858 protein-coding genes, 14 tRNA genes, 1 other RNA gene, 20 pseudogenes and 2 riboswitches (2 of these 895 cut by a window edge) are annotated in these 908,715 nt (G+C 65.9%); of the genes and pseudogenes, 472 read left to right on the plus strand and 421 right to left on the minus strand.

Going from position 1 to position 908,715, the window contains the following annotated elements:
• The 4 genes from murI to rdgB form a co-directional block, all read left to right on the plus strand.
• Positions 1-612, plus strand: the 3' portion of a protein-coding gene (gene murI / locus GXK59_RS05050; RefSeq protein ID WP_443094307.1) for a glutamate racemase. The gene continues 399 nt to the left of window position 1, outside the view; only the last 612 of its 1,011 coding nucleotides appear in the window; its start codon lies beyond the left edge, outside the window; its stop codon occupies positions 610-612.
• Positions 609-1,406, plus strand: coding sequence for an MBL fold metallo-hydrolase (locus GXK59_RS05055; protein ID WP_160664891.1), 798 nt, complete (start codon positions 609-611; stop codon positions 1,404-1,406). The genes murI and GXK59_RS05055 overlap by 4 nt, the downstream gene beginning before the upstream one ends.
• 98 nt (positions 1,407-1,504) lie before the next feature.
• A complete protein-coding gene (rph, locus tag GXK59_RS05060; RefSeq protein ID WP_024367137.1) occupies positions 1,505-2,263 on the plus strand; it encodes a ribonuclease PH in 759 nt (252 codons plus the stop codon).
• 77 nt (positions 2,264-2,340) lie between these two features.
• Positions 2,341-2,979, plus strand: a complete 639-nt coding sequence (rdgB, locus tag GXK59_RS05065; protein WP_160669002.1) for an RdgB/HAM1 family non-canonical purine NTP pyrophosphatase — start codon at positions 2,341-2,343, stop codon at positions 2,977-2,979.
• Positions 2,980-3,074: 95 nt separating this feature from the next.
• On the opposite strand, the gene GXK59_RS05070 is transcribed toward rdgB, so the two are convergent.
• Positions 3,075-3,842: a VTT domain-containing protein gene (locus GXK59_RS05070; RefSeq protein ID WP_160669003.1), complete on the minus strand. Its 768-nt coding sequence runs from the start codon at positions 3,840-3,842 to the stop codon at positions 3,075-3,077.
• A gap of 125 nt (positions 3,843-3,967) precedes the next feature.
• On the opposite strand from GXK59_RS05070, the gene GXK59_RS05075 reads away from it, so the two are divergent.
• A complete protein-coding gene (locus GXK59_RS05075) occupies positions 3,968-4,987 on the plus strand; it encodes an exonuclease domain-containing protein (RefSeq protein ID WP_160664893.1) in 1,020 nt (339 codons plus the stop codon).
• Positions 4,988-5,068: 81 nt separating this feature from the next.
• The gene (locus GXK59_RS05080) at positions 5,069-5,629 is read left to right on the plus strand and encodes a DUF4395 domain-containing protein (RefSeq protein ID WP_202129059.1); all 561 of its coding nucleotides are present in this window, start codon (positions 5,069-5,071) and stop codon (positions 5,627-5,629) included.
• A gap of 40 nt (positions 5,630-5,669) precedes the next feature.
• Here GXK59_RS05080 and GXK59_RS05085 read toward each other — a convergent pair whose 3' ends face one another.
• Positions 5,670-6,785 (minus strand): ADP-ribosylglycohydrolase family protein, encoded by a 1,116-nt coding sequence (locus tag GXK59_RS05085; RefSeq protein WP_160664895.1) that lies wholly within the window; start codon positions 6,783-6,785, stop codon positions 5,670-5,672.
• Between the two features lie 71 nt (positions 6,786-6,856).
• On the opposite strand from GXK59_RS05085, the gene GXK59_RS05090 reads away from it, so the two are divergent.
• From GXK59_RS05090 to GXK59_RS05115, 6 genes are all read left to right on the plus strand, one after another.
• The gene (locus tag GXK59_RS05090) at positions 6,857-7,213 is read left to right on the plus strand and encodes a YidH family protein (protein ID WP_160664897.1); all 357 of its coding nucleotides are present in this window, start codon (positions 6,857-6,859) and stop codon (positions 7,211-7,213) included.
• Entirely contained in the window at positions 7,210-7,572 is a 363-nt protein-coding gene (locus GXK59_RS05095) for a DUF202 domain-containing protein (RefSeq protein WP_160664899.1), read from the plus strand. The genes GXK59_RS05090 and GXK59_RS05095 overlap by 4 nt, the downstream gene beginning before the upstream one ends.
• A gap of 72 nt (positions 7,573-7,644) precedes the next feature.
• Positions 7,645-8,586 (plus strand): MIP/aquaporin family protein, encoded by a 942-nt coding sequence (locus tag GXK59_RS05100; RefSeq protein ID WP_160664901.1) that lies wholly within the window; start codon positions 7,645-7,647, stop codon positions 8,584-8,586.
• Positions 8,587-8,650: 64 nt separating this feature from the next.
• Positions 8,651-9,844, plus strand: coding sequence for an exonuclease SbcCD subunit D (locus tag GXK59_RS05105; RefSeq protein ID WP_160664903.1), 1,194 nt, complete (start codon positions 8,651-8,653; stop codon positions 9,842-9,844).
• On the plus strand, positions 9,841-12,945 hold the full coding sequence (locus GXK59_RS05110; RefSeq protein WP_160664905.1) for an AAA family ATPase: 3,105 nt from the start codon (positions 9,841-9,843) through the stop codon (positions 12,943-12,945). Before GXK59_RS05105 ends, GXK59_RS05110 begins: the two co-directional genes overlap by 4 nt.
• 138 nt (positions 12,946-13,083) lie before the next feature.
• Positions 13,084-14,490, plus strand: coding sequence for an MFS transporter (locus GXK59_RS05115; protein ID WP_160664907.1), 1,407 nt, complete (start codon positions 13,084-13,086; stop codon positions 14,488-14,490).
• Between the two features lie 32 nt (positions 14,491-14,522).
• Here the strand turns inward: GXK59_RS05115 and GXK59_RS05120 are convergent, their stop codons facing one another.
• Positions 14,523-15,239: an IclR family transcriptional regulator gene (locus tag GXK59_RS05120; protein ID WP_160664909.1), complete on the minus strand. Its 717-nt coding sequence runs from the start codon at positions 15,237-15,239 to the stop codon at positions 14,523-14,525.
• Between the two features lie 150 nt (positions 15,240-15,389).
• On the opposite strand from GXK59_RS05120, the gene GXK59_RS05125 reads away from it, so the two are divergent.
• From GXK59_RS05125 to GXK59_RS05135, 3 genes are all read left to right on the plus strand, one after another.
• Positions 15,390-15,926: a flavin reductase family protein gene (locus GXK59_RS05125; RefSeq protein ID WP_160669005.1), complete on the plus strand. Its 537-nt coding sequence runs from the start codon at positions 15,390-15,392 to the stop codon at positions 15,924-15,926.
• Between the two features lie 59 nt (positions 15,927-15,985).
• Positions 15,986-17,440: a 4-hydroxyphenylacetate 3-monooxygenase, oxygenase component gene (gene hpaB / locus GXK59_RS05130; RefSeq protein WP_160664911.1), complete on the plus strand. Its 1,455-nt coding sequence runs from the start codon at positions 15,986-15,988 to the stop codon at positions 17,438-17,440.
• A 185-nt stretch (positions 17,441-17,625) separates the two neighbouring features.
• Positions 17,626-18,981: an MFS transporter gene (locus GXK59_RS05135; protein WP_160664913.1), complete on the plus strand. Its 1,356-nt coding sequence runs from the start codon at positions 17,626-17,628 to the stop codon at positions 18,979-18,981.
• Positions 18,982-19,049: 68 nt separating this feature from the next.
• On the opposite strand, the gene GXK59_RS05140 is transcribed toward GXK59_RS05135, so the two are convergent.
• Complete coding sequence (locus GXK59_RS05140; RefSeq protein WP_160664915.1) at positions 19,050-19,706, minus strand: phosphoribosyltransferase; 657 nt, start codon at positions 19,704-19,706, stop codon at positions 19,050-19,052.
• A 198-nt stretch (positions 19,707-19,904) separates the two neighbouring features.
• Between GXK59_RS05140 and GXK59_RS05145 the strand changes: the two genes are divergently transcribed.
• Positions 19,905-20,432, plus strand: coding sequence for a hypothetical protein (locus GXK59_RS05145; protein WP_160664917.1), 528 nt, complete (start codon positions 19,905-19,907; stop codon positions 20,430-20,432).
• Here GXK59_RS05145 and GXK59_RS05150 read toward each other — a convergent pair.
• From GXK59_RS05150 to GXK59_RS05170, 5 genes are all read right to left on the minus strand, one after another.
• Positions 20,429-21,256: an alpha/beta fold hydrolase gene (locus GXK59_RS05150; protein WP_160664919.1), complete on the minus strand. Its 828-nt coding sequence runs from the start codon at positions 21,254-21,256 to the stop codon at positions 20,429-20,431. The genes GXK59_RS05145 and GXK59_RS05150 overlap by 4 nt on opposite strands.
• Positions 21,257-21,260: 4 nt before the next feature.
• Positions 21,261-21,590, minus strand: coding sequence for a biotin/lipoyl-containing protein (locus GXK59_RS05155; RefSeq protein WP_160664921.1), 330 nt, complete (start codon positions 21,588-21,590; stop codon positions 21,261-21,263).
• On the minus strand, positions 21,583-22,623 hold the full coding sequence (locus tag GXK59_RS05160) for an alpha-ketoacid dehydrogenase subunit beta (RefSeq protein ID WP_160664923.1): 1,041 nt from the start codon (positions 22,621-22,623) through the stop codon (positions 21,583-21,585). Before GXK59_RS05160 ends, GXK59_RS05155 begins: the two co-directional genes overlap by 8 nt.
• Complete coding sequence (locus GXK59_RS05165; RefSeq protein ID WP_160664925.1) at positions 22,616-23,662, minus strand: thiamine pyrophosphate-dependent enzyme; 1,047 nt, start codon at positions 23,660-23,662, stop codon at positions 22,616-22,618. The genes GXK59_RS05160 and GXK59_RS05165 overlap by 8 nt, the downstream gene beginning before the upstream one ends.
• A gap of 110 nt (positions 23,663-23,772) precedes the next feature.
• A complete protein-coding gene (locus tag GXK59_RS05170) occupies positions 23,773-25,155 on the minus strand; it encodes an amino acid permease (protein ID WP_160664927.1) in 1,383 nt (460 codons plus the stop codon).
• Between the two features lie 176 nt (positions 25,156-25,331).
• Between GXK59_RS05170 and GXK59_RS05175 the strand changes: the two genes are divergently transcribed.
• The 6 genes from GXK59_RS05175 to GXK59_RS05200 all read left to right on the plus strand — a co-directional run bounded on the left by GXK59_RS05175 (position 25,332) and on the right by GXK59_RS05200 (position 32,134).
• Positions 25,332-25,808: an Lrp/AsnC family transcriptional regulator gene (locus GXK59_RS05175; protein ID WP_160664929.1), complete on the plus strand. Its 477-nt coding sequence runs from the start codon at positions 25,332-25,334 to the stop codon at positions 25,806-25,808.
• 183 nt (positions 25,809-25,991) lie between these two features.
• A complete protein-coding gene (locus GXK59_RS05180; protein ID WP_160669006.1) occupies positions 25,992-26,702 on the plus strand; it encodes an NUDIX hydrolase in 711 nt (236 codons plus the stop codon).
• Positions 26,699-28,012: a quinolinate synthase NadA gene (gene nadA / locus GXK59_RS05185; RefSeq protein WP_160664931.1), complete on the plus strand. Its 1,314-nt coding sequence runs from the start codon at positions 26,699-26,701 to the stop codon at positions 28,010-28,012. The genes GXK59_RS05180 and nadA overlap by 4 nt, the downstream gene beginning before the upstream one ends.
• The gene (locus GXK59_RS05190) at positions 28,009-29,856 is read left to right on the plus strand and encodes an L-aspartate oxidase (protein WP_160664933.1); all 1,848 of its coding nucleotides are present in this window, start codon (positions 28,009-28,011) and stop codon (positions 29,854-29,856) included. The genes nadA and GXK59_RS05190 overlap by 4 nt, the downstream gene beginning before the upstream one ends.
• Complete coding sequence (nadC, locus tag GXK59_RS05195) at positions 29,853-30,812, plus strand: carboxylating nicotinate-nucleotide diphosphorylase (RefSeq protein ID WP_202129061.1); 960 nt, start codon at positions 29,853-29,855, stop codon at positions 30,810-30,812. Before GXK59_RS05190 ends, nadC begins: the two co-directional genes overlap by 4 nt.
• Positions 30,809-32,134 (plus strand): cysteine desulfurase family protein, encoded by a 1,326-nt coding sequence (locus GXK59_RS05200; RefSeq protein ID WP_160664935.1) that lies wholly within the window; start codon positions 30,809-30,811, stop codon positions 32,132-32,134. Before nadC ends, GXK59_RS05200 begins: the two co-directional genes overlap by 4 nt.
• Here the strand turns inward: GXK59_RS05200 and GXK59_RS20620 are convergent.
• Together GXK59_RS20620 and GXK59_RS05210 are read right to left on the minus strand one after the other, a co-directional pair.
• A pseudogene (locus GXK59_RS20620) lies at positions 32,045-32,551 on the minus strand (GtrA family protein); the annotation flags it as partial. The gene GXK59_RS05200 and the pseudogene GXK59_RS20620 overlap by 90 nt on opposite strands.
• A 4-nt stretch (positions 32,552-32,555) precedes the next feature.
• Positions 32,556-33,230: a DUF1684 domain-containing protein gene (locus GXK59_RS05210; RefSeq protein ID WP_160664940.1), complete on the minus strand. Its 675-nt coding sequence runs from the start codon at positions 33,228-33,230 to the stop codon at positions 32,556-32,558.
• 86 nt (positions 33,231-33,316) lie between these two features.
• Between GXK59_RS05210 and GXK59_RS05215 the strand changes: the two genes are divergently transcribed.
• The 3 genes from GXK59_RS05215 (at position 33,317) to GXK59_RS05225 (ending at position 36,400) form a co-directional block, all read left to right on the plus strand.
• Positions 33,317-34,666: a M20/M25/M40 family metallo-hydrolase gene (locus GXK59_RS05215; RefSeq protein ID WP_160664942.1), complete on the plus strand. Its 1,350-nt coding sequence runs from the start codon at positions 33,317-33,319 to the stop codon at positions 34,664-34,666.
• Between the two features lie 29 nt (positions 34,667-34,695).
• Positions 34,696-35,520: a hypothetical protein gene (locus GXK59_RS05220; protein WP_160664944.1), complete on the plus strand. Its 825-nt coding sequence runs from the start codon at positions 34,696-34,698 to the stop codon at positions 35,518-35,520.
• 73 nt (positions 35,521-35,593) lie between these two features.
• Positions 35,594-36,400: a transglutaminase-like domain-containing protein gene (locus GXK59_RS05225; RefSeq protein ID WP_160664946.1), complete on the plus strand. Its 807-nt coding sequence runs from the start codon at positions 35,594-35,596 to the stop codon at positions 36,398-36,400.
• 39 nt (positions 36,401-36,439) lie between these two features.
• Here GXK59_RS05225 and GXK59_RS05230 read toward each other — a convergent pair whose 3' ends face one another.
• Together GXK59_RS05230 and GXK59_RS05235 are read right to left on the minus strand one after the other, a co-directional pair.
• A complete protein-coding gene (locus GXK59_RS05230) occupies positions 36,440-36,901 on the minus strand; it encodes a MarR family winged helix-turn-helix transcriptional regulator (protein WP_160664948.1) in 462 nt (153 codons plus the stop codon).
• Positions 36,901-38,031 (minus strand): LLM class flavin-dependent oxidoreductase, encoded by a 1,131-nt coding sequence (locus GXK59_RS05235; protein ID WP_160664950.1) that lies wholly within the window; start codon positions 38,029-38,031, stop codon positions 36,901-36,903. The genes GXK59_RS05230 and GXK59_RS05235 overlap by 1 nt, the downstream gene beginning before the upstream one ends.
• Before the next feature lie 252 nt (positions 38,032-38,283).
• On the opposite strand from GXK59_RS05235, the gene GXK59_RS05240 reads away from it, so the two are divergent.
• From GXK59_RS05240 to GXK59_RS05260, 5 genes are all read left to right on the plus strand, one after another.
• The gene (locus GXK59_RS05240; protein ID WP_237393790.1) at positions 38,284-39,708 is read left to right on the plus strand and encodes an MFS transporter; all 1,425 of its coding nucleotides are present in this window, start codon (positions 38,284-38,286) and stop codon (positions 39,706-39,708) included.
• A gap of 279 nt (positions 39,709-39,987) precedes the next feature.
• The gene (locus GXK59_RS05245; protein WP_237393791.1) at positions 39,988-40,860 is read left to right on the plus strand and encodes a M20/M25/M40 family metallo-hydrolase; all 873 of its coding nucleotides are present in this window, start codon (positions 39,988-39,990) and stop codon (positions 40,858-40,860) included.
• Positions 40,861-41,128: 268 nt separating this feature from the next.
• Positions 41,129-42,400: a diaminobutyrate--2-oxoglutarate transaminase gene (gene ectB, locus GXK59_RS05250; protein WP_160664956.1), complete on the plus strand. Its 1,272-nt coding sequence runs from the start codon at positions 41,129-41,131 to the stop codon at positions 42,398-42,400.
• Positions 42,401-42,603: 203 nt separating this feature from the next.
• Positions 42,604-43,956, plus strand: a complete 1,353-nt coding sequence (locus GXK59_RS05255; protein ID WP_237393792.1) for an aspartate kinase — start codon at positions 42,604-42,606, stop codon at positions 43,954-43,956.
• Positions 43,957-44,061: 105 nt separating this feature from the next.
• Complete coding sequence (locus GXK59_RS05260; RefSeq protein ID WP_160664960.1) at positions 44,062-48,306, plus strand: Pls/PosA family non-ribosomal peptide synthetase; 4,245 nt, start codon at positions 44,062-44,064, stop codon at positions 48,304-48,306.
• A 26-nt stretch (positions 48,307-48,332) separates the two neighbouring features.
• Here the strand turns inward: GXK59_RS05260 and GXK59_RS05265 are convergent, their stop codons facing one another.
• The 6 genes from GXK59_RS05265 to bcp form a co-directional block, all read right to left on the minus strand.
• The gene (locus GXK59_RS05265) at positions 48,333-51,563 is read right to left on the minus strand and encodes an efflux RND transporter permease subunit (RefSeq protein WP_160664962.1); all 3,231 of its coding nucleotides are present in this window, start codon (positions 51,561-51,563) and stop codon (positions 48,333-48,335) included.
• A 70-nt stretch (positions 51,564-51,633) separates the two neighbouring features.
• On the minus strand, positions 51,634-53,136 hold the full coding sequence (locus GXK59_RS05270; protein WP_160664964.1) for a malate:quinone oxidoreductase: 1,503 nt from the start codon (positions 53,134-53,136) through the stop codon (positions 51,634-51,636).
• Positions 53,137-53,215: 79 nt separating this feature from the next.
• Positions 53,216-54,829 carry an ABC transporter substrate-binding protein gene (locus GXK59_RS05275; protein ID WP_160669008.1) on the minus strand — a complete coding sequence of 538 codons (1,614 nt, stop codon included), beginning with the start codon at positions 54,827-54,829 and terminating at the stop codon, positions 53,216-53,218.
• Between the two features lie 341 nt (positions 54,830-55,170).
• Complete coding sequence (locus tag GXK59_RS05280) at positions 55,171-55,845, minus strand: fasciclin domain-containing protein (RefSeq protein ID WP_160664966.1); 675 nt, start codon at positions 55,843-55,845, stop codon at positions 55,171-55,173.
• Between the two features lie 352 nt (positions 55,846-56,197).
• Positions 56,198-56,279 (minus strand) — tRNA-Leu (locus GXK59_RS05285).
• A 99-nt stretch (positions 56,280-56,378) separates the two neighbouring features.
• A complete protein-coding gene (gene bcp, locus GXK59_RS05290; RefSeq protein ID WP_160664968.1) occupies positions 56,379-56,852 on the minus strand; it encodes a thioredoxin-dependent thiol peroxidase in 474 nt (157 codons plus the stop codon).
• A gap of 105 nt (positions 56,853-56,957) precedes the next feature.
• Between bcp and GXK59_RS05295 the strand changes: the two genes are divergently transcribed.
• Both GXK59_RS05295 and GXK59_RS05300 read left to right on the plus strand, forming a co-directional pair.
• On the plus strand, positions 56,958-57,431 hold the full coding sequence (locus GXK59_RS05295; RefSeq protein ID WP_160669009.1) for a MarR family winged helix-turn-helix transcriptional regulator: 474 nt from the start codon (positions 56,958-56,960) through the stop codon (positions 57,429-57,431).
• A 160-nt stretch (positions 57,432-57,591) separates the two neighbouring features.
• Positions 57,592-58,698, plus strand: a complete 1,107-nt coding sequence (locus GXK59_RS05300; RefSeq protein WP_160664970.1) for an IS110 family transposase — start codon at positions 57,592-57,594, stop codon at positions 58,696-58,698.
• 259 nt (positions 58,699-58,957) lie between these two features.
• On the opposite strand, the gene GXK59_RS20985 is transcribed toward GXK59_RS05300, so the two are convergent.
• The 3 genes and pseudogenes from GXK59_RS20985 to GXK59_RS05315 form a co-directional block, all read right to left on the minus strand.
• Positions 58,958-59,176, minus strand: coding sequence for an integrase core domain-containing protein (locus tag GXK59_RS20985; RefSeq protein WP_202129186.1), 219 nt, complete (start codon positions 59,174-59,176; stop codon positions 58,958-58,960).
• Positions 59,177-59,188: 12 nt separating this feature from the next.
• On the minus strand, positions 59,189-60,265 hold the full coding sequence (locus GXK59_RS05310; RefSeq protein ID WP_160664972.1) for an IS110 family transposase: 1,077 nt from the start codon (positions 60,263-60,265) through the stop codon (positions 59,189-59,191).
• Positions 60,266-60,501: 236 nt separating this feature from the next.
• Positions 60,502-61,290, minus strand: a pseudogene (locus GXK59_RS05315) (IS481 family transposase); the annotation flags it as partial.
• A gap of 234 nt (positions 61,291-61,524) precedes the next feature.
• Here GXK59_RS05315 and GXK59_RS05320 point away from each other — a divergent pair.
• The 5 genes from GXK59_RS05320 to GXK59_RS05335 all read left to right on the plus strand — a co-directional run bounded on the left by GXK59_RS05320 (position 61,525) and on the right by GXK59_RS05335 (position 64,836).
• Complete coding sequence (locus GXK59_RS05320) at positions 61,525-61,986, plus strand: universal stress protein (protein WP_160664974.1); 462 nt, start codon at positions 61,525-61,527, stop codon at positions 61,984-61,986.
• A gap of 129 nt (positions 61,987-62,115) precedes the next feature.
• Entirely contained in the window at positions 62,116-62,721 is a 606-nt protein-coding gene (locus GXK59_RS05325) for a cysteine hydrolase (RefSeq protein WP_237393793.1), read from the plus strand.
• Positions 62,722-62,803: 82 nt separating this feature from the next.
• On the plus strand, positions 62,804-62,938 hold the full coding sequence (locus GXK59_RS20865; protein ID WP_272927707.1) for a hypothetical protein: 135 nt from the start codon (positions 62,804-62,806) through the stop codon (positions 62,936-62,938).
• 141 nt (positions 62,939-63,079) lie between these two features.
• The gene (locus GXK59_RS05330; RefSeq protein ID WP_160664977.1) at positions 63,080-64,156 is read left to right on the plus strand and encodes a hypothetical protein; all 1,077 of its coding nucleotides are present in this window, start codon (positions 63,080-63,082) and stop codon (positions 64,154-64,156) included.
• 95 nt (positions 64,157-64,251) lie between these two features.
• Positions 64,252-64,836 (plus strand): hypothetical protein, encoded by a 585-nt coding sequence (locus GXK59_RS05335; RefSeq protein WP_160664978.1) that lies wholly within the window; start codon positions 64,252-64,254, stop codon positions 64,834-64,836.
• A 430-nt stretch (positions 64,837-65,266) separates the two neighbouring features.
• Here GXK59_RS05335 and GXK59_RS05340 read toward each other — a convergent pair.
• Together GXK59_RS05340 and GXK59_RS05345 are read right to left on the minus strand one after the other, a co-directional pair.
• A tRNA-Arg gene (locus GXK59_RS05340) sits at positions 65,267-65,340 on the minus strand.
• Between the two features lie 131 nt (positions 65,341-65,471).
• Positions 65,472-66,731 carry a tyrosine-type recombinase/integrase gene (locus GXK59_RS05345; RefSeq protein WP_160664979.1) on the minus strand — a complete coding sequence of 420 codons (1,260 nt, stop codon included), beginning with the start codon at positions 66,729-66,731 and terminating at the stop codon, positions 65,472-65,474.
• A gap of 71 nt (positions 66,732-66,802) precedes the next feature.
• Between GXK59_RS05345 and GXK59_RS05350 the strand changes: the two genes are divergently transcribed.
• The 3 genes from GXK59_RS05350 (at position 66,803) to GXK59_RS05360 (ending at position 68,846) form a co-directional block, all read left to right on the plus strand.
• Positions 66,803-67,063 carry a helix-turn-helix domain-containing protein gene (locus GXK59_RS05350; RefSeq protein ID WP_160664980.1) on the plus strand — a complete coding sequence of 87 codons (261 nt, stop codon included), beginning with the start codon at positions 66,803-66,805 and terminating at the stop codon, positions 67,061-67,063.
• A gap of 539 nt (positions 67,064-67,602) precedes the next feature.
• The gene (locus GXK59_RS05355) at positions 67,603-68,256 is read left to right on the plus strand and encodes a hypothetical protein (RefSeq protein WP_160664981.1); all 654 of its coding nucleotides are present in this window, start codon (positions 67,603-67,605) and stop codon (positions 68,254-68,256) included.
• A 149-nt stretch (positions 68,257-68,405) separates the two neighbouring features.
• Complete coding sequence (locus tag GXK59_RS05360) at positions 68,406-68,846, plus strand: hypothetical protein (protein ID WP_160664982.1); 441 nt, start codon at positions 68,406-68,408, stop codon at positions 68,844-68,846.
• Here the strand turns inward: GXK59_RS05360 and GXK59_RS05365 are convergent.
• Positions 68,806-69,063 (minus strand): Fic family protein, encoded by a 258-nt coding sequence (locus GXK59_RS05365; protein WP_160664983.1) that lies wholly within the window; start codon positions 69,061-69,063, stop codon positions 68,806-68,808. The two genes, GXK59_RS05360 and GXK59_RS05365, sit on opposite strands and share 41 nt — an antisense overlap.
• A 464-nt stretch (positions 69,064-69,527) precedes the next feature.
• Between GXK59_RS05365 and GXK59_RS05370 the strand changes: the two genes are divergently transcribed.
• Together GXK59_RS05370 and GXK59_RS05375 are read left to right on the plus strand one after the other, a co-directional pair.
• On the plus strand, positions 69,528-70,490 hold the full coding sequence (locus GXK59_RS05370) for an IS481 family transposase (protein WP_160663676.1): 963 nt from the start codon (positions 69,528-69,530) through the stop codon (positions 70,488-70,490).
• 138 nt (positions 70,491-70,628) lie between these two features.
• Positions 70,629-70,880: a hypothetical protein gene (locus tag GXK59_RS05375; RefSeq protein ID WP_160664984.1), complete on the plus strand. Its 252-nt coding sequence runs from the start codon at positions 70,629-70,631 to the stop codon at positions 70,878-70,880.
• Positions 70,881-71,142: 262 nt separating this feature from the next.
• Here GXK59_RS05375 and GXK59_RS05380 read toward each other — a convergent pair whose 3' ends face one another.
• The 4 genes from GXK59_RS05380 to GXK59_RS05395 form a co-directional block, all read right to left on the minus strand.
• Positions 71,143-71,475: a hypothetical protein gene (locus GXK59_RS05380; protein ID WP_160664985.1), complete on the minus strand. Its 333-nt coding sequence runs from the start codon at positions 71,473-71,475 to the stop codon at positions 71,143-71,145.
• Positions 71,476-71,536: 61 nt separating this feature from the next.
• Positions 71,537-72,253 (minus strand): hypothetical protein, encoded by a 717-nt coding sequence (locus GXK59_RS05385; RefSeq protein WP_160664986.1) that lies wholly within the window; start codon positions 72,251-72,253, stop codon positions 71,537-71,539.
• A gap of 502 nt (positions 72,254-72,755) precedes the next feature.
• Complete coding sequence (locus GXK59_RS20410) at positions 72,756-73,427, minus strand: hypothetical protein (RefSeq protein ID WP_202129062.1); 672 nt, start codon at positions 73,425-73,427, stop codon at positions 72,756-72,758.
• A 37-nt stretch (positions 73,428-73,464) separates the two neighbouring features.
• A complete protein-coding gene (locus GXK59_RS05395) occupies positions 73,465-73,674 on the minus strand; it encodes a hypothetical protein (RefSeq protein ID WP_160664987.1) in 210 nt (69 codons plus the stop codon).
• A gap of 386 nt (positions 73,675-74,060) precedes the next feature.
• On the opposite strand from GXK59_RS05395, the gene GXK59_RS05400 reads away from it, so the two are divergent.
• The gene (locus GXK59_RS05400; RefSeq protein ID WP_160664988.1) at positions 74,061-74,237 is read left to right on the plus strand and encodes a hypothetical protein; all 177 of its coding nucleotides are present in this window, start codon (positions 74,061-74,063) and stop codon (positions 74,235-74,237) included.
• Positions 74,238-74,259: 22 nt separating this feature from the next.
• Here GXK59_RS05400 and GXK59_RS05405 read toward each other — a convergent pair whose 3' ends face one another.
• Positions 74,260-74,418 carry a hypothetical protein gene (locus GXK59_RS05405; protein WP_160664989.1) on the minus strand — a complete coding sequence of 53 codons (159 nt, stop codon included), beginning with the start codon at positions 74,416-74,418 and terminating at the stop codon, positions 74,260-74,262.
• 206 nt (positions 74,419-74,624) lie between these two features.
• On the opposite strand from GXK59_RS05405, the gene GXK59_RS05410 reads away from it, so the two are divergent.
• Entirely contained in the window at positions 74,625-75,086 is a 462-nt protein-coding gene (locus tag GXK59_RS05410; RefSeq protein WP_160664990.1) for a helix-turn-helix domain-containing protein, read from the plus strand.
• Here GXK59_RS05410 and GXK59_RS20870 read toward each other — a convergent pair.
• Both GXK59_RS20870 and GXK59_RS20875 read right to left on the minus strand, forming a co-directional pair.
• A pseudogene (locus GXK59_RS20870) lies at positions 75,040-75,471 on the minus strand (DNA polymerase); the annotation flags it as partial. The gene GXK59_RS05410 and the pseudogene GXK59_RS20870 sit on opposite strands and share 47 nt — an antisense overlap.
• Positions 75,472-75,484: 13 nt before the next feature.
• Positions 75,485-75,889, minus strand: a complete 405-nt coding sequence (locus tag GXK59_RS20875) for a DNA polymerase (RefSeq protein WP_160664991.1) — start codon at positions 75,887-75,889, stop codon at positions 75,485-75,487.
• 658 nt (positions 75,890-76,547) lie between these two features.
• Between GXK59_RS20875 and GXK59_RS05425 the strand changes: the two genes are divergently transcribed.
• Both GXK59_RS05425 and GXK59_RS05430 read left to right on the plus strand, forming a co-directional pair.
• Positions 76,548-77,669 (plus strand): IS1249 family transposase, encoded by a 1,122-nt coding sequence (locus GXK59_RS05425; RefSeq protein WP_160664992.1) that lies wholly within the window; start codon positions 76,548-76,550, stop codon positions 77,667-77,669.
• Positions 77,670-77,778: 109 nt separating this feature from the next.
• Positions 77,779-78,933 carry an IS1249 family transposase gene (locus GXK59_RS05430; RefSeq protein WP_160664191.1) on the plus strand — a complete coding sequence of 385 codons (1,155 nt, stop codon included), beginning with the start codon at positions 77,779-77,781 and terminating at the stop codon, positions 78,931-78,933.
• Between the two features lie 152 nt (positions 78,934-79,085).
• On the opposite strand, the gene GXK59_RS05435 is transcribed toward GXK59_RS05430, so the two are convergent.
• The 3 genes from GXK59_RS05435 to GXK59_RS05445 form a co-directional block, all read right to left on the minus strand.
• Positions 79,086-79,158: transfer RNA gene (locus GXK59_RS05435), tRNA-Lys, on the minus strand.
• Between the two features lie 117 nt (positions 79,159-79,275).
• Positions 79,276-80,451 (minus strand): PQQ-dependent sugar dehydrogenase, encoded by a 1,176-nt coding sequence (locus GXK59_RS05440; RefSeq protein WP_237393794.1) that lies wholly within the window; start codon positions 80,449-80,451, stop codon positions 79,276-79,278.
• A 38-nt stretch (positions 80,452-80,489) separates the two neighbouring features.
• Entirely contained in the window at positions 80,490-81,473 is a 984-nt protein-coding gene (locus GXK59_RS05445) for a sunset domain-containing protein (protein WP_160664993.1), read from the minus strand.
• A 116-nt stretch (positions 81,474-81,589) separates the two neighbouring features.
• Between GXK59_RS05445 and GXK59_RS05450 the strand changes: the two genes are divergently transcribed.
• The 17 genes from GXK59_RS05450 to GXK59_RS05530 all read left to right on the plus strand — a co-directional run bounded on the left by GXK59_RS05450 (position 81,590) and on the right by GXK59_RS05530 (position 104,085).
• The gene (locus GXK59_RS05450) at positions 81,590-82,528 is read left to right on the plus strand and encodes a LysR family transcriptional regulator (protein ID WP_160664995.1); all 939 of its coding nucleotides are present in this window, start codon (positions 81,590-81,592) and stop codon (positions 82,526-82,528) included.
• A gap of 128 nt (positions 82,529-82,656) precedes the next feature.
• Entirely contained in the window at positions 82,657-84,378 is a 1,722-nt protein-coding gene (ilvD, locus tag GXK59_RS05455; protein WP_160664997.1) for a dihydroxy-acid dehydratase, read from the plus strand.
• A 398-nt stretch (positions 84,379-84,776) separates the two neighbouring features.
• Positions 84,777-86,675, plus strand: a complete 1,899-nt coding sequence (locus tag GXK59_RS05460; RefSeq protein WP_160664999.1) for an acetolactate synthase large subunit — start codon at positions 84,777-84,779, stop codon at positions 86,673-86,675.
• Between the two features lie 2 nt (positions 86,676-86,677).
• A complete protein-coding gene (ilvN, locus tag GXK59_RS05465; protein ID WP_024366363.1) occupies positions 86,678-87,190 on the plus strand; it encodes an acetolactate synthase small subunit in 513 nt (170 codons plus the stop codon).
• An 82-nt stretch (positions 87,191-87,272) separates the two neighbouring features.
• Positions 87,273-88,298: a ketol-acid reductoisomerase gene (gene ilvC, locus GXK59_RS05470; protein ID WP_024366362.1), complete on the plus strand. Its 1,026-nt coding sequence runs from the start codon at positions 87,273-87,275 to the stop codon at positions 88,296-88,298.
• Between the two features lie 126 nt (positions 88,299-88,424).
• Positions 88,425-90,020, plus strand: coding sequence for a phosphoglycerate dehydrogenase (serA, locus tag GXK59_RS05475; RefSeq protein WP_024366361.1), 1,596 nt, complete (start codon positions 88,425-88,427; stop codon positions 90,018-90,020).
• A gap of 205 nt (positions 90,021-90,225) precedes the next feature.
• A complete protein-coding gene (locus GXK59_RS05480; RefSeq protein ID WP_160665001.1) occupies positions 90,226-93,015 on the plus strand; it encodes an ABC transporter permease in 2,790 nt (929 codons plus the stop codon).
• Positions 93,012-93,779, plus strand: coding sequence for an ABC transporter ATP-binding protein (locus tag GXK59_RS05485; RefSeq protein ID WP_443094262.1), 768 nt, complete (start codon positions 93,012-93,014; stop codon positions 93,777-93,779). Before GXK59_RS05480 ends, GXK59_RS05485 begins: the two co-directional genes overlap by 4 nt.
• A 10-nt stretch (positions 93,780-93,789) precedes the next feature.
• Entirely contained in the window at positions 93,790-95,349 is a 1,560-nt protein-coding gene (metG, locus tag GXK59_RS05490; protein ID WP_160665003.1) for a methionine--tRNA ligase, read from the plus strand.
• Between the two features lie 508 nt (positions 95,350-95,857).
• On the plus strand, positions 95,858-96,628 hold the full coding sequence (locus tag GXK59_RS05495) for a hypothetical protein (protein WP_160665006.1): 771 nt from the start codon (positions 95,858-95,860) through the stop codon (positions 96,626-96,628).
• Between the two features lie 109 nt (positions 96,629-96,737).
• Complete coding sequence (locus GXK59_RS05500; RefSeq protein ID WP_160665008.1) at positions 96,738-97,409, plus strand: class F sortase; 672 nt, start codon at positions 96,738-96,740, stop codon at positions 97,407-97,409.
• Positions 97,410-97,626: 217 nt separating this feature from the next.
• The gene (locus GXK59_RS05505; protein WP_160665010.1) at positions 97,627-98,679 is read left to right on the plus strand and encodes a 3-isopropylmalate dehydrogenase; all 1,053 of its coding nucleotides are present in this window, start codon (positions 97,627-97,629) and stop codon (positions 98,677-98,679) included.
• Between the two features lie 137 nt (positions 98,680-98,816).
• Complete coding sequence (locus GXK59_RS05510; protein WP_160665012.1) at positions 98,817-99,929, plus strand: branched-chain amino acid aminotransferase; 1,113 nt, start codon at positions 98,817-98,819, stop codon at positions 99,927-99,929.
• Positions 99,930-100,094: 165 nt separating this feature from the next.
• The gene (locus GXK59_RS05515; RefSeq protein WP_160669014.1) at positions 100,095-100,868 is read left to right on the plus strand and encodes an MBL fold metallo-hydrolase; all 774 of its coding nucleotides are present in this window, start codon (positions 100,095-100,097) and stop codon (positions 100,866-100,868) included.
• A 27-nt stretch (positions 100,869-100,895) separates the two neighbouring features.
• Entirely contained in the window at positions 100,896-101,672 is a 777-nt protein-coding gene (locus GXK59_RS05520; protein WP_024366351.1) for a fumarylacetoacetate hydrolase family protein, read from the plus strand.
• 131 nt (positions 101,673-101,803) lie between these two features.
• A complete protein-coding gene (gene gltX, locus GXK59_RS05525) occupies positions 101,804-103,336 on the plus strand; it encodes a glutamate--tRNA ligase (RefSeq protein ID WP_160665014.1) in 1,533 nt (510 codons plus the stop codon).
• 2 nt (positions 103,337-103,338) lie between these two features.
• A complete protein-coding gene (locus GXK59_RS05530; RefSeq protein WP_160669015.1) occupies positions 103,339-104,085 on the plus strand; it encodes an HAD family hydrolase in 747 nt (248 codons plus the stop codon).
• Here the strand turns inward: GXK59_RS05530 and GXK59_RS05535 are convergent.
• The gene (locus GXK59_RS05535; protein ID WP_160665016.1) at positions 104,082-105,485 is read right to left on the minus strand and encodes a hypothetical protein; all 1,404 of its coding nucleotides are present in this window, start codon (positions 105,483-105,485) and stop codon (positions 104,082-104,084) included. The two genes, GXK59_RS05530 and GXK59_RS05535, sit on opposite strands and share 4 nt — an antisense overlap.
• 332 nt (positions 105,486-105,817) lie before the next feature.
• Between GXK59_RS05535 and GXK59_RS05540 the strand changes: the two genes are divergently transcribed.
• Together GXK59_RS05540 and GXK59_RS05545 are read left to right on the plus strand one after the other, a co-directional pair.
• A tRNA-Gln gene (locus GXK59_RS05540) sits at positions 105,818-105,889 on the plus strand.
• 130 nt (positions 105,890-106,019) lie between these two features.
• Positions 106,020-106,092: transfer RNA gene (locus GXK59_RS05545), tRNA-Glu, on the plus strand.
• A 108-nt stretch (positions 106,093-106,200) separates the two neighbouring features.
• Here GXK59_RS05545 and GXK59_RS05550 read toward each other — a convergent pair.
• A complete protein-coding gene (locus GXK59_RS05550; RefSeq protein ID WP_160665018.1) occupies positions 106,201-107,355 on the minus strand; it encodes an IS1249 family transposase in 1,155 nt (384 codons plus the stop codon).
• Between the two features lie 160 nt (positions 107,356-107,515).
• On the opposite strand from GXK59_RS05550, the gene GXK59_RS05555 reads away from it, so the two are divergent.
• Positions 107,516-109,261 (plus strand): dynamin family protein, encoded by a 1,746-nt coding sequence (locus GXK59_RS05555; RefSeq protein WP_237393795.1) that lies wholly within the window; start codon positions 107,516-107,518, stop codon positions 109,259-109,261.
• Positions 109,258-110,877 (plus strand): GTPase, encoded by a 1,620-nt coding sequence (locus GXK59_RS05560; protein WP_160665022.1) that lies wholly within the window; start codon positions 109,258-109,260, stop codon positions 110,875-110,877. The genes GXK59_RS05555 and GXK59_RS05560 overlap by 4 nt, the downstream gene beginning before the upstream one ends.
• Before the next feature lie 9 nt (positions 110,878-110,886).
• Here the strand turns inward: GXK59_RS05560 and GXK59_RS05565 are convergent, their stop codons facing one another.
• Together GXK59_RS05565 and GXK59_RS05570 are read right to left on the minus strand one after the other, a co-directional pair.
• Positions 110,887-111,423 carry a DUF1697 domain-containing protein gene (locus GXK59_RS05565; RefSeq protein WP_160665024.1) on the minus strand — a complete coding sequence of 179 codons (537 nt, stop codon included), beginning with the start codon at positions 111,421-111,423 and terminating at the stop codon, positions 110,887-110,889.
• A gap of 17 nt (positions 111,424-111,440) precedes the next feature.
• Positions 111,441-112,160 (minus strand): IclR family transcriptional regulator, encoded by a 720-nt coding sequence (locus GXK59_RS05570; RefSeq protein WP_069952151.1) that lies wholly within the window; start codon positions 112,158-112,160, stop codon positions 111,441-111,443.
• A gap of 125 nt (positions 112,161-112,285) precedes the next feature.
• Here GXK59_RS05570 and leuC point away from each other — a divergent pair, with 125 nt between their 5' ends.
• The 6 genes from leuC to GXK59_RS05600 all read left to right on the plus strand — a co-directional run bounded on the left by leuC (position 112,286) and on the right by GXK59_RS05600 (position 118,838).
• Positions 112,286-113,740 (plus strand): 3-isopropylmalate dehydratase large subunit, encoded by a 1,455-nt coding sequence (leuC, locus tag GXK59_RS05575; protein ID WP_160665026.1) that lies wholly within the window; start codon positions 112,286-112,288, stop codon positions 113,738-113,740.
• Positions 113,741-113,775: 35 nt separating this feature from the next.
• Positions 113,776-114,378: a 3-isopropylmalate dehydratase small subunit gene (gene leuD, locus GXK59_RS05580; RefSeq protein ID WP_024367317.1), complete on the plus strand. Its 603-nt coding sequence runs from the start codon at positions 113,776-113,778 to the stop codon at positions 114,376-114,378.
• A gap of 153 nt (positions 114,379-114,531) precedes the next feature.
• Positions 114,532-115,857 (plus strand): UDP-N-acetylglucosamine 1-carboxyvinyltransferase, encoded by a 1,326-nt coding sequence (murA, locus tag GXK59_RS05585; protein ID WP_024367320.1) that lies wholly within the window; start codon positions 114,532-114,534, stop codon positions 115,855-115,857.
• Positions 115,858-115,867: 10 nt separating this feature from the next.
• Positions 115,868-116,641: a lysophospholipid acyltransferase family protein gene (locus GXK59_RS05590; RefSeq protein ID WP_160665028.1), complete on the plus strand. Its 774-nt coding sequence runs from the start codon at positions 115,868-115,870 to the stop codon at positions 116,639-116,641.
• On the plus strand, positions 116,638-117,690 hold the full coding sequence (locus GXK59_RS05595; protein WP_160665030.1) for an NAD(P)H-dependent glycerol-3-phosphate dehydrogenase: 1,053 nt from the start codon (positions 116,638-116,640) through the stop codon (positions 117,688-117,690). The genes GXK59_RS05590 and GXK59_RS05595 overlap by 4 nt, the downstream gene beginning before the upstream one ends.
• 2 nt (positions 117,691-117,692) lie before the next feature.
• Entirely contained in the window at positions 117,693-118,838 is a 1,146-nt protein-coding gene (locus tag GXK59_RS05600) for a D-alanine--D-alanine ligase family protein (protein WP_160665032.1), read from the plus strand.
• A 3-nt stretch (positions 118,839-118,841) separates the two neighbouring features.
• Here the strand turns inward: GXK59_RS05600 and GXK59_RS05605 are convergent, their stop codons facing one another.
• Positions 118,842-119,345 (minus strand): DUF3515 family protein, encoded by a 504-nt coding sequence (locus GXK59_RS05605; RefSeq protein WP_160665034.1) that lies wholly within the window; start codon positions 119,343-119,345, stop codon positions 118,842-118,844.
• A 158-nt stretch (positions 119,346-119,503) separates the two neighbouring features.
• On the opposite strand from GXK59_RS05605, the gene thiL reads away from it, so the two are divergent.
• Genes thiL through rsmD form a run of 4 tightly spaced genes read left to right on the plus strand, consistent with a single transcriptional unit; the run spans position 119,504 to position 124,533 of the window.
• Positions 119,504-120,514 carry a thiamine-phosphate kinase gene (thiL, locus tag GXK59_RS05610; RefSeq protein WP_160669016.1) on the plus strand — a complete coding sequence of 337 codons (1,011 nt, stop codon included), beginning with the start codon at positions 119,504-119,506 and terminating at the stop codon, positions 120,512-120,514.
• A 22-nt stretch (positions 120,515-120,536) separates the two neighbouring features.
• Positions 120,537-121,598, plus strand: coding sequence for a DAK2 domain-containing protein (locus tag GXK59_RS05615; RefSeq protein ID WP_160669017.1), 1,062 nt, complete (start codon positions 120,537-120,539; stop codon positions 121,596-121,598).
• Positions 121,588-123,873: an ATP-dependent DNA helicase RecG gene (locus tag GXK59_RS05620; RefSeq protein ID WP_160665037.1), complete on the plus strand. Its 2,286-nt coding sequence runs from the start codon at positions 121,588-121,590 to the stop codon at positions 123,871-123,873. Before GXK59_RS05615 ends, GXK59_RS05620 begins: the two co-directional genes overlap by 11 nt.
• 30 nt (positions 123,874-123,903) lie before the next feature.
• Positions 123,904-124,533, plus strand: coding sequence for a 16S rRNA (guanine(966)-N(2))-methyltransferase RsmD (gene rsmD / locus GXK59_RS05625; RefSeq protein ID WP_160665039.1), 630 nt, complete (start codon positions 123,904-123,906; stop codon positions 124,531-124,533).
• On the opposite strand, the gene GXK59_RS05630 is transcribed toward rsmD, so the two are convergent.
• The 3 genes from GXK59_RS05630 to GXK59_RS05640 are packed head-to-tail and all read right to left on the minus strand — an operon-like array spanning position 124,530 to position 127,374.
• Positions 124,530-125,312 carry a spermidine synthase gene (locus GXK59_RS05630; protein WP_202129063.1) on the minus strand — a complete coding sequence of 261 codons (783 nt, stop codon included), beginning with the start codon at positions 125,310-125,312 and terminating at the stop codon, positions 124,530-124,532. The two genes, rsmD and GXK59_RS05630, sit on opposite strands and share 4 nt — an antisense overlap.
• Positions 125,312-126,508: an aminotransferase class I/II-fold pyridoxal phosphate-dependent enzyme gene (locus GXK59_RS05635; RefSeq protein WP_160669019.1), complete on the minus strand. Its 1,197-nt coding sequence runs from the start codon at positions 126,506-126,508 to the stop codon at positions 125,312-125,314. The genes GXK59_RS05630 and GXK59_RS05635 overlap by 1 nt, the downstream gene beginning before the upstream one ends.
• An 8-nt stretch (positions 126,509-126,516) precedes the next feature.
• Complete coding sequence (locus tag GXK59_RS05640; protein ID WP_202129064.1) at positions 126,517-127,374, minus strand: SDR family NAD(P)-dependent oxidoreductase; 858 nt, start codon at positions 127,372-127,374, stop codon at positions 126,517-126,519.
• A gap of 48 nt (positions 127,375-127,422) precedes the next feature.
• On the opposite strand from GXK59_RS05640, the gene coaD reads away from it, so the two are divergent.
• The 8 genes from coaD (at position 127,423) to GXK59_RS05680 (ending at position 133,791) form a co-directional block, all read left to right on the plus strand.
• On the plus strand, positions 127,423-127,923 hold the full coding sequence (coaD, locus tag GXK59_RS05645) for a pantetheine-phosphate adenylyltransferase (protein ID WP_160665041.1): 501 nt from the start codon (positions 127,423-127,425) through the stop codon (positions 127,921-127,923).
• A gap of 174 nt (positions 127,924-128,097) precedes the next feature.
• Positions 128,098-128,622, plus strand: coding sequence for a YceD family protein (locus GXK59_RS05650; RefSeq protein WP_084507086.1), 525 nt, complete (start codon positions 128,098-128,100; stop codon positions 128,620-128,622).
• A 36-nt stretch (positions 128,623-128,658) separates the two neighbouring features.
• On the plus strand, positions 128,659-128,862 hold the full coding sequence (gene rpmF, locus GXK59_RS05655; RefSeq protein WP_009356569.1) for a 50S ribosomal protein L32: 204 nt from the start codon (positions 128,659-128,661) through the stop codon (positions 128,860-128,862).
• A 21-nt stretch (positions 128,863-128,883) separates the two neighbouring features.
• Positions 128,884-129,663, plus strand: coding sequence for a ribonuclease III (gene rnc / locus GXK59_RS05660; RefSeq protein WP_237393796.1), 780 nt, complete (start codon positions 128,884-128,886; stop codon positions 129,661-129,663).
• A 9-nt stretch (positions 129,664-129,672) separates the two neighbouring features.
• The gene (gene mutM, locus GXK59_RS05665; protein WP_160665043.1) at positions 129,673-130,632 is read left to right on the plus strand and encodes a bifunctional DNA-formamidopyrimidine glycosylase/DNA-(apurinic or apyrimidinic site) lyase; all 960 of its coding nucleotides are present in this window, start codon (positions 129,673-129,675) and stop codon (positions 130,630-130,632) included.
• A 132-nt stretch (positions 130,633-130,764) separates the two neighbouring features.
• The gene (locus tag GXK59_RS05670; protein WP_160665045.1) at positions 130,765-131,469 is read left to right on the plus strand and encodes a hypothetical protein; all 705 of its coding nucleotides are present in this window, start codon (positions 130,765-130,767) and stop codon (positions 131,467-131,469) included.
• 4 nt (positions 131,470-131,473) lie between these two features.
• Positions 131,474-132,766, plus strand: coding sequence for an MFS transporter (locus GXK59_RS05675; protein ID WP_160665047.1), 1,293 nt, complete (start codon positions 131,474-131,476; stop codon positions 132,764-132,766).
• A 41-nt stretch (positions 132,767-132,807) separates the two neighbouring features.
• On the plus strand, positions 132,808-133,791 hold the full coding sequence (locus GXK59_RS05680) for a TolB family protein (RefSeq protein WP_237393797.1): 984 nt from the start codon (positions 132,808-132,810) through the stop codon (positions 133,789-133,791).
• An 83-nt stretch (positions 133,792-133,874) separates the two neighbouring features.
• Here the strand turns inward: GXK59_RS05680 and GXK59_RS05685 are convergent, their stop codons facing one another.
• A complete protein-coding gene (locus tag GXK59_RS05685) occupies positions 133,875-138,635 on the minus strand; it encodes a DUF4082 domain-containing protein (RefSeq protein WP_160665051.1) in 4,761 nt (1,586 codons plus the stop codon).
• 366 nt (positions 138,636-139,001) lie between these two features.
• Between GXK59_RS05685 and smc the strand changes: the two genes are divergently transcribed.
• Both smc and ftsY read left to right on the plus strand, forming a co-directional pair.
• On the plus strand, positions 139,002-142,598 hold the full coding sequence (gene smc, locus GXK59_RS05690) for a chromosome segregation protein SMC (RefSeq protein WP_202129065.1): 3,597 nt from the start codon (positions 139,002-139,004) through the stop codon (positions 142,596-142,598).
• A gap of 62 nt (positions 142,599-142,660) precedes the next feature.
• The gene (gene ftsY, locus GXK59_RS05695; protein WP_160665053.1) at positions 142,661-143,884 is read left to right on the plus strand and encodes a signal recognition particle-docking protein FtsY; all 1,224 of its coding nucleotides are present in this window, start codon (positions 142,661-142,663) and stop codon (positions 143,882-143,884) included.
• A gap of 96 nt (positions 143,885-143,980) precedes the next feature.
• Here ftsY and GXK59_RS05700 read toward each other — a convergent pair whose 3' ends face one another.
• Positions 143,981-145,228, minus strand: coding sequence for an MFS transporter (locus tag GXK59_RS05700; protein WP_160665055.1), 1,248 nt, complete (start codon positions 145,226-145,228; stop codon positions 143,981-143,983).
• Positions 145,229-145,475: 247 nt separating this feature from the next.
• Between GXK59_RS05700 and GXK59_RS05705 the strand changes: the two genes are divergently transcribed.
• The 3 genes from GXK59_RS05705 to GXK59_RS05715 all read left to right on the plus strand — a co-directional run bounded on the left by GXK59_RS05705 (position 145,476) and on the right by GXK59_RS05715 (position 148,563).
• Positions 145,476-146,840, plus strand: coding sequence for an ammonium transporter (locus GXK59_RS05705; protein WP_160665057.1), 1,365 nt, complete (start codon positions 145,476-145,478; stop codon positions 146,838-146,840).
• Positions 146,837-147,175, plus strand: a complete 339-nt coding sequence (locus GXK59_RS05710; protein WP_024366371.1) for a P-II family nitrogen regulator — start codon at positions 146,837-146,839, stop codon at positions 147,173-147,175. Before GXK59_RS05705 ends, GXK59_RS05710 begins: the two co-directional genes overlap by 4 nt.
• 215 nt (positions 147,176-147,390) lie before the next feature.
• On the plus strand, positions 147,391-148,563 hold the full coding sequence (locus tag GXK59_RS05715) for an acyltransferase family protein (RefSeq protein ID WP_160665059.1): 1,173 nt from the start codon (positions 147,391-147,393) through the stop codon (positions 148,561-148,563).
• 47 nt (positions 148,564-148,610) lie between these two features.
• Here GXK59_RS05715 and GXK59_RS05720 read toward each other — a convergent pair whose 3' ends face one another.
• The gene (locus GXK59_RS05720; protein ID WP_443094263.1) at positions 148,611-149,987 is read right to left on the minus strand and encodes a glucose-6-phosphate dehydrogenase; all 1,377 of its coding nucleotides are present in this window, start codon (positions 149,985-149,987) and stop codon (positions 148,611-148,613) included.
• A 164-nt stretch (positions 149,988-150,151) separates the two neighbouring features.
• Here GXK59_RS05720 and ffh point away from each other — a divergent pair, with 164 nt between their 5' ends.
• From ffh to GXK59_RS05805, 17 genes and pseudogenes are all read left to right on the plus strand, one after another.
• A complete protein-coding gene (gene ffh / locus GXK59_RS05725) occupies positions 150,152-151,738 on the plus strand; it encodes a signal recognition particle protein (RefSeq protein WP_160665063.1) in 1,587 nt (528 codons plus the stop codon).
• 53 nt (positions 151,739-151,791) lie between these two features.
• A complete protein-coding gene (locus GXK59_RS05730; RefSeq protein WP_160665064.1) occupies positions 151,792-152,541 on the plus strand; it encodes an alpha/beta fold hydrolase in 750 nt (249 codons plus the stop codon).
• 52 nt (positions 152,542-152,593) lie between these two features.
• Entirely contained in the window at positions 152,594-153,676 is a 1,083-nt protein-coding gene (locus tag GXK59_RS05735; RefSeq protein ID WP_160665065.1) for an amidohydrolase family protein, read from the plus strand.
• A gap of 101 nt (positions 153,677-153,777) precedes the next feature.
• Positions 153,778-154,653: a VOC family protein gene (locus tag GXK59_RS05740; protein WP_160665066.1), complete on the plus strand. Its 876-nt coding sequence runs from the start codon at positions 153,778-153,780 to the stop codon at positions 154,651-154,653.
• A gap of 421 nt (positions 154,654-155,074) precedes the next feature.
• Entirely contained in the window at positions 155,075-155,512 is a 438-nt protein-coding gene (locus GXK59_RS05745; RefSeq protein WP_160665067.1) for a hypothetical protein, read from the plus strand.
• 206 nt (positions 155,513-155,718) lie between these two features.
• Positions 155,719-156,141 carry a 30S ribosomal protein S16 gene (gene rpsP / locus GXK59_RS05750; protein ID WP_024366590.1) on the plus strand — a complete coding sequence of 141 codons (423 nt, stop codon included), beginning with the start codon at positions 155,719-155,721 and terminating at the stop codon, positions 156,139-156,141.
• A gap of 1 nt (position 156,142) precedes the next feature.
• Positions 156,143-156,385 (plus strand): RNA-binding protein, encoded by a 243-nt coding sequence (locus GXK59_RS05755; RefSeq protein WP_056426755.1) that lies wholly within the window; start codon positions 156,143-156,145, stop codon positions 156,383-156,385.
• A 113-nt stretch (positions 156,386-156,498) separates the two neighbouring features.
• Positions 156,499-157,089 (plus strand): ribosome maturation factor RimM, encoded by a 591-nt coding sequence (gene rimM / locus GXK59_RS05760; protein ID WP_160665068.1) that lies wholly within the window; start codon positions 156,499-156,501, stop codon positions 157,087-157,089.
• The gene (gene trmD / locus GXK59_RS05765; protein WP_160665069.1) at positions 157,090-157,914 is read left to right on the plus strand and encodes a tRNA (guanosine(37)-N1)-methyltransferase TrmD; all 825 of its coding nucleotides are present in this window, start codon (positions 157,090-157,092) and stop codon (positions 157,912-157,914) included.
• A gap of 230 nt (positions 157,915-158,144) precedes the next feature.
• Positions 158,145-158,504, plus strand: coding sequence for a 50S ribosomal protein L19 (rplS, locus tag GXK59_RS05770; protein WP_024366586.1), 360 nt, complete (start codon positions 158,145-158,147; stop codon positions 158,502-158,504).
• Positions 158,505-158,615: 111 nt separating this feature from the next.
• A complete protein-coding gene (lepB, locus tag GXK59_RS05775) occupies positions 158,616-159,296 on the plus strand; it encodes a signal peptidase I (protein ID WP_160665070.1) in 681 nt (226 codons plus the stop codon).
• Positions 159,297-160,271, plus strand: coding sequence for a signal peptidase I (gene lepB, locus GXK59_RS05780; protein WP_237393798.1), 975 nt, complete (start codon positions 159,297-159,299; stop codon positions 160,269-160,271). It begins immediately after the preceding gene.
• 11 nt (positions 160,272-160,282) lie between these two features.
• A complete protein-coding gene (locus GXK59_RS05785) occupies positions 160,283-160,954 on the plus strand; it encodes a ribonuclease HII (RefSeq protein ID WP_160665071.1) in 672 nt (223 codons plus the stop codon).
• Positions 160,955-161,053: 99 nt separating this feature from the next.
• Positions 161,054-161,380: a DUF2469 domain-containing protein gene (locus tag GXK59_RS05790; protein WP_024368249.1), complete on the plus strand. Its 327-nt coding sequence runs from the start codon at positions 161,054-161,056 to the stop codon at positions 161,378-161,380.
• A 129-nt stretch (positions 161,381-161,509) separates the two neighbouring features.
• Positions 161,510-161,866, plus strand: a complete 357-nt coding sequence (locus GXK59_RS05795) for a YraN family protein (protein WP_160665073.1) — start codon at positions 161,510-161,512, stop codon at positions 161,864-161,866.
• Positions 161,867-162,811 (plus strand): annotated as a pseudogene (locus GXK59_RS05800) (ATP-binding protein); the annotation flags it as partial. It lies immediately after the preceding gene.
• A 476-nt stretch (positions 162,812-163,287) separates the two neighbouring features.
• Positions 163,288-163,587, plus strand: coding sequence for a hypothetical protein (locus tag GXK59_RS05805; protein ID WP_160665075.1), 300 nt, complete (start codon positions 163,288-163,290; stop codon positions 163,585-163,587).
• A 149-nt stretch (positions 163,588-163,736) separates the two neighbouring features.
• On the opposite strand, the gene GXK59_RS05810 is transcribed toward GXK59_RS05805, so the two are convergent.
• The 19 genes from GXK59_RS05810 to GXK59_RS05895 form a co-directional block, all read right to left on the minus strand.
• Complete coding sequence (locus GXK59_RS05810; protein ID WP_160665077.1) at positions 163,737-164,222, minus strand: DUF3846 domain-containing protein; 486 nt, start codon at positions 164,220-164,222, stop codon at positions 163,737-163,739.
• Positions 164,176-165,009, minus strand: a complete 834-nt coding sequence (locus tag GXK59_RS05815) for an ArdC-like ssDNA-binding domain-containing protein (RefSeq protein WP_160665079.1) — start codon at positions 165,007-165,009, stop codon at positions 164,176-164,178. The genes GXK59_RS05810 and GXK59_RS05815 overlap by 47 nt, the downstream gene beginning before the upstream one ends.
• A gap of 5 nt (positions 165,010-165,014) precedes the next feature.
• Entirely contained in the window at positions 165,015-165,506 is a 492-nt protein-coding gene (locus GXK59_RS05820; protein WP_160665081.1) for a DUF3846 domain-containing protein, read from the minus strand.
• A gap of 76 nt (positions 165,507-165,582) precedes the next feature.
• Positions 165,583-166,119, minus strand: a complete 537-nt coding sequence (locus tag GXK59_RS05825) for a putative PDDEXK endonuclease (RefSeq protein ID WP_160665083.1) — start codon at positions 166,117-166,119, stop codon at positions 165,583-165,585.
• A complete protein-coding gene (locus GXK59_RS05830) occupies positions 166,120-166,365 on the minus strand; it encodes a hypothetical protein (RefSeq protein WP_237393799.1) in 246 nt (81 codons plus the stop codon).
• Positions 166,366-166,505: 140 nt separating this feature from the next.
• Positions 166,506-166,754, minus strand: coding sequence for a hypothetical protein (locus tag GXK59_RS05835; RefSeq protein ID WP_160665087.1), 249 nt, complete (start codon positions 166,752-166,754; stop codon positions 166,506-166,508).
• 676 nt (positions 166,755-167,430) lie between these two features.
• The gene (locus tag GXK59_RS05840; protein WP_160665089.1) at positions 167,431-167,670 is read right to left on the minus strand and encodes a hypothetical protein; all 240 of its coding nucleotides are present in this window, start codon (positions 167,668-167,670) and stop codon (positions 167,431-167,433) included.
• On the minus strand, positions 167,655-167,972 hold the full coding sequence (locus GXK59_RS05845; RefSeq protein WP_160665091.1) for a hypothetical protein: 318 nt from the start codon (positions 167,970-167,972) through the stop codon (positions 167,655-167,657). Before GXK59_RS05845 ends, GXK59_RS05840 begins: the two co-directional genes overlap by 16 nt.
• A complete protein-coding gene (locus GXK59_RS05850; protein WP_160665093.1) occupies positions 167,969-168,502 on the minus strand; it encodes a hypothetical protein in 534 nt (177 codons plus the stop codon). The genes GXK59_RS05845 and GXK59_RS05850 overlap by 4 nt, the downstream gene beginning before the upstream one ends.
• Complete coding sequence (locus GXK59_RS05855) at positions 168,495-168,752, minus strand: hypothetical protein (RefSeq protein WP_160665095.1); 258 nt, start codon at positions 168,750-168,752, stop codon at positions 168,495-168,497. Before GXK59_RS05855 ends, GXK59_RS05850 begins: the two co-directional genes overlap by 8 nt.
• A 43-nt stretch (positions 168,753-168,795) precedes the next feature.
• Positions 168,796-168,996, minus strand: a complete 201-nt coding sequence (locus GXK59_RS05860) for a hypothetical protein (RefSeq protein WP_160665097.1) — start codon at positions 168,994-168,996, stop codon at positions 168,796-168,798.
• Positions 168,997-169,715: 719 nt separating this feature from the next.
• Complete coding sequence (locus GXK59_RS05865) at positions 169,716-170,018, minus strand: hypothetical protein (protein ID WP_202129066.1); 303 nt, start codon at positions 170,016-170,018, stop codon at positions 169,716-169,718.
• A complete protein-coding gene (locus GXK59_RS05870; RefSeq protein WP_160665099.1) occupies positions 169,997-170,329 on the minus strand; it encodes a hypothetical protein in 333 nt (110 codons plus the stop codon). The genes GXK59_RS05865 and GXK59_RS05870 overlap by 22 nt, the downstream gene beginning before the upstream one ends.
• Positions 170,326-170,592, minus strand: a complete 267-nt coding sequence (locus tag GXK59_RS20990; protein ID WP_160669024.1) for a KGG domain-containing protein — start codon at positions 170,590-170,592, stop codon at positions 170,326-170,328. The genes GXK59_RS05870 and GXK59_RS20990 overlap by 4 nt, the downstream gene beginning before the upstream one ends.
• 111 nt (positions 170,593-170,703) lie before the next feature.
• A complete protein-coding gene (locus GXK59_RS05880; RefSeq protein ID WP_160665101.1) occupies positions 170,704-171,135 on the minus strand; it encodes a hypothetical protein in 432 nt (143 codons plus the stop codon).
• Positions 171,135-171,416 carry a hypothetical protein gene (locus GXK59_RS05885; protein WP_160665102.1) on the minus strand — a complete coding sequence of 94 codons (282 nt, stop codon included), beginning with the start codon at positions 171,414-171,416 and terminating at the stop codon, positions 171,135-171,137. The genes GXK59_RS05880 and GXK59_RS05885 overlap by 1 nt, the downstream gene beginning before the upstream one ends.
• Positions 171,417-171,504: 88 nt before the next feature.
• A complete protein-coding gene (locus tag GXK59_RS20880; RefSeq protein WP_272927708.1) occupies positions 171,505-171,627 on the minus strand; it encodes a hypothetical protein in 123 nt (40 codons plus the stop codon).
• Positions 171,628-172,392, minus strand: a complete 765-nt coding sequence (locus GXK59_RS05890; RefSeq protein ID WP_160665104.1) for a Rad52/Rad22 family DNA repair protein — start codon at positions 172,390-172,392, stop codon at positions 171,628-171,630.
• The gene (locus tag GXK59_RS05895) at positions 172,389-172,601 is read right to left on the minus strand and encodes a hypothetical protein (RefSeq protein WP_160665106.1); all 213 of its coding nucleotides are present in this window, start codon (positions 172,599-172,601) and stop codon (positions 172,389-172,391) included. The genes GXK59_RS05890 and GXK59_RS05895 overlap by 4 nt, the downstream gene beginning before the upstream one ends.
• Before the next feature lie 633 nt (positions 172,602-173,234).
• Here GXK59_RS05895 and GXK59_RS05900 point away from each other — a divergent pair.
• From GXK59_RS05900 to GXK59_RS05910, 3 genes are all read left to right on the plus strand, one after another.
• Positions 173,235-173,948 (plus strand): replication-relaxation family protein, encoded by a 714-nt coding sequence (locus tag GXK59_RS05900; RefSeq protein ID WP_160665108.1) that lies wholly within the window; start codon positions 173,235-173,237, stop codon positions 173,946-173,948.
• Between the two features lie 725 nt (positions 173,949-174,673).
• Complete coding sequence (locus tag GXK59_RS05905) at positions 174,674-175,057, plus strand: YopX family protein (RefSeq protein ID WP_160665110.1); 384 nt, start codon at positions 174,674-174,676, stop codon at positions 175,055-175,057.
• A complete protein-coding gene (locus GXK59_RS05910; RefSeq protein WP_160665112.1) occupies positions 175,054-175,341 on the plus strand; it encodes a hypothetical protein in 288 nt (95 codons plus the stop codon). Before GXK59_RS05905 ends, GXK59_RS05910 begins: the two co-directional genes overlap by 4 nt.
• A 972-nt stretch (positions 175,342-176,313) precedes the next feature.
• Here the strand turns inward: GXK59_RS05910 and GXK59_RS05915 are convergent.
• Positions 176,314-176,694, minus strand: coding sequence for a hypothetical protein (locus GXK59_RS05915; protein WP_160665114.1), 381 nt, complete (start codon positions 176,692-176,694; stop codon positions 176,314-176,316).
• Between the two features lie 225 nt (positions 176,695-176,919).
• Between GXK59_RS05915 and GXK59_RS05920 the strand changes: the two genes are divergently transcribed.
• The 5 genes from GXK59_RS05920 (at position 176,920) to GXK59_RS05940 (ending at position 179,147) form a co-directional block, all read left to right on the plus strand.
• Positions 176,920-177,297: a hypothetical protein gene (locus tag GXK59_RS05920; RefSeq protein ID WP_160665116.1), complete on the plus strand. Its 378-nt coding sequence runs from the start codon at positions 176,920-176,922 to the stop codon at positions 177,295-177,297.
• A gap of 159 nt (positions 177,298-177,456) precedes the next feature.
• The gene (locus GXK59_RS05925; protein ID WP_160665118.1) at positions 177,457-177,921 is read left to right on the plus strand and encodes a YopX family protein; all 465 of its coding nucleotides are present in this window, start codon (positions 177,457-177,459) and stop codon (positions 177,919-177,921) included.
• Positions 177,918-178,238, plus strand: coding sequence for a hypothetical protein (locus GXK59_RS05930; RefSeq protein ID WP_160665120.1), 321 nt, complete (start codon positions 177,918-177,920; stop codon positions 178,236-178,238). Before GXK59_RS05925 ends, GXK59_RS05930 begins: the two co-directional genes overlap by 4 nt.
• The gene (locus GXK59_RS05935; protein ID WP_160665122.1) at positions 178,231-178,653 is read left to right on the plus strand and encodes a hypothetical protein; all 423 of its coding nucleotides are present in this window, start codon (positions 178,231-178,233) and stop codon (positions 178,651-178,653) included. The genes GXK59_RS05930 and GXK59_RS05935 overlap by 8 nt, the downstream gene beginning before the upstream one ends.
• Positions 178,650-179,147 carry a hypothetical protein gene (locus tag GXK59_RS05940; RefSeq protein WP_160665124.1) on the plus strand — a complete coding sequence of 166 codons (498 nt, stop codon included), beginning with the start codon at positions 178,650-178,652 and terminating at the stop codon, positions 179,145-179,147. Before GXK59_RS05935 ends, GXK59_RS05940 begins: the two co-directional genes overlap by 4 nt.
• Before the next feature lie 27 nt (positions 179,148-179,174).
• Here the strand turns inward: GXK59_RS05940 and GXK59_RS05945 are convergent, their stop codons facing one another.
• Positions 179,175-179,951, minus strand: a complete 777-nt coding sequence (locus GXK59_RS05945) for a hypothetical protein (RefSeq protein WP_160665126.1) — start codon at positions 179,949-179,951, stop codon at positions 179,175-179,177.
• A gap of 929 nt (positions 179,952-180,880) precedes the next feature.
• Here GXK59_RS05945 and GXK59_RS05950 point away from each other — a divergent pair.
• From GXK59_RS05950 to GXK59_RS05960, 3 genes are all read left to right on the plus strand, one after another.
• On the plus strand, positions 180,881-181,105 hold the full coding sequence (locus tag GXK59_RS05950; protein ID WP_160665128.1) for a hypothetical protein: 225 nt from the start codon (positions 180,881-180,883) through the stop codon (positions 181,103-181,105).
• A gap of 128 nt (positions 181,106-181,233) precedes the next feature.
• Complete coding sequence (locus tag GXK59_RS05955; RefSeq protein WP_160665130.1) at positions 181,234-181,509, plus strand: transglycosylase SLT domain-containing protein; 276 nt, start codon at positions 181,234-181,236, stop codon at positions 181,507-181,509.
• A 9-nt stretch (positions 181,510-181,518) separates the two neighbouring features.
• Positions 181,519-182,199: a GIY-YIG nuclease family protein gene (locus GXK59_RS05960; RefSeq protein ID WP_160665132.1), complete on the plus strand. Its 681-nt coding sequence runs from the start codon at positions 181,519-181,521 to the stop codon at positions 182,197-182,199.
• A gap of 51 nt (positions 182,200-182,250) precedes the next feature.
• Here the strand turns inward: GXK59_RS05960 and GXK59_RS05965 are convergent, their stop codons facing one another.
• Entirely contained in the window at positions 182,251-182,622 is a 372-nt protein-coding gene (locus tag GXK59_RS05965; RefSeq protein WP_160665134.1) for a hypothetical protein, read from the minus strand.
• A 41-nt stretch (positions 182,623-182,663) separates the two neighbouring features.
• On the opposite strand from GXK59_RS05965, the gene GXK59_RS05970 reads away from it, so the two are divergent.
• Entirely contained in the window at positions 182,664-183,614 is a 951-nt protein-coding gene (locus GXK59_RS05970; RefSeq protein WP_160665136.1) for a hypothetical protein, read from the plus strand.
• A 129-nt stretch (positions 183,615-183,743) separates the two neighbouring features.
• On the opposite strand, the gene GXK59_RS05975 is transcribed toward GXK59_RS05970, so the two are convergent.
• The 3 genes from GXK59_RS05975 to GXK59_RS05985 all read right to left on the minus strand — a co-directional run bounded on the left by GXK59_RS05975 (position 183,744) and on the right by GXK59_RS05985 (position 187,921).
• Positions 183,744-186,593 (minus strand): DNA methyltransferase, encoded by a 2,850-nt coding sequence (locus tag GXK59_RS05975; protein ID WP_202129067.1) that lies wholly within the window; start codon positions 186,591-186,593, stop codon positions 183,744-183,746.
• 114 nt (positions 186,594-186,707) lie between these two features.
• Positions 186,708-187,211 carry a Pycsar system effector family protein gene (locus tag GXK59_RS05980; RefSeq protein ID WP_160665138.1) on the minus strand — a complete coding sequence of 168 codons (504 nt, stop codon included), beginning with the start codon at positions 187,209-187,211 and terminating at the stop codon, positions 186,708-186,710.
• The gene (locus tag GXK59_RS05985; RefSeq protein WP_160665140.1) at positions 187,208-187,921 is read right to left on the minus strand and encodes an adenylate/guanylate cyclase domain-containing protein; all 714 of its coding nucleotides are present in this window, start codon (positions 187,919-187,921) and stop codon (positions 187,208-187,210) included. Before GXK59_RS05985 ends, GXK59_RS05980 begins: the two co-directional genes overlap by 4 nt.
• Positions 187,922-188,021: 100 nt before the next feature.
• On the opposite strand from GXK59_RS05985, the gene GXK59_RS05990 reads away from it, so the two are divergent.
• The 14 genes from GXK59_RS05990 to GXK59_RS06055 all read left to right on the plus strand — a co-directional run bounded on the left by GXK59_RS05990 (position 188,022) and on the right by GXK59_RS06055 (position 200,087).
• Positions 188,022-188,576, plus strand: a complete 555-nt coding sequence (locus tag GXK59_RS05990; RefSeq protein WP_160665142.1) for a terminase small subunit — start codon at positions 188,022-188,024, stop codon at positions 188,574-188,576.
• 476 nt (positions 188,577-189,052) lie between these two features.
• Positions 189,053-189,418: an HNH endonuclease gene (locus tag GXK59_RS20995; RefSeq protein WP_443094308.1), complete on the plus strand. Its 366-nt coding sequence runs from the start codon at positions 189,053-189,055 to the stop codon at positions 189,416-189,418.
• Positions 189,419-189,438: 20 nt separating this feature from the next.
• Positions 189,439-190,746: a PBSX family phage terminase large subunit gene (locus GXK59_RS21000; RefSeq protein ID WP_160665146.1), complete on the plus strand. Its 1,308-nt coding sequence runs from the start codon at positions 189,439-189,441 to the stop codon at positions 190,744-190,746.
• A 16-nt stretch (positions 190,747-190,762) separates the two neighbouring features.
• Positions 190,763-192,688: a phage portal protein family protein gene (locus GXK59_RS06005; protein ID WP_160665148.1), complete on the plus strand. Its 1,926-nt coding sequence runs from the start codon at positions 190,763-190,765 to the stop codon at positions 192,686-192,688.
• Entirely contained in the window at positions 192,663-193,472 is an 810-nt protein-coding gene (locus tag GXK59_RS06010) for a phage minor head protein (protein WP_160665150.1), read from the plus strand. The genes GXK59_RS06005 and GXK59_RS06010 overlap by 26 nt, the downstream gene beginning before the upstream one ends.
• A gap of 49 nt (positions 193,473-193,521) precedes the next feature.
• A complete protein-coding gene (locus GXK59_RS06015; RefSeq protein WP_160665152.1) occupies positions 193,522-194,772 on the plus strand; it encodes a phage protease in 1,251 nt (416 codons plus the stop codon).
• Between the two features lies 1 nt (position 194,773).
• Positions 194,774-195,148, plus strand: a complete 375-nt coding sequence (locus GXK59_RS06020; protein WP_160665154.1) for a DUF2190 family protein — start codon at positions 194,774-194,776, stop codon at positions 195,146-195,148.
• Between the two features lie 16 nt (positions 195,149-195,164).
• Positions 195,165-196,103 carry a hypothetical protein gene (locus tag GXK59_RS06025; RefSeq protein ID WP_160665156.1) on the plus strand — a complete coding sequence of 313 codons (939 nt, stop codon included), beginning with the start codon at positions 195,165-195,167 and terminating at the stop codon, positions 196,101-196,103.
• A 4-nt stretch (positions 196,104-196,107) separates the two neighbouring features.
• Positions 196,108-196,374, plus strand: a complete 267-nt coding sequence (locus tag GXK59_RS06030) for a hypothetical protein (protein ID WP_160665158.1) — start codon at positions 196,108-196,110, stop codon at positions 196,372-196,374.
• Between the two features lie 2 nt (positions 196,375-196,376).
• On the plus strand, positions 196,377-196,793 hold the full coding sequence (locus GXK59_RS06035) for a hypothetical protein (protein ID WP_160665160.1): 417 nt from the start codon (positions 196,377-196,379) through the stop codon (positions 196,791-196,793).
• Positions 196,794-196,913: 120 nt separating this feature from the next.
• Complete coding sequence (locus tag GXK59_RS06040) at positions 196,914-197,636, plus strand: hypothetical protein (RefSeq protein ID WP_160665162.1); 723 nt, start codon at positions 196,914-196,916, stop codon at positions 197,634-197,636.
• A 7-nt stretch (positions 197,637-197,643) separates the two neighbouring features.
• Entirely contained in the window at positions 197,644-198,279 is a 636-nt protein-coding gene (locus GXK59_RS06045) for a carbohydrate binding domain-containing protein (RefSeq protein ID WP_160665164.1), read from the plus strand.
• Positions 198,276-199,361, plus strand: a complete 1,086-nt coding sequence (locus GXK59_RS06050) for a WD40/YVTN/BNR-like repeat-containing protein (protein WP_160665166.1) — start codon at positions 198,276-198,278, stop codon at positions 199,359-199,361. Before GXK59_RS06045 ends, GXK59_RS06050 begins: the two co-directional genes overlap by 4 nt.
• A gap of 69 nt (positions 199,362-199,430) precedes the next feature.
• Positions 199,431-200,087, plus strand: coding sequence for a hypothetical protein (locus tag GXK59_RS06055; protein ID WP_160665168.1), 657 nt, complete (start codon positions 199,431-199,433; stop codon positions 200,085-200,087).
• A gap of 24 nt (positions 200,088-200,111) precedes the next feature.
• Here the strand turns inward: GXK59_RS06055 and GXK59_RS06060 are convergent.
• Positions 200,112-201,274 (minus strand): IS3 family transposase gene (locus GXK59_RS06060; RefSeq protein ID WP_160664497.1). Its coding sequence is split into 2 segments (ribosomal slippage): positions 200,112-200,993 and positions 200,996-201,274, totalling 1,161 coding nucleotides; the frame shifts between segments, so codons are not numbered across the junction.
• Positions 201,275-201,627: 353 nt separating this feature from the next.
• Between GXK59_RS06060 and GXK59_RS06065 the strand changes: the two genes are divergently transcribed.
• The 17 genes from GXK59_RS06065 (at position 201,628) to GXK59_RS06145 (ending at position 213,413) form a co-directional block, all read left to right on the plus strand.
• On the plus strand, positions 201,628-202,077 hold the full coding sequence (locus GXK59_RS06065) for a hypothetical protein (RefSeq protein ID WP_160665170.1): 450 nt from the start codon (positions 201,628-201,630) through the stop codon (positions 202,075-202,077).
• Positions 202,078-202,093: 16 nt separating this feature from the next.
• Positions 202,094-202,570: a hypothetical protein gene (locus GXK59_RS06070; RefSeq protein ID WP_160665172.1), complete on the plus strand. Its 477-nt coding sequence runs from the start codon at positions 202,094-202,096 to the stop codon at positions 202,568-202,570.
• Positions 202,571-202,615: 45 nt separating this feature from the next.
• Complete coding sequence (locus tag GXK59_RS06075; protein ID WP_160665174.1) at positions 202,616-202,789, plus strand: hypothetical protein; 174 nt, start codon at positions 202,616-202,618, stop codon at positions 202,787-202,789.
• A complete protein-coding gene (locus GXK59_RS06080; RefSeq protein WP_160665176.1) occupies positions 202,776-203,735 on the plus strand; it encodes a phage tail tube protein in 960 nt (319 codons plus the stop codon). Before GXK59_RS06075 ends, GXK59_RS06080 begins: the two co-directional genes overlap by 14 nt.
• Before the next feature lie 63 nt (positions 203,736-203,798).
• Positions 203,799-204,218 carry a hypothetical protein gene (locus GXK59_RS06085; RefSeq protein ID WP_160665178.1) on the plus strand — a complete coding sequence of 140 codons (420 nt, stop codon included), beginning with the start codon at positions 203,799-203,801 and terminating at the stop codon, positions 204,216-204,218.
• A gap of 201 nt (positions 204,219-204,419) precedes the next feature.
• Positions 204,420-206,516, plus strand: a complete 2,097-nt coding sequence (locus GXK59_RS06090; RefSeq protein ID WP_160665180.1) for a hypothetical protein — start codon at positions 204,420-204,422, stop codon at positions 206,514-206,516.
• The gene (locus GXK59_RS06095) at positions 206,513-207,364 is read left to right on the plus strand and encodes a phage distal tail protein (protein ID WP_160665182.1); all 852 of its coding nucleotides are present in this window, start codon (positions 206,513-206,515) and stop codon (positions 207,362-207,364) included. The genes GXK59_RS06090 and GXK59_RS06095 overlap by 4 nt, the downstream gene beginning before the upstream one ends.
• Complete coding sequence (locus tag GXK59_RS06100) at positions 207,364-208,476, plus strand: hypothetical protein (RefSeq protein ID WP_160665184.1); 1,113 nt, start codon at positions 207,364-207,366, stop codon at positions 208,474-208,476. The genes GXK59_RS06095 and GXK59_RS06100 overlap by 1 nt, the downstream gene beginning before the upstream one ends.
• Entirely contained in the window at positions 208,476-208,997 is a 522-nt protein-coding gene (locus tag GXK59_RS06105; protein ID WP_160665186.1) for a hypothetical protein, read from the plus strand. Before GXK59_RS06100 ends, GXK59_RS06105 begins: the two co-directional genes overlap by 1 nt.
• Before the next feature lie 5 nt (positions 208,998-209,002).
• Positions 209,003-209,473: a hypothetical protein gene (locus tag GXK59_RS06110; RefSeq protein WP_160665188.1), complete on the plus strand. Its 471-nt coding sequence runs from the start codon at positions 209,003-209,005 to the stop codon at positions 209,471-209,473.
• A complete protein-coding gene (locus GXK59_RS06115) occupies positions 209,473-209,892 on the plus strand; it encodes a hypothetical protein (RefSeq protein WP_160665190.1) in 420 nt (139 codons plus the stop codon). Before GXK59_RS06110 ends, GXK59_RS06115 begins: the two co-directional genes overlap by 1 nt.
• Positions 209,893-209,920: 28 nt before the next feature.
• On the plus strand, positions 209,921-211,006 hold the full coding sequence (locus tag GXK59_RS06120; RefSeq protein ID WP_160665191.1) for a hypothetical protein: 1,086 nt from the start codon (positions 209,921-209,923) through the stop codon (positions 211,004-211,006).
• A gap of 60 nt (positions 211,007-211,066) precedes the next feature.
• Positions 211,067-211,375: a hypothetical protein gene (locus tag GXK59_RS06125; protein ID WP_160665193.1), complete on the plus strand. Its 309-nt coding sequence runs from the start codon at positions 211,067-211,069 to the stop codon at positions 211,373-211,375.
• Positions 211,372-212,025, plus strand: a complete 654-nt coding sequence (locus GXK59_RS06130; RefSeq protein ID WP_160665195.1) for a hypothetical protein — start codon at positions 211,372-211,374, stop codon at positions 212,023-212,025. The genes GXK59_RS06125 and GXK59_RS06130 overlap by 4 nt, the downstream gene beginning before the upstream one ends.
• Positions 212,022-212,723, plus strand: a complete 702-nt coding sequence (locus GXK59_RS06135; protein WP_160665197.1) for a M23 family metallopeptidase — start codon at positions 212,022-212,024, stop codon at positions 212,721-212,723. Before GXK59_RS06130 ends, GXK59_RS06135 begins: the two co-directional genes overlap by 4 nt.
• An 8-nt stretch (positions 212,724-212,731) precedes the next feature.
• A complete protein-coding gene (locus GXK59_RS06140; RefSeq protein WP_160665199.1) occupies positions 212,732-212,968 on the plus strand; it encodes a hypothetical protein in 237 nt (78 codons plus the stop codon).
• Positions 212,969-213,080: 112 nt separating this feature from the next.
• On the plus strand, positions 213,081-213,413 hold the full coding sequence (locus GXK59_RS06145; RefSeq protein WP_160665201.1) for a histone-like nucleoid-structuring protein Lsr2: 333 nt from the start codon (positions 213,081-213,083) through the stop codon (positions 213,411-213,413).
• 46 nt (positions 213,414-213,459) lie between these two features.
• Here GXK59_RS06145 and GXK59_RS21005 read toward each other — a convergent pair whose 3' ends face one another.
• Entirely contained in the window at positions 213,460-214,833 is a 1,374-nt protein-coding gene (locus tag GXK59_RS21005; protein ID WP_160665203.1) for a type IV secretory system conjugative DNA transfer family protein, read from the minus strand.
• 428 nt (positions 214,834-215,261) lie between these two features.
• Between GXK59_RS21005 and GXK59_RS21010 the strand changes: the two genes are divergently transcribed.
• Positions 215,262-215,651 (plus strand): HNH endonuclease, encoded by a 390-nt coding sequence (locus tag GXK59_RS21010; protein WP_443094309.1) that lies wholly within the window; start codon positions 215,262-215,264, stop codon positions 215,649-215,651.
• 1,111 nt (positions 215,652-216,762) lie between these two features.
• Here the strand turns inward: GXK59_RS21010 and GXK59_RS06160 are convergent.
• From GXK59_RS06160 to GXK59_RS06175, 4 genes are all read right to left on the minus strand, one after another.
• A protein-coding gene (locus tag GXK59_RS06160; RefSeq protein ID WP_160664497.1) for an IS3 family transposase occupies positions 216,763-217,925 on the minus strand; the annotation gives its coding sequence in 2 pieces (ribosomal slippage) (positions 216,763-217,644 and positions 217,647-217,925; 1,161 coding nt in all).
• Positions 217,926-218,268: 343 nt separating this feature from the next.
• A complete protein-coding gene (locus GXK59_RS06165; RefSeq protein WP_160665207.1) occupies positions 218,269-218,508 on the minus strand; it encodes a hypothetical protein in 240 nt (79 codons plus the stop codon).
• 30 nt (positions 218,509-218,538) lie between these two features.
• Positions 218,539-218,751, minus strand: coding sequence for a hypothetical protein (locus GXK59_RS06170; RefSeq protein WP_160665209.1), 213 nt, complete (start codon positions 218,749-218,751; stop codon positions 218,539-218,541).
• A complete protein-coding gene (locus tag GXK59_RS06175; RefSeq protein WP_160665211.1) occupies positions 218,752-219,066 on the minus strand; it encodes a hypothetical protein in 315 nt (104 codons plus the stop codon). It abuts the gene before it with no gap.
• A gap of 155 nt (positions 219,067-219,221) precedes the next feature.
• Between GXK59_RS06175 and GXK59_RS06180 the strand changes: the two genes are divergently transcribed.
• Positions 219,222-219,812, plus strand: a complete 591-nt coding sequence (locus GXK59_RS06180; protein WP_160665213.1) for a hypothetical protein — start codon at positions 219,222-219,224, stop codon at positions 219,810-219,812.
• A 3-nt stretch (positions 219,813-219,815) separates the two neighbouring features.
• On the opposite strand, the gene GXK59_RS06185 is transcribed toward GXK59_RS06180, so the two are convergent.
• Positions 219,816-221,279, minus strand: a complete 1,464-nt coding sequence (locus GXK59_RS06185; protein WP_160665216.1) for a recombinase family protein — start codon at positions 221,277-221,279, stop codon at positions 219,816-219,818.
• Positions 221,280-221,335: 56 nt separating this feature from the next.
• On the opposite strand from GXK59_RS06185, the pseudogene GXK59_RS06190 reads away from it, so the two are divergent.
• The 4 genes and pseudogenes from GXK59_RS06190 to GXK59_RS06205 form a co-directional block, all read left to right on the plus strand.
• A pseudogene (locus GXK59_RS06190) lies at positions 221,336-221,947 on the plus strand (ATP-binding protein); the annotation flags it as partial.
• Positions 221,948-222,020: 73 nt separating this feature from the next.
• Entirely contained in the window at positions 222,021-223,211 is a 1,191-nt protein-coding gene (gene dprA, locus GXK59_RS06195; RefSeq protein ID WP_160665218.1) for a DNA-processing protein DprA, read from the plus strand.
• A 100-nt stretch (positions 223,212-223,311) separates the two neighbouring features.
• Entirely contained in the window at positions 223,312-224,238 is a 927-nt protein-coding gene (locus tag GXK59_RS06200) for a tyrosine recombinase XerC (RefSeq protein WP_160665220.1), read from the plus strand.
• Positions 224,239-224,539: 301 nt separating this feature from the next.
• Positions 224,540-225,043: a DUF3145 domain-containing protein gene (locus tag GXK59_RS06205; protein WP_160665222.1), complete on the plus strand. Its 504-nt coding sequence runs from the start codon at positions 224,540-224,542 to the stop codon at positions 225,041-225,043.
• 117 nt (positions 225,044-225,160) lie between these two features.
• Here the strand turns inward: GXK59_RS06205 and fabF are convergent, their stop codons facing one another.
• The 6 genes from fabF to aceE all read right to left on the minus strand — a co-directional run bounded on the left by fabF (position 225,161) and on the right by aceE (position 233,192).
• Positions 225,161-226,396 (minus strand): beta-ketoacyl-ACP synthase II, encoded by a 1,236-nt coding sequence (gene fabF, locus GXK59_RS06210; RefSeq protein ID WP_024368242.1) that lies wholly within the window; start codon positions 226,394-226,396, stop codon positions 225,161-225,163.
• 155 nt (positions 226,397-226,551) lie between these two features.
• Positions 226,552-226,797, minus strand: a complete 246-nt coding sequence (locus tag GXK59_RS06215) for an acyl carrier protein (RefSeq protein WP_011692310.1) — start codon at positions 226,795-226,797, stop codon at positions 226,552-226,554.
• Positions 226,798-226,923: 126 nt separating this feature from the next.
• Positions 226,924-227,985, minus strand: coding sequence for a beta-ketoacyl-ACP synthase III (locus tag GXK59_RS06220; RefSeq protein ID WP_160665224.1), 1,062 nt, complete (start codon positions 227,983-227,985; stop codon positions 226,924-226,926).
• Positions 227,982-228,911 carry an ACP S-malonyltransferase gene (locus tag GXK59_RS06225; RefSeq protein ID WP_160665225.1) on the minus strand — a complete coding sequence of 310 codons (930 nt, stop codon included), beginning with the start codon at positions 228,909-228,911 and terminating at the stop codon, positions 227,982-227,984. Before GXK59_RS06225 ends, GXK59_RS06220 begins: the two co-directional genes overlap by 4 nt.
• An 87-nt stretch (positions 228,912-228,998) precedes the next feature.
• Positions 228,999-230,243, minus strand: a complete 1,245-nt coding sequence (locus GXK59_RS06230) for a PucR family transcriptional regulator (protein WP_160665227.1) — start codon at positions 230,241-230,243, stop codon at positions 228,999-229,001.
• Positions 230,244-230,411: 168 nt separating this feature from the next.
• Positions 230,412-233,192 carry a pyruvate dehydrogenase (acetyl-transferring), homodimeric type gene (gene aceE, locus GXK59_RS06235; RefSeq protein WP_202129069.1) on the minus strand — a complete coding sequence of 927 codons (2,781 nt, stop codon included), beginning with the start codon at positions 233,190-233,192 and terminating at the stop codon, positions 230,412-230,414.
• Positions 233,193-233,589: 397 nt separating this feature from the next.
• On the opposite strand from aceE, the gene GXK59_RS06240 reads away from it, so the two are divergent.
• From GXK59_RS06240 to GXK59_RS06265, 6 genes are all read left to right on the plus strand, one after another.
• Positions 233,590-234,009 carry a DUF3052 domain-containing protein gene (locus GXK59_RS06240; protein ID WP_024368236.1) on the plus strand — a complete coding sequence of 140 codons (420 nt, stop codon included), beginning with the start codon at positions 233,590-233,592 and terminating at the stop codon, positions 234,007-234,009.
• Positions 234,006-234,524: a peroxiredoxin gene (locus GXK59_RS06245; RefSeq protein ID WP_443094264.1), complete on the plus strand. Its 519-nt coding sequence runs from the start codon at positions 234,006-234,008 to the stop codon at positions 234,522-234,524. Before GXK59_RS06240 ends, GXK59_RS06245 begins: the two co-directional genes overlap by 4 nt.
• A 31-nt stretch (positions 234,525-234,555) precedes the next feature.
• On the plus strand, positions 234,556-235,449 hold the full coding sequence (locus GXK59_RS06250; RefSeq protein WP_443094265.1) for an NAD-dependent protein deacetylase: 894 nt from the start codon (positions 234,556-234,558) through the stop codon (positions 235,447-235,449).
• A gap of 91 nt (positions 235,450-235,540) precedes the next feature.
• Positions 235,541-235,616: transfer RNA gene (locus tag GXK59_RS06255), tRNA-Val, on the plus strand.
• 544 nt (positions 235,617-236,160) lie between these two features.
• A complete protein-coding gene (locus GXK59_RS06260; RefSeq protein WP_160665233.1) occupies positions 236,161-237,774 on the plus strand; it encodes an HNH endonuclease signature motif containing protein in 1,614 nt (537 codons plus the stop codon).
• Between the two features lie 74 nt (positions 237,775-237,848).
• Positions 237,849-238,139 (plus strand): hypothetical protein, encoded by a 291-nt coding sequence (locus tag GXK59_RS06265; RefSeq protein ID WP_202129070.1) that lies wholly within the window; start codon positions 237,849-237,851, stop codon positions 238,137-238,139.
• A gap of 248 nt (positions 238,140-238,387) precedes the next feature.
• On the opposite strand, the gene GXK59_RS06270 is transcribed toward GXK59_RS06265, so the two are convergent.
• Complete coding sequence (locus tag GXK59_RS06270) at positions 238,388-239,116, minus strand: FadR/GntR family transcriptional regulator (protein WP_160665235.1); 729 nt, start codon at positions 239,114-239,116, stop codon at positions 238,388-238,390.
• A gap of 239 nt (positions 239,117-239,355) precedes the next feature.
• Here GXK59_RS06270 and gndA point away from each other — a divergent pair, with 239 nt between their 5' ends.
• Entirely contained in the window at positions 239,356-240,792 is a 1,437-nt protein-coding gene (gene gndA, locus GXK59_RS06275; protein ID WP_160665237.1) for an NADP-dependent phosphogluconate dehydrogenase, read from the plus strand.
• A 139-nt stretch (positions 240,793-240,931) separates the two neighbouring features.
• On the plus strand, positions 240,932-241,765 hold the full coding sequence (locus GXK59_RS06280) for an oxidoreductase (protein ID WP_160665239.1): 834 nt from the start codon (positions 240,932-240,934) through the stop codon (positions 241,763-241,765).
• On the opposite strand, the gene epsC is transcribed toward GXK59_RS06280, so the two are convergent.
• The 3 genes from epsC to msrA form a co-directional block, all read right to left on the minus strand.
• A complete protein-coding gene (gene epsC, locus GXK59_RS06285; protein WP_160665241.1) occupies positions 241,766-242,350 on the minus strand; it encodes a serine O-acetyltransferase EpsC in 585 nt (194 codons plus the stop codon).
• A gap of 37 nt (positions 242,351-242,387) precedes the next feature.
• A complete protein-coding gene (cysK, locus tag GXK59_RS06290) occupies positions 242,388-243,323 on the minus strand; it encodes a cysteine synthase A (RefSeq protein ID WP_160665243.1) in 936 nt (311 codons plus the stop codon).
• A gap of 68 nt (positions 243,324-243,391) precedes the next feature.
• Positions 243,392-243,916 (minus strand): peptide-methionine (S)-S-oxide reductase MsrA, encoded by a 525-nt coding sequence (gene msrA / locus GXK59_RS06295; RefSeq protein ID WP_160665245.1) that lies wholly within the window; start codon positions 243,914-243,916, stop codon positions 243,392-243,394.
• 79 nt (positions 243,917-243,995) lie between these two features.
• On the opposite strand from msrA, the gene GXK59_RS06300 reads away from it, so the two are divergent.
• Both GXK59_RS06300 and GXK59_RS06305 read left to right on the plus strand, forming a co-directional pair.
• Positions 243,996-244,934, plus strand: a complete 939-nt coding sequence (locus GXK59_RS06300; protein ID WP_160665247.1) for a Nif3-like dinuclear metal center hexameric protein — start codon at positions 243,996-243,998, stop codon at positions 244,932-244,934.
• A 62-nt stretch (positions 244,935-244,996) separates the two neighbouring features.
• The gene (locus tag GXK59_RS06305; protein ID WP_160665249.1) at positions 244,997-245,734 is read left to right on the plus strand and encodes a zinc ribbon domain-containing protein; all 738 of its coding nucleotides are present in this window, start codon (positions 244,997-244,999) and stop codon (positions 245,732-245,734) included.
• Positions 245,735-245,749: 15 nt separating this feature from the next.
• Here the strand turns inward: GXK59_RS06305 and GXK59_RS06310 are convergent, their stop codons facing one another.
• From GXK59_RS06310 to GXK59_RS06320, 3 genes are all read right to left on the minus strand, one after another.
• The gene (locus GXK59_RS06310; protein WP_160665251.1) at positions 245,750-246,514 is read right to left on the minus strand and encodes a YaaA family protein; all 765 of its coding nucleotides are present in this window, start codon (positions 246,512-246,514) and stop codon (positions 245,750-245,752) included.
• Positions 246,515-246,575: 61 nt separating this feature from the next.
• Entirely contained in the window at positions 246,576-247,469 is an 894-nt protein-coding gene (locus tag GXK59_RS06315) for an alpha/beta hydrolase (protein ID WP_237393803.1), read from the minus strand.
• A gap of 51 nt (positions 247,470-247,520) precedes the next feature.
• Entirely contained in the window at positions 247,521-248,375 is an 855-nt protein-coding gene (locus GXK59_RS06320; RefSeq protein WP_237393804.1) for a slipin family protein, read from the minus strand.
• Positions 248,376-248,487: 112 nt separating this feature from the next.
• Between GXK59_RS06320 and rnpB the strand changes: the two genes are divergently transcribed.
• Positions 248,488-248,881, plus strand: an RNA gene (gene rnpB, locus GXK59_RS06325) — RNase P RNA component class A.
• A 134-nt stretch (positions 248,882-249,015) separates the two neighbouring features.
• On the opposite strand, the gene GXK59_RS20415 is transcribed toward rnpB, so the two are convergent.
• Positions 249,016-249,162, minus strand: a complete 147-nt coding sequence (locus GXK59_RS20415; protein ID WP_202129072.1) for a hypothetical protein — start codon at positions 249,160-249,162, stop codon at positions 249,016-249,018.
• Between the two features lie 212 nt (positions 249,163-249,374).
• Between GXK59_RS20415 and GXK59_RS06330 the strand changes: the two genes are divergently transcribed.
• From GXK59_RS06330 to GXK59_RS06350, 5 genes are all read left to right on the plus strand, one after another.
• The gene (locus GXK59_RS06330) at positions 249,375-250,988 is read left to right on the plus strand and encodes a GMC family oxidoreductase (protein ID WP_160665253.1); all 1,614 of its coding nucleotides are present in this window, start codon (positions 249,375-249,377) and stop codon (positions 250,986-250,988) included.
• A 274-nt stretch (positions 250,989-251,262) separates the two neighbouring features.
• Positions 251,263-252,759, plus strand: coding sequence for a glyceraldehyde-3-phosphate dehydrogenase (locus GXK59_RS06335; protein WP_160665255.1), 1,497 nt, complete (start codon positions 251,263-251,265; stop codon positions 252,757-252,759).
• Positions 252,760-252,839: 80 nt separating this feature from the next.
• Complete coding sequence (locus GXK59_RS06340) at positions 252,840-253,049, plus strand: hypothetical protein (RefSeq protein ID WP_160665257.1); 210 nt, start codon at positions 252,840-252,842, stop codon at positions 253,047-253,049.
• A gap of 129 nt (positions 253,050-253,178) precedes the next feature.
• Positions 253,179-253,979, plus strand: a complete 801-nt coding sequence (locus tag GXK59_RS06345) for an HNH endonuclease family protein (protein WP_160665259.1) — start codon at positions 253,179-253,181, stop codon at positions 253,977-253,979.
• A gap of 9 nt (positions 253,980-253,988) precedes the next feature.
• Positions 253,989-254,441, plus strand: a complete 453-nt coding sequence (locus GXK59_RS06350) for a DUF1579 domain-containing protein (protein ID WP_160665261.1) — start codon at positions 253,989-253,991, stop codon at positions 254,439-254,441.
• A 54-nt stretch (positions 254,442-254,495) separates the two neighbouring features.
• Here the strand turns inward: GXK59_RS06350 and GXK59_RS06355 are convergent, their stop codons facing one another.
• Together GXK59_RS06355 and GXK59_RS06360 are read right to left on the minus strand one after the other, a co-directional pair.
• Positions 254,496-254,945, minus strand: a complete 450-nt coding sequence (locus tag GXK59_RS06355; RefSeq protein WP_160665263.1) for a hypothetical protein — start codon at positions 254,943-254,945, stop codon at positions 254,496-254,498.
• Between the two features lie 68 nt (positions 254,946-255,013).
• On the minus strand, positions 255,014-255,997 hold the full coding sequence (locus GXK59_RS06360) for a 1-phosphofructokinase family hexose kinase (RefSeq protein WP_202129073.1): 984 nt from the start codon (positions 255,995-255,997) through the stop codon (positions 255,014-255,016).
• A 136-nt stretch (positions 255,998-256,133) separates the two neighbouring features.
• Here GXK59_RS06360 and ppk2 point away from each other — a divergent pair, with 136 nt between their 5' ends.
• Both ppk2 and GXK59_RS06370 read left to right on the plus strand, forming a co-directional pair.
• Entirely contained in the window at positions 256,134-257,030 is an 897-nt protein-coding gene (gene ppk2 / locus GXK59_RS06365) for a polyphosphate kinase 2 (RefSeq protein WP_443094266.1), read from the plus strand.
• 52 nt (positions 257,031-257,082) lie between these two features.
• The gene (locus tag GXK59_RS06370; protein WP_160665265.1) at positions 257,083-257,787 is read left to right on the plus strand and encodes an alpha/beta fold hydrolase; all 705 of its coding nucleotides are present in this window, start codon (positions 257,083-257,085) and stop codon (positions 257,785-257,787) included.
• A 10-nt stretch (positions 257,788-257,797) separates the two neighbouring features.
• On the opposite strand, the gene def is transcribed toward GXK59_RS06370, so the two are convergent.
• The 4 genes from def to orn all read right to left on the minus strand — a co-directional run bounded on the left by def (position 257,798) and on the right by orn (position 260,511).
• Positions 257,798-258,370, minus strand: a complete 573-nt coding sequence (gene def, locus GXK59_RS06375; RefSeq protein ID WP_160665267.1) for a peptide deformylase — start codon at positions 258,368-258,370, stop codon at positions 257,798-257,800.
• A gap of 46 nt (positions 258,371-258,416) precedes the next feature.
• Positions 258,417-259,571 carry an acyl-CoA dehydrogenase family protein gene (locus tag GXK59_RS06380; protein WP_160665269.1) on the minus strand — a complete coding sequence of 385 codons (1,155 nt, stop codon included), beginning with the start codon at positions 259,569-259,571 and terminating at the stop codon, positions 258,417-258,419.
• Positions 259,572-259,677: 106 nt separating this feature from the next.
• Positions 259,678-259,750, minus strand: a tRNA-His gene (locus GXK59_RS06385).
• A 131-nt stretch (positions 259,751-259,881) separates the two neighbouring features.
• Entirely contained in the window at positions 259,882-260,511 is a 630-nt protein-coding gene (gene orn / locus GXK59_RS06390; protein WP_160665271.1) for an oligoribonuclease, read from the minus strand.
• 160 nt (positions 260,512-260,671) lie between these two features.
• Here orn and mptB point away from each other — a divergent pair, with 160 nt between their 5' ends.
• The gene (gene mptB / locus GXK59_RS06395; RefSeq protein WP_160665273.1) at positions 260,672-262,219 is read left to right on the plus strand and encodes a polyprenol phosphomannose-dependent alpha 1,6 mannosyltransferase MptB; all 1,548 of its coding nucleotides are present in this window, start codon (positions 260,672-260,674) and stop codon (positions 262,217-262,219) included.
• On the opposite strand, the gene GXK59_RS06400 is transcribed toward mptB, so the two are convergent.
• Positions 262,212-262,892, minus strand: coding sequence for a DNA alkylation repair protein (locus GXK59_RS06400; RefSeq protein WP_160665275.1), 681 nt, complete (start codon positions 262,890-262,892; stop codon positions 262,212-262,214). The two genes, mptB and GXK59_RS06400, sit on opposite strands and share 8 nt — an antisense overlap.
• A 44-nt stretch (positions 262,893-262,936) precedes the next feature.
• Here GXK59_RS06400 and map (GXK59_RS06405) point away from each other — a divergent pair, with 44 nt between their 5' ends.
• Positions 262,937-263,704: a type I methionyl aminopeptidase gene (gene map / locus GXK59_RS06405; RefSeq protein ID WP_160665277.1), complete on the plus strand. Its 768-nt coding sequence runs from the start codon at positions 262,937-262,939 to the stop codon at positions 263,702-263,704.
• On the opposite strand, the gene GXK59_RS06410 is transcribed toward map (GXK59_RS06405), so the two are convergent.
• The gene (locus GXK59_RS06410; RefSeq protein ID WP_160665279.1) at positions 263,701-264,330 is read right to left on the minus strand and encodes a GNAT family N-acetyltransferase; all 630 of its coding nucleotides are present in this window, start codon (positions 264,328-264,330) and stop codon (positions 263,701-263,703) included. The genes map (GXK59_RS06405) and GXK59_RS06410 overlap by 4 nt on opposite strands.
• Positions 264,331-264,350: 20 nt before the next feature.
• On the minus strand, positions 264,351-264,881 hold the full coding sequence (locus GXK59_RS06415) for a LapA family protein (protein WP_160665281.1): 531 nt from the start codon (positions 264,879-264,881) through the stop codon (positions 264,351-264,353).
• Positions 264,882-265,125: 244 nt separating this feature from the next.
• Here GXK59_RS06415 and GXK59_RS06420 point away from each other — a divergent pair, with 244 nt between their 5' ends.
• The 3 genes from GXK59_RS06420 to GXK59_RS06430 all read left to right on the plus strand — a co-directional run bounded on the left by GXK59_RS06420 (position 265,126) and on the right by GXK59_RS06430 (position 268,201).
• Entirely contained in the window at positions 265,126-266,142 is a 1,017-nt protein-coding gene (locus tag GXK59_RS06420; RefSeq protein ID WP_160665283.1) for a magnesium and cobalt transport protein CorA, read from the plus strand.
• 205 nt (positions 266,143-266,347) lie between these two features.
• Entirely contained in the window at positions 266,348-266,647 is a 300-nt protein-coding gene (locus GXK59_RS06425) for a hypothetical protein (RefSeq protein WP_160665285.1), read from the plus strand.
• A gap of 675 nt (positions 266,648-267,322) precedes the next feature.
• Positions 267,323-268,201, plus strand: a complete 879-nt coding sequence (locus tag GXK59_RS06430; RefSeq protein ID WP_160665287.1) for a tyrosine-type recombinase/integrase — start codon at positions 267,323-267,325, stop codon at positions 268,199-268,201.
• A gap of 57 nt (positions 268,202-268,258) precedes the next feature.
• Here GXK59_RS06430 and GXK59_RS06435 read toward each other — a convergent pair whose 3' ends face one another.
• The 3 genes from GXK59_RS06435 to GXK59_RS06445 all read right to left on the minus strand — a co-directional run bounded on the left by GXK59_RS06435 (position 268,259) and on the right by GXK59_RS06445 (position 269,537).
• Positions 268,259-268,759, minus strand: a complete 501-nt coding sequence (locus tag GXK59_RS06435; protein ID WP_160665289.1) for a hypothetical protein — start codon at positions 268,757-268,759, stop codon at positions 268,259-268,261.
• A complete protein-coding gene (locus tag GXK59_RS06440; protein ID WP_160665291.1) occupies positions 268,756-269,244 on the minus strand; it encodes an ImmA/IrrE family metallo-endopeptidase in 489 nt (162 codons plus the stop codon). Before GXK59_RS06440 ends, GXK59_RS06435 begins: the two co-directional genes overlap by 4 nt.
• 220 nt (positions 269,245-269,464) lie before the next feature.
• Positions 269,465-269,537: transfer RNA gene (locus tag GXK59_RS06445), tRNA-Arg, on the minus strand.
• 128 nt (positions 269,538-269,665) lie between these two features.
• On the opposite strand from GXK59_RS06445, the gene GXK59_RS06450 reads away from it, so the two are divergent.
• Positions 269,666-270,358 carry a hypothetical protein gene (locus GXK59_RS06450; RefSeq protein ID WP_160665293.1) on the plus strand — a complete coding sequence of 231 codons (693 nt, stop codon included), beginning with the start codon at positions 269,666-269,668 and terminating at the stop codon, positions 270,356-270,358.
• 77 nt (positions 270,359-270,435) lie between these two features.
• On the opposite strand, the gene GXK59_RS06455 is transcribed toward GXK59_RS06450, so the two are convergent.
• From GXK59_RS06455 to GXK59_RS06640, 41 genes are all read right to left on the minus strand, one after another.
• Positions 270,436-270,771: a hypothetical protein gene (locus GXK59_RS06455; RefSeq protein ID WP_202129074.1), complete on the minus strand. Its 336-nt coding sequence runs from the start codon at positions 270,769-270,771 to the stop codon at positions 270,436-270,438.
• Entirely contained in the window at positions 270,772-271,638 is an 867-nt protein-coding gene (locus GXK59_RS06460) for a M23 family metallopeptidase (protein WP_160665295.1), read from the minus strand. It lies immediately after the preceding gene.
• Positions 271,635-272,261: a hypothetical protein gene (locus GXK59_RS06465; protein ID WP_160665297.1), complete on the minus strand. Its 627-nt coding sequence runs from the start codon at positions 272,259-272,261 to the stop codon at positions 271,635-271,637. Before GXK59_RS06465 ends, GXK59_RS06460 begins: the two co-directional genes overlap by 4 nt.
• The gene (locus GXK59_RS06470) at positions 272,258-272,533 is read right to left on the minus strand and encodes a hypothetical protein (RefSeq protein ID WP_160665299.1); all 276 of its coding nucleotides are present in this window, start codon (positions 272,531-272,533) and stop codon (positions 272,258-272,260) included. Before GXK59_RS06470 ends, GXK59_RS06465 begins: the two co-directional genes overlap by 4 nt.
• Before the next feature lie 19 nt (positions 272,534-272,552).
• Positions 272,553-273,626: a hypothetical protein gene (locus GXK59_RS06475; RefSeq protein ID WP_160665318.1), complete on the minus strand. Its 1,074-nt coding sequence runs from the start codon at positions 273,624-273,626 to the stop codon at positions 272,553-272,555.
• The gene (locus tag GXK59_RS06480) at positions 273,623-274,495 is read right to left on the minus strand and encodes a tail fiber domain-containing protein (protein WP_160665320.1); all 873 of its coding nucleotides are present in this window, start codon (positions 274,493-274,495) and stop codon (positions 273,623-273,625) included. Before GXK59_RS06480 ends, GXK59_RS06475 begins: the two co-directional genes overlap by 4 nt.
• Positions 274,496-274,514: 19 nt before the next feature.
• Positions 274,515-275,252: an alpha/beta hydrolase gene (locus GXK59_RS06485; RefSeq protein ID WP_160665322.1), complete on the minus strand. Its 738-nt coding sequence runs from the start codon at positions 275,250-275,252 to the stop codon at positions 274,515-274,517.
• Positions 275,249-276,061 (minus strand): hypothetical protein, encoded by an 813-nt coding sequence (locus tag GXK59_RS06490; RefSeq protein WP_160665324.1) that lies wholly within the window; start codon positions 276,059-276,061, stop codon positions 275,249-275,251. Before GXK59_RS06490 ends, GXK59_RS06485 begins: the two co-directional genes overlap by 4 nt.
• A 15-nt stretch (positions 276,062-276,076) precedes the next feature.
• The gene (locus GXK59_RS06495; protein ID WP_160665326.1) at positions 276,077-277,348 is read right to left on the minus strand and encodes a hypothetical protein; all 1,272 of its coding nucleotides are present in this window, start codon (positions 277,346-277,348) and stop codon (positions 276,077-276,079) included.
• Positions 277,339-278,211: a phage tail domain-containing protein gene (locus GXK59_RS06500; RefSeq protein ID WP_160665328.1), complete on the minus strand. Its 873-nt coding sequence runs from the start codon at positions 278,209-278,211 to the stop codon at positions 277,339-277,341. Before GXK59_RS06500 ends, GXK59_RS06495 begins: the two co-directional genes overlap by 10 nt.
• A complete protein-coding gene (locus tag GXK59_RS06505; protein ID WP_160665330.1) occupies positions 278,208-280,775 on the minus strand; it encodes a phage tail tape measure protein in 2,568 nt (855 codons plus the stop codon). The genes GXK59_RS06500 and GXK59_RS06505 overlap by 4 nt, the downstream gene beginning before the upstream one ends.
• Positions 280,776-280,967: 192 nt before the next feature.
• Complete coding sequence (locus tag GXK59_RS06510) at positions 280,968-281,363, minus strand: hypothetical protein (protein WP_160665332.1); 396 nt, start codon at positions 281,361-281,363, stop codon at positions 280,968-280,970.
• 4 nt (positions 281,364-281,367) lie between these two features.
• Complete coding sequence (locus GXK59_RS06515; RefSeq protein ID WP_160665334.1) at positions 281,368-281,961, minus strand: hypothetical protein; 594 nt, start codon at positions 281,959-281,961, stop codon at positions 281,368-281,370.
• A complete protein-coding gene (locus GXK59_RS06520) occupies positions 281,961-282,989 on the minus strand; it encodes a phage tail tube protein (RefSeq protein ID WP_160665336.1) in 1,029 nt (342 codons plus the stop codon). Before GXK59_RS06520 ends, GXK59_RS06515 begins: the two co-directional genes overlap by 1 nt.
• The gene (locus tag GXK59_RS06525; RefSeq protein WP_160665338.1) at positions 282,986-283,261 is read right to left on the minus strand and encodes a hypothetical protein; all 276 of its coding nucleotides are present in this window, start codon (positions 283,259-283,261) and stop codon (positions 282,986-282,988) included. The genes GXK59_RS06520 and GXK59_RS06525 overlap by 4 nt, the downstream gene beginning before the upstream one ends.
• Before the next feature lie 12 nt (positions 283,262-283,273).
• The gene (locus GXK59_RS06530) at positions 283,274-283,759 is read right to left on the minus strand and encodes a hypothetical protein (protein WP_160665340.1); all 486 of its coding nucleotides are present in this window, start codon (positions 283,757-283,759) and stop codon (positions 283,274-283,276) included.
• Positions 283,759-284,556, minus strand: a complete 798-nt coding sequence (locus GXK59_RS06535; protein ID WP_160665342.1) for a hypothetical protein — start codon at positions 284,554-284,556, stop codon at positions 283,759-283,761. Before GXK59_RS06535 ends, GXK59_RS06530 begins: the two co-directional genes overlap by 1 nt.
• On the minus strand, positions 284,556-284,960 hold the full coding sequence (locus GXK59_RS20420) for a hypothetical protein (RefSeq protein ID WP_202129075.1): 405 nt from the start codon (positions 284,958-284,960) through the stop codon (positions 284,556-284,558). The genes GXK59_RS06535 and GXK59_RS20420 overlap by 1 nt, the downstream gene beginning before the upstream one ends.
• A 91-nt stretch (positions 284,961-285,051) precedes the next feature.
• Positions 285,052-286,272 (minus strand): phage major capsid protein, encoded by a 1,221-nt coding sequence (locus tag GXK59_RS06545; RefSeq protein WP_160665344.1) that lies wholly within the window; start codon positions 286,270-286,272, stop codon positions 285,052-285,054.
• Positions 286,273-286,379: 107 nt separating this feature from the next.
• Positions 286,380-287,063 carry an HK97 family phage prohead protease gene (locus GXK59_RS06550; protein ID WP_160665346.1) on the minus strand — a complete coding sequence of 228 codons (684 nt, stop codon included), beginning with the start codon at positions 287,061-287,063 and terminating at the stop codon, positions 286,380-286,382.
• Positions 287,056-288,225: a phage portal protein gene (locus tag GXK59_RS06555; protein WP_160665348.1), complete on the minus strand. Its 1,170-nt coding sequence runs from the start codon at positions 288,223-288,225 to the stop codon at positions 287,056-287,058. Before GXK59_RS06555 ends, GXK59_RS06550 begins: the two co-directional genes overlap by 8 nt.
• The gene (locus GXK59_RS20425; RefSeq protein WP_202129076.1) at positions 288,222-288,365 is read right to left on the minus strand and encodes a hypothetical protein; all 144 of its coding nucleotides are present in this window, start codon (positions 288,363-288,365) and stop codon (positions 288,222-288,224) included. The genes GXK59_RS06555 and GXK59_RS20425 overlap by 4 nt, the downstream gene beginning before the upstream one ends.
• 11 nt (positions 288,366-288,376) lie before the next feature.
• Complete coding sequence (locus GXK59_RS06560; protein ID WP_160665350.1) at positions 288,377-289,816, minus strand: hypothetical protein; 1,440 nt, start codon at positions 289,814-289,816, stop codon at positions 288,377-288,379.
• A complete protein-coding gene (locus tag GXK59_RS06565) occupies positions 289,809-290,294 on the minus strand; it encodes a hypothetical protein (protein WP_160665352.1) in 486 nt (161 codons plus the stop codon). Before GXK59_RS06565 ends, GXK59_RS06560 begins: the two co-directional genes overlap by 8 nt.
• Complete coding sequence (locus tag GXK59_RS06570; RefSeq protein ID WP_160665354.1) at positions 290,254-290,634, minus strand: hypothetical protein; 381 nt, start codon at positions 290,632-290,634, stop codon at positions 290,254-290,256. The genes GXK59_RS06565 and GXK59_RS06570 overlap by 41 nt, the downstream gene beginning before the upstream one ends.
• 564 nt (positions 290,635-291,198) lie before the next feature.
• Positions 291,199-291,447 (minus strand): hypothetical protein, encoded by a 249-nt coding sequence (locus tag GXK59_RS06575; protein ID WP_160665356.1) that lies wholly within the window; start codon positions 291,445-291,447, stop codon positions 291,199-291,201.
• Positions 291,444-292,223, minus strand: a complete 780-nt coding sequence (locus GXK59_RS06580) for a hypothetical protein (RefSeq protein WP_160665358.1) — start codon at positions 292,221-292,223, stop codon at positions 291,444-291,446. The genes GXK59_RS06575 and GXK59_RS06580 overlap by 4 nt, the downstream gene beginning before the upstream one ends.
• Positions 292,220-292,549 (minus strand): VRR-NUC domain-containing protein, encoded by a 330-nt coding sequence (locus tag GXK59_RS06585; RefSeq protein WP_237393805.1) that lies wholly within the window; start codon positions 292,547-292,549, stop codon positions 292,220-292,222. The genes GXK59_RS06580 and GXK59_RS06585 overlap by 4 nt, the downstream gene beginning before the upstream one ends.
• A 2-nt stretch (positions 292,550-292,551) precedes the next feature.
• The gene (locus GXK59_RS06590) at positions 292,552-293,487 is read right to left on the minus strand and encodes a hypothetical protein (protein WP_160665360.1); all 936 of its coding nucleotides are present in this window, start codon (positions 293,485-293,487) and stop codon (positions 292,552-292,554) included.
• Positions 293,488-293,538: 51 nt separating this feature from the next.
• On the minus strand, positions 293,539-293,673 hold the full coding sequence (locus tag GXK59_RS20885) for a hypothetical protein (protein ID WP_272927709.1): 135 nt from the start codon (positions 293,671-293,673) through the stop codon (positions 293,539-293,541).
• The gene (locus GXK59_RS06595) at positions 293,670-294,059 is read right to left on the minus strand and encodes a hypothetical protein (RefSeq protein WP_160665362.1); all 390 of its coding nucleotides are present in this window, start codon (positions 294,057-294,059) and stop codon (positions 293,670-293,672) included. Before GXK59_RS06595 ends, GXK59_RS20885 begins: the two co-directional genes overlap by 4 nt.
• Positions 294,056-295,129, minus strand: a complete 1,074-nt coding sequence (locus tag GXK59_RS21015; protein ID WP_160665364.1) for a DNA translocase FtsK — start codon at positions 295,127-295,129, stop codon at positions 294,056-294,058. The genes GXK59_RS06595 and GXK59_RS21015 overlap by 4 nt, the downstream gene beginning before the upstream one ends.
• A gap of 11 nt (positions 295,130-295,140) precedes the next feature.
• Positions 295,141-295,272, minus strand: coding sequence for a hypothetical protein (locus tag GXK59_RS20890; RefSeq protein ID WP_272927710.1), 132 nt, complete (start codon positions 295,270-295,272; stop codon positions 295,141-295,143).
• 145 nt (positions 295,273-295,417) lie between these two features.
• Positions 295,418-295,849, minus strand: a complete 432-nt coding sequence (locus tag GXK59_RS06605; protein WP_160665366.1) for a hypothetical protein — start codon at positions 295,847-295,849, stop codon at positions 295,418-295,420.
• A gap of 113 nt (positions 295,850-295,962) precedes the next feature.
• A complete protein-coding gene (locus GXK59_RS06610; RefSeq protein ID WP_160665368.1) occupies positions 295,963-296,382 on the minus strand; it encodes a hypothetical protein in 420 nt (139 codons plus the stop codon).
• A complete protein-coding gene (locus GXK59_RS06615) occupies positions 296,375-297,703 on the minus strand; it encodes a ParB/RepB/Spo0J family partition protein (RefSeq protein ID WP_160665370.1) in 1,329 nt (442 codons plus the stop codon). Before GXK59_RS06615 ends, GXK59_RS06610 begins: the two co-directional genes overlap by 8 nt.
• A complete protein-coding gene (locus tag GXK59_RS06620) occupies positions 297,700-298,083 on the minus strand; it encodes a hypothetical protein (protein ID WP_160665372.1) in 384 nt (127 codons plus the stop codon). Before GXK59_RS06620 ends, GXK59_RS06615 begins: the two co-directional genes overlap by 4 nt.
• Positions 298,080-298,268 (minus strand): hypothetical protein, encoded by a 189-nt coding sequence (locus GXK59_RS06625; RefSeq protein WP_160665374.1) that lies wholly within the window; start codon positions 298,266-298,268, stop codon positions 298,080-298,082. Before GXK59_RS06625 ends, GXK59_RS06620 begins: the two co-directional genes overlap by 4 nt.
• Positions 298,265-298,522 (minus strand): hypothetical protein, encoded by a 258-nt coding sequence (locus GXK59_RS06630; RefSeq protein ID WP_160665376.1) that lies wholly within the window; start codon positions 298,520-298,522, stop codon positions 298,265-298,267. Before GXK59_RS06630 ends, GXK59_RS06625 begins: the two co-directional genes overlap by 4 nt.
• Positions 298,519-299,007 carry a hypothetical protein gene (locus tag GXK59_RS06635; protein ID WP_160665378.1) on the minus strand — a complete coding sequence of 163 codons (489 nt, stop codon included), beginning with the start codon at positions 299,005-299,007 and terminating at the stop codon, positions 298,519-298,521. The genes GXK59_RS06630 and GXK59_RS06635 overlap by 4 nt, the downstream gene beginning before the upstream one ends.
• Positions 299,008-299,164: 157 nt before the next feature.
• Positions 299,165-299,404: a helix-turn-helix domain-containing protein gene (locus GXK59_RS06640; protein WP_160665380.1), complete on the minus strand. Its 240-nt coding sequence runs from the start codon at positions 299,402-299,404 to the stop codon at positions 299,165-299,167.
• A gap of 170 nt (positions 299,405-299,574) precedes the next feature.
• Here GXK59_RS06640 and GXK59_RS06645 point away from each other — a divergent pair, with 170 nt between their 5' ends.
• The 3 genes from GXK59_RS06645 to ettA all read left to right on the plus strand — a co-directional run bounded on the left by GXK59_RS06645 (position 299,575) and on the right by ettA (position 302,691).
• Entirely contained in the window at positions 299,575-299,901 is a 327-nt protein-coding gene (locus tag GXK59_RS06645; protein WP_160665382.1) for a helix-turn-helix domain-containing protein, read from the plus strand.
• A gap of 249 nt (positions 299,902-300,150) precedes the next feature.
• A complete protein-coding gene (ssb, locus tag GXK59_RS06650) occupies positions 300,151-300,729 on the plus strand; it encodes a single-stranded DNA-binding protein (RefSeq protein WP_160665384.1) in 579 nt (192 codons plus the stop codon).
• Positions 300,730-301,008: 279 nt separating this feature from the next.
• The gene (gene ettA, locus GXK59_RS06655; protein WP_024368197.1) at positions 301,009-302,691 is read left to right on the plus strand and encodes an energy-dependent translational throttle protein EttA; all 1,683 of its coding nucleotides are present in this window, start codon (positions 301,009-301,011) and stop codon (positions 302,689-302,691) included.
• A 123-nt stretch (positions 302,692-302,814) separates the two neighbouring features.
• On the opposite strand, the gene tesB is transcribed toward ettA, so the two are convergent.
• Positions 302,815-303,795, minus strand: coding sequence for an acyl-CoA thioesterase II (tesB, locus tag GXK59_RS06660; RefSeq protein ID WP_160665386.1), 981 nt, complete (start codon positions 303,793-303,795; stop codon positions 302,815-302,817).
• A gap of 63 nt (positions 303,796-303,858) precedes the next feature.
• On the opposite strand from tesB, the gene GXK59_RS06665 reads away from it, so the two are divergent.
• The gene (locus GXK59_RS06665; protein ID WP_160665388.1) at positions 303,859-304,518 is read left to right on the plus strand and encodes a hypothetical protein; all 660 of its coding nucleotides are present in this window, start codon (positions 303,859-303,861) and stop codon (positions 304,516-304,518) included.
• Positions 304,519-304,688: 170 nt separating this feature from the next.
• On the plus strand, positions 304,689-305,282 hold the full coding sequence (locus tag GXK59_RS06670; RefSeq protein WP_237393806.1) for a Pr6Pr family membrane protein: 594 nt from the start codon (positions 304,689-304,691) through the stop codon (positions 305,280-305,282).
• Between the two features lie 52 nt (positions 305,283-305,334).
• On the opposite strand, the gene GXK59_RS06675 is transcribed toward GXK59_RS06670, so the two are convergent.
• The 4 genes from GXK59_RS06675 to pepN (GXK59_RS06690) form a co-directional block, all read right to left on the minus strand.
• Entirely contained in the window at positions 305,335-305,793 is a 459-nt protein-coding gene (locus GXK59_RS06675; RefSeq protein ID WP_160665390.1) for a globin, read from the minus strand.
• A 4-nt stretch (positions 305,794-305,797) separates the two neighbouring features.
• Positions 305,798-306,457 carry a mechanosensitive ion channel family protein gene (locus GXK59_RS06680; protein WP_160665392.1) on the minus strand — a complete coding sequence of 220 codons (660 nt, stop codon included), beginning with the start codon at positions 306,455-306,457 and terminating at the stop codon, positions 305,798-305,800.
• 117 nt (positions 306,458-306,574) lie between these two features.
• Positions 306,575-307,060 (minus strand): OsmC family protein, encoded by a 486-nt coding sequence (locus tag GXK59_RS06685; protein WP_160665394.1) that lies wholly within the window; start codon positions 307,058-307,060, stop codon positions 306,575-306,577.
• Positions 307,057-309,615, minus strand: a complete 2,559-nt coding sequence (gene pepN, locus GXK59_RS06690; RefSeq protein WP_160665396.1) for an aminopeptidase N — start codon at positions 309,613-309,615, stop codon at positions 307,057-307,059. The genes GXK59_RS06685 and pepN (GXK59_RS06690) overlap by 4 nt, the downstream gene beginning before the upstream one ends.
• A gap of 148 nt (positions 309,616-309,763) precedes the next feature.
• Here pepN (GXK59_RS06690) and GXK59_RS06695 point away from each other — a divergent pair, with 148 nt between their 5' ends.
• The 3 genes and pseudogenes from GXK59_RS06695 (at position 309,764) to GXK59_RS06705 (ending at position 312,308) form a co-directional block, all read left to right on the plus strand.
• Positions 309,764-310,765, plus strand: coding sequence for a hypothetical protein (locus GXK59_RS06695; RefSeq protein WP_160665398.1), 1,002 nt, complete (start codon positions 309,764-309,766; stop codon positions 310,763-310,765).
• 119 nt (positions 310,766-310,884) lie between these two features.
• Complete coding sequence (locus GXK59_RS06700) at positions 310,885-311,376, plus strand: ribose-5-phosphate isomerase (RefSeq protein ID WP_160665400.1); 492 nt, start codon at positions 310,885-310,887, stop codon at positions 311,374-311,376.
• Positions 311,376-312,308 (plus strand): annotated as a pseudogene (locus tag GXK59_RS06705) (Fpg/Nei family DNA glycosylase). Before GXK59_RS06700 ends, GXK59_RS06705 begins: the two are co-directional and overlap by 1 nt.
• Positions 312,309-312,448: 140 nt before the next feature.
• On the opposite strand, the gene GXK59_RS06710 reads toward GXK59_RS06705, so the two are convergent.
• Positions 312,449-312,519 (minus strand) — tRNA-Gly (locus tag GXK59_RS06710).
• Between the two features lie 133 nt (positions 312,520-312,652).
• On the opposite strand from GXK59_RS06710, the gene GXK59_RS06715 reads away from it, so the two are divergent.
• From GXK59_RS06715 to GXK59_RS06745, 7 genes are all read left to right on the plus strand, one after another.
• Positions 312,653-312,727: transfer RNA gene (locus GXK59_RS06715), tRNA-Pro, on the plus strand.
• Positions 312,728-312,795: 68 nt separating this feature from the next.
• Positions 312,796-314,202 (plus strand): trigger factor, encoded by a 1,407-nt coding sequence (tig, locus tag GXK59_RS06720; RefSeq protein ID WP_160665402.1) that lies wholly within the window; start codon positions 312,796-312,798, stop codon positions 314,200-314,202.
• Between the two features lie 246 nt (positions 314,203-314,448).
• Positions 314,449-315,087, plus strand: a complete 639-nt coding sequence (locus tag GXK59_RS06725) for an ATP-dependent Clp protease proteolytic subunit (RefSeq protein WP_160665404.1) — start codon at positions 314,449-314,451, stop codon at positions 315,085-315,087.
• A gap of 38 nt (positions 315,088-315,125) precedes the next feature.
• Positions 315,126-315,785 (plus strand): ATP-dependent Clp protease proteolytic subunit, encoded by a 660-nt coding sequence (locus GXK59_RS06730; RefSeq protein WP_024365645.1) that lies wholly within the window; start codon positions 315,126-315,128, stop codon positions 315,783-315,785.
• 217 nt (positions 315,786-316,002) lie between these two features.
• Complete coding sequence (clpX, locus tag GXK59_RS06735) at positions 316,003-317,283, plus strand: ATP-dependent Clp protease ATP-binding subunit ClpX (RefSeq protein ID WP_160665406.1); 1,281 nt, start codon at positions 316,003-316,005, stop codon at positions 317,281-317,283.
• A gap of 130 nt (positions 317,284-317,413) precedes the next feature.
• The gene (locus tag GXK59_RS06740) at positions 317,414-318,034 is read left to right on the plus strand and encodes a mycothiol-dependent nitroreductase Rv2466c family protein (RefSeq protein WP_160669033.1); all 621 of its coding nucleotides are present in this window, start codon (positions 317,414-317,416) and stop codon (positions 318,032-318,034) included.
• Between the two features lie 434 nt (positions 318,035-318,468).
• Positions 318,469-318,762 carry a putative quinol monooxygenase gene (locus tag GXK59_RS06745; protein ID WP_160665408.1) on the plus strand — a complete coding sequence of 98 codons (294 nt, stop codon included), beginning with the start codon at positions 318,469-318,471 and terminating at the stop codon, positions 318,760-318,762.
• Between the two features lie 97 nt (positions 318,763-318,859).
• Here GXK59_RS06745 and valS read toward each other — a convergent pair whose 3' ends face one another.
• On the minus strand, positions 318,860-321,478 hold the full coding sequence (gene valS, locus GXK59_RS06750; RefSeq protein WP_160665410.1) for a valine--tRNA ligase: 2,619 nt from the start codon (positions 321,476-321,478) through the stop codon (positions 318,860-318,862).
• Between the two features lie 50 nt (positions 321,479-321,528).
• Between valS and GXK59_RS06755 the strand changes: the two genes are divergently transcribed.
• Positions 321,529-321,897: a DUF488 domain-containing protein gene (locus GXK59_RS06755; protein ID WP_160665412.1), complete on the plus strand. Its 369-nt coding sequence runs from the start codon at positions 321,529-321,531 to the stop codon at positions 321,895-321,897.
• A 17-nt stretch (positions 321,898-321,914) separates the two neighbouring features.
• Positions 321,915-322,673 carry an SDR family oxidoreductase gene (locus GXK59_RS06760; RefSeq protein ID WP_160665414.1) on the plus strand — a complete coding sequence of 253 codons (759 nt, stop codon included), beginning with the start codon at positions 321,915-321,917 and terminating at the stop codon, positions 322,671-322,673.
• A 6-nt stretch (positions 322,674-322,679) separates the two neighbouring features.
• Here GXK59_RS06760 and GXK59_RS06765 read toward each other — a convergent pair whose 3' ends face one another.
• Together GXK59_RS06765 and GXK59_RS06770 are read right to left on the minus strand one after the other, a co-directional pair.
• Positions 322,680-323,642 carry an IS481 family transposase gene (locus tag GXK59_RS06765; protein WP_160663676.1) on the minus strand — a complete coding sequence of 321 codons (963 nt, stop codon included), beginning with the start codon at positions 323,640-323,642 and terminating at the stop codon, positions 322,680-322,682.
• Between the two features lie 118 nt (positions 323,643-323,760).
• The gene (locus GXK59_RS06770; protein WP_237393807.1) at positions 323,761-324,795 is read right to left on the minus strand and encodes an endonuclease/exonuclease/phosphatase family protein; all 1,035 of its coding nucleotides are present in this window, start codon (positions 324,793-324,795) and stop codon (positions 323,761-323,763) included.
• A 326-nt stretch (positions 324,796-325,121) separates the two neighbouring features.
• On the opposite strand from GXK59_RS06770, the gene ileS reads away from it, so the two are divergent.
• Genes ileS through ndk form a run of 4 tightly spaced genes read left to right on the plus strand, consistent with a single transcriptional unit; the run spans position 325,122 to position 330,756 of the window.
• Entirely contained in the window at positions 325,122-328,490 is a 3,369-nt protein-coding gene (gene ileS / locus GXK59_RS06775) for an isoleucine--tRNA ligase (protein ID WP_160665416.1), read from the plus strand.
• 3 nt (positions 328,491-328,493) lie between these two features.
• On the plus strand, positions 328,494-329,852 hold the full coding sequence (locus GXK59_RS06780; protein ID WP_160665418.1) for a bifunctional folylpolyglutamate synthase/dihydrofolate synthase: 1,359 nt from the start codon (positions 328,494-328,496) through the stop codon (positions 329,850-329,852).
• Positions 329,853-329,855: 3 nt separating this feature from the next.
• A complete protein-coding gene (locus tag GXK59_RS06785; RefSeq protein ID WP_160665420.1) occupies positions 329,856-330,299 on the plus strand; it encodes a DUF4233 domain-containing protein in 444 nt (147 codons plus the stop codon).
• Between the two features lie 43 nt (positions 330,300-330,342).
• On the plus strand, positions 330,343-330,756 hold the full coding sequence (ndk, locus tag GXK59_RS06790) for a nucleoside-diphosphate kinase (RefSeq protein WP_160665422.1): 414 nt from the start codon (positions 330,343-330,345) through the stop codon (positions 330,754-330,756).
• 109 nt (positions 330,757-330,865) lie between these two features.
• Here the strand turns inward: ndk and GXK59_RS06795 are convergent, their stop codons facing one another.
• The gene (locus GXK59_RS06795) at positions 330,866-331,537 is read right to left on the minus strand and encodes a vitamin K epoxide reductase family protein (RefSeq protein WP_160665424.1); all 672 of its coding nucleotides are present in this window, start codon (positions 331,535-331,537) and stop codon (positions 330,866-330,868) included.
• Between the two features lie 473 nt (positions 331,538-332,010).
• Between GXK59_RS06795 and GXK59_RS06800 the strand changes: the two genes are divergently transcribed.
• From GXK59_RS06800 to GXK59_RS06865, 14 genes are all read left to right on the plus strand, one after another.
• Complete coding sequence (locus GXK59_RS06800; protein WP_160665426.1) at positions 332,011-335,208, plus strand: Rne/Rng family ribonuclease; 3,198 nt, start codon at positions 332,011-332,013, stop codon at positions 335,206-335,208.
• An 89-nt stretch (positions 335,209-335,297) separates the two neighbouring features.
• Positions 335,298-336,440: an IS701 family transposase gene (locus GXK59_RS06805; protein WP_443094310.1), complete on the plus strand. Its 1,143-nt coding sequence runs from the start codon at positions 335,298-335,300 to the stop codon at positions 336,438-336,440.
• A gap of 280 nt (positions 336,441-336,720) precedes the next feature.
• Positions 336,721-336,818, plus strand: a riboswitch (TPP riboswitch).
• Positions 336,801-338,384: a bifunctional hydroxymethylpyrimidine kinase/phosphomethylpyrimidine kinase gene (locus GXK59_RS06810; RefSeq protein WP_160665430.1), complete on the plus strand. Its 1,584-nt coding sequence runs from the start codon at positions 336,801-336,803 to the stop codon at positions 338,382-338,384. (Overlaps the previous riboswitch by 18 nt.)
• A gap of 354 nt (positions 338,385-338,738) precedes the next feature.
• Entirely contained in the window at positions 338,739-339,047 is a 309-nt protein-coding gene (gene rplU / locus GXK59_RS06815) for a 50S ribosomal protein L21 (RefSeq protein ID WP_024368343.1), read from the plus strand.
• A gap of 61 nt (positions 339,048-339,108) precedes the next feature.
• Positions 339,109-339,372 (plus strand): 50S ribosomal protein L27, encoded by a 264-nt coding sequence (gene rpmA / locus GXK59_RS06820; RefSeq protein ID WP_120949928.1) that lies wholly within the window; start codon positions 339,109-339,111, stop codon positions 339,370-339,372.
• 118 nt (positions 339,373-339,490) lie between these two features.
• Positions 339,491-341,080, plus strand: a complete 1,590-nt coding sequence (gene obgE, locus GXK59_RS06825) for a GTPase ObgE (RefSeq protein WP_160665432.1) — start codon at positions 339,491-339,493, stop codon at positions 341,078-341,080.
• 10 nt (positions 341,081-341,090) lie between these two features.
• A complete protein-coding gene (gene proB, locus GXK59_RS06830; RefSeq protein ID WP_160669035.1) occupies positions 341,091-342,254 on the plus strand; it encodes a glutamate 5-kinase in 1,164 nt (387 codons plus the stop codon).
• A gap of 26 nt (positions 342,255-342,280) precedes the next feature.
• Complete coding sequence (locus tag GXK59_RS06835) at positions 342,281-343,627, plus strand: glutamate-5-semialdehyde dehydrogenase (protein ID WP_160665434.1); 1,347 nt, start codon at positions 342,281-342,283, stop codon at positions 343,625-343,627.
• A gap of 80 nt (positions 343,628-343,707) precedes the next feature.
• On the plus strand, positions 343,708-343,947 hold the full coding sequence (locus tag GXK59_RS06840; protein WP_160665436.1) for a hypothetical protein: 240 nt from the start codon (positions 343,708-343,710) through the stop codon (positions 343,945-343,947).
• Between the two features lie 55 nt (positions 343,948-344,002).
• Complete coding sequence (nadD, locus tag GXK59_RS06845; protein ID WP_237393979.1) at positions 344,003-344,647, plus strand: nicotinate-nucleotide adenylyltransferase; 645 nt, start codon at positions 344,003-344,005, stop codon at positions 344,645-344,647.
• 7 nt (positions 344,648-344,654) lie between these two features.
• Positions 344,655-345,905 carry a hypothetical protein gene (locus GXK59_RS06850; RefSeq protein WP_160665438.1) on the plus strand — a complete coding sequence of 417 codons (1,251 nt, stop codon included), beginning with the start codon at positions 344,655-344,657 and terminating at the stop codon, positions 345,903-345,905.
• A gap of 89 nt (positions 345,906-345,994) precedes the next feature.
• Entirely contained in the window at positions 345,995-346,396 is a 402-nt protein-coding gene (gene rsfS, locus GXK59_RS06855) for a ribosome silencing factor (RefSeq protein WP_024368350.1), read from the plus strand.
• A 138-nt stretch (positions 346,397-346,534) separates the two neighbouring features.
• Positions 346,535-346,607 (plus strand) — tRNA-Ala (locus GXK59_RS06860).
• A gap of 212 nt (positions 346,608-346,819) precedes the next feature.
• Positions 346,820-346,892, plus strand: a tRNA-Ala gene (locus GXK59_RS06865).
• Between the two features lie 114 nt (positions 346,893-347,006).
• Here GXK59_RS06865 and GXK59_RS06870 read toward each other — a convergent pair.
• Positions 347,007-347,465 (minus strand): DoxX family protein, encoded by a 459-nt coding sequence (locus tag GXK59_RS06870; RefSeq protein WP_160665440.1) that lies wholly within the window; start codon positions 347,463-347,465, stop codon positions 347,007-347,009.
• 162 nt (positions 347,466-347,627) lie between these two features.
• Here GXK59_RS06870 and GXK59_RS06875 point away from each other — a divergent pair, with 162 nt between their 5' ends.
• From GXK59_RS06875 to GXK59_RS06890, 4 genes are all read left to right on the plus strand, one after another.
• Positions 347,628-347,981, plus strand: coding sequence for a zinc ribbon domain-containing protein YjdM (locus GXK59_RS06875; RefSeq protein ID WP_160665442.1), 354 nt, complete (start codon positions 347,628-347,630; stop codon positions 347,979-347,981).
• 6 nt (positions 347,982-347,987) lie between these two features.
• Complete coding sequence (locus tag GXK59_RS06880) at positions 347,988-349,148, plus strand: NAD(P)-binding domain-containing protein (RefSeq protein WP_160665444.1); 1,161 nt, start codon at positions 347,988-347,990, stop codon at positions 349,146-349,148.
• A gap of 47 nt (positions 349,149-349,195) precedes the next feature.
• Complete coding sequence (locus tag GXK59_RS06885) at positions 349,196-350,383, plus strand: class I SAM-dependent methyltransferase (protein ID WP_160665446.1); 1,188 nt, start codon at positions 349,196-349,198, stop codon at positions 350,381-350,383.
• Positions 350,384-350,466: 83 nt separating this feature from the next.
• The gene (locus GXK59_RS06890; RefSeq protein WP_237393808.1) at positions 350,467-351,720 is read left to right on the plus strand and encodes an ROK family transcriptional regulator; all 1,254 of its coding nucleotides are present in this window, start codon (positions 350,467-350,469) and stop codon (positions 351,718-351,720) included.
• Positions 351,721-351,764: 44 nt separating this feature from the next.
• On the opposite strand, the gene GXK59_RS06895 is transcribed toward GXK59_RS06890, so the two are convergent.
• Positions 351,765-351,968: a hypothetical protein gene (locus tag GXK59_RS06895; protein WP_160665448.1), complete on the minus strand. Its 204-nt coding sequence runs from the start codon at positions 351,966-351,968 to the stop codon at positions 351,765-351,767.
• A gap of 424 nt (positions 351,969-352,392) precedes the next feature.
• Here GXK59_RS06895 and GXK59_RS06900 point away from each other — a divergent pair, with 424 nt between their 5' ends.
• Both GXK59_RS06900 and metE read left to right on the plus strand, forming a co-directional pair.
• A complete protein-coding gene (locus GXK59_RS06900) occupies positions 352,393-353,367 on the plus strand; it encodes a methylenetetrahydrofolate reductase (protein WP_160665450.1) in 975 nt (324 codons plus the stop codon).
• A 47-nt stretch (positions 353,368-353,414) separates the two neighbouring features.
• Positions 353,415-355,757, plus strand: a complete 2,343-nt coding sequence (metE, locus tag GXK59_RS06905) for a 5-methyltetrahydropteroyltriglutamate--homocysteine S-methyltransferase (RefSeq protein ID WP_160665452.1) — start codon at positions 353,415-353,417, stop codon at positions 355,755-355,757.
• Positions 355,758-355,895: 138 nt separating this feature from the next.
• Here the strand turns inward: metE and GXK59_RS06910 are convergent, their stop codons facing one another.
• Positions 355,896-356,402: a DUF2004 domain-containing protein gene (locus GXK59_RS06910; protein WP_160665454.1), complete on the minus strand. Its 507-nt coding sequence runs from the start codon at positions 356,400-356,402 to the stop codon at positions 355,896-355,898.
• Between the two features lie 99 nt (positions 356,403-356,501).
• Here GXK59_RS06910 and GXK59_RS06915 point away from each other — a divergent pair, with 99 nt between their 5' ends.
• Positions 356,502-357,908 carry an aldehyde dehydrogenase family protein gene (locus GXK59_RS06915; RefSeq protein WP_160665456.1) on the plus strand — a complete coding sequence of 469 codons (1,407 nt, stop codon included), beginning with the start codon at positions 356,502-356,504 and terminating at the stop codon, positions 357,906-357,908.
• A gap of 34 nt (positions 357,909-357,942) precedes the next feature.
• Here GXK59_RS06915 and GXK59_RS06920 read toward each other — a convergent pair whose 3' ends face one another.
• Positions 357,943-358,875, minus strand: coding sequence for a LysR family transcriptional regulator (locus GXK59_RS06920; RefSeq protein WP_160665458.1), 933 nt, complete (start codon positions 358,873-358,875; stop codon positions 357,943-357,945).
• Between the two features lie 183 nt (positions 358,876-359,058).
• On the opposite strand from GXK59_RS06920, the gene GXK59_RS06925 reads away from it, so the two are divergent.
• The 7 genes from GXK59_RS06925 to nrdF all read left to right on the plus strand — a co-directional run bounded on the left by GXK59_RS06925 (position 359,059) and on the right by nrdF (position 367,688).
• A complete protein-coding gene (locus GXK59_RS06925; protein ID WP_160665460.1) occupies positions 359,059-360,471 on the plus strand; it encodes an NAD(P)/FAD-dependent oxidoreductase in 1,413 nt (470 codons plus the stop codon).
• The gene (locus tag GXK59_RS06930) at positions 360,468-361,199 is read left to right on the plus strand and encodes a DUF1365 domain-containing protein (protein ID WP_160665462.1); all 732 of its coding nucleotides are present in this window, start codon (positions 360,468-360,470) and stop codon (positions 361,197-361,199) included. Before GXK59_RS06925 ends, GXK59_RS06930 begins: the two co-directional genes overlap by 4 nt.
• Before the next feature lie 2 nt (positions 361,200-361,201).
• Positions 361,202-362,557 (plus strand): class I SAM-dependent methyltransferase, encoded by a 1,356-nt coding sequence (locus tag GXK59_RS06935; RefSeq protein WP_443094267.1) that lies wholly within the window; start codon positions 361,202-361,204, stop codon positions 362,555-362,557.
• 512 nt (positions 362,558-363,069) lie between these two features.
• Positions 363,070-363,315, plus strand: a complete 246-nt coding sequence (nrdH, locus tag GXK59_RS06940; RefSeq protein WP_024368364.1) for a glutaredoxin-like protein NrdH — start codon at positions 363,070-363,072, stop codon at positions 363,313-363,315.
• Positions 363,316-363,354: 39 nt separating this feature from the next.
• Positions 363,355-363,843, plus strand: a complete 489-nt coding sequence (nrdI, locus tag GXK59_RS06945) for a class Ib ribonucleoside-diphosphate reductase assembly flavoprotein NrdI (protein WP_160665463.1) — start codon at positions 363,355-363,357, stop codon at positions 363,841-363,843.
• Between the two features lie 86 nt (positions 363,844-363,929).
• Complete coding sequence (gene nrdE / locus GXK59_RS06950) at positions 363,930-366,050, plus strand: class 1b ribonucleoside-diphosphate reductase subunit alpha (protein ID WP_160669039.1); 2,121 nt, start codon at positions 363,930-363,932, stop codon at positions 366,048-366,050.
• Positions 366,051-366,713: 663 nt separating this feature from the next.
• Positions 366,714-367,688, plus strand: coding sequence for a class 1b ribonucleoside-diphosphate reductase subunit beta (gene nrdF, locus GXK59_RS06955; protein WP_024368367.1), 975 nt, complete (start codon positions 366,714-366,716; stop codon positions 367,686-367,688).
• A gap of 136 nt (positions 367,689-367,824) precedes the next feature.
• Here the strand turns inward: nrdF and GXK59_RS06960 are convergent, their stop codons facing one another.
• From GXK59_RS06960 to GXK59_RS06980, 5 genes are all read right to left on the minus strand, one after another.
• On the minus strand, positions 367,825-370,623 hold the full coding sequence (locus tag GXK59_RS06960; protein WP_443094268.1) for a TrlF family AAA-like ATPase: 2,799 nt from the start codon (positions 370,621-370,623) through the stop codon (positions 367,825-367,827).
• 55 nt (positions 370,624-370,678) lie between these two features.
• Positions 370,679-373,903: a type I restriction endonuclease subunit R gene (locus GXK59_RS06965; protein WP_160665465.1), complete on the minus strand. Its 3,225-nt coding sequence runs from the start codon at positions 373,901-373,903 to the stop codon at positions 370,679-370,681.
• A 67-nt stretch (positions 373,904-373,970) separates the two neighbouring features.
• Positions 373,971-375,119: a restriction endonuclease subunit S gene (locus tag GXK59_RS06970; protein ID WP_160665467.1), complete on the minus strand. Its 1,149-nt coding sequence runs from the start codon at positions 375,117-375,119 to the stop codon at positions 373,971-373,973.
• Positions 375,116-376,744, minus strand: a complete 1,629-nt coding sequence (locus GXK59_RS06975) for a class I SAM-dependent DNA methyltransferase (RefSeq protein WP_160665469.1) — start codon at positions 376,742-376,744, stop codon at positions 375,116-375,118. Before GXK59_RS06975 ends, GXK59_RS06970 begins: the two co-directional genes overlap by 4 nt.
• Positions 376,744-378,810, minus strand: a complete 2,067-nt coding sequence (locus GXK59_RS06980) for a hypothetical protein (RefSeq protein WP_160665471.1) — start codon at positions 378,808-378,810, stop codon at positions 376,744-376,746. Before GXK59_RS06980 ends, GXK59_RS06975 begins: the two co-directional genes overlap by 1 nt.
• 237 nt (positions 378,811-379,047) lie before the next feature.
• Here GXK59_RS06980 and GXK59_RS06985 point away from each other — a divergent pair, with 237 nt between their 5' ends.
• The 5 genes from GXK59_RS06985 to GXK59_RS07005 all read left to right on the plus strand — a co-directional run bounded on the left by GXK59_RS06985 (position 379,048) and on the right by GXK59_RS07005 (position 383,153).
• On the plus strand, positions 379,048-379,707 hold the full coding sequence (locus tag GXK59_RS06985) for a hypothetical protein (protein WP_160665473.1): 660 nt from the start codon (positions 379,048-379,050) through the stop codon (positions 379,705-379,707).
• A gap of 45 nt (positions 379,708-379,752) precedes the next feature.
• Complete coding sequence (locus tag GXK59_RS06990) at positions 379,753-380,415, plus strand: DUF4352 domain-containing protein (protein WP_160665475.1); 663 nt, start codon at positions 379,753-379,755, stop codon at positions 380,413-380,415.
• A gap of 130 nt (positions 380,416-380,545) precedes the next feature.
• Positions 380,546-380,899, plus strand: a complete 354-nt coding sequence (locus GXK59_RS06995) for a DUF898 domain-containing protein (protein ID WP_237393809.1) — start codon at positions 380,546-380,548, stop codon at positions 380,897-380,899.
• Positions 380,900-381,065: 166 nt separating this feature from the next.
• Positions 381,066-381,788 (plus strand): heme peroxidase, encoded by a 723-nt coding sequence (locus GXK59_RS07000; RefSeq protein WP_160665477.1) that lies wholly within the window; start codon positions 381,066-381,068, stop codon positions 381,786-381,788.
• A gap of 318 nt (positions 381,789-382,106) precedes the next feature.
• On the plus strand, positions 382,107-383,153 hold the full coding sequence (locus tag GXK59_RS07005; RefSeq protein WP_160665479.1) for an MsnO8 family LLM class oxidoreductase: 1,047 nt from the start codon (positions 382,107-382,109) through the stop codon (positions 383,151-383,153).
• 92 nt (positions 383,154-383,245) lie between these two features.
• Here the strand turns inward: GXK59_RS07005 and GXK59_RS07010 are convergent, their stop codons facing one another.
• Complete coding sequence (locus GXK59_RS07010) at positions 383,246-383,539, minus strand: hypothetical protein (RefSeq protein WP_160665481.1); 294 nt, start codon at positions 383,537-383,539, stop codon at positions 383,246-383,248.
• A 147-nt stretch (positions 383,540-383,686) separates the two neighbouring features.
• On the opposite strand from GXK59_RS07010, the pseudogene GXK59_RS20645 reads away from it, so the two are divergent.
• Positions 383,687-383,927: pseudogene (locus GXK59_RS20645) on the plus strand (IS21 family transposase); the annotation flags it as partial.
• A 157-nt stretch (positions 383,928-384,084) separates the two neighbouring features.
• Here GXK59_RS20645 and GXK59_RS07015 read toward each other — a convergent pair.
• Positions 384,085-385,041 carry an FUSC family protein gene (locus GXK59_RS07015; protein ID WP_160665484.1) on the minus strand — a complete coding sequence of 319 codons (957 nt, stop codon included), beginning with the start codon at positions 385,039-385,041 and terminating at the stop codon, positions 384,085-384,087.
• A 222-nt stretch (positions 385,042-385,263) separates the two neighbouring features.
• Between GXK59_RS07015 and GXK59_RS07020 the strand changes: the two genes are divergently transcribed.
• The gene (locus GXK59_RS07020) at positions 385,264-385,839 is read left to right on the plus strand and encodes a MarR family winged helix-turn-helix transcriptional regulator (RefSeq protein ID WP_160665486.1); all 576 of its coding nucleotides are present in this window, start codon (positions 385,264-385,266) and stop codon (positions 385,837-385,839) included.
• A gap of 167 nt (positions 385,840-386,006) precedes the next feature.
• Here GXK59_RS07020 and GXK59_RS07025 read toward each other — a convergent pair whose 3' ends face one another.
• Complete coding sequence (locus GXK59_RS07025; RefSeq protein ID WP_237393810.1) at positions 386,007-386,447, minus strand: rhodanese-like domain-containing protein; 441 nt, start codon at positions 386,445-386,447, stop codon at positions 386,007-386,009.
• A 233-nt stretch (positions 386,448-386,680) separates the two neighbouring features.
• Between GXK59_RS07025 and GXK59_RS07030 the strand changes: the two genes are divergently transcribed.
• On the plus strand, positions 386,681-387,703 hold the full coding sequence (locus tag GXK59_RS07030; protein WP_160665488.1) for an LLM class flavin-dependent oxidoreductase: 1,023 nt from the start codon (positions 386,681-386,683) through the stop codon (positions 387,701-387,703).
• An 88-nt stretch (positions 387,704-387,791) separates the two neighbouring features.
• Here the strand turns inward: GXK59_RS07030 and GXK59_RS07035 are convergent, their stop codons facing one another.
• The 5 genes from GXK59_RS07035 to GXK59_RS07055 all read right to left on the minus strand — a co-directional run bounded on the left by GXK59_RS07035 (position 387,792) and on the right by GXK59_RS07055 (position 392,537).
• Positions 387,792-388,208: a DoxX family protein gene (locus GXK59_RS07035; RefSeq protein ID WP_160665490.1), complete on the minus strand. Its 417-nt coding sequence runs from the start codon at positions 388,206-388,208 to the stop codon at positions 387,792-387,794.
• A gap of 69 nt (positions 388,209-388,277) precedes the next feature.
• Positions 388,278-388,898, minus strand: a complete 621-nt coding sequence (locus tag GXK59_RS07040; RefSeq protein ID WP_160665491.1) for a hypothetical protein — start codon at positions 388,896-388,898, stop codon at positions 388,278-388,280.
• A gap of 378 nt (positions 388,899-389,276) precedes the next feature.
• Positions 389,277-391,070, minus strand: a complete 1,794-nt coding sequence (selB, locus tag GXK59_RS07045; protein ID WP_160665493.1) for a selenocysteine-specific translation elongation factor — start codon at positions 391,068-391,070, stop codon at positions 389,277-389,279.
• Between the two features lie 3 nt (positions 391,071-391,073).
• A complete protein-coding gene (gene selA, locus GXK59_RS07050) occupies positions 391,074-392,405 on the minus strand; it encodes an L-seryl-tRNA(Sec) selenium transferase (RefSeq protein ID WP_160665495.1) in 1,332 nt (443 codons plus the stop codon).
• A 37-nt stretch (positions 392,406-392,442) separates the two neighbouring features.
• Positions 392,443-392,537, minus strand: a tRNA-Sec gene (locus GXK59_RS07055).
• A gap of 42 nt (positions 392,538-392,579) precedes the next feature.
• Here GXK59_RS07055 and selD point away from each other — a divergent pair.
• Positions 392,580-393,605, plus strand: a complete 1,026-nt coding sequence (selD, locus tag GXK59_RS07060; protein ID WP_160665497.1) for a selenide, water dikinase SelD — start codon at positions 392,580-392,582, stop codon at positions 393,603-393,605.
• A gap of 31 nt (positions 393,606-393,636) precedes the next feature.
• Here the strand turns inward: selD and nrfD are convergent, their stop codons facing one another.
• The 3 genes from nrfD to fdh form a co-directional block, all read right to left on the minus strand.
• Positions 393,637-394,725 carry an NrfD/PsrC family molybdoenzyme membrane anchor subunit gene (gene nrfD, locus GXK59_RS07065; RefSeq protein ID WP_160665499.1) on the minus strand — a complete coding sequence of 363 codons (1,089 nt, stop codon included), beginning with the start codon at positions 394,723-394,725 and terminating at the stop codon, positions 393,637-393,639.
• Positions 394,722-395,732 (minus strand): 4Fe-4S dicluster domain-containing protein, encoded by a 1,011-nt coding sequence (locus GXK59_RS07070; RefSeq protein ID WP_160665501.1) that lies wholly within the window; start codon positions 395,730-395,732, stop codon positions 394,722-394,724. The genes nrfD and GXK59_RS07070 overlap by 4 nt, the downstream gene beginning before the upstream one ends.
• Positions 395,733-395,845: 113 nt before the next feature.
• A complete protein-coding gene (gene fdh, locus GXK59_RS07075; protein ID WP_160665503.1) occupies positions 395,846-399,184 on the minus strand; it encodes a formate dehydrogenase in 3,339 nt (1,112 codons plus the stop codon).
• A 43-nt stretch (positions 399,185-399,227) separates the two neighbouring features.
• Here fdh and GXK59_RS07080 point away from each other — a divergent pair, with 43 nt between their 5' ends.
• Positions 399,228-399,551 (plus strand): DUF6994 family protein, encoded by a 324-nt coding sequence (locus tag GXK59_RS07080; protein ID WP_237393811.1) that lies wholly within the window; start codon positions 399,228-399,230, stop codon positions 399,549-399,551.
• Between the two features lie 309 nt (positions 399,552-399,860).
• Here GXK59_RS07080 and GXK59_RS07085 read toward each other — a convergent pair whose 3' ends face one another.
• From GXK59_RS07085 to GXK59_RS07105, 5 genes and pseudogenes are all read right to left on the minus strand, one after another.
• The gene (locus tag GXK59_RS07085; RefSeq protein WP_160665505.1) at positions 399,861-400,670 is read right to left on the minus strand and encodes a hypothetical protein; all 810 of its coding nucleotides are present in this window, start codon (positions 400,668-400,670) and stop codon (positions 399,861-399,863) included.
• 497 nt (positions 400,671-401,167) lie between these two features.
• A complete protein-coding gene (locus tag GXK59_RS07090) occupies positions 401,168-401,344 on the minus strand; it encodes a CsbD family protein (protein ID WP_069951468.1) in 177 nt (58 codons plus the stop codon).
• Positions 401,345-401,689: 345 nt separating this feature from the next.
• On the minus strand, positions 401,690-401,875 hold the full coding sequence (locus GXK59_RS07095) for a hypothetical protein (RefSeq protein WP_083266519.1): 186 nt from the start codon (positions 401,873-401,875) through the stop codon (positions 401,690-401,692).
• 140 nt (positions 401,876-402,015) lie between these two features.
• Complete coding sequence (locus tag GXK59_RS07100) at positions 402,016-402,207, minus strand: hypothetical protein (protein WP_160665507.1); 192 nt, start codon at positions 402,205-402,207, stop codon at positions 402,016-402,018.
• 214 nt (positions 402,208-402,421) lie between these two features.
• Positions 402,422-402,679: pseudogene (locus GXK59_RS07105) on the minus strand (type I restriction enzyme endonuclease domain-containing protein); the annotation flags it as partial.
• A gap of 22 nt (positions 402,680-402,701) precedes the next feature.
• Here GXK59_RS07105 and GXK59_RS07110 point away from each other — a divergent pair.
• Both GXK59_RS07110 and GXK59_RS07115 read left to right on the plus strand, forming a co-directional pair.
• Positions 402,702-403,052 carry a DUF898 domain-containing protein gene (locus tag GXK59_RS07110; RefSeq protein WP_160665509.1) on the plus strand — a complete coding sequence of 117 codons (351 nt, stop codon included), beginning with the start codon at positions 402,702-402,704 and terminating at the stop codon, positions 403,050-403,052.
• Positions 403,053-403,173: 121 nt separating this feature from the next.
• Positions 403,174-403,479, plus strand: coding sequence for a hypothetical protein (locus GXK59_RS07115; protein WP_160665511.1), 306 nt, complete (start codon positions 403,174-403,176; stop codon positions 403,477-403,479).
• 376 nt (positions 403,480-403,855) lie between these two features.
• Here the strand turns inward: GXK59_RS07115 and GXK59_RS07120 are convergent, their stop codons facing one another.
• From GXK59_RS07120 to GXK59_RS07130, 3 genes are all read right to left on the minus strand, one after another.
• Positions 403,856-404,728, minus strand: a complete 873-nt coding sequence (locus GXK59_RS07120) for a PhzF family phenazine biosynthesis protein (RefSeq protein ID WP_160665513.1) — start codon at positions 404,726-404,728, stop codon at positions 403,856-403,858.
• A gap of 159 nt (positions 404,729-404,887) precedes the next feature.
• Complete coding sequence (locus GXK59_RS07125) at positions 404,888-405,910, minus strand: alpha/beta fold hydrolase (protein WP_160665515.1); 1,023 nt, start codon at positions 405,908-405,910, stop codon at positions 404,888-404,890.
• Positions 405,911-405,998: 88 nt separating this feature from the next.
• Positions 405,999-407,240 (minus strand): DJ-1/PfpI family protein, encoded by a 1,242-nt coding sequence (locus GXK59_RS07130; RefSeq protein WP_160665517.1) that lies wholly within the window; start codon positions 407,238-407,240, stop codon positions 405,999-406,001.
• A gap of 111 nt (positions 407,241-407,351) precedes the next feature.
• Between GXK59_RS07130 and GXK59_RS07135 the strand changes: the two genes are divergently transcribed.
• The 5 genes from GXK59_RS07135 to GXK59_RS07155 all read left to right on the plus strand — a co-directional run bounded on the left by GXK59_RS07135 (position 407,352) and on the right by GXK59_RS07155 (position 411,443).
• Complete coding sequence (locus GXK59_RS07135; RefSeq protein WP_160665520.1) at positions 407,352-408,293, plus strand: GlxA family transcriptional regulator; 942 nt, start codon at positions 407,352-407,354, stop codon at positions 408,291-408,293.
• 54 nt (positions 408,294-408,347) lie between these two features.
• On the plus strand, positions 408,348-409,145 hold the full coding sequence (locus GXK59_RS07140) for a dioxygenase family protein (protein WP_160665522.1): 798 nt from the start codon (positions 408,348-408,350) through the stop codon (positions 409,143-409,145).
• 413 nt (positions 409,146-409,558) lie between these two features.
• A complete protein-coding gene (locus tag GXK59_RS07145; protein WP_160665524.1) occupies positions 409,559-410,506 on the plus strand; it encodes an EAL domain-containing protein in 948 nt (315 codons plus the stop codon).
• Between the two features lie 51 nt (positions 410,507-410,557).
• Positions 410,558-410,914 carry a DUF6221 family protein gene (locus tag GXK59_RS07150; protein WP_160665526.1) on the plus strand — a complete coding sequence of 119 codons (357 nt, stop codon included), beginning with the start codon at positions 410,558-410,560 and terminating at the stop codon, positions 410,912-410,914.
• Positions 410,915-411,050: 136 nt separating this feature from the next.
• Entirely contained in the window at positions 411,051-411,443 is a 393-nt protein-coding gene (locus tag GXK59_RS07155) for a DUF7793 family protein (RefSeq protein WP_160665528.1), read from the plus strand.
• Here GXK59_RS07155 and GXK59_RS07160 read toward each other — a convergent pair.
• Both GXK59_RS07160 and GXK59_RS20650 read right to left on the minus strand, forming a co-directional pair.
• A complete protein-coding gene (locus GXK59_RS07160) occupies positions 411,428-412,138 on the minus strand; it encodes a DNA alkylation repair protein (RefSeq protein ID WP_237393812.1) in 711 nt (236 codons plus the stop codon). The two genes, GXK59_RS07155 and GXK59_RS07160, sit on opposite strands and share 16 nt — an antisense overlap.
• Positions 412,139-412,172: 34 nt before the next feature.
• Positions 412,173-414,590 carry an alpha/beta fold hydrolase gene (locus GXK59_RS20650; RefSeq protein WP_237393813.1) on the minus strand — a complete coding sequence of 806 codons (2,418 nt, stop codon included), beginning with the start codon at positions 414,588-414,590 and terminating at the stop codon, positions 412,173-412,175.
• 69 nt (positions 414,591-414,659) lie between these two features.
• Here GXK59_RS20650 and GXK59_RS07170 point away from each other — a divergent pair, with 69 nt between their 5' ends.
• Both GXK59_RS07170 and GXK59_RS07175 read left to right on the plus strand, forming a co-directional pair.
• Complete coding sequence (locus GXK59_RS07170) at positions 414,660-415,292, plus strand: TetR/AcrR family transcriptional regulator (RefSeq protein ID WP_160665532.1); 633 nt, start codon at positions 414,660-414,662, stop codon at positions 415,290-415,292.
• 26 nt (positions 415,293-415,318) lie between these two features.
• Positions 415,319-416,173, plus strand: coding sequence for a 3-hydroxyacyl-CoA dehydrogenase (locus GXK59_RS07175; protein WP_160665534.1), 855 nt, complete (start codon positions 415,319-415,321; stop codon positions 416,171-416,173).
• 27 nt (positions 416,174-416,200) lie between these two features.
• On the opposite strand, the gene GXK59_RS07180 is transcribed toward GXK59_RS07175, so the two are convergent.
• Positions 416,201-417,049: an SDR family NAD(P)-dependent oxidoreductase gene (locus GXK59_RS07180; RefSeq protein WP_160665536.1), complete on the minus strand. Its 849-nt coding sequence runs from the start codon at positions 417,047-417,049 to the stop codon at positions 416,201-416,203.
• Positions 417,050-417,261: 212 nt separating this feature from the next.
• Between GXK59_RS07180 and GXK59_RS07185 the strand changes: the two genes are divergently transcribed.
• The gene (locus GXK59_RS07185) at positions 417,262-417,606 is read left to right on the plus strand and encodes a hypothetical protein (protein WP_160665538.1); all 345 of its coding nucleotides are present in this window, start codon (positions 417,262-417,264) and stop codon (positions 417,604-417,606) included.
• A 15-nt stretch (positions 417,607-417,621) separates the two neighbouring features.
• Here GXK59_RS07185 and GXK59_RS07190 read toward each other — a convergent pair whose 3' ends face one another.
• A complete protein-coding gene (locus GXK59_RS07190; protein ID WP_160665540.1) occupies positions 417,622-419,775 on the minus strand; it encodes a transglycosylase domain-containing protein in 2,154 nt (717 codons plus the stop codon).
• 382 nt (positions 419,776-420,157) lie between these two features.
• Here GXK59_RS07190 and GXK59_RS07195 point away from each other — a divergent pair, with 382 nt between their 5' ends.
• Positions 420,158-420,670, plus strand: coding sequence for a mycothiol transferase (locus GXK59_RS07195; protein ID WP_160665542.1), 513 nt, complete (start codon positions 420,158-420,160; stop codon positions 420,668-420,670).
• 48 nt (positions 420,671-420,718) lie between these two features.
• Here GXK59_RS07195 and GXK59_RS07200 read toward each other — a convergent pair whose 3' ends face one another.
• Positions 420,719-421,135, minus strand: coding sequence for a hypothetical protein (locus tag GXK59_RS07200; protein ID WP_160665544.1), 417 nt, complete (start codon positions 421,133-421,135; stop codon positions 420,719-420,721).
• Positions 421,132-421,404: a hypothetical protein gene (locus tag GXK59_RS07205; RefSeq protein ID WP_160665546.1), complete on the minus strand. Its 273-nt coding sequence runs from the start codon at positions 421,402-421,404 to the stop codon at positions 421,132-421,134. Before GXK59_RS07205 ends, GXK59_RS07200 begins: the two co-directional genes overlap by 4 nt.
• 257 nt (positions 421,405-421,661) lie before the next feature.
• On the opposite strand from GXK59_RS07205, the gene GXK59_RS07210 reads away from it, so the two are divergent.
• The gene (locus tag GXK59_RS07210) at positions 421,662-422,120 is read left to right on the plus strand and encodes a universal stress protein (protein ID WP_160665548.1); all 459 of its coding nucleotides are present in this window, start codon (positions 421,662-421,664) and stop codon (positions 422,118-422,120) included.
• Between the two features lie 146 nt (positions 422,121-422,266).
• Positions 422,267-422,587, plus strand: coding sequence for a GYD domain-containing protein (locus GXK59_RS07215; protein ID WP_160665550.1), 321 nt, complete (start codon positions 422,267-422,269; stop codon positions 422,585-422,587).
• A gap of 9 nt (positions 422,588-422,596) precedes the next feature.
• Here the strand turns inward: GXK59_RS07215 and GXK59_RS07220 are convergent, their stop codons facing one another.
• The gene (locus GXK59_RS07220) at positions 422,597-423,070 is read right to left on the minus strand and encodes a YybH family protein (protein WP_024368026.1); all 474 of its coding nucleotides are present in this window, start codon (positions 423,068-423,070) and stop codon (positions 422,597-422,599) included.
• 201 nt (positions 423,071-423,271) lie between these two features.
• Between GXK59_RS07220 and GXK59_RS07225 the strand changes: the two genes are divergently transcribed.
• Entirely contained in the window at positions 423,272-424,090 is an 819-nt protein-coding gene (locus GXK59_RS07225; RefSeq protein ID WP_160669043.1) for a nuclease-related domain-containing protein, read from the plus strand.
• Positions 424,091-424,132: 42 nt separating this feature from the next.
• Here GXK59_RS07225 and GXK59_RS07230 read toward each other — a convergent pair whose 3' ends face one another.
• Positions 424,133-425,539, minus strand: a complete 1,407-nt coding sequence (locus tag GXK59_RS07230) for an HNH endonuclease (RefSeq protein WP_160665552.1) — start codon at positions 425,537-425,539, stop codon at positions 424,133-424,135.
• A gap of 64 nt (positions 425,540-425,603) precedes the next feature.
• On the opposite strand from GXK59_RS07230, the gene GXK59_RS07235 reads away from it, so the two are divergent.
• On the plus strand, positions 425,604-426,257 hold the full coding sequence (locus GXK59_RS07235) for a DNA alkylation repair protein (RefSeq protein ID WP_160665554.1): 654 nt from the start codon (positions 425,604-425,606) through the stop codon (positions 426,255-426,257).
• 27 nt (positions 426,258-426,284) lie between these two features.
• Here GXK59_RS07235 and GXK59_RS07240 read toward each other — a convergent pair whose 3' ends face one another.
• The gene (locus GXK59_RS07240; RefSeq protein ID WP_160665556.1) at positions 426,285-426,554 is read right to left on the minus strand and encodes a hypothetical protein; all 270 of its coding nucleotides are present in this window, start codon (positions 426,552-426,554) and stop codon (positions 426,285-426,287) included.
• A 202-nt stretch (positions 426,555-426,756) separates the two neighbouring features.
• Positions 426,757-426,927, plus strand: a riboswitch (cyclic di-AMP (ydaO/yuaA leader).
• Between the two features lie 5 nt (positions 426,928-426,932).
• Between GXK59_RS07240 and GXK59_RS07245 the strand changes: the two genes are divergently transcribed.
• Positions 426,933-427,649, plus strand: coding sequence for an NlpC/P60 family protein (locus GXK59_RS07245; protein WP_160665558.1), 717 nt, complete (start codon positions 426,933-426,935; stop codon positions 427,647-427,649).
• Between the two features lie 57 nt (positions 427,650-427,706).
• On the opposite strand, the gene GXK59_RS07250 is transcribed toward GXK59_RS07245, so the two are convergent.
• Positions 427,707-428,294 carry a dihydrofolate reductase family protein gene (locus GXK59_RS07250; protein ID WP_160665560.1) on the minus strand — a complete coding sequence of 196 codons (588 nt, stop codon included), beginning with the start codon at positions 428,292-428,294 and terminating at the stop codon, positions 427,707-427,709.
• A gap of 250 nt (positions 428,295-428,544) precedes the next feature.
• Here GXK59_RS07250 and GXK59_RS07255 point away from each other — a divergent pair, with 250 nt between their 5' ends.
• The 4 genes from GXK59_RS07255 (at position 428,545) to GXK59_RS07270 (ending at position 431,416) form a co-directional block, all read left to right on the plus strand.
• Entirely contained in the window at positions 428,545-428,742 is a 198-nt protein-coding gene (locus GXK59_RS07255) for a helix-turn-helix transcriptional regulator (RefSeq protein WP_160665562.1), read from the plus strand.
• Complete coding sequence (locus tag GXK59_RS07260; RefSeq protein WP_160665564.1) at positions 428,742-429,935, plus strand: type II toxin-antitoxin system HipA family toxin; 1,194 nt, start codon at positions 428,742-428,744, stop codon at positions 429,933-429,935. The genes GXK59_RS07255 and GXK59_RS07260 overlap by 1 nt, the downstream gene beginning before the upstream one ends.
• A 173-nt stretch (positions 429,936-430,108) precedes the next feature.
• Entirely contained in the window at positions 430,109-431,164 is a 1,056-nt protein-coding gene (locus GXK59_RS07265) for a serine hydrolase (RefSeq protein ID WP_160665566.1), read from the plus strand.
• Between the two features lie 60 nt (positions 431,165-431,224).
• Positions 431,225-431,416 carry a DUF1918 domain-containing protein gene (locus GXK59_RS07270; protein ID WP_024367092.1) on the plus strand — a complete coding sequence of 64 codons (192 nt, stop codon included), beginning with the start codon at positions 431,225-431,227 and terminating at the stop codon, positions 431,414-431,416.
• Positions 431,417-431,420: 4 nt separating this feature from the next.
• Here the strand turns inward: GXK59_RS07270 and GXK59_RS07275 are convergent, their stop codons facing one another.
• A complete protein-coding gene (locus GXK59_RS07275) occupies positions 431,421-432,959 on the minus strand; it encodes a DUF5129 domain-containing protein (RefSeq protein WP_337248061.1) in 1,539 nt (512 codons plus the stop codon).
• 58 nt (positions 432,960-433,017) lie between these two features.
• Here GXK59_RS07275 and GXK59_RS07280 point away from each other — a divergent pair, with 58 nt between their 5' ends.
• The 3 genes from GXK59_RS07280 to GXK59_RS07290 are packed head-to-tail and all read left to right on the plus strand — an operon-like array spanning position 433,018 to position 435,911.
• Complete coding sequence (locus tag GXK59_RS07280) at positions 433,018-433,674, plus strand: DedA family protein (protein ID WP_160665569.1); 657 nt, start codon at positions 433,018-433,020, stop codon at positions 433,672-433,674.
• 42 nt (positions 433,675-433,716) lie between these two features.
• Positions 433,717-434,211, plus strand: coding sequence for a hypothetical protein (locus tag GXK59_RS07285; RefSeq protein WP_160665571.1), 495 nt, complete (start codon positions 433,717-433,719; stop codon positions 434,209-434,211).
• On the plus strand, positions 434,211-435,911 hold the full coding sequence (locus GXK59_RS07290; RefSeq protein ID WP_160665573.1) for a DUF5671 domain-containing protein: 1,701 nt from the start codon (positions 434,211-434,213) through the stop codon (positions 435,909-435,911). The genes GXK59_RS07285 and GXK59_RS07290 overlap by 1 nt, the downstream gene beginning before the upstream one ends.
• 18 nt (positions 435,912-435,929) lie before the next feature.
• Here GXK59_RS07290 and GXK59_RS07295 read toward each other — a convergent pair whose 3' ends face one another.
• Positions 435,930-437,582, minus strand: a complete 1,653-nt coding sequence (locus GXK59_RS07295; protein WP_160665575.1) for a SulP family inorganic anion transporter — start codon at positions 437,580-437,582, stop codon at positions 435,930-435,932.
• A 54-nt stretch (positions 437,583-437,636) separates the two neighbouring features.
• Positions 437,637-438,341: an endonuclease/exonuclease/phosphatase family protein gene (locus tag GXK59_RS07300; RefSeq protein ID WP_024367099.1), complete on the minus strand. Its 705-nt coding sequence runs from the start codon at positions 438,339-438,341 to the stop codon at positions 437,637-437,639.
• A gap of 323 nt (positions 438,342-438,664) precedes the next feature.
• Here GXK59_RS07300 and GXK59_RS07305 point away from each other — a divergent pair, with 323 nt between their 5' ends.
• Positions 438,665-439,468, plus strand: coding sequence for a thioesterase family protein (locus GXK59_RS07305; RefSeq protein WP_160665577.1), 804 nt, complete (start codon positions 438,665-438,667; stop codon positions 439,466-439,468).
• Between the two features lie 52 nt (positions 439,469-439,520).
• On the opposite strand, the gene GXK59_RS07310 is transcribed toward GXK59_RS07305, so the two are convergent.
• Entirely contained in the window at positions 439,521-439,904 is a 384-nt protein-coding gene (locus GXK59_RS07310) for a DUF2177 family protein (protein ID WP_160665578.1), read from the minus strand.
• On the opposite strand from GXK59_RS07310, the gene GXK59_RS07315 reads away from it, so the two are divergent.
• Positions 439,897-440,670: a lipoate--protein ligase family protein gene (locus GXK59_RS07315; RefSeq protein WP_443094269.1), complete on the plus strand. Its 774-nt coding sequence runs from the start codon at positions 439,897-439,899 to the stop codon at positions 440,668-440,670. The two genes, GXK59_RS07310 and GXK59_RS07315, sit on opposite strands and share 8 nt — an antisense overlap.
• 81 nt (positions 440,671-440,751) lie before the next feature.
• On the opposite strand, the gene GXK59_RS07320 is transcribed toward GXK59_RS07315, so the two are convergent.
• The 3 genes from GXK59_RS07320 to GXK59_RS07330 form a co-directional block, all read right to left on the minus strand.
• Entirely contained in the window at positions 440,752-441,399 is a 648-nt protein-coding gene (locus tag GXK59_RS07320) for an MBL fold metallo-hydrolase (protein WP_160665580.1), read from the minus strand.
• A gap of 11 nt (positions 441,400-441,410) precedes the next feature.
• Positions 441,411-442,496 carry an S-(hydroxymethyl)mycothiol dehydrogenase gene (locus GXK59_RS07325; protein WP_160665582.1) on the minus strand — a complete coding sequence of 362 codons (1,086 nt, stop codon included), beginning with the start codon at positions 442,494-442,496 and terminating at the stop codon, positions 441,411-441,413.
• A 157-nt stretch (positions 442,497-442,653) separates the two neighbouring features.
• Positions 442,654-442,911: a mycoredoxin gene (locus GXK59_RS07330; RefSeq protein ID WP_024367105.1), complete on the minus strand. Its 258-nt coding sequence runs from the start codon at positions 442,909-442,911 to the stop codon at positions 442,654-442,656.
• Positions 442,912-443,045: 134 nt separating this feature from the next.
• Between GXK59_RS07330 and GXK59_RS07335 the strand changes: the two genes are divergently transcribed.
• Complete coding sequence (locus GXK59_RS07335) at positions 443,046-443,792, plus strand: SOS response-associated peptidase (protein WP_160665583.1); 747 nt, start codon at positions 443,046-443,048, stop codon at positions 443,790-443,792.
• Between the two features lie 30 nt (positions 443,793-443,822).
• Here GXK59_RS07335 and GXK59_RS07340 read toward each other — a convergent pair whose 3' ends face one another.
• The 5 genes from GXK59_RS07340 to GXK59_RS07360 all read right to left on the minus strand — a co-directional run bounded on the left by GXK59_RS07340 (position 443,823) and on the right by GXK59_RS07360 (position 448,224).
• A complete protein-coding gene (locus tag GXK59_RS07340) occupies positions 443,823-444,341 on the minus strand; it encodes a hypothetical protein (protein ID WP_160665584.1) in 519 nt (172 codons plus the stop codon).
• Between the two features lie 426 nt (positions 444,342-444,767).
• Positions 444,768-445,646: a hypothetical protein gene (locus tag GXK59_RS07345; protein ID WP_160665586.1), complete on the minus strand. Its 879-nt coding sequence runs from the start codon at positions 445,644-445,646 to the stop codon at positions 444,768-444,770.
• 91 nt (positions 445,647-445,737) lie between these two features.
• The gene (locus GXK59_RS07350; protein WP_160665588.1) at positions 445,738-446,394 is read right to left on the minus strand and encodes a response regulator; all 657 of its coding nucleotides are present in this window, start codon (positions 446,392-446,394) and stop codon (positions 445,738-445,740) included.
• Positions 446,391-447,647 carry a sensor histidine kinase gene (locus tag GXK59_RS07355; protein ID WP_160665590.1) on the minus strand — a complete coding sequence of 419 codons (1,257 nt, stop codon included), beginning with the start codon at positions 447,645-447,647 and terminating at the stop codon, positions 446,391-446,393. Before GXK59_RS07355 ends, GXK59_RS07350 begins: the two co-directional genes overlap by 4 nt.
• Before the next feature lie 154 nt (positions 447,648-447,801).
• A complete protein-coding gene (locus GXK59_RS07360) occupies positions 447,802-448,224 on the minus strand; it encodes a VOC family protein (RefSeq protein WP_160665592.1) in 423 nt (140 codons plus the stop codon).
• A gap of 14 nt (positions 448,225-448,238) precedes the next feature.
• Here GXK59_RS07360 and GXK59_RS07365 point away from each other — a divergent pair, with 14 nt between their 5' ends.
• A complete protein-coding gene (locus GXK59_RS07365; RefSeq protein ID WP_160669046.1) occupies positions 448,239-448,565 on the plus strand; it encodes a chorismate mutase in 327 nt (108 codons plus the stop codon).
• Positions 448,566-448,570: 5 nt separating this feature from the next.
• On the opposite strand, the gene GXK59_RS07370 is transcribed toward GXK59_RS07365, so the two are convergent.
• Positions 448,571-448,957 carry a hypothetical protein gene (locus tag GXK59_RS07370; RefSeq protein ID WP_160665594.1) on the minus strand — a complete coding sequence of 129 codons (387 nt, stop codon included), beginning with the start codon at positions 448,955-448,957 and terminating at the stop codon, positions 448,571-448,573.
• A 156-nt stretch (positions 448,958-449,113) separates the two neighbouring features.
• Between GXK59_RS07370 and GXK59_RS07375 the strand changes: the two genes are divergently transcribed.
• The 6 genes from GXK59_RS07375 (at position 449,114) to pdxS (ending at position 457,411) form a co-directional block, all read left to right on the plus strand.
• Positions 449,114-449,446, plus strand: a complete 333-nt coding sequence (locus GXK59_RS07375; RefSeq protein WP_160665596.1) for a DUF6504 family protein — start codon at positions 449,114-449,116, stop codon at positions 449,444-449,446.
• Positions 449,443-452,943 carry a DNA polymerase III subunit alpha gene (locus tag GXK59_RS07380; protein ID WP_160665598.1) on the plus strand — a complete coding sequence of 1,167 codons (3,501 nt, stop codon included), beginning with the start codon at positions 449,443-449,445 and terminating at the stop codon, positions 452,941-452,943. The genes GXK59_RS07375 and GXK59_RS07380 overlap by 4 nt, the downstream gene beginning before the upstream one ends.
• Positions 452,944-453,049: 106 nt before the next feature.
• Positions 453,050-455,059: a threonine--tRNA ligase gene (gene thrS / locus GXK59_RS07385; protein WP_160665600.1), complete on the plus strand. Its 2,010-nt coding sequence runs from the start codon at positions 453,050-453,052 to the stop codon at positions 455,057-455,059.
• 20 nt (positions 455,060-455,079) lie between these two features.
• Positions 455,080-455,685 (plus strand): HIT family protein, encoded by a 606-nt coding sequence (locus GXK59_RS07390; protein ID WP_160665602.1) that lies wholly within the window; start codon positions 455,080-455,082, stop codon positions 455,683-455,685.
• Entirely contained in the window at positions 455,675-456,313 is a 639-nt protein-coding gene (gene pgsA / locus GXK59_RS07395) for a phosphatidylinositol phosphate synthase (RefSeq protein ID WP_160665604.1), read from the plus strand. Before GXK59_RS07390 ends, pgsA begins: the two co-directional genes overlap by 11 nt.
• Before the next feature lie 171 nt (positions 456,314-456,484).
• Positions 456,485-457,411, plus strand: a complete 927-nt coding sequence (gene pdxS / locus GXK59_RS07400; protein WP_160665606.1) for a pyridoxal 5'-phosphate synthase lyase subunit PdxS — start codon at positions 456,485-456,487, stop codon at positions 457,409-457,411.
• A 139-nt stretch (positions 457,412-457,550) separates the two neighbouring features.
• Here the strand turns inward: pdxS and GXK59_RS07405 are convergent.
• Positions 457,551-459,561: pseudogene (locus tag GXK59_RS07405) on the minus strand (M3 family metallopeptidase).
• Positions 459,562-459,643: 82 nt separating this feature from the next.
• On the opposite strand from GXK59_RS07405, the gene GXK59_RS07410 reads away from it, so the two are divergent.
• The 3 genes from GXK59_RS07410 (at position 459,644) to GXK59_RS07420 (ending at position 462,346) form a co-directional block, all read left to right on the plus strand.
• Entirely contained in the window at positions 459,644-460,924 is a 1,281-nt protein-coding gene (locus GXK59_RS07410; protein ID WP_160665608.1) for a CapA family protein, read from the plus strand.
• 3 nt (positions 460,925-460,927) lie between these two features.
• Positions 460,928-461,431: an AAA family ATPase gene (locus GXK59_RS07415; protein WP_160665610.1), complete on the plus strand. Its 504-nt coding sequence runs from the start codon at positions 460,928-460,930 to the stop codon at positions 461,429-461,431.
• Between the two features lie 135 nt (positions 461,432-461,566).
• Complete coding sequence (locus GXK59_RS07420) at positions 461,567-462,346, plus strand: alpha/beta fold hydrolase (protein ID WP_272927712.1); 780 nt, start codon at positions 461,567-461,569, stop codon at positions 462,344-462,346.
• 62 nt (positions 462,347-462,408) lie between these two features.
• Here GXK59_RS07420 and GXK59_RS07425 read toward each other — a convergent pair whose 3' ends face one another.
• The 6 genes from GXK59_RS07425 to GXK59_RS07450 form a co-directional block, all read right to left on the minus strand.
• A complete protein-coding gene (locus GXK59_RS07425; RefSeq protein WP_160665614.1) occupies positions 462,409-462,666 on the minus strand; it encodes a hypothetical protein in 258 nt (85 codons plus the stop codon).
• Positions 462,663-463,346 (minus strand): DUF2306 domain-containing protein, encoded by a 684-nt coding sequence (locus GXK59_RS07430; RefSeq protein WP_160665616.1) that lies wholly within the window; start codon positions 463,344-463,346, stop codon positions 462,663-462,665. Before GXK59_RS07430 ends, GXK59_RS07425 begins: the two co-directional genes overlap by 4 nt.
• Positions 463,343-464,032 carry a hypothetical protein gene (locus GXK59_RS07435; RefSeq protein ID WP_202129082.1) on the minus strand — a complete coding sequence of 230 codons (690 nt, stop codon included), beginning with the start codon at positions 464,030-464,032 and terminating at the stop codon, positions 463,343-463,345. The genes GXK59_RS07430 and GXK59_RS07435 overlap by 4 nt, the downstream gene beginning before the upstream one ends.
• 140 nt (positions 464,033-464,172) lie before the next feature.
• Positions 464,173-466,902, minus strand: a complete 2,730-nt coding sequence (locus GXK59_RS07440) for a LuxR C-terminal-related transcriptional regulator (RefSeq protein ID WP_160665618.1) — start codon at positions 466,900-466,902, stop codon at positions 464,173-464,175.
• Between the two features lie 121 nt (positions 466,903-467,023).
• Complete coding sequence (locus tag GXK59_RS07445; protein WP_272927713.1) at positions 467,024-467,821, minus strand: type 1 glutamine amidotransferase; 798 nt, start codon at positions 467,819-467,821, stop codon at positions 467,024-467,026.
• The gene (locus GXK59_RS07450) at positions 467,818-469,137 is read right to left on the minus strand and encodes a Mur ligase family protein (RefSeq protein ID WP_160665619.1); all 1,320 of its coding nucleotides are present in this window, start codon (positions 469,135-469,137) and stop codon (positions 467,818-467,820) included. Before GXK59_RS07450 ends, GXK59_RS07445 begins: the two co-directional genes overlap by 4 nt.
• An 81-nt stretch (positions 469,138-469,218) precedes the next feature.
• On the opposite strand from GXK59_RS07450, the gene pdxT reads away from it, so the two are divergent.
• The 9 genes from pdxT to GXK59_RS07495 all read left to right on the plus strand — a co-directional run bounded on the left by pdxT (position 469,219) and on the right by GXK59_RS07495 (position 479,188).
• Positions 469,219-469,920 (plus strand): pyridoxal 5'-phosphate synthase glutaminase subunit PdxT, encoded by a 702-nt coding sequence (gene pdxT / locus GXK59_RS07455; protein ID WP_160665621.1) that lies wholly within the window; start codon positions 469,219-469,221, stop codon positions 469,918-469,920.
• 3 nt (positions 469,921-469,923) lie between these two features.
• The gene (locus tag GXK59_RS07460) at positions 469,924-470,679 is read left to right on the plus strand and encodes a YebC/PmpR family DNA-binding transcriptional regulator (RefSeq protein WP_160665623.1); all 756 of its coding nucleotides are present in this window, start codon (positions 469,924-469,926) and stop codon (positions 470,677-470,679) included.
• Positions 470,676-471,263, plus strand: coding sequence for a crossover junction endodeoxyribonuclease RuvC (gene ruvC, locus GXK59_RS07465; protein ID WP_160665625.1), 588 nt, complete (start codon positions 470,676-470,678; stop codon positions 471,261-471,263). Before GXK59_RS07460 ends, ruvC begins: the two co-directional genes overlap by 4 nt.
• Before the next feature lie 92 nt (positions 471,264-471,355).
• Positions 471,356-472,003 carry a Holliday junction branch migration protein RuvA gene (gene ruvA / locus GXK59_RS07470; protein ID WP_160665627.1) on the plus strand — a complete coding sequence of 216 codons (648 nt, stop codon included), beginning with the start codon at positions 471,356-471,358 and terminating at the stop codon, positions 472,001-472,003.
• Entirely contained in the window at positions 471,996-473,108 is a 1,113-nt protein-coding gene (gene ruvB / locus GXK59_RS07475) for a Holliday junction branch migration DNA helicase RuvB (protein ID WP_160665629.1), read from the plus strand. The genes ruvA and ruvB overlap by 8 nt, the downstream gene beginning before the upstream one ends.
• Positions 473,109-473,319: 211 nt before the next feature.
• Complete coding sequence (yajC, locus tag GXK59_RS07480) at positions 473,320-473,727, plus strand: preprotein translocase subunit YajC (protein WP_160665631.1); 408 nt, start codon at positions 473,320-473,322, stop codon at positions 473,725-473,727.
• Positions 473,728-473,833: 106 nt separating this feature from the next.
• Positions 473,834-475,600: a protein translocase subunit SecD gene (gene secD / locus GXK59_RS07485; protein WP_160665633.1), complete on the plus strand. Its 1,767-nt coding sequence runs from the start codon at positions 473,834-473,836 to the stop codon at positions 475,598-475,600.
• Positions 475,601-476,620 (plus strand): protein translocase subunit SecF, encoded by a 1,020-nt coding sequence (gene secF / locus GXK59_RS07490; protein ID WP_160665635.1) that lies wholly within the window; start codon positions 475,601-475,603, stop codon positions 476,618-476,620.
• A 174-nt stretch (positions 476,621-476,794) separates the two neighbouring features.
• A complete protein-coding gene (locus GXK59_RS07495) occupies positions 476,795-479,188 on the plus strand; it encodes a RelA/SpoT family protein (protein WP_443094270.1) in 2,394 nt (797 codons plus the stop codon).
• Between the two features lie 16 nt (positions 479,189-479,204).
• On the opposite strand, the gene GXK59_RS07500 is transcribed toward GXK59_RS07495, so the two are convergent.
• The 3 genes from GXK59_RS07500 to GXK59_RS07510 form a co-directional block, all read right to left on the minus strand.
• Complete coding sequence (locus GXK59_RS07500; protein WP_160665639.1) at positions 479,205-479,822, minus strand: hypothetical protein; 618 nt, start codon at positions 479,820-479,822, stop codon at positions 479,205-479,207.
• Between the two features lie 121 nt (positions 479,823-479,943).
• Positions 479,944-481,581: a DUF349 domain-containing protein gene (locus GXK59_RS07505; protein ID WP_160665641.1), complete on the minus strand. Its 1,638-nt coding sequence runs from the start codon at positions 481,579-481,581 to the stop codon at positions 479,944-479,946.
• A 61-nt stretch (positions 481,582-481,642) separates the two neighbouring features.
• The gene (locus GXK59_RS07510; RefSeq protein ID WP_160665643.1) at positions 481,643-482,443 is read right to left on the minus strand and encodes a peptidylprolyl isomerase; all 801 of its coding nucleotides are present in this window, start codon (positions 482,441-482,443) and stop codon (positions 481,643-481,645) included.
• 275 nt (positions 482,444-482,718) lie between these two features.
• On the opposite strand from GXK59_RS07510, the gene hisS reads away from it, so the two are divergent.
• A complete protein-coding gene (gene hisS, locus GXK59_RS07515) occupies positions 482,719-484,065 on the plus strand; it encodes a histidine--tRNA ligase (protein WP_160665645.1) in 1,347 nt (448 codons plus the stop codon).
• Here hisS and GXK59_RS07520 read toward each other — a convergent pair.
• Positions 484,062-485,357 (minus strand): APC family permease, encoded by a 1,296-nt coding sequence (locus GXK59_RS07520; protein ID WP_160665647.1) that lies wholly within the window; start codon positions 485,355-485,357, stop codon positions 484,062-484,064. The genes hisS and GXK59_RS07520 overlap by 4 nt on opposite strands.
• 107 nt (positions 485,358-485,464) lie before the next feature.
• Between GXK59_RS07520 and aspS the strand changes: the two genes are divergently transcribed.
• The 3 genes from aspS to GXK59_RS07535 all read left to right on the plus strand — a co-directional run bounded on the left by aspS (position 485,465) and on the right by GXK59_RS07535 (position 488,575).
• Complete coding sequence (gene aspS / locus GXK59_RS07525) at positions 485,465-487,246, plus strand: aspartate--tRNA ligase (protein WP_160665649.1); 1,782 nt, start codon at positions 485,465-485,467, stop codon at positions 487,244-487,246.
• A gap of 119 nt (positions 487,247-487,365) precedes the next feature.
• Positions 487,366-488,154: a GNAT family N-acetyltransferase gene (locus GXK59_RS07530; protein WP_160665652.1), complete on the plus strand. Its 789-nt coding sequence runs from the start codon at positions 487,366-487,368 to the stop codon at positions 488,152-488,154.
• Between the two features lie 232 nt (positions 488,155-488,386).
• Positions 488,387-488,575, plus strand: coding sequence for a hypothetical protein (locus GXK59_RS07535; protein WP_160665654.1), 189 nt, complete (start codon positions 488,387-488,389; stop codon positions 488,573-488,575).
• Between the two features lie 537 nt (positions 488,576-489,112).
• Here the strand turns inward: GXK59_RS07535 and GXK59_RS07540 are convergent.
• On the minus strand, positions 489,113-489,604 hold the full coding sequence (locus GXK59_RS07540; protein WP_337248062.1) for an AAA family ATPase: 492 nt from the start codon (positions 489,602-489,604) through the stop codon (positions 489,113-489,115).
• A 511-nt stretch (positions 489,605-490,115) separates the two neighbouring features.
• Between GXK59_RS07540 and GXK59_RS07545 the strand changes: the two genes are divergently transcribed.
• Positions 490,116-491,741: an HNH endonuclease signature motif containing protein gene (locus GXK59_RS07545; RefSeq protein WP_160665658.1), complete on the plus strand. Its 1,626-nt coding sequence runs from the start codon at positions 490,116-490,118 to the stop codon at positions 491,739-491,741.
• 160 nt (positions 491,742-491,901) lie between these two features.
• Here the strand turns inward: GXK59_RS07545 and GXK59_RS07550 are convergent, their stop codons facing one another.
• Positions 491,902-492,429: a hypothetical protein gene (locus GXK59_RS07550; protein ID WP_160665660.1), complete on the minus strand. Its 528-nt coding sequence runs from the start codon at positions 492,427-492,429 to the stop codon at positions 491,902-491,904.
• A gap of 445 nt (positions 492,430-492,874) precedes the next feature.
• Complete coding sequence (locus GXK59_RS07555) at positions 492,875-493,522, minus strand: acVLRF1 family peptidyl-tRNA hydrolase (protein WP_160665662.1); 648 nt, start codon at positions 493,520-493,522, stop codon at positions 492,875-492,877.
• 60 nt (positions 493,523-493,582) lie between these two features.
• Here GXK59_RS07555 and GXK59_RS07560 point away from each other — a divergent pair, with 60 nt between their 5' ends.
• The 15 genes from GXK59_RS07560 to nusB all read left to right on the plus strand — a co-directional run bounded on the left by GXK59_RS07560 (position 493,583) and on the right by nusB (position 507,715).
• The gene (locus GXK59_RS07560; RefSeq protein WP_160665664.1) at positions 493,583-495,025 is read left to right on the plus strand and encodes a replication-associated recombination protein A; all 1,443 of its coding nucleotides are present in this window, start codon (positions 493,583-493,585) and stop codon (positions 495,023-495,025) included.
• A gap of 142 nt (positions 495,026-495,167) precedes the next feature.
• Positions 495,168-495,566, plus strand: coding sequence for a hypothetical protein (locus tag GXK59_RS07565; protein ID WP_024364982.1), 399 nt, complete (start codon positions 495,168-495,170; stop codon positions 495,564-495,566).
• Between the two features lie 209 nt (positions 495,567-495,775).
• Positions 495,776-496,402, plus strand: coding sequence for a 30S ribosomal protein S4 (rpsD, locus tag GXK59_RS07570; protein WP_024364981.1), 627 nt, complete (start codon positions 495,776-495,778; stop codon positions 496,400-496,402).
• A gap of 145 nt (positions 496,403-496,547) precedes the next feature.
• Positions 496,548-496,922, plus strand: a complete 375-nt coding sequence (locus tag GXK59_RS07575) for a DUF948 domain-containing protein (RefSeq protein WP_160665666.1) — start codon at positions 496,548-496,550, stop codon at positions 496,920-496,922.
• 20 nt (positions 496,923-496,942) lie between these two features.
• Positions 496,943-497,209 (plus strand): DUF6167 family protein, encoded by a 267-nt coding sequence (locus GXK59_RS07580; protein ID WP_237393815.1) that lies wholly within the window; start codon positions 496,943-496,945, stop codon positions 497,207-497,209.
• 166 nt (positions 497,210-497,375) lie between these two features.
• Positions 497,376-500,054, plus strand: a complete 2,679-nt coding sequence (gene alaS / locus GXK59_RS07585; protein WP_160665668.1) for an alanine--tRNA ligase — start codon at positions 497,376-497,378, stop codon at positions 500,052-500,054.
• A 10-nt stretch (positions 500,055-500,064) separates the two neighbouring features.
• Positions 500,065-500,679 (plus strand): Holliday junction resolvase RuvX, encoded by a 615-nt coding sequence (gene ruvX / locus GXK59_RS07590; RefSeq protein WP_160665670.1) that lies wholly within the window; start codon positions 500,065-500,067, stop codon positions 500,677-500,679.
• The gene (gene mltG, locus GXK59_RS07595) at positions 500,660-502,267 is read left to right on the plus strand and encodes an endolytic transglycosylase MltG (protein WP_160665672.1); all 1,608 of its coding nucleotides are present in this window, start codon (positions 500,660-500,662) and stop codon (positions 502,265-502,267) included. Before ruvX ends, mltG begins: the two co-directional genes overlap by 20 nt.
• A complete protein-coding gene (locus GXK59_RS07600) occupies positions 502,264-503,181 on the plus strand; it encodes a shikimate dehydrogenase (RefSeq protein ID WP_160665673.1) in 918 nt (305 codons plus the stop codon). Before mltG ends, GXK59_RS07600 begins: the two co-directional genes overlap by 4 nt.
• A 26-nt stretch (positions 503,182-503,207) precedes the next feature.
• Positions 503,208-504,407, plus strand: a complete 1,200-nt coding sequence (aroC, locus tag GXK59_RS07605; protein ID WP_160665674.1) for a chorismate synthase — start codon at positions 503,208-503,210, stop codon at positions 504,405-504,407.
• Between the two features lie 11 nt (positions 504,408-504,418).
• Complete coding sequence (locus tag GXK59_RS07610; RefSeq protein WP_160665676.1) at positions 504,419-505,012, plus strand: shikimate kinase; 594 nt, start codon at positions 504,419-504,421, stop codon at positions 505,010-505,012.
• Positions 505,009-506,100 (plus strand): 3-dehydroquinate synthase, encoded by a 1,092-nt coding sequence (gene aroB / locus GXK59_RS07615; protein WP_160665677.1) that lies wholly within the window; start codon positions 505,009-505,011, stop codon positions 506,098-506,100. Before GXK59_RS07610 ends, aroB begins: the two co-directional genes overlap by 4 nt.
• Positions 506,100-506,624 carry a tetratricopeptide repeat protein gene (locus GXK59_RS07620; protein WP_160665679.1) on the plus strand — a complete coding sequence of 175 codons (525 nt, stop codon included), beginning with the start codon at positions 506,100-506,102 and terminating at the stop codon, positions 506,622-506,624. Before aroB ends, GXK59_RS07620 begins: the two co-directional genes overlap by 1 nt.
• 117 nt (positions 506,625-506,741) lie before the next feature.
• Positions 506,742-507,305, plus strand: coding sequence for an elongation factor P (gene efp, locus GXK59_RS07625; RefSeq protein WP_056429593.1), 564 nt, complete (start codon positions 506,742-506,744; stop codon positions 507,303-507,305).
• The gene (nusB, locus tag GXK59_RS07630) at positions 507,305-507,715 is read left to right on the plus strand and encodes a transcription antitermination factor NusB (RefSeq protein WP_024368581.1); all 411 of its coding nucleotides are present in this window, start codon (positions 507,305-507,307) and stop codon (positions 507,713-507,715) included. The genes efp and nusB overlap by 1 nt, the downstream gene beginning before the upstream one ends.
• A 78-nt stretch (positions 507,716-507,793) precedes the next feature.
• Here the strand turns inward: nusB and GXK59_RS07635 are convergent, their stop codons facing one another.
• Positions 507,794-509,062 (minus strand): PrsW family intramembrane metalloprotease, encoded by a 1,269-nt coding sequence (locus GXK59_RS07635; protein ID WP_237393816.1) that lies wholly within the window; start codon positions 509,060-509,062, stop codon positions 507,794-507,796.
• Positions 509,063-509,198: 136 nt separating this feature from the next.
• On the opposite strand from GXK59_RS07635, the gene pyrR reads away from it, so the two are divergent.
• The 13 genes from pyrR to GXK59_RS07700 all read left to right on the plus strand — a co-directional run bounded on the left by pyrR (position 509,199) and on the right by GXK59_RS07700 (position 524,516).
• Positions 509,199-509,798: a bifunctional pyr operon transcriptional regulator/uracil phosphoribosyltransferase PyrR gene (gene pyrR, locus GXK59_RS07640; protein ID WP_160665682.1), complete on the plus strand. Its 600-nt coding sequence runs from the start codon at positions 509,199-509,201 to the stop codon at positions 509,796-509,798.
• Complete coding sequence (locus GXK59_RS07645; RefSeq protein ID WP_237393817.1) at positions 509,795-510,838, plus strand: aspartate carbamoyltransferase catalytic subunit; 1,044 nt, start codon at positions 509,795-509,797, stop codon at positions 510,836-510,838. The genes pyrR and GXK59_RS07645 overlap by 4 nt, the downstream gene beginning before the upstream one ends.
• Positions 510,838-512,214, plus strand: a complete 1,377-nt coding sequence (locus GXK59_RS07650; protein ID WP_160665684.1) for a dihydroorotase — start codon at positions 510,838-510,840, stop codon at positions 512,212-512,214. Before GXK59_RS07645 ends, GXK59_RS07650 begins: the two co-directional genes overlap by 1 nt.
• The gene (locus GXK59_RS07655; protein WP_160665686.1) at positions 512,214-512,732 is read left to right on the plus strand and encodes a PH-like domain-containing protein; all 519 of its coding nucleotides are present in this window, start codon (positions 512,214-512,216) and stop codon (positions 512,730-512,732) included. The genes GXK59_RS07650 and GXK59_RS07655 overlap by 1 nt, the downstream gene beginning before the upstream one ends.
• Positions 512,713-513,978: a glutamine-hydrolyzing carbamoyl-phosphate synthase small subunit gene (carA, locus tag GXK59_RS07660; RefSeq protein ID WP_160665688.1), complete on the plus strand. Its 1,266-nt coding sequence runs from the start codon at positions 512,713-512,715 to the stop codon at positions 513,976-513,978. The genes GXK59_RS07655 and carA overlap by 20 nt, the downstream gene beginning before the upstream one ends.
• Positions 513,978-517,313 carry a carbamoyl-phosphate synthase large subunit gene (gene carB, locus GXK59_RS07665; protein WP_160665689.1) on the plus strand — a complete coding sequence of 1,112 codons (3,336 nt, stop codon included), beginning with the start codon at positions 513,978-513,980 and terminating at the stop codon, positions 517,311-517,313. The genes carA and carB overlap by 1 nt, the downstream gene beginning before the upstream one ends.
• Positions 517,306-518,184: an orotidine-5'-phosphate decarboxylase gene (pyrF, locus tag GXK59_RS07670; protein ID WP_160665691.1), complete on the plus strand. Its 879-nt coding sequence runs from the start codon at positions 517,306-517,308 to the stop codon at positions 518,182-518,184. Before carB ends, pyrF begins: the two co-directional genes overlap by 8 nt.
• Before the next feature lie 166 nt (positions 518,185-518,350).
• Positions 518,351-518,686 carry an integration host factor, actinobacterial type gene (gene mihF, locus GXK59_RS07675; protein WP_160665692.1) on the plus strand — a complete coding sequence of 112 codons (336 nt, stop codon included), beginning with the start codon at positions 518,351-518,353 and terminating at the stop codon, positions 518,684-518,686.
• Between the two features lie 25 nt (positions 518,687-518,711).
• Positions 518,712-519,284 (plus strand): guanylate kinase, encoded by a 573-nt coding sequence (gene gmk, locus GXK59_RS07680; protein WP_160665694.1) that lies wholly within the window; start codon positions 518,712-518,714, stop codon positions 519,282-519,284.
• Positions 519,285-519,323: 39 nt separating this feature from the next.
• Entirely contained in the window at positions 519,324-519,584 is a 261-nt protein-coding gene (gene rpoZ / locus GXK59_RS07685; RefSeq protein WP_011692102.1) for a DNA-directed RNA polymerase subunit omega, read from the plus strand.
• Positions 519,585-519,603: 19 nt separating this feature from the next.
• Positions 519,604-520,884: a bifunctional phosphopantothenoylcysteine decarboxylase/phosphopantothenate--cysteine ligase CoaBC gene (coaBC, locus tag GXK59_RS07690; RefSeq protein ID WP_160665696.1), complete on the plus strand. Its 1,281-nt coding sequence runs from the start codon at positions 519,604-519,606 to the stop codon at positions 520,882-520,884.
• Between the two features lie 78 nt (positions 520,885-520,962).
• Positions 520,963-522,198 (plus strand): methionine adenosyltransferase, encoded by a 1,236-nt coding sequence (metK, locus tag GXK59_RS07695; protein WP_160665698.1) that lies wholly within the window; start codon positions 520,963-520,965, stop codon positions 522,196-522,198.
• Between the two features lie 164 nt (positions 522,199-522,362).
• Positions 522,363-524,516 (plus strand): primosomal protein N', encoded by a 2,154-nt coding sequence (locus GXK59_RS07700; protein WP_160665700.1) that lies wholly within the window; start codon positions 522,363-522,365, stop codon positions 524,514-524,516.
• Between the two features lie 37 nt (positions 524,517-524,553).
• On the opposite strand, the gene GXK59_RS07705 is transcribed toward GXK59_RS07700, so the two are convergent.
• From GXK59_RS07705 to GXK59_RS07720, 4 genes are read right to left on the minus strand one after another with little or no spacing between them, the layout of a single operon-like run.
• Positions 524,554-525,663, minus strand: coding sequence for a glycosyltransferase family 4 protein (locus GXK59_RS07705; RefSeq protein ID WP_160665702.1), 1,110 nt, complete (start codon positions 525,661-525,663; stop codon positions 524,554-524,556).
• The gene (locus tag GXK59_RS07710; RefSeq protein WP_160665703.1) at positions 525,660-526,589 is read right to left on the minus strand and encodes an alpha/beta fold hydrolase; all 930 of its coding nucleotides are present in this window, start codon (positions 526,587-526,589) and stop codon (positions 525,660-525,662) included. Before GXK59_RS07710 ends, GXK59_RS07705 begins: the two co-directional genes overlap by 4 nt.
• A gap of 10 nt (positions 526,590-526,599) precedes the next feature.
• Positions 526,600-527,478, minus strand: a complete 879-nt coding sequence (locus GXK59_RS07715) for an aldo/keto reductase (protein WP_160665705.1) — start codon at positions 527,476-527,478, stop codon at positions 526,600-526,602.
• Between the two features lie 36 nt (positions 527,479-527,514).
• Positions 527,515-528,477, minus strand: coding sequence for a sugar-binding transcriptional regulator (locus GXK59_RS07720; RefSeq protein WP_160665707.1), 963 nt, complete (start codon positions 528,475-528,477; stop codon positions 527,515-527,517).
• Between the two features lie 125 nt (positions 528,478-528,602).
• On the opposite strand from GXK59_RS07720, the gene GXK59_RS07725 reads away from it, so the two are divergent.
• The 3 genes from GXK59_RS07725 to glpK all read left to right on the plus strand — a co-directional run bounded on the left by GXK59_RS07725 (position 528,603) and on the right by glpK (position 532,879).
• Positions 528,603-530,408 (plus strand): glycerol-3-phosphate dehydrogenase/oxidase, encoded by a 1,806-nt coding sequence (locus GXK59_RS07725; protein WP_160665709.1) that lies wholly within the window; start codon positions 528,603-528,605, stop codon positions 530,406-530,408.
• A gap of 155 nt (positions 530,409-530,563) precedes the next feature.
• Positions 530,564-531,313 (plus strand): MIP/aquaporin family protein, encoded by a 750-nt coding sequence (locus GXK59_RS07730; RefSeq protein ID WP_160665711.1) that lies wholly within the window; start codon positions 530,564-530,566, stop codon positions 531,311-531,313.
• Between the two features lie 51 nt (positions 531,314-531,364).
• Positions 531,365-532,879, plus strand: a complete 1,515-nt coding sequence (gene glpK, locus GXK59_RS07735) for a glycerol kinase GlpK (protein WP_160665713.1) — start codon at positions 531,365-531,367, stop codon at positions 532,877-532,879.
• Positions 532,880-532,969: 90 nt separating this feature from the next.
• Here the strand turns inward: glpK and GXK59_RS07740 are convergent, their stop codons facing one another.
• Genes GXK59_RS07740 through GXK59_RS07755 form a run of 4 tightly spaced genes read right to left on the minus strand, consistent with a single transcriptional unit; the run spans position 532,970 to position 540,693 of the window.
• A complete protein-coding gene (locus tag GXK59_RS07740; protein WP_160665715.1) occupies positions 532,970-533,884 on the minus strand; it encodes a hypothetical protein in 915 nt (304 codons plus the stop codon).
• Positions 533,885-533,922: 38 nt separating this feature from the next.
• Positions 533,923-537,066, minus strand: coding sequence for an efflux RND transporter permease subunit (locus GXK59_RS07745; RefSeq protein ID WP_160665717.1), 3,144 nt, complete (start codon positions 537,064-537,066; stop codon positions 533,923-533,925).
• A gap of 1 nt (position 537,067) precedes the next feature.
• The gene (locus tag GXK59_RS07750) at positions 537,068-537,523 is read right to left on the minus strand and encodes a hypothetical protein (RefSeq protein WP_160665718.1); all 456 of its coding nucleotides are present in this window, start codon (positions 537,521-537,523) and stop codon (positions 537,068-537,070) included.
• Entirely contained in the window at positions 537,520-540,693 is a 3,174-nt protein-coding gene (locus tag GXK59_RS07755; protein ID WP_160665720.1) for an efflux RND transporter permease subunit, read from the minus strand. Before GXK59_RS07755 ends, GXK59_RS07750 begins: the two co-directional genes overlap by 4 nt.
• A gap of 767 nt (positions 540,694-541,460) precedes the next feature.
• Here GXK59_RS07755 and leuS point away from each other — a divergent pair.
• The 6 genes from leuS (at position 541,461) to holA (ending at position 550,847) form a co-directional block, all read left to right on the plus strand.
• Positions 541,461-543,992 carry a leucine--tRNA ligase gene (leuS, locus tag GXK59_RS07760; RefSeq protein WP_160665722.1) on the plus strand — a complete coding sequence of 844 codons (2,532 nt, stop codon included), beginning with the start codon at positions 541,461-541,463 and terminating at the stop codon, positions 543,990-543,992.
• A gap of 114 nt (positions 543,993-544,106) precedes the next feature.
• Positions 544,107-545,117 carry a DegV family protein gene (locus GXK59_RS07765; RefSeq protein ID WP_160665724.1) on the plus strand — a complete coding sequence of 337 codons (1,011 nt, stop codon included), beginning with the start codon at positions 544,107-544,109 and terminating at the stop codon, positions 545,115-545,117.
• 217 nt (positions 545,118-545,334) lie between these two features.
• Entirely contained in the window at positions 545,335-546,960 is a 1,626-nt protein-coding gene (locus tag GXK59_RS07770; RefSeq protein WP_160665726.1) for an HNH endonuclease signature motif containing protein, read from the plus strand.
• Positions 546,961-547,072: 112 nt separating this feature from the next.
• Positions 547,073-547,936 carry a helix-hairpin-helix domain-containing protein gene (locus GXK59_RS07775; protein ID WP_160665728.1) on the plus strand — a complete coding sequence of 288 codons (864 nt, stop codon included), beginning with the start codon at positions 547,073-547,075 and terminating at the stop codon, positions 547,934-547,936.
• A gap of 254 nt (positions 547,937-548,190) precedes the next feature.
• Positions 548,191-549,900 (plus strand): ComEC/Rec2 family competence protein, encoded by a 1,710-nt coding sequence (locus GXK59_RS07780; protein ID WP_237393818.1) that lies wholly within the window; start codon positions 548,191-548,193, stop codon positions 549,898-549,900.
• Positions 549,834-550,847 (plus strand): DNA polymerase III subunit delta, encoded by a 1,014-nt coding sequence (gene holA / locus GXK59_RS07785; RefSeq protein WP_160665732.1) that lies wholly within the window; start codon positions 549,834-549,836, stop codon positions 550,845-550,847. The genes GXK59_RS07780 and holA overlap by 67 nt, the downstream gene beginning before the upstream one ends.
• 133 nt (positions 550,848-550,980) lie before the next feature.
• Here the strand turns inward: holA and rpsT are convergent, their stop codons facing one another.
• Both rpsT and GXK59_RS07795 read right to left on the minus strand, forming a co-directional pair.
• Positions 550,981-551,241 (minus strand): 30S ribosomal protein S20, encoded by a 261-nt coding sequence (gene rpsT / locus GXK59_RS07790; protein WP_024365662.1) that lies wholly within the window; start codon positions 551,239-551,241, stop codon positions 550,981-550,983.
• Positions 551,242-551,415: 174 nt separating this feature from the next.
• Entirely contained in the window at positions 551,416-551,970 is a 555-nt protein-coding gene (locus GXK59_RS07795) for a type II toxin-antitoxin system PemK/MazF family toxin (RefSeq protein ID WP_160665734.1), read from the minus strand.
• 252 nt (positions 551,971-552,222) lie between these two features.
• Between GXK59_RS07795 and lepA the strand changes: the two genes are divergently transcribed.
• Together lepA and hemW are read left to right on the plus strand one after the other, a co-directional pair.
• Complete coding sequence (gene lepA, locus GXK59_RS07800; RefSeq protein ID WP_160665736.1) at positions 552,223-554,076, plus strand: translation elongation factor 4; 1,854 nt, start codon at positions 552,223-552,225, stop codon at positions 554,074-554,076.
• Positions 554,077-554,121: 45 nt separating this feature from the next.
• Positions 554,122-555,360: a radical SAM family heme chaperone HemW gene (hemW, locus tag GXK59_RS07805; RefSeq protein ID WP_160665738.1), complete on the plus strand. Its 1,239-nt coding sequence runs from the start codon at positions 554,122-554,124 to the stop codon at positions 555,358-555,360.
• A 63-nt stretch (positions 555,361-555,423) separates the two neighbouring features.
• Here the strand turns inward: hemW and GXK59_RS07810 are convergent, their stop codons facing one another.
• Positions 555,424-555,843 carry a DUF4870 domain-containing protein gene (locus GXK59_RS07810; RefSeq protein ID WP_160665740.1) on the minus strand — a complete coding sequence of 140 codons (420 nt, stop codon included), beginning with the start codon at positions 555,841-555,843 and terminating at the stop codon, positions 555,424-555,426.
• 144 nt (positions 555,844-555,987) lie between these two features.
• The gene (locus GXK59_RS07815; protein WP_160665742.1) at positions 555,988-556,836 is read right to left on the minus strand and encodes a DUF3097 family protein; all 849 of its coding nucleotides are present in this window, start codon (positions 556,834-556,836) and stop codon (positions 555,988-555,990) included.
• A 230-nt stretch (positions 556,837-557,066) separates the two neighbouring features.
• Here GXK59_RS07815 and hrcA point away from each other — a divergent pair, with 230 nt between their 5' ends.
• The 3 genes from hrcA to GXK59_RS07830 all read left to right on the plus strand — a co-directional run bounded on the left by hrcA (position 557,067) and on the right by GXK59_RS07830 (position 560,111).
• The gene (gene hrcA, locus GXK59_RS07820; RefSeq protein ID WP_160665743.1) at positions 557,067-558,080 is read left to right on the plus strand and encodes a heat-inducible transcriptional repressor HrcA; all 1,014 of its coding nucleotides are present in this window, start codon (positions 557,067-557,069) and stop codon (positions 558,078-558,080) included.
• A gap of 106 nt (positions 558,081-558,186) precedes the next feature.
• Positions 558,187-559,314 (plus strand): molecular chaperone DnaJ, encoded by a 1,128-nt coding sequence (gene dnaJ, locus GXK59_RS07825; protein WP_160665745.1) that lies wholly within the window; start codon positions 558,187-558,189, stop codon positions 559,312-559,314.
• Positions 559,315-559,316: 2 nt separating this feature from the next.
• A complete protein-coding gene (locus GXK59_RS07830; RefSeq protein WP_160665747.1) occupies positions 559,317-560,111 on the plus strand; it encodes a 16S rRNA (uracil(1498)-N(3))-methyltransferase in 795 nt (264 codons plus the stop codon).
• A gap of 103 nt (positions 560,112-560,214) precedes the next feature.
• On the opposite strand, the gene GXK59_RS07835 is transcribed toward GXK59_RS07830, so the two are convergent.
• The gene (locus tag GXK59_RS07835) at positions 560,215-561,147 is read right to left on the minus strand and encodes a GerMN domain-containing protein (RefSeq protein WP_160665749.1); all 933 of its coding nucleotides are present in this window, start codon (positions 561,145-561,147) and stop codon (positions 560,215-560,217) included.
• Positions 561,148-561,741: 594 nt separating this feature from the next.
• Between GXK59_RS07835 and GXK59_RS07840 the strand changes: the two genes are divergently transcribed.
• From GXK59_RS07840 to GXK59_RS07860, 5 genes are all read left to right on the plus strand, one after another.
• The gene (locus GXK59_RS07840) at positions 561,742-562,830 is read left to right on the plus strand and encodes a PhoH family protein (protein WP_160665751.1); all 1,089 of its coding nucleotides are present in this window, start codon (positions 561,742-561,744) and stop codon (positions 562,828-562,830) included.
• Complete coding sequence (ybeY, locus tag GXK59_RS07845; RefSeq protein ID WP_160665753.1) at positions 562,827-563,300, plus strand: rRNA maturation RNase YbeY; 474 nt, start codon at positions 562,827-562,829, stop codon at positions 563,298-563,300. The genes GXK59_RS07840 and ybeY overlap by 4 nt, the downstream gene beginning before the upstream one ends.
• Positions 563,297-564,628, plus strand: a complete 1,332-nt coding sequence (locus GXK59_RS07850; RefSeq protein ID WP_160665755.1) for a hemolysin family protein — start codon at positions 563,297-563,299, stop codon at positions 564,626-564,628. The genes ybeY and GXK59_RS07850 overlap by 4 nt, the downstream gene beginning before the upstream one ends.
• Positions 564,612-565,571 carry a GTPase Era gene (gene era / locus GXK59_RS07855; protein ID WP_160665757.1) on the plus strand — a complete coding sequence of 320 codons (960 nt, stop codon included), beginning with the start codon at positions 564,612-564,614 and terminating at the stop codon, positions 565,569-565,571. The genes GXK59_RS07850 and era overlap by 17 nt, the downstream gene beginning before the upstream one ends.
• 137 nt (positions 565,572-565,708) lie before the next feature.
• The gene (locus GXK59_RS07860) at positions 565,709-567,289 is read left to right on the plus strand and encodes an LCP family protein (RefSeq protein ID WP_443094271.1); all 1,581 of its coding nucleotides are present in this window, start codon (positions 565,709-565,711) and stop codon (positions 567,287-567,289) included.
• 106 nt (positions 567,290-567,395) lie between these two features.
• On the opposite strand, the gene GXK59_RS07865 is transcribed toward GXK59_RS07860, so the two are convergent.
• Entirely contained in the window at positions 567,396-569,348 is a 1,953-nt protein-coding gene (locus tag GXK59_RS07865; RefSeq protein WP_160665759.1) for a M13 family metallopeptidase, read from the minus strand.
• Positions 569,349-569,600: 252 nt separating this feature from the next.
• On the opposite strand from GXK59_RS07865, the gene leuA reads away from it, so the two are divergent.
• The 3 genes from leuA to GXK59_RS07880 are packed head-to-tail and all read left to right on the plus strand — an operon-like array spanning position 569,601 to position 573,043.
• Positions 569,601-571,340: a 2-isopropylmalate synthase gene (gene leuA, locus GXK59_RS07870; protein ID WP_160665761.1), complete on the plus strand. Its 1,740-nt coding sequence runs from the start codon at positions 569,601-569,603 to the stop codon at positions 571,338-571,340.
• A 57-nt stretch (positions 571,341-571,397) separates the two neighbouring features.
• Complete coding sequence (gene recO / locus GXK59_RS07875) at positions 571,398-572,192, plus strand: DNA repair protein RecO (RefSeq protein ID WP_443094272.1); 795 nt, start codon at positions 571,398-571,400, stop codon at positions 572,190-572,192.
• A 20-nt stretch (positions 572,193-572,212) separates the two neighbouring features.
• Positions 572,213-573,043, plus strand: a complete 831-nt coding sequence (locus tag GXK59_RS07880; RefSeq protein WP_160665765.1) for an isoprenyl transferase — start codon at positions 572,213-572,215, stop codon at positions 573,041-573,043.
• A 42-nt stretch (positions 573,044-573,085) separates the two neighbouring features.
• Here GXK59_RS07880 and GXK59_RS07885 read toward each other — a convergent pair whose 3' ends face one another.
• From GXK59_RS07885 to GXK59_RS07895, 3 genes are read right to left on the minus strand one after another with little or no spacing between them, the layout of a single operon-like run.
• Positions 573,086-574,123, minus strand: coding sequence for an alpha/beta hydrolase (locus GXK59_RS07885; protein WP_160665767.1), 1,038 nt, complete (start codon positions 574,121-574,123; stop codon positions 573,086-573,088).
• Positions 574,120-575,109, minus strand: a complete 990-nt coding sequence (locus tag GXK59_RS07890) for an alpha/beta hydrolase (RefSeq protein ID WP_160665769.1) — start codon at positions 575,107-575,109, stop codon at positions 574,120-574,122. The genes GXK59_RS07885 and GXK59_RS07890 overlap by 4 nt, the downstream gene beginning before the upstream one ends.
• 9 nt (positions 575,110-575,118) lie before the next feature.
• Positions 575,119-576,816 carry an FAD-binding dehydrogenase gene (locus tag GXK59_RS07895; RefSeq protein ID WP_160665771.1) on the minus strand — a complete coding sequence of 566 codons (1,698 nt, stop codon included), beginning with the start codon at positions 576,814-576,816 and terminating at the stop codon, positions 575,119-575,121.
• A gap of 67 nt (positions 576,817-576,883) precedes the next feature.
• Between GXK59_RS07895 and GXK59_RS07900 the strand changes: the two genes are divergently transcribed.
• Entirely contained in the window at positions 576,884-577,957 is a 1,074-nt protein-coding gene (locus tag GXK59_RS07900; RefSeq protein ID WP_160665773.1) for a quinone-dependent dihydroorotate dehydrogenase, read from the plus strand.
• 84 nt (positions 577,958-578,041) lie between these two features.
• Here the strand turns inward: GXK59_RS07900 and GXK59_RS07905 are convergent, their stop codons facing one another.
• Positions 578,042-578,641: a DUF3043 domain-containing protein gene (locus GXK59_RS07905; protein WP_160665774.1), complete on the minus strand. Its 600-nt coding sequence runs from the start codon at positions 578,639-578,641 to the stop codon at positions 578,042-578,044.
• Positions 578,642-578,747: 106 nt separating this feature from the next.
• On the opposite strand from GXK59_RS07905, the gene GXK59_RS07910 reads away from it, so the two are divergent.
• The 5 genes from GXK59_RS07910 (at position 578,748) to GXK59_RS07930 (ending at position 583,958) form a co-directional block, all read left to right on the plus strand.
• Positions 578,748-580,178, plus strand: coding sequence for a dipeptidase (locus GXK59_RS07910; protein WP_160665776.1), 1,431 nt, complete (start codon positions 578,748-578,750; stop codon positions 580,176-580,178).
• A 185-nt stretch (positions 580,179-580,363) separates the two neighbouring features.
• On the plus strand, positions 580,364-580,753 hold the full coding sequence (locus GXK59_RS07915) for a HesB/IscA family protein (protein WP_160665778.1): 390 nt from the start codon (positions 580,364-580,366) through the stop codon (positions 580,751-580,753).
• Between the two features lie 199 nt (positions 580,754-580,952).
• Positions 580,953-581,825, plus strand: coding sequence for an aa3-type cytochrome oxidase subunit II (ctaC, locus tag GXK59_RS07920; protein ID WP_160665780.1), 873 nt, complete (start codon positions 580,953-580,955; stop codon positions 581,823-581,825).
• A gap of 10 nt (positions 581,826-581,835) precedes the next feature.
• Positions 581,836-583,560 (plus strand): aa3-type cytochrome oxidase subunit I, encoded by a 1,725-nt coding sequence (ctaD, locus tag GXK59_RS07925; protein WP_160665782.1) that lies wholly within the window; start codon positions 581,836-581,838, stop codon positions 583,558-583,560.
• Entirely contained in the window at positions 583,557-583,958 is a 402-nt protein-coding gene (locus GXK59_RS07930; protein WP_160665784.1) for a cytochrome c oxidase subunit 4, read from the plus strand. Before ctaD ends, GXK59_RS07930 begins: the two co-directional genes overlap by 4 nt.
• A gap of 105 nt (positions 583,959-584,063) precedes the next feature.
• Here the strand turns inward: GXK59_RS07930 and GXK59_RS07935 are convergent, their stop codons facing one another.
• Complete coding sequence (locus tag GXK59_RS07935) at positions 584,064-584,357, minus strand: HPr family phosphocarrier protein (RefSeq protein WP_202129083.1); 294 nt, start codon at positions 584,355-584,357, stop codon at positions 584,064-584,066.
• Positions 584,358-584,540: 183 nt separating this feature from the next.
• Between GXK59_RS07935 and GXK59_RS07940 the strand changes: the two genes are divergently transcribed.
• Positions 584,541-585,308 carry a GntR family transcriptional regulator gene (locus GXK59_RS07940; RefSeq protein ID WP_202129191.1) on the plus strand — a complete coding sequence of 256 codons (768 nt, stop codon included), beginning with the start codon at positions 584,541-584,543 and terminating at the stop codon, positions 585,306-585,308.
• A gap of 138 nt (positions 585,309-585,446) precedes the next feature.
• On the opposite strand, the gene qcrB is transcribed toward GXK59_RS07940, so the two are convergent.
• The 4 genes from qcrB to ctaE all read right to left on the minus strand — a co-directional run bounded on the left by qcrB (position 585,447) and on the right by ctaE (position 589,822).
• The gene (gene qcrB, locus GXK59_RS07945; RefSeq protein WP_160665790.1) at positions 585,447-587,126 is read right to left on the minus strand and encodes a cytochrome bc1 complex cytochrome b subunit; all 1,680 of its coding nucleotides are present in this window, start codon (positions 587,124-587,126) and stop codon (positions 585,447-585,449) included.
• Positions 587,104-588,174 (minus strand): cytochrome bc1 complex Rieske iron-sulfur subunit, encoded by a 1,071-nt coding sequence (gene qcrA / locus GXK59_RS07950; RefSeq protein WP_160665792.1) that lies wholly within the window; start codon positions 588,172-588,174, stop codon positions 587,104-587,106. Before qcrA ends, qcrB begins: the two co-directional genes overlap by 23 nt.
• Positions 588,175-588,275: 101 nt before the next feature.
• Positions 588,276-589,061, minus strand: a complete 786-nt coding sequence (gene qcrC, locus GXK59_RS07955) for a cytochrome bc1 complex diheme cytochrome c subunit (protein WP_160665794.1) — start codon at positions 589,059-589,061, stop codon at positions 588,276-588,278.
• 86 nt (positions 589,062-589,147) lie between these two features.
• Positions 589,148-589,822, minus strand: coding sequence for an aa3-type cytochrome oxidase subunit III (ctaE, locus tag GXK59_RS07960; protein WP_443094273.1), 675 nt, complete (start codon positions 589,820-589,822; stop codon positions 589,148-589,150).
• Between the two features lie 112 nt (positions 589,823-589,934).
• On the opposite strand from ctaE, the gene trpD reads away from it, so the two are divergent.
• Complete coding sequence (gene trpD, locus GXK59_RS07965) at positions 589,935-590,993, plus strand: anthranilate phosphoribosyltransferase (RefSeq protein ID WP_160665798.1); 1,059 nt, start codon at positions 589,935-589,937, stop codon at positions 590,991-590,993.
• Between the two features lie 50 nt (positions 590,994-591,043).
• Here trpD and GXK59_RS07970 read toward each other — a convergent pair whose 3' ends face one another.
• Both GXK59_RS07970 and GXK59_RS07975 read right to left on the minus strand, forming a co-directional pair.
• A complete protein-coding gene (locus tag GXK59_RS07970) occupies positions 591,044-591,325 on the minus strand; it encodes an Lrp/AsnC family transcriptional regulator (protein ID WP_160665800.1) in 282 nt (93 codons plus the stop codon).
• Between the two features lie 97 nt (positions 591,326-591,422).
• The gene (locus tag GXK59_RS07975) at positions 591,423-591,863 is read right to left on the minus strand and encodes a DUF3054 domain-containing protein (RefSeq protein WP_160665802.1); all 441 of its coding nucleotides are present in this window, start codon (positions 591,861-591,863) and stop codon (positions 591,423-591,425) included.
• 189 nt (positions 591,864-592,052) lie between these two features.
• Here GXK59_RS07975 and GXK59_RS07980 point away from each other — a divergent pair, with 189 nt between their 5' ends.
• Positions 592,053-594,233: an elongation factor G-like protein EF-G2 gene (locus GXK59_RS07980; RefSeq protein ID WP_160665804.1), complete on the plus strand. Its 2,181-nt coding sequence runs from the start codon at positions 592,053-592,055 to the stop codon at positions 594,231-594,233.
• A gap of 43 nt (positions 594,234-594,276) precedes the next feature.
• Here GXK59_RS07980 and GXK59_RS07985 read toward each other — a convergent pair whose 3' ends face one another.
• Positions 594,277-595,431: a phytase gene (locus GXK59_RS07985; RefSeq protein ID WP_160665806.1), complete on the minus strand. Its 1,155-nt coding sequence runs from the start codon at positions 595,429-595,431 to the stop codon at positions 594,277-594,279.
• A gap of 8 nt (positions 595,432-595,439) precedes the next feature.
• Positions 595,440-595,658, minus strand: coding sequence for a three-helix bundle dimerization domain-containing protein (locus tag GXK59_RS07990; protein WP_160665808.1), 219 nt, complete (start codon positions 595,656-595,658; stop codon positions 595,440-595,442).
• 254 nt (positions 595,659-595,912) lie between these two features.
• Here GXK59_RS07990 and GXK59_RS07995 point away from each other — a divergent pair, with 254 nt between their 5' ends.
• The 4 genes from GXK59_RS07995 (at position 595,913) to GXK59_RS08010 (ending at position 600,816) form a co-directional block, all read left to right on the plus strand.
• On the plus strand, positions 595,913-596,623 hold the full coding sequence (locus tag GXK59_RS07995) for a TetR/AcrR family transcriptional regulator (protein ID WP_160665810.1): 711 nt from the start codon (positions 595,913-595,915) through the stop codon (positions 596,621-596,623).
• 128 nt (positions 596,624-596,751) lie between these two features.
• Positions 596,752-598,005: an acyl-CoA dehydrogenase family protein gene (locus GXK59_RS08000; protein WP_160665812.1), complete on the plus strand. Its 1,254-nt coding sequence runs from the start codon at positions 596,752-596,754 to the stop codon at positions 598,003-598,005.
• 28 nt (positions 598,006-598,033) lie between these two features.
• Complete coding sequence (locus tag GXK59_RS08005) at positions 598,034-599,230, plus strand: acetyl-CoA C-acyltransferase (RefSeq protein ID WP_160665814.1); 1,197 nt, start codon at positions 598,034-598,036, stop codon at positions 599,228-599,230.
• Entirely contained in the window at positions 599,227-600,816 is a 1,590-nt protein-coding gene (locus GXK59_RS08010) for a long-chain-fatty-acid--CoA ligase (protein ID WP_237393819.1), read from the plus strand. The genes GXK59_RS08005 and GXK59_RS08010 overlap by 4 nt, the downstream gene beginning before the upstream one ends.
• A gap of 13 nt (positions 600,817-600,829) precedes the next feature.
• Here the strand turns inward: GXK59_RS08010 and GXK59_RS08015 are convergent, their stop codons facing one another.
• Positions 600,830-603,238 carry an ATP-binding cassette domain-containing protein gene (locus GXK59_RS08015; RefSeq protein ID WP_202129192.1) on the minus strand — a complete coding sequence of 803 codons (2,409 nt, stop codon included), beginning with the start codon at positions 603,236-603,238 and terminating at the stop codon, positions 600,830-600,832.
• A 138-nt stretch (positions 603,239-603,376) separates the two neighbouring features.
• Here GXK59_RS08015 and GXK59_RS08020 point away from each other — a divergent pair, with 138 nt between their 5' ends.
• Genes GXK59_RS08020 through GXK59_RS08030 form a run of 3 tightly spaced genes read left to right on the plus strand, consistent with a single transcriptional unit; the run spans position 603,377 to position 606,470 of the window.
• Entirely contained in the window at positions 603,377-604,600 is a 1,224-nt protein-coding gene (locus GXK59_RS08020) for a type III polyketide synthase (RefSeq protein ID WP_160665816.1), read from the plus strand.
• A gap of 6 nt (positions 604,601-604,606) precedes the next feature.
• Positions 604,607-605,344 carry a class I SAM-dependent methyltransferase gene (locus GXK59_RS08025; RefSeq protein ID WP_202129086.1) on the plus strand — a complete coding sequence of 246 codons (738 nt, stop codon included), beginning with the start codon at positions 604,607-604,609 and terminating at the stop codon, positions 605,342-605,344.
• Positions 605,337-606,470 carry an FAD-dependent oxidoreductase gene (locus GXK59_RS08030; RefSeq protein WP_160665818.1) on the plus strand — a complete coding sequence of 378 codons (1,134 nt, stop codon included), beginning with the start codon at positions 605,337-605,339 and terminating at the stop codon, positions 606,468-606,470. The genes GXK59_RS08025 and GXK59_RS08030 overlap by 8 nt, the downstream gene beginning before the upstream one ends.
• A gap of 43 nt (positions 606,471-606,513) precedes the next feature.
• Here the strand turns inward: GXK59_RS08030 and GXK59_RS08035 are convergent, their stop codons facing one another.
• Positions 606,514-606,900 carry a nuclear transport factor 2 family protein gene (locus tag GXK59_RS08035; protein ID WP_160665820.1) on the minus strand — a complete coding sequence of 129 codons (387 nt, stop codon included), beginning with the start codon at positions 606,898-606,900 and terminating at the stop codon, positions 606,514-606,516.
• A gap of 90 nt (positions 606,901-606,990) precedes the next feature.
• Between GXK59_RS08035 and GXK59_RS08040 the strand changes: the two genes are divergently transcribed.
• Together GXK59_RS08040 and GXK59_RS08045 are read left to right on the plus strand one after the other, a co-directional pair.
• Positions 606,991-607,917 (plus strand): hypothetical protein, encoded by a 927-nt coding sequence (locus GXK59_RS08040; RefSeq protein WP_237393820.1) that lies wholly within the window; start codon positions 606,991-606,993, stop codon positions 607,915-607,917.
• 40 nt (positions 607,918-607,957) lie between these two features.
• Positions 607,958-608,620 (plus strand): peptide deformylase, encoded by a 663-nt coding sequence (locus tag GXK59_RS08045; RefSeq protein WP_160665822.1) that lies wholly within the window; start codon positions 607,958-607,960, stop codon positions 608,618-608,620.
• Positions 608,621-608,674: 54 nt separating this feature from the next.
• On the opposite strand, the gene GXK59_RS08050 is transcribed toward GXK59_RS08045, so the two are convergent.
• On the minus strand, positions 608,675-610,795 hold the full coding sequence (locus tag GXK59_RS08050; protein WP_160665824.1) for a S9 family peptidase: 2,121 nt from the start codon (positions 610,793-610,795) through the stop codon (positions 608,675-608,677).
• Positions 610,796-610,902: 107 nt separating this feature from the next.
• Here GXK59_RS08050 and GXK59_RS08055 point away from each other — a divergent pair, with 107 nt between their 5' ends.
• From GXK59_RS08055 to GXK59_RS08070, 4 genes are all read left to right on the plus strand, one after another.
• Positions 610,903-611,778, plus strand: coding sequence for a methyltransferase domain-containing protein (locus tag GXK59_RS08055; RefSeq protein ID WP_160665826.1), 876 nt, complete (start codon positions 610,903-610,905; stop codon positions 611,776-611,778).
• Positions 611,779-611,925: 147 nt separating this feature from the next.
• Positions 611,926-612,387, plus strand: a complete 462-nt coding sequence (locus GXK59_RS08060) for an NfeD family protein (protein ID WP_024366893.1) — start codon at positions 611,926-611,928, stop codon at positions 612,385-612,387.
• A gap of 97 nt (positions 612,388-612,484) precedes the next feature.
• Positions 612,485-613,447 (plus strand): SPFH domain-containing protein, encoded by a 963-nt coding sequence (locus GXK59_RS08065; RefSeq protein WP_160665828.1) that lies wholly within the window; start codon positions 612,485-612,487, stop codon positions 613,445-613,447.
• Between the two features lie 297 nt (positions 613,448-613,744).
• Entirely contained in the window at positions 613,745-614,092 is a 348-nt protein-coding gene (locus GXK59_RS08070) for an RNA polymerase-binding protein RbpA (RefSeq protein ID WP_024367218.1), read from the plus strand.
• Between the two features lie 111 nt (positions 614,093-614,203).
• Here GXK59_RS08070 and GXK59_RS08075 read toward each other — a convergent pair whose 3' ends face one another.
• The 18 genes from GXK59_RS08075 to GXK59_RS08160 all read right to left on the minus strand — a co-directional run bounded on the left by GXK59_RS08075 (position 614,204) and on the right by GXK59_RS08160 (position 635,272).
• Positions 614,204-614,947, minus strand: a complete 744-nt coding sequence (locus tag GXK59_RS08075; protein WP_160665830.1) for a polyprenol monophosphomannose synthase — start codon at positions 614,945-614,947, stop codon at positions 614,204-614,206.
• Positions 614,948-615,388: 441 nt separating this feature from the next.
• Positions 615,389-617,047, minus strand: a complete 1,659-nt coding sequence (locus GXK59_RS08080; protein WP_160665832.1) for an amidohydrolase — start codon at positions 617,045-617,047, stop codon at positions 615,389-615,391.
• A gap of 88 nt (positions 617,048-617,135) precedes the next feature.
• Positions 617,136-620,039 carry a DEAD/DEAH box helicase gene (locus GXK59_RS08085; protein WP_160665835.1) on the minus strand — a complete coding sequence of 968 codons (2,904 nt, stop codon included), beginning with the start codon at positions 620,037-620,039 and terminating at the stop codon, positions 617,136-617,138.
• Between the two features lie 24 nt (positions 620,040-620,063).
• Complete coding sequence (gene tatC / locus GXK59_RS08090) at positions 620,064-620,858, minus strand: twin-arginine translocase subunit TatC (RefSeq protein WP_202129088.1); 795 nt, start codon at positions 620,856-620,858, stop codon at positions 620,064-620,066.
• A 48-nt stretch (positions 620,859-620,906) separates the two neighbouring features.
• Complete coding sequence (tatA, locus tag GXK59_RS08095; RefSeq protein WP_160665839.1) at positions 620,907-621,176, minus strand: Sec-independent protein translocase subunit TatA; 270 nt, start codon at positions 621,174-621,176, stop codon at positions 620,907-620,909.
• A gap of 35 nt (positions 621,177-621,211) precedes the next feature.
• Positions 621,212-621,610 (minus strand): hypothetical protein, encoded by a 399-nt coding sequence (locus tag GXK59_RS08100; protein ID WP_160665842.1) that lies wholly within the window; start codon positions 621,608-621,610, stop codon positions 621,212-621,214.
• Positions 621,611-621,636: 26 nt separating this feature from the next.
• Positions 621,637-623,655, minus strand: coding sequence for a helix-turn-helix transcriptional regulator (locus GXK59_RS08105; RefSeq protein ID WP_160665844.1), 2,019 nt, complete (start codon positions 623,653-623,655; stop codon positions 621,637-621,639).
• Positions 623,656-623,755: 100 nt separating this feature from the next.
• Positions 623,756-624,151: an FKBP-type peptidyl-prolyl cis-trans isomerase gene (locus GXK59_RS08110; protein ID WP_160665846.1), complete on the minus strand. Its 396-nt coding sequence runs from the start codon at positions 624,149-624,151 to the stop codon at positions 623,756-623,758.
• Positions 624,152-624,195: 44 nt separating this feature from the next.
• A complete protein-coding gene (locus tag GXK59_RS08115) occupies positions 624,196-625,134 on the minus strand; it encodes an FKBP-type peptidyl-prolyl cis-trans isomerase (RefSeq protein ID WP_160665848.1) in 939 nt (312 codons plus the stop codon).
• Positions 625,135-625,244: 110 nt separating this feature from the next.
• The gene (gene pafA / locus GXK59_RS08120) at positions 625,245-626,609 is read right to left on the minus strand and encodes a Pup--protein ligase (protein ID WP_160665850.1); all 1,365 of its coding nucleotides are present in this window, start codon (positions 626,607-626,609) and stop codon (positions 625,245-625,247) included.
• Position 626,610: 1 nt separating this feature from the next.
• Positions 626,611-627,318, minus strand: a complete 708-nt coding sequence (gene prcA, locus GXK59_RS08125) for a proteasome subunit alpha (RefSeq protein WP_160665852.1) — start codon at positions 627,316-627,318, stop codon at positions 626,611-626,613.
• Between the two features lies 1 nt (position 627,319).
• Complete coding sequence (gene prcB / locus GXK59_RS08130; RefSeq protein ID WP_160665854.1) at positions 627,320-628,153, minus strand: proteasome subunit beta; 834 nt, start codon at positions 628,151-628,153, stop codon at positions 627,320-627,322.
• Positions 628,154-628,232: 79 nt separating this feature from the next.
• On the minus strand, positions 628,233-628,436 hold the full coding sequence (locus GXK59_RS08135) for a ubiquitin-like protein Pup (RefSeq protein WP_024365265.1): 204 nt from the start codon (positions 628,434-628,436) through the stop codon (positions 628,233-628,235).
• Between the two features lie 88 nt (positions 628,437-628,524).
• The gene (gene dop, locus GXK59_RS08140) at positions 628,525-630,135 is read right to left on the minus strand and encodes a depupylase/deamidase Dop (protein WP_160669053.1); all 1,611 of its coding nucleotides are present in this window, start codon (positions 630,133-630,135) and stop codon (positions 628,525-628,527) included.
• A gap of 59 nt (positions 630,136-630,194) precedes the next feature.
• Positions 630,195-631,991: a proteasome ATPase gene (gene arc, locus GXK59_RS08145; protein WP_160665856.1), complete on the minus strand. Its 1,797-nt coding sequence runs from the start codon at positions 631,989-631,991 to the stop codon at positions 630,195-630,197.
• Positions 631,992-632,073: 82 nt separating this feature from the next.
• The gene (locus tag GXK59_RS08150) at positions 632,074-633,192 is read right to left on the minus strand and encodes a tRNA (adenine-N1)-methyltransferase (RefSeq protein ID WP_237393821.1); all 1,119 of its coding nucleotides are present in this window, start codon (positions 633,190-633,192) and stop codon (positions 632,074-632,076) included.
• 129 nt (positions 633,193-633,321) lie between these two features.
• Positions 633,322-634,530, minus strand: a complete 1,209-nt coding sequence (locus tag GXK59_RS08155; protein ID WP_160665858.1) for a site-2 protease family protein — start codon at positions 634,528-634,530, stop codon at positions 633,322-633,324.
• Positions 634,523-635,272 carry an HAD family hydrolase gene (locus GXK59_RS08160; protein WP_160665861.1) on the minus strand — a complete coding sequence of 250 codons (750 nt, stop codon included), beginning with the start codon at positions 635,270-635,272 and terminating at the stop codon, positions 634,523-634,525. Before GXK59_RS08160 ends, GXK59_RS08155 begins: the two co-directional genes overlap by 8 nt.
• A gap of 130 nt (positions 635,273-635,402) precedes the next feature.
• On the opposite strand from GXK59_RS08160, the gene GXK59_RS08165 reads away from it, so the two are divergent.
• Entirely contained in the window at positions 635,403-636,308 is a 906-nt protein-coding gene (locus GXK59_RS08165) for a PAC2 family protein (protein WP_160665863.1), read from the plus strand.
• A 132-nt stretch (positions 636,309-636,440) separates the two neighbouring features.
• Here GXK59_RS08165 and mshC read toward each other — a convergent pair whose 3' ends face one another.
• Both mshC and GXK59_RS08175 read right to left on the minus strand, forming a co-directional pair.
• A complete protein-coding gene (mshC, locus tag GXK59_RS08170) occupies positions 636,441-637,721 on the minus strand; it encodes a cysteine--1-D-myo-inosityl 2-amino-2-deoxy-alpha-D-glucopyranoside ligase (protein ID WP_160665865.1) in 1,281 nt (426 codons plus the stop codon).
• A gap of 15 nt (positions 637,722-637,736) precedes the next feature.
• Positions 637,737-638,570, minus strand: coding sequence for an undecaprenyl-diphosphate phosphatase (locus GXK59_RS08175; RefSeq protein ID WP_160665867.1), 834 nt, complete (start codon positions 638,568-638,570; stop codon positions 637,737-637,739).
• A gap of 52 nt (positions 638,571-638,622) precedes the next feature.
• Here GXK59_RS08175 and GXK59_RS08180 point away from each other — a divergent pair, with 52 nt between their 5' ends.
• Complete coding sequence (locus GXK59_RS08180) at positions 638,623-639,558, plus strand: aldo/keto reductase (RefSeq protein WP_160665869.1); 936 nt, start codon at positions 638,623-638,625, stop codon at positions 639,556-639,558.
• 36 nt (positions 639,559-639,594) lie between these two features.
• Here GXK59_RS08180 and GXK59_RS08185 read toward each other — a convergent pair whose 3' ends face one another.
• Positions 639,595-639,861 carry a hypothetical protein gene (locus GXK59_RS08185; protein WP_160665871.1) on the minus strand — a complete coding sequence of 89 codons (267 nt, stop codon included), beginning with the start codon at positions 639,859-639,861 and terminating at the stop codon, positions 639,595-639,597.
• A 39-nt stretch (positions 639,862-639,900) separates the two neighbouring features.
• Between GXK59_RS08185 and GXK59_RS08190 the strand changes: the two genes are divergently transcribed.
• Complete coding sequence (locus tag GXK59_RS08190; protein WP_024366712.1) at positions 639,901-640,134, plus strand: DUF5703 family protein; 234 nt, start codon at positions 639,901-639,903, stop codon at positions 640,132-640,134.
• Between the two features lie 23 nt (positions 640,135-640,157).
• On the opposite strand, the gene GXK59_RS08195 is transcribed toward GXK59_RS08190, so the two are convergent.
• Together GXK59_RS08195 and GXK59_RS08200 are read right to left on the minus strand one after the other, a co-directional pair.
• Positions 640,158-641,321, minus strand: a complete 1,164-nt coding sequence (locus GXK59_RS08195; protein ID WP_160669054.1) for an acyl-CoA dehydrogenase family protein — start codon at positions 641,319-641,321, stop codon at positions 640,158-640,160.
• 19 nt (positions 641,322-641,340) lie between these two features.
• A complete protein-coding gene (locus tag GXK59_RS08200) occupies positions 641,341-642,645 on the minus strand; it encodes a M20/M25/M40 family metallo-hydrolase (RefSeq protein ID WP_160665873.1) in 1,305 nt (434 codons plus the stop codon).
• 162 nt (positions 642,646-642,807) lie between these two features.
• Between GXK59_RS08200 and GXK59_RS08205 the strand changes: the two genes are divergently transcribed.
• Positions 642,808-642,890, plus strand: a tRNA-Leu gene (locus GXK59_RS08205).
• Positions 642,891-643,004: 114 nt separating this feature from the next.
• On the opposite strand, the gene GXK59_RS08210 is transcribed toward GXK59_RS08205, so the two are convergent.
• The 4 genes from GXK59_RS08210 to GXK59_RS08225 form a co-directional block, all read right to left on the minus strand.
• Complete coding sequence (locus GXK59_RS08210) at positions 643,005-644,159, minus strand: IS1249 family transposase (RefSeq protein WP_160664191.1); 1,155 nt, start codon at positions 644,157-644,159, stop codon at positions 643,005-643,007.
• 136 nt (positions 644,160-644,295) lie between these two features.
• On the minus strand, positions 644,296-645,261 hold the full coding sequence (locus GXK59_RS08215; RefSeq protein WP_160665875.1) for an alkaline phosphatase family protein: 966 nt from the start codon (positions 645,259-645,261) through the stop codon (positions 644,296-644,298).
• A 16-nt stretch (positions 645,262-645,277) separates the two neighbouring features.
• Entirely contained in the window at positions 645,278-647,434 is a 2,157-nt protein-coding gene (gene malQ / locus GXK59_RS08220; RefSeq protein ID WP_160665877.1) for a 4-alpha-glucanotransferase, read from the minus strand.
• A gap of 9 nt (positions 647,435-647,443) precedes the next feature.
• Positions 647,444-647,977, minus strand: coding sequence for a hemerythrin domain-containing protein (locus tag GXK59_RS08225; protein WP_160665879.1), 534 nt, complete (start codon positions 647,975-647,977; stop codon positions 647,444-647,446).
• A 195-nt stretch (positions 647,978-648,172) separates the two neighbouring features.
• Here GXK59_RS08225 and GXK59_RS08230 point away from each other — a divergent pair, with 195 nt between their 5' ends.
• The 4 genes from GXK59_RS08230 to GXK59_RS08245 all read left to right on the plus strand — a co-directional run bounded on the left by GXK59_RS08230 (position 648,173) and on the right by GXK59_RS08245 (position 651,618).
• Positions 648,173-648,568 carry a TraR/DksA family transcriptional regulator gene (locus tag GXK59_RS08230; protein WP_160665881.1) on the plus strand — a complete coding sequence of 132 codons (396 nt, stop codon included), beginning with the start codon at positions 648,173-648,175 and terminating at the stop codon, positions 648,566-648,568.
• The gene (locus GXK59_RS08235; RefSeq protein ID WP_160665883.1) at positions 648,565-649,344 is read left to right on the plus strand and encodes a M50 family metallopeptidase; all 780 of its coding nucleotides are present in this window, start codon (positions 648,565-648,567) and stop codon (positions 649,342-649,344) included. The genes GXK59_RS08230 and GXK59_RS08235 overlap by 4 nt, the downstream gene beginning before the upstream one ends.
• 9 nt (positions 649,345-649,353) lie before the next feature.
• On the plus strand, positions 649,354-650,418 hold the full coding sequence (locus tag GXK59_RS08240; RefSeq protein WP_160665885.1) for a glutathione S-transferase family protein: 1,065 nt from the start codon (positions 649,354-649,356) through the stop codon (positions 650,416-650,418).
• A 69-nt stretch (positions 650,419-650,487) separates the two neighbouring features.
• Entirely contained in the window at positions 650,488-651,618 is a 1,131-nt protein-coding gene (locus tag GXK59_RS08245) for an FUSC family protein (protein WP_160665887.1), read from the plus strand.
• A 90-nt stretch (positions 651,619-651,708) separates the two neighbouring features.
• On the opposite strand, the gene GXK59_RS08250 is transcribed toward GXK59_RS08245, so the two are convergent.
• From GXK59_RS08250 to GXK59_RS08260, 3 genes are read right to left on the minus strand one after another with little or no spacing between them, the layout of a single operon-like run.
• Complete coding sequence (locus tag GXK59_RS08250; RefSeq protein ID WP_160665889.1) at positions 651,709-652,623, minus strand: MaoC family dehydratase; 915 nt, start codon at positions 652,621-652,623, stop codon at positions 651,709-651,711.
• Positions 652,620-653,975 (minus strand): 3-oxoacyl-ACP reductase, encoded by a 1,356-nt coding sequence (locus GXK59_RS08255; RefSeq protein ID WP_160665891.1) that lies wholly within the window; start codon positions 653,973-653,975, stop codon positions 652,620-652,622. Before GXK59_RS08255 ends, GXK59_RS08250 begins: the two co-directional genes overlap by 4 nt.
• 9 nt (positions 653,976-653,984) lie before the next feature.
• Positions 653,985-655,403 (minus strand): acetyl-CoA C-acetyltransferase, encoded by a 1,419-nt coding sequence (locus tag GXK59_RS08260; RefSeq protein ID WP_160665893.1) that lies wholly within the window; start codon positions 655,401-655,403, stop codon positions 653,985-653,987.
• Between the two features lie 68 nt (positions 655,404-655,471).
• Here GXK59_RS08260 and GXK59_RS08265 point away from each other — a divergent pair, with 68 nt between their 5' ends.
• Both GXK59_RS08265 and GXK59_RS08270 read left to right on the plus strand, forming a co-directional pair.
• Positions 655,472-656,254 (plus strand): TetR/AcrR family transcriptional regulator, encoded by a 783-nt coding sequence (locus GXK59_RS08265; protein ID WP_443094311.1) that lies wholly within the window; start codon positions 655,472-655,474, stop codon positions 656,252-656,254.
• A complete protein-coding gene (locus tag GXK59_RS08270) occupies positions 656,251-658,386 on the plus strand; it encodes an acyl-CoA dehydrogenase family protein (RefSeq protein ID WP_160665897.1) in 2,136 nt (711 codons plus the stop codon). The genes GXK59_RS08265 and GXK59_RS08270 overlap by 4 nt, the downstream gene beginning before the upstream one ends.
• 111 nt (positions 658,387-658,497) lie before the next feature.
• Here the strand turns inward: GXK59_RS08270 and glgA are convergent, their stop codons facing one another.
• Positions 658,498-659,703: a glycogen synthase gene (glgA, locus tag GXK59_RS08275; RefSeq protein ID WP_160665899.1), complete on the minus strand. Its 1,206-nt coding sequence runs from the start codon at positions 659,701-659,703 to the stop codon at positions 658,498-658,500.
• A gap of 95 nt (positions 659,704-659,798) precedes the next feature.
• On the opposite strand from glgA, the gene glgC reads away from it, so the two are divergent.
• The 3 genes from glgC (at position 659,799) to GXK59_RS08290 (ending at position 663,309) form a co-directional block, all read left to right on the plus strand.
• Positions 659,799-661,214 (plus strand): glucose-1-phosphate adenylyltransferase, encoded by a 1,416-nt coding sequence (gene glgC, locus GXK59_RS08280; RefSeq protein ID WP_202129193.1) that lies wholly within the window; start codon positions 659,799-659,801, stop codon positions 661,212-661,214.
• Between the two features lie 72 nt (positions 661,215-661,286).
• Positions 661,287-662,750 (plus strand): SDR family NAD(P)-dependent oxidoreductase, encoded by a 1,464-nt coding sequence (locus tag GXK59_RS08285; RefSeq protein WP_160665903.1) that lies wholly within the window; start codon positions 661,287-661,289, stop codon positions 662,748-662,750.
• An 88-nt stretch (positions 662,751-662,838) separates the two neighbouring features.
• Positions 662,839-663,309: a pyridoxamine 5'-phosphate oxidase family protein gene (locus tag GXK59_RS08290; RefSeq protein WP_160665905.1), complete on the plus strand. Its 471-nt coding sequence runs from the start codon at positions 662,839-662,841 to the stop codon at positions 663,307-663,309.
• Positions 663,310-663,322: 13 nt separating this feature from the next.
• On the opposite strand, the gene GXK59_RS08295 is transcribed toward GXK59_RS08290, so the two are convergent.
• Positions 663,323-663,775, minus strand: a complete 453-nt coding sequence (locus GXK59_RS08295) for a universal stress protein (RefSeq protein ID WP_160665908.1) — start codon at positions 663,773-663,775, stop codon at positions 663,323-663,325.
• Positions 663,776-664,097: 322 nt separating this feature from the next.
• On the opposite strand from GXK59_RS08295, the gene GXK59_RS08300 reads away from it, so the two are divergent.
• The gene (locus tag GXK59_RS08300) at positions 664,098-664,826 is read left to right on the plus strand and encodes a response regulator (protein WP_160665910.1); all 729 of its coding nucleotides are present in this window, start codon (positions 664,098-664,100) and stop codon (positions 664,824-664,826) included.
• Between the two features lie 12 nt (positions 664,827-664,838).
• Here GXK59_RS08300 and GXK59_RS08305 read toward each other — a convergent pair whose 3' ends face one another.
• Complete coding sequence (locus GXK59_RS08305; protein WP_160669055.1) at positions 664,839-666,539, minus strand: sensor histidine kinase; 1,701 nt, start codon at positions 666,537-666,539, stop codon at positions 664,839-664,841.
• Between the two features lie 170 nt (positions 666,540-666,709).
• On the opposite strand from GXK59_RS08305, the gene GXK59_RS08310 reads away from it, so the two are divergent.
• Complete coding sequence (locus GXK59_RS08310; protein ID WP_160665912.1) at positions 666,710-667,198, plus strand: pyridoxamine 5'-phosphate oxidase family protein; 489 nt, start codon at positions 666,710-666,712, stop codon at positions 667,196-667,198.
• A gap of 7 nt (positions 667,199-667,205) precedes the next feature.
• Here the strand turns inward: GXK59_RS08310 and GXK59_RS08315 are convergent, their stop codons facing one another.
• From GXK59_RS08315 to GXK59_RS08325, 3 genes are all read right to left on the minus strand, one after another.
• Entirely contained in the window at positions 667,206-668,057 is an 852-nt protein-coding gene (locus GXK59_RS08315) for a transglutaminase family protein (protein ID WP_160665914.1), read from the minus strand.
• Positions 668,054-668,980 carry an alpha-E domain-containing protein gene (locus tag GXK59_RS08320; RefSeq protein WP_024366688.1) on the minus strand — a complete coding sequence of 309 codons (927 nt, stop codon included), beginning with the start codon at positions 668,978-668,980 and terminating at the stop codon, positions 668,054-668,056. The genes GXK59_RS08315 and GXK59_RS08320 overlap by 4 nt, the downstream gene beginning before the upstream one ends.
• Positions 668,981-669,055: 75 nt before the next feature.
• Positions 669,056-670,612, minus strand: coding sequence for a circularly permuted type 2 ATP-grasp protein (locus GXK59_RS08325; RefSeq protein WP_160665917.1), 1,557 nt, complete (start codon positions 670,610-670,612; stop codon positions 669,056-669,058).
• A gap of 220 nt (positions 670,613-670,832) precedes the next feature.
• On the opposite strand from GXK59_RS08325, the gene GXK59_RS08330 reads away from it, so the two are divergent.
• Both GXK59_RS08330 and pepN (GXK59_RS08335) read left to right on the plus strand, forming a co-directional pair.
• Positions 670,833-671,810 carry a putative sulfate exporter family transporter gene (locus tag GXK59_RS08330; protein ID WP_202129194.1) on the plus strand — a complete coding sequence of 326 codons (978 nt, stop codon included), beginning with the start codon at positions 670,833-670,835 and terminating at the stop codon, positions 671,808-671,810.
• Between the two features lie 4 nt (positions 671,811-671,814).
• On the plus strand, positions 671,815-674,442 hold the full coding sequence (gene pepN / locus GXK59_RS08335; protein ID WP_160665919.1) for an aminopeptidase N: 2,628 nt from the start codon (positions 671,815-671,817) through the stop codon (positions 674,440-674,442).
• A gap of 72 nt (positions 674,443-674,514) precedes the next feature.
• Here pepN (GXK59_RS08335) and GXK59_RS08340 read toward each other — a convergent pair whose 3' ends face one another.
• The 5 genes from GXK59_RS08340 to GXK59_RS08360 all read right to left on the minus strand — a co-directional run bounded on the left by GXK59_RS08340 (position 674,515) and on the right by GXK59_RS08360 (position 678,570).
• Complete coding sequence (locus tag GXK59_RS08340) at positions 674,515-675,621, minus strand: lipoate--protein ligase family protein (RefSeq protein WP_160665921.1); 1,107 nt, start codon at positions 675,619-675,621, stop codon at positions 674,515-674,517.
• A gap of 94 nt (positions 675,622-675,715) precedes the next feature.
• On the minus strand, positions 675,716-675,973 hold the full coding sequence (locus GXK59_RS08345; RefSeq protein ID WP_024365679.1) for a type B 50S ribosomal protein L31: 258 nt from the start codon (positions 675,971-675,973) through the stop codon (positions 675,716-675,718).
• Positions 675,974-676,163: 190 nt separating this feature from the next.
• Positions 676,164-676,973: a TrmH family RNA methyltransferase gene (locus GXK59_RS08350; protein ID WP_160665923.1), complete on the minus strand. Its 810-nt coding sequence runs from the start codon at positions 676,971-676,973 to the stop codon at positions 676,164-676,166.
• A gap of 7 nt (positions 676,974-676,980) precedes the next feature.
• On the minus strand, positions 676,981-677,766 hold the full coding sequence (locus GXK59_RS08355) for a sulfite exporter TauE/SafE family protein (RefSeq protein WP_160665925.1): 786 nt from the start codon (positions 677,764-677,766) through the stop codon (positions 676,981-676,983).
• 18 nt (positions 677,767-677,784) lie between these two features.
• On the minus strand, positions 677,785-678,570 hold the full coding sequence (locus GXK59_RS08360) for an ABC transporter ATP-binding protein (RefSeq protein ID WP_160665927.1): 786 nt from the start codon (positions 678,568-678,570) through the stop codon (positions 677,785-677,787).
• 144 nt (positions 678,571-678,714) lie between these two features.
• Between GXK59_RS08360 and serB the strand changes: the two genes are divergently transcribed.
• A complete protein-coding gene (gene serB / locus GXK59_RS08365) occupies positions 678,715-679,623 on the plus strand; it encodes a phosphoserine phosphatase SerB (protein ID WP_160665929.1) in 909 nt (302 codons plus the stop codon).
• Between the two features lie 97 nt (positions 679,624-679,720).
• Here serB and GXK59_RS08370 read toward each other — a convergent pair whose 3' ends face one another.
• Entirely contained in the window at positions 679,721-680,473 is a 753-nt protein-coding gene (locus GXK59_RS08370) for an SDR family oxidoreductase (protein ID WP_160665931.1), read from the minus strand.
• 207 nt (positions 680,474-680,680) lie between these two features.
• On the opposite strand from GXK59_RS08370, the gene GXK59_RS08375 reads away from it, so the two are divergent.
• Positions 680,681-681,046 (plus strand): DUF5655 domain-containing protein, encoded by a 366-nt coding sequence (locus tag GXK59_RS08375; protein WP_160665933.1) that lies wholly within the window; start codon positions 680,681-680,683, stop codon positions 681,044-681,046.
• Between the two features lie 97 nt (positions 681,047-681,143).
• Here the strand turns inward: GXK59_RS08375 and GXK59_RS08380 are convergent, their stop codons facing one another.
• Together GXK59_RS08380 and GXK59_RS08385 are read right to left on the minus strand one after the other, a co-directional pair.
• Positions 681,144-681,563: an Hsp20/alpha crystallin family protein gene (locus tag GXK59_RS08380; protein WP_272927714.1), complete on the minus strand. Its 420-nt coding sequence runs from the start codon at positions 681,561-681,563 to the stop codon at positions 681,144-681,146.
• Positions 681,564-681,745: 182 nt separating this feature from the next.
• Positions 681,746-682,471: a beta-ketoacyl-ACP reductase gene (locus GXK59_RS08385; RefSeq protein ID WP_160665937.1), complete on the minus strand. Its 726-nt coding sequence runs from the start codon at positions 682,469-682,471 to the stop codon at positions 681,746-681,748.
• Between the two features lie 151 nt (positions 682,472-682,622).
• Between GXK59_RS08385 and GXK59_RS08390 the strand changes: the two genes are divergently transcribed.
• Genes GXK59_RS08390 through GXK59_RS08405 form a run of 4 tightly spaced genes read left to right on the plus strand, consistent with a single transcriptional unit; the run spans position 682,623 to position 684,736 of the window.
• Positions 682,623-683,126, plus strand: coding sequence for a DUF3099 domain-containing protein (locus GXK59_RS08390; protein WP_160665939.1), 504 nt, complete (start codon positions 682,623-682,625; stop codon positions 683,124-683,126).
• The gene (locus GXK59_RS08395) at positions 683,123-683,371 is read left to right on the plus strand and encodes a hypothetical protein (RefSeq protein WP_160665941.1); all 249 of its coding nucleotides are present in this window, start codon (positions 683,123-683,125) and stop codon (positions 683,369-683,371) included. The genes GXK59_RS08390 and GXK59_RS08395 overlap by 4 nt, the downstream gene beginning before the upstream one ends.
• On the plus strand, positions 683,372-684,256 hold the full coding sequence (locus GXK59_RS08400; RefSeq protein WP_160665943.1) for an SURF1 family cytochrome oxidase biogenesis protein: 885 nt from the start codon (positions 683,372-683,374) through the stop codon (positions 684,254-684,256).
• Positions 684,257-684,259: 3 nt separating this feature from the next.
• Complete coding sequence (locus GXK59_RS08405; RefSeq protein ID WP_160665945.1) at positions 684,260-684,736, plus strand: YbaK/EbsC family protein; 477 nt, start codon at positions 684,260-684,262, stop codon at positions 684,734-684,736.
• Positions 684,737-684,806: 70 nt separating this feature from the next.
• Here the strand turns inward: GXK59_RS08405 and GXK59_RS08410 are convergent, their stop codons facing one another.
• Positions 684,807-686,405 (minus strand): ABC-F family ATP-binding cassette domain-containing protein, encoded by a 1,599-nt coding sequence (locus tag GXK59_RS08410; RefSeq protein WP_160665947.1) that lies wholly within the window; start codon positions 686,403-686,405, stop codon positions 684,807-684,809.
• A gap of 321 nt (positions 686,406-686,726) precedes the next feature.
• Between GXK59_RS08410 and GXK59_RS08415 the strand changes: the two genes are divergently transcribed.
• The 3 genes from GXK59_RS08415 (at position 686,727) to GXK59_RS08425 (ending at position 688,821) form a co-directional block, all read left to right on the plus strand.
• The gene (locus GXK59_RS08415) at positions 686,727-687,416 is read left to right on the plus strand and encodes a biotin transporter BioY (protein ID WP_160665949.1); all 690 of its coding nucleotides are present in this window, start codon (positions 686,727-686,729) and stop codon (positions 687,414-687,416) included.
• A gap of 65 nt (positions 687,417-687,481) precedes the next feature.
• Entirely contained in the window at positions 687,482-688,195 is a 714-nt protein-coding gene (locus tag GXK59_RS08420; RefSeq protein ID WP_443094312.1) for an energy-coupling factor ABC transporter ATP-binding protein, read from the plus strand.
• Complete coding sequence (locus tag GXK59_RS08425) at positions 688,192-688,821, plus strand: energy-coupling factor transporter transmembrane component T family protein (protein WP_160665953.1); 630 nt, start codon at positions 688,192-688,194, stop codon at positions 688,819-688,821. The genes GXK59_RS08420 and GXK59_RS08425 overlap by 4 nt, the downstream gene beginning before the upstream one ends.
• A gap of 117 nt (positions 688,822-688,938) precedes the next feature.
• On the opposite strand, the gene GXK59_RS08430 is transcribed toward GXK59_RS08425, so the two are convergent.
• On the minus strand, positions 688,939-690,123 hold the full coding sequence (locus tag GXK59_RS08430) for a thiolase family protein (RefSeq protein WP_160665955.1): 1,185 nt from the start codon (positions 690,121-690,123) through the stop codon (positions 688,939-688,941).
• 13 nt (positions 690,124-690,136) lie between these two features.
• Positions 690,137-691,555: a class I adenylate-forming enzyme family protein gene (locus tag GXK59_RS08435; RefSeq protein ID WP_160665957.1), complete on the minus strand. Its 1,419-nt coding sequence runs from the start codon at positions 691,553-691,555 to the stop codon at positions 690,137-690,139.
• Positions 691,556-691,613: 58 nt separating this feature from the next.
• Here GXK59_RS08435 and ypfJ point away from each other — a divergent pair, with 58 nt between their 5' ends.
• Complete coding sequence (gene ypfJ, locus GXK59_RS08440) at positions 691,614-692,501, plus strand: KPN_02809 family neutral zinc metallopeptidase (RefSeq protein WP_160669057.1); 888 nt, start codon at positions 691,614-691,616, stop codon at positions 692,499-692,501.
• Positions 692,502-692,649: 148 nt separating this feature from the next.
• Here the strand turns inward: ypfJ and GXK59_RS08445 are convergent, their stop codons facing one another.
• From GXK59_RS08445 to GXK59_RS08470, 6 genes are all read right to left on the minus strand, one after another.
• On the minus strand, positions 692,650-692,982 hold the full coding sequence (locus GXK59_RS08445; protein WP_056434018.1) for a metal-sulfur cluster assembly factor: 333 nt from the start codon (positions 692,980-692,982) through the stop codon (positions 692,650-692,652).
• 10 nt (positions 692,983-692,992) lie between these two features.
• Positions 692,993-693,790, minus strand: coding sequence for a Fe-S cluster assembly ATPase SufC (sufC, locus tag GXK59_RS08450; protein WP_160665959.1), 798 nt, complete (start codon positions 693,788-693,790; stop codon positions 692,993-692,995).
• Between the two features lie 100 nt (positions 693,791-693,890).
• Positions 693,891-694,250 carry a non-heme iron oxygenase ferredoxin subunit gene (locus GXK59_RS08455; protein ID WP_024365476.1) on the minus strand — a complete coding sequence of 120 codons (360 nt, stop codon included), beginning with the start codon at positions 694,248-694,250 and terminating at the stop codon, positions 693,891-693,893.
• Between the two features lie 30 nt (positions 694,251-694,280).
• Complete coding sequence (sufD, locus tag GXK59_RS08460; protein WP_160665961.1) at positions 694,281-695,567, minus strand: Fe-S cluster assembly protein SufD; 1,287 nt, start codon at positions 695,565-695,567, stop codon at positions 694,281-694,283.
• A complete protein-coding gene (gene sufB, locus GXK59_RS08465) occupies positions 695,567-697,030 on the minus strand; it encodes a Fe-S cluster assembly protein SufB (RefSeq protein ID WP_160665963.1) in 1,464 nt (487 codons plus the stop codon). Before sufB ends, sufD begins: the two co-directional genes overlap by 1 nt.
• Positions 697,030-697,890 (minus strand): winged helix-turn-helix transcriptional regulator, encoded by an 861-nt coding sequence (locus GXK59_RS08470; RefSeq protein WP_160665965.1) that lies wholly within the window; start codon positions 697,888-697,890, stop codon positions 697,030-697,032. Before GXK59_RS08470 ends, sufB begins: the two co-directional genes overlap by 1 nt.
• 156 nt (positions 697,891-698,046) lie before the next feature.
• Here GXK59_RS08470 and GXK59_RS08475 point away from each other — a divergent pair, with 156 nt between their 5' ends.
• From GXK59_RS08475 to GXK59_RS08485, 3 genes are read left to right on the plus strand one after another with little or no spacing between them, the layout of a single operon-like run.
• Positions 698,047-699,015: an ABC transporter ATP-binding protein gene (locus tag GXK59_RS08475; RefSeq protein WP_160665967.1), complete on the plus strand. Its 969-nt coding sequence runs from the start codon at positions 698,047-698,049 to the stop codon at positions 699,013-699,015.
• Complete coding sequence (locus GXK59_RS08480) at positions 699,012-699,821, plus strand: ABC transporter permease (RefSeq protein ID WP_160665969.1); 810 nt, start codon at positions 699,012-699,014, stop codon at positions 699,819-699,821. The genes GXK59_RS08475 and GXK59_RS08480 overlap by 4 nt, the downstream gene beginning before the upstream one ends.
• A gap of 7 nt (positions 699,822-699,828) precedes the next feature.
• Complete coding sequence (locus GXK59_RS08485) at positions 699,829-700,773, plus strand: COX15/CtaA family protein (protein ID WP_160665971.1); 945 nt, start codon at positions 699,829-699,831, stop codon at positions 700,771-700,773.
• Positions 700,774-700,904: 131 nt separating this feature from the next.
• Here GXK59_RS08485 and GXK59_RS08490 read toward each other — a convergent pair whose 3' ends face one another.
• On the minus strand, positions 700,905-701,867 hold the full coding sequence (locus GXK59_RS08490) for a heme o synthase (protein WP_160665973.1): 963 nt from the start codon (positions 701,865-701,867) through the stop codon (positions 700,905-700,907).
• A gap of 514 nt (positions 701,868-702,381) precedes the next feature.
• Between GXK59_RS08490 and tkt the strand changes: the two genes are divergently transcribed.
• The 6 genes from tkt (at position 702,382) to pgl (ending at position 710,648) form a co-directional block, all read left to right on the plus strand.
• Positions 702,382-704,499, plus strand: coding sequence for a transketolase (tkt, locus tag GXK59_RS08495; RefSeq protein ID WP_160669058.1), 2,118 nt, complete (start codon positions 702,382-702,384; stop codon positions 704,497-704,499).
• Positions 704,500-704,566: 67 nt separating this feature from the next.
• Entirely contained in the window at positions 704,567-705,697 is a 1,131-nt protein-coding gene (gene tal, locus GXK59_RS08500; RefSeq protein WP_160665975.1) for a transaldolase, read from the plus strand.
• A gap of 4 nt (positions 705,698-705,701) precedes the next feature.
• On the plus strand, positions 705,702-707,336 hold the full coding sequence (locus GXK59_RS08505; protein WP_160665977.1) for a glucose-6-phosphate isomerase: 1,635 nt from the start codon (positions 705,702-705,704) through the stop codon (positions 707,334-707,336).
• Between the two features lie 15 nt (positions 707,337-707,351).
• Entirely contained in the window at positions 707,352-708,914 is a 1,563-nt protein-coding gene (gene zwf, locus GXK59_RS08510) for a glucose-6-phosphate dehydrogenase (protein WP_160665979.1), read from the plus strand.
• Positions 708,911-709,852: a glucose-6-phosphate dehydrogenase assembly protein OpcA gene (locus GXK59_RS08515; RefSeq protein ID WP_160665981.1), complete on the plus strand. Its 942-nt coding sequence runs from the start codon at positions 708,911-708,913 to the stop codon at positions 709,850-709,852. Before zwf ends, GXK59_RS08515 begins: the two co-directional genes overlap by 4 nt.
• Positions 709,853-709,889: 37 nt before the next feature.
• Positions 709,890-710,648 (plus strand): 6-phosphogluconolactonase, encoded by a 759-nt coding sequence (gene pgl / locus GXK59_RS08520; RefSeq protein WP_202129198.1) that lies wholly within the window; start codon positions 709,890-709,892, stop codon positions 710,646-710,648.
• 74 nt (positions 710,649-710,722) lie between these two features.
• Here the strand turns inward: pgl and GXK59_RS08525 are convergent, their stop codons facing one another.
• The 11 genes from GXK59_RS08525 to GXK59_RS20655 form a co-directional block, all read right to left on the minus strand.
• Entirely contained in the window at positions 710,723-711,103 is a 381-nt protein-coding gene (locus tag GXK59_RS08525) for an RNA polymerase-binding protein RbpA (protein ID WP_160665985.1), read from the minus strand.
• A 134-nt stretch (positions 711,104-711,237) separates the two neighbouring features.
• Positions 711,238-711,495 carry a preprotein translocase subunit SecG gene (secG, locus tag GXK59_RS08530; protein WP_160665987.1) on the minus strand — a complete coding sequence of 86 codons (258 nt, stop codon included), beginning with the start codon at positions 711,493-711,495 and terminating at the stop codon, positions 711,238-711,240.
• Positions 711,496-711,544: 49 nt separating this feature from the next.
• Positions 711,545-712,360 (minus strand): triose-phosphate isomerase, encoded by an 816-nt coding sequence (gene tpiA, locus GXK59_RS08535; protein WP_160665989.1) that lies wholly within the window; start codon positions 712,358-712,360, stop codon positions 711,545-711,547.
• Positions 712,361-712,441: 81 nt separating this feature from the next.
• A complete protein-coding gene (locus tag GXK59_RS08540; protein ID WP_160665991.1) occupies positions 712,442-713,668 on the minus strand; it encodes a phosphoglycerate kinase in 1,227 nt (408 codons plus the stop codon).
• Positions 713,669-713,678: 10 nt separating this feature from the next.
• Positions 713,679-714,689 carry a type I glyceraldehyde-3-phosphate dehydrogenase gene (gap, locus tag GXK59_RS08545; protein ID WP_160665993.1) on the minus strand — a complete coding sequence of 337 codons (1,011 nt, stop codon included), beginning with the start codon at positions 714,687-714,689 and terminating at the stop codon, positions 713,679-713,681.
• Between the two features lie 282 nt (positions 714,690-714,971).
• Positions 714,972-715,595: a superoxide dismutase gene (locus tag GXK59_RS08550; RefSeq protein WP_160665995.1), complete on the minus strand. Its 624-nt coding sequence runs from the start codon at positions 715,593-715,595 to the stop codon at positions 714,972-714,974.
• 172 nt (positions 715,596-715,767) lie between these two features.
• Positions 715,768-716,748: a DNA-binding protein WhiA gene (whiA, locus tag GXK59_RS08555; protein ID WP_066438143.1), complete on the minus strand. Its 981-nt coding sequence runs from the start codon at positions 716,746-716,748 to the stop codon at positions 715,768-715,770.
• 10 nt (positions 716,749-716,758) lie between these two features.
• On the minus strand, positions 716,759-717,778 hold the full coding sequence (locus tag GXK59_RS08560; protein ID WP_160665997.1) for a gluconeogenesis factor YvcK family protein: 1,020 nt from the start codon (positions 717,776-717,778) through the stop codon (positions 716,759-716,761).
• Positions 717,778-718,701, minus strand: a complete 924-nt coding sequence (rapZ, locus tag GXK59_RS08565) for an RNase adapter RapZ (RefSeq protein WP_160665999.1) — start codon at positions 718,699-718,701, stop codon at positions 717,778-717,780. The genes GXK59_RS08560 and rapZ overlap by 1 nt, the downstream gene beginning before the upstream one ends.
• A 115-nt stretch (positions 718,702-718,816) precedes the next feature.
• Positions 718,817-720,844: an excinuclease ABC subunit UvrC gene (uvrC, locus tag GXK59_RS08570; protein ID WP_160666001.1), complete on the minus strand. Its 2,028-nt coding sequence runs from the start codon at positions 720,842-720,844 to the stop codon at positions 718,817-718,819.
• A 9-nt stretch (positions 720,845-720,853) separates the two neighbouring features.
• Entirely contained in the window at positions 720,854-721,222 is a 369-nt protein-coding gene (locus GXK59_RS20655) for a hypothetical protein (RefSeq protein ID WP_237393826.1), read from the minus strand.
• A gap of 166 nt (positions 721,223-721,388) precedes the next feature.
• Between GXK59_RS20655 and GXK59_RS08580 the strand changes: the two genes are divergently transcribed.
• Positions 721,389-723,059: an HNH endonuclease signature motif containing protein gene (locus GXK59_RS08580; protein WP_160666003.1), complete on the plus strand. Its 1,671-nt coding sequence runs from the start codon at positions 721,389-721,391 to the stop codon at positions 723,057-723,059.
• A 51-nt stretch (positions 723,060-723,110) separates the two neighbouring features.
• Here GXK59_RS08580 and GXK59_RS08585 read toward each other — a convergent pair whose 3' ends face one another.
• The 7 genes from GXK59_RS08585 to GXK59_RS08615 form a co-directional block, all read right to left on the minus strand.
• Positions 723,111-723,779 (minus strand): lysophospholipid acyltransferase family protein, encoded by a 669-nt coding sequence (locus tag GXK59_RS08585; protein ID WP_160666005.1) that lies wholly within the window; start codon positions 723,777-723,779, stop codon positions 723,111-723,113.
• Complete coding sequence (locus tag GXK59_RS08590; RefSeq protein WP_160666007.1) at positions 723,766-724,542, minus strand: HAD hydrolase-like protein; 777 nt, start codon at positions 724,540-724,542, stop codon at positions 723,766-723,768. Before GXK59_RS08590 ends, GXK59_RS08585 begins: the two co-directional genes overlap by 14 nt.
• Positions 724,543-724,666: 124 nt before the next feature.
• On the minus strand, positions 724,667-727,651 hold the full coding sequence (gene uvrA, locus GXK59_RS08595) for an excinuclease ABC subunit UvrA (RefSeq protein WP_443094274.1): 2,985 nt from the start codon (positions 727,649-727,651) through the stop codon (positions 724,667-724,669).
• A gap of 89 nt (positions 727,652-727,740) precedes the next feature.
• The gene (locus GXK59_RS08600) at positions 727,741-728,133 is read right to left on the minus strand and encodes a GntR family transcriptional regulator (protein WP_160666009.1); all 393 of its coding nucleotides are present in this window, start codon (positions 728,131-728,133) and stop codon (positions 727,741-727,743) included.
• Complete coding sequence (locus GXK59_RS08605) at positions 728,130-729,872, minus strand: ABC transporter ATP-binding protein (protein ID WP_160669060.1); 1,743 nt, start codon at positions 729,870-729,872, stop codon at positions 728,130-728,132. The genes GXK59_RS08600 and GXK59_RS08605 overlap by 4 nt, the downstream gene beginning before the upstream one ends.
• A gap of 200 nt (positions 729,873-730,072) precedes the next feature.
• Positions 730,073-731,800 (minus strand): ABC transporter ATP-binding protein, encoded by a 1,728-nt coding sequence (locus GXK59_RS08610; protein WP_160666011.1) that lies wholly within the window; start codon positions 731,798-731,800, stop codon positions 730,073-730,075.
• Between the two features lie 144 nt (positions 731,801-731,944).
• The gene (locus tag GXK59_RS08615) at positions 731,945-732,724 is read right to left on the minus strand and encodes a trans-aconitate 2-methyltransferase (RefSeq protein WP_160666013.1); all 780 of its coding nucleotides are present in this window, start codon (positions 732,722-732,724) and stop codon (positions 731,945-731,947) included.
• Positions 732,725-732,838: 114 nt separating this feature from the next.
• Between GXK59_RS08615 and GXK59_RS08620 the strand changes: the two genes are divergently transcribed.
• From GXK59_RS08620 to GXK59_RS08630, 3 genes are all read left to right on the plus strand, one after another.
• On the plus strand, positions 732,839-735,385 hold the full coding sequence (locus GXK59_RS08620) for a DEAD/DEAH box helicase (protein ID WP_160666015.1): 2,547 nt from the start codon (positions 732,839-732,841) through the stop codon (positions 735,383-735,385).
• Positions 735,386-735,407: 22 nt separating this feature from the next.
• Positions 735,408-735,908, plus strand: a complete 501-nt coding sequence (locus tag GXK59_RS08625; RefSeq protein ID WP_160666017.1) for a GNAT family N-acetyltransferase — start codon at positions 735,408-735,410, stop codon at positions 735,906-735,908.
• Positions 735,909-736,017: 109 nt separating this feature from the next.
• Positions 736,018-737,286, plus strand: coding sequence for an alpha/beta fold hydrolase (locus tag GXK59_RS08630; protein ID WP_160669061.1), 1,269 nt, complete (start codon positions 736,018-736,020; stop codon positions 737,284-737,286).
• A 23-nt stretch (positions 737,287-737,309) separates the two neighbouring features.
• Here GXK59_RS08630 and GXK59_RS08635 read toward each other — a convergent pair whose 3' ends face one another.
• From GXK59_RS08635 to coaE, 4 genes are all read right to left on the minus strand, one after another.
• Positions 737,310-738,674: an MFS transporter gene (locus GXK59_RS08635; RefSeq protein WP_237393827.1), complete on the minus strand. Its 1,365-nt coding sequence runs from the start codon at positions 738,672-738,674 to the stop codon at positions 737,310-737,312.
• A gap of 26 nt (positions 738,675-738,700) precedes the next feature.
• Positions 738,701-739,729 carry a TerC family protein gene (locus GXK59_RS08640; protein ID WP_160666019.1) on the minus strand — a complete coding sequence of 343 codons (1,029 nt, stop codon included), beginning with the start codon at positions 739,727-739,729 and terminating at the stop codon, positions 738,701-738,703.
• A gap of 177 nt (positions 739,730-739,906) precedes the next feature.
• Complete coding sequence (gene uvrB / locus GXK59_RS08645) at positions 739,907-741,988, minus strand: excinuclease ABC subunit UvrB (protein ID WP_160666021.1); 2,082 nt, start codon at positions 741,986-741,988, stop codon at positions 739,907-739,909.
• A 40-nt stretch (positions 741,989-742,028) separates the two neighbouring features.
• Positions 742,029-743,318: a dephospho-CoA kinase gene (gene coaE / locus GXK59_RS08650; RefSeq protein ID WP_160666023.1), complete on the minus strand. Its 1,290-nt coding sequence runs from the start codon at positions 743,316-743,318 to the stop codon at positions 742,029-742,031.
• A 22-nt stretch (positions 743,319-743,340) separates the two neighbouring features.
• On the opposite strand from coaE, the gene GXK59_RS08655 reads away from it, so the two are divergent.
• Both GXK59_RS08655 and GXK59_RS08660 read left to right on the plus strand, forming a co-directional pair.
• The gene (locus GXK59_RS08655; RefSeq protein WP_160666025.1) at positions 743,341-744,039 is read left to right on the plus strand and encodes an IMPACT family protein; all 699 of its coding nucleotides are present in this window, start codon (positions 743,341-743,343) and stop codon (positions 744,037-744,039) included.
• The gene (locus GXK59_RS08660) at positions 744,026-744,565 is read left to right on the plus strand and encodes a GNAT family N-acetyltransferase (protein ID WP_160666027.1); all 540 of its coding nucleotides are present in this window, start codon (positions 744,026-744,028) and stop codon (positions 744,563-744,565) included. Before GXK59_RS08655 ends, GXK59_RS08660 begins: the two co-directional genes overlap by 14 nt.
• 406 nt (positions 744,566-744,971) lie before the next feature.
• Here the strand turns inward: GXK59_RS08660 and GXK59_RS08665 are convergent, their stop codons facing one another.
• The 4 genes from GXK59_RS08665 to polA all read right to left on the minus strand — a co-directional run bounded on the left by GXK59_RS08665 (position 744,972) and on the right by polA (position 751,211).
• A complete protein-coding gene (locus GXK59_RS08665; RefSeq protein ID WP_160666029.1) occupies positions 744,972-745,154 on the minus strand; it encodes a hypothetical protein in 183 nt (60 codons plus the stop codon).
• Between the two features lie 358 nt (positions 745,155-745,512).
• Complete coding sequence (rpsA, locus tag GXK59_RS08670) at positions 745,513-746,994, minus strand: 30S ribosomal protein S1 (protein ID WP_160666031.1); 1,482 nt, start codon at positions 746,992-746,994, stop codon at positions 745,513-745,515.
• Between the two features lie 210 nt (positions 746,995-747,204).
• A complete protein-coding gene (locus tag GXK59_RS08675; RefSeq protein ID WP_160666033.1) occupies positions 747,205-748,494 on the minus strand; it encodes a GNAT family N-acetyltransferase in 1,290 nt (429 codons plus the stop codon).
• A 74-nt stretch (positions 748,495-748,568) separates the two neighbouring features.
• Complete coding sequence (gene polA / locus GXK59_RS08680) at positions 748,569-751,211, minus strand: DNA polymerase I (protein ID WP_237393987.1); 2,643 nt, start codon at positions 751,209-751,211, stop codon at positions 748,569-748,571.
• A 223-nt stretch (positions 751,212-751,434) separates the two neighbouring features.
• Here polA and GXK59_RS08685 point away from each other — a divergent pair, with 223 nt between their 5' ends.
• Entirely contained in the window at positions 751,435-751,899 is a 465-nt protein-coding gene (locus GXK59_RS08685) for a hotdog fold thioesterase (protein WP_160666037.1), read from the plus strand.
• Between the two features lie 14 nt (positions 751,900-751,913).
• Here the strand turns inward: GXK59_RS08685 and GXK59_RS08690 are convergent, their stop codons facing one another.
• From GXK59_RS08690 to GXK59_RS08710, 5 genes are all read right to left on the minus strand, one after another.
• Complete coding sequence (locus GXK59_RS08690; RefSeq protein ID WP_160666039.1) at positions 751,914-752,465, minus strand: dihydrofolate reductase family protein; 552 nt, start codon at positions 752,463-752,465, stop codon at positions 751,914-751,916.
• 61 nt (positions 752,466-752,526) lie between these two features.
• Positions 752,527-752,748, minus strand: coding sequence for a hypothetical protein (locus GXK59_RS08695; protein WP_160666041.1), 222 nt, complete (start codon positions 752,746-752,748; stop codon positions 752,527-752,529).
• Positions 752,748-753,959, minus strand: coding sequence for an inorganic phosphate transporter (locus tag GXK59_RS08700; RefSeq protein ID WP_160666043.1), 1,212 nt, complete (start codon positions 753,957-753,959; stop codon positions 752,748-752,750). Before GXK59_RS08700 ends, GXK59_RS08695 begins: the two co-directional genes overlap by 1 nt.
• Positions 753,960-754,156: 197 nt before the next feature.
• Positions 754,157-754,840 carry a hypothetical protein gene (locus tag GXK59_RS08705; RefSeq protein ID WP_160666045.1) on the minus strand — a complete coding sequence of 228 codons (684 nt, stop codon included), beginning with the start codon at positions 754,838-754,840 and terminating at the stop codon, positions 754,157-754,159.
• Between the two features lie 101 nt (positions 754,841-754,941).
• Entirely contained in the window at positions 754,942-755,808 is an 867-nt protein-coding gene (locus GXK59_RS08710) for a universal stress protein (protein WP_160666047.1), read from the minus strand.
• Positions 755,809-755,969: 161 nt separating this feature from the next.
• Here GXK59_RS08710 and GXK59_RS08715 point away from each other — a divergent pair, with 161 nt between their 5' ends.
• The gene (locus GXK59_RS08715; RefSeq protein WP_202129092.1) at positions 755,970-756,965 is read left to right on the plus strand and encodes a hypothetical protein; all 996 of its coding nucleotides are present in this window, start codon (positions 755,970-755,972) and stop codon (positions 756,963-756,965) included.
• A gap of 369 nt (positions 756,966-757,334) precedes the next feature.
• Positions 757,335-757,391, plus strand: a pseudogene (locus tag GXK59_RS21020) (cytochrome c3 family protein); the annotation flags it as partial.
• 37 nt (positions 757,392-757,428) lie between these two features.
• Here the strand turns inward: GXK59_RS21020 and GXK59_RS08725 are convergent.
• Positions 757,429-758,742 carry an erythromycin esterase family protein gene (locus tag GXK59_RS08725; RefSeq protein ID WP_160666049.1) on the minus strand — a complete coding sequence of 438 codons (1,314 nt, stop codon included), beginning with the start codon at positions 758,740-758,742 and terminating at the stop codon, positions 757,429-757,431.
• Positions 758,739-760,121, minus strand: a complete 1,383-nt coding sequence (locus GXK59_RS08730; protein ID WP_160666051.1) for an MBL fold metallo-hydrolase RNA specificity domain-containing protein — start codon at positions 760,119-760,121, stop codon at positions 758,739-758,741. The genes GXK59_RS08725 and GXK59_RS08730 overlap by 4 nt, the downstream gene beginning before the upstream one ends.
• A 252-nt stretch (positions 760,122-760,373) precedes the next feature.
• Between GXK59_RS08730 and GXK59_RS08735 the strand changes: the two genes are divergently transcribed.
• A complete protein-coding gene (locus GXK59_RS08735; RefSeq protein WP_202129093.1) occupies positions 760,374-762,161 on the plus strand; it encodes a long-chain-fatty-acid--CoA ligase in 1,788 nt (595 codons plus the stop codon).
• Positions 762,162-762,170: 9 nt separating this feature from the next.
• Here GXK59_RS08735 and GXK59_RS08740 read toward each other — a convergent pair whose 3' ends face one another.
• Both GXK59_RS08740 and GXK59_RS08745 read right to left on the minus strand, forming a co-directional pair.
• Positions 762,171-762,686, minus strand: coding sequence for a TspO/MBR family protein (locus tag GXK59_RS08740; protein WP_160666053.1), 516 nt, complete (start codon positions 762,684-762,686; stop codon positions 762,171-762,173).
• Positions 762,686-763,510 carry a dienelactone hydrolase family protein gene (locus tag GXK59_RS08745; RefSeq protein WP_160666055.1) on the minus strand — a complete coding sequence of 275 codons (825 nt, stop codon included), beginning with the start codon at positions 763,508-763,510 and terminating at the stop codon, positions 762,686-762,688. Before GXK59_RS08745 ends, GXK59_RS08740 begins: the two co-directional genes overlap by 1 nt.
• A 214-nt stretch (positions 763,511-763,724) precedes the next feature.
• Here GXK59_RS08745 and GXK59_RS08750 point away from each other — a divergent pair, with 214 nt between their 5' ends.
• Positions 763,725-766,076, plus strand: a complete 2,352-nt coding sequence (locus tag GXK59_RS08750; protein WP_160666057.1) for an FdhF/YdeP family oxidoreductase — start codon at positions 763,725-763,727, stop codon at positions 766,074-766,076.
• Between the two features lie 143 nt (positions 766,077-766,219).
• Here the strand turns inward: GXK59_RS08750 and GXK59_RS08755 are convergent, their stop codons facing one another.
• Both GXK59_RS08755 and GXK59_RS08760 read right to left on the minus strand, forming a co-directional pair.
• Positions 766,220-766,537, minus strand: a complete 318-nt coding sequence (locus GXK59_RS08755) for a DUF6457 domain-containing protein (protein WP_160666059.1) — start codon at positions 766,535-766,537, stop codon at positions 766,220-766,222.
• A 110-nt stretch (positions 766,538-766,647) separates the two neighbouring features.
• Complete coding sequence (locus GXK59_RS08760) at positions 766,648-767,637, minus strand: LysR family transcriptional regulator (RefSeq protein WP_160669063.1); 990 nt, start codon at positions 767,635-767,637, stop codon at positions 766,648-766,650.
• 120 nt (positions 767,638-767,757) lie between these two features.
• Between GXK59_RS08760 and GXK59_RS08765 the strand changes: the two genes are divergently transcribed.
• The 11 genes from GXK59_RS08765 to GXK59_RS08815 all read left to right on the plus strand — a co-directional run bounded on the left by GXK59_RS08765 (position 767,758) and on the right by GXK59_RS08815 (position 778,655).
• A complete protein-coding gene (locus tag GXK59_RS08765; RefSeq protein ID WP_160666061.1) occupies positions 767,758-768,636 on the plus strand; it encodes an FAD binding domain-containing protein in 879 nt (292 codons plus the stop codon).
• A 5-nt stretch (positions 768,637-768,641) separates the two neighbouring features.
• Positions 768,642-769,202, plus strand: a complete 561-nt coding sequence (locus tag GXK59_RS08770) for a (2Fe-2S)-binding protein (protein WP_160666063.1) — start codon at positions 768,642-768,644, stop codon at positions 769,200-769,202.
• Positions 769,199-771,592, plus strand: coding sequence for an aerobic carbon-monoxide dehydrogenase large subunit (locus GXK59_RS08775; RefSeq protein ID WP_160666065.1), 2,394 nt, complete (start codon positions 769,199-769,201; stop codon positions 771,590-771,592). The genes GXK59_RS08770 and GXK59_RS08775 overlap by 4 nt, the downstream gene beginning before the upstream one ends.
• 1 nt (position 771,593) lies before the next feature.
• On the plus strand, positions 771,594-772,520 hold the full coding sequence (locus GXK59_RS08780) for an XdhC family protein (protein ID WP_160666067.1): 927 nt from the start codon (positions 771,594-771,596) through the stop codon (positions 772,518-772,520).
• Positions 772,504-773,154: a nucleotidyltransferase family protein gene (locus GXK59_RS08785; RefSeq protein WP_160666069.1), complete on the plus strand. Its 651-nt coding sequence runs from the start codon at positions 772,504-772,506 to the stop codon at positions 773,152-773,154. The genes GXK59_RS08780 and GXK59_RS08785 overlap by 17 nt, the downstream gene beginning before the upstream one ends.
• Positions 773,151-774,074, plus strand: coding sequence for an AAA family ATPase (locus tag GXK59_RS08790; protein ID WP_202129094.1), 924 nt, complete (start codon positions 773,151-773,153; stop codon positions 774,072-774,074). The genes GXK59_RS08785 and GXK59_RS08790 overlap by 4 nt, the downstream gene beginning before the upstream one ends.
• 5 nt (positions 774,075-774,079) lie before the next feature.
• Positions 774,080-775,348 carry a vWA domain-containing protein gene (locus GXK59_RS08795; RefSeq protein WP_160669065.1) on the plus strand — a complete coding sequence of 423 codons (1,269 nt, stop codon included), beginning with the start codon at positions 774,080-774,082 and terminating at the stop codon, positions 775,346-775,348.
• Positions 775,348-776,163: an SRPBCC family protein gene (locus tag GXK59_RS08800; RefSeq protein ID WP_160666071.1), complete on the plus strand. Its 816-nt coding sequence runs from the start codon at positions 775,348-775,350 to the stop codon at positions 776,161-776,163. The genes GXK59_RS08795 and GXK59_RS08800 overlap by 1 nt, the downstream gene beginning before the upstream one ends.
• Positions 776,156-777,283 (plus strand): XdhC family protein, encoded by a 1,128-nt coding sequence (locus GXK59_RS08805; RefSeq protein WP_160666072.1) that lies wholly within the window; start codon positions 776,156-776,158, stop codon positions 777,281-777,283. Before GXK59_RS08800 ends, GXK59_RS08805 begins: the two co-directional genes overlap by 8 nt.
• A gap of 10 nt (positions 777,284-777,293) precedes the next feature.
• A complete protein-coding gene (locus GXK59_RS08810; RefSeq protein ID WP_160666074.1) occupies positions 777,294-777,968 on the plus strand; it encodes a DUF5134 domain-containing protein in 675 nt (224 codons plus the stop codon).
• Between the two features lie 66 nt (positions 777,969-778,034).
• Complete coding sequence (locus tag GXK59_RS08815; protein WP_160666076.1) at positions 778,035-778,655, plus strand: L-threonylcarbamoyladenylate synthase; 621 nt, start codon at positions 778,035-778,037, stop codon at positions 778,653-778,655.
• Between the two features lie 14 nt (positions 778,656-778,669).
• Here the strand turns inward: GXK59_RS08815 and GXK59_RS08820 are convergent, their stop codons facing one another.
• The 4 genes from GXK59_RS08820 to GXK59_RS08835 all read right to left on the minus strand — a co-directional run bounded on the left by GXK59_RS08820 (position 778,670) and on the right by GXK59_RS08835 (position 780,980).
• On the minus strand, positions 778,670-778,957 hold the full coding sequence (locus tag GXK59_RS08820) for a hypothetical protein (protein ID WP_237393828.1): 288 nt from the start codon (positions 778,955-778,957) through the stop codon (positions 778,670-778,672).
• Positions 778,958-779,277: 320 nt separating this feature from the next.
• On the minus strand, positions 779,278-779,526 hold the full coding sequence (locus GXK59_RS08825) for a mycothiol transferase (RefSeq protein ID WP_237393829.1): 249 nt from the start codon (positions 779,524-779,526) through the stop codon (positions 779,278-779,280).
• A 44-nt stretch (positions 779,527-779,570) separates the two neighbouring features.
• Positions 779,571-779,969 carry a VOC family protein gene (locus tag GXK59_RS08830; RefSeq protein ID WP_160666078.1) on the minus strand — a complete coding sequence of 133 codons (399 nt, stop codon included), beginning with the start codon at positions 779,967-779,969 and terminating at the stop codon, positions 779,571-779,573.
• Positions 779,970-780,215: 246 nt separating this feature from the next.
• A complete protein-coding gene (locus tag GXK59_RS08835; protein ID WP_160666080.1) occupies positions 780,216-780,980 on the minus strand; it encodes a class I SAM-dependent methyltransferase in 765 nt (254 codons plus the stop codon).
• A gap of 257 nt (positions 780,981-781,237) precedes the next feature.
• On the opposite strand from GXK59_RS08835, the gene GXK59_RS08840 reads away from it, so the two are divergent.
• Both GXK59_RS08840 and GXK59_RS08845 read left to right on the plus strand, forming a co-directional pair.
• Positions 781,238-782,065 carry a hypothetical protein gene (locus GXK59_RS08840; RefSeq protein WP_160666082.1) on the plus strand — a complete coding sequence of 276 codons (828 nt, stop codon included), beginning with the start codon at positions 781,238-781,240 and terminating at the stop codon, positions 782,063-782,065.
• Between the two features lie 105 nt (positions 782,066-782,170).
• Positions 782,171-782,419: pseudogene (locus GXK59_RS08845) on the plus strand (LexA family protein); the annotation flags it as partial.
• Here the strand turns inward: GXK59_RS08845 and GXK59_RS08850 are convergent.
• On the minus strand, positions 782,403-783,386 hold the full coding sequence (locus tag GXK59_RS08850) for an IS481 family transposase (RefSeq protein WP_160666084.1): 984 nt from the start codon (positions 783,384-783,386) through the stop codon (positions 782,403-782,405). The pseudogene GXK59_RS08845 and the gene GXK59_RS08850 sit on opposite strands and share 17 nt — an antisense overlap.
• Before the next feature lie 94 nt (positions 783,387-783,480).
• On the opposite strand from GXK59_RS08850, the pseudogene GXK59_RS08855 reads away from it, so the two are divergent.
• Together GXK59_RS08855 and GXK59_RS08860 are read left to right on the plus strand one after the other, a co-directional pair.
• Positions 783,481-783,669: pseudogene (locus GXK59_RS08855) on the plus strand (LexA family protein); the annotation flags it as partial.
• On the plus strand, positions 783,662-784,897 hold the full coding sequence (locus GXK59_RS08860) for a Y-family DNA polymerase (protein ID WP_202129095.1): 1,236 nt from the start codon (positions 783,662-783,664) through the stop codon (positions 784,895-784,897). The pseudogene GXK59_RS08855 and the gene GXK59_RS08860, both read left to right, overlap by 8 nt.
• On the opposite strand, the gene GXK59_RS08865 is transcribed toward GXK59_RS08860, so the two are convergent.
• Positions 784,849-786,126, minus strand: a complete 1,278-nt coding sequence (locus tag GXK59_RS08865; RefSeq protein WP_160666086.1) for an ISL3 family transposase — start codon at positions 786,124-786,126, stop codon at positions 784,849-784,851. The genes GXK59_RS08860 and GXK59_RS08865 overlap by 49 nt on opposite strands.
• A 92-nt stretch (positions 786,127-786,218) precedes the next feature.
• Between GXK59_RS08865 and GXK59_RS08870 the strand changes: the two are divergent.
• Positions 786,219-786,371, plus strand: a pseudogene (locus GXK59_RS08870) (DUF4113 domain-containing protein); the annotation flags it as partial.
• Positions 786,372-786,407: 36 nt separating this feature from the next.
• On the opposite strand, the gene GXK59_RS08875 reads toward GXK59_RS08870, so the two are convergent.
• Positions 786,408-787,373, minus strand: coding sequence for an AfsR/SARP family transcriptional regulator (locus tag GXK59_RS08875; RefSeq protein WP_337248063.1), 966 nt, complete (start codon positions 787,371-787,373; stop codon positions 786,408-786,410).
• Between the two features lie 500 nt (positions 787,374-787,873).
• The gene (locus GXK59_RS08880) at positions 787,874-788,854 is read right to left on the minus strand and encodes a S1C family serine protease (protein WP_237393831.1); all 981 of its coding nucleotides are present in this window, start codon (positions 788,852-788,854) and stop codon (positions 787,874-787,876) included.
• A gap of 181 nt (positions 788,855-789,035) precedes the next feature.
• On the opposite strand from GXK59_RS08880, the gene GXK59_RS08885 reads away from it, so the two are divergent.
• A complete protein-coding gene (locus GXK59_RS08885; RefSeq protein WP_160666089.1) occupies positions 789,036-789,533 on the plus strand; it encodes an HtaA domain-containing protein in 498 nt (165 codons plus the stop codon).
• A 281-nt stretch (positions 789,534-789,814) separates the two neighbouring features.
• Positions 789,815-791,269, plus strand: a complete 1,455-nt coding sequence (locus GXK59_RS08890) for a sensor histidine kinase (RefSeq protein WP_237393832.1) — start codon at positions 789,815-789,817, stop codon at positions 791,267-791,269.
• Here GXK59_RS08890 and GXK59_RS08895 read toward each other — a convergent pair.
• Positions 791,217-791,927 (minus strand): response regulator transcription factor, encoded by a 711-nt coding sequence (locus tag GXK59_RS08895; RefSeq protein WP_160666090.1) that lies wholly within the window; start codon positions 791,925-791,927, stop codon positions 791,217-791,219. The genes GXK59_RS08890 and GXK59_RS08895 overlap by 53 nt on opposite strands.
• 102 nt (positions 791,928-792,029) lie before the next feature.
• Positions 792,030-792,296: a hypothetical protein gene (locus GXK59_RS08900; RefSeq protein ID WP_160666091.1), complete on the minus strand. Its 267-nt coding sequence runs from the start codon at positions 792,294-792,296 to the stop codon at positions 792,030-792,032.
• A gap of 231 nt (positions 792,297-792,527) precedes the next feature.
• Here GXK59_RS08900 and GXK59_RS08905 point away from each other — a divergent pair, with 231 nt between their 5' ends.
• The 3 genes from GXK59_RS08905 (at position 792,528) to GXK59_RS08915 (ending at position 795,699) form a co-directional block, all read left to right on the plus strand.
• A complete protein-coding gene (locus tag GXK59_RS08905; protein ID WP_024367177.1) occupies positions 792,528-792,830 on the plus strand; it encodes a DUF4193 domain-containing protein in 303 nt (100 codons plus the stop codon).
• 160 nt (positions 792,831-792,990) lie between these two features.
• On the plus strand, positions 792,991-795,189 hold the full coding sequence (locus tag GXK59_RS08910; RefSeq protein WP_237393833.1) for a putative bifunctional diguanylate cyclase/phosphodiesterase: 2,199 nt from the start codon (positions 792,991-792,993) through the stop codon (positions 795,187-795,189).
• A 105-nt stretch (positions 795,190-795,294) separates the two neighbouring features.
• Positions 795,295-795,699 carry a cupredoxin domain-containing protein gene (locus tag GXK59_RS08915; RefSeq protein WP_160666092.1) on the plus strand — a complete coding sequence of 135 codons (405 nt, stop codon included), beginning with the start codon at positions 795,295-795,297 and terminating at the stop codon, positions 795,697-795,699.
• 31 nt (positions 795,700-795,730) lie between these two features.
• Here GXK59_RS08915 and GXK59_RS08920 read toward each other — a convergent pair whose 3' ends face one another.
• Both GXK59_RS08920 and GXK59_RS08925 read right to left on the minus strand, forming a co-directional pair.
• Positions 795,731-796,078, minus strand: coding sequence for a GNAT family N-acetyltransferase (locus GXK59_RS08920; RefSeq protein WP_160666093.1), 348 nt, complete (start codon positions 796,076-796,078; stop codon positions 795,731-795,733).
• A gap of 21 nt (positions 796,079-796,099) precedes the next feature.
• Positions 796,100-797,095, minus strand: a complete 996-nt coding sequence (locus GXK59_RS08925) for a pirin family protein (protein ID WP_160666094.1) — start codon at positions 797,093-797,095, stop codon at positions 796,100-796,102.
• A gap of 70 nt (positions 797,096-797,165) precedes the next feature.
• On the opposite strand from GXK59_RS08925, the gene GXK59_RS08930 reads away from it, so the two are divergent.
• Positions 797,166-797,837, plus strand: coding sequence for an alpha/beta hydrolase family protein (locus GXK59_RS08930; RefSeq protein WP_160666095.1), 672 nt, complete (start codon positions 797,166-797,168; stop codon positions 797,835-797,837).
• A 31-nt stretch (positions 797,838-797,868) separates the two neighbouring features.
• Here GXK59_RS08930 and GXK59_RS08935 read toward each other — a convergent pair whose 3' ends face one another.
• The gene (locus tag GXK59_RS08935) at positions 797,869-799,152 is read right to left on the minus strand and encodes a class I SAM-dependent methyltransferase (protein ID WP_160666096.1); all 1,284 of its coding nucleotides are present in this window, start codon (positions 799,150-799,152) and stop codon (positions 797,869-797,871) included.
• A gap of 151 nt (positions 799,153-799,303) precedes the next feature.
• Between GXK59_RS08935 and GXK59_RS08940 the strand changes: the two genes are divergently transcribed.
• Together GXK59_RS08940 and GXK59_RS08945 are read left to right on the plus strand one after the other, a co-directional pair.
• Positions 799,304-799,657, plus strand: a complete 354-nt coding sequence (locus GXK59_RS08940; protein ID WP_160666097.1) for a hypothetical protein — start codon at positions 799,304-799,306, stop codon at positions 799,655-799,657.
• 136 nt (positions 799,658-799,793) lie between these two features.
• On the plus strand, positions 799,794-800,681 hold the full coding sequence (locus tag GXK59_RS08945; protein WP_160669071.1) for an amidohydrolase family protein: 888 nt from the start codon (positions 799,794-799,796) through the stop codon (positions 800,679-800,681).
• Positions 800,682-800,689: 8 nt separating this feature from the next.
• On the opposite strand, the gene ligD is transcribed toward GXK59_RS08945, so the two are convergent.
• Positions 800,690-801,712, minus strand: a complete 1,023-nt coding sequence (ligD, locus tag GXK59_RS08950) for a non-homologous end-joining DNA ligase (protein WP_160666098.1) — start codon at positions 801,710-801,712, stop codon at positions 800,690-800,692.
• A 62-nt stretch (positions 801,713-801,774) separates the two neighbouring features.
• Between ligD and GXK59_RS08955 the strand changes: the two genes are divergently transcribed.
• Positions 801,775-803,097: a nicotinate phosphoribosyltransferase gene (locus GXK59_RS08955; RefSeq protein ID WP_160666099.1), complete on the plus strand. Its 1,323-nt coding sequence runs from the start codon at positions 801,775-801,777 to the stop codon at positions 803,095-803,097.
• Here the strand turns inward: GXK59_RS08955 and GXK59_RS08960 are convergent.
• From GXK59_RS08960 to hrpB, 3 genes are all read right to left on the minus strand, one after another.
• Entirely contained in the window at positions 803,088-803,387 is a 300-nt protein-coding gene (locus GXK59_RS08960) for a hypothetical protein (RefSeq protein ID WP_160666100.1), read from the minus strand. The genes GXK59_RS08955 and GXK59_RS08960 overlap by 10 nt on opposite strands.
• Entirely contained in the window at positions 803,384-803,665 is a 282-nt protein-coding gene (locus GXK59_RS08965) for a hypothetical protein (RefSeq protein WP_160666101.1), read from the minus strand. The genes GXK59_RS08960 and GXK59_RS08965 overlap by 4 nt, the downstream gene beginning before the upstream one ends.
• 97 nt (positions 803,666-803,762) lie before the next feature.
• Positions 803,763-806,444, minus strand: a complete 2,682-nt coding sequence (gene hrpB, locus GXK59_RS08970; protein ID WP_237393834.1) for an ATP-dependent helicase HrpB — start codon at positions 806,442-806,444, stop codon at positions 803,763-803,765.
• Positions 806,445-806,544: 100 nt separating this feature from the next.
• Between hrpB and GXK59_RS08975 the strand changes: the two genes are divergently transcribed.
• Positions 806,545-808,059 carry a CYTH and CHAD domain-containing protein gene (locus GXK59_RS08975; RefSeq protein ID WP_160666103.1) on the plus strand — a complete coding sequence of 505 codons (1,515 nt, stop codon included), beginning with the start codon at positions 806,545-806,547 and terminating at the stop codon, positions 808,057-808,059.
• Between the two features lie 375 nt (positions 808,060-808,434).
• Here the strand turns inward: GXK59_RS08975 and GXK59_RS08980 are convergent, their stop codons facing one another.
• Both GXK59_RS08980 and GXK59_RS08985 read right to left on the minus strand, forming a co-directional pair.
• Positions 808,435-808,716, minus strand: a complete 282-nt coding sequence (locus tag GXK59_RS08980) for a hypothetical protein (protein WP_160666104.1) — start codon at positions 808,714-808,716, stop codon at positions 808,435-808,437.
• 478 nt (positions 808,717-809,194) lie between these two features.
• Positions 809,195-810,208: an isopenicillin N synthase family dioxygenase gene (locus GXK59_RS08985; protein WP_160666105.1), complete on the minus strand. Its 1,014-nt coding sequence runs from the start codon at positions 810,206-810,208 to the stop codon at positions 809,195-809,197.
• Between the two features lie 367 nt (positions 810,209-810,575).
• On the opposite strand from GXK59_RS08985, the gene GXK59_RS08990 reads away from it, so the two are divergent.
• Positions 810,576-810,911 carry a YegP family protein gene (locus GXK59_RS08990; RefSeq protein ID WP_160666106.1) on the plus strand — a complete coding sequence of 112 codons (336 nt, stop codon included), beginning with the start codon at positions 810,576-810,578 and terminating at the stop codon, positions 810,909-810,911.
• 41 nt (positions 810,912-810,952) lie between these two features.
• On the opposite strand, the gene GXK59_RS08995 is transcribed toward GXK59_RS08990, so the two are convergent.
• From GXK59_RS08995 to GXK59_RS09020, 6 genes and pseudogenes are all read right to left on the minus strand, one after another.
• Positions 810,953-811,903, minus strand: a complete 951-nt coding sequence (locus GXK59_RS08995) for a hypothetical protein (protein WP_160666108.1) — start codon at positions 811,901-811,903, stop codon at positions 810,953-810,955.
• 67 nt (positions 811,904-811,970) lie between these two features.
• Entirely contained in the window at positions 811,971-812,273 is a 303-nt protein-coding gene (locus tag GXK59_RS09000; protein ID WP_024368278.1) for a DUF4193 domain-containing protein, read from the minus strand.
• Between the two features lie 413 nt (positions 812,274-812,686).
• Positions 812,687-814,588, minus strand: a complete 1,902-nt coding sequence (gene ribA / locus GXK59_RS09005) for a GTP cyclohydrolase II RibA (protein WP_160666110.1) — start codon at positions 814,586-814,588, stop codon at positions 812,687-812,689.
• Positions 814,589-814,710: 122 nt separating this feature from the next.
• Positions 814,711-816,176 (minus strand): annotated as a pseudogene (gene cls, locus GXK59_RS09010) (cardiolipin synthase).
• A gap of 67 nt (positions 816,177-816,243) precedes the next feature.
• On the minus strand, positions 816,244-816,630 hold the full coding sequence (locus GXK59_RS09015) for an SHOCT domain-containing protein (RefSeq protein WP_160666112.1): 387 nt from the start codon (positions 816,628-816,630) through the stop codon (positions 816,244-816,246).
• A gap of 308 nt (positions 816,631-816,938) precedes the next feature.
• Positions 816,939-819,446: a helix-turn-helix transcriptional regulator gene (locus GXK59_RS09020; RefSeq protein WP_160666114.1), complete on the minus strand. Its 2,508-nt coding sequence runs from the start codon at positions 819,444-819,446 to the stop codon at positions 816,939-816,941.
• Between the two features lie 275 nt (positions 819,447-819,721).
• Here GXK59_RS09020 and GXK59_RS09025 point away from each other — a divergent pair, with 275 nt between their 5' ends.
• Positions 819,722-820,282 (plus strand): potassium channel family protein, encoded by a 561-nt coding sequence (locus GXK59_RS09025; RefSeq protein WP_160666116.1) that lies wholly within the window; start codon positions 819,722-819,724, stop codon positions 820,280-820,282.
• A gap of 320 nt (positions 820,283-820,602) precedes the next feature.
• Positions 820,603-821,979, plus strand: a complete 1,377-nt coding sequence (locus tag GXK59_RS09030) for a hypothetical protein (protein WP_160666118.1) — start codon at positions 820,603-820,605, stop codon at positions 821,977-821,979.
• 40 nt (positions 821,980-822,019) lie between these two features.
• Here GXK59_RS09030 and GXK59_RS09035 read toward each other — a convergent pair whose 3' ends face one another.
• The 4 genes from GXK59_RS09035 to GXK59_RS20660 all read right to left on the minus strand — a co-directional run bounded on the left by GXK59_RS09035 (position 822,020) and on the right by GXK59_RS20660 (position 825,335).
• Positions 822,020-822,850 (minus strand): class II glutamine amidotransferase, encoded by an 831-nt coding sequence (locus GXK59_RS09035; protein WP_160666120.1) that lies wholly within the window; start codon positions 822,848-822,850, stop codon positions 822,020-822,022.
• 104 nt (positions 822,851-822,954) lie between these two features.
• Positions 822,955-823,305, minus strand: coding sequence for a PLDc N-terminal domain-containing protein (locus GXK59_RS09040; RefSeq protein ID WP_237393835.1), 351 nt, complete (start codon positions 823,303-823,305; stop codon positions 822,955-822,957).
• Between the two features lie 84 nt (positions 823,306-823,389).
• Complete coding sequence (locus tag GXK59_RS09045) at positions 823,390-824,787, minus strand: DUF2252 domain-containing protein (RefSeq protein WP_160666124.1); 1,398 nt, start codon at positions 824,785-824,787, stop codon at positions 823,390-823,392.
• A gap of 350 nt (positions 824,788-825,137) precedes the next feature.
• Entirely contained in the window at positions 825,138-825,335 is a 198-nt protein-coding gene (locus GXK59_RS20660) for a hypothetical protein (protein ID WP_237393836.1), read from the minus strand.
• Positions 825,336-825,387: 52 nt separating this feature from the next.
• Here GXK59_RS20660 and GXK59_RS20665 point away from each other — a divergent pair, with 52 nt between their 5' ends.
• From GXK59_RS20665 to GXK59_RS09070, 5 genes are all read left to right on the plus strand, one after another.
• Positions 825,388-825,597, plus strand: coding sequence for a hypothetical protein (locus GXK59_RS20665; protein ID WP_237393837.1), 210 nt, complete (start codon positions 825,388-825,390; stop codon positions 825,595-825,597).
• 85 nt (positions 825,598-825,682) lie between these two features.
• Positions 825,683-826,069, plus strand: a complete 387-nt coding sequence (locus GXK59_RS09055) for an SHOCT domain-containing protein (RefSeq protein ID WP_160666126.1) — start codon at positions 825,683-825,685, stop codon at positions 826,067-826,069.
• Positions 826,070-826,110: 41 nt separating this feature from the next.
• Positions 826,111-827,991 carry a glycoside hydrolase family 15 protein gene (locus tag GXK59_RS09060; protein ID WP_160666128.1) on the plus strand — a complete coding sequence of 627 codons (1,881 nt, stop codon included), beginning with the start codon at positions 826,111-826,113 and terminating at the stop codon, positions 827,989-827,991.
• A gap of 51 nt (positions 827,992-828,042) precedes the next feature.
• Entirely contained in the window at positions 828,043-829,197 is a 1,155-nt protein-coding gene (locus GXK59_RS09065) for an AI-2E family transporter (RefSeq protein ID WP_160666130.1), read from the plus strand.
• A 39-nt stretch (positions 829,198-829,236) separates the two neighbouring features.
• On the plus strand, positions 829,237-829,902 hold the full coding sequence (locus GXK59_RS09070; protein WP_160666132.1) for a GAP family protein: 666 nt from the start codon (positions 829,237-829,239) through the stop codon (positions 829,900-829,902).
• 46 nt (positions 829,903-829,948) lie between these two features.
• Here GXK59_RS09070 and GXK59_RS09075 read toward each other — a convergent pair whose 3' ends face one another.
• From GXK59_RS09075 to GXK59_RS09095, 5 genes are all read right to left on the minus strand, one after another.
• Positions 829,949-830,335, minus strand: coding sequence for an SHOCT domain-containing protein (locus tag GXK59_RS09075; RefSeq protein ID WP_024368293.1), 387 nt, complete (start codon positions 830,333-830,335; stop codon positions 829,949-829,951).
• Positions 830,336-830,451: 116 nt separating this feature from the next.
• On the minus strand, positions 830,452-832,047 hold the full coding sequence (locus GXK59_RS09080) for an MFS transporter (RefSeq protein ID WP_160666134.1): 1,596 nt from the start codon (positions 832,045-832,047) through the stop codon (positions 830,452-830,454).
• Between the two features lie 100 nt (positions 832,048-832,147).
• Entirely contained in the window at positions 832,148-833,869 is a 1,722-nt protein-coding gene (locus tag GXK59_RS09085; RefSeq protein ID WP_160666136.1) for a SulP family inorganic anion transporter, read from the minus strand.
• Between the two features lie 29 nt (positions 833,870-833,898).
• Positions 833,899-835,029: a hypothetical protein gene (locus tag GXK59_RS09090; RefSeq protein ID WP_160666138.1), complete on the minus strand. Its 1,131-nt coding sequence runs from the start codon at positions 835,027-835,029 to the stop codon at positions 833,899-833,901.
• A gap of 374 nt (positions 835,030-835,403) precedes the next feature.
• Entirely contained in the window at positions 835,404-836,279 is an 876-nt protein-coding gene (locus tag GXK59_RS09095) for an SDR family oxidoreductase (RefSeq protein ID WP_160666140.1), read from the minus strand.
• A gap of 99 nt (positions 836,280-836,378) precedes the next feature.
• Here GXK59_RS09095 and GXK59_RS09100 point away from each other — a divergent pair, with 99 nt between their 5' ends.
• Together GXK59_RS09100 and GXK59_RS09105 are read left to right on the plus strand one after the other, a co-directional pair.
• Entirely contained in the window at positions 836,379-836,801 is a 423-nt protein-coding gene (locus tag GXK59_RS09100) for a winged helix-turn-helix transcriptional regulator (protein ID WP_160666142.1), read from the plus strand.
• Positions 836,798-837,694 carry an MBL fold metallo-hydrolase gene (locus tag GXK59_RS09105; RefSeq protein WP_160666144.1) on the plus strand — a complete coding sequence of 299 codons (897 nt, stop codon included), beginning with the start codon at positions 836,798-836,800 and terminating at the stop codon, positions 837,692-837,694. Before GXK59_RS09100 ends, GXK59_RS09105 begins: the two co-directional genes overlap by 4 nt.
• A gap of 34 nt (positions 837,695-837,728) precedes the next feature.
• On the opposite strand, the gene GXK59_RS09110 is transcribed toward GXK59_RS09105, so the two are convergent.
• Positions 837,729-838,937, minus strand: a complete 1,209-nt coding sequence (locus GXK59_RS09110; RefSeq protein WP_237393838.1) for an alanine racemase — start codon at positions 838,935-838,937, stop codon at positions 837,729-837,731.
• Between the two features lie 194 nt (positions 838,938-839,131).
• Between GXK59_RS09110 and GXK59_RS09115 the strand changes: the two genes are divergently transcribed.
• The 7 genes and pseudogenes from GXK59_RS09115 (at position 839,132) to GXK59_RS09145 (ending at position 844,668) form a co-directional block, all read left to right on the plus strand.
• On the plus strand, positions 839,132-839,767 hold the full coding sequence (locus GXK59_RS09115) for a hypothetical protein (protein ID WP_160666146.1): 636 nt from the start codon (positions 839,132-839,134) through the stop codon (positions 839,765-839,767).
• The gene (locus GXK59_RS09120) at positions 839,764-840,240 is read left to right on the plus strand and encodes an NUDIX domain-containing protein (protein ID WP_160666148.1); all 477 of its coding nucleotides are present in this window, start codon (positions 839,764-839,766) and stop codon (positions 840,238-840,240) included. The genes GXK59_RS09115 and GXK59_RS09120 overlap by 4 nt, the downstream gene beginning before the upstream one ends.
• A gap of 111 nt (positions 840,241-840,351) precedes the next feature.
• Positions 840,352-840,681 carry a GYD domain-containing protein gene (locus GXK59_RS09125; RefSeq protein WP_160666150.1) on the plus strand — a complete coding sequence of 110 codons (330 nt, stop codon included), beginning with the start codon at positions 840,352-840,354 and terminating at the stop codon, positions 840,679-840,681.
• 23 nt (positions 840,682-840,704) lie between these two features.
• On the plus strand, positions 840,705-841,229 hold the full coding sequence (locus GXK59_RS09130; protein ID WP_160666152.1) for a hypothetical protein: 525 nt from the start codon (positions 840,705-840,707) through the stop codon (positions 841,227-841,229).
• A gap of 133 nt (positions 841,230-841,362) precedes the next feature.
• Entirely contained in the window at positions 841,363-842,010 is a 648-nt protein-coding gene (locus GXK59_RS09135) for an AAA family ATPase (protein WP_160666154.1), read from the plus strand.
• A 255-nt stretch (positions 842,011-842,265) separates the two neighbouring features.
• On the plus strand, positions 842,266-843,282 hold the full coding sequence (locus tag GXK59_RS09140) for a M20/M25/M40 family metallo-hydrolase (RefSeq protein WP_237393839.1): 1,017 nt from the start codon (positions 842,266-842,268) through the stop codon (positions 843,280-843,282).
• Positions 843,283-843,373: 91 nt separating this feature from the next.
• Positions 843,374-844,668, plus strand: a pseudogene (locus GXK59_RS09145) (LssY C-terminal domain-containing protein).
• Here GXK59_RS09145 and GXK59_RS09150 read toward each other — a convergent pair.
• The 10 genes and pseudogenes from GXK59_RS09150 to GXK59_RS09195 all read right to left on the minus strand — a co-directional run bounded on the left by GXK59_RS09150 (position 844,645) and on the right by GXK59_RS09195 (position 855,167).
• Positions 844,645-846,144, minus strand: coding sequence for a rhamnulokinase (locus tag GXK59_RS09150; protein ID WP_160666158.1), 1,500 nt, complete (start codon positions 846,142-846,144; stop codon positions 844,645-844,647). The pseudogene GXK59_RS09145 and the gene GXK59_RS09150 sit on opposite strands and share 24 nt — an antisense overlap.
• Positions 846,141-847,062: pseudogene (locus tag GXK59_RS09155) on the minus strand (SDR family oxidoreductase); the annotation flags it as partial. The pseudogene GXK59_RS09155 and the gene GXK59_RS09150, both read right to left, overlap by 4 nt.
• Positions 846,963-847,445, minus strand: a complete 483-nt coding sequence (locus GXK59_RS20445; protein ID WP_202129242.1) for a hypothetical protein — start codon at positions 847,443-847,445, stop codon at positions 846,963-846,965. The gene GXK59_RS20445 and the pseudogene GXK59_RS09155, both read right to left, overlap by 100 nt.
• A 138-nt stretch (positions 847,446-847,583) precedes the next feature.
• A complete protein-coding gene (locus GXK59_RS09160) occupies positions 847,584-848,876 on the minus strand; it encodes an MFS transporter (protein ID WP_160666160.1) in 1,293 nt (430 codons plus the stop codon).
• 92 nt (positions 848,877-848,968) lie between these two features.
• Positions 848,969-850,375 (minus strand): MBL fold metallo-hydrolase, encoded by a 1,407-nt coding sequence (locus GXK59_RS09165; protein ID WP_160666162.1) that lies wholly within the window; start codon positions 850,373-850,375, stop codon positions 848,969-848,971.
• A gap of 241 nt (positions 850,376-850,616) precedes the next feature.
• Positions 850,617-852,092 carry a protein adenylyltransferase SelO gene (locus GXK59_RS09170; protein ID WP_160666164.1) on the minus strand — a complete coding sequence of 492 codons (1,476 nt, stop codon included), beginning with the start codon at positions 852,090-852,092 and terminating at the stop codon, positions 850,617-850,619.
• Positions 852,093-852,101: 9 nt separating this feature from the next.
• Positions 852,102-852,494, minus strand: a pseudogene (locus tag GXK59_RS09175) (PLP-dependent aminotransferase family protein); the annotation flags it as partial.
• A 160-nt stretch (positions 852,495-852,654) separates the two neighbouring features.
• Complete coding sequence (locus tag GXK59_RS09185; protein ID WP_160666166.1) at positions 852,655-852,957, minus strand: hypothetical protein; 303 nt, start codon at positions 852,955-852,957, stop codon at positions 852,655-852,657.
• Positions 852,958-853,217: 260 nt separating this feature from the next.
• The gene (locus tag GXK59_RS09190) at positions 853,218-853,598 is read right to left on the minus strand and encodes a VOC family protein (protein ID WP_160666168.1); all 381 of its coding nucleotides are present in this window, start codon (positions 853,596-853,598) and stop codon (positions 853,218-853,220) included.
• 288 nt (positions 853,599-853,886) lie between these two features.
• Positions 853,887-855,167: an MFS transporter gene (locus GXK59_RS09195; RefSeq protein ID WP_160669074.1), complete on the minus strand. Its 1,281-nt coding sequence runs from the start codon at positions 855,165-855,167 to the stop codon at positions 853,887-853,889.
• Between the two features lie 129 nt (positions 855,168-855,296).
• Here GXK59_RS09195 and GXK59_RS09200 point away from each other — a divergent pair, with 129 nt between their 5' ends.
• Both GXK59_RS09200 and GXK59_RS09205 read left to right on the plus strand, forming a co-directional pair.
• Positions 855,297-856,412: a serine hydrolase domain-containing protein gene (locus GXK59_RS09200; RefSeq protein WP_237393840.1), complete on the plus strand. Its 1,116-nt coding sequence runs from the start codon at positions 855,297-855,299 to the stop codon at positions 856,410-856,412.
• A gap of 214 nt (positions 856,413-856,626) precedes the next feature.
• A complete protein-coding gene (locus GXK59_RS09205) occupies positions 856,627-857,730 on the plus strand; it encodes a baeRF11 domain-containing protein (RefSeq protein WP_160666170.1) in 1,104 nt (367 codons plus the stop codon).
• 66 nt (positions 857,731-857,796) lie between these two features.
• Here GXK59_RS09205 and GXK59_RS09210 read toward each other — a convergent pair whose 3' ends face one another.
• Complete coding sequence (locus GXK59_RS09210) at positions 857,797-858,735, minus strand: 5'-3' exonuclease (protein ID WP_202129201.1); 939 nt, start codon at positions 858,733-858,735, stop codon at positions 857,797-857,799.
• A gap of 106 nt (positions 858,736-858,841) precedes the next feature.
• Between GXK59_RS09210 and GXK59_RS20670 the strand changes: the two are divergent.
• A pseudogene (locus GXK59_RS20670) lies at positions 858,842-859,130 on the plus strand (3-hydroxybutyryl-CoA dehydrogenase); the annotation flags it as partial.
• Between the two features lie 92 nt (positions 859,131-859,222).
• Here the strand turns inward: GXK59_RS20670 and map (GXK59_RS09220) are convergent.
• Entirely contained in the window at positions 859,223-859,987 is a 765-nt protein-coding gene (gene map / locus GXK59_RS09220; protein WP_160666174.1) for a type I methionyl aminopeptidase, read from the minus strand.
• Positions 859,988-860,054: 67 nt separating this feature from the next.
• Between map (GXK59_RS09220) and GXK59_RS09225 the strand changes: the two genes are divergently transcribed.
• The 3 genes from GXK59_RS09225 (at position 860,055) to GXK59_RS09235 (ending at position 863,564) form a co-directional block, all read left to right on the plus strand.
• The gene (locus GXK59_RS09225; RefSeq protein ID WP_160666176.1) at positions 860,055-860,357 is read left to right on the plus strand and encodes a helix-turn-helix domain-containing protein; all 303 of its coding nucleotides are present in this window, start codon (positions 860,055-860,057) and stop codon (positions 860,355-860,357) included.
• 513 nt (positions 860,358-860,870) lie between these two features.
• Positions 860,871-862,037, plus strand: a complete 1,167-nt coding sequence (locus tag GXK59_RS09230; protein WP_160666178.1) for a cytochrome P450 — start codon at positions 860,871-860,873, stop codon at positions 862,035-862,037.
• A gap of 120 nt (positions 862,038-862,157) precedes the next feature.
• A complete protein-coding gene (locus GXK59_RS09235; protein ID WP_160666180.1) occupies positions 862,158-863,564 on the plus strand; it encodes an MBL fold metallo-hydrolase in 1,407 nt (468 codons plus the stop codon).
• A 210-nt stretch (positions 863,565-863,774) separates the two neighbouring features.
• Here GXK59_RS09235 and GXK59_RS09240 read toward each other — a convergent pair whose 3' ends face one another.
• The 7 genes from GXK59_RS09240 to GXK59_RS09270 all read right to left on the minus strand — a co-directional run bounded on the left by GXK59_RS09240 (position 863,775) and on the right by GXK59_RS09270 (position 867,602).
• Entirely contained in the window at positions 863,775-864,221 is a 447-nt protein-coding gene (locus tag GXK59_RS09240) for a universal stress protein (protein ID WP_160666182.1), read from the minus strand.
• Between the two features lie 157 nt (positions 864,222-864,378).
• Positions 864,379-864,774, minus strand: coding sequence for a DUF7793 family protein (locus GXK59_RS09245; protein ID WP_160666184.1), 396 nt, complete (start codon positions 864,772-864,774; stop codon positions 864,379-864,381).
• 272 nt (positions 864,775-865,046) lie between these two features.
• Positions 865,047-865,811, minus strand: a complete 765-nt coding sequence (locus GXK59_RS09250; RefSeq protein WP_160666186.1) for a sulfite exporter TauE/SafE family protein — start codon at positions 865,809-865,811, stop codon at positions 865,047-865,049.
• Entirely contained in the window at positions 865,808-866,416 is a 609-nt protein-coding gene (locus GXK59_RS09255; protein WP_160666188.1) for a rhodanese-like domain-containing protein, read from the minus strand. The genes GXK59_RS09250 and GXK59_RS09255 overlap by 4 nt, the downstream gene beginning before the upstream one ends.
• 158 nt (positions 866,417-866,574) lie before the next feature.
• Positions 866,575-866,877: a rhodanese-like domain-containing protein gene (locus GXK59_RS09260; protein ID WP_160666190.1), complete on the minus strand. Its 303-nt coding sequence runs from the start codon at positions 866,875-866,877 to the stop codon at positions 866,575-866,577.
• A 78-nt stretch (positions 866,878-866,955) separates the two neighbouring features.
• The gene (locus tag GXK59_RS09265; protein ID WP_160666192.1) at positions 866,956-867,285 is read right to left on the minus strand and encodes a metal-sensitive transcriptional regulator; all 330 of its coding nucleotides are present in this window, start codon (positions 867,283-867,285) and stop codon (positions 866,956-866,958) included.
• Positions 867,286-867,287: 2 nt separating this feature from the next.
• Positions 867,288-867,602: a rhodanese-like domain-containing protein gene (locus GXK59_RS09270; RefSeq protein WP_160666194.1), complete on the minus strand. Its 315-nt coding sequence runs from the start codon at positions 867,600-867,602 to the stop codon at positions 867,288-867,290.
• Between the two features lie 132 nt (positions 867,603-867,734).
• Here GXK59_RS09270 and trxA point away from each other — a divergent pair, with 132 nt between their 5' ends.
• From trxA to GXK59_RS09285, 3 genes are all read left to right on the plus strand, one after another.
• A complete protein-coding gene (trxA, locus tag GXK59_RS09275) occupies positions 867,735-868,100 on the plus strand; it encodes a thioredoxin (RefSeq protein ID WP_160666196.1) in 366 nt (121 codons plus the stop codon).
• 70 nt (positions 868,101-868,170) lie between these two features.
• Positions 868,171-868,662, plus strand: a complete 492-nt coding sequence (locus tag GXK59_RS09280) for an OsmC family protein (RefSeq protein ID WP_160666198.1) — start codon at positions 868,171-868,173, stop codon at positions 868,660-868,662.
• Between the two features lie 392 nt (positions 868,663-869,054).
• Positions 869,055-869,492, plus strand: coding sequence for an SRPBCC family protein (locus GXK59_RS09285; protein ID WP_160666200.1), 438 nt, complete (start codon positions 869,055-869,057; stop codon positions 869,490-869,492).
• 79 nt (positions 869,493-869,571) lie between these two features.
• Here GXK59_RS09285 and GXK59_RS09290 read toward each other — a convergent pair whose 3' ends face one another.
• Positions 869,572-870,036 (minus strand): phage tail protein, encoded by a 465-nt coding sequence (locus GXK59_RS09290; RefSeq protein WP_160666202.1) that lies wholly within the window; start codon positions 870,034-870,036, stop codon positions 869,572-869,574.
• Between the two features lie 204 nt (positions 870,037-870,240).
• On the opposite strand from GXK59_RS09290, the gene GXK59_RS09295 reads away from it, so the two are divergent.
• Both GXK59_RS09295 and GXK59_RS09300 read left to right on the plus strand, forming a co-directional pair.
• Positions 870,241-871,044: an isocitrate lyase/PEP mutase family protein gene (locus tag GXK59_RS09295; protein ID WP_237393841.1), complete on the plus strand. Its 804-nt coding sequence runs from the start codon at positions 870,241-870,243 to the stop codon at positions 871,042-871,044.
• Between the two features lie 45 nt (positions 871,045-871,089).
• Positions 871,090-871,881 (plus strand): alpha/beta fold hydrolase, encoded by a 792-nt coding sequence (locus tag GXK59_RS09300; RefSeq protein WP_160666204.1) that lies wholly within the window; start codon positions 871,090-871,092, stop codon positions 871,879-871,881.
• Between the two features lie 56 nt (positions 871,882-871,937).
• Here the strand turns inward: GXK59_RS09300 and GXK59_RS09305 are convergent, their stop codons facing one another.
• Positions 871,938-873,011, minus strand: a complete 1,074-nt coding sequence (locus tag GXK59_RS09305; protein WP_443094275.1) for a DNA polymerase IV — start codon at positions 873,009-873,011, stop codon at positions 871,938-871,940.
• A gap of 128 nt (positions 873,012-873,139) precedes the next feature.
• On the opposite strand from GXK59_RS09305, the gene GXK59_RS09310 reads away from it, so the two are divergent.
• Positions 873,140-873,667: a DUF427 domain-containing protein gene (locus tag GXK59_RS09310; RefSeq protein ID WP_160666206.1), complete on the plus strand. Its 528-nt coding sequence runs from the start codon at positions 873,140-873,142 to the stop codon at positions 873,665-873,667.
• Between the two features lie 81 nt (positions 873,668-873,748).
• Here GXK59_RS09310 and GXK59_RS09315 read toward each other — a convergent pair whose 3' ends face one another.
• The 3 genes from GXK59_RS09315 to GXK59_RS09325 form a co-directional block, all read right to left on the minus strand.
• Entirely contained in the window at positions 873,749-874,528 is a 780-nt protein-coding gene (locus GXK59_RS09315) for a type 1 glutamine amidotransferase domain-containing protein (RefSeq protein ID WP_160666208.1), read from the minus strand.
• A 113-nt stretch (positions 874,529-874,641) separates the two neighbouring features.
• Entirely contained in the window at positions 874,642-875,826 is a 1,185-nt protein-coding gene (locus tag GXK59_RS09320; RefSeq protein WP_160666210.1) for a cation:proton antiporter, read from the minus strand.
• A gap of 39 nt (positions 875,827-875,865) precedes the next feature.
• A complete protein-coding gene (locus GXK59_RS09325; RefSeq protein WP_202129097.1) occupies positions 875,866-876,216 on the minus strand; it encodes a hypothetical protein in 351 nt (116 codons plus the stop codon).
• A 753-nt stretch (positions 876,217-876,969) separates the two neighbouring features.
• On the opposite strand from GXK59_RS09325, the gene GXK59_RS09330 reads away from it, so the two are divergent.
• Complete coding sequence (locus GXK59_RS09330; RefSeq protein ID WP_160666212.1) at positions 876,970-877,224, plus strand: hypothetical protein; 255 nt, start codon at positions 876,970-876,972, stop codon at positions 877,222-877,224.
• Positions 877,225-877,599: 375 nt separating this feature from the next.
• Here the strand turns inward: GXK59_RS09330 and GXK59_RS09335 are convergent, their stop codons facing one another.
• The gene (locus tag GXK59_RS09335; RefSeq protein ID WP_160666214.1) at positions 877,600-878,259 is read right to left on the minus strand and encodes a dihydrofolate reductase family protein; all 660 of its coding nucleotides are present in this window, start codon (positions 878,257-878,259) and stop codon (positions 877,600-877,602) included.
• An 89-nt stretch (positions 878,260-878,348) separates the two neighbouring features.
• Here GXK59_RS09335 and GXK59_RS09340 point away from each other — a divergent pair, with 89 nt between their 5' ends.
• A complete protein-coding gene (locus tag GXK59_RS09340) occupies positions 878,349-878,597 on the plus strand; it encodes a winged helix-turn-helix transcriptional regulator (protein WP_160666216.1) in 249 nt (82 codons plus the stop codon).
• Here GXK59_RS09340 and GXK59_RS09345 read toward each other — a convergent pair.
• The 3 genes from GXK59_RS09345 to GXK59_RS20895 form a co-directional block, all read right to left on the minus strand.
• Positions 878,567-879,175 (minus strand): lytic transglycosylase domain-containing protein, encoded by a 609-nt coding sequence (locus GXK59_RS09345; protein WP_337248064.1) that lies wholly within the window; start codon positions 879,173-879,175, stop codon positions 878,567-878,569. The genes GXK59_RS09340 and GXK59_RS09345 overlap by 31 nt on opposite strands.
• A gap of 467 nt (positions 879,176-879,642) precedes the next feature.
• On the minus strand, positions 879,643-880,077 hold the full coding sequence (locus GXK59_RS09350) for a DUF7144 family membrane protein (protein WP_202129098.1): 435 nt from the start codon (positions 880,075-880,077) through the stop codon (positions 879,643-879,645).
• Positions 880,078-880,248: 171 nt separating this feature from the next.
• A complete protein-coding gene (locus GXK59_RS20895) occupies positions 880,249-880,371 on the minus strand; it encodes a hypothetical protein (protein ID WP_272927716.1) in 123 nt (40 codons plus the stop codon).
• Between the two features lie 716 nt (positions 880,372-881,087).
• On the opposite strand from GXK59_RS20895, the pseudogene GXK59_RS21025 reads away from it, so the two are divergent.
• Positions 881,088-881,453 (plus strand): annotated as a pseudogene (locus GXK59_RS21025) (SRPBCC family protein); the annotation flags it as partial.
• Here the strand turns inward: GXK59_RS21025 and GXK59_RS20675 are convergent.
• Positions 881,441-881,668, minus strand: a complete 228-nt coding sequence (locus GXK59_RS20675) for a hypothetical protein (RefSeq protein ID WP_237393842.1) — start codon at positions 881,666-881,668, stop codon at positions 881,441-881,443. The pseudogene GXK59_RS21025 and the gene GXK59_RS20675 overlap by 13 nt on opposite strands.
• A gap of 21 nt (positions 881,669-881,689) precedes the next feature.
• Here GXK59_RS20675 and GXK59_RS20680 point away from each other — a divergent pair, with 21 nt between their 5' ends.
• The 4 genes from GXK59_RS20680 to GXK59_RS09370 all read left to right on the plus strand — a co-directional run bounded on the left by GXK59_RS20680 (position 881,690) and on the right by GXK59_RS09370 (position 884,953).
• The gene (locus tag GXK59_RS20680; RefSeq protein ID WP_237393843.1) at positions 881,690-881,992 is read left to right on the plus strand and encodes a hypothetical protein; all 303 of its coding nucleotides are present in this window, start codon (positions 881,690-881,692) and stop codon (positions 881,990-881,992) included.
• Positions 881,993-882,914: 922 nt separating this feature from the next.
• Positions 882,915-883,607, plus strand: a complete 693-nt coding sequence (locus GXK59_RS09360; protein ID WP_160666222.1) for a histidine phosphatase family protein — start codon at positions 882,915-882,917, stop codon at positions 883,605-883,607.
• A 24-nt stretch (positions 883,608-883,631) separates the two neighbouring features.
• The gene (locus GXK59_RS09365) at positions 883,632-884,186 is read left to right on the plus strand and encodes a DUF3090 domain-containing protein (protein ID WP_160666224.1); all 555 of its coding nucleotides are present in this window, start codon (positions 883,632-883,634) and stop codon (positions 884,184-884,186) included.
• A complete protein-coding gene (locus tag GXK59_RS09370) occupies positions 884,186-884,953 on the plus strand; it encodes an SCO1664 family protein (protein ID WP_160666226.1) in 768 nt (255 codons plus the stop codon). Before GXK59_RS09365 ends, GXK59_RS09370 begins: the two co-directional genes overlap by 1 nt.
• A gap of 183 nt (positions 884,954-885,136) precedes the next feature.
• On the opposite strand, the gene GXK59_RS09375 is transcribed toward GXK59_RS09370, so the two are convergent.
• The 8 genes from GXK59_RS09375 to GXK59_RS09405 form a co-directional block, all read right to left on the minus strand.
• Positions 885,137-886,453, minus strand: coding sequence for an ammonium transporter (locus GXK59_RS09375; RefSeq protein WP_160669078.1), 1,317 nt, complete (start codon positions 886,451-886,453; stop codon positions 885,137-885,139).
• A 590-nt stretch (positions 886,454-887,043) separates the two neighbouring features.
• Positions 887,044-887,166: a hypothetical protein gene (locus GXK59_RS20900; protein WP_272927717.1), complete on the minus strand. Its 123-nt coding sequence runs from the start codon at positions 887,164-887,166 to the stop codon at positions 887,044-887,046.
• A gap of 1,528 nt (positions 887,167-888,694) precedes the next feature.
• Positions 888,695-890,116 carry an amidase family protein gene (locus GXK59_RS09380; RefSeq protein ID WP_160666228.1) on the minus strand — a complete coding sequence of 474 codons (1,422 nt, stop codon included), beginning with the start codon at positions 890,114-890,116 and terminating at the stop codon, positions 888,695-888,697.
• Positions 890,117-890,152: 36 nt separating this feature from the next.
• A complete protein-coding gene (locus tag GXK59_RS09385) occupies positions 890,153-890,842 on the minus strand; it encodes an ATP-binding cassette domain-containing protein (protein WP_160666230.1) in 690 nt (229 codons plus the stop codon).
• A gap of 2 nt (positions 890,843-890,844) precedes the next feature.
• Complete coding sequence (locus tag GXK59_RS09390; protein ID WP_160666232.1) at positions 890,845-892,644, minus strand: branched-chain amino acid ABC transporter ATP-binding protein/permease; 1,800 nt, start codon at positions 892,642-892,644, stop codon at positions 890,845-890,847.
• Entirely contained in the window at positions 892,632-893,831 is a 1,200-nt protein-coding gene (locus GXK59_RS09395) for an ABC transporter substrate-binding protein (protein ID WP_160666234.1), read from the minus strand. The genes GXK59_RS09390 and GXK59_RS09395 overlap by 13 nt, the downstream gene beginning before the upstream one ends.
• Positions 893,828-894,709, minus strand: a complete 882-nt coding sequence (locus GXK59_RS09400) for a branched-chain amino acid ABC transporter permease (protein WP_160666236.1) — start codon at positions 894,707-894,709, stop codon at positions 893,828-893,830. Before GXK59_RS09400 ends, GXK59_RS09395 begins: the two co-directional genes overlap by 4 nt.
• A gap of 564 nt (positions 894,710-895,273) precedes the next feature.
• Positions 895,274-895,855, minus strand: coding sequence for a TetR/AcrR family transcriptional regulator (locus tag GXK59_RS09405; RefSeq protein WP_160666238.1), 582 nt, complete (start codon positions 895,853-895,855; stop codon positions 895,274-895,276).
• A 461-nt stretch (positions 895,856-896,316) separates the two neighbouring features.
• Here GXK59_RS09405 and istA point away from each other — a divergent pair.
• A pseudogene (gene istA, locus GXK59_RS09410) lies at positions 896,317-897,860 on the plus strand (IS21 family transposase).
• On the plus strand, positions 897,857-898,645 hold the full coding sequence (gene istB, locus GXK59_RS09415; RefSeq protein WP_160666240.1) for an IS21-like element helper ATPase IstB: 789 nt from the start codon (positions 897,857-897,859) through the stop codon (positions 898,643-898,645). Before istA ends, istB begins: the two are co-directional and overlap by 4 nt.
• Before the next feature lie 1,203 nt (positions 898,646-899,848).
• On the opposite strand, the gene GXK59_RS09420 is transcribed toward istB, so the two are convergent.
• The 7 genes from GXK59_RS09420 to GXK59_RS09450 all read right to left on the minus strand — a co-directional run.
• On the minus strand, positions 899,849-901,297 hold the full coding sequence (locus GXK59_RS09420; RefSeq protein ID WP_160666242.1) for an AAA family ATPase: 1,449 nt from the start codon (positions 901,295-901,297) through the stop codon (positions 899,849-899,851).
• On the minus strand, positions 901,290-902,330 hold the full coding sequence (locus tag GXK59_RS09425; protein ID WP_160666244.1) for an ATP-dependent nuclease: 1,041 nt from the start codon (positions 902,328-902,330) through the stop codon (positions 901,290-901,292). The genes GXK59_RS09420 and GXK59_RS09425 overlap by 8 nt, the downstream gene beginning before the upstream one ends.
• Positions 902,331-903,020: 690 nt before the next feature.
• Positions 903,021-904,165, minus strand: a protein-coding gene (locus GXK59_RS09430) for an IS3 family transposase (protein ID WP_160666246.1) whose coding sequence is annotated in 2 segments (ribosomal slippage) — positions 903,021-903,889 and positions 903,889-904,165 — 1,146 coding nt in all. Because the reading frame shifts where the segments join, the coding sequence is not laid out codon by codon here.
• Between the two features lie 297 nt (positions 904,166-904,462).
• Positions 904,463-905,020: an AfsR/SARP family transcriptional regulator gene (locus GXK59_RS09435; RefSeq protein WP_237393848.1), complete on the minus strand. Its 558-nt coding sequence runs from the start codon at positions 905,018-905,020 to the stop codon at positions 904,463-904,465.
• 1,062 nt (positions 905,021-906,082) lie between these two features.
• Positions 906,083-906,403, minus strand: a complete 321-nt coding sequence (locus GXK59_RS09440; protein WP_160666251.1) for a hypothetical protein — start codon at positions 906,401-906,403, stop codon at positions 906,083-906,085.
• 169 nt (positions 906,404-906,572) lie between these two features.
• Positions 906,573-908,345: a hypothetical protein gene (locus GXK59_RS09445; protein WP_160666252.1), complete on the minus strand. Its 1,773-nt coding sequence runs from the start codon at positions 908,343-908,345 to the stop codon at positions 906,573-906,575.
• Positions 908,345-908,715: the final stretch of a hypothetical protein gene (locus GXK59_RS09450; RefSeq protein WP_160666254.1), read on the minus strand. Its footprint extends 4,039 nt past the window's final position; 371 of the gene's 4,410 nt are visible here — the last part of the coding sequence; the start codon falls outside the window, past its right edge; its stop codon occupies positions 908,345-908,347. Before GXK59_RS09450 ends, GXK59_RS09445 begins: the two co-directional genes overlap by 1 nt.

Genomic DNA, 908,715 nt, shown 5'->3' on the forward strand with positions numbered 1-908,715 from the left:
GCCACCCGCAGCGGCCGCGTCGGTGTCATCGGCACGTCGGCCACCATCGGGTCCCGTGCCTACGAGGACACCTTCGCCGCCGCCCCGGACCTGCAGATCACCTCCGCGGCCTGCCCCGCGTTCGTGCCCTACGTCGAAGCCGGAATCACCACGGGGCCGGAGCTGCTCGCCGTCGCCCGCGACTACCTGGCGCCGCTCATAGCCGCCGGCGTGGACACTGTGGTGCTCGGCTGCACCCACTACCCGCTGCTCACCGGCGTCATCTCCTTCGTCCTGGGGGATGACGTCACCCTGGTCTCCAGCGCCGAGGAAACGGCCAAGGACGTCTACCGGGCCCTGGCGTCCCGCGGATTGGAGCGCACGGACACCGCGGCTCCGGAACACAACTTCATTGCCACGGGGGACGCCGCGCAGTTTGAGCACCTGGCCCGCCGCTTCCTCGGACCCGAGGTGCTCAGCGTCCGCCACGTGGACCACGTCGCGGCCCAGTACCCCACGGGCAGCCTGGCCAGGATCACGCCGGAAATGATCGCCGCCGCGCAGGCCGGCGCGAACCGTCCCCGGATCTCCAACTTCGTGGGCGGACCCGCGGGCGGGGGAACACTGCTGTGAAGCTGACCATCGTGGGCTGTACCGGATCCTTTCCGGGGCCCGGCTCGCCGGCGTCGTGCTATTTGCTGACTGCCAGCGACGGCGAACGGAACTGGAAGATCGTCCTGGACCTCGGCAGCGGCGCGCTCGGTGCCATCCAGCGCTACACGGATCTTGAGGACATCGACGGCATCTTCCTCACCCACCTGCACCCGGACCACTGCATGGACCTCTGCGGACTCCACGTCGCGGTGCGGTGGAAGCCGGGCGGCTGGGGACGCGGCAGGATTCCGGTTTGGGGGCCGGCCGCCACCGCCGACCGGATGGCGACGGCCTACGGCCTGGAACTGGACCCCGGGATGCACGAGGAATTCGACTTCAGCAACTGGTCCGAGCGCAAGCCAGTGACCATGGGCCCGTTCACGGTCGCCCCCTACGCCGTCAACCACCCGGTGGAAGAGGCCTACGCTCTCCGCGTCGAGGTCACCGAACCGGACAAGGATGGCAACCCCGTCACCCGCGTGCTCAGCTATTCCGGCGACACCGACTCCTGCAGCGGGCTGGAGGACGCGGCCCGCGACGCCGACCTGTTCCTCTGCGAGGCGGCCTTCGAGGAAGGCCGCGACGACGGCATCAAGGACGTGCACCTGACCGGCAAGCGCGCCGGGGAAGCCGCCGTCGCCGCCGGCGCCCGGCGGCTGCTGCTGACCCACATCCCGGTCTGGACGTCCCCGACGACCGTCATGGCCGAAGCCAAGGAAATCTTCGGACAGCACGTGGCCGTGGCTGTGGCGGGCGTGCACTACACGATTTGAGCGGAACCTTTCAGTCCGGATGGGCACGGACAGGCCCGGAAAGCTCCGGATGGGCAGGTGTGCCCGGCTGGGCCGGTGCGGGTCGATAAGCTAATGACATGACTTCCGAAGCCCTTACTGCCCCCGTTATCCGCGCCGACGGCCGCACCCCCGATCAGCTCCGTCCGATCAGCATCACCCGCGGCTGGTCCAAGCAGGCCGAGGGATCGGCCCTGATCGAGTTCGGCAACACCCGGGTGCTGTGCACGGCCTCGCTCACCGAGGGCGTCCCGCGCTGGCTCAAGGGCGAAGGCCGCGGCTGGGTCACGGCCGAATACGCCATGCTGCCGCGCGCCACCAACACCCGCTCCGACCGTGAATCCGTCAAGGGAAAGATCGGCGGCCGCACGCACGAGATCTCCCGGCTGATCGGCCGATCCCTGCGTTCCATCATCGACACCAAGGCCCTGGGCGAGATCACCATCGTGCTGGACTGCGATGTCCTGCAGGCCGACGGCGGCACCCGCACCGCCGCCATCACAGGCGCCTACGTGGCGCTGGCCGAGGCCATCCGCTTCGCCCGCGAGAACAAAATGATCGCCCGCAATGCCCAGCCCCTCATCGACACGATCGCCGCCGTCTCCGTCGGCATCATTGACGGCATCCCGATGCTGGACCTGCCCTACGTCGAGGACGTCCGGGCCGAGACCGACATGAACGTTGTCGTCACCGGGTCCGGCAAGTTCGTCGAAGTCCAGGGCACCGCCGAGGGCGCCCCCTTCGACCGGGATGAGCTCAACAAGCTGCTCGACCTGGCCCTGATGGGCACCGAGCAGCTCGCCGCCATCCAGCGCGACACCCTGGCGGAAGCCCCGTGACAGCGGGCGCGGCGCAGCCGGGCCCGGCAGATCACAGCCCAGCAGATCACAGCGCTGCAGGCCACAGCGCTGCGCCGGTGCTGGTGCTTGCCACGCACAACCAGGGCAAGCTCCGGGAACTTCGGGAACTGCTGCGCGGGCAGGTGCCGGGCCTCGACGTCGATACCCAGGTGGTGGACGCGGGGGCCGTCGGCGCACCCGACGTCGCCGAGACCGGTGTGACCTTTGCCGAGAACTCACTGCTCAAGGCACGCGCGGTGGCGCAGGCGACCGGACTCGTGGCGATCGCCGACGACTCCGGCCTCGCCGTGGACGTGCTCGGCGGGGCTCCCGGGATCTTCTCGGCCCGCTGGGCCGGCCGCCACGGGGACGACGCCGCCAACCTGCGGCTGCTGCTTGACCAGCTGGCCGACGTTCCCGAAGAGTACCGCGGTGCCGCGTTCGTCTGCGCCGCGGCACTGGCCGTCCCCGGGGCCGGCGCAGGTTCTGGCACAGGGGACGGCCGGGAAGTCGTGGAGTACGGGCAGCTCGAGGGGACGCTGCTGCGCGAGCCGCGCGGGACCGGCGGCTTCGGCTACGACCCCGTGCTGCAGCCCAGCGGGCTTGACCGCAGCTGCGCCGAGCTGAGCCCGGCGGAGAAGAACGCCATCAGCCACCGCGGCCACGCTTTCCGGGCGCTGCTTCCGGCCATCGTGGAGGCGCTGTCCGGGAGGTAACCCGGCGCCAGGGGAATTAACAAAAGGATGGCGCCCCGCATGGTGGGGCGCCATCCTTTGCGCTATTTGTCCGGAACGCTTGTCCGGAACGGGAGCTACGGCGTCTTGCGTTCCTCTTCGGGCTCGTGCTCCTCGATGAACTCCTCGACGACGTCCGTGCCGTACTTCTCGGCCTGGCGCTTGGCGATGAAGCCGCGTACAACCTCAATGGCGATCGGGACCACTGACACCAGGACGATCGCGATGAAGATGATGTCCAGGTTTTCGCGGACCCACGGGAAGGTGTCGCCCAGCAGGTAGCCCAGGAGCGTCACACCGCCGCCCCACAGCACGGCGCCGATCACGTTGAAGACGAAGAACTTGCGCTTGCTCATTTGGGCGACGCCCACGATCACCGGGACAAAGGTCCGGATGATCGGCACGAAACGGGCCAGGATCAGGGCCTTGCCGCCGTGCTTCTCGAAGAACGCGTGGGCGCTCTCGACGTTTTCGCGCTTGAAGAGCTTCGAATTCGGCTTGTTGAAGATGGCCGGGCCGGCTTTGGAGCCGATCAGGTAGCCCACCTGGTTCCCGATGATCGCTGCGATGATGATCATCACCACGAACGCCCAGATGTTGACCTTGATGGTCCCGGTGGCCACGAGGAGTCCGGCTGTGAACAGCATCGAGTCGCCCGGCAGGAAGAAGCCGATCAGCAGGCCCGTCTCGGCGAAGATGATGCCGCAGACCAAAAGAATGACCCACGGCGCGAGGGCGGGGTCGGCCAGGAAGACCTGGGGGTTCAGCCAGTCGGGCAGGAACGAGGCAAGGTGCGGCTGCACCGGGCCTGCGCCGCCGATCGTGGACACGGCGAAGTCATTCAAAGCTAAAAGGTTCACCTGTCAAGGGTACTTGACGGCCGCCGTCGGGCGCTGACGGCGGGCGGCACGGGATCGGCACTGGCGCCGCCGGTGCGGGTCCGGCCGGAATCCGGCGCTAAAGTTGGAGCGTGGGTTTGGACTTTACGGCGATCGACTTTGAGACCGCGAATGGCTTCCGGGGTTCACCGTGCGCTGTTGGCCTGAGCAAGGTGCGCGGCGGCGTTGTGGTCGAGGAAGCCTCGTGGCTGATGCGGCCGCCGGAAAACCATGACCGCTTCGACCACCACAACGTCCGGATCCACGGCATCCGGCCTGAGCAGGTGGCCGGGTTGCCGCGCTTCGGTGAGCTGTTCCCGGAGATCGGCGCCTTCATCGGCGGTGATATCCTCGCTGCCCACAATGCCGCCTTCGACCTCGGCGTGATCCGCTCCGGCCTGGAGGTTTCCGGCCTGCCGGGGCCGGCCTATGACTACGTCTGCACCGTGATGCTCTCGCGCCGCTGCTACTCCCTCGTCTCCAATTCCCTGCCGTACGCGGCCGAGGAAGCGGGTGTCCCGCTGGTCAACCACCACGACGCCGCCGAGGACGCGCGGGCGTGCGCCGGGATCCTGATTGACATTGCCGCGCGCAACGGCGCCGGCAGCATCGCGGAACTGTACCTGTCGCTGGGCCTCACGGTTTCCCGCCAGCAAGCGTTCGACCCGCTGAGCGATCCGCTCTCCAAGGCCAGCCAGTCAGCCCTCGACGCACTGGCCGGGGGAGCGGCCGCAGCGGCCCCCGTCCGGGCCTACCAGCCCGGCTGGCCGGAAGAAGGCGCCAACCCGCCGCCGAACGCCTTCGCCGAGCCCGGCCACCCGTTGTTCGGCCAGACCGTGGTGTTTACCGGCGAGCTCGCCATCCCCCGTCCTGAGGCGAAGGTCCGTTCCGCCGAACTCGGCGCCAGGACCGAGAGCCGGGTCACGGCCCGCACCACCGTCCTGGTGGTGGGCGACGGGTTCGTGGCCGCCGACCTGCGCTCCGGCCGGCTCACCGGCAAGGCCCGGCGGGTGCTGGAGCTGCACGAGCGGGGCCAGCGGATCGAGGTCCTCTCCGAAGGTGAGTTCCTGCAGATGGTGGGCGGCCACATGGCCTCCGCCGCCATTGCCTGATCCCCGCCGGTCCCGGGGCTCCGCGGTCATACTGCGCAACAAACATTTCGCCCGGGGCGGGCCTGCTCCTAGCCTTGAACGATGAGCAAACTGACCTCGGCACGTCCCGCGCCTCCGGCACCTGCAACCGCATTTTCATCTGCGCGCAGGGGCGGAATCGACTGGCGCACGGTCTTCGCGTTTCCCAACCCGGTCAACGAGTACGCGGCCCGGGTCACGGCCGCACTTGTGGTGCTGCTGTCCGTGGTGACGCTGCTGACTGGCTTCGGCTGGGGACTGGCCCTCATTGCCGCGGGGTTCTGGCTGCGCGTCCTGTTCGGCCCGCGGATTTCGCCGCTTGCCCAGCTGTCCGTCAAGGTCCTGACGCCGCGGCTGGGAAAGACCCGGCTGGTTCCGGGCCCGCCGAAGCGCTTCGCCCAGGGCATCGGTGCGGCCACGTCCACCGCCGCGGCCGTCCTGCTGGCCGCGGGGCTGGCACCGGCGGCGTGGATCCTGCTGACGGTCCTGATTGTGGCCGCGTCCCTGGAGGCATTCGCCGGCTTCTGCCTGGGCTGCACCATCTTCGGCTTCCTGCAGCGCCGCGGCCTGATCCCCGAGGACGTGTGCGAGGCCTGCAACAACATTTCGCTCCGCCGGTCCTGAGGGCCGGACTGGAGCGCCGCCGGGTTGGACCGGCGCCGGTTCAGGCGCCGGTGACGGCCGCCAGGCGGGACGCCATGCCCCGGATAACCTCCGGGGCCTCAAGCCGTTCGAGCCACTGCGCCGGAAGGCAGCCCTCGCCGTAGAACGTGCCCAGGATGTTGCCGGCAATCGACGCCGTGGAGTCGCTGTCCCCGCTGTGGTTAACCGCGACGGCGATTGCCGCGCGGAAGTGCTCCTCCGGGTGCCCTCCGGCAGCCGACGGATCCGGTTCCGTGGCGAGCACCGCGTAAAGCGCGACGGCGAGTGCCTCCTCGGCCACCCAGCCTTCGCCGAGTTCACGGACCAGGTCCTCCGGGTCCAGCAGCGCGCCGGCGGCACCAAGCCGGAGTGCTGCTTCCAGCCGGGAGATGAGGTCCGGATCAACTCTTTCGTCCTTGCGCAGCTGGACGGTGTCCAGGTGTCCGAGAGCGTATTCCGCTGCCGGCCGCAGCCCGTGCCCGGCGAGCAGGGCGTGGATGACAAGACTGAAAATGCCGGCACTCTGCCTCGCGGCGGGGTGCCCGTGGGTCAACGAGGCGGCGTCGGCGCTGAGCTTGTAGACGTCGGCGGGGGCGATGTAGGGGATCAAGCCAAAGGGGGCCGAGCGCATCACCGTGCCGCAGCCCTTGGAGTCCGGGTTGACCGGCCGGAAAAACGTCCCCATCTCTCCGGTGGCCAGTCCGCTCAGGCAGGCATTGCCCGGGGCGCGGCGATGCTTGAGGACGGCGTGGGAATCGATCCACCGGGGCGGCTGGAACGGGGCCGCCTCCGGAACCGGCACGCCCTGGGTGGCCAGCCAGCGCAGGTACGCGAGCCACAGGCACGCGTTGGTGTCCGCGGCCACGCCCGAATTGGCCCACTCCAGCGCCTCCAGCAGCCCGTCCACGGTGTACAGCGTGAGCTGCGTGTCGTCGGAAAAGTGGCTGCCGCCGTCGAGCGCTGCGAACTCCCGCAGCCCGTCCGGACCGAACTTCGCACGGATGGTGGAGATGTCATCGAATTCGACGGCGTACCCCAGCGAATCACCCAGGGCGCCGCCCAGCAGGCACCCGTGAATCCGCGAGGCGTGCGATGGTGCCGGTGCCGGTTCAGGGGTGATGGCGTGCTCGTTGCTCATGACTTAGAATTTTACCCCGGCCCCACGTCGGAGCTGGTGCCACAGGTCAACACCGGGACAGCAGGCGACCAATGCGCGAACCAGCATGGCGGAAGACCGGATCCACCCCTGACTACCGGTTCTCGCTCGCCAATGAAACAACGTTCCTGGCCTGGATCAGGACATCGCTGGCCCTGATCGTGGGGGCGCTTGGCATCGACCAACTGTTCCCCGACATCGCTCCCGCTCCGCTGCGGATCTCCATGTGCGTTGCGCTGGCGATCATCGGTGCCGCCCTCGCCGTCCTGGCGTACCGGCGCTGGGGCCAGATGGAAGAGGCGATGCGAAACAACCGTGAGTTGCCGTTTTCCGGTGTGATGCTCGTGATGACCATTGGGGTGTCGGCCGCGGCGTTTATCCTGGCAGTGCTGCTCCTGGCCGCGCGATGAGCGCCGGGGCCGTTCGGGACCCCGGGCTGCAGCCGGAACGGACGTCGTTGTCCTGGAGCCGGACCCTGCTGGCCCTCTTCGCGGCCGACCTGCTGATTTGGCGCGGCTGGGCGATCGCGGCGTCACAGACCGCCCCCGGTTCCGCCAGGTGGGCAGGGGCCGGAACCACGGACTATCTGGGGGTGTGTGCCCTGGCGGCGATGGTCGCCACGGTGGTGCTGTGCCTCTGCGTTCTGGCCCGGGTGCGGGAACTCCGGCACTCCTCCTTTGCGCCGCCGGCCTCCCTCATGCGCTGGGCCGCCGCCGGGGTCACTGTGCTGGGAGCCAGTGCCGTCGCCGCGATTGCGCTGGGACGCTAAGCCCGGGTCCAGCGAACGTCCAGACTCCGCTGGCAGACTGCTCGCTGACCCCAAGCAAAGGAATACCTGAACATGATCACGCCTGCGTCAGCCCCCAAGTCGCCCGATGGGGCGGCTGCCACCACTGTCGATCCGACGCGACCCGGGCTGCTGGGCCGGGTGTCCGCCGAAGCCGTGGGGACGTTCTTTGTGGTGATCGCCGGCCTGGGCGTTCCGCTATTCACCATTCCGCAGTCGAACCCCCTGTCGGCCGCCCTCGCCGGTGGACTGGCCGTTACCGCGGCAATGCTGGCATTCGGGTACCTCTCCGGCGGCCACTTCAACCCTGCGGTGACGGCCGGAAACGCCATTGCGGGCCGCATCCGCCCCCTCGACGCGGCGGCATATGTGGGCGCACAACTCGTGGGCGCCCTGCTCGGCGGGGTGACGCTCTTTGGCATCCTGCGCACCGTCCCCAATATCGCCGACACCAGGACGGCCTTTGACACGGTGGCCGCCGGTTTTGGTGAAAGGTCCATCATCCAGGTCCCGATGGCCGGCGTGCTGCTCATCGAGGTGCTCGGTGCCGCCCTGCTGGTGGCCGTCTACCTGGGCACCACCTCGGAGCGGAACCCCTCAAGGCTTGCGGCGCCCTTTGCCGTGGGCCTGGCCACGGCGGTGCTCCTGCAGTTCGGCCAGGCGCCCGGCAACACTCCTTTTAATCCGGCGCGCGCCACCGCCTCGGCCGTCTTCAGCAGCCCGGATGCGCTCGGCCAGTTGTGGCTCTTCTGGGTTGCACCGCTGGTGGGCGCGGCCCTCGCCGGACTCGTGTTCCGCGGTTTCGCGCTGTCGACGCCGGCCACGGTGCCGGTGCCTGCCGCTGAGGACTACGTGGACGAAGTTGACGACGTGGACGGACTTGACGCAATGGGCCAGGACCGGACGCCGGAGGGTTTGGCCGGCGCCGGACCGGTTGCCGGGAACGACGAAGCGCGCGCCTTCTTCGACGGGGAACGCGGGGAACGCGGCAAGTAGGCCGCCAGCAGCTGCGCCGGAGCGGTGGCGCAATCCTGTCGGTGGCAGCCGATACCGTAGGAGCATGCGGTTATTGCACACCTCGGACTGGCATTTGGGCCGGTCGTTCCACGGCGTTGGGATGCTCGATGCCCAGCGCGCCTTCATCGACCAGCTTGTGTCCTTCGTGCGGGCGGAGGCCGTCGACGTCGTCCTGATCGCCGGCGACGTCTACGACCGCGCCCTGCCGGGGGTCGACGTCGTCCGCCTGCTCGACGACGCCCTGGTGGGCCTGACCGGTGCCGGCGCCCAGGTGGTTCTGACCAGCGGCAACCACGACTCGGCCATCCGGCTCGGGTTCGCGTCCCGGCTGCTGGAACGCGGGGGAGTGCACCTGCGCACCCGTCTCACCGAGCTGGACCAGCCCGTGCTTTTTCCGCTCGACGCCGGACCGGACGCCGACGCCGGCGCCGGCGCCGGACCGGTGCTCGCTATCTACGGCATTCCCTGGCTGGAACCACGGCTCGTGGCCGACCAGCTCGGCGTCGACACCGCCAGCCACTTCGAGGTGACCCGGGCGGCCACGGCCCGCATCCGCGCCGATCTTGCGGCCCGGGCCGGAACCCGCACGGTCCATTCCGTGGTCCTGGCACACACCTTCGCCAGCGGCGGGATCAGCTCCGACAGCGAACGGGACCTCAGCATCGGCGGCGTCGGCGCTGTGCCGCTGGATCTCTTCGACGGCTTTGGCTACACGGCGCTCGGCCACCTGCACGGCCGGCAGGAGCTCTCGCCGACCGTCCGCTACTCCGGCTCTCCGCTCGCCTACTCGTTCTCCGAAGCGAAGCACAAGAAGGGCAGCTGGCTCCTGGACGTCGACGCGGGCGGCATCGGCAGGGTCCGCGAAGTGCTCTGGGAGGCTCCCCGGACGCTGGCCGTGCTCCGCGGGAAGCTGGAGGAACTGCTGGTGGCCGAGGACCACGCGTGGGCCGAATCGGCCTATTGCCAGATCACCCTGACCGATGCCCAGCGCCCGGCCCAGGCCATGGAAAGGTTGCGCGCGCGGTTCCCCGACACCCTGGTGCTGGGGTTCGACCCGGAAGGTGCCGGCGCCGCCGCAAAGACCAGCTACAGCAGCAGGCTCGCAGCGGCCGAGGACGACCTCTCCGTCTGCTGCGGTTTCCTGGAGCACGTCCGCGGCCGGGCCGCCGATGACGGTGAGGCTGCTGTCTTCGCCGAAGCCCTCGAATCCGTGCGCCTGGAAGGGATTTCCCTGTGAGGATCCATCGTCTCGAGATCTCCGCCTTCGGGCCTTTCGCCGGCACCGAACATATCGATTTTGACCGGCTGAGCGCGCACGGGCTGTTCCTGCTGAACGGTCCCACGGGAGCCGGCAAGACCAGCGTCCTGGACGCCATCTGCTACGCGCTCTACGGGTCGGTGCCCGGGGCGCGGCAGGACGGCAAGCGGCTGCGCAGCGACCACGCCGAGGCCGCAGCGGAGCCCCGGGTCACATGCGAATTCTCCGCCCGCGGCCGGCACTTCGAAGTCTCCCGCGCCCCCGCCTGGGACAAGCCCAGCGCCCGGGGCAAGAACGGCTTCACCGTGCAGCAGGCCAACACGCTGCTCCGCGAACGCGTCGACGGCGAATGGATTGAGAAGTCCGGCCGGAACGACGAGGCAGGCGCCGAGATCGCCGACGTCCTCGGCATGAACCGGGAACAGTTCACCCGTGTGGTGATGCTGCCGCAGGGCGACTTCGCGGCCTTCCTGCGGTCCAAGGCCACCGACCGCCTGGAGCTGCTCCAAAGCCTCTTCGGCACCCAGCGTTTCGAGGCCGTGGAACAGGAACTCGGCCGGAAGGCGCAGGCGGCCCGCACCGAGGTCGCCAGCCTGAACGGCCAGCTGGAGCTCCTGCTCGTCCAGGCGGAGGCCGAAACCGCCGCCCTGGAGCTCGACACGGAGGGTGCGCCGGACCGGGCTGATCCTGACTCCTTCCTGACCTGGCTGGAGGCCAACGCCGCCACCGCCGCGGAGCGGCGGCGCGCCGCCGCGCTGGAGGCGGAGGTGCTGCGCTCCGACCGCTTGTCCGCCAGGGACGCCGCGACGGCGCGTGCCACCCGCCAGGCCAGGCTGGCCGCGGCCCAACGCCGGCGCTCCGAGGCTGAGGCCGCCGCGCCCACAGTCGCCGCCAAGAACAGCCAGCTGGGCCTGCACCGTGAGGCCGAAGTGCTCGGCGGGCAACTGCAGGCCGTGGACAGCGCCGGAACGGCGGAGGAAGCGGCCGCCGCCGCCATGGCCGCTGCCGTGGAAGAACTGCGCGCCGCCGCCCTCACCGACCCCGAACTCGCCACGCTGCGGAACGGAACGGGTGACGGCGGCCCGGACTCACGGGCCGGCGGCTCCGTGGGCGGCGCCGGCCTCGGCGAAGGCTCCACCGTCGACGCCGGCACTTTGCGGTCGGCGCTGCGCGGACTGAGCTCATTGCGTGCGGTGCTGGAGGAACGGCTTCCCGAGGAAACCAGGCTTGCCGGACTACGGAGCCGCACCGCCCGGCTTCGCCTGGACCTGGCCCGGCTGGAAGACGACCGGACCTCCGGGGCTGCTGCCCTGACCGCCCTGCGCCTGGAATCAGAGGCCCTTCTCGCCGGACTGCGTCCGCTCGAAGAACTCGCCGCCGAAGTGCAGATGCGGACGAAGGAAGCAGCGGCCGCGGAGGAGTTACTAGTTCTGGTCCGCCGCTACGCCGAGGCCGGGACGGCCTGCGGTGCCGTTGCGGAACGCCATGGCCGCGCCCGGGAGGAGTACCAGGACCTGCGCCAGCGCTGGCTGGACCTGCGCGAGGAACGGCTGGCCAATGCTGCCGCGGAGCTCGCGTCCCAGTTGCAGCCCGGCGTCCCGTGTTCGGTGTGCGGCAGCCCTGACCATCCGGCGCCCGCCCCCGCCGCGGCTTCGGCGCTGACCGTGGCCGAGGCCGAAGAGACCGCGCAGCACGCCTGCGAGGTGGCGGAGGCCGCCCTCGTGGCGCTCGAACGCGAACTCGCCGATGCCCAGCAGGACGTCGCCGTGCTGGCGGCCCAAGGCGGCAACACGGCGCCCGACGACGCCACGCTCGAGGCCGCCCTGGCCAAAGAACGCGCCGCGGAAGCGCACCGCGCGGCGGCGGAGCTTGCCGCCAACCGTGCACGGCAGTCCCGGTTGGACGAGGAGATCGCCGGGGCCGAGGAGGCCCAGGCGGCCGCGGCGTCCAGCATCGCCCACACCGGGTCCACCCTCACTGAAGTCCAGGAGCAGGCCGAGGCCCTGGAACTGGCCCTCGACAAACTCCGGGCGGGCCACCCGGTCCTGGCAGCCCGCATCACAGCGCTCGACGGCGCCACGGCCGTGCTGGAACGCGCCGATACGGCCCGGACCCGGGTGGAACAGGCCGCCGCACGTTCCGCGGAAGCCCGGCACCAACTGGAGCTGGCGCTTCCTGCCGCCGGCTTCGAGTCCGCGGACGCGGCCCGGGCCGTGCTGCTTCCGGCCGCCGACGCCGCGGCACTCGAAGCTGCCGTCCGCGCCGGGCAGAACGAAGCGGCCCGGATTGAGGAGCTCTTTGCCAGCGAGGAACTTGTCCTGGCGGCGCACGAGCTCGAAACAGAAGGACCCCTCGTCGAGGACCTCATGGAACAGCTCCGCGCAGACGCTGCCGCGGCGGAACGCTCAGCCCGGGAAGCGGAACTCGCGGCCGGCCTTGCGGAAAAATCCGCGCGGACGCTCGGCGCTATCGCCGCGAACTATGCGCAGCTTGCGGAGGCAGGACGGGAACCGCGGGAACGGGCGGCACTGCTGGCCGCCGTCGCCGACGCGGCCCGCGGTGCGGGAGACAACACCTACCGCATGAGCCTGAACAGCTACGTGCTCGCCGCCCGGCTCGAACAGGTGGCCGTCGCTGCCTCGGAACGGCTCATCGGCATGAGCGACGGCCGCTACACCCTGCAGCACACCGACGCCAGGGCGGCCCGCGGGCAGAAATCCGGGCTCGGCCTGGAGGTTGTGGACCAGTGGACCGGGCAGCGCCGGGACACCGCAACGCTCTCCGGCGGTGAGTCCTTTATGGCCTCACTCGCTCTGGCTCTCGGCCTTGCGGACGTGGTGCAGCAGGAATCCGGCGGTGTCGACATTGAGACGCTGTTCGTGGACGAGGGATTCGGCAGCCTCGACGAACAGGCGCTCGAGCAGGTCATGGATGCCCTGGAGGGGCTTCGCGACGGCGGACGGGTGGTCGGCCTGGTGAGCCACGTGGGCGAAATGAAACAGCGCATCAGCACCCAGCTCCAGGTGGTCAAGGGACGCAACGGTTCCACCCTGCACATCGCCGACGACGCCCAGGCCTGACACGCGTCCGCGGGCCCGGCGACCGCCACGGCAGCCGGCCCCGCGGAGACAGCCACAGTTGCGGATACACTTGGGGTGTTACCGGGTCGCGCGCATCGGGAGGAGGGACGATGCGCACCCTTGAACGAACCCGGAATCATGACCCTTTCAACGCCTCCCCAGGCGCCCGTTTCCGCGGCGCCCCAGTTCCCTGACGCCCTTCCTTCCCGTCCCGGGCCCGACTCCGCGCCGGGACCCGGCACTCTGCGCGCGACGCCCCGCAGGGGCGGGCGGTACGCCCGCTTGCCGCTCCTCGCCGGACGAGGCTTTATCCCGCTCGGGCTTTTTGCCCGCCTCCCGCTCGCCATGCTCACCGTCGGGGCCCTCACCTTGGTCACCGCTGTCACCGGCTCCTATGCCGTCGGCGGCCTGTCAGCCGGCGCGGTGGGCATTGGCTCGGCGCTCGGTGCCCCCTTCCTCGGCGCGCTGGCGGACCGGCGGGGCCAACGCCCGGTGCTGGTGTTCGCCGCCGTGTTCAACACGGTCGCCGTCATCGCCCTGATCCTCGCCGCCTACCTGGTCCCGGGCGGGCCGGACCTCGCCGCCGCCGTCCCCGTCCTGGCGGCCGCTATCGTGGCCGGGGCCAGCTGCCCGCAGGTGGGGCCGCTGGCCCGGGTCCGCTGGATGGCCCTGACTTCCCGCGGCGGCCGCGAAGCCAACCCCGCGGACCTGGACACAGCACTGTCCTACGAAAGCACCGCCGACGAATTGACCTTCGTCCTGGGCCCCGCACTCGTGGGCATCCTCGCCAGCCTGATCGCACCATGGCTGCCCCTCGCCCTCGCCGCGGCCCTCACCATCACGTTCGTCCCGGCGTTTGCCGTGCACCCCACCCACCACGCAGTGGTCCGGACGCCGGCGCGGACAGCAGCCGGCGCCGCCCGGGCGAAACAGCTCCGGGCTTCCCTGTCTGCCGGACAGCGTGCGGGCGCCTTCACCGCCGTCGCGCTTCCCGTACTGGCCATGGTCTGCATGGGAACATTCTTCGGCTCGACCCAGACCGCGCTGAGTTCCTTCTCCGCCAGCTTCGCCACCTCCGAGCTGGCCGGCCTGCTCTACGCGGTGATGGGCCTGAGCTCCGCCGCGGCGGCCCTGTCCGTGGCGTACTGGCCCCAGCGGTTCACAGCGCACGCCCGCTGGCTCGCCTGCGCGGCACTGCTGGCAGGACTTGCGCTGCTGCTGTTGCTGCCCTCGACCGCGCTTCCCATGGTCCTCGTGCTCCTGGTCCTCGGCCTGCCGGTCGGACCACTCATGGTCACGGTGTTCGCAATCGGCGGACTCGTCGCCCCGGCCGGAAAACTCGGCACGGTCATGACTGCGCTGGCGAGCGGCATCGTCGCCGGCACCGCAATCGGCTCGTCCGTGGCGGGGCAGCTGGCGCAGAACCACGGCTACTCCACCGCGTTTGTGGTGCCGGTATGGGCGGCCGCGGCGCTTTTCCTGCTCGGAACTGCAGCCGCCGCCGTGCTCCGGCAACGGAACAGGACGGCGTCAGCGGCCGCTTGAGGGGTCCGGCGGAGGGGGAGTTGGGGTGCGCGTCAGCCCAGCTGGCTTTCGATGCGCCGGGCGCTAGCGGTCAGGGCAGCGGCCACTTCCTCGGGATCCTGGGCGGCGCGGATATATACGACGGCGAGCGCCGCCGGCCGCCCGCCCGGAACCCGGATGGGGACGGCCAGGGAGGAGACGCCGGAGATGACCTCGTCGTGGCTGGCGGAATAACCGCGGCGGCGAGCCTCGGCCGCTTCGGCCCGGTAGGGGATGCCGGGCGCGGCGGCGGCCCATTCCTGTTCTGACAGGGCCGACTGGATTGCGATGCCGGGGGCGCCGGCACTGATCGGATGCCGGGAGCCCGGATGCTGGACCACCGCGGCCCCGGTGTGCCGCGGATCCACGGTCACCAGGGTGACGCAGTCCTCGTGGTCCCAGACGGCGACGAAAGCGCTCATCGTCAGCGCATTCGCGAGCTGGGTGAGCTCGGGCAGGGCCGCCGTCTGCAGGTTCCGCGACACCCCGCGGGCGAGGACGGCGAGGCCCGGGCCGGGCTGGACCCGGCCGCGGTCGTCGCGCACCAGCAGGGAGTGGTCCTCGAGGGTGCGGAGGATGCGGTAGGCCACGGAACGGTGCACCCCCATCGCGTCGGCGAGTTCGGCGATGGTCAGCGGGTGCTGGGCGTCGGCCAGGATTTCCAGGGCGCGGATGCCGCGCGACAACGTCTGGGACGGGGAAGCCTGGGCGCTGCCGGCGGTCGGGGTCATGGGTCCATCCTAGGTGCGGGCGGCGGTGAAGCCGGGAGGCGCCGTGGGCTCTTGTGCTCCGCCCCTCAGTGCGCTAGCGTTCTATATGGGAATTATGTGTTCGATTATAGAACAAAAACCGACGCCGTCGCCATCCGCAAGGGATCATTGATGATTGCCAAGCCCCGCACCGAGCCCGTTCCGGTTGTTCCGGGCCGTATGTCCGGGCCCCGGTCCCACCAATTCCGCGGCAGCCTGGGCAGGTTCGCCACCGGTGTCGCGATCGTGACGTTCGACGGCGTCACGAAGCGCCACGGCATCACCGTCAATTCCTTCACCTCGGTGTCCATGGATCCGCCGCTCGTGCTTGTCAGCATCGCCCGCGCCGCGAAGGCCCACGACGAGCTCGCCGGCCGTCCCTTCTCTGTCAACATCCTTGGTGCGGAGCAGCGGCAGCTTGCCATGCACTTCGCCGGCCGTCCCGGGCCCGAGCCGCTCTGGGCCGAGGGCGAAACAGCACCGCGGCTATCCAATGTCCTCGCCTACTTTGAATGCAAGCCCTGGGCGGCGTACGACGGCGGCGACCACACGCTCTACATCGGCGAGGTGGTGGACTTCAACTACCGCAACGGCGATGCCCTGGCCTTCGCGAACGGCACCTTCACGACCATCCCGGAAAGCCTGCTGGGCATGGAAGACCTGCTCTGACCCCAGCAGTCCGACTCAGGCCTTATCGGCACAGCTCAACGATGACTGGAGAAGCAGTAATGGGTATCCGTACCGGACAGCAGTACCTGGACAAGCTCAACGACATGACGCCCCACGTGGTGATCGACGGTGAGGTCGTCAGTGACAAGATCGCCGAGCACCCCGCGTTCCGCAATGTGGCACGTTCCTACGCGAAGCTCTTCGACATGCAGCACGACCCCAGGTACCAGGACGCACTGACGTACACCTCGCCCACCACCGGTGGCCTCGTCAACGCCTCCTTCCTGGTGCCGAAGACCGTCGAGGACCTCGAGCGCCGCCGCCGTGCCATCTCCACGTGGGCCGAGTCCTCCAACGGCTTCTTGGGCCGCTCCGGCGACTACATGAACTCCTCGCTCACTGCCCTCAGCACGGCCGGCAAGTGGTTTTCCCAGGCGGATCCCAAGTTCGGCGAGAACATCCGCAACTACTACGAGTGGGCCCGCGAAAGCGACGTCCTGGCCACGCACACCCTGATCCCGCCGCAGGTCAACCGCTCGGTCTCCGGATCCGAACAGCTCGGGGGCCAGCTTTCGGCCCGGATTGTCGAGGAGCGCGAGGACGGCATTGTCATCCACGGCGCCCGCATGCTGGCCACCATCGCCCCGATCGCGGACGAGCTCCTGGTCTTCCCTTCCACGGTGCTTCGCGGCACTCCGGACGACGCGCCATACTCCTACGCGTTCGCCATCCCCAACGACGCTCCGGGCCTGCGCTACCTGTGCCGCACCTCGCTGTACAACGGCGGAAGCACCCATGACGAGCCGCTCGCCTCCCGCTATGAGGAAATGGACGCCGTCGCGATCTTCGACCACGTCTTCGTCCCCAGCGAGCGCATCTTCATGCTGGGCAACCCGCAGCTGTGCAACGGCTTCTACTCCGAAACCGGCGCCGCCGCCCTGATGACGCACCAGGTGGTCACCCGCACGATCGCCAAGAGTGAGTTCTTCCTGGGCCTGGCGTCCGAACTCGCCGACTCGATCGGCATCGACGGTTTCCAGCACATCCAGGAGGACATTGCCGAACTGATTGTCGACGTCGAAATCGGCAAGGCGCTGGTCCGGGCCTCCGAGGCGGACGCGCAGCTCAACGAGGCCGGCGTCATGCTGCCGAAGTGGTCCACACTGAATGCCGCCCGCAACTGGTATCCGAAGGTCGCCCAGCGCTTCCCGCAGATCATCCGCAAGTTCTCCGCTTCCGGGCTTATGGCCCTTCCCGGCGAAGCGGACGTCAACAGTGACGCCCGTGCCGACATCGAGATGTACCTGCAGGGCAAGTCGCTGACCGGTCCGGAGCGCGTCCGGCTCTTCAAACTGGCCTTCGACGCCTCTGTCTCCGGCTTCTCCGGCCGGCAGTCGCTCTACGAGTACTTCTTCTTCGGTGACCCGGTGAGGATGGCCGGCGCGATGGTGAACAGCTATGACCGCGGGCCCGTGCGGGCCCGGGTCCGGGAGTTCCTCAACCGCGTCGACTGACGGGCAACTCTGCCGTCATTTAGGGGCGGCGGGGAAGCTTTTTTCAAAGATGTGTGACCTGGCACATATTTCATAGTAAGATTCTGAATACTAACTGACCGTTCGATCAGTAAATCCAGAGGCATTCAGTTATTCTCTTCGCACCCACCCCGGGCAGCACCTCTGCCCCCAGCAACGGAGTTCCAATGACCGCAACTTCACGTGTCGATTCAGAGGCGGGCCCCAGCAGCAAGCATGAGGAACGCAAAGTCCTCGCGGGCACGCTGGTCGGGACCACCATCGAGTGGTACGACTTCTTCATCTTCGCCCAGCTGACAGCAACGCTGCTGTCGCCGCTGTTCCTGGCCCCGCTGAATGCCTCCAATCCGGGCCTGGCGCAGATCCTGTCCTTCGCCCTCATCGGCATCAGCTTCCTGTTCCGCCCGCTCGGTGCCATCGTCGCCGGCCACCTGGGTGACCGGCTCGGCCGCAAGGCCATGCTGGTCTTCACCCTCATCATGATGGGTGCCGCCACGGCGCTGATCGGCATGCTGCCGACCTACGCCCAGATCGGCTTCTGGGCTCCGGTCCTGCTGATCCTGCTCCGCGTCATCCAGGGCTTCTCCGCAGGCGGTGAATGGGGCGGCGCCGCCCTGATGGCTGTCGAGCACGCTCCCAAGAGCAAGCGCGGCCTGTTCGGCGCGTACCCGCAGATCGGTGTTCCGGTCGGCATGATCCTGGCCACCGGCCTGCTCTACTTCCTCAACACGTCCATGTCCAAGGAGGACTTCTCGTCCTGGGGCTGGCGTGTGCCGTTCCTGCTCTCCATCGTGCTGATCGTCGTCGGCTACCTGATCCGCCGCGCCGTGGCCGAGAGCCCGGTCTTCAAGGAACTGTCCGAGCGCAAGGAGGAGAGCAAAGCGCCCCTGGGCGAGCTCATCCGGAAGCACAAGAAGGCCGTCCTCTACTCGACGATGATCTTCATCGGCAACAACGCTGCCGGCTACCTCCTGATCGCGTTCTTCATCTCCTACGCCACCAAGTCCCTGAAGATGCCTGTCGCGCAGATCCTGCTGGCCACCACGCTGGCTTCCTTCGGCTGGCTGATCTTCACCCTTGTCGGCGGCTGGCTCTCGGACAAGATCGGCCGCGTCAAGACCTTCCTGATCGGCTACGGCATTGTCTTCGCCTGGATGATCCCGATGTTCGCTCTGATCGACACCAAGAACATCGTGCTCTACGGCGTCGCACTGTTCGTCCTGACCATTGGCCTGGGCCTGTCCTACGGCCCGATGTCCGCGATGTACGCCGAGATGTTCCCGGCAAACGTGCGCTACTCGGGCATCTCGATCGGCTACGCCTTCGGCGCCATCCTGGGCGGTGCGTTCGCGGCCACCATCGCGGAGGCCCTGCTGCAGGGAACGGGGTGGACCGGTTCCATCGGTATCTACATCATGATCCTCTGTGTCATCTCCGCCGTCGGTGTCCTCCTCGCCGGGGAAACCAAGGGCCGCCCGCTCGGCGTCGTGCACCACACGCCGGCTGAAACGGCAAAGCACTAGCAAGCAGCCTGACAGGAGGGGCACGGACCGCTTGGTCCGTGCCCCCCGCCTTTTAACCAGCGCGCCGTTCAGGCGGGCCGGGCCGCCAGGTGCCGGACGACGTCGTCGTCCCGCACCTGGCGGAAGGTGCGGTAATAGCTGCCGACGGCGCGGAACTGGCCCGGGATGAACAGGCTGAAGACGGCGTCGGCGAGCCGCTCCATTTGCGTCTGTGCCTCCAGCGACGCGACGGGAACCCCGACGACGACTCTCGCCGCACCTGCCGCCCGGACGGCCTCGACGGCGGCGCGCATCGTCGCACCGGTGGCCATCCCATCATCGACGACGATGACCGTTTTGCCTCTCACGGGCAGCCGCGGCCCCGGGTAGGCTCCGGCGCGGCGCTGCAGTTCTGCCCGTTCGTTGCTTTCCACGACGTCCAGCGCGGACCTGCTGACACCGATGGTGAGGAGCCGGTCCACAAGGTCCAGATTCAGGACCCGCACCACCGCGCCGTTGGCCGGTGCCAGGGCGCCGAAGGCCGTTTCCTCGTGTCCGGGGACCCCCAGCTTGCAGACCGGGAGCACGTCCCAGGGCAGCCGGAGCGCTGTGGCGGCCTCGGCCGCAACCGGGACACCGCCGCGCGCGAGGCCCAGCACCACGGCGTCCGGGCGGCCGCGGAACTGGGGGAAGGCGGAGGCGAGAAGCCTGCCTGCCTGCCCGCGGCCCGTGTATTGCATGCCCATAAGACGCACCTCCGGTTCCGGCCCAGTTGCTGCGGCCAGCCTACGTCCGGCGGGGAAGCCACGCGAGGCCGGGGCCGGATTCCTCCAGCGGGCAGTCCTATCCATCCATCGAATGGAGATACGGCGGTAGGATGTCCAGTGGGGGTTCGGCCGTGGTGGCCTCACCGCTTTGTTGGCCCGAACTACGTGGGGGAATCAATGGCCGTACCAGTTGTCGGCGCCAATCTTCAGGCCCGGTTGTCTGCAGCCGTCTCCGTCACGTGCCTGGCAGCCTTACTCGCAGCCTGTGCACCCGCCACCGAAACCCGGCCCCCCACGCTGGATCTTGCCGCGGCCAAGGAGTCCACTCGCGCGCAGCAAGATGAGCTGGTGTCGGTGATCCCGTCGTCGGCTGTCGCGGCGACGAAGCAGACCGGGACCTCCCGTGCTCTTTTTGAGTGCGGGACCGGCGGCTACTACTGGCCTGGCACCCTGGATGTTGTCCTCAGCGGCGACGCCGACGGCCGTGCGCTGCTGGAGCAGATCAAGGCTGACCGGTCCGCCAGAAGCGGCTGGACTGTCAAGGACAAGACGAGCGTCAACGGAGATCCGGAGCTGGTGATCGTCAGCCAGGACGGCTTCCGGCACTCGATCGAGTTCAACCCGGAGCGGAATGCGCTCAACGTCCTGTCCTCGTCCGCCTGCTTCGGTATGGCGGGAACCCCCGAACCGGGCGTCGACTATTAGACGCCCAGGAAGCTGACGGCGCCCTGCTTGAAGGCGCGGCTGGTGATGGCGTTGGTGTGGTTCCGGCCCGGCAGGATGAGCTGCTCGACCATCGCCCCGGCCTTCGCGCCCAGGGCGGCGAGTTCCGGCATCGACGCGGCGCGCTCGTCCTTTTCCCCGGCCACGAGCAGCATCGGCATGTGCGGCACGGCCTCGGCGGGATCGAATGGCTCGCTTTTGATGGCCTCCACGAGGGACAGCAGCGAGAAAATGTTGTTGCTGGGCAGCATCTGCGCCATCTTCAGCAGCCCCGCGGTGGACGCATCCGCGATCGGGGTGCCATCCGCAAGGTAGCGCTGCGCGGCGACCAGGTCGAAGTCGGCCAGCGGATCGGCGACATTGGGGCCGCCCAGGACCAGCCGGTGCACCAGCTCATGCTGGGTGGCGCCGAACTCCCAGGCGAGCCGGGAGCCGAGCGAGTAGCCGATCAGGTCCAGCCCGCTGGACGGGTCGCCGTCACGCAGGGGGCGGACGCCGGCGTCGAACGCGATCTGCAGCAGATCGGCGCGGATCCTGCTGGGCGCGTAGGAGTCCATGTCCTCGGGGGCTCCGCTGCGGCCGTGGCCGGGCAGGTCCACCGTGATGACGCGGCGGCCGGCTTCCAGCAGCGCGGTCAGCCAGCCGGTGTCCTCCCAGTTGAGCTTGGAGGAGGAGGAGAAGCCGTGCAGCAGCAGCACCGGTCGCAGTCCGGCGTCGGATTCTGGCTCGTGCACCCCGATGTACAGCTGGGGGTCGGTGCCCTCGACGGTGTGGGAATGCTGTTCGCCGGTGTGTCTGCCGCTCATGGTGTCAGTCCTCATCAAGTACGGCGCTCAGGCGGACCCGGCGCTTCGGTGCCTCTTCCTTCGGGACCGTGCCCACAATGCCGGCGGTGTTGTCCGGCACCTCGAACACAATCAGGGGCTCGCCGACATTGATCTTGTCGCCGGGCCCGCCGTGGATACGCACTACCTTACCTGCCTGCGGGCTCGGCAATTCAACGGCCGATTTGGTGGTTTCGACCGCGACGAGTGGCTGGTTGCGCTCCACCTGGTCGCCCGGGGAAACCAGCCATTCGAGCACGGTGGCCTCGATCAGGCCCTCGCCAAGATCCGGCAGCGGGAAGGAAATTTCAGCCACGTTTGTACTCCAATACTCGCTGGATGCCGAAGAGGATCCGGTCAATGTTCGGGATGTATTCATCTTCGAGGTCGCCGGAGGGGTACGGGACGTCGAAGCCGGTCACACGCTCCACCGGCGCCTTGAGCGTGTCGAAGCAGCTTTGCGTGATCAGCTGCGCCACCTCGGCGCCCAGCCCGGAGGTCAGCGGTGCCTCATGGACGACGACGGCGCGGCGCGTCTTGCGGACGGAGGCGGCCAGCGCCGCGGTGTCGATCGGCTTGAGCCAACGCAGGTCCAGGACCTCGATCTCGATCCCGTCCTCGGCGGCGAGCTCGGCCACCTGGAGGCAGCGGGCCACCATGGCGCCCCACGCGACCAGCGTGAGGTGGCGTCCCGCGCGCATGACCTTGGCGCCGGTGGGGGAGCCGCCGTCCGCGTCGTGGCTGGCGGTGTCCACCTCGCCCTTTTGCCAGTAGCGGGACTTCGGCTCCATGAAGATCACCGGGTCCGGACGGGTGGCGGCGTACTTGAGCAGGTGGTAGGCCTCGTGCGGGTTCGACGGCGAGACCACCTTGAGCCCGGGTACATGCGCGAAGAGTGCCTCCAGGCTTTCGCCGTGGTGTTCGGGGGCCCGGATGCCGCCGAAGCTGGGCACGCGCAGCGTGATCGGCATCGGCAGGGTGCCGCGGCTCCGGTAGTTCATCCGCGCAATCTGGCAGACGATCTGGTTGATGGCCGGGTAGGCGAAGCCGTCGAACTGGACCTCCGGGATGGGGTGGAACCCCGCCATCGCCAGGCCCACGGACATGCCGAGAATGCCGGATTCCGCCAGCGGGGTGTCAAAGACGCGCTGTTCGCCGTGTTTGGCCTGCAGCCCGTCAGTGATCCGGAAGACGCCGCCGAGCCGGCCGCAGTCCTCGCCGAAGATCAGGGTCCTGGGGTTTTCCGCGAGGACCTCGTCGAGGGCCCGGTTCAGGGCCTGCTGCATGGACATCACGGTGGTGGAAGCGGGCGTGTGCACTTTCCCGCTTTCAAGGGTCGAGTTAGACATGTTCGGACTCCTCGCGCCAGTTGGCGGCCTGGGCCTGCAGGGCAGGGGTGGTTTCCTGGAAGACCAGGTCAAACATTTCGGTTCCGGGGCGGGAGCCGAGCGCCTGGATGCCGGTGCGGATCTGCTCTTCCTCGGCCTTCGCCGCGGCCAGGGCCTCGGCGAAGAACGCCTCGTCGGCGATGCCGTCGGCGAGCAGCCGCTGCTTGAGCCGCTCCAGCGGGTCCATACCGGCGCCGTCGCGCTCCTCGTCGAGGGAGCGGTAGCGTCCCGGATCGTCGGAGGTCGAGTGCGGGCCGCGCCGGTAGGTCATGGCCTCGATGAGCACGGGGCCGTTGCCGGAGCGGGCGTGTGCGAAGGCACGCCGGGTTGCCTCGACGACGGCGATGACGTCATCGCCGTCGATCTGCAGTGCCGGGATGCCGTAGCCGGCGGCGCGGGCGGCGACGGAGCCGCCGGCCACCTGGCGTTCGGTGGGGACCGAGATGGCCCAGCCGTTGTTCTGGACGAAGAACACGACGGGGGCGTTCATCACGGCGGCGAAGTTCAGGGCCTCGTGGACGTCGCCCTGCGAGGACGCGCCGTCGCCGAAGTACGTCATGGCGACGCCGAGCTTGCCGTCGGCGGTGCCGGCCAGCGTCTGGCCGTGGGCCCAGCCCACAGCGTGCAGCACAGAACCCGCCACTACGGCCTGGATCGGGGCGAGCCGGGACTCCTGCGGGTCGTAGAGCCCGCCGTGCCAGGTGGCCTTGTGGGTGGACATGTACGCCACCATGTCCACGCCCATGGTGCGGGCGACGCCCATTTCCCGGTAGGTGGGGAAAACGAAGTCCCGGGTGGTGTCCACGGCGTAGCCGCTGCCCACCTGGGCCGCTTCCTGGCCGAGCTCGGGAGCATAGCCGGGGATGATGCCCTGGCGCTGCCAGGCGATGGCCGAGGTATCCAGGTGGCGGACGGCCACCATCAGCGAATAGAGCTCGCGGAGCTGGGCGGGAGTGAGCGGTTCGGCGGCATCGCCGGAAGCCACGGGAAGTGTGTCCATGGTTGTGACCCTAGTCACCGGCCCGCCGCTGGGCAATCAGCCGCCGAAAAACTGACCAGACTGCACAAGAATGCCAGTCGGATCGCCGTTTGGCCTTACAGCTTGTGCAGTTAGCCGGGCTGGTGCGCGCGGTCGCGGGTCAGCCGGGCTCCGATCCAGCAGGCCGCGGCAATGCCGGCGACCAGGGCGATGGTGCTGACGAGTTGTTTGCTGCTCTCCGGGCTGCTGAAGCCGACGGCGAAGATCAGGGCCAGGAGCACCAGGCCGAAGATGGTCAGCCCCGGGAAGCCCCTCATGCGCAGCGGCAGCTCGGTGCCCTCCCGGTCGGCGCGGCGGCGGAGGATCAGCTGGGACACAAGCGCGGAGCCCCAGACCATCAGGCAGGTCGAGCCGACCAGCTGGAACAGCGCCGGCAGGATCTGCTCCGGGAAGAGCAGCTCCAGGACGGTGGCCAGGAAGCCGAACGCCACGGAGACGCCGACGGCGGCCGCCGGCACCCGCGCCTTGTTGACCTTCGAGAGGAACCGGGGAGCCTCGCCGCGCTCGGACAGCGAGAAGACCATCCGGGAGGCGCCGTAGAGATTCGCGTTCAGGGCCGAGAGGAGCGCGACGACGGCCACCAGGGTGATGGCGGCGCCGGCACCGGGGATGCCCGCCGTGTCCAGTACGCCGGCGAACGGCGAGGCCAGGGCCTTCGAGGTGTAGGGGAGGACGGCGGCGATGACGAACACCGAGCCGATGTAGAAGACCAGGATGCGCCAGACAACGGTGCGGATCGCCTGGGCCACGCTGTGCCGGGGATTCTCGGTCTCGGCGGCGGCCACGCTGACAATCTCGGTGCCGCCGAACGCGAAGATCACGACGAAGAGCGCGGTGGCGATGCCGCCGAGGCCCGCGGGGGCAAAATTGGCGGTGAAGTTGGTGAGCCCGGGGGAGGGGACGTCCGGCAGCCAGCCCAGCAGCAGGGCGGTGCCGATGCCGAGGAACGCCAGGATGGCGGCCACCTTGAGAATGGCGAACCAGAACTCGAACTCGCCGAAGTTCTTTACGCCGGCGAGGTTGATCGCCGTGAACACGACCATAAAGATCAGGGACAGGGCCCAGACCGGGATGACCGGCCACACGGTAAACAGCAGGGCGGCCGCGCCGAGGGCTTCGGCGGCGATGACAACCACCAGCTGCAGCCACCAGAGCCAGCCCACGGTGGCGCCGGCTGTCCTGCCCATGGCCTTTGCGGCGTAGACGGAAAACGCGCCGCTGTTGGGGTTGGCGGCGGCCATTTCGCCGAGCGCCCACATCACCAGGATGATCAGGGTTCCCGCGACCAGATAGGAGATCAGGACGGCGGGTCCGGCGGCCTGGACTCCGGCCCCCGAGCCGAGGAACAGTCCGGCGCCGATGGCGCTCCCGAGTCCCATCATGGTGAGTTGGCGTGGCTTCATGCTGTGGCCGAGTTTCAGGCCGGGGCGCTCCGCGGTGGACTTCATTGTCATGCTGGCGAACCTTCGTGTGGTGTGGACCTGTCAGTCCTTATGGGACCTATTGAATTTACCGTTAGGGAGCGGGGTCTACGTGCGCCGGCCGTGAGAACATGGTGACAGTTTGTTGGCAGGAGACGCAGTTTCCACAACGGTTTGTGATGCAAACCCGTCTGCAGGAGGAACATTTGATGGACGTTGATGCCCTGGATGCGAAGATTGTCCGATTCTTTACGGATTCACCCCGGGCCTCGGTGCTGGAGGCCTCCCGCGTCCTCAAAGTTGCCCGCGCCACCGTACAGTCACGGCTGGACCGGATGCAGGACAGCGGCGTTATCGGTTCCTGGGTGCCGCAGCCAGATCCGGCCCACTTCGGGTTCCCAGTCGTCGCATTCTGCTCTCTGACGATCAACCAGGACCTCGGACACGACGCGGTGGTCGAGGCCCTCGCGGAGATCCCGGAACTGATCGAAATCCATACTGTGTCCGGCAGTTCGGACCTCATGGCCCGCATTGCGGCCCGCTCCAACCCGGACCTGCAGCGTGTGCTGGATGCCATGATCGCCACCCGGACGGTGCTTCGCTCGTCCTCGGTGATTGTGCTGAACACCCATTTCCAGGGCCGTACGCTCCCGCTGCTGGAAGCCGCCGCCGCCGCGGGACGCTGAGCAGGACAGCCCCTCGGGCGGCTCCGGCGGCCCAGTGTGACCTGAAACATTTTGCGCCCGGGAGGGGGCGTCGTAGAATTAGTTCTAGTCAGTCTGACTATAACTCTTCCGGCGGTCGGGCCGGAACTGTCCGGGCGGTCCTCCAAGACGGGCCCGGAGCCTCAGGATGCGGGGTGAAACACCATCTACACAGCAGCTGCCAACGTCTCGGAGCGCCAGCTCGCGCCGCCGTCGTTGGCCATCTCCACGGTGATCTTCGCCCTCCGCCCCAGCGAGCGTTCCGGACGTCCCACCCTCTGGATCCCGCTGGTGCGCCGCATCCGGGAACCGTTCAAGGGCCTGTGGGCGCTGCCCGGCGGCCCGCTGACCCATGCCGAGTCCCTGCCGGACGCCGCCTCGCGGAACCTGCAGGAGACCACCGGACTGGCGCCCAGCTACCTCGAACAGCTTTACGCGTTCGGTGGCCTGCACCGTTCGCCCACGCAGCGCGTCGTTTCGATTGTGTACTGGGCGCTGGTCCAGCCCACCGAGGCCGCGCTCGCGGACGAATCCGAGAATGTCCGGTGGTTCCGCGCGGACCGGCTCGGCGACCTGGCCTTCGACCACAACGCGATCGTCGACTACGCGCTCTGGCGGCTGCGCAACAAGATGGCCTACGGGTCCATCGCCTACCACCTGCTCGGCGAGTACTTCACGCTGGCCCAGGTCCGGGAGGTCTACGAGGCCGTCCTGGACCGCGAGCTGGACCCGGCCAACTTCCGCCGCCAGGTCAAGGCCACGCCCGAGATCGAAGAAACCGACCAGTACCTGCAGGGCGGCAAACACCGTCCGCCCCGCCTCTACCGCTTTACCGGCCGCCCAGGCCTTGACCCAGACAACAGGAGCACACCATGAGCAGCGTCAATACGGCCATCCAGCTGATCACGCGCGAGCAGGCCACCAGCAACAGCGCCAAGGGCAGGGCAACGGCCGCCACGTGCAGCCCGGCGCTCGCCCGCGGGCCCTGGGACTACGACCTCGCCGAGGCCCTCGCCGGTGTGCCCGCCTACGGCCCAGGAGCCTCCGTCGCGGACGTCGCACCGGCGTCGACCCCCCGGCAGGGCCAGCTCCCGGAGGAATACAAGACGGCCAGCGACGCCGAACTCGACATGCGGATCAGGGCCGCCAAGGCAACGCTCGGGGACCGCGCCGTGGTCCTTGGCCATTTCTACCAGCGCGACGAAGTGGTGGCATACGCCGACTTCGTGGGTGACTCCTTCCAGCTCGCCAACGCGGCGTTGACCCGTCCGGACGCCGAAGCCATCATCTTCTGCGGTGTGCACTTCATGGCAGAAACCGCCGACATCCTGTCCCGCCCGGACCAGGCCGTGATCCTGCCCAACCTGGCCGCGGGCTGCTCCATGGCGGACATGGCGGACATCGACTCCGTAACCGAATGCTGGGAACAGCTCGAGGAACTGTTCGGCACCGAGCCCGGCGCCGACGGCCGGGTTCCGGTCATTCCGGTCACCTACATGAACTCCTCGGCCGCGCTCAAGGGCTTCTGCGGGGAGCACGGCGGCATCGTGTGCACGTCCTCGAACGCGGCCACGGTCCTGGAATGGGCGTTCGAGCGCGGCCAGCGCGTGCTGTTCTTCCCGGACCAGCACCTGGGCCGCAACACCGCCAAGGCCATGGGCGTGCCGCTGGAACAGATGCCGATGTGGAACCCGCGCAAGGACCTCGGCGGCAACGACGAGCAGGCCCTGCAGGACTCCCGGGTGATCCTGTGGCACGGCTTCTGCTCGGTCCACAAGCGCTTCAACGTGGCCCAGATCGAGAAGGCCCGCGCCGAGTTCCCCGGGGTCCAGGTGATCGTGCACCCGGAATGCCCGATGGAAGTGGTGGATGCCGCCGATTCCGCCGGGTCCACCGACTTCATCCGCAAAGCCATCGCCGCCGCGGCCGAGCCCACCGTCTTCGCCGTCGGCACCGAGATCAACCTCGTCAACCGGCTGGCCGCGGAAAATCCGCAGCACACCATCTTCTGCCTGGACCCGGTGATCTGCCCCTGCTCCACGATGTACCGCATCCACCCCGGCTACCTCGCCTGGGTCCTGGAGGCACTGGTGCGGGGCGAGGCGGTCAACCGCATCACGGTGGAGGACGCCGTCGCCGCCCCGGCACGGGTGGCTCTCGAGCGGATGCTGGCGGCCCGGCCGTGACCAGGCCGCTGCGTTTGGTAGTTGTCGGCAGCGGCATTGCGGGACTGTACGCCGCACTGCTGGCCTCTGACGCCGCGCCCGGCAGCGGGCCGGACGGCGGGCCGGCCTTCGAGGTGGTGCTCCTGACCAAGGGAACGCTCGAGCAGAGCAACACCTTCTACGCCCAGGGCGGCGTCTCGGCCGTCCTCACGCCGGGGGAGGCCGCGCCCGGCGATTCCGTCGCAGCCCACATCGCCGACACCCTCGCCGCCGGCGCCGGGCTCAACGACCCCGACGCCGTGCGGGTCCTGTGCACCGAGGCAGTCCGGGACATCGCGGGGCTGCAGCGGTTCGGGGTCCAGTTCGACGGCGGGCCCGGCGGCGGACCGGCGCTTGGCCTTGAGGCGGCCCATTCCGCCGCCCGCATCCTGCACGCCGGCGGCGACGCGACGGGTGCCCGCATCGCCCGCGCCCTCGTCGCCGCCGTCCTGGACCGCGCGTTGCAGGGGCGGCTAAGGGTCGAGACCGGGGCCTTCGTGACCGAACTCCTCACCGGGCGCCCCGGAGCCGGTCCGGCGGGCGTCCCTCGGGTCACCGGCCTCGCCTACCTGTCCCACGGGCAGCCCCGGCAGCTGGACGCCGACGCGGTGCTCCTGGCCACCGGAGGCGCCGGACGGATCTTCGCCCGGACCAGCAACCCCTCCGTCGCCACAGCCGATGGCCTGGCCCTGGCCTGGCGGGCGGGGGCGGCTGTCCGGGACCTGGAGTTCTTCCAGTTCCACCCCACCACCCTGGCGGCGGACGAGATCCCCGGCGGTCCGCCCGCACTGCTCATCTCGGAAGCGGTCCGCGGGGAAGGCGCCGTCCTGCTCGACGCAGCCGGCTACCGCTTTATGCCCGGCTACCACCCGGATGCCGAACTGGCACCGCGCGACGTCGTCTCCCGCAGCATCGCCCTGCACCTCGCCGCGACGGGCGCCCCGGCGGACAGCCCCGTGTACCTGGACGCCCGGGGAATCGAGGCCACCCGCGGTCCCGGTTTCCTGGCACGGCGGTTCCCCACCATCACCGCCGCCACCCGCGCCGCCGGCTACGACTGGACCACCCAAACGCTTCCGGTGTCCCCGGCGGCCCATTACTGGATGGGAGGCGTGGCCACCGACCTCTGGGGCCGCACCTCCGTGCCGGGACTCTACGCCGCCGGTGAAGTCGCGTGCACCGGCGCGCAGGGCGCCAACCGGCTGGCCAGCAATTCGCTCCTGGAGGGGCTGGTCTTCGGCCGGCGCGCGGTGGAGGCCTTCCTCGGTGGCGAAACGGGCTGGGCGTCGGCCCCGCGTGGCGTACCGTCGCACGACGGCACTGCTCCGCGGGCTGTCTCGGCCGCTGGCGGCCTCCCCTTGACGCCCGCTTCCGCAGCGCTGTCGCGCGCCTCTGCCGGGGAAGAAGCTCCACCGGCGGCTCCCGAGATTGGTGTGAAGTCGATGCTTGAGGCCGGGGTCTTCTCGCGCGACGCTCTTGGGCGGTTGATGACCGCGCACGCTGGCGTGTTGCGCAGCGGCGAGCAACTGCGGGAGGCGGAGGCCACCCTTGCTGTCTGGGCCGCCGTCGTCCGTCCCGAGATCGTGACGGACGCGGTGGACCCGTCCGGGCACGAGGACCGGAACCTGCTCCTGGCCGCCCAACTGCTCGTCGCCGCAGCGCGGAAGCGGACCGGCTCGGTGGGCGCCCACTACCGGGCGGACGCCGCCGCCGCCGCCGCCCTTATCGCAGTGCCCGCGGCCCCCGGCCGCTCCGCCCCGCCAGCTGGCACACACAGCCACCGGCATGCCGCCGTATCCCGTCCGAAACAAAGGATTTCGTCATGACAGCACCCGCCGCAGCCCGCCCGGCCGCCCTCCCGGTGACGACGCTCGCCGGAACCCTTCCCGCAGCCGCCGTCGACGCCGTGCTGCGGGCCGCCCTGGACGAGGACGCACCGTACGGCGACATCACCTCGCAGACACTCATCCCCGCGGACACACGCGCGACGGCGGTCCTGGCCGCACGCGTCCCCGGCGTGCTCAGCGGCGGGGAGGTGTTCGCGGCCGCGATGAAGCTCACGGACCCCGGCGCCGACGTCGAACTCCTCGTGGCTGACGGTTCCGCCTTCGCCGCCGGCACGGCGCTCGCGAGGGTCAGCGGGAACGCCCGCGCCGTGCTGCTCGCCGAACGCGTGGCACTGAACCTGGTCCAGCGGATGAGCGCCATCGCCACCAGGACGGCGGAGTTCGTCGCCCTGGTGGACGGCACCGGGGCGCGCATCACCGACACCCGCAAAACGACGCCGGGCCTGCGGGTGCTGGAACGCTATGCCGTGCGCTGCGGCGGCGGAGCCAACCACCGCTTTGGCCTCTCGGACGCCGTGCTGGCCAAGGACAACCATCTGGCCGTCCTGACCGGGGGAGACCCGTCGAAGCTCACGGCCGTGCTGCGGGAAGCCAAAGGCCGCCTCGGGCACACCACCCACTTCGAAGTGGAGGTGGACAGCATGGACCAGATCGGGCCCGTTCTGGCAGCCGGGGTGGACACCATCATGCTGGACAACTTCACCCTGGCGGACCTTGCCGCCGGGGTGGCCCTGGTGGCCGGCCGGGCCCGGGTCGAGGCCAGCGGAAACGTCAACCTGGCCACCGTCGCCGGCATCGCCGGCACCGGGGTGGACGTCATCTCGATCGGCGGGCTCACCCACAGCGTCGCCGCCCTGGACCTGGGCCTCGACATTGAACTCGGCCTCGGCACGGAACAGAACAACCACCGGACGGCCGGCCAGGCAACGCCATGATCTTCCTCGACGCCGCGGCCACCACCCCGGTCCGCCGCGAGGTAATCGAGGCCATGTGGCCGTTCCTCACCGGGGAATTCGGCAACCCCTCAAGCCACCATTCGCTCGGCGACTCCGCCGCCACGGCGCTCGCCGGGTCACGGGCGGCGACGGCCCAGGCGCTGGGCTGCCGCCCGGGCGAGATCATCTTCACCTCCGGTGGCACGGAGGCGGACAACCTGGCCGTCAAAGGCATTGCCCTGGCGCGCCGCGCCGCGGACTCCCGGCTGGACCGGGTGGTGATCAGCGCCGTCGAGCATCCTGCTGTGGAGGAGTCCGCCCGCTACCTGGAACGCGTGCACGGCTTCGCCGTCGACGTGGTGCCGGTGGATTCCTGCGGCCGCGTCACCGGGGAGGCCCTCGCCGCCGCGCTCCGGCCGGAGACCGCGCTGGTCAGCATTATGTATGCCAACAATGAAGTGGGCACGGTGCAGCCGATTGCGGAGCTGGCTGCGCTGGCCCGCGCGCGCGGAATACCGTTCCACACCGACGCGGTCCAGGCAGCCGGCTGGCTCCCGCTCGACACCGCAGCCCTCGGCGTCGACGCCCTGAGTATCTCCGGCCACAAACTGGGCGCGCCCAAAGGGAACGGGGCCCTGTTCGTGCGGGGCCGGATCCGGCTGGAACCCGTGATCCACGGCGGCGGACAGGAACGCGGGCGCCGGTCAGGGACCGAAAACGTGGCCGGGGCCGTCGCCCTCGCGACGGCGCTCACCCTCGCGCAGACCTCCCAGGGGGACCGTGCGGCCCATGTTGCTGCCCTGCGCGATGACTTCATCCGCGCGGTGCAGGCGGGGGTTCCGGGCGCGGTCCTCACCGGCCACCCGAGCGAGCGGCTGCCCGCCGTGGCCTCGTTCTGCTTCCCGGGGACCAGCGGCGAATCCGTGCTGCTGGAACTCGAACGCCAGGGAGTCATCTGTTCCAGCGGCTCCGCCTGCGCCGCGGGTTCGGACGAGCCGTCCCCGGTGCTGCGCGCGATGGGCATCAACGCCGAAACCGCCCAGACCGCGGTCCGCTTCAGCTTCGATTCGACCATCACGGCGGCGGAACTGCAGGAGGCGGCGGCCGCGGTCCGCACCGCCGTCGGCAGCGTCCAGGCCCTCGGCACCCCGTCACCCCGGGTTGCCCTATCACTTAATGCTGGTCCGGGGCCCCCAGAGGGACGATATCTGATAGGGCAAACCGGGTGCGTATCGGTGCCGGGCCCGGCGGAAGATCCAGTGCCGCAACAGGGTAAAGCGGACAGCCGTGGCAGCGAAGCCGGAGATTGTGGTGGTCCATAGCTCGTCGGCGACCGTGGCCCCGGGGTTGATCCAGTGCAGCACGCCGAGGCTGCCGCCGGTGATCAGCAGCGCCACCAGGATGACGATCAGGCCGTTGAGGTGGTCGCGCTTGAGCCGGTGGCGTTCGGTGATCTTGAAGGTCAGCCTCCGGTTCAGCGCCGTGTTCATCAGGGACGTGAGGATGAGGGCTGTCGCGTTGGCCGGCTGCGAACCGAGGTACGGCCGGAGGAAGGCATAGAGCGCCAGCGACGTCACCGTGCAGACAATGCCGACGCCTGTGAACCTCAGCAGCTGCCGGACCAGCGGGTAGCGGAGGATGCCGCGGTGCCGCCGGGGAGCAGGAGGCCGGCCCGGGGCAGGGGCAGGGGCAGGGGCAGGAGCGGGGGCAGGGGAGTGCTGCTCGAGCTGGGCATCCATCCGCTCAGTACAGCTCGCCGGCAGGGATCTCCACGGCCAGACGGTTGGACGGGCCCGCGAGGGGGCATGCCCACGCCTCGTTGTAGGCACAGGACGGGTTGTAGGCGAAGTTGAAATCAACGACGAACTCGGCCTCCGGGCCCGAACCCTGCACGCCGTGGAAGGCGCCCTTGATGGTGTCCAGCAGGTAGCGCCCGGCGCCGTAGCTGCCGCCGGGCTGTCCCGCCGTGGCGTCACGGAACGGCACAAAGATGCCGCCGCCGTATCCATGGAGTTTCCAGACGGCGAGCTGGCCCAGTTCCGGCAGATCGAAAGTGCCCAGCCGGACAAACCGGACCACACCGTCGGTGCCGGTCTCAACATTCATTTCCCGCCCCGCGCCCTCGCCCGTCAGCGGGATGTGGAAGCGGTAGATCGGGTCGTAGTCCGCCGTCTTCAGGCCGCCGAAGCTGGACTTGGCAGCCGCGGTCAGCGGCGAGGCCGGGTGCGTGCCGAACATCCGGTCCCGCTCCTGGCGCCAGTACGAATGGGCCTCGGCCGGGTCCTCCGCAGCGATCTTCCGCACGTTGGCGTAAAGCGCAAAGGTCCGGAGCCGCCAGTCCGCGATGTCGACGGCGGAGATGTCCGCCACGCTGTCATGGGCCCCGAAATCCCGGGAGCCAAAATCCTGATCCGCCATGTCCCCAGCGTATCCCGCTTTGCCCGCGGCAAATCGCGCCGCCGGCGGCGGGTCCCGGGCGCCGACCTGGCCGTAGACTTTCGCGCATGCAGACCACCTCCGCACCGCCCGTCAGCCGCGCTGCCGCCGCACTGGCAGAACTCGTGCGGTTCCGCACAGTCTCCTCCCGGCTGGAGCACGAGGTGGACACCGGCGAATTCGACGGCTTCATCGCCGCGCTGGCCCGGCTGTATCCCGCTGTCCACGCCGCCCTGGACCTCGAACGCGTCGATGGCCACGCGCTGCTGTACCGCTGGCCAGGTACCGGCCCGGACGCTGCGGCGCGCCCGGCTGTGCTGATGGCACACTACGACGTCGTCCCGGCCGGCGATCCGGACGGCTGGACCCGGCCGCCGTTTTCCGGGCACAACGACGGCACCTACCTGTGGGGCCGCGGGACCCTCGATGACAAGGGGCAGCTGGTCGCCGTCATGGAAGCAGCGGAAACCCTGCTCACGGCAGGGTTCGCCCCCGCCCACGACCTTTACTTCTCCTTCGGCAACAACGAGGAGACCGCCGGGAACAGCGCAGCGGCCGCGGCGGAACTGCTGGCCGGCCGGGGCGTGAAACCCTGGCTCGTGCTGGACGAGGGCGGCGCCGTCGCCGGCGGGGCCTTCCCGGGCGTGACCCGGCCGGCCGCCGTCGTCGGAGTGGCCGAAAAGGGGATCCTGGACGTGGAACTGCTGACCAGGGATCCCGGCGGCCACGCCTCCACCCCGCCCCGGATGGGCGCCACGGCGCGGCTGGCCCGCGCCATCACCCGGATCGAACGCAGCCCCTTCCCGCAGTCGCTGCCGGACGTGACCGCGGAAATGCTCCGGCGCTTCGGCCCGCACGTCCCCGCTCCCATGCGGGCGGTGTTCGGCAGGCTGTCCGTGTTCCGGGCCCCGGTGACGCTGCTCTTTGGCCGGATGGGAAACGAGACCAACGCGATGACCCGCACCACCGTCGCCATCACCACGCTGGAGGGCAGCGCCGCAGCCAACGTCCTGGCCGCGACGGCCCGGGCGAATGCCAACATCCGGGTGGCCGTGGGGGAAACCGTTGAGGGGACTGTGGAGCGGCTGCGGCGGATCATCAGGGACCCGAAGGTCGAGTTGCGCGTCGTGGAGGGCAACGACCCGTCGCCGGTCTCGGCCCACTCCGGGGCGCAGTGGCAGCTGCTGGAGGGCTGCATTGCCAAGGCCTTCCCGGAGGCGCTCGTCACGCCGTACATCATGATGGGCGGCACGGATTCGCGCCGCTTCACCGGCATCTGTGACGCCGTCTACCGCTTCGCCCCGTTCTATATGGATGCCGAGGCGCGGGGCTCCATCCACGCCGTCGACGAGAAGATTGCACTGGAGACCCTGGAACGCGGCGTCGGCTTCTACGAAACGCTGATCCGGGAACTCTGAGCGGCCCCATGTCCCGTTACGCTGGCACCATGACTGGGACGGATACCTTCCGGCGGACGCCGGCCCGCGGCGTTCGCATCGCTGCTGCCCTGGCGCTCGCCGCCGCCGCACTTTCCGGCTGCAGCAGTGAAAGCAAGGGCACCCCCGCCTGGACGGCGGACGGCAGTGCGGGCGCCAGCGCAGCGGCCTCCCCGGCCGGCCCGTCCGCGGCCGGCACGAGCCCGGGCGCCTCGCCAGGGTCCACCGCCTCCACCTCGGCGTCACCCGGCTCGACGGCGGCGGCCTGGAAGGTTTTCACCGATCCGGCGAAGACCGTCAGTTTTGAACTGCCGCAGGAGTGGATCGCCCAGTCGGTAACCCCCGGGCAGGGAACCCTGCCCGGGGCACTGAAGATCGAGGTTAAGGACGCCGACGGCGGTTATCTTGCCACCCTGCAGACCGGCCTCCAGCCGACCCCCGCCGCGGCCTGTCCGGACGACGCCGCGAAACCGTATGTCGTCGTCAACAGCGTCCCGGTTGACCTGCCGCACCGCGGCGGGGACGGCACCATCGACCCCCGGGTGGTGTTCCGGGTGATCCAGGGCTACAAATACTTTGGCTCCTACGGCATCACCAACATCGTCGGCGGCACGGACGGAAAATCCTGCGTGCTCCAGAACCTGGTCCGCGGCCCCGAGGGCAAGGGCGACTATTCCTTCGGTGACCTGACGGAGCTGAGGGCGTTCGCCACGGACCAGAAGGTTGCGCCGGCCAAGGCTTTCGACACCCTCGACCAGGCCGCCAAATACGTCAACGAAGGCTCAGAATTCGCCAACGTCCAGCGGATGCTAATGTCTCTGAAGATCAAAAACTAGTCCCGCACCGCCCTGACACAACCGGGCCGGGAGCGGCGACTTTCCCCGCCGTTGCCTCACACCCCGGAGATACATGGAACGCTCTGTAGCCGCCCGCATGGCCTTCAAGACCGTGGCCGACACCAAGGTCGCCCTGGCGGTGTCCGTGGCACGCAACCCCGGTTACAGCGGTTTCGTCGAGTCACTGTCCGTCACCTCCGGCGGCGAAGATGTCCCGCTCACGGAGCTCTCGGACCACCACGGCGGCCGCTTCCACTACATGGAATTCGCGGAGCCCACAGAAGTGTTTGTGGAGTACACGGCCAGCGTCAGCGGCTTCGCGGTGCCGGAGGAACCCCGGCTGATGGAGCTCATCCGCTACGTCCGGCCGAGCCGGTACGCCGAGTCCGACCGGCTCCTGCCGTCCGCCTACGCCGAATTCGGCGGCCTGCAGGGCACGGAGCTGGTGCATGCCGTGCGCAATTGGGTCTTCAGCGAATTGCGCTACATCAGCGGATCCTCACGCGGGACCGACGGCGCCGTCGAGACGCTGCTGCACCGCCGCGGGGTCTGCCGCGACTTCGCCCACCTGGCGATCGCGCTGCTGCGCGCCAAGAACATTCCGGCCCGGCTCGCCGCCGTGTACGCCCCGGGCCTGAGCCCGATGGACTTCCACGCGGTGGCCGAGGCCCACGTCAACGGCGCCTGGCACGTCATCGATCCCACCGGCCTGGCGCCCCGGGAGAGCATGCTGCGGATCACCGCCGGCCGGGATTCCTCGGATACCGCGTTCCTGTCCACGGTGGGAGGCAGCCTGTCGCTGACGCAGCTGCAGGTGACCGCCGTCGTCGACGGCGAACTGCCGGACGAGGATCCGGCGAAGCTCGTCACCCTCCAGTAGCGGCCAGCTGCCAGTGGCCCTGGGCCCGGCGCGGGCGGATCAGCGCGCGGTCACCGAGGCCCGCAGCTTCTCCGTCAGGCGCAGCAGCTCCTGCTGTTCGGCCGCCGTCAGCGCCGGACCCACCAGGGTAGCGATGTCACGGACGTGCTCCCGGCCGATCTGCTTCTGCAGCTCCCAGCCGGCTTCGGTGAGCTTGACCAGGACACCGCGCCCGTCGTCGGGGGCCGGCATCCGCTCCACGAGGCCCCGCTTTTCTAGGCGCTCCACGAGCCGGCTGAGGCTGGACTGGCTCAGCAGCACGTGGTCGTTGAGCTCGTTCTGCCGGAGCCACCCGGAGGGGCAGCGTGAGAGCGTGAACAGCACGTCGTACTCGTTCAGGGCCAGGGTCTTGAACGCGGGGCCGGCCTGCAGCCTCCGCATCACCGCCACCTGGGCGCGGAACAGGGATTCCCAGGTCTCCGCGGCCAGGCGCACCGGCGACTCGCTTGTCTTGGCGGACATCACACGCTCTGGGTGCCGGCAGGGCTGGCGGCTTCGCTGGACGGCTGCCCGGCCGCGGCCAGGGAGGCGGCCACGCGTCCGGCATGGGTGGGCGGCTCGGGGACGTGGGCCGGGGTCTTGTCGGCGTATTCCTTGCGCAGGACCGGCAGGACCTCTTCGCCGAACAGGTCCAGCTGCTCCAGCACGGTCTTCAGCGGCAGGCCCGCGTGGTCGATCAGGAACAGCTGGCGCTGGTAATCGCCGAAGTACTCACGGAAGCTCAGTGTCTTCTCGATGACTTCCTGCGGGCTGCCGACAGTCAGCGGGGTCTGTGAGGTGAAGTCCTCGAGCGACGGGCCGTGGCCGTAGACAGGGGCATTGTCGAAGTACGGTCGGAACTCCTTGACGGCGTCCTGCGAGTTCTTTCGCATGAAGAACTGGCCGCCGAGTCCCACGATCGCCTGGTCGGCCTTGCCATGGCCGTAGTGCTCGTAACGTTCGCGGTAGAGGCCGATCAGCTGCTGGTAGTGCTCCTTGGGCCAGAAGATGTTGTTCGCAAAGAAGCCATCGCCATAGTAGGCGGCCACTTCCGCGATCTGCGGCGTGCGGATCGAACCGTGCCATACGAAGGGGGCGACGCCGTCGAGCGGGCGCGGGGTGGAGGTGAAGTTCTGCAGCGGCGTGCGGTGCTTGCCGGACCAGTTGACGGTGTCTTCGTCCCAGAGGCGGCGCAGCAGGGAGTAGTTTTCGAGCGCGAGCTCGATGCCGTCCTGGATGTTCTTGCCAAACCAGGGGTACACAGGGGCGGTGTTGCCCCGGCCCAGGACCAGGTCCACGCGGCCGTCGGCGAGGTGCTGGAGCATGGCGAAGTCCTCGGCGATCTTCACCGGGTCATTGGTGGTGATGAGCGTTGTGGCCGTCGACAGGATGATGCGCTCCGTCTGGGCGGCGATGTAAGCCAGGGTCGTCGTGGGGGAGGAGGAGAAAAAGGGCCGGTTGTGGTGCTCGCCGATGGCGTAGACATCCATGCCGATTTCCTCGACTTTTTTGGCGATCGCCACGGACGCCTTAATGCGTTCGTGTTCCGTGGGGGTGCGGCCCGTGGTGGGGTCGGTGGTGATATCGCTGACGCTGAATACGCCGATCTGCATGAGGTGCCTTTCCTGGCCGGAGTCTTCCGGGAGCTGTTTCCACTATAACCGATTTAGATGCATTTGCATCTATCGACGGGTATAACGTCCGCCACGTCCGAATATTCCCCGCCAGCGCCGCGCGAGTTTTCCGCCAGCTCTTCCCGCCTGTCTCAAAGGCGCAGGCCTAGGATGCAATCAATCGGCTGGCGAACAGGAGTCCAACCCGCCCGGAAGGCCGCCATGCGCCGTGTCGTTGCGTTTCCGTGTCTCGTGGAGATCACCAGCGGGATCCTGCAGGGCTACTACACGCCCATCCGCACCGACATCGCCCGGCATCTGAACATCCACGACGGCGCCGTCAACTGGTTCGAGGCCGCGCAGCTGATGGTCAGCGCACTGGCCGTCCCCGTGCTGGCCAAACTCGGTGACATGTACGGGCACCGGAGAATCCTGCTTGTGTCCACCCTGCTGACAGCTGCCGCGTCCTGGGGTGTGGCGCTCGCCCCGGACTTCTGGACCTTCCTGGCGGCCTGGTCCCTGCAGGGTTTCTATGTGGTCTGGCTGCCGCTGGAGATTGCCCTGATCTTCAGCCGGGTGCACCGCTTGCCCGACGGCGCTGCCCGCACCCGGCGCGCCGCCGGCCTCCTCGTCGGAGCGCTGGAATTCGGCGTGATCGCCGGTGCCCTTGCCGCAGGTGCCCTGGTGGAGGCCTGGACCGGCCAGCTGCAGCTTGTGCTGATGGTTCCTGCCGTGGCTGTCTCGGCCTGCTGGTTCGCCATCCGCTTCGGCGTGCCGGAGTCCCTGGAACGCAGCGGCGGCCGACTGGATACCCGCGGGTTCGCGTTCCTCGCCGTCGGGCTCCTGCTGATCACGTCCGGGCTGACCTTCATGCGGCTCAACGGCCCCGGCGCGTGGTGGCCATGGGCGCTGGTTGCTGCAGGGATCCTGGTTTTCGTCCTGTTCACCCGGTTCGAGCTGGGCCGGGAGGATCCGCTGGTGGACATCCGGATGCTGCGTGCCAAGTCCATGTGGCCGGTCCAGCTGACCGCCGGCCTGTTCGGCGTCTCGGTGCTGGGCGCGCAGGCGCCGCTGTCCACCTTCGCCCGGACCGACCCGGCAGTCCACGGCTACGGGCTCGGGCTGCGCGCCGGCCAGGTTTCGATCATCATCGGCGTCTACGTGCTGGCGCTGCTGGCAGGTGCCCTGCTCTATCCGCTGGTGACCCGCAGGCTGACCCCGCGCTGGACGCTGGTCTGCGCGGCCGTATTGGTCGGCGGGGGATATCTGCTGTTCCTGCCGTTCCACTCCAGCCTCGCCGGGACGCTCGTCAACATGGGGATTGCCGGTATCGGCTCCGGCGCCCTCGTGGCCGCCCTGCCCTCGGCGGCGGCCGCGGCCGCACCGCTCAACCGGACCGCGATGGCCACCGGCCTGACCAACACCACCAAGACGATTGGCGGCGCCGTCGCCTCTGCGGTGTTTGGCATCGCCCTGCTGAGCCACGTCCTTGGCGAGGCCGGGGCCGCCGCGGGGGAAGCCGGCGAAACCGCGGCGCCCCTGGCCGGTTACCTGACGGTGTGGACGATCTGCGGCGTGACGGGGCTGGCTGCGGCTGCGGCGCTGGTCCTGGTGCCGAGGCTGGCGTTCTCCGATCCGGCACCCGTCGCTGACCCGCTGCCGGCGGGCTCGCACTAGGCTGGCTAGCACTAAACGGGCGAGCCGATCGGGGACCGGAACCGACGCCACCTACGGGGATGGCTCCCGCCGCTCCAGGGACAAGGTCTTTCTCTGGAGCCGCCGGGGCGCTATCTTCGTAGCTTGGAGGGTGCCCACATGGTCAAAAGGCCCGGAAGTGCTGCGGCCGCAATCCTGCTTGCAATCAGTCTCCTACTGGCGGGATGCACGGCTCCCCGGCTTGAGCCTGCGGGCGGGGTGGATGCGCGGGCGGTGCTGGAGGCGTTCAAGGGCCGGGCCATGGTCGCTCATCTGGAGGCGCTGCAGCGCATTGCTGATGACAATGGCGGCAACCGTGCGTCCGGGACGTCCGGGTATGAGGCATCCGCCCGCTACGTCGAGGAGCAGCTGCGCGCTGCCGGGTACAACCCCGTCCGGCAGACCTTCACGTTCCGCGGCGAGGGCAGGAGCCGGAAACAGGTGGAGAGCTTCAACATCCTCGCCGACACCGGCGGCAGCGCCGAGAACACCGTGGTGGTGGGCGGCCATCTGGACTCCGTGCGCGAGGGCCCGGGGATCAACGACAACGGCTCCGGGGTCGCGGCCATCCTTGAGATCGCCAAGTGGATGAAGGAGACCGGGACCACTCCGGTGAACCGGGTCCGGTTTGCGTTCTGGGGCGGCGAGGAGGACGGCCTCTACGGCTCCCAGCACTACGTCGATGAACTCAGCAAGGCCGAGAAAGCCCAGACCGCGGCGAACCTGAACGTGGACATGATGGCTTCCCCGAACGGGGTGCGGTCCATCCACGACGGTGACGGCTCGGATTTCGGTCACGCCGGGCCGAATGGCTCGAAGCAGATCGAAGACGTCTTCTTCCGCTTCTTCCAGGAGAACTCGCTGCCGGCGGAAACCACGCCCTTTGACGGCGGCTCCGACTACGACGCGTTCCTGCAGGCCGGCATTCCAGGCGGCGGACTGTTCAGCGGGGACGTGGAATCAAAGACCCAGGCCCAGGTGCAGTCCTATGGCGGAGTGGCCGGCAAGAAGCTCGATTCCTGCTACCACAAGGCCTGCGACACCATCAAGAACACCGACGCGGACCTGCTCAAGGAAATGTCCGCAGCCCTGGCCTACGCCACCACGTCCTACGCACTCGCCCCACGCGGCTAGGGCGGCCCGACGATGAAGCAGATCGCGGACTACTTGATTTCGACATCCGGCCGCCTGAGTACTGCTAAGTAGAGCGGCCCGGATCAGGCCCAAGTATTCGAGTACGGCCTACGGGTCCCGAAATTACCGGCGTTCCATAGCTTGGAATCATCACCGGTCACACCTCATGACGGCGGCCTTGTGCCGCTGTACTTTCCTGTCCCGTGACCGTTTTTCCGGATGTCTTAGCCGTATTTGGGCCGGGGATTAGAACGAAGGAAAGCTACTGATGGATATTTTTGAAGTCCTTGAGTCAGAAGTCCGCACGTACTGCCGCACCTGGGATACGGTTTTCGACCGCGCGGCCGGCAGCACGCTGTACAGCGAGGACGGCAGGGACTATCTCGACTTTTTCTCCGGGGCTGGAGCGCTGAACTACGGGCACAACAATCCGGACCTTCTTCGCCCGCTGGTGGAATATCTGCTCTCCGGTGCGATCGTGCATTCCCTGGATATGAAAACGGCTGCTAAACGGCGCTTCCTGGAAACATTCAACGAGCTGATCCTGAAGCCCAGGATGTATGACTATAAGGTCATGTTTCCCGGTCCCACAGGAACAAACTCAGTGGAAGCGGCTTTGAAGCTGGCGCGGAAAGTCACCGGCCGGCCCCATATCCTGAGTTTTACGAATGCATTCCACGGAATGACTCTGGGTTCATTGGCAGTCACGGGCAATTCAATGAAGCGCCAGGGGGCCGGGGTTCCGCTGACGAATACGACCAGCATGCCCTACGACGGATTCTTTGACGGCCAGACGCCGGACTTTCTGTGGCTCCGCCATGCGCTGGAGGACAGCGGCTCCGGCGTCGATAAACCTGCCGCAGTCATAGTGGAAACGGTGCAGGGGGAGGGCGGACTCAGAGCGGCCCGCGCCTCCTGGCTCAGGGGCCTTGCGGAACTATGCAAGCAGCATGGGATCCTGCTCATCGTTGACGACGTTCAGGCCGGGTGCGGACGCACAGGCACGTTCTTCAGTTTTGAGGATGCCGGAATAACCCCCGATATCGTCTGCCTGTCGAAGTCCATTTCAGGCTTCGGGCTGCCCTTGTCGCTGACGCTTTTCAAACCGGAGCACGACATCTGGAAGCCCGGCGAGCACAACGGAACCTTCCGCGGACACAACCCGGCCTTTGTTACGGGAACGGCTGCCCTGGAACATTTCTGGACGGACCGAAGCTTTGAATCAAACGTCGCCGGGCTGGCATCGCAGTTGCATGAGGGGCTGACCCAGATCGCAGCGGGTACCGAAGGGGCGCGCGTCAGGGGACGGGGCCTACTCGCGGGCATCTACTACCCCGACCACCAAGTGGCTGGGCGGATTGCTGCCGAGTCGTTTGCCCGTGGCCTGCTGGTGGAAACCTCCGGGCCTGAGGGCGAGGTGATCAAGACGATGCCGGCGCTGACCATCGGCGCCGACGAGATGATGAAGGGACTCGACATTCTTGCCGAAGCCGCAGAGTTTGTGACCGGCGGGAAGGTGGCAGCAAAGTCCATTGCCTAGAAAGCGTTGCCGGGGGGGGACATCAACAGCTACGAGCGACCGACCAGATTTTTAGGAACGCAAATGAGCACCCAACGTGCAGGAACGGCTAACCAGAATGGACTCCGCGGAACCGGCCCCGCAAGACAGCGGCCGACAGGACAGACGGGCGCCGGCTCGTGCTAGAGGAAAAGGATCAGCCGATTCCCCGCGGAAGCGTCATCGTGCAAAAATTCGGGGGCTCTTCTCTCGCGGACCCCTCGGGCATCCTCCGTGCCGCCCAACGGATAGCCAAGACGCGGGAAAACGGCTACCAGGTGGTCGCAGTTGTGTCTGCCATGGGCGACACGACCGATGAACTGTACGACCTCGCCGCCGATGTCTCCCCCCGGCCCCGTCCCAGCGACCTCGATGCCCTGCTGAGCACCGGAGAACTCGTGTCGTCGGCGCTGCTGGCGATCGCACTGGCCGATCTTGGCCAGGCGCCTGTGACCTTCACGGGCAGCATGGCCGGCCTCATCACCGACGACGTTCACGGCAAAGCACAAATCACTGACGTCAGACCAGACCGCATCCGCACCTGCCTGGCCCGCGGGGAAGTCCCTATTGTTGCTGGATTCCAGGGGCGGACGAAGAAGGGGAAGAAAATCACCACCCTCGGCCGGGGCGGCTCGGACCTCACCGCGGTGGCCCTCGCCGCGGCCCTGGGCGCCGGAATATGCGAGATCTACACGGATGTGGACGGCGTCTACACCGCGGACCCCCGAATTGTCCCGAGGGCACGCAAGATCGGTGTCCTCTCAAGCGAGGTGATGCTTGAGTTCGCGGCCTCCGGTTGCAAGGTGTTGCACCTGAGATGCGTTGAGTACGCCCGTCGATTCGGAATCCCGATCCATGTGAGGTCCTCGTTCGTGCCGGAGCTGGGAACGCTGATCCTGCCCGGACTCGACCGCCACCCCTTCCGCAAGCCTGTGAAGGAGCAGCCTGTCGTCACCGGAGTGGGCGGTGTCAACTCTGCCGCGAAAGTCATTGTCATCGGCGTTCCCGACACACCGGACAGCATGGCGCGCCTGTTTCAGGTGCTTTCGCATTCGGGGGTCAACGTCCAGACAATCGTCCAAAATGCTGCAGACTCGGGTTCCAGGCGTTCCGACGTCGCCCTCATAGTCCCCGCAACCCAGGCGGCGCCGGCACTCGCGGTGCTGGATGCTGCCCAAGGGACCATCGGATTCCAGGGCCTGCAGCACGACGGCGAAGTCGGCCGGGTGTCAATCACGGGTGTGGGCATGAGGTCCTCGCCCGACGTCTTTTGCACGTTCCTGTGGACCCTGTCAGAAGCCGGTATCGACCTTGATCTCGTCGAAATTTCGGAGACATACGTTGCGGCCATCACCCGCTCCGAGCGGCTCGAGGACGCCGAACGCGCCGTCCGCCTGGCGTTCGGCGTGGCCCGGGCAGCCGAGGAGACAGCAAGGTCGCGCTCACGTCCTGACAAACACCTTGACGTGGACGGCGACGTCCGCTGGGGCCATGGCCTCCGGGGATTGACGGCCAGCCCCGCATCGAGGGGCAGGTAGCAGCCCGATCGAACATCCCGTGAATGTCACAGCCGGCCGGGCCGGGCCTTTGAGGAAATGGGCAGTTCGTCCGCGGCACATCAGGTTATGCGTAGGAGGCAAACCATGAGTAAAAAGGTGAAGGTCCGTTCCGGGGCCACCGCCCCCGCTGAGTTGCGCGGCAAAATGTTGACCGACGGCGGTTTGGGCGAGGGAACGGTCTTGACATCGGCCGCTCCGGACCAGACCGCACGCTGGCATGAGGGCGAACGGCTGGACCAGCTGTTTGAGGACAGTTGCGACCGGCTGCAGGAACAGGGGCTGGGCGCCCAACTCGCGGTGGACGCAGGCGACGTCGCCTTGAGCTACCTGGAACTGGACAGTCGGGCAAACCAGTTGGCCCGCCACCTCCTGGCCTGCGGGGCACGGCCCGGGGACCGCATTGCACTGCTCTTCGACCAGCCGTGGCGCGCCTACGTGGCGATGCTCGCGGTGCTCAAGATCCACGCGGCCTATGTGCCACTGGACCCGGGGTTTCCCCCTGACCGGCTCAAGTACATTGTCGAGGACGCCGGTGTGGTGATGATTCTGTCCCTGACACACCTGAAGGACCTGCTCCCTGAAGTGGCCGCCCAGACGGTGTGCCTTGACCACGTTCAGAGCCATGTCGATGCCGAGGACGCGTCGCGCCTCAACGACGAGGACCTGGGCAAACCGGACGACGAATTGGCATACATTATCTACACTTCCGGTTCGACCGGCCGGCCGAAAGGCGTGGCAGTAGAGCAGGCCAGCATCTGCAACTTTGTCAGGGTGGCCTCTGCCATCTACGGCGTTGAGCCAACGGATCGTGTCTATCAGGGGATGACGATTGCCTTCGATTTTTCGGTGGAGGAAATCTGGGTTGCCTGGATGGTCGGGGCAACCCTGGTGCCCAAGCCCGGACGATCCAGCCTGCTGGGTGCCGAGCTCGCGGAGTACCTTCAGGAAAAACGGATCACAGCACTTTGCTGTGTTCCAACGCTGCTGGCGACGCTTGAAGATGACCTGCCCGGATTGAGGTTCCTGCTGGTCTCCGGGGAGGCCTGCCCCAGGGACCTCGTGCTGCGCTGGCACCGGCCGGGCCGCCGCTTCCTGAACGTCTACGGCCCTACCGAAGCGACGGTGACTGCCACCTGGTCCCTCCTCCATCCGGACACGCCCGTATCCCTCGGTGTGCCACTGCCCACGTACACCGCGGTCATTGTGGACCCCGAGGGACTTCGGGCCCTGCCGCCGGGCGAAATGGGGGAAATCGGCCTGGCAGGGGTGGGCCTGGCACGGGGCTACGTCAACCGGCCGGACCTCACCGAACGGGCGTTCGTCCCGGATTTCCTCGGGATCGAGAACAATCCCTCCGGCCGGATCTACCGGACCGGGGACCTCGGAAGGATCAACGACGCCGGCGAGCTCGAGTACTTCGGCCGGATCGACACGCAGGTCAAAATCCGCGGCTACCGCATCGAGCTGAGCGAAATAGAAGCGGTGCTGGTGCAGCTCCCGGGGATCGCGCAGGCAGTGGTCCAGACCTTTGAACCGGAGCCTGGATCGGTGGAGCTGGCCGCCTACTTCACCCTCCGCCAGGACGTCGTGGGCGTCGACGCCCATGAGCTCCACCAGATGCTGCGCACCAGGCTTCCCGGGTACATGGTTCCTGCCTACTTTGAACAGCTCGACACCATTCCCATGATGGCCAGCGACAAGGTGGACAGGAAACGCCTGCCACGACCGGAAAACCGGATCAGCCGGGCGGCCTCCGGGTCGTTTACCGCACCGGCGACTGCAGCTGAAGAAGCCTTGGCGGAGCAGCTTCAAGCCGTTCTGGGCCTGGACAAGGTGTCCACCGATGCCCACTTCTTCAACGACCTCGGTGCCGATTCTTTGTTGATGGCGCACTATTGCGCCCGCATCAGGAAAGGGACCGCACTGCCGCCGGCAGCCATGCAGGACATCTATGAATGCCCCACCGTCAGGCAACTTGCCGCGTGCCTTGAAGCCCGGCACCTCGAAGCCGCCCTGGGCACCACCCCGCCCGACGCTGACATGGCGCTGCCCGTACCGCCGCACCCGGTCAGTTCGTTCCAGTATGCCCTCTGCGGGGCAGTCCAGTTCCTGTGCTTCCTGGGCTTCATGATGTACGCCGCCTGGCTACTGATCATCGGATTCGAGTGGACCTCGGGAGGCAACGGACTCCTGGAGATGTGGCTGCGATCCATCGGGTTCGGGGCCGCAACTTTCGTGGTGCTGTCCGTGACCCCGATCATTGCCAAATGGGTCCTCGTCGGGCGGTGGAAGCCGGGCACCATCCGGATCTGGAGTCCGGACTATTTGCGTTTCTGGGCGGTCAAGGCCCTGACGCGGGCCAATCCGCTTGTCCTGTTCGCCGGCTCACCGCTGTATGTCCTTTACCTGCGGCTCATGGGGGCCAAGATTGGCAAGGGCGTGGTGATCCTTTCCAGGATGGTTCCGGCCTGCCCTGACCTGCTCACCATCGGTGATAACACCGTCATCAACAAGAACGCTTCGTTCCTGTGCTACCGGGCGCGTTCGGGGATGATTGAGAAGGGCACCGTGACGCTGGGAAGCAACGTCTTTGTGTCGGAGCGGACCACGCTGGACATCGGAACGACGATGGGCGACAACAGCCAGCTCGGGCATGCCTCCTCGCTGCAGGCCTCGCAGGCAGTCCCCGCGGGCCAGGTCTGGCATGGCTCGCCGGCCGTGCGCACCAGTACCAATTACCTTCGTGTTCCCGCAGCGGACTGTAGCGCCCGCAGGCGGGTCATTTACAGCCTGCTGCAACTATTGAACCGCCTGGTGCTGGTGGTTCCGGCCGCCGTGCTGGGGCTGGCAGCACTGCTGCCGCCCTACCTCGATTCCGGCCACCTGCAACTGGGCGCCCTGGCATTCTTCGTCGACACGCTGGCGGTGTCGCTGGTGCTGTTTATCGTCGGCTTGGTCTCGGGCCTGGTGGTTGTGGTCTGCGTCCCGCGGATACTGCACCGATTCGTCAAGCCTGACGTGGTCTATCCGCTCTACGGCTGGCATTTTTCCGTCCATCGGCTCATTGCACGGCTTTCCAACGTTCGGCTCTACAAGGACATCTTTGGCGACAGCTCCTACATCGTGCACTACCTGTTGGCCCTCGGCTGGAACCTGAACAAGGTGGATCAGACCGGATCAAACTTCGGGCCCACCCTGGCGCACGAATCACCTTTCCTGTGCGACGTCGGAACGGGAACCATGGTCGCGGACGGCCTCAATATGATGAACGCCGATTACACCAGCTCCTCGTTCCGCCTGTCCACGGTCCGCATCGCCGGCCGGAACTACCTCGGGAACCACGTCACCTTTCCCATCGGTGCGCACGTCGGGCAGAACGTCCTGCTCGCGACGAAAGTCATGGTGCCGATCGACGGACCGTCGCGGCGGGACGTGGGCCTTCTCGGCTCGCCACCGTTCGAAATTCCCCGGTCCGTGCAGCGGGACGCCCAATTCGATGAGCGGGCAATGGAAGAAGCGAAAAATCGGGAACTTCCGGCCAAGAACCGCCACAACATTATGAGCATGGTGTATTTCCTGGCCGTGCGCTGGGTCCTTCTGTTCGCGGCCACCATTGCCGGCGCCGTCGCGGTGACAGCCCACAGCTTCCTTGGTGTCCTGGCCGTTGCCCTGGCAATGGTGGCACTGCTGGTGTTCCGTATCCTGTTCACCGCCTTGGTGGAGCGTTCAGTCATGGGATTCCGCCGGCTCAGGCCCCAATTCTGCTCCATCTACGACGGCTACTTCTGGCGGCACGAACGGCTCTGGAAATTGCTCGTCGTGCCCCGGTTCAATGGGACACCTTTTAAGCCGCTGATGTGGAGACTTCTGGGGGTCAAGGTCGGAAAGCGGCTGTACGACGCCGGAGCGACCATCCCGGAAAAAACTCTGGTGACGATCGGTGATGACTGCACGTTCAACGAAGGAGCAACGATTCAAGGCCATTCCATGGAGGACGGCACGTTCAAGTCCGACTACGTGGTGATCGGCGACCGTTGCAGCCTGGGGGTAGACGTCTGGATCAACTATGGTGCGACCCTGCACACCGGTTCCACGCTGCGGGCTGACGCCTTGCTGATGAAGGGCGAGGACGTCCCGGAAGGCACCTCCTACGTCGGCAACCCGGCACGCGAGATCGTGGTCCCCGCATCACGGGAACCACGCCCGGCACCCCTGCTTGCCGGGCCCCGCCACCGGGCGCTGACGGACTCGGCGGGCAGGCCCGCGAAGTCACCGAGGGCCAGCCACGGCAGTCAGGCGCCGCGCCGCCACAAGGCAGTGCGGATCTGACCGAGGTGCCGGCGGAGTGACGACGGCTAGTGCGAGCCGGTGGGGAGGCGTGCGTCGTCGGGAACGTCATCCGGGAAGTCGTCGGGGACGGCGCCGGCGGCGGCCCGGCGGCCCCGGGAGGGTGCGGTATCGGTATCGGCACCGGCATTGGAACCCGCACCGGCCTTGGCCAGGGCCTTGCGCTCGCGCCGTCCCTCGACGAGTCGGTACAGCACCGGCACCAGGACCAGGGTGAGGGCGGTCGAGGAGACCAGGCCGCCGATCACGACGATGGCGAGCGGCTGCGAGATGAAGCCCCCGCCGCCGGTCAGGCCCAGGGCCATTGGCGTCAGTGCGAAGACAGTGGCGAGTGCCGTCATCAGGATCGGCCGGAGTCGCTGGCGGGCGCCGTGCGTGATGGCGTCCGCCACGCTCATCCCGGGCGCGCCGTTCCGCGGCAGGCGGTACTGGTTGATGAGGTCGATGAGCACAATCGCGTTCGTCACCACGATGCCGACCAGCATAAGCATGCCGATCAGGGAGGGCAAGCCCAGCGGCACTCCGGTGATGAGCAGGAGCCCGATGGCGCCGGTGGCCGCGAACGGTACGGAGACGAGCAGGATCAGCGGCTGGATGAGCGACTTGAACGCGGCCACCATGATCACATAGACAATCGCGATGGCGGCGAGCAGGGCGAGGCCGAGCTGGGCAAAGGATTCGGACTGCTGGGTCGTGGCGCCGCCGATCTCTGCAGTGACACCCGGCGGCAACTGGACGGTCTTGAGCCGGGCCTGTACCTCGGTGCTCACCGCGCCAAGGTTCGCGCCCGACGGCGTTATGGACACGCGGGCGGTCCGCTGGCCGTTGCTCGCAGTGATGGAGACGGGGACGTCCACCTGCTCCACTGACGCGATGCTGGACAGCGGCACGGGACCCGCCGCCGTCGGCAGCGGGGTTTGCCGGACGGCGTTGATGCTGGTGAAGCGGGTGCCTTCGCCGATGCGGACCGGGAAGTCGTTGGTGTCGATGCGCACGGTTCCGGCCGGGATGGGGCTGATGGTTGCGGCGAGCACGCCGGCCACCTGTTCCTCGGACAGTCCCGCGGCGACGGCTTTGGCCCGGTCCACCTTGACCTGGACCACCGGCTGGCTGGCCGCCAGGTTGGTGGCCACTTCGGAGGCACCCGGGACGCCGTCCATCGCCTTGACCATGGCGTCGCTCGCGGTCCGGAGATCCGCGGTCGTTGCAGCCTTGAGCGTGATGTCGACGGTCGAGGACGTGCCAAAACCGCCTTGCTGGGAGCCCACGGTGATCTTGCCGGAATCAGGAATCCCGGCCAGTTCGGCGCGCACGGTCTCCTTGAGTTTGCCTTGGTTGGCCTTCTCCTCGGTCACCACGGTGAAGCTGGAGTTCGAGGCTCCGGACGACAGCAGCGCCGAGAAACCGGTCTGGGCGTTGCCGGTGGTGACCTGGACGTCCTTGACGCCGTCGATCCCGCGGAGAACTTCCTCGACCTTGACCGCCGAGGCGCTGGCTGCGGCCAGGCTGGTGCCGGCAGGGAGGGCCTGGCGGACGGTCATGCTGTTCTCGCCGGAGTTGCCCAGCAGGTCGGTGGCCAGCAGCGGGGTCATGGCAGCGGTGCCGCCCAGGACCAGCAAAGCCGCGATCAGGGTCACTACCGGGTGTTTCTGGGTCTTGGTCAGGACCGGGAGGTAGCCGCGCTGCAGGACGGTGCGCTGCTCCGCCTCATGGGCCTTGGCCGCGATCTCCCGGGCCGGGGCGTCCCGGGCTGTGCCGGGCTTCTCAGCGGGGTTCCGCAGGAACCAGTAGGCCAGCACCGGAACGATGGTCAAAGAGACCAGCAGTGAGGACAGCAGTGCGATGGTGACTGTCAGCGCGAACGGCCGGAACAGCTCGCCGGCCAGGCCGGCCACAAAGGCGATCGGCAGGAAGACGGCAACGGTGGTGAGGGTCGAGGCCGTGATGGCGCCGGCGACTTCACGGATGGAGCTCTGGATTGCCGTGATCTTCGCTTCGCCGTAGCTCAGGTGGCGCTTGATGTTCTCGATCACCACGATGGAGTCGTCCACGACGCGGCCGATCGCGATGGTGAGCGCACCGAGGGTCAGGATGTTCAGCGAGTAGCCGGTGGCCGAAAGCCCGATGAAGGTGATCAGCAGTGACAACGGGATGGAAACTGCGGTGACCAGGGTGGCGCGGACGGACATCAGGAACAGCAGGATCACCGCGACGGCGAAGCCCAGGCCCAGCAGGCCCTCCGTGGTGAGGTCCTTGATGGACTTCTCGATGAACGGTGCCTGGTCGAAGATTGGTGTGAACCGGGCGTTGGAGCCCAGTTCGGCCTCGAGCTGGGGGATCGAGTCCTTTACCGCGTGGGAGATGCCGACGGTGTCGCCTTCGGGCTTCTTGGTGACGGACAGGGCCAGGGTTTCCTTGCCGTTGGTCCGGGTGATCGAGGTGCGGGCGTCCTCGGTGATGCTGACGTCCGCGACGCTGCCGATGGTCGCGGCGTTCCGGGCGCCGCCCAGCGGGAGCGCCTTGATGGCATCGAGCGAGTCGACCGGGCTGCCGATCTGCAGCGAGAGCGTCTTTCCCTGTTCCTCGATGGTGCCGGCCGGCACGAGGGCGCCGTTGTTCTTCAGGGCCTCGCTGATGGACTGGATGCTCGCGCCGGAGGCCGCCATGGCCTCGGGGCGGGGGAGGATCTTGATGTGCTGGCTGGCGCCGCCGGTCACCTCGGCGCCGCGGACGCCGTCGATCTTTTGCAGCCGCGGGACGGTGAGCCGGGCCAAGTCGGTGTTCAGTTCGCTGAGGGGCTTGTCCGAGGAGACGGCGAGGAAAACGATCGGGAAGTCGCTGATGCTGCCGGCGATGGCCTGGGGCTGGACATCGTCCGGCAGCGCCCGCTTGGCGTTGGAGATGGCCCGGTCGATCTGGTTTCGGGCACGGTCCAGGTTCGAACCATAGGTGAACACCATGCTGATCTGGGAGACGCCGTTGCGCGAGGTGGACGACGTCGATTCCAGGCCCTCAACGCCGTTGAGTGCCGTCTCCAGCGGGCTGCTGATCTGCTTGTCCACGACTTCGGGGGAGGCTCCCGGCATCGACGTGATGACCGTGATCTGCGGGAACTCGATGGAAGGGATGAGTTCCTGCTTGAGCGAGGACATCGTGATCACGCCGAAGACGGACGCGAAGACGGTGATCAGCGCGATCAGGGCCCTGTTGGCCAGTGACAGCTTTGCGAGCCGGAACATCTCATGGTCTCCTGGTGGGTTGACGGACGTACTGGTGAGCGATCAAAGCTGCCGCAACCCGGAGCGGGCGTCAGCTGCGCGCGGCGACCGGTTCCAGCTGGAGAGCCTTGGCCGTGTCGGCTTCGAGCTGCGCGGCGAGTTCCGGGTTCTCGTTGAGCTTGACGCCATAGCCGGGCATCATCTCCTTGAACCTGGACAGCCAGCCCTTGAACTGCTTCGGGAAGGACTTCTGGAGCAATTCGATCATGATCGGCACCGCGGTGGACGCGCCCGGGGAAGCGCCCAGCAGGGCGCCGATGGAGCCGTCGCGCCCGGCGATGACTTCGGTGCCGAACTGCAGCACGCCGCCCTTCTTCGGGTCCTTCTTGATGATCTGCACACGCTGGCCGGCGGTGATGAGTTCCCAGTCGCCGTCCTGCGCGGCGGGGTAGTACTCACGCAGGGCCTCGACCTTGGCGCCGTGCCGCTTGGCGACTTCCTTGACCAGGTAGGCGGTGAGGTCCATGTTGTCCTTGGCCACAGCCAGCATGGGGATGATGTTGGAGGGCCGGATGGACAGCGGCAGGTCCAGGTAGGAGCCGTTCTTCAGGAAGTTCGTGGAGAAGCCGGCGTACGGTCCGAACAGCAGGGAGCGCTTGCCGTTGACGAACCGGGTGTCCAGGTGCGGGACGGACATGGGCGGGGCGCCGACGGAGGCCTGGCCGTAGACCTTGGCACTGTGCTGGGCGGCGAGGGTCTCGTCGGTGCAGCGGAAGAACTGGCCGGAAACGGGGAAGCCGCCGAATCCCTTGCTTTCCGGGATGCCGGAGGCCTGCAGCAGGTGCAGGGCGCCGCCGCCAGCACCGACAAAGACGAACTTCGCGTGGATGGAGCCGTGCTCGCCGGACTGGGGGTGCTTGAGCGCGAGGTCCCAGCCGCCGTCGGACGCGCGCTTGATGCCTGAGACGTTGTGGCCGTAGTTGACCTCCACCCCGTTGTTCCCGAGGTAGGTCGTCAGCTCCCGGGTCAGGGCGCCGAAGTCGACGTCGGTCCCTTCCGCGGCGCGGGTGGCGGCGATCCGCTGCTTCGGGTCGCGGCCCTTGACGATCAGCGGGGCCCACTTGGCGATCTGGGCATGGTCCTCGGAGTACTCCATCGAGCGGAACAGCGGGTTCGGCTTGAGGGCCTCGAAGCGGGTGCGCAGGAACTTGGCGTTCTCTTCGCCGATGACGAAGCTCATGTGGGGGACGGTGTTGATGAAGCCCTTGGGGGAGCCGATCATGCCGTTCGTGACGAGGTGGGACCAGAACTGGCGCGAAAGCTGGAACTGCTCGTTGATGAGGAGTGCCTTTGCCGGGTTCACCGAGCCGTCCTTGGCCGCGGGCGAGTAATTAAGCTCACACAGCGCGGCGTGTCCGGTGCCGGCGTTGTTCCACGGGCCGGAGCTTTCCAGGCCCGGCTCATCCAGCTTCTCGAAAAGGGAAATCGTCCAGTTCGGCTCGAGCTGCTTCAGGAAAGCACCGAGCGTGGCGCTCATGACGCCGCCGCCAATCAGGACGACGTCGGCATGTTGGGTCTTGGAAATGAAAGTCACAATCAGTCTCCGATAGCAGCGGGTCTGGCTGTCACAGAATATCCCCGCACCGCCCTCTTACTGAAATTGGGTCCGTCCGTCAAGGCTTTAGCTCGACCTTCGTGAAAACTTCATTCAGCACGGGCGACGCCGGATACTTCAGCACCCGGTCCGAGAGGGCCAGGGCCGAGATCGGGAACGCAATCGGCACGGCGGGGACCGAAGCGGCGATCTGCGCGTTGATGGTCTGGTACTGCTCCGTCCGCTCCTTGCCGTCAGGCAGGCCGCGGGCCCGGGCGATCTTGGAAAAGACCTGTGGGTCCTGGTAGCCGAACTCGCCGGTGTTTTCGCCGAAGAGTGGCCCCACGAAGTTGTCCGGGTCAGAGTACGAGCCGTTCCAGCCCAGCAGATGGAGGGCATGGTCCCCGGGGGAGGTAACTTTCTGGAGGTAGCCCTCGGACCACTCGACCGGTACCGGCTTGATGTTGAGTCCGACGGCGGTCAGTTGCTTACTGATTTCCGCATAGACCTTTTCGGGAGTCGGCAGGTAGGGCCGGGTGACGTTCAGGGGATAGTAGAACTTCAGTTCCTCACCCTTGTAGCCGGCCTCGGCGAGCAACTCCTTGGCCTTTGCCGGATTGTGGCCCAGTGCCGGCGCGTTGTTGTTGAAGCCGCTGAGTTTGGGCGGGACGAACTGCGTCGCCTGGGCGGTGTTGTCAATAAAGAAGCGGCGGATCAGGGTGTCCTTGTCCAGCGCCATTTCGATGGCCTGGCGGACCTTGAGGTTCTGCAGGATGGGTACTTCCTGGTTCATGCCCAGGTACATAACGGAGAAGGGATCGCGCTGGATGATCTGCTCTCCGCGCTTCACCAGCTGATCGAAGTTGCCGACGGTCACGGCGTCGTAGGCATCGATTTTGCCGTCGAGCAGGGCCTGCATCCGTGTCTGGGTGTGGTCGTAGGTGACAAAGTTGATCGTGCCGATCTGGCCCTTGTCCCCCCAATAGTCCTTGTTGCTGGCGAGCGTGATGCTCCCCGGGTCCCAGGAGCTGAAGACGTAGGGACCGGTTCCCACCGGGTGGAGCCCGTAGGCCGAGATCGGCTGGCCGTCGCGGGTCTGGGTCAGCTCATCTGCTTTGTGGGAGGTGAGGGCCTGGGGCGAGGAGATGGCAAAGGCGGGCAGAGTGAGGGCCTGGAGGAACCCGGTGAAGGGCTGGGTCAGGTCGATCCTCACGCTGTCCGGGGCCAGGGCGGTGCAGCCCTTGTAGATGGACAGGGATGCCTGATCTGCGTGTGCCTTGAAGACGCCCTTGAACGTCGTTCCCGGAGCCTGCTTCCGCAGGGCCTCGGGGAAGTTGAACCAGCGGTTGAAGTTGCTGCAGACGGCGGCGGCGTCGAAAGCGGTCCCGTCCTGGAAAGTCACCTTCTCGCGGAGCTTGAACGAGTAGGCCCGGCCCTCATCGCTCGTGTTCCATTCGGTGGCCAGCAGCGGCGTTGGCGCCCCAGTGGTCTGGTCCACACCGACGAGTCCCTCCAGGACCTGGCGCGTGATCCGGTAGGACTCAATGTCGGAGACGACAGCCGGATCCAGCCCGAGCGGCTGCGAGGCGGTGCCGAAGGTGAAGACGGCGCTGGGGGCCGTGTTGGTCGACGTGGCCGAAGCGGTTGCCGGGCCAGGCCCCGGGGTTCCGGTGCAGGCGGCGAGCGGCAGCATCAGGAGGACGGCACCGAAGCCGGCTGCAATGCGGCGCACGGCACTGGTCCGCGCTCCACTGGCCCACGTTCCGCTGGTAGTGCTGGGACGCGCGGTACGGCTGGGCACTGTACTTTGGGGCACTCGGGTATCACCTCGGGGGACTGGTGGACCGCCGGCTGCGGAACAGGCCCATTCTAGATGACGGGCCGGGACGATCGCTGTGAGCCAGGCGGCGTCCGCCGGCGCGACACAAACGGGCGGTACACAAGCGAAGGCCCGCACCAGAGGTGCGGGCCTTCGTTTCTCCTTGTTGGTCCAGTGAGTCAGGCTGGAACCGCAGCAGGAGCGTTCAGTGCTGCCTACTTGGGCATCAGTACCGAGTCGACCATGTAGACGGTGGCGTTGGCGGTCATGACGCCGCCGCAGACGACGTTGGCCTCGTCAGCCTTGAGCGCGTCCTTGGTGCCGGTGACCGTGATGGAACCGCCCTGGACCGTCTTGTGCGTGCCGACAATCTGGTCCGGGCTGATCTTGCCGGGCACTACGTGGTAGGTCAGGATCTTGCTGAGCAGGGCATCGTCCGTCTTCAGCGTTTCGATCGTGGCGGCGTCGATCTTCTTGAAGGCATCATCCGTCGGTGCGAAGACAGTGAATTCGCTGCCGTTCAGGGTGTCCACCAGATCAACCTTCGGGTTGAGCTTGCCGGACACCGCGGCCGTCAAGGTGGTGAGGATCGGGTTGTTGGACGCCGCGACCGCTACCGGGTCGAGGGCCATTCCGGAGACGGAGCCTGCGCCGCTGGGGACCTGGGCGGCGTAAGCGGCGCAGCCGCTGCCGACGAGGTTGGCGGCCGGATCCAGCGCTGCTGCCGAGCTGGTGGACGGCGACGGTGCCATGGACGTTTCCATCGGCGTGGAGGCCGGGGCCGAGGAGCTGGGTGCCGCGGTGGTGGATCCGCCACAGGCAGTGAGGCTGAGCATGGCTGCAGCAGCGATACCTGCAACGGAAAGTGTCGTGCGCTTGATGTTCTGCATTTCAGTTTCTCCTTATGTTGTGCCGATCATTGCCAGCGGCGAACAATTCCCGCTCTGGCCCTTTTCCGACTTGTTGGGCACCGACCCGTGGTTGGTGTCTCAATGTGTATTCGCGGGCTCGGAGGAGACGGATGGGTGCAGGGTGAAAATTCTTTTTTATGCTCAAATGGCCCGGTTGTCAGCGCCTTCCGGCGGCGGCGCAGTGGGGGAACGCGGTGCCGGCCGCCAAGACCGGGCCGGTTCCGCCGGTCATTGATGGCAGCGACACGGAAATGCCGTGGCGGTTTTGGCGGGTTTGGGCGGCAGAAAGAAATAGAGCCCCGGTCCAAAGACCGGGGCTCTATTCATTGTGTGCGCAAGGGGGGATTTGAACCCCCACGCCCGAAGGCACAGGAACCTAAATCCTGCGTGTCTGCCAATTTCACCACTCGCGCGCGGCGCCAACGCCCGACTTGTCCTGCGACAGTCGGGGGCGGATGCCAGGCTCCATTGTACATTTCGCAGCAGGCGCTGCGGCGACAGCCGGTGGGCGACTAGTCGTTGACGTTGAGATCCCGGCGGAGCTTGGCGACATGCCCGGTGGCCCGGACGTTGTATTGCGCGACGGCGACCTTCCCGGCGGGGTCGACGACAACGGTGGACCGGATGAGCCCGTCGTACGTTTTGCCGTAGTTCTTCTTCTCGCCCCAGGCCGCATAGGCCTCGGCGACCGCGTGGTGCGGGTCCGACAGCAGGGGGAAGGTCAGCCCTTCCGCGGCTGCGAACTTGGCGAGCTTGTCCACGGGGTCCGGGGAAATGCCCACCACCTCGTAGCCGGCCTGCTGCAGGGATGCCAAGGAATCGCGGAAATCGCAGGCCTGCTTCGTGCACCCGGGGGTGGCAGCGGCCGGGTAGAAGTAGACGACGGTGCTGCGGCCCCGGAAGTCCTCGAGCGAGACGTCCAGCCCCTCCGAACTCTTCAGCGTGAAGGCTGGCGCCGGATCACCGGGGATAAGTCGTTCAGGCAAGTTGTGCTCCATTCTCAGGGCGGTCGCAGGGGGCACATCCCAGCCTAGTGAGCGTTGTTGCGGGCGCCGAATCGTACGCTCGCTATACTCTTTGGTATGCCTGATATGGATCGCTGGCCCACGGGCCGCCTATTGTCAACGGCAGCACGCCTTGTTGAACACTCCTGGAACGAGAAGCTGGGGGCCATTGGCCTGACCCATGCTGGGGTCATCGCCATGGAAGTGCTCTCCGTCAACGGACCAATGACCCAGGCCCAACTTGCCCAATTGGTGCGTGTCCAGGCGCAGACCATGGGTAAGACTCTCAGCCGGCTCGAGGCGCACGGGCACATCTCTAGGCAGCGGAGTGCCTCCGACCGCCGCAGCCACGTCGTGTCTCTGACGGACCGGGGCCGCGAAGCCGTTGCTGAAGCCGCTGACATGGAGCGTTCCGTGCTCGCTGCGGCCTCCATCGATCCTGACGTGTTGCGGCAGGAACTCCAGGCGGTCGTCACCGAACTGGCAACCAGGATTTCCACCACCGACGCGAAGACAATCGTCACCGCCGTAGAACCGGGTCTGCCGGTCGAAGCCAGTTAAGGTGAGCTAGACGATATGAAGTGTGGTGGCCGGCTGACATAGGACTGGAACCCCGGGTTCAAAGAGGTTCGTGGGTTGCCGGTCCGGCGGCCTGTTCCACCCAGTCTGGTGGTGGGTGTGGACTGGTAGAGCCACATTTGAACGTCTGGAGGTTCCAGTCATGAATAAGCGTACCTATGTCGGTTTGGATGTCCATGCGCGCAGTGTGAAAGGCTGCGCGATCGACCGCGAGACCGGCGAGATTTTGCGCCAGAATCTGGCCGCCAATGATGCCGGGATCACGGAGTGGGTGGCCACGTTGGCGGGCCCGGTCCTGGTGGTCTATGAAGCGGGTCCGACCGGATTCGGTCTGGCGCGGTGCTTGGCTGCTTCGGGGATCGAGTGCGTGGTCGCGGCGCCGTCCAAGCTCCAGCGGCCGTCCGGAGACCGGGTGAAGACCGATGCCAGGGATGCCGAGCATCTGGCCCGATTGGCCCTGCTGGGGCAGATTTCACCGGTGCGGGTCCCTGCCCCCTCGCAGGAGGCGGCCCGGGATCTGGTGCGGGCCCGCGAGGACGTGCGGGCGGATCTCATGCGGGCCAGGCACCGCGTCTCGAAACTCTTGTTGCGCCATGGCCTGGTCTATTCCGGCGGCCATGCCTGGACCGACGCCCACCACACCTGGCTGCACCGGCAACACTTCGACGACCCTGCGCTGCAGGCCGCCTACGAGGCCGGGCTGGAGACAGCCGAGCTGACGCTGGACCGCAGAAATCGTTTGGATGCGAAGATCACCGCGATGGCGGCAACCGAGCCATATGCTCCCGTGGTGCGGGCTCTGATGTGTCTGCGCGGCATTTCGGTGTTGACTGCATTCGGTCTGGCGGTGGAGGTCGGCGACTGGACCCGCTTCACCGGCTCCACCATCGGCGCCTATCTGGGACTGGTCCCCTCGGAGCATTCCTCGGGAGCCTCTCGGTCCCAGGGCGGGATCACTGAAACCGGCAACACCCACGCCCGGCGCCTGCTGGTAGAAGCCGCTTGGCACCACCGACGCCCCTACACCAATGCCAGCCGCGACATGCGCTCCCGCTGGGACGCAGCCGACGAAGCGTCTCGGGTTCGCGGCCACCAAGGCAACCACCGGCTCCACCACAAGTGGGAGCAGTTCGAAGCCCGGCACAAACGCCGGGTCATCGCCAACGTCGCCGTCGCTCGCGAACTGGCCGGCTGGTGCTGGTCCCTCGCAGCCCCGGTTCAACAGGAACAGCCATGGACGAATAAATAGACGTGTGCCGTTCCCGGCCCGGCCCGGATGACTCGGCAGCGTGGAGGAGACCCGCGATACACCTATGGACAACCGGTTCTGACCGGTGATGCCCGACATTGCTAGACCAGCGGCACCCCTCCGGCCGAACACCTCGTCCTGCGGTAGCCAATCCGCGCATATCAGTCTGACAGCGCAGTCGATCATGACGCGCCGGCCGGCCGGACCAGGCAGGGAACGAACACAGGCGAGCGGTCCAAGACATCCAGTCTTGGACCGCTCACCCTTGCCCTCTTGACAAGGAACAACTACATATCAGGTGTACTAACCCGGGTGGTTGGTGACACGGCTGCTGGGTGGCGCCTTTGAGTGCCGTGTGGGGCCTTCGCCGATTGTAGTAGTCGATGAAGTCCTCGTAACAGCCCTGGCATTCGGTTTCCGAGGTGTATGCCCGGGCGTAGGCCCATTCCTCCAGGAGGATTCGGTTGAAGCGTTCGATGCTCCTATATTGTCAAGTCCTCGTCTGGGGCAGGTTGGCATAGATCTCTCTCGCGATGTAACGCTTGAGGCAGCGGATGATCTCGCGTTTGCTGAGACCTTCAGCGGTGCGTCGTTCGACGTAGGCGCGGGTGGGTTCGTGCCTGCGCATTCGGACGATGGCGATGATGTATAGCGCACTGTTCGCTGCGCGATCGCCGCTGCGGGAAAGCCGGTGCCGCCCGGTGGTCCGTCCGCTGCTGGCCGGTTGTGGCGCGACTCCACAAAGTTTCGCGAACGCGGCCTCGGTGCGGATCCTGTCGGTGTTGTCGCCAACAGTGACGAGGAACTGTCCGGCAATTTCAGTGCCCACGCCGTGGAGCTGGATGAGATCGGGGGCTGCGTTGGTCACCAGCGCATCAATCTGAGCGCTGAGTTGCTTGATCTCATCATCCAACGCCTTCCAGCGGCGCGCGAGGTCACGCAGCGCAAGCTTGGTCCCTGCCAGGTGCATCCGTTCAGGCGCGGTTGCCAGTGACAGGAGATCCTCAGTCTCGGGGCGGAGTCGTAGGCACCTGTTCACCAGGGTGCGTTTGGTGAGGTCGACCAGCTCGTCGCGCAGCGTTGAGGGAGCGCCGATCATGATGCCGGACAACGCGTTGAAGGCTTGAGTTCGTGATTTCACGGCGCTGGAACGGGTAACGCGGAGGGTTCGGATGACCTCGATCATCCCTGATTTGCTTTTCGGTATGGCGGTGGAGGTTTCCCCCAGAACGGCGCGGGCGATCTGCTCGGCATCGAGGCGATCAGATTTGCCGTCCATCCGGCGGGCTATCCGATTGGGCCGGTTCACCTCGACCACCTGTTCACCCTGGCGGGTCAGTTCGCGAGCGAGTGCGGCGCCGTATGATCCTGTGCTTTCCACCCCAATCGAGGCGAGATGGCCATAGCCGCGCATCCAGGACCTTAATGCTCCATATCCGGGGGAGGTGGCGGGGAACTGCTGATGGCCGAGCAGACGGCCGTGGGCGTCGATCACGGCGGCATAGTGGGTGTGCTTGTGGGTGTCGACTCCACCAATTACCGTGACATCGTCGATCAGGGTTGTCATGCTGGAAGCGCTCCTTCCGTACTGGAATCAATGAACGGATGAGGCGAGCCGGCCGGGCGGGCGACAGGTCTGTGACGGGGCTTCTAGTCCAAGCTCCTATCAGGTCAGATCCGTCTGGCCGGCGCACTCCATAGTGCTGCGCCAGGCCCAGTCGACAAATCGAACGAAAGACACCATGGTCATACCTTGGCCGGGGTCAGACTGGACCCAACGCAGCACCACGATAAGTCTTCACAAACTTTGCCGTTGGTCTGCGGGCGGTAGGGCCGGGTGTATTTGTGCTTGATACCCGGTCCGAGCGCATCGTTGAACGTCCTTGAGCGGTAACAGGAGCCGTTGTCGGTCAGGACCCGCAGGACCGTGATCCCCTCGCCCTGGAACGCCGCGTTCGCGCGGATCCAGAACCCGGCCGCGGTGTCCTGCTTCTCGTCGGTCAGGATCTCGGAGTACGCGAACCGGGAGTGGTCATCGACCGCATGGTGCAGATAGGCGTAGCCGCGGCCCTGCTTCTTGTTGTTCCGGTTCCCCGCGGTGCGGCCCAGGACCCGGTGGCCGCCTCCGTCGGGAATCCGGCCGAGCTTTTTGATATCGACGTGCACCAGTTCCCCTGGACGGGGATGTTCGTAGCGGACCGGCCGGGGCCGGCGCACCGGCAGGCCGGTGATCTTGTCGATCCGGGACAACAGGGGCATGCCGAAACGTTTGAGGATTTTCTCCACGGTGGACCGGTTCATCCGGAGGTGGAACGCTATCCGGTGCGGACCCCAACGCTTATCGAACCGCAGCGCGATGACCCGCCGCTCGGTCCGGGTACGAGTCCGTGACGGTGAGTGCAGCGGACGCGACGACAGGTCCGACATGCCGGCTTCGCCCCATGCTCGATACCGGTCAGCCCATTTCTTAGCCGTCGCCGGCGAGCAGCTCACGCTCTCGGCAGCCCTGCGCAAATTCCAGCCCTGATCCACAACACGGCGGGCCAGCAAGAGGCGACCCTTCGGCGTCAGACAGGCGTTAGGGTGGGACACGAGGACCTCCTGGTGATCGAGATGAGTGTGGTAACCCACTTCGATACCGGAGGTCCTCGCCTCTTACACCACGCCACGCCGTTCATAACCTCCGTGGGAGTTACAGCTAGGGCACTGTTTTCCCCGTGTCGCGGCTGTGTGGACCTTCCCGGACCGGCGCAGGTGGTGCGAGGATGGCCCTGTCCGCACCCGGCTGATCCGGCTCAGAAGCGGACCCGGCGAGAGGCATGACTCATGGAGAGTTCCAGTAACGGCGCATACAGGATCGTCGTGGGAGTGGACGGTTCGGAATCATCGCGGGCCGCCATGGACTGGGCCGTGGACGAGGCCAGGCTCCGGAACGGGCAGATCCTCGCCCTCTCTGCCTGGCACTATCCGTATGTCAGCGATGCCCTCGGGCAGGTCTGGGAGTATCAGGGCTTTGAGGAGGACGCGCGGGCGGTCCTCGATGAGGAGCTTGAACGGGTAGGGGACCGCGGCGTGCAGATCACGGGGAGGCTTATCCAGGGGACCGCGGCGTCGGCCTTGGTGGATGCCTCACACCGGGCGGATCTCGTTGTCGTGGGTTCGCATGGACGCGGTGGTTTCACCGGCATGCTGCTCGGATCGGTGTCCACGCAGACTGTCCACCACGCCCAGTGCCCGGTGCTGGTTGTCCGCGGTGCGGCGACGGACACCGGGGTCCGGGGGACCTGAGCGGCGGGTCCCGGGCTCCGGAGAAACCCGACGCAGGCCGGGGTCTTGTGGGGTGGGGCCAGCCGGGCTAGTCTGGCGCCTGCTGGCGCGCACGATGGCGTGCGGCCCAGAACCGACCAGGAGGCTTCCGTGCAGATCGACCCGCATACCACCGCCGTCGTACTCATCGAATACCAGAATGACTTCGCGACCGAGGGCGGGGGACTGTACGACGCCGTCCGGCCCGTGATGGAAAAGACCGACATGCTGGCCAATACGGCCCGGATCGTGGAGGCAGCGCGGGCCGCTGGTGCCACGATCATGCACGCACCGATCACCTTTGCCGAGGGCTACAACGAACTCGGACCGCACCCGTACGGCATCCTCAAGGGTGTTGTCGACGGCAAGGTGTTCGTCAAGGGGACCTGGGGCGCCCGGATCATCGACGAACTGGTCCCGGCCGAGGGGGACATCCTGATCGAAGGCAAACGGGGCCTGGATACCTTCGCCAGCACCAACCTGGACTTCATCCTGCGCAGCAAGGGGATCAAGACGATCGCGCTCGGCGGCTTCCTGACCAACTGCTGCGTGGAATCGACCATGCGGTCCGGCTACGAGAATGGCTACCAGGTGATCACCCTGAGCGACTGCGTGGCGGCGACCTCCATTGAAGAGCATGAAAACGCCATCACCTACGACTACCCGATGTTTTCCACACCCATGACGTCGGAGGACTTCGTCAGCGCCCTGGGCTAACCCGTTGGACGGCGGGGGGCAGCTGCCCTCCCCGCCCGTGTCCCTCAGCGGACCGGCCCCCGGCTGCGCATAGGCTCAAGACATGGACGCGAACCTGACTGTGGAGCTCGAAGGGCAGACCTCGATCAACGAGCTCCTTGACGAGCCAGTCGGTGCCTCGCCGGTCCAGCTGGCGCTGCCCATCGATTTTCAGTTGGCCGCCGCGGTTCGGCGCTGATCCCGAACGTGTCTGACGGGGCCGGCGGCCGACTGGTACTTCGCGAATGGCCCTTCACTGGTCCTGGCAGGGCGCCCCCGGAAGAGATAGCCGGTACTTATGACTCTGGGCCCCGGCGCCTGGCACCGCAACACTAAGGCCATGATCACTCATTGCCAGTCCTGGCGGACCCGACCCGGAATCACACTCGTGGCCGTGATCGCCCTGTTCCTGGCCGCGTGCGCCCAGCCCGCGGGCCAAGGCGGGCCGGCATCGTCAACCGCCCCCTCATCCAAGACGGGCAACCCTGCCTGTGATCTCATCACCCCGGAGATTGCGGCGAAGACCGAAGCCGGGCTCGTGCCTGTTGGCCAGATCATCCCGGCCAAGCCGCCCGGGAGCAAGGCCTACGTGTGCACCTATTCGAGCAAGTCCAACGAAGCAGGTCTGACGGCCCTTTCGGTGGCCCTCACGTCGCCCGCATCGGACGCCGACATCTCCAAAGCGAAGTCGACGCCTGACTGTTCACCTGTCACTGGCATCGGCGACTCCGCCTGCCTGCAGTGGACGGGGTACTTCCGCGGTGAGCCCGGCAACGTGTCCGCAAATGTCGTCCTCACGGCCGTCCGCGGCAACGAGACCCTGGAGATGCCCTACGTAACCGGACCACCCATGGCCGGGTCGGCCGTCCCGGATGGCGACGCGATGGCCCGCGCGCTCGCCCAGGCTGCCGTGGACGCGGGCTGGGGCAACGGCACCGCACTCAATGTCCCCGCCGCTCCGCCTGTGGGTCCGCCGGCCACGACGAACAACGCGGTCTGTGCCCTGATCAGTGCCGATGAGCTCAAACAGGCTTTCGGGGCGAAGACCCAACCGGAAATCCTCCCGGGCGAGGTCAACTGCCGCTACAGGTTCGGCGACTTGGGCACACCGGGCCCGGACTCCCTTGTCTTCACCATCGAAGTCCTCAAGGGTTCAGCGCTGGCGGGCCAGGGCCCGCCCGGCGAGCCGCTCGACGGCGTCGGCGACAAGGCTGCCTTCAACATGACAACAGAACCCGCGGGCCCGAAGTCCCTCCGCCCGGCCGGCGACGTGCCGATTACGATCCTGTCCGTGATGGTGGTCAGGGGCGAGAACCTCGCGACATTCAACGCGCAGGTCCTGATCTCCCCGACGGGGCCGACGGCCGGGCAGACAAAGGATCAACTCATCACCCTCGTGCGCGACGTCGGATTCTGACGTCCGGAATCCGGCCGGAAAATCCCGAAGCTGGCCGTTGTCGCACTGGCAAGCTGTAATCTGACTCCGAACCGCACACGACTCATGGGGGCACCTTGACTGAGAACAATCCTCCGGTCCCGCCGGAACCGCCTCACCCGCATGCCGGTTGGCGTCAGCCCGGACCCGGCCAGAGCTACCCCTCCCACGGCCCCGTCCCGGGCTACGAGCCAGCCTACGGGCCATCCCAGCCATACACCCCGCCCGGCTACAGCCAGCAGCCGTATCCGTACCCGCAGCAGCAGGCACAGTACCCGTCCGCCCTGCCGGGCTGGGGTGCGCCGCAACCGCCGAAAACTGGTGTCCGCACGGCCTCAGGCGTCCTGACCATCGTGTTGGGCACGTACCTGCTCATGTACGCCGTTGTTGGGGCCGGCGGCGGCAAGGCAGGCATGGCATCCCTGCTGTTCCTCCTGGTGCTGGCATGCCTGACCGCGGGCATCCTCGTCCTGACCCTGCGACTGAGCAAGGGCGTCCAAGTATTCGCCCTGGCCTGCTCGGGTGTGGCCGCGCTGTTCGCGCTCATCGCCCCGGCCGCCGGCTACTACGGCATCGTGCTGCCTGCAACGCTCCTGCCGCTGGCAATCGCAGGCTGCATTCTCTCCAGCATCAGCCTGTCGCGGGGGAGCCAATCCGCCTGACCCGCACCAGAAAGAGGCCCCGCACCCATCATCCAGCCCACCTGCTCCCGCCTTCCTGACGCGGTCCCCGAAAGCGTCCAATACGCAGTCGAGGCGGGCCTCGTACTCGGTGTCGCTTTCGCCTTGGACGTCGGAGCCATGAGGGCTTCGGCGCCGCACACAGGACGGGCACGAAACCCGCGACCGGCGGACCTCTGACCCCGGCCCTCGACATCGTCGCCCGGGAACGCGCCGTCCACCACGCTGCTACCCCTGCCGTGCAGAACTTCAATGAGAAGCTTTTCGCTAGCTGGCGTCACTACACCGGTTGCTCATGCGGGCGGAAGAACGTCGGAGTAGATAGCCCGTAAGTACCCCTTTGGTTGGATCCGGGCAAAACAAAACCCCGCCTTCATGGCTTTTGGCCAGTGAAGACGGGGTTTTCTTTAGGTGGTGCACCCCCCGGGACTCGAACCCGGAACCCATTGATACGGGGTCAATTAGCTTACTTGCAGCTGATATTGCGATTTTTCGCTAATTCTCGCTGAAAACGTGTTGTTCCGTGGCCGGTGTGCGGGCCTTGAGGGACAGCAGGGGACAGTGAGAGCCAGAGTAAATAGCCCGTAAATCTCCCCATTGGAGCCACAAGGGGCTATTTACTGATCGGTGCCAGCAGGGAATACGTCTTCGAACACAGCTCGGTTGTCGATCATCTGCAGTTCCTCCTGGATGTAGAACTCGCGGGTGACAGCGCTTGAGGAATGCCGGAGCTGCTCGGCAGCGGCCTCCAGGCCAGCGGACTTCTTGATCATTGTTGCCGTGCTCTTCCGGAAACTCTTCGGTGTCATCCAACTGGAATCGTCGTCACTCTGGTTGTCGTACTCTCTAGCCTCACGAAGTGAGCGACGAAAGTTCGATATGAGTCTGATTTCGCTCTTCCGGTCCGTAAACACCAGACCGCGGGCAGTCCCACCCATCCCAGCCTTGCGCTCTTTGAAGAGGTTGACCACGTAGTCGGGGAGGGCGATGGGCTGGATTTTGGCTACCTGGTCTCTGTCACCCTTGGTCCAGTCCTGACGATGCCAGCGATCATCATCGTCCTTGGCTATGGTCCCGGTCACCAGGATGAACGGAATGTCGGCATCCAGCCAGAGGTCCTCCCAGCGAATGGCCAACATTTCGTTTGGTCGGACGCCGACGCCAAGCATGACGTCAACGCAAGGCACGAGATCGCGGCCGCGGGGTGGCCCGAATCGTTGGGCGCTCTGCCATGCCAGAATCCGACGGCGCAGTTCCAAATATTCCTGTTTTGTCGGTGCCCTTACGTCCTTACGCTTTCCCCGGCGCTCTTTGGAGCGCTTATCCTTACCGACTGGGTTCACACGGGATGGCACTGCGTTGAAGGAGACGGCAAGATCGAACATGCCACGAAGCACGACCCGGGCTGTGTTCTCGGCCGTGAGTCCACCTGTGGAGATCAGCCGGGTGCCAGATTTAGACTGGATGGCCTTAGTTTCACCGCCATCCGCAATCCTTCGCAAATGGGCCTCAATGTAGCCGGTGGTCACGTCGCGCACCTTTTTGTTCCCTATGTAGGGATCAACTGAAATCCGGACACGGTTTCGATAGGTCTCTACAGTCCCTGGTGCCTTGCCCCGCAGAGACTTGATCCAAATTTGGCCCAATTCGGCAATGGTGGTTGAACCGGTGACGGCTGCGTCGGCATCGGACTCATCGCGCGTGCTCCACCTGTACTCGAGCTCCTCTGCGGCCTCGGTCTTGGTGCGGCCCCTGGCTTTCATACGCTTGCGGGTGCCGTGGGTGTCGCGGTAGTAGAAGGACGCTTCGACATTACGCCCGACCGGAGTGAAACTCGTTTTCCCGCGCGAACCGGGGCGTATCTCGGGGCGGCCCATCGATTTTCCTAATGAATGAGGGATAGGGATACTGGCTGAGGCTATCCGACCTTATTCTCGAGCTGCGGGACGTGCTGCAGAAAACGACAGCCGTGGCGGACCGCCGGCGCATAGAGAACGCCATGGAACAGATATTGATTGTCAACGGCATGATGACTACGTCTCAGGTGGCGGCATACCTGCAGGTGAGCACTTCTACTCTCAAAGCATGGCGGCACGCTCTGGAGGGCCCCCGTTTCGCGCGTGTCGGTAGGACGATCCGTTACAGCCATCTCGAACTGGAGCGTTGGGTTGAGGGCGTCTCTCGCAAGCAGCGCCGCCAAGCTGCCTGACGGCAGCCATTGCTCAGGCGATCTGTAGCCCTTATCGGGAGCGGATTCATGAAGACCCAGGGATTTGCATCAAGCGAGTACAGATCGACCGTGCGTGATGAAGCCGCCGTACGTCTGAGCGACGTCTTCCAGAATCGGCACGGACGATTCAGACCGCTGGGCAGCGGGGGTCGCGACCTTGCTGTTACGTCCGGGGAGGGCGTCCCCGGGTTATGCCGGTCTGCCACATCATGCCACGGTCTACCCACAGGCCGGGCCAGCACCGCGAGTCCACAGATCAAGCATTCGAGGCCCGGCTGGTTCGGCCCGCGGTCAATCGACGACCTTTGGCCGGCGCTCTGGACACCCTGCTTCAGTTCCTTCTGCGATGCTTTTGCCCTCTGCCGACCGGGTCCTGACAGTCCCGGCCGGCCGCCGCTTCCTGAAGGCTGCCTAGCCGGGTTTCTCGTCATCTGCGCATGTTCCCCGGTGAGCCATCATCGCTGGGAGTCTGCTGGCTGTAGCCTGTGAGCGATCCGTACACACCACTGGGGGACATCTTGACCGACAACATCCCGCCGATTCCGCCGGCACCGCCACGTCCTGAGCCATCCGCACCGCAGCCACAGCCCGGCACCGGCCAGCCGGAGCAGCCCGACTACGCCCCGCCTGCCGGGTACGGCCAGCCCACGCCGTACCCGCCGCCGTACCCTGCTCCGCCGGGCCAGTACCCGCAGCAGTACGCCCAGCCGGGCCAGCCCCAGTACAGGCAGCAGCAGGGCCCGTATGCACCGCAGTACGGACCGCCGGCCCAATACGGCCAGCCCGGCCAGTGGGCACCGGTTGGACCGCCGCTGCCGAAATCCTCGGGCTACCGGGTCGCCGCCGGGATCATTGCGATCGTGTACGGCTGCTGGCTGTTCCTGCAGTTCGGTGGCGGCGCTTCCATGGACCTGGGATTCCTGGCGTTCCTGTCCCTGGTCGCGTCCGGTGGAAACCTGACCTCCGGTATCGTCCTGCTGGCCAAGCAGCGGAGCCGGCTGCGCGGGGCGCCGGTTACGGCCCTGAGCTTCGCCGGGGTCGGCCTGCTGCTGGGCGTCATCTTCTCGACAGTGGCTGGCGGGCCGGGAGTCTTCCTTTTCAACTTCCTGCTCGCCGTGCCGATCTTGATCATCCTGGGCATCGGCTTCTCGCGGGAGAGCCGCGGACTCTGAGCTGACTCGCACCTCACAAGGAGGGCCCTGCTTCGGCGGGGTCCTTCTTCGTGTCCGGGCACTTTCCCACCGTGGCGTCGACCGTCAGCCGGCTCTCTGCGCATGTTCCTGGTTGAAGCTGCCCGGACCGCGGCGGCGACCAACCTGCCGTGAAGGACATCGTGCATCTGCTCAAGACCGAGTTCGGAGAATCCCTCAACGCCGATTCCATCACCCGGCTGTTCATCCTCGAAGCCAGGGACCGGGCCCTTGAAGGGGTTACCGTCGAGAAGCTCGTCGACAGCACCGGATCCGCCGTCATTGCCGAGTTGCTTTCCGGGGCCCAGATTGAGATCGCGCTGTTCAGGGTCGCCACGGTCACCGACGAGGCCGGGAAGGGCGCCACCGCGCATGCGCGGGCACTCTTGGATGCTCTGTCCCAAGCCCTGGTGTCCTCGTCGCGCGGCCTGGTCGAGGTCAGCTACTTCAAAGCCCGGGTGCTGTCCCCGGCAGCCACGCGCCGAAAACAAAGCTCCGCACCGGTCACCGGTACGGGGCTTGTCGTTGACTCTACGAGGCGTCAGCGTAGAGGACGATCAGACCCAGGTTGAATTCCAGCCGCCGGCTGAACGGTATGGAGATCGCGTCATGGCCGGAACTCATCAGGATTCCGTTCATCATCAGCCGGGATGTCCGTTTGTTGCCGTCGAAGTAGAACTGACGCCGCGTGCCGAAACAGAAGTAGGCGACGGCCCGCTCGACCGGGTCTTCGATGGCGGACAGGCAGGCCAGACCCCGGTCGTATCCTGCCCGAAGCGTATCTGTCACAGTGACCCCGATTACCGCTGAAGGGACAGACTTCCTATACATTGATCGAACTGATGACTTCAGGTTGCGACAACCGCCGCAAAAAACGTGGCAGAGCGGCCGAGAGAGGGACTCCATTGTCAAGCTTTCCACCGCCGAATCCTGTCCCCCTAGCACCGCCGGGCTGGTATTTCCAGCAGGAGACCGGTACGAAGAAGTGGTGGACCGGCAGCCAGTGGCTCGACGCTCCGCCGAAGAGAGCCAAGACCGTCTCTCTCGACCTTTATCACTGTGGGGGTTGTGGCCCTGGTGTTCGGACACCTGGCCGGCGGCACCGCCGGAAACAAATCCTCGGACCTGGCCGCGGCCAACAAGGAAATCACTGAGCTAGATGTACTCGGCCAGGACGTTGGTTACATGTTGAAAAGGGTGAAGACCTCTTAGGTTGGTGGTTACCACACACACCTAACGACTAAGAGGTCTTCATGGTCCACCGTAATGCCCGTCTGACTCCTGCCGGTAGAAGCATCCTTGTCCAGCGTCTTCTGGGCGGCCGTCCCGTGGCGCATGTGGCGAAGGAAATGGGTGTTTCCCGCGCATGCGCCCACCGGTGGCTCAAGCGCTATGTCGAACACGGCTGGGACGGGATGGAGGACCGGTCCTCACGCCCGCATTCGTGCCCGCACGCCACCCCCGAGGCGAAGATCGAGGACGTGCTCGCGGCTCGGGAGAAGCACCGCGAAGGCCCGGTCGAGCTGGCCGAACGCTGCAAGGTCCCGGCCCGCACGGTCTCTAGGATCATCGCCAGGGCCGGGCTGCCCCGGTTGTGGGAACTGGACCCGATCAGCGGCGAACGCATCCGGGCCGGCCGGGCCACCGACCACCGTTACGAACGCGACACCGCCGGAGAGTTGCTGCATATCGACGTCAAGAAACTCGGCGGCATAGCGAACGGCGGCGGCTGGCGGGTCCATGGCCGCAGCGAAGCCGTCAGAGGCCGCGGCATCGGGTACGACTACGTCCACGTCGCCGTGGATGACCACTCCCGCCTGGCCTACGTTGAGGTCCTGCCCGACGAGAAAGGGCCGACCTGCGCCCGGTTCCTGACCAACGCCGCGGCGTTCATGGCCGCGAACGGGGCACCGGTGCGCGAAGTCATGACCGACAACGCCCTGGCCTACATCCGGTCCGCGGACTTCGCTACGGCCATCGCGGATCTCGGCGCCAAACACCGGCGCACCAAACCGCGCAGCCCGTGGCAGAACGGCAAGGCCGAGCGGTTCAACCGCACTCTCCAGGAAGGCTGGGCCTATAAGAACGCCTATGACTCCAGCGACGACCGCACACAGGCCCTCACGGGCTGGCTAGACTTCTACAACCACCGCCGCAACCACAGCGCCCTCGGAGGACGACCACCCATCAGCAGATGTAACCAACCTGCTGGCTGAGTACAGCTAGAGGCTCGGCTCGCGGCGAATAACCCACAGTCGGCGGCCGCGGAATCGGCAACGGCTGCCGCGGCGGAGTCAGTGCCGACACCGGCACCGGTCGCAACTGGGGCAGTGATGCTTTCCGGGGAGGGTGAAATGAACTCGAAAAAGTTCGCGTTGAAGGGCAGCTATTCGGTCACCTGGACGACGCTCGGCTCGTGCTATTACAGCGCAACCCTGAAAACAGAGGATCGTCCCGTGGGTGGCGAAACAGCATTCAGCGCACTCCATGAGGCGTCCGGCACCGGAAATATCTACGGGCTCAAAGCCGCCGCCTACTATCTGGACGTCATCACTGGGCCGGCACCAAACTGCGGCTGGACGGTTACGCTGACGCCTGCCCCGTAGGGTCCGGTGCGTCGATAGCCTTCACGGTCCAGCCGCCATTCCGGGCCCATGCCACCCTCAGGCAGGCCTGCTCGACGCAGATCGTCCAGGAGCTCGGGGAGCTCAACGCCAAGGAAACGCGCCTCTTCGGCCACACCGGCATAGTTCTGAGCGGAGGGGGCACGAAGCGCCAGGGATTCCGTGAATGCTGAGACTCATTGGTCGGCGCCGTAGATGGTCAGCCCCGGGGTGCCGAACCGGTTCCAGTCCGGGCACCTCACCATCAGGCGGCGGTGAGGTGCGCGATCGGGTGCTGCCGGACCTCGGTCAGATAGGTGCGGACGAGGGCGTCAACGGAGTTAAACAAGGCGCTGCCGTGCTGGTTCACACCGGCGCCGATCCGGTTCGGGGTCCAGGCACGGACAGTACTGTCCGGCTTGAGGACTCCGGTGACGGATCCGATGAGCGCACCGTCCAGGTAGACATCGGCGGTGGACGTCGACGCGGCACCTTCGCCGGCTTTGACGTACGGGCCAAGTTCGGCGAAGTGAGTACGCATCCAGGCGGCGCGGTTCATCTTGCCAGCGTTGACCGGCCTCAATCTGTTCTCAGGCATGGCCGTCATGTGTGCGGAGCCAGCCGGATCCCTCACCGAACCGCGCCGGAGGTGCCCTGGCCTATCCCTGAACGTAGTCGGACAGGGCACTGTTGATGAACAGTGCCCGCAGATACCGGACCCCGGCCGGCAGCGCATCACCGGAGGCCTGAGACTGGTCGACCACCCCGAACAATGAGCTGAAAGTTCCCGGCACGGCGACCGGCGCCACGTCAAGCCGGAGGTTGTGCGCTACGACTTGCCTGTCAGCCAGGGCGCCGGTCGGTTGTCCGGAGACCTCGCCGGGAATAGTTGCCGTAGCGTTGAAGATCAAGACGCCCGTCCATGACGGAGCCCTCAGTTGTGCGACCAGGTCCGTGTAAAGGTAGGCGTCCGGGTCCTGGGATTCCGTCTTCGAAATCACGTCGGCGATGAGTGCGTTCAATCGAAGGTATGCCCCCACCGGGTCTTCGTTCAATTCGGCAGCGGCGCTGTACGAAGCGAGGTCTGATGCGTGGTCTTTCACGCTTTTCCCGGGTGCGCTCTTGATCACGATCATGGGAGCTTCTGGCCCGGTTTGGCCCGAGTTCACGGCGAAGCGCCACGAATTCGCGGCCGCGGCCGCGTCCCCGGAAACGGAGAATCTGGAAGCTCCGGAGATGACGGCGAACACCTTGTCAGCGTGAAGCAATGCCTCCCGGGCGCCGGCGTCAACGTTCAGTACCAGGGTGTGCGGGTTGCCCGCCTCGTCCGTTGTCTGACCGAGAACAATCCCTGCCGGTGGAACGGGTGCCGTCAAGCCCGGACCCGAACCTAGCTCCTGTGGCCCGAGGCTTGCAGGGACGTCAGGCACGGCTGGCGTTGGATCCGCACGCGGCCCCTGCTCCCGCGGCACGGCGCTTACAGGTATTCCAGGCCCGTGGCTCGCTCTAAGGGGTCGTTCACTGTCGGAACCGGGTTCTGCGGCCGCTGGTGCTGACGGCCCGGCTGGCGGCGTCGGCGTCGGGACCTTGCCGATCCTTGGCTTTTCGGGAGTGGGTGCGGCCGTGGATGTTGCTTCCGGCCTGCCGGCGACGGAATCGCCCACGGTCATCGTGAGCACGAGAGAGGCGACGGCTGCGGCAATCACAACGGCAACGGCGAAACCGCCAATGACCAGCGGGTTCACCCGCATGGGCTCGGGCCGACTGTGCGTCCAGTGTCGCTGATGGGGCGATCCTCTCGTGCCTGTTCGGGGCCCGGTCCGTCCCCCGAGTGAACGGTACAGCATCGCGAATAGAGCCGCAACAACCCGCCTTGACTCAATTCGTCGCCCGCGGGGCGCCGGCGCCGGGGTCCTCATCGATTGAATAGACGACGCGGGTCAGGTCAGTGATGGCGGAGAGATCCTCGATGGTGATGTTGATCGCGGCGGACCGGTTTTTCAGGAACAGGAACAGCTCCTGCTGCGGCCAGAACAGTTCATCGATGTAGGACTTGAAGGTCCGTCCGCTGGCCTTGGAGTACCGGCGCAGGACAGCGCTGTCGGTTATCCGGGATCCGTGGGAGAGCCCCACGTCGAGATCCCCGAGCGGGTCCACGGCCTCATCGAGGTAGCTGCCGAAAATAGTCAAGGACCGGACGAACATCGGCTTGCCGGGGTCAGCGTTGTAGTCCCGGGCCCGCTGGATGAGCTCGGCCAGCAGCCTGTCGGCCGTCTTGCGGGCGATGGGTTTCCCGAAACTGGCCATGCCGAGCGCGTTGCCCTGGACGGTGGTCGTCCACTGGACACCGTGGTATTCATTGGCCACCGTCAAATATCCTGCCCCGGCCAGTGCCTGGACGACGGCATCGGCCGGGGTGGGGATGCCGTGCCTGGCCAGGACGTCCCCGGCGAAATCGGCCGGGAGCTCCCGGCGGCCGAAGACCTTCATGACATCCCTGGCAGCGGCCGCTGGCAGGCCGGCAATCACATCCGTCTTGGCGATCCTCATGCTCCGGTGCCCCTTGTCATCGTGCCTTCCTAGATCCTCACACGCCGCCCGGTGCCCATGGAAGGCTATCGACCGTTGCGCCCGCCTCGATGTGCTCGACCAGGTAAAAGTCGATGCGGGTCTTGTCGGCGCGGGAGTAGATCAGCATGTTCTTAGCGGCCGCTCCGGAGCCGATCAGAGAATCGATCTCAGTACGGGCCTCCGCCGGGCTCGCGTGGGTGACCCATTCGGTGTCACGGTCGCCCACCCTGGCCCGGGTGAGGTAGTCGGGGGAGTCGGCCGTGCGCGGCGGGCGGACAAGCGAAAGAACTGGCTAGCCCCAAGGGAGTCTCCGGCGGCGGCCAACGAGATGAGCGGCTCGGCGGAACCCTGCGGGGTCTTGTCGGCTCAGCCGGTGACGAAGCCCGAGACTACGTCCCAGGCCAGCGCAGCCGTCACCGTCCAGAACTTTGACGTGGCCCTGACCAGTGCGTCCAGCGTCGCCGGGTCCGGGACGTTCACCCTCAGTGGTACCGCCCATCTGGTCATCATCGCGCAGCCGGACGACCCGGTCAGGCCTGCGGATACGAAGATCACACGAACCTGGTCCCGTCCGTCGCGACCAAAGGCACGGCCAGCTACACGGTCACCGGCGTGCGGAACATCTCCCTGGCGCCGTCCTCCAACCAGGTCTTCACCTTCAACTACCAGTTCCAGCCGCAAGATCCGGCCATCCCAGGAAGCCCCGTCCAGCCGGCCTCCATTCGTCACCACCTCGACAGCGCCGGGACCGTCACCGAATACACCGCGGCGGCCGGGGATACCCCTTGAGCATTCAGGCCCGCGCGGCGGTCTAAGCAGGGGCAGGGGCGTTGAGTTGCGCGGTCAGCCAGCCGAGCTGCTGGCCAATGCCCAGGCCCATGGGAACTTCGGAAATCCACCGGCTGCCCAGCAGCACGGACCGGTACGTCCCCCGGGCCAGGATGATCAGACCCTCAGAGCGGGCTGCCATAAGGCGAACGGAAGCCCGGACTTGTTCAGCGGTGTTGGCGGAGTCCGTACGCCGGGCGTGAGTGCCAGCCTACGATCGCCCGGGTGGTGCCCGAGCTGACGTCGAAGCATGGTACTTCTGGGGATTGCATGGTCAGCAATTTACGTTTGTATTTTGCCTATGTAAGTCGCGCGGATGATGGTAATTGTCTGCTGTACAGTGGAGACATGAATTTGCTGGAGCAGCTCACTGCCGGTGTCTACAGGGCCCAGGCTGAGGAGAGAATCGCGGCGCAGCGGACCAACGCTGCACTGCTCGCGCTCAAAGAGGTCGCCACATGGGCCCAGATGGAGGAGCTCACCGGCCTGACCCGTCACCAGCTTCAGTACCGGCTTTACAAAGACAGCTTCGAATCCATCAAGAAGCGTCTGCTAACGGACGAGGAAAAAAAGGCCCGCAAGGCGGTCCGTGAGTACCCTCTGTCTTCAGATTCCCGGCCGGGTATCGGGCCTGCCGAGGCTGCCCGACGCCTCGGGGTGTCGCGTACGACGGTATACGCCATGCTCGAACGCGGCGAGTTCGAGCCTCTCCAGGATGGCAGGGGCCGCCAGCGCATCGCCACCGACTCCGATGGGAAACCGCTTATGCGTGACCCAGATGCGAACCGAGAACAGCCGGCGTCCCAGTGATCGGAACTCCCGCCAGCCTGGTGGTCATTGCAGCCCCGAGCGCGGCCATCGCCTGATCCTCCTGGCCGATCTGGACCTGGACGACAAGTTCGTCGTGGACCGGCAGATAAAGTGCGTCCTTGGGAAGCGTGGCGGCAGCCCGCAAAGTGATCTGCTTGAAGAGATCCGCTGCAGTCCCCTGGACGATCCAGTTCACGGCACGGTAAGGCTTCTCCTGGGTCTGCGGCAGGCGGCGGCCGAAGTATGTGGTCAGTAGCTCCCCGCGCTTGGCTTTCGCCTTTACCCCGTTGATCCATCCGTTCATAGTTGGGTAGGCCCGCCGCAGGCTTTGGATGACTTCAGCGGCATCGCTCTCGGTGATGCTCAGGTTCCCGGCCAGTGACTTCTGACCCTGGCCGTTAGATCATTGCTAGGAGGGCCGTCTTGGCGATTTTGCGCTCCGGGCTTCCGGCGTCGGTCCTGGAGGCGGCAACGATCGCTTCGCGCTTATCCTTGCCGTACACCGCGACGGCGAGTTCGATGTACACATCCGCTTTGACGGCCTCGATCAAAGCCTCGTCGCCGCTCATCGCGGCAATGACACAGGGTTCGACACGGTTCAGATCGCAGCCGACAAGAACGTGACCCTCTTCGGCCAGAAGTAGCCTTCGAAGATTGGTCGGGATGTTCTGGATGGCCGGTTTCCCGATGGACATGCGCCCAGTGTGAGCGCCGATACCCTTGATCGTTGGGTGAATGCGGCCGTTGATCTGCTTCTCCGAGAGCTCCCTGAGCTTGCTTGCAGTTTGTGCAATTCCCCGCACCCGTTTGAATGCGGTCCAGTCCCCGGCTGCCTCCTTCGGGACGAACGCGTTCCGGTAGAACTTATGACTCAGGGTCGCCTTGCCGTCGAGGTCCTGGATTCGGATCCCGCGGGAGGTGACCCAGAGGCGCGTCGCGTCGGTGTTGCCGGTCAGGTCTACACCGTACTCGCGGATAACTTCGCGCTGGTTCTTGGCCAGGATAGCGAGCTGGCGGGCGAGTTCGGGCAGGTCCAGGCGGTAGCCACGCAGGGCGGCCCAGCGCGGGCCTCCACTGCCTGCCGGCGGCCATCCCCGTGAGTGGAGACTCGTCCTCGTTGGTCCGGGTGTGTTGGCGCCTGCCGCGGGCCTTCACTGCCGTCGGCGGACACTGCGTGCACGAAACCAGTGCTGGTGTACTTTCCCTGCCGGGGGCGGACGCGTGGGTGGCCGGCTGGTTCTTGCTGGTCCAGGAAAAGGGCGGAACAGGGAGGCGCTGCGCGCCGGAAAAGAGGGTCTTGCCGGACAGGGTTGGCGGAAGAATCCTGCCGGGGAAGGACGGGTTATAGGACAAAGCGTGTGTATGGATTGTGCCTGTTTCCCAGTGACGGCGGGGGAAATCCGGGGTAGCTAAGCTTTGAAAGCTTAGGGTGGCTGGGGTGCTTGTATATCTCTGGAATGTTTGATTTGTGGTCGTGCGCTGGTTCGGAACGGAAAAACGGCGGCTGGCAAGCAGCGGTACCGGTGTCTGGAATGCGGGGCGAGCCGCTCGGGTGAACGCCCGGATGTGAGCCGGCGCGCGGAGCTGGACGCCTTTCTGGGCTGGTTGTTGGGCGCCGGCAGCCAGGCAGGGGCTGTCTCGTTCGGCACGGCCCGGTCGTTCCGGCGCCGCACGGCATGGTGCTGGAATATTTCCCCGGCGATACCGGCCACTGGCGAGGTCCATGATCAGGTCCAGATCGACGGGATCTACGTCGGGTCGTGGTGCTGTCTGATCGCGATCGCCGGAGAGCACGTGATCGGCTGGCAGTGGTGCGACACCGAGAAAAAGGCTGCCTGGGCTGCCCTGCTTCAACGGTTCCCCGCGCCGCGCGTGGTGATCACCGACGGTGGTTCCGGGATCGCGGCCGCATTGTCTGACTGCTGGTCCGATAGCGCCGTGCAGCGCTGCCTCGTCCACGTCCAACGCAACGTGCGCACCCACTTGACCAGCCGGCCCAGGACCGAGGCAGGAAAAGCCCTCCTGCGCCTTGGCCGGGCACGGACACGGATCCGCACCTCGGCGCAGGCCGCGGCGTGGCTGGGCCACCTCAACGACTGGTACCAGGACTACGGGGACCTGGTCCGGGCCCGGACCTACCGCGGCACCACCACCCCGGCGCCGGCCTGGGTGCGGGCGAATCAGACCTGGTGGTTCACCCACGACAGGCTCCGCAAGGCCTACCGGCTCCTGGAACGGCTCAGCCAGGCCGGGACGCTGTTCACCTACCTCCGCCACGAGTTCATCGGACTCGACATCGCCGCCACGACCAACCGGATCGAAGGCGGCACGAACGCCCAGCTTCGCCTGATCCTGCGGGCCCACCGCGGGATGAGCGAGGAGCACCAGAAACGGGCCATCGAGTGGCTGCATAGCGAAACCCCGGTCCCGCCCGCCCGGCTCATCCGCCCGGAGCACCAAACGCCCATACGCCTACCGGCTCAGACCGCCCCCGACCAACCCCACGGACCCGAGGAATACGGCAAAGCAGCCACCGCAGAAGAAGGCCTCTGGGCCCGCAAAGGATGGGCAGGACGACCCTGACACGCCCGGAATTTACGGGTTAGCGGCCAAAATGTGTGTATGAGATTGGCTTGGTTGCCAGTGTTCGCGCGGGTTGTAGGGGTGTGCACATGCTTTGAAAGCATGTGGAGTGACGGTTCGATCAAATCAGCCCCGGTGTGGTGTATGTGCTCAGAAGCTTGTGAAGAACGGTTCGACCAGTGCCGGGCGGACGAGATGGCGGTGTAGGTCGTGTGGTGCTTCGAGTACTCAATCCCGGGTTGATGTCACGAAGAGGGCAGAGTTCACGGCCTTCATTTCCTGGATCACGGGGAAGCAGCGGCAAGGCGCCCACGCCGGCTCGGAGAGGACCTTCAGGCGCCGGAGTGCCTGGTGCTGGAATGTCGCCCCGGCGGCCGCGCGGACCGGGGAAATACACCCGGTGATCATGCTCGATGGCACCTACTTCAACGGCTGGTGCGTCCTGGTCGCTTACACCGGCGAGCACGTCATCGCGTGGCAGTGGTGTGACCGGGAAAAGCACGCCTCGTGGGCTGCGCTTCTGCGGCAGATCCCGGCCCCGGCGGTGGCCGTCGTGGATGGCCACAAGGGCCTGGAGAGCGCCTTGAGGGAACACTGGCCGGAAACGAACGTTCAACGGTGCCTGTTCCATATCCGGCAGAACATCCGCACGCATCTGACGATGCGTCCGAAGCTCGATGCCGGTAAGGAACTACTAGCCCTGGCCAAGGCACTCACCCACGTCACGGACCTTGACCAGGCCGCCGCCTGGTCCGGTGCGTTCGCTTCCTGGGAGGCCCGCTGGGAGAGCTTCCTCAAGCACCGGACCTACGCGAAGAAAACCGGCGCCAGGCCCTCACACATCGGACCGGCACAGACCTGGTGGTACACACATCTGGGCCTGCGCCGGGCACGGGGAAGCCTGGCCGCTGCCATCAAGGCAGGGCACCTCTTCACCTGGCTTACCAGCGCTACCGAAGGCCAGCAGATCGCCCGGACGACCAGCCCGCTGGAGGGAGGAATCAACGCAGGCCTCAAAGACCTTCTGCGGAACCACCGCGGCCTCAGCGAAGACCACGCCACACGCGCCGTCGACTGGTACCTCTACCAGCACACTGAATCACCCCAGGACCCTTGGGACCTCGTGAAACCACACCACTGGCAACCCCAAAAGAAGGAGTCAAAGGAGGTGGAGGAGCCCATCCAACCGGCCCTCTACGACACAGCCTTCAGCTTCGAAGACGGCAACGGAATCCAGCAAGGATGGGGCGGAAGAAACCGGTGACACGCCCAAGCCATACACACATTTTGGCCGCTAACCCGAATTTACACACGTTTTGTCCTATAACCCCTATAACCCTCCCTTAGTGTCTTTTTGGGGCAAAACAAAACCCCGCCTTCACGGCTTTTGGCCAGTGAAGACGGGGTTTTTGTTTGTGCACCCCCCGGGACTCGAACCCGGAACCCATTGATTAAGAGTCAATTGCTCTGCCAGTTGAGCTAGAGGTGCATCTGTTGTTTTCGTTCCTCGCGGTCTTTTTGTTCCCGCGTTGTTCTCCGCAACGACATGAAACTCTACACGAATTTGGGCAGAGTGTGAAATCGGTGGTGGTGGCTGGCCGTAGGTCTACTCCGGCAGCTCCAAAACCAGCACAAAGTCAGGGTTTTTGTTGTTGCTGAGGACCCACAGGCGGCCGTCCGGGGCCAGCGAAACGTTCCTGATCCTGCCGTACATCCGTGTGAAATAGCCCACAGGATCACCGGCGAATTCGCCGTTCAGGGGCACCGCCCACAACCGCTGCCCGCGCAGCGCACCCAGGTAGGCCGTGTCGCCGACAATTTCGAGCCCGCTCGGAGAGGACTCGGCCGTCGAGGGCCAGACCACCTTCGCGTCCAGGAAGCCGGCGCGGTGCGGCGCTCCTGTGACCTCCGGCCAGCCATAGTTGCCGCCCGGCACGATCAGGTTGAGTTCGTCGTCGACGTCGGGGCCGAATTCGCTTGCCCACAGCCGGCCGGCGCTGTCCCACGCGAGTCCCTGGACGTTGCGGTGGCCAAGACTGTAGACCGGGTTGCCGTCGAAGGGATTGCCCGGCGCGGGGCGTCCGTCCGGGCTGAGGCGCAGGATCTTTCCGCCCAGGGCGTTCGGGTCCTGGGGCTGGCCGCGGCGCTGCGAATCGCCGGTGCCGACGTAGAGGTTGCCGTCCGGACCGAACCGGATCCGGCCGCCGTTGTGCGTGGCTGCCTTGGGGATTCCGCTGAAGATGACCTGCGCGGCGCCCAGGCGCAGCGTCCCGGCACTGTCCTCAAGGCGCAGCCGCGCGATCCGGTTGTCGCTGGCGGAGGTGAAGTAGGCGTAGAGGTACCGGTCGCTCGCGAAATCTGGCGACAGGGCCAGGCCCAGCAGCCCGCCTTCGCCGCCGGGTACGACGTCGGGCACCTTGGCAAGAGTGCCTGCCCGTCCGTTGCCTGATCCGGGTGCGATGGTCCGGAGCAGGGCAGTCTCGCGTTCGGAAATGACGGCGGTGCCGTCGGGCAGGAAGACCGTGGACCACGGCACCTGCAGCTCGGCGTCGATCTTTCGGGCAACCGTGGGCTGGTCCACGCCCGGCCGGGTCCCGGACGCGCCGGAGGCAGACGGGCCGGGCGCCGACGGGCTGGAGGCTGCGGGGCCGCTTCCGGCCGGGGAGGTGGTGCCGCCAGGAGAGGTGCCGCTGGACACGCCGCCCCCGCCGCCGGAGGTGCAGCCGCTCAGAAGGACCGCGACGGCAGCCCCCAGGACCGCCCACGGGCGCGCGCCCATCATCCGTGCTCCCGGTCCTTCCTGACAGCCCGAAATGCGGGCTACTGCCGTGTCCGTCGCGGCGGGCGGAAGCCCGCCGCCTCGGCGTGGGCCGCGGACAGGAACCAGACTTCGGCGCGGGTTTCCTCGAAGGCGGGGCTCGTCTCGTCGTGATAGACCATGGACGAAGCGTTGCCCTTGACCGAGAAGCCTTCCGGACCGCTGCCGTCGGCGGCCGGCGCCGCCGATCCCTCACCATACGGCTGGTCGACGGCGAGATGGCCGGCGGGTGCGGCCTCATGGGCAGCGGCCGTTTCCGCGGCGGCCGAGGACATTGCGGCCTGCCGGGTGTCAGCCTCCGCCAGGGGAACGTCAGCCGACGGCTGGGCTGCCGGCACGGCTGTCCCGACTTCTTCGCCCGCAGTGTCGGCGCTTGCCTCCGCCGCAGCGGATTCTGCGCCGGGCAGGGTGGGGGCATGGGGCTCTGTGTACTCAGGGTGATGCACCGGGACGCTTACCGCTGCCGGCGCGTGGTCGGCGTGGAGGCCGTGGCCAGGCTCCTGGTGGAGGGTCCCGTGTGGTTCGGCCGGAGGTGTTTCGGACCACTGGGTTTCCCACTCCGGACTCTCTGTGGCCGGTGCCGCTTCGGCGGCGGTCGCGGGCACGTCTCCCGACGCCGACGCGCGCATGGCTGCCGCGCGTGCCGCGGCGTGGGCCTCGGCGGCTGCTGCATCCACGGCGACAGCGGCGGGGTCGGGTTCAGGTTCCTGTTCGGCCTCGGGTTCGGCCTGGCTGAATCCCGCAGCCGTGGGCATCCAGGCAAGGCCGGCAGCCGACGCGGAAGCGGCGGAACCGCCGCCGGCCAGGGCGCCGCGGTGACTGGCGCCGTGGTCGGCGTCGTGCAGATGGGGAGGAGTGGGTTCGGGCGTGGCGGCGGTCCCCGTGCCTGCGGAAGCGGACCTGCGGCGGGAGCTGTTGCGGTTGCGCAGCCACCAGACGCTGGCGACAATCGCCACGATGACGACGAGCCAGATAATCCAATCCATAGCAGAGCCCTTCTGTCCATAAGTCTGTCCATCAGGCAAGGTTGCCGTTGCTCGACGGTACGTCTGCCTGAAGGGGGCTGTCCAGCCTCCAGGCCGCGGGCCTGTAGCCTCTCTTCATGGATTTCAAGAGACTGCGCATTCTCCGCGAGCTCGCCGACCGCGGCACGGTCGGGGCCACGGCTGAGGCCATGAAGGTGACGCCCTCAGCCGTCTCGCAGCAGCTCAAGACCCTGCAGGAGGAGCTGGGGGTGGTACTGGTCGAGAAATCGGGCAGGGGAGTGCGCCTCACGGAAGCCGGACTCGCAATGGCGGGGGCAGCCGCCGAGGTTTCCACCGCCATGGCCCGCGCGGAAGCCACCATCGACACCTACCGGCGGGGCTGGCAGACACACGTCAAGGCCGCATTCTTCCCGAGCGCAGCCGAGATGTTCCTGCCGGGGCTCCTGCACCGGGTCAAGGCCATCGATGGACTCCGCTTCCAGGCGCACTTCGAGGATCCCAACGTGGCCGGATTCGCGGGGTTGACGGCCGACTATGACATTGTGCTGGCGCACAGCGTCGATGGTCCGGACGTCTTTGCCCGATTGGGGCTCACGGTGGTGCCGCTCCTGGACGAAACCCTCGACGTCGCCATCCCCGAGGGCCATGCGCTCGCCGGCAAGGCGACGCTGCGGGCCGAAGACGTCATTGGCTTCCCGTGGATGGGAGTGCCCGAGGGGTTTCCCTTCGATACAGTGCTCCGCCAGATCGAGGTGCAGGCTGATTCCCCTGCGGACCGCGCCCAGCTGTTCCCGGATCTGCGGGTCCTCGAGGCCCTCGTCAGCGCCGGGCACGGGCTGAGCCTGCTGCCGCGTTACACGGCCCTGAAAAACCAGGGGCGGGGCTTCGTCCTGCGTCCGCTCGTCGGGGTCAAAGCCAGCCGGAGCATCGTCGCCCTCGCGCGACCGGAGGTGGCGGCCCGGACCACTATCCAGCAGGTGCTCACCCTGCTCAAAGCCGAAGCCCAGTCCGTTGCCGAAGCTCCGGAGCTTCGTGACGCCGCTCACCTCAACTGATCCCGCATGATCAAAGTGTCCATCTGGTGAGACGCTAGTCCACTATTTGGTCGAAACATTCCCGGTTTTGCGCTTAATGCTCCCTTTCGGGTCGTTGCGCCCCGCGGCGGAGCCCTAGACTTTGAGCCATGAGTGAGGACACCCAAACAGCGACAGAGATCAAACCGGACATCAAGCCCCGCAGCCGGGTCGTCACCGACGGAATCCACGCCGCTCCTGCGCGCGGGATGTTCCGGGCGGTCGGCATGGGCGACGACGACTTCGCCAAGCCGCAGATTGGCGTCGCGAGCTCCTGGAATGAAATCACTCCGTGCAACCTGTCCCTGAACAGGCTTGCCCAGGGCGCCAAGGAAGGCGTGCATGCCGGCGGCGGGTTCCCGATGCAGTTCGGCACCATCTCCGTCTCCGACGGCATCTCCATGGGACACGAGGGCATGCACTTCTCGCTGGTGTCCCGCGAGGTCATCGCCGACTCCGTTGAAACCGTGATGCAGGCCGAGCGCATCGATGGCTCCGTCCTCCTGGCCGGCTGCGACAAGTCCCTCCCGGGCATGCTCATGGCCGCCGCCCGCCTGGACCTCGCCGCCGTCTTTCTCTACGCCGGCTCCATCATGCCCGGCTGGGTCAAGCTGGAGGACGGATCCGAAAAGGAAGTCACCCTCATTGACGCCTTCGAGGCCGTCGGCGCCTGCGCCGCCGGCAAGATGAGCATGGAGGACCTTACCCGCATCGAAAAGGCCATCTGCCCGGGCGAAGGCGCCTGCGGCGGCATGTACACCGCCAACACCATGGCCTGCATCGGTGAAGCGCTGGGCATGTCCCTGCCCGGCTCGGCCGCACCGCCCTCGGCCGACCGCCGCCGCGACGACTTTGCCCGCAAATCGGGGGAGGCAGTGGTCAACCTCCTGCGCAAGGGCATCACCGCCCGCGACATCATGACCAAAAAGGCGTTCGAAAACGCCATCGCCGTCACCATGGCCTTCGGCGGTTCAACCAACGCCGTCCTGCACCTCCTCGCCATCGCCCGGGAAGCGGAGGTCGAGCTGAACCTGGACGACTTCAACCGCATCGGCGACAAGATCCCGCACCTCGGGGACCTCAAGCCGTTCGGCCGCTACGTGATGACCGACGTCGACAAGATCGGCGGCGTGCCGGTCATCATGCGCGCGCTGCTCGACGCCGGCCTCCTGCACGGGGACTGCCTCACCGTTACGGGCAAGACCGTCGCGGAGAACCTCGCGGCGATCAACCCGCCGGACCTCGACGGCAAGATCCTCCGGGCCATGGACAACCCCATCCACAAGACCGGCGGCATCACGATCCTGCACGGCACCATGGCTCCCGAGGGTGCCGTCGTGAAGAGCGCCGGCTTCGACGCCGACGTCTTCGAGGGCACCGCCCGCGTTTTCGAGCGCGAGCAGGGTGCCCTGGATGCGCTCGACAAGGGCCAGATCAAGGCCGGCGACGTCGTCGTCATCCGCTACGAGGGCCCCAAGGGCGGGCCGGGCATGCGCGAAATGCTCGCCATCACCGGCGCCATCAAGGGCGCGGGCCTGGGCAAGGACGTGCTGCTGCTGACCGACGGCCGCTTCTCCGGCGGAACCACGGGCCTGTGCATCGGCCACGTGGCCCCGGAAGCCGTAGACGGCGGCCCCATCGCCTTCGTCAAGGACGGCGACCGGATCCGCGTGGACATCGCCGCCCGCAGCTTCGACCTCCTGGTCGACGAATCCGAACTCGACGCCCGCAAGGTCGGCTGGGAACCGCTCCCGGCCAAGTTCACCAAGGGTGTGCTCGCCAAGTACGCCAAGCTCGTCCACAGCGCCTCCACCGGCGCTTACTGCGGGTAGCACGCACGCTGACCAGCTGAACCCAACTGGCTCGCAGTTGTGGCCGTTTTGAGCGGTCATAACGGCCATTGACTGCGAGCCAGTTGGGATGCTGTTCAATTCGTGGACAATGGAGTCCAGATAGTGAGACAGAGGTCGGGCTCGTTGACACGTGTCTCACTAAGAGGGAAAACTGAACGCATGATCGTAATCGTTACCGCCGGCGTCCTCGTCGTCCTTACCAAGCGCGTGGCTCCATAGCCCGACTGGTAACGAACCGTCACGCGCAAACCCCTCGAAGAGCCATCCGGCTGAGGGGTTTTTTTATTTCCGCACCACCGGTACCACCAGCAGCAAGCACTACGAGCAGTTCCACGATCACCGAAGATCCACCCGTAGATCCACAAAGGAAGAGTCCGATGAGCAAAGGATCGCCGATCAGCCCCTCGCTGATGGCCACAAAGTCCGCTGGAGCCTCCAAGGCTTCGGACCGCGTCGAACGCCCGGCCGACGCCGGTGTCGACACTGCTGCCGTCTCTCCTGTCCTCGGACCGAACAACGTCGTACCCCCGACGGTGATGACCGGTTCACAAGCAATTGTCCGCTCGCTCGAAGAACTCGGCGTGGACGATATTTTTGGTTTGCCCGGTGGTGCGATCCTGCCCACCTATGACCCCTTGATGGCTTCCCGAATGAACCACATTCTGGTCCGTCACGAACAGGGAGCCGGCCACGCCGCGCAAGGCTACGCCATGGTCACCGGACGGGTTGGCGTCTGCATCGCCACCTCGGGCCCAGGTGCCACCAACCTCGTTACCGCCATCATGGATGCCCACATGGACTCCGTGCCGATGGTGGCCATCACCGGCCAGGTCTCCAGCGGGGTCATCGGCACCGATGCCTTCCAGGAAGCGGACATCGTCGGCATCACCATGCCGATCACGAAGCACTCCTTCCTGGTGACCGACCCCAACGACATCCCGCATGTGATGGCCGAGGCGTTCCACCTCGCCTCGACCGGACGCCCGGGCCCGGTCCTGGTGGACATCGCCAAGGACGCCCAGCAGGGCCAGATGACCTTCTCCTGGCCGCCCAAGATCGACCTGCCCGGGTACCACCCGGTGCTCCGGGGCCACAACAAGCAGGTCCGCGAGGCCGCCAGGCTCATCGCGGCGGCCAGCAAGCCCGTGCTCTACGTGGGCGGCGGCGTCGTCAAGGCACACGCCTCGGCGGAACTGCTGGAGCTCGCTGAGCTCTCCGGCGCCCCCGTGGTCACCACACTGATGGCCCGCGGCGTCTTCCCGGACTCACACCCGCAGCATGTCGGCATGCCGGGCATGCACGGCACGGTCTCCGCAGTGACCGCCCTGCAGCAGTCGGACCTGCTCATCACGCTCGGCGCACGCTTCGACGACCGGGTGACCGGCGTCCTGAAGTCCTTCGCGCCGAACGCCAAGGTCATCCACGCGGACATCGACCCGGCCGAGATCTCCAAGAACCGCACGGCCGATGTGCCGATCGTGGGCTCGGTCAAGGAGATCATCCCGGAACTCAGCGAGGCCCTGCGAGCCCTGTTCGCCGTCTCCGGCACCCCGGACTACACCAACTGGTGGGCCTTCCTGAACAACCTCAAGGAGACCTACCCGCTGGGCTGGACCGAACCCGACGACGGCCTCAGCGCGCCGCAGCGTGTAATCGAACGCATCGGCGCCCTCACCGGCCCGGAAGGCGTGTATGTCGCCGGCGTCGGCCAGCACCAGATGTGGGCCTCGCAGTTCATCAAGTACGAGCGCCCGCACGCCTGGCTGAACTCCGGCGGTGCCGGCACCATGGGCTACGCCGTACCGGCCGCCATGGGCGCCAAGGTGGGCGAACCGGACCGCGTGGTCTGGGCGATCGACGGCGACGGCTGCTTCCAGATGACCAACCAGGAACTGGCCACCTGCGCGATCAACAAGATCCCGATCAAGGTCGCCATCATCAACAACTCCTCGCTGGGCATGGTGCGGCAGTGGCAGACCCTCTTCTACGAGGGCCGCTACTCCAATACCGACCTCAACACCGGCCATGACACCGTCCGGATCCCGGACTTCGTCAAGCTGGCGGACGCCTACGGTTGCGCTTCATTCCGCTGTGAGCGCGACGAGGACATCGATGCCACCATCCAGAAGGCCCTGGAGATCAACGACCGCCCCGTGGTCATTGACTTCGTCGTGAGCCCCAACTCCATGGTGTGGCCGATGGTCCCCGCCGGAGTCAGCAATGACCAGATCCAGGTTGCCCGCAACATGACCCCGGAATGGGAAGAGGAGGACTGAACATGACCCGCCACACACTGTCCGTACTGGTCGAAGACAAGCCCGGTGTGCTGACCCGCGTCGCCAGCCTCTTCGCCCGCCGGGCCTTCAACATTAACTCCCTGGCCGTCGGGCCGACGGAAGTCCCGGGAATGTCCCGGATGACCGTCGTCGTCGACGCCGACGGTGAGCTGATCGAGCAGATCACCAAGCAGCTGAACAAGCTGGTCAACGTGATCAAGATCGTTGAGCTCACCCCCGAATCTTCCGTACAGCGTGACCACATCCTGGTCAAGGTACGTGCGGATGCCGCTACACGGCTGCAGGTCACCCAGGCTGCAGACCTGTTCCGCGCATCAGTGGTCGACGTCTCCACAGAGTCGGTGGTCATTGAGGCAACGGGCCACCCGGAAAAGCTCACGGCGCTGCTCTCAGTGCTCGAGCCTTTCGGCATCCGCGAAATCGTGCAGTCCGGCACTTTGGCCGTTGGGCGGGGATCCCGCTCCATGAGCGACAGGGCCCTGCGCAGCGCGTAGACCTGCCGCAGCACCACACCAGCTTTAGCGAAGTTTCACCGACAAGCACCACCTAAGAATCCACTTAAAAGGAGACACCCCAGTGACTGAAATGTTCTACGACGACGACGCCGACCTGTCGATCATCCAGGGCCGCACCGTCGCCGTCATCGGTTACGGCTCCCAGGGCCACGCCCACGCCCTCAGCCTGCGCGATTCCGGTGTTGACGTCCGCGTTGGCCTCAAGGAAGGCTCCAAGTCCCGCGCCAAGGCCGAGGCCGAGGGCCTGCGTGTCCTGAACGTCGCGGACGCCGTCGCCGAAGCCGACCTCATCATGGTCCTCACCCCGGACCAGGTCCAGCGCCACGTGTACGCCGAGGACATCGCCCCGAACCTGCAGCCGGGCGACGCCCTGTTCTTCGGCCACGGCTTCAACATCCGCTACGGCTACATCAAGCCCCCGGCAGACGTCGACGTCGCCCTCGTTGCCCCCAAGGGCCCGGGCCACATCGTCCGCCGCGAGTTCGAAGCCGGCCGCGGCGTGCCGGACCTGATCGCCGTCGAGCAGAACCCGTCCGGCAAGGCCAAGGAACTGGCCCTGTCCTACGCCAAGGCCATCGGCGGCACCCGCGCGGGCGTCATCGAGACCACTTTCACCGAAGAGACCGAAACGGACCTCTTCGGCGAGCAGGCTGTCCTTTGCGGCGGCGCCTCCCAGCTGATCCAGTACGGCTTCGAGGTCCTCACCGAAGCCGGCTACAAGCCCGAGGTTGCCTACTTCGAGGTGCTGCACGAGCTCAAGCTCATCGTGGACCTCATGGTTGAAGGCGGCATCGCCAAGCAGCGCTGGAGCGTCTCCGACACCGCCGAGTACGGCGACTACGTCTCCGGCCCGCGCGTGATCACCCCGGACGTGAAGGAAAACATGAAGGCTGTCCTGAAGGACATCCAGGACGGCACCTTCGCCAAGCGCTTCATCGACGACCAGGACGCCGGAGCCCCCGAGTTCAAGGCCCTGCGCAAGAAGGGTGAGGACCACCCGATCGAGGCCACCGGCCGCGAACTGCGCAAGCTGTTCTCCTGGATCAAGAACGAGGACGACTACACCGAAGGCTCAGTGGCCCGCTAGGCACTGACCGGCAGGGGAGCCGGACACCATTACTGGGGTCCGGCTTCCCTGCTGTCGAGCACCACCCGCAGTACCTGATTCACCAAAATCCCCACCTGAAATACAAGAGAGCTAAAGAGGTCACCGGTGACAAGCACCAAACCTGTAGTACTCCTCGCTGAGGAACTTTCGCCCGCCACGATCGAGGCCCTTGGCCCGGACTTTGAAATCCGGCAGACCGACGGCGCCGACCGTTCCCAGCTGCTCTCTGCGATCGCCGACGTCGACGCGATCCTGGTCCGCTCCGCCACCCAGCTGGACGCCGAGGCCATTGCCGCCGCGAAGAACCTGAAGGTGATCGCCCGCGCAGGCGTCGGCCTCGACAACGTCGACATCAAGGCCGCCACCCAGGCCGGTGTCATGGTGGTGAACGCGCCCACCTCGAACATCGTCTCCGCCGCGGAACTCACGGTCGGGCACATCCTGAGCCTTGCCCGCCACATTCCGCAGGCGTCCGCCGCCCTCAAGGACGGCGAGTGGAAGCGCTCCAAGTACACCGGCATCGAACTCTTCGAGAAGAAGATCGGCATCATCGGCCTCGGCCGGATCGGCGCCCTCGTCGCCGCCCGCCTCAAGGGATTTGACACCAAGATCCTGGCCTACGATCCCTACATCACCTCGGCCCGCGCCGCCCAGCTCGGTGTGCAGCTGGTGACCCTCGACGAGCTGCTCGCGCAGTCGGACTTCATCAGCATCCACATGCCCAAGACGCCGGAAACGGTCGGGATGCTCGGCGCCGAGGCCTTCAAGAAGATGAAGAGCACCGCTTACGTCGTCAACGTCGCCCGCGGCGGCCTCGTCGACGAGGAAGCCCTGTACGCTGCGCTGGAGTCCGGCGAAATCGCCGGCGCCGGCGTCGACGTCTTCGTCAAGGAACCCAGCACCGACCTGCCGTTCTTCAAGCTCGACAACGTTGTGGTCACCCCGCACCTGGGCGCGTCCACGGACGAAGCGCAGGAAAAGGCCGGCGTCTCCGTCGCCAAGTCCGTCCGCCTGGCCCTGGCCGGTGAACTGGTTCCCGACGCTGTCAACGTCGCGGGCGGCGTCATCGCCCCGGACGTCCGCCCGGGCATCCCGCTGATGGAAAAGCTGGGCCGCATCTTCACTGCCATGACGCACGCCTCGCTCACGCAGTTCGACGTCGAGGTCGCCGGGGAAATATCCTCCCTCGACGTCAAGGTGCTCGAACTCGCGGCACTGAAGGGCATCTTCGCCGACATCGTGACCGAGCAGGTCTCCTACGTCAACGCCCCCGTGATCGCCGAGCAGCGCGGCATCAACGTCCGGCTGATCACCACTCCGGATACCGAGTCCTACCGCAACGTCCTGACCCTGCGCGGCGCCCTGAGCGACGGCACCCAGATCTCCGTCGCCGGAACCCTGACGGGACCCAAGCAGGTCCAGAAGCTCGTGGGGATCAACGGCTTCGAGGTGGAGATCCCGATCAGCGAACACCTCGTGGTGGTCGCCTACTCGGACCGCCCCGGCGTGATCGGCACCATCGGCCACATCCTCGGCATGAACAACATCAACATCGCCGGGATGCAGGTTGCACGGCAGGATGAGGGCGGCCAGGTGCTCGCCCTGCTGACCATCGACAGCTCCGTCCCGCAGCAGGTCCTGGACGCCATCAAGGCCGGAATCGGCGCTGACATGGTGCGCGAGGTCGACCTCGAGGACTGATGTCCTGATTGCGGACACCGGCGGCGGTTCCGACCGCCGCCGGTGTCCGCGAACACATGGCTGGTCTGCGTACAATGGCTAGGTCCGAATTTCGGATCCGGCCGGCAGCCCGGCCTTTACTTTTTGCACACCCGGCAGGGGACGCCTTCACTTCCGCAGGGATTGAACTTCGGTGTGCGCACGCAATCCAGCTTTCAGGAGCCCAATGAACGCCGTCCAGAGGTTCATCAGAAGCCGAGTGCTTCTGCTGACCGCGTCCATTTTGATCGTGGCCATGTGCCTTTCGGTCCTCGTGCAAGGTCAGTCGCAGGCCGCTTTGAACCGGACCGTCGACCAGAACTCGCGGGGGCTCTACGACGTCCTCGTCCAGGCCAAGGCCGACGACAACGGCGGGCTCATGCAGCCGGACATCGCCACCGGCCAGGGCGGCATCAGCTTCGAACAGCTGGACGCCGTCCGGAAGCTCTCCGGCACGTCCGTTGCGGCACCGATCAGCCTCGTCTCCCGGGTCACCCAGAACCTCGAATCCCCGCGCCTGGAGGCCACCGACTACCTTGGCTACAACGCCGGACTGGCCGGCACCGCCGGGGACCCCAGCGCCACTGATCCGAGCAAATGGCCGGCCGCGGAGTCGGTCCTGTCCGACACGCCGAAGAAATACCGGCTCACTGCCAGCGCCGTCAGCTCCGACGGCCAGTCCGACCAGACCCTGTTCAAGACCACGGCCGAAGGATCCCTCGGCAAGGCGAAGCTCATTGAGGAACAGGTCGCCGGCGGCAAGAACGTCCGCATCGCGGGCCCGGCAGGGGAGACCGGCATCAAGTTCCCGGCCCCGGCCGGCGGTTCCGAGCATAACCTCTTCAACCTCTCCGTCTCGCTGCCGTTTGCGCCGCAGGTGACGGAATCCGTCGTCGCCGTCGACCCCGTCTCCGAGCGTGCCCTGCTCGGCAGCGCCGGCGACTTCCTTGCCCCGCTGGAGAAGGCGCCACCCGCCGACGCCCGCAACGCGGGGGCGATCGGCCGGCACTTCGAAAGCCTCTTCACCACCGGCATCGGCATGGATGCACTCAAGGAAGGCCCGGACTTCCTCGGCGTCAAGCTCAAGTACTGGGCCCCCCTGATGAGCCAGTATCAGCAGGCCAAGCGCAACGGACAGCTGACCGACGACTCGCAGGCGATCCCGCTGATTGTCCGTTCCGGAACGTCCCTTGACCTCAAGTACTCGGTCAAGATCGAGGAAATCGACGCCGGCGGCAACGTGACCAAGGACGTCGGGACCGTGACCCGCTCGCTGGACAAGGACTACCTCCCGTTCGTCTCCAAGTCCCCGTTCGCCCTGGCCTGGCCAGGCTCCAAGGACCTTTCGCAGCTGCTCGGCGACACCGGCAGCTTCAGCCAGGGCCTCTACAACCCGGCCACCTGGAGCACCGACTTCGCCTCCGCCCCGAAGTACAAGGACGGCGAGACCGCCGGCAACGGCGCCGTGGACAAGAGCGCCACCCCCGGTGACTGGGTCACCGTGAACCGCCTTCCCGAGAAGGCCGCAAACGGTGCCGCAGTGGACCAGACCCAGCGCAAGCCCGTCGACGAGCGTGCCTACCGCGAAGGCCTCGAGACGGGCAAGAAGCCGGCCACCCCGCTCGCCATGGTCTACGGCACGTTCGACGCCGGGAAGGTCCAGGCGGCCGCCGGCGACGTCAACCGCCTGCCACTGGGCGGCTATGACCCCACACCATTTACTCTCACCAAGGACGCCTCCGGCAAGGACGCCGGCAACACCGAGCTCAAGCCGTCGCTGAGCGCCACGGGCTTGGCAAGCCAGTCCGCCGGCGCCATCACTGACTACTACGGCCTGGCCGCCGCCCGCGGGTACGACAACAACGCCTCAGTTATCGACGCCGTGCGGGTCCGGGCCAAGGTGCCCGGCAGCTGGAAAGAGGCGCAGCCCGAGGTGGAGAAGCTGGCCAACGAGATCCGTGACATGGGCCTGCAGGCAACTGTTGTTGCCGGCTCGGCCCGCGAGGACGCCAGCATCTTCGTCCCCGGTTACTCCAAGGACGACGCCGGTAAGGAGTCCCCGCTCGGCACCGTGCAGCAGTCGTGGGTGCGCCAGAACGCCGCGGACGCCGTCTCCGGTTCCCTCACCAGCACCAACCTGACCCTGCTGTTCCTGACCCTTTGCGGTGCCGCCCTGCTGACCGGTGCCTCTACCGTCAGCTACGTCCGGAAACGCCGCAGCGAGGCCGGGACCCTGCGCGCCATGGGCTGGACCCAGCGCCGGATCCGGTCCTGGGTGCTTGCCGAGTTTGGTGTCGGCGCTGCCCTGCTGGCTTTCGCCGGGCTCATCCTCAGCCTGGTCAGCTGGAATCCGGCCACCGCGATCGTCTCGGCCTCCGTGCTGGTGCTGTACGTGGGTGCGGCCTTCTTCGCCGCCCAGCAACTGCGCCACCGCGAAGTGGTGGACCAGGAGCCGCAACACGATGAACGGCTCATCGCCGTGGACTCCCCGCTGACCTTCGCCAACCGGCAGTTGAGCACCAACAAGTTCAACACCATTTCCCTGGCCGTTGCTGTCGGTGTTTTCGCCGCCGCCGTCGGCGGGATGGCCGCGCTGCTGATCGACATTCCCCGGGCCGCCGGGGCGAGCGCGCTCAGCGGCCTGGCTGCCACGTCCATCGCACTGCCGAGCATCATCCTCGGACTGTCCGGCGTGGCCGTGGGCCTGCTGCTGACGATGGTCACCGGCCGTTTCGAGCTGCAGGCCAAGCGCCAGTATCTCGGCACGCTGCAGGCCATGGGCTGGAACCCGGACATGCTGGGCCAGGTCCGCTTCTTTGAAAATGCCATGGTGGGGACGGTCGCGCTGCCGTTGGGTGTCCTGGGCGCCTTGGGCGTCGGACTCCTCCTGGCCCCCTATGCCGCGCTCTGGGCCGCTATCGCCGGGCTCGTGGCTGTACTTTGCTGGATTCCAATTGCAACGAAAGTGGTCCGATGAACAACGACCTGAACCTTGACCGTGAGGCTCACGAGCGGATGACTGCGAGCACCCGCCGCGGTGCCCACCAGACGCGCGCCAACACGATCGTGAAGGCCGCTGACCACGCCACACCGCTGGAGCTCAGCAACATCACGATCCACTACGGCGGTGGCAAAAGCGGCGCGGAAGCCGTCAACGTGGTGGACGACTTCAACATGACCCTGCACGCCGGCGAGATGCACTGCGTCGCCGGCCGCAGCGGCTCGGGCAAGACCAGCATCCTGACAGTCGGCGCGGGCCTGACCCTGCCGACGTCGGGCCGGGTGTTCTGGGAAGGCGACTCGCTGGAAACCATGGGCGACGACGAAATCGCCGACCGCCGCCGGGGCCTGATCGGTTACGTCGACCAGGGCGGTGCCCTGATCGACGGCATGAGCGCGCTCGAGAACGTGCTGCTGCCCGCCGTGCCCGACGGCGAGGTGGACAAGCGCCGCGACATGGCCAAGGACCTCCTGGACCTCGTCGGCCTCGGCAGGCGCATGCGCCACCGCCCGGCCCAGCTCTCCGGCGGCGAACGCCAGCGCGTCGCGATCGCCCGGGCCCTGATCCTTGGCACCCGCGTGCTGGTGGTCGACGAGCCGACCGCCAGCCTGGACCGGGCCTCGGCCAACCGCATCATCAGCATCCTCAAGGACACCACCTCGGACGGAATCGCCGTCCTGGTGGCTTCCCATGACCACGAACTTGTCCGCCAAAGCGATACCCTCACCGAACTGATCTAGGCTGAAAACTGTGACAACTTCCGAGAAGACTCCGTTCTACATCACCACGGCCATCAGCTACCCCAACGGCGTGCCGCACATCGGCCACGCCTACGAGGTCATTGCCACGGATGCGATGGCGCGCTTCAAGCGCCTGGACGGCTACGACGTCTTCTTCATGACCGGCACGGACGAGCACGGCCTGAAGATGCAGCAAACAGCGGAAAAGGAAGGCATTCCGGTCAAGGAACTGGCCGACCGCAATTCGGCCGCCTTCCGCCAGATGAGCGATGACCTCGGCATCTCCCTGAGCCGCTTCATCCGCACTACGGACCCGGACCACTACGAGGCCGCCAAGGCGCTCTGGCAGCGGATGGAAGCCAACGGCGACATCTACCTGTCCAAATACGCCGGCTGGTATTCGGTCCGCGACGAGCGGTACTTCGTCGAGGACGAGACCGAGGTGCAGGCCGACGGCCTCCGCTACGCCGCCGAAACCGGCACCGAGGTGACCTGGACCGAAGAGGAAAGCTACTTCTTCAAGCTCTCCGCGTACCAGGACCGGCTGCTGGCCCTCTACGCGGACCACCCCTCCTTCGGCGCCCCGCACAACCGCTTCAACGAGGTCATCAGCTTCGTCAAGGGCGGCCTTGAGGATCTGTCGATCAGCCGCACCTCCTTCGACTGGGGAGTCCCCGTCCCCGGCAACCCGGACCACGTGATGTACGTCTGGGTGGACGCGTTGACCAACTACCTGACCGGTGTCGGCTTCCCCGACACCGAGTCCGAGTTGTTCCGGAAGTACTGGCCGGCGGACGTGCACGTGATCGGCAAGGACATCTCCCGCTTCCACGCCGTCTACTGGCCGGCGTTCCTGATGTCTGCCGGGCTGGAACTGCCCAAGCGCGTGATGATCCACGGGTTCCTGCATAACCAGGGCGTGAAAATGTCCAAATCGCTCGGCAACGTGGTGGCGCCGGCGGACTGGGTGGCGCAGTACGGGCTGGACCAGGTGCGTTTTTTCCTGCTGCGTGAAGTGCCGTTCGGCGCCGACGGCTCCTACAGCCACGACGCGATCGTTGGCCGGATGAACTCTGACCTCGCCAACAACTTCGGCAACCTGGCCCAGCGTTCGCTGTCCATGGTGGCAAAGAACTGCGACGGCGCCGTTCCCGTCCCCGGAGGTTTCACCGCCGAGGACGCCGCGCTGCTGGGGCAGGCGAACGGTCTTCTGGACATTTCCCGCTCCGCCTTCGAAAAGCAGGAGTTCAACCGCGCGCTCGAAGCGATCTGGACCGTCCTGGGCGACACCAACGCCTACTTCGCGGAGCAGGCCCCCTGGGTGCTGCGGAAGACCGACGTCGAGCGCATGAACACTGTCCTGTACGTCACCCTCGAGGTGCTGCGGATCGTTGCCATCCTTGCCCAGCCCGTCATGCCGGCGGCGTCTGCGGCCATCCTGGGCACCCTCGGCCAGCCCGAAGGCGAAGCGCGGGGATTCGCCGCCCTGGGCACGCCGCTTGAAGCCGGGATCGCGCTGCCCGCTCCGGCTCCGGTCTTCCCGAAGTACGAGGAGCCCGCCGAGGCCTGACCTCCGCCGCCGGCCCGCCGAGGTGCGACCTGGCGCCCATGTCCTGCCGCGATATGGGCGCGAAACCTCACCTCGGCGGGGGCAGCCCCAGGCTGCCGCCAGCCCAAAATGCTCCTTCACCTTTGACAAAAAGGTGGGGGAGTATTTGCGTTGTACTCACGAGAGGTTGCGGACGTGCTTCCGGGTAATAGGGCCCGTTTCGAGGCCCGGCCGTCCGACTCTTTCGATAGCAAGCTACCGGCAAGTAGTGAATCGCTCCGTTACTGAGTACCCCACCCGGGAACAAGGTATTAGACCATCGGTTAGACGGGTACCAGCTACTCACGACCCGGCGATTCTGCCCCCATAGCCTGAAATAGCAAGCGAACTGACGACACTGCTGGGGAGTAACTGTCACCATTCAATTCGCTGTTTGAGGTCTCGAATAGTTGTCTTTCCTGGGTCTCACAGATGGTTACTCCGCGCGCAGTCAAGTTCTTCTAAACCTGACTGGACGGAGCGATGCAACATGAGACGGACAATTGCCACAGTGGGGGTTGTGGGGCTGGGGATCATGGCGGCCACGGTTGCTGCCAACGCGGCGCCCCCGCGAGAAGAAAAAAGCATCACGATCTGCCATGCCACGAAGTCGCCGGCGAACCCTTTCGTCGTCGAGACAATCAACCTGAGCGCGCTGAAGGCGCACGCGAAAGACACTCTGGACATCGTGCCGGCCAACGACGGGAACATCTTTCCGAATGGCCAGAACCTGAGCACTGCGAACCTGGCGTTCTTGGCAAATGGTTGCGTGGCCGTCGCTGTTCCCCCGGTGGACCCGCCTGCTGACCCGCCTGTGGATCCGCCCGTCGACCCCCCGGTGGACCCGCCCGTTGACCCCCCGGTGGATCCGCCCGTAGATCCTCCGGCTGACCCGCCTGCTGATCCGGGGACGGGGGACGAAACCCCGGGAACGGACGTGACGCCGAAATCGGCTCTGACGCCGGAAACGGTTGTGACGCCGGAAACGGTTGTGACGCCGGAAACGGTTGTGACGCCGGAAACGGTTGTGACGCCGTTGTCACCCGCTGTGGTGGCTCCGACAGCCGTTGTTCCGGTTGCGAAAACCGCCGCACCTGCCACCAAGAAGGCGAACGTCGGCTACAACGTCCAGACTGCGGTCGGCCGCACATCGGGCACCGGGATTCCCGCGTGGCTGCTGGCGCTGACCGGAGCGTTCACGGCGGGAGCGGCAGCGGTGCTCTGGAGCGGCAGACGGCGCGCCAGGACCACTGACGCCTAGACGGTACAGCCTGGACAGGGCAGTACAGGGGGCGGGTGCCGCGATTGCAGCACCCGCCCTGCACGTTCCGTTCCGCTTGCAGGGCGCAGGCATGTCAACAGGAGCACTCATGAGCAGCCACCGTCGGAACCATCTACCCCGGGTGCCCGGTATCCGGGGCCCGGTGCTCGGCCCGAGGGACATCCTCCTGCTGGTGGCCTGCGTCCTGGGACTCGCCACCGCTTGGCTGTTCTACGCGGCGTCCGGCCCGGGAAACGTGCAGCCGGCGTACGGACAGGAGGTGGCGGCAGCGAAGTCCCTGGTGGCATCCTCCGGCCCACCGGCGACGGTAAGTCCTTCCTCCGTCCCGCAACGCATCACGTACCCCGCGGCAGGCATGGATGTTGTGGTCCACCCCCTGGAACCGCAGGGCGGTGACGCCGAAAGCCGGAGCATCTTGCCCCCCGGGACGATGGACGGCTACTGGCTCACTCCCTTCGGCACGCCGGGGGTCGGCTCTGAAAACACCACTTACGTCATCGGCCACAGCTGGGAGGGCCTGGACGCGCCGTTCAACCACTTGAGCTCGGCCGCCGTCCCTGGCGACATTCTCACTGTGGCAACGGAGGCCGGTGTGCTCCGCTACGCTGTCGAGTCTGTCACCACCTACACGAAGTCCACCCTGAAGGACAGCCCCGTCTGGGACGCCGTCCCCAATCGTCTGGTGCTGATCAGCTGCTACACCGAGGATCCCTGGGGGAAGAACGTTGTGGTGGTCGCCTCTCCCGCCCGCGTCCCCTGACCGTCCCGCCCTGTCGCCGAGGTGATAGTTCGCGCCCATGTGCGTCCGCGGCATGGGCGCGAAGTCTCACCCCGGCGTCGGCGCGAAGTCTCACCCCGGCGTCGGCGGCGGAGTGTCCCGCCCCGGCGTCGGGGTCCGCGACGGCGGAACCGGAACCGGCTGTTCGAATAATGAGACAACTTGACCAGTATGTGGATGACTTGGCTACGCTGAAAACATGAGCGCATCCACGATTGATCTTGCCGTTATTCCGGGCGATGGCATTGGCCCCGAGGTCACCGCCGAGGCCGTGAAGGTCCTCGAGAAGGCTGCCGCCGCCGAGGGTATTCTCCTGCAGCAGACGCACTACAAGCTCGGCGCGCAGCACTGGCTCGAAACGGGGGAGACCCTGCCGGAAGAAACCCTCGCTGATCTCCGCACCCGCGATGCCATCCTCTTCGGCGCGGTCGGGGCGGCACCGGGCGACACCCGGATCCCCTCCGGCATCATCGAGCGCGAACTGCTGCTCAAGCTGCGCTTCAGCCTGGACCACTTCGTCAACCTGCGGCCGTCCCGGCTCTACCCGGGGGTCGTCAGCCCGCTGGCCAACCCCGGCGACATCGACTTCATCGTGGTCCGCGAAGGCACCGAGGGCCCGTACGTGGGCAACGGCGGCACGCTTCGTGCCGGCACCCCGCACGAGGTTGCCACCGAGGTCTCGCTCAACACCGCCCACGGCGTTGAACGCGTGGTCCGGGACGCCTTCCGCCGGGCCAACGACCGCCCCCGCAAAAAGCTCACGCTGGTGCACAAGCACAACGTCCTGGTCTTCGCCGGCCACCTGTGGAAGCGCACCGTGGAGGCCGTGGCCCAGGAGTTCCCCGAAGTCACCCACGACTACCTGCACATCGACGCCGCCACGATCTTCATGGTCACAGATCCCGCCCGGTTCGACGTCATCGTCACCGACAACCTCTTCGGCGACATCATCACCGACCTTGCCGCCGCAGTCACCGGGGGCATCGGCCTCGCCGCATCCGGAAACATCAACATGGAACGCACCGCGCCGTCCATGTTCGAACCGGTCCACGGGTCCGCACCGGACATCGCCGGCCAGCAGAAGGCCGATCCCACTGCCGCCATCCTCTCCGCCGCGCTCCTCCTGGACCACCTGGGCTACGGCACCGCCGCCCGCAAAATCGAAGCGGCCGTCGTTGCCGACATCGCCGGCCGGGGCACTGCGGTCCGCAGCACCAGCGCCATCGGCGACGCCATCGCCGCCGCCCTGTAGCCCCCTCGTTGGCGGGGCGCCGGTGCGGCGCCGGAGGCTCCGCCAACGGGCGTAAGCTTGTTTCGAATCACCCATATGCTGCCGTGGTCCGACGCTGAACCACGTTCACACGCCAGGCAGCCGACCGTGGAGGAACCATGACTCAGACTGCCCATGGCGTCGAATTCACCCAGCAGCCCTCGGCAACCCCGAGGTCCGCTGAAGAACGTGCTGCCATCCTGGCGAACCCGGGTTTCGGCAACTATTTCACCGACCACACCGCCATCGTCGACTACAGCGTCGACGCCGAGGGCAAGGGCGGCTGGCACGATGCCCGCATTGAGGCCTACGGCCCCATCTCCCTGGACCCCTCCGCTGCGGTGCTCCACTACGGCCAGGAAATCTTCGAGGGACTCAAGGCCTACCGCCACGCCGACGGTTCCATCTGGACCTTCCGTCCCGAGGCCAACGCCGCCCGCCTGAACAAGTCGGCCCGCCGCCTGGCACTCCCGGAGCTCCCGGAAGAGTACTTCCTGGGCGCCATCCGCGAGCTCGTCTCCGTGGACCGGGAATGGGTGCCCGCCGGCGACGGCGAGGCCCTGTACCTGCGGCCGTTCATGATCGCCACCGAGGCCTTCCTCGGTGTCCGGGCCGCCCGCGAAGTGTCCTTCCGCGTCATCGCCTCCCCGGCCGGCAACTACTTCGGCGGCGAGCTCAAGCCCGTCTCCATCTGGATCTCCCGCGAATACGCCCGCGCCGGCCGCGGCGGAACCGGCGCCGCGAAGTGCGGCGGCAACTACGCCGCGTCACTGATCGCGCAGCAGGAGGCCGAGTCCCACGGCTGCAAGCAGGTGCTGTTCCTGGACCAGTTCAATGACAACGCCGTGGAAGAGCTCGGCGGCATGAACGTGTTCTTCGTGATGAAGGACGGCTCGCTGGCCACCCCCGCTCTCAGCGGAACCATCCTGGAAGGCATCACCCGGATGTCGGTCATCCAGGTGGCCAAGGACATGGGCCGTGAGGTCACCGAACGCAAGATCACCCTGGACGAATGGCGTGACGGCGTGGCCTCCGGCGAGATCGCCGAGGTCTTCGCCTGCGGAACCGCCGCCGTCATCACCCCGATCGGCGTGCTCAAGGACAACACCGAGTTCATCGGCTCCGAGGACGCGAAGGCGGGGGAGACCACCATGGCCATCCGCGAACAGCTCCTGGGCATCCAGACCGGCACCATCGAGGACACCCACGGCTGGCTGACCCGCCTCGCCTAGGCGCGACGGCCGCACCAACACGCAGCGTTCGACGGCGGCCCCCACCTTCCGGTGCGGGGCCGCCGTCGTCGTGAATGGGTGGTCCTGCTGCTCGTGTGACGGACGCTCGTATGACCGCCGGTTCGGTGGGAAGATGGAACTGTGATCCCGGACGACCCCCGCGCCATGGTGCGCAGTACAGAGCTGACCCGCTTCAGGCTTGCCCCCAACCCGGGGCCGATGAGCCTGCATGGGACCAACTCCTACGTGATTTCCGCCCCCGGAGCGGCCGGCACCGTCGTGGTGGATCCCGGCCCGCTCGATGAGCCGCACCTGCAGGAACTGGCCCGTGCCGGCGCCGTCGAACTCATCCTGATCACGCACCGGCATGCCGACCATACGGCCGCCGCCGCCCGGTTCGCCGAACTGACCGGAGCACCCGTTCGCGCCGCGGACCCGGCCCACTGCCACGGCGGAAGCCCCCTCTTGGACGGCGAAGTCATCCAGGCCGCCGGGGCCGAAATCAGGGTGCTGGCGACCCCGGGCCACACCTCGGACTCAGTCTGCTTCCACCTGCCGCACGACGGCCCCCAGGGCTCGGTCCTCACCGGCGACACGATCCTGGGCCTCGGCACCACCGTCCTGGACTACCCCGACGGCACCCTGGGGGACTACCTCGCCTCGCTGGACCGGCTGGAACGCCTGGGCCCCGCCACGGTCCTCCCGGCCCACGGGCCGATGCTGCCCGCCCTGGACACGATCGTCCGCGCCTACCGGGACCACCGCGAGGGCCGCCTCGGGCAAATCCGCTCCGCCCTCGAGAACCTGGGGGCCGGGGCCGAGGTTGCCGAGGTGGCCGACGCCGTCTACGCCGCCGTCGACCCCGCCGTGCGGCCTGCGGCGGAACTCTCCGTGGCCGCGCAGCTGCACTACCTGCGCCTGGACAGCGGCACCTCCTAGCCCGCCGGAGACGGTACGCTTGGAGCCATGCGTATCGCCCGGTTTGTAGTCGATTCTGATCCCCTCTACGGCATTGTGGAAGGTGAGCCCGGCAGTGAGGAAGTCACTGTCATCAACGGCGACCCCTTCTTCCACGGCGTGGAACGAACCGCCGTCCGGCACAAACTGGAGGACGTGCGCCTGCTGGCCCCAATCATCCCGCGCAGCAAGGTCATCGGCGTCGGCCGCAACTTCGTGGAGCACGCGCAGGAACTCGGCAACGAGGTCCCCAAGCAGCCGCTGCTCTTCCTGAAGCCCAACACCTCCGTGATCGGGCCCAACGACCCGATCGTCCTGCCGGAGTTTTCCGAGGAAGTGTCCTTCGAGGCTGAGCTCTGCGTCGTGATCGGCCGGATCTGCAAGGATGTCCCCGAGGAACGCGTCGACGACGTCATCTTCGGCTACACCTGCGGCAATGACCTCACGGCCCGCGACGTCCAGAAGACCGACCTGCAGTGGGCCCGGGCCAAGGGCTTCGACACCTCCGCGCCGCTGGGCCCGTGGATCGAGACCGAACTGAACACCGAGGACCTGCAGATCCAGGGCCGGCTCAACGGCGAACTGCGCCAGGACGGCAGCACCAGCCAGATGATCCGCGGCGTCCGCGAACTCGTCTCCATCGTCTCGCAGGCCTTCACCCTGCTGCCCGGCGACGTCATCATGACCGGGACCCCGGCCGGCGTCGGACTCGTCCAGGCCGGCGACCGCTTCGAGGTCGAGATCGAGGGCATCGGCCGGCTCTCCAACCCCGTCGTCCGGCGGTAGGGAACTCCGCCAGAAGAAAACTGCGCCGATTTCGGACAGCCGCACCGTGGATCCACGGTGCGGCTGTCCGTTTCCGCAACGGAAACCGCGGGCGTCCGGCGATGATCCGGGTTGGTAATGTTGGTACCACTATGACTACTCCCTCCGCGCACGACGCCGTCTCCAGCTCCGCCCCCAGTGTGACCAGCGAAGTCACCGCCGACACCCCGGTCCGCGTCCGGTTCTGCCCGTCGCCCACCGGCACCCCGCACGTCGGCCTGATCCGCACGGCCCTGTTCAACTGGGCCCACGCCCGGCACACCAAGGGCACCTTCGTGTTCCGCATCGAGGACACGGACGCGGCGCGCGACTCGGAGGAGAGCTACCAGCAGCTGCTCGAGGCCCTCAAATGGCTCGGCATCACCTGGGAGGAAGGCGTGGAGGTCGGCGGCCCGCACGAGCCCTACCGCCAGTCGCAGCGCCTGGACCTGTACAAGGACGTCGTCGCCAAGCTGATCGACGCCGGCTACGCCTACGAGTGCTACTCCTCGCCGGAGGAGGTCGAGGCCCGCCACCGCGCCGCCGGCCGCGACCCCAAGCTCGGCTACGACAACTTCGACCGCGAACTCTCCGCAGAGCAGCTGGCCGCGTTCAAGGCCGAGGGCCGCCGGCCCGTGCTCCGCGTCCGGATGCCGGACGAGGACGTCACCTTCACCGACATGGTCCGCGGCGACATCACCTTCAAGGCCGGAAGCATCCCGGACTACGTGATCGTCCGCGCCGACGGCTCCCCGCTGTACACCCTGGTCAACCCCGTCGACGACGCGCTGATGGGCATCACCCACGTACTCCGTGGCGAGGACCTGCTCTCGTCCACACCCCGCCAGGTGGTGCTGATCCGCGCGCTGATGGATATCGGCGTCGCGAGCTACCTGCCGGTCTTCGGCCACTTGCCGTACGTCATGGGCGAGGGCAACAAGAAGCTCTCCAAGCGCGACCCGCAGTCCAACCTGTTCCTGCTCCGGGACCGCGGCTTCATCCCCGAGGGCCTGCTCAACTACCTGTCGCTGCTCGGCTGGAGCCTTTCCGCCGATGAGGACATCTTCACGGTGGAGCAGCTGATCGAGCACTTCGACGTCAACGACGTCCTGGCCAACCCGGCCCGCTTCGACATCAAGAAGGCCGAGGCCATCAACGGCACGCACATCCGGATGCTCGACGCCGAGGACTTCCGCGGCCGGCTCGTCCCCTACCTGCGCACCGCCGGGTTCGTCGGCGACACCCTCACCGCACGCCAGGAGGAGATCCTCGCCGAGGCGGCCCCGCTGATCCAGGAGCGCATCTCGCTGCTGGGCGAGGCCCCCGAGATGCTCGCCTTCCTGTTCAAGAAGGACGACGCCATCGACGTCGCGGACGATGCCCGCAAGGGGCTGCCGGAGAACCTCACCGAGGTGCTCGACGCCGCTCTGGCCGCCCTGGAACCGCTGGCCGACTGGACCGCCGATTCCATCCAGGCGGCCCTCAAGGAAGCCCTCGTGGAGGGCCTCGGCGTCAAGCCGCGGCTGGCCTTCGGCCCCGTCCGCACGGCCATCTCCGGCCGCCGGATCTCCCCGCCGCTGTTCGAATCCATGGTGATCCTGGGCAAGGACTCGTCCCTGGCCCGGCTGCGCGCTTTCCGCGGCTGATGATGAGCGCACCCGAGGCAATCACCAGCGCCCGGACCGCTGCCCTGGCCGCCGGCCTGGACGACATCCGCGGCGTACTCTTCGACATCGACGACACCCTCGTGGACCTCGAATTCGCCATGACGGCAGCCCTCCGCGACGCCAGCGAACACCTCCTGCCCGCCCTGGACCCGGCCGGGTGGGAGAAGTTCGGGCGGATCTTCACCCGCGAGACCACGCATTTCTACGACCGGTACCTGGCCGGAGAGCTGACCTTCAACGAGCAGCGGCTCCTCCGCGGCCGGGCGGCCCTGGGGCACTTCGGCGTCGAGCTGGAGGAGGGGGAGCAGGCCCACCACTGGGTCAGCTCCTACGCCAGGCGGCAGCACGGCTACATCCGTGCCTTCGACGACGTCATCCCGATCCTGGACGCGCTGGATGCCGCCGGCATTCCCTACGGCGCCGTGAGCAACAACGTCCACGACTATCAGCGGGTCAAGCTGGACGCCGCCGGTCTGGAACGCATCAGCATTCTGGTGGGCACGGACACCGTGGGTGCGGCCAAGCCGGATCCGGCCATCTACCTGGAGGGTGTCCGTCGTCTGGGCACCGGTGCCGGCGAGACGCTTTATGTGGGGGACAACCGGCTTCTGGATGCTGACGGCTCGACGGCGGCCGGCCTCCTGGGCGTCTGGCTGAACCGCGGCGGGGAACCGGCCCCGGGCTTTGCGGGCCGCGAGGTCGGTTCCCTGCTGGAGCTGCTGGCCTAAAGCCCTGCCTGGGCCGTGCCGTCCTGTGTCCGGCGGTTCCGCAGCACGAGGAACCCGCCGGCCGAGCCCAGGCCCAGGGCGCCGACGATCCCAAGGGCCAGCCCGGCGTCGGACTGCCCCACCATGTTCGACGGCGACACGGCCGCGGCGCTCGAATACAGCGTCCCCGTGCCTTCCGCGATCCGGGCGTTTCCGTCTGCCAGCTTGTCCGCCCCCGTGGAAAGCTGCGAGGAGCCGGATGCCAGTTTGGTGTTGCCGGCCGAGAGCTCGGAGGCACCGGAGGCGAGGGCCAGGGAGCCGTTGAGCAGGCCGGGGTTGGCCGGATCCGCGGGATCGCCCTTGATGCCGGCGTTCAGCGCCAGCGTCCCGTCAGCGAGCCGGGAACTGCCGTCGGTCATCCTGGCGGCCGCCTTGATCAGGCCCGGGTGCTCCGGGTCGCCCGGTACACCGTCTATGCCCGTCCGGATCTTCGACGTTCCGTCGGCCAGCAGTTCGGTGCCGAGCACCACGCCGGGATTGTTGGGGTCCCGGCTGTTGAGTTTGCTGGCGAGGGTCCCGAATCCGGCCGTAAGCTTGCCCGTCCCGGCGTGCAGCTGGCCTGCGCCATCCTGCAGGCGGCCCGCACCAGCCTGCAGCTGGGATGCACCTGCGTCAAGCTTCTTGGCCCCGGCCGCAATTTTGGCGATCTTGTCCTTGACCACGGATAGAGGCACCAGGCCCTGCACCGGATCCGAGGCGGCCGCCTGCAGGAGTTCGAGGGCCTGCGCCAGGGCGGCGGTCCCGGTCCCGGCTTCGGGGTCATTGTTGGCGCCACGGTAGCCCTTGAGCTGGACCGTCCCGGCCGCGAGTTCGCCGGACCCCGATGCCAGCCGGGCCGCGCCCGACTCAAGCTGCGTGGCGCCGTCGGCCAGGTTGTTCTCCGCGTTGCCGGCGGCGGTCGGAGTCAGGGCGGCCGAGAGCTGGACGGCTCCAGCGGCGAGCTTGTGGGCGCCGTCGTCGACCTTGTAGACACCGGGGGCGAGCTTGTTGTTGACGTCTGTTTCAATCTTAACGGCACCCGTGGCCAGCAGGTCCGCGCCCGTCTGAAGCTTCTCGGCGCCCGGGGCCAGCTTCTGGCTGATCCCGTCACGGACCTTTTCGGCACCGGCGGAGAGCTTGCCTGCGCCAGTGTCGGCCAGGCCGGCCCCCGTGGCGAGCTTGCCGGCACCGTCTTTCAGCTGCGCGGCACCGGCGGAGGCTTGGCCAGCGCCTTCCTTGAGCCGGGCTGAGCCATCCGTAATCCGGCCTGTGACGAGGGTGTAGAACCCCAGCAGGGCAATCAGCAGCAGGGTAAGGGTGGCGATGGCGATCTGTTGGGCACGGGTGCGGGTCTTGTTGATGGCGGCACGACTCTGTGTCACAGATGGTTCCTCTCGACGGCGTTGCCGGCAGCGGCTTTGCTGCCGGCCCCCGAACTGTGATGCAGCTAACATCCGGAAATGCCCGCGTAGCTGCCCTCGGTTGCATGGGGGAGGGTGGTTACTCGTTGGTAACTTACCGAGCGTAAACTTGTGGGGGGCGGATTGGCAAGGGTTTTTTGGATCCAGCGTGCGCGCCCCGGAGACGCGGCGCCGTTCTGCAGGCATCGGGGCGGCCGATTTGTGCGAAGGAAAACTCTCGGGTAAAGTAATTACTCGTGCTGAGGCGCCGGGAGCGCGGGTTTCGACCCACGGATCCGGCTCGAAAGTTCCATTGGGATATGGTGTAATTGGCAACACTACGGTTTCTGGTACCGTCATTCTAGGTTCGAGTCCTGGTATCCCAGCTCTGAAAAATCCGCGGTTTCCCGCGGCTGATCAGGGGTTTTGAACCGGCTTGCCGATTTGAAACACTTGCTGAGTGTATGAAATAATCGCTTAGCGCGAATGGCAGGAATGCTGTTCTGGAGAGTACGCGGCCCCATCGTATAGCGGCCTAGTACGCTGCCCTCTCACGGCGGTAACGCGGGTTCGAATCCCGCTGGGGTCACAGATTGAACGGTCCCGGGCATCAGCCCGGGGCCGTTTTTCGTTGTCCGGCGGGTCGTCGATCCTGAACCGGGGTTAGCGGCCAAAATGTGTGTATGGCTTGGGCGTGTCACCGGTTTCTTCCGCCCCATCCTTGCTGGATTCCGTTGCCGTCTTCGAAGCTGAAGGCTGTGTCGTAGAGGGCCGGTTGGATGGGCTCCTCCACCTCCTTTGACTCCTTCTTTTGGGGTTGCCAGTGGTGTGGTTTCACGAGGTCCCAAGGGTCCTGGGGTGATTCAGTGTGCTGGTAGAGGTACCAGTCGACGGCGCGTGTGGCGTGGTCTTCGCTGAGGCCGCGGTGGTTCCGCAGAAGGTCTTTGAGGCCTGCGTTGATTCCTCCCTCCAGCGGGCTGGTCGTCCGGGCGATCTGCTGGCCTTCGGTAGCGCTGGTAAGCCAGGTGAAGAGGTGCCCTGCCTTGATGGCAGCGGCCAGGCTTCCCCGTGCCCGGCGCAGGCCCAGATGTGTGTACCACCAGGTCTGTGCCGGTCCGATGTGTGAGGGCCTGGCGCCGGTTTTCTTCGCGTAGGTCCGGTGCTTGAGGAAGCTCTCCCAGCGGGCCTCCCAGGAAGCGAACGCACCGGACCAGGCGGCGGCCTGGTCAAGGTCCGTGACGTGGGTGAGTGCCTTGGCCAGGGCTAGTAGTTCCTTACCGGCATCGAGCTTCGGACGCATCGTCAGATGCGTGCGGATGTTCTGCCGGATATGGAACAGGCACCGTTGAACGTTCGTTTCCGGCCAGTGTTCCCTCAAGGCGCTCTCCAGGCCCTTGTGGCCGTCCACGACGGCCACCGCCGGGGCCGGGATCTGCCGCAGAAGCGCAGCCCACGAGGCGTGCTTTTCCCGGTCACACCACTGCCACGCGATGACGTGCTCGCCGGTGTAAGCGACCAGGACGCACCAGCCGTTGAAGTAGGTGCCATCGAGCATGATCACCGGGTGTATTTCCCCGGTCCGCGCGGCCGCCGGGGCGACATTCCAGCACCAGGCACTCCGGCGCCTGAAGGTCCTCTCCGAGCCGGCGTGGGCGCCTTGCCGCTGCTTCCCCGTGATCCAGGAAATGAAGGCCGTGAACTCTGCCCTCTTCGTGACATCAACCCGGGATTGAGTACTCGAAGCACCACACGACCTACACCGCCATCTCGTCCGCCCGGCACTGGTCGAACCGTTCTTCACAGGCTTCTGAGCACATACACCACACCGGGGCTGATTTGATCGAACCGTCACTCCACATGCTTTCAAAGCATGTGCACACCCCTACAACCCGCGCGAACACTGGCAACCAAGCCAATCTCATACACACATTTTGGCCGCTAACCCCGTTTTTCGTTGTCCGGCGGGTCGTCGATCCTGAACCGGCGTGGCCCGGAACTGGCATGATGATGCGGTGAGCTCCGACCAAACTCCCGGCCATGCCGTAGAACTGCTGGAAGCCGTCCATCGCGACCTGGCTGCAACCGTGCTGCCGCTGGGCCTGCCGGGCGCGGATGGGGCCCGGGGTGACATCCGCCACGCCCTCTCCCAGCTTGAGGACTACATCCTGCCGCGCTACCGCAGCCTCGACGCGCCGCTCCTCGCCGTCGTGGGCGGTTCCACCGGCGCGGGCAAATCGACCCTGGTCAACGGGCTCGCGGGCCATGCCGTCACCCGCGCCGGCGCGATCCGGCCCACCACCCGCCAGCCCATCCTGCTGCACCACCCCGCCGATGGACGCTGGTTCGAGGACCAGCGGGTGCTGCCGAGCCTGAGCCGGGTCCGCGGCTCAGTCAAGCCTGCGCCGCTGCCCGCGAGCCAGGCCGGCCCCACCCCGGACGCCGCAGCGGTCACCTCGCTCGTGCTGGTCGCCGACACGGCGGTGCCGCAGGGGATCGCGCTGCTGGACGCGCCCGACGTCGACTCGATTTCCGCTGACAACCGCAAACTCGCCGGCCAGTTGCTGGCGGCCGCCGACCTGTGGGTATTTGTCACCACCGCCAACCGCTATGCCGACGCCGTCCCGTGGCGTCTGCTGCTGGATGCGGCCTCGCGGGACATTATGGTGGCCGTGGTGCTGGACCGGGTCCCGCCCGCCGCCGAAGCCGAGGTCAGCGCGGACCTGCAGTCCATGCTCAGCCGGGAAGGCCTCGGCGCGGCCGGACTCTTCGTGGTACCGGAAGTGGAACTGGACGGGATGGGGATGCTTCCGGCGGCCGCCGTCGAGCCATTGCGGCTCTGGCTGCAGGAAATCGCCGCGGACGCCGCCGGACGCGCCGGCATCGCCCGGCGGACCCTCAACGGGACCGTCAAGGCCCTGGCGGACCGCGTCGAGGCGGCGGCGACGGCCGCCGGAGACCAGGAACGCGCCGCTCAAGGCCTCGCGGGGGACGCCCGCGAGGCCTACCGGGACGCCGTAGCCAGGATCCTCGAGGCCACCCGGGACGGCGCCCTGCTGCGCGGCGAGGTCCTGGCCCGCTGGCAGGACTTTGTCGGCACTGGCGAGTTCTTCCGGGCCATGGAGCAGAACATTGGCCGGTTCCGTGACCGGGTCGGCGCGTTCTTGCGTGGCGAACCGGCACCGGCAGTGCGGGTGGAGACGGCGATCGAGACCGGCCTGCAGGCCGTCATTATCGATGAGGCCGCCAACGCGGGCGACGATGCGGACGGGCGCTGGCGCTCCGATCCCGCCGGCCGCCAACTGCTGGGCAGCGACGACCTCTCCGGCACCTCCGAGGGCTTCGCCGAAAGGGCGGCTGCCGAGATCCGGGCCTGGCAGGGGAGCCTCATGGAACTCATCCGGACCGAGGGCCAGGGCAAGCGCACGCAGGCGCGCTGGCTGTCCTTCGGCATCAACGGCCTCGGCGCCGCCCTGATGATCGTGGTGTTTTCCATGACCGCCGGGCTGACCGGGCTGGAGGTCGGCGTCGCAGGCGGAACGGCCATTGCCGGACAGCGGCTGCTGGAAGCGGTGTTCGGCGAGGACGCCGTCCGCCGGCTCGCCAAGACTGCCCGGGAGGACCTCCACACCCGCTGCCAGAACCTGCTTCAGGACGAGCAGCTGCGGTTCCTGGACCGGCTGGATTCCTCCGGCGGAATCGATCCCGCGGTGCTCGCCGGCCATGCCTCGGCGCTCCGCCGGCTGGCGGCCTCCGCATGAGCCGCCACGGCGCGGCCGCCGAGGCGACCCGGCTGGACCGCAGGCTTATGGCATTGAACGAAGCGCGCGAACTGGCCGCCGGGGCGTTCCCCGAGGACGTCCTGGACAGCGTGCTCCAGGTGCTGGAGCGGGCGGGTTCCCGGCGCTCCCTCTCGGCGGACCACACCGTGGTCGGATTCTTCGGGGCCACAGGCAGCGGCAAGTCCTCACTCTTCAACGCTGTCAGCGGGGAGGAAATCGCGACGGCGGCCGCCCGCCGGCCCACGACCTCCGAGCCGCTCGCCGGCATCTGGGGAACCGAAGGCAGCGAGGAGCTCCTGGACTGGCTGGAGGTCCGGAACCGGCATCACGCCAGCCCGGTCCCCGGGTTCGCCGACGAGGGCACGGGCCTGATCCTCCTGGACCTTCCCGACTTCGACTCCACCCGCGCTGCCAACCGCAAAATCGTGGAGCGGATGGTCGGACTCGTCGACGTCCTCGTCTGGGTGCTCGACCCGCAAAAGTACGCCGACGCCGCGGTGCACAACGGCTTCCTCGCCCCCTTGGCCTCCCACGGCGCCGTTACCCTCGTGGTGCTCAACCAGATCGACCGGCTCCCGGACCGGGACATTCCGCCCGTTCTGGACTCACTCAAAGGCATCCTGGCGCGGGACGGGCTGGGCAAAGTGCAGGTTATCGGCGCCTCCGCCGTGGTGGGCACCGGCATGGACAAAGTCCGGGCCGCCATCCGGCAGGTGGCCACGCAGCGGCAGGCCCAATCGCAGCGCCTCGGCGCCGACGTCACCCGCGCCTCGGCCCGGCTTGCCGAAGCCTCCGGGCAAGGCGCGGCAGCCGGGGTCAAAGCCGCGTCGAAGTCCCGGCTGGCCGGGGAGCTGGCCGCCGCCGCTAATGTCCCGCTCGTGGTGGACGCGGTCGTCCGGTCCTACCGGCTGGAGTCGGCCCGCCGCACAGGCTGGCCCGTCACCCGCTGGCTGGTCCGTTTCCGGCCCGATCCGCTCAGGCGGCTGAACCTGCGCCGCGAGGGCGCCAGGCCGGATGTGAACCGCACGTCATTGCCGCCGGCAGGTGCCCCGGAGCGGGCCCGCACTGATGCCGCGGTCCGCGAATTTGCCGATGCAGCATCCGACGGCGCCCCCGGCCCCTGGCGGGCCGTCATCCGCGGTGCTGCCCGTGAGGGCCGGGACCGGCTGCCGGACGCGCTGGACCAGGCCATCGAGTCCACGGAGCTGAAGGCCGGGAGCACGGCCTGGTGGTGGACGCCGTTCAACATCGTGCATTGGCTGGCCTTGCTGACGGCCCTGGGCGGCTTCGCTTGGCTCGGCGTGCTCGCTGCGCTGGGCTACTTTCAGCTTCCCGTGCCGGAGGTCCCGCTGGTGCAGGGCTGGCCGGTGCCGACCGTCATGATCGCCGGCGGGGCGCTGTTCGGGATTGTCCTGGCCATCCTGGCGAAGTTCATCGCGGGCGCTGCTGCCCGCGCACGGGGCTCAGCGGCCCGGAAACGCCTCAAGGCGGCCGTCGCTGCCGTGGCGGAGAATCTGGTGGTGGAGCCGGTGGAACTTGAGGTCAGCCGGCTGGCGTCCTTCAACACGGCCCTTCAGGCGGCTGCGCGTCAATAGAAAGCATGCCTACAACAGGGCTGCGGCGTCGCGGACCTTGATCATGGTGCGCAGGTTGCGGGTTGTGGTGGAGGCCTTGTACTTCGGCTTTGAGGACAGCTTGCTGAACGGACTGTCCAGGGTGCCGCCGGCGGGTGCCAGCCACGCCAGGGCCTCCGGTCCCAGCGTGGCCACTTGCGCCCCGTCCAGGCCCTTGCCGGCCTCATACAGCTCAGCAAGCATGTCGGTGTCCGAGCCCAGCGTGAGATAGGTGTGGGTGGACGCGTCGTCCGCGGGGTAGGGGCAGGCCGCCACCAGGTCGCCCACCCGTTCCGCCGGAAGCACCACCACCCAGGCGTCATAGCCAAAGGCCTCCCGGAGGCAGGCCTCGAATTCCTTCTTGACACCCGCGGGGGACAGTTCGCTGGCGAGCACAACATTTCCGCTGGCCAGGAGCGTCTTCACGCCCGAAAAGGGCCGGGAGGCGAGGGCTTGCTTCAGTTCGGCCATTTTGATGGTGATGCCGCCGACATTGACCCCGCGCAGGAACACCGCATAGCTGCTCATGCGGACAGCCTATGCGCTCAGTCGTTGGTTTTGCGCAGCGCCTCGGTCAGCACCCGGGCTGCGTTGCAGACCACTTCGGCGTGCAGCCGGCCGGGCTGGCGGGTGAGGCGTTCGATCGGGCCGGAGATGGACACCGCGGCGATCACGCGTCCGGACGGACCGCGCACGGGTGCCGAAACGGAGGCGACCCCCGGCTCGCGTTCGCCGAGGCTTTGGCCCCAGCCCCGGCGTCGTACTCCGGCCAGGACGGTGGGGGTGAACCGGGCGGCCTGCAGGCCTTCGAGGAGCCGGTCGTGGTCCTCCCAGGCGAGCAGCACCTGGGCGGCGGAGCCGGCCTTCATGGACAACTGGGTGCCCACGGGAATAGTGTCGCGCAGCCCGATGGGCCGCTCGGCGGAGGCCACGCAGACGCGCCACTCACCCTGCCGGCGGAAAATCTGGGCGCTCTCACCCGTGGCGTCGCGCAACTGCATCAGGACAGGCCCGGCGGAGGCGATCAGGCGGTCCTCCCCGGCGGCGGAGGCGAGCTCCACGAGGCGGCTGCCGAGCACAAAACGGCCCTGGATGTCGCGGCTCACCAGCCGGTGATGGACCAGCGCCAGCGCCAGCCGGTGCACGGTGGGCCGCGCCAGCCCCGTGGCCGCAACAAGCTGCGCCAGGGTGGTGGGCCCGGCCTCAAGTGCGTCAAGCACATGGGCCGCTTTATCGATGACACCGACGCCACTAGAATTGTCCATGTAATGATATTGCCGTCTCATTATCTGAGATGCAAGTCAACCCGCTGGCGCATGACGCCGGAGTGCTGATTCAGTGGAGACAACAAGCAGGCAAGTACGAATCACCGCAGTGAAGGGAGAAGGCCGTGGCAAAGACACTGGCCGAGAAAGTCTGGGACGCGCACGTGGTGCGCAAAGGCGACGGCGAAGGAGCCAACGCCCAGCCCGACCTTCTCTTCATCGACCTCCACCTGGTGCACGAGGTGACCTCGCCGCAGGCCTTTGAGGGCCTCCGGCTGGCCGGGCGCCCGCTGCGCCGGCCCGACCTCACCATCGCCACCGAGGACCACAACACTCCCACGCTGGACATCGACAAGCCAATCGCCGATCTCACCAGCCGCACGCAGATCCAGACCCTGCGCAACAACTGCCAGGAATTCGGCGTCAGGCTTCACTCCCTCGGCGACGCCGAGCAGGGGATCGTCCACGTTGTCGGCCCGCAGCTTGGCCTCACCCAGCCCGGCATGACCGTGGTCTGCGGCGACTCGCACACCTCCACCCACGGGGCTTTCGGCGCCCTGGCGATGGGCATCGGCACCTCCGAGGTGGAGCACGTCATGGCCACCCAGACGCTGTCCCTGAAACCCTTCAAAACCATGGCCATCAACGTCGAGGGCACCCTGCGCCCCGGCGTATCGGCCAAGGACATCATCCTGGCCGTCATCGCCAAGATCGGCACCGGCGGAGGCCAAGGCTACGTGCTCGAATACCGAGGCTCCGCGATCCGGGCCCTGTCCATGGAGGCCCGGATGACCATCTGCAACATGTCCATCGAAGCCGGCGCCCGGGCAGGACTCGTCGCCCCGGACCAGACCACGTACGACTACATGTTCGGCCGCCCGCACGCGCCGCAGGGAGCCGAGTGGGACGCCGCCCTCGAATACTGGAACACCCTGCGCTCCGACGACGACGCCACGTTCGACGTCGAGGTCGACCTCGACGCCGACACCCTGGAACCGTTCGTGACCTGGGGGACCAACCCCGGCCAAGGCGTGTCCCTGTCCGCCAAGGTGCCCTCGCCCGAGGACTTCGGCGACGAGAACGCCAAGGCCGCGGCGGAACGCGCACTGCAGTACATGGGGCTGGAAGCCGGCACCCCCATGAAGGAGATCCGGGTGGACACGGTCTTCCTCGGTTCCTGCACCAACTCCCGGATGGAGGACCTCCGCGCGGCAGCGGACATCATCCGCGGCCGCACTAAGGACCCCAACATCCGGATGCTCGTGGTACCCGGCTCCGCCCGCGTCCGCCTCGAGGCCGAGGCCGAGGGCCTGGACAAGGTCTTCAAGGACTTCGGCGCCGAATGGCGCTTCGCCGGCTGCTCCATGTGCCTGGGCATGAACCCGGACCAGCTGGAACCGGGGGAGCGCTGCGCCTCCACCTCAAACCGGAACTTCGAGGGCCGCCAGGGCAAGGGCGGACGCACCCACCTGGTCTCCCCGGTCGTGGCAGCCGCGACGGCGGTGCGCGGCACCCTGAGCTCGCCGTCGGACCTGGACCCCGCCCCCGGGTCCGCAGCGGTCCGTTCCGACGCCGCCTAGCCCGCCCAGATCCACACAGCCTAGAAGGATCCGCCATGGAAAAGTTCACCACCCACACCGGCATCGGCGTCCCGCTGCGCCAAAGCAACGTCGACACGGACCAGATCATCCCGGCCGTCTACCTCAAGCGCATTACACGCACCGGCTTCGAGGACGCGCTCTTCGCGGCCTGGCGCAAGGACCCGGCGTTCATCCTGAACCAGGAACCCTTCAACGCCGGCTCCGTCCTGGTGGCCGGCCCCGACTTCGGCACCGGCTCCTCCCGCGAGCACGCCGTCTGGGCGCTCAAGGACTACGGCTTCAAGACCGTGCTGTCCTCACGCTTCGCGGACATCTTCCGCGGCAACTCCGGCAAGCAGGGCCTGCTCGCCGCCGAACTGGCCCAGGACGACATCGAACTCATCTGGAAGGAACTCGAAAACGCCCCCGGCACCGCGGTCACCGTGGACCTCGTCTCCAAGACCGTGCAGTGCGGCAACATCGTCGCGCCGTTCGAAATCGACGACTACACCCGCTGGCGCCTGCTCGAGGGCCTGGACGACATAGGGCTGACCCTCAAGCATGAGGAAGACATCACCGCTTTCGAGGCCACCCGGCCCGCGTTTATGCCCAAGACCCTGCCGGCCAAGCTGTCCTGACGCGGCGTCTCCCTCGTCGTTTTCGACAGTGGTGACCGCGGCGGCCGCAACGGCGCGGCGCACCCCGTATTTCAGATCGGTAACGCAAGCTCCTATGCTTAGCTGGTGCCTTTGTAAGGATTTGGGGGCGAGTAGTCGTGAGGAAACCGGTATATGAGTAGTGTTCTGACAATCCGCGGAGGCGTCCCGCTTACTGGCCGCGTCACCGTGCGGGGGGCCAAGAATCTTGTCCCCAAGGCTATGGTGGCTGCCCTGCTGGGCAATGAGCCATCCGTGCTGCGCAACGTCCCCGAAATCAAGGACGTCGAGGTTGTCACCAGCCTGCTCCAACTCCACGGCGTCACCGTCGAGAAAGATCCCATCACCGGGGATCTGACCCTCGACCCGACCAACGCCAAGACTGCTTCGCACACGGCGATCGACGCGCATGCCGGCGATTCCCGCATCCCGATCCTGCTGTGCGGGCCCTTGATCCACGCGATCGGCGAGGCCTTCATCCCGGACCTGGGCGGCTGCAAGATCGGCGACCGCCCCATCGACTACCACCTGAACGTGCTGAGGCAGTTCGGCGCGGTCGTCGAAAAGCGACCCGGCGGCATCCACATCTCCGCGCCCGGCGGGCTTAAGGGCGCCAAGATCTCCCTGCCCTACCCGTCCGTCGGCGCCACCGAACAGGTGCTGCTGAGCGCCACCCGGGCCGAAGGCATCACCGAGCTCTCCGGCGCAGCCACCGAGCCCGAGATCGTCGACCTCATCGCCGTGCTGCAGAAAATGGGTGCCATCATCAGCGTCCAGACGGACCGCACCATCAGGATCGAAGGCGTCCCGGACCTCGGCGGCTACAACCACCGCGCCCTCTCGGACCGCAACGAATCGGCCTCCTGGGCCTCCGCGGCACTCGTCACACGCGGGGACATCTTCGTCGAAGGCGCCACCCAGCGCGACATGATGACGTTCCTCAACACCTACCGCAAGGTCGGCGGCGGGATGGACATTGGCGATGATGGCATCCGGTTCTACCACAAGGGCGGCAAGCTCAACCCGCTGGTCCTCGAGACGGACGTGCACCCCGGTTTCATGACCGACTGGCAGCAGCCGCTCATCGTCGCCCTGACCCAGGCCGAGGGCGTGTCGATCGTCCACGAAACCGTGTACGAGAACCGCTTCGGTTTCACGGAAGCCCTGATCCGGATGGGCGCCAACATCCAGGTCCACCGCGAATGCCTCGGCAGCGTCCCGTGCCGTTTCGGCCAGCGCAACTTCCTGCATTCAGCCGTTATCTCGGGCCCCACCCAGCTGACCGGAACCGACATTGACGTGCCCGACCTCCGCGGCGGGTTCAGCCATCTGATCGCGGCACTCGCCGCCAACGGCACCTCGCGGGTCACCGGCATCGACATCATCAACCGCGGCTACGAGCGTTTCACGGAGAAGCTCGCGGGCCTGGGCGCCGATTTCGACATCACCTCGACCGAGTAGCGGGGACCACGTGAAGGAAACGGCCAAGAGCCACGTCACCTTTGTCGTTGTTGCCGGGATTGTCCGGCCGGTCATGAACCTCCTGATGCGGAAGAAATGGATCGGCCTGGAGAAGCTGCCCGCCGGCGGCTTCATCGCAGCCCCCAACCACTGCACCGAAATCGACCCCCTGGTGGTAGGGCACATGCTCTACAACCAGAAGCGGATGCCGCACTTCCTGGCCAAAGCCGGGCTGTTCAAGGTGCCCGTGCTGGGCTTTGTGCTCCGCTCCACCAAACAGGTCCCGGTGGAACGCTCGTCGGCGGGCGCCAACCGCTCGCTGCAGATCGCCAAGGAAGTGGTGGACGAAGGCGGCGCCATCATCATCTACCCCGAGGGCACACTGACCCGGGACCCCGAGCTGTGGCCGATGAAGGGCCACACGGGCGCCGCCCGCATGGCGCTGGAAAGCGGGATCCCCGTGGTGCCGATGGCGCACTGGGGAGCCCACGAGGTTCTTCCCCGCTACGCCAAGCGGTTCCACATCTTCCCGCGGAAGACCTCGCGCCTGGTGGTGGGAGATCCCGTGGACCTGAGCGCCTTCGCCGGCCGGCCGCTGGACAAAGCCACCCTCACCGAGGCCACCAACCTGATCATGGACGCCATCACGGAGCTGCTGGCCACCCTTCGCGGCGGACAGCCTCCGCTGGTGCGCTGGGACCCTTCGGCGCACAACCAGTCCACGCACGGCCGCTTCGTCGAGGGCGACGCCGGGACAGCCACCGGCGCGGACGGCGCAAAATGACGGGTCACTCCGGCGCAACGGCTTCCGCCACCCGGGTGGCCGTCCTCGGAGCGGGGTCCTGGGGGACCACGTTCGCGAAGATCCTCGCTGACGCGGCTACGGCATCCGGCGTCGAACGTGACATCCGGCTGTGGGGCCGTCGCGGCGAAGTTGTCGAGCAGATTAATCTGAAGCACCGGAACGAGCAGTATCTTAAGGACATTGCCCTTCCGCCCAGCATCACCGCGTCCACGGACGTCGCCGAGGTCCTCGCCGGCGCCGATCTCGTGGTCCTGGCCGTTCCGGCCCAGACCCTGCGGCCGCAGCTGCGCGAATGGAAGGGCCTGCTGGCTCCCGGCGCGCTGGTGGTTTCCCTGATGAAGGGACTTGAGCTGCACTCCGACGCCCGAATGAGCGAGGTCATCTGCGAAGAGCTGGGGATTCCTGCCGAGCGGGTCGCCGTCGTCTCCGGACCCAACCTCGCCATGGAGATCGCGCGGGAGGAGCCCACCGCTTCCGTGGTCGCCTGCGCCGATTCCGCTGCGGCGGGCTGGGTTGCCCGCAGCTGCACTGCGCCGTACTTCCGTCCGTACACAACAGGCGACGTCGTCGGCGTCGAAATCGGCGGGATCGTCAAGAACATCATTGCCCTGGCCGTCGGCATCTGCGAGGGCAAGCAGATGGGCGACAACACCAAGGCCTCGGTGATCACCCGCGGCCTGGCGGAGACCTCCCGGCTGTCACTCGCCCTGGGCGGCGAGGCCCGGACGATGGCCGGGCTGGCCGGCCTCGGCGACCTCGTGGCCACCTGTTCCTCGCCGCTGTCCCGGAACCACACGGCCGGACGCCTGCTGGGCAAGGGCCTCACCCTGGACGAGGTCACCGCCGAGATGACACAGACGGCCGAGGGAATTAAATCCGCCCAGGCCGTTCACGAGCTGGCCGGCAAGCTCGGCGTCGAGATGCCCATCACCGCGGCGGTGGTAGCCGTGCTGGCCGGAAAACTGTCCGTTGACGAACTGGGGCCGCTCCTGCTGTCCCGGGACCTGAAACCTGAAGGCGATTACTGAGCGTGTCTGAAGAAAACGTGAGCACAGAGGGCCTGAGCGCCCAGCGTCGTCCCCGGGTGGCGGTGCTGTTCGGCGGCCGCTCCAGCGAACACGCGGTCAGCTGCGTGACGGCGGCCGGCGTCCTTGGGGCCATTGACCAGACGAAGTACGAGGTCATTCCAATCGGGATCGCCAAGACGGGCCAGTGGGTGCTGGCGTCCGGGGACACCCATGACTGGTCACTCTCGGCGTCATCCCTGCCGGAGGTGGCGTCCTCAGCCCAGACCGTGGCGCTGACCGAAATCGGCGGCGAACACCAGCTGATTGTGGCCTCCCCGAACACCGTCCCGCAGGAACTCGGCGCCGTGGATGTCGTGTTCCCGCTGCTGCACGGCCCGTTCGGCGAGGACGGCACCATCCAGGGCTTCCTGGAGCTCTCCGACACCCGCTACGTCGGCGCCGGCGTGCTGGCGTCCGCCGTCGGCATGGACAAGCACTTCATGAAAGTGGTGTTTGAATCCGCCGGGCTGCGCGTGGGTCCGTACATCGCCGTCACGGACCGGCAGTGGCGCAATGACCCGGAGACCGTCCGCAAGCGCGTGGACCAGCTGGGCTTCCCGGTCTTCGTCAAGCCCGCACGGGCGGGCTCCTCCATGGGCATCTCCAAAGTGGATTCACTCGAAGGCCTGGACGCCGCGATCGAGGCCGCCCGCCAACATGACCCGAAGCTTGTCATCGAGGCGGGCATCGTGGGCCGCGAGATCGAATGCGCCGTGCTGGAAGGCCGGGGGACCGACGCCCCCCGGACGTCCATGCCGGGGGAGATTGCCGTGGCCGGCGGCGGGCATGAGTTCTATGACTTCAACGCCAAATACGTCGACGACGCCGCGGACCTCAGCTGCCCGGCCGACCTCCCGGATGAAGCCATCGCCCGGGTCCGCGAACTGGCCGCCGTCGCGTTCGACGCTGTCGGGGCCGAGGGACTGAGCCGGGTCGATTTCTTCTACACGCCCGAGGGCGAGCTGATCATCAACGAGATCAACACCATGCCCGGGTTCACGCCCAAGAGCATGTACCCGCAGATGTGGAAGGCCACCGGTCTGGGCTACGCGGAGCTGATCGACGAGCTGATCTACCTGGCGCTGCACCGCAAGACCGGCCTGCGCTAGCGGTTACTGGCTGGGCGGCAGGTTCTGCAGGTCCGCCTGGCCCACGCAGTTCCGGGCCGCCGGCACCTTCGCGGCGGCGGCGGCGAGGTCCGCGAGCACCGTGGCGGAGCTGATCTTGTCCGGGTCCATCAGGATCTCCGTGGCGGGTTCGCGGCCGAAAGTGGTCAGCGTCCACACCGGGTCGCCTTCCTTGATGACCCAGTCGACGCCGTTCACGCTGACGCAGCGGTCCGTCGTCGGACCCGGCACGTTAACCCCGCAGCGCAGGATCACAAGCGACGGATCGCCCCACGCGGCGGTGGCCTGGCTGTTGGTCTTGCGCAGCTTGGCCTCACCGATCGCATCCGGCAGCGCCACCATCATGGGGGCACACGCGGCGTTCGCCGCGTCCTTGGCGGGAGCGACGTCGACCACCGGGGAGCAGGCGCTCAGCAGGATCCCTGCGGCTGTCGCCGTGGCCAGGATACGGAGCGGACGTGCGGGGGCCGGGAAACGGAGCTGATGCATGGTTTAAGCCTATCCCGGTGCGGAAGGACGACCGGACGGCCTGCGACTGCCGCACAAAGCCCGCCGCTGTCACCGCCCCGCGATAGCGTAGGGCTGTGCAAGAACACGAGACTGTCCCACATACAACGCCGTCCACAGCGACCCCGCCCCAAGCGCCCCTGACCGTGGCGGAGCTCTCCGAATCCCAGCTTCTGGAGCGTATTTTCCCGCGCCTGCACTACGGCCAGGAACACAACCCGTCCCTGATCCTGGGCCCCGGCGACGACGCCGCGATTGTGGCCGCGCCGGACGGCCGGACAGTCCTCAGCATCGATACCCAGGTGGCGGACCAGGACTTCCGCCTGGAGTGGAACAACGGCTACCGGACCACCGGCTACGACGTCGGCTGGAAGGCCGCCGCGCAAAACCTCAGCGACATCAACGCCATGGGCGCCCGCGCCACCTCCCTCGTCGTCAGCCTCACCATGCCCCCGGAAACCCGCGTCGCCTGGGTCGAGGACTTCGCCGACGGAATCAGTGCCGGCATCCGGGAACTGGGCGCCCCGGACTGTGCCGTGGCCGGTGGAGACCTCGGCCGGGGCCGCGAACTTGCGGTCAGTGTCGCGATCCTGGGCACCCTCGACGGCAAGGCGGCCGTGCTGCGGTCCGGCGCCCGCCCGGGGGACACACTGGCGCTGGCCGGCACGGTAGGGCGGGCGGCGGCGGGTCTGGCGCTGCTGGAATCGGATACCCCCGTAGAGGAGCTAAGCCAGGACCAGCGCGCCCTCATGGACACGCAGTGCCGGCCCCTGCCCCCGCTCGCGGCGGGCCCGCTGGCCCGGGACTCCGGTGCCACGGCCCTGATGGACATCTCCGATGGTCTGGTCCGCGACGGCACCCGGATGGCGTCCGCCAGCCACGCCGTCCTGAACCTGGACGCGGCCGCCTTGAAGGAACTGGCAGGTCCGCTCCTGCCTGCCGCCGAACTGCTCGGCGCAGATCCGATGGACTGGGTCTTGGGCGGCGGGGAGGACCACGGACTGCTGGCCACATTCCCGCCGGGCGTTCAACTGCCTCACGGGTTCGCTGCGATAGGCTCGGTAGAAGCCCCTGCATCAACGGACCGCACGGGCGTAACCATAGCGGGAAGGCCCGCTGACACTGTGGGATGGGATCACTTTGCAGACTAAAATTGCCGCCAACGCGCAAGCGATGAAGCGGTGGTTGGGCAAGGCCGAAACGACGCTTGGAAACCACAGCGACCGCCTGAACGCCATCAACATCTTCCCGGTTGCCGACGGCGACACCGGCACCAACCTCTACCTGACGGTGCGTGCCGCCGCCCAGGCACTCCACAGCCTGGACACTGCGGCGATACCCCAGATCGGCGCGGACCCTGGGGTCCATTCCTTCGGTCCGCCGGACCCGGCACAGAACGACGTCGGCGCCATCCTGGCACGGGCCGGCCTGGCCGCCATGGAACGGGCGCGCGGCAACTCCGGCACCCTGTTCGCCGTGTTCCTCTGCGCCGCAGCCGAACCCCTCGCCGGCCACCACCGGCTGAGCGCTCCGCTGCTGGCCGCCGCCCTGAACCGCGCCCAGCTCCGGGCCTGGTCCGCGCTGAGCGACCCGGTTCCCGGAACCATGCTTTCCGTCATGGAAGCGGCCGCACGCGCCGCGGCCGCTGTGGACTCCGCCCACGACGGCGACGACAGCAACCACACCCTGGGCCTGGCCCTCGACGCCGCCGTGGAAGCCGCCGTCGTGGCCGTGGTGCGCACCGAGGACCAGTTGGAGGCGCTGCACGCAGCCCACGTGGTGGATGCCGGCGGCGTCGGGATGCTGCTGATCCTCGACTGCCTCCGCTCCGCCGTCCTCGGCGAGGAACTCCAGGACCAGCTGCTGGACGGACTGCACGGCTACGACGTCCAGGACCCGCACATCCACGCCGGCATGCCCCGGGACGAGGGTGTGGAAGTCATGTGCACCATTACCCTGTCACCGCTCGACGCCGCCATGATGCGCCAGCGGCTCGACGAAATGGGAGACTCCGTCATCATGAGCCAGGTGGGCGGAGCGGCCGACGCGGCCGGTGCGTACCGCTGGCGGGTCCACGTCCATGTGCCCGACGCCAAGCCGGCCGTGGCGCTGATCCGTTCCCTCGGTGAACCCTCGGACATCAGCATCACCGAGCTTGCCGTGCCGGACGCCGAACCCCGCGGGATAAGTGACCGTGAACCCGCAGGACAGGTCTCCGACGGATATGAACGCTGAGCTGGGAAACGCTGAACCGCGCGACGCCGGACCGGGCACCGCTGAACTAGGGCTGGGCCTGGAGCGCCGGATCGGCAAGCGTTCCGCGGCAGTGATCGAAAAGCACCTCGGCATCACGACCGTCGGCGGGTTGCTGAATTACTTTCCCCGACGCTACCTGGACCGGGGTGAGCTCACCCCCATCAGCGAGGTTCCGCTCGACGAGGACGTCACCCTGATCGCCCGGGTGCTCTCCAACAGCACCCGGTCCATGCGTGCCCGCCGCGGTTCGCTGACCGACGTCGTGATTACCGACGACGCCGCGTCCCCGGGCACCGGGAGGGGCAGCGGCACGCTGAAGGTGAGCTTCTTCAATGGCTTCCGGGCCAAGGCCGAACTGCAGCCGGGCCGCCGCGCCATGTTCTCCGGCAAGGTCACCCGCTACGGAGGCGCCCTGGGGCTGACCAACCCCGACTTCCTGCTGCTGGACGAGGACCCGGACACCCCCGGCATGGATCCGGAAAAGCTCGCCGCCATGCCCATCCCGGTGTATCCGGCCACCGCCAAGCTGACCAGCTGGTCCATCCAGAAAGTCATCTCCACGCTGCTGGACACCGCGGACCTGGACATCCTGCCCGATCCGCTGCCGGCGGAGATCGCCGCCCGGGAGAAGTTCCTGCCGGTCGCGGACGCCTACCGGCTCATCCACGCCCCGGAAACCACCGCGGACTTCCAGCGCGCCCGCGACCGGTTCCGCTACCAGGAAGCCCTCGTGCTCCAGTCCGCCCTGGCCCGGCGCCGGGCCCAGCTCGCCGCGGAAGAGGCCACCGCCCGCCGGCCCGTCCAGGTAGGGCTGCTGACAGCCTTTGACCGGCAGCTGCCGTTCACCCTGACCGCAGGCCAGGCCGCCGTCGGCAAGACCCTGGCCGCGGAACTCGCCCAGGACTCGCCAATGAACCGGCTGCTGCAGGGGGAAGTCGGCTCCGGCAAGACGATCGTGGCACTGCGCGCCATGCTGCAGGTGGTGGACGCCGGGGGACAGGCCGCCCTGCTGGCCCCCACGGAGGTCCTCGCCGCCCAGCACTTCGACTCGATCCGCCGAACGCTCGGGCCGCTGTCCCGGGACGGCATGCTGGGCGGCCTGGGCGCGGACGCCGTCCAGGTCACGCTGCTGACCGGCTCCATGCCCACCGCCGCCCGGAAACAGGCAATGCTGGACGCCGCCTCCGGAACAGCCGGGATCGTCATCGGCACCCACGCCCTGCTCAGCGACAACGTGTCCTTTTATGACCTGGGCCTGATCGTCGTCGACGAGCAGCACCGCTTCGGCGTCGAACAGCGCGACGTCCTCCGGTCGAAGGCTCACAAACCCCCGCACCTGCTGGTCATGACCGCCACCCCGATCCCCAGGACCGTGGCCATGACCGTGTTCGGCGACCTCGAAACCTCCGTCCTCGACGAACTCCCGGCCGGCCGCGCGCCGATCACCACCCACGTCGTCGGACTCGCGGAGCACCCGGCGTGGGCCGCGCGGATCTGGACCCGTTCCCGGGAAGAGATCGACGCCGGCCACCAGGTCTACATCGTCTGTCCCAAGATCGGCTCGGACGACGACGGCGACTTCAGTCCCGGCGAGGCCGAACCGTCCGCTGCTGACCTCGACGGCGACAACGCGGCGCGCGAACTGGCCTCCGTGACCGGCGTCGTCGAACAGCTCCGGGACGAACCCGCCCTGGCGGGGGTGGCCGTGGCGCCGCTGCATGGCCGGCAGGACCCGGCCCTGAAGTCCGGGACCATGGCCTCGTTCACCGCCAACCAGACCAAGCTCCTGGTTTCCACGACGGTCATCGAGGTGGGGGTGGACGTCCATAACGCCACCCTCATGGTGATCCTGGACGCGGACCGCTTCGGCATCTCGCAGCTCCACCAGCTCCGCGGCCGGGTGGGCCGCGGCGGGCTGCCGGGAACCTGCCTGCTGGTGACCACACTGGAACCCGGCCACCCCAGCCGCCGGCGGCTCGATGCCGTCGCAGCGACGACCGACGGCTTTGAACTCTCCCAGGAGGACCTCAAACTGCGCCGCGAAGGCGACATCCTGGGCGCCTCCCAGTCCGGCGGCAGGTCCACGCTGAAGCTGTTGCGGGTCCTGGAACACGAGGACGTGATCGCCCGGGCACGGCAGGACGCCTGGCAGATTGTCGGCGGCGACCCGTCACTGGGCGCCCACCCCGGCCTCGCCGCGGCGATCGACGAATACCTCAACCCCGAAAAGGAGGCGTTCCTTGAACGCGGCTAAGAACATCCACCCATCCCGGGCGGCACGGCCATGAGCCGCATCATTGCCGGGGCCGCGGGCGGAACCACCCTGGTCAGCGTCCCCGGATCCCTGACCCGGCCCACCACGGACCGGGTCAAGGAAGCGCTCTTCTCCCGGCTGGACGCCTTCGAGGTGATCGCCGACGCCCGCGTGCTGGATCTCTACGCGGGCTCCGGTTCACTCGGCGTGGAAAGCGCCAGCCGCGGGGCGGAGGCCGTGGACCTGGTGGAATTCGACGGCAAGGCCAGCGAGGTCTGCCAGCGCAACGCGGACCTGGTCAACACCGTCGCGGGGCGCAAGGTGGTCTCCGTGCACCGCTCCAAGGTCGAATCGTTCCTCGAGCGGACCCAGGAAAGTGCCCGCTGGGACCTGATCTTCCTCGATCCGCCCTACCCCCTGGATGAACCGGCGCTGGCCGGGGTGCTGGCCAAGCTGCTCCCGCACCTGGCCGAGGGCGCCGTCGTCGTCGTCGAGCGCTCGTCCCGGACCCCCGAACCGTCCTGGCCGGACGGGATGGAGCGGTTCGCGGAACGGAAGTACGGGGAGACGAAGCTCTGGTTCGCCGAACCCGGCGTGGAAGAGGGCCCGGCGGCCGCGACAGAGGCAGAACCCGAGGTAGAAGCGGAGCGCGACAGCTAGTCCGACACCGCGTCCAGCGCGACGCCGGACAGCACCTTCGCGGGGTGCGGCCCGCGGGCGGTGAGCGCCGCGGTCCAGACCTCCGGCCACGGTCCCTGCGTTCCGGTCAGGATGATGTTGCCGGGATAGCGGCCGCTGAACATGCCCGCCTCGGCGAAGGCGGCGACGTCGGTCATCGCCCGGCGCAGCGCGGCCACCTGGCTCCGGACCAGCGTGAGCCCGGGCTCATCGCCCACATTGACAATCAGGACCCCGCCGGGGCTGAGTTTCGCCGCCGCCTCGAGGTAAAAGTCCGTGCAGGCGATGTGTTCCGGCGCCTCGGGTCCCGAGAAAATGTCCAGGATCACGACGTCGAAGCGTAGCTCCGGGGGGAGCCCGGCGAGGGAGTCCCGCGCGTCGCCGATCAGGGTGTGCAGCTCCGTGCCGTCCGGCAGGGGGAGCTGCTGCAGCACGAAGTCCAGCAGCTCCCGCTCCAGCTCCACCGCGTACTGCACGGAGCCCGGCCGGGTGGCCTGGATGTAGCGCGCCAGCGTCAGTGCCCCGGCCCCGAGATGCAGGGCCGTGATGGGTTCGCCCCACGGTGCCGCGAGGTCCACCACATGGCCGATCCGGCGCAGGTACTCGTAGAAGATGTCCGAAGGATCCGCGAGGTTGACGTGCGACTGCTCCGCCCCGCCGATGCTGAGCACGAACCCGCCCCCGGTGAAGGCATCCGGCTCGATCGTCGCGTGCTGTCCGGTGGTGCGCAGGAAGCGGGCGGCCGCGGGGGTCTCGGCCATCAGAGCCTGTCGCGGAGGGTCGCGAGCCGTTCCGCGGCCTCCTGCAGGACGTCAATCCGCTTGCAGAAGGCAAAGCGCAGCAGGCTCCGGGTGCGTTCGGCGCCTTCCGGGTGGCAAAAGACCGGCACCGGAATCGCCGCGACCCCCACCAGCGCGGGCAGCCGGCGGGCCAGGTCCACAGCATCGGTGATGCCCAGAGGGGCGGTATCAACATTGACGAAGTACGTTCCCTGCGGCGTGAAGACGTCCAGTCCTGCCGCCCGCAGGCCCTCGCTGAGGATGTCGCGTTTGAGCTGGAGGGTATCGGCGATCCCGGCATAGAACTCATCCGGCAGGCCCAGCCCGGCCGCGATGGCGCTCTGGAACGGGGTACCGGAGCTGTAGCTCAGGAACTGCTTCACCGTCCGGGCGGCGGCGACCAGGTGCTCCGGACCGCTGAGCCAGCCGATCTTCCAGCCGGTAAAAGAGAAGGTCTTCCCGGCGGAGGAGATGGTCAGGGTGCGCTCGGCGGCGCCCGGCAGGGTGGCCACCGGGATGTGCCGGGCACCGAAGGTCAGGTGTTCGTAGACCTCGTCGGTGATGATGACGGCGTTGTGCCGGGTGGCGAGCTCGACGACGCGTTCGAGCACCTCGCGGGGGAACACCGCGCCGGTGGGGTTGTGCGGGTTGTTGACCAGTACCACCCTGGTGCGGCTGCTGAACGCCGCTTCGAGGGCGTCCAGGTCCGGCATGAAGTCAGGGGCCAGCAGCGGCGCCGTGACGTGCCGGGCGCCCGAAAGGCCGATGATCGCGCCGTAGGAGTCATAGAACGGCTCGAACGTGAGGACCTCATCGCCCGGGCCGACCAGCGCGAGCAGCGCGGCAGCGATGGCCTCGGTGGCGCCGGTGGTGACGATGATTTCTGTCTGCGGATCGGGCTCCAGGCCATAGAAGCGTTCCTGGTGCAGGGAAATCGCCTCACGCAGCTCCAGGATGCCCTTCCCGGGGGCGTACTGGTTGGCACCGGCGGCGATGGCGGCCTGTGCAGCCGCCTTGATCTCCACCGGGCCGTCCTCGTCCGGGAAGCCCTGGCCCAGATTGATGGCTCCGGTCTGGAGCGCGAGGGTGGTCATCTCCTCGAAGATCGTAACGCCGAGGGTGCCGTCGGGGGAGAGCAGGTTGGCTCCGGTCGCGGTCCGCTGCCACGGCAACGGCATCGGGGTGCTCACTTGGAGCCCGCCTTCTCGCCCCGCCCGGTGAACTTGTCCATCGTGGAGTAGATCCCGAAGACCTTCCCGCCCACGAAGTCCCAGGCCCGCACCGGCAGGATGCCGCGCAGGACCTTGCCCAGCTGCGCGGTCGCCGGGGCGATCAGTTGCGGCCGTCCGGCGGTGGTAGCCCGCCATGCCCGGTCCACGGCGTCATCCGGGGTCATCAGCGGCGTCAGCAGCGGGCCGCGTGCGCCGTCGAACATCCCGGTGGAGATGTAACTGGGGCAGAACGTCGTCACGGCGAGGTGGCCGTAGCCGTGCTGTTCGAGTTCCAGCCGGAGCGAATCGCTCCACCCGATCACCGCCCACTTGGACGCGGCGTACACGCTCATCCTCGGGTTGGAGACGGTACCGGCGGCGGAGGCGATGTTCAGGATCCGGCGCGGCCGCCCGGCGTCGTCCATCATGCCCGGCAGGAATGCGTGGGTGACGTACATGGGCGCCAGCGCGTTGATGTCCATGGTCAGGGCGATGTCCCGCTCCGGGTGGTGGTCCCAGAAAAGCGCGCCCCGGACGATTCCTGCATTGTTGACCAGGAGCGTCAGCGGCCCTTCCTCCCGGCACGCCTCCGCGGCGTCGGCAATCGCCGCGCGGTCGGAAAGGTCCACCTGGCGGACGACGGCGCGCGCGCCGAGCGCGTTCACTTCGGCGGCCGTCTCCGCCAGGCCGTCGGCGTCGACGTCCCAGAGAATCACGACGCCGGCCCCCTCACGGGCCGCTCGCAGGGCGTACAGGCGGCCCATGCCCATGGCGGCCCCCGTCACGAGAACCACGCCCCCGGACACGGTGAATGGAATGCTCGATGCTGACATTCAGCCATGTTATCCCGGCCTGCGGCGGCAATACGGTAGGTTCGAAGGATGAGACGCGCCGTATGCCCTGGCTCCTTTGACCCCATCCACAATGGCCACCTGGAAGTCATCGCCAGGGCCGCAGGCCTCTTCGACGAGGTCATCGTCGGTGTCTCCACGAACTACGCCAAGAAATACCGCTTCACCCTCGACGAGCGCATCGACATGGCCAGGGAAACGCTGGCGTCCCTGCGCGGGATCGTCGTGGAGCCGGTGGGGGAGGGACTCCTCGCCGAGTACTGCCGCCGGCGTGGCGTGTCCGCCATCGTCAAGGGCCTGCGTTCCTCCTCCGACTTTGACTATGAACTGCCGATGGCGACGATGAACCGCCAGCTCACCGGCGTCGAGACCGTCTTCCTGCCCGCGGAGAGCCACTACCTCCACTTGTCCTCAACGCTGATCAAGGAAGTGTTCACCCTGGGCGGCAACGTGTCCGAGTTCGTGCCCCGCTCGGTGCTGAAACGGCTTCACGCGGGCGAGGCGGACCAGGACCAGCCGCACAGAGGGTAAGCTTGATCGGTACTCGGCGGCCTGCTGCCGGTTGCGCGGCCCGAATCCGAAGCGGCCTGCGGTGTGAACCGCAGGCATGCCCCCGGTTTGAGTCCGTCCGGAAGATCAGGCTAAGATAGTACGTCGGTCATATGTTCAACAGGAGTTCTCATTAAACGAGATGCTAGTTCGCCCTTGGTGTTTGACGTCAAGGACCTCGGACGCAGTCCGGGAAGCATGCGGACGCTGACAGAACATGTACCCGCACCAGGTGATCTTGGTGTGGCGCTCATCGGTGTGCAGGAAGGCTCGGATGTCGAGCTGGATCTGCGGCTCGAGGCCGTACACGAAGGAATTCTGGTATCAGGAACCGCGCACGTCGAAGTTACTGGCGAGTGCGGCCGATGCCTGGATCCCCTTGCGTATGACCAAGAGGTCGATGTGCAAGAACTTTTCTTCTACGAGGACGCTGTGTTCTCGGATGAGGAAGACGAAGAAGAGCAACGTCGAGTCGAGCACGATCTGATCGATCTTGAGCCGGTGTTGCGGGACGCAGTTGTAACCATGCTGCCGTTCCAGCCGGTGTGCCGGGAAGACTGCCAGGGCCTTTGCTCCGAATGTGGAGTTCGCCTGGAAGACGAGCCGGGGCATCACCACGAGGTGGTAGATCCTCGCTGGGCTGCCCTAGCTGACTTGGCTAAGCCTGACCGGCAAAACTGATTTGTAAGTGTTGGACTAGAGAGAAATGAGTTAGCCGTGGCTGTCCCGAAGCGGAAAATGTCTCGCTCGAATACCCGCGCCCGCCGCTCCCAGTGGAAGGCAACTGCCCCCCACCTGGTGAAGACTGTCGAGAACGGCCAGGTTACGTACAGCCTGCCGCACCAGGCAAAGGTCGTTACTGACTCGGCTGGCACCGCGCTGTTCCTTGAATACAAGGGCCGCAAGGTCGCAGACGTCTAATCCGCCAACTGGCTGACTAAGATGTCTTCAACTGAAGAGCTTCTGAAGCGTCTCGGTGTCACTATTGACGCCGGGACGCTTCGTCTTGCGCTCACACACCGTTCCTACGCCTACGAAAACGGCGGCATACCCACCAACGAACGTCTCGAGTTCCTGGGCGACTCCATCCTGGGGTTCTCGGTCACCGACGCGCTGTACCGTGACAACCCCACGCTGCCCGAAGGGGACCTGGCCAAGCGCCGCTCCGCCGTCGTCAGCACCCGGGCACTCGCGGGCATCGGCCGCAGCATCGGGCTTGGTGAGTACATATATCTCGGCCAGGGCGAAAAGCTCACCGAGGGCAAAAACAAGGCGTCCATCCTCGCGGACACCATGGAGGCGCTCATCGGCGCCACCTATGTCTCCAACGACATTGAGACCGCGCGCCGGCTGGTCATGCGCCTGGTCGGGCCCTTGCTCAAGGACGCGGCCGCCCTCGGCGCGGGCACCGACTGGAAGACGAGCATCCAGGAGCTGGCGGCCAGCCGCCAGCTCGGGACAATCAACTACGCCGTGGAGGGCTCCGGGCCGGACCACGCCCGGACGTTCGAGGCCATCCTGCGGATCGGCGGCAACGACTACGGCTCCGGCTCGGGCAACTCCAAAAAGGAGGCCGAGCAGGAAGCGGCCGCAGACGCCTGGCGCAGGCTCTCGGCGCCGTCGGCGGCTGCTGCGCCCGACACGGCCGCTGTGCCCGACACGACGCCGGCCGCATCGCCGGAACCCGACGCGCAGCAGCTGCAGTCCCAGACCGGCGCCTAGGCACGCCCTGTGCCTGAACTGCCCGAGGTCGAAGTTGTCCGCCGCGGCCTGGTGAGCTGGGCGCGGGGCCGGACCATCACCGCCGTTGAGGTGGTGGATCCGCGCTCCGTCCGCCGGCACACACTTGGCCCGGAGGACTTCGCCGGCAACCTTGAAGGTGCCCGTGTCCTGGACGTGGTCCGGCGCGGAAAGTTCCTCTGGCTCCCGCTGGCTGATACGACCCCGGGGGATCCCGTTGCAGCGGACATGCCCGCCGTGGCACTCATGGCGCACCTGGGCATGTCCGGGCAGCTGCTGATGCAGGACTCCGCTGTTCCGGACGAAAAGCACCTGAAAGTGCGGCTGGAGCTGAGCCCCGCTGACGGTATGCCGGACCAGCTCCGGTTCGTGGACCAGCGGATCTTCGGCGGGCTCTTCCTCACCTCGCTGGTCCCCACGCCCGACGGCGGACCCGGTGGGCTCGCCGAAACACCGCTGCCGCTGATCGCCGAGGAAGCCTCCCACATCGCGCGGGACCCGCTGGACCCCTATTTCTCCTTCGAGGAGTTCTACCGGCGGCTCCGGACCCGCAAGACCGGGCTCAAACGCGCCCTCCTGGACCAGGGGCTAGTTTCCGGAATCGGCAACATCTACGCGGACGAGGCCTTGTGGAAGGCGAAGCTGCATTATGCCCGCCCCACGGACACCCTGCGCCGGGCCGATGCCCTCCGGGTACTGGAAGCCGCCCGCGAGGTCATGACGGATGCCCTCGCCGCCGGCGGGACCAGCTTCGATTCGCTCTATGTCAACGTCAACGGGGCCTCCGGCTACTTCGACCGCTCGCTCAACGCCTACGGCCGCGAAGGCCTGGAATGCAAGCGCTGCGCCGCGGCCGGCCTGGTTAGCCTGATGAAGCGGGAACAGTTCATGAACCGCTCATCGTACTCGTGCCCGGTCTGCCAGCCCCGGCCCCGCAACGGGCGCTGGTAGGTACCGGCCGCAAAAGACAAGTAGTACTACTCTTCCGAACCATGCATCCCGCTGAAAGACTGTGCCGATGAGTGTCAGGGGAGCAGGGACCGTGGTTGCAATGGAAGCCTTTGCCGGGGCCGGGGAAAGCCGGTGATAGCCAAGCGGCTGGTCATCGCGGGGGTTGGCATAGCGGCGGTCCTCGGAGGAACCGCCGTCGTGCTCGACCAGGTGACGGCAGGACAGTCCGCTGATTCGCGTTCCGCGCCGGTGGCCGGCAGCAGCCCGACAGCCTCCGGATCCGGTGCGGACCCCGGTACAGCCGACGCAGCCACAGCGGCGGAAGCCGGCGGAGCCGCAACGGCGGAAGCCACTGGTGCCGCGGCCAAGCCGGCAGAGGGTTCAGCCTCGGCACCGGCGGGGCGTGAAGTCCTTCCCGCCGTGAGTCCGTCGCCGTCCGGGCTGCCCATGCCGCCGCCTCCGGCTCCCCTCATCAGCCTGCCCCTGCCGGCGACGGCATCAGCCCAGGGCAAAATCGTGGACGGGTTCCCCGCGGACGTCATCGCGTTTCCTGAGGGTACGGTGGTTGTCTCGACCGGTGTGTCCTCGGCTGAGGGCTCCCTGCAGATTTCCGCGGACGCCATCGCCGCGTCCAGCCAGGCCTCAGTGGTGGGGCACTTCCAGCAGATCCTGGGGCCCCTGAAGTTCTGGTCCGAACCCGTTCAGGCGGCGGAAGGACAACAGTCCATGCGGTTCAGCCGGGGCAATGATTCAGTGACTCTCACGACCTCAACGACGGGAACGGGGAGCACCCGGTTCATGCTGTTGGCAAACCTGCATGCGGCGGCAGGCGGGTAGCGCCATGTACATCTCCATCTCGGACCGCAACGGCGGCAAGAGAGACCTGGCCGGCGCGGACATAAGCCCGGCCGGGCCCCGGGGAAAGCCCTTCCGTCTCTCCCCGGTGATTCTCTGCCTGGGCGTGGTCAGCATGCTCACCGACGTATCGTCCGAATCCGTCTCCGCCATCCTGCCCCTGTACATCACCGGATTCCTGGGCCTGTCCACCATTGCGTTTGGCATTCTCGATGGAATCAACCAGGGTGCGAGCGCCATTGTCCGGATCGCTGCCGGCCATGCGTCCGACCGCCTCGGGCGCCCCAAAAGGGTGGCCCTCGCAGGTTACGGCCTTTCCATGGTGGCCCGGATGGGCCTCCTGTTCGCCAGCGGATTCTGGGCCCTGACCGGGGTGGTGACGGCGGACCGGATTGGCAAGGGCATCCGAACGGCCCCGCGCGACGCACTGATCGCGGTGTCAGCCCAGCCGGAATACCTGGCGCGGCATTTCGGTGTGCACCGGATGCTGGACAACATCGGTGCGGCCAGCGGGCCGCTGCTGGCCTTCTTCATCCTGATGCTGGTGCCCAACGGCTATGGCATTGTCTTTGTGGTCTCGCTGGCGTTCGCCGCAATTGGTGTCGCAGCGCTCGCGCTCTTGGTGCCGAACCTCAAAACAGGGGAGCCGCGCGGCTCAGGGCCGGCCAGCAAAACCAGGCCTGCGTGGGGTTTCCGGTGGCGGTTGCTCCGTGAACCGGGCATAGGCCGGCTGCTGGTCGCCGCCGGGATTCTGGGCCTGCTCACGGTAGGGGACGGCTTCATCTATCTGGTGCTGCAGGACAGGGACTCGTTTGCTGTGCAGTGGTTTCCGCTGCTTTACGTGGGAACGAACGTGGTCTTTCTGGTCCTCGCCGTTCCGCTGGGCCGCCTCGCGGACCGTTGGGGCAAGGCGCGGGTGTTTGTGGCAGGGCACGTCGCACTCCTTGCCTGCTACCTGCTGGCTGCGGCGCCGCTGGGCGGCCTGGGCCCTACCGTGGCCTGCCTGGTTCTGCTCGGGGCGTTCTACGCTGCGACGGACGGCGTGCTGGCTGCGTTGGCAAGCCAGCTTACTCCGCCTGACAAACTTGCCACGGGACTCGGGGCAGCACAGACCGTGGTCGCACTCAGCCGGATGGCCGCCTCGGCTGGCTTTGGCGTCCTCTGGTTTGCGCTGGGTCCCTCCACCGCGATGACGGTGGTTGGCGGTTGCCTCGCCGCGGCTGTCGCGGCGTCGTGGTTCATCCTGCGCGGCGGCCTGCGGCAGAGGACGGCAGTTTGACCCCGGCGGGAAGCACATCGCGGTGGGGGATCCTGTTGCTCGTGACTGCGCTGGTCATTGCCGCCGCCGGAACCTACGCGGCGATTGCCTTCGGGCGTTTTCAGGAGAGCATGGCGGCGGCGTCGTCGGCACGGGTGGCATCCGGCGGCGCCGTGCTGACAAAGGCAGCCGTCCTGTTCCGCAACACGGCGTCCGGGCAGGGCTACGGGATGATCGGCACAGTCCCGCTGTCCGAACCTGCCGGCGAGCGGTCATTGACGGAGGTTGCCTGCGACAGGGTGTACGGCACGCTGCAGGACATTGTCTGCCTGAAGACCAACCGCGGCCTGGTCACCAACTTTGAAGCCGTACTCCTTGACCCGGACTGGCAGCAGAGGCGGAGCTGGGCGGTCCCGGGCATCCCCAGCCGCACACGGATGAGTGCGGACGGCTCCCTCGTGGCCACAACGGTGTTTGTCACCGGGCACTCGTACGGCAGTGCGGGCTTCTCGACGGAGACATCCATCACGGCGGCGCAGGGGGGCGGCGGAACCGGGAGCCTTGAAGACTTCGCGCTGCTGGTTAACGGCACCCGCATCACGGCGGCAGACCGCAACATCTGGGGCGTGACCTTCGTTCCTGGCCAAAGCGACAGGTTCTACGCGACGGCAGCATCCTCCGGCCGTATCTGGCTTGTGAAGGGGAGCATTTCGGCGCGCACCCTCACGGCAGTCCACGACGGCGTGGAGTGCCCGTCGATCTCTCCCGATGGCACCCGGATCGCGTACAAGAAGAACACCGGCGGCCCGCTGGCCGCGCACTGGCGGGTCGCGCTGCTGGACCTGGCCGCCGGGACGGAGACCGTCCTGTCCGAGCCGCGCAGCGTGGATGACCAGATCGAATGGCTTGACGACCGGACACTGCTCTACGGACTCGCCCGGGACGGTGCCGCGGGCGACAGCGACATCTGGCAGATCAATGTGGATCCCGCGTCCCGTTCCTCCCTCTACATCGAACACGCCTGGTCGCCGTCGGTGGTGCGCTGACAGGAGCTTCCGCCACCCATCGATTGCTCCACAACGGCCCTTATCAGGCCTCAAAAGGGCCGTTATGGAGCAGCGGATGGGGGTCAGGGCGCGGCAGGTGCGAAGACGATATCGACGAAGTAGTTGGTGGCGTTCCAGGAGTTCGTCGGCATGGAGCCGCCGGACCCGTATTGGTACAGGCCGTTGTTCGGGCCCGCGGCTGTCAGGACGCCGTTGGTCCAGGGTTCCGCGAAGAACGCCGCTGTGTAGGGATAATTGCCGTTGGGAGCCAGGTAGGACACCACGTAGCTCTGTCCGGGCTCGAGTGCGACCGGAGCAGCAAACGTGGCCGTTTGCCAGCCGGAGGCTGTCTCGCCCGTGAATGTCACCTGGGCCAGCTGCTGCCCGGCGGCAGTCCACAATGAGCCGACATGCGTTCCCGTGTTGCCAGCGCCTTTGTAGAACCTGACGCCGGTGGCATTGCCCGACGCCGACACTGAGAAGGCGGTGCCCAGCTCAATGGATGACGTGTCCCCGGTTGCGGCCGGGACGGCAGGGAGCAGGGATCCGAACAGCGACTGTTCCGCGCCGGCAGGATTGGATGTGGTGAACTGCCAACTGAGCGGAGCCAGCGCGGCGCCTTGCGTGGAGACGACGTTGCTGACGCTGGCTGATATCACCGTGGCCGCCGGAAGCGGTTGTGCCGGCGAGAACGTGATCGTCCGGGCGTCCGCCGACAGTGCGGACGCGCCGCTGACGGCGGCACCGTTGGCTGACAGTCCAAAGGTGAAGCCGTTCTGGACGGGCGCTGACAGCGTCACCGACGGTTTGGATGTCAGGGGGAACCCGAGGGAATCTGCCGCAGGCACCAGGGCTGTCGCGGTGAGTGGCGGCACCGATACGACGAAGTCCACGTCCACGAGGTAACTTGCGTTCGAGGAAGATGACGGGAAGTCGCCGTTGTACGTGTAAGCACCTGCGCCGGCGGCCGCACGCAATGGTCCGCTGGTGAGTGCGGATCCGAACCCGCCCGGTGTCGCCGAATAGATGCCGGTGGGTGTGCGGTAGGCGGCCACATATTCCGTGTTCGCCGCGATGTCCACGGGCTGGCTGAAGGTGGCTGTCTGCCATCCGGACGAGGATTCTCCAGTGAAGGTGGCCGTCGCCAACTGCTCACCGGCGGCGGTGTACAGCGCCCCGGTGTGCGTTCCGGTGTTGCCCGCGGCCTTGTAGAAGCGGATGCCCGTGATCTTGCCGGGGGCATTGCTGGCGAAGCGTACGCCCAGCGTGAGGGGCACCCCGTCATTGAATTCCGGGACGACCGGGGTCACGGTGTCCTGGTACAGCGAGCACGGGCAGACCCCGTCGGACCGCGGGGACGGAACGGTCGTGAAGGTCCAGCTGCTGCCGGCGCTGAGTGACTGGCCCGTCGTCGAGGTTGCCGCCAAAGTAGCCGTGTAGCTGGTGGCAGCTGCCAGGGCTGCCGCCGGCGTGAAGGTCACTTTGCCCGTCGCCGAGTCGTAGCTGGCGGTGCCGGGAACATCGACAGAGCCGGGACCTGTCAACGTCAGCGCCACACTTGACCCGGCGGCAGGCTTGGACAGGGCAGCGGAGACCGCGGTATCCAGGGCAATGCTCGAGGAGCCGGGAAGCGGTGTCTGCGCGCCGGCCACGAAGGGCAGTTCCGGGTACTGGACCACGACGTCAACGAGGTAGCTGGCTCCGGAACGCGCACCCGGGAAATCGCTCGTGTAGGAGTAGGCTCCGGCGTCGGACGCCGTTCTCAGGTTTCCGACGCTCAGTCCGGATCCGAAGCCGTTCACGGTGGCCGAGTAGGCTCCGGTGGTGCTCTTGTAGGCCATGATGTATTCGGTATTTGCCGTCAGGGCAATGGGCTGGTTGAAGTTCGCCGTTTGCCAGCCGGAGCTACTCTCGTTTGCGAAGGTGACAGTAGCGAGCTGCTGTCCGGACACAGTGAACAGGCTCCCGGTGTGTGTGCCGGTGTTGCCCGCTGACTTGTAGAAGCGGACTCCGGTGACAGTCCCTGCAGCAACGCTGGAGAAGCGGACCCCGAGGGTCAGCGGCACACCGTCCCTGACCTCCTGGATCCCCGGGACGAGCGCGTCGTCATAGAGGCTGCAAGGGCAGCTTCCCGGAACCGGCGGAGAGACCACAGTCGTGAAGGACCACGTTCCACCGCTGGTTACAGCCCCGCCGCCCGCGTCCGTGGCGCTGAGCGTAGCGGTGTAGGTGGTACCGAGCGCCAGGACAGCCGCCGGGGTGAAAGTGACCTTCCGCAGAGTGGAGTCGTAGCCGGTGGTGCCCGCCACGGCCGTGCCGTTCGCCGTGAGCGTCAGTTGCACGCTCGAATCCGTGACGGCCTTGGAGAATACCGCCCCCACTGTTGTGGCCTGGGGGACGCTCGAGGAGCCGTCCAGCGGCCAGTGCCCGGAGGCCGTCAGGTCGGAGGTGTCGACGGTGTCAAACAGGGCATCCACGAAATAGTTGCCGTTGTTGTAACTGTTCGACGGAAACGACCCCGGAGCGGCGTACACACCGGCCGGAGGGCTCCCGAATCCGCCGGCCACGGTCAGGGGCGGGGCGGTCAGGCCAAAGTTGGCCCACTGGTTGTCCTTGCTGGCATAGTGTCCGCTCGGAGCGGTGTAGGAGACGACATACTTTTGGCCGGCGGTCACCGCCACCGGCTGACTGAAACGTACTTGCTGCCAGCCGGACGCCGTTTCCGCGGTGAAGGTGGCCGTCGCAAGCCGCTGGCCCGCAGCACTCCAGAGCGAACCGTTGTGGGTTCCTGTATTGGCGGCGCTCTTGTAGAAGCGCGCTCCAGTGATGAAACCGTCCACGCTGGGTGTGATGTTCAAACCAAGCTCATATGCGCCGCCGTCCTGGGCATCAGGCACGTCCGGTGCCTGCTGGCCGAAGACGGAGTACGGTCCGGTCAGCAGCAGATGACGGGTTAACGGTGCGCCGATGTTGGCGCTGTCGTCCACGGCGCGCACCTGGATGCTGGCCGTGGCAAGGCCCTTCTGGATATAGGTGTAGGACCAGCTTTGTTTGCCGTCGGCGCGCCGCCAGCTGGTTCCCCCGTCGGTGGAGACTTCGACGCCGGCGACGATGCCGCCGGCGTCGCTGGCCGTTCCGGACACCGTGACGGCCGTGCCGTGCGGGATGCTGGCACCCTCGGCAGGGGAGGAGACCGCCACTGTCGGGGGCGCCGTGTCGCTGCTGGCCGACGCGGCGGCAAGGGCCGTGTCGCGGGTGGCGGGCTGGGCGCCCATGTCTGCCAGCAGGTTGATTTGTGCCTGCTGCATCCGCGGATCCGCGGGCGCGCCGTCGCCGTCATGCTGCTGGTCCAGGCCCCACGTCCACTGGACCGAACCCGCGGAGAAGACCAGAGCTCCGCTGGGGGCCCGGTACATGGTCAGGTGGTGCGTAGTGGATCCGGGCAGCACGGTGTTGCCGAAATCCTGCAGATACTGGGGGGATGTCCCCGTGGTGGTGGACAGCCGGATCAGTCCCGCCGGCCTGAACCCGTTGTCGACGTCCTCATTGGATTCGTAGCCCACCGTGTGCGGCGCCAACTCCGCGGAGCTTCCGGCGGCGAGTGTTGCCAGTGTGGTGTTGCGCCAGAGACGCGATTTTCCCTCGGCGGCGCTGACGGTGACGGGCAGGTCCGTGTAGTTGGACATGTACATCGTCCCGGTGAGTGCGTTTTCCGGAAGGCCGCCGCCGTTGGCCTGCGCGGCGAACCTCGGATCGCGCCACGTGCCGGTCCACTGCGTGCTGGGGTCAATCTTGCCGCCGGCCCAGGTCTCCTTGTAGGAGGTGATGGTGCGTCCGGCTGCACCGTCGACCGGGGAAGGCTCCAGCCGCGTCCGCCAGTACACTTCGTTGCCCGAGAGGAACTGCAGATTCACGCCGGCGTCGCGGGCGGCCTCCACATTCGCCCGCTGGGCACCGGACCAGTATTCGTCGTGGCCCACGGAGAGGAACACCTTGTGGTTGAGCAGCTGGGCGCCGTTCCGGTCAGTGTCCACTCCACTGATGTAGCTGACGTCGTAGCCGTTCTTTTCCAGGAAGCGGACCAGCGGGTACTCGCTGCCGAAGTAGAAGTCGCGGCCGTCCACGGCGCCACGTGTGTTGACCGGCCGGTTGTAGCTGATTTTGTAGGCCCGGCCGTTCTGTGCGCCCTGGTAGAAATCCGAGCCGCCGTAGTCGTTGTAGGCCTGCCACGACGTGTCGGAGGTCTGGAAGACGACGTTGGAATGGCTGCCATCCGAGCGGACAATGAAAGTGATGTGGCTCTGGCTGCCGTTGTCCGGCCGCGTCAGGAGGGCGACATACACGCCGGAGACGGCGGACGCGGGAACCTGCCAGGTAGCGGACACCGCCCAGGTTCCGCAATCGTAGAGTTCCGTAGTGACGTCAGAGAGGCATTGGGGTTGTGTTTGCCGGAATGCCGCCGGGGTCACATCGGCGATCTTGCGGGCGCCGAGTCCCTGGTACCAGCCGGTCCGGTAGATGCCGATCGTGTAGTTGGCCACGGTGGTGTCCACCTTGAAGCTGATCGGCTGGCCCGCGTTGACGCTGATGTCGGTCGCGAATCCCTGAATGTCGGCATCACCGGCACCGGATATGTCCCATTCCGAGGGTGGGCTTCCGGGCTTCGAATTCTCACACGCCACGGCGTTCAGGACCGGGGAGCACGGATCCGCAGCGTTGGCGGACGGCAGGAGCGCCGCCGGCGCAGCGACCGGCAGGAGCGCTGCAACCAGTGCGGCGACAACCAGCCGAATGGCGCCTCGTGTGAGTGCTTTCAGCGATCGACCGGCTGGGGATGCGGACATATGAACTCCTGAGTGAGTACGCTGTGGCGGTATCGGGCCGGCGCATCGTGCACCGCCCTGTGCCGCACCCCCCCGGGGCAGCCAACCAAGTTATCCAGTTGTCTTCCAACATCGAGTTGCCAGCCAAACACCCCCCTTGCGCCCGCGGCCGGGACACAGAACCAACTGCGTCCTGCCAGGTCGGGACGGCGTGAGCCCGCCGGCCCGAGCAGCACCAAGCAACTCTTCGCCGTCAGCCTAGGGTTCCGCGCGGAGAGCCAGCAAAAGAATTCCTTGGGAAAAGCCTAAATCCGCTGATTTTAGGGCTGTGGCGGTAGATTTAGGGCGGGAGCAGCCGTTTCCGCCAGCCAGGAGATCCGAAATACCTTGCACCTCAAAAGCCTGACCGTCCGGGGATTCAAGTCCTTCGCTTCGGCGACGACTTTCGAATTCGAACCAGGCGTCACCGCCGTCGTGGGACCCAACGGCTCGGGCAAGTCCAATGTGGTGGACGCCCTGGCCTGGGTGATGGGTGAACAGGGCGCCAAGACCCTGCGCGGCGGTAAAATGGAGGATGTGATCTTCGCGGGCACGTCCGGGCGCCCGCCTCTGGGCCGCGCCCACGTCTCGCTCACCATTGACAACACCGACGGCGCCCTGCCGATCGAGTACAGCGAAGTCACGATTTCCCGCACCCTGTTCCGCACTGGCGGCTCGGAGTACGCCATCAACGGCGCCGGCTGCCGTCTACTGGACATCCAGGAGCTCCTCTCGGATTCCGGCCTGGGGCGGGAAATGCACGTGATCGTGGGGCAGGGGCAGCTCGACAAGGTGCTGCACGCCACCCCGGAGGACCGGCGCGGTTTCATCGAGGAAGCCGCTGGCATCCTCAAGCACCGCCGCCGCAAGGAAAAGACCGTCCGCAAGCTCGAAGCCATGCAGGCCAACCTTGCACGCCTCAGCGACCTCACCGGCGAAATCCGGCGCCAGCTCACGCCCCTGGGCAAACAGGCCGAAGTGGCACGGCGCGCCCAGACCGTCCAGTTCGAAGTCCGGGACGCACGCTCCCGCCTCCTCGCCGACGACCTCGTCCGGCTGCAGTCGGCCCTGGCCCAGGACGTCGCGGACGAAAGTGCACTCAAAGCCCGGCGGGGCGTCGTCGGGCAGGAACTCGAGCTCGGCAGGCGGCGGCAGGCCAGCCTCGAACAGCTCGCCGCCGAAGCCACCCCCACACTCAACGCCGCCCGCGACACCTGGTACCAGCTCTCCGCCGGGCGGGAACGGCTGCGCTCCCTGGGCTCCCTCGCCGAGGAGCGGCGCCGGCTGCTTGGCGCCTCGGACGCCGTCCCGGATACCGGCCGCGACCCCGACCAGCTCGACCGGCAGGCCGCCCGCGTCCGTGCTGAACAGTCCGGGCTGGAGCGCCAGATCGTGGAGCGCCGCAGCACCCTGGACGCCGCCACCGCCGCCAAACAGGACGCCGAAAACGCCGCCGCCGCCGAGGACAAGCGCCTCGCGTCCCTGCTCCGCGCCGCCGCGGACCGCCGCGAGGGCCTCGCCAGACTGTCCGGGCAGGTGGGCGCCGCACGCTCCCGCGTCGAGTCCGCCCAGGCGGAACTCGGCCGGCTCCGTGAATCCCTCAAGGCAGGGGAGGAACGCCGCAGGCAGGCCCATAGCGAGTTCACCGCCCTCGAATCCCAGGTCGCCGGGGTGGAAGACGGCGAGGAAACCCTCGACGCCGAGTACGAGGACGCCAGCATGGTGCTCGACACCATCGCCGCTGAGATCGACGCGCTGCAGGCGGCCGAACGCGAAGGCGAGCGGGAACGTGGTGCCCTCATGGCCCGCCGTGACGCCCTTCAGCTCGGACTGAACCGCAAGGACGGCTCGGATCACGTCCTTGGCTCAGGAATTCCCGGCGTGATCGGGTCCCTGGCGTCCATGATCACCGTGGAACCCGGCTTCGAGACGGCCATCGCCGCGGCCCTGGGCTCCTCCTCCGACGCCGTCGTGGTGCAGGACGGCGAAGCCGCGGCCACCGCCGTCGAGCGGTTGAAGAACGACGACGCCGGCAGGGCCGCCCTGCTGCTGGCGGGCACAGCCGCCGCCAGCACCGCCCCCGGCCAGCAGCTTCCCGCCGGCGCCCGGTGGGCGTCCGGTCTGGTCACGGCCTCAGGCACGGACGACGCCGCCCCCCGGCTGCCCCTGTCCGCACTGCTGGCGGGCATCGCCGTCGTCGAGGGCCTGGATGACGCGGCACAACTCCTCGCTGGCCGCCCGGAACTGACCGCCGTCGTGACCCGGGCCGGGGACGTGCTGACCGCCCTGACAGTGAACGGAGGATCCGCAACGGTGCCCTCGCTGATCGAGGTGCAGGCCGCCGTCGACGACGCCTCTGCGCGGCTTGCCGCGGTGACCGCCGAGCTGGAACGCCAGCGTTTCGCCCTCGCCGCCGCGCAGGCCCGGCGCAGCGCGGCACAGGACCGTGCCGATGCGGCCCTGGAGCGACTCCACGATTCGGATGCCCGGCTGGCGGCCGTGGCCGAACGCCTGGGGCACCTGAACTCCGTGCTGCGCAGTGCCGTCGGCGAAAGCGAGCGGCTCGCCGCCTCCCTCGCCAGGGCCGAGGCCAACATCCGCACCGAACAGGAGTCGCTGGAGGCCGTGGCGGCACGGCTGGCCGCCGCCCAGGAAGCACCAGCGGAGGAGGAGCCCTCACCGGAACACCGGGACGCCCTCGCCCTGGCCGCGTCGCTGGCCCGCGGCGCCGAGATGGATGCCCGGCTCGCCCTGCGCAGCGCCGAGGAACAGCTCACGGCCACCCGCAACCGGGCGTCGTCGCTCGAACGCGCCGCCGCCACCGAGCGCCGCGCCCGCGAGGAAGCGGCCGAACGGGCACGCCGCCGCCGGCTCCAGGCCAAACGGGCCGCGGCCGTCTCCGCCGCCGTCGCCCGGGTGGTCGGCTTCATCGACGTGTCCGTCGAACTTGCCCGGCAGGAGCGCGACAGCGCCGAGGAACGCAAGGAACAGATGGACGTCGAGCTCGCGGCCGTGCGCAGCAGCAACGATGCCCGCGCCCGCGAACTGGCCGAACTGACCGACTCCGTGCACCGCGACGAACTGGCCCGCACCCAGCAGCGCCTCCGGATCGAAGCCCTGGAACTCAGGAGCGTTGAGGAACTGGGCCTGACCGCCGCCCAGCTGGTGGCGGATTTCGGCCCCGACCAGCCAGTCCCCGTGCCCGCAGGGGAATCGGCGGACAAATGGGCCGCCCTGCGCGCCCCGGTGGACGAGGACGGCCGTGAGATCATCGCCGGCAAGCCCTTCGTCCGCGAGGAACAGGAGAAGCGGCTCAAACGGGCCGAGCGGGACCTGTCAGCCCTGGGCCGGGTCAACCCGCTGGCGCTGGAGGAATTCGCCGCCCTCGAGGAGCGCCACCAGTTCCTGAGCACCCAGCTCGAAGACCTCAAATCCAGCCGGAAGGACCTGCTGGACATCATCAAGGAAGTCGACGAGCGTGTCCAAAAGGTCTTTGCCGAGGCTTTCGAGGACACCTCGGCGCAGTTCGTCCGGATCTTCGCGCGGCTCTTCCCCGGCGGCGAGGGCCGGCTGGTCCTCACCGACCCCTCGGACATGCTCACCACCGGCATCGAGGTCGAGGCGCGCCCGGCCGGCAAAAAGATCAAACGGCTCTCACTGCTCTCCGGCGGCGAACGGTCGCTCACGGCGGTGGCCTTGCTCGTGGCGATCTTCAAGGCCAGGCCCTCACCGTTCTACGTCATGGACGAGGTCGAAGCGGCCCTGGACGACACCAACCTGGGCCGGCTCATCACTGTCTTCGAGGAGCTGCGCGAATCCAGCCAGCTCATCATCATCACCCACCAGAAACGCACCATGGAGATCGCGGACGCCCTCTACGGCGTCACGATGCGCGGCGACGGCGTCTCCACGGTCATCAGCCAGCGGCTCGGCGCCCAGGTCTGAGGCGCGCCCGCCCGCGTTTCCAGGCCCCGCGGCCGCTTTCCGGTTTGTGAGAAGCTAGGGGAGTGAACGACATCCTCCCCATTCTCCTGCCCATCCTCGCTGCCCTGGTGGTCCTCGGTGCGCTCATTCCGGTCCTGATGAAGACCCGGAAGAACATCACCAACTACCCCGGAAAGCGTGATGAGAACGATCCTGTGAGGCCGGGTGCCGGCGGCGGGACCCTCCTCGAGGACCGTCCCGCACCGCCGCGCGAACGCGTGTCACCAGACGACGTAGACGGCGCCGTCGACCTTGCAGGCCCGGAAACAGTCGAAGTCCCGGACACCGTCGCCGGCCTGGAAACCGTCCCGGTGGAAACGCCGCTGCCGGTCGCCGGCCGCCTGGTCCGCCTGCGCGAACGCCTCGTCAAGTCCAACAACATCCTCGGCAAGGGCCTGCTGGCACTGCTCTCAGCGGACAAGATCGATGAGAACGTCTGGGACGAGGTGGAGGAGACCCTCCTGCTCGCCGACCTTGGCACCGAGCCGACCCTGCAGCTCGTGGACGCGCTCCGCGAACGCGTCAAGGTGCTCGGCACCCGCTCCCCGGAACAGGTCAAGGCCCTGCTTCGCGAGGAACTCATCAAGCTCGTGGACCCTACGATGGACCGCACGCTCCGCGTGGAACGCCACGCCGACAAGCCCGCCGTCGTGCTCGTGGTGGGCGTCAACGGCGTCGGCAAGACCACCACGGTGGGCAAGCTCGCCCGCGTGCTTGTCGCCGAAGACAAGGATGTCCTGCTCGGTGCCGCGGACACCTTCCGCGCCGCCGCCGCCGAGCAGCTCGCCACCTGGGGCCAGCGCGTCGGCGTCCCCACCGTGAAGTCCGACGTCGACGGCGCGGACCCGGCGTCCGTCGCCTATGAAGCGGTCAAGGCAGGCATCGACCAGGAAGTCGACGTCGTAATGATCGACACCGCCGGCCGCCTGCAGAACAAGACGGGCCTGATGGACGAGCTCGGCAAGGTCAAGCGCGTCATCGAGAAGCTCGCCGAGGTGGACGAGGTGCTCCTGGTCCTGGACGCCACGACAGGCCAGAACGGCCTGAACCAGGCCCGGGTGTTCGCCGAAGTCGTGAACGTCACCGGCATCGTCCTGACCAAACTGGACGGAACGGCCAAGGGCGGCATCGTGGTGGCCATCCAGAAGTCGCTCGGCGTCCCGGTCAAGCTCATCGGCCTCGGCGAGGGCGCGGACGACCTCGCCCCGTTCGACGCCGAGAGCTTCGTCGACGCCATCCTGAACTGAGGGCGTGCCTCCCACAGAGGCAGCCCTCTGGCCCGCGGATGCCGTCGCTGACAACGACAGCCGCCGCGGGCCAGTGGCGTTTAAGCGGGGCAGGAGTCAGACGCTGCGCGTAGCCGGCCGCTGGAACGTTTCCCGGGCCAGCAGCCAGCCCGCGGCGGCCGCGACCAGGACGCCGCCGGTGACGCCGAAGGCCCAGCCGTAGCCCAGCCGGTCGGCGAGGAGTCCGGCGAGGACCGGTCCGATGATCGCGCCGCTGTCTGCCGTCATCTGGAAGATCGCGAGCACCCGGCCGCCCGAGCGCTCGTTGCCAATCACGTCGGCCATGGCAGCCTGCTGGGCGGGGCCGAGCAGTCCTGACCCGATGCCGGCCACGGCGGTCGCCGCGAGGAACCAGGGCAGCTCGTGGGTTAAGCCGATGGCTGCCGTGGCGGTTCCGGTGACCAGCAGCCCCGAAATCATCATGGGTTTCCGGCCCAGGCTGTCGGCGAGTTTGCCGGAGAACGTCAGCGCCACCGCGTTGGCCGCGGCGAACATGGCCAGGGCCCAGCCCGCCGATTCCGGGCCAGCGTTCAGCGCGGCGACCGCGAAGAGAGGCACCGTGGCCATCCGCACGCCGAACGTCGCCCAGCCGTTCGCGAAGCTGGAGAACAGCCCCGCCCGGTACGCGCTGTCCCGAAGCGCCGCACGCAACTCCATCGCCGGCGCCGTGGACCCGTCCGGGCGGGAGGCGGCCGGCACATGGCTCAGCTGGGTCTGCACCACCAGGGCCGCCAGGACCAGGGCGGCCGCGTAGACGAGGAACGGCACCCGCAACCCGAAGCCGGCCAGCAGGCCGCCCACGACCGGCCCGCACACATTGCCGATCAGGAACGCCGACGCATACGCCCCGGAGACCCGGCCGCGGCTCTCGGGCGGCGCCAGCCGGACCACGAGGGCCATCGATGCGACCGTGAACATCACCGAGCCGGCACCGCCGAGGCCCCGGAAGATGAGCAGCTGCCAGTAGTCCTGCGCGAAGGCGCACGCCGCCGTCGACGCCGCAACAATGAGCAGTCCGGCCACGTAGACCGGCCGTTCCCCGAGCCGCACAATCAGCGCGCCGCCCGCGGGGGCGAACACCAGCCGCATAAACGCGAAGATGCTCACGATCACGGCGGCCGCCGTCGCACCGACGTCGAACGTGGTGGCGAACTGGGGGAGGACCGGGGCCACCAGACCAAAGCCGAGGGCGATCAGGAAGGCAGCTACCAGCATCACCTTGATGTCCCTGGGCAGCACCGCCCTGCCGCTGGTCCGGGTGCCTGCCTGGGCCGGGGATCCCGCGGGGCGGGGGGACTCACTCATGGTGAAGGCTTCCTGGTCTTGTGGGCGCGTGGGAGGGGATGTTGGAACGCGTGAAACATAACCGTAACAAGAAGGATTTGCACCATTTACTTCCAAGAGGTTCTTGTAACCCCCCGGCAATCTAAATCCTCCGCCGGCGAAACACGCCCCCGACAAAATCTTCTTAGAACGCAAACCGCGTTGAGGCACGCGGAGAACTCCGCAACAACAACTTCTCGATCGCATCCAAGCAAGGAGGACGTGCACCATGGAACTTACCGCAGGTCACGTATGGCTGATGGTGGCAGCAGCACTTGTGCTGTTCATGACACCAGGACTCGCATTTTTCTACGGCGGCATGACGCGCGCCAAGGCTGCACTGAACATGATGATGATGAGCTTCATCTCCATCGGCATGGTCGGTGTGGTCTGGGTGCTCTGGGGCGCCTCGATGAGCTCCGGTGAGGGCTTCCTGCAGATGGTGGGAAACCCGTTCGCCACCTTCGGGCTCGAGGGCATCAACACCCCTGACGGACTCATCAAGGTCGGCTACGCAGCCACCTTCGCCATCATCACCGTTGCCCTGATCAGCGGCGCGATCGCTGACCGCGCCAAGTTCGGCGCCTGGTCCGTGTTCGTCCCGGTCTGGGTCACCCTGGTGTACTGCCCCCTGGCCTACATGGTCTGGGGCGGCGGGCTCTTCGGTCCGGAAGGCGCCATCGGCCAGGCCCTCGGCCCGGCGATTGACTTCGCCGGCGGCACGGTCGTCCACATCAACGCCGGTGTTGCGGCGCTGATCCTCGTGCTGATCATCGGCAACCGCAAGGGCTTCGGCAAGGACCCCAACCACCGCCCGCACAACATCCCGTTCGTGATGCTCGGTGCCGCAATCCTGTGGTTCGGCTGGTTCGGCTTCAACGGCGGCGCAGCAACAACCGCGGAACAGGGCGGCCTGATCTGGGTCAACACCCTGGCAGCCCCGGCCGCGGCAATGCTCGGCTGGCTCGTCACGGAGCGCATCCGCGACGGCCACCCGACCTCCCTTGGTGCCGCATCCGGTGTGGTTGCCGGCCTCGTCGCCATCACCCCGGCCTGCGCCAACGTCAGCCCGGTCGGCGCGCTGTGCCTCGGCCTCGTCGCCGGTGTGGCCTCCGCGCTCGCCGTCGGCCTCAAGTTCCGCTGGGGCTTTGACGATTCGCTCGACGTCGTGGGTGTCCACCTCGTCTCGGGCATCATCGGCACCGTGGCACTGGGCTTCATCGCCCTCCCGGTCGAGGGTGTCGGCGGCGGCCTCTTCTACGGCGGCGGTTTCACCCAGCTCTGGGCCCAGCTCGCCGTAGCCGGCATCGCCATCGCCTACTCCGCGGTGCTGACCTCGATCATCGCTTTCGCGATCCACAAGACCATGGGCTTCCGGGTTTCCCCGGAGCAGGAAGTGGTGGGCGTGGACCTCAGCCTGCACGCCGAAACCGCCTACGAATTCGGAGTCGGCGGCCACGGCGGAAGCTTCACCCCGCTGCACGAACTCATCACCGGCAAGGCCCAGGCCGCAGCGGCCCCGGCCGCGACGGTGGACCCGACGTCCAACGGCAAGAAGACCGCAGCAGCAGGTAAGGAAAGTGTGGAGGCATGAAACTGATCACAGCAATTGTCCGGCCGGAAAAGCTCGACACTATCCGCGAAGGGCTTGAAGCCTACGGCGTGCAGGGCCTCACGGTCAGCGCGGCCAGCGGCTACGGCCGGCAGCGGGGCTACACCGAGGTGTACCGCGGCGCCGAGTACAACGTGGACCTGCTCCCCAAGATCCGGGTAGAAGTCCTGGCCACCGACGAACAGGCGGATGACATCCTGGATGTCATCATCGCCAGCTCTAACACCGGCCGGGCCGGTGACGGCAAGGTCTGGACGATGGATGTGTTCGAAGCAGTGCGGGTCCGCACCGGAGAACGCGGATCGGCCGCCATCTAACATTTCGAAACTGCAGACAAGCCCCGATTGCCGTGGACTTCAAAAGTCCACGGCAATCGGGGCTTTCGCGTATTCCGGCACGTCAAATCCGCTGACGCACGGGCCGGATTGCCGTAGGCTGGCGGCACTGAGCGGAGCCTGTACGCACGGGCATACCCCAGCTGGCGCCGTCGTTGGAGGAAAAGATGGAAGCTACCCGCCCCCGCTACACCTCATTGGACGGACTGCGCGGTGTCGCTGCCGCAGCTGTCGTCGTCTGCCACGTCGTTATCGCGGACGGGAGGGCCGGTGCCATCTACGAGCTGGAGAACACCGGCCAACTGACCCTCTTCGAGCAAATCATGCACTATTCCCCGGCAAGGATTCTCTGGGCCGGATCCGAAGCAGTTGTGGTTTTCTACGTACTTAGCGGATTCGTGCTGGCGCTGCCATTCGCCCGCAATCACGGCCAGCCGTGGCGGTACTTCTACCCGAGGCGTCTCTTGCGCCTCTATTTGCCGGCTATCGCCAGCCTTGTATTCGCGTATCTGACCACACTGGCGGTCACCCGTTCGGTGCTGCCGGACGCCGGCCTGTGGCTTAATGAACACGCTGAGAAACCCAACGGTCTCCTGCAGGTCCTGCTGGGATCCTCACTGATGGCAGGCTGGGGTGGGCTGAATACTTCCCTGTGGTCATTGCGGTGGGAAGTGATCTTCTCGCTGTTGCTGCCGCTGTTCCTGCTTTTCGCCGTAAGGTTCAAGCGCCTCCTGTGGCTCAAAGTAGCCAGCGTCATCGCGTTCTGTATCTTGTGGCGGCTCGCGGGCGTCTTCTATCCCGACCTCGTGTATATTTCCGTGTTTGCCCTGGGTGTGCTGATGGCCTACAACACGGACCTTCTCCGGGACTGGGCGCAACGTGTTCCGGCCTGGGGATGGATCCCGGCGCTTGTGGTTTCGGCGGTTCTGATCACCAATTCCTGGCTGATTGCCGGAATTGATCCGAACTCTCCTCTGCGCGCTGGCTGGATCGGACCTGCAGCGGCTGGCGCTGTAATACTCGTGTTTGTCGTTGCCCATTGGGCACCGGCCGTCCGTCTCTTATCCTCCACCGCTGTCCGCTGGCTTGGAACGATTTCTTTCAGCCTGTACCTCACGCAGGAACCGGTCGTTGTCGCACTGGGGTTCCTCACCCATGGGCAGTCACCTCTTTGGCTTCAGCTACCGCTGGTTGCCGTGGTCTCACTCCTGATCGGCTGGCTGTTCTACCTGGGAGTGGAGAGGCCCTCGCATCGGGTAGCACGCAGATTCGGGCTCGCCCGGCAGCAGCGGGAAGAAGCGGACCTGGCGAGGAAGTCAACGCCGGCAACCGTCCAGCAGACACAGGGCGACCTGACCGGCACGTCCTGACGCCAGCGTCCAGGCGCAACTTTGACGCCCGCCCCTGCCCCGGAAATTCAGGCGGGCCAGCCCTCCGGCCCGGCGCTCCCGGCGGCGTACTCCTCCAGCGGTGCGCTGTCCCTGGCCCAGGCCCTGAGGACAGGCTCCAGGATCCGCCAGCAGTCTTCGGCGGTATCGGCGCGGACGGAGAGCAGGGGATCGCCGGTCAGGACACCCTCGAGGACTTCCCCGTACGGCAGCAGCTCGGAGGCGCTGAGCTCAGCCTCCAGGGTGGCACGGTCCAGGCTGAGGACGTCGCCGGGGCCGTTCACGTCGACGTCGAACTGCAGTGTGTCCGGGCCGAAGCCGATCCTCAGCTGGTTGGGGGAGTCCACCCCGGTGAAGCCTCTGGGCAGGTGCGGCACCGGCCGGAAGGTCACCACGGCCTCCTTGCGTTTGATGCCCAGGGCCTTGCCGGAGCGCAGGATGAACGGGACGCCCTGCCACCGCCAGTTGTCGATCGCCACTTCCACCTCGGCGAGCGTCTCCGTGCCCCGGTGCGCGTCGACGCCCTCTTCCTTGGCATAGTCCGGGACCGTCCGGCCGCCCACCGACCCCGCGGTGTAGCGGGCGCGGCGTGTGTTCTTTGCATAGGGTGCCTTGATGCTGCTGGCCCGCAGCACCGTGGCCACGGCGTCGCGGAGGTCCCGCTCATCCACTGAGGCCGGCGGCTCGATCGCCATCAGGGCCATGATCTGCAACAGGTGGCTCTGGATCATGTCGCGGAGGGCGCCGGCGCCGTCGTAATAGCGGGCGCGCCCCTCCAGCGCGAGGTCCTCGTCGAAGACAATCTCGACCTTTTCGATGTGCCCGCGGTTCCACACCGGCTCCAGGAAGGTGTTGGCGAAACGAAGTCCCAGGATGTTCAGCACCGTTGCCTTGCCCAGGAAGTGGTCCACCCGGTGGATGTGGTCCTCCGGCACCAGGGCGGCCAGGGTCTGGTTGAGGTGCCGGGCGGACACCTCGCTGGAACCGAACGGCTTCTCCATGACCAGCCGGGTCCCGGCGGGCACCTCCCCGGGAGCCAGCGCCTCGCAGGCCAGCTGGCTGACGCGCGGCGGCAGGGCGAAGTAGACGGCCACGGGCCCCTCCAGCCGGGCCAGCAGACCGGCCAGTTGCCCGTCGGCCGTGACGTCGAGCTGATGGTAGCTGGTGGTTTCGCGGACCCGCTTCAGCTCCCGCCGCCCATAGGCCTCGGTCTGGGAATTGGCGTCGGCAAAGGACTCCTCGATGCGCTCGAGCCACTGCTCCGGGGTCCAGGCATCCGAACCGGCGCCGACCAGTGTCAGCCCGTCGGCGCGTCCCCGGGACACGAGCCGGGCAAGGCCCGGCAAGAGCAGCCTGCCGGTGAGGTCGCCCGAGGCGCCGAGGATGAGCAGGGTTTTTACTGTCATTTGGCTGGTCACCTAAGCCAGCATGCCATCTTGAAGGCGCGTCTTGGTACCCTAGATAGTCGAGTCCCGTTGTCGAGGCGGTTCGTTCAGGCGAACATCAGTCGCGACGCTGGCGTGCCGGACCGGCCGCCAACTGTAGATCCACTGAAAGAAGTGCACGGCGCGTGTTCAATTCACTCTCTGACCGGTTGACAGCAACCTTCAAGAACCTCCGTGGCAAGGGCCGCCTGACCGAGGCGGACGTTGACGCCACAGTCCGCGAAATCCGGCGCGCCCTCCTGGACGCCGACGTCGCCGTCCCCGTCGTCCGCGAATTCACCGGGCGCGTGCGCGAGCGTGCGCTCGGCGCCGAAGTCTCGGCCGCGCTGAACCCGGGCCAGCAGATCGTGAAGATCGTCAACGAGGAACTCGTCGAGATCCTCGGCGGCGAGACCCGCCGGATCCGGCTCGCGAAAACCGGCCCCACGATCATCATGCTCGCCGGGCTCCAGGGTGCCGGCAAAACCACCCTGGCCGGCAAGCTCTCCAAGTACCTCAAGGCGCAGGGCCACAGCCCCATGCTCGTGGCCTGCGACCTGCAGCGCCCCAATGCCGTGACCCAGCTCCAGGTGGTCGGCCAGCGCGCCGGGGTGCCCGTCTTCGCACCGCACCCGGGCGCCACCTCCACCGAGCTGGACCACCCCGCCGGCGACCCGGTCTCGGTCGCCCGCGCCGGCGTCGAGGAAGCCAAGCGCACCCTGCACGACGTCGTGATCGTTGACACCGCCGGCCGGACCGGCGTGGACGCCGAAATGATGGAACAGGCACGCCAGATCCGCCGCGCCATCGTCCCGAACGAAGTGCTCTTCGTGGTCGACGCCATGATCGGCCAGGACGCCGTCAACACGGCCATGGCCTTCGATGAAGGCGTCAACTTCACCGGCATCGTGCTCTCCAAGCTCGACGGCGACGCCCGCGGCGGTGCCGCGCTCTCCGTCTCCTCCGTCACCGGAAAGCCCGTAATGTTCGCGTCCACCGGCGAAGGCCTGGACGACTTCGAGCTCTTCCACCCGGACCGCATGGCTTCGCGCATCCTCGACCTCGGTGACGTACTCACCCTGATCGAGCAGGCGGAGAAGTCCTGGGACAAGGACGAAGCTGCCCGGATGGCGAAGAAGTTCGCCGACCAGGAAGACTTCACCCTGGACGACTTCCTCGCCCAGATGCAGCAGATCCGCAACATGGGATCCATGAAAAAGATGCTCATGATGATGCCCGGAGCGCAGAACATCCGGCAGCAGCTCGAGCAGTTCGACGAGCGTGAGATCGACCGCGTCGAGGCGATCGTGCGCTCCATGACGCCACACGAACGCGTCGCCCCCAAGATCATCAACGGTTCCCGCCGGGCCCGGATTGCCCGCGGTTCCGGTGTGCACGTCTCCGAGGTCAACGGCCTGCTGGAACGATTTGCCCAGGCCCAGAAGATGATGAAGAAGATGGCTGCCGGCGGCGGCATGCCCGGGATGCCCGGGATGCCCGGCATGGGTGGCGGAGGGGCCCGCAAGGGCGCCAAGAGCGCACCCAAGAAAAAGGCACGCTCCGGCAACCCGGCCAAGGCCGCGCAGGAGCTCAAGGATGCCCAGGCCCGCCGGGCCGAAGGCGCCAAGGCCCTTCCGACCGGTGCCGCTTTCGGGCAGCAGGGCGGCGATTTCGATCCCTCCCAGCTGAACCTGCCCAAGGGCTTCGACAAGTTCCTCGGCGGCGGCAAATAGGCCCTGCCGGCCGTCTGCGGCCCATTGTCGGGCCGGTGTCATAGGGTTAGAGCATGTTCAAGCAGCGCGTAGTCTTCGTCCACGGGGCGGGCAGCTTCGGTGCTGCCGCGTGGCCAAAACAGCACGGAATGGCGCTGAACTACGACGCGCTGTTCCTGCGCCGCCACGGTTACGACCCCGTCGCCGAGCCGCTGGAAACGGACTTCGCTGCCGACGCTGCCATTGTGCTGCGGGCGCTGGCCGACGACGGCCGCGGCGAGGCCGGCGGCCACGTTGTGGCGCACTCCCAAGGCGCCATCGCTGCGATGATGGCCGCCGTCGAACGGCCCGACCTCGTGCACTCCCTGACCCTCGTGGAGCCGGCCTGCCTCTCGCTCACAGCGGAGCTGCCGGCGACGGCGGCGCACCGCGCCTTGATGCAGCCGCTCTTCGACGTCCGCCACCACCTCAGCGACGAGGATTTCCACCGGGAATTCGTCCGTCGGGTGTTCGCGGCCCACACGCCGGCAGAGGCGGCCCTGGGTGCCCCGGGCCCGGAGGACCAGCGGGAAGCCCGCCGCCTGCGACTGCAGGCTCCGGCCTGGGAAGCCCCGCTGCAGATCGTCCCGGGCGTCCCCACCCTGGTCCTGACCGGCGGCTGGGAACCGCTCTACGAAGAGATCGCGGGCTACCTGCGTGAAACCGGCGCCCTGCACCGCACTGCGGCGGGCGGGCACCGGCCCCAGGATTCAGCAGAGGGAAACCGGATCATCCGGGCGTTCATCGCCGACGTCGGCCGGCAACAGCACGCGCACGCCTCCTAGCTCTTCGCTCTCCGCTCTTCGCGGACCCGGTCTGCGGATTAGGCTTCAAGCCATGACCCGCATCATCGAGTTCGCCGGCCCCGTCCTGACCGGCCCCGACCAGGAACGCCCGGGCCTATGGTCGGTGGACGGCCGGCTGACTTTTGACCGTCCCGCGGCCGCCCCGGACCTCGTCCTCGAGGGGTGGGTCATTCCCGGGCTGGTCGACGCGCACTGCCACATCGGACTCGGCCCCGGCGGGGACGTCCCGGAGCAGCTGGCCGAACACCAGGCCGTCACCGACCGGAATGCCGGCACCCTGCTGGTCCGCGACGCGGGTGCCGTCCACGACACCCGCTGGATCCAGCACCGGGCGGACCTGCCGCGCCTCATCCGCTCGGGCCGGCACATCGCCCGGACGAGGCGGTACCTGCGGGGCTTCGCCGTCGAGGTCGAACCCCGCGACCTGGTCGAGGCCGTACGCAAGCAGGCGCGCGCCGGCGACGGCTGGGTCAAGCTCGTGGGGGACTGGATCGACCGCGACGCCGGTGACCTCGCCGGCTCGTTTCCCGCCGCGGTGCTCAGGGACGCAGTCGCAGCCGCCCACGACGAAGGCGCGCGGGTCACGGCACACTGCTTCGCCGAAGACACCCTGGATGACATGCTCGACGCCGGGATCGACTGCGTCGAGCACGCCACCGGCCTGCTCCCGCGGCACCTGCCGCGATTCGTCGAACAGGGCGTGCCGATCGTCCCCACGCTCATCAATATCGCCACCTTCCCCGACATCGCCGCGCAGGCCGGGGCCAAGTTCCCCCGGTACGCAGCGCATATGCGCTCACTCTGGGAGCGCCGGGCAGAACGTGTCCTGGAAGCGTTCGAAGCCGGTGTCACGATTTTCGCCGGGACGGACGCCGGGAGCGTCATCAAACACGGGCGAATCGTCGACGAGCTCCAGGCGCTGCACGCGGCCGGGCTCCCGGCCCGGGCGGCGCTCGACGCAGGCGCCTGGGCCGCCCGGGACTGGCTGGGTGCGGACGGCATCACCGGGGGTGCCAGCGCCGACGTCCTTGTCTGCGCCGAGGACCCGCGCAGCAATCTCGCCACCCTGCAGGACCTCAAGAACATCGTGCTGCGCGGAGAAGTCGTCCGCTAGCACCAAATCAGGCCACTGGGAATAAATTGAAGCTTCAAGTAATTTAACTCTACGTTAGGGTCATCGAAGGTCGGTGGCCGTTGAAGCACCGGAGTGATCACATGACCGCAGAAGCCAGCACCCAGGACCTTCTTCCCGCCGAACTCACCATGGGCACCGTGATGCTCAAGGTCGGCGACATGAAGCTCATGACCGACTATTACCAGCGCGCCCTGGGCCTCGACATCGTGGCCGAGCAGGACGGCGGCCTCTACCTTGGACGCCGGCAGAAGCCGCTGGTCCACCTCGCGCCTGCGCCCGGACTGAGCGTTCCGTCCCGCGGCGAGGCCGGTCTCTTCCACACCGCCCTGCTGTTCGAGGACCAGCCGTCCCTCGCCGCCACCGTCGCCAGCGCGGCACAGTTCGAGCCGCAGTCCTTTGCGGGCAGCGCTGACCACCTCGTCAGCGAGGCCTTCTACTTCACCGACCCCGAGGGCAACGGCATCGAGCTCTACTGGGACCGGCCCCGCGATGCCTGGTCCTGGGAGGGCAAGAACGTGGTCATGGACAGCCTGGCCCTGCCGCCTCAGCGGTACCTCGAGCAGTTCCTGACCGAGGAATCGGTGAGCGGACAGCGCGAGGCCCAGGCCGGCGTCGGGCACGTCCACCTGCAGGTTGGTGACGTCCAGTCCGCCCAGGACTTCTATGTCGGTACCCTCGGGTTCGAAAAGACGGCGGGCTGGCACGGGCAGGCTTTGTTCGTCTCGGCCGGCGGCTACCACCACCACATGGCCATGAACGTCTGGAACAGCCGGGGTGCCGGACCCCGCCGGGACACCCTGGGACTCGGCGAGGTGCTGATCGAAGTACCGGCCGGGGACGACGTCGGAGCTCTCGCCGACCGCCTCAAGACCGCAGGGGTCCAGTCCCACCACACCGGAGCCGAACTGCGCTTCGAGGATCCGTGGCGCAACCGGATCCGCGTCGCCGTTCGTTGAGCCCACGCCGTTCCCGGCGCCACCGCCGGCCCTGCTGGACACCGTCGGCTCGGCCCCCGGGACATGTCCAGCGCTGACGGCAGCGAATGGGCATCGTGGCCACGTGTCCCTTCGTGCAGCTCAGGGGAGGGCATGTCCACTGGGCCGGGCAAGTTCCCTGGCGGGAGCGCGGGCATGTCCACTGGGCCGGGCAAGTGAGGCGCGGCGCGACCGCGTGGGCGGAGGGCATGTCCACTTTCCCGGGCAGGACCGCGGGGCATGTCCACCGGTCGCGGCCTGCAGGGGACATAGTGGCTTTATGTCCATGGGTCACGGCCAGGGGAGGGCATGTCCAGTCCGGGCGGGCAGGGCTGAACCGGCTAGGCTGAAGCGACGCCGAAAACAGCGGCCCAGCGCCGCCAGACATCTAAGGACGAGCTCCATGGGATTCACCGAAGTCTTTGTCTCCACCCACGATGAAGCCCTCAAACGTGCTGCCGCCCTCGACGGCGGTGCTCCCGCGGCCCCCGCTGCCGTCCGGATTGCGGATATCACCGACTTCGAAATCGAGCGCCTGGGCGATCTGGCCGGCACTGCCGTCCACGCAGCCGGCGCGGACTACGAACTGGCCATGGTCGATGTTGCCAGCGACTCCCTGCTCGGGGTTCCGCCGGCGATGGTGCGCGCCCTCGCCGAGTTGCTCAGCTACGAGACTGAGGGCGAAGGCGACGTCCTGGAAGACGTCGCCGAAGGTTGGGCCGCCGAGGAGGACATGCCCTTCGGTGCGGAGCAGGCCGTCCGCTATGTCCGCCGGCTCGCCGAACTCGCCGCCGCCGTCGATCCGGCCAGCAAGTCCGGACTCTATGTCTGGACAGCGTGACGCGCCGTCAGGCCGCCGAACGGACCGCTTGCGGGTGTCAAGTCGAAATCCCCGCGCTGATCTGGCACAATGAACAGGTACTTGATCTGCGTGGCCCCTCTCTCCGCGTCCGGATCTTGTCCTTTTAGAACCCCCTAGTACGGCCCGCCCCACGGGTGCAGAACGCCGGGCTCGACCCCGTTTCAGAAACAGGAGTGACCACAAAAGTGGCCGTAAAGATTCGCCTTAAGCGCTTTGGCAAGATGCGCGCACCGTACTACCGCATCGTCGTCATGGACGCACGCTCCAAGCGTGACGGCCGTGCCATCGAAGAAATCGGCAAGTACCACCCGACCGAAGAGCCCTCGTACATCGAGGTCGACACGGACCGTGCCCAGTACTGGCTTGGCGTCGGCGCACAGCCGTCCGAGCAGGTCGCCGCGATCCTCAAGATCACCGGTGACTGGCAGAAGTTCAAGGGTCTCCCGGGCCAGGAGGGCACCTTGAAGACCAAGGCTCCCAAGGCTGCCTTCGTTACCCCGGAAAAGGGTTCCGTGATCATCCCGGAAGCCATCACCAAGAAGGCCAAGAAGGACGATGCAGCCGAGGCTCCCGCCGACGCCGAAGCAGAGACCACCGAGGCTGAGTAAATTGCTGGCAGAAGCGCTCGAACACCTCGTCCGGGGGATCGTTGACAGTCCTGAGGATGTCAAGGTCAGTGCCAAGAACAACCGCCGCGGGGACACCCTCGAAGTGCGCGTTCATCAGGACGACCTCGGACGGGTGATCGGCCGCCAGGGCCGCACCGCACGCGCTTTGCGCACTGTGGTGGCTGCACTGGCGGATGGCGAGCCGGTCAGGGTCGACGTCGTCGACACCGACCGCCGCCGGTAACGCTTTCAGCAACACTTGTCTTGAGTCCGGCCCCTTCACCAGATAATGGTGGAGGGGCCGGACTGTTTTCCCCCGTAAATCCACACAATCACCAACCCCGAACAGAGGAACAGATGCAGCTTCAGGTGGCACGAATCGGCAAGCCCCACGGCATCCGCGGCGAAGTGACCGTCCAGGTGCTCACCGACGCGCCCGGCGACCGCTTCGTCCCGGGGACCCAGTTCGTGGTGGAACCGGCCACCGCCGGTCCGCTGACCATCGTCAGCGCACGCTGGAACAAGGACATCCTGCTGCTCGCCTTCGAGGAGATCGAGACACGCAACGAGGCGGAGACCCTCCGCGGCGCCAAACTCTTCATCGAAACCGAAGAGCTCGACGACGATGACGACGACGAAGGCTGGTACGAGCACGAACTCGAAGGCCTGGATGTCCGCGTCGGTGACCAGGTGGTCGGCAAGGTTTCCGGCCTCCACACCCTTCCGGTCCAGGACCTGCTGGTGGTCACCGCGACCGACGGCAAGGAAGTCCTGATCCCCTTCGTGGAGCAGATCGTCCCCGAGGTCAACGTCGGGGAAGGCTATGTGCTGGTCACCCCGCCGCCGGGACTCTTTGAGGTCAACGCCGAGGACGAGTCCAAGGCCGGGGACAAGCCGGCGTCCGCCGGTGCCGCCTCCGAAGTTGCAGACGCCGGAGACAACGCCTAAATGAGGATCGACGTCGTCACCATCTTCCCCGAGTACCTGGCACCGCTGGAACTGTCGCTGATCGGCAAGGCGCGCCAGGACGGGCTGCTGGAGCTCAACGTCCACGACCTCCGGGATTTCACCACGGACCGCCACAGGACCGTGGATGACACCCCGTACGGCGGCGGCGCCGGCATGGTCATGAAGCCCGAGCCCTGGGCCCAGGCCCTGGCGTCCGTTGCGGCAGACCGTCCGGGCGGTTCCGGCCCGGAGCGGGCAGCCAAGCCGGTCCTGATCGTCCCGTCCCCGGCGGGGGAGCGGTTCACCCAGGCCGCGGCCCACGAGCTCGCCGGGGAAGACCGGCTGGTGTTCGCCTGCGGGCGCTACGAAGGCATCGATGAGCGCGTCATGGAATGGGCGGCCGACCACTTCACGGTGCGGCCGATGAGCCTCGGCGACTACGTGCTCAACGGCGGCGAAGTGGCAGTGCTGGCGATGGTGGAGGCCATCGGGCGCCTGCTGCCCGGCGTTGTTGGCAACCCTGAATCCCTCGTGGAGGAATCGCACTCGGACGGCCTGCTGGAGTACCCCGTCTACACCAAGCCCTCGAGCTGGCGGGACCGCGAGGTCCCCGCGGTGCTGCTCAGCGGCAACCACGGCAAGATCGCCCAGTGGCGCCGGCACGAGCAGTACCGGCGCACCGCCGAACGGCGCCCGGACCTCCTCGCCGGGTTCGACGCCGGCAAGCTGCCCCGCGCGGACCGGACCGCTTTTGCGGACCTGGGGTACGCCGTCGTCGACGGCCGCCTGGAACGCCGCCCCGACGCCGGCGGTAATTCCGCCTGACCGGATTGGCTGGATGGCCCCGGGTATGGCAAAATTAGTCCTTGTGCCTGCTGGGCTGCGAACCTGCCACAGGGGGAGCGTAATCAACAGCGCGGCACCCCGGTCCCGTCAAGTCCTGACGGAGCCGGATTCACAAATTTTCGACGGGAATCTCCGGGCCATTAGTTCGCCCGGGTTTGGCCGCCGTGACCCAACGTGAAGGACCTGTGGCGTTCACCAGGAGTGAATCAATGCACATTCTCGATTCCGTAGATGCAGCCTCGCTGCGCACCGATATTCCGGTCTTCCGCGCGGGTGACACCCTCAAGGTTCACGTGAACATCATCGAAGGCAAGAACTCCCGTGTCCAGGTGTTCCAGGGCTTCGTCCTTGGCCGCCACGGCGACGGACTGCGCGAAACCTTCAGCATCCGCAAGGTCTCCTTCGGCGTTGGCGTGGAGCGCAAGTTCCCGGTGCACTCCCCGATCATCGAGAAGATCGAGCTCGTCTCAAAGGGTGACGTGCGCCGCGCCAAGCTGTACTACATGCGCAACCTGCGCGGCAAGGCCGCCAAGATCAAGGAAAAGCGCGACTTCCAGACCGCTAAGTAAGCCTTCCAGACGTCACCACAGGCTTCCACCGCGGGTCCACGGACCGTGTCCGGCCAGCGCCGGAGCATCCGCAACAGCGCTGTTCACGTCAAGCGTTAGAGGATACGGACCATGGAACAGACAAAACGCCAGCCCAGGAAACTCGGCTGGCGTTTTGTTTTGCTGGCCGTGGTGCTGGCCGTGCTCATCAGCGGCCTGGTCCGCTCGCTATGGCTCGATGTCTACTACATCCCCTCCGCCTCGATGGAGCCGCTCTTCCGCGAAGGGGACAGGATCCTCGTGTCACGGACGGACTTCCGCGCCGATCCGGCGGCACGTGGCGACATCGTCGTCTTCGACGGCCGCGGCTCCTTCGCCCCGCTGAACAGCGGCAACGGTCCTGTGCTGGACTTTCTGGGCGGCGCCGGGCACTGGATCGGCCTTTCCGGCGGTGACAACACCTACATCAAACGCGTCATCGGCCTCCCCGGCGACCACGTGGTCTGCTGCGATGCCGGCGGCCACCTCACAGTCAACGGCCAGCAAGTTGCGGAACCCTACCTCTATGCCGGTGACGTCCCGAGCGAGCTGAAATTCAGTGTGCTCGTTCCGCCCGGGCGGCTCTGGCTGATGGGCGACCACCGCTCCCTGTCCGCAGATTCCCGCAGTCTTTTGGGCGCCCCCGGCGGAGGCATGGTCCCGCAGGAGCGGGTGATCGGCAGGCCGGTACAGATCATCTGGCCGCTTGATAGATTTACAGCAGTAGCAAGGCCCTCCGGGGCCGCCACAACGACAGCGAAGAACGGACAGTAGATGCCCGAGACCGGACCCCGGAATCCCGATCCGCAGGGGCAGGATCAGCCCCGGGTCACCTCCTCGGCGATCCCCGCCACGGAGCATGCCGCGGAGGCTGGATTCCGCACGGATCCCGGGCCCCTGGCCGGCGGCGGCTATCCGGCCACCCACGCCTATCCGACCTCGCAGCTGCCGCAGGCCCCGGCCCGGGATGTGCCGGCCGCAGCAACCCCGGACCGGGATGTGGCGGCTGCAGGCGGACCGGCCCATGCCGGGGGTACCTCCAAGCGTGTGCGCCGGGCCAGGGCCCAGGAACGCCACAGCCCGCTGTTCCTCTGGGTGAAGGAAGTGGCCACCGTGGTGCTCGTCGCCATTGTGCTGTCGTTCCTGATCAAGACCTTCCTGTTCCGGGCCTTCTACATTCCGTCAGAATCCATGGTCAACACCCTGGACGTGAACGACCGTATCTTCGTGAACCTCCTGGTCCCGGAACCCTTCGCCCTGGAACGCGGCGACGTCGTCGTGTTCAGGGACACCCAGGGCTGGCTGGTGCCTGCGGCGCAGAAGGCGGCCGGCCCCTTCACCTGGGTCCAGGACGGGCTGACGTTCATTGGGCTGCTCCCGGACAACTCGGAGCAGCACCTCGTCAAGCGCGTCGTCGGCCTGCCGGGCGACCATGTGGTCTGCTGCGACGCCGGCGGCCGGCTCATGGTCAACGGCGCGCCGCTGGACGAGTCCTACATCAACCCCGCCGAAGTGCCCCAGGTCCGCGAATTCGACGTTGTGGTCCCAGAAGGCAAGGTCTGGGTGATGGGCGACAACCGGAACCACTCCGCCGACTCCCGGGCCCACACAGACAGCAACGGCGGCTTCGTCAACATCGCCGACATCGAAGGCCGGGCCGCCGTCATTGCCTGGCCGCTGAACCGCATCGGCGCCCTGGACAACTACCCCGACGTCTTCCGCGGCGTGCCCGCCCCGGCCGGAAAGTAGCGGCTGCTGCCATGTCCGACGCGCCCACCCTCGACTACGAGCGCCGCTTCCGAAGCTCCGGCGCACAGCTTGTCGCCGGCGTCGACGAGGTGGGCCGCGGCGCCCTCGCGGGACCCGTCAGCGTGGGAATCGCGGTCGTGGACCTCCACCGGCTGACGCTGCTCGCCGACGTGCGGGACAGCAAGCTGCTCAAGGTGGCGGACCGTGAGCGGCTGGTCCCGCTGGTCCGGAGCTGGAGTGTGGCCTCCGCCGTCGGCCATGCATCGGCGAAAGAGATCGACGCCCTCGGCATCGTCGCCGCGCTCCGGCTCGCCGGCACGCGTGCCTGGCTGGCGGTCCTTGCAGCGGGGGTGACACCGGACGTCGTGCTGCTGGACGGCAGCCACAACTGGCTCTCACCGGAGACCCAGCCGTCCCTCTTCGACGCCGGCCCCGCGGAGCCGGGCTGCGACGCGCCCGTGCACACGCTGGTCAAAGCCGACATGCAGTGCCTGAGCGTTGCCGCAGCCTCCATCCTGGCCAAGGTGGAACGCGACGGCATCATGCGCGAATTGCACAACGAATACCCGGCCTTCGGCTGGGACGTGAACAAGGGCTACGGCACCGCCACCCACAAGGACGCCCTCCGCACCGCCGGGACCACGCCGTACCACCGTGTGAGCTGGCAGCTGCTCGCTGACTGACATCCGGACCGTCCCGGACCGCACGGCAACCGGGTTGCCGGGGGTGCTGCGCGACGGGCCGTGGCTCGCGGGCCTCGCCGGATGGTGCAAGATGGAACCATGAGTGCCGAGGACCTTGAAAACTATGAAACCGATATGGAGCTGCAGCTCTACCGCGAATACCGGGACGTTGTCGGGCTGTTCAGCTATGTGGTCGAGACCGAACGGCGTTTCTATTTGGCCAACCACGTTGACCTGCAGGCCCGCAGCGCCGACGGCGAGGTCTACTTCGACCTGACGCTGCAGGACGCCTGGGTCTGGGACGTCTACCGCTCCGCCCGCTTTGTCAAGAGCGTCCGGGTGATCACGTTCAAGGACGTCAACGTCGAGGAACTCCCGCGCAACGAGGAGCTCGCGCTGCCCAAGGTCGGCGACCTGGGGAACTGATCATGTTTTCAGGGGGCTAGCAGGGGAGCGCCGGGCCACTCCTCCTCCACACCACCGTCCTGGCGTTGGCTATCCACATAGCGCCCTGACACTCTGGGCTGTCCTCCCGCGGCGCCGCACGCTGGTTACATGAGAGCAAAGGACGTGCTGGGCCGGCGCGGGGAAGAACTCGCGGCCGGATACCTCGAAGCCCAGGGCATGCGGATAGTGGACCGAAACTGGCGGTGTTCCGAGGGCGAAATCGACATTGTCGCCCTCGACGGCGACACGCTGGTCATCGCCGAAGTGAAAACGCGCAGGTCCCTCGCGTACGGGCATCCGTTCGAAGCTGTCGGCCTGGACAAGCTGGCGCGGCTGCACCGCCTGGCCTCAGCCTGGTGCCGTGACCATGACCTCCGGATGGCCCTGCGCCGGGTGGACGTCGTTTCCGTGCTCGACGACGGCATTGCGGACCCCCGCGTGGAACACCTCAGGGGGGTGGGGTAGGTGGCGCTCGGCCGGACCTACTCGGTGGCCCTCGTGGGGCTGAACGGCTACATCGTTGAAGTGGAGGCCGACATCGGCCAGACCCTCCCGGCGTTTATCATCCTTGGGCTGCCCGACGCTTCGCTCAATGAGGCCAAGGAACGGATCCGCTCGGCGGCCCAGAACTCCGGCATTCCGCTGAGCCGCCGGAAGATCACGGCCAACCTCATTCCGGCCTCGTTGCCCAAACGCGGCTCAGGCTTCGACCTGGCAATCGCCATGGCCGCCCTGCTGGCCTCCAATGATGTCCGGTCGACCGGCCGGACTGTTTTTATCGCCGAACTCGGACTGGACGGCAGGCTGCGGCCTGTCCGCGGGGTCCTTCCCGCCGTCATGGCTGCGGTACGGGCAGGCTACGCCGACATTGTCGTGGCGCAGGCAAACGCTGCCGAAGCCCAACTCGTGCCCGGCGCCCGGGTGCAGGGCTACGCCACCCTGGCCCGCCTGGCCTTCGACTTCGGCGCTGATCCGCAGGAGCTGGCCCTGGACTTCGAGCCCGCGCCCGAGCCCGGCGGACCCGACGCCGGAACCGACGCGGTTTCCTTCATCCCACCGGACATGTGCGACGTCTCCGGGCAAGGGGACGCCCGGAGAGCGCTGGAAGTCGCGGCCGCCGGCGCGCACCATCTGTTGCTGACCGGCCCGCCGGGCGCGGGAAAAACGATGCTGGCCGAACGGCTTCCCGGACTCCTGCCTGACCTGGGCGACGCCGAGGCCATGGAGGTGACGGCCATCCATTCGCTCTGCTCGCTGACCTCAGCCTCACTTCAACTCGTGCGCAGGCCCCCGTATGAAAACCCGCATCACACAGCCACGTCCGCTGCCATCATCGGAGGGGGCTCCGGACTGCCGCGGCCCGGCGCCGCATCACGGGCGCACCGCGGCGTGTTGTTCCTTGACGAAGCGTCAAGGTCTATTGCACTCCACAAGAATAGCGCCTATCGAACTATTAGGCTATTCGTGCGATAGTCCTTTTATGGCCTTAGGAATCATAGTCGTTTTCATCTTTTACACGCTTTTGACCGCTGCCCTAACAACGTGGTTTGGGCTTAGTGCGCAGGTCGCTGTCACAGTGCTCTTTATAGCTACAGTCGTGCTCGTTCTCGCGTTCCTGATAATCAACAGGATTAGAAACGGATAGTAGCCGTTCTTACTTCTTGCCTATTAGTGCGGCGATGGCCGAGAGAGTAGCTTTATTCTTCACTCGAAGTGGAACCGAACTAGAGTCGGTGGACTTCTTCAGATAGTGAGCGATATTAAAGCCTTGCATCTAATAACTATTATACTCTTTATTGTTGACTTTATTAAGCCTTTGCCTCATAAATAGGCGCAAGAAACATTAGCAACCGGCTTTTGTTTTGCACATTAGGAGCGTGATTGCAATGGCTTTCAAGTCAATAAGGGTTTCTGACCTTACAGGGAAGGAACTTGCAGACGAAGATGTTGTAACCGTCGTCGTTCGATCAGAGAACAAGGTGTTCGACGCTTCGGCAGAAGAGCTGGCGTCCATCAAGCGCCTCGCCAACGTGGTTGAACTGGAACTCCGTCGGGCCAACGGCGAAACGGAGCAGGTCATCTGCACGCAGGCCGAGTTCGACAAGGTGGTCAGCGCCGACGTCTTGGCGAAGGCAGATTCGACAAGAGGTAGAAGGACCGGATTTTCTCCGCTTCGATCGGCCTGACATAGGAGGTGGTCTTCGTCTACGGTGAGCAATCACCACTAAAGCGACCCCTTCTTTGCGTTTTGAGTTTACTCACGCAAAGAAGGGGTCTTTTACTTGTCCTCAAAATGAAAGTAGCCCCAGTCTTTTGAACTGAGGCTCTTCCACGATCAGGAAGCAGGAACAACACGTACTTGTGAAATCATCGCGTTCCGTTCCGCGTGTAGCAGGACAGAGGTGTACGCCTGTTCCCAGTCATCAAAGACGCGCTCGTGCTCTCGCCAAGCCATGTCCTCAAGTCGCTGTGCATGTACCTTGAAACGATCAGTCTCAAGAAACAGCATCACGTACCACTGAGGAACATCCTGTAGCTCGCCCTGTTCAGTGAGTGGACCGAGTAGAACTGAGTCACCTACTACTGCCTGCTTTCCCCTACGAGAGGTTGCGTGGCACCAAAGCGCCAGCGTTGCTCGTCGGTTAGTCGGCAGATCGAGATAGGGCGCGCTCTCGTTGTGAAATAGCGATGCATCCGGCCGATTCATGGGGAACCGTTCACCTGTCCCGCCCAGCACATCTTCCAGCGCCTTGATGTCCGCGAAATCACAAACCTCAAGCGGCAGCTGGTTGTCGGCTGGTATCAACAGCGCCTTGGACATCTTCTTCCTCTCCTTCCGGCATTCCTGCCTTCACGATGCGGTCCGCGGTTGTAAAGACGCGGCGGATACTCGGCTCTTCCGGCTTCTGGTCTTTCAACCAGGACTGGATATACGCCCGGCTCTCGGCGGCGTCGAACTTGTCAGTGACACCTAGTTCGTTAAGAATCAGGTAAGCCGATCCCTCAGCCTCAAATTCCTTGATGCCTCGATGGGATCGATACTCTTCCAGCTCGTCGGGGCTTGTGTGGCCGGCGACGATATGGCTGAGTTCGTGCTGCAGCGTTTTGAACGGGTAGACCGCGACCGGGTTGATCGCGAACTGCTTCCCAAGGCTGTAGCCCTGAGTGTTCCCGTCAATCAGGTCGTAACTGATCTGAGTAACGCTCAGCTTCCTGAGTGCCAGTTCTTTGCTCCAATGTGGCGGCTCGTACTCGGGTAGGTCGTCGCCGTCAGTCTCAGATACTCCGAACATTGACGGCACCAGCTTGAAGCCAGACAGCCGCTTCTCTTCCTCACCTTCTCCCTTGCGTTCCTTGGGTTCCTTGCGGAACATCGGGACGTAGATAGCTTTGGCTTTACTGCCCTTCTTGACCTGTCGGTTTAGTGTTAGCCAGCCCTTGTAGGTGTTCACTGGCTCCATGACGCCCTGCATCATCAGCAGTGCCTGGTTGCCCAGTGAGAACCTTCTAAAGCGGTTGTAGGTGTTGCCAGCCTGCCCAGGCAGCTCTAGGGCCGTCTTGAGTACGTCAGACCAGTGTGGAGGCGTTGTAAGCCGTTCCGTTGTCACTTGTATCAGTCCTCTGCAGGAACGACGCGGACTCGCTGAACTGCTGTCCAGCTCTCGGCCTTGCCAAGTCCGTAGTTCGCCGCTTCAAAGTAATCCTCGAAGCGGCGCTGGTTGCCGTTGAACTTGGTCGGGTGGTCGTAGGTCTGAAACTCGGCCTTGTAAGACTTCGTTTCAAACAGGAGCTTGGTGACAGCTTCCGGAACATCTGTTGAGTTGCCCTCTTCGTCGGGGTGTCCGACCATGAGAGCTTCGCCAACGATGACGTCCATGTGCCGAGCGCTCGGAAAGAGCAACCACCACATGAGCGTTGCCCTGCGGTTGATGGACTGCTTTTCAAGCTTGCCTTCCTCGTTCACGAAGAACGTGGAGTGCAGCGGGCCGAGATCGATAGCCTGGATGAGGCCACCTACTGCGGCCTGCATGCCTGAAAGGTCGTTGACTTCTACTTTGTAAAGGGGTCGATCCTCATCGTGTGGGATTTGGATGGCGTGAACCATGCCAATCACTTCCTTCTAATCGTGGGAATGTGCTCTGTGTCCGGAATTGGGCACAGAGTTCACCCCGCGATAAGGGCTACTTCTTCTCTTTCTTGACCTTCTTGTTTGAGCAATAGGTGCAGGTCTTCACGAGACACTTCTTCTCGCCAGGGCTCACCATGTTGCCGCCACGACACTCACTCCACGTTGAGCGGATCACGCCTGGCTTGATATCGGCTGGATCAATGACGATCCCGTTGCCGGTCATAAGAACCGGTTCTTTGAGGCGCTTGATCTCTACGCGGTGCTGTTGAGACTCCGCTATGAGGTCGACAAGATCGCTGAAGCGAACGGTGGCGAGAACTTCATCGTCGGCCTGGAACACGAGCGTTGGGATGCGATTGAAGCTTGCGCCTGAGACCGTCTGCTTCCACCACTCGCGGAGCTTGATCGTCTTGTGGTTCTTGCATTCGATATCCAAGGGGGTGTCTTGATACCAATCTGAGAGGTCCATCTTCTGATGGGAGCCGGCCCCGCTGCGCTTGTCCCTGGATACTCGGGCTCCGAGCTTTCTCTGCAGCAGCTTGGCTACTTGCTTCTCTAGGGAGACGCCTTTGTCGGAGGAGACACTCACCTAGTTGGTCTCCTGCTCTGCCGGTTTGTTGTCGGCATGATCGTTGAGACGGACACCAACGGTTGGTCGGAGTCCCATACAGTTCCGGATGCCGGTGTACTTCAAGTTGGCGTTCGTGCGCCTCTGAACCTGAAAGTCGATAGGGAGTCCTGTCGCTTGCTGTCCCCACAAGGAAACTGCGATGCCCAGCATTTCAACATTCAAAAGGCTGTACAGCTGGTCAAACTTGTCGTCGTCAAGGATCATCCTTAGGTCTATGTCGCGGTAGTCGGGTCGTTCTAACGACGAGCCAACCAGGTACGGATAGTCCCCAAAGATTTCCTGGACTGTCGCGCTGAAGTCGTCAACGAGCTGTTGTGCTGTGTGGAGCAAGTACGAAGACCGACTCATGCCTTGTCTCCCCATAGGGATTGCCGTAGCTCCATGACTTTGGAGTTCTTACCTAAGAGATGTTGCTGCATGCCCTCACCCCATGTCACCCACTCGACTGTTGGTGGTGTTGGTTCCAGTTCTCCTATCACATACTTCTCAACTGCTTTCTTGATGGCCCTGACCTCTTCAGCCCCCATATCGCTAACGCCGCCTGAAGCCTTGAAGATAATGTCCGTCAGTTTTTTATCGAGCTCTGTAGGCATATCACCTCCTTTTAATGGTTTATTGTTTCGTGCTCTACCCAGTCTCACCGGCAATCGGACACTACTCGGATTGTAGGTGAGACAAGGTGCACCAGGGTGGTGGCCCTGATGCAGTCGTTCGTGTAACAAGGAAAGTTCCCTGATAGAAAGAATTGAGAAAGGTGCGAAGTAGGCGAATTGAATCGTCTACCCATCCAATGCCGCAAGTGCTTGTGATCTTGGATGGAGCACGGTGCTGCTGGGAAAACCAAACCAGCGCGGTCTTTGTCCACGAGATAACTTGGGAGAGTACCTATGGAGTGTGGACGGCGAGCACCGTATGTTACTTGCTCTGTTTCTTCTTGCTGATCCGTTTCCGGGTTGGCAAGAGGTCTTCTGAATCTAACTTTTCGAAGTACAGGTGTAGGTCGCTTAATTTACTAATAGCATCCTCCTGGCGCTCATTTTGATTGAACGGGATTATTTAGTCAATGCTCTTCTTCTCGTATCTCATCGTTCACTCTTATTAGTTGAGCTATTAGCTCGTTGTATTCCTTAGTTGCCGAGCACACCCTAGTTGCGGCTTCCCCGATGCGCCGAGCGAGCTCCTGGCGCTTCCAAAGGATCTCCTGCAGAGGTTGTGGCTGCGCTGGGATGTCGATGTACTCATGCCGCATCTGCTTGCGCGTCCTGCGGTCTATACACCACGCAGCTCCATCTCGCTGAACACGTAGCCCAGGACTGTTTCGAGATCCTTGCGTTGCAGTGCTGTGAGGTCTGTCTGCTCTAGATCTAGGTAGTGCTCAGCCTTGGCGATCAGATCGACGGGACCGAGATCCTGGTAGTCGTCTAACCTTCGGGCCTCAAGCCGTAGCTCTAGCGACAGTGATGGCGTGACTTCTTTCTGCTTGGTATTGATGTTTACAACTTCTCCCATACATTGGGTCCTCCTAATTGGTTAGTTTGTTGTGCTTCTTGCTCCAGCTGCTGCCGGAAGCTTGGGCTGATCTTGTACTCGATGCGGCCGAGCAGAGCTTGGATGATGAAGTCCACCGTTTGGCGCTGTTCGGCCGGAAGTTGTTCCTGGTCGAGCTCATGGAACCTGTCGTAGCGCTGGACCAGCTGTATCTCATCGAGTTCGTAGTATCGATCTATGGAAGCCGCTTCGCGTTTGATGGCAGCTGCACGATCTATGGAGTGCCTGAACTCATCGCGGACTGATATGAAGTGCTCACTCATACCATCGCCTTTAGCCGACCGGCTTCAATAATCGTCTCAGTAGCTTCGTAGATCCGATGCTTCAAGTTCTCAGTCGGTGTCCTGCCAGCGAGCCTGCGCCTCATGAGCAACTGAGTGTGGGGGACATCCATCTGCTCTTCGACACCAAGATCGTGCATAAAGATGTAGGCCACACCGTCGGCGCCAAACTCTTTTAGACCGATGTCTTCAGTAATGTCTTCGTCGTGTCGAACGAAGGTGTGACCTAAGCAGATGTGTCCTAGCTCGTGTATGAGCGTATGAAATGGCCGTGGAGCCTTGGGATTGATACCAAACTCTTGGCCGCCACTGACGCCATAGGCTGATCGAGGATCTCCAAAGAACGGCACTTCTCGGATAGCGAGTGCAGCCAGGGCACGCTGCTTACTCCAACCTTCAGGCTCGACCATAGGTCGCTGACGATTCCAGTGTGGAAATAGTCGGCTCCTGCCGGGTGATGTTGATGCTTCTTCTAGAAGGCACTCCCAGTGTGGATTGAAGTGCTCACTCACGATCACCAGCCTTGGCTTCTGAGAGAACGCGACGTACTTCGTAGAGCGCCGAGTTAAAGCCTTGTACAGAGAACAGTTCTAGTTCGTCGGTCACAGCCTCAGGTATCGCTTCCATAACAGCATCGAGTACGGCGTCCAGCTGTGCATCAGTAATATACGGAGAGGCCGTGATGAATGTGTTGTTCTTCAACGACGCCGGAAGCCGCTTCAACTTCAGGGCTCTCTTTAGGTTCTCTCGTAACTTGCTCATACCAAGAACTCGTCTAGTGATTCATAGATGTCTGGCTGATCGTTCATTCTGAGGCCTTTGATGGCCTAGGCCTGTTGGACTCAGCCCGCAGCAGCGAGTCGATCTGTCCCTCATCAAGATACGGTTGAAATGTCTTTATAAGCTGCCTAAGTGCTTGGGTAAAGGCTAGATCTTTATGGTCATAGGTGTCTTGAGTTAGCTTGACTGCGTATGTGACCGTCATGCTCTTTTCTGTCTCGTTCATTCATGAATCCTCCATTTAGTTGGTTGTGGGCCGTAACCCAGGCTCAGGATCGCTTGTAAGAAATTAACCTCCCAGCGCATATCGCGCATGTAAGTTATTTGAACGATCCTGAGCTTGAACGACGGAGCCTGTGGAAAAGTCTTTTGGTTGTCAACCCTCGCATAGTTGACAACCAGTGACTTTAATAGCTCTCGTAGGCTTCTTATGCCATGAAGCACTTTGCTTGTCGAGTAGCGAACTTCCTTCAACTATGGTCTGACATAGTTTTTTGAGTGCTGACCTCTGTTGATGGGTCCGAATTATGGGACGCAAAATGCTGATTGTGAGATCTGCGGTCTTTACGCGACGTGCATAGTTTGCTTAAGTAGCTGCACGATGTATGACGAAGACGAACGAATCATTGAACTAGCAAGCGAGGTGCCGCGCAAAACAGCGTGGATGATCCAGGAAGAACTTGGTTCTTCTCGTTCGGTCCGTCGTATCCAGGAAATTATCAATGAGCGACTTGGCCGGCGCCCGTCTCGTGCGAGCTTTGAACGCCGCGATGTGGTCCGTGACCGTGTGGTTGCTTATATGGAGTCTCAAGGCCTGAGCCGCTTCTGGTGTTATTCATGCCACCGCTACGATGCCGGTGGCTGCTTCATACATGAGCTGAATAAGAGCGATGACCTAGACTCACTAGTCTTTACGTGTCGGCACTGCGCGGCTCCAGCAGACCGCTAGTAGCCGTAGCCGTCGCCGTAGCCGTCGCCGTCGCCGTTGCCGTAGCCGTCGCCGTAGCCGTCGCCGTCGCCGTAGCCGTCGCCGTTGCCGTAGCCGTCGCCGTAGCCGTTGCCGTAGCCGTTGCCGTAGCCGTAGCCGTCGCCGTAGCCGTCGCCGTAGCCGTCGCCGTTGCCGTAGCCGTTGCCGTAGCCGTCGCCGTCGCCGTAGCCGTTGCCGTCGCCGTTGCCGTCGCCGTAGCGACCTACGGTCGATTGGGAATTCTCTCCTAAAGAGGAAACTAGACCAATTCGTTGTTCCACAAGTCCTCTTCTGCATTGAGAGTGGCAACTACCGTCAAACGGTGGAACTCAACACGTCCTGCTTTATCTAGTACGGTGTCTTCTTGCTTACCTTTGAGGGCAAGTTGGCCGAGGCCTTCCGTGGTACCCCAACGCCTAATGATGTAAGCGTTATCCAGAGCACAGTTGTCGCCGTCCTCACTCCAACGTCCAATGACGTTCCATCCCCGCTGTAAGATGACGATCTTAATATTTGAGTTGGTTGGCTCTTGTGAACCCTTAGCGACGTACTCGACGCCATCTACAGTTATTGATTGTTTTGCTTTGCTCATATACTCTTCTTTCCTCGTAGCTTGTCTACGAATGTCTTATATTTATTGTCTTGCTCTATCACCTCTACTGGCGGCTTCTTTGTGCGTCTGCTTTTGCGACCACCCTTAGCCCCGGCAATGCGGGCAAGCTCAGGGTCAGCGGCGAATCCTCCGGTGTTTCCATTGGCTCCACCCTTAGCCCCGATTCTGGCGTAGAAGTCAGCGCCGTGAAGTTCCTTATTTTTTTGAGCTGCAAGCTTGCCACCTTCAACTGTTCCTGCTATATGCTATTTCTCCTTCCCCAATATCTTGTTTAGGGCTAGTTCAGCGTCTTGGGGGTTACTGAACTAGCCGATGAATGTGCGCTTATGTGACTATATTTACAACGAAGGCTCCTACTTGTCCCTCTGGAACATCGCGAGAATACTTCGACTACGGCGGGCTTTCTGGATGCTTCTTTGTAGATCCGCTTGTTGGTATTCACGAATGGTTCCTGCTTGAACCTTCACGCGCGCCTCAAGGCGATCGGCACGGTCTTTGTGGGCGTCTCGTTCGCCCTTTACTGTCTCAAGCTGCGTCTGCATCTCCAGGAAGGCCTGAGCTTGTTCCTTAGTGAGGTTGCTGTCGAGTAGTCCATCGCTCTTGCGACGATCCCTGAGAGCCTGGTTGCTGGCTTGGTATGCAGGCCATGACTTAGCGAGCTTGACTCGGCGGACGATTGATCCACCGCGGCCGTGCTGGTCCTGAACCTCTTTGGTTGAGAGTCCATTTTTGAGACTTGCCTTGATAGCCAGGAACTCCTGGCGAGTAACTTTATTGCGTGACATTATTTGGCATTCCTTGGTGGTAACTCCACCGTTACGTTATTTCCGTGCACCTCCTTGTACTTGGCGAGCTCTAGGAGCTCGTAGGCGATGCTGACGTTGTGTTTCTTGATTAGGTGACATTCATCTGGTGAGAGCGCCACAGTGTGGCAGAAGTCTTCTATAGCTTCAGCTATGCCAACGGGCATTTCACTTGCCAGGGCACGTATAGCTGCCGGCGACATGAGGCTGACCCTGTCGACGACTATGTCGATAGCGTGGTCTCTGGTATCTGGACGCATCATGACGATGCCCCTGGTGGTCGTTGAGTTTCAATTATCAGGACGCCACGTTCGGCTTCCCTGACGATCTGTAGAACCGCGAAGATTTCCATCACTCCGAATACTCCAAGTATCGTTCCTCTTGCTGCGCCCGTTCCTCTTGCTCGATCAATTGCTCACTCATGTCTATCTCGTCATCGAGACCACGGCTTATTTGGCTGTAGTAGGTGGCCATCTATACTTCCTCCATTTCTTGCTTCTTTGCTTCTAGTCGTTCGATGGCTTGCGCTGCTTGGACGTCGGTCAGGATCGCTGCAAGCCATTTGTCCCGTTTATTCGGATCTGCCTTGATGGCGTTGTAGAGCGTCTTGATCTTGATGATCTGAGCGCCTGATGGAGGGTTGTCGATAGCCGGCTCAGATGCTGGAGCTGTGCCAGTGATAAGAGCTGAGGCGGGCGGAGCTTTCTTTTCGTCGCCTGGCGCTCGAATCGGCAATGCCCAGTTCGGAAGCTTCGGTGGATTCCAGTAGCCTTTGACGTCAGGATCGCCTTGCTTGTTCTTTGGGTTCTTCCAGATCTGAATATAGTTTTCGCCTTCAGACTGGTAGACGCTCTGGTAGACAGCTTCAAGGCTGTATAGATAGCGTCCGATACCCCACTGCACTGCTGCGCGCTTCATTGCGTTAGATAGACCGCCTTTGATTGGTTCGATATCTGAGTTGTCAGCTCCGTCCCACTTGGTGATCCATTCACCGTTTACACGGATAGAGAGGCCACACAGGATGCCACCGTTTGGTGAGGTGTCGAACTGGTCTCGCCAGTTCTCCGGGCCTACAACATCGTCTAGGCGGTTCTGGACAGCACGGTTGTCGATATAGGCAATAACCTGTACCCAGCCGCTTTGACCCTTTACGCCTGAGCGTTGAACACGCCACTCGATGTCTTCTGGCTTGAATGGTGCTCGTAGTGCCTTGAGATCGAACGTTGCTACTTTGCTCATGTCTGTACCTCAGCGTTCAGCCTGAACTCGTCGACATACATATACTCTTTTAATCCACGACGTTCGTAGCCGATGCTGGTTTTGCCATCCCCAAGTTCGACAACCTCTACCACCTCCACGGTGATTAGATCTGCTGTCTTTAGAGACGGGTATTCCCTAAACTGATACTTCTTGCCTACGGCTGGTGGCTCCATGTCCACACCGCTCATACGAGCTCCCGTCGCTTAGTTATGTACACCTCGCTCTGTAGGGCTATACGGCGTGCACGGATAGCCGAGAGCGTCTTAGCATGCGGATTGACCTGCTTTAGTCGTCTTGATTGCATCAAGGTACTTCTTTCCATATCTGTTAGTCCTTTCCTTCTCTCGGAAGATTTGTCGTAGTTTTGTGTTGTTCTGGAGAGCTACGGTCGCCAGGATGTTCCCCTGGCTAGCTTTCGGTAGTCCACAGTCGATCCGCCACTGCTGGTATTCACGTACTGCCGGCACGAAGGCCGCTGGTACTGAGATGCTCATCATCGTGTGCCTGATCTTCTTGGTTTGCTTGGGGTATATGTGGTCTTTGTCCATATCCCTCCTTTCTATTTGGTTGGTATTAGCCCGATTATAAATATGCTCTGTGTGGGTAGTGCCCGTTTGCTAATGCTCATTATGAATGAAAGTTTCAAATGTTCAATAGTTTTAGAGTTGTAGAAAAAACAATGCAACATGCGGACAGATACGAAATAAGAGCCATGTGTTTGGATATGTGTCTGCCGAGTGTCTGACCACATACCAGATGACCGCTCCACCAGCGGAAACAGTGCGCTTGGGCGCCAGACTTACCTGTTCTATACTGCGACCATGCGCCTCAGCAATCGCGATGCCGATATTTTGCACTCACTCGACCGATTCGGTCAGCTTTCGGCTGGTCATATTTGGCAGCTTCATTTTTCAGTCCTAAAGAGCAAGACTTCTTGGGACAATGTCGCCAAGAGACTTGTGCGGGATAAGTTCATCGTGCGCATGGGACGACGCCAGGTACAGGGCGACGGTAAGGGGTCGGGGCCGGCTGTCTACCAACTCGGAGCCGTTGGCTGGCAATACCTTGGTAAGCGTGGAAAGTTCCGCCCTAGGTTTACCGCTATATCTGAGCATCGACTACGAGTGGCGGATGTGTTCGCCCAACTATGTGAGCGGGAGGATAGGGGAGAGATAAAGATACGGGGCTACTACTGCGAGCCGGATACCCATATGCGCCTAGCCGGCGTCACCGTCCGCCCTGACTTCTTTGTAGAGCTGGAGTTGACGGATAAGAGCGAGCTCGTTTCTCTTTGGATAGAGGTAGACCGCGACAATGAAAGTCGCATAGAGATTGAAAAGAAGATCCGCGAGTACATAGCCGTATTCGATGGCGTGCGCCCTGGAGAGATTGAGACCGTGCCTAGCGTGCTGTTCTTAGCCGAGACGGATATAGGGCTTCGTAACCTTCAAGGCTACATGCACGGCAAGCTAGGGGCGTATGAACACATGTTTGAGTTGATGCATATAGAGGGATTTGCAAACAAGGTTAAGTAGCAAAAACTACAACTTAACTGTGGTGAATACTATTGAATATTCAAGCATAAAGGCGCATACTGTTTATTAGAACAAAGCTAAACAGGAACAATAAGATGAACCAAGAAATGCTGGCACAAGAAACCGAACTAATCGTACTAGATTGCACTTGCTACGGAGCTTATGAAATTGAAAAGACTTCGTTCGGTGGTGAGTTAGAGTACATGCTCTACCTAGACGGTGCATTGGTTGGTGCTGCGGATACTTTGGGTGAAGGAATGGCACTAATAGATAGCTTAGTTGCTCAGGGGGTGCAGCACGCGTCGTTGTTGAAGCACGACCCTTCAAATAGGGGCGTCAAGTATTGTTCTATGTGCCAGACGATCAAGAAGCTTTCGGAGTTCTCTCCACACAGAAGTAAGCAATACGCCTTACCTAGAAGTCAGAACTTATGTAAGTCATGTAGTTCATTGAAGCGACGCTCCTACCCAAAGCACGGCGTACGATCATGCTGCGGTGTGCGGCACGGATTACTAGAAGTATGTGAGGTGCTTACGACATCTTTGCAGAAAACGGTCACGACATGAGCAAAGCTGTCGTAAATGTAAGCAGGAACAATTGAATATGAGTAAAGAACAGATTTCGGACAAGATACTAGAAATCGCATCTCTATGGAACGATGAGACTTACAGCGATCTGAGCGGACTCGCAGACATGCTAGCCTCAGATATTTTGGGGTCACTGTAATGAGAGAGATCAAATTTAGAGCATGGGATAAGTTTCACGGAAAGATCGTTGACGGTATTGCAATGGGCATGGATGGGCAACTTATCGTGCACGGCTATCCAGAAGGCAACTTTGTTCTTCAGCAATACACGGGCCTCAAAGACAAGAACGGCGTGGATATATACGAGGGCGACATACTTAGCCGTCCCGTCTTTCATTGGGGCATGGACGTCGAGCGTGACAGCGGTCTGGTCGAGTTTTTAGAAAAAACGGCCGCGTTTGTGACTGTGCACGAGAAGAAGTGGAAGATGCGGTTGGACGCTCTTGATAGCAAGTCGGACTACGAAGTAATCGGCAATATCTACGAAAACCCTGAGATGCTTGAGAAAGAAGGGCGAGCATGAGCCGCGTTTCTCTGCCGTTGAAAAACGAGAAGATCCTAGAAGCTGCTGTTCGCTTAGTGGAGTTGCGCGGATGGGATAGAAAGACAGCTGCGGCCCGATATGCGGCGGCTGGAGGTGAAGTGAAAGAACAACATACTAGAGTTGACGAGGAGCCTGTCGTTTTAGATGGAGATTTCTGGCGTTTGCTGATCAATCAAGCTAATTGGGAAGAGCAGGCCTCTGCCGTGTGGTCCACTTTCGACCCCGTCTGGAAAATGCGGCGCTATTTAGAGGCTTCGAAGTGAGCCGCTACCACACGTTGGACACTCACACAGGCGCAATAGTCCAAGAATCGAACTGGCTACAATCTGAACAGACAAAGCCGTCTCACAAGCGCTCTCAGACACGTTCTGGCTCGTACTACCGACCAAGGCCATGGCGCGCCACACCAGAAGGCCGGCTCGCGATAGTCGGCATGAGCTGTCTTGTCCTCGGCATGATCCTTGGATAGCAGCAACGACAAACAAAAAGCCCTGGACGATGTCTAGGGCTTTTGCGTTGGGGGAGCGTCTACTGCCAAAACGCTCTTGCGTGGCTTGATACCAGGCTTACCTATGATGAAGAAAGACTTGTGTTTTTTCAAGAGTTTTTGTCGCTCGGCGAAGGTTGGCTGGAAGTAGGGCACATCATTCGTAGGAACTGTGTAGATAACGTTTGTGAGTTTTAGAAGATCCATGCCGATGATTGTGAAGCATGGGGCTCGTTTTTACCAGGACTTATCCACTGTTTTGTGATAGTTCTCCACAATATAAGTGCGCTTGGTCACCTATGAGCATTGACTTAAATCACATCATCGTCATAATGATGAGTAACCGTTTGCCTTCTAGAACAAGGCTTTCGGGGGTATAAGAACAACGAAAAAGACACCGCTATGCGATGCCTTTTAGTTTGCCTTCTAGAACTGTACTCATTATAACAGTTCTGGTTTCTTGTGCAAATACTTTTCAAGAACATAGTTCGTAGCCTATGAACAACTTGCAAGAAAAACTTGCAAGTTGTGGAAAACTACTGGTGCAGCCCTCACAGGCTTGGTGAACCGTGACTAAATGTTGACTCACCTGACTTACTGACGGCTGAACTATTGATCTCCTTGTTGGAACAGATCCCAACTGGCAAGCCGTATGAAGATACGCGAGCTTTGGCAGGGAGTAAGAATAGCTTGTAATTGGTTTGTCTTGGTCTTGTCCCTCAAGTAGTAGGGAGTGGGGGACTAGTGCCTAAGGGCGGAAGCTGAGGATGCCGGCCAGCAGCATCCATACAGACAACCCCATTACGATCAGCTTTATGACTGTGTCGAGGATGTCGCCCCATGGCCGCGAGGCCCTGTTCACAAGAGGTGCTATCCACTTTTGATATTTCACTACGAATAGGCTGAACAGACCCACGGCACCGGCGATGAAGCAAATGCCGACTACTACCTGTGCAACGGGTGGAACTTGTAGGAGTCCATTTGCCACGGCCACCAAGTAGCCCATGGCGACGACCAAAGCGCCGGCAAGTGTCCGGCTCGCGACATCACGCCAGAACTTCTCGTCTCGCATCCACTCACCTGGCCACTGCCAGGGCTTGGACTTTTCCTCTACTTCTACTTCTGCCATGGGATCAGGCTACCGTCTGGCAATCACGACCACGCAGCGCGACTCTCCATACTGTTGACTATTTCACACCAACAAAACTATTGAACAATCAAGTGAATTGGCGCATAATCCCAACAGAAAACTAAGCAGGATAAACGCCATGAAGAAACAGTCACTACAACAGTTTGAAGAAGGGATCACACTCGAAGATATTCGAGAGGTGCTGATGGACGCGGGAGCTAAGTCATGAGTATCGCAGAGACATATCAAGGCAGGCGATTTTCAACAGATGAAGTAGCGGAAGCACGCAATGAGATTGACAAAGCCATCAAAGATCTTGAGGGCATCAGCTACGAAACTGGTGAAGACTACCTACTACTGAAGTGGGGATCTCTAAAGAGCTGGAATCTACATAGTGAGAAAGCAAAGGACCTGCACAACCGCTATGTAGTCCTCGGCTCATCAGTGTCTGTCATGTCGCAGCAGGATACGACAGAACAGAAAGAACTCATCTGCAAAATGATTGATGAGTGTGATGGCGTCATCCAGAACGATTGGGATGGCGACTATTACACGAAGCAACAGGCCAAGGATTACATAAACAAGTATGGAGCGAAGTCATGACGCCAGCTCAACGCTTGACTCTAGCCTTTAACATCGCCGCCATGGCAATTCTTGGTTCCCACCTCGCAACTAAAGGCGACTTCTCTGGAATGACCGTCTGTGCGTTGGTGTGCATCAGCCTTCTACTGGTGGTGGCAGTCGATTCATGGGAGGCCAACCATGCGTAAGCCTCTCCTCATATCAGCAGTAACAGTCGCCGCCCTTGGCGCTGGAGCAAACCTCATGAACCACCCAATCAAGTTCGACTACGTCTACAGGAACCGTGACAAAGCTGGCACTATCCTCCACGAAGTAGTGACCCTAGACGAGATCCAAACCGATGAGTTCGTGTACGACCTGCAGATTCTGGCCCGCCGGCTCTTTACCGGGCTTCAAGACATGACCGGAGCGGACATCTTCGACGGCGACCTTCTTGAGTACGTCTCGCCCTTTGAAGACGTTGAGGATGAGCTTCAGCGCGACACCTATGTCGTTGAGTGGCGTGGTCATGGCTTCTACGCTGCCTGGTTGAAGAACGGTATTCCTCAGTACCAGGGGATGGATGGCCTAATAGGTGCACACGAAGACATGCAGATTATCGGGAGCATCATCGATACTCCTGATCTGCTGGAGGCTAAGTCATGAGCCACGATACCGAGCTATTTGAGCTATGTAAGGAAGTGTATAAGCGGACTGGGTGGATTGGCACTATCAACCTCATTAATGACGAAGTCGGTGCGACGTTCATGGGGCCAATCGGGGCTAACACAGTACCTCTCTACACCTCCGACTACCTACTAGAGGAGCTACCGTGGGGGTATGGCGTTAGAAAATACCCCGAATATTACCTTGCGTTTAGCTGGGATAATGACAACCGCTATGTAGAATCAGAAACCCCTCTCAAAGCCCTCCTAAAGTTAACGATAGCACTGCATGATGCAGGAGAACTAACCCATGCCTAACCAATACGAAGACACCCAACAATGCGGACACCACGGATTGAACTGGGACGGCGAGGGCAACTGTATTACATGTGCTAGAGACAAGGTAGACAATTCTAATCTTCACGAAATCGTGGGAATTAAAACCAGCCAATACGAAGATAAAGAGCTGAGAGAGCAGATTACACACATCGTAGGCGATTGCCAGTGCCATATGGACGTTGATGACTGTTATTGGTGGAGTAACCCAGGAGACGAGCAGCAAGCTACCGAAGCGATCATGGCACTCATCACCCAGAAACAGCTGGAAGCCCGAATAGACGGCATGCGCGAGATAATAGGCGAACTTGATGGTAGCGTCACAAGACTGTCAGACGGGCAACACTTCGTTGCGAACAAATACATAGCCGAACTAAAGAAAGGACTCACATCATGAACGTAGATAAAGAGCCTTTTATGTTTGGCAAGCAGGAAATCACCTGTGGTTACTGTAAAAAGACACTCCCGAGCAAGTATTGCAAGCGTCATTCGCCCAAGTCATCAGTCAAAAGAACACAAATGTACACACTAGAGCAAGTCAAAGCCCGTGAGCGAGCAGCAGAGATAGAAGCATACAACCATTATGAAGCAAAGTTTCAACCAACACTTGAAAGTGAGGTTCTTAAGGCAGAGGGGCGAGTACTGGATGAGTTGGAAGCATTAGTCGATATTGATAACCACTCTTGCTACGGCTGCTATGACTGCGGTAAAGGTGAGCGAAGAAAATGCGGGATAAAGCAAATCAAGCAAGCTATCACCACCAAACGCCAAGCACTTAAACAACAAGACTTGATTGACTTTGTAACTGACCCCGAAACCATCAAGCGTGCTGCCGAAGGTTCAATGGAGAAGCGACGCCAAGCACTGAAAGAAGACAGAGGGAGCAACTAAGCTCCCTCTTTTTGTATCCGCTTGATCTCACTCCGCAGAAGCTTTGGGCAACTTATCCAGGAGCTTGCTGGTCACTTTGCCCGCGGCCACGCCGCTAGCCGGCCCGGCTATCCCCAGACCGCTCAAGAGCTGTCCGAATTCTTCGCTGTCCAAACTGATGTTGACGACCCCCATGGTGACGTAGATGGCAACGATGGTTCCGATAAACCAGACGATCAGCTTGCGCTCTGCGGGGGAGAGGTCGATCAGGAATGGCTGGTCCTGGATGGCTGCTGCGACTTCAGGCTGCTGTTCAAGGAAATCCGCCGTGATGTCATCGAAGTCCTGGTCCACGAGCTCGCTGCGAAGCGACGTGGCTTGAGACAGTAGGCTCTGTGCGAATGAGCGTGTATCAATCGACTGTGCGAGGAAACCAGACACAGCGGCGACCGACTTCTGAAGCTCGGTACCGCCGCTAAAGAAGCCAGCCATCTGGAGGGCAGGGTAAATCTGACTCAGCCCCGGTTGTGCAAGCTGTCCAAACGACGCATAGCTATCCACCAGCTGCTTCGAAATGGACGGCGATTGAACCATGCCGGCGATGAGCTTGCTGATCCCTGAGGTATCGAACGACTGGGCAATCATGGAGCCGATGCCCTTCGTGCTGTCGGCAAACATGGGACCGATGAGCGAGTTAGTGCTTGGAGACCAGGCGTCGAGGAGCGCCTTGCTGATCCCCGAGGTAACAGCTGCCGTATCAAGTCCCAAGTTTAAGTAGGCGGTTTTCGCGGCGTGGTGAGCGCTGGTGGCGCCGTCATCAGTCATGGTTCAACTCTACTGACAGCGGCCGACAATTTGAGCCCAGCGCCTTACGCCTTGATCAGCCCTAACTGAATGACGTTGCATATTCTACAACTTCAAAACTATTGAACATTCAACCAAAATAGGTTAATATCTAAACATGCCAAAAGCGCAGCGAATAAAGGCTGGACAGCAGCAGCGGCATACAGGGACTCGATAGTCCTTACCTGAATAACCCACCTAGTAGATCGTTCGATCCGATCCAAGACTCGATAACGTAAGAGTCGAAATAGCGTCAAGGTGTTCGGGTAAAGGCTATTGAGCCGCACATTGAAAACTTGGTTATTCAGCCACGCAGGCGTATCAGGAAACTAACTAATCTTTTCGAAAGGTTCTTTTGTTTTCAACTACCTGGTGCGCTGCCGTGGGCATATAAGTGGCGGAATAGGTAGACGCGTTATGAGAGTAAGACGTAAAAAACTTCCACCGTAATTACTTACTCATGCAGGGTGACTATACGAGAATGGTGGTGATAGCCGCCGAGGTGAACAGAGTCATTCAAAGACACTCGGCTCTCGTCAAATCCCTGCCTTATATGTTCAGCTAGTAGTAAAAGCCCAGTTATGCATGGTGACACCTGCTAGGGAGGCGCATAGTGCGGTCGTTCGCACGTTTACTACTAGCGCCATGTAGCTGCACAACATTGAAGGTAGCTGTGAGGGATGGCGCTAAAGCGCTGTTCAGGTGAAGCGGCAAGACGGAGCAGAAACTACCTGTACGCACACTGCCCTTGTAGTAGGGGTGCACATCAAAGTGGAAACCGTCTCATCCCTCTCACCTGCCTTCAGCTCTGTAGACCCAGTACTAGTCGTCGAGCCCACCCCGGCGGCTAGTACTGGCTTTATAGCCAACACAAACAAATAACGCCCTCTTGGGCAAAGGACACTACAACCATGGCAACGAAGCCAGATAACAACGAACTACGATCACAAGACTTCACACGTAATACGGTGGACCGCTCGACACTTATTCTGTCGATCATCCTGACAATTTTCGCCACGGCAGTCATCGTCACCATCGCAAACTGGTTCTTATACACCAACATTCACTCGGCAGCCCGCCAGGCGGTCCACGCGGATATCCAACTCGTGTCAAAAGAGCAAGCGCGACAGCAATAGAAGCCGCCAGTCGCGTTCAAGAATCAAAGACGGCTCACATATCGGTTCAGACGGCTACGACGCCACAGGGCGCGCCAGAACAAGCGACAGCACATATACAAGCGAGGGGCTGCGTACAGTATCGAGACTTGATCGCACAGTACGACTGGGATCTCGATACTGCCCTGGCCGTGTGTCAGGCAGAGAGCGGGGGACGGGCAAGCGCTCATAACCCCGCCAACAAGAACGGCAGCGACGACAAGGGGTTGTTTCAAGTCAACAGCGTGCACGTTGGCCGGCTGATCGGGGACCAAGAGCGGTTCAACCCAGCAGCAAACGTCGCAGCGGCCTATGCCATATACCAAGGCAGCGGCTGGCGAGCCTGGTCAGCTTTCAACAACGGAAGCTATAAGAAATTTTTGTAAGGAGGTGATGTGCCCAAGTTCTACGTATACATAACAGACCGGCTTCACGATAGCGGTATTCTCGGATTCGGGCACGAGCGAGTATTCTCGGAGATTTACGATGCCGAGAGTAAGGATGAGGTCAAGAAACTCGTTCTCGAAGACTTTGATTACATGCCTAAAGTTCGCGAGAAGATGACAGCCAAGGTCCCAGAGACTGAGCGGTTCATAACTAGCATTCACGAACTCAATGACTACTGGCACAACATTTGGCTCACCACCCACATGTGCAAAGAATGTAGAAACCAGTACACCAAGCTGGAGAAGAGTAAGTTTCGTACCGGAGGCTCAACGGAGTTCTGCTCTGCTGAGTGCCAAAAGCAGTTCAACATGCGCTTCGAAGTAGCGTCTGTCGATAGCTACAACTCAGCAACCGTGTACATGATTACTCATAGGCCTACCGGCAAGCGCTATATCGGTGTTACCACTCGGTGGATCATGCAGCGCTGGTGGGAGCACATCAAGGCAAAGAGCGGCTCGCCCTTCCATCAGCTTGTCCTGGCCAGCAGCATCACAGACTTCACGTTTGAGATCCTGGAAGTCTTCAAGCCGAGTGAGCACGATCCATATGCGCGAGAAGCCTTCTACATCAGCAAATACAATGCTGTCGAACTAGGACTAAATAGCGTGAGCGGCCACATGCAGGAGTGAGATGGGCGATCAAGACCAAGGCCATTCGAGAGCCTTGGTCTTTTCGCTTGCCTACAGGCCGCTCGCACCCTTCCACTCTTCCGGCGTCACTCGCTTGATGCTTGATGAGTGCGCCCAGCCCATGTGGTACTTGCCAGAAGAGTCCAGCCATTCAATCAGGCCGTAGGTGTGCGTCCACCCCACAGCCTTACCGTAAATACCGCTCACGTACACCAGCGGCCGGCCATACTTCGGGAAGTCTCGGATTGGAGCTGGGTCATCAATCGGACGGCTCTCTTCGGCTTGAATCCGGGCAAACATGCGCTCAGAGTCGTCGGGAGTACCACGCTTGATCACCGCACAAGTATAGAACATACGTTCGAAGCAGAGATCGGGCTGGCACTGCATCAGTGTGGGTCGATCTTGATTGTCGGTGCCACTCACTACAGTGGAACCAAGAAGTCCGCAATATCAAGGGGGAACCGTTGTCCACAGTTGAATCACTCGTCCAGTCACCGTCAGGCCAGCGTCAGTTGCGCCTTATTGAAGTCCTGTCGGGACTCGAACCCGTAGACGATCATTATCAAGTAGACATCGAAGCCCTGGAGAAAGACCCCGAACAGTGGGGCTTCTCATCGTTGGCCCTAGCGGGTGACCTGGAAGCGATGAAGTCTTGGGGGTGGCTGGACTACTGGGAATCGTTGGAGGGTATCGGCTCCGTATTGCTGAAGCAGCCTGGCCTCGACGCCGCCAACGGGTTCGGAGAACTCAAGTCGAACCGTAGCCGCCGTGCACAACACCTCCGTGATGCTGTACTCAACTGGCTATATGACCAGGACGTGAGCGGTGGTCATGTCTCGGGCATCAGCGACTTCTTGGAATCGGCCAGTAACCAGTACCTGGGCGATCCGTACTCGCAGGATGAGCTTTACCGGGCAACCAAATGGCTTTTGGAAGAGGAATACATCAAGGGCCATAAAGCATCTGGTGGTGAGTTGATCCGACCGTCAGTTACCACCAAGGGCTCACGGATAGTAGAAGCTGAACAGTCAGTCAACCAAGCACTTACGTCGGCAGGACTCACCATGAACAACGTCACCATCACCGACTCCCAGTCGGTCAACGTCGCCCTGCAAAGCTCAAACGTCACACAGTCCAACTCAATGACACAGGGTCAAGTCGAAGTAGTAGAGCGCATTCTTGGCTCTGTCCGTGCCATGGTGAACCCGTTGGTTCTCGGTGTCACTGAGGATGTAACCACCCAGGCTCAGATTGTCGCGAACGACGTCGAAGAAGAAATACACTCGTCGGCTCCGGACAGCGGCAAGGTAAAGGCGCTCCTTTTGAAGCTGGTAGACCATGCCGCCACCGGAACAGTCCAGGGTGGCATCGATGCCTTGAACGCCATGATGCAGCAGGGCATCGCGGGGTTGTAGACGAAACCCTGGCTTAGAGACAAGGCACGCCGGATAGATCGACGAAGACCCGCCGACAAGATTGGGGGAACGTGTCGGCGGGCCAGGATCGAGTGTAGCGCAGCCGAACGGCTCGCCTGGTCTGCCGCGCTACAGAGACGAAACCAATTTGTAGTTACTGAATCTCGTGTTCGTCAGTCCCTTAGCGCCAGGCCCGCGAGCGTCTGACCCAAGTTCATGGACCTCTAGGTTGAGAGAGAACATCTGAGCGATTGGATCGAGGCTGGTCGAGAATTCAAACGCCTCATAAACAGCGGCATCTAGCTCATCGTGGAGTTCTCTAAGCTTGCTTTTGCCAGCCGTCCTGAGCGAGTTGTATTGCTTGGCCAAACTAATTCCGTCGTTCAAGTACGCCGCCCTCAGATCCACGATTTCTGCCATGGCCCTGGCGACGCGCTCGACTGATTTCGGTGCGGGATTCTGGGGCCAGGCGAAGCTGTCGAAGACAGTCGTCGAAGTGTACCTAAGGCGGGTTTCCAGAGTGGAGCAGCGCTCCACAAGCCACTGCCTATGGAGTGTGGATTGAAGGATGCCCATCGAGTAGTCGTCATCGAACGCGAATGCTTGCGCCGAGTCACCAAGCCACAGCGATGAATCAACAAACGTGAAGACGGACATACGCTTGTCGCTCGCCACTCGAGTCACAGCGATGTACCTGTCCAGAGGTGCCACCGCGTCGAGCATGTCACCTCTGCGGTAGTTCAGCTGCCACCAACTATTTAGGAATCCCTGATGATGTTTGTTGACTCGGGCCTTCGGGTTGGCAATCAATACCTCAGCGTTGCGTTCGGCCTCTTCTTTGGCTCGTGATTCCTTGAGCGGAAGAACAAGATCCCGTAAATGGGCCATCGCGGAGGGGTACTTGTTCCCTGCCTTGATGCTGTCCGATTCATCAATGTCAACAACCCACCGGATGGGACCGAGTTCGTGCAGGATCTCGTCGCCGCCAAGGAACGGGTGGACGACCGCCTGGGAATCAGCTATGAGGCGCTGGGCGACTTTCCGGTCCTCCTTCTCGATAATGAAGCCATCGGTGACGCCAGGCGTTTGACCTTGGAAGAAGACCTTGGGCTTCTTGTTTACAGCCAAAGAGTGTGCTTTACGCAGGTCAATTTCTGGTGAAAGAGAGGGTCCGACCTCAGGAAGTTCAAGCCTTACGTTGCCATCCTCAAGCCAAAGAACCCTGGACTCAGGAGACTTCACCGCGGGGTCTTCTTTCATCCAGTTCACGATCGAAACCGAGACGCCTGCTTCACCTGACCAAGGTTGAGTAGCCACAGCATCGGTGATGATTCCACCGTTGTCGACGATGTAGCCAAGCGATGATTCCCGAGATGCGTTCTGTCGAATCGTGTTAGTAGCAACGAAGCCGGCCCGACCACCTGGAGCGAGTCGGTCATGTGCAAGAGGGAACCAATAGCAAACAAAGTCCGCAACACCCGCGACTTTCGGATGTGCTGCTGTCACCTTGTGTGTGTAGACAGCTCCGAGATCTTTCACCATCTTTCGCCGGCCAAGGTAAGGCGGATTGCCAACGATGGCATCAACCTCTGGCCAGACAGTGAATAAGGCGTCGGCTTGCTTGATCGTCCCGTCAAGGTTGTCGAGTGGCAGGACGTTTGGCATGTCATGGAGCTCGTCGGAGCTCAGCTTCTTAGCCAACATCATGGTCACCTTCGCGATTTCTACCGCGAAGGGGTTGATGTCAAAGCCATAGAAGTGATCAGTGGCGATATAGGAGGCGCGGGCTTGCATTGAAAGGCCGCTTCGTCGCCGGTCAGCGATAAGGTCGTGCGCTTCCTTTTCGAGCCGTCGCAGTTCCCGATAAGCAACATAGAGGAAGTTCCCCGAGCCACAGGCTGGATCGAGAACTTTGAAGTTCGAAAGCGCGTACAGCTCTTTCTCAAGAGACTCGATGCTGCCTTTGGCGGCGTCAAGACGTTCGCGCCAGGGGGTGACGATAGTTGGGATGACAACTTTTGCTATGTCGGCAGGCGAGGTGAAGTGAGCGCCGCGCGCATGTCGCTCGCCGTCGTCCATAGAACCTTCGAACAAAGTACCGAAGATCTCCGGCCGGACGGCAAACCACTGCTCAGATGAGGCGGCTCGCATCAGATCTAGCTCACCATCCGTCAGCTCAATAGGCGTAATGTCGGCAAACAGTCCGCCATTGAAATACGGGGTGCCTTTGTAGTGGCCGCCCGGAGTGATCCCCGGTGTATTCATCTCCCTGAACAGTCCGAAGATGGAGTCGTAGGCATCAGTGCCATTCTTGGCATCCAATAGCAGGCGCGTGAAGGTGTCCGACGGGATAAGGCCGATATCTTCGCTGAACATTGCCATGACGGACTGCAAGCAGAATCGTTGAGCCACTGCGCGCTCGACCCCGCGGTCGTGCAGCGAGACAAATACATTGGCTACCTTGGCGGCTGCTTCACGAGTCACCTGAACTAGATCATTCTTGAAGATCGGTTCGACGGCCACAGGGTTCATGAAGGCTAGAACGCTGCTGCGATGGGGAAGATCCTTGAGGGTCACCTTGTCGACGGGTTCGTCGATCTGTGTCTCGAAGTCATACACCCAGAACTCATCAAAATTGCAGAGCACGACGTAGCGCGGCCGATTTGGAACGGCCAGCATCCAGTAGTCAAACGCTTGCCGGAAATGACGCGACAGATCCTGGCCAGCCTTTTTCATCTCGATCAGCACATGGGGCTTCCACATCAAATCAGCGAAGGACGTACCTTTGCTGTCCAGCTTCTTGATCCGCTGCTCAAGTGTTGCGCCGGCCTCACGAAGTCCATCATGTCCGAACGCTTGAAATAGGCGTTCACAGAAAATCTGAGCCTCGCCCTTCTCATCGCCCTTTAGTGACTGCATCCGGTAATTGAAGAGCGCCTCAAGGTTTCGGCGCAGATCGTCCGGCGACAGGTTTGCCATGAATGATGACCCCCAGTAGATGTGATTGCCCCGTGGTGGCAAGAGTGCTTCAGACTCATCCTACGGTTTGGGAGTCACCATCATTCTTGGGACACGACCCCGCAGCGGGATCGACTAGAAGCTCTGGATTAGGCCGCAAGCTACGAGAAGTGCTCCGCCGATCCCACCAAGTGTCATGGACCACTGCACCCAGCGGTGCTTCTGCCATGCAATATCAGCCATGGCAACGATCTGTCGGGTTATCACTGGGAGGATTTCACGCTCTTTGAGGGCAGTCGCTAGGTCGTCGCTCTCCCAGTACTGCGCGTGGCCAAAGTAGATGTAGTTCTCGCTACTAGCTTTGTGCAGACCAGTACCCTTGAGGCGCGGCCGGACGACGACAAGCGCGAAAAAGGCACCAGCGCCCAGTGACAGCAAACCGAGCCAGTAGAAGAGCGGCACTATCCCTGACGGCAGGTCTGAGAAGAGCCTGCCGTCCGCCGAGAGAGCAACCGTGGTCGCTATGATCGCGGATTCAAGGGCGAAGGCAAACGAGGCTTTCGTGTCTACCTTGCCCGTCCAGTCCACTTGGGCCGCGTGGATCTTCCAGGCGTTGTCGATGGCATCCTCGTGGATCATGAAATTATCCATCCCCAGTCTGAGTAGCGCACCAGCTCTGATCTTCCGCCGCCAATGTCCATACGCGACGCCGAAGACCACATGGACTTTCCCGAGCTAGAGATGCAGACACTAGCGGCGGCTTCTATCCACACCCTGTCAGTTATGAAAGTACGGTGTCCTTTTAGATCGCTCAGCTTGGCAGCGATATTAGGGGCATCTCCGATGGATACCAGGTCGTTGTTGTTCCTGACGCCAGCCCTCGCGATCAGTGCCCACCCGTAGTCGATTCCGGTTCGGTGGCTAAGTTGCCACTTATCCTCTTTGTACTCGTCGACGGCGAGGCGGAGGCTCGGACGCACAACATTCTCAACAGCCCACTTGATCTCCAGAGCAGCCTTCACAGCTTTCGTGGCGCCCTCGTCACCTATGAAGATTGACATAACCCGGTCACCGTCGTAACTGCGAATCTCCCCGCCGTGATGCCTGAGGATGCGGGTTGCAGTGGTGAGGAATGACTTGATGATCTTGGCTGAGGTCTCGTCAGTATGGAACCTGGTCAAGCCGGTGGAATTGGCCATGTCTGTGTACAGGTAGACGGCCTCTAGGTAGACGCCGCCGTTGCTCAGCTTCACTGAATCCGACGTTGGAACAGTCGTCCCGTACCGGGTGTCCATTTCCATGAACACGATGTCGTCGACCGCGTTCTCCAGGTCGTTCTTTCTCCCCATGCTTCCCCTCAAGTAGATCTCGACTCAACCTTACCGACGGGGGCTGACAATCTTGGGTCTTTTAAAATCACGGCGTCTGTGCATAAATAGAGGCACAAATATGGCAGACCCAAAAACACCAGACACACCAGAAGAATTAGACAAGGGCGGACGACCGCTCAAGTTCCAAAGCGCTAGTGAGCTTCGCCAGAAGCTAGAAGCTTACTTTAGTGATTGTGATCCACACGTTGCTGAGCGGTTGATCATGAAGACTCGGGTGGACGGCAGCACATACACTGCGACCGAAGAATACATCACTCTCAAGAAGCCCTACACGATTAATGGGCTCTGTCTTGCGCTCAAAACCACACGCGATGTCATTCTGGACTACGAGAGCGGCAAGTACGACGAAAAGGCCACCGACTTCGATGCGGCGAGAGAGACAGCCGACAGGTTTTCCAACGTACTAAAAGAGGCGAAGATGCGTCTCATCGCCGAAACAGAGAGTCGTATCCTCAGCGGCGATACCCCTGCTGCTGCCGGCATCTTCTGGATGACAAACGTAGACAAGAAGAACTGGAAGGCCCGCCAGGAAATCGATCACACCACTGGTGGCCAGCCTATGCAGGCGCTTGTGGAGATCGTCCGTAGTGGGGACCAACCAAGTACGGATTAAGTTCCTCGAAGAATACGAGGAGCTCTTCAATGAGTCTTGGCGCAACATCGTCTTCTACGGTGGCCGTGGCTGTTTTTCGGGTGCCACTTTAGTTGCGACTCAAGACGGTCATATGCCAATTGCCGATATAAAGACCGGCGATATTGTTTGGTCAATGGGCGCGGTGGGAGACGTTGAACTAAAAGAAGTGACTGATATTCACCGCTTTGATGTGGACTTTGACCCTAAACCTATATTAGAATTTAATATAGAAAAGGAATTAATCAAAGCAACATATGACCACAAGTTCTACCACAAAGGAAAATGGGTTCCACTCTATAAGCTTGCCTGGGGAGCGATGGCTCCCAGCCAAAGGGTTCACCTCAAATTATTATGCAAGCAATATGGGCAGACTCTTGACGACGAAGTACAAGGGTGGCTACAAGACAGTCGTATTACATCCGGCGCGCGACATGAATGGGTATCTCCGGACCGTGATGAACGGGCATACAATCAAAGTTCACCGTGTTGTTGCCTCGACTTGGATTCGGAATCCGCTCAACAAGTCGACTGTCAACCACATCAATGCAGTCAAAGACGACAATCAAATATCCAACTTGGAATGGTCAACCAAAGAGGAACAGACTGCTCATGCAATTGCCAATGGCCTGATGAAGACACTCAGGGGCGAGGCCGCCACGCAGTCGATCCTCAACGACAAATTGGTGAGGCGCATCCGTCAGTTGAAACACGACGATCCGACGCTGTCGTCTACCAAGATAGCTGCCATGTTGCCAGTGAAGGTAACGCACTATGCAGTCAAGGATGTCCTAGCTGGCCGCAGCTGGAAGCACGTTGTTTAGAACCATCGTCAATCCATGGTGTGTCGGTCTTACCGTCTGAAGTCAGCTACGACATCACTGTCGCGGACAATCACAACTATTTCGTCACCGAGAGCAACTACCTAGCGCACAACTCGGGTAAATCACAGCACGTCGCCCTGGCACTGATCCTTCGTGGCCGGCAGAAGCAGCTGCGAATCCTCTGTACCCGCGAGTTGCAGAACACCATCGCTGACTCGGTACACAAGCTCTTATCCGACATCATCAACAACAACGGCTTCACTGACTACGAGATCACCGACAAAACAATCAGAAACACTCTCACTGGCACTGAGTTCATCTTCAAAGGTCTGCGGCATAACTCCACTGAGATCAAGTCAATGGAGGGTATCGACATCTGTTGGGTTGAAGAAAGTCAAAGCATTAGCGAGTCGAGCCTCAAGCTACTCATCCCAACGATTCGTAAGCCTGGTAGCCAGCTGATCTACACGTTCAACCGCATGAACGAGCTGGACCCTGTCTATGTGCGTTACTGCAAGACAGAGCGTGTTCGTACCTATGTACGCAAGGTCAACTACGACGTTCTGGAACAAGCCGGCCTTTTCCCAGCCGAGCTGCGTGAAGAGATGGAAGCAGACAAAGCAGTGTCCCTGGATCTGTACGCTCACGTCTGGCTCGGCGAACCAGTTGCACAAGGCGACAACGCTATTCTCAGCCGACAAGCCATCCTGGGGGCTATGGAGCGCACCGTTGACGATGAGGGTGCTGTCGAAGTGGGTGTCGACGTTGCTCGCATGGGTAACGACCGCACGGTGATGACCATGCGCAAAGGGCTCAAGGAGGTCGAGGCCAGGTCGTACACGAAGCTACGAACAACGGAGGTCTGCGACAAGATTGAACAGTTCATCGACTATGACAAGAGCGTGTTGGTCAAAGTTGACGATACTGGTGTTGGCTCGGGCGTCACTGACGACATGATCAAGCGCGGTTACCGCGTCATGGCAATCAACTTTGGCGCCAAAGCATCAGACCCCGACAAGTACCCGAACCTCATCAGCGAAGCCTGGTTCTACTTAGCCAGCATCATCGAGACGATAAGCATCGAGATGGACGACGATCTGCTCATGGAGCTGTCGAGCCGCCAATGGAAGATGGATTCAAAGGGCCGGCGTGCTGTCGAGAGCAAGGACGACTACAAGAAGCGCGGATTTAGGTCACCGGACAAGGCAGACGCGTTGATCATGTGTTTCTATAACAACGCTATTGGTCCGTTCGAATACACTCCCGAGGATAGGTCTAATGCCTTTGGTGGTGGCATCACATCGGGATTGTTAAACACTCGGTTCTAGTTTATATTGCAAGTAGATGGCCAGTAATTCTACAAAGAAAAAGAAACTAATAGTCAGCCCAGAAATGGGTGACTCTGGAACACATATTTTCCATGGCGTTATTACTGGTGAAGAGTACAACTTCAACCTGTCCGGCCGCAAAGCTCTCAAGGTATGGGAAGAGATGCGCCGCTCCGATGCGAGCGTTGGAGCATCACTCAAGGCGATCAAATACCCGATCAAGGCAACTAAGTTCTTCGCTGCTCCGGCATCTGAGGACGAGGCAGATATCGAAGTTTCTAACTTTGTGCACTGGAACCTATTTAGCCGGCTCAAGTGGAAGAAAGTCCTGGGGGAGATCCTCACCTACCTAGAGATGGGTTACGCCATCTTCGAGATGGTGTTTGAGGTTGAAGACGTCGACGGCGTAGAGCGCATCGTGCTCACCAAACTGGGCTTCCGTAAACAGACTGGCCTTGAATCCTGGCAAGCGGGTCCGGATACTCCAGGCATCACCTTCCGGAAATCTGACGGTAAGAGTGTCGCGATCCCGCTAGAGAAGCTGATCGTATTCACCAACGAGCAAGAGGGCGACAACTACGAGGGCGTCAGTATCCTCCGTACTGCCTACAAGCACTGGTACTACGTGGATAAGTTCGACCAGATCGACGCTGTAGGTCATGAGCGCCACTCTCTCGGCGTACCGAAGATCAAGTACCCGCGGACGGCAACCGACGCTGAGCGTGAAGCAGCGCGCAACGTCGTGCGCAATCTCCGTGCCAATGAAGAGTCGTTTATCGAGGAGCCAGAAGGCTGGGATATCAACTTCATGGACATGCAGGCGCACAGCCTCAAAGACATTGGTCCTAGCCGCGATCATCATGACCGCCAGATCACCAAGAACGTACTGGCCCAGTTCTTGGAGCTTGGTTCAAGCGGTGCGAGCGGTGCGCGTTCAGTGAGCGAAGACCAGCACATCCTGCTCAACCAATCTATTGAATCTGTACTCGACTACATTGCAGACACCCTTGGCTATGTCGTGAAGACCCTCGTGGACCTCAACTTCACCGTCGACCAATACCCGACGCTCGCACATGGCGACGTCAACCAGAAGGATGTCTCTGCTCTAGCCGGCGCCGTTGAGAAGTTCGTGAAGTCTGGCGTTATCACTCCTACTGAAGCCGATGAAGACCACATACGCCAGCTAATCGAGTTCCCAAAGCTGAGCGATGAAGACAAGAAGGAACGCAGTAATGCCAAGGCCGAGACGAAGAAGGTGGCTGCGGATGTTCGCAAGACATCTGCTGGCGTGGTTGCTCAGGTAAGTTCACAAGACTTCCCAGGCCTGTACGACGGCACAGGTGTCGACCCTAGCGATATGGGCTGCATCATGCTGGACACAGAACTCTTGGACGTGCAGTCACACGTTGAAGACGCCGCTAATGACCTGGTGGTCAAGGAAGGCTGGGGAGATGGAGCTGTCGCTGAATCAGAAGCCCATGTCACTCTGCTCTACGGACTCCTCGAAAACGGCAACATCTGGAAGGACAAAGTCGATACAGTGCTCGATGGCTGGAGTGCTGACTCAGTAACGATTGAAGAGGTTGGCTACTTTGACCTAGGCGAGAGCTTCGCGATCGTGGCTCACATTGAGAAGTCTCCTGAACTCATTGATGGCCATGAGCGACTGACGCTCCTACCTCACATCCAGACTTTCAGTGAATACAAGCCGCACCTGACTCTCGCCTACGTAAAACACGATCAGGCAACGGCAGATAAATGGGTTGCTGCTCTAGGCGCTCAGTACAACGGCAAGACTCTCAAGACCACGGGTATCAACTACGGCGACCTTCCTGACGGCGATGGCGTTCCTAAAGAGGCCAACGCACTCAAGAGCCTGGCTGGCAAAGTCTCAGCATCACTAACGAGGCTTCTCTATGGCGACAAGAGCAGAACTTCTTAGGGCACGCGAAGAGCTGCATATAGCCATCCACGCAGCCGAGGAGTGGCAGGAAAGCTATAAGGCGAACACGGACACGTTCCGACAGCTACTGGCACTTGAGGCACGCTTAGAAACAGCCTCAGGCGAATACTTGCATGAGCTTGCTACGCGAGCGCAGGGCTACGTTGATTGGTCCCGACTACCTGAGCCGATCAAGGCAGACAACGGGCCGGTGCTCAACAATGACGATCCAGTCTGGAAAGCCGAAGAAGTCATACTGACTGCTGCCATCATCGACATCATCACTGACCTAGTGGCCACGGGAGCCGTAGCAGGTGAAGCCCTATACGGATATCCAGCAGGCTATGCCGCCATGGAGTACGCCACGCTTGACGTGGCAATTCAGAATGCAGCTCGTTGGCATACGGCGAAGCTGGTCTCGCGGGTTACGGACACGAGCCGCGACCTAATCCGCCAGGCAGTGGCCAAGAGCATCGCCATGGGGGAGAACGTCCACGAAGCCAGACTCCGAATCTTAGAAGTCATCGATAACCCGATACGCGCCGAACTCATTGCCCAGACAGAGCCAGTCAACGCCTACCAAACAGGGCTCAAGCACTACGCCAAGCAGACAGGTGCCAAGACAAAGACTTGGGACGGCCTCAGCGGTGCGTGCAAGATCTGCTCCCCACTTATTGGCAAAACGATATCCATGGACGAACTTTTCCTATTACCTAATGGACAAGAAATAGATAGGCCGGCAGGGCACCCACGCTGCCGTTGCAGTCTGATTTACAACTATTAGGAATAATCCCTATTGACTTCTATAGCCATATTTAAGACATTAAGGACATATGGCAATAAAAGCATTTCACAACCTAGTAAAAATTAGCGCAGATTCACAAGGCAATGCGCCTAAGACTATTGAGCTACTTCGAACCGGTACATGGAACACTCCATGGCACGGCGAGTTTGAAATCACTCCCGATGACATTCAGCAATTCGTCATCAACGCTAACCAGGGTGTTGGTCTCGTAGAAGCAGACCCAAAGATTCCTCTGAACTACGGCCATGACTCGTGGGACAAGGCAGCCGGATGGATGCCTAAGCTCTACGCCAGTGAAGACGGCGCAGCACTCCTCGCTGATCCTGAATGGACTCCAGCCGCTGAACAGGCGATCAAAGACGGTGAGTGGAAATACATCTCTCCAGAATTCAACCCTCGCTCTTACCCATGGGAAGACCCAGAGCAAGAGTACAACTTTGTCAGCAACGTGCTCACGGGTGCTGCACTTACCAACATCCCTCTTTTCAAGAAACTGAAGCCAATCACGGCGTCGCGTTTGCCCAACAAGAAAGTGAAGGCGAGTGCCGCTGGCAACAGTGAGAAAAATAACGAAGGAGAACACATGACGTTAGAAGATATTCGCGCCAAGCAAGTTGCCGACCTTACGGAAGATGAGAAATCATTCCTGGCCGAGCACAAAGCGGACCTGACAGCTGAAGAGCTGACTGCGTTCGGACTAGAAGCTGACGATGAAGCTAAAGCAGCTGCCGAGAAAGAAGCAGCCGACAAAGCAGCTGCGGAAGAAGCAGAAAAGGCTGATGCCGATGCTAAGGCCGCCGAAGAGGCAAAGGCAACTGAGGAAGCAGCCAAGATCGAAGCAAGTGCCAAACCAGTCACTATCAACGCTGATCGCCTAGCCAAGCTTGAAGCGGACGCAGCAGCTGGCCGTGAGGCATCTCAGAAGCTTCAACAGAGCGAAGCAAGCGCATTCGCATCAGCTCGTATCACAGCTGGCCAGATCAAGAGCGGTCAGAAAGACCAATTGGTCAAGATCTTGCTCGCCTCTCGCGGCGACGATCGCAAAACACTGGAGACGTTCCTCGCAGCGCTTCCAGAGAACAAGCTCGTCACTAACGGCGAGATCGGTGACGGCGGAGCTGCGGTAGTAGCTGACGCTGGCCAGGTTGTGCATGAGCGGGTCCAGAAAGTTCTGGCCGACGCCCGCACAGCAGGCAAGCCAAAGTCATATGCCGACGCTCGTAAAGAGGTGCTCGACGCCGACGAAACACTAAAAGATCAGCTCAAGGAGGAGCAATAACATGGCAACATTCCAACCAGGTGAACGCTACAGCGCAACGGCTGCTGTAGACCTCACCGGCAAGAAATATCACATCGTCAAACTCGACGCTAACGGCAAGGTAGTACTCGCAACAGCAGCTACTGACGCCATCATCGGTGTCCTGGACAACGCACCAGTCGCCGGCCGCACAGCCGACGTCGTGCTGCTCAACGGAACCGGCACATTCAAGGTGAAAATCGCAGCTAACACTGCCAAAGACGCATACATCACCACTGACGCTAACGGCCAAGCTGTAGTCACTGCTACCGCGGGCAACCGTGTCATTGGTCGACTGGTCCGTGCAGGCTCAGCTGGCGCAATCGCCGAATATATCAAACTAAACGAAAAGTTCTAAGGAAGGCATAACTGATATGGCCAATCAACCAACTTACGTCGATCAAGCGCTCACAAATGTCGCTAACGCGTGGTTCAACGATCAAGAAGACTTCATCGCTGAGAAGCTATTCCCAGTGGTGCCAGTCACCAAACCAACATTCCTAATCCCAGAGTTCGGCAAGGAGAATCTCCAACTGCCAGCTAACTCTGTGCGCACCGGCCTCTCAAAGGCTAAGAGCATCTCGCAGACTCGTTCATACAAGAACGCTCAGCCGCTTGAAGAGCACGCTCTCTCGGGTTACGTCACGAAAGAGGACTACAAACTCACTGACGATCCATTCAACCCTGAGTCAGATGAAACTGAGAACGTCTTGTCTGTTATGGCTCTCGTCGATGAGAAGTCACTTGCTGACAAGCTAACCAACACTGCCGTCATCACTAACAACCGCACCCTTACAGGTACAAGCCGTTGGTCTGACTACGCTAACTCGAATCCGTTCGAAGACATAAAAACAGCAGTTACTTCTAGCAAGTTCCTGAAGTACAACACAATGGCATTTAGCCGTGAAGGTTACCTTTCACTTATCAGCCACCCAGACATCTTGGACCGCCTCAAATGGGCCCAGGGTGGTGCTGTAAGCCTTGAACAGCTCAAGCAACTGTTTGGTCCGTTCGGCATCAAGAACATCTACATCGGACAGGCTAGCGCCAACTTCGGTGAAGAAGGTCTCGCTGATGACATCAGGAACATTTGGGGTAACGACGTTCTCTTTGGCTACGTAACTGACAAACCAAGCCGCAAAAGCGTCAACGGTGGTTACAAATTCCAACTCAAAGACGCTCGTGAAGTCACCAAAGAATCGATCAACAACCCATCTCACACAGAAATTGTGGTCGCTGACTACTACAACTACGAGATGATCATGGCCGACGCTTGGTACCTACTAAAGGACGCGTTCGCGACGGGAGCTTAGTCGTATGGCTAGTGGAATTAGCAAAATCAAGTACATGGTAGGGGCAATCGCTCCTACCAACCTGAAGACCATAGCAGTCACTGTAAACGCAGCCGCAACCAGCGGAACAGCAACGGTGAAAGCCGGCGTCAAGATTCTCGGCATCTTGCCAGCAGGCAACCAGGATCAGTTTGTCGACAACGTGGCGCTAAGCGGTACAACCCTCACGGTTACCCTCGGCGCTGCTGCAACGACAGCGAATCAATACAACGTAACTGTTCTCGAGGTATAGCCATGGCAGACACAGTAAAAGGTACAGCCAAGAGCGAGATCAAGCTTGACGGCGTGATCTACAAAGCAGGGGAGACCCTCGAAGCTCCGAAGGCGACGATCGAGCGATTGATCCATATCGGTGTAGTTGAAGATCCAGCAGTCAAGGAAGCGGCAGAAGATGCTGCCAAAGCCGAGACGGCAGCAGCTGAAGCAAAGGCTAAGGCGATCACAGACGAAGCAACCGTTGAAGCTGACAAGACCCTTGCAGCAGCTGAAGCAAAGGCTAAGGATGTGACCGAAACTGCCCTTGCGGAAGCAACGACAGCAGCTGAGAAGCTGATTGCCGATGCGAAAGCTCAAGCAGAGAAGATCCTAAAAGATGCACAGGAAGCCGCTAAGAAGGCTCCTGAGACAAAGACGACCACTGCTTCGAAATAGAAGTTAGAACGTCACACAGCTATTGAGAGCGCCTAAAACGGGCGCTCTTTCTATTAGGCCTATTCTATTAGTTACCTATTCGTGCAATTATGGAAATAGAACTTAAACAGGAACCATTGAATGGGCGTAACAGTAACAGGAACAATTACCACGCAAAACTTAAATCCGACTACGGGTACGGCAACCCCCGGATCATTCGTCAAACTAGCGGACAAGAGCTCATCGACTTATAGGGAGCCGGTGGACAGTGTTTCGGTCCAGGTCACGGGGACGTATACCGGAGTTCTGACACCACAAGTCTCCAACGACGGTGCAACGTGGGTAGCGGTCGGGCCGGATATGGTCTTCAACTTCAATACTGGGGTTTATAGCGAAACTATTGCCTCAGCGGCGGTCGGGGTATTCCTGGTCACCGTGGGCGGGGCTAAGTATTTCCGTATTAGCGCCGATGCAGTGGTGACGGGCTCAGCAACCGTCACGATCAACGCAGCCAATGACACTAGATCCGCGGGCGTCACCGGATCATTTACCCTTCGCGACAAGATCGCCGGTGAAGACCTCTTGAACGACGTTCTAAAAGCTGAAGACCGTTCTTCTTACGTCAACACAACGGCAAGCGTGCTTGTGAAGACTGGCGCAGGCCGGCTCAAGGGTATCTTCGTAGCGTCTGGTACAACTCCAACGATCAAATTATGGGATAGCACAACTGCGGCTAGCACTGTCCTTATAAACACCTTCACACCAGCAGTGGGCACTTACTACGCATTTCCATCCGTGGAGTTTGCAACCGGCCTCTTCATCACAGTAAGCGGTACTATCGACTGCACCGTGTTCTTCAAGTAGGTAATCCATGGCAACTAGACGACCTATTTGGGAAAACTTACAGAAGAACGGCGACTTTGAACTAGCTCCTACTTTCGTGGCGCCGACGACGAGTACCAGCGTGTTTATCACTGGGACTGCCACAGGCTCCGCTAGTAACGATGCCTATACATGGGCGACTAATAAGGGCGGCACTGGTCAGGCCATGTTCGACACTGCCGAGAAGTACTCGGGTAACTACTCAATGAAGGTATCCACACTAGCGGCTGGCTCATTCATGTACGCTCGTGCGGTCCCAGGCACAGCTACGAACCAAAAGTTGCGACTCAACGCCATTACGGTTGCTCCAAACACTTCCTACACTGTCGAGTTTTGGATGAAGACCAACCTTGTGAGTGGCGCTAGCGCATCAGGTGCCCGCTTGGCTGTTGTCCAGTACAACGGCGCTGCCACGGCTCTTACCACTGTCCTTTCAACCGCAGTCATTACGACTACAGGCTGGACTAAGTACTCCTTCAACTTCACCACACAAGCCACTTGTAACTTCATTGAACTTCAGTGTCGAGTAACGGGTAACGATGGCGCGGCCACTCTCATCATGGATGGCTGGTTCGATGACATCAGCGTGAAACCAACTACCCAGACGGTACGCCTCGCCATATGAGCTTAAGCCGACTATCTGTAGCAGGCTCCGCAGAAGTTGTGCCACTCAAGAGCAAGATGTCGGGCATTGTGATGGAGCGAGCCAACGGCGACATCCTGACAGCGACCAGCAGCCCGTTTGCTATTCATAAGTCCATAGACGGGGGAGTGACATGGGTGCAGAAGTTCTCAGAGGCACACCCTAACCGCAATGCTCGTTTGAACTTCGAAGACTCCCGCGGCTACCTGTTCTTCGGTACGGCTCTCACGAACAACGCTGCAACGATTGCCCGTTCAATTGATGGGGGTGAAACCTTCGTCACAGTGCTCACCCTTGAATCAGACTCAGCTTGGTACATGATCGAGCGTGACAACGGGGATCTCTACGTGAACGAATACAACTCGTCTAACACAGCGATGTTTGCCTACAACGTATGGAAGTCAGTCAACGGCGGCGCAGCTTGGACCAAGTTCTACACTCACCCTCCAGGGCCTGACCCAAGCAACCTGACGAACCGGACCATCCGCCACTTCCACATGCTCTGGCGCGACACGAGCGATCAGATGTATTTGTCTATGGCTCACGGGCTGGAGACAGGCGCATACCTTCTGAACAACGATGGCACCCTGGGCGCGAACATCGGTGACTATCCAACTACAGGTGGCGCGTCGAAAGGTGGAGGGCTCACTGCCTTTGCTCAAGCGGACAACGGAGACATATTCCTAACTCCTGACAACTATCCTTCATGTGTGTACAAGTACCAGCCGGCCTCTCCAACAGTTGAAGGCAAGCTTCTGAACGTTCACGATGTGGCTAGTAAGTACGGAACAAGCAGAGAGTCGTTCATCCTGGGCATGAGCAAGGGTCGTTACGGTGTGCTCTACGCACTAGGCAACGGCACGTCAGCCAACAGGACGTTCCTACTTATCAGCGGAGATGACGGAGCTACATGGAAGTACGTGGCCTATACGAGTGAAGGCACCCGCCCAACCTTCGTATCGGTTAGTCGTTCTTCTATCCCTCGCATCCACATTGACCAGGGCATCAACCGGCCATTCGTGACACTTCCTGACTATACGAAGCAACAGGCCATGAATCTTTAGGCTGAACCGGCCATGACAAAGACCTCTCAACTATGAGGGGTCTTTTAATTGTTGGTGTGCAGTGTTTAAATGAAGACATATATGAGCACAACCCTACGAATCGATTCCTTCAACGAGATAAACGTCCTAGAGCGAACTGAACTCAGCTCGGATTATGTAGCAGCTTCAACCGTGCTTACCGTACGGAGCACCCAGGGATTCGCAATAGGCCAATCCATTTACGTGGGCCAACCATCGCGTGAAGGCTGCGAGAAGGGCGTCATTGCGTCTTTGAGTGGTGAGACGACTATCAACCTGTCCGCCGCACTCAAGCTGCCACACACGCGCTATGAGCCTGTCACAGCCGTACTTGGCGACTCGATCCATATCTATCGTGCCTCGAATGTTGACGGCGCCGTTCCAGCCGACAACCAGTTCACCGTTCTGACAACTCGTACAATCGATCCTGACCAGGCTTCGACCTACTACCAAGACTCAACGGGCTCTAGTGCCTTCTGGTATCGCTACACGTACTTCAATCCGATCTCCAATGTAGAGACGCCACTGATTTACTTCGACGCATGGCGCGGAGATGACTTTGCGCATTACGCTTCCCTAGCTGAGATCCGGAAGGAAGCTGGATTTGAAAAGGCCTACAACCTTCCCGACAGCGACGTCGAGCTGCAGCGCCGCAATGCTGAATCGGAGATCAACGCGTCTTTGAGTGGGGGACTGCTGAAGGTTTAGTTGACAGCTGGGGTTGATAATTTCTTACGCGGCTGAGGCCGCGTTTTTTATTGTCTCAAACTCGATTGGTGTCAGCCGTCCGAGGGCACGTTGACGGCGTTTGCGGTGGTAGCTGCGCTCGATCCAGGTCGTGATGGCCAGCCGGAGCTCGGCCCGGGTCTCCCATCGTTTCCGGTTCAGGACGTTCTTTTGCAGCAGGGAGAAGAACGATTCCATCGCTGCATTGTCACCGCATGCCCCTACCCGGCCCATCGATCCGTTCAGGCCGTAGGTGTTCAGGGCCAGGACGAACTTTCTGGATCTGAACTGGGACCCTCTGTCCGAGTGGACCACCGTGCCCGCCGGTTTCCTGAGGGCCACGGCGTGGTCCAGGGCGGCGACGGCCAGGGACGCTTTCATCCGCCCGTCCATCGAGTACCCGACGATCCGGTTTGAGTGAAGGTCCTTGATCGCGCACAGGTACAGCTTGCCCTCCCCGGTGTGGTGCTCGGTGATGTCCGTGAGCCATTTCCGGTTCGGTGCCGTGGCGCTGAAGTCCCGTTCGACGAGGTCATCGTGGACCGGCGGGCCGGCCTTGAGCCCTGACCGGCGCCGGCGGTGGATCACCGAGAGGATGCCGTTCTCCGAGCACAGCCGCCAGATCCGGCGTTCACTGGCCCCAGGGCCGGGACCGGCGTTGATCTCATCGGCGATGAACCGGTATCCGAAGGCAGGATCGTCCCGGTGGTGATCGATGGCGGCGTTGATCAGATGCGCTTCTTCCCAGTCCCGGGCCGGGACGGGATTGGCGGCCCACTGGTAGTAGGCCTGTCTGGAGAAATTCAGTACCCGGCAGGACACTGCCACGGGAACCCGGATCGGGGCGTCCCTGGCAGCCAGCTCGCGGACCAGCGGGTACATCATTTTTTTGGGTTGATGTCCCGGGACAAGTAGGCCACGGCACGGCGCATGACTTCGGCTTCCTGTTCCAGGAGCCGGATGCGTTTGTTGGCCTCCCGCAACTTCGCGGCGTCATCGGACACCGCCCCGGACTTCACGCCGTCTTCTCTGTCGGCGATCTTCATCCAGCGGTGCAGGGCAGCGGGCGAGACACCGAAGTCCTTGGCGATCTGGATGATGGGCGCTTCGCCCTTGCGGGCAACCGCGACGACATCGCGGCGGAATTCTTCGGGAAAGGCTTTGGGCATGATGAACATCCTTCCACCCGCAAGGATCAAATCCTCACAGGCAAAGTGTCAATCAAACCTTCAGCAGTCCCTGGTGCCTATACGGTCCCCTTCGCTCCCGTGCCCGCCATCATTCGTACTCTCACTATCCAGCTGGCCGCAGCGATGCTCTTGGTTCACGCCTACGGAGAGACAGCCGGCAACAGGCAGAAGCTCAAGGATGCACGAGCTGCTATCGAGGGATACAAGACGAGATCCTCTGTATTGACGGATGATGATGGGATCTCACTCACGACTTCCAACGGTGTCACCGGCTACCCAGGCGATCCGAGTGACGACGCGCCAAGGTTCTTCCGTATGGGGGACACGTTCTAGTGACCTACGTCATCACAGTCCAGGGCGACGACGAACTGATTCAACGGCTCAAGAAGTTCGGAGTATCCGTTCTAGACCTCAGCGCTTCAATGGATAAGACGGGCCGCTACTTGACAGGATTCTTCTCTGGCGAGGTGTTCGCCTCTCGTGGAGGAATCATCGGTAGACCATGGCCGGCGCTCCACTCGAACTATGCAGCTTTTAAGGCTCGTACGTTCCCTGGTCGTCCACCACTAATCCGTAGCGGATTGATGAACCGTTCTTTCAAGCACAAGTCAACCAAGCTGTCCGCGAGCTTGTGGAATGAAGCGGAATATTTCAAGTACCACCAGGATGGCCGCGGTGTTCCTGAGCGCGTGATGATGCTTGTGGATGACCGGCGTGAGCGGATGGTAGTCCAGTTCGTTGCTGACGACATTGCCGGGAAGATGAGTACCTCAGGTGTCTAGCCAGTATGAAGACAACGTGCAACGCATGCTGCACCTGATGAAGGACACATTCGCTGATACCTTCGCTACCTATTACGACGGCGATCCTGAAGCTATCCCTACGTTCAACTTACCCGCGTTGATCGTCACTCAAACAAGCGACGAGACTCAAGAGGGAGCTATAGGACAAGATGATGTCTCAGATAGCCTCACGATAAAGGTTGTCTTCAACAAGCGCGACGACTGGGACGGCGATAAGGTCAATCCTCTCAACATGACGGAGCGCAAGATTCGCGACTTGGTAAGTAAGCGAGACCCGCTTACTGGAAACTACGATCCAAAGACTGTAAAAGGGGCCATCAGAGCTCATGCCTTGGACGGAATAATAGCAGTCGCTAACAACATGAACGTCCAGTATGGAATCAATCCTCGAACGGCAGGTGAGCACCTCGCTGACCTGACTGCAGAAGGACATGTATCGTTCACTATCCAGTACTGCGTCAACGTGTATTAGGTCATTGCACTTTTAAAAGTGTGATGTTTGTCTTACATTAAGGACATGGCAAAGAATAAAGAAATCGATCTAACCGACGAAGCTTCTGAAAAAGGCACTAAGCGGCAATACTTCTTCCCGACAGAGGGCAAGAGCGTTGAAGCTGAGGATTTGGCAGAGGCTGTCGAGATACTAAACGAAGCAAAGAAAGAACAAGAGGTAGGTGATGGCAACAGGTAGTCCCTTTATTGGACGCAAAGAAGGCGTCGGTCTTGGTATTGAAACAACACCAGGAACATCAGTAGCGCCGAGTACATGGCTCAGGTGGCTTGATCAGGACATTCAAAACAAAGTCACGATCATCGAGAGCGATAGCGCCATGGGCGTTGTTGAGAAGATCGCTGACAGCGCGATAGTTGAGCGATGGGCCGAAGGTACTCTCGCTGGCAAAGTCTCTGATGAATCTATCGGGTACTTCCTACTTGGCATGTTCGGGACTGTCTCGACAGGCACCGTTTCAGCCGGTATTTACCCTCACACGTTCTCTGTGAACCAGACCAGCGTGCCAAAAGCGCTAACCATCTGTCACGTCACACCACTCAAGACTGAGCGTCACTCGTACGGCGTCATCGACAGCTTAGAGCTCAATGCTGAAGCAGGTGCATGGGTCCAAGTAAGTGCGGCTGTCAAAGCTCGTACAGGCGTTACTGCCTCGGATGTTCCGGCCACCACGACTGAGAAAGAGTTCACGAGTAAGCAGATCACCTTCAAGACAGCAGCCAACGTTGCAGGTCTAGGCGCTGCGCCAGTTCTGACCGTCAAGAGCGTGAAGCTTGCATTCGAGCGAGGATCAACACCTTACTTCGCACTCGGAACTGATGATGTGCCTGAGTTTGACCGCGATGTGTTCGAAGCCAAAGGGGAGTTCGTCTTGCGCTACCAGGACACCCAAGTTGAGACTGACTTCCTGGCCAACGCCATCAAGGCGATGGAGCTCAAGATGACCAACGGCACGTCGATCCTGACGCTCACCGCTAGCAAGGTCCGTACCCGCGACCTAGCTAAGTCATCTGACAAAGACGGCATCGTCACTCAAACAGTCCAGTTCTATTGTGAGTTCGATCCGACTGTTAACTCGGCAATCGTTCCACTCTTGAATAACGCAAAGGTTTCCTACGTAGCATAGAACCTAATTGCAAATAGTATTCTCTCCTGCTTAAATACCAACAGTAAATAAGCAGGAGATTTTATGTCTGAACCAAAACGCATTGTAAGCATCAAGAAGTCATCACTAGAGGGCCTGAGCCACGAGTGGGGTGATGAATGCTATGCCTACATCACTCCAGCTACTTATGAAGAGATGCTTGAAGTCAACGAGCTGAACACTGCTGAGCTCACTCAGCGCGAGCAGGTCAACTTTCAGCTGGAACAGGTGAAGAAGCACTTCGTCAGCGGCAAGATTAAAGTGTTCAACGGTACTGAGTTCGAACTGGCTGACATGACCGCAGAAGACGCAGTCGCGACTATCGCGATTGCTGACAAGATATATGCCGACATAATTGGTTTCGAACTGGACCCAAAAGATTTGCGCAAGGCAGCTCAGGAGAACGCCTTGCAAGTGAAAAGCGAGAGCACTACAGAGACTTCCTCGTCAGAGACTTCAGAGTAGGCATCCCTAACGCGGTGGTAATGGAAGTAATGCTCTTCCGTTACCAGGAACGCATGCACCTAGGTTATGAAGAGGTTACTAAGAAAACTCCTTGGGCTGAGATAGAGCGCGCCTTTTACATATGGTCACTTGATAGTGAGCGTGATAAATTAGAAACAGATAGGCAAAAGAAGATATAAATACTTCATAACTAAATACTGCATGGCAAACCCGATTTCCATTCTCATCCAAGCTAAAGACGCCGCATCAGGGACGATTAGGTCAGTTGGCGAGAGCATCGATGAGATGGGCAATAAGTCCAGTGCAGGCTCGAAGAAGGTTGACTCACTAGGCCAAAGAACCGCCGCTCTGGTCGGCGTAGCTGCCGCGGCCGGCGCTGGCGTCTATTCACTTACCTCCGTCATCGGTGACGCTAAAGACGCGGCAAGCAGCTATCAGAACGCCATGGCTGGCCTTGTCTCCATAGCTGGTCACTTCGGCGTCAGTCAGACCGCCGCAACTAAGGCCGCTAAAGAACTGGCGCGTGATGGTCTCATGACTGTCACTGAAAGTGCCAAAGGCCTCAAGAACCTCCTTGCCAGTGGATTCAATCTAGAGCAGTCCATCGTCCTCATGAATCGCTTTAAGGACAGCGCAGCATTCAACCGTCAAGCATCCCTGGGCTTCGGAGAAGCGATAGCCAGTGCCACAGAGGGTATCAAGAATGGCAACAGCATCCTGGTGGACAACGCGGGTGTCACCAAAAACCTAAGCATGATCCTTACTGAGGCTGGATTTAGCGCTCAAGATCTTATGAAAGCCACAACGGATGCTGGCGTCCGCCAAGCCCTGTTTAACGGGATCGTCAAAGAGACGGCACCTATGCTCGGCAACGCGGCATCACTGGCTAAGCAATTTGCAGGAGAAGAAGCCAAGGCAAGTGCTGAAACTATAACGCTGAAGACCAAGCTGGGAGAGGCCCTTCAACCAGCGCTCCTTTCACTGATGAAGGCTTGGACGCCGGTTCTAACAGGTGTCAGGGAATGGGTAACTGCAAATCCTCAATTAGCCGCTGGCTTGGTGATAGGTACAGCACTCTTCTTCGGTCTGGCTGCTGCCGTTGGTGCAGTCGGAATAGCAATGATCGCGATCGCCCCTCTGGTCGCTGTAGTAGGTGGTCCGGTCCTCGCTCTGATCATGGGGATAGGTCTAGCTGTTTCAGTTGCAGCCGGCCTCATTCTCGCTAACTGGGGCGAGGTCTCCAGCTTCCTAAAGACAACCTTCGACTGGATAGGCAAGGCTTTCATCGGTCTTGTCAACGGCACAGTGGACTTCGCACAGAGCTCGTCAGACGCTGTTCTCGCTATACCTAAGGCATTTGAAGACGCTGGTAAGGCAATAGCTGCTAAATGGGCTGAGACTACATCTTGGGTGGCAAAGACAGCCAGGGATCTCTGGGACAGCATAGGGCGAGCATTCCAGACTGGTGTCCAGCAAACAGTTCAGTTCTTCCAGCAGCTCCCGATGGCAATCGCATATGGGCTGGGCTACATCGCCGGAGCCTTGACCGGTTTCGTTACTGTGGCCGTCCCTGCCTTCATAACCGGAGTGATTAACTGGTTCGCTCAGTTGCCAGGAGCAATCGGTGGCTTCGTCCAAGGGGTCTACGTGGCCGTCACGAATTGGTTTGCTCAAATTCCTGGTGCCGTTACTGGCTCTGTGGCATCTATGTATGGCGGCGTTGTCTTTTGGTTCGCGAATACTAGCAGCGCGGTCGGCAACAGTGTTTCGAGCCTCATTACCAACGTCATCAACTGGTTCAATCTGCTGCCTGGGCGAGTTGGCTCGGCTGTCGCTTCTCTTTGGTCGAGCGTCGTTGGTGGACTGATCAACTTCAAGGACAGCTTCATCAAGTGGGCTCAGCAGGTGATTGATTCCGTAGTCGGCGTCTTCAACTCGCTGCCACAGAAGATCAACGAGGCGGTCGGCAAAGCAGTCAACTCAGCCAAGAACTTCATGGGCGACGTAGGTAACAACATCTCTAAGGGCTTTCAATCTGGCGTTGGTGCGTTCAATGGACACAAGAACGCGCTAGGGACGAACTTCGCTCGTGGGGGAAGAACGCTTGTCGGTGAGATGGGTCCAGAGATCATAGACCTCCCTCAGGGCTCCAAGGTGATGCCGGCCTACCGGACTAGACAGGAAGGTTCAGGTGGAGGTGGCCCTACGGTTGTCATCCAGAACATGAACGTCAACAACGGGGAGAACCCACGCAGAATATTTGAAGAAATAGGGTTCGCCCTGGAGCTCGCATCGTGAAAATTTGGCTTAATGACTACCTTCTAAACGACTCGACCAACCGCACGTATCTGCGTGAACCAATCGAGGGCCTAGAACTACCGGGTATCCGTACAAGTGATGGCATGCGATCAGGGCAATCAGGCAGCTACACAGGCGCTCAGTTCTACGACGCAAGGTTCCTGACGCTTCAAGGGCACATCTTCTCGGACACGATTGCAGTGGCTAAGCAGAAGCGCCGTGAGATCCAAGCAGCACTGCCTCTGTACCCGACTCCAATAGTCGTCCGTATCCAAGATGATGATGGCTACATCTACGTGTTCAGCGCGCAACTCCGTGACTTCAAGATGCCGCTCACCCAGTCGAACTTCAAGCACGTCTTCAAGATCGAACTCAAGGCCGATGATCCGACCATCTTTGATGACACTGCCGGCACAGCTTTGACTGCCACCATCATGAAGCCAATCTCAGGCGGTATGCAGTTCACAGATACGAGCCCACAGTTTGGCTCCACGTTCTATTTCTCTGCAGGTCAGCCTATAAGCACGGTGATCAACACCAGCAACGTCACCGTCTACCCGGTCATCACCATCACAGGTAAGACAACCAATCCAGTCCTGACGAACAAGACGACGGGTCAAGTCTGGTCACTGGCTGGCTACTCGGTAGCGACAGACTCAGTGACAGCGATCGACATGTACAACCACACCGTCAAGTTAAACGGCGGCAGCGTATTTTCATACATTCCACTCACTGCTGAGTGGTGGGGCTTTGCTCCTGGTCCTAACGAGATCCTTCTAGCAAGCGATCTGGACAGCGATGTAAAGACGGCAACAATTACATGGCGACCTGGAGTCATGGGGATCTAATGGCGTACTCGACGAAGTACACCGTCGAGCTGTGGACGAAGAGCGGACTCCGCATCTGCGAGATAACTCACTTGGTTCAGAATCTCTCCTGGGCGGAAGAGCGGAACGAAGCAGAGTCGCTTCAGTTCAGCATGGATCTAGATGCCTTCGAAACGTACATGATCGACAAGGTGGGAGCGGACCCTGTCAGCAACTTCCGTGAAGGCCAAACAGAGATCAAGGTCAAGGAGAACGGCGAGTATCTGTTTGGTACTCAGCTCTACTACGCACCGATCAATCTCAACAACGATGGATCGGCCACAATCAGCGTCCAAGCAACCGGCTATCTCAACTTCTTCAAAGACCGTTACCCAGATCCAACCATTAGCTACAGCGGCATTGAGTCAGTAGAGATCTTCTATGACCTCATCAGGAAGGCTCAGTTAGCGACGTACGGGAATTATGGCATCATCATTCCTGCCAGCGGCTACTACGTCACAGGCAAGCTTAGAGACCGTTCCTTTGAGCAATTCACCAGCTCGACCAAACTCAACTTGCAGCGGCTCACAAACTTGGTTGATGGAAACTTCGACTTCAAGATCCTTGCAGACAAGACCGTGATGACCTACGCAGCCATTGGTTCACCGCGTACTGACTTCAAGCTGGTCTTCGATAGAAAGAACTTCCGCTCATCAATTGATTCGGCAAAGCTAAACAGGGGAGCCAACAACCTCTACAACCAAGTGATTGGCATCGGATCTGGCTTCGGCAAGGATCAGCTCGCCTCGACTAAAAATGATCTGCCATCTCAAAATGAGTTTGGGCTCAGGCAATTAGCTACTCAGTTCAACGAAGTGAAGGTCCAGAGCACCCTAGATGAGAACACTCAGGCACGACTCGACAGAGTGAAGAGTCTCCTTCGAATGCCACAGGTGACTGTCTCCGCGGCTGACCTTCCAGCCGTACGAGTAGATGTTGGCGACATCATTCCTCTTCAGTTCACCGGACGAGCACTGTTAGAAGACCTGACAGGTGTATACCGAGTGGAGCGTAAAGAGTGCAACGTAGACGAAAACCATTTCCTCAAAGAGGTGAAGTTCTACTTCGAGAAGACGGGGGAGTACACCGTCTAATGGCCGGGACGCTCAACCAACTGCCTGAGATGGCCTTACTGAACGGTATCCGCAACGCGCGGCAGGTTGGCGCTGAATTGAAGGCAGCTCAGCGTATGAGCGGTGCTAGTAACCAGCTCAACTACGAGATCAAGACAACGAACACTTGGGATCGGACAGATACAGTCACCGCCGCCACCTCAACGCAGATGACGCTCGAAGTTACGATGACCTGCGATAAGACCCAGCCGTGGCCTGAGGCACTGCTCTACCTAGACATCCGGGCGAACGGCACCGGGGACGCAAACAAATTCACGTACCTCATTGGCACGTACGGTGGTACTACCTACAACGGTGCCCTTGGCTGGTCAGATGGCACCAACGTCATCACAAGCGGCACGATGAATCGAAACTTCGACAACGCAACGGTGATCTTTGTCTGGACGGTCAATTTCTTCTACAAGGGCACCATCACCTATTACGCCAAGCCAGCTATCCGGGCGTCGTGCGGCGGCACGTTGACGTTGACGAGGACTCTCTAATGGGAGTGACCAACTTCGACAACCTGATTGAGAATCAAGTCGTTTCAACACTTCGAGACGCTGCTCAGACAATGAACGAGCGCAAGGCCGTCCAACGTGTCGGCGGTTCGAGCGTTCGCTACTATCGGACTGATAGTCCAGGTGCCTGGCTGTGGACCGGCCGGCTCGATACCCAGTCTTTACAGAGTTCGACCACAGGATTCGCGCGATTCACAGTGGTGTTCACATCGAGCACAAGTGCTGCCTTTATGTCGTCGTGCGTTGCCGACGTCGAGAGTAGTAGCGATGGGATCACATGGGCACCCCAGGACGCTCCCTTCAATTGGTTCCTCCAGGACGCCGGGGTTGTCAACGCTGAGCCGTATAAAGCCAAGTATGAGCTGAGCCTGCAAGGCCCCTACAACGAATACCGACGGTTCAAGGTGCAAGCGCTCACTTCTGACCCGGTATCTATCAACGCTGTGAGGATTCTGTAGTGAGTGTGCTCGACTCACTTCCCGATGGTTCGATAAGTCGCCTCGTGCGCGAAGTTGAAACGGCACAGAAGGAGATCAAGGCACCTCAGACTATTGGCAGCTCTGGTGTATTGATGGGTATTACGATCAGCCAGGCTGCCGCTGACATCACGGTCCCTGCCGGCGATGGCCGAGCCATTCTTCTGCAATATACACCTTCAGACTTGAGCTTTGGTGGAGGGTTAATATACCGCGCGTACGAAAGCGTAAATGGAAGTTCTTCTTACAGCGAGATCTTTCTCCAGTATCGACTTCGGGTGGGTTTGGATGGTATCCAGTCGTGGAGAATACCAACATTCAATCAGGGTCTCCCGGAGAAAACTTATAAGTTCCTATTTATTGGCATTGGGTCTGGTACATTCACAGCAAATTTAATATAGTAGGCCTATAAGGGGCCAATAAACAAAGATGTACGACAACTTCAAACTACTCAACTACAGCAACTCGTTAGTATCGCCGGAGTTATACGCTCGTCATCAGTCCAAACTCTTCACTGGCAACGTCGTTAACGGCCTGCTTGTCATCCCTAAGACCGGTCTTATAGTCACTCTGCCAACTGGCAATGGATTCATCCCGTATGGCTCAGGTGCTACCGCGTCAAACCGTGAGTTCAGCCTCGTTGTAGACTTCGACATCACTCTAGACACCGCCGACGCAAGTAATCCTCGTATCGATCTAATCGTGATCTACGCAGACCTTGCTGTGACCCTTCCTGGAGGAACACCGGGCGTTGCCAACTTAGACGGTCCTGGTGTTGTGAAGGCGACCTTTGTAAAAGGCACTCCAAACGCTAGTCCTGTAGAACCAACAGTCGGAGCAATCCAGACGAAGATCGGCGCAGCTAATCCGTACATCATCGTTGCTGAGGTGAGGGTTGATGCATTAGTCACTACTATCGCGGCGAATAAGATTACGGATAGGCGAGTGCTGGTGGGTCCGGTGAGATTGTCAGCCGGTACCGTTAATACGGCTACTATTGCGGATGCAAACGTGACAACTGCCAAAATAGCTGACGCTAGTGTTACCTATACTAAAATGAATTACGCAACCATCCCTCTAGGGCAACTTAGTTTTAACTCTTATGGTACGGCAGGGGGGGTTGTTGTCACCGGTACGTTAGTAGTTCCATTTAATAAATTCACAACCAACTCAAGTACGCAGATAACGCAATCGGGTGGGCAGAATATGCTTCTCTCACAAGCGGGCTGGTATGAACTTCTTTTTAACGCGAACGTCACTGATGGTGCTGGTACTTTACAATACGTCCCGTACATTCAGTACTCCACCGATAGCACAACATGGTATGAAGCCTCACCGCTGTTACATAATATAACTGCGATAAACGCCCGTGGTTCATCAATGGCCACCGATATTTTCTTGCCAGCAAATACCTATGTCCGTGCAGTCATCTTTACGACTGGTGCGTTGCGATTCGCCGCCGCATCCGCTTTCACTGAACCCCAAATGTCATTAACGGTTAAGCGAATTGGCTAAGGAAAACCACCATGAGCCACAAGCCAAAAACAACCATCAAGGAGACGGAAGAGGTGAGTCGTGCATGATCCCGACTCACCTGTTAAGCGCCATGAACTCGAACGCGTGGCCGAGCATCTTGAGATGTACCAAGAGCGCAACCTTGAGGACAATAAGGAGATAAAGCAACTACTCAAAGACGTCGGCGCATCTATCCGCGCCAATACTGATGAGATCAAGAAGAGCTATGTCAGCAATGACCGGCTTGAAATCCGCCTCGCTCCACACGAAACCATCCGCAAGTTCTTCTGGTGGGTGGCTGGTGGCATGGGGATCATGTTCCTCGCCACGTTGTACCAGCTTCTCATCAACGGAGTGAAGTCGTTGTGAAGCTTTACCGTAAAGGAATGCTGCGAGCGGCTATAAGTGCTGCCATCATCGTCGTAGTCCTGCTGATAGTCGGCGGCAACGTCTTCGTGACGAACCAACTCATCGAGCGTAATCAGCCAGCGGTCAGCATCACGCCCGGTTCACCTACAAAAGGGGATAAAGGTGAAAAGGGAGATAAGGGCGACCGCCCAACTGCCCAAGAAGTACAGCAGGCTGTGACTGACTACTGCACATCCACAGGAGTGTGTGAAGGTAGCAGACCATCTACTGAGGATGTCTTCGCTGCTGTGGCTAAGTTCTGTGAGAACAATGCCTGTCGCGGTAATGATGGAGCAGCCGGATTAGACGGCCAAAATGCGCCGCTTGTGACTACCGAACAAATAGCTTCAGTCGTAAACACTTACTGTTCAGACGGGCGCTGTCGTGGTGCTGACGGCATCAATGGCTTAGATGGAAAAGACGGCGTTGTCATCCCGATGGTATGGGCCTGCGTGTTGCGCTCTGATGAGACTACCCCAGCTCCACTTATGACGAAGCAGTATGAGAGCTGGAAGTACGCTAACGAGCCTGACGAAGCCTATCGCGACCAGTTTGAGCTATCGCCTGGACAAAAATGTGTTGATCCAGTTGATCTGAGGGACGCAGCATGAGATGGCCGCTGAAAGACTTCTGGATAAGCCAGGGGTACAGCGCAGGGCATCAAGCGAACGACCTAGCCGCTAACCAGGGCGTGCCGATCTATGCACCAGAGTCCGGCGTCGTGACTGCCGTGAACAATAACCCGGCATCTTACTTCGGTGGCAACTACGTGAAGATGCGGGGCGACTCAGGAAACGTGTACTACATGGGCCATAACTCGAAGAACCATGTGGGCAAAGACGCGCGCGTTGCTGAAGGTCAGCACATTGCTGATGTCGGCATGACAGGAACGGCAACCGGACCGCATATTCATTTTCAAATTGAGAAGGGCGGGAAGTTGCTCGACCCAAGTGTCGTAATGAAAAACAAGGTCACATCACAAGGAGGAGAAGCAATGATACAAGATACAGACAACGAATACGGGCGCTGGCACAAACTTGGATACCAGATACGAGGCCGTAACCTCACTCGCGAAGAATTTCGCAAGTCAGCAGTCGGTAGGACATGGCTAACCGCGCTAGAAATATTGTCCGATAACACTGAATCTGACACAGCGACTCACGCACAGGAGATTGGACAGGTGGCGATCCGCGACGATTGGGCGGGTCAAATATACGGACTCATCGACCAGCTCAAGGCGATGCCACAAAACACCAGCGAATCAGAGAAGAAACTACAAACCATTAAAGATGCGCTTGGCATCAAGTAAGGAGAAATATGACACCAATCACTAAATCACAAGCAGTAAAGATCCTAAAAGCTCTCGCCTACTCTTTCGTATCAGGCTTCATTGGAGTCCTGGTTCTAGTTGGTGCAGACTTCATCAACGCAGCAACGACCGGTCAAGCTACAGTCGTCAATCTCGTGACGGCTCTCATAGGTGCTGCGGTCATCGGCGGCATCAACGCAGTGTTCGTTACGATCAAGCAACTGCTCACACCATCGAATACATAGCATAATTGCCTGCTAGGAAGCTACCAGACGATTCCTAAGCCAAAAGACGATTATTGACCCACCTAAGACCTACAGCGTTGCTGTGGGTCTTTTTAGCGCGTAGTCTTCAAATATGGCCAAAGAAACGAAAATCATAATCCGCGATGACATCGACGGCTCTGAAGACGCAAAGTCTTACAAGTTCGGCTGGGGAGATGACCAGTACGAGATCGACTTGAGTGATAAGAACGCCAAGAAGCTCACGGATTTTCTAAACGAGTACATCAACGTTGCTGCTAAGGTGACTGCCCGCTTGCCGCGTTCAAGTGGATCATCCTCAGCTCCTAAGAGCAATAAAGAGTATCTGGCAAAGGTTAGAGCCTGGGCGGCAGATAACGGGATTGAAGTGTCTTCAAGGGGTAGGGTGGCGCAGTCAGTCGTTGACGCCTACGAAAAGGCAAACTAGGCCTCGATGAAGAAAGCCCCGTCTCGAAGGTGAGACGGGGCTTTCTTCATTCGCCATGGTCGACTCTCCGCCTACCCATATGGGGGTGACGTTTAGTCTCATCAACGCGAGCTCGTCGTCGGTTGTCGATGTCCTGATGCACTTTGGCGATAGGCGTCCCGTGCTTGATGGCGGATAGGTGAACTGCCCTATCCGCGGTTCCTGTAGACGGAAATGGAGCCAACGCGGTGAAGGTCACCGGATCACCAGTGCCTCGCTCGTTGGCTATCCAGGCAATGGCGTCGTACTTCTTGAGGGCGGTGATGTCAGTCTCTGTGACATGAGATGACCCGATGGAGTTGAGCCACATACGAGCTTCTTTAGCCGTGCTTTCAAACAGCACCTTTGTGCCGGTGTTGTTGAGGATGGCTGAGCGCGTGTTTTTGTCGATCTTGTCGCTATCGTCCATGAACTGCGTCGATGTAGTCAGCGTGAACTTGTGCTTGCGGCCGCGAGCCAGGATGTCATCTAGTCCTACATCAATTTTTGTCATCTGCTGCAACTCGTCGAGGTACACGAAGTTGTTCCTGTCCGGAGTGAGGTTCTGTGCTTCCGTCCAGAGGGCTTGGAATAGCAGTGTGCCGAGGAGGCCGGCTGTGTCTTCGGGCAGGCCAGCAAGGTTGACCAGAAGGATCTTGTTGCCAAGCAGCACGTCCTTGATGTTGAAGCCAGACTGCGATTGCCCAAGTATGTTGTGAATCTCTGGACGGCTATTGAGCTGCCAGAGGCGATCATAGAGAGGCTGTGACCTCATGCGCCGTTCTTCTTCTTTGAGGTTCATCCAGTCCTCCATGAAGAACTTGATTTGCCGATCCTTCACAGAGTTCACGACTGACCTAGCCCATGTGACCTCTTCCGGTGTCCGCGGCCTAAGTAGAGGGAGGAGATCAATCAGCGTGGCGTTGCCATACTCAATAAGCGAATAGAGCCCGTGATGGATCAGCTCACGGGTCCAAACGCCTTTGCTGTCGGGATAGAGCTGCTGGAACAAGGCAGATACCTGATCCACCACCATGTGAGCATTGCCCTGGTCGAGGATATTGAAGCCCACCGGATTGTCCACGGACTCACTGACGTTCAGGATGACCACGTCATCGAGCCGCTCGAAAGGGACGTAGTTGAGTGCACGGTTGAACAGCGTCTCGGGTGAGTTGCTGTTACTGGCGTCAATGATGACTACGCCGTAGCCCTTGGCCATGTCCTGAGCCGCAGAGTTGGCAAGCAGTACGGATTTGCCCGTATTATGGTTTATGAGCCCGCAAGCCAAATAGTTCTCATAATAGGGAACATGGAAATCAAAGTAAGTTTCGTCCTCTTCCTGTTTTACCTGCCATATTGTATTCTTAAAATAAGAATTAAATGGGAGATTATGTTTTGTCAAGGACCAGTGACGAAAAGGTGCAAAGGATTCTCGAACTAGCGAGAGCGGTAAAAGGGACCGGGAATATAGCGCGAATAGTGGGTGTGCAGTCGAATACGGTAACGGCAATTTCTTCAAGACACGGCGTGAAAGTCGAGCCAGCCGTCCTATCCCGATGGACTGAAACCATGATCGACGAAGCCGTTCGCCTGTATGAGGCGGGCCATAACGCGTATCAGGTGAGCAAGATGATGAACCGTGGTTATCGTCAGACGAACCAGTATCTCGCGAACCGCGGCGTAGAACTTCGCGGTAAAGGAAGCCCCGGAGCCAAGAACTATTTTTGGCGGTCTGGTCGCCGTGTGGATAAGGATGGATACATTCTTGTGTACTCGCCAGACCATCCACACAGGACGTCCGCGAATGCAGTCCGAGAGCATCGCCTGGTGATGGAGAAACTGATCGGCCGCTATCTGGAGCCTCATGAGGTCGTGGATCATAGGAATGGGGATAAGGGTGATAACCGACCTCAAAACCTTCGGCTTTTTTCATCAAACGCTGAGCATCTCGCTGCAACCTTGAAAGGGCGCGTCCCGAAATGGTCGGAAGAGGGACGCGTGCGCCTGGCTGCTGCGAATAGAGTTCTTCGACTTCGACGTAGGATGATCCGTTCCATACGCGATGGTGGCCTGTTACCACAACGGAGCTCTCACCGTTGTCTAGCCGATACATGCCCTCTTTTTGAAACTGGACAGGCGGCTCGGCGTGCGCGACAACGAGCTGTCGCTCGTGCATGGCGAAAACGTAGAAAGGAGCAGCGTCTTCAAACCGCTGCCTAACTGTTCGCGTTAGTCCGGTAACCGGATCATAGATCGGCGTATCTCCGCGGAGGCATCCAGATTTGCCGCCGATATGTGCGTGAAGGATCTCTTTGTCACCGTACCCCTGGGCGATGCGGCGGCCCTTCTGGCTGGTGTGGTTGCTCGTACCAAGGACACGGCCGATTCGTGCGATTTCTTCCGTCGCGAAGAATTGTCGACCCTGCATGCGGGGGAGTCCTGGAATAGATGGTGTTCCAAGAGGGAAGCCGGCAAGTGCCGCGAGTTCGAGGACATTGAGCAGCGAAGGTAGTCGCCAGGGCGTCGAAGCGTTGTTTACTGCGTCCTGGTGAATGTCGATGTCACCTAGAGGCTTCTTGGCGACTAGCCATGCGTTCTGACTATTAGCTGTTTTCATACCCTTGAAGATGCCGTCAGTGAGGAACCGCGCTCTACCGTCAGTCTTGGCTTGAGCTGCAACACGAGCAATTACCTCATAGCAGTCGTAGTCGAGCTTCTTGCGCCGATCCTCAACTTCTTCACGGCTGGCCGTCCGACCCAGCATTTCAGACACAATGCCGTGCCTAGTTGAAATGACAGGATGCTCGGTCGACGGTTTCCGCTGGAGCCCTGCCGGTGCAATGACCCACTGAAGAACTGCCGCTTCGCCGTGCCCAAGAGCATGGGCCAAATTCGTCAGGATGTCCTTTGAGATTATCTCTGGTGTGTTGACGTTGAGAGTGCGTGTGCTGTCTGACAGTACGATTTCTTCGACATGCGTCCATGCCATACGCGGCCGTGATAAGTCGTCTTCTATGACGCTGCCGGGGATCTGGTGCCGTATCTGGCTCGTGACCTGTTCGGCAAACTGCCAGGGAACTAGCAAGCGAAACTCTATGCTTCCCTTCAGTGCCCACGCTTCAAGTACGAGACTCGGGCGACCCATGATGAAAGTGAATGAGCCAAGAGGCAGCGTGGTGTGGATGACACGAAACATAGCTTGTACTGCGTCTATGGGCAGCTCGCCAGGAAACCTAACGATGTAGGCCTTGCGTTCTTTGTCATACTCGAACTGTGACTTAATCATTCGGGACTGCTGAAGGTTTAGTTGACAGCTGGGGTTGATAATTTCTTACGCGGCTGAGGCCGCGTTTTTTATTGTCTCAAACTCGATTGGTGTCAGCCGTCCGAGGGCACGTTGACGGCGTTTGCGGTGGTAGCTGCGCTCGATCCAGGTCGTGATGGCCAGCCGGAGCTCGGCCCGGGTCTCCCATCGTTTCCGGTTCAGGACGTTCTTTTGCAGCAGGGAGAAGAACGATTCCATCGCTGCATTGTCACCGCATGCCCCTACCCGGCCCATCGATCCGTTCAGGCCGTAGGTGTTCAGGGCCAGGACGAACTTTCTGGATCTGAACTGGGACCCTCTGTCCGAGTGGACCACCGTGCCCGCCGGTTTCCTGAGGGCCACGGCGTGGTCCAGGGCGGCGACGGCCAGGGACGCTTTCATCCGCCCGTCCATCGAGTACCCGACGATCCGGTTTGAGTGAAGGTCCTTGATCGCGCACAGGTACAGCTTGCCCTCCCCGGTGTGGTGCTCGGTGATGTCCGTGAGCCATTTCCGGTTCGGTGCCGTGGCGCTGAAGTCCCGTTCGACGAGGTCATCGTGGACCGGCGGGCCGGCCTTGAGCCCTGACCGGCGCCGGCGGTGGATCACCGAGAGGATGCCGTTCTCCGAGCACAGCCGCCAGATCCGGCGTTCACTGGCCCCAGGGCCGGGACCGGCGTTGATCTCATCGGCGATGAACCGGTATCCGAAGGCAGGATCGTCCCGGTGGTGATCGATGGCGGCGTTGATCAGATGCGCTTCTTCCCAGTCCCGGGCCGGGACGGGATTGGCGGCCCACTGGTAGTAGGCCTGTCTGGAGAAATTCAGTACCCGGCAGGACACTGCCACGGGAACCCGGATCGGGGCGTCCCTGGCAGCCAGCTCGCGGACCAGCGGGTACATCATTTTTTTGGGTTGATGTCCCGGGACAAGTAGGCCACGGCACGGCGCATGACTTCGGCTTCCTGTTCCAGGAGCCGGATGCGTTTGTTGGCCTCCCGCAACTTCGCGGCGTCATCGGACACCGCCCCGGACTTCACGCCGTCTTCTCTGTCGGCGATCTTCATCCAGCGGTGCAGGGCAGCGGGCGAGACACCGAAGTCCTTGGCGATCTGGATGATGGGCGCTTCGCCCTTGCGGGCAACCGCGACGACATCGCGGCGGAATTCTTCGGGAAAGGCTTTGGGCATGATGAACATCCTTCCACCCGCAAGGATCAAATCCTCACAGGCAAAGTGTCAATCAAACCTTCAGCAGTCCCTTCCCATCAAACCCTCCCAAGTTGGTGGATTGAATTTAGGTGAAGAAAAAGCCACGTCATGCCACTTTTACTTTGACACAACGTGACTTTTTCGACTAGCTAACGACGACGTCCTGAGATTGCCTTCGCAGCCACAATGAGAAGCCAAAGGATGATCGCTGCCGCCACGTATGGGCTGATGATTGTCCAGATCCCGCCAGCAACGTATGCCATGGCGTCGCCGAATGCTTGGTTCACTTGATCGCCGGTTACTGCCGGTACGAAAAAAGACCTCATCGATCCCACCACTTCTTGACGTCGGCGCCCGCGCCCTTGAACTGACCCTCGTAGAACCTGTAGACCGCCCTGGTGTGCCTTGCCTGCTTACGGTTCTGGTGCATGACGGCCCACGCAAGCCAAGCCAGAAGAAGGAACATGATGATCAGGAATATGAAGACTCCTGTAAGCATCGCCATTCCTTCGATGTCGGACATGGTTTCGACCGATCCTGCGACTGCTGTTGTGATACTCATTTCTGTCTACCCTTCTCTTAACTGGATTATTTAGACGGTCCCGCGCAAGCGGTGATAGCGACTAGCAGCTTTATTCATGAGCTGCTTCGTTTGATAGATGTCCTTAGCCAAATCCGAAGCGTGACGTTGTCGGGGGCTAACTCTTTTTGGTTCGTCCTTGATGACCAGATCAAGAATCGTCACTACCCCGTGGTACGCGGCAATACCAAGGCCCATGCACACGATGAGCAGTGTGATGTTCATTTAGAATCCCCACTTAGACTGCGTGGGGGACTGGCCGCCGTTGAGACGCGTCGCAGTCCTCTCGATGAAGGCCATCTGGAGCGGAGCCAGCAGATGGTTTAGCGTCTCGTCGTCGCCGGCCAGCTCTCGTCGATATGAATCAACCTCAATTGCCCTATCCATGCAGTGCTTAGTGAGATGAGCATCGCCTTCAGTGACGAACGCGCGGTACTTGAGAACATCGCGGTATTCAGTGGCCGCTAGCTCGATCTCAGACGGCTTCTTCCTGCTGTTGTCTTCTTCGCCAGTCAAGAGGCGAACCAGTGCATTGGTCATTGCGACTCCTTAGGTGGGGTGGTGCCCGAGTTGGGCGTACTTCCACACTGGGACACGAAGAGCAGGAAATCAGCAGATGTATGTACGTTGTCAGGCGACACTTTAGAGTTGGGCGCAATGCTAGACACGACAACTTAGCGACACGGGGGACCAAGATGATGACGGTCGATCAGTTAGTAAAGGCGTTTCAGGAGCTACGCCGCGATAGGGGGGTTACCGCAGCTAAGTTGCAGCATCGACCTGATCTGTTGGCGGAGTTCAACATAGAGACGGGTGCCGAGTTCATCAGCTTCCTCGAAGAGACGACCATCCCCGTCATGAACGATCCCAAGTGCAAAGCCGCTCTGGTGGCCCTGGCGATTGGCTTCGAGCCTCTGAAGGACTTGAAGACAAGGCGACTCCACCACGCGGGAGTCGAGTCTGAAGCGTTTGGCGACGTTCAACAGAACATCCGTCGCCACGAAGACGAAGGCTTTAAAGAGATCGCTCTACTCTTACTGGACAGGGGCCAGAAGCGCCTTGATACGCGCAATCTTTATGAGCGAGTCGACGAGCTTGAAATGGCCGTGCGTCACTTGTCCACGATTATTAGGGAGTTGCTACAGTATGCCCCGTTCTCCGACGAGGACAAAGTGACGCTGACGGCGAGGATTGATCGGTATCCAGAAGCATTGAAGCGGCCTCTTCGGCCAAGAGAAGTACCCTTGATAGGTGATGAAACTATTATTTTGACGCCTAAGAATTAGGAGTTAGGCCTTCCATTCAATACGAATTAACGAACAGTCAAACCGATACTGTCTCCATTTCGGGAAGCCTTGTCCTTTAATGCGCGGATCAATCAGTACTTTGTCGATGAGCGCATCCACTAACTGACGACGCCACATGAGATCGGCCTTATCCCAAGCCTCTTTGACGGTCTGACCTGCTGGAATGTTGGCGAGCGTTGTCTTACTCGACTTTTTGTCTAGCTCACGTCCTAGCGCATCTAAACGTGCTTGGGCGGTGGTTTTAGCCGTCTTGTATTCGCTGAAGGTCATCTCGCCTGTGGAGTAGAGGTTCAAGATTTCCTGCAGGCGTTGTGCTTGGTCGTCACGTTCACGCATGAGTTGCTTGAGTGCTGGTGTGGCTGACCTTGTGCCCTCGATCAGTTCACCGAGTTCCGGCGTATCAAGGCGGTACATGATGCAGTCGATTACCAGTTCCTCGACGGGAGCTTGGCGTCGCTTTACTCCACCACAACCAACCTCGCCGCGGGTGTCGTCAAACTTACGGCAGTTGAAAGCTGGCTGATAGTTGCCCTGCCTATCCTGCGCGCTGATGATGTTCATCCGATTGCCACACTGGCCACAGAAGACAAAGCCCTTCAGTAGGTGCTTCCGTGTATATGAGCGTGATCCATAGAGGGCAGTGCCGCGCTTGATAGCTATTTGCAGGTCATCCCAAGTGTCCTGGGTAATGAGTGGTGGCCACTGCGCTGGATACTCATTCTCGTTGTGGACGCGGATAGAAATATTGCGGGGCCTGACGGCGACGTTGCGGACATTGATGGCGGTCCACTTCTTACCCTTAGCTGTCGGAATGCCGCGTTCAACAAGATCTAGGGCGATGCTGCGCCACGAGTCGCCACCTATGAAGCGATCAATAACTTCACGGACTATGGCGGCTTCGTGCTCGATGATGCTCATGCCGTTCTGCTCATAGCCGTATGCCCTATTACCTCCTGACGGTTTACCCGATTTGGCGGCTTGTAGCTTCGATGCCTTCACTCGGTCCGTAGATGTCTCCACCTCATAAGATGCCCAGGCAGCTAGCGTCTTCGCCGTGGCTCGTCCGGCTGGTGTCGTCAGATCAAAGTAGCCGGCCATGACTGTGTGAGTCGGGACTGTATGCGGCTGGCAGACATCGATGTACTTCTCAAGGTCTATCGTTCGCCGTAGTAGGCGGTCCTGATGCCAGACAATAACTGCATCGACTTCGCCCTGACGCACGGCTTTTAGAAGGGCCTCATATCCTGGACGATGTTTGCCGCTGAACGCTGACAGGTCGTTATCGCTGTATACGCCGTCAACCGTCATACCTAGGCGTGTAGCCAAGTCGCGGCAGTCTGCTTCCTGACGCTCCACTCCAAGCCCTGCACCTGTGCGGTCCTTGCTGATTCTGGCGTAAATGGCGCAACGAAGACGCCCTTGAGTGAGGGTTTTGGCGGATTGCATAAATATTTCCTTCTGTGAATAACTATACAGAAACGTGGTGTATTATGCAATGTTTTGACGAGGCTCCTGAATACGAGCGCCGGGTCCTTGATGCGCTCCGGCAGCCGCTGGAGAGCGGAGAGCTCGTACTTCACCGGTCGGCGGGAACAGCGGCGTACCCTGCCCGCTTCCAGCTTGTCCTTGCGGCCAACCCGTGCCCCTGCGGCAAGGCCACGGGCAAGGGGGTCGACTGCATCTGCACCCCCACAATGCGCCGGCGGTATCTGGCCCGGATGTCCGGGCCGCTGCTGGACAGGGTCGACATCCAGCTGCAGGTCGAACGCGTGTCGCTGGCCGACTTTGGCCGGCCAGGGGCGGAAGAGGACACCGCAACCATTGCGTCCCGCGTCCGGGCCGCACGGGAGCGCCAGCTCGGTCGGCTGCTGCCGTTCGGGATGGAGACCAACGCCCAGGTGCCGGGGCGCGTGCTGCGGGGTGCCCTGCGGCTCGGCGCCCCCACCACCCGGATCCTGGACCATGCCCTGGAGCGTGGGGTGCTGACGGCCCGCGGCTACGACCGCGTGTTGCGCCTCGCGTGGACCCTGGCGGATTTGGCCCTCCGTGACGTCCCGGCGGCAGATGACATCGGATTGGCGCTCAACCTCCGGCAGGCGGCTGTCGCCGCGTAGTAGAAACACCCGACTGTCGCCGCCGCGAAACTGGGGCGCCGCCACCAAAGCCGGCCCGTGAAAGGACAACACCATGACAGAGAGCGAACGGACCGCACGGGCAGCGTTATCCCGGCTGTTTGAGCCGCAGGACGCCGCCGGCCTCGCGCTCGTGCGCATCGCCGGGGCGGAGGACGCGCTGAAGATCGCGACCGGTCAGGTGGCCGCCGGAGCGGACCTGGAACAGGAGATGTTCCGGCTCCTGCAGGAGAACAGCTCGGGCAGCGGCTGGACGGGCTTGGGGACGGCCCGGAAGCGCTGGGCGCCGAGGGTCCCGGATCTGGCACCGGATCGGGACCTCGCCACGATGCAGCGGCTCGGCGGACGCCTGATCATCCCCTCCGACGAGTTTTGGCCCCGCCAACTGGCGGACCTCGGACTGCAGGAACCGATCTGTCTCTGGTGGCGCGGCAACGAGCAGGAGCTGCCTCCGCCCGGCAGGTCCATTGCACTGGTGGGTTCCAGGGACAGCACCTCCTACGGCGCGTCCGTAACGGCCGACCTCGCGTATTCACTGACGCAGCGCGGATTCACGATCATTTCCGGCGGCGCCTACGGGATCGACGCCCACGCCCATCGTTCCGCCCTCGCCGGCGGATCCGGCGGCAGTATGCCCACCATCGCCGTCATGGCAGGAGGGGTGGACCGCTTCTATCCCTCCGGCAACGAGGACCTGTTGCGGACCGTCGCGAACCAGGGGGCGGTCCTGGCAGAGGTCCCGCCGGGCTCCGCGCCGACGCGGTACAGGTTCCTGCAGCGCAACCGGCTGATCGCTGCGCTGGCGTCCGTCACGGTCGTGGTGGAAGCACGGTGGAGATCCGGCGCGCTGAACACGGCGCACCATGCGGAAACGCTCGGCAGGGCCGTTGGCGCCGTGCCGGGGTCAGTGCACAGCGCCAACTCCGCAGGGTGCCACCGACTGCTCCGGGAAGGCGGCGCGGTCTGCGTCACCGATGCGGGGGAGATCGCGGAGCTCGCATCGCCCAGCGGCGAATCGTTGCCCGAGGTCAAGGCCGGCCGGCCGGCTGTCCAGGATGGACTGACGCTGGAGGACCTTATCCTGCTGGACGCCCTGCCGCTGCGGGCCACAAGTTCCGTCGAAAAGCTCACCGCCGTTGCGGGCCTCAGCGCGGAGTCGGTCCGTGCTGGCCTGGGCCGGCTCGGGCTGCTGGGCCTGGCCGAGTCGCACCGCGGCGGCTGGAAGCGGTCCGGAAAGGAAAGCTGAACGGCGCCCGGCGTGCCAGGGGGCGGCACCGTCGGGCACCGGACCGGCGGCTCGCCGTCGGGCTCCTTGATCGCCGGGCGATTCCTGCGAGAGTAAGGGGGTGTCCACACAGCAGATCCCGGCCGCACTGGCCACCGCCGCCCAGGGTTTCGGCCGCTACCTGGAAGCGGAACGCGGGCGTTCAGCCCATACGGTACGCGCCTACCTTTCCGACGTCGGCAGCCTCCTTGAATACGCAGCCTCCGAAGGAGCGCATGACCTTGCGGGCCTGGAGCTAGGCACCCTGCGGCGCTGGCTCGGCTCGCAGAGCGAAGCGGGGATGTCCCGTGCCACCCTGGCCCGCCGCCCCGCCACGGCCCGGGCATTCACCGCCTGGGCCGTCCGCGAGGAACTGATCGAAGCCGACCCCGCACTCCGCTTGAAAGCGCCGAAACGGGAGAAGTCCCTGCCCGGAGTGCTGCATCAGCAGCAGGTCCTTCGGCTCGTCGCCGGCGCGGAATCCGCGGCCGCCGAGGGCGGACCCCTGCCATTGCGGAACCGGGCCATGGTGGAGCTCCTGTACGCCACCGGCATCCGGGTCGGCGAGCTGGCCGGCCTCGACGTGGACGACCTCGATCCTGACCGCAGGACCCTTCGCGTGCTCGGCAAGGGCAACAAGGAACGCACTGTGCCGTACGGGCTGCCCGCAGCACTCGCCGTCGACGACTGGCTCCGCCGGGGCCGGCCCGCCCTCGCCACGGATACCTCCGGGCCCGCACTCTTCCTCGGTGCCCGCGGCAAACGGGTGGACCAGCGGCAGGTCCGCAGCGTGGTCCACGATCTGCTGGAAGCCCTGGGGGACACCGCCGCCACGGGACCGCACGCCCTCCGGCACTCCGCGGCCACGCACCTGCTCGACGGCGGGGCCGACCTCAGGGCGGTGCAGGAAATCCTGGGACACAGCAGCCTGGCCACCACCCAGATCTACACCCATGTCTCCGTCGAAAGGCTCCGGCAGAGCTACCAGCAGGCCCACCCGCGGGCCTGAACCCAGCGCTTCAGGCCGGCCCAGTCGACCGAAGTGGACACATACGGCACCCCGTGCGGCGCGCCGGAGAAGACGCGCCGAATTGCGCTGGCGTAATTAGGTGGGGTACGGCAGAATAAGAACCACGCCCGGCAACTTTCAAGTGTTGCTTGAAGCTCTTGAGCATCAAGTCCCACCGAGGAACCGGGCAGTAACTTAATAGTCTGGCAAGGACCACCCGCATCACTACGGACCCGAGCAACAGACAGACATTCAGGCAGAGGTCGTTGGGGAAGACGTACCTACAGCTATGGAGGATGGAATGTCTGTTGCACTGACCCGCGGTGTGTTGTTCGTTCACTCGGCCCCAACTGCCCTGTGCCCCCACGTTGAGTGGGCCATAGGTTCAGTTGTGGACAAGCGGACGGACCTTGAGTGGACTGCTCAGCCAGCAGCGCCCGGAATGTTCCGGGCTGAGCTGTCGTGGACCGGAAACCCGGGCACGGGGGCCCAACTGGCGTCCGCGCTTCGAGGCTGGGCGCACCTGCGCTACGAAGTCACGGAAGAGCCCAGCCAGGGCGTCGATGGCGGCCGCTGGTCGCACACTCCGGAGCTTGGCATCTTCCACGCCTCCACGGACGTGCACGGCAACATCATGGTCTCCGAGGACCGCATCCGATACGCGTACGAATCCGGCGCCGGCGACCCCTCCGCGGTTTACCATGAGCTTTCCCTGGCTCTCGGCGAAGCGTGGGACGAAGAACTCGAGCCCTTTCGGCACGCCGCCGAAGGCGCCCCGGTGCGCTGGCTCCACCAGGTCGGCTAAGACCTGCAAGCCAGCCGCAACACACCCCCATAGCTGCGCCGGGAACACAGATGGCGGCAATGTTCACGAAGAACATTGCCGCCATCTGTGTTCCCGGCGTGCTGCGGGCAGCTCGGGCTAGATGCTCCGCACTGCGATCACGGCATTATGGCCGCCGAAGCCGAAAGAGTTGCTCAGCGCCGAGATGCTGCCGGAGGGCAGGTCGCGGGCCGTCGTGACGATGTCGAGCGGGATTTCCGGGTCCTGGTTCTCCAGGTTGATGGTCACCGGCGCCTTGCGGTCGTAGATGGCCATGACGGTCAGCACGGCTTCCACGGCACCGGAGGCGCCCAGCAGGTGCCCCATCTGCGACTTGGTGGCCGAGACGGCGACGTCGTCCACGTGCTTGCCCAGCGCGGCCTTGAGGGCGGCGTACTCGGGCTTGTCGCCGACCGGGGTGGACGTGGCGTGCGCGTTGACGTGCACCACGTCCTCCGGCTGGATGCGGCCATCGAACATGGCGGCCTTCAGCGCGCGGGTGGCGCCGAGACCCTGGGGGTCCGGGGCGGTGATGTGGTAGGCGTCGGCGGTGACCGACGTGCCGGCCAGCTCCGCGTAGATCCGGGCACCGCGGGCCAGGGCGTGTTCCTCGGCTTCAAGGACCAGGGCGCCGGCGCCTTCGCCCATCACAAAACCGTCGCGGTCACGGTCGTAGGGGCGTGAGGCGTGCTCGGGATCGTCGTTGCGGCGCGAGAGTGCCTGCATGGAGGCGAAGGCGGCGATCGGCATCGGGTGGATGGCGGCTTCGGCGCCACCGCAGACGACGACGTCGGCCTTGCCGGAGCGGATCAGGTCCAGACCCATGTGCACGGCTTCGGTGCCGGACGCGCAGGCGGAGACAGGGGTGTGGGCGCCGGCGCGGGCGCCAAGGTCGAGGCTGACCGCCGCGGCCGGGCCATTGGGCATCAGCATGGGAACGGTCATGGGCAGGACGCGGCGGGGGCCCTTTTCGCGCAGGGTGTCCCAGGCATCCAGGAGGGTCCAGACGCCGCCGATGCCGGTGGCGAAGGCCACGGCCAGGCGGTCGTGGTCGATTTCGGTGATGCCGGCGTCGGCCCAAGCCTCGCGGGAGGCCACAACGGCGAACTGCGTGGACGGGTCCATACGCTTGGCTTCGACCCGGCTCAGGACCTCAGTGGCGGGGGTGGACGCGCGGGCGGCAAAGTGGACGGGCAGCTCGTACTTGGCCACCCAGTCGTCCTCAAGCGTGTGCGCGCCGGAGACGCCCTTCAGCGCGTTCTTCCACATCGTGGGGACATCGCCGCCGATGGGTGTGGTGGCACCCAGACCGGTAATGACTACTTTGCGTGCCATGGGATCACTCTCTGTCGGTGCGCCTGCCGTGTCCGGGACTTGGGAATGCTTTGCCGGGGCCTGCGTTTGAAAAACTGTGGGGTGCTGCTGGGGTGGTGTTGCAAATGGCGCGGTCCGGGGGTGCAGGTGCGCCCCCGGACCGGCCGGGGCCGTAATTAGGCCTGTGCGTTCGCGATGAAGCTGACGGCGTCGCCGACGGTCTTGAGGTTCTTGACCTCTTCGTCCGGGATGCGCACGCCGAACTTCTCTTCAGCGTTGACGACGATCGTCATCATCGAGATTGAGTCGATGTCGAGGTCCTCGGTGAAGGACTTGTCCAGTTCGACTGCCTCGGTGGCCAGGCCGGTCTCTTCGTTGACGATTTCAGCCAGGCCGGCCAGGATCTCTTCGTTGCTAGCCATGATGGCTCCTTTTCTTGTTATTGCCGTGGGCTGCCGGTGTGCCGGCAGCCTGGGCGGAAATGACTCAAACCGAGGGTTCGGTTTGCTCTGGGATATGAAGACGGGAAAAGTTGGGAGGAAGGACGCCTACGGAAGCACGATCACTTGGGCACCGAAAACCAGTCCGGCACCGAAGCCGATCTGCAGTGCAAGCCCGCCGCTGAGCTGCGGGTTTTCCTGCAACAGGCGGTGGGTGGCCAGGGGGATGGACGCTGCGGAGGTGTTGCCGGCGTCGGCGATGTCACGGGCGATGATGACCGTTTCCGGCAGCTTCAGTTTTTTCGCCATCTCGTCGATGATCCGCATGTTCGCCTGGTGCGGGATGAAGGCCGCGAGATCGTCGGCGCTGATGCCGGCAGCGTCCAGCGCCTGCTGGGCCACCTTGGCCATCTCCCAGACTGCCCAGCGGAAGACCGTCTGGCCGTCCTGGCGGAGTGTCGGCCAGAGCGCTGCGTCGGTAACGGCGGCTTCCTCGGCGCTCAGCGCACCGCCCTGCTTGCCCGCCGTGGCGAGCTCGCGGAGGTCCAGCATGGAGCCGGTCATGCCGATCGCGTCCCACTTGCTGCCGTCCGAGCCCCACACCGACGGGCCGATGCCCGGGGTATCGGAGGGGCCGATCACGACGGCGCCCGCGCCGTCGCCGAGCAGGAAGGAGATGGTGCGCTCGGTGTTGTCGATGACGTCCGAGAGCTTCTCCGCGCCGACGACGAGGACATAGTTGGCCGCGCCGGAGCGGACCAGCGCGTCGGCCTGGGCGATGCCGTAGCAGTACCCGGCGCAGGCGGCGGAGATGTCAAAGGCCGGGGCCGGCGTCGCACCGAGGCGGTCGGCGAGGCTGGCTGCTGCGGACGGCGTCGCGTACGGGTGCGTCACGGTGGAGACAATGACGGCGCCGAGCTGGGAGGCTTCGATGCCGGCCTTCTGCAGGGCCTCGCGGGCCGCGCCCTCGGCCATGTCGATGACGCTGACGTCAGCGGGGGCACGGTGCCGGGTGATGATGCCGGTGCGCTGGCGGATCCACTCATCGGAGGAATCGATCCACTGGCAGACGTCATCGTTGGTGACGATCACGCTGGGCCGGTATGCGCCGACTCCCATGACTCGGGTGTTCTCGTGCAGGGGGGCCTGCTTCAACGTGGGCACGCTCATGCCTGTCCTTCCAATTCTGCGAATAGGGCCAGGGCGGCGGACAAGTCGTCCGGGGTCTTGACGGTCACGGTCTTGACGCCCGGCATGCCGCGCTTCGCGAGTCCGGCGAGGGTTCCGGCCGGAGCCAGTTCAATCACGCCGGTCACGCCGCGCTTCACGAGCGTTTCCATGCACAGGTCCCAGCGGACCGGGCGGGATACCTGGGCGATCAGGCTTTCGACGGCGGCGGCACCATCGGTGACTTCCGCGCCGTCGAAGTTGGAGAGCAGGGGGACCTGCGGGTTCCGCGGGTGCAGCGAGGGCCGGAGGGCCCGGAGCGCCGCGACGGCGGGGGACATGTGCGAGGTGTGGAATGCCCCGGCGACCTTGAGCGGGATGACGCGGGCCTTGGCCGGCGGGTTCTCCGCGAGGGCCTTGAGCTGGTCCAGGGTTCCGGCCGCGACGGTCTGGCCGGCGCCGTTGACGTTGGCTGCCGTGGCGCCGCAGGCCTCGATCGCGGCCAGGACCTCGGCCGGGTCGCCGCCCACAACGGCGCTCATGCCGGTGGGCGTGGCTGCGGCGGCGGCTGCCATGCCGTTGGCGCGTTCGCGGACGAACGTCATGGCTTCGGTTTCGGTGAGCACGCCGGCCAGGGCGGACGCTGTGATCTCCCCGACGGAGTGGCCGGCAAGGATGACCGGCAGGGTGCCCAGTTCGACGTCGAACAGCGACTGAGCGGCCACCAGTCCGGCGGCGACGATCAGCGGCTGCGCAACAGCAGTGTCCTTGATGGTCTCTTCATCGGAGGTGGTGCCGTGAGCGGTGAGGTCGACCCCTGCGATTTCGCTGAGGGCGGCCAGATGGCCTGCGACGGGCGGCAGTTCCAGCCAAGGGGCCAAAAAACCGGGGGTCTGGGAGCCCTGTCCAGGGCAGACGATTGCAAGCACGTATCCAGCTTTCCAAACTACGGCGTGATTATCGGTGCATTCATGCACCAAGCTCACAGGGTCACTTTGTAGGAAGTCTACAACTGCTCAGGCGTTGTTACGCGACGGTTGCCGTTCCGCGGCGGGCTTCGGCGGGGCCGCCAGACGGCCAACGACAAGGGCCGTCTGGAGTACAAAAGCCTCCCGGGGCAACAGCGGGTCCCAGCCCGTGACGTCGCAGACGCGCTTGAGCCGGTAGCGCACGGTGTTGGCATGGACGAAGAGTTCACGGGCCGTGGCCTCGAGCGAATGGCCCAGTTCCAGGTACGTCCCGAGCGTCTCCACCAGGCCATTGGACGCCGCGAGCAGGGGCCGGTAGATGTTCTTGACGAGGGAGCGCCGGGCGGCGTCGTCGCCGGAGATCACCCGCTCCGGCAGGAGGTCATCGGCGGCGACCGGGCGCGGCGCGGCGGGCCAAGCGCGGGCAGCAGTCAGCCCCGCGAAGGCTGACTGGGCCGAGCTGCTGGCCTCCAGCAGGGAGCCCGCTTCGGCGCCGTAGACCACCGGACCGGGGGCGAAGAGTTCGGCGAGTTTCAGGTATGCGGTCTCCCGGTCGTGGACCCCGCCGAGGATGAGGATGAGCCGGTCGCCCTGGATTCCGACGAGGGCGTCTTCGGCAAAACGCCCGGCCGTGCGGCGCAGTTCGCTGACGTAGCTGGCATTCGGTTCGGACGGGGTATTGCCCACCATGACGGTGAAGCGCTCCTGCGCCTTCCAGCCCAGGGCAGCAATCCGGGACCGCAGGGCATCGGTGTTTTCACCGCGCAGGATGGCGTCCACAATGAGCGCTTCCAGCCGGGTGTCCCACGATCCGCGGGTTTCGGCAGCGCGGGCGTAGACATCGGCCGCCGCGAACGCCACCTCGCGGGAGTACCGCAGTACCGCCTCGCGCAGCGCGCCCTGGTCCGCCTCCGGGGCGATCACGGGCACCTGGTCCTCGACCACTTCCACCACGATCCGGATCAGCTGGAGAGCCTTTTGCAGGCTGATGGAGCGGGTGAGTTCGGTGGGAGCGGTGCCGAAAACGTCGGACAGGATCCACGACGGCGAACTGGGCCGCTCGTACCACGTGACGAAGGCGGCGATGCCGTTCTGGGCCACCATGCCCAGGGCCGAGCGTTCGTCGGAGTTCAGCCGGCTGTACCACGGCAGGGACTTCTCCAGCTGGCGGAGCGTCGTCGTGGAGAGCTGGCCCACGCTCGCCCGCAGTTTCTTGAGCGTCTCGACCTTCTCCGGAGGCACCGCCCTCGAAGCGGGCTTGCGTTTTGCGGGAGTGGTGATCGGCTCGGCCATGCATCGAGCATACGGGGACTGCGGCCCAAGCTCCATTTGTGCGAAGGCTACAAGGCACCATGTGCTGGATCACAGTGCTGGATCACAGTGCCAGATCACAGCGCCTTAACGACGACGGCGGCCCCCGCCTTCCGGTGGGGACCGCCGTCGTACGGTGCTGGACTGACCCTAGGAGTCGCCGCCCGCGTTGCCGGTGGTGCCGGCGTTGACGTTATGCAGGCGGTACTTCTCGATGGCCTGGGCCGGAGCCTGGGCATCCACCTCGCCACGGCGGGCCAGCATCTGCAGGGAACGGACAACCACGGAGTGGATGTCGTTCTTGAAGAAGCGGCGCGCTGCGGCGCGGGTGTCGGAGAATCCGAAGCCGTCTGCCCCGAGCGAGGCGAACTCGTTCGGGATGAACTGGCGGATCTGGTCCGGCACGGCCTTCATGTAGTCGGTGACCGCCACAATCGGACCGGTGGCGCCGGCGAGCTGTTCGGTGACGAACGGGACACGGGCGGGCTGGCCGGGGTTGAGGAAGGCTTCTTCCTCGGCGGCCATGGCGTCGCGGCGCAGCTCGCTCCAGGACGTCACGGACCACACATCGGCCGAGACGCCCCAGTCCTCGGCGAGGACCCGCTGGGCCTCGAGGGCCCAGGGAACAGACACACCGGAGGCAAGGATCTGCGTGCGCGGGCCGTCGATCTTGGCCGGTGCCAGCAGGTAGATGCCCTTGATGATGCCCTCGACGTCCATTTCCGCCGGCGCTGCAGGCTGGGAGATCGGCTCGTTGTAGACGGTGATGTAGTACATCACGTTCCGCGACGGGTCGTTGTCCGCCAGGCCCGGACCATACATACGGGTGAGGCCGTCGCGCATGATCACGCCGATCTCGTAGCCGTATGCCGGGTCGTAGGTGACGACGGCCGGGTTGGTCGCGGCCAGGATGGGGGAGTGTCCGTCGGCGTGCTGCAGGCCTTCACCGGTGAGGGTGGTGCGGCCGGCGGTGGCGCCGATGATGAACCCGCGGGTCATCTGGTCCGCGGCGGCCCAGAACGAATCGCCGGTGCGCTGGAAACCGAACATCGAGTAGAACACGTAGATCGGGATCAGCGGCTCGCCGTGCGTGGCGTAGGACGTACCCGCAGCGGTGAAGGCCGCCACCGAGCCGGCCTCGTTGATGCCGGCGTGCACGATCTGGCCGGAGATGGACTCCTTGTACGCCAGGACGAGCTCGCGGTCCACGGACAGGTAGTTCTGGCCGTTGGGGTTGTAGATCTTGGCCGTCGGGAAGAACGCGTCCATGCCGAACGTGCGCGCCTCGTCCGGGATGATCGGAACGATCCGCTGGCCGAACTCCTTGTCCCGCATGAGGTCCTTGAGCAGGCGGACGAAGGCCATGGTGGTGGCTGCCAGCTGCTTGCCGGAGCCGCGGTTGGCGACTTCGTAGACCTTGTCCTCCGGGAGGGTGACCTCACTGTGCTTGGAGCGGCGTTCGGGGACGAATCCGCCGAGGGAGCGGCGGCGTTCCATGAGGTACTGGATCTCGGGGGAGTCCATGCCTGGGTGGTAGTACGGGGGACGGTAGAGGTCCGCTTCGAGCTGGTCGTCCGTGATGGGAATGCGCAGGTGGTCGCGGAAGGCTTTCAGATCCGCGAGGGTGAGCTTCTTCATCTGGTGGGTCGCGTTGCGGCCCTCGAAGTGGGTGCCCAGGCCGTAGCCCTTGACGGTGTGCGCGAGGATGACGGTGGGCTTGCCCTTGAACTCGGTCGCGGCTTTGTACGCGGCGTAGACCTTGTTGTAGTCGTGGCCGCCGCGCTTGAGGTTCCAGATCTGGTCGTCGGTGAGGTCCTGGACCATCTCCTTGGTCTGCGGGGTCTGCCCGAAGAAGTGCTCTCGGACGAACGCGCCGGACTCGGCCTTGTAGGTCTGGTAATCGCCGTCGACGGTTTCGTTCATGATCTTGACGAGTGAGCCGTCCTCGTCCTTGGCCAGCAGGTCATCCCACTCCCGGCCCCAGACGACCTTGATGACGTTCCAGCCCGCGCCGCGGAAGAACGCCTCAAGTTCCTGCATGATCTTGCCGTTGCCGCGGACGGGTCCGTCAAGGCGCTGGAGGTTGCAGTTGATCACGAAGTTGAGGTTGTCCAGCTTGTCGTTCGCGGCGAGCTGGAGCAGGCCGCGGGACTCGGGCTCGTCCATTTCGCCGTCGCCCAGGAACGCCCAGACCTGCTGGTCGGACGTGTCCTTGATGCCGCGGTTGTGCAGGTAGCGGTTGGACTGTGCCTGGTAGATCGCGTTCATCGGCCCGATGCCCATCGAGACCGTGGGGAATTCCCAGAACTCCGGCATCAGCCGCGGGTGCGGGTAGGAGGACAGTGCGTGGCCCTCCTTGGACTTCTCCTGCCGGAACCCGTCCAGGTCCTCCTCGGAGAGCCGGCCTTCCATGAAGGCCCGGGCGTACATGCCGGGGGAGGCGTGGCCCTGGAAGAAGACCTGGTCCCCGCCGCCGGGGTGGTCCTTGCCGCGGAAGAAGTGGTTGAAACCGACCTCGTAGAGCGTTGCGGCACCGGCGTAGGTGGAGATGTGTCCGCCGACGCCGATATCGGCCCGCTGCGCCCGGTGCACCATGACCGCGGCGTTCCAGCGCAGCCACGCCCGGTACTTGCGTTCAATCTCCTCGTCGCCGGGGAATGGCGCTTCCTGGTCCACCGGGATCGTGTTGACGTAGTCCGTGGTGGTGACCATCGGAACACCCACGCTCTGCGCGCCAGCCCGCTGGAGCAGGCTGCGCATTATGTACTGGGCACGCTCAGTGCCCTGTTCCTGAATCAGCGTATCCAGGGACTCCAGCCACTCGGCGGTCTCTTCCGGATCACGATCAGGCAGCTGGTTAGTCAACCCGCTGAGGATATGGGAGGTCTCTTCTCCTGCAGCCACGTCCAACCTCTCTTTGAGCGCATTCATCGGCGCCCTCAGCTCCGGCAGGGTAACTGCCTGGCGTGAACGCGACGTGTGCGACATATCGGTTACAACTGCCCGGTCATGTGCGCCGGGCAAGGTCCAAGCACAACTATGCCCGCCTTCGTCAGCGGGGCGTCCGCCCTCGCGGGCGTAGTCGTCATCAGCCACTCTAGCTGTGACGGCTCGGGGATGCGTAGCTGTCGCATGGGGTCCCGGTCGTATTTGACCGGCATACTGGTTGTGTGACGACGTGCCGCCTGGCGGCGCCCGGAACCCCGTGTGTGACGCAGAATATGGCGGATCGCGGGGCCAACAGCTTGAAGCGCAGGCGCAAAGGGTGTTGGCTTGGAGTAATGGAAATCACTAGAGCTATTGAAAACACCAAGCATAGGAGCAACACGTGAGCGAGGCCGACGCCGCCACTTCGGTAAATGTGGCGGAAAAACTGGGTTTCAAAACCGGGGACCTGATTCAGGAATTCGGTTATGACGATGATGTCGACTTCGATTTGCGCGACGACATCGAAGATCTCACCGGCTCGGAACTCTTCGATGAGGACGATCACGAAGTCGTCGATTCCGTGATTCTTTGGTGGCGGTCCGACGACGGCGACCTCGTGGACACGCTGGTCGGCTCGCGGACCACCCTGACCGAGGGCGGCGTTGTCTGGGTGCTGACCCCGAAGTCCGGCCGCGTGGGCTACGTTTCACCGGCCGACATCCAGGATGCCGCCCCCACCGCCGGCCTGCACTACACCACCTCCGCAGGCGTCTCCAAGGACTGGAGCGCCACCCGCCTGGTCACACGGAAGAACAAGTGACCCAAACCGGAGCGGTTGGCACCATAGCGGAACAGCGACTTGACGCCCGGGACGTGCCCGCCGTCGGCGAGGCAGCCCCGGACTTCGAGCTGCTGAACCAGTTCGGCGAACCCGTAAGGCTCGCGGAACTTCGCGGCCGCAACGTCGTCCTCGTGTTCTTCCCGTTCGCTTTCTCCGGCATCTGCACTGGGGAGCTGTGCGAACTCCGGGACAACCTGGCGCTGTTCGAGGACGCCGACACCACCGTCCTGGGCATCTCCGTGGACAGCAAGTTCGTCCAGCGGGCCTACGCGGAGAAGGAAGGCTACTCCTTCGACCTGCTGGCCGATTTCTGGCCGCACGGGGCCGTGGCAGGGCGGTACGGCGTTTTTGACCCCGACAGCGGGATGGCCAAGCGCGGCACCTTCATCATCGACGCGAGCGGAATCGTGCGCTACGTGGTGGTGAACCCCCGCGGCCAGGCCCGGGACTTCGCCGACTACCGCGCCGCCCTGGCGGGACTCGTCGGGAACTGAGACCGTGCGGACGCGGCGGCCCGGGATCGGCATGACTGGATTTGCCAGCCTGCCCCCGGTCCCCGCCGCCGTACCGGCCCGTGACGAGCTTGAAGTCCTGCAGGAAATCCACCGCGTCCTCGCGGGCGGGCGCTTCGCCCTGCTGACGGGTGCCGGGCTGAGCACGGATTCCGGCATCCCCGATTACCGCGGACCGGGCGCCGCACCCCGGGCTCCCATGACGTACCAGGAATTCATCGGCGAAGCGGACAACCGGCGCCGCTACTGGGCCCGCAACCACATCGGCTGGTCCCATCTGCGCCGGGCCGACCCCAATGACGGCCACGCCGCCGTCGCCCGGCTGGAACACCGCGGTCTTCTCACGGGACTCATCACCCAGAACGTGGACCGGCTCCATGAGGACGCCGGCAGCGTCAACGTGGTGGACCTGCACGGCCGGTTCGACCAGGTGGTCTGCCTTGCCTGCCACCGGCGTTACAGCCGAACGCTGCTGGCGGGGGTGCTGACGGAGCTCAACCCCGGCTTCCTGGAGCGGGCACTGGCCGCCGGTGCGGTCGAAATGGCCCCGGACGCCGACGCGACGGTCGAGGACGCCGACCTGATCGAGAGTTTTGTCGTGGCCCACTGCCCGGCCTGCGGCGGCACACTCAAACCCGACTTCGTCTACTTCGGCGAGAACGTGCCCAAGGACCGGGTCGAGCGCTCCTATGCCATGGTGGACGAGGCCGCTGCCCTCCTGGTCGCCGGCTCCTCGCTGACGGTAATGAGCGGGCTGCGGTTTGCCCGGCACGCGGCCAAGCACGGAAAGCCCGTTGTCATCATCAACCGGGGCCAGACCCGCGGGGATGACCTCGCCACCATCAAGCTCGACGCCGGGGTCAGCGAAGCGCTCACCTGGCTCGCTGCCGAACTGCCCCCGCTTTGAGAGGCGACAGGTCCGATTGGCGCTCCGCCGGGTTCATCCGGTACAGTAACTGTTCGTTGGTTGAAGCGCGGAAGCGTGAAAACAGCGGTTTGGGTCTTTAGCTCAGCTGGTAGAGCGCCACGTTTACACCGTGGATGTCATCGGTTCGATCCCGGTAGGACCCACCACGCAAAACCCCGTCAGTGCAGGCCCAGCGGCAGCATGGCGGGGTTTCTTGTGTGCTCGGAACGAAATGGTCAGACAACCCGGGACGGGCTTATAGGACAAAACGTGTGTCAATCCCCGGCGTGCCGGTCGCGTCCTGCCTGGACCCTAAGCAAGCGGACTCGGGCGCGCCCCTGGTTTCGCCCGTCATGGGCGGTCCTGGGGCACTTTGACACGGACACGCCGCAAACATCGGACCTTAAGGGCCGGAATCGTGTTCAAAGGCGCCCCGGACGGCGAATGGCGCCGTCCACCCTAACGCTCGCCCCGCAAGCCAGGAACCGGCACCGGGGCTGGGCCGCAACGGTCTGCCCGTTTCGGCCCAGCGTTCGGCCGCACACCAGACATTCCAGAGATACACGAGCACCCCAGCCACCATAAGCTTTCAAAGCTTAGCTACCCCGGATCTCCCCCCGCCGCCACTGGGAAGCAGGCACATTCCATACACACGTTTTGTCCTAATAGACCTCGCTTGGAAGTGTCAGACCCCCAAAGTAGTGTGGGTTTATGGAAACCGTCAGGGATTTCATTGCTTTCCAGGACACAGGCCGGGGCGTTGCGCCGGCCGGGCGGTCTGGTGTGGATGATGCTCTGGCCGCGCTCCGGGAGGTGGCTTTGACGGCGGCCGGGGACGCCGCACTCTGGGGATTCCGGGAGGCCTCGGATTTCGCCGGCACGGTGGAGGAGTTCTCGCGGATCGCGGAGTATCTGCAGCTCGTCGCGGCCGGCGCCGTGGACCGGACCCGGAAGCAGGCCGCGGCCGCCGGCCCGAAGGCGGGCACCTCGTGGACCACGGGCTGGCGGGAGAACCCCGGCGGCACTGACGACCCGGCCGCTGCGGATGAGCCTGCTGGTGCTGTTGATGACGGGTACCGGAACACTCCGGAGTTCCTGCGGGCGCGGCTGCGGATCGGCTCCGCGGAGGCCCGGCGCCGGTTGTCCCTGGCCGAAGGCCTGCTGCCCCGCCGGGGATTCACCGGAGAAGAGTTGCCTGCTGTGCACGGGGAGCTGGGGGCCGCCGTTGCCTCCGGCGCGGTCGGGTCCCGGTCCGCGACCATCGTCAGCCTCGCCCTGGACCGTGTCCGGCACGTCTGCGACACCGAGACCGCCGCAAGGATGGAGCACGCCCTGACCCGCACCGCCGCGGAGCACGACCCGGACTTCCTGGCCCGGGTGTCCCGGAGCTGGACCGACGCGATCGACCAGGACGGGGCCGAGCCCTCCGAAGAGCTCCTGCGCCAGCTCCAGGGCGCGTTCCTCCGCAAGCCCCGGCACGGGCTGCAGCACCTGGAGATCTTCGCGACCGCCGAACAGTTCGAACACCTCCTGACCGTTATGAACACCGCCACCAACCCCCGCACGCAGGCCCCGGACGCCGGGGTGGACGCTGCCGCCAGCCCGGAGTCCGCAGCGGACGGTTCCGAGGCGGGCGCGGACGTCCCGCTTGACCTGCGCTCGAGGCCGCAGAAACTCCTCGACGGCCTCGTCGGTGCCTGCAAAGCAGCCCTCGCCGCCGGGACCCTGCCCGTTACGGGAGGGCTGCGCCCGCAGGTCATGGTCACCATCGACTACCGCGCCCTCCTCGCCCGGCTCAACACGCCTGGCGGAAGCCGCGACGCTCACCACGGCGCCCGGGAATGGGGTTCCGGAGATTCCTTCCACCGCGGGCAGGTCACGGCGCAGACCGGGTCGCTGCTGTTCACCGGCCCCGTCACGGCCTCGACGGTCCGGAAGATCGCCTGCGACGCGGACATCATCCCGGTCCTCCTTGGCAGCGCAGGCCAGGTCCTGGACATCGGCCGGGCCACCCGGGTCTTCCCGCCCCACATCCGCAAAGCCCTCACCGCCCGCGACGGCGGCTGCGCGTTTCCCGGCTGCACCATCCCCGCGCCCTGGTGCGAAGCCCACCACATCACCTACTGGTCCCGCGGCGGAACAACGGGCACGGACAACGGTGTGCTGCTCTGTTCACACCATCACCACGTGATCCACAAGGAACACTGGAGCATCCAGGTCCATACCGGCATCCCCTGGTTCATCCCGCCACCACACCTTGACCCCCGCCAAAAACCCCGACGCAACCACTACTTCCGCCCCGCCAACCTCGACACCCCCGGCTGACGCCGGCTGTGCCGACAGGCGGGGGCGGAGCAATGCCGCGGATATTGTCGGAGCCCCGCCCTACCGTGGCTGGCATGGAACACGTCATGGTGAAATCAGGGCCGGATGGAAGGCCCCAGGCGGTGCTGCGCGGCGGCCGCGAATGGATTGTCGGCGCGGAGCCGGTCCGCTGGTTCGAGCGGGTGAGCTGGTGGGAGGCGGAGCGGCGGATGCCCAAAGGACTAAGCCGAGTCGACGTCGAGGTCTGGCAGGTCCAGGCGAGACTCGGCCGGAATGCGGGTTCTGCCCTCACCACGATGGAAATCATCCGTGACGGTCTGGGCGGCGGCTGGCGGCTGCGGGAGGCCGTAGCGGACGCGGCATAGCTGCGGCGTTCCGCTGCCTTCGCCCGGCCGGCCGCGGTACCCAGGCCAGAAGTGCCGGGGCATTGGAAAAGCCTTCCACCGCGACTATTGGGGGATGCCGCGGTGGAAGGCTTGTTATGAATATACCGTGAACTTTTGGAAATGTGAAACACGCACCGGGCGATTCTGCGGTGCAGAAACGCCTATTCGATGGCGAAACTTCGGTGGCAGAATGCCCTGAAGAACGCCATCCTCGGGGGAGGTCCAGGCTAAAGCCGCTGGACCGGGACAAACACCCTGGGCTGGTTCTTCCACTCGGGTTCCATCTCCGAGATGGTCTCCCGCATGATCCGGTCCGAGGCCTCCCGGGCTGCCGCCGGGTTGCCGGCAGCAATCGCCTCTGCGACGTCCACGTGCCACTGCAGCGCCGTGTCGCGGGGATGGTCCGGCATCAGGCCGTGCACAGTGCGGCCGGTCAGCGTCTCGGCCACCTGGCCCACCATGTTGGCAAACATCTCGTTTCCGGAGCCGGTCAGCAGCAGGGAGTGGAAATGGATATCGAGCTCCAGGAACCTCGGCACATCCCCGGCCTGCCCGGCGTCGCGCATCGCATGCGAGACGTCCACAAGTTCGCGCCGGATTTCCTCCGGGGCGTTGGCGGCGGCCAGTTCGGCGGCCACGGGCTCGACGGCGGTGCGCAGCTCTGCGAGGGAGCGCAGCTGCGCGCCGCGGCCCTCGCCGGCGAGGCGCCAGCGGATCACCTGCGGGTCGAAGGGGTTCCAGCGGCTGGCCGGGAGCACTCGGATCCCCACACGCTTGGTCGTTTCGACCAGGCCGAGTGACTGAAGGACCCGCACCGCCTCGCGGACCACCGAACGGGACACCTTGAGTTCACCTTCGAGGTGCTCGGCCAGCATGATGTGGCCGGCCGGGAGTTCGCCCGCGACGATCCGGCTGCCGAGGTGCTCAATCGCGCGGTGGTGGAGGCTGGTTGACATAGTCGTAAGCATAGTGTGGCGGAGGCTGTTCATACCGTCGGTCCGGCGTGGACCGGCGGAGACGGGCCCGGAAATCATAGACTGTTTGTGACGCGCCATATTCCGCCACGTGGGCACTGCTTTCCCGCAGCCCGCGGAAATACATATGGTTTATTGACAGCCACTGATCCCAAGAAGACGGTCCCGCCCCACGCGCGGGACGAACTGCACTTGTTGCACAGAAATGAATTGGAGTTTTGATGTCAGCACACATCGGTGTCACCGGCCTTGCGGTGATGGGGGCCAACCTTGCCCGCAACCTGGCCCGGAACGGCTTCACCGTTGCCCTGCACAACCGGTCCGTTGAGAAGACCGACGCCCTGCTGGAGAAGCACGGCCAGGACGGCGACTTCGTCCGTACGGAGACCCTGCAGGAGCTCGTCGACTCGCTGGAGAAGCCCCGCCGCGTGCTGATCATGGTCAAGGCCGGCAAGCCGGTCGACTCCGTGATCGAGCAGCTTGAGCCGCTCCTGGAAGCCGGCGACATCATCATCGACGCCGGCAACTCACACTATGAGGACACCCGCCGCCGCGAGGCAGCCCTCGCCAAGAAGGACCTGCACTTCGTCGGCATCGGCGTCTCCGGCGGCGAGGAAGGTGCCCTCAACGGCCCCTCGATCATGCCTGGCGGCTCGAAGGAGTCCTACGACGCCCTGGGCCCGCTCTTGGAAAAGATCGCCGCGCACGTCGACGGCAAGCCCTGCTGCGCCTGGATCGGCACCGACGGCGCCGGCCACTTCGTCAAGATGGTCCACAACGGCATCGAATACGCCGACATGCAGGTCATCGGCGAAGCGTTCGACCTGCTGCGCTCCGGTGCCGGCATCGAACCGGCCGAGCAATCCAAAATCTTCGCAGAGTGGAACAAGGGCGACCTCGCCTCCTTCCTGATCGAGATCTCCGCCGAGGTCCTTGGCCACGTGGACGCGAAGACCGGCAAGCCGTTCGTCGACGTCGTCGTGGACGCCGCCGGGCAGAAGGGCACCGGCCGCTGGACCGTCATCTCCGCGCTCGAACTGGGATCCCCGACGTCGGGCATCGCCGAATCGGTCTTCGCCCGGGCACTGTCCTCCCAGACGGAGCAGCGCAAGCTGGCCCAGGGACTGCTCGCCGGCGGCGAGGCCGACGTCGAGGTCCCCGAGAGCTTCGTCGAGGATGTCCGCCAGGCGCTGTACGCGTCCAAACTGGTCTCGTACGCCCAGGGGCTGGACATGCTCACCTCTGCGGCCAAGGAATACGGCTGGGACCTGAAGCTGGATGAGATCGCCTCCCTGTGGCGCGGCGGTTGCATCATCCGCGCCGAACTGCTCAAGGAGATCACCAAGGCCTACGCCGCGGAAGAGAAGCCGGCCAACCTGCTGTTCGCCCCGGCCTTCACCCAGGCGATCGCTGAGGTCCTTCCGGCCTGGCGCCGCGTGGTCTCCACCGCAGTCCAGCTCGGCATCCCCGTGCCGGTGTTCTCTTCCTCGCTGGCCTACTACGACGGCCTGCGCCGCAAGCGCCTCCCGGCCGCCGTGATCCAGGGCCAGCGCGACCTCTTCGGCGCGCACACCTACGGCCGCGTCGACGCCGAGGGAACCTTCCACACCCTCTGGGGCGAGGACAAGTCCGAAATCGAGGCAGTGGACACCCACTAGTTTCGCAACTGACGCCTGCGGCCGGTGCTCCCCGTTACTCTGGGAGCACCGGCCGTTCGCGTTTCCCCGGATCGCGCCCCGGCATTTTCGCAGTGTCCGTCACTGTAACTGTCCCGTCAGTGTCCCAGGAGTGCAGAAGATGACCCAGCCCGTAGCTTTTGTCACCGGTGCCTCCACCGGAATCGGTTATGAGACCGCGTGGAAGCTCGCGGCCCGCGGTTTCACCGTCTATGCCGGTGCCCGCAGGGTCGAGAAGATGGAGCCTCTCAAGGCCCACGGAGTGACGGTTGTGGCGCTGGACGTCACGGACGAGGATTCCATGACCGCCGCCGTCGAGCAGGTAATGGCCGCCCACGGCCGGGTCGACGTCCTGGTGAACAATGCCGGCTACGGCTCCTACGGCTCGCTTGAGGAAGTGGAACTGGCCGAGGGGAAGCGGCAGTTCGACGTCAACCTCTTCGGGCTGGCGCGGATGACACAGCTGGTGATCCCCGGAATGCGGGCCGCCGGACGGGGGCGGATCATCAACGTCTCCTCAATTGGCGGCAAGATGTACGAGCCGCTGGGTGCCTGGTACCACGCCACGAAATTCGCCGTCGAGGGCCTGAGCGATTCGCTGCGGATCGAACTGAAGCCCCACGGCATCGATGTATCCATCATCGAGCCGTCGGGAACCGAATCGGAATGGGGCGCCATATCCGGCGACAGCCTCCTGGCCACGTCCGGCGGGGGACCCTACATGGACCAGGCGAAGGTGGTGGCGGCAGCGCTGGCTTCCACCGTGGGCTCCACCATGTCCACGCCCCCGGGCGTCATTGCCGACGCCATAGTCCACGCCGCGACGTCCGCGAAGCCCAGGACCCGGTATCCGGTGGGCAAAGGCGCGCGCGCTATCCTCCTGCTGCGGCGGCTGCTCCCGGACCGGGCCTTCGACGTCGTGATCTGGAACATCTACAAGCGGTTTCCCGCGTAGCTAGATCCGGTATTCGATCTCGTACTCGGCAGGGTCGACGGCGGGCTTGGTTTCGCGCTGCGCGTCCCGGTGGCGCCAGGTGGCCGGCACGCCGGTGAGGATCGATTCGGCCGGAGCGTCCTTGACCACGACGGCGTTGGCCCCGATGGCGCTGTCCCGACCGATAGTGATGGGGCCCAGGACCTTGGCGCCGGCGCCGATCACCACCCGGTCCTCGATGGTGGGGTGGCGCTTGACCTTGGCCAGCGAACGTCCGCCGAGGGTGACTCCGTGATAAATCATGACGTCTTCGCCGATCTCGGCGGTCTCGCCGATTACGACGCCCATGCCGTGGTCGATGAAGAAGCGGCGGCCGATCGTGGCGCCGGGGTGGATCTCGATGCCGGTCAGGAACCGGGCGAGCTGCGAGACCAAGCGGGCCGGGAAGCGCAGCGCAGGGCTCTGCCACATCCGGTGCGTCAGGCGGTGGGCCCAGATCGCGTGGAGTCCGGAGTAGGCAAAGAAGTTCTCAAAAGAACCTCGGGCCGCCGGGTCGTGGGACCGGGCGGCGTCGAGGTCTTCCTTCAGTCTTGCGAAAAAGCTCACAAAGACCTTTCTACGAAATCTTGGGACAGGGCTGGACTCAGCTGCGGATGTCGTCGTACAGCACGGTGGAGATGTAACGCTCACCGAAATCGCAGACCACAGCAACAATAAGCTTACCGGCGTTCTCCGGCCGCTTGGCGAGTTCCAGGGCTGCCCAGACGATCGCGCCGGAGGAGATGCCGCCGAGGATACCTTCCTTGACGCCGAGTTCGCGGGCCACGCGGACCGAGTCCTCCAGGGTGGCGTCGATGACTTCGTCGTAGACGTTGGTGTCCAGGATTTCGGGGATGAAGTTGGCGCCGAGGCCCTGGATTTTGTGCGGGCCCGGAGCGCCGCCATTGAGGATGGCGGAGTCCTTCGGCTCGACGGCGATGATCTGCACGTCGGGCTTGCGCTCCTTGAGTACCTGTCCGACGCCGGTGACGGTTCCGCCGGTGCCGACGCCGGCAACGAAAATATCCACCTTGCCGTCGGTGTCGGACCAGATTTCCTCGGCCGTGGTCTGGCGGTGGACCTCGGGGTTGGCCTCGTTGGCGAACTGCTGGGCCCAGATGGAATTCTCCGTGTTGGCCACGATCTCCTGCGCCTTTTCCACGGCGCCCCGCATGCCCTCGGAGCCGGGGGTGAGCACAATCTCGGCACCGTACGCGCGGAGCATGACACGGCGTTCGGTCGACATGGTTTCCGGCATGGTCAGGATGACCTTGTAGCCCCGGGCAGCGCCGACCATGGCCAGAGCGATGCCGGTGTTCCCGGAGGTGCCTTCGACAATGGTGCCGCCGGGCTTGAGGGCGCCGGACTTCTCCGCGGCGTCGACAATCGCGACACCGATCCGGTCCTTGACGCTGTTGGCAGGGTTGTAGAACTCGAGCTTGACTGCCACGGTGGCGTCCAGGCCTTCGGTCAGCCGGTTGAGCCGGACCAGCGGGGTTCCGCCAACCAGCTGGGTAACGTCGTCATAGATCCGTGCCATGGGTGTCTGCGCCTGTCTGTTGAAGAGGGAATACTGAGGTCAGCCTAACGAGGGCCCGCGAACCCTGGCTAAGCATTAAGCCATGCAGAGTAATATTTCCTGGCCTTGGCCAGCTTCGGATTGATGATCACCTGGCAGTACCCCTGCTCCGGGAACTTGCCGTAATAATCCTGGTGGATTTCCTCCGCCCTGTGGAACACAGGCAGCCGGCTGACTTCCGTGACGATCTGGTGCGCCCACAGCGCCTGGTTCCGCTCGATCGCTTCTTCGAAGAGGATCTTCTCCTCGGTCGTCTCGTAGAACATCGACGAGCGGTACTGGGTGCCGACGTCGTAGCCCTGCCGGTTGGGCGTGGTGGGGTCGTGGAGGGCGAAGAACATGTCCAGGATGACCTCCGCCGGGATGACCTCCTCATCGAACGTCACTGCCACCACCTCGGCGTGGCCGGTGGTTCCGGAGCAGACGGCGTAGTAGTCGGGGTTGCGGTGATGGCCTCCGGTGTAACCCGAAACAACCGCGCTGACACCCTTGGTTTTCTGGTAGACGGCGTCGAGGCACCAGAAGCAGCCTCCGCCGAGGACAAAAGTTCTCATGCTCTGTTCAATGGTTGAAGTGCCCCGATGATTCCCGGCGTCCGCGGCGCAGGCCTGCCGATAGGGTAAAAATGGGGGTATGGAACCTGTAAACACCGACGTTTCAGCCGGCTCTTCCGAAGGCACAAACTCCGAAGGCACCAACGCTGCCGGCCACGGAGCCGGGGAAACGGCCGAGGCGCCCACGCTGGGCATGATCCTGCTGGCCGTCGAGGAGCTCTGGCCCGAATCCCTCGCAGAGGACTGGGACGAAGTGGGCCTCGTGGCGGGGCACCCGTCCGCCCAGGGGGGCAGGATCCTCTTTGCCGTCGATCCGACCCTTGAGGTGATCGAGGAGGCGATCGAGTTCGGCGCCGAACTGCTCATCAGCCACCACCCCTTGCTGCTCAAAGGTGTCACTTCGGTCGCGGCGACCACTGCCAAGGGCCGGGCAGTGCACCGCCTGATTGAGTCGGGCACCGGGCTGCTGACGGTACACACCAACGGCGATTCCGCCGTCGGCGGTGTCTCGGATGTCCTTGCCGACGCGCTGGGCCTGCAGAATGTCGTTCCGCTTTCCCCGGCCGCGAACGGCCTGCCGGAAGAAGGCATCGGGCGGGTGGGTGACCTTGAGGAGCCCCTCACCCTGGGCGACTTCGCTGCCCGCGTCTTCGGCATCCTTCCGGCGGTCGCGGGGGGAGTGCGGGTGTCCGGGGACCGGGATGGGCTGGTGCGCAGGGTGGCCCTCTGCGGCGGGGCCGGTGACTCCCTGTTTGGCGAGGTGCGGGCCAGCGACGCCGACGTCTACCTCACGGCCGATCTGCGGCACCATCCGGCGTCGGAAGCCCGTGAGGCGGCCGTCGACGACCGGCCCTATCTCATTGACGTCTCCCACTTCGCCAGCGAGTGGCTGTGGCTGCCCGCCGCCGCCGAGGCCCTCGGCAATGTACTGAGCGACCAGGGCCACGACGTCGAAATCCGGGTCAGCACCACCAACAGCGATCCGTGGGACTTCATACTGACTCCGGGCGGGGACTAGAGTCTAGGGAGCGCCGACACGGTGCCCGGCTTCGGCCGGCAGGGATTTAGCGGAGGTAAATAGTGGCCAAGGCAGCACCGGCGGAACAGTTGAAGTTGCTCGAATTGCAGGGTCTTGATGCGAAGCTCAAATCCCTGTCCAACCGCCGCCGAAGCCTTGAAAGCGACTCCCGGATCACCGATCTTGAAGCAGCCCTGGGCGTGGCCAACGGTGAACTCGGCGCCGCGAAGGTAGCCGTCCACGACGCCGAACTTGAGCTCAAGCGGGCCGAGGCCGACGTCGAGCAGGTCGCCTCCCGGATCGAACGCGACGAAGCGAAGCTCAACAGCGGTACCGGCCTTTCCAAGGACCTGATGGCCCTGCAGCGCGACCTCGTGTCCCTGAACAAGCGCCGCTCCGACCTGGAGGACGTTGAGCTGGAGGTCCTTGAACGGCTGGACTCCCTCCGCCTCCGCCAGGCCAGCCAGCAGCAGATCGTTGACGACATCCAGGGCTCCTTCGGGTCCATCCGCTCCGAACTGGACGAGCAGCTCGCGGAGATCGCCGCCGAGGCCACGGTGGTCCGCGGCAAGCGTGCAGAGTTCGCCGACGGGTTGGACGCCGGGCTGCTGGCCATCTACGAGAAGACCCTGGCCAAGCGAGGCGTCGGCGCGGCCCGCCTCTTCCACGGAACGTCCGAGGGCTCGGGCATGCAGCTGAGCCCCGGCGACCTCGCCGAAATCAAGGCCGCGGCCGAAGACGACGTCGTGTTCTGCCCGGATTCGGGCTGCATCCTGGTCCGCTCCTCCGAGTGGGCCTAGCCACCCAACTGCTAGCTAGTTGGGCAGGATCAGGTTAAGGGTGTGCGGCTTCCGGGCCGTGCCCTCGACCAGTTCGGCGGTCCACTTCTCGGCCGCTGCCTTCTGCAGCTGGGCAGGAGTCTGCGGCGCCTTGCCCCGGCGGGCCAGCAGGTGCCGGGCAAGTTCGCCCCGGGTGTGCTTGGCGAAGTGGCTGACCACCTTCCGTGCGCCGTTGACCTCGGTGTACACGTTAACTGCGACGGTCTGCGACGGCGGGGGAGTCCACGCGGCAGCGTAGGTGCTGGAGCGGCAGTCCACCAGCAGTTCACCGTCCGCGGCGGCCGCAAGGGCTTCAGCGAGGTGCGGTTTCCAGAAGGACGCCAGGCGTCCGACGTCGGGCAGTGCGGTTCCCATCGACAGCCGGTAGGCAGGCACCCGGTCGCCGAAACGGATGGCCCCCCAGAGCGCGGAAATGACCAGCACTGATTCGTCCGCCTTCTTCCGCTGCGTCGGGGTGAGGGAGTTGTAGTCGAGCGCGTCGTACAGCACCCCGGAGTAGACCTGGTGGGCGGGTGCCGCCGGCTCGGCGTGCAGCCTCGTATTCCGTTCGACGTCGGCCCACAGCGAGGCGCCGACGCCCAGAAGCGCCAGGGCGTCCTCATGGGCGCTGACTGTTCCGAGCCCCTCCAGTACCTTGGCCCGGCAGGTGTTCAGTCGGGGGAAGCTCAGGGTGGTCCAGTCGACGGCATCGCCGGACGTGGCGGGGGTCTTGCCTTCGGAGGGCGGCAGCAGAATCAGCACCGTCCAATCCTAGTGGGGCCTCCTGACGATGGGCCGCCGACGTCACCACGCGGCAGCGGTCTTAGGCGAGGTTGCGGCCGAGGAAGGACAACACGTCGGGCAGGATGGAGCGCCAATAGTTGTAGTCGTGGCCGCCGGGTTGGAAGCCGCCCTCAACGGCGCCGGGAAGGTCCGCCCGGTACTGACGCACCGTGGCGGCAAGGTCGTCCGCGGTGCCGCAGTCGATCCGCTTGGGCAGTGCTGCAAGTCTGGGCCGGAGGGCGAACACGTCGTGGGCCGCGAAGTCAGCCGGGCTGTCGAATGCTGTGTCCAGCCGGGCCTCGTAGTCGTCCCAGACCGCAGGACTCATGGCCGCGACGGCACGGACCCCGGGCAGCCGGCCCTGCGAGGCGAGCAGAAGGGAACCGAAGCCTCCCATGGAGAGACCAAAGAGGCCGACCCTGCCGAGGTCGCAGCCCTGGCTGCCAAGAAACGGGACAAATTCCTGCACCAGCATCGACTGGGTGTCGCTGCCGTCGGCGCGGGGGTGCCACCACGTGTTCCCGCCGTCAACGGCGGCGATCGCGAGGGGCACACCGCCTGCGTCGAGGTGCCGCTGGAGGGCGTCGTGGGCAGCCAGGTCTTCCAGCAGGACGGCATGGCTGCCGCCAAAACCATGCAGGAACACGGCCAGCGGCAGCTCCTGCTGCGCCCCACCGGGCGGCAATTCAGGTGCGGCAAGTGACCAGTGGCTGGCGAGTCCGGGGCGGAACGCTGAGACAAATGAGCCTGAGCTGGTCCCGACCGTCAATGGGACGGTAGGGAGCGGCGTCGCGGCCTGCGTCGGGCTTGCCGGCGCGGGCCGTGACGGGGCAGGGGGCCCAGCGTCGGGAGTGCAGCCCGCAAGTGCGGACGCACCCAGCCCGATTCCTGCCAGCTCAAGCAGCTGGCGCCGGCTCAGGGCGGACTCGTCCATACCCCGATCATAGGCCCCCGCGCGCCGGGAGGGGCGGGGCGGGCCCGCCTGTCAGGCCGCCTCGACGGGTGGAAACTGGGCGGAGGAAGCCTGCGCCGCCAGGACCGCCTGGGCCGCCTGGACCGCCTGGGCTGCCTGGTTTTCGCGCGCGAGGAAGGCCGACAGTTCGCCGATGGTGCTCATCAGCGGTGCGGGGAAAACCACCGTCGAGTTCTTGTCCACGGCGATTTCCACCAGTGACTGCAGGTTCCGCAACTGCAGCGCCAGCGGGTGGGCCATCATCGTGTCGGAGGCCTCGCCCAGGGCGGCAGCGGCGATCGATTCTCCCTCGGCGGCGATGATCTTTGCCCGCTTCTCACGCTCGGCCTCGGCCTGGCGGGCCATGGCGCGCTTCATGGTCTCCGGCAGCTGGATGTCCTTGAGTTCCACGAGGGTGACCTCGACGCCCCACTCCAGTGTGAGGGCGTCGAGGATCTCGCGGATGTCGCTGTTGATCCGCTCCGTTTCCGAGAGCGTCTGGTCCAGGCTGTGCCGGCCCACGACTTTCCGCAGTGTGGTCTGGGCGATCTGGTTGATCGCCGCCGACACGTTTTCGATCGCCACCACCGATTTCACGGCGTCCACGACCCGGTAGTAGGCCACCGCCGAGATGTCGACGCTGACGTTGTCCTGGGTGATGATGCCCTGCGACTGGATCGGCATGGTTACGATCCGCAGGCTGACGAGGTTGAGCTTGTCGACAAACGGGATAATGAAACGCAATCCCGGCATCCGCACGCCGACCACCCGGCCGAGCCGGAACAGGACGCCTTGCTCGTACTGCCGCACAATTTGAATCGCCATCTTGGCCAGCACGATCACCACAACCACGACGATCAGCCACACGATGACAGCGGTCCAGTCCATCGGAATCGTTCCTTGCCTGGGGGATACTTCCTGTCTAAATTCTCCCACCGGAGGCCCGAAAAAGATCCGGGGGGAGGCTGCTGCTGGAGGAGACCGTAGAATGGACGGCGGATGGGTTGACCAGGCGGCCGCGCGTCACGCAAGTGGCTCGAGGAACGTCCGGGCTCCGCAGGGCAGGGTGGTGGGTAACGCCCACTCGGGGTAACCCGCAGGCCAGTGCCACAGAGAACAGACCGCCTGCATGCGGCGCGTGCTTGCATGGGCTGCAGGGCAGGTAAGGGTGAAACGGTGGTGTAAGAGACCACCAGCTTCCCGGGTGACCGGGAAGGCTAGGTAAACCCCACCCGGAGCAAGGCCAGACAGGGCACGTTCGAGGGCTGCTCGCCCGAGTGTCCGGGTAGGCTGCTGGAGGGCGTCGGCAACGGCGTTCGTAGATGGATGGCCGCTACTCCCGCGCTGGCAACGGCGCGGGAACACAGAACCCGGCGTATCGGTCAACCCATCCACTCACATTCCCCGTGCCTACCCCGGGAGAATTCTGCCTGACCTGGCGCCGCCCCCCCTCGACCGCAAACGAAAGCGGCGGCCGGCACCGTGTGGTGCCAGCCGCCGCCGGGAAAGACCAGGTTTCGGATCAGGCCTAAGCCTTCCGCTTCACCCAGCCCCACACCCCTGTTGCCACAAAGAGGACCAGCCCAATGACGGCCAGCCACAGCAGGCCCTTAACGGCAAAGCCAAGAATCGAAAGAACGAGCCAGATGATAAGTAGTGTGATTATTAGTCCCATACGAACATCCTAAAGGCCAACGGCCCACAGACACGGAATATACGGCGCCTGCAGGTCCGGCCAGCCTTCGCCCGTTGCCGGGACGAAATTTCCCGATTACCTCTTCCCTGCGGCGCTGCAGGCTGAAGCGAATGCTTGACATCATCGCGGCGGGACCAGAGACTGCAGTGAACGTTCAAGTAACGGTGCGGTCAGCGAAGAGCATAGGAGCAATGGTGCCGGACGACGGAGCATACGACTACGTGATTGCAGGCGGCGGCAGCGGCGGCAGCGTCCTGGCGGGCAGGCTGAGTGAAGACCCCTCAGTCACCGTTCTCCTGCTTGAGGCCGGCAGATCGGACCGCCATCCGTTCATCCACGTCCCGGCTGGTTTCCCGAAGCTCAAAGGCGGCCCCTACCAATGGGACTACGCGAGCGTCCCGCAGAAGCACAGCAACGGCCGCCGCATCCCGCTCGCTCAAGGCCGCGTGCTGGGCGGCGGCGGGTCCATCAACTCCCAGGTCTTTACGCGCGGCGTGGCCGAGGACTACGACAACTGGGTCACGGACTATGGCTGCGAAGGCTGGTCCGGTGACGAGGTGAGCAAGTACTTCGTCCGTTCGGAGTCCAACAGCCGGCTCTCGGCACCGCACCATGGAACCCTGGGCCCGCTCGGAGTCTCCGACCTCCTGCGTCCGCATAAGCTCTCGGCGGCCTTCGTCAAGGCGGGCCAGGAGTTCGGGCTGCCCTACAACAGCGATTTCAACGGGGCCGAGCAGTACGGCGTCGGCTTCTACCAGACCACCACGAAGAACGGCCGCCGGTGTAGCGCGGCGGTCGCCTACCTCAAGCCGGCCCGCAAGCGGAGCAATCTCACCGTCCGCGCCAACGTGACCGTCTCCAAGGTGATCGTCAAGAATGGCCGGGCCGTCGGAGTCCAGGCGATCGAAGGCGGCAACGCGCGCACGTACACGGCAAACCGTGAGGTGATTGTCTCCGCCGGTGCCTTCGGCTCGCCCAAGCTGCTGCAGCTTTCGGGCATCGGCGACCCCGAAGATCTCGTCGCGGCCGGCATCGATACCATCCATGCCCTGCCCGGCGTGGGAAAGAACCTGCAGGACCACTGCGACGTCGACATCGTCTACGAACTCACGGACTACCACAGCCTGGACCGGCTCAACCAGGTCCGCCCGGCCACCGTCCTGGCCGGCGTCGAGTACCTCGCCTTCCGTTCGGGACCGTTCGCTTCAACCCTTGTCGAGGCCGGAGGCTTCAGTTACGCCAACAAGGACGAGAGGACCCCCGACCTGCAGTTCCACTTCCTCCCCGCCGCGCGGATGGGGACCGGCGCCGCCGCATTGAAACCCGGCTTCGGTGCCACGCTGAACTCGTACTTCCTGCGGCCCCGGAGCCGGGGAACAGTTCGTCCCGTGTCCTCGGACCCGGGCAAAGCACCCCTTATTGATCCGAACTACCTCGCCGACGACTACGACCTTGAAATGGCCATCGCCGGGGTGCAGCAGAGCCGTCAGATCATGGAGCAGTCGTCGATGGCGGCACTCACCAAGGCGGAGCACATTGGCGACGGCTCCCGGGTGGAAACCCGCGACGAGTACGTGAAATTCGTCCGCTCCTTCGGCCGGACCTCGTACCACCCCGTCGGAACCTGTGCCATGGGAACCACCGATGAATCTGTGGTCTCGCCGCGGCTCAAGGTCCACGGGCTCGAGGGATTGCGCGTGGTTGACTCCTCGATCATGCCGCGGCTCGTGAGTGCCAACACTCAGGCACCGACCATCATGATCGCGGAAAAAGCCGTCGACATGATTCTCCAGGACGCCAGGTAGTAGACCGGAAGTGCCCGTGGTCCCAGCCGGCCCCCAGCGCCGTGTGAGTCATTTCACGCGTCACCGGGCACCGGACCGTGCCGGACCGCCAGTAGAATGGACGGTGAACGTAGAAGTTCTGCCGCCGGGTCTGCGTTCGCAGCCGGCGGCTTTTCTTTGCTCGACACAGGCACCCGGGGTGGACCGAATCCCCGGAGCCGAGGTTCCGGACACCCTCCGGCAGCCGACTTCCGCATACGACGCCGTATGTGGTGGATTCTAGGAAGGTATTTCTGTGAGCCAGACGTCAGATTCTTGTCTTGATACGTGGATGGGCCGGGAGGCGCTCGCCGAGGCCATGATCCCGGTAATCGGCCAGCTGTACCGCGAGAACAACGTGGTCACGTCCATTCACGGCCGCAGCCTGATCAACAAGTCCACCATGAACATCCTCAAGGCGCACCGCTTCGCCCGCCGGATGAGCAAGGAAGAACTGCGTCTCGAAGAGACCGCCCCGCTGCTGGACGCCCTGACCAAGCTGGACCTCGGCGCCGCGGCCATCGACATTGCACGCCTCACCGAGAAGTACCGCGTCGAGGGCAACGGTGCCACCCTGGACGAGTTTCTCCGCGAGGAACTCGCCGAGGTTGTTGGCAAGCGTGGCGGCGACGACCGCACCAGCACCGACGTCGTCCTCTACGGCTTCGGCCGCATCGGGCGGCTCCTGGCCCGACTCCTGGTCGAAAAGGCCGGCGGCGGGCACGGCCTGCGGCTGCGGGCGATCGTGGTCCGCCGCGGCTCGGACAACGACCTCGCCAAGCGCGCCAGCCTGCTGCGCCGCGACTCGGTCCACGGCTCCTTCGAAGGCACCATCAAGGTGGACCTCGAGAACGACACCATCACCGCCAACGGTGTCCAGATCCAGGTCATCTACTCGGACAACCCCGCCACTGTCGACTACACCGCCTACGGCATCCACGACGCACTCGTCGTCGACAATACGGGACGCTGGCGCGACGCCGAAGGCCTCTCCCAACACCTCAAGAGCAAGGGCGTTTCCCGGGTTCTGCTCACGGCTCCGGGCAAGGGTGATCTCAAGAACATCGTGCACGGCATCAACCACGCAACGATCACCGATGCGGACAAGATCGTCTCCGCGGCTTCCTGCACCACCAATGCCATCACCCCCGTCCTGAAAGCGATCAACGACCGTTACGGCGTGGTGCACGGCCACGTGGAGACCGTCCACTCCTTCACCAACGACCAGAACCTGATCGACAACTTCCACAAGGGCGACCGCCGCGGACGCTCCGCCGCGCTGAACATGGTCATCACCGAGACCGGTGCCGCCACGGCAGTAGCCAAGGCCCTGCCGGAGCTCCTCGGCAAACTGTCGGGAAGCTCGATCCGGGTCCCCACCCCGGACGTGTCCCTGGCCATCCTGAACCTGAGCCTGGAAAACAGCACCACCAAGGATGAGGTCAACGACTACCTGCGGGAGATGTCGCTGCACTCGGAGCTGCGGAAGCAGGTCGACTACATCGATTCACCCGAGGTGGTCTCCACCGACTTCGTCGGCTCCCGCCGGGCAGGCATCGTCGACGGCCTGGCCACCATCTCCAACGACAAGAACGTCATCCTCTACGTCTGGTACGACAACGAGTTCGGCTACAGCTGCCAGGTGGTCCGTGTCATGGAGGAAATGGCCGGCGTGAACCCGCCGTCGTTCCCCGCCAAGGACGCGGCAGCAACGCTGGAGGCAGCCGGCCTGCCCGTCGAGGTCCAGGCCTGACGGCACATCCTGCGAACTCTGTTCCGCCTTTCCCGGCCGATCCTCTGGAATCGGCCGGGAAAGGGCACCACAATGGTGCAATGGAACAGAACCCGGCAGTAGAGCACGAAACCACCCTGGAACACGCCCTGGACGTAGCGCGGCGGAACGCCAAGGAAGCCAAGCGGCTCCTCGACGACGCCCGCGCCAAGTATGCGGCCGGTGAGGTCGACGAGGCGCGGGTCGGGCAACTCGAATCGCTCCTGGCCCTTGCCAATGAAGACCTTGTGCGCGTGACGAAGGAGAACTAGCGGGCTACCTGTCCTCCACACTGTGGACAACCCCCGCAGAGTCTGAGGCCCGGCCTAGGCTTCGGGGGTGGAAAGAACTAGTCCCGCCCCGGAACTCTCCGGATTCAAGCACGCTGCCCGGGTGCCGGATTGACGCTCACGTGGCCGGAGTTCCGGCAGGCACGACGGCGGTCCCGCCAGGCGTGGGCCCTACTGGCTGCCGCGGCACTCACCGTTGTCGCGGTGCTCGGGTGGTTCTTCACCGCCGGGCAGTTTGGCGCCGTCGACCCGACCGACGGACCCAGCGAGGCGCCTGTGCTGGCAGCCGGCTGGATGAACGCCGTCGCTTCCGTGCGGCTGGTTCCGGCCGGCTCAGCCGCGGCGCTGCTGGACACGCTTACGGTCAAGGGTCGGGCGGCCCAGGACAACTACGACCGCAGCGCCTTCGGCCAGGCCTGGCTGGACGTGGACCGCAACGGTTGCGATACCCGCAACGACATCCTCCGCCGCGACCTGACGGGAGCCGGGTTTACCAAGGAATCCGGTTGCCGCGTGGCCGCCGGGACGCTCCGGGAACCGTACACGGGCCGGCAGATCACGTTTAGCCGGGGAGCGGACAGCAGCAAGGCCGTGCAGATCGACCATGTCGTCGCACTGGGGGACGCCTGGCAGAAGGGAGCCCAGCAGTTGACTGCCGGGCAACGCGAGGATCTGGCGAACGATCCGCTTAACCTCATCGCAGTCGACGGCCCGGCCAACCAGGACAAGGGCGCGTCCGACGCCGCCACCTGGCTTCCGCCGAACAAAGCCTTCCGCTGCCACTATGTCGCCCGGCAGATCTCGGTGAAGGCAGCGTACCTGTTATGGGTCACTCCGGCGGAGAAGGACGCCATGAAGCGGGTCCTGTCCTCCTGCCCCGGACAGCAGACGATTGTCGCGGCCGCTCAGTAGACTGCAGCCATGGATATTGTCGAATACTTGACACCGCTGCTGGGCAGCCGGCAGGGCACCAACCGCCTCCGCATCATGCCGACGGACGAGTACCAGGAGTCGGCAGCCACCGCGACGGTGAGCGTGACAGCGGCGCACTTCGGGACCATCGCCTACACGTGGTCCGACGCGGACAAAGCCCAGGACGGTCTCCTGCTGCTGGGCGGAGCCACCGCGGACGGGGAGTCGAAGGCGGTGTGGGTCGACTCCTGGCACACAGGGCCGGCGTGGATGGACCTGAGCGGCGGCGTCGGCGAGGACGGCGTGCTCCGCCTGAACGGCTCCTACTCCGCCCCGACCGGCCCGGACTGGGGCTGGCAGATCCACATCAGCCCGGCGGAGGGGCGCATCACCATGCACAACGTGGTCCCCGGTCATGATGCCTACCAGGTCGTCGAGCTGCTGACCCTGGTCCAGGGCTAACCACATGGTCCTTTGCCTGGGCGGGCGGCGACCGGACGCGGGACCGGAGTCCGCCTAGATGACGAGCCTGACAGGGCCGGCAGTCTCGGGTCCGCCGCATGCCTCGCTGCCGCCCACCCGGGTCCAGTCCAGCTGCACCTCGCGCTGGGCCAGGACGCTCCCGTCTGCGGAATATGCCTTGATGGTCACCGTCTCCGGCGACCGCATCATCAGGCTGACCTTCCAGGTCCGGTCGTCGACCCGGGACGCTGTGAAGGGACTGTAGGGCCGCCCGGACGCGGCTGCCCCGGACGCAGTTGGGTCCGGCGTGACCGGCAGGGATGTGGCCGGCCCGGGCACGGCGCCGGGGCTGACAGAGGTCTCAGGAATTCGGACCGGGCCATCGGCGCGGACGGAGCAGGCGTCCGCCGCGCAGAACTCAACCAGGCTAACCTTCCCAACGTTGCCATCGAGCGACACCGTGAGGGAGTTGAACCACGCAAGGGCAGGGCAGGCGTTTGGCACGGAGCCAGAGCAGCCGGCCGTTCCCACAACAAGCAGCAGCCCGAGCGCCAGGCGGACCGGTCCCGGCTTCACTCGGCGGCCCCGCCTGCATTCCCGTCTTGGGCGGCGAGTTCGGCTTCCAGCCGTTCCACATCCTCGCGGTGGCAGAGTTCGGTGGCGGACGTGGTCACCGTGGCGCTACCGGCGGCGACGGCGGCCCGGAGCGCGTCCTCAAGGGTTCGGCCCTGGGCCAGGCGGAGCACGAACGCGGCCAGGAAGCTGTCGCCGGCTCCGACGGTGCTTGTCACCTTCACCCGGGGCACGGCCAGCCGCAGGATCCCGGATTTCGAGGCGAGCACGGCTCCCTCGCCGCCGAGGGTCAGTGCGACGTGTTCCGCGGAGCCGTCCGCGACCAGTGCCGCGGCCGCCTCGACCTGGCTTTCGTCGCTATCCAGGGTCGTTCCGAAGTGCAGCCCCAACTCCCGGCGGCTCGGCTTGACCAGGAACACCCCCTCGGCGAGGGCGTCGGCCAGCGCCGGTCCGGAGGCGTCCACAATGCAGCGGGCATCCCGCTGGCGCGCCAGCCGGGCCACCTGGGCGTAAAAGTCCTCCGGAACGCCCGGCGGAAGGCTGCCGCTGGCCACGACATACCCGCCCACCGGGATCGAGTCCGCCACGAGCGCCAGGCATAAGCGCCACTCGGGCTCACTCAGCTCGGGGCCCTGCAGCACGAAGCGGAACTGTTTTCCCGTCGTCGTCTCATCAACTGTGAAGTCCTCGCGGGTACTCCCGTGGATCGGCACGGCCAGGGTGGGGACGCGTTCGGCTTCGATGAGGCGGCGGTAGGCCTCTCCGGTGGGTCCGCCGGCGGTGTAGACCGCCAGGGTCCGGCCGCCGAGGCGCTGCACCACCCGGGACACGTTTACGCCGCCACCGCCGGGGTCGAGGCGGCTGGTGCCGCAGCGCAGCTTGTGGCCGCTGATGACGCGCTCGGTGGTGGTGCTGACGTCCAGTGCGGGGTTTATGGTGAGCGTGAGGATGGGCTGCATCGCCATCGGTCTGGGGGGTTCCATGGCCCAAGCATAGGAGCACGGGGTTGCTGGTGTCCCGGGGCAGGACGTCCCCTTGTGGCCGGTCGGCTGCTCCGCGAGAATGGGCGCGGCAGGATGGGCGCGACGAAAGTCCGCGGTCACGAGTGGAACGGGAACCATGGCACATCGCAAGGGCGGCGACGGCAAGGCCGGCTCCGGCAAGGTACAGTCTGGCCGGAAGGGCAGCAAGGGACCCGATTCAAACGGGCAAGGGCGGCTGGCCCTCAGCGTTTACGAGGCCGAACTCTTCCGGCTCCAGGCCGAGCTCGTCGCGCTCCAGGAATGGGTCCGCAGCACGGGCGCGCGTGTGCTGGTGATTTTTGAGGGACGCGACGCCGCCGGCAAGGGCAGCGCAATCAAGCGGGTCACCGAATACCTGAATCCGCGCGTTGCCCGCATCGTGGCGCTGCCGGCCCCGACGGAGCGGCAGCGCGGTGAATGGTATTTCCAGCGCTACGTGGAGCATCTTCCCGCCGCGGGGGAGATCGTCCTGATGGACCGCTCCTGGTACAACCGCGCCGGCGTCGAACATGTGATGGGATTCTGCACGCCCACGGAACACAAGCGTTTTATGGCCCAATGCCCGGTCTTTGAACGCCTGCTGGTCCAGGACGGGATCCTGCTGTTCAAGTACTGGTTCTCGATCAGCCATGCGGAACAGGAGCGGCGCTTCAAGTCCCGGATGGATGACCCGTTGCGGCAATGGAAACTCTCGCCGATGGACCGGGAGGCAATCCTCCGGTGGGAGGACTACTCCCGGGCCAAGGATGACATGTTCATGCAGACAGATACCGCCGAATCGCCCTGGTTTGTGGTCGAGGCGGAGGACAAACGCCGCGCACGGATCAACATGATCGCCCACCTGCTCTCCAGCATCGATTACACCGAAGTCCGGATGGAGCCGGTGACCCTGCCGGAACGACCGAAGGCCGTCAACTACACGCGCCCCCCACGGGATCTTTTCCGTTACGTTCCGGACCATGCCGCCATGCTGCAAAAGTCCGGCGAGGACTAATAGTGCCGCTGATCCGGTGCCGGGGCCCGGCCCGGGCAGGTAGGGTACCGGCATGGACATCATCCTGGTACCCGGATTCTGGTTGGACGCCTCGTCGTGGGAGGAGGTGACCCCGCCGCTTGTCGCGGCCGGACATCAGGTCCACCCGCTCACGCTGCCCGGGCTGGAATCGGCCAACGCGCCGCGGGCCGGCATTGGACTGCGCACCCACATTGACGCCGTCGTGGCGAAGATCGACGAGTTTGATGCCCCGGTGGTCCTGGTGGGCCATTCGGGCGGAGGCGCCATCATCCACGGCGCCGTCGACTCGCGCCCGGACCGGGTGGCCAGGGCCATCTACGTTGACAGCGGTCCGCTCGGCAACGGCGGTGTCATCAACGATGAGCTGCCGGATGACGGCGACGACGTGCCGCTTCCGCCGTGGGAGTTGTTCGATGACGAAGACCTCACCGACCTCGACCAGGAGCTGCGGGCCATGTTCCGGGCCCGTGCCGTTCCGCAGCCGAAGGGTGTGGCCCAGGACCAGCAGCGGCTGCACGACGAGCGCCGCTATGATGTCCCGGCCACGGTCATCGCCTGCGAGTTTCCGTCCTCCATGCTGATCGAAATGATCGGGGCCGGCCACCCCTATGTCGCGGAGCTCGGCAGCGTCCGGGACGTCGACTACGTGGACCTGCCCACCGGGCACTGGCCGCAGTTCACGAAGCCCGTTGAACTCGGGGCGGCGATCCTGGCCGCCGTCGAGCGGAGACCGTGACCCAAGGACCCTAGTGCCCGAAGGGGTCCGGGTCCACGCCCGGCATCCAGGTCAGCCCGGGGACGCCCCAGCCGCTCTTTTTGGCCTGATTCATGGCCTTGCGGGCGTACCGGTCGATCAGCCGGTTGACATAGAGCTTGCCGTCGAGGTGGTCGTATTCGTGCTGGATCACCCGGGCGAACCAACCTGTCGCCTCGAAATCGACCGGCTTGCCGTCGCCGTCGAAGCCCTGCACCCTGGCCCATTCCGCGCGCTTGAGCGGGTACTGCCCGCCGGGGAAGGACAGGCAGCCTTCGTCTTCCTCGTCCGGATCCGGCAGGGCGCCGGAAATCTTGGAGAGGGTCAGCACCGGGTTGACGACGGCTCCAGACGGCGGGGCGCCGTCGTCGTTGTCGTACTTGTAGATGAAAAGCCGTTTGCCGACCCCGACCTGGGGCGCGGCGAGACCGACGCCGTTGGCGGCGTCGTTGGTCTCGAACATGTCGGCGATGAGCCTCCGGAGTTCGTCGTCGAAGACTTCAACCTCGGCGGCCCGGCGGTGGAGTACGGGCTCACCCCAGATCGTGATGGGCAGAACGGTCATGTCGGGAAAGTTCCTCTGGTGCTTGGCTGTCAAAAACGGGGCCGGGTCAGCCGGCGATGGTGCGGCCGACGACGTCGCGCATGATTTCGTTCGTGCCGCCGAAGATGGTCAGCAGCCGGGCGGCCAGGAAGGCCTGCGCCACGGGGTATTCCATGATGTAGCCGTAGCCGCCGTGCAGCTGGAGGCACCGGTCGGTGACGGACTTGGCACGCTCGGACGCCCACAGCTTCGCGCGGGCGGCGGAGGCGGCGTCGAGTTCCCCGGCGTTGAAAGCCTGGATGGCCCGGTCAACGTACGTTTCGGTGACTTCGACCTCGGTGAGGATGTCGGCCAGTTCAAAACGGCTGTTCTGGAAGTCGATGATCCGCTCGCCGAAGGCGTTACGGTCCTTCGTGTAGCGGACGGTCGCCTCGTAGACGGCGCGGACGACGGCGGAGCTCGCCACCGCGATCGCGAGCCGGCCCTGGGGGAGCTGCTCGGCGGCGTACTGCAGGCCCTTGCCCTCTTCGCCGACGAGGTCCGTGTGCGGAACCCGGACGTTGTCGAAGAACAGCTCTGCGGTATCCGAGGCCTTGAGGCCCATTTTGTCCAGCTGGTTGCCGGCGGTGTAACCCTCGCCCTTGTGGACCATGAACAGGGAGAAGGAGTCCTGCTTTCCCCGGCCGGCGCTGCCGTCGGTGCGGGCCAGGACCAGGGAGGCATCCCCGGAGATGCCGTTGCCGATGAAGGTCTTCTGCCCGGTGATCAGCCAGTCGTCGCCGTCGCGGACGGCCTTGGTGCGGATGCCGCGGAGGTCCGATCCGGCTCCCGGCTCGGTCCAGGCGATCGAGGTGACCTTTTCGCCCGAGGCCATGCCGGGCAGCCAGCGGCCCTTGAGGTCGTCGGAGCCGTAGGCCAGCAGGTGGGGGAGCACCATGTCATCGTGGAGGTGGAAGGCCAGGCCCACCGCAAGGTGGTTGCTCTTGGCGAACTCCTCGTCCAGCACGGCGCGGAAGCGGTAGTCGTTCATGCCCATGCCGCCGAACTCTTCAGGCACGGCCAGGCCCAGCAGGCCCTGCTCGCCGGCCGCCGTCCACAGCTCCCGGGACATCATGTGGTCCTTGTCCCACTGGGCGTAGTGCGGTGCGACGGCGCGGGTATTGAACTCGGCTGCCATCTCACGGAACATCTCGTGGTCTTCTTCAAAAAGTGTGCGCTTCAACGCAGTTCCTTCCGTGCACGGTTCCATGGACAGACAACAAAGGCCGCACCGGATATCCGGTACGGCCTTCGTCTGAGGTCGGACAATTACTGCCGTCCTTCGTGAGGGTGAGCGACGGGGGTTGAACCCGCGACCTCCTGGACCACAACCAGGCGCTCTGCCAACTGAGCTACGCCCACCATGTGCCCCGCCACGCCCTCCGGCGAACCGGCTGGCTGAAAAGGCAACGACAAATAGCTTACCTGTTCTTCGGGGCCACTTTTGCCACTTTTCGGGTTTTCGCCAAAATTTTCCGCAAACGTGGCGCAGATTACTCGGCCGGTGCCGGTTGTTCCGCCGTTCCCATGACTTTTTTGGCGATCAGCTGCGCCGTGGCGCTGTCCGGCCCCGGCGCGGGTACGAAGACGGCCTCGCGGTAGTAGCGCAGCTCATCAATGGAGTCCTGGATGTCGCCGAGGGCCCGGTGGCCGCCGAGCTTGGCGGGGGACTGGAAGTAGGCCCGCGCGTACCAGCGCCGGGAGAGCTCCTTGATGGTGCTCACGTCGATGACCCGGTAGTGCAGGTGCTCCACCAGTTCGGGCATGTCACGGACCAGGAAGACACGGTCGGTGCCCACCGAGTTGCCGCCCAGCGGCGCCTTTTTCGGGTCCGGCACCCACTTCTTGATGTAGTCCAGGACGATGGCCTGGGCCTCCGCCATGGTCTTGCCGTGCGGGAGTTCCGCCAGGAGCCCGGAGCGGGTGTGCATGTCGCGGACGAAGTCGTTCATCTGCGCCAGGGCGGCGTCATCGGGCTTGATGACGACGTCGACGCCGTCACCGAGGATATTGAGCTCCGAGTCCGTCACCAGCGCGGCCACCTCGATGAGGGCGTCGTTCGTGGTGTCCAGGCCGGTCATTTCGCAGTCGATCCAGACGATGCGTTCATTAGATATAGGCACGCGCCCAGCCTACCGTTTCGCCGCCGCCGGGCGGTCCGGTGCTAGGATTTCGGGTACGCGTGCGTTGAAATGTTTCGTCATCGCGGCGCGCCCCCCCGGCCCGTTCAAACGGCCGGCTGCGGGCGGGAAAGTGCCCCACAACAGATTGGACGATCCTGAGATGACGGCGCCTGCAGGGAAAACGGCTGCCGGCACGTCCCCGGCGGCATCCGTTGCTGAAGTCGACAACGCCCGTTCGCCGCTTCTGGCAGGATTCATTGGCTCTCTCTTTATGGCGATCGGTTCGCTCGGCGTGGGCTGGCTCGCGCCTGCTTCCGAACTCCGCCGTGTGCCGCTGTTCATCTGGATGCGCACCGAGGCAGTCGGCGTCGGACTGTGCATTGTGCTGCTCGCCGTCGGCGGGATGCTCCTCGTCCGCGCGTGGCTCCGGCTCGGACAGCGCGTGCGGGTCTGGGGGGCGGAGGCCCGCAAGGCCACACTGCAGGCGGTTGTCCTGTGGGGGCTGCCCCTCATGTTCTCCGTTCCGCTGTTCAGCCGCGACGTCTACGCCTATATCGGGCAGGGCCGCCTGATGGTGGAGGGCTTCAACCCGTACGAAAACGGCATCTCCGCGCTGTCGAACTATTTCCAGCTCGGCGCCGACAAAATGTGGACCGAGGCGCCGGTACCGTATGGCCAGTTCTTCCTCTGGATCGAGCAGTTCGTCGTCTGGTCCACCAACGTGCATCCCGAGGGCAGCATTATGCTGTTCCGCCTCGCCGCGCTGGTGGGGATCGTCCTGTGCATCATCTACGTGCCGAAACTGGCCGAACTGCACGGTGTCAACCCGCACCGCGCCCTGTGGCTCACCGCTGCCAACCCGCTCTTCCTGACCAACTTCATCGCGAGCGTCCACAACGACGCCCTCATGATCGGCCTGGCCCTGGCCGGGCTGTACTACTGCGCCACCCGGCGTGTCATCCTCGGCCTGGTCCTCGTGACCCTGTCCATCTCGGTCAAGCCCATCACGATCGTCTTCCTGCCCTTCATCGGCCTGCTGTGGGCCGGAAAAAGCGCAAGCTGGCCGCGGAAGTTCGTTTTTTGGGGGCTCACCGCCGGCATCAGCCTGGCCCTGCTGTACGCCATGAGCCTGGTCAACGGCTTCGGCTTCGGCTGGATCAACGGACTCTCCGCCCCGGGCAGCATCTGGATCTGGTATGCCCCCGTCGGGCTGCTGGGCCTCGTGGTTGCCTCGATCTTCAACGCCTTCGGACTCGACGGCTGGGGGCTGGCCAAATGGGTGTACGACGCCGGCAAGCTGCTGGCGCTCGGTATCATCGCCTGGCAGATCTTCCGCGGCGACTATGACCGCCTCATTCGGCGCCTCACGCTGGCGTTCGCCGCCGTCGTCGTCCTCGCCCCGATGATCCAGTCCTGGTACGTCGTCTGGCTTATCCCGCTCTTCGCCGTCACCGGCATCCGTGATGACTGGCAGGTCAAGGCCCTGTACTTCATCGTGTCATTCTTTATGGTCTACGCGATCTCGGACCAGCTGGAAGTCTTCCCCTACCTGCAGACCGCGGATCTCGGCCTGGCGCTGGCCCTGGCACGCAACGCTGCCGCGATCATTGCCCTGCTCTTCGCCCTGTACCTGATCTTCCTGGACCCCAAGACCAAGCTGCTGTTCAGCAAGTCCGAGGAACCGGTCACCACCCGCCCGGTCATCTAAGCTTCCGTAGCGCCTCCCGGCGGGACAGCGGGCTGAGTGCTTCGCCGTGCCGTGCCGCGAAGTCCCGGACCCAGCCCGGGTCCGTGGCGGCGTAGTCACGCAGGGCCCAGCCAATCGCTTTCCGGATGAAGAACTCGGGGTCGGCCAGGTTGGACTCGATGACCGCAGCGAGCAGCGCAGGGTCGGTGGCGGATTTGGCGCCCAGCTGCGCCGTGATGGCGGCCCGCCGGATCCAGAAGTCCGCGTCGGTGCTCCAGCCGAGCAGTACGCGGGACATGTCCTCCCGGTGTGTCTGCAGCAGCTCGCACAGCCGGTGCGAGACTCCGTCCACCAGATCCCACCAGGCGCCGCTGCGGATGATCTCCTCGTAGAGAGGGAGCATGCTCAACTCACCCGCGGCCAGCCTCAGACCGGTCAGGTCGATGGCCGCATAGCGTTCCTCCCGCCAGCGTGCGCCCCGCCACAGCTCCAGGACGTCGGACTGCAGCTCCTCGAGGGAACCGGGAGGCAGCTCCGTGGCGGCGGCCTTAACGATCCGCCGGACCTCCGGAACCCGGACCCCCAGCGAGGGCATATCGGATTTCATATAGGCCTGCGCGCCCGCCGCCCGGACGGGATCGGCTGCCGCGGACAGCCGTAAGCGGATCGCGGACATCAGCTCAGGGTTGGCCATGAGGCAACTTTAGCCACGCCGCGGCTGGCCCTAGAGTTGAAGGCATGTCGATGATCAAGACCCCAGCCGAGATTGCCCTGATGCGCGCCGCCGGCCGGGTGGTGGCCAACACGCTGGAACGTGTCCGGGAGGCTGCCGCCGTCGGCGTGTCCCTGAAGGAACTGGACGAGGTGGCCGCGGCGACGATTGCGGCCGCCGGAGCGACGCCGGCTTTCCTGAACTACAAGCCGCGGTGGGCTTCGGTGCCGTTTCCCGGGGTCATCTGCACGTCGGTGAACGACGCCGTGGTGCACGGCATCCCCAATGGTTACCGGCTCCAGGACGGGGACCTGCTCAGCGTGGACTGCGGCGCGTTCCTCGAAGGCTGGTGCGGTGACGCGGCCATCAGCTTCATCGTGGGCGCCGCGGACCCGGTGGACCAGGCCCTGATCGACGCCACAGACGCTGCCCTCGCCCGTGGCATCGAGGCTGCCCGGATCGGCAACAAAATGGGGGATCTCGGCTACGCGATTGGCGGGGCAGCACGCCGCGCCGGCTACGGGCTGCTGGCAGACCATGGCGGCCACGGGATCGGCAAGACCATGCACGCCGAGCCGCACGTTCCCAACGACGGCCGGCCCGGCCGCGGTATCAAGCTGACCGAGGGCCTGGTCATCGCGATCGAACCGATGCTCATTCTGGGCGGCAAGGACGATTACTTCCACGACGACGACGAATGGACCCTGCGCTCGGCCAACGGCCGCCGCGCCGCCCACAGCGAGCACACTGTGGCCGTCACGAAGGATGGCCCGGTCATTCTGACCCTGCCTTAGGGGCCGGCGGCGCCGGAGGGGGCGGCCAGCCGGACCACGGCGCGTCCCGGCACGGCGTCGCTGACCACTGCGAAGCCGGCCGCCAGAAAAAGGCCCAGAGTGCCATGGTAGAGGTCTGCAGGTCCGGCCTTGGGCCGCTGCGCCGGGTCGACCGGATAACCTTCCACCACTGTTGCGCCGCGGCCGAACGCGTGCCCGACGGCGGCTGCAAGCAGCTCCCGCGCCACACCGCTCCGGCGGTGGCCGGGGGAGATAACGAAGCAACTCACGGACCACACCCGGTCCCCGCCGGGGTCCCGGCCCACTTCAGGGTCCGCCGCCGTCAACACCTTCGAGCGGAGGATCCGGGGGTAGCACCCGCGGGGCTCGACGGCGCACCAGCCCACCGGGTTACCGCCGCGGAACGCCAGCACACCGGTAGCCGGCGCGCCGCCGTCGAACCTGGCCCGGAACTGGACCTTCCGCTGCTCCGGGGTCGACGCGGACCACTGGGTTCCGGTCAGGGCGAAGAACCGGCACCAGCAGCGCGACGGCTCGCCGCGGACGCCGAAGAGGCGCTCGACGTCGGGCCAGTCCGCCGCAGCGGTGGTCAGGTCTCCCTGACACTGGGATTCTGCCCCTCCCATGGAACGCTCCCTCTCCGGCGTCAGCGCCCGCGCGTCCCCGGGCTGGCCTGTCGGCTGACGCGCTGGCGGTGCGCGGCGAGGCGAAGCTGAATGATGCGGGCGGCTCCGGCGATGGCAACGAGCACACCGCCGCCGACCGCCGCAATGAACAGTGCGATGCCGAGGGGGACCGCGCCGGCCAGGCCGAAGAATTTGACCTGCACGTATTCCTGGTTCTGCAGGATGAAGGCGATGAGCAGGATCAGCACCACCAGCGCGCAGGCAACCGCGGCCCAGACCATGCCCGCACGGGTGACGTGGCGCGGTTCCGGGGCAGGGGCAGGGGCCGGCGGTTCGGTCCCGGCACGGGGAGTGTCCCCGCCCGGCGCCGGGGCTGGCGCGGGGGTTGCGTCCGCCGGGGGACCGGGTACAAGATCGGTGCCGCTTGCCGGGCCCTCTGTGGGGTACGCCGCCTCGGCGGACCCGGACGGGGCGTCAGCAGGCACCGGGTACTGGGCGGTCAAGCCGTCGTTGGGATCGTGGGGATCAAATCCGCGGGGTGTCTGGGTCATGGCGGCCGTACCTTTCGGTTGCGCGCAGGTCCCACAGGTTCTTCCTGGTGTCCTGCCTGTCCCTTCAATCCTAAGCGTGCTGATGGCCGGCGGAGGGCAGGTGGGGCGAGGACTCGCGGCAACAACCGGCGGCCCGGCCGCCGCTGTTCCGCGCGCTGTTCCCGGAAGGCGCGGGTTGTTGGCACCGGGCAGAGGACGGTATAGCGTCACAGCCAAGGGATGCCCGGGCGGAGGAGGCGAGGTCGTGACCATTGTCGACAACGCGGTATACGTGGATGGTCACCGGACGGCAGACCCGGAGAGCCTCGACGAGACGTACTTCATCCTGCGGCAGCGCCAGGGCATGGCTTGGATCGGGCTCTACCGGCCCGATGCGGACGAGTTGAGGTCGGTGACCGAAGAATTCGATCTGAACCACTTGGCCGTTGACGATGCGCTCGCCGGCCATCAGCGGGCCAAGCTGGAGCACTACGGAGAGACGCTTTTCCTGGTGCTGCGCCCGGCCCGGTATCTGGACGAAGTGGAGCAAGTGGAGTTCGGCGAGATCCATGTCTTTGCCGGCGAGGATTTTGTCGTCACCGTCCGCCGCGCCGAATCACCGGATCTCGCACGGGTGCGCCGGCGGATGGAATCCGAGCCAGGGTTCCTGGCCCTCGGTCCGGCCGCCGTGCTCTATGCGATCCTGGACCAGGTGGTGGACGAGTACGAGCCTGTGGCTGCCGGCCTGGAAAACGACGTCGATGAAATCGAGGACGATCTCTTCGCCGCGGACCCGGGCGTATCCCGCCGGATCTACGAACTGTCCCGCCAGGTCATTATGTTCCAGCGGGCGACGGCGCCCCTGGTCATGATCCTGCAGTCGCTGATGGTCGAAGCGCCGGACCACCAGCCCCGTCCCGAGTTGCAGGACCACTACCGGGACGTCCTGGACCATGTACTGCGGCTCAGCGAGCGCGTCGCGGCCTTCCGTGCACTGTTGCAGAATGCGCTCGCGGTCAATGCGGCGCTCGTGGCCCAGCGGCAGAACGATGAAATGCGCCTGTTGACGGAGTCGAGCTACGCCCAGAACGAGCAGGTTAAGCGGATCTCCTCGTGGGCGGCCATCCTGTTCGCGCCGACGCTGATCGGCACGATCTACGGAATGAATTTCCGCAGCATGCCTGAACTGGACTGGGTATTCGGCTACCCGATGGCCCTGGGCCTGATGGTCGGCATGGGCCTGGTGCTGTATTGGACGTTCAAGCGCAACAAGTGGATTTAGCGGGTGCTTCGCGCCGGCGTACTCCGGCTGGCTAAAATTCGGCTCTGGCCTGCGGAAAGTTCCGGCAGGCCAGAGCCGCACTCTGGTGCCCCAGGAGGGAATCGAACCCCCGACCGGCGGATTACAAGGTTGGCGGTTCAGCTGACAATGTCAGCCCACTCTTCCCGGCCCGCCGGCACGAGGATGCCCCGCTGGAGATCGCCGCGTGAGCGCCGCAACGACGCGGCCCACCGTCGGCGCCCTGCTGGCCACTGAGGCGGAGCTCAACGCACTGCCTGAAGGCGCCGTCGTCCTGGCTGACCCCGAGGGCCAGCACGAGCGCGACTACCGCCGCCGCATGCCCATGGTGAAGCTCGACTACGACTACCAGGGCGATCCGTTCTGGGCGGTGCCCCACCACGAAGGCGATATCACCTCCATGGAGGCCGTCCGCCGCTACTCGATGGGCCCGTTCCTGCTTCTCTGGCTCCCGGCCACTGAGCCGGCTGTCGAGGCGGTCGCTTAGACCCCATCACTTAAAAGTAAATGCCGGCCGGATGCGACAACATCCGACCGGCTATGGCAACCAGCTCCCGGCTACGGACTCTGGCTGCGGCATCAGTCTAACTTCTGCCGCCCCACTTTTCCATACCCAAAAGCTGTGCTGCCCGCATACCGAGGCGGTACGGCTACCCCGCCTGGCAACAGCCACACAACACGCTAAGCCCGCGACTTCATGGGCTGCTTACTGGGTCAGAGCCAGTTCCCTTTTCGAGCGCACGGGCAGGGTCCGTAAAGCGAGCCACAAGGCCGCACATGCGAAGGAGTGCCAAGACCGACCGTGAGAACCACCAACCAGGGGTTCCGCCAGATCCGTGCGCACATGCCGCCACTGCCCACGAGTAATGCCGTGAGCCTAGCTAGCTGCCCCCCGGCAGCCAACCGACGACGACCACCCGACCGACGCGGTGTCACAGTCACAGCTTGCCTTGAACGAACACAGCCCCGCGCTGATGTTCCGACAAGGCAAGACCCTGCCCTCCTCGCCCCTCCCTCCCTCTGCGGTATCAGTAAAACCGCAGGTCAGACGGCATGCAGAGAAGGCCCAAGGCCTGCAAACCTTCCAGAATATAGACCGGAAAAACCGGCAAAATCCGTGTAGAACACGTATCGACCGCAAACGATATCCCAGGGGGGACAATTGAACACGCACGACACGCTCGAATACTGGACCGCCTGCATGAAAGCAGCCGACCTCACCGAAAAGACCATCCGCGAGCGCCTGATCTTCATCCGGCAGCTCGCGCGCGGGGTCGGGGACTTGGGGACGGTGACCAGGAAGGAACTGATCGTGTGGACGGCAGCGCAGAACTGGTCGAACTCGACGCGTGTCCATCGCCGGTCAGGGCTTCATACGTTCTTCGCCTGGATGCAGGACGAGCAGCTGCGAGTGGACAACCCCGCATACCGTCTTCCCCGCGTGGCTACCCGGAAGCGGGAGCCGAATCCCTTCACCATCGCGGAGATCAACACGCTGCTGGCCGGTGGGATCTACCGGAAGACCCGGGCCATGGTCGCGCTGCACTACTACCTCGGGTTACGGGTGTCGGAGATCGCGGCCGTGAACGGCGCTGACGTGGACTGGGATGCCCGGACGCTGTCCACGGTGGGGAAGGGCCGCAAGGACGCGACGTTGCCGGTGCCGGCGGCCGCGTGGCCGTTGTTCCTGGACATGCCCCGTACGGGGTACTGGTTTCCGAACCGGACGGCGAACCGTTTCCACGCAGCGGGGGAGGGCCACATCACCGGCAACTCCGTCTCGGGCCTGATCGGTGAGGCGATCAAGCGGGCCGGCCTCAAGCACCGGCCCCATGACCTGCGGGCAGCCCTGGCCACCGAGATGCACGAGGCCGGCGTCAGCGACTTCGTCGTCCAGCGGAGTATGCGGCACTCGAACATGGACACCACCACGATTTACCTCAAGCTCCGGCCCGAAGGGATCCGGCACGGCTTCGACCAGTTGCCGGCCATCACCATCCCCGAGCGCTCCGGCCGGCGCCGGTTGGCTGACGCAGCCTAACCACAAAAGAGCCGGACACCTGTCAGGTGTCCGGCTCTGCATGCGCGGCCCGTCAGATCAAGAACCGCCGTCGTGGCTCTGAATAATAGCCTCCATATGGTGATCATCCTTGGGGAAAAGGTAGCTGGCCACCACGTACACAATTCCGATGACCTCCGCGACGACGGAGACGAACCATCCCGTCATGACTGCGGGATCCAGGTTGTTCCACTGAGAGACCACGTATGCCGCCATGGCAGCCCACGAACCGGCAATAACAAAACCCCCGGCCTTGAGCGTCCACTTCATCATCGTGTGCCGCTTGCCCGCACGATCCTTCAACTCGGAAATGTGTTGCCGCCGCAGCGCCCCCAGGTAGGGATCCTTGTCGAGGAAGTCTCCCGTGCCAAGTTCTGACCTGGGACCTACTGCCGGGGGCGGGTCGATGCTAGGCGACTCATGGGGACCCATGACCACCACAGCCCCCGGTTCGCCCGCAACCTGGCCGCTGCCCGGAGACACGCCCGCGGACGTATAGGGGTCAACGGCGGCCGTGTCGTCGATTTCCTGCGTCGTCATATACCGAGGGTCTGCTTGCGAACCCGCACCGCGGCCGTCGAGACGTGGAACTTCTTTGCAATCTCCCAGTCGTTCCACCCCTGCATGGCGAAGTGCCGAAAGGCTCGCTCAGGCATCAAGAGAGAGCCGGCAAACTCGTTCGCATGGAATTCGTGGATGTCCGACTTGCCGTCGCGGCGGTCGACGAAGCGGGCAGCTACCTCGTCGTGACCCCACATGTGGTGGACGAAGTGGCCCAGTTCATGGGCAATCGTGAACCGGCTCCGGAGTGGCCCATCGTCGATGTCGACGAGTATCTCGGCGGGCTGGTTCGGCTCCTTTTGGATCATGCCTGAAACGTTTGTTCCCAGCTGCGCCTGGAAGCAAGAGATTCCCATGCCTTTCGCTACCGCGATCGGGTCAACAGGCAAGGTCCCGTCCCAGTACTCCTCAAGGGTCAGGGCGGCCTCGGACCGAGCCTTGGCACGAGCTTCGTTGAAGTTCATGTTGAGACCTTTCCTTTCGCCGGCCGGCAGGTACCTTGAGTCCCGGACACAAGTATGGTTGTCCACAGCGTGTGGACAACCTCGTTGCTCCGATTCTACATGGAACCGAAATCCACGCGACCACTTCGTTCTAGCGATTCTTGGCGCCCGAGCCCCGCGGTCCCTCGTCGGATGGAAAAGAAAAGGGCCGGACACTTGGGGGGAAGTGTCCGGCCCTGCGTGCCCCAGGAGGGAATCGAACCCCCGACCGGAGGATTAGAAAGCCTCTGCTCTATCCCCTGAGCTACTGGGGCCCGGCGCAACCCAGTGTAATGCGCCCGGACCGGAGCGGACAAAACACCGGCCAGCGGCTCGGTTACACTTCAGCCTGAGCCCCTGCCTTTGGGGCCGGTCACGGTCGCAACTAATCAAGGGGATAGACATGGGGTTTTGGCGAGAGTCCGTCAAATGGTGGATCGGGCCCGAGCACGCTTGGGAGAACCTTGGCCGGGGCGAGTCTAACCTGGCAATGAGTGAGGGCGCCATTGCCTACCAAGCCGCCCGGATATGGCCGCTGGTGTTCCCTGACGTGGAAAGCCTCCGGACTTTCTGGAACACTCTCGAACGTTTCGTGACGCCGACCCAGGAGGAGAAGGACAGCACCAACGCTGACCTTAGCCCGAAGGTCGTCGCGGAGGTTCATGGCAAGTCGTTTGCGTCCGTGGATGAGCTTATGGAGTACCCGCAGCGGGATCTCCAGTCGCTGACGCTCGTCGCCACTGGCAGGTGGTCCCGCCATGTGCGGGTCGTCTTGCATCTGAGGAAGTCCAACACCGCGCTGCCACTTTTCGCGGCGAAGGGCGGCTACGTATTCGTCCAAGGAACGGAACTTCACGACGCTACTGGAGGCACCAAGTTCGTGGATGTCACCGATACTCTCGCTGCGATGACGAGGCCGGCAACGTTGCGGGAGAGGTTGACCGGGGCGCCGCTGGTCACGAGGTTCACGGAGGCGGAGTACTACGCCGACTCCCGAGCAGCGAAGGTCCGCCGCCAGGCGTGGATCGGAGCCGCGATTATCAGCTTGCTCGGGGGCTACTTCGGTGCCGTATTCCAGCAAATGCTCGGCGGCTGACACGCCTACGGCGCTGCCGCCGGTTTGGCGTGGGACGCAGGAAAGCGCCCGCCCACCGGAGTGGACGGGCGCTTGCGCTACTGGTTGAGTCGTTCGCCGGGGTTGGCCGTGAGTCGCTGCTCGGGATTGACGTTCGGGACCTGGCTGCCTGCTATGTGTTTACCGGGGTAGACAGGTGCCTTGGCTGAGCCGAGTACGGCGCGGGTGAGCCAGTCTGGAAGGCGCGGCTCCAGCCACCGCCAGAACGCGTACCAGGCGCCGCTGAGGACCGCAGCGAGGACCGGCAGGGCGATGGTGGCCAGGCCCTTCAGGTCGGTCTCCAGCGGAGCCAGCACTGGCAGGACGGTGATCAGCCAGGTGACGACCAGCCCCCATGCGTAGGGGACGATCGTGCGGAGCAGAGATGTCAGCATCTACTTGCCTTCCTCTACGGGCTTGAGTTCGTATCGGATCGATGCCAGTTTCTTCAAGTGTTCGTCGAACAGTGGTTTCAGTGCGTCCCCGTCCTGTCCGGGCATGGCCACGATGGAGTCGAACAGGGCCTGGGCGTGTTCGCCCGCGGCCCTCAGGATGGGAGGAACGACGGCGGCCTGGATGTTTACCAGCGTGGTGTTGTTGATGACGCCTTGTCGTTGCTTCTCGATGACGACTGGGTCCTGGCTTACCTCGTAGAGTTTGTTGCCGATCCATTCCTTGTCTTCGATGCTGAGCACTTCGTCCTCCTCGGATGCTGGTGTGATGGTGCCTTGGGCGGTGAGGCCGCCGGCTGTGAAGTATTTGATGGGGTCAGTGCGGCCGTAGATCAGGCCTCCGCCGGTCCTGTAGCTAAGGTCCACGAGGGCCTCAACATGCAGGTGCGGGTCCACGCCGCCGGTGTTACCGGACAATGCGATGAGCTGCCCCATCTTGACGCGCGTTCCGGCCGGTGCCATGTCGTTGTCGGAGAGGTGGGCGTAGACGCCGATCCATCCGGGGTGCTGGATGACGGTGACGATGCCGGGGAAGTTGGCGTAGAGCAGCCACTTCCGGACCGGGCCGGTGCCGGGGAGGTTGTAACCCCAGCCGGCGTAGAGGACGACGCCGTCAGCCATCGCATAGACCCTGGTGCCGATGGGGCATTTGAAGTCCATGCCCGCGTGCCCGAACGGCTGGTAGTTCCCGTACCTGCCGACCCAGTATTCCGGGGTGTCAGTGGGTGCGTTGATGTTGCCGACGATGCCCTGGGTTGCCATCTGCGCGAAGTACTGCGAGACGACATGTTCAACGGTTACCGGCCTCATGGGATCAGGCTTCCGCTTGAGCAGGTGTAGGTGGCTGACCCTGGCGGGTTCGGGGTGCACGTGTAGGTCGCACCGGTGCGGTCCGTGAAGGTGAAGGAAGCCGGTGCCGCGCCGGGCGCGCCTGCGGCGCCTGCGGGGCCGGTCTCACCCTGCGGCCCCGCAGGTCCGGGGACCGTGGAGTCGGCGCCCGACGGGCCTGCCGGGCCTGCCGGGCCTGCCGGGCCTGCAGGACCCATCGGACCAGGCACGGTGGAGTCGGCGCCAGGAGGTCCGGGCACTGTCGAGTTGGCCCCGTCCTTCCCCGGGGGGCCGGGGACGGTGCTGTCGGCCCCGGGCGACCCGGGGTCTCCCTTCGGCCCGGGGATCGCTTCGGTCGGGTTCTGCTGGACGCTGTCGGCCTTCACGCACAGATCCCTGTCATCGACCATCAGGCGCCCCTGGGTGGCGCAGACTGTCTGGATGTCTCGCGCGAGGGTCTGGGAGTTCGCCTGGGCGGTGTTCTTATCTGCCGTCGCCGCCACCTGGTTGTAGACCGTCCAGCCGAGCCCGACAATAATGACGACTGCGAGGACGAGGAACATCCATCTGGGCGGGAACGGTTCACGCTGAGAATGCTGGCTCATACAACGTCACCTCGAAGTTTCGCTCGTAGTTGGTCGATGGTTTCCTCTGCGGTGCGCAGCTCCTCGCGAGTGGTCTTGTGCTCGGTCCGTTCGTCGCGGAGTTCCTTGCGGGCGGTGTCGCGCTCGGCGTTGGCCGTGGCGATGTCTGCCCGCAGGGACGCTGCGCGTTCCGCGTCGAACTTGCGGTAGAGCAGGTACCAGCCGGTGACACCGCCGGCGGCGACGAACGGGGCGGTGAGAGCCTTGACGAGCTCAACAATCTGGGGGTCCACACGTCTTATCCCTCCATTGCTAGGCCGGGCCGCAGTCTTCGACGGTGATCACGATCGTCCCGGTGTTCGCAAACGACACCGTCGCGGAGGTAACCGTGACCAGGGCAACCAGCGAGATCCTGATCGATCCTGCTGCCGTGTTAGTAAAGACGCCCCCGAAGGTCGCAGACTCGGCATCCGTCGTCTGCACAAACGCCTTGTTGTGCTGGTCGCCGATCAACGACCCGTCCGTGCCGCCGGGAGAACCGCCGTAGCGGACCCAGTAAGCGATCACCGCGCCGGCCGTGTTCGATTTGCCGCGGACCGTAGCCGTCACCTTGATGCGCCGGTTCGCCTGCAGGTCGACGTTGAACTGGTAGGGGTTGTTCGCCACGGTGCTGGTCGCTGCGGAACCGGTGAACGTAAACGTTCCCAGCTCGCCGAGCGGCTCCAGATTCCAGCCGGCCAGGTACGTCGCGGTCGGCGCGCCGGGCAGGTCCAGGCGGCAGACCGTCATGCCGGGGTGAGGTGTGGTGATCTCGGCCAGCTCCGCGGCGCTGCGGATCGTGATGATCCCGCCCCGTGCCGCGGTGTACCGCCAGACCTGGGAGATTGAATTCGGAGAACCGGACGTGCCCGTTGAACCGGAAAAAACCTGCGCCTCTGCCAGGACGTAGGCACCGGCCGGAAGCGACGCGGTCGGCTTCGACGGAGAGGACCCCGAGGTGCCCTGCACGACACCGACGGTGGCGACGTTGTCCGCGTCGGACTTCCCCGGATCGCGCTGCAGGACGTAGATCAGATCCCAGCGGGAACCGGATCCAGGCGCCGCGCTGGTGGCGATGTTCGTCGTCCCGGTCAGCGTCGGCGTGTAGACGCCTTCCGACGTCGAGCGGCTGATAACGAGCTGGGCGGGGCCGATGTCGTAGGACCAATCCGAGCGGCCTTTCACCAGCACCGGATCACCCTGCGCGAGCACGCCTGAGCGCGGCACGCCTGGCGCGTTCTCGGCATACTGGCCGGCGAGCTGCAGGCGGTGCTCGGTTGCTGTCGTGCCGATGAAGTTCGGGGAGGTCCCGGTTACCGGGACACCGACGCCTCTGTTCGCGGTCATTGGATGATTCCTGCTTTCTTTTCGAGGGCGGTTAGGCGGGTGTCCTGGTCTTTGACGACGTCGAGGAGCGCGAGCGCGAGCAGGTCGTAGCGGACGCCGTCGATCTGGCCGTTGAAGTAGACGGCCAGTTCGGGCACCAGCTTGGCAACCTCTTCGGCGATCAGTCCGTATTCGTTTTTGTTCCCGGCCTCAAGGTCCCCGGTGTCAGGGTTCGGCCGGGTCTTGCGGTCATAAAGCACCGGGCGGAGCTGGAGCACCTTCGCCGGGTCAACGGCATAGCTCCGGACATTCGTCTTGTACCGGATGGATGAGGTGTTCCGGCACAGCTTCCGGTTCGCGTCGACCCAGACCTGGTAGAAGGACCCGGTGCCGCCGGGTTCGTTGTTGTAGGCCCTGGTCGATCCGTCGGCTTCGGCGACCGCGCTGGTCACGTCCGTCCCGGCGTGGGTATGGGCGGACGGGGCGTACGTGTCGGGCTTGCCGGAGACGGCGCCCCAGGCGACCGAGGACCCTGTCACCAGGCGGACCCACACGCTGTTGACCGCATCCCAGATCTCGCCGCCGTACTGCCCGGGCGCGGACAGCAGCTGCCCGAACCGGGCCATCGGCAGCCCTGTCGGGTCGAAGACGACGAACGTGCCGTCGCTGGTCTGGAAGAATCCAATGGTCTTGCCGGCGGCGTCCACGGTCCGGAAGCCTTCGGCGTCGAACTTGATGCCGGTTCCGTCGGGGCCGGTGATCGATGTCGAGCGCATCGGCGCGGCACGTTCCTGTTCCTGCACCCGCCGGGCCGTCTCGTGCTGTTGGTCCCAGAATCTCGCGGTGGGATCCGGGTCCGGAATGGACCGGGGAATTCCTTCGACGCTCACGCGATACCCTCTTTCCTGGTCACGAGTTCTCGGCGATGAAATCGACGATGGCCTGCACCGGGTAGTTCCCCACCGTCGCCCAGTCGTGATAGCCGGGGACCGTGTTCGCCGTTGCCGTGGCCCCGATCGCGGCGGCCAGGGCGACGGCGGTCGGCTGCGGGGCGATGGTGTCTGACGCCCCCCGGTAGGAGAGCCACTTCAGGCCGGCATACTTCGCCGCGGTGTTGACGGCCGGATTCGATGCGGGCCCGTGGGTGGCGTTCGAATACGTCCCGCCGTAGGCTGCGTTGATGCTCGCCTGGAACAGCGGGTCCTGCTGGATCCCGGCGAGATCACAGACGCCCATGCTTGAGACGACGCAGGCGGTCGACGCGAGATTCGCCGCCGCCCAGTTCATCGCGGTCAGGTGCCCCATCGACTGCCCGAGCAGGGCGATCTTTCCGGCCTTCGCTCCGAGCGTGCCCTGCAGGTATGCCCTCGCGGTCGTTACCCTGGCGACGGCGGTGGGGTTTCCCCAGATGTCACCGCCGAGATCGCAGGACAGGACGGGGAACCCGGCCCGGGCGATCGCCTCAACGAGCGTCCACATGTTCTGTGATGCGGAGTTCCGGCACTCCATTGCCGTCCCGCCGTAGCCGTGGCAATACAGGACCCCCATCTTCGAGCCGTTGGCCTTCCAGTTCCTCGGCAGCACCGCGAGGGATCTCTCTCCCGCGCTGACGTTCCCGACCTGGTACTGCGTCGAGACGCCGCTCATGCCGTCGTCGCCTTCAACCACTGCGGCCAGGTCGAGGCTCCCGCGACCGTCGTGACGACCGGTTCAATCGTCTGCAGCCCGACGACCTTCAGTGTCTTGGCGACGCCCGCAGGGTAGGACTTGCGGACCTTGCCGCCCGCCTCGGTGTAGTAGCTGGTCTTTGCGCTCTCGGCGTGGATCTCCTTCACGACCGTCGCGCCGTCCATGATGCGGAACACGACCTCGCCCGGTGTGCCCTTGATATTGACCAGGGCGCCGAACTCGATCCAGACCGGACGCTCGCCCGGGGTGAAGGTGATTGTCAGCCCGGGGATGTCTGCGGCCGTCTGCGAAACGATGTCGACGGATGTCAGGGATTCGGCGTAGGCAAGATCGTTCCCTCCGGGGCCGACGACTACCCAGGCGGTCGCGGCCGCGCCCGGCGTCCCGGCGGCCCGGTAGGTTTCGAGGGTGTCGGTGGCGTAGAAGACCGTCCCTGCCTTCACCGTGCCGAACGCCGGCCGGGCGGCATACGCCCCGGCCAGGGTGAGCGGGGCATAAGACGCCGACTGATCGGGCAGCTGCGCGGCCGGGATCTTCGTCGTCCCGTCCAGGGTCGGGACACCGTTCGCCGCGCCCTTCGCCGTAGCAGGGACGACAAAGGACACCACGGCCGCCCGGGCCTGGCTGCCCGTGTCATTGAGCCGGGCCGCGAGCGCGGCGTCGGGAACCGTGAGGGCGGCGGCGATGTCGGTCCGGAAGTCGTTGAGGACTGCGGCGGTGATCGGTGTTGCTCCGGCCGGGCCGTCGGCGAACGGTGGGAGTGCCATCCGTGGAGTCCTTTCCTAGAGTTCGGTACGGCTGTAGCCGATGCCGGTGTGCGTGGTCGGTCCCGGGAAGAGGCCGGCACCGGGGTAGATGAGCTGTGAAGGGTCCAGGCTGGTGAGGGATTCGCCGTAGCCGGTGCCGCCGAGCTGGGAGGCGAGCGGGGCGGGGGTGAGCTTGACGTTGAGGCTGCCGTCGCCGTCGATGGCCATGATCCGGACGCGGCGTTTTCCCGCGGGGATGAACGGGTGCCCGCGGGCGACGGTGATCTGCGCGAAGTCGCCGGGGTTGTAGGTGCCAAGCTTCGGTGCGAGTTCGGCTCTGACTTGCACGCCCCAGGATTCGACCGGCCTGGACCCTGCGGCGAGGCCGGCGTCGGCGAGGTCCTGCAGGATTCCGGCGTCTTCGATGTCTTTAGACGCCGAATCTTGTTCGGTCCACGGGTATCCTGCCCGGCCGATCAGCTCGGTAGAGGCTGCGGTCGCGAGCTTCATGTCGACCTCTGATCCGGCGCCGGGCTGCCAGACCCTGTCCGCCATCCCGGTAGCATCGTCGTCTGTGTCGAAGACCGAAACGCCGGAGCCTTCGACGGTGCCGTCCCATGGCCAGTCGGCGCCGGTCTGGTGCAGGATCGGGTCAGCTTCAGTGCCGTGCATCAGGACCCATTCGACGTATGTCGGGTCGGAGGGTTTGAATCGTGGACGCAGGGCGATGTCCGGCCCGCCCTGGCTCTCGGTGAGCTTCTTCAGCAGGTCGCCGAGCCAAGGGAGTTTGTAGCCTTCGTAGTGGCGTTCGTGCGTACCGGCGACGAGCGGCGGAAGCACGATCGGCAGTCCCGGGTTGTTGGGGTTTGTTTCGATGCTGATCCGGATCAGCTCGCGCGCGATGGACCCGCGCGAGAGTCCGGTCAGATCGATGCCGGTTCTGGTCACGGCGACGCCGGCGCTGATCTGTGCCCAGTTCAGCGCCTTCGTCTTGTCCAGCAGCGACCAGAGCCCGGCGCCGATGAGCTCGGTCTTGCCGGTAGCCCGGCGGTACCTGCGTTTCCAGATCGGGCCGCACTCGAGGATCTGGTCCCCGTAGGCGATCCCGAGGAACTGCCGCTTGGGTTCCGTCGCGGCGCTCAGGCTGAGATTCCGGTATTCCTTCGCGGTCGCCGGGAGCGTCGCCTGCACCGTGCCGGGTCCGTTGATCCGCTGGCCCCAGCTTTGTTTCTCGACGGGCAGCGTGGCCGTGATCTTGCCGGTAACAACCTCACCGACGAACACGCGGAACCCGGGACTCACCACCATGCCGGGTTCACCTCCACCATTAGGGCCGCCGACGCCGAGCCGACGGCTTCAAAGAACCAGGTACCCGTCGTGCCGGCCGGGAGTCGGGTCCATTCGCTGACCGTGAGTTCCTTTGACCGGTCGGCGTATCCGTCGAGTAGCACCGATCCGTCTTCGACGTCGAGCGTGAGCGTCTGGCCCGAGACAATTGCACCGGAGTACACGAGCCGGGTCCGGGCTACGGTGTCGGTAATGCTGAACCCGAACGGCAGGTTCCCGGTCACAGTGAAGCGCGGCGCGGTGTCGGCTTTCCCGCTGTTCGTCAGCGTCACCGTTCCCGGGGACCCGGGCGTGCCGTAGTCGATGACGCCCGGCGGGGCCGGCGCGTAGAGCGGGTACGGCAGCGCGCCTGCGGCGACGGCTACCCCGGTCGAGTCGGCCAGGGTGGCTCCGTACTTGCGCGGATCGGCGCAGAGCAGCTGGATCAGATAGGTCGGCGTGAGGTCATTCTTCCAACCGATCTTCACGCCCGAGGCGAGGGACGCCGCCGCGGACATCGGCCACAGGGCCGAGTCCGTGACGGCGAGCAAGCCCTCGCCGCCGTCGCCGAGCAGCGCCGAGATTTCGAGCTCGGCACGCGCGGCGACTATCTCGGACGGGCAGGTAACATCCCCCTCCAAGGTGACCATCCGGGCGCCGCGCTTGCCTGGTTCGCTGAATTCCCCGTGTTCGCCCTCGCGTTCGGTCCGGTTTCGGCGGACGTCGGTCGAGTTCGTCCAGCCGTCGAACCTGTCCAGCCAGATGGTGTAACCCTCGGGCATGACCAGCGACCCGTCGGTGCTGAATTTCAGCGCGCCGACGGTGGCGGTTTGCACTCTACTCACTTCGCGCTCCACATCAGATTTTCGGCGGTTGCCCGGCCGAGTAGTTGCTCGTCCATTCCGGGCGCGGCCTGGACGGTGACAGGTCGCTGTTCCTTGATCGCCCGCACCAGATCATCGAGGCTCGAGCCCGAGGACCCGGCCCGGCCGCCGGCGGCGGATCCGAAACCGCCGGCCGAACCTCCCGCCGGGGAGAGCTCGGGCACGGTGACCAGGTTCGACATCCGTTCGTCGATCCGGCCCTGCGTCCGGCCCACGCCGACCAGCACGCCTTCGCCGATGTTCTCGCCGAGGCCGGCGAAGACCCGCGAGGGCGAATGGATCCCGAGGGCGACTTTGAACGGTTCGACGATCCAGCCCGGCAGCAGGCTTAGGAAGAAATTCCCGATCGTGCCGGCCAGGGACCGGACGCCGTCCATCAGCCCTTCGACGATGTTCCGGCCCGCGCCGACCAGCCAGTTACCGGCGCCCGCGAGGGCACCGATAACTTGGCCGCCGAGGCCGCCGAGGACGCCGAGGACGTTCCCGACCATGCCGGACACGCCGGACACGATGCCGCCCCAGATCCCGCCGAGGAACCCGCCGACCGCGCCGAACACGGCAGCGATGAAGTTCCATGCTGCGCCGAACCCGGACACGATCGAGCCCCAGACAGCGGACACGGCGCCGGAAATAATCCCGACGATGCCGCCCCAGACCGCGCCGACGAACCCGCCGATCGCGCCGAACACGGCGGCGATGAATCCCCAGACGGCATTGAACACGGTCGAGACGACGGACCAGACCGCCGATAGAGCGCCGGTAATTATGGCGATGTACCAGTTCCAGATCCCGACAAAGAACCCGCCGATCGCGGTGAACACGGCGACGATGTTGTTCCAGATAGCGGCCATCTCGTCCCCGTGTTCCTGGACGAACGCGGCGAGGATGTTGCTGACCAGGCTGGTGATCCAGTTCCAGACACCGGCGATAAAGTTCCCGACGTTGGTAAAGATCGTCGTGACAAAGTTCCAGACCTCCGTCAGCCCGTTGACGATCGGGTCCATCACGGCATGTACGCCGGTCATCACGACGGCGACGATCCCGTTCCAGATGTCGCCGATAAATCCGGCGAAGCCGTTCCACACGCCATCCCACCAGGAGAGGAATCCGGCCATGATGCCTTGGAACCAGCCGACGAAGCCGCCCCATATTTGCGTGATAAACGCGACGACGGTGTCCCAGTGCATCACCAGCAGGACGATCGCGGCGATCAGCGCAGCGATGCCGACGATCCACCAAGTAACGGGGCTTGCCCACATAGCCGAGTTGAGCACCAGCTGCACAGTCGCCCAGGCCGCCATCCCGGCGTTTACGGCGACGATCACGGCCGCGAAGGCGCCGAGGGCGATCACTACCGGGACGATAACCGGGGCGAACTGCTGCAGATTTTCCAGGATCGGGGTCAGGATCGGCAGCAGCTGCGCGCCCATCGAGCCGAGGGCGGTTTCCGCGGTGCGCTGCAGTTCGGTGAAGGCGGCGCCCGGGCCGGAGTGGAGCTTATCGCCGAGGTTCGCCGCGGAACCTTCGACGGTGCCGAGGGCTTCCTGCGCGTTGAGGATCGAGTCGATAAACTTCGGCACGTTCTCGGTGCCCATATCTTCGAGCGGGGTGCCGAACAGAGCGATCGCGGTCTGCGCCTGCAGCGCCGGGTCTTCGATTTTGTAGAGCCCGTTAGCGATTTCTTCCATCGCGGTCCGGGCGTCTTTCCCGCCCAGCGCCATCATCGAAGCCATTTCGCCGGCGTCGGATCCGATCAGCTTCATCGCGTCGGCGGTGCTCTTGGACCCGTCGGCCGCCCGGATCGTGAGCTCTTTGAACGCGTCGCCGGTTTTGTCGATGCCGTAGGCGCCCTGCGCGGACGCGTCCGCGAGCATCGTCATCGCCTCGCCGCCGGAGAATCCGAGCTGCGCGAACATCGGGCCGTATTCGTCGACGGCGTCGAGGACGTCCTCGCGGACGTTTGTCGGGACTTTGGACAGTGCCGCGGCGAGCAGGTCGGCAGCTTCGACGCCGTCCTTTGCTAGCCCGTTCGTGATCATCTGCCCGGCGACCTGCGCGGTCCTGGCGACGTCGATCTCGAAGGCTGCCGAAAGATCCATGACTTTACCGGTCACGTTTTCGATGTCGGCCTGCGAACCGTCCGCGAGTCCCTTGATCGAGGACAGGGTCGCGCCGACGCCGGCGGATACGGCTTCAAAGGATTCGCCGTACCCGTCGGCATACATCGCGCCGGCCGCGGACCCGGCCGCCGCGGCAGCCGGGCCCGCCAGGTTGAGGCCGGCGGTCATCGTCGACGTGACCGAATCCATGTTGATAGCCGTCGTCAGCCCGGACATCAGCGCGGTGCCGGCGATGCCGCCGGCCGCGACGGCGGTCATCGGATTGAACAGTTTCGCCGTCGCCTTCGCGCCGGCCGCGCCGAGCTGCCCGGCCATCGAATCGGCGGACGCGACGACATCCTGGAATGTTTTGTCGACTCCCTTCGAAGTCGCGAGGATGTCGAACAGCAGTTGCTGCGTAGCCACGGTGCCGCCTTTCGTTTTAGCGTTTCTGCCGGGCGTTGTCCTGCTGCTCTTCCCAGGCGCGGGCGTTCGCGACGAACTTCATCCACATCAGGTAATCGAGGTCCCACACGTTGAGCGGGGTGATGCCCGGCCAGACGTGCGAGATCGTCGTGATCCAGCGGAAGACGGACGCCTGGATGTCGTCGAGATCCTCTAGCTGGTGAGCGCGGCTGGCACGACGGCCGGATCGGTATCCGTCGGACCCTGCGGAGGGTCCGCAGGTTTTGTTTCCTCCGTCTCGGCTTCGAATCCGATCTGGGAGAGCGGGAAATCGTTCGCTTCCGCGACGGTCACGGCCTCGCCGGCGTGCCGCTTGCAAAGCCAGACCATCGCCTGCAGCGCGAGCAGGTTGTCCTCTTCCTCGAGGAAGTCCAGCGGATCCGCGGGGCTGCCGTCTGTCGGCGCCGAGTCTTCCATCCTTTTGAAGGCATCGCGCAGGGACTTGATCCCGACGCCGGACTGCATTTTCAGGACGTAGAGGTTCCGGAGCGTCGCGCCCTGGATCGCTTCCTGCAGGGGATATTTCGTTCCGGCCACGATCAGCTTCATGCCGTCAGCCCTTTCCGTTGAGTGCGTCGTCGATAGCGGCGAGCGCCTTGTCTTTTGCTTGGATCCGTCCGCGCTTGATCGGTTCCCACCAGTAGGGCTGGCCGAACTGCGTGACGAATTGGTCTTTGTTGCCGAAGACCGGATGGCGCAGGGTCTTTTTGTTCCAGCCCTTGACCATCACGCCGCCGACGGATTTGTCGGCGCGGACGCTGATCCCGGACCGGGTCGAGCCGGCGACGACGCGGGTTTTGAGCGAGGCCGCGACGCGCTTCCGCATCCCGGTGCTGCGGTCGCGGCCGGCGGCTTCGGCCTTGTAGACGTTGACGGTCCGCAGGTAGGCCTTCCGGCCGCCCTTCGCCTGGATCCGTTTGACGCGCATCCCGGCTTTGCGGGCGTTGCCGGGTTTCTGCCCGGCGAGGATCGCGCGCTGGTCTTTGATGATGTCGTCGCCGACGCCGCGGAGGTTGCGGCGCAGGTTGCGCTGCACTGCGGGCCCGATCTCTTTCGCCCTCGCGAGCGCCTCGCGGATGTTCGGCGAGGTGATCGTGATCTCGGGGAGATCGGGCCCGCCGCCGCGCTGGTGCGCGGAGCGTGCCACTAGATCGCGGTGTCGGTGGTGACCAGCGCGACGCAGATCGGGGCGCCCGCGACCAGGCCGTCGAGGACGGTGAAGTCGATCGACTGTTTGATCACGGATCCACCGCCGGACTTGGGCAGTTCTCCCTCGAGCCGGATGTCCGGCAGGTGGATCTGCAGGACCGGCTTCGCCGAGGTCCCGATCGTCGTCGCCGCGGTGAAGGTCAGCGTCAGCGCGAGCGGGGTCTGGTTGAGGTAGGCATCGCGGAGGACCGTGTCGGAGTATTCGGCCGTGACCTTGCCCTTCGCATCGGCCATCCCGACGACGGGCCGCCGGCCGCGCTTGCCGCCGGCGCCGAGGTTGAACCCGCCGTCGTCTATCTTGTTATCGAAGGAGACGGTGAAGTCCTCGATCGTGGCCGCGACGGTGCCGCCTGTCGCGAGCGCCGACGCGGTCGGCGGGGTCTGGGATCCGCCGATCGTGATCGCGCCCTGCGCGAAGTGAAAGAGTTCCTCGCCGATGACGTAAGACGGGGCAGCGTAGGGGGTGTCGGTCTTGACTTCCTTCGCTTCCCAGCTGGTCTTGAGCTTGACGATGTCGGCGTTCGATGCGGAGAATTCGCCCGAGGTGCAGACCGCGCCGAGGAACGTCATCGGCGTGACGGCGCCGCCGCCGAGGGTCGGGATCCCCTTCTGAATCGTGTAGGAATTCAGAGGGTCCGTCGTCGTCGGCGTGTAGAGCTGCTGAAATACGCCGGCCTGCGCGGGGACTGCCGTCGACACGGCGGACCCGAACAGGGCTTCGAGGAAGACGCCGAGGCCCTTGCTTACGAGTTCGACGTTAATGTCGCCGCCGGCGGACTGCTTCGCCAGAACCCGGCGGCGCGAGCGCGCCAGCCGGGACCCGACGCGCATCCCGGCGCCCTGGACGAACGTCGGGTTCCAGGCGAGGGACTCGTCGACGAATTCGGGGAACCGGTCGACGGTAACGGCGGTCCCGTAGGTGGTTTCTTTTTTCAGACCGATCGAGCAGTCGAGTTGTGTGGTCACTTGCTGTCACCTTCCGTTGCGGAGCCGTCGGCCGGTGCCTGCGCGCCCTCTTCCTGCCCGTCGGGGCTGTCTGCCTCGTCGGGTTCCTGCTCGGCCGCCAGCGAGGCAGCCAGCGTCTTAGCTGGCCGGTCGGCGGGTTCGTAGTTGCCCGGCTGCAGCAGCAGCGCCCGGGCTTGGTCCTCGGTCACGTCGACGATCTGGTCGGGCTCGAGGACGGTCCGCAGCAGCGGGACGTCGAGCGCGCCGAGCGGTGAGACGTTTTTGATTTTCATCGGGTTTTTCTCCTAAGCCTGGATCCGTGCTTTAGCGGTGAAGGTCGCGACGACTTCGGTCACGCGGCCCTGTTCGATCAGGTCCTCGGGCGTGGCGCCTTCGGACTCGTGGCCGGACAGGACACACAACCGGACGATGCCGCCGAGGGTGGTGTCTTCCATCCGGACGTGATGCTCGATACGGCGCAGCAGTTCGTAAGCGCGTTCGGCCGTCTCGATCTCGGCCTCTTCGCCGCCGCCCCGGAAACAGGACACGGTCACCTCGAGGCTGAGGGTTTCCTCGCGGCTGCGGTTCGTGCCTATCGTCGCCGTTTCCTGGCCGGAACTGAGCCGGCCGAAAGAAACGATGTCGTCCGGGGCGTAGGTCGAGGGCTGCCCAAACACGACGTAGACGTGTTCGGTGTCCACGCCGCCGGCGAACAGATCCGCGGTCGCACGGTAAAACGCTTTCTTGAACGCGAGCCCGAGCGTGGCCTGCGTCAGATCGAGGCCGGCCATCAGGCGAACCCGCCGATCTGTTCGTGCGGCGCGCAGAGTTCCATCACGCGGCGCGGGACCGCGAAGCCGGACGGGGTGAAGACGTCGGCCTCGGGCCGGTTGCCGCGGACGTTGCCGCCGCCGGATCCCTGCATTCCGCCCTGCCACCAGAACCGGACGAGCTCGCGGGCCGCAAGCCGGATGTTAGGTGGGATCACGGCCGAACCGATCCGGTAGGTGATCACCAGCTCGCCGACGCCGAAGGGCCGCACGGCGGACCGGGACCCGCCATAGATCAGCCCGGACGCGAGATCGGGGACATAGTCCAGGACCGGGGCGCCGTCGAGCGTGATCCCGAGGATCTGACTCGGTAGATGCGGAAGGATCACAGTCGACCCGCCGCCGGAACTGACAAAGGTCTTTGTCGCCGCGAGCATCGGCCCGGTGATGTCCTCGATAACGGGAGTCGCCGCGGCGTTGTAAAGCCGCAGATCATCCATCGTCGCCGGGTCCGCGTTCGGCGCCAGCTTGAGCCCGTTGCGGATTTCATCCATCGGGATCAGGAACTGCGGGTCAGCCGGCCAGACATCGAGGATGTCCGTGTAGGCCGCTACCCCGTTCCCCGACCAGGAGAGCAGGTAGCGCCCGGGCATGGCCGGGGTGAAGGCGGCCACCGTCCCGGCGCCGGTCCCCGTGGGAACCGGCGCCGGGTCCAGCAGCACGCCGTCGGGCCGGGTGACCGCGAGCGCGTAGGGTCCTTCCGCCGGGGCGGTGGCCCACTTGACGGACGCCCGTGCGCCCAGGTCAACCGAAGCCATTACTTCTTAGCCGCGGCTTTCGCTTCGGCTTCGGCCGCGGCTTTCGCTTCGGCGTCTGCGTCAGCCTTGGTCTTCGCTGCCTGCTCCTCGAGGAGCTTGGCGGCGGCCTCCTGGGCGTCGGCTTCGGCCTGTGCCTTGGCGGCTGCCTGGGCGTCGGCGTCTGCCTTGGCCTGGACTGCGGACTGGCGGAGCGGCTGGTTGCCGCGGGCGGTAGCTGTCTCGACCTGACCTGTGACGGTGGCGGTCTCTACGTCGGGGTCGACGGCCATGCCGTTGAGCAGGAGCTGGTTGGCTTCGGCTTCAGGCAGGGTGATGGTCTGGCCTGGTGCGGGCCAGTCCTTGCCGTCGCGGGTGCCGGAGATGCGGGCGACCAGCTTGACGGTCTTGTTGGATTTTGCGGCCATGATCTTTCTCCTTTGGAGGGCGGTGCACGGTTGGAGAGCGGCGGGCGGGCCCTGTGTTCAGGGGCCGCCCGCCGCGTCTATGGGGCTTCGGTTAGGAAGCGCCGCCGGCGAAGTGCTTCACTGCGCCGGTCTGGTCGACCAGGACGCCGTCGCCGCGGATGATCGTGCGGTAGGTGACGAGGTCCTTGTCGAATGCGAAGTCGTCGGAGCGCTCGAAGCGGACTCCGTTGACGATGCGGGCGAAGTAGGCCGAGATGTCACCGAAGGCGACGGACTTGGCGCCGAGGCCCACGCCGGGCATGTTCGGGTCGGTGAAGACCGGCTTGCCCTCGATGGTGTCGGGCTGGCCGGCGATGACCGACGGCTGCCAGATGTATCGGCCCTCCAGATCCTTGATCTTGCGGAGGGTCGCTGCCGTGCCGTCCTTGACCAGCCAGCCTGCGTTGGGGCTGTTCCGGTACGGGCCGATGACCGAGTAGAACAGGTCGATCAGGTCGTCCCAGGTCGGGGCGCCGCCGACGGCGGTGCCGCCCGTCTTGCCCAGCGTGGTGGAAGTGATCAGGCCGGACGGCTCGTTCGTGCCGGTGCCGGCGACGAGCTTGGCGCCGAAGGCGTTGCCGACGGCGCGGCCGGCCTGGCGGGCGATGAAGCTCTCCAGGTCGAAGGCCGAGTCGTCGATCAGCTCGCGGCTGATCTGGCAGAGGTCGCCGTACTTGTAGGCGTACAGCGAGCGCTTGCCGAGGACAGGCTCGGACGTCGGGATGACCTGGCCCTCACCGACCTGCGCGCCGACGGGCGCGGAGAGGGTGACCGGAACGCTGATCTCTTCACCGCTGGAGGTGTAGAGGATCGTGGCTCCGGCCGAGAGGATCGCCGACGTCTCGATGGCGTGCTCCATAAGCTGGCCATAGAACGTGGTCGGCACCGTGACGCCGCCGGCAGACGGCGTTCCCTTGACGAGCGCGCGGACTTCCTGGCGCTCTTCCTTGGTGGGCGCGTAGTCCCATTCTCCGGCGCGGGTCTTGAGCATGCTGCGGAGCAGCTCCCCGGCCGGGTCCTGGTTGCGGTCCTCGCCCTGGCCGGGAACGTTGCGGAGGGACGCTTCGATGTCCTTCTGTTCCTGGTCGAAGGCCACAAGGCGGTCGGCCTGCGCGCGCAGGGAGTCCATCTCGGCGGTGATGGTGTTGAAGGAAGTCTCTTCCTCCGCGGTCAGTGCGCGGCCTTCGGCCTCCGCACGGTCGATGATGACCTTGCCCTTTTCGTGGGCGGCTGCGCGCTTTTCGAGCAGCTTCTTGGCGAGCGTAGCGCTCATGGCATTCCCCTTCCGGAAATGACAGAACCCCGGGCAGTCTGCTCGGGGTTCGAAGGATGGTGTGATCGGTGAGGTGCGGGTGGATTTCGTCCTGCCCACGGGCATTACTAGGCGCGGTGGAGATCCAGCCGGCGCCGATAGAGCGTGAGGTCAGGGTGCATTTCGTGCTGCCCCTCGTTCTGCTCTGCCCGCTCCTCATCGGTGCGGGAATCTGGGGGAGTGAGGATCAGCTTGCGCAGCTCCTCGGGTGCGGCGTCGCGGACCTGCGCGACGTCCATGTGCAGATGCTCGGCCAGCGAGCGCAGCCCTGTGGTGGTGTCCCTGTAGGCCGGGTTGTTCACCGGGGCGACGTCGACCAACTGGACCGCGAGCAGGGTCCGCATCGGGAACCCTTCCGGGGTGACATCCCAGTAGTCATCGATGGTCCGGAACGCGAAGCTGGAGTAGCGAAGGTCGCCGCGTTTGGCGAGCTCGCGGACGTCGCGGCCGGTGCTGGTATCCGGCAGGGCCACGTCGTAGCGGAGGCCGGTGCCGTCCGCTTCCAGAGTCAGAGTCCCGCCCTCGGTGGTGCCGAGCAGCTGGTTGTCGTCGTGGTTGTACCGGGCGAGGACCGGCACCTGATCGGCGAGGGACTTGTTGAACGCCGCCGGGTCGACGCGCTCAACGAAGCCCCCAAGGTTCTGGGACAGCCTGTTGAAGACGGAGGCGTATCCGCTCAGGGTGCCGAGCCCGTTGGTGGTCTCCCGGAATTCGACCGGCTGGCTGATGTGGCGCAGTTCCAGATCACGCATCGGAACCACCTCCGTTCTGTAGTTTCTTCACGTTGCCGAACCAGATTTGCCACTGGTCGATCTCATGCTGGGTTAGCATTTCGAAGTCTTCGAATTCACGGACCTGCTCCAGCGTGTAGACGCCGATGCGGAGGCCAACCTCGTAGGCTTCCATGCGGGACTTGAGGTCACCGCGGGCGCTGGCGTTGAGGTTGAACTTCACGTAGTAGCCGGGCAGCAGCAGCCGGTTGAGGTGGTGCTCCAGCCGGACCGCCGTCGGCTGCAGCGCACGGCGGATGAACTTCTGCTGGTTCAGTTCCTCCGTGGTGTACTTCAGGCTGTTGCCCGAGTCCCCGCCGATCTCCTCCGGCGGGACCTTGTAGATCGCGGCGACTTGGTTGGCGGTGGCCTTGATCTGCTCGAGGAACTGCACGTCGGCCATGGACAGGCCGAGCTTGTTGTACTCCCAGTCGTTGCCGGAGACGAACACGTCCCCGTTGGCCACCGAGGACTTGAAGCGGCTCTTCACGACGCCGGACTCCAGCGCAGAGAGCGTCTGCTTTGTGTTCTTCAGGTGGCCCGAGGGGACGCCCGACCGCCGGTAGACGTTGTTACCGAAGGTCTGCGCGCTTTGGGCCATCTCGATCTGGGCCCGGAACTGCTCGATCGGGGAGAGCCCGACGACCGAACCAGGGAGAACGTACTCGGCGATGTGCACGACCTCGGACCGGACCAGCTTCTTGCCGTTGTAGTAGTAGTCCGGCAGCGGGCCCGACTCGTCAACATGGATGCCGTCCGGGTTGAGCCACTGGACCTTCGAGGTTCCGAAGGCATCGACGTCGACGGCCACGCCGTAGGCGTTGCCCCTGAGCTTCAGCGACGTCGTGCACTGGTGGAGCCAGTCAATGCGGGTGCCCAGCGGGTTCGGGTTCGGGTTGGTCACAAGGCCCGGCTGCTTCGCCGGGGTCACCCTGGCGCCGTTCGGCTTTCGTTGGAACGCCGAGATCGGTGTGACGGCGAGCGAGTCAGCGATCAGGCTGGTCGCGGCGTACACTGGCACGACGCGCAGCGAGCCCTTCATGCTGCGGCCGCCGAGGCCACCGCCTGTGGCGAAGCTGCCGCCCATGACGTTGTCGACTGGCGAACCCAACGAGCGTTCCTCGTTGCCAAAGAAAATACTCATCGACGGCTCGCCCTCCAAGAGATCGCCAGGCACGCCGCGCCGGCCACGGCAAACGCAGCCGGCACGAAGACCATGGCGATGCCGGCGACGATCAGGGCGGCGCCCAGCAGGTCGAGAACGGTGGTAAGCCAGGCGGGCATTTCATCTCCTTCTAGAGCACTGAGTCCAGCGCGTTGTAGTTCTCCGCGGCCTTCTCTTTGAAGATCCAGCGGGCGAACACCACGGCATACAAGCCGGAGATGTCAGCGAGCGTTCGGTTGCGGGCGAAGATCCAGGCGCGGCCGCCGACGCTTTGCTTCACGGCGTTGCCCATCGACTTGTTCAGCAGGTCGTCATTCTCAAAGCGCAGCGCGCCGACCAGGGCGTCGTCGTAGAAGCCGCCGCAGGCATCGACCCTTTGCGGGCCCGAGACGAGGATGACCTCGAAACCCTCGGCCTCCAGATCCTTCCGCAGCGACTTGGCCGCGCCGTTGCCGTCGAGGGCAATGATGTTGCCGCCGAAGCTGGCACGCAGTTTCACCATCGCCGACACGACGCCGGCGGTCCCGAGGAGCTGGTCGTACAGCTCCAGATAGCAGGTCTTGCCTGGCGCCGTTGATGCGGCCGCCATGGCGATGGATGTTGTCTCGCGATCGGGCGAGGTGTCGATGGTCCAGAAGGGTGTCCCGGTCCAGGTCTCGTCCTCGCCGGTCGTGTAGTTCGATTCCCAGGCCGACGTCGGGATGACCCGCGGCGGCGTCTTGGGTTTCGGCCACCAGCCGAGCCAGGCGCGTTCCCATTCACTGTGATCCTTCGATGCATCCCGGAGAGCCATCACGCGGTCGAGGCTGATGGTGTGCCCGACGCCGGGGTGCGTAGCGGCCACCGATTCAGGGTCCGCGGGGTCCCAATCATCGGGGGCTGAGTACTCGATGTAGCACGTCCGGGTCTCGCGCTTTGACTCCACGAGTGCCCGGCCTACTTCGACCTTGTCCATGAGGTAGCCGGAGTGGGCCTTACCGGCGGCCGAGAGGACCCACAGTTGCGAGCCGATCACGGTCATCAGAGTCGGCTGGACACCACCCTCCAGGGTGTTGTCGGCGTGGGCGTAGGCCTCATCGATGTGCGCCTCGTGGTTCATGTCGCCGTGGCCGGCGTTCTCGGACACGGTATCGATGGCCAACTCGGAGCCAGTCTTCCACCGGACAGCTTCCTCGCCGCCGCGCCAGCGTGGCTTCTCCAGCGTCTCTTTCAGAGGCGACCGGTACAGCGGGAGGTAGAAGTCATCCCGGAGCCTCTTGAGTGCCTTCAGCCTGTTCTGCGCGGTGTAGATCATGCGGCCGTCGACGGTCGTCAGCGCCCGGTGCGTCAGCTTGGCCCGGCTGATCGTTGTCTTTCCTGCGCGCCGCAGGACGATCACGATCACCGTGTCGTACCAGAAGCCGCCCGTCGCCGGGTCTATCTCGCACGTGACAGCCAGGGCGTCCCGCTGCCACGGCATTGGGGCGCGGCCTGATGCCTCCATGACCTTGCACACGGAACCGCCGAGCGTCTTCCGCGTGTAGTTCCGCTGGGTAGCGAAGCGTGGCGCCGGGTTCCTCGGCTCAGTCATCCGCCTGCAACAGCTGGGACATGTCCCAGGCGCCGGCTCCGGCGGCCGGCTCCGTGCGGCGCAGTCGGTCGAAGACGTTGAACAGGCGCGACTGCATGCCGCTGATCAGGTCCGGGCGTTCCAGCTGCGGGATCTGATCCAGCACCCGGGCGTTGTACTTAGCCAGAACCAGCAGAGTCTTCTTGAATGGCGGCTCGCCGATCAGCGCGTCGAGCTCGCCAACGAGCGTCGTTTCGATCGGGCCGGCCGGTGCAAGCCAGCTGATCGCCATCGACGACGGGGCAACTTCCGGAGGGGTCGCGAGGATCTGCTGTGCGGCGTCGACGCCGTTGGCATCCCGCAGCTTCTTCGCCGCCCGGTAAGCGGCGTTGTCGTCGCTCTTTGCCTTGCCGCATACGTCACAGCGGCAGCCCTTACGGTAGCCGGTCAGGCCCGGCTTATCGCCGTGCTTGATGACTGTCGAACGCTGCTTCGTCACTACCGGTCCTTTCCAGTTCCTCGTGCATGATCGCCTCGGCTTCCGGCCAGAAACAGAACCCTTCGCCCTGGCAGTTGCCGGATTGCCACGTTGCACCCGGGACCTGGCAGGCGGGAGACACGACGTGCCAGTCGTAGGCGATCAGCATCGCTTGTGGCAGGTGGTCCGGGCATGCGCTCATGGTCCAGTCGCGGGGCTTGTCTGGTGCCTCGCCTGCGAGCAGGTGAACTGTTGCGCGGTTCCGGCAGACCGGCCCGTCGGTTATGCCTGCATCGTGCCCGCAGGTGTCGGTCATGTAGGGGACGGCCGGGCCGGGCGCGTCTGGTGCTCGTCGGTTCACGGGTCGTTCCTTTCGGGGCGAAGGTCGCGCCCTCACAAAAAGGGAAGATCAGGTGATTCCCAAGGGAGAGAAAAAATGGAACATGCGCGGGTCGCCCACACACCGGATTCCTAAAAAATTGCCTACATTCCAAGGAACTTCACTGCGGACGGAGCCTCGTTCGGGGTCTTTCGACCCGCTGTGCGCCTGCTTTCACGCGGCGTCGATGCTCATTTTCTTTTCGGACATTGCATCCGAGATGCATGGGCTGAAGGTTCCAGGGTGCGGTCGGGTGGCCGCCGTCCTCCAGCTTGACGATGTGATCGAGCGACGGGCCCCGCGGGTGGCGAGGTCTCAGACCGAAGACAATCTCCTCGTTGCACCATGCGCAGATCGAACCAGGCACGCAGTACTTCACGACCAGCCGGCGCCATGGCCGGCCCGTCCTCCCGCGCTTCGGGTCCCACTCATCGAGCGCCGGCATGACCACCACCTGCACACATGGGAAGAGCCCCGCCGGCTAACCGGTCGAGGCTCTGACTGTGGCTGGGTGCGAAACACCAGCTCACCCCATAATTTAGATCCTTAAGTCAAGGATGTGTGGGAGGTGGCGTGTCGGGCGTGGCGTGCTTCCGCCATTGCTTTGTCCATGAAGGCCTGCGACACGATCAGCTGACTGCCAGCCAGCATGACGTGTATCTGTTCCCCGGGCTTGGGACCGACTTCCTCGCCAAGCCATTCGAGGACGTCTGCCAGACCATGCCGGACAATGCGGGTGACATCCACTTCGATGGTCGGCGTGATGGGTAACAGCTGGCTGACGAACATGTTCACTGCCTCGCCTTCAAGTACTTCTTCTTGAGCGCGCTGCTGGCCCGGCCTGGCCTGCTGTTGGCGTGGGTGTAGAACCACTGGTCTGCCGCTACCCGGTGGGTGATGTTCTCACTGCACCGGACCACCTTCCGGCCAGCCGGCGTCTCGGTGGCCACCACTTCTCCGCGGCAACCTTCATGGTGGCAGGCGATGTCGAGCGAGACCTCGACGGGTGGGGACTGGTAGGCGGCGGACTTCACTGCCGGGACTACCTTGGCGAGGTCGGTTCCGACGGCGGTGAGGTGCGCGGCCGACGGATGTGATGCCAGATAGCCGACGTGCCAGCGGGCCAGCCAGTCGGCGAGGACCCCGGTGCCGTGGTCGGCCGGCATGCGGAGGTCGGGCCGGTCCTGGACGAGCTGGCCGACGGTGGACCAGATGGCGTTCCGGGTATCGCGCATGACATCGGAGACATCACCGTTGATCGGCAGCGGCGGGAAGAGATCCCCGGTTCCGGATACCCGCTCGGATGATGCGGCGCGGCCGCCGGAGGGTGCCAGTGCGTCTTCGAGGTCGGGCCAGTGTTCGCTGATCGAGTTCAAGGATTCACGCAGCCACTCGGTGCACTGCCAGCAGAGGTGCGTCCGGTCGATGGTGGCGGCCGGCTCTTCGTGGTCGAAGATGCAGTGCGCCGGGTAGGTGGTGTTCTTCTTCGCCAGGGTGAAGGGAAGCATCACTATGTCGCCGGCGGGCAGCTCGATCCGGTACTTGTATTCGAGATCCAGAGTCGTGGTCATGCTTCACCCTTCAGGTCTTTGATGATGCGGCCGGACTTCAGGTCGGCCGGGCGCCAGACCCCGACGTTGAGCTTGGCGAGGAGCATGCCGGAGATCCAGGAGAACTGAGCAGGGGAGACCCTGCCGGCGTCGGTCTTGAGCTCACGGAACAACGCGCGGCCGCGGTGCTCGGAGACAAGGACCAGGTCAGGGAACCCCGGCTGAGAGCGCCGGCTGTCGTGGGTGTGGTAGATCAGGGTGTAGCCGTGCAGCTTGGCCAGGTCGATGACCTGCTGCTGGAACTGAGCTTCTGAGAGTTTCGGAATGCAAGCAGTTGGGTTGGGCATGTCTAGTTCCGTCCTCTGCTGCGTGGGCGTCCGCGCCTGGATCGTTTGCTGGGTGGTGAGAGTTTGGTGATTGGCTGGGCTGGGCTCACAGCCTGACCAGTACCTGCCCGACCCGCCCCGTCCAGACCCGTCCCGACATATCCAGATTTTGTGGGCAGGTGATCTGCCGGATTTGGCGAATCGGTTGCCGTTGCTCCTGGTGCCGTTGCCTGACCGGGTGTTGCTTCCGATGTCAGGCCGGGGTTAGGGCCGGTGGTTTCCGTTGCCTGGCCGGGTGTTGCTTCCGTTGCCGGGCCGGTGTGATGCGGCTTGGTGGGGTTTGTCGGTTCGTTGGCTTTGACGGTGTATCCGTGCTTGGCGAGCCATGTGACGGTTGATTGGCGGTAGTGCGGGGCGGGTGGTGCCGGCAGGAGCGGGTAGCGGTTGTCCCTGTCGTCGTAGTCTCGGCGGCCGCTGTTGCAGCTGCCGCACGCGACGACGAGGGTTTCGAGGGTGCCGGGCTGGCCGGTGTCCCCTCGGTGGTCGTAGGTGCCTCTACGGCCGGACTTCTTATCGCCGAAGTAGACGATCTGCCCGCAATAGCGGCAGGCGTCCCCGTCGCGGTGCCTGACGGCCGAGGTGAGCTTCGTGTCCCTGGAGTCCCGGGCCTGCTGCCGATCCCACTCCACTTCCTCGCGGAGACGGATGTGCAGGAAGTCGGTGTCCTCGATGAGCTTCCAGCGGGGCGCCCCGTCCGGTTCGGTCTCGGCCGTGAGCAGACCGGCCTTCACCGCGGCGTCCGTGACGTTGCGCCAGTTCGACCCGCCCATCATTTGAGCAGTGCCGAAGTCGATGTAGTAGTCCGTCATGTGGCCAGCGGACTGCATCGCACACCGGAACAGGAAGCCGGTCACCTCGTTGAGCGCCCGGTCGTCCTCTCCCAGGTATGCGACTTTCATAAGTGGGGGATACGTTGCTGCGTTGTCTCCGCTTCTGAGCCATGCCACCTATCACTGCCCTTCCTTTTCTGCCTTGCGGTCGTGGATGGCCTGAACCAGGGCGATGACCTCGGGATCGGCGAGCGCCGGGTGTTCCGGCTCGTCGATGATGATCGGGCGGCTGGATGTGGGAATGGTGTACCTCATGGCTCGACCACCAATTCCCACGGGCCGACCTGCCGTTTGATTAGGAAAGTCTTGAGCTTGCGCTTGCGCTGCAGCTCGATCGTCCGCTCTGCGGCATCACGTGAGTGCAGTGCGGAATCAGCATCCCGACGCACTCCCCATTCCGTCTCGGTGGCCATCTTCTGATATCCGGCGGCGCGGACAGCTTCGCTCACCATCTCGGCGTAGGTCATGTTCCAGTCAGAGTCGAAGCACTTCTCAAGGACGGGGAAGATGGCCTCTCGAAGGTCATCGCTGGGGCCGCACTCGTGGCAGTCGCACGGGCAGTCCATAGCGCTGTCGGTTTCCAGGTCCCACCCGTAACCGGAGCATGATGCGTGCTTGCCGTCGCGGCAGTCCGGGTTCATGCGTTGGCTCCTAGCGACTCGATTGCGGTCTGCAGCTGGTCGGGCATGAAGCGGACGGCGCGGGCTTTGGACCCGTCGGCGGGGCCTACGATGCCGGCGCTCTCCAGCCGGTCAAGGATGTTGCCTGCCTTCGCGAATCCGATCCGGAGTTTGCGTTGGAGCATGGATGCCGAACCGAACTGGGTCGTGATGATCAGTTCGGCTGCCTGTTCAAGCAGGCCAGCATCTTCTACGGCCTGGAGTACGCGTTCGGGCACTCCGCCGGTAACGGGGTCGAGCTCGGCGGGGGTGATGGTTATGGTTCCGCCGTGGAAGCCGGAACCGTTGCGGAGGAAGTTGGCGGCGGGTGTCGGCTCGTCTTGCTTGATGGTGCCGCCGGCGTGGGCTATCTCTGGGAGGCGCCGCATCCATCCTTCGCGCCAGGCGTTGAGGTTGCCTGCCACTTCTTCGTCGCGGATTGGCATCAGGATGCCGAGGAAGGACTCTCCGCAGCTAATGAGGATGCGACGCGCGTCTTCGGTGGGTTCGATGACCAGCGGTTCGCCGTAGGCGGCAGCAGCGGTCGCGAAGAGCTTGACTAGGCGTCCGGAGGCTGTCAGCCGCTTGGGCATGACAGGTTCGGACAGCACGGCGCTCATGAGCATGCGCCCGAACGTCACCGGGTAGTCGTTGCCGTCCTCCCGCGGGATTGTGAGTTCCTTGCCGGGGAAGAGTCCGGAGACGTCCAGGACGGTGATCGTCTTGTTCTTGATGGTCAGCCGCAGGGCCTCGCCGATCTCGCCTTCCTTCTGCTTGCCGCTTGATTTGAAGAGGGCCAGGAGTTCCTTGGCGACATCGACGGGGAGGTTGAAAGCGTCGGTGTCCGGATCTCCGGTCAAGCCGTCTGCTTCCCACACGGAAGCTACCGAGTGGCCGAGGGTCTGCATGTTGCACGCGGTCAGGTACAGGTTCTGATCGGTGGCGGTGAAGTGCACCACGGCGTGGGCCGGGCTGTCCTTCACATCGGCTGCGTGCGGGATGACCGACTGGAGCGCCTGGCGGACATCCAGGGTGTTGACGGTGAGTATCATCGGTTCCTCGTCTAGTTGCTTGGGGTGGGGCCGGAGCAGCAGCAGCGTTTGGCGCCGCCGTTGTCGGTGGTGGTGACGGCGATGCACTTGACCCAGCCGCTGCCTTGGCCGTGGTGGTGTCCGCAGGTGGGGCAGTAGTGCATGGTGGCTCCTTTGCCGTCACTGGTGTTCGTGGACCCGCCGCGATTCGAACGCGGCCCGGGTGCTTACTTCCGCAGGGGGACTTGGGTTCAGCGGTCGGTTGCCTATCGGGCCCTGGTGCTGCCGGGCTGTGCCGGCAGCGGGGGGTCACTCTGGGATGTCGACGGCGCCGCGGGCCCTGCGGTCGGCGAGGAACTTGGAGAGGCCCATGTCGGCTGCCCCAGCAGCGTTGGCTGCCGGCGAGCCTTTACGGGGAGCCAACGCCGGCGGAGGGGTGAGCGCCGACCCGGACTGGACTGCCTGGAGGATCTTGGCCTTCTCAGCGTCCACCGGTGCGGCGACTGCTGGGGTGGTCTTGTGGGGCCATCGGGCGTAGACGCTCCACGTCTTCGACCCTTCGTTGCGCCTGGCGGTTGCCTCGCAGCCGCGCTGCTTGAAGGCAGACGGCGGGGCCGTGGTTTTCCACTGGTCGCTGATGAGCGCCCACTTGCCGGGGTTCTGCTTCTCGATGACCGCGTCGTAGTCCCGGCTCGTGCCGCCGCGCCTGCTCGGCGGGTCCTGCCATTTGATTTCAACCATTGCTTTGCCTTCCTTTCAGGAGCAGCGGCATTCGCCCGTCTGCATGTTGATGACGCCGTTGCATGAGCCGCAGCGTTCTACCTTTTCCGGACGGGTGGCCTCTACCTTGGGGCTCATGAGCGGGCCCATCCGTTCAGGTTCGTGCCGGCATTCCGGCAGGCTCCGACGGTCAGCCAGCCCTGGCTGAACGCGGTGTACCGGTCGGCGTGGGTCCGATCCACTTCATCGATGACGTGCGCGATCGCGTCGCCGTCCCACAGTGTCAGAAGCCACCGGCCGTCCTCGGTCTGCCGGACCCCTGCCCGCGGATACGTCGTTGAGTGCCGGCCGGCGAACGGGGCATCCGGCGAGCGCCGGGCGGGTGTGTTGCCTTCGAGCTTGTTGGCCTCGTCGATGTGGTCGAGGACGTCGGTCTTGGCTTTCCACTGGACGCCGACGACGGCGGGGCCTGGCTGGTCGAGGATGGCGGGGCGGTGGCCGCATGCGCAGATGGGGTTGTGCTGGCGATCGCGGATGAGGATGTGGTTAGTCATCGGTGGCTTCTTCCTCGGCGCGGTGGTAGGCAAGGGCGGCCTGTTCGGCTTCGGTCCCGAGGCGGCCGCGCCACGACTCGGTGGACTGCCAGCCGGGACCGGAGCGCCAGCCGCCGAGGTCCGTCATGTACATCTCGCGTTCGAACTGGTCTACGTGCATGAGGGCAACCAGCTGGGGGAGGTCTAGTTTCCCTATGGCGTCGGTGACGCCCTTATCTCGCTTTGCGAAGTCGGCCTCTTCCTGACCTTCTCCCAGGGCGATGTCGAGCCAGGCCGCCAGGTCGTCAAGGCGGTGCCGCTGGATGATGTAGTCCACGAGCATCGCTTTGGTCTTGTCGGCGGCCGGGTGCTGGATGGCGTTCTTGATGAACTCTGTGCGAACTTCGGCGGCTGTGGCGAGGCCGCGGGTTAGCTCCTGCTGGAGGATCTCCTCGGCGATCTGCTCGGGGGTGCGCTCCTGGACAGTCGGGGTTGTCCCTGCCGGGCGTTTCTTCAGCCACGTAATTTCCGGCTCGCGCTTATCGCAGATCGCGGACCAGTCGCCGGCCACCGCTTCGGCGACGGTCATTGTCTGGTAGGAGACGCGCCATTCTGTCCACTGCCAGGCCGGCCCCTCGGGACGGTCGACGATCTCCACGCCGGCGCCCTGCAGCTCCGCGGTGAGGCGGGGCAGGTTTTCCAGCCACGCCTTCGCCTTCTGCTCTTTGGCCAGCTGGAAGGCCCACTCGTTCGGGCTGTCAGCCACCTTCAGGAGCCGCTTGGTTGCCGCCTCGTCCGCCGTAAAGTCTGTCAGGACGAGCGCCTGGTCAATGTTGAGGGTGCGCTCCTCGAGCTTGACCTTCGCGTCTTCGGAGAGCTTCGTCAGCGCGATCCGCGAGCGCACCAGGTTCTGCGAGCGCCCGGTTGCCTTGGCAACGGACTTGATGGTGTAGCCGTCGAACTCGAGGAGCGACTGGTAGGCCTCGGCTTCCTCGGTGATGGTGAGATCGGTGCGTTGGGTGTTCTCGACGAGCATCGCTTCGAGCTGCTTTGGCTCGGTGTTGAGGTCGGCCCGGATCACGCAGGGCAGCACGTCGAGGTTGGCCAGCTCGGCGGCTGCGAACCGGCGATGGCCGGCGATGATCGTGTACTGGAATTCAGCGATGGATTCTAACGGAACGTCCGGGCGCTGGGTGAGGTCCGGCGCGACGACGAGGGGCTGCATGATGCCCTGGGCGGTGATGCTGTTGGCCAGCTCGACGACGTTACCGACGTCGCGGCGGACGTTCTTCGGGTGGGGCGCGAGCTGGGTGCGCTGGAGCTCGTTGAAGGTGGTGCTCACTGGTCGGCCGCCTCTCGTGCGAACGTGAGGAGGGCGCGGTCGGCTTCGACTGAGTCGATCTCTGCGAGGTTCTCGGCGGCGAGCGCCGCCTTCAGCGTTTCCTCTGCCTGCTCGGATACCTTGCGGGCCTGCTGGAGCTTGGCGGCCGCGGTGATGGTCTTGCGGAGCAGGATGTTTGCCTGGGCGACTTCGTAGGGGCGGGACATGGCCACGACGGGGGCCGGGTAGAGCGGCGTGGGCGGAGTCAGGCGGGTCGGGGCGATCCGCTGCGCGGCGGGCGCGTCGTGGATCTCGGGGACCCGGACGTGCTTCACCTCGCCGACTTCGGCATTGCCCAGGAAGGCCTGCTCGGTCATCGTCTCTGCTGGCTGTTCGGTCATTGCTGGGTTCCTGTCTCAAGTACGAATCCGGCGGCGCCGGCGGTGAGGAAGAGCACGCCCACGAGGTAGGCGGAGTTGAACGTCGGGAAGGCTGCGGTCATGAGGAGCGCGCCGAGGACGAGGAGAGGGGCGTAGACGTGGACGCGGCGGCGATTCTTGCCGACCCGAGCCGACGGTGCCCTCACTGCGGGACCCCGGCGGTGGCGGGGCTGCGGTACTCGTGGATGGAGTAGTTGGCCCGCGGGGAGCCGTCGACGATGATCTGCTTCGCGTGGACGTCGACGGCGATCATCTGCGGTGCTGGCCACTTCGAGCGAGCATAGGTCGCCAGCTGGGCGCTGAGTTCAAGGTTGTCCCGGAAGTGCAGATCAGCGCGGTCCTTGTACGGGCGGTGGCCGATCGGCTGCACCACGGCGAACCGCTTCACCCTGGCCTTCATGCCCGGACGCCGAACAGGATCTCGTCCCGGCGGTTGGCAGCAGCCAGGCCGGGGCTGGGCTTGGGGCCGGCAGCTGTCGGAGCCTGGGGTGTTGGCTCGACGGCTGCCGGAGTTTTGGGGGCAGCGACGTCGGCGACTTCGTCGAGGCTCACGCGTGTGGCCAGCTCGTAACGTTCCTCGGCCTGCTCGATGTCATGGATGAGGTTTGTTGTCAGCTTTCCGAGGTCGTCCCGGAGGGCTTCGAGGTGGTCAAGGGTACTGCCGGCGTTGCCGGTGGCGTCGAAGTCCTTCAGCGCCCGAACGCCGGAGAGGAGTTTCTCGGCCTTGTGGGTGACGTGCCCGACCAGCACGTGGCGCTGGTTGCGGACCAGGGCGAGGTTGGCGTCAGTGATGGACGGCTGCTGCGCCACCACGTCCTCGGCCCCAAAGTACAGATTGCGGGGGAGTTCCGACGTAGCCGGCCCCTGTGAAGTGCGAGCATCCATTGATAGACTCGATTCTGATTCGAGAGCCAGGTGACCCCGTGCAAAAGGGCCTGGCTCTTGGGTTATCTACGGGCGGTCCAGTGTGATTCTTTGGCGAGAGGTCACTGGGCCGCCCTACTTACTGCCCGCCGGCGGTGCCGGGCGGGACAACTGGGGGTCAGGCGGACTGTGCCCGGGCTGGAGCTTCTGCCGGCAATAGCTTCGCGACTGGTACGCCGAACTTGTCGGCGAGCGCGTAGAGCTCTTCTACATCGATGGGGGTGACGCCGAGGTAGCGGCGGTTTGCGGAGGACTGGCTGACGCCGAGTGCTGCGGCGATGTCGCGCTGGGACATCTTGAGTCGGGCGGCTTCGGCCCTGACATTGGCGGCTACCCGCTCGCTGACTGTTTCACTCATGAGTAAGAGTATTACCCAAAAATGAGTAAGTTACAAGCCTGAAATTCACGTGGTTTTACCGTGTCGGCAGGTAGCCGGCGATGGTAATCCGAGTGGTTGAATTAACGGTAAAGTGGTCGGTTCGCCCGTTTGGTGTTGCACTTACCCAGTCAATGGGTATAGTTCAGTCCATGAGCACAGCAATCAACGAACAGCATTCATCCGAGTCGTTGTCCGTCGCAGTTGCCCGCCGGCTGCGGGGGCAACTTGCTGAACGAAACATCAAGGGTTCCGAACTGGCTCGCCTCACGGGGCTTCCTCAGTCAACGGTGTCCAGGAAGCTCCTCGGCGGCACGCCGTTTACCCTGGACGAACTGCAGAGCATCTGCGAAGTATCCGGCATCAGCCTCGAGTACATCCTGGTGGGCCTCTCAATTGAGTCCGGACCTGTCCCTCCCAAGGGGGGCGAACGCAACCCAAAATCTAAGGCGGTCTCGAATACCCGGCCTTTGGATTAGAAGGCCGCTGCTCTATCCCCTGAGCTACTGGGGCACGTCGGCGTACCTGCCCGGCTGCTGCCGGGGGACGCCTCCAAAAGTTTAGCGTGCCCCGCGCGACTCCGCTGTCAGGAACACCCGGCGGCCCCGACACCGCGGTGCCCCGGAGCGGGTTTTCCACATGGCGCACCTCGGCCCTCGCGGAGGACTCTGCCCGGGGCGAAGCTGGAGGAGCCTGCTAGGGCACACATTTCGAGACAGGACATGAGAATGAGTGACAACATCACGGTCCGTGGCTTCGTCGCCACGGAGCCCAAGAGTTCGACGACGCCGGGCGGCGTGGCGACGGCGAACTTCCGGCTGGGTTGCACCGAACGGCGCTACGACCGCGCGACGAACACCTGGATTGACGGGAACATCAACTGGTTCACGGTCCAGGGCTACCGGCAGTTGGCAGGAAACATCGGCTGCAGCATCAAGAAGGGCCAGCGGGTCATCGTCGTGGGACGGCTCAAGATGAGGAGCTGGGAGAATGATGGGCGGATCTACCACGTGGCCGAAATCGACGCCGAGTCCGTCGGCCATGACCTCATGTGGGGATCCGCCAACTACATCCGTACAGCTGCTGGCAACGGTCCCCAAGCTGTTGCCGGCCCCGCCGGTTCGTCGGCAGCGGACCCCGATAGCCGCCGCGGCGGGAACACGGAGGACGACCAGAACCACCCGGAACATGAGGGGAGCGATGACGATGACGGGCCCGCCACCCACTCTGTATTCGTTGACGACGCAACCGGCGGGGTGGAGGAGCTCGATGAGGAGACGGGCGAACTGAAAGAGGCCGCCGCCTGAACGGCCGCGGGCGCGCCCGTTACAGTGCTGAGGTCACGCCGGCACTGCTGAGCCACGGTGCGGCGCCCGCCCTTGTCGCGTTCAACGCCACGTTGCTGGTTCTGGAAGCGGCGGTCGGGTGCTCGGCGCCGTCGATGGATGGCGCCGGCTCCACATGGCCCGTCGTCTCAGCCGGGATCTCAGCAGGACCCCTGCGGGGCTGGACGCAGACGCGGCCGGGCAGTACATCAGGACTGCAGGAATGTGAGTTATCCCGGCCGAACCACTAGATTTGTAGGCATGGCGGAATTTATCTACACAATGACCAACGCCCGCAAAGCTGTTGGCGAAAAACTCATCCTCGATGACGTAAGCATGTCCTTCTTCCCGGGGGCCAAGATCGGCGTTGTCGGCCCGAATGGTGCCGGTAAGTCCACCATTCTGAAGATCATGGCCGGGCTGGACACACCCTCAAACGGTGAGGCCCGGCTCAGCCCCGGCTACACGGTCGGAATCCTGCTGCAGGAGCCCCCGCTGAACGAGGACAAGACCGTTCTGGGCAATGTCCAGGAAGGTGTCGGCGAGATCTACGGCAAGATCCAGCGCTTCAACGACATCTCCGAGGAGATGGCGAACCCTGATGCTGACTACGATGCCCTCCTGGAGGAAATGGGTCAGCTGCAGGAAGCGATCGACGCCGCCGATGCCTGGGATCTCGATTCCCAGCTGGAGCAGGCCATGGACGCCCTCCGCTGCCCGCCGCCGGAAGCCGACGTCACCCTGCTCTCCGGCGGTGAGCGCCGCCGCGTCGCCCTCTGCAAGCTCCTGCTCCAGAAGCCGGACCTGCTGCTCCTCGACGAGCCCACCAACCACCTTGACGCCGAGAGCGTGCTCTGGCTTGAGCAGCACCTCTCCAACTACCCGGGCGCCGTCCTCGCTGTCACCCACGACCGGTACTTCCTTGACCACGTGGCGGAGTGGATCGCCGAAGTGGACCGCGGCCACCTCTACCCGTACGAGGGCAACTACTCCACGTACCTCGAGAAGAAGCGCGCCCGCCTCGAAGTCCAGGGCAAGAAGGACGCCAAACAGGCCAAGCGCCTCACCGAGGAACTCGAGTGGGTCCGCTCCAACGCCAAGGGACGCCAGACCAAGTCCAAGGCCCGTCTGGCGCGCTACGAGGAAATGGCCGCCGAGGCCGACCGCACCCGCAAGCTGGACTTCGAAGAGATCCAGATTCCGCCGGGACCCCGCCTGGGCGGCCTTGTCCTGGAGGCGAAGAACCTGCAGAAGGGCTTCGAGGACCGCACCCTGATCGACGGGCTCTCCTTCACCCTGCCCCGCAACGGCATCGTCGGTGTCATCGGCCCCAACGGCGTCGGCAAGACCACCCTGTTCAAGACCATCGTCGGGCTCGAGCCCCTCGACGGCGGCGAGTTGAAGATCGGTGACTCCGTCAAGATCTCCTACGCGGACCAGAGCCGCGGCGGCATCGACCCGAACAAGACCCTGTGGGAGGTTGTCTCCGACGGCCTCGACTACATCCAGGTCGGCCAGGTCGAAATGCCGTCCCGCGCCTACGTCGCCGCCTTCGGCTTCAAGGGACCGGACCAGCAGAAGAAGGCCGGGGTCCTCTCCGGTGGTGAGCGCAACCGCCTGAACCTGGCCCTGACCCTCAAGCAGGGCGGAAACCTGCTCCTCCTCGATGAGCCCACTAACGACCTCGACGTCGAGACCCTCAGCAGCCTCGAAAACGCCCTGCTCGAATTCCCGGGCTGCGCCGTGGTGGTCTCGCACGACCGCTGGTTCCTGGACCGTGTGGCCACCCACATCCTGGCCTACGAAGGTGACGAGGAAAACCCCTCCAAGTGGTACTGGTTCGAAGGCAACTTCGAGTCCTACGAGGAGAACAAGGTCGAACGCCTGGGCCCGGATGCAGCCAAGCCGCACCGCGTGACCCACCGCCGCCTCACCCGCGACTAAGTTCTCCACTTAGCCCGCGACGCACACGAGCGGAACAGAAAGGCCGGCTCCCCGCCAAGGGAGCCGGCCTTTTCGCGTGGCAGCGGCAGCGGCGACGGGCAGCCGGGCCCGACGGTACGGGGGTCAGCCGCGTTCGGCCTTGCGCATCTGGTGCTCCAGGACCTTGGTCTGGACTACGCCCTTGACCTTGCTCTTGAGGTCCGTGGGAACCCGGATCATGCCTTCCTGCGCCACTGTGGCCACATGCCGGCCGTCGCGGCTGAAGATCTTGCCGGTGGCCAGGCCGCGGGCGCCCTGGGCGCTGGGGGACTCCTGGACGTAAAGCAGCCACTCGTCCACCCGGACCGGCCGGTGCCACCACATGGCGTGGTCCAGGCTGGCCACGGACATGCCCGGGGTAATCCAGCTCATTCCGTGCTTGCGCAGGATGGATTCCAGCAGGGTGTAGTCACTGGCGTAGGCCAGGGCAGCGCGGTGCAGTTCCGGATCATTGGGCATCGGTCCGAACGTCTTCATCCAGACGGCGTTGCGCGGTTCCTTTTCGCCCTTGGCCGAGACGTACAGCGCCGGGTCGACGTGCCGGATGTCAAAGGGCCGCTCATACGCCCAGTGGCGTGCCACCGGGTGGTCGAACTTGCCCAGCAGGTCAGCGGTGCTGGGCAGCGACTCCGGCCCCGGGATGCCGGCCGGCATCTCGGACTGGTGCTCGATTCCCTCGTCCTCATCCTGGAAGGAGGCGATCATGGACAGGATGGGCATGCCCTCCTGGTACGCATGGACACGCCGCGCCGAAAACGAGCGGCCGTCCCTCAGCCGCTGGACGCCAAAAGTGATCGGCTTGTTGGCATCCCCCGGACGCAGGAAGTACCCGTGCATGGAGTGCACGCCGCGCTCCTCCGGAACTGTCCGGCTGCCGGCGATCAGGGACTGCGCCAGCACCTGGCCGCCGAACACGCGGTGCCGGGGCTGCTGCTGGGAGGGGCCCATAAAGATGTCCTCGTCGGTCCGGGCACCCTCCAGTTCACCGAGGTTCAGCAGGTGGAGGAGCGAGGAGGTGGGGTCCTGTGTCGGCGGCCCCTGCAATCCGGCTTCGGCTTCAGTCATGGTTCGACTCTAGACGTCCCTGCGGCACCGCCCCAAAGAGGCACAGCCGGTAGAGTCGAGATTGTGTCTGACGTCCTAACCCAGCCCCTGCAGTTCACCGATCCCCGCGACCTCGCAGATCTGCGCACCTTCGCCACCCGCGCCAAATCGATCGACGACGGCGCCATCCGTCTCCAGGCGTCCGGCCAGGTGCTCGCGGCCTACGTGTGTGTGCTGCGGCCGCGGCTGCTGGGAGAGTCGACGCCGACGATCCTCGGGCTGCGGACCATGGCCCTGGCGCAGCCGGCGGACACGGATGTTACGGTCCCGATCTCTGCGGTGCTGGACCGGCTGGCACGCGCGGGGGAGAACGACGTCGAGCTGCCGCTGCCGCCGGTGACCGTCACCGAATCATGGGCCGGCGTCGGTGCGCCCCGGACCGGGTGGGAGGCCGTCGCCACGCTGCCGGATTCCGCCCTGCGCCAGTCGGCCGAGGCCGGCATCAGTGAGATCGCGGCCATCATTCCGGACAAACCCGGCGCCTTGATCGTCAACAACGCCCGCGCCACGGTCTGGGGCAGGGAACTGCCCGGCGCCGGCGGGCTCCCGCTGGGCGCCGCCTTCGCGGCCCTCACGCTGGGCTTCCTGGCCGACGGCGAACAGCAGCTCTACCGGGCCGGACGCTGGTTCCGGCTCAGCGGGCCCCGGGGGCACGTCCTGGCCCGCACCGGTTCGGGACTTTAGGCCTTCGGGATGACAGCCTGGCGCCCTCGCCGGTCTTGACGGGCCTGCCATACTGGGCCCATGAGCGGCATGTCGGTGCTGGATCCCCCGAGTGACACCTTGGCTTCAACGATGCGCTGCATCCGGACCGCAGGTGGATCCGCGCGCTCCGTTTCACGGTCGGCATCCTCGTGCTTGTCGCCCTCGTCCGGAAGACGTACGACGCGACGCTCCCGGGCAATGACGTGGACATCGCCCAGCTCTACTCGGAATTCACGGTCCAGTCGAACCTTGCGCTTGGGCTCGTGCTCGTCGCATCCGCTGCGCTGCCGCGGACCCGGCTGCCGGAGTGGTGGGACCGCCTGTTCGGTGCGCTGGCCTTGTACCTCGTGATGACGGGCCTCATCTATGTCGTCCTCGTGGCCCCGCCCGGGGAGCCGTGGTGGAGCCTGGACATGTACTGGCCCCAGCTCGTGCACCACCGCCTGGCTCCGCTGTTCGCCGCGCTCGACTGGCTCCTGGTCACGAGGACCGTGCGCGGCACCTGGCGGCGGCCGATCATGTGGCTCGGCTACCCCGCCGCCTTCCTCGTCTTCTCGTGGGTGCGCGGTGCGATCGACGGCTGGTACGTCTACGACTTCCTCGATCCGACGCTCGACGGCGGCTGGCCGGCCGCGCTGACGACAACGGCCCAGGTGCTCGTCGCTTTCCTCATCGTGGCGGTCCTCCTGCACGTCGCCGGCAATGCGCGCGCCGCGCTCGCGGTACGGCACGGACGGCGCTGATCCCCGGCCGGTTCCGCACCGGCGCACCGCAGCAACGTCGCGGTTCCGCCCCTCAGGCTCCGGACGGGCTGTTCACCATGGAGAGGGCCGCCCGCTCCATGTAGTCCCACAGCGTCCCCTCATAGAGCGGCGGGAGCTCCAGGGAATCCACCGCGGCGCGCATGTGGTGCAGCCACCGCTCCTTCGCTTCGGGCGTGACACGGAAGGGCTGGTGCCGCATCCGCAGCCGGGGGTGGCCGCGCTCCTCGCCGTACGTCGTCGGGCCGCCCCAATACTGCTCGAGGAACATCAGGAAGCGCCGCTTGGCCGGGCCCAGGTCCTCCTCCGGGTACATCGGGCGCAGCAGCGGATCCGTCGCCACGCCGTCGTAGAACACGTCGATGAGCTTCACGAACGTCTCATGGCCGCCCACGGCGTCGTAGAAGTTGTCTGTGTGCCCGGGCTGGGTGAACGGATCATTCTGCAGCAGCTGCTTGGGCTGGCGGGGGTCGCCGGCGAGGGGGATCGTCATGGCTCTATTCTCCGGCCTTCTGCTGGGATGCGTCGCCGGCGTCGTCCGCCGCCGGCGCGTCGGGCGGAACGTAGGTGCCCTGGGAGCGGTTGCCCACCCGCAGGATTTCGCCGTTGCGCAGGTACCAGATGGTGCCGTCCTCGGCCCGGACCCGGGTGATCCGGAGGTTCATCTGTTCCACCGTGCCCACCACCTCGGAGGTCTCGATGATGTCACCGATGCCGTACTGGTCCTCGATGGTGATGAAGATGCCGGCCAGGAAGTCCCGGATCAGCTGCTGGGCGCCGAAGCCGATGGCGATACCGAGGATTCCGACGCTGGTCAGGATCGGGGCCACGTCCACGTTCAGGTTCTTGAGCACGTAGACGCTGGTGAGGACGGCCACCAGGACACCCACGACGCTGCTGAGCAGCGCACCGATGGTGTTGGCCCGCTGGACCCGGCGTTCGTGGTCGAGGGCGCGGAAGGCGGGGGCCACCCAGCGGAAGTGCGGCTTCTTGAAGAACGTGCTGCCTGCGGCGACGCGTTTGGTGATGCCGGAGATCACGAAGGACGCCACCAGCCAGACGGCGACGCCGACCCCCAGGCTGATGAGGACACCCGGAAGGTTGATGGCGGAGATGTCCGGAGGGGTGATGGGTTCGGTGGTGGTGAGGCTGATCATCGGCGGGGGAGTACTCCTTGTTGCTGCGCTCTGGTCTACTTCAACAGTAGCGCCGCCGCGTGGCCCGGTGCGCATCCAGGGCGTCCCCGGCCGGGCCCGAGGGCCCGGCTGAGCTGCTCAGCCCGCCTGGCCCCCGACCACCACGCTGGGTTCGTGGCGCACCGGGAAGTTGACGCTCCGGGCGATGAAGCAGACCCTGTTCGCGCCGGCGTGGAGCTCCTCCATGAGCTCCTCGGCCGCCGGCGCAGCCAGGGTCACTCGCGGCTTGAGCGTGACCGACTCGAACTGCCCGCTGCCGTCCCGGTTGGTCCGCATCAGCCCCTCGGCCCGGTCCTCGTACGCGGTGACCACCACACCGTGCTTCACGGCAACATGCAGGAAGGAGAGCATGTGGCACTGGGACAGGGCTGCCAGCAGCAGCTGTTCCGGGTTGTAGCGGTTCCGGTCGCCGTGGAAGGTCGGGTCCGCGGAGCCCCGCAGGACGGGCAGCCCGGGGATCTCGACGTCGTGGTCGCGTGAGTAGCCGCGGTACGACGCCGTCCCCTCGCCGAGGTTCCCGGTCCAGCGCACTGTCAGCGCGTAGCGGTGCTCATCGAGGCTCATGCGCCGACGTCGGCCTGGCGGGCGCGCAGCGCGCGGGCCACGCCGTCGCGGTTCTCCAGCATCATCCGCCGCAGGGCCGTGCTGTCCGCCGGCAGTGAGGCCAGGAACGCGTCGGTCCGGTCCACGGTCGCCTGCGTGGTCAGCTGCGCCGGGTAGAGCCCGACGACGATCTGCTGGGCCAGCGCGTGGGTGCGGTCCTTGACGATGCCCGGGACGGCGTCGAAGTACTTCCCGGCGTACGGCTCCAGCAGGGACGAGTCCAGCACCCGGGTGAAGCCGCTGACGGCCGAGCCCTGGAGCGCGTTGGACAGCTCGCCCCTGACCACAATCGAGTCCCAGGCCGCGGCCTTGGCCTCGGGGGTGGGAATCGCGGCTGTGGCGAGGGCCGCCGCGTTCTGCCCCGTGGCGGTGTTGTCATGCGCCAGCTCGGCGTCGATCTTCTCCTGTCCGGCGCGGCCGCCGACAACGAGGGAGGTGAGCAGTTCCCAGCGCAGGTCCTGGTCCACGGTGAGGCCCTCCAGCGCCAGGCTGCCCTCCAGGAGGCCGGACACGGTGTCCAGCTGGGACGCGCTGCGGGCCAGCAGTGCATAGGACTTGACGAACTGCAGCTGCGCGTCGGAGCCGGCCGGGACGCCCGAGGCGAGGTCCCAGAGCCGGTCCGCGGCGGCAACTGCGGTGGCTTCCTTGTGTTCCGCGGCCACGTAGAAGTTCAGGGTGGTGGCCAGCTGGCGCAGCTGGACGAGGATGACCGAGGAATCGGATTCCTCGGCGATGTTGGCGAGGATCAGTTCCACATAGCCGCGGGCGGGGGTTTCGCCGTCGCGGGCCGCGTCCCAGGCCGAGCCCCAGACGAGGGTGCGGGGGAGGCTCTGGCTGAAGTCCTTGAGGTGCGCGGTGGCGGTGGCGAGGGACGTCGGGTCGAGACGGACCTTGGCGTAGGCGAGGTCGTCGTCGTTGAGCAGGATCAGGTCCGGCCGGGCGAGCCCGGCCAGCGCGGGCACCTCGGTGCGGCCGCCGTCGACGTCGAGCTCCTCGCGGTGGACGCGTTCCAGCTTCCCGTCGCCGTTGAGGTTGTAGAAGCCGACGGCGAGCCGATGCGGGCGGAGGGTGGGCTGGCCCTCGGTGGCGGACTGCAGGATCGCGAAGGAGGAAATCGTCCCGTCGTCGCCCACGGACAGCTCGGGCTTGAGCGTGTTGACACCGGCGGTTTCCAGCCAGAGCCGGCCCCACTGGTCCAGGTCGCGGCCGCTGGCCTTTTCGAGTTCGGCCATCAGGTCGCTGAGCTCGGTGTTCTGCCACGCATGCTTGCGGAAGTACTCGCGGACACCGGCCATAAACTCCTCCGGACCCACCCAGGCGACGAGCTGGCGGAGCACCGAGGCGCCCTTGGCGTAGGTGATGCCGTCGAAGTTGACCTCGACGTCCTCCAGGTTGTTGATTTCGGCGAAGATCGGGTGGGTCGTGGGGAGCTGGTCCTGGCGGTAAGCCCAGGACTTTTCCACCGAGGCGAAAGTGGTCCAGGCGTGGTCGAACCTGGTGTTTTCCACTGCGGCCAGGTGGGACATGTACTCGGCAAAGGACTCGTTGAGCCAGAGGTCGTTCCACCAGCGCATCGTCACGAGGTCCCCGAACCACATGTGGGCGAGTTCGTGGAGCACGGTGATGGCGCGGCGCTCCACCTGGGCGTCGGTGACCTTGCTGCGGAAGACGTAGCCTTCCAGGATGGTCACGGCCCCGGCGTTTTCCATGGCCCCGGCGTTGAACTCCGGCACAAAGAGCTGGTCGTACTTCTCGAACGGGTACGGGCAGCCGAACTGTGCCTCGAAGAACTCGAAGCCCTGGCGGGTGAGGTCGAAGATGTTGTCCGCGTCGAGGTACTGCATGAGGGACTTGCGGGCGAAGACTCCCAGCGGTGTGACCTTCCCGTCGGCGGAGACCACCTCGCTGCGGACCGACTGGTAGGGCCCGGCGATCAGGGCCGTGACGTAGGAGGAGAGCCGCGGCGTGGGGGAGAACTCCCAGACGGAGCGGGCGCCGCCGTCGGTGCCGGGGATGGTCTCGACCGGCACGGGTGTGGGGGAGTTGGAAATGAGATCCCAGTGCGAGGGGGCGATCACCGTGAACGTGAAGGTGGCCTTGAGGTCGGGCTGTTCAAACACGGCGAACATCCGCCGGGAATCCGGAACCTCGAACTGGGTGTAGAGGTAGACCTCGTGGTCCACCGGGTCCACGAAGCGGTGCAGCCCTTCGCCGGTGTTCATGTATGGGGCCTCGGCGACGACCAGCAGCTCGTTTTCCGCCGCCAGATCCGGCAGCTGGATGCGGACGCCGTCGGAGACCTCTGCCGGATCAAGGTCAACACCGTTCAGGGTGACGCTCTGCACGGTGTCGGTGACGGCGTCGATGAACGTCGAGGACCCCGGCCTCGCCGTGAACTTCACGGCGGTGGTGGTGCCGAAGACTTTCTCACCGCGGGTCAGGTCGAGCTCGACCTCGTAGGAGTCGACGGCGATCAGTTCGGCGCGCTCGCGTGCCTCGGCGCGCGTCAGGTTCATTCCGGGCAAAGTGGGGCCTCCAGGGATGCTGTGGGGTTGGGAGAACTCGGTACTGTGAAATTATTCTTTCACTTCTGCGGCACTTGGCAAGTTGCCTGGGTCACACCAACATACCGAAGGCCGAATCTCCGGGGGTAGCGTTGGGGATATGGGAAAGTTTCGGGATTCCGTCGACGCCAGGGCGCTGCGCTTCGCCGTGGGGTTCCCGCTGATGCTTGCAGCGGCGTTTGTGGTGTGCGCGTTCCTCATCCGCCCCGACCTGCCCGAGCCGCTGGCGGTCCGCTGGGCGGAGGGCGCCGCCGCGGACTTTGCGCCGTTCGGGGCCGTGGTCGGAGTCGGGGCGGCCATGATCGTGCTGCTCGGCGGTGCCGTGCTGGTGCAGGCGGTGCCGCTGTCCCGTCCGGCCGTGATGCGCCGGATCATGATGGGTGCCGGGCTTTTCGTCAGCCTGTTCATCACCACCGTCCTGGCCGCTGTGCTGGTCGGACAGCTCGGACTCGGCAACGCGCGCCAGGCCCAGGTGGACGTCGCCGTGCTCGCCATGGGCAGCGGCGCCGCCCTGGGCCTGGGCGTTGTGATGGGCTTCGTCTTCAAGGCTGACGAACGCTGGTCGGCCGAGGACGACCGGGCCATCGCGGAAGCCCTGGCCCGCGAGCTCGATCCCGAGCTGGCCCGTGATTCGGTGAGCCTGTGGGTCCATGCCCGCAGCTCGGTCTTCGTGATGCTCGGGATCGCCACCCTGCTTCCCGCCGCGCTCCTCACCATCGCCGTGCCCTGGCTGGCTGCCTTCCTGGTCGCCCTGGCCCTGCTGGCCGCCGCGTGCCTTTTCGCCCGTATCCGGGTGGACCGCAGCGGCCTGCGGGTCTTCGCCGCCGGGTTCGTGCGGGTGATGGACGTGCCGGCCGCGGCCATCGAGTCGGCGACGCCGAAGGAGATCAGGGCGGCCGACTACGGCGGCTGGGGCTACCGCAGCCACGGCACCACGACGGCGCTGCTGGTCAGCAGCGGACCGGCAGTCGTCGTCGGCCGTTCCGACGGGCGGACCCTGACCGTCAGCGGCGGGAGTGCCACGACGGCGGACAACGTCGCTGAGGTGATCTCGCGGGTGGCGGCACGGGCGCACCGCACCGGGGGCGCCGCCGGTTTGTGAAGTCCGGCCGGCAGCCGGACAGCCCCGCCGCCCGGTGCCCTAGTAGGCTGGGAACAGCCTCCAAACCGCACCCGCAGCCCACGTGACTTCACTGATCTGCCCAACTGAACGGATACGCCGTGACCCCCTTTGACCTCCCGCGCGTGCACATTGCCACCGACCACGCCGGCATGGAACTCAGCGCGCACCTCGTCAGCCACCTCAGCGCCAAAGGCTACGAGGTTCTCAACCACGGCCCCAAGGTCTATGACGCCCTGGATGACTACCCCTCCTTCTGCATCAATGCCGCGCTCGCGGTGGTCGCGGACCAGGAGGCCGGCACCAACGCCCTCGGGATCGTGCTGGGCGGCTCCGGCAACGGCGAGCAGATTGCCGCCAACAAGGTCAAGGGCGTCCGCGCCGCCCTGGCCTGGAACCTGTCCACGGCGAAGCTGGCGCGCGATCACAACGACGCCAACGTGGTCGCCGTCGGTGGCCGGCAGCACAGCGTTGAGGAGGCCACGGAAATCATTGAGGCGTTCCTGGCCGAACCTTTCAGCAACGACGAGCGCCACGTCCGCCGGATCGGCAAGATCGCCACCTATGAGCGCACCGGCGAGGTCGTCGCCTAGTGCCGGAAGGGCATTCCGTCCACCGGCTGGCCCGCCAGTTCGGGGACGTCTTTATCGGGGAGCGGCTCGCGGTGTCGAGTCCGCAGCGGCGCTTCGTCCAGGGTGCGGCGCTGCTGGACGGCCACACCCTCACCGGCTCCACCGCGCACGGGAAGCACCTCTTCCTGGAGTTCGAGCACGGGCTGCTGCTGCACGTCCACCTCGGCCTCTATGGCGCGTGGGACTTCGGCGGCGACGCCGGCTTCCGGGGCGCGTCCAGTATCGGCGCGCCGCGGAAAGTGGGGGAGCGGGAGGTTTACGACGACGGCGCAACGGCCGGGCCGGCCCGGTACGAGGGCCCGCCCGCGCCGGTCGGTGCAGTCCGTGTCCGGCTCGCCAGCGCCCATGGCTGGGCCGACCTCCGCGGCGCCACCACCTGCGCGGCGATCACGGAGGAAGAGGCCGCGGCCGTGCTGGCGCGTCTGGGTCCCGACCCGCTGCGGAACCTGCCCGGCGACCGGGACTCCTTCGTGACCGGGACCCTGGCCAGGCGCACGCCGCTCGCGGCCCCGCTGATGGACCAGAAGGTCATTGCCGGCGTCGGCAACGTCTAGCGCGCCGAACTGCTGTTCCGGCGGGGCCTGGACCCCTGGCTGCCGGGCAATGCGCTCGCCGCGGATGCGGCCCGGCAGCTCTGGGACGACACCGTTGCGGTGATGTCCGACGAGGTCCGCGACGGCCGGATTATCACAACGCCCCCGCAGTACTGGAGCGGGCCCGCCGGCGGCGCCCTGCTGAGGGTCGGAACACGTGACGGACTGCCGGCCCCGGAGGAGTCCCATTTCGTCTACCGGCGGCAGGGGCTCGATTGCCGTGACTGCGGAACGCCGGTGGCATTGACCGATCTCGGCGCCCGCAAGCTCTACTGGCGCCCCGGCTGCCAGGCACCCTGAATCCCGAGGCACGCCGTCGACCCCGCGTCGACTGCTCCACAACTGCCCTTTTGAACCGCGAGAAGGGCAACTGCGGAGCAGTCGATGGGGGTGGACACGAAAAAGCCCCTCCGGAGAGGGGCTTTTTCGTCATATTTCGGAGGGGACGACGGGAATCGAACCCGCGTAATCAGTTTGGAAGACTGAGGCTTTACCATTAAGCTACGTCCCCGGGAATTTGCAGGAACCATCCAGCAAAACTTCCGGGCGGCTGTTGAAGCCGGATACAACTAAACCTAATTCAGGGCCCCGGTGTCAAATGTGCAAACCGGCACAATTTGACCGTAGACTGTTCTGTGCACTTACGGGGTGTAGCTCAGCTTGGCTAGAGCGCCTGCTTTGGGAGCAGGAAGTCGCAGGTTCAAATCCTGTCACCCCGACTCTGCAGGTACTGCCAGACCCTTGGCGGTGCAGAACCCCACCCCCTAAAACCAGGAGTACTTAGACTGTGAAGAGCGCTGTCGAGAACCTCACCCCCACGCGGGTCAAGCTCAATGTTGAGGTCCCCTTTGAGGAATTGAAGCCCAGCATCGCAGAGGCATACAAGACTGTTGCTTCGCAGATCCAGGTTCCCGGTTTCCGCAAGGGCAAGGTCCCCTCCAAGCTCATTGACCAGCGCGTTGGCCGCGGCTACGTGCTGGAAACTGCCATCAACGACGGCCTCAACGGCTGGTACCAGGCAGCAGTTCAGGAAACCGGCATCCGCCCGCTGAGCCGTCCCGAGGTCGAGATCACCGAGGTCCCGGACCCGTCCGCCACCGACGGCGAACTCAAGTTCCACGCCGAGGTTGACGTCCGCCCCGAGATCGAACTGCCCGACTACGCCGGCATCAAGGTTGAGGTTGCCGCTGCTGAGTCCACCGACGCCGACGTCGACAAGGCCCTGGACGAACTCCGCGGCCGCTTCGGCACGCTGAAGTCCGTGGACCGCCCGACCGCCGACAAGGACTTCCTGACCATTGACATCACCGCCTCCATTGACGGCGCCGAGGTTGATTCCGCCGCTGGACTGTCCTACCAGGTCGGCGCCGGCACCATGCTCGAAGGCCTCGACGAGGCCGTGACCGGCCTCAGCGCCGACGAAGACGCCATCTTCGACACCACCCTTGTGGGCGGCGAGCACGCCGGCGAGTCCGCCCAGGTCAAGGTTGTCGTCAAGTCCGTCAAGGAGCGCGAGCTTCCCGAAGCTGACGATGACTTCGCCCAGCTGGCCTCCGAATTCGACACGCTGGCCGAGCTCCGCGAGGACCTCGCCAAGCAGGCCGCGGAGTCCAAGGTTGTTGAGCAGGGCGTCGAAGCCCGCGACAAGGTCCTCGACAAGCTCGTCGAGCTGGTAGCCGTTCCCGTCCCGGACTCCGTTGTCGAAGAGCAGCTCGAGCAGCACTTCAACGCCGAGAACGCGCACGGCGAAGGTGAGCACGACACCGAGGAGCACCGCGCCGAGGTCAAGGCCAACACCGAGCGCGCCTTCCAGAACGAGATCATCCTTGACGCCATCGCCGAAAAGGAAGAAGTCAATGTCAGCCAGAACGAGCTGATCGACTACATCGTCACCACTGCCGGCCAGTACGGCATGGACCCGAACCAGTTCGCCCAGATCATCGATCAGAGCGGCCAGGTCCCGATGATGGTCTCCGAGGTCCGCCGCCGCAAGGCCCTGGCCGTTGTGCTGGGCCAGGCCGAGGTCACCGACACCGAGGGCAACAAGGTTGACCTCAGCGACTTCGTCCGCCCCGGCGGCGAAGAGGCATCTGTTGAGGCCGACGTCGAGGCTGACGTCGAGGACGCCGCTTCCGAAGAGGCAGCAGCACCCGAGACCGCCAAGAACGATGACCCGGCAGCAGTGAAGTTCTAACACTCCTGTTCGAGTAGTAATTCCGCCGCACCCCCGGATCTTTGATCCGGGGGTGCGGCTTTTTAAGCCCGTGATGAACCCGCCCGGGCAATCGTGCGCCGTCAGCGAACAGCCCCGCGCCTGAGCACAAAGCAGCCGGGAAAACCGTTAGTGTCCATGTAGGAAAGTTCAGTGATGTCGTCCAGTGGCGTCACCGTCGCCAGCGAGAGGTAAGTACATATGTCACAGCAAGCAGGGGCTCCCCGGATGGCTACTGTCGATCCGGCAGCCCAGGATAACTACATTTACAACCGCCTGCTGAAAGAGCGCATCATCTGGCTCGGCTCCGAGGTCCGCGACGAGAACGCCAACGCGATCTGCTCGCAGCTGCTGCTGCTCTCGGCCGAGAACCCCGAGAAGGATATCTACCTCTACATCAACTCACCGGGCGGCTCCGTCACCGCCGGCATGGCCATCTATGACACCATGCAGTTCATTCCGAACGACGTCGTGACCGTCGCCACCGGCCTTGCGGCCTCGATGGGGCAGTTCCTGCTCTCCTCCGGCACCAAGGGCAAGCGCTACGCCACCCCCAATGCCCGCATCCTGATGCACCAGCCCTCTGGCGGCATCGGCGGCACGGCCTCCGACATCAAGATCCAGGCCGAGCTGATCCTGCACATGAAGAAGGTCATGGCCGAGCTGACGGCCGATCAGACCGGACAGTCGGTCGAGACCATCCTCAAGGACAACGACCGCGACAAGTGGTTCACGGCCAAGGAAGCCCTCGAATACGGCTTCTTTGACAAGATCGCGGCGCACGCGGGGTCCGTGGCCGGCGGCGGCGGAACAAATGCCTCCGGCGCAAACGCCGGCGGCTCAGACGACGCAGCCACCGAGAACTGACCGGCACGGAGACAGCAATGAATTCAGGAGCAATGAACATGAACTACAATTTCGGTTCGACGGCCGGTAACCTGCCGAGCAGCCGCTACGTGCTGCCGCAGTTCGAAGAGCGCACCCCCTACGGCTTCAAGCGCCAGGACCCTTACACCAAACTGTTCGAGGACCGCATCATCTTCCTCGGCGTCCAGGTTGACGACGCCTCGGCCGATGACGTGATGGCGCAGCTGCTGGTGCTCGAGTCCACTGACCCGGACCGCGACATCACGCTCTACATCAACTCCCCGGGCGGCTCGTTCACCGCCATGACGGCGATCTACGACACCATGACGTACATCCGCCCGGAGATCCAGACCGTCTGCCTCGGCCAGGCCGCCAGCGCCGCAGCCGTCCTTCTCGCAGCAGGCACGCCGGGCAAACGCCTTGCCCTGCCGAACGCCCGCGTCCTGATCCACCAGCCGTCACTGTCCGGCGGCCAGGGCGGCCAGGCCTCCGACCTGGAGATCCAGGCGGCCGAGGTCATGCGCATGCGGGAATGGCTCGAAAACACGCTGGCCAAGCACTCCGGCCGGACGCCGGAGCAGGTCAACAACGACATCGAGCGCGACAAGATCCTCACCGCGGCCGAGGCCATGCAGTACGGCCTGATCGACCAGGTGCTGGATTCGCGCAAGATGAAGCCCCAGGCCATCACCAAGTAGCGCAACACGTACGTAACAAGCAGTTCCCGGCACCGGTGCAGCCCACTTCAAGTGGCCGCACCGGTGTCGGCTTTCCACCCAACAGGCCTAAAGTGACCTAGAGTGGAACATGTCACGGCTGGCCTCCCTCACGGAAGGTCCGTGATTCCAGTAACGGGTGCAGCGCTGCGCAGGAGTAGGACACAGCCGGCAGCAAGATACTAAGAGGGGTTCACATATGGCTCGGATTGGCGAGAGCACGGATCTGCTGAAGTGTTCTTTCTGCGGAAAGAGCCAGAAGCAGGTTCGGAAGCTCATTGCCGGGCCTGGCGTCTACATCTGCGACGAGTGCATTGAACTCTGCAACGAGATCATTGAAGAAGAACTCGCCGAAGTAGCTGACCTTGGCAGTTTCGAGCTGCCCAAGCCCCGCGAGATCTTCGACTTCCTGCAGGAATACGTGATCGGCCAGGAGCCCGCCAAGCGCTCGCTCGCCGTCGCGGTCTACAACCACTACAAGCGTATCCAGGCCGGCCATGCCCCCAAGAGCGGCAGCCTCGCCGAGGGCGTGCACCACGACGACGTCGAGATCGCCAAGTCCAACATCCTGCTGATTGGCCCTACAGGCTGCGGCAAGACCTACCTGGCGCAGACTTTGGCCCGCCGCCTCAACGTCCCCTTCGCCGTCGCCGATGCCACCGCGCTGACCGAAGCCGGCTACGTCGGCGAGGACGTCGAGAACATCCTGCTGAAGCTCATCCAGGCCGCCGACTACGACGTCAAGAAGGCCGAACAGGGCATCATCTACATCGACGAGATCGACAAGATCTCGCGCAAGAGCGAAAACCCCTCCATCACCCGGGACGTCTCGGGCGAGGGTGTGCAGCAGGCCCTGCTGAAGATCCTGGAAGGCACGGTCGCCTCGGTTCCGCCGCAGGGCGGCCGCAAGCACCCGCACCAGGAATTCATCCAGATCGACACCACCAACGTGCTCTTCATCGTCGCCGGCGCCTTTGCCGGCCTCGAGGAGATCATCGGGTCGCGGTCCGGGCGCAAGGGCATCGGTTTCGGCGCCCCGCTCAACGAGGTCAAGAACAACACCGACTCCTATGGCGAGGTCATGCCCGAGGACCTGTTGAAGTTCGGGCTCATCCCGGAGTTCATCGGCCGCCTCCCGGTCATCACCACGGTCTCCAACCTGGACCGGGCGGCGCTCATCCAGATCCTGTCCACGCCGAAGAACGCCCTCGTCAAGCAGTACCAGAAGATGTTCCAGCTCGACGGCGTCGAGCTGGTCTTCGATGAGGAAGCGCTCAACACGATCGCCGACCAGGCGCTGGAACGCGGCACCGGTGCCCGCGGGCTCCGCGCCATCATGGAGGAAGTACTGCTCCCCGTCATGTTCGACCTGCCCAGCCGGGACGACATCGCCACGGTGGTCATTACGGAAGACGTCGTCTCCAAAAAGGCCGCGCCCACGCTGATCGCCCACGACGTCAAGCGCCGCAAATCCGCCTGATCCGGAATAAACGGGCCGCACCGGCCGCTGTGACTTTTGACGCGCCCGTTTTTCGAGCCATGGAAAGCGAGCCACGGCAGCGCACCTTTCCCCGCAGACTTCCCGAAGGAGACTACCTGTGCCTGAATCCATGACCACCAACGCAACCACCAACAAGGCGGACTTCTGGTTCGACCCGATGTGCCCCTTCGCCTGGGTGACCTCCCGCTGGATCAGCGAGGTGGAGGACGTCCGCGACATCAGCACCGAATGGCACGTCATGAGCCTCGCCATGCTGAACGAGGGCCGCGAGGAGCTCCCGGAGGAGTACAAGGCGTTCCTCACCAAAGCCTGGGCCCCGGTGCGCGTGATCACGGCCGCCGCCCAGCAGCACGGCACCGGGTACGTGAAGGCGCTGTATGACGCCATGGGCACCAAGATCCACAACGAGGGCAACCAGGACATCGCCGAGGTCATTTCCAAGTCCCTCGCCGAGGTTGGCCTCCCCGCGGAGCTCGCGGCGGCAGGCCAGAGCGATGAATTCGACGCCAGGCTCCGCACGAGCCACGAGGCCGGCATCTCCCTGGTGGGCCAGGACGTCGGCACGCCCATCGTGGCCTTCAACGGAACCGCCTTTTTCGGCCCCGTTCTCACCCGCATCCCGCGCGGCGAGGACGCCGGCCGTCTGTGGGATGCCTCGGTGACCCTGGCGTCGTTCCCGTACTTCTACGAAATCAAGCGCAGCCGGACTGAAAGCCCCGTGTTCAACTAGCCTTCGGCGGGCCGGAAAACGGCGGCACAGGAACGGCATAGGGCCCCGGCAGAACTACTCTGATGTAGTTCGTCCGGGGCTCTTGTGCATGCGTCCGGGCAGGATCACAATTGAACTTACCCACTTCGAAAGAAGCGGGACGCAGGAACCAAAGATTCAGTGACACTCATCCGACGCAGCCTTCGGCAAAGTCAGATGATGGCTACCAGTGACGAGGTAGGAAGACCTGAAAATCCAAGGATCCCGCCAGGTTGCCTAAGACGTCACGTGGCAATCGAAAAGTCGAAGCCCCACCAACGGCAAAACGCTGATGGGGCTTCCCCTTTGCCCAAAAGCAAGCCAGCCCAAAGCCTACGGCTCCGAGGGACCTCGATGCTTCGGCCCTGATGCTCGCCATCGTGGGTTCCTTGCCCACCTGCGACCATTGGAGCGCCATGCCCATCACAGCCCACCTTGACCTGTTCCTCACAGCGGAATCCCTGCCCACGGCTCCGGCCGTGCTCCGCGACATCCTCGCCGATACGCGGGCGTTTGACGGCTGCCTGGGTGTCGATGTGCTTGTCGACAGCAAGGATCCGGCGCACGTCCTGGTGGTGGAACAGTGGGCGTCGCTGGAGCACGACTCCGCCTACCGCGCGTGGCGGGCCGGCGACGGCGTGAGCGCGCTTGGAGAGCTCCTGGCTGCCCCGCCGGTGCTGACACACTTCGAGACCTCCTTCGAGGTCTGAGGCCCGGACGGCAAAACCTTTGAGAACAAAACGGGGGCTCACCGCCCGGCCTGAGCCGGACGGTGAGCCCCCGTCCTGTTTGTCCTTTGGGCTGCCGCTAGGCCTGTGCGGGCTCCTCGGCCGGGGCCAGGACGACGTCGCTGACGGTCAGTTCGCCGTCGCCCACCAGAAGGGTGATCTCCCGGGCGTTGGCCGCTGCCTTGAGGTCTGCCAGGCCGGCTTTGAGCTGCGTGGTGAGCGCGTCCGGGGCCGTGATGGTCGCGGACAGGACCTCGGTGCGCTGCTTGACCTTGGCCTCCGACTTGGCCTTGCGGACGCCGCTGAGCGCGGTCCCGACAGTCGCCAGCAGCGTGGTGTCGCCGTCGATCTCGACGGCCGACGGCCACTGGGCCCGGTGCACCGAGCCGGTACGCCACCAGCTCCAGACTTCCTCCGTGGCGAAGGGCAGGAACGGGGCGAAGAGGCGCAGCAGCGTGTCCAGGCTCGTCGCCAGGGCTGCGAGGACGGAAGCCTGCTCGGTTCCGCCCGCGGCACCGTAGGCGCGGTCCTTGATGAGCTCCACGTAGTCATCGGTGAAGTGCCAGAAGAAGCTCTCCGTGATCTGCAGGGCCCGGGCGTAGTCGTAGCTTTCGAACGCCTTCGTGGCCTGCTGGACCACGTCGGAGAGCTGGGCCAGCACAGCCCGGTCCAGGGGGTTGCTGAGCACGGAGAGGTCCCCGGAAACCACGGAGTCCTCCGTGGCGCCCAGGTTCAGCACAAACTTCGAGGCGTTGAGCAGCTTGATCGCCAGCCGGCGGCCGATCTTCATCTGCGCGATCTCGTAGGCGGTGTCCGCGCCGAGCTTGGCCGAAGCCGCCCAGTAACGCACGGCGTCCGAGCCGTACTCCTCAAGCACATCGGTCGGCACGATCACGTTGCCCTTGGACTTGGACATCTTCTTGCGGTCCGGGTCCAGGATCCAGCCGGAGATGGCTGCGTGCTTCCACGGCGCGGAGTCCTGCAGGGCGTCGGCGCGCACCGCGGAGGAGAACAGCCAGGTGCGGATGATGTCGTGGCCCTGCGGGCGCACGTCGAAGGGATAAACCTTGGCGAAGAGCGCCTCGTCGGTGCTCCAGCCGCCCACGATCTGCGGGGTCAGCGAGGAGGTGGCCCAGGTGTCCAGCACATCGGCGTCACCGGTGAAACCGCCCGGCACGTCACGCTGGGCTTCCTCATAGCCGGGTGCCGCATCCGCTGCGGGGTCCACCGGCAGTTGCGCGTCGGACGGGACGACCGGGGCTGCGAAGTCCGGGTTGCCGTCGGCGTCCAGCGGGTACCAGACGGGCACCGGCACACCGAAGAAGCGCTGGCGCGATACGAGCCAGTCGCCATTCAGGCCGGAGATCCAGTTCTCGTAGCGTGAGCGCATGAAGGCCGGGTGGAAATCGATCTCGTGGCCGCGGGCAATGAGCCGCTCGCGGCGCCCCGCGTCCCGGCCGCCGTTGCGGATGTACCACTGGCGGGAGGTCACGACTTCGAGGGGCTTGTCGCCCTTTTCGAAGAAGTTCACCGGGTGCATGATCTTCTTGGGCTCGCCGTCGAGGAGTTCCGCGGCGGCCAGGAACTCCACTACGCCTTCCTTGGCGCTGAAGACGGTCTTGCCGGCGATGGCTTCGAAGTGGGCGCGGCCTTCGGCGGTGGTGATCCACTCCGGGGTCTCGCCGATGATGCGGCCGTCGCGGCCCACGATCGCGCGGGTGGGCAGCTGGAGCTCGCGCCACCAGGTGACGTCGGTGAGGTCGCCGAAGGTGCAGACCATGGCGATGCCGGAGCCCTTGTCCGCCTTGGCGAGCGGGTGGGCCTTGACCTCCACCTCGACGCCAAACAGGGGCGAAGTGACTTTCTTGCCGAACAGCGGCTGGTACCGTTCGTCGTCGGGATTCGCAACCAGGGCGGCGCAGGCGGCCAGCAGTTCGGGGCGGGTCGTCTCGATGTAGATCTTTTCGCCGTCTTCGGTGAAGAACGGGTAGCGGTAGTAGGCGCCGGCGACCTCGCGGTCTTCGAGCTCGGCCTGGGCCACCGCGGTGCGGAAGGTGACGTCCCACAGGGTGGGGGCCTCGGCCATGTAGGCGTCGCCCGCGGCGAGGTTCGCCAGGAAGGCGCGCTGGGAGATGGCCCGGGACTTGTCGTCGATGGTGCGGTAGGTCAGGTCCCAGTCCACGGACAGGCCAAGGGTCTGGAACAGGTTCTCGAAGACCTTTTCGTCCTCCACGGCGAGTTCCTCGCAGAGTTCGATGAAATTCCGGCGCGAGACGACGTCGAAATCGCGCTGGTTCTTGGCGGGCTCCGCCGGGGGCCGGTAGCCGGCGTCGTACGCGGTGGTGGGGTCGCAGCGTACACCGTAGTAATTCTGCACGCGGCGTTCGGTGGGCAGGCCGTTGTCGTCCCAGCCCATCGGGTAGAAGACATTCTTGCCGGTCATGCGCTGGTAGCGCGCCAGGACGTCGGTCTGGGTATAGGAGAACATGTGGCCGACGTGCAGCGAACCCGACGCCGTGGGCGGGGGAGTGTCGATCGAGTAGACCTGCTCCCGGGTGGTGTCCGGGTTGAACTTGTAGGTCCCTTCGTCAAGCCAGCGCCGGGTGAGGGCGTCTTCCAGCCCCTCCAGGGCGGGCTTGTCCGGAACGTTGATGGGGGCGGTGGTGGGCGTGTCTGTACCCTGCGTGTCTTCAGCCATGGGGCAATTCTTCCATGTCCCGCAAGCTTGGCCTGCAGTAGCATGCGCAGATGGGTGATTCTCAGGAAAGTGCCGGACGTTTTGTGATCAAGCGCATCTATGACGCACCCGCCGACGACGACGGCTGCCGGGTCCTGGTGGACCGGCTCTGGCCGCGGGGGATCAGCAAGGAACGCGCGCAGCTTCGGCTATGGCTTAAAGAGGTGGCGCCCTCCCCGCCGCTGCGCACTGAGTTCGCCCACATGCAGGAACGGTTCGCGGACTTCCGTGCCGCCTATGAAGCGGAGCTTGACGGCAACCCGGCCGTGCAGATGCTGCGGGACCTGGCCGCGGAGCACGGGAAGGTGACGCTGCTGTTTGGGGCGCGTGACCCGGAGACCAACCACGCCCGGGTCCTGCAGGAGTTCCTGCAGCGCTAAGCCGTTAGGGTGGTGCCATGACTGAAGGAATCCAGAACAAAGCAGCAGTTGTCACCGGCGCCAGCACCGGAATCGGCGCGGCCACCGTGCGTGCGCTCCGGACCGAGGGCTGGACCGTCTACGCCGTCGCCCGCCGCGCCGACCGGCTGGCGGCGCTCGCCGCGGAAACCGGCGCCGTCGCGCTTCCGGCCGACGTGACCGACGACGCCGACGTCGCCCGGCTCCTCGACGAGGTGACCCGTGCCGGCGGGATCGACACGCTGATCAACATCGCCGGCGGCGCGCGCGGCGCGGACAAGGTGGCCGAGGCCAAGACCGAGGACTGGGAATGGATGTTCGAAGTCAACGTCCTCGGCACCATGAAGCTCATCCGGGCGTTCCTGCCGATGCTGCGCGCCGGCGGCGAGGGCACCGTCCTGAACCTGACGTCCACGGCGGGACTGTCCGCCTATGAGGGCGGCGGCGGGTACAACGCGGCGAAGTTCGCCCAGCACGCGCTCACCGGGGCGTTGCGCCTCGAAGAGGCCGAACATAACCTCCGCGTCATCGAGGTGGCGCCCGGCCTCGTCCAGACGGAGGAGTTCGCCCTGAACCGCCTCGGCGACCAGTCCGCGGCCGCCAAGGTCTACCAGGGGGTCGAGAAGCCGCTCACGGCGGCGGACGTCGCCGACGTCGTCCGGTACGCCGTCACGGCACCGCACCACGTGAACCTCGACCAGATCGTGATCCGCCCGGTCGCGCAGGCCTCCAACTACAAGCTGATCCGCAAGAACTAGCTGTACTCAGCCAGCAGGTTGGTTACATCTGCTGATGGGTGGTCGTCCTCCGAGGGCGCTGTGGTTGCGGCGGTGGTTGTAGAAGTCTAGCCAGCCCGTGAGGGCCTGTGTGCGGTCGTCGCTGGAGTCATAGGCGTTCTTATAGGCCCAGCCTTCCTGGAGAGTGCGGTTGAACCGCTCGGCCTTGCCGTTCTGCCACGGGCTGCGCGGTTTGGTGCGCCGGTGTTTGGCGCCGAGATCCGCGATGGCCGTAGCGAAGTCCGCGGACCGGATGTAGGCCAGGGCGTTGTCGGTCATGACTTCGCGCACCGGTGCCCCGTTCGCGGCCATGAACGCCGCGGCGTTGGTCAGGAACCGGGCGCAGGTCGGCCCTTTCTCGTCGGGCAGGACCTCGACGTAGGCCAGGCGGGAGTGGTCATCCACGGCGACGTGGACGTAGTCGTACCCGATGCCGCGGCCTCTGACGGCTTCGCTGCGGCCATGGACCCGCCAGCCGCCGCCGTTCGCTATGCCGCCGAGTTTCTTGACGTCGATATGCAGCAACTCTCCGGCGGTGTCGCGTTCGTAACGGTGGTCGGTGGCCCGGCCGGCCCGGATGCGTTCGCCGCTGATCGGGTCCAGTTCCCACAACCGGGGCAGCCCGGCCCTGGCGATGATCCTAGAGACCGTGCGGGCCGGGACCTTGCAGCGTTCGGCCAGCTCGACCGGGCCTTCGCGGTGCTTCTCCCGAGCCGCGAGCACGTCCTCGATCTTCGCCTCGGGGGTGGCGTGCGGGCACGAATGCGGGCGTGAGGACCGGTCCTCCATCCCGTCCCAGCCGTGTTCGACATAGCGCTTGAGCCACCGGTGGGCGCATGCGCGGGAAACACCCATTTCCTTCGCCACATGCGCCACGGGACGGCCGCCCAGAAGACGCTGGACAAGGATGCTTCTACCGGCAGGAGTCAGACGGGCATTACGGTGGACCATGAAGACCTCTTAGTCGTTAGGTGTGTGTGGTAACCACCAACCTAAGAGGTCTTCACCCTTTTCAACATGTAACCAACGTCCTGGCCGAGTACAACTAGCGCCTACCGGGCTGCTTGGCCTACCCGGTGGCCGGGACGGTCAGCGTCGCCATAATGGCGGCATGGTCCGTTCCGGTCACCCGGTGCACGGTGTAGGCCGCGCTGCGCACCGACGGGCTGGTCACCAGATGGTCGATCGTGATGCCGGGAAGCAGCACGTCGTCCATCGGCCAGGTGGGGACCAGGCGGGAACCTTGGGCCATCCCCACGTCCACCCCTGCCCGCCCCCCGCCTTCCAGGAGCCGCCGGAACTCGGCGTGGTCATAGCTGGCATTGAAGTCACCGGCCAGCACCACATTCCCGGGCCGGGATACCAGCCGGCCGAGTGCCGCGAGGTCACTGCGCCACTTCGGCAGGCCCACACCCACTGGAGCACGGGTATGGACGTTCGTCAGTTCGATGACGGCCCGCTCACCGTGGGACTCAGCGGTGAGCCGGATCATCGGCATGGGAAAATGCGAGTCGGGTACTTTGCCTTCGGCCACCAGCTGGTGGACCGAGTAGACGGCATTCCCGGCGGCGCCGCCCGCAGGAGCGCTGATCCTGTTCGGAAGCAGTTCGGCCAGGCCGGAAGCGGCCAGCCGGTCCTCGAGGGCAGTGGTGTATTCCTGGAGCGTCAACAGCGTGATGCCGTTCTCGCGCACCAGCCGGACAATTTCCGCCGCGTCCGCCTTGCCGAGTTTGGCATTGAGGCTCATGGCCCGCACCTCCACCGCGCCCTCGACTGTTCCTGCGCCGGAATCGGGCGCGGCCCGGGCGTAGTCCAGCGGCACCAGCCAGAAGAGCTGAACGGCCACGAGACCCGCTGCCGCGCCCGCCATCCACCGCCGCCGGCCCAGCACCGCGAACAGCAGCGATGCGCTGGCGGGCAGCACCAGCCACGGGGTGAAGGAAACCAGCTGGACCACGGTGGTGGGCCATTCCCGCGGCACGGCACGGAAGACGGAGACCACCACGACGGGTGCCCCCGCCAGCCCCGCCATCAGCCGCCAGCCGGAGGCCGCCCCGCCCGCAGGCGTACGCGGGGCGCCGCGGCCCCTGGTCCGGAACATCATGGGATTCAGTGTAGGCATTGCGGGCACGTGAGAGTTGTTAGACTTCTCGTAGCAGCTTTGACCCGGCCATCACCGGTGAGCTTCCGGAAGAACGCCCTGATGCCGTATTTGTAAGAATATTGTGCGCCGGGGCCGGTAGAACCGGACGGGTAAGCCCGTCACAGCAGTAATGAGCGGCCGACGCCGGTGCTCCCTCCTTTCGCAGGGGTCCGGCGGCGGTAAGTGAGGTGGTACCGCGGTGCCGGTGTTGTTGAAAGACAATGCAGGGGCCGTCCTCGCATCCTGAATGAATCCATTTGTTCACTAGCTCAACCCAGGATGTCGAGATGACTTATTACCCGAAGGCCTCCGCCGCACCGTCCGGCGCAGGCGCCACCACCTCTGCTTCCAACGCCGCAGGCGTATCCGCCTCCGTGAAGTTCCCGGAGATCGAAGAGCGCATCCTCAAGTACTGGGATGAGGACGGCACTTTTCAGGCCAGCATCGACCAGCGCGACTCTGACCTTCCCGGCGGAAAGCCCGGGTCCAATGAATTCGTCTTCTACGACGGCCCGCCCTTCGCCAACGGCCTGCCGCACTACGGCCACCTGCTGACCGGCTATGCCAAGGACCTGGTGGGCCGCTACCAGACCCAGCGCGGCCGCCGCGTCGAGCGCCGCTTCGGCTGGGACACCCACGGGCTGCCCGCCGAGCTGGAAGCCATGAAGCAGCTGGGCATGACGGACAAGACCCAGATCGAGACGATGGGCATCGACAAGTTCAACGACGCCTGCCGCGCCTCCGTCATGAAGTACGCCGACGAGTGGAAGAGCTACGTCACCCGCCAGGCCCGCTGGGTGGACTTCGAGAACGACTACAAGACGCTCAACGTCGAGTACATGGAATCCGTGCTCTGGGCCTTCAAGCAGCTGCACGAAAAGGGCCTCACCTACAACGGTTACCGGGTGCTGCCGTACTGCTGGAAGGACGAGACGCCGCTGTCCAACCATGAACTGCGCATGGACGACGACGTCTACAAGAACCGCCAGGACCAGACCGTCACGGTCACCTTCCCCATCACGGCGGGGGACTCGGAGCTGTCCAGGCAGCTCGCCGGGGTACAGGCGCTCGCCTGGACCACCACACCCTGGACGCTGCCCACCAACCTGGCGCTCGCCGTCGGGCCCGCCATCACCTACGTCGTCCTGCCGGCCGGACCGCACGGGATCAAGGCCGCCTCGGCCGACGCGCCCGTCACGGGCAGCTTCCTGCTCGCCGCGGACCTCCTGGGCGCCTACGCCAAGGACCTCGGCTACGGCGACGGCGCCGAGGGCGTGGCGGCTGCCGAAGCCGCCGTCACCTCCCGGCACACCGGCGCCGAGCTAGAAGGACTGACGTACGAGCCGCTCTGGGACTACTTCCACGACGCCGAAAAGTACGGCACCGAGAACGCGTGGCGCTTCCTGGTCGCCGACTACGTCACCACCACCGACGGCACCGGCATCGTCCACCAGGCCCCGGCCTACGGTGAAGACGACCAGAAGGTCTGTGAAGAGGCCGGCATTCCCGTGGTCCTCTCGGTGGATGAGGGCGCGAAGTTCCTGCCGCTGTTCGGCCACGGCGACCTCGCCGGGATCGCCGGACTGCAGGTGTTCGATGCCAACAAGCCGATCACCCAGGTGCTCCGCGCGCAGGGCCGCCTGGTCCGCCAGGCCAGCTACGAGCACAGCTACCCGCACTGCTGGCGCTGCCGCAACCCGCTGATCTACCGCGCCGTGTCCTCCTGGTACGTCGAGGTCACCAAGTTCAAGGACCGCATGTCCGAACTCAACCAGGAGATCAACTGGATCCCGGGCAACGTCAAGGACGGCCAGTTCGGCAAGTGGCTCGCCAACGCCCGCGACTGGTCCATCAGCCGCAACCGCTACTGGGGCAGCCCCATCCCGGTCTGGCAGTCCAGCGACCCGGACTACCCGCGCACCGACGTCTACGGCTCGCTCGCCGAAATCGAAGCCGACTTCGGCCGGCTGCCGCTGAACAACGACGGCCAGGTGGACCTGCACCGGCCGTTCATCGACGAGCTGACGCGCCCGAATCCGGACGACCCCCGCACCCCGGAAGAGGGCCAGTCCGTCATGCGCCGCGTCGAGGACGTGCTGGACGTGTGGTTCGATTCCGGCTCGATGCCGTACGGCCAGGTCCACTACCCGTTCCAGAACGAGGAGTGGTTCGATACCCACAACCCGGCGGACTTCATCGTCGAGTACATCGGCCAGACCCGCGGCTGGTTCTACATGCTGCACATCCTCTCCACCGCGCTGTTCGACCGGCCGGCCTTCCGCAACGTCATCAGCCACGGCATCGTGCTGGGCTCCGATGGGCAGAAGATGTCCAAGAGCCTGCAGAACTACCCGGATGTTTCCGAGGTCCTGGACCGCGACGGCTCCGACGCGATGCGCTGGTTCCTGATGTCCAGCCCGATCCTGCGCGGCGGCAACCTCGTGGTTACCGAACAGGGCATCCGCGACGGCGTCCGCCAGGTCATCCTGCCGCTCTGGAACGTGTACAGCTTCTTCACGCTGTACACGAACGCATCGAACGCAGTGGATGGAACAGCGTCCGGGTATGACGCGAAGCTCCGCTACGACGGCTACGCCGACACCCTGGACCAGTACCTCATGGCCAACACCGGGGACCTCGTCCGGAACATGACCGCGCAGCTGGACAGCTACGACATCTCCGGCGCCTGCGACGAACTGCGCAGCTACCTGGACATGCTCACCAACTGGTACGTCCGCCGCAGCCGGCAGCGTTTCTTCGACGAGAGCGTTGATGCCTTCGACGCGCTCTACACCGCGCTGGAGACGGTCTGCCGGGTCGCGGCCCCGCTGCTGCCGCTGGTCTCCGAGGAGATCTGGCGCGGTCTGACCGGAGGGCGCTCCGTGCACCTGGCCGACTGGCCGGACGCGAAACTGTTCCCGGCCAACGCCGGGCTGGTCGAGGCCATGAACCGCGTCCAGCAGATCTGCTCGACCGGTTCCTCGTTGCGCAAGGCCGCCAACCTGCGGGTGCGCCTGCCGCTGCAGGAACTTACCGTTGTGGCACCCGGCGCGGCTGCGCTGGAAGGCTTCGCCGCCGTCGTCGCCGATGAACTGAACCTGCGGTCCGTCCGCCTGCTCGACGCCGACAGCGCCTCCCCGGAGGAGTTCGGCATTGAGCAGAAGCTCGTGGTCAACGCCCGGGCCGCCGGACCGCGGCTTGGCAAGAACGTCCAGCAGGCCATCAAGGGCTCCAAGTCCGGCGACTGGTCCGTGGACGATGGAGGTATGGTCACCGCCGGCGGGCTCGCGCTCGAGCCGCAGGAATACACCCTGGAAACCGTCGTGGCGGAGGCTGCGGAAGGCGAGGGATCGCGCGCGGCGGCAGTCCTGCCGGGCGGCGGCTTCGTGGTCCTCAACACCGAGGTCACTCCTGAGCTCGAAGCCGAAGGTGCGGCCCGCGACATGGTCCGCGCCATCCAGCAGGCCCGCAAGGACGCCGGACTCAACGTCAGCGACCGGATCCACACCACGGTCACCGCGACGCAGGACGTCGTCGATGCCCTGCTGGCCAACGCCGAACTCGTCAAGACCGAAACCCTGACCCTCGAGCTGGAAACTGTTGCGGCCGACGTCAAGGAACCCCAGGTCAGTGTTGCCAAGAAAGTTGAGGCATAGTCCATGACCGACGAATTCTCCGTAGAAAGTGTCTACGCCGAGCTGCTGGGCCGGGCGCCGGAAAACAAGATGGAGCCCCGGCTCGCCCCGCTGCACCGCGCGATGGACATCCTGGGGGAGCCGAACAAGGCGTTCCCGATCATCCACGTCACCGGCACCAACGGGAAGACTTCGACGGCCCGCATGATCGAGGCCGGGCTCCGCGCCCACGGGCTGAGCACCGGGCGCTACACGAGCCCGCACCTGTCCAAGGTCACCGAGCGGATCAGCATCGACGGCGCCCCGGTGCCGGATGAGACCTTCGTCCGGATCTGGGACGAGATCCGGCCGTACCTGGCCATCGTGGACAGCGAGCTCGAGAACGAGGGCCAGCCCCGGCTGACCTACTTCGAGTGCCTCACCATCCTGGGCTTTGCGATCTTCGCGGACCAGCCGGTCAACGTCGCCGTCATTGAGGTGGGCCTGGGCGGGATCACCGATGCGACCAACGTCGGCGACGGCCAGGTCTTTGTGGTCACCCCGATCTCGCTGGACCACACGGACCTCCTGGGCGACACCACCGAGGAGATCGCGTACGAAAAGGCCGGCATCATCAAGCCCGGCGGCTTCCTGGTCAGCGCCGCGCAGCCCCGGGACGCAGCCCAGGTCCTGCTGGAAAAGGCCAAGGAAACGAACGTCCCGTTCCGCTTCGAAGGCGTCGAGTTCGGCGTCGAATCCCGCACCGTCGCCGTCGGCGGCCAAGTGGTGACCATCCAGGGCATCGCGGGCCGCTACGAGGACCTCCTTGTCCCGCTGCACGGTGCACACCAGGCCGAGAACGCCGCCGTCGCGATCGCCGCGCTGGAGGCCTTCTTCGGCGCTGAGAAGCCGCTCGACGCCGAGCTGGTGCAGGAGGCCTTCGCCTCGGTCACCTCGCCCGGCCGCCTCGAAGTGGTGCGCACCGCGCCGACCATCATCGTGGATGCCGCGCACAACCCCGAAGGCATCCGGGTCTCCGCCGAGGCCATCCACGAGGCGTTCAGCTTCACCAAGCTGGTGGTGGTGGTCGGTGTCCTGCGGGAAAAGGACGCCGAGGAAATCCTCCGCCAGCTCAAGGAATCCCTCGGCGCCCTGGCCGCCGAGTACTGCTTCACCCAGTCCAATTCGCCCCGTGCCGTGCCAGCCGAGGACCTCGCGGAACTCGCGCTGGACCTGGGGTTCGGCGAGGACAACATCCACGTGGCCGAGAAGCTCGACGACGCCCTCGAATGGGCCGTGGAACGTGCCGAAGCCAACGACGACCTCGCCGGCGGCGTCCTCGTCACCGGCTCCATCACGCTCGTCGCGGAAGCCCGGATCCTGCTCGGAAAGGCGGACGCCTAGACCATGGCGAAACTCACCAAGGCCCAGCGCGAATGGCGGCCGGGCATGCCCAAGAAACGCCGCTCCACCAAGGTCATGTTTGCCTCCACGGTGCTGCTCCTGGAGTCCTTCGTGGTGCTCTTCGGAACCCTCACGGTGTTCGGACTCCGGCGGGACGAGTTCCCTCCGGTGCTGATCTTCTCCGTCGGGATCGCACTGTGCCTCGTGTATGCCTTCACGTGCGCGGTCCTGTCGAAGCCGTGGGGCGTGGCGCTGGGCTGGATCCTGCAGATCGTGCTGATCCTGACCGGCATCCTGGAACCGGCGATGTTCCTGGTCGGCGGGCTCTTCGCGGTGGCCTGGTGGTACGGCATCCGCACCGGCATCCGGATTGACCGCGAGGCCGCCCAGCGGGAACGCGACCAGGCCGCCTGGGACGCCGCCCACCCCGGCGCCCCAAGCAACTAGACTTATTGCCAAACCCACCCACCCCAGACACATTGGAGCAGCTGTGAGCATTGAGCGCACCCTCGTCCTGATCAAGCCCGACGGCGTCACCCGCAACCTGACCGGCAGCATCATCGCCCGCATCGAAGCCAAGGGCTACACCCTGGCCGAGCTCAAGAAGGTTGACGCAAGCCGCGAACTGCTCGAGCAGCACTACGAGGAGCACATCGGCAAGCCATTCTACGAGCCGCTCGTCGAATTCATGCTCAGCGGCCCGGTCGTCGCGGCGATCTTCGAGGGCCACCGCGTCATCGAGGGCTTCCGCTCGCTCGCCGGCACCACGGACCCGACGACGGCGGCCCCGGGCACCATCCGCGGCGACTTCGGCCGCGACTGGGGCCTGAAGGTGCAGCAGAACCTGGTCCACGGCTCCGACTCGGCGGAATCCGCGGAGCGCGAGATCAAGATCTGGTTCTAGGAGTTTCCTGACCCCACCCTCCCCGCCGAGGTGACAGTTGAGGCCCATGTTCGTGACGATCATGGGCCTCAACTGTCACCTCGGCGGTGGTTTAACTCGGGTCGTGCGCCTAGTAGCCGGAGGTCCCGATGAAGACCTGGATGAACGCGAAGAAGATGGTGGCGATCACGGCGACGTAAAGCAGGGCCGTGATGATCCAGCCGGAGTCGCCCAGGATCCTGGTCGGCCCGGCCGGCAGCCGGATCACGCCGTGCGTCACATTGCGGACGGTGACCCAGACGAACAGCGGAATCATCGCGGCCCAGACGATCATGCAGAACGGGCAGAGGATGTGGATGGAGTACAGCGCCTGTGACCAGAGCCAGACCACGAACGCGAAGCCCAGGGTCACGCCGGCCTGCAGGCCCAGCCAGTACCAGCGGGCAAACGTGGCTCCCGCGAGGATGCCCATGGCCGTGGTGATGATGACCGCGAACGCCACGATGCCCATCAACATGTTGGGGAAGCCGAACACCGAGCCCTGCCAGGTCTGCATGACCTGCCCGCAGGAGATCCACGGGTTCACGTCGCACACCGTCACGTGGCTGGGATCCTTGAGGACCTCAAGCTTTTCCAGCACCAGGGCCCCGGAGGCCAGCCAGCCGACGACGCCGGTGATCAGCATGAGCCACGCGAACGGGCGGTCGCGGGTCATCGGGGGCAGCGGCCGGTCGGCGGCGGATGGGCTGGAGCTGTGCTGCTGCGCGGCTGCCTCGCCGGTGGCACTGGAGATGCTGGGCATGGAATGACTGTCCTTCGGTCGGGTGCAACTGGTGCGATTGTATCGCCGGAGACTGGATGTCGTCCGGGCGGTGCCGCGCCTTCATGAGGGATTCGGTCCACGGTGCGGGCCGGATGCCTTGCTTACGCCTGCTTTGACGGGTCCTGTGAGACAATGAACGTGGCTGGAACCCGATCCACATCCGGGTCCCGGTCCGGCGACTTTGTTCCCAAGACCGCCAATGATGAGCAGGGAGCCACGGATCCTCTGATCCAGGCTGTCCCGCAATGCCATTGGACGGCACCTGGTTGTGGCGTGTAGATCAACGGGTTTCAGAACAATTCCGCCGGCCCTCCAGGGCTGCCGCACCCCACTGCCGGTGCGAACCTGAGGGTATCCAATTGACTTCTGTCAATGCCCGCGGGTGTTGACAAATATTTGCCCCAACGGGTGCCGGATGTGGCGGTACGTCAGGGGCAGGAGTGTCGCCACATATGGATAATGACCAGGTTGTAACAGGCAACGAAGACGCGCTTGTCACGAACGCAGAAGCCGAAGCATCAGCTGTAGCCACGCCGCCGAAGCGGCCCGTCCGGACCCGCCGCAAGGCCCTTCCCAAAACTGGGACCGCAGCCGACACTGCGGCGGATACAGCAGTCCCCGCCGTCGAGGCGGAGGCCCCGGCCGACGAAGCCAAGGCCAAAGCACCCGTCCGCCGCTCCCGCGCCCGCAAGGTCGCTGAACCGGCCGAACCCCTTCCGGCCTTCGCTGACGAAGCCCCGGCCGAGCCCGCAGCCGCTGAAACCCCGGCAGCCCAAACCCCGGCCGCCGAGGCCGCTGACGTACCGGTTGAGAAGCCTGTCCGGCGCCGGGCCAGCCGTGCCAAAGCCGCAGCCCCCGTTGCGGAAGCGCCGGTAGCAGAGGCCCCGGCAGAGGAAGAAGCCGTGGTGGCCCCCGGCTCCGCGGACACAGCCGCGGACACAGCAGCCGCCCCCGCCGCAGCCGAGACGGCCACCGCCGAGACGCCCGCCGAAGCACCCTCCGCCTCCTCGCTTTTCCTGGAGCCGGGAGCAGTCACCTCGATGATCTTCCAGGCACCCGACCTGACCGCCGTCGTGCGACCGGCCCCAGCTGCCGCCGCAGTGGCGGAAGCTGACGAAGAAGAGGGCGAAGAAGGCGAGGGCGAAGACGCCGGAAGCCGCCGTCGCCGCCGCAGCCGCGGCCGCCGCGGACGCAGCACCCGCGGATCCGACAGCGAGCCGGGCGCCGAAAGCGACTCCGACGATGCCGGAGAACAAGCGGAAGAAGGCTCTGAGGAGCAGCTCGAAGACGGCGTGACCTCGCGCCGCCGCCGTCGGCGCCGCCGTGGCGACCAGGACCTGGAACTGACCGGCGGGGGAGACGACGACCCGCCCAACACGGTGACGCGCGTCCGCGCCCCCCGTGCGGCCACCGAGGCCCCGGTGAACAACCGTGTCACATCCCTCAAGGGCTCCACCCGGCTCGAGGCGAAGAAACAGCGCCGCCGCGAATCCCGCGACACCGGCCGCCGCCGCACCGTCATCACCGAGGCCGAGTTCCTGGCCCGGCGCGAGTCCGTGGACCGCCAGATGATCGTCCGCCAGCGCGACGACAGAATCCAGATCGGCGTCCTCGAGGACGGCGTGCTGGCCGAGCACTTTGTCTCGAAGACCCAGCAGGATTCCCTGATCGGCAACGTCTACCTGGGCAAGGTCCAGAATGTCCTGCCGTCGATGGAAGCCGCCTTCGTCGACATCGGACGCGGCCGCAACGCCGTGCTCTACGCCGGTGAAGTCAACTGGGAATCCGTCAACCTCGAGGGCAAGCAGCGCCGGATCGAAAACGCGCTGAAGTCCGGTGACTCCGTACTGGTCCAGGTCACCAAGGACCCGGTCGGCCACAAGGGCGCCCGCCTCACGAGCCAGATCTCGCTGCCCGGCCGCTACCTCGTGTACGTACCCGGCGGTTCCATGACCGGAATCTCCCGCAAGCTGCCCGACGTCGAACGCAACCGCCTCAAGCGGATCCTCAAGGACCGCCTTCCGGAAGATGCGGGCGTCATTGTCCGCACCGCCGCCGAGGGCGCGTCCGAGGAAGAGCTCACGCACGACATCAACCGCCTCCGCGCCCAGTGGGAAGGCATCGAAGGCCAGTCGACCTCGACCAAGATCCTCGCCCCCGAGCTGCTCTACGGCGAACCGGACCTGACCATCAAGGTGGTCCGCGACGTCTTCAACGAGGACTTCTCCAAGCTGATCGTCTCCGGCGAGGAAGCGTGGGACACCATCGAGGCCTACGTCACCTACGTGGCACCGGACCTCGTGGGCCGGCTGGAAAAGTGGACCAAGGACACCGACATCTTCGCGGCCTGGCGCATCGACGAGCAGATCCACAAGGCCCTGGACCGCAAAGTCTTCCTGCCTTCCGGCGGCTCCCTCGTGATCGACCGCACCGAAGCCATGACCGTGGTGGACGTCAACACCGGCAAGTTCACCGGCAGCGGCGGCAACCTTGAGGAAACCGTCACCAAGAACAACCTGGAAGCGGCCGAGGAAGTCGTCCGGCAGCTCCGGCTCCGCGACATCGGCGGCATCATCGTGATCGACTTCATCGACATGGTGCTCGAATCCAACCGCGACCTCGTCCTGCGCCGCATGGTGGAGTGCCTGGGCCGGGACCGGACCAAGCACCAGGTGGCGGAGGTGACCTCGCTGGGCCTCGTGCAGATGACCCGCAAGCGGATGGGCACCGGGCTGCTGGAAGTCTTCGGCGAACAGTGCGAAGCCTGCGCCGGCCGCGGCATCGTCACCCACGACGAGCCGGTGGAGCACCGCCGCGCCAACGTGGTTGCCGCCGAGCACCACGTCCCCCGGACCGAGCAGCACCAGCCTGCTGCACGGACCGAACGCAAGAGCCGCCGCCGCGGCCGGGGCGGCCAGGGCACGGACGAACAGACCGCACCGGCAGCAGTGCACGCCGAGCCCACCGAGGCCGAGCGCCACGCCAAGGCTGAGGCAACCCGCGCGGCGCTGGCGAACATCGCCGCGGCGGCACACGCTGCACACCTGCACGACGGCGAATCAGCCGCCGCTGCCGATGCCGGGGCCCGCCAGGCAGCTGTCGAGGCGGCCGTCGAGCTGGCCGCGACGGAGGAAGCAGCCGGACGTCCCGCCGCTGTGCTGACGTTCGGCGGCGAGCAGGTCGCCCTGCCGTTCGTGGAGCACGCCGACGAGTCGACTGCACCCGCGCTGACCCTGGACCTGCTGACCGAGGCCTTCGCCCACCTGGGTGAAGCCGAGGCAGCCCCGGCAGCGCAGGAACCGGCAGCCAAGGCTCCCGCCGCGAAAGCGCCGGCAGCCCGGACCGCTGCGGCAGCTCCGGCCCGCACGGGCGGAACCGGTCCGGGACGCGCCCAGGCACCGGGTTCCCAGACCGAGGCGGAAACCGAGGCCGGCACCTCCCGCGCCCGCCGCGGACGCCGCAACCGCAGCGCCAGCCGCGCCCAGGGTGCAGCCAATGAGACCTCGGTGGAACAGCGCCGGGAAACTCCGCAGGCGTCAGCCGTCTCGGTGCACGAGGCCAAGGTCCCGGCCGCAACCACACCGGCGGCCAAGCCTGCCGCGAACGAGCCGATCATCCTCGGCGTCGGCGTCCCGGCCTCGGAGCTCTAGTACTACAGTCGCGTTTAATTTTGGCCGTATCGGCGGTTTAACCGGACTTTCCGCTCGCGGCCTGTTAATCGTTGGTGGTGAGTGATGATATTTGTGTGGCGGACGTAGAAGAGTGGGCCGATGGTCTGGAAGAAATCGGCGATCTGATTGGGCGGCGGTTTGTCCGGTCGGAACCGCGGCGGAACGCTGTGGGGTATGTGCGAGGGCTGCTTTCGGATGAGGAACGCAAGAATTCCTGGACGCTGTCCGAACGCGCCGGGCACGGCACCCCGGATGGCATGCAACGCCTGCTCTCGACCACCGACTGGGACCCGGATGCCGTGCGGGATGACCTGTTCACCTACGTCAACCGCCACCTGGGCGATCCCGACGGGATCCTGATCATTGACGAGACTGGATTCCTCAAGAAGGGCGCCGCCTCAGCCGGGGTCGCACGCCAGTATTCGGGCACCGCCGGGCGCGTGGAGAACTGCCAGATCGGGGTGTTCCTGACGTACTCCGCCCCGGCCGGGCGCACCCTGCTGGACCGGGAACTCTACCTGCCCAAAGCCTGGGCCGATGACCGGGAAAGATGCACCCGGGCCGGGATCCCCAAAACCCGGGAATTCGCCACGAAACCGGCACTGGCAGCGGACATGATCGACCGCGCCCTGGATGCCGGGATCCTTGCCCGCTGGGCCACCGGGGACGCGGTCTATGGGCAGCACACGGGGCTGCGCCGCCGTCTGGAAGCCAGGGGGTTGCACTACGTGCTGGCGGTTCCCATGAACCAGAACGTCATCGCCCCCACAGTCGGGATCGGCGAGCAATGGCGCGCGGATAAACTCATCGCCTCGCTGCGCACCAATGCCTGGCGGACCAGGACCGCCGGCGCCGGGACCAAGGGCGACCGCCGGTATTCCTGGCCACGAACCCGCATCAACGGACCCGCCGAAACAGGGGAACACTGGCTACTGGCCCGCCGCTCCCTGAAAGACCCCTCCGATCTGGCTTACTACATCTGCCATGGCCCGAACCGCGTCTCGCTGGCCGAGCTGGTGCGGATCGCCGGCGCCCGCTGGGCCATCGAGGAAACCTTCCAAACTTCCAAAGGAGAAACCGGACTGGACCACTACCAAGTGCGCCAATACACCGGCTGGTACCGCCACATCACCCTCTCCATGTTCGCCCAGGCCTTCCTGACCGTGGTCCGCTCCAAAAAAGGGGCCCTGCCGCCGGAACCGCGGAACTGATCCGGCTCTCACTGCCTGAAATCAGGCGCCTGCTGGTCCGAATGGTCTGGCACCGGACCACCGCCCCCGAACAAGTCCTGGAACACTCAACCTGGCGACGAAAACACCAACACCGCGCACGACATAGTCATTACAAAGCCCGCGGACACACCCCATAAACGCGACTGTAGTACTGGCACCGGAACAGTTCAGCAAGGCCGCGGGTGCGGTCCGGACCGCGTAGCAATACGCCAGGCCCGGGCCGTGCCCGCGACTTCGTTAAAGGATGCGGCTAGGCTGGATCCCTGACACGGGGTGCCGCGCATCGAGCCGGCTGAGATCCAGACCCGTTGAACCTGTCCGGTTAGCACCGGCGAAGGGATGTCTCCCGTGACCACCGCCTCCTCGTTTCTTCCTGCTGTCCCCGCCCCTGCCGCCCCCCGCATCCCACGGGTGCTCGCAATCGCCGGCTCCGACCCCTCGGGCGGGGCCGGGATCCAGGCCGACCTCAAAAGCATTGCCGCCCATGGCGGCTACGGCATGGCGGCCATCACCGCACTGACCGCCCAGAACACCCGCGGCGTCAGCGCCGTCCACGTCCCGCCGGCGGACTTCCTGACCGCCCAGCTCGACGCGATCAGCGAGGACATCAGCATCGATGCCGTCAAGATCGGGATGCTGGGGGATGCCGCCGTGATCGACGCCGTCCGCAGCTGGCTGGAGAAGGTCCGGCCCGCCGTCGTCGTGCTGGACCCCGTGATGGTGGCGACGAGCGGCGACCGGCTGCTGCAGGAGTCCGCCGAGGCGGCCCTGCAGGCGCTCCTGCCGTACGCGGACCTGATTACGCCCAACCTCGCCGAACTCGCGATCCTGCTCGAAGAACCCGTCGCGGGCAACTGGGCCGCGGCGCTGGAGCAGGGCAAGCGGCTCGCCGCCCACACCGGCACGACGGTACTGGTCAAGGGCGGCCACCTCGACGGCGATCCCGGTACCCACAGCAATGACGGCGGATGCCCGGACGCGCTGGTCAACACCGCCGGACTCCTGGCCCAGGACGTCGTGGTGGTGCCGGGGGAGCGGGTGCCCACCCGCAACAGCCACGGCACCGGCTGCTCGCTGTCCTCGGCGATGGCAACCGTGCAGGCCAGGGTCGGCGACTGGGAGGCTGCACTCCGGGAGGTCAAGCCCTGGCTGCAGGAGGCGCTGCGTACCTCGGCGGACCTCGACGTCGGCAGCGGCAACGGCCCGGTCCATCACTTCCACCACGTCCAGCAGCAGACCGAGGCCCACGGCAGGACAGGCCGGGTACCGGCCGAGGGTGAATTCGCCCTCGCGCTCCGGGACGCCGCCGCCGCGGACCTCGAGGCGATCTGCGGCCTGGACTTCATCAAGGCCCTGGCCGACGGATCGCTCCCGGAGCAGGAGTTTGCGTACTACCTCGCCCAGGACGCCCTCTACCTGAACGGCTATTCCCGGGTCCTGTCCCGCGCCGCCGCGATCGCGCCCACGGAGGCCGAACAGCTCTTCTGGGCCCGCTCCGCGCAGAACTGCCTCGACGTCGAATCCGAGCTGCACCGGACCTGGCTGAAGGGCCGCACGGCCACAGTGACGCCCGGACCGGTCACCAAGTCCTACGTGGACCATCTGCTGGCCGCCTCGGTCTCCGGCAGTTACGGGGTGCTCGTGGCCGCCGTGCTGCCGTGCTTCTGGCTCTACGCCGAAGTAGGGGAGGCCCTGCACGCGCAGTTCCTCGCCGCAGGCGCCCCGGAATCGCACCCCTACGCGGTGTGGCTGCGCACCTACGCCGATGAGGAGTTCGCCGCCGCCACCCGGCAGGCCATCGCCCACACCGACGCCGCGGCCCGGGCGGCCTCGCCGGGTGAACGGGACGCCATGACCCTGGCTTTCCGGCAGTCCGCCCGCTACGAGGTTGACTTCTTCGACGCGCCGCGGCTGCACGCCTGACGTGCAGTGCCCGGGGGAGCCTGTACGATAGGTGGGCACGGTTCCGGAAGTCGTTGCGGCAACGTCCTGTCCATACAGGGTGGCGCCTATCACGTACCTCCCTTCGGAACCAGCCTCATTTGCGGCCGAAGGCAAAATTAGCGTAGTCTAGATCTTCGGTGCTTACGCCAACACTTGGGTTATGACCTTGAGGACGCTCCACTTGATTTCAGGTGCGATTGTCCACGGGATAGCTCATGGGTCCCCCCGGGGAACCCACCGGCGTAGAGGCACAGCGTGAGCCGGACCATAAACTTTGGACCCAGGTTCCGCACGCAAATCTAGTAATAAACGTCGAGAGAAGTGAGTTCCCCAGTGGTGTACGCGATTGTCCGCGCAGGCGGCCGCCAAGAGAAGGTTTCCGTTGGAGACTTCGTTACCCTGAACCGCGTCCCCGGTGGAGCCGGCAGCACCTTTGAGTTGCCCGCACTGCTCCTGGTAGACGGTGACAAGGTCACGTCTGCAGCTTCGGACCTGGCCAAGGTAAAGGTTACGGCTGAGATCCTTGAGGACCTTCGCGGTCCCAAGATCGTCATCCAGAAGTTCAAGAACAAGACCGGCTACAAGAAGCGCCAGGGTCACCGTCAGGAATTGACCAAGGTCAAGATCACCGGTATCAAGTAACTACTCGTTACTGTTCAGGTTTTCAGCAGATTCCCCAGAATTTTAAGGCAGGCATTTCCAAATGGCACATAAAAAAGGCGCGAGTTCCACTCGCAACGGTCGTGACTCGAACGCCCAGTACCTCGGCGTCAAGCGCTTCGGCGGCCAAGTAGTTTCCGCAGGCGAGATCATCGTCCGCCAGCGTGGCACCCACTTCCACCCGGGCGCCGGCGTTGGCCGCGGCGGCGACGACACCCTGTTCGCCCTGACCCCCGGCGCTGTCGAGTTCGGCACCCGCCGCGGTCGTCGCGTTGTAAACATTGTGACTGCTGCAGCTGCAGAGTAACAAGAAGTCTTAAATCGGTGGGGCGGGCCATTAGGTCCGCTCCACCGGTGTTTTAACCGCATTACAATCATCCTGGGCGTCTTTGGACACCTGAGGGAACAGCACTGAGGAGATCCACGTGGCTAGCTTTGTAGACCGGGTAGTACTGCACGTATCCGGCGGTACCGGCGGCCACGGTTGTGTCTCCGTCCACCGCGAGAAGTTCAAGCCGCTGGGCGGTCCTGACGGCGGCAACGGCGGCAACGGCGGTGACGTCATCCTGCGTGTTGACCCCCAGACCACCACCCTGCTTGACTACCACCACGCCCCGCACCGCCACGCCACCAACGGCGGCCCCGGCATGGGCGACTGGCGCGCCGGCAAACACGGCGAAACCCTGATCCTTCCGGTCCCCGTCGGCACCGTGGTCAAGTCCAAGGCCGGCGAAGTCCTCGCCGACCTCGTCAGCGAAGGCGCCGAATACATCGCGGCCGCCGGCGGCATCGGCGGCCTCGGCAACGCCTCGCTCTCCTCGCAGAAGCGCCGCGCGCCCGGCTTCGCGCTGCTCGGCATCGAAGGCGAGTCCAGCGACGTCGTCCTGGAACTGAAGTCCATCGCCGACATCGCCCTCGTCGGTTTCCCCTCCGCCGGGAAGTCCAGCCTGATCGCCGCCATGTCGGCCGCCCGGCCCAAGATCGCCGATTACCCCTTCACCACCCTGATCCCGAACCTCGGTGTCGTCCAGGCCGGCGAGGTGCGCTTCACCATCGCCGACGTCCCGGGCCTGATCGAAGGCGCCAGCGAAGGCAAGGGCCTCGGCCACCACTTCCTGCGCCACGTTGAGCGCTGCGCCGCCCTCGTCCATGTCCTCGACTGCGGCACGCTCGAGTCCGACCGTGACCCGCTCTCCGACCTCGCCGTCATCGAGGCCGAGCTGGAAAAATACGCCGTGGACATGAGCTACAGCGGGGCCGACGGCGAAGTCGTGCCGCTGAACCACCGCCCCCGGTTGATCGCCCTGAACAAGGTGGACCTGCCGGACGGCAAGGACATGGCAGAATTTGTCCGCCCGGAACTTGAATCCCGCGGCTACAAGGTCTTCGAAATCTCGGCAACCAGCCACGAGGGCCTCCGCCAGCTTGGCTTTGCCATGGCAGAAATCGTCCAGGCGGCCCGCGACGCCCTCGCTGCCGCCCCGCCGAAGGTGCACGCACCGGTGCTCAAGCCCCGCGCCGTCAACGAGTCCGGCTTCAAGATCCGCCGCGAGGAGAAGAACCTGGAGCCCCTGTTCCGGGTCCTGGGCGACAAGCCCGTGCGCTGGGTCAAACAGACCGACTTCACCAACGAGGAAGCCATCGGCTACCTCGCCGACCGCCTGGCCAAGCTCGGCGTCGAAAATGAACTCTTCAAGCAGGGTGCCAAGCCTGGCGACATGGTGGTCATCGGCGAGGACGACGGCGTCGTCTTCGACTGGGAGCCGACCATGATGGCCGGCGCCGAACTGCTGGCCGCCCCGCGCGGCACCGACGTGCGCTTCGCTGACATCGGCGACCGTCCCACCCGTGGGCAGAAGCGCGACGAACAGGTCGAACGCCGCGAGGCCAAGGCCGCGGCCCGCGCCGAGCTCGAAGCTGAGCGCAAGGCCGGCATCTGGACCGAATCCGTCAGCAGCCGCCGGGTCGCCAAACCGCTCAAGGAGAGTGGACTGGGCGCAACAGATGACGAGTAAAGCCGTCACCATGGCCACCCCGGCAGCCAGCCCGGATCGCCGACCGGCAGTGTCCACGCCGGCCCCGGACCGGTCTGTGCTCTCCGGCGCCCGCCGGATTGTGGTGAAGGTGGGATCGTCGTCCCTGACGTCCATCAAGGGCGGCATCTCGGAAGAGGCCCTGACAGACCTCGCTGACGCCCTCGCCCACAAGCGCAACGCCGGAACCGAGATCATCCTGGTGTCCTCCGGCGCGATCGCCGCCGGGCTCGCCCCGCTGGGGCTGGCGAAGCGTCCCCGCGACCTCGCCACCCAGCAGGCGGCCGCGAGCGTGGGCCAGGGCCTGCTGATGGCCCGCTACACGCACGCCTTCGGCGCCCACGGCGTCACCGTCAGCCAGGTGCTCCTCACCGCCGAAGACTTCATGCGCCGCAGCCAGCACACCAACGCCCTGCGCGCCCTCGACCGGCTGCTCAACCTCGGTGTCGTGCCCGTGGTCAACGAAAACGACACCGTCGCCACCCATGAGATCCGCTTCGGCGACAACGACCGGCTCGCGGCTCTCGTGGCCCACCTGGTCCGCGCCGACGCCCTCGTGCTGCTCTCCGACGTCGACTCCCTTTACGACGGCCCGCCCGCGCACGGCGCCCGGCGGATCTCCCATGTCACCGGTCCGCAGGACCTGGAGGGTGTCAGCATCGGACGTACCGGCAAGGCCGGAACCGGCACCGGGGGAATGGTCACCAAAGTGGAAGCGGCCACCATTGCCGCCGGTTCCGGCATTCCCGCCCTCGTCACCTCCACCGGAAACGCCGCCGCCGCGCTGGCGGGCCAGGACGTGGGCACCTGGTTCTCCATTAACGGCGCCCGGAAACCGGTCCGCCTCCTCTGGCTGGCGCACCTCGCCTCCGTGGAGGGCACGCTGGTGCTCGACGACGGCGCCGTCCAGGCCGTCCGCGACCGCCACACCTCGCTGCTCCCGGCCGGCATATCCGCCGTGCACGGACATTTCGAGGCCGGCGACGCCGTGGAGATGGTCTCTTCCGAGGGCACCGTCATCGCCCGCGGCCTGGTCAACTACGGCGCCGAGGAGCTGCCGCAGATGCTGGGCCGCTCCACAAAGGAGCTGGGCAAGACGCTCGGCCGCGGATATGACCGGGTAGTTGTTCATGTTGACGATCTGGTGCTGGTCTAAGCCTCCCGCTCGCCTAAACTGGAAGCATGACTGAGGCCCTGACCCCCCGCTCTGCCGTGCTCGCCGAGAAGCTGTTTGCCGACGGTCTCCTCCCCGCGGACGGACCGGCGGAACTTGACGTCGAGGCAGCCGTCCACGCCATCGCCGACCGCTCCCGCCAGGCCTCCCGCCAGATGGCCCGGGCCAACCGGGCGTGGAAGGACCGCGGGCTGCGCGCCATCGCCGCTGCACTGCTGGAGCGCAAGGCCCACATCCTCGCCGCCAATGCCAAGGACGTGGCGGCCGGAAGAGCCAACGGCACATCCGCGGCCATGCTGGACCGGCTCACCCTCACCGACGCCCGCATCCAGGGCCTCGCCGGCGCGCTGGAAAACCTCGCCAACCTTCCCGACCCGGTCGGCAACGTGGTGCGCGGCCAGACCCTGCCCAACGGACTGCGGCTGCGCCAGGTCAATGTCCCCATGGGCGTGGTCGCCGCCATTTACGAGGCCCGGCCCAACGTCACCGTCGACATCGCCGGGCTCGGCCTGAAGAGCGGCAATGCGGTCATCCTCCGCGGCGGGACCGCCGCTGCCGCCACCAACGAAGCCCTCGTTGCAGTGCTCCGCGACGCCCTGGAGTCGGTGGGCCTGCCCGCCGACGCCGTGCAGAGCGTTGACCAGTTCGGCCGCGAAGGCGCCAACGCCCTGATGCGCGCCCGCGGACGGGTCGACGTCCTGATTCCCCGCGGCGGCCGGGACCTTATCCAGTCCGTCGTGGCCAACGCCAAGGTCCCCGTGATTGAGACCGGCGAAGGCAATGTGCACATCTTCCTGGACGCCTCCGCCAACGAGGACATGGCCGTGGAGATCCTGCTGAACGCCAAGACCCAGCGGCCCAGCGTCTGCAACACCGTCGAAACCCTGCTGGTCCACTCCGCCTCGACCGTGCTGCCCGCCGTCGCCGCCGCCCTCCGCGCTGCCGGCGTCACGCTCCATGCCGACGAACGGATCCGCGCCGCGCTGCCGGCTTCCGTCGACTCCGTCCCCGCCACGGACGAGGACTGGGCCACCGAGTACATGGACCTGGACCTCGCCGTGGCCATGGTGGACAGCCTGGACGACGCCGTCAAGCACATCCGCACCTGGTCCACCGGCCATACCGAGGCCATCCTGACCAACGACCTCGGCAACGCCGAGCGGTTTATCGCCGAGGTCGATTCGGCCGCTGTGATTGTCAATGCGTCCACCCGCTTCACCGACGGCGGCGAACTCGGTCTGGGCGCCGAAGTGGGCATTTCCACCCAGAAGCTGCACGCCCGTGGCCCCATGGGCCTGACGGAACTGACCACCACCAAGTGGATCGTCCAGGGCGAGGGCCAGATCAGGGCCTAGTAACGCTGTAACATGGAACAGAAGTCCGGAACGGCGGGGATACCCGCCGTCGTCAAATCTTGAACTCACTAGGGGAGAACATGCTGTCGCAGCAGATCGCCACAATCGTCGCCGCCGCGGGCGGAACAGGCCACGAGGAACTCGCACCGATTATTGCGCCGCCGTTCGTCGTCGGCGGCGTGATGTTCGCGCTCCTTATGGTCCTGCTGTTCGTCACACTGTCCTACGGCAACCTGGGCAGGCGCCACGAAGCCGTCGAGGAGCACGCGGATCCGCACCGCCAGCACCCGAACAAGCACGATCACAGCCAAGGCCACTAATATTTCCGCCATCGTGAAGCAGCGCGGCGCCAAGCGCCGCCTGCGTCTGGGTGTGATGGGCGGCACCTTTGACCCCATCCATCACGGCCACCTTGTCGCGGCCAGCGAGGTCGCAGCCAAGTTCGACCTGGACGAGGTCGTCTTCGTGCCGACGGGCCAGCCCTGGCAGAAGATGAGCAAAAAGGTCAGCGAGGCCGAGCACCGGTACCTCATGACCGTCATCGCCACGGCGTCCAACCCGCGCTTCACCGTCAGCCGGGTGGACGTGGACCGGCCCGGGCCCACATACACGATCGACACCCTCCGGGACCTGCACACGCTGCGCCCTGACGCGGACCTGTTCTTCATTACCGGCGCTGACGCCCTGGCACAGATCCTGTCCTGGAAGGACATCGACGAACTGTGGTCGCTCGCGCACTTCGTCGGCGTCACCCGGCCGGGCCATGTCCTGGATGGAATGGGCCGCAAGGACGTCAGCCTGCTCGAGGTTCCCGCGATGGCGATCTCCTCGACGGACTGCCGCACCAGGGTTGCGGCAGGGAACCCCGTCTGGTACCTCGTCCCCGACGGCGTGGTGCAGTACATTGCCAAGTACGGACTCTACGGCGGCGACCCGGACACCGGGGACACTTCCGCCGGCAATGGCGCCGTCCGCTATGACCGCAGCACCGAGATAGCCCAACCCGCCAGCACCGAATGAGTTTGCAATGAGTCAGGAACAGCCACCAATCCGCAGCCGTCGCGAACTGCGACAGGCCAGAGATGAACGCCTGGAAGCGAACCAGGAGCCCGGAACCCCAGGTCCCGGCGCGGTTCCGCCTGCCTCGAATACCCCTGTTGATCCCGGCGAGCCCACCGAAGCGGAAGTCACCGGCCGGCGCCGGATTCCCGGACCCGTGGACTCGGCCCGCAACACCGCCGGCTCGGAACGGTCCTCGCAGGTCCGTGCCCGGGACCGCGCCACCTTGCGCACCATCAAGGAACTCGCCGAAAAAGAAGGCAATCTCGCCGGCGGCGGACAGCCCACCAGGCGCCAGCTCCGGCTGCTGCAGCTGGCCGCCGAAACGTCCCCGGCGACCGCAGCCAACCTGATCGTCCCCGCCTCGCCCCGGACCCGGGCCACCCCGGTCGTCCCCCGGCCCGGCGCGGACAGCCCTCCCGCTGACACCGCCAAAGCCCCCGGGCGGACGGCCGACGGCGCCCCGGCCGGCCCAGGCGGTCAGAGTCCCGCGGGGATGACCGTGGAACAGGCCCTCGCCGCACGGGAACTCCTGGCCCAGCAGGCCCAGAACCAGCTGGCCAAAATGGAGCACATCAACGCCACGGACCCCGACTCCGTCGATCCTCAGGTCCTGGCGGAGCAGATCGCCCTGGCCGAGCGGGCCGCCGTCCTGAACCGCCGGGCCGCCGCCAAGCAGAAGCTGGCCGAACAGGCCAGCACGCCGGAACCGGCGCGGAACGACCCCACCACAGCCAACAACCTGGCGATGGTCACACCCCTGGAGTTCGTCCAGGTCCCCGGCGTGGAGCGGCCCGTCTTGAAGCGCCCTGCCACGTCCTACGTTCCGGTCGTGACCAACCCGGGCCCCCGGGTTGAGCCGTCCCGGAAGTCCGGTACCCGCCGTCAGGGTGCACCACGGCGGGGGGCTGCGGGCTCTGCATCCGGCCGCGCCGGCGTGCTTGCCCGCGCCGAAGCCGCCGCCAAGGCTGCCTCGGCACCGCAGGTAGTGTCCAGGCCCGCGCCAGGGATCCCCTCCGCGGGCATGTCCGAGGAGGACTTCACCGGCAGGCCACCCGTCGCCGCGAACACCGCCTACGGGCTCGATCCCCTCGACGCGGACACCGCCGGCCTCGGCCCGGCGCGGCGTCTGCGCCTCGTGCAGCTGGCGGTGCTGGCCCTCGGCGTCATTGCGCTGATTGCCGGCATCACACTGATCATCACTGGCCTCTCCGGCTAAGCACCTTCGTTCGTGGCCTTGCCCTTCCGGCAGACGGCCATTCCACGCATTTCCACAACAAAAGCTTTTTCACCCCAACAAGGAGTCCCGTGACTGCAACAGAATCATCCATCGCCTCAGCCCGCCACGCAGCCCGAGCTGCCGCGGAAAAACTCGCCGAGGACATCGTCGCCATGGACGTCAGCGAACGGCTGGCCCTGGCCGACATCTTCCTGATTGCCTCCGCACCGTCCGAACGCCAGGTCAACGCCATCGTCGACGGCATTGAAGACGAACTCTCCAAGTTCGAGCTCAAGCCGATCCGCCGTGAAGGACGCTCCGGCGGCCGCTGGGTCCTGCTGGACTACGGCGACATCGTCATCCACGTCCAGCACGAGGAGGACCGCGTGTTCTACGCCTTGGAGCGCCTCTGGAAGGACTGCCCCGTCGTGGACCTGCAGCTCGGCGACGACGCGTCCGCGAAGGCCGCCGCAGCCTCCGACGCGGAGTAGCAGCCCGGAGCAGCGGAATATGCCCGATTTGGAATTTTCCGAAAGGCTGTTCTAAGATATTTGAGTTGCTTCGGAGAGATCCGGACAAAATGCCGGGACCGGAAGCGTGAGCTGACGGGGTCGGAGCAACGAAAATTCGGGGCTGTGGCGCAGCTGGTAGCGCACCTGCATGGCATGCAGGGGGTCAGGGGTTCGAGTCCCCTCAGCTCCACCGGATAATCCGCCGGAATCGAAAGATTCCGGCGGATTTTTTTATTGCCGGGTTACCGCCATGGTGCGGAGTAAGTCTGTGAGCAGGGGGTCTTGCCGGAATTCCAGCGCGGCCGGGCGCGCCGATTCGCGTGAACCGGAATTGTGGTTTAAGATAAACAGGTTGCTTCAGGGAAGACGGTCCTTTGCAGGACAGATTTCTGCGGCAAATTCGGGGCTGTGGCGCAGCTGGTAGCGCACCTGCATGGCATGCAGGGGGTCAGGGGTTCGAGTCCCCTCAGCTCCACCGAAGAGGTCCTGCTCATTGAGCAGGGCCTCCTTTGTTGTACGGGTGTCGCCGTCTTACAGTGGTCGCCGTCTTACAGGGGTCCCCGCTCGGCGCGGACACCCGCCAACGGTGTCACCTGCCGCGGCGCCGGCTCTCCCGCCAGGCCCGCCACGCGCCCGTGGACCACAGGGCCCACAGCACCAGCAGCGGCTGGAACAGCAGTCGGACTCCGCGGCTCACGTCCGAGTTCAGGCCGAACGAATCGGTGCCCGTGGCGAACTGCGAGATGTTCCCCGGGAAGACCGCTACGAAGAAGGCCGCAACTATCCACCCCAGGGCCACCCGTCGGCGCCTGAGCAGCAAGAGGCCCAGTCCCAGTCCGATCTCCACCAGGCCGGAAGCGACCACCACAAAGTCGACGTCCAGCGGCAGCCAGGCCGGCACCTGGGCGCGGAACGCCTCACGTGCCCAGCCCAAGTGGCTGACGCCGGCCAGGATCAGGAACCCGCCCAGCACCAGCCGCCCGGCGGTCCGCGAGCCGGAGCCCAGCCGGGAATTCGTGTCCTTGGGCCTAACCGGGGTGTGAGCCATGGGGTGCCGCCTTCTGTGTGGTGGAGCCAGCTTAGCAATGCCGTCTCAAAGGACCCCGGCCCTTTCACGACGGGGCTGTTGCCGGAGCAAGAGGCATGGATGGCAGCCGGCCCCCGGCGCCCGCGCTGAACACCAGCGGGCTGCTCGACTAAAGTTGAGGACGTGAATGAGACCCTGCCCCCGTGCCCTGAATGCTCCAGCGAATACACGTACGAGATGGGGGCGCTCCTGGTCTGCCCGGAGTGCGCATATGAATGGTCGCCCGCCGCGGAAACGGAGCCCGGCGATCAGGAAGCGAAGCCGATCAAGGACGCCGTCGGCAACATCCTCGCCGACGGCGACACCGTCACGGTCATCAAGGACCTCAAGATCAAGGGCAGTTCCACCGTCATCAAAGTGGGCACCAAGGTCCGGGGTATCCGGCTCGTCAACGGTGTCGGCGACCACGACATCGACTGCAAGGTCGACGGCGTCGGGCCCATGCAGCTGAAATCCAGCGTGGTCAAGAAGATCTGAGCGTTTATGTCCGCAGGGATTGACGTCCCGGTCCGCTCCGTCGACGTCGTGGTCATTGGCGGAGGCCAGGCCGGGCTCTCCGCCGCCTACCACCTGCAGCGCCGCGGCCTGGTCCCGGCAGGGACCGCTCCGGAAGGCTTTGAACCATCCGGCGGGCGGGCCATGAGCTACATCGTCCTCGACGCCGAAGACGGCCCCGGGGGAGCCTGGCGCCACCGCTGGAAGAGCCTCCGCATGGCCACCGTGAACGGCATCAGCGACCTGCCCGGCATCCCGCAACCCTCCGTCGATCCGGAGGAAGCCAGCTCAAGCTTCCTGACCCGTTACTTCGACGGCTACGAACACCAGCTCGCCCTGGCGATCGAACGTCCCGTCAAAGTCCGGGCCGTCTCCCGGGAGGACAACAACCCGGCCGGGCGGCTGCGGATCACCACCCCCCGCGGCGACTGGTCCGCCCGGGCCATCGTCAACGCGACCGGCAACTGGACCCGGCCGTTCTGGCCGATCTACCCGGGACGGGCCACCTTCCAGGGACGGCAGCTGCACGTTGCGGACTACGTCTCAGCCGAGGAATTCCGCGGCCGGCACGTCATCGTGGTGGGCGGTGGCATCTCTGCCGTCGGCCTGCTCGACGAAATCTCCCGGGTCACCACCACCAGCTGGTTCACCCGCCGGGAACCCCTCTGGCGGGACGCCGCCTTCGACCGCCAGGCCGGGCACGACGCCGTCGCGCTGGTCGAGGAGCGCGTCCGGCAGGGCCTTCCGCCGCAGAGTGTCGTTGCCGTGACCCGTCTGATCTGGACTCCGGCCCTGCGGGCGGCCGCCGCCCGCGGTGTCCTGGAGCGCCACCCCATGTTCACCGATATCTGGCCCGGGGGAGTGCAGATGGCGGACGGCAGCTTCCTGTCCGCCGACGTGATCCTCTGGGCCACCGGCTTCCGCGCCGAACTGGAACACCTCGCCCCGCTGCACCTGCGCGGCCCGGGCGGCGGGATCGCCATGGACGGCACCCAGGTGGCCGCGGAACCACGGGTCCACCTGGTGGGCTACGGACCGTCCTCGTCCACGATCGGCGCCAACCGTGCCGGCCGGGCCGCCGTGGCGGGCATCCTGCGTTTCTTGGGGGAGCAGGATAAGTTTGCAGGGGCCCTCACTCACCGGGCCTGAACACCCTGACTCATCAACCCCACTCACCAAAAGGCGGCAGCTCGCGCGTGGCGGACAACAAGCTCGAATCCCTCTTCTCCCGGCTGGGCAGGTTCCCGGATGTGGAGGCGGCCAACCTGCAGGCCTGGGACGCTACGGACACGCTTCTCCTGGACACGGCCCGCGACATGCTGGCGGCCGGGCTCCTGCGCCCGGGCAGGCTCGCCGTCGTCGGGGACCGCTACGGCGCGCTGACCCTGGGGGCGCTGGCTCTGGGCGGACCGAACCCCGACGGGGACGGACCCGGCCTGGTGAACGGTCCGGTCCGGGTGCACCAGGACCTCATCACCGGTGAACGTGCCCTCCGCAACAACGCCGGGAAGTTGGACGTCGACGGCGGCTTCGAACAGTTGCCGCTCGGCGCCGGGCTCCTGTCCGGAGCCACCGTGGTGCTGCTCCAGCTGCCCAAGTCCCTCGCGGAGCTGGAGGAGATTGCTGACGCCGTCGCCCGCCATGCCGCGCCCGACGTCGTGCTGCTGGCCGGCGGCCGGGTCAAACACATGAGCCTGGGCATGAACGCCGTGCTCGAACGCCACTTCAGCGAGGTCCAGCCGCAGCGTGCCCGCCAGAAGTCGCGGGTCCTTCTCGCCCGGGTTCCCAGAGCTGCCACCGGTGCCCCGACGTTCCCCATCACGGAGGTCAATGCCGGGCTCGGATTGACCGTCTGCGCCCGGGGCGCCGTTTTTGCCGGCACCGGGCTGGACATCGGCACCCGGTTCCTGTTGGACTTCCTGCCCCAGATGCCGCCGGCACGGCATGCGATCGACCTGGGCTGCGGCACCGGAATCCTCGCCGCCATGTACGCCCGCAGCAACCCCGGTTCCCTGGTCACGGCGACGGACCAGTCCGCCGCCGCCGTCGACTCCGCCCGGGCGACCGCGCAGGCCAACGGCCTCGCAGGCCAGGTCACTGTCCTGCAGGACGACGCCATGGCCTCGCTGCCGGCGGCCAGCGCCGATTTGATCCTGCTCAACCCGCCCTTCCACGTTGGCGCGGCGGTGCATGCCGGGGCCGGCATCAAACTGATCGAGGCGGCCGGCCGGGTCCTCGCGCCGGGCGGGGAACTCTGGACGGTGTTCAACAGCCACCTGCACTACCGGCCCGTGCTGGAGCGGCTGGTCGGTCCCACCCGCGAAGTCGGCAGGAACCCAAAATTCACGGTGACGGCAAGCACCCGCAAATCCGCCGAAGTGTGAAGCGGGGCGTGTGGGCGGTCACAGGGGCGTAACGTACGATTCTGACATAAGCAGTGCGCAGCCAAAGACGTTTAGGGGTATCAGTGTCTGAGATCCGCCAGCCCTCGCCGAGGCGCGGAACCAATTTGCCCCGCATGGGGGACTTCAACCTCACGGTGATCGTCGATGCCATCCGGCGTTCCCCGGCCGGCCTCAGCCGGGTGGAACTGGCCCAGATCGTTGGCCTGTCCCCGCAGACCATCTCCAACATCTCCCGCCGGCTGCTGGACCAGGACCTGATCTACGAGGCAGGCAAGGAAGGTACCGGGCCGGGCAAGCCGCGGACCATGCTCAGGCTCAAGTCCTCCGGAATGTACGCCGTGGGTGTCCACCTGGATCCGGCCGTGACCACGTTCGTGGTACTGGACCTGGTCGGGGCGGTGGTCAAGCATTCCCGGATCAAGACCCCCGCCGGTACCGATCCCGGGTCCGTGATCGAGACCATCGCCGCCGAAATCAAGCAGCTCATCACGGACTCCGGCGTCGACCCCGCCCGGATCGCCGGCCTCGGGATCGCCTCGCCCGGCCCGATCGACCTCGAGGAGGGCACCGTCGTCGACCCGCCGCTCCTGCTCGGCTGGGACCGCGTGCCGCTCCGCGACGCGCTGGCCGCGGCCACCGGTTTATCCACCATCGTGGACAAGGACGTCACCAGTGCCGCCGTGGCGGAGACCTGGGCAGGCGGTCCGAGCGGCGCCGGAAGCTTCGTCTTTATGTACATGGGCACCGGAATCGGCTGCGGGATCGTACTCAATGACGAAGTCGTCCGCGGCACCTCGGGCAACGCCGGCGAGATCGGCCACATCATGGTTGATCCCGATGGCCCGCTGTGCGACTGCGGCCTGCGCGGCTGCGTCAAGTCCTCCTGCATTCCGCAGGTGCTGGTGGCACGGGCCGTCGAAGCCGGCGTACTGGAGGGCCCGCTCGAGGCCGTGACCGGCCCCGCCATCCAGGAAAGCTTCGCCGCACTGTGTGCCGCGGCCGGCGCCGGCGACCCGAAGGCAGAAGCGATCATCGACCACTCCGCCGTGCTGGTGGCCCGTGCGGTCTCCGCCGTCACCAACGCCCTGGACGTGGACCGTGTTGTTTTCGGCGGACCCTTCTGGACCTGCCTTTCGCAGCGCTACCTCGAACGGATCCCGGAGCTCGTCCGCGAAGGCAGCGCCACCCGGAAAATCCATGAGATCGAAGTCGTCGGCACCGGTGTCGGCGAGGACGTCGGCGCGATCGGCGCCGCCTGCCTCGTGCTCGAACACACCCTGGCACCCCGGTCGCAGCGGCTCCTGCTGGAGGGGTAGAGCCGGTGGGCCGAACCCGGCGGACCCGGCCCGGCACTCCGGTGTCAGTCGATGTCTTCGACGACGGTGCCGAAGGGAATGGACTCGTCCACGTGCGCCTGGTGGCCCGTGGGGCCGCGGTTGTAGGACACCTTGACACCGTGGGCCTTGTCCGCAGCGGACTGCATCAGGATGGGCCGGACCGTGTTGATGAAACTCTCGCTCTTGTCGGCGAGATACTCCTGGTAGCTGGCTGGAAGCTGGATCATGGCAAAAGGATAGTCCTGCGCGGGCACGATGGGGAGTGCCTCCGGCAGCCGTCCCGGACCGCTCACGCAGTGGCCATGATGAGCCACAGGGGCGAACAATGTTCTGTCCGGGACCGAAATATGCCGTAAAGCTGCGTCTTAATTCGGCGGCCGACTTGAAGGACTCCCGGGTGGTCCGTAGAGTTCTATCCAAGTTACCTCGGTAACGTGTCAGCGATCCTCCGCTGAAGGTCACCCCCAAGGCGGCCCAGGAGGGTGTGGGTGCCCCCATGTGGGCCTGACATTTGCTCACGGACAACTTCGTATCAGGCGTAACAGTCGCGGCTGCGTCCTGCTGGAGTTTCCTCCGTGTTCCCCAAACTCAATTCACCGACGGCCCCCGTTGTCCGGGCACAGCCGTCGGTGTTCACAGCCAAGGACGCAAATGTCTCCACCAAGCCTTATTGACACCCATCCAAATCTTGCCGGAACGGCCCCGGTCGCCCTGTCCTATGAACTGTTCCCGCCGCGGTCGCCCGCAGCCGCGGAATCGCTCTGGACCACCATCGGCGAACTGGAAAGCACGGATCCGGACTACGTTTCCGTGACCTACGGCGCCAGCGGCTCCAACCGGAACACCGCCGTCGAACTCATCAACCGCCTGGTCCAGGAAACGACTCTCCGGCCGCTGGCGCACCTGACCTGTGTGGGGAACTCCCCGCAGGAGCTCGCCGAGATCATCGGCGAACTCCTCGACGTCGGCGTCCGCGGCATCCTGGCCCTGCGCGGCGACCAGCCCAAGGACGGCGGTGTCCCTCCCGAGGGATCGCTGCGCTACGCCCAGGACCTGATCGAGCTCATCCGCCGCGTCGAACAGCGCCGCTCCGCGCTGCTCTGCGCCGGCAAGGTGGCCGTGGGCGTCGCCGCGTACCCGACGCGGCACCCGGAATCCCCGAGCGAGGCGCACGACGTCGAGGTGCTCCTGGCCAAGCAGCGCTCCGGCGCCGACTTCGCCATCACCCAGGTCTTCTTCCACACCGAGCAGTATGCTGACCTGCTGACCCGGGCACGCCGGGCCGGCGTCACCATCCCGATCATCCCCGGCGTTATGCCGCTCACCAGCATCCGCCGTCTCACCCGGCTCAGCGAGCTGACCGGCGTCGAACCGGCCGCCGAACTCATCGAACGGCTCGCCGCCGCCGACACCGACGCCGAACGCACCCGGATCGGGGTCAGCGCCACCGTGGACCTTGCCAACGCGGCCCTCGACGCCGGTGCCCCCGGACTGCACCTCTACACCTTCAACGAACACGCCGCAGCCCTCGACGTCCTGGACAAACTCGCCCTGCCCCGCCCGCGAAGCGGCAACCGGCACAGGGGCCGCCAGCGCTGGGCCGGCCGCCGCCAGCTCGCCAGCTGACCACAACCTTCCCTCCGCACCACACCACCAACTCTTAGGACTTTGCCATGACTGACAAGAACACGCTCAATGCCACTCCTTTCCCGTCCGCCTCGATCCTGGGCTACCCGCGCATCGGCCGCCGCCGCGAACTCAAGAAGGCCGTCGAGGCCTACTGGGCCGGCACCATCGACGCCGCCGCCCTGGACGCCGCCGCGAAGGAAATCCAGCTCGGCACGGCCAAGCGACTCCAGGGCCTCGGCCTCACCGAAGCCGCCGCCGTTCCCGGCACCTTCTCCTTCTACGACCAGGTGCTGGACGCCGCCGCCCACCTCGGCGCCGTGCCCGCCCGCTTCGGCAACCTCCTGAACGCCGACGGCCAGCTGGACATCGACGGCTACTTCACCCTCGCCCGCGGCAACGCCGACCAGCAGCCCCTGGAAATGACCAAGTGGTTCGACACCAACTACCACTACCTCGTCCCGGAAATCGGCCCGGAAACCACCTTCTCGCTGACCTCCAACCGGATCGTCGAGGAATTCGAGTACGCCCTCGCCAACGGGGTTCAGACCCGTCCCTACCTCGTCGGCCCGGTCACGTTCCTGCTGCTGAGCAAGGCCTCAGACAATGCCCCGGCCGGCTACAGCCCGCTGTCCCGGCTCGAGGACGTCCTGCCGGTGTACACCGCACTCCTGGAGAAGCTTGCCGCCGCCGGCGCCAGCTGGGTCCAGCTCGACGAGCCCGCCCTCGTGGTGGACCAGGACACTCCGGCCGAGGAAATCCAGGCCGCCGTCGCCCGCTCCTACGAGGTGCTCTCCGCCGCCGCGAACCGCCCGCAGCTGTTCGTCTCCACCCCGTACGGTGCACTCAACGGCCAGCTCGGCACCCTTGCCGCGACCGGCATCGACGCCCTGCACCTGGACGTCTTCAAGGGTGAGGTCCCGTCCGCCGCTGCCCTCGCCGCCCTGGGCACCAAGACCCTGGTCGCCGGCGTCGTGGACGGCCACAACATCTGGCTCAACGACCTTGCCGCCTCCGCGGAGAAGATCGCCGAGCTGAAGAAGTCCGTCGCCAGCCTGGCCATCAGCACCTCCACCTCCACGCAGCACGTCCCGCACGACGTCGACGAGGAAGTCCAGCTCTCCGCGCAGCTGCGCAGCTGGCTCGCCTTCGCCGACCAGAAGGTCACCGAGGTTGTCACCCTCGCCGGCCTGCTGGGTGACCCCGAGGCCGTCCGGCCGGCCATCGACGAGGCCACCCGCATTATCGCCGACCGCGGCGCGGCCGACGGCGTCCGCCGCGCCGAGGTCCGGAACCGCACCGCCGCCCTGACCGACGCCGACTTCAGCCGTTCCGCGTACGGCGTCCGCGAAGCCGCGCAGACCGAGGCCCTGCACCTGCCGCCGCTGCCCACCACCACCATCGGCTCCTTCCCGCAGACCGGCGAAATCCGCACCGCACGGGCCCGCGCCAATAAGGGCGAGCTCAGCACTGAGCAGTACAAGCAGCTGATGAAGGACGAGATCAAGCGCGTTGTTCAGCTGCAGGAAGAGCTCGGCTTCGACGTCCTGGTCCACGGCGAGCCCGAGCGCAACGACATGGTCCAGTACTTCGCCGAGAACCTCGAGGGCTTCGACGTCACCGTGCACGGCTGGGTCCAGTCCTACGGCTCCCGCTGTACCCGTCCCTCGATCCTGTGGGGCGACGTCACCCGCAGCGCCCCCATCACGGTGGAATGGGCCAAGTACGCGCAGTCCCTCACCAACAAGCCGATGAAGGGCATGCTCACCGGCCCGGTCACCATCCTCGCCTGGTCCTTCGTCCGCGACGACCAGCCGCTTGGCGAGACCGCCAACCAGGTGGCCCTCGCCCTCCGGGACGAGATCGCCGACCTCGAAGCCGCGGGCATCAAGATCATCCAGGTGGACGAGCCCGCCCTGCGCGAACTCCTGCCGCTGCGCAAGGCCGACCAGGCCGCCTACCTGGACTGGTCGGTGAAGTCCTTCCGCCTCGCCACCGCCGGCGCAGGGGACGCCACCCAGGTCCACACGCACCTGTGCTACTCGGAGTTTGGCGCCATCATCGACGCGATCGACGGCCTCGACGCCGACGTCACCTCGATCGAGGCCGCCCGCTCCCGCATGGAGGTTGTCCACGACCTCGAGTCCCACGGCTTCGGCCGCGGCGTGGGCCCGGGCGTCTACGACATCCACTCGCCGCGCGTCCCGGGCGAGCAGGAAGTCACCGAGCTCCTCAGCACCGCCGTCAAGCACGTCCCGTCCCGCCAGCTCTGGGTCAACCCGGACTGCGGCCTGAAGACCCGCGGCTACGCCGAGACCGAAGAGTCCCTGCGCAACCTGGTCACGGCCACCAAGACGGTCCGCGCCGGCCTGCTCGAAGCGGCCAAGTAGCACCAGGCTTAACCAGCGGCGGCCGGCCACCTTTCCCAGGTGACCGGCCGCCGTCGTACGTTTTCACTCATCGACTGCTGAGCAGTGGCCCTTTAGAACCCCCAAAAGGGCCGTTACGGAGCAATCGATTGTGGCGATTCAGGATTCCCAGAGGATCTCGTCGTCCACGACGCCGTCCTCGTCCGCGGAGGCCACCAGGACCTCGTCGGTGAAGTGCGTGCCGAGCGTGAAGTCCAGAACGAAGTAGCGTTCCGGCTGGCCGGGGAAGATGCCCACATGGCCCAGCTTGAGCGCCTTGAGGAAGACCGCATCGGTGAGCTGGTTCTTGTCCTCGACGCCGAAGACCTTCTTCAGGTGCTCGTCCTTGATCGCGGTGCAGTGGAAGTGGCGGTACTCCTGCGGGCTGGTGCCGTCCTGTCCCAGTTCGTCGGCGATCATTTCGCGGACCTGGTCCACCAGCTCCGGCAGGAAACGCAACCGGTAGTCAACTTTGTGCATCGCCGCTTCGTCGAAGTGGTCATGCGCGTTGACATTCAGGTCAAGCTCCACGGTCTCGCCCGCCAGTTCATGCTTGGCGGTGAAATTGTGGTCCCTTCCGTGGTTGAGCTCGACCTCTCCGAAGTGCTTGCTCGCTACCTTGTTCATACCTTCAACATAGTCCTCATAACCGGCCCATTCCAGCATTCCCAAGGTTTTATCCGGTACCGGACCCGCCTTGGCGGCCGGTGCCGGTACATTTAGCGGATGCAAACTGCTGCCCCCGCCGTCGCCCGCGCCCGTCAACTATTCGACAGCGGAGCCACCCGTCCGCTGGGCTGGCGGCTCGAGCAACTGCGCAGCCTGCGCCGGATGCTGGCGGAGCGCCGCACGGAATTCGCGGAAGCGCTGGGCAGCGATCTGGGCAAACACGCCACCGAATCGCTGCTGACGGAAATCGGTTTTGTCACAGCCGAAGCCGCGCACCTGGAAAGGCACCTCGAGGCGTGGCTGCGGCCCCGTCCCGTCGCCGTCCCGCTCGCCGTCCAGCCCGCCAAGGCCTGGACCGAGCTGACCCCGCTGGGGGTGGTGCTGGTGATCGGGCCCTGGAACTACCCGCTGCAGCTGCTGCTCGCCCCGCTGGCCGGCGCCCTCGCCGCCGGCAACACCGTCGTCCTCAAACCGAGCGAACAGGCCCCCGCCACCTCCGCGGCCCTGGTGCGCTGGATTCCGGAATACCTGGCCGGCGCGGCGGAAGTGGTCGAGGGCGGCATCCCGGAAACCACCGCGCTGTTGGCGATGCGCTTCGACCACATCTTCTTCACCGGCGGGGAGGCAGCCGCCAAGGTGGTGCTGCGCGCGGCGGCGGAGAACCTGACGCCGGTGACCCTCGAGCTGGGCGGCAAATCCCCGGCCTACGTGGACTCCTCCACTGATCTGGCCAGGGCCGCCAAACGGATCGCGTGGGGCCGGTTCATGAACGCCGGGCAGACCTGCGTGGCGCCCGACTACATCCTGGCCACCGAGGACGTACTGGTTCCGCTGGAGCGCGAGCTGGTCAAGGCGATCGGCGCGCTCTTCGGCACGGATTCCTCCCTCAGCGACTCCTACGGCAGGATCGTCAACGACCGGCACTTCGCGCGGATCGCGGGCCTCGCCGATGGCAGCACCGTGGTCCACGGCGGCGAGCGGGACGCCGCCAGCCGCCACTTCGCCCCGACCCTGCTGCGGCCAGCACCCGGGGACACCGTCATGGGGGAGGAGATCTTCGGCCCGCTGCTCCCGCTGGTCCCCGTCGCCGGGCAGGACGAGGCCATCCGGATGATCAACGACGGCGCCAAGCCGCTGGCGCTCTACGTGTTCAGCAACGACGCCGGCACGCGCCGGGCCTTCGCGGAACGCACGTCCTCGGGGGCGCTGTGCTTCGACGTCCCCGCGGCGCACCTGATGGTTCCGGGTCTGCCCTTCGGCGGGGTCGGCGGCAGCGGCATGGGCGCCTACCACGGGGAGCACTCACTGCGGACGTTCTCGCACGAACGGTCCACCCTGGCCAAGACCTTCCGGCCCGACACCCTGGAACTGATCTACCCGCCCTACACCAAGACCAAACACCGGCTCATCAGCGCCCTCGCCGGGATGGGGACCGGGCTCCGCAAACGGCTCCGGGCACGCTGACCCGGCCTTGCGCTGACCAGGCCCCTGCGCTGACTCAGCCCTTGCGCGGGACGGACTGCTTCAGGGCCGGGGAATTGAACGTGTCGGCGAGCAGTTCGACGAAGAGCTGGACCTGCGCGGTCTGCTTCTCATTGATCAGCAGGGCAAAGACGTTGCGGGCCAGCCGGATCTCGGGAACGTCCAGCACCACCACCCCGGCCGGGCGGTGCAGCAGGGCGAGCTCGGGAACCAGCGCCGCGCCCAGTCCGGCCGCGGCCATCTCGAGGCTCGCGTGGAAGTCATCGCTGTACGCCACCACCCGCGGGTGCAGGTTGCAGCTGGCAAAGAGCCGCTCGATCACGGTGGCGTCGGACGTGCCGGGGTGGTGCACAATCCACGGCATGTCGGAGAGGTGGTCCGCCGCGACCTTCGAATCCGTGCCGATGCCCCAGGCCGCCGGCAGCACCACCCGGAAGTCGTCGTCGCCGATCCACTGCCGGTTCACGGTGTGCGGCCACGCCAGGCCGGACTGACCCACCTGGTAGACGAGGGCGACGTCGAGTTCGCCGCCGGTGCGCAGGCCCTGGATGGTCTGGGCCGGCTCCGCGACCGAGACCCGCAGGTCGATGCCGAGTTTCTTCCAGGCCGGATTCGCCAGGATCCGCGGCAGCACATACGTGGCCAGGCTGGGGAAGATGCCCAGCCGGAGTTCCTGCCGGGTGGTGTCCGCGGTGCGGGACGCCGCCGCCATCAGCGCCTCGATATCCGTGAGGACCTTGGCCGCGTGCCGGGTCATGACCAGGGCGGCTTCGGTGGGCTGGATGCTGCGGGCCGAGCGCTGGAACAGCTCAACGCCGGTGTCGCGTTCCAGGGCCGACATCTGCTGGGAAACGGCCGACGCCGTGTACCCCAGCCGGGCAGCGGCTGCCGCGAACGACCCCAGCCGGGTCACTTCGACAAGGGTCCGCAGATGGACGGGATTAATCAAGGGCTGCCCTTCTGGCGTTCCGGTGAGGCGGGACCGCAATCCTGCTTCATTCTGGCACATTGGACTCAAGGAAAAAGCTGGAAAGTCGCACACATCCACCGGCCCCACGGCGACGAATTGCCCATAAGACGATTCGCCCGGACGATCCAGGCAATCGATGTACCAGCCAACAGGAGCAGATCAGTGTCAGATGCAGCAGGGATTCCCCAGGGCCGCCGAGTAGCCGTGATTGGCAGCGGGGTGGCGGGACTGACCGCCGCGTACGTCCTGAACCGGCAGGACACCGTCACCCTCTTCGAAGCCGATTCCCGGCTCGGCGGCCACGCCCACACCCACGACGTGCCGCAGGCCGGCGGGCCCGTGCTCGGGATCGATACCGGCTTTATCGTCCACAACGAACGGACCTACCCCACACTGCTGCGGCTCTTCGCTGAGCTGGGTATTGAAACGCAGGACTCGGAAATGAGCATGTCCGTCCGCTGCGACGGCTGCGGCCTGGAATATGCCGGCGCCCGGGCCAAGGGCCGCGGCATCCTGCCCGGCCCCGCCACCCTGCTGCGCGGTCGCTACCTGCTGATGCTGCTCGAGGTGATGCGCTTCTACCGCAAGGCCCGCGCCCTGCTCGCCGAGGGCGCCCCCGCAGGGGAGAACACAGCTGCCCCGGAGCTGACCCTCGGCGACTTCCTGGCCCGGGAGAAGTTCAGCAGCTACTTCATCTCGCACTTCATGACCCCGATCGTGAGCGCGGTCTGGTCCTGCGACCCGACGACGGCGCTCGCCTACCCGGCACGCTACCTCTTCACCTTCCTGGGCCACCACGGACTGCTCGGAGTCTCGGGCTCGCCGCAGTGGCGCACGGTCACCGGCGGCTCGCGCACCTACGTGGATAAACTCGCGGCCACGCTGCCGGACATCCGCCTGGCCAGCCCGGTCATCGGCGTGCGGCGCCACGCGGACGGCGTGGAACTGACCACCGGGACCACCGGCGCCGGCACCGTGACCACCGAGACCTTCGACGCCGTCGTGATTGCCACCCACCCGGCCCAGGCGCTGGGCATGCTCACCGACGCCTCGCCCGCCGAGCGGGCCGCGCTCGGCGGGATGCCGTACTCGGTCAACCACACCGTCTTCCACCGCGACGCCGCCGTGCTGCCGTCCAGTGACAACGCCAAGGCATCCTGGAACTACCGGCTGCCCTCCTGCGACGCCCGCCCGGACAAGGTCCTCGTCAGCTACGACATGACCCGGCTGCAACGGCTCGACCCCGCAGACGGCGGACGCTACATCGTCAGCCTGGGCGAGTCCGAGCTGATCGCGGACCATTCCGTGCTGGAGCGCATGGTCTACGAACACCCGCAGTACACCCCGGAGTCGCTCCGGGCGCAGGAGCAGATCCTGGCCCTCGGCGACGCCCGGCTGGCCTTCGCCGGCGCCTACCACGGCTGGGGATTCCACGAGGACGGCGCCCTCTCCGGCGTCCGGGCCGCGGAACGGCTGGGACGCACCTGGGACGACCCCGCCGTCGCCCTCAACGAGGAGTACCGTGCCGTGGCCATCGACCCGGACCTGCAGAGCGTCTCCGCGGAGGGCTCATGAGCGCCACTGCCGCCATCTACCGCACCTCCATCGCGCACGTGCGGCGCACCCCGCTGAAGAATGCGTTCACCTACCGCAGCTACAGCTGGTACGTCGACATCGACCGGCTCCCCGTGATGCCCCGCCTCCTCCGGCCGCTCGCCGGCTTCAGCGTCGCGGACCACCTGGGCGACCCGGACGGTACCCTCCGCGGCAACGTTGAGGCATTCCTCGCCACCCGGGGGATCGACCTCGACGGCGGCCGGATCACGATGCTGGCCAGCGCCAGGGTGTTCGGCCACGTCTTCAACCCGCTGAGCCTGTTCTGGTGCCACGACGCCGCCGGGGAGCTGCGCTGCGTCCTCGCCGAGGTGCATAACACCTATGGCGAACGGCACTGCTACCTCCTCGAGACGGACGACGCCGGCCGGGCCAGCGTCCCGAAAGCCTTCTACGTCTCACCCTTCAACGACGTCGAAGGCCAATACCGGATGAAACTCCCGGAACCCGGCGAACGGCTCGCCGTCTCGATCGTCCTCGAACGCGAGGGGCAGCAGCCCTTCATCGCCAGCGTGGACGGCGAACGCCACGACGCCACCGTGCGGAACATCCTCGCCACCGCGCTCGCGGTCCCGCTGGCACCCCTGCGCGTCTCGGCGCAGATCCGCTGGCAGGGCATCAAACTCTGGGCACGTCGGCTGCCCATCATCAAACGACCACACCACCCTTCACAGGAGGCAGTTCAGTGACAATGACCGAAGCGACCGGATCCGGCGCCGCGCGCCGGACGCATGAGTTCGCAGCCCCCTACACCGTCCCGCAGCCGCCCGCCGCGGTCGACGCCGCCATCTGGCCAAGCATCGCCACCGTCCCCTCAAGCCTTAAAGCCCGGGTGGCCGGCCGGGCCGCCGACGCCATCTTCAAAGCCGCGGTCCGCCGGCTTCCGCTGGAGGTCCGCTACCCGGACGGCACCGTCCTGGGCAAGCCGGCCACGCCCGGCCACACCTACCCCGTCATGACCATGAACCGTCCCGAGGCGTTCGCGGCCCGGCTCGGCGACGGCGGCCTGATCGGCCTGGGCGAGTCCTTTATGGCCGGCGACTGGGACGCTGACAACCTCACCGCCGTGATGGAGGTCTTCGCCGCCCGCGTCGGGACCCTCGTGCCGGAACCGCTGCAGAAACTGCGCGCCTTCTACCTGCCGCGGCAGCCGCGGAAGGAACGCAACACCGAGCAGAACACCCGCTCCAACATTTCCCGGCACTACGACCTCTCCAACGAGCTCTTCGGCACGTTCCTGGACGAAACCATGACCTACTCCAGCGCACTCTTCCCGGAATCAGGCGAAGCGCTGAAGAGCGTCGCCTGGGACGGCTTCGCCGCCGCGCAGCAGGCCAAGATCGACCGGCTGCTGGACAAGGCCGCCGTCGGGCAGGGCACCCGGGTGCTGGAAATCGGCACCGGCTGGGGCGAGCTCGCCCTCCGGGCCGCGCAGCGCGGCGCCACCGTCTACTCCGTCACCCTCTCCAGCGAGCAGCAGGAACTGGCCCGCAAACGCATCGCCGACGCCGGCTACACCGACGCCGTCACGATCGAGCTCAAGGACTACCGCGCGGTCGAAGGCGAGTACGACGCCGTCGTCTCCGTCGAGATGATCGAGGCCGTCGGATTCGAATACTGGGCCACGTACTTCCAAACCATCGAGCGCGTCCTCGCCCCCGGCGGGAAGGTCGCCATCCAGGCCATCACGATCGCCCATGACCGGCTGATGGCCACCCGCACCAGCTACACCTGGGTGCACAAGTACATCTTCCCCGGCGGCGTCATCCCCTCCGTCCGGGCCATCGAGGACATCACGGAGAAGCAGACCGGACTCCGCGTCCGCGAACGCCTGGCCACGGGGGAGCACTACGCCCAGACGCTGCGGCTCTGGGAAGAACGCTTCATGGCCCGCTCCGCCGACGTCCGGGCCCTGGGCTTCGACGAGATCTTCCAGCGCATGTGGCTGTTCTACCTCTGCTACTCCCGGGCGGGCTTCGAAACCGGCTACCTCGACGTGCAGCAGATCGTCCTGGACCGCCGGACTGCGGGCGAGGCAAGCAATTAGCGGCTGCTGTTAGCCGCCTCACGCTGTGGCAGGCGGGCACCCGACGGGTGCCCGCCTTCTTCGTGTTTCCGGACACCACATCCAGTGCTTAACAGCACTCCGGACCGCCGCGCCGCACACCGCCGACACGCCGTCCACCACGCGACACGCAGGGGAGTTAATTGTGCAAAGGTACTCCACAGCCTGTGGATTTCGTCCGGCAAAATGGCGGAAATACGGACATTTTGAGGCACCCCGCCTGTGGACTGGCGGTGCATTAAATGACATACTTGTAATACATCATCTTGGGGTCCACATCGGGCTCTTGCACTACATGTAGTATCGAAATACAGTTCCAGCGGAGCAGCAATGCTCGCCAGGCAAGGCCAGCAACGGATAAGGATTCCTGTCCCGGATCGGCCCGCCCGGACTACTGGCACCGGAGACGCACTAGAGACTCAGCTCGAACGCAGTGGACAGTTCGCAGTAAAAATTACGCAGTACCAAAGACTTCAACAAAGGGGACAGGGACCATGACCGTTACGGTTTACACGAAGCCGGCCTGTGTTCAGTGCAACGCGACATACCGCGCGCTGGATAAGAAGGGCATCACCTACCAGAGCGTCGACATCTCGCAGGATGCGGATGCCCTCGAGCGCCTGAAGGCCCTCGGCTACATGCAGGCTCCGGTTGTCGTCACGGACCAGGACCACTGGTCCGGTTTCCGCCCCGACAAGATCGAGGAACTGGCGCAGGCGTACGCCGTCGCCGTCGCCTGAACCGCTTCGCAGGAAAACACGTCAGATGAGGTGACTCCCATGGCACTGGCAACAGCAGCTGCCCGCACGCCGCTGGAAGCAGACCTGACAGCTGACACCGTCCGGACCACCGCCAGCCACCTCATCTATTTCTCCTCCACCTCGGAGAACACCGCACGCTTCGTCAGGAAGCTGGGCATCGACGCGGCGCGGATTCCCCTCCATGCGAGGGAACCCGCGCTCGTGGCCACCGAGCCCTATGTGCTGGTGCTTCCCACCTACGGCGGCACCGGGGGAGAGGGATCCGTTCCGAAGCAGGTCATCCGCTTCCTGAACGATCCGAGGAACCGGCAACAGCTCCGTGGAGTGATCGGGGCGGGCAACACGAACTTTGGGGACAATTACTGCATGGCCGGCGACATCATCGCCGCGAAATGCCAGGTCCCGCACCTATATCGATTCGAACTCATGGGGACGCCGGAAGACGTCAGCCGAGTACAACAAGGATTGGAACAATTTTGGACACGACTGTCGCAGACACAGAAGTAACCGGGTCCGGCTCCGCCGCAGCGAAGCCCGCCGCCGCCGTCGAAAAGCACGTCGAGAAGCACACCGTCCCGGGTGAGAAGCCGGTCATGCCGGCTGCCTTCCAGGGCCTGGGCTACCACGAGCTCAACGCCATGCTGAACCTCTACGGCCCGAACGGGGAGATCCAGTTCGAGGCTGACCGCGAGGCCGCGCACCAGTACTTCCTGCAGCACGTGAACAACAACACCGTGTTCTTCCACGACCTTGAGGAAAAGCTCGACTACCTCGTCAAGAACGAGTACTACGAGCGCGAAACCCTCGACCAGTACACGATGAACTTCATCCGCGAGCTCTACAACCGCGCGTACAAGAAGAAGTTCCGTTTCGAGACGTTCCTCGGCGCGTTCAAGTTCTACACCTCCTACACGCTGAAGACGTTCGACGGGAAGCGTTTCCTGGAGCGCTACGAGGACCGCGTCTGCATGGTGGCCCTGCACCTGGCCCGCGGCGACGAGCAGCTCGCCACCCAGATGGTCGATGAGATCATCGAGGGCCGCTTCCAGCCGGCCACCCCGACGTTCCTCAACGCCGGCAAGCGCCAGCGCGGCGAGCTCGTCTCCTGCTTCCTGCTCCGCATCGAAGACAACATGGAGTCGATCGGCCGGTCCATCAACTCCGCCCTGCAGCTGTCCAAGCGCGGCGGCGGCGTGGCGTTCGCGCTGACCAACATCCGCGAGGTCGGCGCGCCGATCAAGCAGATCGAGAACCAGTCCTCCGGCGTCATCCCCGTGATGAAGCTCCTCGAGGACAGCTTCTCCTACGCCAACCAGCTCGGCGCCCGTCAGGGTGCCGGCGCGGTGTACCTGCACGCCCACCACCCGGACATTTACCGCTTCCTGGACACCAAGCGCGAGAACGCGGACGAGAAGATCCGCATCAAGACCCTCTCGCTCGGCGTCGTGATCCCGGACATCACCTTCGAGCTGGCCAAGAAGGACGAGGACATGTACCTGTTCTCGCCGTACGACGTCGAAAAGGTTTACGGCATGCCGTTCTCCGACGTCTCGGTCACCGAGAAGTACTACGAGATGGTGGACGATTCCCGGATCAAGAAGACCAAGATCAAGGCACGTGAGTTCTTCCAGACCCTCGCCGAGATCCAGTTCGAATCCGGCTACCCGTACATCATGTTCGAGGACACCGTGAACCGGGAAAACCCGATCGACGGCAAGATCATCATGTCCAACCTGTGCTCCGAGATCCTCCAGGTCTCCCAGCCCACGACGTACCACGATGACCTGTCCTACGACCAGACCGGCAAGGACATCTCCTGCAACCTGGGTTCGCTGAACATTGCCAAGGCCATGGACTCGCCGGACTTCGGCCTGACCATTGAGACCGCCATCCGCGCGCTCTCGGCCGTCTCGGACATGTCCAACATCACCTCGGTGCCCTCGATCGCCCGCGGCAACGACCAGAGCCACGCCATCGGCCTGGGCCAGATGAACCTGCACGGCTACCTGGCCCGCGAGCGGGTGCACTACGGCTCCGAAGAAGGCATCGACTTCACCAACATCTACTTCTACTCGGTGGTGTTCCATGCGATCCGCGCCTCCAACCGCCTGTCCATCCAGACCGGCCAGACCTTCGGCGGCTTCGAGAAGTCCAAGTACGCCTCCGGTGAGTTCTTCGACAAGTACACCAACCAGGAATGGGTCCCGCAGACCGCCAAGGTTGCCGAGCTGTTCCAGAACATCCACATCCCCACCCAGGATGACTGGCGCGAGCTGAAGGCTTCCGTCATGGAGCACGGCATCTACAACCAGAACCTGCAGGCCGTTCCGCCGACGGGCTCGATCTCCTACATCAACAACTCCACCTCCTCGATCCACCCGGTGGCGTCCAAGATCGAGATCCGCAAGGAAGGCAAGCTGGGCCGCGTGTACTACCCGGCGCCGTACCTGACGAACGACAACCTGGAGTACTACCAGGACGCGTACGAGATTGGCTACGAGAAGGTCATCGACACCTACGCCGCAGCCACGCAGCACGTGGACCAGGGCCTGTCCCTGACGCTGTTCTTCAAGGACACCGCCACCACGCGCGACATCAACAAGGCCCAGATCTACGCCTGGAAGAAGGGCATCAAGACCATCTACTACATCCGTCTCCGCCAGCTCGCGCTGGAAGGGACCGAGGTGGAAAATTGTGTCTCGTGTATGTTGTAACCGATATCGGTTGATTTTGCTTGAGTACGACGGCGGGCGTCCGCCGGCCGTCGGACACAAGAATTAAAAGCTTGAGGGGCCGTGCGCTAACACAGCCCCTCAAGAAAGTCCCGGAAACGAGACAGTTCCAAGTGATACCTGGACTGTTGAGTTTACAGGAGTTGTCGGCCTTCTGTCGAAGGCCCTCCTCCCGGGCATCAGCCCCGGAAGGAGTTGGTAGCTATGGCCACCGTACGACGTACGATTCGCCGGACTATCCGCATCACGATTCGGCCCATGTAGGGCTGCACGTGGTCCACTCGCCAGCTCAACAGAGAGGAGGAAACCTCCAATGGCTAACGGTTCATATCGCAGCGCCAAGACCGGACGTTATGTAACGCCGAAGTATGGAAAGTCGCACCCGTCGACGACCGTAAAAGAGTCCAAGTAGGGCAGAGGGCTTGTCCCTGATTAGTCCGATACCAGCCGAGTGGGTCCACTTTTGTGGGCCCACTCTTGGTCGTCAGTCCGAGGCACGGTTGGGCCGCAGTTCCCGGATTATGTCCGTGTGAACACGGCCACTGCATAGCGGCATACGTCAGCAACCGAACGACTTAGAGTCTAGAATTGATAGCTAGACGCTGGACGTTTCCGGCGCGCTAACCATCAGGCGGAGGGAACCATATGACCGAGAAGGTCAAGCTGCTGAGCCATGTTGAAGCGATCAACTGGAACCGAATCCAGGACGACAAGGACGTGGACGTCTGGAACCGCCTGGTCAACAACTTCTGGCTGCCGGAGAAGATCCCGCTGTCCAACGACGTGCAGTCGTGGGCGACGCTGACCCCGGACGAGCAGCAGCTCACCATGCGCGTGTTCACCGGCCTGACCCTGCTGGACACCATCCAGGGAACCGTCGGCGCTGTCTCGCTGATCCCGGATGCGATCACCCCGCACGAGGAGGCTGTCTACACGAACATCGCCTTCATGGAGTCCGTGCACGCGAAGAGCTATTCCTCCATCTTCTCCACGCTGGCCTCCACCAAGGAGATCGACGAGGCTTTCCGCTGGTCCACTGAGAACGTGAACCTGCAGAAGAAGGCCCAGATCGTCATGGACTACTACCAGGGCGACGATCCCCTGAAGCGCAAGGTGGCCTCGACGCTGCTGGAGAGCTTCCTGTTCTACTCGGGCTTCTACCTGCCGATGTACTGGTCCTCGCGGGCCAAGCTGACGAACACGGCTGACCTGATCCGCCTGATCATCCGCGATGAGGCCGTGCACGGCTACTACATCGGTTACAAGTTCCAGAAGGGCCTCGAAGGCCTGTCCGAGGAGCGCAAGCAGGAGATCAAGGACTACACGTTCGAGCTGCTCTTCGAGCTGTACGAGAACGAAGTCCAGTACACGCACGATCTGTATGACTCCGTCGGCCTGGCCGAGGACGTCAAAAAGTTCTTGCATTACAACGCCAACAAGGCGCTGATGAACCTCGGCTACGAGGCCATGTTCCCGGCGTCCGTCACGGACGTGAACCCGGCCATCCTGTCGGCCCTGTCGCCGAACGCGGACGAGAACCACGACTTCTTCTCGGGGTCCGGTTCGTCTTACGTGATTGGCAAGGCTGTTAACACTGAGGATGACGACTGGGATTTCTAGTCTCCTTCTTCTGCTCCTTCAATCAAACGGGCAACCGTTCGAGGAGAGTTCCCTGTGAGCCCTTCGAAACTCGAAAAGGCCCCGCACGCAGAAGCGTGCGGGGCCTTTTGTAACAAATTACGTGCCGGCGTCGACGCTAGACCCGGTACTTGTCTTTCCGTTTCTGGAAGGCTTCGGTGCCTCCGTCGAGTATCTCGCACGCGTGTTCACGGATGCCGCAACTATCAAGCGTATGTGGTTGTTCCGTGTGGGCAAGAGTGTGTTCTAGGGAACCAGCCAGATAGTCGAACGTTCTTCCTCCAGCATTTTTGCTGCCGGTTCCGTGCCGGTTGGCGACGACTACTTGCTCACTATCCGCGCCGACAACGAGATTGGCATTGTGCGTGACCATGATCACCTGACGTTCGGTCTTGCGCTGCTTCAGGTATGGCACCACGTGATCGTAGATTGACCGGCTGTCTAGGTCGTCTTCAGGCTGGTCTATCAAGAGCGGCCAATGATCTTCGGACTCGTTGAGGATGAGTTGAAGCGCAAACATAGCTTGCTTTCCCGGAGTCATCGAGGACCGGGCGAACCCGCCGATTCTGTCGCCTTCGAGTTCTGCGAAGAACTGAAAATGCGGCACGAAAGTGAACACCTGTTCGGCGACAGCAGTCGTCGACCTCCCCTGCTTTAGCTTCTGGTCACCCTCCTGAAGCGCAGACAGAAAGTCAGCGGGTTTGGACAGTACCTGGTCGATCCTAAGCCCGACATTTCGTTCAACGAATTCCGTGTTGGACCGCTGATCGAAGTCTTGGGAAATAGCCAACAGTGTTGCTTCATCGTGACCACCCTCGATACCGAGGAGCATTCCGTCCACTGCTACAAGCCCGTCATCAAAGTAATGAAGATGATTCTGAATCAGTTCTGACCGTCGTTCCAAGCTGGCAATCAGAATAGTGGAGCTTTCATCTCGAGCTTCGACGAGTTTCTTGAGCTCGGCTACGTATTTCGCAATAAGAGCGAGGGCGGCGTCCTGCTGTGCCAGCTGCTTCACCATCTCGTCGACGACAGTATTCGCTTCATTTCGCGCGATCAACTCACCATTCTGCGCGCTGACGTTAGCGATCTCTGCTTCAAGTCCAGATACTTCCGCTTTCACTTTCTCGTAATGTGCGACGAGGAAATCCCCTAGAGCCTGGCGGAGGTTTTCTGACGCTTCGGTCACCAATCTCGAGACTTGGTGCTGAATAGCTAATGGCAAATTCTCGGGAGTCGGCGACGCAACTACCGACACCGACACTCGAGCGGAAACGCTTGTCCCGGGCTGATCGGCTTCTGACGTGATGTAGGTGCTCAGGCCCCGTAAATCTTCAAGCCTGTCCGCCCGGTCTGTCTTGAGTTTCGACAACTGTTCCATTACTGCTTGGTAGCTGACAATATCATCGTTCAGTAACTCTAAATTGGCACGCTGATCGGCTAGTTCGGACGTCAATTCCGATTTCTGCTTCTGGATGGCCGTTGGGTCGCCGACACCCGCTATTTTAGTTGCAACTTCGCTAATCTCAGACGTTCGAGCGAACCAGTTCTTCAAGCATGACTTGATATCGCCACCTATGGTTTCAATGTCCGTCGTTACTTTCTTATGAGCTGCTTCAAATTCGGGATTCGCTCTGAAAAGAATCGGCTCTATCTTCGAAGTAATTTCTGTTGAACGTTCATTGAGGTTGAAAAGTGAATTCTGAGGGATATAGATAACCCTTCCCACTGTGTCGGCAGAGCCGCCCCATGCAACTTGACAGAGTCCGGGCGGCGTCTCCCTCCATGTTCTCCCGGCTGCCGGTCCAGTCTCATCAATCGATTCAAAGAATCCACTATCAAATTGTTGTTGCTTCGCGTATTTGCTGTCAACGGCGTGAGCAATATGGGCTAGTAGGGATGATTTCCCAGATGAGCGGCTGCCAATAATGGAAACCAAGTTCTGATTGAACTCGATTGATTGGGGGAAGTCATCTGAGTCTGGAAACTTGACCGCAGTTATGACTTGGTAGGGTTGCTTCCTGTCCGGTTTGGTTGACTGAATGCGGACTCTTTCTGCAGGCTCTATTGCCGTCTGCAGCAGTCCCTCAAACGTGGGATCAGCTTTTATCCATGTCACATTCTTGTGCGAGGATCCGCGAGCTTCGCGTCCCAACCAGCTTTCGAGCTCATCGAAGCTGTGAGCGTCGCATCCGGCGAAGACCGGTCGAGGAGGCAAGTCTTCCTTTCTGTTGGACCCTTCAACCTCGTTTTGATAATAAGCAACATCGTTCGGGTTTCCGAAAATGCCAGATGTGAAAAGATCCAGGTTGTCGGCCAGCACTCTCTTCCGACGAGACCCAGAAACCTTGCCCTCTGGCCTTATGCCGTCATTGCCCGCCGGCATCACCGGGAAGGCTACGCTTCTCCACGAGTCGTCCGCTCCAAACGTGTCTTCCAAGGTTTCACGCACTTGCTCGAGGTAAACACTGGCCGAATCGAACTGATGTGCTGTCAGTTCGGAACAGGCGACCGAAGTTCTGTTTGGCCTTGTGTGTGTGGTTTTCAGTCTCGAGACAAAACGTGAGAGTTCTTCTCTTGGAAGGGAGGGATCAAAGACGAGATGGAGATTGACGTTGGCAAGTGTCTTACTCACGGTCTCGACGAGTCGGAGTTCCAGATTGGGAAAGAAGACTTTGCCCGTCTCGCCATAGATCTCCTGAAACCGATCGGTGACGCGGTAGTAGTTTTCGAGCGTAAAGTAGTCTGTTATGCCAATCACATCCACATCGGACTCCGAAATGGTCTGACAGAATCTGTCGAGAATGCCTTGTTTGTCCAGATCGCTAGCTACGTAGCGATCTTCCATGGTGCCGCCAGGTGCATGGACGTGGAGGTCCCATTTTCGCCATTCTGAACCACGTGCATACGATTTCAATTGTTCCCCAATTCACAGTCGATATTCATTGCTAAATCAAAGGCCAGCACTGTAGCTAGCTCCGGGCCTCGGCAAACCGCGGCGCCATGGATTCCATCTGCTCCATGACAAGCTTGATTGCCTCAGGCTGCTTGTCCGGCGGGTAGCCGAAACGAACCAGGAGCCGCTTGATTGACGAGCGGAGCTTAGCCCGGACGTCGTCGCGGACGGTCCAGTCAGTGCGCACGTCCCGCCGCATCACAGAAACTAGTTCGCGGGCGATGTCTGCAAGGATGCCTTCGCCCTGGACCTCCACCGCAGACTGGTTTTGTGCTACGGCATCGTAGAACGCCAGTTCGTCAGAATTCAACGGGGGAGTGAACTGCGCGCCGCGATTGCCTTCGGCGGCAACCTCCCGGGCCAGCTCCACCAGCTCGGCAATCACCTCCGCCGACGTGAGCTGCTGGTTGGTGTACTTCTTCATCAGCTCGCTGATCCGCTCGGAGAACGCGCGCTGGCGGATGACATTGTTGCGGGTCGTCTTGGCCGACTCATCGGCGATGAGCTTCCGCAGCGCCTCGATGGCCAGCTGGGGGTTACGCGCCTGTTGCGTCTTGGCAATGAATTCTGGCGTCAGATCATCCAAGGACGGCTTGGGTATCCCGGCCGCCTCGTAGATGTCCAGGACTTCGCCGGACGACGTTGCAGAGGCAATGAGGTCACCGAGCAGCCGCTGGATCTCTTCCGGCACCGGCTCGCCGCTGGCCTGCCGGTCGGCGGCGTCAAACTTGGCCATGTACACCCGGGTCTCTTCGTAGACCTGGATTTCCGGCCGCAGTTCCGCCAGGGTTTCGGACCCCGAGCAGAGCGCCCACGCCCGGGACAGCTGGCTGGAGAACCGCCGGTACTTCGAGGCGAGCGTCTCCTCGCCTTCGGCAGTCTGGTTCTCCGGCGTCTCCGGGCTGCGCAGGTAGTTCGCCGCGCCCGTCGCCGCGGACACGAACGCCTTCGGGCCGCCCTTCATCAGCACAGCCCTCCAGTCGTATCCGGCGAGCAGCCCCCGCAAGGTCTCCACCAGCCCAAGGGCGGCGCCTACCGCTTCGTCGATGTTCTTGCCCACCGGCTTGTTCGCCTGGTCAGACTGCGTATACTCGCCCAGTGCCTTGGCCAGGTTCTCCGCCAGCGGCGCGTACGCCACGAGCAGCCCGTCCTCCTTGCCGCGGAAGGTGCGGTTCACCCGGGCAAGCGTCTGCATCAGCAGCGCACCCTTGAGCGGTCGATCCAGGTACAAGGTGTGCAGCGGCGGGGCGTCGAAGCCAGTGAGCATCATGTCCTTGACGATCACCAACTCCAGCTCGTCGTCCACGTCCTTGAGCCGCTCCTTCACGACAGCGTTCGCGGATTCGCGGCGCACGTGGTTGGAGACCGGCGGCACGTCCGACGCTGTGCCGGAGTAGACCACCTTGATCCTGCCCTTGGCCAGGTCATCGGAGTGCCAGTCCGGTCGCAGCTCGACGATGGCCGTGTACAGTTTCGCGCAGATTTCCCGCGTCCCGCCCACGATCATGGCCTTGCCCGGAGCCTCGATGAACTTGCCCATTCGGGCGCTGCGGTTCTCCCAGTGCCCCACCAGGTCGGCGGCCAGCGCCGCGATCCGCTGAGGCGCGCCATAGACGGCATTGACGACGGCGACGCTCGCCTCGATGCGCGCCCTCTCAGTGTCGTCCAGGCCCAGCGTGGCTTCGTCGGCCGCCTGGTCCAGAGTCTCCTCGGTAAGGTCGGCGGCAAGTCCCACCTTGATCAGCCGCGGTTCGAAGTACACCGGGACCGTGGCGCCGTCCTCGACAGCGCGGGAGAGGTCGTAGATGTCGATGTACTCGCCGAACACGTCCTGGGTGTTGCGGTCATCGAAGGAGATCGGAGTTCCGGTGAACGCGATCAGTGTCGCGTGCGGGAGGGCGTCACGAAGGTGCCGGGCGTAACCGTCCAGGTCGTCATAGTGCGAGCGGTGAGCCTCGTCCACCACCACGATGATGTTGCGTCGGTCGGAAAGCAGCGGGTGCTCCGCGCCGGCGTCCTTCTCGGACTTGCTGCGGCCGAATTTCTGCAGGGTGGTGAAGTAGATGCCGCCGGTGGTGCGGTTGCTCAATTCGTCCCGGAGTTCGGAGCGTTTCTTGATCTGCTTGGGGGACTCGGCCAGCAACAAGCTGCGGTCGAAGCCTTCAAACAGCTGGCCGTCGAGTTCGTTACGATCGGTGATGACGACGACGGTGGGGTTCTTGAGCTTGGGGTGCCGTGCCACCAGGTTGGCGTAGAGCTCCATCTCCATAGACTTGCCCGAGCCTTGCGTGTGCCAGACGACGCCTGCCTTGCCGTTGCTTTCCACGGCCTGGACGGTGCTGCCCACGGCCTTGGTCACGGCGAAATACTGGTGCGGCTTGGCGATGCGCTTGCTCAACCCGTCCGGGCCGCCGTCGAACGCGGTGAAGTTGCGGACCAGCTGCAGGAACCGCTCCTGGTTGTAGAGGCCCTGGAGTGCGGTCTCCAACGCGGTCACGGCCTCGCCGTCTTCCATGAACCCCGGTGCGACGGGCACGCCGTCGTCGTCGACGTTCCATGGTGAGAAGTGGTTGAGGGGAGTGAACGGAGTGCCGTACTTGGCCTGGATCCCGTCCGAGGCGAGCGTGAACACGCAGAAGCGGAACACGATGGGGAACTCCCGGAGGTAGGTCTGCAGCTGGGCGTGCGCGGCGGCGACGTCGGCCGTGGCGCTGCCGGCCTTCTTCAGTTCGATGATGCTCACCGGCATGCCGTTGCAGTAGAGCACGACGTCGAAGCGGCGTTTGTAGTCGCCCTGGACCAGGGTGACCTGGTTGACGGCGAGCCAGTCGTTCTGGTCCGGGTCCGCACTGAGCAGGTGGAGGGTGGGGTTGGCCTCGTTGCCGTCCGAGTCGATGTAGCTGAGCCGGTAGCCGTCCACGAGGTAGTTGTGGATGCGGTGGTTCTCGGTGATGGCGTCCTGGGACTTGGGCGAGGCGATCTCGGCGAGGGCCTGCTGAAGGTATTGGGCCGGAACCGTCGGGTTGAACCGTTGCAGGGCAGCGAGCAGTCGGGGTCGGATCAGCAGCTCGTCCCAGGAATCCCGCTCGCCCCTGCCGGGTGCGATGTCCTGCCCGGATGCCGGCCGCCAGCCCAGCGGCTCGGCCAAAAGTTCCAAGGCCATGCCCTCCCAATCGGCTTCGGAAAAGGCTACTGCGGGTGCTGCTGTCACGGTGGTTCCCCCTGGTTGACCGGATGTCATTCTGGAATTTCTGTGCAAATCCTGCTTCGAGGTCGGAGACGCTGGGCTCAGCTCAGCGCCTCCGACCTCATACTCCGGCGTCCACTAGCACTTTCTCGGAGTCCTTGACTCTCAGCTTGCCGGACATGAGCGGGGGTAGAAGTGCGTCGCGTGTGGCGGCCAAGCACGCGCTCTCCTGACTCACGCTCTTTAGAACGCTAAGTAAATGACCATGGCGTAATGCGAAGGCAGTCGATGTTTGGTCATCGGGCACCGAAACTTCCCTTTTCATCAGCAGTTGCCAGTGCCGCTTATACTCCTCATGGTTCTGCAAGCCCTTCAATGCGCAGTACAGCGTCAGTGTAGGAATTCCAGAGCCGACGAACGGTACAGTATTGGGCCCAACGGTAAATCTTTGTGCGGCGATTCGCAGCTTGCATGTGTGGTCGCCAAAGTACATGACCGGCTGGTCTGCACTCGCCTCCAAGAACCCTTCGCCATTCAGGTAGCCGAGGAAACCGTAGTCGCTCTGGTCGAATACAGGGTAGTCACCCTGCGTGAGCAGTTCCTCTTTCGCAAATTTCCGCTTGGGTGGGATTCGGTGGACCAAAGTCTCCACCGGGACTGGTAGGGACGGCGAAGACTGAACTAGTCCCCGATATGAGGCCTGAAGGAATTCCTCGGTAGTTGCAGAGAGTTGCACATTGGCAGCGATCTTGTCGTCGAGTGCCCCCAGCACTTCCGCTATCGCCCTCTGCGTATCGATGCTCGGGAGTTGAAGTGGCACACGCTCAAGTATCTTCTGATTTAGCGACAACATGGTTGACCCTGAAGCGTGCTGCAGTAGCCACGCCCTTGTCGCTTCATCCTGAAACTGATAGGCGACAAAACGGGAGTCCACAGAAGATGGGAGTCGGAGCCGAATACCATCGGATCCCAAGAACCAGCCATTCTCTGATTCCTTGACCCAAGCGCATCGGTCAACCGCGCCCTTTCGTCCGAATACGATGTCGCCGGGCTCGAGCAAATATTCTGGCAGGCGCTGCGTCACTTCCGCGGGCGCACACGGAGTATCCCTTCTCAGACTCAGCGACCCGTAACCGACTTCACCAACTGAAATGATCGGAACGCCCGTTTCGGAATACTCGTTCGCCTTCAGCGTCGTACCGAAAGGCCCGGTCTTTATTGAACCACCCTGTTCCTGGATGAGCTGCCCAAGAGTTTCGATCGTGGTCATACGACCCTCCCCAACTGCTCTCGCACAACTGCGGCCAGCCGCTCCGACTCCTCGAACTGCGCAAACAGTTCCTTCGACAGCCGAGCGATCTTCTCTTCGATGGGCTCGCCGTCGTCTTCAACATCGGCCGCCCCGACGTACCGGCCGGGCGTCAGCGCGTAGTCGGCAGCTTTGACCTCCGCGAGGCTGGCCGAGTAGCAGAAGCCGGCTTCGTCGTCGTACGTCATCCCGGACTCAACTGCGGAGGCAGTCCCACGCCAGGCGTGGTAGGTGTTGGCGATCTTGGCGATGTCCTCGTCGGACAGGGCGCGTTCGGCGCGGTCCACCATGTAGCCCAGGTTCCGGGCGTCGATGAAGAGTACCTGGCCGGTGCGGTCGACGGAGCCCTTCGGACCCGCGGACTTGTCCTTGGCGAAGAACCAGGTGCACACCGGGATGCCGGTCGAACGGAAGAGCTGGGTGGGCAGTGCCACCATGCAGGAGACAAGGTCCGCCTCCACGAGCTGGGCGCGGATCTCGCCTTCCCCGCCGGAGTTGGAGGACATGGAGCCGTTGGCCATGACGACGCCTGCGCTGCCGCCGGGGGCCAGTTTGGAGATGATGTGCTGGATCCAGGCGTAGTTGGCGTTGCCGGCCGGGGGGACGCCGTACTTCCAGCGGGGGTCGGATTCGGAGCGGGCCCAGTCTTTGATGTTGAAGGGCGGGTTGGCCATGATGAAGTCCGCGCCGTTGTTGCCGGTCAGCTCGGGGTGTTGGTCACGGGCGAAGGTGTCGCCCCAGCGGGAGGCGAGGTTGGCGTTGAGGCCGTGGATGGCGAGGTTCATCTTGGCCATTCGCCAGGTGCGCTCGTTGAGCTCCTGGCCGTAGACGGAGATGTCGGAGCCCTCCATATTGTGGGCCGCCAGGAACTTCTCGGCCTGGACGAACATGCCGCCGGAGCCGCAGCAGGGGTCGTAGACGCGGCCGCTGTGGGGTTCCAGGACCTCGACGAGGACGCGGACGACGCCGGCGGGGGTGTAGAACTCGCCGCCGCGTTTGCCCTCGGCCTTGGCGAACTTCTCCAGGAAGTATTCGTAGACCTCGCCGAGCAGGTCGCGGGCCTTGCTGGCGCCTTGGCCGGTGAAGCGGGCCGAGTTGAACAGGTCCAGCAGCTCGCCGAGGCGGCGCTGGTCCACGTTGTCGCGGTTGTAGATGCGGGGGAGCGTGGCGGCCAGAGACTTGTTGTTCGCCATGATGAGGTCCATGGCTTCATCGATGAGCTGTCCGATGGACTTGGCCTCGGCGCCGTCCATCGCGGGCAGGCCCTTGGCGTTTTCGGCCAGGTAGGTCCAGCGGGACCGTTCCGAGACCCAGAACACGCCGCGGCCGGTGTACTCGTCCACGTCGTCGATCAGCTGGGCGATCTGCTCCTCGTTGAGCCCGTCTGCTTCCAGCTCGGCCTGGATCTGCCCGCGGCGCTCCTCGAACGCGTCCGACACATACTTCAGGAACACCAGGCCCAGGATCACGTCCTTGTACTGGGAGGCATCCATGGAGCCGCGCAGTTTGTCCGCGGCCTTCCAGAGGGTGTCCTTGAGTTCCTTCATGGTGGACGGGGCGAGGTCCACCTTCATTTTCGGGGGCATTACTGGGTTCCTTCGGTCTGTGGTTCGGCGAGCTTAGTACTGGGGTCTGTCAGGGTGAGGCTTCCGCCCGCTACGCCGTCCGTAATCAGGGTAGCGAGTTCTTCAAACCGTTTGAGGCGTTCGCGCGCCAGATTCTGCCCGTGTTGCAGCCGGGCAAGCGACGCGGCGAGCTGGGTCCGTTGGGCCTCGGGGACGCGGCGCAGGCGCCACTGGCGCCAGGACTTGTCCGCCGCGGGGAGGACGTTGATGTCCGCGGCGACGACGTCGGGCAGAAGTCCGCCGGGGTCACCGGCATCGAGACGCAGCACGCGGGCGGGGAAGACGACGGCGGAGCCACCTTCTCGATCCACAAGGGCGGCGGGCCTTGGGCTGGTGCAAAAGACGACGTCGCCGGGCTCGGTGAGGCGGCCGGAAGGATTGCTGGCGGCGAAGTCCATGAGGCTGAGGTGGCGGTGCGGGGCGGTGTGCGGGTTGAGCAGCTCGGCCGGCCCCAGGACTCGCGTACCGCCGCGTGGCGTCAAGTCCGCGTCCTCGAGTCGGTTCCCTTTGATGTATTTGAGGTTGCCGGAGGTGATGAGGTCCTGGACGGAGACGGGTCGCGCCTTCGCATTTGGATCCCTTGTGAGCACAGCCACCTCACCGGATTGCTCGGGCCGTGTGGTCTGCAGCATGCGCTCGAGTTCCTCCACCCGAAGGGCTGCCTCGGCGCCGGAGGGACTCTGAGCCGAGCCATGGGATGGCGCTGTCGCCAAGGACTTCCGGTTGGCCAGCAGGAGTCTGGTCTGTACCAGCCGGGCGAAGCGGAAGGAGTGGGCACGAATGGTGGCGCGGTCACCCATCGACGCGACGATGTCGCTGATGAGGTCCTGGCTGACGTCTTCAGCGAGGACGCGGGAGCTGAGATCCGCCACCATGGTCCACCGCTCCGCAATGGGTACCTCAGCGAACGACGGCCCCAGCACCCACAGCGCCTGAGCTTCGCGTGGCTTGGAACGCAGCAATCCCTGCGGTAGCCGCACGATGGCACGCACTCGGCCGGAGCGCAGAAGTCCGGACCGGAGGCCGGCGGCCCCGGTGGCCAGCGGCACATCACAAAGAACCCGGGCCGGGGCGATGACGACAGCCCGCTGCTGATCGTCCATCTGCAGGACAAGGTGTTCCACCGCCGAGAGAACCTGAACTGCGTCCATGCCCGGTTGGCCAGGGGACGGGTACTGCGCCACGTGGACTACAGGTCCATGGACGGCGAACTCGCCACTTGCATCGACGCGGATCTGTCCGCCGTCCACACCGTGCACGCGCAGGCGGCGACGCACCAGGCGGCCCGCACCGCCGCCGTCGTCGTCCGCTGTCAGAAACGTGACGGGGGCACTCTCGCCGGCAGCGTGCGCGACGCCCATCAGGAGGTCGCTGCCGCCGCGGGTGGAGTCGGCAAACACGGAGTTTCCGCCGAGTGTTGCGGCCAGTTCGACGGCCGCAGCGGCAACCAGCCCCACGGCGGATTCGGTGAGGGCGGTATCCGAGTGCTCCCGCAGCCCCGCCCGGAACCGTGCGGCCAGCAGCTGCTCGAAGGCGGCGGCCGCGTTGTAGGCACTGTCCACCAGCCGGTCCGCGAAATTTGCCGTAGAGGTAAGCGACGTGCTCTGGGCCTCCAGCTCCGAATACAGGAACGTGTCATCGGGATCGCACTCGTCCGCAACGTCCAGCAGTTCATCCGGGCTCAGCTGACCCACCGAGTCGCCGGTCATAGCCTTGAGCGTCAGCAGGGCCGTGAGAGCGTCGAAGGTGTTTTCCGGGGCGCCACCGGCAGCGGTGCCGGGCATCCGGGCGAAAGCGGCGACGTCGTTGCGGGCTTCCGGGTTGTTCCCACGTCCGGTGGCGGCCAGCCAGGCGGCGATGTGGTCGGCCTCGAAGAGTTCCCGCCCGCCGTCGAGCGCGGTGGGTTCCGGAAACGGGTGCTCAGACGCGGCGCTGCGTTTGCGCCACATGGAAACGACCGGGCGCTGGACCTGAGCGAGGGCGGCAACGTCCGAGAGGGTCATGCGCAGGGCTTCTGCTTCATTCATTTCCGCCTCCTTACGACGTCGACCCCCAGCCTAGCGGTGCGCGGCGACTATTCCGGTGAAGTGCTGATAACGGGGGTTATCAGACTTCGTTCGTCCCGTTACTCCGGAGGCGCCGTAGCTTCGATTCTGCAGCTACGGAGGAATCTTCCGGTGCTGCGACGGCGGCGGGGAACCACGCATTGGGGGATCGGTATCCCGCCGCCGCTCAGCAGCCACCCATGAACAGAGGAAGAGATCATGCCGAACACTGATATCAACCAGGCCGACGAGCCGCAGCTCTATGAAGGCCCGCAGGTGTCGGGACCGTCATCGGTCGCGGCAAAGGCTGTCAGGAAGAAGAGGGTCCTCCCCGCGGTAGCTGTTCTGGCGCTGTTGGCCGGCGCTGTCGGTATCGGCACGACGCTGCCCGACCCGAAGTCCAGCGACGCCTACGTGGCTCTCCTGGGGGAGAAGGCGTCCTTGGAGTCGGACCGGGACTCGGTCAAGTCCAGCTACGAGTCGATGAAGTCCAAGTACGACACTCTGCAGAACGGCATGGCCGCCCGCGAGGCGAAGGTCACGGCACGCGAAGCAGAAGTCGGCAAGGCGGATGCAGCCGTGAAGAGCGCTGATGCGGCCGTCAAGAAGCGCGAAGAGGCGGTGACCGGCGCCGAGAAGACCAAGGCAGCCAACACTATCGCCGACGGCACCTGGACAGTGGGCAAAGACATCGAGGCCGGCACCTACCGGGCCACTGCCGACGTCGGCTCTTCCTGCTACTGGGGTATCTACGCGACCGGCAGTAACGGCAGCAACATTATCGACAACGATCTCCCCGGCGGCGGCCGGCCCTCAGTGGCGCTGTCCGGCGGGCAGGACTTCAAGTCCAGCCGCTGCGGCAAATGGGAAAAGCAGTAGCAGTCCCACACTTCACATCATTCATTCACCTTAGAAAGGCATCCCATGTCCCACGAAGTTTCGGAACAGCCCATGACCGCTGCGGTGGCAGCGCCTCAGCCCCGGCCGTTCTTCAAGAAGAAGCGCTTCCTCGTCCCGGCCGGTGTCCTCGTGCTGGGAATCGCCCTGGGCTCCTGCTCCGGGGGCTCCAAGCAGGCCAGCGATGCCAGCCCAGCGGCTGCGGCCTCGGCTCCTGCGGCAGCATCACCCGCTTCTTCGGCAGCAGCTGTACCTGCAGCAGCGCCGACTGCCCCTGCTGCTCCACCGGCGGCGCCGGCCGGACCCGCCGTCGGCGCTCCGTTCAGCGTCAAGATGGGCAACGGCAACGTCGCGAAGATCACGATTGTCTCTGCCGTCCGCACGGACGCTGTGACGACCACGGCCCTCGCGACGGCACCCAAGAGTGGAAGCTACTTGCTCCTCGACGTCCTGTGGGAAACGGAGACGGGCAAGACCAGCTCCAACCCGTTCTACTTCTCGGCCAAGGACGCTAATGGGCGCAAAGCGGATCTGAGCCTCTTCGCGGACAACCAGCTCGGCTCCGGCGACGTTTTGCCGGGTGACAAGACTCGCGGATTCATTGCATTCGATATCGCGCCCGGTGCTTCGATCGTCATGATCTCCACCCCGTTGATGCAGGAAGCCGCACGGATCCAGATTCCGGGGTAGGGCGCCTAAGGAGCCGTGTCCGGGATGCCCGGCTCCCTCGCGCCGCTTACAGTTCAACTGTTCACTTTCGCGTTATCTATTGGGGGATTCCTTGAGCATCAACAAAGAGCACGTTTCGGCGTATAGGCAAATGCCCGTCGCAGAAGCCGGAAGCATGGTGGCCCCCGGGGCCGTCACCGCGGCACAGATCTATCAGTTTCGTGGCGGGGCTGCTTCCTGGTTCGGCACCCAGATCCTTGGCGTCCTGATTACGATCTGCACAATTGGGATCTGCTACCCGTTCGCCTTGGTCCTCGTTGAACGGTGGCGGGCGAAGAACACCTACCTCCACGGCCGGCAGCTTCAGTTCGTCGGCACCGGATGGGGCATCTTCGGGCTGTGGATCAAATGGGCGCTCCTGAGCATCATCACGCTTGGCGTCTACACCTTCTGGGTCTACCCCAGGCTGATGCAGTGGAAGGTCGAAAAGACCGTCTTCGCGTAGACAGAACGGCCCTGCACCCTTCGGGGTGCAGGGCTTTTTCTTTTGCAGGCCCCGGGAATCTTGCGATTGTGGGAAACTGCTCCTTTGGCCCTAGCCCCGGTTTCCCGGAAGTGTGCAGCGCTTACCCTTTGACAATCATTTCTATTGCTGCTGCTAGAGTCCGGATATGACATATGAATTCAGTTCTGAAGCAGCAACACTGACAGAAAAATGCCGGTCATTGTTCGGTGATGAGTCGCGTTGGATTACGGCAGGAGGCTATCCGCACAGCCTGGCTCTTTCCATTATCGATTCCATCTTCTCGACGGGTTCGCACTACCAAAGTGTCATCAACGTCGTGAGCGAGTATCGGGCGTACCGGCTCGGTCAGGGTGGTGACGCTCATCAGGACGGCACCAAAGAATTGCTGGCTACTTTCGAGGAAGCCGGGGGAAGTGCTGGCTGGGCAGATCTTGTGAACAACCACAAGCCCGCTCATACTAGGCCAAACGCTCTGCTGAAAGCCGAGGTCGTCAAGCGAGCCGCTGAGGCGCTCCAGAACAAGCTGGACATCACGACTCGGGAAGGCGTCCATTCCGCGTACTCCATGGACAATTCCCTAGCTGAACTCAAGAAGAATTGGCTGTGTTTGCCGAGCCAGTCCTCTGGCGTCACGTTCAACTACTTCCTTATTCTTTGCGGGTTCCAGTCCGTGAAGCCTGACCGAATGGTCATCCGCTTCGTGAAAGAGCACGCAGGCTTGGAAGGCAAAGACATCACACCTATGCAGACGGCCGAGCTGATCGGACAAGTTGCAGAAAACTACCCAACGCAGCCGAGAAGGCTCGACCACGTGATCTGGCGCCATGTATCGGGTCGCGAAATCTTCAGGGCGGATGAGCTCAACTAACGAGCGTTGAATAGGCGTCTAGGCAAGGGTGCCGCAGTGGGGGACTACTTCGCTTGAGCTGGAGGAGGAATGCTTGTGAAAGTCTTGCCTGATACTGCGATGCCGATGGTCGGGAAACTGCTCGAGGAAGTCTCGTGGGAACGCGCCACCAGTTACCGGCAAGGCGGCCGCGGACGAGAAGATCCACTGGCAGAACGCCTGAGCCCCGGGGAGCGGCCCTCGGCCGTCCGCGCACATTAGGTTGGACAGTGTCGGACCCGGACTCCGTACCCGCGTTCCGGTGCGGAATTCTTCCGCGCCCGGAGTGGTTCCAGCAGTATGGCCCTTCCCCTTCCCCGGATTTCCATTCTCGACCGTGCCAACGCCAGGGACGGGTTTCCTGCTGCGGACGCCCTGAACCGGGTGCTGGAACGGGCCCAGCGGGCCGAGGAATGGGGTTACCACCGCTTCTGGGTCGCAGAGCACCACGCGGTGCCAGGCATTGCCGGTTCCGTTCCGGCCGTGCTGATGGCCGCCGTTGCTGCCCGGACGCACTCCATCCGGGTCGGTTCAGGAGGCATCATGCTTCCCAACCACCAACCACTCGTGGTGGCCGAACAGGCGGCCACGCTGGAGGCTCTGCATCCCGCGCGGATTGACTTGGGCGTTGGCCGGTCTGTGGGTTTCACCCCGGCAGTCCGGAATGCGCTGCGCTCCGGGAAACAGGACGCGGAGCGGTTTGAAGACCAGCTGGCCCAACTGCTTGCTTACCTGTCCGGAGCCGCGCCCATCACTGCCCGGCCGCGGAACGATTCGGCTACACCGGTATTCGTGCTGGCCACCGGTTCGGGAATCGATATTGCAGCCCGCGCCGGCCTGGCTGTGGTGCTGGGCGGGCCAGCCGTGTTCCGGACGGATCAGAACGGCACCCTCCCGGCGCTGGAAAGGTATCGCTCACAGTTCCGTCCATCACGCTGGTTCGAGCGGCCCTTCATCCTGGTTTCCGCCAACGTAGCAGTGGCCGCCACCCGCCAGTCGGCGAGGGAACTGCTTCTGCCCGAAGCCGTCGCGCTGGCCCGCTCCCGGACCACCGGCGAATTCGCTGCCTTGGCGCCTGTGGGTCCGACCGAGTGGGCCGGGCTGACTCTCCGGGAAAAGGAAGCGGTCGAAATGAGCCTGTCCACATCGCTCTACGGCACGGCCTCCGAGGTGCGGACCCAAGTCCAACGCCTGATCGCGACCTCCGGAGCCGACGAATTGCTGATCACAGGCGGAGCCTTCGACGTCGCGGCACAGGCGGAATCCGATCGGATCCTGGCCGGGCTCTTCCCCCAAGACGAGCGCCGCAGCACGGAAGACCGCCGTGGATTCGCGGCATCCCATTGACGCCCACCTGACTTGACGCCACCTAGCGCCCTCCCAGCGCGAGCAGCCATTCCGGCCTGGCCCGGTCCTATAAATGGGCTGCGGTGGAGGAGCTACTGCTCGGCGCCGCCGTGCAGGGGGTCGTCGCTGGCGTCGCTGTCTGGTGTTGCGCCGAGGTCCTCCGGGGGCACTTCGATGTTCCCGATCGCCTCGGACATATTGGGCATTCCGGGGACGCTGTAAGTATCCGGAAAGATGCCGTGGGCTTGTTCCTCGATCAGGGCTTCCTCTTCGCTGAAGCGGATCTCGTTCGCTTCGTCGCCGACGTCGCCCGGGAGGTCCTCGCTGAACTTTGACGGGTTCGGAACTATAAAGCCGTTGAAGCTGTCTTCGCTGCTGCCGGTCATTGGTTCATCCTTCGTAAAGCCCCAATCACCTCAGCGTATGCCCGGCAGCTCAGGTATGACCCGGACGCAACCGGGGGACTTTCAGGAGCGCCGGAGAGGGATAGGGCTGATGCGCACAACCCGGCAGTGTTGCATTGGGATGTCCGGATGAGGGTGCGCATGGAGCTGTTTGCCAAGATCCCGTTGAGACGCCCGCGTTGAGGGTTTGTCCATCCGTGGGCTGGCTAAGCGGTATCAGAGCGGCAGGGAAACCGTCCGGCAGGCATTGTCGGATCCTCTCCCGCCGGCGCGGAAGACTGCCGTGAGGTCGTCGCCCCGGCTGGAAGCCTTTAAATACGCGATCGATGCCATGTTGACGGAGGACACGACGGCGCCGAAGAAGCAGCGCATACCGCTCCCGGATCCTGTCCGCTTTCCACGACCGGGGACAATTCACTATTCGGGTTGTGAGTGCACTCATCTGCCGATGATCGAGCCTCTACTGAACACGCCACGCGACAAGGAGCCCCGCGGCTGAGGGCAGGTTCGCCACCACGTGGCCGCCTTTACACGTGGTCGAGCAGATGATCGCGCGGTGGGGTCCGGCTCGTAGGAGTGCGCCTTTCGTGGGTGATGACAGTGGCGGCTAGGGCGATGGTGAGGCCAATGACGGTCTCGAGGGCGCGCTCAGTCAGGAGGGTGCCGATCGGGGCTGGCAGCATGAGATCGCCGAGCAGAAGGGCCATCGGGGTGAAGAAGACCAGGCCGAGGCTGTAGTTGCGCCCGGTCGTCAGCTCGGTGCACGCCTGGAGCACGGCGATCACGATGATCGCGGCATAGCTGCTGGGGTGGGCGGCCAGGACGAGGGCTGCGACGCCGAGGCCGGCGGCGGTGCCGATCACCCGCTGGGCAGCGCGCGTGAGGCGGGCGTGCAGGTCGGGTGCCGACATGGGGACGGATGCCGTGACGAAGGTCCAGTAGGGGTGGCCGATGCCGCTGGTCGCGACGGCGAGGCCGGCGGCGGCGATACCGAGCAGATAGCGGGCGGCGTGGCGGCCCACCGGGTCGGACGGGCGTAGGCCGCGCCACGACAGCCGATACCGCACCGGGTCGCCGCCGTCGCGGGCGGTGCGACCCGGGAGGGCGAGCAGCAGCGCGAAGACGGCCGCGCCAGCCGCAGCGAGGGCGGCTGCGGGCACCGTGCTCAGCGCGATCGGGACCGTGGCCGAGGCTGTGAGGGCGAAGACCGGGTTGAGAGCTCCGGCCGGATGCCATCGGCCCAGCTCGGCTAGCACTACCGCGACGCCGGCCCAGGCGGCCGCGACCGGGACGAGCAGCCAGAGCCGGAACGGGACGGTCGCCACTAGGGCGCCGACGACGACGCCGAAGACCAGCACCAGGCCCGCCTGCGCCTGCATGGCTAGGCGTACCCGAGCCGGCTCGTGTCGGCCGTACAGGGCGGCGAAGGCACCGATCGCCGCATACAGCAGCAGGTCGCCGCGACCGGACGCCAAGCAAGCCACCAGCGGCACGAAGATCGCCAGGCTTGCGCGCAGGGCGGTCCAATGGGCGCCGGCATGCGGGCCCAGGTCGAAGACTGCCGCCCACCAGGACCGCGTGGGGGTGGCCTGCGTCATTTTAACCTTCCGAGGTGGTACAGGAATGAAGTACCTCAAGGTTACTACACCTATGAACTACTATTGTGGTTGACCGAGGCGACCGCCACGGGGGCGCGGAGGAGCCGGATGGATCAGGACGCAGACGGCCTGCCCGCTCATGGCGACGTCGTGGACCGGATGCAGCGTGAGTGGGCCCGGCTGCGCCCGGACCTGAGCTTCACCAGCCTCGGGGTGATCCACCGCGTGCTGCGCGCTTCCCGCCTCATCCTCGAAGCCAGCGACGCCTTCCTCGCCGACTACGGGCTCACCCGCGGCGAGCTGGACGTGCTTTCCGCGCTGCGCCGTACGGGCGAACCTCTGAGCCCAACGACGCTGGCCCAGACGCTGCTTGCCCCGCGCTCCGCGATCACCATGCGGCTGAACGCCCTCCAGGCTCGCGGACTGCTGAGCCGGACGGCCAACCCGGCCGACGGCCGCTCGTCCCTGCTCGTCCTCACGGACACTGGCGCCGCGCTCGTGGACGAGGTGATTCCCGCCCAGCTCGCCCTCGAGGATGCCCTACTCGCTGAAGCCCCGGCCTGGGCCATCGAGGGCTTGGTCGATCCCCTGCGGGCACTGACCTCCGTGTGGGAGCAAGGACGAGGCCACCAAGCCGGGTCCAGCAAGGACCGGCGGAACGGCGCGCTCGATCCCTCCGGATGAGCCGCAGCAGCGCGCGCTTCGGGTGAGCATCAGCCGACGCGCTACCGGGTTCCGCGTGGTAGACCACCAACGGCGCTCTGCTCCAACCTGAGGACGAAGAACTACCGCGCGCTTCGGGTGAGCATCAGCCCTGCTGACTCCGGACGCCGGCAGCTTGTTTAGAGGGACTATTTGCGCAACGCTGCCCAGGCTTGGAAACCGCCGATAAGGTCGGTCGCACGGGTCAGTCCCAGCCGTCGCAGGGTGTGTGCAGCGAGACTGGAGCTGTAACCTTCATTGCAGACCACCACGATCCGCCGTGCGGGGTCGTCAGCGATCGGGAGCCGGTGGGGGCTGGAAGGGTCCAGCCGCCACTCGAGAACGTTTCGGTCAATAACGACCGCTCCCGGAAGATCACCGTCGCGGTCTCGCTGATCGACCGGCCGCGTGTCGACAACAAGGGAGCCCGCTGCCATCTCCCGCTCAAGATCCGAAGCGTGAACACGCTCGAGCCCCATGCGGCTCTCAAGTAGTAATTCGTCGATCGTAAGGGCCGCAGGGGAATCGCTCGGATCTAAAGCCCGTTGGCAGATCGGAACGCCGTCATCGGAAATATCACACTGCTTCACGGCTTTCCTCGCTCTGCCTGCTGATCCGTCGGTCGTTCCACCCCAAGCGGAACTATGAGCTATTTTGGTCATCAATCCAAGGGTATGGAGGGAATCATGTCAATACACGTCAGCCAGGCAATACGTGCCATGCCCGACCCTGTTGCCCGGTGGCCTCGCCCGTGCCTCGGGAGGAGCTGCAAGGCTGAGGCCCCGCGGGAATAAGAACCCCCGACAAGAGGTTGGCTTGTGGTGTGAAAAACATAGGATTCCTGTCCTTTGGCCATTGGACCGACCACCCGGAGTCCGGCACGCGCAGCGCGTCGGACGCGCTGTTGCAGGCGATCGACCTCGCGGTCGCGGCCGAGGAGCTGGGGGCGGACGGCGCGTACTTCCGCGTCCACCACTTCGCGCGGCAGTACGCCTCCCCGTTCCCGCTGCTCGCAGCCATCGGGGCACGGACGAGCCGCATCGAGATTGGTACGGGCGTGATCGACATGCGCTATGAGAACCCGCTCTACATGGCGGAGGACGCCGGCGCGGCCGATCTGATCTCGGGCGGCCGGCTGCAGCTGGGCATCAGTAGGGGTTCACCCGAGCAGGTGATCGACGGGTGGCGTCACTTTGGCTTCGTCCCCGCTGAGGGCGAGTCGGACGCCGATATGGGCCGCCGGCACACCGAGCGCCTGCTCGAGGTGCTCACTGGCGAGGGCTTCGCGGCGCCGAGCCCCCGCCCCATGTTCCCGAACCCTCCGGGCCTGCTGCGCGTGGAGCCGCACTCGGAGGGCCTGCGTGAGCGCATCTGGTGGGGTTCCGGCTCGAACGCCACGGCCATCTGGGCGGCGAAGCTCGGCATGAACCTGCAGAGCTCCACGCTCAAGGATGACGAGAGCGGCAAGCCGTTCCACGTCCAGCAGGCCGAGCAGATCGAGCTCTACCGGCAGGCCTGGAAGGAGGCGGGGCACGGGCGGGAGCCGCGCGTCTCGGTCAGCCGCAGCATCTTCGCACTGACGGACGAGCGCGACTGGCAATACTTCGGTCGCGACCGCCACAGCTCCGACCAGGTGGGCAACATCGACGAGAAGACGCGCGCGGTCTTTGGCCGGTCGTACGCGGGTGCCCCGGACGAGCTGGCCGCGAAGCTAGCCGAGGACGAGGCGGTCGCCACGGCAGACACCCTACTGCTCACGGTCCCGAACCAGCTCGGTGTCGACTACAACGCCCACGTCATCGAGTCGATTCTGAAGGATGTGGCGCCGCAGCTCGGCTGGCGCTGACCCCGCGTGGCAGATTCCCCCTGGGAAACTGCTGAATTAGTGGCGCGGTTGGCCAATGCATGGGTGGCCAAGGCGTGTCGGGGTGGGTTTAGCCTTCTTGCGCCGGGGTTCCGGAACCCGGTGCCACCGTGTCGTTGGCCAGGGCTTTACGCCGGCGGTAGACCTGGATCCCGATGGCTGCCGGTATCACGGCTAAGGCAGCCGCCCGCATCCAGGGCCGGTCCAGGATATGACCGGTGAGCGAGTCCAGGGAGAAGGGTCCGGGCCCTCCGATGGTGAACGATGCTGCGGCCAGGCCCAGTACCGCAGGGTACTCGAGTCCGCCCTCTGTGGCGAAGAAGCCGTTTGGGGCATGGACGCTGGCCGCGACGCCCATCGTGGTGGCAGCGGCGGCGCCGGCGGCCGGAGTGGCCAGTCCCAGAGCCAAGGCAACCCCGGCTCCTGCTTCACCCACGCCCGCGAGGATGGCGCTGGGTTTTGCTGGGCGGAAGCCCATAGCGTGCATGCCCTTGCTGGGGTCCCGTTCGATTGGCCGTGGCGCTTCGCCGCCCGGCGCTCCTTGTCCAGCACGATTCTACGTCGGCGGGACGAACTCGTCACGGGAAGGCGTCGGCTGTGCTATCGCAGGTGCTGCGCCTGCCGGAGCGCCCCCTTTGAGCGCGAGCACGGCCAGTCCCAGCATCTCGATCCCAGTCCAGGCGAGCGTCCCGCCCCAAATCTCGGGAGTGAAGCTGAGGGCCCCATCGTGGAGCGCCACACCGGCGAAGTACGCCGCCCAAAACACGACGGGAGACAGCGCCGCCGCGGTCATGAGCCTTGCCTGGCGGCCCGGGGCCGGGCGGACCACCGCCCACACCACTCCCACGAGCACGGACCCGACGAGGGCCACCGGCACGAGCCAGGCGTCCCGCATCCGGACCATAAGCTGCATCGCTACGGAGGGGACAAATGCCATGGCCGCGGGCACCGCCGCGTTCAGGCGCCAGCGCAGCGACAGCAACAGGACGGGCACGAAGAGCACGACCGTTGAGACGAAGAACGATCCCAAGGCGACCAGGATGGCCGCCGACGTCGGAGCCGTCACCGTGGGCTGGGCTGCGGAGCCGGTGTACGTCTGGACGAGCCCATGGCGCGCGAAGACAGCGAACTCCTGCAGGATGAACGCCGCAACCATGCCGGAAAGCATCGCGCTCACGAAGGCCGGCACCAGCTGTGGCCGTGACCGCTCTGGCGCGTGCCATGCGGCGGAAAACGGCGCGCTGAGTGCCCGGTGCGTGCCGGCGCCATGTCAGGGCCGCGAGCCAGAGGGCGCAGGCAGCAAAGCCCGAGTAGAGGACCGCGTGCCAGGGGGTGAAGAAGGTCTCAAGGTCGTGGAGGTTATTGTGGGCCCAGCCGTCCACGTACGTCCCGGCGAGGAGCCAGACCCCGGCGGCGAGGGTGATGGTGTCTTCAGCGACCGTCGTGGGACGGTGCACTGAGACCGGCGGAATGGCCAAGTCGTTAGCTGCTGCGGCGTCCATGGTTTCACAGTAGGACTCGCCGCCTTTCGGGGCGAGAGGCTAAAAGCCCCGGGTCACCGCACCACGGTGCGGTGACCCGCATCCAGGCGCCGGGTCCAGCCGCGTGAGTCCAGATATTCAAGCAACGGAACCGCGACCCGTCGAGTAGTGCCGAGGGCCTGACGTGCCTGGCTCGTGGTGAAGGGCTGCTCCAAGCGGGCCAGAGCGCGCATCGCAAAGGCCGGTGCCGTAGGCAGCAGCACCACCCCGTCGCGCAACCGCAGCAGCCGCCCGGCGCGCTCGGCGGCAGCGAGCTCCCGGGCGCCCAGGCCCAGCGCGGCCAGCTCATCGGCTTCCGGGGCATGGAAGGCGTCTGCGGTCAGCCTGCGCTCCAGCTCCGCGACCGCCGGCCCGACGGCGCCAAGGTTGCCTTGGGTGCCTGGCAGCCGGACGTTGCCGCCCTCCTGTTCGAGACCTGCTTCGCGGATGACCGGGTAAAGAAGCCGCTCATCGGGCAGGTTGAGGAGGTCCCGGGCCGCGCCCCGGGACAGGCCCGGGGCGAGGGGATCGCGCTCATGCAGTTCCCCGAGGGCCGTGCGCAGCCGATGCTGCCAGGCCTCGAAGAGGGGAGCGTGCACCCACCAGTCGCCGAGAACCCGGACGCCGGGGGGCGCCGCCTCGTGCGCAGACAACAGCCCGAGCCGACGCAGGTGTTCTTCCTGGACGGCCCCGCGGCCTGCCACTTCCCCAAGCACGTCTCCGGCGGCGTCCATGCCTGCGAGCCGCTCAGCCCAGTGGACGCCGTCCCCGCGCCGCCGCAAGGCCGGCGGATCGGCGTCGAGCACCTGCGCGCCGCCCAGCACCGAGCGGGTCCCGGGGTCACGCAACACCAGACGGTCACCGAGCACCAGTGGCAGGCGCCGGTCCAGGACAATCCGGGCGTGGTCGGCACCGAAGGGGCGCAGCCGGGCCGGCACGGCGGCAGTGCCGGCATGCACCATGAGCTGCTCCGGTACGTCCGTGTAGGCCACACCGGTCGTGCGCTGGATGCCCAGGACGCCCGTGACAGGCCACGCGTCGGGAGTCAGCAGCGCGTCTCCCCGGCGGACGTCGGCGGCGGAAACATCGCGCAGGTTCAGCGCCACCCGGTTGACCGGCCCCAGCGAGGAGTATGACTCGTCGCGGCTTTGCAGGCCGCGGACAACCACGGAACGCGAACCGTCGTGGCCGAGCAGCTGCAGCCGGTCACCTTGAGCGAGCGTCCCCGCCGCCAATGTTCCGGTCACTACGGTTCCGGCACCCTTGATGGTAAAGGAGCGGTCCACCCACAGCCGGAGCCGCCCTGTGCTGGCGGGGGCGGGGACCCCGGCCAGAACGCCGTCGAGCGTGGCACGCAGTTCGGCCAGGCCGGTGCCCTCGACGGCAGACACAGCCACTGCGGGCGCATTCGCCAGGCCTGTCCCGGCCAGCTCTCTGCGGGTCCGGGCGAGCACTTCACCAACCTGCCCGGGCGCCGCCCGGTCGGACCGGCTGACGACGACGACGCCGTACTCGATGCCCAGCGCAGCGACGGCGTCCCGGTGGTCGCTTGACTGCGCCTGCCAGCCTTCATCGGCAGCGACGACGAAGCAGACGACGGGAGCCGGTCCGATTCCGGCGAGCATGTTGCCGAGGAACCGTTCGTGGCCCGGTACGTCCACGAAGGCAACATCCTGCCCGGAAGGCAACGTGGTCCAGGCATAGCCCAGGTCGATGGTCAGCCCGCGGCGCCGCTCTTCCTCCCAGCGGTCCGGCTCCATGCCGGTAAGCGCGCGCACCAGCGTGCTTTTGCCGCAATCGACGTGTCCGGCGGTGGCAACGACATGCACGGTTCAGACCGCCCTGCCCGCATCCGAACCGTTGAGGGTTGCCAGCGCCTGGCGCACCGCGTCGAGTATCCGGTCATCGTCCTCTTCGGGTACGCAGCGCAGATCGAGCAGGCAGGAACCGTCGTGGACGCGCGGGAGCACGGCCGGGTCGCCGGTACGCAAGGGGCCGGCGAGCGCTTCGGGGAGCCGGAGCGCCCACCCCGGCAGGGCCGCACCGGGTGCGCCGCCGCCGCCGACCCGGCCGTCGTGCGCGACGACCGGGACCCCGAGGGCCGCGGCGAGCCGGTCGGTACGGTTCCGCAACCACTCCGGGTCCGCGTGCAGGGCCCGGACAACCGGCGGCGCTTCGCCCGCGACCGTCGCCTCCAGCGCCGCGAGGGCAAGTTTGTCGGCCCGCACCGCTCGGGCGAGCGGGTGGCGTGCTAGCCGGGAGATGATCTCCGTCCGGCCGAGCAGCAAACCGGCCTGGGGTCCGCCCAGCAGTTTGTCCCCGCTGGCGATGACGACGTCGGCCCCGCTGGCCAGCGCGGTGGCAGCGTCCGGTTCTTCGGGAAGGTGCGGATCCGGCGCCAGCAGTCCACTGCCGAGATCGGCCACGAGGGCAACCCCGTGCGCCGCAGCCAGCGGGCTCAGTTCTTCCAATGGAACAGCGGAGGTGAATCCGTCCACCCGGAAGTTGCTCGGGTGGACCTTGAGTACGCAGCCGGTGGCCGGTCCGAGGGCGCCGGCGTAGTCCCGCAGGTGCGTCCGGTTGGTCGTGCCCACCTCGCGCAGCCTCGCGCCCGTTGATTCGATCAGGTCCGGCAACCGGAAGCCGGCACCGATCTCAACCAGTTCGCCGCGGCTCACCACCACCTCCCGGCCGGCGGCGAGGGCCGTGGTGGCCAGCACCAGCGCCGCAGCCCCGTTGTTGACCACCAGCGCGTCCTCGGCAGCGGGACAGGCGGCGAGCAATGCAGCCCGGGCACCGGCGCCGCGGCGGGCGCGGCTGCCGGTTGCCAGGTCGAGCTCCACATCGACGTAGCCGCTGGCTATGACAAGTGCTTCAACCGCGGCCGCCGACAGCGGGGCGCGGCCGAGGTTGGTGTGGACGACTACGCCGGTTGCGTTGAGCACCGGGCGCAGGGTGGTCGCCGTGCGTGCAGCGACGGCGGCCAGCAGGGCCGGTTCCACCTGGCCGGGATCGAGTTCACCGCGCCGCGCCTGCTCCTGGGTGTGCCGGACGAGTTCGCTGATGAGCCGTGCACTCAGGCGTTTCCGGGCCGCGCGGACGGCCGGCAGTGCCAGCAGATCGTCTGTGCGCGGAATCAGGCGGCGGGGATCGACCTGGTCCACAGTCCCTCTTCCTTCCGCGGCATTGCGTGCAGGCAGTTGGCGGAGGCGGACGGGAATCGAACCCGCCAGGCCGAGATACTCAGCCTCACCGGTTTTGAAGACCGGGGGGCCCACCAGGACCCGGACGCCACCGGGATCAATCTAGCAGATTGCCCACGGGGGTAACCTAGGGGAGTGAAAGAGACCGGGACGTCTATTCCGCAACTTAACAACGACGGCGTCGGCGCAGTCCGGCTCACCGGCTATGCCCACGGTGGTGGCTGCGCGTGCAAGATTCCGCCCGGCGAGCTCGAAGAAGCGGTGCGCGGCCTTACCGGCCAGCCAGGCGCGGACGTGCTGGTTGGTCTTGACAGCGGCGACGACGCAGCAGCCGTCCTGGTGCGCGGCGACCTGGCGGTACTGTCCACCGCCGACTTCTTCACTCCCGTGGTCGACGATGCCTTTGACTGGGGCCGGATCGCTGCCGCCAACGCGCTCTCGGACATTTACGCGATGGGCGGCCGCCCGATCATGGCGATCAACCTCGTCGGCTGGCCCCGCGGCGTGCTGCCGCTGGAGTTGATGACTGAAGTACTCCGCGGCGGCCTGAGCGTCGCCACCGAGGCGGCGTGCCCGGTGATTGGCGGGCATTCGATTGACGATCCGGAGCCGAAGTACGGCATGGCGGTCACCGGCGTCGCCCATCCCGACCGGTTGCTGCGCAACGACGCCGCCCTGCCCGGGCTGCCGCTCACGCTCACCAAGCCGATCGGCGTCGGACTGCTCAATAACCGGCACAAGCAGACCGGTGAAGTGTTCGCGGAAGCGGTAGCGACGATGACGCGCCTCAACCGCGACGCCGCCGAGTCCGCTGTGGCGGCCGGCGTGCGTGCGGCCACGGACGTGACGGGCTTCGGCCTGCTTGGACATCTGTACAAGATGTGCCGCGCCTCCGGAGTGGGGGCAGTGATCGACCGGACGGCGGTGCCACTCGTCGAGGGCGCCCGGGAGGCGTTGCGGGACGGCTTTGTCTCCGGCGGGACGCGGCGAAACCTCGATTGGGTTCGACCGCACCTACGGCCCGCCGCGGGCGTCACCGAAGACGACCTGCTGCTGCTGGCCGATGCACAGACCTCCGGCGGCTTGCTCGTCGTCGGCGAGTTGCCCGGCTATCCCGTGATCGGGCATACCGTCGTCGGCCAGGGCATCGAGATCCGCTAAGCCAAGATCCCCTCAACCGGCGGCAGACCGGTCAGCCGGCAGTAGTGATCGAATCGCCGGTAATGCCGGCGGCGCGGCGGGCGGCGAGACGGTTCTTCTGCGGTTCGATCGTGTAACGCGGGTCCCGAGCCGAGGCAAGGCCGGCCTCGAACACGCCGAACCGGGTCAGCGCCGAGGCGGCCAGCAGTGCCAGCCCGGAAGCTGCGGCCACCGCCCGGTTGCGTCCGCCCAGCAGTGTCCCCAGTCCGCCCGCAGCCGCCAGCCGCTCGCTCCACTTCAGCATGACACCTGCCTTGCCTTGGTGCAGGGGCTCGGCCACCACCGGGTCCATCCGGTGCTCCATCACCCGCATGGCAACCACGTCACCCATCACGCCCAGCACAGCAAGTTTTCGGGCCGGACCCGCCTCCTGTACCGGAGTCGTGATCATCGCAAGCCCGGCAGAAGCGAGGGCCGCCGAACTCACGAAAACGAATGGCAATTCCTCGTGCGCGGCGTTCCAAGTGGGTGTGGCCGTGTCACCGAGCAGCACCGCGGCGTACGCCGCCAGCGGTCCGGCGAAAAGCGCGGCCTCGAAACCTGCCGGTCCCTCGACCGCTTGCAGCAAGTTCCGCAACGGACCCAGTGGCAACCGCGCCCCGGTCATCCGATCCACTTCCGCTGCCGCCGAGACGGCCGTGCCGACGCTGAACGCGCTGAGGATCCACGAGCCCACACTCATGGGTGAGGTCAGCTTGATGGTCCGCAGCATGTTCAGGAAGCGCTCCGGCCTGCCCAGATCCTTCACCAGGGCAACGGCACCGAAGCTCACTGCCGTCAACGCACTCAACCGGGCATTCCGGCGCAGCGTCGGCCGCCCGGTCAGCTGCCCGCCGAGACCTAGCAGCACGGAACCGGCGGCCACACCGCCAAGGAACAGGTAAGCGGCCACATCTTCGGTCCAGGGTGCCGGCTTGACCACCGGTCGGCCGTAGTAGGAGGTGAAGTCCGGCTCCGGGACCATAGGCATTTCACGGGAGCAGTCACCGCTGTCGCGGCGGCCGGTGCCGCGCATGACGCCGGACCGGCGACGACGGGCAGGCTCGGGCGGCCGAAAGCTGTCGAACTCGGAGTGGGTCACGCGCGCCCTCCCAGGAAAGCCAGCACCGTAGCGGCGACCATGCCGGCGACGGCCATACCGGCCCGCCGGTACATCTGCGGCAGGTCGGCTGTGGGCACTCTCGGATCCGGCGGAAGTCCGTAGACTTCCGGTTCGTCGAGCAGGAGGAAGACCGCTCCCGTTCCGCCGACGCCGTCGAGTTCGTTCGCACCATAGAGCCGGGCTTCCGTGAGTCCCTGCTGGTGCAGCGAGGCCACCCGTTCCCGGGCCGTCTCCACCATGTCGTCGTGGTTGCCGAATTTGATGGACGTTGTCGGACAGGCTTTAGCGCAAGCGGGCGTCTCATCGTTGACCAGGCGGTCGTAGCACAGCGTGCACTTCTGGGCGACGCCGACGTTGGGGACGGCGGGATGCTTGGCGTGCGGTTCCTCCCGCCGGGCTGCCACCGCCACCATGCCGTCGCTGCGGCGCTCAATCACGCCGAACGGACACCCGGCAACGCAGGTTCCGCAGCCGTTGCACACGTCGTCCTGGACCACCACAGTGCCGAACTCCGTGCGGAAAAGCGCTCCGGTCGGGCAGACATCCAGGCACCCGGCGTGCGTGCAGTGCTTGCAGACATCGGAGGACATCAACCAACGGAAGTCTGCCGTGTCCGGCGGCGTCGTATCCGCGTTCGCCAGGTCCGCCCCGGCGGACGCTGCCGTCGGGGGAGGGCCGATGCGGGGCATGCCGAGGTTGACCAGCGCCCGCCCGGACTCCCGCGCCTCGGTAATGCGTTCCTGGCCCTGTTCAACGAAGGCGACATGCCGCCAGGTGCTGGCGCCGAGCGCTCCGGTGTTGTCATAGGAGGACTCCAGCAGCTCCAGGTTGCCGTTTTGGGGGTTGTGGTTCCACTCTTTGCAGGCCACTTCGCAGGCCTTGCAGCCGATACAGATGGAGGTGTCTGTGAAGAACCCCTTGCGCGGGTGCTGATGCTCCCACCGGGCATCGGCGGCGGGGTCGGTCGGTCCGGACAGCTGGCCCATCTAGTCCTCCAACGTCGAGTCGGTATCCGGAACGCTACCAGAACGCACCGGTTGTGAAGGGGGTGCAGGCGGTGCATGGTGTGGCCCCGCCGGACCGGAAGTGAAGACGCCTATCATCCTGGCCGGCCGTCCTTTGCGGGGCCGTCCTTTGCGGGGCCGCGGCGGACGCTTTCCGCGCCCGGATCGGTAACGAGTCGGTTCCCGGTCTCGGTCGTCGCTCCGGCCCGGGCCTGGTACTCCGCAACCAGGTCAAGGAGCTCCGCCCCGCGCGGCCGGCGGCCCGGGCGGATGTCACAGGAGGCAACCTTGGATTCCTGGATCTGGACGTTGGGGTCCAGCGTCACGCCCAACAGGTCATTGGCTGCGTCACCGCTGACGACAGCATCGGCTCCGACGCCCCAATGGTAGGGCAACCCGATCTGATGGACGGTGTGGCCGCCAACGGCCAGGGGTTTCATCCGTTTGGTGACGAGCACCTTCGCCTCGATGGCGGAGCGGGCCGAAATGATCGTGGCCCACCCGTAGGGCTCGAGTCCGCGCTCAGCGGCCAGCTCGGGAGAGACCTCGCAGAACATTTCCGGCTGCAGCTCCGAGAGGTACGGCAACCAGCGGCTCATTCCGCCGGCAGTGTGGTGTTCGGTGAGCCGGTACGTGGTGAAGACGTAGGGATAGACGTCCGCGCCACTGGTACCTGCGCTTGGTGCACTGAGGTTGTCCGCGCGGGGGTACACCAGACGGGCCGGATTCTGCTGCTGCGGGTAAAGCGCGTTGGCCACCGGCGATTCCTGCGGTTCGTAGTGGGTGGGAAGCGGACCGTCGACGACGCCCGTCGGCGCGAACAACCAGCCCTTCCCGTCGGACTGCATGATGAAGGGATCATCGCCGGTCAAGGCGGCCGGACCACCGAGATCGGGGTCGGGTTGGCTGCCCGGAGTACGGTCAACCGGGAAGTCGGGTACGTCGTCTCCGACCCACCGACCCTGCTCCTGGTCCCACCAGATGTATTTCTTCCGCTCGCTCCACGGTTTACCGGCAGGGTCGGCCGACGCCCGGTTGTAGAGAATCCGGCGGTTGGCCGGCCACGCCCAGCCCCATTCCGAAGCGGCAGGTCCCTGCTCCTGGCCCGGTTTCCGGTTGGCGGCATGGTTGATGCCGTCGGCGTAGACGCCGGTGTAGATCCAGCAGCCTGCCGACGTGGAACCGTCGGCGCGCAGTTCCGTGTACGCGGAGAGCGGTTTGCCCGCGTCCGGGCCACTGAGGTGACGGCCGTTGATTTCGGCCAGCACCGCCTCGCCGTCGGGCTCGCCGTGCTCGTCGGTGGGGTAGTCCCAGGTGAGGTCGAGCAGCGGACGGTCGCGTTCGTCCTCCGAACCCGCCAGTTTTTCGCGGATCCGCTGGCCCAGTTCGAAGAAGAACTGCAGTTCACTTTGGCACTCACCAGGAGGTGCCACCGCCTGGTGCCGCCACTGCAGCAGCCGTTGGGTCTGCGTGAACGAGCCGGCCTTTTCCACGTGGCTTGCTGCAGGCAGGAAGAACACTTCGGTCTCGATGTCTTCGGTGCGCAGTTCCCCCGATTCGATCTCCGGGCCGTCCTTCCACCAGGTCGCCGACTCGATGAGGTTCAGGTCGCGCACCACCAGCCACTTCAAGTGCGACATGCCCAGGCGTTGCATGCGGCCGTTGGACGAGCCCACGGCGGGGTTCTGTCCGAGGAGGAAGTAGCCTTCCACCTTGTCCGCGAGCATGTCCATCACCGTCTGGTACGTGCCGTGCGCTCCGGTCAGCCTGGGAAGGTAATCGTAGGCCCAGTCGTTCTCCGCGGTCGCGGCATCGCCCCACCAGGCCTTCAGCAGGCTGATTGTGTAGGAGTCGGCGTCCGCCCAAAAGCCTTTCTGCTTCTTCGACGCGATTGCGTCCAGGTATTCGCTGAAGGTGTCGTGGCGCCCGGCGCTGGGCATGGGCAGGTACCCGGGCAGCAGGTTGAACAAGGTCGGAATGTCCGTGGAACCTTGGATGCTTGCATGGCCGCGCAGGGCCATGATTCCGCTGCCCGGGCGGCCCACGTTGCCGAGCAGAAGTTGCAGGATGGCGGCGGCCCGGATGAACTGCGCTCCGAGCGAGTGCTGGGTCCAGCCGACGGCGTAGGCAAAGCACGTTGTCCGTTCGCGCCCGGAGTTTTCCGTGATGGCACGGGCCAGATACTCAAAGTCCGCGACGTCGATGCCACACATGTCCTGGACCATCTCCGGGGTGTAACGGGCGTAGTGCCGCTTCAAGATCTGGAAAACGGTCCGGGGGTCCTGCAGGGTATCGTCACGCTGCACTTGAGCGTGTTCGAGGGCAGGACCGCCGCTGCCGAACTGGTCTCCCGCGGCACGATCCGACGCATGGGAGCCGTGCTCGGTGCCAGCCCCAGCGTCGTCGATGGTGCCTCCGCCCTGTTCCGCGTACGACCACGACGCCCTATCGTAAGCTCCCGTTTCCGGATCGTAGCCGGAGAACAGTCCGCCCAGATCCTCGGCGTCGCGGTAATCGGCATGAACCAGCGTTGCCGCGTTGGTGTACGCGCTCACGTACTCCTTGAACCACAGGTCGTGCGTGAGGACGTAGTTAATCAGCGCGCCCAAGAGCACAACGTCAGAGCCGGCCCGAATGGGAATGTGCTTGTCCGCGACGGCCGAGGTGCGCGTGAACCTGGGGTCGACGTGGATGACCTTCGCTCCGCGGGCCTTGGCCTCCGCAACCCACTGATAACCCACAGGATGGCATTCGGCCATATTGGAGCCCTGAATGATGATGCAGTCGGCGTTGGCCATGTCTTGCAGTGATTGCGTTGCACCACCGCGTCCAAACGAGGCTCCCAAACTGGGAACCGTGGAAGAGTGTCAAATACGTGCTTGGTTCTCGATTTGCACTGCTCCGGCAGCCGTGAAGAGTTTCTTGATCAGGTAGTTCTCTTCGTTGTCCAGCGTGGCCCCGCCCAGCGAGGCTATGCCCATCGTTCGGCGAAGCAGCCGGCCCTCGTCGTCTTCCTGCTGCCACGTCCTGCGGCGGGAATCGATGAAGCGGTCCGCCACCATGTCGATGGCAGTTTCGAGATCCAGGTGCTGCCACTGGGTGGAGCGTGGTGCACGGTAGAGCACTTCGGTCTGCCGGCCCGGCGAGTTGACCAACTGCTCGCTCGCAGAGCCCTTGGGGCACAACCGGCCGCGGGAAATAGGCGAATCCGGATCGCCTTCGATCTGGACGACCTTTTCATCCTTGACGTAGACCCGCTGTCCACAGCCCACGGCACAATACGGGCACACGCTCTGCACGACTCGGTCTGCGGTGGCCGTCCGCGGCGTGATCTCCCTCGTCCGCGGGGAGGTTACCGCCGGGCCGCGGCCCAGCAGGTCGCCCGTACTGAACTGCCGGACGACCGGCCACTGAAGAAAGCTGCGCCGAGCCATGGCAGGAGCCTACACAATCCGGGGCGCCAACGACAGAGTGTCGATGAAGCTCACCATCCGGCCCGTCGCCTTCGACGTTGCCGCGGGGCCTTGGAATGCATCCGCCGCCATTATTCAGGCGAGCCGTCGAACAAATTCGGAGAAGTCCCTGGACAGGTATTCAGACTTCTTCGCGCTGTTCAAGGACTTTGATGGGTACGTTGAATTCTTCCTACTGCAAGACCTCATCACTGAGGATTGCACCATCCGGTTCTTCCATCCGTTCGACAACTTCAGGACACCGGCAGTTCCAAAGAACCCCGAGTATTTACAACGCAGCAGGGATTTCATCCGTGCACGCAACAAGAGGATTGACGCCCAACCCTGACCTTCTGATCAACAGGCTCGAAAGTAACAGTGAATACCCGCTGAAGACTGGGCGAGTTCGTGAAGCAAGGCGCGTTGGTAAAAGCCACCTCGCTTATATGAGGTGGCCACGAAGATGTGTAGCTTTCAGCTATTGACAGCTGGCGCTTTTGGCCAAGTACCCTTGGGTCTCACACCTCTCCTTGCTCGCGCTCATCCTCGGTGCCGCTGGCAACAGCAGCCATGACCGGACCGGACATGGCAGCATCTGGCCCTCGGCACGCCGAGGGCCACATGCTGCCATGGCCCCGTGGAGCTGAGCGCAAACGTGCTATCCGTCGCTGTCGGTTTCGGTGTTCTTGGTGCCGTTGTCGAAGGGCTTGCCTTTGGTCGGCGGCTCGCCCGCCGCGAGACGGTCCGACTCTCGAGCCCCGATAACGGACTGGGCTCCACCGGATCCGGCGTCGGCAGGTGAAGGTCCGGGCGGTACGGCCCCGGCGGCCGTCGCAGATCCGGTCACGGTACGCTGCCCCTCGGTCATGGCGGGGTCGTTGAACACCTGCTCGACGGGCGCCTCGCCTGACTTGGCCCGTTCGGGATGCGAATGGTCCCCCTGCGCCTTGGTGCCCGCCTCAGCGATGTCGACCGCTTCTCCCACATCTGCACCGGTGCGGGCGTGATCGGCCGGGACGTCGGCGCCCGGCGCGGGGTGCCCGGCTTGGGTTGCAGCGTCCTGGCCGCCGAGCGGATTCCCGGCCATTGGCTTACGCGTATCTGTTCCGGCCTTGCGCACGGGATCCACGGTACCGTCCGCACCGTAGTCACCCTCGGGGTACTGACCGATTTCCGATCCGGACGTACGTCCCGGAGCCGTCCCGGCGTCGCCATAGTCGGCCGTCACGTAGCGCCCGGATTCTTTGGCCTGTTCTCCCAAGGGTTCGGGCAGGCCGCCTTCACTGCCGGCCCCACCGTAATCACCTTCGATGTACTGGCCTTCCTCGTCCTCCGCGTGGCGGCCGCTCTGCACGCCGGCCTTGCCATAGCTGCCTTCGACGTACCGGCCACGTAGCTCCCGTTCTTCCGGTTTCTTTTCCGTGGCCGCCTGATCCTCGGGCACTTCGGAGTCGCTGCGGTCTGTCATGATCTTGCCCTCCTGAGACGAACACATGCGTCTACTCCGGCGCAATTCAAGTCTAGCCAGAGCCACTGCTCCGCAACAGGGGCGGCGGCGTCGGCCGCGGCGGCGGCTTTGGCCGCCCGGCCGCGGTGAAGTATTCAGGCGCCTCGCCGATCGTGCTTTTGCAGTCTCGGGACCCCCGGAGAGTGGCATGCACGGCATGCGTCGGCTTCATGGAGCGGTGTGTCCGCCGCGTTTCGACTCATGCCCGCTTCGCTTCGGTCCGGGAGCCTTCCGACGACGGCGCTGTCGGCTTGCTGGGGCTCATCCGCGAAGGCGAGGGAGGGACCAGGGACCCGCAGATGCAGCCCGATGCCCGTCAAACGAACCTATCAGTTGCACATGCTGGGACTTGAGAAAACTTCAGGAGCGGGCGGTTTCTCATTGATCTGTCCTGCTGCCAGGCAAAAGGCAGAGGTGCGGTCCATCCGGACCGCACCTCTGCCTTCTCGCTGCGTGTCTCAGTGTTTCTTGAAGGCGTCTTTGATTTTTTCGCCGGCCTGCTTCAGGTCCGCTTTGACTTGCTCGCCTTTGCCCTCGGCCTTCAGCCGGTCGTTGCCGGTGGCATCGCCGGCGGCTGCTTTGCCCTTGCCGTGGAGTTTCTCGGCGGCGTTGTGGATCTTGTCACCCAAACCCATGGTCGTTCTCCTTATTTGGCCGCCCCCGCGACGTGAATGCCGTGGAGGCCGACAGTTAATTGTAGGGACGGAACCGGCAAGAGTGGGTGCGATTGGCGATCGGCATATCGGGTGGTTTGGGGCCGGAGTGGGCGGCCGGTGCGGCCCGGAGGTTCAGGCACACGGATTTTGGCACCCTTTTTTCGCTGCGGGCATAGTAATTTTCGGCGCCGAGTGGCAGGTCGTCGGCAGTGCTGAAATGGCACCCGGACACACCGAACAAACGTCATGCACCGCCGCCGCGTCCCGGCAAGCGGTCCCACCCACGGCGGTGAAGTCCCGTCAGCAGCCTGGATTTGCGGGGCCCTATGCGATCAAGGTGTGCAGATCGACCCCGAAGAGGGCCACGAGAGGCCACAGGACAATTGCCGCGAGGCCTTCCAGGATGTTGCCGGGAACGTTCCATGCCACGAGATAACCGTGGGTGGCGGCGACCACTACTCCGATGATCAGATACACGATCCCGATCAGACCTATTCCGCGCCTGCCCATTTTGCGCCTGCCAATTCCGCGTATCATCGCTCATCTCCCGCTGCGGGGTGTGAATCAAATTATAGTAGCGTCTGGGGCGTTCGGGGAGGCCCGGGCTTCGTCGGGTTTGTTGTTCCGGGGGACGATATGAGGGCTGTCGATCAGGTGCTCGGACAGAACGGGTGTCGTTGGCCCCTAATGCCGGTTTGCGTACAGTCGGGGTCGAGGAGGAGCTGCTCATCGTGGATCCTGCCGAGCGCGAGCAGCTGCTCCAGGGCGACGGGTTCGACGCTGGCGCGGGTCATGTCGATTTCCACGGCCAGGCACTCCATCCGGGCGTTTGCGCATTTCACGATCACGTAGAGACCTGGATGCTTTGTGCAGTCACGTGGCCATGGGCAGTGATCCTGGCGTGGGAGCAATCGAGGCCCATACGAACCAGGACAATGAGTTTGTCTTGCATGGTGCCAACCAGGTGACGATCAGCAGGATCCCCAGCACAGTTCCTAGAATTATCTGGGCGCCGTTGGCCGATAGCAACCGCCCGATGGCGGAATCTCGTCCCGGTTAGCCCCGTGCCTCGGCAGACCGCGGGGCCATGGATTCCATCTGCTCCATGACCAGCTTGATGGCCTCGGGCTGCTTGTCCGGCGGATAGCCGTTCAGCACAAGGAGGCGTTTGATCGAAGACCGAAGTTTCGCGCGGACGTCGTCTCGGACCGTCCAGTCGGTGCGCACATCGCGCCGCATGACGTTCACCAGCTGCCGCGCGATCTCGGCCAGCTTGCCTTCGCCCTGGACCTCCACCGCGGATTGGTTCGATGAGAAAATTGCACCCTACGGGCAGATGCCCGCCGCCAGCCCCGGGACCACGGTGAGCGCCGGCGCCGCAACCGTTCCCGGCGTCAAGATCTACCAGTTCAGCGGCGGGGCTGCGTCCTGGTTCGGAACCCAGATCCTGGGAGTTCTGATCACGATCTGCACGATTGGGACCTGCTACCCGTTCGCGGTTGTCCTGGTCGAGCGGCGGCGGGCCAAGAACACGTACCGGCAGCTTCTGTTCATCGGCACCGGGTGGGGCATCTTCGGCCTGTGGATCAAGTGGCTGCTGCTGAGCATCATCACGGTTGGCATCTACGCCTTCTGGGTCTACCCACGGCTGATGCAGTGGAAGGTCGAGAACACCGTTTACGCCTAGACGGAATGGCCCTGCACCCTTTGGGGCGCAGGGCTTCTTGCTGGCACCGGGCTGCGCCCTACCGGGATGACCCTGGACGGCCTATCGTGGTCCTGGCACAGCCCGAGGGAAAGGAACGACGATGTTCACCCTGCAGACTAGCTATCCGGTCCGGGACTACGAGGCATGGAAGAAGGTCTTCGACACCGATCCCGCAGGCCGTGCCGCCTCGGGCGCGCGGTCCGTCCGGGTGTTTCGGGATGTCGAGGACCAGAACAGCGTAGCCGTGCTCCTTGATTTCGACACCAAGGACGCTGCGACCGTCTTTCTGGAACGGCTGCGGAGCCAGGTGTGGGACAAACCCGAGGTGATAGGGCAGCTGATGTCGGCTCCGCCGGCGGCCCGAGTTCTGGAGGAGGTGGCCCGCGAGGGCCAGGGCGCGGGCTGACCGCTCAGAATCCGGTGGCCCTCGTTCCTATGTTTCGTCTTGCCGTGAGTACGAGGAGCCGGAGGAAGTCCGTTCCTCATGCCAAGGCGCATGAAGCGAGCCAATCCGGACTGCGCCTGACGTCGGGGTTCCTGGGAGAGCAGGCCGCTGAAGATCGCCCCGGACGCCTCCAGTTCGTTGGCAGCATTCCGTTCGACGAGCCCGGACTCCAGCAGGGCGGCGATGGCCCTGTCCCGCCGTCGGGCATTCAGCCCAGCAACCGCGTCGGGGAGCTTGGCGCCCAGCACGATTTGCGCGTAGGCGGTCCGCGCGTCGTTGTTGGCCAGGGCCGCCACCACTCGCCGCCAGTGCGGTCCGCCCAGCCTCGTCCCTCCGGTCACAGCGGTTCCTTGCTCGGAATCCGGACGGCCGTGCCGCTGACCACTATCCCGCCGGCAGCGGGAATGTCCACGGTGAGTAGGCCCGGCCGGCCGACGTGCCGTCCCTGATGGATCAGGACCCTCGATCGGGGCTCGACCAAACCCAGGATGCGCAGGTAGCCGCCGACCGCAGCCGCGGCAGCCCCTGTCGCTGGGTCCTCCGTGATGGCGCCCACCGGGAACAGATTCCGCGCTTCGAATTCGCCGTCCGCAAGTGGGTGCAGGACAGTCACCGTGGCGGCCCAGCCGTGGGCGTCCATGAGTTGGCGCACCGCCACCGGATCGAAGCCAAAGGAATCGAAGAGCGCACGGTCGGCGACAACCAGCACCGGATGCCAGTTTCCTGAATACGCGATCCTCGGCGGATAGGCCGGATCGAGATCGCCCTGCCCGACGCCGAGTAACCCGAGGAGTTCAGCCAGGACGGCGTCGTCGAATTCCGCCAGCCGCGGCTCAACGGCGGTGAACGATGCGGTGACGTCGGTGCCTTCGCCTGCTGTCTCGATGACGATGGGGCCGACCGGGGTGTCAAACGTGAAGGATCCAGCCCCGTCGCGACCGCTCAGCGCAACGGCCAGCGCAATCGTCGCATGGCCACAGAATGGCACCTCGGCGATCGGCGAGAAGTAGCGGACCCGGCTCCGGCGCGGGTCGCCGTCGACGCCCTGCTCCGTCACAAAGGCCGTTTCGGCATACCCGACGGCGGCCGCCACCGACAGCATTTCGGCTTCATCCAGGTGGCGTGCGTCCAGGACCAGCCCGGCAGGATTGCCGCCGTTCGGCGTCGTGGAAAAGGCCGCATATCGGAGGACCTCTGGGGTGTTTTCCATACCCCGATCCTCCCATGCCGGGTCACTGCATCAGCGGCTCAACAGACATGTGCCATGCCGCCAGCTCACCGGTGGCGCGGGTGAGTCCGGACGCCGCGGTCCCTTCCGCGTGAACCATTCGACGGCGGCCGCGACGTCCGCTCGCGGCACCGGCTTGTGTCATTGAGGTATCTGGCTGAAGAAGGCCGTGATTTTCTGCGCCATGGCCGGTGCCTGCGTCCAGTGGAGGTAGTGTCCGCCGGAGAGCACAACCACCGCATGGTGCCCGACGTTGCGCAGACGGTCCTCGTGCAGCGCCCGGTTCGGCGGGGTTCCCTCGTCGCCGGCCAAAAACGTGAGGACGGGCAAATCATCCGGGTAGCGCAGTCCTTGCACCTTGTGGGCATTCTCCGCGATCCGGTTTATTTCGTCGACGACGGCGGGATTGCCAAAGTTCCAGCTGGTCATCCGGCGCATCTGTTCGCGTTCGGCTGCGGTGTATGCGTCGCCGTCCGGTTCGACAAGAGCGGGGGCAAGGGTGCTGGCCCAGCGGACAAGTCCCGTGGTGGAGAACAGGCGGCCCCAGTTGACGCCGTCCGGAGCGGCCCCGGCGTCCGGATGAGCGGCTCCGGCGGCCGGGATTGTGGGATCTATTCCGACGACGGCCGAAACTTCAGTCCGGTATTTGTTGGCGTAGTAGAGGGTGTAGAAACCTGCGATGGAATGACCTGCGAGGATGTACGGTCCGCCGACGTTTACTTTCGAGAGCGCTTCATGCAGTTCCGCGGTGATGTTCTCGACGGTCCCTTCCTTGGCGGACAGGTCGCTGTACCCGTAACCAAATCCCTCGACGACCACCACGTTGTATCCGACGAGCTCCCGGATGAGCGGGGCGAAGTCGAGGGCCGGCGCCGCAGTACCGAGCCCGCTCAACAGCACTATGGTCTTGCCGGCGCCGGGGCCGGCTGCGCCTGCGCCCGTTGCTCCGGGTCCGCGACCGCCGGCGGTGCGGTACACGTTGAGCGCTCCGTGGCTGACGGGCACCCTCTCTCCGTAGGGTGTGATCGAGGAACGCTCGGCGTGCTCGATCACCAGGTTGGTTGTGGTGGAGGCGGCAACCAGCCCAGCCATGGTGGCAATGATGACCCAGAGGTTCCGGATCCTGTGTGATTTTCGGCTGGGGGCGGGTGCGGTGGTGGTCATGACGGGCCCCTTTCAGGGCTGAAGGTACGGTTGGATGCTGCTGTTTTCGTGGTTGTCGTGCGCGGTGCTCTGCGGACGGCGGAGCGGATCAGTCCGGGCAGCGCGCCGATGCCGACGGCGGTTTGGCCGTTGAAGCAGCCGCAGCGCTGCCTGCATGCCGGGACAACTCTTCGAGGGCCGCATCGAACGCTGCCCCCTGGTGTGACCCTCGCGGCAGGGCGGTTGTGCTGAGAGACCATTTCGCTGCCCAGGTGGTGAGCCGCGCGTCGTCTGCGGCGGTGCCGGGCAGGATCAATCGGTCCACCGCAGGTCTGTCAGCGAACGGAAGCGTCGTGAGCAGGACCATGCCGTGTTTGGTTGTGACAGACGGTGTGGCGGCGACAGCAACCGTTCGCGCGGCACCCGAGACGGCGTACACCTCGAAGGGCGCGACGGCGTCGATCTCGCCGATTCCATCGGTCAGACCGATGCCGACGGTGGGCCGGAACCAGGGGAGTGCCGCATTCAGCGCGACGGGCGCGTCGCTGGCGCTGAAAGCCCGTTCGGGGATGGCTGTGCTGCCGGATGGCGACCAGCCCGGATAACCGACCTCCGCGCCGACCCGCGCAGCTTCCGCCGGCCCGCCAAGGTCATGGATGAGTTGCAGTGCACCGGGGATGCCGGAGGTCACGCCAGCCGTCGTCGTAATTCGGCCATCCTGGACGAAGCGCTGACCGCCAACCCACTGCACGCCCGGCCGGCTTTTTTGCAGTGAGCCGATCCGGGACCAGTGCGAGGTGGCGCGGTGCCCGTCCAGCACTCCGGTTTCGGCGAGCAGCATTGACCCGCTGCAGATCCCCAGGATATGGATTCCCCGGGCAGATTGCCGAACGATCCATGATCTTGTGGCGGCTTCGCTGTCCCCGGACGGGTCCTCGACGGCGGGCACAACCAGGAGGTCCGGCGCGGACGCCGCTCCGCTGTCCAGCTCGGAGAAGGTGCTGGCAGGTATGACGGCGGGACCTCCCACAAGCTGAATGGGCAGCCTGGTTTCAGCCACTGTCGATACGGTGAATTTGGGCGACCGGGCGAAAACGTCATAGGGCGCGAGCACATCGGCCGCCTCCGTCCCGCTTCGACCCAAAACGATGGCAACGTGGATCGTTCCGGCCGCCCGGATCGGGGCGCTGGGAGCGGCCCCGGCGGGGCGGGCAGCCGGAGCGTCCAACCCGGTGTCGTGCCGGATCACCGTGGTGCCGGCCAGCAGGATGCAGGCGAGGGTCGCACCGGCGAGCGTGACGGCCACGGCGGCACGCCCCAGTCGCTGCAATGCCTTTGAATATTTGCTCATAGGCCAACGCTCCCAGCTTCGGTCCGCGGGGGAGAGCGGTAAAAATACCTACTATGACAAGGATTCTGCTTTCGGGGCTTCCGGAGCCGGCCAGGTGAGTACAGTGACTGCATGCATCATGTCGTTGCGCTGGCGTTGCCCGGGGTCGTCGCTTTCGACCTCGCCATTCCCGCGCAGGTCTTCGGTCACGAGGATGAGCGGGAGCGGTATTCGTTCCGGATCTGCGCGGTTGAGCCCGGCCTGGTTGCCACGACATCGGGATACTCCATCTACGCCGCAGAGGGACTCGACGCACTGGCCACTGCCGACACGATCGTGGTGCCGGGATTCGAGCCCCTCACCAACCCTCCGGCACCTGTAAGCGACGCACTTCGCCGGGCAGCCGCCGGCGGGGCCCGGGTGGTCTCGGTATGTACAGGTGCTTTTGCCCTCGCAGCTGCGGGGCTCCTGGATGGTAAGCGGGCAACCACCCACTGGAGGAATGCGCAGCAGCTCCAGACCCTGCACCCCGCTGTGACCGTTGACCCCGAAGTGCTCTACGTCGACGACGGCGCCATCAGCACCAGCGCGGGCGTGGCCGCCGGCATCGACCTGTGCCTTCATCTGGTCCGCAAAGACTTCGGAACCGAGGCTGCCATCCGCATCGCCCGGCGCATGGTTGTTGCGCCCCATCGCGAGGGCGGGCAGACCCAGTTCATTGAGCGTCCAGTTTCTGTGCCGCTGGCCCAATTCGGCTCAACATGCACCTGGGCCCGCCAGCACATGGCGGAGCCGCTCTCTGTTGGGGACATGGCCGCCCACGCCGGATGGGCGCCGAGCACCTTCGCCCGAAGATTCCTCGCTGAAGCCGGGACGACGCCGCTGCGCTGGCTCACCGGCCAGCGGATCGCCGAGGCATGCCGTCTGCTGGAAACGACCGATCTGACCATGGAGGCGATCGCAGCCAGGAGCGGGCTGGGAACGACGGCCAACTTCAGGCTTCACTTCATGCGTGAACTCAACACGACACCGTCCAGCTACCGGCGTTTATACCGGGGCCGCAACCGTACTTAGCGGACGGGTGAACAGACACTTGAACCTTCAAGTAAAACCGGCTAGGCTGATTACATGACATCGACCCTCGACCGCCCCCCGGTTCTCTTCCTCAGCCATGGTGCTCCGCCGCTGGCTGACGACGCCACGTGGACCCGCGAACTCAACGCATGGTCCGGCACCTTCGACAAGCCCAAAGACATTCTGATGGTGTCCGCCCACTGGGAAAACGCCCCGGTCACGCTCAGCGCCACCGGGCGCAACCCGGGACTGGTCTATGACTTCGGCGGTTTCGCCCAGAAGTACTACGACGTCACCTACGACGCCCCGCAGGCTCCCGGTCTCGCCGCCGAAGTGGAGAAGCTCGTGGCCGGTCATGGCCACCATGTCGAGCGCGACGAGAGCCGCGGCCTGGACCACGGCGCCTACGTCCCGCTCAAGGAGATGTTCCCGGACGCGGATGTACCGGTCGTACAAATGTCCATGCCCACCCTTGATCCGCAGGGCCTGTTCGATCTGGGCAAGTCGCTGGCGCCCTTGCGCGACCGCGGCACACTGATCGTCGGTTCGGGGTTCACCACGCACAATCTGCGCTGGTTCAACCCCGCCGGCGGACCCGACAGTGTCCCGCCGTCGGTCTCCCGTGAGTTCGACCACTGGGCAGAGGAAGCAATGGCGCGCGGCGACGTCGACTCCATCCTGGACTTCCTGCACAAGGCCCCGGCAGCCCGCGAGGCGCACCCTCGCAGCGAACATTGGGCCCCGCTGTATGTCGCGCTCGGGGCAGCGTACGAGTCCGGCGACCTGAACGCCAAAACCGCGATCGACGGGTTCTGGTTCGGCCTGTCAAAACGCTCGTGGACCCTTACTTAAGCCGCGCAGACTCCGCTCGCCGTTCTCGGCCTGTGGGCCGCCATCGGCTCAGTGATAGTCGGCTAAAGAGCGCGGCATCGAAGCTGGCGCCCTAAGTCCGCGACGCCGGCAACGAGTCTCGCAACAAAACACTCCGACTCTAGGGACGGACAGGTCAGCCCCCGTTGTACTGTGTCCTCATGGTCACCCTGCTCGCCTGGCCAGGCAAGCCCGGCAGGGGAGCGCGGGCGACCGTATGTGGTTTCCGGGCTCAGCCGGAATCCAGAACAAAGGAATAGCCTATGTCGATGGAACCGTCGTCCGTTCCAGGTCGCCCTCATGGCGCCGGCTCTGCAGAGCAGGTCTCTGGTCAGGCTCGTGGCGTTGAACCTCCGGGGATACGCCGGCAGGCTGCCTGGATCATTGAGACGGTCTTGGCTGACCCGTCGCCGGGGCAGGCCCATGTCCGGGAACTGCTGCGCGAACATCTGGCCGCCCATCCGGGGCGGCCGGATATTGCGCTGGCGGAGCATCTGTTGGCTCTCCGATCCCTCACGGGGCTGCCTGCGGAGTCCAAGGGCCTGGCGCCCGGGCCGGAAGAACCTGCCCGGGATGCCCAGGAAAGCATGAGTTTGCGGATCGAGAAGGTCCTTCAAGGCCGGATGCTGGTGACCGCTTTCCAACCGATCCGTGAACTGTCCACCGGCAGGGTTGTTGGAGTCGAAGCGTTCACGCGGTTCGTCAGCGACGGCAGCGACCCCGCGGGGGAGTGGTTCGCTGCGGCGGCCGAAGCGCAACTCGGCAGTGAGCTTGAACTCGCGGCCCTGGAGTCCGCCCTCAACTCAGCCATTCACCTCCCCGCGCATTTGTACGTGGCCCTGAAACTGTCCCCGGCAACCTGCCTGGACCCGCTCCTTCCCGGACTGCTGGAGGAATCGATGGTCGCAGTGGATCGTGTGGTCCTCGAGCTAACTGACGCCCTGGCAGACATGCAGGCCGCCGCTTTGGCCGACGCGTTAGCGCCCCTGCGCAAGCGGGGGCTCCGCCTGGCGGTTGACCATGTGGGGTCGCACTTCGATTCCATCCGCCAGATCAGGCAAATCTGCCCCGACTTCATCAAACTTGACCGCCACCTGGTCGCCGGAATCGAGACTGACCCGCTCCGTCACGCCTTTGGCGAGGTCATGACCGACTTCGCGGAGCAGCTCGGAGCGGTGCTCATCGCGGAAGGCATCGAGACCAGTGACGAACTTGCCGCAGTCGCCGGCCTCGGCGTGACAACCGGTCAGGGCTATCACCTCGGCCGGCCCACGGTTCGGCTGAGGGACTGGGCAGGATGGAAGGAACCGGTCCACGAAGTCCGGCCGTTGGCCGGGCGCTGACGGAGCAGTCCCGTCCTGACTGCAGGCCGGGCGGATGTAATGATGGTGGCCATGGACATTGTTGAGTTTCTGGAAGCACGTATAGCCGAGCAGGAATCAGCCATCCTGGAAGGATCTTTTGGTCCGGGGGCAACATGTAGTCGTGAAACCGGAGACATCGACGAAGCCTCCCTCTGTCAGCGGATGCTCGACGAGTGCGCCCAGAAGCGGGCCATCATCGCCAGCTGGAAGGAAGCTGCCGACGCCGAAGGGATCAATGATCCCGGCGAAGCGGAAGGTACGGTTGCGGTTGCCCGCCGGGCCATGCTCGCCATCCTCGCAGGCTCCCACCGGGACCACCCGGACTACGACGCGGGCTGGTCGCCCGAGTTGCCCACGGAGGTCGCCGGAGAATCTCCGGCTGAGTGAGATTTCCGGCCGTACCGTCTGACCGCGACGGCGACGCCGCGGATGTATCCGCCAGGTCATGGCCCGATTGACTCTCCGTGGGCCACGCCGGGAATCATGTGGAGCGTCGTCGCAGTCAAGGCCTAGGATCAACGAGATGATGCCAGGACGAATTGACGCTGCTGACGGGAAGAACTCTCTGATCGTCAGGGAAGGGATACTCGAGAGTGTCTGGCGCCCCGGTTCTTTTGTGGATGTCGACGACGCCAAGGACGCCATGCATGCTGTGGACCGCATCATCGGGGGGAGCCCGATGCCGATGCTTTCTGAAATGACCGACGTCGAGTTCAGCGCCGCGGCCAGGTTCGAGTTCGCAAAAAGTACCGGTGTGGTGGCCATCGCAGTTCTCGGATCCAGCGCCGTCGATCGTGTCATTGCTGCCGCTACGAGCCGCCATACCCATTACCCGCACGAGTTTTTCACGTCCAGGAAGGCCGCCATGACCTGGTTGGCAGACTTCATCCAAGCTGAAGTTCAGGGTGAGGTCTGAGCGTTCGCCACCAGAAAGATTTCCTGGGTGCCGTCCTTGCGGCGCACCATCTCGGCGATCCAGACGGGCGCGAACGGAGACGTGCAACCCGGGGGAGTCGGGTAGTCCTTGAGCACTTCCAGGCGTTCACCGATGTCCATTGCGCGGCCGCGGTGCCCGGAGTGCTCGATCCCGATCTGGGCCAGAGAGTGGTTCATCGCCCACCGCAGGCGGTCCGGGGCGTCTTTCATCCCCGTTTCGATGATGTCCAGCAGCCCCTCCAGATCGAGTCCTTCGGGCTGCTTTGCGACGCGTTCGGTGGTCAGCGCCCAACCGGCACTCGCGACCACCGGGTCCGGATCGGCGAGCCAGGCCAGGCGCAACTCTTCGGAATGCGGGTTCTTCTTCACCACGTAGTTCACGAGCCAGTCGTGCACCTTGGGGGTCCGTGCCTCACGCAACATAACGTCCAGCTCGTCGCGCTCGAACGCTTTCGGGCGGCATATCAGGATCGCCAGCAGTCTAGCCGCGGTGTCATCCGTCGCCCAGAGCTGGCATGCGAGTTCCTGCTGTGTCTTCAGCCGCTTCGCGAGCGCGCGCAGCTTGCTGAGCTTCACACCGAGATCATCACCGTGTTTCTCGTTCACAATGCGTGCCCTCGGGTCCTCGAGAGCGGCCAATTCCGCCATCACCTCGGCCACCGTCGTCTCAGCCAACCCGGCATCCTTTCCATCACATGTGAAATTCAGCCTAGTAGGAAGAAACTTCGCGGCCCGCCACGCGTCGGGAGAGGAAGTCCTCAACCACTGCGGCGAACTCATCAGGACGTTCGATCTGCGGCATGTGTCCCGTCTTCGCAAAGACGTGCGCCTCGGCCCGTGGCAGCGCCGCGGCCGCCGCCGCCAAATGGCTGAACGGGAGGACGTGGTCGTGGTCGCCCCACACCACGAACATTGGAATGCCCGACTTCGCCAACGCCTCGACGAGGGCCGTCCGCCATTCAGCCCTGATGCCGGAGATCGTTCCCAGATCGCGGGCGATATCTTCGACGCTTTGGCGGTGTGCGGGCCGCTGCGACAGGGCAAAAGCATGCTCGACGCGGGCCTCGGTCACCAGCGCCTTGTCGTAAAAGATCGACTCGACCGTTCGGCGGGAGGCCGCCCGAGCGGGACGCATGAGCAGTGCCGCGAGCGGCCTCACCGTCAGCAGGCGCAGCACCAGCGCAACCTCCTGGCCGAACCCGGCGCTGTCGGCAAGAACAAGGGCCGAAACGCGGTCCGGATGGTCGGCCGCGAACTTCATGGCGACGGCGCCGCCGAGCGAGTTGCCCATCACGGGAAGCGGCCCCTGCACCCCAACGGCGTCGAGGAAGGCGGGCAAGGCACCGGCGAGCTTCGCCAATGTCGCGGGCCCGGAGAGCCGTTCCGAGTACGCGAAGCCGGGCAGGTCCACGCTGATGACGGTATGGCGTGCCGAGAGCCGGTCGTGCTGCTCGGTCCAGTCTTCGAGGCTCTGGCCGATTCCGTGCAGGAGCAGCACCGGGTCCCCGGTACCGGTTTTCCGGTAGCGCAAACGCGTGCCCCCGGCGTCGACATATCCGGCTCCGGGGAGCTCAAGCGGACCCGGCGCCGCCGTGTCTCCCCGCCCGGATGCCCGCCCGAACGCCCGCACCTGCTGCCCGCGCCGGCCGAACCGCACGTGGCCGGTCAGTTTGCCGGCCCTGAGCAGGGCGAAATCGCGCAGGTAGTTCTGGTGCAGCCGCCAGGGCGAGTCGGCGCCCTGCCGGGGAAGGCGGCCGGCGTCGCGCAGGATGTAGCCGGCCTTCAGGTCGATCAGGGACGTCAGTTCAGCGTCCGCGACGCCGGCCGGTGCTGTGGGTGCCACCCATTGCAGGTTCCTGCGGTCGAGGTGCTTCAGCAGCCGGCAGATGTAGCCTGCGACGAGATCCGCCTTCAAGGTCCAGGACGCGTTGGTGTAGCCGATAGTGAGCGCAAAGTTGGGTACGCCCTCGAGCATCATCCCCTTGTAGGTCAGGGTCCTGCCGACGTCCACGGGCTCGCCGTCGACCGTCAGGGCCATGCCGCCAATCACCAGCAGGTTCAGTCCCGTCGCCGTGACAATCACGTCGGCCGGAATGGATTCCCCCGACACCAGGTCAATCCCGTGCGGGGTGATCCGCGAGATCCTGTCGGTCACGATGTCGGCGGTGCCTGCGCTGATCGCACGGTAGAGGTCGCCATTGGGGATCGCGCAGAGCCGCTGGTCCCACGGCTCATAGGACGGTGCCAAGTGTGTATCGACCGCAAAACCCGCCGGCAGCTTGGCGATGGCTGACTTGCGGAGGATTGCCTTCATCGTTTCCGGCCGCCGCCGGCTCAGCTGGTAGGTGAACATCGAAAAGAGAATGTTCTTGGCCCGGACGACGTCGTACGCCAGCTGCGCCGGCAGCTTGCCCCGGAGGCGGTCGGCCAGGTGGTCCCGGGACGGGACGGGCGCGATGTAGGTGGGGGAGCGCTGGAGCATGGTGACTTTGGCGGCCGACCTCGCCATCGACGGCACGAGCGTCACCGCCGTGGCCCCGCTGCCGATGATCACCACCTGTTTGCCGTCGTAGTCGAGGTCAGCGGGCCAGTGCTGCGGGTGGACGATCGACCCGGCGAAGGTGTCGGCCCCCTCAATCGCCGGGGTAAAGCCCTCGTCATAGCGGTAATAGCCCGAGCAGACGGACAGGAACGAGCAGGTAAAAGTGACTGTCACCGCGGTCGACGCCGGACCGTCGTTCCGATATTCGGCGTCGGACGTGCGGGTGGCTGTGACCGTCCACAACGCGGTGGCGCTGGACCACTCGGCCGCGACGACGCGGTGGTTGAGCCGGATTCGCGAGGCGAGGCCCTCGTCGGCGACCGTCGCCTGGATGTAGTCGCGGATCGAATCGCCGTCGGCGATGGCTTTGGCGCCGGCCCAGGGCCGGAAGGAATAGCCCAGCGTGTACATGTCGCTATCGGAGCGGATGCCCGGATACCGGAAGAGGTCCCAGGTGCCGCCCACGGCGCCGCGGGACTCCAGGATCGTGAAGGTCTTCCCGGGCACGTCGCGTTTGAGCCGGCTGGCGAAACCTATCCCGCTCAGCCCGGCGCCAACAATCAACACATCCACGTGTTCGCTCATCAAGCCAAGCTATCGACTTGGAGTTGACATAGTCAACACGGTGTCGAGAACTAGGGCTAGGATGGGCGCATGGTTCAACGAGGACGACGCACCACACGGGTCTCGGGGGATGAGCGCCAGGACGCCATCCTCGTCACGGCCGAGGCGCTGCTCGCCGAGCGGGGATTCGATGACATCTCGATCGAGGATCTGGCCCGTGGGGCCGGTATCTCCCGCCCCACCTTCTACTTCTACTTCGCGTCCAAAGACGAGGTGCTGCTGGCCCTGCTGGACCGTGTGATCACCGAGGTGGAACACCGGGTCGGCGGGCTTCCGCGGGATTTCGAGAGTGATCCCACTGGAGCATGGACCCGTTCCATTGGCATGTTTGTCGAGGTGTTTGTGGCCCACCGCGGCGTCGCCACCGCGGCAATCGCGGCGCGCTCCCGCAATGATGAGGTGCGGGTGCTGTGGTCGAAGTCGATGCAGTCCTGGGCCGATTTCTCGACCGATGTGATCCTGTCCGAACAAGCCCGCGGCGCCGCGCCCGGGGGCATCGACGCCCACGACCTCGCCGTAAGCCTCAACCTGATGAACGAGCGGGTGATCACCGCCGTCCTGAACAAGGAGAGCCCCGCCATCGCGGAGTCCCGCGCCCTGGACGTGTTATCCACCATTTGGATCCGCAGTATTTACGGGTCCGTTAACCCCGCCCGCGCGTAATGCCGGCGTCGAAAGGAAGAAACCAGATGCCCGAAATCAAGACGCTGACTGTGCTCGGTACTGGAGTGCTCGGTTCGCAGATCGCCTATCAGGCCGCATTCCACGGATTCGCCGTTACGGCCTATGACCTTGACGGCCAGGCCATCGAAAAGGCCCGCGCCCGTTTCGCGCAGCTCGCCGGCATCTACCGGACGCAGGTGGCCGGCGCCAAGGACGGCCAGGCCGAGGCAGCGCTTGCAAATCTGCGCCTCACCACTGACCTCGGGACCGCCGTCGCCGACGCGGACCTCGTGATCGAGGCCGTTCCCGAACTGCTCGAGCTCAAGCGGGACATGTACCGCAAGCTCGCGGAACTGGCCCCTGCCAAGACCATCTTCGCCACCAACTCCTCGACCCTGCTGCCCAGCAATCTCAAGGATGCCACCGGCCGCCCCGACCGTTTCCTCGCCATCCATTACGCCAACAACATCTGGGCGCAGAACATTGCCGAGGTGATGGGCACAAATGATACCGACCCCGCGGTGTTCGACGCCGTCGTCGGGTTCGCCCGAAACAGCGGGCTGGAGCCGATCGAGATCAGGAAGGAGAAAGCCGGCTATGTGCTGAATTCGCTGCTGGTTCCGCTCCTGAATGCCGCCGCGGGCCTGCTGCTTCAGGGCATCGCCAGCCCGGAAACGATCGACAAGACGTGGCGCATCGCCACCGGGGCGCCCACGGGACCGTTCCAGATCTACGACGTCGTTGGCCTCGGTACCGCCTACAACATCGCCGCGTCCTCACCGGATGTCGGGTCTCAAGCCTTCGCGCAGTACCTGAAGGAGAACTACATTGACCACGGGAAGCTCGGAGTCTCCACCGGCGAAGGCTTGTACACGTACTGAGTCCGCCCGGCGCCTCACGCGGCGCAGTCAACGCTCGTGGCTGGTTTCCAGGACCGTGACGTCCAGGGGCATGCGGTTGGCACGGCGGAGTCGTCCGGCCAGCAGGTTGCGCACGCCGCGGGTCACCATGGTCGTCCTGGTCAGATCCCGGTACTCGGCGGCGTCGGAGGTGACCAGATCCAGCAGGGGGCGCGCGGCGTCGTCCGGGCCCTGCCCCCACAGCCCGACGACCACCTGCAGCCCACCCAGCCGATGCTCGTACCCGGGCTGGGACGTGACATGCCCCAGCATGTCCGTCGTCACCAGGCCCGGGTTCATGCCATGCACCCGGACACCCGTGCTCCCGGTCTCCCGCCGCAACGTCTCCGTGAACTGGCGGACCCACCGCTTGCTCGACGCATACGCGTTTTGCAGGGCCACCGGCCCCTGGTCGCCCTGGCCGTACACGTTGACGAGGTCGCCGTGGCCCTGACCGAGGAACACCGGCAGCGCAACCCGCGACCCGTGGAACGTGCCCAGGATGTTGGTGCGCACCACGCGCGTGAAATCGTCCACCGGGGTTGACGCCGGGGGCCCGTAGACGCCGGAAGTTCCGGCGTTGTTGACCCAGATGTCGAGGGTCCCGCGGCTGAGCGCCTCATCGCGCAGGGCCTCGACGTCGGCCAGCTCACCGGTGTCACACCGCCGTCCGGACGCGGCGATCCCCTCTGCGAGGAGGCGTTCGACGGCGGCAGCGACGTCGACGTTCGACCTGGCCGCCAGCACCACCGTCGCTCCCTGATGTCCCAGCAGCCGGGCCATGGCAAACCCCAGGCCGCGCGTCGAGCCAGTCACGACGGCCACCCGACCGCGAAGGACGTGCCGTTGCGAACTCATGGTTCTCTCATACGCGCAGCGGCCGGGGAGAGCAAGAGCGAACCTGGAGTCTGGTGGCGGGGACCGCCGGTGCGGGGAGGATGGCGGACTGACGAAGTGGTTCTGACCGCCTGACCAAACTCAAGTGGCGTGCGCCAACAGAACTCAGTGCCCGTCGGCCGTATGCTGTGACGGCAACCATCACGAGCGCCACGGAAAAACCAGGGGGACCCATGTCGACCAGCCAGTACGGACCACAAAACGCCTATCGGAACCAGGATCTGCAGCCAGTGACGATGGGGCAGCTGAGCTGGTATATGGAGGGCATGCGGCACGCCCGGCTGGCCACGATTTTTGGCATCCTGTCGATCTTCAGCCTGGGGGCCTTGTTTGGGCCGCTGGCCATCGCCCGGGCGAAGAAGGCTGAGGCTTTCGGGGTGCCTGCGCCGGAAGGGCGGGTGCTCGGCTGGGTGGGGATTGGCTTGTTCATCCTGTGGGTGGTGTTCTTCATCGCCTACCTGGCGCTGATCATCACCCTCATCGGGAGCCTCCCGGACTCGGGCCGGACGGCCGCGTAGACGGACCGGGCATGACTACTCATTGTGATCAGGTTTCTTGGTCATGGACTCCGGCGGGGGCGGGAATTCCGCGGCGGGATAAAGCCCGGCGACCTGCAGCATGTAGTTGGCCCACTGCGGGCCGGCAAGCATGTAGCCGTCGATGCTCTTGTAGAACTTGCCGTTGACGGTGACGTTCTGGCCTGGCCGTTTCTGGCCTTCCAGGGCGTCGCCGAAGAACGACGCCGTGGAAATTCCGGACGTGTAGCCAACCACCCAGGTGGCGCCGTTGGTGTTGGACGTGCCCGTCTTGGCCGCGACCGGGAAGCTGCTGTGGACTTTGGGCTTGATGTAGACGCCGGACCCCTTTTTCAGCACGTCCTGCAGGACGGAGTTTACCCCCCGGGCAACGCTGGGCTTGATGGCATCGCGGCAGGACTTGGTCTCCGCCGGAAGGTTCTTCCCCGCCGCGTCGGTCACTTCCACAATGGCGACCGGCTCGCAGTACGTGCCGTCGTTGGCGAAGGTGGCAAATGCGTTGGCCAGAATGAGCGGCGCGACGCCAATCGCCCCCAGCAGGTTGCCCAGCTGATGCATGTTGACCTGTGCGTTATCCAGGCCGCTGTGGAGTCCCACGGCGTCCACCGTCTTCTGGATGCCGCAGAAATCCAGCTGGGCAGCCTCCGCGAAGGTGGCGGTGTTGATGGAGTTATAGACCCCGTAGTCGACGCGCATGCGGCGGTAGTAGCCGGCGTCGTTGTTCTGCAGGTCGTCCGCCGCGCCGCGGTTCCTCTCCTTCGTGTTGTAGGCGCCCAGGACCTTTCCGCAGCTGGATTTCCACTTGAAATCGAGTGGATACGACCGCCGGGAGGCATCCACCGTCTCGGCCAGCGACTTGCCCTCCCTGAGCCATTCCGCCAGGGTGAACGGTTTCATGGTGGACCCGGGTTGGAACCCGCCGGCGCCGTTCAGGTCATTGCCCTTGGAGTCTTTCGAATCGACATTGAAGTTCAGCTGGGTATCGAACTTCCCGGGTTCGGGGAGGAAAACCGTGTTTTGCGCCATGGCCAGAATCTTCCCCGTCCCCGGCCCGATGGAGACCAGCGACGCGCCCCACTTGTCCGGGTTGGCCCCGGCCGTGGCATCGACCTGTTCCTGCGCCGCCGCCTGCAGCCGGCTGTCCAGCGTGGTGGTGATCGTCAGGCCGCCGCGGTACAGCTTCCGCACCCGGGCGGCGAGGTCGACGCCGTAGGCCGGGTTGTTCAGGATCAGGTGTGACACGTAGTCGCAAAAGTACGGCGCCATTTCGGCGCCGGCACAGCCCTGCTTCCCCGGCGTGACGGCGAGTTCCACCCCGGTGGCGACGGCGGCGTCGTAGTCAGTGCGGGAGATCCGGCCGAGGGTGAGCATGGCGTCGAGGACCTGGTTGCGCCGCTGGATGGCGTTGTCGGGATGGACAACCGGGTTGTAGAAGCTGGGGCTTTTCACCAGGCCGGCGAGGAGGGCGGCCTGCGGCAGTGTCAGGCTCTTGGCAGGGGTGCTGAAGAAGTAGCGCGACGCGGCCTCAATGCCGTAGGCATCCCGGCTGAAAAACACGATGTTGAGGTAGCCCTCAAGGATCTGGTCCTTGGTGTACTTCTTCTCCAGTTCGATCGCGAGCCGCATTTCGCGGACCTTGTCGGCAATGCTCTTCTGCCCATTGAGGACAATCCGATCGCCCTTGTCCGCGGACATCAGTGACTCGTTGAGGACGTTGGTGACGTACTGCTGGGTCAGGGTGGAGGCGCCCTGCCGGCCGCCGCTGGTCAGGTTCGACGCCAGGGCGCGCAGGATTCCCTGTCCGTCGACACCCCCGTGTTCGTAGAAGCGCCGGTCCTCGATGGCGACAATTGCGTCCTTGATGTACGGCGACATCTGGTCGAGCCCGACCTTCACCCGGTTCTCCGCGTAGAAGGTGGCGATCGTCTTGCCGTCCGCGGTGAGGACCGTGGTGGACTGCGACGGCGCATCGACCGTCAGTTCCGCGGGCAGGTTGTTGAACATCGTGACCGATTCCCTCAGGGCAACGCCGGCCCCGGCGACGGCGGGGACCAGGAGGCTGGCGGCCAGTACGCCGCAGAGTGCGCTCACCGTGAAGTATCCGAGCACTCTTCGGAGGGCCGCGCCCAGTTTGGATCCGGTTCGTCCCATGCGCTGACCATAGGGGAGTCATGTCAGCTGGCGCCTCACCCGAACCGGATGGTCCGGGAGTCAGCTACGCGGTAGGTGTTGAGTGTCGCACGTGGGCGTAGTAGCGTGACGGAACCTGTCAACATTCATCACACAAACTCGGGAGTGATTATGGAATATGTGACACGTGGCTGGTGGCCGTCACAGCGGCCCTGGCATCGGGCGTGATCTCGGCATGACCAGCTCCGAAGCCATAACGGCACTGCGTGCGGCGCCGAGGCCATGAAACGCGCCGGGGAGTGTCAAGTGCCGGGATCCACACAGCCGGGGGAGCGGCCTATCTCGTGGTGCTGCATCCATGCAAACATGGGGGCACACCGAAAAGGCAGAGTGAGGAGACCCGATGAAATCCAACGACCTGCTGCTGGACGCCTTCGGCCGGATCCGCGACACCGTGGCCGCCACTCTTGACGGGGTCGACGGCGAAACCCTGATCCGTCGGCCCGCGGGCAACGGGAACTCGATGGCGTGGCTGATCTGGCATCTCGCCCGGGTGGAGGACGCGCAGCTCGCCTCCGCCGCCGGCCTGGAACAGGTCTGGACATCGCAGGGATTCGCGGGCCGTTTCAATCTGCCGTTGGCCGAACGCGACACCGGCTACGGCCATTCAACAGAGAAGGTGGACGCTGTGAAGGCCCCGCCGGAGCTGCTGCTCGAGTACTACGAGGCCGTTCACCGGCAGACCGTAGAGTTCCTGGAAACCCTCGTCGACGCGGACTTTGACCGCATCGTCGACACCCGCTGGGATCCACCCGTCACGCTCGGCGTGCGGCTGGTCAGCACCATCGCCGACTGCCTCCAGCACGTGGGTCAGGCCGCCTACGCCAGGGGCCTCAACCCCGCCCGCGCAGTCTAGGACGCGCCGGTGCCTTCAGCGCCGGTATTTTGGGTGCCGGCGTCGGCGTTAATGGCCGCGGCAACCAGCCGGTCGAAACTCGCGGTCCCGCTCTCCGGGCTCCGCCGTGAATACCGCAAACCATTTCTCCGGGGCATTCCTCTCCACCGAGGCAACCCGTTCCACGTGCAGGTTCAGCCCGGGGACCCCGCTCACGACGAGCGGCAGCCGCTCGCCCGTCTTGACCATGCGCCGAAATTCCTTGACCGACAATTGGTCGTCAAGTGTGTTGGTCACCTCGGCGATAGTGTCGTTAACCCTTTTGGTCAGGCCCCGCATAAAAGCTCGCTGATCCGAGACAGTGGGAACCGTAAGAATGGCCGGAAACACGACCATAAACAGTGCCACAGCACTCAAACTTCTGAGGCCGGACATAAAGATCATCAGAAACAGGCAGAGAATCAACCCCAGGACACTCAGGATCACGAACCTGACCACGGTGCCATGTCGTGGAGCTCGCGGAGGGCGGTGTACGACTGCGGCGACCCGGAGTGCACGGCGAGTTGCCCACTGACGTAATGGCGGCGTCGTTCCCATTTCCGGACGGCGGATTCGTGGGGTTCCACGAGCAACGAGACGGCAGCCAGCGCCTTGTCCAACGAGCCCGCCCGCGTGCTCAGGCTTGTTGTTGCGGCGTCCAGCCTCGCCAGGAATGAGTCGTAGTTCTCATGAGGCTGGGTGCCGTCGGTGATCACGAGGCACTCGCACGTTGCGGTGCCGCATTGCCCAGGCAAACCAACCCGGGCCGGCGCGACGTCCGTCGCCGAATGGTGCCCCCAACTCTCATGGCAAGAGAATAGAGGCTCCGCGCGCGTTGTCATAGGGTCCGTCCCCCGTTGGCTCCTGGACCGAGGAGCGCCGGGGCCATCGTGTGCACCTTGACACTGACTTTGGCGCTCGCAGACACTGAAAGGTCCAGGCTGCTCACTGAGGCTAGGGAATGGAAAGACAAATGACCAGTACAGATTCGTTCGTGGTTGTGGTTGGTTTTGACGGTTCCGAGAATTCCCGAAATGCCTTGAGGTGGGGCATGGACGAGGCCAAACAGCGCGACGGCGAGATTCGTCTCATCACCGTCTGGAGCAAACCGCCGCTCGCCTGGTATCCGGCGCTGCTGGAAACGGCCGCCGGCGAAGTCGTGACGGAAGATTCTCCGCGGCAAGCAGCTGAGACGTTGCAGGCTGCGGCACTGAAGGCCGCTGAGGATGAGGGGGTGTCTGCCACCGGCGAGATCGTCCACAACGATTCGGCGGCGTCAGCCCTTCTGGACGCCGCCCAAGGGGCGGATCTCGTGGTGGTTGGTTCGCGCGGGCACGGCGGATTTCCCGGTCTGCACCTGGGCTCGGTGGCGACGCAGATCGTCAATCATGCCCCGTGCCCCGTCCTTGTCGTCCGCCCCAAGGCTTCCTGAGGGGCGGCAGCCGTTGTAACGGTGCCGGGGACGGCCTACGATGTGGCTGCAGCCCCACTCTGGGGACCAACTCCGGGACTTGCCCTCACGGGTTCAGACACATTTTCGGATGCCGTAGTCCTGGACAGCACGGGACGGGAAAGACCATGGCCAAGTATCTGTTTGAAGCGAACTACGTGGGAGAAGGCATTAAGGGCCTCATGCGCGAAGGCGGCACGAAGCGCCGCGATGCGCTCGTCGAGGCGCTCAAATCCGTAGGAGGCTCGCTCGAGTGCTTCTACTACGCCTTCGGGGAGACCGACGTGCTGGGGGTCTTCGAGGTTCCGGGGCCGGCAGACGCCGCGGCCCTTTCCCTCATGATCAATTCGACGGGCTCCGTAAACGTGCGTCTGAAGCCGCTGATGGCGCCGGAGGACCTTGACGAAGCGGCAAAGAAGACCCCGTCCTACCGGGCCCCCGGGCAGTAGGGCGGCCAGCTATTTGGCGTCGTCCGGGCTGCTGTCCAACTCTTCGAACCGGCTGAGCTGGAGGCGGGTGGCGTCGCTGTCACCGTCCGGCAGGGCATCGCCATGCCGGTGGATGACCTTCCACTCGCCGTCCTCGCGCCGGAACACGGTGGTCACCCTCAGCGCGTAGGGCAGTGGCTCCGCCCCGCCGATCGACGCCGTCGTGTGCTCGATGCCCACAAGGTAGCCAAGGTCGCCGCTGGCACCGGCCGCGATGACTTCGTAGTCAAAGGACGTGCAGTCCGAAAATTGGGATGCCAGATGGTCAAAAGCCGGCGCCACTCGGTCGCGTCCGATTTTAGTCATGACAGCACCGAACAGCGTCACCGGATCATTGCCTGACCACATGGCTTTCCGTGGTTCCGCGTCCCCGTTGTGCAGTGCGGTTTCGGCCTCTGTCAGCCGGGGCATGACAGCTGCCAGAAATGCGTTCAGATCGTCCACGGTCTTACCTCCTTCAAGCCCCCGGCTTCAATTATCGGAGCCCGGTGGGGTGTCAGCAAGGGATCGCGGACCGCCCCCGGACCGGCGCGCGGATTGAGGAAACTTGCCGCAAATTTTCGGCCAAACGGACCGTCGACGTCGTAATGCCGGTAGTGCGGCGCCTAGGATCTCTCCCATGCGATGCCACTCAGAGACCACGCCATGACCGCCGATCCCGCACCCGCTACATTGGGGGCGCGGGTACCGGCCCAGGCTGTCATGGAGGAGCTGCTCGCCCTCCAGGGTTTGGAGCCGCGGCGCTCCACCCTCCAGCGGATCTTTGGCGTCAGCCCCCTAAGCGAGGAGACCCGGTCCTGGTACAAGGGCGCTTTGGGGGAGATCATGGTCGGAAGAATCCTGGCGGAGCTGGGGCCGGACTGGCTGGTGCTGCATGCTGTGCCGGTGGGGGCGGGTTCCTCTGATATCGATCACGTCCTGGTGGGCCCTGCCGGCGTCTTCACCATCAACACGAAGAACCACTCCGGCCAGCCTGTTTGGGTGGCCGGGCGGACCCTCATGGTGGCAGGAAAGAAAACGCGCCACCTCTACAACGCGGCGCATGAAGCGGCCCGGGCGTCCAAGCTGCTCGGCGCGGCGGTCGGTTCGGCGGTCGATGTCACCGGAGTCGTGGTGATTCTGGAACCCAAGAAGCTCACGATCAAGTCGGCGCCGGACCAGGTGTCAGTGGTTACGGAGCGGCAGCTTTTGCGCTGGCTCAAGCGGCGCAGCCAGGTGCTGGACCCGGGACAGGTGTCCCGGATTGCAGCGGCGGCCGTTGTTGCGCGGACCTGGCACCGGAGCCCTGGCCAGCCGGGTGACGCCGGTGCTGTCCAGCAGAACTTCGCTGCCCTGCGGTTGCTGGTGCACAGGGCACGACGGCGCCGGGCAGCTTGGGTGCTGGGCCTGCCCGCCGTTGGGTTTCTGACGCTTGCCACCGGAGGCCAGCTGGGGGCGATCGTGCAGGTGCTCACGGGCCGCTGAACAGCGCTTCTCGCGGCTGGTGCGCTTCTCACGGTTGGACCGTCAGGCTGCGAGGCGGCTTTTTGCCCGGGCGCGCAGGAGCATTTGGTCCCGTTGGCGGCGTTCGCGGCGGTGGTTGGGGCTCTTGGCCGGGTCCGGGTCCGGTTCCGGTGGGTCGGCGCCGGTTCCGGGCAGCGGCGGGGCGGTGGATTGGTAAGTGTGCCCGGTCGGCGTCGTGATTTGGAGGGTGTGTCTGGGTCCGGGGCGTGGTCGGGAGGACCAGCCGGGGATTTCTTTGGTGTGGTTGCAGGCTTCGCAGAGTCCGGCGCCGTTGCTGTGGCTGGTGGTGCCGCCGTTGTGCCAGGGGATGATGTGGTCGAAGTGTCTGATGGGGGCGTCGCAGTAAGGGGTGCGGCAGGTGTCGTCGCGGAGGGTGAGGAAGCGGCGGAGTCCGGGCGGGAAGAGCCGGGCGCGGGAGTCCAGGGCGGTGAGTTCGCCGGTGCCGGGGGCGGTGTAGAGCCGGCGGAGCCAGGTGGTGAAGGCCCGTTCTTCCCCGGATGCACCGGTGTCTGTGAGCATCCCGCGGGCCCAGCCTGCGGGGACGATGCCGTAGCCGGGGAGACGGGCGGGTTCGCTGTCGCCCTGGAAGAGGGTGCGGTCGGTCATGACGAGCTGGATTTCGATGCCGCTGATCCCGCCGGGGGTGCCTGTGGTGCGTTCGACGAGGGTGCCGGCCATGAGCTGCCCGCGCGTGCGGGGGTCCCCGGAGTTGCAGAGGGTGTCGGCGTGCCGGGTGAGCGCGGCATGGACGGCGACCCCGGCGGCGACCGGGAGCAGCGCGGTCAAATAGCACATGGTGTCGGGGGCCGGGCGGAGGCTGACGTGGCGTTCGGTCGCGGCGTGGCTGGCGCGCTGGGTGACCGAACGGGTATCCCGCCGGTAGGCCGCGGTGCGGGCCGCGGCGATGATCTTCCGGTCTCCGGCGCCGTCGAAGGTTCCGGTGTCGGGCGCGAGTTCGGCGTCGACGGCGGCCCGGTCCTCCGCGGTCAGGCACGCGGTTTCCTTCACGAGGAGGGTGGCGCGCCATTCGGTGAGCTGCCCGGTCTCCAGGGCCGCGAGGGTGTGGGGCATTTCGCTGACAAGCGCCTTCGCCAAACCCAGGAGCCGGCTGCCGCGGGCGGGGGATTCGCGCCGGGCCAGGGCGATCTGCGCGCCGACCCCTGCGCCGAGTTCCGCCGTCGGCATCCCGGCGTCGGCCTGGTCACGGCGCTGGGACAGGTCGAACGCGACGGCGTGTCGGGCCTGGCGGGCGGCCAGGGCGGACTTGAGGTCCTCCAGCTCGCGCGTTTCCTCGAGGAGCGCAGCGGGGCTGTCCGGGGCCGGGAGGCCGGCCAGGATCCGGGCTACGTCCGTGGCCGTCACCCCGCCAGCTGCTCCCGGAGCCACGTCGGGCCCCTGATTTCCGTCCATGGAAACAGGCTATCGGGCACCTGCGACAGTAATGATGGCGCCGGGCATGCGGGAGAATATCCCCATGAGTGACGCCGGGGATTTCATTGACTCAGCGCTTCAGCGCGAGTCGTCGTGGAGCCGCGCCGAGGAGGCCGAAGCAAGGCTCGGCAGCGGTCACCGGTACTACGGTTCGTCCGTCGGAGCCGTGCGCGGAACGGTCCGCGACGCCCTCCGCCGCCACCCGGACCTGACGCACGACGACATCACTGCGCTGAGTTCCGAGTTGTGGGAGGTGCCCGTCTTCGAACGCCGCCTCGCCGCCGTCGTACTCCTGCAAGCAAACGTCCGTTCGCTGACCAATACTGACCTGACCCGGATGGAGGGCTTCGTGCGGAGTGCTCGGCTGGGCGCCCTGGTGGATCCCCTCGCCGTCGACGTCGTTGGACCCCTGATCGCGGGGCTCGACGTCGTCGGCAGGGTCCGCGCCGACAGTGTCCTGGACCGTTGGGTGCAGGATCCCGATGGCTGGCTGCGCCGGGCGGCCCTGCTGTCCCCGCTGCGCGCGCTCCGTGCCGGCGCGGGGGACTGGCCACGGTTCGTGCGCCACGCCCGCGCCGTTCTGGCGGAGTCACCTGCCACGGAACCACGGGAGGACGACGACGGCGCGGACGCCGCCGAGGCGGTCTCCCTCGTGCTCACCGACATGGCCCGGCACCGGCCTGAGCTGGAATTCTGACCTGCCGTACGGCCCGGGGAACTTTCCCTAGCTTCCGGGCCGGCGCTCCACCACGGCGTAGGCCTTTTCGTCGAAGAACTCCCAATCGGTGACCACCATGAAACCGAGGGCGTCCACGCGGTCATTCAGGACGTGGACGTCGAAGCCGCCGTCGCGGGGCTCGGCGTCCCACGTGGACACATGAATTTCCCCGTTGTCCAGGACCAGTAGTTCGGTGTTGACGTTGAAATCCTCGGGCGGCTGATTGCTCAGCTGGCAGATGGCGACACAGTGCCGGGTGACCTTGGAGCTGTTCATTTCGGGCCTCCGCTTCGGGGGAACGGTGATGGCATCATCCTATGCCTGCGGACCCGTCCCGCGAGGGGGCAAGAGTCCGCTCAAAACCATGCCCGTGGTTACCGCAATGTGACATACCGTGATCATTCCGTTACCGTTGTTAAGTGCCTGTTGTTACCGAGACGGGCTCTCCCCAGCCGATTGCCTAACTCTGCCGCGGCGTGGGGATAACTCGCAGCAACGTCCGGCAGAGACGGGGAAACCACTTTTGACCCGCTGTTCTCCAGGGGTCTTGGGGTGAAGCCGCACGGCCCGCAATGATCGGGCCCGAGTGCGGCCGGGTGCCTCCCATCCGAATCCGACAGCTCACCTCGCAGGCATTGGGAGAGGCTCCTTTTAATGATTTCCAGCAATACCCGTGCGCCCAAGCGCGCCGATCTTCGCAGCAAACGCCGTACCGCCGGGACCGTCGGCCGCCAGGCCGCAGTCCTCGTCGCCGCTTCCGGAATGGTGCTCAGCGGCGCCATGGCCGCCAACGCAGCCGATGCACCGGCCGAGCGCGGCTCCGCCCCGGCCTCGTCCGTTGACGTCAAGGGCCAGGTCGGCGCGCCGGTCATGGCGGACTCCGCTGTCCAGATCACTTTCGAGCGCCCCGCCGTTGAGACGGCGCCGGCACCCGTGGTCGAGGCGCCCAAGCCCGCGGCCGCCCCGAAGGCCCCGGCAGCACCGGCCCCCGCCGCCAAGGCGACGGTGAAGGTCCAGTCGGCACCCGCTCCCGCCGCTGCCCCGGCCGCCGGTGGAGTCAACGCCACCCTGCTGTCCATGGCATACGGCCAGATCGGCATCACGCAGGACTGCACCGCCATGGTGGAGAAAGCCCTGAACGCTGCCGGCATCCCGGTCGGCAACATCGGGCCGACGGCCTTCCTGAATTACGGCAAGGTAGTCGCCGATCCGCAGCCCGGCGACATCATCGTCCAGTCCGGCCACGTTGCCATCTACGCCGGCAACGGCCAGGCCATCAGCGGCGGCATGAACGGCGTCAACGCCACCATGACGCACCCGCTGTCCTGGCTGACCGCCACCGGCCCCGTGACGTTCGTCCGCGCCGGCTAGCAGTACCGCTAACAGCACGCAGAAGACCGGTCGATCGGTTGCCTTGGGGGCAGCGGATCACCGGTCTTTTGCGTGCGCGGCGTCCGGCTCCGCCGCGTACCGCAGCAGCACCACGCCGTTGCCGAAGGCCCGGCTCTCCAGCAAACGGAGCGGCGTCATGGCATCCGCTGCCTGGAACAGGGACTTGCCCCGGCCGACGAGGACCGGGTGCACATAGATCCGGTACTCATCGATCAGCCCGAGCCGCCGGAACGCCGCCGCGAGATCGGCGCCGCCCAGCGCCAGGTCACCGCCGGGCTGTTCCTTGAGCCGCACAACGTCCTCAGCGACGACGTCGCGCACCACCTCGGTGTTCCAGTCCGCCGTCGCCAGCGTCCGGGAGTAGACGATCTTGGGCATGTCCCGCCAGATCCGGGCGAACTCGATCTCCGCGGCAGTGCTCGAGGGGTCCTGGTCCGCCGTCGGCCAGTAGTCGGCCATCAGCTCGTAGGTGACGCGGCCGTCCAGGAAGGCGCCCATGGTCCGGAGCTCCTCATTGAAGTGGCTGTGCAGTTCCTCATCGACGCGGTGCCAGCTCAGGTCCCGTTCCGGGCCCTCGATGAATCCGTCGAGGGACACCTGCATCATCAGGATGACCTTGCGCATTGCGGGCTCCTTCACTGCACTGCGAATTGCTCGGCGACCGGGGTTCCAGCGTACGCCGCAGCCAGCAGCTGCGGCAGGGGAGGGAATGCCCGACGTCGGGCGGCAGCTTATTGCCGGATCGCTCCTTCCGGCGCCGGCCGCGATGGGCAACGGCCCATACCGGCAGCATCTTGCCGAAAGCGGACGAGTGCGCCACGATGGTGGGACTGGATGCCGAAACCGGCGACATCCTGCCGAATGGAGTTTACTCATGGGTGATGTGCTGTCGATTGGAGCCGGCATCCGGAGTGCCCGCAAGGATGCCGGGATCACTCAGGAGGACCTTGCCCACCTGGCCGGGATTTCGGTTCGCACCGTTCGGGCGATCGAGACTGGGACCGGCAACCCCTCGCTGCAGGCCGTGGTGGCCGTGAGCGATGTCCTGGGCCTGCGCCTGACGGTGCACTGATGCCGGCCGAACTGCAGGACCTGAAGTTCGTCCGGGATGCGGACGTCTACAAGGGTGGAACCCTCGCCGGGCATCTGAACAGGACCGGCTTCGGCGGGGTCCGGTTCAGCTATGCCACGGAGTACCTCGCCGGCGGCGGCCCGGCCGTGTCCGTGTCCCTGCCACTGTCCGGTGCTGCCGTGGAATCCCCCGGGGGTGCACTGCCGGCGTTCTTTGCAGGGCTGCTGCCCGAGGGCCACCGGCTCACGGTCCTGAAGAACGCGACCAAGACCAGCTTCGACGATGAGCTGACCCTGCTGCTGGCCGTGGGGGCTGATGTCCCCGGTGACGTGCAGGTGGTCCCGGCCGGCGAGGTCCCGGTGGATCCGCCCGCCCTTGCCGATACCTCGCGGCCGGAGACCCTGGATTTCTCGGCCCTGGTCAACGCCGTGGATCTCCACGGGCTGCCCGGAGTCCAGCGCAAGACCAGCGCCTCGATGCTGACCACACCACTGGCGGTCAAGGGCCACCGCTACCTGCTCAAACTGGACCCGCCGGAACACCCCCACCTCGTGGAGAACGAGGCAGCGCACCTGCAGGGTGCCAGGGCGCTGAAGATCCCGGTGGCCAGGTGCTCGGTCATCGAAGACCGGAACGGACTACGGGGGCTGCTGGTGGAACGGTTCGACCGGGTGAAAGGCCCGGCCGGGACCTGGGTCCGGCTGCCACTGGAGGACGGGACCCAGGTTCTGGGCCTGCCGCCGGCGTCCAAGTACGGCGTCAGTTCCGAAGACGTCGCGACAGCGCTCGCCGCCACGTGTACCGCACCGCTGGTCGCGAGCCGGAACCTGTACCTGCAGTTTGTCTTTGCCTGGCTGACCGGCAACGGCGACCTGCACGCCAAGAACCTCGCGGTCCTGGGCAGCCCGCGCGGATTCGTGATGGCCCCGGTCTTCGATGTCCCCTGCACGCTGCTGTACGGCGACGAGACGCTGGCGCTGCCGGTATCCGGCAAGACGCGCCACCTCAAAGCCAAGCACTGGGCGGAATTGGCCCGTTCCCTCGGCCTGCCGGAGCGGGCCGCCGCTGCCGCCAACCGGACGGCGCTCGCCGCGGCTGCCGTGATCCGGCTTGAAGACCTGCCCTTCACGGGTTCTCCGCTTCGCGGGGCGCAGCGTGAACTCCGCTTCCGGCGCCGGGAACTGGCGGGCTGACCCGGGGTTCTGCGGCCCCGACCTCTTGCGCTGGCGCCCCGCCGGGGGAAGAATGCAGGGAAATTTGAAGCCGTGCCGCGGTCCTACACTTTCGGAGGTCGAGCATGCCTGCGAGCTTGCCTGTGGCGTCACCCCACACCGCAGCCCCATCGATGTTCCGGGGATGAGACCCGATGGACACCTGGGGGCCCGGCCGGCACTTCAGCAGTGGCCGGCACACACATGAGTCTGCCCGGAGGGCCGGCCAGGGTTCGCCGGGGCTCATCGGCCGGATCCACCCGCAGCACCTGTTGGTGCTGGTTGCAGTCCTTGGCCTGATCGCGGCCGCGACAATCTACGCCACCATCCAGGGCCGGGAACCCGCCTACGCCGGTGCTCCGCCGGCGTCGTCGGTGTCCCCCTCGCCGGCCCCCGCCGGGGAATCGGGACCGCTGCCGGCCACCGGCCCCGCCAGCGGTGCCGGATCGCCGTCGGCAGCACCCCCGGCGCCGGTCACGACGCCGGCCCCGGCGCCCGCCGTCGTCGCTCCGCCCGAGCCCGCCATCGGAGCGCCGCTGGACGCGGAAATCAATGCCGTCATCCAGGCCAACAGCGGCTACCGGGTGGGCGTGGCCCTGATCGACGTGGCGGACGGCGTGGTCCACGAATATGGCGTGAGAACCAAGTTCGTGGCCGCGAGTACCGGGAAGATCCTCGCCGCCGCGGCGTACTACCATCTGGTGGAAACGGGCAAGGCCTCGCTCGGGACCCCGATGGGGGCGTCCACCGCGGGCCAGCAGATCCGGCAGATGGTCCAGCAAAGCAACAACGAATCGTGGGCGCTGGTCCTGTCTGCGGTTGGCTACAGGGGTCTGACCAACTATGCCGCCTCGATCGGCATCCCCTACGACCGGTCGGTCAATGCCCTGACTCCGACGGAGATGGCAAGGACACTGGCCGAGCTCTACAGCGGACGGCTGCTCAACGCCGGGAACACCCGGCAGCTGCTGTCCTACATGCAGAACACCAACTACGAAGTGCTCATCCCCGCCGCCGTGCCTCCCGGGGTCAGCGTCTTCCACAAGTACGGTCTGCTGAACGGATACCTGCACGACGCGAGCATTCTGGTGCAGGGGGAGCGGGCGTACGTGTTTGTGGTCTACACGCTTGGCCGGGACATGTCGGACATGGCGGCCCGGACCCGCGTCATCCACCAGCTCACCGGGACAGTCACCGCGGGGCTCTTCTGACGAAGCATCCGTTCCCCCGCAGGACACACAACCGTAGGCTGGAGAAGGGAGGTGAATGCCATGAAAGCAGCCCAGGGAGACCGCATCATCATCCGGGGCCACACGGTCGAGTCATCGGACCGGCACGGGGAAATCCTGGAGGTCAAGGGGGCCGACGGCGCCCCGCCGTATCACGTCAGGTTCGACGACGGCCACGAGACCATCCTGTTCCCCGGCGGGGATTTCGTCGTCGAACGCAGCAAGACCGACTGACCCGCTAGAAGCTCGATGAACTCCCGGAGCCGGAGAAGCTCCCGCCGCTGCCGCCGTAGCCGGTGGTGCTGCCTCCGCCGCCCCGGGCACTGCCGACGCTGCTGACGCCGGTGTTGAAACCGGCGTTGAAGGTGGGCACGGAGAAGAAGTAGTACGCGGGATACACGGTGCCCAGGATGCTGGGCTCATACGTGCGCCCGTACTTGTCCTTGCTTCCGGCCTGCGCGCTCTCCATGTCCTTGCGCATGAGCCCGGCTTCCTTCTCGTTCTTGGCGAAGCCGGCAATGACGGTATCTGCGTGGTTCTTGAGCAGCTCGGACAGGTGGGTCCGAGCATCACGCAGCCGGTCAAGGGCTGTCTCCGGCGTGATGGTGCCCTCCGCGAGTTCCGCGGTCCACTGTTCGAGGTCCCGGTGGCTTTCGTCCCGGAATGAGCGCAGGGCCGCCGCGGTCGCGGAATCACCCTCGGCGTGGCGCCTGCTGAGCATCTGTTCGATCGCGGCCAGGTCGGCGCGGAAGGGAGCGAGTTGCCGGTCCCAGGCAGGGGCCCAGGCGGAGCCCCGGTTGAGCAGGGCGTTGGTGTCGGCGATGACGTCGTCGAGGGCGTCCAGTTCGGCGGCGGCGTCGGCGTAGCTCCGGACCAGCCGCAGGTTTGGCCGCTTGCTGAGATCCTTGGGGGACAGGGCGTGGACGCGGTTGGCGAGACCGGTGGCGGTGTTGTACTTCGCCATGAAGGTCCGGTGCTTCTCCAGCACGGTGCTGCCATAGCGGGAGGCGTCCGGGATGGTGCTGGCGTTGAGCTCGGTGACCTGGAGGTCCATGCTGACGCTGGAGTAGCTGGCGTCGCCGCGGGCCAGTTCCTTGCGGCAGGTGGTCCTCGTCCGCCAGCGCACGATCAGCCGCGCCGCTAAGCCTGCGACGGCGACCGCCACAGCGGTCCAGGCGGTGACGAGAAACGCCGTTGACCGGTACCACGGCTGGTTGATCAGCTCGGCCCCGCCCTTGATGCCGGCTATGGTGCCGTCGGTCCACTGGGCATCGCGAAGGAGGTCCTTGGCGGCGTTCTGGATGTCCTCGCGCTGTTCCGGCGAGACCTTCCGGTCCTCACCCATGTAGGTGCCCACATGCCGGCCCACCGGGTCCAGGGCGAAGATGAAGAGCCCGTTCGCCCATTTCTGCCCGTCCTCGCTGATCCATTCCGGATGCTCGGACCGGGCAAAACGCAGGACCTCCTCGTTCAGGTTGTCCGACGATGAGCCGTTGTAGGTGTAGACGGCCACCTTGGTGGGCTGGTAGAAATCGATTGCCTGCACCGCCGGCAGGAGGGTGTTCCGGTCCAGGACCCCCGCCCGGTCCTCCACCACAATGTCGACGGGCGTGACGGCCAGCGCCGCCGGCCCGGCACCCGTCAGCCCGATCAGTACAAGAGCGAGCACGCCAACGACTTTCCGCACGATTCCCATTTCCCGAGCGTAGTGCCTGCCGCGGGCGGCGTCGACGGACCCTGCCGCCCCGGGTGCCGGGGATTCGGTTAGGCTGGCCACGAATGGCACGGAAGGGGAAAGCTGCAGTGTTCGAGGATACTGAACGGCCGGGACAGCCATGACGTCGACCACCCCCGTTGACGGGATGAGCGGCCTGGTCGGTCTTGCCGCGCGGGCCGTGGACGCGCTCGGCGAGTGGGGTGTGGGGCTCTTCACCCTGGCGGAGACGGTCTTCCCGCCCATTCCCAGCGAGGTCATCCTTCCCCTGGCCGGGTTCCTCACCCGGCAGGGGACCATGAACATGGCCCTGGTACTGGTCACCAGCACGCTGGGTGCCTATGTCGGCGCGCTGCTGCTCTATTGGCTCGGTGCGCGGCTGGGGATGGAGCGGTCGATCCGCTGGCTGTCGAGGCTCCCGCTGATGGACCGGGAAGACTTTGAAAAGGCCGCCCGCTGGTTCAGCCGCCACGGCAGGTCAGCGGTCTTCTTCGGCAGGCTGCTGCCGGGAGTGCGCAGCCTGATCTCACTGCCCGCCGGTGCCGGGCGGATGCACCTGGGCACATTCACCGCGTTCACGGTCGCGGGGAGCGGGATCTGGAACGCGCTGCTGATCGGGCTGGGGGCATTGCTCGGGGAGCAGTACCGGCTCATCGACGAATACTCCCGATTCCTCAACTTTGCCGTCTACGCAGCCCTGGCCGCCGTCGTCGGTTCACTGGTCGTCAGGGGTGTCCGACGGCGGCGAAACTGCAGGTCAGGGCGGAATGGGGCCTAAAGACACCATGACGGCGGGCCCTGCCTGCTGCATACTGGCGGCATGAGTCCAGAGGCGAACGAACCCGAGCCAGGCAAACCGGAACCGCACCGGCCGGACCGGACCCTGCTCGCCATTCTTGCCGCCATAGCCGTGCTGGTGATCGTCGCCCTCATCGTGGTGTTCACCCGCGGCCAGCCGGCTCCGGTGGACGAGGCAACCCCCGCCGGGGTGGTCCAGCGGTATTCCGCTGCCGTGATCGCCGCGGACGAGGCCGCCGCAGCCGCCTACCTGACTGAGGCCGCCAAGGCCCGCTGCAACAGCAGCTTCGAACGGATGGCTGCGGACAACCTCCGCGTCACCCTCGTCTCAACGACCGAGCGGCCGGCCTCCGCGGACGTCTGGGTGCTGATCACCGTCTCGGAGGGCGGCGGGCCGTTCGGAAGCGCCGAGTACCAGATGGAGGATGGCTTTGACCTCGTCAAAACAGGAGACAAGTGGCTGATCGACAGGGCTCCCTGGCAACTGACCGTGTGCCAGAACACGGCGGTGAAGTGATGAGCGCCGAATCCGTCGTGGGCTCGGCCCAGCGGACCGTCCGCCGCCTGATCACCTACCTGCTGCTGTTCGCCCTCGTGGTGGTCGCCGCCGTCGGACTCAGTGGACTGCTGGGACGGCTCCTCGTGGCCGGCACCGAGCTGGCCACGGGGGACGTGGCCGGGCTGGCGCGCTCGCTGGCCTTCGCCCTGATTGGCGGGCCGCTCGCCGCGCTCCTCTGGTGGGTTGTCTGGCGGCGCCTGGGGGATGAAGCAGAACGGGCATCCGTCGGCTGGGGCCTGTATTTGGCCGGCGCCTATGTGCTCTCGCTGATCCTGGCGACGAGCAACCTGCTGAGTACGCTAACCACGCTGATCGGCGGCCCGTCGCTGCAGTGGCGCCAGTCGCTGGCCACCGGTCTGGTGTGGGCGGCCGTCTGGGCCTGGCACCGGTGGATGTGGCGGCACCCCCGCAAGCGCCCGCTGGACCTGGCCGATGTTCCCACGGTGCTCGGCACCTACATCGGGCTGGTGGTCGGCGTCAGCGGCGCTGTCGGGGCCCTGTCCACCCTCCTGGATGCCGCCCTTCGGGGTGCCACGGCGGCCGCGACGGTGGGCAAGCCCTGGTGGGTTTCCGTGCTGCAGTCAATCGTCTGGGCCGTGGGCGGCGGCCTGGTCTGGTGGTGGCACTGGAAGCACGACGGCGGCCGGCTGCTGCGCACGGGACTCGCCAGCGTCGCGCTCATCGCCGTCGGCGTCCTGGGCGCCGGAGTGTTGACCCTTGGCGGTGCTGGAGTGGTGTTGTTCGTCCTGCTCCGGCTTGCCTTCGACCGTGTTGAAGCGATGGACTTGATGCTTGAGCCGCTGGCACCGGCCATCGCCGCCGCAGCTGTCGGCGCCCTCGTCTGGGTGTACCACCGGGGGCTGGCGCGCGGAAGTTCGGCAACCATCCGGCAGGGAAGCAGGCTGGTGACTTCCGGTGTCGCCCTGGTTGCCGCGGCCTCCGGGATCGGCGTGATCGTCAACGCTGCCCTCGCCATGGCGGCGACCCCGCTGGCGGGCTCCGGGACGCGCACGCTCCTGCTCGGCGGCATCAGTTCGCTCCTGGTCGGAGGCCCGGTCTGGTGGTTCACGTGGAAACCGCTTGGCCGGGAACCGGCCGTGACGCCGGGCACCGCCGGCGGCTCCGGGACCTGGCTGAACGCCCGGCGGGTCTACCTGATTGTTGTGTTCGGGCTCAGCGCCGTGGTTGCCGTCATCACCCTGCTGGTCATCGGGTACCGGATGTTCGAGTTCTACCTGGGCGACATCTCCGGCGGCAGCCTTGTGGACAGGATCCGGGCGCCGCTCGGATTGCTCGTGGCAACCGCCCTTGTCGCCGGCTACCATTTCGCCGTCTGGCGCCACGAGCGTGCCGTCCTCGCGGCGGCGGGCCCCGCCCGGAAGCGGACCATCGGGCACGTCGTCCTGGTGACCGGCGCCGACCCGGCACCGCTGCACCGGGTCATTGAGGACGTCACCGGCGCCGGCGTCACGGTGTGGAGACGGGCCGACGCCGGGCCTGTGTCCGGTGCAGCTGTGTCCGGTGCAGCTGCGGCACCGGCCGACGCGGCCCAGCTGGCCGGACGGCTGGCCGGGGCGCTCAAGGGCGTGACCGGGCGGCGGGTGCTCGTGACGGTCAGCCCCGACGGCGGGATCGACGTCATTCCGCTGCTGGGCTGAAAACCCGAAAGCCTGACCCTAGTCCAAGGCGAAGGCCCTCTTGTAGCTCCGCACCGCGTTGGTGACAGTGGGATAGAAGTGGTCCCGGCCGAACCGGCTGCTGACGCCGAATTGGATCAGGCGGTCCTTGATGGGACCCTTCATCTCGGCGAACACCATGCTGATCCCGCGCTTGGCGAGCTCGTCGTCGAGCGCCACGAGGTCATCCAGCGCTGTGGTGTCCAGGCCCGTGATGGCCTCGGACGCCACAATCACCCACCGCACCTGGTTCGGCGCGTTGGCCACAAGCGTCCTGATGTGTTCGGTGAAGACGGCGCCGTTGGCGAAGAACAGCGGGGCGTCGAAGCGTGCGATCACGAGTCCGGGGATGCGCTGGCCTTCGGGGTGCCGGCTCAGGTCGTGGTAACCGGGCACGTCCCCCACGCTGCCCAGCTCGGTGCGGTACGGGTCCAGGGCGCGGAGCACGAAGGCGATCAGGGACAGGCCGATGGCGATCACAATGCCTTGGAGCACCCCCACGAAGGCGACACCCAGGAAGGTGGCGACCAGCAACGCGGCCTCGGTCCGGCTCATCCTGAGCAGCCGGCGGAGCGTCTTCAGGTCAAGGATCGACGCCGCTGCAACCATCACGACGCCGGCCAGCACGGTGGAGGGCAGGTACGACGTCACCCCGGGCGCCAGGACCATAAACAGCACCACGAGGACGGCCGCCACAACTCCGCCCAGCGGGCTCTTGGCACCGGCTTCGAGGGCGATCGGCGTGCGCGAGGTGCTGCCGGAAATCGGGAACCCGCTGAAGAGGCCGCTGGCCACGTTCGCCACTCCGAGTGCACCCATTTCCTGGTTCCCGTTGACCTGGAGACCGCTGCGGGCCGCGAGGCTCTTGGAGAGCACCGAGGTATCGGCAAAGGCAATCAAGGCGATGCCCGCTGCCGGGCCGAGCAGGGCGAGGACATCCTCCAGGCTGACTCCGCCGAGGGCGGGCACCGGCAGGCCGCGGGGCAACGCGCCCACGGTGGGAAGCGCCGTCGTCAGGTTCAGGGCCGCGGTCAGCGCCGTGGCGGCCACGACGGCGATCAGCACGCCGGGAAGCTTCCACGGCAGGAAGCGGCACACGACGATGACGGCAATCGTCCCGGCCCCGAACAGCAAAGCGAGAGGATTGACGGCACCGCGGGCCACCGCCTGCGCGGTGCCCGTGGCCGTGTCGACGAGTGAGCCGGCGGAGGCCGGGATGCCGAGCAGCTTGGGCAACTGGCTCAGCATGATCGCAAGGGCGATTCCGTTGAGGTAGCCGACGCGGATGGGTTTGGAGAGCAGACTGGTGACGAAGCCCAGTTTGAAGATCCTGCCTGCCAGGAGCAGTCCGCCGATCAGCAGCGCCAGAACGCCGGCCAGGGCAACCGCGTGATCCGGGTCCTTGCCGGCGAGGGGCAGGACGGCGGCGGCGATCATCGGGGCCAGGCTGGAATCCGGGCCGATGATCAGAACCCGGGAGGGCCCGAAGACCGCGTAGGCGAGCAGGGGGATGATCGAGGCGTACAGTCCCGTGACGGCCGGCAGCCCGGCGGCCTCGGCGTACGCCATACCGGCCGGAATGAGGAAGGCACTGAGGGCGGCGCCGGCAGCCAGATCGGATTTCAGCCAGGGACGCTCATAGTTCCGCACCATGCGCAGGCCGGGCGGGACTCTGAGTGCCCAAGCTCCGCGCACGGTGTCCCCTGGCTACGCGGCGGGGGACGCGGAGTTGCCAGGGGCGTCCTGGCCGTACTCCGCCGAGATGAGGATGGGGAGGTGGTCGGAGGCGCCCCGGGGGAGGGTTTCCACGCTTTCGATGTTGAGGCCCTGTGAGGTGGCGAAGTCGAAGTGGCCCTTGAAGACCTTGTAGCGCGTGTAGGTGCGGCGGTCGCTGAGCGTCAGGTCGTAGCCGGCGTCCTTCATCTCTTCCGTGAGGTACTTCGTGAAGAACGGGTAGTTGAAGTCACCCACCATCAGGGACATGAGGCCGCCGCCCATGCTCAGGAGTTCCGCGTGCGCCGCGTGGATCTGGTTACGCCGCAGGGAGTTCGACGCGGTCAAGGGTGCCGCGTGGAAGGACGCGATGACGAGGTCGTGGTCCGTTTCGTTGTCGACCATCCGGGTGCCGATGAGCCGCTCGTGGGCGGGGGACAGGACGCGGTCATGCAGCGACTTCTTGAGCGCAAAGGTCTTTGTTTCGTACGCCTTGAACCGGTCCATGCGGTAGTAGATCGCCAGTCCCAGCCGGTTGCCCTTGGTGGAGTCCGCGAGGTGCAGATCGCCAATGGTGTCCGGAAGGTCGTCGGTGTCGCATTCCTGCAGGCACAAGGCATCAATCTCAAAATTGCGGGCCAGATCAACCAGTTCACCGCTGGCATGGTGCTTACGCAGGTTGTAGCTGATGACTCGAATCAGGGGAGCACCTCTTCGGTGGATAGTCGCGGGAAATCTCATTCTGAGTCTACCCAGTCCGGCGAATCGCGGCGGACTTCCGGCCGCGGGTCCGGCCGGCGCCGCGGTGTCCTGACGCTGCGCATACGGCCCTGGCGACGCGCAGAGGCCCTGCCGCTGCCTGAATTCCGGTAGCGCCAGGGCGTCTGCGCGTCACGGGTCCTGTTGCGTGTCGCAGGCTGGACATGGGGTCGTGGTATCGCGGGAGCTGTGAACAAGAAACGGCGGGGGCAGTGAAGCGATAGGGTGTTCCGGGACTACCAGCCACGCGAAAGGGGCAGACGTTGACTGCTGAACTACCGGTGCTTGCCGAGGGCGATTTCTACTATGAGGTTCTGGGCGGTGGGCGTTTCCGCTCCACCATCCACGCCCAGGGGGCCTGGAACGTGCACGAGCAACACATGGCCCCCGCCTCCGGCATGATGGCCGACTGCCTGGCCCGGCATGAGCCGCGCGACGACATGCGGATGGCGCGCCTGAGCTATGAGATCCTCGGCCTGATTCCCGGCGGCGAGTTCGAGGTCGTCACCACCACCCTGCGGCCCGGCCGGACGATCGAGCTGGTCCAGGCCGAACTCGTGGCCGGCGGACGCACGGCGATCCGGGCCACGGCCTGGCGGATGATCACCTCCGACACCTCGGCCATCGCGGCCTTTGAAGACCCCAGGATCCCTGCGCCGGAAGACTGCGAGCCGTACGACGCCGCCACAGTCTGGCCGGGCGGCTACATCGCCTCGCTTCAGATGCGGATCGCCGACGGGCACCGGGCCGGATCGGGCACCGTCTGGCTGCACACCGACCACCCGCTGACGGACCAGGGCGACAGCAGCGACCTCGCCCGGCTGGTGGGCCTCGTGGACACCGCCAACGGGATCGCCGCCCGCGTCCCGCCGGGCGAGGGCAGCTATGCCTTTCCCAACCTGGACCTCCAGATCCACATGTACCGGCGGCCCGAAGGGGAGTGGCTGGGGCTGGACAACGAGGTCTCCTTCGGCACGGACGGCATCGGCCTGACCTCGACGGTGCTGCACGACCTCCAGGGCCCGTTCGGGCGTGCCGAGCAGATCCTGACGCTCCGGAAGTCCTAGGGAACAGCCTGCCCGGCTGGCGGCACGGGCGCGGGCCTTGGTCAAAAACAGGCTAGTGGAAGACCAGCCAGCCGACGGTGGTGGCGAGCCCGGTCAGCACAGCACCCCAGGCGATGTCCGCCACCACGATGATGAGCGGCCAGTTCTTCAGGGTCGCGGCGTTGGTGAGGTCATAGGTGGCGTAGGCGAACGTTCCCAGCGCGGCGCCGTATCCGAGCGCCGAGAGCCAGCTGCCGCCGTCGAGCGCGGGCTGGAGGGCGAAGAAGACGATCCCGGCGATGTACAGGACATAGAAAACGACGGCGTACCCTAGATTGGGTTTGTCCGCCATGAGGTGCCCCAGATGGCTCCGGTAGAACTTGCTCATCGACTTGAGCCAGACGGAATCGATGACGGCGAACGCGGCGGCTACGACGAGGAACTGCAAGATGACCATAAGGGAGCATAACAAGATGCCGGAGGCCGCAGGCGCACCACGGACGCTGTCGATTTTCCGGCAGGAGAAATCCCTGGGCGCCGCCGCGGACCTGGACCTCGCCCTCGAGCTTTTGCGGAAGGTCAAAACCGGCGTGGCCGGCCCCATGCTCCGGCTCTACCGGCCGGCTCCCACCGTGGCCTTCGGGCAGCGGGACACGCACCTGCCGGGCTTCGACGCCGCAGTGCAGGCCTGCCGCGGCCTGGGCTTCGAGCCGCTGGTCCGCAAGGCCGGGGGGCGCGCCGCCGCGTATCACGAGGGGACCCTGGTGATCGATCACCTGGAACCGGCCACGGATGCGATCGCCGGCGCTAAGGGTCGGTTCTCCTTCTTCGGCGAACTGCTGGCCCACGCCCTGCGGAGCGCCGGCGTCGACGCCGCGGTGGGGGAGATCCCGGGCGAGTACTGCCCGGGCGAATTCAGCGTCCACGGGCAGGACCCGGAGTTTCCGCAGCGCCAGCTCAAGCTGATCGGCACCGCCCAGCGGGTCGTGGCCGGCGGCTGGCTGTTCAGCTCGGTCATCGTGGTGGAGAACTCCACCCCGATCCGCGCGGTGCTGGAAGCCAGTTACGCGGCCCTGGGCCTGGACTGGGACTCCGCCACCGCGGGAGCCGTCAACGACCTCGTCCCGCACCTGGACGTCGACGCCATCGAGGCCGCCGTGATCGACACGTACGCCCGCTACGCAGCCCTGGCCTACGGCGACTTCGGCAGCCTGCTCGGCTGAGCCGGTGCCCGGGGAGCCCAACTGACTGGCAGCAGGTGCCTTTCTCAGCGCCCAAAACGGCCCCTGCTGCGAGCTACTTTGCTAGTGCCCCCGGGCGATCCATTCCTCCAACTGCGGCGCCTCGGCGCCAATACTCGTGGGATCCCCGTGCCCGGTCCGCACCACGGTGTCCGCCGGGAGCGTCAGCAGCCGGGCCTTGATGGACTCGATGATGGTGGGGAAGTCGCTGTAGGACCGGCCCGTGGCGCCCGGGCCGCCCTGGAACAGGGTGTCGCCGCTGAAGACGGTGCCCTCGCTTTCCAGGACGAAGCACATGGAGCCGGGTGAATGCCCCGGCGTGTGCAGCGCCACGAGCTGCGCGCCGGCAACCTCGAAGGTGTCCCCGTCCCCGATCGTGTGGTCCGGTTCGGTGCCCGGGAACACTGCGTCCCAGAGCATCCAGTCCGCACGGTTGAGGTACACCGGGGCGTTGACGCGCCCGCGGAATTCGCCGACGGCGGCGATGTGGTCGTCGTGGCCGTGGGTCAGCAGGATCGCGGTGACCCTCCGGCCCGCGACGGCTGCCTCGACGGCGGCGGCGTCGTGCGCCGGGTCGATCACAACGCATTCCGCGTCGTTGCCCACGATCCAGACGTTGTTCTCGACGTCCCAGGTGCCGCCGTCGAGCGAGAAGGTGCCCGAGGTGACCAGCCGGTCGATCCGGAGGCCGTCCACGGAACTGCCGCTCACGGAACTGCCGCTCACAGCTCGACCACCGAGCGGAGCACCGCGCCGGAGTGCATCTTGTCGAAGGCTTCCTCGATCTGGTCGATCGTGATCCGCTCCGTGACGAAGGCGTCCAGGTCCAGCTTGCCCTGCCGGTACAGGTCGATCAGCATGGGGAAGTCGCGCGAGGGCAGGCAGTCGCCGTACCACGAGGACTTGAGCGAGCCGCCGCGGCCGAAGACATCCAGGAGCGGCAGTTCCAGGGTCATCTCGGGGCTGGGCACTCCCACCAGGACCACGGTGCCGGCGAGGTCGCGGGCGTAGAAGGCCTGCTTGTACGTTTCCGGACGTCCGACGGCGTCAATCACCACATCGGCGCCGAAACCGCCGGTCAGCTCGCGGATGGCCTCGACCGGGTCGACGGCGGAGGAGTCCACGGTGTGGGTGGCGCCGAGGTCCTTGGCGCGGTCGAGCTTCTTCGGGTCAATGTCGACGGCGATCACGGTGGTGGCGCCGGCCAGCGCGGCGCCGGCAACGGCTGCCACGCCGACGCCGCCGCACCCGATGACGGCGACGGAATCGCCGCGCTTGACGTTTCCGGTGTTGATGGCCGCGCCGATGCCTGCCATCACGCCGCAGCCGAGCAGGCCGATCGCGGCGGGGTCCGCCTCGGGGTCGACCTTGGTGCACTGCCCGGCGGCGACGAGGGTCTTCTCGGCGAAGGCGCCGATGCCCAGCGCGGCGGTGAGTTCGGTGCCGTCCTCGAGCGTCATCTTCTGGGTGGCGTTGTTGGTGTTGAAGCAGTACTGCGGCCGGCCCTTGGCGCAGGCCCGGCATTCGCCGCAGACGGCGCGCCAGTTCAGCACGACCCGGTCGCCGGGGGCCACCTCGGTGACGTCCGGACCCACTGCGCTGACGACGCCGGTGGCCTCGTGGCCGAGCAGGAACGGGAAGTCGTCGTTGATGGCGCCCTGTTTGTAGTGCAGGTCGGTGTGGCAGACACCGCAGGTGAGGATGTCCACGAGGGCCTCCCCGGGTCCGGGATCCGGGACCAGGATGGTCTCCAGAGTGACGGGTGCGTTCTTGGAACGGACTACTGCGCCTTTTACTTTATGGACCATGGAAATAGCTCCTCTGCTCGTGCTGCGGTTCTAGTCTCAAGACTTATTGTCGCAAGACTTCTGTCGCACAGCTTCTGTGTGCACAACGGGACGCGGCGCGGCCTCCGGGAGGCCGCGCCGTCGTCGTTATCGGTTCATCCTGGTGAAAGGAACGGCCTTAGGCCGCGAGGCGGCTCTTGACCTCGGCCGCGGAGGGGTTGGTGGCCGCGGTGCCGTCCGGGAACAGCACGGTGGGTACGGTGCGGTTGCCTCCGTTGAGCTTCTCCACGAGATCTGCGGTGCCTTCAACTTCTTCGATGTTGATCTCGGTGTACCCGATGCCCTGGGCGTCCAACTGCTTCTTCAGGCGGTTGCAGTAGCCGCACCAGGTGGTCGAAAACATGGTGATGGTGCCGGATTCGGGGGTGAAATCCACGAAGTTCTCCTCAAAGCTGGTTGACGGCGCTGGGTGGCAGCGCCCGTTGCCGACAAAAGTCGTACGTCACTCCCAATAACCGTAACCCGCAGGCCTCTATTCCCGCACGGCGGGCGCGGTGGCATGCTGGTGCCATGTGTGGACGCTACGTGATGGCCCGGGCCGTCGGAGACCTGCTGGCCGAGTTCGACGCCGGACTGGAAGAGGAGATCGCAATTCCGCCGTCGTGGAATGTGGCCCCGACGGCGGACGTGCCGATCCTGCTGGAACGGCTGGTGGACGGGGAACCGGTCCGGCAGCTGCATCTTGCGCGCTGGGGACTGGTGCCGTCCTGGGCCAAGGACCCGGGGATCGGCTCCAAGATGATCAATGCCCGCAGTGAGAGTGTGCTGGAGAAGCCGGCGTTCCGGAAGGCTACCCGCGCCCGGCGCTGCGCCGTCCCCGCCGACGGCTACTACGAATGGAAGGGCGAGGGCCGCGGCAAACAGCCCTACTACGTGCACCCGACGGACGGCCATCCGATTGTCTTCGCCGGGCTCTACGAATGGTGGAAGGATCCCTCAAAGGCCGAGGACGACCCGGAGCGCTGGCTGCTTTCGACGTCGATCATGACCACCGACTCGCCGCCGGAGGGCTACGCCGGAGGAATGCTGGCCGAACTCACGGCCCTGCACGACCGGGTGCCGCTGCCCATGGACCGGCAGACGATGCAGGCGTGGCTGGACCCGCAGGCCGACGATGCGGCCGGACTCGTGGACCTGGTCCGGGCCGGCGCGCACGACGTCGCGGAAGGCTGGACGATTGACGCCGTCGGCACCGCCGTCGGAAACGTCAAGAACGACTCCCCGGAACTGATCCGGCCGGTGGGGAGCCTGTTCTAGCGGGCGCCGCAGCGGGACCCGGTGCCGCCCTTAGAGTGAACGGATGAAACGTGCGGTAATCCCCTGGCGGGGGCGGTTGGCGGCGGGGCAGACCTCCTCGTGGACGGGGTGTGTTTCACGGCGGCCGATGCCGGGCTGCTCCTTCCCCATCTGCGGGACGTGACCTCCAGCGTGATGCTCTCCAGCAAAGCCGTCTACGTCGATGAGGCCGGCAACCACGCCAACTCCGACGCCGCACCCCGCTTCGATGCACCCATTACCGAAAGCGACCCGACGATGAAGCCGGGCGGAGGAGACTACGACTCCCGCGAGGGGTACGGAGCCAATAAGGTAGCTGCCGGCCAGGGCGGTGATCACACAACAGCGGCGGTCAACACAGCCGCCCTTGTGGAACGCGTTGCCTGCGTACCGGGGGTGCGCATCCTCAACAGTGCCGACCCCGATGCGTCGAATGCCCGTCGGATCGCGCAAACGGTCGCCCGGTATCTCGGTCATCACTGGGACGAAGTGCTGCTCGACGGCACCGCTCCCGAGGGGCTGGGTGATCATCCGTGGGATTTCCGGCCGCCGATTGTTCTGAGTGCAACGGCATCCCTTGACCTGGGCTACGAACCTGTGGGCACGTATGCCGCGACTATTCCGCATCAGATCGACTGGCTCCTGGACACTGCAGCATCCGGGGCGGATCCGGTGGCCCACGATCCGTTCTTCGGGCACTTCCCTGATTACCGGCTGGAAGACACCATCGCCGATCCGTGGCTGCAGGCCGCAAGGGCGGCCTGCAGGTCATCGGACAAGTGCGACTCTTCTGATTTCGTAGCTCACCGCACACCGGCTCGAATAGGCGTGCCGCCGTGTACTCCAGCCACGTTAGCGGCGCTGAGGAGCAGCTCAATAGGGTCATTGTGCCCTGTGTCACACCCAGGGCCTCGGACTATGCGGACGACACGGCTGGCGCCAGGGCTGGCCGGCCCGCTACTTCGTTGCAGCGTCACCAAGCGCGGCTGCGCTGGCCGCGGCGGTTCGGCGAATCTCTTTGACCTTTTCAATCTGCGGTGCAAGTTCCTGCATCCGGGTTGTCAGGTACTTGTCCAGGACGTTGTCGAGGGCGGCGTGGAATCCGGTCTTGTCCCGGCATACCGCGTCGGTGACGGCGATCCTGAACTCATCCTGGCCCCCCGCGGCTCTTCCTGCATCGGAGGCCTGCTGCGGGTTTGCGTAAGAGGAGTATGGCGTTTCGTTCATGCAGGCTTTCCAGTCCTTGATGGCTTTGGCTATGCCCGGGTCGCCGGCGGCGGACAGGCTCGCCGGGAAGAACGAGTTGTACGCGATGCCGGTGGCGAGCATGTAGTTTTCGGCAGTGCCGTAGATCTGTGTCATGGCTTCGCCCCGGCAGCCGCCCGAGGTCGTCCCCATGCCTTGCACCGTGGTGACTGTGGTTGAGCCGTTGGGGCCGGCGAGGGCGGTGTTAAAGACTGGATCAGCGAACAGCTGGCCTTCTGGAGACTCTGGGGCGGGTTCGCGGGGGCCCTGCGGCCCGGTGCTGGCGTAGCCGCTGGCTTTGGCGGCGTCGACCGTGAGCCGTTTGAATCCGATGGCTCCGTTGAGGTCCATAGTCATCTCGGAGCTGGGCGGTGTGTAGTCGAAGCCGGCCTTGGCCATGCACAGCCGGACAGCCTCCTGCATGCCCTTCTCGGCGATCGGATCGGCCGTGGCGTAGGACTCCGCCTCGCGGATGATCCCTGGGACTGGCTCCGGGGACGCGGTGATCGGCGCCGCCGGGATCGCAGCAGCAGCCAGTGCGGCGCCGGTGCCTACGATCAGCACGGCAGCGCCGAAGATCTTCTTTTTCATGGTGGCTCCTTCGGTTGTTTTGGGCAAAGCGGTGGCTGGCCTTCCCTAAGAGCGAAGGCCTCGGTGGATGGGTCGGTGCTGCTGTGGAGGGCTAAGTGAGCACGTGGTTTTCGTAGGCGAAGGCGACGAGCTGGATGCGGTTCTTCAGCTTCAGTTTCGCCAGGATGCTGCCGACGTGGGATTTCACGGTGGCCTCGCTGAGCACCAGTGAAGCGGCGATTTCGGCGTTGCCCAGTCCCTTGGCGGTCAGCAGAAAGACGTCGCGTTCCCGCCCGGACAGGTCTGCCAACACGGCGTCGTTCCCGGTGGACGGCGTCGTGTAGTCACGCAGGAGTTCGTTCGTGATGGCCGGGGCGATGACCGAGTGGCCCGAATGGACCGTCCGGATGGCGGCCAGCAGGAAGTCGGGGGTTGTGTCTTTGGTCAGGAAACCGGCGGCACCGGCCTGGATGGCCCGGACGACGGCTTCGTCGTGCTGGATGGTGGTCAGCACAATGATCTTGGTGGCGGCCCCGCCGGGGGATGCCAGGATGGTCCTCGTGGCCGTGATTCCATCCATGACGGGCATCCGGATGTCCATCAGGAGCACATCGGGTCGTGTCTCCTGCACAAGGTGGACGGCAGCTTCACCGTTGGCGGCTTCGCCGACCAGATCCATATCCGGCTGGCTGCGCAGGATCATCTTGAGCCCGGCTCTGAACAGCGGCTGGTCGTCGGCCAGGGCAATCCGGAGGGGTGCGGCGTTCATGGCGTTGCGCCTTCCAGATCGCGGCGAGGGGACTGGCTGCGTTCAGTTGCTGAAGGCTGGCCGGGCTCTGCCGAGGGGAGGCAGGCCAGCACTTCGAAGGTCTCTTCGGCCTGCATTGTTTCCACCCAGCCGCCCGCTGCGGCGGCCCGGGCTTTCATTCCCGCTATCCCGCGGCCCGTCGGCGCCGCCATCGGCGTCGCTGCCGGACTCGTGAGCGACGAGCTGACCCGGAGCTGCAGGGACGTTGCTGTCCACACCAGGTGCAGGTGCGCGCCCTGGCTCCGGTTTCCGTGCTTGAAGGCATTCGTCAGGCTCTCCTGCGCCAGCCGGTAGACCGTCAGGTGCTGCGTGGGGGTCAGGTCCCAGGGCTGCCCCGCCGTTTCAACGTGGACCGGCATGCCGGTGGAGCCCAGCCGTTCGGCCAGGATCACCAGGTCCTGGACCCTGTGGGCCGGCTGGTCGGTGAGGTCAGGGGAAAATCCCTCGATCAGCCGGCGCGTTTCGACCAGCGCGGTCCGCGCCGACTCCGCGATGACCCTGGACGCTTCCTCGACGGATTCCGGTTCTGCGCGGTGGATGAAGCGTATTCCATCGGCCTGCGCCACGATGACCGTCAGTGAGTGGGCCAGGGCATCGTGCAGTTCCCTGGCGATTCTGTTGCGTTCCTGTTCGACGGCGAGTTCGGTCGCCGTTTCCCGCAGCCGGGTTTCCGCCGCAAGCTGTGCCCGCCGGCTCCGCGAGGCGCTGTTGACCGCCAGGCCGACGGCCCAGGCGGCGAGGTTCAGCGCGGCGAACGCCCCGAAGATCAGAAAAGCGTACGTAAGGGTTCGCAATATTCCGCGGCCGTACAGCTGGTTGCCGAAGATGAAATTGATCCAGGTCTGGTCGGTGAACCAGTTGACGGCGGTGATGCCCGCAAATACGACCGCGGCAACGGGAGGAAGCCACCGGTTCCGGGTTTTCCAGCCGATCACGGCAAAAAAGACAACCACAGGGACGGCAGCGTAGCTCAGCACGCCCGAGAGCAGGACCAGCGGGAAGACCTTGACGCTCTGCAGGACCAGGGCGAGGAAAACAACCCCGAGGGCAGCGGCCGGCAGAATCTCGGCCACAGCGACGCCCGTGATGAGCGCCAGCAGCAGGGCGCTGTTCTGGTCGAAATGGCGCTGCTCCAGGACAAGGAGTGTCCCCAGGAGCAACATGGCCGTTGCCGGTGCCGCGAGAAGCCGCAGATAGGTGATGGTCGTGAACATGCCTTCACCCTAAGCGGGCACCTGCGGCATTCCGGGCCATTTCGCCTGAGTTCAGACTGGAGGATGAGGAAGTTCGGCCCCAGGGATGACTGGCTGGCCGCAGGGCTGGCTCAGCAGGACAGGAAAGAGACCGCCGGCGCTCGCGGTGGTCAGGTCAGAGCGTAACTTTCCCGCCGCCGTCGACCGCCCAGCTGGGATTGAAGGCAACCTCCCAGCGGTAGCCGTCGGGGTCGGCGAAGTAGCCGGTGTAACCGCCCCAAGGCTGGGTTTTCGGCTCAGCGACGATTTCCGCCCCGGCCGTCTCCGCCTCCGCCATCACCCAGTCGACTTCCGCCGCGCTGGCCAGGTTGTGGCTCAGCGTGATGCTGGGGATGCCAGACGGGGGATCGGTGGTGGCTTCGGCCTGCATCTGCCCGGTGTCCCAGAGGGAGAGGATGAGGCCGTGATTGGCCTGGATGAAGAGGACCTCGCCCCGGACTTCCCGGTGGACGGGCCAGCCCAGGCCATCTACATAGAAACTGCGGGAGGCGTCGACGCTGCGGACACCCAGTGAAATTAAATCGACTCGTGGCTGCATCTTTCGATACTGTCATGGACATGTCCACAAATCACCAAGACGATAAAGCTGCCAAGGCCGACCGGGAACAGCTCGCCGCCGTGCGCGTGGCTGTTGACGAGGTGGACGAACAGATCGTGTCGCTGATCGGCCGCCGCGAACGCCTGATCCGGATCGCCGGGACCCTCAAGGCGGACAGCGCCGAGGTGCGGGCCCCCGGCCGTGTGGAACGGGTTATCGAACACGTCCGCGCCACTGCGGAACAGAAAGCCATTGACGTTGACCTCGTGGAGAAGACCTACCGGGCAATGATCGACGCCTTCATCACACTCGAACTGGAAGTCTACAAAGCCAGCTCCTAGGGGGCCTAGAGAGCTTCCTCCACCGGGACGTTCGCCTGGTATTCGCGGCCGTCACAGTCGCTGAACGCCGTCATGAGGTGGCCCTTGGCCAGGCCCATGACCGTGCTGAGCGGAAAGTTCCCGGTAATGGTGTTTCCGGAGTGTTCGACGCCCTTGAGGTCAAAGTTCTCCTCCGTGCCGTCGTGGCTGAAGCAGTAGAAGGACACTGCCTCCCCATTCATGAACTCGATCCCCATTCGTCGTTGATGTGAATGATCCGGGGTTGCTGCCACAAGCCCCACCACGTAGGCGCCCTGACCAGGGATGTTTCCGTCTATATCGAACTTCGCCACCAGGGACCTGTCCTCGGCGGCGATGCTTACGTGCTTGAGAAGTGCGTTATGGGAGCTCATGGCTCAATCCTGCTACCTGTGCCTGCGTGCGTCCACCCCTGATCTAGGTTTTGCCGCGGCGCCGTCGTAGACTGGAGTTGTTCGAAGATATGTTCGAATAGTTACTGGCGGGTTGATACAGCCGGTTTATTCAGATGGTGTGGTCCGGGAGGCGCGGTGGGCATGTTCAGCGAGTCGGTGGACGTCGTCTGCACACCCTCGGGCCAGCCCTTGAAGCTTGACTGGGCCGGCCGCCACTACACCGTGTGCGCGGAACCGGTCCGCTGGTACGAGCGGCGCCAATGGTGGGCCGAGGAACAGCGGGCACCCCTGGGGAGCGGCCCGGGACTCGTGGACCACGAGATCTGGCGGGTGCAGGTGCGCCCAGCAGATTCCCCTGAACCTGACAGCCTCACCCTCGACCTCACCCGACATGTGGGCAGCGGACGCTGGCGCCTGCTGCGGATCCATGACGCCCTGCTCCCGGTCCGGAAGTCCGAACCGGCATGAGCTTCACGCATCTCCATGTCTCCACCGCCTTCAGTGCCCACTACGGGGTCTCCTGGCCGGATGAGCTGGCCGTCGCCGCGGCCGCAGACGGGGCGACGGCGCTCGCCTGCACGGACCGCGACGGCCTCTACGGGACGGTCAAGCACTTGAAAGCCTGCATGGCCGCCGGGCTGGACCCGATCGTTGGGGTGGACCTTGCGGTCTTCGACGACGACGGCGACCTCCGCACCCAGGTGGGCGGGCGCGTCGTCGTCCTGGCCCACGGGCACAACGACGGCGCCGGCTACCGGGCGCTGTGCCGGCTGATCTCCGATGCGCATGCCCGCACCACGGGCAAGGCCGGGGGAGCGGTGCCCGTGGCCGTGACGCGCGCCGAACTGGCCTCCCGCACCCTGCACCCCGAAACCCTCAAGCCGGTGCTGACCGTGCTGATCGGTCCGGACTCCGACGTCGGACGTGCCATGGGCGGGAGGCGCTACCTGCGCCCCCGCACCCTGTTCAAACGGTGGCTCGATGCCATGCCGCCCGGAACGATCGCCGCGGAGGTGGTCAGCCAGCTCAGCCCGCCGGGTGAACCGCTCAGCACCGCCCACGCGGTGCGGATGCTCAAGCTTGCCGCGGAACACGGGGTTCCCGCCGTCCTGACCAATGCCGTGCGGTATGTCGCCGAGGACGGGGCGGCCACCGCGGACGTACTGGATTCCGCCCGCACCCTGAAATCGCTCCCCGAACTCTCCGCCGCCCCGCTGCTCCAGCCCAACGGGCAGGGCTGGCTGAAATCCGCGGCTCAGATGTTCCAGCTGGGCAAGGAGATCATGCACGCCGCCGGGTACGGCGCCGCGGACCTCAAGAGCCTGATGGCGCAGACCGGGGCGCTCGCGGACCGCTGCCGGATGGACCCCGTGACGGACATGGGATGGAAACAGCCAGTGGTCCCGGAAGCCTCCGTGATCGGCATCGCCGGGGACCCCCTCGTGGAGCTCAGCCAGCGCTGCGAAGCGGGCATCAGCAGGAGGTTCCCGGGCATCACCGGCAAACCCGCCGGGGAGCTGCGCTCGCGGCTGGAGCACGAGCTGAGGATCATCGACTCCCTGGGCTTCGCCGCCTACTTCCTGACCGTGGCTGAGGTGTCCCGGATGATCCTGGACATGGGCGTCCGGGCCGCGGCCCGCGGGTCGGGTGCCTCCAGCCTGGTCAACTACCTGATCGACGTCAGCCAGGTGAACCCGCTGCAGCACGACCTCATCTTCGAGCGCTTCCTGTCCCGGGACCGCGCCACCCTGCCGGACATCGACATCGACGTCGAAAGCGCCGAAAGGCACAACGTGTACCGGAAGATCTTTGAGCGATTCGGCTCCGAGCGCGTCACGCTGATGAGCATGCAAAATGGCTACCGCGCCCGCGGTGCCGTGCGCGACGCCGGCCTGGCGCTGGGCATGGAGGAGGGCGAGATCGGGGACATCGCCAAGCAGCTGTGGCGGTTCTCGGCCCGGAACTTCCGCGAAGCCCTCGAGGAGAAGCCCGAGCTGAAGGAATTCGCCGGCCGGGTGGGGCAGCGCGACTACAGCGGAAACCAGCAGCTGGACCTGCTGGTGGACCTCACCGAACGGCTGGACCGGCTGCCGCGCCACATCTCCATGCACCCCTGCGGGGTCATCCTGGGCGACGCCACCCTGCTGGACCGCACCCCCGTGCAGCCCAGCGGCCTGGGCCTGCCGATGAGCCAGTTCGACAAGCACGACATGGACCCGATGGGCATGCTCAAACTCGATGTCCTCGGCGTCCGGATGCAAAGCGCCATGGCCTTCGCCGTCCGCGAGGTGATCCGCCTGCATCCCACCAAAGCCGAGGTGGTGGCCGTAGGAGCCCACCAGGCGGGGCCGGACGGGACGGGGCCGGACTACATCTCCGAGGACGGCCGGATCGACCTCAACGCCGTGCCGCTCGACGACGAACCCACCTATGAGCTGATCCGCAGTACCCACACCCTGGGCTGCTTCCAGATCGAATCCCCCGGGCAGCGGGAGCTCATCGGCAAACTCGCGCCCCGGGAATTCAACGACCTCATCATCGACATCTCGCTGTTCCGGCCGGGTCCGATGAAATCGGACATGGTCCGGCCCTTCCTGGAGCACCGGCACGGTTTCGCACCGGAGGTCTATCCGCACCCGGACCTCAAACCCGTCCTCCAGGAGACGCATGGCGTGACCGTGTTCCATGAACAGATCCTCAAGACGTTCGATGTCATGACCGGATGCGGGCTGGCGCGGGCTGATGAATTCCGCCGGGCCCTCGGCAACGACGTGCTGGAAGGCAGGGTGGAGGAGTTCTTCCGGAAGGAAGCCCGTACCCGGGGGTACAGCCCCGCAGTGGTGGACAAGGTCTGGGGGACGCTCAAGGCCTTTGGCAGCTTCGGGTTTTGCAAAGCCCATGGCGCCGCTTTTGCCGTGCCCACCTACCAGTCGGCCTGGCTCAAGACCCACCACCCGGAAGCGTTCCTCGCCGGGCTGTGGGAGCACGATCCGGGGATGTATCCCAAGCGGCTCCTGGTCGCCGAGGCCCGGCGGCTGGGCATCCCGATCCTGCCCCTGGACATTAACCGCAGCCACGCCGAATACCGGGTGGAACGCGTGGACGCCGGCCCGGACCGCGGCAAACTGGGCATCAGGCTGAGCCTGAACGGGATCTACGGGCTTTCCGGTACCGAGCTGAAACGGATCGTGGCGGGCCAGCCCTATGACTCCCTCGCGGACCTGCGGGCCAGGTCCCGGCTGAGCAAACCCAGTATCCAGCGGCTGGCGCAGCTCGGTGCCTTCGATTCCCTGCACCGGGCCTCCGGCGGGACCGCCAACCGCGCGGACCTGGTGCATCATTTGCAGTCTCTGCAAAGCCGGCCGCAGCGCAAAGGCATCGACGTGATCGAGGGTCAGTTGTCGCTGCCGCTGGGCGACGTTGAGCTGAAGAACCTCAAAGGCGGGCTGCCTGCGCCGACCCTGGTCGATACAGTGAGGGCCGAGCTGGACCTGATGGCCGTGGATGTCAGCGACCACCTGATGGCCAGCCACAAACCGCTGCTGGACCGTCTGGGCGTCACCACCGCCGACAAGCTGCTGGGGTTGCGCAATGGCACCGAGGTGCTGGTCGCCGGTGTCCGGGTCGCCACCCAGACCCCTCCCATGCGGGGCGGCCGCCGCGTGGTGTTCATCAGCATCGACGACGGCACGGGCTGTGTGGACTCGGTCTTCTTCCATGAGGCCCAGGAGCTGGCCGGGCCATTGCTGTTCGGCACCCGGCTGCTGCTGATCCGGGGGAGCACCCGGCGGACCGGACCGAGGGGGATCAGCATCAGCGCCAGCATGGCCTGGGACCTGAGCCGCACGGGGACGCTGCCGTTCCCGGCCGCGGCGTCCGGGATCCCGGAATACCGGGAACCCGAGCCGCCGGGTCCGCTGGACGGCATCAGCCGCAACCTCGCCATTACCGGGCTGGGAGGCTGAGTGGCGCGTTGGTTGGCCCCTGCAGAAACCGATAGCATGGACGAGGCTGGCTGTGGTCCCCGTACGCCACAAGCTACGAAGCCTAAACTTTGAATAGGAGACACCCGTGTCAGATGCCCAGCAGATCACCCTTCTCGTCGATGGCGAAGAGACCAAGGTGGCTACCGGGACCACCGGCGCGGAACTCTTTTTTGAGCGCCGCGACGTCGTTGTGGCCCGCGTCAATGGCGAACTCAAGGACCTGGACCAGCCGCTGCCCGAGGACGCCACGATCGAGGGCGTCACCATCGATTCCCCCGACGGCCTCAACGTCCTCCGCCACTCCACGGCCCACGTGATGGCCCAGGCCGTGCAGCAGCTGCGCCCCGACGCCAAGCTTGGCATCGGCCCGTACATCACGGACGGCTTCTACTTCGACTTCGACGTCGAGGAGCCGTTCACTCCGGAGGACCTGAAGGCCCTGGAAAAGATGATGCAAAAGATCATCAACCAGAACCAGAAGTTCGTCCGCCGCGTGGTCAGCGAGGACGAGGCCCGTGAAGCAATGAAGGACGAGCCCTACAAGCTCGAACTGCTGGGCAAGAAGAACAATGCCGCCGACGCCGGTGAAGGTGTCAACGTCGAGGTCGGCGCCGGAGACATCACCATCTACGACAACGTGGACCGCAAGAGCGGGAACACCGTCTGGTGCGATCTGTGCCGCGGCCCCCACCTGCCCAACACCAAGCTCATCTCCAACGCCTTCGCCCTGACCCGGTCCTCCGCCGCCTACTGGCTGGGCAACCAGAACAACCAGCAGCTGCAGCGCATCTACGGCACCGCCTGGCCCACCAAGGAAGCCCTTAAGGCCTACCAGGAGCGCATCGCCGAGGCCGAACGCCGCGACCACCGCAAACTAGGGGCCGAACTGGACCTGTTCTCCTTCCCGGATGAGCTGGGTTCGGGCCTGCCGGTGTTCCATCCCAAGGGCGGCATCATCCGCAAGGCCATGGAGGACTACTCGCGCCAGCGCCACGTGGAAGCCGGCTACGACTTCGTCTACACCCCGCACATCACCAAGGGCCACCTTTACGAGGTCTCCGGCCACCTGGACTGGTACCGGGACGGGATGTTCCCCCCGATGCACATCGACGCCGAACTCAACGAGGACGGCACCGTCCGCAAACCCGGCCAGGACTACTACCTCAAGCCGATGAACTGCCCCATGCACAACCTCATCTTCCGCTCCCGCGGACGGTCCTACCGCGAACTGCCGCTGCGCCTATTCGAATTCGGCTCCGTCTACCGCTACGAGAAGTCCGGCGTCGTGCACGGCCTCACCCGGGTGCGCGGCATGACCCAGGACGACGCCCACATCTACTGCACCCGCGAGCAGATGAAGGACGAGCTCACCAGCACCCTGAACTTCGTGCTGGGGCTGCTCAAGGACTACGGCCTGGACGACTTCTACCTGGAACTCTCCACCAGGAACGAGGACAAGTTCGTGGGCGACGACGCCACGTGGGACGAGGCCACCCGCACCCTCGCCGAGGTTGCCGAAGCCTCCGGCCTGGAGCTCGTCCCGGATCCGGGTGGAGCCGCGTTCTATGGCCCCAAGATCTCCGTCCAGGCCAAGGACGCTCTCGGACGCACCTGGCAGATGTCCACTATCCAGCTGGACTTCAACCTGCCCGAGCGCTTCGAACTCGAGTTCCAGGCCGCCGACGGCACCCGCCAGCGCCCGGTGATGATCCACCGGGCCCTGTTCGGTTCCGTGGAACGGTTCATGGGTGTGCTGACCGAGCACTACGCCGGCGCGTTCCCGGCCTGGCTGGCCCCCGTGCAGGTGGTCGGCATCCCGGTGGCCGAGGCATTCAACGACTACATGTTCGACGTCGTGGACCAGCTTAAAGCCGCGGGGATCCGTGCCGAGGTGGATATTTCCTCGGACCGCTTCCCGAAGAAGATCCGCACCGCCAGCAAGGACAAGATCCCGTTCGTGCTGATCGCTGGAGGGGACGACGCCGAAGCAGGCGCCGTGTCCTTCCGCTTCCGTGACGGCAGCCAGGACAACGGCGTGCCGGTGGCCGAGGCGGTCCAGCGGATCGTCGACGCCGTCCGCAACCGGACCAGCTAGCGGACAGGGAAGAACCAGGCATGCAGGAAACCACAGGGGCCGCCCCGGAGTATCCGGGCGACGACGGCGTGACCGACGACTTTGGCCTGGCCGGGGTGCCGGATGCGTTTCAGCGCCTGTGGACTCCGCACCGGATGGCGTACATCAAGGGCGGGCAGCACCAGTTCAAGAACGTGGACGACTGCCCGTTCTGCGTGGCGCCGGAACGCGAGGACGGCGATTCACTCATCGTCTACCGCGGGCGGACCAGCTACGTCGTGCTCAACCTCTTCCCCTACAACCCAGGCCACCTGCTGGTCTGCCCCTACCGGCACATTCCCGACTACACGGACCTGACCGTGGAGGAAACGGCCGAATTCGCCGAGCTCACCCAGACGGCCATGCGCGTGCTGCGCAAGGTCGCCAACCCCACCGGCTTCAACCTGGGCATGAACCAGGGCGTGACCGGCGGTGCCGGGATCGCCGGGCACCTGCACCAGCACGTGGTGCCGCGCTGGGGCGGGGACGGGAACTTCTTCCCGATCATCGCCCAGACCAAGGCCATCACGCAGACCCTCGGCGAGGTCCGCCAGCAGGTGGCGGACGCCTGGCCCCAGGCGAACGCCGGGGCGACGGATGCTGAATAGGCACGCGCGCGGCTTCTTCACCGCGCTGTTCTCCCCGCTTGCCCGGTGGCTCCTGCGGATCGGCGTCTCCCCGGACGCCGTGACCATCGTCGGAACGCTCGGTGTTGTGGTCGGGGCCCTGGTGTTCTACCCGCTGGGCCAGCTCTGGTGGGGCACTCTCTTCATCACCGCGTTCATCTTCTCCGACGTCATCGACGGCATCATGGCGCGGATGCAAAAGAGCGGCGGCCGCTGGGGCAACTTCCTGGACTCCACCCTGGACCGGGTGGCCGACGGCGCCCTGTTCGCCGGCGTCGCGGTCTGGTTCTTCACCGGAGGCGCGAACACCCCCATCGCAATTGCCGCCGTCGTCTGCCTGGTCCTGGGGATGGTGGTCTCCTATGCCCGTGCGAAGGCCGAGGCGCTGGGCTTCCAGGCCAACGTGGGCATTGCCGAGCGGGCCGAACGGCTGGTGTCCGTCCTGGTGGTCACCGGCTTCACCGGCCTGGGCCTGCCCACCGTGGTCCTTTTCGTGACGCTGTGCCTCCTGGCCGCCGCTAGCCTCGTGACGGTCATCCAGCGGATCCTCACAGTGCACCGCCAGTCGCTCGAGGAGACCGAAGGCACTGCAACCGAACAGGCCGCCTGAGCGCGCTGGTTCGGCGGGTCCTGGAGGTGTAACCGGAATTCAGCCGGGCGCGGCAGGGGGACTAGTATTAGCATTACCGGCCAATGGATCCGGTAATCCGGTGTGTGCGAAGCGGTATTTGTGTGCCGTCCGCGCTCCGGCGAGGTCATCTATCTACCCATAGGGGTTTTTGTGTCTACACCTGATGTAAGCAGCGAAGCCGGCGCGTCCGCACAGAGCGTTACGGGCAGCAACCGCGTCAAGCGCGGCATGGCGGAGATGCTCAAGGGCGGCGTCATCATGGACGTCGTCAATGTCGAGCAGGCCCTCATCGCTGAGGATGCCGGAGCCGTGGCAGTCATGGCGCTGGAACGCGTTCCCGCCGACATCCGCGCCCAGGGCGGCGTGTCCCGGATGTCCGATCCCGACATGATCGAGGCGATCATCGCCGCCGTGTCCATCCCGGTCATGGCCAAGGTCCGGATCGGCCACTTCGTCGAGGCCCAGGTCATCCAGACCCTCGGTGTGGATTACATCGACGAGTCCGAGGTCCTGACCCCGGCCGACTACGCGAACCACATCGACAAGTGGAACTTCACGATTCCCTTTGTCTGCGGCGCCACCAACCTCGGTGAGGCCCTGCGCCGCATCAACGAGGGCGCGGCCATGATCCGGTCCAAGGGCGAGGCCGGCACCGGCGACGTCTCCAACGCCACCACCCACATGCGCCAGATCCGTGCCGAGATCAAACGGCTCGCCGGCATGGCCGAGGACGAGCTCTACGTCGCCGCCAAGGAACTGCAGGCGCCTTACGAACTGGTCAAGGAAGTTGCCGCCACGGGCAAGCTCCCCGTCGTGCTGTTCACCGCCGGCGGCATCGCCACCCCGGCCGACGCCGCGATGATGATGCAGCTCGGCGCAGACGGTGTCTTCGTCGGCTCCGGCATCTTCAAGTCCGGCAACCCGGCCCAGCGCGCCGCCGCCGTCGTGAAGGCCACCACCTTCTTCGACGACCCGGAAGAGATCGCCAAGGCCTCCCGCGGCCTGGGCGAGGCCATGGTCGGCATCAACGTGGACGAGATCCCGCAGCCGCACCGCCTCGCCGAGCGCGGCTGGTAACAAAACCAGAGCACCAACCCCGACGGCGGCCGGTCACCTTTCCAGGTGACCGGCCGCCGTCGTTAGTTTCCCCATCCAGTGCTCCGCAACGGCCCTTATGAGGCCTCAAAACGGCCGTTACGGAGCAACCGATGAGGGGTTAGTCGAGGCCGCGGCGCTTGAGGAGCGGTTCGAGTTCGGCGTCGCGGCCGCGGAAGGCGCGGAAGGAATCCAGCGGGTCGCGGCTGTTGCCCCGGGCGAGCAGTTCGGCGCGGAAGAACTCGCCGTTGGCCCGGGTGAGGCCGCCGTGTTCCTTGAACCATTCCACCGTCTCGGCGTCCAGGACCTCGCTCCAGATGTAGGAGTAATAGCCCGCGGCGTACCCGGCCCGCGAAGATGTGCTGGAAGTAGCCGGTCCGGTAGCGCGGCGGGATCAGGTGGTGCGCCACACCGGCCGCCGCCAGTGCCTTAGCCTCGAACTCCAGGACGTCCTCGGGCACCTCGGAACTGTCCAGCACATGCCAGGCGAGGTCGAGCAGGGCCGCGCCCAGGTATTCGGTGGTGCCGAAGCCCTCGCCCCAGAGCTGCGCGGCGTCGAGCTTGTCCACGACTTCCTGCGGCAGCGCCTCTCCAGTGGCATGGTGGCGTGCGTAGTTGGCGAGGACCTCCGGCCACATGATCCACATTTCGTTCACCTGCGAGGGGTACTCCACGAAGTCCCGCGGCACCGATGTGCCGGAGAACCGCGGGTAGGTGACGGAGGAGAACAGCCCGTGCAGGGCGTGCCCGAACTCGTGGAACGTGGTGCGGAGTTCATCGAGGGTCAGGAGTGTGGGTTCGCCGGCGGGCGGCTTGGAAATGTTGAGGTTGTTGATCACCACGGGACGGGTGCCAAGCAGCCTGGACTGTTCCACGAGGGAGTTCATCCAGGCCCCGCCGCGTTTGGACTCACGGGTGTAGTAGTCGCCCAGGAACAGGCCCAGTCCGGTGCCGTCCGCATTGCGGACTTCCCAGACCCGCACGTCCGGGTGGTAGCCGGCGAGGTCGGCGCGTTCGTGGAAGGTGATGCCGTAGAGCGCGTTGGCTGCGAAGAATACGCCGTCGTTCAGGACCCGGTCCAGCTCGAAGTACGGGCGCAGCGCCTGCTCGTCCACGGCGTAGCGTTCACGCTTGACCCTGGCGGAGTAGTAGGCCCAGTCCCAGGCTTCCAGCGGGTGCCCGGCGATCCCGGCCAGCGCTTCTGCCTCGGCATCGGCATTGCGGACCGCGGCCGGGGCGAGCCGGTTCATCATGGCCTGCACAGCCGCAAAATCCGGGGCGGTCTGCTGGTCCACGGTGAGCTCGGCGTAGTTCGCGAAGCCCAGCAGTGTCGCCTTCTCGGCGCGGAGCCGGACCAGGTCCTTGACGAGGTCCAGGACATCGAAGCTGCCGCCGTCGCTGCCGCGGCCGATGGAGGCCTCGTACAGGCGGCGGCGGACGTCGCGGTTGTCCAGGGCGGCAAGGGCGGGCTGGTTGCTGGGCTGGATGAGGGTGAGCAGGAACTTTCCCTCGTGCCCGGCGGTGCGCGCGGCTTCCGCGGCGCTGGCGACGTCGTCGGCGGGCAGCCCGGCGAGTTCGGCGGCGTCGTCCAGGAGCAGCGAGGCGGACTTCATGGCCTCCTTCACGCGCTGGCCGAACTCCGTGCCCAGGCGGGAGAGCTCGGCGCTGACGGCCTTGAGCCGTTCCTGGCCGGCGCCGTCGAGCTGGATGCCGGACTGGCGGAACTCCTTGAGGTACTCGTCCACGAGCCGGGCGGATTCGGCGTCGAGCCGGTCGGTGTTGATCGCGGCGAAGCGCTCGAACAGCCCCCGGTTGAGGTAGACGGCGTCCTGGTGGGCCGAGAAGCGCGGGGACAGTGTGGTCTCGAGTTCGCGGATGGCGTCCGAGGCGTCGGCCGAGACGAGGGTGAAGAACGACGCCGCGGCGCGCTGCAGGAGCTGTCCGGACCGCTCCATGGCCAGCGCGGTGTTCTCGAAGGAGGCAGGTTCCTGGGTGTCCACGATTGCCTGGATTTCAGCGAGGTGCCCGGCGAGGCCGGCCTCGACGGCCTCGGCGTAGTGCTCGTCGGTGATGTCTGCGAACGGCGGCAGGCCGAACGGCAGGGGGCTGGGGCTCATCAGGGGATTGGTCATGAAATAACTCTTTCATGTAACGGGGGGAGTCTCAACGGCCTGCCGGGCGTGTTGTGACCGGGGCCACCGTAGGATGGGCGCCATGCGTACCATCACTCCCACGCTGCGCGGCCGTCTGCTCACCGCCGCCGCAGCCCTTTCCCTCGTGGCCTCGGTGGCTTCCTGCGGCATCGGCGCCCGTCCGGAAAACAGCGGTTCGGGTTCCCCGGCGGCCGGCGGGAGCACCGCCGGTCCGGCAGGGGCAGAGACGCCGGGAAGCACGCCGTCAGCGTCGCCGTCGGGCACTCCGACCCCGACGCCGACACCGGGTAAGGGGCCGGCCTGCGCGGCCGTCCGCTGCACCTCGGTACTGGTCACCGGGGACATGCTCGTCCACGCCCAGCTCTGGGAGCAGGCCCGTGCCGACGCCCTGGCCTCCGGGGCCAAGGGCCTGGACTTCGGACCCCTGCTTGAGGGCCAGCGCAAGTACATCGAGAAGAGCGACCTCGCGATCTGCCACCAGGAAACGCCCGTGGCCGGCCCGACCGGACCCTTCTCCGCGTACCCCTCGTTCAATGTTCCGCCGCAGATCATCACGGCTGCCCAGCAGGTGGGGTACCAGGCCTGCACCACCGCCAGCAACCACACCGTCGACCGCGGCACCGCCGGGCTGGTGCGCACGCTGGACGCCCTCGACGCGGCGGGGCTGCAGCACACCGGCTCGTACCGGAGCGAGGCGGACTCACAGGGCATCATGATCCTGCAGACTGCCGCGGCCAAGATCGCCGTGATCGATGCGACCTACGGCCTGAACGGGCAGCTCCCCGAGACGGCCTGGCAGGTGGACATGCTCGACCCCGACGTTATGATCGCCAAGGCGAAGAAGGCCCGGGACCTGGGGGCCGACATCGTGTTGGGTGCCATGCACGCCGGCGACGAGTATTCCAGTGTGCCCAACGCCGAGCAGACCGGTGTCGCCCATGCTCTCGCGGACAGCGGCCAGTTCACCATGATCTACGGCCACCACACCCACTCGGTCCTCCCGATCGAGCAGTACAAGGGAACGTGGATTGCGTACGGCCTGGGCAACGGGATCACCGAGCTCTCGCCTAACTATGTGGTGAACAATGAGGGCCTCCTGGTCCGGGCCCAGTTCAGCCAGGACGCCGCCGGCAAGTGGACCGCCTCGGACCTGGCCTGGGCGCCGTCGGTGATTGTCCGCGCACCCTACCGCTGGTGCTCCGTTGCCTCCGACGCCCCGCAGGGCCCCTGCGCCGGTGCCGCCGCCGACGCGGCCACCCGCCGGCGCACCCAGACTGTGGTCGAGTCGATGGGGGCCGCGGCCGCGGGAGCCCACGAACTGCTCATTACCAAGGAACTCTAGGGCTTGGCGGAACGACTGCGGACGGGGACCGGGCAACCCACGGTCCACTTGCTGTGCGGCCTCCCCGGTGCCGGAAAGACCACCGTTGCCCGTCAACTCGAGGCCGGGCTGCCCGCCGTGCGGTTCAGCCTCGACGAATGGATGCTGCGGCTGTACCCGGAACTCCACTTTGCCTCCGCGGACTACGGGGAACTGGCGGAAAGCTGCAAGCTGCTGATCTGGGACACCGCCCTGCAGGTCCTGCAGGCCGGCACCGACGTTGTGCTCGACTGGAACCAGTGGAACAGCGGGCGGCGTGCTGTTTGGGCAGCCAAAGCAGAGGCGGCCGGCGCCGCCGTCGTCCTTCACTATGTCCGGACACCACTGGAGGCCGCCATCGAACGGGCGGTCAGCCGCGCCGGCCGGGGTGAGGCGGGCTCGCACCGGCTCGGCGAGGACGACGTGCGGCACCTGGCCGGGATCTTCGAGGAACCGGAACCGTCGGAGGGCCTGCGGATCTTGCCCTGATACCAACCGGCGCATAGCGTGGTGGTGACGCGGGGGCCCGGGGGCTTGGCTCCTGCCACATCTGGACCGGAGGCATTTGTGGGCAGAGTATCGACGGCGGACCGGGAACCACGGGACGGGACTTTCCCGAATGGCATGGACTACCTGAGCTGGGGCAACGGCGCGAATACCCTCCTTTTCATTCAGGGCGGCCCCGGGAGCGCGGTTCCCCAAGGGGTATTGCGCCGGATGCTCCGGCGGCAGTTCGATCCCTTTCTCCAGGCCGGTTACTCCGTCTGGATTGTCACCCGGCGCCGTGGCATGCCGCCGAAGCACACGGTCGCCGACATGGCGGATGACTATGCGCGGCTCATCGCCGAGGAGTTCGGCGGGCGCGCCGATATCGTCGTGGCGGAGTCCTTTGGCGGAATGATTGCGCAGTATCTGGCGGCGCGGCATCCTGAATCGTTCGGCCACATGGCCATGGTGGTCACCGCCGCGGAGCTTAGTGACTGGGGCAAGGACGTCGACTCCCGGATGGCGCAGGCCATCGCGGACGGGGACACAGACGGCGCCGGCACGGTCTTTGCCGAGTACCTGCTGCCGGGGCGGCGCATGAAGTGGCTGCGGCAGCTGATCGGCCCCGTCATCAGGCGCCGGCTTCTGAGCGGATCCGACTACCCGTCCCAGGACGTCCTCACCGAAGTGCAGGGCGAAGTGACCTTCAATTCCCGGGGCGTCCTCCCGCTGATCCGGCGGCCGGTCCTGCTGATCTGCGGGGGCTCCGACCAGTTCTTCCCGCGCGACGTCGCCCAGGAAACCGCCGGTCTCATTCCGGACTGCACCCTCATCTGGTACGAGGGGAAAGGCCATGTCCGGGCAGCCTCCAGCGGCCGCATCGCGCAGGATGTCCTTGCGTTCGCCGGCCGCGGCTGAGGCATATGATCGGCGATCACCGTGAACGCCTCCTCCACAGGTTCTGCCATTGGTCATCCCATCTACCCGCCTGCTCCGCCGCGGCGGATGGAGGGATCGATGGCCTCCACGGAGACCAGGATGAGGCCGAGGTCCCGGACCTTGACGAGCAACCCGTGCAGCGCTGCCTGGTCCGGGACGAAACCCGTCAGGCTGGTGGTGCCGTCGCTTTCCCGGGTCAGGGTGAGGTCACCGAGCCAGGCCGACCAGTGGTCCTCGAGATGTCCATCGACCCGAAGCTGGTAGCCTGTCGGCGCAGGCCGTTTGGCGGACCGGGTCATGACGGCCCGACCTCCGCCGTCGCCCGGATCCGGCTGCCGCCGTGGCGGCGGATGATGTCTTCGGCGACGGTGAGGTTGATGGCCCAGCCGGCGCCCAGCATGAGCGTGGTGGTGAGTTCACTGGCGCCGAAGACGGCGTTGCCGATGCCTTGCGTGAACACCTGGGTGCCGGCGCCGAGCGCCAGTGCGTAGGCACGGGTCATCCAGGCCAGATGGCGGGCAACGTCGCCGTGGCGGATCGCGGCGACCCCGAGGATGATGGCGGCGGCCATGCCCGACCCGAACGCGAGCCTGAAGATGTACAACAGTGCGCCCGTGCCGGGCTGGCGGGGATAGAACAGCGTCATCCACAACGCCGAGAACGCGACCGCCAGGCCCAGCACCACCAGGACCCGTCCGGCCGAACGGTGCCAGCCCGGCCGGCGCCGCCGGAACCGGGCGGAGAACTGGAAAGCGCCGAGGACCGCGTACAGGATCGCGCTGATGATGTGCACGACGACGGGCATGGGCGAGGCTGTCATGGCGGGATGGTCCGGCATGAGGCGCGGACCGCCGGACAGCTCGGCCAGCCGCAGGGAGCCGGCCGCGGCGGGGACCACAACGAGGGCGACGAGGGACCAGGGCACCCACCGGGCCGGGCCGCCCGACCCGTCGGGCCGGACTGCCGCATGGACGGTCATTTGGCGCCGGCCGGGTCAAGTGGCGAACCCACGACGTCGGTCAGGGACCGGCCGGTTACGGCGCGCGGGTCGCGCCACAGTGAGTATCCGAGGCCGATCAGGGCGACACCGGTGGGCAAAGCGAACAGCCTTTCATTGATCTGCGGCAGCAGCGGGATCGCCATCGTTGCGACGGTTCCACCGGCGAGGACGACCGCAGCCCAGCGGGCGAGGATGTTGGCACGGAAGAGTGCGATGCCGAAGATGAGGCCGCCGGCCAGGTACGTGAGGCCGGAGACCAGGCTGAGGCCCTGCATCAGGCCGATGTCGCCCGCAGCGTGGCCGCCGGTCGCGACGGCGAGGACATCGCTGACGTAGCCCGGTGAACTTTGGGCGATGGCTGGGAGGACGACTAAAGCGATGACTTCGATGCTCATCATGATGAGGTAGCCTGCGCCGAACACGGCGTACCCGATCAGGCCGAGCACCCCGGTCCGCCTGACCTGGCGCAGGTACATGCCCGTGATGCCGATGAGGGACAGTCCGGACATCAGCACTTTGACGGATTGTCGGACCGTCCATTCGGTCGTGGTGACGAAGGCGACGTCCAGTTGGGGATGGTTGATCTGGACGCCGATGAAGAGCAGGCCTGCTGCGACGGCGCTGAGGCCTGCGGCGCGGGTGAGGTTGGTGGTGGTGATGGACATGTCCGGCTCCCTTGTTCCTTGTTCCTTGTTCCTGGTATCCGCGGCGGGGCGCCGCGGGATACCTTCAAGGTAGGGACGGACGGGGTGACCCGGCGTCACCCGGTGATGTGACTGACAGGGTGAGATCCGGTGGGGGGCGGCTACATCAGGCCGAGTTCGCGTGCCCGGCGCACCGCCGCCCTGCGGTTGCTGACTTCGAGCTTGGTGAAGATGTGCTTGGTGTGGGTGCGCAGCGTGTTGTGCGAGATGAACAGCTCGCCCGCCATCTGCGGCCCGCTGAGGTCGCTGCCAAGGAGCCTGAGCACCTGCAGTTCCCGGTCGCTCAACGACGACGACGGCGGGCGCCGCCCCGGACCGGCGGCTGGCGGCGCCGCGGCGTTACTAAGGCCGAGCAAACGGGACGCATGGTCAGACGCCTGGCCAGACACTTGGGCAGCGGCGAGGCCGTGTCGCGCGGCGTCGCGCAGCAGTTCCATCATGGGGGCACCTTCGTCCAGGAAGAGCCGCACGTACGCGCCTGGTTCCGGTGCCTCGGCGAAGGCCAGGCCCAGCGCCTCGCGGGCCTGCGGCCGGTGCCCCTGCGCGTCATGCGCCAGAGCCTGCAGCATGCGGATCTCCACCACGCTTCCGGCTCGTCCGGAGGAGGCGGCGGACTCCAGGAGCCGGTCCAGCAGCAGAAGTGCACCGCCGACCTCGCCGGCGCCGGGGTCCAGCCGGTGCCGGGCGATGAGCAGACGCACCAGCGTGAGGTGATCGAATTCGCTCAGGTGACGGGGACCGTCCGTGACGGCCACGCCCCGTTCACGTGCCCACTCGGAGGCCTCCGGTACCTTGCCCTGCACAATCCAGACCCGGGCCCTCATCGCGGCGATAGGGCGGACGTCCGGGAAGAACGCCGGCCGGTAGAGCTGCTCCGCCTGGTCCAGGAACCTGATGGCCTCGTCCGGGCTGTCTTCGGCCTGGGCCATCAGTCCCATGGCCACGAACCACCGGTAGCGGCCCTCGGTCATCGTCGCACGCTCGACGAACCCTGCGGCGGCCTCGAGATGTTGCCGGGCGCTGCCGAGGTCTCCGGCCTGGCGGTCGATCTCACTCAGGCCCGCGTGCAGGTCAGCGGTTGCCCGCACCACGGACTCGCCGTGCGCCCCGGCCAGCTGCAGCGCACTCTGGTAGAGCCGGCGTGCCTTGCTGGGCCGGCCGGCCGCGAGCCACATGTCTGCGAGTACCACCGTGCTGCTGAGCTCGTCGACCAGGTTGCCGCCTGCGTGCAGACTTGCCACGGCCTGCGAGAAGGTCTGCAGGGCTGCCGGCACGTCGCCCGTGGCCCACGCGGCCAGCCCGAGGAATCCGGCGGCAGCGCCCCGGGCAAGGTGGTCGTCCGGGCGGGCCAGTTCAAGCGCACGCCGGGCGTGCTCCGAGGTGCCTGGGACATCGCCCCGTGCCTGGGCGAGCGATGCGCGGTAGACGGCGATGGTCGCCGGCAGTGTCCGGAGCTCTCCGGTGTCGGCCCAGGGCTGAGCCAACCCGGCCGGCCCGGCAGCCAGTGCTCGTTCGGCGTCGTCGAGCCGGGGCTCGACCCCGTCGAGGTCACCGGATGCCATCAGCATGAATCCGTAAAAGACGCTGAGCACCGGGCTGCGCCGGACGGCGGCATCCGGCAGGGCCTTCAGCCAGCCGAGCAGCACCGCGTCCTGCCTGTTGCGTCGGATCGCCGGCACCGCCAGCTCCATCAGGTAGGCGGCGCGGTCGAAGTCCCGGGCAGCCAGGGCGTGCCTGACAGCATCCTCTGCCGGGCCGTGGCGCTCGTACCAGCCGCTGGCGCGCTGATGCAGCAGCGGCACCCGTTCAGGCTGCCCGCTGAGCAGGCGCGCCCGCAGCACGTCGGCGAAGAGGTGGTGGTAGCGGTACCATTCCCGGCTGTCGTCCAGGGGAACGATAAAGAGGTTCGCACGCTCCACGGCCGTAAGCATGTCGCCCCCGCCGTCGCGGCCCGTGACGGCGTCACACAGCGGCCCCGTGAGCCGTTCGAGGACAGCTGTATCCAACAGGAAGCGGCGCACGGGGTCAGGTTGATGCTGCAGGACCTCCTCGACCAGGTAGTCGACGATGTACCGGTCGTTGCCGGCGAACCGGGCAATGAAGCCGGCGGCGTCGTCGCGCCCCTGGATCGAGAGGGCGGCGAGCTGCAGCGCGGCAATCCACCCCTCCGTGCGCTGCTCCAGGGCGGCCACATCCGCCGCGGCCAGGTCCAGTCCCGCCACCTCATTCAGGTACGAGGCGGCCTCCTCCGGCGTGAAGCGCAGCTCCGCAGCCCGGATCTCGACCAGGTCACCGCCAGCCCGCCAACGGGACAGCGGCAGATCCGGGTCGGCGCGCGTGCTGATCACAACGTGCACGTGGGGCGGAACGTGCTCCAGCAGGAAGACCATGCCGTTGCCCACCTCGTGGCTGCCAACCAGGTGGTAGTCATCAAGCACCAGCCACACGTCCTCCGGTGCCGCGGCCAGGTCATTGAGCACCGAGGTGAGCACACCCTCGGTGGGCAGCGGCATGGACGCGATGAGCTCCAGGGCGGCCGACCCGATGCCGGGCACCGCCGATTGGAGCGCGGCCACGACGCCGGTCCAGAACGAGGCAGGTTCGTTGTCGGCCGGATCGAGCGATAGCCACGCAACACGCCGGTCGCCGCCGGAAGTCGCGCCAAGCCATTCGGCAAGGAGTGTGGTCTTGCCGAATCCCGCCGGGGCGGACACCAGGGTCAGCTTCGAATCGGCTCCCCGGCGCAAACGCTCACTGAGCCGGGGGCGTGCCACCAGACCGCTACGCAGCCTGGGGACGTACAGCTTGGTTGCAATCATCGGACGTGACATGCGATCCCTGTTCCAACGTGCACCGTGGGCGAAGTGTGCGGCTAACAGCACCAGCGTACCGGGGTGCTCGTGGGCGCGGGCATGTGCGCACTGGGCGCACTGGGCGGCGGCGGCCGCCGGGTCAGCGCGGGCGGCGGGCGGCGTGTTCCCGGGCGAGGACGGCGTAGGAGTCATCCGGGGTGCCGGGGGAGAAGCTGCCGTATTTGCGTTCGACGGCGGTCCGGATGAGGAAGTCGGCCAGGGCCGGGTTCTTTGGCAGCAGGGAGCCGTGGAGGTAGCTCGCCACGATGTTCCGGTAGCGGGCGCCCTCCTGGCCGTCGCTGCTGTTGTTGCCCGTGCCCTTGGCCGTGGTTCCCAGGGGTAAGACGCCCGGGCCGAGGGTGGTCTGGCCGCTGTGGTTCTCGTACCCCAAAACGGTGCCGAACTCGGGCGAGGACACCGACACGTTGCCGATCAGCCGTTCCTCGGTGCCGTGGGTTTCCACGTCCAGGATGCCGATCCCCGGGATGACGGAACCCGTCCGGGTCTTGAAGAACTTCCCAAACAGCTGGTAGAGGCCGCAGATCACGAGCATCGGCGTGCCGTTCTCGGCCAGTTCCTTCAGCACGGTCTCGCGCGAGAGCAGGTCATCCTGGATGACCAGCTGGCCGCTGTCCTGTCCACCGCCACCGACGATCAGGTCGATGTCCGCCGGAAACTCGTCGCCTACGTTGTACTCGAGCAGCTCCGGCGTGTAGCCGTGCCAGCGCAGCCGCTGCGCCAGCACCAGGGCATTGCCCCAGTCGCCGTAGATGTTCATGTCGCGCGGGTACAGCTGCAGGACCCGGATGCTTCCCTTGCCGGGCGCGGGGGATTCCTCCGGCGGGAGTTCGTGCCCAAAGGACAAATGGGGCTCGCCGGCGGGGGACTGGGGGGTCATGAGACCACCTCCACTGTGGTGATTTTGGACAGCTCGCGGCGGATGGCCAGCATCGCTGTGTAGGTGCAGAAGATCCGCTTGGGTTTGTCCCTGGCGCCGCTGATGAAGGCCGCCAGCGCGGGGGCAATCTCGGTATTGACCGCGCCGATCGCGACGTCGTCGTACTGCAGTCGAAGGGCCATGTCATAGGCGCGGGAGCCGCTCAACTGGTCCACGCCGGCCTCGCGGAGGGTGTCGAATTCGACGTCCCACAGCCAGGACATGTCCCGGCCGTCAGCATAGTTGTCGTTGATCGCGATCATCGTGGCGTACCCCTCGGCGGGGAAGGACTTCAGCCCCAGGCGGAAGCCGCTGGGGTTCTTCACCAGGACCAGGTCCAGCGGCAGGCCGTCGACGACGAGGCTCTCACCGCGGCCGAAGGCCGGCGCCACCTGGGACAGTGCCTGCAGCAGGCCCGCGTTGTCTGCGACGGCCGTTTTTCCAGGGACAGGGTCCCCCACTGCAATGGCCCGGGCCAGGGTCAGCGCGGCCGCGGCGTTAAAGATGTTGTAGACGCCGCGGAGCTTCATCGCCGTGGTTGCCGTGACGCCGTCGTACTCAAAGTCCGCGTCCGCCGCGCCGACCCGGCGGAGTACGACGTCGGCGTGCGGCTTCGCGGGGGCCGGCGGCACCGGGCTGCCCGGGGCCGCCCGCATCTCGTCGTCGTTCGGGAAGGTGCTCAGCAGGGAGTCATCCAGGCCGAAGTAGAGGACCTCGGGACCGTTGAGCGTGACAGTTTTGAGCGTGTCCGCGATGCGGGCGACGCGCGGGTCTTCCCGGTTCAGCACCACGGTACCTGTGGTCTTGGCGGCGATGTGCTGCAGCAGCTGCGCCGTCTTGTCGATCTCGCCGAAGCGGTCCAGCTGGTCCCGCAGGACGTTGAGCAGGAGGCAGTAACGCGGCGGCACCTGGTTGACGAAGTGCACCGCGTGGGCCTCGTCCAGTTCCAGCACGGCGACATCCGCGTCAAGCCGGCCCCGCCAGTCCACTTCGCCCAGCAGCGCGGCGGCCACGCCGCGGGTGAAGTTGCTGCCGGTGCGGTTGGTGAAGACCTTCAGGCCCTGGCTCTCGAGCAGTTCCACCACCATCTTGGTGGTGGTCGTCTTGCCGTTCGTGCCGCTGACGACGGCGACGCCGTGCGGCAGCGTGGACAGTGTCCTGCGCATGAACCCGGGGTCGATTTTTTCGACGACGAGCCCGGGAAGGGCAGAGCCTCCGCCCCTGAGCCGGGAGACCCGGCGGACGAGCTTGCCGAGCGGAACGCTGAAGTAAAACATGCTTTGTAATATATCCCAGCGGCGGCATGGAAGCCCGCCGGCGGGCGGCGGGGGATGTGTTCCGGCCACTATGCTGTTCGGATGACCAACCCCACTTCTGTACCCCCTTCCCGCGCGGGTTCAGGGCTGCGGATCGGCGTCCTGGCACTTCAGGGCGACTTCCGCGAGCACCTGCACGCGGTGGAAGAGGCCGGCGCCACGGGCATCGGCGTCCGCCGGCCGTCCGAACTCGACGGCCTCGACGGCCTCATCATTCCCGGCGGCGAATCGACCACCATTGACAAGCTGTCCCGCGCCTTCGGGCTTCGCGATCCGCTGCGCCAGCGCATCCGGGACGGCCTGCCGGTTTACGGCTCCTGCGCCGGGATGATTCTCCTCGCCGAGGAGATCACCGACCCCGCGAAGGACCTCGCCGGCCACCCGCAGCAGACCTTCGGCGGCCTGGACATCACGGTGCGCCGGAACGCCTTCGGCCGGCAGCGCGAGTCCTTCGAAACGGACCTCGATTTCAAGGGCCTCGATTTCAGCGCCACCGCGGACGGCGTGGCCCCGGTCCATGCGGTCTTCATCCGCGGACCATGGGTGGAACGCGTCGGCGACGGCGTGGAGGTGCTCGCCAAAGTGGAGCCCTCCAGGGCCTCCCACCCCGAGGCGCTGGCCGGGACGGCTAGAATTGTAGCTGTGCGTTCCGGCAAGCTGCTGGCCACCTCCTTCCACCCGGAAGTGACGGGGGAGAAGCGCGTGCATGAATTGTTTATTCGAATGATCAGAGGAGAAGCGTAAAGCATGTCAGGCCACTCCAAATGGGCGACGACCAAGCACAAAAAGGCCATCCTCGACAGCCGCCGGGCCAAGTCGTTCGCCAAGCTGATCAAGAACATCGAAGTCGCTGCTCGCATGGGCGGCCCGGACCTCGCCGGCAACCCCGGCCTGGAACTCGCCGTCACGAAGGCCAAGAAGACCTCGGTCCCCGCTGACAACATCGACCGCGCCATCAAGCGCGGCGCCGGCCTCACCGGCGAAGTGGTCGACTACACCGAGATCATGTACGAATGCCGCGGCCCGCAGGGCTCCGCGCTGCTGATCGAGTGCCTGACGGACAACAAGAACCGTGCCGCCTCCGAAGTCCGGCTTGCCATCTCCCGCAACGGCGGCACCATTGCCGATCCCGGGTCGGTCAGCTACCTCTTCTCCCGCAAGGGCGTTGTGTCGCTGCCGAAGAACGGCCTGAGCGAAGACGACGTCCTGATGGCCGTGCTCGACGCCGGCGCTGAGGAAGTCAAGGACAACGGCGACAGCTTCGAGATCCACTCCGAGCCCACCGACCTGCAGGCCATCCGCGACGCCCTCAAGGAAGCCGGCATGGAGTACGACACCGACGAGGCCGAGTTCGTCCCGTCGATGCAGGTGCCGCTGGACCTCGACGCCGCCAAGAAGTTCATGAAGCTCGTGGACGCCCTCGAAGAACTCGACGACGTCCAGAACGTCTACAGCAACGCCGACCTCAGCGACGAAGTGCAGGCCGCACTGGAAGCCGAGTGACCCTTCGCGTCCTCGGCGTCGATCCGGGCCTGACCCGCTGCGGGATCGGCGTCGTGGACGTCGAACGGAACCGCCGAGCCACCATGGTGGCCTTCGGCGTCGTCGGGACCTCCCCCGACGAGAGCCTGGACCAGCGCCTGCTGGTCATCGCCACGTCCATCGACGAGTGGCTGGACAAGTATGAACCGCACGTCCTGGCCGTGGAGCGGGTCTTTTCCCAGCTCAACGTCAGCACCGTAATGGGGGTGGCGCAGGCGTCCGGGGTGGTGATCGCCGCTGCCGCACGCCGCGGCATCCCGGTGGCACTGCACACCCCGTCCGAGGTCAAGGCCGCCGTGACCGGCAGCGGAACGTCGAACAAGGACGCGGTCACGAAACTGGTCACCAAGATCCTCCGGCTCGATGCCCCGCCGCGGCCCGCCGACGCCGCCGACGCGCTGGCACTGGCCATCACCCACGCCTGGCGTGCCGGGATCGGCACGTCCAACAAGGGAGCAGTGACGACGGGACCGGGCAGCCAGTCGCTCACCCCGGCCCAGCGGGCCTGGGCCGACGCGGAGGCCAAAGCGCGCCGTACACGCTGAATGTCCGGCAGTGCCGCCGCAGAGCTTGGTAGGGTATTCGTAGATATGTTCGGATAGTCGGCTTCTGCCGACGGTAATTCAGGAGCCCGGCCTTGATCAGTTTTCTCCGCGGAACCGTAGCGCACGTCGGCCTGTCCTCGGCCGTGATCGACCTCAACGGCGCCGGCATGAGCGTGAACGCGACGCCGCAGACCCTCAGCAGCCTCCGCACCGGCGAGGAGGGGAAGCTTTTCACGTCCCTGATCGTCCGCGAGGACTCGCTCACGCTGTTCGGATTCGGCTCTGACGACGAACGCGAAGTTTTCGACATCCTGCTCAGTGTCAGCGGTGTAGGGCCCCGGCTGGCGCTGGCCGTCCTGGCCGTGCACGAACCCGAAGCCATCCGCGTCGCCGCGCACTCCGGCGACGGCAAGGCGTTCACCAAGGTGCCGGGGATCGGCCCGAAGGTCGCCGGCCGGATCGTGCTGGAACTGGCCGGAAAGCTCGTGCCGCACGGCACCCCCGCCGGCGCCACGGCTCCGGCAGCGTCCTCCGAAGCGGTCTGGAAGCCGCAGGTTGTTGCGGCCATGACCAGCCTGGGCTGGTCCGAGAAGGACGCCACGTCCAGCATCGACAAGTCCCTGGCCGATTCACCGGAGCTGGCCGGGAAGGGCAACGTGGCCGAGATCCTGCGCGCCACCCTCCGCTGGCTGGGCCAGGACGGCGCCCGCGCCGGGAACAGGGCAGGCGCCCGTGGCTGAGCCGTCGGTCGTCGCCGGGGGAGAGGAACCGGAGGAGCGGGTCATCGAAGCCGCCCTCAGGCCCAAGAACCTGCACGATTTCGTTGGCCAGCACCGCGTCCGCAAACAGCTCTCCCTGGTCCTGGAGGCCTCGCGCATGCGGGGCCGCAGCGCGGACCACGTCCTGCTCTCGGGTCCTCCCGGGCTGGGCAAGACCACGCTATCGATGATCATCGCGGCCGAGATGAACGCCCCGCTGCGGATCAGCAGCGGCCCCGCCATCCAGCACGCCGGTGACCTGGCGGCCATCCTGTCCTCGCTCTCCGAAGGGGAAGTCCTCTTCCTCGACGAGATCCACCGGATGTCCCGGCCGGCCGAGGAAATGCTCTATATGGCAATGGAAGACTTCCGGGTCGACATCGTCGTCGGCAAGGGCGCCGGCGCCACCGCCATCCCGCTGGAACTTCCGCCGTTCACCCTGGTGGGCGCCACCACCCGCGCCGGCCTGCTGCCCGGGCCGCTCCGGGACCGCTTCGGGTTCACCGGACACCTCGAGTTCTACTCCGTGGCGGAACTGGAACTCGTGCTCCGGCGCTCCGCCGGGCTCCTGGACCTGAAGGTCAACTCCGCCGGGTTCAGTGAAATCGCGGGGCGCTCCCGCGGCACGCCCCGTATCGCCAACCGCCTCCTGCGCCGGGTCCGCGACTGGGCGCTGGTGCACGGCATCGAACAGATCGACGCCCGGGCCGCCTCCGCGGCGCTGGACATGTACGAAGTCGACAAGCGCGGACTTGACCGGCTGGACCGGGCCGTCCTGGAAGCCCTCATCCTGAAATTTGGCGGCGGACCGGTAGGCCTGTCCACGCTGGCCATCGCCGTCGGCGAGGAGACCGAAACGGTGGAAACCGTCGCCGAGCCGTATCTCGTCCGTGAGGGACTCCTGGGCCGCACCCCCCGGGGGAGGATCGCACTCGCCCCGGCCTGGACGCACCTCGGCTACGCGGTGCCGCCAGGAATCTTTTCGCAGGACCCGCTGGAGCTCTTCCCGGCCGACGACGACAGCCCGGACCTGGCCGGCGGGCTGGGCCAGGACGCCGATCCGGAATGGATCCGTAACAGTCAATAGCACCGCGCCGTAACCTTTTCCCTTTAGACTGGAATGACGCTCGGCACGTTCGGGTCTTTGTTTCCGTGTGCGGCTTCCACAAGCCGCCGTTGGCCCGGCATGGTTTTCTGCCAGGTCTCTGCCTGGTTCAACACCAGGTGGCCCGGAGCGAGGCGGACGTTGCTGTGAAACCAGCTTGCAAGTACAGAATGGAACTTTCCCCTTGGATCCAATGACAATTCTCCTGTTCGTCATGCTCGGCGTTTTCGTCTTCATGATGTTCCGCCGTAACAAGAAGACGCAGCAGCAGCAGGCGGAGCTCCAGTCGAAGTTCGGCCCGGGCGTTGAGGTCATGACCAGCTTCGGCCTGTACGGCCGCATCGTCGAGATCGATGAGGACGAGAACAAGGTCCTGCTGGAACTCTCCCCGGGCAACACCGCCACCGTGCATCGCCAGGCCGTCACCAAGATCGTCGAGCCGATTGTCGCCGCCGAGGAGCCCACGGTCGTTCCCAATGACGCGTCCTCGCTGACTGTCGACAAGGCCGAAAGCGCCGCACCGGCCAACGACGTCGCGCGCGACGAGACGCCGGAAGAAACCCTGCGCCGCCTCAACGACGAAGGCAAGAAAGACAGCTAGTCTGCCTGTTTGAGCTATCCCGCGAAGTAACAGCTGCGGGCCACCGCCGGAGCGGCCCCGAAAGGGCCGCACGGCGGTTCCTCCGTAAATAATAGAAAGATCGACAATGGCACGAACTGGCCCCAAAACCACAGCCCTCAGGGTGCTGGTCTGGCTCGGCGTTATCCTCGCCGTCCTGACCGCTGTCCTGGCAGGCGGCACCATGGCCGGCCAGGCGAGCTGGGCTCCGAAGCTCGCCCTGGACCTTGAAGGCGGGACCCAGATGATCCTGGCGCCCAAGGTTGAAGGCGGTTCGGACATCAACGAAGAACAGCTCAACCAGGCCGTGGCGATCATCCGCCAGCGCGTGGACGGCTCGGGCGTCGCGGAGGCTGAAATCAGCACGCAGTCCGGACGCAACGTCGTTGTCAGCCTGCCGGGCACACCGTCAAAGGAAACCCGCGCCCTGATCCAGGCGTCCGCCGACATGAACTTCCGGCCTGTCCTGCAGGCAGGTCCGGGCGCAGCGGTCCCCGCGGAGTCGCTGACTCCTGAGGACCAGCTGCCCAAGCCCACCGCGGAGCCCACGAACGGCAGCGACGTGAACTGGGTTACGCCCGAGATCTACAAGAAGTTCGAGACGCTCGACTGCGACAACCCCTCACAGGACAAGCAGGAACGCTCCGACCCGACCAAGCCGCTGGTCACCTGCGAGCCGGCCTCCGCCACCTCGCCGGCGATTAAGTACATCCTTGGCCCCGTCGAGGTCAAGGGCTCGAACATCGCCGGGTCTTCCTTCCAGCTGCAGCGCGGCGCCCAGGGCGCCGTGACCAACGAGTGGGCCGTGAACATCCAGTTCAACGAAGAAGGCACCGCCAAGTTCAAGCAAGTCACCGAGCGGCTCTACCAGTTCTACGTCGCCGGCGGCGGCCAGAGCGGCTCGGACCCGAAGTCCCAGTTCGCGATCGTCCTCGATGACCAGGTCATTTCCGCCCCGCGGTCCCTCGCCGTCATCACCGACGGCCGCCCGCAGATCACCGGCGGGTTCACCGAGCAGTCCGCGAAGGCCCTCTCGGACCAGCTCCGCTTCGGCGCCCTGCCGATCAGTTTCGAGATCCAGAGCGAACAGCAGATTTCGGCAACCCTCGGGGGCGAGCAGCTCCGGATGGGTATGCTCGCAGGCCTGATTGGCCTGCTGCTGGTGGTGGCGTACTCGCTGTTCCAGTACCGGGCATTGGGCCTGGTCACCGTCGCCTCCCTCGTGGTGGCCGGCGCGCTGACGTACCTGGCCATCGCGATCCTGGGCTGGACGGAGAACTACCGGCTGTCCCTTGCCGGCGTGGCAGGCATCATCGTGGCCATCGGCCAGACCGCGGACTCGTTCATCGTCTACTTTGAGCGTATCCGCGATGAGCTCCGTGAAGGCCGCGGCCTTGTGTCGGCCGTCGAGAACGGCTGGAAGCGTGCCAAGCGTACGGTCCTGGCGTCCAAGGCCGTCAACCTGCTGGCCGCCCTGGTGCTGTACTTCGTGGCAGTGGGCAACGTCCGCGGCTTCGCGTTCACGCTCGGCTTGACAGCGATCGCCGACCTCATTGTCGTCTTTATGTTCACCCACCCGACCCTGCAGATGCTGGCCCGCACCAGGTTCTTTGGTGAAGGCCACCCGCTCTCCGGGCTGGACCCGAAGAGCCTCGGTGCCGTCCCCCTGTACCGGGGCGCAGGACGGTTGCGCACTCCTGCGGACAAGCCGGCCGCTGTGGCCGCGCTCCGCGCCAAGAACACCGGCGCCGCGGCTGAGGCCGAACGCCGGATGACCATTGCAGAACGACGCCTCGCGGAACGTCAGGAACAGCTTGCCGGTTCCTCCAAGAGCACGTCCAAGGAGGGCAACTAAATGGCCACCAACTTCGCCAATTTCGGCAATGAGCTCTACACGGGCAAGCGCTCGTACGGCTTCGTCGAATCCAAGAAAATCTGGTTCCTGATCGCGGCCGTCCTGGTGGCGCTCTCGATCCTGCTGCCGGTCGTCAAGGGCGGCTTCAACCTCGGCATCGAATTCCGGGGCGGCTCGGAATTCACCGTCTCCAACGTGAAGACCACGGACCCGGCCCTCGGCGAGAAAGCCGTCGAGGACGTTGTCCCCGGCAGTATCCCGCGGGTGGCGAACGTCGCAGGCAACACGATGCGGATCCAGACGGACAAGCTCACGGAGGATGAGACGCTCCAGATCAAGGCGGGCCTCACCCAGGCCTACGGCGTGACGGACAACGAGGTGACATCGAACTTTGTCGGCCCCACCTGGGGTGCTGACGTCACCAAGCAGGCCCTTCTGGGCCTGGGCATCTTCGTCGCACTCGCCGCTGTGCTGATGGCGCTGTACTTCCGGACGTGGAAGATGTCGCTCTCGGCAATCGCGGGCATGCTGGTCACGATGTTCATCACCGCCGGCGTCTACGCCCTCAGCGATTTCGAAGTCACGCCGTCGGCCATCATCGGCTTCCTCACCGTGCTGAGCTACTCGCTGTACGACACCGTGGTGGTCTTCGACAAGATCCGCGAGAATACCGCGGACCTGCAGGCGTCCACCCGCCGGACCTTCGGCGAGGAAGTTAACCTGGCCGTCAACCAGACCCTCGTCCGCTCCATCAACACCATGATGGTGGCCATCCTCCCGGTCGGTGCCATTCTCTTCATCGGAGCCGGTCTCCTGGGTGCCGGCACGCTGCGGGACCTCTCGCTGGCGCTGTTTGTCGGGATTCTGATCGGCACGGCGGCGACGATCTTCATCGCCGCGCCGCTCTACGCCTGGCTCCGCCAGGGCGAACCGGAGCTGGTCAAGCAGGCCGCACGCGTGCACCAGCGCCGGGCGCAGGCCGCCAAGTCCGACGCCGCAGCAGCACCCGCCACGGCCTGACCGCAGCGGTCCTGCCGGACCGGCCGCCGTCCGGGATCCATCCCGACGGACCCAACGGGCCGGAGAACGTCATTCGTGACGCTCTCCGGCCCGTCGCCGTATGGCCGCCGGTTATCGAAGTATCCTGCTGCGGGAATAGACTGGAAGAATTAACGGGTTCGGAGAGGTGCTCCATTGGAAGAACGTTCTACGCCGGTGCCATCAGCGCCGGCGGATCAGGCTCCAGGCCAGGGTTCGCAGACTGGTGTGGTGGCTCCCGGACGCGCCGATCCGCCCGTACCTGTCGACAGCTCGGGAGCACGCCCCACGTTCCCCGGCCGGCGTGAACGCACCCGCTCCCGGCTTGCCCGCCTGACCGGCCGCGGCGCCCCCGCATATTCCCCCATCCTTGAGCCGCTGCTGCGCACCGTGCGGGCCAACAACCCCAAAGAGGACTTCGACCTTATCCAGCGCGCCTTCGTCGTGGCGGAACGCTGCCACCGCGGGCAGAAGCGCAAGAGCGGAGACCCCTACATCACGCACCCTGTGGCGGTTGCCACCATCCTGGCGGAGCTGGGTCTCAGCGGAACCACCCTGGCCGCGGCGCTCCTGCACGACACCGTCGAGGACACCTCGTACACGCTGGAGGACCTGAAGGCCGAGTTTGGCCCGGAGGTTGCCATGCTGGTGGACGGGGTCACCAAACTGGACAAGGTCAGCTTCGGCGAGGCCGCGCAGTCGGAGACCGTGCGCAAGATGGTCGTGGCCATGGCCAAGGACATCCGGGTCCTGATGATCAAGCTGGCCGACCGGCTGCACAACGCCAGGACCTGGCGCTTCGTCTCCGCCGAGTCCTCCGCGCGCAAGGCCCGGGAAACACTGGAAATCTTCGCCCCGCTGGCGCACCGGCTCGGCATGAACACCATCAAGTGGGAACTGGAAGACCTCTCCTTTGCGGCCCTGTACCCGAAGGTTTACGAGGAAATCGTGCGCATGGTGGGGGACCGGACCCCCGAACGCGAAAAAAACCTCTCTGTCATCCGCAACCAGATCACCGAGGACCTGCGCGCGGCCAAGATCAAGGCCACCATCACCGGCCGGCCGAAGCACTACTACTCGATCTATCAGAAGATGATCGTCCGGGACAAGGACTTCGACGACATCAACGATCTCATGGGCGTCCGCGTCCTGGTCGACTCGGTCCGGGACTGTTACGCGGCCCTGGGCGCCATGCACTCGCGCTGGAACCCCCTCCCCGGGCGGTTCAAGGACTACATCGCGATGCCCAAATACAACATGTACCAGTCGCTGCACACCACGGTGATCGGTCCGGGCGGCAAACCCGTGGAAATCCAGATCCGCACCCACGAAATGCACCGCCGCGCCGAATACGGCGTCGCTGCGCACTGGAAGTACAAGGACCAGCCGAACCGCACCGCGGCCGGGCCGGGAAGCCCGCGCGACGGCGACATGGGCTGGCTGCGGTCCCTCGTGGACTGGCAGCAGGAGACTTCCGACCCCGGCGAGTTCCTCGACTCCCTGCGCTTTGAAATCAATGCCCGGGAAGTGTTCGTTTTCACCCCCAAGGGCGAGGTCATGGCCCTGCCGGCCGGTTCCACGCCCGTGGACTTCGCCTACGCCGTCCACACCGAGGTTGGACACCGGACCATCGGTGCGCGCGTCAACGGCAAGCTGGTTCCGCTCAACAGTGAGTTGAACCACGGCGACTGGGTGGAGATCTTCACGTCCAAGGCTGAAGGCGCCGGCCCCAGCCAGGACTGGCAGCACTTCGTCAAGAGCGCCCGTGCGCGGAACAAGATCCGGCAGTGGTTCAGCAAGGAACGCCGCGAAGAGTCGATCGACCGCGGTAAGGAACTACTGACCAAGGCGATGCGCAAGCAGAACCTCCCGCTGCAACGCCTGATGACGCACGATGCCCTCGCCGCGATTGCCGAGGACTTCAAGTACGTGGATATCTCCGGCCTCTACGCCGGTGTGGGCGACGGGCACACCTCCGCCCAGTCCGTCATGGAACGCCTCGTGGAGAGCCTCGGCGGGAACGACACCCCCGAGGATGACCTCACCGAGGTGTCCATCCCCACCCAGGTCACCAAGGCGCGGTATTCCGACTCCGGCGTTGTGGTGCGTGGGGTGGACGACGTCTGGGTCAAGCTCGCCCGCTGCTGCACCCCGGTGCCGCCTGATCCGATCCTGGGCTTCGTGACCCGCGGCTCCGGCGTCTCCGTGCACCGGACGGACTGCACCAACGTCAGCGGACTCCTGGAGCAGCCCGACCGGATCGTCGAGGTCGACTGGGCACCCACGCAGTCGAGCGTCTTCCTGGTCGAAATCCAGGTCGAAGCACTCGACCGGAAGTCGCTGCTCTCGGATGTGACCCGGATCCTGTCGGAGAACCACGTCAACATCCTGGCCGCCAGCGTGCACACGTCCACGGACCGGGTGGCCATCTCGAAGTTCGCTTTCGAGATGGGCGACCCCAAGTACCTGAACCACGTGCTCAGCGCCGTCCGCCGCATCGACGGTGTCTTCGACGTCTACCGGACAACCGGCAACCGGCGGCGCAGCTAGCACTGACAGGCAAGCGCTATGGCGCCGGGCCGGCCTGCAGCTGTTCGAGCTTTGTCAGCGCTGCCTTCTTGTGCGGCATCCTGGGCGTGGCCTCCACGGCACGCATGAGCAGCCGCAGCCGCAGGCCCAGCTCGGGTGCCCCCAGGAGCGCCCGCAGGGCCGGTAGTGCCCGCCCGGCGTCCACGTGCAGGGCGATGTCCACGGAGGTCCGCAGCGGACTGGAGACCATCAGCCCGCCCAAGCTCACGACGTCGAACGGGCCCAGGCGCACCTCGTGGAAGGTGCAGCCCCGGGTGGAGCGCAGGCTGGAAATCCGCCGGTTGGCGTCCACGAGCAGGGCGAGCCGGTCCGGTTCGGCGGCGCAGCCGTAGATCCAGGCCGCCGTCATCCTGCCCGCGACGACCCGCTGGCGGATGGCCGGACTGATGAGGACGGAGGCCGCGCGGGCCCGGAGCTGCGGGGTGGGCTGGGTCCCCGGCGGCAGGTAGCCGCGCTGGTAGAGCTGGGTCAGCACGCCGTCGGACGCCATCGCCTGAAGCTCGGGCCAGGTGAAAAGTGCCCCGGGGGAGTACAGCTCGGAAGCAGGCGGGGAAGCAGGTGGGAAGGGTGCCGGCGGGCCGTGAACAATGACCATACAGCCATCCTGTCCCGTCCCCGGAAAAGCGAACAGGCCCCGTCCCGGTCATGTGGATAACCGGTGCGGGGCCTGCCTCAAACAGCCTGTTGCCGTGGTGCTTTCGTGTTGTGGTGCCTGGCTAGGAGAGCTCGCTCGCTGACTTTTCGAGCTGTTCCAGCCACGCCTCACGGGCCTCGAGGGCTTCCTTGGCGGCCTTGATCTTGCGCTCGTCGCCGGCCTTCTCGGCCTTGGCCAGGTCATCCCGGAGTCCGGCAATCGCCGACTCCAGCTGCGTCAGCGCGCTGTTGGTGCGTGCCTTCGTTTCCGGGTTGGACCGCTTCCAGTTCTCGTCCTCGGCGTGGCGTACGGCGTCTTCGACCTTCCGCAGCCCGGCCTCGACGCGTCCCATGTCGGCGCGGGGAACCTTGCCGGCTTCCTCCCAGCGGTCACGGATGGACTGGAGCGCCTTCTTGGTGGCGGCGAGGTCCTTGATGGGAAGCAACTCGTTGGCTTCCGTCAGCAGGGCTTCCTTGACCACCAGGTTGGCGCCGTATTCCTGGTCGATCTCGTCGTTGGCGGCCTGGCGGTGCGTGAAGAAGACGTCCTGCGCGGCACGGAACCGGGCCCAGAGGGCGTCGTCATCCTTGCGGCTGGCGCGCGGGGAAGCCTTCCACTCGTCCATCAGGCGGCGGTATTCGCCGGCGGCAAAGCCCCAGTCGGTGGAGGAGGACAGCGCTTCCGCCTCGGTGATCAGCTTCTCCTTCGCGGCCTTCGCTGCCGAGTTGGTGCTGTCCAGCTGGGAGAAGTACGCACGGCGGTGCCGGTCAAAGACGGTTCGGGCAGCACGGAAGCGCTTCCAGAGGGCGTCCTCGTTGCTGCGGCCGAGCCGGACGCCGCTCTTCTGTGCGGTCTTCCAGCTCTCGAACAGTTCGTTCATCCGGGCGCTGGAGGTCTTCCACTGGATCTGGGCCGGGTCGTGGCCCGCGATCTCTTCGGCCTCGGCGACGATGGCCTCGCGGGCGGCCAGCTCGGCGGCACGGACGGCGTCGTGCTCGGCCTTCTCGGCCTTTTCGAGCTCGGAGATCTGTGTGGCCAGGGCATCCAGGCGGGCCTCGGCGGAGCGGAGGTCGCCCACCATGTTGCGCCCGGCAAGCTGCTCGCGCAGGTGGGTGACGGTCTTCTGCATGTCCGTGGTGGGCGCCTTGGAGCTCACACGCTGTTCCAGCAGGACAATCTGGGCCACGACGTCGTCGTATTTCCGGGCGAAGTAGCCCAGGGCCTCGTCGTCGCTGACGCCCGGGTACTGGCCGACAGGATGCTCCTCGCCGTCGACGGTCAGGAACACGTGGCCGTCGCCCTCGACGCGGCCCCAGCGTGCAGCTTCGGCCAGCGAGGCGGCCGAGGACCCGGAAGCCGGTGCGGCGGCCGGAGCCGCCGGTGACGGCTTGGCCTTTGGCCGGGCGGCGAACGCTGCCGGTGAGGGCGCGGGTCGCGCAGCGGCGGGAGCAGGTGCCTCAGTGGCTGCCGGATCCTCCGGCGCGCTCTCCTCGGCCGGGGCCTCGGGTGCAGCTGCCTCGGCCGGGGCCTCGGGTGCCTCAGCCGTGCCGGTGGACGCCTGGGCCTCGGCCGGAAAGGCCTCCGCTTCCTGCCCGGCCGCCGGTTCCGGCGCCGTGTCTGTGGGAGTGTCTGTCGCCTGCGTGGTCAATGAAGCCTCAGCTTCGGTTTCGTTGGCAGCTGCTGCTGACACTGTTTCGTCGGATTTCTGACTGTCTGTCACCGCTAGAAGTCTTTCGCTTGGAGGGAAATACCGGGGCCGGCGCCGCAAGGGCAACGGCTGGTTACTTCAGAGAGAACGAGTCTATCGTGACTGGTTCCGCAGGGGCGCCGTCCGTGGCGTTATCGCCCGGTTTGAGTCCGGCGGCAGCAATATTGACCACAACGTCCAGTCCCGAGGTCACCTTCCCCACCACGGTGTAGCCGCCTGCGGCATCGGCCGGAATGACGGTGTCCTTGTACACAATGAAGAACTGGGTTCCGTTGCCGTAGGCGTTTCCGCCGCTGCGGGCGACGGCGATGGTTCCGGCCGGATATGTGTTGTCCTGCGGGGTGTTTTCCAGCGGACCCCAGGTGTAGCCCGGATCGCTGCTCCCATCGCCTGCCTTGGAGCCGCACTGCAGGACGCCGAACGTCTCGGCCGTGGTGAGTCGGTGGCAGTTGAGTCCGGCGTAGAAGTTCTGGTCCGCGAGGGACTTGAAGACGGCGGCGGCCTGGGGAGCCTTCGTGCCGTCCAGTTCGACGCCGAGGGTGCCGGTGTTGAGCTTGAGTTCCCCGGTGAACGTCTGCCCGGCCGCCGTCTCCGGTTTCGGGATGTTGTCGGCGTTGCTGGGGGAGGCCGACGGCGTGGCAGAGGGCGAGGTCAGCCCGGCCTGCGCGGCCGCGTATTCTTCCTCGGTGGGATTGGAGGCGAAGACCGTCAGTTGCAGGACCAGCGCAACAACGACCGCAGCCGTACCCGCGCCGATGGCGAGGACATTGTCGCGCTTGCGGCGCTTGTCCTGCTCCTTGCGGAGCTCGCGCTTTGCCTCCATTTGCTGGACGCGCCGCTTGGCTTCGCGGGCGCTCCGTGAACTGGCCGCCAAAAGTCCTCCTGGGTGTCTGGGTGTAGGGCCGAAACCGGGCGGCGCAGGGGCGCCGTCGCAGGTTCAGCGGTAAAGCTGCCGGCAGTCAGTTTATGCTTTCTGTGCCCGGTCTCATTAGAAGATGCGGGCGCGGAAAGCATAAACTGACTGCCGCACACAGTTTATGCATGACCGGCCGCTCTGCCGCCCATCTGATCCCCGTTTCGGACGCCCCGTTTCGGCTCCACCACGGCGCAAGAGGTTCCGGCCGGTTTTACCTGAGGAGAAAATCCACCATGGCACGCACCGCCTCCCTGTCCGGATTCCCCGAGTGGCTTCCCGAGGAGCGGCTGGTGGAGCTGCATGTGCTGGACACGCTGCGCCGGGTCTTCGAACTGCATGGCTTTTCCTCCATCGAAACCCGCGCCGTGGAGACGGTGGGCCAGCTCCTGCGCAAGGGTGAGATCGACAAAGAGGTCTACGGGCTGAGCCGGCTGCAGGACGACGAGGGTGTAGATTCCGCGTCGCACAAGGGCGATCCGCACGCCCTGGCCCTGCATTTCGACCTCACCGTGCCGTTCGCCCGGTACGTCGTCGAAAACGCCGGCTACCTCGCTTTCCCGTTCCGCCGCTACCAGATCCAAAAGGTCTGGCGCGGCGAACGTCCGCAGGAAGGCCGCGCCCGCGAATTCACCCAGGCGGACATCGACATCGTGGGCGACGGCGAACTGCCGTTCCGTTACGACGTCGAGATTGCACTGGTCATCGCCGAGGCCCTCAGCGCCCTGCCGATCCCGGACTTCCTGCTCCGGATCAACAACCGCAAGCTGGCCGAGGGCTTCTACAACGGCATTGGCCTCACCGACACCGCCGGTGTGCTGCGCAGCATCGACAAGCTCGAGAAGATCGGCCCGGCCAAGGTCGCCGAGCTGCTCAAGTCCGAGCTCGGAGCCACGGACGAGCAGGCCCAGTCCGCCCTCAAACTGGCCTCGATCCGCACCGGGGACACGTCCTTCGTGGCGCAGGTGCGGGCTCTCGGGGTCAGCAACGACCTGCTCGAGGAAGGCCTCACCGAGCTGGAGCAGGTCATCGCGGCTGCCGTCCAGCGTGCGCCGGGCAAGGTCGCCGCGGACCTCAGCATCGCCCGCGGACTGGACTACTACACCGGAACCGTCGTGGAGACTGTCCTGGTGGGCCACGAACAGCTCGGCTCGATCTGCTCCGGCGGGCGCTACGACGCCCTCGCCAGCAAGGGCAACCGCAAGTTCCCCGGCGTCGGGCTCTCCATCGGCGTGACCCGGCTGGTCTCCCGGATCCTCAGCCAGGACCTCGCCAAAGCAACACGGTCCGTGCCCACCGCCGTGCTGGTGGCGCTCAACAGCGATGACAGCTGGGGCGCCGCCCAGGACGTCGCCGCGGAACTGCGCGGCCGCGGGATCGCCACCGAAGTGGCCGCGAAAGCGGAGAAGTTCGGCAAGCAGATCAAATTCGCCGACCGCCGCGGCATCCCCTTTGTCTGGTTCACCGACGACGACGGCAAACACCAGGTCAAGGACATCCGCACCGGCGAGCAGGTCGACGCCGATCCCGCCACCTGGGCTCCGGCAGCGGAGGACCTGCAGGTCCGGGTCCTGAAGGCCTAAGCGGCAGCCTTCCGGAGCCGCCGCCGCAGCACAAGGAAGCGGCCCGCCACCCCCACGGCCAGCACGGCCGCCATGCCCAGCACAGAGGCCGGCGGCAGGGTCACGGCCAGGAGCAGGCAGCCGAGGAAGCCCAGGACATTGAGCCAGCGCGGCGCATGCCAGGGACGCGCGGACAAGGTGAAGGCGGCGGCGTTCGTCACCGAGTAATAGACGAGCACACCGAAGCTGGAGAAGCCCACCACGGTCAGCACATTGGTGGTCAGCAGCAGCACGATCACGGCGGCGGCTACGGTCAGTTCGGCCACAAACGGAACCGTGTGCGCGCCGCCCACGCGGGCGAGCGGGGACGGCAGGTCGCGTTCCCGCGCCATCGCCATGGCGGTCCGGCCCACTCCCGTGATCAGTGCCAGCAGGGCGCCGAGGCACGCGGCGGCCGCGCCGGCCTGGACGAACGGGGCACCGGCGCTGAGCCGTGAGCTGGTGACGGCGTCGAGGAGCGGCGCCGCCGAGCCGGCCAGCTGCTCCGCCGGCAGATGCCACTGCAGCAGCAGCGCCAGCCCGAGGTAGATGACGAAGGCCACGGCCAGCGCGGCGAGAATGGCCCGCGGAATGGTGCGGGTGGGGTCCTTGACCTCTTCTCCCAGCGTCGCGATCCGGGCATAGCCGGCGAAGGCGAAGAACATCAGCCCGGCCGCCGGCAGCACGCCCCAGCCGCCCGCCTCGGCGGCTGCGCCGCCGCCGCCGCCGGCAGCATGCGGCCCCAGAATCGCCGCGGCCGCCACGAACGCCAGGGTGGCGAGCACCACGCCGAGCAGGATCCGGGTCAGCAGCGCGGTCCGGGTGATGCCGAGCAGGTTCACGCCGGTCAGGACCACGACGGCGGCCACGGCCAGCGGCGTCGCGAATTCCGGCGCCGCATAGTGGCCGAACGTCAACGCCATCGCCGCGCAGGACGCGGTCTTGCCGGTGACGAAACCCCAGCCCGCGATGAAGCCGGGCCACTCGCCCAGCCGGTTCCGCCCGTAGACATAGGTGCCGCCGCTGGACGGGTACTTTGCGGCCAGCTGGGCCGAGGACACCGCGTTGCAGTACGCGATCACGCCGGCCAGGGCCACTGCCACGGCCAGCAGGGGACCGGCCAGGGCGGCAGCCGGTGCGAACACCACAAACACGCCGGCGCCCAGCATGGAGCCAAGCCCGATCGCGGTCGAATCGAGAACGCCCAGGCGGCGCTGCAGCTGCCGCGGTGTGCGCTGGTCAGGGGACGGCTCGCTCTGGGGGCGGCTTGCCATGGCGGGAGGGGCCTTTCCAACGGGTAAACTCGAACGGGATCGTTCCTGTAGCGATCCTATTGAACATGAGTTCTGATTTCCCTCTGTCTTCTTCAGAAAGGCGTGCTGTGCTGCGCACACATGACCTCGGATCCCTTCGCTCCGAGCACATTGGACAAACCGTAACCCTCGCCGGCTGGGTCGGCCGGCGTCGTGACCACGGTGGTGTCGCCTTCGTTGACCTGCGCGACGCCTCGGGCGTGTCCCAGGTCGTCGTCCGTGAAGAGGAAGTCTTCCACGGGCTGCGCAACGAGTACGTGCTGCAGGTTACCGGCACCGTCTCCCGGCGCCCGGAGGGCAACGAGAACCCCGCGCTGGCCACCGGCGAGATCGAGGTCATGGCCGAGACGGTCACCATCCTCAACACCTCGGAGCCGCTGCCGTTCCAGATCGATGAGCACGTCGAGGTCGGCGAGGAAGCCCGCCTCAAGCACCGCTACCTGGACCTGCGCCGCCCCGGCCCCGCCCGCAACATGCGCCTGCGCTCCGAGGCCAATCGCGTGGCCCGCGAACTGCTCCACCAGGACGGCTACGTCGAGATCGAAACCCCCACGCTGACGCGCTCGACGCCGGAAGGCGCCCGCGACTTCGTGGTCCCCGCACGCCTGGCGCCGGGTTCCTGGTACGCGCTGCCGCAGTCACCCCAGTTGTTCAAACAGCTCCTCCAGGTCGGCGGCTTCGAGAAGTACTACCAGATCGCCCGCTGCTACCGCGATGAGGACTTCCGTGCGGACCGCCAGCCGGAGTTCACCCAGCTCGACATCGAAGCCAGCTTCGTCGAGCAGGACGACATCATCCGGCTGGGCGAAAGCATCGTCAAGGCACTGTGGAAGCTCATCGACGTCGAAATCCCGACGCCGATCCAGCGCATCACCTACCACGACGCCATGGCCCGCTACGGTTCGGACAAGCCGGACCTGCGCTTCGGGCTGGAACTCACCGAGCTTACCGAGTTCTTCAAGGACACCAACTTCGGCGTCTTCAAGGCACCCTACGTCGGCGCCGTCGTGATGCCGGGCGGCGCCTCCCAGGCCCGCCGCGCCCTTGACGCCTGGCAGGAATGGGCCAAGCAGCGCGGCGCCAAGGGCCTGGCCTACGTCCTCTTCAAGGAAGATGGCGAACTCGCCGGCCCCGTGGCCAAGAACCTGACGGACGCCGAGCGCGCCGGTCTGGCCGAGGCCGTCGGCGCCAAGCCGGGTGACTGCATCTTCTTCGCCGCCGGCGAGAAGACGCCGTCCCGCGCCCTGCTGGGTGCCGCCCGCGTGGAGATAGGCCACCGCACCGGACTCATCAACCCGAGCGACTGGGCCTTCTGCTGGGTGGTGGACGCACCGATGTTCGAACCCGCCGCGGCCGCCGTCGCGTCCGGCGACGTCGCCGTTGGTGCCGGCCAGTGGACCGCCGTGCACCACGCGTTCACCTCGCCCAAGCCCGAGTTTATGGACAGCTTCGACAAGGATCCCGAGTCCGCGCTGTCCTACGCCTACGACATTGTCTGCAACGGCAACGAAATCGGCGGCGGCTCGATCCGTATCCACCAGAGCGACGTCCAGGAACGGGTCTTCGAGCTGATGGGCCTGGACAAGGCCGATGCCCAGACGAAGTTCGGCTTCCTGCTCGAGGGCTTCAAGTTCGGTGCGCCTCCCCACGGCGGCATTGCGTTCGGCTGGGACCGCGTTGTCGCGCTGCTGGCCGGCGTCGAGTCCATCCGCGACGTCATTGCGTTCCCGAAGTCCGGCGGCGGCTTCGATCCGCTGACCCAGGCGCCCGCTCCCATCACGGCGCAGCAGCGCAAGGAAGCCGGCGTCGACTTCAAGCCGGAAGCCAAGAAGGCTGACGGCACCAAGTAGCCTGACGTGCTTGGCGGCAACGGCTCTCCGGGAAACCGGGGAGCCTTTGCTGTCGATGCTGCTGTGCCGGAAGTACCCGCGGGAAGGACAGGGCGGCGTGCCGGACGGAAGGGACCCCAATGGAACACGAATCGATGACCGGGCTTGAGGCGCTGATGGACGCCGCATGGCCTGCCGCCGAACGGGAAGAGTCCGGCGGCTGGGTCCTCCGTGCCGCCTCGGGTGTGACGCAGCGGGCCAACTCGGTCTGGCCCCGGGAGCCCGGCGTCGACGCCCACGCACAGCCCGCCGCGCTCCGGCAGGCACGCCTCTGGTACCGCAACCGCCGGCTGCCGCTCATCTTCCAGGTCTTCGAGGACCCTCGATACGCGCCGCTCAACGCGGTACTGGACGCGGAAGGATTCACCCGGCAGTCCGAAACCCTGGTGCTGGTCCGGGAAGGTGGAGCTGATTCGCCGGCGGCTCCCTCCGGCGTCGAAATCTCCGCCGGACCCTCCGCGGAGTGGCTGCAGCTGTGGTGGAGCGTGGACGGCCGCGGCGACGACACCGCCCTCGCCGTCGCCCGCGGGATCCTGGAACGCTGCCCCTCGCTGTACGCCCTCGTGCGGGACGACGACGGCGTGCCGGCCGCCGTCGGACGCCTCGCAGTCCCGCCGAACGGGGAAGGGGCCCTGGGCGGGCTGTACTGCATGGCCACACGCCCGGACGCCCGGCGGCGCGGCTATGCCGCCCGGATCCTGCGGGGCCTGCTGCAGGAGGGTGATGCCCGGGGCCTCGGCAGCTACTGGCTGCTCGTGATGGCCTCCAATGCAGGGGCCCGGGAACTCTACGCCCGTGCCGGTTTCCAGGCGGCGGGCCGGTACCTTTACCGGCAGGAACGTCCGAAGCGGCACCTGACGGGCTGCTAGCCAGCTGCCGCGTTCCGGACGGTTGGCAGGGGTTGAGGGCAGATGTCCTGGTGTTCCCCGCGTCAGGCAGCGGAGGGGACGAATATTCCGCCGAGAAACCATCCGGGGCTCCGGTGCCGGGCGGCCTGGACCTGGCAGCCACTTTGGCCTGTTAGGGTGGGCGGCGGTGCCGGGTCCGCGTGTCCCCCATGATTCGGGCCCGGCAGCACCAACAGCACCACGAGAGGCTCTTATGATGCGCTGGGAAACCTACGACGTCCGCAACAGCAAGAACACCGGGATGGGCAGCTTCAGCAGCAAGGAAGCAGCTGAATCACAGATCGAGCGATGGAAGATCCGGGACCGCCGCGGCGGCCGGCCGGACATCCGCGGCCTGATGCCCTACCTGGCTGCCCGTCCCGTCGAACAGCTCCAGGCCTAGATCTACCGCCCAGGGAGATACGATCAGCAGCACCGCCACCCGGGCCGCCTGCCTGTTATGGCACACCGGCCGGAGTCTTCGGCGCTCCATGCTGTGCCACACGTGGGGGAACGCGTCCGGAGGAGAGCCGGAACCTGCTGCGACTTTCGGGGCGGAGCCTGTGCGCCTTCCGTTTCATAGTGCAGGCCTAGCCGCGGAGAGGCAGTCAGTTCACCATTGGCAGGCTGAAGCGCCGCCGACAGGACCTCGCGGGCGGCAGCCGGGGCCGGGCGGGCGCCGGATCCCTGTACTCCGGGCGACTGTGCCCCGGCCAGCTGGACTGGCCAGCGGTGCGGGAATGCGCTGTGGCGCCTGATTCTGGACATGGGGGTCTCCTTCGGGTCCTGGGGTTCAGGGACGTCATTGTTCCCAGTGTCGAAGCCGCCGCGCCCTCTACGGTGCCGGCCCTGCTGACTGCCGCCCACGGGATTGCCCGGGCCCTCAAAGCGTCGTGCACGGATCCCCGAAGATGACGTAGCCAAAGCGAGGGAGTTACAGCTAGCCGGCCAACGGCCCGGACAGCCATTCTTTAGCTTCCTCTTGAGACCGAAGCCGCACAACGATGAGGTGCGGATATTCGTGGACAAGGCGGGGCACCGCAGCCTTGTAATTCTTCCTGGATCTAATGGCCCAGCGCACGATGTGGTCACGATCGGTGAGGAACGTCCAAAGCGGTGCTTCGATGTTGCCGTTCCACAGCTCTTCCCGGCTCCGCCGCCGGCGGATCGTGCGCCGGAGGAGGCGGGGCAGCGTGACGCTCACAAAGGGTAAGTCGAGCCACACCACCGTATCGGCGCTCTCGGCAAGCAGCGGCCGCGCGGCGTCGTACTGCCATTCGGTGGTCCACGATTCGCCCAGGACCAAGGAGCGCACATCGGCGAGGAACTCCGGCCGGGGCGCCCACGCGGGCCCGTGGAAGAGCGCGTCAATCTCTGCGTGCGGGCCTCCCGTTACGGCGGCGATTCGCCCGGCCAGAGTTGTATTCCCCACTCCTGACACCCCGGCCACAAGCACCCGCTTCGGGGGATGTGCAAGGGGGTCGCTATGAGAGTGCATGGGTAGAGCTTAGGCACGTTTGTTCGGGAACGGTCGCTGTATGGAGGTGTGGCTTTCAGCGCGGGAATAGGTAGGAAAAGCGTTCCCACGCGGATTGCCGGGTCATCCCCAGCGACGCACCAATGCGCGCCCATCGCACTCTCGCAGCAGGGCGTCCCTGAAAAAGATTCCCCGCGGGCTCCGACACTGCAGGTCGGGACTGACTCGAGCCACCCTAAAGTACCTGGTGGACGCTGGGGCGAAGACAGGTGCCTGGCAGCAGGGTGTCGCTGACCGTCGGCGGCGCGGAAAGTTTGCGCCGACGGCCCTGGACATTGTCCTGGCCGGGAACGCGATTGTGCTTTGAAGACCATCGACATCCGGGTCGCCAGCTGCTGCCGGCGCCCGTCGCGCTGCCCGGGGCCGGTTCGTGAAAAATGTCGTAGGCATCTGAAATTCTGGGTGTATGGAAAGCACGGACTGGAGTGCGGATGGCAGGGCGGCCCTGGCGGCTGTCGGGGTGTTGACTGTGGCGCTGGATTCCGTCACTGGGGCCTGCGCCGACGCTGACGGCGGTGGTCCGTCCGGGGCGGGTGACGCTGGCCCGCCCGGCGCCAGTGTCCGCCGGGATGCCGATCCGTTGCGGGAACTGGCGGATGATTGCCTGGACGGGCTGGCCGAGGTCGCCCGGTGGGAGGCGCGGGCCGCGGCGTTGAAGGTCAGGCTGGCCGCTACCTATCTGCGGGCCACCGAAGCTGTGGCGGCACCGGCGGTGGCACCGCACGATGCCAAGTGCCAGGAGATGGCGGTGACGGCTGAGGTCGCCTGTGTCCTGACCGTGAGCGAACGGACCGCAGGTGCCTTCGTGTCCGACTGCCAGGCGCTGACGAGGGGTTTGCCGCTGACCCTCGCGGCACTCACGGCAGGGACCATTTCGTGGGCGCACGCCCGGATCATCGTCGACGAAACCTCCGGCCTGGACCCGGCCGGGGCGGCCGGGCTGGAAGCGCACTTCCTGGACCCGGCCGCACCGGACCCGGCCCGGGGCTGCCCGGCCGGGGAACTGGTTCCGTCACGGTTCCGGGCCAAGGCCCGCACCTGGCGGGAACGCCACCACCGGGACAGCATCGAAACACGCCACACCAAGAGCGCTGCGGACCGGCGGGTCGAGTACCGCCCGGACTCCGACGGGATGGCCTGGTTCTCCGCGTACCTGCCGGCCGATACCGCGGCGGGGATCTGGGACCGGACCACCGCCGCCGCCCGGGCCCTCCAAGGCCCGGACGAGGTGCGGACCCTCACCCAGCTCCGCGCCGACATCGCCGCGACCTGGCTGCTCACCAGCGGACTCGCCGACGGCGAAGTGGCGGGCGGGGGTGTGCCGTCGCCGCGGGCGCAGGTCCTGATCACCGTCCCCGTCCTGTCCCTGCTCGGCGCGGGTGAGGAACCGGCGGTCCTGGACGGGTACGGGCCGATCCCGCCCTCGATGGCCCGCCGCCTCATCGCTGAGGGCGCGGATTCCTTCTACCGGGTCCTGGTGGATCCGCGGGACGGGGCGCCGCTGGAAATCGGCCGGTCCAGCTACCGGGTGCCGAAGGCAGTGCGGCAGTGGCTGCGGCTCCGCGACGGGAAGTGCCCCTTCCCGGGCTGCAACAACCAGTCCCTGGACAACGACGCCGACCATCTCCTGGCCTGGGCCGACGGAGGCACCACCGGGATCTCCAACCTCGGCCAGCCGTGCCGCAAACACCACGGCCTGAAACACTCCTCGGCCTGGACACCGGCCGGGGCCAGCAAAGACGCCCCGCCCGGGTGGACGTCCCCGTCCGGACGGCACTACGCCAGCGAACAGCAGGACTGGGAACCACCCCACTGGCCGGACCGCCTCCAGGCCATGGTGACACTCCTTGCCGAATGCGTACCCGAGGATCCCGGCCCTGATCCCGATTCCGAACTGCCCCCGGACCCCTTCCCGGACTGGCGCCTCTTCACGGCAGGACACCCATGGCCCGCCACAGCCATGGACGATCCGGGCTGGACGGAGCCACTCGAGGACCCTTGGCTGGAAGACCTGCTGCTCCAACACGGCTGAGCGACTCGTTGGGAGCACTCCAGCGGGGCTGTCCGGAAGGAACGTGATCACCTCTCCGCCATGTTCGTCCAGGCTCAACCGTGTGACGACTGACCGCACGCCACCCGCCGGCCGGGTCGGCCCTCTCATCAGGGGCAGTTTTCGGTGTCCGGCCCTTCGGTCAGCTCGCGTCGACGAGTGGGGGAGGTGTCGGGTGTTCGTTGTCGTCGCCAAGGGGCGTAGCGGCCACACCTGTGGTGGTTCCGCTCAGCGTGTCAATGTAATCCAGAGTCTTGGGACTGACGTGCCGCACGGCCGCCAGGGCGTCCCGGAGAACGCCTCTCTTGGGGTCCGCACCGAGGGCGCCTCGGAGGTCCATTACGGTCTCGATGCCGAGACGTTCGAAGACGCGCGTCATGTCGTCTGCCTGGGCAAGACGGCCAGGCGAGGGCCAGCTGATGACTTCCGAGAGCTCCCCCGTCTCAAGGTGCCGGCGGAACCCGCTGGTAGTGGCGGCATCGGGCCATGCCTCAACCAGGGCGAGAACGCGGGGCATGACGGTCGCATGGTAGTTCTGCCGTCGCTGCAGCGTTGCATCGACAATGATGGCCCCGATGTGGTCCCAACCACGGGCGACGTCGGCCGGGGCGTCTGTGCCCTGTGAGTCGGTGAATTCCGGAATGTTGGCATCATCGTTGTCGATAGTCATAAGAGAATTCTTCCATGTGCCGGTAGGGCGTGCGGCTGCGCCGGCCGGAGAACGATCGGGACGAAGGGCACATGCCACATGCGCATCTATGCCGAACATCCCGACCTCACACGCGCTCTAAGCCTGTTGGAGAACGCCGATGGTATCGTATGTGCATCGTGCCTTCCCTCAATACCCCGGTAAACAACGGGTCCGGCACCTGAAAAGGAAGTGGTCTTCTCGCCCGAACCCCGCGTCACTGGGATGTCGGGCAGAAGGGGCGTGGCGGTGAGGTGGCGCCACCCGGGCAGTGAAGCCGGCGCGGGCGCGCTGCGGCTACGGTTCGACCGCACCGGCGTCACCATCACCCTCGCGCCGGAGGAGTAGCCGCAGGACATCAGCAGCCGGGCAGCGAAGCGGCCGACGTTCCATCTGCAGATGTTGGGGGATGGAGCGGCGGCCTCTTCTATCCCGGCGGGTCCGTGACCAGGATCCGCACCGCACACAGGTCCGCAGCGGCCTTCTTCAGGACCGCGGCGCGCGGATCCGGAACGTCCAGGAACGGCAGCCTCGGCCGCGCAGCGCACTGCTTGAGCACCGGTTCGGCGAGAACCTGTTCGGCCAGCGTCCGGTCGCCGCCGGGCGCCAGGTACTCGATCCGGTGGTCCGCGAAGATCCGGGCGGCATGGTCCGCCACAGCCTCCACCAGGGCATCGGCCTGGTTCGCCCGGCGACGGGCGAAGCGCTGCTGGGACCAGCCCCCGGCGGCGGTCCGGGACTGGACATGGCGTGTGCCGGTTTTGGCGGCGAGCACGGCACCGCCGCTGACCACGGCCACGGAGTAGCCGCCCCGGCGGACCAGGACGGCGCCGATGCAGCGGGGCTGGGACGCCAGGGACGCGAGCCGGGAGACGGCGTCGCTGCCGCGCCCGGGGCGCCCGTCCGCCGGCCATGGTGGCTGAAGCAGCGCCACTGCCCCGTCCGCGGCACGCAGCTGCAGCCCGCCGTCGAGCTCCTCCTCGGCCAGGCCGCCGTGGCTTGCCGCGAAACGCTCCACCCAGCCCGGCAGACGGTCACCGGAGACGAACGCGACGCGGGTTTCGGGGCTTGCCATGGCGCGGGTCTCCGTTGTGAGGGTGTCGGGGCGGGCGGGAACTAGAAGTAGCCTATCTATGTGGATGATCTCTTTGGCGCAGGACGGGACGGCGGCGCCGCTATCGAGGATGACGGCGACGCCGACGAATCCGGTGACGGCCAGCCCGCCCGCCGCACCGCCTCGCCGCGCAGCCCGCTGGCCGTCCGGATGCGGCCGCGGACGCTCGATGACGTGGTGGGCCAGCAGCACCTGCTGGGGCAGGGCTCGCCGCTGCGCCAGCTCGCCGCCGGCACGGACGCCACCGGCCCCGCAGGTCCCAGCTCGCTGATCCTCTGGGGGCCGCCCGGCACCGGAAAAACCACGCTCGCGCACGTTATCGCCAAGGGCCCCGGCCGGAAGTTCGTCGAGCTCTCCGCCATTACCGCCGGGGTTAAGGACGTCCGCCGCGTCATGGAGGAAGCCCTCACCGCCCGGGACCTCTTCAAGACCACCACGGTGCTGTTCCTGGACGAGATCCACCGCTTCAACAAAGCCCAGCAGGATGCCCTCTTGCCCGGCGTCGAGAACCGCTGGGTGGTCCTGGTCGCCGCGACCACCGAAAACCCCTCCTTCTCCGTGGTGTCCCCGCTGCTGTCTCGGTCCCTGCTGCTGACGCTCAAACCGCTCACCGACGCCGACGTCGAGGCACTGCTGCTGCGCGCCGCGGCGGACCACCGCGGGCTCGGCGGCAAAGTTGAACTCAGCGACGAGGCCCTGGGCCACCTGGTCCGTCTCTCCGGCGGGGACGCCCGCCGGGCGCTGACCGCGCTTGAGGCGGCGGCCGGCGTCGCGTTCGGGGACGCGGACGACACTGACGGAATCTCCGGGGCGGCCGGGGACGCTCCCGTGACGATCGAGCTCAAACACACGGAACGGGCCCTCGACGTTGCCTCGGTTCGCTATGACCGCGCCGGCGACCAGCACTACGACGTCGCCAGCGCCTTTATCAAGTCCATCCGGGGTTCAGACGTCGACGCCGCCCTGCACTACCTCGCCCGGATGCTCGAGGCGGGGGAGGACCCGCGGTTCGTGGCCCGGCGCATCGTCATTTCCGCGGCCGAGGACGTTGGTATGGCCGACCCGACGGCGCTGCAGACCGCCGTCGCCGCCGCCCAGGCGGTGCAACTGATCGGCATGCCCGAAGGCCGCATCATCCTGGCCGAGGCCGTAGTCCACCTCGCCACCGCCCCCAAATCCAACGCCGCGTATATGGGCATCAACCAGGCGATCGCGGACGTCCGCGCCGGCCTCGGCAACGGCATCCCTGCCCACCTGCGGGACGCCCACTACCCGGGATCCAAACAGCTGGGCCACGGGCAGGGCTACAAATACGCCCACGACGCGCCGCACTCGGTGGCCACCCAGCAGTACCCGCCGGATGACCTGGTCGGCCGCAACTACTACGAGCCGACCGCCAACGGCGCCGAGCGGGACATTTCCACCCGGCTGGAGCGGCTCCGCAGGATTATCCGGGGCACGTGACCGCGGGCCCGGAAATTGCCCGTTGACTTCCGGTGCATGAGGTCTAACGTGGATTTAAGTCCGACCTCAGGTCGGCAGCCGGCATCGCCGGACCCTCTCATCACGCCGGCACCTGCACTTAAGTTCCTAGGTCGTGTGTCCCATGCCCGTAAATTACGTCACAGCCCTGGCAGTCAAGTCCTTTGATGTACCGGACAAGAAGCGGTGCCCGGACAACGCCGAATTCGACCTTGTCACCGTGAACGACTTCTCGGTGGCGCGGCTCATCCTCGGCCCCGGTTGGCGGTGGTCCGAATCCATCAGAGACTTCGAGGCGACCGAGGTGTGCCAGCACCACCACCTTGGATTCTGCATCTCCGGGGTCATGGAAGTGGAATCCGCCGACGGGCTGCACTCCACCATCCAGGCCAACGACACCTATGCGATTCCGCCGGGCCACGATGAATGGGTGGTGGGAACCGATCCGTTCGTGGCCGTTGAGTTCCTGGGCGCGGCATCCTTGGGCCGGCGCTCCGGCAGGGGTGTGCACGCCAGGACCTGACCGGCCGACCTGACCGGGCGGCCGGTGCCGGCATGGTAAGGTTGTTCGTTGTCTGGCAAGGCACGGACGCACAATCCACCTGATTTCGGCATTTTATGCTGTGCAGAAGGGTTTGCCCTGTGCCCAGTAGCAAAAGGCAGCGGTTGGCCGATGCTCTCCATCGTGGAGGCCAGTAACACTGACACACCGCAGATATTGGAAGGACACAAGTGGCTAACAACACTCGTGCTCGCCGTACCGCACGCCTTTCGCGTGCACTCGGCATTGCTCTGACCCCCAAGGCCGCCAAGTACATGGAGCGCCGCCCGTACGGCCCCGGTGAGCATGGCCGTGCCCGCAAGAAGCAGGACTCCGACTACGCCGTACGTCTGCGCGAAAAGCAGCGTCTGCGCGCCCAGTACGGCATCCGCGAAGCCCAGATGACCCGTGCCTTCGAAGAAGCACGCCGCACCAAGGGCCTGACCGGTGAAAACCTGATCGAACTGCTCGAAATGCGTCTCGACGCCCTCGTGCTGCGTGCCGGCTTCGCCCGCACCATCGCCCAGGCCCGCCAGCTGGTTGTCCACCGCCACATCCTGGTCGACGGCATCCGCGTTGACCGCCCGTCTTTCCGCGTCTCTGAGGGCCAGCTGGTCCACGTTCACAGCCGCAGCGAGTCCATGCCTCCGTTCCAGGTTGCAGCAGCCGGCGCTCACCGCGACGTCCTGCCCATGGTTCCGGCATACCTGGACGTCAAGCTTGACGCCCTGCAGGCACGCCTGGTCCGTCGCCCGAAGCGCTCCGAGGTCCCCGTGACCTGCGAAGAGCAGCTCGTCGTGGAATTCTACGCACGCTAGATCCAGCGCGACACCTTACAAAGAAGCCCGTGGCAAGCGCCGCGGGCTTCTTTGTATGTAAGGTACTTGGGGGAGTTCTGCGGTTGCCGGCTGTGTCAGCCGGCGGCGCCCGCAGGGACACGACGCAACAAGGAGATGAACGACTATGACTGGTGGCGATATTGCCGGCCTGATCGCGGCCGGAGTGTTTGCACTGCTGGTCCTGCTGCTCGCCGTGCCGATCCTCAAGCTCGGGGGAGTGTTTGACGAAGTGCGGACCTCCATCCGTTCCATCAGCGACGGCGCCACTCCGCTCATGGACGAAGTCACGGCGACCGTTTCCACCACCAACGAGCAGCTCAAGAAGGTCGACGGGATCGCGAGCAACGTCTCCGACGCGTCCGCCAATATCTCGGCGCTGTCCTCGCTCGTGGCCGCCACTGTGGGTTCGCCGCTGATCAAGGTCGCCTCCTTCAGCTACGGCGTGCGCTCGGCCTTCACCGCCCGTAAAAAGCCCGCCACCGGCCGCCGCAGCCGCTAATTCCAGCTGGAGAACCTGACATGAACAGAATCATCTGGATGGGACTCGGCGTCGCCATCGGCGTCATCGCGTTCCGCAAGATCACCGAAGCGCAGTCCAATCTGGGCCCCGAGGGGCTCAACCGGGCGGTTGGCCGGCTCGCCGACGGCCTGTACGACTTCGCTGACGCCGTGCGCGAGGGCATGAACGAGCGCGAGACCGAACTCCGGGCCGCCCTTGGTATTGACGCGGGCCTTGAAATGGCCGTCAGCAAGGGTGCCGCCGGCAAGGATGCACTCCGGCGCTAGCCGGGAGAGAATGAGGAAGAAGGCGGCACCCGCACACAGGGCCGCCGGCACGGCCGGAGGCCGGAACCAGACCGTTCCGCGGTCCATACGCGTGAACACGAACGCAGTGAACAAAAAACACAGTGAACATAAACACAGTGAATATTGAAGGGTACGTAATCAGCTCATGAAGTCGCAGGAGATCACCAAGCGCTGGATCGACTTTTTTGTCAGTAAGGGCCACACGGCGGTTCCCTCTGCTTCCCTGGTCTCCAGCGACCCCTCCCTGCTGTTCACAGTGGCCGGCATGGTCCCGTTCATCCCTTACCTGACCGCCCGGGAGGAAGCGCCCTACAAGCGCGCCACCAGCGTGCAGAAGTGCATCCGGACCGGCGACATCGAGGAAGTCGGCAAGACCGCCCGCCACGGCACCTTTTTCCAGATGTGCGGCAACTTCTCCTTCGGCGACTACTTCAAGGAAGACGCCATTAAGTTCGCCTGGGAGCTGCTCACCACGAGCGTTGACGACGGCGGGTACGGACTGCCGCCCGAGCGCCTCTGGGTCACCGTCTACGAAGAGGACGACGAGGCCGAGCAGCTCTGGCTCAAGAACACCGGAATGCCCGCCGAGCGGATCCAGCGGATGGGCAAGGCGGACAACTACTGGTCCACCGGCCAGCCCGGTCCGGCCGGCCCCTGCTCCGAGATCTACTACGACCGCGGCCCGTCCTACGGCGTCGAGGGCGGCCCGATCGCGGACGAGAACCGCTATGTGGAAATCTGGAACCTCGTGTTCATGCAATACCAGATCGACAACGTGCGCTCCAAGGTGGACTTCGACATCACCGGCGAACTGCCCAAGAAGAACATCGACACCGGCCTCGGCATGGAGCGCCTGGCGATGATCCTGCAGGACGTCGAGAACATGTACGAGACGGACCAGGTCCGCCCTGTCATCGACAAGGCCGCGGCCCTCTCCGGCCGGGAGTACACCTCCGCCGAGTCCGCCGCCGACCCGCACCACACCGACGACGTCCGGATGCGCGTTGTCGCCGACCACATCCGTTCCTCCCTCATGCTGATCGCCGACGGCGTGACCCCCTCCAACGAAGGCCGCGGCTACGTGCTGCGCCGCCTGATCCGCCGTGCCGTGCGTTCCATGCGCCTGCTCGGCGTCGAAAAGGCTTGCCTGTCCGAACTGCTCCCCGCTTCACGCGACGCCATGAAGGGCGTTTACCCGATCGTGGAGACGGACTTCGACCGGATCAGCCGGATTGCCTACGCCGAGGAGAAGGCGTTCCTGCGCACCATCGCGTCCGGCACCGCGCGGCTCGAGGACGCCGTCCAGGAGTCCAAGGCTGCGGGACACCCGCTCTCCGGCGCCGATGCCTTCGCCCTGCACGACACCTACGGCTTCCCGATCGACCTCACGCTCGAAATGGCTGAAGAGGCCGGGCTCAAGGTCGATGAGCCGGAGTTCCGCAAGCTCATGCTCGAGCAGCGCCAGCGTGCGCAGGCCGACGCCAAGGGCAAAAAGGGCTCCCACGCCGACCTCAGTGCCTTCCAGGAGCTGCTGTCCGCCGGAGAGACAGTTTTTACCGGCTACACCGAGCTCACCGGTGAGTCCAAGGTCCGCGGCATCCTCGCCGGCGGCCGCAAGGTCTCACAGGCGTCCACGGGCGAGGAAATCGAGCTGGTCCTCGCCGAGACCCCGTTCTACGCCGAAGCCGGCGGCCAGGCCGCCGACACCGGGCTGATCACCGGCGACGGCTTCGTCGTCGAGGTCCTGGACGTCCAGCGGCCCATCAAGGGCCTGAGTGTGCACAAGGCGATTGTCCGCGAGGGCGAAATCGGCGCCGACTCCCTCGTCCAGGCAGCCGTGGACCGCGAACGCCGGCACGCCGCCGAGCAGGCCCACACCGGCACGCACATCGTGCACGCGGCCCTGCACCAGATCCTCGGCCCGGAAGCCCTGCAGCGCGGCTCGTTCAACAAGGCCGGCTACCTGCGCTTCGACTTCGCCTGGGGTGAGGGGCTGAGCCCGGCCACACGCTCCGAAATCGAGGAAGTCTCCAACATCGCCATCCGCAACAACTACCGGGTGGAGACCAAAATCATGGGTCTTGCCGAGGCCAAGGCCCTCGGCGCCATGGCACTCTTCGGCGAGAACTACGGCAACGAAGTCCGGGTCGTGGAGATCGACGGCGCCTGGTCCCGTGAACTCTGCGGCGGCACCCATGTCGAGAACACGTCCCTGATCGGCAGCCTGTCCCTGCTCGGGGAGCAGTCGGTCGGCTCGGGAAACCGCCGCGTCGAGGCCTTCGTCGGCATGGACGCCTTCCGGCACCTCGCCGCCGAACGCGCGCTGGTGACCGAACTCACCGACATGCTCAAGGTTCCCTCCGGTCTGCTCGCGGACCGGATCGCCACCACGCTGACCAAGCTCAAGACTGCCGAGAAGGAACTTGAGCGCCTGCGCAAGGAGCAGCTCACGGCAGCCGCCGGGCAGCTCGTGGGGACCGCCAAGGACGCCGCCGGCATCAAGGTCATTGCCCACGACGCCGGCCAGGTCAGCGGCGCGGACGACCTCCGTGGCCTGGCCCTGGACCTGCGGACCCGTCTCGGCTCCGAGCCGGCCGCCGTCGCGGTCGCCGGGGTCAGCAACGACCGTCCGGTCATCCTGATCGCCACCAACGAAGCCGCCCGGACGGCCGGTGTCAAGGCGGGGGCCCTGGTGCGCCTCGCCGCCGGAATCCTCGGCGGCGGCGGTGGCGGCAAGGACGACGTCGCCCAGGGCGGCGGCACGGACGCCGCCAAGGTCGGCGCGGCACTCGCCGCCGTCGTGGACGCCATCACCCGGCGATAACGGACGACCCGTGAACGAAGCTGCTGTGCCCGGCGACTACCCCCTCGGCGTGAAGCTCGGGGTGGACGTCGGGACCGTCCGGGTCGGCGTGGCGGTCTGTGACCGCGACGGCATCCTGGCCACCCCGTTGCGCACCCTGGAGCGGAACGCGAAGAAGAACACGGACGTGCGGATCCTCGCGGCCCTGGCCATGGAACTCGGTGTGGTGGAGATCTTTGTCGGCCTGCCGCGGACGATGAAAGGCGAGGAACATGCCTCGGCGCGGATGGCCACGGACTACGCAAAGCTACTCGCGGGTAAACTGGGAGAGTGCGGTTCCGGGGTGCCGGTTCGGCTGGTCGATGAGCGTCTGAGCACGGTGTCGGCCCACCGGCACCTGCACGAAGCTGGCATGAGCAGCCGGAATCACCGTAAGGTAGTTGATCAGGTTGCGGCCGCAGGTATCCTGCAGCATGCGATCGATATGCAAAAGGCCAGGGGGACGGAGGTCGGAAGCCGCGTATACGCGGAGTCCGCGCCGGGGCCAACCGGGGATGGCGCACAGGCCGGCCCGGCACTAGACGAGCATTCTGCACCACGCATTCTGCCCAAAATGGAAGGCTACAGTGAGCCCGGTCAACAGTGACGACTCCTCCGGCGGCGCCGGCCGACCGCTGACGCGCAAGGAGCTCAGGGCCCAGGAGAAGGTCCAGGCGACCCAGGGCCACGATGTTATCCCGGCTCAGGCTTTCGAGACCGGCGAGGACACCCCGGCCGCTGCGCCCCGCGCCCGGTCTGATTCCGCCCCCGAAACTGATGCCGCCGTCTTGGCGGAACCCGTCACGGCAGCCGACGCGCCGGAGCTGCCCGCGGCAGCCCCCACCGTGCACGAGGAGCCCGTGCACTACCAACCCGTCCACGAGTACGCGGGCGGTGTTGCCCACGCGGACGCCGTCGGCCACGAAGCAGACGTTCCGCCCGGCTACGAACTCCACCCTGACGCTGAGCCCCACGACGGCCACTCCGACGACGACCACTACGTGTACGACGGCGCGGACGGACACGCTGCCGACTACCACGCTGCCGACGACAACCCTGCCGATTACCAGCACGAGGAAGACGGCCGCGTGGTGCTGGCCGGTGGTGCCGCCATCCGTACGACCAAGGGCCCGTCCAAAAAGGTCCGCCGCCGGCGCCGCTTCCTTGCGCTGTTGCTGACGCTGACCGTCTTCGTCGTGGCAGTCGCCGTCGGCGCGCAGTTCCTGAAGCCCCTGCTGGGCGGGGACACGGTGGCCGACTACCCCGGTCCCGGAACCGGCGAGGTCGTCATCACGGTGCCGCCGGGCTCCGGGCCGAAGTCCGTAGCCACCCAGCTCCAGGAAAAGAAGGTCGTGGCGAACGCCGACACTTTCCTGAAGGAATTCGTGGCCTCCGGCGGGGCGTTGGCTCCCGGCGACTTCACCATGCGCACTGAAATGAAGAACTCCGACGCCGTGGCCATCCTGCTGAACAAGGACAAGGGCAAGGTCATGTACTTCGCCCTCAGCGCCGGGCTGCGAATCGGCGAATCGCTCCAGGCCATCTCTGAGGGCAGCGGTGTGCCCGTCGCCGAACTCAAGGCGCTCAATGAATCGCCGGCCCAGTTCGGTGTGCCGGCCAAGGCCAAGAACCTCGAAGGCTTCCTCGCTCCCGGCGAGTACCGGTTCCCGCTCGGCACCCCGGCGAAGGACGTGCTGCGGAAGCTCGTGAACACCACCCTGGACGAGCTCAAGTCCCAGGGAGTGACGGATCCGGCCAAGCAGTACGACGTCGTCACCGTCGCCAGCATCGTCCAGGCCGAGGGCGGCCAGGCGGAATACGGCGATGTGGCCGGTGCGATCTACAACCGCCTCAAGCCCAACAACACTGAGACGAACGGGCTGATCCAGTCCGACGCCACGGTGACCTATGGGCTCGGCATCAAGAGCTTCCACATCGACGAGATCCAGAAAACCGACAAGTCCAACCCGTACAACACCTACGCGAACCAGGGCCTGCCGGTAGGGCCGATCGGTTCGCCGGGCAAGACGGCGATCGACGCGGCGGCCAAGCCCAAGGCCAACGAATACCTCTACTGGGTGACGATCAACCTGGACACCAAGGAAACCTTGTTCTCCAAGACGCTGGCGGAGCACAACACCTATGTGGCCAAGTACAACGCCTGGTGTGAGGCCAACCCCGGACGCTGCGTATGACGACCAGGGCCGCCGTGCTCGGGCACCCGATCGGCCATTCGAAGTCTCCGGCGTTGCACCGGGCTGCCTACGCCCACCTTGGCGTGGAGCTGGACTACGCTGCGGTCGACGTGACCGAAGACGAGCTGCCGGACTTTATGGCCCGTGTCCGGGAGGACCTGCGGCAGGGGGAGAGCTGGCGCGGGTTGTCGGTGACCATGCCGCTGAAGTCCGCCATGGTCCGCGAAGTCGATGAGGTCCGCGGCGTGGCCCGCGAGCTCGGCGTCGTGAACACGGTCGCGTTCGAACGCCCGGGAGCCGGCGCCGGCCCCACCCGCCTGGTCGGCTACAACACCGACGTCGCCGGAATCGTCAACGCGCTCCGCCACGCGGGCGCCGCATCCGCGCCCACCGCCGTCGTCCTCGGCGGGGGCGGCACCTCGGCCGCTGCCATCGCCGCACTGAAGGACCTGGGTGCGCCGGCCGCCGACATTTTCGTCCGCGATGTCACACGCGCCGCCCAGGCGCGGGCGGCTGCTGACGCTATAGGCCTTCCCGTCCGGGTCCTCCCCCTGGGCGGAGCGGCTGCCGCCGTCGGACGGGCCGACGTCGTGATCTCCACGCTGCCGCCCCGGGCCGCCGATCCATTGGCCTGGGAGCTTGCGCAATTCTTTGCGCAGCGCGCAGGGGAGCCGTCCCGCGACGCCCCGGTTGCCCGGCCCGGCGTGCTGCTGGACGTTGCTTATGATCCCTGGCCCAGCCGGATCGCCGCCGCCTGGCAGGACGCCGGCGGCACCGTGGTCCCCGGACTCGAGATGCTCATCTACCAGGCCGTGGAACAGGTCCGGCATTTCACGGGCCTGGGCGACGCCGTGCCGGCCGAAGTCATAGATGTGATGTGTGACGCAGTCGGGGCGCCCCGACGGGTGTTCTAACCGCCTTACATGGCAGGATGGATTTTATGTTGCGTTGGTTGACTGCCGGAGAATCCCATGGGCCGGCCCTGGTCGGAATTATTGAAGGCGTGCCCGCCGGTGTGGAACTCACCAGCGCCCAGATCGCCGATTCGCTGGCGCGCCGCCGGCTCGGCTACGGCCGCGGCGCGCGGATGAAGTTTGAGCAGGACGTCGTCACGATCCTCGGCGGAGTCCGCCACGGCATCACCCAGGGCGGCCCCGTCGCCATCCAGGTCGGCAACACCGAGTGGCCCAAGTGGGAGCAGATCATGTCTGCCGACCCCGTGGACCCGGAAATCCTCGCCGACCAGGCCCGCAACGCCCCGCTGACCCGTCCCCGGCCCGGCCACGCGGACTTCACGGGCATGCAGAAATACGGCTTTGACGAGGCGCGTCCCGTGCTGGAGCGCGCCAGCGCCCGTGAAACGGCAACCCGCGTGGCCCTCGGCACCGTCGCCTCCGCATTCCTCAAGCAGCTCGGCATCGAACTGGTCTCCCACACGGTGTCGATCGCCAGCACCGCGGTCCCGGAAGGCCGGCCGCTGCCGGTACCGGCCAACGTCCTGGCCCTCGACGCCGACCCGCTGCGCTGCTTCGACCGCGAAACCTCCGACGCCATGGTGGCCGAGGTCGACATCGCGCACAAAGAAGGCGAAACCCTGGGCGGCGTGGTCGAGGTCCTCGCCTACGGACTCCCGCCGGGACTCGGCAGCTACGTCCACTGGGACCGCCGCCTCGATTCACGGCTCGCGGCTGCCCTCATGGGCATCCAGGCCATCAAGGGCGTTGAGGTCGGCGACGGCTTCCTCACCGCGTCCCGCCGCGGCTCGGCCGCCCACGACGAGATCGTCAAGGACGCCGACGGCAAGATCGTCCGCACCTCCAACCGCGCCGGCGGCATCGAAGGCGGCATGAGCATCGGCGACGTGCTGCGCGTCCGCGCTGCGATGAAGCCGATCGCCACGGTTCCCCGCGCCCTCAGGACCGTTGACGTCAGCACCGGCGAAGCCGCCAAGGCCCACCACCAGCGCTCCGACGTCTGTGCGGTCCCCGCGGCCGGCGTCGTCGCCGAGGCCATGGTGGCCCTCGTCCTGGCCGAGGCAGTAACGGAAAAGTTCGGCGGCGATTCCGTGAAGGAAACCGCCCGCAACATCAAGGGTTATCTGGACAACATTCCGGCGTCCCTGGACTCGATCGGCCAGTAGTGCCGGCCGAAATGCCGGCAGTGCCGGCCAGGACGTCTGCCCGGCCCATCGCGCTGATCGGGCCGATGGCGGTCGGAAAATCAGCCATCGGACACCAGCTTGCCCAGCAGCTGGGAGCGCCGTTCGTGGACACCGACGTCGTGGTGGTGGCAAACCACGGTTCCATCGCGGAGATCTTCGCCAGCCGCGGTGAGCACGCCTTCCGTGAGCTCGAGGCCAGGGCCGCCGCGCGCGCCATCGAAGACGCGTACGGCAGCAATACGGTCATTTCCCTGGGCGGCGGCGCCGTGCTGGACTCCGGCACCCAGCAGCTGCTGGGGCACTGCACGGTGGTCTACCTCGAGTGCGACGCGGACACCGTGGCGGAACGGATCAGCAGGAATTCCGGCCGGCCGCTGCTGGCCGGAGACGCCATGGAACGATGGAAGACGCTGTTCGCCACCCGGCGGCCGGTCTACGAACGGCTGGCCGACCTGGTCATCGATGTGCGGAACGGATCCGTGCCGGAGATCGCGCAACGGCTTGAAGATGCGCTGCGCACGTACGCCGCGGCGCTAACCGCTGCCGTACCCGCGACAGCGGCGACAAAGGAAGTTGAAAAGTGATCACCGAATCAACCGTCATCAAGGTTACCGGGCAGACGCCCGGTGAGAACTACGACGTCGTGGTGGGCCGCGGCCTGCTGGCCAGCCTGCCCGGGCTGCTGGGCGAGCGGGTCAAACGCGTCCTCGTCATCCACCCCCGGGCGCTGCGCCTCACCGGCGACACCGTCAGGGAAGAACTCGCCTCCGCAGGCTTCACGGCGCTGACCGCCGAGATCCCCGACGCCGAGGAAGGCAAGCACATTGAGGTGGCCTCCTTCTGCTGGCAGGTGCTGGGGCAGAATGACTTCACCCGCTCGGACGCTGTCGTCGCCGTCGGCGGTGGGGCCGTGACCGACCTGGCCGGCTTCGTGGCCGCCACCTGGCTGCGCGGTGTCAAGGTCATCCACATGCCCACGAGCCTGCTCGGCATGGTGGACGCCGCCGTCGGCGGCAAAACCGGGATCAACACCGCCGAAGGCAAAAACCTCGTCGGCGCCTTCCACCCGCCTGCCGGTGTCCTCGCGGACCTCGACACCCTGGACACGTTGCCGAAGAACGAGATGATCTCCGGCATGGCAGAGGTCATCAAGTGCGGCTTCATCGCCGACCCCGCCATTCTCGACCTGATCGAAAAGGACCCGGCCGCCGTCGCCGATCCCCGTTCGGATGCCGTCCGGGAACTCATCGAACGCGCCATTTCGGTGAAGGCCCGGGTGGTTTCCGAGGACCTCAAGGAAACCGGCCAGCGCGAAATCCTCAACTACGGCCACACCCTGGGCCACGCGATCGAACTCGCCGAGCGCTACTCCTGGCGCCACGGCGCCGCCGTCTCCGTCGGCATGATGTTCGCCGCGGAACTTGCCCGCAGCGTCGGCCGCCTCAGCGACGCCGACGCCGACCGGCACCGCACCATCCTGGAAAGCCTCGGGCTGCCCATCACGTACCGGCGCGACCGCTGGCAGGCCCTGCTCGACGGCATGCGGCGGGACAAGAAGTCCCGCGGGGACCTGTTGCGCTTCGTGGTGCTCGACGGCGTGGCACGCCCCGGGATCCTCGACGTCCCGGACACCTCGCTGCTGTTCGCCGCATACCAGGAGATTGCCTCCTGATGCCTTTCGTCCCAGGCGGCACCAGTGACTGGCCCGATGCAGGGTTTCCGGGGATCAAAATCAACCCGGACAGCCTGGTGCCGCAAATCGTCAACGGGGACGCCGTCGCCGAAGCGCTGGCAGCCTCGACCGACCCGGGTGACCTGATCTTCGTGCGCCTCGTCGAAGGGCACCCTGCTGAAGCCGCCGAACTGCTCGCCGAAGCCCGGTACAAGGATCCCTCCTCGCTGCGCCTGCGGATCTTCGAAGCCGACGTCCTGCGGGTCTCCAACCGGCTTGACCGGGCCGTTGAACTGTTCCGCCAACTGCTGGCGGAGACGCGGGGAACGCCGGACGAGGCGCGCATCCGCCAGCACCTCGGACGGTGCTATTTCGCCAGCGGCAACATTGCGGCCGCCGTCGAATGCTTCGCCGAAGCCCTCGACCTGCGCGTCGCCGGGTCGGCCGACGCGGCCCTGATCTACGCCTCCACGGTGGCGCTGCAGCGGGCGCGGAATGTGCTGGATCTCGACTCACCCGCATAACCGGTAGAATGGTTCTTGGATTTTTGATAAATACGCGCTGGCGGGCCGGATCGGCATGCCGGCCTGGCATAAGCGGCTGGCGGCTAGAACCAGTCAACAAAGAAACCTGAGGATACTGTGGCAACCACTAACGACATCAAGAACGGAACCGTCCTTAAGCTTGAAGGCCAGCTCTGGAACATCATTGAGTTCCAGCACGTCAAGCCCGGCAAGGGTGGCGCGTTTGTGCGCACCAAGATGCGCAACGTGATGTCCGGCAAGGTCGTCGACAAGACCTTCAACGCCGGACTCAAGATCGAGACGGCCACGGTTGACCGCCGCGACTACCAGTACCTGTACCAGGACGGCGCCGACTTCGTGTTCATGGACACGACCGACTTCGACCAGCTCACCGTTCCGGGTGCAACGGTCGGTGACGCCACCAACTTCATGCTCGAGAACCAGATGGTCAACATTGCCATTCACGAAGGCAACCCGCTCTACATCGAGTTGCCCCCGAGCGTCGTGCTCGAGATCACCTACACGGAGCCGGGACTGCAGGGCGACCGCTCCTCGGCGGGCACCAAGCCTGCCACCCTCGAAACGGGCTACGAGATCCAGGTGCCGCTGTTCGTGGAGAACAACACCAAGGTCAAGGTCGACACCCGTGACGGCAGCTACCTCGGCCGGGTCAACGACTAGTGAGTGCACGCGGTAAGGCCCGTAACCGGGCCCTGGATGTTCTCTTCGAGGCGGAACAGCGTTCCGTGTCGGCGTTTGATGTACTGAAGTCCCGCCGGGAGCAGACGGACCAGATCGTCAATCCGTACACCCTTGAAATCGTCGAAGGTGTGGTCTCCCACCAGGCCGCCATCGACGAATTCCTGGAAACCTACTCGCAGGGCTGGACCCTGGAGCGGATGCCCTCGGTGGACCGCATCATCCTGCGGATCGGCACCTGGGAGCTGCTCTACAACGACGACGTGCCCGATGGTGTCGCCGTCAGCGAGGCCGTGGCACTGGCCAAGACCCTCTCCACGGACGAGTCGCCGTCGTTCATCAACGGCCTGCTGGGCCGCCTGCAGCAGCTGAAGCCCTCGCTGCTCGCCTGACCCGCCACGCTCCACAAAGAACCCCGCCCGGGTCACCCTGGGCGGGGTTCTTGCGTCCCCTGGCTTGCCCTGTTGCGCTCAGCCGACGACGGCGGCCCGGAGGGCACTGATCCCGGCGAGCTGGGTCCGCTCGTCGAGCTGGTGCGCGGGCACGTCCCGGCCGCTGAGGATCCGCTGCCGGGTGAAGGCGAGCTGGGTGGCGGCACGGAGCAGTGCCTTCATCTGCGGGCCCCGGCCGACGGAGTTCGCCCAGCGCAGGGCAGAGCGCCGGCCGGCGCTGGTGGCCAGCATGTCCACCTCGGCCGCGGTGAACCAGCCCGCGGCCGCGTATTCCTTGAGCCGCTGGCGGGTGAGCCTCCGCTCCGCGACCCGCAGCAGCACAATCACCAGGACCGCGAGCAGGAAGATGGGGACCTGGACCAGCAGGTACTGGCCCAGGAAGTTCCGGCCCATGCTGTTCCAGCCGCTGTGCAGCAGCATCGCGGGAACGAGGCCGACGGCGAACGCGAGCACGGACAGGCCGTTATGCCAGCGGCGTGCGGCAAAGCCCATGATCAGCCCGGTGGTGCCCGTGAAAATGGCGTGGGCGAACGGTGACATGACCCCGCGCAGGAAGAAGACCATCGCGAGGTCCGTTCCGGGGTCGGAAGATTCGGCGATCGCGCGGCCAAAGTAGAGGATGTTCTCGGTGAACGCGAAGCCGGCCGCGATCGTGAAGGCGAACACCACACCGTCTACCGGGCCGTCGAAGTGTTTCCGGGCGAAGAGCAGGAGCAACAGCAAACCCAGGGACTTGGCGAATTCCTCCACGACCGGCGCCTGGACCGTCACGGCGAACGTTGTGTAGTCCAGCCCGGAGGCAGGCCCCGCGACGAGCGAGAAGTAGGGCTGGATCAGCATCGTCACCGCAATCGAGACGATTGCTCCCCAGAAAAAGGCGAACAGCAGCAGCGGCTTCGGTTCAGGCTCCCAGCGGTCGATGAAGCGCACCGTCAGCAGCACGGTCGCCAGCGGAACCAGCGAGGCGACGAAACCGATGACAAAGCCGGAGATTCCGGTGCTGCCCAGCAGGAACGGCAGGACCTGGAACAGGCTGATGAACGCGAGGAATCCGCCGGCCACCACGAGCCCGACAACCCCGGCGGAGCGTCGCCCCGTCCGGACCGGCGGAAGGACGGGCGGGGAGACCGGCTCGAACCGGACCTGGCCGTTGGCCGGAGGCCGCTGGTAGTACTCCGGCTGGACGTGCCCCAGCCAGGTCGGGTTCGCCTGCTGGGGAAGCGGCCGCTGGCTGCCGGGGGAGTAGCCCGGGTGGTCAGGACCGGGCCGTGGCTCGTTCGTCGTCATGGACTCGAGCCTATGTGCGTGTGAGGTTAAACGCATGCCGGCGGCGCCGGGCCGAGGGCGCCGCTGTGGTAATTTGGGAGCGCAAACAATCCTTTTTTAATTCCGTCCCGTGAGGCGGGGAAAGGGGAGACGAGCGTTGACTTCTGTTCCAGAAGCACCGGTTCCGGCCAAGGTTGTACTCACCCGAGTAGTACTGAACCAGGCGGATATCGACCGTGCACTCACTCGTATCGCCCATGAGATCCTCGAATCCAACAAGGGCTCCCAGGACCTGGTCCTGCTGGGCATCCCGCGGCGGGGCTACCCGCTCGCCGTCCGGCTCGCCGCCAAGATTGCCGCCGCCGATCCCACCGTGGACCCCGCCGCGATCGTGGGCCAGCTGGATGTGACCATGTTCCGCGACGACCTCTCCCACCAGGCCATGCGGCCGCCGTACCCCACCCAGCTTCCCCGCACCGGCATCGACAACAAGGTGGTGGTACTGATCGACGATGTCCTGTATTCCGGCCGGACCATCCGGGCCGCCCTCGACGCGATCATCGACCTCGGCCGTCCGCGGATCGTCCGCCTCGCCGTGCTGATCGACCGCGGCCACCGGGAACTGCCCATCCGCGCCGACCACGTCGGCAAGAACCTCCCCACTTCCTCTGCGGAGAAAGTCCGGGTCCGGCTCGCGGAAACCGATGCAGTCGACGGCGTGCCCGTCAACGAAGTGGTCATCGAGGCCACCGCATGAGGCACCTGCTCTCCACCGAAGACCTGAGCCGGTCCAACGCCATCCGCATCCTCGACACCGCCGAGGAAATGGCGGCCGTGGGCGAGCGGGAGGTCAAAAAGCTTCCCACCCTGCGCGGCCGGACGGTCGTCAACCTGTTCTTCGAGGACTCCACGCGCACCCGGATCTCCTTCGAAGCCGCCGCCAAACGGCTCTCCGCCGACGTCATCAACTTCGCCGCGAAGGGTTCCTCCGTCTCCAAGGGCGAGTCCCTCAAGGACACGGCCCAGACGCTGTCCGCGATGGGGGCCGACGCCGTCGTCATCCGGCACTGGGCCTCCGGCGCCCCGCACCGGCTCGCCGCTACGGACTGGATCGACGCCGCCGTCATCAACGCCGGTGACGGCACCCACGAACACCCCACCCAGGCGCTGCTGGACGCCTTCACCATGCGCCGGCACTGGTCGAGGCTGGCCGGCACCCCGTCCGCCGGCGCGGACCTCAAAGGCATGCGGGTCGCGATCGCCGGGGACGTCCTGCACTCCCGGGTGGCGCGCTCCAACGTCTGGCTGCTGCGTACCCTCGGCGCCGAGGTCACCCTGGTCGCCCCGCCGACGCTGCTGCCGATCGGCGTCGAAAAATGGCCCTGCAGCGTCAGCTACGACCTCGACGAAACCCTTGCCCGGGGCGTCGACGCGATGATGATGCTGCGCGTCCAGGGCGAACGGATGAACGCCTCCTTCTTCCCGACCACCCGCGAATACTCGCGCCGCTGGGGCTTCGACGACAACCGGCTCCGCGCCCTGGACAGCCTGGGCCTGAAGGACACGATCATCATGCACCCCGGTCCGATGAACCGCGGCCTGGAGATCTCCTCCGCCGCGGCCGACTCACCCCGGTCCACGGTGCTGGCGCAGGTCCGCAACGGCGTGTCCATCCGGATGGCGGTCCTCTACCTGCTCCTCTCCGGGGACACCCGCGAACCGGCGGGCCACACCGGCAACGCCCCTTTCCCCCCGGCAGAGAACACCTCCGCCCACGCCCCCAAGGAGAGCCACTAATGGCATCACAGCACCAGGACGCAGCCACCGGCGCCTACCTGATCCGCGGCGCAGCCATCCTCGGCGGAGCGCCCGAAGACCTCCTGATCCGCGACGGGGTCATCGCCGAACGCGGCCGGAACCTTTCAGCCGACGGCGCGACCGTCATTGAGGCCGCCGGACTCGTGGCGCTGCCCGGCATGGTGGACATCCACACCCACCTGCGCGAACCCGGCCGCGAAGACGCCGAAACGGTTGAAACAGGCACCCGCGCCGCGGCCTTGGGCGGCTACACGGCCGTGCACGCGATGGCCAACAGCACGCCGGTGGCGGACACCGCCGGGGTCGTCGAACAGGTCCTCACCCTGGGGCGCACCGCCGGCTGGGTGGACGTCCGCCCGGTGGGTGCCGTCACGGTCGGCCTCGCGGGGGAGCAGCTCGCCGAACTCGGCGCGATGGCAGACTCCCGCGCGCACGTCCGGGTCTTCTCCGATGACGGCATCTGCGTGCACGACCCCGTGCTGATGCGCCGGGCGCTGGAATACGTCAAGGCGTTCGACGGCGTCGTGGCCCAGCACGCGCAGGAGCCCCGGCTCACCGCCGGTGCGCAGATGAACGAAGGCGAGGTCTCCGCTGTCCTCGGCCTCACCGGCTGGCCCGCCGTCGCCGAGGAAAGCATCATCGCCCGCGACGTGCTGCTGGCCCAGCACGTCGGCTCCCGGCTGCACGTCTGCCATGTTTCCACCGCAGGGTCCGTGGAGATCATCCGCTGGGCCAAGTCCCGCGGCGTCAACGTCACGGCCGAGGTCACCCCGCACCACCTCTGGCTCACGGACGAGCTCGCCCGCAGCTACGACCCCGTCTACAAGGTCAACCCGCCGCTGCGCACCGACGCCGACGTCCAGGCCCTGCGCGCGGCACTGGCCGACGGCACGATCGACGTCGTCGGCACCGACCACGCGCCGCACCCCAGCGAGCACAAGGAATGTGAGTGGGCGCAGGCCGCCATGGGCATGACCGGGCTGGAAACCGCGCTGTCAGTGGTGCAGCACACCATGATCGAAACCGGGTTGATGGGCTGGGCCGACTTTGCCCGGGTCACCTCCACTGCGCCGGCCGCAATCGGCCGGCTCGAGGACCAGGGCCGGCCGCTCAACGCCGGCGAACCCGCCAACGTCACACTCGTGGACCCGGCTGCGCGCTGGACCGTCGACCCTTCTAAGATGGCAACCATGGGCCGTAACTCTCCGTTTGCCGGCCGGGAACTTCCCGGCAAGGTAGTGGCGACGTTCTTCAAGGGCCACCCCACCGTCCTCGACGGCAAGCTCAACACACCGTACCGCTGGCTCCCGGAGCAGGCTGACCTGCCCGGGACCGCAGTGGCAGGCCGCAACTGATGGTCAAGGAACTTTCGCTGCTCTTCACACTGGTCCTGATTGGCCTGGCCCTTGTCCTGATCTGGTTCGGCTGGCGGAACCGCCTGCGCCGCCAGGCCGACGTCGACCCGCTGCCGGAGATCCCCACGGAACTGGGCGCGGCGCTGGCCGTCGCGGACGGCCAGTACGTCGCCACCACCACCGCCCGTGACTGGCTGGACCGCATCGCCGTCCACAACTTAGGGTTGCGCACCAACGCCGAACTCAGCGTCCACCCGGAAGGCGTGCTGTTCGACCGCTCCGGCGCCGGCCCGGTCTTCATCCCGGCCGCCAGCCTCACCGGGGTGCGGCAGGAAAGCGGCATGGCCGGAAAGTTCGTCGAAAAGGACGGGCTGCTGGTGCTCAGCTGGATGCTGGGCACCCGCGAACTGGATTCCGGTTTCCGCACCCGGCACGCCGCCGACAAAACCATCCTCCTCACCGCCCTGCAAGATTTGATCCCCGCGGCCCCCCAGGCCAATGCCGATAGTGGAAAGTAACGACGTGACGGAATCCAACGAAGTGATTGAAGAAGCAGTGACATCAAACGACACTGCACCCGCTGCAGCAGCATCCACCCCCGCCGTCCTCGTCCTCGAGGACGGCCGGATCTTCCGCGGCACCAGCTACGGCGCCACCGGAACCGCCCTCGGTGAGGCCGTCTTCGCGACCGGCATGACCGGCTACCAGGAGACCATCACGGACCCCTCCTACGCCCGCCAGCTGGTCGTCCAGACCGCCCCGCACATCGGCAACACCGGTGTGAACAAGGACGACGCCGAGTCCCGGCGGATCTGGGTGGCCGGCTACATCGTCCGCGGCGCCGCCCGGCGCCCCTCCAACTGGCGCTCCGAACGGTCGCTGGACGATGAGCTTCTCGAGCAGGGCATCGTGGGCATCCAGGGCGTGGACACCCGCGCCATCACCCGCCACCTGCGCGAGCACAAGACCATGCGCGCCGGGATCTTCTCCGGCGACGCCGCCCGCGCAACCGACAAGGAACTCGTGGACACCGTCCTGGCGAGTGCCCCGATGGAAGGCTCACGCCTGGCCGAGGAAGTCAGCGTCGACGAGGCCTACACCGTGGAGCCCAAGGACTGGGGCTGGGACGGCGAACCGCGGTTCAGTATCGCCGCGATCGACCTCGGCATCAAGCGGATGACCCCCATCCGCTTCGCCGAGCGCGGCGTCCGGGTGCACGTGCTGCCGGCCACCGCCACCCTGGCGGATGTCCAGGCGGTCAACCCCGACGGCTTCTTTATGTCCAACGGCCCGGGCGACCCCGCCACCGCCGACAACCAGGTCAAGCTGCTCCGCTCGGTGCTTGACGAAAAGATCCCGTACTTCGGGATCTGCTTCGGCAACCAGATCCTGGGCCGCGCCCTGGGCTTCGGCACCTACAAGCTGCGCTACGGCCACCGCGGCATCAACCAGCCCGTGATGGACCGGCGCACCGGCAAGGTGGAAATCACCTCGCAGAACCACGGCTTCGCCGTCGACGCCCCGCTCGACGGCGCCACCCAGGCCCCCGAGGAACGCTTCGGCCGCGTCGAGGTCAGCCATGTGAGCCTAAACGACGACGTCGTGGAAGGCCTGTCCTGCCTCGACATCCCCGCGTTCTCGGTGCAGTACCACCCCGAAGCCGCCGCCGGCCCGCACGACGCCGCCTACCTCTTCGACCGCTTCATCCAGCTGATGGCGGACACTAAAACTTCCACCGAATCCAAGACTGAGGACAAGAAGTAATGCCCAAGAGAACTGACCTTAAGAGCGTCCTGGTCATCGGTTCCGGCCCGATCGTGATCGGCCAGGCGGCCGAATTCGACTACTCCGGCACCCAGGCACTGCGCGTCCTCAAGGAGGAAGGCCTCCGCGTCATCCTCGTCAACTCCAACCCGGCCACCATCATGACCGACCCCGAGTTTGCCGACGCCACGTACATCGAGCCGATCACCCCCGAGGTGGTCGAGAAGATCATCGCCAAGGAACGCCCGGACGCGATCCTGCCGACCCTGGGCGGCCAGACCGCGCTCAACACCGCCATCGCGCTGGACAAGAACGGCGTGCTGGAGAAGTACAACGTGGAGCTGATCGGCGCCAACATCGCCGCGATCGAGCTCGGCGAGGACCGCGAAAAGTTCAAGGGCGTGGTGGAACGCTGCGGCGCCGAGTCGGCCCGCAGCCACATCATCCACACCATCGGCGAGGCCCTCACCGCGGCCGAGGACCTCGGCTACCCGATGGTGGTCCGGCCCTCCTTCACCATGGGCGGCCTCGGCTCCGGCCTCGCCTACGACGAGAACGACCTCCGCCGGATCGTCGGCCAGGGGCTGCAGTACAGCCCCACGTCCGAGGTGCTGCTCGAAGAGAGCATCCTGGGCTGGAAGGAATACGAGCTCGAGATGATGCGCGACAAGAACGACAACGTCGTGGTCGTCTGCTCCATAGAGAACTTCGACCCGGTCGGCGTGCACACCGGCGATTCGATCACCGTCGCCCCGGCCCTGACCCTGACGGACCGCGAATACCAGCGCCTGCGCGACATCTCCATCGCCGTCATCCGCGAAGTCGGCGTCGACACCGGCGGCTGCAACATCCAGTTCGCCGTCGAGCCCGACACGGGCCGCGTCGTCGTGATCGAGATGAACCCGCGCGTCTCCCGATCCTCCGCCCTCGCCTCCAAGGCCACCGGCTTCGCGATCGCCAAGATCGCCACCAAGCTCTCGCTGGGCTACACCCTCGACGAGATCCCCAACGACATCACACAGAAGACGCCGGCGTCCTTCGAGCCGACCCTGGACTACGTCGTGGTGAAGGTTCCGCGTTTCGCCTTCGAGAAGTTCCCGGCCGCGGACCCCACGCTGACCACCACCATGAAGTCGGTGGGCGAGGCCATGGCCATGGGCCGCAACTTCACCGAGGCCCTGCAGAAGGCGCTGCGGTCTCTCGAGCAGAAGGGCTCCCAGCTGGACTTCAGCCACGTCCCGGAATGGGAAGTCCCGGAGCTGATCGAGAAGTCCAAGCGGCCCACCACCGAACGCCTGCACCAGGTCCAGCGTGCCCTCCTCGGCGGGGCCACCGTGGAGCAGCTCTTCGAAGCCACCAAGATCGACCCCTGGTACCTGGACCAGCTCCAGCTGCTGAATGAGATCTCGGTTGAAATCCGCCAAGCCGCCGCCCTCACCCCGGACATGCTGAAGCGGGCCAAGCGCCACGGCTTCTCCGACGAGCAGATCGGCGCCCTGACGCACAACTCCGAGGACGTCGTCCGCGGCGTCCGGCAGGCCCTCGGCATCCGCCCGGTCTACAAGACCGTGGACACCTGCGCCGCGGAGTTCGCCGCGTACACCCCCTACCACTACTCCTCCTATGACGAGGAAGACGAGGTGGCGCTGCACGCCAAGCCGTCCATCATCATCCTCGGTTCCGGGCCCAACCGGATCGGCCAGGGCATCGAGTTCGACTACTCCTGCGTCCACGCCTCCATGGCACTGCGCAAGGCCGGCTACGAGACCGTGATGGTCAACTGCAACCCCGAGACCGTCTCCACCGACTACGACGTCTCCACCCGGCTGTACTTCGAGCCGCTCACCCTGGAGGACGTCCTCGAGGTCATCGCGGCCGAGGAACGCACCGGCGGCGTCATGGGCGTCTTTGTCCAGCTTGGCGGCCAGACCCCGCTCAAGCTCGCCCAGCAGCTCGCCGACGCCGGCGTGCCGATCCTCGGCACCTCCCCGGAAGCGATCGACCTCGCCGAGCACCGCGGCGCGTTCTCCCGGGTGCTCGACAAGGCCGGGCTGATCTCGCCGAAGAACGGCACCGCCGTGTCCTTCGACGACGCCAAGAAGATCGCCGACGAGATCGGCTACCCGGTGCTGGTCCGCCCGTCCTACGTCCTCGGCGGCCGCGGCATGGAGATCGTCTACGACGAGCCCAACCTCTCCCGCTACATCGCCAACGCCACGGAGATCACCCCGGACCACCCGGTGCTGATCGACCGGTTCCTCGAGGACGCCGTCGAGATCGACGTCGACGCCCTCTACGACGGCACCGAGATGTACCTCGGCGGCATCATGGAGCACATCGAGGAGGCCGGCATCCACTCCGGCGACTCGGCGTGCGTGCTGCCGCCCATCACCCTGGGCAACAACGTGCTGGAACGCGTCCGGACCGCCACCCTGGCGATCGCCGAGGGCGTGGGCGTCCGCGGCCTGATTAACATCCAGTTCGCCCTCGCCTCCGACGTGCTCTACGTCCTGGAAGCCAACCCGCGGGCCTCCCGCACCGTCCCGTTCGTGTCCAAGGCGACCGGTGTCCAGATGGCTAAGGCCGCGGCCCTGATCGGCACCGGTGTCACCATCAACCAGCTCCGCACCGCCTACAAGATGCTGCCGGAAACCGGCGACGGCTCGACGCTGCCGCTGGACGCGCCGGTCTCGGTCAAGGAAGCCGTGCTGCCGTTCAGCCGCTTCCGCACCCCCGAGGGCAAGGTCGTGGACTCCCTGCTCGGGCCGGAAATGCGCTCCACCGGCGAGGTCATGGGCATCGACAAGCACTTCGACACCGCCTTCGCGAAGAGCCAGGCCGCCGCGAACAACGCGCTGCCCACGGAGGGTAAGATCTTCGTCTCCGTGGCCAACCGGGACAAGCGCTCGGTCATCATGGGTGTCAAGCGGCTCTCCGACCTCGGCTTCGAGATCGTCTCCACCGGCGGCACCGCCGATGTGCTCCGCCGCAACGGCATCCAGGCCACCCCGGTCCGGAAGGTCGCCGAGGGCTCCAGCGCCGAAGGCGAAGGCACTATCGCCGACCTCATCATCGCCGGCGAGATCGACATGGTCTTCAACACGCCCTCGGGCGGCGAAGCCCGCAGCGACGGCTACGAACTGCGCGCCGCAGCGACGTCGATCGGCATCCCGTGCATCACGACGGTGGCCGAGTTCAACGCCGCCGTCCAGGCCATCGAGGCGCTGCGCACCTACGAGTGGTCCGTCACGAGCCTGCAGGAGCACGCTGCAGGACTGGCGGCATCGCAGGCCGCGCAGGCCGCTTCGCTGATCGCGTCCCCGCAAAATGCCTGAGCCTGAGGCAGCAACAGCCGGCCGGGAGTCTTTCGGCTCCCGGCTGGGCCGGGCCATGGCGGACCGCGGTCCGCTGTGCGTGGGGATCGATCCGCACCCGGCGCTGCTGTCGGCCTGGGGGCTGAACGACGACGTCGCCGGGCTGGAGCGCTTCTCGCTCACCGTCCTGGCGGCGGTGGGCGGCCTCGCTGCCGCGGTCAAACCCCAGGTGGCGCTGTACGAGCGCCACGGTTCCGCCGGGATGGCCGTGCTGGAGCGCACCCTCGCCGCCGCGGCGGAGGCCTCCGTGCTGACCATCGCCGACGCCAAGCGCGGCGACATCGGTTCGACCATGGCCGCCTACGCCGACGCCTGGCTGCGGGACGGTTCCGCCCTGGCCGCGGACTCAGTCACGCTGAGCCCCTACCTGGGCTTCGAATCGCTCCGGCCGGCCCTGGACCTCGCAGCGCAGACCGGCCGCGGCGTCTTCGTCCTGGCCCTGACCTCCAACCCGGAGGGCGCCTCCGTCCAGCACGTCGGCGGCAAAGACTCCGTAGCCCGCCGGATCGTCCAGGCGGCCGCCGCGGAGAACCGCCGGTACGGCGTTGATCAAGACGGCGGGGAGCTGGGGTCAACCGGCCTCGTCGTGGGCGCGACCGTCGGCTCGGCGCTCACGGACCTCGACCTGGACCTCGCCGCGGTGCGCGGCCCGATCCTCGCCCCGGGCCTTGGTGCGCAGGGCGCCACGGCGGCGGATTTGCGCCGCACTTTCGGCAGCGCCTACGGCCAGGTCCTGGGCACGTCCAGCCGGGACATCCTCGGCGCCGGTCCGCGGAACCAGGACCTGCAGGACGCCGCCAACCGCACCCTCGAGGAGCTCCGCGGCGCCTGAGGGGAATTACTGGCTGTCCCGACGTCTGTGCCGCGGCTGCTCCATTGATTTCTGCCTCTCCCAGACGGTAGGTTCAGGGGAAGTCCGCGGTACCAGCCGGGGTGCTGTACGTCCCGTCCGGCCGGGCTGTTTGGATGGCCCGTCCGACAATGCAGGGAGGCATTCAGTGAGTTTGCGACCCCTCACTCCGCAGGAACGTGCCGACGCCCTGGGCAAGGCCGCCGCCGCCAGGACGATCCGGGCAACCGCCAAGGACCGGTTGAAAGCGGGGACACTGACAATCGCGGAACTGCTCAGCACCGGGGAGACCGAGGACGCCATCGCCCGGATGAGGATCGTCGAACTGCTGGAGGCCCTGCCCGGCATCGGACGGGTGCGTGCCGCTGCGATCATGGAACAATTGGGCATCGCGGCATCGCGCCGGGTCCGCGGCCTGGGAATTCACCAGCGCCGGGCGCTGGTAGATTTTATAGACGACAAGCAGTCCGGTCCGCCGCGCTGACTCCCCAACCCGCCCGAAGGAATATGTGAGCAAGAAACCGGGACTGACAGTCCTCGCCGGCCCGACGGCTGTTGGCAAAGGCACCGTGTCCACCTACATCCGGGACAACTATCCCGGCGTCTGGCTTTCCGTCTCGGCAACCACCCGGCCGGCGCGGCCCGGCGAAGTCGACGGTGTGCACTACTTCTTCAAGTCGGCCGAGGAATTCGATTCCCTCGTCGAGAACGGGGAACTGCTGGAGTGGGCCGTGGTCCATGGGCGAAACCGCTACGGCACGCTGCGCAGCACGGTCGACGCCGCGATCGCCGACGGCCGTTCGGTACTCCTGGAGATCGACCTGCAGGGTGCGCGGCAGGTCAAACAGGCCGTCCCTGATGCCCAGTTTGTCTTCCTGGCCCCGCCAAGCTGGGACGAAATGGTCCGCCGCCTGGTGGGCCGCGGCACGGAAACAGCGGAAGAACAGCAGCAGAGGCTGGAAACCGCTAAACTAGAACTTGCCGCTGAACCGGAGTTTGACCACACCGTCATCAATGATGACGTTCGACGGGCAGCGGACGAGCTTGTTTCACTCATGGGGCTGACCCCGAACCCACGCTAGGCGCCGGGACGTATCGGCCCGTTAGAATTTGGAGAATTCGTGTCCACGAACCTTGAAGGCATCATCAACCCGCCGATCGACGAGCTGCTGAAGGCCGCCGACTCGAAGTACGGACTGGTGATTTTCGGCGCCAAGCGCGCACGCCAGATCAACGCCTACTACGCCCAGCTGCACGAGGGCCTCTTCGAGTATGTCGGCCCGCTGGTCGACACCAAGCTGAACGAGAAGTCGCTCTCCATCGCCCTGCGCGAGATCAACGAAGGCAAGCTCGTTTCCACGCCGATCGAACCCGCAGAGTAATTACGCAGGCGGAGCTCACGTGCGCATAGTCCTCGGAGTCGGGGGAGGGATAGCCGCCTACAAGGTGGCGTCGCTCCTCCGGCTTTTTACTGAAGCCGGCCATGACGTCACCGTCATCCCCACGGAGGCCGCGACCCGCTTCGTCGGCGTCGCCACGTGGGAGGCGCTGTCCGGGCACCCGGTCAGCAACAGCGTCTTCGACGAGGTGCACACGGTCAACCACGTCCGCCTCGGACACGAAGCCGAGCTGATCGTGGTGGCCCCCGCCACCGCCGACCTGCTGGCACGCGCCGCCACCGGCCAGGCCAACGACCTCCTGAGCAACACGCTGCTCATGGCCGGCGGCAGCCCGGTGCTGATGGCCCCCGCCATGCACACCGAGATGTGGCAGCACCCGGCGACCCAGGCCAACGTCGAGACTCTCCGCAGCCGGGGCATCACCGTGCTGGAGCCCGCCTCCGGCAGGCTGACCGGATCTGACTCCGGCCCCGGCCGGCTCCCCGAACCCGAGGCCATCTTCGCAGCGGCCCTGGCCCTCGCCGGTGCGCCGGAGGTCCCCGCGACCGCCCCGCTGCCGGTGTCGGATTCCTCACTTTTCTCGCAGCAGCGGCCGCTGGCCGGGCTCACCGTCACCATCAGCGCCGGCGGCACCCGCGAACCCCTCGACCCCGTCCGTTTCCTCGGCAACCGGTCCTCCGGCAAACAGGGCGTGGCACTGGCCGCCGCGGCCCGCGACGCCGGGGCGAAGGTCCGGTTGCTGGCCGCCCACATGGACGTCCCGCCGCCGCCCGGCGTCGACGTCGTCAAGGTCGAAACGGCCCTGGAACTCCGCAAGGCGGCCCTGCACGCTGCCGCCGACTCCGACGTCATCATCATGGCCGCCGCCGTCGCGGACTTCCGCCCGGCGGATGTGTCCGGGACGAAAATCAAGAAGCGCGACGACGTCGCCGATCCCGTCATCTCGCTGGTCCGGAACCCGGACATCCTGCGCGAACTCGTGGAGGTCCGGGACGCGGCCTCGCGCCACCAGCTGATCGTCGGCTTCGCGGCGGAGACCGGCGACGCTGACGGCGATGTCCTGGACTACGCCGCGGCCAAGCTGCGGCGCAAAGCGTGCGACCTGCTGGTGGTCAACCACGTGGGGCAGGACAAGGTCTTCGGCGAAGACACCAACTCCGTAGTCATCCTTTCCCGGTCCGGCTCCGAACACCAGGAGGCGTCGGGTTCAAAGTCCGATGTCGCGGCAGCCGTGATTGACCGCATCAGCGCCGAGCTAAGCCGGGTTGTCCCGCCGGCCTGAGCCCGGCGTAAGCAACGTCTCCTTAGCACAGGGACACACGCCGCCGGACGTCCGTTTTCCAACCAGTAAGGTAGTTGAGTGACTTTACCGCTGCACATCCCTGACTTCCACGGGTCCACGCCCGCCTCGCTCCGGCTCTTCACGTCCGAATCGGTGACCGAGGGACACCCCGACAAGATCTGCGACCAGATCAGCGATGCGATCCTCGACGCCCTGCTGGCCAAGGATCCCGAGTCCCGGGTTGCCGTGGAGACGCTGGCCACCACCGGCCTCGTCCACGTCGCCGGCGAAGTCACCACCGACGCCTACGTCGAAATCCCGCAGATCGTCCGGGAAACCATCCTGGGCATCGGCTACGACTCCTCGGCCAACGGTTTCGACGGCGCCCGCTGCGGGGTGTCCGTTTCGATTGGCCAGCAGTCCAACGACATCGCCGGGGGCGTCTTCAACTCGCTCGAAGCGCGCGAAGGACGCCAGGAGGACGACTACGACCTCCAGGGCGCCGGCGACCAGGGGCTGATGTTCGGCTACGCCAGCGACGAGACCCCCTCCTACATGCCGGTTCCGATCTGGCTCGCCCACCGCCTCTCCGAGCGGCTCACCGAGGTCCGCAAGAACGGCGAGCTCGCCTACCTGCGCCCCGACGGCAAGACCCAGGTCACCGTCGGCTACGACGGCGACCGGCCCGTCTCGGTCGAGACCATCGTCATCTCCAGCCAGCACGCCGAAGGCGCCAGCCTGGACCAGCTCCGCGCCGACCTCGCCGCACACGTCGTCGACCCGGTCATGGCACTGTCCAACCTGGACATCTCCCGGGCCAGGAACATCCTGAACCCCGCCGGTGCCTTCGTCATCGGCGGTCCCGTCGGCGACGCCGGACTCACCGGCCGCAAGATCATCGTCGACACCTACGGCGGGATGGCACGCCACGGCGGCGGCGCCTTCTCCGGCAAGGACCCCTCCAAGGTGGACCGCTCGGCGGCCTATGCCATGCGCTGGGTCGCCAAGAACGTGGTGGCTGCCGGTCTCGCGAAGCGCGCCGAAATCCAGATCGCCTATGCGATCGGCCAGGCCCGTCCGGTGGGAACCTATGTGGAGACCTTCGGCACCGAGACCGTTGATCCGGCCAGGATCAGCGCCGCGATCGCCGAGATCTTCGACCTGCGCCCGCGGGCCATCATCGACGCCCTCGACCTCAAGCGCCCGATCTACGCCAAGACCGCCGCCCACGGCCACTTCGGCCGCGAGGATCCCGACTTCACGTGGGAGCGGCTGGACCGGGTCGACGAATTGAAGGCCTTCTTCAACGCCTGACATCCGCCGGCACCGGGCCTGACAAAAGTCGCGGTGGTGAAATAGTGTCACTGCCCTGTGATGTGCTGTAGCCAGGCCGCCGATACCGGCGGCCTGGCTATTCTTTGTTGAGCCGGCCGCTACGTGCCCGGCGCTGAACTGTTGCTGAAGGGAGGACCCGGGCGATGAGCCAGATCCATGGCGCCGCGGCTTCGGACGAGCCCCTCCAGCTGTCACTGCTCCAGGGCTTTCCAGGTTCCGTTGCCGCATCACCCGGCCCGGCCCTTGCCGCCCGGCTTCCGGTGGCGCGCGTTCGCCTGGAATCCGCCCTCCCGCACCTGGACCGGCCGTTCGACTACAGCGTGCCCGCCGGGCTCGATGCCGCGGCGCAGCCCGGCGTCCGGGTCAAGGTCAAGTTCAACGGCCAGGAACTGGCCGGTTACCTGATCGACCGGACGGCGGAATCAGACGCCGGCCACCCTCTCGTCCCGCTGCACAAAGTGGTCTCTCCGGTTCCGGTCCTGACGGCCTCTGTCGCGGAACTCGCCGGACGCGTCGCGGCCCGGTACGCCGGCAGCGTCAGCGACGTGCTCCGCGTCGCCGTGCCGCCGCGGATGGCGAAACTCGAGAAGGACCTCGCCCCCGACGGAGTCCTGGATCCGTCCCTCTTCGCTGACGAGGGACCCGACGCCGGGGCGGGACCGGCAATTCCCGCCGGCCTGGAAGCCTCACGCTGGTCTTCGTACCGCAACGGCCCGGCCTTCCTGCAGCATCTCAACGCGGGCGAGTCGCCGCGCGCCGTGCTCAGCGCGCTGCAAGGCTACGGTCCCGGAGGCTGGCCCCGCCTGATCGCCGAGGCCGTGGCGGCCGTGCGCCTCTCCGGCCGGGGCGCTGTCGTGGTGGTACCCGACTACCGCGACCTGGACCGGGTGGAAGCGGCCCTCCTGCAGCTCCTGCCGGCCGGTGACGTCGCCCGGCTCACCGCCGACGACGGCCAGACCCCGCGCTACCGCAGCTTCCTGCGGATTCTGAGCGGCGCGGCCGGGGTGGCCGTCGGCACCCGGTCCGCCGCCTACGCTCCCGTTCACAATCTGGGCCTCGTGGTCTGCTGGGACGACGGCGACGACCTCCACATTGAGCAGCGCTCACCCTACGCGCACTCCCGCGAAGTCCTGCTGCTGCGCGCTGAGCAGGAGGGTGCCGCCTGCCTGCTCGCCGCGCACACCCGGAGCACCGAGACACAGCGCCTCATCGAGGCGGGCTGGGCGTGGCCGGTGGAGGCGGACCGCGCCGTCGTCCGCCGGAGCGTTCCGCGGGTGCTGAACACCGCGGACAGCTACGAACTCGAACACGATCCGCTGGCCAGGATCGCCCGGCTGCCGGGCGCGGCCTGGCGTGCCGCCAAGGAGGGGCTGGAGCGCGGCCCCGTCCTGGTCCAGGTGGCGCGGGCCGGTTATGCGCCGTCGCTTGCCTGCGAAAACTGCCGTGAACCGGCGCGCTGCACGTCCTGCAGCGGGCCGCTGGCCATCGCCGGGGCGAGCGGGAGCTCGGCCGTGCCGCAATGCCGCTGGTGTTCGACGCCGGCGCCGGACTGGCGCTGCGGCACCTGCAACGGTGTCCGGCTGCGGCGGGGCGCCACGGGGGCCCTGCGCACGGCCGAGGAACTGGGGCGTGCCTTCCCGGGGAAGCCGGTGGTCACCTCGTCCGGGGACCGGGTGCTGGCGACGGTACCGGATTCGAAGGCCCTGGTCGTGGCCACGGTCGGCGCCGAGCCCGTCGCGGCGGGCGGGTATGCGGCGGCACTGCTGCTCGACGGCGATTCGCTGCTGCGGCGCGAAAACCTGCGGGCCGGCGAGGACGCCGTCCGGCGCTGGTTCAACGCCGCGGCCCTCGTCCGCCCGGCCGGCGACGGCGGTCTGGTGGTCATCACTGCGGACGACGCCGCCGGAGTCGGGGCCCTGCTGCGCTGGGATCCTGCCGGCTATGCCCAGCGGGAACTGTCCCTGCGCCAGGAACTGCAGCTGCCCCCGGCGGTCCGGGTCGCGTCCCTCACGGGGGGCCGGACCGCCGTCGGGCACTTCGGCCAGGCCGTCGAGCAGCAGCTGGCCCAGCAGGGTATCGTATTGCGGACCGCGGGCCCGGCGCCGCTGGTGATCGCCGGTGGCCCCGGGCAGAGCGGAGCGGGGGCGAACGGGGAGGACGTCCGGACGCTCATGTTCATCCCGTACGGCCAGGCCGCACACGTGACCCGGGCGCTGCGGGCGGTCAAGGTCGCCGCTGCCGCCAAACGGACCGATGACCCCGTGCAGCTGCGGCTCGACGGTGTGGACGTGCTTTAGGCGCGCAGGAAAATCCCGGGGTCGTTCTTCGCGCCGTCTACGTCCGGCCAGCGTCCTTCGGATGCCGGGCGTGGCGTGCGCGCAGCGCCACGGCCTCTTCGGCCACGGCCAGGAGCCGGCGGGCGGACTCGTCCCAGCTGAAGTCCGCGGCACGCTCCACCGAGCGGCGGGAACGGGCCTTCCACAGGTCCGGGTCCTCGAGTTTCCGCACGGCGGCGGCGAATTCCGCCGGCGAATCCGGGTGGACGTAGCTGACGGCGTCGGCGCCCACCTCGCGGAAGATCGGGATGTCGCTGGCGATCACGGGGGTGCCGTGGGACATCGCTTCAACGAGGGGCAGTCCGTAGCCCTCGGCCCTGGAGAGGCTGATCAGGGCGGTGGTGCGTCCCAGCATGGCCTCATACTCGGCGTCGGTCACGCCGTTGTGGAAGACGATGTGCGCGCCGGCCGGTGCCAGGGCCTCAAGTTCCGCCCTGCGTTCGGGGGAGATCCGGCTGAGCAGGTGCAGGCTCATGTCCGGGAGCTCCGCCATGCCCCTGATCATGGTCTCCACGTTCTTGTACGGCATAAAGGAGCCCATGTAGAGCAGCGTCTTGTCCGCTCCCGCCCCGGGGTCCCGCGGCGTATGCCCGTGCTGCGGGGCGTTGCCCACGATCCGGACGGGTCGCCGGGTCAGCCGGTACTTAGCGATCAGCGCTGCCGTCGTGGAGCTGATGGTCGCGACGACGTCGGCCCGGTTCAGCAGGAGGCGCTGCGGCCAGAACGCCTTGTGGTAGAGGCGCCAGAGGACCCGGACGGGAGCCGGCAGGAAGCCCGGAGGCGCCGGGTGCTCGTAGTAGATCAGGTCATGCAGGGTCAGCACCAGCGGGTACTTCCGGCCCCAGCTGCCCATGGTCTGCATCGGGCACACCACGACGTCGGCGCCGAGTTTGTTGACCGTGCCGGCGACGAACAACTCGGCCGGGGACAGCGGGCTGTTGATCAGGGTGTACGGCACGTCCGGCAGCAGGGCCAGCTGGCGGACGTCGCTGATCAGCATGGAGACGTCGGCTATTTTGGAGGTGGCCGCGATCAGGCTGGCGCCGTAGCGGCTGATGCCGTCATGGTGGTCCAGCCGGGTGAAGCGGGCATCGATGATGATTTTCACGCGGAATGGTCCTTCAGGAAGCGACGGATGAAACCCGCGGCGGGTTCCGGGGTTTCGTAGTGGATCAGGTGGCCGACGCCGGGGATGACGTCAAGGCGGGCGTCCGGCAGCAGGGCCAGCAGGGTGTGCTGGTCCGGCAGCGTGGCGATCTCGTCCTTTTCGCCGGCGATCAGCAGCACAGGAAGGGTGAGGCTGCGGGCCACTTCGGCGACGTTGCTGCCGACCGAGGCCTTGAACGCCTCCAGCAGGCTCTCCCGGTCCGCGAACGCGGAGAAATAGGAGCTGTGCTGGGCATGCACAAAGCGGCGGAGCTGCTTGTCCCGGGTCTTCGCCATCGCCTCGCTCATGACCCGGACAATCAGCTGGCTGCGCAGCAGGCCCTGTCCCAGCCGGCGCGGCAGGCGTGCAGCAGCTTCGTAGTACAGGACAGCGAGTTTGGTCATGAGCCCCTTGGGTCCCTCGAGGGCGGGGGCGGCGATCGGGTTGACCAGGATCAGCTCCGAGACCGTGCCCGGGTGGGCCGCCACATAGTGGCTTGCAACAATGGAGCCAAAGGAATGCCCCAGCAGGACCGTGTCCGGCCCGAGGTCCAGGGCCTTCATGAAATCGGCGATGAACCGGCCGTAGCGCTCCACACTGTGTTCGGCGTCGGTGAAAGCGGCGGAGCTGCCAAAGCCTGGCAGATCCGGCATGATGAGCCGCATGTCGGGGAGCTGGTCGGCGACCCGGAGCAGCCCGTGGTGGTCGCCGCGGAAGCCGTGGACCACCAGGATGGTCCGCGTCTCCGGGGTCACCGGGACAGGCTCGTAGCTCCAGTACGCGGCCCGGGTGCCGTCCAGGACCACTTCGGCGGCATGGGTTCGGGCCTCCAGTCCGGCGCTGAACAGGGGAGTGGTGGGGGAGGGGCCGGTGGCCACGTGTTCCATTCGTTACGTCCTAATTGACGGAATCGGGGTTGGAGCCGGTGCGGAAGCCACGTTCCAGGCCGGCCAGGGCGTCCATGGCGGCGTCGTCGAGGCTGAAGCCAAAGACGTTCAGGTTTTCCCTGATCCGGGCGTAGGAGCTGGCTTTGGGGATGGCGACGTTGCCGAGCTGGACATGCCAGCGGAGGATGATCTGTGCCGGGGATTTGCCGTGCGCTGCCGCGAGGTCCAGTACCACCGCGTCCTGCAGGACCTGGCCGCGGCCCAGCGGACTCCACGCCTCGGTGGTGATCCCGAGCCCGCGGTGCAGGGCGCGCAGTTCCTCCTGCTGGAGCCAGGGGTGCAGTTCGATCTGGTTGACGGCCGGGACCACTTCCGCGCTCTGCAGCAGGCGGTCCAGGTGGGCCGGCTGGAAGTTTGAGACTCCGATAGCCCGTGCCCGGCCCTCCCGGTAGAGCGTTTCCATCGCTTTGTAGCTCTCGGAGTACAGCCCGCGCTGCGGACAGGGCCAGTGGATCAGGTACATGTCGACGTATTCGAGTCCAAGGTTGGCCATGGACGTGTCGAACGCGCGCAGCGTTGCATCGTAGCCCTGGTCGTCGTTCCAGAGCTTGGTGGTGACGAACAGGTCCTCCCGCGAGAGTGAGGGGGAGGACTCACCGGAGCCGCCGCGGGCGTCGTCGCGGTTCACGAAACCGGACAGTGCGCCGATGCCGCGGCCCAGGCCGGTCTCGTTGCCGTACATGGCGGCGGTGTCGAAGTGCCGGTAGCCGGCCTCGAGCGCCATGGTGACGAGCCCGGCAGCGTCGGCGGGAGGCACCTTGTAGAGTCCGAACCCCAACTGGTCGATCAGTACACCGTTGTTGAGGCTGATCCGGGGCGAGGGTTTCATACCATCGACTTTACCGACTCCGCGGGCCCCTCCGGCTCAGGACAGACCGTCGAAGCTGACCAGGCGCCGGGCGCTGGCCTCGTCGAGGATCAGGTCTGTCGCCAGGCCCGCGGCGAGGGCGCCGCGCAGCCCGTTGATCTTGGAGGCCCCCGACACCACGCAGATCCTGCGGCGCACCTGCCGCAGCTGCGCAAGGTCCGGGCCGGTGGAGCGTTCGTTGAGGGTGATGCCGTCCGAGGACCCGTCGGCGCGGAAGAACACGGTGGCAACATCACCCACGACGTCGGAGGTGGCCAGGACGCTCAGGTCGTCCTCATCGAGGTAGCCGCCCGCATACACGTGGCTGGGGTAGTCGGCGTCGACCGATCCCACACCGAAAATCGCGATGCTCATGCGGGCCTGCAGCTCGAGGATCCGCTGCACACTGCGCTCATTCCACATGGCCCTTTTGGTCGCGGCGTGGTCAAAGAACGCCGGCACCGGAAACTGTTCCACCCGCGCCCCATAGGCGCTGCCAAAGCGGCGCATGATGTCGGAGGCATAGGTGATGCCCGTGGTTTGCATGTTGCCCGCACCGTTGAGCTGGACGATCACGCTGTCGTGGGTGATCTTCCGGGTCAGGTGCCGGCTGACGGCGCTCAGGGTGGAGCCCCACGCGACCCCAATGATGGCATTGGAGTCGACCAGCGGGCCGATCGTGCGGGCGGCCTGCATGGCCACCCGGTCCAGTGTTTCCGCCTCATTCAGCGTGTCCACCACCGGAACGACGTGCACATCCACCCTGTATTCGGCGCGGATCATGCTCTCCAGTTCGGGACCGGTGTCCAGCGGACTGCGGATCTGGATCTGCACCAGTCCCGATTCCCGGGCCGAGGACAGCAGGCGCGACACGGTGGACCGGGACGTGCGCAGCTCGCGGGCAATCGCGTCCATGGTCAGGTCCTGCAGGTAATACAACTGGGCGGCGCGGAGGGCGTCGGAGCTGCGTGAGGGCGTCATCCCATTTCCGTTCTGCACGTTTGTGCATAGTGCTTGACTCCATTTTCCATTACTCCAAAGAATAGTGTTGAACGGCGCCGCGCCCCAGGGCGCGCCGCACAGGACCAAACCCAAAGGAGCAGTTCTTGGGACAGAAGGTTTCAGCCCGCAACCAGGCATCAGCCGGCGAGCGAGCATCGGTGCAGAAGCTGCGGACGCGGCCCCACGCGCAGGTGCTGATCATCGGCGGCGGCATCAACGGAGTGGGCACGTTCCGGGACCTCGCCCTGCAGGGTGTGGACGTCGCCCTCGTGGAGCGCGGGGACTACTGCCAGGGGGCCAGCGGCGCCTCCTCGCACATGATCCATGGCGGCATCCGCTACCTCGAGAACGGCGAGTTCCGCCTCGTCCAGGAATCGGTCGTGGAACGCAACCGGCTGCTGCGCATCGCACCGCATTACGTGAAGCCGCTGCAGACCACCATCCCGATCTTCAGCACGTTCTCCGGGATCCTCGCCGCTCCGCTGCGCTTCCTGACCCACAAGCAGCAGGGCGCCCCCAAGGAACGCGGCGCGTTCCTGATCAAGCTCGGACTGAGCATGTACGACTTCTTTTCCCGCGACGGCGGCACCGTGCCGCGCCACCAGTTCCGCGGCCGCAAGCGTGCCCTGGCCGAACTGCCGCGCCTGCACCCGGGCATCAAGTACGCGGCCACGTATTTTGACGCTTCGGTCCACAACCCGGAGCGCCTGACCCTGGACGTGCTGCAGGACGGTGAAAAGGCCGGCGCCGCGGGCCCTAGTGACGCCCGCGCCAGCAACTACCTCTCACTCGTGGCCGCCAGGGACGCTGCTGGAGCCGGCCGGAGCGGAAGCACCGTGGAACTCCGGGACGAGCTCACCGGTGAAGTGTTCGAATTCTCCGCGGACGTCATCGTCAACACCACCGGCGCCTGGGTCGACCAGACCAACCAGGCGATGGGCGCGGCATCGGCCTTCATGGGCGGCACCAAGGGCTCACACATCGTGCTGGACCACCCGGAACTGCTGGCCGCCTGCAACGGCCGCGAGATCTTCTTCGAACACACCGACGGCCGGATCGTGCTGATCTACCCGATGGGCGACCGGGTCCTGGTCGGCACCACGGACGTCGACGCCGACATGGCCGAGGACGCCGTGTGCACCGAGGACGAGATCAACTACTTCTTCGACCTGATCGGCCACGTGTTCCCGGACATCACCGTTGAGCGTGACCAGATCGTCTACACCTTCGCCGGAGTCCGTCCGCTGCCCAGGCACGACGCCACCCAGCCGGGCTTTGTCAGCCGCGACTACCGGATCGAACGCCGCGCCGGTGCCGGCCCCGCCGCGCCGGACAGCGGCGGCGCCGTCGTGCTCAGCCTCGTCGGTGGAAAGTGGACCACGTTCCGGGCCCTCGCCGAACACCTGAGCAACAATGTCCTCGCCGAACTCGGGATGGAACGGAAGGTCTCGACGGCGAAACTCGCCATCGGCGGCGGTGCGGGCTTCCCCGACAGCGAGGACGGCGTGCAGCGCTGGATCAAGGCGCACATGGCGGCCGGCCGCGATGCGGACCGCACCGCCGGGTTGCTGACACGCTACGGCACCCGCGCCGGGGAAGTCATCAGCTTCCTCGATGGCGCCCCGGACGCCACCCCGGACCGGCTCCTGCACTCGACCCGCGAACTCAGCGTCCGCGAACTGGAGTTCATGGCCCGGAACGAGCAGATCGGGCACCTGATCGACGTCCTGATCCGCCGCACCTCCCTGGCCTTCCGCGGGCTGGTGACCGGCGAACTGCTGAACGAGGTTGCCGACATCCTCGCCGGACCGCTGGGCTGGGACGCGGCAACCCGGGCCTCCGAGATCAGCGACGCTCAGGAGGTGCTCAAACGGTTCCACGGCGTCCAGGTCCACAGCCTGGTCTCCTGATAGACCCCGGCCCCGGACGGGGGACGTCCGGGCGCAAGGACTGCGTGGTTCCCTGGGGACCGGCGCAGTGGCCGGCCGGCGGCGCCAACGCACTGCCGGCCCAACAGCCCCTCAAACTCGCGAGGGACTGACAACAGAAAATAGAGGAGTCAAAGATGTCTCTTGGAATAGTTTTCCTGTCCGAAGTATTCGGTACCGCAATGCTGACCCTGCTGGGTTGCGGCGTTGTGGCAAACGTTGCACTCAAAGGCACCAAGGGCAACAACGGCGGGTTCCTGATGGTCACCTGGGGATGGGGCATCGCCGTCTTCTCCGGCGTCTACGTTGCCGCCCAGTCCGGGGCGCACCTGAACCCCGCCGTCACGTTCGGCCTGCTGGTCAACGGCAAGAAAGAGTACGCTCCCGGCGTCCCCGTCGACTTCGCCTCCACGCTCACCTACTTCGGCGGTGAACTGCTCGGAGCCTTCCTCGGCGCCGTGGTGATGTGGCTGGCCTACAAGCAGCACTTCGACGCCGAGCCCGAGCCCGCCAGCCAGCTGGCAGTGTTCTCCACCGGGCCGGCCATCCGCTCCACCCCGTGGAACCTGATCACGGAGATCATCGGCACCTTCGTCCTCGTCTTCGTCATCCTCGCCTTCGGCGGAACACCGTCGGGTCTTGGCCCGCTCGCTGTGGCACTGCTGGTTGTTGGCATCGGCGTCTCCCTCGGTGGACCCACCGGCTACGCCATCAACCCGGCCCGCGACCTCGGCCCCCGCATCGCCCACGCGCTGCTGCCCATGAAGGGCAAGGGTTCCTCCGACTGGAGCTACTCCTGGATTCCCGTCGTCGGACCGCTGGTTGGCGGAGGCCTCGCCGGCCTCGTCGCAGCGGTCGTGCCGATCATCGCCACCGCAGCCGCCTAAACCACCCCTACTGACTCATTCAACTGCCAGCCCCAAGACAAGGACGTCAACATGAACCAGTACGTAATCGCCATTGATCAGGGCACCACCAGCACCCGCGCCATTGTGTTCGACCACAGCGGCAACATCGTCTCCTCGGGCCAGATGGAACACGAGCAGATCTTCCCGCAGGCAGGCTGGGTGGAGCACGATCCCGCCGAGATCTGGAACAACACCCGCGAAGTCATCGCCTCCGCCCTGTCCAAGGCGAACCTGACCCGCCACGACATCGCCGCCGTCGGCATCACCAACCAGCGCGAGACCGCCGTCGTCTGGGATAAAACGACCGGCAAGGCCGTGTACAACGCGATCGTCTGGCAGGACACCCGCACCCAGCCGATCGTGGACGAACTGGCCAAGGACGGCGGACCGGAGCGTTTCAAGCAGAAGGTCGGCCTGCCGCTGGCCACCTACTTCTCCGGCACCAAGATCAAGTGGATCCTGGATAACGTCGAGGGTGCCCGCGCCAAGGCCGAGGCCGGGGACCTTGTCTTCGGCAACACCGACTGCTGGGTGCTCTGGAACCTCACCGGCGGGACCGACGGCGGTGTCCACGTCACAGACGTCACCAACGCCTCGAGGACCATGTTCATGGACCTGGAGACGCTCTCCTGGGACCAGGAGATCCTGGACGCCTTCGGTGTCCCGGCCTCGATGATGCCGGCCATCAAGTCCTCCTCCGAGGTCTACGGCACGGTCCACACCTCCCAGTTGCTGCGCGAAGTCCCGGTTGCCGGCATCCTCGGCGATCAGCAGGCGGCGACGTTCGGCCAGGCCGCCTTCGACGCCGGCGAAGCCAAGAACACCTACGGCACCGGCTGCTTCCTCATCTTCAACACCGGTGAGGAAATCGTCCACTCCAAGAACGGCCTGCTGACCACGGTCGGCTACAAGCTCGGCGACGCCAAGCCGCACTACGCCCTGGAAGGCTCCATTGCCGTCACCGGTTCGCTGGTGCAGTGGCTGCGGGACAACCTCGGCATGATCAGCAGCGCCGCGGAAGTGGAAACGCTGGCGGCCTCGGTCGAGGACAACGGCGGCGTGTACATCGTGCCGGCGTTCTCCGGGCTGTTCGCTCCGTACTGGCGTTCCGACGCCCGCGGCGCGATCGTCGGGCTGACCCGGTTCGTGAACAAGAACCACATCGCCCGCGCGGCGCTGGAGGCCACCGCGTTCCAGACCCGCGAGGTGCTCGACGCCGTCAACGCGGACTCGGGTGTTCCGCTGACGGAACTCAAGGTCGACGGCGGCATGGTCGCCAACGACGCGCTCATGCAGTTCCAGGCGGACATCCTCGGCGTTCCGGTAATCCGGCCCAAGGTCGTGGAAACCACCTCGCTGGGTGCCGCCTACGCCGCCGGCCTGGCCGTCGGCTTCTGGAAGGACCTCGGCGAATGCTCGGCCAACTGGTCCGAGGACAAGCGCTGGGAGCCGCAGATGGACCAGGCGGAACGCGAGCGCCAGATGCGCCTCTGGAAGAAGGCCGTCACCAAGTCCATGGACTGGGTCGACGAGGACGTCAAGTAGCCGTTCCGCCCCACTCAGGGACAACGAAGATCCCCGGCCAGCCACGCTGGCCGGGGATCTTCCCGTTAGCCCCCGGAGACGGACAGTGCGTCAGTCCCCGTGCCGGGGAGCCACCTCGACGGCGGGCGGCGTTTTGGTGTACACATCCTTGCTGACCTCGTAGGCGCGGTTGTCCAGTTCCAGGGCCTGCTCGTTGACCTTCCTGAGCTGCGCGTCGCTGAGCTTGCGGATCTTGACCAGGTCCATGGTCTCCTGCTGGGCACCGCCCACTGCGGTGACTTTGACGAGACCGGTCCCGGCGGAGTAGAACTTCCGCTGGTGCCCGGCGTCGGGGGGATCCAGCGGGTTGTATTCGTCGATCACCAGCACATCGTCGTAGCATCCGGTCGGGACGCAGACGTGCTGGTTCGTTTTGATCACGTCGCCGCAGTCCAGGAAATCGACCTTGGGGGCGTACGCCTGCACATACGCTGACGTGCCCGTCCGCGGACGGGCCTGCATGGCGGTTCCGGCCTGTGCCTTGGCGATCCCGCTCATGAAGGTGCTGGGCGCACCCACAAACTTGCCGTTTTCATACTCCTCCGGATACTCGCCGAAGAGCCAGACGTCGTTATCCTCCGACTGGGCGAAGAACGCCAGTTCGGATTCAGCCAGCTCTCCGTCGGAGTAGTCCCGGTCCCACATCACCAGGGTGTTCACCCCGTCGATGACCTTGGTCAGGCCGGTGACGGTATGGACCACCTTGTGCGCGCTGGTTCCTTCCGCCGAGGTGACCGTGCCGTCGGTGGTGTACTGCATCCCTGGCTTCAGCGGAAACCACTTGTTGTTGATCCGCGGCGAGGCAGGGAACTCCCAGGGATCGAAGTCGATCTCCGAGCCGGGTCCGCAGAGTTCCTTGGGACCCGGTGCGGCGGTGGCGGTGGCCGCCGTTGTGACCGTCAGCGTCGCCAGCACCAGCAGGACTGCGGAGCTGTACGCCGTGAAGCGTTTTCCTGATAGAGCCATGTCAGAGGCTTCTTTCTTGGGGTGGTGGTTGGCAGCGGCTAGACGGCGGGCGCCGGCTGGGGCTGGTGGGGCCGCCGCTCACGCTTCGGTCCCTTCTTGGCGAACCGCAGGTACAGCGAGGGGACAATAAACAGGTTGACCAGGGTCGACGTGACAAGGCCGCCCAGGATGACCACCGCCATGGGATGTTCAATCTCGTGGCCGGGGATGTTGCCCATCACCACCAGAGGCACCAGGGCCAGGGCTGTGGCGAGGGTTGTCATCAGGATCGGGGACAACCGTTCGGAAGCGCCGCGCAGCACCAGCGCAGGTCCGAACGTCTCGCCCTCGAACTGCTCCAGGTGCTGGCAGTGGTTGATCAGCAGGATGCCGTTGCGGGCTGCGATGCCCATCAGCGTCAGGAAGCCGACGAGGGATCCCAGCGACAGGATCCCGCCGCTGAGGTGGGCGGCAATCACGCCCCCCACCAGGGCGACCGGCAGCGTCAGGAGGGCCAGGATGGCCAGCCGCCAGCTTCGGAATGCCGCCTGGAGCAGGAGGAAGACGACAATGACCGCACCCGCCGAGTAAAGCAGCAGGCGCTGTGAGGCGGCCTGGCGTTCGGCGTATTCGCCGAGGACAACCGCCTCGTAGCCGACCGGGAACTGGATCGTTTCCATCTCGGACTTCAGCTTCTCCACGACCTTGGCGAGGTCGCCCTCCTTGACGTTGGCGCTGACATCGATGCGCCTGGATCCCTCGGAGCGCTCGATGACATTGGGGGTGGGTTTGACCGAAATTGTGGCGACGTCAGCCATCCGGATCCTTTGCCCGGAGGGGGTGTCGAGCGGGAGGTTCTCGATGCTCGTGACGCTGGTCCGGGTCTCCGGCGCGCTCCACACCTGGACGTCGTAGGCCTTGCCGTCGCGGTAGACGTCGCCGACCTCCTCGCCGGCGACCAGGGTGGCGGCGGCACGTCGCACGTCGCCGGGCTTCAGCCCGTAGCGGTTGGCGGCATCCAGATTCACTTCCACGTTGATCTGCGGAATGTTGGTCTGGAGGGCGACCTTTGCGCCGATGGCGCCGTCGATGCCGCCCAGAATGCCCTTGATCTTGTCGGCCTCCTGGCGCAGCGTCGCCAGGTCGTCGCCGTAGACGCGCACGACGACGGCGTAGCCTGTGCCTGTCAGGACTTCGCGGATGCGCTCCTTGAGGTAGGTCTGGACGTCACGCACGATGCCGGGGTAGCCGTTCACGACCTCCTGCACAGCGGCCAGGGTCTCGTCATAGTCCGCCGCTGGGTCAACGCTGATCCAGTTCTCACCGAAGTAGACGCCCACCACCTCGTCGGCGTTGAACGCCTGGCCAATGTGGGACCCGCAGTTGTTCACCCCCGGGATGGTCATGAGTTCCTTGCAGGCCAGCTGGCTGACCCGGACTTCCTCGGAGTTCGACGTGCCGGGCTGGGTGAGCCAGTGCATCAGGAAGTCACGTTCCTTGAAGGACGGGAGCAGTGATTGGCCCAGCAGCGGCGCCGCGACGAGGCCAATGACACCCAGGGCCCCAAGGGCAAGATACCCCGGGGCGGGCCTGCGGACCATGGGCCGGAGCAACTGGCCGTACCAGCGCTTCAGCACCCTGACCACGGGTGGATCGCGGTCCTCCAGTTTGGCGTTCCGGAGGAAGATGTACGCCATCGCCGGCGTGACGGTGAGCGCAACCACCATGGACGCCATCACCGCGAGGGTGTAGGCGGTGGCCAGCGGGCGGAAGAACGCCCCGGTCAACCCGTCCAGGAAGAAGATCGGCACCGTCGCGGCGACGATGATCAAGGTGGCATAGACAATCGGTCCGCGGACCTCGATCGAGGCGTTGACCACGACCCTGGCGGTGCTCCCGGTCCCGCCGCTGGCGCGGTGGTGCCGGAGCCGCCGGACGATGTTTTCGACGTCGATGATGGCATCGTCCACCACCACCCCGACGGCAATCACCAGTCCCGCAAGCACCATCGTGTTAATCGTGCCCCCGGTCCAATAAAGCACCAGGGCCGCGGCCATCAGCGACAACGGGATGGCCATCACGCTGACCAGCGCCGTCCGCCACTGGAAGAGGAAGACACTCAGCACCAGGATGACCAGCAGGCAGCCCAGCAGAAGGGCCACGCCCAGGTTGCCGAGGGATTCCTCGATGAAAGTCGCCGGCCGGAACAAGGTCGTGTCCACGGCAATCCCGGTGAGGCCGGGTTCGAGCTGCTTCAGCGCCGCCTCCACCCCGCGCGTCACTTGGAGGGTGTTGCCCCAGGGGAGCTTCTCAACGATCAGCATGAGCCCCGGACCGCCATTGATCACCGCATCGCCGATCAGCTGCTGGTGGTCTTCCACCACGTTGGCGACGTCGGACAGCCGCAGCGGGGCCTGGCCCTCACGGTCCGTCACCGCCACCTTCGCCAGTTCTTCCGGCGACTTGATGGCCTGGACGTGCCGGATGCCAATGGACTGGTTGGGTGTGTCGATCGAGCCGCCCGTGCCGATGAGGGCGCCGGGGGAGTAGTGCAGCAGGCCCGCGTCCAGGGCATCGGACGTTGAGCTCATCACGGTTTCGAGGGTGACGTTGTGGGCTGCCAGCCTGGCCGGATCCACCTGCACCTGAAGCATCTGGAGGCGTTCGCCCCAGATGGCGACATTGGCCACCCCCGGAACGCGCAGCAGATGGGCCCTGATGTTCCAGTAGGAAATCATGGACATTTCAATGAGCGACCGGGTGTCCGAGGACAGGCCGATTTTCATGACGCGGCTGGTGGAGGACAAGGGCTGCAGCATCAGCGGCGGTGCGGCCCAGGTGGGCAGGGTCGGGATGACCGTCGCCATGCGCTCGGACACCAGTTGCCTGGCGGTGAGCAGATCCGTGCCGTTCTTGAATTCCATCACAATCGACGAGAGCTGGGGCACCGATTTGGACCTCATGTGGTCGAGGCCGGCGATCCCGTTGAACGCCTCCTCCATGGGAACCGACACCAGTTCCTCGACCTCGGCGGCGGTAAGTCCCAGGCAGGCTGTCTGGACCTCGACCTTCGGCGGCGCGAACTCGGGGAACACGTCCACCGAGGCACTGCTGAGTTGCGCGCCGCCCACGATCATCAGCGCCGCCGCCAGCGCGATGATGATTGATCTGAACCTCAGGCTGGCTGCGACTATCCGGCGCATGTCATTTCCCTGTGTTGAACTCGGTGCCAAACAGTTCGACCGCGCCCACCGTCACCACGGGCGTCCCCACGGCGGGGCCTTCGCTGGCCGTCACCACCCCGGCTTCGACCTTGGTGACGGTGACGGCCCGGCGCTCGAACACCCGCGGGGCCGGGTTGGTGTAAACCCAGGTCTTGCCGCTGGCGTCATACAGCAGAGAGGCATAGGGAAGCAGCACGTCCGTCCCGCTGCCCGCCGCCGCGGGTTCCGTCTTGAGATCGATGCGGGCCAGGCCGTGGTCGGTCAGCGTCAGCTTCGCGATGCCGGTCGTGGCGTTCTTCTCCACTTTGGCGGGTGCCTCCGCAGCCGATACAGGTGTCACCGCTGAGGACTGGGCACAGGCCGGAAGGGTGAAGAGAGCGGCTGCACAGACAGCTGCCGCCAGGGGCAGACGCCGTTGGGGCTTTTGGCTGGTCATTTTGCTTCCACCTTTTCCTGCATAACGGGCTGAACGGGCACTTCCGCTTCGTAGGCTTCCGACCACTCTTCCGGGGCGGTACGGGGACCGAACCACAGGGTCAGCAGCGGCAGGACCAAGAGCGCCACGAGTGTTGTGGTCACGATGCCGCCGCCGATAATGAGGACCATCGGGGCGATCACCGCCTGGCCGACACCGCCTGTCACTGCGGGCGGAATCAGCACGAGCACCGTCACGAGGGCGGCCTTCAGGACCGGCGATACCCGGTCCCTGGCGGCCGTCATGACGACCTGTGCGCGGGACGACTGCGGCTGGGAACGCCACAGCTCATCGACACGGGCGGACAGGAGTGTTGCGTTGCGGGCGGCTATCGCCAGGACCGCCGCGAAGGCTGTCATGGCAATCCACGACATCGTTCCTGTCCCGATCCAGGCGGCCACCGCCGCCCCGGCGAGCGCCGCCGGAAGTGCCAGGAAGACGGCGAGGGCCAGCTTCCAGCTCCGCACCGCCGTCTGGAGCAGCAGGAACACCCCGAGAATGGCAGCCGCCGCAAGCCAAAGGACGAGGGCGTCGGCGGCCTGCACCTGGGCATACTTGGCCGGGATCTCTGCGTGGTATTCCACCGGAAACTGGATCTGCTTGATGGCGGCTTCAATATCCCGCTGTATGTCGGCCAGCGGGCGTCCGCTGACATCGGCCTGGACATCGATCCGCCGGGACGTGTCATCGTGCATCACGACGACCTCGTTGGGGACCATCCGGACCGCGGCAATCTCGCCGAGCTGGACGTGTCCGCCGGTGGGAGTGTCGAGGAGCAGTTCACGGATGCTGGTCAGGTCATCCCTGACGTCAACCGCACCGCGCACGACCACTTCGAACACCTTCTGCTGTTCAAAGAGGTTGCCCACGACGATGCCCTGCATCAGGGTCGCTGCTGCGCGCCTGGCGTCGCCGGGCTTGATGCCGAACTTCTGGGCGGCTTCGAGATTGACCTCGACCTCCACGATCGGCGTCATGGGTACGGCGTTAATGGTTGGGTTCTTGACGCCGTTGACGTTCTCCAGGGCTTTGCGGACTTCCTCCGCCTTTTCCCGCAGGACCGGCATATCCGTCCCATAAACCCGGACCGCGAATCCGGGCTCCAGGGTGCTGTGCATGTCCCCGATCTTCTGCTCGGAATAGTTCACGACGTTGTGCGCGATGCCCGGATAGCCCTGAACCACGTCCCGGACCGCCTGCTCCGTCGCGCCGAAGTCGGCGTCCGGGGCAATGGACACCCACAACTCTGCGGCGCTGTTTCCCACAACCTGGTCCGAGGTGATGGCACGGCCGATGTGCCCGCCGACTCCGGAAACACCCGGCAGTGCCTTCAGTTCGTCAGAGGCCTTGGACGCGATGCGGCGCACCTCGGCATTGGACGTGCCGGCCATGGAGTCCCACTGGACCAGCAGGGTCTTGTCCGGCAGTGTCGGGACGACGGGACGGCTGCCGATCAACTGGGATCCGGCGGCCAGGCCAAGCACGCCGACGACACCAACTGCCACCAGCGTGAGGGTCCGGCGGGAACGGGCGCCCGTGAGCGCGCGGTCGTAGCCCGCGCGGGCCCGGCCGGCGGCGGGAGAGTCCCGCCGGGGCGCAGTCTCCTTTGGCAGCAGGAGGTGCACCAGGACCGGGGTGACCGAGAGCCCGACGAGCAGCCCGGCCGCAAGGGCCAGCGCCAGGGACCAGAACAGCGGCGTGAAGAAGGAGCCGCCGATCCCGGTCACGAACAACGTCGGGATGAGGGCCAGCATCATGATCAGCGAGGCCTGGAACAACGGGGTCCGGACAGTCCTGACAACAGCGACGATCCTGGACCTCAGCGTGGCCTCGGTTTCCGTGGCCTGGGCCACGAGGGGCCGGCGCCGCTGGGCCTGTACGTCCTCCACGATGTCGCCCACGATCACTGAGATTCCGAGGACCATGCCGACCAGCACGGTGACGTTGAAGGTGGCGTTCTGCGCGTACAGGGCCACGGCCGCCGTCGTGACGGTGGTCGCTATGGCCGCGAGCGCAATCACCGCCACGCGCCACGAGCGGAACAGCAGCCAGAAGAGGCCGACCGCGATCAGCAGGCTGATCAACAGCGCGAGGCCAAGGCCGCTCACCGAGTCCTGAGCGGCGGTCGCCGGCCGAAAGACGGTGGTGTCCAGCTGGACCCCGGTCAGGCCGGGTTCCATGTCCTTGAGGGCAGCCTCGATATCCTCGGTGACCTGCACTGCGCTGGTCCCGGGGAACTTCTCAATGACCAGCATCAGGCCGGCATCCTGTCCCACGATCGCATCGCCGATGAGGGGCTGGTGGTCTTCCCTGACCTGGGCAATATCGCCCAGGAGCATCGCCGGCGTCGAATCCTCCACGCTGACCTTGGAAAGGTCGGCCGGGGTCCGGATCGGGAGGACGTGCTGGATGCCGAGGCGCTGGCTGGGCGACTCGACGAAGCCGCCGGTGCCCGGGGTGGACGCTTCGAGGAAACTGAGCGGCGACACCCACACCGCGTTGCCCGTGGTCTTGATGACCTGTTCAAGCGTGATTCCCTTGTCCCGCAGCTGCGTCGGGGTGACCTCAACCTGGAGCTGCTGCTCGCGCTGGCCCCACAGGGAAACGTTCGCCACTCCGGGAATGCCGATCAGCCGAGGTTTGATCTTCCACCGGGCCAGGACCGACATCTCGATGCCGGAGAGCTGCTTCGAGCTCATCTTGACCATCAGCACCCGGCTGGTGGAGGACATGGGCTGCATGATCAGCGGCGGAGCCGACACATTCGGCAGCGCCACGGCCTGGGTCATCCGCTCAGCCACGAGCTGGCGGGCCCGCAACAAGTCCGTGCCCGGCTCGAACACGAGCTCGATGGATGACAGCCCCGGGACGGACTTCGAGCGGATCTCGTCCAGCCAGGCCACCCCGTTGAGGAGGTCGGCTTCCATCGGGGAAGTAATGAGCTGTTCAACTTCGACAGCGGAAAGGCCAAGGGCCTCCGTCTGGATTTCGACGTGCGCCGGTGCGAACTCGGGCATCGTGTCCACGGCGATGCGGGGGACATTGACAATGCCGAAGGCAATGATTCCGGCGGCGAGCGCGAGCACCAGGATGCGGAACTGCAGGCTGAAACGGGCAATCCAGCCAAACATGGCTAGGCCGTTTCCAGGCTGCTTCCGGTCGCGCTGCAGCGCTCGGCCGGATTAAAGAGTTGTGGCAGGGTAGAACTGCGCAAGAGATACATGTCAGGCTCCTCAACCCGAGACCTTTTGCGAATCCCCCCGCACATCTTGAGTGCATAGTGATCCTCTTGACAGGGTTTGGCAAGGAGTTATTATTTGCGCCGAATGCCGAATCTGCGGGTTGGCTCTCATGTACACGACAATCTGTCAATGGGTAAGTTCCGGCTACCTGGAAGTACGGATAAATCTACTGACGCCGGCGCGGAAAACTACCTGTTTTGGAGGCTCCTTGTACCTTCTTTTGATGGTGCTGGAGGCCCGGCGTGGCCGCAACGCGGTGAAGTAGGTACCGGGTCCTTCCGGGTGGTGCATTTGTAACAATTTGGCCTCGCAGGGCCGGGGGCCGATGACTGCACTGGCCGTACAGCCCGCCTGCCGGGTTGCGGCCCGGATCCGGAGCAACGCAGCCATTTCCCCGCGAACCAGCCGGAGGCGCTAAAGTAGAGCTATGCGTGCGATCCTCCTGCTTAGCTAGCCGCCCGGCATCCCGACGAGAACTCAGGATTGCCGAGCGGCCGCCCCTCCGTGTCGAGGGGCTTTTGTGTGTCTGGACCCTTTTGGGCGGACGGCAGGGAGCGGGCGGGGCAGGGACACAAGCCTCTGCCTCGGATTGACGGAGACTTGACGGTACAAGACTTAGCGGAGCATAAGGCTTGACAGAACAGAAGAGGCCAGCAGTGAGCGTTCAGCCGGAGACAGAGACCGGAACAGCAGCAGTCGCAGCGCAGACCCCCGAAGAGGGTGCCTACAGCTTCGCGGCCATGGAAGCCAAGTGGCCGCAGGTCTGGGAAGACCTCAAGGTCTTCACGCCCGTCGACGACGGTTCGAAGGAGCGGCGGTATGTGCTGGACATGTTCCCGTACCCCTCGGGCGATCTGCACATGGGCCACGCCGAGGCGTTCGCCATGGGCGACGTCGTCGCGCGTTACCTCCGCCAGCAGGGCTACGACGTGCTGCACCCGATCGGCTGGGACTCCTTCGGGCTGCCCGCCGAGAACGCTGCCATCAAGCGCAACGCCCACCCCAGCGAGTGGACCTACGCCAACATCGACACCCAGGCGGCGTCGTTCAAGCGCTACGCCATCTCTGCCGACTGGTCCCGCCGGATCCACACCTCCGACCCGGAGTACTACCGCTGGACCCAGTGGCTCTTCACCCGCTTCTACGAGCGCGGCCTGGCCTACCGCAAGAATTCCCCGGTCAACTGGTGCCCCAAGGACCAGACGGTGCTGGCCAACGAACAGGTGGTCAACGGTGCGTGTGAGCGCTGCGGCACCCCGGTCACCAAGAAGTCGCTGAACCAGTGGTACTTCAAGATCACCGACTACGCCGACCGGCTGCTCGATGACATGGACGAACTGCGCGGCCACTGGCCCGAACGCGTCCTGGCCATGCAGAAGAACTGGATCGGCCGGTCCGAGGGCGCGCACGTCACCTTCGTGATCGAGGCCGACAGCGGCAAGCCCGCCAAGGACGTCACGGTGTTCACCACCCGCCCGGACACCCTGTACGGCGCGACGTTCTTCGTCGTCGCCGCCGACGCTTCGATCGCCGTCGAACTGGTCACGGAGGAACACGCCGCGGCCCTGGACGCCTACCGCGAACAGGTCAAGGCGCTCTCTGAAATCGAACGCCAGTCCACCGAACGGGAGAAGACCGGCGTCTTCACCGGCCGGTACGCCATCAACCCGCTGAACGGCGAGAAGCTGCCCGTGTGGGCGGCCGACTACGTGCTGGCCGACTACGGCACCGGCGCCATCATGGCCGTCCCGGCCCATGACCAGCGCGACCTCGACTTCGCCCGCACCTTCGACCTGCCGGTCCGCGCCGTGCTGGACACGGGCGAGGAAGATCCCGCAGTCAGCGGTACCGCGACCTCGGGCGAGGGAACCCTGATCAACTCCGGCGCCCTGGACGGACTGCCCAAGGCAGAAGCCATCCCGGCCGCCATCGAGATCCTGAAGCAGCAGGGCACGGGCGAGAAGTTCGTAAACTTCCGCCTGCGCGACTGGCTGCTCAGCCGGCAGCGCTTCTGGGGCACCCCGATCCCGATCATCCACTGCCCGTCCTGCGGGGAAGTCCCGGTCCCGGACGACCAGCTGCCTGTCACGCTGCCGGCCGACCTGCGCGGCGAGGACCTGTCCCCGAAGGGCACGTCGCCGCTGGCCGCCGTCGAAAGCTGGGTCAACGTCGATTGCCCCAGCTGCCACGGGCCGGCCAAGCGCGACACCGACACCATGGACACCTTCGTGGATTCCTCCTGGTACTTCCTGCGCTTCGTTTCCCCGCAGTACACGCAGGGTCCGTTCGATCCCGCCAAGATCAACGACTGGATGCCGGTCGGCCAGTACGTCGGCGGCGTCGAGCACGCCATCCTGCACCTGCTCTACGCCCGCTTCTTCACCAAGGTCATCCACGACCTCGGCATGATCGAGGCCGACGAACCGTTCAGCGCCCTGCTGAACCAGGGCCAGGTGCTCAACGGCGGCAAGGCCATGAGCAAGTCCCTGGGCAACGGTGTTGACCTGGGCGAGCAACTGGACAAGTACGGCGTCGACGCCGTCCGGCTCACCATGATCTTCGCCTCCCCGCCGGAGGACGACGTCGACTGGGCCGACGTGTCGCCGTCGGGCTCCGCAAAGTTCCTGGCCCGCGCCTGGCGGCTGGGACAGGACGTCACCAGCGCGCCGGGCGTTGACTACGCCACCGGCGACAGGGCCCTCCGCACCGTTACGCACCGCACGATCGCCGACGCGGAGGCGCTGCTGGACCACAACAAGTTCAATGTGGTCGTGGCCAAGCTGATGGAACTGGTCAACGCGACCCGCAAAACCATAGATGCAGCCGGCGGCGCGGGCGGTGCAGATCCGGCCGTCCGTGAAGCCGTCGAGACCGTCGCGGTCATCCTGAGCCTGTTCGCGCCCTACACGGCCGAGGATCTCTGGAACGTGCTGGGGCACCCCGCCTCGGTGGCCAACGCCGGCTGGCCGACGCACGACGAGGCCCTCCTGGTGCAGGACACGGTGACCGCCGTCGTCCAGGTCCAGGGCAAAGTGCGCGACCGCCTGGAAGTCTCGCCGGAGATCAGCGAGGACGACCTGCGGGAACTGGCGCTGGCCTCGGAAAACGTCCAGCGTGCCCTCGACGGGCGCGGGATCCGCACCGTGATCGTGCGGGCGCCTAAACTGGTCAACATCGTCCCGGCCTAGCCGGGCAGGTCGAGCCAGGAATCGGCTCAATCCAGGAACCGGCCGCCGGGGTGAACCGGCGGCCGGCCGCCACAGCGTGTCCCGACAGCACGTGCAGACAGCAGGAGGTGCTTCGTGCCCCACCGCGACCCCGCGGGGTGGCCGTGGCTGAAGGAGCGCCTCAGCGGGTTCCGCCAGGCCAGGCCATCCCCAGCGGCCCCCGTTACGGGACCGGCCGCCGTCGTCCGGACGGCCGTCGTTACCGACTCCGCTGCGGCACTGCCGGCTGACTGGGTTCGTACCGTCTCCGTCGACGGGCGGCTCACGGTGGTCCCCATGCCCGTGATGGTGGGTGCGGAGATTTACGGCGAGGGTGAGGACGACATCACCGACACGATTGCCCTGGCCCTGGCCCTGGCGAGCGGGACGCCGGTCAAGACCTCGCGGCCTTCACCCGGCCAGTTCGAACAGGCCTACCTGGCAGCCCAGCGGCATGGCTTTGAATCCGTTGTGTCGCTCCACATTTCCGGTGACCTGTCCGGAACGGTCGATTCGGCCCGGCTCGCCGCCGCCCGGGTGGGCATCCCGGTGGAGGTCCTGGACTCCCGGACCGTCGGCATGGCGCAGGGGATGGCGGTCCAGAACGCCGTTGGCGCTGCGGCGTACGGCAGGGCAGCGGCAGATGTGCGGGAGGCGGCCGAGCAGGGGTTGGCCCGTACCAAGGTGTACTTCTACGTGCCGAGCCTGGAACAGCTGCGGCGGGGCGGACGCATCGGCGCCGCGGCCTCGCTCTGGGGGACCATGTTCGCGATCAAGCCCATTCTCGCGGTCGAGGACGGCAAGGTGGTGCCGCTGGAGAAGGTGCGGTCCGCGGCCAAGGCCATCGCGCGGCTCAAGGAAATCGCCGTGGCGGACGCCGCCGGACGGGCCGCGGGGCTGGCCAGGATCGCCGTGCACCATTTCGGCAACCCGGCCGAGGCTGAACAGCTGGCGTTGGAGCTGGCCGCGGCGGTTCCCGGCAGTCCGCCCGTGCAGATCAGCGCGCTTCCGGCCGTGCTGGCGGCCCATGCCGGGCTCGGTGTGCTGGCAGTGGTCGTGGGGGAGAGCGGCGCCCCCGCAGGCCCGGAGACGTCAGCGCTGTCATAGGCAGGCACCGGATTTGGTGGCCTCCATGCGCCGCCATTTGCCGAGGCGCAGGGACCAACGTGGCCGGCCTCCTGCCGAGCGAGTTGGTCCAACAATCTCGCCTTTGAGGCAACCTTTCTGGCTTCGGCAACCCCGTCTTCGGGAGCCGTCCGGGCTGGCGTCCCGCGGCCCTGCCGGGTTCGTGAAAAGTGTCGGAGGTGCGCGCTAGTTTGGGTGTATGGAAAGCACGGGCTGGAGTGCCGACGGCAGGGCGGCCCTGGCGGGCGTCGGGGTGTTGACTGCGGTGCTGGATTCCGTCACTGGGGCCTGCGCTGACGCTGACGGCGGTGGTCCGTCCGGGGCGGGTGACGCTGGCCCGCCCGGCGCCAGTGTCCGCCGGGATGCCGATCCGTTGCGGGAACTGGCGGATGATTGCCTGGACGGGCTGGCCGAGGTCGCCCGGTGGGAGGCGCGGGCCGCGGCGTTGAAGGTCAGGCTGGCCGCTACCTATCTGCGGGCCACCGAAGCTGTGGCGGCACCGGCGGTGGCACCGCACGATGCCAAGTGCCAGGAGATGGCGGTGACGGCTGAGGTCGCCTGTGTCCTGACCGTGAGCGAACGGACCGCAGGTGCCTTCGTGTCCGACTGCCAGGCGCTGACGAGGGGTTTGCCGCTGACCCTCGCGGCACTCACGGCAGGGACCATTTCGTGGGCGCACGCCCGGATCATCGTCGACGAAACCTCCGGCCTGGACCCGGCCGGGGCGGCCGGGCTGGAAGCGCACTTCCTGGACCCGGCCGCACCGGACCCGGCCCGGGGCTGCCCGGCCGGGGAACTGGTTCCGTCACGGTTCCGGGCCAAGGCCCGCACCTGGCGGGAACGCCACCACCGGGACAGCATCGAAACACGCCACACCAAGAGCGCTGCGGACCGGCGGGTCGAGTACCGCCCGGACTCCGACGGGATGGCCTGGTTCTCCGCGTACCTGCCGGCCGATACCGCGGCGGGGATCTGGGACCGGACCACCGCCGCCGCCCGGGCCCTCCAAGGCCCGGACGAGGTGCGGACCCTCACCCAGCTCCGCGCCGACATCGCCGCGACCTGGCTGCTCACCAGCGGACTCGCCGACGGCGAAGTGGCGGGCGGGGGTGTGCCGTCGCCGCGGGCGCAGGTCCTGATCACCGTCCCCGTCCTGTCCCTGCTCGGCGCGGGTGAGGAACCGGCGGTCCTGGACGGGTACGGGCCGATCCCGCCCTCGATGGCCCGCCGCCTCATCGCCGAAGGCGCGGATTCGTTCTACCGGGTCCTGGTGGATCCGCGGGACGGGGCGCCGCTGGAAATCGGCCGGTCCAGCTACCGGGTGCCGAAGGCAGTGCGGCAGTGGCTGCGGCTCCGCGACGGGAAGTGCCCGTTCCCGGGCTGCAACAACCAGTTCCTGGACAACGACGCCGACCATCTCCTGGCCTGGGCCGACGGTGGCACCACCGGGATCTCCAACCTCGGCCAGCCGTGCCGCAAACATCACGGCCTGAAACACTCCTCGGCCTGGACACCGGCCGGGGCCAGCAAAGACGCACCGCCCGGCTGGACCTCACCATCCGGAAGGCACTACCCCAGCGAGCAACAGGACTGGGAACCACCCCACTGGCCACCCGGCATCCTGGAAACGAACGGGCTCCTGGGCTGGGAACAGCCCGAGGATCCCGGCCCTGATCCCGATTCCGAACTGCCGCCCGACCCCTTCCCGGACTGGCACCTGTTCACGGCCGGGCACACATTCCGCGCCGCAGACAACCGCGCCTCGGACTGGCTGCAGCCCTTCGACGAATCCGTCCTGGAATACTTCCTGGTCGAAGCGCTCTGATCGACGGGGGAGAACTGCAAACGTCGTATCGACTCTGCGCGCACTTCCTTCAGTTTCCACATAGGACCGGCCGGCCCTGAGCAGCGACCCCGAAGCTTCGTACGATGGGCGCATGCCGCGCCACGATCCCGACTACCCACCCAGCGTCCAACCGGACCAGGCCGGCCGCAGGCTGTCGCCCGTATCCGGGACCAGAAGGAGGGCCGGCCTGCTCGGGGAACCGCCGCCGGTTTCCTTGGCCGAGGGCCAGCGCACTCCGGACGATCCGGCGGGCCGCCGAGGGCCCCGTATCCGGTGGCGCACCGGCCGGCGGGCTGCCACGCTGCTGTGCCTGGCGTCTTTGGTGCTCCAGGGCTGGTTCTGGTGGCAGGCTGCCAACGTCCCAGCGGCCGTCAGCCCAATCAGCTCCGTCAACAGCTCGGAAATCGGCGAAGCTACCGTCCCGGAACCCGACACCGGGCCCACGGCCAGCACGGCCGGCACGGTCACCGCTCCCGGCGGCAGCGGTGACCGTGCCCCCGCAAGAATCATCGTGCACGTGGCCGGCGCGGTTGTCCGCGCCGGAATCGTGGAACTGCCACAGGGGAGCCGCCTGCACGAGGCCATCGCGGCGGCGGGAGGCGGTGCGCCGGACGCGGACCCGGACCAGCTCAATCTCGCGGCCATCCTCGAGGACGGGCAGAAAGTCCTCGTGCCGAGGCACGGTGAAACCGTTCCGGCCGGGTCTGCTCCGGCTGGTGACGCCGGGGGCGGCCCGGCGGGCGCGGCCGGGTCCCCAGCCGGAGGGAAAATCAACCTGAACACTGCCGGCGTCGACGAACTGGCGAGCCTTCCGCGCATCGGGCCGGTGTTGGCCCAGCGGATCGTGGACTGGCGCACCGAGCATGGCCGCTTCCAGCGGGTTGAGGAGCTGGACGCCGTGGATGGGGTGGGAGCAAAGATGCTCGAAGCCCTGCTGCCCCTGGTCCAGGTCTGAGGGCGGTGGGGCCGGACGTGGAGCGGACCAGTCGCTGGCAACGCTATATTGACGCTGCGGTCGGGCGGACTCCCGGGAACCATCCGGAAGCGGGGCTGCCGGGGGCAGGGCCGGGCCTCCGGCAGGCCACACGGCAGCGGCACCGCCGCCCGCGGTTCCCAGACCGGGTTGCGTCCTTCGCGGTCCTGGCGCGGTCCACCTCGGGCCGGGAACAAACCCCGCGCCGAACCGATGTGCGTTTGGTTCCCGCGGCCGTGTTGGTCTGGGCGACGGCCGCGGCGGGGCATCTCCTCCCACCGGTGGCGTGGGCGGCGCTCTGCGTCAGCTTCGCGGCGGGCGCCGGTATGCTCCTGCTGCGGGCGTCGTCTAAGGCCAGGGCGGAAGTGTTGGAGGGGCGGCGCGCGCGAAGCTTCCTCGCGACGCTGGCCGCGGCATTCCTTCTCGCCGCCGCAGCGGGCGGGCACGCCGCCGCGGACGCCGCCCTGGGGCGCGCGGGCGCTGTGTCGGACGCCGCCGCGGCGGAAACAGCCATCGCGGCGGACGTGGAGGTAACGGGGACGCCGCGGCCGCTCACGAAGCCGGGGAATTCCGGACTGGCGGACCGGTGGGCCGTGCCGGTCACACTGATCGACATGACCTTCGACGCGCGCCGGGTGCACACGCCGGCCAGGCTGCTGGTCCTGGGCGGGCCCGGCTGGGAGCACGCCATCCCCGGGCAACGGATCCGTACCACCGGCAAACTCAAGCCTTCCGGGCCGGGCCAGTCCGAAGCGGCGGTCCTGTCGGCAAGTTCGACCCCGCTCGCGGTCGGAACACCGGGCCCCTGGCAGCGCGGCCCGGCGGACCTCCGCAGCCGTTTCACCCATGCCGCAGGACAACTCGACGGAGATGCCCGGGGACTCCTGCCGGGTATGGTCACCGGCGACACCAGCTCCCTGGATGCGGAGCTGGACACGGCCATGAAATCCGTCGGGATGACCCACCTGACAGCAGTCAGCGGCGCCAACTGCAGCGTCATCCTGGGCGCTCTCCTGCTGGCTGCGCGCAGCCTGCGGCTCAACCGGGCGTTCACTTCGACCCTCTGCCTCGTTGGGCTCGGCCTGTTCGTCCTGATGGTTGGCCCGGACTCCAGCGTCCTGCGCGCCGCCGTGATGGGCGCCATTGGGCTCGCGGCCCTGGCCGGCGGCCGGCCCGGGCGGGGCTTGAGCCTCCTGTGCCTTGCCGTGACCGGACTCGTGCTGGCACAACCCGGGCTTGCCACCAGCTTCGGATTCCTGCTCTCCGTGCTTGCGACCCTCGGCATCGTGGTGACGGGCCGGCCGATCATGGCGTGGTTCCCGGCAGCGGTGCCGCGCTGGGTGGCCGCGGGAGTCGCGGTTCCGCTGTCCGCACAGGCTTTCTGCGGGCCGGTGATCGTCCTGCTGCAGCCGCAGTTCCCGGCCTATGCCCTGCCGGCCAACATCGCCGCCGCCATCCTTGTTGCCCCGGTCACGCTGCTGGGGACCGCGGCCGTGCCGCTGGTGCCGCTCGCCCCGGACCTCGCAGCCGTGCCGCTGGCCGTCGCTGCCGCCTTCACCAACGGGGTGGGAGGAACCGCCCGCTTTTTCGCCCGCCTGCCCGGCGCCGTCCTGCCATGGCCGGAAGGGGCATTTGGCGCTGCCACTATGACACTCTTCTCCGCCTCCGCCCTGGCCGCCTGCTGGCTGGCCTTCCACCCGGACCGCACGGTCGGGCTGGCCCTCGCGGCGCATGAGCGGACGGTGGCCCTGCTCAACCGGATGCCGCCGCGCGGTGAGGTCCGGCGGGTACCGCCGGGAGGGCGCCGGCCCGGCTTGGTGCACCGCCCAGGCCGTGGCAGGCTTAGAGTCTGCACACAATCTTCCGGGAGGAAACCTCAGTGGCTGCTGCCCAGACCCCACGCGCCCGGCCCGCGGCATCGAACACCGCCACCTGGCGCGATGTGACCCCGGCCGCCGTCGTGCTGGTCGGCGGGCCGGAAGACTACCTGGGTTCCCGCGCCATGGACCGCATCCGGGCGCAGGTCCGCGCCGCAGCCCCCGACGTCGAAGTCACCCGGCTCAATGCCGGCAACTACGAGCCGGGCTCCCTTGCCATGAACGTCAGCCCGTCCCTCTTCGGCGAGCAGAAGCTCATTGAGGTGGAAGGGCTGGAGGGCATGAACGATGCCTTCCTGGCCGACGGACTGAAGTACCTCGCCCGGCCCGAGCCCGACGCCGTGCTGGTCCTCCGCCATAGCGGTGGCGTGCGCGGCAAGAAACTCCTGGACGCCATCAAAGCCGGCGGATGGCCTGTGGTCGACTGCCAGCCCCTGAAGAAGGACGCGGACAAGATCGCCTTCGTGACGAACGAGTTCAAGGCCGCGTCCCGGCGCATCGAACCCGACGCCGTGCACGCCCTGGTCAACGCCGTCGGCGCCCACCTGGCCGAATTGGCGGCCGCCTGCAGCCAACTGATCGCCGATGCCGCCACCGCGGTGGACTCCGCCATGGTGGACCGGTACTACGGCGGCCGGGTGGAAGCCACCGCCTTCAAAGTGGCGGACGCCGCGATGGCCGGGAACGCCCCGCTGGCTCTTTCCACCCTCCGCCACGCCCTCGATACGGGGGCGGACCCGGTTCCGCTTGTGGCCGCGCTGGCCTCGAAGCTCCGCACCCTGGCCAAGGTGGCCGGCGCCCAGGGATCATCGTCCCAGATTGCCAAGCAACTGGGCATGCAGCCCTGGCTGGTCGAGCAGGCGCAGCGGGAGGTCCGGCGCTGGACCCCTGAGGGTCTCGTCCGGTCCATCCAGGTGACCGCCGAGGCTGATGCCCAGGTCAAAGGCCTGTCCCGGGACCCGGTCTACGCCGTCGAACACGCCGTAACGGTGATTGCGACGTCGGTGCGCCGCTGACGCTGGTCCTGCAGCGCCGGTTCCGGTGCCTCGCCTGGCGGGCGCCGCTGCATGCCAGTTTGCGGCTTAACTGGAAGTGGCCGGCACCCGAGGGTGCCGGCCACAATCATCAGTTCAAGTGAACTGGAAAGCTTTAGAGCGCGTTGACCTTCTTGGAGATGGCCGACTTGCGGTTTGCGGCGTTGTTCTTGTGGAGAACGCCCTTGCTGACAGCCTTGTCCAGCTTGCGGCTGGCAGAAAGCAGTGCGGCAGCCGCAGCATCCTTGTCGGTGGACTCAACGGCGGTGTTGACGGCGCGGATGGCCGTCTTCAGCTCGGACTTGACTGCGTTGTTGCGCAGGCGAGCCTTCTCGTTGGTGAGGATGCGCTTCTTCTGGGACTTGATATTAGCCACGTGTGAACTCTCTTTTTCAATGCGGAAAATGGTCTAGAGGGCTTTCAGATTGGCCATTGACTGAGCGGCGTGGGGATACCTATGGCGACCAACCATCTGTGGCCGTCGACCTGCACGGACACACAGCTGTCAATAGTAGCAGAGACGCCGGCAGGGTGGCGATTGAGCCGCCGGTCAGCGCCACCCGTGGCGTGTCTGCAGGGCGGCGGCGACGACGCTGAAGCTTCCGGCGTCGAGGATGGCGCCCTCGCGCCGGACGTCCTGCGGGTTGATCTGCAGGATGCGGTCCAGTTTCGCTTCACTGGGGCGCCATTGCCGGTCCCAGGGGCCGGTGCCGATGTCAACGTAGTCGTCTGCCCGGCGCGGGTCGCCGTCGTGGTCCTTGCTGGTCAGCATGAGGCCCAGCAGAAAGCGGCCGCTGGTGCCCACGAGCAGCACCGGGCGGTCTTTGCCCCGTGAGTGGTCCTCTTCATACGGCACCCAGGTCCAGACGACTTCGCCCGGTTCGGGTCGGCCGTTGGGGGACGGGGCGTAGCTGACTTTTGCTGTTCCGCGGAAGTCTCCGGGGTAGCTGCCGTTCAGGCCGGCGGCGGGGCGTTGCCCGGACTTCGCTGTTGTGCCGGCCGGCCGGGCCCGGCCGGAGCTGCCGGGTGCGGAGCCGGTGCGCCCCTCCAGGAAGCGCAGAGTACTGCGGACTGCATTGCCGATCGAGCGTAAGTTCCAAGCCATGGGGAAACCATACCGGCACCCCGCCCAGGCAGGCAGCGGGCCGCAGCAGGGCAGCGGCCGAGGGGGCCGCGCTTCCCGGCGTGCCTCGAGGGTGGGAATTGTCGCGGCAATTCGGTGCAGCCATTGAAGGCGGGGATGCACTTCCACGGGTCCGGACGTGGGAGACTATAGGTTCAGCTATGCGGCACGTCGCAGGATGGGAAACCAGCCACAGCGATGGTCCGTGGAAAAAGCCAACAGTAAGGACCCTGCGTGTCTCCCATGGCCCGCACCGCCCCGGTGCCCGCCGCAACAGATCCGGCCATCATCCGGAACTTCTGCATCATTGCGCACATTGACCACGGCAAATCCACACTGGCCGACCGGATGCTCCAGTACACCGGCGTTGTCCAGTCCCGTGACATGAAGGCCCAGTACCTGGACCGCATGGACATTGAGCGCGAACGCGGCATCACCATCAAGTCCCAGGCAGTCCGTATGCCCTGGGAGCTCGACGGCATCAGCTACGCGCTGAACATGATCGACACTCCCGGACACGTCGACTTCACCTACGAGGTCTCCCGCTCGCTCGCGGCCTGCGAAGGCGCGGTGCTGCTCGTGGACGCGGCCCAGGGCATCGAGGCGCAGACCCTCGCCAACCTCTACCTGGCGATGGAAAACAACCTCACGATCATTCCGGTCCTGAATAAAATCGACCTCCCGGCCGCCCAGCCCGAAAAGTACGCCGCGGAACTCGCCAACCTGATCGGCGGCGACCCCGACGACGTGCTCCGCGTCTCCGGCAAGACCGGCATGGGCGTCGAGGTTCTGCTGGACAAGATCGTCCGCGACCTGCCGGCCCCCGTGGGCGACCCCAACGCGCCCGCCCGGGCCATGATCTTCGACTCCGTCTACGACACCTACCGCGGTGTGGTCACCTACGTCCGCGTGGTCGACGGCATGCTGCACCCCCGCGAACGCATCCAGATGATGTCCACCCGTGCCACGCACGAACTCCTCGAGATCGGTGTCAGCTCCCCGGAGCCCACCCCCTCCAAGGGCCTCGGCGTCGGCGAAGTGGGCTACCTCATCACCGGTGTCAAGGACGTCCGCCTGTCCAAGGTGGGCGACACCGTCACCAACCTGGCCAAGCCCGCCACGGAATCCCTCCCCGGCTATGCCGATGCCAAGCCGATGGTGTTCTCCGGCCTGTATCCCCTGGACGGCACGGACTATCCGGTGCTCCGCGATGCACTCGAGAAACTGATGCTCAACGACGCTGCGCTGGTCTATGAGCCCGAGACGTCCGCGGCGCTGGGCTTCGGCTTCCGGGTCGGATTCCTGGGCCTGCTGCACCTGGAAATCACCCGTGAGCGGCTCGAACGCGAATACAACCTGGACCTGATCTCCACCGCCCCGAACGTGGAATACGAGGTGACGCTGGAGGACAAGAAGGTCGTCCACGTCACGAACCCCAGCGAATACCCAAGCGGCAAAATCGCTGAGGTCCGCGAGCCGATGGTCTCCGCCACCATCCTTGCGCCGAACGAGTTTGTCGGCGCCATCATGGAGCTGTGCCAAAGCCGGCGCGGCGTCATGGGCGGCATGGACTATCTCTCGGAGGACCGGGTGGAAATCCGGTACCGCCTGCCGCTGGCCGAAATCGTCTTCGACTTCTTCGACATCCTCAAATCCAAGACCCGCGGCTACGGCTCGCTGGACTGGAAGGCCGACGGCGAGCAGGTGGCCGACCTGGTCAAGGTGGACATCATGCTCCAGGGCGAGCAGGTGGATGCCTTCTCTGCCATCACCCACCGGGACAAGGCCTACGCCTACGGTGTGATGATGACGGGCAAGCTGCGCGAACTGATTCCCCGCCAGCAGTTCGAGGTCCCCATCCAGGCGGCCATCGGCTCCCGGATCATCGCCCGCGAGAGCATCCGGGCCATCCGCAAGGATGTCCTGGCCAAGTGCTACGGCGGTGACATCACCCGGAAGCGCAAACTGCTGGAGAAGCAGAAGGAAGGCAAGAAGCGCATGAAGATGGTGGGACGCGTCGAGGTCCCGCAGGAAGCCTTCATCGCCGCCCTCACCACGGACGAATCCAAGGACAAGGCCAAGAAGTAACGGTGCCGGAAATGACTGTTGCTGTTCTCCAGGCGGGCCCGGCCGGTGCCTAGCGCCCTGCCGCTGGGCGACCCGGCGCCGCCGGACGGACTGCTGCCCGGCCAGGCGCTGGAGGGCGCCGCGGCCCGCGCCTTTGGGCTGTACGTGCATATCCCGTTCTGTGCCGTGCGCTGCGGCTACTGCGATTTCAACACCTACACCGCCACGGAGCTTGGCGGCGGGGCCTCGCAGGACGCCTACGCCGGCACCGCCATCGCCGAAGTAGGCTTCGCAGCGGCGGTCCTGACGAACAGCGGCCTGCCGGCACGCCCGCTCAGCACGGTCTTTTTCGGCGGCGGAACACCCACTCTGCTCCCGGCTGAGGACCTGGCCCGCATTCTCACCACCGCCATCGGAGCGTGGGGCCTCGAGCCGGGCGCCGAGGTCACCACGGAGGCGAACCCGGACTCGGTCACGCCCGAATCCCTGCAGCTGCTCGCCGACGCCGGTTTCACCAGGGTGTCCTTCGGCATGCAGTCGGCGGTGCCGCATGTCCTCAAGGTGCTGGACCGCACCCACACCCCCAGCCGGGTGCCCCAGGCCGTCGGGTGGGCCAGGGAGGCCGGCCTCGACGTCAGCCTCGACCTGATCTACGGAACGCCGGGGGAGTCGCTGGCGGACTGGCGCTACTCGCTGGAGACTGCCCTGTCGTACCAACCAGACCACATCAGCGCCTATGCGCTGATCGTCGAGGAAGGCACCAAGCTTGCCGCGCAGATCCGCCGCGGCGAGGTGCCGGGAATCGACGACGACGACCACGCGGCCAAATACGAACTCGCCGACGGACTCATCTCCGCCGCGGGGCTGTCCTGGTACGAGGTCAGCAACTGGTCCCGCAGCCCGGAGCAGGCCTGCCGCCACAACCTCGCCTACTGGCGGGGCGACGACTGGTGGGGGATCGGCCCCGGCGCCCACTCCCACGTGGGCGGCGTGCGCTGGTGGAACGTCAAGCACCCCACCGCCTATGCCAACCGCCTGGGTTCCGGGCTCTCGCCTGCCGCCGGCCGGGAGACCCTTGACTCCGGGACCCGGAACGTCGAGCGCGTCATGCTCGAAGCCCGGCTGAACTCGGGGCTGGAAATAGCCAGCCTGGGCGGACTGGGGGACACCGGACGGCACGCCGTCGCCGGACTCATCGCGGACGGCCTCGTTGACCCCGTGGCGGCCTTCCGCGGCACCCTCGTCCTGACGCTCAAGGGCCGGCTGCTCGCGGACGCCGTGGTCCGCAGGATCCTGCCGGACTGACCCCGCCTGCCGGACTGACGTGACCCGGCCCCGGCAGGGCAGCTCAGGGCAGGAGCTGCCGCGCTACTTGATCCAGCGGAGGTTGAACTCGTAGCGGTGCGGCTGGCCGCGGTTGACGTGGATGCCGGCCGCGACCGAGAAGCACGTCACGGCAATCCAGATGACCGTGGCTAGAACGGCGAAGATGTTGCCCACCACTGGCACGAAGACCAGCAGGTTGCACAGCACGGCAGCAACCGTGGGGGGCAGCGTGAAGTTGAGGGCTTCCTTGGACTCCTGCGCCGTGAACGGGCCGCGGTCCTTGAAGATCAGGTAAATCAGCAGCGAGGGAACACAGCCCAGGATGCCGCCGAAGTGGGCCAGCGTGGCCCACTGCCGGTCCTCGTTCGCCGTGAGCGGCAGCGCATTTGCGGGAACGCCATGGTACGGGGGCTGGCCATGGCCGGCCTGGTTGCCGTTGTGTTCGCGTGCGTCATCTGCCACGGTGTCGTCCTTCGGATTGCGGGTGGTGCGTTGGTGACTGCAGGTGCCAGGGCTGCGCCGGGAGCGCAGCCGCCGTACCAAGAATACTTGCTCGGGCGCGGAATCACGGATCGGCCCGCTGGCGCGGACGCCCGGCAACCCCGGTCAGGGAACGGTGAGGAAGTCGATGACCTCTTCCACCCGGCCCAGCAGGGAGGGCTCAAGATCGGCATAGTTGCGGACCGCGCCGAGAAGCTTCTGCCAGCCCAGGCCGATGTCCTCCTTGGTGCTGTGCGGCCAGCCGAAGGCCGTCAGGATCCCGGTCTTCCAGTCCACGCCGCGGGGGATCACCGGCCACTTCTCGATTCCGAGGACGGCGGGCCGGATCGCCTGCCAGACGTCCACGTAGGGGTGGCCGACGATCAGGACGTTCCCGGCCGCGCCGGGGTAGGCCATCACAGCCGCGGCGATCCTGGATTCCTTGGAGTCGGGCACCAGGTGGTCCACCAGCACGCCCAGCCGGCGCCCGGGTCCGGGCCGGAAAGCCGCCACCGCGCCGGCGAGGTCGTCAATGCCGTGCAGAGGCTCGACGACGATGCCCTCCACCCGGAGGTCGTCACCCCAGACCTTCTCGACGAGTTCGGCGTCGTGCTTTCCTTCCACCCAGATCCGGCTCGCTTTGGCGACCTGGGCGCGCTGGCCCTCCACCCGGACGGAGCCGGACGCTGTTCTGGTGCCAGCGGCGGCTGCGGCGGACCGGGGCGCCGGCGGCAAGAGCCGGATCGGCTGGCCCTCCAGCAGGAAGCCGAAACCGAGGCGGAAGGACCGGGACTTGCCGCGGCGGTCTTCAAGGGCCACCACATGCATCCCGCCGGACTTCTCCACGCGGGTGACGGCACCCACCCAACCGGACTGCACATCTTCGAGCACCATTCCGCGCTCCACGGGCACTTCAGGCAGCTGGGCCTTGGCGGGGGCGGACAGGTCCTGGGGGCCCCAGTTCTGGTACGACATCGGATACACACTGCTTTGCGCTCGGTTTGCTGCTGCGGGCTGTGCCCCAAAACACGCGCCCCGGGAGGAACGCCCGGAGCGAACTCAATGCTAACAAAGCGGCGACTCATATTAGACTGGTTAGCACTTAGGCATGTCGAGTGCTAACCGCTGCGTGTCCGGACACTGCGTGTCCGGAGCGGCTGGCGGGCGGCGGCACCGGATGCGGGACAGTCGATAGGAGGTGGAGCGTGAGCGAACCGCGCAAACTCGAAGTGCTGCGCGCCATCGTGGAGGACTATGTCCATTCGCGGGAACCCGTCGGCTCCAAAGCGCTCGTGGAGCGGCACCAGCTCGGCGTGTCCAGCGCCACGATCCGCAATGACATGGCGGCCCTGGAAGATGAGGGCCTCATCACGGCTCCACACACCAGCGCCGGCCGCATCCCCACCGACAAGGGCTACCGGCTGTTCGTGGACCAGATTTCGGCGGTCAAGCCACTTTCGCCGGCGGAACGCCGCGCCATCCAGGCCCTGCTGGAAGGCTCCGACGACCTCGACGACGTCCTGGACCGGACGGTGCGGCTGCTTTCCCAGCTGACCAACCAGGTCGCCGTCGTGCAGTACCCGCATCTCAGCCGGGCCGAGGTGCGGCACATCGAATTCGTCCTGCTCGCCCCCCGCAAGGTGCTCGCCGTGCTCATCGCGGACACCGGCAAGGTGGAACAACGGGTGATCGACGTGGGGCAGGACCTTCAGGACGAGGCCCTGTCCGAACTGCGCACCCGCTTCCTCGGCAGCCTCACGGGGACGCCGCTGAACCTGCTGCCGCAGTCCCTGCAGTCCCTGATCGGCAGCTGCCCGCCGGCGCGGCGCAACGCCGCCCAGGCGTTGGCCCGAGGCCTCGAGGCCCTGGCCGCCAGCAGCCGCGAGGAGCGGATGGTCATGGCCGGAACCGCCAACCTGGCCCGCTCCAACGTCGACTTCCCGCTGACCATCGGCCCGGTCCTGGAAGCCCTCGAGGAACAGGTGGTCATGCTCCGCCTGCTGAGCGACATGGCCGCAGACCCACGGGGCGTCACGGTCAGCATCGGCCGGGAAAATCCCTACGACGGGCTCGCCGAGGCCTCTGTGGTGGCCACCGGCTACGGACCGGACGCGACGGCGAAAGTCGGGGTGCTGGGTCCCACCCGGATGGACTATCCGACCACCATGGCCGCCGTCCGGGCGGTCGCACGCTACCTTTCAAGGATTCTCGGCCCCTGACGGGCCGCGTCCACCCGCAACCGCCCGGCCCGAAGGGCCGACATAGACTTCTTGCCCGCAACAGGCAGTGCCCCACCGGCAGTACAAAAAGGAAGAGATACACACTTTGAGCAGCCATTACGACGTTCTTGGAGTCTCCCGCGAAGCCACGGGAGAAGAGATCAAGAAGGCTTACCGCAAGCTGGCGCGCAACCTCCACCCGGACGTGAACCCCGGGGATGACGCCTCCGACCGCTTCAAGGCCGTCACGCACGCCTACGAGGTGCTGTCCGATCCGCAGAAGCGCCGGATCTACGACACCACCGGCAACGAGAACGGCACCGACAATGGCTTCGGCGGCGGCAGCTACTCCGGCCAGGGCTTCGCGTTCCAGGACATCTTCGAGACCTTCTTCGGCGCCGGCGGCCAGGCCGGACCGGCGTCCCGGGTCCGCCGCGGCCAGGACGCCCTCATCAGCGTCCGGATCGACCTCCGCGACGCCGTCTTCGGCGTCAACAAGAAACTCGAAGTCGACACCGCCGTCACGTGCCCCACCTGTGAGGGCTCGTGCTGCCGCGAGGGCAGCCACCCGGAACGCTGCGACATCTGCGGCGGCTCCGGCCAGGTCCAGCGCGCCGTGCGTTCCATCCTCGGCCAGGTCATGACCACGGCACCCTGCGGGTCCTGCGAGGGCTTCGGTACCGTCATCAATGATCCATGCAACGAATGCGCTGGCCAGGGCCGCATCCGCAGCCGGCGCACCCTGACGGTCAAGGTCCCCGCCGGCGTCGCCACCGGCACCCGCATCCAGCTCTCCGGGCAGGGTGAGGCAGGCCCCGCCGGCGGCCCCGCAGGCGACCTCTACGTGGAGATCCGGGTCAACACCGACGCCACCTACGTCCGCGACGGCGACGACCTGCACGCCAGCCTCAACATCCCCATGACGGCCGCCGCACTCGGCACCGAGCTCACCCTCGACACCTTCGACGGCCAGCAGGAGATCGATGTGAAGGCCGGCACCCAGTCCGGCGAGGTCATCACGCTCCGCGGACTCGGCGTCACCCACCTGCGCGGCTACGGCCGTGGCGACCTCAAGGTCCATCTCCAGGTCGACACCCCCGCCAAGCTCGACGCCGCCCAGGAGGATCTGCTCCGCCAGCTCGCGAAGCTGCGCGGCGAACAGTTCACCGAAGGAAAACTCGCCGCGAGCGGCGGGGTCTTCGCGAAGCTCCGGGACCGGCTCGGCAACCTGTAGCGGTGAGTAACCCGGTCTTTTTCACTGCCCCCGGCACCCTGGACGGGCTGGCCCCCGGGTCCGCCTTCGTCCTTGACGGACCCGAGGCCCGCCATGCGGTCACGGTAAGGCGTCTTGGTGTGGGGGAGGCCGTCGACATCGCCGACGGCGCCGGGAAGCGGCTGACCGGCACCGTGTCCGCCGTCGCGCCCGGCGAGCTGACGGTGGAATGCTCCGGGCTGTCCGAGGAGCCCCTGCCGGAGGTCCGGCTGGTCCTGGTCCAGGCCCTCGCGAAAGGCGACCGGGACGAGCTCGCCGCGGAGACAGCCACCGAACTGGGGATCGACGCCGTTGTGCCCTGGCAGGCCGAACGCTCGATTGTCCGCTGGAAGGCCGAACGTGCGGCCAAGGCCCACGCCAAGTGGCAGTCGGTCGTCACGGCGGCGGCCAAGCAGGCACGCCGTGCGTGGATCCCGGAAGTCCGCCCCGCCGTCGACGGCGCCGGCCTGCAGGCGGCAGTGGCCGCCGCGGACCTCGCCATCATCCTGCATGAGGACGCCGTCCGTCCGCTGCGGCAGGTGCTGGAGGCCTGGCACCACTCCGGGGCCCCGGCCGACGGCTCGGGCAGCGACGGCCCGGGTGGGGGGCGCGAGGTGCTGCTGATCGTCGGACCCGAGGGCGGCATCAGCCCGCGGGAAGTCACCAGGCTCTGCGACGCCGGCGCGGTGACAGCCCTGCTGGGGCACCATGTGCTGCGCTCATCCACGGCCGGTCCCGCCGCGACGGTCCTCGCCAGCGACATCCTGGGCCGCTGGTAGCCCGGGTTCAGCCCAAGACGCGATCGGCTGCTCCGTAACGGCCCTTCTGAGGGTTCAGAAGGGCCGCTACGGAGCAGCCGATGCCAAATCCGGCAGGGTTGCCCTATTTGACTGTGAACCCGCGGGTATCAACGTTCAGGTCCTCGGCCGGATTGCCATCCTCAAGCTGGGACACCCGGACCTCATAGCTGCCGGGGCCAAGGTTGACCGACAGGCTGAAGGCTCCCGATTGGCCTGCCTCGGCTGAGGCCGTGACCGTCCCGTTCAGGTACTTCGTCTCGACGCTGCCGTCGAGACGCAGAATCTCCCACCGGAGCTTGCCGCCCGCAGCGGTGCTGCGGCCGGAGATCTTGACCGCACCGTCCGCCATGGAGGTCCCTTCCTGGGGATCGATGATCCACACCGGGGCGACCATCCCTGCGCTGCGGGACGTCGGGGAACCAAGCCGGACGTGGTTGAAAGCGACGTAGTCGGTATGCCCGTCCACCAGCACCACCACCTGGATCTGCTGGCCGGCGTCGATCAGCCCCGCGCTGGCAGCGGCCGCCGTCGCGGTGTAGACGAGCTGCTGCACCGCCCGCTCGGCCATGGCCGGATCCACATTGCTGTTGAAAGCGTCCGCCGACATGTCCACGGTGATGACGTTTTTGCCGGAGATGGAGCTTGCCAGCTTCTTCGGGTTCTGCCAGGGAGTGAAGAAATCAGGATCGAGGGGCTTCTGGGACATCATGACCCGGAGCGCCCGCGTGACGGGGTTGTCCTGTTCCGGGACATCACGGAACTCGCGGTAAAGGAACGTGCTGTCATTGCTCCGGCCGATCCAGTACACCGGCGCCTTGTTGGACGCCTGGGACGTTTCCAGCGGTGCGCTGGTGGTCGGCGCGGATGCCTGGGCAGACAGGGCCTGGGCCGGCGAGCTGGAGTCCGTGATGCCGGGCTGGGGGGTGGCCACGCAGCCGGACAGGGCCAGCGCAGCAGGCAGCACCACCAGCAGCACGGCCCGGCGTGTCCGCCCGCCTGCTGCTGTCTGCCCCATCCCGCGTTGCCTGATGGCCGCCGCCTTCGCTACTCGGTTACTGATTGTCCTGCTGTCCGCTCACCGGCTGAAAAGACGTGGCGGAGGCCGATTTCCAGCATGGCACACGGGCCCGGCGCGAAACCGTGGATTCAGCCAGCGGCCAGGAACTGCAACGGGAACGATATCCGGCTGATACAAAGTTGATACCTAACGTTCCGATCCCCGCTTAGGCAGGACAGGCCAACCGCCGGCCGGCACGGTACACGAGGGCTTCGGCTGGGACAGAGTCCTCTTTGCCTACTCCTCGGGTGCGCCGGACCCAAGCCAGTCAGCTGCCATGGACTTCGGACGGCACGTCATCGCGCTCGTCCGGCAGGAAATCGCGCACCGGAAGGCCACCAGGCGTCCCGCTGGGTGCCGTGGATCCGGCGTCGTCCGACCGGCCCGGCGCGGGCACAACGCCGGATCCGAACGGGCGCCGGGTCCGCCGTGCTGGCGTAAGATGGACGTACCCGTTGCCCCGGCCGCGGACGGCGAGCACCGCCGTCGGGCCGGATCACGGCACAGACCATTTCCGAACTGGAGGGGACCAGAGGCCCGCGGGCCAACACCATGACTGAAGCAGCGAACGGCAAGGCCCGGATCAGCGCCGGAGAGCGCTCCGCAGGTGAATTCCCCCACTCCCTACCAGGGCTGCGGACGGAGGTAGTCCTGTTCGACAGTTCCGATCAGATGGTCCAGTCCCTCGGCAGTCACGACGAGGCCCTGCGCTTCATCGAGACCCAGTTCCCGGCCGTCGACTTCCACGTCCGCGGCAATGAGCTCGCCATCAGCGGACCTGCCGCCGACGTACCGCGGATCATGCGCCTGCTCAACGAGGTCCGGGGCCTCGTCGCCCGGGGCACCATCATCACTCCCGCTGTCCTGCAGCAGCTCGTGTCGATGCTCCGGACCCAGTCCCTGCAGAACCCGGTCGACGTGCTCACCCACAACATACTCTCGAGCCGCGGCAAGACGATCCGGCCAAAGACGCTGAACCAGAAGAACTACGTGGACGCGATTGACGCCAACACCGTGATCTTCGGCATCGGACCGGCCGGTACCGGCAAGACGTACCTGGCGATGGCCAAAGCCGTCCAGGCGCTGCAGCAGAAGGAAGTCACGCGGATCATCCTGACCCGTCCCGCCGTCGAGGCGGGCGAGCGGCTGGGGTTCCTGCCCGGCACGCTCAGCGACAAGATCGACCCCTACCTGCGCCCGCTGTACGACGCCCTGCACGAAATGATGGACCCCGAATCCATTCCGCGGCTGATTGCGGCCGGCACCATCGAGGTCGCCCCGCTCGCCTACATGCGCGGACGCACGCTCAACGATGCCTTCATCATCCTGGACGAGGCGCAGAACACGACTCCGGAGCAGATGAAGATGTTCCTCACCCGGTTGGGCTTCGGCTCCAAGATGGTGGTCACCGGTGACGTCACGCAGGTTGACCTGCCCTTTGGGACCCGGTCCGGTCTCCGGATCGTGGAGGACATCCTGCAGGGCATCGAGGACGTCAATTTCACCGTCCTGGACGCCTCCGACGTCGTCCGGCACCGCCTGGTGGGCGACATCGTCAACGCCTACAGCGTCTGGGACGAGATCCAGAGGAACCGGGTCAAGCATTCCGTGGCCCGCGACAAGCGGGGAGACCAAGCGTGAGCATCGAGGTCAACAACGAATCCGGCGTCACCGTTGATGAGGCGGAGCTGGTGCGCCTGTCCCGGTTCATTTTCGAGCGTCTCTTCATCCACCCGCAGGCCGAGCTGTCGATCCTGCTCGTGGACGAACCGGCCATGGAGAAGCTGCACATCGAACTGATGGACGAGCCCGGCTCCACTGACGTGCTCTCGGTCCCCATGGATGAGCTGACGCCAGGCACACCGGACAAGCCCACCCCCCAGGGCATGCTCGGCGACATCGCCATCTGCCCGCAGGTCGCCGAGGTCCAGGCGGTGAACGCCGGCCACTCCACCCAGGATGAAATGCTGTTGCTCACCACGCACGGCATCCTGCACCTGCTCGGCTTCGACCATGCCGAGCCGGAGGAGAAGGAAGAGATGTTCGGCCTCCAGCGCGAACTGCTCTCCGCCTTCACCGGCAAAGACGCCCCGTCAGAGACGATTCAGTGACGCCACTGATCCTTGCCGGCATGGCGCTGGTGTTTATTAGTTTTGCGGCGTTCCTGACCGCGGCTGAATCTGCCTTCAACTACCTTTCCCGGCATGAGGCCGAAGCTGCGATCCTGCAGAGCCGCGGCAACGCGCTGAAGCGCATCATGGCGCAGCCAATTGCGCATATGCGGGCCCTGCGCTTCTGGCGCATCTGGTTTGACATGGCTTCAGCGGTCGCCGTCACCGTGTTGCTGAACAGCCTGCTCGACAACGTCTGGCTCGCGGGGCTGATCGCGACCGGCGTCATGGCGGTCCTGGGCTTTGTGATCGTGGGCGTGTCCCCGCGGCAGATCGGCCGGATGCACTCCGCCGGCCTGGTCCGCTTCAGCGCCCCGCCGATCCGCTGGCTGTGCTGGGCGCTCGGACCAATCCCCGGCTGGCTCGTCACCGTGGGCAGCGCCGTCGCCCCCGGTACCCCCGCGGATACCCAGGCCTTCTTCAGCGAAGAGGAATTCCGGGAGCTGGTGGACCGCGCCACGGAGTCGGACGTGATTGAGGACAACGAGGCCGAGCTGATCCAGTCGGTGTTCGATTTCGGCGATACCCTGGTCCGCTCGGTGATGGTGCCCCGCACCGACATCCTCAGCATCGATTCCGGGTCCAGCCTGCACCGGGCCATGTCGCTGTTCCTGCGCTCGGGTTATTCACGGATCCCCGTCATCGGCGAGAACACGGACCAGGTCCTGGGCATCGTCTACCTGAAGGACGTGGCCGCGGTCATCCACAACCTTGGCCCCGGCGAGGTTCCCCCGGTCGTTGACGAACTGGCCCGCGAGGTGCGCTACGTGCCTGACTCCAAACCGGTGAGTGAACTGCTGCGCGAACTGCAGAAGGAATCGACGCACGTCGCGATCGTGATCGACGAATACGGCGGCACCGCCGGGCTCGTCACGCTGGAGGACCTCATCGAGGAAATCGTCGGAGAAATCGTCGACGAGTACGACACTGAGAGCGCGGAGGCGGTGGAACTCGGCGACGGGACCTACCGGGTCAGCGCGCGGATGAGCATCGATGACCTTGGCGAACTCTTCGACCTGGAGCTCGACGACGACGAAGTGGACACCGTTGGCGGCCTGCTCGCCAAGGCCCTCGGGCGGGTGCCGATCGTCGGCAGCACGGTCGAGGTCCACGGGCTGTCCCTCCGGGCCGACCGGCTCGAAGGCCGGCGGAACCGGGTCAGCCACATCATTGCGTCCGCCGTACCAAAACAAGAAACTGACCTTGAAGACCTTCTCGACGAGGCCGCACCAATCCAACAGGGAGTCTCACGTGAGCAAGCAGAATAAGTCCGACGACGAAGCCGCACACGGCGGCTACCGGGCCGGGTTTGCCGTGCTGGTCGGGCGGCCCAATACAGGCAAGTCCACCCTCACCAACGCCCTGGTCGGCCAGAAGGTGGCCATTACCTCGGCCAAGCCGCAGACCACGCGGCACACCATCCGCGGCATCGTGCACCGGGAGGACGGGCAGCTGATCCTCGTGGACACACCGGGCCTGCACCGCCCGCGCACCCTGCTGGGGAAGCGGCTGAACGAACTCGTCGCCGACACCCTCGCCGAGGTCGACGCGATCGGCTTCTGCCTGCCGGCCAACGAGAAGATCGGCCCCGGTGACAAGTTCATCGCCGCCCAGCTCGCGGCCATCGGCAACAAGCCGGTCATCGCGATCGTGACGAAGTCCGACACCGTGGACCGCCAGGCCCTCACCGAACAGCTGCTCGCCGTCGACGCTCTGGGCCGCGAGGTCCTCGGCGAGGACGGCTGGAAGGATATTGTCCCGGTTTCCGCCGCCGACGGCTTCCAGGTCAAGACCATTGCCGACGTGCTGATCGGCCTTATGCCGCTGTCGCCGCCGCTGTACCCGGACGGACACCTGACGGACGAACCGGAAGCCGTGATGATCGCCGAACTCATCCGGGAAGCTGCCCTCGAAGGCGTGCGCGACGAACTGCCGCACTCCCTCGCGGTTGTTGTCGATGAGATCGTCCCGCGGGAAGGGCGGCCTGAAGACAAGCCGTTCCTCGACGTCCGGGTCAATCTGTACGTGGAACGCCCCTCGCAGAAAGCCATCATCATCGGCAAGGGCGGCGCCCGGCTCCGCGAAGTCGGCACCAACGCGCGAAAGGGGATCGAGGCGCTGCTCGGCGCGCGCATCTACCTGGACCTGCACGTGAAGGTCGCCAAGGACTGGCAGCGTGACCCGAAGCAGCTCGTGAAGCTCGGTTTCTAGGCGCATTCCGGCGCTGTACCGGCCTCTGCCGCGGCCTCCGCCACGGCCTGCGCCGCTCCCATGGAGCCCGCAATCGGGTAATTCCCAGATTCGGACTCTAAAATGGTCGGACCCCGTTCGTGAAAGAAGGCTCAACCGTGTCTCGACCCCGTGAAGACCGCGCAGGCGGAGCCGGCTTCCCGGCTCGGCCCGGTCATGCTGCCCGGCACACGGACGACCCCTCGCTCGGACCGGCACGGCACCTTGGCTCAGCCCGCGGCATGCCCGGTTGGCTGAAGATCGGGACCGCCGTCGTCTCCATCCTTCTGGTCGGGGTCATTGCCTTCGGCGCCTACTGGGCCATCCGCCTGCAGGGCAATATCACCAAGGCATCGCTGGGGGCCGGAAGCGAGAAGACCGAGGGCGCGGTGGACGACTCGCGGGACCGGATGCAGATCCTGGTCCTTGGCTCGGACACCCGTGACGGGAAGAATTCGCAATACGGCGGGGCCGGCGACTCCACCGGCTACGGGCACTCCGACGTCATGATGCTGCTGGACATCTCTGCTGACAACAAGCGTGTCAACGTCATCAGCTTCCCCCGGGACCTGCTCGTTGATATTCCGAAGTGCACCGACCAGGAAACCAAGCGGGAATTCCCGGCCCAGAAGAACGTCATGATCAACGCGGCCATGTCCGAGGCCGGCATCGGCTGTGCCGTGGACACCGTGAACAAGCTCACGGGCCTGGAAATCGACCACTTCATGATGGCGGACTTCAATTCGGTCAAGGAACTGTCCAACACTGTCGGCGGCGTCGACGTCTGCATCAGCGACGCCGTCTACGATCCCGACTCGGGGCTGCGGCTTCCCAAAGGCACCTCCAAGGTCCAGGGCGAGCAGGCCCTGGCGTTCCTGCGTGCCCGCCATGCCTTCGCCGACGGCGGCGACCTCGGCCGGATCAAGGGCCAGCAGGGGTTCCTGTCCGCGCTGGTCCGCAAGATCAAGGACGACGGCACCCTCAGCAACCCCGCGAAGACGCTTCAGATCGCGGATGTCGTCACCAAGAACCTCACGATCGATGAGGGCATGGCCTCGGTCCCGACGCTGCTGACGGTCGCCAACCGGCTGAAGAACATCGACGTGGGCAAGGTGGCGTTCGTTGCCGTGCCCACCGCGCCCGCTGTCAGCGACGTGAACCGCCTGCAGCTCGCCGAACCCGCGGCGTCGCAGCTCTTCGCCGCGATGCGCAAGGACATCGACCTGACGGACCCGACCGCGACGCCGAGCCCGTCCGCTTCCCCGGATGCCGGTGCCAGCGCCAGCGCGGAGCCGGCACCCAGCCAGAGCGCCGCTGCCTACGACAAGGCAGTCCAGCCCGTCACGGTGGCAAACGGTTCCGGTGTTCCGGCACGGACCCAGGAGATCATCAAGGTCCTCACCACCGGAGGCTTCACCCAGCTCGGCCAGCTGGCCGCCCGGCCCGTAGCGGCCACTGCGGTCTACTACGGTGCGGGTTACGGGGATGTGGCCGCTGACGTTGCCACGCTGCTGGGGATCCCGGCGGCCCAGGTGCTGCCGGCCGCCGGCGTCAACGGCGTCCAGGTTTACCTGGGCAGCGACCTCGTGGGCGGCACCGCGAGCGGGGACGGCCCCGTGGAACTGCCTTCGGACATTGTCAACCAGACCGCCGGCGACGTCGTCTGCCAGCAGGCCAACCCGGCACTGATCACGCGCTGACGACGCCGCGCCAGCAGGGCGCTGCGGCAAAGAGGAGGGCCGGCCGCAGGAGTTTCCTGCGGCCGGCCCTCTCTTGTGTCCGGGCTGAAGTTGGGGAAGGCGCCGCCTACCAGATGCTGACGCGCCCGGCCGGGGGCATCCACATGCCGTCCTGCTCGGCCGTGCCAAAAGCCTCGTGGAAGGCGTCAAGGTTCTTGGCGATCTGGTTGGTGCGGAATTCGTTGGGCGAGTGCGGATCCGTGGCGAGCCGCCGGATCGCTTCCTCGTTCCGCATGACCTGGCGCCAGCCGGCAGCCCAGGACGCAAAGAAGCGCTGCACACCGGTCAGGCCGTCCAGGACCGGCGGCTCCTGGCCGTCGAGGCTGATCAGGTAGGCCTTGTACGCAATCGTCAGGCCGCCGAGGTCACCGATGTTTTCACCCAGGGTCAGTTTGCCGTTGACGGTGTGCCCCGGCGCTGCCGTGGGGGAGAGGGCGTCGAACTGGGCCACCAGCCTGGAGGTCAGCGACTCAAAGGCCGTGCGGTCGTCCTCGGTCCACCAGTTCCGGAGCAGGCCGCTGCCGTCGTACTGGGAGCCCTGGTCATCGAAGCCGTGGCCAATTTCGTGGCCGATGACGGCGCCAATGCCGCCGTAGTTGACGGCGTCGTCAGCGTCGGCGGTGAAGAACGGCGGCTGCAGGATGGCGGCCGGAAACACAATCTCGTTGAGCAGCGGGTGGTAGTACGCGTTCACCGTCTGCGGCGTCATGAGCCACTTCTCCCGGTCCACGGGCTTGCCCACCTCATCAAGGTGCCGGTCGACGTCGGCGCTGTGCGCCCGCTCCACATTGCCCAGCAGATCCGCGGGGTCGATCTCCACCGCGGAGTAGTCGATCCACTTGTCCGGGTAGCCAATCTTGGCGCGGAAGGAATCGAGCTTCTTCAGCGCCTCGTGTTTGGTTTCCTCGCCCATCCAGGCAAGGCCGGCGATGGATTCGCGGTAAGCCTCGATCAGGTTCGCCACCAGCGACTCCATCCGGGCCTTGTGGGTTTCCGGGAAGTGCCGGGCAACGTAGATCTGGCCGACCGCCTCGCCGAGCGCGGCCTCGACGACGGCGACCCCCCGCTTCCACCGGTCCTTGTTGCGCGGCGTTCCGCTGAGCGTGGTGCCGTAGAAGGCGAAATTCGCATCAACCAACGCGGCGGAGAGATAGGGCGCGGCCGCGCTGATGACGCGCAGTGCGAGCCATTCCTGCCAGGCGGACAGTGGCTCCGAGTCCAGCAGCGATGCTGCCCCGGCAAAGAAATCCGGGGTGCTCACGACGAGTTCGGCGCGTTTCTCCGGCGCGATCGCGGCGGCGTCGAACCAGGCCGTCAGGAGCGGGAAGAGTTCCGTCGCCTCATCGGCTGACTTGAGGTTGTAGGTCTTCTGCGGATCACGCAGCGTGACTTTGTCCCAGTGGTGCAAGGCGAGTGCCGTCTCCAGCGCCACGACCCGGCCGGCCGCGTCTTCCGGGTCGGCGACGCCGGCCAGGCCGAAGACGGTCTTGATATGGTCCGAGTAGGCCTGCACCACCGGCGCGAACTTCTCCTCGCGGTAGTACGACTCATCGGGCAGGCCCAGCCCGCCCTGGCCGGTGTACAGCAGGATCCGGTCCGGGTTTCCGGCGTCGGGGGCGGGATAGATGTAGAAGAGGCCACCCACGTCCGCACGGAACAAGCGCCCGGCCAGCGCCACGAGCCCGGCGACCGACTCTGTGGAGAAGACCTCGTCGAGCCGCTGCCTGATCGGGTCCAGGCCCCTGGCTTCCACCGCGGCCTCGTCCAGAAAGCTGTTGTAGAGGTCCCCGATCTTCTGCTCGATCCCGGTGGACTCCGTGCCGCGGCCGGCCGCGTCCTCGATGATTTCCTTCACCGCGAGCTCCGAGCCGTCCCGCAGCGCAGTGAACGTCCCCTCCAGGGGCCGGTCATCCGGGATATCGGTGCTCTTGAGCCAGGTGCCGTTGACATGCTGGTACAGGTCATCCTGCGGCCGGACAGAGAAGTCGATGTTGGACAGGGCGATCCCCGAAAGTGGCACGGATGCTCCTTTGAGAGGCAGCCCGGCGCCGCCTTGTTACGGGATACCGGTCTGCATGGTGGACGTTACGAAGGTGTGGCTCCTTCATCTTACGCACCCGTGTTAGTGTGAAATGGTGCGCGCAGAACTGCTTCTTCTTAGCTGCCGCGGCGAGGCCTCAGACGCGATCTAGCGCAAGGCCCACCCTCGCTGCGGAGTTTGTGTTGCCCGGCCACCCTTTCACCAGGAATCACAGAAAAGGCCCCGATTGTAATGCGAAACGCACAGAAATCCTCAGGAATGCCCGTCCACCGCTACGTCCCGTTCCAGGACCTGATCACGGTTGAACTGCCGGACCGCACCTGGCCGGACAAGGTCATCACCAAGGCCCCGCGCTGGTGCGCCGTGGACCTGCGTGACGGCAACCAGGCCCTGATCGACCCGATGAGCCCGGCCCGCAAGCTGAAGATGTTCCAGCTGCTGGTCCGGATGGGCTACAAGGAAATCGAAGTCGGGTTCCCCTCCGCGTCGCAGACGGACTTCGACTTCGTCCGGCAGCTGATCGAGGGCAACCACATCCCGGACGACGTCACCATCCAGGTCCTCACCCAGGCCCGCGAACACCTGATCGAGCGGACCTACGAGTCCCTCGTCGGCGCCAAGCAGGCGATCGTGCACCTGTACAACTCGACGTCGGTCCTGCAGCGCCGGGTGGTTTTCAACCAGGACGAAGACGGCATCCTGGACATCGCGCTCCAGGGCGCGCGGCTGTGCAAGAAGTACGAGGAGACCCTGCAGGACACCCACATCACCTACGAGTACTCACCGGAATCCTTCACGGGGACCGAACTGGCGTACGCCGTCCGGGTCTGCAACGCCATCGCCGACGTCTTCGAGGCCTCCGCCGACAGCCAGGTCATCATCAACCTGCCGGCCACGGTGGAAATGGCCACCCCCAACGTGTACGCCGATTCCATCGAGTGGATGAGCCGCAACCTGCACCCGCGGGAGGGCATCATCTTGTCCCTGCACCCGCACAACGACCGCGGCACCGGTGTCGCGGCCGCCGAACTGGGCTACCTGGCCGGCGCCGACCGGATCGAAGGCTGCCTGTTCGGCAACGGCGAGCGGACCGGCAACGTGGATCTGGTGACCCTGGGCCTGAACATGTTCGTCCAGGGCATCGACCCGATGATCGATTTCTCCGACATCGACGAGGTCCGCCGCACCGTGGAGTACTGCAACCAGCTGCCCGTGGCCGAGCGTGCACCGTACGGCGGAGACCTCGTCTTCACCGCTTTCTCCGGCTCGCACCAGGACGCGATCAAGAAGGGCCTGGAAGCGCTCGAGAAGGATGCCGCCGCCGCCGGCAAGGACGTCGCGGACTATCCGTGGCAGGTCCCGTACCTGCCGGTCGACCCGAAGGACCTCGGCCGCAGCTACGAGGCCGTCATCCGGGTCAACTCCCAGTCGGGCAAGGGCGGCGTCGCCTACCTGCTGAAGAACGAACACAACCTGGACCTGCCGCGGCGTGCCCAGATCGAGTTCTCCGGCGTCATCCAGAAGCAGACGGACACGATGGGCGGCGAAGTCAGCGGCGCCCAGCTCTGGCAGGTCTTCCAGGATGAGTACCTGCCCTCCGGTTCGGCTGACGCGCAGTGGGGACGCTACGCCCTCGGCCCGTTCAGCACCGAGACGGACGAGGACGGTTCCATGACGCTGCACGCCGCGCTCAAGGTGGACGGCGCGGCGGTCCACCGCACCGGCACCGGCAACGGTCCGATCGCTGCCCTCCTGAGCATCCTGCGCGAAGACGGCGTCGACGTCCGGGTCCTGGACTACAGCGAACACGCCCTGTCCGAGGGCGGCAGCGCCCTCGCCGCAGCCTACGTCGAGTGCGCCGTGGGGGAGCGTGTGCTGTGGGGCGTCGGGATCGACGCCAACACGTCCACATCCTCGCTCAAGGCCGTCATCTCGGCCGTGAACCGGGCCATCCGGGACGCGCGCGCCTGACCGGCGGGTCACTGCGCCGCCGCCGGATCCGCCGGCGGCGCAGTGCTGCTTTCCCCAATGGCAGCGTTTCCGTCCAAGACAGTGCGAAGATTAACCGTGGCCCAACCATCCTCCTTTGCCTCCCGCGCCTACCGTGATGACGGCGTCGTCCTGCGTACCCACAAGCTGGGCGAGGCGGACCGCATCATCACCATCCTGACCAAGCACCACGGCCAGGTCCGCGCGGTGGCCAAAGGCGTCCGGCGCACCAGCAGCCGCTTCGGCGCACGTCTGGAACCCTTTATGGTCGCGGACCTGCAGCTGATTTCCGGCCGGAGCCTCGACATCGTCACGCAGGCTGTCGCCAAGGGGGCCTACGGCGGCAACATCGCCGCGGACTACGGCCGCTACACCGTCGCAGCCGCCATGACCGAGACGGCCGAGAAGCTCACCGACGTCGACGGCGAAGCGGGCACCGCCCAGTACAACCTCCTCGTCGGCGCCCTGGCATCGCTGAGCCGCGGGGACCACACCCCGGAACTCATCCTCGATTCCTACCTGCTGCGGGCCCTCTCCACCGGCGGCTGGGCACCGAGCTTCACCGACTGCGCGCGCTGCGGGGCCCGTGGCCCGCACAATGCGTTTTCGGCCCCGCTTGGCGGCATGGTGTGCGCCGACTGCCGTCCGCCGGGGTCCCCCGCGCCCGCCGCGGAAACGGTCCAGCTGCTCGGCGCCCTGCTGACCGGGGACTGGACGACCGCGGACGCGTCCGTCCGCGTGCACCGCCGCGAGGCAGCGGGCCTGGTGGCCAGCTACCTGCAGTGGCACCTGGAACGTGTCCTGAAATCCCTCAAACATGTGGAGCGAACGTAACTGTGGCGTTGGGTAGGAATGTGGCGTTGGGCAAAAAGAAGAGTCCGGACCGGCAGCGGAGCACCCCGGTGGTGAGCCCGTACCCGCACCCCTCCGGGGCCGTCCCCCCGGCCATCCCCGCGGAGTTCATCCCGCGGCACGTCGCCATTGTCATGGACGGCAACGGCCGTTGGGCCAACCAGCGCGGCCTGCCGCGGATCGAAGGCCACAAAGCGGGGGAGCCGGCCCTGCTGGATGTAGTGGCCGGAGCCATCGAACTCGGCATCGAGCACGTCAGTGTCTATGCCTTCTCCACCGAGAACTGGCGCCGCTCGCCCGAGGAGGTGCGCTTCCTGATGGGTTTTAACAAGGACGTGCTACGTCGCCAGCGCAACCAGCTGGACGAATGGGGTGTCCGGATTCGCTGGTCCGGCCGGCGTCCCAGGCTGTGGGGCTCGGTGATCCGCGAACTGGAAGAGGCCGAGGACTTCACCCGTGGCAACAGCACGTGCACCCTGAACATGTGTGTTAACTACGGCGGGCGCGCCGAAATCGCGGATGCGGTGTCCGCCATCGCGGAAGAGGTGGCGGCCGGGCGGCTCAAGCCGGGCGCCATCACCGAGAAGACGATCCAGAAATATCTGGACGAGCCGGACCTGCCCGACGTCGACCTGTTCCTGCGCAGCTCCGGCGAGCAGCGGCTCTCCAACTTCATGCTCTGGCAGTCGGCCTACGCGGAGTTCGTCTTTATGGACACCCTGTGGCCCGACGTGGACCGGCGCACCTTGTGGGACGCCGTCGAAATCTATGCCCAGCGGGATCGCCGCTACGGCGGCGCGGTGGACGCGGCGGCACCTGGCGGGCCCGCCTGACCCCGGGCCCGCCAGCCCCAGCCGGCCCGGGTGCAGGGGCGGTCAGCCCGGGTACAGGCTTAGCCAGAGCACCAAATCGTCGTAGGCTTCCCGCCGCACAGCGCGGCGTGAGAGGAAGATGTCGTGGATCGCCCCCGGGTAGCGGAAGACCGCCGCCCGGCGGCCCAGCCCGAGCGCCCGGCGCGCCGTTTCCTCCACATCGATCACGGCGTCGACGTCCATGAGTTCCTCTGACCATTCGGGCTGGATCCGGGTGCGGCCCGACAGCATCACCAGCACCGGCGACTTGATGTCGAGCCGCCGCGCCACGGCCGCGTGGCCGGCCATGACTGCCTTCGTCCAGCCCGGCCTGACGGGGAACGCCTCCCTCGGCCGCCACGCGGGATCCACGACCCATTCGCCGTGCGCCGTGCCGCTGACGCTGTCCCAGTAGCCGGGCATGCTGGGCAGCAGCAGCGGCCGGCGCGGGTCCGTGCGCGCCAGCGGTTCCACCAAATGCATCGCGATGTTCCGGATCAGGCTGCTGCCCTGCAGTTCCAGCCAGGGCGCATTAAGGATCAGGGTGCCCAGCTGGCCCGGATTCCGGTCCGCCCAGAGCGCCGCAACGAGGCCGCCGAGGGAATGCGCGAGCACGTGCACCGTCGGATCTCCCGGGCGGCCGGTGCGTCCGGCGATGTCGGTGCCGATCGCTGCCAGCGCCGCCGCAATGTCCTCGTCATAGACGGCCAGGTCGGCCGTGTAGCCGGGGGTCTGCCATTCCCGCAGGCTGCGTCCGAATTTCCGCAGGTCCAGGGCGTAGAAGTGGAATCCGCTGGCAACAAGGTGATCGGCGAGTTCGGCCTGCAGGAAATAGTCAGCCCAGCCGTGGAGGTAGAGGACCACCTTCTCCGCCGCCCGGATGCCCGGGACATCCGGGCCGCGGACCGCTGTTGCGGCCGCACCTCCGCCCGGGCCGGCATGCCGCACCAGGGTCGCGACAACGGGTCCCTCGTCGTCTGAAGACAGGGGCAGGTCCAGGCTCTGAAAGCGGCGGCCCAGCACATCGTCACGCCATAGCGGCCGCACCACGGGAACGCTCATGCGCTGCCGCCGTCGTCGAGCACATACGCGCGGAGCCAGCGGGCCAGCCGGGCATAGGCGTCGGCCCGGACGCGCGGGGCCGACAGGAACACATCATGCAGGGCCCCGTCGATCCGTTCCAGCGTGACGGTGCGGCCCAGGCTGAGAGCGCGCAGGGCGATGGTGTTGACATCCAGGACTGCGTCCGTGCGCCGCATCGATTCCTTCCAGAACATCCCGTTGGCGCTGGCCCCGGAGATCAGGACGAGGATGGGGACGTCGATGTTCAGTCCCCGCGCCACCCGCGACTGGCCGGTGAGAACGGCGCTCAGCCAGCCCGCGCGGACGGGGAACGCCCGGGGCGGGCGGTAGTTGTCATCCAGCGTCCATTCGCCCTCTGCCGCGCTGCTGATGCTGCGCCAGTAAAAGGAGCGCTCCGGCAGGCGGATGACGGCCTCGGGCCAGAACCGCGCGAGCGGCTCCACCATGGTCCGGGCGGCACGGCGCAGGGCAGGGCTGCCGTGCATTTCCAGCCACGGGCTGTCCAGGATCAGCTGCGAGACCACCCCCGGATGCCGGCTGGCCCACAGCGCGGCAATCAGCCCTCCGGTGGAGTGCCCCATCAGCGCCACGGATGGAGCTGTTTCCGCGGCAGGGTGCAGGGAGGCGATGATGCCGATCGCTGCGGTGATCTCGGCGTCGTAATCGTCCAGGTCCGCAACATAGCCGCCGTGCGCCCCCGCATGCAGGCTCCGCCCGTGGTTGTGCATGTCCAGGGCGAAGAACGCGAAGCCCTGGCCGGCCCAGAATTCGGCGAGTTCCTCGTTGAAGAAGTAGTCGCTCCAGCCATGCAGGAACAGCACGGCCCGGACCGGGTGCCCGCCGGGACCACCCGCTCCGGGCATGTGCCGTACCAGCGTGGCGGTCCGTTCCACACCGTCAGGGCCGGACGCCGGGAAGGCGCAGGCCTCGAAATCGTCGCCGAGGATATCGGGTACCCACTCCACGGCAGGCACCTAGACCGCCGACGCCGCGGCGCGGCCGGCCGAGCGCCCGGAAAACAGGCAGCCGCCGAGGAACGTTCCCTCGAGCGCGCGGTAACCGTGGATGCCGCCGCCGCCAAACCCGGCAGCTTCCCCGGCGGCGAAGAGCCCGGGGACCGGCTGCCCGGCGCCGTCCAGGACCCGGGACTGCAGGTCGGTGTGGAGTCCGCCCAGGCTTTTCCGCGTGAGCACCGAGAGCCGCACGGCCAGCAGCGGCCCGTGCCTGGGGTCCAGCAACCGGTGCGGCGGCGCCACCCGCATGATCCTGTCGGTGGCGAATCGTCGGGCGGCGCGGATGGCGGCGAGCTGCGGGTCTTTGCCCAGGCCGCTGTCGAACTGCCGGTCCCGGGACCGGATCAGCCGGTCCAGCCCGGCGGGGTCAATCAACGGCTGGCCGGTGAGTGCGTTCATGGCGGCGGCGAGTCCGGCGGGCGTGCCGGCCTGCAGGAAGTCGACCCCGCGGTCCAGGACGCGCTGCAAGGGCCCGTCGCTGCCGGGCCGCAGCCGGGAGGCCAGCAGCCTGACGTCCTTGCCGGTGAGGTCGGGATTTTGTTCCGACCCGGAGAGGGCGAACTCCTTGAGGGCGGTTGCCCTGTTGAGCACGAACCAGGAGTGTTCGTGGCCTGTGCCGAGGATATGGCGCAGCGCCCCCAGCGAATCGAACCCCGGGAACAGGGGAGCGGGGAGCATGCTTCCGGTGGCGTCCAGCCACAGGGCCGACGGGCCCGGCAGGATCCGGATTCCGTGCTGTGGCCACACCGGCGAATGGTTGTGGATGCCCTCGGGGTAATGCCACATCCGGTCCCCGTTGATGAGGCGGCCACCGGCGCGGGCAGCGGCAGCCAGGAATCCGCCGTCAACGGACGCCGGCACGCCGCTGAGCATCGTCCGCGGCACCGGACCGCCCGGCCACTGCCGGCGGACGGTGTCGTGGTTGCCGCCGATTCCGCCGGTGGTCACCACCACGGCGGCGCCGGACGCTTCAAAGTTTCCGACGGCGACGCGCGAGGAGGCTTCGCCGCGGGCGGCGCCGCTGGGCTCCAGGATTTCGCCCTGCACCCCCGTGACGCGTCCCGCCGCCGTCACCACGCTGGCAGCGCGGTGGCGGAAATGGAACGAGACCCGGCCAGCCGCCTCGCCCTCGCGCAGCTTCGCCAGGAACGGTGCCACCAGCGCAGGACCGGTGCCCCAGGCGACGTGGAAGCGGGGGACGGTGTTGCCGTGGCCGTCAGGTCCGTAGCCGCCGCGTTCGGCCCACTGCACGAGGGGGAACAGCCGTACTCCCAGCGAAGCGAGCCAGGCTCGTTTTTCGCCCGCCGCGAAGTCCACGTAGGCGGCCGCCCAGTCCCGGGCGAGGGCGTCCTCGGGCCGGTCGAAGGCGGCTGAGGCCATCCAGTCGGCCAGGGCCAGTCCGGCGCTGTCCTTCACGCCCAGCCGGCGCTGTTCGGGGGAGTTGACCAGGAAGAGGCCGCCGAAGGACCAGTGCGCCTGGCCGCCCACGGAGGCTTCGGGTTCCTGGTCGAGCACGGCAACCCGGCGGCCTGCTGCATAGGCCTGTGCCGCAGCGACGAGCCCGGCCAGGCCCGCCCCCACCACAACCACGTCAGCGTCGATCACTGATCCGGCAGCCCGGCTGTGTGCCGTGCCTGGGGCTCCATAGTCGCTGCTCATGGCTTCATGCTAGCGCCCGGCGGCCCGCGGGTTTGGTCTGGACCGCCGGAACGGGAAAACTAGAGCCATGCGCGTATATCCGACTTTCTTCCGGCTGGCCTTTTCATGGATGGACGCCGAACGCGCCCACACAATCGGCTTCCGGGCCATCCGGCTCGTCCATTCCTGCGGTGCCGGGCGGGTGCTGCAGAAGTTCACGGCCCCGGCGGCGTCCCTCCAGACCCGGGCACTCGGCCTGACCTTCCCCTCGCCGTTCGGCCTGGCGGCAGGCTTCGACAAGGAGGGCCACGGGATCGAGGCCCTGGCCGAGCTTGGCTTCGGCCATGTGGAGGTTGGCACCATCACCGGGCAGTCCCAGCCCGGAAACCCGGCCCCGCGGCTCTTCCGCCTGGTCGAGGACCGGGCCGTGATCAACCGGATGGGCTTCAACAACGATGGAGCCGCAGCCGTGGCGCCCCGCCTGAAGTCCGCCCGGGCCGCCCTGCAGCGCCGCCACCCGGGCGTCCGCCCGGTGATCGGGGTCAACATCGGCAAGAGCAAGGTGGTGGAACTGGAGGATGCGGTGGCCGACTACCTCGTCAGCGCCCGCAGCCTGGCTCCCGCGGCCGACTACCTCGTGGTCAACGTCAGCTCCCCGAACACCCCGGGACTGCGGCTGCTGCAGGATGTTCAGACGCTCCGCCCCCTCCTGACGGCAGTGGGGGAGGCCGCGGACCAGGCGTCCGGGCGCCACGTTCCGCTGCTGGTCAAGATCGCCCCGGACCTCAGCGATGAAGACATCGACGACGTCGCGCGCCTGGCGCTGGACCTGAACCTCGACGGAATCATCGCCACCAACACCACCATCGCCCGCACCGGCCTCTCAACGAGTCCGGACCAGGTTGCCGCCTGCGGCGCCGGCGGCCTGTCCGGGGCGCCGCTGAAGCAGCGGTCGCTGGAGGTGCTGGCCCGGCTGAAGGCGGCAACCGGCGGAAAGCTGGCCCTTGTCTCGGTGGGCGGCGTCGAAACCGCGCAGGACGTGCAGCAGCGGCTCGACGCCGGCGCCACCCTCGTGCAGGGATACACGGCGTTCCTCTATGAAGGTCCGTTCTGGGCCGCCCGCATCAACCGGCAGCTGGCCAGGCACCCGTCCCGGCGCTAGGCCACGCGTCCCCGCACGGGCATGTCCCGGGGAACGACGGAGCCCCCGGCAGTCCAACTGCCGGGGGCTCCTTGGTGGGGGGAATCAGGCGGGGTAGTCGCCGCGCTTGACGAGGGGCTTGGGAAGGCGCAGGCGGCGGAACTGCAGCGAGCGCATGGAGCCGTACCAGACGGTACCGCGCTCCACGTCGCCAAACTTCTCCGCCAGGCGCTTCCTGAGCTTCCGGGACAGGATGAAGACGTCGACGAAGACGGCCAGGAACATCACCCAGAACGCGCCCAGGACGTAGATCATCTGTTCGCTGGAGGCCGGGACCAGGAGGGAGACGACCACGAAGATGAGCGCGCCGAACATCAGGTACTCGCCAAGGCTGAAGCGGGCGTCCACATAGTCACGGGCGAAACGCTTCTGCGGGCCCTTGTCCCGCAGCGGCAGGAACTTCTCGTCGCCGGTGTCCATGGCCTGCCGCATCTTGAGCCGCTGCTCCTGGACCGCGGCGCGCTCCGCGGCCTTGGAGGCCTTGCGGTCCTCCGGCACGAGCGGCCGCTTGCGGGCAGCCACCTGCGCGCTGCGCTTGGGCGTGGGCGCGCCCTTGCCGAGGGCGGTATCCCGGGCGGCTGCCCCGGCCGCCTGCTGGTCAACTAGGTCCTGCGCCGATGGCGCTTCTTTTTTACGTCCAAACACCCCTACAGAATACCCCGGGGCGGCGTGCGCGGGACCCGGCCCAGACGGAGCGGGGCCCGTCGTGGCACTGTTTGAAGTGATCAGCGGCACGGGTAGTGTTCTGGCCATGACTTCATCACCCGCGGGGAACCCGCAAACCGCTCACGGCCGTGTCGGAAACGTCGATACTGAGGCCCTCCGCCAGGCCGTCACCGACTCGTTCGACACCACGATCGCCCAGTTGACCGAGCTCGTCGCCATTCCGGGCATCGCCTGGCCCAGTTTCGACCCCGCCCCGTTGGACGCCAGCGCCGACGCCGTCGCCGCACTGGTACGTGCCAGCGGCTTCGACGAGGTCCGGATTCTGCGCTGCGACAAGGAAGACGGGACGCCCGGCGGCCCCGCCGTGGTCGCGCGCCGGCCCGCCGCCGCGGGCAAACCGACGATCCTCCTGTACGCGCACCACGATGTCCAGCCCACCGGCGACCTGGCGCTGTGGGAAACGGAGCCCTTCACCGCCGTCGAGCGCGACGGGCGTCTCTACGGACGCGGCGCGGCCGACGACAAGGCCGGCATCCTGGCGCACATCGCCGCCTACTCCGCTGTGACCCGCGTGCTGGGCGACGATCTTGGCCTTGGCGTGACCTTCTTCTTCGAGGGCGAGGAAGAGGCCGGGTCCCCGACGTTCCGGACCTTCCTGGAAACCCACCAGGAGCTGCTGCGCGCAGACGTGATCGTCGTGGCCGACTCGAGCAACTGGAAGGTCGGCATCCCCGCGCTCACCACAAGCCTCCGCGGCCTGGTTGACGGCACCATTGAGGTCAAGGTCCTTGACCACGCCGTCCATTCCGGCATGTTCGGCGGCCCGGTGCTGGACGCGCCGACCCTGCTGTCCCGGCTCATCGCCACACTGCACGACGACGACGGCAACGTCGCGATTGCCGGCCTCGCCAGCCGGGACGACGTCGCCGTCGACCTCTCCGAAGCGGAGTACCGGGCCGATGCCTCGGTGCTCGACGGCGTCCGGCTCGCCGGCACCGGCACCATCGCCTCCCGGATGTGGACCAAACCGGCGCTGTCGATCATTGGCTTCGACGCCCCCGCCGTGGACGTCGCCTCCAACACCCTCCTGCCCCGCGCCCGGGCCAAGTTCAGCCTGCGGCTCGCGCCCGGACAGGACCCGGCCGAGGCGATGGACGCCGTCCGCAGGCATGTGGAGGCCAACGCGCCGTTCGGCGCCCACGTGGTCTTCACGCCGGGGGAGAGCGGCAACGCCTTCCTCACGGACACCTCTTCCAAGGCTGCCAGCGTCGCGATGTGGGCGCTCGGCGAGGCATGGGGCGTGCCGGCCGTGGAGACCGGCATCGGCGGCTCGATTCCCTTCATCGCCGACCTGACCGAGCTGTACCCGGACGTGCAGATCCTGGTCACCGGCGTCGAGGATCCCGATTCCCGGGCGCACAGCGCGAACGAATCCCTGCACCTTGCCGACTTCCGGAACGCCATCGTTGCGGAGGCACTGATGCTGGCCCGGTTGAATGACGAAGGACTGGCCTGAGCGGAGGGTCCTTGTCCTCCGTAGCGCCGGGTCCCCAGGGAACATCCAGCCTGCCGGGACGGTTACGTCAGGAGTTAGAGCTACAGGGCTGATCGACGTAGCATGTAGCTATAGCCCGTACCGTCCAAGTAGGGGCGGGCGCCGCGGGAGCGGCGCCGCCACCACTGTCGATAAGAAGGTAGGCCATGAGCACTACAACCAATGAAAACAGCGCCGACACCACCGCCGCGGGGGGCGGGGAACTGGCCACGCACGAGGTCAAGCTGACCGACGTCGCCGCCGGCAAGGTCCGCAGCCTGCTCGAGCAGGAAGGCCGCACCGATCTGCGCCTCCGCGTGGCCGTGCAGCCCGGTGGTTGCTCTGGCCTGATCTACCAGCTGTACTTCGACGAGCGGCTCCTCGACGGCGACGCCGTCCGCGACTACGACGGCGTTGAAGTTGTTGTCGACAAAATGTCCGTCCCGTACCTCAGCGGTGCCAGCATCGACTTCGAGGACACCATCTCCAAGCAGGGCTTTACGATCGACAACCCCAACGCCGGCGGCTCCTGCGCGTGCGGTGATTCCTTCCACTAAGGCCGGGCAATCTGCCCGGCCTTAGTGCCGCAGAATCCATAACGAGCGGGCCCGTCAAGAAGGTCCCGACGCACGGCGCGGACATGTGGGCGAAACCTCGCGGGGAGCGGTAAGCTCTACACCGAGTAGTAAAACTTTTCGTGTGCCTTGACCGCCATTTTGCGGCCCGGGCAACAGCAACAAGTAGGAAGGGCCGTCTGTGAGTTCGCAGAACCGAACCGGCAGCCGACGCAAACAGATCACTACGATCACTGGCTTGGCACTCGCCGGCGCGTTGGCTTTGACTGGATGTTCACCAGAGGTACAGAAAGGGTGGCTGCCCACTGAGCGTGGCACCACCAACCACACTGACCGCATCATGGACCTCTGGGTCAACTCATGGATTGCCGCTCTGGTCGTGGGTGTCATTACCTGGGGCCTCATGATCTGGTGCCTCGTCGCTTACCGGCGCCGCAAAGGCACCGTCGGGTTCCCCCGGCAGAACAGCTTCAACCTGCCCCTCGAGGTCTTCTACCTGACGATCCCGCTGTTCATGGTCCTGGTGTTCTTCTACTTCACCGACCGTGACCAGCAGGCGATCGACAACCGCGCTGTGCCCGCCGACGTCGTCGTTGACGTCCGCGGCAAGCAGTGGGCATGGGACTTCAACTACAAAAAGGGCGACGTCATCCGCGAGGATGTCCACGAAGCCGGAGTCCAGGCCCACCTCACCGGCGAGGCCGTGGACAAGGAAAAGCTGCCCACCCTGTACCTTCCGGTCAACAAGTCGGTTGACGTGGAGCTCAACGCCCGCGACGTCATCCACTCCTTCTGGGTCCCCGCCTTCCTCCAGAAGCGCGACATGATCCCCGGAAAAACCAACTACATCAGGTTCACCCCCACCAAAGAGGGAACCTACGACGGCAAGTGCGCCGAACTCTGTGGCGAGTACCACTCCGAAATGCTGTTCCGCGTGAAGGTCGTTTCCGACGCCGAGTTCCTGGCGCACCTGGAGCAGCTGCGCCAGGACGGCAACACGGGACTCCTCGGCGAAGAGTACGACCGCAACCCGGCCCCGGCCGAAACCAAGTAAGGGGAGCGACGTGGCAACTACCTATTCCCAGCCCACCGGGATCCTTGAGGCTCCCGTAGTACCGAAGTCCAAGGGACGCATCGTCGTCAACTGGATCACCTCCACCGACCACAAGACCATCGGGTACATGTACCTGATCGCGTCCTTCGTGTTCTTCTGCTTCGGCGGAGTCATGGCGCTGCTGATCCGCGCCGAACTGTTCGAGCCCGGCATGCAGATCCTGCAGACCAAAGAGCAGTACAACCAGCTCTTCACCATGCACGGCACCGTCATGCTGCTGATGTTCGCGACGCCGCTGTTCGCCGGCTTCGCCAACGTGATCATGCCGCTGCAGATCGGCGCTCCCGACGTTGCCTTCCCGCGGCTGAACGCACTGGCCTTCTGGTTCTTCCTCTTCGGCTCCACGATCGCCGTCTCCGGCTTCATCACCCCGCAGGGTGCGGCTTCCTTTGGCTGGTTCGCGTACGCACCGCTGTCCAACACGACGTTCAGCCCGGGCGTGGGTGGTGACCTCTGGGTCTTCGGCCTGGCGCTCTCCGGCTTCGGCACCATCCTCGGTGCGGTCAACTTCATCACCACGATCATCTGCATGCGCGCCCCGGGCATGACCATGTGGCGGATGCCGATCTTCACCTGGAACACCCTGGTGACGGCAATCCTGGTCCTGATGGCGTTCCCGCCGCTGGCCGCCGCCCTCTTCGCCCTCGGCGCGGACCGCCGCTTCGGTGCCCACATCTTCGACCCGGAGAACGGCGGCGCCGTCCTCTGGCAGCACCTGTTCTGGTTCTTCGGACACCCGGAGGTCTACATCATCGCCCTGCCGTTCTTCGGTATTGTCTCGGAGATCTTCCCGGTCTTCAGCCGCAAGCCGATCTTCGGCTACAAGGGCCTGGTTTACGCCACGATCTCCATTGCCGCGCTGTCCGTGACCGTGTGGGCCCACCACATGTACGTCACCGGTTCGGTCCTGCTGCCGTTCTTCTCTTTCATGACGATGCTGATCGCCGTCCCGACCGGGGTGAAGTTCTTCAACTGGATCGGCACGATGTGGCGGGGTTCCATCACCTTTGAAACCCCCATGCTGTGGAGCATCGGCTTCCTGGCGACGTTCCTCTTCGGCGGCCTGACCGGTGTCATCCTGGCCTCACCGCCGCTGGACTTCCACGTCTCGGACTCCTACTTCGTCGTTGCGCACTTCCACTACGTGGTCTTCGGAACCGTCGTGTTCGCGATGTTCGCAGGCTTCTACTTCTGGTGGCCGAAGTGGACCGGCAAGATGCTCAACGAGCGGCTGGGCAAGATCCACTTCTGGATGCTGTTCCTCGGCTTCCACGGCACCTTCCTCATCCAGCACTGGCTGGGCGTTGAGGGTATGCCGCGCCGCTACGCGGATTACATGCCGCAGGACAACTTCACCTGGATGAACCAGTTCTCCACGTACTCCTCGTTCCTGCTGGGTGCCTCGCTGATCCCGTTCTTCTGGAACGTCTACATCACCTGGCGCAGCAACGAGCGGGTCGAAGTGGATGACCCGTGGGGCTTCGGCGCCTCCCTCGAATGGGCCACCTCCTGCCCGCCGCCGCGCCACAACTTCACCTCGCTGCCGCGGATCCGGTCGGAGCGTCCTGCCCTGGACCTGCACCACCCCGAGCTCTCCCAGTCATACACCGTCGATTCTCCTGCCCCGGCAGCAGCAGCGCTCGGTAACGCCGACCAGAAGGATCAAGCCCAGTGAAAATCGAATCAAGGATTTTTGGATTCGGCGTCTTCTTCTTCATCCCAGTCTCCGTCATCTACGGATTCCTGACCGGCTGGTCCGAGTGGGTCGGCATCCTCGGTGTCCTGCTGCTCGGCGGCCTCGCCGGCATGATCGGCGCCTACCTCGCCTTCACCGGCAAGCGCGTCGGGATGCGCCCCGAGGACCGCAACGATGCGGAGATCCACGAGGGCGCCGGTGAACAGGGCCACTTCAGCCCCTGGAGCTGGTGGCCGCTGGTCCTCGGCATCGCCTGCGCCACCGGATTCCTCGGCCTGGCCATCGGGTTCTGGATCGTCTACATCGGGGCCGGCCTCGCGGTCGTCGCTTTGGTCGGCTGGGTCTACGAATACAGCCGCGGCGACCACGCGCACTAACGTCCCGGCAGACACAACGAGTCAATAACGACGGCGGGCCCCACCAATGGTGGGGCCCGCCGTCGTTGGTGCTGCAGGAGGGCCCCCTGAGGCAGCCTGCGCCGCTCAGCGGGAGCGGGCGGACTCCAGCAGCACGCGGAGGCTGTCCAGGGCGTCCTCGACGTCGCCAGGGCTGCAACGGTCCGGGATTGCATCAGGGGCAACGGCGAACTCCACCTCGCAGCCGAAGGGGAAGTCCTCGGTTATGACCTCCAGCAGGGAGCGGGCATCCACACCCGGCCTGCCGTCCCGGCTGATGGTAACGGGTAGGCCGGTTTCATGGACAGCGCGGACAAAATGCGCCGCAGGCCTGGCATGCAGTCCGATGGTGGCCTGGACGATGGCGGTCCGAACTGGCAACGGGACTCCCTGGTCTCGAATCGAAGGTGCCGGGGGAGACCGGCGCATTTAAGCCTAGCCGCGGCCGGCTTCCCGGGCGAACCAAGACGCCGCGCTGGTCTAGACCTGAACCCGGCGTGGCTTAACCTTGAGGTATGACTCATTCCGGAAGGCAGCGCAGTGGCGCCCTCTGACGCGGCCCGCATGGCCGGCGAGATTGACCGGCACAACGGTACGCCCATCTATGTCCAGTTGAGGGAAATCCTCCGAGCCCACATTGTGAGTGCCTGCCCGCCGGGTTCGGCCCTGCCCTCGGAGCGGGATCTCGCTGAACGATTCGGCCTGGCCCGGATGACCGTCCGCCAAGCCATCGATGCCCTCGTCGGCGAGGAAGTCATCGAGCGTGTGGTGGGCCTGGGCACCTTCGTCCGGAAACCCAAACTGGACCTGCAGGTCAAGCTGACCTCGTACAGCGAGGAAATGCAGCGCCGCGGCATGGTCCCGGCCGCGAAGGTCCTCAGCTTCGAGCAGATCGGTGCCAGCGCATTCCTGGCCCGGGAACTCCAGCTGGAGGAGGGGACGCCGCTGGTGCGGTTCCGCCGCCTGCTCCTGGCGGACAACGAACCCATGAGCGTGGACGAGAACTTCATCCCGGCCCACCGGGTGCCCGGCCTGCTCGACGGCGAACCGCCCACCTCGCTCTACAACGTCCTGAGTGAACGCTACGGACTGGTGATGGAATGGGGCGAGGACATGATTGAGGCGACCGCGGCGTCGCCGTCGACGGCCCGCCTGCTCAATGTCGAGGTGGGGTCGCCGCTGCTGAAGATCCAGCGCCACGCCTTTGTGGCGCGGGCCATGGTGGACTACTCGGTGTCCTATTACCGGGCCGACCGCTACAAGCTCTGGGTGCCGCTGCAGCGCCCCGGCGTCCGCCCGACGCGCAACTACGCCACGGGCTACCGCCCCTAACACCAACGCGGGGTCAGCTACGGCCCATCCGGGGCCCGGGATGGGCGCTGGCTGACCCCGCGTTGGTGTGTGGTACCTGGGGATGCAGAAAGGCCCGGTCCTGATGGACCGGGCCTTTCTGGTGTTCACTGCAGACGCTTAGTGGCTGAGCGTCTTCTGGGTATCACCGGACTCGAGAGCCTCGTGGACACCGTGGTGGCCGTGGGCCGCCGCAAGCTCAGCGGGCGTAGCCGGGGCGACCCGGTCCTCGAAGAACCACTGGGAGAGTTTCGCGCGGCGCTTTTCCTTCTTGTCGACGACGCCATGGGCGTTCGGCTCCGCAGGAAGGGGCGACGGCGACTCGAAGCCGACCAGCTTGTAGCGCTTGTACTCATCCAGCGGCGCGTGGACCTCGATGAACTCGCCGTGCGGCAGGCGCACAATGCGGCCGGTTTCACGGCCGTGCAGGGCAATTTCGCGGTCCTTGCGCTGCAGTGCCAGGGCGATGCGCTTCGTGACGATGAAGGCAATGACCGGGCCGACGAAGAACAGTGCACGCAGCCAGTAGGTCACATCGTTCAGCGACACGTGGAAGTGCGTGGCGATGAGGTCCGAGCCGGCAGCTGCCCACATGACGCAGTACCAGACAAAGCCGGCCATGCCGATGGCGGTACGCGTCGGTGCGTTCCGCGGACGGTCCAGGACGTGGTGCTCGCGGTTGTCCTTGGTGATCCAGCGCTCGATCCACGGGTAGGTGAACATCACGGTGAAGAGGATGCCTGCAGGCACCAGGGCCGGGAGCAGGACGTTGAAGGTGAAGACGTGGCCGAACCAGATCTGCTCGACCTTCCAGTCGCCGATGATGCCCGGCATCAGGCGCAGGGCGCCGTCCACGAAGCCGATGTACCAGTCAGGCTGGGTGCCCGCCGACACGGGGGAGGGATCGTAGGGGCCGTAGTTCCAGATCGGGTTGATGGTGAAGAAGCCGGCCATGAGTGCGACGACACCGAACACGATGAAGAAGAAGCCGCCGGCCTTGGCTGCGTAGACCGGGCCAAGGGGGTAGCCGACGACGTTGCCGTCGTTGCGTCCCGGGCCGGGATACTGGGTGTGCTTGTGCACCACCACCATAAAGAGGTGCATCACGATCATCAGGAGGATAAGCGCCGGAACCAGCAGAATGTGCAGCATGTACAGGCGGCCGATGATGGCCGTGCCGGGGAACTCTCCGCCGAAGAGGAAGAACGAAATGTACGTTCCGATGACCGGGATGGACTTGATCACGCCGTCGATAATGCGCAGGCCGTTGCCGGAAAGCAGGTCATCGGGGAGTGAGTAGCCGGTGAAGCCGGCAGCCATCGAGAGGATGAGCAGCACGCCGCCCACCACCCAGTTCATTTCGCGGGGCTTGCGGAAGGCGCCGGTGAAGAACACGCGCAGCATGTGCACAGACACCGAGGCCACAAACAGCAGCGCGGACCAGTGGTGGACCTGGCGCATGAACAGGCCGCCACGGACATCGAAGGAGATGTTCAGGGAGGAGCTGTACGCCACGGACATCTCGACGTTCTTCAGCGGCGTGTACGAACCGGCGTAGCGAGTCTCTGCCATGGACGGATCAAAGAAGAATGTCAGGAAGGTGCCCGAGAGCAGCAGGATGACGAAGGAGTACAGCGCCACTTCACCAAACATGAACGACCAGTGGTCCGGAAAGACCTTGCGGCCGAATTCACGGAGGATCCCGGAACCGCCGACGCGCTCGTCAACGAAGTTGGTGATACGGCCGCCCTTGGTCTTGGCGACGAAGGCGGGGGCATTAGGCGTTGATGTTGCGCTCATGCTCATCACGCTCCCAATAGCTAGGTCCAACAGGTTCATGGAAGTCGCTGGTGGCGACCAGGTAGCCCTCGGCATCTACTGCGATTGGCAGCTGGGGGAGAGGACGGCTGGCCGGGCCAAAGATAACCTTGCATTCCTGGGTCAGGTCAAAGGTTGACTGGTGGCACGGGCACAGCAGGTGATGGGTCTGCTGCTCGTACAGGGCAACAGGGCAACCAACGTGGGTGCAGATCTTCGAATATGCAACGATCCCGTTGTAGCCCCAGTCCTCACGGCCAGCGGAAGGGTTGAGGGACTCGGGGTTCAGGCGCATGAGCAGAACGACGGCCTTGGCCTTTTCGTTCAGCTTGCCTTCGTGCAGTTCGTTAAGCCCTTCCGGGATGACGTGGAAAGCCGAGCCGATGGTGACGTCCGAGGCCTTGATGGGGGTGCCATCGGGGTCGCGGGTGAGCCGCTTAAGCTTTCCGTCCTGGGGTGCCCACATGGTGTGGGCCAGTGCGTTGTCAGGACGCGGACCCAGGTCACCGAAGACGGCGAGGGCCGGCAGGGGAGCCAGCGCCACGGCGCCCAGAAGGGTGTTGCGGATCAGCGGCCGGCGCTTGATGCCTGTTTCCTCGACAATATCGTCGACGATCCGGACAGCGGCAAGGCGGTCTTCCTCGGTGCGGATGGCATGACGCTCTTCCGAGACTTCATGGTCCGGCATGAGGGCCTTCGCCCAGTGCACGATGCCGGTGCCGATGCCGAGCATTGCAAAGGCGGTACCGATGCCGAGCAGCGCGTTCTGCAGCCGGATCGTCGCGATCGCGGTGTCATGGCCCAGATCGATGGCAAAGTAGGCCACCAGGAAGATCAGGGTGCCAACGACCGAGATCCCGAAAAGAAGGGCTACCTGCCGTTCTGCTCGTTTTGCGGCCTTCGGGTCCGTGTCGGCCAGGCGCAAACGATGCGGGGGAATTCCAGGATCCTGGAACTTCTCCACCTCATTCTGACCAGCCGTAGCTACGGTGCCCGAGTGGTTCGGACTGCCGTCACTATGGTTGCCCATAATTCGCCTCATCCCTCTCTCGTCTCGGCGAGTGCCGAGTTAGCTTTCAATTCAAACTGCTGACAGGTCAGCAGAAAACTCTTACAGGTGCAACAGGTGGGCTAGGACGTCCGGGACGTAAGCCAGATGGTGAAGGCGATGATGACGCCGAGGCCGGCGATCCAGACAAACAGGCCTTCGGACACCGGGCCCAAAGAACCCAGATCCGCGCCACCGGGTGAACCGTTGGCTTCGATCTGCTTCAGGAAGGTGATGATGTCACGCTTGCCTTCGGGTCCGACATTGGCGTCGCTGAAGACCGGCATGTTCTGCGGGCCGGTGACCATTGCTTCGTAGATGTGCTTGCCGGAGACGTCGGCGAGGGCCGGGGCGAACTTGCCCCGGGTCAGCGCGCCGCCGGCGGCAGCAGCGTTGTGGCACATGGCGCAGTTGGTGCGGAACAGCTCGCCACCGTTGGCGGCGTCGCCCTTTTCATCGAGGACACCTGCCTCGGGAATGGACGGGCCCGGGCCGAGCGAGGCAACGTAAGCGGACAGCTGGTGGGTCTGCTCCTCGTTGAACTGGGCGGGCTTCTTGTAGGCCTGCGGGCCGTTCATCTGCATGGGCATGCGGCCGGTGCCAACCTGGAAGTCAACGGCGGCAGCGCCGACGCCTACCAGGGACGGTCCGTCTTTGGACCCGCTGGACCCCATGCCGTGGCAGGTGGCGCAGTTGGCGGCAAAGAGCTTGCCGCCTTCCTCTGCGTCATTTGCGCTGAAGCTGGTGGTGGCCTTGGCCTGGTTGACGGTGGTGGCAACGGCGTACAGCCCACCAGTGACCAGGAGGCCCATCAGCAGCAGTGCAATTGCTGCCAGTGGGTGACGTCGCTTCTGCGAGAGTGCCTTCACGTGGTGGTTCCTTTATTCGATCGTGCGTTGGCTCCGGGAGCCGCTTCTTGAAATTCTGCCTCTTGTAGAAAAAGAGTCAAGTCTTGCTACTTGAGGACGTAGATGACCAGGAAGAGGCCGATCCAGACGACGTCGACGAAGTGCCAGTAGTACGAGGTGACGATCGCGGAGGTTGCTTCGAAGTGGCCGAACTTCTTCGCTGCGAAGGAGCGGCCCATGATGAGGAGGAACGCAACCAGACCGCCGATAACGTGCAGGCCGTGGAAGCCCGTGGTGATGTAGAAGGCCGAACCGTAAGCGTTGGAGGAGAGCGAGACATGCTCGGAAACGAGCATGGCGTACTCAGTCGCCTGGCCGGCCACGAAGACGGAACCCATGATGAATGTCACGGTGAACCATTCGTTCATACCCCAGCGGGTGAAGCTGAGGCGGCCGCCGCTTCGACGCGGCTGAAGCCGCTCGGCGGCGAAGACGCCCATCTGGCAAGTAAAGGAACTTGCCACGAGGACGATCGTGTTGACGAGCGCAAAGGGGAAGTTGAGCTTGGCTGTCTCTTCGGCCCACATCTGTCCGGAAGTCGAACGGAGTGTGAAGTACATGGCAAAGAGACCGGCGAAGAACATCAACTCACTGGACAGCCAGACTACGGTTCCAACAGAAACCATGTTCGGGCGATTCAGCGTCGGGTGCGCCGGGGTACTGGGGGCATGGGTCGCAGATGTCACATAGACATTATGTCTATAAAACTCCCTCCTGCCCAACGCAAACCGCGTTTTGCGGGGACTTTTTCTACAAAGACGCGAATTCGCGCGGAAAAGTTCCCGGAGCGGTTCACATTGGTCTTTGCGGTGCGCACCTCGATAGCATCAGAACGTGACTTCTCAGGCATCTGCACAGGCGGCAGTCAACACGTGGCCGCGGCTCATCAAGGCACTCATCGACGGGACGGATCTCACGACCGGCAACACGGAGTGGGCGATGAACTCGATCATGTCCGGGGAGGCGAGCCCGGTTCAGGTTGCCGGTTTCCTCGTGGCGCTGCGGTCCAAGGGGGAAACCGTCGACGAACTTGTTGGCCTGGTCGAGGCGATGGTCGCAAATGCGAGCCCCATTGAGATAGCAGGGCAGAAGCTGGACATCGTGGGAACCGGCGGGGACCAGCAGAACACGGTGAATATTTCCACCATGGCCGCCCTGATCGCGGCCGGTGCCGGTGCGAAGGTGGTTAAGCACGGCAACCGCGCAGCGTCCTCGACCTCCGGGTCGGCCGACGTGCTTGAAGCCCTGGGGGTCCGGCTCGACCTGCCGATCCCCCGGGTTGCCCTCAATGCCGAAGAGGCCGGCATCACGTTCTGCTTCGCCCAGGTATTCCACCCCTCCATGCGGTATGCCGCCGTCGCCCGCCGCGAACTGGGAGTGCCGACGGCCTTCAACTTCCTGGGTCCGATGATTAACCCTGCGCATGTCCAGGCCTCGGCGGTTGGCGTCGCCAACGAGCGGATGGCGCCGCTGGTGGCAGGAGTGCTGGCCAAGCGCGGCAGCCGGGGGCTCGTCTTCCGCGGAAACGACGGACTGGACGAGCTCACCACCACCGGCCCGTCCAGGGTGTGGGAAATCCGGCACGGGGCAGTGAACGAGGAGATCTTCGACCCGCGCGAGCTGGGCATCCGGCAGGCAACCCTCGAGGAGCTCCGCGGCGGGGACGCCGCGGCCAATGCCGCCGTTGTGCGGTCCGTACTCTCCGGTGCCCACGGTTCCGCGCGCGATGCCGCGCTGCTGAACGCCGCTGCCGGACTCGTGGCGTTTGACCTGGATGCCGTCGGCCCGTTCAGCGAGCGGATGGCCGCGGCGTTGAAGCGCGCAGAAGAGTCCATCGAGTCAGGTGCTGCCACTGCCGTGCTGGACCGTTGGGTCGCGCTCTCGCGCAGCTGAACCGCCTGCGGTACCGGCAGCCGGCGATCCCGGCCCCGCAGCCGCCGGGCCTACTGTTCGAAGCCGAGGGCGAAGGCCGCGTCCAGGTCGTGCCGGGAGTAGGCCCGGAATGCGATCTGTGTGGTGGTGTGGACAACGCCGGGAACCTTGGACAGCTTGTCCGCGATGGCGTCGGCGAGGTCCTCATGCTTCGGAACACGCGCGATCGCGATGAGATCCCATTCGCCGGTCACGGAGTAGACCTCGCTGATGCCCTGGATGGCGGAGATTTCTTCCGCGGTCTCCGGGATACGGGAAGCGTCTGTCTTAATCAGGACGAAAGCGGTGACCACGTGTGAACCTTTCCGGATCTGTTGCGCCGTTGCCGGCCGAGTTCAGGCCCGGATGGTGCTCCGTGGGCCTCGGCCGTGTCCCTGCAAGCCTAGTCCATTACGCCTTGCTGCGGCGTGTGTTGAGCCGCCGGGCGCCGGCGGCCACCAGCCGATACCCGAGCAGCAGGATTCCCAGGCTGAGCAGGGCCACAATGACGAACGGCAGCACCACGGTTTGTCCGGTGACGGCCCGCAGGAGCATGCCGACCGTGACCGCACCAAGCCAGACTGCAACGCCTGCGGGCCAGAGGGCCAGCGGCGAGCGCCACAGCCGCAGGACCAGCCAGGACACTGCCGCCCCGACGAGGAACGGCCAGGCAGTGGACAGCACCCCGCTGATGACGTCCCCGCGCTGATGGGCGTCGCGGCCGATGGCGGCGAAAATGAGGATCAGCGCGGCATCGGCGCAGGCGGCCAGCACTACGGACCGGCTTGCCCCCGGTCCGGGGGTGGGGCGGGTGCCGGCGGGGCGGGGGAGTGGAGGCGTTGCAGAAGGCATGCGTCCAAGCCTACGCCGGAAGCTGAGCCAGGCGTCAGGTCAGCTCCAGCCGCGGCGCTGCAGCAGCGGGGCTGGCCGTTGCGTCTTGCCGTCGGGACGCCCCAGGGTGTCAAATCCAGGTAGACAGCCCACGCTGCAGGGCAGCTGGCGGCCCGGCCGGCTCCCGGCGATGCAACCCAGGAGGTTCCCATGCCTGCGAAAGACGCCAGGGTCCCGGCTAAGGCGGCCGCCCGGGGCACGTCCGAACTCCGGCGGGCCGATGCCTCCGACACCCTGCCGCCGGAGAAGCCGGAGCAGATCCGGAACGTGGCGCTGGTTGGCCGCTCGGGATCGGGCAAGACCATGCTGGCCGAGGCGCTGCTTGCCGCAACCGGCGCGATTCCGCGCAAGGGGTCCATCACCGACGGCACCACCGTGAGTGACTCTGAGCCCGCCGCAGTCCACCAGCAACGATCCGTCGCTCTCTCCGTAGTGCCCTTGGTGGCGGGCGGCATCAAAGTGAACCTGCTCGACACGCCGGGCTACCCGGACTTCGTCGGGGAACTCCGCGCCGGGCTGCGGGCGGCAGACACGGCGCTGTTCGTCGTCTCGGCGGTTGACGACATCGATGCTTCCACCACGGCCCTGTGGGGCGAGTGCCAGCGTGCCGGGGTTCCGCGGGCCGTGGTGATCAGCCGGCTGGACCACCCCAGGGCGGACTTCGACGCGGCCCTTGCGAGATGCCAGCGGGCCTTCGGCGAGGCGGTCTTGCCGCTCTACCTTCCGGTCAGCGAGGGAGGCGGTATCACCGGACTGCTGGGTTTGCTCGCGGGCACCGTTTCGGGACGGACGACAGGCGACGCGCCGCCGGTGTACCGGAACGCTGACGACGTCGAACGTGTCGGCTCGGAGGCCGCCCGGGGCGCGCTCATCGAAGGCATCATCGCTGAAAGCGAGGACGAATCGTTGATGGACCGGTACCTCGGAGGCGAGGAAATCCCCGCGGAAATCCTGGTCAGCGACCTGGTGACAGCAATGGCCCGGGGGTCCTTCCATCCGGTGCTCGCAACCTCCGCCGAAACCGGCGTCGGGCTGGCGGAACTCCTGGACGTGGTGACACGGGCCTTTCCTGATCCAACCGAACATGAGCGGCCGGCGGTATCCCACCTGGACGGCAGCCCGGCCGCCCCACCGGATTGCGACCCTGCCGGGCCGCTGCTCGGCGAGGTGGTGCGGACCACGACCGACCCGTTCCTGGGCCGCGTCTGCCTGGTCCGGATCTTCTCCGGAACGCTCCGGGAGGACACGGCCGTCCATGTGGCCGGGCACGGCCTCGAGGAGCGGGGCCACGCAGACCACGACAGCGATGAGCGGGTCTCACACCTGTACTCGCCGCTGGGTGCCAGCCTGCGGCCGGTGCCCTACAGTGTGGCCGGGGACATCTGTGCCCTGACCAAAGTCGGCCCCGCCGAGACCGGCGACACGATTTCAGCCAAGGAGATGCCGCTGCTGATCCGGCCGTGGGAGATGCCGGAACCGTTGCTGCCGGTGGCCATCGAGGCGGCCTCCCATGGTGATGAGGATGCCCTGGCCAGGAGCCTGGGAAAGGTCGCGGCGGGGGACCCGGCGCTCAGAGTGGAACGAAACTCCGAGACCCACCAACTGGTCCTCTGGTGCATGGGCGAGGCGCATGCGGACGTGGTCCTGGGCAGGCTGCGGGAGCTGGGTGTCAACCTGCAAACTGTCGACGTCGTCACCCCCCTGCGCGAGACGTTCGCCGGGCCGGCTGCGGGCCACGGCCGGCACGTCAAGCAGTCCGGGGGCCATGGCCAGTACGCCGTCTGTGACATCGCGGTTGAACCGCTGGAACGGGGCGGCGGCTTTGAATTCGTGGACAAGACCGTGGGCGGAGTCATCCCGGGACCCTTTATCGCCTCGGTGGAAAAAGGAGTGCGGGGACAGATGCAGAAGGGGGTCTCCGCCGGATTCCCGGTGGTGGACATCCGGGTGACCCTGCTCGGCGGCAAGGCCCACAGCGTGGACTCGTCGGATGCGGCCTTCCAGGCAGCCGGGGCGCTGGCGTTGCGGGAGGCTGCGGCGGCCGGGCGCATCCAGCTGCTGGAGCCCGTTTCGGCCGTGACGGTCAGCGTTTCGGACGAACACGTGGGCGCGGTGATGAGCGACCTGTCGTCGCGCCGTGCGCGACTGACCGGGTCGACGTCGACCGGGGGAGACCTGACGGAAGTCGCGGCCGAAGTGCCGGACCAGGAGCTGTTGCGGTACGCGATCGAGCTGCGGGCGCTGACCGCGGGGAGCGGCCGCTTCGACCGGAGATACCTGCGCCACGAACCGGTGCCCGCGGCCGCCGCCCGTGCCGCCACGAAGGACTGAAGTGCTGTGCCGGACGGCGGAGTCCCGGCCCCGCGCAGGGGTGTCAGCGCAGAACAGCGCTGAGGGGGACGTACTTGAGGTTGGACGTGGCGCCGTCCGCGTTGGATTCATCATGGACCACCAGCAGCCCCTGCTCGAACTGCGGTCCGGCATTCCCGGTGGTGACGTCCAGCCCGTCCGTGCCCGTCACGGCGTCGACTGAACCGTTGGCGGACACCTCAAAGCTCTTCAGGAACGGGTTGCTCCCGGACCGGTCATAGACGGCGATCGTGGAGTTGCCCTGGCTGGACACGAAGAGGTAGCCGGCTTCGTCCGCACCGTAGGCGATGCTCATCCCCTCGATGTCGGCTTCCAGCCGGCCTGAGCCCACCGCATCCACGGAACTGCGATCCGACCCTGCGTCAGGTTCCGCGCCGTACTTCCAGATGCCGACGTCCTCCTGGCCGACGTACAGGTGTCCGAGCTGATCGTCAGCGACACAGCTCTCGGTAATGCTGCTGACCGGCAGCGACCTGACAAGAGCGGCGTCGACCTTGCCCGCCCCGTTGTCCGCCAACTCGAATTGCTGGACCGAGCCCGGCCCGTTGGGGGTGACAAAGGCATAAAACTTTCCGCTGGCCCGGCTGTGGTACATGCAAAAACCGTAGTTGGGGGCCTCGGTCCCGATGCTTCTGGCTTCGACTGGGGACAGGGTCCTCGTTGCGGTGTCCAGGGCCCAGAGCGCCAGCGTGTTGTCAGACCGGTTGTTTCCGCCGACCAGGACCATTGATGATCCCGACGACGGGAAGCCGGCCCTCAGGTCCACGTTGCCGATCATCCCGTCCGGCCGGAACTGGAGGAGCCTTCCGCCCATGTCGAAGACGCCGATGCCACCGCCGGACTTCGATTTGTTGTCCGCAATCACCACACTGTTCGCTGGTGTTGCCGGATCGATCCAAATCGCCGAGTCGTCCGAAATATCGCCCGACCCCGAAAATGCCTCGGTCTCCAGCGCGGGCACAGCCTTCGGATCAGCCAGCGCCGGGGTGGGGGACGGTGCTGCGGGACCCGGCGTCGGATTTTCCGTCCCGCTTGCGGCGGCACTCCGGCCCGGCGGGGGAGTGGGCGCGGCTGTGCCGGGTCCGCAACCAAGAAGAATGGGGGCGCCCAACGCCGCGAGCACGAGCAACGCTGGCAAGGATCGGGCGCGGCCGGCCATACCCGGGTCTAGTCCTGGACTGATTCCCGCGAAACCTCGCGCTGAAGTCTGGTCCGGGCGCTGTTTTCGATCAGTGTTGGGATGTAGATTCTGATCCTGCCGGTGTCCAGGGAGTCATATTCCTCTCCGACAATGCTTTCTATCTGGTGCCGCGGAGCTGCGGGAAAGCGGGCGGCGAGCCGGTCGACGACCTTGCTGATGATCGGGTCTTTATGTTCATCGCTCACCCAGCCATTGTGAGTCAGCCCGACATGGGCGTCAATCAACCCTGAGTCACGACGTGCATCCTGGTGGGCCCGTCTGGAGTCCAATTACCTCTACTTTACATAATGTTGATTATCGGCGTTATCTTGGTGGCTGCGGGAGGGGCTGAATATCACCTTCCTGACCGGAGAACGCGACGCTTCGTGATCCGCCGGATGTCCGGCAGTCCACGTCGGGATTCGGAGGTGCCACCGGCAGTTGTGTTAGATTGCGGCCCATGATCCCGCGCCCCACAAGCCACGACGCCGACAGGCCCGTTGCTGCTGCTATCGGACTGCTGGCGAAGCAGGGCTATGACACAACGTCCGTCGACGAACTCGCGGACGCCGCGGGCATGAGCCGCAGCACGTTCTTTCGAAAGTTCGGGTCGAAGGAGGACGTTGTTTTCGCTGATCACGAGCGGATCCTGGGGCTGGTGACGGAGCGCCTGGCGGAAACGATGCAGGAACCCCTCGCGGCCATCGAGGACGCGGCCCTGCTGGTTTTTACCCATCACCTGCGGAACCGCGAGACGTCGCGCGCGCGGTACGAGCTGATGCAGGCCGTGCCGGCTCTTCGGGACCGTGAGCTTGTTACCTCCCACCGGTACGAGCGGGCGTTCCTGCTGCACCTCCTGGATAATCTTCCGGAGGGCGAGCTGCGTGAATACAAGGCTGTTTCCTTCGCGGCGGCCGTCGTCGCCGTCCACAACGCCTTTCTCCGGCAGTGGCTCCGCTCGGCACCGGCTGCCCAGGAAGCAGAGGGCGCGGACCGGGAGCGATCCACGGCGCTCGCGAACGAACTCCGCGCCCTCTCCGGGATCTTCCGGCCCGCGCTGGTCGGCACCTTCGCCTCGGCGCAGGCGTCCCCCGCCGTCGTCGTAACCGTACTTGCGGCAGGAGCAGACAAGGAAGCGGTTATGCAGGCAGTCCGCGACGCCCTGCCCTGACGCTGACACACAGTTGTTGACACTCAGTTTCTTGACGTGGAACTGCGTTTCAGTACATCCTTGGTTGATGTGGCGTGAGCCACAACACGAAGGCGGCGCCATCCGCTGCCGAAACAAAGGACCAACACATGACGACGACGTCACCCGAATCCGGGTTCACCGCACGGGCTTCGGACCATTTTCCCGCCGGCACCGTGGAACCCGACTACGTCCTGACCGAAGCTCTGGGCACGGACCCAGCGTCCGTGTTCGCCGGCATCACCGACGAGGACCGCGGCTACTGGGAGCGTGCCCGAAACTTCGTCCAGAAAGAGGTCCTTCCCGTCATAGACAGCTACTGGGAGCGCGCCGACTACCCGGTGCACCTTCTCAGGCGCCTGGGCGAGCTGGACCTGCTGCGCGACGGCGTCGACGTGGAAGGTTTCCCCGCGATGAGCAGGATGGCTGCCGGGCTGGTGAACATGGAGATCAGCCGCGGCGACGGCTCGGTGGCAACCATGATCGCGGTGCAGGGCGGCCTGGCCCTGCGGTCCGTAGCGGAGTGCGGGTCCGCCGAACAGAAAGAACGCTGGCTTCCGGCCATCGCCGCCGGCAAGGAATTCGCCGCGTTCGCGTTGACGGAGCCCACCCACGGCTCGGACGCGGTGGCCCTGGAATCCACGGCCACCGGCACGGACGGCGGTTTCCTCCTCAACGGCGAGAAGAAATGGATCGGCAATGGCTCCGTCGGCGGAGTCTGCGTCGTGTGGGCCAGGGGCGAGGACAGCCAGGTTCACGGATATCTGGTGCCGCAGGACTCCCCCGGCTACGCCGCAACGAAAATCGAAGGCAAACTGGCCCTCCGCGCCATCTGGCAGGCACACATCCGGCTGGAGAATGTCTTTGTCCCCCAGGAGAGTGCCCTGCCCGGGGCGCGGACCTTCAAAGACACCGCGAGGGTGCTGCTGGCCAGCCGGCTGGGCGTGGCCTGGTCCGCCGTCGGCCATGCCACGGCCTGCTACGAAACCGCGGTCCAGTACGCCAGGCAGCGTCTGCAGTTCGGCCGGCCGCTGGCCGCCTCGCAGATCGTGCAGGAACGACTGGCCCGGATGCTTAGCGAATTGGCCACCATGCAGCTGATGGTGGTTCAGATGACCCGCCTCGATGAGGCTGGGTCCCTCACACCCGAACAGGCATCACTGGCCAAATACACCTGCACCCGCATTGCCCGCGGTATTGCCTCCAATGCCCGGGACCTCCTCGGAGGCAACGGCATTCTGCTGGCAAACCGCGTCGCCCGGCACCTCGCCGACATCGAGGCCATCCACACCTACGAAGGCACCGAAACGATGCAGGCGCTGATCATCGGGCGCGGGATCACCGGCATCTCCGCCTTCGCCTGATCCACGCCCCCAACCCGAAAGGACCCTCATGAACCAGAACGCCAACATCCCTGTCATCCTCGGCGGCGCCCGGACCCCCTTCGGACGCTTCCGCGGCGGACTCACGCCCTTCTCCTCCAGCGAGCTGGGCGCCCACGCCATCCGGGCCGCCCTGGACCGGGCCGGCGTCGCCCCCGAACAGGTCGATGCAGTTATCGTCGGCCAGGTCATCCAGGCCGGAGCCGGCCAAGGTCCCGCGCGGCAGGCCAGCCTGGCCGCGGGCATCGGCTGGGACGTGCCCACCGTGACGATCAACAAACTCTGCCTTTCCGGGCTCACCGCCGTGATTGACGCTGCCCGGATGATCCGGGCGGGGGAAGCCGACTTCATCGTTGCGGCCGGCCAGGAATCCATGACCAACGCCCCGCACCTGGTGCCCGGGCTCCGCGCCGGCGTCGTTATCGGGGAGGCCCCGATGCTGGACTCGCTGTACCGGGACGGGCTGCAGGATCCGGTCAGCGGCCTGCTGATGGGCGAAGCCACGGACGCCGGAAACGCGGAGCGGGGCATCACCCGCGCCGAGCAGGACGCCGTCGCGGCCCGGTCCCACCAGCGGGCGGAAGCGGCACGCGCCGCCGGTTTGTACGCCGCGGAAATCGCCCCGATCACCCTCCCCCAACGCAAAGGGCCCGCGCTGACTCTCGAGCACGATGAGGGCATCCGCCCGGACACCACCGCCGAATCCCTGGCGCAACTGCGCCCCGCCTTCTCGAACGACGCAGCGGCCACTATTACCGCAGGATCCTCCTCACCGCTCTCGGATGGTGCCGCGGCCCTGGTGATCGCCAGCAAGGCGGCAGCCGAAGCTGCAGGGCTCGAGTGGATCGCCGAAATCGGTGCCCACGGCCAGACCGCGGGACCGGATGGATCCCTGCATTCCCAGCCCGCCCGTGCCATCGAACTCGCCCTCAAGGGTGAAGGCATCACCGCGCAGGAGCTTGACCTCGTCGAGATCAACGAAGCCTTCGCGTCCGTGCTCATCCAGTCCGCCAAGGACCTCGGCATCGAGCCGGAGGACATCAACGCCGAAGGTGGCGCCATCGCCCTCGGGCATCCGGTGGGGGCCTCGGGCGCGCGCCTGGTCCTGCACCAGGCCCTGGCCCTGAAGCGCCGCGGCGGAGGCACCGGCGTCGTCGCCCTCTGCGGCGGCGGCGGCCAGGGCGACGCCCTGATCCTGAAGGCATGACCATCCCAACGAAGAAGCAGGCCATGAACACCAACCACCCCACAGACGGCTTCGGCACCATCTCCGTCGCAGCCATCCTGGCCGAGTCCGCTCGAAGGACCCCGGACCGCATCGCGCTGATCGTTGGTGAGGAGGAAACCTCCTATGCCAGCCTCTGGCACGAGACCCGCGCCTACGCCGGGGCGCTGCGCGCGCGCGGCATCGGCCCCGGAGATGCCGTCGCCGTCCTGATCCCCAACGTTCCGGACTTCGCCCGGGTGTATTACGCCGTCCTGTCCCTGGGAGCCATTGTGGTTCCCGTGCATGCCTTGCTCAAGGCACGCGAAATCGAATACGTGCTCCAGGACAGCGGCGCCAGGATGCTGGTCTGCGCTGCGCCGCTGCTGTCGGAAGGTGCCGCGGGTGCCGCGAGCACCGGGATCGACCTTCTGACCGTGATGGCGCCCGACGACGGCGGTCTGCCGCGGCTTGAAGCCGAGGCAGCCGTGTCCCGGCCGATCGACAGCTATGTCCCCTGCCGGCCCTCCGACACCGCCACGATCCTGTACACCTCCGGCACCACCGGCAAGCCGAAGGGCGCCCTCGGCACCCATTTCGCCCTGGTGGAACAGACTTCCGTCCTGCTGACGAGCGTCATGGATTTCAAGCCCGGCGATGTCCTGTTCGGCGGCCTGCCGCTGTTCCACACTTTCGGCCAGACAGTCGTTCTCAACACGGGGCTGCGGGCCGGCGCAACCATCGTCATGATGCCCCGCTTCAGCGGTGCGGGCGCCCTGGAACTGATGGACCGGCACAACGTGAACATCTTCGTGGGGGTGCCGACCATGTATGTGGCCCTTCTGGAAGCGGCGAAGGCCGGTGCAGACCGCCCGTCCGCGCTGCGTTACGGCATCTCCGGCGGATCGTCGCTCCCCCTGGCCGTCATGGACAAATTCCACGACGTCTTCGGCATCGAAATCCACGAAGGCTACGGGCTGACCGAAACGTCCCCGGTGGCAGCGTTCAACCACGTGGGCACACCACCCCGGCCCGGCACCATCGGGACCGCGATCTGGGGTGTCGACATCGAAATTGCCCGCGCCGAAACAGTCGAGAGCATCGAATTGCTGCCCCTGGGCGAACTGGGCGAGCTCGTCGTCCGCGGACACCTGTTGATGAAGGGCTACCTCAACCGGCCAGAGGCCACCGCCGAGGCGATCGTCGACGGCTGGTTCCGCACGGGGGACCTTGGGACCAAGGACGACGACGGCTACTTGCGAATCGTGGACCGCAAGAAGGACATGATTATCCGGAACGGCTACAACGTCTACCCCCGGGAGGTGGAGGAAATCCTCCTTACCCACCCGCAAGTAGTCAGCGCCGCCGTCTACGGCGTCCCGCACGACGTCCACGGCCAGGAGATCGCGGCCGCGATCGTGCTCGACGCCGGAGCCACAGCCACCGATACCGAGCTGATCGAATTCGCAAGCGCACAGCTGGCCGCCTACAAATATCCGCGGATCATCAGGCTGCTCGCGGAGCTCCCCCTCGGGCCCAGCGGAAAAATCCTCAAACGAAACCTGGCGTCCGGGTCCACCGTGTCCTAGAAGGCCGGGCCCGTCACCGTTGGACGTAGGCCGCGAGGTGCTGGCCGGTGAGCGTGGAACGGCCGGCGACGAGGTCCGCCGGGGTGCCCTCGAAGACGATCCGGCCGCCGTCGTGCCCGGCACCCGGGCCGAGGTCGATGATCCAGTCGGCGTGCGCCATCACGGCCTGGTGGTGCTCGATGACGATGACAGACTTGCCGGAGTCGACGAGCCGGTCCAGAAGGCCCAACAGGTTCTGGACATCGGCGAGGTGCAGGCCGGTGGTGGGCTCGTCGAGGACGTACACGTCGCCCTTCTCGGCCATCTGCGTGGCCAGCTTGACGCGCTGCCGCTCGCCGCCGGACAGGGTGGTGAGCGGCTGTCCGAGGGTCAGGTAGCCCAGCCCCACGTCCACGAGCCGGTCGAGGATCTTGTGCGCTGCCGGTGTCTTCGCCTCACCGGCAGCAAAAAACGCCTCGGCCCCGGTCATTGACATTGCCAGCACGTCGGCGATGTTGCGGCCGCCCAGCTGGTATTCCAGCACCGACGCCTGAAACCTCCGGCCCTCGCAGTCCTCGCAGGTGGACTCGACGGTGGCCATCACGCCCAGGTCGGTGAAGATGACGCCCGCTCCGTTGCAGGTGGGACACGCCCCTTCTGAGTTGGAGCTGAACAGCGCCGGCTTCACGCCGTTGGCCTTGGCGAACGCCTTGCGGATTGGCTCGAGAAGACCCGTGTACGTCGCAGGGTTGCTGCGCCGTGACCCCTTGATGGCCCCCTGGTCGATCACCACCACGCCGTCCCGGCCGGCGACCGACCCCTGGATCAGCGAGCTCTTCCCCGAACCGGCTACACCGGTGAGCACGCACAGCATCCCGAGCGGGATATCGACGTCCACGGCCTTGAGGTTGTGCGTCGAGGCGCCCCGCACCGCGAGCGTCCCGGACGGCGTACGCACCGATTCCTTAACCCTGGCCCGGTCATCGAGGTGGCGACCGGTGATGGTGTCACTCCCCCGAAGGCCCTCCGTGCTTCCCTCAAAGCAGACGCGGCCGCCCTCGGTGCCCGCACCGGGACCAAGGTCAACGACGTGGTCAGCGATCGCGATGGTCTCGGGCTTGTGTTCGACGACGAGCACAGTATTGCCCTTGTCGCGCAACTGCAGCAGAAGCCGGTTCATCCGCTCGATGTCATGCGGGTGCAGGCCAATCGTCGGCTCGTCGAAGACGTAGGTGACGTCGGTGAGGGACGAGCCGAGGTGCCGGATCATTTTGGTGCGCTGGGCTTCTCCCCCGGACAGAGTTCCCGCCGGCCGGTCCAGCGAAAGGTAACCCAGCCCGATTTCGGCGAAGGAATCGAGCAGGTGCTGCAAGCCTTTGAGGAGCGGCGCAACCGAGGGCTCCTCGAGCCCGCGGACCCACCCGGACAGGTCGCTGATCTGCATCCCGCACAGCTCGGCGATGTTCTTGCCCTGGATCTTCGAGGACCTGGCCTCCGGGCTGAGCCGCGTGCCGTCACACTCGGGACAGGCCTGAAACGTGATGGCGCGCTCCACGAAGGCCCGGATGTGTGGCTGCATCGCGTCGACGTCCTTGGAGAGCATCGATTTCTGGATCTTCGGAATCAACCCCTCGTAGGTGAGATTGATGCCCTCAACCTTGATCTTGGTCGGCTCCTTGTAGAGAAGGTCGTTCATCTCCTTCTTGGTGAACTTCGCGATCGGCTTGTCCATGTTGAAGCCGGCGCCGCTGAAGATGCGGCCGTACCAGCCGTCCATGCTGTAGCCGGGGACCGTCAGCGCACCCTCGGCGAGTGACTTGCTGTCGTCGTAGAGCGCCGTGAGGTCGAAGTCCGAGACCGAGCCCATGCCCTCGCAACGCGGGCACATCCCGCCAAGGTAGACGGCGTTTTGGACAACGCTCTTCTCCACCCGGCCGGCCTTCTCGGTGCTCATCACCCCGCTCGCCTTGCGCGTCGGGACGTTGAAGGAGAACGCGGTGGGGGGCCCCACGTGTGGCGATCCCAGCCGGCTGAAAAGGATTCGGAGCATGGCGTTGGCGTCGGTGGCAGTGCCCACCGTGGAGCGGGGATTCGCGCCCATCCGCTCCTGGTCGACGATGATCGCCGTCGTCAGGCCCTCCAGGAAATCGACGTCGGGCCGGGCCAGTGTGGGCATGAAGCCCTGCACAAAGGCGCTGTAGGTCTCGTTGATCATCCGCTGCGACTCGGCGGCGATCGTCGCGAACACCAGCGAGCTTTTGCCCGAGCCGGAGACACCCGTGAACACCGTCAGACGGCGCTTCGGGATCTCCAGGGTGACGTCCTTGAGGTTGTTCTCGCGTGCGCCGACCACCCGGATCAGATCGTGGGTGTCGGCAATGTGCTGCGCACGCGACTCCGTGGCCGGCTGCGTATCCGTCTGCGTTTCCGACGTTGTGGCCATGCTCATCGTGTCTCCATCTCCGGGGCGGCCCGCGGCCGCTGTCTCCGCCGGCGTCATCTGGCTCCATCTAACCAGCTTCGGGCCCACATCTGCGGTCGACTCCATTGTCTTCTGCGCCGGCCTCACTGAGAATGAACCATGACGGTCTACCTGAGGTCCCTGGAAACTGCTGTCCCGCCAACTGTCCTGATCCAAACGGAAGCCCGGGACGTTTTTGCGGCCCAGCCGGGGCTCACCAGGCTGGGCACCCGCCTGGTCAGCACCTGCTTCGACTCAGCCGCGATCGACACCCGCCACACTGCCGTTGCGGAAATGACCATGGACAACCAGGCGGAAAATCCACGGTTTTTCGACGCCGGCACCGGGCTGCTGCTCAGCCCAAGCACTAAGGTCCGCAACGACATTTTCGCCACCGAGGCCACCAAGCTCTTCATTAAGGCGGCCGGGAAAGCCCTCGATGCCTGCCCCGGCATCACGTCACACGACATCACCCACCTCGTCACCGTGTCCTGCACCGGTTTCTTCAACCCCGGGCCGGACTACAAAATCGTCCGCGCCCTCGGCCTGGATCCCGCCGTGCAGCGCTACCATCTGGGGTTCATGGGCTGCTACGCCGCGTTCCCCGCGCTGCGGGCGGCCAAATCCTTCTGCGAGGCGGATCCGGACGCCGTCGTCCTGGTCGTGTGCGCCGAGCTCTGCTCGCTGCACGTGCGGACCTCGAACGACCCGGACACCATCATGGGGTCGGCGTTGTTTGCCGACGGCGCCGCTGCCGCCATCGTGACAGCCCGGGAGGACCCGGAGGAACGCGCGCTTCTGCAACTGGACCACTTCGAGACCGTGCTGACACCGGTCGGTGAGGAATCCATGGCGTGGAACATCGGCGACGAGGGCTTTGAGATGGTCCTGGGAAACTATGTCCCGCACATCATCGATGACCACATCATCGGCGCCCTGGAACCGCTTCTCGCCCGGGAGGATGCCCTGCGGGGGCTCCCCTACCGCGACATCCGGCACTGGGCCATCCACCCCGGCGGCCGCAGCATCCTGGACAAGGTCCAGTCCCGGCTGGACCTGAGCGACGAGCAGCTGGTCCCGGCCCGCGAGACCCTGCGCAACTACGGGAACATGAGCAGCGCCACCGTGCTGTTCGTGCTCCGGCACATCCTGGACCTGCCGACGGCGGACGGTGCCGACGACGGCGGGGAACGGATCTGTTCGATGGCGTTCGGTCCCGGGCTGACGGTGGAAACGGCGCTGTTCACGAAGCTGGGCAGCCCGCTCCGCGAAACACCGCAGGCCTGGACCGGCGACGCGGCCGACGACGCCGGGTCCACCCAGCCGGAATCGGCACTGGCCTAGGACGCCGTGCACCTGCTGCGCGAACGGGCGGCGGACGCCGTCGAGGAAATGGACCTGCCCGGCTGTGACCCGGCCCGGCTGGACCGCACCTATGCCCAGTTCGCCCTGGTCAACCGGGCCGTCTCCGGCTGGCGGGGCATCTATCTCCGCCGGCTCCGGCCACGCCTCCGCCAGGGCGTCGAGGCCACGCTGCTGGATATCGGCTGCGGGGGCGGTGACGTGCCGGCGATGCTCTCCCGCTGGGCGGCCCGGGACGGGCTCCGCCTTGAGATCACCGCTATCGATCCGGATCCGCGTGCCAGCCGCTTCGCCGCGGAACGGCATGCGGCCACCCGCGTGAGGTTCCGGCAGTCCACGGCGGCCGAGCTGGCCGGCGAAGGCCTCAGTTTCGACCTGGTCGTGTCCAACCATGTGCTGCACCATCTGGCAGAGGATGAACTTCCGGCGTTCCTGGCTGAGTCCGCGGCCCTCTGCCAGGGAACTGTCATCCACAGCGACCTTCGGCGCAGCACTGCCGCGTATGCCCTCTTCTTCGCCGGGTCGTGGCCGTTGACCGGCTCCTACATCAGGGCGGACGGGCTCACCTCCATCCGCCGCAGCTACACCGCCGCCGAACTCCAGCTGGTGGCTCCCCCGGGCTGGACCGTCGTCCGCCGGGCCCCCTTCCGCAACCTGCTGGTCCTTGACAAGGACGACGCAGACAAGGACAAGGACAAGGCGGACAGGAGTGCCGCGGATGGCTGATGTCCTGGTGATCGGCGGTGGGCCGGTGGGCCTGTTCATGGCCGCGCTGCTGCTCCAGCACGGTGCCAGCGTCCGGATCCTGGAGCAGCGGACCGTCGCCGAGGCGCACTCCCGGGCCATCGGCATCCATCCCCCCTCGCTGGACGCGCTCCAGGGACTCGGTGTGGCGCAGGCCCTCGTGGCGGAAGGTGTCCCGATCAGGCGCGGCATCGCCGTCGGCGGCGGCCGGACCCTCGCGCGGATGTCCTTCGCCGGCGTCTCGGCCACTTTCCCGTTCGTCCTGGCCCTGCCGCAGTCCCGCACGGAGGCCCTCCTGGAACAGCGCATCCGGCAGTTCGACCCTGACGCCCTCCAGCGCGGTGTCCGGGTCACGGGGTTGCACCACGACGGCGGCCAGGTCACCGCGGAAGCCACGGTGGCGGGTTCGGTGGTCCGCTACACGGCGTCCATCGCCGTTGCCGCTGACGGTGTCCGGTCCGCCGTCCGCTCTCAGTTCGGCACCGTTGTCCGGGCGAAGGACTACCCGGACAGCTACCTGATGGGCGACTTCGCCGACACGACCGGATTCGGTCCGGACGCGGCCTTGTTCCTGGAAGCCGCGGGGATTGTGGAGTCCTTCCCGCTGCCGGGATCGCTGCGCCGCTGGGTGGTGCGCCTCGGGGACACCGGAAACGGCCGGGACGCCGTCGGGCTCGCACGCATGATCGAACAACGCACCGGGATCGGCGTCGATCCCGCCAGCAACAGCATGCTGAGCCGCTTTGGCGTCCGCTGCAGGCTGGTCCGCCGGATGGTGGCCGGCCGGACTGTGCTGATCGGCGACGCCGCGCACGAGATCAGCCCGATCGGCGGCCAGGGCATGAACCTGGGCTGGCTCGACGCCGTCGCCCTGGCTCCGGTGGTTCTCGCGGCGCTGGACGGCGCGGATGTGCGAACAGAACTGCGGACCTTCGAGGCGGGCCGCACGGCCGCAGCCGCCCGGGCGGCCCGCCAGTCCGAAATCAACATGGCCCTGGGGCGGCCGCTGCGTGCAGCGCCCTGGTCGGTGCGCAACCGCGCCATCGCGGCGGCGGCTGCCGTCCCCGCTGTCAACGGGCTCGTGGCCCGCCGGTTCACCATGCAGTGAAGACGCTGCCGGAAACGCGAAGCAGGAAGGCGGACGGCGTAGTTCAGGCCGGCGTGAAATAGCAGTCGTAGCTGTCCTGGCTGACTATCCTGCCTTCGCTGACCTCAAAAACGCTCGCGATCCTGGCGCGGATGACGTCGCCGGTGTCCCAATGCGGCAGGTCCATCAGCAGCGTCGCTGTCCAGTCGGCTTCCACCACCACACGGGCCCCCTCACAGGTCGTGCGCCGCACCACGAAGCGCTGCCCCGAGACCACCTCGTGGGCTGCGGCCGCCCCGGCCAAGGCCTCGTCGCGGTTCCGCACCGCCCCGGCCGGGGCCAGCAGGTGGGGCGCCTCGCTCAGGACGTAGTCCTCGGCCAGGAAGGGAGCGATGTCCGCCGGGCCGCCACCGGCTTCGATAACGCGCAGCAACTCAAGGACACAATCCAAGGGGGGTCGGTGAAGTCATGGCACCGAGACTAACGGAAAGTGCCGCCAGTCCACGGTCGCGTGGGCCTGCGCCGGGAATACACTGACCCCATGGGCTGCTTCCTTCCGCCGCAGCGGCGCGCTGCCGACGGAACCCGTCACGTCCCCGCGGGCAGGGTTGCCGCCGTTATGGCTGCCCTCGCCCTGACGGCTTCCTGCAGCGCGGGTCCGTCCGGGACCGGCACTCCGTCCGCCACACCAACGGCAGCGGCAGCGCCAGCGGCTTCCGCCGCCCCCATCACTGCCGAGATCAACCAGCTTCGCGACGACTACAGCCTGCAAGTCATTGCCATCCAGTTGACGAACAACACGGCAGGGCCGCTGACCGTGCTCAGTGCAAGCCTGTCCAGCCCGCTCTTTTCCGGCACCATCGAGTGGCAGGCGACACCCGGCGGGATCGGGCTTCCGCCGCGCCAGACCAAGATCCTTCCGGCACAACTGCGGGCTCCCGAATGCGGAATCCGGACAGCGCCCGCGAACGGGGGGACGGCGGTGGCACTTCGGCTTGCCGAGGGCAGCGGACATGAGCCCGCCGACACAGTGGCCGCCACCGATCCCTACGGGGTGATGGAAAGGAACAACGCGGAAATGTGCCTCGCCCAGGCGGCCGCCGCGGTCGCCGATATCCGGTTGGCACCGGACATCGAGGTGTCTGCCGACGCGCAGGGCGCCCTCCTGACGCTTGCCATCACCCCGCGGAGCACCCCCGGGACCGTGAATCCCGGCTCAACGGGAAGCCTGACCATCAACTGGATCGATGGGACCCCACTGCTCGAAGAGGACCAGGGCGCCCCATGGCCGCGCTCGGTGTCGGTCCGCGCCGGCGGTGCCAGCCAGCAGTTCCGGCTGGGGATCCGGCCCGCACGCCATAGCGGACGACAAAGTGGGGACATTGCTGCCCCTCCGGGTGTCCGCGGGCGGACGCGACGGCATCCTGAAAATCGACGCCGGAGCGCTTCTGCGTGGACGCATTTATGAATTCATCACCACGGCCTGCGGACGCCAGTAGTCTGTTGCCATGTCCTCTGACGCCAAGCCGACTGACCTCAGCGCCGCCCGCATCCATGAAACCGTCCAGCAGCTACTGGCCAGCGGGGTGCTCCCCACCATTGTCCAGGCGGGACATCCAGTGCTCCGGCAGTTTGCCGCGCCCTTCAACGGGCAGATCAGCGACGCCGAACTTGGCCAGTTGATCGACCTGATGCGCAGGGTGATGCACAAGGCGCCAGGCGTGGGCCTGGCGGCACCCCAGCTCGGCATACCGTTGCAGCTCGCGGTGCTCGAGGACCAGTTCGACGTCGATCCCGGCGTCGCCGCGGCCCGCGGACGGGAACCCCTGCCGTTTTTTGCCATGCTCAACCCGAGCTACGAGCCGCTGGGCACTGCCACGGTGGCGTTCTACGAAGGATGCCTGTCGCTGAACGGACTCCAGGCCGCTGTCATGCGTCCCGAGCAGGTGCGGCTCAACTTCACCGCCCCGGACGGGAGCCCGCAGCAGCGGGAGTTCCGTGGCTGGCAGGCGCGGATCGTCCAGCACGAAACGGACCACCTGCACGGCATCCTCTACCTGGACCGGGCCGAGCTGCGCTCCATCAGCAACAACGCCGAATACTCCGCGCGCTGGGCGCAACCCGATATCACCCTCGCCCGGAAGGAACTCGGGTTCCTGCCAGGCGACTAACCCCGCTGGCAGGCCCGAACGTCGCGCGCCCGCCGCACCCTCAGAGCCGGGCCGTCAGGGCTGGGGCGCAGCGGCCGGATTTGCCGCCGTCGGAAGGTAACGGGCCCACCACTGCAGGATCTGGTCGAAGCGCTGCTTGCGGTGGTGCGGCGTGCCGGAGCGTGAGAGTTCGTGGTTCTCCCCCGGGAAGACCAGGAACGCGGCCTCCACTCCCAGCTGTTTGAGCGCCGTGAAGTAGCGCTGGCCCTGCTCCACCGGGCAGCGGAGATCCTCTTCGCTGTGGATGACCAGCGACGGCGTTCGCACCTGGTCCACGCGCGCCAACGGGCTTTGCGCCGCCATCTGTTCGGGCGAGCGTCCGGTGTACTCGCCGCCGAAGAACCAGCCGATGTCGGAGGAGCCGGTGAAACTCACGGGATCAAGGAATCCGCGTTCCACGATGGCGCCCTTGAAGCGGTGGTCGTGGCTGATGGTCCACGCGGTGAGGTAGCCGCCGTAGGACCCTCCCATGATGCCCAGGGCGCCGGCGTCGAGCTCCTCGAATTTGGTGAGCGCCCCGTCGAGGAAGGACAGGACATCCTGCATATCCAGGGTTCCCATCCTCTCCTTAATGGCCCGTCCGTGATCCTGTCCGTAGCCGGCGGAACCTCGGGGGTTGCACATCAGCACCGCGTAGCCGGCCGCAGCGTAGACCTGGGCTTCATCGAAAAGGGCTCCGGTGAACTGGGCGAACGGGCCGCCGTGGATGTTCAGCAGGACCGGGTGGGGTCCCTGTCCCGGCGGCTTCACGAGCCAGCCGTGGACGGGATAGCCGTCGGTTGAGGGGACCGTGAGCTCCAGCGGCTCGAAAATTCCGGCGTCGGAACGCAGCGGCGCGGAAAAATCGGTCACGACGCGGAGCTGTCCGTCCTCGAGCACAGCCACATCCCCCGCGGTCGCCGCGTCTGCGAAACTGATCACGAGCGATTCCCCGCGGGCGGCGGCACCAGTGACCACACGCCCGCCCTGGAGCAGCACGTGTTGGTTACCGGAGGCCCGGAATTCGACAAGCTCGACCGTTCCCCGGGAGTTGTTCAGCAGCAGCGCCGAATCGGGGCCGGCGAGTTCGATCCGGCCGTTGCAGCCCAGGTCCATCGTCTCGACATCGCTCAGCCGGGTTGCGTCGCCGCCCCCCACTGGCATGACGTAGAGGGCGGTGTTGCGTGCCACGAAGTCCTGGCCCGATTGGCCAAGGTCCTGGGCGAGGAAAAACAGCCACTGCCCGTCCCGTGACTCGCGGACGGCGTGCACGCTCTGCCGGCCGGTGTTGGCCGGGGCTACGGGTTCCGGCTCCCCTCCCCCGGCGCCGTCGCCCACCGTGATGCGGTAGATGCCGCTGGCGAGATCGGCGTCGCTGCCCTCGTGCAGGGCGGCCACAAAGTGGATGGTGCGCCCGTCTGCGCTGAAGCCCGCGCCGGTATGGTCCGTGGCAGCGGTGGTCAGCTGCTGCGCGGCCGGCAGCAGGCCGCCGGTTGTGTCGCCGTCCGCATCGGCCGCAGTTCCGGCGGCGGCAGCTCCGGCGGCGGCAGTTCCGGCGGCGGCAGCTCCGGTGCGGGCCTTCAAGGCCCGGCCCTTCGGCGCTACCTTGGGTTCCGCGCCGAGCTCCGGCAGCACGACGAGGAAGAGCTGGAGCGGCTTGTCGGCGGTGTAGCCGACGCCGTTCATCCGGTACTGGTAATCCGTGATCAGCCGTGCGTCCTCGCTGCCGGCGGAGACGCCGTCGGTGCTGCCGTAGCGGCCGTCCTCCGGGGTCCGGGCGCTGTAGAGAATGCGCTTCGAGTCGGGCGACCACGCAAACGTTGATACTCCCAGCGGCGCGTCGGTGACGGGCTGCGGCTCCCCGCCGCCGGCCTCGACGATGTGGAGCTGGGGTTTGCCGCCGGCAGCGGCGCGCAGGAACGCGAGGACCTGACCGTCGGGCGAGAAGTCCGGCGCCGTGTCGCGGAAACCGCGGGTCAGGCGGCGCGGGGGCCGGTTCGGTTCCAGCGGCGGGCCCAGCGGCACCGCCCACAGCTGGCCGACGTAGGCATCGGCGTCGAAGTCGGGCCGGATTACGGACACCACGGCGCGCGTGCCGTCCGGATGCACGGCAGGGGCGGAGACGGAATTCAGCAGCGGCAGATCTTTGGATTTCACGTGTGCGAGCCTAGCCCGGGTTTCCCCGGCAGTGAAATAGCTCACGTCGGGACTGCGCCTTGGCGGACCGCGGCCGTCCGGGGCGCGCCGCCCCTAGGATGGACACTATGCCCACCGTCCCCGCCGCCTCCCTGCTGTGCCCGGTCTGCCGGGACAGGCTCGCCTGCAACGACGGCGGCGGCGCACGCACCCTGGTGTGTCCGGGCGGCCACAGCTTCGACGCGGCAAAGCAGGGCTACTTCAACTTCCTTGTCGGCAAAGGCACCGTCTTCGAAGCGGACACGGCTGACATGGTGGCGGCACGCTTCGACTTCCTCTCCGCCGGCCACTATCGCCCCCTCGCCGACGCCGTGGCGGAACTGGCAGCCCGCACCCTCGCCGGCACCCCGCAAGCCCCCGCGACGGTGCTGGACGCCGGAACCGGGACCGGCCACTACCTCCGGGCCCTGCTGGACCGGGTGGCGCAGGACCGGACACCCGCCGCGGCAATTGGCCTGGACATCTCGAAGTTCGCCCTCCGCCGGGCCGCAAAGCTGAACCCCGAAGCCGTTAACCTCGTCAGCGACGTGTGGCAGCCGCTGCCGGTTGCCGACGGCACGGTCGACGTCGTCACCGTGGTCTTCGCACCGCGCAACGTGGCTGAGTTTTCCCGGGTGCTTCGCCCCGGCGGCCGGCTGATAGTGGTCACTCCGCGGCCGGGACACCTGGAGGAGGTGGCCGGCCGGGCCGGCATGCTCGGCATCGACCCGGCCAAGGACGAGCGGCTCGCTGCCTCGCTTGAGGGGCACTTTTCGGCCCTTTCCGCCGACGACCTGGATGTGCCCCTCGTGCTGTCCCCGGACGATGTCTCCCGGCTGGCCCTCATGGGCCCGGCCGGCCACCACCTGGACCGGGACGCGCTGGCAACCCTTGCGGCCGGGCTGCCGCCGCTGACCACCGTGTCGGCCCGGTTCCGGATCGGCGTTTTCGAACCCCTCCGCTAGCCCGCCGGAAGGGATGAAAAAGTAACGACTTGGGCACTTTCATCAACTGCCTCCCGCGGCCCTCCGCACTCGATGCCGTTCGGCTTAGGATGGAATCACGGTTACTGAGGGTCTGCGCCTGCAGATCCCGGGGCGAAGGGGGAAAAGATGTTCGAATGGCTGCCCGAAAACTGGTGGGCGTTATGGCTCACGGTGTTTCTGGTGTTCGCCGTGGTGGAGATGCTCACCCTGGACCTGTTCTTCATCATGCTCGGCGGTGGAGCCCTTGCCGGGCTGGTGGCCTCCTTCGCCGGCGCCGACCTCGGTCTGCAAATCGTGGCCTTCTGCGTGGTGTCCCTCCTGATGATCGGTTTCGTCCGGCCCGTCGCCCTCAAGCACCTCCACAAAGGCCCGGCCGACCGCCGGAGCAACGTCGAGCGGCTGATCGGCGAATCCGCCCTCGTGATGGAGCCGGTCAGCGCCAACGGCGGGCTCGTCAAAATCGGCGGCGACGTCTGGAGCGCCCGCTCCGAGACCGGAGTCCTGGCACCCGGCCAGCACGCGATCGTCAGCGCGATCGACGGCGCCACCGCCGTCGTTGCCCCGCAGCCGGAAACCGCCATCCAATAGCCCGCAAAAGAATTCCGGCTGCCGCCACCGGCACCGGGGACGCGGCGGGACACCGCCGCACACCATGGCAAGACCAAATCTGGGGAATAGGTGATGTATGGATATCGCAGTCGCAATCGTGCTGCTGGTTCTCGTTGCGTTCGTAATAATTGTGCTGGTCCGGTCGGTGCGGATTGTCCCGCAGGCCCGTGCCGGCGTCGTCGAGCGGCTGGGCAAGTACCAGCGGACGCTGAACCCCGGCCTCACGATCCTGATCCCGTTCGTGGACAGGCTGCTGCCGCTGCTTGACCTGCGTGAACAGGTGGTCTCCTTCCCGCCGCAGCCGGTGATCACCGAGGACAACCTCGTGGTCTCCATCGACACGGTGGTCTACTTCCAGGTCACCGACGCACGGGCGGCAACCTATGAGATCGCCAACTACATCCAGGCGGTCGAGCAGCTCACCACCACGACGCTCCGCAACGTCGTCGGCGGCCTGAACCTCGAAGAGGCCCTGACCTCCCGTGACCAGATCAACGGGCAGCTCCGCGGTGTGCTGGACGAAGCGACCGGCCGCTGGGGCATCCGTGTCTCCCGGGTGGAACTCAAGGCGATCGATCCGCCGCACTCCATCCAGGATTCGATGGAGAAGCAGATGCGCGCCGAGCGTGACCGCCGCGCCGCCATCCTGACCGCGGAAGGCACCAAGCAGTCCGCCATCCTCACCGCCGAAGGCCAGCGGCAGTCCTCCATCCTGAAGGCCGAAGGCGACGCGAAGGCGGCGATCCTTCGTGCCGATGGTGAGGCCCAGGCCATCCAGAAGGTGTTCGACGCGATCCACAAGGGCAACCCCGACCAGAAGCTCCTCGCCTACCAGTACCTGCAGACCCTCCCGAAGATAGCCGAGGGCTCGGCGAACAAGCTGTGGATCATCCCGAGTGAGGTGGGCGAGGCCCTCAAGGGCATCGGGAACGCGCTGGGCGGCAGCAAGGATGGCCAGTTCAATGACGGGCTGTTCGGCCCCGATTCCGACGCCGCGGCGGGACCCGCCGCGGCCAGGCCGGCTGCGCCGGAGGCCTAAGCGTTTCAAGGAAAGAAGGGAGTACCCGCTCGCCGGGTGCTCCCTTTTCGCCTGTCCGGAACCGCTGCCACGTCCCTGCCGGCTTTACCGGGGGTGGTCTGTGCCCGTATACTTGAGTATTTGTCCGGCTGGTTCAGTCCGGCGGAACAATTAAGCTTCGCAAAGCGTTTAATCCAGTGACGATAGATCCGGTATGGGTCCCGTGAGACGGCGCGATGCAAACAGTAGTCCGGCGCGGCCTCACAGCCCCCGGCTAACGCAGGGCATGACCCTGCGAACCGAATAGAGGGAGAAAAGATGAGCGATCGCAGCCTGCGGGGTATGCGCCTTGGCGCACAGAGCATGGAGACCGAATCCGGTGTCGAACCGGCTCCGCGCCAGCGGGTTGAGTACCGTTGCGCGGACGGCGAACAGGTATTCGTGACCTTCTCCTCCGAAGCGGAGATCCCCCCGGTATGGGTATCCAAGACCGGCAAGGAAGCCTTGCTCGTCGACGGCGAACGCCCTGTGAACCTCAACGAAAAGGCAGTCCGCACGCACTGGGACATGCTCCTGGAACGCCGGTCGCTGCCCGAACTCGAGCAGATCCTCGAAGACCGCCTGACGATCCTGCGCGAACGCCGCGGCGAACGGCGCTCGGCCTAAACAGCCCGTGCACCTGCCACAGCAAAAGGGCCGGATCCACACTCCCACTGCGGGGTACGGATCCGGCCCTTTGCGCATGCCGGCGACTGGCGCCGGCACCGCAGGTGCCTGCTAGGGCTTCTTGCCGGTGATTTTCCCGGAGAGCGTGTTCCAGCGGGCGGCCAGGCCCCACTTCGTCACATTGATCATGGCTTCGACCACGATGTTTCCGCTCATCTTCGAGGCGCCCAGCTCACGTTCGACGAAAGTGATGGGGCGTTCGACAATCGTCAGACCAAGCTTGGCCACGCGCCAGGCGAGGTCCACCTGGAAGCCGTACCCGACTGAGTCGACGGCGTCCAGGTTCAGCTTCTCCAGGGTGCTCCGGCGGAACGCACGGAAGCCCCCGGTGACGTCCTTGATTTTCAGGCCCAGCAGGATCCGGGCGTAGGTGCTGCCCACCCGGGAAATCGCCTGCCGGTACAGCGGCCAGTTGACGACACTGCCGCCGGGTACCCAGCGGGAGCCCATGGCGAGGTCGGCGCCCTGTTCCACGGCCTCCAGCAGCTGGGGAAGCTGCTCCGGCTGGTGCGAGCCGTCGGCGTCCATCTCGACGAGGACGTCGTAACCGGCGTCGAGGCCCCACTTGAAACCGGCGATGTATGCCGCTCCGAGTCCGGCTTTGCCCGCGCGGTGCAGGACATGGACCTGGCTGTCCTCGGCGGCGAAGCGGTCCGCCAGCTGCCCGGTGCCGTCGGGGCTGTTGTCGTCGACAACCAGGACGTCGGAGCCCGGCACAGCCGTGCGCAGGCGCCCGAGGGTCTTGGGCAACGATTCCAGCTCGTTGTAGGTCGGGATGATCGTGAGGACACGCACAGCGAGGCCTTTCCTTGAAGGGAGCGGTCAAACGCCGGGCGGTCACTCAGGAGCTGATACCAGGCGCAACTCTCCATTATAGGGAGTCGCCGGACCCTCGGGGGCCGATGCCGGCCCCCGGGCAGGTCCACCCGCTTCGGGCCAGTTCCGGCAGCCCGCGGAAAGCGCCGCCGGAACCGTTTTCTGCTGCGAAGTGGACCCGCCCCCTGGGGTTACCCATGGCCACGGCCAAGGTAGCTGCCGCGGTTGCGGCAACCTGGACCTGACCGGGGGGACGTCCGGAGTCTGCGCCTTACGCAACCCTCCGTTGACCCTCAATGCTACGGGCACGGCCCGATCTGTCAACCGGTCCATGACCTGCCGATTCATCCATCGTCGCAGGTCAGGGGCGCCTCAAGCCTGTCGAAGTTTCGGTGTGGCACCGGCCGGGCCGGCTGGCGGTCAGCCCCGCAGGTGGCCGCTGGCGAACAGCTCGCGGCCGTCCCTGACGGTCTGCAGGCAGGCCGGCTCGGAGCCGGTGTCCAGCGCGGGCAGCAGCGGCGTCCGGGCGCGGGGGTCCGTGCTCCAGGACTGGACCCGGCCGTCAGCGACCTGGACCATAAGCTCATCGACTTCCCACACGGCAAAGCTGGCGGGGGCCCCGGGTACCAGCTGGCCGGCCATCGGGTTCCGGTACCGGGCAGCGCGCCAGCCGGCCCGCGTATGGCCCAGGAACGCGGCGCGGGCCGAGATCTGTTCCGCGGGGTTGTTGTGCTGCAGGCAGGCCCGGACGCTGGCCCACGGCCGCAGGGGCGTGACCGGGCTGTCGCTGCCAAAGGAGATCGGGACGCCGGCGGCGTAGAAGGACGCAAAGGGGTTCATGCCGACCCTCCGGGAGCCCAGGCGCTGCTGGTAGAGACCGTCCTCGCCGCCCCAGGCAGCATCGAAGCCGGGCTGGGCGCTGACGGTGACGGAGTACGCGGCCAGTCTGCGGATGGATTCGGCGTCGGCGAGTTCGACGTGTTCGAGGCGGTGGCCGGCGGCCCGGACCTTCTGCTCGCCGACTTCCGCTGCCGCCTGGTCCAAGGCGTCCAGTGCGGCGTCGAGGCCGGCGTCGCCGATCACATGGAATCCTGCCTGGATGCCCAGCAGCGAGCACGCGGCCACGTGTGCCGCGGCCTCCGCGACCGAGAGGTACAGGCTCCCGCGCTCCCCCGGGGCGTCGCTGTAGTCCGCCCGCACGGCCGCGGTCCGCGAACCGATCGAGCCGTCCATGTTCAGGTCGCCCGCCAGCCCGAGCACGGGCACGCCGAGGCCGTCAAGGATGGACCGGGCGTGGTCCGCCGAGGTGGCCAGCTCGCCCCAGTACGGCAGGATTTCCGGAACGGCGTCCGGGCCCGTGTTCCAGGCGGCGGTGAGCCGGAGGTCGTCAATGCTGCCGATGTGCGGTGCCGCCATTTCCGCGACGGCCACATAGCCGTTGGCTGCCGCCTCGGCGAGGGCCCGCTGCTGGTAGCTTCGGAGCGCCGCGGCGGGCAAGTGGCGCGTCGCCAGCCGGGCGGCGGTGTGGGCGGCACTCTTGACCTGGCTGCCGGCACCGGAGCCGTCGATCCCGTCGAGGCCGGCGGCTGCCGCCAGCGACGTGGATACAAGGGCCGAGTGCACGTCGACGCGGGAGAGATAGACGTTGCGCCCGCCGGCGGCGCGTTCGAGTTCCTCGCGGGAGGGCAGCGCCGGGTCCGTCCACCGGGTCTCGTCCCAGCCGTGACCCAGCACGGCGCCGCCCTCGCTGGCAGCGGAGGCGGCGAAGCCGGCGACGGCGTCGAGCAGTTCCCGGGCGGAGCGGACGCTGCCGAGCTGCAGGGAGTCCAGGGCGATGCCTGTTTCGGTGAGATGGACATGGGAGTCGACGAAACCGGGGGCGAGGAGCGCCCCGTGCAGGTCGATGACCTCCATCGAGGCGTCGGCGATCGAGGTGGCCGCCTGCTCGGAACCGACCCACGCGACGGTGTCGCCGTCGACCAGCATCGCCGTCGCAAAGGGATCAGCGGCGGTGTAGACGGAGCCGTTCCTGTACAGCGTTACCTTGTGCGGCGCGGGGGTGGCCGGTGAATCGGTCATGGGTCTGGGACTCCTTGCAACTGGTGACCGGCACGGGCCGGACGTGTTCGACGACGGTGGGGAGGGTTTGGCCGGGCGGCCGTGGCGGTCAGGCCACGGAGGAATACGCGACGACGCCGCGCTTGATGAGTTTGATTGCTTCGCCGCACAGCCGGGAGACCCGCGGGTCCAGCGTCGGGATTTTTGCCAGCTGGTCCAGCAGGTCGATGACTTGTTTCACCCACCGGACAAAGTCGCCTGCGGCCAGGTCCGTGCCGCTGAGGACGTCCTGCAGGTGCCGGCCCTTGGCCCACTTGAAGATCGGCCAGACCAGGCCGAGTTCGGGTTCGCCGGTCAGCGGGAGCTTGCTGGCTTCCTCGACGTCCTCCAGGGCGGACCATTCATGGACCACAATGTCGACGGCGGATTCCAGTGCAATGCTCGGCATCTTGGGCCGGAGTCCGCGGTCCTCGCGCTTGGCCTGGTAGACCAGGACGCTGGCCAGGGCGGCGACCTCCGCGGCGTCAAGGTCTCCGAAGGCGCCCAGCCGCAGGGACTGCGAAATCAGCAGGTCCTTTTCGCCGTAGATCCGGCGCAGACGCTGGCCGTCGGGGCTGATGGTGAGCACCCCGTCGTCGGCGGTTTCCAGGTAGCCGTAGCTGGACAGGACGCCGCAGACCCGGTCGAAGGTCTTGGCGATGGTGTTGGTGCGGCCCTGGATCTGGCGGACCAGCCCGTCGGTCTCCTGCCGGAGCTTCCAGTAGCGCTCGGACCAGCGCGCATGGTCCTCGCGTTCGCTGCAGCCATGGCAGGGGTGGGCGCGGAGCTCACGGCGCAGCTCGGTGATCTTCTTTTCCTGGTCCGGCTGGGCGGCGGCGCGGCCAAAGTCGTCGTTGCGGCCCGGCGGCGCCGGCGGCCGGTTCTCCCGAAGGGCGTTGCGCACGGAGGACGCCAGGTCACGCCGTGACTTGGGCACCTTGGCGTTGAAGGACTTCGGGATCCGGACCCTGGTGATGGGAGACAGCGGCCCTTCCACATCCTGGGTGCCGATCCGGCGCAACTGGTTGTCCAGGGTCATGACGGCGGGCCGCGGTTCGCGGGAGTGGTGGTCGGAGCTGAGGACGACGGCGAGTCCGGGCGCCCGCCCGGTGGGCACATCCACCACGTCCCCGGGGAGCAGCCGGCTCAGGGAGTCCTCGGTCACGGACTTCCTGGCCCGGGAACTGGTCGTCGAGGCGTTCTTCTCCGCATCGGAGAGCGCCCGCCGGATCCGCGAGTAGTCGGTGAAGTCCCCCAGGTGGCAGCTCATCGCCTTGCTGAAGCCGGCCAGGGACTCTTCGCGGCCGCGCACCTGCTTCGCCAGCCCGACGACCGAGCGGTCGGCCTGGAACTGGGCGAAAGAGGACTCCAGGATCTCCCGGGCCCGGGGCCGACCGAACTGCGCCAGGAGGTTGATGGACATGTTGTACGTGGGCCGGAAACTGGAATTCAGCGGGTACGTGCGCCGCGAGGCGAGGCCGGCAACGGCCGTCGGATCCGTGCCCGGCTGCCACAGGACGACGGCGTGGCCCTCGACGTCGATCCCGCGGCGGCCGGCGCGTCCGGTCAGCTGCGTGTACTCCCCCGCGGTGATGTTCACGTGCGCCTCGCCATTGAACTTGTCGAGCTTTTCCAGCACGACGGAGCGCGCCGGCATGTTGACGCCGAGCGCGAGGGTTTCGGTCGCGAACACGGCCTTGACCAGTCCGTCGACGAAGAGTTTCTCCACCACTTCCTTGAAGGTGGGCAGCATGCCGGCGTGGTGTGCCGCCAGCCCGCGGAGCAGCCCGTCGCGCCAGCTCCAGAAGCCCAGGACGTCCAGGTCGTCGGAGGGGATGTCCTGCGCTGCCTCATCGACGCGCCGCGCAATGATGAGCTGTTCCTGCTCGGTGGTCAGCCACAGGCCGGCAGCAACGCACTGCGCCACGGCGGCATCGCAGCCGGCGCGGGAAAAGATGAAGGTGATCGCCGGCAGGAGGTCCTGCCGGTCCAGGCTGGCGATGACCTGGGGGCGGCTGGCCTTCCGGACGGGGCTGCGCGGCCCGCCCTGCGGTTCGTCGTCCCGCCGGCTGCTCTGGCGCCGCTGGTTGCGGCCGCCGTGGCCGAAGCGTCCGCGGAAGTTCATCTGGCTCTCGGCGCGGGCCATGGAGAGCAGTTCGGGGTTGACCTCGAAGCCGGGGCGCTCGGTGATGACGGCTTTGGGGCCGGGGGTTTCCGTAGTTCCGGCGGCGGACACTGCGGCCTCGCCGGCCGGGGCGATCTCATCGAAGCTCGTGTCGTCGGCGAAGAGATCCACGATCTTCCGGCCCACCATGACGTGCTGCCACAGCGGCACGGGCCGGTGCTCGGAAACGATAACGTCGGTCTGGCCGCGCACCGTGTCCAGCCAGGCGCCGAACTCCTCGGCGTTGGAGACGGTGGCGCTGAGCGAGGCGACCTGGACCTCGCTGGGGAGGTGGATGATGACCTCCTCCCAGACGGCGCCGCGGAAGCGGTCCGCGAGGTAGTGGACCTCGTCCATGACGACGTAGCCGAGGTCGCTGAGGGTGCTGGAGTCGGCGTAGAGCATGTTGCGGAGCACCTCGGTGGTCATCACCACAACCGGGGCGTCGCCGTTGATGCTGGTATCACCGGTCAGCAGCCCCACCCGGTCGGCACCGTACTTGTCCGCCAGTTCGGAGTACTTCTGGTTGGACAGGGCCTTGATGGGGGTGGTGTAGAAGGCCTTGAGTCCGCGCTGGAGGGCAAGGTAGATGGCGAACTCCCCCACGATCGTCTTGCCGGCTCCCGTGGGGGCGGCCACCAGGACGCCACGGCCGGCCTGGAGGGACAGGCAGGCTTCGCGCTGGAAGTCGTCGAGTTCGAAGGCGAGCGAACGGATGAAGCCGCCCAGATAGGTCTTGGCTTCTGCGGCCCGCTCGGCACTGGCTCGGTAGCGTTCAGACGGCGATTCCGGCCCGGGTAGTGAGGACATGCTTCCAGCCTAGTGCGCCAAGGGCTAGAGATTCTCCAGCTCGGAGCTGGGAGTCGCCTGGTCCGCGGTGGCCTCGGTCTCGGCGGCCCGTTTGACGGCACGCCGTTCACGCCGGCGGTCGTTGAGCAGGCACAGCCCGATGGCGGCGAAGAAGAGCAGGAGCATGGGACCGGCGAGATAGAACATGCTCATCGCGTCGGCTCCGGGCGCGGCCATGGCGGCGAAGAGGCAGACCAAAAAGACGGTGATGCGCCAGCTCTTGACGAGCTGCTTGCCCTTGACGACTCCCGCCAGGTTCAGTCCGACGAGGATCACCGGCAGCAGGAAGGCGATGCCGAAGGCCAGCAGGAGTCGTAGGACGAAGGACAGATAGACCTGGGCGCTGATGAAGTTGGAGCCGCCGGTCGGGGTGAAATCGGTCAGCACCCGAACCGCATTGGGAAGCACCAGCCACGCCAGCAGGACGCCGCCCACAAACAGCGGGACCGCGGCAGCAACGAAGGACAGGGCCATCCGGCGTTCCTTCTTGTGCAGGCCGGGGACGATGAATGCCCACAGCTGGTACAGCCAGACCGGGCTGGCGACGATCAGGCCGAGGAAGACGGAAACCTGGATCATCAGGTCAAAGGAGCTTGCCACGCCGTCGAAGTTCAGCGTCGCCTGCCGGCCCTCATGTGTGTTGAGGTCGCTGATCGGTTTGATCAGCGCCGCAAGCATGGGCTGGTAAACGAGGAAGCCGACGACGGTACCCAGCACGACGGCGATTGCGGACTTGAAGAGACGGTTCCGCAGCTCTTTGAGGTGATCGAGGAGCGCCATCCTCCCCTCGGGGTTCGACCGGCGGCCCATGGTTACTGCCACGCGGTATTAGGCGCGGTTCGGCGGCGGAACGTCGGTTCCGTCTGCGGCGCGGGTTTCCGTGCCGGCGGGCTTCGGGTGGTTCACGACCCGGCCCTCGACGGGCTCAGAACCGTCAGTGGCCTCCGTGGCGCCGTCCTTCTTCATCTCCCGGACTTCGGACTTGAAGATGCGCATGGACTGGCCAAGGCTCCGGGCCATGCCGGGCAGCTTCGGTGCAGCGAAAAGCACCAGTGCCAGGACGATGATGATGATGAGATGCCAGCCTTCAAGCCTCATGACAGGAGGTCCTTTCGTTTGAGTACATCCTACGTCTAACTGAATTCGATGTCGTTCAGCCGCTGGGGCTGCCCACGGTCCATCTTGCGCTGGACGCGCCGCGTGCGGCGGGCTTCCTGGCGGGCGAATTTGGATGCGCGGTAGTCATGCCCCATCTGCACGGGTGAGGCAAAAACGGCGGACCCGGGTACAACACGCGGTCCGGACTGGCCGCCCGCATCGCCGCCGTCCGAGCCTACCCGGCCCACATGAACATCAGCTGAACCGGAGGTGAGCGGGCCGGACGGGAAGGCGGAGAACCGCTCCCCCGCTTCCCCAAGTTCCTTGACCGTGGCCATGAACGACCGGAACAGCCGGACCCCGAGCACGGCGAAGAACAACAGCGACAGCGCGACGAGCGCTATCCAGATCACGATCCAGGACCACCAAGGCATGCTGAGTAGTCTAGCCGCCGCACTGGCTAGTCTTCATATTGGGCCAGGGCCGCGGCGAGCCACTCGCGGGAAGCCCCGGCCAGCTCATCCGGCGCCAGGATCCGGGCCGTCCCGCCGTGCTGGGCCACGAACATCGGCAGCCAGTCCGTGCTGCCGAAGCGGATTTCGGCGAGCAGGCCGCCGCCGGGCAGTTGTGCTGTCCGCTCCGCGTAATACTCGTCGGCGAGGCCGATGCCGCGGCGGGTGAGTTCGACCACAACGACGGTGTCGTCGTCGTTGGGGGTGAAGAGCTTGACGGGGAAACTGCCGTCCGGCGCCGACCGCTCGGACGCGGGGAGGCCGTTGGTTTCCAGGGCTTCGATCCGGTCCAGCCGGAAGTTCCGCAGGCCCTGCGCGGCGTGGCAGTAGGCCTCCAGGTACCAGGTGTTGTCGAGTGAATAGAGCCGCAGCGGGTCAATGTTGCGTTCGGAGACGGTGTCCCTGAGCGGCGAGAAGTAGCGCAGCCGCAGCTGGGCACCGGTCCGGATGGCCTCGCGGGCCGTTTCCAGGGCCGCGGAGTTGCCGGGCACCACCTCCGGCCCGGACAGGGCGGCCGCCTGGAGGCCTTCCTCCCCCGCAGCCGCCATGAGCTTAAGCGTGACGGATTCCAGCGCGCCGCCCTCGGCAAGCTGCGGCAGGCCATTGAGGGTTTCCAGTCCGGTCAGCAGGGCGCAGGCTTCCTCCACGGTGAAGCGGACCGGCCGGTTCAGGTCGAGGTCCTGGGTGATGGTGACGTGGTCGTCGTCCCACTGGATGTCCAGCAGGTCATCCGGGTAGCCCTCGGGCAGGCCGGAGCAGATCAGGATCCGCAGGTCCGCTTCCAGTTCCTTGCGGGTGATGCCGAAGTTTGCCGCCACTTCACTGATGTGCAGGCCCTGGTTGTGCACCAGGAACGGCACGAGCTGCAGCATCCGCGCGAGTTGGTCCTCGGACGTGCGTTTGCGGCCCGGCCGGGGCGCCCCCCCTGGAAAGGAAGCGCCTGCCGGGCCGACCGCCGGGAACGCGATCGGCGGAACGGGCGCCGCCGCGAACTCAGCGGCGGCGGCGAGGCGGCGGCGCACGGACGTGACGAGTTCGGGCGGGGTCATGACGCGGACCCGGGGACCGTAGGAGGCGAGCTCCTCCGCGAGTGTCTCGGCGTCCCGGTACGGCACGCTGAGGCGGTCCCGCCCGGCCGGGGGCAGTCCCGCGCCGGCTTCCGGTACCGGGTCCTGGAGGGCCCGTTTGCGGAGCCCGCGCAGCGTGCCGGCCTCGACGTCGACGACGGCGGCCCGGACCGGCAGCTCCCCCAGCCCGGCCAGTTCGGCACGCACGTTGAAGTCAGGCGGAGGCGTGAAGCTTTCGTTTTCCAGGACGGTCACGGCGGAGGTGAGGCGGGAGAGGCGGAAGAAGCGCTTGTCCCCGCGGGTCCTGTCGTGGGCGACGAGGTACCACTGGCCGAAGCGGCTGCCGAGGCCCCAGGGCTCCACCAGCCGCGTTTCCTCCTTGCCGGTGCTGCCGGCGAGGTAACGGAAGCTGACGGGGTGCTGGGAGTGCATGGCGGCGACGAGGTCCTCGAAGGCCTGGCCGGCCGGCCGGATCCGCGGCTGGAGCCCGGCGGGGAGTTCGGCGTCGACCATGCCGCCGGAGGCCCGCAGTTTGCGCACCGCGTTGACGGCCGCGGAACCCAGGGCGGCTTGCTCCCAGAGCTGGGCGGCGAGGATAAGCACGGTGCATTCTGCCGGGGTGAGGCTGACGTCCGGAAGCCTGTTGGATTCCTTGCCGATCCGGTAGCGGGTGGTCGCGGGATCGTCCGAGCCCCAGCCTTTGTCCGTAACGGTCTCGACGTCGAACCCGAACCGCCGCAGCTCGACCTTGTCGCGTTCGAACATCCGGCCGAAGGCGACGTCGGTGCTGGTCGTGTCGTGGTAGACCTTATCGCGCAGTTCACTGCGGCGCAGGCCGTACCTGGTGTTGAGCAGGGCAATGAGCAGGTTCAGGAGGCGTTCGGTACGTGAGGCTGACACCCCGCAAGGGTACTAAAGTCCCCGCCCGAAACTGACAAAAGCGCGGTAACAGCCGGAAGAACTTCTCCGATTGTTACCGCGCTTTGGCGTGTTCTGTGTGCTAGCGGACGGCGACGAGGTCGACGACGAAGATGAGGGCCTCGTTGGGACCGATCGCCCCGCCGGCGCCACGGGAGCCGTAGGCCAGCTCCGAGGGGATTTCCAGGCGGCGTCGGCCGCCGACCTTCATGCCCAGCAGGCCCTGGTCCCAGCCCTGGATGACCTGGCCGACGCCGACGCGGAAGTCCAGCGGTGCTCCGCGGCCCCAGGAGGCGTCGAACTCTTCGCCGGTGGACCAGGCCACACCGACGTAGTGGGTGGAGACGGTGTCGCCGGCCTTGGCTTCGGCGCCGTCGCCTTCAATCAGGTCGGTGATGACCAGTTCCGTGGGAACGGCGCCTTCGGGGAAATCAATTTCCGGCTTCTGGCGGTCAATGTTGCGCTGTCCAAATGACATGGGTGCTCCTTACTAGGGGGTCCTGTGTGCTGCGGGTGTGGTGGTTACTTGACGCCGAGGATGTCGACGACGAAGACGAGGTCGCCTTCAGGCTGGCCGCTGGCAGCAGTGGCGTCGGGGTAGGCAAGGTCCTTGGGGATGACCAGGAGGACGCGGGAGCCGACTGTCTTGCCGGCCAGGCCCTGGGTCCAGCCCTTGATGACGCCGGTGAGCGGGAAGGTGGCCTTCTGGCCGCGGTCGAAGCTGGAGTCGAAGACCTTGCCGCCGGCCAGTGCCACACCGACGTAGTTCACGGTGAGGGTGTCAGTTTCCTTGACCACGGGGCCGGTGCCCTTGATGAGGTCCTGGGCGACGAGGGCGGTCGGGGCGGCGACGCCGTCGACGGAGATCTCGGGGATGCCCTTGTCATTGTCCTTGACGGCCGGCAGGCCTGCTGGCGGGGTGACGGTCTCGCCCTCGGGCTTGTCCAGGACCTTGGGGGCGTCCTTGGCGGAGAGCACCTTGACGACGAGGAGCTGGGTGGGCTGCGCTTCTGCGCCTTCAGCGGCCGCGGCACCCGGAACGGCAAGTGCCAGGTGGGAGCCGATCTTGGCGCCAACGAAGGCGTTGTAGATGACGGCGCTGCTGGTCTTGAGCTCGTCGTTCAGTTCGAGCTCTTCGGGATCCTTCGGGAAGGTGTCTTCCAGGGTGGAGCCGTCCTTGCCGTTGAGGGCAACGATGGAGATCGAGGCGATCTGGTTCGACTTGACCCGGTCGCCGCTGCCCTCCGTGACCACCTTGACGGTGGGTTCCTTGACCTCGAGGGGTTTGGTGAATTCAACACCTGGGGCCTTCTTGTCGCCGTTCTCCGTCAGCTTGAGGGAGTCCAGCTTGGCGGTCTCGCCGGCGGACTGGCTGGTGGGTTCCGGGGCGGCTGGTTCGCCGCCGCCGCAGGCGGTCAGGAGCAGCAGTCCGGGAAGAAGAATTGCTAATAGTCGGCGCACTTAAGAACTTTCGTCGGGGCAGGATGGACGCCTCGCCGGGCACATGCCAGCGGCAAAGCAAGCGTTGGCCGCGAACGGCACCCCTCCAGAATAACGTGGAAAGCTGGGTATCAGCCCATAGAGTCCAGCAGGGCATCCACCCGCTCGTCCACACTGCGGAACGGGTCTTTGCACAACAGGGTCTGGTGGGCGCGGTCGTTGAGCTTCAAATGCACCCAGTCGACGGTGTAGTCGCGGCCCAGTTCCTGCGCCCGCCGGACAAAGTCGCCGCGGAGCTTGGCACGGGTGGTCTGCGGCGGGGCGTCCACCGCATCCTTGACCGCCGTGTCATCCACCACGCGGCGGACGGCCCCGCGGGACTGGAGCAGGTAGTAGAGCCCGCGGGTGCGCGAGATGTCATGGTACGTCAGGTCCAGCTGTGCGATCCGGGGCGCGTCGAGGCCCAGGTTGTGCCGTTCGCGGTAGTTGTCCATGAGCTTCTTCTTGATCGCCCAGTCCACCTCGGTGTCGATCCCGGATGTGTCGCCGCTTTCGATTGCGTCCAGGGTGCGTTCCCAGAGATCCAGGATCAGCGGGACGTGGGCGTTGTGGGCCCCCTGCTCCGCGACGAACGCCGTGACCTTGGCGAGGTACTCGCGCTGGATTTCCAGGGCGGTGAGCTGCCGGCCGTTGGCGAGCCGGACCAGGGCGCGGCCGCTGAGGTCGTGGGAGATTTCCCGGATGCTGCGGATCGGGTTCTCCATCCGCATGTCGCGCATGATGACCCCGGCCTCGATCATACGCAGGATCAGGTCAACGGTGCCGACCTTGAGCAGGGCCGTGGTCTCTGACATGTTGGAGTCGCCCACGATCACGTGCAGCCGGCGGTAGAACTCGGCGTCCGCATGCGGCTCGTCGCGGGTGTTGATGATCGGGCGGGACCGCGTGGTGGCCGAGGAGACGCCCTCCCAGATGTGGTCGGCACGCTGGGAGAACGCGAACGTGGCACCGTGCGGGGTCTTGAGGATCTTGCCGGCACCGGCGATCAGCTGCCGGGTCACGAGGAACGGAATCAGGATCTCTGCCAGCCGGGAGAACTCCCCGCGCCGCGGGATGAGGTAGTTCTCGTGGCTGCCGTAGGAGTTCCCGGCGGAGTCGGTGTTGTTCTTGAACAGGTACACCGTGCCGTTGAAGCCCTCGGCCGCGAGCCGTTCCTGTGCCTCGTCGACGAGGTCGTCCAGGATGAGCTCTCCGGCCCGGTCGTGTGCGATCAGCTGGGCGAGGTCGTCGCATTCCGCGGTGGCATACTCCGGGTGTGATCCGACGTCGAGGTACAGCCTCGAGCCGTTGGTCAGGAACACATTGGAGGACCGCCCCCAGCTGACCACTTTGCGGAACAGGTAGCGGGCCACCTCCTCGGGGGCCAGCGGACGGGACTCGGGGCTCGAGTACGAAATCCCGAACTCGGTCTCGATGCCGAAAATGCGCTTGTCCATCTCAGTTCTCCTCAGCCAGCAATGCCGTGATGTCTGCGTCGTCGAGCCGGCGGAAGGCGCGGCGGGTGCCCCGGCTGCTTTCGGAGCCGCGGTCCAGCACCGCCACCTCCACGGCCGACGCCGGCAGCGTGTCGGTTTCCTTGTCCGCGACGAGCCCGGCCAGGGCCAGCCTGATGGCCCCGGCGAAGTCGAGCTCGACCTGCCAGCCCGCCGCCACGGACTCGGAGACCTTGTCCGCCTGGCCGCCCATCACGATGAAGCCTTTCTCGTCCGCGATCGACCCGTCGAAGGTCAGCCGGTAGAGGTGGTCCGCGTCCGGGGAGGACCCCACCTCGGCCACCGCCAGTTCGACTTCGAAGGGTTTCTGTTCCGCGGTGAACACCGCGCCCAGGCTTTGCGCATAGACGCTCGCGAGGCCCCTGGCCGTGACGTCCTCCCGGTCGTAGGAGTACCCGCGCACGTCCGCGTAGCGCACCCCGGCCTGGCGGAGGCTTTCGAATTCGTTGTATTTCCCCACGGCCGCAAACGCGATCTTGTCGTAGATCTCGCCGATCTTGTGCAGTGACGGCGAGGGGTTTTCGGCCACAAGGGCAATTCCGTCCCGGCAGCTGATGACCACCACGGAGCGCCCGCGCGCTATGCCTTTCCGCGCGAAATCCGCGCGGTCCTTCATCAGTTGTTCAGGCGATACGTAGAACTGCTGGGTCATCTCAGGCCTCCCGCTGGGCCACGGCCCTGGACTCTATGATGGTGCCGGCGACTGCCGCGAGCTCGCGCTCCGGAACCCGGAAGGCACCTGTTCGGTTGACGACGTACACCACGGGCCAGAGCTGCCGGACGGGGTCGGGTCCGCCGGTGGCGGAGTCGTCGTCGGCGGCGTCGTAGAGCGCCTCGACAGCGACGGCGACGGCGTCCTGCTCCGGAAGGTTGGGCCGCCAGAGTTTCTTGAGCGCCCCGCGCGCGAACATCGAGCCTGAGCCGACGGTATGGTGTTCCTGCTCCTCGTACCGGCCGCCGGTGACGTCGTAGGAGAAGAGCCGGCCCAGGCCGGCGGGACGGTCGAAGCCCGCGAACAGCGGCACGACGGCGAGGCCCTGCATCGCCATGGGCAGGTTGCTGCGGATCATGGCGCCGAGCCGGTTGGCTTTGCCGTCCAGGCTCAGGAGGGTCCCTTCGATCTTCTCGTAGTGTTCGAGTTCGACCTGGAAGAGCCGGGTGATGTCGAGGGCGATTCCCGCGGTCCCGGCGATTCCGAGCACGGAATACTGGTCCGCCGGGAACACTTTCTCGATGTGCCGGCTGGCGATGACGTTGCCCATGGTGGCACGCCGGTCCCCCGCCATCAGCACACCTCCTGCGTAGGTCAGGGCGACGATCGTCGTCCCGTGCGGCGCCTGCAGGGGTGTGGCGGCGCTGCCCGCCGGAAGCTGCTGGCCGAAGTGCTGCTGGCCGAACGGGAGCAGGTCGGGGCGCTGGCGCTGCAGATGTTCAGTGAAGGAGGACGTGGCGTTGGCTGCTACCTGGTTGGCGGTGGTTTCCTGCACTGGTGCACTCCCTCAACGTAGTGAATCAACGACTTTCCGGCCCTCAGCCCTGTGCCGGCACAACCCCGGGGCCGCCGCGCTACTGGCCGCCCTTTTGGACGAAAGCGCGGACGAACTCCTCCGCGTTGGACTCCAGCACACCGTCGATCTCATCGAGCAGGTCGTCGACGCCCTGGGTGGCGGCTGACGCCTGGCCCTCCGCGGGGGCCGGCGGCGCGGCGGGAACGTCTTCATCGACTTCGGTGTCCCGCGACTGCGGCTGCTGCTGCTCCTGGCCTGCCATTGTTTTCTCCTTCTGTCCGCCCCTTCTTCGCAAGGGACTTCCTGTAGCCATATTGCCACGCCCGGAGCCCCCGCGGGGCTCTTTGTCCCTAGGAACCGGGTGGGAGTCCCAGCAGTTCGGAAAGGAACGCTCCGGCCTCCCGGTGCCGGGCGAAGAGACCGCCGGTGAGGGCCTCGGTTCCGCGCAGGGGTTCCCGGGTGGGGACCCGCTGAAGCCTGCCGCGGCCGGGCACATCGAAGATCACGGAGTCCCAGCTGGCGCCGACGACGTCGGCGCCGAAGCGGCTGACGCAGCGGCCCCGGAAATAGGCCCGGGTGTCCGACGGCGGCTCCGTGACCGCCCGCTGGATCATGGCGTCGTCGACGATCCGCTGCATGCGGTCGCGGGCCAGCAGGCGGTAGTAGAGCCCCTTTTCGGGCCGGATGTCCGCCCACTGCAGGTCCACGAGGCCCAGCCGCGCGTGGCCCCAGTCCAGTCCGTCGCGGTCCCGGTAGCCTTCCAGCAGCGAGAGTTTCGCCAGCCATTCCACCGCGGACGCGGCGGCCGCCCGGTCATTGGCCAGTTCCGTCAGCGTCGCGGACCAGCGTTCCAGCACCTCATGGGTGTGGCCGTCACCGTCCACGGCATCGGCGACACCGGTGTCCTGGGCATGCTTGGCGGCTGCTTCGAAGTAGATCCACTGCAGGTCCAGGGCGGTGATCCGCCGCCCGTCGAGCAGCCGCAGGGTGGCCGTGAGTGAGGTGTCATGGCTGACGGCCTGCAGCGAGGCAACCGGCTCATGGACTTCGAGCTTGGGGGCCAGGCCGGCCTCGATCAGGCTCAGCACCATGGCGGTGGTGCCGAATTTGAGGTAATTGGAGGCCTGGCTGAGGTTGGCGTCGCCGATGATGACGTGCAGGCGCCGGTACTTGTCCGCCGTCGCATGGGGTTCGTCGCGGGTGTTGATGATCGGGCGGCGGATCGTGGTTTCGAGGCCGACTTCGGTCTCGAAAAAGTCGGCACGCTGGCTGATCTGGTATCCCGGGCGGGAGCCGTCCTGCTTCATGCCGACCCGGCCGGCGCCGCAGAAGACCTGCCGGGTGACGAAGAACGGGGTCAGTCCGCGGACAATGTCGCCGAACGGCACGCTGCGGGGCATGAGGTAGTTCTCGTGCGACCCGTAGGAGACCGACTTGTTGTCGGTGTTGTTCTTGTACAGATTGACCGGGGGCAGTTCAGGGTCGGCCGCAAGCCGCCGCACCGCGGCCAGGGCCACGAGGTCTCCGGCGGCATCCCAGGCGACGACGGCGCGCGGGTTGGTCACTTCCGGGCTGGAGTACTCGGGGTGGGCGTGGTCGACGTATAGGCGGGCACCGTTGCCAAGCACCATGTTCATCAGCAGGGTGCCGGATTCGTCCTCGCCGTCGGCCTCCAGCTCCTGCCGCCCGTACGAGAGGGCGACAGCCTCGGCGTCGAGGACGGGCGGCTGGTCGGTCAACTGGTCCGGTTCGGCCTGGCTGCGCTCCAGCGTCCACCCGCGGGCGTCGTGCAGCGGTTCCTCGTCGGTGTAGTCCCAACGGGTTTCGGCGCCGCCGGCGGCGCGCTGCCGCGTCACCTGGGCGTAGGCCTGGATCACCCGGGCGGACATCATCGTCGCGTTCGCCCCGGGCGCGGAGGGCGCGTGGATGCCGTATTCGGTCTCGGAGCCCATCACCCGCATGGCGCCGCCGGCGGGAAGCCCGCCGGATACCCCGGCGGGCTTCCCGGGCAGAGCGGACGTCACAGGTACTGGCCCGTGCTCGGCATCGTCTCGATGGACTTGCCGGGCTCCTGCCCGGCCTTGCCCTGGACGATGGTGCGGATGTAGGTGATGCGCTCGCCCTTCTTGCCCGAGATCCTGGCCCAGTCGTCCGGGTTGGTGGTGTTGGGCATGTCCTCGTGCTCGCGGAATTCGTCGACGACGGCGCGCAGCAGGTGGTCGATCCGGATGCCCTTTTGGCCCACGGTGAGGAGGTCCTTGATGGCGTACTTCTTGGCCCGGTCCACCACGTTCTGCACGACGGCGCCGGAGTTGAAATCCTTGAAGTAGAGCATTTCGGTGTCGCCGTTGGCGTACGTGACCTCGAGGTATTCGTTGGACTTGTCGGTCGAGTACATGGCCTCGACCGTGCGCTGGATCATCGCATCCACGGTGGCCTGGACGTCGCCATGGTGCTCGGCGAGGTCGGACTCGTGGAAGGGCAGGTCGGCGGTGATGTACTTGTTGAAGATGTCCGCGGCGGCTTCCGCGTCGGGGCGGTGGATCTTGACCTTGACGTCCAGACGGCCCGGCCGCAGGATTGCGGGGTCGATCATGTCCTCGCGGTTGGAAGCGCCGATCACGATCACGTTATCGAGCCGCTCCACGCCGTCGATCTCGCTGAGCAGCTGCGGGACGATGGTGGTTTCGACGTCGGAGGAGATGCCGGTGCCGCGGGTGCGGAACAGCGAGTCCATTTCGTCGAAGAACACCACCACCGGGCTGCCCTCGGACGCTTTTTCGCGGGCGCGGGCGAAGATCAGCCGGATGTGCCGTTCGGTCTCGCCGACGTACTTGTCCAGCAGCTCCGGGCCCTTGATGTTCAGGAAGTAGCTCTTCATGTCCGTCTTGCCGGTGCGTTCGGCTGCCCGGGCGGCGAGGGAGTTGGCCACGGCCTTGGCGATGAGCGTCTTGCCGCAGCCCGGCGGGCCGTAGAGCAGGATTCCCTTGGGCGCCTTGAGGCCGTGCTCGCGGTACAGGTCCGGGTGCAGGAACGGCAGTTCCACGGCGTCGCGGATCTGTTCGATCTGCGGTCCCAGGCCGCCGATGTCCTGGTAGGTGATGTCCGGGACTTCCTCGAGGACGAGGTTCTCCACTTCGGAGCGCGGGATCTTCTCGAGGGCGTAGCCGGTGCGGGAATCCATCGAGAGGGCGTCGCCGACCCGGAGCTTCTGCGCGAGCAGGGCGCCGGAGAGCCGGATGACGCGTTCCTCGTCGGCCCGGCCGACCACCAGTGCCCGGTCGGTACCCAACATTTCCTTCAGCGTGACAAGGTCCCCGGCCCGTTCGTAGCCCAGGCCGGCGACCACCATCAGTGCTTCGTTGAGGAGGACTTCCTGGCCGACCGCGAGCTGGTTCATGTTGACCAGCGGACTGATCCCCACGCGCATCTTGCGGCCGGCGTTGAAGATGTCCACCGATTCCTCGGTGGCGGCCTGCCCGCCGTTGCCGGCGGAGGGGTGGCGCTTCGGGTTCAGCTGCAGCACCGTGCCGAAGCTGTACGGCGGCTGGCCCTCCTGGTCGAGGGCGCTCTTGAGCCGCAGGATTTCCGCTTTCGCGGTCTCCAGCATCGACACCAGCTTCGAGTTGTTCTGTGTGGCGGCCGCGAGCTGGCGGTCTATATGCCGGAGTTTGTCCCGGAGGATGTTGACCTGGCGTTCGGCCACGGACAGTTCGCTGGCGCCGAAGCGCTCACCGTCGGCGGCCTGCGCCCGTCCCGCAGCAACAGCCGCGTCCTCTGCCGGCGTCAGGCCCGGATCAGTGTTCGGAGTCTCCATCGTGCATCAGCCCCTTCCTACGCTTCTATTAAGACATTAGCCCCAAGAAGCCGGGTGACGCTGAAGACTTCCGAAATACGGACTACTTCGTAATGTCCGGATCGTCCTTGACATTGGTTCCGGCGATGGCATCCCGGGCGGCCCGGCGCAGCTTCTTGTCCGAGACGGCGCGCTCCCCCACGGCACCGGGCGTCCAGGCGTTGACATCCTCTTCGTTGAAGCCGGTCTTGGACGGGCGTCGCTTCACGGAGATGCCCGTGACGCCGTCGGCCAGCCGCCGGGTCACGAGCAGGAAGCCGGTGTGCGCGACCATCCTGTGGTCCGGACGCACCGCCAGGCCCTCGAGGTGCCAGCCGCGGACCATGGATTCCCAGGCGTCGGGTTCGGTGAAGCGGCCGTCAGCGCGGATAGCCTCGGCGGTCCGGGACAGCTGCGTCACAGTGGCGACATAGTTGATCCACACGCCGCCCGGCGCCAGGACCGTGGCCACGGCGTCAAGGCATTCCCACGGCGCGAGCATGTCCAGGACGACGCGGTCCACGGAGCCGGGCTCCTCGGTGCGGACCACTTCCTCCTGGAAGTCGCCGATGCTGATCTGCCAGGCCGGGTGCGGGCCGCCGAAGATCGTCTCGACGTTGCCGCGGGCGATGTCGGCGAATTCCTCGCGGCGCTCGAAGGAGTGCAGGTAGCCGTTGTCGCCCACCGCGCGGAGCAGCGAGATGGACAGTGCGCCGGAGCCGACGCCGGCTTCGACGACGCGGGCGCCCGGGAAGATGTCCGCCATGGTGACGATCTGGCCGGCGTCCTTGGGGTAGACGACGGCTGCGCCGCGGGGCATCGAGAGAACGAAGTCCGAGAGCAGGGGGCGCAGTGTCTGGTACTGCTGGCCGACGTTGTTGACCACCACGGAGCCGTCCGGCTTGCCGATGATCTCGTCGTGGTTCAGGAAGCCGCGGTGCGTGTGGAAGGCGCCGCCGGCTTCGAGGCTGATCGTGTTCATCCGGCCGCGCTCGTCGGTGAGCTGCACGCGTTCGCCTTCGCGGAAGGGTCCACGGCGGCGCGCTGCGCCGACGGGGGCAACGGCAGCACGTGCCGTGCCGTTCGCCGGGGCCGTGTGACTGACGGCTGCGTTGGTGACGGCTGCGCCGTCGGAGGTTCCGGCGTCGTCCGGGCTGGTGCTGGCGGCGGTATCGCTGCTCATGAAGATGTTCCTCGCTCCTGGAAAACTGTGTTGCCGGGGATGTTGCCGGCGGTCCGGCTGCTGGTGCCCAAGGCGATTGGGCCCCGGATGGGAAATACATGGCCGGAAATACACGACCGGCAGGTAACTCTACCGGTTTTGGCCGAACATCCGCTTGCCGGGGCCGGCGACCTTGCCGGTGAGGGCGCCCAGGACCGCGGATTGCCGGAGCAGTCCGGTGATGGTTCCGTCACGGTCCACGACGGCGTATTCGAGGCCGTCGAGTTGGGCCAGGTACTGGATGAGCTCTTGTCCCTTGGACCACTCGGGCACATAGGCGCCCGCGCCGAGGGCGTAGGAAACGGCCGTGAGGGGCGTGGAGGCGGCGGCGGCCGCCGGGACTGTGGCCACGGCCCCGCCGTCGACCACGGCAGCCGGGCGCCCGTCCGCACGATACAGCAGGACGGCGGGAGCCGCACCGGTGACGGGGTCCGGGGACAGCGCCAGCACTTCGGCGACAGTGGCCCATTCCGGGAGGCCCACGGCCGGTTCGGCCAGCGCGCCGGCTTCCACGAGGGGCAGCCGGCCCCGCAGCCGCGCCTGTTGAATCGAGGCGGTGGCGCCCATCCACAGGAAGCTGCAAACCAGGGCGGTGATGATGATCAGCGAGTAGTCGGGCCGGCCGCCGCTGAGCAGGGGCAGGGCCACGAACCAGCCCACGAGGGCGATCACGATAATTCGCCCGCCCCAGCCGGCCGCCACGGTGCCCTTTTCCTGGCTTCCCGTCAGTTTCCAGACGGCGGATTCGACCAGCCGGCCGCCGTCCAGCGGCAACCCGGGCAGGACGTTGAAGATGCCGATCAGCAGGTTGGCCCAGACGAAAATGTTAGCGAGGATGCCCGCGACGCCGGTGAGGTCGCTGCCGGTCAGCAGGAGCCAGCCGGCGGCGGCGAGGACGAAGTTCGCCGCCGGGCCCGCCATCGCGACAAGGACGGAACGTCCCGGAGACGCGGTGAAACTCTCAAACTGGGTGTGCCCGCCCCAGAGGTTGAGGACGATCTTTTCGCTGGGCCAGCCGAAGATCTTGGCGGTCAGCGCATGCGCGAGTTCGTGCACCAGGACCGAGACCAGCAGCAGGACGGCGTAGCCGAAAGCCACAAGGTACGCGCCAAGTCCCAGTTCCGGGTTGTTCCTCTGCAGGACCGGGCCGTACAGGATCACCGTGAACGCCGCAATGATGAACCACGAATAGGCAAGGATCACCGGGATGCCGGAGATGCGTCCCAGCGGGATTCCCTCTTTGCGTCCTTGTTTCTGGGGTTCCTGCCCGCTGCGGCCGCGGGTGTCGGTGTCAGTCATGGACGGGCACCTTCGCCGTGCCGCGTTCCAGACCGAAGGTCGCGTCCGGGAACTCGTGGCGCAGGGCCACGAGTTCTTCGAGGTCGGACACGGTCCGGCCCGCCAGGGTGTCCCACACGGCGTGGCGCGGATCATGCGGCAGGGGCATGATGTGCGGAATGGCGACGGTCAGCACGCCGGAGGCGACGGCGGCCGCCACGCCCGGTCCGGAGTCCTCCAGCGCGATGCAGTGATGCAGGCCGAGTTCCGGGTCCTGCCCCTGGAGCAGTTCGACAGCCTTGAGGTAGGCCTCGGGGTGCGGCTTGCCCTGCGTGACGGTGTCGCCGGTGACCAGGAAGTCGAAGTACGGCTTGGGCAGGCTGGCCACGATCTCCCGGGCCAGCGGTGCCTCCGACATCGTCACGAGGACGCAGCGGACGCCCGCGGTGTGCAGTTCGTCGAGCAGTTCGCGGGCGCCGGGCCGCCAGGGCACGGACGTGCGCACCTGGCTGATGACACGGGCCGTGAGGATGTCGATGATCTCCCGGCGTTCCAGCGTCACGCCGGCGTCCTGCAGAATGCCCGCGGAGAAGACCAGGGACTGGCCAACCAGCTGCATGGCCTTCTCATGGGACCACTGCCCGCCGTGCGCTTCAACCAGGGCGTGTTCGGCCTCAATCCAGTACGGCTCGGTGTCAACGATGGTGCCGTCCATGTCCCAGAGCGCGGCTTTGAGAAGGGGCTGGGAAGCTGAGGATTGCATGCTTTCAAGTCTACGGTGCGGCCCTGTGAGGGCCCTGATACTACGCCTTCGGCGAATATCGCCTGCCGGGCAGCCATTCCCGGCGCTTCATTCCATGCGGGGGCCGGGTCCTTGGACGTAGGGTGAAGAGATGAATAGCTTCGAGGTAGACCCCGCGGAAACGGGCGACGTGCCCGAGCCGGAACGGCTGCTGCAGCCCGTCCCTGAGGGCCGGCGCATCACGGTGATGCTCGCGGCCTTCGAAGGCTGGAACGACGCCGGGGAGGCTGCGAGCGATGCCTTGCGCTACCTCAACAAGCTCTGGGGCGGCAAGAAGGTCGGTTCGGTCGATGCCGACGAGTATTACGACTTCCAGTTCACCCGGCCCACGATCCGCCGCACGGCTTCCGGGGAGCGGAAGATCAAGTGGCCCTCCACCCGCATTTTCAAGGCCAGTGTTCCCGGCTCCAACGTGGACGTCATTTTTGTCCAGGGCACGGAACCGTCCTACAAGTGGCGGGCGTACACCGCCGAACTGCTGGTCCATGCCGAGGCGCTCCATGTCGACTACGTGATCCTGGTCGGTGCCCTCCTCGCCGATGTGCCGCACAGCCGGCCGATTCCCGTGAGCACCTCCACGGACGACCCGGCGCTGCGGGAACGGATGGACCTCGAGGCCTCGCAGTACGAGGGCCCGGTGGGGATCGTCGGGGTCCTCGCGGAGGTGTCGCTGCTGGCCGGGCTGCCCACGGTCTCGCTCTGGGCCGCCGTGCCGCACTACGTGGCGCAGGCGCCCTCCCCCAAGGCCCAGCTCGCGCTGCTGCACCGCATCGAGGAGCTGCTGCAGGTTCCGCTCGATACCGCGGACCTCGTCGAGGAGTCGGACGCCTGGGAACGCGGCGTTGATGAGCTGGCCACCGAAGACCCGGAAATTGCGGCGTACGTGCGCCAGTTGGAGGAAGCGAAGGACACCGCCGACCTCCCGGAGGCCAGCGGCGAGTCGATCGCCCGGGAATTCGAGCGCTACCTCAAGCGCCGCGGCAAGGACAAGCCCTAGGGTTCGACCTGGCCGGCACCCGCGGACGCGCATGTTGCCTGGCGCTACGCAAAAGCGCTGGAGACACCCGAATTCGGGGGTCCCCAGCGCTTTTGCGCGTCGCCAGCCGATTGGCGGGTCGCCGGGCCGTGCTTAGAGTTCGACGCCGAGCAGCGCGTTGACGGCGTCTCCCACCAGTGCGGCATCCGACGGGGATCCTGCGTGGCCGGCCTCGAGGGCCGATTTTGCCCAGTCATCCATGGCGGCGACGGCTCCGGGGGCGTTCAGGTCGTTGGAGAGCTCCGCCCGCAGGCGGGACACCAGCGCGGCGGCCGATCCCTCGGGCGCGGCCGCCGCGGCGGCCCGCCAGGTGCGGAGCCTGTCCTTGGCTTCGGCGAACCCCGCCTCGGTCCAGGACCAGTCACTGCGGTAGTGGTGGGCCAGGATGGCCAGCCGGATCGCGGCCGGTTCCTCGCCGGCGGCGCGGAGCTTGGACACCAGGACCAGGTTTCCCTTGGACTTGCTCATCTTCTCGCCGTCCAGTCCCACCATGCCGGCGTGTGCGAAGTGTTGAGCCAGCGGAACACCGGTCAAGGAGTAGGCATGCCCGGCGCCCATTTCGTGGTGCGGGAAGATCAGGTCCGAGCCGCCACCCTGCACGGTGAACGGGGCCGGCAGGTACTTCTGGGCGATGACGGTGCATTCGATGTGCCATCCCGGCCGGCCCTCGCCGAGGTCGCCGCCCGGCCAGCTCGGTTCGCCCTGGCGGGCAACCCGCCAGAGCAGCGGGTCCAGGGCCTGGCGCTTGCCGGCCCGGCCGGGGTCGCCGCCGCGTTCGGCAAAGAGCTCCAGCATCTCGGCGTCGGACAACCCCGAAACGGCGCCGAGGGTCCAGGCATCCGTGGCCTCGGCGGAGTGCTTGCTGGCGGCCTCGACGTCGTAGTAAACGTCCCCGTCAGGCTCGCCGGCAGCGCCGGCCACCCGGTACGCCAGTCCGCGCTGCACCAGCCGCTCGATGGCGGGCACGATCACGGGGATGGATTCGACAGCGCCCACGTAGTGGTCCGGGGCCAGCACGTTGAGGGCTTCCATGTCCGTCTGGAAGAGCTTGATCTGGCTGGCGGCGAGGTCACGCCAGTCCACGCCGGTCGCCGTTGCGCGCTCCAGCAGGGGGTCGTCGACGTCGGTGACGTTCTGCACGTAGGAGACCTGCTGGCGGCCGTCCCGCCAGGCGCGGTTGAGCAGGTCGAACGCGACGTAGCTGGCCGCGTGGCCCATGTGGGTGGCGTCATACGGGGTGATTCCGCAGACATACATGGACTGTTCCCCCGCTGCCCCGAGGGTGACGACGCTGCCCTTGGCGGTGTCGAAGAGGCGGAGGGCAGCCATGCTGCCGGGGAGCTGGGGAACGGGGCGGGAGATCCAAGACTTCACAGCCCAAGCCTAGTGCTAGGCGCTGATGACGTTGAAACCGAGCAGCAGGTACAGCGCCAGGCCCAGGAGAATCCGGTACCAGACGAAGAGCCGATAGGTGTGGGTGGAGACGTACTTCAGGAACCAGCCGATGATCACATAGCCCACCACAAAGGCGACAGCCGTGGCGAGGGCTGTTTCCGGGAGGCTGTAGGGGCCGGTGATGCCGTCCTTGGAGACGACTTTGTAGAGCTGGTAGAGGCCGCTGCCGAAGACGGCCGGGATGGCCAGCAGGAAGGAGTACCTGGCCGCCGCTTCGCGGGTGTAGCCCATCAGCAGTCCGGCGGTGATTGTGCCGCCGGAGCGGGAGACCCCGGGGATCAGGGCCATGGCCTGGGCCAGGCCGAAGAGGATGCCGTGTTTGTAGGTCAGCTGGGTCAGGTCGCGTTCCTGGCGGCCGACGGCGTCGGCGACGGCGAGGATCATGCCGAAGACAATCAGCATCGTGGCGACGATCCAGAGGCTGCGGAGGACCGACTCGATCTGGTCCTGGAACAGCAGGCCCAGGACGATGATCGGCAGGCTGCCCAGGATCACCAGCCAGCCCATCCGGGCGTCCGGGTCCTGCCGGGAGACTTTGCCGGCCAGGGAACCGGCCCAGGCCTTGACGATCCGCACAATGTCGCGCCAGAAATAGACAATGACCGCGGTTTCCGTGCCGAGCTGGGTGATGGCCGTAAACGCGGCGCCGGGATCGGCGGCGTTGGGAAGGAAGGATCCAACGATCCGCAGATGGGCGCTTGAGGAAATCGGGAGGAATTCTGTCAGTCCCTGCACAAGGCCCAGAAAGGCCGCTTCAAACCAGTTCACGTTTATAGACCCTACGTCATGAAGCTTTCCGAATCCCCGTAAGCTAGCTGACATGCAGCAGCGTTATGTCGGCAACAGTGGGTTGCGCGTGTCCGCCCTTTCCCTCGGCACCATGTCCTGGGCCCGGGAAACCGATGAGCAGGACGCCTCGGCGCTGCTCCGCACCTTCGCGGACGGCGGCGGGACCCTGATCGACACGGCGGCGTCCTACGGCGACGGCCAGGCCGAGGCGATGCTGGGCGGCATGCTGGGCGACGTTGTTGCCCGCTCCGAAGTGGTCATCTCCACGAAAGCCGGGGTGTCGACGTCGGATGGCCGGCGCAGCGTCGACACTTCCCGGAACGGCATGCTCTCCGGCCTGGACGCGAGCCTGGCCCGGCTGGGTACCGACTACGTGGACCTGTGGCTCGCCCAGGCCTGGGACGTCAACGTCCCGCTGGAGGAAACCCTGTCCGCGCTCGAATTCGCCGTGCGCTCGGGCCGCGCGCGCTACGTAGGAGTCTCCAACTTCAACGGCTGGCAGACGGCAAAGGCTGCGGCGGTGGCGGGCTTCCCGCTGGTCGCGAACCAGTCGGAATACTCCTTGCTGCGGCGCTCCCCCGAGGCCGAACTCATTCCTGCCATCGAGGACGCCGGACTGGGACTGATGGCATGGGGCCCGATGGGTCGCGGGGTGTTGACCGGTAAGTACCGCGGGCACATTCCGGCGGATTCGCGGGCTGCCCATGCGCGGCTGGCCGGCTATGTGGAGCCGTATCTCGAGGGTTCCGCGTCCAGCGTGGTGGAGGCCGTAGCGATGGCGGCGAAGGGGCTGGGGCGGACAGCCCTGGACGTCTCACTGAGCTGGCTGCTGTCCCAGCACGGTGTTGCGACGGCGGTTGTGGGTCCCCGCACGCCCGTGCAGCTCAAGGAGATCCTGGATTCGACGCTGGCGCCGCTTCCGCCCCAGATCGCACAAGCCCTCGAGGACGTTTCCAATCCGGCCTAGCGGGCGGCTCGTCTGGCCCCTGGCTTAACAGCCGGGTTAGTCCTGGAGGATTTCGAGGTCTTCCTCGTCGTCGATGTCTTCGTCTTCGTCCTCATCGATGCCGTCATCCATGACTTCAAGCCCCGTCACTTCGCCATACGCTTCATAGAGCGAGTCGTCGTAGACTTCAAATGCCTCGGCAAGTGCGAAAAATGCCGCCTCGACCGCGGGGTCCCCGGCTCCCCGGCGTGACGAGGCAGCGGCGAGGTGTTCTGCCAGGGCATTCGTCAGGGCTTCAAGCGCGACACGCGGATCGATGCTCATGACTTCACGTTAGCCGGAAAAAGGAGAAAATGGAGAGCAATGAAAGAACATTTTCTCAGCAGCTCAGTCCGGCGGGAACGGGACTACGTGAGGCAGTACGAGTACCTCGTACTGACCGTCAGCCCTGAAGATTCCCTGCCCGAAGCGCGCCGCCGCCTGGTCGAGCATTCCGAGTACGGCAAGTGGGAACTCGAACGCAGTGTGCTGTATTTAGGCGGCGGCCGCCGCTTCTGGCTCCGCCGCCGGGTTACCCAGGTCCAGCGGACCGTTTAGGGTTCTGGAGTCCAGCGGACCGTCTAGGGCGTATCCAGCGGTCCCAGCCACGCGTTCGCCACGGTGTTGTGTGCCGATTCGTCGTCCGAGGGGTGGAACATTCCCGCCAGCACGTCACGGTACAGCCGTTCCAGTTCGGATCCGCGGAAGTAACTCGATCCCCCGGAGACCCTGATGGCCAGGTCCACAACGGTGCGTGCTGTCTCCGTCGCACTGACTTTCAGTCCCACCAGCTTCGGGAACCACTGGCCGCCATGATCGGCCAGCGCGTCGACGTCCGCGGCCACGCTGGACAGCTGGGGGTACAGCGCGTCCATCGCCATCGCCGCGTCGGCGACCTTCCAGCGGATGTCAGGATCCTGGGCGTAGCTGCGCCCTTCGTTCTTGAACGATGTCCGCCGCTTCACGGCCTCGACCCCCAGGGTGAGGGCCCGCTCGCCGATGCCCGTGTAGACGGCCGCGAGCAGTGTCTCGAAGCAGGCGAAGATGGCGAAGATCAGCGGGTCCGCGTTCGGGCCCACCGGCAGTTTCCGGAAGATGCGCTCCGCCGGCACCACCGCGCCAGCCAGCACCGTGGTGTTCGACTGGCTGGCCCGCATGCCCAGGGTGTCCCAGTCGGCCAGGATTTCGTAACCGGGGGTGTCCCTGGCGATGAAGCCGTGGACCAATTGCCCGGCGCCGTCCCCGGCCGAGGCATCCTTGCCGAAGATCCCCAGCCGGGTCCAGGCCGGCGAGAGACTCGTGAAGATCTTGCGGCCGGTGAAGGCGTAGCCACCACCGGGCTGCGGGACGGCGGAGGTGCGGGAATCGAACAGCACCGAGTCGTTCCCCGCCTCCGAGTTTCCGAACGCGAAGATCTCCCCCTGCCCGGCCTCCCGGAGGACAAAGTCGAGCGAGGCGTCGCCACGGGCGGCCAGGACGTGCGCGACGCCGGTCCACACCAGATGCATGTTGATGGCCAGTGCGGTGGCGGGCGCCGCCGTCGCTAGCCGCCGCTGCAGCTGCGCCGCCGCCGCGAGCCCGAGTCCCAGTCCGCCGTCGGAGGCCGGTACGAAAATCTTCAGGTAGCCGGCCGCCGCCAGCTCCTCCAGGTCCTCGTGGAAAAAGGCGTTGTCCCGGTCGTAGCCGGCGGCGCGGCCGCGGATCCGTTCCAGCAGGGCGTCGGGCAGGACGTCTTCAGGGTTCAATGGCGCCGTCATTCCGGCCTCAGTAGTTGGTGAGCAGGGTATCCAGGACCCGTGCGCCAAATTTCAGGGATTCGGTGGGGACGCGCTCGTCCACGCCGTGGAACATCCCGGTGAAGTCCAGTTCGTCCGGGAGCTGGAGCGGGGCGAAGCCGTAGCCGGTGATGCCCAGCCGGCTGAGGGACTTGTTGTCCGTGCCGCCGGAGAGGGTGTACGGCAGAACCTTGGCGCCCGGGTCTTCCGCGTGCAGCGCGTCGATCATGGAGTCCACGAGGTTGCCGGCGAACGGAACCTCCAGGGAGACGTCGTTGTGGACGTAGCTCACGTCCACACCCTTGCCGGCAAGTTCGCGCACGACTTCGAGGACGTGCTGCTCCTGGCCGGGCAGGGTGCGGCAATCGATGAGTGCCTCGGCTGATTCGGGGATCACGTTGTGCTTGTAACCGCCCTTGAGAAGGGTGGGGTTGGTGGTGTTCTGCAGGGTGGCGCCGACAAAGCGGGCCACGGTGCCGAGTTCCTTGAGGATCTTGTCCGGGTCGTCGGGGTCGAACTCCACCCCCGTGAGTTCCGTCACGCCGTCAAGGAACTGCCGGGTGGTGGGGGTCAGCTCCACCGGCCACCGGTACTCGCCGATCCGGGACACCGCGCTGGCCAGCCGCGTGACGGCGTTGTCGGTGTTGATCTGGGAGCCGTGGCCCGCACGGCCGTGGGCGACGAGACGGAGCCAGGACAGGCCTTTCTCGGCGGTCTGGAGCAGGTAGGTGCGCTGCCCGCCGATGGTGGCGGAGAAGCCGCCGACCTCGGAGATGGCCTCGGTGGCGCCGTCAAAGAGTTCGGGCCGCTTCTCGATCGCGTAACGGGCCCCGTAGGTGCCGCCGGCTTCCTCGTCAGCGAAGAAAGCGAAGATCAGGTCCCGCTTGGGCTTGCGTCCGGTGCGGGCAAAGTTCCGCAGGACGGCGAGGATCATGGCGTCCATGTCCTTCATGTCCACGGCGCCCCGGCCCCAGATCATGCCGTCCCTGAGTTCGGCGCCGAAAGGATCCACCGACCACTGTTCGCGGAGTGCAGGGACAACATCCAGGTGTCCATGGACCACGAGGGCGCTGGCTGACGGGTCCTCCCCGGCAAGCCTGGTCACCACGCTGGCGCGGCCCGGTGCAGCCTCGAAGATTTCGGCATCCAGCCCCACCTCGGTCATCAGCCCCGCGGTGTATTCGGCGGCGGCCCGCTCCCCCGGGCCGGAGCCGTCACCGTAGTTGGACGTATCGATCCGGATCAGTTCCTGGCAGATTCTGACGACTTCGTCCTCGGGCCTGATTTCAGTCATGGTTACTCCTCGTGGCGTCGGCGCGGTTGCTCGCTTCAGCCTACCCACATGCCCCTGAAGGCCCCGATTATTTGTTTCGGGAAACTTCATGCTAGAGTCTTTCTCGCTGCTTCGGAGAAAACCGAAACGCTGAAAGGCGAAAAGGTTCACCGAATACCACCTGCGCGGGTGGCGGAATGGCAGACGCGCTAGCTTGAGGTGCTAGTCCTCGAAAGGGGGTGGGGGTTCAAGTCCCCCTCCGCGCACAACAGGAAAAAGGCCCTGGAATCCCATGGATTCCGGGGCCTTTTTTGTGTCTTCACTCAGGCCGCAGCCTCTTCCTGGGTTAGCGGCCAAAATGTGTGTATGGCTTGGGCGTGTCACCGGTTTCTTCCGCCCCATCCTTGCTGGATTCCGTTGCCGTCTTCGAAGCTGAAGGCTGTGTCGTAGAGGGCCGGTTGGATGGGCTCCTCCACCTCCTTTGACTCCTTCTTTTGGGGTTGCCAGTGGTGTGGTTTCACGAGGTCCCAAGGGTCCTGGGGTGATTCAGTGTGCTGGTAGAGGTACCAGTCGACGGCGCGTGTGGCGTGGTCTTCGCTGAGGCCGCGGTGGTTCCGCAGAAGGTCTTTGAGGCCTGCGTTGATTCCTCCCTCCAGCGGGCTGGTCGTCCGGGCGATCTGCTGGCCTTCGGTAGCGCTGGTAAGCCAGGTGAAGAGGTGCCCTGCCTTGATGGCAGCGGCCAGGCTTCCCCGTGCCCGGCGCAGGCCCAGATGTGTGTACCACCAGGTCTGTGCCGGTCCGATGTGTGAGGGCCTGGCGCCGGTTTTCTTCGCGTAGGTCCGGTGCTTGAGGAAGCTCTCCCAGCGGGCCTCCCAGGAAGCGAACGCACCGGACCAGGCGGCGGCCTGGTCAAGGTCCGTGACGTGGGTGAGTGCCTTGGCCAGGGCTAGTAGTTCCTTACCGGCATCGAGCTTCGGACGCATCGTCAGATGCGTGCGGATGTTCTGCCGGATATGGAACAGGCACCGTTGAACGTTCGTTTCCGGCCAGTGTTCCCTCAAGGCGCTCTCCAGGCCCTTGTGGCCGTCCACGACGGCCACCGCCGGGGCCGGGATCTGCCGCAGAAGCGCAGCCCACGAGGCGTGCTTTTCCCGGTCACACCACTGCCACGCGATGACGTGCTCGCCGGTGTAAGCGACCAGGACGCACCAGCCGTTGAAGTAGGTGCCATCGAGCATGATCACCGGGTGTATTTCCCCGGTCCGCGCGGCCGCCGGGGCGACATTCCAGCACCAGGCACTCCGGCGCCTGAAGGTCCTCTCCGAGCCGGCGTGGGCGCCTTGCCGCTGCTTCCCCGTGATCCAGGAAATGAAGGCCGTGAACTCTGCCCTCTTCGTGACATCAACCCGGGATTGAGTACTCGAAGCACCACACGACCTACACCGCCATCTCGTCCGCCCGGCACTGGTCGAACCGTTCTTCACAAGCTTCTGAGCACATACACCACACCGGGGCTGATTTGATCGAACCGTCACTCCACATGCTTTCAAAGCATGTGGACACCCCTACAACCCGCGCGAACACTGGCAACCAAGCCAATCTCATACACACATTTTGGCCGCTAACCCCTCTTCCTATCAGGTGTGTGCCCACTCAGCTCACGAGACCCGGCTACTTCAGCAACTCGGCCATGGACGCGGCATTCCGGTCATTGTCCGTCAACGGGTCCAGGCCCCACACGTCTTCAATCGTGCGCAGCAAGGAGTAGTGCGTATACCGGGTGTCTGACGTGAAGCCTTTCCGCGCCGCAGGACCGGCGAGGACGGTGACCACCTGGTTGCTGGCACCGCTCCCCTCGTCATAGGTGACGGCCAGAAGTGAGTTCTGTGTGGTGAACGCCGGTGAGGCGAGGATTTTGGGAACCTGCCGGGACAGCCAGTCGTCGCCGGTCCGGACCGGGCAGTCATGGGTGTCGCTGCACATGTCGGGAGTGATGAAGACGTAGTCCGGCAGGCCCTGGGCAGTCTTCAGGTCCTCGTCCAGCCGGGCAAGGGGTACCACGTGGTTGGAGCAGAAATCCCGGTCATCCGTCACGGACGGGTAGTACATGAACGGGTTGTGCTTCACCGCGTATCGTCCGGAGTCCCCGGCCAGGCACGGCTCCGGCATCCCTTCTGCGTACATCCGCCAGTCCCGGCCCGACCCGCTGATTTCGTCGGCAATGGTGCGCACATCTGCCTGGCAGCTGTTTGCCTCGGGGTCGCAGTTGCTCGTGATACCGGCCGTGGTTCCGCTGGTCAGGGCTATGTAGTTCGGCAGGCTGGGCCGGGTGATGGCGTGATAGTTGGCTGCCAGCGCGTAGTCCTTCGCCAGGCTGTTCAGGTACGGCGCGTCATCGGCTCCCAGAATCCGCTCGGCGGCCTTGTTCTCCATCACGATGATGACCACATGGTCCACCGCGCGCCGGGCAGGACCGGACGGCGACGCGGTACCCGTGGCCGGCCGGGAGGACGGCCCGGTACCCGGCGTCGACGTCGACGGTGCCGGGGAGGGTGCCGGCCCGGGACCGGTGCAGCCGGCAAGAAGCAGGCCCAGCGCAAGGAGAGCGGCCGGGACAGGACCGCCAAAGCGCCTCATTGCACCCCCACCGCCCCTAGTCGTGAAGAGGCAGTGCGGCCCGGATGGTGCCGACCAGGGAGCGGAAACCGGGATCGGCCTGCAGCGCGTCCAGCAGGACGGGCCCGCGCGGCCCGGCCAGCGGTATGCGCCAGTTGGGATACTCCGTGCTGGTGCCGGGCTGGTTCTGGGTCCGGGTTTCGCCCACCGCGTCAACGAGTGCGACGCCGAGCAGGGACGAGGGCGTCAGGGTGGTGAACGCGTACAGCGCCTCAACAGTGCCCTGTACGTCCTCGTGGCCCGGTTCAGGCAGCAGGCCACGTTCCCGCAGCAGGCTGAGCACCGCCTGCTGCTCGGCGGCCGCCTCCGCCCGTTCCTCTTCCACCGGCCGCTGCAGGAGGCCCAGGGATTCGCGAAGGGTGACGTGCTCGCCGGCGAGGTAGCCGGCCGTAGGGGGCAGGTCGTGGGTGTTGACGCTGGTGAGGCACTGCTGCCGGTACCGTTCCGGCGGAATTGGGCCATCGGCGTCGTGCTCGAACCAGAGGATCGAGGTGCCGAAGATCCCGCGTTCGGCCAGATAGTCCCGGACCCAGGGCTCAAATACCCCCAGGTCCTCGCCGATCACGATCGCCCCGGCCCGCTGCGCCTCCAGGGCCAGGATGCCGATCAGGGCCTCGTGGTCGTAGTAGACGTATGTGCCGTCCTCCGGCCCGGCCCCCGCCGGGATCCACCACAGCCGGAACAGGCCCAGGATGTGGTCCACCCGGATCCCGCCGGCATGGCGCAGCACGGTCCTGAGCATGTCCCGGTACGCGGCATAGCCCGACTCGGCGAGCCGGCCCGGGTGCCAGGGCGGCTGGGTCCAGTTCTGTCCCTGCTGGTTGAACATGTCCGGGGGCGCCCCGACCGTGACGTCCCGGGCCAGCACGCCGGCCAGGGACCAGTCGTCCGAGCCACCCGGTTTCACCCCGACCGCAAGATCGTGGACGACGCCGATTTCCATGCCGGACCGCCGGGCCGAGCGCTGGGCGGCTTCCAGCTGCTGGTCGCAGAGCCACTGCAGCCAGCGGTGGAATTCGATCCGGCCGGCGAGCAGGGCCCTCTGCTCCCGGCAGTAGGCGGTGTCCGGTGCGGATGCCTGCGCTGCCCACTGCGGCGCGCCCGGGGGCAGCTTCTCGGCCAGGGCGCACCAGAGGGCATAGTCGTCGAGCCCCTGCCCCTGCCCGGTGCAGAATTCCGCGAACGCGAGGGCCCGGGCGGGGTCGCGCGGGACAGCGAACAGCAGCTCGAGGGCCGCCAGTTTTGCACCGAAACTGCCGTTCCGGTCCAGCAGGGCGGTCGTGTGGTTGGCGGCGTGCTGCCGGCTGGCCAGCCGTTCCACCTCGGCCCGTCCCTTCGGGTCGAGGTAGCCGTATTCGGGGATCTCCTCCACGCGCAGGTAGAGGGGGTTGAAGAAGCGCCGCGTCGTGGGAAGGTAGGGCGAATCCTCGACCGGGGGCCGGGGCTCGGCAGCGTGCAGGGGGTTGACGAGCAGGAAACCGGCACCCTCCTGGCCTGTCATCGTGGCGAGGTCCGCAAGGTCCGCGAAGTCACCAATACCCCAGGAACGGGAGGACCGCACGGAATAGAGTTGCGCGGTCAGTCCCCAGTTCCGCCGTCCGGCGAGCGCCTCGGTCGTGCCAAGCCTGCGCGGTGTGACGATGAGCGGGCACTGGGCCAGCGTGCCTTCGTTGTCCGCCAGCAGGGTGTGCCACCCGAGGGGAAGCCGGTCCGGGACCACGAAGGTCGCCCGGCCGGTGAGGACGCCGTCGACGTCGACAGGGGCGTCCCAGTTGTCCCGCTGGGCTACCTCGTACCTGGTGCCGTCTTCCGCGGCAATCCAGACTTTCACGGGGCTGCCGTGCGGTACATGGACGTTGACCGACAACTCCTGCCCTTCGCGGGCGACGGCGACCGGAGGCAGCAGGCGCCGCCACGGCGCCAGTCCCGCCTCCGCCAGGGACCGTTCCATCTCGTCGGGTTCCCCGGCCGGGACGCCCAGGGCGGCCAGTACACCGCGCAGGGTATGGTCCGACACAGAGCGTTCAACGCCGTCCCAGCCCCAATAGGAGGTACCCACGCCGTGGGCCGCCGCGAGTTCCCGCAACAAAGAGTCTGTGCCGGGAGAGCTGTTGTGGTGCATTCCATCCGCCATGGGGCAACTCTAGACGCTGCCCGCTTGCCCCGTCCCGTGTTGATGGACGTGGGCTTCTCCGACCAGTTCGTGCAGGCCCTCGACGGCGCGCGCGAGTGACAGTTCGGAGGAAGCAACGATGAACGGCATCAGGAGCCTGTTTTCCTTATCCAGGTGCAGGGCGAAGATATTCCGGATGGAACCGGCAGCCACGGCGGAGTCCACTCCGGAGGATCCCCGCAGGTCCTCGACCAGGCCCACGATCACCTGGTGCTCGGCCAGCATCCCCTCCACCAGGAGCTTTCCCTGCGGCGTGTTCCGGGGCGCGCTATAGAGTGGCCCCTCCTCAGCCAGCGCGTGCGGGACGAGATCGGTCTCGCACCATTCCACCAGGACCTCGTGCGCATCATGCTCAGCCACCGTGTCCCCTGTCTGGACGGCATGGGTGAGCGTTTCCGTCAGCGCATTGAGGCGCTTGAGCATGCCGGCGTGGTGTTGCTCCACCGCCGCCAGGGCCCCGGCTTCCTCCTCGGCATTCTTCGTGTTCTCCGCGGGCTGATCCATGACGTCTCCTGTTTGTGCTGGATTTTGTGCTGGATCCTGGGTTCGGCGGGATAGGGGGCGCGCCGATACGGGCGCACAGGCTCCCTTCCCCACTGTAGGCCCGGGCTTCCCGCCGGCACCGGGCCTTTCGGCCCCAACCAGGGCCCCTGGCCAGCTTTAGGCGGCGCCCCAACCTCCGCGCTAGCCTTGCAGCCTATGGTCGACGTCGAACGGTTCCGGATTCTCCTCCAGGAGGAGCGCCGCCGGAAACATGCCCTCCTTCCCGCGCTCAGCCGGGACATCACCTCGGTGAACGCCGCCCGGCAGGACTCCAACGTCGACGACGAACACGATCCCGAGGGAGCGACCATCGCGTTTGAGCTCTCCCAGGCCTCGGCCCTGCTGGAACAGAGCCGGCAGGGCCTTGCGCAGATCGAGGCGGCCCTGGAACGGATCGATGCCGGGACGTACGGCGTCTGCGCCGTGTGCGGGGAGCAGATCGCGGAAGGACGGCTGGAGGCCAGGCCGTGGACACCGTACTGCATCCGGCACAGTGCCGGCCCTGCCGGCAACGCCGGAGCACCAGGACGAACAGGACGGACAACGGCATGACCGACGCTGCCGAAACCTGGTGGAGCCGGATTGTCGCCGGATTCACCCACTCCCCTGTCCCGCACGTCACCGGCACCGAACTCGTGCTGGTGGTCCTCCTCGCCGTCGTGCTCTCCCTGCCCCGTGTGACGTGGCGGTATTTCGGACTGCTGGCCACCGTGACCCACGAACTCGGCCACGCCTTCGCCGCGCTGATGACCGGACAGCGCCTCGGCGGCATCCGCCTGAGCCTGGACCACTCGGGCACCACCACCACGTACAGCCGGCGTCCCCTCGCGGCCGTCTGGTCCACCTTCTGGGGCTACCCGGTCCCGGCCGTCGTCGGCGCCGCCATGGTCTGGAGCGGCTTCAACGGCTGGGGCCCGGCGGCGATGTCGCTCGGAACCCTCATCCTGCTGGCCTCGTTCCTGTTCATCCGCAACGGCATCGGACTGCTCATCACCGCCGCCGCGGTCCTCGCCGCCGTCCTGCTCGTGCTCTTCGTCCCGCCTGAACTCAACGGCCACGTCATGATCGTGCTCGGCCTGGCTCTGCTGGTCGCCGCCATCCGCGACCTCGGCAAGCTGGCCAACGTGCACCTGCGGCGCCGGGACCGGCTGGCGACGTCGGACGCCTACCTGCTCGCCCGGGCCACCCGCATCCCCGCCGCGGTGTGGATCGTGCTGTTCGCCGCCGTCGTCGGTGCCGCCTGGTGGGTGGCCTGGCAGCCTATGTCACAGGTGTTCGTGACCCTGCCGGGCGCAACATTCCCCGGACCCGGCGGCACCCCGGCATAGGCTGGGATCATGCGCACAACACACACCGACGACCCCGGGTTCAGCACCAAGGGTGCTTATGTCACCGGCGGCGAGGAATTCACCCGCGACACCAACTACATCGAGGACCGGATCACCCGCGACGGCGCCCCTGGCGTCAATGGCGAGCCCGGCTGGCCTGTGGAGCCGGGACGCTACCGGCTGATCGCGGCCCGTGCCTGCCCGTGGGCCAACCGGACCGTGATCGTGCGGCGGCTCCTTGGCCTTGAGGACGCCATTTCCCTCGGCCAGCCCGGACCCACCCACGATGCGCGCTCCTGGACGTTTGACCTTGATCCCGGCGGCAGGGATCCCGTGCTCGGCATGGAGCGCATCCAGGAGGCGTACTTCCGCCGCTTCCCGGACTATCCCCGCGGCATCACCGTCCCGGCCATCGTGGACGTGACCACCGGCCAGGTGGTGACCAACAACTTCCCGCAGATCACCCTGGACTTCGCCACGGAGTGGGCCGCCTACCACCGGGCGGGCGCTCCGGAGCTGTACCCGGAGGCCCTGCGAGGGGAGATCGACGCCGTCAACAAGCGGGTCTTCACCGAAGTCAACAACGGCGTGTACCGCTGCGGCTTCGCAGGCTCCCAGGAAGCGTACGACGCCGCCTATGACCGGCTGTGGACTGCCCTGGACTGGCTGGAGGAGCGCCTCACCGGCCAGCGCTACCTGGTGGGAGACACGATCACCGAGGCCGACGTCCGACTCTTCACCACGCTGGCACGGTTCGACGCCGTCTACCACGGACACTTCAAGTGCAACCGGCAGAAACTCAGCGAGATGCCCGCACTGTGGGCCTACGCCCGTGACCTGTTCCAGACCGCAGGGTTCGGCGACACCACCGACTTCGTGCAGATCAAGCAGCACTACTACATCGTCCACGAGGACATCAACCCCACCGGGATCGTTCCGGCCGGGCCCGGACTCGCGAACTGGCTGACCGCGCACGGCAGGGAAGCCCTCGGCGGACGCCCCTTCGGCGACGGAACACCGCCCGGCCCGGTCCGGGCAGGGGAAGAAGTTGCTCCGGGGCACGGGGCGGCCTGAACCCTGGCGGTGCCTGGCCGCGGTTCGTCCACTTGTCGCAGCAACCTCCCCACCCTAGGGTGAGCCGGGATGACTACTACAGACGAGGCAACACACACCGGGGGCCCGTCACCGTTCCGGCGGCTCTGGCGGATCGTGGCCGCCAACGTCACATCGGCGCTGCTCTGGCCACGGCTGCAGCTGGCGCTGAAGGCTGGACTGGCCGCGGGAATTGCGTTCGCGATCGCCCCGTTCATGCCGGGTTCCGCGGCCGACTACCCCTATTACGCGCCGCTGGGCGCCCTGGTGGCGATGTACGAGAATGTCGCCGGGTCGATGCGGCAGGGTGTGCAGACGCTCGCGGGGCTGGCGATCGGGGTTGGGCTGGCCTTCGTGCTGTTCATCCTCGGCAGTCCGACGCCGCTTACGGTCGGCGTGGTGATGGCTTTCGGCGTGATCCTGGCCGGACTTCCGAAGATCGGCGCCGGCCGGGACTGGATCCCGACGGCGGCACTGCTGGTCCTGCTGGTGGGCGGCCACAACCCTGACCAGTTCTCCTTCGGCTATCTCCTCCAGATGGGTGCCGGGGTCACGGTGGGCATCCTCGTGAATCTGCTGGTCTTCCCGCCGCTGCACTTCCGCGCCGCCGAGCTCAGCATCGCCGAACTGCGCCTGGCACTCGCCCAGCAGCTCTGGGACATGGCCAAGGCGCTGAAGGAAGGCTGGCCGCCGGAACACGAAGACTGGTCCAGGCGGTCCGCCGCGCTCGCAGCGTCCGCCCGCTCGGTGCGCCTGGCCGTGGAGAAGGCTGACGCCAGCCGGCGGGCGAACCCGCGCCGCAGGCTCCATCCGCGGGACATCGACCTGGACTACCGCAACCTGCGGGACCTGGAACGAGTGACCTTCCACGTCCAGGACGTGACGCAGGTGCTCTCGGATGTCATCTGGGCCAAGGACACCCCCTTTGTGGTGCCGGATGAATACGCCGCACCACTGGCCGACGCCATGTCTGCGGTGGGCGACGTCCTGCGCTCCATCCAGGAGGAGAGCCCGGACCGGCGGTCGGAGTTGAGCCAAGAAGCCGTTACCGTCGTCAAGGCACTGACGGCGCGCGTCGGTGCCGAGGACGCCGCAACCGACGCTCCCAGCGCCGTCGAATCGATCCTGCTGAGCCTCCACCGGATGCTGCGCGTGGCGAAGTCCTCCGCGGACAGCATGTAGCGCGCGCAGGCACAGATAAGAGATTAGGCGGCGACGGCGGTGTCCGCCCCATTCCGGGGCGGACACCGCCGTCGATTGTTTCTGCCGGCTCTACTGGAGGGCGGCAACCGATCCGCTGAAGTGCTTGCGCCCTGAACGCGTGTTCCAGGCGACATAGTCCGAGCGATGCCATGCCCCCTCAGCGTCCTTTTCCGTACTGATGTCCAGGGCCACGCGGGCCGGCAGGAACACCGGCGCCTCGAAGGCCACATCCCAGCTGAAAGTCTCGCCCTTGGCGGCCCCCACGTCCGCCAGGGCCCTCGAGGCCAGATACATGCCGTGCGCTATCGACCGGCGCAGCCCCAGCGCCTTGGCCGAGAGGACGCTCAGGTGGATCGGGTTGAAGTCGCCGGACACGGCGGCGTAGGCGCGCCCCGTGTCCACGCCCAACTGCCACAGCGCGGTCGGATCCGGTGCGAAAAAACCCGCCGGAACCGGCGCGGCCGTGGGCTTGTCGATCCCGGGCAGGAACACACCTTTCGCCAGGTAACTGGCTACGCCCCGCCAGCTGACAGCGTCCTCCCCCGGGCGGCGTACCTCGGTGACGAGGTCCAGCTGGGTGCCCGACCGGTGCCCGCGCAGGTTCTCCGCCCACGCCCGGATGTCCAGGGCTTCGCTGAACCGCAGGGGCGCGGACTGCACCACGCGGTTTTCCAGATGGATCATCCCCAGCAGCGGGAGCGGGAAATCATCGCGGTTCATCACGCTCATGGCCAGCGGGAACGCCAGCGCATGGATGAAACCGGCGGGCAGGACATCGCTCGCGGTCTCGCCGATCAGGTGCTGGTATGCCGTGAGGTTTTCGACCGCCGCCTTGACGCCGCGGACCTCATGCCGTGTTTCCGGGAGCCCGGCACCGGCATGGATGCCCAGGACCCGGCGGCGGGCGGCGGTGGCTGCCGCGTTGACATACAGTTTCGACAGCGACGGCATCTCCCCCAGGATGACGGGCTGTGATGGGGTCATGCTCCCACCAGGTTCTGCCCGCAGACGCGCAGGACCTCGCCGGAGATGCCTCCGGCCGCGTCACTGGCAAGGAACGCGATGGCCTCGGCGACGTCGCCCGGCTGGCCGCCCTGCTGGAGGGAGTTCAGCCTGCGGGCGACCTCGCGGGTGGCGAAGGGGATCTTCGCGGTCATCTCCGTTTCGATGAAGCCCGGAGCGACGGCGTTGATGGAGCCGCCGTGCGTACCGATCAGCGGAGCCGTGGCCCGGACCATGCCCATCACGCCGCCCTTCGAGGCGGCATAGTTGGTCTGGCCCCGGTTGCCGGCAATCCCGCTGGTGGAGGCGACGGAGACAATCCGCGGCGAGCTGCGGAAATGCTCCGAGGCCAGCAGGGCCGCGTTGATCCGCAGCTGCGCGGCGATATTGACCGCGATGACGGAGGTCCAGCGGCCCTGGTCCATGTTGGCCAGCAGCTTGTCGCGGGTGATGCCGGCGTTGTGGATCACGATGTCCAGGCGTCCGTGGCGTTCCACAGCGTGGTCGATGATCCGCTGCCCGGCGTCCTCGCGGCTGATGTCCAGCTGCAAGGCCGTGCCGTGCACCTCGTTGGCCACGGTCGCGAGGTGGTCCCCGGCCGCCGGGATGTCGACGACGACCACCGTGGCGCCGTCCCGGTGGAGGGTGCGTGCAATTGCAGCGCCGATGCCGCGTGCCGCTCCGGTCACGACGGCGACTTTGCCCGCCAGCGGCTTCCCGGCGTCGGCCGGCAGCTGCCCTTCAGTGGAGCTGACGGTGAGGAACTGCCCGTCGATGAACGCAGACCGGCCGGAGAGGAAGAACCTGAGCGCGCCGAGGGTGCTGGGGCTGGTGGTACCGGCGCGGTCGGAGAGCAGGATGCCGTTGGCCGTGGCGCCGGCACGGAGCTCCTTCGCGAGCGAGCGGAGGAGCCCATCCACCCCCTGGCGGGCGGCCGCGACGGCCGGGTCCGCACTGTCCGGATTTGCAGCGTCCGCCGCCGCGCGGGAGACGGTGATGACGCGGGAGTTCGGGGCCAGGTCCCGGAGCGAGGTGGCCGCGGTGAGGACCGGTTTTTCCAGGTCCTCCGGGCGGGCCAGCTCATCCAGGACAAGGATGATGGCGCCGAGCTTCTCCTTGGGCACCGCATGGCGGCGCACATCGAGGTTCCAGGCCAGCAGGGTCGCGGCCAGCTCGTCGGCGCCGCTGCCGGCACCCTGGACCAGGACGGGCCCGCTCACGAGCGGCTGGCCGGGCTTGTGGCGCCGCAGCACCACCGGCTGGGGCAGCCCGAGCTTCCTGGCGATGTCCCTGCCGAGGCCCCGGCTCACCAGTGCGGTGTATTTGTCAGTCATGGCATCCCCCTAGTGGGCTTCAAGAATAGCGACGACGCCCTGGCCGCCGGCGGCGCAGATGGAAATGAGACCGCGGGCCGGGCGGCCGTTGACCTGGCCCTTGGCATGCAGCATTTTCGCGAGCGAGGCGACAATGCGTCCGCCGGTGGCGGCGAAGGGGTGGCCGGCTGCGAGGGAGGAGCCGTTGACGTTGAGCTTTGACCGGTCGATGCTGCCGAAGGCCCCGTCCAGTCCCAGCCGGGTGCGGCCGAAGTCCTCGTCCTCCCAGGCGGCCAGGGTGCTGAGCACGGTACCGGCGAAGGCCTCATGGATTTCGAAGAAGTCGATGTCGTCGAGGCTGAGTCCGTTGCGGGCCAGCAGGCGCGGCACAGCGAAAGCCGGCGCCATGAGGAGGCCGTCCTTGCCGTGCACGAAGTCGACTGCCGCCGCCTCGCCGTCGACCACGGTGGCCAGCTTGGGCAGGTCATGGGCGTCGGCCCACTCCTCGGCGGCGAGCAGCACGGTGGAGGCGCCGTCGGTGAGCGGGGTGGAGTTGCCGGCCGTCATGGTTGCCGCGGCACCCAGGGTTTTGCCGAAGACCGGTTTGAGCGTGGCCAGCTTCGCCAGGCTGGTGTCGGCGCGCAGGTTGGAGTCCCGGGTGAGGCCGCGGTACGGAGTGAGCAGGTCATCGAAGAACCCGGCGTCGTAGGCCGCGGCGAGGTTGCGGTGGCTGTTGAAAGCCAGTTCGTCCTGCGCTTCCCGGGTGATCTTCCACTGCGCGGTGGTGAGCGCCTGGTGTTCCCCCATGGACAGGCCGGTACGCGGTTCCCCCGTGTTGGGAGCGTCCGGGGCGAGGTCCTTGGGTCGCAGGCGGCTGAGGACCTGCAGCCGCTGCGGCAGCGTCTTGGCCCGGTTGAGGTCAAGGAGCACCTCGCGCAGCCCCTCGCTCACGGCGATGGGGGCATCCGAGGCGGAGTCGACGCCACCGGCTATGGCCGAGTCGATCTGGCCCAGCTTGATCTTGTTGGCCAGGCCCAGGACCGTTTCCAGCCCGGTGGCGCAGGCCTGCTGCAGGTCATACGCCGGGGTCTCCGCGGAGAGTGCGGAGCCGAGCACGGCTTCACGCGTGAGGTTGAAGTCACGGGAGTGCTTCAGCACGGCGCCGGCCGCGACCTCGCCGATGCGTTCGTCCTGCAGGCCGAAGCGGGCGATGAGCCCGTCGAGGGCCGCGGTCAGCATGTCCTGGTTGGAGGACTTGGTGTAGGCGCCCCCGGTCCGCGCAAAGGGAATGCGGTTGCCGCCCACGATGACCGCCTTGCGGAGCTGCGGCGCTCCGGATCCGGTGGCGGCCGCGTTTTCTGCTGCATCTACGGCTGTTTTTTCTGCTGGCGCAGCCACTGCGGTGGTCGATTCCTTTGGTCCGGGTGCGGACTGTCCGTTGACGGACATGGGCTGTCTCCTTTGATCAAAGCGGGTTACTGATACCCAGCGTACCTGATACGCTGGGTATCGTGAACATCCCCCAGCCTGATCTTCCCGGCGGCAGTCCGGCCCGCTCCGCTGCGCCCGGTGCCGGCAGTGTGGACGGGCGCGCCTCGCGCTGGCAGTCGCATCGTGAAGAGCGCCGCCGCGAGCTGATCAAGTCAGCCCGCAAGGCCGTCCACAGCCTCGGCAGTGATGCGTCGATGGAGGACATTGCCGCCGCAGCGGGGACGTCCAAGTCCGTGTTCTACCGCTACTTCGGGGACAAGGCCGGGCTGCAGCAGGCCGTCGGCGAAGTGGTGCTGAGCCAGATGCAGCGACGCATCCAGGAAGCCGCCCAAAGCGCACAGGCTCCCCGCGAGGGACTGTTCGCCATGGTCTCCGCCTACCTGCAGATGGCGGAAACGAGCCCCAATGTCTACACCTTCGTCACGCGCTACACACCCGGCGAGGCGGAAGCCGCCGCCGGCGGCATCGCCACCGCCGGGGCCCTGGGCCACTTTTTCGCAGCGATCAGCGACATGATCGCCCGGCCCATGCGCAACCACCTCGCCGACTCCGCCGGACGGGAGGCCGTGATCGGATACTGGCCGAACGCTGCGATCGGCCTGGTCCGGAACGCCGGCGAACAATGGCTCGCCAGCCCGGCCTCCCCCGCCAAGCCCGACCAGGAGGCAATGGCACGGCAGATCACCGACTGGCTGTGCCTGGGCATCGCGCCCGAGCTCCGCACGGCGCCACCGACTTCCGCACCGCCCCAATCAGTACCGCCCCAAACAGCACCGACCTTGTCAGAACCAACGAAGGAATCGACATGACCGAACTAGCCGACCGCCCCGCGGGCTCCACCAAGACCACCCGTGTTCCGGCGCGGGCGTCCTCACGCCCGGTGACAACAACCGGCGCTGCGGCTCCCGTCGTCGACGTTGCCGTGCTGGGTGAGCTGCTCCTGGGCAAGTGGGCCGACACCCGCCGCACCGCGCGGGCGCTCGCAGGCCGACCGGAACTCCACAAGACCGAGGGCCTCACCCACACCGAGCACCGCCGTCGCGCGTTCGGCCAGCTCAAGATCCTGGTGGAGAACGGCGCGGTGCACCGCGCCTTCCCCGCGGCCGTCGGCGGTGCCGACGAGCACGGCGGCAACGTCGCCGGCTTCCAGGAGCTCGTCATCGCCGACCCGTCGCTGCAGATCAAGGCCGGCGTCCAGTGGGGACTGTTCGGTTCCGCCGTGAACCACCTGGGCACCGGGGAGCACCACACCAAGTGGCTGCCCGGCATCATGAACCTGGACATCCCGGGCTGCTTCGCCATGACGGAGACCGGGCACGGCTCCGACGTCGCCAGCATCGCCACCACCGCCACCTACGACCCGGCGACCGAGGAATTCGTGGTCCACACACCCTTCCGCGCCGCGTGGAAGGACTACATCGGGAACGCCGCCATGGACGGCCTCGCCGCCGTCGTCTTCGCCCAGCTGGTGACGCAGGGCGTGAACCACGGCGTCCATGCCTTCTACATGGACCTCCGCGACCCCGAATCCAAGGAATTCCTGCCGGGCATCGGAGGCGAGGACGACGGCGTCAAGGGCGGACTCAACGGCATCGACAACGGCCGGCTGCACTTCACGCACGTCAGGATCCCGCGCACCCACCTGCTGAACCGCTACGGCAACGTCGACGCCGACGGCAGCTACAGCTCCCCCATCGCCAGCCCGGGCCGCCGGTTCTTCACCATGCTTGGCACCCTGGTCCAGGGCCGGGTCTCGCTCGACGGCGCCGCCGTCACCGCGGCGAAGCTGGCGTTGAAGACGGCGATCCAGTACGCCACGGAACGCCGCCAGTTCAACGCGTCGTCGCCGACCGACGAGGAAGTGCTGCTGGACTACCAGCGCCACCAGCGCCGGCTGTTCACCCGGCTGGCCACGACGTATGCCGCGGGCTTCGCCAGTGAGCAGCTGCTGCAGAAGTTCGACGACGTCTTCTCCGGCCGCACCGACACGGACGAGGACCGCCAGGACCTGGAAACCCTCGCGGCGGCCCTCAAGCCACTGAGCACCTGGCACGCGCTGGACACCCTGCAGGAATGCCGTGAAGCGTGCGGCGGTGCCGGCTTCCTGATCGAGAACCGCTTTGCCTCGCTGCGCGCCGACCTCGACGTCTATGCCACCTTCGAAGGTGACAACACCGTGCTGCTGCAGCTCGTCGCCAAGCGGCTCCTGGCGGACTACGCCAAGGAATTCCGCACGGTGAACTTCGGTGTGCTGGCCCGCTACGTGGTCGGCCAGGCCACCGGTGCCGCCATCCACCGGACCGGCCTGCGCGGCGTCGCGCAGTTCATGGCGGATTCCGGGTCGGTGCAGAAGGCTGCCATCGCGATCAAGGACGAAGCGAGCCAGCGCGCACTGCTGACCGACCGGGTGCAGACCATGGTCGCCGAAGTCGGCTCGGCCCTCAAGGGCGCCAACAAGCTGCCGCAGCAACAGGGGGCGGCCTTGTTCAACAGCCACCAGAACGAACTCATCGAGGCGGCCCAGGCGCACGCCGAGCTGCTGCAATGGGAGGCGTTCACCGATGCGCTGGGCAAGGTCACCGACCCGGGCACCAGGAAGGTCCTGACCTGGCTGCGCGACCTCTTCGGCTTGTCCCTGATCGAGGACAACCTGTCCTGGTACCTGATGAACGGCCGGCTCTCCATGCAGCGCGCCCGGACGGTGGGCGATTACATCAACCGCCTGCTCGTGAAGATCCGCCCGCACGCCCTGGACCTGGTCGACGCCTTCGGGTTCGGCCCGGAACACCTCCGCGCCGAGATCGCCACGGGCGCCGAGAAGGTCCGCCAGGACGAGGCCCGCGACTACTTCCGCACGCAGCGCGCCAGCGGCGATGCTCCGGTGGACGAGAAAATCCTGCTCGCCCGCAAGGGCCACGGGACCAGGCAGTCCGGCGCCTGACCCGGCCTTGGCACGACGACGGCGCCGTCCCTGGCCGGGGCGGCGCCGTCGTCGTCTGTTCCTTTGTCCTCTTGCTCTTATGTCCTCTTGCCCTTTGGGAGGGTGCCGGGGTCAGGAACCCTTGGGCAGCACCGAGCGGTAGACCTCAAGGGTGGTTTCCGTGATGGATTCCCAGGAGAAGTGTTCCTCAGCCCGGCGCCGGCCGGCCTGGCCCATGGCCCGGGCCCGGTCAGGATCGGACACGACCTCGGTCAGCGCGGCGGCGAATTCGGTGACGAACTTCTCCGGATCCAGCGGAGTGCCGGTCCCGTCCGTGACCTGCTCGATGTCCACCAGCAGTCCGGTCTCGCCATGCTGGACGACCTCCGGGATCCCGCCGGTGGCGCTGGCCACCACGGCGGCGCCGCAGGCCATGGCCTCCAGGTTCACGATGCCGAGCGGCTCGTAGATGGACGGGCAGGCAAACGCGGTGGCGTGGCTGAGGACCTGGATGAGTTCGTTGCGCGGCAGCATCCGCTCCACCAGGATCACACCGCTGCGCTGGGTCTGCAGCTGCTCGATCAGGCGGGCGGTCTCGGCCGCAAGCTCGGGGGTGTCGGCGGCGCCGAGGCACAGCACCAGCTGGACGTCGGCCGGCAGCTTGGCGGCCGCCCGCAGCAGGTAGGGCACACCCTTCTGCCGGGTGTTGCGGCCGACGAAGACCACACTCGGCCGCTCCGGGTCAATCCCCAGGCCACGGATGACCTCATCACCTTCGTCCCGGTTCCAGAGGCTCACATCGATGCCGTTGTGCACCACCTTGACCTTGGCCGGGTCCACCTCGGGGTAGCTGCGAAGGATGTCCTGGCGCATGCCCTCGGACACGGCGATGATGGCCGCGGCGGCTTCGTACGCGGTCTTTTCCACCCAGGAGGACACGGCGTAGCCGCCGCCGAGCTGCTCGGCCTTCCATGGGCGCAACGGCTCCAGGCTGTGGGCGCTAAGCACGTGCGGGATGCCGTGCAGCAGCGAAGCGATGTGCCCCGCCATATTCGCGTACCAGGTGTGCGAATGCACGAGGTCCGCCCCGGCGATGTCCGGGACGATCCGCAAATCCACCCCCAGGGTCTGCAGCGCGGCGTTCGCCCCGCCGAGATCCTCGGGCACGGCGTAGGACGTGACCGTCGCTCCGTGGTACCCGGGTTCACGGGGCGCGCCGAAGGCGCGCACCTGCAGGTCCACATGCTGGGCCAGCACCCGGCTGAGTTCGGCCACGTGGACCCCGGCGCCGCCATAGATTTCGGGCGGGAATTCTTTGGTCACAATGTCTATACGCACAAACCCCAAGGTAGTCGTTACGGTGTAACTGATCTAGTGTGAAGACGTTCGGGCGTGCCGGACTGTTTGGGGAAGTACAAAGGCGTTCAGGAGCGATCACCATGCCGAATAAGAAAGTTTTGGCCATTGTCCTCGCAGGTGGCGAGGGAAACCGGCTCATGCCACTGACGGCGGACCGGGCCAAACCCGGTGTGCCTTTCGCTGGAAGTTACCGGCTCATTGACTTTGCGTTGTCCAACCTGGTCAATTCGCGTTACCTGCAGATTGTTGTCCTGACGCAGTACAAGTCGCACAGCCTGGACCGCCATATTTCCGAAACCTGGCGGATGTCCACGCAGCTGGGCAACTACATCGCCTCGGTCCCCGCGCAGCAGCGGGTCGGCAAGAGCTGGTTCCTTGGCAGCGCCAACGCCATCTACCAGTCCCTGAACCTCATCCACGACGCGAACCCGGACGTCGTCGTCGTCGTCGGCGCGGACCACGTCTACCGGATGGACTTCGCCCAGATGGTTGACCAGCACGTTGCCAGCGGCGCCAAGGCCACCGTGGCGGCCGTCCGGCAGCCGCTGCATATGGCCGACCAGTTCGGTGTGATCGAAGTGGACCAGGACAACCCGGAGAAGATCGCCGCCTTCGTCGAGAAGCCGTCCTCCACCCCGGGGCTCGCCGCTGACCCCACCCAGTTCCTCGCCTCGATGGGCAACTATGTTTTCAACGCCGACGCCCTTGTCGAAGCCCTGCACGTCGACGCCGAACGGCTGGACACCAAGCACGACATGGGCGGGGACATCATTCCCTACTTCGTCGACAAGGGTGAGGCCGGCGTCTACGACTTCACCCTGAACCAGATCCCCGGCTCCACCGAACGCGACCGCACCTACTGGCGCGACGTTGGCACCATCGACTCGTTCTACGACGCGCACATGGACCTCATCTCGCCCGTGCCCGTCTTCAACCTGTACAACTCGGAATGGCCGATCTACACGCGGCAAAGCATTTCGCCGCCGGCCAAGTTCGTCCGCGGCCCGAAGAACACGGTCGGCAGCGCGCTCGATTCGATCGTTGCCAGCGGAACCGTGATTTCCGGCGGCATTGTGGAAGGCTCCGTGCTGTCCAACGACGTCTACGTCGGCACGTCCAGCCGGGTGCTGGACTCCGTCCTGATGGACAAGGTCAACATTGGCGAAGGCGCCGTCGTCAAGCGCGCCATCATCGACAAGAACGTCAAGGTCCCGGCGGGCGCCGCGATCGGCCTCGACCATGAACTGGACCGGTCCCGCGGTTTCAAGGTCACCGAGTCCGGCATCACCGTCCTGTCGAAGGGACAGTTCGTCCCCGAACCCGGGGATGCCGAGCGGGCGCTGTCGGCTGCCAACCTGATCCTGGTCCCGGATGCGGTCCGGGCTGCCACGGAGAACTGGCCCGCCCTGCGGGATTCCGTGGACAAGGTGGCCGAAGTGCAGGCAGCCGCCGTCGGCGTCAGGGTTCCGCGGTCCAACGACACCCCCTGATCCGGGGCGGCTGCAGCGGGAGCCCGGCACCGGCGTCGGGCCGGGCCCTGCGCAGGCTGTAAAATTGGGGCAATGAGCTCCCCCGATCTGCCGTCCGATCTCACCGCCGAGGACATCCAGGCCTGCCTGAAGGTCCTGAACAGCATCCACGTCTACGACGAGGAGCACCCGGACTACGTTTCAGTGCGCCGTGCCACCGGGAAGATGTTCAAGGCCGTCAAGCGCCACCGCCGGGTCAGCAAGCGGGACCTGATCGCCGAAGCCGACCGGGCCGTGATCGCCCAGACCGCGACGGCGGCCCCGGACCGGATCGACGACGAAACCCGCGGCAACAAACTCGCGCCGTCCGCCACCGGCGAGATCGCAGGACACCTGATCAAGTCCAGGCCGTGCTACATCTGCAAGCAGCACTACACCCAGGTGGACGCGTTCTACCACCAGCTGTGCCCGGAGTGCGCTACGTTCAGCCACAGCAAGCGGGACGCCCGGACGGACCTGTCCGGACGGCGTGCCCTCCTGACCGGCGGCCGGGCCAAGATCGGCATGTACATCGCGCTGCGGCTGCTCCGCGACGGTGCCCACACCACCATCACCACCCGCTTCCCCATGGACGCCGCCCGCCGGTTTGCCGCCATGGAAGACAGCGGCGAGTGGCTGCACCGGCTGCGGATCGTCGGCATTGACCTGCGCGACCCCTCGCAAGTGATGGCCCTGACCGATTCCCTGGACGCCGCGGGCCCGCTCGACATCATCATCAACAATGCGGCCCAAACCGTGCGCCGCTCCGGCAACGCCTACAAGCCGCTGGTCGACGCCGAGGACGAGCCCCTTCCCGCGGCCCTCCAGGCTGCCAACGGCGGCCCGGAACTCGTGACGTTCGGCCACGCCCACGACAAGCACCCGCTGGCCCTCGCGAGCACCGTCCTGGAGCACCCGGTGCTGGCCGGGGACGCGGTGACCTCGCTGGCACTGTCCACCGGTTCCGCGTCGCTGGAGCGCATCGCTTCGGGCACAGCCATCGACGCCGGCGGCCTGGTCCCGGACGTGGCCAGCGTCAACAGCTGGACCCAGGTGGTTGACGAGGTGGATCCCCTGGAAATGCTCGAAGTCCAGCTGTGCAACGTGACCGCGCCGTTCCTGCTGGTCAGCCGGCTCCGCGGGGCGATGAAGCGCTCCACCGCGCGGCGGAAGTACATCGTTAATGTCAGTGCCATGGAGGGCCAGTTCTCCCGCGCCTATAAGGGCCCCGGCCACCCGCACACCAATATGGCCAAGGCGGCGCTGAACATGATGACCCGGACCAGCGCCCAGGAGATGCTGGACGCCGACGGCATCCTGATGACCGCCGTCGACACCGGCTGGATCACGGACGAGCGCCCGCACTACACCAAGGTGCGCCTGATGGAGGAGGGCTTCCACGCCCCGCTGGACCTCGTCGACGGCGCCGCCCGGGTCTACGATCCGATCGTCATGGGCGAGTCGGGCGAGGACCAGTTCGGCGTCTTCCTGAAGGATTACAAGCCGAGCCCCTGGTGAGTCCTGCCTTGTAACAAATCCGGCCAGCGGGGTCCATGGGCCTTATGGCCCTAATGGGGGCCCGGCACAGTACGTAACGTGGGTCCACATGAACACAGAGACGACGCCTGCGCCAGAATTCGGACTGTCCATTGACCAGTGCTGGGTCCTGCTGGACACGGAGGTCGTGGGAAGAATCGCCCTGATTGTGGACGGGCATCCGGAGATCTTTCCGGTGAACTTCGCCCTGGAGCGCCGCTCGATCGTCTTCCGGACGGCCGGCGGCACCAAACTGTGGGCGGCGATGACGGCCAAACCCATTGCCTTCGAAATCGACGGCTACGACGCCCACGAACAGCAGGCCTGGAGTGTTGTTGCCCGCGGTGAGGCACAGTTGATTGAGCTTAAGGAAGAGAAGGACGCGGTCGACGCCCTTCTGCTTGAACCGTGGCAGCCCGGAGACAAGGACTACTACGTGCGGCTCTCCCCCAAGGCCCTGACCGGCCGCCGGTTCAAGGTCAACAATCCGGACCTGTGGCGCACGCGGCTCTCCGATCCCCGCCGGGCTTCGTTCGAATAGAGACTCCCCGGCCCTACTTGGCCGCCTTGGTCTCCGGGGAATGGACCACCAGCACAGGGCAGTGGGCGTGGGCCACGAGGGCCGAGCTCACGGATCCAATCAGCATTCCGCCGAAGCCTCCGTGTCCGCGGCGTCCGACCACCACCATGTCGGCATCCCGGCTGGCCTCCATCAGCGTGTGCCGGGGGTGTCCCTGCACGAGGCGGGTTTCGACGTTGGCCGGGGTTTCCGCCCCGAAGGCCTTCTCGACCGTCTCGTTCAGGATTTCACCGGCGCGGACGTCGAAGTCGTCAATTCCCATCGCGACATAACCGTCGTAGACCGGAGGGACGTCCCAGCTGGCCAGCGCCACAAGTTTCGCGGCGAGCGGTACGGCGAGGCTCTGGGCCTGGCGCAGTGCCTCGACCGAGGCATCGGAACCGTCAACCCCTACCACAATCGTCCGGATGTCCCTGGCTTCGGTCATGGCAGATCCCTTCGTCATACAGCTGGCGCGTCCAGCCTACCGTGACGTGCCGGGAAGGGGTGGGGCAAGGGCCGAAAGTCATGGGAACAGGAGGCCGGCGGCGTCCCGGCAGGACCTAGGACCCTTGTCGCGGTTCCGGACACGGAGAAGAATTGCAGTCGTCGGGAACGGAAACGGCGTCCGGAGCGGACAATGGGAACAACGGCGGCACTCGAGTCAGCGACACTGGCGGCCGCACGAACGACCCGCAGGCACGGTCTGCGGAGCAGGCTGGGTAGCAACGTACCACCCATGGCAGCGCAAGCCGCCGGACAGGAGAATCATGATTGCCTGGGCAGATGCAGGTCTCACTGCAGCCGACGGGGCACCGGCCGTCATCCGCGTCTTTATCCTGGATGACCACGAACTCGTCAGGCGCGGCCTGCAGGAGCTCCTCGAGGGTGAGGGTTTCCTGGTGGTCGGAAGCTCGGCTTCCGCCGTCGAGGCGACCCGCCGCATACCCGCCCTTCATCCGGATGTCTGTGTCCTCGATGCGCGCCTCCCGGACGGGACCGGGATTGAGGTCTGCCGCGATGTCCGTTCGGTGGACCCGTCATTGAACTGCATTATCCTGACAAGTTTCGACGACGAACAGGCCCTGCGCGGGGCTGTACTGGCGGGCGCGAGCGGCTATGTCCTCAAGGAGATCGGCGGCACTGACCTGATCGGGGCACTGCGCCGGGCGGCCGCGGGTGAGTCTCTCTTCGCAGAGGGCGTCGCCGCAGGCATCGTGGATAGCCTGGTCGAGGCCGACGACGTCGACCCCCGGACGTCCTCCCTCACACCCCAGGAGCGGCGTGTACTGGAACTGGTGGGCGGCGGCCTCACGAACCGACAGATCGCCGCGGAAATGTTCCTCGCGGAGAAGACCGTCAAGAACTACGTCTCCTCGCTGCTGGCCAAGCTGGGCTTCGAAAGGCGCACCCAGGCCGCTGTCTTCATCGCCGGGCCGGCCACACCGGTATCGCCCGGCAGCCACGCCGACGCCACGCGCCCGCACAGTGTCCACTAGCAGCTGAGTCCGCTAGAGCGGCACCGACCACTCGAGGCTCGTGCCGGCGTCGGGGGCGCTGGTGATGGTGCATTCGCCGTCCAGCATCCGCGCCCGGTCTTCCAGGTTGGCGAGTCCACGGCGCTTTCCAGGTTCTGCGAAGCCGGCTCCGTTGTCCGTGATCACTACCGTCACCTTTCCCTTGACCACGCCCACCGACACGGAGATGGTGTCCGCGCCGGAGTGCCTGATGGCGTTGCTGAGGCCCTCCGACACGACGGCCACGACGTTGTCGGCCTTGTCCGGAGTGACGGCGTCCACCGGCCCGGTGATGGTCAGGCGGGGCTGGAAGGGCATGGACTTCGCCGAGCTGCGGGTCACCCGCCGGATCCGTCCGCTGAGCAGTTCCGTTTCGCCGCTGCTGCTCTTGAGCGAGTAGATGGTGTCCCGCAGGCTCCGGATCGCTTCGTCAAGCTCTCCGGTGATGGTGCGGATCCGTTCGGTGGCGAGCTCATCTTTCGTGAAGCGGGTCAGGCTTTGGACGCTCAGCCCGGCTGCGAACAGCCGCTGGATCACGAGATCGTGGAGGTCGCGGGCGATCCGGTCCCGGTCGGTGAAGACCAGCAGTTCCTCGCGGAGCCGGTGGACGCGGGCGAGTTCGAGGGCGAGGGCGACATGGGACCCAAAGACGGCCCCCATCTCGATGTCCGTCCGGGCGAAGCGCAGCGCGTCGCGGTCCCGGACCAGCAGGAGGAGCCCGTGATGTGCTCCCTGGGTGCTTAGTGCCACTGCCAGCAGCGGGCCGGTGATCCCACGGTCGATCTCCCCGAACAGGGTGGACGCGTCTTCAAGCACCACGGGCTCGCCGCCATCCAGGACGCTTTCCAGCAAGGGCGAATCGAGAACCAGTGAACGGCCGGAGAACTGCGGGCTGGTCTTGCCGGCGGCGCCGGCGACAATATGGCCGCGGCCGTCCGCCGCGGGCGCCACCAGGAGTGCCAGTTGGGAGCCGGACTCCTGCAGTGCCCGGTTGGCGATGGGATCCAGCCCCCCGGACGTGTAGTCCCGGTCGCTGCTGAGCATCAGCCCGGAGACGTCCATGCAGGCTTCCAGCCAGCGGGCGCGGCGCCGGGCGTCATCGTAGAGCCGGGCATTCTCAATGGCGACCCCGGCGGCGGCGGCCAGGGCGACAGCCAGGCCTTCATCCTCGGCCGTGAAGTCGCTGCCGTCTTCCTTCTCGGTCAGATACAGGTTGCCGAAGACCACGTCCCGGACCCGCACCGGGACACCGAGGAAGGACTTCATGGGTGGATGGTTTGCCGGGAAGCCGTAGGATTCCGGATGGCCGCGCAGGTCATGGAGCCGAAGGGGGCGGGGTTCGGAAATCAGCAGGCCCAGGACGCCGTGGCCGGTGGGAAGCGGCCCGATCCGGTGGGCCAGTTCCTCGTCGATGCCCACGGTGATGAAGTGGCTGAGGGCGTGGTCGTCGCCGATGACGCCCAGGGCCCCGTACCGGGCATGAAGCAACCGGCAGGCGGACTGCACAACGCGTTCCAGCACGGCATCGAGGCTTAGGTCCTCGGCTACTGCGACCACGGCCTCCAGCAGCCCGGCCATCCGCTCCTGGGACTGGAGCAGTTCCTCGGCCCTGGACACAAAACCCTGGAGTACCCCGTCAATCATGGGCTGTGGCTCAGTGGTGGTCTGGTCCGGATGGTCCCCCATTGAATGCATGCTCATGGCCCCAATTCGATACAACGAACATAACCATCGTCCGCGCTGACGATGGTGATGCCAGAATACCCCGAAGCGGGCGCAAAAACCCCAGGAGTCGGCCGGCGATGGTGTTGATTGTGACTTTTTGCCCTACACCACCGCCGCTTGCGTGGCGTAGGCTCGCTGGCATGAGTACTGATCCGAATCCGGGAAAACACCAGCAGGCACATGAAGTTGAGAACCTTGACCACCACGAATGTTGGCGCCTGTTACGCAGCGTCACCGTGGGCAGGCTCGCGGTCTGGGTAGACGACCATCCCGACATCTTCCCGATCAATTACAAGGTGGACCACGGTACCCTCGTGTTCCGCACGGCAGACGGCACCAAGCTTCAGGCGGCCACCGGCGACACCGCCGTGGCGGTAGAAGCCGACGGCGTGGACGCCGACAGCGGCATTGCCTGGAGCGTCGTGATCAAGGGACAGGCCGCGCCGGTGCAGAACCAGCAGGAGGTGCTGGACACCGTGGGTCTTTTGTTGTTCCCGTGGCAGGCCGGCAAGAAGGAGCACTTCGTCAGGATCACTCCGGAGACCGTGACCGGGCGCCGGTTCAAGGTGGTCCCGCCGCTGACCTGGTGGACTCCCCTGGATGACGCCACCCGCTCCGGACTCGAATAGCCTGGCGTCAGGCCAGCCGGGTGATCTCCACGCTCACGCTGAGGGCCGAGCCGCCGCCGCCGGACAGGATTCCCTTGAGCGGAGGCACGTCGCGGTAGTCGCGGCCCCTTGCCACGGTCACGTGGAAGTCGCCGGCGGGCTTGTGGTTGGTGGGGTCCCAGCTGCGCCATTCGCCGTCCCACCATTCCAGCCAGGCGTGCGACTGCCCGGCCACAGTCTCACCGAGTTCCGCCGTCGACCGCGGGTGCAGGTAGCCGGAGACGTACCGGGCGGGAATGCCCCGGCTGCGCAGGGCGCCGATGGCAAGGTGCGCCAGGTCCTGGCAGACGCCCTGGCGCTGGGTCCAGGCTTCCTCAGCGTTGGTGGTGACGCCGGTGGAGCCCTTCATGTAGGTCATCTCGCCGCGCATCCATTCAAAGACCGCCATGGCCGCCCCGTGCGGGTTGCGGCCCTCGACGACGCCGGGAATGATCCCGAGGACTTCGGCGCCCGGGCCGGTGAGCTGCGACTGCGGAATCCAGTCGCTGAACTTGTTCAGGGTCTCCGGAGCGGCCAGGACGTCCCAGCCGACGATGTCCGCCTCCGCCGGGATCCGTTCCACCCGGTGCACCTCGACGGTGGTGGTGGAGAGGACCTCAAGGTGCTCGTGCGGCATCTGCATGTCGAATGCCGTCACGCGGGTGCCCCAGTAGTCGCGGTAGCTGCTCAGGGCCGCCTGGGACGGCGAGACCTTCAGCGAGGACTCCAGCACCACCTGCTGCGGATCCGTCAGCGGCGTCATGCGGGCCTCGTTGTAGGACAGTGTGACGCGTTTGTTGTACTTGTACGCCGTCTTGTGGATGATGCTCAGCCGGGTCATGAAACTTCTCCCACCCAGGCCAGTTCGTCTGCCTGATTGAAGTACTTACGGGAAATGGCGTCCGAGGCCTGCGAGACGGCTTTCTGCACGCGCTCCATGTGCTCGGGAAGCTCGGACATAAGGTCGTCGGTACGGTGGAACTCCAGGAAGGTCCGGGCCTGCCCCACGATCCGGCGGGCGTCGTTGATGAAGCCGACGCGCTGGGCCGAGGGGTCCAGCTTGGCGAGGCACTCGTCGGCGTCCCGCAGCGCGTAGACGATGGACCGGGGGAACAGCCGGTCCAGAAGCAGGAACTCGGCCGCGTGCTGGTCGCCGAAGGCCGCGCGGCGGGTCCGCAGGAACGATTCGTAGGCGCCGGCGCAGCGGAGCATGTTCACCCAGGACATGCCGGCGGAGAGCACGTCACGCGTGGAGAGCATCCGGGCGGTCATGTCGGCGCGTTCCAGCGAGCGGCCCAGGACCAGGAACTGCCAGCTCTCGTCGTGGCTGACGGTCGTGTCCGCGAGGCCGCTGACCATGGCCGTGCGTTCCAGCACCCAGTTGCAGAACCGGTAGGTGCCCACGACGTCCTTGCGGTGCTGGTTGAGCCCGTAGTACGTCGTGTTGAGGCTTTCCCAGAGTCCGGAAGACACCGTTTCCCGGGCCCGGCGGGCGTTCTCGCGGGCAGCACCGAGGGAGCCGGCAATGGACGTGGCACTCTGCTTGTCGTAGGCGAGGGCGTTGAGCAGTTCGGGCAGGCCGAAGTCCTCGCTCTGCGCCCGGGCGCCCATGACGGCGAGGAGCTCCTGAGCCACGCTGCGCTGTTCCTCCATCGGCAGGTGGTTCAGCCGCTCCAGGTGGACGTCGAGGATCCGGGCGGTTCCGTCAGCCCGTTCCACATAGCGGCCGATCCAAAACAGTGACTCGGCGATACGGCTAAGCATTCGCGGTTACCTCCAGCGCATCGAAAATCTGAAAAGGGCAGGTCAGCGGAAAAAGGGACGACATGGTGCCGCGTGTCATTGCTGCTGCTCCTTCTGGCTGTCGCGCCAGTTGCTCTCCACGGGCCAGACCGAGACCCGTTCGCGGACCGTGATGGCCGGGCGCGGCAGGGTCTCCACCGGCACCTCCGGCGAATCAGCCAGGACCCAGGTGTCCTTGGAACCGCCGCCCTGGCTGGAGTTGACGATCAGGGAGCCTTCCTTGAGCGCCACGCGGGTCAGGCCGCCGGGCAGCACCCACACGTCGTCGCCGTCGTTGACGGCGAAGGGGCGCAGGTCCACGTGCCGCGGGCCGAACTTGTCGCCGCTGAGCGTGGGGACGGTGGACAGCTGCAGGACCGGCTGCGCGATCCAGCCGCGGGGGTCCGCGATGACGCGCTTGCGGAGGGCCTCGAGCTCGTCCTTGGAGGCATCCGGGCCGATCACGAGGCCCTTGCCGCCGGAACCGTCCACGGGTTTGACCACGAGTTCGGCCAGGCGGTCCAGGACCTCCTCCCTGGCTTCCTTTTCCTCCAGCCGGAAGGTGTCCACGTTGGCGATCACGGGTTCCTCGTTGAGGTAAAAGCGGATCAGGTCCGGGACGTAGCTGTAGACCAGCTTGTCATCCGCGACGCCGTTGCCCACGGCGTTCGCGATGGTGACGCCGCCGGCGCGGGCCGCGTTGACCAGGCCCGGGCAGCCGAGCATGGAGTCGGCGCGGAACTGCAGCGGATCGAGGAATTCGTCATCGATGCGCTTGTAGATCACGTCCACGCGCTGCTCGCCGGCGGTGGTACGCATGTAGACGCGGTTGCCGCGGCAGACGAGGTCGCGCCCTTCAACGAGTTCCACACCCATCAGGCCGGCAAGCAGGGTGTGCTCAAAGTAGGCGCTGTTGAACACACCGGGGGTCAGGACCACCACGGTGGGGTCGTCGACGCCGGACGGTGCCGTCTTGCGCAGCGCGGACAGCAGCCGGCGGGGGTACTCCTCGACCGGGCGGATGAGCTGCTGGCCAAAGGCCTCCGGCAGCCCCTTGGCCATGGCGCGGCGGTTTTCCAGGACGTAGCTGACGCCGGAGGGGACGCGGACGTTGTCCTCAAGGACACGGAACGTCCCTGCGGCGTCGCGGACGACGTCAATGCCGGAAATATGGACGCGGACGCCGCCGGCCGGCTCGAAGCCGTGCACCTGGCGGTGGAAGTGGGCGCTGGTTGTGACGAGCTGGCGCGGGATGACGCCGTCGGCCACGACGGTCATCTTGTCGTAGACGTCATTGAGGAATGCCTCAAGGGCGCGGACGCGCTGCGCCACGCCCTTCTCCAGTACTGTCCACTCATCGGCGGGGATGACCCGGGGCACGATGTCGAGCGGGAAGGGCCGCTCCTCGCCGGCGAAGTCGAACGTGACACCGCGGTCCAGGAAAGTCCGGGCCATGGAATCGGCGCGCGCCGTGACATCGGCAAGCGAGAGTTCACGCAGGGCCCCGGCGACCTGTCCGTACGACTTCCGGGCCTGTTGCCCGGGGGTAAACATCTCGTCGTAGGCGCCGGTGCGTTCGGCGGCCACGGAGTAATCCTGGAATAGGTCAGACATGGTGACTAGACAATCACCTTTTTGTTGCGAAATCATTTCGGCGCCCGCCGGGGCGCGGCGCCCGAGGGCGGGAGCGGGCCGTCTGCGTGCCTGCAGCCGGGGCGGCGCCGGTGAGGTCCGCCGTGGCGGTGACGGCATTTCCGGGCCCTTACGGCAAGGTGGACAGGTGCCTCCGTTTACTCGCAAACCGCTGCCCGGCGCCGGGTCGGTGCCCGGGCTGCTGCCGGGCCTGCTGGCCGCGGCAGCCGCCGTCGCGCTTGCCCTCGCCGTCCATACCCTGGTTCCCGTACTCCCGGCCATGACACTGGCCGTGGCGTTCGGGCTCCTGGCTGCGAACTTCCCGGGGCTGGCCGGCTGGACCGCGGGAACCGGCCGGCCGGGGCTCGATTTTGCCGGCCGGCACCTGATGCGCGCCGGGATTGTCATCCTGGGCCTGAAGGTCAGCCTCGTGGATGTGCTCGGGCTCGGCTGGGCCGCGCTGCTGCTGATCACGGGCGTCGTCCTGGCCGCCTTCGCCGGAACCTACGCCATCAGCAGGCTCTTCCGGCTGCCGCCGCAGGTATCGCTGCTCATTGCCACCGGGTTTGCCATTTGCGGGGCCTCGGCCATCGGGGCGATGGCGGCGGTGCGCCGGATCCGGCAGCACGACACCGTGCTCCCGGTGGCCCTCGTGACACTCTGCGGCACCCTCGCCATCGGCGTGCTGCCGCTGCTCATTCAGCCGCTGGCCCTCAGCCCGGAAGTCTTTGGCGCCTGGACCGGCGCCTCGGTGCACGACGTGGGACAGGTGGTGGCCACGGCGCAGACCGCCGGGGCGGCGGCGCTGGCCGTCGCCGTCGTCGTAAAACTCACCCGGGTGATCCTGCTGGCGCCCATGGTCGCCGTCGCGGGGCTGCACCACCGCAGCAGCGCCGGCGCCGGCGCCGGGCTGAAGCGGCCACCCATCGTCCCGCTCTTCGTGCTCGGGTTCGTCGGGATGGCGGCCCTGCGCACCACGGGCTGGCTCTCCCCCGCCGTCCTCGACGCCGCCGCGGTGCTGCAGGACATCGTGCTGGGGATGGCGCTGTTCGGCCTCGGGTCGGCGGTGCGGGTGGGCCAGATGCTGCACACCGGAGCGCGGGCCTTGCTGGCGGCGCTGGCGTCCTGGCTGCTGATTGCCGCGCTGGGGCTGGGGGCCGCGTTCCTCATGATTAGATAGCGGGGTGTCGAACCAGAACCTGCGCCGCGATGAAGCCGCTGCCCGCTCAGCCCTGATCACCACCCGCAGCTACGACGTCTCCCTGGACGTCCGGCAGGCTGCGGACCCGGACGTGGCCGGCTACACGAGCCGCAGCGTCATCAACTTCTCCGCCAGTGAACCCGGAGCCTCGACGTTCCTGGACTTCATCAGCAGCGAGGTGCACAGCGTCTTCCTCAACGGCAAGGGTCTCCCCGTCGCTGACGTCGTCGACGGCTCCCGGATCCGGCTCGACAACCTCCACGCGGAAAACCAGGTCACCGTCACCGGCACCGCGCTCTACAGCACCTCCGGGGAAGGCATGCACCGCTTCGTCGACCCCGCCGACGGCCAGTGCTACCTCTACACACAGTACGAACCCGCCGACGCCCGCCGGGTGTTCGCCAACTTCGAACAGCCCGACCTCAAGGCGGAGTTCACCTTCCACGTGATGGCACCGTCGGCCTGGCAGGTGGCCTCCAACGGCGTCGAAACCCAGCGCACGCTCCTTACCAGCGACCCGGACACCAGCCGCTGGGACTTCGCCCCCACGAAGCCGATGTCCACCTACATCACAACGGTGCTCGCCGGCCCGTACTTCAAGGCGGAGGACTCCTGGCGCACGACCCTCGACGACGGCACCCGTCTGGATGTCCCCCTCGCCCTCTACTGCCGCGCCTCGATGGCACCGTCGTTTGACGCCGAGGAGCTGTTCACCCTCACCCGGAACGGCCTTGACTTCTTCAACGGGCTGTTCGACTTCCCCTACCCGTGGGGGAAGTACGACCAGGCGTTTGTGCCTGAATACAACCTCGGCGCCATGGAGAACCCCGGGCTGGTGACCTTCACGGAAAGCTACGTCTTCACCTCACGGGCCGCCGATTCGCAGTACCAGGCCCGCGCCAACACCCTGCTGCACGAAATGGCCCACATGTGGTTCGGGGACCTCGTCACGATGCAGTGGTGGGACGACCTGTGGCTCAAGGAGTCCTTCGCGGACTACATGGGCACCCTCGGCGTGGACCGCACCACGGACTGGGCCACGGCCTGGGTGAACTTCGCCAACAACCGCAAGGCCTGGGCCTACATGCAGGACCAGCTGCCGACCACGCACCCGATCGTCGCGGACATCCCCGACCTTGAGGCCGCCAAGCAGAACTTCGACGGCATCACCTACGCCAAGGGCGCCTCGGTGCTCAAGCAGCTCGTCGCGTATGTGGGGTTTGACGCCTTTATTGCCGGCTCGCGCCAGTACTTCAAGGACCATGCCTACGGCAACACCACCCTGGCCGACCTGCTGGCCGCGCTCAGCACCGCCTCCGGCCGGGACCTCGCGGACTGGGCCCGCCAATGGCTGCAGACCTCCGGCATTTCCAGCCTCACCAGTGAGATCGAGGAGCACGACGGCGTCCTCGGCACCGTGGCAGTCCTCCAGGACGGGGTGGACCCGACGACGGGACGGCAGGAGCCGCGCCCGCACCGGCTGCGGATCGGCCTGTACGGGATGGACGACGCCGGCGCCCTGGTCCGCACCGACAGCGTCGAGACCGACGTCAGCGGCGCCCGGACCGAGGTGGCGGCCCTGTCCGGCAAGCCCCGGCCGGACCTGCTACTGGTCAACGACGAGGACCTCAGCTACGCCAAGGTTCGGCTGGACGCGCGCTCCGAGGCCACCGTGCGGACCTCCCTCAGCGCGCTCAGCGATCCGATGGCCCGCGCCCTGTGCTGGACCGCGCTCTGGGACTCGGCTCGCGACGCCGTCACCCCGGCAGCCCTCTACGTGGATGCCGTCAAGCGCTTCGGGCCCGCGGAAACCGGGATCGGCGTGCTGCTGAACGTCCTGGGCAACGCCGCCACCGCGATCGAACGCTATGTCCCCGCGGCCGGCCGCGCTGCCGTCCGCCGCGGCTTCCTGACCCTCGCCGAGGACGAGCTCCAGCGGGCCGCGCCGGGCTCCGACCAGCAGCTGGCGTGGGCCCGCACGGTGGCCGCAACCAGCCGCTTCGACAACAGCCGGCTGGACCTGCTCCGCGGCATCCTCGACGGCAGCACGGTCCTCGACGGCCTGTCTGTGGACGCGGAGCTCCGCTGGAACTTCTGGCACGCCCTGGCTGCCAACGGGGAAGCCACCGTGCCCCAGCTCGACGGGGAATTGGCCCGCGACAACACCGCTGCCGGCAAATCCGGGCACGCCACCGCCCTCGCGGCCCGCCCCGAAGAAGCCGTCAAGGAGGCAGCCTGGCAGGAGTCGGTGCACGGCACCGCGCTCTCCAACCAGCTGCTGAGCGCCACCGTCGCCGGCTTCAACACCGCCCCGGCACCGCTGCTGCGCGGATTCACTGACCGCTATTTCGACTGCCTGGAGGACGTGTGGGCCGGTCGCAGCATTGAAATCGCGAGCCGGATTGTCCGCGGGCTCTACCCTACCGGGCAGGACCTGGACGGCGGCACTCCGGACACGCACTCCGTCATCGTCCGGACGGACCACTGGCTCGCCGGGCACCCGGACGCGCCGCGGGCGCTGCGCCGCATCATCATCGAACAGCGCAGCCACCTGCACCGTGCCCTGACGGCCCAGGCCCTGGCCGCGAACCCCCGATCGACTGCTCCGTAAGTGCCCTTTTGGCGGCTCTAAAGGGCCGTTACGGAGCAGTCGACGGGGTGCAGCCGACTGGGTGGCAGTGGCTTAGGGCACCCGGTGCAGCCACTCCGGGGTGCCGAACTTGGCGTCCACCCGGTGCTGCGCGGCGGCAAGCTCGGCCGCGGTGAGTTCCGAGGGCGTCGCCGCGTAGCGTTCGGTGAAGACTTCCATCATGGCCGCAACAATCTCGGCCCGGGCCAGGCCGGTCTGCCGGCGGAGCGGATCCACGCGCTTCTTGGCGCTCCGGGTGCCCTTGTCGGAGAGCTTCTCCTTGCCGATCCGCAGGACCTCCACCATCTTGTCGGCGTCGATGTCGTAGCTCATGGTGACGTGGTGCAGCATGCCGCCGTTCGCGAGCCGCTTCTGAGCGGCGCCGCCGATCTTGCCCTGCCCGGTGGCGATGTCGTTGAGCGGCACGTAGAACGCGCTGATCCCCATTTTCTCAAGGGCAGCCATCACCCAGACGTCCAGGAAGGCGTACGAATCGGCGAAGCTGATGCCGTCCACGAGGCTCTGCGGCAGGTACAGCGAGTAGGTGATGCAGTTGCCGGCCTCCATGAACATCGCTCCCCCGCCGCTGATCCGGCGGACCACGCTGATGCCGTGGCGTTCGACGCCGGCGGGGTCCAGTTCGTTGCGGACGGACTGGAAGCTGCCGATCACCACTGACGGTTCCTCCCAGTCCCAGAAGCGCAGGGTGGGGTTGCGGCGCCCGGCGCCGACCTCTTCGGTCAGGACCTCGTCCAGCGCAACGTTGACGTGGGTGGGCAGCACGGACGGGGCGATGATGTTCCAGTGGTGGTCAGCCCAGCCGGTGGCCATCGCAAGGGCGCGCCGGACGGTGACGGCCACGGCGTCGGCGGAAAAGCCGAAGAGGACGGCGTCGGCGGGGAGGGCCGCAGCCACCGCGGCGGAGATGTCCGCCGCATTGGTGTCCGCCGCGAGGCCCGTGAGCGCCCTGTTGATCTCCAGCAGTGCCTCGTCCGGCTCCAGGAAGAAGTCCCCGCTGAGCGAAACGTTCGCGAGCACACCGTCGACGACGTCCAAATCGGCGACGACGAGTTTGCCGCCGGGAACCTTGTACTCCCCGTGGCGGCAGGCGCCGCCGTCGTCAGCGCTGCTGGAACCGGGGACCGGGGGAAGGGTTGTCATGCCCTTAATCCTGCCACGATGCTCAGGGTGAAGACGCAAAAAGCCCGCACCGGTGACGGTGCGGGCTTTTCCAAAAGACCTTGGGGAGAAGAAGTTACTTCTTGCCGCCGAAGCCCTTGAAGCGAGCGTTGAAGCGCTCGACGCGGCCTGCAGAGTCCATGATGCGCTGCTTGCCCGTGTAGAACGGGTGGGACTCAGAGGAGATTTCGACGTCGATAACCGGGTAGGTGTTTCCGTCTTCCCACTCGATGGTCTTCTTGGAAGACACGGTGGACTTGGTCAGGAACTTGACGCCGGAAGCCAGGTCGTTGAAAACAACAGCTTCGTACTTCGGGTGAGTATCAGACTTCATAATTGGACCTTTGTTCGCACAACTGGATTTTGCCAGTTGCCAGGTATGAATGGGATGGCCAGCGGAATGCACCGGACGGCCAGCTATCAATCATAGCGGAAAGTCGGCGCCTTCGCCGCCTGACCAGCGGCGGCGCTTTGGTTCCCCGGTTCAGGCGCACGGTTCAGGCACACGGTTTAGGCCCCGCGGTTCAATCCCGCGGGCGCAACTCCCAGAAGGCGACGGCGGACGCCGCCGCGACGTTGAGCGAGTCCACGCCCGCCCGCATGGGGATCTTCACGGCGAGGTCGACGGCGGCCAGGGTCTTCTCGCTCATCCCGGCGCCTTCGGTGCCGAGCACGAGGGCGAGTTTCTCCGGGCGGCGGGCGGCCAGTTCGTCGAGGTCGACGGCGTCGTCGGTGAGTTCCAGGGCGGCCACGGTGAAGCCTTCCGCGCGGAGCACCTGCAGGTCCCCCGGCCAGTCCTCCAGCCGGGCCCAGGGCACCTGGAACACCGTCCCCATACTGACCCGGACGCTGCGCCGGTAGAGCGGATCCCCGCAGCGCGGCGACACGAGGACAGCGTCGATGCCCAGCGCCGCGGCAGACCGGAAGATGGCACCGACGTTGGTGTGGTCCACAATGTCCTCCAGCACGGCAACCCGGCGGGCCCCGGCGAGCAGCCCGGGCAGCGGTACGGGGTCGGGCCGCTGCATGGCTGCCATTGCGCCGCGGTGCAGGTGGAAGCCGGTGATGTCCTCGAGGAGCGCTGCGGAGCCGATGTACGCGGGGACGTCCGGGTACTGCTCAAAGATGTCCGCGAGGTCCTCGACCCATTTCTCGGCCAGGAAGAAGGAGCGCGGCTGGTGACCCGCGGCGAGGGCCCGGCGGAGCACCCGGGAGGACTCGGCGATGTACATGCCCTCGGCGGGTTCCCGGAGCTTGCGCAGGTGCACGTCCGTGAGCTGGGTGTAGTCCGAAACCCGGGGGTCGTCGGCGGAGTCAAGGCGGTGGAAGGTCACGGGTGGGTCACTTGAAGAGGTTCGCGATCATGAAGCCCAGGGCGACAAGGCCCAGGACAAAGATGACACCGCGCAGGACCACCGGGGACAGCCGGCGGCCGACTTTGGAGCCGATCACGCCGCCGATCAGAGAACTCACGGCGATCAGTCCGACGACTGTCCAGTCAATCCGGCCGAAGGCGAAGAGCAGGTAGGAAGCTGCCGCCACGACGTTCACGCAGAGCACCAGGATGTTCTTCATGGCGTTGGCGTTCTGGATGGTCCCGGTCATGAAGATGCCCAGGATCCCGACCAGCAGGATGCCCTGGGCGGCGACAAAGTATCCGCCGTACACACCGGCGAGGTACACCAGGACCACCAGGATGACTCCGTGGCGGCGGTCCCGGATGGCATGTTCGGGGTTCTGCTCCCGGTTCCGGACCCACTGCTGCAGCCGGGGCTGGAATGCCACCATCAGCAGCGCGAGCACGATCAGGACGGGGGCAGCGTAATGGAAGACCTTCTCGGGAAGGTGGAGCAGCAGGTAGGCCCCGGTGATGCCGCCCAGCAGCGACGCGGGCAGCAGTTTGAGCAGCTGCTTTCCGCGTCCTGTCAGTTCCTTGCGGTAGCCCCAGGCGCCGGCGGCGTTCCCGGCCACGAGGCCCATCGCGTTGCTGATGGACGCGGTGACAGGGGCGTAGCCAAGGGCGATCAGCACCGGGAAGGTCACCAGGGTGCCGGAACCGACAACACTGTTAATGGTGCCGGCCCACAGCCCGGCGAAGAAAATGAAGACGCTATTGAAGAACTCCACGCGCGGTCAGCGGTCCGTTCAGCGGCGGGCGGTGGCCGTGTACCGGCCCGCCGTAACGCTGACGTCCAACGGCAGCCCGAAGGTTTCACTCAGGTTTGCGGCCGTGAGGACGCCTTCGATCGGGCCCTGGGCCATCACCGCGCCGTCGCGCAGCAGCATGGCATGGGTGAAGCCCGGCGGGACTTCCTCGAGGTGGTGCGTGACCAGGACAATGGCCGGGGCGGCCTCGTCGCGGGCGAGTTCACTGAGCCGGTACACAAGGTCCTCGCGGCCGGCCAGATCGAGTCCGGCGGCGGGTTCATCCAGGAGCAGCAGCTCGGGGTCGGTCATGAGGGCCCGGGCGATCTGGACACGCTTGCGCTCCCCCTCGGACAGCGAGGCGAACGGCCGGTTGAGAAGCGGGCCCATGCCCCACTCGTTGAGGAGGGCGAAGGCGCGGCGTTCGTCGTCCTTCTCATAACCCTCGCGCCACCGCCCGGTGACACCATAGGCCGCGGTCACGACGACGTTGAGGACCTTCTCGTGCTCCGGGATCTGGTTGGCCAGCGCAGCCGAGGACAGGCCGATCCGGGGCCGGAGTTCAAAGACGTCGACGGCGCCCAGGATTTCCTCGAGGATGCCGGCCATCCCGCTGGTGGGGTGGATCCGTGCGGCGGCCAGCTGGAGCAGAGTGGTCTTGCCGGCGCCGTTGGGACCCAGGATCACCCAGCGTTCGCCTTCCTTGACCTGCCAGTCGACCTTGTCGAGGAGGGTTTTTGCCCCACGTACAACGCTGACGGCGGCCATTTCAAGAACATCACTCATAGGAGTAGACACTAGGACAAAAAAGCGGACGACTGATAACCGGTACGCCGGGGCCATGCCGGGGGCGGGCTGCGCGGCTTCCGCGGCGTCACTGGAGCGCAACGGATTCGGGCCCCGATCTGCCTGATCGCTAGGATTGCAGCCATGAACCTGTACGTGACCGCCGTGAGCTATGCCCCGAAACTTTCACTTCCCGAGGTGCAGCAGCTACGCACGCTCCTCGCAGCAGCGGGACTGGCGCTGGACGCCGAATCCCGCACCGGAGACGACCGCTTCGAGGTCCATACGGTAGACGTCAGTTCGGACCTGGCCTCCACCCTGGACCACGATGGGACGGCGCTGGCCGAACTGCGCCGAGCGGTGGCAGAGAACGGCCCCGCCGGAGTCGACACGGCCATTGTTCCCGCCACCCTCCGCAGTGCGGGGCGGAAGTTCCTCATCATGGACGTGGATTCCACCCTGATCCAGCAGGAAGTGATCGAGCTCCTGGCCGCCTACGCCGGCAAGCGTGAAGAAGTGACAGCCGTGACCGAGGCCGCCATGCGCGGCGAACTGGACTTCGCCCAGAGTCTGCACGCCCGTGTGGCGGTGCTCGCCGGGCTGCCGGCGGACGTCGTCGATTCCGTCCGTGCCGAAGTGAAACTGAGCCTCGGAGCGGCGGAGCTCGTCACTGCATTCCAGGAAGCCGGCCACGTCGTGGCGGTGGTGTCGGGGGGCTTCAACCAGATCCTGCGACCGATCGCGGAGGGTCTCGGACTTGACTACTGGGTCGCCAACGAACTGGAAATCGCCGACGGCGCGCTGACCGGAAAGGTGATCGGTGAGGTGATTGACCGGGCGGCGAAGGAGAAGTACCTGCGGGAATGGGCCGCCACGGAAGGCATCCCGATGGAGCACACGATTGCCGTGGGCGACGGCGCCAACGACCTGGACATGCTCGGCGCCGCCGGGATCGGCGTGGCGTTCAACGCCAAACCGGCCGTCCGCGCGGTGGCGGACGCGGCCGTGAATATGCCCTACCTCGACGCCGTTCGGTACATCGCCGGAGTCTGACGCTGGACGGGCACCGTAAACGGACGGGCAACCGGGAACACAGTGAAGGCCGGGGCAATCGCCCCGGCCTTCACTGTGTTCCCCGAAACGGCTGGAGCTAGCTGTTGCTCTTGTCGAAGTAGTCGGCTCCGCCGACGTATTCGGTGTGGCCGGATTCGACGTCGGCCGTAACCATCTTGGCGACCTCGGCGGCGAATTCCTTCACCGAGTACAGCTTCCCGGCCTCGGCGCGGCGGGCCTCGATGGCACCGGGGTTGGAGCGGTCGAGCAGGGTCGCCGTGACGGTGCCCTCGATCATGTCGCCGGAGACGATAACCAGGGAGATGCCCTTCTCGGCCAGGTTCGGAATGAGTTCGCGGAGGGCGTCCTCGCCCGCGCGCTTGCTGCGTGCCACCGGCTCGTAGTTCTCCATGGTGGGAACGGTGTTGATGAAGTGGGCCTGGTGGCTGGTCACGAAGACCACCCGGGAGCCCTCGGGCATCAGCGGGACGGCGGCGTTGAGCATGTTCACCTGCGCGTCGCGGTTGAGCTTGAGTGCGTAGTCCGCCTCCATGCCGGATTCCATCCCGCCGGAGGCGTTGAGGACCAGGACATCAAGCGAACCGAAGTTCTCCATCGCGGCACTGGCCAGGGCCTGGACGCCTTCCTGGGTGGTGAGGTCTGCGCCGACGGCGGCTGCGCGGCCGCCGGCCGCCTCGATCTCCGCAACGACCTTGTTGGCGCGGGGCGCCTTCTGGCGGTAGTTCACGACGACGGCGGCGCCCTCGGCGGCGAGGAACTTGGCCACCTCGGCGCCGATGCCCCGCGACGAACCGGTCACGATTGCAGTCTTGTTCTCCAGCAGTCCCATACGAGCTCCTTTGTTCCAAACGTCCAAAAACGGTGAGTCTGCAGTCCATCATGCCAGCGGCGCAGGTGTTTTCCGTTGTTCGGGTTCCACAAAGAAGCCGCGGCAGCCTAGTGACGGCCGGGCCTGCAGGCGTAGGATCTCGCGCATGGAACCGCTGCGCCGGACGTGCCGGCAGGCCGTGGATCAGGGGCCCTGGTGCCTCGGGGAGTGACGGAGGAATCGACGCCGGAGCAGGTCTTCAGCGGTTCCTCGCGCGGCCTGGAGCTGTTCCATGCGGTGGAGAAGATGCTGGCCATCCCGGCCCCGCCGGACATGCGGGCAACGAAGAGCGAGGTGGCGTTCCGGGACCGGCGCGGTTTCGCGTACCTCTGGTGGCCCGGCCGGTACGTCAATTCCGATGTGCCCGCCGTGCTCTCGATTGTCTTGCCGTGGCGGGTCGCCTCTGCGAGGTTCAAGGAGGTGCTGAATCCCTCGCCCGGGGTGTGGATGCACCACCTGGAACTGCATACGGTGGACGAACTCGACGGGGAGGTTCTGGGCTGGCTGCACGAGGCACGGGATCACGCCGGCTAGCGGAACAGTTGGGGTCCGCAGTACGGGAAATCCGGCGCACAGGAACGCGGGCGGACTGATCCAGTCTCCGCCCGCGTCCCGCCGCCTGTCCCTCGCGCTACGTGTGGTCGATCCTGATCTTCTTGGCCGTCGCGTCCGGCGCTGTCACTGGGGCAGGGGCGCGCACCTCAAGTACGCCGTCCTTGTAGGTCGCGGTGATGTCCTCTTCCCTGGCACCGGGCGGAAGCGCAACACTGCGTGTGAACGAGCCGTAGCGGAACTCCGAACGGTAACCGTCTTTGCTCTTGTGCTCGGTCTTTTCCTCGCGTTCGGCCTTGATATGCAGCATGCCTTCGCTGACGGAGACGTCGACGTCCTTGTCGGGATCAATCCCCGGAACTTCAGCGCGCACCACCAAGGTGGTGCCGTCAACAAACTGCTCGACCTTGATGGACGGGGTCATCGTCAGGTCGCCGTCCAGGAAACGCTTGATCGGTTCCAGCACGTCCGACGGCACCCACTTGTTAAGTTCAGCCACGATTGTCCTCCTGTTGCCATGCCCCTGCCATGGTGTGGTCAGGGGCTGTAGCCCCATTACACACCCGGCGGCGCATGGCGCAAAGGGGAAAAAGTCCTATCGTGGCGGACGCCAGGGGGCCCATCTGGTGGCTGGGCAGCGGCGGCGGCGCCCGCCGTCGTCGTGTGCCTCCGGATCCCGCCTCAGTGACCCATCCCGAGGCCGCCGTCGACGGGGATGACGGCACCGGAAATGTAGGCTGCCTCGTCGCTGGCGATCCAGCGGACCACGTTGGCGACCTCGGAGGCTTCAGCGAAGCGGGCGGCGGGAACCTTGGAGAGGTAATCCTTCTGGGTTGCCTCGGGCAGTTCCGCCGTCATGTCGGTGTTGATGAAGCCCGGGGCCACCACGTTGGCGGTGATACCGCGGGCACTCAGCTCGCGGGTCAGCGAGCGGGCCATGCCGACCAGCCCTGCCTTGGAGGCCGAGTAGTTGATCTGGCCGGGCGCGCCGTAGAGGCCCGAGACCGAGGAGATCAGGACCACGCGGCCCTTGCGTGCCCGGATCATCCCCTTGGAGGCACGCTTGATCACGCGGAAGGCGCCGGTGAGGTTGGTGTCGATGACCGAGGTGAAATCGTCCTCGCTCATGCGCATCAGGAGGGTGTCCTTGGTGATGCCGGCATTCGCCACCAGCACCTCGACGGGGCCGTGCGCGGCTTCCACTTCGGTGAACGCGGCGTCGACGGAGGCCTCGTCCGTGACGTCGGCCTTGACGCCAAGGATGCCCGCGGGGAGCGCCGATTCGCTGCGGTACGTGACGGCCACCTTGTCACCGTTGGCGAGGAAGGCTTCGGCGATGGCGAGGCCGATTCCGCGGTTTCCGCCGGTGATCAGGACACTGCGGCCGGTGGTTGCTGTTTCAGACATGGTGGGGCTCCGGAATTCTGCGGCGGGACGGCGCCGCGCTGGGGGCGGGATTTTCCTGCCTCCGATCTTAGCGCCCGGCAGGCGCGCGTTTGGGCGACCCTGCCGTTGGTGAGAGAATTGGAATAAGCCTTGGGAGCGTGATCTGACAGCCTTGACACTCAAAAACCGACCCGGTGTACCTGTGCCCGGGAACCCGGACGCACCGTCCGGTGATTCCGAGGTTCACAGCATCACGGACGCCGCCGCCGCACACTCTGAAGAGATGCGCCAGCGGATGATCAAGTACGCCGTGGCGATGGGTATCCGCATGGTGTGCCTGATCCTGATTTTTGTGGTGGATGGCTGGTTGAAAATCCTCCCGGTCATCGGGGCCGTGTTCCTGCCCTGGTTCGCCGTCATCATCGCCAACGGCAGCGACACGGCGGAGCTCCATTCCGACTCGCTGCTGGACTACGCGCCGCTGGCCCAGCTCGATGCGCCGGCGTCCGCCACGTCTGAGGACCCGGTTGGCCCGGGTGTCCCGCCGTCGGAGGACCCGTCGATGACGCTCCTGCAGGGCGAACTCGTCGACGATGGGGACTCCCCGGAGGGCGGCAGCGGCGCCCCCGGGCGGCGTGAAAGTGACCACGGCGGCCACGGACGGGAAGCATCATGAACCTTTTTGACCTCACCGGGAACGGCGGAGCCGCCGGTCCGGCCGAAGCCGTCTGCTCCCGCAAGGCATGCCGGAGCGGCGCCGAATGGCAGCTGCTCTGGAACAACCCGAAAATCCACACCCCGGAACGGCGCAAGATCTGGCTGGCCTGCGGAGACCACCGGGCCTGGCTCGAGGACTACCTGCAGACCCGCGGGCTCTGGAAGGACACTGTGGTATTGGACCCGGCAGGCAAGGCACACTGAATGTACCGTTTTCTCTTCTCCAGCAAGTGGCTGGGGTACCTGTTGCTTGCCGCGATTTTTGCTGCCGCCTGCGTCGGACTGGGCCGCTGGCAGATGGACCGCCGCGCCGAGACGCTGGCCGGGATCAACCGGGTCACCTCCAACTATTCCGCGGCGCCCGTCCCGTTCGCTGAGGTCAAGGACCAGTTCAGCTCGATGGCAGCCGAGCGGGAGTGGACCCAGGTGGAACTGAAGGGCAGTTACGACGTCGCCGGGCAGCGTATCGTCCGCAACCGGCCGCTCAACGGCCAGCCCGGCTACGAGGTGGTTGTGCCCTTCAGGGTGGAAACCGGCGAGACCGTTGTGATCGACCGCGGCTGGCTGCCGATCGGCAACAACAACCCGGGCCGCCCCGACCAGGTTCCCGATCCCCCGCAGGGCACCGTGACCGTCGTCGCCCGCCTGAAACCTGCCGAGCCCGCGCTCCAGCGCGGTGCCCCGGACGGCCAGCTGGCGTCAATCGACCTCACCGCCTATTCCGGGCAGCTGGGCTATCCCCTGCTAACGGGCGCCTATGGCCAGTTGGCGTCAGAGAGTCCGGCGGTGTCGGACATGCCCTTCCCGTTCCCGAAGCCGTCCACCGACGAGGGCACCCACTTGTCGTACTCGCTGCAGTGGTTTGCGTTCGGCGTGCTGATGTTCATCGGCTTCGGGTACGCGGCCCGGCAGCAGGCCCGAAACGCGGCTATTGACGCCGAGGACGCAGAAGCCCAGGCTGCCGATACCGACGGCGGCTTGATGCACTCCAGCGGCCCGGCCGCCCGCCGTCGTCCTGCGCCGCGCAAGCGGAAGAACGCGACCGCAGAGGAAGAGGAAGACGCCATCCTGGACGCCCGGGGGTACTGAGAAGTGGACGGTGTGTTGCCGGATCCTGTGGCGCGGGTGAAACGCGCGCTGAACGCGCTCGGCGCCGAGGACACGGTCACGGTGTTCGACTCGAAGGTCCCGACGGCTGCCGCGGCGGCCGCCGCGCTCGGCTGCGACGTTGCGGCCATCACCAACAGCCTCGTGTTCGACGTCGCGGGTGCCCCGCTGCTGATCCTGGCCAGCGGAGCCGCCAGGGTCGATGTGCGGAAGGTGGCCGGGCAACTGGGCGTCGGACAAATCCGCGGGGCCTCCCCCGGGTTCGTCCTGGAACACACCGGCCAGGAAGTGGGCGGCGTAGCCCCGGTCGGGCATCCGGAGAAAATCAGGACACTGCTGGACGAGTCCCTGGCGGCCCATCGGGTTCTCTGGGCCGGCGCGGGCGACCACCACTCCATGTTCTCGATCAGCTACGAAGAGCTCAAGCGCATCACCGAAGCCCAGGAAATGCCCGTCCGCTAGCCCATCTGACTCGCATTTAAAGCCGTTTTGAGAGCTGAAAACGGCCACAACTGCGAGTCAGTTGGGCGCCCTACGCCAGCGTAATCAGGTCCAGGTAGTCTTCGTTCCAGTGGTCCTCGATGCCGTCGGGCAGCAGCACAACGCGCTCGGGGTTCAGCGCGGCGACGGCGCCTTCGTCGTGGCTCACCAGCACCACGGCGCCGGTGTAGTTGCTCAGGGCCCCGAGGATTTCGGCGCGGCTGGCAGGGTCGAGGTTGTTGGTGGGCTCATCGAGGAGCAGCACGTTCGCGCTCGAGGCCACGATGGTGGCCAGGGCGAGCCGGGTCTTCTCGCCGCCGGAGAGCACACCGGCGGGCTTGTCGACGTCGTCGCCGGAAAACAGGAATGAGCCCAGGATGTTGCGGACCTCCGCGTCGTTCATGTCCGGGGCGGAAGAGCGCATGTTCTGCAGGACCGTGCGGTCGACGTCGAGCGTCTCATGTTCCTGCGCGTAGTAGCCCACCTTCAGTCCGTGGCCCGCAACGACTTCGCCGGTGTCGGGCTTGTCGACGCCGGCCAGCATCCGCAGCAGGGTCGTCTTGCCGGCACCGTTGAGGCCCAGGATGACCACCTTGGAGCCTCGGTCGATGGCCAGGTCAACGTCGGTGAAGATCTCCAGCGATCCGAAGGACTTGCTGAGGCCGTCGGCGGTGAGCGGGGTCTTGCCGCAGGGCGACGGATCCGGGAAGCGCAGGGCTGCCACGCGGTCTGTCGCGCGCACAGCTTCAAGGCCGCCGAGCAGGCGCTCGGCGCGCTTGGCCATGTTCTGCGCGGCGACGGCCTTGGTGGCCTTGGCGCGCATCTTGTTGGCCTGGTCGAAGAGGACCTGGGCTTTCTTCTCCGCATTGGCGCGCTCCCGCTTGCGGGCCCGCTCATCCGTTTCGCGCTGCTGGAGGTAGCGCTTCCAGTCCATGTTGTAGAAGTCGACCTTGGCGCGGTTGGGATCCAGCAGGAACACCTTGTTGACGGTGGCCTCGAGCAGCTCGGTGTCGTGGCTGATCACGATCAGGCCGCCCTGGTGGTTCTTCAGGAACTCGCGGAGCCAGGTGATGGAATCCGCGTCGAGGTGGTTGGTGGGCTCATCGAGGAGCATCGTCTCGGCGTCCGAATACAGGATCCGGGCGAGTTCGACACGGCGGCGCTGGCCGCCGGACAGGGTCTTGAGCGGCTGGTTCAACAGCCGGTCCGGGAGGGCCAGGTTGGAGCAGATCGCGGCGGCCTCGGCCTCGGCCGCGTAGCCACCGGCGGCCAGGAACTCGGATTCCAGCCGGTCATAGCGGTTCATCGCCTTGCGCTGGACCTCGGCGTCCTCGCTGGCCATGTCCTCATGGGTCTGCTTGAGCTTGTTGACGGCGATGTCCAGCCCGCGGGCGGACAGGATGCGGTCGCGGGCCAGCTGTTCCATGTCCGGGGTCCGGGGATCCTGCGGCAGGTAACCGATCTCGCCGCTGCGGATGACCTTGCCCCCGGCGGGCTGGCCTTCGCCCGCGAGCACCCGGGTCAGCGTGGTCTTGCCTGCACCGTTACGGCCCACAAGGCCGATCTTGTCTCCCTTGTCGATCCGGAAGCTCACCTGGTCCATAAGGAGGCGGGCGCCGGCGCGCAGTTCGAGATCCTGGACGGTAATCAATGCAGCTAAGGCCTTTCACAACAGGGAACGCCGCGGCACAACGGTGGAATCTGCAGGGGGCCGGGGCAGTGCGGCCGAGAGCACGGCCTCTACAAGTCTACCGGCCCAGCCTCCGCCCGTTGACAAGAGCCCCACCGGCTGATGGCAACGACGGACGACGGCGTTGCCGGCCTTGAGGTGCCGGGCGCCCCGGTAGCCGTTGGTGCGGCCCTCCAGCTCCCGGGCGTTTGGTTAGTAGGGCTTCTACAAAAAACGCCGGTCCCCGTGCTCGTAGAGTCAAAATCAGAAGCTGGCCCCGAATCACTCGCGACAGGAACTACCATGACGAAGACCGACGGCAATTTTGCCGCCACCCCCGCCCGGCAGCGCACCCGCTGGAACGCCACCGACCTTGGCCTGATCGCGGTCTTCGCCGCGCTCGTGGCCGGATCCGCACTGGTTGCCGCCATTCCGGTGGCCGGGATGGGCGTTCCGATCACCGTGCAGACGCTCGCCGTGATGCTCACCGGCCTTGCCCTGGGCCCCGGCAGGGCGTTCGCCGCCGTCGGGCTTTACGTTCTCGTCGGTCTCGCGGGACTGCCGATCTTCAGCGGCGGACGCAGCGGTCTGGGGGTCCTGGCCGGTCCTTCGGCGGGCTACATCATCGGCTTTGTGTTTGCCGCGACAGCGGCGGGCTGGCTGACCGTCGTCGTGCTCCGCCGCACGGCGGGCCGTCCCGGCAGGCTTCGCGCGGTCCTCCTTTTCGCTGCCGCGATGGTTAGCAGCATCATCTTCGTCCACGGCCTCGGCATCCTCGGCATGATGGTCAACGCGAAGCTGGATTTCCCGAAGGCGTTCCTCGCGGACTTGGTCTTCTACCCGGGAGATGTGATTAAGAACGTACTGGCCGTGACTATTGCCCTGGCGCTGCACAAGGCATTTCCGGATCTGCTGATCCGCCGGGTCCGGACCTTTGGGTCGGTTACCGCGCCGGCCGGCAGCGCCAACGCCACGGTGGACCACCGGCCGTGAGCAGCATCGTGCTGGACCGGGCTGCGGTGCGGGTGGCGGTCGATGGCCGCGCCGGACCCAAGACCCTGCTGGAGGAGCAGACCTTGCAGTTCACGGAGCAGCGGATCGGCGTCATCGGTGCCAATGGCTCCGGCAAGTCCACCCTGCTGCGGCTCCTGAACGGCCTCGTAGCACCGAGCAGCGGCACCGTCACGGTCGATGACTGGGACACTGTCCGTTCGGTGCGGGAAGTCCGCCGGCGGGTTGGCTTTGTTTTCACGGATCCGCTGTCCCAACTGGTGATGCCGACCGGCCGGGAGGACGTGGAGCTGTCCCTCCGGCGTTCGGTCCGCAACGCCCGGGAACGCCGAAGCCAGGCGGAATCGACCCTGGACCGCTTCGGGCTGCTGCCGCTCGCGGACCAGAGCATCTACGAGCTGTCCGGTGGGGAACGCCAGCTTCTGGCTCTCGCCGCGGTCCTCGCCGTGGATCCGGAGGTGCTGGTCCTGGACGAGCCGTCCACCCTGCTGGACCTGCGCAACCGGGAACTGCTGCGGCGGACCCTGGCCGGACTCAGCCAGCAGGTCATCCTCTCCACCCACGACCTCGAGCTCGCGCTGGATCTCGACCGGATCCTGGTGGTCGACGCCGGCAGGGTCGTGTTCGACGGCGGGCCGGCCGCCGCCGTCGAGCACTACCGGGAGCTGAGCGCGGCGGGGCTCGCCGTGTGCGGCCCCGGGCCGGACCGGCCGCGCCGTGAGGATCCGCGCCGTGGGGATCCGCGGCCGGGGCAGCCGTGAGCGGCCACGGATTCCTGCTGGCCAACTATGCGCCCGGAAACTCCCTGGTGCACCGCGCGCCGCTGTGGCTGAAGTTCCTCCTGGTGGTCGGCTCCGGCATGGCGTCTTTCCTGGTTGGCGACTGGGCCGCCGCGGCCGTAACGCTTGCCGTGATGTGCGGGCTGTTCCTGATCAGCGGGGCGGGTCTGCCGCGGCTGTGGCGGGCGGTCCGGCCGGTCCTTCCGGTCCTGGCGGCGATCGGGCTGTTCCAGTGGTGGCAGCTTGGCGGTCCCACCGCGGCGCGGATTGTGCTCAACGTGCTGGTCTGTATTGTCGCGGCCTCCATCCTCACCGCCACCACCCCGGTGCAGCGGCTGCTGGACGGGGTGGCGTCCCTCGCGAGGCCGTTCCAGCGCTTCGGCGCGGATCCGGAACGCTTCGCGCTGACCATCGCCATTATGCTGCGCAGCATCCCGTTCATCGCAGGCGCATACAGCGATGTCCGCGACTCCGCCCGGGCCCGCGGGCTGGAGCGCAACCCCCGGGCCCTCATCCTCCCGGTCTTCATCACCACCGTGGCCTTCGCCAGGCAGACCGGAGATGCCCTCGCCGCCCGTGGCCTGGGCGAGGCCGGGGACCACACCTAACTTGCTGCCGCTCCGCGGGACATGCCCTCCCCTGACGCTGGCCGCTGGACCTAAGCCCACTATGTCCATTGGCTGAGCCCAGGACTGGGCATGTCCCGAGGTGGCGGCGGGAAGGAACTAGGACAGATTCCGGTACTCCAGCAGTGCGGCGGTGCCCATTCCGCCGGCGATGCTGATCAGGGCCAGCGCCAGTTGTCCTTCGACCGGGCTGCGGCGCGCCTGGGCCAGCAGCCGCGTGATGAGCACGGCGCCCGACGCCCCGTAGGCATGCCCCAGGGCCAGGGCTCCGCCGTCGAGGTTGGCGCGTTCCGGTGCGATGCCGAGCTGGTCCAGGCACGCAATGGTCTGGGATGCGAAGGCCTCATTGAACTCGACCAGCCCCAGCTCCGCGGCAGTGACGCCACTGCGTTCCAGCAGGCGTTCGGCCGCGACCGCCGCCCCGATGCCCAGCAGCTGCGGGGCCACACCTGCCGTGTCCGTGCCCCGCACCAGGAGCCCGTCACCGGCGCCCAGCTCGCGGGCACGTTTCACGGAGGTGATCACGACGGCGGCCGCCCCGTCAGCGTCGAAGCAGGAATTTCCGGCGGTGACGGTCCCGCCCGCGGCAAACGCCGGCGGGAACCGGGCCAGCACCGCCGCGGTCAACCCTCGGCGCGGCCCGTCGTCGGAACCGGCGGTAATAGCGCCATCCGGTCCGGAACCCCCGGGAAGCGCAACAATTTCTGCGTCAAAAAACCCCGCCGCGGCGGAGGCCAGGGCCCGCTGGTGGCTGCGCAGGGCAACGGCGTCCTGCCGGTCCCGGCTGACCCCGAACTCCAAGGCCACGTTTTCTGCCGCAGCGCCCATGTCCGGATCGCCGTAGCGGCCCGGTGCGAACTGCGCCCGCGCAAAGAACTCCGGGGCGCCGTCGCGGCTCCGATGGGCACGGAGCGGTGCCGTGCTGATGCTTTCCACACCGCCGGCCAGATAGACGCCGTCGCCGCCGGCGGCCACGAGGCGGGACGCGAGGACGATCGCGTCGAGCCCGGACCCGCACTGCCGGTCCACCGTGAGGCCGGGAACGCTGACCGGCAGGCCGGCGTCGAGGGCCGCAAGCCGGGCCACGTTCCCGCCGCCGCCCACGGCATTGCCGATCACAACGTCCGCCACCATGTCCGGGGCCACGTTGGTGTCGCTGAGCAGGCGGCGGAGCACGGGGGCCAGCAGTTCATGGGCGCGGACGGTCTTCAGGACGCCGTTGGCGCGGCAGACCGGGGTGCGCAAGGCAGCGATGATGACGGGCTGCCGGTCGTCGGGAAGCATCCGAGATGGAGTCTCAGGCAAGGCGCCGGATCCGGGGGTCGTTGCGGGTGATCCAGTCGAGCATCAGTTCCCGGCTGAGCTTGCCGCGGTCCGTCAGGGGAAGCTCGGTCAGGGCGAAGTATTCCAGCGGCCGCTTGTTGCGGGCCAGCACGTCCTCGATGCCCGCCTTCAGCTGGGTGGCCGTGATTCCGCCATGGGACGGGACGACGCCGGCGACCACCTTCTGGCCGCGGAGATCATCTGTGGGGCCGGCGGCCACGGCGGCTGCCACGCCGGGAACGGAGGCCAAAGCCAGCTCCACTTCATGCGGGTAGACGTTGGCGCCGGCGGTGATGATCATGTCCGAGCGGCGGCCCAGCATGTGCAGCGTCCCGCCGTCGAGGTAGCCCTGGTCCCCCACCGTGTGCCAGCCGTCGAAACTCTGCAGGGCCTGGCCGTCGTCACCCCAGAGGTAGCCGTCGCTGACCATTCCGCTGCGGACACAGATGTTGCCGTCAGTGCCGTCCGGCAGCTGAACCCCGCGCTCGTCGAGGATGCGGACCTCGACGCCGGGGAACGGCGTGCCGATCCCGGTTCCGCCCTGGTCCGGTTGCTGGCCGGGCCGGAGCCCGGCGCCGGAGACGAAGCTGAGCTCCGAGGCGCCATAGTACTCAAAAATAGTCGCGTTGGGTGCCCAGCGGCGGGCAGCTTCAAGGGTCCGCGCGTCCAGCTTTGAGCCGGCGCAGATGATGCTCCGGATGCCCGAGGCGTCGACGCCGCCGCTGAGTCCCCGTTCGCTGAGGATGCGGAGCATCGTGGGGACAAGGACCAGCCGGGTGATTCCGTCATGGCTGACGGCGGCGTGGGCGTCGCCGACGTCGAACCGGGCCAGGGTGTGGAACTCCGAGCCGGCGTACACGCATTCGGCCAGGGCGTAGAGGTTCAGGCTGGCCGCGAGGGGACCCGGCGCCAGGGTCCTGTCCTCCGTGTCCAGGCCAAAGAATTCGACCGACGCGTCGAAGGAGAGCTGCCAGGACCGGCGGGAGCGGCTGAAGGCTTTCGGGACAGACGTGGTGCCCGAGGTCAGGCCGATCAGGAACGGCGTGTCCGGGCCCCCGTCGGCAAGGTCCGACGCGGTGGCAAGCTCCGACGCGGCGGCCTCCGGGCCCGGGGCTGTCTCACGGATCCGGTCCCTGATCCCGTCCTGCAGATGCTGCGGCCACGTCGGGTCCAGCACGGCGCATTGCCGCTCCCCCGCGACGGCGGCGGCGAACGCGGCGGCGAAGTGCAGCGAGTTCCCCTCAGAAAGCACGGTCACCGCGGCAGGGCCGGTCACCAGCCCGGCGGCCGTGTCGCGCAGCTGCTCCCAGCTGAGGCGCTGCCCGGCCACGACGACGGCAGTACCGTCGGGGCGCTCGTCGGCCCAGCGCTGGAGTCTGTCGAGGAAAGGCATCAGATCAACTTTACCGGCCGCGGGCGGCCGCGCAGCCAGTACACGATATTGTGACTCCCTGAGTTTCAATGACAACGTCCAGCTGGACCCTTCCCAGGTCCAGGACCGGCGCGGCATGGGCCGCGGCGTCAAAGTCGGCGGCGGGATTGGCGGCGGCATCATCCTGCTGATCGCGGCGCTGCTCGGCATCAATCCCTCCCTCCTGGAAGGCCTCGGCGGCACCACGCAGGACTCCGGCTCGCAGAGCCAGAGCACCGCACCGGCCTGCAAGACCGGGGCCGACGCCGATGCCCGGCTCGACTGCCGCATCACCGGCACCGTCAACAGCCTGAACGCCTTCTGGCCCGCCTACCTGGCCCAGTACGACACGAAGTATCCACGGCCGAAGACGGTGATTTTCGATGCGGCCACCAACACCGGCTGCGGCGCGGCGACGTCGGACGTGGGACCGTTCTACTGCCCCGCGGACACCACCGCGTACTTTGACCCGGGGTTCTTCCAGGAGCTTGTGGACCGGTTCGGCTCCTCCGGCGGGCCGCTGGCGCAGGAGTACGTGGTGGCCCACGAGTTCGGCCACCATATCCAGAACGTCCTGGGGAACCTGGACCGCGCCCAGCAGGACCCCCAGGGGCCCGAATCCGGGGCGGTACGGGTGGAACTGCAGGCTGACTGCTACGCCGGACTGTGGGTCCGCTACGCCACGACCCAGCAGGATCCCAACACCGGGGTACCGTTCCTGGAACCGCTGAAGGAACCGGACCTGCAGGATGCCCTCTCCGCCGCCTCGGCCGTGGGTGATGACCGGATCCAGAAAGCCGCGACCGGCCGGGTGTCCCCCGAGGCCTGGACCCACGGTTCCAGCGCCCAGCGCCAGAAGTGGTTCTACCAGGGCTACAAGACCGGCGACATCAACCAGTGCGACACGTTCGGCGTCGCCACCCCGTAGCCCCTAACCTCATCCGCTGCTCCGTAACGGCCGTTTGGGGGTTCCTAAAGGGCCGTTACGGAGCAATCGATGGAACGACGACGGCGGGCCCACCTTGGGAGGTGGGCCCGCCGTCGTCGTATATTGCCGTCCGGGGCGCGGTGCGGTCTTAGATGTTGAAGCCGAGGGCGCGCATCTGGTCGCGGCCGTCTTCGGTGATCCGTTCCGGACCCCACGGCGGCATCCACACCCAGTTGAGGCGCCATTCGTCGACGACCCCGTCCAGGGCCTTGCCGACCTGCTCCTCGATCACGTCGGTGAGCGGGCAGGCAGCGGTGGTGAGCGTCATGTCGATCAGCAGGGCGCCGTCGTCGTCCGAGTACTTCAGGCCGTACAGCAGGCCCAGGTCAACGATGTTCACGCCCAGTTCGGGGTCGATCACATCCTTGAGTGCCTCTTCGACATCCTCGAGGCCCGTGCGGGCCACATTGAGTTCGGTCATTATGTCCTCACTAGGCCTGTGCTGCAGCGGAAGCGGCAGCGATGGTGGCTGCCCCTGCGCCCGTGGCGTAGCGGTCGTAGCCTTCTTCTTCGAGGCGGTCGGCGAGCTCCGGGCCGCCCTCTTCCACAACCTGGCCGTCAACAAAGACGTGCACGAATTCCGGCTTGATGTAGCGCAGGATCCGGGTGTAGTGCGTGATGAGCAGGGTGCCCATGTTGCCTTCGGCGTGGGCGCGGTTGACGCCCTCCGAGACAACCTTGAGTGCGTCGACGTCGAGGCCGGAGTCGGTCTCGTCCAGGATGGCGAACTTCGGCTTGAAGAGTTCCAGCTGGAGGATCTCGACGCGCTTCTTCTCGCCGCCGGAGAAACCCTCGTTGACGTTGCGCTGGGTGAAATCGGCGTCGATGCGCAGCTGCGCCATGGCAGCCTTGACGTCCTTGGTCCAGGTGCGCAGCTTGGGTGCTTCGCCGTCGATGGCCGTCTTGGCGGTCCGCAGGAAGTTCGTCATGCTGACGCCGGGGACCTCGACCGGGTACTGCATGGCCAGGAACAGGCCGGCGCGGGCGCGCTCGTCGACGGTCATGGCGAGGACGTCTTCGCCGTCCAGCGTGATGGTGCCGGAGGTGACGTTGTAGCGCGGGTGCCCGGCGATGGTGGACGCCAGGGTGGACTTGCCGGAACCGTTCGGGCCCATGATCGCGTGGGTCTCGCCCGTGCGGATGGTCAGGCTGACGCCCTTCAGGATTTCCTTCGTGCCCTGCTCGGTGTCAATGCTGACGTGCAGGTCCTTGATCTCAAGAGTAGACATGTGCCTTGTTCTCCTCTGCACGGTGCCCTCCGGCACTGTGCGGTTTCTTGTCGAATTCTTGTCGATAAATTCTGTGGTGCGGGGTGCCGGCTGCGGGCAGCTAGCTGAAGTTCGGGGCCTCGGCGCCGTTCAGGACGTTGGTGAAGTCTACGTAGACCTCATCGTCCAGGACGGTGACAGCAAAGACGGGAACAGGGTCATAGGCCGGCAGCTGGAGCGGCTCACCGCTGCGCAGGTCGAACTGGGAGCCGTGGCCCCAGCACTCGATCTTGCAGCCTTCCACCTCGCCCTCCGAGAGGGAGATGTCAGCGTGCGAGCAGGTGTCACCGATGGCGTGGATCTCCCCCATCGAATCCTTCACGATCGCGACAGGATAGTCGTCGACCAGGATCCGCAGCGCCTGCTTGAGTTGGATCTCGCTGGCGTTGCAGACGAGCTCGCCTCTTGGCTGTTCAGTCATTGATGTTTCCGTGTTCTCCAGTGCTGCGCACTAGTGGTTCGTTGCCGCGAGTTCGCGCTCGACGGCGTCCGTGAGACGCTCCTCGATGGCCGGAACCTTGATCTGCTGGATGATCTCGTTCAGGAAGCCGCGGACCACCAGGCGGCGGGCCACCTCTTCCGGAATGCCTCGGGCCATCAGGTAGAACAGGTGCTGGTCATCGAACCGTCCGGTGGCGCTGGCGTGGCCGGCGCCGGCGATCAGGCCGGTCTCGATCTCAAGGTTCGGCACGGAGTCGGCGCGGGCGCCGTCGGTCAGGACCAGGTTGCGGTTGGCCTCGTAGGTGTCGGTGCCCTCGGCCTCCTTGCGGATCAGGACGTCACCTACCCACACGGTGTGTGCGTTGCGGCCCTGCAGGGCGCCCTTGTAGAGCACGTTGGACTTGCAGTTGGGGACGGCGTGGTCCACGAAGAGCCGCTGTTCCAGGTGCTGGCCGGCGTCGGCAAAGTACAGGCCGAACAGTTCCACTTCAGCGCCGGGGGCGGTGAAGCGGGCCGACGGCGTCACGCGCACCAGGTCCCCGCCAAGGCTGACGACGATGTGCTTGAACTTGGCGTCGCGGCCAAGCTTCGCCTGCTGGGAGGAGGCGTGCACGGCGTTGCCGTTCCATTCCTGGAGCGAGATGACGGTGAGCTGTGCGCCGTCCTCGACGAGGATCTCGATGTTCTCCGAGACGACGGCGGTGCCCTGGTGGTCCAGGACCACGACGGCCTTGGAGAACTTTTCCGCGACGATCACAACGTGCTGCGCGGACGCCTCGGTGCCCTGGCCGGTGAGCAGGACGCTGACCTCGCCGTCCACCTGGACTTCGGCCGGAACCGTGATGACGGTGGCTTCGGTGAAGTTCTCCCAGGCATTCGCGGAGACGCGGTCCTCGGGGATCGCGGCGGAGCCGATCCGGCGGTCGTCACGGCCGACGGTCTCGACGATGACGCTGTCCGGGGCGGTGACGCTGACGGACGGCGCGGCACCGTTGAGGACCGCGGTGTGCAGGCCGCGGAGGCGCTTGAGCGGGGTGAACCGCCAGTCCTCCTCCATGCCGGTCAACGGCTTGAAGTCCGCCAGTTTGTAGGAGGTCAGGCGCCCGGCGCGTGAGCTGTCCGGAATGCCGACGCCGCCGCCGTGCGAGTGGCGCTTGACAGCCTCGCCGGCCAGCGGTGACTTGGACTCCGCGGAGTTCAGCGGTGACAGGCTTTCGCCTTCTTCAGTGAAACCGTTGATGAACGGCTGGGCTGAGGGCGCGCCAATGCGGGCCTTTTCAGTAGTGATGTCAGTCATTAACCGACCGATCCTTCCATCTGCAGTTCAATCAGGCGATTCAGCTCGAGGGCGTATTCCATCGGCAGCTCACGGGCAATCGGCTCGATGAAGCCTCGGACGATCATCGCCATGGCCTCGTCTTCGCGCATGCCGCGGGACATCAGGTAGAACAGCTGTTCTTCGCTGACGCGCGAAACCGTGGCCTCATGCCCCATGGTCACGTCGTCCTCGCGGATGTCGATGTACGGGTAGGTGTCCGAACGGCTGATGGTGTCCACCAGGAGCGCGTCACAGCGGACCGTGTTGGCCGAGTGCTTGGCGCCTTCGCGGACCTGGACCAGGCCGCGGTAGGCGGCACGGCCGCCGCCGCGGGCCACGGACTTGGACACGATCGAGCTCTTGGTGTTCGGCGCGATGTGGACCATCTTGGAGCCGGTGTCCTGGTGCTGGCCTTCGCCGGCGAACGCGATGGACAGGGTCTCGCCCTTGGCGCCCTCGCCGACGAGGTAGACGGCCGGGTACTTCATGGTGACCTTGGAGCCGATATTCCCATCGATCCACTCCATCGTCGCGTTTTCTTCGCAGATGGCGCGCTTGGTGACCAGGTTGTACACGTTGGTGGACCAGTTCTGGATGGTCGTGTAGCGGACGCGGGCGCCCTTCTTCACGATTATTTCCACGACGGCGGAGTGCAGCGAGTCCGAGGTGTAGATCGGCGCAGTGCAGCCTTCGATGTAGTGGACGTAGGAGTCCTCGTCCGCGATGATCAGCGTGCGCTCGAACTGGCCCATGTTTTCCGTGTTAATGCGGAAGTAGGCCTGCAGGGGAATGTCCACGTGGACGCCCTTGGGCACGTATACGAAGGAACCGCCGGACCACACAGCAGTGTTCAGGGAAGCGAACTTGTTGTCGCCCACCGGAATGATGGTGCCGAAGTATTCCTGGAAGATCTCGGGGTGCTCACGCAGTGCAGTGTCGGTGTCCAGGAAGATGACGCCCTGCTGCTCCAGGTCCTCGCGGATCTGGTGGTAGACGACCTCTGACTCGTACTGGGCCGCGACACCGGAGACGAGGCGGCTGCGCTCGGCTTCCGGGATGCCCAGCTTCTCGTACGTGTTCCGGATGTCTTCGGGGAGGTCTTCCCACGTGTTGGCCTGCTTCTCCGTGGACCGCACGAAGTACTTGATGTTGTCGAAGTCGATGCCGGAGAGGTCTGCGCCCCAGGTCGGCATGGGCTTGCGGTCGAAGTACTTCAGGCCCTTAAGGCGCAGGTCCAGCATCCACTCCGGCTCGCTCTTCTTGGCCGAAATGTCGCGGACGACGTCCTCGTTGATGCCGCGGCGGGCGTTGGCGCCAACGTCATTCTTGTCGGACCAGCCGTATTCATAGGTACCGATTCCGTGGAGCTCGGGATTCTTTTCCAGGATCTCCGAAATCACAGTGGATTCAGCAACCTTCTTCTCTGATAGTTGGTCCGTCATCACGGCCTTTCTTGCAGATGGTTGGATTCTTCGTCCAGGTTGCCCGGGGTGGTTGCGTGGCTGTGAGGCCCCCTGGCCGCCGGACGGCCTGTAGGTATGTGGGTGGTGCAGACGTGGCCGCCGCGTGCCAGCGTGGACAACCGGCGGACGTCGACGCCGACCAGCCGGGAGAACACGTCGGTCTCCACGTCGCAGAACACAGGGAACTGCGCGGCCAGCTGCTGGATGGGGCAGTGTCCCTGGCAGAGCTGGACGCTGGAGAGCGCAGCCGGCAGGGGTGCCTTGGCCTCGATGGATGCCGTGGAGGCCACGAACCCGTCCCGGCTCAGCGCCTCTGAGAGTGCCTGTGCCCGGGCGGTGATATCCGGGCCGGCGGCGTCGATCTCCGGGGCGTAGCGGCGTTCCATGTCGCCGAAGCGCTCGACGGCGAACTGACGCACGGCGTCGGGGCCGGCCATTTCGCCCAGGCGCTGAAGCGCCAGGGTGGCGATGTCCAGATAATCGTTGCCGAGCGTGGACTGGCCCTGGGAGCTGAGGACATAGCGGCGTGCGGGACGACCGGCACCGGCACCGGCACGGGCTGCCCGCTTCACCTCGATCACGCCATCGCGGGAGAGGTGGTCCAGGTGCCGCCGGACCGCGGCAGGTGTGAAACCAAGCATGTCGCCGAGTTCCGAGGCACTGATGGGGCCATGTTCCAGGACTGCGTTCAGCACGCGGTCCCGGGTGCGGTCCTCGGCGTCGACCGCCGGGAAGGCGGCTACTGCCTGGGCGGCCACGGAACCCACCGGCCCGGACGCAACGGCTGAGGCCGTGCGCGGGCGGCCGCCGGCGAGGGCGACAGAAGGAGAGAGGCTCATGGAATACACAACACAATCATGTCGTAATTTAGTCCCCTGATCCAGTAAGGCATGACTATCCTCAGGCCGCGTCCACGCCACCCGCAACGTGCAGCCTGCGGCCCGGGGGCGGCGACGGGCCGGAACCGGACGTACTACATCCCGTAGAATGCTGTGGTGCGATCCCCCGAATCCCCCGTCCTGTCCATCAGCGGGCTAGTCAAGGATGTTGGTCCACTGCCCACCCTCGACGGCAAAATGCTGCGGGTGGTCAGCGGGCTTTCCCTCGTTGCCGAACGTGGTCAAGTCACGGCCCTGCTGGGGGCCAACGGCGCGGGCAAAACCACCACCATCGAATGCGCCCAGGGACTGCAGAAACGCACCCACGGCAGCATCAGCCTCCTGGGCGAAGACCCGGACACTGCCGGGGCAGGGCTGCGCGCCCGCGTCGGAGTGATGCTCCAGGACGGCGGACTGCCGCCGTCGGCCCGTCCCATCCCCCTGCTCAAGCATATTGCCGGCATGTACCAGGACCCGTGGCCGGTTGACGAACTCATTGAACGCCTTGGCATCGACAGCTTCAGCAGGACCTCGGTCCGGCGGCTCTCCGGCGGGCAGAAACAGCGGCTCGCGCTTGCGGCCGCACTCGTGGGCAACCCCGAGGTGCTGTTCCTGGACGAGCCCAGCGCCGGCCTGGACCCGCAGTCGCGACAACTCGTGTTCGAGCTCATTTCCGAACTCCGGAACCGCGGGATGGGGATCATCCTCACCACCCACCTCATGGATGACGCCCAGCGCCTCGCGGACTACGTCTACATCATCGACGCCGGCCGCAATGTCGCCGAGGGCACCGTCGCGCAGCTCCTGCAGCACCCCCTGCCACCGGACGCCGGAGAGCAGCACATCCGCACCCTGCTGTTCGAGACCGACCCCGGGCTGGATTTCACCGGGGTACTGCCCGACGGCGTCAACATCACCGAAGCGCGGGCCGGCAGCTACGCCGCCACCGGGGCGCTCACCGCGGCCGACCTCGCGGCGATCACCGCCTGGTGGGCAGCCCGGGGCATCATGCCCCGCTCGCTGAGCCTTGAGGCCCGCAGCCTTGAGGACGTCTTCCTCGACATCTCCGGAAGGGAAATCCGATGACCCGCGACAGTGCCGCACTGGGGAGCGCGCCGCTGGGCAGCGCCCCGCCGGCCCGCCCCCTCGGGAGCCCCCCGGCGCCGCTGCTGCGCCGCATTGTGCTGCAGGGCAAGTACGAGACCATCACCATGCTCCGGAACGGCGAACAGCTGATCCTGGCGATCGTGCTGCCGCTGCTGGCCATGGTGGGCCTCACGGTCACCCCCCTCCTGGACGGTTTCGGCGCGAGCCGGATCAATGTTGCTGTGCCGGGCATTCTCGCACTGTGTGCCATGTCCACGGCCTTCACCGGCCAGGGCATCTCCACCGGGTTTGACCGTCGCTATGGGGTCCTGCGATTCCTGTCCACCACTCCCCTGGGCCGCACCGGGCTGATCGCCGGAAAGGTCCTTGCCGTCCTCGCGGTCCTCGCCCTGCAGGTCCTGGTGGTCACGGCTGTCGCCCTGATGCTGGGCTGGCAGCCGAATCCGCTCGGCTGGGTCCCCGGACTGGCCGTTCTGGTGCTCGGCGCCGCGGCGTTTACCGCACTGGGCCTGCTCGTCGCGGGGACCGTGCGGCCGGAAGCGACCCTGGCCATCACCAACCTGCTCTGGATCCTGCTGGGTGCCCTCGGCGGGATCGTGATCCCGGCCGAACGGCTTCCCGCCCTGCTGCAGTCGATCGTGCACTACCTCCCCTCCGGCGCCCTGGGACAGTCGCTGAGGGAAGCGTTCCTGTCCGGCAGCGTCAACCCCGTCCCGGTACTTGTCCTGCTGCTCTGGACGGCCATCGCCGGCGGCGCAGCAACCCGTTGGTTCAAATGGAATTGAGAAAACTGTGAGCACGGCTTCCCGCCCTCCCCGGACCGCTTCCCGGAACATCGCCTGGCTGCCCGTCACCGTCAACAAGACGGTCCAGCGGCTGGCGGTGCTCTCCCTGGTCGGCCAGACCCTCCTGATCGTGACCGGCGGCGCCGTCCGCCTCACCGCCTCGGGCCTGGGCTGCCCGACGTGGCCGCGCTGCACGGATTCATCGCTCGTGAACACCCCGGAAATGGGGATCCACGGCATTATCGAATTCGGCAACCGGCTCCTCACCTTCGCGCTGGCGGCGGTCGCCGTCGCGATGCTGGTGTATCTGTGGAATCTCCGCAAGGAACGCCGCGACCTCTTCCTGCTGGCCCTGGGCCTGCTCGCCAGCATCCCGGCGCAGGCCGTCATCGGCGGCATCACCGTGCTGACCCAGCTGAACCCCTGGGTTGTGGGGCTGCACTTCCTGGTTTCGATGGCCCTCGTGGTCGTGGCCACGCTGCTGGTCAACCGCGCTTACGGGCGGACAGGGAGGTTCCGGACGGCTGAACTGGCGGCCCTGCCGGGCATCGCACGTCCGCTCATGACCGCCGTCGCGCTGTTTTCCGCCGTGGCAGTCTGCCTCGGTGTGGTGGTGACGGGCGCGGGCCCGCACGCGGGCGACGCCGACGCCCCGCGCAACGACCTGGACTGGGACCTGTTCTCGCACATCCATGCCGTTCCGGCCTACCTGGTGACCGCCGGGGCGCTGTTCGCGCTGTACCTTGTCCTCCGTGACCGGATTCCCGGCCCGTTCCGCGCCGCCGTCTTTATGCTCCTGGGCGTCACCGTGCTGCAGGCCGTCATCGGTTTCACGCAGTATTACAACGGTATCCCGGCGCTCCTGGTCGCCGCGCACATGCTCGGCTCAGCCCTGCTGATGAGCGCGGCCACCAATGCCGCAGACCTCGCCCGCAGCAGCCCGGTCAAGTAGCCGGGTTGAAAACAGGGTTGAAGTAGGACCCGAACAAACAACGCGGGGTCACCTGGCGCCTATCCGGAGCACCGGAAGGGGCGTTAGGTGACCCCGCGTTGTTCTTGCGGAGTGCAGTGGGAGGTATCTGGCTAGCCGCCCATGATGGCCGAGCCGACGAAGGGATCGACTGCGAGGGCGATGAAGAGCAGGGTCAGGTAGCTGATGGAGCCGTGGAAGACCTTCATGGCGCCCTTGTTGGACACGTCGCCGGCCTGCGCCCGGCTGTACAGCGCGTGGGATTCGTAGAGGAACCACGCTCCGGCGAGCACCGCGGTGACGGTGTAGACCCAGCCGGCCCCGCCGGCCGGCACCAACAGCAGCGAGCACACCACCATGGCCCACGCGTAGAGGACCACCTGGACCGAGACCACCTTGGCCCCGGCGATCGCGCCGAGCATCGGGACATTGGCGTTGCGGTAGTCCTCGCCGTAGCGCATGGACAGCGGCCAGTAGTGCGGCGGGGTCCACAGGAAGATGACCATAAAGAGCACGACGGCGGGCCACTCCACCGTGTTGGTGACGGCCGCCCACGCAATCAGCACGGGGAAGCAGCCGGCGGCCCCGCCCCAGACGATGTTCTGGGCCGTGCGGCGCTTGAGGATCATCGTGTAGATGACCACGTAGAAGACAATTGCGCCCACGCCAAGCCAGGCTGCGAGCGGGTTGGCCCCGAACCAGAGGATCGCGATCGCTGCCGCGCCGAGGAGCCAGGAGAAGACCAGGGCCTCGCGCGGGGTGACCTCACCCGTGACGAGGGGCCGGTTCTCGGTGCGGTGCATGAGCTTGTCGATGTCGCGGTCGAGATAGCAGTTGAAGGAGCCTGCGCTGCCGGCGGCAAAGGCGCCGCCCACGAGGGTTGCAACGATGAGGCCGATCGACGGGAAGCCGCGTTCCGCGTAGATCATGGTCGGCAGGGTGCTGACCAGCAGGAGTTCGATGACGCGGGGTTTCGTAAGCGCCAGATAGGCCTTGGCTTTGCGGGCGAAGCCGACTCTTCCGCGGAGGGGAGGGGCGTTCAGCGGCGTATCTGTTGTGCTCACGGTGGCAGTCACTCTGTTCTGTCTGGCTGTTCATTCCGGCTTCTGACGCAACGCGGGTTGCATATGGAGGGGTCACGCGCAGCGCACAGGCGTGTCCCCGCCCCCGTTGGTAGCCACCACCATCATACCGTGCAGGCACAGGCGGGCGGGTCCGGTGCCTGCCGCCGTCGGTCCCCCGTGATTCGAACAGATTAACGCGGGTTCACAGCCGCCGCGGACGCCGGTGATTCATATAAGCGAAAATCCGGTCCATTTGGTGAGATATACAGCGCCCGCCCAGTGGAATGGGGCTAAGCTGTCTGCAGATCAGCGCGCACCGGCACGGCCAAAAGGGCCGTCCCAAAGTTTGAAGTGTCTGTCCGCAGTTTCTGCAGATGTTCCTTCGCACGCGCGGCTGAATGATAGATCAACGTTTCGATGGTGAACGGCTGGTACGTACCGCAGCGGGCACCGAACTGTGCCCCGGGCGGGACTGACCATACCACCCGCCGTCAGCACAGAGAGGGGCCCGGTTTTCGTGCCACATTTGGAAGAGCAAGAACTGTCATGGACCAGCTTGGACCAGCGCGCCGTGGACACCATCCGTGTCCTTGCCGCCGACGCTGTGGAGAAGGTCGGTAACGGCCACCCCGGCACCGCCATGAGCCTGGCTCCGGCCGCTTACCTTCTCTTCCAGAAGCTGATGCGGCACGACCCGAAGAACCCTGACTGGCTGGGGCGCGACCGTTTTGTCCTCTCGCCCGGCCACACCTCCCTGACGCTGTACATCCAGCTCTTCCTCTCCGGCTACGGCCTGGAACTGAAGGACCTTGAGGCGCTGCGCACCTGGGGTTCACTGACCCCGGGCCACCCGGAGTACAAGCACACCGCCGGCGTGGAGATCACCACCGGCCCGCTGGGCCAGGGCCTGGCCTCGGCTGTCGGGTTCGCCTACTCCCAGCGCCGCCAACGCGGCCTGTTCGACGCCGACGCCGCCCCCGGCACCAGCCCGTTCGACCACACCATCTGGGTCATCGCCTCCGACGGCGACCTCCAGGAGGGCGTGACGTCCGAGGCCTCCTCGCTCGCCGGGCACCAGGAGCTCGGCAACCTCGTGGTGATCTACGACGAGAACCACATCTCGATCGAGGACGACACCGACATCGCCTTCACCGAGGATGTCCTGAAGCGGTACGAAGCCTACGGCTGGCACACCCAGCGCGTCGACTGGACCCGCACCGGCGAATACAAGGAGGACGTCCAGGAACTCCACGCCGCGCTCCTCGCCGCCAAGGCCGAGACGGGCAAGCCCTCGATCATCTCGCTGCGCACGATCATCGGCTACCCGGCCCCCAAGAAGCAGAACACCGGCAAGATCCACGGCTCCGCCCTCGGCGCCGAGGAAGTCGCCGCACTGAAGAAGGTCCTCGGGTTCGACCCGGAGCGCTCCTTCCAGGTCGACGACGACGTCCTGGCCCACGCCCGTGAGGCTGTGGACCGCGGCGCCGCCGCCCGCACACAATGGCAGGCATCCTTCGAGGCTTGGCAGTCCGGGAATCCGGAGGCCGCCGCCCTGCTCGAACGCGTCGAAGCCCGCAAGCTGCCGGCCGAGCTCGATGCCGCACTTCCGGTGTTCGAGGCCGGCAAGGACGTTTCGACCCGCGCTGCCTCCGGCAAGGTCCTGAACGCGATCGGCCCGGTGATGCCGGAGCTGTGGGGCGGTTCGGCCGACCTCGCCGAGTCCAACAACACCACGATCGAGGGTTCGCCGTCGTTCATCCCGGCCTCCCGCTCCACGGCGGCCTGGAAGGGCAACCCCTACGGCCGCGTGCTGCACTTCGGCATCCGCGAACACGCCGCCGCGTCGATCGTCAACGGCATCAGCCTGCACGGCCGCACCCGCGCCTTCTCCGGCACCTTCCTGATATTCAGCGACTACCAGCGCCCGGCAATCCGCCTCGGCGCGCTCATGGGGGTCCCGTCGCTGTACGTCTGGACGCACGACTCGATCGGGCTCGGCGAAGACGGACCGACCCACCAGCCGGTGGAGCAGCTTGCCTCGCTCCGCGCAATCCCGGGCCTGGATGTCGTCCGCCCGGGCGACGCCAACGAGGTCGCGGCCGCCTGGAAGGTCATGCTCGAGAACCACGAGAACCCGGCCGGCATTGTGCTGACCCGCCAGAACATCCCCACCTATGCCCGCGGCACGTCCGAGGCTGAAGGTGACACCTTTGGTTCCACCGCCGGAGTGGCCAAGGGCGGCTACGTCCTGGCCGAAGCGTCGGCCAACGGACGGACCGCCGAGGCGCAGGTCATCCTGATCGGCACCGGCTCGGAGGTCCAGCTTGCCGTGAACGCCCGCGAAGCACTTCAGGCCGAGGGCATCCCCACCCGCGTCGTTTCCATGCCGTGCGTGGAGTGGTTCAACAAGCAGGACGCCGCCTACCGCGAAGCGGTGCTCCCGGCCGCCGTCAAGGCACGGGTGTCCGTCGAAGCCGGCCTCGCCCTGGGCTGGAAGGAATTCGTCGGCGACGCAGGCCGTTCCATCAGCCTCGAGCACTTCGGCGCCTCGGCGGACTACAAGCGCCTGTTCCAGGAGTTCGGCATCACCGCGGAGGCCGTTGCCGCCGCAGCCAAGGAATCCCTCGCCGGCCCCACGGCCTGACCCCAACTTCACGCTTTCCGGGCCGCCGCCCATTGACGGCGGCGGCCCCAGACTTCAGGAGTGACACATGAACACGACCCCCACCGCTACCCCCACGCAGCAGCTGTCCGACGCCGGCGTCTCCATCTGGCTCGATGACCTGTCCCGTGGCCGCCTCGACACCGGCACGCTGCGCACGCTGATCGAAGAGAAGAACGTTGTCGGTGTCACCACGAACCCCAGCATCTTCCACGCGGCCATCACCACCGGCCACGACTACGACGCCGTCATCGCCGCCCAGGCGGCAGCCGGCGCCAGCGTCGAGGAGACTGTCTTCGCCATCACCGCGACCGACGTCGCCGATGCCTGCGACCTCTTCGCCCCGGTGGCCGCAGCCACCAAGGGTGTCGACGGGCGCGTCTCGATCGAGGTTGACCCCCGCCTCGCCTGGGATACTGCCGGCACCATCACCGAGGCCAAGGAACTCTACGCCAAGGTCAACAAGGACAACGTCCTGATCAAGATCCCCGCCACCCTCGAGGGCCTGGAAGCCATCACCGCCACCCTGGCGGCCGGGATCAGCGTCAACGTCACCCTGATCTTCTCGCTGGAGCGCTACCGCGCCGTCATCAACGCTTTCCAGAGCGGCCTGGAGCAGGCCAAGGAGAACGGCCACGACCTCGCCAGGATCCATTCGGTGGCGTCCTTCTTCGTCTCCCGCGTGGACTCCGAAATCGACAAGCGCCTCGACGCGATCGGCACGGACGAGGCACGGGCCCTCAAGGGCAAGGCCGGCCTGGCGAACGCCCGCCTCGCCTACCAGGTCTACGAGGAGCTCTTCTCCACCGAGCGCTGGGCCCTCCTGGCCGACGCCGGAGCCCTCCCGCAGCGTCCGCTGTGGGCCTCTACCGGCGTCAAGGACCCGGCCTACCCGGACACCCTGTACGTCACGGAACTCGTCGCCCCCGGCGTCGTGAACACCATGCCGGAGAAGACCCTCGACGCGACGTTCGACCACGGCACCGTCACGGGCAACACGATCAGCCGCGGCTATGACGACGCCAACGCCACACTGAACGCGCTCGATGTCCTCGGCATCTCCTACAACGAGGTTGTCGCGGTGCTCGAGTCCGAAGGCCTCGACAAGTTCGTGGCCAGCTGGAAGGAACTGCTGGCCGACGTCGAGGGCGCCCTCGCCGCTGCACGGAAGGACGCATAGTCCCATGACGACTCTCAGCTACGACGCCACGGGCGCCGCCCGCCTGGCCCACGATCAGCACCTGCCCGCCCTGCTCGCAGACAAGGTGGCCACCCGGATCTTCGCCAAGGACGCCACTCTGTGGGGCCCCGACGCCGAGGCCGAGGCGTCCGTCCGGCTCGGCTGGGTGGAGGCGGCCACCGTCTCCCAGCAGCTCGTCGCGGACATCCTGGCCCTCCGGGACGCCCTGCGCGCCGAGGGCGTCAGCCGGATTGTGCTGTGCGGCATGGGCGGTTCCTCGTTGGCCCCCGAGGTGATTGCCGGAACCGCCGGCGTCGAGCTGACCGTGCTCGACAGCACCGATCCGGAGCAGGTCGCCGCCGCACTCGCGGACCGGCTGAACGAAACTGCGATCGTGGTGTCTTCCAAGTCCGGCTCCACCCTGGAAACCGATTCCCAGCGCCGGATCTTCGAGCACGCGTTCACCGAGGCCGGACTCGACGCGAAGAGCCGGATCATCATCGTCACCGATCCCGGCTCGCCCCTGGACAAGGCCTCCCGCGAGGCCGGCTACCGGGCCGTTTTCAATGCGGACCCCACCGTCGGCGGACGCTACTCGGCGCTCACCGCGTTCGGGATGGTGCCGTGCGGCCTGGCCGGCGTAGACATCCAGGCCTTCCTGGACGAAGCTGAAGAGGCCGCCGAGGTCCTCAATGAGGACGGCGAAGAAAACATCGGCCTCGCCCTCGGCGCCGCGCTGGGCGGCACCAACCCGCTGCGCAACAAGATCGTCATCGCCGAGGACGGCTCGGGTATCAAGGGCTTCCCGGACTGGGCCGAACAGCTCATCGCCGAATCCACCGGCAAGCTCGGCACCGGCGTGCTGCCCGTCGTCGCCGGGCCCTCCTCACCGGAGGCCACCCTCGGCGCCCCCGACGTCCTGGTGGTCCGCCTCGTTGCGGCGGACGCCGACGTCGAACTCGGCGAAAACGAGGTCGCGATCGCCGGCGGCCTGCCCACCCAGATGATGACCTGGGAATTCGCCACTGCGGTGGCCGGCCGCCTCCTCGGGATCAACCCCTATGACCAGCCCGACGTCGAAGCCGCCAAGGTGGCTGCCCGCGGACTGCTGGACGCCCAGCCGGAACCGACGCCGGCAGCCTTCACCGACGGCGCCATCGAGGTCCGCGGCGGGGAGTGGCTGGGCGGCGCCAGCACGGCCGCCGGTGCCGTCAGCGCGCTCCTCGGCGAACTGGGCCCGGACAGCTACCTGAGTGTCCAGGCCTACTTCGACCGGCTCGCCTACGCGCCCCTCGAGGGTGTCCGGGACCAGTTGGCAGCCGTCAGCGGCCGTCCCGTGACGTTCGGCTGGGGCCCGCGTTTCCTGCATTCCACCGGGCAGTTCCACAAGGGCGGGCCTTCGATCGGCGTCTTCCTGCAGGTGACGGCCGCGGCCGGCACTGACCTGGCCATTCCGGACCGGCCCTTCACCTTCGGCGAGCTGATCTCGGCCCAGGCCGCCGGCGATGCGCAGGTGCTCTCCGAACATGGCCGCCCGGTCCTCCGGCTCCACTTGACGGACCGTGCGGCCGGCGTCCGCCAGTTGCAGGACCTTGTGTCCACGCTGGCCGGCCAGGCAGTCCCCTCCACCGAAAGCTAAGGCACCCACGCAACCATGCCAGACAAATACAACAGCGGCCGGACGTCCGCGGGCCGGGGGCGCAACCCGCTCCGGGATCCGCGGGACCGCCGCCTGAACCGTATTGCGGGGCCGTCATCGCTGGTCCTTTTCGGGGTCACGGGGGACCTCGCCCGCAAGAAACTCATGCCGGCCGTGTACGACCTGGCCAACCGCGGGCTGCTGCCGCCGAGCTTCGCCCTGGTGGGCTTCGCCCGGCGGGAGTGGGATAACGAGGACTTCGCGGCCGAGGTCAAGGACGCTGTCAAGGCCTACGCCCGCACCCCGTTCGACGAAACGGTGTGGACGCAACTGTCCGAGGGCATCCGCTTCGTGCAGGGCGAGTTCGACGACGACGACGCCTTCAAACGGCTCAGCGAAACCGTTGACGAACTCGACGAGCAGCGCGGGACGCGCGGCAACCACGCGTTCTACCTCTCCATCCCGCCGAACGCCTTCGAACTGGTCTGCCGGCAGCTGTCCAAGCACGGCCTGGCCCAGGCCGAGGGTGACAAGTGGCGCCGCGTCGTCATCGAGAAGCCCTTCGGCCACAACCTGGAGTCTGCACGGCAGCTCAACGACATCGTTGAGTCGGTCTTCCCGCCGGACGCGGTCTTCCGGATCGACCACTACCTGGGCAAGGAGACGGTGCAGAACATCCTGGCGCTGCGCTTCGCCAACCAGCTCTTCGAGCCGCTGTGGAACGCGAACTACGTTGACCACGTCCAGATCACCATGGCCGAGGACATCGGCACCGGCGGCCGGGCCGGCTACTATGACGGCGTGGGCGCCGCCCGCGACGTCATCCAGAACCACCTGCTGCAGCTCCTGGCGCTGACCGCGATGGAAGAGCCGATCTCCTTCAACGCCGATGACCTCCGCGCGGAGAAGGAAAAGGTCCTCGCCGCCGTCCGGCTCCCCGAGGACCTCTCCACCCACTCGGCGCGCGGGCAGTTCACCGGCGGCTGGCAGGGCGGCGAAAAGGTCGTCGGCTACCTCGAGGAGGACGGCATCCCCGCCGACTCCACAACGGAGACGTTCGCCGCGATCCGGGTCGACATCAACACCCGCCGCTGGTCCGGGGTACCGTTCTACCTGCGCGCCGGCAAGCGGCTGGGCCGCCGGGTGACCGAGATCGCCGTCGTGCTCAAACGCGCACCGAACCTGCTCTTCACGGACCACGGCGAGGACGACTTCGGCCAGAACGCCGTCGTGATCCGGGTCCAGCCCGACGAGGGTGCCACCATCCGCTTCGGGTCCAAGGTCCCGGGCACGCAGATGGAAGTCCGCGACGTCACGATGGACTTCGGCTACGGACACTCCTTCACCGAGTCCAGCCCGGAGGCGTACGAACGGCTCATCCTCGACGTGCTCCTCGGCGAGCCGCCGCTCTTCCCCCGCCATGCGGAAGTCGAGCTGTCCTGGAAAATCCTCGATCCCTTCGAGGACTACTGGGCGAGCCTGGACGAACAACCCGAACCCTACGCCCCCGGAAGCTGGGGACCTGCCTCCGCCGACGAGCTCCTGGCCCGTGACGGACGAACCTGGAGAAGGCCATGATCGTAGATCTTCCCAACACCACCACTTCCAAGATCTCCAAGAAGATCATGGCCCTGCGCGAGCAGGGCGGTGTGATTGCCCTCGGCCGGGTGCTGACCCTCGTGGTCGTCACCAAGTCCGGGCTGGAGGAGGAGGCCATCGAGGCCGCCAACGAGGCCAGCCGGGAACATCCCTGCCGGATCATCGTCCTCGCCGACGCCGGAGCCGAGGCACCCACCCGCCTTGACGCGCAGATCCGGGTGGGCGGCGACGCCGGCGCGTCCGAGGTCATCCTGCTCCGCGGCTACGGCGAACTCGCGGAGGAAAGCGAATCGCTCGTCGCGGCCCTGCTGCTGCCGGATGCGCCGATCGTGGCGTGGTGGCCGCACGGCGCCCCGAAGAACGCCTGCGAGACGTCCATTGGCCGGATCGCGCACCGCAGGATCACGGACTCGGCCAACGAGCCCGACCCGCAGCGCGCGCTGGAGAACATCCGCCGCACCTACAAGGCCGGCGATACGGACCTGGCCTGGACCCGCCTGACCAACTGGCGGATCCAGCTGGCCGCAGTCCTGGACCAACTCGACAGCTCCCCCATTACGGCCGTCGCCGTCGAAGGAGCCTCGGACTCCCCCAGCACGATCCTGCTCGCCGCGTGGCTGACGCTCGCACTGGATGCCCCGGTGACGATCGTCGAGGACCCCGCCGGTACCGGGATCCGGCGCGTGCGGCTCACCCGCACCGGCGGCGACGTGCAGCTGTTCCGGCCTGGCCTCACCGTGGCGGAACTGAGCCAGCCGGGCCAGCCGGTGCAGCGCATCTCCCTGCCGCGCCGGAGCCTGAAGGACTGCCTCGCCGAAGAACTCCGCCGCCTCGACCCCGACGAAGTGTTCGGTGAAGTGATTACTATTGGACTGCCACGTACCAATCTAAGGAGTGTCCGTCCCAGTGAGCGCTGACCCCAGAGTAAGCATCCATCCCGACTCGATCGTCCTGATGTCCGCCATCGCGGCACGCCTGATCACCAAACTGGTGGACATCCAGGACAAGCACGGCGAGGCGACGGTGGTGCTGACCGGGGGATCGATGGGCATCGGCTCGCTCAAGGCTGTGGCCGAGTCGCCGGCGGCTCCCGCCGTCGACTGGTCCAAGGTCAATTTCTGGTGGGGTGACGAGCGCTTCGTTGCAGCCGGGGATCCCGAACGCAACGCCCACCAGGCCCACGAGGCACTGCTCTCGCACATCAACGCGGACCCGGCGCGGATCCACGTGCCCGGATCCACCGGGGACTTCGGCACTCCTGAGGAGGCGGCCGCGGACTACGCCCGCCGGCTGGCGGACGCCGCGTCCGCTGAACACGCCGCGGACATGTCCGATGACCGGCCGGAGCAACCGTCCGCGCTCCCCCGCTTCGACATCGTCCTCCTCGGTGTGGGGCCGGACGCGCACATTGCGTCGCTCTTCCCGGAACAGGCCGGCATCCGCGAGAAGGAACTCACCGTGGTCGGGGTCCGCAATTCACCCAAGCCGCCGCCCCTGCGGGTTTCCCTGACGCTGCCCGCCATCAACACGGCGTCGGAGATCTGGATGGTAGTGGCCGGCGAGGACAAGGCCGGGGCCGTGGGCCTGGCCCTTGCCGGCGCCAACCCGGTGCAGGTGCCGGCGGCCGGGCCGCGGGGGCGCAACGAAACGCTGTGGCTGATCGACGAAAACGCGGCCTCCAAGGTTCCGGCCCAGCTGGTCCGGAAGGGCTAGTCCGCGCGGCTATCGCCCTGCGCTATCCCTCTGTGCTATCCCTCTGTGCTATCCCTCTGTGCTATCCCCCTGTGCTATCCCTCCGGGAAGGCCCGCCGGGCGCGCAGCCTCTCAAGCGCTCCGGCCAGCACGTCTTCGGCGTCCTGGCTGGAGCGCCGCTCTTTAACGTATTCAAGGTGGCTCTTGTAGCCTTCCGCCGGGATGTCCTCCAGCGCGAACTGCGCCTCGTCCCGGGTGGCTGTTCCGCCGCAGCGGCGGCAGTCCCAGACGCCGGGGATCTGGTCGTCGGGCAGCTGGGCGAAGACCAGGGGGGTCTCGTGGCCTTTGGCGCAGCGGTAGATCACTTGGATCCGGGGTGTCCGGGCTGCGGCGCCGTCGAGCGGCTCGTGGCGGGGCGAAGCCCCTTCTGTGGCTCCTACGCGGATACCCCGGAATCCGGAGGCGGAATGCAGCATCGGGAACTCCTGGCTACTCGGCGGACGGAATGCGCATGCAATCGGCCATGCATGCAATCAGCCACAGTGTAGTTCCGGAATTCCCGATGCCGGGAGGGCCACAGGACCCTTTATGAAGTTCTTGGGACGGTGTCCTAGGAGTCGCCGCCGCCGGTGAACCGCATGATCAGGCCCAGGCCGATGATCACGGCGCCCCAGGTGACGCCGAGGATGACGGTGAAGCGGTTCAAGTTCCGTTCGGCCACGCCGGAGGAACTGAGGCCCGAGGTCATGCCGCCGCCGAACATGTCGGACAGGCCGCCACCGCGGCCCTTGTGGAGCAGGATGAGCAAGGTCAGCAGAAGGCTGGTGATGCCCAGGAGGACCTGCAGAATGACATGAAGAACGTCCACGACGGCCTTTCAGAAGATTTGGATTGCGGGGGCCACTACGGTGTCCGGACTAATCCGTCAGCAGGTGACTCTCGAACCTGACAATATTAGCAAACTCGGCGGCATCCAGGCTGGCACCGCCGACAAGCAATCCGTCCACGTCGCGTTCCTTGAGGATCGAGGCGGCGTTGTTGGCCTTGACGGAACCGCCGTAGAGGAGCCGGGTCTTGTTGGCGACGTCTGCACCGAAGAGCGTGGCGAGTTCGGCCCGGATGGCGGCGCACATTTCCTGCGCATCCTCGGGACCGGCAACTTCGCCGGTGCCGATGGCCCAGACCGGCTCGTAGGCGACGACGAGCGCGGCGGCCTGCTCGGGCGTGAGGCCCGCGACGCCGGCGCGGAGCTGCGCGAGCGTGTGGTCCACATGCGTTCCGGCCTGCCGGATTTCGAGGCCTTCACCGGCGCACAGGACGGGGGTGATGCCGTGACGGAAGGCAGCCTTGGTCTTGGCGTTCAGCTCCTCATCGGTCTCGTGGTGGATGGTGCGGCGTTCGCTGTGGCCGACCAGGACGTAGCTGCAGCCAAGCTTGGCCAGGAACTGCCCGGAGATGTCGCCGGTGTAGGCGCCGGAGTCGGCCGGAGAGAGGTCCTGGCCCCCGTAGACAACCTTGAGTTCATCGCCCTGGACCAGGGTCTGGACGCCGCGGAGATCAGTGAACGGGGGGAAAACGGCAACCTCCACCCGGCTGTAGTCGTGCTTGGCGTCGGACAGGGTCCAGGCCAGCTTCTGCAGTAGGGTAATGCCCTGGACGTGGTCCATGTTCATCTTCCAGTTGCCTGCAATGAAGGGCGTGCGGTCGAATTTTCCGTTGGTTGACGTGGTCACGTGGTCTCCAAAAGTTCGTAGCAGTGGAACAGCCGGCAGGGTGCCCCGTCCGGGGACAGGGCACCCTGCCGGCTGGAGGGTCTAGCGGTCCAGGACGCTCAGGCCCGGGAGTTCCTTGCCTTCGAGGTACTCCAGGCTGGCGCCGCCGCCAGTGGAAATATGCCCGAACTGGTCATCGGCGAAGCCGAGCGTCCGGACGGCAGCAGCGGAGTCGCCGCCTCCGACAACGGTGAATGCGCCGGTCTCTGTCAGCGCCTGGGCGATAGCCCTTGTGCCGGCGGCAAACGCCGGGAACTCGAACACACCCATGGGTCCGTTCCAGAACACCGTCCTGGCGCCCCTGATCCGTTCCGCGAAAGCGGCGGCGGATTCCGGTCCGATGTCCAGGCCGATGCCCTGGGCGCCGAAGCTGCTGCCTTCAATCGCGTCGGCGCGCACCGTTTCATGCCCGGCGTCGGCGGCAAACTTGCTGGCCACGACGACGTCCGTGGGAACCACGAATTCTGTCGCGGCGGCCGCCGCCCGCTTGAGGTAGTCCTGCACAACAGGGATCTGGTCCTCTTCCAGCAGGCTGCCGGCCACCTTGTGGCCCGCGGCGGCGAGGAAGGTGAACAGCATGCCGCCGCCGACCAGGATAGTGTCCGCCTTGCCGATGAGGTTGTCGATCACGGCGAGCTTGTCCGAGACCTTGGAACCGCCGAGTACCACGACGTAGGGCCGCTGCGTGTCGGTGGTGAGCTTGCGCAGCACCTCGACTTCGGTGCGGACCAGATCGCCCTGGTAGGACGGCAGCCGGGTGGCGACGTCGTACACGCTGGCGTGCTTGCGGTGCACGGCGCCGAAGGCGTCGTCCACGAAGGCGCCGTTGGGGCCGGTGAGGGCCACCAGCTCATCCGCGAAGGCGCCGCGCTCGGCGTCGTCCTTGGAGGTCTCACGGGCGTCGAAACGCACATTCTCGAGGACGAGGGCCTCGCCGTCCTGCAGCGCCGCAGCCGTTGCCTTTGCGGAGTCGCCGACGGTGTCTTCCGCGAGGGAAACCTTGAAGGGGGCAAGCTCCGCCAGCCGCGCCACCGCGGGCTTGAGCGAGTACTTGTCCTCGGGGGCGCCCTTGGGGCGGCCGAGGTGAGCTGTGACCAGCACGCGGGCACCGGCGTCCGTGAGCTTCGCCAGCACTGGCAGGGAGGCCTTGATGCGGCCGTCGTCAGTGACTGAAGAGCCGTCGAGCGGCACGTTCAGGTCACTTCTGACCAGAACGTACCGCCCGCGGACACCATCAGCGATCAGTTCGTTGAGGGTGTGAAATGTCATGAGTCTTACCCTAGCCCAGCTTGGCTGCGACAAGCTCCGTGAGGTCCACGAGGCGGTTGGAGTAGCCCCATTCGTTGTCATACCAGGAAACAACCTTGACCTGGTTGCCGATCACCTTGGTCAGGCCGGAGTCGAAGATGGAGGACGCCGGGTCGCCGACGATGTCCGAGGAGACAATCGGCTCGTCGGTGTAGGTCAGCAGGCCCTTGAGCTCTGCGGACTCGGAGGCGGCCTTGAGGGCGGCGTTCACTTCCTCGACGGTGGTTTCGCGGGAAACGACGACGGTCAGGTCCGTGGCGGAGCCGGTGGGGACGGGCACGCGGATGGCGTAGCCGTCGAGCTTACCCTTGAGTTCCGGGAGGACCAGGCCGATGGCCTTGGCCGCGCCCGTGGAGGTGGGGACCATGTTAATTGCGGCGGCACGCGCACGGCGGAGGTCCTTGTGCGGGCCGTCCTGCAGGTTCTGGTCAGCGGTGTAGGCGTGGATGGTGGTCATCAGGCCGCGTTCGATGCCAAAAGCATCGTTGACAACCTTGGCCAGCGGGCCGAGGCAGTTGGTGGTGCAGGAGGCGTTGGAGATGATGTGGTGCGCGGCGGGGTCGTAGAGCCCGTCGTTGACGCCCATCACGATCGTGATGTCCTCGTCCGAGGCCGGTGCGGAGATCAGGACCTTCTTGGCGCCGGCGTCGATGTGCTTCTGCGCGTCGGCGGCCTTGGTGAAGAAGCCGGTGGACTCGATCACGATGTCGACGCCGAGCTCGCCCCAGGGCAGCTTGGCCGGGTCGCGCTCGGCGAGGACCTTGACGGTCTTTCCGTCGACGATGATGTTGCCGTCCTTGACCTCGATCGATTCCTTCAGGCGGCCGCCCACGGAGTCGTACTTGAAGAGGTGGGCCAGTGCTTCCGGGCTGGTGAGGTCGTTCACGGCCACGATCTCGAGGTCCGCCCCCTGGGCGAGTGCGGCGCGGAAGTAGTTGCGGCCAATACGGCCAAAGCCGTTGATACCAATACGGGTGGTCACGTTTTCAGTCTCCTTGGTGCTCTTGCAAGCACGACTAGTTGAGAAGGCGCTCAAGCCAACTAACAGATCCCGCACGCCATTGGGCAGAGATGATTAACAGATCGGAGGGCGACCAGCCACATTGCTGAAGGCTAACCGCCTTCCGTGACCTATCTTACGTTTAAGTTGGTCCGCCCCCGCAAGTGCGGGGGCGGACCGTCCACGATTTGAACCGAACGGCTCGAGTTGTGAACTTTGTTACGGTCGCGTGAACTGCGTCACGCAGGAAAAGCGGCTGCTCGCTTAGAGCGTGATGAGGCCGGTGGCGTTCTTGCGGGCAGCGTCAAAGCGCTTGGCGACGTCGGCCCAGTTCACGATGTTCCAGAACGCCTTGACGTAGTCGGCCTTGACATTGACGTAGTCCAGGTAGAACGCGTGCTCCCACATGTCCAGCATAAGCAGCGGGGTGGTGCCGAGCGCGACGTTGCCCTGCTGATCGTAGAGCTGCTCGATGACCAGGTTGCCGCCGATCGGCTCGTAGGCGAGGAAGCCCCAGCCGGAGCCCTGCAGGCCGAGGGCCGCGGCGGTGAACTGGGCGCGGAAGGCATCGAAGGAGCCAAAGGCGTCATCGATGGCGGCCGCGAGCTCACCTTCGGGCTTGTCGCCGCCGTCCGGGGAGAGGTTCTTCCAGAACACGGAGTGGTTGATGTGGCCGCCGGTGTGGAACGCAAGGTCCTTGGAAAGGCGGTTGATGTTGGCGAAGTCGCCCTTGTCGCGTGCCTCGGCCAGCTGGGCCAGGGCATTGTTGGCGCCGGCAACGTAGGTGGCGTGGTGCTTGCTGTGGTGCAGCTCCATGATCTTCGCGGAGATGTGGGGCTCCAGCGCTGCGTAGTCGTAGTCCAGTTCGGGCAGTACGTACTCGGTCACAAAATCCTCCAATGTCGTGGACTGGTTGTCCGTTTGGTAACTCTCGGATTGTGCATCCGGATGTGTTGGCACCCGGAAGTCTCTGGATCGGAATCCAGTGGGCATAGCCTCCGGTCCCCCTGAGGTATTCCCGCAGGCCCGATCCGATTCTGCAGTTGTTTCTGGGGAGAGGCTACTCGTCCAGCATTTCCGGCGTCACATTGGCTTCCGTGCCGGGGATGCCGAGGTCCTGGGCGCGTTTGTCCGCCATCGCCAGGAGGCGGCGGATCCGGCCGGCGATGGCGTCCTTGGTCATGACGGGGTCCGCAAGACGCCCGAGCTCATCCAGGCTGGCCTGTTTGTGCGCGACACGCAGTTCGCCGGCGTATTTCAGGTGGTCCGGGACGTCGTCGCCGAGGATTTCCAGGGCACGGTCCACGCGGGCCCCGGCGGCGACGGCAGCCTGGGCCGACCGCCGCAGGTTGGCGTCGTCGAAGTTGGCCAGCCGGTTGGCGGTGGCACGGACTTCCTTGCGCATCCGCCGTTCCTCCCAGACCATCAGCGCGTCGTGGGCGCCCATCCGGGTCAGCAGTGCGGCGATCGTGTCGCCGTCGCGGATGACCACGCGGTCCACTCCCCTGACCTCGCGGGCCTTGGCCTGGATGCCGAGCCGGCGGGCAGCGCCGACGAGGGCCAGAGCGGACTCGGGCCCGGGGCAGGTGACCTCCATGGCGGAGGAACGTCCGGGTTCCGTCAGGGAGCCGTGGGCCAGGAAGGCGCCGCGCCAGACGGCCTCGGCATCTGCGGCGGATCCGTTTACCACCACGGACGGCAGCCCGCGGACCGGCCGTCCCCGGGCATCCAGCAGTCCGGTCTGGCGGGCGAGGGCTTCGCCGTCGCGCACCACCCGGACGACGTAGCGGCTGCCGCGGCGCAGGCCGCCGCCGGACACGACGATGATTTCGCTCTGGTGCCCATAGACCTCGGCGATGGCGGCACGGAGCCGCCGCGCAGTCGAGGCGAGGTCGACTTCGGCCTCGATCACGATCCGGCCGGAGATGATGTGGAGTCCCCCGGCGAAGCGAAGCATGGCGGACACTTCAGCCTTGCGGACCGAGGACTTCTTGATGTCCAGCCGGGAAAGTTCTTCCTTGACTGATGCTGTCAGTGCCATGGCACCTTTCCTACCTGTTCCCGAAAATGTCGTGGTACGCCGTTGCCAGACGCAGCGGGTCGTGGATCGGCCGGCGGCTCGACGCCCCCACTTTACCCAACACCACCTCGGCGCCGAGCATCCCGGCCGCCTGTTCGAAGTCGGCGAGGTCGGTTACGGACGCCGGATCGGCCAGGACGACGTCGATCGTGAAGTCCGGCGCGTACTCCCGGAGGACCCGCAGATGGTCGGCGGCGGACATTCCGAGGGTTTCTTTGGTGTCCGTGGCGAGGTTCATGGTGAGGCACCGGCGGGCGGCCGTGTTGCAGAGCGCCTCGCGCATTTCCGGCAGCAGCAGGTGCGGCAGCACGGACGTGTACCAGGAGCCCGGGCCGAGGATGACCCAGTCGGCCAGCTCGATCGCGGTGAGCGCCTCGATGCAGGCGGGGGCGTCCTCGGGAAGCAGCCGGACGCGTTCCAGTGAGCCGGCCACTGCGCACTTCGCCTGGCCGGTCAAGGTCTGCAGCACCGAGCTGCCGTCCGGGGCGGAGACGCGGACCTGGCCCTCGATGGTCAGCGGGACGCTGGACATCGGCAGGACCTCCCCGCGGGCGCCCAGCAGCGCGCCGGCCCATTTGAGGCCCGCCACGGTGTCGCCCAGGAGCTCCCAGAGCGTCACGATCAGCAGGTTGCCCATGGCGTGCTCGTCGAGGGAGCCGCCGCGGCCTTTGCCGGGCGCGAAGCGGTGCTGCATCACGTCGCGCCAGGTGCGGCCCCAGTCGGTGTCGTCACAGAGCGCGGAGAGGGCCATCCGGAGGTCTCCGGGCGGCAGGACGCCGTACTCCTCGCGCAGCCGTCCCGAGGATCCGCCGTCGTCCGCTACCGTGACGACGGCGGTCAGCTCGGACGTGAGCAGGCGCAGCGCGGACAGCGAGGCAGAGAGGCCGTGGCCGCCCCCGAGCGCAACGACAGAGGGGCCTTTGTCCTGCTGGCTGGCGAAGGCGGCGCTGGCCGGCGGGACGAGGGGCAACGGCCCGGTGAGCAGCGCCATTATTCGCGGCCCAGGTCCCGGTGGGTGGTGGTCACGGTGACGCGCGGGTACTGCGCGAGCCGGCGGGACAGCTCGACGGCGACAGCAACGGAGCGGTGCTTGCCGCCGGTGCAGCCCACGGCAATGGTGGCGTAGTGCTTGTTCTCGCGGCGGTAGCCGTCCAGGACAGGCTCGAGGGCCAGCACATAGCGTTCCACGAAGTTACTGACGCCTTGTGCCTCCAGCACGTAGTCGCTGACGTCCTTGTCCAGCCCGGTGTGCGGACGAAGTGCCGGCACCCAGTGCGGGTTGGGGATAAACCGGGCGTCGGCGACGAAGTTGGCGTCTACCGGCAGCCCGTATTTGAACCCGAAGCTCATCACGTTGAGTCGAAGGGCCACGGGGCCCGTTTCGCTGAACAGTTCGGTGATCGCGGTGGCGAGTCCGTGGACGTTCAGCGCGGAGGTGTCCAGCACAATGTCGGCGGAGGTGCGGAGTTCGTGCAGCAGCTCGCGTTCGACGGCGATGCCGTCGAGGATCCTGCCGCCGCCCTGCAGGGGGTGGGGGCGCCGGCCCTGCTCGAACCGGCGGACCAGGACGTCGTCGTTCGCGTCCAGGAAGAGCACCCGGAATCCGATGCCACTGGCTTCCAGGTTGCGCAGGGCGGTGCGGATGTCCGCGAACAGTTCCTTGCTGCGGACGTCCATCACAACGGCGAGCTTCGAGATGGAACCCGGGGCGTGGGACACGATTTCCGCGAGTGTGCCGAGCATCTGCGGGGGAAGGTTTTCCACGACGTACCATCCGTGGTCCTCCAGTGCGTCCGACGCAGTGCTCCGGCCGGCTCCCGACATGCCGGTCACTACGAGCAGTTCCGCCTCAACGGGTTTGACCGGCGTCATGCCGTCCGTCTCCGTCCCGGATCCTGCCGTCGACTCTGCCATCAGTGAAGCCCCATTCTGCTGTGCTCTAGTTCTGCTAGGAAGCGTCCGCGGTGTGATGAATCACCGCGCGTGCCGATTCCCAAGTCCTTACCCTAGCTAAGTTTCCCGGTGCTAGCTAAGTCTCCAGGATTTCGCCGGTGGTCATATTGATGGCGGGGACGGTGGCGGAGCCGGCGTCGTCGGTGAAGTGCCGGACGATCGCCTCTGCCAGGGACGGGCCGATCCCCCTGGCGCCGGTGAGTTCCTCGGCGCTGGCCGCCTTGATGCTTTTGACCGAGCCGAACTGGGCGAGCAGGGCCTTGCGCTTGGACTCGCCAAGGCCGGGCACACCGTCGAGCGCGGAGACGGTCATCGCCTTCCCGCGCTTCTGCCGGTGGAAGGAGATCGCGAAGCGGTGGGCCTCGTCGCGGATGCGCTGCAGCAGGTACAGCCCGGCGGACGCCCTCGGCAGGATCACCGGGAAGTCGCTGTCCGGCAGCCAGACCTCCTCGAGCCGTTTGGCGAGCCCGACGACGAACACATCGTCGATGCCCAGCTCGGCCAGGGCACGGGCGGCCGCGTTGACCTGAGGCTTGCCGCCGTCGACCACCACAAGATTGGGCGGGTAGGCGAATTTTGTCCGCGGCGCCGGGGTGGTGGTGTCGGCGACGGCAACGGAGGACGACGGCGCGACGGCGGCGTCCGCCGCGGCGTTGAGCATGGCCTGGTGGCCCGGCTGCCGGGCGGCGTCGGCCTGGACCGTCTTCTCCTGCAGGTAGTTCCGGAAGCGCCGGGTCAGGACGTCATGCATGGCCGCCGTGTCGTCGGTCGCCGCGGCGCCGGTGACGGAGAACTTCCGGTAGTCGGACTTCTTCGGCAGGCCGTCCTCGACCACCACCATGGAGCCGACGACGTTGGTGCCCTGGACGTGGGAGATGTCGTAGCATTCGATCCGCATCAGCGCGACGGGCAACTCGAGGGCTTCCTGCAGTTCCTGCAGCGCCTGGGACCTCATGGTCAGGTCGCCTGCACGCCGGGATTTATGCAGCTTGAGGGCATGTTCGGCGTTGTCCCGGACAGTGGAGAGCAGGGCGGCCTTGTCGCCGCGCTGCGGCACCCGGATGTCGACCCTCGCCCCGCGCAGACCGCTGAGCCATTGCGCCAGCTCGGCCGCATTGCTCGGCTCCGTCGGGACGAGGACCTCGCGCGGCAGCCGGCCCTGCAGTCCGGCCTCCTCGCCGTAGACCTGCTGGAGCAGATGCTCGACGAGGTCCGGGGTGGTGGAGTCCTCGACCTTTTCGACCACCCAGCCGCGCTGGCCCCGGATCCGGCCGCCGCGGACGTGGAAGACCTGCACGGCGGCCTCGAGCTCATCCTCGTGCAGGGCAAAGACGTCGGCATCGGTGCCCTCGGCCAGGACGACGGCGTTCCGTTCGAACACCTTCTTGAGCGCGACGATGTCGTCACGGATCCGCGCGGCCCGCTCGTAGTCCAGTTCCGCCACGGCGGCGGCCATGTCCTTCTCCAGCCGGGTGACGAAAGGCTTGGCCTCGCCGCCCATGAACGTGCAGAAGTCCTCGGCCAGGGCGCGGTGGTCCTCGGCGGAGATGCGGCCGACGCACGGTGCCGCGCATTTGTCGATGTAGCCGAGCAGGCAGGGCCTGCCGCTGGCTTCGGCCCGCTTCAGGACCCCGGCGCTGCAGCTGCGGACCGGGAACACGCGCAGCAGGGTGTCCATGGTGTCCCGGATGGCACCGGCGGTGTAGGGGCCGAAGTAGCGGGTGCCCTTGCGCCGCTCGCCGCGCAGGACCTGGACGCGCGGGTACTTCTCACCCATCGAGACGGCGAGGTACGGGTAGCTTTTGTCGTCCCGGAACATCACATTGAACCGGGGCTTGAATTCCTTGATCCAGGTGTATTCGAGCTGCAGCGACTCGAGTTCACTGCCGACGACGGTCCACTCGACGCTGCTGGCCGTATGGACCATTGCATACGTTTTGGGCAGCAGCCCTGCCGGGTTGGCGAAGTACGAGTTCAGCCTGGATCGGAGGTTTTTGGCCTTGCCGACATAGATGACCCGGCCGTGCGGGTCGCGGAAGCGGTACACGCCCGGATTGGTCGGAATTTCACCCGTCTGGGGTCGGTAACTCGCTGGATCTGCCACGGTTCAAGTCTACTGAGCCTGCAGCCGTGCCCGGGACGGTGCGGGCTGGTGGGAGCTGGCGGCGGGCGGGGCGGGCTGGATTTCAGGCGCGGCGAACAAAGCCCAGGGTGACGCGCCCGAACCTAAGGCTCCCATCGTCCGTGACTGCTCGTTTAAGTGGCGGAGGAGTTCCTCATCCACCCGGTGCCAGCTGATGTCCCGGTCGGCCGTCTCGAAGAATCCGTCCAAGGAGACCGACATCATGAGGATGATCTTGCGCACGTGAGTACCTCCGGTGGCGGCGAACGGCGGCGCGGCCGCCGTCGTACGTTCCAGTGAAGCACCGCAGGATGCGGCAGAACAGGACATGATCCAGCCGGCAGCCTCAGCAAAGCCCATGGTCTGTTACTCCAGGGCGGCCCGTGGGCCACGTCGACTGCAGCAGCTGCAACCCCCAGGCAACTGTCCCCCACGAAATTCAGAAAAACATGCCGGGCCAGACGTTCCTGGGCATCCAGTGCAGCTAGGCCCCCTTCTTGTCGGAGGTGCGCGCTAGTTTGGGTGTATGGAAAGCACGGACTGGAGTGCGGATGGCAGGGAGGCCCTGGTGGCTGTCGGGGTGTTGACTGTGGCGCTGGATTCCGTCGCCGGGGCCGGCGCTGACGGCGGTGGTCCGTCCGGGGCCAGCGCCGGCCGGGATGCTGGTCCGTTGGCGGACGATCCGTTGCGGGATCTTGCCGATGATTGCCTGGATGGCCTGGCCGAGGTCGCCCGGTGGGAGGCGCGGGCCGCGTCGTTGAAGGTGCGGCTGGGCGCGACCTATCTGCGGGCCACCGAAGCTGTGGCGGCCCCGGCGGTGGCCCCGCACGACGCCAAGTGCCAGGAGATGGCGGTGACGGCTGAGGTCGCGTGTGTCCTGACCGTGGGCGAACGGGTCGCCGGAGTCTTCCTGTCCGACTGCCAGGCGCTGACGAGGGGTTTGCCGCTGACCCTGGCGGCGCTGGCGGCGGGGAGGATTTCCTGGGCGCATGCCCGGATCATCGTCGACGAAACCAGCAGCCTGGACCCGGCCGGCGCGGCCGGGCTGGAAGCGCACTTCCTGGACCCGGCCGCACCGGACCCGGCCCGGGGCTGCCCGGCCGGGGAACTTGTCCCGTCCCGGTTCCGGGCCAAGGCCCGCACCTGGCGCGAACGCCACCACCGGGACAGCATCGAGACACGCCACACCAAGAGCGTTGCGGACCGGCGGGTCGAGTACCGCCCGGACTCCGACGGGATGGCCTGGTTCTCCGCGTACCTGCCGGCCGATACCGCGGCGGGGATCTGGGACCGGACCACTTCCGCCGCCCGCGCCCTCCAGGGCCCGGACGAGGCCAGGACCCTGACCCAGTTGCGCGCCGATGTCGCCGCGACCTGGCTGCTGAGCAGTGGACTCGCCGACGGCGAAGTGGCAGGCGGGGGTGTGCCGTCGCCGCGGGCGCAGGTCCTGATCACCGTCCCCGTCCTGTCCCTGCTCGGCGCGGGTGAGGAACCGGCGGTCCTGGACGGGTACGGGCCGATCCCGCCCTCGATGGCCCGCCGCCTCATCGCCGAAGGCGCGGATTCCTTCTACCGGGTCCTGGTGGACCCGCGGGACGGGGCGCCGCTGGAAATCGGCCGGTCCAGCTACCGGGTGCCGAAGGCAGTGCGGCAGTGGCTGCGGCTCCGCGACGGGAAGTGCCCCTTCCCGGGCTGCAACAACCAGTCCCTGGACAACGACGCCGACCACCTCCTGGCCTGGGCCGACGGAGGCACCACCGGGATCTCCAACCTCGGCCAGCCGTGCCGCAAACACCACGGCCTGAAACACAACTCAGCCTGGACACCGGCCGGAGCCAGCAAAGACGCACCGCCCGGCTGGACCTCACCATCCGGAAGGCACTACCCCAGCGAACAGCAGGACTGGGAACCACCCCACTGGCCACCCGGCATCCTGGAAACGAACGGGCTCCTGGGCTGGGAACAGCCCTCGGATGAAGACATGAAACCAGGCGTGGACCCGCCACCGGACAATGATCTGGGCCTGCCGCCGGATCCCGGCCCTGATCCCGATTCCGAACTACCCCCGGACCCTTTCCCGGACTGGCACCTGTTTACGGCCGGGCACCCATGGCCCGCCCAAGACACGGACAACCCCGGCTGGAGAGAGCCACTCGACGAATCCACCCTGGAAAACTTCCATGCCCAACACGCCTGACCGCGGCGGAAATGGGCCAAGCCATCTCGCCCGCGGACTTCGGCAAAGTAGCTACTCGACGGTCTTGCTCTGGTTGTAGCTGGTGGAGCGTTCCTGGCCGCTGAGTGCGGCTATCGCATCCATAATGCGGTCTGTGGCCTGCCGGCGGGCGGGCAGGGAGTGGTCCGGCCCGGTCTTGTCGAAGTAGAGCGGTTCGCCGACCTTCATGGTGAAGTGCTGGGGTTTGACCGACTTACTGTCCGCCGGCTGCAGGTGCTCCGTGCCGATCAGTCCGACCGGGATGACAGGGGCGCCGGTGGTCAAAGCAAGCCAGCCGACGCCGGTGCGTCCGCGGTAGAGGATGCCGTCGCGGGAACGTGTGCCCTCCGGGTAGATGCCAACGCCCTTGCCGGAGTCGAGAATTTCCAGCAGCGTCTTAAGCGCCTGGACGCTGGCGGCCTGCTCGCCGCGTTCCACCGGGATGGAGCCGACAGCCTCGAAGAAGGACTTCATCACCTTGCCCTTGACGCCGCCTGTGGTGAAATATTCCGCTTTGGCGAAGAACGCCACGGGCCGGGGCATCAGCGCCTGGACTATCACGCTGTCCAGGAAGGACAGGTGGTTGGGGGCCACGATGAACGGACCCTCCTCGGGCACGTTGTCCAGTCCGATGACCGTGGGCCGGCAGGTCGAGGTCACGAGGCCCCGCGTGGTCCAGCGGATTGCATCAAACATTGCCATCGGTGCGCACCTCGATTACGGCGTTGTGGTTCTGGTCAGGGTTCACTGCATTTGGGGTCGCTGCGGCGTCCGGCACTTGATCCCGCCGGACTATGGTGTCGTGGAGTGCCGTGCTGCTGTGCACGATCTCCACGGCGCCTGCGGCGTCCAGTTCACCGTCCGAAGCGAAGCCCCAGCCTACGCCGATGCAGTCCAAACCGTTGGCAGCCGCTCCGGCCACATCCTGTGCGCGGTCCCCCACCATGACGGCATGCTGTGTGTCCAGGCCATGTCCGGTGGAGAGGTCCGCCAATGCCGCAGCCACGATGGAAGCCTTGCCCGACGGCACCCCGGCTGCTGCCGCTTCGTCCGCGGCCGAGCCGCGGATAGTGTGGAACAGGACGGCAATGCCGTGGTACTCCAGGACAGTGCGGGCGATGCCTTCGGGCTTCTGGGTGGCGACTGCGAGGGGCCGTCCGGCCTCGACAAACGATTCCAGCAGCTCCCGGATTCCAGGGTAGAGCCTGCTTTGGGCGATTCCGGTGGCCCGGTAGTGGGCGCGGTAGATGCGGATGGCGTCGTCGAGTTGTTCGGCGGGGACCCCCGCGATGTCCGTGAGGGAATGGCTGAGTTTCGGGCCAATCATCGCATCCATCCGGGCTTTGCCGGGAATGCCGAGTCCGAGCTCTGTGAGGGCCGCTGCGATTCCGTCCGATATTCCCTGCGCCGGGTCGACAAGAGTGCCGTCCAGGTCAAAGATCACGGGCACTGTTGTTTGGGTCACCGGCTTAGTTTCTCACGAGTCAACGGATGCCAGAAACTCGCATACCCCGGCGGGAATGTATCTGCGGTGGCGGTGCCGGCGCCTCTGCGGCTTCTACCGCGCAGGCACCGGCACCGGGCCGGTCTTAGGCCAGGATGTCCGCCAGGAAGGCAGCCGTGTGGCTTTCCGTGGACTTGGCGACATGTTCCGGGGTTCCCGAGGCGACGATCCGGCCGCCGCCGGATCCGCCGTCCGGCCCCAGATCGACGATCCAGTCCGCGCTCTTGATGACATCAAGGTTGTGCTCGATCGTGATGACGGTGTTGCCCTTGTCCACGAGGCCCTGGAGGACCAGCAGCAGCTTCCGGATGTCCTCGAAGTGCAGGCCGGTGGTGGGCTCGTCCAGGACGTAGATGCTGCGGCCGTTGGAGCGCTTCTGCAGCTCGGCCGCGAGCTTCACGCGCTGCGCCTCGCCGCCGGAGAGCGTCGTCGCGGGCTGGCCCAGCCGGACATAGCCGAGTCCGACGTCGACGAGGGTGCGCAGGTGCCGGGCGATCGGCGTGAACGCCGCGAAGAACTCCGCGCCTTCCTCGATCGGCATATTCAGCACGTCGGCGATCGTCTTGCCCTTGTAGTGGACTTCCAGGGTTTCGCGGTTGTACCGGGCACCGTGGCACACCTCGCAGGGCACGTAGACGTCCGGCAGGAAGTTCATTTCGATCTTCAGCGTGCCGTCACCCGAGCAGGCCTCGCAGCGTCCGCCCTTGACGTTGAAGGAGAACCGTCCCGGCAGGTAGCCGCGGACCTTGGCCTCGGTGGTGTCGGCGAACAGCTTGCGGATGTTGTCAAAGACGCCCGTGTAGGTGGCCGGGTTGGACCGCGGGGTGCGGCCGATGGGGCTCTGGTCGACGTGGACCACCTTATCGAGGTGTTCGAGCCCCTGGATGGACTTGTGCCGGCCCGCCACTTGCTTGGCGCCGTTGAGCTTGTTGGCCAGGACCTTGTAGAGGATCTCGTTGACCAGTGTGGACTTGCCCGAGCCGCTGACGCCGGTCACCGCGGTAAACAGTCCAAGCGGGAAGGTGGCATCCACGTTCAGGAGGTTGTTCTCCTTGGCGCCGACGACCTTCAGCTCACGCTTCTTGTCGTATTTGCGCCGCTTTTTGGGGATCTCAATCTTTTTCCGGCCGGAGAGGTAGTCGCCGGTGAGGGATTCGGTGTTCTCGAGCAGGTCCTTGTAGGAACCCGAGTGCACCACCATGCCGCCGTGTTCGCCGGCACCCGGTCCGATATCCACCACCCAGTCGGCTTCCTGGATGGTGTCCTCATCGTGTTCCACCACGATCAGGGTGTTGCCGAGGTCCCGCAGCCGGGTCAGGGTTTCGATCAGGCGGCGGTTGTCGCGCTGGTGCAGGCCGATCGACGGCTCGTCCAGGACGTAGAGCACACCCACGAGGCCGGAGCCGATCTGGGTGGCCAGCCGGATGCGCTGGGCTTCGCCGCCGGACAGGGTGCCGGAAGGCCGCTCCAGATTCAGGTACTCCAGCCCGACGTCGAGCAGGAAGGTCAGACGGGCCTGGATCTCCTTGAGGACCTGGTTCGCGATCTGGGCTTCGCGGCCGCTGAGTACGAGGTTGTCCAGGAAGTGGGCGCACTCGCGCATCGGCAGGGCGGCGACTTCGGCAATGGATTTGCCGTTGATCAGGACCGAGAGCGACGCCGGGTTCAGGCGTGCGCCGTTGCAGGCCGGGCACGGGATCTGCCGCATGTACTCCTCGTAGCGGTCCCGGGCCGAGTCCGAGTCCGTCTCGAGGTGTTTGCGGTGGACGTACTGGATGACGCCCTCGAAGCCTGTGCTGTATTTGCGTTCCCGGCCGAAGCGGTTGCGGTACTGCACCACAACTTTATGGTCCTTGCCGTGCAGCACGGTTTGGCGGGTGTCCTCGGAGAGCTTGTCCCACGGGGTTGTCATCGAGAAACCGAGTTCCTTGGCGAGTCCGCCGAGCAAACGGTTCCAGTATTCTGTGGTTGCTGTGCCGAGTGACCAGGGGGCGATTGCTCCCTCCGAGAGGGACAGCTCACCGTTCGGAATGATGAGTTCCTCATCGACCTCGAGCTTCGTGCCGATGCCGCTACAGGCCGAGCACGCGCCGAAGGGGTTGTTGAAGGAGAAGGAGCGCGGTTCGATCTCATCGATCGCGAGCGGGTGCTCATTGGGGCAGGCAAGGTTTTCGGAGAACGCCCTGATGCGTTCGGGATCGTCAGCGTCGAGGTCGACGAATTCAGCGAGAATGCGTCCTTCGGCCAGGCCGAGGGCGGTTTCCACCGAGTCGGTGAGTCGCTGGCTGATGCCCTCCTTGACCACGAGGCGGTCCACGACCACTTCGATGGTGTGCTTGAACTGTTTGCCCAGCTTGGGCGGATCGCTGAGCTGGATCAGCTTGTCATCGACCCGGGCGCGCGAGTAGCCCTTGGCAGTGAGTTCCTTGAACAGCTCGACGAATTCGCCCTTGCGGCCACGGACCACCGGGGCCAGGATCTGGAAGCGGGTCCCCTCGGGCAGTTCCAGCAGCTGGTCGACGATCTGCTGCGGGGTCTGCTTCGCGACGGGCTCGCCGCAGACCGGGCAGTGCGGGCGGCCGACCCGGGCCCACAGGAGACGCATGTAGTCGTAGATCTCGGTGATGGTGCCCACCGTGGAGCGCGGGTTCTTGCTGGTGGACTTCTGGTCAATGGATACAGCGGGCGAGAGTCCCTCGATGAAGTCGACGTCGGGCTTGTCCACCTGTCCCAGGAACTGCCGGGCGTAGGCGGAGAGGGATTCGACGTAGCGGCGCTGGCCCTCGGCGAAAATCGTGTCGAACGCAAGGGAGGACTTGCCCGAGCCGGAGAGCCCCGTGAAGACGATCATGGAATCGCGGGGCAAGTCCAGGTCGACGTTGCGCAGGTTGTGTTCCCGCGCGCCTTTGACGACGAGCCGGGACATGTCCGGGCGCTTCACCGCGGGGCGGGAGTCCTCCCCGCGGCCGGGTTTTGCCGGACTCATCGGAACGGAGCCCATCGGGACGGAGCCCATTTGAACGGAGGGCTGGGAATCAACGGCTGGATCTTCAGCTACGGCTTTAGGCACGCTATCAATGCTAATCGAAAACTTCTTCGAATTTCTATTCCCGCCTGCGCCCCCGGCCGGGAAACGCCGCCCGATGTGCTACCGGAGAGTTACTCCCGGTCGTAGGCGGCGGCCAGCAACTGCACGGCTTCGGCAAAGCTGGCGCCCTGGGCCTTCGCAGCACGGGCGAACCCGGCCGCGGCGGCGGAGAGTGAACTCCAGGCCTCGTCCCGGGCGCACACCACCGTTCCGTTCCGGCCCCTGGTCACGACGACGCCGGCCGCCTCCAGTTCCTTGTAGGCGCGGGCCACCGTGTGCGGCGCCACGCCCAGCTCGCCGGCAAGGCTCCGGACGGCAGGGAGCTTGGTCCCGGGCGCCAGGGTCCCGTTGTCGGCCCGTTCAATAATGGTGAGCCGGAGCTGATCAAACAGCGGGACGGAGCTGCCCGGATTGGGTCGCCAGGCACCGGGGAACGGGGAGGTTGATGCTTCGATGGCCGTCACTTTCCCGGCTCCCGGGCGGGCTTGCCTTGTTCGCGGCGGGCGAACCGGGCCTCGTAAAGTTTCAGGTACAGACCGCCCCCGGCCATGAGTTGGCGGTGCGTGCCCTGTTCAACGATGCGTCCTTGGTCCATGACCAGAATTAGATCAGCGTCCCGGACCGTGGACAAGCGGTGGGCGATGACGAAGCTGGTGCGTCCCTGCCGGAGACGCCGCATGGCATGCCGGATCTGCACCTCGGTGCGGCTGTCCACCGAACTGGTGGCCTCGTCGAGGACCAGGATGTTGCGGGCCGCCAGCTGCGCCCTGGCAATCGAGATGAGCTGGCGCTGGCCGCGGCTCAGTGAGTCGCCGTCGTTGCCGAGCATCGTGGCGTAGCCGCCGGGCAGGGCCCGGACGAACTGGTCCACATGGCTGGCCTGCGCCGCGGCAACGATCTTGGCGTCACCCGCGCCGGGGCGGCCGTACTCGATGTTGTCGCGGATGCTGCCGGTGAAGAGCCAGGCGTCCTGCAGCACCGTGCCGAAGTTGGCCCGCAGTTCGTCGCGGGTCAGCTTGGCGATGTCCGCGCCGTCGACCGTGATCCGGCCGGAATCCAGTTCGTAGAAGCGCATCAGGAGGTTGACCACGGTGGTCTTGCCGGCACCGGTCTGCCCCACGATCGCCACGGTCTGGCCCGGTTCAACCGCGAAGGACAGGTCCTGGACCACCGGTGAGCCGGGGCTGTAGCCGAAGGTGACATGATCAAACGCGACCCGGCCGGCGGCGTCGGGCGGTGCATCGCCCGAACGGGCCGGCGCCGCACCCGCGGCAGTCTCCGCCGGGATCTCCGGCGCATCCAGGAGCTCAAAGACCCGCCCGGCCGACACGAGGCAGGACTGCAGAAGGGTCAGCATGCCGCCAATCTGCCCCATCGGCTGGCTGAAGAGCCTGCTGAGCTGGATGAAGGCCTGCAGGCCGCCGATGGTCATGGCTCCGGCCAGGACCTGGAGGGCGCCGACGACTGCGACGGTGACGTAGTTGAGGTTGGACACAAACACCATCAGGGGCTGAACGACGCCGGACACGTACTGGGCGTGGGTGCTGGCCCGGGCCAGTTTGTCGTTGCCGTCCTTGAAGCTGGCCGCGGCCGCCTCCTGCCGTCCGAAGGCCTTGACCACCTCGTGGCCGGTGAAGAACTCCTCCAGCTGCGCGTGAAGCTCGCCGGTAGTCCCCCATTGCTCGGTGAAGTGGGCCTGCGACTTCCGGGCCACGAGGACGGTGATGAGGGTGGACACCGGAACGGAGGCCAGCGCGATCACGTCCAGGACCGGGGAGAGCCACAGCATCATGGCCAGGGCCCCGGAGAGCATCAACAGCGACATGATCAGCTGGTTGAGCAGCTGGTTGAGCGCCTGGGCGACGTTGTCGACGTCGTTGGTGGCGCGGCTCAGCACGTCACCGCGGTGCTGCTCGTCGAAATGGCTGGACGGCAGGACGTGCAGTTTCCGCTCCACCGAAGCGCGCAGCCCGTAGCCCAGGCGCTGCACCGCCACGGCGGTCAGGGTTCCCTGGATCCAGCTGAAAACGGAGGCACCCAGGTACATGACGGACACCCCCGCCAGCAGGGCGGCCAGTTCGGCATGGTTGAAGGATCCCCCGACCACCCCCTCAACGACGACGTCGGTGGCGTCACCCAGCACTTTCGGCGCCGCAACGTTGAGCACCACAAAGGCGCACGTGGCGGCGATGACACCGGCCATCAGCCACTTCGACGGGCGCAGCAGTCCGAGCAGCCGACCGGCGGTGCGCCAGCGGAAACGGCTGCCCTTCGCGGCGTCCCCGGGGGCTGCCGCCGGGAGGGATTCGGGCCGGCCGCCCGACGGCGTGTCCACCGGCGCCTGGTCCCGGGCGTCGGAGGTGGTGGGGGTGTCCGTTCCGGCGCCGGGCGCCGGTTCCGGGGTCACAGGGTCTCCTCGAGGACGAGCTGCGAGGCCGCGATCTCCTGGTAGCTCGGCGACGACTCCATCAGTTGCTGATGGGTTCCCTGCGCCACGAGCCGGCCGCCCTCGAGGACCAGGATCAGCCCCGCATCCACGATCGTGGCGACCCGTTCGGCGACGATCAGGACGGTGGCTGTGCGCAGCAGCGGCCCCATCTCCTCGCGGAGCCGGTAGTCGGTGCCGTAGTCAAGCGCCGAGAAGCTGTCGTCGAACAAGTACACGGGAGCCTCGCGGAGCAGTGCCCGGGCGATGCACAGGCGCTGCCGCTGGCCGCCGGAAAAGTTCGTGCCGCCCTGGCTTACCGGTGACTGCAGCCCTTGCGGCAGCTTCCGGACGAACTCCTCGGCCTGCGCGCTTCCCAGCACCTGCCAGAGGTCCTCGTCCGTCGCGTCCGGCGCGCCCATTCTCAGGTTCCCGGCGAGCGTTCCGGAGAACAAATAGGAGTGCTGGGGTACGACGGCGATCAGGTTCCGCAGCGTTGCCAGGGGCAGGCTGCGCACATCGCGTCTGCCGATGCTGATGGCGCCGCCGGTGGCGTCCAGGAACCTGGGCAGCAGGTTCAGCAGGGTGGTTTTCCCGCTGCCCGTCGCGCCGATGACCGCCGTCACGGTCCCGGGAACGGCCGTGAAGCTGACGCCGTCGAGGACCGGTGCCTCGGCGCCGGGGTAGGCAAAGGATACGTTTCGGAACTCCACGGCGTTGCCTTCGGGCGCAGCACCCCCCGGGCCGTCCGTGATCGACGGCGCGGTGTCGAGGACCGCCTGGATTCGTTCCGCGCAGGCAGCCGCGCGGGGGGCTGTCATGAAGACGTACATCGCCATCATGATCGCGATCAGGATCTGCAGGATGTAGGCGATGAACGCTGTCAGGGCGCCCAGCCGCATCTCACCGGACTGGATCCGGTGGCCGCCGAACCAGACCACACCGACGGAGGAGAGATTGACCACGAGCATGATCAGCGGCATCATCCCGGCAACCAGCAGCGCAGAATGCAGGTTGTTCCGGGTCAGTTCCTTGTTGGAGCCGTCGAAGCGCCGGATCTCGTGCCCTTGCCGCACAAAGCCACGGATGACGTTGGCGCCGATGATCTGCTCACGCAGGACCCGGCCGATCCGGTCGATGAGCTCCTGGCCCTGCCGGTAGAGCGGAATGAGCCGGCGCACGATCAGAACCATGATGACCGCAAGCACCGGAATCACCGCGACGACGATGCCGGACAGGGCGATGTCCTGGTGCACGGCGAGCACGATGCCGCCAATGAAGATGGCAGGCGCTGCGACGAGCATCGTGAAAACGAGGACAACAAGGTTCTGGACCTGCGCGACGTCGTTGGTGGCCCGGGTCACAAGGCTGGCGGCACCGAACGCGCCGACTTCCTGGGAGGACATCGACTGCACCTTCGCAAACAGCTCTTCCCGCAGCTTCCGGCCAAGCTCCATCGCCACAACGGCGCCCAGATAGCCGGCGCCGATGGCCGCCGCAACCTGCACACAGGCAATCGCGGCCATCCAGGAACCCAGCCTCAGGATCACCGGGACATTGCCAACGACGATTCCGCTGTCGATGATGCCCGCGTTCAGGGTGGGCAGGAGGAGGGTGGCCGTCGTCTGCACGAGCTGCAGGGCCACAATGGCCAGCACGGCACCTTTGTGGGCGGCCAACAGCCGGCCCGTCAGGCCAATAAGCACCGAACCTCCATCGCTAGACCAGGGCACTGATCGGATCGTTCGCGGCAGCCGCCCCCACGCTGCCCCGACATTCTAACCACGCTCACACGGTGCTCCGTTGTCACCCGGTTCCGGACCCTCCGCCGGTCCGGAAACCCCTGCGGATCACTCCCGCTTGCGGGCGACCGCAAAGATCCGGCGGAACGGGAACACCGTGCCGTGCGGGCCGGCCGGGTAGGCCTCCGCCAGCAAGGCCGAGTATTGGGCTTCGAACGCGCGGGCATCCGCGGCGGACAGGGCGGCAAGGACCGGCCGGAGTCCGGTGCCGCGGACCCACTCCAGCACGGGGTTCGGACCGGGCAGGAGCTGGGAATAGGTGGTCTCCCACGCGTCCGCATCGCAGCCGGCGTCGAGCATGATGTTCAGGTAGTCGTCCGGCCCGCCCCCAACATCCTCGTGGCGCAGCACCCCGGCGAGCCGGCCCGCCCACGACCCGGACTCCGCAAGCCCGCGCATCAGCGTGTGCGAGGGCGAGTTGAAGTTGCCGGGCACCTGAAGCGCGAACCAGGCTCCGGGCCTGAGCGCGGCGAGCCAGCGGGCCAGCATGTCCCGGTGGCCGGGAACCCACTGGAGGGCTGCGTTGGTGACAACGACGTCGGTGTCGCGGGAGGGCATCCAGCCGGCGATATCCGCCTGGCTGAACGAGAGATTGGCGAATTGATCCGCATGGCCGCCGGACTGGGCCAGCATTTCCGCTGAGGAGTCCAGGCCCGTGACCTCTGCCGTGGGCCAGCGCCCGGCGAGGGTGGCCGTCAGGTTCCCGGGACCGCAGCCAAGGTCGACGACATGACGGGGCGCGTCCGCGTGGATCCGGGCCGTCAGGTCAAAGTAAGGCCTGTCCCGGTAGTCCCCAAACTGCACGTACTTGGCGGGATCCCATTTCACAGCTGTCCTCCAGTCACCGGCAACGATGCGCCGTCCGAAGCCTAACCCCGGCCGGAACAGCGGCCAAGGAGGCGCGCGACCCTACCGCGGCGACGGCCACTAAGCTGGTGAGCAATGAAACTTGTTGATCAGCTCCCCGCACCGTCCGCCCGGGTCCCAGGCCGGACCGGCCTCGACCCGGACGAGCTCTACACCCGCTTCGTCGAGTGGACGGAAACCCGCGGGCTGGCCCTGTACACCGCCCAGGACGAGGCCATCATGGAGCTTGCCTCCGGCGCCAACGTCATCCTGGCCACCCCCACCGGATCGGGAAAGTCACTCGTCGCGATCGCGGTCCACTTCCAGGCCATGGCCCGCGGGCAGCGGAGCTACTACACCGCACCGATCAAGGCCCTCGTCTCGGAGAAGTTCTTCGCCCTGTGCGAGATCTTTGGCGCCGAGAACGTCGGCATGATCACCGGCGACTCCGGCGTCAACCAGGATGCCCCGATCATCTGCTGCACGGCGGAGATCCTGGCCAACATCGCCCTCCGCGAGGGCGCCGCCGCCGAGCTCGGCGCCGTCATCATGGACGAGTTCCACTTCTACTCGGACCCGCAGCGCGGCTGGGCCTGGCAGGTCCCGCTGCTGGAGCTCCCCCAGGCGCAGTTCCTGCTGATGTCCGCCACGCTCGGCGACGTCAGCCGCTTCGAAGCCGGCATCACGGGGCTGACCGGCCGCCCGACGACGACCGTCAGTTCGGTGGAGCGGCCCATCCCGCTGCACTACTACTACGAGCAGACGCCCGTGCACGAGACGCTCGAGGAACTCCTCGCCACGAAACAGGTGCCCGTCTACGTGGTGCATTTCAGCCAGGTGGAGGCGATCGACCGGGCCCAGAACCTCATGAGCATCAACGTCTGCACCCGCGAGGAGAAGGACAAAATCGCCGAGCTCATCGCCGGTTTCCGCTTCGCCGCAGGCTTCGGCAAGACCCTCAACCGGCTGGTCCGGCACGGCATCGGCGTCCACCACGCCGGGATGCTGCCGAAGTACCGCCGGCTCGTGGAGCAGCTCGCCCAGGCCGGGCTGCTCAAGGTCATCTGCGGTACCGACACGCTCGGCGTGGGCATCAACGTCCCCATCCGCACCGTGCTGCTCACTGCGCTGAGCAAGTACGACGGCGTCCGCACCCGGCTGCTGAACTCCCGCGAATTCCACCAGATTGCCGGCCGGGCAGGACGGGCCGGCTACGACACCGCCGGGACCGTCGTCGTGCAGGCCCCGGAGCATGTCACCGAGAACGTCAAGGCGATGGCCAAGGCCACGGCCAAGTTCGGCGATGACCAGAAGAAGCTCCGCCAGGTGGTCAAAAAGAAGCCGCCGGAGGGCTTTGTGTCCTGGGGCGAACCGACCTACAAGCGCCTGGTGGAATCCGTCCCGGATCCGCTGACGTCGAGCTTCACCGTGACCCACGCGATGCTGATGAACCTGATGGAACGGCCGGGCGATCCGTTCCAGGCCGCCCGCCGGCTGCTCACCGAAAACCACGAGACCCGCTCCTCCCAGCTGCAGCTCATGCGGAAGGCCCTGGGCATCTACCGTGAGCTCCTGGCAGCCGGTGTCGTGGAGCGGATCCCGCTTCAGGAGCAGGGCACCGACGGCCGCACCGTCCGGCTGACCGTCCATCTGCAGGCCAACTTTGCCCTGAACCAGCCGCTGTCCCCCTTTGCCCTCGCGGCGCTGGAGCTGCTGGATCCGGAGTCGCCGTCGTACGCCCTGGACGTTGTGTCCGTCATCGAGTCGACGCTGGAGAAGCCCCGGCAGATCCTGTCCGCGCAGCTGAAGAAGGCGCGCGGCGAGGCCGTCGCCGCGATGAAGGCCGACGGGATCGACTACGACCAGCGGATGGCCATGCTCGACGACGTCAGCTACCCGCAGCCACTCGCGGAGCTCCTCGGTGAGGCCTTCGACGTCTACCGCCGGGCCGCACCGTGGATCGGTGACTTCGAACTCGCGCCCAAATCAATCGTCCGTGACATGTACGAACGGGCCATGAATTTCGGCGAGTTCGTCCAGTTCTACGGACTGGCCCGCTCCGAGGGGATCGTGCTGCGCTACCTGGCCGACGGCTTCAAGGCGCTGCGGCAGACCGTCCCCCAGGACGCCCTCCGCGAGGACCTCGAGGACCTCATCGCCTGGCTCGGCGAGCTGGTCCGCCAGGTCGACTCCAGCCTCCTCGATGAATGGGAGGAGCTCACCTCCGGCAAGGCCCCGACGCCGCACGACGCCCCGCCTCCCCCGCCTCCGTCGCTCACGTCCAACGTTCGGGCCTTCCGCGTGATGGTCCGCAACGAGATGTTCCGCCGGGTGGAGCTCTTCGCGGACGAGGACGCCACCGCCCTTGGCGAGCTCGATTCCGGCTCCGGCTGGGACGCCGAACGCTGGGAGGACGTGCTGGATGACTACTTCGACGAACACGACGACATCGGCACCGGCCCGGACGCCCGCGGCCCGGGCCTGCTGATGATCACGGAGGAGCCGGGCCTGTGGAAGGTCCGGCAGATCTTTGAGGACCCGGCGGGCAACAATGACTGGGGCATCTCCGCGGCGGTGGACCTCGCGGCATCGGACGAGACCGGCACCGCTGTCGTGCGCGTGACGGACGTGAACCGGCTCTAGGCGGCCCTAGTAAACTCGGAGAATGAGTGTAATCCGGCCCGCGACGGCGAACGATGTCCCCGCAATCCTGCAGATGATCCATGACCTGGCTCTCTACGAGAAGGAACCGGACGCCGTCCGGAACACCCCGGAGATGCTTGCCGAGGTCCTGTTCGGCGAGAACCCGCGGGTATTCGCGGCAATGGCCGAGAACGGGGCCGGCGAGGTCCGGGGGTTCGCCCTCTGGTTCCTGAACTACTCCACATGGGAAGGCGTCCACGGCATCTACCTCGAGGACCTGTACGTGCGCCCGGAGGCCCGCGGCGAAGGCCACGGCAAGGCGCTCCTGCAGCACCTGGCCGAGACTGCCGTCGACCGCGGCTACGCGCGCGTCGAATGGAGCGTCCTCGACTGGAACGAGCCCTCCATCAATTTCTACAAGAAACTCGGCGCCCACCCGATGCAGGAATGGTCCACCTTCCGGCTCACCGGCGAGGCGCTGGAAGCCTTCGGCGGCGCCCGGAAGGCCCAGGCCCGTGGCTGACCGGACAGTTGTTGACCGGACGGTTGCTGCCCTGTCCCGGGCGGACCTGCTGGAGGCCGCGCAGCCAACGGTCCCGCACACGGTCAAGTCGCGGCATGCCTATCGCGGGATGCGCACGGCGGAGCACTACTTCGAAGTGCCGCTGGACCACTTCGGCGGTGGTGCCGGCGAGACCATCACCGTCTTCGCCCGCGAATACGTTTCCGCGGACCACAGCGAGGAAGTGGCCGCCCAGCTCCCGTGGCTGCTGTACCTGCAGGGCGGGCCGGGCGGCCGCGGCAACCGGCTTCCCGCGCTCGGCGGCTGGAGCAAGGCCGCCGCGAAGGACTTCCGCATCCTCATGCTGGACCAGCGCGGCACCGGCCTGTCCGCTCCGATCGACCGCAACACGCTGCCGCTGCGCGGGAACGACGCCGACCAGGCGGACTACCTGGCGCACTTCCGGGCGGACTCGATCGTCGCCGACGCCGAGGCCATCCGGCTGGCCCTGGGCTCCGGGCCGTGGACGATCTACGGCCAGAGCTACGGCGGCTTCTGCGCCCTCACGTACCTCTCCTTCTCCCCGGACGGCCTGCGCGAGGCCCTGATCACGGGAGGCCTGGCCCCGCTGTCGGGTCCCGCGGACCGCGTCTACCAGGCCACCTTCCAGCGGGTGGCGGCACGCAACGCCGAGTACTTTGGACGGTACCCCGAGGACCGTGCGGCGGTCACCCGGATCGCCCGGCACCTGCGCGCCACGGAGGAATTCCTGCCCGACGGCGAACGGCTCACTGTGGAACGCTTCCAGATGGTCGGATCCTTCCTGGGCGGAAACACCCGGGTGGACGCCCTGCACCACCTGCTGGAGGACGCTTTCGTCGGCACACCCGGCGGCGACCGGCTTTCGGACGCCTTCCTGGACCAGGTCCGCGGGCTCGTGTCGCGCTCCGCCAATCCGTTGTACGCGCTCATGCACGAATCCATCTACGGCCAGGGCGAATCCACGGACTGGGCCGCCTGGCGGGTGCTGCAGGAATTCCCGGAGTTCTCCCCGGACGCCCCCGAGCCTTTGCTCACCGGCGAAATGGTCTATCCCTGGTACTTCGAGCAGGATCCCGCCCTCCGGCCGCTGCGGAACGTTGCCCGGCTCCTCGCCGAAAAAGACGACTGGCCACCTCTCTACGATGCCGGACGGCTCGCACTCAACACGGTGCCGGTGGCCGCGGCCGTCTACACCGACGACATCTATGTTGACCGCGGACTCTCGCTCGGGACGGCCGCGGCCGTCCGCGGACTGCAGGTCTGGGAGTCAGCGGACTTCCACCATGACGGCATCGCGGACGACGGCGAAGGCATCTTCGCCCGGCTCCTTGGCTTGACCCGCTCCGTACGGGACTGAGCCGAGGCGGCTGACTCCGCCGGTCAGGCCGCCGCCAGGCTGCGGGCACGCAGGGCAGCGAGGAGGGCGACGGTGAACACCACCGCGGCGACGGCGGCTGCCGCCATGTTGAGGCCCGCATAGCCGACTCCGCTCATCACCAGCCCGGAGAACCCAGCGCCGACCGCGCCTGCGACGCCCATCATGGTGTCAGAGACGCCCTGGACGAGGACGCGGTCGTCTGCGCCGACGCTTTCGGCCAGCAGGGTGGAGCCGGCGATGGTCGCTGCGGACCAGCCCAGCCCAAGCAGCACCAGGCCGATGGTTACCAGGGCCGGTTCGGCCTGGCCGAAGCCGGCCACGAGGACTGAGACCAGGATCAGGCCGTGGCCCAGCAGGATGACCGGGAGCCGGCCCGCCTTGTCTGTCAGCCAGCCCATGACCGGTGAGAGCGCGTACATCCCGGCGATGTGCAGCGAGATGGTGAAGCCGATCAGGACCAGGACATCGGTGCTGGCAGCGTGCGCGTGGCCGGCCGGCATGTCCGCCAGCGGCCCCTCCGTCAGCAGTTGGAGGTGGAGGGGCGTCATCGACATCACGGCGGCCATGCAGCCATGGGCTGCAATAACCGCGAGCAGGGCCAGGCCTGCCCTTGGCGAGGCCCGGATGGCGCGCAGTCCGTGACGCAGGCCGTGTCGCCGCCGGCGTCCAGTAGTGCCCTTGGCCGGTGCGCCGTCGGCGGACGGTTCGCGGTCGGAACGGAGCCGGCCGGCGAGCAGCAACGGGTCCGGCCGCAGTCCGATGAGCAGGAGCAGCACGGCCAGCGCCAGCCCCGCCGTCGAGAACACAAAGGGCCCCGCCAGCGCCGGCAGGCCGAGGGCCTCCCCCACGAGTGCGCCAGGTCGGACCAGGTTGGGTCCGGCGACGGCGCCGATGGTCACGGCCCACACCACCACGGCCAGGGAACGGCCGCGGTGTTCCGGCTCGGCGAGGTCGACGGCGGCGAAGCGGGCCTGCAGGTTCGCTGCCGTGCCGAGTCCCAGCAGGGCAGCTGCCAGCAGCAGTACCGGGAACACGCCCGTCACCGTAGAGACGATCACCAGCACCGCGCCGGCCATCGCGGCGAGCAGGCCAATGACGAGGGAGGCCCTCCGCCCGTGCCGTCCGGCAAGTCCGGCGAGGGGCAGGGCGGCCGCGGCGGCGCCGAGGGTCATGGTGGTGGTGACTGAACCGGCCCAGGCGTTCGAGCCGGAGAGCTGGACGGCCAGCAGGGACCCGACCGACAGGCTGGCGCCGCTGCCCACTCCGCTGAGGAGCTGGGCGCTGCTGAGCACCCAAACGGTACGGCGCTGGACCCGTTGCGGGTCCAGCGCCGTACCGTCTGCTGCTCTGGGTTCGAAGATTTTCACGGTCCGAGCTTAGCCGAACCGTGAGGCTACTCCGCGTCAGTCAGGCTCTTGCGGGAGTCCTCTTCCAGCCGGGTGTCCAGCTTCGACTTTGCGGCCTTGGAGCTGATCAGGCTGGCGACGACGGCGATGATGATGGTGCCGATGATCACCGCGAGGGAGACATACGTCGGGATCTCCGGAGCCCACTCGATGTGCTGGCCACCGTTGATGAACGGGAGTTCGTTGACGTGCATGGCGTGCAGGATCAGCTTCACGCCGATGAACGCGAGGATCACGGACAGGGCGTGCTTCAGGTAGATCAGGCGGTTCATCAGCCCGCCGAGCAGGAAGTAGAGCTGCCGCAGGCCCATCAGGGCGAAGATGTTGGCGGTGAAGACAATGAAGGCGCTCTGGGTGAGGCCGAAGATGGCCGGGATGGAGTCCACTGCGAAGAGAAGGTCGGTCATGCCGATGGTCACGAAGACGATCAGCATGGGGGTGAAGACCTTTTTGCCGTCCACGACGGTGCGCAGCTTGCCGCCGTCGAACTTCTCCGACATCGGCAGGACCTTGCGGATCCGGGCGATGAGCGGGTTTTCTTTGTCCTCCTCGTCTTCGCCCTCGTCCTGGGACTGCTTCCAGGCTGTCCAGAGCAGGAAGGCACCGAAGATGTAGAAGACCCAGCTGAACTGTTCGATCACGATCGCGCCGAGCAGGATGAAGATGCCGCGCAGGATCAGGGCGATGATGATGCCCACCATGAGCACTTCCTGCTGGTACTTACGGGGTACCGAGAAGCGGGCCATGATGATGATGAAGACAAACAGGTTGTCGATGCTGAGGCTGTATTCGGTCACCCAGCCGGCAATGAACTGTCCGCCGTACTCAGGGCCGGTGAAGGCGAACATGGCTCCGGCGAAGACCAGCGCGAGGGCGATATAGAACGACACCCACAGGCCGGCTTCCTTCATGGAGGGCTCATGCGGACGTTTCACCACCAGCAACAGGTCAATGGCCAGGATGATGCCGAGGGCGACAAAGGAGCCGATCTCAAACCAGACGGGAAGTTCGGGCACGAAGATACCTTTCGCAGGGTGTGACGGTGCGGTGTAAGTCTCTCCGACTGGCCTGGCGGTCCGGTACTGCGTACCTGGTACTTTTTGGCTGCCCGCTACGCCCGGCAGGGCATCTGTGCCGTGCGTGTTGACGATCGTAGCGCTTGGGATACTCCCCTACGTCCGACCAACATTACCTTAGGCGTGCCCTGCGGACTGCATCTGGCGCAGCTCCTTCTTGAGCTCCCCGACCTCGTCACGGAGCCGCGCGGCGAGCTCAAACTGGAGCTCCCCGGCGGCGGCATGCATCTGTTCGGTGAGTTGCTCGATCAGGCCGACAAGGTCCTCAGCCGGCGCTGCCGCCAGCCCGTCCGCCCGCACCTTGGCTCCGCCCTTGCCCTTGCCGCGCGCTTTGCCGGCGTTGGCGAGGAGCTCGCGGGTGTCGGCGTCCTCCTTGGCGATCTGGTCGGTGATGTCGGCGATCTTCTTCCGCAGCGGCTGCGGGTCGACGCCGTTTTCGGTGTTGTACGCCACCTGGATCGCGCGGCGGCGGTTGGTCTCGTCGATGGCCTTCGCCATCGAGTCGGTGATCCGGTCCGCGTACATGTGCACCTCGCCGGAGACGTTGCGGGCGGCGCGGCCGATGGTCTGGATCAGCGACGTCGCCGAGCGCAGGAAGCCTTCCTTGTCCGCATCCAGGATGCTGACCAGGGACACTTCGGGCAGGTCCAGGCCCTCACGGAGGAGGTTAATGCCGACCAGCACGTCGAAGACGCCCATCCGGAGTTCACGGAGCAGCTCCACTCGGCGCAGCGTGTCCACGTCCGAGTGCAGGTATTCGACCTTGACACCGTGCCCCAGCAGATAGTCGGTGAGGTCCTCGGCCATCCGCTTGGTCAGGGTGGTGACCAGGATGCGTTCGTTCTTCGCAGTGCGGGTCTTGATCTCGCCGAGAAGGTCATCAATCTGGCCCTTCGTGGGCTTCACGATCACCTCGGGGTCAATGAGCCCGGTGGGCCGGATGATCTGCTGGACGAAACCGTCGGACTTGCCGAGCTCGTACTTGCCCGGGGTGGCTGAGAGGTAGACGGTCTGGCCCACACGGTCCTGGAACTCGTCCCACTTGAGCGGCCGGTTGTCCATCGCCGAGGGCAGCCGGAAGCCGTGGTCCACGAGGTTGCGCTTGCGGGACATGTCGCCCTCGTACATGGCGCCGATCTGCGGGACGGTGACGTGGGATTCGTCGATCACCAGGAGGAAGTCGTCCGGGAAGTAATCGATGAGGCAGTGCGGCGCTGTCCCGCGGGCGCGGCCGTCAATGTGGCTGGAGTAGTTTTCGATGCCGTTGCAGAAGCCCATCTGCTGCATCATTTCGAGGTCGTAGGTGGTGCGCATCCGCAGCCGCTGCGCCTCGACGAGCTTGTTCTGGCTCTCCAGGACCTGGAGCCGCACGGCGAGCTCGTCCTCGATCCGCTTGATCGCCCGGCCCATGCGTTCCGGGCCGGCCACGTAGTGCGAGGCCGGGAAGACATACATCTCGGTCTCATCCCGGATGATTTCCCCGGTGAGCGGGTGCAGGGTGTAGATGTTCTCGATCTCGTCCCCGAAGAACTCGATCCGGATCGCAAGCTCCTCGTACATGGGGATGATTTCCACGGTGTCGCCGCGGACACGGAACGTGCCGCGGTGGAAGTCCATGTCGTTGCGGGAGTACTGCATGGAAACGAATTTCCGGAGCAGGTCATCGCGGTTCATTTCCGCCCCCTTGCGGAGTGTCACCATGCCGGCGATGTACTCTTCCGGGGTGCCCAGGCCATAGATGCAGGACACCGTGGCGACGACGATGACGTCCCGGCGGGTCAGCAGCGCGTTGGTGGCGGAGTGCCGGAGCCGTTCGACTTCCTCGTTGACGGAGGAGTCCTTCTCGATGAAAGTGTCCGTCTGCGCCACGTAGGCTTCCGGCTGGTAGTAGTCATAGTAGGAGACGAAGTACTCGACGGCGTTGTTCGGAAGCAGCTCGCGGAATTCGTTGACAAGCTGCGCCGCGAGGGTCTTGTTCTGCACCATCACCAGGGTGGGCCGCTGGACCTGTTCGATCAGCCACGCCGTCGTCGCGCTCTTGCCGGTACCGGTGGCGCCGAGCAGCACCACGTCCTTTTCTCCGTTTTTGATGCGTTCGGTCAGTTCAGCGATCGCGGCCGGCTGGTCGCCGGCCGGCTGGAACTCGCTGATGACCTCGAAGGGCGCCACGACACGGTTGATCTGCTGGGCAAGACTCATGTATCTAATCTACCGCCGGCCCCCGACGCTGTGTCCTGATTCAGCTTTGGGCGGTACCCGGGGTGGTATCGCCCGGGTCCGTCCCCGGCCGGTTCTCCAGCCGGTTCTCCGGTTCCGGGGCGCTGTACGACGGCGGTTTCCAGCCGGTGCGCTGCACCCACTCCTCCATCCGCACCGCGGCGTGCCCGGCGAACCAGGCTTCCTTGTCGGCAGCGTAGCCCGCAGTGGATTTGTCGACGCCGTGCAGCCTGGCGACCCGGCGCTTCTCGGCGAGGTAGTCAGCCCGGGCGACCGCGTCGTCGCGCAACCAGTCACGGAAGCAGAGCGCGAACTGCCAGCCCGGGGATCCCACCGCCCGGACGTGGAGGTTGACCGCCCGCCCGGGGTCCGCGTTGCCGTGCAGCCGCTTTCGCCAGTCCGCCGGGTCGGGGTGCGGGGGCTTGGGGTTATCGGCGACAACGCCGGGCCAGGCGGGGAACCCGGCCTCCGCCAGCAGCGGCGCGATCCGGTCCGCGGCGGCCATGTCCTCCACGCCGAGCTGGAGGTCAAGAACGTCCTTCGCCGCGAGTCCAGGAACGGCAGTGGAACCGACATGGTCAAGGGCCAGGATGTCCGGCGCCGCGGCCGCCCGCAGGCGCGCGATGAACCGGGCGGCCTGCGCGGGCCAGTCCGGGTTGGCGGGAGTCAGCACCGGCCCGCCGGTCCGCGGCGCGAGGCGGCGCTTGGTCAGGTTCTCCGCGAACGGCGCGAGCCGGAACTTCCAGAGCCGGTCCACGGCGTCGCGGAGTTCCTCCTTGGATCCTGAGTTGTCCAGGACAACGTCTGCCGCTGCCAGCCGGTCCTGCCTGCCGGCCTGTGCGGCCATCCTGGCCTGCGCGTCCGCGGCGGTCATGTGCCGGTGCTGCATCATCCGTTGCACCCGGACAGCGTCCGGGGCGTCCACCACCACGACCAGGTGGAAATTGTGGCCCTGGCCGGTCTCGACGAGGAGCGGGATGTCCTGGACCACGACGCCGCCCTTCGGGGCCGCTGCGGCCAGCGCGGCGGCACGCTCCCGGACGAGGGGGTGGATGATGCTGTTGAGCACCGCGAGCCGATCCGGGTTGCCGAAGACAAGGGCGCCGAGCTTCGGCCTGTCCAGGCCGCCGTCGTGCGTCAGGACGGCTTTGCTGAAAGCGTCCACCACCTTGGCGAGCCCCGGCGTTCCGGGCTCCACGACCTCGCGGGCCAGGGCGTCTGCGTCGATCACCACGGCACCGAGTTCGCGCAGGCGCGAGGCGGCCACTGACTTGCCTGAGGCGATGCCGCCCGTCAACCCGATTTTCAGCACCCCACCAGACTAAACTGATCCGGTGGCTGATGATGCGGTTTTCCCGGAGAGCAGGGCCACCGTTTACACCACGCTGGCGGCAGGCCTGGAGTTCCGCCACGAGCTCGAGGTCAAACGCTCCCGCTTCATCACCGTGCTGCACCGCACCGCGGACGAGGAGAGCGCACGGTCGGTCCTGGCCGGGCTGCGCCGGGAATTTTACGACGCGCGGCACCACTGCTCCGCGTTCGTGCTCGGTCCGGACCGCGACGTCCAGCGCTCCAACGACGATGGCGAGCCGTCCGGCACCGCGGGCATCCCGATGCTCGATGCGCTGCTGAAACGCGAAAGCGCGCCCGGTGTCACTGACCTCAGCGACGTGACCGCCGTCGTGGTGCGGTACTTCGGCGGGATCCTGCTCGGCGCCGGCGGACTGGTCCGGGCCTACTCGGAATCCGTGTCCGCGGCACTGGACCGGGCGCCGCTGGTGCAACGCCGGCGGCTGCGGATCTGCTCGGTCACCGTTCCGCACACTGCGGCCGGGCGGCTGGAAAATGACCTGCGCGCCGCGGGATATGTCATGGCCGAAACCAGTTACGAGGCGCAAACTACTGTCCTGAGGTTAGCCCTGCCGGATGATCCGGCAGATCTTGCCCGGGCGGCCGAACGGCTCGCCGCCTTGTCTGCCGGAACCGCCGAATTGCTGCCTGGAGAAACGGAGTGGATCGATGTCCCGCACTGAGTCCTCCGATGCCGCTGAGCCCACCCCCGCCGCTGTCCGCCTCGTCGATGTCTCCGAGGCGGTCCTGGAGCAACTCCTGACCGTGGCGATCCAGGACGCCGACGCCGACGAGGTAACCCCTCCCCTGGGCAGCGCCGCCGGCTGGAACTCGGACCGGATCAGCTGGTTCCGCGAATACCACCATGCGGCGGCCGGACTCGACGGGCCTGCACAGCAGAAGAGCTGGGCCATCAGCTCCGACGGGGAACTGGCAGGATCCATCCGGCTCAAGCGGACCGGGGCAGGCGCGCTGGAAACAGGAATCTGGCTCGGCCGCAGCTTCCGGGGCAGGGGCATCGCCCGGGAGGCCCTTCGCCTCGTGATCGACCGGGCCGCGGCGTCCGGGGCTTCGGTGCTGGAGGCCGACACAACGGCCGGGAATGCCGCGGCACTGGTCCTCCTGCGCTCAGCCGGGGCCGAGCTGGAGGAAGGCGAAGCCTCCGATGCCGCCGCGGTCCCGGTCAAGGCCAGGATCGCGCTGCGCTAGGGTCCGCGTGCCCACCCGCCCGGCCCGCCACTGGACATGCCCCGTGCATGGCCACGAAGCCACCGGGGGACATGCCACACGCTGGCCGCAGACCTTGGACTTAGTCCCATTGTGCCCACCCGCAGGCGCCACGACTGGACATGTCCCGTGCTGGGCCTCGCGTCCAAGGACTGCACATGCCCCACGCTGGCCGCAGACCTTGGACATAGTCCCATTGTGCCCACCCGCCGGGGCCAAAGTTGGACATGTCCCGTTCTGGGCTTCGCGTCCAAGGACGGCACATGCCCCACGCTGGCCCCAGACCTTGGACATAGTCCCACTGTGCCCACCCGCACGCGCCACGACTGGACATGTCCCCGCCCATGGCTACGTGGCCGCGGCCGCAATTTCACCCGGCGTCGTCGACCTAGATGGTGGACTGCATCCGGGCACCTGCCTCGAGGGAAGCCGCCACGGCGAGGACTACGAGTTCCGGTGCTTTTGAGGAATTCAGCACGTTGATCGGGGTGTTCTCGAACTTGAACTCAGTCGAGGCATCATCGTCGAATGCCGCCGGACATGCTCCCCCGTAGGGAATGCGAAAGGACATAGTGGCCACATGTCCGACGTCGGGAGCCGGAACTGGACATGTCCCCTCGCCGCGACCAGCCGGCGGCCGGGCATGCTCCCCCGGCGCGGCACGGAACCACCAGCAGCTCTGGGCATGTCCCGCCCCAGGCCCGAAGGTTGGACATAGAGCCCACATGTTCAATGGCAGCACCCACCACTGGGCATGCCCCCCTGGGCACAGCACCCACCACTGGGCATGTCCCCGTGGGCCTAAACCCACGGGGCATGTCCCACAACGCAAAGTGGCCGCCCCCACAGGGACGGCCACCTTGACGGTGCTACTTCAAGCTACGAACTGCCAAGCCCCGGGGATCGTACTCCCCGGGAACCAGTGGCAGTTAGTTGCCGGTCAGCTTCTCGCGCAGTGCTGCAAGAGCCTCGTCTGAAGCGAGCGTGCCGCCACCGGTGGTGGACTCGGCTGCAGCCGGCTCGGAGGAGTAGCTGGTGGTGCCGGAGTCGCTCTCACCGGACGTTGCAGCTGCAGCGTCGTCGGCAGCGTGCTGGGCAACCTGCTTCTTGTGGGCTTCCCAGCGGGTCTGGGCGTCAGCGTACTGCTGCTCCCAGGCGGCGCGCTGCGTCTCGTAGCCTTCAAGCCACTCGTTGGACTCCGGATCGAAGCCCTCCGGGTACTTGTAGTTGCCCTCTTCGTCGTACTCAGCGGCCATGCCGTAGAGAGCCGGGTCGAATTCGGTGGACTCGGCGTCGACGCCCTCGTTGGCCTGCTTGAGGGACAGCGAGATGCGGCGGCGTTCGAGGTCGATGTCGATGACCTTGACGAACAGCTCGTCACCAACGGAGACAACCTGCTCGGCCAGCTCAACGTGGCGCACGGCGAGCTCGGAGATGTGGACCAGGCCTTCGATGCCGTCTTCAACGCGAACGAACGCGCCGAACGGAACCAGCTTGGTGACCTTACCCGGAACAACCTGCCCGAGGGCGTGGGTGCGGGCGAAGGTCTGCCACGGATCTTCCTGCGTAGCCTTGAGCGACAGGGACACACGCTCGCGGTCCAGGTCGACCTCGAGGACCTCGACGGTGACTTCCTGGCCAACTTCGACAACCTCGGACGGGTGGTCGATGTGCTTCCAGGACAGCTCGGAAACGTGAACGAGGCCGTCTACGCCGCCCAGGTCCACGAAGGCACCAAAGTTGACGATGGAGGAAACGACGCCGGGACGAACCTGGCCCTTTTCCAGCTTGTTGAGGAACGTGGAGCGGACCTCGGACTGGGTCTGCTCGAGCCATGCACGGCGGGACAGCACAACGTTGTTGCGGTTCTTGTCCAGCTCGATGATTTTGGCTTCGATCTTCTGACCGATGTACGGAGCAAGGTCGCGCACACGCCGCATCTCGACGAGGGATGCGGGCAGGAAGCCGCGCAGACCGATGTCGAGGATAAGACCACCCTTGACAACCTCGATGACGGTACCGGTGACGACACCGTCTTCTTCCTTGACCTTCTCGATGTCGCCCCAGGCACGCTCGTACTGAGCGCGCTTCTTGGAGAGGATCAGGCGGCCTTCTTTGTCTTCCTTGGTGAGCACCAGGGCTTCGACGAGATCGCCAACGGAGACGACGTCTCCGGGATCAACGTCGTGCTTGATGGACAGCTCGCGGGAGGGAATGACACCTTCGGTCTTGTAACCGATGTCGAGCAGAACTTCGTCGCGGTCGACCTTGACGACGGTACCTTCGACGAGGTCTCCGTCGTTGAAGTACTTGATGGTGGCGTCGACTGCTGCGAGGAAGTCCTCAGCGGTACCGATGTCGTTAATAGCGACTACGGGGGTACCGGGCTTCTCGGTGGAGGTGATGGTCATGTAGTAGGGGCTCCGTTGTGGATAGTTAGTCGGTCAGGCGAACCGCTGCGTCCGGGTCGGCGACCCGGGCACAGAACACGGCATATCGCCGGGTCATCCTGATTTGTGGATTGAAGATGCGCGCACGTAGTACACGCCCGTTTAGTCTAGTCGTATACGGCAACGCCGGTCAAAGCGCAACGGGACCGCGCAACTGGACGGCGGAGGCCACTAAAAATGCGTCAGGCAGTGCGCTGCGCGTTCGACGGCGAACATGAGTCGCGCTGTCCGCGCGGCCCCGGGAGTGTGCTCGGCGATCCGGCCGGCGGCCGTCAGCGTCACCGGGCAGACAGCGCCCAGATAGATGGATCCCAGTTCCGCGGCGTCGAGGGTAAGGTCCGGTTCGGCGCCTTCCGGAGCAGCCGCAACCCGCGCTTCGCCGGCGCTCACGCCCAGGGTGAACGTGCCGGCCGCGAAGCCCAGGGTATCGGTGACGCGCAGGACCAGGCTGCCGTCCGCTGCATAGCGTCGCGCACCCAGGGCCTTAACTGTGTCCAGGATCCGGAGCCAGAGCATGTCCCCGTTCTCGGAGGACTCGATGCAGCGCGGATCCTCCAGGGCCCACGTCAGCGGATCGTCCACGGGGGCTTCGGCCCATGTGACCCGCTGGACGAGGTCGAGGCTGCCGAGGAACTGCCACAGCTCCAGGTAGCCGGACTCGGTGGCCGCCACGAGGTCGATGACGTCCATGGTGTGGGGCTTGGTGTCCCAGCCGGAGAACTTGTAGGCGACATAGCCGTCCACCACGCCGTCGGCGTCGTAGTGCAGGGCGCAGCGGATCGACTCGTCCTCCGCGCCGTCCCTGCCGAGGGTTCCCGAACTGCGCTGCCGGTACGCGTCCTGCCGCACGATCGACCCCGGGGTGACCCGGTGGACGCGGTCGAACACCCCCGGTGCCAGCTCCAGCAGGACCTTCCGGTCAGCGATGTCCACGGTGCCGGTCGGATTGTGCCGGAGCCGGAAGCGCGGGCCGGTGTCGACCTTGATGCTGCGCTCAAACGTCGCGACGCCGAAGCCGAACCGCCCGTAGATGGCGGCCTCCGACGCCGTCAGGGCAGCGATCGCCAGGCCGTCGGCTTTCGACGCGGCCAGGTCCTCTGTCATCATCCGGCGCAGGAGCCCCTGGCGGCGGTGGGTTCCGCGGACGGTCACGGCGGTGATCAGCTGCGCTTCGAGCTGCCTGCCGTAGCCCACGTTCAGGTCCTTGCGCAGGGTCCCGAAAGTTGCCACGGGAATGTCGGCCGACAGGGAGTGGGCTGCGACGGCACCGGCCTGGTAGACCCCGGTCATTTCACGGTTGTCCACGCGGTACGTGGCCATGACCTTGTCCACGAACTCGTCCTTGTGCCGCTCGTCGTAGAACCCGACGCCGACACCGCGCAGCCAGGAAACCCCCAGCGCGTAGTCCGGTTCGCCTTTTTCGGCTGCACGGAACCGCCGGAGCTCGTAATTCTCTGCCATGTGTTCTCCCCCTGGAATTCCTGCGGTGCCCGGAACCCCTTGGAGGGGCCCCGGAGACCGCGCTGAATGGACGGCTAGTGCCCTGCCTCGTACCAGCTGGAACCGATGCCGATCTGCACGTCCAGCGGAACGGTGAGGCTGGCGGCCGAGCCCATCTGCTCCGTCACGAGCTTCTCCACGGCCTCACGCTCGCCAGGGGCCACTTCGAGGACCAGTTCATCATGGACCTGGAGCAGCATCCGGGATTTCAGGCCCTGTTCGGCCAGCGCGCCGGAGACGCCCAGCATGGCGCGCTTGATGATGTCCGCGGCCGAGCCCTGGATGGGCGAGTTCAAGGCCACCCGTTCGGCAATTTCGCGAAGCTGGCGGTCGGTGCTGGTCAGGTCCGGCAGGTAGCGGCGCCGCCCTTCGATGGTGGCGGTGTAGCCGTCGATCCGGGCCTGCTCCACAACGCCGCGGAGGTAGTCGCGGACCGCCCCGAAACGCTCGAAGTACTCCTTCATGAGCGTCCGGGCCTCGTCCACGGAGATCTCCAGCTGCTTGGACAGTCCGAACGACGTCAGCCCGTAGGCCAGGCCGTAGGACATGGCCTTGACCTTGGACCGCATCGCGCTGGTGACCTCGGCCGGGGGCACATGGAAGATGTGCGAGCCGACGTAGCGGTGCAGGTCCTCGCCCTCCTTGTAGGCCTGGATCAGCCCGGGGTCGCCGGAAAGGTGGGCCATGATCCGCATTTCGATCTGCGAATAGTCGGCGGACAGCATGCAGTCGTAGCCGTCGCTCACGACGAAGATGCTCCGCACGCGGCGGCCTTCCTCGCTGCGGACCGGGATGTTCTGCAGGTTCGGGTTGTTGGAGGAGATCCGCCCGGTGGCGGCCACGTTCTGGGCGTAGGTGGTGTGGATCCGGCCGTCCTCGGCCACGGACTTCTTCAACGATTCGACCATCTGCCGCAGCTTCGCGGATTCCCGGTGGGCCATGAGCTGGACCAGGAATTCGTGGCCGGTCTTTTCCAGCAGGTTCTTCAGCGAGGCGGCGTCGGTGGTGTAGCCGGACTTGATCTTCTTGGTCTTGGGCAGGCCCAGTTCCTCGAACAGCACCGTCTGCAGCTGCTTGGGCGAGCCGAGGTTCACCTCGTGCCCGATCGCGGCGAACGCCAGCTCCTGGGCGTTGTCGATCACCTTGGCCAGGTCCGCGAGCTGCTCGTTCATCCGGTCCATGGACACGGCGATGCCGTCAAGTTCCATCCGGGCCAGCACCCGGCTGACCGGCAGTTCCAGGCTGGTCAGCAGCTCCTGCGCCTGCCGGACCCTCAGCTCCGTTTCGAAGTGGTGGCTCAAGGCGAACACGACGGCGGCCTGCTGCACGAGCGCGCCGGTTGCGGCGCCGTCGTCCTCTCCCCCGAAGGCGAGCTCCAGTTGTCCGGTTTTAGCGGCCTCCGTGGAAACCGTCATCTTGAGGTGGTGCTGCGCGAGCTCGGCGAGTTCGTAGCTGCGGCGGTCCGGCTGGATCAGGTAGCCGGAAATCGAGGTGTCGTCCACGACGCCGTCCAGCCCGAGGCCACGGGCGGTAAAGGCCTTCAGCGCGGCCTTGAAGCCGTGTGTGACCTTGGCTGCCTCCGGATCCAGCAGCCAGCCGGCCAGCACGGACTCGGCCGCGGCGTCGAGCGCCGTGAGATCGATGTAGGCCGCAGAATCCTTGCGGAGCACGGCGATGGCCGGGGCGTCGTCGACGATGCGGCCCGGCGCGAAGTCGACGGCGAGGGCGGAGCGGTGGCCCTTGCCGGCATCGAAGAACGCCTTGAGCTCCGCCGCGTCACTGAGGGTGGAGAATTCCGGGACTTCGATGCTGTCCTGCTCGGCGTCCTCGGCTTCGTTGCCGTAGAGGGCGAACAGCCTGGTGCGGAGGGTCTTGAACTCCAGCCGGTCAAAGATCTCCTCGATCGCATCGTGGTCCGGGCGGGGCTCCTCCAGCTCCTTGAGCGAGACGGGCAGTTCCAGGTCGGTCAGGAGGCGGTTCAGCCGGCGGTTCCGCTTGACGGACTCGATGTGCTCCCGGAGGGCGTCGCCCACCTTGCCGCCGATCGAGTCGAGGTTCGCCAGGATTCCTTCGAGGCCGCCGTACAGGTTGATCCACTTGGCCGCGGTTTTGGGCCCGACGCCGGGGACACCGGGAAGGTTGTCGGCCGACTCCCCGACCAGGGCGGCGAGGTCCGAATACTGCGGGGGCGTGACGAAGTACTTGGCCTCGATGGCCTCGGCGTCCATCCGCGGGATATTGCTCACTCCGGTCTTCGGGTAGAGCACGAAGACGTTGTCCGTGATGAGCTGGAAGGTGTCGCGGTCGCCGGAGACGAGCAGCACTTCGTAGCCCGCGGCCTCGCCCTGGGCGGCCAGCGTGGCCAGAACGTCGTCAGCTTCGAAGCCGGGCATGCTGATGGTCTTGATGCCCCAGGCCGTCATGACCTTCTCGATCAGGTCGATCTGCCCGCTGAACTCCCGGGGCGTCTCGTTCCGGCCGCCCTTGTAGCCGTCGTATTCGGCCTTGCGGAACGTCGTGTCGTCGGAGACGTCGAACGCCACGGCAACGTGCGTGGGCTTCTGCTCTTTGATCAGGTTGATCAGCATGGAGGTGAAGCCGTGGACGGCGTTGGTGTGCTGGCCCGTCGACGTGGCGAAATTCTCGGCCGGCAGCGCATAAAAGGCCCGGAAGGCCATTGAGTGGCCGTCGAGGACCAGCAGCCGGGGCTGGTCGGTGATGGGCACCACCGGGGCCTCTGTGGCGGAGACCTCCGCAATGGCGCGGCGGGTCTTCCTGGCGGGCTCGGCGACGAGGACGGAGGCAGTGCCGGGGGCAGGTGCCGGGTCTGCCGCGGTGTCTGCCGAAAGGGGGGAAGGGGCCGGTTTGGTAGTTTCGCTCACAGGTGCCAGCCTAGTTCCCATGAAGGACAATTTCACGCCGGGCCCGTACGCGGCCGAACTGGCGGCTGCCGGGGTTCCCGAGGAAATGCATGGCTGGCTTGGACACTACGGCGTGGGAGCCCTGGTGGTGAAGATGGGGATCCATTTCCTGGAGATGAGTCCCGAACGCACGGTTGGCACGATGCCGGTGGAAGGCAACACCCAGGTGGCCGGGATCCTGCACGGCGGCGCCCACGTGGTGCTGGCCGAAACCCTGGGTTCCTTTGCCGCCGGAATGCACGCCGGGCCCAAGCGCCAGGCCCTGGGAATTGACGTCAGCGCAACGCATCACCGGGCCATCACCGCGGGCACGGTGACCGGCACGTGCACGGCAATCCACCTTGGCCGCACCCTCACCACACACGAGATCGTCATGACGGACGAGCAGGGCCGCCGGCTGTCAACGGCGCGCATCACCAACCTGATCCGCGACATCGCCGGGTAGGCACCGCACAGGGTCTAAGCCGGGCTGCTCCCGAACCGGTACCGCAGCTCCACGATGCCCCGCCCCAGGGTGTGCGACGAAACCAGCTCCAGAGGCGGCGTCGGTCCGGCCATGGGCAGCACCGCTTTGCCGTTGCCGAGCACCACGGGGATGATCGAAATGATGATCTCGTCGAGCGCGCCCGCGTCCGCGAACTGGGCCGCAAGGACACCTCCGCCGACGATCCAGACGTTCCGGCCTGCCGCTTCGGCTTTGAGGTCCTCGACGAATTCAACGACGGGCCCCCGGACAAACGTCACGTCCGCTCCCCGGGGGGCCGAGAGTTCGTGGTGCGTGAAAACCCAGCACGGCGTCGAGGGATACGGCCAGGTGCCGGGTTCGTGCTTCCGCAGCCAGGCGTAGGTGTCGCCGCCCATCACGATGCAGCCGACGTCGGCCATAAAGGCGTCGTAGCTTTCCTTGCCGCCGGCGAAACCGTCGAACTGGAGCAACCAGTCCAGTTCGTCATCAGCGGTGGCAATGAATCCGTCCAGCGAGGACGCGACAAAATACTGGAATCCAGGCATGGCCCCAGCCTAGCCAATCCCGGACGGGCTGCCCATCCTCCGCGCTGCTTCCGGGAACGCGCTACTTGCTGAAGTAGGGAATGATCAGGTACAGCCCGAACAGCACGGCGAGGCCGCACAGGCCAAAGCACGCGTAGGCGAGCGGCCGGACCCACGCCGGCTTCCGTTCACTGACGTCGCCGGCGATGGCCGTGAGACGGACCCCCAGGGCGTACAGGACGACGACGGTCACTGCAGCGACGAGCGTTGCGCCCGCCACTTGAACCAGTTCCAGCCACTTCATTAAACTTCGCCCTTCGACTTGTCGTTGGCGCGGCTGACGGCCAGCGCCTTCTTCCTGCGGAAGCGCACTGCTGCGCCGGCTTCTTCAACTTCGACGGCGTTGTGGTGCCCGACGTGCGACTTCTTCGAGTGGAGGAACATGTAGGTCACGGCCGCGGTCCCGGCCGCGGCGGCGATGATCACCCCGCCGACGCCGGTCTTCACGAGCAGCGCCGTCAGGGCCCCCACAATCCCGGCAGCCGGCAGCGTGAAGAGCCAGCCGAGCGCAATCTTTCCGGCGGTTCCCCACCGGACGGTGGTGCCGCGGCGGCCCATGCCCGAACCGATGACGGAGCCGGACGCCACCTGGGTGGTGGACAGTGCAAACCCGAGGTGCGAGGACGCCAGGATGGCGGACGCCGTGCTGCTTTCGGCGGCGAAGCCCTGGGCCGGCTTAACGTCCGTGAGTCCGGATCCCATGGTACGGATGATCCGCCAGCCACCGGAGTAGGTGCCAATCGCGATGGCGAGGGCGCAGGAAGCGATGACCCAGAACGGAGGTCCGGAGCCGGGCTGCTGGGTGCCGGCGGCGATCAGCACAAGCGTGATGATGCCCATGGTCTTTTGTGCGTCGTTGGTGCCGTGGGCGAGGGCAACGAGGCTGGACGTGAAGATTTGGCCAGTGCGGAAGCCACCGCGCTTCTGCGTGAGCTTGCTGCCGGTTTCGGGGTCGTGGCGGGAGGTGAGTGCGTAGGCCAGTTTGGTGCAAAGGTACGCTACGCCGCCGGCGATGATCGGCGCGAAGATCGCCGGGAGGATCACCTTCTGCATGAGGCTCTCGAAGTTCACCGAGTGGATGCCGATGCCGGCGATGGCCGCGCCGATCAGGCCGCCGAAGAGCGCGTGCGAGGAACTCGACGGCAGGCCCTTCAGCCAGGTGATCATGTTCCAGAGGATGGCGCCCATGAGGCCCGCGAAGATGATTTCCGGTGTGATCTGGATCCCGTCGGATCCTTCCTTGATGATGCCGCCCGAGACGGTCTTGGCCACTTCCGTGGACAGGAATGCACCCACCAGGTTCAGCACGGCCGCGAGGGCTACTGCCGTTTTGGGTTTGATGGCACCGGTGGCGATGGGGGTGGCCATCGCGTTGGCCGTGTCGTGAAATCCGTTCGTGAAGTCAAAGAAAAGCGCCAGCGCTATTACCAGCGCCACCATGATGGTGATTTCCACCTGTTGCCCAATCTGCAGAGTCGACGGTCAGCGGTTTCATTCCCCGTTGCCACAACATTCGTACGGAGTTAACCGGGCGGGAGTGCAGCGTTCAGCATAGTAGCCTGACGACATAAAGCGTACGGGGCAAAGACATCAGGGCAAAACAAGCGCCGGACGCACGCAGCCCCGCGGTTTCCTGCTGCACCAGGGGTCCGTCAGCCCTGCTGGAGGTCGGGTGCCCTCCCGGCGTCAATCATCCCGGCGATCCTCTCCTCCAGCGCGGCAAGTGCAGCGTCCGGCAGCACAATGAGCCCGTCCAGTTGGCGGCGCGCCCGCTTGTACGCGGTTTGCCGCTCCGCCGGTGTGGCGGCAGCGTCCGCCGCGATCCGCAGCAGCTTCCGGGCTGTCGCCAGGCGCTCCCGTTCCGGACCGGTGAAGTTGCTGTCCCTGATCCTCCGCGCTTCCCGCTCCGCGACGTCGAAGGCGAGTTCGAAGCCGTGCACCGCTTCGCGGTACTCCGCCAGCCGCGCCGCCGTCGTGATATCCCCGGGTGTCCGCGGCCGCAAGGCGTCGGCCATCCGTTTGGCGCGCAGGAAAGCCACCGTCAATGGCTCGCGCACATCGGTCATGACCGGAAAGTCGATGAGTTTGCCCACGTCGAGTTCGTAATCGAGCCACCGCCGGTTGACGGCGTCGTGGCCCTCCATGAGCTGCCCGACCTCGGACCGGCTGGCCTGCTCCACGTCGGCCGCCTGGTTCCGGAGTTTGTAGAGTTCCACCCGGCGCCGGTGACGGCGTTCACTGGCCCTGGACCAGGACCGCGCCCAGCCTCCGAACAGTCCGCTCAGCGGGAAAATGAGCCACCAGAAGTGACCGACAAAATCGAAGACGGGTTCCACTGGATCATCCTCCCACCCGGCCGGGGAAGCCTCAAGGGTCGTCCCGCAGAAAGGCCCCTTCAGGGAGGGGCCTTTCTGCAGACGATTTTCTGCGCTACCGGTCAGTCCTCGTGCTTGACCTTGTGCACCCGGGTCACGATGGTCGGGCACGGCACGTTGAGGAGTACGGCGTGGGCTGTGGAGCCGAGCAACATCCGGGAGAAGCCTCCGCGGCCACGGCTGCCCACCACGAGAAGCCGGGCGTCCTTGGCGGCTTCGACGAGGGCTTTGGCGGGTTCGGTGTCGGTCTCCAGTCGCTGGTGGACGACGAGGTCCGGGTACTTGTCGCCCAGCCCGGCGACGGATTCGGCCAGGACGATCCGGTCCTCCTCGAGGATGGTTTCGGCGAGCCCGCTGTTCGGCAGCTGGTTTTCGACCCAGCGCGCCGGCCTGCGGAAGGCGAGGACCACGGTCAGCTCGTCACCGCCCCGGTCTGCTTCCGCCGCGGCGAAGCTCACGGCCTGCAGGGACTCTTCGGAGCCGTCCACACCAACCACCACTCCGTGGTCTCCGCCGCGTTTCAGCGGGATCACTGCTGCAGGGATTTCCGAGGCGGAGACGATCTGCAGGGCACGGTCCGTCATTGGACCGCCGTCCATCCAATGCTTGTCATGCTCGCCGACGACCACCATGGACGCTTCCTTGGAAACCTCCCGCAGGACCGAGCCGCCGCTGCCATGACGGAGCTGGATGTCCACCTTGACGTCGGGCGCCTGCTCGCTGGCGCTGGCCTGTGCCTTCTGGAGCAGCTCCATACCCGATTGCCTGATGAACTCGTGGTACTGGAAATCCGGGGACATCCAGCGGTCGTCCACCGCGTGGATGGCGATGACCGGAAGCTTGTCCCGGGCCGCCCGCTCCAGGGCCCACGTCAGCGCGGCCTCGCTTCCGGCCGATCCGTTAATGCCGACGACAATTGGTTTGTTCATTCTGAATCCTGCTCTTTTCCGTGGCGCGGTCTGTTCTGCATCGCATGATCCGGGCGGCAGCACCAAGAGGCCGCCGACACTTCAGTGTGCGCCGGGAGGGCACCGCCGGTTAGGGCCTTAAGCCCCTCACTCGCCATTGCCCGCCTGCGTAGCGTCGAGCCATGAACCAGGATGCGTGGCTGTCCGCCATTGCGTGGTTGGCGGCATCCCCGGAACCTGCCGTGCGCCGCGCGGCGCAGCTGGACTTCCTCGGCACCCCGTGGTCCGAAGGCTCCGTAACCAACGGCAGGATCGTGTCCTCCCTGTTGTCCGGCCAACAGCCCGACGGCGGCTTCGGGGTCCATCCCTACCGGAAATGGACGGGCGCGCACTGGCGGCTCGTCTCCCTCGTCGACCTCGGCGTCACAGCGGCGGACGCACCGGCACTGCTGGACGCCGCCGGGTCGGTGCTCGGGTGGCTGCACGGCGACCAGCACCGGAGCCAGATCCGTGTCATCAACGGACTCACCCGACGCTGCGCATCGCAGGAAGGAAACGCCCTCTACGTCTGCAGCCGGTTGGGAATGGCATCGGATCCCCGGGTGGCTCAACTGGCCCACGACCTGGTGCTCTGGCAATGGCCCGACGGCGGCTGGAACTGTGACGTCGGCGCGAGCGGGCGCCGTTCCTCCTTCCATGAGACGCTGCCCGCCGCCAAGGGGCTCTACGCGTTCTGCAAAGCCACGGGCGCTCCTGCGGCCCGAGCGGCCGCCGAACGGGCGGCCGAGCTGTTGCTGGCACACCGGCTCTTCAAATCCTCCTCGACCGGGCGGCCGATCGACCCGCGGTGGCTCAAGCTTCGGTACCCGGAGTTCTGGCACTACGGCATCCTCCCGGCCCTGCTGCTGCTGTCCCGAATGGGGCTGTCGGGAGACCCCCGCGCCCTTGAGGCCACCGAGCTGCTGCGAAGCAAGATGCTGCCGGACGGACGGTGGCCGGTCGAGGGTGCCTGGTGGTCCCCGCCGGGGGCTGAGGGCCAGACTGACGTGACTGACTGGGGCCGGACGGGGCCGAACGAATTCGTGACTCTCAGCGCCGTGCGGATCCTCGCCGCCGGCCCGTCGGGGCCGGCCGGGGGCACCACGCAGGACGCCGGCGGCACCCGGTCCCATGCGTGACGTGCAGGCGCGCCAGGGGTTCCTGGTGCGGTGTTGGGCTATGCGCAGGCCCGTGTGCTCAATGGCGTCCTGCCCCGGCTGCCGGTGCGTGGATGGACTGCCCGGACGGCTCTGGCCGCACCAGTCGCCTGGCTGATCGGCGTGTCCGCCGCAGGGTCCTCCGAGGTGTGGCTGGGGTGGCCCGCCGCCCTCCAGTTGGCGGCTGGCCTTCCTGCTGCGCTGCTCCTGCTGTGTTCACTGGGACTGGCGCAATGGCCTGAACTGCTGCGGCATATCCCCCGGAGTGGCTGGTGGGTCGCCGGCAGCGCCGTCGCCTGGTGCGCGGGTTGGCGTCTTCTTCGCCGTCGCGCCGCCGCTGTGTGATGGGCCGGCTGCTGCAGCACGTGCCACGACCCTCATGGGAGTCCTCCTGAACAACGCCTTTAGCCAGCCGGCCGCCCCCGGCCCGCTCCGGGACGGCGGATTAGAAGCCGGTCGGTTCCGTCTCGAATTCGGGTTCCCGCGGCGGCCCTTCATGGTGCACCGGACGCAGGGCGTGGGTGTCCTCGAACCAGATCAGCGCGTCGTAGCGCTCCCCCATCCGGGTCGGAACGTAGTTCCCGAGCTCCCGCTGCGGATGATAGACCACACCGATGGCGCGGTGGCCAAGCCAGGTGGAAAGCCACGGTCCCGACCTGTCTTCCCCGAACTCCAGCACCGACGGCACCCCCAGGGCCTCGTGGAGGAAGTCTTCGTGGCTGCCCGGGCGCGCGGGCGGCAACGGCAGGATCCGCTCCGGACTGCCCCAGGCTTCCGCGGCGATCACCTCGCCCCGGTGGCAGGCCAGGCCCACCAGCATCACGCCTTCCGCGGCATGCCGTTCGCGCAGCAATTGCCCCACATTGATGAGGCCGTCCTGGGCCATGTCCGTGGCCCGGGCATCCCCCACGTGGGTATTGTGCTCCCAAATGAGGCCCTTCGAGTCGGGACCCAGGTGCCTGCTGAGGCGGTCTATGGTGTCGGCCATATGGTGGTCCCGGACGTTCCAGGACTGGCGGTCGCCGCGAACCATGATCCGGTAATAGTGCTCGGCGTTGGCCGCCACCTCGGCGTTCTGCACCGCGTCGAACGCTTCTTCATCATGGCCGCCCGGACTGGACACCCGGCTCCTGACCTCGGTGAGGAGGGCGATGACGTCAGCTTCGCAGGACTCGGGCACCAGCCGAGTGCTCCAGGCGTACTTGTGCGGGTCCTCGTGGTGGGGCAGGAAGCACTGCCAGGCGCGCATGGCGGCGGGGACGGCGTCGGGCACATTTTCCTGGAGCCAGCCGATGATCTCGCGGAGCGAATCCCACAGCGAGTACACATCCAGCCCGTAGAAACCGACCCGCTGGCTCATCGGCCGGCGGAGATTCCACGTTCGCAGCCAGTCCAGGAACGCCGCAACTTCCTCGTTTGCCCACATCCAGGTGGGCCAGCGCTCAAAGCCGCCGAGAAGGGCGTGGACGCCCTGCTCCTGCCCGGCCTCGCCCCGCACCCAGCGGTTGATCCGCCAGCAGTCGGGCCAGTCCCCCTCCACCCCGATCCAGTTGTAGCCTTCCTCTTCGATGAGGCGCCTGCTGAGGGTGTCACGCCAGGTGTAGAACTCGTGCGTGCCGTGGGAGGCTTCGCCGATCGCGACAAAACGGCAGTCCGCCGCCCGCCGCACCAGCCCGTTGAGGTCCCGGTCCGTCTTCAGCTGCCGGGCCAGCGAGTGGATTTCGGCCAGTACCGGGGCCTTTCCGACGCCGGAGGTCACCGGGGCTCCTCGATGGAGATCGTTTCGAGGTGCTCGGGGACACGCGCACGCCAGCCCAGTTCGCGTTTGATCCTGATGCGCAGGGCATCCGACGCTTCCGGTTCACCGTGGGTGATGTAGGTCATCCGGGGTTCCCTTTCTGCGGCTTTCATCCATGCCATCAGTCCGTCGGTGTCCGCATGCGCGGACAGGCTCTCCATCTGGATCACTTCAGCCCGGACCAAGACGTCTTCGCCGTAGATGCGCAGCTCGCGCTCGCCGGCTGCCAGCGTGGCACCGCGGGTGCCGCCGGCCTGGAAGCCGCTGAGGATCACCGCGTTCTTCGGATCGGGCCCGTAGGCGGCCAGATGGTGGAGGATCCTTCCTCCGGTGAGCATTCCGGACGCGGAGATGATGACCATCGGGCCGCCGCGGAGGTTCAACAGCTTGGATTCATCGACCGAGCGGGTCAGCTTGGCCACTTTGTACATGTTCATGTAGTCCTGCTCTTTCAGCCGGTGCTCCTCGGGGTGCCGCTGGTACATCCCGGAGGCGTCAATGGCCATGGGGCTGTTGAGGTACACCGGGATGTCCGGGATCAGGTGCTTGCTGCGGAGGCGGGACAGGTACAGCATGAGGGTTTCAGCGCGGCCGACGGCGAACGCGGCGAACAGCACCACGCCGCCGCGTTTCGCGACCCGGTTGATGATGTCCCCCAGCTGCTTTTCCGGATCCACTGTGGAGTGTTTCCGGTTCCCGTAGGTCGACTCCGTCACCAGCACATCGGTCGTACCCAGGGGCCGTGGCGGGTACATCAGGGGGTCATCCGACCGGCCCAGGTCCCCGGTAAAGTGCACCGAGTGGGAGCCCGTCCGCACGTGGACCTGGGCGGCGCCCAGGATATGCCCGGCCGGGACGAACGTCATTTCCATCCCCCCGCCAAGGTCCACGGGAACGTCGAAATCGTGGATCTTGAAGCTGTTGAGGGACTTCACCGCGTCGGCCGCGGTGTAGAGCGGCAGCGCAGGACTGTGCCGGGAGGATCCCCGGTGTGTCGCGTAGCGGGCCTCCTCCTCCTGCAGGTAGCCGCTGTCCGGGAGGATCAGCTTGCACAGGTCCGTGGTGCCGTCGGTGGCGATGACGGGACCGCTGAACCCGTCCCGCACCAGAGCGGGTACGTAGCCGGTGTGGTCCAGGTGTGCATGGGTCAGGACCACGGCGTCGATCGAGGAGGGCCGGACCGGGAAAGGCGCCCGGTTGCGTTCGCGGCTTCGTTTATAGCCTTGGAAGAGCCCACAGTCGACCAGCACGCGTTTACCGCCGGCCTCAAGCAGGTACCTCGAGCCGGTGACCGTGTCGGTGGCTCCAAGGAAACGGAGGGTGGGCTGCTGGTGCTTCATGGTGCTCCCGATCCCGCATGACCGGCCTGGAATGGCCTGCATCGACACGAAACGGCGCGGCTGATCCGCGCAGGCGTTGACCCTAGCTTCCGCCCGTGCCGGGCCCGCCCCTAGGGCCAAAAGTCACGAACGGCCCGGGTCAGGCCCGCGCGCAGCCGCCCGCAGCAGGGATGGCCCGGCACCGGTAGGATTTTTCCCGGCGGGACCGTTGGCCCGCGAATACCCGGCGGCTCGCAGCGGCAAGGACTGATCATGAAGAAGAAATCCACGCGGACGGCCTCCCCCGGGACGTCCGCGGAGTCCACGGCACATCAATCTGGGCAGCCCTGGCGTGAACGCCCGTGGACCCGTTCCTATGGGCCGGGGGTTCCGGCGCACCTGGTGTTGCCCAAGGGCTCGCTCGTGGACCTCGTGGACAGCTCCGTGCGCCGCTACGGGTCGAAGACCGCCCTGGAGTTCTTCGGTGCGCGCACCAGCTACCGCGAGCTTGGCACGCTGATCAGCAGGGCGGCCGCCGGACTGGAGAAGCTCGGCGTCAAGGCCGGCGACAGGGTGGCCCTGGTGCTGCCGAACTGCCCGCAGCACATCGTTGCCTTCCATGCCGTGCTGCGCCTCGGCGCCGTCGTGGTCGAACACAATCCTCTCTACACGGAGCGGGAACTGCGCCACCAGTTCGAGGACCACGGGGCCGTCGTCGCGATCGTCTGGGACAAGGCCGTGGAGCGGGTCCGCCAGCTGCCGGCCGACGTCGGGCTCCGCAGCATCGTCTCGGTGGAGCTCATCCCCGCGATGCCGCTGCTGCAGCGGCTCGCGCTGCGGCTTCCGGTTCCGGCGGCCCGCAAGGCCCGTGCCGCGCTTTCCGGAGCCAAGGACCAGCCGAAGGGCCGGCAGGCTCCGGCCGCGCGGCCCGTGCTGCCGTGGCGGAAGCTCCTCGACGCCGGCGAGCTCAGGAAGAAACATCCGCGCCCGGGGGCCCAGGACCTCGCCGTCCTCCAGTACACCTCCGGCACCACCGGGCTGCCCAAGGCGGCCATGCTCAGCCACGCGAATCTGCAGGCCAATGCCGCGCAGGGCCGGGCCTGGGTGCCGGGGCTCAAGGACGGCCGGGAAACTGTGTACGCGGTGCTGCCGATGTTCCACGCCTACGGCCTGACGCTCTGCATGACGTTCGCCCTCAGCATCGGCGCGAAGCTGGTCCTGTTCCCCAAGTTCGATGTCGACCTCGTGCTGAAGGCGCTCAAGAAGTCCCCCGCGACGTTCCTGCCGGCCGTGCCGCCGATTTATGACCGGATCGCCGCCGCGGCGGCGGAACGCGGCATCGGGCTGGAAAGCATCCGCTTCTCGATCTCGGGCGCCATGAACCTGCCGACGTCGACCGTGGAGACTTGGGAGAAAGCGACCGGCGGCTACCTGATCGAGGGCTACGGCCTGACCGAAACCTCGCCGATCGCGATTGGCAACCCGTTCGGCCCCAGCCGCAAGCCGGGCACGGTGGGGGTCCCGTTCCCGCTGACCGACATCCGGGTGGTGGACCCCCGGAACGTCGCGCTGGACCGCGCCCCGGGTGAGGAGGGGGAACTCCTGATCCGCGGCCCGCAGGTGTTCGCCGGCTACTGGAACCGGCCCGAGGAGACCGAGGACGCCCTGCTCGACGGCGGCTGGTTCCGCACCGGCGACATCGTCTCGGTGGACGACGACTACTTCGTCACGATCCGGGATCGGATCAAGGAACTGATCATCACGGGAGGCTTCAACGTCTCGCCCAGTGAGGTGGAGGACGTCATTGCCACCTTCCCGGGCGTTTCGGAAGTCTCGGTGGTTGGGATGCCCCGGCCGGGAGGCGGCGAGGACGTCGTCGCCGCCGTGGTGCCGATCCCGGGCACCACCATCGATGCCGACGCGCTCGTTGCCTTTGCCCGGAAGCAGCTGACCGCCTACAAGGTGCCGCGCCGGGTGGTGGTGCTCGATTCCCTTCCCCGCTCGCTCATCGGCAAGGTCCTCCGCCGCGAGATCCGGGATAACCTCGTGGCCGGGCGCTGAACCGGCGGACTACCGCTGCCGGCCGTCCGCCCGGGGGTTGAGTCCCGCGATTGCCGTCGACAGGACAGTGGCGAAACCGCACCACGCAGCGTAGGGGGCCAGGGACATGCCGGCGCGGCGGTTGAGTTTGTACGTCCGCCGCACCAGGTCGGCGCTGCTCGCCGTCAGCACGGCGCACTCCGCCGCAGCCAGCCATGGCCTGCGGCTGCGCCAGAAGAGCCAACTCCACCCGGCATTGAGGACGAGGTTCGCGACCAGGGCACCCTGATAAGCGCGGATCTGCCGCTGTGCGGTCTTGCCGCGGGGGATGTCGGATACGTCGTTGCTGTCCAGTGCGACAGCCGAGCTCACTGCGAGGTCCGCGTAGAGCGCTGTCCAGACCACCGGGAAGGCGATGGCGGGCGGCTGCCAGTCCGGTTTGCGCAGCCGCCGGTACCAGCCGCTGTCCGGATCCGTCGCCACTCCGCCGGCCGCCGCCGTCGCGGCGGTCGCAGCCGCAGTCCACACCACTGTCATCGGTCTCATCACTTCTCCTCGGGTTTCGTCGTTGACGCGGGATCCGGGCGCAGCCGCTCGCCAATAAACTCGATGGTCCGGTCCAGCGCGGCCTTCGTCGGGTGGCCGGGAGTGTCCACCAGGTCCACGGTCAGGACGCAGTGCGCTGACTGGGCAATCCCAAACGGGTTGCCGGGCGAAGAATCGACCTCAATGCCTTCGAAGCCCGCACCGAATTCGCGCCGCAGGGTGGCGAAGCGCTCCGCCGGACACCCCCGGTCATTGCTGAACCGCAGCCCCAGGATCCGGAGCCCATGGCTGGTCCGGTCCTTCATCCGTGCCAGCTCTTCGTCGTCCAGCCCGACGGCGGCCCGCCGCCGCGCGGTCAGGCCCGCCGGGAGCGCTGGCTGGCTCATGACCGGGGCCAGGACGGCGGGTTCCAGGGCCATGGCGAGGGCGAAGCTGCCCGTCATGCACATCCCGATTGCCCCGACGCCGGGACCGCCGCACTCCTGGTGTGCCTGGGCAGCAAGGGCGCGCAGCCAACCCGTCGCCGGGCTGCTCCGGTTCGCCAGCACAGCGAATTCACGGGAGATGCAGACCTTCGCGATGGACTTCACGATTCCCTCGCCTGCTTTTCCGCCGGGCCGCCCGAACATGGAAGGAAGGTAGACGGTGTAGCCCCGCGCGATCAGGCGCCGGGCGAGGCCCAGCACCCCGGGGTGGATGCCGGGGATCTCGTGGATCAGGACCACGGCCGGGCCCGCTCCTGCCCGGAAAACCTGGTGCTGGATGCCCCCGTGGCTGAAGGTCGACTCGGTGAAGCCCTCCAGCGTTTCCTGTTGCTCCGGCATGCAGGGCCCCTTCGGTTCCGGGACGGCACTCTCTGTTGCGCTGCGGCCGCCCCGCCTACCGCACATGCTACGGACCTGGGGCGCCGCCGTCGACGGCAGATCCCTTGCGGCGCTCCGGACCAACTGATAGGCCTGATACAGGCCAAAAGGTAGTGTGCTTGGTAGTAGCGAAGCACCAGCCTGAACAGGCGGTGGTTGCAGAAGGGAAGTTCACGTGAGCCGCAAGAATCCCAAGGTCGAGGAATACGACGAAAAGGACCTCGAGGTCGGGGACGGTCCAAAGGACTGGGCCGCCGGCATCCCCGGGGTGCTGCACTCCATGGAGCCCGCGATTAAACACATGGGCGTGAACCGGACGCGCAAAACCGTCCTGGCGATGAACCAGAAGGACGGCTTCGACTGCCCCAGCTGTGCCTGGCCGGACCCGAACCACCGCAAGGCGTTCGAGTTCTGTGAAAACGGCGCCAAGGCAGTCACCTGGGAGGCCACCCCGGTGGTGATTGGCACCGGGTTCTGGGCGGAGCATTCGGTCAGCGAGCTGCGGACCCGCTCCGAGTACTGGCTGGGTATGCAGGGCCGGCTCACTGAGCCGGTGCACAAGCCGGCGGGAGAGGACCACTACAAGCCGGTGTCCTGGCCCGAGTCGATCCGGATCATCGCGGACAAGCTCAAGAGCCTGGACTCGCCCGACGAGGCCGCTTTCTACACCAGCGGCCGTACCTCCAACGAGGCGGCCTTCCTCTACCAGCTGATGGTCCGCGGCTACGGCACCAACAACCTGCCGGACTGCTCCAACATGTGCCACGAGTCCTCCGGCTGGGGGATGGGCCAGACCATTGGCATCGGCAAGGCAACTGTCAGCTTCGACGATTACGCCAAAGCGGACCTGATCATCATCATGGGGCAGAACCCGGGCACGAACCACCCGCGCATGCTCACCGAGTTGGAGGCGTGCAAGGAGAACGGCGGCGAAATCGTTGCCGTCAATCCCCTGCCGGAGGCCGGCTTGCGCCGGTACAAGAATCCGCAGAAGGTCAAAGGCATCGTGGGCCGCGGCACGGAGATCGCGGACCAGTTCCTGCATATCCGCATCGGCGGAGACATGGCACTGCTGCAGGCGGTCTCCAAGCGGGTCCTCGACGCTGAGGCGAAGAACCCCGGCACCGTCCTGGACCACGCCTTCCTCGCCGAGCACTGCGAAGGGCTTGAGGAGCTCAGGGAGCACCTTGCCCTGCTGGACGAGCAGGCGGTGCTGGAGGCGACCGGCCTGCGCAGCGGGGAGATCGACGAGCTTGCCGCCCGTTACTTGAAGGCCGACAAGGTCATCATCACCTGGGCCATGGGGATCACGCAGCAGAAAAAGGGCGTGGCAACGATCAAGGAGATCATCAACCTGCTCCTGCTGCGCGGCAACATGGGCAAGCCCGGCGCCGGCGCCTCCCCCATCCGGGGCCACAGCAACGTCCAGGGCGACCGCACCATGGGCATCTGGGAGCAGATGCCGCAGTCCTTCATGGACTCCCTCGGCGAGGAGTTCGGCTTCGAGCCGCCCCGCGACCACGGTGTCGACGCCGTCGAAACCATCAACAAGATGCGCGACGGCGGGATCAAGGCTTTCGTGGCGCTCGGCGGAAACTTCGTCGGCGCCATGTCGGACACGAACGCCACCGAGGCCGCCATGGAAAGCACCGAACTCTCGGTGCAGATTTCCACGAAACTCAACCGCTCCCACACGGTCACGGGTGCCGAAGCGCTGATTCTGCCCACGATGGGGCGGACGGAGATCGACATCCAGGAGTCGGGACCTCAGTTCGTTTCGGTGGAGGACACCGTGTGCGCCGTGCACCCCTCCTGGGGCAGCGTGGAACCGGTCTCGCACAACCTGCTCTCCGAGCCGGCGATTGTCAGCAGGCTCGGCAAAGCGCTGGTCGGCGACAAAGTCAGGGCCGATTGGGACGGTTTCGAAAAGAACTACGACCTGATCCGCGACCACATCTCGCGGGTCGTCGGCGGCTGCGAGGACTACAACGAGCGGATCCGCCACGAAGGCGGCTTCATCCTGGCGAACGGGCCGCGGGATTCGCGCACGTTCCCGACACCGACGGGCAAGGCTGTGCTGACCGTCAACGACCTCGAGCACGTGGAGAAGCCGGAGGGCACGCTGATCCTGCAGAGCATGCGCTCCCATGACCAGTTCAACACCACCATCTACGGCCACAACGACCGGTACCGGGGCATCAAGAAGGGCCGCAATGTGGTCTTCGTGAACCCGGACGACATCACGGAACTGGGCCTGGCCGACGGTATGTTCGTGGATATCCGGGGCGAGTACAAGGACGGCGTGGAGCGCATGGTCCGGAAGTTCCGGGTGGTTTCCTACCCGAGCGCGCGCGGCTGTGCGGCCGGCTATTACCCGGAAGCCAACGTGCTGGTTCCGTTGAATCACACGGCCGAAGGCAGCAACACGCCGGTATCCAAGGCCGTCATCGTCAGGCTGGAGCCCAGCGCGGACCAGACCCCGGACGGCTCGACCACCCTGGCGTCCGGCGCGGCCCAGCCGCGGTAGGTCCCACCCCACGGGACATGCCCCACCCTGGCCGCGGCCACTGGACATAATGCCTATATGTCCATCCGTGGGCACAAGAGGAGGGCATGTCCCACGGGGGGCGAGCGCCATCCGCAGTGCGCAGTGCGGGGTGGCTGCCGCGGCTATTGGGCCCGCTTGGCCCAGCCTTCTTCGTCGGGGCCGCCGGACTCGCCGTGCTCACAGAGCTCGATGACTTTGTTGGACGCAGCGTGGACTGCGTCCTGGGTGCTCTTCCGGCCATCGGTCGACGCGGTACCCGCGGCGTAGCCGACGATGAAGGCGCTGATGGCATCCGCGTGCGGCCCGACGGCCTTGAGCGACTCGTCCGCGAGCTGGACGATCTTCTCGTGGTCCACTTCCAGGTCAAGGATCTGCAGCGCCTGGATCAGGCGGGCACTCCAGTGCCGCAGTGAGCTGTCTTCGTCCCGGGGCAAAGTCATTATTACTCCTCTTCGTAGGGGTGCGTCTGTCGATCGTCGTCCCCCACAAGGGGTAGCACCCACACCCACGTTTCGCAACGCGACACAGGCAAACCCTTCTCGGGGATTCCTCAGCTCCACAGCGCGACGTGGAACTTCGACCCGCGGCGTTCCAGGCCCCGCGGGCCGCCGGGGGCGACCATCGCGGCGGTCGCATCTGCCGTGCCGGCGAAGCGCTGGAGCGTCCGCGCCATCGTGGTGGTCCGGTGGTTGTCCAGGGTGCTCGCCCACCACAGGCCGGTGACCGGTGTCCCGACGACGGGCAGCCGGACGAGGACCCCGCTCTGCAGTTCGGCCCGGACGATATGGCCGAGCGCCAGCATGATGCCTTCCCCCGCCCGCGCCGCCGCCAACGCTTCCGTCTCGCTGCTGAGCCGGATGATCTCCGGCACCACCCCCGTCGATGCCAGCCAGCGGCCCTCCTCCGAGCTTTCCTGGATCCCCGCCGGTCCGGCAAACCACGGCCGGTCCAGCAGCCGGGCCACGGAGACCGGTCCTGGCAACCGGGCCAGCGGATGCCCCGACGCCGCGACCAGGGCGCGCTGGTAGCGCAGGAACGGAACGCAGTCCAGGCCCGGATGGGTCCCGGCAGTCCCCACGGGGGCGACCGGCAGCACCGGCCGGGCACCCAGGGCGACGTCGTACGCCCGTTCCTGCAGGAGCGAGGCAAGGTCCTCCGCGGCCTCCACCACGACATCCACCGAAGCGCCGGGAACACGCTTGGTAAAAAGGTCCAGCAGCCGGCCGGCCGCATGTTCAGCGAAGGGTGCGGTGGCCACAATCTTCAGCCGCCCGGCGTCGTTCTTGGCGTTGGCGACTTCCCAGCGGGCCTGGTCCGCCAGCCCGACAATGTCCTGGGCATAGTCGGCCAGGGCGCGGCCGCCCGGAGTCAGGGCGATGCCGCCGGCAGCGCGCACGAAGAGCGGGTCGCCAAGGTCCTGCCGGAGCGCCGCCAGGGCAGCGGACACCGCCGGTTCGCTGACTCCGAGGGTCTCCGCGGCAGCGTGCAGCGAGCCCAGGCGGGCGACCAGGGCGAACGTGCGGAGCTGGCTCAATGTCATCGCCACCGCGTCATAACCTTTCGCTTATGACGATATTGACACTCCGTATCTCACGGGGCAAGACTTGCCTCAAACCGGCGCTGCGCGACGTTGCCAGCGCCCTGGAGTGAGGTAGGGACTATGCAGATTCCGGCTCCTTTCGACTATGTGCGGGCCACGTCCGTGGACAACGCCCTGGAACTCCTCTCCCGCCACGGTCCGGAGTCGCGGGTCGTCGCCGGGGGCCACAGCCTCCTGCCGATGATGAAGCTCCGGCTCTCCCGGCCCGAATGGCTGATCGACATCAACGACCTCTACGAACTCGACTTCATCCTTCGCGACGGCGACAAGCTCCGCATCGGCGCGCTGACGCGCCACACAACGCTCCTGGAGTCGGACGAGATCTTTGCGCTCTTCCCCATCGTCCGGGACGCAGAATCCGTGATCGCCGACCCGGTCGTGCGCAACCGGGGAACTATTGGCGGATCACTCTGCCAGGCCGACCCGGCCGAGGACCTGTCCACGGTCTGCGACGTGATGGGTGCCGAAGCCGTGATCCGTGGACCGGCCGGCGAGCGCATCCTGGCCATGGCTGACTTCCACCGCGGGCCCTATGAGACGGCGGTGGGCCAGGACGAACTGCTGTGCGAGCTCCGCTTCCCGATCCGCCCCCGTTCGGGCAGCGCCTACGAGAAGGTTGAACGCCGGGTCGGCGACTGGGCAGTCGGCGCCGCCGGCGCGTCCGTGACGCTCGCTGCGGACGGCACCATCGCCGACGCCGCCGTCGGGCTCACCGCACTCGGCCTCGACCGCACGGTCGCCGGGGTCACCGAACTGCTCCGTGGCCAGCAGCCCCGGGAGGAACTGTTCGTGGAGGCAGGACGGCTCGCCGCGGAAGCCTGCGACCCGGTGGCCGACCAGCGCGGCCCGATTGACTACAAACGGCACCTCGCCGACGAACTCACCCGGCGGGTGCTCCGGCAAGCGTGTGCCCGCGCCGCCCAGACACAGGAAGGCTGAAGCGGATGCAGATCAGCATGACCGTCAACGGCAACGAAGTCACGTCCGACGTTGAGCCCCGTGTGCTCCTGGTCCACTACATCCGCGAGGTCCTTGGCCTGACCGGCACCCACTGGGGCTGCGACACCACGAACTGCGGAACCTGCGTGGTCCTGATGGACGGCCAGCCGGTGAAGTCCTGCACGGTGCTCGCTGCGATGGCCGCGGGCCACGACATCCGCACGGTCGAGGGGCTGGCCACCGGCGCCACCCTCGACCCCGTCCAGCAAGGCTTTATGGAGGAGCACGGGTTGCAGTGCGGTTTCTGCACCCCCGGCATGATGTTGACTGCCCGCGCCCTGCTCGACAAGAACCCGCATCCGGACACCACCGAGATCCGGCAGGCCATTTCGGGCCAGATCTGCCGGTGCACCGGCTACGCCACGATCGTCCGGTCGGTGCAGTGGGCGGCAGCCCACCCGGCCGGCGGAGACAGTGACGCCACGGCAGACGAGGTCATCGACGGCACGGACACCGTGGTTGAGGACATCGCAGCGCAGACACAAGACACAGAGGTGAAGGCATGACCGTCATCCACGAACGGCCCGGCAATCCGGCGGCCGGCGACGCGGACCGCCCGATCGGCTACGGCCGGATCCAGCGGAAGGAAGATCCGCGCTTTGTCCGCGGCAAAGGCAACTACCTCGACGACATCGTCCTGCCCGGCATGCTGCACGGCGCCATCCTGCGCGCCCCCGTGGCTCACGCCCGGCTGGTCTCCATCGACACCACCAATGCCCTCGCCCACCCCAAGGTCCTCGCCGTCATCACCGGGAACGACCTGCTGGGCCTCAAGCTCGCCTGGGCCCCCACCCTCTCCGCGGATGTCCAGGCCGTCCTCGTGACGGACAAGGTCCGCTTCCAGGGCCAGGAGGTCGCGTTCGTCGTGGCCGAGAACCGCTACGCCGCGCGCGACGCGCTGGAGCTGATCGACGTCGAATACGATGTCCTGCCCCCGGTGATCGACGCCCGGAAGGCCCTCGACGCCGACGCCCCGGTGATCCGCGACGAGATCGAGGGCAAGACGGACAACCACATCTTCGACTGGGAGATGGGTGACAAGGCCGAAACCGAGGCTGTCTTCGCGAGCGCCGACGTCGTTGTCTCCCAGGAGATGGTCTACCCGCGGGTGCACCCCGCGCCGATGGAGACCTGCGGGGCAATCGCCGACTTCGACGCCGTCGACGGCAAACTGACCCTCTACGAAACGACCCAGGCGCCGCACGCGCACCGCACCCTGTTCGCGATCGTCGCCGGGATCCCCGAGCACAAGATCCGTGTGGTGTCCCCGGACATCGGCGGCGGCTTCGGCAACAAGGTCGGCATCTACCCCGGCTACATCCTCGCCGTCGTGGGCTCGATCGTCACCGGCAAGCCGGTGAAATGGGTGGAGGACCGCTCGGAGAACCTGATGTCCACCTCCTTCGCCCGGGACTACATCATGCAGGGCGAGATCGCGGCCACCAAGGACGGCAAGATCCTCGCGGTACGCACCAACGTCCTCGCGGACCACGGCGCGTTCAACGCCACCGCCCAGCCCACCAAGTACCCCGCCGGTTTCTTCTCCATCTTCACCGGAAGCTACGACATCAAGGCCGCCTACTGCTCCGTCACGGGCGTCTACACGAACAAGGCACCAGGCGGCGTCGCCTATGCCTGCTCGTTCCGCGTCACGGAAGCCGTCTATCTGGTCGAGCGGATGGTGGACATCCTCGCCCGCAAGCTGGAGATGGATCCGGCGGAACTGCGGCTGAAGAACTTCATCAAACCCGAACAGTTCCCGTACGCCAACAAGACCGGCTGGGTGTACGACTCCGGCAACTACGAGCCCGCCATGCGGCTGTCCATGCAGCTGGCCGGCTATGACGAGCTGCGACGTGAGCAGCAGGCGAAGCGCGCCCGCGGCGAACTGATGGGGATCGGCATCTCCTTCTTCACCGAGACCGTCGGCGCCGGCCCGCGCAAGCACTTCGACATTGTCGGCCTCGGCATGGCCGACGGCGCCGAACTGCGGGTCCATCCCACGGGCAAGGCCGTCGTGCGGCTTTCGGTGCAAAGCCAGGGCCAGGGCCACGAGACCACCTTCGCGCAGATCGTCGCCGAGGAACTCGGCATCCCGCCGGAGGATATCGACGTCGTCCACGGCGACACGGACCAGACACCGTTCGGCCTCGGCACGTACGGGAGCCGCTCGACGCCGGTGAGCGGCGGCGCCGTCGCCCTCGTTGCCCGCAAGGTGCGGGAGAAAGCGAAGCTGATCGCCGCGGCCATGCTGGAGACGCGTCCCGAGGACCTTGAGTGGGAGAAGGGCCGCTGGTTCGTCAAGGGCGATCCCAGCGCCGGGAAGACCATCGCCGAAATCGCCATGGCAGCCCACGGCACCATGACACTGCCCGAGGGGGTCGACGGCAACCTCGACGCCGAGGTCACCTACGACCCGCCGAACCTGACGTTCCCGTTCGGCGCCTACATCTGCGTGGTCGACATCGATCCGGGCACCGGGCACGTCAAGGTGCGCCGTTTCATCGCGGTGGACGACTGCGGCACCCGGATCAATCCGATGATCATCGAGGGCCAGGTGCACGGCGGACTGACCGACGGCGTCGGGATGGCCCTCATGGAGATCATCGAATTCGACGCCGACGGCAACTGCCTGGGCGGGTCCTTCATGGACTACCTGATCCCCACGGCGATGGAAGTCCCGGACTGGGAGACCGGCTTCACCGTGACCCCGTCCCCGCACCACCCCATCGGCGCGAAGGGCATCGGTGAGTCCGCCACCGTCGGTTCGCCGCCGGCGATCGTGAACGCCGTCGTCGACGCGCTGGCCCCCTACGGGGTGGTACACATGGACATGCCCTGCACACCGGCCCGGGTCTGGGCCGCCATGCAGGGCCGGGCAAGGCCGCCGATCTGACATGACACCGACTGGAGAATCCCTTGGGGCCCGGGCGAATGACCTCGCCTCCCGCCGCGAGCCGTTCGTGCACGCCACGGTGGTCCGCGCCCAGCACCCCACCAGCGCCCACGCCGGGGACACGGCCCTGATCCTGCCCGGCGGCGAGATCCAGGGCTTCGTCGGCGGGAACTGCGTCGAGTTCGCGGTGCGGGAGTACAGCATGCAGGTCCTGGCCTCGCAGGAACCCCTGCTGCTGCGCGTTGTCCCCGGCGAGCCGTCCCGCAGCGCCGAGGAAGGCGCGGTTGAGGTCTCCAATCCCTGCCTGAGCGGCGGGGCGATCGAGATCTTCCTCCAGCCGCGCATCCCGGCGCCCCGGGTATTGGTGGTCGGCACCACGCCCGTGGCCCAGGCGCTGGAGACCCTCGGCTCGGGTGTCGGGCTGGCGGTAGAACTCACGGACGGGGAATCGGCGGCCCCCCGGTCCGACGACGCGGCGCTGATTGTGGCCTCGCACGGCAAGGCAGAGGAGTCCGCCCTCGAGGCCGCCCTGCGCGCCGGAGTGCCGTATGTCGCGCTGGTGGCCAGCGGGACGCGGGGTGCCGCGGTGCTGGAATCCCTCGACGTCGACCCCGCGCAGCGCTCGCGCGTCTTCACCCCGGCCGGACTGCAGCTGGGCGCCCGCACCCCCGGCGAGATCGCCCTCTCGATCCTGGCCCAGCTCATCCAGGAACGGGCGAAGACCCGGCACCCGGCCCCGGCGGCACCGGTTGCGACGCCGGCAGCAGAAGCCCCGGCGACGGCGATTGATCCTGTCTGCGGCATGACCGTCGCGGCGCTGGACTCCTCGATCCACCTCGAGCACAACGGTGTGACCGTATACTTCTGCTCGCCCGGCTGCCGGGCCGCCTTCCGCAAAGATCCGGAGCGCTATGCCCTCACTCTCTGAACGCCTACCCGCGCAGCACCCGACGGCGGGGCTGATCCTGGCGGCCGGGGCGTCGCGGCGCCTGGGCCGGCCCAAGCAGTTGCTGCCCTACGGCCGCGGGGTACTCCTCGACGCCGTGCTGGCCGCCGCCCGGGACTGCGGCTTTGACCAGACGGTGCTTGCCCTGGGAGGTTCGGCCGCGGAAGTCCAGCGCACGGTCGACACCACCGGCTGCCAGATCGTGCTCAACCCGGACTTCGGCGCGGGCTGTTCCTCCTCGATCGCGTCCGGCCTCGCCGCACTCCACCCGGACGCGGACGCCGTGGTCCTGCTGCTCGGTGACCAGCCCGGCGTCCGCTCCGTCGACGCCCGCGCCCTGCTGGAGCTCCTGTTCCGGGGCAAGGCAACCGGCCGGCAGGACGCCCCGGGGATCGCCGTCTGCCGGTACGACGACGGTGTCGGCCATCCCCTGGCGTTCACCCGCCGGATGCTCCCGGACCTGGCCTCCCTGCACGGCGACAAGGCAGTCTGGAAGCTACTGGAGCAGCGGGCGGCCGACGCCGTCGAACTTCGCGTTCCAGGTCCTGTCCCGCTCGACGTCGACACGGACGAGGACTACCGCCTTGTCCTGGCGGGACTGGAGGGCGCGCTGTGAACACGGCGGCGCGCACCGGCGCGGAGGAGGATGTGCAGCGCAGGGTTCCCGACGTCCCGTCCCTGATCTCGGCGCTGGACAGCGGTGACTACCTGGCCGACGTCGGACTCGCTACAGCACTCTTCCTGGCGGTCCGGCTCCCGCAGCCTCTTTTGCTGGAGGGCGAGGCGGGCGTCGGCAAGACCGAGGCGGCGAAGGCCCTGGCCCAGCTGCTGGACACGCCGCTGTACCGGCTGCAGTGCTACGAGGGAATCGACGCCGGCGAGGCCCTCTACGAGTGGAACCACCAGCGGCAGCTGCTCGGGATCCGGCTGGCGGAAGTCCGGGACGCCTCGGTCACCGAAACCGACCTCTTCGGCCCGGAGTACCTGCTGCGCCGGCCGCTGCTGCAGGCGATCGAACATCCCGGCCCGCGCCCCGCAGTCCTCCTGCTGGACGAGATCGACCGGGCCGACGCCGAGTTCGAGGCCTTCACGTTCGAACTGCTCGCCGAGGCCGCAGTCACCATCCCGGAACTGGGCACCATCCGGGCCACCCATCCCCCGATCGTCATCCTGACCTCCAACCGGACGAGGGACCTGCACGATGCCCTGACCCGGCGCTGCCTCTACCACTGGATCGATTACCCGGGACCCGGGCGCATCGCGGAAATCGTCCGACGCCGCGTTCCCGCCAGCAGCGGACCGCTGGCCCTGCAGGCCGCCGCGGTGATCACCAGGCTGCGCACGCTGGACCTGGCAAAGCCGCCGGGGATCTCCGAGGCCATCGACTGGGTGTCCGCCCTCGCCGTGCTCGGTATCGGGCACATTGACGCCGCGACGGCGGACCAAACCCTCGGCTCGATCGTCAAGAACCGCGACGACCTGGAACTGGTCGGCGCCCGCGGGGCGGACTGGCTCGTGGCCGGCACGGGCGGGTGAACCCATTGAATGCCGGAACCGCGCCGCTCACCGCCGCCGCTCACCCCACGGTCGAGGCGGCCGCCCTGGCCGCGGCGTTCATCACCGCCCTGCGCCGGGCCGGACTGTCGTGTTCCCCGGACCGGGCAGTCCGGCTGGCCGAAGGCCTCCGACTGATCCCACCAGGCGACGTCGAGACGCTGTACTGGGCATCCCGGGTGGTGCTGGTGTCAGCGCACGGGCAGCTGCCGGTGTTCGACGCCGTCTTCGCTGCGGTGTTCCGCGGAGCGTTTGACCCCGCCGCGCCGCCACGCACCACCGCTGCCCCCGCTGCGTCGCCGCCCGCAGCCCCTGAAGAGGCACGCACCCGGCCCTCACCGGCTGAGGATCGCGCCCCCGGGCAGGGACCGGCGCACCCGCGGACGGCACCGGCGGTTGCCTCCGCGGGACCGGAGAGCAGCAGGGACGAGGACGTCGCGGAACGGGAGGCGGTGCTGGCCATGGCCTCCGCCGAGGAACGCCTGCACCGGATGGCGTTCGCACAGCTCACCGAGGCTGAAGTCCTGGAGGTCAGGCGGCTGGCGTCCCGGCTGCTGCTCGCGACACCTACGCGTTTGAGCCGCCGCACCCGCAAGTCCACCCACAGCAGCGCCCGCCTGGATGTCCGCGCCACGGTCCGCGCGGCGCGGCGCTCCGGCACCGACACGACCCGGCTGCTCTACGCCCGGCGCCGCGAGCAGCGCCGCAAGCTGGTGATGCTTTGCGATGTCTCCGGGTCCATGGAACCGTATGCGCGGATCTTCGTCTCGCTGCTGCAGGGAGCGGTGGCCACCGCCGGCGCCGAGGCCTTCGTCTTTTCCACCCGGCTGACGCGCCTGACCCGGCAGCTGGCGCTGCGGGATCCGGACGAGGCGCTGTCCCGGGCGGCGGAGGCCGCGCCGGATTGGGCCGGCGGCACCCGTCTTGCCGACAGCATCCGGCACTTCGTCGACGAACACGGCCGCCGCGGGCTGGCCCGCGGCGCGGTGGTGGTGATCGTCTCGGACGGCTGGGCCCAGGAGGACCCCGAACAGGTCGCGGCCCAGATGGCGCGGCTGCGCCGACTGGCCCACCGGATCGTCTGGGTCAATCCACGCAAGGCATCCCCGGGCTACAGTCCACTGGCGGGCGGCATGGCGGCGGCCCTGCCATACTGCGACGCTTTCGTCAGCGGACACAGCTACACGGCTTTGGCAGAGGTGGCAGCCGCAATCCGCGGCGACGGCCAGTCATCACTCAAGGGAAGAGGGAACTAATGCAGATCGACAGCACTTTCTCGGTCGTCGCACCGATCGACACCGTCTGGGACACCATCATGGACTTTGAACGGGTGGCCGGCTGCGTCCCCGGCGCCAGGATCCTGAACAAGCTTTCCGACGACGCCTACCAGGTGGGCATGACCGTAAAACTGGGCCCGGTCAACATGCAGTACAAAGGGCTGCTCAACGTCATCGAGCGCAACGCCGCTGAACACCGGGCCGTTTTCGGCGGCAAGGCCCAGGAGACCCGCGGCCAGGGCACCGCTGACGCCACGGTGACCCTGCTCCTGACGGAAGAGTCAGGCGGCACCACCCGCGGCACCGTCAACGCCGAGCTGTCCCTTTCCGGCAAGGCCGCCGCGATGGGCAAGGGCGTGATTGGCAGCGTCACCGAACAGATGATGGCCCTGTTCGCCGGCAATCTGCAGGCCATGATCGCCACGCCCGGTGCCCCCGGCACCGTTCCAGCGGGCGGTTTGCCCGGTCTCGATGCGGAGGCGGAAGCGCAGGCGGCCGCGGCCAAGGTCTCCGGAGCGACCATACCGGCCCCGGCGTCGGAACTTCCGGGCCTTCCACCGGGCGCTGTGCCCGCCGCGGCCCGGCCGTCCCCCGCGCCCGCACCATCCCCCGCGCCCGCCGGCAGCCTGGACGCCCTCAGCCTCGCCAAGGGGATCGCGGCCGAGCAGCTCTCCAGCCCCGTGAAGGTCCTGGCGCTCGTGGCGGTCGTGGCATGCGCCTCCTACTGGGCCGGCCGCCTGTCCGCCTTCCGGCTGATCCGGGCGATCGGAAGGCTGAAGTCCGACCGTGCGTGATGTCCTGGCAGCCATGATGCCGGGCTGGCACAAGGGTGACACTGCCGGCCTGGCCACCGTGGTGAGCACCTTCAAGTCAGCCCCGCGCCTCCCGGGGGCGTCCATGCTCGTCACCGCCGAGGGGGAAGCCGTCGGCTCGGTTTCCGGCGGCTGTGTCGAGGGCGCCGTGTACGAGCTCGCCACGCAGGTCAAGGCGGACGGCACCCCGGTCCTGGTGCGCTACGGGATCAGCGACGACGACGCGTTCGCCGTCGGCCTGACCTGCGGCGGGATCATCGACATCTTCGTCGAGCCGGTATCCCGGCAAGCCTTCGCCGAACTCGACGCCGTCCGGCAGGACATCGCCGACGGACGGCGGGTTGGGGTTGCCACGGTGATCGAACACCCGGACAGCAGCTGGCTGGGCCGGCACCTGATCGTGCGGCCGTCGGACTTCGAGGGCGACCTCGGATCCGAGCGGGCCAACCTCGCCGTGGGCGACGACACCCAGGGCCTGCTCGCCGCGGGCCGCTCCGGCATCCTGAGCTACGGTCCCGACGGGGAGCGGCTGGACGCCGGGATGCGGGTCTTTTTCGCGAGCTACGCCCCGCCGCCGCGAATGCTCGTCTTCGGCGCCATCGATTTCGCCTCAGCGCTGGCCGGGCTGGGCACCTTCCTGGGCTACCGCGTCACGGTGTGCGATGCCCGGGCCGTTTTCGCTACCCCGGCGCGGTTTCCCGACGCCGCGGAGGTCGTCAACGCCTGGCCGCACCGCTACCTCGCCGAGCAGTTGGACAAGGGCCTGGTGGATGAACGCACCGTCATGTGCGTCCTCACGCACGATCCAAAATTCGACATTCCGCTGCTGGACGTTGCCCTGCGCGGCCGGCCGATCGCCTTCATCGGTGCCATGGGTTCGCGCCGGACCCATGCCGACCGGATCGCGAGGCTGCGGGAGGCGGGCCTGAGCGAGGACGCGTTGGCGCGGCTGCACAGCCCGGTGGGCCTTGACCTTGGGGCCCGGACCCCCGAGGAGACAGCGGTGTCCATCGCGGCGGAGTTCATCGCCAAGCAGTGGAACGGGAGCGGGGAGCCCCTGCGCCAGCTCGACGAGCGCATCCACCACGACGAGCAGCAGTGAGCGGACACCGTTGATCGAGAATGATCTCCTGCGCTGGGGACTGGCGGCACCGCTGCTGGCAGCGTCGCTCTATGCGTTGTTCCGCGCGGGCCGCAAGTCGCCGCCGGCCATCCGGGCCGGTTTCGGACTCCATGCCGCCATGATGACGGCCATGGTGCTGATGCTCGCCCCCGGACTCCAGTGGCCCGCACTGCCCCAGGTGTTCGTCTTCGGCCTGGCCGCCTGGTGGTTCGTCCTCCGCGCCGTCTCCCGGCGCCCCGCGCCCCATTCGAGGCCGCCCGAACACGTTCCCGAAAGACCCGGGCACGGCCGCCCTGAGGGCCAGTCCGGCCGCGGCAGCTTGCTCTACCACGCGCTGACGATGGCTGCCATGGCGTATATGCCCGCGGCCATGGATGTCCGCAGTGCCCACGGCCCGGAAGCTGCCGGCGTCGAGGCTACCGGCATCCTGGGCCAGGCGGCGCACCACGGCGGTGCCGCACTGGCAGGGTTGCCGATGCAGGGTCCGATCCAGGCCTGGGGCAGCCAGGCTGCGCTGGTTCTGGCCGTGGCATTCGGTCTGGCAGCTGCCGTGTGGGCCGTATTCCTGCTCCGGTCCCACACGGGCCGGGACCGTGGCGGCACAGGCCTGGAACTCGTGGGGGCGGCCTCGATGGCAGTGATGTTCGCGGCGCTCGCGGCGTGACGCCGCCGCGGGGCTCGAGTTAGCCGGACAGCCCGGGCGGGCCGCCGTCGGGCGTAAGCTCGTCCCATGGCGAGATACTTCGATGTTCACCCCGAAAACCCCCAGGCCCGCTCCATCAGCCAGGCCGTGGAAATCGTCCGTTCCGGCGGCCTGATCGCTTATCCCACCGACTCCTGTTACGCCCTCGGAGCGCAGATCGGGAACAAGGAGGCGCTCGACCGGATCAGGGCCATCCGCCATCTCGATGCCAAGCACCACTTCACGCTGGTCTGCAAGGACTTCGCGCAATTGGGGCAGTTTGTGCAGATCGACAACGATGTGTTCCGGAGCATCAAGGCTGTCACTCCCGGAAGCTACACCTTCATCCTGCCTGCCACCAAGGAGGTTCCCAGGCGGCTGCTGCACCCGAAGAAGAAGACAGTGGGCGTGCGCATCCCCGACAACCGGGTGGTCCAGGCACTGCTGGCAGAACTGGGCGAGCCGCTGCTCTCCAGCACCCTGTTGCTGCCGGACGAGGAGGAACCGCTGACCCAGGGCTGGGAAATCAAGGAACGGCTGGAGCACGTGGTGGACGCCGTGATTGATTCCGGGGACTGCGGCGCGGAGCCGACGACAGTGATCGACTACTCCAGCGGCGTGGCCGAAGTCGTCCGCCGCGGCATGGGCGACCCGTCCCGGTTCGAATAGGTCCTTCCGGGACCCTACGCGGACGCGATTGCGGTTGACCCCGCGGTGTCCGACGCCCGGTTCCGCAGCCAGCGGCGTGACAGGTCTATTGCCGCGATGATTCCCGCGAGCGGTGTGAGCACAGCAGCGGCGTAGACGAACAACAGCCAGCTGAGCGTGGTCAGCAGCGTCTGGTGGTCGCTCAGGAGGGACAGCCCGCCGAAGAGCCCGAGGCCCCAGAACAGGGCCACTCCGGCCAGCACGGCCGCGGCGGGAAAGTACTCGCTCGTGACAATGCTTTTGACAATACTCAAGGTTTTCATGGACCCTCCTCATGCCTGGCGGAGGGGAAGAGTCCGCCGGGGTCATTCCAAGTATGGGGCCCGCCAGGCTCGGATTTTCGACGAAATCCCGGCACGTGACGAAGCTAACTTTGCTGCCCTGGCACGACGGCGACGTCTGCCGCACCGCTCGGCAGGACCGGGACGCCGAGTGGTGGCATGATGGGCGAATGAGCGGCGTCACGTGCGATCTGACCATCTCCCTTGTCGGGTCCGCGGTCGGCCCGAAGCCACGGCACTTGCCTCGTTTGTCTCAGCTTCCGATCAGGCGCGGGGAAGTCCCGACACCCGAATCGACGAGCTCACGCAGTTGGCGGGCGGCGGTGCGTGGCTCTTTGGAAGTGTCTCCCAACTGGTCCGCGTTTCAGGCGAGATCGTTCGAGCACTGGAGTAAAACCGGGCCGCTGCCGGACGTCCGCGTTTCCTCGGGACTGAGGTCCAGCCGACCTGCCGTCGACCATCTCGCGCACAATGTCGAGATGGCCGGCGTGCACGGAAGTCTCAACAAGTACGCGAAACACGATCCAGTCCGTCGACCGTTCGGAACACATGCTGGCGCTCGTTCGCTAACTGTGCGCGAGCAGGTGTGCTTCGCTCAGGGCCCGGCTTCGTATCCGATGAGCCAGTGAAGTCCGTGGCGATCTATTACCTGGCCGTCCGAAGCGCCCCAAGGCTTCGGAGCAAGGGGGTCCACCACCCGGCCGCCGACCGCAAGTTTGTCGAACCACTCATGGAGAACTGAGGGCTCGGCGGTCCCCAGCAGGGAGAGCATGACACCTTCGAGCCGGACACTTTTCTGGCCTGCGGCCGCGTCCGATCCCGCCAAAGCAACTAGGCCGTTGAGCATTCCGTGAGCTATAGCGTCTGGGGGGCCGTCGCTGCGACTGAAGTCATCATAGGTGTGCAAGGAGAGCTCTCCGCCGAAAACGTCCGCGTAGAAGCCGAGCGCTTCACGCGTGCCCGGGAAACTGACATAGATCTGCGGCGCCGTCATGTGCACAGCATACAGACACCGCCCACCCGCCCCTTCAGCCGCAACTTTCCTCCACATCCCGCCAACCATGCATCAGGCGCAATCGGGCACGTATCGGTAGTTTGCGGACTAGCTTTTGAACGAATAGCTCTTCGAGGATGCAGAACCGGTCGCAGCGATGAGGCCGCTCGCCAGAGGAATCTATTCGTTCCGGAGGCCTCGAGGCTCGACGAGAGGACGGGCACGGCTTCAGTATTTACGGAAGCTTCACCGGCGGCGAACAACCCCCTGCGCCAGTTCCTCATCGGCCGAAACGGGCATGGCGGTTTTGTTTGCTTCGAGGACGAAGAAGATGAAGGACAGGAACGCTGTCCTCTCGCCGTTGACGATGCGCGGGGGAAGGAGTTCGTGCGGTGTGTCTGGAGATGGCTCTGGTTCGCTCACGGTGGCTATGCGGTATCCCGCCGACGTGAAGGCGCTGATCATCTCTTGAAGTGGTCGGTGCCAGAAGGTCAGGACCGCAGGCTCGCCATCGAACTTGTAATCCTCCGAGTACTGCCGGATGGCGAAGTAGTCCTCCGTTGGTTGGGTGACAACGCTGACCGTGGGGTGGTTGACCGACAGGATCAGGCGACCGCCCGGCTTCAGGACGCGCCGCAGTTCGGCAAGTGGTGCTGACCAGTCCTCCAGATAGTGCAGGACCAAGGACGAGACAACGTCATCGAAGGAGTCATCGGCGAAAGGGAGCGGTTTGCTGAGGTCGGCCACGTACAGGTCCGCGGTCGCGCCCAATCGCTGTCTTGCCAATTCGAGCATCGCAGGACTGGAATCGAAGCCGGTCATGATCGCGCCTTTCGCGCTCAGTGCCGCGGACAGGGGCCCGGAACCGCACCCTGCGTCCAGGACACGGTGACCGGTCACGTCGCCGGCAAGGCCAATCATTGCCGGCCGCTCGTAGTACGCGTTGAGGAGGCTGGACTCATTTTCAGCCGAGTAGTTCTCGGCGAAATCGTCATAGTGATTGGCCTTCACTTCTCTTCCCTTTCAGGCACATCCTCACGGGCGGGACAATAGGGTCGACCCTAGCAAGCAAGAGCCGTCCTTCTCTACCACTTACGGGACACCCCTTGGTGTCTTTTATGCCTTCTCCAAGGGTGGTTGTGATCCCACCCCTTCCCGCCCTCCATTGCCATAGAACTGGGAATTGTCTTCCATGGAACCAGCGGAAGTTTGCGGAGTGGCTTTTGATCGAATGGCTCCAACGGCCAACTCGGTTAGCCTTCGGATCAATGAACCCCTTTGGACTGCCGGACCACCAACTCGCCGCCTTCGCCCGTCCGGGCCTGGATTACCTTCCTACCGGGCACGACGCTGAGGACGCAGTGCAAGCCGGGATAGGTGACGTAGGGTCCCTCGCCGCTCTTGCGTTACCGGACGTCGTGGCGACCAGGATCAGCCGGCTGGGAGTCGACGTCAGCACCGGGACCATGACAGAGCGGCTACTTGACGCAAGCGATGGGAGCACCGTCATTTCGGGCCTCAGATACCGCAACCTCTATCCGGCCTTCCCGTTCGTGGCGGTCAAGACTACTGCCCGAATAAACGACGCCGAGTCTGCGGATACACTGGCCGCCCAAGTGGCCGCGGCCTACCGCGGGGTGGGCATGGCCGGGTCCCTATGCGTGGCAGAAGCGGCGACTGAAATGTTCGCCGATTACCAGCACGAACATCAAGCGGGGCGATCCGATGCCCCGGTGCTCGCCCCGTTTGTTTCAGGGTCGCACGAGGAGGGGCTCCAGGACGCGGCGGACCAGGGCTCGTTGATGACGCTCCGGGACGACCACGGCTTTGCGGGGTTGGTGGCTGCCACCATCTCACCGATCTTTGGCCGACGTGCAGTCTGCATGCTGGACGTGTTTCTGACGGAACGCCTGCGTGGCAAGGGCTTGGCTCCAGCAGCGCAGTCAACTTTCCTGACCGGCCAACGCTCGGGCGCGGACACCGTCTGCGGCCACATCCACGCAGGGAACCTGCCCTCGCAGCCGCACGGCCCTGAAGCTGGGCCGGCGGCCGGTCCAGCAGGAGTACTTCGTCAGCCTGTCCGCAGACTGAAATAGCCGGCCCCGCAGCTTGGGACAGCTGCCTCTGGGCAAAGTCTGCCCAATGTCAGTACCCGGAGCTACACTGGATGTATCGAACATATATTCGAATGAAGGTGTGTTGTGGGCGTAATCATCGGGCCCCGCGTGATAGACGCGGGCACTTCTCTTCTGTCGGTCCTGATCTCGCCGGTGCCGGTCGCCGCAGGCTACCCTTCCCCGTCCCAGGACTACTTTGACGGCCGCATCGACCTTAACGAACACCTCATCAAGGACATCACCAGCACCTATGTCGTCCGGGTGTCCGGGGACTCCATGGCGGGCGCCGGGATCAGCGACGGCGACGAGCTGATCGTCAACCGGGCGCTAGATGTACTCGGCCAGGACGTTGGTTACATCTGCTGATGGGTGGTCGTCCTCCGAGGGCGCTGTGGTTGCGGCGGTGGTTGTAGAAGTCTAGCCAGCCCGTGAGGGCCTGTGTGCGGTCGTCGCTGGAGTCATAGGCGTTCTTATAGGCCCAGCCTTCCTGGAGAGTGCGGTTGAACCGCTCGGCCTTGCCGTTCTGCCACGGGCTGCGCGGTTTGGTGCGCCGGTGTTTGGCGCCGAGATCCGCGATGGCCGTAGCGAAGTCCGCGGACCGGATGTAGGCCAGGGCGTTGTCGGTCATGACTTCGCGCACCGGTGCCCCGTTCGCGGCCATGAACGCCGCGGCGTTGGTCAGGAACCGGGCGCAGGTCGGCCCTTTCTCGTCGGGCAGGACCTCGACGTAGGCCAGGCGGGAGTGGTCATCCACGGCGACGTGGACGTAGTCGTACCCGATGCCGCGGCCTCTGACGGCTTCGCTGCGGCCATGGACCCGCCAGCCGCCGCCGTTCGCTATGCCGCCGAGTTTCTTGACGTCGATATGCAGCAACTCTCCGGCGGTGTCGCGTTCGTAACGGTGGTCGGTGGCCCGGCCGGCCCGGATGCGGTCGCCGCTGATCGGGTCCAGTTCCCACAACCGGGGCAGCCCGGCCCTGGCGATGATCCTAGAGACCGTGCGGGCCGGGACCTTGCAGCGTTCGGCCAGCTCGACCGGGCCTTCGCGGTGCTTCTCCCGAGCCGCGAGCACGTCCTCGATCTTCGCCTCGGGGGTGGCGTGCGGGCACGAATGCGGGCGTGAGGACCGGTCCTCCATCCCGTCCCAGCCGTGTTCGACATAGCGCTTGAGCCACCGGTGGGCGCATGCGCGGGAAACACCCATTTCCTTCGCCACATGCGCCACGGGACGGCCGCCCAGAAGACGCTGGACAAGGATGCTTCTACCGGCAGGAGTCAGACGGGCATTACGGTGGACCATGAAGACCTCTTAGTCGTTAGGTGTGTGTGGTAACCACCAACCTAAGAGGTCTTCACCCTTTTCAACATGTAACCAACGTCCTGGCCGAGTACAGCTAGAGCCCCGCGACGGCTGTGTCGTCGTCGCGGTCCTCGACGGCGAACTCACCGTCAAGAGGCTGCGCCTCACGACTTCCGGCGTGGTCCTCCAGGCGGACAACCCACGCTACCCGGACATCAGGGTCGCAGCGTTGTCGGACCTCGTCATCTGGGGCGTCGCGACCCGCTGCCTCCACCATGTCTAGGGCCGGGCCCGGCCTGGGCAGTGTCGCCCTCGTCGATGTGAACTGCTTCTACGCCAGCGCCGAACGCGCCTTCGACCCCTCCCTGGAGAGCCGTCCGCTGGTGGTGCTCTCCAACAACGACGGATGCGCCGTCGCCCGCTCCCCCGAGGCGAAGGCACTTGGAATCCCGCTCGGCGAGCCCTGGTTCAAGCTCGCGCCACGGGCAAAGGAATGGGGGCTCGTGGCGCGCTCGAGCAACTACGAGCTCTACGGGGACATCAGCGCCCGGGTGATGGAACTCCTCGGCCGCTACTCGGCCTGGCTGGAGGTCTACAGCATCGACGAGGCTTTTCTGGGCGTCCGCGGCACCCCTCAGGAGCTGCAGCGGCTGGGCCACACGATGAAGACGGCAGTGCGCCGGAACGTCGGCGTCCCCGTCTGCGTTGGCATCGCAGGCACCAAGACCTTGGCGAAACTGGCCAACAAGTGGGCCAAACACAATCCGGCGTTCGACGGCGTCTGCCACTGGGATGCCGTCCCCGCCGCCCAGCAGGAAAGGCTCATGGCGGGCCTGTCCGTGATCGAGCTCTGGGGTGTTGCGGCACAGTTGACCAAACGGCTGAACGGGCTGGGGATCCATTCGATTTCGGACCTCGCCCGGGCGGATCCGATCCGGATCAGGGACCGCTTTTCGGTGGTCCTGATGCGCACGGTCCTCGAACTCCAGGGAACTCCGTGCATCCCGCTGGAGGAGCAGCGAATAGGGCGCGACCAGCTCATCTTCAGCCGCTCCTTCGCCACTCCGATCACCACCGGCGCCGCGCTGCGCCAGGTCCTCGGCGTCTATGCCCAGCAGGCCAGCGCCCGGCTGGCTCGCCACGGGCTTCAGGCCAAGGTGCTGACAGCATTCGCGGCCACGTCGTTCTACGACCCGCAGTCCAGTTCCCACCCTTCCGTGTGCGTGCCCCTGCCCATGCCCACCGCGGACCCGGTTCTCCTGGCAAGGGCCGCCTATGCCCTGCTCCCCCGGATCGACGACGGTGTCAAGTACGTCCGCGCGGGCATCATGGTCACGGACCTGCGGCCCACGGGCAACCAGGCACCGTTGGAGGTCTTCGAGAACCCACATGAGGAACGCGGCATTGGCCCTCTGCTTGAGGAGGTTAGCGGCTCTTCCACTTTTGGCGTGGCGGCAGGTGTTCAGCATGCTTGTTGGGCTGCCGTGTACAACAATAGCCGGAGCCTGTAATGCTCATGATTCCGGTATCCGCGGGCCGCTCGTTTGAGGTTCTTGGCGCTGAGGTTCGCCGCTTCGCTGCGCGCGTTCGTGACCCTGGCCCGGCAGAACGTGAGCAGTTCTTTGCGCCACATTTTCAGGGTCAGGAACAGTGATTTCGCCTCGCGCATTCTGGTCGCTTTCACGGCGTTTTCGAGCTCGGCCCAGGCTCGGTGGAAGCCGTCGATGTGATTGGTCTTCAGCAGCTGGCGGACGTGTTCCTTGATGCCCCAGACGACACCGAGTTCAAGGTCAGAGCCAATGATTTCCTGCATCCGTCCGCGCTGGGCGGAGGACATGTTTTCCTGGTTGCAGGTCAGCAATTTCCGGTACTTCCAGGCCGGATCCGTGGCCCTGCCGCGCCTGCCGTGGAGGTCGTGAGCGCGGCGCCGCCGGACATCGGTGACCATCTGGTTCGCCCGGGCCACCACATGCCAGTGGTCCACGGTGATGGCTGCCTTGGGCAGGACCTTGCGGATGGCCCGGCGGAACTCGGTGGACATGTCCATGGCCACCATTTCCACCTTGTTACGCCACCAGCGCGGTCGTGCGCCGATCCAGTCACGCACCGCCTGGCCGCGGCGGCCGTCCACAATGTCCAGGATCGCGCCGGTGTCCAGGTCCGTGAAAACGATCGACCAGGGCTCTACCCGGGTGACTTTTCCGGCATCGTTTTTCAGGTAGCGGACCCGCCGGAAGCGGTGCTCGTCCACGCCCAGACGGCGGACCAGGCGACGGTCCACACCGCCGTCCAGGACGGCAGTGTCCTCCATGACACGCATGGCGGTCGTCCACGACACACCCGAGGCCGCGGCAACCCGGGAGACGGCCCGAAGCTCCGCGGACAGGTCTGCGACAATGCCGGCCACGAGCCTGCTGGTCAGCCGGGAACGCAGCGGAATCTCATCGGTGGTCTGCACGAAGGACCGCCGCGGACACTGCGGTTCCAGACACGCCAGCCGCCGCTTCCGGACCCTGACGTCCAAGGGCTCTCCGCCGCACTGGACATCCCGGACACGGTGAACCGGACGGGCCTGGATCCGGGACGACAACACCCCGCAGTCAGGACAAGCCCCTTCCCGCTCGACCGGCTCGACAAGAACCGTCCGGACCCCGCCGGCGCGCTCGGCGGAGAGCACAACATGGCCCTCCAAATTGAACAGAATCGACGCGGCATCGCACGTCTGCGTAATCTGTAACAAGGCTCGTAGTCCTCAGCAATAGATGTCTCGACAACACCTATGCTCGCAGGGCTACGAGCCCCTTCATTTGAAGGACACCACGCTAAAAGTCGATGAGCCAGGTTAGCCGGAGGTACGGCCGGGGCTCGATTGGCCTTGGCCTCGCCGGAATCCGGGGCGGGCCGGACTGGAGTATGAAACGGGACATGCTGTCCCCCCGCTACACCACCCACTGGGACGAACTCCCGGTTGTCAAAGCAGCGTGAGGGACCCGGGCGGCGGGCCGCCGCGCCAGGACAGGTTCAGACGGCGACGGCCAGCGCCTGCTGCAGGAAGGAGTCGAGCACCCGGCCGGCGTTCTCCTGCATGCGCCGGGATTCCTCTGCGGCGGGCTGCGTGCTTTTGGGGCCGTGCAGCCGTTCGCTCAGATAGAGCAGGGCTGCCAGGACTTCCGAGAGTTCGGTGTTTCCCTCGGCGCGCTGCCGCAACAGCCTCATGTGGGCAGCCTGCAGGGCCGGCCCCGGGGCGCACCCCAGATCGCGGTCGAACAGCCGGCGGCAGCGCTCATATGCGGCCAGTCCCTCCACGGGGAGACCCGCCTGCTCGTATCCCGTGACCAGGATGGTCCATGCACGTTCGTTGAGCGGCTCCGAACGGATCGCGGTCTGTGCCAGCGAAACAGCGAGTTCGGGTTTGTCCAGAAATGCTGCGGTTTCTGCGGCGAGAATCTGGGCGTCGACTTTCGCGGCTGCGTGGCGGGCCCGGGCCTCCTCCGCCCACTCGGCCACCAGCTCAAAACCCAGCAGCGGCTCTGCGGCCAGCTCCAAGGCCTGCAGCGAGAGCATGTGAGCCTCCGCAGGCGGGGACTGCCGGGCCGTGCGGATCAGCTCGTGAAACTCTGACAGGTCGAGTTCCACCAGCTGTGGATCAAGGACGTAGCCGGCGTTCGCGGTGCGAAGCGGACCCGATTTGGTGTTGCCGGGCTGGATCGCCCGGCGCAGGCCGCTGACATAGCTCTCGAGAGTCGCGACGGCGCCGTCGCTGGCATGCGGTCCCCATAGCATCTCCACGAGACGCGTCTTCGAAACAGGTGTCCCGAGGTTCAACAGGAGAATTTCCAGAATGTGCCGCGGCTTGCAGCCTCCCAGGTCCGCAGCCCTGAGCACTGCCCCATTTCGCCGGACCTCGAATGTTCCGAATAGCCGAACCGAAATTCCCGGTGCGGGAACGCTCAAATTGTCCACTTTGATCCCCTCCCCAGGTATCACTAAATTGCTCCTCGAAGAGCCGAAAGGAATTACAGGAAAGGTACGCTGAGACTCACTTCCATCCGACTTTCTAGGGAAACCGTTTCACGCAGAACGAGGCTCAACAAGGAATGCAACTACCCGATCGTTGACCGCGCGGAAAGTCGGGTACACCGGGGAACGCCGCCAAGTATCCTCCAGAAGTCTCCTGAGTACCCGGACGGTGAGGCAAGTATCACCACCCCCAAGCGGTGGTACGCCCCCGGGTACGTCCACCCGGGCCGCAATGGCGGCCCGGTCGGAGGAGCTCTCCAGGAGCACAGGGCACATGTGCCGGCCGCAGACCCGTCCCGCTCGACGAAGATCAGGTTTCGAACGGCGCCCTGACGCGCGAACCGGGAATTTCCGTATCCCATTTCCCGGCCGTTGTCAGTGGCAAAAGAAATGCCGGAGCAATCACCCTGATCAACGGAAGAGGATATTTCCGGATCCATCGGCATTCCCGAGGGCACCACTAAACCCTACTTCTCCCTCATCTCCTCGGGGACGGTGAGCACCCGGATTTCGGCACCGTCACGCAATACCGCCAACTCCAGCGGCACACCAATGGCCTCGGCAAACAGCAGCTTCTGCAGACTTTCGGCATTGGAGACCGCCTTTTCACCGACCCTGAGCAGCACATCCCCCGCCCGGAGTCCGGCCCGCTCGGCGGGAGAACCTGTCAGGACTTCGACCACCAGGAGCCCTTCGCGGTGTCCGGTCCGGACCACAGCGCTGGGCTGGAGTTGGAGTGGGGTGTTGACGAGCCCGAGGTAGGCGCGGCGGACGCGGCCGTCCTTAAGCAGCGCTGCAATGATCCGCCGCGAGGTGGCGTTGACCGGGACGGCAAGGCCCAGCCCGGCCCCGGCCACCGCCGTATTGATGCCGACGATCCTGCCCCGCGCATCCGCGAGCGCTCCGCCCGAACTTCCCGGGTTGAGGGCTGCGTCGGTCTGGATGACGTCCTCGATCATCCGGCGGTTGCGTCCGGACCAGACGGGAATGGAGCGTCCCAGCCCGCTCACCACCCCGGCGGTCACGGAGCCCGAGAGTCCCAGCGGGTTGCCGACCGCGATGACCAACTGCCCGACCCTGAGCGACTCTGCATCACCCAGGTCCGCGGGCGTCACAGTCGGGGCCCTGCCGTGCACGACAGCCAGATCGGAAAGTGGATCCGAGCCGACCACTTCCACGGCGGTGCGGGTCCCGTCGGCATATACCGCGCTGCCGCATTGGGCGCCGCCCACCACATGGGCGTTGGTGAGGAGGTACCCGTCCGAGGTGAACAGGACGGCTGAGCCGGCGCCGATGCGGAAGCGGCCCTGCCGTCCGGTGCCGGACACTTCCAGCGCCGCCACATGGGGAGTCACCGCGGCGGCGACGCTAATCACCGTTGCGGAATAGGAATCAAGGGGGTCCTCGGACGCCTCGGGGTCAGGGACCCGGCTGATCGCAGTTGCCACAGCGCACCTCCTGAACTGGTACTCATCTAAGTCAACCACCGGCCCGGGAGGCATAGTCCGGCGCCCCCTACGCCCTCAGAGAAATACGCCGGATGTCATGACGGCGGGGCGGCAGTTCATGCGGCAGGCCATGCGCCGCTAGGCTCAGAGAGTCCAGCTTTTCAGCCACAGGAGAACCTACGTGAACGCAGCGTCCGCTTCACCCGATCCGCTGCCCGCGCTGGGCCTGAGCTGGGGCATCAAGCGCAGCTTCATCGACTACATCAACAGCCTGCCGGACGGGTCCGTCTCCGCGACCAACGGGGCGACCATGGCCGAACCTTCCCTGTTCTGCTTCAGCCCAGAGTCCTCTGACTACGACGTCGAGCGCGGCACAGGCCTGCTGCGCTTCCGCGGGGATGTCCGGCTCGCCGGCCACCACGGCATGCTGCTGGTCCGGCTGCTGGATCCTTGGATCACCTTCACCGGCGGCAGCGGAGTGCTCTCCATCAGCACCGGCGATGGCCAGGACCGCACCGCGGTCGGGTTCCTCACTCCGTCAAAGCCCCGCGTCGCCGGCGGGTCTCTCGTTTGGGAACCAGTCGACGTTGTCATTTCCCCGGAAGGATCCGAGCTCTTCGACGGCCAGTATGCCGCCGGCCAGCCCATGGATCCGCTCTTCATCCGGGTCGCAGCCTAAGGAGAGCCGCGCTGGTGGAGTTCGTGAACGATCGCCTTCGGCTCTAAATGCACAAATGACCGGCCGCACACTGGTTGAGGAGAGAGTGCGGCCGGTAGCCTGTGGCGGCCGGCGGATGTGCGCCGAAGCCTTGAGCCTGTCGGCTCCTTCATGAACTTTTCCTGCCTTAACTGTGCCGCACAGCACCTGAGAGGACCCTGAGAAGGCCCTCGTCGCGTCGGGCTCCGGAAAACTCTCCGGCAGCGGTTGTCCGGGGACCGCCGGTGCCGCATTCTTGGAACATGGAACGGCCCACGTCCCCGGCCGGGCGGTCCCGCCGCAGCAGTTGGGGCTTGCGCAAGCGCTCGACGGCGGTCGCCGTCGCCGTCGTTGCCGCTGCGCTTCTCCTCGGTGGCGTCATCTGGCTCGCCCTGCTGCAAAGCACCCTCACGGCCTCAATCGATTCCGCTTCCCTGCGGAAGACACAAGACGTGATCGTCCAACTGGCTGACCATGACATCGATGAGGTCGCCGAGTACATCGGGTTGACGGCTTACGCCGGCCAGTATGTCCAGCTCCTGGACGCCTCCGGGCAGGTGGTAGCAGGGTCCGAGCCCAAGGCCGCCCAGGTGCCCCTGACCGCCCGACGCCCCTCCCCTGGCCAAACCCAAACCCAGGACGTCTCCAGTCTCCCCAACATCGGCAACCAGGACGACTTCCACGTGGTCACCGCCGGAGTGCGGGTCGGTTCCGCCGAGTACACCGTGGTGGTTGCCTCCTCAGTGCAGGTGCAGGCCGACACCGTCGCCACCGTGGCGTGGTTCCTGCTGGCGGCTACCCCATTGCTGCTCGCTGTCGTTGGCATCTCGGTATGGCTGCTGGTGGGACGATCGCTGCGCCAGGTCGAAAGGATCCGGGGCCAGGTTGCCCGGATCGACGCCGAACGCCTCGATGGCCGCATTGACGTCCCGCCCACCAACGACGAACTCGAGGCTCTGGCCCGGACCATGAACATGATGCTGGAGCGGCTCCAGGCATCGGACCGTGAACAGCGCCGCTTCGTCTCCGATGCAAGCCACGAATTGCGCAGCCCGCTGGCCACGTTGAGTGCCGGCGTGGAGATCGCCGCGGCGGATCCATCCGGAGCGATGTGGCTCCAGATGAAGGATGTCCTTGCCAGCGAAACGGAGCGCATGCGCTATCTCGTGGAGGACCTGCTGACCCTGGCCAAGGCGAACGACGGGGGGCCGGCGGTCGAGGATGCAGACGTGGACCTGGACGACGTCGTGGACCAGGAGATCAGGCGGCTGCAGTCGGCGAGCCTGCACCAGATCACAGCCGAGCTCACGCCGACCCGAATCCGGGGCGATGCCCGGCGCATCGGCCAGGTGCTCCGCAACGTCCTGGACAACGCTGAGCGGCACGCGCGGTCCCGGCTCCGGGTCACCCTGCGCACCACGGCCAGCGGCGCCGTAATCACCGTCGACAACGACGGCGATCCCGTTCCCGCGGCGGACCGGGTGCGGATCTTTGAGCGCTTTGTCCGGCTCGATGAGAGCCGCTCCCGGGAAAGCGGCGGCAGCGGTCTCGGCCTGGCCATTGCGGCGGGGATCATGTCCGCCCACCACGGCACCATCCGCGCCACCGAAGGACCCGACGGTGAATGCCGTTTCGAAATTGCGTTTCCCCTGCCCGGGGCCCCGGCTACTGATGAGGGCGAGGAACATGCGCCGGTTCGGAAATCTGCCCGGCGCTGAGCTGGTAGCCCATCCCGCGCACTGTGGCCAGGCTGCGGATACCGAACGGGGCATCGATTTTGCGCCGCAGGTAACCGATGTAGACCTCCACGACGTTGTCCCCGCCTTCGAACGCCGAATCCCAGACGTTGTCGAGGATCTCCGCCTTCGACACAACTTGGTCGTGCCGCCGCATGAGATAGTGCAGCAGCCCGTATTCGCGGGCCGTGAGGCTGATCTCCGTGCCGTCCCGTCGGACCCGGCGGTTGACGGGGTCGATGGACAGGGTACCGAGCGTCAGCACGACGGGCCGCTCGGGGGCCCCTCGTCGGATCAGGGCACGGATCCGGGCCACGAGCACCAGGAAACTGAACGGTTTGGTCAGGTAGTCATCGGCACCGAGGTCAAAGGCATCCGTCTGGTCGTACTCCCCGTCCTTCGCGGTGAGCATCAGCACCGGGGTCCAGATCCGGCGTTGGCGCAGTTCCTTGAGCACGTCGTAACCGTTCATGAGCGGCAGCATCAGGTCCAGCAGGATCGCGTCGTAGTGGGATTCGCTTGCCGCCGACAGTCCGCTGACGCCGTCATGGGCCACGTCCACGACGAACCCTTCATTCACAAGGCCCCGGCGAACGGTATCAGCGAGGTGCCGCTCGTCCTCCACCATCAGAACCCTCATTGCGGACTCCTCTCCTCAGACCCAGTATGGCGCCTGGAGCGCCTCTCGGCATGTCTGGTTGCAGGGGGAATCGCGGGCACCGCACCGTGAGCGGGGCGTCTCCTAAACGTCTTCGCGGGCCTGGGGCACCTGGGCAGCGGAGCCAAACAGCCAGCTGGAGACGTCGCTGCGCAGGACAAAGTGGGGTCCGCCCGTGGCACTGACGCTGCCGGTGGGAACGTAGTACCCACGGCCGGCGCCGGGACCGCCGGCCGCGCGGTCAAGGGCGTCGGTGAGCTGTCTGGGCAGGTGGCCCACGGGGCCGAGGGCCCGGAGGCGGTCAACTTCGTCGGGCGTGAGCCTTCCGAACACTGCAGCGATATCTGCCATCCCGGTTCCCTTCTGGCGGACGGTGCCTGAGGAACAAGCCTAGAACCACAGCATGAACGGCGTATGAAATCCGGACGACGATCATCGAACAGATGCCACCCCGGCGGAAACCCATCACCGGTGTTGTGAGTGTCACTGCACACAGTGCCCCTACACCCAGCAAATTAACGGGTGCATGCTGTACCGTTCAATCCCGGGAAACTCAGAACAACGGAATCGAGAATCAACCAGGTGGCAACCGACTATGACGAAGTCCGATCCGACGTTGCGGAATCACGCAACGCCTCGCTGGAGGCCCTTCGCTCCGCGAACGCGCCGGACGCCCGCAGCGTAACCCGCGAGCTCGATGAGGCGGACACCTCCGAAGGCGTAGAACTGCCGGGCGCCGACCTCTCCGGCGAGGAACTGACGGTCACCGTCATTCCGCAGAAGGACGACGAGTTCACGTGTTACTCATGTTTCCTCGTCCGGCACCGCTCGCAGCTCGCCCGCGAAAAGGCAGGCCACTCGTACTGCGCTGACTGCATGAGCTAACAGGCGGCCCGCTTCACATTTCCGCCGTAACGCCGCCGGGCATGCCATGCACGACGCGTTCCGATACGCTCCTCATTGACGATTCGGCGCGTGCCGGTACCTAGCCGGAGGCGGAATCATGCGGAACTGGACCATCAAGCCTGAGGACCAGCCTCCTCTAGTGGCTGGTGCCACTACTGATGGCCATGGTGATATCAACAGCTTCGGCACCGGCAAACCCGGGACCGGAGCTGTTGCCGTCGGGACCGGAGACCGGCTCCCCGGGCGCACCTGGAGTCTCAAGACCGAATGGTCGAGGGCCTTCGCCATGATGCTGGTGGCGCTGCTCGTGGGGGCCCTGGCCACGGTTGTCGGCGTCAGGGGTGTCGGGGACCAGGTCCAGGAGACTGCCGCCCGCCTCCAGGGCGAATCAGAGGTGATCGCGCAGTTACGATCTGCCCTCGATGCCCATGAACAGGCCGGCCTTCAGCTCCTGTCCAACGCACCGGTTGACCGTTCGGTGTTCCTCCAACAGCAGCGGGACATTTCCCGCCGCTTCGACGAGGCCATCGACTACCTGCCGGCGGAGCGGGACATGCGCGCCGCCGCGGCTAAGGCCCGCGCCCAGTGGCAGGAGGGCCTCGCGGAACGTGGGCTGTGGGGCGACCAGATGCAGACCCTCACGGGAAACCACGTGGCCGAGTCCCCGGGTCTCGACGCGTCCGGCGCCGGGGTCCGTGCCTTGCTGGATGGGATTCAGCGGTCAGCCCTTGAGGCGATGGACTCCGGGCTGGCCTACAGTGCCGAGCTCCAGCAGATCGTGATCGCAGCCCGCAGCGCTTTGTTCGGGCTGGCGGCGGCCGGCGTCGTTTACTTCCGCAGCAGAATGGTCAAATTCCTCATCCGGCCCGTCGAGGGCCTGCACAGCGGGGTTCTCAAACTGAAGGCCGGCGACTACAGCCACCGCATCGACGTCGTCCGCCGCGACGAGCTGGGTGAACTGGCAGAGGCCTTTAACTCCATGGCCGCCGCTGTCCACGACAGCCATCTGGCCCTGACGCACCGCGCCACGCATGATCCCCTGACAGGGCTGGCCAACCGGGCGGCGTTAACCGAGCGGCTCGCAAAGTCATTCCACCCGGGCACAGCCGGAAAGTCCCGGCACGAAGGGCTGCTGTTCGTCGATGTCGACGACTTCAAGGACGTCAACGACTCGCTGGGGCACGAAGGCGGCGACGCGCTGCTCATCCAGCTTGCCAACCGCTTGCAGGGCTGCGTGCGGTCCCACGACCTCGCCGCCCGCCTCGGCGGGGACGAGTTTGCGATCGTGGTGGGAGACGATGCCGACGGATCCGTCACCGCCGCGATCGCGGAACGGATTCATGATGCACTGCGGTCACCCTTTTCGGTCGGCGAAGTCCGGCTGAAAGTTTCAGTCAGTATGGGCGCCACACTTCACCGCCCCGAAACCGTGGAACCCGCCGATTTGCTGCGGCAGGCAGACTTCGCCATGTACATGGCCAAACAAGCAGGCAAGGGACGCTACCAGCGCTTCGACGCCGAGGGCTATGACAGGATGGCGCACCGTGCAGCCCTCCGTGCCGATCTGGCCGCCGCAGTGCCCGAGCGGCAGCTGCGGATCGACTACCAGCCGGTGGCTGATCTGCGCACCGGGGAAATCCTGGGTTTGGAGGCGCTCGTGCGCTGGAATCACCCCACGCTGGGGCTGCTGGAGCCCGCGGAATTCGTCCCGCTGGCCGAGGAAACCGGAGACATCGAGGAGATCGGCCGCTGGGTACTGGCCACCGCGAGCCGCCAGGCCGCCCGCTGGCGCGCCTCGATGGGCCACTGCGAAAACCTCTGGGTTTCCATCAACCTCTCCACCCTGCAGTTGCCCAGCCCGCGGAACCTGGACGCGATCGAGAGAATCCTGATGGATCCCGCTGCGGAAGCGGACAAAGTCGTCCTGGAAGTCACCGAAACAGCATTGGCCAGCAGCATCGACGGCGGCATCACGGCGCTCCACCGGCTTAAGGCCGTCGGCGTCCGCATCGCCATAGACGACTTCGGGACCGGCTACTCCTCACTGAGCACCCTGGCCGATCTGCCCGCGGACATCCTCAAGATTGACCGATCATTCCTCGCCGCCAGCACCTCCGATGCCGCCTCTGCCGCCATGCTCGAGGGCATCCTCGGGCTGGCCCACAAACTCAACCTCGAGGCGATCGCCGAAGGCATCGAAGACGCCGGGCAACTGGCCCTGCTCCGCGGCCTGGGCTGCCGCATGGGACAGGGATACTTCCTGTCCCGTCCCGGCCCCGCCCCCATCATCGAAGCGCTCCTCGCGGCAGGTTCCCGGCTCCAGCCGCCGGTGGCGTAGGGGCAGCCGGGAGGCCGGTGCGATTTCGCGGCGGCAGGCGGAGAATGGAGGGTAGTGGCTCGTCCTGTATCTCCGCCGTGCAGAGGATGGTGCACCGTGAATGCCGTGAATACTGGCAAGGTTCCCGCCCGCTGGCTTGCTCCGGCGGTGGCTGTGTTGCTCGTCCCGGTGTTGGCCGGGCTGGGCGGTTGCGCCACCGGGGGCGGAAGTCCGGCCCCGGCGTCGACGCCCGGCCCGGTCAGACCCGGCAACACGGCCGGCGCCACGACCATCACCATTGAGGACTTCGGTTTCGGAGCGCCGGTCACGGTCTCCCCGGGGGCGAGGGTGACCGTGACCAACCTGGACAGCGCTCCCCATACCGTGACGGCCGACGACGGCTCGGCCTTCAACGTGGACGTCAAGGGCAGCGGCGGTACTGGCACTTTTACCGCGCCCATGCAGCCCGGAACTTACACCTACCACTGCATTTACCATCCGCAGATGCACGGAACACTGACGGTGGGATGAGGGTCAGGGCTGGAGCGGCAGGGGGCCCGGCTCAGCGTCGGGCGCGCTGCGTCAACGCGCTGTTGAGGACTCCGAGCAGTGCCGGTGTGGGAACCTGGACGCTGGCCGCGTACTGCGTGTGGCTTGCGAGGTACTTCTTGATGTACGGGCACACGGGGACAATCTTCAAGCCGGCGGCGACCGTGTCGTCAAGCGCCTGTGCCGCGAGCCGGCTGGCGAGCCCCTGGCCGCCGAAGTCCTCGTCAATGACCGTGTGGTAGAAAATCCGGTGGGTGCCGCCGTCGTCGATGTACGCCGCCTGGCCGATGACCGTGTCGCCGTCAAGAACCTCGTAGCGGAGCCGGTCGGGGTTCCTGCGGATGGTGATTGCGGTGAACATGCTTCTCGTTTCTCAGGGGGCTCAGTCGCGGGGGCGGAGCCGGGCGTTGGGGAGCGCGGGGGCCGGCAGCGGCGCGGGTTCCCCCGCGGGGAAGGTGCCGAACCGCGGGACTGCGGTGTCCGTCCCGGCGGCTGGCAGGGCCTCGGCGCCGATTTCCGCCTGCCATTGGGCCCGGTACCCGACGATTTCATCGTGGCTGCGTCCCACGAAGTTCCACCACATCACAATCTGCTCGCCCAAAGGTTCGCCGCCGATCAGGAGCACGCGCAGGGGTTTGTCGCCGGCCACCAGGGCCAGGGTGGTGCGCCCGACCGGCAGGTAGGCGAGGTGGTCCTGCGGGACCGGGTGGCCGTCCAGTACCAGGGTTCCGGTGTCCACCAGCAGGCCGTGTTCAAAGGAGGGGTCGGTGTCCAGGCTGAGGGTGGAACCAGCCTCCAGCAGGATCTCAGCTCCCAGCAGCGGCGTGTGGGTGGTGACCGGCGAGGCGGTGCCGGCGAGGGATCCCAGAAAGACCCGCATGATCCAGCCGGGTCCACTCAGTGGCTCGGGGCGGTAGTGCTCAAACGTTGGCTCCATCTGGCGTGCCCTGTCCGGCAGCGCTACCCACAGCTGCGCACCGTGCAGGACGTCGGTCGCGGGGGTGGAGAATTCCGAATGGCTGATGCCCTGTCCGGCCGTCATGAGGTTGACCTCGCCGGGCCGCACGGCCGCGTGGAAGCCGGCCGAGTCGCGGTGCTCGATCTCTCCGGTAAACAGCCAGCTGACGGTCTGCAGGCCAGTGTGCGGGTGGCGCGGGACGTGCATGCCTCCGGACTCCCCGACCCGGTCCGGGCCGTAGTGGTCCAGGAAGCACCAGGCTCCGATGAGGCTCCGCTGGCGCTGCGGCAGCGTCCTCCTGACATCCATGGCGCGCGGCCCGCCCAGCGGGACCTGGCGGGGAACCAGAATTTCCACCCCGACACAGTTGTCGTCCGTTTCGCACAGAATCTCCTGCGGCGCAGCCTCGGTATTGCTCATAAGGACAGCCTAGCGATCGATCCGCGCGTACCGCAGTACCCTGGGCGTCTGCGGGCGTCATGATGGAGTCATGACAGTCCCCGAGTTGCCCGTCACGATCGCCGTGGGCGAATCCTCCGTTTCGGGCCTCTACGCCCGCCCCGCGCAGCCGGCTGCCACGCTGGTCGTCGCCCATGGGGCCGGGGCCGGCATGGAACACCCGTTCCTCGCCGGTCTTACCCGGGCCCTGAACCAACTGGCAATCGCCACGCTCCGCTTCAACTTCCCCTACCGGGAGGCCGGCCGGAAGTTCCCCGACAGGCCTCCGGCAGCCGTTGCGGCCTGGCGCGCGGCCATGTCCGAGGCCGCTGCCCGCTCCGGTGGCGAGCCTGTCTGGGCGGCTGGCAAGTCCTTCGGCGGACGGATGGCCTCCATGGCTGTTGCCGAAGGGATGCCCGCGGCAGGACTTGTCTATCTCGGTTACCCGCTCCATCCCCCGGGAAAGCCGGAAAAGCTCCGTGACGAACACCTGTACGGGCTGACCCTGCCGATGCTTTTCCTGCAGGGCACGCGCGACCCCTTTGCCACGCCCGAACTACTGGAGGCCGTGGTGGCACGGATCGGCCCGTCAGCAACGCTGGAGTGGCGCGACGGCGGCGGCCACACCTTCGACGTCGCGGGAACCAGGCGCAGCACGGAAGAGGTCGGGGCATCACTGGCCGGGTCCGCCGCTGCGTTCATCGCAGCCCACAGCCCCGCCTGAGGCGCCGGCGGCCCCAGAGCGGCCCCAGGCCTCAGAGCCAGGCGGTCCGGCGCAGCGGCGGCTCGGCGCCGCCGGGCCGCTGCACCAGTATCTGGTTCACGCCGGTGATTCCGGATTCGAAGCCCAGGGCGCTGGCGGCCATGTAGAGCCGCCACACCCGGGCCCGGCCTTCCCCGGCGAGCTGCACAGCCTCGTTCCAGTGTTCCTCGAGGTTCCGCACCCAGGCCCGGAGAGTAAGCGCGTAGTGCCGCCGCAGGGCCTCGACGTCGAGGACTTCCAGTCCGCCGGACTCCAGCGCCCCAACCATCTCCGCCAGGGGGAGCATCTCGCCGTCCGGGAACACGTAGCGCGGGATAAACGAGTCCGGATCCGGCGCGGTGGGTCCCGCATTCCAGGAAATGGCGTGGTTCAGCAGCCGGCCGCCCGGCCGGAGCAGCCCTTGTAGTTTGGCGACGTAGCCTGGCATCGGCTCGCGGCCCACGTGTTCGGACATCCCGATGGAGCTGATCGCGTCAAAAGGCCCGTCGTCGACGTCGCGGTAGTCCTGGACCCGGATGACCACCCGGTCGGTCAGGCCGGCCTCTGCCACGCGCTTCGCGGCCATGGCCGCCTGTTCGCCCGAAAGAGTCACGCCCACCACGTCGACTCCGTAGTTTTTGGCCGCGTGCAGGGCGAAGCTCCCCCAGCCGCAGCCGACATCCAGCACCCGCATGCCGGGCTTCAGTCCCAGCTTCCGGCAGACCAGGCCGAGCTTGGCGTCCTGCGCTGCCTCCAGTCCGGTGTCCTCGTCCTCCCACACCGCGCAGGAGTAGACCATGGACGGGCCGAGGACAAGGGCGTAAAAGTCATTGCCGACGTCGTAGTGGTGGGAGATCGCCGCGGCGTCGCGCTTCCGGGTGTGCCGCCGGCCGGCCCGGACAATCTTTGCTTCCTCCGGCGGGGGCGCCGGATTGGGTCCCAGGGCACCGATCAGGGCGGCGTTTTTGAGGATTGTCCCGATTTCGCGGACTGTCGGCCGGCGGAAAGGTCCGGGTTCGGCGAATTTGCCGGCGGAGCTCAACGCCGCGAAACTGGCGAAGACGTCGCCGGGCGCATCAACGTCCCCGGCAACATAGGCGCGGCTGAGGCCCAACTGCCCGGGCGACCACAGCATCCGGCGCAGGGCACGCCGGGACCGGAACTCAATAACCGGCGCGCCGGCCGGGCCCGCCTCCGAGCCGTCCCAGGCCTTCAGCCGCAACGGGATTTCCTCCGTGCCCAGGACGATGGCCAGCACTTCAGCCAGCCGTGGTGCCACTCCTGTCTTTTGCGTCATGAACATGGCCTCTCTTCCAGTGCGTTGTTCTAAGTTCCAATCTATTTCGACGTTCTGCTGGCGAATAGGGGCCGTATGGCCCTGACGGCATAGCGCGTCCAGGGCCTAAGCCTCTGGCGCCTGGCCGCTTGTGCCGCCTAGGGTCGGCTCCATGACTGAAGCTCTTTCGTCTCTTGCGGAGGCGTTCAAAAACGTGGGTGTAAGCAGGGCATATGGCACGCCCGTCAAGGTGGTCGGGGAGGAACTGATCCCGGTGGCCCTGGTGTCGTTCGGCTTCGGCGGCGGAGGCAACTCCGAAGCCGAAGGCGCCGATGCTGCCGGCCTGGAAAGCGTGGCCGGCGGTGGCGGCGGCGGCTTCGTGCTCCCGCTGGGCGTCTACTGCCGCAACGGGAGCGGGCACGTGGCCTTCCGGCCCAACATGATAGCCCTCATCGGCACGCTGGTTCCGCTGGTGTGCGCCGTCGGGTTTACCGCACGCGGGATCCTCCGGACGCTGCGACGGTAGCGCGCCAGGCTGCCAGCAGGAGCCTACCCGCCGTGACACCGTGTGCCGGGAACGGTTCCTCGTGATGGCAGACTGGTCTGGGCCGTGTGTCGGGAATGGCCAGACAACGACGTAAAGGGGAGATCCGGTGGAATCGATGCGGGACGCTGACGTACCCCAGTGGTGGGCGCGGCTCGGACTTCCGGGCCTGATCGACATCCACACGCACTTCCTTCCGGAGCGGATGCTGCAGCGGGTGTGGGCGCACTTCGATGCAGCCGGTCCCCTCATCGGCCGCTCATGGCCCATCACGTACCGCTCGGACGAAGCCAGCCGGCTGGCACGGCTGCGCCAGCTGGGGCTCCGGCATTTCACTGCACTGACCTACGCGCACCGGCCGGGCATGGCGGCGGACCTTAACGATTTCGCCCTCGAGCTGGCCGCGACAGAGCCGGATTGTGTTCCCAGCGCGACGTTTTTCCCTGAAGACGGCGTCCTGGAGCAGGTGCAGTCCGCAGTCGAACGCGGCGCCCGGGTGTTCAAGATCCATGCTCAGGTGGGCGGTTTCGATCTGCGCGAGCCGGTACTGGACCCGGTATGGGGGCTGCTGGCCGAGACCGGCGTTCCGGTCGTCGTACACGTCGGCAGCGGCCCGGTTCCGCGGCCTGGCTTCACCGGACCGGACAAGCTCGAGGGTGTGCTGCGGCGCCATCCCCAGCTGACCGCCGTCGTTGCCCATCTGGGGGCACCGGAGTACGCCGAATTCCTGGACCTGGCGGAGGAGTATCCGCGCGTCCACCTCGACACGACCATGGTCTTCACGGACTTCTTCGAGGCGGCCGCGCCCTTCCCGGCTGAGCTCCTGCCGCGGCTGGCCGGGATGCGGGAGCGGGTTGTCCTGGGCAGCGACTTCCCGAACATCCCGTACGCGTATGCCCATCAGCTGGAGGCCCTGGAACGCCTCCGCGACAAGGAGCCCCGCCTCGACGACGACTGGTTGCGAATGGTCTGCTGGTTCAACGGCCAGCGCCTGCTGGGCGTCTGATCCTGGCCCTAGTCCTTGTTCCTGGCCCGGCTGGGCTGCACCCGCATCGGCTCGCCCGGCATCTTCGGGAAGTCCGGAGGGAAAGGCAACTCCCCCAGCCCGGCCGCAACGTCACGTTCCCACCACGCCAGGAGACCGTCGATGGTGCCCGGCTTCGCATGCATATCCGCCCACGGGTCTCCCGTGGCCTTGAGCCGCTGCGGCACCGTGACGATAGTGAAGTCCTTCGGGCTGAGGTGCTCCAGCTCGTCCCAGCCGATCGGGCAGGACACGGTGGCGCCGGGCAGGGCGCGAGGGCTGTAGGCCCCGGCCATGGTGCGGTCGCGATTCGCCTGGTTGAAGTCGACGAAGATCCTTGTGCCCCGCTCTTCCTTCCACCACGCAGTGGTGACCTTGTCCGGCATCCGCCGTTCAAGTTCGCGGGCGGCGGCGATCACGGCGTGCCGTACCTCGAGGAACTCGCGGCTGGGTTCGATCGGGGAGAACACATGCAGTCCCCGGCTGCCGGAGGTCTTGACGAACGACTCCAGGCCGGCCTCGGACAACACGGCGCGCAGTTCCTGCGCGGCAGGAACGGCGTCCTCGAAGCCGGTGCCCGGCTGCGGGTCGAGGTCGATCCGCAGCTGGTCGGGGTTGTCCGGGTTGCCGGCACGCGAGGCCCAGGGGTGGAACACCACCGTGTTCATCTGCACCGCCCAGACCGCGGCGGCAACCTCGTCGATCACCAGCTGGGGATGCGAGCGTCCGCTGGGATAAACCACCATCACCGAGCGCACGAAGTCCGGCGCGCCCTTGGGCGGATTCTTCGAGAAGAACTGCTCGCCGTCGACGGTGTCACCGAACCGCTGAAGGGTGACCGGACGGTCACCGTTCGCTGCCAGGAAGGCGTCCCCGACGTCGACAATGTACCGGGCCAGGTCCAGCTTGGTGAGACCGAGGTCCGGCCACAGGACCCGGCTCGGGCTCGAGATCCTCAACTCCCGGTTGCCGCCGGGGCTGCTGACGGTGACGGTGACTTCTTCCCTGGCCATGTGGACAAGGTACCCCCAGAGGCGGGTCCACTGAATAGCCCGGCCGCGGGCTACGGTTAATTATGGAATCCTCGCCGGTCTGGGACCGCCCCGCTACGTCGCTCTTCACCGACCATTATGAACTCACCATGCTGCAGGCGGCTCTTCACTCCGGGGCCGCGGAGCGGCGCACGGTCTTCGAGGCATTTGCCCGCGGACTGCCGGAGGGACGGCGGTACGGGATCGTCGCCGGAACCGGACGGCTGCTCGAGGGCATTGCCGGATTCCGCTTCGGCCCGTCGGAGCTGGAGTTCCTGGAGCGGACCGGCGTCGTCAACGGGGAGACCCTTGCCCGCCTCGCGGACTTCCGCTTCTCGGGCGACATCTGGGGCTACCCGGAGGGTGAGGCATACTTCCCGTACTCCCCCGTCCTGATCGTGGAAGCCACCTTCGCGGAGGCCTGCATCCTGGAGACGATTGTCCTGTCCGTCCTGAATCATGACAGCGCCATTGCCTCGGCGGCCTCCCGGATGGTCAGCGCGGCGGGAGGACGGCCCTGCATCGAGATGGGTTCACGCCGGGCCCACGAGGAGGCCGCCGTCGCGGCCGCACGCGCCGCCGTCATCGCGGGCTTCGAAGCAACGTCGAACCTGGAAGCCGGCCGGCGCTTCGGGCTCCGGACCGTCGGCACGGCGGCGCACTCATTCACGCTCCTGCACGACACCGAGCGTGATGCGTTCCGGGCGCAACTGGACGCTTTGGGACCCGGAACCACCCTCCTCGTGGACACGTACGACGTCGAAGCGGCTGTCCGGACCGCCGTCGAACTCGCCGGGGACAAACTGGGCGCGGTGCGGCTCGATTCCGGTGATTTGCTGGCGCAGGCACGGTGGGTCCGTGAGCTGCTGGACCGGCTGGGCAATGTCCACACAAAAATCGTCGTCACGTCCGACCTCGACGAATACTCCGTGGCGGCCCTCCAAGCCGCGCCGGCCGACTCCTATGGAATCGGCACGGCCCTGGTCACGGGTTCCGGTGCGCCCACCGCGGGCATGGTCTATAAGCTGGTCAGCCGCACCAACGATGCAGGTGAGTTCGTGGCGGTGGCCAAGAGCTCCAAGAACAAGATCAACGTCGGCGGCCGGAAGCATGCGGTGCGCCGGCTCGACGGATCGGGCACCGCCACCCACGAAGTCCTGGGCGTTGGACACCTGCCGGTGGGGGAACCCACCGGCAGGCCACTGTTGCAGCAGTTCGTCCGGGATGGTGAACTCCTGCCGGGATGGACCGGGCCGGAAGCCGTGGCGCGGGGCGGGCGCCGGCATGCCGACACCATGGCCGAACTGCCCGCCGTCGTGAACCGGCTCCAGCGTGGCGAACCCGCCATCCAGACCATCTACGCGTGAGGGCGCCGCCGGGCGTGCCGGAATCCTGCCGGCGGGACTGCCGGCCCGGCCTGCGGGCTGTTGCGGCGGTCCAGCTCATCGGTGACGAGCCGCAACAGCTTTCCGGCAGACTCCGAAAGGTCCCTGCCGTTGTCCGGCGAGGCCAATTCGACGCACTGCAGCAGCGCCGAGCGGAGCCGCACCAACTGTGCGGAGGGCACCAGAGGCCAGCGGCGGAAGGAGTCGAACATCAGCTCCGCGCGGGGCGCGTGGGCGAGCGGACCATAGACGCCGGCCAGTGCCGGCCTCACGCCGCACGCCCCCAGCCGGCGTTGGCGGCTCTGCCGCCACCTAGCAGGCGGCTCCCCTGCCATCCCGAATCGCGGATCATGGCCACGGCTTCAGGTTCAGCGGTGGTCAGCTTCCGCAGGTCCATAACAACGTTGAGGCCGTACCCGAATGAGCCGGCCCGGCGGGCAACTGCGATGAGGCTTGGGACGTTTCGGACGGTGAGTTGGCCCTCCGGTGCTACGAGTGCAGATTCCGAACTGAGGTCGACAGCGACGGTGATACCGAGTTTGCTGGTCATAGTAAAAGTTCCCCTGTGAAGCATGTGCGGCCGACTGCATGACCTCTTCTAGGATACCCGACACGCCGTGAGCCGAGTCACAATAACGTAACAGCTGCTAGCTCCTCTTCTTGGTACGGGAGGTCGCCGGCGCCGTCCAAGGATCCTCCGGCCAGGGATGCCGGGGGTACCGGCCCCGCATCTCGGCACGGACCTGCGCATAGGGCCCGGACCAGAACGAGGCGAGGTCGTCCGTCACGGCCAGGGGGCGCCGGGCCGGCGAGAGCAGGTGGAACAGCACAGGCACCCTGCCGCCCACCAGCTGTGGCGTCTGGTCCCAGCCGAAGCATTCCTGGAGTTTGACGGCCACCACCGGGCGGCCGCCGTCGTCTTCGACATCGGGGTAGTCGATCCTGACCCAGGAACCGCTTGGCACCTCAAGGCGTTCGGGGGCCAGTTCCCCGAGCCGGGCGGCGTCGGGCCACGGCAGCAGGCGCCGCAGCGGATCTGCCAGGTCGATTGCGCTCGTGGCGGCGCCGCCGGCCAGCGCCTCAAGTTCCGGTGCCAGCCACTCGTCGAGCCGGGCCAGCAGCGCCGGCCCGGACACATCCGGCCACGGGTCTCCGAGCTCGCGGTGCAGCAGGGCAAGACGGCGGCGCAGGGCGTCCGCCGCCGTCGACCAGCCAATGGCACCGAGCCCTTCCTTCCCGAGCGCCCGGGCCACTGCCGCACGTCCCTCGGCAGCAGAGGGACGCACCGGCGTGGAGGACAGGATAATCGCGCCCAGCCGACGTTCCTTGCGGGCGGTGACCCGGCCCTGGCTGAACTTTGCCTCAATGGTGTCACTCAGGAGGTGCCGGGCGGCGGCCTCGGCTGTGTCCGCCGTCAGCGGCGCAGCGGAGCGGATGACGGCGCCGGTGCCCGCCGCATCGCGTCCCTGGGCCCGGGAGACCTCGGCGACGGCGAGCCACTCGTGACCCGACAGGGAGCTTCCGGCCGGGAGCCCGGCCCGCGTCCCGGAGGTGAGCAGGTAGCGCTCCGGGCCTCCACCGGGTACCCGTCGAGCGACGCGGTCAGGGAACGCGAGGGCGACGACGAAGCCGACGGACTCCGCCGCGGTCACCGCCGACTGCATGGGAGGTGGTGCCACGGCGGACCTCTCCTGGCGCGCGATCCCCTCCATCCGCCGGACGTCCTCCGTCCAGCGCCGGGACCCCGGTTCCTTCCCCGAGCGCAGGGCGGCCAGAAGCCGCGGCAGATCCGCACCGGGCGCACGCTGGTCCCCGGCGACCACGGCGACGGCTTCCGCGGCGGTGCGATCGCCCACGGCGGCAGCTCCGTCCAACAGGGCCCGCGCCAGCCGGGGATCGGCGGGAACCCTCGCCAGCACCTTGCCGAGATCCGTGGCGAGACCGTCCGGGGCCACAGCACCGAGCTCCCGCAGCACTTCGACAGCTTCGTCCATCGCAGCCTGCGGCGGCGCGTCCGGCAGTAACAGTCCCCGGCCGCCGGGAGATCCCCAGCACGCGAGGACCAGGGCCGCTCCTGTGAGGTCGGCGACGGCGATCTCCGGCGTCTGATGGGCCGGGGCGGCGCCATAGGTCTTCTGGTCGTAGCAGCGCACCACCCGTCCCGGGCCCTGGCGGGCGGCCCGCCCGGCCCGCTGCTCGGCGGAGGCCCGGGAGCAGGAGACGTTCACGAGCCCGGACATTCCCCGGCTCGCGTCCCGCCGGGGCTCGCGCGACAGCCCGGAGTCGATGACCAGCCGGACCCCGGGGACGGTGAGGGACGACTCGGCGAGGGACGTTGACACGATGATCCGCGGGTTGCCTCCGGGTTCCCGCCCGGAGACGGCACGGTCCTGCTCCGCGGGGCCGATCTGCCCGTGCAGCTCCAGGACTTCCACATGCGTCCGGCCGCGCAGCCGGCCGGCGACATAGGACACTTCCCAGGCCCCCGGGACGAACACCAGGGCGTCAATATCCTGGCCGGACGCAAGTGCCTGGGCGTGCGACGAGGCGGCCGTTTCAGCCACATGGTCCAGGAAGGCGCGCGTCACTCCCCGTTCATCCAGCCGGGGCCCCGCGGCCGGCATCCAGTCCACCTCCAGCGGGTGCAGCGCGGATGGGCAATCGACGACGGGCGCCGCGCTGCCGCCGTCGTGGTCCTCCGCGTTGTGGTCCGCCGCGTCGCCGGCCGCCCCGATCAGTGCGGCGAAGCGTGGTGCGTCCAGGGTGGCGGACATGGCGACGAGCGCGAGGTCGCCCCGGAGCTGGCGGACCTCAGTGAGCATGCCGAGCAACAGGTCTGTCTCGAGGCCTCGTTCGTGCACTTCGTCCAAAATGACGGCGCTGGTGCTTTCCAGTCCCGGATCCGCGAGCAGGCGGTTGAGCAGGATGCCCGGGGTGACAAATTCGATGAGGGTGCCCGGACCGGTCTGTCGTTCGCCGCGGACCGTGTATCCAACGCGGTCCCCCAGCCGGCTGCCGTCCAGGGCAGCCAGGCGCCGCGCAGCAGAACGGGCGGCGACCCGGCGCGGCTGCGTGACAATGATGCGGGGCATGCTGACTCGCCCCAGCTGCCGGGCAGCGTGCAGGGCGAGGTTGGCCAGCAACGGCGGAACCAGGGTGGTCTTGCCCGTTCCCGGCGGCGCCTGCACGACGGCGGTGGGGCCGGGGCCTCCGGCCCGCAGCGCCCCGGCCAGCTCACCGAGCGAATGCGCGAACACCAGGCCGGCTCCGATGACGTCCAGTTCGAAGGGCTCGGGAGCGGAGGGGGTCGGAACAGCCGGAGAAGTCACGCCTCCATTGTGCCTACAAAGCCGGGCACCTGGTTCCGCCGGGGGCTGACGCGGGACTTTTGGCTCCTGCGGCAGCACGTCCGCGGGCCTAGGCTGAGGCATGGCTGGCTCCGGGAAACTTGAGGTGGAACGAAAATACGACGTTGAAGAAGGCGACGAACTGCCCGCCCTCGCCTCGTTGCCGGGAGTGGACCGCGTCGGGCCGGCCGAGGAAGAATCCCTGGACGCGGTCTACTTCGATACCGCGGAGCTGGCCCTGGCTTCCCGCCGGATCACCCTGCGCCGGCGGACCGGTGGCCACGATGCCGGATGGCATTTGAAGCTCCCCGTGGCGGTTGGGGAACGTCAGGAGTTCACGGCACCGCTGGGCAAGGAACCGGAGTCGGTTCCCCGGCGGTTGCGGCAACTCGTGCGGGCCCACACGAGGGATCAGGACGTGATTGCAGTGGCAAGGCTCAAGACCAAGCGCACCATGCATCGCCTCCTTGCCGCCGATGGCAGTACACTGGCCGAATTCAGCGATGACCGGGTGGATTCCCAGGCCCTGTTGGAGCCGCAGGCCCACACCACGTGGCGGGAATGGGAAATCGAACTCATCGACGGCACCAAACGGCTGCTCAAGGGCGCCGACGCGCTTGTGGCCGAAACGGGCCGCGAACCGTCCGCGCTGCCGTCCAAACTGGCCCGCGGCCTGGGCGGACAGTGCCCTCCCGGCCGGACGGCGTCCCCCGGGCCGGAGCCTGAAGGGCCGGCCTCAGCGGTGCTTTTGTCGTATCTGGACCAGCAGGTTGAGGCACTGAAAAGACATGACCCAGGAGTCCGGGCGAACGCACCGGACGCCGTTCATCAGCTCCGGGTGGCCGCACGCCGGATCCGGTCCGTCCTGGCCACTTTCCGGAAGCTCACCGACACGGGCGCGGCAGGATCGCTTCGCTCGGAACTTCAGTGGCTTGCCGGCAGCGTGGGTGAGGCACGGGACAATGAGGTGATGCGGGCCCGGCTGCTGGAGCTGATCGGCGCCGAACCGCCGGAGTTGCTGTTGGGCCCGGTTGCGCAGCAAATCGAGGACTACCTCGGTGCCGTCGCGCATGATGCCCGGGCGAAGGGCCTCGCAGCCTTGAATAGTGCCCGCTACTTCCGCCTCCTCGATGCGCTGGATGCCTTCCTGGCCGACCCGCCGCTGTCCGAAACCGCCTCGAAGGAAGCAATGCGGACCGTGGGCCGGCTGGTCTCGAAAGAGCGCAAACGCTTGACAAGAGAGGTAGCCGCTCTCGATGTCGACCATGCAAGTCCGGCCTTGAACGCCGAACTCCATGACGTCCGGAAGCGCGCCAAGCGACTGCGCTATGCGGCGGAAGCATCGGCACCGATTTTCGGCAAGCCGGCAACCGCACTCGCCCGGGCCGCAGAGGAGATCCAGGAGAGTCTGGGCGACCATCATGACAGCGTCGTCACCCGGGATTTGTTGCGCCAGTTGGCTAGCGACGACGCCGGCGCAAATGCGTTCACCTACGGGCGGCTGCACGCTCTGGAGCAACAGAGTGGCGAGGATGCCCGCGAGCGGTTCTTCCGGACGTGGAGGACGTCTCCGCCGGAACCGCTCCGCTGGAAATAGCTGCAGGCTGTTTAGGTCGCGGCGCTGGCAGCCGCCACGAACATCCCGCGGCGGACCATGATCCGAAGCTCAAGCTCCTGATCGAACAGCCATCCCGTTGGCTTCGGCCGTTTGGCGTTCTGTCACGAAGGGACCGGGCAGCCTCCTGAGGGGGGAATGGCCTTGTTCCAGCGTTTGCCCTGACTCGAGCATGCGGGTGCCGGCGTGGACGACGGAGTTGATCATTTCGGCCAGCGATCCGGGATCGGCAACCCCGAGCTCTGCGAGCGTCTCCGTGAGCGGTTCCTGAAGCTGGCGGTCGCCTCCGGATAGGCAGCAAGGGACCCCGCTGCTGCCGCGGTGAGCCAGGCTGCAGCGGTGACACGCCCTGCAGGGTCACCGTCCAGCCAGTGCACGTCCCCGCCAACCGAGTACCAGCAACACCAGACCCATCGGGACGAGGGCAACGGACGCATAAAAGATCATCCGTTCAGCCCCTGTCGGCGCGACGACGCGGCTGAACAGTTCCGCGCCGATGGCAGGATTCACATCCAGGCCCAGATCCTCGAGATGCATGTAACGTGAAAACGCAACGATGCGCACGGCAAGGGCGGCTGCTATGCCGACGGCAATCAGAACGAAGCCGAGCATGAACGTGATTTGGCTGCGGTTGAACACGTTTCCCCCAAACAATCGTTAGCCTTCGATGGCACCCGGCGTCCGGCTGTGTGCGCACCGGGCGCGAACCGGACCATGTTGACGCGCAACCGGGAGGGACCCTCTCCCTTGGCGATGACGTCAAACCAGACATCACCGGAGAACATCTCCCCAGGGCCTTTGTTGCTGGGCTGCTTGGCTTGGATTTCCAAGGCTCTCTCCTTTAGGTCCCGTGAATCGCGGTTGACCATCCCTTCCACCCTAGAAGGCCCGCGGCGTCCCTGGGAGGTTCTGCCGGTACCTGCATCGACGGGTCCTCCCGCGATGATGTGGCCCGGCACGATTCCGCTACGCTCCCGGGCCGCCGACGCGGAAAAGGTATGGCGCTACGGGGATTCCCGTAGCGCCATGCCTTTTCCGCGTCGTAATGCTTCTTGCGTAGCGGATTCGGGAAGCCTACGGACGGCGCCGTCGCTTCGGTGGCCCCGCGGCGCGTCCGTCAGCCGGCCTGCAGATCGGAGTGGTGCTCCGCGACAACGTTAGGGTGGGCCCGCAGCCGGTAGCGGAGTGCGTTGTCCCCGTAGGTTTCCAGAATCGGGCTGTTCGTCGGATCAACCGACAGGCCGCGGGCCCTGGCCTGGAACTCCGGGCTCACCGCGAGCTGCGGCATCGTCGCGTCCAGCGCCGGGTTGAAGAAGAATGGCAGTGAGACGCGGTCTGTGCCGCGCAGGGGCGAGATCACGCGGTGCAGCGTCGCCTTGAGGTATCCGTTGGTTGCCAGTTCGAGCATCTCGCCGATGTTGACGACGAACGTTCCCGGAACCTGCGGGGCGTCGATCCACTGCCCTTGGTACTCCACCTGCAGCCCTCCCTTGCCGGGCTCCACGAGCAGCAGCGTCAGGACCCCGCCGTCGCGGTGGGAGCCCACCCCCTGCTTGGGTTCCGGGTTGGACTCCCCCGGATACCGCACAATCTTGAGCAGGGGGAACGCCCGCGCCGCGAAGGCGGCGTCGAAGGTGTCTTCGGGCGCACCGAGGGACACCGCCAGGGCACGCAGTAGAGCCAGCGAGATGGCGCTCAACCGCGCGGTCCACTCCAGAACGATGTCCCGCATTTCGGGAAGGGCTTCCGGCCACAGGTTGGGCCCCTCGAGACGCCAATAGTCGGCGACGCCGGGGCCCGGCTGGACGGCGGCACGCTCGACGCCGATGTCGATCTGCTCGCGCCAGTCAACCGCGCCGTCCGTGAGCTCGCCGCCGACCCTGGTGTAACCGCGGAACTGCGGGCTGTGGACGTTCTCGACGGCGAGCTTCTGCTCGTCGGGCAGCTCGAAGAAACGCCGGGACACGTCAAGCATGGCGTCGGTCAGCTCCTGGGGGATTCCGTGTCCGGCCAGGTAGAGGAAGCCGACCTCGTGCATGGCGTTCCGCAGGTCCTCACGGAACTGTGCAGCCTCCTCCGGGCCGGCGTTCAAACGGGAGAAGTCCAGGACGGGCAATGTTTGGAGTGGCACCTAAATAGTCCTTTTCAATAACCTTGGCAAGCTTGGGACTGAATATTCTCCAATATTACGGACCGGCGTTCACTCCGCGGCATTCACATGTCGAAAAAAGACATTCGGCGAACGTGCTCTGCCTGCCACGGACGTCCGCCACCAGCTCACCGTAGTACGGCTGAGCGCGCCGTTGCGCAGCTTTTACCCAGGGTTTACGTGCCGTGTCTTGTGGGGCCGCGGGGCCCTCCAACACACTGGTTATCACCAGATGAACAGATCCTAGTGATCGTTTGACCAGAGCAGCGCGACACGAACGCAGCGATGCGTTCCCGCCTGATCCATGGTCATGACGCCGGGGCAGGCTTCGCAGACCGGGAGGAATGTTATGGCCGGCACGTTTGAACTGTTTGTTGACGGGGAATCGAATTTCCGATTCCGGCTCAAGGCACCGGACGGGACCGTGCTGGCGGTGTCGGCTGCGTTCAGCGACAAGCCCACCGCCGTCGCCGGCATCTCCGCCGTGCGCGAGTGCGCAGGGATGGGCCTGATCACCGATCTCTGCCCGGAGGGAAGCGGGCAAGACCGGGTTCGGGAACCGGCGCATCCCACCGATGCCCTGCCTGCCCGTCATGACTGGCATAAGCGGGCCGACAACGTCCACACCCGCGCCAAAACCATCCGCCGGGCCGCAACAGCGCCCAGGTGGACCGGCGCGGCGTAAAACCAGCGGCGAACGATCGCGGCACCAGTCCCCCAAGCAGGTTATGGGCGCGTTCCATTCTCATACCACTGCAGGACCCGCAGCGCCCGGAAGGTGTTCCACCGGCTGGGCTGGCCGTCACCGTCCTCCAGCTCGAAATGGACCTGCCCGGGATGTGTGTTTTCGAGCAGCCAGCTCCCGTCGGGCCGCCTCTTCGAGCGAAGCAGCTCGATCGCCTCGGCCATCCGCGGGTCGGGCGGATCACCGGCGGACCGGAAATACTCCAGTGCCCGGAGCACGTCATAGTGCCAGCGGGTCGGAAAAGTGAACTGCAGCCAGGCCGGGTCAATGACCTCTCCGGTGCTTTTGCGTCGGAACAGCCGGCGTTCGAGGAGATATTCCTCGCCCCGGCGTCGAGCCTTCTTGGATTCCGCCGAGCCGCCGCTTGCCCGCTCGTGCGCGAGCAGCCCTTCGAGCACGTTGATCGTGGTCGCGACCGACGAAACAACAGCACCGTACTCCCCCCAGCAGTTCCACCCGCCGTCGTCGAGTTGCTCCCTGACCAGGCGGGTGACGACGCCGTCGACGTCCTGGCCGAAGTAGGCGCCGAGCCCCACGGCCATGCCGTTGATGCAGGGTTCGACCTCGCTGGTGAAATAAGGCTGTCCACCCTCCTCCCAACGGCAGTTGTCCCGCACCAGCGCCACGCACCGGCGCATCTGGTCGCTGTCCGGGTCGACGCCGAAGTCACGCAACTGCAGGAGGCTGTACGTGGTGGCGGTCCAGGGCTGGCTTCCGTCGTCGGGCGTTTCCACCCTGCGCGCAGGGAAGTACGCTCCCCCGGCCCACTGGCCGTCCGCCCCGCGCAGGGCCAGTAATCGCGCGCCCCACCCCTCGGTTGCCACCCGTGCGCGCTCTGCAGCCACGACGTCGGCCGGGGCGCCGGCAAGGTCATGCAGCACTTGCCATCGAATGGAAGGATCAGAATCCAGCAGCCAGTCCAGGGCGGTCATGCGCCGATTGTAGTGCCCGCGCCGCTTCCGTCACATAGCTGCGGAGCCGTCAACAGCAGGTAGCGTTTTAGCCTTCGCAGTCAATGCAGTAAGCGTGGCCGTCCTTTTCGCGCGCGATTTGGGAGCGGTGCCGGACCAGGAAACAGGAGTAACAGGTAAATTCGTCTTCCGCCTGCGGGATGACCTGGACGATCAGTTCCTCCGCAACGAATTCTCCGCCAGGGGCAATCGAGCCGTCCAGCGAATCTGCCTCATCCAGATCGCGCACCACGCTGCGGGCGTCCGGAGCGTTCTCGGATTGCAGCGCCTCCAGGGACCTGTCCTGCGACTCCTTGACGTCGGAGCGTACTTCATCGTAATCGGTTGCCACTGGGGTGTTTCTCTCTTCTTCGAAATGCTGGTCGGATAGATGTTCAACAGACAGGACCGCTCCCGTATTCCCCAGTCTCCCCGAAGACTCGTCGTGCCGGGACCCCGGCACGGGACGCCGGCAGGTATTTTGCCTCGTAAGCCAACAGAATTTTGTTTGTACAGTCGTTAGATTTAAAGCTATATTCGTGGGAGTTTCTTTGGGGGGAAATCATGAACAAAGCGCAAAGGCGCGCCCACGTGGAACCGCCTTGCCGGGAATGCGGCTCGAGGGTGATTCCGATCTGGAAAGACGAGCGCTCTGCAGCGTCCCGCCAGCCGGACTGGAGGGTAAGTGCCCGGCAATGCAGCCGCCAGGCATGCGGCCTCAACGACATTCAAAACTGGCGCGAGCCCTGAGCAGCACGGCCGCGGCTAAAACGCGGGAATGGTGAAGCCTAGACCCAGCAGGCCGCGGCCCGCCTGTTCAAGGATCGGATCCATAGCCAGGGTTGGGTGGTTGAGCAAGACGTTGACGTCGCGTTGGATCCGCTGAAGAGGATGCGAAAGCCGGTGCGCGCTGCCTCCCGATCCTGCCATGACGAGCCGTACCGCTTCACCAGATGCCTCCCCGCTGAGCGCGAGGGAGAGCCTGTACCGGGCACGCTCCTCGTCCGTCAACGCCGAGGGCTGGCGTTCATTCGCGGCGGAAACGATCTTGATCGCTTCTTCCCAGTGCATACGTGCCGTGACCACGAGCCCGGAGGCCTGCGAGTAGCGGGCCTGTGCACTTGGCGAATCCGCCTGCCGGTTGTCCAGGGTGTTCTTGACCTTGCGCACCAGTATCCGCTCACGGAACAATTCGACGGCATACTCGGCGGCACCGAGGGCGGCGGAGGGTGCCACCAAGTTCAGCAGCGTGGCCATGGGAGTGTGGACGATGGGATCCGGATGGATCCGGGTGCCAGGATTGTCTGCTGCGGCCAGGAGGGCCCAGTCCAGCGTCCGGAACTCGGGAACAAACAGCTTCTCCGCCCGGATGTCATTGCTGCCCGTGCCCCTCAGCCCGGCAGTGTGCCAAACGTCCAGCACTTCGACGTCGGATATCGGGACGAGGCATTGCAGGCGCGTGGTGTCGTGCTGCGCTGCCAACAGCGCCCACCCGGAATGCATCACCCCGGAGGCAAAGCTCCACAGGCCCGATATCGCGTAGCCTCCAGGGACTCTCTCGGCAACGCCCACCGGCGCCCCGGTGGCAGCGGCCAATGGTGTGGGGCCGTTCGCGAAGACTTCGTTCTGAACCTCCCGCGGCCACCGTGCCAGCATCCAGACGTGTTCGATCAGGTGCCCGGCGGTCCAGGCCGTGGAGGCGCAGCCCCGGGCAAGCCGGCGGATGGCCTGGGCATAGGTCTCGACGCCCATCCCAAATCCCCCCACCCCCTCGGGTGAAAGAAGGTGGAAGACTTCGGCGTCCTTCAGTTCCTCAATGGTGGATTCGGGAATGCGGCGAAGCGCCTCCGTTTCCTCGGCCCGTTCCCTCAGCCGCGGAATGAGTTCGTCGATCCGGCTGAGCATGTCCCCAGGGGTGGGCAGGGCGGTGCCCGCCCCACCGTTCAAGGCAGCCTCCCTGCGGATCCTGCCCGGGCGGGATTCCCCGGGTCCGACGTCGGCCGGCAGGTTGAGGGTATGGCCGGTGTGGTCGCGTTTCGCCGTCAGGTAGCGGTGGTTGGCCGGGGACAAGTGCACCCCGGTGGGGAGTTGTTCGGCGACATCGATGCCGAGGGCGGTGAGCTGGGCAGCCTTGTCCGGGTTGTTGCTGAGCAGGCGGACGGTGGTGGCGCCGAGGGCGCCGGGCATTTGCACGGCGGCGGAATATTCCCGCTCATCCTCGCCGTGCCCGAGGGCCAGGTTCGCTTCGTAGGTATCCAGGCCGGCGTCCTGAAGCGCATAGGCGTCGAGTTTGGAATAGAGGCCGATCCCGCGGCCTTCCTGGCGAAGGTAGAGGAGGAACCCGCCGGCTTGTTCGATCTGCTCTACCGCCTCCCGCAACTGCGGTCCGCAGTCACAGCGCTGGCTGCCAAACACGTCCCCGGTCAGGCATTCGCTGTGGAGCCGGACGAGTGGCGCACGGCCCGGTGCCTGATCCAGCGGCGGTTGCTCCCACTCACCCAGGGCGAGCAGAAGGTGCTCTTTGCCGTCGACGAGTCCCCGGAACGTCAGCACCTCGGCGGTGGCGGTGAAGCCGTCCGGAAAGCGAAGTGGCACTGTGACCTGGCTGCGCACGCTAGCGGGCGCGGCCCCCAACGACGGCGTTGCCGGCTCGGACAATACGGTCATATCAGATCCAAAAGGGGTTCGCGCATGAGAGATCCAATCAGGATATTACTTGAAGAATCAAGTTAACCGTAGCTGCCGTGGGTTCCTGATACAAGTGATGTGACGTCGGCGCCGGGGCTGCGCTATTGCAGTGACGCGGTCAGGCGCGCCAGGTTGTCGAACGCTTTTTGGGCGACGGGTCGCTGCATCCAGTCCTCGAGTTGCAGTTCGCGGCTGTTCACCCGGTACCCATCTTCGATTCCGCGAATTGCGTCCACGAACCCGCGCCCGTGGACCAGCACGGATACTTCCATGTTGAGGCTGAACGAGCGCACGTCCATGTTGCTGGACCCGATCACGACGACTTCCTCGTCAATGGTGAAGTGCTTCGAATGCAGCACCTGGGGGCCCGGTACAGGTAGATCCTGACGCCGGCACGGAGCAACGCCTCATAGTACGATCGCTGCGCGTGATAGACCATGCTCTGGTCTCCGATCTCGGAAACGAAGAGCTCGACACTGAGCCCCCGCGCGGCGGCTGTGACAATGGCCATCAGGATGGATTCGTCCGGGACGAAGTAGGGGCTGGTGATACTGACCCGGCGTTCCGCCTTGTGGATGAGCGTGGCGTAGAGCTTCAAGTTGTTGTCGTTATCGAAGCTGGGACCGCTGGGCAGGACCTGCGCATCGATCAGCACCGGACCTCGGCCGGGGACTCCGGAGGTGGAATCAAGCGGCAGCAGGACGTCCGTTTCGCTGAACCAGTCCGTCGCAAATACCGCATCCAGCTCGCGGACCACAGGACCTTCAAGGCGCATCATCAGCTCGTGCCACCGGAGCCCGCGCTTCAGGTTGCCCTTCTTGTTGTAGCTGGCGTCGATCAGGTTCTGGGACCCGGTGAACCCCACGCGGCCGTCGACGACGAGGATCTTCCGGTGATTGCGCAGGTCCGGCCGCTGCCACTTACCCTGCAACGGCCGCAGTGGCAGCATCGGGTGATATTCGGCGCCTATGTCCTGGAGGAATTTCAACGTTTCTTTTCGGCCCGGAAACATCAGACCGGCCAGGTGGTCCGAGAGCACCCTGACGGTGACGCCGCGTCCCGTCGCCCTGGCCAGCGCGTCGAAAAACGGTGCCGTGGTCGCATCAAGAGACAAGATGTAAAACTCCACATGCACATAGCGCGTGGCCGAATCGATCTCCGCGGTCATGACATCGAAGGTGCCGTTATAGTCGGGCAAGAGTTCCGCAGTGTTGCCTTTGACCATGGGCAGCGCCCCCAGGTTGTTATTCAAGGCCACCGCCGAATGCAACCACTCGGGCCAGTCGTGGCCTTGGCTGACTAACGGGTTGCCGGCCGTCCGCGACAGGACAAGTTCATTGACCTGCCGCTGTTTATCGCGGCGGCCCTTGGGCAGTGTGGCGTATCCGACAAAGAAGAACGCGATGGCGCCGAGCAACGGAATGAAAATAATGGCGAGAACCCAAGCAATTGCAGATGACGGGCGACGATTCACCGACACGAGGACAGCTGCAATGGCCACCACGAGGATATGGGCCGCCAGCAGGAGCACAGCGATCGTTTCGGGGTCCCGGAAGAATTCGCGCACGACTACGTCGAGGCCCTTCCGCCGGGAACGGCGCCCGTCTTCCGGATCGGGAGGACTGCGAGCGCGTTCAGACCAGCACCCGGCTCTTGATTCTTTCAAACTCTTCAGGGCTGATGGTTCCGGCGTCCAGGAGCGCCTTGGCTTTGGAGATCTCCTCCGCGGGGCTCCCCGTGGATACCCTGCGGATATAGGAATCGGCGGCCTCCTGCTCGCGCCCGGCCCGTTGCACGGAACGCTCTGCCATGCCGTCACCGCGGGCCGCCAGGTACACCAGCAGGGTCACGAAGGGCAGGAAGCAGAGGAAGAGTATCCAGACGGCCTTCCACCAGCCGTTCAGCTTATGATCGCGAAAAAGGTCGCCGATGATCGCGAAGACCCCAAACAGGTAGGCAAAGAACACACACGCGGTGAAGAACCACCAGAAGATATCCCAAAAGTTCTCCCAGAAACTCATTTCGCTTCCTTGCTTTCACTTGGTGTGGCGCCGTTCGCGGGCGCACCCCGGTTGCGGGTTAGCACTTGGCTGCAGTTCCGAGGTCGCTAAGTGCGGCTGCAGCCGGTAATCAAAGCGGCCGTGGCCAGGAGCGCAAACGTTCCTGCGCGGAGCGCGTGTGGCTTTGACATTGGAGGCTCCTTTCCAGGATGGACCGCCCCAGCCCGACCGAAGGCAAAACAAGTGTCGGCCTTTAGCCTGCCGTGGACCTCACCCGCTGCGGATGAAATATCCCCGGACGTCGCCGGACCTTTCAAACAATCCCCATTTCAAACGATCCCGCGTTCGGCAGCCGTTTTGAGGGCGTCGCGCCGCCCTGCCGCGCCGAGTTTGCGGTAAATTGACCGTTCATGCGTCTTGACGGTGTTGACGGAAATGAAGAGCGCGTCGGCAATTTCAGCCGCAGTCATGACCGAGCGCATGTAAGCCAGCACCTCCCGTTCGCGGTCCGTGAGTGTCCAGTAAGAACGCGCCCGGAGGTGTGGGGGGGCCTGCGCGTGGCGTGCCATCCGCGCTGCGATGAACGACTCATGGGTGGTGCCCCACACCGCGTGCCGGATCAACAGTTCCGCGAGTTCGTCTTTCCGCTCCGTGAAAGGACGCAGGACTGATTGCGGCTCGGCCCGGTTGACCGCATGTTCTATCCGCTCATGGACCAAAGCCTCGTCGCCATCCCTGTGGGCCAGGAGCGCCTCGGTCAGGCTCAGGCTGGTGTCGAGATACCGGTTGCGACGTCGGTCGGTAAGTGCCTGGGCACACAGGAGTGCGGTTTCGCCCTCTCCTCCGCGACGCAGGAGTTCTGCCAGGAGTGTGTCCACCAAGGGCGCATGGCCGCCGGCCCCCAAAGGCTGGGCGATTGTCAACGCGCCGTCCAAGTCGCCCCGTGATTCCGCGATCTTGGCCCTGGCGATGGTGTGGAAAGCGCTCCACGACACTCCGTACAGCCCCCGATCGTGGAAGGACTCCAGCGCAGCGCTGGAGTCGGCAAGATGGGTTTGATCCCCAGCGGCACAATCAACCAGGACCCGATAGAAGACGCTGAGTGGTCCGAGGGGGAACGGCTGGCCGGCCAGACGCTGGGCTTTGGCAAGGTGGGCCCGAGCGCCCTTCAGCTCGTCCCTCCAGTAGAACGCGATTCCGCGCGCCAGCCAGGCCGCTGCCATCCGATCCTGCAAAATCCCGCCCAGCCCACCTGCCCACTCCAGCGCCTGCGTCGCCTGTTCCTCAGCGGTCACAAGGTCACCGGACGCTGCGAATGCCAACGCCAGTTCTGCTTTGGAGCAAACCTCCACTGCCTCCAATGGTTTCTCGGCGCCGTCGGCCGCGGCCGATTGGAGCAGGACGGTTGCCTGGTCCGCAGCCCTGTGATGTCGGAACTCAGCCCGGGCCAGCAGGAACAGTCCGGACGAGGTGGTGGGATGGCTGTCCCCGTCAGCGCCGGAAAGTGACCCGAAGTTGTCGCCCGGGGCCGGCAAGACCAGCCGGCCGTTGCCAGGCAACGGCTCGAAGAGGGCCCGGCTCCGGTCGAGCTTCCGACGGCGCACGTCATCCAGTGCAGCGGTGCGCGCAAGCGCTCGCTGGGTGAGTCCCGAGGCGGCGGCGCTGTCGCCGTCAAGAGCGTGGCAGACAGACATAATCATCAACACCTCAGGGTCTTCGCTCCACGGGGCTGGCAGTTCCCGGCACAACCGTCCAAGGGCTTGGGCCCCATCCTGCAGTAAGAACTCAAGCCAGTGCTCTCCGAGTGACGTGACAGCCAGTCCGGGCGCGTGTGCCAACAGCGCTTGGGTGACGCATTCATGCACGTCGGCGTCCTGATAGTGGCCGGCGGCCACGCGGTGGAGGCGTTCAGCGAGCAGAGGGTCACTGCGCTCCAATATCCGGCGGCACTGGGATGCAAACAACGGGTGCCAACGGTACAGGGATTCGCCGCCGCGGTATTCGTGCTCCTCGATGAAAAGACCGTTCCGGAGGCACGCCTCGAGGAGCATCCCGCCGTCGGCGCGCCCTTGCAGCTCGACGGCGAGTCGGCGGCCCAGCCAGTCGCAGGTCGTGGCGCGAAGAACAAAGTCCGCCAGAGGCGGGTCCAACTGGTCAAGGACCTCCTCGGCGATGTAATCGGCAAGAGGCAGGTGTGCGGGCGCGTTGTTGGAGACGCGGACGGCGAAGTTGCGGGCCTCCGCCAGTGAGCTGAGGCTCGCGTGGACGGCGACCGGCCATCCCGCCGTCAGCCTCCAGAGGGGTCCGGCATCGAAGTCCGCGTCTTGTCCCAGCGAACAAGCAAGTTCGGCGACTTCCACCTGCGTGAAGGCAAGTTCGGCAGCGCCCAGCCTGCCAAGGCCTTCTCCATACCTGAGCCTTTCCAGCTGGATGGGGGGATGTCCACGCCCGGAGAGGACCAGCCGCAAAGCCGGCGGGGCTGAGGTGGCGAGCACCCCGACAATTCCGCTGGCAAGTCCTGGCCCTGCCATGTGGACGTCATCGATAACCAGCGCAATCGGCTCAGTGAGTTGCTCAAGTGCTCCGAGCAAGAGGTCGTAGGACGTTGCCCGGTTGTAGGCGAGATTCTGGTCCAGGGCCAGCAGGGCGTTGTTACCAGGCAGCGGATGCTGGCTTGCCGCGCCCTGAATTGCCCCGACGACCCCCTGAAAAAGCCGTTCGGGATGGGTATCGAAGCGGTCCAGCGACAACCAGGCACACGGCAAATCGCAACTGCGCACCCAGTCGCCCAATACCGTGGATTTGCCGTAGCCGGCCGGCGCTGAAACGACGGTCACCCGGTGAGAATCAGCGGCCGCGGTCACACAGTCCACCAGACGCGGGCGCTCTAATGCCCCCAGACCCCGCAGTGGTGGCCGGATTCTAAATTGCGGACCAGGGACCCGCCCGGAGATTTTCGACTGTCCCACGTGATTTATGTTAGATACGTGCTATTGAGTCCAACAGGGCCATTAGGTCCTTGTGTTCGCGCCCCCTGGAGCCGACATAACCCGCCCCCGACGACGGGTGCCACGGGCGCGTACGAAATGCCCTCGCGGGGGTAACATCAGTCATGGCCGCAAAGCAGGGTAACCGGAAAGATCCGGTCTTTGTTCGTCAGCTCGACAGGGCCGCCAGGCGCCACGTCGTTATTGTCGCAGCAATTCGACTCATTGCATTTCTGGCGATAATCCTCATCCTCTACTTCGCCATTCCAATATCCGGATTCAACGACCACAATCCTGCTGCGGCGTGGATCCGTCTGGCGGGTGTCCTGCTCGTATTTCTGAGCGCCCTGGCCCTCCAACTGCGCATGATCATCGCGGCAGAAGTACCCCAAGTCCGTGCGGCCGAAGCTGTTGTGGAGACGGTCCTCATGTTTCTGTGCCTTTTTGCTTTGCTTTACACGTCGATGTCTACAACGGACCCTTCATCGTTTACCGAGCCATTGAGCAGGGTCGACGCACTGTACTTCACTACCGTCACGTTCGCCACCGTCGGGTTCGGAGACATCACGCCCGTGAGCCAGCTCGCGCGGGCAGTCGTGACGGTCCAGATGATCGCTGGCCTGGGTGCCCTCGTCATGGTCGCAAAGGTCGCCTTCTTTGCGGCGGGCCGGCGTCTTAAGGGGTAGAGCCCGGCACGCTTGCGCCCTACCTCCACCCTCCACGCAGACGTTGCCCTGCCGTCCACGGCGCCCTCCCCTCAGCAGGTGGAGTTCCATGCGAGCGGACAACAAATCACCCCGGGCGGGTGGCGTTGGGCGCGCGCCCCGCACCGACAATAGGGATTGTCATGACTGCCCGGGAAGCCAAACGTTGGAGGTGGTTCGCATGTTGCGATCCAGTTGTCCCGCCTTTATCCAATTCCTGAAGGCGATGCCGGCTCATCAATCCTCTCCGGGCTCACCGGTCGAGCCCGTGCAAGGAGATGCTGCAGAGACGGCGGGTCCTCATGTCACTTCATGATGAGCCCCAGGGCGTCGGCAGCCAGGAGCAGGAAGAAATACTGCGGTTACGCGCCGAAGTTGCCAGGTTGCAGCTCGAACGCGATAACGCGAGCAAGTCCAGCACCAAGCCGGCAGGACGGGGCGCGGGCCTGGTTCGCAGGATTGTTGCCGTTCTCCTGGTGGTGCTGACTGCTGTCCTGGCCTGCGCCACGGTGCCGGCCCTGTACCTGCGCAGTGAAGTACTCGATACCGATCGATATGTGGCCACAGTCGCGCCGTTGGCCTCGGACCCGGCGATCCAGGCGGAGGTCGCCAGCAAGGTCACCACCCAGATCACCGAAGCAGTGGACATTGAAGGCATCACCCGGGATGCGATGACCGAGCTCGGAAAAGTCGCGCCCCGCGTCGCCGCAGTGATTGCCGGACTGGCCCCCGCCATTGCTGAGCAGACCAGGACCCTGATCCATTCCGCCGTTTCCAAATTCGTAGCAAGCCCCCAATTCCAGGACCTGTGGATCCAGGTCAACCGCGTGGCGCACCAGGGTCTTGTCAACCTTGCCACGGGAAACACGGGCGGCACTGTCAATATCGACCAGAGCGGAACTGTAACGATCTCCACGAAGGAAATCATTGCCCGGGTCAAGACTCTCCTTGTGGAGCAAGGAGTCGACATTGCGGCCAGAATTCCGGAAGTTAATGCGCAGATCACCCTGCTTCAGTCCCCCGAACTGGTCAGGGCCACAGAGGCAATCAGGACACTGGACCGGACGGCGCCGATACTGGCCTGGCTGACGGTGCTGAGCGCCCTGGGTGCCATTGCGGTGGCGCCGCGGGGCTGGAGGAGGCGCACCACAAGCAACGTCGGGTTGGGCATTGCAGTGGCCATGGCTGTGCTCGCCCTCGGACTGGCCATCGGGCTGGACATCTTCCTCAGCACGATCCCGCCGGCGACTGTCTCCCCCGCCGCGGCCCAAACGCTCGTGGATACCCTCCTGGCGCCGCTTCGAAACGGCGTGCGGTTTGTCTTCGTTGTGGCTTTGCTGATTGCCTTGGCCGCCTTCCTGAGCGGCCATTCGCGCCCGGCCGAGTTCGCCCGTCAGGGCCTGGCCCGGACAGGAGATTACCTGACTGGAAAGGTCGGCGCCGGCCAAGCGAAACCCTGGCAGCACCGGCTGGCCCGCTTCCGGCGGATCCTGGAGGCCGCCGTTCTCGGCATTGCCGTGCTGGTACTTATCCTCTGGCAGTACCCGACGGCGGCGGTGGCCATCTGGACGGCGGTCGTTGCCGGCCTCGCAATCCTCCTGATCGAACTCCTGTGCCGGCCCGCCGTTGTCGCTGCGCATGCCGCCGAACCCATACCGGGTGTTTCCCCGAAATCGTGACGGAACCTTAACCCGGTCCCGGCGCTGGCCAGGTCTGGCGCTAGGCAGTTGCTGGCGAAAACGGGAACAGGTCTTCCCCGCCGCCGTGCACAACGACGCACGTAGCATCCGGCACCTCGTGCCAGGCGCCGCGGAGATCCCCCAACGGCTCGGACAGGACCATCCGGGCGTTGTCCGAAAGCTTCTGGAGCATGGGGTTGTCCGGGTACTGGGCGCGAAGTGTCGCGACGTCAGTGTTGTGGAAGAGCGAGCGGGACCGACCTTCGCTGGAGTAGCGGAACGCCCACGTGGTGTCGCCGTCGGTAGTTGCCACGGTCATCTGAAGCGGAAACTCGATCCCGTGGCGGCGTCCGACGTCTTCAATAAGGCCAACCGCTGCAGCGACAGCCGCTTGCGGGTCCATTTCCAGGCCGAAGGTGAGGGCGAGGAAGAAGAACATTTCTGAATCCGTTGATCCCTCGATCTCGGGGAAGAGTTCGGGGTCGACGGCCATGGCCAGGTCCCGCTTCACTGTGGGGAAGTCGGTAATGAGCCCGTTGTGCATCCACAGCCAACGACCGTGGCGGAACGGGTGGCAGTTCGTTTGTTGCACAGCGGAGCCGGTCGTGGCCCGGATGTGCGCGAACACGCGGCCGGCCGATGCCTGCGACGCGAGCTCGCGCAGGTTGCGGTCATGCCAGGCAGGCTCGGTACTGTGGAACACTCCCGGATAGGGCGCGGTTCCGTACCAGCCGACGCCGAAACCGTCCCCATTGGTGGTTTCAACGCCCAGGCGTGCGTGTTTGCTCTGCATCACGAGCGAGTTGGCGGGTTTATACAGGAGCTCATCCAATCGCACGGGCGAACCCGAATAAGCGAGCCAACGGCACATGTCGCTCTCCTCCTCAGTCTGGAATCCATCACGATTCCATCACCGGCCCGGCAGGTGCGCATCATCTCCTGCGGGTGACTCGCCGGTTACTGCAGGCGTACCGACTACTGGCTGAGCACGCGTTTCTTGAGCTCGGAAAATTCCTCGGCTGTCAGTGCGCCGTCATCCATCAAGGTCTTGGCCCGGGCGATCTGTTCCGCCTGGTTGGTTCCGGCCGCACGGCGGACATAATCTTCGAAATCCTCCCGGGCCACATCGCCCCGGGCGGCCTGCCGCAGGGCCATGGACTGCCCGTGGGCTATCAGGTACGCCAGACCTCCGATGACGGGCAGAAAGAGCAGAGCAACCACCCAGACAGCTTTGCTCCAGCCTTTCCGGGTCGAATCAGCGAAGATGTCTTTGACGATCAGAAAAAGCACCACCAGGTACGAAACGTAGAGAACAAAGGAAATCATGAGCCAAAAGTAGTCCCAGAAATTCACTTAGTTTCCTCTCAGTCGAATTGCTGGACTTGTTGGTCCCATGACACCAACCGTGGGTCACACTCCCCGTTCGGCCGGCAGCCGCCCGGACTTGACCGCTTGTCCCAGCGCCGCATGATCGGCTTCGGTTTGGTCAGCATAGCTTCTGGCCCAGTCTGCCAGCGCGTCATCAAAGACCTCACTGCCGCCCAGGTACCCGAGGACAAAGGCGCTGTCAGGGCTTTGGGAGTGGGCCCGCGCCAGCAGCCAGCCGCACAGAACTCCGTAGTCCGAAGTCTCCTGGGCATTCATTTCCGCCAGCGTGAACGAACCCTTCATGTCACGGAACTGACGGATATAGAAGTCCCGCTGCAGGCCGTCCTCCCCTGTCACGTCCTTGATCCAGCCCAGGAACGGGTCGGACTGGGCCTGCAGGATCCGCTGGGCGCCGACCACGCGGAATCCCTGCCCGCGTGTGGTGAGGTTTTTCTCCACTGGCTCCGGCGCGCGGCGCACACGTCCGTGGGTTTCCAGGACTGACTTCCCGGCCTCTTTGGCCTGCAGAAACAGTGGCTCTCCCGCGGGACCTTCAAAGAGGAGCACCCAACTCCGGGTCCCCACGCTGCCGACCCCCACGATCCGCCGCGCGAAGTCCACCAGCCGGTACTGGCTCAGCAACAATGACGTATCCGGCCGGAGAGTGCTCCGGTACAGTGCGACAAGGTCCTCCATCAGTGCTGGATCTATCTCTGAATGACGGACTATCGGCGGCTGGTCAACGATCCTGGGTTCGCCTGACTCCGTGCTCGACGTCAGCTTGGCGAGGACCTGTTCAGACGTTCGCTGGCGGGCTTTTTTCTCTTCAGTTTTGATTCGTTTGTGTGCCACCGTCTGCTGCGTGGCAAGAAATTGTGCATCCACTTGAAAGTAATAGCGTTCGGTCGCGGTATGGCTGTACAGGACCTTGAGCGCTTGGCGATAGCTGCGGACGCACGACTTTACCGCCGTCCGGCATTGTTCCTCGGTGTGGGAACTGTTCCGGCCGTTCAACCAGATGCTCGCGGCGAGGCGCTTTACGTCCCACTCCCATGGCGCCGGGTACGCTTCATCAAAGTCGTTGAGGTCGAAGATCAGCCGTCGTTCAGGGCTCGCGAAGAGCCCAAAATTGGCGAGGTGTGCGTCGCCGCTCGCAATCAGGGTGTGACCCGTCACCGGCGAATCGGCCAAATCATGCGCCATGACGGCTGCGGCGCCGCGGTAGAAGGAAAACGGGGTTTCCAGCATCCGCCCCACACGTACCGGGATGAGCTCAGGGACGCGGGTGGCATGCTGGCCTTCGAGGACTCCGACGGGGTCCCGCTCCGGCAACCGGAGGGCCGCGAACTCCCGGCGGGGCAGCGAGCTCCGCGCCTCGCGCCCGGCGGCTTGGGCACGGGCGATGGACGCCTTATGCGCGGAGCCTGACGGGGTTTTCACGGCCGGCCCGTGTCGTTGAAGAGCGGAGGCAAACCCTCACGAGGTTGACAGACGGCCAGCGGCTTAAACAATATTTTGGCTCGCATGCCCGCATCTTCCCACAATCTCTGCCACTCCGGAACAGTCCTCCGGCCCGGATCGTGCGGGCTTGATCCATGCCTCACGGAAGGGGTCAAAAGGGACATGTCGCGGGGGCCGAACGTAACTGCAGCGCCGCCGGATATCACCCCCGGCGGGTGATTCGTGGGCCCTGCCCCGGGCTAACGATGGTTCTACCTGCCAGTGATTGGGCTGCCAGGCGAATGCCCACCCGAGAGGGGCCTCCAGTGTCGAGACCACAACCAGTACTCTCACTTTTGCTCGCGCTCGGGTGCCGCAATCGCGCTGCTCACCGGCTGCAGCACCACCAGTCCCCCGGCGAGCACCACCAGTCCCCCGGCGGGCACCTCCAGCCCGCAGGCGACTTCATCCAGCCCGACGCCGACGGTCTCGCCGGTGTGCCCCGCCGCGGACGCGTTTGCGGTTGCCCTGACCGGTTTCAAGGACACCCTCAAGCCAGGGGCCACGTTGGAGCAGGTACGCGCGGCACGGGATCAGGTTGTGAAGACCTATGACGCTCTGGTCAAGGAGATTGGAAACGCGGCAAAAACACGTGTGGACGCCGTCACGGCGGCTGAAGACAGGTTCGCCGCCGCAGTCAACGACGTCCCCGACGACGCCACTCTGACCGAAGCAGTCGACTCCCTGCGAGACGAAGCCGCAAACGTCCAGGGCGCGCTCAGCGATCTCGTGACGGAGGTTAAATGCTAGGTCCGAAGGAGCCGCTGTTCGCCTCAACCCCGCCCACGGACGCGTTCACGGGCGACGCCGCAACAACTGAAAGTAGGGAATCCACATGAGTTTTTGGGAAAACTTTTGGAACATTGTCTGGTGGTTCTTCATCGTCTATGCCATCTTCGCATTCCTGTATGCGCTGTTCATTGTCATTGCCGACCTCTTTCGCGACCAACACCTGAACGGCTGGTGGAAGGCCGTCTGGATCTTCTTCCTGGCGTTCGTGCCCTTCCTGACGCTGCTGGTGTACATGGTGGCCCGCGGCAAGGGCATGGCCGAGCGGTCAATGGAACGGGCCCGGCGGGACCAGTCGGAAGCGGACTCCTATATCCGCAGGGTGGCCTCCGCGAGCCCGTCCGACGAGATCTCCAAGGCCAAGGCCCTTCTGGATTCTGGAACCATCAGCGCTGACGAGTTCGAAAGGATCAAGACCAGGGTCACAGCCTGACACGTCCAATCTTTGTGAGAGTACCCGAGGAGGTCGTCCACATGAACCAATACCCACTGATCGCCGATCACGGCCTCATCGGTGACTTGCAGACGGCTGCGCTGGTAGCCACGGACGGCACTCTTGATTGGTTCTGCAGTCCGCGTTTTGACTCTCCGAGCATTTTCGCCTCGCTGCTGGACCGTTCACGCGGCGGCCACTTCAGCACGCGGCCTCTCGACAAGGCTTTCGCGACGAAACAGCTGTATCTGCCCGACACGGCAATTCTCGTCACTCGGTTCCTCACTGACAGCGGGGTCGGCGAGCTGATTGACTTCATGCCGACCACGGGCGAATCCGCCAGCGAACAGCACCGCCTGGTTCGCATGTTGCGATGTGTGCGCGGACAGATCTCGTTCGACGTCGAAGTGGCACCCCGGTTCGACTACGGCCGGCGATCCCACCACCTCACTCTCAGCGGCGACGGCGCGATCTTTGATACCGGCGAAACCCGGCTGGCACTGAGCCTCATCCGCGGGGACGGGGACGACCAGCCGGGCCATCACGCCACCGACGCAGGTGATCTGCGTGCCACTGTGAATCTTAAACAGGGCCAAATGCGCGGCGCCGTCCTCGAAACAGGCCCTGATGTCTCGCCACGGATGATGCGTCCCGCCGAGGCCCAGCTGCTGCTCGACGACACCACGCGATTTTGGCACGGTTGGCTGAGCCAATCCACCTATGCAGGGCGCTGGCGTGAGGAGCTGGAACGCTCGGCCATCACGCTGAAGCTTCTGACCTACGCGCCGACCGGAGCCTTGGTGGCAGCTCCCACCGCCGGTTTACCCGAGCAGATCGGTGGGGAACGCAACTGGGACTATCGGTACACCTGGATACGCGATGCGTCCTTTTCGGTTCACACGCTGATTCGGATGGGCTTCGTCGACGAGGCCGCCGCCTTCAGCCGGTGGCTCCGCGACCGGATTACGGAACGCATCGAGAGCGACACCGGCCCGCTGAACATCATGTACCGCGTCGACGGCAACCCCGAACTCAATGAGGAGATCCTGACCGGCTGGGAGGGCTATCGAGGCTCCTACCCCGTCCGGATCGGCAACGGTGCGGCCGGACAACTTCAACTGGACATCTACGGCGAAGCGCTCGATGCCGTGTACTCCCTCGACCGTTTCGGAGGCGAGATCGGGCAACCGGGCTGGCTTGCCATCTGCGAGCTTCTCGAGTGGGTCTCCGACAACTGGAACCAGCCGGAAGAAGGAATCTGGGAAACCCGGGGCGGACGCAAGGACTTCACCTACGGACGACTGATGTGTTGGGTGGCGTTCGACCGCGCCATCCGGCTCGCAACCGCGCACGGGCGGCCGGCACCCCTCGCCCGGTGGATCGCCGAGCGCGACGCGATCTACAACCAGATCATGGACGAAGGCTGGAGCACCGAACGGGAGGCATTCGTGCAGCAATACGGGGAGACGGTTCTCGATGCCTCCCTCTTGAAGATGCCACAAGTAGGATTCGTGGCCCCGGACGATCCCATGTGGCACTCGACCCTCCACGCCATGGATTCGGAGCTGGTGTCCGACAGCCTGGTGTACCGCTACGACCCCAGCGCTTCGCCCGATGGCCTCCGCGGTTCCGAAGGCACGTTCTCCCTGTGCACGTTCCTCTACGTCGACGCCCTGGCACGGGCCAGCCGGGTGGACGAAGCCCGCCTCACGTTCGAGAAGATGCTGACCTACGCCAACCACCTCGGCTTGTATTCCGAGGAAATCGCGCCCACGGGTGAGCAGATTGGCAATTTTCCGCAAGCGTTCACGCACCTCGCCCTCATCGATGCCGCCATCACTTTGAACGGCTGCCTGGACGACGCGGCGCGCAAAAGCCGCAGCCCTGACCAGGCCCGGAGTGTGCCACGCCGCCCCTACTGAGACGGCCGACGGGACTCTAGACTATTTCCAAGGCCAATAAAGGAGGGCTCAATGGGGCCGGAACCAGCGGAATCGTATCCACGTCCTGGCCTTCCCCGCTCCGCCACTATCCTGCTCGCATTGGCCAGCGCGACCGTCGTCGCTTTCGGCATTTCCGCGATGCGGGGAATTTTCACGCCCGTGTTCTTTGCCTTCGTGCTCACCCTCTGCGTTCATCCGCTGCGGCGATGGATGCAGGGCCGCGGCGTTCCGAGGGGAATCGCCACAGGAACTACCATCGCGGCAGTCTTCGGCCTGCTGACGGCCTTCGCTGCGGTTCTGGTTGCCTCACTGGCACAGTTCTCCGCGCTGTTGCCGCAGTACGGTCCGCAACTTGCCCAACTGGGCGCCTCCCTCACCCAAGCGCTGGAGTCTATGGGTTTCGGCGCCGAGCAGACGCAGGCGGTTCTGGAGGGGCTTACGCCTGGCCGAATTGTCGGGTTCCTCGGAGGCCTCCTGGGGAATGTCGCCAGCCTGGTGGGCGGCCTCGTGGTCATTCTGACGATGCTCATCCTCATGGCGGTGGATGGATCAAAGATCCCTGCCCTGCTGACCCACCTGCAGTTCCACCGACCGGCCCTGGTCTCCGCATTTAATGGCTTTGGCGGCGGCGTCCGCCGGTACATGATTGCGACCACTGTTCTCGGAGTGGCCCAGGGTCTCTTTAACTGGCTCGTCCTGGTCATTTTGCAGGTCCCCGGCGCCCTGCTCTGGGGGTTGCTGTCCTTCATTTGCAGTTTCATCCCCAACATCGGCTATTTCATCGCGATCGTCCCACCCCTGTTTTTCGGGTTCCTCACCGGCGGCTGGCCGACCGTCCTCGCCGTCATCGTCATCTACGGCGGGATAAACAGCATCATCCAATCCATCATCCAGCCCAAATATGTAGGCAACGCGGTGGCTCTCAGTGAGACGATTACCTTCCTCTCCGTGCTGTTCTGGGCCACCATCCTGGGCCCTGTCGGCGCCATCCTTGCCGTACCCCTGACCCTCCTGGTCCGCACCATCCTCCTCGACTCAGACCCGTCCATGGCCTGGTGGAGGCCCTTGACGGGGGACAAGAAGGACCTCAACGTAATCCTCAAGCAAGAAGACGACGCGATCCGCGCCCGCCGGGCCCGGCGTGGACCGGACAGCCCGGACCCCGGCAGCATGCCGAAGGCATGACGTGCCGTCGGGGTGCTGCCCAGGCCGGGTGACTGCCACGTGCTGAGCCTCGTCACCAACCTGGTGCTGTTCGCCCTCGCCGGGGCGATCAGCACCGTGCCCGTGAGCATCACCATGATGATCCTGCTCTCCCCCAACCCACGCCGCGGAGCCCTGCCCTTCCTGGTTGGCAGCCTTGCCGGCTCGATCGTGGTTGTCGGTCTTTCGGCCGTCGGGATGCGTTTGCTGCCGGTCCGGCCGGAACTGGATCAGGACGTACTCCTCACCTGGTTGGGCCTGCTGGTCGGGGCCTTCCTGATTGGCTATGCCGCATACCTGTTCGCGCACAAAAGCCAGACTGACAGCGCCTTGCTCGGCAAAATGAAGACCAGGTTCCATTCGGCCCGCCCGTGGGAATTCGTGGTCCTCGGCCTGGGCCTGAATCTGCGCCCCAAGGCGATCCTGCTCGCTGTAACGGCCGGCGCGCTGATCAGTGTCCGGGAACCGCCCTTGCTGCAGGGAACCCTGTTCGTCCTCGCCTTCGCAACCGTGACCCAGTCCGCCGTCGTCATCCCGATCGCCATATGGTTGCATTCCCCGGAGCGGGCCGAAGGGCCGTTGACCGCCATTTACACGTGGTTGCAGCGCAACGGGCGCACGATTGCGGCGGTCGCAACACTGGCGATCGGTGTGTTCATTGTTGGCTACACCGTTGTCCAGCTCTGACGGCTGCACCAGCCAGTCTCCCCCGGCCCAACCGCCGGATGCACGCTCAGACCAGTACGCTGCTCTTGATCTTTTCGAACTCGGCAGGACTGATGGTTCCAGCGTCCAGAAGAGCCTTGGCTTTGGAAATCTCTTCGGTTGGGCTCGCCGTAGCGACCTGGCGGATGTAGGCGTCGGCCTCCTCCTGGTTTTGCCGGACCCGTTCCATGGCCCTTTCGGTCATGCCCTTACCGCGGGCAATCAGGTACACCAGCACGCCCAGGAAAGGCAGGAACGCCAGGAAAACTATCCATACGGCCTTCAACCACCCGTTCATCTGGTGGTCGCGAAAGATGTCGCCAATGACAACGAACAACGCATACAGGAAGGCGAAGAATGCATACACGCAAAGGAACCACCAGAAGATATCCCAAAAGTTCTCCCAGAAACTCATGTCGCTTCCCTACTTTCAGTTGATGCGGCTTTGTACGTCATTCTCTGCGCGGCGCACGGGCGAATCCCTCATCCCCCGAGGGTGAAATCCGGGGCGAGTACAGGGGTCTGCAACGCTCAACCCAGGATCGCGCCTTCCCCGGTGCCAGAGGGCTTGGGATCCGGAAGCCGCATCATGCGGAAGGCCGTAAACAGCCCGGCGCCGCCGGCCAGTATCGGAACCAACAGCGCGATCTGGAGCGCCAGGGGCCGCGCTTCCGTGTTGATCCGGATAATTTCGTTCCGGACTTCCTCCGGTTGGCTGGCAAGGAGTTCCTGAAGTTGCGCATCGCTCATCACCTGGGCGTCCTGTTCCAGGCTCTGCGAGACCTGCTGCTGCTGTTCGGGTGCAAGAACCGTGCTGGTCGTTGCCATACCGATGAAGATGGACGAGAGCGATGCCAACATGATGCCGCCTGCAAATGCGAGCCCGAGCGACAACCCGAACGACCCGGAAGCCGAGTTGACACTGGCGGCCTCACTGACCCGTTCGTCCGAAATAGGAGACAACGTGTAGTTGTTGAGCTGGGACACCAACAGCCCCAAGCCACATCCGGAGATAATCAACGGCACCAGGAGCCACCAGCCGGAATCCGCACGCGGCACGATCGGGACCAGCACCACCAGGCCCACGATCAAGAGCAGGAAGCCCCACCGGATAAGGCTGGCCGGGCGACGCGACCCGGCCTTCTTTCCGGCGAGCATTGCAACCGCGAACATGGTCAGCGAGAGTGGCGCGATCGAGAACCCTGCCTGCATGGCGTTGTACCCGAGGACCATCTGAAGGTAGATGGGCAGCACGATCATGGTGCCGCCGAGCGCGACCTGCTGCAGCATTTGTCCCGTGGCACCGAACCGGAAGGCTTTCGATTGGAACAGGTCCGGGTCCAGCAGCGCGGCCTTGTCGTGGCGTTTGCGCCTGACGAGCCAGTAGATCAGACCGCCCAGTCCGACCGCACCCACGGCCAGGAGCGCCCCCACAGATTCGCCGCCCTCCTGCCAGACCAGAATACCGAGCACGATTCCGCCCATGCCAACGATGGACAGGACCGAACCGACGATGTCCAACGATCGGGACCCCACGAACGGAACGTCGCGAACGAGCTTGATGCCGGAAAGCACAACGGCGATGATGAGCGCCTCGAGCAGGAAGGCGACCCGCCAGGACAGGAACGTGGTGATGAACCCGCCGAGCAAGGGCCCTACCGCCGCGGCGATCGCAGCCGACGCTCCAACCAGGGCATAGACCCGCTTCTGCGCCTCTCCCGCAAAATTTCCGTGGATGAGGGACTGCATGGCGGGGAGCAGGAGCGAGGCACCCAGCCCGCCGATCACGGCCCAGAAGATGATGATCGGAAGAAGGCTTTGGGCCATCGTCATCGCCACAGCTCCGATGGCATAGCAGACAAGTCCGATCACATAGGCGCGCTTGCGCCCGATCAGATCGCCGATTTTCCCGCCGATCAGGATGAAAGCGGCGGAAACCAGCGCTTCGAGTGCAATCGCTGACTGGAGGCCGCTGACTGTTGAACCGATGTCTTTTACAACGGCCGAGATCGAGACGTTCATGATCGACGTATCGACCACCAGGACGAACATCGCCATCGCCAGCAGCAACGCCAGTCTGCCGTTGAAGGGCTCTGCCTGGGTGTTGCCACCGTTTGGCGAGGTCATCTGTGGTCGTCTCCCCACTTGTCGGATGCGCTATCCCAAAGCTAGCCACCCGGGTTGGTGCGCAAATCATTCCCGGCGGGTGAGCTTGCAACCAGGTTGTCTAACCCTGCTTATCGTCGGGCCCCCGCCCTGCGGCCCCCTGTTCCGCCTGCACGGCGCGGAAGATATTGCCGTGGATCTTGTCCTCGCCGATGCGCTCGATCACTCCGTCCCTTCCGAGGGTCGCCCGGACGGTCGGCTTGAGCCGGGCGAGGCGCAGTGTGACGCCGGCATCGTGGGCAAGGTCCGCGATGTCCGCCATCTTCGCCGCGCCTTGGGAATCGACGAAGTTGATCCCGCCACAGTCCACCACGATGCCGGTGAGTTCCGGGGTTGAGTGGATGGCCTCACGGAGACGATCCTCCAGTGCGTCCGCGGTGGCGAAGAAGAGGCCGCCGTCGAACCTGATCACGGCAATCCCGGGTATCACCTCGTCGCCGGGGTGCTCATCGGCTTCACGAAAGACCTGGGTGCCCGGTTCTCGTCCAAGGGACGGCATCCCAGGGTGCGTGGCCACCCCGACCAGCCAAATGAGCGATAGCCCGATCCCGATGACGACGCCTGCGAGCACGCCGAAGACGAGGGTACCCACGATCGCCGCGACGGCTATCCAGAAGTCGAACTTCTGCACCCGGGCAAGCCGTCGCATCTCCGGCAGGTTCATCATGCCCATCACAACGGCTTCGATGATGAGTGCCGCGAGCACCGGTTTGGGCAGGTTCGAGAAGAGCGGTGCCAGGAACAGCAGTGTGAGCAGAACCGTAACACCGGAGGCGAGGGACGCCAGACCGGTCTTGGCCCCTGAGTGGTCGTTCAGCGAACTCGCTGACAGACTCGTCGAGACCGGCATCCCCTGAAATACTCCCGCCGCCGTGTTGGCCAGCGACTGGGCCGCGGACTCCTGATTGATGTCGATCTGATAATGGTGCTTGGCGGCGAACGCCCGCGCATCCCCCGCGGTCTGGGAGAAGCCGATCAGGACCAGCGCCACGGATGCGATGGCGACAGTTCCCGCGTTGTTCCACAGGAGCTGTCCGTTCGGGATCTGCGGCGACGGCAACCCGCTGGGCACATCACCCACCAGGGCCACCCCCCGGGCCCCGAGATCGAACAGCTGCGCTGCCAGCAGGCCGCCCACAACGAGGACCAGGGCGCCCGGGACCCGGGGCGCGACCGCCCTCAGTCCGAAGACGACCGCCAGCGCGATGACACCGACAATCACGGTGGTCTGCTGAGCCTCGCCCAGGGTCCCCAGCCATGACCTCAGCTCCTGGAACGGTTTGGAACCCGTGACTTCGGTCCCGGTCAGCTTCGGGAGCTCCCCGATGACGACGTCGATTGCCGCGCCAAAGAGGAACCCGGTGACCACGGCACGCGAGAGAAACTGCGCAATCCAGCCCATCTTGAGGACGGCAAGGAACAGGAACAGGATGCCTGAGGCGAGAGTGATTCCCGCGACGAAGGAAGCGACATCCTGCTGGCTCGTGATGCCGGCCGCGAGCACGGCGCTCGCAGCCACCGCCGCCAAACCTGAGCTGGGCCCCATCGAGATTTGCCGGCAGGAGCCGAAGATCCCGTACACGATTGCGCCGGCCGCCGCCGCATACAGGCCGTTCTGCAGCGGAATCCCAGCGATACCGGCGTACCCCAGATTCTTCGGAACGATCAGGGCCGCGACGGTGACTCCGGCGATGAGATCGCCCCTCAGCCAGGCGCGGTCATAGGAACGGAGTTGACCGGCGATGGGCACGACAGCCAGGTGGCCTCGCTGCGGTTTTTTCATACCTCATCCTTCCCGTCGCTTCCACCGCTTCAGGGCTCGGTAGCTGTCCGTTCGAGTCCGGGTGAGCTTGCAGGACCGCCTCCGGTGTCCGTGCGGGGGGACTCTTGACGTGCCTGCGGGGCCGCGTCGAGGTGGTCGGCGTCGACGGCGGCGAGGTTACGGATCAGGACGATCAGCCAGGCGAAGACCAGCGACGCGGCGATGAGTTCCACCGCGGTGAGGTTGTAGTAGCCGAACGGAAAGTACATCACCACGGCGAAGGCGATGACCGCCAGAAACACAAGTCCCAGAGCATTGAAGGCCGCGGGGATCGTGGGTACGAGCGAACGCATCCGGACGATGAGGGTCCCGAACACGACCACCATGCCGGACGCTGCCGCGGTGTGGAGCCAGAATTGCTGATCGACGGGAAACAGTCCCACGCACGCGAGCAGAACGCCTATGAGGACGATGCCGCCTTCCAGCATACGCACCCGGCGCCGGGAGGAAGCAGCCGCCGCGTCGAGCGTTCTCGTCGAGTATCCGGCCAGGGTGGTGACCACCACGCCGGCGACGATCAGGGTGAAGTTGAAGGCCACCCCGGAGACATCGGAGCTCATGCCGAGGGCGCTGAGGTTCTCCTCCCACCACTGCGGGTTCTCTGCCGTGAGCATGCTCGTCAGGACACCGGTGACCAGGAAGACGGCGAGGAGCGCGGCGAGCCGGTAGGCATTCATGGTGACTGTGGAGAGGTACGCGATGTAGGAACTGATGGCTCCCGCGGTCCCGACGATGATGGCGCCTGCAAGGGGGTACAGGACTGCACCCACGAACGCCCGCTGGAAGATGGAGAACAGCGCCAGCCACCCGAGCAGGAAGATGCAGGCGTGGGCCAGCGCGAGTGCGGCGATGTCAACGGCATTGCGCGTTCGTCCAGCCGCTGGGGCCTGGGATGATTCAAGGTCCGGACGTTGCAGGGAACCGATCACTGCTGCTGCGGCACCGAGGACCGCCGTCCCCAGCGCAGCGATGTCCCCCACCGAGCCCCGTCCTGACAGGGCAACAGGTTCCCGCCCCACGAGCAGGAACGCCACGACGCCGAGCACGACAAAACTTCCGCTGCCAACGACGAGCGCCCGCGACTCGGAGGTGACCGCAGCGTGGGTCCTCAGGGCCAACATCGTTCACCTCGCTTCGCCTGGGAGTACCCCCACGCTACGGCTGCCTCGTCCGGGTGCCGTCACCCTGAAAGGATGAAACCCTTCAGCCCAGGCCGCCTCGGGAACGTCAGACCCCTCCCCGATATGGCCCGCAGGGTGTTGAATGGTAGTGGAGGCGGCGCCTGCGCAGAACACGGAAAGGGGCCGGCCTCATGTTGCCTGCCGGAGCTGGGGATTCCGGTGCGAGACGGGGCCGGCGACGCTTGAGAGCCCTCTGAGACCGGGGTTCTCTCCCCCAGCCGTCGTCGGCCCCCTGGTTGTTCCGGGTTTGGCGGCACCCCGGACACCGGCCCCGCATGGCCGGCGTCCGGAACGCCCATTCCCGGCACGACTGCCTAATGCCGGCGAGCTTCCGTTCCGGCGGCCACCCGCACGGCCTCGCGCATCGAGGTTGTGGGCCGTCCAATCAGGGCACTGAGGTCACCGCTGGTCACGAGCAGCTCGCCGCGCGCGATGCCGAGATCACTGTCGGCCAGGATCGCCGCGTAGCCCTCCGGCAGACCGGCACCCACCAGCATCCCTGTGTACTGTTCCTCCGGCAGATCCCGGTACTGCACCGGACGGCCGGTGGCGGCGCTGACTTCCGCAGCAAGCTCGGTGAGGGTGAACGGCACGTCGCCGCCGAGCTCATAGACCTTCCCGGCCTGGCCGTCCTGAAGCAGCACCGCCGCGGCGGCACGGGCATAATCGGCGCGCGTGGCCGCACTGACCCGGCCCGCACCGGCACTCCCGAGCACGGCGCCGTGCTGACGATAGGTGTCCAGTTGTTCCGTGTAGTTCTCCAGGTACCAGCTGTTGCGGAGCAGTACGAACGGCAGGCCGGACGCTGCCAGGGCTGCTTCCGTGGCCTCGTGCTCAGCGGCCAGCTGCATGTTCGTGCTGCCGGCATTGGCGATGCTGGTGTAGGCGATCAGCCCGACGCCTGCATCCTGGGCGGCCGCGATGGCGTTCCGGTGCTGTTCCAGGCGCTGGCCAACCTCACTGCCGGAAATCAGCAGGACCTTTTCGGCCCCCGCAAACGCCTGGCGCAGGGAATCCGGGTCGGTGTAGTCGACGGGCCGGACCTGGACGCCCCGCGCGGCGAGCTCGGCGATCCTCGAGAGCTCACGACCGGTGGCAACGATCCGGGCGGCGGGCACATCGTGCTCGAGGAGCGCTTCAACAACAAGGCGGCCGAGCTGGCCGGTGGCGCCCGTGACAACGATGGTCATGGTGGTCCTTTCCAGAGGGATGACTGACACCCTTTGCAACTTCGCCGCAGCAGCATTGCTTCCCGGCGGACAGTATGCACCTTAAAGTAAGGTACCTACATGAAAGTAAGTGACGCTTCCCCAAGCCTGCCGGCCGCCCCCGCGCTGGCCGGGATCTTCCCCGCCGGGTGTCCCAGCCGGACTGTCCTCGATCATGTCTCCAGCAAATGGGGGGTGCTGATCCTGGTCGCGCTGTGGGACGGCCCGCAGCGCTGGAGCGAACTGCGACGCCGGGCCGAAGGCATCAGCGAAAAGATGCTCGCCCAGACGCTCAGGACTCTGGAAGGGGACGGCTTCCTCCGTCGCGACGCCCAGCCAATCATCCCGCCCAGGGTCGACTACAGCCTCTCCGGCCGCGGTCGCGAACTGGTCGCCGTGCTGCTCCCGCTGGTCAGTTGGATCGCCGAACACGCCGGCGAAATCGTCAACGCCCCGGTCACCCCAGCCTCCGCCGCAGCCGTCAACGGCAGGCCGGCGTCGTGACAGTTCTCAACCTCGAGGTGCGCTGGTACGCGGGGACGCGGCCCCGCAGGCGCAGAGCAGCGCCGCCGATCCAGGTCCACTGGGCTGCAGCGAACACCGTCCTGCTCCGGCAGGACATCACCGACAACTTCGAAGCGCCCTTTCTCTACCTGCTGTTCGGCGACGAATGCGCGCTGCTCCTCGATACGGGTGCCACGGCGGATGCCACCAGATTTCCCCTGCGGGAGACGGTCGACACACTCATGGACGGCTGGCTGCGCGGGCATCCCCGGGACGGCTACGAACTCGTTGTGGCCCACTCGCACGCCCACGGGGACCATGTCGCCGGAGACGGGCAGTTCACAGACCGTCCCCACACCCGGGTCGTGGGACACTCAACCGAAGAAGTTGCCGGGTTCTTTGGGCTCAACGGCTGGCCTCGCGGCACGGCCCGGTTTGACCTCGGCGGACGGGCGCTGGAGGTGATCCCCACGCCGGGGCACCATCCTTCCGCCGTCGCCCTCTACGACGAGGACACCGGCATTCTGCTCACCGGAGACACGGTTTACCCGGGCCGGCTGTACGTGCAGGATTTTCCGTCCTTTCAGGATTCGCTGCGCACCCTCTGCGATTTCTCTGCGGCCCATCCGGTCACGGCCGTCCTTGGCGCGCACATCGAAATGCCGTCCCGGCCGTTCCGGGACTTCCCGCTCGGCTCGACCTGGCACCCTGATGAAGCTCCCCTTCCGATGGCTGCCGGGGACCTGCAGACGATCAGGGATGCTGCCGCCCGGGTTGCCGGCCGTCCCGGGGCACACCGGTTCGCCAACTTCATCATCTGGAACGGGCCCTGCCGGCGCGAGTCCGCGGCCCAGTCCGTCCGGCTCCTCCTGTCCCGGGCGCTCGGCAGGTAGCGCTCCCCTGACGTTGGGCAGTGTCCCCGGCCGTTCAGGAGTGTTGGGTCGGTGCCAGCGACGAGCGGTGGAAGTCCGTCCGCCACACGCCGGTGTCGCGTCCGCCGCCGTCGGTAACGACGTATTCGGGCCAGCGGTCGAAGGCGGAGCAGGGGTGCGAGATCCCAAAGTCGACCACATCCGTGACGTCCAGTCCCGTCGCTCCGGCCAGGACGGCGTGATGGTCGAAAAGGCTCCGCACATGGGCGGTTGCACCGTGTTTTGGGACGCCGTCTGCGGTGCGGGCCGACAGGAAAACGGGCAGTCCAGCGTCGTAAGGAAGGTCCCGTTTCCCGGCCCCGACGACGGCGATTCCCTCCTCGGGAACGGACAGCACGACAGCCCGGACCGAAAGTGCCGGAACCAGCCCCGGAACCGGGCTGACGCTGGCGTACGTGCCGTGATCGTGGGTGACGTAGCAGCCAGACCGGAGGATCCGTCTGGTGCCAGGCACCTGGCTGTCATCGGGCAGGTGAGCCGCGACGCGGTCCGGGAACGCGGACCCGCCCATGGAGTAGATCGGGTCGGCGGTCTCAAAGTACTCGGCTGCAGCAAGATACACGTCGCGCACCAGCCTGCAGTGCCGGTCGACGGCGTTGATGGTGGACTCTGCCCTGCTGTTGGGGACAACGCCTTCGTACCCGGCGACACCGACGAGCCGGAGGCCGGGCGTACCGTGGACCAACTTGGCCAGGCGAAGCGCATTGGGGAGGTTCCGGGTTCCCGTGCGTCCGCCCGGGGTGCCGACGTCGATCAGCACCTCCAGGGTGGCGGCCGCTCCGGCGAAGGCCCGGGCGGCCGCCCCGACACCAGCGGCGGAATCCACGAAGCAGCGGATTTCCCGCCCGGAATCCTCCTCCAGCCAGGTGCGGAGGCGCAGCAGGCCGCGCTGGTCGACGATCTCATTGGCGACGAGAATGTGCTGATGCCCCCAGTTCAGAACCGACTCGGCCTGGTCCACGGTGGCCACGGTGACGCCGACGGCGCCGGAAGCCACCTGCCGCTCGATGATCGGTGCTGACATGGTCGTTTTGACATGGGGGGCAAGCTCCACGCCCCGGTCCTGACACCAGGCGGCCATCACACGGATGTTGTTGTCGAGGGCGTCGACGTTGAGCCGCAACTGTGGATACGCCGGGGCGGTGGCAGCACTGGCAGGGATATCTTCGGCGGTTCCGCTCTGGCGCTGGTTCGGGCTGCTCACAGTGCTCCTTTTTCAGTCCTGGGACGTCCCTGCCCTCCTGTGGCGTCAGCGGGGGTCCGATGTGGGCGATGCGTTGATTGTGTCATGCAGCGTCCCGGCTCCGAACGGCTCAGCACGGTAGCCCGCGCCATTCCCTGTCCGGGGGGATAATGGCCTCGAGAGCCAACGGTCAGCCCGGACGAGAGGGAGTCCGAATGCACACGTCTCCGCGCATCACGGTGGAGGTGCCGGTACTCAGCGTTGGATCCGGCCCCCCGGACTACGAGGAACTGGGCAGCTACGTCGATGCACTGAGAAGGCCGCAGGGGCTCCACCTGACCCTGCTGCATATCGGTGTGCTGGAGGACTTCGCCCAGGACATTGCGACCTGGACCAGGGGCATCACGGCCGCCGGGGAAGCCGCCCGTATGGCGGCTGCCTGGCTGGAGGGGCTTCCTACCTTGGACGCCTTTTCCGCACGGGCTGAGCGGCTGGTCCTGCTGGGCGGCGGGCGCGTGAGCGGCCTGGAAGTGGAGGTGCCCCACCACGTGCAGGAGTATCAGGTCTCCCTCGTGAAGGCCTTGCACGAGCTTTTGGACGAGATGCTGGTGGACAACGTCGATGACTTCATCCTCAGCTCACCGGCCCTCGGCTTCAGGTATCCCCGGTGGACACCCCACGTTGCCGTAGGCCGCCCCAAGACGAGGGACCGCGGGCCCTGGGCGATTAGACCCCTGGCACTCGAATTCGGCGCATCACGGATCAGGAACCGCCAGCACCTCCCCGCCCTGGGTGCCGGCCAGGACGTGCGGACCAGGGCATCCGGACCCAGACAGGTGGAGGGCACATGACAGTCACGAGCGCAGGCATCCTGCTGTACCGCCGGGGCCCCGGACCGGAGGTGGAGGTGTGGATAGCCCATATGGGCGGACCGTACTGGGCGCGAAAGGATGCCCGGGCCTGGTCAATACCCAAAGGCGAATACCTCCCGGACGAGGACCCGCTGGCCGCTGCGCAGCGCGAGTTCGCCGAAGAAATGGGCCACCCTGCACCGGCCGCCGAGTACATCCCCCTGGGGGCTTTCCGGCAGCCTTCGGGCAAGATCATCACGGTCTTCACGGCCGGGTCCGACTTTGCGCCCGAACGGATTGTGAGCAACACCTTCCCGTTGGAATGGCCCAAGGGATCCGGCATAGTCCGGAGCTACCCGGAGATCGATGCCGCCCAATGGACACCGGAGACCGAAGCCCGCATCAAGCTGGTGGGTGGCCAACTGCCGATCCTCGACGCGCTCATCCAGCACCTGGCGGGCCCGGGCACCTGACCGGCGGCACCCGATAACCTCTTCCGCTCCCGCATCCCATTGATGGTCCGGCACCACAGTGCCATTCTTGGGAAATCCGAATCATTCGGGCAGCGAACGAAGGGAAATGCGATGCCGCTCTATCTTTCGAAGTTCAGCTACACCCCTGAGACCTGGGCCAGGATGATCACCAATCCCGAAGACCGCGGGAAAGCCGCCCAGGCATACATCGAATCGGTCGGAGGAAAGCTCCACGGCTTCTGGTACGCGTTCGGCACCCACGACGGGTACAACCTCTGGGAGGCCCCTGACAACGTCTCCATGGCCGCGGTGGCACTGGCAATCACCGGAGGCGGTGCTCTGAGTTCGTTGGAAACGACCGTACTGTTGAGCGTCGACGAAACACTGGAGGCCCTGCGGATGGCCGGAGAGGTGAAGTACCGGGCCCCCGGCACCAGATAGGACCAACCACAGAGAGGCCTTCGATGAATGCCACCGAGCCGACGGGGCGGCGTGAACCGACTGCCCGCCAACGCGCCGAGAGCCTCAAGGAGCGCGTCTACATCAGCTTCACCAGCCTGGCTGTGGTGCTGGCCCTTCGGAGCCACGCGGACGAGACAACGCCAGGCGCAGCAGCGGCAACCCTCAGCATCGTGGTGGTCGGTTCCCTGCTGGGGATCTTCGTCGCCGATTTGCTGAGCCATCTGACGGTCCACGCAAAACTTCCCAGCGGTCGCGAACTCAATCACATGATCGCCGTCAGCACCGAGGCCCTCAGCGTGCTGGTGACACCGCTCCTGCTCCTCACGGCAGCCGGCCTGGGACTCTGGTCGACGGCTGTGGCACTTCAATGGGCAGTGGTGGTTCTCGTTGTGACCCTCCTCGTCATCGGATACCTCGCAATCCGGCGGCTCGAGCTGCCGGTGCACCTCAAAGCCGTGATTGTGCTCGCTGAAGTGGTGTTGAGCATGGTGGTGATCGGGCTCGAGTTGCTGGCCCACAATCTCTGAGGAATCACGCCTGAACCACCGCCCCCAGCACGACCGCGTTCCGTGCCAGGGAGCGGCCGGGATCAAGTGGGGTCTTCGATCGTTGGGTCAGGTAGCGGCCTGACACCCACCACCCCCAACCAAAGGAGACTGCTTGCTGATCGTGCTTACGGGAATTGACGGGTCGGGGAAAACGACAGCGGCCCAAGCCCTTGTCGATGCCGCCCGCCAGACCGGGAACAGCGCCCTGTTTCTGCCCAACTATGCGGGTCGCCGGAGGATGTCTCTGATGAGTGCCGCGCTGGGCGTCCGTATGCCCGCGCGGCTTGCAGATTTCATTGAGACGGCAGTCCGCACATTCAACGTCCTGAATTCACACCGCCGCGCCTGGCGTTTTCAGGGCTTGGCGGTCATGGATCGGCACCTTCACTGTCAGCTCGCGCTGCGCAAGATGCACGGAATTCCCAGGGGACGTTTCCTGCCCTTCCTGATCAGGACACTCCCCCAACCTGACCTGGTCATTTACCTGGATGTTGACCCCCACGAGGCGCACGCCAGGGTAGTCGCGCGGGGTACCGATTCCGAGCGCCTCGAGGATCTGGAGTGCCTGCGCGGCGCCTATCAATCACTTCCCGAATTCTGCCGTTTCACCAGCATCACAGCCGACGGGCTGCCCTCCGAGGTGCTCTCCCGGCTGCAGACAGCCCTCGCGACGGCCAGCGGAAGGCAGGCCGGGGAGCCCGCCCCGGGAAATCCTGCCCGCACCAATTCACACAGCAGTTTCACAGGGAAGCGCTATTGAAGTTACAGCCGGAACAACAAGAATGGTCGTAACTGATAGTGGTATTCGCGGATTCAATGGTGACCGCGGCGTGCCGGGCGTCAGTGGCGAGCGTCTTGATTATTCGACTTGAAACCGACTAATGACGGGTTTCCCAGCATGTTGACTCTGCGCAAACACGTACTTGCTTCAGTCATCGCTGTGATGCTGCTGTCCGCGACGGCCTGTACTTCAGAGTCAGCGGCCGGGGCCCCCGTAGGGTTTCCGTCCGACGGCGTGACCAGCGTCCCAACCAGTAAATCCACGGGCCCCAGCGGCCCAACCAGCAAGTCAACGGCCTCCAGCGCCGCGGCTCCCCGGCTTGAGCCTGCGGGCGGGGTGGATGCGCGGGCGGTGCTGGAGGCGTTCAAGGGCCGGGCCATGGTCGCTCATCTGGAGGCGCTGCAGCGCATTGCTGATGACAATGGCGGCAACCGTGCGTCCGGGACGTCCGGGTATGAGGCATCCGCCCGCTACGTCGAGGAGCAGCTGCGCGCTGCCGGGTACAACCCCGTCCGGCAGACCTTCACGTTCCGCGGCGAGGGCAGGAGCCGGAAACAGGTGGAGAGCTTCAACATCCTCGCCGACACCGGCGGCAGCGCCGAGAACACCGTGGTGGTGGGCGGCCACCTGGACTCCGTGCCCGAGGGCCCGGGGATCAACGACAACGGCTCCGGGGTCGCGGCCATCCTTGAGATCGCCAAGTGGATGAAGGAGACCGGGACCACTCCGGTGAACAGGGTCCGGTTTGCGTTCTGGGGCGGCGAGGAGGACGGCCTCTACGGCTCCCAGCACTACGTCGATGAACTCAGCAAGGCCGAGAAAGCCCAGACCGCGGCGAACCTGAACGTGGACATGATGGCTTCCCCGAACGGGGTGCGGTCCATCCACGACGGTGACGGCTCGGATTTCGGTCACGCCGGGCCGAATGGCTCGAAGCAGATCGAAGACGTCTTCTTCCGCTTCTTCCAGGAGAACTCGCTGCCGGCGGAAACCACGCCCTTTGACGGCGGCTCCGACTACGACGCGTTCCTGCAGGCCGGCATTCCAGGCGGCGGACTGTTCAGCGGGGACGTGGAATCAAAGACCCAGGCCCAGGTGCAGTCCTATGGCGGAGAGGTGGGCAAGAAGCTCGATTCCTGCTACCACAAGGCCTGCGACAACCTCAAGAACACCGACGCGGACCTGCTCAAGGAAATGTCCGGAGCTCTGGCGTACGCCACCGCAACGTACGCACTCGCGCCGCGGGGCTGAGATCCCGGCGTGGCTGGCCACGGCGGGACCTCCGCAGGATGATTTCCGCCACCCATGGCCCGCATCCGGGCCGAGCAGGTACAACTGAGTGATGACGACCTCACCCTTGGCGCCCGGCCCCGGGAGGCGCCGTGGCCGGCTTCCGGACACGGACACCGTTCTGGACACGGGATTGTTTGTCTTCGGTGGGGTGGCCGCCGTCTGGCTCGCGACGATACTTCTTCAGGAGACGCTGCAGTGGGGCAGGTTGTGGTTCTCGATAGTCTTCTGGGCCGTCCTGGCGTATCTGGTCCTTCCCCGGGTTCATCGGATCCTGACCCGGATCTACCTTCCGGATTACTTCATTGGCCGTGCCGGACCAGCGACGGACTGCTCGGGGACCCGGTCAACGTGGCCTTGCTCGCAACGGAAGATCAGGTTCGCGCCGCCATGCTCCGGGCAGGCTGGACCCAGGCCGACGACGTCGATCTGCGCAGCAGCCGTCGGATAGTCGTCTCCACCCTCACGCGCCGGAGCTACGACGAGGCGCCTGTCAGCCCCCTGTTCCTCTTTGGCCGCCAGCAGGATTTTGCCTATCAGCAGGAAGTCGACGGGAACCCAGGCAAGCGGCACCACATCCGATTCTGGCGCTGTCCGCCAGGGTGGGTTCTGCCGGGCGGCGCCAGGGTCGATTGGCTGGCGGCCGGAACGTATGACCGCGCGGTGGGACTGTCGCTGTTCACGCTCCAGATTACACACAAGATCGAGGAAAACACCGACGAGGAAAGGGACTTTGTCCTGGGCTCGTTGCAGCAGGCCGTGCCCGAAGCCGAAGTCGCCGTCATCCGGGATTTTTCGACGGGCTACCACACGCGCAATGGCGGGGGTGACACGATTTCCACCGACGGCCACCTGCCCGTCGTCGACCTTACGCACGTCAGCGCCGGCCCGGCGGACAGGCCCCGCACGCGGACGGACATTAGGAACAGGCGCCCTGCCCCGACCCTGTTCGGCGGTTTCCTCGTGTTCCTCCGGGGTACCGCGGCCCTCCTCCTGGCCGCGTCGTTGCTGCTGGGCGGCGCCTCCGGCGCGGCTGCCGGATCGGCAGGCGGGCTGTCGCCGGCTGCTGCCACGGTCATCGCGGTCTTTGGCGTCGGGGAGATCCTGCTGGCATGGTTCATCTTCCAGGGCGAAAACCGTTCACGGGTCACGGCCATGCTTCTCAGCGTTGTGGCCATCATCGTCCAGGCGGCGGACGTGCTCAACGGCGGCCCCCGCGTTGCTTTGGAGACGAACCTGGTGGGCCTGTCCCTGGACATCCTGCTCATCATCGCCCTCTCCAGCCAGCGATCCCGCACGTTTGCACGGAACCACGGCAGGGCTTCAGTTCTGTTGGAACAGGTGTGACGCGGGCCGCGGCCCGTTCGTCGGCACTGCCGGCTCGTACCGTTCCAGGGCCGTGCCGCCGGCCAGAAGCTGCCTGAGTCCGGCCAGTCCCCCGCGGACGGTGCCCGCGGCACGGGCCTGGACCAGCACGTTGCCAAGGGCGGTGGCTTCGACCGGACCCGCAATGACGGGCCTGCCGGTGGCGTCGGCGGTGAGCTGGCATAAGAGCCTGTTTTGCGAGCCGCCACCCACAATATGGACGACGTCGATGTCCCGGCCGGCGAGTCGTTCGGCGTCGCGAATGGTCCGGGCATAGCCGGCGGCGAGGCTGTCCATGATGCAGCGGACGATCGCCGCAGGCTCGTCCCGCAGGTCGGCGCCGGCTTCACTTGCTGCAGCGCGGATCCGCTCCGGCATGTTGCCGGGCGCCGTGAAGCCCGGGTCGCCGGCGTTGACCAGGGGGCCGCCGGCCGGCAATGCCGCAGCGCCGTCCAACAGTTCGGCCAGCGAAAGCATGCGGCCCCCGGCAGTCCAGGCGCGCTGGCATTCGCTCAGCAGCCAGAGCCCGCCGGCATTGCGCAGGTACCGGATGGTCCCGTCGATGCCGCGTTCATTGGTGAAGTTCGCCAGCCGGCTCGCCTCCGTCAGGACCGGGTGCCTGGGTTCCACCCCCACCAGGGACCACGTGCCGGAGGAGATGTAGGCGAAGTCCTCCGTCTGCGCGGGGGCTGCCGCAACAGCCGAAGCGGTGTCGTGCGAACCAACCGCGACCACCGTGGTCTCCTGAGGCAGTCCCGTCTGCGCGGCCATGGACGGGAGAAGCGTGCCGATGGTTTCGCCGGGCTGGATCAGTGGCGGGAACAGATCCGGGGGCAGCTCCAGGGCGGTGAGGAACTCCGTGGCCCACTCCCCTGCGACGGCATCGAAGAGTCCCGTGGTGGAGGCATTCGTAACTTCGGTGCGGCGCTGGCCGGTCAGGAAGAACGCGATCAGGTCCGGAATGAGCAGGGCCTGGATGCCGTGGAGGTCCGCTTCGCTGGCGAGCTGGTAGATCGTGTTGAATTCCAGGAACTGCAGCCCGGTGGTCGCGTAGAGGCGCGCCGGGTCCAGGCGCTGGTGGACCTTTTCCACGGCGCCGCGGCTCCGGTCGTCCCGGTAGCTGTAGGACTGTGCCGCCAGTTCGCCGGCGGCGTTCACCCGCCCGTAATCCACGGCCCAGGTGTCGATGCCGATGCTCGCGATCCGTTCCCCGCGCTGCTTGGCCGTCGTGGCGGCAGCCGCCAACCCGGTGAGCACCTCCGTGAACAGTGCGTCGAAATCCCAGCGCAGGCCGCCGTCGGACTCCACCACCCCGTTGGGGAACCGGTGGACGGTTTCCAGCACCACCGCCGGGTTCCCGGCTTCACGGGTGATCCGGCCCAGAATGACCCGTCCGGAGGAGGCCCCAATATCGACAGCGGCGAACACCGTGCCGGCCGTGGATGGTGCGTCTGTCATCGGAGGAAGGCGGTGGCGACGCCGGCGTCCACCGGGATGTGCAGTCCGGTGGTGCGCGAGAGTTCGCTGCCGGTGAGGACGGCGACGGCGTTCGCGACGTTTTCCGGCAGGACCTCGCGCTTGAGGAGGGTGCGCTGGGCGTAGTACTTGCCCAGGTCCTGCTCGTCCACGCCGTACACGGCGGCGCGCTTGGCGCCCCAGTCTCCGGCGAAGATCCCGGAACCGCGGACGACGCCGTCGGGGTTGATCCCGTTGACACGGATGCCGTATTCACCCAGTTCCGCTGCGAGCAGACGGACCTGGTGGGCCTGGTCGGCCTTGGTGGCGGAGTAGGCGATGTTGTTCGGGCCGGCGAAGACGGAGTTCTTCGAGGAGATGTACACAATGTCCCCGCCCATACCCTGGTCGATGAGGACCCGGCTGCGGCCTTGGAGACCAGGAAGGAGCCCTTGGCCATGACGTTGTGCTGCAGGTCCCAGTCCTGTTCGGTGGTCTCCAGGAGCGGTTTGGAGATGGACAGTCCGGCGTTGTTGACCACCAGATGGCGACGTCGGAGCCGCCGAGCACCGCCGCGGCGGCCCGGGCGCTGTCGAGTTTGAGGTCCGCGATGACGACGCAGGCGCCTTCGGCCGCGAGCCGGGTGGCGATGGCTTTGCCGATGCCCGACGCCGCTCCCGTCACCAGGGCAATGCGGGTGGCGTGGGATTTGGGCCGGGGCATCCGGGCCAGCTTGGCTTCCTCCAGTGCCCAGTATTCGATCCGGAACTTCTCGGATTCCTCGATGGGGGCGTAGGTGGAGATGGCCTCGGCTCCGCGCATCACGTTGATCGCGTTGAGGTAGTACTCCCCGGCCACCCGGGCGGTCTGCTTGTCCTTGCCGTAGGAAAACATCCCGACGCCGGGGACCAGGACGATGGCGCGAGGGCGGCGAGCCGGGCACACCACCGGAACCTCCACGTCGTCGGCTCCGCCGTTGCCTCCTCCGATCCGGGCATCGCAGCGCGCCGGGCCATCCAGCCGGCCATATTGGCAAGCATCGACGGCAGCAGCGGCGTCCACAGCACCCGAAGCGGCGAGTGGGAGGTCAGGCCGCCCCACGAATACGCCTCACGGTGCCGGCCACGGGCGTCGGTGGTCCGGTAGAACCCTGCGATGCGGTCCCCCGCGACCCTCGTTGGCTTCATATCGCCGAGCAGGGCCTCCGGCGGTGTGCCACCCACACCGTGCACCCGGATCTCCGTCAGGCCATCGAGGTTCACCGCGTCGGGAACCAGTCCGGCCGAATCCCTGATGTCGCTCATCACGCCCACGCAATACCGTTGCCGGGCTCGCAAAATCCAGCATCATGATCTCCTGCCTCAGGGGGACGGCGCGGGGCTGAACTCGATACTGGACCTTGCCACTGCAGATTGCAATGGTGGCCCCTTGAGGGGTCCTGGCTACATCAGGGGCTGGCTGTGGTGGTCGGTGCCGCGCATGCGGACGGCCACGAGAATTCCCGACAGGGCCGTGAGTCCGGCGACGACGCCGACGGCGGCCGGAATGCCGAACGCGTCGGCGATGATCCCGGAGAGCAGCGCGCCGACAGCGAAGCCGCCGTCGCGCCAGAGACGGTAGATGCCGACGGACCGGGCCCGCCACTGGGGATGGGCGACGTCGCCGATGGCCGCAAGCAGGGTGGGGTACACCATCGCCGTGCCGAGGCCCAGGAGGACGGCGGCGGTCAGCCAGATCCCGAAGTCCTGGCCGACGGCGATCATTCCCAGCGCGGCGGCCTGGACCAGCATGCCGACGACGATCAGCCATTTGCGCCCGTATTTGTCCGACAACGCCCCGGTGACGAGTTGCGCTGCACCCCAGACGGCGGGATAAACGGCGGCGAGAATGCCGATCTTTTCGATCGTCAGTCCGGCGGCGGCAAACAAGACGGGGAAGAGCCCCCAGGCGAGTCCGTCGTTAAGGTTGTTCACCATCCCGGCCTGGCTGACCGAGGACAGTGACTTGTCCCGGAAGCTGGTGAGGGTGAAGATTTCCCGGTTGCTCAGTTCGCCGTGGGCGTCCGCGTGGGCGGCCGTGTGATTGGCGGCCTCGAGCCTGGCGTGGCCTCTGGTTTCCTTCACGGCGAAGACCGACAGCCCGAGGCCCAGCGCGATGTAGGCGGCGCCGAGCAGGAAGGGTCCGGGGCGAAGGCCGTAGTTGGCGGCGATATAGCCGGTTGCAAGGGCGGTACCGGCGACGCCAAGGTAGCCGGCTGCTTCGTTCAGGCCCATGGCGAGTCCGCGTTTGGAAGGTCCAACGAGGTCCATTTTCATGACGACGGTGGTGGACCATGTAAGGCCCTGGCTAATGCCCAGGATTACGTTGGCGGCAACGATCCAGCCCCAGCTCGGGCCCAGGATCAGCATCAGCGGGACCGGCAGGGCGATGATCCAGCCGGCGATCAGGACGGGTTTGCGGCCATAGCGGTCCGAGAGGGTACCGGCGAAGTAGTTGGTGGCGGCCTTGGCCAGGCCAAAGGCCAGGATGTAGGTCAGCGCGGACGTGTAGAGGTCCAGGTGGAAGACTTGCCCGGCCAGCAGCGGAAGCACGGTGCGTTCCTGGCCGAGGGTGCCGCCGACGAGAGCGTTGACGGCGACCAGGAGCATGAACTGCGCCAGGTTCTGCCGCAGCCCCAGCGTAATGCCGTTGCCGTGGCGCTGCTGCCGCAGTGAGTGGGTGTTGCCGGTGCTCATGATGCTCCCGATGGTTGGGACAACGGATGGCGGCGGCCCTGTTGCCAGGGCCGCCGCCAGGGGTGCCAGTCAGCTATTGCCGGCAGCGAGGGCTAGCTGCTGGCAATGGATGCCAGGGGTTGCCGGGTTGCCCAGGCGGCGTAGCTGCCGTCGAGTTCGACGACGTCGTAGCCGGCGCGGCGCAGCGCGCTGGCCGCAACGGAGTTCCGGACGCCGCTCTGGCAGTAGGACACGATGGTGCCCTCGGCCGGGAGCTCGTCCAGGTGCCACATCACGCGGCCGCCGCTGAGCTGGTGGGAGCCCGGGATGTGTCCGGCGGCGTGCTCGGTGCGGTTCCGGACGTCCAGGACCATGGCGGCGTCGAAGCCTTCGAGGTCCTCGGGCGCGATGAGTTTCGGGGTGCTGGCCGGCAGGCCCGCGAAGCCGGTGACGTAGCCGGCGACGTTGTCGATGCCGACGCGGACCAGGTGGTCCCACATTTGGTGCGCGGCGGACTGGTCCGGGGCCAGGAGCACGAGCGGGTTCTTGTCGGTTTCCGGGTTCACCACCCAGGCGCCGAAGCTGGCGACGGATTTGCCGGCCGGGACGTTGAGGGAGCCGGTGACGGTGCCTTCGTGGACCTGGTCGTTGGCGCGGGTGTCGATGAACGTCACCGTGTCCGCGGCGAGGTCCTTCGCGACGGCGGCGAGGTCGAGTTCGGCCAGCGGGGCGCGTTCGCCCATGACGGCCGGGCCCTGCCGGTTTTCGCGCTTCATCCGGCCGAAGTACGCGTGCGCGTCGGGCTGGCCATCGAGGAGTTCATCGATGAAGCCCTGCTCGTCGTTGGCCGCCAGGTAGGGGCCCCACCAGGAGTAGAGCCGCTCGTAGCCGACCGTGGAGGACGCGATCGCGCCCAGGGCCTTCCCGCACGCACTGCCGGCGCCGTGGCCCGGGTGGACCTGGACGTGGTCCGGCAGGGTCAGGAACTTCTCCCGCAGGCTCACGAAGAGATCCTTGGCCCCGGCGAACCGGGTGTCGATGCCGCCGGCGGCCTCATCGAGCAGGTCCGGCCGGCCCAGGTCGCCGGAGAAGACAAAGTCACCCGAGAGCAGGTACCCGGGGGTGTCGGCGAACGCACCATCGGTGACCAGGAACGACAGGTGCTCCGGGGTGTGGCCGGGCGTATGCAGCGCCTTCACCGTGATGTTGCCCAGAGTGATCACATCATTGTCATGGAGGCGTTCAGCCTCGAAACCGTACTGCCAGTCCGCTCCACCCTCACCGGAAACATAAGCGGTGGCACCGGTCGCGGCCGCCAGCTCCCGGGTGCCCGAGAGGAAATCCGCGTGGATGTGGGTCTCGGTCACGGCAACGATTTTCATGCCGTTCTTGGCAGCCAGTGACTGGTACACCGCGATGTCACGGCGCGGGTCAACGACCAGCGCCTCGCCCTTGGCCTGGCAACCAATGAAGTAACTGGCCTGGGCGAGGTCCTCATCGTAAATGCGTTCCAGAAGCATGTGCTCTCCTTCGTAAAGAGGTGGGGATGTCCCCGTCAACTACTAATAACAGTAATACCCCCAGGGGTATCTTGCAACACGGTTGATGCTGTACGAAGAGATACGAAAAAGAGCGGTCCGGGACCACCCAGTCCCGGACCGCTCACCATTGCCCGCCCGAAAGCGAACACCTAGATACCAGCGGCCCCGACGTGGGGCGGGCCGGGTAAAAGGCTGGGGTTTCGTTGGCCTTGGCTCCCGCTTAGGTTCCGCAGTACGTCCGGTATGCACCGAAGTCCGCAGGCGCGGCGGCAGCGTAACGATCCAGGCCCGGGCGCTCGTCATACGGGTTGGTCACCGCGTCCAGCAGCCGCTTGAGCGGATCCAGCTCCCCTCCCGTGGCGGAAGTAAGCGCCTCCTCCACCAGGTGGTTGCGGGGGATATAGACGGGGTTGACCCGGTCCATCGCGTCGGCGTCGGGGCTCAGGGCGCTCCAACGTTCCGCCCACGCATCAAACGCTGCCGGGTCGGGGAGCAGGCTGCGCGCGGCTTCCCGGTGGCCGCGGGCGGCCGCGCCGAGGCCTCGGAAGAACGAGGTGTGGTCGGCAGGCCCCGCTTGGAGGAGACTCAGCAACCCGTCCACGAGGGGCGAGGAGGCGTCGTCGTCGACGTCGTGGTGCAGGCCGAGTTTGGCCCGCATGCCGGCCGACCAGGCGGCACTGTACTGCCTGCGGAATCCGGCGAGGGACTCCTGCGCAAGGGCGACCGCCTGCTCCTGCCCGTCGTGGAAGAGGGGCAGGAGTGACTCCGCGAGCCGCGTGAGATTCCACTCCGCCATGACCGGCTGGTTGCGGTAAGCGTAGCGTCCGGTCTCGTCGATCGAACTGTAGACCGCGGCCGGGTCAAACGCGTCCATAAAGGCGCAGGGCCCGTAGTCGATGGTTTCGCCCGAGATTGTCATGTTGTCGGTGTTCATGACCCCGTGCACAAAACCCAGAAGCATCCACTGGGCCACGAGCGACGCCTGGGCGGCTATCACCGCCTGGAACAGCGCGACATAGGGGTTCCCGGCCTCGGCGGCGCCGGGATGGTGGCGGGTGATCGCATGGTCGGCAAGCCGGCGCAGGAGGTTGATGTCGCCCGTGGCCCGGGCGTACTGGAAGCTGCCCACGCGCAAATGGCTGCTCGCGACCCGCGTGAGAACTGCTCCCGGCAACATGGTGTCGCGCAGAACCGGCCGCCCCGTCGCCACAACGGCGAGGGACCGGGTGGTGGGGATCCCCATCGCGTGCATCGCTTCACTCACGATGTACTCCCGCAGCATCGGACCAACAGCCGCCAGCCCGTCACCACCGCGGGCGAACGGGGTGCGCCCGGAGCCCTTGAGATGGACATCGCGGAGGTGGCCCCCGGCGTCGGTAATCTCACCGAGCAGGAGCGCGCGCCCGTCGCCGAGCCGGGGGGCCAGCCAGCCGAACTGGTGGCCGGTGTACGCCTGCGCCACAGGAGTGGCGCCATTGGGGACCAGGTTGCCGGTCAGCAGACGCAGCCCCTCGGGACCGCGCAGGTGCGTGGGGTCGAGGCCAAGCCCGGCGGCCAACGGCTCGTTGAGCACGAGAAGACGTGGGTCCGGAGCCGTCTCTGCCTGCCAGGGAATGGCCATTTCGCCCAACTCCCTGGCAAAGCGGGAGTCAAAGCGGCCGTCAAAGCTGACGGTTGATGGGGCTGTGGCAGTCATACTCCAAGATTACCCGCGGCACCGCAAGCGGCCGTTGAGTTCCAGAGACCTGCCAAGAATGCGCGCACCTTCGGGAAAGGCGCTTGGGTTGGGTCCCGCGTAGTTGGGCCGGATGAACGGTCCTGTTGGTTCGGCCGGGAACCACTCGGTGCCGGGCGCGATGATGACACCGGCGTTCCCGCAATCACGGGTGAGCTGTTCGGGGTCGGTCCCGTCGGGCAGGCGCGCCCAGAGGTTCAGTCCTCCGCGCGGGACGTGTGCGACATGGGCCTGCGGGGCATGCTCCCGCAGTCTGGTCACCAACAGGTCCCGGCGGGCTTGGAGTTGGTGGCGGAGGCCCCGGAGGTGCGTCTGCCAAGCGGGCTGCATCACGACGTCGAGGGCCGCCGCCTGCAGCACGCCGCCGTCGTGGCCGCAGCTATCGGGTACGCCGAAGGCGGCCTGCTGGCCCGCGAACTCGGCGCCTGGCAGCCGGCGAGAATCGGGCATGGACCACCGTCATCGGAGGCCTTGCCGTTATCCTCTGCGCCGGCCTTGCCGTCCGCACCCGGCGCAGCAGGGCTTAGTGGGCGGCAACCATCTCGACGGCCACCGTCTCAATGATCCTGGTCGATGGCTCACCGACCAGCGCCGGCGCCGTCACACCGGTTTTCCACGTGTCGTTCTGCAGTCGGCCCAGAAAGTCCACGGCAGCAGCCTGCGTATCGAAGTCCATCTCCAGCATCACGTAGTCCTCCTGGTCGAGCGGACGCGAGATCCGGTACGACCGCACCCCGGAAGCGGCGCGGTCGAGTGGGTCGCTGTCGAAAGCGCTCCTCCACATGCCGAAGTCCCGGACCTGGTGTTCGATCTGCAGGGTAATCATGGGTCGCTCCTGTCGACGGTTCCTGAAGCCCAACTCTAGGCCCGAAAGGCTGCCCAAGTAAGGTGCCTGGCACCAACGGTAATCCACGGTCCGATCATCCGGGTTCCCCGGTAGCCCGGCCGTCGCCGGCCCGGCGCTAGGGAAACGTTAAGACTTCACCCTGTTTGCCCCTGGCGCCGCTCCCGCAAGGTAGCGTGAAGTGCGCGCCGTCCCTGCAGAGTCCCCCAATGATGCAGGGGCGGCGCCTTTATGCGCCAGCGCTACTGGCCCTGGAAGAGATTGAGGATGTTGCCCTCACTGTCCAGGAACCACGCGGCCTTGCCTACCGGAGTCGACGCAATCCCGTTCTCAGTCTTCAGACCAGGAAAGTCGTACTCCTCGAACACAACGCCGCGGCCACGCAGGTCCTTGACCTCGGCCTCGATGTCGTCTGTTCCCCAGCCCATCTGGGTGTTTTTCGCTGTTCCGGCATTGTCGGTCTTGTAGAGCAGGAAGGCCGTGCCTTTGCCGCAGCGGTACATCAGGTTCTCCTCGTCCATGGCGTCCGCGGGCTCCAGTCCCAGCACGTCACGGTAGAAATTGCTCGCCCGGACGATGTCCTTGGCGGGGAGGACTGCGATGATTTCGAGATCCTTCAGCATGATTGTTTCTCCCTCTTGATCAGCGTCAATCAGATTCCTGGAAGCCACCCCAGCTGCCATCCACAGTGAAATAGACGTCCGCCGGCTCCCCGGCGCACCCGGCCCCGTCGTGCCAGCCCCGGGCCCCAATTCCAGGGGCATCAACGTGCTCAGCGCCAGCGATGGACATGACCTATCGGCTCCTCGAAGGTGCTGATGCGCACTATCGTAGGCTCGGGGCCGTGAGAGTCAATACCGCGCCGAATCCGCTGCTGCGCGGGGGATTTTAATGGCGGCCGGCGGGGACCCTCACAGCTGCGACGGCGGTGCCCCCGGGTTCGTCGTGCTGGTCGGGGCGTGGGCCTGATCCGCCCGGTTGCCCTGCCGGCGACTCGCCAGCAGGAAGGGCACCGCGATCAACTCGATGACGCCGCCAACTGCCAGCGACGCCGGGTAGCCGTACACATCGGCCGCCCGGCCGAGCAGCGGCTGCACCACCACCCCACCGCTGGATCCCATGAGCGAGTCGAAGCTAAGCACCGTTGCCCGTTGCTTCGAGGCGATCATGTCATTCAGGTAGGCCTGCCGCACCGGGGTGCCCGCCGACGAGACCAGGGCCCAGAGTGCCAGGAGGACCAGGGCCACCCAGAACACGTGGGTGAACCCCAGCACGACCAGAATCAACGCGCCCACAATGCTGCTCAGAATCAGCACCGTGGTACGGCGGCGAACCAGGCCCCGGAGGCGTGGCGCTATCCAGCCGCCCAGCACCTGTGCCCCTGCCACGATGGCCGCGGCCAGGCCCGCCACGGAGTACGCGTGCGGGTCGCCGAACAGCTCCAGCAGGTACGGCTGGAGGGCGTAGAAAACATAGATCCCGACGCCGGCGCTGAACGGTGCGGCCAGCATCACGTAGCGTACGGGCGGGTTTTTCAGTCCATTCTCGATCGAGGCAGTAAGCACGGCGCGGGTCGCCTCAAGAGGATGGGCCGAACGTTCGGGCGTGAAGCCGACGTCGCGCATGAGCCAAAAGGCAACTCCAAACATCACCAACAGCACACCCACCCGCAGCAGAAACGGCGCGCCAAGGTTGGTGGCCTGCGCGATGACACCGCCGGCCACCGAGCCGATCAGCATCGCAGCGCCCGAGACCATCAGTCCCCTGCCCAGCACCGTCTCGAGCCCGCCGTCATAGCCCGAGAAGCGCAACGCGTCGACGAGCCAGGCCTCAACAGCCCCGGAGAAAAAAGTGAAGCCCAGGCCGAGCAGCACCGACACTGCGGCCCACAACCAGAACGGGGCGGAAAGCTGCCAGAGCAGGTAATACAGGTAGGTCGATGTGGCCAGCGTCGCAGTGCCGAGCAGGAACGACACGCGCCGCCCCCAGCCGTCGGCAACCACTCCGGTGGGCACCTCGAACAGCACCATCCCGGCGGTGAAGAAGGCGTTCGCGGCAAAAGCCTCAAGGTTGCTGAGTCCGGCGTCAAGCAGGAAGAGGGTGTTGATCCCCCAGATGAACGAGGCCGCAAGGGTATTGCCCAGCGTCAACGTGAGGTAGATGCGCTGGATCTTGCGGGCGGCGGCGTTCATCGGATTGCCGTCCCCGTCGGGGCGGGGGTCTGGCACGAGCCCATTCTCGTCTCCTTCAGAGGCGCGCGCCAGAGTGCGGGATGGCGGTTCGGGGTGCGGGGCCGCTCAACCTGACTCGGGCACCTCACGGTGAACGATGAACTGATCCCCCGCTTCGATGCCCGCCGTATCCTCCGACGGAACCCCGTGGCGGAGGCCGCCGGCTCTGGAGAGAAGACCTGGAAAGGCGTAGATTTGCGCCGGGATTCATTCGACGTGGAAGGCAATCTGATGGCTTCCGGCAGGCTCGACCGGGACGAAGTCCCACGGGATGGGGGCGACATCGAAAGCATCGCGGCGGGCAGGCCGCCCCGTGGCATGACCATGGCCGTCGCCGCGATGATGAGCGGGCGCGGCGTTCCGGGCGTCTCCGTGACCGTCGTGAATCGCGATCGGGTGCTCCTCGCCGCCGGTTACGGACTCGCCGACTGTGCAGAAAGCACGCCGGCAACCGCCTCGACGTCGTATCTCTGGTTCTCCATGACCAAGATCGTGACCGCGACGGCTGCGTTCCGGCTCGTGGACGATGGTCGCCTCGATTTGAATGCCCCGGTGGGCGAGTACGTCCCTTACTTGCGCTCTTCCAGGACGATGCCGAGCGTGGGCCAGTTGCTGAACCACACTGCCGGTTGGGGTAACCCGTTGCCCATTCGCTGGGTGCATGCGGCCAACGCGGATCCTCCGGATCCCGAGGCTTTGCTCCGCCATTTGATGGGCGGGCGCCGCGTATACCGCTACCATGCCGGGCAGAGCGCCCGCTATTCCAACGTCGGCTATCTGGCCGCCGGACAGGTCATTGCCGCTGCGGCCGGAATGGCCTTCGAGTCCTACATCCACCAGTCCATCCTGCAACCTCTGGGCATGGAACACACCGGGTTCCGCTATCAGGAGGGCGCCGACAAGGCGACCGGATACCTCAAGGCGCCCCGGATCATGGACCCCCTGCTGCGGGGTATGTTCCCCGCCGGGATCGCCGGAAACCGTCGCGGGGCGTACTTGTCTCTGAACCACTTCTACGTGGACGGGCCCGCCTACGGCGGCCTGGTGGGCGACGTCTGGGACGCGGGCAGATTCCTCCGCAAGCACCTTCGCGACGGCGAGATCGACGGAACCCGGGTCAGTGGGTGGAGCATTTCGGCGCCGGGGCCGGCTTCTGGAACGTCTCGCGCCTCTACCCCGACCGCGGTCTGGGCATCGTCGTCATGAGCAACAGCACCAGCATGTACGACTTCGAACCGCTCTTCGCCCTCCTGGCATCTGCGTCGTGGTCGTGACCCTTGCGACCGACTGTTGACACCAACATCCCACGACCGGATGCTGGGCTGATCCGGCACTGCGTACCCTCGGCGGGCAGCCAGCAGTGGCAGGCATTTGCCCCTCATCATGCGATCAACCGCAGGGATAACACAAAGGAGTACCCATGCACATTGATATGCCGACCCGATACGACTTGGAACGTCTGGCGGCTGCGCGCGATCCACACAGCGTCACAGTGTATCTGCCGACGAGCACTGTCCCCGCTGATTCGGAGGAGAACCAGACCCGAGCGCGCTCTCTGTTCGGTTCCGCCCTGGAACTGCTCCGCGCCGGGGAAAACAAAGACTCGCTCACCGCCATAGAGTCGTTCCTCCACGAGCTCCTGGAAACCCCGGAGTTCTGGTTTGACATGGGGCGGAGCCTGGCCATCTTCGCGACACCGACGTCGGTGTTGGAGTTCCGTTTGCCGAACGATCTCGAAAACCATGTCAGCGTGTCTGACCGGTTCGCCATCACCCCGCTTCTGCGCGCCGTAACGTTCCCCAACGCGGCGCTCGTGCTCGCAATTTCCCAGGACGGGGCGCGCCTCATCGAGGTCTCGGCTGACCGGCCGGCCCAAGAAATCACCGTACCCGGCATGCCAGTTGATGCCGCGAGTGCCGTCGGGCTCGACTCCATCGGCGGCCGTTCCCACTTCGGGCGGCTGCAAGGAGAAGAGGGGCGCAAGGTCCGGCTGGCCCAGTACGCCCGGTCCGTCGATCACGTGCTTCGTCCAATTTTGAACGGGCAGTCGTTGCCGCTGGTTATTGCAGCGACGGAGCCGCTTCGAAGCATCTACCGCAATCTCACAGGGTATGCACACCTCGCTGCCGAGGCCATCGAGGGAAACCCCGACGAACTGACTTCGGCCCAGCTGGCGGAAGCAGCGCGCGGTGTGCTCGACCGGATCTACGCGTCCGAACTCGTCGCACTGCAGGCGACATTTGAAGAGCGCCGCGCCAGCGGTCGTGCCTCGACGGACCTCAGCGATCTGGCACGGGCGGCCGCCTTCGGCGCGATCGCCACGCTCGCCGTCGACATGGATGCACACGTCAGCGGTTCCGTCGGAGACGACGGCGCGCTCACCTTTGATGCGGACGCTGGCCACGACGCGGTCGAGGAAATCGCCCGGCGGGCGCTCGGCACGGGTGCCCGGGTACTCGCGGTGCGACGGTCCGATCTGCCGGAGAATGTGCAGGCCGCCGGAATTCTCCGCTACGCCATCTGACTCCACCCGCGTCCTTCCGCCGTCGGCATCGACTACCGTGCCTCCGGGCCCGATCGGTGTCTCCACTCATTGACGCCGGTCGAAGGCCTCGAGGAGCCTCTTGACCGAGCCGCCGAGGTTCCACTCATTCCCGAGACGCTCGAGTTCGGCGCGGGAGTCGCCGACGACGGGACGCAGCTGCGCGCCCGCCTCCTCGAGTGTCGGCAGTTGGAGATCCCGCACGATCTTCACGACGGCGGGCGCTACCTTGAGGTAGTCCCCGGCCGCGGCAAGCTTCGATCGCACGGATGCGGACACCCCGCTTCCGGCCTCTGCCGCCGCCGAAAGCAACGCGTCGAGCGTGCCGTACTCTCCGAGCAGGGCCGCTGCGGTCTTCTCGCCGATGCCGGCGACGCCCGGCAGCCCGTCGGAGGTGTCGCCGCGGAGGGTTGCGTAGTCGGCATACTGCTCCGGCAGCACGCGGTACTTGCCGACGACGACCACGTCGGTGAGGACTTCGAGGTTCTTCATGCCCCGCGCGGTGTAGATCACCCGCACCTGGCGGGCGTCGTCGACCACCTGGAAGAGATCGCGGTCCCCCGTCACCACATCCACGGGAAGCTCCGCATGGCTGGCGTAGGTGCCCACGACGTCGTCCGCCTCATGTTCGGCCGCCCCGACGACCGCGATGCCCGCGAGCTCAAGGACGCGGCGGATCATCGGGATCTGCGCCTCGAGCGCGTCCGGCACGACTTCCACATCGGGTGCACCCGCGACCACCTCGGCGACCCGATGCGCCTTGTAGCTTGGGATGAGGTCGACCCGCCACTGCGGACGCCAATCATCATCCCAGCACGCCACGAGATGCGTCGCGTCGTAGTCGGTCGTGAGCCGGGCGATCATGTCGAGCAGGCCGCGGACGGCGTTCACCGGCGTGCCGTCGGCGCGGCGGATTGTGTCGGGAACGCCGTAGAAGGCACGGAAGTACAGTGACGCGGTGTCAATCAACATCAGGCGGTGGGGCATACCTGATCCTGACACGGCCGGGCCCCCTTGAGTATCCGCCAGCCCGGCAAACGACGTCAACGGCACCCTCACGGGCGCCGCTATCAGTTCCTCGCAGCGCCCGTGACGTTTTCGAGGACGACGGCGAGGCAACCCGGTCCCGGCATCAACGCTTGGAAGTGGCCCTTGGCCCTGAGTCCGCCCTGGTCTCGCCGCCGCCGCCAACTGGGTGCGGGGGCTGGGCAAGACACCATCGTGGTCCATGACGCCCCAAGCTTCGCGAGTTCGCGGCTGGGCGTTGCACTGGCGCTGGAGGCCACGCGCATGCATCCGGACCGCTGCGGATCCTCCGCGACATGGTGGCGCGCGGCGAACCCGGGGGCAAGTCCGGCAAAGGGTTCTACGACTACTCCTAAACTGTTACGGTCCAGCCCGGCGAATGGCGGCCAGCGACTTCGCTGGCCGCCATTGTGTCCAGGCGAGTAGTCGTGGCGACAGCCTCCTGGGGTCAGATCGTGAGGATTACCGGTCCGTCTTCCGTGATGGCTACGGTGTGCTCACTGTGCGCGGTGCGGGCCCCTGTTGCACTTCGGAGTGTCCATCCGTCCGGGTCGGTGACGAGGTCGACCGTATCCGCCATGACCCACGGTTCGATGGCCAGCAGCAGGCCAGGGCGGAGTCGGTACCCGCGGCCGGGCCGGCCCGTGTTGGGGATGTGGGGATCTTGATGCATCGTCGACCCGACGCCGTGCCCACCGAACTCGGTGTTGATGGCGTAGCCGGCAGCTGCAATGACGGATCCGATTGCGTTGGAGATGTCCCCGATACGCGCTCCGGGGGTGGCGGCCGCGATTCCGGCTTCGAGTGCCCGCTGGGTCGTCTCGATCATCATGGAGTCCAGAGGGTTGGTTGATACTCCGACGATAAAGCTGACGGCGGCATCGGTGACGATCCCATGAAGGGACGCAGCCAGGTCAAAGGTGAGGAGATCGCCATTCCTGAGGACATAGTCGTAAGGCATTCCGTGGAGCACGGCGTCGTTGACTGATGTGCAGATAAAGTGACCGAAGGGCCCGCGGCCGAAAGAGGGCGCGTAATCGACATAGCACGAGTGAGCGCCAGCTTCGGCGATCATCTCCCCTGCCCACTGGTTGATCTCAAGGAGGTTTGTGCCGACCTCGACCCGCTCCCGCAAACTCTGCAGAACTGTGGCGATGAACCGTCCGCTCACCTTCCCCCGCTGAAGTTCAACCGGGCTGAATATTTCGGTCACTGGATCGTCCTCTCACATTTTCCAATAACTATACCGGTAATGCTATACCGGTACTATTGTTGGAATCATGGTCAGACTCCCACTTACTCCCGCCGAAGTCGAACGAGGACAACGTTTGGGCGCACTACTGCGTCAAGCGAGGACGGATCGCTCCATGTTCGAGGTGGCGGTGGCCGCAGACATCTCCCCGGAGACACTACGGAAGATCGAAACAGGCCGTGTGGCCACTCCCGCGTTCTCCACGATCGCGGCGATCGCCACGGTGCTCGGTCTTTCACTCGACGATGTTTGGTCCTCAATCAACAAGCCGACGCCAGCGTCCGGGCGCGAACACGTCTCGGACCAGCGCCCTGACCGTCTGGCGTCTTAAGACACGATGGGAGCTGGCCCTGGAAAAGTACGGCCCCCACGCAGAACGGCGGCTGCCGCTTCCCCAGGGTGTGGCAACCGCCGTCAACAGCGTCTTAGCTCTGGCCACTCCGCCGGAGTGAGTACCTTCAGGTCGAAGCCTTCGGAGCCCGCCTCGCGGACTTCTCCTTCAGCTCTGCGGTGGGCGGTGAGCCAAGTTCGCTTCGAAGAGGTCCTTGGCGGGCACTCCATGCTCCGCGGCAAGATTGAGCATCCGTGCGGTGGCCGCCAGGTTGTAGGTGGCCAAAATGTTGTTGGGGGATTTTAACCAGGGTGGGGACGATCGAGCTCACGTGCCACGCTGCTCCCCTCCTTCGCACGACAGCCCCCACACAGCACGGACTGACTTCCGGCCCTTGCCACTGTCCAGCGGCACGGGCTGTCGGATAAAATCAGGGTCCTAAGGTCAATCGACCCGAGGCCCCGGCGGTTCGGTCAGGCCGATAGATCGCCGGGCTGAGCAGAGAGGCCAGCCATGGACTTCGCCCCCGCCACTGAGAACCCGCTGGATCCCTTCCCCCATTACGAGAGAATGCGGGAAGCCGCACCCGTCTTTCACGACGAGCAATCGGAGAGTTGGCATGCCTTCCGGTACGACGATGTGCAGCGGGTGCTGTCCGAACATGCCAGGTTTTCCTCGCGGATGCATGGCGACGACCAGTCCGGGACAGGTCACCTGTTCGCGTCGAGCCTGATCACCACCGACCCTCCGCGGCACAGGCAACTACGGTCCCTGGTGACGCAGGCGTTCACACCGAAAGCCGTGGACGCGCTTGCCCCCCGCATCTCACAGCTCACGGAAGAACTTCTGAAGGGGATCGCTTCCCTTGGAACAGCAGACCTGATCCAGGCATTGGCGTACCCACTGCCGGTCATCGTCATCTCGGAGCTTATGGGCGTGCCCGCCGAGGACCGTGACCGCTTCAAGCTGTGGTCCGACGTCATTGTCAGCCAAACGCGGACCAGTGCACCGAACGAGGACCACCACGCCACCAACCAGGAGATGACCGAATACTTCCTGAACCTGATCGAACAGCGCCGGAGCCGGCCCGGTAACGACTTGATCAGCAACCTGCTCTCCGCCGAGATCGACGGGCAGCAGCTGAGCGTGCCCGAACTGCTGGGTTTCTGCAGTCTGCTGCTCGTCGCCGGCAACGAAACAACCACCAATCTGATAGGCAATGCGGTTCTTTGCTTTACCGAAGTGCCCGGCACCATCGAACGGCTGCAGAAGGAGCCGTCACTGCTCCCCCAGGCCATAGAGGAAGTACTCCGCTTTCGGTCCCCCGTCCAGTCCATGTACCGGATTTCTGTTGCCGAAACCACCCTGGGCGACGTTCACATTCCGGCCGGCGCCCCGCTCGTGGCTTGGATCGGCTCCGCGAACCGCGATGAGCGGCAATTCCCGCGGCCTGCCCAGTTCGACATCGACCGGGACCAGATCCGGCATCTGGCGTTCGGCCACGGCATTCACTTCTGCCTCGGCGCCCCGCTGGCAAGACTTGAAGCACGGATCGCACTGGAGGCCATCCTGTCAGGGCTGCCAGGACTGACCGTCGCCCCGGGATCGCGCCTTGAGCGGATGGACAGCACCATCGTCTATGGACTGAAGACCCTCCCGGCCAACTGGCACGCAGCCTGAACGCACCGCTGCCGCCCCACACGGTCGGCTTGCAACATACCCCCAGGGGTATTACCGTTGTTGGTAAAGAAACGGAGAATCCCTCCCGGGACTCCCCCACCACCCAACGAAGGAGAGCACATGCTTCTGGAACGCATTTACGATGAGGACCTCGCCCAGGCCAGTTACTTCATTGGTTGCCAGGCCAAGGGCGAGGCGCTGGTCGTTGACCCGCGCCGTGACATCGCGGTGTACCAGTCACTGGCTGCCAAGAACGGCATGAAAATCGTTGCCGTGACCGAGACCCACATCCACGCGGATTTCCTCTCGGGCACCCGGGAGCTGGCGGCCGCGACCGCTGCCACCGCTTATGTTTCCGGTGAGGGTGGAGCGGACTGGCAGTACGGTTTCGAGGCTGAACGCCTCCATGACAATGATGTGATCACTCTGGGCAACATCACGGTGAAGGCGCTGCATACGCCCGGCCACACCCCGGAGCACCTGTCGTTCCTGGTCACCGATGGTGCGTTCGCCGACACCCCCGGGTACCTGCTCTCGGGTGACTTTGTCTTCTCCGGCGACCTGGGCCGGCCGGACCTGCTCGATGAGGCCGCCGGCGGCATCGACACCCGGTTCGCCGGGGCCAAGGATCTCTTCGTGAGCCTGCGGGAGAAGTTCCTGACCCTGCCGGACCACGTCCAGGTCCACCCGGGCCACGGCGCCGGCAGTGCGTGCGGGAAGGCCCTGGGCGCGATCGCGTCCTCCACGGTCGGCTACGAGCGGCTCTACTCCTGGTGGGGCCCCTACCTGGCGGCCAACGACGAGCAGGGCTTCATCGATGAACTCCTCGATGGCCAGCCCGACGCGCACGCGTACTTCGGCCGGATGAAGCGCGAAAACCGGCAGGGCCCGGCCGTCATGGGCGAACGCGCCCCGCTGGCCGAACTCGACCTCGCCGCCGTCGCGAAGGACCTCGCCGCGGACACGGTGACGTTCATCGACACCCGCGCCAACGACCAGGTCCACGAAGGCACCGTCACCGGCTCCCTCAACGTCCCGGCCGGCAAATCCGTCGCCAGCTTCGGCGCCTGGGTGGTGAACCCGGAAACCGACAAGAACCCGCTCGTGCTCCTGGCCCCGGACCAGTCCGCCGCGCACCAAATGTGGGACCACCTGGTCCGCGTCGGCATCGACAACGTCGCCGGCTACGTCACCGGCTTCGCGGGCCTGCCGGCCAGCACCCCGAAACTCATCGCGCCCGAGGACCTCGAAGGCTTCGACGCCGCCATGGTCCTGGACGTCCGGAACCGCACCGAGCACGCCGCCGGACACATCCCGGGCTCCCACCAGCTCAGCGGCGGCCGCGTGATGTGGCACCTGGACGAGCTCCCGGCCGAGGGCACCATCGTGTCCTACTGCCAGAGCGGCGTCCGGAACTCCGTTGCGGCCAGCGCGCTGCGCCGCGCCGGCTACGACGTCGTCGAACTCGACGGCAGCTACGCCGCCTGGGCAACCCGGCAACCCCTGGCATCCATTGCCAGCAACTGATCCAGGCACCATCTGAAGTGATTGAATGACCGTGAGGGCGGCGGACCGGCAAACGGTCCGCCGCCCTTACTGTGCCAGCCAGCCGACCTTAGCTGTTGGCCCGCCACCCGGGAGGCCGGTATGTTTCAGGGGAACCGCGTTGGGGCTGATGGTTTCCAACAGTCGGGTTGCCTGCGCGGATGTGAGCCCTTGAGGCTCGGGCACCGGCGCTCAGCCTTGGATTGTATCCGCGCCGCTGCGGACGACCAGCACCGGGCAATGGGCATGGTGCACCGCATGGCTGGATACCGAGCCCAGCAGCATTCCGGCGAAGCCGCCATGGCCACGCGATCCGACCACCAGGAGATCCGCCCCCGCAGCAGCTTTCAGAAGCACTTCGGCGGGATGGCCCTCCCTCACTTCACCGGTGACCGGAACCCTGGCTGCGGATGACCGCTGCAAAGCGTCAGCGTGCACACTCCGGGCATTGTCTCCGAATGATTCATGGTCCTCAGCCCTGCCGGCGGCGTCACCTATGACGGGGTAGTGCCAGGCTGTGACAACGTAAACCTCCCCTGACCGCAGCCGCGCTTCTTCAAGGGCCCAGTCAAGAGCCGCCAGCGAAGAGTCCGACCCGTCGACGCCGACAACAATCCGAAATACCATTCCTGCCGCCATTGTGCCTCCCGCTATGGAAACCGCGTCTTCGCGGCACTATGTCGTCCGGCAACGCCAACAATCCTCCCGATACGCAGGGGAATCAAGAGGCTCTTCCTGCCGGAGGCGGACGTGGTGACGACGCCTCGCACCCCTGCCTCATCAGAGAGCGGAGACGCTATGCCTGGCGCAGCCCACGGCCCCGTGACGAGGCGAGACTAACCAGCCATTCAGTTGCCTCCGCGCGCGAGGTGAAGTAGGCGTGCGGACAGAAGCCGTGCCGTCCCAGGGCGGCCGCCACAACCTTGTCGACGACGGTGGATCCCACCATAGCCACAGCCGAGACGGCCCTGGCGCGTTCAAAGGCGCCCCTCGCCGCGGCACTCATGGTCACATCAGAGATTTCGACCAGGAGAGGCAACGCCCGGCCGGCGCTCAGGCCCTGCATCTTCTCGATGGACTTCATGGCGTCGTCAAGGTCGACCTGTGAACCTGGCCTCCAGAACAGGTGAAGAAACCCTGCCCCGCTGACACCGAGCCGCCCTTTCCCGCCTGCAATCAGGATTTCTTCCACGACATCCCCCTAGGCACGACACGCTACCCTTTCGAAGGCTTTAGCCGCCCCGGCACGCCGGACTGGCTGCAGCCAGCACGTTAATTTGGTGATCCGCGGGGTCCCGGCCTCCCGGCGTTGCCGAGGGCCCGAGCAGGAGAAGTCGGCCGGCAAGTGTTTCTTGGCGAAGCTGTTCGGATGGTAGGTCGACTCGCCCGGCACGGGCGTTGAGGAACAGGAAAGCGCCGGAGGACATGTCCTCCGGCGCTTTCTTCTTTCCCTTGCAGGCACGCTCAGGAGAGGAGCGCCTGGGCTGCGACGTAGGCGGCGATCACCAGGACCAGGATGCCAAAGCCGCGCTTGAGTGCCTTGTCCGGGATCCTGCTGCCGATCCGCCCGGCCGCGAGCGAGGCGACCATCGCCGTTCCGGCGAAGGCTGCCGTGACGGCCCAGTCGATCTGCAGGTCACCCAGGTGGGCGGCGAAGCCGGCGGCCGAATTGATCACGATGATCACCAGGGAGGTCCCCACTGTCACCGCCATCGGAAGCCCGAGAACCAGGGTGAGCGCCGGGACGATCAGGAAGCCGCCGCCGACACCGAGCAGGCCGGTCAGGAACCCGACGACGGCGCCGGTCGCGATTGCCTTGGGGAGGCAGCTGCGCCAGTTGACCCCGCCTCCGGGCAGCGCGCAGGAGCCGCCCGCGGAGGTGGAGGGCATCAGCATCCGGATGCCGGCGAAGACCATGATCGCGGCGAAAGCCAGGAGCAGGATCTTCGGGTCCAGGAGCCGGTTGACCATCGCGCCGAGGTACGCGGTGGCGGTGCCTGCAGCGCCGATGATCAGCGCCAGTCTCCAGTTCACCCCGGTCCGCAGCCGGGGCAGCACCGCGACGGCGGAGGAGGCGCCGACGACGACCAGCGACGTCGGGATGGCCGCGGCAAGCGGCAGCCCTACGCCATAGACCAGGGCGGGCACGGCGAGAATTGACCCGCCGCCTCCGACCAGGCCCAGCAAGCCGCCGACGATCAGCCCGAACGCCGCCGCGGAGAGGATCATGCCCGGGCGTCCAGGTTCTGCAGGGCCTGGTGCGCGGTGGGCTCGTTCGTGGAGCGGTTCCACGGCATCTTGGAGAGCATCTGGCCCATGGCACAGCTGTTGGTCGCGGCGGAGAACGTCAGCCCGGCGCCAATGCCGCCGGCAACCAGTCCCAGCTTCGGTGAGACAAATTTCGACGCGACGATACTGGCGAGGACCAGGGAGCCCGCGGTCATCCGGACCTGGCGTTCCAGGGCCCAGGTGCCACGGCCGCGGACCACGTTGCCGCCGGCGGCCGCGTAGGCGGGGACTCCCCCGGACAGGACGCTGGCGCTGGCCAGGCCGACGGAGTCCAGGTGTTTGCGGGCCTGCTCGGCCCGGTTGCCGGACTGGCAGACCAGGACCACGCGGGTGCCCATTTTGGCCGCGAACTCTTCAGTGTGTTCACTGAGCATCGGCAGCGGGACATGATACGAGCCCTTGATGTGCAGGGAATCGAACTCGGCACCACCGCGCACGTCGATGATCATCAGATCATCGTGGTTGTCTTCCCAGGCTTTCAGGGTCGACGCATCGATGGACTGGGGGGCGGAATCATGGGCGTTGGTCGTCTTCAGGGAAGTCATAGTCTCTTTCGGTATATCTTGGAGCATTTCTCGTGGCGGATCCGCGTTTGCGCGAAGCTGCCGCCCACCGCCCGGTTCCCCGTGTCACGGACACGGCCCGGGCAGGTGGAAGCCCGGGCGGCAGTTGGGGGGGCATGCCGCCCGGGCAGTCTAGTGGGTCAGCTGACGGGGAAGCCCGCAGCTGACCAGTCGAGCATGCCGCCGGGCACGGTGTAGGCGGTGAAACCTGCGGCCGTGAGCTGGTCCGCGGCTGCTGCACTGCGGCGTCCGCTGCGGCACACGGCGATGACGGGCCGGGACTTGTCCAGGTCGTTGAAGCGGCCGGACAGGTCGCCAAGGGCAATGTGCCTGGCGCCGGGGATCATGCCTTCGGCGACTTCAGCCGATTCGCGGACATCCACAATCTGGGCGTCGCTGCCGCTCTTGAGCTGTTCGGCGAGCTGCTGGGGGGTGATTTCCATGTGCTGGACCTTTCGGTGGACGGGGCTGTTGAGCTGCAAAAAGGGGTCTTCGGGTTTCTCAGGAACGGGGGGCCCGTTCTAGGTCAGGCGCAGGAAAAGTGCGCGGATTTCCGCCAACGTGAGGTTCCTGCCCGCATCCTCAGGCCGAACCGTACCTGTGGCGGGGAGGTCCGCAGGCTCTGCGAGGCAGTCGCGCATCGCCGTCGAGATCAGTTCGAATCCGGCTTTGTCCAGGGCTCCGCGGACCGCGGTCAGCTGGGTGACGACATTCCGGCAGTCAGAGCCGGACTCGACGGCGGCAATCAGGGCAGTGAGCTGCCCCTGGGCGCGCTTTAGACGGTTCACCGTGCGGCGGATGCCGGGATCCGGGCCGGGTTGGAGCTGCGGGAAGCTGGCGGTGGAGGACATGCTCACTTGCCGCCGGCCTGGTAGTTGACGGGGTGTCCGTTGCGATACCATTCCGTGATGCCGCCCATGACGTTCACCGCGTCGTAGCCGTCCGCCGTGAGGTGCGCCGTGGCGCGTGAGCTGCGGCCACCGGAGGCGCACATCACATAGACGGTCCGCCCGATCGGGATGTCACCGAGGGACTGCTGAAAGCGCGACAGCGGAATATTCCTGGTCCCCGGGACGCAGGCCTCCGAGTACTCTTCTTCTTCCCGGACGTCGATGATGGATGCCTCAGGCCCGAGCGCAGCCAGATCGTTCACTGAGATGCTCTTCATGCTGGTGTCCTTTCACGATGTCCGGGGAGCCCGGGAGGGCGTCCTCCCTTCCATCATGATACCCCTGGGGGTATGAATGCAAACCGGCGTCGACCGATTGCAATAATACCCCCGGGGGTATATTCTGCTCATATGGCAACCATCGACATTTCCGAAAAGACCTTTAACGACACCATCACCGGCAACGACATCGTACTGGTGGACTTCTGGGCAGCCTGGTGCGGCCCCTGCCGGATGTTCGCCCCGACTTTCAGCAAGGCATCGGACAACCACCCGGACGTCCTCTTCGCGAAGGTGGACACCGAAGCCGAGCCCGGCCTCTCCGCTGCCGCCCGCATCACCTCCATCCCCACCCTGATGGCATTCCGGGACGGGATCCTCGTCTTCTCCCAGCCGGGTGCGATGAACGCGGCCGGGCTGGAGCAGCTCATCACCGGCATCAAAGCACTGGATATGGACGAGGTCCGGGCGAAAGTGGCGACGGCCCCGGCTTCGTAGCAAAAAGAAACCACCGGACCCCGGAACGGGGGCCCGGGGGTATGCCCACCCAAGGGATCGAGGAGTACATATGAGCAGCGAACCAGCCATCACGGCGTCGGGCGGCACAACGCCGGCCGCGGGCCATCTGACCGACGATATCCAGCCGGTACGGGTGGCGCACCTGGGCGGTGACCGCTTTGACATCAGTGTCCGCGGCCACATCATCAGGACCGACCAGCCGGCCAGCGACGGCGGGGAGGACACCGGCCCGACGCCGACGGAGCTGTTCATTGCCAGCCTCGCAGGCTGTGTCGCGTTCTACGCCCGCCGATACCTGCGCCGGCACGACCTGCCCACCGAGGGACTGGCCGTCGAGGCAGATTTCCGAATGGGCTCGCGCCCCGCACGAGTCGCCCGGATCGAGGTGCGGCTCACCACTCCCGCGGGCATGCCTGAGGAGCGGCGCGGGGCCCTGCTCGCCGTCGCCTCGCACTGCACCGTGCACAACTCACTGATGGCAGCTCCAGAGATCTCAGTGGTCTTCGCTGGCGCCCCGAACGACATTGAAGATTTTGGTTGAGATTAGTGCCGGCCAGCTGAGGAAACGGAGTGAACGGCCGGGAGCCAAGCGTCCGATGCGCCGCGCAGCACTTTCCGGGGAACCGGGCAGAGCAGGGGCAAGCAGGATGCCCACCAAGGTTAATCCCCTGAAGCTCTTCGAAATCTCAAACGGAACTCCCGCGAGCGCGTGCTAAGTGACGGTGCAGGTCTTGCGCAGACGCAGGAGCTAATTCACAATGAACTCGATGTTGGTGCCCGGCGCCTGGTGGCCTGCGTCCAGCCAGACCATGGCCTTCTCCCCCAGCGCCAACGCCTGAGCCTAAGACGTGTCCCAGTCCGAAATATCCGCGCGATAAAGATCAGGCCTGCCGAACGACGCCCCACACCCCAAATGCATGAAGGAACGCAGCCATGAGACCGATCACCGATGAGATCCTCATCGAGGCCCCCAGAGCGGCAGTGTTCGACTTCGTCGCCAATGAATGCAACGAACCGCTGTACAACCCGAACATGCTCCGGGCAGACCAGCTCACCCCGGGACCCGTGGGCGTCGGAACACGGTTCACCGCCGTCATGAAGGGGCCGGAAAGCACGACTGTGGCCATCGAATACACGGGATTCAACCGCCCCCAGGTGCTGAACTCTCTCAGCCGAACTGCGGGGATGGACATCGAAGGCGAACTCTCCTTTGCGGCCGAGGGAAACCAGACCAGGATCACTTGGATCTGGAGACTGCGCCCTCGCGGCGCCCTGCGCCTCGTCACCCCGCTGGTGCGGGCCCTGGGCAGCCGAGAGGAACACAACAACTGGAAAGCCCTCAAGAAATACCTGGAGACCCCCCGCAACTGACAGCATCAGAAGCGATATGCGCAATTTGAACGCGCGCCGGAAGCCCCGGGGGCGGCCCTTGGCGAGGAAGGTCAGCTGGTCAGTACTCGCCCTTGATCACGAAGTAGGAACCGCGGATAACGCCTGCCAGCTTTGATTTCTGGCGGGCGAACTTGAAACGCGATGCCAGTTCCTCCGGAATCTCCATACCTTCGGCGAGTTTGAATCCGACCGCCCGCTTCCCGCCGTCCTCGATGCTGTACATGACGTTGACCGACAGCCCCGACTCGTAAAACACGTAATCCATCCGCAAACCGTCGACTTCGAAGGCGGTTGCCTCGAGCGGTCGGGAGCCGATGACGATATCGCGCTCGTCCCTTAGGATGCGGCTCACCCGGTCGACCACCTCCGGAACCTCGTTTGCAGGGCTAACGGTGAAGAGGTGGTCGTACTTGTTGCGGTAGTAGCGCCCCTCGTTGGCGCGTAACCCAGCGAGCGCCCCGGCGACCGGAGACGATTCCAGGCCGGCAGTAGAAACGTTCGCGAAGTCAACAACGTATGGCATGCGCCCTCCTGATGAGATGTGTTGGACCAACGATAACGCGACGGCCTGCCTCGCCTACGTGATCGAATTCCAAGACACCCGCCTGACTCCGCCGACGAACCGGACCCCTGCCTTGTCTTGAGTAGCGTCCCTCCCTTGCACCGCCCAGCGGCGTTTGTAGACTGCAAAGGTATTCACCTATGCGGTTGGCCGAGGATGGGAAAGATGATGGCGGCTTTTCGGGATCTCCACAACACTGCGTCGCCACTCCTGCTCCCCAATGCCTGGGACGTCGGATCCGCTTTGGCATTTGCGACAGCAGGATTCCCGGCCGTCGGCACCACCAGCTTTGGTATTGCGGCAAGTGCCGGCCTGCCCGACGGCGGCCGGTCCAGCAAGGCGGTAACCGCCGCACTGGTGGCGCAGCTGTGCCGCCTGCCTGTTCACGTCACGGCGGACATCGAAGACGGCTACTCCGATGATCCCGTCGAGGTTGCAGAAACTGTGGCCCAGCTGGCTGACCTGGGCGTGGCCGGGGTCAACCTGGAGGACAGCACAGCCGGGCACCTGGTCGATCCAGCAGCCTTTGCCGGGAAGGTTGCCGCCGTCAAGCGACGCAGCCCGGCAGTGTTCGTCAACGCCCGGGTGGACAACATATGGTTCGGCGAACAGGCGACTGTGGATGCCGTCCTGCTCCGCGCCTCTGTCTACGCCGATGCGGGGGCGGACGGAATCTTTGTCCCCGGACTTGTGGTTCCGGAGGACATCCAGATCATCACCGCTGGCATTGGGCTACCTGTTAACGTGCTGGCACATCCCTCGCTGACTGTTGCCGAGCTGGGTGAGCTGGGGGTCCGGCGGGTGAGCTCCGGCTCCCTGCCGTACCGGGCAGCTGTTGACGCGGCGGTGAATGTGGTCACCGCCCTTCGTGACGGCCGGCCGGTGCCTGTCGCCACTCCGTACTGGGAGATGCAATCACGCCTTGAAGCCTTCAGCCGGCGCCCATCGGGCCCCAGGGCGGCCACATAGTCCGGGGTGGTGTTGCTGCCACGAATCGATCAATACGATGTTGACATGGAGCGACGGATCAACGACGTCCTGATTCATTACGTCGAGCACGGTGGCGGCGTGCCGCTTGTTGCGCTTCACGGCGCCGGTGTGGATCACCGAGAGATCGAGGCGGCGATCGAGGCCGTCGTCCCCGGCCCGGGATACCGGCGGATCTATCCGGATCTGCCAGGGATGGGTCACTCCACAACCGGCGACCTGGGTTGCAACGACGATGTTGTCGCACTCATCGCTGACTTCATTGATCGCCTGCAGTCCGGACCGGTGATGCTGCTGGGGCATTCCTACGGCGCATATCTTGCGCGCGGCGTGGCCTCACAGCGGCCAGACATCGTGCGCGCACTGGCCTTGCTATGCCCCGTCGCCGAGCGGTCACAAAATGTGCCCGACCATCGGGTGGTTTGTCAGGACGATAACGCGTACGACGAACTCGAACCTGAGCAACGGCAGGGGTTCGATGAGTACTTCGTCGTGCGCACACCGGCCACCGCCCGCCGCTACCGCAGCCATGTCGTGCCGGGCACAACGCTCGTCGACGCAACGGGGCTGGGCCGAATCTTCGCCGAATGGACGGTCGGCGTCGGGTCGGGCACCTTCCCGGGGCCGACCCTGATCGCAGCCGGACGACGCGATTCGATCGTTGGGTACACCGACGCAGTGGACCTGCTCAAGCGCTACCCGCACGCCACCCTCGCAGTAGTGGAAGGCGCGGGCCATGCACTCATGCACGAGCGGCCCGAGCTCCTCGCCGCGTTGCTAGGTGATTGGCTTGACCGGGCTGGCCGGGACGAAAAGTGACCACCTTTGCCCAAAGGCTCGGGCAAACGCTGCGGCGGAGCACACGCCCGACGGCGTCACCAGCCGCCGAGCGTCGGTGTATGTCCCTTTCGGGCATCGTCGGACATTGCCATTTCTGCCCGCAGGCCCAGGAGCCGGATCGGACGGCCCGCTTCGATTCCGGCTGCGAGGTCCAAGGCCTGCGCGAGGATTTCGTTCCGGTCGAATGTCTCGGGAATCTTCCTCGCGTGGGTCGTGGTGACGAACGGCGCGTACCGAACCTTCAGGGTCAGCCCAACCACGGGCCGTCCTTCGGCCACAACATCCTCAAGGACACGCGCCGCCAGCTCCCGCACGGCGTCGTCCACCTGGGCGGCCCCGGCCAGGTCGCGCTGGAAGGTGGTCTCCCGGCTGTGCCCGCGGGCAACCCAGGGGGTGTCGTCCACAACGCTGGCGCCGTCCCCGCGTCCGAGCTCCGCATACCAAGGACCCATCCTGGGGCCGAACTCCGGGACCAGGTCCGGGGGGTCGGCCGCGGCGAGCTCGGCGACTGTGTTGATGCCGAGTTTGGCCAGCCGCCCCGACACTTTGGTTCCGACACCCCACAGGTCCCTGGTGGGCCGGCTGCCCATGACCTCGAGCCAGTTCCCGGCAGTGAGACGGAAGACCCCGGCCGGCTTGCCGAAACCGGTGGCGACCTTGGCCCGGACCAGGGTGTCGCCGATGCCCACGCTGCAATGCAGCAGCGTCCGCTCCAGGACAGCGGCCTGCACCTGCCGGGCGTAGGCCTCCGGATTCTCCGTCTCAACGCCTACAAAGGCTTCATCCCAACCCAGCACCTCCACGGTGGCACCGGGCTGCGCGCGCAAGGTAGCCATGACCGTTTCAGACGCCGCGAGGTAAGCCTCCCGATCGACGGGCAGGATCACGGCCTCGGGCACTTTCCGGGCCGCAATGCGCAAGGGCATTCCGGAACCCACGCCGAACGCCCGGGCTTCGTAGGATGCGGTCGACACCACAGCTCGTTCCGTGGGGTCGCCCCGGCCGCCGACAATGATCGGCCTGCCCGCAAGCTCCGGCCGCCGGAGCACTTCGACCGCCGCGATGAACTGGTCGAGATCGACGTGCAGCACCCACCGGATTCCGCTCACGCCACCAGTCTGCACTAAACACCCCCGGCAAGCATCGGCTTTACACCGGCCTTGGCCGCTACATGTGCCAACCGGGACCTCCCCGGCGTTCGCTGTGGCATCCCAGCAGAAGATGACAGCATGGAGCCATGACTCCTCCCCAAGGTCTTCCCGGCGTCTTCCGGCGTCCCCAGCCCATCAAACCCAAGGCCGGTCAAGAATCGGTGTGGGACTACCCGCGGCCGCCAAGGGTCGAGCCGCGATCCGAACGGGTTATCGTGCGGCTTGGCGGACAGGTGATTGCCGACACCACCGATGCAGTGCGCGTCCTGGAGACGAGTCATCCGCCTGTCTACTACTTGCCATTGGACTCATTCCCTGCCGGCGTACTCGTCCCGGTCGAGGGCACCACCTTCTGCGAGTTCAAGGGAGAAGCGCACTACTTCGACGTCGTTGCCGGCGGAGTCGTCGTTCCCCGTGCCGGGTGGACCTACCCGGCACCCACCCGGGGTTTCGAGGCACTCAGTACCCGTGCGGCCCTCTATCCGGGTCGCATGGACTCCTGCGAGGTCAACGGCGAGCAGGTGGCCTTCCAGGAAGGCGACTTCTACGGCGGCTGGATCACGGGGCAGATCGTTGGTCCGTTCAAGGGTGGCCCGGGCACGGCCGGGTGGTGAGCACATCGCTCGTGCGCCGGCAAGACCGGCTGGCGGCCACCCCATCGTCCGGGCGGCCGCCACCTTGAGTGCGCTGCGGCGTTAGTGCTCGGTGCCTGCCGCAGCAGCCTTCCTGGCGTTCTTCCCGGCGTCCTTCTCGGCGCGCAGAGCCTCCGTCTCGTGCTGTTCCTCGGCTTTTTCCTGGTGGATAACCTCCGCGAAGAGCTTCTCCATCTCCTTGGCCACGCCGGCGGCTGAGGCCGGGTTCTGGCCGGTCACCAGCCGGTCATCAACTACGACCTTCTCCTCAAAGACATCGGCGAAGACGTGGGTGGCGCCCTGTTCCTCAAGTCGGTCTGCCAAAAAGAACGGGATGACCTTGTCCTTCCCTGCGGCAACCTCCTCGTCGTTGGTGAAGGCGGCCACCTTCCGGCCCTCGACAAGGCGAAGCCCGTTCTCCAATTCCACGTTCAACAGCCCGGCCGGTCCGTGGCAGACCGCGCCCACCAAGCCACCGGCGTTGTAGACGCTGGCTACCAGATTCTGCAGGCCTTCGCTGTCCGGAAAGTCCCACATGGTGCCGTGGCCGCCAACGAGATAAACGGCGTCGTACTGGTCGGGATCAACGACGTCGACGCGGGCAGTGTTGTAGAGGCCGGCGCGCGTGGCCTCGTCCTCCGTGAAGGCGACTTGGATGGGATCTTCCGAGTCCACCTCGTCGCGCGGGGGCTGGCCGCCCTGGATGGACGCGAAGTCAACGAAATGCCCGGAATCCTTGAAGACCTTCCACGGATGTGCAGCTTCGGCCACGTTGTAGCCGGTCTTCTCTCCGGTATCGCCGATCTCGGAAACGCTGGTCAGTACCATGAGGATTTTCTTCATGAAGTGTTCCTTTCGCCTAACTTCCACCCTACGCCCAGCCCAATTCAGGTCCTCCCGCCCCGTCTTAGACGGTGGTCGTCGCCTGCGCTTCGTCGCCATGTGGCTTAAGCGAACTACCCAACGACGGTCGGGCCGCCCTCAGATGGCTTGCCCGCCTGTGCCGCGGCGGACCGCGAAAACGTGCGTGCCGCCCGGGAACCCGCGATGGTGCTTGCCCCGATGCTGATGAGTGCACCGAGGATTATGGCTGCGGCTTCTCCCTGTCCCAGCAACTGCAATTGGGAGCCGATAGTGGCGGCGGCAACCGGCACTCCCAACTGGGACGCTGCAAGCACCGCAAGCGGCAGAGGCTGGCCGAGTAGCCGCAGGCTTCCATGGACCAGGAGGGTGCCCAGGCCAAGGAAAATCCCGAGGAGAATCATTCTGGGGCTTCCCGCAAGGTCGCGAAGATCGAGCGATGCTCCCAGCCAGACAAAGAACACCGGCCCTAGAAAGCCATCACTGACGGCGAAGAGTTGATGAGCCAGCCGCCGGGGTTCGCCCACCGCTGCGACCACCAGGCCGAAGGAGAACCCGGCCAGCATGATGGACACATGGCCTGCGACGGCAAGCCCGGAGAGGGCGAAGAGCAGCGCAAGTTGGATCCTCAACTCCAGGGCGAACTTCCGGTCCTCGGACACGTCATGCACCCGTCCGCGCGTGCCGCCGCGCTCCAGCCAGCGAAGCACAAAGAACAAAACCGCCGCGCTGCCCGCGACGAGCGCTGCCCCGAGGGATGCCCTCGGCGCATTGGGTGGGTCAACAGCAAGCGGAAGCGCCACAATGCAGGCGACGTCCGCCACCGCAACCTGTGCCGTTGTCATCAGGACCTTTGAACCCGTCAACCGCAGCGAATCGACGATCGGCAGGACCAAGGCTGCCGAAGAGGAAGCGAGCAGAACGATGTATAGGGGTGCATGCCCGGTTCCAAAGACAAAAGCAATGACGATTCCGACGGCGCCCGCAAGCACCGCGGCGATGCCGGCACGCAGGGCGCCGCCACCCAGGGCGGGACGGATGGCTGCGTCCCGCACCGGGACATGCGTCCCGGCGACAAACATGATGAGGGCGAACCCGACGTCGGCCACAAACGTGAACGTGGGATCCGAGGAATCCACCAGGTCCAGACCCGTTTGCCCGATGGCGATACCAGCCAGCAACTCCCCCGCCACCACGGGAAGGTGCCATTTCTTGGGAAGCGCCAGCAGCGGCCCGAGGAGAGCGACGGCGGCGATCAGCGAAAGCTGATAGAACGACACGTCCCTCCTTCTGCCGGCATTGCGGTTGGCTCGCGGAGGCTACCGGGGCGCGTCAGCCAGTTTGAGTGGAATGTCGGTGTTTTCGTCCGTGTAGTAGCTTGCGCATACCCGGTGGTAGCCATCGGCTACATGCGCGGGAATGCCCCGGGCCAGTTCGCCCCTGACCATCAGGATGGGCGAGAGCTTCTTGCCTTCCTTGATCTTCGTCAGATCAGAGGTCACGTGGGCGTTGTCCTCGGGCAGCAGCACCAGCCTCGCAGCCCGGAGAATGTCCTTCGCCTTGCGGTGCTGGATTGGGGCGACCAAGAGCGACCCGACAATGGGGGGCCACGGGACCCGCCAGTCGGTCATGACTTCGGAACAGGTGCCGCTCTTGGAATTGCCTCCCACTGCTGCCTCCACGGCGCGGATGGATAGTGGACTCACAGTACTCACGCCGTTGCACGCGGTCAACGGCGGCGCTGCTGTGGCGTGTGGACGCACTGAAACAGCCGATCGATGAGAAAAACTGAGGCATGCCAGATGGCCCCGGTCGGAAGCCTGACCCGGCTTAAACTCTGATCCTTCCAACAGCAATGAGCCCTCGCGGTGTGCGCTAAGCCTCGAAGCAGCCTCCGGCCTGAAGGTTCATGGACTCCGTGGCCTTTCGCCGGGGAACACGATTCCGAGCTGGTTCCTGATGGCGTCGGCGACGGCCATGGTCCGGATGGATTCGGCGAGCGGCCGTTGCGGGACTTCCAGCTGCCCTGCCGCAATGGCACGGGCGACGGCGGCAGCATCGTAGTGCAGGCCGTCAAAGTGCCCTCAAAGTGCCCCCGGCCGGCCCTTCATAGGCCAGTCGGGTGCCGTCCGGGAAGCGGATGGCGAAGCCGCCAGGCATGTTGAACGGCCCGTCAGGGAGGCCTCCGTGCATCGCATGCTCCAGGCGATCGTATTGAAGCGCTCACGACGAAGCTTATGGGAGGGGACTGCTGTCATGGCGGATCGTGAGAATGGTGTCATGTGGATTCACACGTAATGCGTAATGAGGGGAGCGAAAGATCCTTCCTGCCACTGCGGCGGTCCCGGCAAACCTCACTGCACCCAGTAGAGAACCAGGGGTCGACGCTAGGCTGAAAGCTCCTCATGAATTAGTCTATTGAAATGATTAATCCAAAGCTTGCCAAAAGACTTGCAACCATTTCCTTGACTCTTGCCATGGTGGCCGGTGGTAGTGTCCTGGCCGCGGCCCCAGCTCAGGCCATCACGGGCCCCGGCTGGACGCGCGCATGGACCACGCCGCAGTCGTATTGCATCAAGGTGATGGGGCAATACGCGGCCAAGGGATACCTGACCACGGGATGCACCTACTACGGAACGTCTGCAAGTGGGGGCGGCTACTTCGACTACCACCGCTGATTCTCCTGCCAGCAAGTCGCGCTCCCAATGAGTACCTGATTGCCGGTACTCATTGGGAGCGCGACCTAATTGAATTGGTCAACTTCACCCAGAGCCTGCCCTGGTCGAGTGCAAAGGCTCCCGCTCGGTGGACAGAAGTCAGTATCGCCATCGCCGTGGCGCGCCGCGCCGCGCTGCGCTGCGGCGTGGCACGGCCGGTGCATCACCACCAAGCATGTGCTTTCCGACAACAGGCAACTGATAGTGGACTTTATGTCGGCGCCCATCGCCCCTCCCCAGCCCCAGCCCCAGGTGTATCTATCCGCCTTTGAAACCTAAGGCGCGATCCGGCGACTATCTGAGGACTGGCACCAGCCCTGCGCCATACATGTCGGCCTACCGGGCCGTGCGACGAGTGAAGATCAGATGGACGACTCCGAATGGAGAAGGTGTCGCTTCGATTTCAAAGCGTTGCTCGAGTCCTTCGAGTCCATCCCAGAGCCGTTCGCCCCGGCCCAGGACGATCGGCACAAGGACGATGTGCATGTGGTCGATCAGATCGGCCTCGAGGAACTGTCGAACCGTGCTGACGCCGCCACCGATCCGGACGTCGAGGTCACCGGCCAGGGCGCGGGCCTGCTTGAGCGCGGAGACGGGGTCGGCGTCAACGAAATGGAAGGTTGTTCCGCCTTCCATTTCGAGTACCGGCCGAGGATGGTGTGTCAGAACAACGACAGGGGTGTGGAAGACAGGGTTATCGCCCCACCATCCCTTCCATTCCTCGTCCTCCCACGGACCGCGTTGAGGGCCGAACTTGTTGCGCCCCATGATCTCCACGCCTATCCCGGGCCCCCACGTGCTGGCGAACGCCTCGTCGACGCCGAAGGATCCCTCCGACTCCCCGTGGATGCCCATCTCGCGGAAGGTGCGCGTCTCGAAAGCCCACTCCACCAGCCGTGAGCCTGCGTGACCGAACGGAGCGTCGAGTTGCTGGCCCTCGCCGGCGCCGAAGCCGTCGAGGGAGACCGAGAAGTTATGCACGCGGACGAGGGACATGTCATCTCCTGAAGTGCTTGTCGTTCGCAATCACTTTATGGTGATCGAACCCAACGACTCAAGAGCGCCGATGGGAGAATAAAGCCGCGATGCACCCGGAACCGCGTATCGGATTCCCCAACCATGCGGCGCTCGAGTTCCTCGGCGCCGGATGGGCGCTGCTGGTTCTGCGCGACGTGATCTGCGGCCACCCGCGCCACTTCAGGGAATTGCTGGCCCGGTCAGAGGAAGGCATCACCTCCCGCATCCTCGCCAGCGGCTTAAAGCACCTCGTGGATCCACCGCCATGGGCGTTCGGCCCGTGGGCTCATTCGGCGGTGCCCGTCTTCACGGCGTAAGCGGTGGCTTGGGCCCGCACCTGGCGAATGTAAGGATCGGACTGGTTGTAGGAGTAGATGGCGTCGGTCCATCCTTGCGCGGTTGAGAGGTCACGGCCGTGGGCGCAGAGATAGGTCGCCGCGCTGAGGGCGGCGTCGTCGATATTGAACGGGTCCGCTGTTCCGTCCCCGTTCCCGTCCCGCCCCACAAGCTGCCAGGTGGAGGGAATGAACTGCATGGGTCCGACGGCGTGGTCCCAGCGGGTGTCGCCGTCCAGGGCACCCGCATCCGTGTCGGCGATGGCGGCGAATCCGGCGCCATTGAGGCTCGGGCCCACAATGGGGCCGCTCGACTGCCCTGCGGTGTTGAGGCTGCCGCCGCCGTAAGTTCCGTGCGCTGATTCGACGGAGCCGACAGCTGCCACGGTGTTCCAGCCGATCCCGCACATCGGAGCGGAATCGTTGGCAGTGGCTGCCGCAGCAACGTAGGCCCGGAGCGCGCGGGCAGGGATCCCGGTCTGCGCGGCAGCCCGGATGAGCCACTGGGCATCCGGGCTCGGGGTCACGTTCACGGCAGTGGTGATCCCGGTGGATAACATGTGAAGCTTCGCCCCCGCTCGCGGAGGTGCAGAAAGAGGGCCTCGGGCCTCTGCGCCGGGCTGCCGGGTTGCCCAGAACGAGAAGGCGGTGATGAAGCCAACCGCAAGCAGGCTGACAACCATAAGGCGTTTTAGACGGAGCACCGACTAATCAAACCATCCACGCTCCGTGACTGGTTGACGAAACGGTTCTCAGCGGATCAAGTAGGCCGTCGGGTCGGTCGCGGGTGCTTGGGCCGGCCACCCGGACCTGACACCAAACGCTCCACCCGGTGACGATCGTGTGCGTCGAGAACCGAGCCAGGTAACCGTCGGCGCCCTTCTGTTTCAGCGCGCCATGTCTTCCGCGTCCGGGACGTTTCGATCGCTGCGCCGTCGCGCGAGATGTTCAGGATGCAGAAATTGACACGTCCTGCCAGTTTCCCGTTGACGCCCAGTTCCAGAGGAAACCCGTTTGCGTTTCCGGTCTATGAGTTGACGTTTGGCGGGGTTTCTCCGGTCCGGAGCTCGTCGCCGTGGGCGATGATCGCGTAGATGATCAGCACGTCGATGGCGATGACGATCAAGGACCACCATGGCTGCGCCGGAATGAGCATCAGTTGAACGACCGCGCTGACGCCCGCAACGACGACAGCAAGGACTCGAGCCCACGTTGCACCGGAGAAGAGCGCGACCGCGGTGAGGATCAAGAGCGCCCCAAGAGCCACATTCCACCAGCCCCACCCCTTGGCATCGAAGAGGAACAAAGTACCTGGTGTAGACAAGTAGTAGGTGTCGGGTCCTGTGAGCGCGACGAGGCCTTGAAGGCCGCTGAAAACGCCGTTGATGATCAGAATGACTCCGGCGAAACGGACCCAACCGGTCCAGCCAGTCGAAGCGACAGGATGATGGGCAGTACTCATTTTGCCGACCGCTTTCCGTTGAATGCTCTCTGCCGCCGGCCTCATGGTCGGCGCAGTCGTGACGTGAAGCTAGTACCAATTCCGACTATGTTCCTCGCAGTCCGGGCCGGTCAATCGCGATCCGACGGACCGCCTCAGCTCCATCCTGTGCCTCCGGCGAAGTGCCGCACCTCATCCGCGCCGGGTGACCTCACGCACCGGGGTGGGCTTGCGGTCCTGTTCCGGCAGTTCGGCGGTGCCGGAGGGAAGGTTGTCCAGACCGAGGAACTGCCCGGAGGACCAGTGGAAGAACACGTCGGCCCTCCCCGCCATGAACGGTTAACGAGCGACAACGCTACCCAAACGCAGAGGGAGCCAGCCGGCCACCAACAAAAATGGGCCCCCGAAGGGGCCCAAAGTGAACATTTGTCCACACTCAGCGGCCTACAAGCCCTTGAACAGGGAAAACACGTGCCCGAGGTGGGACTCGAACCGGGTTCCAGCCCTTGAATTTCCGCCACTCCCCCGCAAAACCTCCGCAATCCGGGCCAGCCCGGCACCAGTACGCCCGATCCGAAGCCCAGGAGTGTGCAAAATGTGCACACCCCTATTTTCCGTTCCGGAGCGCCACAGGCCACGTCGAAGGGATGCGGCGTTTGTTAGTACTGGCAGATCCACAGGCTGCAGCACTGTCGAATCCCGTACTCGACTAAACCCGCTGGCAGTAGAGGCTTCGGCTAAGGGCCGGAGCAACCTCCCGCCCTGACGGATATTCACGGCGTCCACCTCCGTTCAGTCATCTCATGACCGCATCTCAAGACACCCACCTGACCACACCAGCGAGCCCCGGTGACGACTTCGCCAATTCCCCTCCGATATCGGCCTTCTTAGTTCTGGAGTTGCAGTGGATTGCGATGAATCCGCCAACAGGGTGCGGGGGACCTTTTCCTCTGGGGTAGGCACATACCTTTCGACTGCACTGGAACTGTCAACTATCCGGTTGATGATTCTGCCCGATAGGAGAATGAGCAATGGCGAAGAACCTGGTTCGGAGCGTAACGATCGATGCGCCAGCGGAGAAGGTTTTCTCCTTCCTGAGCGATCCGTCACATTGGATGCTGGCGTTCCCCGGTGAGTCAGAGGTCACTGAAGTCAACATCAAGCCAGACGGAGTCGGCACCTCCGCGCGGTGGTCCGCCAAAATGTTCGGCATCAACATGTCTGTGACACACGAGCATCTGGAAGTGATTCCCAAACAGCGCATCGTGTCCAAGGCCTCGGTGGGTCCAGTGCTCACATTCTCCCTCGAGCCGGTGGCCGCCGGCACGGAACTAAGCGTTGAACAGAGCTTCGATATCCACCCGCCGTTCGTGCGGGTTCCGGTTCAGGCGCTCTTCGCCAGGTGGTCCGAAAGCGATATCGACGCCTTGGTGGCCAACATCAAGAGCTTGGTGGAGAGCGCCGTGAAGGCTGTCACCGAGGCCGAGATGGCGAAGCTCCCCCATACGCTGACGTGGTCCGGCGAAATCAGCATCGACGCCCCGGTGCAGCGCGTGTTCGATTTGGTGAAAGATCCGACCGTGTGGCTGGGACCCGAGGTCCAGATCACCAATTACAAGCCCTCGCCCAGGGCGTGGGGACAACGTTCGAGGCCGCGTGGAAGGTCCTTGGCATCCCGCTCAAGACGACGCACGAGTACACGGAGTTCGTTCCGGGCGAGCACTTCACGTCGAAGGCGGCGTTGGGTCCTGTCTTCAACGTGGCAGTGGCACCGGAAGACGGGGGGACCCTGCTGAGGATGCGGTCCGACGTCGTCCCGGCCAACTGGGCGGAGGCCGCGGTTGACTCCCTCGTAATCAAGATCTCAGAGCGCAGCCAGGACGAACTCCTAGCCCGCATCAAAGCCACTACAGAAGCAATCGGCAGGCGATCCTAGCACCACTGCGGGGACAAGCGCCGACTCCATGACCGGTAGCGCCTCCGGCGTCAGGTGAAGCATCAACGCCGGCGACCTTTGGCGATATCCCAACCACATCGTCGGCCGTCGTCGAAGGCCACCCCACGCTAGTACACGGTCCTGCGCGGCAGCGCGGACGCCTTCCGGGACGGCCGCGGCCGTCCCCAAGAACCGCATCGCAGCAAACGAACCTCAGCCACACAATGGGGCAAAGCAACGGTCCAGCCGCATCTGCTAACTCAGCAAAACCCACCATCCAGACTGAGCTGCTGCGGTGATTTCGGACAGCGGAATTAGTGGAAACCTCAAAGCATAATCAGAGACGAGCCGATGAAACTGCACGGCCGATTGTCAAGGTGACCCCAAAGACCCAGACGGTACGTGTCAGGAAACGTTGCAACGGACCCCAACCTGCTGTGAATGCGACAAGTCACTTGAAGCCGAATTGGTTAATGCCCCAACCGGACGGTAAAAACGCTCCCCCAACGCTTTATTACCCACTCCTGCGTCGCGGACATGAAGTCCATTGGGACTTCTCTTCGCCAGGCATGCGGGCAGCGGTTCTGGGCGCACAGCGCGGGGTCGGTGTGGTCCATCACAACCAGTGGCACACGACCCGCTCTGAAAGGGCGGGAACTATTGGATCCGACGCGGGCGGGTACAGGACGTCCTCCCTGCGGGGGCCGACTTCGGCCGGGGGTTCTGGCTGTGCCGGTTCTTCCGGTTTTGCTGCGTCCTTTGCTGCGTCGACCATGGGCTGGTCAATGCGTGCCGAGTCCGTCTGGGTGGCTTTGAGCGCGTCGGCGTGATTGAAGGTTCCGCCAGAGTGCTTTATCTGCCTGTTCGACGCGCGACCCGGTACGGTTCACACCGCCATCGAGCGGGTGGCTAGGCTGGGTGGATGGCGACAGTTATCCTCGTGCGGCACGGCCGCACCACAGCCAATGCCACTGGACTGCTGGCCGGCCGGGCCGTCGGCGTCAGCCTGGACCAGATCGGGCGCGACCAGGCGGCTCTGACCGGAGACCGGCTCGCGGCCGTGCGCGTAGTCGGGGTGGTGTCGAGCCCTCTTGAGCGCTGTCAGCAGACCGCCCAGCTCATCCTCGATCGCCAGGCTGGCACGCCGTACGCGCCGGTCGATCTCGATCTCACCGAGTGCGACTACGGGCAGTGGCAGGGCCGCACGCTCCATGATCTCGCGACCGAGGATTTGTGGCCGGTTGTGCAGTCGCAACCGTCCGCCGTCGTCTTTCCCGGCGGTGAATCCATGGCCGCGATGCAGGCTCGGTCGGTGGCAGCGATTCGACGCCACGATGCAGCGTTCGAAGCCGAGTACGGGCCAGGGGCCGTGTGGGTGGCGGTGAGTCACGGTGACATCATCAAGTCAATCCTCGCCGACGCGCTCGGCATGCACCTTGACCTGTTCCAGCGTATTAACGTGGGCCCCGCCTCCGTCTCGATCGTCCGCTACGGCGCTAGTCGGCCGAGCGTCCACGCGACCAACACCGACGCAGGTGATCTGTCGTGGTTGTCGAACGGCATCCACTCTGGCGATGCGCCGGTGGGCGGCGGTGCAGGGCAAAAGGAGCCATGAGCCTCATGTGCCTAAAATACTGACATGCCTACACGTGTTCATGAGTTTGCCTGGCCTGATCGGGTCGTCGTTGGCACCATTGGCCTTCCCGGGGCGCGCACGTTCTACCTGCAGGTGCGCGCAGGGACGCAGATCGTGAGTATTGCTTTGGAAAAACAGCAGTCGGCTCTGCTCGCGGAGAAGATCGACGAAATTCTCGACCAGCTCATCACCGTCGAGGGCAACCCTTTCAGCGTTCCCACGAGTACTCCCATTGAACTTGTCGACAATGACCAGCTTGAGGCCGTTCAGGAGCAGTTTCGCACCGGCGCCATGAGCTTAGGTTGGGACCCAACCACGGCCCAGGTCGTAATAGAGGCCTACCCCGTCACCGATGTCGATGCTGATGACAACGACCAATCGCTTGATGAGGACGGCGCTAACGAGCCCGAAATGCTGCTGGTGCGAATGCCGGTCGGCACCGCCCGCGCATTCGCCAAGCGCACCCGTGAGATCGTGGGCGCGGGGCGTCCGACGTGCCCGCTCTGCGGTTACCCCATGGACGCCGACGGGCACATCTGCACCCTTCCCGAGGCCTGATGCCGGCGCCGGACCTAGTGACCGCCGAGCTGACGCTCACCGGCCGCATCACGACGGCTTCAAACGCTACATTTCTGGGCAGCATCGGCGACGTGGTGGTCGTCTATAAGCCGATAGCAGGCGAAAGTCCGCTGTGGGATTTTCCCCAAGGCACCCTGGCTCACCGGGAGGTGGCCGCCTATCTGGTCTCGCAGGCCTTCGGCTGGGACGTCGTGCCGCACACCTGGCTGCGCGATGGTCCGATGGGCGAAGGAATGGTGCAGCTGTGGCAGGAGCAAGACCCCGCCCAAAGCGCCGTGAACCTGGTCGCGACGGACCACGTGCCGGAGACGGGCTGGAAACACGTTCTCGAGGGACGAGATGAGAACGGACGGATGGTCGCCCTCGTTCACGAAGACTCGCCAGCGCTCAGACGCATGGCGGTGTTCGACATCGTCGTCAACAACGCCGACCGCAAAGGCGACCACATTCTTGCCATGACGGACGGACACCGGCACGGCGTGGACCATGGGCTCACATTTCACCGTGACCACAAGCTGCGCACGGTGCTGTGGGGATGGCTGGGAGACGCTCTGACCGCCGAGGAACGCGACGGCATCGATCGTGTCAGCGAAGGACTGCACGGTGGGCTGGGCCGAAACCTGGCGGACTTGCTCAGCGCTGAAGAAATCGCATCGCTCGCCACGCGCTGCGCCCGGTTGCGCTTGGCAGGGCGGTTTCCGGCTCCGAGCGGTGAGATGCCGGCGGTGCCCTGGCCGCTGTTCTAAGTGAATTACGACTACGGGCTTCGCAGGGTGCGTCACGCTGATGGCATGGATCTTAAGGCAGCGGCGGAGCCCAGCATTCCTGAGCGCGAGCTCGACTGGAGATTTTCCTGGCAGCGCACCATCGCAACGAAAGAGGACGACGGCGGGAGGTCCCGCCGTCGTCCTCTCCATCCCGTCGGTGGGTCAGACGAGGCTGTCTTCCTTCTCGCGCTGGGCTGCCCGGATCGCATGGGCGGGCGCCGCAGTGTGCGTGGAGTGCGGGGCGTGGCCATGGTGCCCGAAGGGGTTGAACCGGCTCAGGGCGAGCTCGGCGAAGGCGTAGGCGCTCTCGGCGTGTTCGGAGCGGTCCACGCCGGCGATCTCGTCCTCGTGGCTGACCCGGAATCCGAGTGTCTTGTGGATGGTGAGGCCGATCACGGCCGTTCCGAGCCCGGACAGGGCAACCGTGATGAGCACGGCGACAGTCTGCGCGACGAACTGGTGGAGGCCGCCGCCGTAGAGGAGGCCCCCGCCTTCGCCTTTGACCGGAAGGGCGATGAAGCCCAGTGCCAGGGTGCCGAGGAGGCCACCGCCAAGGTGGACGCCGACGACGTCGAGCGAGTCGTCGAACCCGAACTTGTACTTCAAGTCCACGAACACGGCGCAGGCCGCGCCGGCGAGCAGGCCCAGGCCCAGTGCGGCGAGGGGGCTGATGTTGGCACACGAGGGCGTGATCGAGACCAGGCCGGCGACGGCGCCGGACGCTGCGCCGAGGGAGGTCGGGTGGCCGTGCCGGATCTTCTCCGTCACGAGCCAGCTGATCACGGCTGCGGCCGGGGCGGCCAGGGTGTTGATCCAGATCAGGCCCGCCTGCTGGACGGTGGTGGCGGCGCCGGCGTTGAAGCCGAACCAGCCGAACCACAGGATGCCCGCGCCCAGCATGACGAACGGAATGTTGTGCGGGCGGTGGGCCGGGTCTTTGCCGAAGCCGTGCCGGTTTCCCAGGATCAGTACCAGAACGAGTGCCGCGGTGCCGGAGCTGATCTCAACTACGGTGCCGCCGGCGAAGTCGATGACCTGGCCGAAAACGGAACTGACCGCTCCGCCGGCGCTCATGAGGCCGCCACCCCACACCATGAAGGCGAGGGGGCAGTACACGGCGGTGATCCAGATGGGGACGAAGATGGCCCAGGCGGTGAACTTGGTCCGGTCAGCGATGGCGCCGCTGATCAGGGCTACGGTGATGATGGCGAAGGTTGCGCTGTAGCCGGCCTTGATCAGGTCCGGCGAACCGATGATGTTGCTCAGCCCGAAGCTGGTGAACGGGTCGCCGACCACGCCGAGGATGCCAGTGCCGGTGGTCATGGAATAGCCCCATAGGACCCAGACGACGCCGACGATCCCGACAGAGACAAAGCTCATCATCATCATGTTGAGCGCAGCCTCGGCCCGGGTCATTCCGCCGTAGAAGAGGCCGAGCGCCGGGGTCATGAGCAGCACGAGTGCCGCCGAGACCATCATCCAGATGCTTCCCGCAGTGAGTTCCACCTGCGTGTCCCTTCCTGTCGTGCCGCCATACCGGGACATGTCGCCGCCGGCCCCCCGATCCGGATTCAATCTTCGCCGAGACATGTTTCGGTTAAGGGGGGGAAAGGTTGCGGGCACATTACAGGAATCGCCGTGGCGTGAAGATCACGTGACAGCCATGTTTCGGGAATGTTAACGGGGTCTCTCCGTCAACCCTTTCGGGTGCACCCACGCGGGGCCGGATCCCCGGAATGGCGGGGGCCCGCGGGGAGTTGGAGAAATATGCGGTGAACCGCGGGATTCCGAGTTCTGGCTGTGGCAGATGCCGAGGGAGCGGCTGGGGAGCTCATTGTGTTGCAGCGTCCTGATCTGATCCCACCCAGCGGAGATTGGTCAAGCGGGGCGCAGCTCTTGTGTCAATGGCCAATAGTTTGTGCCCATGGACGGCCAGCAAAAGTGCCCGCTATTGGCCATGAAAACGGCGCACTCATGGCCACCAGATCTGCCCACCGGGTGTTGGGCGGCGTTGGCCATGTAGGGATGTGGGTTTAGCTCATTGGCGTGACTCCTTTTCCGGCCAGTGGCTAGCTGAGGCGGATCGATTCTCCTGAGGTTTGGCAGACGTGCGCGTGGTGCAGCAGCCGGTCGACGCACAGGCAATCGGCAAAGATCCGGTCTGGGTCGTCGCCGCGCGGCTCGTCCAGCATGCGTTGACGCCAGCGGAGACAGAGATCGTCCGGATCTGGTTGAGACAACTTGGCCAGCTCCCACCGCCAAAACAGCGAGGACAGCGACGCCCGACACCCAGAAGCGGATGCGGGATGACGGGAAAAATGATGGCTACGGCGGCGGGCCAAATGGTGGCAAGGCCATGGCAGCGCGTCGCGCCAACTCCTACAGCTCGCCCCCGAGGCCGGCCCCGCCTGCCGACTGGCCGGGCTCAGCCAGCTCATGATCAGCTCCGGATCAGTTGCCCTGTCATGCCCCCCCCCCGCATTCCTGCATGAACAGGTATCAGAGCGGAAAATCCGGACGGGCCGCAAACCCAGGTCCAACTACAGAATAATCAGCAAGTCATGTTGTACGCGGCTCTAGCCACCATGAAGTAGTGAACGAGCCTCTGAACTGCGGAAACACTGTGCCCGAGGTGGGACTCGAACCGGGTTCCAGCCCTGGCAAACACTGGACTCCAGCCGAAACATACGGAAACCGGCCCAGTCCGGCACCGGTACGGCCCAGTCCGGAACCCAAAGTGTGGACACTGTCCACACCCCCACTTCTCCCCACCAGGGGCCCCCAAACAGCCGCACCCGCATCGACAGGGTGCGGCGCTTCTTTGCCCTGAAACTTGATCCTGCTGGAGAAGTTCAACCGCGGCTGCAACCGGGTCATGCCCGCCCTCGTTGCCGAGTCTTGGGCATGCAGCACGGCATGCTCAGCCTCTCGACTCTCCATCACCAAGTCACCTCCCTTCAAGCCATTCATGATCCCATCGGCGTACCGCTGCATGACCAGGCAGCGCTCCTTCAGATGCTGACCGCGGATTAACAGAGCCACACGAAGACAACGGAACCCCGGCGGCGCCACCAGCCGCCGCCACAGCACGGTTCCAACGATCAGGCCTGGCCCAGAACGCAGCACGAACTGCCCACGACGGCATAACGTTGTCGTGTCCCGTTAGGGAACCCCCTGCGGGACGCGTCAGAAGATATCAGCCGGCAGTCGGCTCCTCGTCGTTGGCGACAGCCTCGATCCAATCCACAGCCTCGTCCGAAAGCTGGGGACCGTCTGCTGATTCGCCGGCCCACCACTCAGAATCGGTAGTGCCGCCGGTAACCGCCATGATGTGGGCGATGACATGCGGCGGCAGCGGCTCCCCGTTGTGCTCAATGAGCCAGCCGCGTGTTTCCGCATCGACCGCGTGGATTATGGGGCATTCGATCTTGGCCGCGGGTGGATACTTCCTTGGGTAGTGCGGTCGGAGCCCACCGGTTCCACAAGTATCGGTAGACCACGTGCCGAGGTCGCACCCGGTCCACTGTCCCAGTTCCAAGGAACTGGAACGCCGAGGTCCTTCCAAAAGCAGCAGTGATCGAACCACGTAACTACATCCGTCCAGTTCTCAGGCGCCTCAGTTTCAGCCCCCATCATGCGCCCCCGCCAGAGCCGAACTTCTGTGGGGTGGGGGAGCTCCGCTGTGCCCGTCCTTGAGGCGGGCTCCCCCAACCCCAGGCGTTACCCCGTGGGCTCGATCGGGGTGTGCACTCCTGAGTGTGCCTCGATGATCTCACCGGCGTCGAACAGTGTGTCTTCGCGGAATTTTCGGCCGATCACCTGGACGCTTATTGGCAGTCCGTCGGGGTTGGCGACCGGCACGGACAGCGCGGGGAATCCTAGGGCTGCGAGTGACATCATGGGCCACTGCGCGTTGATGACTGCCTGCATTCGGTCCACGCCCTGGACGTCGGCATCAACTTCGAAGGTCCGGTCCGCGGAGACGGGAGTGATCAGCAGCGGGTACTGCTGCAGGAACAGCTGCATTTCCCGGATCAGGGTGCCGCGTCGGGCGTATCCGCGTATGTATGCCTGTAGTCCGAAGTCGTTGGACATTCTGCGGGCCACCGCGAACTGGTTGTCCGCGGACCTGCGGATGGCTTCATCGCCGAGTTCTTCGATGGCTGGGGCCAGCTCGGGGAATTCTATTCCTTGCACCAGCTGCCACCACAGTCTCCATGCCTCGGCCAGCAGTGGGAGTTCCACTTCTTCGACTATGTAGCCTGCGGCTTCCAGCGCGCGCGAGGCTTTCGTGATGGCTGTGTTGACGGCAGGGTCAGGGCTCTTGATCCCCACATCACGGACGACAGCTACGCGCGCAGGCCTTTGCAGCGGTTCCCCCGTTAGTGGCACGGGCATGCAGAACGGGTCTTCTGGGCTCCAGACGGCCATGGTGGCCAGTCCGAGGCGGGTGTCAGCGACGGTCCGTGCCAGCGGTCCCTGGACGAGCATGGTCTGGACACCGAGTAGTTGATCCTGATCGTGCGGACCGTACCAGGAGGGCACACGTCCGACGGTGGGCCGGAGGCCCACCACTCCGCAGCTGGCTGCGGGGTAGCGAATTGATCCGCCAATGTCGTTGCCGTGCGCCAGCGCCCCCATGCCTGTGGCGACGGCGGCGGCGGCACCGCCGCTGGAGCCACCCGGTGTCCGGTTGGGGTCCCAGGGGTTCAATGTACGTCCGTGCAGATCATTGTCGGTGAACCAACGGATGGAAAAAGCGGGGGTGTTAGTCCGTCCCACGAAGATCGCCCCGGCCTTGCGCCAGTTGGCCACATGGGGGCCGTCACAGTCCACGACGGCGTCCTTCAGGGCAGTGACTCCGTTGGTCGTGGCGTGCCCGGCCTGGTCGCTGTTGATTTTGATGGTGACGGGGACCCCGTGCAGCGGCCCGGTCACCTCTCCGGACGCCCGGCGGCGGTCAGCCGCATCCGCGGCGGACAGCGCTTCTTCAGCGGACACTTCGGCCAAGGCATTTATATGGGGGTTGACCGAATGAATCCGGTCCAGCGCTGATTCGGTTGCCTCCCGTGAAGTTATTGTTCCGGTTCGTATGGCCTCTGCCGTGCGCACGGCGCTCCACTGCCAAATGTGTTCAGACATTGCTTTCCTTTCAGGTTGGGTGTGGTTGTCCGGCCTTTAGCCGACTACCAGCAGGTCCATCAACGGGTCCTGCTGCTCACGGAGGGCGCCTGTGGGTTCGTCCAGGACAATCCGGCCCTTGAGCATGGCAATGACACGGTCTGCGTACTCGAGTGGCAGGGCGGGTCCTTGTTCTACGAACACGACGGCTGTGCCTGTTGCGGCCACGGCGCGTAGGGCCTGCAGCGCTGCGTGGGCCAGGGAAGGTTGCAGTCCCTGGGAAAACTCATCGATCGCGATCATCTTTTCCCCGGCGAGTATGGCCCGGGCGATGCCGACCTGCTGCTTCTGGCCTCCGGAAAGTTGACCGGCGGGTTGATTGGCCCGCTCGGTCAGGAGCGGGAACAGCGAGTAGATGTCCACCGGTGGTTGGTAACCTCGACGACGGGCCAGCTGCAAGTTTTCCTGAACGGTCATACTGGGGAACACGCCGCGATCATCCGGCATATATGTCATGCCCCGACGAGCAAGTGCCTCAGGTTTGCCGACCGGGAGCCGCTTACCGTCGACGCTGATGCCTCCTGCATGAATCTGGCAGAGACCGAAAATCGTGCGGAGCAGGGTTGTTTTCCCGACGCCGTTTCGCCCCAGCAGGGCCGTGACTTCTCCGCTGTGAATGGTCAGGGACACGTCGTCTACGACGCGGGTTTTGCCGTACCCCGCCGCAAGATTTGTCAGTTCCAGCATGCTCACACCGCTCCCAAGTAGGCGTTACGTACATCCGCGTGGGCGGAGACCTCGTCCATGTCCCCGTCCACCAGCACCATGCCGTCAGCCAGGACCACGACGCGGTCTGCCAGCTGACGGACGATGTCCATGTCATGCTCCACGATGACCAGGGTGCATCCCAGCTGCTGGTTAACGTTTCTGAGCGTCTGTGCCAGGCGAACCGAGTCCTCGTGGGAAAGTCCGGCGGCCGGTTCATCCAGCAGTACGATCTCTGGGCCCCAGGCAATGGACATGGCCAGCTCGAGCGCGCGCTGATCAGCCAGCGGCAGGTCTTGGGTTAGAATGTCACTGTTGTTTGTGAAGCGTTCCAGCTCCTCGGGAAGGTCCACCCACTGGAACGCTTCCGCCCGAGCCATTGCCATGTTCTGGGCCGGCGTTAGTTCATGGTAGATACTGGGAATCTGGAAAAGCCTGCCCAGACCCAGGCCCGCACGCTCGTGCGCGCTCGAAGACGTTACCTCCCGATCGCGGATCCGGATCTGCCCGCTGCTCACCGGCAGGTCCCCAGCAACAAGGTTCAGCAGGGTGGTCTTACCGGCACCGTTCGGGCCGATAAGGCAGACGATCTGCCCTGCAGGAATATTGAGTGTCACTCCCCGGACTACCGGTACCGCGCCAAAGGACTTCGTGACGTCCTTCAGGCTGAGAGCCGACGGATCGAGATCGATCGGGGGCCTGATATTCATTTCTTCGTCCTGCCGAAGACGGCCGAAGTCCCCTCCCCGTGCGGCTGCTGCCGGACGAGCGGATGCGATGTCGGCATCGGTGTGGTCTGAGAAGATAAGGGCGTCTTGCGCGGCTGAACGCGCCAGGGGGCTGCGCCGTAGTTTGGCTGCAAAACCTACCAGTCCTCCGGGGGCGAAGCGAACGACAAGAATAAAGGCGACACCCATCACCAGCAGGTACCAGCTGCCGATTGCCTCGCCCAGATACTCCTGCCCGATGGTGACAATCCCGGCTCCCAGAAAAGCGCCAATGATAGTGCCGCGTCCCCCTACCGCCAGCCAGACCAGCACTTGGGTGGACATCACAATGCCGGCGGTGGCCGGGGAAACCAGACCAATCACAGGAGCTGCTGCACTACCGGCAACTGTGGCCACCAGTGCACTGAGGACAAAGGCCGTTGTCTTGGTCCGGTGTGGGTCCACGCCCAGGTGTTCGGTTCGCTGCTCATTGACGCGTACAGCCAGCAGACGCCGACCCAGTGGTCCCCGCAGTGCGACGAACCAAACTGCCGTGACCACTACCAGTGCCACGATGGCGGTGCGGTAGAAGTTGTCGACAACGCCAGGTGAGGGGACAAAGAGCCCGTTGCTGCCGTTGGTGACGGCGAGCCAGGACCGGGCGATTTGTTCGGCCAGCAGTGTTAGGGCGAGCGTGAGTACGGCCATCGTGGAGGCAAGGGCCCTGTTGCCCAGGCCCACGTGTCCTATCCCCAACGCCACGAGCGCAGATAGAGCCAGTGCGGCAGCGACTCCTATCGCCACGGGAATGCCCGCGTTGACCGCGATGGCTGCACCATAAGTACCGATCCCGAAAAAGGCTGCGTGCCCGATGCTGATGACTCCGGCCCGGCCCCAGCCCAGATCCAGGCCGAAGGCGAAGAGTCCATAAGCCAAGGCCAGCGTCAGCAGGGCCAAAGGGTAGGCCGGCAGCAGAAACGGCACAACGGCCAGGCCCACAATGGTGCCCGCGAGAGCTATAGCGTGCCGGCGTTCAACCCTGCGCCGCCAGTTTGTCATAGGCTTCAGGAAACGCATTGCGACCCGCTTCCCGTGTCCTCAGGGGTCTTGTAGCTCTGGACCGGGACGTACTTGCCGCCAGGCTGGATGCCCAGCAGATACATCTCCGTGACGAAACGGTGATCCTTTGTAAAGTGCCCGCTGCCAAAGACACCGTTCTCGATAGTGGCACCTGAGAGGGCCGCCGTGATGGCGTCTGCGTCGGTGGAGCCTGCCTTCTCGACAGCGCGGGCCACCATTTGGACGCCCTCATAGGCGTTGGCCGCTACTCCCGGAATCGGAGCGGAGAAATCGTATGCCTTCCGGTAGTTCTGGACGAATTCGGCGTTGGCCTGTCCCGTTAGCTGGTCGGAGTAACGGCCTGGCAACTCCATGCCGTCGATCCGGGTGGTCAGCCCGGGATAAAAGTCCTGCATGATGCTCACACCGCTGAATCCGGTGCTCTTCAACAGCCCGGCCTGGTCCGCCTGGCTGACCAGAGACGTGGCATCACCGCCCACGACCGCGGACAAGATCCAGTCCGGCTTAGCGGCGGACAGTTTGTTGATAACAGGCTGCCAGTCGGCGGTGCCGAGTGGCGAATATTCTTCCACAGATACGCTGCCGCCTGCGGCTTCGACCATACTGCGCGCCTTGGCCAGATAGCCCCGGGGAAAGACGTAGTCATTGCCCACCATCGCCACCCGCTTGCCGTATTTGTTCATCATCTGCGGGACGATCACGTCCAGCATCGTAAGGTCAGGTTCTCCGAACGGGTAGAAGTACGGACCGCAAAATGATGCATCACCGAGCACCACAGAGGAAAACGGGACCTTTGATGCCTGGGAAACTTTGCCCACGGCCGCGGTCGTGTCACCCGGAATGGTTCCGAACAGATAATCCACTTTGTCCTGGGCGATCAGACGCTGGGCCAGCTGAGTGGATTTTGACGCGTTGGCCTGGTCGTCCACCGTCACGACCTCCACCGGGCGCCCCAGGACGCCGCCGGCTTCGTTGATCTTCTTCACCCCGAGCTCGACGCCGCGCTGCAGTGCGAGTCCCTCTTGCACGGCAGGACCGGTCACGGGTGCGATCAGGCCGATCTTGAGGGCGTGGCCCGAGCTCGGCGCCTGCGCGCTCGTGCTGGCTGCTCCACAGCCGGTCAAGACCAGGGCTGTGGCGGTGAGGATGACTGTTGCCGCGCTGAGGCGGCGACTGCGGTTCATGCCGGTGCTCCGTGGCGTGTGGCGGGGACCGCGGGTGCTATTTTCCATTGGGGTTTCCTCCAGGACAGGCCGTTCGGACGAACGGCGATGAGAATGATCAACAGAGCAAAAAGAATCAGCTGAGCGACGGTTTCGTTCAGATAAGTGCGCAGCAGGGTGCTGAGGATAGCGACGATCAAGGCTCCGAAGATGGAGCCAGGGAGCGATCCGGGCCGGCCAATCAGCACTGCAAAGAACGCCGGGGCCAGAAAGGAGACGCCGACACCCGGAGTCACGCCCAGCATGGGGCTTTGCAAGGCTCCGGCCAGGACAGCGAAGCCGGTGCCCGCGGCGAATGTCCCGGTGATCATCAGCGTGGGCGGGATACCCAGCAAGGATGCCATGGTGCGGTTGTCCACCGTGGCGCGAATCCTCATTCCGAGGTTGGAACGAAACAAGAGCAGCAGACCGCTCCCGACGACGGCCAGTGCGATTACCGTAATGACGAGCCTGTATACGGGGTACTGGACGCCCAGGACGTCGAATGTTCCCGACATTGGTGCCGCTACGGATGCTGGTGTGGAACCGAAGACGGCGTCCGCTCCTTGGCGAAGCACAATGCCCACGCCCCACATGGCCAGTAGTGTGGCGAGGAACCCTCGAGCATAGAGCCGTGAGAGCACTAGCCTCTCAGTGATTACGCCTAGTGCCAGGCCCAGCAGGACCACCACAAGCAGCCGGGGCCAGAAGGGAATTCCTGCCATGGCGTACATCAGGAATGCGCCTACCATTGCGAATTCACCGTGTGCCACATTAACCACGCCCAGTTGGCCGAAAATGATCCCCAGACCGAAGGCCAGTAGGGCATAGAAGCCAAAAAGCGTGAAGATGGACAGCAATAGGCTGACTAAACTTTCCAAGTTTCCTCCATAGGGATTGCTGGGATGCCCAGCGGTGGCAGCGCACAAACCTGCAGAGCCGGCCCCACGTCAAGGGCGCTGTTGTCGCGTCCCCACGAGACCATGACAGAAACGCCAACGGGCAGGCCGCCCAGCCCAACCGGCCAAGCGGCCACAGGAGAGGCGACGTCCCCCATCGCAAAAGATAGGGTCATGGGATCCTCTTGGACCAAGTGCTGACCAGTCATAATCGTCGCGGCGGCGGAGAGCCGTGAGAACGGCCGTTGGTTCCAGCACCGCGTCCCCGTGGATCCGGGCCCCGTGATTAATGGATTCAGGACGTCCGTCGGCTTCGGGCGCCACGCTATTGCGCGTGGCGCCCGGACCAGGCCTGCTTCCAGCAGATCAACGGTGGGAAGGGCACCGGAATGCAACTGCGCTGCGGCGTCCATGACGCTCAGATCTTCAGGGCAGGTGCCGTCAATTCCAAAGCTTTGCATGCAGACATGCTGGCAACGAATGGTTCAGTGCGACGGCAAGTGAGACGATCCCGCCGCAAAAATCTCACTTTGAACGCTTGAGACACATTTCGGAGACCAAAGACTCGGCGTCCACGGCCGGTGCGCAGATACCGGCTGTCAGCATCGTCATCATCTGAATACGGCGCGTACGATCCCGGATGGCGCCGGCCAATTCCACGGCGTCCCGGGGATCTGCGGCGCGGCGTAGCATGCCTTCCCGCTGGGCCTGTATCCATAGAGCGGCGAACTCGGGCTCAAATGCTTCGCGGATCGGGTGGATGGCGCGGGGTGCGCGGCCCACCGTGAGTCCGGCGGCGGTAATAAACCTGTCATCTGCCGTCGTCATGCGGGTGAACGCCTCGAGGATGGCCAGCACGTTCTGGAGAGGCGTGTACCCGGGCCGGACTCCGCGGCGGGCGTAATCTTCCATGCGAGACCAGCGGACAACAGATACCTCGTCAATGAGCATCTCCTTAGTGGAGAAGTGTCGGTGGAGCGTGGCGGTCCCCACCCCGGCGACAGAGGCGATCTCGCGGATCCCCACGTCGGTGCTGCCCCTATGCCCTATCACGTCCCGGGCGGCCCGAACCAACTGCATCCTGTTGTGGTAAACATCGGTACGCATATGACAGTCCCTGCGAGCAGAGGTCGGCGCCCGTCTCCGGGGGCCACCCGTAGTTGATGTGTGGAGGATCGTTAATATACCGGAAGGTGTGGTGCAGCTCTCATTTTGGCTTCAAGGAAGATCCACGCAAGCGTCATCTTCGGAAATCGACTTCGCGGAATGCTCGAAGACTATGGCGCTGCTTCTACTGCTCCTTGCCTCGGCGCTGCCTCCATCCATAATTTCCAGATCAGATGACACCTGGAAAATCGATCAGGCACTCGGGTGTTAGCGGCCATGAAAAACTGCCCGAAGGCGGCCACGAAAGTGCCCGCTGACGGCCAGTAGAACTGCCTGACGGTGGCCATGAGATCTGCCCACTTCCTTACTGAACCGACCGCGTCTTAAGCGGTGGGGGCCTCTCCCTGGGGTTTGATGACGGTGTCTAAGCGCACCAAAAGCGAACCAGGAAGAGGCCCTGTATGAAGTCTGACGGAGAAATCATGGAAATTCTTGCTGCCTACGATCTGACCGGATCGTTGCGCGCCACCGCGGAGCTCACGGGCTGCTCGCACCACACTGTTGCCAAACATGTTCAGGCCAGGGATGCTGGCCGGCCGATCGGGGAACCTGCGGCCCGGGGCCGGGTCACGGACGCGTACCTGCCCAAGATCGAGGAATGGATCGAAGGATCCAAGGGCCGGATCCGCGCGGACAAAGCCCACGAAAAGCTCCTTGCCCTGGGCTATACGGGTTCGGAACGCTCCACCCGCCGCGCGATCGCGCAGGTCAAGGCGGCGTGGCGGCTGGGCCACACCCGCGTGCACCGGCCCTGGGTCACCGAGCCGGGGATGTGGCTGCAGTACGACTTCGGCGACGGGCCCCGGATCGGCGGGGTGAAGACCATCCTGTTCGTGGCGTGGCTGGCGTTCTCCCGGTTCCGGATCGTGATCCCGCTCAAAGACCGGACCGCGCCGAGCGTGTTCGCTGCTTTGGACCGGTGCTTCCGGATCCTGGGCGGGGCACCAACGTATGTGCTGACGGATAACGAGAAGACCGTCACCACCGCCCATGTCGCCGGGGTCCCGATCAGGAACCAGCAGACCCTGGACTTCGCCCGGCACTACGGTGTCACCGTACTGACCTGCCAGCCGGCGGACCCTGCCACCAAGGGCGGGGTCGAAGCGTCCGTGAAACTCGCCAAGGCCGACATCGTGCCAAAGGACACCAACCTCCGCGACGAGTACGGCACCTTCGCCGAACTCGAAGCTGCCTGCGAGGCGTTCATGGACGAGGTGAACAACCGTGAACACAGGATGACCCGGCGCAAACCGGCGGCCATGCTCGCCGAGGAAGCCCCCAGGCTGCACCGGATCCCCGATACCGCCCACACCGTCGCGTTCGGGCTGGCCCGCACCGTCCCGGAGAATACCCCGATGGTCACCTTCGAGAACGCCCAATACTCCGTCCCGTGCACCTGCTTGGGGCCCGGGTGTTCGTGCGCACCCACGGGACCGGACCCGGCGAGCAGGTCATCATCGTCCACGCCGGCACCGCCGGCCCGGTCGAAGTCGCCCGCCACGACCGGGCACGGCCCGGCAGCCCCGCCATCAACGATGAGCACTTTCCCGGAACCAGGACCCGGATCCCCGGCGACTACGAGGTCAGGGCCCGCAGCGCGGATGAAGCCGCGTTCCTGGCCATCGGCGAGGGCGCCAGGAGCTGGCTGGTCGAGGCCGCCGCGGCCGGAACCGCACGGATGAACGTGAAGATGGCCGAAGCCGTCACCCTGGCCAAAATCGCCGGCAACGACCAGGTGGACCGGGCCCTGGGCGACGCCGCCCTGCACGGCCGCTTCGCGCACCCTGACCTCGCCTCGATCCTGAACGCCAACATCCGCCGCACCACCACGCACGCCGCGAACGAAGCCACCTCGCTGACCCAGGGAACCGGCGCGTGGGCCGCGATCGGCAACCCCGCCCTGAACACTCCGTCCAACAGCACCTCACGGGAGGTGGCTCGATGAGCCCCGTCACGACGGCCAACACCGGAGCCCCGCCGCTGCCGCCGGACCTGGAGGCCCTGATGCGGTCCCTGAAAATGCCCCACGCCCGGGCGCTGGCCCCGGAACTGATCGCGACCGCCCGAGCGCAGCGCTGGGAACCGGCCGAGGTGATCAAAGCACTCTTCCCCGAGGAAGCCGCCGGCCGGGCCCGGTCCATGCTCGCCTCCCGCCGCAAGGCCGCAGGCTTCCCGACCGGGAAAACCTTCGATGCCTGGGACCCGGCAGCATCCTCCATCCCGGCCCCGACCCAGCAGGCGCTGCGGACCCTGGAATGGATCAACCGGCGGGAGAACCTGGTCGTCTGCGGGCCCTCCGGGACCGGGAAGACGTTCTTCCTCGAAGCCCTCGGCCAGCAAGCGGTGGAAGCCGGGATGCGGGTGGCGTGGTTCAGGCTCGAGGACCTCGGCGTCCTGATCCGCGCGCACCGCACCGATGACAGCGTCACCCGCGCCGTCGCCCGGATCCTGCGCGCCGAGCTCGTGGTGATCGATGACATCGGCCTGTTGCCGGTGGCCACGGACGCCGCCGAAGGCCTCTACCGGGTCGTGGACGCCGCCTACGAAAAACGGTCCGTCGCGATCAGCTCCAACCTCCACCCCGCCGGCTTCGATGAGCTCATGCCCAAAACCCTCGCCACCGCCACCGTTGACCGGCTGCTGCACCACGCCCACGTCTGCCAGACCAGCGGCGATTCCGTCCGCCTCACCCAGGCCCTCGCCGGAAAAGGAGTAACCCGACTGAACTGACCAAACCAAACGATGGCCAACCCCGCCGAACCAATCAGTGGGCAGATCTGTTGGCCATCAACGGGCACTTTTACTGGCCACCAGCGGGCACATCAACTGGCCGCCCGTGGGCAGAAACTACTGGCCATTGACACTCGGGCAGCTTGGTCCCTCTCCAATAGGCGTCGAGGCACACCGAACACGTAACAGGCTTTGGGAAAGATTTTCGGTTTTGGATCGTGGCCCGAGCCTGTGGATCCGGCTGAGGCCTATACCCCACTAGAATCCTGGGTCATGGATACCGTGACCCTGATGAGGCACTGAACGAACCTGAGGATGGCGGGCGGACACCCGCGGACGATGACTCCGGAGCAGACACCTCCGCTGCGGAGCAGCTGATATCCGGAGCGCTACGGTATCTCGAAAACTGATCATGCGATCGAGAGGATGTCACCGATCTGCCAACAACGTACTTCGAGCAGATCCATCGGATGGCGTCCGCCAGAGTCATGAGCAACATGAGCCGCAGAACCGTTCGGATCGGCCTTGGCCTAACGCAACGAAGATCACTCCCGCATTATCAGCGCACTCGACGCCGGCGATGCCGAGACCGCCAAGGCAGAGATGGAAAAACACATCCTGAATACCGCGACGATCATCCACCATGCCAGGACGGCAGCGGTCTCCTAACTAGTGGATCCACTAGGTTGGGCTCTCCCGCAGTCTTCCGCTTCGAAGGTCCAACCAACGGGCGATGGCCGTCGAACGGCGATCCTGCTGGCTGCGACACCAATATCGAGCGCGGGTAACGACACATAGCAACGAGACGCTTCCTCCAGTGCCGGCGATAGTGTTAACGCCAACGGAAAAAAGGGCCACCGACCATGATGGAAGGTGATCAATTTGGGTGATTGGGCGGAGATACGCCACCTGTTTTCGACGGGCAGGCACTCGAAGCGTGCGAGTCGTCGGTGGTCCTGATTCAAGCCGTCACCGACACGCCCCTCACTTCGAGATAGGCATCCGGAACCGCGCTCCCGATGTGCCAGGCTCGGGTTTTGCTTTGCTTTGCCCATCGCTACTGCAACATTCAGTTCCTTGGCACCCACGAGCTAGTCTGACTTCGTCGAGTGTCCGCCCCACTACCTGAAGGCGCGGAAGCTCCGAGGCCAACCACTATTCACAAATCGCTGAGGTCTGATGACTTTGTAGGATCTGCAAGTGTCAGACGGCAGTGGTGGGGCTCAGGACGCTGCTTCTGCTGACAACCGTGACGGATTTTGACCCCCTCGTGAGGGCCACATATAGCTCTTGAGCGTTGCATTTGTCGGCATCGAGCAAGATCGCATGGTCGTATTCGAGCCCCTTCACGAGTAGTGGTCGCGATAGGACTCGCCGGGCTGGGCGTCGACCGCGAGCTCTGGCCCCGTTGCGGACCTGCATCAGGGCACGCGTAACGGAGAGCTCGGCATCTAGGGCGGCGAACTGAAGGGCGTGAATGACTTCACTCCACGCTTCCCGACAGTAGATCTTGACGTTCGGAAGACCCATAATCGCATCCAGAGCCGCGTGGACAGAACGCGGTGTCGGTCCCGAGAGCAGGCGGTTAATGGCAGCGTAGGTCTTCTGCCGATCCGTTGTTCGAGTCACGATGGCCTTGCCTGTGGCCAGACGTCGTCTTTTCGTCGAGTCGAGGTGCGTCGCAATCCCCGTTGCGCAATTCACTGCGAACTCCACTGCGCCCGCTGCAACCTCGGGTGCAGTACCGCTGTCGACGAGTTGGCAAAACTTCTCGGTGACGCTCGAATCCAGCGCCTCCATGACCGAGTAGGACCCGTTGAGTTGCTGCGCAGGGCTCAGGATGTCGTGGCGAAATTGCCCGAGAGCTACTGTGGAGCCTTCCTGCGGCGATCTGAAACATGCTGCGGCTTGTTCTCTGACTTTGAACTGTCCCTCGCTGGGCATTCTCCTCCACTGAATGGGAGAGCCTGCCAGGTCAATCGGATTCCCGTCGGCGAGAGTTTTCCTGATGGAGAGCAGCCAATTTCCCAGTCTTGGATTGTGGTCATGCCACCTCCATGGGTATGAAGCAATCGATACTTCCGGAAAACAATCGAGGACGTCGTTTTTCCAGTCGACCGGCTGCTGTCCCCCGAAATTGAACAGCCCCTGGAGAGGGTCCCCCAGGACCAGCGTCGGCAGCACCCCCGTGAACCCGGCAACCAGCCGATGCTGATCAATCAGGCAGTCTTGGTACTCGTCGACGATGATGAGGTCGTAGCTGACCGTGAGCATGCGCCGGACAATTTCGCTATCAACCGCACGTGTGGCTGCGATGTGATAGGCCTGCGCATAGGTCCAATCCGGGTCGGAAGGAACGGCAAGTCCGGCAAGCAGAGGAAAGTGCTGAATGAGGTCAAAGCACCACGCATCTATTGTGCGGACGCTGAAGTGCTCCTTGGAAACCGAAAACTTAGCCATCCGGCGTCGAAGTGCATCGACGCCGGCGTGTGTGTGCGTTAGAACAAGGACGTTGCCGCCCCCGGCCGCCACCTCAGCTACGACTGCTGCAACCAGTTCTGTTTTCCCGGTTCCTGCCGGCAGCGTGATTGAACCTGGTAGCGCGCCCAGGATCCGAATCGCGGCAGCGTTGAGGGCAGCGCCCTCAGTCATCCGATTTCCCTTCCACATCGGCGTCCTGCACATCGTCGAAAACGAACTGGAATATGCTCTCGATGGTGCTGCCCAAGAAATCGTCCTCGATGCTGGCCCAATGATTCGTCAGGAGATCCACCAATACTTCCCCGCCATCCACGTTCTTGAACCACGGGTTCTTCTTGCCCTTGGACGCCAGCCCAATCGCGCTTCGGATTTCCTGGGACGATTTGCCGCAGGATGCTTCCCATTCAGCCGGATCTGTCCCCTCAAGTTTGGGTACCGAGAGTTTCGCAGCGACGGCCGAGCAGACCGCCTCTTCGCTCATCAGTTCTGCGGCCCGATCCACCATTTCCCGCAAACCTGCCGCGTTGAGGCCGTGGACGAGTTCGTCTTCAAGAGCTCGGCCATTCTGCCATCGAGCGACAATCACGCCGGCGGCCTGCGCGGCCGCAACGTTCGGCGCTACCTTAGGATCGTCGTTGTCCATGAGGACGAGGGACGGGTACCCCAGGTTGCTAAACAATCGCGCCCTGTCTGGGGCGTCGTTACCACCCCTGCCATCGACGATAGCTAGCCCCAAGGACACACTGCTGGAGTGCCCTTTTGTGAGGCGTACGGCGTCACGGTGTCGAAACAATCCGCGAAGCAGGCCCACCTCTGTAGCACCCTCGCCGACGACTACCTTTCGCGACAGCAGAGCCGATGGTGCCGAGCGGAACACTCCCTGGGCGGTCTCGAGCTCCTCCGGGACCGGAAGAACGGTCGTTTTGCCATCGACAGACCGAACCACTGCCAGATCGTTGGTCTTAAGGCTTTCGACCGCCATGGCGGAGTGTGTTGTGAACAGCACCTGGATGGATGCTGCGGTCGCCTTCTGCTGAAGCACATGCAACAGGTGTGCGAGACGATGTGGTTCGAGGCCATGCTCCACTTCATCAATGGCGATAATCGAACCCCCCTGTACGGAAGCCGCCTGGATGCCGAAACTGGTCAACCTCCTGGTCCCCAACCCGAACTGGGTAAGAGGGATAGGCCCGTCGTGCAACATCAGTGCATGGGCTGAAGACGCTGAGCTAGGCTCCAAACCGGGCCGTAGCTGAGCAAACGGGGCGCTCCCGACCTCCCGACCTCCCGACCTCCCGAGAACTAGCCTGCGTCAAACCCGCGGCCACAAGGAGCGCCTCTGGTTGAGAGTCAAACACCGCCTTGCGAGCCAGCCGGTGAGCGTCCAGAATCACAGCAGCTCCTTGGCGAAGTTCAGTGAGACCGCTCAGGGCAGAAGTGCGCGTCCATCGAAGATGAATGTCTACTTGGTCATCGATCCGGAAGAAGCCCAGACGCTGCCGCTGGCTTGCGGTTACGGTGCGCGTTTCGTCGGTCCCGGGACGGATGACCTCCCAAATCGGTTCAAGGTCCTGTTCAACGGTCAACCGAATCACGAGGCAAGGTACCGCACCAGGAATTGGATCGTGTACCAATCTGCCATCCGGATAGATGCCTGACTGTTCTTTTCCGAGCTGGTTCTCCTGAACAAGGAAGTCAGGTAAATCGGTCACTGCTGCAGTGATGAGGATCGGCCGAACGGTGTTCCCACGGAAAAAGTCAGCGTCAGTAAAACGAAGCGTGTAGGTGGGTGACAGCACAGCTCCGACAGCATCGAGAATCGTAGTCTTCGTCGAATCACCGGGTCCGACCAATGCGAGGAGGGGACTGCCCCGGCTTTTGTTGACTCCGGGTCTTAGGCCGCTAAGAGCGCGGTCCGGTTGATTGTTTCATATTCGATCGGCGTGAGTTTTCCCAGCCGCCTTTGCCGTCGCCGGCGGTGGTACGTCCTTTCGATCCAGGTGGTGATCGCCAGACGGAGCTCCTGGCGTGTGAGCCATCTCTGGCGGTCCAGGACGTTTTTCTGCAGCAGCGAGAAGAACGACTCCATCGCGGCGTTGTCCGCGCACGCACCCACCCGGCCCATCGACCCTGCGAGCCCGTGGTGCCGGAGCGATTCGACGAAGCGGCGGGACCGAAACTGGGATCCCCGATCCGAATGCACCACCGTTCCGGCCGGGCGGCGTGAGCGCACCGCGTTCTCCAGCGCGGCCACCGCCAGCGAGGATTTCATCCGCGAGTCCATCGAGTACCCGACGATCCTCCCGGAATAGACGTCCTTCACCGCGCAGAGGTAGAGCTTCCCCTCGGCAGTGGGGTGTTCGGTGATGTCGGTCAGCCACAGCTCGTTCGGCGCCGCGGCGGTGAAGTCCCGCTCGACCAGGTCGTCGTGGACCGGTGGCCCCGGTTTCCGGTTCACGCCCCGCTTCTTGGAGAACACGGACCAGATGCCGTGATCTCGGCACAATCGCTGGACCCTGTTCTCGCCGGCCGTAATGCCCTTCTCGGGGAGTTCGTCGGCGATGAAACGGTACCCGAAGGCCGGGTCGTCCTCGTGGATGTCCAGGGCGGCGTTGACCAGGTGCGCGTCCGCCCAGTCCCGGTCCGTCACCGGGCTGGCCCTCCACCGGTAATAGCCTTGCTTGCTGAACTTCAACACCCTGCAGGTCACCGCCACGGGAACACCGGCGGCGGCAAGATCCGTGACCAGCGGGTACATCATTTTGGGTTGATGTCCCTCGCCAGATAAGCAGCAGCCCGGCGCAGAACCTCATTCTCCTGCTCCAGCAGGCGGTTGCGCTTCTTCAGCTCCCGCACCTCGGCCAACTCGGCCGCTGCCGGGCCGGCCCCGGATTCCTTACGCTCGGCGATGGCAATCCACCGTTTCAGCGTGGTGACCGAAACCCCGAAATCCTTCGCAATCTGCGCCAGCGGCGCCTCACCCTTGCGGGCCACATCAATAACATCCTGGCGGAACTCCGCCCCATAAGCCGAGGGCATGGTCAACATCCTTCCACGAGCACAAGCTCGCTAGGTCAAGGAGTCAACAAAACCGGGGGCAGTCCCGTGAACCGGGCATGGGGCTCATGCCCGACGAAAGCCCCCGACACGCAGCGGACCGCGACCTTAGTTAAGAGGTCGACTGCATCGATTCGCGGGTACTAACGGGTGGCCGGGCGGCGATGACCACATCAGCGGGCGGAGCCCATGTAGGGTCGTCGCAGCGCTTAGCAGGGGCCTTCTCGGCCTTGGCCCCCGATCTCCATTTGTCGCTCTTGCTCGTTCCGTCCCTCTGGGTCATGGTCTCGGCATCCCTCGTTCTCGCAGGGACCGGCTCTCATAAACGTCAGCGACGAGGCGCCGAATGCCCTCCGATGGAGCGAGGCCCATGTCCTCGTTCAGCTTCGTTCGATACGTTTCGAAGGCCCGACGCGCGGCGGCGCTATTGCCCTGCTTCCTATGGGCCTGAATGAGGAGTCCAACAGCACTTTCGTAGAGCGGCTCGAGTTCGAGTGCTGCCTCAGCGGCTTCCAAGGCGACCTCAAAGTCACTGCATGCCAGCGACTCGCGCCCTATTATGTGGAATGCGTGGAGCCGTTCCTGCCGCAATCTGTTCTGTTCAAAGAGGACCCAATCGTCATACCAGCCCGGGAGCAGTTCGGCGTCGCGCAATAGGCTCAGTGACGAAGCGGCATGCCCGTCAGGCCCGGTTTGGCTTAGCTCTCGAATACAGGACCGGACCCGGTGCAAGTCGACATCCACGAAATCGCTGAGGGAAAGCTCAGCGCCGCCGTTGACCAGCAGGCCCGGGACTTGCCGTGAGACCAGGTGTATGCTCACGCGCAGACTATCCATGGCCAGACTCTCGCAACTCTCCGGCCACAGGAGCCCGACCAGGTAGCTTCGAGGTCGAGGACCGTGTACAGCCAGGGCAGTGATGAGCCGCTGTTGACGCGCCGCAACATGCACAATACACGAGTCCCTGCGGAGTTTCCACGATTTGAGAAGGCTCAGCTGAAAATCGCAAAAGTTGCCGTTTCTCATTAGTGCCCCCAAATCCAGCGGGCCTGCTGCTGGAATAGTTCTTGCAATTAGGATCCGCATTTCAGTAGAGGATGTCAATGGTCCGCTGCGTTTGGCACTATTGTGAAGCGAATAGCGCGGGCCAGCTACCTACAGCTAATGCACACCAGTGATTTTCACCGGAATTTGCTTCCGAAATCAGGGCCAAAAGACCCTAGCGACGACGTTTAACCATAGATTGTAGCCATCCCGGGTTCTGCGAAATACCGCGGATTTTCATATCCGAAATACTGAGAGAGGTCCCTCGAATTTCGCCCGTTCGCTGGCTTCCTCCTGAGTACCCGCTTAGTTGCCGGCGACAGCCGACGGTGCGGTGAAACTGCCCACCCTTGCCTCAAAGTCCCTGGAATCCCAGCAACGGAAGACATCTATCGGCCGATTTGGTCCGGCCAGTTCGGAACGAACTTGCCCGTCCCGGCTGCGGCCGAACGGTGATCTGGTAGCCGCGATCGCGTGAACCAACGGCCGCCCTAATCGCATTCTCTAGTCGATATTTATATACGAACACTCCGAATAATGTAGTACACCTAGATGCGTCAGTGAAACCTGATCCCACTCCGGTCTTGTGCTGAGCGACCTGGTCTCGCAATCCTTCGCCCCGACCGATTAGTCGCAGTCCTTAATTGATTCAGGACATTCACTTTTGCATACCCGAATGGGAATGAGTGAATGGTTGGCAATTGATGGCACTCCCTCATTTATCGCCAGGCTCGGTCAGGCACTCAACGTTGCCGGCCGGTCTACCTATCCTGTCCCTGCCTACGAGGTCAAGCAGGGCAGACTGGTCTAGAGCCATCGCGTTTTTGTGTCCTTTGTGAGTTCTTTGATCGGTACTCACTGACCATCGCACGATGGCTCACTACGTTGCCGGAGCAACGCGCAACTGTGGAGATCTACACCACTCCACGGGACGTAACCCCTCGCGACCGGGGTGCGGAGCGGACGGACGATGCCCGGCCGGGCCACGATGTCACCGGACAGGAACGGCTCCCCGAGTCCGTCCAGAGACCGGATGCCCCGGCTCTCCAAGATCGCCAAGTGCCGGTCGAGCCGGGCATTCACCTCCCGCTGGCCCAAGGCGGTGACGTCGATGAGCCGCGGTACGATCCGGTCGAGGTAGCGGGCGAGGATGGGTTGTCCAGGATTTGTAAGCATGATGGTCACCATTTCGGTAGCAGCGGATTGAGCATGAGTCGGAGCGCATCTTCCGGACCGGTGTCCCCGGTTTCGCGGTCTGCACTTGCGCCGGGGCCCCTCAGACGCGGTCGCGCCCCTGACCCTTGACTTCGACACAGATGCCGCGCCGCCTCAAGGCGCGGACCTACTACGCTGTCGGCGGATGAGTCATGTCCGTGAACGACAGGGCCGAGTCCCAGGCGAGGCGGCTGGAGGCCTCGCCCCGGCCTGTGCGCACCCGATAGGCCGCCCACCGCGCGTAGCGCCCGTCGGCCCGCCGCGCCAGCACCGGGACGGCGCGCAGATGCAAGCCCTCCCGCGGCAGTTCCTCGCCGGGGAAAGTGAGGGGCGTCGGACGCAGTGTAATGCCGCGCGGCACGACGGGGACTCCGTCGTGCAGCAGCGCGGCCTTGCGTAGCGACACCCGACCGGGCGTCAGCGCCACGGGTGCCAGCGGGATCCAGTGCGCTGGCACGGGTGATTGCAATCTGTACGCCCGTTCCTCTTGGCTGAGACCCTCCGGCCACGGATCGGGGGCGGGCGGCCGCTCGCTCGCGCGCCGCCGCGGGTCGCCGCTTCGCCCCTGCACCGAGTTCTCGATGGCCCACGCCATGTTCGCCATCTCGTCGCGCAGGAACAGCACGTCTTCGAGGGCTTCGCCCACGAGTGTGCCGACGGCCACGGGAGGCAGCACGATGCCGGGGAGCATCCGCCCGGCCGCCGAGGTAACGCCGAACATGGTGAACGCGGGATCGTCGAGCTCCGGAACCGTCACCGCGTCGCCGAAGTCGTCGGTCAGGGTCACGGTTCCGACCCTGTTGACCGCGCCGAGCAGGCCGTCGACAGGCACGACCAGCCAGTCGTCACCCGAGGACAACGCGAATTCGGCGAGGCAGAGCCTCGCGAGGTCGTTGGTCTGCGCCTCGATGGCGCCCACGTCGACGGCGCCGTCCTCGAGCTGCCAGTAGCGGTCGGCCGGCATACCGGGGAACCGCAGCGGGGTGGCGAGCATGGTCGCCTCGCTGCCGACGGGGGTGCCGGACGGTGCCTCGCCGGGTAGCTCGACGCTGGCGCCCTCGACCCATTCGAGGTCGCTCCATCGTACGGATGCCGAGCCGAACTGGGTACCCCGGGCGAACACGGCGTTGGTCTTGTCGCCAAAGCGCAGTGCGAACCGGTACTCCAGGCGCTCGGTCGACCAGGCGCCGCCGGAGTCGGGCTCGCCGCCCAGCCAGGCCAGCCACTCGGCGATCGCAGCACGTGCGGCTGCGGCATCCATCGCCTCGCCGATCCAGTCGGGATCCCCGGCGCGCAACTCGCCGGCGAGTGTCCCCCCGTCGGGAACGGCACCGCCGAGAACAGCGAACAGGCGGGCGGCCTGCGGGTCGTCGAGTCCTAGTGGATCGTTCGGGTCATCGTCGAGAGCGAGCGGATGCCGCACCGTGAGCGAGCGTGCGAGCGTCTCTTCGCCGGCGTCCGCCAGGAGGTCCACGAGCTGGGCTCCTGCCTCGGCGCGCTGTCGCACACCGTCGCCGAACGCGAGCTCAGGGACGTCCTGGATGAGCTCTTCGAGAAGCGCCCCCTCGCGCCACGGCCGCCAGTCGGCGCCGGCCATATCGATCGAGTCGCCCGACAGAGGTGCCCAGGCCGTGATCGGCAGCGCGCTCGAGGCCACATGCACCGACACGACGGAACCGGCATCCTCGCCGGTGAGCTCGCCGAACTGCCACTGCCGACCGAGCATCCACGCGGCATCGCCGATGCGCGCCTCGGCACCCGGAGCCGGGTCGCCGGTGATCGAGTCGGGCTCGAGCCGCACCATGGCCGGTGGGTCGGCAACCTGCAGCAGCTTCAAGATCCCCGCCAGGTTCTGGTCGGTCACCTCGCTGACCATCATGTCGATGGGAATCTTGACGGCCATCACTTCACCTCCGAAAGGAACGGAATGCCGACCCCGGACCATTTCACTTTGGCCAGCTCCGTGAACTGGAGCCCTGTACGGATCTGCAACCAGGGGCTCGCCACGTAGATGGCGGGCAGGATGGCCGCGTCTCCCGGCGTGTGCTCATAGGTGACCAGCCGGGCCTTGGCCAGGTCCACGGCCTCCAGCACCGTCGCCACGACGGAATCGGTCGTCCACCGGTTGCCGTCCGGCGACACCGCGGAGAGCAGCACCTGCGGCGCCCTGGCCGATGCCTGGTTGGCGTGTACGGCGAGCCCGGTGGTGGCCCGTGCCGCACGCAGCGGGTTATCGGGCGCCGCCGGATCGAATGCCCGGGGATCTGGTTGGA

The organism is Pseudarthrobacter sp. ATCC 49987 (assembly GCF_009928425.1).
GTDB lineage: Bacteria > Actinomycetota > Actinomycetes > Actinomycetales > Micrococcaceae > Arthrobacter.

What these genes read in the sequence shown, in the direction of transcription:
- GXK59_RS08290 (WP_160665905.1), top strand. Translation starts at nt 662,839, where the DNA reads ATGAACACAGAGACGACGCCTGCGCCAGAATTCGGACTGTCCATTGAC.
- GXK59_RS08270 (WP_160665897.1), top strand. Translation starts at nt 656,251, where the DNA reads ATGACCGAACTAGCCGACCGCCCCGCGGGCTCCACCAAGACCACCCGT.
- GXK59_RS07565 (WP_024364982.1), top strand. Translation starts at nt 495,168, where the DNA reads ATGCCCGTAAATTACGTCACAGCCCTGGCAGTCAAGTCCTTTGATGTA.
- GXK59_RS08400 (WP_160665943.1), top strand. Translation starts at nt 683,372, where the DNA reads ATGTACCGTTTTCTCTTCTCCAGCAAGTGGCTGGGGTACCTGTTGCTT.
- GXK59_RS07235 (WP_160665554.1), top strand. Translation starts at nt 425,604, where the DNA reads ATGAGTGACGCCGGGGATTTCATTGACTCAGCGCTTCAGCGCGAGTCG.
- GXK59_RS07750 (WP_160665718.1), bottom strand. Translation starts at nt 537,523, where the DNA reads ATGACCAGCCAAAAGCCCCAACGGCGTCTGCCCCTGGCGGCAGCTGTC.
- trmD (WP_160665069.1), top strand. Translation starts at nt 157,090, where the DNA reads ATGAGGATCGACGTCGTCACCATCTTCCCCGAGTACCTGGCACCGCTG.
- GXK59_RS06120 (WP_160665191.1), top strand. Translation starts at nt 209,921, where the DNA reads ATGTACGACAACTTCAAACTACTCAACTACAGCAACTCGTTAGTATCG.
- GXK59_RS05830 (WP_237393799.1), bottom strand. Translation starts at nt 166,365, where the DNA reads ATGATCCTTGACGACGACAAGTTTGACCAGCTGTACAGCCTTTTGAAT.
- GXK59_RS07085 (WP_160665505.1), bottom strand. Translation starts at nt 400,670, where the DNA reads ATGACAGACCGCAGCGACTCCGAAGTGCCCGAGGATCAGGCGGCCACG.
- GXK59_RS05120 (WP_160664909.1), bottom strand. Translation starts at nt 15,239, where the DNA reads ATGACCCCGACCGCCGGCAGCGCCCAGGCTTCCCCGTCCCAGACGTTG.
- GXK59_RS20865 (WP_272927707.1), top strand. Translation starts at nt 62,804, where the DNA reads ATGGACGCGAACCTGACTGTGGAGCTCGAAGGGCAGACCTCGATCAAC.
- GXK59_RS08200 (WP_160665873.1), bottom strand. Translation starts at nt 642,645, where the DNA reads ATGACTGAAATCAGGCCCGAGGACGAAGTCGTCAGAATCTGCCAGGAA.
- GXK59_RS08735 (WP_202129093.1), top strand. Translation starts at nt 760,374, where the DNA reads ATGAAGAAGAAATCCACGCGGACGGCCTCCCCCGGGACGTCCGCGGAG.
- ppk2 (WP_443094266.1), top strand. Translation starts at nt 256,134, where the DNA reads ATGGCACATCGCAAGGGCGGCGACGGCAAGGCCGGCTCCGGCAAGGTA.
- GXK59_RS08320 (WP_024366688.1), bottom strand. Translation starts at nt 668,980, where the DNA reads ATGCTTAGCCGTATCGCCGAGTCACTGTTTTGGATCGGCCGCTATGTG.
- GXK59_RS08630 (WP_160669061.1), top strand. Translation starts at nt 736,018, where the DNA reads ATGCGCACGGCGGAGCACTACTTCGAAGTGCCGCTGGACCACTTCGGC.
- GXK59_RS06535 (WP_160665342.1), bottom strand. Translation starts at nt 284,556, where the DNA reads ATGGCTTCGGTTGACCTGGGCGCACGGGCGTCCGTCAAGTGGGCCACC.
- pgl (WP_202129198.1), top strand. Translation starts at nt 709,890, where the DNA reads ATGTCCGCCATCGCGGCACGCCTGATCACCAAACTGGTGGACATCCAG.
- GXK59_RS08730 (WP_160666051.1), bottom strand. Translation starts at nt 760,121, where the DNA reads ATGAAGCACCAGCAGCCCACCCTCCGTTTCCTTGGAGCCACCGACACG.
- GXK59_RS06075 (WP_160665174.1), top strand. Translation starts at nt 202,616, where the DNA reads ATGGCAAAGAATAAAGAAATCGATCTAACCGACGAAGCTTCTGAAAAA.
- GXK59_RS09390 (WP_160666232.1), bottom strand. Translation starts at nt 892,644, where the DNA reads ATGCGTTTCCTGAAGCCTATGACAAACTGGCGGCGCAGGGTTGAACGC.
- GXK59_RS07120 (WP_160665513.1), bottom strand. Translation starts at nt 404,728, where the DNA reads ATGGAAAACACCCCAGAGGTCCTCCGATATGCGGCCTTTTCCACGACG.
- GXK59_RS07280 (WP_160665569.1), top strand. Translation starts at nt 433,018, where the DNA reads ATGACGTCGACCACCCCCGTTGACGGGATGAGCGGCCTGGTCGGTCTT.
- GXK59_RS09125 (WP_160666150.1), top strand. Translation starts at nt 840,352, where the DNA reads ATGCCGCTCTATCTTTCGAAGTTCAGCTACACCCCTGAGACCTGGGCC.
- polA (WP_237393987.1), bottom strand. Translation starts at nt 751,211, where the DNA reads ATGGCCTTCCGGGCCTTTTATGCGCTGCCGGCCGAGAATTTCGCCACG.
- GXK59_RS08975 (WP_160666103.1), top strand. Translation starts at nt 806,545, where the DNA reads ATGGCTGGCTCCGGGAAACTTGAGGTGGAACGAAAATACGACGTTGAA.
- GXK59_RS05380 (WP_160664985.1), bottom strand. Translation starts at nt 71,475, where the DNA reads ATGCCTGAGAACAGATTGAGGCCGGTCAACGCTGGCAAGATGAACCGC.
- GXK59_RS08010 (WP_237393819.1), top strand. Translation starts at nt 599,227, where the DNA reads ATGACCATCCCAACGAAGAAGCAGGCCATGAACACCAACCACCCCACA.
- tal (WP_160665975.1), top strand. Translation starts at nt 704,567, where the DNA reads ATGAACACGACCCCCACCGCTACCCCCACGCAGCAGCTGTCCGACGCC.
- GXK59_RS05165 (WP_160664925.1), bottom strand. Translation starts at nt 23,662, where the DNA reads ATGGACACACTTCCCGTGGCTTCCGGCGATGCCGCCGAACCGCTCACT.
- GXK59_RS20900 (WP_272927717.1), bottom strand. Translation starts at nt 887,166, where the DNA reads ATGCTGGACGAGCCGCGCGGCGACGACCCAGACCGGATCTTTGCCGAT.
- GXK59_RS07035 (WP_160665490.1), bottom strand. Translation starts at nt 388,208, where the DNA reads ATGCACGCTATGGGCTTCCGCCCAGCAAAACCCAGCGCCATCCTCGCG.
- GXK59_RS05710 (WP_024366371.1), top strand. Translation starts at nt 146,837, where the DNA reads ATGAAACTGATCACAGCAATTGTCCGGCCGGAAAAGCTCGACACTATC.
- GXK59_RS07530 (WP_160665652.1), top strand. Translation starts at nt 487,366, where the DNA reads ATGGAACACGAATCGATGACCGGGCTTGAGGCGCTGATGGACGCCGCA.
- GXK59_RS05405 (WP_160664989.1), bottom strand. Translation starts at nt 74,418, where the DNA reads ATGGCAGCCCGCTCTGAGGGTCTGATCATCCTGGCCCGGGGGACGTAC.
- GXK59_RS06580 (WP_160665358.1), bottom strand. Translation starts at nt 292,223, where the DNA reads ATGACCACGACTCTGGATCTCGAATACAAGTACCGGATCGAGCTGCCC.
- GXK59_RS05135 (WP_160664913.1), top strand. Translation starts at nt 17,626, where the DNA reads ATGACCGCAACTTCACGTGTCGATTCAGAGGCGGGCCCCAGCAGCAAG.
- GXK59_RS05330 (WP_160664977.1), top strand. Translation starts at nt 63,080, where the DNA reads ATGATCACTCATTGCCAGTCCTGGCGGACCCGACCCGGAATCACACTC.
- GXK59_RS08765 (WP_160666061.1), top strand. Translation starts at nt 767,758, where the DNA reads ATGCAGATTCCGGCTCCTTTCGACTATGTGCGGGCCACGTCCGTGGAC.
- GXK59_RS06980 (WP_160665471.1), bottom strand. Translation starts at nt 378,810, where the DNA reads ATGAATGAAGCAGAAGCCCTGCGCATGACCCTCTCGGACGTTGCCGCC.
- GXK59_RS07545 (WP_160665658.1), top strand. Translation starts at nt 490,116, where the DNA reads ATGGAAAGCACGGACTGGAGTGCGGATGGCAGGGCGGCCCTGGCGGCT.
- GXK59_RS07020 (WP_160665486.1), top strand. Translation starts at nt 385,264, where the DNA reads ATGGATCAGGACGCAGACGGCCTGCCCGCTCATGGCGACGTCGTGGAC.
- GXK59_RS06595 (WP_160665362.1), bottom strand. Translation starts at nt 294,059, where the DNA reads ATGAACCCGGACTGCCGCGACGGCAAGCACGCATCATGCTCCGGTTAC.
- GXK59_RS07245 (WP_160665558.1), top strand. Translation starts at nt 426,933, where the DNA reads ATGATTTCCAGCAATACCCGTGCGCCCAAGCGCGCCGATCTTCGCAGC.
- GXK59_RS20885 (WP_272927709.1), bottom strand. Translation starts at nt 293,673, where the DNA reads ATGAGGTACACCATTCCCACATCCAGCCGCCCGATCATCATCGACGAG.
- GXK59_RS05870 (WP_160665099.1), bottom strand. Translation starts at nt 170,329, where the DNA reads ATGAGCAAAGCAAAACAATCAATAACTGTAGATGGCGTCGAGTACGTC.
- GXK59_RS08930 (WP_160666095.1), top strand. Translation starts at nt 797,166, where the DNA reads ATGACAGTCCCCGAGTTGCCCGTCACGATCGCCGTGGGCGAATCCTCC.
- GXK59_RS07355 (WP_160665590.1), bottom strand. Translation starts at nt 447,647, where the DNA reads ATGTTCACGACCATCACCTATCTGCGGCTTCTCGCGGCACCGGCAACG.
- rnc (WP_237393796.1), top strand. Translation starts at nt 128,884, where the DNA reads ATGTCTTCAACTGAAGAGCTTCTGAAGCGTCTCGGTGTCACTATTGAC.
- GXK59_RS20420 (WP_202129075.1), bottom strand. Translation starts at nt 284,960, where the DNA reads ATGGCCGCAAAATCCAACAAGACCGTCAAGCTGGTCGCCCGCATCTCC.
- GXK59_RS08760 (WP_160669063.1), bottom strand. Translation starts at nt 767,637, where the DNA reads ATGACATTGAGCCAGCTCCGCACGTTCGCCCTGGTCGCCCGCCTGGGC.
- rapZ (WP_160665999.1), bottom strand. Translation starts at nt 718,701, where the DNA reads ATGGCAGAGTCGACGGCAGGATCCGGGACGGAGACGGACGGCATGACG.
- GXK59_RS07265 (WP_160665566.1), top strand. Translation starts at nt 430,109, where the DNA reads ATGGACACCTGGGGGCCCGGCCGGCACTTCAGCAGTGGCCGGCACACA.
- GXK59_RS08180 (WP_160665869.1), top strand. Translation starts at nt 638,623, where the DNA reads ATGCAGCAGCGTTATGTCGGCAACAGTGGGTTGCGCGTGTCCGCCCTT.
- GXK59_RS08625 (WP_160666017.1), top strand. Translation starts at nt 735,408, where the DNA reads ATGAGTGTAATCCGGCCCGCGACGGCGAACGATGTCCCCGCAATCCTG.
- GXK59_RS05080 (WP_202129059.1), top strand. Translation starts at nt 5,069, where the DNA reads ATGAGCAAACTGACCTCGGCACGTCCCGCGCCTCCGGCACCTGCAACC.
- GXK59_RS05920 (WP_160665116.1), top strand. Translation starts at nt 176,920, where the DNA reads ATGAGTATCGCAGAGACATATCAAGGCAGGCGATTTTCAACAGATGAA.
- GXK59_RS05675 (WP_160665047.1), top strand. Translation starts at nt 131,474, where the DNA reads ATGTACATCTCCATCTCGGACCGCAACGGCGGCAAGAGAGACCTGGCC.
- GXK59_RS06105 (WP_160665186.1), top strand. Translation starts at nt 208,476, where the DNA reads ATGGCCGGGACGCTCAACCAACTGCCTGAGATGGCCTTACTGAACGGT.
- GXK59_RS07535 (WP_160665654.1), top strand. Translation starts at nt 488,387, where the DNA reads ATGATGCGCTGGGAAACCTACGACGTCCGCAACAGCAAGAACACCGGG.
- GXK59_RS06620 (WP_160665372.1), bottom strand. Translation starts at nt 298,083, where the DNA reads ATGACCGAACAGCCAGCAGAGACGATGACCGAGCAGGCCTTCCTGGGC.
- GXK59_RS20655 (WP_237393826.1), bottom strand. Translation starts at nt 721,222, where the DNA reads ATGGGCTTTGCTGAGGCTGCCGGCTGGATCATGTCCTGTTCTGCCGCA.
- GXK59_RS05115 (WP_160664907.1), top strand. Translation starts at nt 13,084, where the DNA reads ATGACCCTTTCAACGCCTCCCCAGGCGCCCGTTTCCGCGGCGCCCCAG.
- GXK59_RS08965 (WP_160666101.1), bottom strand. Translation starts at nt 803,665, where the DNA reads ATGACCAGCAAACTCGGTATCACCGTCGCTGTCGACCTCAGTTCGGAA.
- istB (WP_160666240.1), top strand. Translation starts at nt 897,857, where the DNA reads ATGAGCCCCGTCACGACGGCCAACACCGGAGCCCCGCCGCTGCCGCCG.
- GXK59_RS09115 (WP_160666146.1), top strand. Translation starts at nt 839,132, where the DNA reads ATGCACACGTCTCCGCGCATCACGGTGGAGGTGCCGGTACTCAGCGTT.
- GXK59_RS09310 (WP_160666206.1), top strand. Translation starts at nt 873,140, where the DNA reads ATGACTCCTCCCCAAGGTCTTCCCGGCGTCTTCCGGCGTCCCCAGCCC.
- GXK59_RS06220 (WP_160665224.1), bottom strand. Translation starts at nt 227,985, where the DNA reads ATGAGCGTGCCCACGTTGAAGCAGGCCCCCCTGCACGAGAACACCCGA.
- leuD (WP_024367317.1), top strand. Translation starts at nt 113,776, where the DNA reads ATGGAAAAGTTCACCACCCACACCGGCATCGGCGTCCCGCTGCGCCAA.
- GXK59_RS08955 (WP_160666099.1), top strand. Translation starts at nt 801,775, where the DNA reads ATGGAATCCTCGCCGGTCTGGGACCGCCCCGCTACGTCGCTCTTCACC.
- GXK59_RS05275 (WP_160669008.1), bottom strand. Translation starts at nt 54,829, where the DNA reads ATGCTGCCGCTCGCCGCCTGCACCGGAACCCCGGGGCCTGGCCCGGCA.
- nrdF (WP_024368367.1), top strand. Translation starts at nt 366,714, where the DNA reads ATGACCGAGAAGGTCAAGCTGCTGAGCCATGTTGAAGCGATCAACTGG.
- GXK59_RS07995 (WP_160665810.1), top strand. Translation starts at nt 595,913, where the DNA reads ATGATCCCGCGCCCCACAAGCCACGACGCCGACAGGCCCGTTGCTGCT.
- GXK59_RS09395 (WP_160666234.1), bottom strand. Translation starts at nt 893,831, where the DNA reads ATGAACCGCAGTCGCCGCCTCAGCGCGGCAACAGTCATCCTCACCGCC.
- GXK59_RS08740 (WP_160666053.1), bottom strand. Translation starts at nt 762,686, where the DNA reads ATGAGACCGATGACAGTGGTGTGGACTGCGGCTGCGACCGCCGCGACG.
- GXK59_RS08890 (WP_237393832.1), top strand. Translation starts at nt 789,815, where the DNA reads ATGGAACGGCCCACGTCCCCGGCCGGGCGGTCCCGCCGCAGCAGTTGG.
- GXK59_RS06370 (WP_160665265.1), top strand. Translation starts at nt 257,083, where the DNA reads ATGGACATCATCCTGGTACCCGGATTCTGGTTGGACGCCTCGTCGTGG.
- GXK59_RS07915 (WP_160665778.1), top strand. Translation starts at nt 580,364, where the DNA reads ATGAGCACTACAACCAATGAAAACAGCGCCGACACCACCGCCGCGGGG.
- GXK59_RS08305 (WP_160669055.1), bottom strand. Translation starts at nt 666,539, where the DNA reads ATGCATTCAATGGGGGACCATCCGGACCAGACCACCACTGAGCCACAG.
- GXK59_RS06970 (WP_160665467.1), bottom strand. Translation starts at nt 375,119, where the DNA reads ATGACCACGATCGAAACTCTTGGGCAGCTCATCCAGGAACAGGGTGGT.
- GXK59_RS08055 (WP_160665826.1), top strand. Translation starts at nt 610,903, where the DNA reads ATGCCCACCGTCCCCGCCGCCTCCCTGCTGTGCCCGGTCTGCCGGGAC.
- GXK59_RS06330 (WP_160665253.1), top strand. Translation starts at nt 249,375, where the DNA reads ATGGTGCCGGACGACGGAGCATACGACTACGTGATTGCAGGCGGCGGC.
- GXK59_RS06635 (WP_160665378.1), bottom strand. Translation starts at nt 299,007, where the DNA reads ATGGATGCTCGCACTTCACAGGGGCCGGCTACGTCGGAACTCCCCCGC.
- GXK59_RS20410 (WP_202129062.1), bottom strand. Translation starts at nt 73,427, where the DNA reads ATGAGGATCGCCAAGACGGATGTGATTGCCGGCCTGCCAGCGGCCGCT.
- GXK59_RS09165 (WP_160666162.1), bottom strand. Translation starts at nt 850,375, where the DNA reads ATGCTTCTGGAACGCATTTACGATGAGGACCTCGCCCAGGCCAGTTAC.
- GXK59_RS07175 (WP_160665534.1), top strand. Translation starts at nt 415,319, where the DNA reads ATGCCCGAAATCAAGACGCTGACTGTGCTCGGTACTGGAGTGCTCGGT.
- GXK59_RS09370 (WP_160666226.1), top strand. Translation starts at nt 884,186, where the DNA reads ATGCCGGCGCCGGACCTAGTGACCGCCGAGCTGACGCTCACCGGCCGC.
- GXK59_RS05925 (WP_160665118.1), top strand. Translation starts at nt 177,457, where the DNA reads ATGCGTAAGCCTCTCCTCATATCAGCAGTAACAGTCGCCGCCCTTGGC.
- GXK59_RS07325 (WP_160665582.1), bottom strand. Translation starts at nt 442,496, where the DNA reads ATGGTCCATAAAGTAAAAGGCGCAGTAGTCCGTTCCAAGAACGCACCC.
- GXK59_RS06985 (WP_160665473.1), top strand. Translation starts at nt 379,048, where the DNA reads ATGCCGAACACTGATATCAACCAGGCCGACGAGCCGCAGCTCTATGAA.
- prcA (WP_160665852.1), bottom strand. Translation starts at nt 627,318, where the DNA reads ATGACCCAGCAGTTCTACGTATCGCCTGAACAACTGATGAAGGACCGC.
- GXK59_RS06900 (WP_160665450.1), top strand. Translation starts at nt 352,393, where the DNA reads ATGTCTCCACCAAGCCTTATTGACACCCATCCAAATCTTGCCGGAACG.
- GXK59_RS06185 (WP_160665216.1), bottom strand. Translation starts at nt 221,279, where the DNA reads ATGCAATCCGCCAAAACCCTCACTCAAGGGCGTCTTCGTTGCGCCATT.
- GXK59_RS07350 (WP_160665588.1), bottom strand. Translation starts at nt 446,394, where the DNA reads ATGAACGCCGCACCCCTCCGGATTGCCCTGGCCGACGACCAGCCGCTG.
- hisS (WP_160665645.1), top strand. Translation starts at nt 482,719, where the DNA reads ATGGCACGCACCGCCTCCCTGTCCGGATTCCCCGAGTGGCTTCCCGAG.
- GXK59_RS06080 (WP_160665176.1), top strand. Translation starts at nt 202,776, where the DNA reads ATGGCAACAGGTAGTCCCTTTATTGGACGCAAAGAAGGCGTCGGTCTT.
- GXK59_RS07255 (WP_160665562.1), top strand. Translation starts at nt 428,545, where the DNA reads ATGGGTGATGTGCTGTCGATTGGAGCCGGCATCCGGAGTGCCCGCAAG.
- tatA (WP_160665839.1), bottom strand. Translation starts at nt 621,176, where the DNA reads ATGAGGCTTGAAGGCTGGCATCTCATCATCATCATCGTCCTGGCACTG.
- GXK59_RS07985 (WP_160665806.1), bottom strand. Translation starts at nt 595,431, where the DNA reads ATGGCCGGCCGCGCCCGATCCTTGCCAGCGTTGCTCGTGCTCGCGGCG.
- GXK59_RS05845 (WP_160665091.1), bottom strand. Translation starts at nt 167,972, where the DNA reads ATGAGTGAGCACTTCATATCAGTCCGCGATGAGTTCAGGCACTCCATA.
- GXK59_RS05705 (WP_160665057.1), top strand. Translation starts at nt 145,476, where the DNA reads ATGGAACTTACCGCAGGTCACGTATGGCTGATGGTGGCAGCAGCACTT.
- GXK59_RS06910 (WP_160665454.1), bottom strand. Translation starts at nt 356,402, where the DNA reads ATGAACAAGGTAGCGAGCAAGCACTTCGGAGAGGTCGAGCTCAACCAC.
- GXK59_RS07410 (WP_160665608.1), top strand. Translation starts at nt 459,644, where the DNA reads ATGCGTACCATCACTCCCACGCTGCGCGGCCGTCTGCTCACCGCCGCC.
- rimM (WP_160665068.1), top strand. Translation starts at nt 156,499, where the DNA reads ATGCAGCTTCAGGTGGCACGAATCGGCAAGCCCCACGGCATCCGCGGC.
- GXK59_RS09420 (WP_160666242.1), bottom strand. Translation starts at nt 901,297, where the DNA reads ATGACTGAGGGCGCTGCCCTCAACGCTGCCGCGATTCGGATCCTGGGC.
- GXK59_RS05730 (WP_160665064.1), top strand. Translation starts at nt 151,792, where the DNA reads ATGTTCAAGCAGCGCGTAGTCTTCGTCCACGGGGCGGGCAGCTTCGGT.
- GXK59_RS05520 (WP_024366351.1), top strand. Translation starts at nt 100,896, where the DNA reads ATGCGTATCGCCCGGTTTGTAGTCGATTCTGATCCCCTCTACGGCATT.
- GXK59_RS06320 (WP_237393804.1), bottom strand. Translation starts at nt 248,375, where the DNA reads ATGGACTGGACCGCTGTCATCGTGTGGCTGATCGTCGTGGTTGTGGTG.
- GXK59_RS06780 (WP_160665418.1), top strand. Translation starts at nt 328,494, where the DNA reads ATGACCGACGAATTCTCCGTAGAAAGTGTCTACGCCGAGCTGCTGGGC.
- GXK59_RS07635 (WP_237393816.1), bottom strand. Translation starts at nt 509,062, where the DNA reads ATGACGACGAACGAGCCACGGCCCGGTCCTGACCACCCGGGCTACTCC.
- GXK59_RS05735 (WP_160665065.1), top strand. Translation starts at nt 152,594, where the DNA reads ATGACCCGCATCATCGAGTTCGCCGGCCCCGTCCTGACCGGCCCCGAC.
- GXK59_RS07155 (WP_160665528.1), top strand. Translation starts at nt 411,051, where the DNA reads ATGATGCCAGGACGAATTGACGCTGCTGACGGGAAGAACTCTCTGATC.
- GXK59_RS09380 (WP_160666228.1), bottom strand. Translation starts at nt 890,116, where the DNA reads ATGTCTGAACACATTTGGCAGTGGAGCGCCGTGCGCACGGCAGAGGCC.
- GXK59_RS07250 (WP_160665560.1), bottom strand. Translation starts at nt 428,294, where the DNA reads ATGCGCAAGGTCATCCTGATGATGCAGGTGTCCCTCGACGGATTCATC.
- GXK59_RS05820 (WP_160665081.1), bottom strand. Translation starts at nt 165,506, where the DNA reads ATGGTTCACGCCATCCAAATCCCACACGATGAGGATCGACCCCTTTAC.
- GXK59_RS05500 (WP_160665008.1), top strand. Translation starts at nt 96,738, where the DNA reads ATGAGCAGCCACCGTCGGAACCATCTACCCCGGGTGCCCGGTATCCGG.
- GXK59_RS06490 (WP_160665324.1), bottom strand. Translation starts at nt 276,061, where the DNA reads ATGGCACTCCCACCGTTCGCCGACGGCCCGGCCGGAGCAACACCGATC.
- GXK59_RS08895 (WP_160666090.1), bottom strand. Translation starts at nt 791,927, where the DNA reads ATGAGGGTTCTGATGGTGGAGGACGAGCGGCACCTCGCTGATACCGTT.
- GXK59_RS06485 (WP_160665322.1), bottom strand. Translation starts at nt 275,252, where the DNA reads ATGAGCGGCGTCTCGACGCAGTACCAGGTCGGGAACGTCAGCGCGGGA.
- rplS (WP_024366586.1), top strand. Translation starts at nt 158,145, where the DNA reads ATGCACATTCTCGATTCCGTAGATGCAGCCTCGCTGCGCACCGATATT.
- GXK59_RS08515 (WP_160665981.1), top strand. Translation starts at nt 708,911, where the DNA reads ATGATCGTAGATCTTCCCAACACCACCACTTCCAAGATCTCCAAGAAG.
- GXK59_RS20995 (WP_443094308.1), top strand. Translation starts at nt 189,053, where the DNA reads ATGAACGGGCATACAATCAAAGTTCACCGTGTTGTTGCCTCGACTTGG.
- GXK59_RS06475 (WP_160665318.1), bottom strand. Translation starts at nt 273,626, where the DNA reads ATGACCGCGAACAGAGGCGTCGGTGTCCCGGTAACCGGGACCTCCCCG.
- rpmA (WP_120949928.1), top strand. Translation starts at nt 339,109, where the DNA reads ATGGCACATAAAAAAGGCGCGAGTTCCACTCGCAACGGTCGTGACTCG.
- hpaB (WP_160664911.1), top strand. Translation starts at nt 15,986, where the DNA reads ATGGGTATCCGTACCGGACAGCAGTACCTGGACAAGCTCAACGACATG.
- uvrB (WP_160666021.1), bottom strand. Translation starts at nt 741,988, where the DNA reads ATGAGTCTTGCCCAGCAGATCAACCGTGTCGTGGCGCCCTTCGAGGTC.
- GXK59_RS05485 (WP_443094262.1), top strand. Translation starts at nt 93,012, where the DNA reads ATGAACAACGACCTGAACCTTGACCGTGAGGCTCACGAGCGGATGACT.
- aroC (WP_160665674.1), top strand. Translation starts at nt 503,208, where the DNA reads ATGTTGCGTTGGTTGACTGCCGGAGAATCCCATGGGCCGGCCCTGGTC.
- GXK59_RS07195 (WP_160665542.1), top strand. Translation starts at nt 420,158, where the DNA reads ATGAAATCCAACGACCTGCTGCTGGACGCCTTCGGCCGGATCCGCGAC.
- GXK59_RS05595 (WP_160665030.1), top strand. Translation starts at nt 116,638, where the DNA reads ATGACGGGTCACTCCGGCGCAACGGCTTCCGCCACCCGGGTGGCCGTC.
- GXK59_RS07980 (WP_160665804.1), top strand. Translation starts at nt 592,053, where the DNA reads ATGCCTGCGAAAGACGCCAGGGTCCCGGCTAAGGCGGCCGCCCGGGGC.
- rpsA (WP_160666031.1), bottom strand. Translation starts at nt 746,994, where the DNA reads ATGACCATCACCTCCACCGAGAAGCCCGGTACCCCCGTAGTCGCTATT.
- arc (WP_160665856.1), bottom strand. Translation starts at nt 631,991, where the DNA reads ATGGAGACTCCGAACACTGATCCGGGCCTGACGCCGGCAGAGGACGCG.
- GXK59_RS09040 (WP_237393835.1), bottom strand. Translation starts at nt 823,305, where the DNA reads ATGATTTCCTTTGTTCTCTACGTTTCGTACCTGGTGGTGCTTTTTCTG.
- GXK59_RS07440 (WP_160665618.1), bottom strand. Translation starts at nt 466,902, where the DNA reads ATGTCACGTCCGATGATTGCAACCAAGCTGTACGTCCCCAGGCTGCGT.
- GXK59_RS06230 (WP_160665227.1), bottom strand. Translation starts at nt 230,243, where the DNA reads ATGGCCGAGCCGATCACCACTCCCGCAAAACGCAAGCCCGCTTCGAGG.
- GXK59_RS06545 (WP_160665344.1), bottom strand. Translation starts at nt 286,272, where the DNA reads ATGAGCGCTACGCTCGCCAAGAAGCTGCTCGAAAAGCGCGCAGCCGCC.
- GXK59_RS08685 (WP_160666037.1), top strand. Translation starts at nt 751,435, where the DNA reads ATGAAGGACAATTTCACGCCGGGCCCGTACGCGGCCGAACTGGCGGCT.
- GXK59_RS05280 (WP_160664966.1), bottom strand. Translation starts at nt 55,845, where the DNA reads ATGCAGAACATCAAGCGCACGACACTTTCCGTTGCAGGTATCGCTGCT.
- GXK59_RS05630 (WP_202129063.1), bottom strand. Translation starts at nt 125,312, where the DNA reads ATGGCCGAGACCCCCGCGGCCGCCCGCTTCCTGCGCACCACCGGACAG.
- GXK59_RS07430 (WP_160665616.1), bottom strand. Translation starts at nt 463,346, where the DNA reads ATGACCGTCCATGCGGCAGTCCGGCCCGACGGGTCGGGCGGCCCGGCC.
- GXK59_RS07230 (WP_160665552.1), bottom strand. Translation starts at nt 425,539, where the DNA reads ATGGACGGAAATCAGGGGCCCGACGTGGCTCCGGGAGCAGCTGGCGGG.
- GXK59_RS09375 (WP_160669078.1), bottom strand. Translation starts at nt 886,453, where the DNA reads ATGATGGTCTCGGCGGCACTCGTGCTGCTCATGACCCCGGCGCTCGGC.
- GXK59_RS07190 (WP_160665540.1), bottom strand. Translation starts at nt 419,775, where the DNA reads ATGGGACGAACCGGATCCAAACTGGGCGCGGCCCTCCGAAGAGTGCTC.
- GXK59_RS09290 (WP_160666202.1), bottom strand. Translation starts at nt 870,036, where the DNA reads ATGCCATACGTTGTTGACTTCGCGAACGTTTCTACTGCCGGCCTGGAA.
- GXK59_RS07390 (WP_160665602.1), top strand. Translation starts at nt 455,080, where the DNA reads ATGCAGGAAACCACAGGGGCCGCCCCGGAGTATCCGGGCGACGACGGC.
- GXK59_RS06555 (WP_160665348.1), bottom strand. Translation starts at nt 288,225, where the DNA reads ATGAGTATTTTCTTTGGCAACGAGGAACGCTCGTTGGGTTCGCCAGTC.
- GXK59_RS06350 (WP_160665261.1), top strand. Translation starts at nt 253,989, where the DNA reads ATGGATATTGTCGAATACTTGACACCGCTGCTGGGCAGCCGGCAGGGC.
- GXK59_RS20650 (WP_237393813.1), bottom strand. Translation starts at nt 414,590, where the DNA reads ATGAGCGAACACGTGGATGTGTTGATTGTTGGCGCCGGGCTGAGCGGG.
- pafA (WP_160665850.1), bottom strand. Translation starts at nt 626,609, where the DNA reads ATGGACAAGCGCATTTTCGGCATCGAGACCGAGTTCGGGATTTCGTAC.
- tesB (WP_160665386.1), bottom strand. Translation starts at nt 303,795, where the DNA reads ATGACTGAAGCCGAAGCCGGATTGCAGGGGCCGCCGACACAGGACCCC.
- lepB (WP_160665070.1), top strand. Translation starts at nt 158,616, where the DNA reads ATGGAACAGACAAAACGCCAGCCCAGGAAACTCGGCTGGCGTTTTGTT.
- GXK59_RS08935 (WP_160666096.1), bottom strand. Translation starts at nt 799,152, where the DNA reads ATGACGCAAAAGACAGGAGTGGCACCACGGCTGGCTGAAGTGCTGGCC.
- GXK59_RS06090 (WP_160665180.1), top strand. Translation starts at nt 204,420, where the DNA reads ATGGCAAACCCGATTTCCATTCTCATCCAAGCTAAAGACGCCGCATCA.
- sufD (WP_160665961.1), bottom strand. Translation starts at nt 695,567, where the DNA reads ATGACTGACATCACTACTGAAAAGGCCCGCATTGGCGCGCCCTCAGCC.
- ectB (WP_160664956.1), top strand. Translation starts at nt 41,129, where the DNA reads ATGGATATTTTTGAAGTCCTTGAGTCAGAAGTCCGCACGTACTGCCGC.
- GXK59_RS05100 (WP_160664901.1), top strand. Translation starts at nt 7,645, where the DNA reads ATGATCACGCCTGCGTCAGCCCCCAAGTCGCCCGATGGGGCGGCTGCC.
- GXK59_RS08755 (WP_160666059.1), bottom strand. Translation starts at nt 766,537, where the DNA reads ATGACTTTGCCCCGGGACGAAGACAGCTCACTGCGGCACTGGAGTGCC.
- GXK59_RS06510 (WP_160665332.1), bottom strand. Translation starts at nt 281,363, where the DNA reads ATGAAGCTGATCGTGGCCGGAACGAAATATCCCCTGCAGGAAGCGATC.
- sufB (WP_160665963.1), bottom strand. Translation starts at nt 697,030, where the DNA reads ATGACGGACCAACTATCAGAGAAGAAGGTTGCTGAATCCACTGTGATT.
- GXK59_RS08940 (WP_160666097.1), top strand. Translation starts at nt 799,304, where the DNA reads ATGACTGAAGCTCTTTCGTCTCTTGCGGAGGCGTTCAAAAACGTGGGT.
- pdxT (WP_160665621.1), top strand. Translation starts at nt 469,219, where the DNA reads ATGACCAACCCCACTTCTGTACCCCCTTCCCGCGCGGGTTCAGGGCTG.
- GXK59_RS09150 (WP_160666158.1), bottom strand. Translation starts at nt 846,144, where the DNA reads ATGACAGACGCACCATCCACGGCCGGCACGGTGTTCGCCGCTGTCGAT.
- GXK59_RS08255 (WP_160665891.1), bottom strand. Translation starts at nt 653,975, where the DNA reads ATGACTGACAAATACACCGCACTGGTGAGCCGGGGCCTCGGCAGGGAC.
- GXK59_RS08325 (WP_160665917.1), bottom strand. Translation starts at nt 670,612, where the DNA reads ATGTCTGACCTATTCCAGGATTACTCCGTGGCCGCCGAACGCACCGGC.
- GXK59_RS06005 (WP_160665148.1), top strand. Translation starts at nt 190,763, where the DNA reads ATGGCCAGTAATTCTACAAAGAAAAAGAAACTAATAGTCAGCCCAGAA.
- GXK59_RS08470 (WP_160665965.1), bottom strand. Translation starts at nt 697,890, where the DNA reads ATGAGCCTCTCTCCTTCTGTCGCCCTCGCCGGCGGCCGCCCGCGCACG.
- ileS (WP_160665416.1), top strand. Translation starts at nt 325,122, where the DNA reads ATGACTTATTACCCGAAGGCCTCCGCCGCACCGTCCGGCGCAGGCGCC.
- carB (WP_160665689.1), top strand. Translation starts at nt 513,978, where the DNA reads ATGCCCAAGAGAACTGACCTTAAGAGCGTCCTGGTCATCGGTTCCGGC.
- GXK59_RS08240 (WP_160665885.1), top strand. Translation starts at nt 649,354, where the DNA reads ATGCGCACAACACACACCGACGACCCCGGGTTCAGCACCAAGGGTGCT.
- GXK59_RS09100 (WP_160666142.1), top strand. Translation starts at nt 836,379, where the DNA reads ATGAAAGTAAGTGACGCTTCCCCAAGCCTGCCGGCCGCCCCCGCGCTG.
- GXK59_RS07225 (WP_160669043.1), top strand. Translation starts at nt 423,272, where the DNA reads ATGACCGCCGATCCCGCACCCGCTACATTGGGGGCGCGGGTACCGGCC.
- GXK59_RS05570 (WP_069952151.1), bottom strand. Translation starts at nt 112,160, where the DNA reads ATGGACAATTCTAGTGGCGTCGGTGTCATCGATAAAGCGGCCCATGTG.
- GXK59_RS08800 (WP_160666071.1), top strand. Translation starts at nt 775,348, where the DNA reads ATGCAGATCGACAGCACTTTCTCGGTCGTCGCACCGATCGACACCGTC.
- GXK59_RS08370 (WP_160665931.1), bottom strand. Translation starts at nt 680,473, where the DNA reads ATGGGACTGCTGGAGAACAAGACTGCAATCGTGACCGGTTCGTCGCGG.
- GXK59_RS06015 (WP_160665152.1), top strand. Translation starts at nt 193,522, where the DNA reads ATGGCAATAAAAGCATTTCACAACCTAGTAAAAATTAGCGCAGATTCA.
- GXK59_RS20890 (WP_272927710.1), bottom strand. Translation starts at nt 295,272, where the DNA reads ATGCACTACTGCCCCACCTGCGGACACCACCACGGCCAAGGCAGCGGC.
- GXK59_RS06640 (WP_160665380.1), bottom strand. Translation starts at nt 299,404, where the DNA reads ATGAGTGAAACAGTCAGCGAGCGGGTAGCCGCCAATGTCAGGGCCGAA.
- GXK59_RS09075 (WP_024368293.1), bottom strand. Translation starts at nt 830,335, where the DNA reads ATGAGTTTCTGGGAGAACTTTTGGGATATCTTCTGGTGGTTCCTTTGC.
- GXK59_RS05200 (WP_160664935.1), top strand. Translation starts at nt 30,809, where the DNA reads ATGATCTTCCTCGACGCCGCGGCCACCACCCCGGTCCGCCGCGAGGTA.
- GXK59_RS05895 (WP_160665106.1), bottom strand. Translation starts at nt 172,601, where the DNA reads ATGAGCGGTGTGGACATGGAGCCACCAGCCGTAGGCAAGAAGTATCAG.
- GXK59_RS07140 (WP_160665522.1), top strand. Translation starts at nt 408,348, where the DNA reads ATGACATCGACCCTCGACCGCCCCCCGGTTCTCTTCCTCAGCCATGGT.
- GXK59_RS05950 (WP_160665128.1), top strand. Translation starts at nt 180,881, where the DNA reads ATGGCAACGAAGCCAGATAACAACGAACTACGATCACAAGACTTCACA.
- GXK59_RS06145 (WP_160665201.1), top strand. Translation starts at nt 213,081, where the DNA reads ATGGCCAAAGAAACGAAAATCATAATCCGCGATGACATCGACGGCTCT.
- GXK59_RS07360 (WP_160665592.1), bottom strand. Translation starts at nt 448,224, where the DNA reads ATGCAGCCACGAGTCGATTTAATTTCACTGGGTGTCCGCAGCGTCGAC.
- GXK59_RS07610 (WP_160665676.1), top strand. Translation starts at nt 504,419, where the DNA reads ATGCCGGCAGTGCCGGCCAGGACGTCTGCCCGGCCCATCGCGCTGATC.
- GXK59_RS09405 (WP_160666238.1), bottom strand. Translation starts at nt 895,855, where the DNA reads ATGCGTACCGATGTTTACCACAACAGGATGCAGTTGGTTCGGGCCGCC.
- GXK59_RS08185 (WP_160665871.1), bottom strand. Translation starts at nt 639,861, where the DNA reads ATGAGCATCGATCCGCGTGTCGCGCTTGAAGCCCTGACGAATGCCCTG.
- GXK59_RS09090 (WP_160666138.1), bottom strand. Translation starts at nt 835,029, where the DNA reads ATGTTGGCCCTGAGGACCCACGCTGCGGTCACCTCCGAGTCGCGGGCG.
- GXK59_RS08300 (WP_160665910.1), top strand. Translation starts at nt 664,098, where the DNA reads ATGATTGCCTGGGCAGATGCAGGTCTCACTGCAGCCGACGGGGCACCG.
- nadD (WP_237393979.1), top strand. Translation starts at nt 344,003, where the DNA reads ATGGGCGGCACCTTTGACCCCATCCATCACGGCCACCTTGTCGCGGCC.
- GXK59_RS07500 (WP_160665639.1), bottom strand. Translation starts at nt 479,822, where the DNA reads ATGGTCATTGTTCACGGCCCGCCGGCACCCTTCCCACCTGCTTCCCCG.
- GXK59_RS07835 (WP_160665749.1), bottom strand. Translation starts at nt 561,147, where the DNA reads ATGGGGCAGACAGCAGCAGGCGGGCGGACACGCCGGGCCGTGCTGCTG.
- zwf (WP_160665979.1), top strand. Translation starts at nt 707,352, where the DNA reads ATGCCAGACAAATACAACAGCGGCCGGACGTCCGCGGGCCGGGGGCGC.
- GXK59_RS09060 (WP_160666128.1), top strand. Translation starts at nt 826,111, where the DNA reads ATGAACCAATACCCACTGATCGCCGATCACGGCCTCATCGGTGACTTG.
- GXK59_RS08580 (WP_160666003.1), top strand. Translation starts at nt 721,389, where the DNA reads ATGGAAAGCACGGACTGGAGTGCGGATGGCAGGGAGGCCCTGGTGGCT.
- GXK59_RS07460 (WP_160665623.1), top strand. Translation starts at nt 469,924, where the DNA reads ATGTCAGGCCACTCCAAATGGGCGACGACCAAGCACAAAAAGGCCATC.
- GXK59_RS09365 (WP_160666224.1), top strand. Translation starts at nt 883,632, where the DNA reads ATGCCTACACGTGTTCATGAGTTTGCCTGGCCTGATCGGGTCGTCGTT.
- GXK59_RS05510 (WP_160665012.1), top strand. Translation starts at nt 98,817, where the DNA reads ATGACTCAGACTGCCCATGGCGTCGAATTCACCCAGCAGCCCTCGGCA.
- GXK59_RS09025 (WP_160666116.1), top strand. Translation starts at nt 819,722, where the DNA reads ATGGCCGCAAAGCAGGGTAACCGGAAAGATCCGGTCTTTGTTCGTCAG.
- GXK59_RS07365 (WP_160669046.1), top strand. Translation starts at nt 448,239, where the DNA reads ATGGACATGTCCACAAATCACCAAGACGATAAAGCTGCCAAGGCCGAC.
- GXK59_RS09065 (WP_160666130.1), top strand. Translation starts at nt 828,043, where the DNA reads ATGGGGCCGGAACCAGCGGAATCGTATCCACGTCCTGGCCTTCCCCGC.
- GXK59_RS06560 (WP_160665350.1), bottom strand. Translation starts at nt 289,816, where the DNA reads ATGACTGAGCCGAGGAACCCGGCGCCACGCTTCGCTACCCAGCGGAAC.
- valS (WP_160665410.1), bottom strand. Translation starts at nt 321,478, where the DNA reads ATGGCTGAAGACACGCAGGGTACAGACACGCCCACCACCGCCCCCATC.
- pepN (WP_160665396.1), bottom strand. Translation starts at nt 309,615, where the DNA reads ATGAACCTGACGCGCGCCGAGGCACGCGAGCGCGCCGAACTGATCGCC.
- GXK59_RS06360 (WP_202129073.1), bottom strand. Translation starts at nt 255,997, where the DNA reads ATGGAACCCCCCAGACCGATGGCGATGCAGCCCATCCTCACGCTCACC.
- GXK59_RS09085 (WP_160666136.1), bottom strand. Translation starts at nt 833,869, where the DNA reads ATGAAAAAACCGCAGCGAGGCCACCTGGCTGTCGTGCCCATCGCCGGT.
- mptB (WP_160665273.1), top strand. Translation starts at nt 260,672, where the DNA reads ATGACGGCGCCTGCAGGGAAAACGGCTGCCGGCACGTCCCCGGCGGCA.
- GXK59_RS07110 (WP_160665509.1), top strand. Translation starts at nt 402,702, where the DNA reads ATGCCCGCCGCCAGCCCCGGGACCACGGTGAGCGCCGGCGCCGCAACC.
- GXK59_RS09225 (WP_160666176.1), top strand. Translation starts at nt 860,055, where the DNA reads ATGGTCAGACTCCCACTTACTCCCGCCGAAGTCGAACGAGGACAACGT.
- GXK59_RS06045 (WP_160665164.1), top strand. Translation starts at nt 197,644, where the DNA reads ATGGCAACTAGACGACCTATTTGGGAAAACTTACAGAAGAACGGCGAC.
- GXK59_RS21015 (WP_160665364.1), bottom strand. Translation starts at nt 295,129, where the DNA reads ATGATACTCACCGTCAACACCCTGGATGTCCGCCAGGCGCTCCAGTCG.
- secF (WP_160665635.1), top strand. Translation starts at nt 475,601, where the DNA reads ATGGCCACCAACTTCGCCAATTTCGGCAATGAGCTCTACACGGGCAAG.
- nrdH (WP_024368364.1), top strand. Translation starts at nt 363,070, where the DNA reads ATGACCGTTACGGTTTACACGAAGCCGGCCTGTGTTCAGTGCAACGCG.
- GXK59_RS05480 (WP_160665001.1), top strand. Translation starts at nt 90,226, where the DNA reads ATGAACGCCGTCCAGAGGTTCATCAGAAGCCGAGTGCTTCTGCTGACC.
- GXK59_RS08015 (WP_202129192.1), bottom strand. Translation starts at nt 603,238, where the DNA reads ATGGCCACAACGTCGGAAACGCAGACGGATACGCAGCCGGCCACGGAG.
- GXK59_RS08840 (WP_160666082.1), top strand. Translation starts at nt 781,238, where the DNA reads ATGAACCCCTTTGGACTGCCGGACCACCAACTCGCCGCCTTCGCCCGT.
- alaS (WP_160665668.1), top strand. Translation starts at nt 497,376, where the DNA reads ATGAAGTCGCAGGAGATCACCAAGCGCTGGATCGACTTTTTTGTCAGT.
- GXK59_RS07700 (WP_160665700.1), top strand. Translation starts at nt 522,363, where the DNA reads ATGAGCCAGATCCATGGCGCCGCGGCTTCGGACGAGCCCCTCCAGCTG.
- GXK59_RS08925 (WP_160666094.1), bottom strand. Translation starts at nt 797,095, where the DNA reads ATGAGCAATACCGAGGCTGCGCCGCAGGAGATTCTGTGCGAAACGGAC.
- GXK59_RS08310 (WP_160665912.1), top strand. Translation starts at nt 666,710, where the DNA reads ATGAGTACTGATCCGAATCCGGGAAAACACCAGCAGGCACATGAAGTT.
- GXK59_RS09185 (WP_160666166.1), bottom strand. Translation starts at nt 852,957, where the DNA reads ATGATTACCCTGCAGATCGAACACCAGGTCCGGGACTTCGGCATGTGG.
- GXK59_RS09440 (WP_160666251.1), bottom strand. Translation starts at nt 906,403, where the DNA reads ATGCTTACAAATCCTGGACAACCCATCCTCGCCCGCTACCTCGACCGG.
- GXK59_RS06410 (WP_160665279.1), bottom strand. Translation starts at nt 264,330, where the DNA reads ATGGGAGGGGCAGAATCCCAGTGTCAGGGAGACCTGACCACCGCTGCG.
- GXK59_RS08825 (WP_237393829.1), bottom strand. Translation starts at nt 779,526, where the DNA reads ATGTGTTCCGAACGGTCGACGGACTGGATCGTGTTTCGCGTACTTGTT.
- GXK59_RS05495 (WP_160665006.1), top strand. Translation starts at nt 95,858, where the DNA reads ATGAGACGGACAATTGCCACAGTGGGGGTTGTGGGGCTGGGGATCATG.
- GXK59_RS08945 (WP_160669071.1), top strand. Translation starts at nt 799,794, where the DNA reads ATGCGGGACGCTGACGTACCCCAGTGGTGGGCGCGGCTCGGACTTCCG.
- GXK59_RS05235 (WP_160664950.1), bottom strand. Translation starts at nt 38,031, where the DNA reads ATGCAGATCGGCGTATTCAGCGTCAGCGATATCACCACCGACCCCACC.
- GXK59_RS06495 (WP_160665326.1), bottom strand. Translation starts at nt 277,348, where the DNA reads ATGGTGGTGAGTCCCGGGTTCCGCGTGTTCGTCGGTGAGGTTGTTACC.
- GXK59_RS08430 (WP_160665955.1), bottom strand. Translation starts at nt 690,123, where the DNA reads ATGCTTCCCGACGACCGGCAGCCCGTCATCATCGCTGCCTTGCGCACC.
- GXK59_RS05125 (WP_160669005.1), top strand. Translation starts at nt 15,390, where the DNA reads ATGATTGCCAAGCCCCGCACCGAGCCCGTTCCGGTTGTTCCGGGCCGT.
- GXK59_RS05105 (WP_160664903.1), top strand. Translation starts at nt 8,651, where the DNA reads ATGCGGTTATTGCACACCTCGGACTGGCATTTGGGCCGGTCGTTCCAC.
- GXK59_RS07095 (WP_083266519.1), bottom strand. Translation starts at nt 401,875, where the DNA reads ATGGGCAGGCGCGGAATAGGTCTGATCGGGATCGTGTATCTGATCATC.
- GXK59_RS06025 (WP_160665156.1), top strand. Translation starts at nt 195,165, where the DNA reads ATGGCCAATCAACCAACTTACGTCGATCAAGCGCTCACAAATGTCGCT.
- GXK59_RS08060 (WP_024366893.1), top strand. Translation starts at nt 611,926, where the DNA reads ATGTTCGAATGGCTGCCCGAAAACTGGTGGGCGTTATGGCTCACGGTG.
- GXK59_RS06165 (WP_160665207.1), bottom strand. Translation starts at nt 218,508, where the DNA reads ATGAGTATCACAACAGCAGTCGCAGGATCGGTCGAAACCATGTCCGAC.
- GXK59_RS05090 (WP_160664897.1), top strand. Translation starts at nt 6,857, where the DNA reads ATGCGCGAACCAGCATGGCGGAAGACCGGATCCACCCCTGACTACCGG.
- GXK59_RS07170 (WP_160665532.1), top strand. Translation starts at nt 414,660, where the DNA reads ATGGTTCAACGAGGACGACGCACCACACGGGTCTCGGGGGATGAGCGC.
- GXK59_RS08360 (WP_160665927.1), bottom strand. Translation starts at nt 678,570, where the DNA reads ATGAGTGATGTTCTTGAAATGGCCGCCGTCAGCGTTGTACGTGGGGCA.
- GXK59_RS07580 (WP_237393815.1), top strand. Translation starts at nt 496,943, where the DNA reads ATGAACAGAATCATCTGGATGGGACTCGGCGTCGCCATCGGCGTCATC.
- GXK59_RS06055 (WP_160665168.1), top strand. Translation starts at nt 199,431, where the DNA reads ATGAAGACATATATGAGCACAACCCTACGAATCGATTCCTTCAACGAG.
- GXK59_RS07010 (WP_160665481.1), bottom strand. Translation starts at nt 383,539, where the DNA reads ATGACCGGCAGCAGCGAAGACAGCTTCAACGGCTTTATAGTTCCGAAC.
- GXK59_RS06685 (WP_160665394.1), bottom strand. Translation starts at nt 307,060, where the DNA reads ATGAGCCTCGATGAGCACCGCTACGCGCTGACAGTGCGCTGGACCGGG.
- GXK59_RS06300 (WP_160665247.1), top strand. Translation starts at nt 243,996, where the DNA reads ATGGAACCTGTAAACACCGACGTTTCAGCCGGCTCTTCCGAAGGCACA.
- GXK59_RS06435 (WP_160665289.1), bottom strand. Translation starts at nt 268,759, where the DNA reads ATGACGACGCAGGAAATCGACGACACGGCCGCCGTTGACCCCTATACG.
- GXK59_RS06450 (WP_160665293.1), top strand. Translation starts at nt 269,666, where the DNA reads ATGGGGTTTTGGCGAGAGTCCGTCAAATGGTGGATCGGGCCCGAGCAC.
- GXK59_RS06035 (WP_160665160.1), top strand. Translation starts at nt 196,377, where the DNA reads ATGGCAGACACAGTAAAAGGTACAGCCAAGAGCGAGATCAAGCTTGAC.
- GXK59_RS08820 (WP_237393828.1), bottom strand. Translation starts at nt 778,957, where the DNA reads ATGAAAACCTTGAGTATTGTCAAAAGCATTGTCACGAGCGAGTACTTT.
- GXK59_RS09260 (WP_160666190.1), bottom strand. Translation starts at nt 866,877, where the DNA reads ATGGAAATCACCCCCCAGCAGCTCGCCGAACAGCTCAAGAGCGGCAGC.
- GXK59_RS06250 (WP_443094265.1), top strand. Translation starts at nt 234,556, where the DNA reads ATGACTGGATTTGCCAGCCTGCCCCCGGTCCCCGCCGCCGTACCGGCC.
- GXK59_RS05300 (WP_160664970.1), top strand. Translation starts at nt 57,592, where the DNA reads ATGAATAAGCGTACCTATGTCGGTTTGGATGTCCATGCGCGCAGTGTG.
- GXK59_RS06915 (WP_160665456.1), top strand. Translation starts at nt 356,502, where the DNA reads ATGCAAACTGCTGCCCCCGCCGTCGCCCGCGCCCGTCAACTATTCGAC.
- yajC (WP_160665631.1), top strand. Translation starts at nt 473,320, where the DNA reads ATGACAATTCTCCTGTTCGTCATGCTCGGCGTTTTCGTCTTCATGATG.
- GXK59_RS09080 (WP_160666134.1), bottom strand. Translation starts at nt 832,047, where the DNA reads ATGACCTCGCCAAACGGTGGCAACACCCAGGCAGAGCCCTTCAACGGC.
- qcrA (WP_160665792.1), bottom strand. Translation starts at nt 588,174, where the DNA reads ATGGGCAACCATAGTGACGGCAGTCCGAACCACTCGGGCACCGTAGCT.
- GXK59_RS08040 (WP_237393820.1), top strand. Translation starts at nt 606,991, where the DNA reads ATGGGCTGCTTCCTTCCGCCGCAGCGGCGCGCTGCCGACGGAACCCGT.
- GXK59_RS08315 (WP_160665914.1), bottom strand. Translation starts at nt 668,057, where the DNA reads ATGACCCGGCTGAGCATCATCCACAAGACGGCGTACAAGTACAACAAA.
- ilvN (WP_024366363.1), top strand. Translation starts at nt 86,678, where the DNA reads ATGACCCGCCACACACTGTCCGTACTGGTCGAAGACAAGCCCGGTGTG.
- GXK59_RS08660 (WP_160666027.1), top strand. Translation starts at nt 744,026, where the DNA reads ATGTCCCGCACTGAGTCCTCCGATGCCGCTGAGCCCACCCCCGCCGCT.
- GXK59_RS08690 (WP_160666039.1), bottom strand. Translation starts at nt 752,465, where the DNA reads ATGCCTGGATTCCAGTATTTTGTCGCGTCCTCGCTGGACGGATTCATT.
- proB (WP_160669035.1), top strand. Translation starts at nt 341,091, where the DNA reads ATGGCCACCCCGGCAGCCAGCCCGGATCGCCGACCGGCAGTGTCCACG.
- GXK59_RS06795 (WP_160665424.1), bottom strand. Translation starts at nt 331,537, where the DNA reads ATGCCCAGCATCTCCAGTGCCACCGGCGAGGCAGCCGCGCAGCAGCAC.
- GXK59_RS07910 (WP_160665776.1), top strand. Translation starts at nt 578,748, where the DNA reads ATGACTTCATCACCCGCGGGGAACCCGCAAACCGCTCACGGCCGTGTC.
- cysK (WP_160665243.1), bottom strand. Translation starts at nt 243,323, where the DNA reads ATGGCACGGATCTATGACGACGTTACCCAGCTGGTTGGCGGAACCCCG.
- GXK59_RS05565 (WP_160665024.1), bottom strand. Translation starts at nt 111,423, where the DNA reads ATGAGCAGCTATGCGGTGTTCCTGCGCGGGGTCAATGTCGGCGGCATC.
- aceE (WP_202129069.1), bottom strand. Translation starts at nt 233,192, where the DNA reads ATGAATGCGCTCAAAGAGAGGTTGGACGTGGCTGCAGGAGAAGAGACC.
- GXK59_RS05840 (WP_160665089.1), bottom strand. Translation starts at nt 167,670, where the DNA reads ATGGGAGAAGTTGTAAACATCAATACCAAGCAGAAAGAAGTCACGCCA.
- GXK59_RS07520 (WP_160665647.1), bottom strand. Translation starts at nt 485,357, where the DNA reads ATGGCAAGCCGCCCCCAGAGCGAGCCGTCCCCTGACCAGCGCACACCG.
- GXK59_RS05440 (WP_237393794.1), bottom strand. Translation starts at nt 80,451, where the DNA reads ATGATGGGCGCGCGCCCGTGGGCGGTCCTGGGGGCTGCCGTCGCGGTC.
- GXK59_RS06680 (WP_160665392.1), bottom strand. Translation starts at nt 306,457, where the DNA reads ATGATCAGCCTCACCACCACCGAACCCATCACCCCTCCGGACATCTCC.
- GXK59_RS08080 (WP_160665832.1), bottom strand. Translation starts at nt 617,047, where the DNA reads ATGACCGATTCACCGGCCACCCCCGCGCCGCACAAGGTAACGCTGTAC.
- GXK59_RS05175 (WP_160664929.1), top strand. Translation starts at nt 25,332, where the DNA reads ATGGACGTTGATGCCCTGGATGCGAAGATTGTCCGATTCTTTACGGAT.
- GXK59_RS09340 (WP_160666216.1), top strand. Translation starts at nt 878,349, where the DNA reads ATGCACCCGGAACCGCGTATCGGATTCCCCAACCATGCGGCGCTCGAG.
- GXK59_RS07315 (WP_443094269.1), top strand. Translation starts at nt 439,897, where the DNA reads ATGACCATAAGGGAGCATAACAAGATGCCGGAGGCCGCAGGCGCACCA.
- GXK59_RS08225 (WP_160665879.1), bottom strand. Translation starts at nt 647,977, where the DNA reads ATGGATCAGCCCGCGGAGAACACGAAGAATGCCGAGGAGGAAGCCGGG.
- GXK59_RS09250 (WP_160666186.1), bottom strand. Translation starts at nt 865,811, where the DNA reads ATGATCCTCTCCGCGGCGGCGTTCGGGCTGATCGTCGGCGGCTTGCTG.
- ssb (WP_160665384.1), top strand. Translation starts at nt 300,151, where the DNA reads ATGAGTGACAACATCACGGTCCGTGGCTTCGTCGCCACGGAGCCCAAG.
- GXK59_RS08030 (WP_160665818.1), top strand. Translation starts at nt 605,337, where the DNA reads ATGGCTGATGTCCTGGTGATCGGCGGTGGGCCGGTGGGCCTGTTCATG.
- GXK59_RS05835 (WP_160665087.1), bottom strand. Translation starts at nt 166,754, where the DNA reads ATGCCTACAGAGCTCGATAAAAAACTGACGGACATTATCTTCAAGGCT.
- GXK59_RS07420 (WP_272927712.1), top strand. Translation starts at nt 461,567, where the DNA reads ATGGACTACCTGAGCTGGGGCAACGGCGCGAATACCCTCCTTTTCATT.
- GXK59_RS07730 (WP_160665711.1), top strand. Translation starts at nt 530,564, where the DNA reads ATGTCTCTTGGAATAGTTTTCCTGTCCGAAGTATTCGGTACCGCAATG.
- GXK59_RS07260 (WP_160665564.1), top strand. Translation starts at nt 428,742, where the DNA reads ATGCCGGCCGAACTGCAGGACCTGAAGTTCGTCCGGGATGCGGACGTC.
- GXK59_RS08160 (WP_160665861.1), bottom strand. Translation starts at nt 635,272, where the DNA reads ATGCAATCCTCAGCTTCCCAGCCCCTTCTCAAAGCCGCGCTCTGGGAC.
- GXK59_RS08085 (WP_160665835.1), bottom strand. Translation starts at nt 620,039, where the DNA reads ATGTCCTCACTACCCGGGCCGGAATCGCCGTCTGAACGCTACCGAGCC.
- GXK59_RS08780 (WP_160666067.1), top strand. Translation starts at nt 771,594, where the DNA reads ATGACACCGACTGGAGAATCCCTTGGGGCCCGGGCGAATGACCTCGCC.
- GXK59_RS07345 (WP_160665586.1), bottom strand. Translation starts at nt 445,646, where the DNA reads ATGAAAAAGAAGATCTTCGGCGCTGCCGTGCTGATCGTAGGCACCGGC.
- GXK59_RS09160 (WP_160666160.1), bottom strand. Translation starts at nt 848,876, where the DNA reads ATGAGCACCGGCAACACCCACTCACTGCGGCAGCAGCGCCACGGCAAC.
- GXK59_RS08815 (WP_160666076.1), top strand. Translation starts at nt 778,035, where the DNA reads ATGGCGAGATACTTCGATGTTCACCCCGAAAACCCCCAGGCCCGCTCC.
- GXK59_RS05930 (WP_160665120.1), top strand. Translation starts at nt 177,918, where the DNA reads ATGAGCCACGATACCGAGCTATTTGAGCTATGTAAGGAAGTGTATAAG.
- GXK59_RS05935 (WP_160665122.1), top strand. Translation starts at nt 178,231, where the DNA reads ATGCCTAACCAATACGAAGACACCCAACAATGCGGACACCACGGATTG.
- GXK59_RS07240 (WP_160665556.1), bottom strand. Translation starts at nt 426,554, where the DNA reads ATGAACAGCTCCAAGGTCACCCGGCACTGTGTCGCCATCTGCCAGCTG.
- GXK59_RS05985 (WP_160665140.1), bottom strand. Translation starts at nt 187,921, where the DNA reads ATGGGGAGAAAGAACGACCTGGAGAACGCGGTCGACGACATCGTGTTC.
- clpX (WP_160665406.1), top strand. Translation starts at nt 316,003, where the DNA reads ATGGCTCGGATTGGCGAGAGCACGGATCTGCTGAAGTGTTCTTTCTGC.
- GXK59_RS07125 (WP_160665515.1), bottom strand. Translation starts at nt 405,910, where the DNA reads ATGACCACCACCGCACCCGCCCCCAGCCGAAAATCACACAGGATCCGG.
- GXK59_RS09300 (WP_160666204.1), top strand. Translation starts at nt 871,090, where the DNA reads ATGGAGCGACGGATCAACGACGTCCTGATTCATTACGTCGAGCACGGT.
- GXK59_RS20415 (WP_202129072.1), bottom strand. Translation starts at nt 249,162, where the DNA reads ATGGGACTAATAATCACACTACTTATCATCTGGCTCGTTCTTTCGATT.
- GXK59_RS06895 (WP_160665448.1), bottom strand. Translation starts at nt 351,968, where the DNA reads ATGATCCAGCTTCCAGCCAGCTACCAGGAGTATCTCGCCGACAAGAGC.
- GXK59_RS05745 (WP_160665067.1), top strand. Translation starts at nt 155,075, where the DNA reads ATGGGATTCACCGAAGTCTTTGTCTCCACCCACGATGAAGCCCTCAAA.
- recO (WP_443094272.1), top strand. Translation starts at nt 571,398, where the DNA reads ATGGCAGCGTTTCCGTCCAAGACAGTGCGAAGATTAACCGTGGCCCAA.
- GXK59_RS06785 (WP_160665420.1), top strand. Translation starts at nt 329,856, where the DNA reads ATGGCGAAACTCACCAAGGCCCAGCGCGAATGGCGGCCGGGCATGCCC.
- GXK59_RS09350 (WP_202129098.1), bottom strand. Translation starts at nt 880,077, where the DNA reads ATGAGTACTGCCCATCATCCTGTCGCTTCGACTGGCTGGACCGGTTGG.
- nadC (WP_202129061.1), top strand. Translation starts at nt 29,853, where the DNA reads ATGACAGCACCCGCCGCAGCCCGCCCGGCCGCCCTCCCGGTGACGACG.
- gndA (WP_160665237.1), top strand. Translation starts at nt 239,356, where the DNA reads ATGTCAGCACACATCGGTGTCACCGGCCTTGCGGTGATGGGGGCCAAC.
- GXK59_RS06460 (WP_160665295.1), bottom strand. Translation starts at nt 271,638, where the DNA reads ATGAGGCCGGTAACCGTTGAACATGTCGTCTCGCAGTACTTCGCGCAG.
- GXK59_RS05940 (WP_160665124.1), top strand. Translation starts at nt 178,650, where the DNA reads ATGAACGTAGATAAAGAGCCTTTTATGTTTGGCAAGCAGGAAATCACC.
- GXK59_RS09435 (WP_237393848.1), bottom strand. Translation starts at nt 905,020, where the DNA reads ATGGATAGTCTGCGCGTGAGCATACACCTGGTCTCACGGCAAGTCCCG.
- GXK59_RS07740 (WP_160665715.1), bottom strand. Translation starts at nt 533,884, where the DNA reads ATGGCTCTATCAGGAAAACGCTTCACGGCGTACAGCTCCGCAGTCCTG.
- GXK59_RS08605 (WP_160669060.1), bottom strand. Translation starts at nt 729,872, where the DNA reads ATGGCCGGTGTCATCGCCGCCACGTGCGCCTTTGTGGTGCTCAACGTT.
- GXK59_RS07550 (WP_160665660.1), bottom strand. Translation starts at nt 492,429, where the DNA reads ATGACTATCGACAACGATGATGCCAACATTCCGGAATTCACCGACTCA.
- GXK59_RS08850 (WP_160666084.1), bottom strand. Translation starts at nt 783,386, where the DNA reads ATGGTCCACCGTAATGCCCGTCTGACTCCTGCCGGTAGAAGCATCCTT.
- GXK59_RS09285 (WP_160666200.1), top strand. Translation starts at nt 869,055, where the DNA reads ATGAGACCGATCACCGATGAGATCCTCATCGAGGCCCCCAGAGCGGCA.
- GXK59_RS05225 (WP_160664946.1), top strand. Translation starts at nt 35,594, where the DNA reads ATGGAACGCTCTGTAGCCGCCCGCATGGCCTTCAAGACCGTGGCCGAC.
- GXK59_RS05295 (WP_160669009.1), top strand. Translation starts at nt 56,958, where the DNA reads ATGGATCGCTGGCCCACGGGCCGCCTATTGTCAACGGCAGCACGCCTT.
- GXK59_RS06180 (WP_160665213.1), top strand. Translation starts at nt 219,222, where the DNA reads ATGATGACGGTCGATCAGTTAGTAAAGGCGTTTCAGGAGCTACGCCGC.
- GXK59_RS09170 (WP_160666164.1), bottom strand. Translation starts at nt 852,092, where the DNA reads ATGACTGCCACAGCCCCATCAACCGTCAGCTTTGACGGCCGCTTTGAC.
- GXK59_RS08900 (WP_160666091.1), bottom strand. Translation starts at nt 792,296, where the DNA reads ATGGCAGATATCGCTGCAGTGTTCGGAAGGCTCACGCCCGACGAAGTT.
- GXK59_RS07340 (WP_160665584.1), bottom strand. Translation starts at nt 444,341, where the DNA reads ATGATCACCCAGCCCCTCGGGAGCGGTGCCGTCGAGCAGCACTTCGTC.
- GXK59_RS06550 (WP_160665346.1), bottom strand. Translation starts at nt 287,063, where the DNA reads ATGCGTGATCTGGAACTGCGCCACATCAGCCAGCCGGTCGAATTCCGG.
- GXK59_RS05640 (WP_202129064.1), bottom strand. Translation starts at nt 127,374, where the DNA reads ATGTCAGCATCGAGCATTCCATTCACCGTGTCCGGGGGCGTGGTTCTC.
- GXK59_RS08150 (WP_237393821.1), bottom strand. Translation starts at nt 633,192, where the DNA reads ATGAGCAGCGATACCGCCGCCAGCACCAGCCCGGACGACGCCGGAACC.
- coaD (WP_160665041.1), top strand. Translation starts at nt 127,423, where the DNA reads ATGAGACGCGCCGTATGCCCTGGCTCCTTTGACCCCATCCACAATGGC.
- GXK59_RS08830 (WP_160666078.1), bottom strand. Translation starts at nt 779,969, where the DNA reads ATGACGGCGCCGCAGATCTATGTCAGTTTCCCGGGCACGCGTGAAGCG.
- gltX (WP_160665014.1), top strand. Translation starts at nt 101,804, where the DNA reads ATGACTACTCCCTCCGCGCACGACGCCGTCTCCAGCTCCGCCCCCAGT.
- GXK59_RS08920 (WP_160666093.1), bottom strand. Translation starts at nt 796,078, where the DNA reads ATGTTCACCGCAATCACCATCCGCAGGAACCCCGACCGGCTCCGCTAC.
- GXK59_RS21010 (WP_443094309.1), top strand. Translation starts at nt 215,262, where the DNA reads ATGGAGAAACTGATCGGCCGCTATCTGGAGCCTCATGAGGTCGTGGAT.
- GXK59_RS06455 (WP_202129074.1), bottom strand. Translation starts at nt 270,771, where the DNA reads ATGCTGACATCTCTGCTCCGCACGATCGTCCCCTACGCATGGGGGCTG.
- GXK59_RS07435 (WP_202129082.1), bottom strand. Translation starts at nt 464,032, where the DNA reads ATGTCCATCACCACCACCAACCTCACCCGCGCCGCAGGCCTCAGCGCC.
- GXK59_RS08525 (WP_160665985.1), bottom strand. Translation starts at nt 711,103, where the DNA reads ATGCTGCATTCCGCCTCCGGATTCCGGGGTATCCGCGTAGGAGCCACA.
- rsmD (WP_160665039.1), top strand. Translation starts at nt 123,904, where the DNA reads ATGAGCCGCATCATTGCCGGGGCCGCGGGCGGAACCACCCTGGTCAGC.
- GXK59_RS05740 (WP_160665066.1), top strand. Translation starts at nt 153,778, where the DNA reads ATGACCGCAGAAGCCAGCACCCAGGACCTTCTTCCCGCCGAACTCACC.
- GXK59_RS07755 (WP_160665720.1), bottom strand. Translation starts at nt 540,693, where the DNA reads ATGTTTGGCTGGATTGCCCGTTTCAGCCTGCAGTTCCGCATCCTGGTG.
- GXK59_RS07285 (WP_160665571.1), top strand. Translation starts at nt 433,717, where the DNA reads ATGAGTCCAGAGGCGAACGAACCCGAGCCAGGCAAACCGGAACCGCAC.
- GXK59_RS08480 (WP_160665969.1), top strand. Translation starts at nt 699,012, where the DNA reads ATGACCCGCGACAGTGCCGCACTGGGGAGCGCGCCGCTGGGCAGCGCC.
- GXK59_RS07070 (WP_160665501.1), bottom strand. Translation starts at nt 395,732, where the DNA reads ATGGGCCAGCTGTCCGGACCGACCGACCCCGCCGCCGATGCCCGGTGG.
- GXK59_RS08455 (WP_024365476.1), bottom strand. Translation starts at nt 694,250, where the DNA reads ATGACTGAACAGCCAAGAGGCGAGCTCGTCTGCAACGCCAGCGAGATC.
- glpK (WP_160665713.1), top strand. Translation starts at nt 531,365, where the DNA reads ATGAACCAGTACGTAATCGCCATTGATCAGGGCACCACCAGCACCCGC.
- GXK59_RS05810 (WP_160665077.1), bottom strand. Translation starts at nt 164,222, where the DNA reads ATGTCCAAGGCGCTGTTGATACCAGCCGACAACCAGCTGCCGCTTGAG.
- sufC (WP_160665959.1), bottom strand. Translation starts at nt 693,790, where the DNA reads ATGTCTACTCTTGAGATCAAGGACCTGCACGTCAGCATTGACACCGAG.
- GXK59_RS08415 (WP_160665949.1), top strand. Translation starts at nt 686,727, where the DNA reads ATGACGAAGACCGACGGCAATTTTGCCGCCACCCCCGCCCGGCAGCGC.
- GXK59_RS07130 (WP_160665517.1), bottom strand. Translation starts at nt 407,240, where the DNA reads ATGAGCAAATATTCAAAGGCATTGCAGCGACTGGGGCGTGCCGCCGTG.
- GXK59_RS09095 (WP_160666140.1), bottom strand. Translation starts at nt 836,279, where the DNA reads ATGACCATCGTTGTCACGGGCGCCACCGGCCAGCTCGGCCGCCTTGTT.
- GXK59_RS08990 (WP_160666106.1), top strand. Translation starts at nt 810,576, where the DNA reads ATGGCCGGCACGTTTGAACTGTTTGTTGACGGGGAATCGAATTTCCGA.
- GXK59_RS06930 (WP_160665462.1), top strand. Translation starts at nt 360,468, where the DNA reads ATGAGCGCCACTGCCGCCATCTACCGCACCTCCATCGCGCACGTGCGG.
- ribA (WP_160666110.1), bottom strand. Translation starts at nt 814,588, where the DNA reads ATGACCGTATTGTCCGAGCCGGCAACGCCGTCGTTGGGGGCCGCGCCC.
- lepB (WP_237393798.1), top strand. Translation starts at nt 159,297, where the DNA reads ATGCCCGAGACCGGACCCCGGAATCCCGATCCGCAGGGGCAGGATCAG.
- GXK59_RS05375 (WP_160664984.1), top strand. Translation starts at nt 70,629, where the DNA reads ATGAACTCGAAAAAGTTCGCGTTGAAGGGCAGCTATTCGGTCACCTGG.
- GXK59_RS09190 (WP_160666168.1), bottom strand. Translation starts at nt 853,598, where the DNA reads ATGCTGAAGGATCTCGAAATCATCGCAGTCCTCCCCGCCAAGGACATC.
- GXK59_RS05685 (WP_160665051.1), bottom strand. Translation starts at nt 138,635, where the DNA reads ATGTCCGCATCCCCAGCCGGTCGATCGCTGAAAGCACTCACACGAGGC.
- GXK59_RS08230 (WP_160665881.1), top strand. Translation starts at nt 648,173, where the DNA reads ATGGTCGACGTCGAACGGTTCCGGATTCTCCTCCAGGAGGAGCGCCGC.
- GXK59_RS07425 (WP_160665614.1), bottom strand. Translation starts at nt 462,666, where the DNA reads ATGACCCGGTCCGCCAAACGGCCTGCGCCGACAGGCTACCAGCTTCGG.
- GXK59_RS06170 (WP_160665209.1), bottom strand. Translation starts at nt 218,751, where the DNA reads ATGAACATCACACTGCTCATCGTGTGCATGGGCCTTGGTATTGCCGCG.
- GXK59_RS08000 (WP_160665812.1), top strand. Translation starts at nt 596,752, where the DNA reads ATGACGACGACGTCACCCGAATCCGGGTTCACCGCACGGGCTTCGGAC.
- GXK59_RS05700 (WP_160665055.1), bottom strand. Translation starts at nt 145,228, where the DNA reads ATGAGTGAGTCCCCCCGCCCCGCGGGATCCCCGGCCCAGGCAGGCACC.
- GXK59_RS06205 (WP_160665222.1), top strand. Translation starts at nt 224,540, where the DNA reads ATGTCTGTTGCACTGACCCGCGGTGTGTTGTTCGTTCACTCGGCCCCA.
- GXK59_RS07795 (WP_160665734.1), bottom strand. Translation starts at nt 551,970, where the DNA reads ATGGCTTGGAACTTACGCTCGATCGGCAATGCAGTCCGCAGTACTCTG.
- GXK59_RS07600 (WP_160665673.1), top strand. Translation starts at nt 502,264, where the DNA reads ATGACGACCAGGGCCGCCGTGCTCGGGCACCCGATCGGCCATTCGAAG.
- GXK59_RS07770 (WP_160665726.1), top strand. Translation starts at nt 545,335, where the DNA reads ATGGAAAGCACGGGCTGGAGTGCCGACGGCAGGGCGGCCCTGGCGGGC.
- GXK59_RS09360 (WP_160666222.1), top strand. Translation starts at nt 882,915, where the DNA reads ATGGCGACAGTTATCCTCGTGCGGCACGGCCGCACCACAGCCAATGCC.
- serB (WP_160665929.1), top strand. Translation starts at nt 678,715, where the DNA reads ATGAACCTGTACGTGACCGCCGTGAGCTATGCCCCGAAACTTTCACTT.
- GXK59_RS05790 (WP_024368249.1), top strand. Translation starts at nt 161,054, where the DNA reads ATGAGTGCCGAGGACCTTGAAAACTATGAAACCGATATGGAGCTGCAG.
- GXK59_RS05635 (WP_160669019.1), bottom strand. Translation starts at nt 126,508, where the DNA reads ATGCCGTTGCCGTGGCAGCGGACCGCGACCGGAGCCAACCTGCTCTCC.
- GXK59_RS09345 (WP_337248064.1), bottom strand. Translation starts at nt 879,175, where the DNA reads ATGTTATCCACCGGGATCACCACTGCCGTGAACGTGACCCCGAGCCCG.
- GXK59_RS06440 (WP_160665291.1), bottom strand. Translation starts at nt 269,244, where the DNA reads ATGAACTTCAACGAAGCTCGTGCCAAGGCTCGGTCCGAGGCCGCCCTG.
- GXK59_RS08620 (WP_160666015.1), top strand. Translation starts at nt 732,839, where the DNA reads ATGAAACTTGTTGATCAGCTCCCCGCACCGTCCGCCCGGGTCCCAGGC.
- GXK59_RS05215 (WP_160664942.1), top strand. Translation starts at nt 33,317, where the DNA reads ATGCAGACCACCTCCGCACCGCCCGTCAGCCGCGCTGCCGCCGCACTG.
- GXK59_RS08710 (WP_160666047.1), bottom strand. Translation starts at nt 755,808, where the DNA reads ATGAACAAACCAATTGTCGTCGGCATTAACGGATCGGCCGGAAGCGAG.
- GXK59_RS05345 (WP_160664979.1), bottom strand. Translation starts at nt 66,731, where the DNA reads ATGGGCCGCCCCGAGATACGCCCCGGTTCGCGCGGGAAAACGAGTTTC.
- GXK59_RS08215 (WP_160665875.1), bottom strand. Translation starts at nt 645,261, where the DNA reads ATGAGGCGCTTTGGCGGTCCTGTCCCGGCCGCTCTCCTTGCGCTGGGC.
- leuA (WP_160665761.1), top strand. Translation starts at nt 569,601, where the DNA reads ATGCGAAACGCACAGAAATCCTCAGGAATGCCCGTCCACCGCTACGTC.
- GXK59_RS07720 (WP_160665707.1), bottom strand. Translation starts at nt 528,477, where the DNA reads ATGACGCCCTCACGCAGCTCCGACGCCCTCCGCGCCGCCCAGTTGTAT.
- GXK59_RS08250 (WP_160665889.1), bottom strand. Translation starts at nt 652,623, where the DNA reads ATGACCCCATCACAGCCCGTCATCCTGGGGGAGATGCCGTCGCTGTCG.
- GXK59_RS07270 (WP_024367092.1), top strand. Translation starts at nt 431,225, where the DNA reads ATGAAAGCAGCCCAGGGAGACCGCATCATCATCCGGGGCCACACGGTC.
- GXK59_RS09385 (WP_160666230.1), bottom strand. Translation starts at nt 890,842, where the DNA reads ATGCTGGAACTGACAAATCTTGCGGCGGGGTACGGCAAAACCCGCGTC.
- GXK59_RS06880 (WP_160665444.1), top strand. Translation starts at nt 347,988, where the DNA reads ATGTCCGCAGGGATTGACGTCCCGGTCCGCTCCGTCGACGTCGTGGTC.
- GXK59_RS07115 (WP_160665511.1), top strand. Translation starts at nt 403,174, where the DNA reads ATGTTCACCCTGCAGACTAGCTATCCGGTCCGGGACTACGAGGCATGG.
- GXK59_RS05890 (WP_160665104.1), bottom strand. Translation starts at nt 172,392, where the DNA reads ATGAGCAAAGTAGCAACGTTCGATCTCAAGGCACTACGAGCACCATTC.
- GXK59_RS09195 (WP_160669074.1), bottom strand. Translation starts at nt 855,167, where the DNA reads ATGAACGCCGCCGCCCGCAAGATCCAGCGCATCTACCTCACGTTGACG.
- GXK59_RS08100 (WP_160665842.1), bottom strand. Translation starts at nt 621,610, where the DNA reads ATGCCTTGGTGGTCCTGGATCGTGATCTGGATAGCGCTCGTCGCGCTG.
- GXK59_RS06050 (WP_160665166.1), top strand. Translation starts at nt 198,276, where the DNA reads ATGAGCTTAAGCCGACTATCTGTAGCAGGCTCCGCAGAAGTTGTGCCA.
- GXK59_RS06020 (WP_160665154.1), top strand. Translation starts at nt 194,774, where the DNA reads ATGGCAACATTCCAACCAGGTGAACGCTACAGCGCAACGGCTGCTGTA.
- ilvD (WP_160664997.1), top strand. Translation starts at nt 82,657, where the DNA reads ATGAGTGAGGACACCCAAACAGCGACAGAGATCAAACCGGACATCAAG.
- GXK59_RS07080 (WP_237393811.1), top strand. Translation starts at nt 399,228, where the DNA reads ATGAAGCTCACCATCCGGCCCGTCGCCTTCGACGTTGCCGCGGGGCCT.
- GXK59_RS08585 (WP_160666005.1), bottom strand. Translation starts at nt 723,779, where the DNA reads ATGGCAATGTTTGATGCAATCCGCTGGACCACGCGGGGCCTCGTGACC.
- GXK59_RS08385 (WP_160665937.1), bottom strand. Translation starts at nt 682,471, where the DNA reads ATGTCTGAAACAGCAACCACCGGCCGCAGTGTCCTGATCACCGGCGGA.
- GXK59_RS05450 (WP_160664995.1), top strand. Translation starts at nt 81,590, where the DNA reads ATGGATTTCAAGAGACTGCGCATTCTCCGCGAGCTCGCCGACCGCGGC.
- def (WP_160665267.1), bottom strand. Translation starts at nt 258,370, where the DNA reads ATGACCGTTCTGCCCATCACGATCTGGGGTGAGCCCGTACTCCACCGC.
- GXK59_RS06725 (WP_160665404.1), top strand. Translation starts at nt 314,449, where the DNA reads ATGGCTACTGTCGATCCGGCAGCCCAGGATAACTACATTTACAACCGC.
- ligD (WP_160666098.1), bottom strand. Translation starts at nt 801,712, where the DNA reads ATGGCCAGGGAAGAAGTCACCGTCACCGTCAGCAGCCCCGGCGGCAAC.
- rph (WP_024367137.1), top strand. Translation starts at nt 1,505, where the DNA reads ATGACTTCCGAAGCCCTTACTGCCCCCGTTATCCGCGCCGACGGCCGC.
- GXK59_RS06605 (WP_160665366.1), bottom strand. Translation starts at nt 295,849, where the DNA reads ATGGTTGAAATCAAATGGCAGGACCCGCCGAGCAGGCGCGGCGGCACG.
- GXK59_RS06530 (WP_160665340.1), bottom strand. Translation starts at nt 283,759, where the DNA reads ATGGCCGGCCTCGATCTGACGCAGGCCACGCTCGGGCTCGCGTTCAAG.
- GXK59_RS05860 (WP_160665097.1), bottom strand. Translation starts at nt 168,996, where the DNA reads ATGAACGAGACAGAAAAGAGCATGACGGTCACATACGCAGTCAAGCTA.
- GXK59_RS07185 (WP_160665538.1), top strand. Translation starts at nt 417,262, where the DNA reads ATGTCGACCAGCCAGTACGGACCACAAAACGCCTATCGGAACCAGGAT.
- nadA (WP_160664931.1), top strand. Translation starts at nt 26,699, where the DNA reads ATGAGCAGCGTCAATACGGCCATCCAGCTGATCACGCGCGAGCAGGCC.
- GXK59_RS08560 (WP_160665997.1), bottom strand. Translation starts at nt 717,778, where the DNA reads ATGGCGCTGCTCACCGGGCCGTTGCCCCTCGTCCCGCCGGCCAGCGCC.
- GXK59_RS08715 (WP_202129092.1), top strand. Translation starts at nt 755,970, where the DNA reads ATGAACCAGGATGCGTGGCTGTCCGCCATTGCGTGGTTGGCGGCATCC.
- GXK59_RS09205 (WP_160666170.1), top strand. Translation starts at nt 856,627, where the DNA reads ATGCACATTGATATGCCGACCCGATACGACTTGGAACGTCTGGCGGCT.
- GXK59_RS06850 (WP_160665438.1), top strand. Translation starts at nt 344,655, where the DNA reads ATGAGTCAGGAACAGCCACCAATCCGCAGCCGTCGCGAACTGCGACAG.
- dprA (WP_160665218.1), top strand. Translation starts at nt 222,021, where the DNA reads ATGACAGAGAGCGAACGGACCGCACGGGCAGCGTTATCCCGGCTGTTT.
- GXK59_RS05460 (WP_160664999.1), top strand. Translation starts at nt 84,777, where the DNA reads ATGAGCAAAGGATCGCCGATCAGCCCCTCGCTGATGGCCACAAAGTCC.
- pgsA (WP_160665604.1), top strand. Translation starts at nt 455,675, where the DNA reads ATGCTGAATAGGCACGCGCGCGGCTTCTTCACCGCGCTGTTCTCCCCG.
- GXK59_RS05620 (WP_160665037.1), top strand. Translation starts at nt 121,588, where the DNA reads ATGAACGCTGAGCTGGGAAACGCTGAACCGCGCGACGCCGGACCGGGC.
- GXK59_RS07450 (WP_160665619.1), bottom strand. Translation starts at nt 469,137, where the DNA reads ATGTTTTACTTCAGCGTTCCGCTCGGCAAGCTCGTCCGCCGGGTCTCC.
- GXK59_RS07620 (WP_160665679.1), top strand. Translation starts at nt 506,100, where the DNA reads ATGCCTTTCGTCCCAGGCGGCACCAGTGACTGGCCCGATGCAGGGTTT.
- GXK59_RS06175 (WP_160665211.1), bottom strand. Translation starts at nt 219,066, where the DNA reads ATGACCAATGCACTGGTTCGCCTCTTGACTGGCGAAGAAGACAACAGC.
- GXK59_RS07150 (WP_160665526.1), top strand. Translation starts at nt 410,558, where the DNA reads ATGGACATTGTTGAGTTTCTGGAAGCACGTATAGCCGAGCAGGAATCA.
- GXK59_RS09055 (WP_160666126.1), top strand. Translation starts at nt 825,683, where the DNA reads ATGAGTTTTTGGGAAAACTTTTGGAACATTGTCTGGTGGTTCTTCATC.
- GXK59_RS07135 (WP_160665520.1), top strand. Translation starts at nt 407,352, where the DNA reads ATGCATCATGTCGTTGCGCTGGCGTTGCCCGGGGTCGTCGCTTTCGAC.
- GXK59_RS06755 (WP_160665412.1), top strand. Translation starts at nt 321,529, where the DNA reads ATGGGTGATTCTCAGGAAAGTGCCGGACGTTTTGTGATCAAGCGCATC.
- GXK59_RS05945 (WP_160665126.1), bottom strand. Translation starts at nt 179,951, where the DNA reads ATGACTGATGACGGCGCCACCAGCGCTCACCACGCCGCGAAAACCGCC.
- GXK59_RS08065 (WP_160665828.1), top strand. Translation starts at nt 612,485, where the DNA reads ATGGATATCGCAGTCGCAATCGTGCTGCTGGTTCTCGTTGCGTTCGTA.
- GXK59_RS05855 (WP_160665095.1), bottom strand. Translation starts at nt 168,752, where the DNA reads ATGAGCAAGTTACGAGAGAACCTAAAGAGAGCCCTGAAGTTGAAGCGG.
- GXK59_RS06400 (WP_160665275.1), bottom strand. Translation starts at nt 262,892, where the DNA reads ATGGCCAACCCTGAGCTGATGTCCGCGATCCGCTTACGGCTGTCCGCG.
- GXK59_RS05410 (WP_160664990.1), top strand. Translation starts at nt 74,625, where the DNA reads ATGAATTTGCTGGAGCAGCTCACTGCCGGTGTCTACAGGGCCCAGGCT.
- GXK59_RS05220 (WP_160664944.1), top strand. Translation starts at nt 34,696, where the DNA reads ATGACTGGGACGGATACCTTCCGGCGGACGCCGGCCCGCGGCGTTCGC.
- GXK59_RS08190 (WP_024366712.1), top strand. Translation starts at nt 639,901, where the DNA reads ATGAAAGAACATTTTCTCAGCAGCTCAGTCCGGCGGGAACGGGACTAC.
- GXK59_RS06140 (WP_160665199.1), top strand. Translation starts at nt 212,732, where the DNA reads ATGACACCAATCACTAAATCACAAGCAGTAAAGATCCTAAAAGCTCTC.
- GXK59_RS05720 (WP_443094263.1), bottom strand. Translation starts at nt 149,987, where the DNA reads ATGACAGTAAAAACCCTGCTCATCCTCGGCGCCTCGGGCGACCTCACC.
- GXK59_RS05980 (WP_160665138.1), bottom strand. Translation starts at nt 187,211, where the DNA reads ATGATCCACGAGGATGCCATCGACAACGCCTGGAAGATCCACGCGGCC.
- carA (WP_160665688.1), top strand. Translation starts at nt 512,713, where the DNA reads ATGCCGATAGTGGAAAGTAACGACGTGACGGAATCCAACGAAGTGATT.
- GXK59_RS06840 (WP_160665436.1), top strand. Translation starts at nt 343,708, where the DNA reads ATGCTGTCGCAGCAGATCGCCACAATCGTCGCCGCCGCGGGCGGAACA.
- GXK59_RS06340 (WP_160665257.1), top strand. Translation starts at nt 252,840, where the DNA reads ATGGAACAGAACCCGGCAGTAGAGCACGAAACCACCCTGGAACACGCC.
- GXK59_RS07180 (WP_160665536.1), bottom strand. Translation starts at nt 417,049, where the DNA reads ATGAGTTCGCAACGGCACGTCCTTCGCGGTCGGGTGGCCGTCGTGACT.
- GXK59_RS05560 (WP_160665022.1), top strand. Translation starts at nt 109,258, where the DNA reads ATGAGCCGCCACGGCGCGGCCGCCGAGGCGACCCGGCTGGACCGCAGG.
- GXK59_RS09425 (WP_160666244.1), bottom strand. Translation starts at nt 902,330, where the DNA reads ATGTTGCACGACGGGCCTATCCCTCTTACCCAGTTCGGGTTGGGGACC.
- GXK59_RS09255 (WP_160666188.1), bottom strand. Translation starts at nt 866,416, where the DNA reads ATGACTTCCCTGAAGACGACCAACGCCCATGATTCCGCCCCCCAGTCC.
- GXK59_RS06270 (WP_160665235.1), bottom strand. Translation starts at nt 239,116, where the DNA reads ATGTCAACCAGCCTCCACCACCGCGCGATTGAGCACCTCGGCAGCCGG.
- GXK59_RS08445 (WP_056434018.1), bottom strand. Translation starts at nt 692,982, where the DNA reads ATGACCGAACTCAATGTGGCCCGCACGGGCCTCGAGGATGTCGAAGAG.
- nrdI (WP_160665463.1), top strand. Translation starts at nt 363,355, where the DNA reads ATGGCACTGGCAACAGCAGCTGCCCGCACGCCGCTGGAAGCAGACCTG.
- GXK59_RS05530 (WP_160669015.1), top strand. Translation starts at nt 103,339, where the DNA reads ATGAGCGCACCCGAGGCAATCACCAGCGCCCGGACCGCTGCCCTGGCC.
- GXK59_RS06745 (WP_160665408.1), top strand. Translation starts at nt 318,469, where the DNA reads ATGCCCATCACAGCCCACCTTGACCTGTTCCTCACAGCGGAATCCCTG.
- GXK59_RS07815 (WP_160665742.1), bottom strand. Translation starts at nt 556,836, where the DNA reads ATGTCGTACCAGAACTGGGGCCCCCAGGACCTGTCCGCCCCCGCCAAG.
- GXK59_RS05910 (WP_160665112.1), top strand. Translation starts at nt 175,054, where the DNA reads ATGAGCCGCGTTTCTCTGCCGTTGAAAAACGAGAAGATCCTAGAAGCT.
- GXK59_RS08785 (WP_160666069.1), top strand. Translation starts at nt 772,504, where the DNA reads ATGCCCTCACTCTCTGAACGCCTACCCGCGCAGCACCCGACGGCGGGG.
- GXK59_RS07900 (WP_160665773.1), top strand. Translation starts at nt 576,884, where the DNA reads ATGCGCGTATATCCGACTTTCTTCCGGCTGGCCTTTTCATGGATGGAC.
- GXK59_RS05370 (WP_160663676.1), top strand. Translation starts at nt 69,528, where the DNA reads ATGGTCCACCGTAATGCCCGTCTGACTCCTGCCGGTAGAAGCATCCTT.
- GXK59_RS09120 (WP_160666148.1), top strand. Translation starts at nt 839,764, where the DNA reads ATGACAGTCACGAGCGCAGGCATCCTGCTGTACCGCCGGGGCCCCGGA.
- GXK59_RS05605 (WP_160665034.1), bottom strand. Translation starts at nt 119,345, where the DNA reads ATGCATCAGCTCCGTTTCCCGGCCCCCGCACGTCCGCTCCGTATCCTG.
- GXK59_RS06315 (WP_237393803.1), bottom strand. Translation starts at nt 247,469, where the DNA reads ATGGACGAGTCCGCCCTGAGCCGGCGCCAGCTGCTTGAGCTGGCAGGA.
- GXK59_RS05915 (WP_160665114.1), bottom strand. Translation starts at nt 176,694, where the DNA reads ATGGCAGAAGTAGAAGTAGAGGAAAAGTCCAAGCCCTGGCAGTGGCCA.
- GXK59_RS07975 (WP_160665802.1), bottom strand. Translation starts at nt 591,863, where the DNA reads ATGCCTTCTGCAACGCCTCCACTCCCCCGCCCCGCCGGCACCCGCCCC.
- GXK59_RS06965 (WP_160665465.1), bottom strand. Translation starts at nt 373,903, where the DNA reads ATGACATCCGGTCAACCAGGGGGAACCACCGTGACAGCAGCACCCGCA.
- nrdE (WP_160669039.1), top strand. Translation starts at nt 363,930, where the DNA reads ATGCCGGCTGCCTTCCAGGGCCTGGGCTACCACGAGCTCAACGCCATG.
- GXK59_RS05905 (WP_160665110.1), top strand. Translation starts at nt 174,674, where the DNA reads ATGAGAGAGATCAAATTTAGAGCATGGGATAAGTTTCACGGAAAGATC.
- GXK59_RS05245 (WP_237393791.1), top strand. Translation starts at nt 39,988, where the DNA reads ATGGTCGCTCATCTGGAGGCGCTGCAGCGCATTGCTGATGACAATGGC.
- GXK59_RS09210 (WP_202129201.1), bottom strand. Translation starts at nt 858,735, where the DNA reads ATGCCCCACCGCCTGATGTTGATTGACACCGCGTCACTGTACTTCCGT.
- GXK59_RS07940 (WP_202129191.1), top strand. Translation starts at nt 584,541, where the DNA reads ATGGCCGGCGAGATTGACCGGCACAACGGTACGCCCATCTATGTCCAG.
- GXK59_RS07555 (WP_160665662.1), bottom strand. Translation starts at nt 493,522, where the DNA reads ATGGCAAGCCCCGAAACCCGCGTCGCGTTCGTCTCCGGTGACCGTCTG.
- GXK59_RS07370 (WP_160665594.1), bottom strand. Translation starts at nt 448,957, where the DNA reads ATGAGCTCCCATAACGCACTTCTCAAGCACGTAAGCATCGCCGCCGAG.
- GXK59_RS06675 (WP_160665390.1), bottom strand. Translation starts at nt 305,793, where the DNA reads ATGACGATCCCCCTCGCCGGCGACCCCCGCCAGCCCAAGCAGCTGCTG.
- ettA (WP_024368197.1), top strand. Translation starts at nt 301,009, where the DNA reads ATGGCGGAATTTATCTACACAATGACCAACGCCCGCAAAGCTGTTGGC.
- GXK59_RS06870 (WP_160665440.1), bottom strand. Translation starts at nt 347,465, where the DNA reads ATGGCTCACACCCCGGTTAGGCCCAAGGACACGAATTCCCGGCTGGGC.
- GXK59_RS06040 (WP_160665162.1), top strand. Translation starts at nt 196,914, where the DNA reads ATGGGCGTAACAGTAACAGGAACAATTACCACGCAAAACTTAAATCCG.
- trxA (WP_160666196.1), top strand. Translation starts at nt 867,735, where the DNA reads ATGGCAACCATCGACATTTCCGAAAAGACCTTTAACGACACCATCACC.
- GXK59_RS08435 (WP_160665957.1), bottom strand. Translation starts at nt 691,555, where the DNA reads ATGCCTTTCCTCGACAGACTCCAGCGCTGGGCCGACGAGCGCCCCGAC.
- GXK59_RS07000 (WP_160665477.1), top strand. Translation starts at nt 381,066, where the DNA reads ATGACATATGAATTCAGTTCTGAAGCAGCAACACTGACAGAAAAATGC.
- GXK59_RS05885 (WP_160665102.1), bottom strand. Translation starts at nt 171,416, where the DNA reads ATGATGCGTCCAGATACCAGAGACCACGCTATCGACATAGTCGTCGAC.
- GXK59_RS09270 (WP_160666194.1), bottom strand. Translation starts at nt 867,602, where the DNA reads ATGAAGAGCATCTCAGTGAACGATCTGGCTGCGCTCGGGCCTGAGGCA.
- GXK59_RS06030 (WP_160665158.1), top strand. Translation starts at nt 196,108, where the DNA reads ATGGCTAGTGGAATTAGCAAAATCAAGTACATGGTAGGGGCAATCGCT.
- GXK59_RS05320 (WP_160664974.1), top strand. Translation starts at nt 61,525, where the DNA reads ATGGAGAGTTCCAGTAACGGCGCATACAGGATCGTCGTGGGAGTGGAC.
- GXK59_RS07090 (WP_069951468.1), bottom strand. Translation starts at nt 401,344, where the DNA reads ATGGGTTTGGGTGACAAGATCCACAACGCCGCCGAGAAACTCCACGGC.
- GXK59_RS07710 (WP_160665703.1), bottom strand. Translation starts at nt 526,589, where the DNA reads ATGGAACACGTGGCCACCGGCCCCTCCCCCACCACTCCCCTGTTCAGC.
- whiA (WP_066438143.1), bottom strand. Translation starts at nt 716,748, where the DNA reads ATGGCACTGACAGCATCAGTCAAGGAAGAACTTTCCCGGCTGGACATC.
- GXK59_RS08340 (WP_160665921.1), bottom strand. Translation starts at nt 675,621, where the DNA reads ATGACAACCCTTCCCCCGGTCCCCGGTTCCAGCAGCGCTGACGACGGC.
- GXK59_RS06465 (WP_160665297.1), bottom strand. Translation starts at nt 272,261, where the DNA reads ATGAGCCAGCATTCTCAGCGTGAACCGTTCCCGCCCAGATGGATGTTC.
- GXK59_RS09240 (WP_160666182.1), bottom strand. Translation starts at nt 864,221, where the DNA reads ATGGCGGCAGGAATGGTATTTCGGATTGTTGTCGGCGTCGACGGGTCG.
- GXK59_RS06770 (WP_237393807.1), bottom strand. Translation starts at nt 324,795, where the DNA reads ATGATGTTCCGGACCAGGGGCCGCGGCGCCCCGCGTACGCCTGCGGGC.
- GXK59_RS07715 (WP_160665705.1), bottom strand. Translation starts at nt 527,478, where the DNA reads ATGAAACCCTCGCCCCGGATCAGCCTCAACAACGGTGTACTGATCGAC.
- GXK59_RS09315 (WP_160666208.1), bottom strand. Translation starts at nt 874,528, where the DNA reads ATGAAGAAAATCCTCATGGTACTGACCAGCGTTTCCGAGATCGGCGAT.
- GXK59_RS07445 (WP_272927713.1), bottom strand. Translation starts at nt 467,821, where the DNA reads ATGACCCCCCAGTCCCCCGCCGGCGAGCCCCATTTGTCCTTTGGGCAC.
- GXK59_RS05310 (WP_160664972.1), bottom strand. Translation starts at nt 60,265, where the DNA reads ATGACAACCCTGATCGACGATGTCACGGTAATTGGTGGAGTCGACACC.
- GXK59_RS06730 (WP_024365645.1), top strand. Translation starts at nt 315,126, where the DNA reads ATGAACTACAATTTCGGTTCGACGGCCGGTAACCTGCCGAGCAGCCGC.
- GXK59_RS08675 (WP_160666033.1), bottom strand. Translation starts at nt 748,494, where the DNA reads ATGGCAGAGAATTACGAGCTCCGGCGGTTCCGTGCAGCCGAAAAAGGC.
- GXK59_RS09035 (WP_160666120.1), bottom strand. Translation starts at nt 822,850, where the DNA reads ATGTGCCGTTGGCTCGCTTATTCGGGTTCGCCCGTGCGATTGGATGAG.
- GXK59_RS05505 (WP_160665010.1), top strand. Translation starts at nt 97,627, where the DNA reads ATGAGCGCATCCACGATTGATCTTGCCGTTATTCCGGGCGATGGCATT.
- GXK59_RS05990 (WP_160665142.1), top strand. Translation starts at nt 188,022, where the DNA reads ATGGCAGACCCAAAAACACCAGACACACCAGAAGAATTAGACAAGGGC.
- GXK59_RS06085 (WP_160665178.1), top strand. Translation starts at nt 203,799, where the DNA reads ATGTCTGAACCAAAACGCATTGTAAGCATCAAGAAGTCATCACTAGAG.
- GXK59_RS09230 (WP_160666178.1), top strand. Translation starts at nt 860,871, where the DNA reads ATGGACTTCGCCCCCGCCACTGAGAACCCGCTGGATCCCTTCCCCCAT.
- GXK59_RS05170 (WP_160664927.1), bottom strand. Translation starts at nt 25,155, where the DNA reads ATGACAATGAAGTCCACCGCGGAGCGCCCCGGCCTGAAACTCGGCCAC.
- metE (WP_160665452.1), top strand. Translation starts at nt 353,415, where the DNA reads ATGACTGACAAGAACACGCTCAATGCCACTCCTTTCCCGTCCGCCTCG.
- GXK59_RS05615 (WP_160669017.1), top strand. Translation starts at nt 120,537, where the DNA reads ATGAAGCGGTGGTTGGGCAAGGCCGAAACGACGCTTGGAAACCACAGC.
- GXK59_RS06415 (WP_160665281.1), bottom strand. Translation starts at nt 264,881, where the DNA reads ATGACCCAGACACCCCGCGGATTTGATCCCCACGATCCCAACGACGGC.
- GXK59_RS06765 (WP_160663676.1), bottom strand. Translation starts at nt 323,642, where the DNA reads ATGGTCCACCGTAATGCCCGTCTGACTCCTGCCGGTAGAAGCATCCTT.
- GXK59_RS06010 (WP_160665150.1), top strand. Translation starts at nt 192,663, where the DNA reads ATGGCGACAAGAGCAGAACTTCTTAGGGCACGCGAAGAGCTGCATATA.
- GXK59_RS07295 (WP_160665575.1), bottom strand. Translation starts at nt 437,582, where the DNA reads ATGGTGCGGAACTATGAGCGTCCCTGGCTGAAATCCGATCTGGCTGCC.
- GXK59_RS09130 (WP_160666152.1), top strand. Translation starts at nt 840,705, where the DNA reads ATGAATGCCACCGAGCCGACGGGGCGGCGTGAACCGACTGCCCGCCAA.
- GXK59_RS08135 (WP_024365265.1), bottom strand. Translation starts at nt 628,436, where the DNA reads ATGGCAGGCCAGGAGCAGCAGCAGCCGCAGTCGCGGGACACCGAAGTC.
- GXK59_RS08695 (WP_160666041.1), bottom strand. Translation starts at nt 752,748, where the DNA reads ATGAAGTGGCTGGAACTGGTTCAAGTGGCGGGCGCAACGCTCGTCGCT.
- GXK59_RS07885 (WP_160665767.1), bottom strand. Translation starts at nt 574,123, where the DNA reads ATGAGCGTTCCCGTGGTGCGGCCGCTATGGCGTGACGATGTGCTGGGC.
- GXK59_RS05145 (WP_160664917.1), top strand. Translation starts at nt 19,905, where the DNA reads ATGGCCGTACCAGTTGTCGGCGCCAATCTTCAGGCCCGGTTGTCTGCA.
- GXK59_RS05785 (WP_160665071.1), top strand. Translation starts at nt 160,283, where the DNA reads ATGTCCGACGCGCCCACCCTCGACTACGAGCGCCGCTTCCGAAGCTCC.
- GXK59_RS07005 (WP_160665479.1), top strand. Translation starts at nt 382,107, where the DNA reads ATGGCCCTTCCCCTTCCCCGGATTTCCATTCTCGACCGTGCCAACGCC.
- msrA (WP_160665245.1), bottom strand. Translation starts at nt 243,916, where the DNA reads ATGAGAACTTTTGTCCTCGGCGGAGGCTGCTTCTGGTGCCTCGACGCC.
- GXK59_RS09330 (WP_160666212.1), top strand. Translation starts at nt 876,970, where the DNA reads ATGATTAATCCAAAGCTTGCCAAAAGACTTGCAACCATTTCCTTGACT.
- GXK59_RS07335 (WP_160665583.1), top strand. Translation starts at nt 443,046, where the DNA reads ATGTGTGGACGCTACGTGATGGCCCGGGCCGTCGGAGACCTGCTGGCC.
- GXK59_RS05260 (WP_160664960.1), top strand. Translation starts at nt 44,062, where the DNA reads ATGAGTAAAAAGGTGAAGGTCCGTTCCGGGGCCACCGCCCCCGCTGAG.
- GXK59_RS06995 (WP_237393809.1), top strand. Translation starts at nt 380,546, where the DNA reads ATGCCCGTCGCAGAAGCCGGAAGCATGGTGGCCCCCGGGGCCGTCACC.
- GXK59_RS20445 (WP_202129242.1), bottom strand. Translation starts at nt 847,445, where the DNA reads ATGAGCGACATCAGGGATTCGGCCGGACTGGTTCCCGACGCGGTGAAC.
- GXK59_RS06100 (WP_160665184.1), top strand. Translation starts at nt 207,364, where the DNA reads ATGGCGTACTCGACGAAGTACACCGTCGAGCTGTGGACGAAGAGCGGA.
- GXK59_RS08155 (WP_160665858.1), bottom strand. Translation starts at nt 634,530, where the DNA reads ATGACTGACACCGACACCCGCGGCCGCAGCGGGCAGGAACCCCAGAAA.
- tatC (WP_202129088.1), bottom strand. Translation starts at nt 620,858, where the DNA reads ATGGCGCTCCTCGATCACCTCAAAGAGCTGCGGAACCGTCTCTTCAAG.
- GXK59_RS06645 (WP_160665382.1), top strand. Translation starts at nt 299,575, where the DNA reads ATGAGCACAGCAATCAACGAACAGCATTCATCCGAGTCGTTGTCCGTC.
- GXK59_RS08245 (WP_160665887.1), top strand. Translation starts at nt 650,488, where the DNA reads ATGACTACTACAGACGAGGCAACACACACCGGGGGCCCGTCACCGTTC.
- GXK59_RS08235 (WP_160665883.1), top strand. Translation starts at nt 648,565, where the DNA reads ATGACCGACGCTGCCGAAACCTGGTGGAGCCGGATTGTCGCCGGATTC.
- GXK59_RS06935 (WP_443094267.1), top strand. Translation starts at nt 361,202, where the DNA reads ATGACCGAAGCGACCGGATCCGGCGCCGCGCGCCGGACGCATGAGTTC.
- GXK59_RS09295 (WP_237393841.1), top strand. Translation starts at nt 870,241, where the DNA reads ATGATGGCGGCTTTTCGGGATCTCCACAACACTGCGTCGCCACTCCTG.
- dop (WP_160669053.1), bottom strand. Translation starts at nt 630,135, where the DNA reads ATGCGGGTGATGGGCTCCGAGACCGAATACGGCATCCACGCGCCCTCC.
- GXK59_RS06265 (WP_202129070.1), top strand. Translation starts at nt 237,849, where the DNA reads ATGGAACACGTCATGGTGAAATCAGGGCCGGATGGAAGGCCCCAGGCG.
- GXK59_RS07310 (WP_160665578.1), bottom strand. Translation starts at nt 439,904, where the DNA reads ATGGTCATCTTGCAGTTCCTCGTCGTAGCCGCCGCGTTCGCCGTCATC.
- GXK59_RS07650 (WP_160665684.1), top strand. Translation starts at nt 510,838, where the DNA reads ATGGCATCACAGCACCAGGACGCAGCCACCGGCGCCTACCTGATCCGC.
- GXK59_RS08070 (WP_024367218.1), top strand. Translation starts at nt 613,745, where the DNA reads ATGAGCGATCGCAGCCTGCGGGGTATGCGCCTTGGCGCACAGAGCATG.
- GXK59_RS06585 (WP_237393805.1), bottom strand. Translation starts at nt 292,549, where the DNA reads ATGCCCAACCCAACTGCTTGCATTCCGAAACTCTCAGAAGCTCAGTTC.
- GXK59_RS05975 (WP_202129067.1), bottom strand. Translation starts at nt 186,593, where the DNA reads ATGGCAAACCTGTCGCCGGACGATCTGCGCCGAAACCTTGAGGCGCTC.
- GXK59_RS05210 (WP_160664940.1), bottom strand. Translation starts at nt 33,230, where the DNA reads ATGGCGGATCAGGATTTTGGCTCCCGGGATTTCGGGGCCCATGACAGC.
- GXK59_RS05085 (WP_160664895.1), bottom strand. Translation starts at nt 6,785, where the DNA reads ATGAGCAACGAGCACGCCATCACCCCTGAACCGGCACCGGCACCATCG.
- GXK59_RS05230 (WP_160664948.1), bottom strand. Translation starts at nt 36,901, where the DNA reads ATGTCCGCCAAGACAAGCGAGTCGCCGGTGCGCCTGGCCGCGGAGACC.
- GXK59_RS05515 (WP_160669014.1), top strand. Translation starts at nt 100,095, where the DNA reads ATGGTGCGCAGTACAGAGCTGACCCGCTTCAGGCTTGCCCCCAACCCG.
- GXK59_RS08165 (WP_160665863.1), top strand. Translation starts at nt 635,403, where the DNA reads ATGAATAGCTTCGAGGTAGACCCCGCGGAAACGGGCGACGTGCCCGAG.
- GXK59_RS07290 (WP_160665573.1), top strand. Translation starts at nt 434,211, where the DNA reads ATGAGCGCCGAATCCGTCGTGGGCTCGGCCCAGCGGACCGTCCGCCGC.
- GXK59_RS08775 (WP_160666065.1), top strand. Translation starts at nt 769,199, where the DNA reads ATGACCGTCATCCACGAACGGCCCGGCAATCCGGCGGCCGGCGACGCG.
- GXK59_RS08285 (WP_160665903.1), top strand. Translation starts at nt 661,287, where the DNA reads ATGAGCTCCCCCGATCTGCCGTCCGATCTCACCGCCGAGGACATCCAG.
- GXK59_RS08045 (WP_160665822.1), top strand. Translation starts at nt 607,958, where the DNA reads ATGTCCTCTGACGCCAAGCCGACTGACCTCAGCGCCGCCCGCATCCAT.
- GXK59_RS07840 (WP_160665751.1), top strand. Translation starts at nt 561,742, where the DNA reads ATGACTGAAGCAGCGAACGGCAAGGCCCGGATCAGCGCCGGAGAGCGC.
- GXK59_RS06280 (WP_160665239.1), top strand. Translation starts at nt 240,932, where the DNA reads ATGACCCAGCCCGTAGCTTTTGTCACCGGTGCCTCCACCGGAATCGGT.
- GXK59_RS09265 (WP_160666192.1), bottom strand. Translation starts at nt 867,285, where the DNA reads ATGTCCTCCACCGCCAGCTTCCCGCAGCTCCAACCCGGCCCGGATCCC.
- GXK59_RS06740 (WP_160669033.1), top strand. Translation starts at nt 317,414, where the DNA reads ATGACCACCAACGCAACCACCAACAAGGCGGACTTCTGGTTCGACCCG.
- GXK59_RS06800 (WP_160665426.1), top strand. Translation starts at nt 332,011, where the DNA reads ATGGATAATGACCAGGTTGTAACAGGCAACGAAGACGCGCTTGTCACG.
- GXK59_RS09445 (WP_160666252.1), bottom strand. Translation starts at nt 908,345, where the DNA reads ATGGCCGTCAAGATTCCCATCGACATGATGGTCAGCGAGGTGACCGAC.
- GXK59_RS20425 (WP_202129076.1), bottom strand. Translation starts at nt 288,365, where the DNA reads ATGCCCGCCTGGCTTACCACCGTTCTCGACCTGCTGGGCGCCGCCCTG.
- secD (WP_160665633.1), top strand. Translation starts at nt 473,834, where the DNA reads ATGGCACGAACTGGCCCCAAAACCACAGCCCTCAGGGTGCTGGTCTGG.
- GXK59_RS20880 (WP_272927708.1), bottom strand. Translation starts at nt 171,627, where the DNA reads ATGGCCACCTACTACAGCCAAATAAGCCGTGGTCTCGATGACGAGATA.
- GXK59_RS05160 (WP_160664923.1), bottom strand. Translation starts at nt 22,623, where the DNA reads ATGTCTAACTCGACCCTTGAAAGCGGGAAAGTGCACACGCCCGCTTCC.
- GXK59_RS07775 (WP_160665728.1), top strand. Translation starts at nt 547,073, where the DNA reads ATGCCGCGCCACGATCCCGACTACCCACCCAGCGTCCAACCGGACCAG.
- GXK59_RS05150 (WP_160664919.1), bottom strand. Translation starts at nt 21,256, where the DNA reads ATGAGCGGCAGACACACCGGCGAACAGCATTCCCACACCGTCGAGGGC.
- GXK59_RS08345 (WP_024365679.1), bottom strand. Translation starts at nt 675,973, where the DNA reads ATGAAGTCTGATACTCACCCGAAGTACGAAGCTGTTGTTTTCAACGAC.
- GXK59_RS06810 (WP_160665430.1), top strand. Translation starts at nt 336,801, where the DNA reads ATGTCTCCCGTGACCACCGCCTCCTCGTTTCTTCCTGCTGTCCCCGCC.
- GXK59_RS05795 (WP_160665073.1), top strand. Translation starts at nt 161,510, where the DNA reads ATGAGAGCAAAGGACGTGCTGGGCCGGCGCGGGGAAGAACTCGCGGCC.
- GXK59_RS06760 (WP_160665414.1), top strand. Translation starts at nt 321,915, where the DNA reads ATGACTGAAGGAATCCAGAACAAAGCAGCAGTTGTCACCGGCGCCAGC.
- GXK59_RS06260 (WP_160665233.1), top strand. Translation starts at nt 236,161, where the DNA reads ATGGAAACCGTCAGGGATTTCATTGCTTTCCAGGACACAGGCCGGGGC.
- GXK59_RS07575 (WP_160665666.1), top strand. Translation starts at nt 496,548, where the DNA reads ATGACTGGTGGCGATATTGCCGGCCTGATCGCGGCCGGAGTGTTTGCA.
- GXK59_RS09235 (WP_160666180.1), top strand. Translation starts at nt 862,158, where the DNA reads ATGCTTCTGGAACGCATTTACGATGAGGACCTCGCCCAGGCCAGTTAC.
- GXK59_RS05265 (WP_160664962.1), bottom strand. Translation starts at nt 51,563, where the DNA reads ATGTTCCGGCTCGCAAAGCTGTCACTGGCCAACAGGGCCCTGATCGCG.
- GXK59_RS07645 (WP_237393817.1), top strand. Translation starts at nt 509,795, where the DNA reads ATGAGGCACCTGCTCTCCACCGAAGACCTGAGCCGGTCCAACGCCATC.
- GXK59_RS08770 (WP_160666063.1), top strand. Translation starts at nt 768,642, where the DNA reads ATGCAGATCAGCATGACCGTCAACGGCAACGAAGTCACGTCCGACGTT.
- GXK59_RS07215 (WP_160665550.1), top strand. Translation starts at nt 422,267, where the DNA reads ATGGCCAAGTATCTGTTTGAAGCGAACTACGTGGGAGAAGGCATTAAG.
- GXK59_RS08860 (WP_202129095.1), top strand. Translation starts at nt 783,662, where the DNA reads ATGTCTAGGGCCGGGCCCGGCCTGGGCAGTGTCGCCCTCGTCGATGTG.
- fabF (WP_024368242.1), bottom strand. Translation starts at nt 226,396, where the DNA reads ATGGCACGCAAAGTAGTCATTACCGGTCTGGGTGCCACCACACCCATC.
- GXK59_RS06990 (WP_160665475.1), top strand. Translation starts at nt 379,753, where the DNA reads ATGTCCCACGAAGTTTCGGAACAGCCCATGACCGCTGCGGTGGCAGCG.
- GXK59_RS06135 (WP_160665197.1), top strand. Translation starts at nt 212,022, where the DNA reads ATGAGATGGCCGCTGAAAGACTTCTGGATAAGCCAGGGGTACAGCGCA.
- GXK59_RS08995 (WP_160666108.1), bottom strand. Translation starts at nt 811,903, where the DNA reads ATGACCGCCCTGGACTGGCTGCTGGATTCTGATCCTTCCATTCGATGG.
- GXK59_RS07895 (WP_160665771.1), bottom strand. Translation starts at nt 576,816, where the DNA reads ATGAGCAGCGACTATGGAGCCCCAGGCACGGCACACAGCCGGGCTGCC.
- GXK59_RS08745 (WP_160666055.1), bottom strand. Translation starts at nt 763,510, where the DNA reads ATGCCGGAGCAACAGGAAACGCTGGAGGGCTTCACCGAGTCGACCTTC.
- murA (WP_024367320.1), top strand. Translation starts at nt 114,532, where the DNA reads ATGAGTAGTGTTCTGACAATCCGCGGAGGCGTCCCGCTTACTGGCCGC.
- GXK59_RS06610 (WP_160665368.1), bottom strand. Translation starts at nt 296,382, where the DNA reads ATGACTAACCACATCCTCATCCGCGATCGCCAGCACAACCCCATCTGC.
- GXK59_RS06590 (WP_160665360.1), bottom strand. Translation starts at nt 293,487, where the DNA reads ATGAAAGTCGCATACCTGGGAGAGGACGACCGGGCGCTCAACGAGGTG.
- GXK59_RS09030 (WP_160666118.1), top strand. Translation starts at nt 820,603, where the DNA reads ATGTCACTTCATGATGAGCCCCAGGGCGTCGGCAGCCAGGAGCAGGAA.
- GXK59_RS08295 (WP_160665908.1), bottom strand. Translation starts at nt 663,775, where the DNA reads ATGACCGAAGCCAGGGACATCCGGACGATTGTGGTAGGGGTTGACGGT.
- GXK59_RS05805 (WP_160665075.1), top strand. Translation starts at nt 163,288, where the DNA reads ATGGCTTTCAAGTCAATAAGGGTTTCTGACCTTACAGGGAAGGAACTT.
- GXK59_RS08020 (WP_160665816.1), top strand. Translation starts at nt 603,377, where the DNA reads ATGACGGTCTACCTGAGGTCCCTGGAAACTGCTGTCCCGCCAACTGTC.
- GXK59_RS05900 (WP_160665108.1), top strand. Translation starts at nt 173,235, where the DNA reads ATGCGCCTCAGCAATCGCGATGCCGATATTTTGCACTCACTCGACCGA.
- GXK59_RS07380 (WP_160665598.1), top strand. Translation starts at nt 449,443, where the DNA reads ATGAGCTTCACGCATCTCCATGTCTCCACCGCCTTCAGTGCCCACTAC.
- GXK59_RS06835 (WP_160665434.1), top strand. Translation starts at nt 342,281, where the DNA reads ATGACTGAGGCCCTGACCCCCCGCTCTGCCGTGCTCGCCGAGAAGCTG.
- GXK59_RS08110 (WP_160665846.1), bottom strand. Translation starts at nt 624,151, where the DNA reads ATGTCATTTGGACAGCGCAACATTGACCGCCAGAAGCCGGAAATTGAT.
- GXK59_RS08395 (WP_160665941.1), top strand. Translation starts at nt 683,123, where the DNA reads ATGAACCTTTTTGACCTCACCGGGAACGGCGGAGCCGCCGGTCCGGCC.
- GXK59_RS06215 (WP_011692310.1), bottom strand. Translation starts at nt 226,797, where the DNA reads ATGGCTAGCAACGAAGAGATCCTGGCCGGCCTGGCTGAAATCGTCAAC.
- GXK59_RS08260 (WP_160665893.1), bottom strand. Translation starts at nt 655,403, where the DNA reads ATGTCCGTCAACGGACAGTCCGCACCCGGACCAAAGGAATCGACCACC.
- GXK59_RS07655 (WP_160665686.1), top strand. Translation starts at nt 512,214, where the DNA reads ATGGTCAAGGAACTTTCGCTGCTCTTCACACTGGTCCTGATTGGCCTG.
- GXK59_RS06695 (WP_160665398.1), top strand. Translation starts at nt 309,764, where the DNA reads ATGGGAAAGTTTCGGGATTCCGTCGACGCCAGGGCGCTGCGCTTCGCC.
- GXK59_RS05140 (WP_160664915.1), bottom strand. Translation starts at nt 19,706, where the DNA reads ATGGGCATGCAATACACGGGCCGCGGGCAGGCAGGCAGGCTTCTCGCC.
- GXK59_RS05445 (WP_160664993.1), bottom strand. Translation starts at nt 81,473, where the DNA reads ATGGATTGGATTATCTGGCTCGTCGTCATCGTGGCGATTGTCGCCAGC.
- GXK59_RS08540 (WP_160665991.1), bottom strand. Translation starts at nt 713,668, where the DNA reads ATGACATTTCACACCCTCAACGAACTGATCGCTGATGGTGTCCGCGGG.
- GXK59_RS08005 (WP_160665814.1), top strand. Translation starts at nt 598,034, where the DNA reads ATGAACCAGAACGCCAACATCCCTGTCATCCTCGGCGGCGCCCGGACC.
- pyrF (WP_160665691.1), top strand. Translation starts at nt 517,306, where the DNA reads ATGCCTGAGCCTGAGGCAGCAACAGCCGGCCGGGAGTCTTTCGGCTCC.
- GXK59_RS05095 (WP_160664899.1), top strand. Translation starts at nt 7,210, where the DNA reads ATGAGCGCCGGGGCCGTTCGGGACCCCGGGCTGCAGCCGGAACGGACG.
- GXK59_RS09335 (WP_160666214.1), bottom strand. Translation starts at nt 878,259, where the DNA reads ATGTCCCTCGTCCGCGTGCATAACTTCTCGGTCTCCCTCGACGGCTTC.
- qcrB (WP_160665790.1), bottom strand. Translation starts at nt 587,126, where the DNA reads ATGAGCGCAACATCAACGCCTAATGCCCCCGCCTTCGTCGCCAAGACC.
- GXK59_RS08505 (WP_160665977.1), top strand. Translation starts at nt 705,702, where the DNA reads ATGACGACTCTCAGCTACGACGCCACGGGCGCCGCCCGCCTGGCCCAC.
- GXK59_RS09015 (WP_160666112.1), bottom strand. Translation starts at nt 816,630, where the DNA reads ATGAGTTTCTGGGAGAACTTTTGGGATATCTTCTGGTGGTTCTTCACC.
- GXK59_RS07210 (WP_160665548.1), top strand. Translation starts at nt 421,662, where the DNA reads ATGACCAGTACAGATTCGTTCGTGGTTGTGGTTGGTTTTGACGGTTCC.
- GXK59_RS06630 (WP_160665376.1), bottom strand. Translation starts at nt 298,522, where the DNA reads ATGAAGGCCAGGGTGAAGCGGTTCGCCGTGGTGCAGCCGATCGGCCAC.
- map (WP_160665277.1), top strand. Translation starts at nt 262,937, where the DNA reads ATGTCGATGATCAAGACCCCAGCCGAGATTGCCCTGATGCGCGCCGCC.
- malQ (WP_160665877.1), bottom strand. Translation starts at nt 647,434, where the DNA reads ATGGCGGATGGAATGCACCACAACAGCTCTCCCGGCACAGACTCTTTG.
- GXK59_RS06975 (WP_160665469.1), bottom strand. Translation starts at nt 376,744, where the DNA reads ATGCCCCCGAAAATGAAGGTGGACCTCGCCCCGTCCACCATGAAGGAA.
- GXK59_RS05880 (WP_160665101.1), bottom strand. Translation starts at nt 171,135, where the DNA reads ATGTCACGCAATAAAGTTACTCGCCAGGAGTTCCTGGCTATCAAGGCA.
- GXK59_RS06525 (WP_160665338.1), bottom strand. Translation starts at nt 283,261, where the DNA reads ATGAAAATCAAAAACGTCTCACCGCTCGGCGCGCTCGACGTCCCGCTG.
- GXK59_RS09280 (WP_160666198.1), top strand. Translation starts at nt 868,171, where the DNA reads ATGAGCAGCGAACCAGCCATCACGGCGTCGGGCGGCACAACGCCGGCC.
- GXK59_RS07745 (WP_160665717.1), bottom strand. Translation starts at nt 537,066, where the DNA reads ATGCGCCGGATAGTCGCAGCCAGCCTGAGGTTCAGATCAATCATCATC.
- GXK59_RS08665 (WP_160666029.1), bottom strand. Translation starts at nt 745,154, where the DNA reads ATGTCCTTTCGCATTCCCTACGGGGGAGCATGTCCGGCGGCATTCGAC.